Origin of the sequence: Methylomonas sp. DH-1 (genome assembly GCF_046097555.1) — a bacterium.
In the GTDB taxonomy this organism is placed as follows: Bacteria; Pseudomonadota; Gammaproteobacteria; order Methylococcales; family Methylomonadaceae; genus Methylomonas; species Methylomonas koyamae.
On sequence record NZ_CP143089.1, the window covers coordinates 2,053,245 to 2,975,990 of the forward strand.

Sequence of the window (922,746 nt, forward strand, 5' to 3'; positions counted from 1 at the left end):
CTGGCGCGGATGAACATGATCCTGCACGACTTCCCGACCGCCACCATCCTGTCCGGCAACACCTTGGCCGCGCCCAAATTCAAAGACGGCGAAAACTTGCGCACCTACGATTACGTGGTCGCCAATCCGCCGTTTTCCGACAAGACCTGGAGCACGGGCCTGACGCCGGGCGACGATGCTTACCAGCGCTTTACTTGGGGTGAGCCACCGGCCAAACAAGGCGACTACGCCTATCTGCTGCACATCATCCGCAGCCTGAAAGCCAACGGCAAAGCCGCCTGCATTCTGCCGCACGGCGTGCTGTTTCGCGGCAATGCCGAAGCGGTGATCCGTCAGCAATTGGTGCGGTCCGGGTATTTGAAAGGCATCATCGGCCTGCCGGCCAATCTGTTTTACGGCACCGGCATCCCGGCCTGCATTTTAGTTCTGGACAAGGAAAACGCCACCGCCCGCAAAGGCGTGTTCATGATCGACGCCAGCAAGGGCTACATCAAAGACGGCAACAAAAACCGCTTGCGCGAGCAGGACATCCACAAGATCGTCGACACTTTTACTAAACAAGCCGACGTGCCGCGTTATGCCCGCATGGTGCCGTTCGACGAAATCGCCGACCCCAAAAACGACTTCAACCTGAATTTGCCGCGCTACATCGACAGCAGCGAGCCGGAAGATATTCAGGACATCGACGGTCACCTGAACGGCGGCATCCCCGAACGCGATCTGGACGCGCTGGCCGACTACTGGCAAGTGCTGCCCGGTGTACGCGCCACACTTTTCTACCCTCTCCCTCTGGGACAAATCCGCCAGGAGCGGATTTGGTCTGGCAACGCCAGTCCGGAGGATTCCGGGCAGGATAGCCCGGAAACATTGGGGCTGGGGGTGAGGGAAAGGCCCGGTTATAGCTATCTACAATTGGCGCTGTCCGAAGTCAAACCCGCCATCTTCGGTCACGCCGAATTCGCCGCCTTCAACGCCCAGGCCACCGCCCGCTTTCAAGGCTGGCGCGACGCCACCACGCCGCTGCTGACCGGTTTTGACAAAGACGGCCATCCGAAAGCCTTGATCGAAACCATCGCCGAAGATTTGCTGAACACCTTCAAGCCGGCGCCGTTACTGGATGCCTACGACATCTACCAGCACCTGATGGACTACTGGGCCGAGACCATGCAGGACGATTGTTACCTGATTTCCGCCGATGGCTGGGTCGCCCAACCGGCCCGCATCATCGAAACCGACAAGAAAGGCAAAACCAAGGACAAGGGCTGGATCTGCGATTTGATTCCCAAACCCTACATCGTCGCCCGCTATTTTGCCGACGAACAGGCTGCCATCGAGGCCAAACAAGCCGAACTGGAAACCGCCAGCGCCAGTCAAACCGGATTGGAAGAAGAACACAGCGGCGAAGACGCCATCTTTGCCGGTTACGACAATATCAATGCCGCCGCCGTTAAAGACCGGATCAAGGAAATTGGTAAAGACCCGGACGGCGCCGACGAATTAAAAGTGTTGAAACAGTGGCTGGAACTGGCTAATCAGATCAGCACTTTAAAAAAGCAGGTCAAGGAAGCCGAAGCCGCGCTCGACCAACGGGCCTACGACCAATACGCCAAGCTGAGCGAAGCCGAAATCAAAACCTTGGTGATCGACGACAAGTGGATGACGCACTTGTCCGCAGCCGTGCAGGGCGAACTGGATAGAGTCTCGCAAACCCTGACCGGCCGGATTCGAGAATTGGCCGAACGCTATGCCACGCCGTTGCCGCAGTTGGAAGACGAGGTGGCATTGCTGGCGGCGCGTGTCGATGAGCATTTGAAGAAGATGGGCTTTGCGGTATGAGCACCGATATGCAAAACCTCACAGCCTCCCCGGATTACCGAAACCTGCTGGATCGGATTTCAGACACCTACACTCAAGGTAGAACCCGGGCTGTGCGGGCCGTCAATCTGCACCTCACCGAAACCTATTGGCAAGTCGGGCGGCACATCGTCGAATTCGAGCAAGGCGGAAAGGACAAAGCGGAATATGGCAAGGCACTGATCAGCAATTTATCTCGTGACCTGTGTTTGCGTCATGGTCGAGGGTTCAGTCGATCTAATGTGGTTTACATGCGCCTGTTTTATCAATGCTTCCCGGATGCGCAAAAAAGTCAGACATTGTCTGACCAATTGAGCTGGTCCCATATTGTCGAGTTGCTCAAGATCGGCGATCCGCTAGAACGTGGTTTCTACCAACAGCAAACGATCCGCGAACGCTGGTCGGTGCGGGAGTTGATGCGGCAAAAAGACAGTTCGCTGTTTCTGCGCCTCGCTGCCTCCAAGGACAAGGCCGGCATCCTGCAACTGGCCGCGCAGGGCCAACTGATCGAACAGCCTGCCGACTTGTTGCGCGAACCCTATGTGTTCGAATTTCTGAAAATTCCCGAGCCGTACCAGGTTTCAGAAACCCAGCTCGAAACCGTACTCTGCGATCACCTTCAGCCTTTTTTGCTCGAACTTGGCAAAGGCTTCACCTTTGTGGGGCGGCAATACCGCGTGACCATCAACAACAGTCATTACAAGGTTGATCTGGTGTTCTATCACCGCATCCTGCGCTGCTTCGTACTCATCGATCTCAAGCTGGGCGATGTGCAGCACCACGACATCGGTCAAATGAATCTGTATCTGGGCTATTTTGCCAACGAAGAAAACGTGGAGGGTGACAACCCGCCCATCGGCATCATCCTCTCCCGCAACAAGGATGAATTGCTGGTGGAATACGCCACCTACGGTATGAACAGCCAACTCTTTGTGCAGAAATACCAGCTCTATCTGCCCGACCGCGAAGCCCTGCGCCGCGAACTGGAACTGAGCTTGCGGGAGGCGGAAGCCGATGAATAAACAACAGGGTTGTTCCGATAACCCGCAATCGGCGGTCAACGAAGCCAGCGCGGCTTATCGCTTGCAGGTTGGAAATGCGACTTTGATAAGCCGGGTTACAAGATGACGGAGGTGGGGGTTATTCCGGAGGATTGGGGGGATTCGCACAATCGGTCAGACCTTCCGGTTGATCAACGGATGCGCTTTCAAACCGGATGATTGGAAACAAAGCGGCACGCCTATCATCCGAATTCAGAACTTGAACGATCCCGTATGCGTCGTTCAATTATTCACAAGCTCCCGTAGCCGAAGCAAATCGTGTTGAACCTGGTGACCTGTTATTTGCTTGGTCTGGAACGATGGGTACTTCCTTCGGTGCACGTATTTGGACAGGCCCATCCGGTGTCTTGAATCAGCACATATTCAAGGTGCATATGAATCAAGACGAGATCACGCTTCCGTTCTCGCTGCTCGTCTTCGCAAGAGTTGAAGAAGACATCGCGAAACAGGCTCACGGGTTCAAAGCGTCATTTCTGCATGTGAAGAAGTCAGATCTGGTCAAAGTAAGCTTGCCAGTTCCGCCCCTCCCTGAACAACGAGCCATCGCGGCGGCGTTGAGCGATGTGGATGCGTTGCTGGACGGGTTGGAGCGGCTGATCGCCAAAAAGCGCGACCTCAAACAAGCCGCCATGCAACAACTCCTCACCGGCCAAACCCGCTTGCCGGGGTTTAGTGAGGAGTGGGAAATGAAACGGGTTGCTGAGCTTGGTGAGATTGTTACCGGCGGGACGCCGCGCACTGATGTTAGAGAATATTGGGGTGATGGTTAACGACTTTGCGCTGGCCGAGGAAGTCACTTTCAAGGGCGGTTACGAGCGGCGGCCGGACATTGTGCTGTACATCAACGGCATCGCCATCGCGGTGATCGAGTTAAAGCGCAGTTCGGTGGATGTGGCCGACGGCATACGTCAGCTCATCACCAATCAGGAAGCCGTTTGTGAATGTCGATCATCGGCGGATTTCCATGTATTTGCCGCCCGAAACGACCTTGAAAAAACGCGCCGAGTTGCTGCACGAATGGCATAAGTTGTTACTGCATCAGGCCATCCCGCCGTTGATCGCAAAATGGCAAGCCAAGCTTGGCGTAACGGTTAAGCAGTATTTTTTGCAGCGGATGAAAACCAAATGGGGCAGTTGCAACCCAAAATCCGGGCATATCCGCCTGAATACCGAACTCGTGAAAAAGCCGAAGCATTTATTGGAATACGTGGTGGTGCACGAAATGGCGCATCTGCTGGAGCCGACCCATAACGAATGCTTTCTCGCTATCCTGAATGAATACTACCCAACATGGCACGAGGCGCGGGCAGAGCTGAACGAACTGCCGTTGTCTGCGGAACAATGGAAGGAATGATTAGGCAGGAGGCGAATCTGTTTTTCATTGTCTAAGAGAATAGGTTCGGCCAAGAAGCGACAATTCAATCTCTGACTACCGATTGTTTATGCAATACCAATGCTTCTGTTAATTTGGCGTTTTGGGCTGGCGGGTTTTCCAGAGCCTCCAAAAACAGGGTCCAATCGGCCTGGGAAAGGCTGATTTGTTCATGCTCATTGATGATGTTTTCAGCGGCGGCTAGTGACTGAGTCAAGACGAAATCGGACAGTTTTTTGTGACTGTAGCTACCCGTCGGAATGGGCGGCGATTCAGTCGATTTCAGCAAAGTTTGGTTCTACTGCTGAAACGTTACACCGCAGGCTGAGAAAAACCCAAAAAACGCATGGCACGCAAAATGAAGCCTCCTGTAGCGATTCGGAACGGTTCAAGCCTCTGGACTGGAACGGGAAGGCTGTGAATTGCGCCAAGCCAACGAGATTCTGCGCATACCCAAATGGCACAAGAGGCGTCAGTGAACTGGGGCGACTGGTTTAACCATCAACGCTTGCTAGGACCGATTGGTAATATTCCGCCTGACTAAACCGAGGTCATGAATTATCAACAACTTCCTAAGGGAACCTCTAAAAATTGCGCCCGGCGAGTAAAATGAGTCGGAGCTAAAGACCTTTGGAGAGCAGAGATGACGGTGGCACAAGACGACCTTTTCGGTTCCCTGTTTGAACATCGTGATCGTCGGATCGATCGGCTGGGCAATCCGTTGTTGGAATTGGACGCGCAAGTGGATTGGGAAGCGTTCCGTCCGTTGCTGGATCAAGTCCATCACAAAGTCCGCAAATCGTCTGCCGGGCGTAAGCCTTGGGATGGGGTGTTGATGTTCAAAGCGTTGGTCATCGCTAGTCTCTACAATCTGAGCGATGAGCAACTGGAGTTCCAAATCGAAGACCGGCGCAGTTTCCAGCGATTTATTGGGTTGTCGGATGCCAAGCACGCGCCGGATCGCAACAGTTTCTGGCTGTTTCGTGAGTCACTCAAAGAACTGAAACTCACCGAGACGTTATTCAACGAATTCAACCGGCAATTGGATCGCGCCGGCCTGATCGCCCGCAAGGGCCAACTGATTGACGCCAGCTTCGTCAAGGCGCCGGTGCAGCGTAATACGCCGGACGAAAACGCCCGGATTAAAGCCGGCGAAACCGTCGAGGACTGGTCGGCCTCCAAACGCAGTCAGAAGGATACCGATGCGCGCTGGACCAAGAAAGGCGACAAGAGCTATTACGGGTACAAGAATCACGTCAACGTTGATAATGCCCACAAGCTGGTGCGCAAATACACGGTCACCGATGCCAGCGTCCACGACTCCCAAGCCCTGAACGGCTTGCTTGATAGCGGCAACACCAGCCGGGATGTGTGGGCCGACAGTGCCTATCGTTCCGAAGCGGTGGAAGAACTGTTAAAAGTCCAAGGCTACCGCAGCCGGATTCACCGCAAAGGGGTGCGCGGCAAACCGCTGACTGACCGGGAAAAACAAGGCAACAGTACCCGCTCCAAAACCCGTTGCCGGGTCGAGCACGTGTTTGCCTGGATGGCGCAATGGGGCGGTAAGGCGATCCGTTGCATTGGCCTAGCCCGCGCCGAAGTACGTATCGGCTTCATGAATCTGGTGTACAACATGCGACGTTTTTGCGCCATTCGCAGGGTAGCTGCGTCTTGATGCCGCCCATCGGAGCTGAAAAGGCTTCGAGTTGAAGGTAGTCCGCTTGGAAATGCCAGCTTTCGAGCACGTTTTACGCCCCGAATCTGATTAATCGTGGATTTTTAGAGGCTCCCCTAACACCTCCGAGATTCCTAGGGCGATTCAGTGCTTGAGGTCCCAGATACGCTTGAGTTAGTCGTCATTAAATAAAATATTAGTGATTGGGATCATTAATATCACATATTTTTATATATCATATGAACTTGCACTAACTAGATATAAAAAGCGGATTTTAGTTTTACTAGCAATCAAGCATTCATTCAGAATCTTTATCCAGGACTACTAGGCATAGTTGATCAGGCGATAGTTTTGGTTTTTATGTTATTAAATATATAGCACGAGGGTGTCCTGAATTTTGTGTAAACGGGATTTAATTATCGATTGGACATCCTGTCTTCAAACTGAATGCTAAACCGATTCAAAGCGGCTTTCCAGTCATGCAACGGCATTGTCCATTTTTTACTGATATTCATCAGTGCCAAATAGAACAATTTTGACAAGGCATCATCACTGGGAAATGAGCCACGATTCTTGGTGATTTTCCGCAGACTCATGTTCACCGACTCAATGGCATTGGTCGTGTAAATGATGCGGCGTATCTCGGGTGGATAGTCGAAGAAGGGAATGATCCTATCCCAATTCCGTCTCCAAATCTGGCCAATCGGTGGGTAGGCCTCGTTCCACTGCGACTCGAACTCAGCCAGCCTTTGCTCTGCTTCAACGACGGTGGCGGATTGGTATATTCGCTTGAGATCGCCGGCGATCTGTTTACGCATCTTCCAACTGACATAGTTCAGACTGTTGCGGACCAAGTGAACGATGCACAGTTGGACGGCAGCCTGTGGATAGACGGTTTCAATCGCTTCGGGAAAGCCTTTCAAGCCATCGACACAGGCGATAAAGATGTCTTGCACACCGCGATTCTTCAAGTCAGTGACCACTTGTAACCATTTATGCCCTTTGGGTAAAACTTGGCACCTTCGGTTTGGGCGATCCACAAGCCCAGCACTTCCTTCTCTCCTTGCAGGTTAATCCCAATGGCCAGATAAACGGCCTTGGCGCGCACGGCACCGGTATCGCGCACTTTGACATGGATACAATCGAGATAAACGATGGGGTAAACCGGATCAAGCGGCCGCAATTGCCAGGCTTTCACTTCTTCTATCACCCCATCTGTCACCGAGGAGATCAAGGTGGGTGAAACTTCGGTGCCATACAGTTCTTCCAGATGGCTCTGGATTTCCCTGACCGTCAGGCCTCGGGCATAAAGCGAAATAATCTTGTCGTCAAAGCCCGTCCAACGGGATTGGTGTTTGCCAATGATTTGCGGCTCAAAGTGGCCATGACGATCACGGGGAATCTCAATCGGCAATGCGCCAAAATCGCCTTTCAGGGTTTTACGGCTCTTGCCATTGCGGGTGTTGCCGGTGGCGTTGCAGACTGACTCATGCTTGGCATGGCCTAAATGTTCAGTCATTTCGGCTTCTAAGGCTCGCTCGACCAAGGCCTTGGTGAGTTGTTTTAGCAGGCCATTTTCGCCCAGCAGGTCTTCAGGTTTTTGATAGCCCGACAATAAGGTATCAATTAGGTCGGTTGGGATGGCTTTTGGTAAGGTCATAGTTACTCCTCAAAGTAAGGGCAGTTTCCTGCCTAATGGCCGTTTACACAAAAATTCTTACACCCTCATCTCTGGAGATGGCCTTTTTCGATTCCGGTGCGCCTGTTTTTTGCTGTTAAACACCTGCAAACTAAAAAGCGAGCCACTCTCAGGTTCTATAAATGACGTTTTATGAGTTCGATCTGCTATGACTTCCCGGCATATCTTTACACGTGACATGAGTTATGAGTCATGAAACAGACGATTAGCTTCATCACATTAGGTGTTACCGATCTGGAACGCAGCCGGCGCTTTTATCGTGCGCTGGGCTGGACTGAATCGTCGAGTAGCCAGGCGGAAGTCGCTTTTTTCCAAGTTGGCTGTATTGCTTTTGCCTTGTTTGGTCGCGAATCCTTGGCCGAGGATGCCAATGTTTCGTCTGAAGGCTCGGGATTTGCCGGCTTTACAGTCGCGCATAACGTAGCGTCCGAAAGCGATGTGGAATCGACCTTGTCAGAGGCCGTTGCCGCGGGCGGACGCTTGCTGAGACCTGGAGAAAAAGCCCCGTGGGGTGGTTTCAGGGGCTATTTTGCCGATCCCGATGGCTTTGTTTGGGAAGTTTGTTACAACCCATTCTTTCCGTTGGATACGCAAGGATTCGTGCAATTGCCGACCTAGTGGACGATGGATACGCGGTTGGCCCATTGCGCTGCTTCATGATCATCGTCACGGAATTGCTCTGGCGTATTCGTTAGTCTGACCCCACATGCAAAAAACGGGGGTTTGTGTCATGTCTACCGCGGCTATCGATACTCATGTGTTAAACAGCCTATTCGACAACCAAAAACGGCTGGAGGATGTGTTTAACTCTATTTTCGACGACGACAGCTACTTTATCGGTAGCGATTACTCGACGGCAGCGGTGACCTCTAGCTCTACAGACACCTTGAGCCGTTCATGTCCGCCAAAGCCCAACCGGGTCAGCGATTCCTGGCAGACATTCAACAAGCACTACCATCGCTTTTATCTACTGCCAGTGGTTTTGGAAATTGCGGCGATTTACTGGATGGTAGCCCACTTTTTTTGAAGGCATTGCGCGCGGGTGAATCGATTGGCCTTCGAGAAGACAGCGCTGGGCTTTGACTTTCAACGCTGCTTTTCGCGCAAGACAGTTCAAAAAATAATTCTCCTGAGCTTTATTCGCCAAGGCCTTGAGTTTTCAAGCTATCGCTATTGGCCAGCAACAACTTGTTGCCCCGTATCGACTTGATATTCCAAGAAAAACTGAAAAAATGCGGCCCATCGACAACGTGATGAATTTGAAGGGGGCTCTATGAAAGTTTTACTCGTGGCTTTGACGGTGCTGTTTTCTGCGGCCATTTTACTGGTCGCCGGTTTTCAGCTGATTCGCTTGCTCGCCAGCGAAATGGCCGAGTTTGTCTTACAAGCATGGCGTAGTCCGGAACTACCTGCTGCGCATTGAGTTCAAATAGAACGCTCATTCACTTCGAGTGAATGCACCGGTTTGTCCGGACAAGCCAACGACCTAAGCCAGTTCACCGAGACGATTGACCAATTTTTGGTCAATCTGAATCAAGTCGTTGTCCCGCAACAAAAAGCACCGCTTGGTCAAGGCTTCGTCACAGTCTTATCCACAGAAACTGTGCATAAAGTTCAATTCGAGCGCAGTCGAGTAATCCATCGCGTCATTTGTAGGGCTAGCTTGTTTGGTTGTCATGGCTTGCAGTTCTGATAAGCCGTTTTACGCTTTGAATCATCATGCAAGCACTCACAGACAAACCGCTCTTCGCAGCCCTGCAATACGCTAGAAACCAAGATGAACAAGCCGGCCGAGCCATCCTGGAACGTTTCCAAACCCGGCAACCGGTGTTTGCACCAAGTTCTATTTTTTCAGGTATGCCGGCTGTACCCGACTATGCCCTAACAGGCTGGTGAAAAACCCACTGATATTTCCCCTTACCCACGGTTGCCGTGATTTTTTCGTGTTGAAATCGGTCATGACATCGAGTTTCAAGCGTTTTGCCCCTGTTTCAAGGGCTTTTTATTCGCCTGAAGCCGTCTGTGGACGGTTTTCAGGCGTACTTCACCCTAGGTGGGCGCACTCCACGCCGGTTTCGGCGTGAACACCAATAGGTTGAGCAAGCGCGTCAGGTTGTAGGCGGCGAAGCAAAACAAGGCTTGGCCAGCGACTTTGGCTAAGCCGATGTGACGGGTTTTGCGCAGGCCGCCGACCGTTTTGACCCAGCCAAAGGCTTCTTCGACGATTTTGCGGCGCTTGAGGCTTTGGGCGTAACCTTTGCCGCGCGCGGTGCGGCCATCGACGGCACTGCCGGTCTTTTTCCGGGCCACATGGGCTTTGATGTCTTGCGCCTTGAGTTTGTTGACGAACGCCGGTTGGTCATAGCCTTTGTCGGCACCGACGCTACCGCCTTTGGGCACACGGCGTTTGATCATTGTTTGCGCGGCTTCGATTTCGGCGGTGCCGGTGGCTTGAGTGGTTTCGACATCGACAATCAGGCCGTTGCGATTCTCGGACAAGGCATGGGTGATGTAACGCAGTTTGGCCTCGGTGTATTCGCCTTTCTTGTAGAGCCGCGCTTCCGGGTCTGTCGTGCTTTGGTGGGTGGCGTTGCTGCGCTTTTCGCCGCTGAAGTCGACCTCGGGATTGCGGCCGGCGGGTTTGTCCGGGCCGCTGCCGTCTTTCTTAACGAAGCTTTTGTGCGAGGCCCAGGCTTCAATGAGGCTGCCGTCGACACTGAAGTGTTCGTCGGACACCAGGTTTTGCCATTCGGCTATGGCCAGTACCCGCTCAAAAAATTCGCGACTCAGCGCTTCGGACAGCAGCCGTTCGCGGTTGGCGCTGAACACGCTGCGTTCCCAGACAGCATCGTCGATGCCCAGACCGACAAACCAGCGAAACAGCAGGTTGTAGTCCAGCTGTTCCATCAACTGGCGTTCGCTACGAACGGTGTACAGCACTTGCAACAGCAAGGCGCGCAGCAGTTTTTCGGGCGCAATCGACGGGCGGCCAGTGTGCGAGTAACGCTCGGCAAAGACGGCATTCATAGAGGTCAATACGCCATCGACGAGTAGACGTAAACGACGCAACGGATGCTGTTTGGGAATACGTTCTTCCAGGCTAACGTAGCTGAACCAGCTACTTTGAATGGCATCGTGTCCGCGCATTGAAAGGCTCCAAATTTAGGTAGCCTATTTTAACAGTTGGCGGCTCATCTATGCCTTAGCCTACTTGGCTTTTCGAGTTTTTCACCAGCCTGCTAAAGCATGAATGGTGCGAATGTCGGTGCCGCGTTGCAGCAAATTGCCAACGCATTCGGCATCCATTATTCTATTGTTAGCCGACTTATCAACGCCAGGCACAAATTGCAACATTGCAAGACCTGACCCTATGCCTCTCAAAGACAGGAGTAGATCCATGAGCAACCCACTAGATGATTTCAACCGGCGAATGACTTATGGCGACTCACTTGGCCCCGCAAAAAATGCTGCGGAGTCGGCAGCCCAATCGTTTATTGATATTCAAAAGCGTAACAGTTTTTCGGTCGGAGGAGGCAGCATTGACTTCGGCGCAAAGATCTCAACTGTCATTCTTGTTACAGGGATAGCCCTGTTCTACTTCGGAGTTTATTTAGTCGAAAACTTCCAGGAAGGACCCGCTATGATGGGAATCATTGCCTCCCTAATAGGTGGATTCGTGATACTGATTGGAGGGGGTGGTCTCGCTGTCGCGGGGATCAAAAATATTGGCAATGTCGCGAGCCTTCTGGGAACGAAGAACTTGCTGTTCGCGGCGGCGGCCGGATTCATAGCATATTGGATTTCCCCGGCAATCTGGTCACTATTTTGGATGATAGGATTACCAATGGTACCGGTTTGGCTAATCGCACTTATCGCCTATTGCTTACTGTTCATGATTATTCGGAGATTTTTCAGGTTTTTACAGATCTAGCTCAACGCAAATAACGTAAACATACCAGCCTAAGACTGTGTGGCGAATATGTCTAAAACCAACGGCCCAAACCATCATTCCAGCGAGCATCGAAAGCCGCGCCTAAATTTCAACGTCAGGCCGCCTGCATGTTAGATGGAGCAAGCGTATCAAGAAAAGTAATGCCATGAATCACAGTAAATACCTAGCAAATGTATCGTCGATAGCCCTTCTCTCGGTCTCCGTTTCTTCGACAACGCATGCCGCCGACCCGCAACTTCCCCCCGAGTTTTACGGTAGGTATGCGTCTGTTGGCGATTGCACCAAGCAGCCGCGCATCATCGTAGACAAGGCGGGAGTCCACCTCGACACAGCTGCCGGGCAGCGCACCTCGCTGCCGATTGCGGTAAGCTTCACAGCCATCGGCGGCATAAACTATGACGGCATCCAGATATGGGCGTGGGTCAAGCATGGTGGCAAGGACCGTTATGGCGATGACAATGCCCCAGTCATCCTGACGTTCAATGCTGGGGAGAAGCTCGGCGCTCTGAGCGCCGAACGTAGCGCGCCGGGCACTGAGCGCCCTGTAGCACTCGATGGTCCACTCACCAGTATCGTCCAGGCAGCCAGTTTCCATCTGTGCAGTGCGGACGGAAGGTAGGTACCCTCGCAGTGGCAGATGGGCTGCAACTCTATCTCCCTTGGATGGATCAGAGGTGCTTCATGCGAAACGTAATTTCCCCACTATCGAGCTCGCGAAACTTGCTGCCTTCGACGACATTTCCCGGCTTCTTGCTGCCAATGTGGTCTAACCTTACGCTCAAGTTCGCTCCCTCCTGTCGCTGGGACGCGCCTACGGTGCCCCCTTAGCTCTACGTTAGACATCAGGAACGAACGGTGCAGATTCGACGATTCAAGCAAGGCGAAGAGGCTGCCCTCTTCGAGGTCCACTACTCAGCGATCCATCAGGTGGCCTCGCACGACTACTCTCTAGAACAAATCGAGGCTTGGGCACCACCGGATTTGGATCCGGCACTTTGGGAGCGCCGCATAAGGGACATAAACCCGTATGTGGTGGAGTTGGACGGATGTGTGGTTGCCTATGCCGACCTACAGGCGAATGGATACATTGACCACTTCTTCGTGTCAGGCGCGCACCCAGGCCGGGGACTGGGGACCATGCTCATGACGCACATTCTTAAGGAGGCCCAATCGCTCGACCTTTTGGAGCTCACTTCCGATGTGAGTCGCACGGCCCAAGGGTTCTACGAGAGGTTTGGATTTCGGGTCGTCGAGCAACGCACGCCTGTACGCCGCGGGGTAGCGATTCCGAACGCCCTGATGCGGTTGGAGCTGAAAAGTGGTTGACGGGCAGGCTCTGCTAAGGTCTAACAAGACGTTCGACACGGACACGCGCCGACAGGGCTCCGCGAGACTTTCTGGTGAGCGTATGCCTCGCGGCGCCCTGTCGGCGCGTGCCGGTCAACTCCAACGTTGAATGTCAGTTCATCGGTTGCCTGCCGACATCGAGCGCAAACCTTCGAATGTCAACTAGGGGTCTAAACATCACTGTCAACCGAACATCCTGAAGGCCGCTTTTACATCAACCATTCATCACCCCACGTCCCCGAGATAATCCTTCTTACCGATTTCCAGCCCGTTATGCCGCAGAATTACGTAGGTGGTGGTGACGTGAAAATACACATTCGGCAGCACGAAGTCTGTCACGTAAGCCAAACCCGTAAAGGTCGATGTTCGATCATGCCGGGGTAGCAAAATGGTGTTGTCTTCGCTACCGTCGATTTGGCTGGCAGTAAACGAATTGATATGTGCCAGTGTTTTATCAACGCGTTCGATCAACTCAGGAAAAGAGTTTTCGACATCTTCAAATTTCGGCGGCTCTTGCCCCGCTAATCGGGAAACAGCGCCCTTGGCAACGTCGCTGGCAATCTGCACCTGGCGTTTCAATGGGTACATGTCCGGGAATAGTCTGGCGTTGACCAAGACCGACGGATCGATCTTCTTGGATTCCGCGTAAAGCTCTGCCTTTTCCAGAATCTGTCGTAATTGCGTCAAATTGCGAACGATTGGGGTTACCGTAATGGCATACATGGATAACGACATTTGAAGACTCCTGAGTAAGTGAATCAGTGCAACGCTTAGTTTAAGCCGCTTTAGCAAAAGTGATTACATTGGTCGTAATGCCACTTTAATCAATCTGCATCTTCAAATTTAATGCAAAACAAAAATTGACAAGACAGGGTCTTAACCCTATCTTTTGCAGCATCGTAGAAAATGCAGAAGAAATGAATATCCATCAACTTGCATACATTTCCGCCGGTCACCCGATACGCGGCAGTATTCAACATGTGCCGGACGGCGACTTAGCTGTCGTGCAGATGAAAGATGTCGATGCGGAACGTGGCTTGGATGTTAGTCATTTATTTCGTGTCATGCTGACCGGGCGGAAAAAGCCGGATTATCTGCGGCGGGATGATATTTTGTTTATGGGTCGAGGCTATCGCATATTCGCGACGCTGATCGAACACGATCTGGACAACACCGTCGCCGGGCCGCATTTCTTTATCTTGCGACTCAAGCCGCAACAACACCGGCTGATTAGCCCGGCATTCTTGGCGTGGTCGATCAACCATAGCCGTGCCCAGCGTTATTTCTCGCAGCATGTCGCCGGTACTGCCTTGCCGCACGTCAATCGCACGACCTTGGAAAACCTGCCCATCATCCTGCCGCCGTTGGCCGTACAGCACAACATCGTTAACGCTCATCGATGTCGACTGCGGGAAAAAGCCTTGCTGGAACAGTTAATCGACAAGAAAAAACAATTTTTAGACCAGCTATTCGATCAAACATTGGAACCGTATCAAGAGGACAACGCATGACCACCCAAATCAACCAGGACGAAATCAACAGCATTCTCTGGAAGGCCTGCGATACCTTTCGCGGTGTCGTCGATGCATCGGAGTATAAAAGCTACATCCTGGTCATGCTGTTTGTGAAATACATTTCCGACGTTTGGCAAGAACATTACGACGAACTCAAAACCAAATTCGGCGACGATGAAGACATGATCTTGCGCCGTTTGCAGCGCGAACGCTTTGTGTTGCCCAAAGGCTGTAGCTTCGACGCACTGTACAACCAACGTAACGAGTCCAATATTGGCGAAGTCATCAACATCGCCCTGGAACATATCGAAGAATCCAACAAACAAAAGCTGGCTGGCGTATTCAGAAACATCGACTTCAATTCCGAAGCCAACCTCGGCCAAACCAAAGACCGCAACGCCCGCCTGAAACACCTGCTGGAAGACTTTCACGATACCCGCCTGGATTTACGCCCGTCGCGGGTTGGCAATCTCGATGTGATCGGCAATGCCTATGAATACCTGATCGCCAAATTCGCGGCTGGAGCCGGCAAAAAAGCCGGTGAATTCTATACCCCTGCCGAAGTCTCGGAGCTGATCGCCGAACTGGTCAATCCGCAAGCGGGCGAGCGTATTGCCGACCCTGCCTGTGGTTCCGGCTCCTTACTGATTAAATGCGGTAACCAGTTGCTGAAAAACGGTATCAAAGACTTTGCCCTGTACGGTCAGGAAATCACCGGTGCCACCTGGGCTTTGGCGAAGATGAACATGTTCCTGCATGGTATGGACAATGCCCGTATCGAATGGGGCGATACCATCCGCAGCCCAAAACTGATCGAAGACGACACCACCATGAAGTTTGAAGTGGTGGTCGCCAATCCGCCGTTTTCGCTGGATAAATGGGGCTACAACGAAGCCAGCAACGACGCTTACAAACGCTTCCATCGCGGCCTGCCGCCGCAATCCAAAGGCGATTACGCCTTTATCTCGCACATGATCGAAACCACCACCAAGGACTCCGGTCGGGTGGGTGTGGTGGTGCCGCATGGCGTGTTATTTAGAAGTTCCAGCGAAGGCAAAATTCGTCAGCAACTGATTGAAGAAAATTTGCTGGATGCGGTGATTGGTTTGCCGGCTAACCTGTTTTATGGCACCGGCATTCCGGCGGCGGTGTTGGTGTTCAAACGTAACAAAGCCGATAGCAACGTCTTGTTCATTGATGCCAGCCGTGAATATCAGAACGACAAAAACCAGAACCGACTGCGGCAATCCGACATCGACAAGATCGTCGCCACTTATCAAGCTCGGGAAACCGTTGATAAATACGCCTACCTCGCCAGCTTTGACGAAATCAAGGACAACGACTTTAACCTGAACATTCCGCGTTATGTCGATACCTTTGAAGAAGAAGCCGAAATCGACATCAATGCGGTGCAGACGGAAATTAGCCAGTTGGAAAGCGAGCTGGAGGGCGTGAAATTGGAAATGGCGAGTTATTTGAAGGAGTTGGGTTATAAAGGATGAAAACCGATGCCGAAATTATTGGTGCCGGATTCCAAGCCTTGTTTTCCAGTTTGAGCATGGTCGATGCCGAACGTTTTATCATGTTGATAAAACGCGAGCAATTTGATTATACGCAATGGCAAACCCAGCTTTGGAAAAACGAAACCGTTGAATCGCTATCGGAAAAAGCGCAAAAAGAGTGGGAATTAAATTTAAGAGGTGAACATGATGAAAACGATCAGTCTGGAAGTTGAAGAAAGTATCTACCCAAACATTATTAGTTTTCTGCGACTGCTGCCTAACCAGAGCGTACATGTTCTGGAGGACGACAGCGACACACTGAGCGCAGAAGAACGGATTGCCGTAGCGAATAGTCAAGCCCGTTTGCAAGCGGGTGATGACACTGAATTCGAAGATTGGGATAGCGTAAAGGCCGATTTTCAATGACGCCATACCGCTTGAAAATCCATAAGCACGTTAAAAAATTTCTGCTGTCGCTCAGTCCCGAGTGGCGAAACCGCTTTTACGACAAACTGGAAATACTGCGCCAAAATCCACGCGATTCTAAGCAGCTCGACATCAAACCCATGCAAGGCGCGGGCGATGCTATTTATCGGCTGCGGATTGGGCAATACCGATTGATTTATCAAGTCGTTGACCAGGAATTGGTGATTTTTCTGATGACGGCCGGCAGTCGCGGGGATGTTTATAAATGAAGGAACTGGATGATGGCCAAATCTGAAGAAACCATTTTCAACCTGCCGCAATATCGTGGTCGTCGGGTAGAACTGCGGAAAAATCCGACTGAACCGGAGAAACGCTTTTGGCAAGCGGTGCGAGGTAAACAAGTGGGTGCAAAGTTTCGTCGCCAGCATGGCATAGGTCATTACATCGTTGATTTTTATTGTCCTGAGTGGAAGTTGGTAGTCGAACTGGATGGCGACAGTCATTTCCATCCAGAAGCGCAAACGGCTGATACCGAACGAGATATTTATTTACAGCGCCTGGGATTACGTGTTTTACGCTTTACCAATCAAGAGGTGATGCAAAATCTGGAAGGGGTATTGATGAAGGTGATGGAAAGCAACCCCACCCCGGCCCTCCCCTTGCCAGGGGAGGGAGAAAGCTCCTCCCCCTGTGAAGGGGGAGGCCGGGAGGGGGTAGTTCAAACCAATCAGGAAATGGCGGGTTATTTGAAGGAGTTGGGTAATGCGAATTCCTGATGGTTGGCAAAAAATCTCTCTTTCAAATGTTGCAGAGGTAAGAACCGGAGTCGCTAAGGGAAAGCAAAATCTTAAAGACCCAATTGAATTGCCTTATTTGAGAGTCGCTAATGTTCAAGATGGTTATATTGATCTATCCGATGTAAAGAATATTCAAATCGAAAGAAACCAAATTGAACGATTCAGCTTAAAGATTGGCGATGTTTTAATGACTGAAGGCGGCGATTTTGACAAGTTAGGTCGTGGAGATGTGTGGAATGGACAAATAAATCCATGCCTCCACCAAAATCATGTTTTCGCTGTTCGTCCTAACCAGCAAAAACTGAATTCATATTTTCTAGCGGCGCTTTCAGCAAGCCATTATGGAAAAACTTATTTTCTGAGTTGTTCCAAGCAGAGCACGAATCTAGCAAGTATAAATTCTACTCAATTAAAAGATTTTCCGGTTCTTCTACCCACACTCCCCGAACAACAAAAAATCGCCCAAATCCTTTCCACTTGGGACAAAGCCATTGAAAAATTGGAAGCCCTGATAGCCGCCAAGCAAAAGCGCAAAAAAGCCCTGATGCAGCAGCTTTTGACCGGGGAAAATCGCTTGCTGGATAAGAGCGGAGTTAGGTTTAATGGAAAGTGGGAGCTAAAATTTGTTAAAGATTTCTTTGATGTTGGATCTAGCAAGCGAGTCTTGCAGACAGACTGGACTAATGAGGGAGTACCGTTTTATCGAACTAGAGAGTTGGTTTCTTTAAGCAAAAATGAGCCGTTTGGTAGCGAGGTTTATATATCTCAAGAGCTCTTTCAGGAACTATCAGATAAATATGGTTTACCAAGAAATGGCGACTTTTTAGTTAGTGGTGTTGGGACTTTGGGGATAGCCTATCAAGTGAAAGCTGGAGATAACTTCTACTTCAAAGATGGCAATGTCATTTGGTTCAAACTTAGAGAAGGAATTGAGTCTGATTTTTTTAAATACAGTTTTCAATCAGACTTTGTACAGAATCAAATCATTGAACAGGCATCAATAACTACAGTAGGTACTTATACGATACAAAATGCAAAGAAGACCAGATTTTGGTGTCCCATTTCTCTTGAAGAACAACAAAAAATCGCCTCCATCCTCACTGCCGCCGACACCGAAATCGAAACCCATCAAAAGCAACTGGCTGCACTGAAAGAACAAAAGAAAGGTCTGATGCAACAACTACTGACCGGTAAAAAACGGGTCAAGGTGGATGGCGATGTTTGAACGCTGCGACCAACTCAAAGCCGAACTCGACGCCCGCCGTCCGCTGCCGCCGCAGACCTTAAAATCCCTGCACGACCACTGGGTGTTGGAATGGACGTACAACTCTAACGCCATCGAAGGCAATACGCTGACGCTGAAAGAAACCAAGGTGGTGTTGGAAGGCATCACCATCGGCGGCAAGTCCATGCGCGAGCATTTCGAGGTTATCAATCACAAGGACGCTATCGACTATGTCGAGGCGGTGATTGCCGGTGACGAAGTGTTTTCCGAACGCTTGATTAAAGCCATTCACCAACTGGTGCTGAAAAACATCGACAGCCCAAACGCGGGCGTCTATCGCCATGAGAACGTGTTGATTGCCGGTGCCGAACACAGGCCACCCGATTTTCTGCATGTGCCGGAACAGATGGCCGAGTTAGTGCAGGCCTATCACGCCTTTACCGGTCACCCCATCGAACGCGCCGCCCGCTTGCATGTGGACTTTGTCAAAATTCATCCGTTTGTGGATGGCAATGGCCGCACAGCTAGGTTGCTGATGAATTTCGATTTGATGAAGTCAGGCTATTTACCGATGATCTTTCAGGCCGCCGACCGACTGGCCTATTACGAAGCCTTGGATAAAGCCCATACTCAAAACGATTATCAAGATTTCCTCCAGCTGTCGATGGCAGCGGAAATCAAAGCCTTTGACACCGTGTTGTCGTTACTGGGGTAAGCATGGCCGCGCATGAGTATCTGGAAGATTTGTCCTCGCTGCTGCCTGCCGTCGGCTTGCTTAACCAGTTAGGCTATCGGTACCTGACACCTTCACAGAACTTGGCCTTACGCGGTGGCAGAACGTCCAAGCTGATCTTGGAAAGCGTATTACGCGAACAACTGCGAAAATTCAATTCGATTACCTTCAAAGGCCAGCAATACGCATTCAGCGACAGCAACATCCAAAAAGCCGTACAGGCATTGACCGATATTCCGTTCGATAGCCTGATGAATACCAGCGAGCAGGTGTACGACTTGCTGACCTTGGGTAAAAGCCTGGAGCAAACCATCGACGGTTACACCAAGAGCTTTTCTCTGCATTACATCGACTGGCAGCGTCCGGAAAACAACGTCTATCACGTCTGCGATGAATTCGTGTTGGAGCGTCGCCACAGCAAACAAACCCGCCGGCCGGATATTGTGCTGTTTGTGAACGGCATTCCGTTGGCGGTGATCGAATGCAAACGTCCTGATCTGAAAGATGCCGCTGAAGAAGGCATCAGCCAGCATTTACGCAATCAACGCATCGATGAAATTCCGGAGCTGTTTACCTACGCGCAGATTTTAGTAACGGTCAGCCAGAACAAGGCTTTGTACGGCACCACTGGGACACCGGCCAAGTTTTGGGCGATCTGGAAGGAAGAGGATCAACACGCTCAGGAAAAGCATCTGCATGGGTTGGTCAATCAAGCATTGAGTGAAAATCTTAAATCGCGGTTGTTTGCAGAGCGCGATGAACGCCAACGCCGCGCAATGGAAACGGTGTGGCAGGCTGGAGAACGTCTGCCTTCACCGCAAGATAAAGCCCTTCATAGCTTGTTACGACCAGAACGTTTACTGGAGCTGGTTTATCAATACATCGTCTTCGACAACAAGGAAAAGAAGATTTGCCGTTACCAACAATATTTTGCCGTCGGCGCCACCCTGGATCGGGTTACGCAGCGCAAAGGCGATAGCCAGCGACCGGGAGGCGTGATCTGGCATACCACCGGTTCCGGTAAGTCACTGACGATGGTGATGTTGGCTAAAGCCTTGGTGCTGGCACCAGACATCGCTAATCCCAAGATCGTATTAGTCACCGACCGCATCGATCTGGATGACCAAATCTATAAAACCTTCCATGCCTGCGGTAAGCCGGTGGTACAGGCCAAAACCGGCGAGCATCTGATTGAACTGATCGCCCATAACAAGGCCAGTATCATCACCACCATTATCGACAAGTTCGAGTCTGCCAGCCGCAAACGCAAGGTCAGCGACGCCAGCAGCAATATCTTTGTCCTGGTCGATGAATCGCACCGCTCTCAATACGGCATATCACATGCCAAGATGCAGAACGTGTTTCCCAATGCCTGCTATATCGGTTTTACCGGTACACCGTTACTGAAAAAGGAAAAGACCACGGCGGCCAAGTTTGGCGGCTTTATCCATAAATACACCATGAACCAGGCGGTTGCCGATGGCGCTGTCACCCCGTTGCTGTATGAAGGCCGCATGAGCGAGTTGCATGGCGACAAGGCGCAAATCGATAAATGGTTTGAGCGCATCACCAAAGACCTGACCAGCGAACAGAAAGCCGATTTAAAGAAGAAATTCCGCCGCGAAGAAGAGCTGAGCAAGTCCGACCAACGTTTAGCCGAAATTGCCTATGACATTGGTCAGCACTTTAAGGACAACTACCGAGGTACTGGCAAGAAAGGCCAGTTTGCCGTATCCAGCAAAGCTATGGCCTTACGTTATAAAAAATACTTTGATGAGTTTGGCGATGTGACCACGGAGGTAGTGATTTCGCCGCCGGATACCCGCGAAGGCAATAAAACCGTCGATGAAGATGCCTTGGAGGACGTACAAGTCTTCTGGAAAGCGATGATGGCGAAGTATGGCAATGATGAGAAATATCAAGAGAGCATCATCAATGCCTTTAAATACTCCGACGACCCGGAAATCCTGATCGTGGTGGACAAACTGCTCACCGGCTTCGACGCCCCTAGAAACAGTGTGCTGTATCTGGATAAACGCCTGAAGGAACACAATATCCTGCAAGCCATTGCCCGTGTGAATCGGTTGTTTGAAGGCAAGGACTACGGCCTGATTATCGACTATCGGGGTATTTTCGGCGAGCTGAACGAAGCCATCGACACCTATGCCGCTTTAGAAAACGAAGGGTTTGATCCGGAAGATGTGGAAGGCACGCTGACCGACATCAGCGAAGAGATCAAGCTATTACCGCAACGTCATACCAATGTCTGGGAAGTCTTCAAGGAAGTCGAAAACCAAAAGGATTTGGAAGCCATGCAACGGCATCTGGAGCCGGAAGATCGGCGGCAACGCTTTTACGAGGTGTTGTCGTTGTTCGCCAAGACCCTGCAATTGGCGTTGGCGAATGCCAAGTTCCAGGATGAAACGCCGGAAATGAAAATCGCTCGTTACAAGGACGATTTGAAATACTTCCTGAACCTGCGTCAGGCCGTGAAGCAACGCTTTGGCGAAGTGGTGGACTATTCGGCCTATGAAACCCAAATCCGCAATATGGTGAATAAATACATCGGCGCGGATGCGGTGAAACAGTTGATTTCTCCGGTCAATGTGTTTGCGATTGATGAGTTTGAGCATGAGATCGATTCTATCGAAGGCGATGCGGCTAAAGCCGATGCGATTGCTTCCAGGGTGAAGAAAACCATCACCGAAAAGATGGAGGAAGACCCGGCTTTGTATAAACGCCTATCCGAGCTGATCGACGAAGCGATTGCCGAACATCGGGCAAAACGGCTTTCCGATCTGGAATATCTGAAACGGATTCGAGAAACCTTGGATGAGTTGCGCGGAAAAACGAGTTCCGAGTTGCCCGATATTTTGACCCACCGGGATGAAGCCAAAGCCTACTACGGTGTCATCCAAGAACCTATGGCGGCTTATTCTGTTCCGGGTGTCACACCCGACGTGTTTGCAGCGGAAACGGCAGTAAAACTGGAAGAGATTATCCGCGAGCACAAAATTCGTGACTGGACGCGAAATCAGGACATTAAGAACCTGATGCTGAACGAGATCGAGGATTACCTGTATAGCCTGAAAGGCCGGTACGAGCTGGCGATGGATTTGGAGCTTATCGAGCGGATCACCCATCAAATATTGTCTATTGCCGAACGCAGGGAGCGATGATTTGAATGCCGTTGCCTTGAAAACGGACATGTCGCCGCAAACTGAAAATCGTCGTGTGCAATTTGGCGATTCGCAGATCGAATACAGGCTGCAACGCGCCGAGCGTAAAACCCTGGCTATCCATGTTTATCCCAACGGTAGCGTGGTGGTGGATGCGCCGCTGACCGCAAACGACGAGGCGATTGCCGCGAAAGTCAAAAAACGCGCGAGATGGATTTTTAAACAACAACTGCAATTTGCTGCTTATCCGCCGGAGTTGCCGCAGCGACGTTATGTTTCAGGGGAAAGCGTGCGCTATTTGGGGCGGCAGTATCGATTGCGGGTTAATCAAGCCAGCAACGATCAGGTGAAATTGCAGCGCGGCCATTTGAACGTCGATGTCTCGGACGCCGCGAATCGTGAAAAAGTGAAATCACTCGTGCAAGCGTGGCTAAGATCACGCGCGGATGCGGTATTTAACGAACGCTACGAGCATTGTTTGGCGCTGGTTGAAAAGCTTCGAATTTATCCGCTACAGCCGGGCTTTCAACTGCGTTTGATGTCCACACGCTGGGGCAGCTGCACCCAATCCGGCAAGATCATTTTGAATCCGGAATTGATCGCCGCCCCAAAGGAATGCATCGATTACGTCATTACCCATGAGCTGTGCCATCTGAAAGAGCGAAACCATAACCAGGCGTTTTATAAGTTGCTGGCTTCCGTCATGAAGGATTGGGAGGCGAGAAAAACGAAATTGAACCAGTTGGTGGAAGTCAGGTTTGTTTGAGTTAAATTGCTGTCTCGTGTTAACCGAAATTAACACGAAAAGCTATGCGGCAAACGGTATTTGAATACATCGAAACCGATTACAATCCCGTCAGACTGCACTCAACCAATGGCTTTTTAAGCCCCGTTGAATTTGAAACCCAGTTTTATCAATCACTCGCTTCTTGATCTGTCCGTTTTTGATGCTGGGGATCACGTTACGAATGGCTCGCCCAGCACCTGTTTGATTCGATTGCTGAGGTACAGCACTTTGCCGACCAATGGTTATGGATTTACAATCATCAGCGACCCAATATGGCCCTTGGCGGAATAACACCTATGCAAAAATTGGCCAACGCCGCTTAACCTCTACTTTTAATCACGGTTAAATTTGGGGGGATTACCAGCGACGAGCAACTGGAGTTTCAAATCGAAGACCGGCGCAGTTTTCAGCGTTTTATCGGTTTGTCGGATGCCAAGCACGCGCCGGATCGCAACAGTTTCTGGCTATTTCGTGAGTCACTCAAAGAACTGAAACTCACCGAGACGTTATTCAACGAATTCAACCGGCAATTGGACCGTGCCGGCTTGATCGCCCGCAAGGGTCAACTGATTGACGCCAGCTTCGTCAAGGCGCCGGTGCAGCGTAATACGCCGGACGAGAACGCCCGGATTAAAGCTGGCGAAACCGTCGAGGACTGGTCAGCCTCCAAACGCAGTCAGAAGGATACCGATGCGCGCTGGACCAAGAAAGGCGACAAGAGCTATTACGGGTACAAGAACCACGTCAACGTCGACAACGCCCACAAGTTAGTGCGCAAATACACGGTCACCGATGCCAGCGTCCACGACTCCCAAGCCCTGAACGGCTTGCTCGATAGCGGCAACACCAGCCACGCGGTGCGGGCCGACAGTGCGTACCGATCCGAAGCTACGGAAGCCAGCCTTAAAGCGCAAGGTTACCACAGCCGGATTCACCGCAAAGGGGTGCGCGGCAAGCCGCTGACCGACCGGGAAAAACAAGGCAACAGCACCCGTTCCAAAACCCGCTGTCGGGTCGAGCACGTGTTTGCCTGGATGGCGCAATGGGGCGGCACGACGGTTCGTTGCATTGGCCTAGCCCGCGCCGAAGTACGTATCGGCTTCATGAATCTGGTGTACAACATGCGACGTTTTTGCGTCATTCGCAGGGTAGCTACGTCTTGATGCCGCCCATCGGAGCTGAAAAGGCTTCGAGTTGAAGGTAGTCCGCTTGGAAATGTCAGCTTTCGAGCGCGTTTTACGCCCCGAATCTGATTAATCGTGGATTTTTAGAGGCTCCCTAACAGGTTGGTGAAAAACCATATTCTGGCCACTAATTTAGCTATAAGAAGCCTTTATTTAGTGCTGAATCAATCTTGTAGTACTAAATATAGGTCTGATTGGTTGCAAAAAAGAGTTTTTCACCAACCTGCTAATGGGTAATGCATGACGAATGAGTAACGCGATAAGTAAATTGCATGGCTGAAGTTGCTTGGGATGAGCAGTGTTAGATAGAGCCATCGAAATGCCAATTTTTCTGGTTGGTTGCTCCGGACTTCACTGCTGACGATGGCTGGAACACTCCGGCTTTCCGTTAGTAACCGATTCCAAACGAATCTCATCCCTAGCCTCTAGCAAGCCAGTGTAGTGAGCCCACGGCGAAATCGCCCTTACGTCCCCTTATTGTCGGCAAGCGCGCTTCCGCTACTAGGCCTCGGCCTGGATCTCGCTTGTCCTGCCTTAACCAGATCTATTTGTGCGTCGAACTGACAATAACGCCCATCAGACGGCAGCCTTACCGATCTTCCCTAACATCCCAAGTCTCCAGGTTAATAACGCCACAGCTTGGCAGTGCAATTTGTCACTGTCTGCGGCCGGGTGGCGTCTCTAAAGTATCTACACCCGCCGCCGGCTAGCGGCCGCAGGCGGGGAGGTTGCGAGACGGCCCGATGGCTGTATCCGCGCCGCATGTTTCCGACGCCGGACCCGGTCCGGATTTTTCTTTCCGATGGAGCAAGCACATGTCCAAACCACAAACATTTACCCCGGACCTGAAGGTCTTGTCGGCTCAGGAGTTGAACCTGGTCGCCGGCGGCCTGATCGGTCCCGAAGGCGATTTGAGCCAATTTCCGCGCAAATTCTGGCCGGTAATCAATCCCGGCGCGAATGTGATCAACGTTAAAACCCTGGCCCAGAACGTTCTGGTGCGCTAGGGATTTTGCAACCGCAGTCTGGAGAACAGTCATGTCAAACAAAACAACCCGGATTTCCGCCGACGATTTGTCCGCTTTCGCCGAACAAGGCAAGCAACGCGCATTGCAGGCCCGCGCCGAAGCCGGCAGCGAATTGAGCGCTGCCGAGCTGGAGCTAGTCAGCGGCGGCGCCTCGGCCAGCCTGGTGCTGAGCAAAGGCATCATCGCCGGCGGCCCATGGTTCGACCAATTCAAAGCCGTCAACGGCTTGGCCACCAACCCGGCCGCCGGCGGACTGGCGGCCGGCATTCAAGGAGCAACCCTGCAGGGTTGAGCGCGCCATGGCCTCGGATAACGCAGTGTTATGCCCCAGCGCCCAGCCGGAATGGGAAGGAGCCCAGGTGATCGGCGTAATGGCCGGCACCCCGGAGCGGCCGGAAATGGCGTATTTGAATACGCCGCAACCGGTCACCGAACACGTGCTGGCGATGGCCGGTCCGGTGACGCCGGCCGAAGTGTTTCGTTTCTCGGCGCCTTGCGCCTGCAGCGGCTGCGGCCATTTTGCCGCCGAGGAATCGAAATGCCGCTTGGCCGAAAAAGTCGTGCGGTTCACGCCGTCGGTTACCGAGCAATTGCCGGTGTGCGCGATCCGCGCCGATTGCCGTTGGTGGAACCAAGAGGGGAAGGCGGCCTGTTTCAGATGTCCGCAAGTGGTGACCAATAACCTCAAACCCAGCGACGAGATGCGGCTGGCGGCCGATTACGGCGTTATCTGAGCGCTTTGGTCTTGGTAAGGGGAACGGCAGCATGAAACAACCATTATTTCGACAACAAGCCTTGGATTTTAAAAAAGACAAGCCTTTGGGGGAGGTGATACGCGTGGAAGCTTTGCCGTTTTCCGTTCTGACCGCGTTGGCGGTCGGCAGCGCCGCGCTGCTGATCGCTTTCGCCTTTTGGGGCGAATATACCCGCAAATCCCATGTCAGCGGCTATTTGGCGCCGAGCATGGGTTTGATCAAGGTTTACCCGCCGCAAGCCGGCACTTTGATCGAAAAACACGTCAAGGAAGGCCAGGCCGTCAAGGCCGGCGATACGCTGTTCGTGCTGTCCACCGACAGCAGTTCCCGCGACACGCCGCAGGCCCAGGCCGCCGCGATAGCACAACTGAAACAGCGCCGGGAAAGCCTGGAAGCCGAATTGGGCCAGCAGGAACACATCGACCGAATCCAATACCGTGCCTTGCTGGACCGCTTGCACGGCATGCAACGCGAACTGCAGCAAGTCAACGGCGAGATCGCGACCCAGCAGCAACGCCTGGCCGGCGCTGAAGCCACGTTGCAACGCTACCAACAATTACTGCCGACCAAATTCGTCTCGGCGGTACAGGCCCAGCAAAAACAGGACGAATGGCTGGACCACCAAGCCAAACTGCAAGCCTTGCAACGGCTGCAAATGACGTTGGAACGCGACATCCGCGCTACGCAACTGGAAGTGGACAGCAGCCAGATGAAGTTTAAAAACCAGCGCGCGGCAATCGAACGCAGTATCTCGACCTTGAACCAGAACATCACCGAATCCGAGTCGCGCCGCAACATCGTCATTACCGCACCGCACGACGGCACCGCGACGGCTATTCTGGCCGAACAGGGCCAGAATGCCGGCACCGGTAATCCGTTGCTATCGATCCTGCCGGCCGGGGCCGAGCTGCGCGCCCAGTTGCTGGTGCCGTCCAGCGCGGTCGGTTTCGTCGAGACCGGCCAAACCGTGGCGATCCGTTACCAGGCCTTTCCGTACCAGCGTTTCGGCAGCCAGCGCGGCCGCATCGTCGAGATCGCCAAGACCCTGATAACGCCGAAGGACGCCGATTTGCCGGTGACCTTGCAGGAAGCGGTATACCGCGTCACGGTGGTGCTGGATAAACAGTCGGTACAGGCCTACCGCCAGGAGATCCCGTTGCAGTCCGGCATGCTGCTGGATGCCGATATTTGGCTGGACCACCGTCGTTTGATCGACTGGATCTTCGAACCGCTCTACAGCGTTGCCGGACGGGTGTAACGATGAGCATACAAGCCATGCTGGATTTTTCCGGCCGCAAGAAAACCCCGCTGATTCTGCAAACCGAAGCCGCCGAATGCGGGCTGGCCTGTCTGGCGATGGTGGCATCCCACCATGGTCACCGGCTCGACGTCGCCAGCTTGCGCCGCAAGTTTTCGGTGTCGCTGAAAGGCTCGACTTTGAACCATCTGATCCGTATCGCCGACCAGTTGCATCTGGCCTCGCGTCCAGTCAAATTGGATTTGCCCGAGCTGGGCAAGCTGAGCCTGCCGGCGATTCTGCATTGGGATTTCAACCACTTCGTGGTGTTGGCTCAGGTCAAGCGCGGTGTGGCGACGATACACGATCCGGCCAAAGGCCTGTTGAATCTGCCGTTTAGCGAAGTCTCCAAACATTTCACCGGCATCGCTTTGGAACTGGCGCCGACCCAAAGCTTTACGCCGAAAACCGAACGTCAACAAATCAAGCTCTCCCGCCTGATTGGCCAGTTGGATGGGGCCGCCGGCGCGATTTGGCAAATCGTTTTATTGGCTGCGGCCATTGAAGCGTTTGCCATCGTCGCGCCGTTTTTTATGCAACTGGTGGTCGATAACGCGGTCGTGTCCCGCGACGATAATCTGCTGACGGTGCTGGGTTTGGGCTTTTTGTTGCTGTTTCTGATCCAGACCGCGATTACCGCGTTGCGCTCCTGGGTGGTCCTGGTGTTGAGCACGTCGGCCAATCTGCAATTGCTGAGCAATCTGTTCGGCCATTTATTGCAACTGCCGATGAGCTTTTTCGAAAAACGCCATCTGGGCGACATCGTCTCCCGCTTCGAATCGTTGAACGTGATCCAACGCACGCTGACCACCAGTTTTCTGGAAGCCATCGTCGATGGCGCGATGGCTATCGTCACGTTGGCGATGATGTTGGTCTACAGCTGGAAACTGGCCGCCATCGTCTGTCTGGCGGCTGCGCTATACGGTTTATTAAGGCTCGGTCTGTTCACGCCGTTAAGGCTGGCGACCGAGGAACAAATCTTGCGCGGCGCCAAACAGCAGACCAATCTGCTGGAGACGGTGCGCGGCATGCAGAGCGTGAAGCTATTCAACCGCGAGTTACAGCGCCGGGCCGGTTACCAAAATCTGATGGTGGACCATTTCAACGCCGGTATCCGCGTGCAAAAACTGGGCATCGTCTACAAGGCGCTGAACAGCCTGTTGTTCGGCCTGGAAAACATCGCCGTGGTCTGGCTCGGCGCGCTGTTCATTCTGGACGGCGGCTTTTCGGTGGGAATGCTGTTTGCCTTCATGTCGTTCAAGGACCAATTTACGCATCGGGTCGGCAGCTTCATCGAGAGAAGCATCGAATTCAAAATGCTGGGCCTGCATACCGAGCGGGTGGCCGATATCGCCCTGGCCGACACCGAGCGCAACGGCTTGGGCTGCGGCCAGCGCGATTTGCCGGCCTGCGTGCAAATCCGCGATTTGGAGTTCAGTTACGCCCCGTCCGAACCGCCGGTAATCAGCAATCTGAGTCTGGACATCCAGGCCGGAGAGTCGGTGGCCATCGTCGGCCCGTCCGGCTACGGCAAGACCACGCTGGCCAAATTGATTCTTGGCCTGTTGCAACCGAGTTCCGGCGAAATCCTGGTCGGCGGCGTGCGCTTGCCGCAAATCGACAACCGCGATTACCGCGACATGGTCGCGGCGGTGATGCAGGAAGACCAGCTTTTCGCCGGGTCGATTGCCGACAACATCTGTTTCTTCGACCCGGAACCGGACCAGGCCTGGATCGAAACCTGCGCCCAACTGGCGGCGGTACACCAGGATATCGTGGCGATGCCGATGGCCTACAACACGCTGATCGGCGATATGGGCACCGTGTTGTCCGGCGGCCAGAAACAGCGGGTATTGCTGGCGCGGGCCTTGTACAAGCGGCCGAAGATTCTGGTGCTGGACGAAGCCACCAGCCATTTGGACGTGGCGCGGGAGCGCTTGGTCAACGGCGCGATTCAGCAATTGAAACTGACCCGCATCATCATCGCCCACCGTCCGGAAACCATTGCCTCGGTGGACCGGGTGATCGATTTGCAGGCCCTGGCTCAGCGCGGCCGGCGCGAGGCTGTATCTCAGCCGGCCTGAACGGTTGCGGAGCGGAAGCCTTGCCCGAAGGGGGTAAGTTCCTGATCAGAACCGGTTCGGGTGTCGCTTCCGCCCCGGACCGAAACCGAGGAAACACGAAATGAAAACCCTAATAGCTTATCTATTGGTTGCATTCGGCGTATTCGCCAGTGCCGCAGCGGTTTCGGCGCCGGCCGACATCGCCAAACTATTCGGCCGGCTGCCGACGATTACCAAATACGAGCGCAGTTGCGTGGTGAGCGCGGCGACGCCCGCCGAATTGCGCGCTTGTATCAACAATCTGCCGAATACCGAGTATTACAGCCGGGAACGCAGCCGCAGTCTGGCCCGGCTGGAGAGCTTGAATACCATCGTCGCCGATTTGAATGCGGTACCGGAGCTGACCCCAATCGAGAAATTCTGTTTGTTCACCGCCACGCCGGCCTGTATGGAGGCCTGTATTCAAGGCTGGGTTTGTTCCGCCGATTAGCGGCGCGACTTCGAGTTAAGGAACGGCGTTGGGCTGCGCCATCGAGCGGACGCAGCCCAGCGCCGATGCCGGGCCGGCGGTAAGGATGCGGCCGGCCCGGCCAAGGACGATTCCTCCCGGCTAAATCCGCAACGCCGGCCAAACTTCACCTTCGCTTCACCATTCCGACATCATGGTTTCACCTCCGGCGCGCATGCTACGCAGCGTATTCAAACCTGTGGAGAACTACGATGCGAAACAAACTCTGGCAAAAATTGGCGGCGATGGCGCTATTGACGCTGTTGCTATTGATCCCGATAGGCATGGTCAAGGATCTGGCCAACGAACGCGAGAACCGGCAGTTGCAGGCGGTGAACGATATCGCCGCCAGCTCGGCCGGGCCGCAAAAATTGTTCGGCCCGGTGTTGGTGGTGCCGTACCGCGAAATTTGGAGCGAAGTCTCCGAAACCATCCGCGACCGCACGGCGGTGCGCGAGGTGTTGCAACGTAGCGAGTCGCGTTATTTGTATTTCCTGCCCGAGCAACTAAAGCTGTCCGGCGAGCTGGCCACCGAGACCAAGCGCCGCGGCTTGTTCGAGGTCCGCTCTTACGTGGTGAATCTGTCCGGCAAAGGCGAGATCAAATTGCCCGGCGGCTACGGCAATCCGGCGCCGTTGCACGGCGGTCGCATTGAATTCGGCACGCCTTATCTCGGCATCGCTTTGTCGGATATGCGCGGCGTGTTGCAGGCGCCGGGCGTGGAATGGGCCGGCAAAACCTATGGCTTCGAACAAGGTTCGAATTTGCCGCTGGAGGATGCCAGCGGTATGCATGCCAATCTGGAGCCGATGCCGGTCGAATTCGGGCCGATCTCGATTCCGTTCGGGTTCGATTTGAAACTGCGCGGCATCGAAGCGCTGGAATTCGTCCCGGCCGGCAAGCATACCCAAGTCGAACTGGCCTCGGCCTGGCAACATCCCAGCTTTTTCGGCCGGTTTCTGCCGGACCCGAGCAGCCAGCAGACCGGCACCGACGGATTTCGCGCTGCCTGGAGCGTGGACGCCTTGGCTTCCAACGTCGGCCGCAATCTGAGCGGAGTACGCCATATCGCCAGCTACGACAGTTTTGGTGTGCGCCTGATCGAACCGATCAACGTCTATTCGTTGTCGGATCGTGCCGCCAAATACGGTTTTTTGTTCGTCTGTCTGACCTTCGCCGCGATTTTTCTGTTCGAACTGCTGAAAAAACTGGCAATCCATCCGGCCCAATATGCCTTGGTCGGTCTGGCATTGGCGATGTTCTTTTTGCTGCTGCTCAGCCTGTCGGAACATCTTCGGTTCGGCGTGGCTTATTGCCTGGCGAGCGGGGCTTGCGTGGCGTTGATTGCCGTTTACCTGAGCGCGGTCTTGCGCAGTGCGACGCGGGGCGCCGCGGCCGGCGTGTCGCTGGCGGCCCTGTTCGCCAGCCTGTACGGTTTGCTGGAATCGGAAGATAACGCGCTGATGCTGGGTTCGTTGCTGTTATTTGCGGTGCTGAGCATAGCGATGCTGGCGACGCGCAAACTGGATTGGTATGCGTTAGCCGACACCGGCGCTGGCTCCGTAGCAAGCGGGAGGGAATCATGCTGATCGCCCATTTGCCGGCCGGCTATATCGTCTCGGTGCTGACCTATCCGCTGCTCAGGATGCCGCAAGTCGATGGCAAAACCTATTTGCGTTGCGGCATGTTCGGTGCGGTGGCGCCGGATCTGGACATGATTTACTTCTATTTGGTGGACGGCGGCAGGCATCCGCACCACAGTTACTTCAGCCATTTTCCGCTGACTTGGCTGCTGCTGGCACTGGCGGCCGGCGTTTACTACCGATGCAGCGCGGACCGGCGTCTGCCGGTGCTGGCTTTGATATTCGCCGGCAACGGCTTGCTGCACATGGTGTTGGATTATCTGGCCAGCAATATTTATTGGCTGGCGCCGTTCGTGCTGAAGCCGTTTTCATTGACGCTAGTGGAACGGGTGTACGAGCCCTGGTGGCTGAACTTTCTGTTTCACCGCTCGTTTGCGTTGGAGATCGCGATAGTGGCAACGGCCTTGCTGATTCGGCGGCGGCGCTCGCAGCCATCCGAACCGCCGGCCTTAGCGGCGCCAGCCGCTGCGGGCGGGGAAGGTTCCTGATCTACCGGCCCCCTGTATGTGTTAAGCGTTGGCGCCCGAACTATCCCACTTTGAAAAAGTCGCTGTAAGGCATTTAAGGGGCAGCAGGGGATTTAGCGGAATAAATCCCCTGCAACCCCCCTTGGCAAGGCTATGTTCGCGTTAATAGTTGAATGAGATGGAAGCCGTCATCCCGGCATACCCAAAGGGCACAAGTGGATTGCCGGGATCCAGGGTACAAGGATGTGTTGAAACTTTGCCGTCCGTGGCTTCTGGGCCCCGGCAATCCATGCCGGGGCGACGCCAACTACTAACGCGAACATAGCCCTTTGCAAATGGGGAGTATTGCTTATTAACCAGGCTCTTAAATTCCCAGGTTCTGTCATTCCTGCGCAAGCGGGTGCCGGTAAACCGCGCAGCGAATCCAGCGTGAAAACTGGGCTCCCGCCTACGCGGGAGCGACGACATTTGAGCGTCGGGTTAATAACTTAATCGAACCGCTCCATCTCTAGCCGTATGCGTGGATGCAAAAAATAATTTGGTATCGAATCGATATTTAACTACAATCATGCCGAATCCGTCGAGACACTTCACCCCCCAAGGGAATGCCGGCGGATTTTCCGCTGATGGCGGGCTTTCAGCACGCCATCACGGCCGAACAATCTGCGGCCGGCGCTCACTGCGTCCGGTACTTGAAACGATGAGTTATCGCTGATTAAGGAGGCACAGGCATGATTAAGCAACATCTGGATTTAATAGCCGTGGCCGGCCTCGGAGCCGGTGTGGCAATGTACGACGTGACGATAGACCTGGTTTTCGGTGTCGCTCATTTCTTGTTCGAGATGCTGCATCTGGCATTCGAATGGTTCGAACTCGGTATCGAACATGCCGTGGAGCATACCTTTCACACCACGCGCCACGGCAGCCAGATCGTGACCTTTTATATCTTGTTGGCACTGGGCAGTGCGGCGCTTTACGCGTTGTGGAAAGCCTTGCCGCGGATACGGCAGCGCTTGCAGCAGGCGGCCATGAATGCCTGGGTGCGGCGGAAAACCGAATGCGAGCTGTATTGGCAATCGCTGACTTTGCCCAACAAACTCGGCTTGGTGTCCACGCTGTTGGGCGCGGTCTACCTGAGTACCTTTTTCGCGATGTGACGGAATAGGCCGAGCGGGTCGGACTAGAACTCGATCCGCTCCGGCGCGACCCTGAGTATCTCGTCGATGGTGGTGATGCCGGCCGCCACTTTCTCCGCGCCGCTGAGCCGCAACGGCCGCATGCCTTCCTTGATCGCCTGTTTTTGCAGCAGCGCCGTGTCGCAGCCTTCCACAATCAGCTTTTCCAGCGCCGGGCTGTTTTCGAAAATCTCGTAAATGCCGACCCGGCCGGCAAAACCGGTATTGCGGCACTCCTTGCAGCCGACGGCTTTGTATAACTGCTTGGGCGGCGCCACCTTGAACGGCGCCACCAGCGCCCGCCACTGGTTTTCGTCGGTCGGCACCGCCGCTTTGCAATGTCTGCATAACACCCGGATCAGGCGTTGGGCCATGATGCCGAGCACGGTTTGCTGGATCAGGTAACCCGGCACGCCGATATCCAGCAAGCGGGTCACCGCGGCGGGCGCGTTGTTGGTGTGCAGCGTCGAGATCACCAAATGCCCGGTCAGCGAGGCTTGCACGGCCATTTCCGCGGTTTCCAGGTCGCGTATCTCGCCGACCATGATGATGTCCGGGTCCTGCCGCAGCAAGGTGCGGATGCCGCTGGCGAAATCCAGGCCGATGTTGGCCTGCACCTGCATCTGGTTGAAGGCCGGTTCGATTTGCTCGATCGGGTCTTCGACGGTGCAGAGATTGATTTCCGGCGTCGCCAGCCGTTTCAAGGTCGAATACAGCGTCGTGGTCTTGCCGGACCCGGTCGGACCGGTGACCAGAATGATGCCGTGGGTATGGCCGACCAGCCGGTTCCACAACGCCAATTCCTGCTTGCTGAAGCCGAGTTGTTCGTAATCGCGCAGCAACACTTCCGGGTCGAAAATCCGCATCACCAGCTTCTCGCCGAACGCAGTCGGCATCGTCGATAGCCGTAGTTCGATTTCCTTGCCGTTGCTGTTTTGGGTTTTGATCCGGCCGTCCTGCGGCAGCCGCTTTTCGGCGATGTTCATCCGGCCCAGAATTTTCAAGCGGCTCAACACCGCATTCATGATCGGCGTCGGCAATTGGTAGACGTTGTGCAGAATGCCGTCGATCCGAAAGCGGACGTTGCCTTGCAAACGGCGCGGTTCGATGTGAATGTCGCTGGCGCGCTGGTCGAAGGCGTATTGCAACAGCCAGTTCACCAGATTGACCACGTGCTGGTTGTTGGCGTCCAGATCGGCCATCTTGCTTAGCTCGACCAGTTGCTCGAAATTCTGGCCCTCGGCGGCACGGCCGTCGTTGTGGCTTTGCGCGCCCTTCAACGACTTGGAAAAATTATAAAACTCGTCCAGGTAGCGTTTGATTTCGTCGGGATTGGAGAACACGCAACGAATTTTGCCGTGGTGCATTTTCGCCAGATCGTTCTGCCAGGCTCGGATGAAAGGCTCGGCGGTGGCGACCACGATTTCGTCGTCGCTGATCTTGATCGGCAAAATGTTGTAATTGGCGGCGTAAGCCTTGCTGAACAAGGCCGTCACGGTCGGCACGTCGATTTTCAACGGATCGAAATAGTAGTAGGGCAGGGCCAGCTTCTTCGCCAGCCACTGGGTCAAATCCTCCTGCGACAGCGCCTTGCCCAGCTGGGTTTGGTCGGACAGCTCGCACTCGGCCAGCACCTTGAGCGGATGTTTGTGCAGATTGATCTTGGCCACCGCATACTGCCGGCATTTCTGCAAATCCTGCGCCGACAGAATCCTATCCTCCTGCAACCACTTGATGACCTGTTGAATCTCCAGTTTTCTGTCTTCGGTTTTGCTTTCTTCCCGCATGTGCGCGCCGTTCCTGATTGGTTTGGCGATAGTCTAGCCAAATATTTCCGGCCCGGTTCGGATTTAGCGCGGATTGACGCTAACGGAAAGGGTCAGCAATAATCCGGGCTCCCGCAAAAGGATAAACCCGGCATGGAACAACTCACCGACCTGAAAGCCATCCTCCACTCCAAGCGCGCCAACATCTACTATCTGGAAAAATGCCGGGTCATGCAAAAAGACGGCCGCGTGTTGTATCTGACCCAAGCCAAGGACGAAAACCTGTATTGGAACATTCCCATCGCCAATACCACCGTCATCCTGCTCGGTACCGGCACCTCGATTACCCAAGCCGCGATGCGCATGCTGGCCAGCGCCGGCGTATTGGTCGGCTTTTGCGGCGGCGGAGGCACACCCTTGTTTAGCGGTTGCGAAATCGAATGGCTAACCCCGCAAAGCGAATACCGGCCAACCGAATACATCCAGGGTTGGCTGAAATTCTGGTTCGACGATACGCAACGGCTGACCGTCGCCAAAGCCTTTCAACTAGCCCGCGTCGATTACATCCGCAAGGTCTGGAGCAAGGACCGCGAACTGCAAGCCGAAAACATCTTCGCCGACGACAGCGCCATCGCCGCCGCGTTGGACAATTACGCCGGCAACATCGGTAGCGTGGAAAAAACTGGCGACCTGCTGCAACGTGAAGCCCTATTGACCAAACAACTCTACCGCTACGCCGCCAAAGCCACCCAACACGGCGATTTCACCCGTGACCACGACGCCAGCGACCTTGCCAACGGCTTCCTGAACCACGGCAACTATCTGGCTTACGGCCTGGCCGCAACAACGCTTTGGGTGCTCGGCATCCCGCACGGCTTCGCGGTCATGCACGGCAAAACCCGCCGAGGCGCGTTGGTGTTTGATGTTGCCGATCTGGTCAAGGACGCCATCGTCCTGCCCTGGGCCTTCGTCTGCGCTAAGGAAAAGATGAGCGAACAGGAATTCCGCCAGCAAATCCTGCAAAAATTCACCGACCATAAAGCCCTGGATTTCATGTTCGAGCAAGTCAAGCAACAAGCAATTCAATCTCCTCATAAAGAGCAAACCACTCAGTCCCCTCTCCCTGAGGGAGAGGGCTAGGGTGAGGGGGACATAACCATGATGGTCACCTTCGTCAGCCAATGCCAAAAAAAGGCGTTGGCCCGCACCCGCCGCGTCCTGGACGCCTTCGCCAACCGCATCGGCGACAACACCTGGCAAACCGTGATCACCGAAGAAGGCCTGATCGCCGTCAAAACCCTGTTGCGCAAGACGGCCACCAAAAATACGGCGGTGGCCTGCCATTGGATCAGGTCCAGAAGTCGAAGCGAATTGGTTTGGATAGTCGGCAATCGCAAGCGCTTCAATGCCGAGGGGATTGTGCCGGTGAATAGCACCCAAAAAAATGTGCTGAACAACCATTGGGAAAACAATTGGACCTATCTGCCGGCCATTAAAGCCTTGGTGGCGGTTGCGGCTTTACTGCACGATTGGGGCAAAGCCACAGCCTTGTTCCAGAGTAAGCTTAAATCCTCGACTAACCAAGGCGATCCGCTGCGCCACGAATGGATTTCCTGCCTGTTACTTAACGGCTTGGTGCGGCTGGCCGGCGGTGAAGACGAAGCTTGGCTGCAGCTATTGGGCGATGACAACTGGGACGAAGCGGCGTTAAAGAATCTTACCGCCGAAAACCTGAAAAACCCGTTGGCCGATTTGCCGCCGATTGCGCAATTGGTCGGCTGGTTGATCATGAGCCATCACCGCTTGCCGAGTCGCTTAAAGCCAAACGATGTAGGCGATCAAAAACGCGAGACCCTGGCGAGCATGTTGAAAAGCTTGAACGCGGACTGGGGTTACCAAAATCCGAATGACGAAGATAAACGCCTGAAAGCCTGCTTCGAATTTCCGGAAGGCTTGCTTTCGCAATCCGAGCCGTGGCGCAAACAACTGAAAAAATGGTCTGGCAAATTGCTGCAGAACCAAGCGTGTATCCAAGCCTTGCTCGACAACGGCGCCTATCGCCTGTTGCTGCACCATGCCCGCTTATGCCTGATGCTGGGCGACCATTATTACTCGTCCTGCCAAGCCGACGGCGAATGGCAGTCGGCCATCGACCTTTACGCCAACACCGACAGCCAAAAACGGCTGAAGCAAAAACTGGACGAACATTTGGTCCGCGTCGGCGATCAAGCCTTGAAAATCAGCCAAACCTTGTCGCGCTTCAGCAGCGAGATGGATGCGGCCTACGACATCAAAAGTCTTAAGCAAAAAAGTCCCGCTGGCTTCGAATGGCAGGATAAAGCCGTGGATGGCATTGCCCGCTTCAAAACTCAACATCAAGCCCAGCAAGAACAAGGTTACGGCTGGTTTGTGGTGAATATGGCCAGTACCGGCTGCGGCAAAACCGTGGCCAACGCCAAAGTCATGCGCTCGCTGTCGGACGACGGCGACAGCCTGCGTTACGTTCTGGCCTTGGGTTTGAGAACCTTGACCTTGCAAACCGGCAACGAATACCGCAACCGCTTGGGCTTGACGGACCAGGATCTGGCGGTTTTGATTGGCTCGGCGGCAATCAAACAGCTTTACGACAAAGCTGCCCGGGAAAAAGACCAGCCACCGGGTTACGAAGACATCGGTTCCGAGTCCCGAGAGCAACTATTGGCGGAGGATTTGGATTTCGGCGACATGCCGCACGCCGAATTTCTCGACGTGCTGTTTCCCAAGCATCAACCCAAGCTGGCCGAGAAGCACAAGGCGTTTTTATACAAGCCGGTGTTGGCTTGCACGATAGACCACATCATCGCCGCCACCGAAACCCGGCGCGGCGGAAAATTCATCCTGCCGTGCCTGCGCCTATTGTCGTCCGATCTAGTGATCGACGAAGTAGATGACTTTGATGGCACCGATTTGATCGCCATCGGCCGGTTGATCCATTTGGCCGGCATGCTGGGCCGCAAGGTGATGATTTCCTCCGCCACGATTCCACCGGATTTGGCCGAAGGTTTTTTCCATGCCTATCAGGCCGGCTGGCAATTGCACAGCCATTTCAAAGCCGCTCATCCGCTGGTGGCCTGCGCCTGGATCGACGAGTTCGGTACGCAAGTCGAACGGTTGGACAACGTGGATTCCGATAGCCGTTGCCGGCAATACGCGCTGTTACACCGGCAGTTCGTTGCCAAACGAGTCGGCTATCTGCACAAGCAACTCGTCAAACGTAAAGCCACGATTGAACGTTGCGACGAGTTGTTGGCCTTGAAGAACCAGCCCGCTGAACAGCGCCAACAGTATTTCGCCAAAATCCGCCAGGCTGCCGAACATTTGCACTCTCATCACCACAGTGTCGATGCCAAAACCGGCAAGCGGGTTTCGTTCGGCGTAGTGCGGATGGCGAACATTCCGCCCTGCGTCGCACTGACACACTACCTGTTGCAAGCGGATTGGGGCAACGGCATCGAGCCGAAAATCATGGCTTACCACAGCCGGCAAGTGCTGCTATTACGTCATGAACAGGAAAAACATCTGGACGAAATTTTGCAGCGCAAGGAAAAACCGGGCCAAACGCCGAAGGCATTTCAGGAACCCACAATCCGCCGGCATTTGGATTCCACGGCAGCCGATGACGTATTGTTTATTCTGGTGGCGACACCGGTGGAAGAAGTCGGCCGCGACCACGATTTCGATTGGGCCGTCATCGAACCATCGTCGTTTCGTTCCATCATCCAGTTGGCAGGCCGGGTGTTACGCCATCGCCGCATTTCGACCGATGTCGAACATGCCAATATCGCCGTGATGCAATACAACCTGAAAGCCTTGCGGCAAACGGGCGGCCCGGCTTATTGCCGGCCGGGTTACGAAAACGGCAAAAGTCTGCGATTGACCAGCCACGACTTCGGCCAATTGGTGGACGAAGCCGCGTTGAACCAAGTCGTCAACGCCGTGCCGCGCATTCAACGCCCGGAAAAGCTGGAACCGAAACAGCGTCTGGCCGACCTGGAACACCAAGCCTTGCATCAAAGCCTGACCGATTACCGGCAACAAGGCCCGCAAGCCTTGCAGGCCTGGCTATACGAAAACTGGTGGCTGACCGCCGTGCCGCAGCAAATCAACCCGTTTCGCGCCGGCAATCCGGAAACTTCGCTATTTTTGGTTTGGCGAGACGGTAAAGCGCTGTTTTGCGAGAAGGACGAACGCGGCCAATTTATCGTCCTTCAGGCTTTCCACAAAATCTCTCGGATGCCGCAACCATCATTAGAAGAGCAAGCCCGATTATGGCTGGATAGAGCTTATGAAAATATCTTGCGCCAACACGCTGAAACCGAACCGTCCGGGGACGATGCCGATTCGGAACAACGATTGCAGGCCGCATCCGAGCGTTTCGGCGAAATCATGATTCGCCCGGACAGCGACAAACCTTGGTTTTATTCGGACCAGTTAGGTTTGTTTCAAGATATGAATTAGCGGGTAGGCCGGAATAAGCCGATAGGCGTTTCCGGCAGATCGGTTTTGCCGGAAACGCTAGCGCTTATTCCGGCCTACTGGAACTGCCTGTACGGCAGCAAATGGCAAAAAATAAAGACTATTTGCTAAGCGGCCTGTTCGGCGGCAAAGGCATTTTATGTCTTTGCTACGAAGCATCAAAATTGAAAATAAAAAAATTAAAAATAAATACTATGGACAAGTTCTTGTCGCCATGAATATAATTCGACCCGGCACGCTTAATCAGGAGGCTAGTACCCATGCACGAATCGATCACAACATTTTTCGCCGAGCGCAAAGCGGCTTGGCTGAAAGCCAAGCTAAAAGCCACGGAAGATCCGGACCAACAATCCGCCATCCAACAAGAAGCCGAGGACAAATTTTCACTACCAACTTGGTTGCCCGATGCGGCGCGGCGGGCCGCCTGGTTATCCATGGTCAGCCATCCCGGCAAATTCAGTCATCCCAGCGCCAAAACCAGTTCGGTCATCGCCCAAGGCCAACAGGCGAACGACGGCTACCTGCGTACCGGCAACGTGGATTACGAGTTGGATGTATTCGGCAACGCGGCGGCGATGGATGTTTACAAGTTTTTGAATCTGCCGCTGGACGACGCGCAAACGCTGTTACAGCACCTGGAGAGAGATAGCGATCAGGCCAAGCGTTTGCTTAAGGTACCAACCGCCAGCTACGACAGTCTGCGTTCCGGGTTTCTGACGGTTAAACAAAGCGACGACGGTAACCGGACCGACGGCTTGGTCAAGCAAGTGTATTTCCCGGTCGATGCCGATTATCACCTGTTGTCTATTCTGACCCCGGCCGGCATGCTAACCCAAACCAAAAGCCGGATCGACGCCATGCGCTTTTCCGAAGCCACCAAACAGGCCAAGGACAGCCGGCGTAAAAACGAACATCACGCCGACGGTTTCGACGACATGTTGGGTTTGACCGTTACCTTGTACGGTGGCACCAAACCGCAAAACATCAGCGTGTTGAACAACCAGAATGCCGGCCGCGCGTATTTGTTAAGCAGTGTGCCGCCAATCTTCGAGCAGCGGCAGGTGAGGTTACCGACTCGACATTTTTTCAGAAACTCGCTATCCGCCCGCCGTTTTCAAGACAACTTCCAGACACTGGACCGCTTGATGCGCAGCGGCGTCAACAACATCCACGTCCGAGACGGCATCCGCAACACCCTCAAATACCTGATCGACGCGGTTTTGCGGCTAGCCTTCGCCATTCGCGCCACCGGTCCCGGCTGGTCGCAAGCCGAGCATTACCGCGAATTACCGCTGGCGCAACGGATTTGGCTCGACGACGCCTATCTGGAACAGCGTGAGCAATCAGATGCTTGGTTAAACGAGGTGGCCGGCGATTTTGCCCGTTGGATCATTCGAACTTACGAATACTTATGCAAGGACAGCCGCACCAAGCTTGGCGATGACGAATTCCATGAGTTGGCTGCGTTGGCCGAGCAAGCCGTTGCCGCCGACCAGGAGTTTTTCAAATGACGCGCCGCTTTCTGTTAATTCCGCATCTGCGCATTCACAACGCCAACGCGATGAGCAGTCCGTATACCATCGGCTTTCCGGCCATGACCGCCTGGCTGGGCGGCGTGCATGCCTTGCAGCGCCATCTACGGCAATTGGGTTTGACCGACATCGAATTGACCGGCGCGGCGATAAGCTGCCATCGCTTCGATTTGCAGACCTACAAAGGCCAGGGCGATTTCGTGCATTCCATTGTCGGCACCGCCAATCCGTTGGATAAAGACGGCGGCCGGCCAGCTTTCGTCGAAGAAGCCCGCTGCCATTTGGAAGTGTCGCTGTTGATCGAACTACAAGGCTTCGACACCGACGAACGGGAGCACCTCGAAGCCACGCTTAATCAGCAACTGCGGCGGATGAAATGGGCCGGCGGCGACGTTCTGGCTGTCAATCCGGTGGAAATTCATACCGTCGATGAAGACGACGACGGTAGCGTCAGGAAGTTGCTCAACCGCCTGATGCTCGGTTATCTGCTGGTCGAACGCCGGGAACTGATGGTGCAAGCCATGCGCGACGAGGGCCGGGACGCACTGGATGCTTTGCTGGATCAGTTAAAAGTCATGCACCGCAGCGAGCAAGACGAAACCGGCAAAGTTGCCTGGAGCAGCCAACGCAAGGCGCCGGGTTGGCTGGTGCCGATTGCGGTGGGCTTTCAGGGTATTTCCGAATTGGGCCAAGCCGCCAACCAGCGCGACACCGACACGCCGCATCGCTTCGCCGAAAGTGTGGTCACGCTGGGCGAATTTAAAATGCCTTACCGGATTAGTAACTTGGACGACGTGCTTTGGCAATATCACGCCGATACCGAACGCAATCTGTACCTTTGCCGAACCCTCACCGCAGCAAATCTTATTGGAGACTAAAACATGGCAGCAAAAAACGACGCAACCGTATTGGCTTTCGAGAAAAAACTGGTGCCTTCCGACGGTTATCTGTACGGCACGACTTGGAAGGGGCGAAATGATCCATTCACGACAGCTACTCCCCTAAAACTTAACGAAAAATCGGTGCGAGGCACGATTTCTAATCGCCTGAAACCTGCGTTGCAAAACGACCCGTTAAAACTCAACGCCGAAGTCGAAAAACCCAATCTGCAAACCGTCGACGCCTGCGCGTTGGCGGAGGATCAAGACACGTTAAAACTGAGCTTTACCTTGAAAGTGCTGGGCGGCGTTGACAAACCGTCGGCCTGCAACGGACCAAATTTCAACGCCAGTTATCCCGGCGTCGCCCAAACTTATATCGAACAAGAAGGCTTTACCGAGCTCGCCAAACGTTACGCTGTCAACATCGCCAACGCCCGCTATTTGTGGCGTAACCGGGTTGGCGCGGAAAAAATCGAAGTCGTGGTCGATACCGGCGACGGCGAGCAACTGGTCTTCGACGCCAAGCAATTTTCCCTGCGCGATTTCAAGGCCGCTAACCCGGATTTGCAAAAACTGGCCGGTAAAATCGCCGATGCCTTGTGCGGCCGTTTGCCGTATTTACTGATTAGCGTCGAAGCTTACGCCTTGGTCGGTAAGGCGCAGGAAGTGTATCCCAGCGAAGAACTGATCCTCGGCAACGGCAAGGGCGACAAAAGCAAAATCCTTTACGCCGTCAACGGCACCGCCGCCTTGCATTCGCAAAAAATCGGCAACGCCATCCGCACCATCGACACCTGGTATCCGGGCCACGACGACGGCACCATTGGCATCGGTCCAATCGCCATCGAACCTTACGGCGCGGTCACCAACCTGGGCAAAGCCTTCCGTACCCCGAAAGATAAAGCCGACTTTTACTCGTTATTCGACCGCTTTGCCTTGGGCGAAAAACTCAGCAGTAAAGACCAAGAACATTACGTGATGGCGGTACTGGTGCGCGGCGGCGTATTTGGCCAAAGCGGCAAGGAATAAGTCATGCGCTTTTACTTGGAAATCACCTTGCTGCCAAATCCCGAAGTTGGGCTGAATTTTCTGTGGTCCAAAGTGTTCCAGCAACTGCACCTGGGCCTTGTCGAGATGCTGGATGCGGAGAAACGCGGCGCCATCGGAGTCGGTTTTCCCAAACATTGCGCCGATGGCAAGCGACTTGGTTTGGGCGACAAATGCCGCCTGTTTGCCGACGATGAGGCAACATTTGAACGCTTCGCCGCGCCGCAGCGCTTGGCGCGTCTTAGCGACTACGTGCATTGCACCGGCATCCGTCCGGTGCCGGACAAACTGTTGGGGTATGCGGTTTACCGGCGAGTGCAGCCGAAGACCAACCCGGAGCGCCTGGCTCGGCGCTATGCCAGACGCCACGGCGTGGACCTGGCGACCGCGCTGAACATGACGGTTGAATTGCGCGCGGCTGGCGAGAATCCGGCGTACCCGCTGTCGTTTCGCTATTGCGACATGCTCAAGCCTTCTGTCGCCTTGCCGTTCATCCGCTTGCAAAGCTTGAGTGGCGGCCAGACTTTTTGTTTGTGGATCAGCAAAACCGAGACGGTCGCGCCGGTGACCGGCAGTTTCAGCGCCTACGGCCTGAGCAGCATCGCGACCGTACCCGAATTTTGACCCAAAATTTTTTCGCTCTTTAACAATGTGAATTAAATCAGCCGGTTACGGTTAAGGCTTTTGCGGATGGTAAAAATGGGTCAAACCGCCCGCAACCCTTGTCGCGACCGGCTTCCCATTTATTTATAATCAGTCCGCCGCCGCACAGGCGGCTTAGAAAACAGACAGCTCTGGTACGTCGGCCAAAGATATGTCCGCCGCCGCACAGGCGGCTTAGAAATATGGCGGCCTCGCAGTGGAAAAAGCGAGGCCGTCCGCCGCCGCACAGGCGGCTTAGAAAGGCAACCTCGCCCTGTTGCCGGCGATGTCCAGGTCCGCCGCCGCACAGGCGGCTTAGAAAGGTCGCAAAAACCGCGCGAACGCCGCCGGATCGTCCGCCGCCGCACAGGCGGCTTAGAAATACCAGCGCACAGACAGCAAAAATCTGGCAAAGTCCGCCGCCGCACAGGCGGCTTAGAAAAGCGATCTGTTGTCCATCGATAACTCCTATGCGTCCGCCGCCGCACAGGCGGCTTAGAAAAAATCCAGCAGGCCGCGATATTCGCCGCTAGGTCCGCCGCCGCACAGGCGGCTTAGAAATCCGCCTTAGCACGGAATTTATCCAGCGACTCGTCCGCCGCCGCACAGGCGGCTTAGAAAGTCACGTAAAACAAAAGGTTTGCTGATTTTTGGTCCGCCGCCGCACAGGCGGCTTAGAAAATTTTCAAGCCAAGAGAGGATAACCATGGACAGTCCGCCGCCGCACAGGCGGCTTAGAAACAACAAACGAGGTAGTGTCTATTGCTTGTAACGTCCGCCGCCGCACAGGCGGCTTAGAAATCCCGAATCAAATCGGCTGACAATTTATCGAAGTCCGCCGCCGCACAGGCGGCTTAGAAATTCACGCTCACGGCCGGCAGCAACAGTGCCATGTCCGCCGCCGCACAGGCGGCTTAGAAAAGAAAGCCATCCATGCCGGCAAATTGAAGGCCGTCCGCCGCCGCACAGGCGGCTTAGAAAGCAACACCCAAGGCGCCGCCAATAAGCTTTTTGTCCGCCGCCGCACAGGCGGCTTAGAAATCCGCCGCCGCCAACGGCTACAGCAACGGCGAGTCCGCCGCCGCACAGGCGGCTTAGAAAAGTCACGTTCGTCCAGCTCTTTTCTGGCATTGGTCCGCCGCCGCACAGGCGGCTTAGAAAAATTGAATGACGATTGGCGTAAATGGAGGAGTGTCCGCCGCCGCACAGGCGGCTTAGAAAGTGGCGGGCGAGCACAGTGCGGTGCATGTCGTGTCCGCCGCCGCACAGGCGGCTTAGAAAAGATCAGGCGCGACTCGGTCCCACACTTTCGAGTCCGCCGCCGCACAGGCGGCTTAGAAAACAAACTACTCTACATTTTCCGCCGGCAGCGCGTCCGCCGCCGCACAGGCGGCTTAGAAACACGGATCGGCATCGCCAGCCCCGCAATTGTTGTCCGCCGCCGCACAGGCGGCTTAGAAACTTTATTGACGCATCGTTGCAACTACTTGGCAAGTCCGCCGCCGCACAGGCGGCTTAGAAACATACGCGCATGGTGACAAACCAGCGAATCCGGGTCCGCCGCCGCACAGGCGGCTTAGAAAGGAGACTACCGATATGGCTACCCCGCAAGAAGGTCCGCCGCCGCACAGGCGGCTTAGAAATGGTGCAGGATGGTCAGGAAATGTCCGGCATCGTCCGCCGCCGCACAGGCGGCTTAGAAAAACTGGATCGGCCGCGAAGCCACCGTCGAGGAGTCCGCCGCCGCACAGGCGGCTTAGAAAAAACCCCTTGCCGCACTCCACGGCCCGCTGCCCGTCCGCCGCCGCACAGGCGGCTTAGAAATCGACCAGTTCGAACAGCGTCGCCTGGTCCGTGTCCGCCGCCGCACAGGCGGCTTAGAAATCAAAGAGATATCGATTGTTGACGTGCCGTCAAGTCCGCCGCCGCACAGGCGGCTTAGAAAAGTTAGCTATTTCATCCGGATGCACGTCGGCAGTCCGCCGCCGCACAGGCGGCTTAGAAATTATAAAAATCAATCGCTTCGGTAAATGGCAAGTCCGCCGCCGCACAGGCGGCTTAGAAATTGCCGCTGCCGAAGCAATATCGGCAACTCGATGTCCGCCGCCGCACAGGCGGCTTAGAAAGTCGTGCGATGGGTCAGGGATAAAGGCGTTGTGTCCGCCGCCGCACAGGCGGCTTAGAAATGTGCGCAAATGCGATATACGACGCCTCGATCGTCCGCCGCCGCACAGGCGGCTTAGAAAACCCTGACATATACGAAACCCTATTGGATGCCGTCCGCCGCCGCACAGGCGGCTTAGAAAAAGAAACGCCCGCGCCGGCAGATTGGTTTCCCGTCCGCCGCCGCACAGGCGGCTTAGAAATGAAAGCGCAATGCCCGCTGCTGGAAAACCGCGTCCGCCGCCGCACAGGCGGCTTAGAAAATGTTGCTCGGGATAGTCAGCGTGGCCGTGTTGTCCGCCGCCGCACAGGCGGCTTAGAAATCGCTGGTGTCCACCGTCGGCTCGCCGTGGTTGTCCGCCGCCGCACAGGCGGCTTAGAAAACGCAGGTCCGCGACTCCGCGGCCATCACCAGGTCCGCCGCCGCACAGGCGGCTTAGAAAACAGCGATATGCCGGTCGTTGAGTTGCGCACGGTCCGCCGCCGCACAGGCGGCTTAGAAAGCTAACCGCGAACACCGCATCATCGCAACCAAGTCCGCCGCCGCACAGGCGGCTTAGAAATTGCTGATTACGGCCCGCCAAAACTTGTCGATGTCCGCCGCCGCACAGGCGGCTTAGAAATTCGTCCAACGTAATCTGGCCGCCGCTAACCAGTCCGCCGCCGCACAGGCGGCTTAGAAATTCCCAGGCCGGATCGCAGGACAACACCACCGGTCCGCCGCCGCACAGGCGGCTTAGAAAGGCCAGCGTCGGGACCAGCGAGATCCGGTTCAGTCCGCCGCCGCACAGGCGGCTTAGAAATTGATTGATGCCTGGGCCAGTCATCCTGATTTGTCCGCCGCCGCACAGGCGGCTTAGAAAACATGGGCAGCCGGGCCATTTTCCGGTTCGAAGTCCGCCGCCGCACAGGCGGCTTAGAAATGTAGTGCTACGTCTCGCGGAACGAATTTACCGTCCGCCGCCGCACAGGCGGCTTAGAAAGCAAAAACCGACGGCCCTCCGGCAACTGCAACGTCCGCCGCCGCACAGGCGGCTTAGAAAGCAATGGTTCCTCGGTTGCCGGCGCGGTTTCTGTCCGCCGCCGCACAGGCGGCTTAGAAAAGGCGATAAATACGCAAAAATTCACGACAAAAGTCCGCCGCCGCACAGGCGGCTTAGAAAAGCGACTGGACTGCTGTTGGCTCACCGGATTGGTCCGCCGCCGCACAGGCGGCTTAGAAAAATATGAAACAGAAGTAGGAGATCCTTATGTCGTCCGCCGCCGCACAGGCGGCTTAGAAATGACGTGTGGATTGATGCCAAATTGGACCTGAGTCCGCCGCCGCACAGGCGGCTTAGAAAGACATGGCCGACAAAAAAGCACTGGAAGAACTGTCCGCCGCCGCACAGGCGGCTTAGAAAGGATATCGGCGGCAGCAAACTAGAAGATAACCGTCCGCCGCCGCACAGGCGGCTTAGAAAAACAGGCGCGGATCGACCGCCAGCTTATCGGCGTCCGCCGCCGCACAGGCGGCTTAGAAAGAATAACGCGACCCGGATAAACATGGTTTTTTGTCCGCCGCCGCACAGGCGGCTTAGAAAATAGGTTGATGGGTGGCAGGGTGAAATCTCGCGTCCGCCGCCGCACAGGCGGCTTAGAAAAGTTTATCGAACCGGCCCGTTGCCGTTTCGTTGTCCGCCGCCGCACAGGCGGCTTAGAAAGAAAACGCTTGGCGAGCAGTGGTATCCTTTTTGTCCGCCGCCGCACAGGCGGCTTAGAAAGAAATCGTGCCCTTTTTCTTTTGCAAGAATGGGTCCGCCGCCGCACAGGCGGCTTAGAAATTGGTTGAAATAATCGTCGCTCGATTTAGTTGGTCCGCCGCCGCACAGGCGGCTTAGAAAATTGCCTCTTGATATGCGTCAATCAGCGCATTGTCCGCCGCCGCACAGGCGGCTTAGAAAGGTCGCGGCTAAGCGGCCATGTCGGCATTCCGGTCCGCCGCCGCACAGGCGGCTTAGAAACGCGCGGCTAATGGCAGCGTTTGACACGTTATCGTCCGCCGCCGCACAGGCGGCTTAGAAATCGATCGAGCATCCGCGTTTGGAGCATAAGGCGTCCGCCGCCGCACAGGCGGCTTAGAAATCACCACGGCACTCGTTAGGATTACCTTTAGTGTCCGCCGCCGCACAGGCGGCTTAGAAAAAACGTGGCGTGCCATCCCATGACGGCAACGAGTCCGCCGCCGCACAGGCGGCTTAGAAAGCGGGAGTTATACTGCGAATTTGGTAACGTTAGTCCGCCGCCGCACAGGCGGCTTAGAAAAACGTCACGTCATCCGGAGCTAATGGCATCGAGTCCGCCGCCGCACAGGCGGCTTAGAAATTGCGATAAAGGTTTGGTATGGAGCGCAGGTCGTCCGCCGCCGCACAGGCGGCTTAGAAAAAGCTCGGGATTTCGGCAAAAGACCCGCTCGAGTCCGCCGCCGCACAGGCGGCTTAGAAAATGCTGTTGGCATCGGCGCTTAGTGGCTCGATGTCCGCCGCCGCACAGGCGGCTTAGAAAAAGCAGACGAACGCTTGCTATTGCGTAAATCTGTCCGCCGCCGCACAGGCGGCTTAGAAATACGCCCTGCACGGCAGCGAGACGGACAACGAGTCCGCCGCCGCACAGGCGGCTTAGAAATCGGTCATGTCCTTGTCGGTGCCGATGTAATAGTCCGCCGCCGCACAGGCGGCTTAGAAATACACCATCCGCTTTCCGGAATCGGGTTACAAGTCCGCCGCCGCACAGGCGGCTTAGAAAAACAGCTTATCGCGCATGGCCGGCGAGAACTCGTCCGCCGCCGCACAGGCGGCTTAGAAAACCGTTAACGATCACCTTCGGGCAATTGTTGAGTCCGCCGCCGCACAGGCGGCTTAGAAAAGATCAGGTTCCCAGTTCCGCCGGGTCGGTCCGTCCGCCGCCGCACAGGCGGCTTAGAAAAAACCCGCTTCCTCTCCAGCGCCTAACAATTCGTCCGCCGCCGCACAGGCGGCTTAGAAAGCAGCACTCGCCGGCCCGTGGTGGTTTTGGCTGTCCGCCGCCGCACAGGCGGCTTAGAAAGCTGAGATCCGCGACAAAATCGATCACGACATGTCCGCCGCCGCACAGGCGGCTTAGAAATGAAATCGAAGGATGCCGGGGTTAAATTGGCAGTGGAGTTTGACTACATCAAGAAAGGCAATCCGGCCGTCAATATGATCGTTTCCGGCTTTAGTCAGGCTACCAGAACCATTGAGGAAAAGATTCGAGGGGGATTTATCAGGCGGTGGAATGAGAGCGGGAGGCCGGCCGTCCCTCCATTCGTCTACTCTTACGAGTCACGCCACGTGGAAGCCGAATTTCCACGCCTCGCTCTCATCTGGCGATTATCATAGGTCGAGTCATGATTGAAGACAAAAAAAATAGGAAGCTCTATTTGGTGCCTTATCGGAATGTCCGCCGCCGCCAAAAGCGACGACGGCATGCTGTTAACGGAAGCGATCACGGAAACCTATTGGCAATTGCATTGCCAGCATTCCCGCGCCTGGAGCCACAAAATCGAGCTGCGCTCGTTCAAGGAGACTTTCCGAACGGCGCCGGCGGCAGGACTATTCCTCCTGGTCCCACAACACCGGAAACGCCTTGCGCACCCGCTCCAGATCTTCCGCGCTGACGTTTTTGCCGCGCAGGGTGACCAGCAAGGCGTACAAATCCTGGCCGGTGACTTTGAAGGTTTGTTTCGGCGCGGTCTGGATCGATGCCGTCAGCCGTTTCAGCGTGGCTTGAAACGGTAGCGGTTTGGCCGTGGCGGGGGCTGCCGGTCGAGCCAGTTCTTGTTCGATGATTTGTTTTTCGTTGCCGGGCGGCGCGTTCAGCGCCTTGCGCAGGATTTCCCTGGCCCGGTTCCAGGACAGTTCGCCGCTGGCCAGCTTTTCCCGCATCGCTTCGGTGGTCAGCGGCGCGAAGCGGACGATGTCTTCTATCCAACTGACGCTTTTGTCGAAAAACTCGGCAATGCGCTCTTTCGACCAGTTGGCGTTGTTCAGATAAATCACCGTTTGAAAATAATCGGTGATGCGGGTATCGACCCGGTCCGAGTTCAGTTTCAAATTCAGCGCTTTGATTTCGTCCGGATCGCCGGTGACGACGCGCACGTCGACCCGGTCGAAATAACCCGGATTGGCGCGGCGGATGCCCTGTATCGCTTCCATTCGGTGAAAGCCGCCGACCAGGTAATATTAGCGGCTGTTGCGCTCCCAGACTACCAACGGCTCGAACAGGCCGTTGCTGAGAATGTCTTTTTCCAGATGGGCGACCTTGGCCCGGTCCAGATCGCGGTGGTTGGTCAGGGTATGGTGAAACTCGATTTGCTCGATAGGCAGGTATTCGTATCGCTTGGTGGCTAGCATGGTGAACTCCCTTCGTGAAGCCGGAATCGGCGGCGGCCTTTATCATACCGGCATTTACCGCAACGGCCCACCGCGGCGCAGTTAAGGTCGAAACCCAAAACGCGCCTGCCGTGGCGGAGGTCGAGGTAAAGGATTCGAAGCAAAGCTGGCCGGCTAAGTGCTTTGGCTGGGTCGATTGCTGTTCTTGAGTTAAAAATCACTCCTCTTTTGCAAAAGGCTATGTTCGCGTTAGTAGTTGAATTAGAACGAAGCCGTCATCCCGGCATACCCAAAGGGCACAAGTGGATTGCCGGGATCCAGGGCACAAGGATGTGTTGAAACTCTGCCATCCGTGGCTTCTGGGCCCCGGCAATCCATGCCGGGGCGACGCCAACTATTAACGCGAACATAGCCTTAAAAAACCGCTTCCCCCCTTTGCAAAAGGGGGCAAGGGGGATTTGTTCGAACAATCTCCCCAGCGCCGGGAGCAGGAGTTACTGCCGGACCAGGCAGTCACACCCAGAGTCCGTGGTTTGGCCTATAGACGCGGTCATGCCGGCGTACCTGGCCCGGTATGAACTGAAGCGTTACGCACATGGTTGCGACAACTTTCCCGACGCCGTTAACCAGCCGTTCGCTGCGGATTGCCGCGCGTGCGGTATCGTCCGAAAAATGCATCTAACGACTAGATTAATCAATAAGATAGCTTGATTGGCATAGTTCGGAAAAGGTTTGGCTAAGCCGGCGAGTCGTTGTATAACTGTGCCTCTGCGCAGTCATTGACCAGCATCGATCCGCCGATGCCGCTTTGACCGAGCCAGCCAAATCGATCGAATCTTAGAGTGTTGAATTAGTGGTTCATGTTACGCAGCACAACCCCATACTGGCCAAAGCGTTCCTTATCTCGATTTGCTGCGCGATATTGGCGGCTTGCCAAGAATCTCCGCCGCAAAGCCGCGGGTTGCTGTCGAAAATCACGGTAGCCTTCACCGACCAACCTGAATCGGTGCTGATGCATGTCGCGTTGGCTCAGGGCTTTTTTAGCGAGGAGGGATTGCAGGTGGAGCCGCAAATGCATGGCTTCGGCAAGGCGGCCTTGCAAGCGGTGGTCGACGGTAAAGCCGATTTCGCCACCGTCGCCGAAACGCCGTTGATGTTCGGCATATTGCGCGGCGAACACATCGCGGTAATCGCTAACATCGCCACCAGTTCCAGTAACCATGCTGTAGTAGCCAGACCAGATGCCGGCATCGCCGAACTCGCGGACTTAAAAGGAAAACGCATCGGCTTTATTGCCGGCACCACATCGGAATTTTTTCTGGATTCCATTTTGACGGCATCCGGCCTGACCAGAGCGGAAATCGAGCCGGTTGCCATCCAGCCCCAAGACATGCAGGCCAGTATCGAGCTCAAGCAGGTCGATGCCGTGTGCACCTGGAACTACCCGTTGATACAAATTCAGCGGCAACTCGGTCCTGCGGCGGCGGTTTTTTACGACCGGGATATTTATACCGAGACGTTCAATATCGCCGCACAACAAGCCTTTATCGAACAAAACGCCGAAACGGTCGAACGCTTGCTGCGCGCCTTGGTCAAGGCCGAAACCTTCGTTGCCGAGCACCCGGACGCGGCTCAAACCCTGATGGCAAAGCTGGCGCAGTTGGAATTGAGCCTGGTCAAGGACGTTTGGGCCAATTTCAATTACGAGGTGGCGCTCGATCAGACGTTGCTGATTACCCTGGAAGACGAAACCCGCTGGGCGATGAAAAACCGACTGGTCGATGCCGCGGCCATGCCCGATTTCCGGCAACACATCCACCTCGATAGTCTGGCGCGCGTCAAACCGTCTGCCGTAGCGATCCAGCGTTAGGCGCCCATGCGCATCGTCAAACGCTTAAAAATCCTGTCGGCCGCCGCTATCGCCACGGTGGCGATACTGCTGGCGATCCTGTTCTCGACCATTGCGCATTACCAGCAAGAAAAAGACGGCCACCTGCTGGTCGATAAACTGGTACGCGGTTTGTTCGAATTAACCGCTTTCAGGGACCAGTATCTGCTGTACCGGGAGCCTCGGCCGCTAACGGATTGGGAAAACCGCAGGGAAAGCGTAAACCGGTTGCTAGACCGGGTCGCCGGCCAATCCGCGTTCGCCAACGAGGCGCCGGTTTTGGCCAAATTGCGCGGCAGCTTCGACAAATCTGCAACCATCTTTCAGCGCATCGCCGCAAACAGCGCGTTATTAAACCAGGCCGGCGACCGGCAGGACGTTTATGCCGAGCTGGACAAACGGCTGGTCAGCCAGCTTTTGCTGCGCGACGCCAATAATCTTAACCTGGCCAATACTTTGCTGGATGCCGGCAACCGCCGCGTCGAAAAAAGTTACCAATATTTGGTCGGCATTGTCGGCCTGTTCGGATTGTGGTCGGCATTGGTCACCATTATGAGCTTGATGCGGCTGAGCCGGCTGATTAACACCCGGCTATTACCGCTGCATCAGGGGGCCAAACGCATTGCCGAGGGTAATCTGGATTACCGGATTGCCTGCAGCGGTAGCGACGAATTCAGCGAACTTGCCGCCGCGGTCAACGGCATGACGGCTCGGCTACAGGATTTTGCCGCGCAGCTTCGCGGAGAAGCGGTCGAACGCGAGCGCCTTGCCCAGGAAAGAGAGCAGTATTTTCGATTCTTCCGGCTCACCACGGAACCGATGTGCATTGCCGATCCGCAAGGTTGTTTTATGCAAGTCAATCCGGCCTTCGAATTATTGGTCGGCTTCGACGAAAGCGAGTTGCTGGCCAAACCGTTTCTGGAATTCGTTTGCGACGAGGACAGGCAAAAGACCGCAGAGGAAATGGCGCGCCAAATATCGGGCCACAAATCGATGGCCTTCGAAAACCGCTACGTTTGCAAAGACGGCCGACAGGTGCATTTGTCCTGGACCGCGTATTACGCCCCGGACGACGGCGTGACTTATGCCACGGCGCGCGACATTACCCAACGCAAACTGGCGGAAGCGCAACTGGCCGAAAGCGAGTTTCGTTGGAAATTTGCCATCGAAGGCTCGGGGGACGGGGTTTGGGATTGGAATCTGGTTACCAATCAAGTGAACTTTTCCCGACGCTACAAGGAGATGTTGGGTTATTCGGATCGAGACATTTGCGGCTTTAAACAGGAATGGGTAGACCGGCTGCATCCTGACGACAGGGCCAATGTCGCGGCGGTCCTCGAGGAATATCTGGCGGGCAAGACGCCGGTTTATGCGGTTGAGTTCAGGATGCGATGCAAGGACGGCAGCTATAAATACATTCTCGCCCGCGGCATGGTGGTTAACCGCGATGGCGCCGGCAACGCGTTACGGATGATAGGCACGCATACCGATATCAGCGAACGCAAGCAGCTCGAGCAAAAATTGCAACTTGCCGCCAGCGTGTTCACCCACGCTCGCGAAGGCATCATGATCATCGGCACGGATGGCGTCATCATCGACGTTAATGAAGCGTTTAGCCTGATCACCGGCTACAGCCGCGAGGAAGCTATCGGCCGGTTTCCCCGCTTTCTGCATTCCGGGCGCCACGACCCGAGTTTCTACGCCGATATGTGGCAGCAATTGGTCGAGAAAGGCCACTGGTACGGGGAAATCTGGAATCGGCGCAAAACCGGCGAGATTTATGCGCAGATGGAGTCCATCAGCTCGATACGCGATGCCGCCGGCAATATCAGCCAATACGTGTCGTTGTTCTCGGACATCACGACGCTGAAGGAGCATGAGAAGCAACTGGAGCATATTGCCCACTTCGATGCCCTGACCGGCTTACCCAATCGAATTCTGTTGGCGGACCGCTTGCGCCAGGCGATTGTGCAGGCGCAACGCAACGGCGACATCTTGGCGATCGTCTATTTGGATCTGGATGGGTTCAAAGCCATCAACGATTCCTATGGGCACGAAGCCGGCGACCGCTTGCTGACCGCAATTTCGGCCAGAATGAAACAAGCCTTGCGCGAAGGGGACACCTAGGCCAGGATCGGCGGCGACGAATTCGTCGCCGTGTTGCCGGAGTTGGCCGATGCCGATTCGAGCATACCGCTGCTGGAGCGGTTGCTGACGGCGGCTTCCGACCCGGCAGACTGCGGCGATTTAATGTTCAACGTCTCGGCGAGTTTGGGCGTTACCTTTTACCCGCAGACGGAAGAAGTGGATGCCGACCAGTTGCTGCGCCAGGCCGACCAGGCCATGTATCAAGCCAAGTTGGCCGGCAAAAACTGCGTTTGCCGGTTCGATGCCGACCAAGACAGTTACATCCGCACTCGCCACGAATCCTTGAACCGCATCGGCCAGGCCATGCTTGCCCGCGAATTCGTTTTGTATTACCAGCCCAAAGTGAATTTGCGCAGCGGAGCATTGGTCGGCGCCGAGGCCTTAATCCGCTGGCATCACCCGGAGAAAGGCCTGTTGCCGCCCAGCTAATTTCTGGCGGTCGTCGAGGATCATCCGCTCGCGGTCGAAATCGGCGAATGGGTGATCGACAGCGTTCTGACCCAAATCCAAATCTGGCACAAAGCCGGTCTGAGAATTCCGGTCAGCGTCAACATCGGCGCGCGCCAATTGCAACAAAAAGACTTTGTCGAACGCCTGCGCCAGTTGCTGGTAGCCCATCCTGAAGTCGCTGCCGATTGCCTGGAGCTGGAGGTGCTGGAAACCAGCGCGATCGAAGACATCGGCCACGTCTCCAACGTGATTTATGCCTGCAAGGAGCTGGGGATCGCGTTCGCCCTGGACGATTTCGGCACCGGTTATTCCTCTTTAACTTATTTGAAGCGTTTGCCGGTGGCGATGTTGAAAATAGACCGCAGTTTCGTCTGCGACATGCTGGACGACCCGGACGACTTGTCCATCCTCAATGGCGTCATCAGCCTGGCCGCCGCCTTCGGCAAGCAGGTAATTGCCGAAGGCGTCGAAACCGAGAAACACGGCGAATTGCTGCTGCAACTCGGCTGCGAATTGGCGCAAGGCTACGGCATTGCCAAACCGATGCCGGCCGCGGCAATGCTGGATTGGTACCAGCAATGGCGTGCAAAGGCTTGAGGTTTCGAAGCCTCGCAATAAGTGGCGCTGAGGCTTGCCGAAATTCGATAGCAACGGTAATCCTAGAAACAGTAGTTGAGCCGAAAAAAATCCCGTTCGTCCTGCGCTCGTCGAAGGATGGACGGGATTTTTCATTCGCCCGGCGGGCGAGTGTGTTTTGAGCCGCTCATGCTTCGACATGGCTCTGCACGAACGGTCCACAACACACGCCAACCGCTCTTCCTAGGGTAAGCGCTAGGATTCGCTAACCGGCAATAGCGGACCCTTCGGGGCAATGGATGGCGATAGCCCCGCGCGATAACTCGGGCGTTTTGCAATCGCCGACGTTGGCCGGATTCGCCGGCTGCGATCCTTGCTGGCTCCGGAATGCGGGTTGCGGCTGGAATCGATCCGTCTTGCTTAACGCTCGGCTGCGGCTGCGGCCAGCAGCCCGGCGGTTTTTAACACGTCCAATTCGGCTTCGATTTCGGCCTGGATCAAATCCAGATGGGTGAGCTGAGTTTCGGTGCGGGAACGGGAGGCGTCGAGCAATTCCAGCAAACTGCTTTTGCCCAGGCGGTAGCTGGCTTCGCCCATCGCCTTCAGACCGTTCAATTTGCCGACCACCTCGTTTTCGAATTTGATTCGGGTAGCGCGGCGTTTGCCGAGTTGATCGACGGCGTTCTCCAACTCGCCGCGCATGCTGGCTCCCGACAATTCCCGCGCCAGCGTCGCCGCCCTTTTTTCGGCGTTGGCGCGGGCCATCCCGCCCTGGCCGCGGTCGAAAATCGGCAATTCGACCGATACGCCGGCGTAGCTGGCGTTGCCGTAGGGGTGGTCGGTAAACGCCGAACCGAGTTGCAAGGTCGGTACCGGCCAACGTTCGCGTTCCGCCCGTTCCACACCGGCGTCCGCGGCGGATTCGTTCAAACGGGCCGCTGCCAGTGCCGGATTCAGTTTGGCCGCTTCCGCCCACAGTCGTTCCAGGTCGGTCGAGACGTTCAGGTAATCCAATTTGCCTGCGGCTTGCGGTTTCCACTCCGGTAAACCCAGCAAAACGCCGAGCCGGCCGGCGTCGGCGGCCAGATCGTTGGCGACGGTTTCCAGCCGGGTTTGCAGCGCTTTATGTTCCAATTCCACCCGCAGCAAATCGTAGCGGCTGGCGTTGCCGGCCCGGTTGCGGCCGGAGACGATTTCCGCCAAATGGCCGAGATAATCCGTAGTTTCCTGCAACACGGCGCTACGGCGGCGGTCGGCCAATTGTTTGACGAACAAGCCCCATTCCTCGCGTAGCAATTCGGCGAATTCGGCCTCGATTGCCGCGGCGGCGGCGAGTTCGCTCTTGGCGGCCGCCTCGACGCGGGCGCCGCGCTGGCCGGCGATCAGTATCGGTAGTTCCAGCAGCACTTGTTGTTGGACCCGGCCGTCGTACATGGTGTTTTGCCGGGTCAGCAAATCGTTGCGGCCGTAACTCAGGCGCGGGTTCGGCAGTACCCCGGCGGACACGACTTCGGCTGCGGCGGCTTCTTGGCGTTGCGCCAGCGCAGCGAAGCGCGGGCTTTGCTCGCGGCTGATGGCGAGCAGTTGCGCCATCGTTACCCGCTCGGGCAGCGCTGAGCCGGGTTCGGCCTGCGCCGGCTTCGAATGCAATGCGGCGCAGAGCAGGCAAAGCAGGCCGAGCAGCAGGATCATCGCGATCGGTAGATGGGGATGGTAGGGTGGTTTCATTCGGCTTCCTCCGCCAGTTCGTCGGCTTCTTCCGGGGTGACCAGCCGCTGCGGAGTGATATAGGAATACACGACCGGCAGCACCAGCATCGCCACGAAAAAGGTAGTCAGCATGCCGCCGACGATGACTAGCGCGAACGGGCGTTGGGTTTCGCTGCCGATGCCGGCGGAAACGGCCATCGGCAACAAACCCAGCAACGCCAGCAGCGAGGCCATCAACACCGGGCGTAAGCGATCCGAGGCCCCGTCGACGATGGCGTCGGTTAGCGCCAAGCCGTTACGGCGGCGTTGCTCGGTGGCGCTGAGCACCAGCAACCCCATCAACGACACCTGGCCGAGCAGGGCGATAAAACCGATTGCGGCGCTGACCGACAGCGGGATGCCGGCGGCCAGCAACGCGAAGGCGCCGCCGGTCATCGCGAACGGGGCGCAGGCCAGAATCGCCAACGCGCTGCGCGCCGATTGCAGCGCGCCGTAGAGCAAACCGAACACGATCAGCACCGCGATCGGCACCACGACGCCGAGCTTGGCCATGGCCCGCTGCTGGTTTTCGAATTCGCCGCCCCAGACCAGAAACGCCGCTTCCGGCAGATCGATATTGCCTTCCACGGCCGCCATCGCATCGTGCACGACCGAACCCAAATCGCGGTTTTCCACGTTGAATTTCAGCGCCAGAAAACGGCGGTTGGCTTCGCGTTCGATCGAGGTACGGCCGCGTTCGGTCGGCAGCGATGCCACTTCGCGTAACGGAATCCGCGCGCCGTTAGCCGTCGGTAGCTGCAGATTGCCGATCTGCTCGCTGTCGCTGCGTTCGGCGCCGGGCAGGATAGTTCTAAGCGGAATTGGCCGTTCGTCCTGCCATAGTTCGGTGGCCACTTTACCGGCCAGCCCGGTTTCTATAGTGTCCTGAGCCGCGTCGACGCTGATGCCTTGCCGCGCCAGCGCGGAGCGGTCCAGTCTGATTTGCAGTTGCGGCACGATGGATTCGCGGTACAGGTCCAGATCGATGACGCCGGGCACGGCTTTCAAGCGGACCTTGGCTTGTTCCAACGCGCTGCGCATGGCTTCCAGATCGTTGCCGTAAATCTTCAATACCACTTTGCCGCGCACCCCGCTGACTGCTTCTTCGACGTTGTCCTTGATTGGCTGGGAGAAATTGAACCGCACGCCGGGGATGGCCGCCAGCGCTGCGCGCATCGCATCGACCAAGGTCTCCTTATCCAGGCCGGGCCGCCATAGCTCGCGCGGTTTCAGATGGACGAAGGTTTCGCTCATGTTGACGCCTTCGTTATCGGTGCCGTCTTCGGAGCGGCCTTGCTGGCTGAGTATGCTCTTGACTTCCGGGAACGCCAGCAGCCGTTGCCGCATGTCCAGCAGCACCTCCTGGCCCTTGGCCAACGCAATGCTGGCCGGCATTTCCACGAACACATGCACGTCGCCTTCGTCCAATTCCGGCAAAAATTCGCTGCCCAAACCTTGTCCGGCCACGGCGCCGGCCAGCAGCAAGCCGGCCGCGGCGGCCAACGCCAACGGGCGGCGCTGCAACGCCCAAGCCAGAGCGAGGCGGTAGACGCCGCGCAGGCTCGCCAAAAACCGCGGTTCGGCGATCATCGCGTGTTTGGGGCGAATCAGCATCGCGCACAGCGCCGGAACCAAGGTCAACGCAAACACCAGGCCGCCGGCCAAGGCGAAGCTGTAAGTCAGCGCCAGCGGCCGAAAAATGCGGCCTTCCACCTGCTCCAACGTAAATACCGGTAGCAGCGCGGCAATGATGATCAGCATGGCGTAGAACGTCGGCTTGGCCACGTCGAAGGCGGCGCCGACGATCAAATGCAACATGTCGCGGCGGTTTTTCGGCTGCCGGTGGTTGGCTTGGTGGATAACGTTTTCCACCAGCACCACGGCGCCGTCGAGGATGATGCCGAAATCGATCGCGCCCATCGATATCAGATTGGCCGGCAGGCCGAGCTGGTACAGGCCGATGAAGGCCACCAGCAGCGAGACCGGAATTACGCAGGCCACGATCAGCGAGCCGCGGATGCTGCGCAGGAACAGCCAGACCACGCCGGCCACCAGCAAAAAACCGTGCAGCAGGTTGCCGTAAACCGTGTGCAAAGTCTTGTCGACCAATTCGGTGCGATCCAGGAACGGCACCAATTTCATCCCGGCCGGCAATATGCGGTTGTTGAGTTCCTCGACTTTGGCGTGTATGCCGGCCAATACCCGCGATGGATTCTGGCCGCGGCGCAGCAGCACGATGCCTTCCACGGCCTCGCGCTCGCGGTCCAGGCCGACCGCGCCTTGGCGCGGCGTGTAGGCCTGTACCAGCCGGGCGATGTCGCCGACCGTAACCGGGGTGCCGCCCCGGCTTTTCAGCACGATTTGTTTGACGTCTTCGGCCGAACCGAGATAGCCGACGCTGCGAACGGCCATTTGCTGGTCGCCGTGGCGCAAAAAACCGGCGCCGACGTTGCGGTTGGCGCCGGCGATGGCCCGGTTGACTTCGTCCAATGTCAAACCGAACGAATCCAGACGCACCGGATCGATTTCGACGTGGTATTCCTTGTAATAACCACCGAAGGTCAACACGTCGGCCACGCCTGGCACTTGGCGCAACACCCTCGACACGTTCCATTCCATCTCCGAGCGCAGCTCGTACAGCGAATGGCGGTCGCTGGCGACGACGAATTTATAGATTTCGCCGAGCGGCGTGTAATCCGGCGCCAATACCGGTTTCACCGCGTCCGGCAGTTCGGCGCCGGTCAGGCGTTCGCCGACCAGGGTGCGGGAATGGAAGCTGTCGACGCCGTCGGCGAAGGTGATGGTCACCAGCGACAGGCCGAACAGGCTCTGGCTGCGCATTTTCAGCATGCCGGGAATACCGTTCAGCGCCCGTTCCAACGGGACCGTGACCTGGCGTTCTACTTCTTCCGGTGCGTAGCCCGGCATCAGGCTGATTACGCTGACCTGGGTGTTGGTGACGTCGGGGTAGGCTTCTATCGGCGTTTCCAGGTAGGCGCGGATGCCGAGCAGCGCCACGATGCAGGTCAATACCAGCGCGGCGATGCGGCGGTGGACGCAATATTCGATCAATAACTTCAGCATGCTGCGGCCGTTACAACAATAAAGAGGCTTCGCCGTCCAGCAGTAGCGCGCCGCCGACCACGACTCGCTCGCCGGCCGATAAGCCTCTCAGAATCGGCACCATGCCTTCGCGGGACTGGCCGACCTGGACCGGCCGCGCTTCGAAACGGTTGGCCGCGGTTTCGACGTAGACTACGGTTTCGCGGCCGTCCTTGATCAGAACCGCCGCGGTCGGCACCACGATTTGCGCCGGCGCCGAGGCTTCGATCAGGACGCGGGCGAACATGCCGGGCCGTAGCGCGATCTGGCGGTTGTCGGGCTCGATGAATACCGAGGCGCGGCGCAGTTCGGTCTCGATCGCCGCACTTTCGCCGACGACGTGGCCGACGATGGGCTCCGGCGACGAGGCCAGTTCGATGACGGCTTTGGCGTCTTTTTCGACCAGCAGCAAGTCTTTCTCGAATACGTCGGCTACCACCCACGCCGCCGAGGGTTCGCCCAAATCGAACAGCGGCGAACCCGAACCGACCGCGGCGCCGGTTGCAACGTGGGTTTTCAGGACCACGCTGTCCATCGGCGCCCGCACTACGACTTCCGCCGCGTTGCCGTCGCCGAGCAGCTTGACCAAATCGCGGCTACGTTCCAGTTCGGTTTGCGCCTGTTTGGCTTGGGTTTCCGCTGCGACGCGTTCGATTTCCAGACCGACGCCGGTGCGTTGCATTTCCAGTTGGCGGCGCAACTGGTCTTGCGCCCTGGCCAATTCGGCGGCGGCGCGGGAGTAGTCGGACCGCATCTGCGCTGCTTCGCCGCTGGCCAATACCGCCAGCGGCGTGCCGGCCTTGACCCGGTCGCCGATCTGTACCAGGACTTTGCCGATCCGGCCGGCGACGACGGTGCCGACGCTGGAGACGGCCTGGGCCCGAAATTCGACCCGCGCCGGTGCCGAAATCGTGCCGGCGTGGGTTTCCGGCCGGATTTCGCGGATCGTGATATAGGGCAGCGATTCCGGGCGTAACGAAACCGGCCGCTTGACGTCGGAGTCGGCCGGCGGCGTAGGTATTTTCGGCTCGGCTTCATGCCGGTCGCAGCCCAACGCCAACGCCAACGCAAGCGATAGGGCCATCGGGTAAATCAAGTCAATAACGCGCATTTGATGCCGGAACATGCCAATCGATATCCATCGCGGCATGCTACCGGTTCAAGCTTTCAATAACCTTTCAAAGCCGGCTTTTTCGAGTTTCGGTCGCCGCTAGCGCTGGCTCCGGTTGCGGCCGGGACGGCGGCGAGCGGTATTTAGCGGCCGGTTCGGACCCGGCCGGTTTTGCGCAGCCGGGCCGGTTCGGCCCGCAACGGAAACAATCTAAAGCGCCGCACCAGCCACTTGCGGCCTTCTTCCAAAGCCAGCATGCCCAGTGCGAAGGGCAGCGCGAACAGCCAGACTTCGCCGCCGATCGGCGCGGCGCCGAACAGGGCGTTGCCCCACGGCGTGTAGACAATCCCCAGAATCAAAGCGATTTCCAACAGGATGCCGGACAGGATCAGTTTGTTGTCCAGTAGCGCGGTGCCGAGCAGGCCGCGTTGGCGCTGTTTGCAGATAAAGACGTTGGCAATCTGCATCACGATGATCGCGCTGAGGCAGGCCGTCGTCGCCTGCAAATACAAGGGCTGGCGGCCGTGCAGGATTTGGCCGTATTCCCAGCCGCCGCGATCCAGCACGAAAAAGAACGCCGCCATCGCCGCGACCGCCTCCAATAGGCCCAGAAAGCCGTAGGCGCGGGCCAACAGCCGCCAGTCGATCAGGGTTTCTTTTTGCGAACGCGGCGGTTGCTCCATCACGGCCGAGTCGGGTTTTTCCGCACCCAGGCCCAATGCCGGCAGCATGTCGGTACCCAGATCGACCGCCAGGATTTGAATGATGGTCAACGGCAGCGGGATTTTGAACAGTACGAAAGCTAGGTAGGGCACTACTTCCGGAATGTTCGAGGTCAGGATGTAAGTCAGGAATTTGCGGATGTTGTCGAATACGGCGCGGCCTTCCTCGATTGCGGCGACGATGCTGGCAAAGTTGTCGTCCAGCAAAATCATGTCGGCCGCTTCCTTGGCAACGTCGGTGCCGGCCTTGCCCATCGCGATGCCGATGTCGGCCTTTTTCAAGGCCGGCGCATCGTTGACGCCGTCGCCGGTGACGGCGACGACATGCTGCTTGCGTTGCAGGGCGGCGACGATTTGCATTTTCTGGTCGGCGCCGACCCGGGCGAAAATGATCTCTGGCGCATCCAGCGCCACTTGCAGTTGGCTGGGCGTCAGCTTTTTCAATTTGTCGCCGACGATGACCTGGGGATGCTCGCTGCGCACCAGGCCGATTTGGCGGGCGATCGCGATCGCGGTGTGCGGGTGGTCGCCGGTCACCATAACGACTTTGATGCCGGCCCGGTAGCATTGGCCGATGGCGGCGGCGACTTCCGGCCGCGGCGGGTCTTCCAGGCCGACCAGTCCGGCCAGGATCAGGCTTTGTTCCGGATCGTCCGGCAGTTGTTCCGGCAACGGCCGATAGGCCAGCGCCAATACCCGCAACCCCTGGTCGGCCATGGTTTGCAGCGCTTTCGCCAACTGTTGGCGGTGGCCGTCGTCCAGCGTCTCGATCCGGTTACCGGCGGCGATCTGCCGGCACAGCGGCAGCACCATTTCCAATGCGCCCTTGCAAAACAGCATGGTGCCGACCGGCGTGTCGTGCAGCGTGGACATGCGCTTGCGGTCGGTATCGAACGGCACTTCGCCGATCTTCGGATAGTCGATGCGCATGCCCTGGGCGTGCGCCATGTCGGCCAACGCGATTTCCATCGGATCGCCGAGCGGGGCGCTACCTTCGATGCGCTTCAGGTTGTGGCACAGCGCGGCACAGGCCAGAAACGCCGCGTGCTGTTGCAGGCTGTGGCGGTCCAATTGCTCCGGGCCGCAATGGCGGCCGTCCAGAAACAGTTGCTTGACCGCCATCCGGTTCTCGGTCAGCGTGCCGGTCTTGTCGGTGCAAATCACCGTGGTCGAACCCAGGGTCTCCACCGACGGCAGGTTGCGGATCAGCGCGTTGCGTTTGGCCATGCGTTGCGTCGCCATCGCCAACGATAAGGTCACGGTCGGCAATAGGCCCTCCGGCACGTTGGCCACGATCAGGCCGATGGCGAAGATGAAGTTTTCCCAAAACGTCAGGCCGATGGCCTGGCCGATGAAGAAGAATGCGACGCCCAGCGCCAGTGCCAACAGGGCGACGAAGCGGCTCAAGCGGGCGATTTGCTTTTGCAGCGGCGATTGGCTTTTTACCGTGGTTTTCAGGGTATGGGCGATTTTGCCGAACTCGGTGTGCATGCCGGTGGCGAACACCACGGCCTTGCCTTCGCCGGCCACCACCGAGGTGCCGGCCAGCAGGATGTTGCGGCTTTGGCCGATGTCTTCGGCGGCGGACGGCTGGGCGTCGCGGCCTTTCGGCAACGATTCGCCGGTGATGGTGGCGTTGTTGACCCGTAGCGCAAACGCTTCCACCAAACGGCAGTCGGCGGGGACGTTATCGCCTTCCTGCAATACCAGCAGGTCGCCGGGCGCCAGTTCGTCGGCGTAGACCAGGCTCAGTTCGCCGTCGCGGATGACTTTGACCTGGTGCGGCAGCAGTTTTTGCAATGCGGCGATGGCTTGTTCGGCCTGGCGCCGCTGCCAGAACGAAAAACAACCGTTGATGGCGATGACGCCCAGAATCGCGTAAGCCAAGGTCTGCATGCCTTCGCCGGGTTGCTGCGCTTCGGCGAAGAAGGCCAAGCCGGCCGCCAGCCACAGGATTAACGCGAAAAAATGCAGAAACTCCCGGGCAAACAGCAGCAGCGCCGAGGTCTTGTGGGTTTCTTCGATGCGGTTGAAGCCGAATTCGCGCAGGCGGCCTTCGATCATGGCGTCGTCGAGGCCGTTCATACTCGACCCCAAGCTTTCCAGCGCTTCGGCGGCGGTCAAATGGTGGATTTTCATCGGTCGGCGGCAAGCGGCAGTGGCGGACGGCAACAGTGTAAACCTAAATTTTTCCGCTGGGGACGAGCCCGAGCGCTGAGGCTACCCGAGGCATCCGGAAAAATGCGATTGTGTTTTCGCCGGCTCCGCGTGCAAACTTATCCGGTTTTTGCCGACCAGTTTGCAACGATGCCTAATTTTTTCGATCACCTACCCGCCTTGCGGCGCTTGCCGGCCGCCCTCGGCATCGCCGCGCCGTTATTGTTGGCCGGTTGCTTGTCGCCGTTGGCGCTGGACCGGGCGGTGGTCGAGTACGACAAAGCCACGGCCGATACCCTGTCGCGGCAGTTGTTGCTCAACATCGCCCGCGCCCACCAGCATCAGCCGCTGCATTTCACCGGAGTTTCCAACATCGCCGCGACCTTTAATTTTCAACTGAATGCCGGGGCAACGCCGGCGGCCACCGGCGAAAACGGTTCGTTGTTGACGCCGGTGTTCGGCGGCACCGTCTCGGAAAATCCGACCATCAGCATCGTGCCGATCGAGGGCGAGGAATTCACCAAGCGCATGCTGACGCCGTTTCCGGAGAGCAGGTTGACGATGCTGTTGCGCCAGGGCGTCGACGTGGATTTGCTGTTGCGTTTGCTGGCCGGCGAACTGCGGCTGGCCGGCGGCGGGCAAAACGGCATCTATTCGAATCGGCCGGCCGACGCCGCCGGCTACCGGGCGTTTCGCCAGGCGGTGCTGCATTTGTCGTCGATCCAGGACCGGCACCAACTGTTCGCCGAACCGCTGATGTTCGAACGCGAGTGGTTGTTGCCGGCCGCTGCCGTGGCGGCGGAACATTTGGCCGAGCTGGAAAAAGACTACACCGTAGACTTGCTGCCGCAATCCGGACAAGTGAGGCTGAAGAAACGGGTGGTGGGGCGTATCGTGCTGACCAACTACGACCCGGCGCAATTGAGCAACGCCGAGCGGCAGCGGCTGCACGAGGAGGCCGGGCAGGGCGCCGACAACGATGTCGGCGTCGACATCCGCGCCGGTTATCCGGGCGGCGAATGGCCGTTGCACGGCGTATTTCGCCTGCGCAGTTTCCACAATGTGCTGAATTTCATCGGCCAAGGCCTGGGCGACGAACCCGAGTTTGCGGTGGACAAGCACCCGGCGACGCCGGAGGTGCGCGAGAATCCGGTGCGGACCCTGGCGTTGGAGATGGATGGAGACGGCGGCGAGCTCAGCGTCGAGTTCGGCGGGCACAATTACGCATTGCCGGCGGAAACCGGCTACCAGTGGAACCGCGAGGGTTTCCGCCTGCTGTGCCAAATCTTTCAGATGACGGTCGCCAATTTGAACCAGCAAGGCGCGCCGGCCATTACCATAGCCAAATAGGCGGAGAATCTTTTGAACCAGGCCATCGATAATTCCAAGGTCATGCGTTGCGTGGCTTATCAGAAAGGCGTCGGTATCGGCGACGTCACCATCGCAGACATCAGCGAAGTGCTGCTGAAGGAGGATACCTTCGTCTGGTTGGGGCTGCGCGAGGCCGATAGCAAGATATTGCGGGCGATCCAAATCGAGTTCGGCCTGCACGACTTGGCGATCGAGGATGCCTGTTCGGCCCACCAGCGGCCGAAAATCGAGGAATACGGCGATTCGCTGTTCATCGTGTTGCAGACCGCGCAATTGGTGGACGATAGCGTCGCATTCGGCGAAACCCATTTGTTCGTCGGTCCCCGGTTTTTGGTGACGGTGCGCCACGGTGCCTCGCACAGTCTGGCCCGGGTCCGTGAACGCTGCCAGGCTATGCCGCAGTTGCTGGCCAAGGGCTCGGGGTTTGCGTTGTATTCGATCATGGATTTCATCGTCGACAACTACATGCCGGTCATCAACGGCCTGCAGGAACGTTTCGACGTGCTGGAGTCGGCCATCTTCCAAAACCGGCCCAGCCGGCAGACCATGGAAGGCTTGTACGAACTGAAGCGCGAGTTGCTGTTGCTGGAAGGAGCGATCAATCCGGTGATCGATATTTGCAACGAGTTGATGCGTTTCCACGGCGGCTTGATCCACAAAGACGTGCGCTTTTATTTTCGCGACGTCGCCGACCATATCAAGCGGGTGGATCGGGCGATCCAGGGCATGCGCGAAATGCTGCTGGCGGCGATGCAAGTGCATCTGACCTTCGAAACGGTGCGCCAAAACGAAGTGGTCAAGCGCTTGGCCGGCTGGGGCGCGATTCTGGCGATTCCGACCATGGTATTCAGTTGGTACGGCATGAACTTCCGCCACATGCCGGAATTGGAGTGGATGTTCAGCTATCCGCTGGTGCTGGCCGGCGTGGCGGTTGGCAGCCTGGGGCTTTATTGGCGGCTGAAGCGGTCCGGCTGGTTGTAGCCGCATGGCCGGCGATTTTTGGACTATAGTAGCTTGGCCGGTAAGCGGATGCGGTTGGCGCGTTAGAGTCGCCGGACCGAAATAACGCCCGCCGCCGGCTTGGCGCACTTGGAACGGGAGGTTGCGATGAAGGCGACGAGTTGGCTGGGTTTGGGCATTGCCGGCCTGAGCTGTGGGATGGCGCAAGCCGATTACCGGGACGACATCGGTTACCGGCAATTGCAGCAGTTGTTGGGAAGTGGCGTGCCGACTGGGGCCGGCGTCAATGTGGTGCTCGCCGAAGCCTCGACGGTCACTGAGGCCGACACGCTACGCTACCCCCGTTACGCGCCCGACACCGGTCAAAGCCGCTTCGCCGGCAAAACCTTCAGTTATCCGGGGCCGCAAGCCAGTACCGGCATATCCGACCATGCCACCGGGGTTGCCGCCGCATTTTTCGCTAACGATTCCATCGCGCCCGGTATTGCCAACATTGCCGTTTACAACGCCGACGACTGGTTGAGCGGTTTGGTCGCCGCCGCGACCGGAGCCTCGGCCGCGGGCAGCCGCATTGCCAACCATAGCTGGATCGGCAGGGCCGACAGCGAAACGGCAGCCGATATCGGCGCCTATCTGCGCTTGGTGGACCGCGTCGTGCAGCGTTACGAATTCATCCAGGTGGTCGGCATGGACAATGGGCCGAGCAACTCGCCGCTATTGGGCAGCGCCTACAACACGATTGCGGTCGGCCGTAGCGACGGCGGCCACGACCGAGGCTCGGACCCGGTCGACAGCGTTTACGGCGCCGGCCGCAGCCGGCCCGATCTGGTAGCGCCGCGCACCACCACCAGCGGGGCCACGCCGCTGGTCGCGGCGGCGGCGGCCTTGTTGGTCGAAACCGGCCACAGCGGCGCCGGCCAGTTATCCAAAGCCGGGCAAGCGATAGCCGGTATCGGCCAGGTCTACAACGCCGAGCGGGCCGAAACGGTCAAGGCGGCGTTGATGGCCGGAGCGCAGCGGGAAACCAACAATACCGCCGGCTCCGCCAATATTGCCGATTACCGCAGCGCCGGCCACCAAACCGCAAACGGCTTGGACGACCGCTTCGGTGCCGGCCAGCTCGACGTGTTCGGCAGTTATCGGATTATCGCCGGCGGCGAGCAGGACAGCGTCGAGGACGGCGGCAGCGCGGTATTGGCAGAGGCGGGATTCGATTTCGATCAGGCCTTCGGCGGCCTGGGTTCGAACCGGACCGCCAGCTACCGAATCAGCGCACTCAGCGATCTGCAGTTGGCGGCATCTTTGGTTTGGAATATCGGCGTCAGCGACGACAGCAGCTTGGCCACGGTTTTCTACGACCTGGATCTGGAATTGTTCGATACCACGTTGCAACGTACCGTCGGTTTATCGAACAGTCGAGCCGACAACAGCGAAAACCTGTGGTTGGCCTTGCGCGGCGGCCACGATTACCAACTGCGCGTGGTTGCCGCCACTAGCGCCGATTTTGTCTGGGATTACGCGCTGGCTTGGCGAATGGAACCGCTGACCGCGGCGCCGGTACCGTTGCCGGCATCGGCCTTGTTGTTTTCCGCCGCGCTGCTCGGGTTTGCGGTATCGGCCCGCGGCGGCCGGCAGGGCGCCAGCCGGGTTTAGCCGCGCGGGCAAGGACAGACCGGCGCCGCCGAGCGCAGCCGGACCGCTCCCGCGGCGAAAGGGCGCCGCTTAAACCGGCCGCGCCTGCGCCGGGCCTGGAAACTAAAACTGCGGCAAATGCCATAGTACCTAAGTCATATCACCTATCTATTACGCGGTTTTTGTCGAGTCAGTTTGCGCGTAGCCGTCGGTAAATCCTCAGTTATTCATTTTGGTATGTGATTTGCATCACGCTGATCGGTTCGGCTACGAGCCAACGATGGACAGGGGCGGGTCGAGCCGGAATCAGGGATGCCGCCGCCAGTCCGGGCCGAACACACTGGAAGATGCAAAAGTGCGGTTTCGCGAAACCGGGGATTTCGCGCGCCGCCACGACAATAATTACGAGGAATTCGAATGAAATTCGCAAAAAAATCCGTTGCCAAACTGTTGACCGGCGCGGCTTTGGCGTTAACCGCCACCCACGCCAGCGCGTTCAGCTTGGCGACGATGACCGCCAATGGCCAGATCGCCAACGTGACTCCCGGATCTTCTTACAGCCACAACGATACCGTTGCCGCCAAAGCCTGGGCCGACGGCGGCGGTCCGGCCGGTTCCGGCTGGGGCCATACCTCGGATTGGTACCAATTCCAAGTCACCAGCGCGACCGACGTTAAAATCGTGGTCAGCGCCAATAACGCCAACGCCTTGTTGCACCCCGGCTTTTCGATCTGGTCGGTCAACGGCCCGGTCGACCATTCCAGCGGCGCTCACCGTTACAGCCAGGTCAGCGGCCCGGAAGCCAGCGGCGGCGCCCATAAAAACCAATGGATGAACGGTCTGGGCGCAGGTACGCCGCCGGCGGCTTCGACTCAAGTCACCGGTTTCGTCGGTTATTCGAACGGTAACAGCAATGCGGCGGACAGCAATTTTACCAACGGCGCCGGCTATGCGGTCGGAACCGGCAGCGCCGGGTCCAGCCGCGGCAGCAGCGGCGGCCTGGATTGGGCGGCTCTGGATTTGGCGAATTTGGCGCCGGGTTACTACATCATGGCCGTCGGCGGCAGTTGCTATAGCCAAACCAATTGCGGCACCGGCAACGGTTCCGGCGGCTGGCTGGCCGGTTCGTATAACGTGCAAATCAATGCGGTCCCGGTTCCGGGCGCGGTTTGGTTGTTCGGTAGTGCAATGCTCGGCATGCTGGGCATGAAACGGCGCCAAGCCGTGGCGGCTTAATATCGCCGTCAATTAACGTTAACGGTCAAACCGCCCAAGGATGCACGGCTACGGACACGGAAGTCCGGCCCCGGCAGGGAACGCCGGGGTTGGCGGGCAGGCCGCAATTTCCACTCGATTCTGTATGCCCGGCCATAGGCCTGAAAACCGGCGCCGCCGCGTGCGCTAATGGTAACGGCATAACCCAAAGGCCATTCGGAGACTGAAATGATCAAATACGCTTTATCCGCCGCGTTGGCGGCGATTTTGTCGGCGGCCGCGCCGGCGCAAGCCAATACCCTGGTGGTCGACGGCACCCTGTTCCGCCAGGCGGGCGGGACCACGTTCGACGTTTGGAAAATCAATATGCAAACCGCCGGCAGCTTCAGCGTGAATCTGGCCGCCTACGAGGCCGCGCAAAATAATGTGGCTACCGCCGGTTACGCGACGGCCGATTTGAACGGCGACGGCGAGCTGACTTGGCTGGACCCGGACACCCATTGGTATCTCGACGACGGTTCTGCAACCTTGTCTGCCGCCAACCACTTGGCCCGCTGCGACGACATCGCCAATAACTGCGCGACGGTCAGCAACGGCACCATCAATTTGACGTCGCAGAGCCAAGCGCCGGGTGCGGCCGACGGTTCCATCCATTTTCGCCGCGATCCGGCCTTCGACATCTCGTTGGCGGCTGGTGCCTACCAATACGTCATCGCCGATTACCGTTTGACCGACGCCGAAGCGGCGGCCGGCATCAACAGCGGCGATACCTTCTCGGCACCGGGCGGCTATGTCGATCCGATTCTGGACTATGCCGATTACCGGATTACCTTCAGTTCCGACACGCTGAATTTCGCCCGCAGCGGCAATACCATCACCGTATCGCAAGTGCCGTTGCCCGGTGCCTTCTGGTTGTTCGGCAGCGCCGTCGCCGGTTGCAGCCTGCGCACCCGGCGCAAAACCGCGGCCGCTTGATTCGGCACCGCATCGATCTGCTGGACGGGGGGGCCGGTTGCGGTTCTCCCGTTTTTGCGTTTAGCGTTTATCCTGCAGGCTGTTTGCCGAAACATTGATCCATGAATTCGAACCCTTTGGCCAAACCGGGCCGTAACGAAATTTGCCCGTGCGGCAGCGGCCGCAAATACAAACATTGCTGCGCGGACCGAGCGGCGCCGGCCGGCGCACCCGGCCTGCAGCAGTTGTTGGAAACGGCACGGCACCATGCCTACCAACGCCGCGATTTCGCCGCGGCGGAACATAGCTACCGCCAGGTGCTGGCGCTCAAACCCAATCATGCCGAGGCCTTGGCCGGCGTCGGCCAGGGCCTGTGCTGGCGCCATCGTCTGGCCGAAGGCAAGCGCTATCTGGCCCGCGCCGCCAAAGCCTTGCTGCGCCAGGCCGATAAAACCGACGGCCGGGTGTTGCTGGGTTTTGCCGAGCAAATGCAAATCTGGGGCGATATGGAATTGGCGCTGCAATTGGCGCGGGCGGCGGTGAAAAGCATGCCGGACGACGCCTCGGCGCATTACGGTTTGGCCGCTTGTTTACAGCGTTTGAACCGGACCGACGCGGCGATGGCCGCACTGGAAAAGGTATTGAAATTAGTGCCGCAGGATTCCGGCTCCCATATTTTGCTGGCAATCCTGGAGTTCGACCAAAAGCAGTACGATGCCGCCCGCCAACGCTTGGAGCAGGTGGTCGCCGCCGAAACCGACACCAAGCAACTGGCGCGCGCTTGTCTGGAATTGTCCAAGGTTTACGATAAACAAAAACGCTACGCCGAGGCCTTTGCCATGTTTGCCAAGGCCGGCGAACTGCAACGGCAACTGCCCGAGATCCGGGCGCTCGACGCCGATTACATTTTCAACAGAATCGAGTTGTTCAAACGGGGCTATAGCGACGATTTGCTGAAACGCTGGACGCCGGAGGAACTGGGCGACGCGTTGCCGGCGCCGGTATTTCTGATCGGCTTTCTGCGCTCCGGCACCACCCTGACCGAACAAGTGCTGGCCGCCCATCCGCAAGTGTTGACCTCCGACGAAAACCACCTGCTCGAAGAACTGTCGGCCGAACTGGCGGCGCTGGCCGGCGCCGGCGAAGACACGCCGGCGGCGTTGCGCCGGATCGGCATCGATCAGGCCAGGCAATTGCGCGCCTACTATTGGCGGCGGGTGGCCGAAGAGTTCGGGCCGGAGGCCTTGCGCAAACGTTTCGTCAACAAGGTGGCGTTGAACAGTATCGAAACCGGCTTGATCAGTTGCCTGTTTCCGGATGCCAAGATCGTGTTTGCGTTGCGCGACCCGCGCGATGTTTGCCTGAGCTGCGCGATGCAATCCTTCGCCGCGTCGCCGGCCACGGTCAATCTGTTGTCCTGGCAAGGCGTGGCCGCACAATATGCCGCGGTCATGGATTTGTGGCTGAGCCTGCGCGACAGGATTGCGCCGGCCTGGCTGGAGCTGCGTTACGAAGACGTGGTCAACGATTTCGAAGCCAGCTTCCGCCGGGTATTCGACTTGCTCGGCGTCGATTGGCGGCCGGAGGTGGCCCACTTTCACGAACGCGCGGCCGGCCGCTACGTGGCAACGCCCAGTTTCGCCGCGGTGTCGCAGCCCTTGTACAACTCGGCGCTGGCGCGATGGCGGCCTTACCAGGCCCAGTTCGGCGAGGTGATGCCGCAGCTGGCGCGTTTTATCGACGCCTTCGGTTATCGATAGCGCCGGTTGCCGCTCCGCGGTGGCGGTCGATTTCGGCCGCAAAACCGAACACTTGCTAGAATGAGGCCGACCCGTTCCGGAAACGATGATGCCTGCCGACCTGAAACTGATTTTAAGCGGCGCCAGCCTGTTATTGCTGGCGACCGCCGCGATATTGCCGTTTGCCGGCGAAAGCTGGCTGGCGTTGCTGGACAACGTGCATTGGACCGTCAGCGCCGCTGCGGCCTGGGCGATTGCCTGGCTGGGGGCCTTGCGCGGCGCTGCCGGACAATATGTCTACCGGCGTTGGTTTTGCTACGGTACCGGCCTCTATTTTGCCGGCCAGTGCTGCTGGAATCTGCAAGAACTGTTTTACTGGAACCCGTTTCCGGCGCCGGCCGACGTGTTTTATCTGGCAATGGGGCCGTGCTTCGGCGTCGGCTTGCTGAAAGCATTGCGCCGCCAGGTGTCTCCGGCCCGCTTGCTGGCGGCCAAGCTCGATACGGTGGCGATGACGTTGGCGCTGCTGGGCTTCATTTTGGCCTTGTATCTGCCGCACGCGGCGAACGCCGATGCATTGGAGCTGGCGGTGCTGGCCGCTTATCCGTTGGGCCTGCTCAGCGCGGCCAGCCTGGCGCTGCTGGCAATTCCGTTTTTGTCGCTGGAATTGGCCTGGGCCGGTTGTTTGCTGCCGGCGGCATTGCTGGTGGAAGGCGGCGTCTGGATGCAATGGAATCTGCAGGCGCTGACCGGAACCAACCAGGGGGCGTCGCCATTGAATTGGGCTTTTTCGGTGAACGGGTTGCTGGTTGGCCTCGGCGCTTACCTGTGGCGCGCCGACGGAGACGGAAACGCCTGCCGCCGAACCTACGCTCGGGTGATGCGGGCAATACCGGTCGCGGCGGTGCTGGTCAGCGCCGCGACGCTGGCGCTGAGCCTTGCCGGCCAACCCGCGCATCGGGCGGCGGTTTTGGTTGCGGCGGTGTCCGGCGTATCGGTGTTGCTGTTGTCGATTTTACGCCAGAGCTTGCTATTGGCGGAAAGCGAGAAATTATTGGAAGCCGCGGCGCATCGGGGGCAGAGCGAATTGGGTTACCCGCCGCCGGCGCAGACCGGCGAACGCCGGGAATGCGAAGGCGAGCCGCAACGCGGTATGCAGCAAGGCGAATAGGCTTTGTATTAGCTGCCGGTATTCGCCGAGTGCGGCGACGCGGTATTGGCCTGGTCGGCGCCGAAGTCCTGATCTAGCGGCGGACGGCGAAACGCTGCCGGCCGAGTCATCGATTGCCGATGCAGGCCAGGGCGGCTTGCCGCGGGCAATTGCCGGACGGTTTCAAACTCCGGATCGGCCTGTCGCCGATGCCGGCTCCCGCAGTCCCCGAGTTTGCCGCCGGCGGCCCGGATTCGCTCGATTAAATTACCTATAATTCACCGGAATTTTCGATCCAACGCTAAAGCTCGGTTGACCGGGCTATAATGTTTGGGTCTACTTACCTGACCTTGGGAGCGGCATATGAACAAGCAACCATTTCTCACATCGTTTGCGCTGACGGCTTTGTTGGCCGGATGCGCAACGGAACCCGAACCTAAACTCGCCGTCGGCGACGATCTCAGCGCCACCATGCCCAGTCCGGCGGCGGGGATGGCCGGCGAGCCGTTATATTTCTCGTCCAGGGAAGACGCCGAAAAAGCCTTAGGCGGTTACAACTACGTGCTAAAAGCGCTACCGGACGGCAAGGTGCAGGCCTATGTCTCCGGCCTGATCGATTCCGGCGCCGACAATCCGATGACGCTGGCGCAGGCCGCCGTTGCGGCTGGGCCGGCTGCTGCTGCGACTGCGCCCGGCGACGGCAGCGAAAGCCCGTTTCCGCAAATCAGTATCTCCGAAAAGAAAAACGGTAAAGCGGCAATCGACGCCTTGGGCGATAAGCTGGAAGCGGTTGCCCGCGCCTACGACATGTCGGCCGAGCGCTTGGCCGAGATTTTAGCCAGCGATTCGACCGCCTGGATCGACGAAAGCGGCCGTTTGCTCTATATCGATTCGTTGCCGCAAGGCGATGCCGGCGGCCAGGAGGCCACCGCCACCGCGCCGGCCGAAGCCGGCAGCGGCGGCATGAGCGTCGCTTCCAGCACCGACGCTTTTGCGTTGCACAGCAAAGCCGGTGCCAACCGGGTGATTTATCTGGATTTCAACGGCCACGTGGCCAGCGCTACCGCCTGGAATTCGGGGACGTTGACGGCGCCGGCCTACGATATCGACGGCAACCCGGCCGCCTTCAGCACTACCGAGTTGAATAACATCAAACAGATCTGGCAACGGGTGGCCGAAGACTACGCGCCGTTCGATGTGGACGTGACCACGGAAGAGCCGAGTTCGGACAAATTGTTTCGCACCGCTGCCGACGATGGCCAGTACGGCACCCGTGCCGTGATTACCCGCTCGATGCCGCAATTGTGTAACCAGGCTTGCGGCGGCGTGGCTTACGTCAACGTCTATTCCTACTATTCGGCCAGCAAGCCGGACCGCTACCAGCCGGCCTGGGTGTTTCTGGACAAATTGGGCAACGGCTTTCCGAAATACGTCGCCGAAGCGGTATCGCACGAGGTCGGCCACAATTTGAATCTGAGCCATGACGGCAATGCCTCGACGTCCTACTATTCCGGCCACGGTAGCGGCGCGACGGGGTGGGGGCCGATCATGGGCGTCGGTTATTACAAACCGGTCACGCAATGGAGCAAGGGCGAATACCCCGGCGCCAACAATCTGCAGGACGACATCTCGGTAATCCATGCCGCCGGCACACCGCTGAGGGTCGACGATTACGCCAATAACTCGGCCGGCGCCGGGCCTATCGCCGGCGATTCCAGTGCCGTCAACCAGAGCGGCATTATCGAACGTAGCAGCGACGTCGACGTGTTTGCCTTCAACACCGGCGGCGGTAGCGTGCAATTCAACGCCGCGCCGGATTCGGTCTCGCAAAATCTGGATATTCAACTGAAACTGCTGGACGGCAAAGGGGCGACGGTGCAGCAAGCCAATCCGGCGGACAGCCTGGCGGCCAGCGTCAGTGCGGTATTGAATCCGGGCCAATACTATCTGCAGATCGAAGGCGTCGGCTTCGGCGATTTGGCCAGCGGATACAGCGATTACGGCAGTCTGGGCCGCTACCAGATCAGCGGCAGCTATCCGAAAGCCGTCGAGGCGCAAGCGCCGACCGCGGTAGTCAGCGCGTTGCCGACCCAAGGCTATGCACCGCTGAACGTGGAATTGAACGGCTCCGGCTCCAGCGACCGCGATGGCTCGATTGCCGCTTACGAATGGAATTTCGGCGACGGCAGCGGGGTCAGCCGCTCGGCGACGGCCAACCACAGCTACAACACGCCGGGAACTTATACGGCAACCTTGACCGTGACCGATAACAGCGGTCTGAAAAACAGCGCCAGCGTCGACCTGCAAGCGCAGCAGAGCCCGGTAAGCACCAGCATGAAAGTGGCGACGACCCGGATTCTGCGGCGGACGCTGGCCGGCGGCAAGGCGCAGTGTGTGGCCAGCGTGACGCTGAAGTATTTAAACTCGACGGTATCCGGCGCCGCGATCTACGGCTATTGGAGCGGCGATTTGACGGCGGGTGCCAGCAAAACCCAGCTTGCCACCTCGGCGATAGGCTTTACCGGCACCACCGGTTTGGCGACTATCACCAGTCCGCTGTTCGCCAGCACGGCCAAGGGCAGTTGCGCTTTCAGCGTCAGCAGCGCGTTTAAAACCGGATATCTGTACGACGGCAGCGGTTCGGTGACCGGCAGCTTTTCCTGGTAACCCGGGGAAGTTTCGGCGGGGACGGCTGCGGCCGTTCCCTATCCGTCGAATTTCCCCGTCGCGGTTAACCGGCCGGAGGGCGGGTTTCAGTTGACGGCGTAGTGGGGTTTTGCCACCAGCGCCTCGCTCAAAGCCAGGTGTTCCGCGCTATCGAACAAGATTTGGCGTTCGCGGCAGAATTCGGCGCCGGCATCGATGGCGTCCTGCATCACTGCAATCACATAACGCTCGGCATGGGCCGAAGCTACCATCTTGTCCGGCACCGCCGCTTCGAATTGCAGGCTTTGCGCCGCCGGGTCGAAGCCGCGGAGACGCAAGCCGGTGAACTGCACGCGTTCCTGACTACCGGGCAACATAAACACCAGATCGATTAACGGCAGACGTTTTTGTACCGGCAGTTGCCGATAGCCTGCCAATGCAATCGCAATTTTGGTGATGGCTTGGCTGATCGCACTGTCTGCCAATGCCCGGTCCGGCGTCATCGAAGCAATCAATATACTCATCGTTATTTCTCCTGGAGCTTGCTGTAACAGTCAAAACGTACCGCGTTCCCGCCGACAGCGGGCTGTTAAGCTCCCCTCCCGGAAAAAGCGTTTACTTAAACAATCAGCAAGATTGGTTCCAGAAATTCGCGGCTAGCGAAGATAGGCCGAAATGCCCCGTGTTCGGCCCGAAGCCCGCCGGGCTAGGCCATATAGCCGCAGCGGCTGCGGTTTTAAGGCACGACCTGAGGTTGTCCGTGGTTTTGTGGCAAAGCCTACAAAAAGCGGTGCCGGCCGGCGTTAAACGCGCAAGCCGGCCGGTTGGGTGTCAATGGTTGCGGTGCAGGCGTTTGAACAGGTAGAAGCCGGCAAACATCGCGCCGACAAAGGCATAATTTCCGGCCAAGCCGGCGCTCAAGCCGACCAGCGCCGGCCCCGGACAAAAGCCGGAGATACCCCAGCCGACGCCGAAAATCGCCGCGCCGGCCACCAGCCGGACGTCGATGTTGGCCGGTGCCGGGCCGCTGTCTTGTTCGCGGTCGGCGGCGTCGGTATTGCGGTGCAGCCAATAGCGGGCGCCGCCCAAGGTCGCCAGTGCGCTGGCCATGACCAGTGCCAGGCTCGGGTCCCAGGCGCCGGCCACGTCCAGAAAGGCGACGACTTTGGCCGGATTACTCATGCCGGCAACCAGCAAGCCGATGCCGAACAACAGGCCGTAGCCGAAGATAATCAATCCGTGTTTCATGTCGATGGCCCTCTGGGTCAAAGCCAATGGCGGATCAGATAAACCGTGACCCCCGCGCTAAGCATGAAAGTCAGCGTGGCGACGATAGAGCGCGGCGACAGCCGGGCGATTCCGCACACGCCGTGGCCGCTGGTGCAGCCGCCGCCGAGGCGGGAACCGTAGCCGACCAGCAAGCCGGCCAGAGCCAGTAGTGCCGGCGAAGCCTGCAATTGGATTACCGGGTCGGCGCCGGCCAGTGTCGCCAATGGCGCACTGGCGACCAGGCCGGCCAGGAACCAGACGCGCCAGGCGTTGCCGGCCGGCCAGGGCGGCAACAGGCCGGCGGCGATTCCGGAAATGCCGGCGGTATGTTTGTAACTAAACAGCAGTAGCGCCGCAGAGGCGCCGATCAGGATGCCGCCGATAACCGCGGCCAGAGCAGATGGGTAGTCCATGAATTCAGCATATTAGGAAAAACGGTTATTGAAGCAGAAAAGCCCGGCACTGGCGAGCGCCGGCCGCTTTATCGCCGGTATCCGGTCCGGCCGAGTTCGCCGCGCCCGTTCCTGTGCGCCGATCTGTAGCTGTTTGCTGCAGCCTGCGGTTTCGCTGCTGTCTGCGGCGGCCGCGGCAAAATTGAGCCGTAGCCGGCCGGCACCATCACATTTTTCGATTCCGGGCCGCCGGTGCCGGCGCCGAGCGGTTATAGTCGCGCGCCGCACCCGGCCCGATGCCGGGGCGGTCTGGTGAGTTGGGCGAAATTCGCTAAGCTTGTTGGTAAACGCCCGACTCTTGTTCGCTATCCAAAGGAATTCGCATGACTGAAAACCCATTCTGTATTTTTGTAGTGGATGACGATGCCTTGTTGCGGCTGGTCATAGTCGATCAATTGCAGGGCCACAATTACCGGATACACGAGTTTGCCAACGGTGCCGATTGTCTGGCCGCATTGGATTTGCAACCCAATCTGATTCTGTTGGACATCGAAATGCCGGGATTGAGCGGTATCGACGTCTGCCGGCAGATTCGCGCCGAGGGCAACGACGAGGTGCAAGTCATGTTCGTCTCCGCGCACGACGACCTGGAAATCCTGTTGACCGCGTTCGATGCCGGCGGCAACGATTTCATCCCGAAAAACGCCAAAAAGGAAGTGTTGCTGCGCAAGGTCGAATTGGCGATAGAGACCGAACAGCAAAAACGCAATTTGCGCAGCCAGCTCGATTACGCCCGGCAAACGGCGTTCACCGCCATGTCCAGCTTGGGCGAGACCGGCGCGATTCTGCATTTTTTGCGGACGTCGTTTCAATGCCGAACCCCGGAGCAATTGGGCCGCTTGATCATCGAGACTCTGCCGCAATACGGCGCCAACGGTCTGGTGAAATTGGCCGACGCTTCCGGCGAACACGATTTCGGCCCGGAGCCGGTTTGTTCGCCGTTGGAGCGCTCGATTCTGACTTACGTGATGAAATTGGGCCGGATTTACCAGGCCGGAGACCGGTTGGTTTTGAATTTTCCCTATGTCACGTTGTTGGTGACCGGGCTGGATGTCAACGACCCGGATGCGATAGGCCGGTTGCGCGACCATCTGGCGATTTTGGTGGAAGGCGCCAGCGCCCGGATGGAAGCGATGGTCAGCGAACAGCAGCGGCAATTGCAGGCCAAGGTCAGGCTGGAGAGCATCCGCGAACTGAATGCCTTATTGAGCGAAATCGAGCAGAACCAACAGGCCAACCACGTGCAATTGGTCAACCTGTCCGAACAGCACCGCAGCAATATGGAAAACGCCTTCGTGCATTTGGGCTTGACCGACAGCCAGGAATTTTTACTGCACGGCTACGTGGACGAGTTGACGACGCAATTGGACCAATTGTTCGACAAGGACAACCAGTTGGCGTTGCGCCTGCACCAGATCCTGGAAAAGCAGAATGCGCTGTTGGCCGGCGGCGAAGATGGCGGAACGGCGTGACCGCTTGGCTGCGAGCGTCTGGGAGCGGGCGATGAGAGCCTTGTTTTTGCCGGCGGTGGCGGTGATGAACCGCTTAAGTTTCAGCAAAAAATTCGCCGTGATCGGCATATTGTCGCTGTTGGCGGTGCTGGCGGTATTTTTTAACCTCTACCAAAACCTGAACCGCTCGCTGACCAATTCGCAACGGGAACTGGCCGGTTTGAGTCAGATTGCCCGGGCGACGCGGGTGTTCCAGTTGGTCCAGCAGCATCGCGGCCTGTCGGCCGGACTGACCGGCGGCATGGAAGCGTTACGGCCGCGCCGCGACATTGTGGCTGCTCAGGTGACGGCCGCGATCGGCGAACTGGCGGCCGGCATGCCTGGCGGTTCGCTACCCGAATCAATCGTCCATAACCTGCAAGCCGAGTGGGCGCAGTTGTTGCGGCAACAGCCCGATCTGGACTGGCAACGCAACTATCAGGCGCACGGCCGATTAACGTCAGGGCTGCTGGATCTGGAGGGGGTTATCAGCGACGAGAGCCGCTTGGTCTCGGAGTCGAGTCTGGATTCCTACCATTTGGTCATGGTGGTCGTGGAGCAACTCCCCAAAGCCCTGGATAACGTCGGCCGCTTGCGCGGAATGGCCGTCGGCATTCTGGCCGCCAAACGTATCGATGCCGCGCAGAAGCTGGAACTGGCGGTGCTGCAAAGCCGGATCGCAGACGACATCGCCAGGCTGGAACATACCGCAGCGGATTTTTTACGTTATAACCCGGCGCAGTATCCGCTGATGGCGGCGACTTTGGCGCATATGCGCCAGGCGGCCGACCTGCTGACCGGCCAGGTGGTAGACGACTTGTTGCAAGAGCGGTTTAGCGTCGGCCCCGAATATTTTTTTTCCGCGGCTACGCTGGCGATAGATAGCGGTTTCGAGCGGATTTACACCGGATTTTTGCCTGCAGCGGAGCGCTTGATCCGCAACCGGATTGGCGAGATGCGGACCACGTTGGCGGTGAGCGTCGGCATCCCCGGCTTTCTGTTGGTATTGATCGCCTATTTTTCGATTGGCGCCCATTTGTCGCTCAGTGCCAGCATCGCCGGCTTAGCCAAAGCGGCAAAGGCCTTTGCCGAGGGCGATTTGCAGCAAAGGCTGGCACAGGACTCCGGCGACGAAATTGGCCATGTGGCTGGCTATTTCAACCGCATGGCCGACGGTTTCGCGGCGCTGTTGGCCGGGCGCAAACTGGATGAGATCCGCTTGCGCAGCATCGTCAATACCGCCCTGGACGCCGTCGTGCAAATGAACGGCCGCGGCGAAATCAGCGGCTGGAACCGCCAGGCCGAGGCGATATTCGGTTGGCAGGCCGACCAGGTTTTAGGCCGTCCGCTGCACGAAACGATTATCCCCGAGCGCTTACGTGCGGAGCACGTGCAAGGCTTGCAACACTATCTGGCCGGCGGCGAGGGTGGGGCGTTGAACCGCCGCATCGAAGTCGCCGCCGTGCGCCGTAGCGGCGAAGAATTCCCGGTGGAATTGGCAATCACGCCGATCAAGTTGGCCGACACCACCGAATTCAACGCGTTTATCCGCGATATTTCGCTGGAGAAGCAATCCGCCGCAACGATGCTCGACAGCGAACAACGCTATCGTGCGTTGTTCGAGTTTTCGTTGGACGCCATCATGACCTTGAGTCCGGAACGTGGTTTCCTTTCCGCCAATCCGGCTGCGGTCAAGCTGTTCGGTTGCCGGGACCTGGCCCACCTGTTGATGTTGACGCCGGTGTCGTTGTCGCCGGAGTACCAACCGAACGGCACGGCGTCGGCCGAGTTGGCCGCCCGTTACATTGGCCTGGCGTTATGCGACGGCGCGCACCACTTCGAATGGCAACACAAGCGGGTCAGTGGCGAGCTGTTTTTCGCCGAAGTGCAATTAAGCCGGCTTGCCATCGGCAACGAGCAACTGGTGCAAGCCACCGTGCGCGACATCAGCGAGCGCAAACTGGCTAAGCTGGAACTGGTGGCGAGCGAGGCGCGCAACCGGGCGATACTGCGCACCATGGCCGACGGCGTGGTGTTGATCGACAGCACCGGTACCGTGCTGCTGGTCAACGATGCGGTTTGCGAAATATTCGGTTACGAGGAACACGAGTTGCTGGGCAGCAATGTCAGCCTGCTGATGCCGGAACCGCATCGGTCCCGGCACGACGCTTATCTTGCCAATTACATGGCCAATCGTACCTACACGATATTGAACCGCTGCGTCGAGTTCGAAGGCGCCCGAACCGACGGCAGTACTTTTCCGTTGGAGTTGACGGTCAGCGAACTGATCGACGACCAGGGCAGTACCTTTATCGGCGTGATCCGCGACATCAGCGAGCGGAAGGCAGCGCAGGCGGCCCAGGAGCAGGCGCGGCTGCAGGCCGAGCATTTGGCTCAGGTCAAAAGCGATTTTCTGGCCAATATGAGCCACGAAATCCGCACGCCGTTGAACGCGATCCTCGGCTTGGCCAGGATCAATCTGCGCGATGCCGGTAGCGAAAATTCCAACGTGGCAAAAATTTACGAAGCCGGCCAGCACTTGTTGAACGTGGTCAACGATATTCTGGATTTTTCCAAAATCGAGTCGGGCAAAATGCAGTTGGACCCGCATCCGTTCAAACTGGCCGACTTGATCGGCGAAGTCCGCGACTTGCTGGATCTGCGGGTGAGGGAAAAGCAATTGACGCTGGTGGTGCAGTTCGACGGCGAATTGCCGGAGTGGGTGGTCGGCGATGGCTTGCGCCTGCGGCAGATACTGCTGAATTTATTGTCCAATGCCGTCAAATTCACCGAGCGCGGTTACGTGGCAGTCAAGATCGGCCGCCGCGGCGGCGACGTGCGTTTTGCCGTGATGGATAGCGGTATCGGCATGACCGAGGAACAGTTGCCGCGCCTGTTTACCGCGTTCGAACAAGCAGACACCTCGACCACGCGCAAATTCGGCGGCAGCGGCCTGGGCTTGGCGATCAGCCGCAATCTGGCGCGGCTGATGGGCGGCGACATCGAGGTTCAGAGTAGCTACGGTGCCGGCAGTACCTTTGTGCTGACGCTGCCGCTACCGGCTGCCGAACCCGGCACCGGCGAGAGCGGAGTGTTGCCCGCGAGCGGCCTGCGCTTGCACGGTTTGCGGATTCTGGCCGCCGAGGACGTGGAATTGAACCGTCTGGTGTTGGCCGACATTTTGGATAGCGAAGGCGCCGAGGTGGTTTTTGCCGAGAACGGCCAGCAGGTGCTGGACTTGCTGCAACAACACGGCGTTACCGCCTTCGATCTGGTGTTGATGGATATTCAAATGCCGGTCATGGACGGTTACCAGGCCGCACGCCGGCTCGCGGAAATCGCGCCGGATTTGCCGGTCATCGGACTGACCGCCCATGCCATGGAAGACGAGCGCAAACGCTGCCTGGAGGCCGGCATGAAGGATAGGGTGACCAAGCCGGTCGACGAAAACGCGCTGGTCAAAGCCATACTGAAGGCGCTACCGTACCGGGTGCCGTTGCCCGCAGCAGCCCCGGCGTCGGCGCCATTACCGGCAGCCACCGTCCCGAAACCCGATGCACCGCCGAGTTCGACGTTGATCGATTGGCAAGCGATGCTGGAGCGTTTCGACGGTCGCCAGGCCTTTGTCGACAAGATCATCGACAATGCGCTCGATGGCAGCCAACAACAAAATCTGGAAAAACTAAGGCTGGCGGCGGAGCAGGGCGATCTGGCGGCGATCAAGTTTGTCGCCCACAACCTGAAGGCCTTTGCCGGCATTTTTCAGGCGCAGGGCTTACTGCAACTGGCGCAGCAAACCGAAGCGGCGGCCAGGGACGGCAATGCCGCCGCGACCGCATCGGCAACCGAACTGGCCGACGTGTTGCAGCAAATCTTGCAAGAATTGCGGGATAAGCGCAGCGCTTGAGGTCGGCTTGGGCGGAATGGGAGGCACGGCGGGCGCTGTGCAAAAAAAAATGGCGGGTCGCGAAACCCGCCATAAACAACTTCCCTGTAGCTAGGAGGAGGTTAGCCACAGATAACAACCGCTGCCGTTGGACTAGCCGGTTGTTATGCTAGCAAGCTAAACCTCTACAATAAAACGATATAATTAGATGTTTATATCTTCGGATTAGATTACTAAATGCCGTCGACTAACAGTATAGGTTAGTCCTGAAAACATGCCAGGGCGGCGGCGATTTTTTGAGGTGCGGATGAATTTAAACCAGCTCGAACTCCTGCGTAACCTGCAGGAAACCGATTACAACCTGAGCAAGGCCGCGGAAAAAATGCACGTGGTTCAGTCGGCGGTGAGCCGGCAACTGCAGTTGTTCGAAGCCGAATTGGGCTCGCCGTTGTTTATCCGCCAGGGCAAGAAACTGACCGGCCTGACGCCGCTCGGCGAAAAAATCATGGAAGAGGTCGACTTGATCAACCAGGCGAAAAAGAATATTCAATTGATTGCCGACGATTTTCTCGACAACAGCCACGGCACCTTCCGTATCGCCACCACGCATACCCAGGCCAAATACTTGTTGCCGGGGCCGATCGCCAGATTCCGGCGCAAATACCCCGGCATCAAAATTTATATGGTGCAGTCCTCGCCGGATAATCTGGTCAATCTGCTGCACCGGCACCAGGCCGATATCGCCATCTGCACCGAAAAATTGGCCGACGACGACAAATTGGTGGTCAAGCCGTGTTACGAATGGCACCACGTCGCGATCATGCCGGCCGGACACCGGCTGGCCGATGGCGACATTAGCTTGCAGCGTTTGTCCGCCGAACCGATATTGACGTATTCGCCGGGCTTTACCGGGCGCAGCGCCATCGAAAAAGCTTTCCAGAATGCGCATTTGCCGCTCGATATCACGTTGGCTGCGGCCGATTCCGACGTGATCAAGACCTACGTCCGGCTGGGCATGGGCGTCGGTATCATCGCCGGCACGTCCTACGAACCGGGTCAGGACAGCGACTTGATCGCCAGAGACCTGGCCAGCCTGATACCCAGTTCCACCACCAAGATTGCCTATCTGAAACAGCTCTACGTGCCGAATTATTGCCGCTATTTCATCGACGAGTTATTGGCGGAAGCGGCGACCAAGCACGCCGCGGCCGGCTGAAGCGGCCCGCCGCTTGCGGGATATCGCGCCTTTTTTTGCGCGATTTAACATAGCTCATTCGATTTCGCTGCGACCGGCAAGAGCGGCAGCGGACTTAGCTGGCTGATTACAAGCGGTTTTCGGCCGGCGGCGTCAATTTTGCTGCCGGATAAGTCCGACGACATCCCACACCCGGAACCGCCCGACCAGCAGCCCATGCCATTTCCCACCAGCCAATCCCTGCGAGAGCTCTATCTCGATTGCCGTGGCGAGCTGGAAGCCGCGCTTTTTGCCCGGCTGCGTTGCCGGGAAACCGCGGCCGATCTGAGCCAGGAAGCCTTCGTCCGCTTGTGCCGCAGCGGCGACCTGAGCCAGGTCGGCAATTTGAAGGCCTATCTGTTCCGCACCGCGCAGAATTTGCTGTTCGACCATTACCGCAGCCAGAACGTGCGTAACGCCGCTATCGCCGACTGGGCGGAACCGACCTTGCCCGATGCGCCCGATCTGCGTTGCGCCGAAACCGTGGCCTTGGGCGAGCAAGCGCTGGACAGCCTGATCGGCAGCCTGGCCCAATTATCGCCGCTGTGCCAACGCATTTTTTATCTGAACCGTTTCGAAGGCCTGAAACAGCGGGAAATAGCCGAGCAACTCGGCATCTCGGTGCGTACCGTGGAAGACAACATCAAACGTGCATTGCTGCACTGCGCCCAAACGCTGGGCCAACCCTAGCCGCAATCTGGTTCGGGTTAACCGCCTGGTCTATGATATACCGCCTTCACCGTTGACTCAGGTAACCGCCATGACCACCGCACCGATGCCGGACGACGACCTGCGTATGTTGGAGCAGGCCTGCGCTTGGCTGGCGAAAATGCAGTCCGGCGAGGTTTCCGCCGCCGACAGCCAAGGCCTGGCCAATTGGCGCGCCGCCGCGCCGGCCCACGAACGGGCCTGGCAACGGGCGCAGGCGGTCTGGCAAGGGCTGGAGCCATTGCGCGGCCGGCAGATTCCCGGCGCCGAACCCCTGTCGCAGGAGCGCGGCCGGCAGGCCGCCGCCGAGGCAGGGGTTAGCCTTCGGCCGATGCAACGTTCGCCAAACCGCCACCGCCGGCAACGGTTCGCGCTGGGGCTGGCGGCGTGCGCGCTGTTGGCTTTGACCGTGGTTACGTTTTATCCGCCGCTGTTATGGCAGGCAGACTATGTGACCGGTAAGGGCGAGCAGCGCCGGGTCGTGCTGGCCGACGGTTCCCGCGCCATTTTGAACGCCGACAGCGCGTTGGCGATTCGTTTCGATAAGCTCCAGCGCCGGGTCGAGTTGTTGCGCGGCGAAGCCTTCTTCGACGTGGCCAAAGATGAGCAGCGGCCGTTTTTGGCGGCTACCGATGCCGGCGAAGTGCGTGCCGTCGGTACCGCTTTCGGCGTGCGCCGCTCCGATGCGCAGACCCAGGTCGAACTGGTCGAAGGCCTGGTCGAAATTCGTGCCGGCGGTCTGGTCAACCCGTTGGCCGCCGGGCAAACCGCAGCAATCGCCGCCGGCCGGATATCGGTCGCGCCCGGCCGTGCCGAAAACATGGCGGTATGGCGCGACGGCTATCTGCAATTCGACGGCGTGCCATTAGCCGAGGCCGTCGAGCGTATCAACAGTTACCGGCCCGGCAAGGTATTGCTGCTAAACTCGGCTTGGGCGGACAAGCGGATCAGCGGCCTGTTTCGGCTCGATGCCCTCGATCAAGCCGTCGCCGGCCTCGGTTCCGCCGTGCCTGGCTTACGGATCGTGGAATTGACCCGTTACTTGGTGGTGTTGCGTTAGCCGCTTGGTTAGCGCCATTTTTGCCAAAACGGGCTTTAACCATCGCAGATCAGCCGACGATTTTGCGGCGCAGCGGCGCCATCGGTGTTTAACTTTCGGAGCTTACTAAGATGAAGCCAATGCCGCTGAACCAAGCGTTCACATTGATCGAACCCGGCCCGGTGGTGTTGGTGACGACCAACGACGGCCAACGAGACAACGTCATGACTATATCTTGGACCATGGTGATGGATTTCACGCCCAGATTTGCCATCACTACCGGACCGTGGAACCACTCCTACCAAGCGCTGAGCGAATCCAACGAGTGCGTCATTGCGATCCCGGCATTGGATTTGATCGACCAAGTGGTTGGCATAGGCACTTGTTCCGGCGCCGATACCGACAAATTCGCAACATTCGGTTTGACGGCAATGCGCGGCAAACAGGTCGCGGCGCCGCTGATCCGGGAATGCCTGGCAAACATCGAGTGCCAGGTAGTCGACATCGTAGAACGCCACAACATCGTCGTGCTGCAAGGGCTGGCCGCTTACCTGGACGATGAACGCGAAGAACGCCGTACCCTGCATGCCGTCGGCGACGGCAGCTTCATCGCCGACGGCGTCAAATTGGACCGGCGGGAACTGATGGCATCGAAACTGCCCGACGGCGTTTGATTGCCGAGTCCCGGGCTTTGGAGCTGGCGGGCAGTGCTAAAAAGATACCCAGCTAACGTTTATCCCCAAACTAATCCGACCGATAACGGTTTGGCCTTAGCCGTGGCCTGTGTGATAATCGGATTTGGCTGCTAAGCTTCTGCTATCAGAATACTGAGGAAACCATGTCAAACGAGACTTTAACGGTGCGGCACAACGCCACCGGGAAAGAAGTGGAATATCCGTTGTTGAAGGGGTCTTTGGGTGCAGATACCGCGGACATACGCTCCTTGAACAAGGATTTGGGCTGTTTTACTTACGATCCTGGCTTTATCGCTACCGCTAGTTGTAAAAGCAAAATCACCTATATCGACGGCGACAAGGGTATCTTGTTGTACCGTGGTTATCCGATCGAACAGTTGGCCGAGAACTGCGAATTTACCGAAGTGGCCTACTTGCTGATGAACGGCGAGTTGCCGGACCAGACTCAGCTACGCGACTTTAACGAGGAAATCAGCGACCGGGCTACTATCCACGAATCGTTGCGTAAGTTCTTCGACGGTTTTCATTACGACGCCCATCCGATGGCGATGTTGGTCGGGGTGGTCGGTTCTTTGTCGGCGTTTTACCACAGCGATTTGAACATCAAAGATCCCGATAGCCGGCGGATTTGCGCGGCAAGGCTGCTTGGTAAGATGCCAACCATCGCGGCTGCCTCTTACCGGCATTCGGTCGGTCGGCCCTTTGTCTACCCGCGGATGGATTTAAGCTACTGCGAAAACTTTCTGAACATGATGTTTTCGCGCTCTTCGCAAAACTACATCGACCAAAACCACTATATCGACCCCAATCTGGTTAAGGCTTTGAACTTACTGTTCATTCTGCACGCCGACCACGAGCAAAACGCCAGCACTTCGACGGTAAGAATGGCCGGCAGTACCGGCGCCAATCCTTATGCCTGCGTTGCGGCCGGTATCGCGGCGCTGTGGGGGCCGGCTCATGGTGGTGCCAACGAAGCGGTATTGAACATGTTGGCGCAAATCGGTAGTGTCGAGAACGTGCCGAAATACATCGCTAAAGCTAAGGACCATAACGACCCGTTCCGCTTGATGGGCTTTGGGCATCGGGTTTATAAAAACTTCGATCCGCGGGCTACCATCATCCGCAAAACCTGCTACGAAGTGCTCAACCGCACCCAGACCAACGACCCGCTGTTCGAATTAGCGTTGGCTTTGGAAGACTATGCGCTGAAGGATGAGTATTTCATCGAGAAAAAACTCTACCCCAACGTCGATTTTTATTCCGGCATCATCTACAAAGCGCTGCATATCCCGGTGGATATGTTTACCGTCATGTTCGCCATCGCCCGTACTGCGGGTTGGGTTGCGCATTGGCTGGAAATGATGGAGGAAGCCGTAACGCCGATCAGCCGGCCGCGGCAATTGTACGTCGGCCCGCCGCGCCGCGATTTCGTTGCGATTGGCGAACGCCAGCCGTTGATCAAACCGATATGAAGAAAATGCACGATAAAACCGATCGGGTCGCCGCCGAGGAGGCGGATACGTTACCGGCTCAGCCTGCCGGGCAATCTCCGGTGAAACCAGAAGAGTTCAACGGCCCGAAAGGGCCTGAACCCACTCGCTTCGGCGATTGGGAGCGCAAGGGACGCTGCGTCGATTTTTGACGCCGTAATCATTTCAAACTCAAGATAGGGTCATTTATGTCCGCTAATCGACCGCTTTCCCCCCATTTGCAGGTTTACCGTCAGCTGTACAATTGGTACAGGCAATACTTCCTCTTTCGCGGATTGTGTAAAAGCTGGTCCGGTAACCCGATGGGGCGGACCTGCTTTTCATAATGCCGCGTTTTCGCCCCTGAAACCATGGGAGCTTTTCCCGAATATGCCGTTTGCGGCGCTGCCGCGTTCTGGGAAAGATTCCAGGCGTTTTTCCGCGATTTTCCCGTGTTTTTCATGGATTATTCCGTAACGCCGGGCCGGGCGGTTTCTTTACCATTTCCCGCCAGCATGGCCCGGTAGGTCTAAGTCAATGATGTGTGCGAATTGATCGAGACTGCTGATCTGAAAAAGTCAGGAGATTGCCGGATTGCGGCATCTCGCGTTAACGGATAAACGCCAAAATCAATGCGCATCTTGCTATTGATTTTGCCCGGATACGCCGGGTGCGTATCCGCTTTTAACGGAAGGCTCCCCTAACCAACCGATTTGCCGGGCCATGCACTCTAATAAACAACTTAGGAGGATTCATGACCATGATTACGCCAAGCGCGCAATTAACCCTCACTAAAGGGAACAAAAGCTGGGTACAGGAGGAATAATATGACTGAACAGGCAACAACAACCGATGAACTGGCTTTCACAAGGCCGTATGGCGAGCAGGAGAAGCAAATTCTTACTGCCGAAGCGGTAGAATTTCTGACTGAGCTGGTGACGCATTTTACGCCACAACGCAATAAACTTCTGGCAGCGCGCATTCAGCAGCAGCAAGATATTGATAACGGAACGTTGCCTGATTTTATTTCGGAAACAGCTTCCATTCGCGATGCTGATTGGAAAATTCGCGGGATTCCTGCGGACTTAGAAGACCGCCGCGTAGAGATAACTGGCCCGGTAGAGCGCAAGATGGTGATCAACGCGCTCAACGCCAATGTGAAAGTCTTTATGGCCGATTTCGAAGATTCACTGGCACCAGACTGGAACAAAGTGATCGACGGGCAAATTAACCTGCGTGATGCGGTTAACAGGTTGGTGAAAAACTCTTTTTTGCAACCAATCAGACCTATATTTAGTACTACAAGATTGATTCAGCACTAAATAAAGGCTTCTTATAGCTAAATTAGTGGCCAGAATATGGTTTTTCACCAACCTGTTAACGGCACCATCAGTTACACTAATGAAGCAGGCAAAATTTACCAGCTCAAGCCCAATCCAGCGGTTTTGATTTGTCGGGTACGCGGTCTGCACTTGCCGGAAAAACATGTCACCTGGCGTGGTGAGGCAATCCCCGGCAGCCTGTTTGATTTTGCGCTCTATTTCTTCCACAACTATCAGGCACTGTTGGCAAAGGGCAGTGGTCCCTATTTCTATCTGCCGAAAACCCAGTCCTGGCAGGAAGCGGCCTGGTGGAGCGAAGTCTTCAGCTATGCAGAAGATCGCTTTAATCTGCCGCGCGGCACCATCAAGGCGACGTTGCTGATTGAAACGCTGCCCGCCGTGTTCCAGATGGATGAAATCCTTCACGCGCTGCGTGACCATATTGTTGGTCTGAACTGCGGTCGTTGGGATTACATCTTCAGCTATATCAAAACGTTGAAAAACTATCCCGATCGCGTCCTGCCAGACAGACAGGCAGTGACGATGGATAAACCATTCCTGAATGCTTACTCACGCCTGTTGATTAAAACCTGCCATAAACGCGGTGCTTTTGCGATGGGCGGCATGGCGGCGTTTATTCCGAGCAAAGATGAAGAGCACAATAACCAGGTGCTCAACAAAGTAAAAGCGGATAAATCGCTGGAAGCCAATAACGGTCACGATGGCACATGGATCGCTCACCCAGGCCTTGCGGACACGGCAATGGCGGTATTCAACGACATTCTCGGCTCCCGTAAAAATCAGCTTGAAGTGATGCGCGAACAAGACGCGCCGATTACTGCCGATCAGCTGCTGGCACCTTGTGATGGTGAACGCACCGAAGAAGGTATGCGCGCCAACATTCGCGTGGCTGTGCAGTACATCGAAGCGTGGATCTCTGGCAACGGCTGTGTGCCGATTTATGGCCTGATGGAAGATGCGGCGACGGCTGAAATTTCCCGTACCTCGATCTGGCAGTGGATCCATCATCAAAAAACGTTGAGCAATGGCAAACCGGTGACCAAAGCCTTGTTCCGCCAGATGCTGGGCGAAGAGATGAAAGTCATTGCCAGCGAACTGGGCGAAGAACGTTTCTCCCAGGGGCGTTTTGACGATGCCGCACGCTTGATGGAACAGATCACCACTTCCGATGAGTTAATTGATTTCCTGACCCTGCCAGGCTACCGCCTGTAGCGTAAGTACCGGGCCCCCCCTCGAGGTCGACGGTAATCGATAAGCTTGATAGAAGGATCAGTCATAATGAAAACCCGTACACAACAAATTGAAGAATTACAGAAAGAGTGGACTCAACCGCGTTGGGAAGGCATTACTCGCCCATACAGTGCGGAAGATGTGGTGAAATTACGCGGTTCAGTCAATCCTGAATGCACGCTGGCGCAACTGGGCGCAGCGAAAATGTGGCGTCTGCTGCACGGTGAGTCGAAAAAAGGCTACATCAACAGCCTCGGCGCACTGACTGGCGGTCAGGCGCTGCAACAGGCGAAAGCGGGTATTGAAGCAGTCTATCTGTCGGGATGGCAGGTAGCGGCGGACGCTAACCTGGCGGCCAGCATGTATCCGGATCAGTCGCTCTATCCGGCAAACTCGGTGCCAGCTGTGGTGGAGCGGATCAACAACACCTTCCGTCGTGCCGATCAGATCCAATGGTCCGCGGGCATTGAGCCGGGCGATCCGCGCTATGTCGATTACTTCCTGCCGATCGTTGCCGATGCGGAAGCCGGTTTTGGCGGTGTCCTGAATGCCTTTGAACTGATGAAAGCGATGATTGAAGCCGGTGCAGCGGCAGTTCACTTCGAAGATCAGCTGGCGTCAGTGAAGAAATGCGGTCACATGGGCGGCAAAGTTTTAGTGCCAACTCAGGAAGCTATTCAGAAACTGGTCGCGGCGCGTCTGGCAGCTGACGTGACGGGCGTTCCAACCCTGCTGGTTGCCCGTACCGATGCTGATGCGGCGGATCTGATCACCTCCGATTGCGACCCGTATGACAGCGAATTTATTACCGGCGAGCGTACCAGTGAAGGCTTCTTCCGTACTCATGCGGGCATTGAGCAAGCGATCAGCCGTGGCCTGGCGTATGCGCCATATGCTGACCTGGTCTGGTGTGAAACCTCCACGCCGGATCTGGAACTGGCGCGTCGCTTTGCACAAGCTATCCACGCGAAATATCCGGGCAAACTGCTGGCTTATAACTGCTCGCCGTCATTCAACTGGCAGAAAAACCTCGACGACAAAACTATTGCCAGCTTCCAGCAGCAGCTGTCGGATATGGGCTACAAGTTCCAGTTCATCACCCTGGCAGGTATCCACAGCATGTGGTTCAACATGTTTGACCTGGCAAACGCCTATGCCCAGGGCGAGGGTATGAAGCACTACGTTGAGAAAGTGCAGCAGCCGGAATTTGCCGCCGCGAAAGATGGCTATACCTTCGTATCTCACCAGCAGGAAGTGGGTACAGGTTACTTCGATAAAGTGACGACTATTATTCAGGGCGGCACGTCGTCGGTTACAGCGCTGACCGGCTCCACTGAAGAATCGCAGTTCTAAGTACCATGGATGCATATGGCGGCCGCATAACTTCGTATAGCATACATTATACGAAGTTATGGATCCAGCTTATCGATACCGCGGGCCCTACGTACGCGTGTTAACCGGTGAGCTATCAGCGACTACCAAGGCACCATCAAGATATTCCCGCTGCCGCACATGTCTGTCATCAAAGATTTGGTGGCCGACATGAGCCATTTTTTCGAGCAGTATGCTTCGATCAAACCCTGGCTGACGGCTTCCAGCGAAGCGCCGGCAGACAGCGAACGGCTGCAGAGTCGGGAAGATCGGGCCAAGTTGGACGGCTTGTACGAATGTGTGTTGTGCGCCAGTTGTTCGACCAGTTGCCCGAGTTATTGGTGGAACAGCGATAAATATCTTGGGCCGGCGATTTTGCTGCAAGCCTACCGCTGGCTGGCGGATAGCCGCGACGACAACGATCAGGAGCGCCTCGACGAATTGGACGAGTCGTTCAAGCTGTACCGTTGCCATACCATCATGAACTGTACCGACACTTGTCCGAAAGGTTTGAATCCGGCCAAAGCGATCGCCGAAATCAAGAAGCGTTTGGTGGAACGCGACCATTTGTGAGTGAATTGAATAAGCTGCGCTGGCGCTGCCGGCGCGGCACCCTCGAATTGGATTTGTTGTTGCTTCGCTATCTGGAGCGCGCTTATCTGTCTGCAACATCCGAACAGCAACAGGCGTTCCTGCGCATATTGGATTTGGAAGATACCGAACTGGTGCCATATTTAATGGCGGATCGGCTGCCGGCCGACACTACTTTAGCGCAACTGGTTATCGCTATCCGCTCCTTACCAGCCACACTGCAAACGGGCGAACAAGCCGCGACCATTAACGGCGCGGCGAATTAACGCCGAGTTTTCTATCCTGACCTATTCCGGGTTTCTGAATGCCCCGGGTGTTTTATTGTTGCCGAACTTATCATGAAAAAGAGCGACTTCAATTACCGCTTGCCTAACGAATTAATCGCCCAATACCCGTTGCCGGAACGTAGCGCCAGCCGCATGTTGCATTTGGATAAACTCAGCGGTGCAGTATCCGACCGCCAGTTTACCGATTTGCTCGAGTTGTTGTCGGCAGACGACTTATTGGTATTCAACGATACCAAGGTAATACCCGCTCGTTTGTTCGGCCGCAAAAGCAGTGGCGGTAAGGTTGAGATTTTGATCGAACGCATCGAGAATCCGCAGCAAGCTCTGGCCCATATCAGAGCCAGCAAGTCGCCGAAGTCGGGATCTTTGATCGAATTGGAAAATGGCCGCTGTTTAGAAGTGTTGGGGAGGGAAGCGGATTTGTTCCGATTAAGCTTGCCCGGCGCTAACGGCTTGCTGGAGTTGTTGGCTGAAGTCGGGCACATTCCGCTACCGCCTTACATCGATCGCAATGATGAACATAGCGATCTCGAGCGTTATCAGACCGTGTTCGCCGACCGCGCCGGCGCCGTCGCGGCACCAACCGCCGGCCTGCATTTCGATCAAGCGATATTGGAAAATCTGGATCGGAAAGGGGTGAAGCGGACTTTCGTTACCTTGCATGTCGGCAGCGGCACGTTTCGGCCGGTGCGGGTGGACGATTTGAGCCAACACACCATGCATAAAGAATTTTACAGCGTTGGGCAGAATGCGGTGGACGCCGTCGAAGCGGCGCGCACGCGCGGTGGCAGGGTGGTCGCGATAGGTACTACTGCAGTTCGAGCATTGGAGTCAGCCACCGCCGGTGGGCAGTTGACGGCGGGAATCGGCGACACCGATTTATTTATTACCCCCGGTTACAAGTTTAAATCGGTCGATGCTTTGTTTACCAATTTCCATTTGCCGGAGTCTACGCTGCTGATGCTGGTTTCGGCATTTGCCGGTTACGACGCGGTAATGGCGGCTTACCGGCATGCCATAGAACAGCGCTACCGTTTTTTCAGTTATGGCGATGCGATGTTGATAACCTGATAGTCCGTTCGGTGCAACCAGCTCTGACCGAATTCGGTTCGGTACCAACGCTTTGATGGGGTTTATTTACTCCAGCAGGCGGTAGCGTCTAAGCTGGCTCCAGATACGCTTTTCGTACCGATATTGTTAATTATAAGGGTGCCGCATTTGTCTGCGGTCTGCCTGCCGGTCGGCGCGGCTTGGATCGTGTAGGAATTCTGTGTTGCGGCAGAGATTGTCAAATTGTAGGTTGCCGTTCCGCCGTCAATGGGCACTTGAGTAGCATAAATCGACGGCGCCCCGGTGTCGTTGGTGTTGGTTCCGCAACTATCCGCTCCGCCGGTTCCTCCGGCATCGCAATACGAATTGGTGGCAGTGAATTGCCGCTCCAATGCATTCGCCAATCCGAGTAACGCGCCTTTTGCATCGCTACGCCGTGAGCGCATTACATAATCCTGGTAACTGGGGATGGCAATCGCGGCTAGAACGCCAATGATGGCTACAGTAACCATCAGTTCAATCAAAGTAAACCCGATCTGTTTCTTCATGATTCTACATCTCGCTTCAGCCTGGAGTTAGGTTTACTCCATCAGTCCGGGCTATTTGAATAAGGTTATTGAATTTGAATCCAATACTCCCGTTTCACGGTACCCGTACTACCTGTACCGCCCCCAGTACCACAACTATTGCTAATCGTCATGATTTCTCCGCTACTGCCGGACATTTCCTTAAATGCAACACATTTGCTGCCCTCAATTGTTTCCAACCATATTGGAGCTTTTGCGATGCCGACCGTGGATTGTAAACCGGTGACAGAGAATAGAACGCCGTTTATGCTGATCTTGTCGCTATCGTTGAATTTCGTGTCGTTATTCAAATCGAAGGATGAGTTTATTGGAGCTCCGCCGGTGACCAAATCGATTTCGTTTAGCCACGTCGTACCTCCCGATTCGCAGGGATCCGAATGAGGAATGGTTGTAGCGAAAATGACTCTCCCGTACTTTATTAACGGTGCGGAGTTCACTCGCTCGCCAACACTCAAATCGAGATACCAGCCCCTTTTTGTCGACCAGTCGACTGAATTACTGGTCGTTAAGCGAATAGTCGAACCGAATGCCGTAGTCGTGGTGACGATGGTTTGCGACTGTAAGGCCGAACGTAACACCGTTCCGGACGTGCTCGGCTTATCCCAAATGCCGTAAAAAGTTTGACCATTGGTGTTTGAGGCGTCGGTTGTCGTGATATAGCTACCGGTACCGAAATAAACCAGAAATCCGCCGTCGGGATGGCCGCCGGCCAATGGTGAAGAAGTGATGGGCTGCCTTTGATTCGAACTATTAATCGCCGTAAATAATGGCGAGCCACCGTTACCTAATCCCCAGGCGGTGGAATTGTTTGCGCTTAGATCGAATTTCCATAAATTTCCTTGTAAATCGCCGGCATAGACTGAATCGATTATTTTGTCTCCATCGGCATCCAGGAGGTAAGGTGTCGATAGACCGTTGCTGGTTTCATTATTGGTTGCGATCTTTTTGATCAGACTGCCATTGGACAAATTAACGATGTATAAGAACGCTTTGCCGGATGGGCTGTTGTAACCGTTGCCAAAAATCGCTGCCCAGATAACGTTGGTACCGTCACGAAGTAGACCAATTTGCGGTTGGCTAAAGGTGTAGCCTAAATCGGTCGTTATGGTAGAGTCCGCTAGTAAATTTGCACTGTTCGGGAACTCCCACATCACTTTGGTTTGATCGAAGTTAGTAGGGTCGGTTACATCCAAGGCATAAACGGTTTTGCCTCCTTTTCCCAAGCCTCCCACCAACACGGTTTTCCAGGCGCCAGATAAATAAGCGTCGCTGGCTTTCGGGCCGGAATCTACAAAATAGCGATGGTTATAATCCGGACTCGTGAGAGCGCTTAATTGGTCGTAAACGCCGGCCGGAACATAGGCAAAAATTTCCTTTCCTGAATTGGTTTGACCGGTATCGGCTTGGAAACCGTGCAACATACCGTCATTAGCTCCGACATACACCATTGGAGTCCTATTCAGGTTATTTGCGACGTAAGTGGCATAGGTGGATTGTCCGGCGGTACCCGACGGCAGACTGGTGAAACCGAAGTCGGTATTTTTAACAAAATAAGGGTCGGAGTTTACGATATCGCCCAGAACGGTGTTTTTACGGGCGCGAAAATCGTTGATGGTTGTCCCCCTCAGCCAGTTAAGCCGATCTGTACAACGATTGTCCGTGCTGTTTAGCGCGGCTTGTTGAGTCGAGCTCAGAGAGGCACAACTTGCGAAGCTGATGCCGATACTACCATCATAAGTAAATATTTTACGGTCAGAAGCTGTCGGAATCAGGCTGGCAGCGTCCCAGGCGCTTGCTAGCGGTACTCCCGTAGTGGGATTGATCGGCTTGGCGTAAAAGTGCCCGGACCAGTCGGAGGGGTCGAATTGCGCTTGGTAAAGTAAGGTTGATGTTTGCAAACCGGTTGAATTGGCTGCCAAGGCTGCAGCTGTCATGCTCTCGTCGGCCACTTCGTGCAGGATGCTATTGAATGCGTCGACCAAGTCGGCCGCACTCTCGGTGCCGAAGAATTTGCCTCTGCCGCTGATCGCCGCGTGCCACAAGTCGTAAACTTTACTGGGTGTTGATGCCACATAGCCCGCGCAGCTTTCCCCGTTTGCCGTGTAGGGCCAGCAATAGCGGGATGCCGCGCTAGAACTTGTAGTACTGGTCGGGCAAGAAGTGCCTGCCACTAACTTGTCATAGTCGCCTGAGAAGGTATTACCTCCCCAATTCGGATATGGACTTATAAGGCTGCCGCTTAAACCCAACCCAACCGAATAGGTGTTCAAATGTTGCCAGGTTGCCGGGTCATTTTTTGGGTTGAACCATTCTTCCGACTTTTTGGCGGCGAGGTCGGTATTGGTAGACGCTTCACGAATCAATGGACTCAGTTTGTTGTCTATCCCTGTTTGCAGATCTTTGGACCAGTAATAAAAGGCGATGTCGGCGAGATTGGTCGATTGCTTATCCCGGAATGGAAAACTCGGAGTCCAACTGTAGTTGGTGCTGCCGTCAGGGCCCAACGGAACGCTGGTTGCGGTACTGTTGGTGTCGCCGATACCTGAATAGTCGGTAGATGTATCGCCACACCAGCTACCGTCTGTCATCATCAGGTGCACGCTACGCCGACAGGCGTAATGACTGCCATCCAAAATTTGTGGGTCTTCGGCGTAAGGGTGGTTGATGTTGACAGTACCTTGAAAATATTTGCCGGCGTTATTAGCTGCTTTCAGAAGGTAGGTGCCGCCCAAAGCCGGAAACCTCGACAGCCAGTTAAATAGATCTTCCTTATGTGTGATATCCCTGGTTTCGTAAACGGTAGTGGTCACCGTTTCGTTCCAAGAGATTACTACGTTGGAGATATTGGAAGAATCGGTGGCGATGCTGTTGGGTACCGTGATTCGGTATACGCCGCTGTTAATGGAGGTTCCGGTGGTGACATAATTTTTACAATAAGTTACGTTGCTGCAACTTGCGGTGATAATGCCGGAGTTCGCATTGGCCGGTGAACCTTGGCCAGACGTAGGCGGAAAACCAGTTCCGGCGGTAGGTGATGTTTGGGTACAATTGGTGAGTTCGATGCGGTCGTCGCGGCCTAGGGCGTTTCTCTCATTAAACAACGCAGTACAGGTATAGCTGTAATTAGTGGTGGTTACGTTGCTACTCAATACAGTATTTGTAGTCTCGGTATGGGTAACCGCGTTGAGCCGGCGAATGCGGTTATCGATATTTTGGCCTGGGTCGCCCCAGCCGTTACAACTGGTACCAAAACTGTTACAAGAATTGATAGATTGCCAAGCGACGCGAATGCTGCCACTGAGTCCGGCAAAGCCGTTCATAGCCGCGGATACTGTCGCCAGATTGCGAGTACGATAATAGGAATACCAGTTGGCGAAATTTTGCTGAGCGGTGGCCGAAAGAGTTGTGACATCGTAGTAATCGTAACAATCTTCATCCCCTTTAGTGCCGTCGCAACTAGCATTTGTGCTATCGAACAAATAGTAGAAGGCATGTCCCCCTGTCGCTGGAGACGAAGCAAAAGTTTGGGAGTTGCTGCTCGGATTGTATTCCAGCGTCACCCGGTAGTTGCTAGATAAATTCACCGTACCCAGGCTGGTATCGAAACCGTTAAGTGGCGCAGCGGTAAAGCTGACGTTCGGATAGCAGGTGGAAGGATTGGTATTGTCCAATTTACAGTTGCCCCCGTTATATTTTGGCGGCGGAGTATAGGTTACGGCTGGGTTGTAATAGATAGCATTGAAATTGGCGGCTTTGAAGCGTTTTGTACCTTGATTAATATCCAAGTTATCCGGTACATAGCTCCAAGCCATGCTGCCCGAGTCGTCTAGAGTAAGTAGCACGTTAGGCGGCATACTTGCGGTTACGAACAACGGCACATCAGCTATGTCGAGGTCCGTTGAGTTGGCTGGAGCGTTGATTATAAGAGCCAGCGCAACGGTCAAAAACCTGAGCGTTTTATTTGAATAGAATTTCATATTCGACTCCCTAACCGAAACCGGCTGGATCAAGGACTTGGCGTGTAGCTAAACGCCGCCTGAAGAATGACTACTGCGCTGGTGTCTCCGCCCACAGCTCGGGCGGTGACGCGATAATGTTCAACTGTTCCGACGTCGGGCATTTTTTCAATTATGTAACGCGGATTCTCCGCTACGCCGCTTACTGTGAATGACTTGTAATTCGTCCAGTTGGCAATATTGCCCCAATAGCTGCTGTCGTTGGCGTGTGAAGGATTATTGACCAATCCCGCCGGCATTGTTCCGGTCCATGGCCCAACTCGCCATGTAGAAAGTGTATTGCCGGCGTTTTTCAACGCAGCTTCCGCGGCTTGAAAGGCCATATCCCGATTCCGAGTGTTCCCGGCCATACGCTCTTCCAGACCGCTGTTTTGAACGGCGTTGTTACCGATTAGCATCAATGCAACCAGAAAAATCAATGCAGTAAATAGAACAACCCCTTGCTGTTTGCCCGGATATCGGCTGTAGTGTAAGTGTTTCATCAAAGCCTCACAGGCGATTACGGATCGCAATGGTGGTAGTGAAGACTTTTCGCAACAGATTGTCTGCTGCTGTCGCGCTCGCTCCGTTGTAAGTGTAAGTTTGGGCTTGCGAGGTGATGCCTTTTTCGTCCTGGCGGGAGACCATCAGCAGACTGATGCGCAAGCCGAGCACTCTAGACCAGTCAGCCACGTTGTTGGCAGTGACGTAACTGTCTATGTTTTGGTCTGCCGGAACGGTGGTATCGACACCATAAGTGACTTGCATGTTTTCTACGCCGTCGATCAACTCTTCGGCTATTGTCTTTGCAGTTGGTGTGCCGCCGACAATTTCGGAACGCAGCCTTTCTCTGTACAACGCCGGTTCTCCGGCTGCGTTGGTGCGGATGTAATAGGTGTTGGCGCTTAATTCGAATACGCCGCTGTTTGCAGCAAAGGTTATGGCTGAACCCGGATTGGCGCAATTGACCGGAGTCGGTATTACTCCTAACTCCGTTGTACAGTTAGCTGGAGATATGCCGGTCTTGCCGTGAGTAATTGTGGTACTCGTCACGGCGCTGGCCTGAAAGATGGCTGTGTTGGTCGTGCCGCTAATGACTAGAATGTCTCCAGCGCTGAAGGTATGCGCGGCACTCAGCGTAATAGTCGGCGGTACATGGCTGCTGACCGTCATTTCGGTCGCCTTGTCGGCCCGAATCACGCTGAACGAATCTCCGCGCAGGCGATCGCCGGCAGTCATGTCTGCCGGTAGGCTGTCTTCGTAGCCTCTGAGCGGCTGGGTCAACAATTTTTTGCTCCACCAGGTTGCCGAAGTGTTAGTAACGTCATTGCACTCTGAGGATGTGCAGGCGACATAGCCGGAAAATCCTACCATCCTGATATCTCTATCCATCGCTTCGAATGCGAAGCGGGCATTCTCTTGCATGCGCGACATCACTTCCTGTACTCGGAAACTTTGTCTGCTGGCCAGGAATATGCTTCCGATTGCACCAATAATAACTAGGCCAATGGTCAGGGCCACCATCAGTTCAATCAGTGTTACGCCCCTACATTTGGAGATGGTGCGAGATAGGTAGCTTTCGTTCGAATTGCTGCTCATATCAGACTACGGGTCGAAAAGCTGGTCACGACGCCATCGCCGTCTTCGTCCCACTGCACGTTGATGACCGCGGCTCCGGTATTGTTGACGGACAGGCTAGCGTCGCCGGCTGGTAGGACAGCACTGACGGTATTCTTCCAGTCGCCCAGATCGGAGCGTAACGCCGCGGCACAATTGGTCAAGGTGTTGGGAGCGTTGGGCGGAGCCGCACCGAATGCGACGTTGCAATTGCCGGTTATCGCAGTTGCGCGGTTTAGTCTGAGCCGTTCCAATACGTCGTTGGCTAAAAAGGTGGCTTGGCTCCGTAAAAACGCGGAATTATTGTTTTTTACCGTTGTAGCCAACAATCCTGCGTAGCCGAGCAAACCGATTGCAACGATCAGCATTGTAACCAATACTTCGATCAAGCTGCTGCCCGACTGCCGCGCACAGTGCTGTTGACTCGATGCTGCGAACTGTTTTGTTGGGATAATCATTAGGGGTTGGTGCATGAACTGAGTTCGCTGGCTAAGTCGCTCTTTTCCGGTATGCCGTCGTTGTCGCGGTCCCGCCCTTGACCAACACGTCCGGTAGGCCCGATTACAACCAAGCGCGAAGTTCTCGGTTCCGGGATGTTGTTGCCGTCGTTATTGTCGCAAATCGCAAAGGAGCCTTGTGTATTGCTATCACCGGTCGGTTTGTAATGGATGTAATCAGTGAAACTGTTGGAGCGTAACGTGAAATTTGCCGGGAGTGCTTCGTAGACACGCAATACGCAATCTTCGTCCGATTCGCAAAGGTTACCGTCACCATCGTCGTTAAAGGTATTTTTGTTCGCATTGCTAGACCGATCCACATCGATAAATACTTGCCAGCCGTTTTCCCATTGGCTGCCGGTTTTCGCTGCAACGACGATTTGGCCGCGCTTTATCGCTTCGTTGCGGGTGTAGTTCAGCGCGGTAACTAGCTGGTTGGCGGTGGAGGTCAGACGACTGCTGCGGATCGCAGACGTAAAGCTGGGAATCGCCACCGCGGCCAGGATGCCGACGATGGCGACTACTATGATCAACTCTACGAGGGTAAAGCCGAGCAATGGCGCCGATTTGCTTTTCATTTTTCGGGGTGGCTCCAAAATGACAGGACGGCGGTTCGTCGAAACTTATAAAACGGAGCTGAAGATAGCACAGTATTAAACAAAGTTATGAGAGCTGAAACAAAATTCGGCGGAGCCTCGCAAGATCGGATTTCAGTAACTACACTGTTAAGCGAGCTTGGCTACAATTCCCTCATCTCGGAATTGTCCTGGAGCTTGGCGGTGAGGCTAAAGCGGCAATTTCGGCTACGTTTTTAACGAGTCTTAAAAATTGGAGGAAATAATTGTGGCGACGATTCTTGCCGTAGACGATTCGGCATCGATGAGACAAATGGTGGCGTTTACTTTAAAGGGGGCTGGCTTCAGTGTGGTGGAAGCTGTCGATGGTGTGGATGCTCTGAATAAAGCCAAGGCACAGGCTTTCGATTGTGTGGTGACCGATGTCAATATGCCCAACAAAGACGGAATCGAATTGATCAGGGAATTGCGCGCGCTGCCCAACTACAAATTCACGCCGATGTTGATGTTAACCACCGAGGCCGGCGCGGATAAAAAACAACAGGGCAAGGATGCCGGGGCTACCGGATGGATCGTCAAGCCGTTCAATCCCGACCAGTTGCTGAAAACGATCAAAAAGGTAATGGGTTAAGTTTCCGTTAGCGTCGGGGCAGCAAATTCTGGGTGGTTGTATGGCAATCGATATGGCGCAATTCCATCAAGTGTTCTTCGAGGAAAGTTTCGAAGGGCTGGATGCGATGGAATCCGGTTTGCTGCACATGGATATCGGCGACGTCGACGCCGAGGATATCAACACGATCTTCCGTGCCGCCCATTCGATCAAAGGCGGGAGCGGAACGTTCGGCTTTACCGCGGTCTCGGATTTTACCCACGTCATGGAGACCTTGCTCGACGAGATGCGCGACGGCCGGCGCAAGGTTACCCAGCCGGCCGTCGATGTTTTGCTCGGCTCGGTGGATTGTTTACGCGACATGTTGCAGTCCATCCGCGATGGCGCGGAAATCGATCAAGCCACCGTCTCGGCGCACAAGTTGGCGCTGGACAATGAATTGCATAATCCCGGTGCCGAGACGAAGCCTGTCGCCGTGGCTGAGCCGTCGTCCGCCCGCCAGGCAGTGTCGAGCGATGCTGGCGAAGCATTGGAAATCAGCGGCTGGACGATCGCATTCAGCCCGCATCTGCATCTACTGAAAACCGGTAACGAACCGGTCAGGATGTTCAGAGAGTTGGCCGCTTTGGGGGAGTTGACGACCACGGTCGATTTACAAGGCTTGCCCAGCTTGTACGATCTCGATCCAGAAGAATGCCATCTGTCATGGAAATTGCAGGTGGCCGGAAATATTCCGGCCGGGGAAATCGACGAGATATTCGATTGGGTCGAAGACGACTGCGATTTGGCCAAACAGCCGAGCTATCGGGCGAACCGGCCGGCGGCATCTGCGCCAGAATCGGATGGAGCCGGCAGCGCTTCGGCCGTTGCGATTCCGGAAACTCAGTCAGCAGAAAACGCAGCCGAAATCGAGAACCAGCCAACGGATGCGAAACCGGCTAAAAAGGAAGAGGCCAAAGCCGCCGGCAAAGGTTCCAGTTCTATCCGGGTCGATACCGCCAAGATCGACACCTTAATCAATATGGTCGGCGAATTAGTGATTACCCAATCGATGCTGAGCTTGTTGGGCGACCATTTCGAGATGAACAAGCTCGACCAGTTAAAAAACGGCCTGTCGCAGTTGGAACGCCATACCCGCGAGCTGCAGGAAAGCGTGATGAATATCCGGATGTTGCCGATCAGCTTCGTGTTCAGCCGCTTCCCACGCTTGGCGCATGACATTAGCGCTAAGCTCGGTAAAAAAATCGAGCTGAAACTGGTCGGCGAGAATACCGAAGTGGATAAAACCGTGGTGGAGTTACTGAGCGATCCGTTGGTACATCTGGTTCGCAACAGTCTGGACCATGGCATCGAGCTGCCCGAAGTCCGCGTCGCGGCGGGTAAACCGGAAACCGGTACCGTTACGCTGGAGGCCTACCATCGCGGCGGCAACATCGTGATAGAAGTATCGGACGACGGCAAAGGATTGGATAAAGACAAGTTACGCGCCAAAGCCATTGAGAAAGGCTTGATCGATGCCGACGCCGTGCTGACCGAGAAACAAACCTACGAATTGATCTTCATGCCCGGCTTTTCGACAGCGGAAAAATTGACCGATATTTCCGGCCGCGGTGTCGGTATGGATGTGGTGCGGCGCAATATTCTGGCTTTGGGCGGCGATATCGAAATTTTATCCGAGCTGGGAAAGGGCTCGACCATTGCCATCCACTTGCCGCTGACGCTGGCGATCTTGGACGGCCAATCGATTGCCGTGGGTGACGAAACCTACATATTGCCGCTGGGCTCGATCATCGAATCGTTGCATATCAAGGAGGAACGGATTAACCGGGTGGCCGGCAAAGGCGAAACCTTTTTACTGCGCGGCCAATACTTGCCCATCGTTCGCATCCACGAGATTTTCAAAGTGCCAGGCGCCAAAACCACCAAGTTGACGGAAGGCCTGATCGTCGTCGTCGAAGGCCAAGGCGTACGCTGCGGCTTGTTTGTCGACGATTTACTCGGCCAGCAGCAAGTGGTGATCAAATCGCTCGAAGCCAATTACCGGCGTATCGAAGGCGTCTCCGGCGCGACCATCTTGGGCGACGGTTCGGTGGCGTTGATCCTGGATATACCGGGTTTGGTGCGCCTGGCTAACCAATAACCGGCGGCAGCACTGTCGAGCAGAACTTATCGAAGTCAGCGATATGGAGCAGCAAGATTTGAAACAAGCCGAGAGCGATCTGCAATTTTTGAGTTTTACCCTGGGCCGGGAAGAATACGGTGTCGATATTCTGCGGGTGCAGGAAATCCGGAGCTGGGAACCGGTATCGAGGATTCCGAATGTGCCTGCCTATGAAAAAGGCGTGGTGAATTTGCGCGGCGCGATCGTGCCGATTATCGATTTGCGGGAGCGGTTCCAGTTGGGGCATAGCCCTTATACGCCGTTGACGGTGGTGGTGGTTTTGCAGGCCCGCGAGGCCGACAAGACCCGGATTATGGGAGTTGTGGTCGATTCGGTTTCCGATGTAGTGGATGTCAATCGAAAAAGCATTCAAAGCGCGCCTGATTTTGGCTCCAAAGTCAGTACCGAATTTATCAACGGTTTGGTTTCGGTCAACGACCGCATGGTCATGCTGCTGGATGTGGATAAATTATTAAAATTGGATGGCGTGGATGGTGAAGATGAAAGCTGAACAAAAAGCTGTTGACGGCTGGGTTGTACTGGAGGAAATGCAATGAAACTCAATCACCCTGTGACTGATCGCGAAGTTCTGATGAAGCCGGGTACTATTTTGGTTACCCGTACCAATCTGAAAGGCGTCATTACCTATGCCAACGATGCATTTATAGAGATCAGCGGCTTTAGCAAGGACGAACTGATCGGCTCCAACCATAACGTTGTCCGCCATCCGGACATGCCGTCCGCCGCTTTTGCCGATTTGTGGATGTGTTTGAAAAACGGCAAGCCCTGGACCGCTCCGGTCAAGAATCGCACCAAATCCGGCGATTATTATTGGGTGGAAGCCAATGTCACGCCGGTATTCAAAAACGGCAAAGTGCAGGAATATCTGTCGGTACGCTATGCGCCGTCGCGAGAGCAAATTGCCCAGGCCGAGTCGCTTTACGAAAAACTCAATGCCAATAAGGCCAGCATGCGTCCGAAAGGCTTGGTGGCAGCTATTAAAAAAATTTCGGAAATCGGGTTTTGGAAAAAAGTCGCAATTATCTATCTAATCTTCCTGCTACCGACCTTAAGCTCCATCTACGACCACTATGTCGAGCAAAAGTATTTGGAAATGTCCTTGTTTTTGGGGCTTGCTACCTTTGCTTCGGTAATGGGATATATGCTAATCAACAGTGTCATTAATGCATTTGAGAAGGCGATAGGTATTTGCTACCGGATGGCCGACGAGCAGTTCCGCAACTCTATCGATCTGGATCGCGGCGACGAAATTGGCGATTTCTATCGGGCGTTGTACGGTATGCAGGTAAAACTGAATTCCGATTTGGCCTTCTCCAAACAAGTCGCCTCCGAAGCGATGCGGATCAAGCAAGCGCTGGATAATGTGCAGTCCTGCGTGATGGTCGCCAATAACGATTTGGACATCATTTACATGAATAAAACCGTGTCGGAGATGTTTCAAAATGCACAGCAAGATATTCGCAAGCAATTGCCGAAATTCGATGCCAGTAACCTGCTGGGCGCCAATATCGACCAATTCCACAAAAATCCGGGCCATCAGCGCCAACTGCTGGCAAATCTGAACGCCACCTTCAGCTCGGCGCTGGTGATCGGCGACAGGCATATGAATATCGTTGCCAATCCGGTCAGAAACGACGAAAACGAGCGCATCGGCGTCGTGGTCGAGTGGTTGGACCGGACCCACGAAGTGAAAATCGAACAGGAAATTGCCGGTATCGTCGAGGCCGTGAAGGCCGGCGAATTGTCGAGCAGGATCGAACTGGCCGACAAACGCGGCTTTTTCGAAAAACTCAGTGAGGGCATCAACGAACTGACCGATGTGATCGAAAACGTGTTTCGTGATATCGGCAGTACCATGCAAAGCATGGCCGCGGGGGATCTGACCAACCGGATTACCAGCGAATACGAGGGCGTCTATTTGAATTGCAAAAACGATATCAATGCCACCATCGATAAACTGAACGAAATCTTCGGCCAAGTCAGCGAGTCGGCTCACTTCATTAACAATTCTTCGCAAGAGATTGCCAGCGGAAACAATAATTTATCGCAACGTGCCGAGCAGCAGGCGGCCAATCTGGAACAAACCGCGGCGAGCATGGAAGAGCTGACCAGTACGGTGAAAAACAATGCCGACAACGCCCAGCAAGCCAATTTGGTGGCCAACAACGCCAAGGAGTTGGCGGAAAAGGGCGGCAATGTCGTCAAAGCGGCCGTCTCGGCGATGCAGGAAATCAACGAAAGCAGCAACAAAATCGCCGACATTATCGGCGTGATAGACGAAATCGCATTCCAGACCAATTTGCTGGCACTGAACGCGTCGGTGGAAGCGGCCCGTGCCGGCGAGCAAGGTCGAGGCTTCTCCGTGGTCGCTACCGAGGTCAGAAATCTGGCGCAGCGCAGCGCGACCGCCGCCAGAGAAAGTAAGGAATTAATCCAGAACAGTGTGCAAAAGGTTAGGGCCGGTACCGAGTTCGTCAACGAAACCGGTAAGGCTCTGACTGAAATCGTCGCCGGCGTCAAGAAAGTCGGCGACATTGTGGCCCAAATCGCTGACGCCAGCGTCGAGCAGTCTGCCGGCATCGGTCAAGTCAACCAAGCCGTAGCGCAGATGGACGAAATCACCCAGCAAAATGCCGCGTTGGCCGAAGAAGCCTCGGCGGCCAGTATATCCATGAGCGATTTGTCCACCAATATGGTGGAAATGCTGGCGTTTTTTAAGACCGAGAACAATGCCGGCCAACATCCGGTCGCGCAGCGCGGGCACGCTGCCGGCGCGGTGCGAACGGAGCCGGCTCGCACCGTTTCGGCTCCGGCATCCAATAGTCAACCGGCATTTGTCGCGAGATCGAACGATACGGACGACGAATGGCAGGATTTTTGATCGGAGTCCGCGGCAGGTCGGTCTCTCCACAAGGAAAATAAGCCATGGCAACGAATAAACAGGTTGAACAGTTCCTGACGTTCGAGTTGGCCGGTGACGCTTACGGTATCGATATCTTGAAAGTCCAGGAAATCAGAGGTTGGGAACCGATCCGGAAAATTCCCAATGCGCCGGCTTTTGTCAAAGGCGCGCTGAATCTACGCGGAACGATTGTGCCGATTATCGATTTGCGCGAGCGGTTTCAGATGGAAAAAGCCGAGTATACGCCCGTTACCGTAGTGATCGTGTTGAGTATCGATACTGCGGCGGGTGCCAGCGTGATGGGCGTCGTGGCCGATACGGTTTCCGACGTATTGGATATCGATCCGGCGGATATAAAACAGGCGCCGAACTTGGGAACCAAAATCAACACCGAATACATGCGCGGCATGTATGTCGGAAAGAAGAATATGGTCATGCTATTGGATGTCGACAGGCTATTGAATCCTGAAGAGTTTATCGAGTTCGCCAGTTTGCAATGAAGGCGAAAATCATAGCCGTGCTGAATCAAAAAGGCGGCGTCGGGAAAACCACGACCTCGGTGAATCTGACCCACGCCTTGGCCAGGATGGGCAAAACGGTGACGGTAATCGATTTGGATCCGCAAAGCCACTTGGCAGTATCCCTCGGTGTCGTTGCGCCGCAGCAGGGCGGTATCGACGAAGTCATGCTGGCCGATTGCGGGTTGCAGGGCCGGTTGTTACCGGTAAGAAAGAATCTGAATCTAGTCGTTTCCGGACCGCGTTTGCAAGAAATCGAACAACTCAGCGAAGGCGGTTCCTGCCGCGGCGATTTACTGAAAAAGGCTTTGGTGTCGTGCCCGTTGGATCAGGATTTCGTTTTTATCGACTGTCCGCCGTCTTCCGGCGTGCTGGTGGCCAATGCCTTGTTCGCCGCCGACGAGATTTTGATTCCGATGACCTCCGACTATCTGGTGCTGCAGGGCTTGTCGCATTTAATGGGTACTATCAAGAAATTCGAAGCCGCATTGAAGCGGCAATATCGATTCTCGCTGGTGATGTCCCGCTACATTCCGACGCGGCGCTTGTCCAGAGAGGTATTGGAATTGGTCAAAAGCTATTTTCCCGGCAAAGTACTGGCGACACCGATCCGCGAGACCGCGTTGCTGGCCGAATGCCCGAGTTTTGGCAAGACTATTTTTGAGTATCGTCCAGGCTGCCGCTCGGCGCGGGATTTCACCGAACTGGCCAAGGACTTTTTGGAAAATAGGGTGATGTAATGGCTGAGAACGGCGAGAACAGTTTAATTGGCTACGATCCGTTGGCCTGGATGAAGGCTGACGCTGGCGGCGAGCTAAGCGGCGTACCGGTGCCTGTAGTCGAGCCAGCCGGCAACATCGCGTTGCAGCCGCAGTTACGGGATGGCGCCGGTAATGCCGATGCAGAGTCCGTAGACTCAGTATCCGAGCCTGAGCCCCAGGCGGCCGGCAAAGGGACCGTGGTGTTGGAGCCTTTATCCAATATTCAGGGTGTCGCCAGCTTGCACCATACGTTGGTGCAGATGTTGAACCAGTATGACGTGCTGGATATCGATGCTTCAGCGGTTACCAGCATCGATACCTCGACGCTGCAATTGTTGGTGGTGTTGAAATGTACCGCCGCCGGTTTACAAAAGGTGGTGGCGATCGATTTTCCGTCCGAGAAATTTGTCGAGGCCGCGCAGTTACTGGGCGTGTCGGAAATGCTGGAAGTCGATGCAGCCGTGTCCGGCTTTTTTTAGGCCGTTCCGGATCGGTTTAGCAAGTCTGCGCTCAACATGAAAGATAATATTCGCGAATTCGAATATACCCAGGCTGATTTCGATATTCTGCGAAAAATTTCCAATCAGCACTCGGGGATTTTGGTACCGGACGATAAGTTCGATATGTTTTATTCCCGGCTGGCGAAGCGGCTTAGGTTATTGGGGCTGGCTAGCTTCAAGGAATATTGCCAATATTTAACCGACCATCCCGCCGATGAATTTACCGAATTCATCAATTCCGTCACGACCAACCTGACTTCGTTCTTTCGGGAAAACCACCATTTCGAATATTTGACTGAAACGGTGGTGCCGGAGCTGTTGAAAAAGAAAGCTGCGGTAAGGCAGGTCAAAATCTGGTCGGCTGGGTGTTCGACCGGGGAGGAGCCTTATTCGTTGGCGATGGCGTTGAAGGAGAGTCTGCCGGCCGGTTGGGACCTGAAAATATTGGCCACCGATCTCGACACCAATGTGTTGGCAACGGCGGCCAATGGCGTTTACAGTGCCGATCGCGCCGCCGGCATTTCCGAGCAACGGCTGAAGCGCTGGTTTCAAAAAGGCCGCGGCCGGCAAGCAAACAAGGTCAGAGTCAAACCGGAATTGCGCGCGGCGGTCACGTTCAGACAACTGAACCTGATGCGGGACTGGCCGATGTGCGGCCGTTTCGATGTCATCTTTTGCCGAAACGTGCTGATTTACTTCGACCGGCAAACCAAAACCAAGCTCGCCGAACGCTATGCCAGCCTGCTCGAAACCGGCGGCTATCTTTTTATCGGCCATTCCGAATCGCTGCATCAGCTCGATACGGCCTTCGAACCCATCGGAAACACCATTTACCGGAAAACAGCCAAGTGAGTCTGACTCATACTTTAGTAAAACCGCCTATCGCCGGGTTCGAGGGGGTCAACCGCTACTGGGACCAAGAGAACCAAATCGTCGCCGCGAAATTGATGCCGGGCGACTATTACGTCACCAGCCAGGATGAAATGATCACGACGGTGCTCGGTTCCTGCGTCGCCGCTTGCATTCGCGATTGCGAAACCGGAATCGGCGGCATGAACCATTTCATGTTGCCGGAAACCAGCGATAGCCGGTTGAGCGCCCGCGACGAGGCTGTAGTGGGTAATGCATTGCGCTACGGCAATTATGCGATGGAGCACCTGATCAATACCATTTTGCAAAACGGCGGTAAACGGAAGAACCTGGAGGTCAAATTGTTCGGCGGCGGCAAGATCATCGCTTCGCTGAGCAATGTCGGCGCCCGCAACGTGAAATTCGTCTTGGATTATGTCGATACCGAGGCGTTGAAGCTGGTGTCTCACGACTTGGGCGATATCTATCCGCGCAAAGTCAATTTCTTTCCGCGTAGCGGCCGCGTCAGAATGAAAAAGATCAAGGATCTGCATAACCAGACCATTTTCTTGCGCGAGAAACAATACAGTTACAGCATCAAGGACGCGCCGGTCGAAGGCAGCGTCGAGTTGTTTTAGGAGCGGGAGTGGCAAAAATAAAACTACTGATCGTCGACGACTCGGCTCTGATCCGGCAGATGTTGACGCAGATATGTAACGAAGCGGACGATATCGAAGTGGTCGGCACTGCCGGCGATCCGTTGATTGCCCGCGATAAAATCAAGACCTTAAATCCCGACGTGCTGACGCTGGACGTGGAAATGCCGCGTATGGACGGGCTGACCTTTCTACGGAACCTGATGCGCCTGCGGCCGATGCCGGTCGTGATGATTTCGACCTTGACCGAAAAAGGCGCCGAGGTGACGTTGGAGGCTTTGGCGCTGGGAGCGGTGGATTTCGTGGCCAAGCCCAAAGTCGACGTATCGCAAGGCTTGAAGGCTTACGCGGACGAAATCGTCGGCAAAATCCGCATGGCCGCCCAGGCCAAGGTCAAGGCTCTGGAAACGCCTAAAGCCCAGGTAATAACCCGTCAGCCGGAAGGCTCGGCACACACCGTTATGAAGAAACATTTTAAGACCACCCATAAAATCGTCGCACTCGGTTCGTCCACCGGCGGTACCGAAGCGGTCAAGCAATTGGTGCGGACTTTGCCGCGGACCGCGCCGGCGATTGTTATCGCTCAGCATTTGCCGTTAGCGTTCAGCGCTTCGTTCGCCAAGCACGTCAACGATGCCACCGAAATGGTAGTGGCTTTGGCTGAAGACGGACAGCCGATATTGCCGGGCCACGTTTACATCGCGCCGGGCGACCGCCACTTCCTGGTTGCCCGCGACGGCGCCCGCTACATGTGCCGGCTGGACGACGGTCCGCCGGTGAATCGGCATAAACCGTCGGTCGAGGTTTTGTTCCGCTCCGTAGCGCAGAACGTCGGCGGTAATGCGATCGGCGTGATGCTGACCGGAATGGGCGCCGACGGCGCGAAGGCGATGGTGGAAATGCGCGATGCCGGCGCCGTCAATATTGTGCAGGACGAGGCTTCCAGCGTGGTGTGGGGTATGCCCGGCGAAGCCTTCAGGCTGGGGGCCGCGCATCATGTGTTATCCTTGGACAAAATCGCGGAAAAAATTTTGGTGTTGGCGGAATAGATTCATATGGTGCAGTTCTTGAAAGATAACGGCGTGTTAGTCGGTTTGACCGGTATGGTGCTGATGCTGCCGTTATTCTTTGCCGATACCCGGATTTATTGGGGAGCGAGCGCGTTGCTCAGCCTGCTGTGGATGTTCCGCACCTTTCGCGCGCAAACCGTTTCCTCGCGGGGGAAAACCGGGCAGACCGAGCGGTATGAAGTGGATATGACCAGAGCGGTCGATAGTTATCTGGGTCATCTGGCGGAGTGTATCGAACAGGAAAGCAACCGCTTCCGGGCCGAGCTGGAACAATTGAAGTCTATGCTGGCCGATGCCGTTAGGACCATGTCCAACAGTTTTAATAGTTTGCATGCCTTGGCCAGCGGACAATCGGACGTGGTTGGTTCGTTGGTGTCGGATCTGGAGGACAGCGTCGAGCAGGATAGCCAGGCGATCAATTTCACCCGATTTACCCACGAAACCGACAAGGTGCTGCAATTCTTCATCGACCATATCCTGCAAATCAGCAAACAGAGCGTGGAGATGGTTGCGGTGATCAACGACGTCGGCGAGCATATGGCCCATGTCGAAAAGCTATTGGGCGACGTGCAGAAGATCGCCGACCAGACCAATCTGCTGGCCTTGAACGCGGCGATTGAGGCGGCGCGGGCCGGCGAAGCCGGCCGGGGCTTTGCCGTCGTGGCCGGCGAGGTGCGTAATCTATCGAAAAATTCCGATAAGTTCAGCGAAGAAATCAAGGTGGTGGTCAAGGCTTCCAAGGACAACATCCGCGAAGCGCAAAACATGATCGAAGTCATGGCGTCGAAGGACATGAACGTGGCGATCAGTTCCAAAGCCAATATCGACAAGATGATGGACGACATCGCCGTCATCAATGCCAACATAGCCAAAAACGTGGCCGAGATTTCCCAGATGACCGGCCAGATCGAAATCAGCGTCGGCAATGCCGTCAGAGGGTTGCAGTTCGAAGATATGGCTCGCCAGTTGATCGAACACATGCAGGCTAATCTGGAACATTTCACCGCGTTGAAAGACGAGGTCGCCATCGGCATGGCCATGTTCAAAACCGGCAACCGCGCAGACTGGCAAGCCCAACTGGGGCAGGGTGCAGACCGCTTGCGGCAGATGAAACAACAGTGGCAGATCGTTAAATCCCGCGTCGTCTCGCAATCGTCGATGGACGAGGGCGATGTGGATTTATTTTAAAAACCGGTCGCTACCGACATTATTGCAATGAGGAGGAACCATGGGGATTGACGCAAGAGTGGACTCGGGCGTGTTACATATCAAAGTCAGCGGAAAATTCGATTTCGGCGTGCATAACGAATTTCGGGAAGCCATCAAATTGGCCGAAACCGGCTTAAAACAAATAGAAGTCGATTTGGCGGGCACCGATTATATGGACAGTTCGGCGTTGGGCATGCTGTTGGTGCTGCGCGATAAAATCGGCGGCGACAAAACGGCGATACGGATAAAAAATGCCCGCGCCGAAGTAAAAAAGATTCTGGAAATCGCCAATTTCGATAAACTGTTTTCTTTGCTTTAAGCCGTAACTTTTGCCCGCCCGCCAGTTGGGTACCGGTTCTTGCCGGACCTTTGTCAGCCCGCCATGAACCAGTACAGCAACCATTCCAGTTATAGCGTCGTCCGCCATTTTTTTCGGCGTTTTTTTCCAGATTCGCAAGTCGCCGCGTTGGCAATCATATTGCTGGGCGGATTTTTATTGATATACAGCCTGCTCGGGCTGTTGATGCCGGTATTCGTCGCGGTCGTGTTGGCCTATCTGTTGGAAGGCTTAGTCGCCAAATTGGAAATGCGCGGCGTGGCCCGCCTGATCGCGGTCCATCTGGTGTTTTTTGCCTTTATGGCGGCGCTGGGCTTCGTATTGTTCGTGTTGGTGCCCATGGTATCGGAACAAACCGTGCAACTGGTGCAACATATACCGGAAATCGTGTCCAGAACCCAGGCGGAAATCATGCGTTTTCCGGAACGCCATCCCGAGTTGATTTCGGAAACCCGGATTCGGGAAATCATGTTCACCATCCAGCAGGATTTGCTCAAATACGGCCAGGATCTGATTTCCGGCTCCGCCCAGTCCTTCGTCGGTTTGGTGGCCGTTGTGATTTATCTGTTTCTGGTGCCGTTGATGGTGTTTTTCTTTTTGAAAGACAAACGGCTGCTATTGGGCTGGATGCTGCAGTTCCTGCCTTCGGACACCAGCTTGAGCCTGCGGGTCTGGCAGGAAGTCGACAAACAAATCTCCAACTACGTGCGCGGCAAGTTTGTCGAAGTGTTCATCTTGTGGGCGATCAGCTATCTGGTGTTTTGGTGGCTGGGTTTGAATTACGCCATGTTGCTGGCGGTGTTGATGGGCCTGTCGGTCGTGATCCCTTACGTCGGCGCAACCTTGGTCACTTTTCCGGTACTTGGCGTGGCCTACGTGCAATGGGGCGTCGGCGGTGGCGACCAGTTCATGTACGTGTTCATCGCCTACTCGGTGATTCAGGCGCTGGACGGCGTGATATTGGTGCCGTTACTGTTTTCCGAGGCGGTGAATTTGCATCCGGTGGCGATCATCGTCGCTATCTTATTCTTCGGCGGCCTGTGGGGATTCTGGGGCGTTTTTTTCGCAATTCCGTTGGCCACGCTGGTTAAAGCCGTGTTAACCGCGTGGCCGCGCTGGGATGCGAACGGAACCTTGGCCGGATAGATTACAAATTATCCGAGGCGAAATCGGCCAAGCGCGAACGTTCGCCGCGGCGCAAGGTAATGTGCGCGCTGTTGGGCCAGTTTTTGAAGCGGTCCACCACGTAGGTCAGGCCGGAACTGGTCGCGGTCAGGTAAGGCGTATCGATCTGCGCCAGATTGCCGATGCAGATGATTTTGGTACCCGGCCCGGCCCGGGTGATCAGAGTTTTCAATTGCTTGGGCGTCAGGTTTTGCGCTTCGTCGATAATCAGATAGCGGTTCAGGAAAGTACGGCCGCGCATGAAATTCAGCGAGCGGATTTTTACCCGATTCATCACCACGTTTTGCGACGCGCCTTGCTCCCATTCGGTGTTGCCGGCCCGGCTGCCCAGCAGTTCCAGATTGTCCATCAGCGCGCCCATCCAGGGTGCCATTTTTTCTTCTTCGCTGCCCGGTAAAAAGCCAATGTCCTGACCGACCGGCATGGTTTCGCGGGTCATGATGATTTCCTGGTACAGCTTCCGCTCCAAGGTCAGCGACAGGCCGGCCGCCAACGCCAGCAGGGTTTTGCCGGTACCGGCCGAGCCGATCAGGGTCACGAAATCCACGTCCGGGTCCATCAACGCATTCAATGCAAAATTCTGTTCCCGGTTTTTGGCGAAAATGCCCCAGATGTTGTTGTGTTTGCTGCGGAAGTCTCGCGCCAATTGCAGTACCGCGGTCTCGCCTTCGCAGCTTTTGACGATGGCCTCGAAGTTATCCTCGCCCTCCATGTATAGGTATTGGTTCGGATACCATTCGCTGACCGCCGGTCCACTGATCCGGTAGTAAGTGTTGTTGTTATCCTGCCAGGATTCCATCTTGCCGCCGTTTTCGTCCCAGAAATCCGCGTCCAGCGCCAGGCTGCCGCTGTAAAGCAGGTCGATGTCTTCGATGGTCTGGTCGTTGTGGTAATCCTCGGCGTTGATTTGCAGCGCGGCGGCTTTGATGCGCATATTGATGTCTTTCGACACCAAAATCACGTTGACGTCCGGATATTCCTTGCTCAGAGCCAGCATGATGCTGAGGATGGAATTGTCGGCGATTTGGCCCGGCAGGTCGGCCGGTAACAGATGCGACAACTGCCGGGTTTGGAAAAACAGGCGGCCGTCGAATTCGCGCTCGCCGGCCAACCCGTGTTCAATGCGCGACAGCGGCAGGCCGTCCTTGATCGATTGCTGGTCGGCGTCGCGGATCAATTCGTCCAAAAACCGGCTGACTTGGCGAACGTTGCGGGAGACGTCGGATAGGCCTTTCTTGGCGTGGTCCAGTTCTTCCAACACCACCATCGGGATAAATACGTTGTGCTCCTGAAACCGGAAAATCGACGTCGGATCGTGCATTAGCACGTTGGTGTCCAGGACGAACAATTTTTTGCCGGCGGATTGTATATTCATGGTTTCCTTGTCGAGGTCGGTTTGGTATCGGGCGGCGCGGACACGCTTTACTGCCTGTCTTTCTACTCCATACTGCGCGTGATAGTCAACCGGGCCCGATTTCGGCGCGATAAGGCAATTTGCTCGTAGAATTGCAAACGCCGGCCGCCGCGAGCACGCCGACGCCGACGAATTTTCTATAATGAAGCCGACGCCATGCCGAGCCGCGGAGTCGGTTACAATATCCGCGATTGGCTGTCGATCCCGAATCGATACACTTATTTCCAGGATTGCTTTATGAACTATTCAGCATCAAACCATCCCGATTTGGATTGGAGCCAAATCAGGGAGACGATCAAGTTGTTGACCGTGTCGGTGGCCCAAGTCGAAGGCAGCATCAAAGACGGCAACGAATCGGTCAACGAGTTGGCCAGCACGTTTACGCTGATGGTCGACGACATGCAGAAAATTCAGGAGTTCTTGGCCCGAGTAGCTCCGGACGAGGCAAATTCGGCGGCGCTGGGCTATTGCGAATCGATGCAGGACAAGATCAACCAGGCGATCGTGGCGTTTCAGTTTTACGACCGGATGCAGCAATGCCTACAGCATGTGTCGAATAACCTGAAGGGCTTGTCCGAGATTATCGATACCCCGCATCGGCTCTACAACCCGATGGAGTGGCACAAATTCCAGGAAAGCATTCGCAGCCGTTACACGATGGAGTCGGAAAAAGTCATGTTCGACGCCATCCACCAGGGTAAGAGTATCGAAGAGGCGTTGCAGTTGTTTGCACAGGTAAACCGGCAGGGCAGCCCCGACGAAATCGAACTGTTTTAACCTTCATCTGTTTGAATTGGCATTTCTAATGAAAAATAAATCTTTGCTGGCCTTGGTTCCGTTGTTGATTATCGGAGTCGGCTGTAGCAGCGTGTCCGAACCGCCGGTGGCCGGTAGCGTACCCGCGAAAAAAACTGCGAAAAAACCGGCGGCAAAAGCCCCGGCAACGGCCGCAGCTCCGAAAAAGCCGGTGGCCGGCGCCAACCCGACCGCAACCTATGCGATTGACAGCGGCCCCAGCAGTATCAAAGTCGAGCCCAATTTACCGGCTTTCCGGGCCGAGCCGTTGATGCCGCCGGCCGACGTGCCGCCGCCACAGCCGGGAGCGGTTGCCGCACCTGCAGTTCCGGTCAATCCGACGACGCCGTTGGCCAGCGTACCGGCGCCGAAATATCTGGTGGAGGATGCCGCGATCCCAAGCGGAACGCCGCCTGCCGTGTTGGCGCTGGTGACCGAAGCCGACCGCAGCCGCAGCAGCGGCGATCTGGATGCCGCCGTCGTCGTGATGGAACGGGCGCTGCGCATTGATGCCCGTAATCCGACTTTGACTTACAAACTGGCGCAACTGCGCCTGAAACAAAACAAGCCGCAACTGGCCGAAGAACTGGCCGGCAAGGCGGCGTTGCTGGCCGGCGGCAATTTGGACCTGAAGCGCAAAAGCTGGATACTGATCGCCGAAGCGCGCAATATGCAACAGAACCCGCAGGGCGCCAAAGAAGCCAAGGCCAAGGCCGAAAGCTTTTTCGGGCACTAACCGTCCCGGAGTTTAGCGGAGTCCGTTTCAGCGTGAGTGAACTGGCCGAAGTGTTTGGTAGCGATGGCGCTTTGGCCGGCGTCATCGCCGGTTACTCGCCGCGTGCGGCCCAGATCGAGATGGCGGAAAAAATCGCCTACGCCATCGAATCGCAACAAAACTTGATCGCCGAGGCCGGCACCGGGACCGGCAAGACCTTTGCGTATCTGATTCCCGCCATCCTGTCCGGCAAACGCGTGATCGTTTCGACCGGCACCAAAAATCTGCAAGACCAATTGTTCAACAAAGACCTGCCGCTGATTCGCAAAGCCTTGGCCAAGCGGCCCTTCAAAGCCAGCTTGTTGAAAGGCCGCGCCAATTATTTGTGTACCTACCGTTTGGAACAGGCGCTGAATGCCGCCTTCGGTTACAGCCGCGAAGAGGCGACGGCGTTGGCGCAAATCAAAACCTGGTCCAAGCGCACTAAAACCGGCGACGTTTCCGAAGCGGCCGACGTGCACGACGGCGATCCGGTCTGGTTTCACGCCACGTCGACCACCGACAACTGTCTGGGGCAGAACTGCCCGGACTATGCCGATTGCTTTTTAACCAAGGCCCGCAAACAGGCGCAGGAGGCCGACATTGTCGTGGTCAACCACCATTTGCTGTGCGCCGACTGGTCGATTCGCGAAACCGGATTCGGCGAATTGCTGCCGGACGCCGATGTCGTCGTCATCGACGAAGCGCATCAATTGGCCGACACCGCCTCCAATTTTCTGGGTGTGACCATCAGCGGCAAACAACTGGTCGATTTGGCAGATGACAGTTTGGCCGAGTATTTCACCGACGCCAAGGACATGCCGGACCTGCGCACCGCCTGCGAGGACCTGCAACACGAAGTGAAGGATTTGCGGCTGGCGTTTGGCCTGGAATTACGCCGCGGCGACTGGCAGGACATTGAAACCAACCCCAAGATCGCCGGTGCACTGGAATCCTTGCAAAAACAACTGGCGCGTTTGACCGACCAATTGGAACGCGCCTCGGTGCGCAGCAAAGGCCTGGAATCCTGCTTCGACCGCGCCGAGGCGCTGGACGCGCAACTGGAAACGCTGATCAGCGACAAGGACGGCCAGTGGATCAAATGGTACGAGACTTACAGCAAGTCGTTTACGTTAAGCCGGACGCCGCTGGATATTGCCAAGGAATTCCGAGGCTTCATGGCCCGGCATAAAGCCACCTGGATTTTTACTTCGGCAACATTGAGCGTAGCCAACAATTTCGTGCATTTTTCCAAAAGTCTGGGCCTGAGCGGTGCGCTGAGCCAAAGCTGGGACAGTCCGTTCGATTACCCTAATCAGGCCCTGTTCTACCATCCCAAAGGTTTGCCGCAGCCCAGCGACCCGGAGTTTACCGATAAGATTGTCGAGTTTGCATTGCCGGTGTTGGAAGCCAGTCGGGGCAGGGCGTTTTTCCTGTTCACCAGCCACCGCGCCTTGCAACGCGCCGCGCAGTTACTGGAAGGCAAGCTCGACCACCCGCTGTTGGTGCAAGGCACCAAGTCCAAAGGCGTGTTGCTGGACCAGTTCAAGGAGCTCGGCAATGCGGTGCTGTTGGCCACCGCCAGCTTTTGGGAAGGCGTCGATGTACGCGGCGATGCGTTGTCTTGCGTGATTATCGACAAGCTGCCGTTCGCTTCGCCGGGCGATCCGGTATTGAAAGCGCGGATGAGTGCGATGGAAAAGCAGGGCCGCAACCCGTTTTTCGAACACCAACTGCCCAGTGCCATCATTATGCTGCGCCAGGGCGTGGGCCGCCTGATCCGCGACGTCAACGACCGCGGCGTATTGATGGTTTGCGATCCGCGTTTGTTGAAACGCTCCTACGGCCAAATGTTTCTGGATAGCGTGCCGGCCATGAAACGTAGCCGCGATATCGCTGACGTCCGCCAATTTTTTGCATCATGAAGGAAAGGCTTTGAAGTTACTAGCGGTAGAAACCTCGACCGACGCCTGTTCGGCGGCCTTGTTTATTAACGGCGAGATTAGGGAACAATTTGCCGTCGCCCCGCGCGAACACACTAAATTAATCCTGCCGATGATCGACCGCTTGATGGCCGAAGCGCAATTGCGGCCGCAGCAGTTGGATGCCGTTGCGGTTAGCCGCGGCCCCGGTTCGTTTACCGGCGTCCGCATCGCCGGCGGCGTGGTGCAGGGTATCGCCTTCGGCGCCGATTTGCCGGTAGCGCCGGTTTCGACGCTGGCTGCTATTGCCCAGGATTTGTTCAACAAGCGGAACGAACCCGAAATTTCCTTTACCGCGATGGATGCGCGGATGGGCGAAATTTTTTGGGGTGTGTACCGGCGTGGCGAATTGGGCTTGGCCGAATTGCTCGGCGCCGAAGCGGTCACGCCCGCCTCGGATATTCAGGTCGGCGATGAATCCGGCTATGGCGTCGGCTCCGGCTGGCGGGCATATGCCGAGCCTCTGGCGCAGCGATTGGGCCAACGTTTGCTGGCCGTCGAGGCCGAAGAAATTTGGCCGCGCGCCGCTTGCATCGCCCAACTCGGCGCTTATCTGTGCGCCAACGGCGGCGCGGTGCCGGTCGAGCAGGCCATACCGGTTTACCTGCGCGACAAGGTGGCGAAAAAGCAGTCGGAAAGGTAATAAATTAACGGATTCAGCCAGTTAGGTTGTTTTGGCTGGCCGGTGCAGCAAATGTCCGGCAAGGTTTTCCGCCGCTTGTGCGGTACAATGGCGCTCTTTAAGTCGACTTTTTCTGCCCATGGCGCAATATTTCGAAATCCACCCGAAGAATCCGCAACCGCGCTTGATTCAACAAACGCTGAGTATTTTGCGCGAAGGCGGCGTGATCGCCTATCCGACCGATACCTCCTACGCACTGGGTTGCCAGATCGGCGACAAGGCGGCGATGGATACCATCCGCGCTATTCGGCGGTTGGACGATAACCATAATTTCACGTTGATTTGCACCGATTTATCGCAGGTGTCGACCTTCACCAAAATGGGCAACGACGCGCACCGGCTGATCAAAAAATTGACGCCGGGACCGTTCACGTTTTTGCTGGATGCGACGCGGGAAGTTCCGCGCCGGCTGCAGCATCCGAAAAAGAAGACCATCGGCGTGCGCATTCCCGACCATGCGATTGCCAGAACCTTGGTCGAGCAATTGGGCGAGCCGTTGCTGACCACGACCCTGATCATGCCCGGCGAAACCGATGCGCTGGCCGATCCTTACGACATCAGGCAGCGCCTGGAGAAAGAACTGGCGCTGGTCATCGATGGCGGAGTGATCGAACACCAACCAACCACGGTGATCGCCTGCGGCGATAAAACCATCGAAATCGTTCGGCAAGGTATCGGGATTGCGCCGATGCTCGAAGCGGTATGATGGGGCTGGTCGGTTTCGATGATCCGGTAGGGCCGGTACCGGCCGTCGCCAGTTTGTTGGCGGCTCTGCTGACTGCTGCGTTACTGCACAAGCGGTTCGGCGTTTCGGCAAACCAAGGCCGCTATGCCAGCATCGATGGCCTGCGTGGATTCCTGGCGTTCTTGGTTTTTATCCACCACTCGGCGGTTTGGTATTTCTACCTGAAAACCGGGCATTGGACATCGCCGCCGTCCAATTTACACGTTTACTTCGGCCAGGGCAGTGTCGGTTTTTTCTTTATGATTACCGGTTTTTTGTTTTTTTCGAAGCTACTCGAGGGTAGGCATAGGCCGGTCGACTGGTTGAAATTGTTGGTATCCAGGGTGCTGAGATTATTGCCGATGTATCTTTTCGCAATCGGCCTTTTGCTGCTGATCGTGTATTTCGTATCTGGCGGCGTGCTTAACGATCCGATGCCAATTTTGTTGAAAAACATCGTGCGTTGGGTCGGGTTTACGATCAAGAGTGCGCCGGATCTGAATGGCGTAAAGCAAACTTATATTATCGTCGCCGGCGTATTTTGGTCCTTGCCTTACGAGTGGTTGTTTTATTTGTCTTTGCCGATACTTTCGTTGGCGGTGTTGCGCATCCCGCCGCTGCCCTATTTGCTGATCAGCCTATTTTGTCTTGGCGTTTTTGTGTACATAGGGCGGATCAAACCTGAGCTGCTACTGCCTTTTTTCGGCGGCATAGCCGGCTCTTTTTTGGTGAGACTCAATGTTTTTTGCCGATATGCGGCTAAAACGGCGTTGTCGCCGCTGGTCGTGGCTTTTATTGCCGGGGCGGTGGTTTTTTACGATTCGGCATGGGAAGCCGGGGCGGTTTTCTTGCTGTCGAGCGCCTTTGTCTTGATTGCTGCCGGTAACACGCTGTTCGGCATCCTGATACACCCGGTTTCGCGGGTTTTGGGCGAAATGGCTTACAGCATTTATCTATTGCACGGTATGGTGTTATACGTGTTGTTCAACTTCGTTGTCGGCAGTTCGGCGGCGACCGAATTTTCGGCATCCGTCCACTGGCTGTGGATAGTCGGGATTACTCCGATCGTTGTGCTGCTTAGTTTTGCCACCTTCCATTGGATCGAGGCTCCGGCTATGCGGGCTACGCCTTGGGTAACTGTTTGGTTGCGTTCCAAAATTACTATATTCTCGAAAGAGGCGGCACAATGATGGACGAATTAACCCTGGTGCAGCGCATCGTGGTTTGGATTTTACCGGTGATTTTTGCGATTACCGTGCATGAGGTCGCTCACGGTTGGGTTGCCAAACTGTTGGGCGACAATACCGCGGCAGCGCAAGGCCGATTGACGGTGAATCCGCTCAAGCATATCGATATCCTGGGAACCCTGATCATTCCCGGTTTGTTGCTGTTGACTTTCACCGGTTTCGTATTCGGCTGGGCCAAGCCGGTGCCGGTCGATCCGCGCAATTTCAAAAAACCGCTGCAAGGCATGGCCTGGGTAGCCTTGGCCGGACCGGTCTCCAATCTGTTGATGGCCGCGGCTTGGGCCTTGATCGCCCGATTGGGCGTGATGCTGGAAATAGAATTTATATCGATGCCGTTCATCTATAGCGGCGTGGCCGGCATCAGTATCAATCTGGTGTTGGCTTTGATCAATATGTTGCCGATTCCGCCGCTGGACGGCAGCCGGATATTGTCCGGAATGTTGCCGCATTATTGGGCTTGGCAATATAACCGTCTGGAACGGTTCGGTTTTGTGATACTGCTGATTTTGCTGGCGACCGATGTGTTGAAATACATCTTGGCCTACCCGTTATATTTCGCCCAGCAATTGTTTTTCAGTTTGGCGGGAATGTAGGTTGAACGACACTGCTTTAGCCATCGAGTCCGCGCCGCCGCCGTTGGCGTTGGTGCAAGGCCAGCCCTTCCAGGAGCTGCCGGAAGACCTGTATATTCCGCCCGATGCGCTGGAAGTGTTTCTCGACGCCTTCGAAGGGCCGCTGGATTTGCTGCTGTATTTGATCCGCCGCCAGAATCTGGATATTCTCGATATTCCGATTGCCCAGATCACTCGGCAGTACATCGCCTACATCGAAATGATGGAAAACCTGCGCCTGGAACTGGCCGCCGAATATCTGGTTATGGCGGCCTTGCTGGCCGAAATCAAATCGCGGATGCTGTTGCCGCGCCAGCCGGAAAGCGAGGAAGAAGAGGAAGACCCCAGGGCGTTTTTGATCCGCAAATTGCAGGAATACGAGGCGATCAAGAAAGTCGCCGAAGAGATCGATCTGTTACCCAGAAACGAACGCGATACCTTCGAATTCGGCGTCGACACCTCGACCGTCAACGTTCGGCAAATCTTGCCGGACGTGGAACTCAAGGAACTATTGCTGGCCTTTCAGGACGTGTTGAAACGCGCGGAACGGCTCAGCCACCACCACATAACCAAAGAGCCCCTATCAGTCCGTGAACGAATGGCAGCCATTTTGGAAAAACTTAACAGAGCAGATATCCTCCCTTTCCCAGCGTGTTTTACCCGAGGTGAAGGAAAAAACGGGGTGGTTGTCGCGTTTCTTGCCATCCTTGAGCTCTCCAAGGAACGAGTCATCGACATCTTCCAGCCCGAGCCCTACGCCGGCATCCACGTCCGCTTCAGAGTCAATAGCAGCACTGGCGATTGAGCCGTCGCCGTCCGTCAGCGTTGCCGATCATGCCCATCAATCCGCCAAGCCCAGAACCCCGCGCAAACCTCGGATCAAGCCGGAGCCTATCAAGATCTTCGTGCCGGTCAAGCGCCGGGCCGTGCGGTTTCCGGGCGCTTGGCATAAGCAACTCCGGAGCGGACCGGCCATGTCGGAACCGGTGCAAACGCCGCAGCCGGTCTTACCGGTTCCCGTGCGCCGTCGCGTTACGGTCCGATTGCTGCCGGCCTGGCACGGTGGCTGGGATAAACCGGCTGCGCCGCCGCCCGATGCCGTCTCGCGGCGCCGGGCGGCAACCCGGCTGCCGGCGCCTTGGGCAGCAGTCATCCGCGCCAGCGAACATCAGGCCATCATTGTCGAACGCCATTTGCCGGCGCCGGAACGGGTCAAAGACTGCGACATGAACACCAAACGCATCGTCGAAGCCATTTTGTTCGCCGCGAATCGGCCGATGACCATACGCCAGATTCAGGAAACCTTTCCGGAGCTGGAACAGCCGGATACCTTGGCGATTCAGATGGCCCTGGAAGACATCGCCCGCGATTACGCCGACCGGCCGATCGGCCTCAGGCAATTGGCCAGCGGTTACCGGTTTCAGGTGCGCGAAGGCCTGTCGCCTTACGTGACGCGTTTGTTCGAGGAAAAACCGGCCCGTTATTCGCGGGCGCTGCTGGAAACCCTGGCCATCATCGCTTACCGGCAACCGGTCACCCGCGGCGAAATCGAGGACATTCGCGGCGTCAGCGTCAGCAGTTCCATTATCCAAACCCTGTTGGAACGGGAGTGGATTCGGGTCATCGCCCATAAGGAAGTGCCCGGCCGGCCTGCTTTGTTCGGCACCACCAAACAATTTCTGGATTATTTCAATTTAACTTCGTTGAACGACTTACCGACTTTGCAAGAAATCGCCGATTTCGATTTCGGTAATCCGCCGCAACCGCAGACCGAGCAGGACCACAGTGAAAGACCGCAAACCGTCCAAACCGAAACAACCGTCAACCCGTCCGGACAACCGGAAACCGATGGAGCCGAACCCGAACCGCAAACCGAAGTCGGCGCCATTTCGCAAACCGAGACCGGCTCCGGCGGCGAAAACGTCACCTTCCATTAGCGCCGCAGCTGCGGGCGGCGAGCGTATCCAAAAATTGCTGGCCCGTGCCGGCTTGGGCTCGCGCCGGGAAATCGAACGCTGGATAACCGACGGCAAGTTGCTGGTCAATGGCAACCCGGTACAGTTGGGTTACCACTTGAAGCCGGGCGACCATCTGCAAATCAACGGCCGCATCGTCAAATGGGAAAAATACGCCGAACAGCCGACCCGGGTACTGGTTTACCACAAACCGGTCGGCGAGTTGGTGACGCGGCGCGACCCGGAAGGGCGGCCGGTGATATTTACCCAACTGCCGCGGCTGCAGGTCGGCCGCTGGATCGCGGTTGGCCGGCTGGACATCAACACGTCAGGCTTGATTCTGGTCACCAACAACGGCGAACTGGCCAACCGCTTGATGCACCCGTCGCGGGAAGTGGAGCGCGAATACGCAGTACGCATCCTGGGCGAAGTCGACGACGCGATGCTGGAACGCCTGAAACAAGGCGTCGAGCTGGACGACGGTCCCGCGCATTTCGAAGACGTCAGTTTCTACGCCGGCGAGGGCGCCAACAAATGGTTCTACGCTACGGTGAAGCAGGGGAGGAATCGTTTGGTGCGGAGGTTATGGGAATCGCAAGGAGTAAAAGTCAGCCGTTTGATCCGGGTTCGCTACGGCGATGTGACCTTGCCGGAGCGGGTTAGGGCGCATTCGTTTTATGAGCTGGAAGCTAAGGAATTGCAGGGGTTGATGGAGTTTGTGGGCTTGTAAGGAAAACGTAGTTTACGTTGGAAGCACATTAATCAAATCTTTTGTTATTTTTATTTTAGGATTTCATGTGTGGGATAAGACTCTGGTTGTAACCCTAATGCATGAATTTAGACGATGTAAGACTGCGTTTCACACGTATGCCTTTTTACACGAAAAATTATTGGTTGGAGTCACTGGTCAAGAATTAAAAATCAGTTGCTATAACACATATGTCGATTTTGTTGCCCACTTGTATGAATTCTATTTGGCATGTATTGAACAAGATAAAAGGTATCCGCAAAAGCTAAATTCGAACCAAATCGATCAGATTATGAATATTGAGGTGGATCGGCTTTTGAAAATTCGGCGAGATCGCATACAGAGAGGAGACACGACGAGTTGGGAAAATCATATTTCGGTATATGAAGTTGAGCTTCCAGTTGAATTTGGAAGTCGCTTCAGAAAAGTCCGAAATCTTCGATCTCATGTCAATCCACAGCGGGTTGATTTTAATTTGGGCGAATTTTACGAAAACTATCATAAATTTGTGTACCTTTTATACGAAGAATTACTTTGGCTTTGGGACGTAAATGCAGAGACAGTGCTTAACAGGCTGGTGAAAAACTCGAAAAGCCAAGTAGGCTAAGGCATAGATGAGCCGCCAACTGTTAAAATAGGCTACCTAAATTTGGAGCCTTTCAATGCGCGGACACGATGCCATTCAAAATAGCTGGTTCAGCTACGTTAGCCTGGAAGAACGTATTCCCAAACAGCATCCGTTGCGTCGTTTACGTCTACTCGTCGATGGCGTATTGACCTCTATGAATGCCGTCTTTGCCGAGCGTTACTCGCACACTGGCCGCCCGTCGATTGCGCCCGAAAAACTGCTGCGCGCCTTGCTGTTGCAAGTGCTGTACACCGTTCGTAGCGAACGCCAGTTGATGGAACAGCTGGACTACAACCTGCTGTTTCGCTGGTTTGTCGGTCTGGGCATCGACGATGCTGTCTGGGAACGCAGCGTGTTCAGCGCCAACCGCGAACGGCTGCTGTCCGAAGCGCTGAGTCGCGAATTTTTTGAGCGGGTACTGGCCATAGCCGAATGGCAAAACCTGGTGTCCGACGAACACTTCAGTGTCGACGGCAGCCTCATTGAAGCCTGGGCCTCGCACAAAAGCTTCGTTAAGAAAGACGGCAGCGGCCCGGACAAACCCGCCGGCCGCAATCCCGAGGTCGACTTCAGCGGCGAAAAGCGCAGCAACGCCACCCACCAAAGCACGACAGACCCGGAAGCGCGGCTCTACAAGAAAGGCGAATACACCGAGGCCAAACTGCGTTACATCACCCATGCCTTGTCCGAGAATCGCAACGGCCTGATTGTCGATGTCGAAACCACCCAAGCCACCGGCACCGCCGAAATCGAAGCCGCGCAAACAATGATCAAACGCCGTGTGCCCAAAGGCGGTAGCGTCGGTGCCGACAAAGGCTATGACCAACCGGCTTTCGTCAACGGACTCAAGGCGCAAGACATCAAAGCCCATGTGGCCCGGAAAAAGACCGGCAGTGCCGTCGATGGCCGCACCGCGCGCGGCAAAGGTTACGCCCAAAGCCTCAAGCGCCGCAAAATCGTCGAAGAAGCCTTTGGCTGGGTCAAAACGGTCGGCGGCCTGCGCAAAACCCGTCACATCGGCTTAGCCAAAGTCGCTGGCCAAGCCTTGTTTTGCTTCGCCGCCTACAACCTGACGCGCTTGCTCAACCTATTGGTGTTCACGCCGAAACCGGCGTGGAGTGCGCCCACCTAGGGTGAAGTACGCCTGAAAACCGTCCACAGACGGCTTCAGGCGAATAAAAAGCCCTTGAAACAGGGGCAAAACGCTTGAAACTCGATGTCATGACCGATTTCAACACGAAAAAATCACGGCAACCGTGGGTAAGGGGAAATATCAGTGGGTTTTTCACCAGCCTGTTAAGCAAGATTGGGGTGAAATTGAAAAATTCGCGGATGCAATCACCAATTCGATTAAGTAGCTGTAGGGGGCACGGTTTTTGTAACCACGCGGAATTTCGGTTTGCATAAGCAATGCTTCGCTATCGCGAAACTTTATTGAATGCCGGTTTCCGCACCGGCAGGCGGGTTACTTTTCTTTGCTTGTCCAAAGAAAAGTAACCAAAAGAAAAGACACCCGGATGCCGCTTTTATCCTGCGTTCCTCGCTTTTGAACGGGGTTGCCGAAAGGGGCTTCCTGCCCCTTCGGCAACGTGCGGCATCCATGCCGCACCCCTGCGGGCTATTCCTATCAAAAGCTCCGGTACTCGGCGCGGCATACGGGGGAAAACCAACCCATCGCGAATTTTTAACGCCAACGCTGCGCAGTCGTAGGGTGGGCACGATTTTTGTGCCCACGCGGCATTGGCCGCTGCATAAACGAGCGTCAGGCCTATACTCATCCTGCTCGCCTCCCCGCCGATGAAATTCCCATCAAAGCAATTAGCTAGCCTTTGCAAATCAGGATGGCTTACTATGGAACGACTTTTGATGTTTGTTCCAATTCCTGCAGGTTTTGATACCGGGGCGGATAGAAAAATGGCAATTTGGCGGATTAGCTCAACCCTAAAATTTACCTTTCTGGCGGCTGTTTTCCTGGTTTCCGGCTGCGTTAATCATGCCGATTTGGCGGAGGCTCCCGGCGAAAGCCTGGTAGTCCAATCCGTGCCGGATTTGAATTATTTGGCAACGCGTGATTACTATCACGAGCTTATTTCCGGCGCGATGCCCAGCATCGCCGAATTGACCCTGTTCACCAATCAACTGCCCAAAGGCGGCGATCTGCATCACCACTATTCCGGCGCGCTTTACGTGGAGACTTATCTGGATTGGGTGGATGAAAGCCATTTTTGCATTTGCTTGGACAATGCCTGCAAAGGAGCCACTAAAACCGGCCCAGAGCCGGCGGCTAAATACGAGGTGGTCAAAAATTGGAAGTCAGGTGCTTGTGCAAGCGCGGTCGAGCTGCGGACCCAAAAAAAATATTCGGCTTTCTACCGCGATCTGCTGAAACGTTGGTCGGACAAGGATTTTGCCAATCACTTCCATGAACAATCCCCGCCGGATCAACAGTTTTTCGACACCTTCGGTTTCTTCGGTTCGGTGTCGGACTATTCCTATCAAGAAGGATTACAGGCGCTTAAACAGCGGGCTATAGCCGAAAACGTGTTGTATTTGGAGACTATGCTGAAAAGCGCTCCGGCCATCGATAGCCCGGCTCTGGCAAAAACACTCAACGCCTTAAGTGCCGACAGCTCTGACCGTGAAACGGAGGCGGCTTTTCAGGCTTATTTCGATTTTCTGGCAAACGACCCGGCATCCAAAGCCGCCGTCGAGGAATACGCCCGCTCCCATGAACAGGCGGCCGTCGGTATTAACGACGGAAGCTTTATGCTCCGCTTTCAGACCTACGTCTCCCGCAACAGCGAGCCGGCCAAGGTGTTTTCCGGGTTATATGCGGCGTTCGCCGCCGCCAACCAAAGTCCATTGATTGTCGGCGTCAATATGGTCGGGCCGGAAAATGGCTACATCGCGATGCGCGACTACAGTCTGCACATGAAAATGCTGCGGTTTTTGAAGCAACGTTTTGCCAACGTCAAATTGGCGCTGCATGCCGGCGAATTGGTGTTGGGCATGGTGCCGCCGGAAGGTCTGAAGCACCACATCAACGAAGCGGTTGTGATTGCCGGTGCCGACCGAATTGGGCATGGGGTGGACATCGTTCATGAAGCGGCGGCCTATCAGCTGTTGGATTTGATGAAAAGCCGCAATGTCGCGGTCGAGATCAATTTGACCAGCAATGCCTTTATTTTGGGGGTGGAAAATGAAGCCCATCCGCTTGCGTTGTATAGGCAGCAGGCGGTGCCGTTCGTCATTTCCACCGATGATGCCGGGGTATCGCGCAACAACTTAAGCGATGAATACCTGCAATTTACCAGCCGCTTCCGGCCGTCTTACGAAGAACTGAAAGAGGCGGTGTACAACAGTCTTCGGTACGCATTTTTGGCCGACGCTGAAAAACGCCAATTGCTTCGGGATTTGGATCGACGTTTTGCGATATTTGAAGAACAGATAGCCGATCGAGTGCAATCCATGCCGGGACATTGATTGCACCGACCTATATCAATGAAAATCCCGCGACTGGATCGCCAAATCGCCGATCCAGTCGCTCCAATCTTCCAGCTTGCCGGCCACCAAATGCAGTACGCCGTCTTCCTGCTGGATCGTGCCGGTCACCGACAACAGGCGGGCTTTCAGCAAGGGTTTACGCTGGGCCAGCGCCGTGGCCGGCCAGACCACCAGATTGACCTGGCCGGTTTCGTCTTCCAAAGTCACAAATGTGACGCCGGACGCGGTCATAGGCCGTTGCCGGCAGATCACCAGGCCGGCGACCTGGGCGATGCTGCCGTTGCGGCGTTGCCATAGCGATGCCGCCGTCGTTACACCTCGGCGGCGCAGGCTTTCGCGCAACAACGCCAATGGATGGCTGCGCAAGGTCAGCCGGGTGCTGGCGTAATCGGCCAGCACGTCCTGGCCGAGGCTGGGCGGTTTTAACAGCGGTGTCGCTTCGGCAAGCGCCGGCACGCCGAACATTGGGGTTGGCGCTTCGGTGCCGCCGGCCGCCCAAAAAGCGTGGTGCCGGTTGCCGGCTAGGGGTTGCAAGGCATCGGCAGCGGCCAGATGTTCCAAATCCTGCCGGTTGAGGCCGGCGCGTGCCGCCAGATCGGCGATGCTGGCAAACCGGCTTTGTTGTCGAGCCTGGACGATGGCATTGGCGGCGGCCGGGGCCAGGCTTTTTACCTGATTAAATCCCAAGCGCAAGGCCGGCGCTGCTGCGGCCGCGAATTCCAGGGAACATTCCAACAAACTGGTCTGCACGTCCACCGGCCGCACCTCGACGCCGTGACGGCGCGCATCCTGTACCAATTGCGACGGGCCGTAAAAACCCATCGGCTGGCTGTTCAACAATGCGCAACAAAACGCCGCCGGATGGTGGCATTTCAACCAGGCCGAGACGTAAGCCAGCAAGGCAAAGCTGGCGGAATGCGATTCCGGAAAGCCGTAATCGCCGAATCCCTTGATTTGCTGGAATATGCGCTGGGCGAACTCGGCGCTGTAACCGCGGGCCCGCATGCCGTCCAACAGTTTACGTTCGAACGGCTCCAAGCCGCCCTTGCGTTTCCAGGCCGCCATTGCCCGCCGCAATTGGTCGGCTTCGTCCGCGGTAAAGCCGGCCGCGACCATCGCCAACTGCATGACCTGTTCCTGAAAGATCGGGATGCCCAAGGTGCGTTCCAGTACCGCCTTGACTTCCGGACTGGGGTAGTCGACCGCTTCCAGACCCTGGCGCCGGGCCAGATAGGGATGCACCATTTCGCCTTGAATCGGGCCGGGGCGGACGATGGCGATTTCGATGACCAGATCGTAATAATTGGCCGGTTTCAAACGCGGCAGCATCGTCATCTGCGCTCGCGATTCGACTTGGAACACGCCGATGCTGTCGGCTTGTTGCAGCATGCGGTAAACCGCCGGGTCTTCGGCGGGGATGTCGGCCAGGGTCCAGGCGAAGTCGGGAGAATTTGACGTTTCGGTAACTGGAATTAAGGTCGAAACAGACCCTTCTCCCTCGGCAGGCTGTCGTAAATGTTCCCTCTCCTCGCGGGAGAGGGTTGGGGTGAGGGGCTTTGAATGAGTTAAACCATTGATTTGCATGCCATCACCCAGCTCTCTCCCGGGGGGGGAGAGTCCCGTTTTGACTTTTTCGGCATCCTTTGGAGGGCGAAGGGATTTGTTTCTATAAGGAAAACCAGGCGGTCGGCAGTATTGGTCAAGATATGCCAAGGCCCGCCGAATCGCGCTGAGCATGCCCAAAGCCAGTATGTCCACTTTCAATAAGCCCATCGCTTCCAGATCGTCTTTTTCCCATTGGATCACGGTGCGGTCGGCCATGCTGGCGTTTTCCACCGGCACCAGCCGCGATATGGCGTCGCGGGCGATGACGAAGCCGCCGACATGCTGCGACAAATGCCGCGGGAAGCCTTTGATTTGTTCGACCAGGGCCGCCAGACGTTGCACTGTCGGACTGGCCGGGTCGAAGCCGCATTCTGTCAACGCTTCCGGCATTAATTTGTAACCGTCCCAGCGGTCGACCGTGCCGGCCAAGCGTTCGATCTGCGCCGGATTCAGGCCCAATGCCTTGCCGACATCGCGCACCGCGCTACGGGAACGGTAAGTGATCACCGTCGCCGCCAACGCCGCCCGGTGGCGGCCGTATTTGCGGTAGATGTATTGGATGACTTGCTCGCGGCGCTCGTGTTCGAAATCGACGTCGATGTCCGGCGGTTCGTTGCGTTCGCGCGATAGGAAACGTTCGAACAACAGATTCATCCGGTTTGGGTCGACTTCGGTAATACCCAGGCAAAAACACACCGCCGAATTGGCCGCCGAACCGCGGCCCTGACAAAGGATGCCTTGCTCACGGGCGAAGCGGACGATGTCGTGCACGGTCAGAAAATAAGGCTCGTAGGCTAGGTCGGCGATCAAGGCCAATTCGTGCTCGATTTGGCCGCGAACTTTGTCGGGTACGCCTTGCGGCCAACGCCGCGCCGCGCCGGCTTCGGTCAAATGCCGCATCCAAGTCGTGGGCGTATAACCTGTCGGGCAGACTTCGCGCGGATATTCGTAACGCAACTCGGCCAGCGAGAATCGGCAACGTGCGGCAATCGTCAACGATTGTTGCAGCCAATCCGCTGGGTAAAGCTGGGTCAGCCGAGGTAGTGGGCGCAGATGGCGCTCGCCGTTGGCGAATAAGGCGTAACCCAACTCCGCCAGCGGTCTGCCCAGGCGAATCGCGGTCAAGGTGTCTTGCAACGCCTGTCGCGAACGGCGGTGCATGTGCACGTCGTTGCAGGCTACGACAGGGATGCCGGCGCTGTGCGCCAAGTGCTGGCATTCGGCCAGCCAGGCGTCATCGTTGCCGGATAGGAAACGGCCGGCGCCGAGCCATAGCTGATTACCGAACAATTGTTTCAGCCAAGTGCCGTCCGCTGCCGGCGAACCGGAGCTGGGCAGCCAGATTGCCAGGCAACCGTGCGGTAAATGGGCGGCGAGATCGCTCCGGCTCAAGCGGTAGCGGCCTTTATCGGCCTGGCGGCGGGCCAGTGTAATCAAGGCTGAGAGTTTGCCGTAACTGTCGCGGTCGCTGGCTAACAGTAATAGCTTTAAGCCGTCGTCCAAGCGAAATTCGCTGCCGACGATTAAGTGGAGGTTGTGTTTGATTGCGGCCAGATGGGCACGGACCACACCGGCCAGCGAGCATTCGTCGGTCAAGGCCAGCGCTTGGTAGCCCAGCGCCGCAGCAGTTTCGACCAGTTCTTCCGGATGCGAGGCACCGCGCAGAAAACTGAAGTTGGACAGGCAGTGCAGTTCGGCAAAGCCTATGTCGGTCGCCGGGTTGCCGTCAGCCGAACAAGCCATGCAGATACCAGCCCCGGTCCCCGGATAGTTCGCGGAACAGCCAAAGTTTGCGGCCCAGACGGTCTTGGCCGATGAAATAGTCGCGGCGTACCGCTTGATTGTCCCACCAGCCGGATTCGATGCGTTCGGCCGGCGACAACAGCGTGAAACTGTCGCCGGATAAGGGTTCCGGAGCGGGTAGCAGCCAAAGCGGTCGGGGCGGCGCCGCAGTCCGAGTTTCGGTTTCGGCTGCATTGCCTTGGTGGGCGCGTTCCGGGCGGTGGTCGGCGGCGACGGCGAAGCGCTGCAAAGCGTGATGGCCGAGCCGGTTTTGCAATTGGTCCAGCGTGGCCTGCCATTCGCTGTCGGTTTCCGCAGCAGGCTCATCAGCGAAGAGCGAGCAGGCTGCCGGTTGATACGGCGCGATTTCGTCGCTGAGCAGTTCGACGCCAATCACCGGCGCCGGCAGCGGATTGCGCTCCAGTTTTTCCCGTAATAAGGCCAGACAATGGTCGGCGTCGCGGTTCCCGTGGCGAAAGCTTAATTTCAGTCGGGTCGGTGGCCGCCGATAGTGGTGTAGGTCCAGGGTAACCGCCAGTGCTACCGCGTCGCGCTGTTTCAGGAATTCCGCCCAAGCCGCGGCCAATTGTGCGATGGCCGGGAAAAAATGTTCGAGTCGGGTCAGTTCGGTCGGCAACTCGCGGCTGGCGGCAAAGGCAGGCGGGTTATGAAAGGCACTGAGCGCAGTGGGCTGTAGGCCGAGCAAGCCGTCCAAGCGCTTTAATAAATCGCTGCCGTAACGTCTGGCCAGACCGTCGCGCGGTAAGCGCCACAGGTCGACCAGATAGCGAACGCCGGCATTGCCCAGGCGGCCCAAGGTTTTACCGTCCAATGCCAGCGCTGCGATCGGCAAAGGGCCCAAAGCCGATCGCAGCTCGGCGCGTGCGCCGATTTGCATGTCCAAACCCAAACCGGCCAACAGTTCTGCGGCTGGGGCGGTCGGGGCTATCGCGATTACCGGCGAGTAACCGGCAGCCAAGCAGGCATCGCGCAGATATTGCTCGAGGCGGTCGCTGCCGCCGAAAAGTTTCAAGCAACTGCCGATTTCAATTAGCAGGCAATCCGGCCGGTCCAGACTGACCCAGGGGCTGAAATTCAAACCGATTCCGGCCAGTTGCTGCAGAGCCGCTTTTTCGGCTTGCCGATCGCGCGGCAACAGGCTCAATGCCGGACATAAGGCTTGGGCAGCGCTTTGGCTCATACCCGTTTCGACGCCGGCCTGGCGCGCCGCTGCCGAAACGGCGTAGAGGCCGGGCCGGCCTTTGCTGGTTTCTAGCGCGGCGACCGCTTGCGCCGTATCGATTTTCAACGCCTCTAACGCCAATGCCGGGAAATAGGCGCACAGCCAGAGTTTGGCAGGGGACTTCGATGCTCCGGCGGATGCGGCCGGACCCGGTGCCAGCTGCGGATTAAGGGCGAGGGCGGTGGCGGCCATCGGCGGTTTATAGGCTTAACATCAACGACGCGCGGCGCAAACTGCCGCGGGCTTTGACAATGTCCACTGCCAAACCGCTTGCACTCGGACGGACGGCGACACGTAAAGCCGCACCGGAGTAACTTTGGGCGGGCAGGGTGAACAATACCGCCAAGGCCGAGCCGGTTTCGGCGGCCAATTGCAACCGGCGGATTTGCCGGGCGTCGAGCCGGCGCGGCCATAACAACACCATGCCGCAGCCGCCGCTACGCAGCAGTTTTTCCGCACACCAGGCTATATCGTGGTCTTTGTCGGCGTTGACGGCCAGCAGTTGGCCCAATGCCACGCCGGCTTGTAACAGCGCCGGGGCGTAGGGTCGATACGGCGGCGCGATCCAGGCTATCCGGCGCCCGGCTCGGCTCAAACCGGCGATGGCCGGCAACAGTAAGCGCAATTCGCCGCAGCCCGGCGCCGGGCTGGCGATTTCCGCCAGCGTGCCTAATGGCCAGCCGCCGCCCGGTAGTGACGCATCCAGCTCGGCAAAACCGCTGCCGACCACGGCCCAGGCGGCATGGTCGCAGTGCAGGCCGCGCCAGATGCCGGCCCGGCTGCGCAACAAATCCGCCAAGGCCGGGTTCATAACGCTATGCGGCGAATCACGCCGACCACGATGCCTTCGATGGCTAACGCATCGCGGCGCAAGTTGATACCTATGGTTGTGAAATCGGGATTGGCCGGTTCCAGATAAGCGATATCGCCGTCCAGCCGCAGCCGTTTCACGGTGGCTTCGTCGCCGATCCGCGCCACCACCAGTTGCCCGCTATGCGCGTCGGGCCGGCGTTGCACGGCCAGTAAGTCGCCGTCCAAAATTCCGGCGTCGCGCATGCTCAGGCCGTGTACTCGCAGTAAGTAATCGGCCCGCTGCTGGAATAATTCGGGGCCAATCTGGCAATAGCCTTCGATATGTTGTTCGGCCAGAATCGGTTGTCCGGCGGCGACCCGGCCGATCAGGGGCAGGCCTTGGTCGGTGCCGGGCTTGAGCAGACGAATGCCGCGCGAGGCGCCCGGCGTCAGTTGAATCGCGCCTTTCTTGGCCAAAGCTTGCAAGTGGCCGCGAATAGCGTTGCCGGAACCCATGCCGAAGGCCGCGGCGAGTTCGGCTATGGTCGGCGGAAAGCCTTCCCGAGCCAGAGTGTGCTCGATGAAGTCCAGAATTTGCTGCTGGCGGTGGGTAAGGGGTTTCATGCTGTTTTTATGAATACTGTTTATATGTACAGTATATTTTGGCCGGAGCTGGTGTGCAACAGCCTCAAGGCTAAACAAAGCGAATCGGAAAACTGGTTATACTGGCGGTAAAAAATCGATTTGCCTTAAAGTCCAGTGTTTATGGGCTAAGATAAATGGGAACATGTCTAGGTATCCCTTAAGGTTCGGGTCCTGAATTTTTCCGTCCAACTGCCATAAAGCGGCTGATTACGTTCAATTTAATGCAACAGGCATGGCGTTTTGCAAAATCGGCTTGATGTGTTTCGCTCGGCAAGTCAGGTTTGATTGGTGCGCCGTTGCAATAATATAGCTAGCTGGTTGGTGAAAAACGTTTCAAATATGCAGTTATATGTTATGGGTTTAAATTTAATGGTTAGTTGTGCCTTCAATTGTTAGAAATAGTTGGAATCGAATATTAAAATCATGAGTGGTAATAACATTTATTATGGTCGCGCCTTAGATTATTGCTTGCTCTTTATTGCTGGTGCGCTATTGCTGTCGATGGGACTTAAAGCAGTATTTGATATCGATAGAAATTTCGATAGTTGGGCCTACCATTTACCGTTTGCAGCCAAGCTATGGGGAATTATTCCCGGCGAAGCCTATTTATTGGATGGATATTGGCAGCCAAGATTTGATGGTTTCGGTTTGCTCGGTGAATTCTTTCAAGGTTTTTTCTGGTTTATTAGCGGCAGGCCTGAGACGACCAATCTGGTGGCTTATTTCAGCCTTCTGATTTATTTTTTATTTTTAAAAAAGTATTTTAAAATTCCATTGCATTTGTCGGTGTTGAGCTTGCTGGCGATTCCGCTGGTACAAATTCATGCCACAGTTTCCTATGTCGATTTGCCCAGTTCGATAGCTATGGCGGTTTTAATTATGACCACCTACCGCAGCTATGTTTCATCGGAGCCGATCACAACGGCGGATTTGATAATACTATTTGTCTCGGCTGCGATAGCTGCCAATATGCGCTTGCAATTTGTGCCGATTGTTTTTGTCGTGCTTTGTTTTACCGGGTACCAATTATGGATAAAATCGGCAAAAGTATACTTCGAATCGGGCAGGAATAGTTGGTTATTATTTTTTTTAGTTGCGTTGGCTCTACTGGTTATATTCGCTACGCCGATTAAAAACCTGTTTCTGCATGGTAATCCGGTTTATCCGGTCGTTGTTAAAATTGCCGGAATTGAATTGAATCATAGAGAACTCCCGCCATTGGAGCCAAGAATTCCCGGTAATGATTTAGCCAGGCCGATATTGTGGTTATATTCGCTATTTGAAACCATTCCAAAACCCTACTTTAATGGCTGGTCAATTGGCGGTGGCCAGGAAACCGTTGGCGACCAATTCGGCGGATATTTCGGCGCTTACGTTATTTTAAATATTCTGTTGTTGCTTGGATTAAGTTATTTGAATTGGGCTAAGGAGACCAAACTAGCCATCATTGCGATGGTTTTGATGTCAGTGGTCGTCGCTTTGATGCCCAGTTCGCCGCGGCTTAGATACTATATGTTCTGGATGATAGTATTGGTCTCGTTGAATTTTTATTTGATTTGCAATCTGGCATTTTCCGTTGCACAGGCAAAATTTTTGAATTCGCGCAATGCCGGATTAATTTCTGCATCAGTACTCAGTTGGGTAATAATCGTTACTCAAGGCGTGTATGTTCGGCCCTATTTTTACTCTTTCGAAGAGTATTATAAAAAACATGTTGACTTTGTGTTGCTAAAGCAAATTCAGGATGGGGATAAGGTTTGTATCAAAATCCCGCGCGAACACGAGCATTGGCTGTTTCTATATTCATCAGTTTTCCAGCGTCCGCTTCAGTACGCGATCAAAAGTGGATCCACTGCTGAGGATTGCAATGGCTGGAAAATGTTGGAAGAAGTTAAAGTTGGGTCTTAGTTTCTAAAATCTATTATTTAAGGGTTGAACATGTTGAACGATAAAAGGGTGGCAGTCGTATTGCCGGCATATAATGCTGAGGCGACTCTGTTGGCTACTTTCAATGAAATTCCGATGAATATTGTTGACGATGTGATTTTGGTCGACGATAAAAGTACCGATCGTACTGCTGAATTGGCTCGAGAGTTGGGGATTCATACGATTGTACATCCTGAAAATCGCGGCTATGGCGGCAACCAAAAAACCTGTTACCAAGCCGCACTCCAACGCGATGCCGATATTATCGTAATGTTGCATCCAGACTACCAATACACGCCTAAATTAATTACTGCTATGGCTTCTATGATTGCCGAAGGTGAATTCGACGCAGTATTGGCGTCTCGCATTCTTGGTATAGGTGCGCTCGCCGGAGGTATGCCGCTGTATAAATACATCGCCAACCGCTTCTTGACATTTACTCAAAATCTATTGGTTGGCCACAAATTATCAGAGTATCACACAGGATATAGGGCTTGGAGCAAGAAAACACTGGAATCGTTGCCGTTGTTAAATAATTCGGACGATTTTGTTTTTGATAACCAAATGCTGGCGCAAACGATCTATCAAGGCTTCAGAATCGGCGAATTATCCTGTCCGACCCGTTATTTTCCGGAAGCCTCTTCGATCAACTTCAAACGTAGCGTTATCTATGGCCTGGGTGTTTTACACACGTCAATCCAATTCCGCTTGCAACGTTTAGGTTTTAAAAAATACGATCTGTTTTCCGACGAAGCCTCAGCCCGATTAAATTACAAAAATAAAGTCTAATGAATAAGCCGGGTTCACGAAAAACCGGCCCTAGTACCGGGCTGAAAATTGTGGTATCGATTTTTCTGTTGACATCGGTGGCTATCCTAGGCTTCATAATACTGGGCGGGAAACAGCAAATTTCAACTGTCGTTCTACAGTTGGCCGAGCTATTGACCCGCTACGGCACTGAGGGCCAACTCGTATTTTTGCTGGTATTTTTCGTCGCCTCCCTGACTGGAATTATTCCGCTTTCTTTATTGGCGGTGGCTAGCGGCGGACTTTACGGATTATGGAAGGGATTTTTGTTGTCGACGATAGGTACCAGTTTCGGCGCTTTGATGGCGTTTTTACTGAGCCGTTATGCTTATCGGTCAAATATCGACGAGTGGGAGAATCAGCACTTGTCGATCCGCCATCTCGATCAGGAAATCGCCCGGCGCGGTTGGATATTCGTGCTGTTGTTGCGGTTGTCGCCGGTGGCACCTTTCAGTTTGGCCAGTTACGCGTTTGGCTTGACTAAAATTTCCCTGATGGCCTACATGCTGGGTTCGATCGGAGCAACGCCGGCGTTACTGGCTTACGTTTATACCGGCTCGATTTCCGGTACCGCCTTGATGGCATTGACCGGGAATGGAGGCGAACTGAATCAAGCGCAGTTAATCACCTTGGTCTTGGGTTTTTTGGCCACAGTTGCCGGGGTAGTTTATTTTGCTCATATCGCCAAAAAAGGTCTGGCCGGTTTAGAAAACGCCGATTAAACGGCGGCCGGTAGCATACTGGCTCAATCGGGCTCCAAAACCCGATACAACATTTCCTTGACCGTCTGCGGATTGAAGGGTTTGTCGCAGATGCCGGATACGCCGGCTTTGTGGACGTTGGCGAGCCGGGTTTCGTTGTCTTCGCTGGTAACCATCAGGATCGGAATGATCGAGTTGCCCAGATCCTGGCGGATGGCGCGGATCAATTGCTGGCCGTCCATGACCGGCATGTTGTAGTCCGTGACGATCAGATCGAAGCCGTTTTGGTCGCGGCTGAACACATCCAGTCCTTCCTTGCCGTCTTGCGCTTCGGTAATTTTCTCGATTCCCATATTGTTCAGTACCCGGCCGATATGCTTGCGGGCGAGCTTGCTATCGTCGACCACCAGCACCCGGACGTTTTCGATATCGTAATGTTCCAGGCTGATCTCTTGCGGATCGATGAATTCGATCGTCGAGCGCAACGCATGTTTCAAATCGTCGTGGGCGAACGGTTTCGGCAATATCGCCACAACGCCGGCTTGGCGGATGCTATCCAGCACTTCGAAGCTGGATTCGCTGGAAATCAGCATGAAGGGGATATGGCTCAATACTTCGTCTTCCCGGAGTTGTTCGATCAGAGCGGTCGCCATCATGTCCGGCAGATACAGGCTGCTGATAATCAAATCCGGCCGGTGGCAATGCAAGCTCTCCAGCGCCGCCGCACCGCTCGATACGCCCTCGACCTTGGCGATACCTTCGCCGCGCAGGTGTTGCAAGATGACTTTGAGTTGCGTCGGCGACGGTTCGATCAGCAGAATCGACAGGTCGGCAATGTGGATGGCATGCATAGTAGGGCGCTCAGTTTTATAACGGCCGTGGCGGCCGCGGGCAAAAAAATGACCCGATCGGTGCCGGCAAGATTAAAATTATCCGTTGCTCCGCCTGATGCCAGGCGAAATTCACGATTCAGGATAGACCTAAACCCTCATGATTCAAGAAACCCTGATAACCACTGCCAATGCTGAAGGCCAGGTACATATCGCACCGATGGGTGTGCATATCGACGGCGAGTGGCGGATTATCCTGCCGTTTCGGCCGTCCGCGACGCTGGAAAATCTGTTGCTAAACCGAACCGCAGTTATCAATTTTTGCGACGACGTCCGGATTTTTGCCGGTTGCCTGACCGGGCGCCGGGATTGGCCGTTGCGGCCGGCCGAACGCGTCGCCGGTTTTTATCTGGCCGACACGTTGGCTCATGCCGAATTGCAATTAGAGCAGGTCGAGGACGACGAATTGCGGCCCAAATTATTTTGTAAGGTGGTTCACTCGGTTAACCACCGGCCGTTTCAGGGGTTTAACCGGGCGCAATACTCGGTATTGGAGGCGGCGATCTTAGTCAGCCGGCTGGATATGTTGTCCCCGGAAAAAATTCGGGCCGAGTTGGATTATTTGCGGATCGGTATGGACAAAACCGCCGGCGACAACGAACGGCAGGCGTGGGGCTGGTTGATGGACGCCATCGAACGGCACCGTTGCGGAGGCCAAGCATGACCGGGATGTTGGCCAGCGTGAACAGTCTGGCGGAAGCGTTGCTGGTGCAACGCGCGGCGGTCGATATCATCGATTTGAAACAACCGGCGCAAGGCGCGTTGGGAGCGTTAGCGACCGCCAGCGTCGCCGAAATCGTCGCTACGTTACCTGTCGCGACCCGGATCAGTGCGACGGTCGGCGATCTGCCGATGCTGCCCGAACGGCTGCTGCCGGCGGTTCGGGAAATGGCGGCCACCGGCGTCGATTATGTGAAGATCGGTTTTTTCCCGGGCGGCGATTGGCCGGCCTGCCTCGAAGCGTTGCAAGCCGTTGCCGGGCAGGGCATTGCCCTGATTGCCGTATTGTTTGCCGATACTCGTCCCGATTTCGCCATGATCGCCGAACTGCGCCGAGCCGGTTTTCGCGGCGTAATGTTGGATACGATGGATAAGGGCCGCGGCTCCCTGACCCAATGCATGGATGCGTCCGAATTGCGTACTTTCGTCGATGCGGCACGGGGGCAGGGCATGTTGACCGGTCTGGCCGGTTCTTTACGCTGCGAGGATGTACCGGGTTTGCTGGCGTTGGCGCCGGATTATCTGGGTTTCAGAGGTGCGCTGTGCCGCGAGCATTGCCGGACTGCGCAGTTGGACCTTAACCGGATTCGGCAAGTTCGCGCCCAGTGGCCGGCCCAGCTTGCCGCGCTGTCTGGGGACCAGTGTTATTCGGCCGTATAAACCGCCGAGGGGTTGATTGGGCTGGCTGCCGAGCTACGGCGCTCGCAGGGGGTGTGGTCGGTGCCGGGCTGCCTGTTGCAATCGTACAGACGGTAGCGGTAACAGATCGCGCAACGGTTCAGCCGGCGCTGGTAGCGGGCGTAAGCCAGGATCAACAGCCGCTCCAGCCGCCGGTTTTGTTGGGTTTCGGTGTGGCGCTTGATCAGCAACCCGGCGTAGAGCCGGCGCGCCTGATCGATCAGAGTATCGTTGTCCATGATGGCCGCCTGCCGGTTTGATGGGTAGCTGTGTTCTAGGGCCGGCATAGCCAAATTTCCAAGTCAGGTCGCTTGACCGGCCGGCGCCGGATCATTGTCCACGGTCTAGATCCGGCGCGCAATCCGGCGCTTTGCGCGTGTGCAGCTTAAGCTGGGCCAAGCTCGGCCCAAGCCAGTGCCTCACCAAAATTCGGCCGGCCGGTGCTGGCGTTCGCGTTCTTCGATGTTTTTCTGCCAATAACGCTGTTCGGCGCGCTCCAGCCACTGTTGTTGCGCGGTATCGATTTTTTTGACGTACACCGAATAATCTTCCCCGACAAAATGCACGTTTCTGCCGATATTGCCGCCCAAACCGGCTCCGACCAGCGGAATATGTTCGTTATGCAGAAATTGTTTAATGAAAAGCACGTTGACGTCGCCGACCGATTTTAGGTCCGGGTTGTTTTCGCGTAGATGCAAGACGTTGCCGCCGCCGAAACATTTCGCCTTCAGTTTATGCCGGTCGGCGCCCAGCTTCATCATTTGGTTGATCAGCAGTTCCATGGCGAAGATGCCGTAACGGCCTTCCTCGGATTGCAGCAGCGGCAGGTGTTCGGGATTGCGCCGGTAAGCCAACAGGAAGTGGTTCATGCCGAACACGCCGTTATCGGGATCGTACAAACAGGCGGCAACGCACGAACCCAGCAAGGTCGAAATGACTTCGGCTTGCCGCGAAGCATAATATTCGCCGGGGTCGAGAATGATACGGCGGGTGCCTTTGTAGGGAAGGATTTTCACGGTTTGCGGTATATCGACGGGCTTATCTGCTGCAGCGGTCCGCTGATACCGTGCAGGCTCTCCGAATGGCTGATGAAAAAATATCCGCCTGGCTTTAGCGCCGAGAGTAAACGTTCCACGACCTGTTTCTTAGTGTCGTGATCGAAGTAAATCAATACGTTACGTAAAAATATCAGGTCGAATTTGCCTAAGCTGGCTGGCGGCGGTTTCATCAGATTGACTTGTTCGAAACTGACTCGGCCGCGCAGTTTAGCGTCCACTCTGAAATAGCCCTGTTGGCTGCGTACCCCTTTCAAGCAGTATTTGCGCAACAGGCGTGTGTCCATCTGTTCCAAGCGGTCCATTGGGTAAAGCCCGTGGCGGGCGGTTTCCAATACCCGGCTGCTCAAATCGGAGCCGACGATTTCCCAGGTCTGTACGCCCAGGGTTTCGGCGCAGACCATTGCCAAAGAATACACTTCCTCGCCGCTGGAACAGGCCGCGCTCCAGGCTCGAAACGGGCCACCGCGCCACTGCCGCAGAATCCGTTCGCGGACGAATTCGAAGTGCTTAGGTTCGCGAAAGAAATAGGTTTCGTTGGTGGTCAGAATGTCGACCATAGTTTGAAACTCGTGGGGATAGCCGTCGCCCAAGGCAAAATCGTAATAATCGCCGTAACTGTCCAGATTGTAATAATCCAGGCGTTTCGCCAGGCGGCTGGCAACCATGACTTTCTTTTCCGGGCTCAGGGAAATGCCGGCATGGTTATAAATTAATGCGCGGAAGCGTTCGAACTCCGCCGCGCTCATGATGGATGTGCCGATAATCAAGGTGCTCCGTGGCTAAATGTTAAGTATTTTCAGATATTTTTTCCGAAATGCCGGAAATTTAACAATACTGAAATCCCAAATATGGTGCTTGGTTGAACGCTGTCCTAAAACTCTCTACTATCCCAACCATGGCTCAGTAATTTAATGGAAACTACATGTCTGGTACAACAAGCGGCCCAACCATCAAAGATATCGATACACGCGCTTACTACGGATTAACGGTGGGCCTGGGATTGGCGGGCGGCTTATTGGCAGCCGCATTGGCCGGTTTCAGCCTGGCCAGCGTGCTGGGCGCGGTGGTGTTAGTACTGGCCGGGGCTCTGGCCGGTTCGGTCTTGGCCGCTAAGCAACAAGCGGCGTTAAACGACGTAAACCGGGCGTGGCGCGGCGACGAAGAGGTCAAGCTCAAAGACCTCGAAGCTTACGTGGTCGAATTGGAGCGATTGTTTTTACAGGTGGTGCCGATCCTGCTACGCCAAGTGCAGACCTCGCGCACCCATACCGAGCAGGAAATTACCGTGTTAACCGACCGTTTCGCGGCGATGGTTACCCAACTGGAGCGTTTGCTTGCCGGCGGCAGCCGCCACCGCGAAGACCGGGGTGTCGACGTGTTATTCAACGAAACCCGGGAAGCGTTAACCACGGTATTGCGGGTATTGAGCCAAATTCAAGACGTCGAGCACGCCGTGGTCGATGAGGTCAGAAAATTATCTACCCATACCAAACAACTGGATTCGATGGCGCAAGAAGTGCGTAAGGTCGCCGAACAGATCAATTTGCTGGCCTTGAACGCCGCGATCGAAGCCGCCCGCGCCGGGGAAAATGGCCGCGGCTTTGCCGTTGTGGCCGACGAAGTGCGCAAATTGGCCGGCTTTTCGTCGGCAACCGGCGAAAAGATCAGCCGGGCGATCGAAGGCATCAATTTGGCGATGGCCTCGACGCTGAAAATGTCCGAAGCGTCCGGCACTTCGGACGACAAAGCCATCCGCGACGCCGAGCAGGCGATTCGCACCGCACTCGACGATCTGCATAAAGCGTTGGATATGTTCAAAGACGATGCCGACAATCTGCGCGGCAACAGCGCGCAGATTCGCGACGAGATATACAGCGTGCTGACTGCGTTTCAATTTCAAGACCGCGTCAGCCAGATGCTGTCCCACGTCGAGCACAACTTGAACAATTTGCAGCGTGCGGTGGATGCGATCAGAGCCGCTGGAGTCCGCCATGCCGATAGCCTGGATGTTAGCCAGACTTTATCCAGAATGGAACTTAGCTACACGATGCCGGAGGAGTTGCTGAACCACTCGGCGTCCGCGGCGATTAACCGGCAAAGTTCCTCGGGCAGCGAAGAGATTACCTTTTTCTAAGATCTGTTAAGGAAGAAACCATGGCCAAAACCATCATGATTGTTGACGATTCGGCGTCGATCCGCCAAGTGGTCGGTATCGCCCTGAAGGGCGCCGGCTACGACGTGGTCGAGGCTTGCGACGGCAAAGACGCGCTGGCTAAATTGACCGGGCAAAAAATCAATCTGATTATTTCCGACGTCAACATGCCGAACATGGACGGCATTAGCCTGGTCCAGGAAATCAAAAAATTGGCGGCCTACAAGTTTACCCCGATCATGATGCTGACCACGGAAGCGGCCGACGATAAAAAACAAGCCGGTAAAGCCGCCGGCGCCAAGGCCTGGTTGACCAAGCCGTTTCAGGCGCCAACCTTGCTGGATGCCGTATCCAAATTGGTACTGCCTTAATTCGTTTTCCAAGCGGCCCCGGAGGCAACGGCCATGGCTATCGAAGTCAAACAACAGCGGCCCGATAGCGTCCATCTCGCTATCGACGGCGATATCACAATATACAACGTCGCCGAATTGAGACAGGCCTTGTCGGCCTATCTGGATACGGTTAAAGAGATACAGCTCGATCTGGCCGGCGTCGCCGAAATCGACGGCGCCGGTGTGCAATTATTGATGTTTTTAAAGCAGGAAGCCCTAGCGAAAGGGGGCGAGTTGAGTCTGGCCCGGCACAGCGAAGCCGTCGTCGAAGTGTTGGAATTGCTAAATCTGAGCACGCATTTCGGCGATCCGATAGTCATCTCCGCCGATTGGAAGTCTTTATGAACGAAATGGATACCGCGCTAGCCATCTTCGCCCAGGAAGCCGAGGAACTCCTGGTCGACATGGAAGACGCGCTGTTAAGTCTGGACAGCGATCCGGACAACGGCGAAACCGTCAATTCCTTGTTTCGGGCGATGCATACCATCAAAGGATCTTCCGGTTTGTTCGGTTTCGATCCTATCGTGGCGTTTACCCACGAGGCCGAAACCGTGCTGGACAAGGTGCGTCAGGGCGAACGGCAGATCGATTCGAATTTGATCGCAGTGTTGCTGGAAAGCAAAGACCACGCCGCCAAGTTGATCGAACATTGCCTTAAAGCGAACGGCACGGCGGTGCCGGCCGAACTGGCCGCGACCGGTTTGCGTCTGATCGCGCAACTGAACGGCGGTAAAGAAACTGTGATTCAACAAAGACCCGACAGCGTTGAGGATCAGGTGCTGAGAGAGGGCGGCGGCGAGATTGCCGTCGACGAACATTGGCTGATATCGCTGGAGTTCAAGCCAGATTCGTTTCGAGACGGCATCGACCCGTTGTCGTTTTTACGCTACTTGAAAACTCTCGGCGATATCAAACAGATTGTGACGGTCGCCGAAGGGATGCCGAGCGGCGAGGCCATGGACCCGGAAAGTTGTTATCTGCATTTCAAAATCGCCTTTCAAAGCGAGGCCAGCAAGGAAACCATCGAACGGGTTTTCGAATTCGCCGCCGACGATTGCGAGATCAAGATTTTGCCGCCGAACGCCAAAATCGGCGAATACCTGCAATTGTTGGACGCCCAGGACGAAACCCGTTTGCGCAAAATTGGCGACATGCTGGTCCAGGTCGGGGCCTTAACCGAACACGACGTCGAAACGGCCTTGCAGGCGCAAACCGGCAGTGCCGGACGCGAAGTGGAGGCTGGTGCAAAAGCCAAGCCGTTAGGCGAAATCCTGGTGGAGCAGCACGTGGTGCAGCAGCCTTTGGTCGACCAGGCGTTGAAGAAGCAGGAACAAACCAAGCAAAAAATCGCCAGCGAGGCCAATTACATCCGGGTCGACGCGACGAAATTGGGTCATCTGATCAATTTGGTAGGCGAATTGGTGATTTCCAGCGCGGCGATGAACCTGATCGTCGAAAAGCACGGCTTGTCGGATGCCAGCGATGTTGCCGCCGGCATGAATTCGCTGGTCAACAGCATCCGCGATACCGCCCTGGAATTACGCATGGTGCAAATCGGCGATACCTTTTCGCGTTTCCGCCGCGTAGTGCACGACGTCAGCAAGGAATTGAACAAGGACATCCAACTTCTGATCAGCGGCGGCGAGACCGAGTTGGATAAGACCGTGGTGGAGAAAATCCAAGATCCGTTGACGCATTTGATCCGCAACGCCCTGGATCACGGTATCGAACATCCCGCACAGCGCCTGGCTGCCGGCAAACCTGCGCAAGGTACGGTGCAACTCAATGCCTACCACGAATCCGGCCACATCGTGATTCAAATCGCCGACGACGGCGCCGGATTGAACAGCGAAAAAATCCTGGAAAAAGCCCTGGCGAATGGCTTGATCAAAAAAGACCACGGGCTGTCGCAGCGGGAAATATACAGCCTGATCTTTGCCGCCGGCCTCAGTACCAAGGACCAAGCCACCAGCTTGTCCGGGCGCGGAGTCGGCATGGATGTGGTCAAGAGAAACATTGAGGCCTTGCGCGGTTCGGTGGAAATCGACAGCGAGGAAGGCCAAGGTACCACCATTTCGATCCGCCTACCGTTAACCTTGGCCATCATCGACGGCTTCATGGTCGGAACCGCAGCCGAACGCTTCATCATTCCGTTGAGCATGGTCGACGAATGTATCGAAATGTCGGCCAACGAATGCGAGATCGACGAGGTTCAGCATTACATCAATCTGCGCGGCAAGGTGTTGCCGTATTTGCGGCTCGGCGACTATTTCGGCACGCCCGCCGGCAACGCCAATCAGCGCGAAAGCGTCGTCGTCGTCAAGTTCGGCCAGACCGAGGCCGGCTTGGTGGTCGACGAGCTACACGGCGAGCATCAAACGGTGATCAAACCCCTGGGCAAGGTGTTCGAGCGCTTGAAAGGCATTACCGGCGCCACGGTCTTGGGCGACGGCACCGTCGCGTTGATCTTGGACGTGCAAGGTCTGATTCAAGCCGCCATCGAACATAAGCCCAGGCCGTTGGCCCACAAACCGGCGTTACGCCGGGTCTGATTTCGGCGGATTGCTCATAAATAACAACACGGGAATAGCAGATGAACATCAACGATTTGAAAATTAAAACCAAGATATTGACGGGAGCGATGTTGTTGGTGGCCATCACCATCGCTTTCGGGGTGTTGTCGAAAATTTATATCGGCAACGTGGCGGGAGCCTTGTTCAATATCACCGACAACAACGGCAAGTCGGTGGAATACGCCACCGGCGTGGAAAGGATGGCCTTGCAGACCATCATGGAAGAAAAGAATTATTTACTCTTTGAAAAAGATGAAATACACCAACGAGCCGAGGAAAACGTCAAAAATCTGATGGCCTATTTGGATAAGGTCGATCAGATTGCAAAGCAATACAACAACTCCGAGTTGTTGACGCAATCGAAAGTCGCACGGGAAGGAACCGCGAATTATGCTGAAAAGTACCGTGCCGGAGTCGCCGCATTAAAAAACAATAAGAAATTGGTTGAGGATATGGTCGAGAAGGGCGGTATCGTCGCTAAAGCCGCTGATAATTTCTTGAATCGGCAAGTTCGACTATACCAAGAAGCGATGAAAAAAGGCGCCAATGCGCAAGAGCTGGATGGTTACGTGCAGCGCTATATCGGAGCCACGCGGATTTATGTAAAAGCGATGGAAATAATGCGCGCAGAGAAAGAGGAGGTAAATTATAAGGATCGTAACGCCTGGAAAAACATGCAAATCTGGCTGCCGGAATTAATGGGCTATTATGACGATTTGCAAAAAATCGTAAATTCAGAAGATGCGTTGCGACTGATTGACGAAGCGCGCAAAGCGACTCGCGATTACCAACAGTCTGCCCAGAATTGGATCAAAAACGACGACGAACTGAAAGTCATCCTCAAGGAAATGTCTGAATTGGGCGCCAATGTGATTAAACAGGCGCAAACGGCCGAAGATTCCGGTTATGCCCAACTGGGCAAAGCTCGCGAGGAGGCTGATAAGCTGGTTGACGAAGCCAATTCCATTATTTTAGGCACTATAGCTGCGGCGTTTATTTTGGGAATTATCATTGCGATGTTCCTGGCCAATCTGATCACTGCGCCGATTATCGTCGGCGTCCAATTCGCCAAATCGCTGTCCGAGGGAGATTTGACGGCAAAACTGGATGTGAACGGCAAGGACGAGATCGGCCAACTGGCTCAGGCCTTGCGCGACATGCGCGACCAGTTGAGCAGCGTGGTCAGCCAGGTGCGGGCGAATTCCGATACTTTGTCCAGCGCATCCGAGCAAGTCAGCGCCACCGCCCAGGCGATGAGCCAGATGGCGACCGAGCAGGCCGCCAGCGTCGAAGAGACCACTACTTCGATCGAGCAACTCAACGCGTCGGTGCAACAAAATACCGAAAACGCCCATGTCACCGAGCAAATGGCGACCAAATCCGCCAACGAAGCCCGCCAGGGCGGCGAGGCGGTGACCGAAACCGTTGCCGCGATGAAAAACATCGCCAAAAAAATCGGTTTGATCGAAGACATTGCCTACAAAACCAATCTACTGTCGTTGAATGCGGCAATCGAAGCCGCGTCCGCCGGCGAACACGGTAAAGGCTTTGCCGTGGTCGCAGCCGAAGTCCGTAAATTGGCCGAAAGCAGCCGAATTACCGCCGAGGAAATCAACGAACTGGCCACCAACAGCGTCGCCATCGCCGAAAAAGCCGGCAATCTGATTACGGCCGTAGTGCCCAACATCGTTAAAACGTCCGACTTGGTGCAGGAAATCAACGCGGCGTCGGTCGAACAATCCGGCGGCATCAACCAAATCAACGACGCCATGCGGCAACTGGATAAAGCCACCCAGCAAAATGCAGCCAGCGCCGAAGAACTGGCAGCCACGGCCGAAGAGTTGAACGGCCAGGCCACGCAGTTGCAGCAGGTGGTGGCGTTCTTCAAATTGGATGCCAATGCCAGGAAAAACCAAGGCTCCGGCCGCGGCAACTCGAGCGGCCGCTCGCCGCGCCCGGCCGCCAAACCTTCGCGTGCGCCTAAGCCCAATGTCTCGGCCGCCGGTACCGCCGAGAGTTCTTTGGACTTTAACGAAGCGGATTTCGAACGTTTTTAACGCCGCCGGAGCATCATGAGATGAGTAGTCTGATTCGGAAAGAAAGCGCGACTGCGGTGGCTGCACAGGAGCAGGTCGGCCAATACCTGACGTTTTTGGTCGGCGGCGAAACGTTTGCCGTCAGCATCCTCGACGTCAAGGAGATCATCGAGATCGCCAGCGTTACCCGCGTCCCCCTGACGCCCGACTATATCCACGGCGTGATCAATTTGCGCGGTAACGTGGTTGCGGTGATCGACCTGTCGGCAAGATTGAGCCGGTCGCCGTCTCAGGTCAGCAAGCGCAGTTGCATCGTGCTGGTCGCGATGGAGATCAACGAAACGCTGCAGTTGGTCGGGATGCTGGTCGACGAGGTGCGGGAAATACTGGAAATTCCGGCGGCGAACATTCAACCGGCCCCCGATTTCGGGGCCGATATCCGCACCGATTTTATCGAAGCGATGGCGCGCATCGACGACGTGTTTATTATCCTGCTGGCTTTGGATCGGGTCTTGTCGTTGGAGGAGCTGTCCCTGCTGGGCGACTTGACCGCAGCCGAAGCATTACGTTCGGTGCCGACCGAGTGAGTGCCGCTAAGTCAGCCCAGCAAACTGGATAAGCCAATCGGCTATTACCTGCGGCGAGCGTCGTTGGTTTGGGCGCGAGTCCGCTCAATACTCGCCTTATGCCAACTCGCTTGCAGCGGGGCGTTCGCTATGGCAATGATCCGGCGCGGATGAAGTTACTCCGCTGGCCGCTATCCTTTACTAGCCCGATCCGCCACGGTCAAGACTCCCCGATACGCTCGACGACGACGATACCTGTCGCCAACAATGACCTGTCGAGCACTGCGCCTTGATCGGAAGGCTTACAGTCACAGTAGAGCGGCTGCAAAGCCGCCGTTTGCGTTTCGGCATTGCCCGGGCGGGAACGCCGGCTACGCTTGTTAAGCTTCAAGTTTCAGACCTTTATCGCGGAAATACTCGCCGATTGCCCTGTCTTCAGTTTGGACGTGCTGAATCCAGTCGTGCATGAAGTTCAAGGTATCGTTTTGGTGCCAGGCCCCGCGCTGGATGATTTGGCTGGCTTCGACCAGTTTGTCCAGCATTAGATTGTGCGAGGCGGTATGGGCTTGGGTTAACGGGTAAGCGTTGTTTTTCATGAAGGTTTCTTCGGCCTCGAAATGCTCCCGGCAGTGCCGGTACAGCCGCATTACATTCTCCTGGAGTTGCGGTTGGTTTTCGGATTGGATTAAATCGTTAGCCAGCGCGAACAGTTGCCGGTGTTGAACGTTGATGGTTTCTTCGGCCACCAGATAATCGTCGCTCCATTCAAATTGGTTCATAGCAAATTCCACCTCGATTTTGGTTGATTAGCGGATTTTAAAAAATCCGATTTGTGCCACCAGGCTTTGGCTTTGCTCGTTCAACGCTTCGGCCGTGGCCGCCAGTTGTTCGGAAGCCGCGGCATTATGCTGGATGGCCGTATTGAGCTGCGCCATTGCCTGATTAATCTGATGCACACCGACGGCCTGTTGTTCCGATGCCGTTACGATTTCCTGCACCAGGTTTGCCGTGTTGGCAATGCTGGGGGCCATTTCCGAGAAAATGTCGCCGGCTTTTTGGGCGATTTGCAAACCGCTTTGCGCCAGTTCGCCGATTTCGGTGGCGGTGGACTGGCTGCGGTTTGCCAACTTACGGACTTCCCCGGCCACTACCGAGAATCCGGCGCCGTGTTGGCCGGCCTTGGCGGCGACAATCGACGCGTTCAACGACAGCAGATTGGTCTGGTAGGCGATACCTTCGATCAAGCCGATTTTTTCGGCGATTTTTTGCATCGCCGCGACGGTTTGCCGCACCACCTGCTCGCCGGTTTGCGCCGACTGCGCCGCGGCCAGCGCGATTTGTTCGGTGGAGCGGGCGTTGTGTTGATTGTGTTCCACCGAGCCGCTCAACTGTTCCAGTGCCGCACTGGTTTGCTCGATGCCGGCTGCCTGTTGGCAACTGCTTTGGCTTAGGGTTTGCGCGGCGCGGCTGACTTCGTCCGCCGCCTGCGAGATTTGCTCCGAGCAATCGCGTAATGCGATCACAACGTCGGTCAAGCGCTGCTGCATGCTCAGCATTGCCGCCAAGATGCCGCTGTGGTTTGCCGCCGTTTGGCCGTCTTGTGCCGCGAGTTCCCCGGCGGCGACTTTAACCGCCAGAGCTTTGACGTGAGCCGGCTCGCCGCCCAATTGCTCGGTAATGTCTTTGCGCAGAAACCAGAATAATCCGAGCGACAGGCCGAGTACCGCAGTCACCAATAAGCTATTCAGCAGCAGTTGCCATTGGGCGTCCTGTTGGATCGCATTGGAACTGGCGGTGATGTCGCGGGCGATATAGTCCTCGACTTGCTTTAACTGGTTGATTTTGCCGGTCTGCATCGCAAACCAGTGGGCCGGGTCGACGCCGAAACCTTGACCGCCGTTATCGGCCAGCGCTTTGCGCCGCATCGCCGCGGTTTCGTCGACGAATTGGCCGCGCAGGGTGTTGTTGGAAAAATCCAGATAATTGTCCGGCGCCGTCGCCGCGAACAAGTCGAGGTAAGCATTTTGCAACGCAATCAGCGCGATTAGCTTCTGGTACATGCCGGGGCCGAACGCGTTCTTGGCAAAGGTGTTGGCCAGCACCGCGCGTTCGATACCGGCTTGTTCCTTGCCTTTCAGAAAATTGGCATAGGCGGCTAACTGCTGGCTGAGTTTCGCATCCGCACTCAATTTCGGCAATTGGGCCAGGATCGTCAAATAGGCCGCGTTCAATTCCGAATAGTAGTTCACGGTGGCCTCGCCGCCGGCGCTTAAAGCGTCCACGCCGGCGCGGGTTTGCTTTAAGGTGGCGATACGCCGGCTGACATCCGCCAAACCGGCGGAAAAAAATTCCGCGCCGCGGGTGTCGAAACGCTGCAGAAAACCGTCCAGCTTTGCCAGTTTTACATCGGTTGCCTGCCGCTGTTGCCCCAGTTCGGTTCTGAATTTTTGCCCGCCGCTGCCGAGAAAACCGCCCGACAGGCCGCGCTCTTTTTGCAATTCATGCACCAGATCGCTGGCCAGCACCGAAAAACCGGCCAATGCGGCGACGTTGCCGGCCGATTGCATTTGGTGCAATTGGTTGCGAATCACAAAGGATGCCATCAGTAGCAAGCCGGCTAACGGTAATAACGCAAGCGCGGCGATTTTATGGCTGAATTTCAGCGAGCGCAGGTCAAACATGGCATTCCCCCGACGGATTTCGGATCAGCGATCTGTTTCGCCGCACAAAGCTGTATCGGCAGGCACGCGATTGCATAAGCATAGCCGGATAGTGCGCAGCCGTCGCCCGCCGGCCCGCACTGACCGATTCGCCACGGCTAGAACAAACCGCTGATCACGCCGTTGTCGTCGATATCGATCCGTTCCGCGGCCGGGACTTTCGGCAGGCCCGGCATCGTCATCATGTCGCCGGCGATGGCAACGATAAAGCCGGCGCCGTTGGCCAGCCGCACTTCGCTGATTTCGACCGTGTGGCCGCTGGGTGCGCCTTTGGCGTTGGCGTTGGTCGAGAACGACATTTGGGTCTTGGCCATGCAGATCGGGAAATGGCCGTAGTTGGCTTGCAAGGCTTTGATCTCGCCCATTACTTTCGGACTGGCGCTGACTTTGCCCGCGCCGTACAGCTTGGTGGCAATCGCTTCGATTTTGCCCCACAACGGCAGTTCGTCGTTGTAGACATAGCTGAAACCCGGTTCGCGCCGGTCGACGATGTTCAATACTTCGCGGGCTAAATCTTCCGCGCCGGCGCCGCCATGGGCCCAGTGTTTGGCGACCACGCATTTAGCGCCCAAAGCCTCGCACTTGGCTTTCAGCAGCTCGATTTCGGCGTCGGTATCGAAGGTGAAATGGTTGATGCTGACGACACAGGGCAGGCCGTAGTGGTTTTGGATGTTGCTCAGATGGCGTTCCAGATTGGCGAAGCCTTTTTCCAAAGCTTCCAGGTTTTCCTGGTTGAGTTCGTCCTTGGCGACGCCGCCGTGGAATTTCAACGCCCGCACCGTGGCGACCAATACCACCGCCGACGGCTTCAGGCCGGACATCCGGCATTTGATGTCCAAGAATTTCTCGGCGCCCAAATCGGCGCCGAAACCGGCTTCTGTCACCGCATAATCGGCCAGTTTTAACGCGGTTTTGGTCGCGGTGACGGTGTTGCAACCGTGGGCGATGTTGGCGAACGGGCCACCGTGGATAATGGCCAAATTGTTTTCCAGGGTTTGTACCAGATTCGGCTTGATCGCGTCTTTCAACACCGCCGCCATCGCGCCGTGCGCCTTTAAGTCGCTGGCGTAAACCGGAGTGACTTTGTCGGACTTGTAACCGATGACGATGCGGCCCAGCCGCTCCTTCAAATCGGCGCGGCTGCTGGCCAGACACAAAATCGCCATGACTTCGGAAGCCACGACGATGTCGAAGCCGTCTTCGCGCAGATAACCGTTGGCCGCACCGCCCATACCGACCACGATCTTGCGCAACGCTCTGTCGTTCATGTCGACGACGCGTTTCCATTGGATGCGGCGCGGGTCGATGTCCAGCTTGTTGCCGTGGTTGATGTGGTTGTCGATCAAGGCCGACAACAGATTATGCGCGACGCCGATGGCGTGGAAGTCGCCGGTGAAATGCAGGTTGATATCTTCCATCGGCACCACTTGCGCGTAACCGCCGCCAGCCGCGCCGCCTTTAACGCCGAAGCAGGGGCCCAATGAAGGCTCGCGCAGGCAGATGATGGTTTTCTTGCCGATCCGGTTCAATGCATCGCCCAAGCCGACCGTGGTGGTAGTTTTGCCTTCGCCGGCCGGGGTCGGCGAAATGGCCGTGACCAGAATCAGTTTGCCGTCGGGTTGATCGGCCAGACTGTTGACGTATTCCAACGATATTTTCGCTTTGTAATGGCCGTAGGGATCGAGATGCTCGGCGGGGATGCCGAACGCTTCCCCGGCCAAATCGATAATAGGGCGCATTTTTGCCTGTTGGGCAATTTCAATGTCTGACATGTTTTCCGGTTCCTGAAATACTTTGGGATGCAATGGTGAAACGGGTTGGAACGGCCGAGCGCGTCTGCCGTTGCAAATGGCGGATATTTTAGGGTTTAACGGCGGAAGCCGCCAAAAATATTGAGGTTTATCGGTTTTTGCGGGGCGGTGGGTTAGGCGGTAAAACGGGCGGCGAACCCGCCGCGCCGATGCGGCGGCGAGTTCGCGCCGAATAAAGCGCTTAGTAACTGATGACTTCGCTACCCTTGCCGACCAAGACCACGTCGGCGTCGCGCATCGCGAACAGGCCGTTGGTGATGACGCCGGGGATGTTGTTGATCGCTTGTTCGGTACCGATCGGGTCGACGATGCTCATGTTATGCACGTCCAGAATCTCGCAGCCGTTGTCGGTGATGTACGGTTGGCCGGTTTCCTTGTTCATCCGCAAGATCGGTTGGCCGCCCAGTTTGACCAATTGGCGGGCGACGAAGCTGCGCGACAACGGCAGCACTTCCACCGGCAGCGGGAATTTGCCCATCACGTCGACGCATTTGGTTTCGTCGACGATGCAGACGAACTTCTTGCTGGCGCCGGCTATGATTTTTTCCCGGGTCAGCGCGCCGCCGCCGCCTTTCAGCATTTTGCGGTGCGGGGTAACTTCGTCGGCGCCGTCGACGTAAATGTCCAGGTCGCCGCTATCGTTCAATTCGATGACTTTGATGCCGATCGATCTGAGGTGTTCTGTGGTTTTGATCGAGCTGGACACGGCGGCTTCGATATCGTTTTTGAAGTTGCAATCGGCCAATTGGTTGATCAAATGCGTCACTGTCGAGCCGGTGCCCATGCCGATGATCGGTACGTTTTTCAGGTATTGCAATGCGGCGGCGGCGACTTGTTTTTTTAATTCGTCTTGAGTCATGTGTGATGGTCCTGATGGTTATGCTCTTATGAATCCTGACGCGGCTTTCAACCCGTCATTGTATGGGATAATACCCGATTAACGCTGATCGCTCAGCAGTTTTTAAGGCCAGGAATGCGGTGTGCGACAGGACGCTCGTACCGAGGATAGCGATGCTGAATTACATAGAAAAAATATTGCGGGCCCGGGTTTACGACGTGGCGGAAGAAACCCCGCTGGACTACGCGCCGACCTTGTCCGAGCGGGTCAACAACCGGGTTTATTTGAAACGCGAAGACCTGCAGCCGGTGTTTTCGTTCAAGCTGCGCGGCGCTTACAACAAGATTGCATCATTGACGCCGGAGCAAACCGCCAATGGCGTGATCGCCGCCTCGGCCGGCAACCATGCCCAGGGGGTGGCGTTGGCGGCCAAGCGGCTCGGCATCAAGGCCTTGATCGTGATGCCGAAAACCACGCCGGAAATCAAAGTCAAATCGGTCAAGGCGCGCGGCGCCAAAGCCGTGTTGCACGGCGATTCCTACGACGACGCTTACGCCCATGCCATGGAATTGGCCGCCGAGAAAGGCATGACCTTCATCCACCCCTACGACGACCCGGACGTGATCGCCGGCCAGGGTACCGTAGCGATGGAAATTCTGCGCCAGTACAACGGCGACATTCACGCCATCTTCGTGCCGGTCGGCGGCGGCGGTTTGATTGCCGGCATCGCCGCTTACGTCAAATTCGTCCGGCCGGAGATCAAAGTTATCGCCGTCGAACCCGACGATGCCGATTGTCTGAACCAGGCGTTACGCGCCGGCCAGCGGGTGGTGTTGGCGCAGGTCGGATTATTCGCCGACGGCGTCGCGGTCAAACAAATCGGCGCGGAGCCGTTTCGGATCGCCCGGCAGTGGGTGGACGAAGTGGTCACGGTCGGTACCGACGAAATCTGCGCCGCGATCAAAGACATTTTCGACGACACCCGTTCGGTGGCCGAGCCGGCCGGCGCTTTGGCCGTGGCCGGCTTGAAGAAATACGCCGAACGCCACGGCTTGCAGCAGCAAACCCTGATTGCCATCGACAGCGGCGCCAACATCAATTTCGACCGGCTGCGTTACGTCGCCGAGCGAACCCAGGTCGGCGAACACCGTGAAATTCTGTTGGCGGTGGCGATTCCGGAACTGCCGGGGAGTTTCCTCAAGTTTTGCCGGGTGCTCGGCAAACGCAACATCACCGAGTTCAACTACCGTTATTTCGACCCAGCGATGGCGCAGGTCTTCGTCGGCATCAGCAGCAGCGGCGCCGAAGCCGACCACAGGCAACTGGTGGAACATCTGGCCGCAGAAGGCTTTGCCGTAACCGATATGACCGGCAACGAGCTGGCCAAGGACCATATCCGTTACATGGTCGGCGGCCATGCGCCGTACGATGTCAAAGAGCGGGTTTATAGCCTGCAATTTCCGGAACGGCCCGGCGCGTTATTGAAATTCCTGATGGCACTGGGCAGCCAATGGAATATCAGCCTGTTCCATTACCGCAACCACGGCGCGGCATTCGGCAAGGTGTTGATCGGCTTGCAGCTCGGCGATGCGGAATCGGTGCATTTCGAACAATGTCTGAACGCGTTACAACTGGTTTACCGTCGCGAGACCGATAATCCGGCCTACCGCTTGTTTGCCGGCGGCGCGTCGGCTTAGCCCATTTCGGCAAAAATCCGCGGGCGTGCTATTTTCCAGTGGATACTTAAACCCGGAACAGGCGGCGGACATGAGCAAAAAACACCCGGAACAAGCCGAAAAACCCGATTACAAGGACGTGCTGCAGCAACTACAGGTCGAATTGGTCAAGCTGCAAAACCACATCATCAAGCACGGCGACAAGATCTTGATTTTATTCGAGGGGCGCGACGCCGGTGGCAAGGACGGCACCATCAAACGCATCATCCAACATCTGAGCCCACGCGAGATTCGCGTAGTCGCGTTGGGCAAGCCGTCCGACCGCGACAACAGCACCTGGTATTTTCAACGCTATACCGCGCATTTGCCGGCGGCGCAGGAGTTGGTGTTGTTCAACCGCAGTTGGTACAACCGGGCCGGGGTGGAGCGGGTTATGGGCTTTTGTTCGGACAACGAATACCACGAGTTCATCGAAACGGTTTCGCATTACGAGCAACTGCTGGTGCGCTCCGGCATCAAGTTGCTGAAGTATTATCTGGATATCAGCAAGGGCGAGCAGAAAAAGCGCTTGGCGCAACGCCAGCAAGACCCGTTAAAGCAATGGAAAATCAGCCCTATCGACAAGGAAGCGCAAAAGCATTGGCAAGCCTATAGCGAGGCGCGCAACATCATGTTCGCCAGAACTCACCATTTATCGGCGCCGTGGACCATCGTCAAAGCCGACGACAAAAAACTGGCCCGAATCAATCTGATCAAGGATCTGTTGTTTCGGCTGGATTACAAAGGCAAGAACGAAGCCTTGGTATTGCCCGATGCCAATATCGTGTTCAGCTACGAGGAAAGTTATCTGCACAACGGCATGATCGCGCCGTGAGCGGGGGCTTCGGTTAAGGCGAACTGGCCAATCGACTTTTTGGGTTATCCGGCTCCCATTTATGCGATTCGGGTACGGTCCTTCGCTCATCAGTTATAAATCAATTCTCGTCATGCCCGCAGGATGAGGGCATCCAGCGCCATGGACGGTAGCTTCAAGCTATCCTTGCAACCTGGATTCGCTTAGCGGTCTACGGCTCCGGCACAAATCGGTCTGGAACGGATTGCATTACCCGAAAAGGGTGTCAGGCAGGTCAGCCTGACATGAATCCCTGCCGGAATGACGGTTACCAAACAAAGATTTGTTTAACTGCGAGCGGTCGCCCGTACCCGAAGGGGATGAATGGGAATCCATACCGGGTACCGAAGCGGGTAGGCATTCCCACGCAGGAGCGTGGGAACGAGGTAAAACGGCCTGTGCGCTATTTTTTCGCGTCGGCAGGTTTGGCCGGAGCCGGGGCGGCGGGCTCGGTGCTGGCCGGTTCGGCCTTAGTTTGTGCTTCAGCCGCTGCCGGCGGCGTTTCCGGTTTTGGCCCGATATAGCCTTTATGCCAGGCAAACGCCGCACCGGCCAGCAAGGCCAGTAGTAGCAATACACTCGGCCACGGGCTTTTTTTCTCGCCGAACGGATCGGCCAGTTGCCGTTCCGCGTCTTTCGGCAGTTTGGCGACATCGGTCAGCAAATGGCCGAACGGAATATTGATAAAGGCCTTGGCGTTGACCGCCCAGCCGCAGGCGTCGAGCAGCGGCGCCAGGTTGCGTTGGCGCAGCTTCAGCCAGGCGATAAACATCGACGGGCCGGAAATCGCCAGCAGCACGCCGACGATTGCTAGCGGCATTTGCCACCACAGCAGAGCCATGAAGCCGCTGACCACGGCGGCCAGCGCGGTACCGATAGCGCCTATCGCCAAGCCGATTGCGGCGAAAATACCGGCAAATTTGGCGACATCGAACGGCGCCGGCGGCGCTTTACCCTGTTCGGCCTGGTTGCCGGTTTCGGCGACGCCTTTAAACGCGCCTTCGTGCGCGGCTTTGTCGCGGGCCGAGGCCGACTTTTCCAGTTGTTCGTTGACCATCCGGCCGACGCGTTTATACGGCGCCCAGAAGGCTTCGCGGATGCTGATCGGATTTTCGATGATCTTGACGATGGTCGCGTCCCAATCCAGCCCATTGCGGTCGTAAAACACGCCGTTGCGGCCGACGCGCAGATTGTCGCTGTCGCCGTCGGTGAAGGCGGCGACGATGGTCATGCTTTGGTTGTCGCCGGCGCGGCGGCATTCGCAGTAGGCCAAAAAGATTTTGCTCAATTCGGCCAACTTACTGTGCTGAGCGATGTCGTCGATTTTCACGCACAACTGACAGCTTCTGCCGTCCAGATAAAGCGTGCCGGCCTGGAAAATGGCGTGCGGTTGCGGGCAATAAAAGTCGCGGAACGAGACGAAATTGTTCAGCAGCGTGTACAGGTCGCGGTAGTAATGCTGCAAACGCACGACCGAATCGATGGCCTCGGCTTCGGCTTTGAGCGCCAGGTCCTGTTCCACCAGCGCGGCCAGCGTCGCTTGGGCGCCGCTTTCCAGCAAGAATTTGATCCGCTCCGGCCCCAAACTATCGACGACCGTAACCGGCTTTTGTTGTAGCCAAGCTTGGTAATCGGCAAACAGGCCGCTGACATCCTGCCATTGCCGATAACTCAAACTGTCGAGTTCGCCGAGCAGCGGTTGCACGATTTGGGTTTTGAACTGGCCGACGGCGTCGCGCCAGGCCGGATTCAGGCCGGCGCTCAACGGCAGCGCGGCGCCGGCAGCGATTGCGGCTAGCGGCAGTTGCGCCAGTTCGGCGTTGGCGGCGGACAAATCGGTGCCGGCCAGTTGTTCGTAGCGGCTATCGGCCGGATTCAACAATGCGGCGGCGCCGGCGTCGAACTCGGCCAGTTGGCAGCGGGTGAAAAAATCGTCGATTTTCGGTTTCAGCTTGTCCAACAAGGCTGCCGCCGCCTCGGTGTCGGCGATTTGTTTGCGGATGCGCAAGGCTTCGGCGTCGCAGTGCTGCCACCACTCGTGGTAACTGGCGGCATCTTTAAAAAACAGTTCGATCTTTTCCAGATTTATACCCGGATCGCCGCAGCGGTCGGCCACTTCGCCGCAACAGGCCATGATCTGCTCGATCAATTCGCTGCCGGCGGCGTCGGCCGCGGCTTTGGCCGGGATCACGCCGTCGCCGTTGAAGCGGGTGTCGGCGAATATTTTGGCCATGTCGGCCAGATCGTCGCTGCCGATTTCCGTAGCATCGGCCTTGCCCAGGTTTTTCAGGATTTCCTTGGCCGAGGCCAACAGTTGTTTGCCTTCCGGGTCTTGGTCGTTGATCGCCGCCAACGGCAGTACCGGTTTTTGTTGCACCAGATCGGCAGGATTTTTCAGCACCTGGCAGGCCCAACTGACCGCCGCGGTCACCTCGTGCGCCCGAATCCGGCCGTCGTGGTCGCTATCGAGCAAGTCCAGGGTTTTTTGATCGAAGAACAAGCCGTGGGTCGGGCAACTCAGCGCCGCCCACAGTTTCTGGTCCAATTCCGGCAGCGCCAGCAAATCGCTGGTCCGCTTCAACTCGACTTGATCGAAACCGCCCAATTGGGCGAAACGCCATTTATCGGCACCGGACCGGCTGGATATTTGCGGCATAAACTACCTCCTGCACTCGTTATTTTTGTTATGGGGTTCACGATTTTAGCTAGTTTTACAGGCTTAATTCGCCCGATGCAACTTGCTTAACCGGAATGCAGGCCGGGCAGGAGACTTGCAGCAATTCGCCGCTGTGGCGGTGGCGGATCGGCCGGGCCCGGCCGTCGCTTTGATTCATGGCTTGGAACAATTGGTTTTCGGCGGCGATGACTTCATGCTCGTGCTCGAACGGGTACAGCCCCGGCGCCAGACCGCCGCCGGCGATGAAATGCTCGCTGTCCAGCAGCATCAGTTTGGCGTGCAGCAATTCGTGCAACAAGGCGTCGGCCGGCGCGATGCTACAGGCCGGCGTCGCCTCGCAGCCGGGATCGCCGAGCAATTGCGCGCCGAGGCGGGTATCGAAATGGATGGTGACGCTGGCAATGCCGAATTGGTTGCCAAAAGCCACGGTTTGCCAGGTGCCGGATTGGTAATTCAGCTCGATTTTTTGGCCGCGCAATTGTTCGATCAGCGCCACGGCCTCGGGATAACGCGAAAAGTATTCGGCGATGGTTTGCAGATCGGCGCCCAGTACAGCCGGGTCGCCTGATTTTTTCCGGTAGACCTGATTTAGAAACTGGACGATGTCGGCCGCCGCTACCGAGTCGGTTTGCAAGGCGGATTGTTTTTGGCTGTAAGCGGCCAGTACTTCAGCAGCCGAAGGCGGCCGCCGCTGGCGCAAGCGGATCACGCCGTCGCCGCTATTGCCGGCAACCCCGGCTTGGACGGTCAGCGCCGGCGCGGGCAATTGCCGGCCGCCGGCCACGACCTTGACCGCTTGCAATTCGTCGGCGCCGACGCTGCGTGACACTGCGCTGAGGCCGATACAAAAACTCAATACCAAACCCAATCCGCGCCGGCGATTGCCGTCGGCCCAACCTTGCGCGCCGCGCCGGGCGTCTTCTTTCAGATACAGCGCATAGCGCTCGGCGATGGCTTGCAGTTCCGAGAATGCGGCCGGGTGGGTTCGGCTCAAGTCGGCCCGGCAGACCAAGGCTGGGCGGCCGTCGATTTGGCACGGGTGCAGGAAATTGCAGTGGCTGTGCTGCAGATACCAGCGGTTCAGCGCGCCGGCCAAGCCGGATAAATCGCCGATTTGCGGCTGCGCGCCTTGAAAGGCCTGGTGCAAAAGCTCGATTTCAGTCATGCCGGAAAGCTTGGGTAGGGGGCTGGTGGTCTGCGGCGACCCGGCGCCGGGTCAGTCAGTTCGCCACTGTAACAGCGGCGTAACTTGGCCGGCAAGCCTCGCCGCCAGATACCGTTACCGCGGCCGGCTCAAGCCGGCAAAGCCGATTTGCCAAGCGATACAACGGCATAGCCGGCGCCGGCACGGCCGATTCCGCCTGCCGTGTAATACGTTTGTATTACGTTTCATCAAACTGTAACCGACGCGTAACGAAAAACGCCGATTTGAACTGGAATAATTTGCCGCAACTGGAACAGCGCCGCAGGGCGCGATGGTTCATCGAGTTTACGGATCGGCTAGGGATCAGGGACGGCACGCAGACGGAGCGGCGAGGGAAGAGGTTAGGGAGTAGGCAGCGGTAGCAACAACGGTAGCGGGGAGAGCGGCGCCATTTCGGTGCAAAAGTAGGACTTAGGAAGCGTGTAAAAGCCAAACCCGTCGCGAGGTGGGGACGGAAAGCCACGGATGTTGCCGCCAGGCAAGATGGCCGGGTTGTCACCTTGTGTATTTATAGTTTTTTAAAACATGAGGCTAAAAATGAACAAATTCTCAAAAACTTTGGTTGCGGCCGCGCTGTTGGCCGGCGCCGGTGCGGCTAACGCGAGCATCGCGGTTCTGGGCTCGAACGATTCAAGTCGCGAGTTGTATTTTCAAGCGTACGACAGCGTTCAGAAGAAAACTTACAGCCTGGATTTGGGTATCACTTTGGCGGAGTTGGTTAACAACTACACCAGCGAGACTTACAACATCAGCCGCGATTTGAGCAGCGATGCTAACTGGACTGCGTTGACTTCGGTAGCGAGCTACAACCCATCTAATGTGCAATACGTGTTGGCAGTGGGCCGCTCTTCGAAATTGTTCATTACCCAAAAAGAAGGCAATGCTTTGCCGGCTTATGACGCGCCGCTGACAACCAGCGGTGTGGCGACTGTCATCACTAACCACGCTCAAGAAATCAACGTCGGTTTGGAAAATAATCCTGCGCTGAACGTCAGCAAACTGGTATCGGACACTGATGCGCCGAAATCCGGTCAATGGTCTTCCGGTGCTAACTTGCCGGACGACATTTGGGGTACGACCGGCGGTTCCGCTGCCGCAGTCGCTTTCGGCCAAAAAGCCGATTTCTGGTATGCGCAAAGCACCAACGTAACCAAAGCCGCCGGCCAATGGCTGCTGTCCGGCAACACTCTGGAATACAAAGTATTCCCGGTCAGCCAAGTGCCGCTGCCGGGCGCGGTCTGGATGTTCGGCGCCGGCCTGATGGGCATGCTGCGTGCGACCCGCCGTAAATGGGCGGTTGCCGAGTAAACCGCTTCACGGGCGGCGGCTTGTCCGCCGCTCGCTTTCCAGTTTTTATCCACACGAGACATGACCATGAAAAAATTAGTTTTAGGCGCGGCTATTGCCGCGGCAATGTTCGGTGCGGCGGCGCAAGCGGCAATTCCGACCATCGACCCAGCCAACACCCGCGTGTTGTACATCTCCGGCGCTTCTGCCGCGGCGACCTTCATCGACAAACTGGTGACTTCAACCAACGTCGATGCGACCGACCGCATTTGCGATCCGAGCAGCCAAGTCTACCGTTTCAGAGACACCGGCAATACCGAACAATTTGCGATCTATTGCAAGGCTAATAACACCGGTGCGGTCGGCGTGAAGAACCCCAGCCTGCCGACCGGCGCGGCCAACGCCAATCTATTGATTTATAAAGTTAACACCGGCGGTTCCGGAACCGGTGTGACCCCAGTGGCTCAAGCTACGCCTCTGGCTTTCTTGAACATCACTAGCGGTTGCACCGAAAAGAATGCTGGTAACTTGAGCACTCCTGCTGATATTGAATGCACCAATATCAACAACAACCAAATCCCGGATATGGGTTTGTCCGACGTCGATCCGATCCAGTTCAGAGGTAATAATGCGATCAACGGTGTCGATATCAGTGCCACCGATGTTGCCAAACTGACCGTCAAAGCCGCTGCGGCGTTGACCTTCGGCGCCCCGGTAACTTGGGATTTGTATAGAACCTTGCAAGCCGCACAAAAATCCACCAACGATCTGCCGGCGTCTTGCTTGATCGGCGATAGAACTGAGACTTGTATGCCTAGCCTGACTTCGGCGCAAATCGCTTCTATCCATGCAGGTAAATGGGACGAATGGAATGCGTTGAAAGTTGGTAACAGCGCAACTGCGCCAGGCTTGCACGACTGGGCTTTAACCCAAACCACTGCAGTTCCTGCCTTTGGCGGCGGCAACGTTACCATAGCCGATCTGGCACCAGTGGACGCACCTTTCCTGCACACCTGCCGCCGAGACGTTGGTTCAGGTACCCAGGCTCAATCCAATATTATCTTTTTGGGTGACGGATGTTCCGATGCTGCAACTGCACTGCCGCCGGCTAATGCTACCGATGCTGACTTCGCGGAAGGTGATGGTGTTGCGATTATTCATTCAAACACCAGTACCGGTCGGGTGGATTCCTGCTTGCGCGACTTGCAAAACGGTAACGATGCGGTTTCCGGCTTTACCAACGATTGGGGTCACCGTTGGGCCATCGGTATTTTGTCTTTGGAAAAAGCTAACGCAGCTTACGAGTTCGTCAAAATCGATGGCGTAGCGCCGACCTTGGCTAACGTAGTCGAAGGCAAATACAAAGATTGGGCGGAAAATACCTTCCAATACCGTAACAACACTTCGTCAGCTCCGTTGGTCGGCGACAAGAAAACTCTGGCCGATGCGATCATCAAATCAGCCGGTGCGCCGACGGTGATGGCCGATTTGAATGGCGGTTTCGTTCATACCTTCGGTAACGGCGCTTTCTTGGCGGTACCTTCCAACTTTGCATCGGTTAACGGCAGTTTCGATTCTGCTAGACCGGTAACACCATACAGCCATGCTGTGAAAACCGGTGCTACCACCTTCGCTCCGGCCAACGCTTGCCGTGTACCGACCATCTGGGGCGGCGGCGCAGGCCAACTGTAACGGGATTTTAAAATAGCCGGGGCAATCCCGGCCGGAGCCAGGGACGGCTCCAAACCTGCAAAACCAGCCGTTTTCGGACGGCTGGTTTTGCTTTTTTGAGGGGCTGCTGCCCCCGCAAGGATTTCGTTACAAATAACTTCCCCCTTTGCAAAAGGGGGATCGAGGGGGGATTTATAAAAAATCTCCCCCAGCCCCTCGGCAACTGCTCCATGCGTTGCTCTACCTTCTGCATCCAAGCAGTCGTCTTTGTCAAAGAGGGGGCAATAATCGCGTCATTCCGAACAATTCGAATTCCGTGAAGTTATTTGTATCCATGTCCAAGCGAATGGTAACAGCACTGTCATAAAGTTTTAACGTGGCGGCAATAGAATTTGCCGTTATCGGTTTTCAGCGGGAAAACCGGGCTTTGGAAAACGACATCGACTTATGCAGGACACCGGAACGATAGCGCGCAGGCCATGGCTCAGGCTGGTTTGCGCTACAGCAACCCTGTTGGCGGTTGCGCAGGCGAATGGAGCGGAAGTACAGACAACGGCGGCAGCGCCGGAGCAGGCCGCCGCGGTGCAGGGTGCGGCCGAACCGCAAGCCCCGGCTACCTTCGATTTGCTGGAATTGCGCGTTAAAGGCAGTACCTTGCTCGACAAAAAACAACTGGAACGCACCGTTTACCACTTCCTCGGCCCCAACAAGAGCATCGACAACGTCGAAGCCGCCCGTGCCGCGGTGGAAGACTTGTACCGGACCAACGGCTACCAAACCGTCGCCGTCGATATTCCGGAACAGGACGTCAAGAACGGTGTGGTCTATTTGCAAGTGGTGGAAGGCAAGGTGTCTCGCTTGCGGGTCAAGGACAGCCGTTATTTTTCGCTGGGCAAGATCAAGTCCGGCGTGCCGGAATTGGCCGAAGGCAACGTGCCCAACTTCAAGGCTATGCAACAGCAATTGACGCAACTGGCCGGGCAGAGCCCGGACCGGCAGATCGTGCCGGTGTTGCGCGCCGGCGAAACCCCCGGCACGCTGGAAGTGGATTTAAACGTCAAGGACGAACTGCCGTTCCACGGCAAGGTGGAATTGAACGGCCGCAATACCTCCAGCACCTCGCGCTTGCGCTTGGTGTCGTCGCTGCGTTACGACAACCTGTGGCAGGAGATGCATAGTGCCTCGTTGATGTACCAGGTGTCGCCGGAAAACACCGCGGAAGTCGACGTTTGGGCCGGCACCTACGCCATGCCGCTGTTCGACAGCGACAGCCGGCTGGCGCTGTATGCGGTCAGTTCGTCGTCGAATGCGCAGATCGCCAATGCCGGCGCCTTGTCGGTGATCGGTATTGGTAACATCTACGGCGCCCGGCTGGTCAAGCCGTTGAAGCCGGTGGCGGACTATTTCCATACCGCGACGCTGGGCATGGACTACAAGGACTTTCAAGAAGATTTGAATCTGCTCAGCGCCGATTCGATCAAGACGCCGATCAGCTACCTGCCGTTTCTGGCCCAATACAGCGGCAGTCTGCGCGGTGCAGAATCGTTCACCAGCTTCGATCTGGGTTTGCATGTTTCCTTCCGCGGCTTGGGCAACAACCAGAAGGAATTCGAGAACAAACGCTATCTGGCCAAAGCCAATTACATGTTTTTGACCGGCGATCTGAAATACCAGCATGACTTGCCGCTGGGAATGGAACTGTACAGCCATGTTGCGGCCCAGGTAGCCGATACGCCACTGATTAGTAACGAGCAATTTTCGCTGGGCGGCGACGAAAGCGTACGCGGTTATTTCGAGACCCAGGCGTTGGCCGACGATGGCGTGTTCGGGTCGGTGGAATTGCGCTCGCCGCATCTGGGGCCGAGCGATTGGGAGTTTCTGAACAAATTCAAGTTGCTGGGTTTTCTGGATGTCGGCCGCGGCTGGATCAAGAATGCGTTGCCGGGCAACGTCCGCAGCAATTTCCTCAGCGGCGGCGGCTTCGGTGTGAGGTTTCAGATGTGGCGCAAACTCAGCGGAGCGCTGGATGTCGGTATTCCGTTCACGACACTGGCGCCGGTGCAGAGCGGCGATCCGCGCGTGCATTTTAATATTGCTACCGAGTTTTAAAACAGTATTTCCCGGAGTTTTGTAATATTTCGGTAATTATTGGCGGTCTATTTTTTATATATGTTTAGCGGTTGAAGTCTGTTATGTTTTTCTAGTTTAAATATTTGATATTGTCATAATTTCGTCATAAATATTATTTAATACCTTGGTGCAGTTATTAAATCCGGTTGAGTATTTAAACTGTTAGGGCATGATTTTTTCGAATTGCCGTGTTTTCGATTCGGCGGCTATATATGGCGCTGGCAAAGTTGAATTTAGCTTTGCTGTTGCAGATTCGATTATTTAGAAAATAGGGTTCGGATCGGGTGTTGAATAAATCCCTGTTTTTTTAAAGGTCCTGTAGGAGCAGGCCATGTCTGCGACAGAAGCCGTTTGATCGCGGGCACGGCCCGCTGCTACCGTCGATAACTTAACGACATTGGGACAAGCCGGAACGGGATTTAATTTTAGAAGTTTCCAGCAGAGAATCCGAATTATCGGATTCGTAGGATCAGCTCGGGCCGGTTCGTAATATTGAGTTGATAAAAGTTGGTTTGGGATGGCTATTCAGCCAAAACCAATCTTTTGCGGAAAACGATTTACCGGCCTGAGAAATCGGCGCTAGGCAGAACGCCGTAAACAAAGCCGAACGAACAAGTTTCAGGCAGGTTTTTTAATTTTTATTGCAATTGCCAAACCCGTTGCGAAGCGGGGACGGAAAGCCACGGGTCTTGGATGTCGAGACAGCCGGGTTGCCGCCAGTACGCTGGTGAACTTAACCGATCGAGGCAACCGAGACATGGCTAAATCCGCGGCATTTCCACGGCAGACATCCTGCGAACCGTTCCGACTGAATCCTTTGGTGGCCTGCGTCCGCTTGGCGCTGACCGGCGGTATGCTGGTTGGCGGCGCCAATCCGGTTTGGGCCGAATTGCCGATTCCGGCGGCGACCTGGGTCACCAGCGGCGCAGCGACCAGCCAAGTGATCGGCAATACCCTGCGGATCGACCAGACCACCGACAAAGCGATTCTGAACTGGGACCAGTTCAACGTCGGCCGGGAAAACACCGTGCAATTCGTGCAGCCGAACAGCCAATCGATCGCTTTGAACCGGATCAACCAGCACGATCCCAGCCGAATTTTCGGCCAGATCGTCGCCAACGGCCAAGTCTACCTATACAACAAAAACGGGTTCGTGTTCGGCAAGGATGCGGTGATTAATACCAACACCGTGGTCGCGACCACGCTGAACATCAGCGACGAAATATTCAACCGCGGCATTACCCGGGTATTCGACGAAAACAACAGTGCGGCATTGGCGATAGAGCCGATGGCGCCGGGCGATACATTGGACCCGAAGACCGCGAAAATTCTGATCGAGGCCGGCGCCAAAATTTCCACCGATAACAACGGCCGCATTATCATCGTCGCGCCCGAAATCGAGAACCGCGGCACGCTGAGCGGCGGCAAGCAGGGCCAAATCATCCTGGCCGCCAGCCAGGACAAAGTCTATTTGCAAACGGCGAACAAAGACGATCCGTTCGCCGGTCTGATCGTGGAAGTGGATACCGGCGGCAAGGTCACCAACGCCACGTCCGGTAACATCAGCGTGCGCCAGGGCAACGTGACGATGGCCGGCTTCGTCGTCAACCAGCAAGGCCGGGTCAGCGCCACTACCTCGGTCAACGTCAACGGTTCGATCCGCTTGCAAGCTGCCGAAAAGAGCGGTGTGCTTGGTTCGCGTCTGGTGGCGACCCGTACCGACCGCGCGGCCGATGCCGGCGACGGCCTGGGTACCAAGGCGACCGTGACCTTCGGCGCCAACAGCAACACCGAGATTGTGGCCGACGCCGAGGGCGGCAGCGCCGCCGACGGCCAAGTGCAGCCCGATTCCTATCTGGCGGCGACGGCCAACACTATCGTGGTCGAGGGTGGCGCCAGCATCAAAGTCCCTAGCGGTAAAGTCAACTTGACCGCGACCGACAATCTGGCCAAACCCAATTTGGGTACCAAGGGCAGCATCCGCGTCGACAGCAACGCGGTCATCGACGTTTCCGGTTATAAAAACGTCGCGGTGGCGATGGAACGCAACGTCGGCGAGGTGTCGGTACAAAGCTTCGATTTGCGCGATGCGCCGTTGCAGAAGTCCGGCGTGTTGAAAGGCAAAACGGTTTACGTCGATTTGCGCGGCGACACCCAAATCGTCGATACCGCCGGCGCCAAGGACCGTATCAGCCGCAGTATTCAAGAACGGCTGGCCGAGGGCGGTACGATTACGCTGACCTCCGGTGGCGACATTGCCGTCAACCAAAACGCGAAGTTCGACATATCCGGCGGCTCGGTCAGTTATGCCGGCGGTTACGTCAATACCACCAAGTTAATGAACGAGTACGGCCAGATCGTCGATATCGGCGACGCCGACCCGAACGACCATTACATTGCGGTATTGGGTGTGGTGAACCAGACCCACAAAAAATGGGGTGTGGAAAAGACCTATAACTTGTTGGGCGCCGGCTCCTTCGCCCAGTTCGAACGCGGCTACAGCGAAGGCAAAAGCGCCGGCAATCTGAACATTCAGACGGCACAACTGGCCTGGAACGGCGATTTGGCGGCCGGCTCTCAAGCCGGTATCTACCAGCGCGATTTGGCGAAACTGCCAGGAGCCGGCGAATTCAATATCGATTTGGCGCTGTTTTTGTCGGCGCAGGATGTTAAGTTGCAAACGGCGCCCGGCGCGGTTCGGATCGCGGCGGATCAAGACTTCCCGCTGCAAGGCAACGGCCGGCCGGCGGATTTGCTGATTTCCACTGCCAAACTGGAACAATCCGGTGTTGGCAAGTTTTCGTTAAAAACGCTGGGTAGTGCCACGGTCGGCGCGGACGTTGCGATTGCGATGCGGCCCACCGGCAGCCTGAATCTGGAAGCGGGCAGCGTTAACTTTGCCGGCGATTTCAAAGCGGCCGGCGGCAGTATTACGCTGGCGGCGTCCAACAACGCCAAGTTGCCCGGTTCCGGCGGATTGGTGCTGGCTGAGACAGCCGATTTGGACGTATCGGGATTATGGGTCAACGATCTGCAAAAGGGCTTCGATGCGGCACCGACCGATGCGTTGGCGCTGGCCGGCGGTAAGGCTACGCTCAGATCGCAAGGCGAGTTGACGGTCGCCGCCGGTTCCCGGATTCGGGCCGACGGCGGCGCCTGGTTGGCGCTGAACGGCGAGCTTAAGGCCGGCAAAGGCGGCGATATCACGTTGGCAGCCACGGCCAGCGGCTTGAGCTACCCGGTATTGAGCGTAGCCGGCGAAGTGTCCGCCTATGGTCTGGAACAGAACGGCAGTCTGACGTTGGAGAGCGGCAAGATCGTGGTCGGTACCCCGGCAACCGGCGAGGCCGATCAAGCCTTTGTGGTCGGCCACGGCGGCTTCGACGCCTCGCGTTTCGCCGCTTTCAATGCGGTCAATCTGGTCGCCAATACGGCCGCCGTCACCGTCAAATCCTCCACAGATCTGAATCTGCGCGCCAAAAACCTGGAATTAAGCGCCGACTACCAAAACCGGGCCACCGGGGCCGGGATGCGCGGCTTTAGCCGCATCGTCGATTTGCCGGAACACATGCGCCAACCGATGGCGGTCAAGTTGCAAGGCTTTACCGAAGTGGCTTTGGAAACCGGCAGTGCGATCCGCGCCGATAAGGGTTCCAGCATTAGTCTGGTCAGCTCGGCCGGCAGCATTTACGTCGACGGCACCGTGCAAAGCGACGGCGGCAAAATCAACTTGACCGCGACCTCGGTCAACGATCAGGAATACGACGACAAGCAGGTGATCTGGTTGGGTACGCACGCGAAATTGCTGGCGCAAGGTACCACCCGTTTGAACCCGGCCGACGTGTTCGGCCGACGCACCGGCGTGGTGTTGGACGGCGGCGAAGTCGTGTTCGATGCGTTGCGTGGGGCGGTGGTGTTGGAGAACGGCTCTTTAATCGACGTTTCCGGTACCAGCGCCGAACTGGATATCCAGCAAAAAGGCAATCCGTTGGCGAATAACTTCGCCCGGCAGCGCATTGCGTCTAATGCCGGCAAGGTCAAGGTCACCGCCGCCGAGGGCGCGGTGCTGGAAGCCGATTTCCGCGCCAACGCCGGTTCGCCGTTAGCCCACGCCGGCAAGCTGGAACTGGCGCTGGACCGTTTTCGCCGCAACCCGCCGTCGCTGCCGGAAATCCCGTTCCCCAGCAATCCGCTGGTAATTAATGTCAGCCAATCTTCCCGGCGCTCTTCGAACCAGGAGCCGGTTTACGGCGAGCCCTTCCCGCTGGAGCTGAACGGGCAAATGTCGCTCAGCGTCGACCGCTTCGCCGCCGGCGGCTTCAGTGACTTGAGCCTAACCGCGGACCAGGTTGTATTCCACGGCAGTGTCGAGCTGCAAGCCGGTGAGCGCATCAAAATCGACGCAGCCAAGGTCAACGCAGTCGGCATCGACGGCCAGGCCGCCGACGTCGAGTTGAATACCGTATTCCTGCAAATCGGTTCGTCGTTGAACCGGACTGTGGCCGACACGGCCGACACCGGCAACGGCCGTTTTAGCGGCAATGCGCAATGGATACAACTCAACGGTGCCACCCAATGGAACGGCTTCGAACGCGTTGCGCTGAACAGCCAACACGATTTGCGTGCGGTCGGCATCCGCGAATCCGGCGACCAGCGCGATTTTATCGGCGGTTTGGTGACCGCCGCCGATTTGTATTTGCAGGCCAGCCAGATTTATCCGACCACCTTGAGCAATTTCACGTTCGCGGTCAAAAACAACGCCGACGGCAAAATCGTTATCATCGGCAACAATACCGACACCGATAACACGCCGCTGTCTGCAGCCGGCCAGTTGACCTTCGATGCGCCGGTGATTCGCCAGGCCGGTGCGATCAAAGCGCCGATGGGCACGATAACCCTGAAAGCCGACCGCGAATTGACGCTGGAGCAAAACAGCCTGACTTCGGTCTCGGCTCGCAACATGAAATTCGACGCTGCCAGCCAAACCTGGGTGGCCGGCGCGGCTATGACAATTCCGTTCGGCGTGACCCAGGGCGGCCTGGATTGGCTGTATCCGCTGGACGACGCCGGCCGCAAGCTAGTATTCGATACTGCACCGGAAAAACGGCTGGTGTTGTCGGCGCCCGATATCGATATCAAAACCGGCAGTACGGTGGACGTAGCCGGCGGCGGCGATTTGCTGTCCTACGAGTTCCAACCCGGAGCCGGCGGTTCCTACGATTATCTGCAAGCGGGCAGCCCGTCTTACCAAGGTGGCTTTGCGGTATTGCCCAGCCTGGGTTCCGATCTGGCACCGTTCGACCATTACGAAAGCCAGTATTTGCCTTACGCCTTCGGTAGCAAAATTTATCTGGAAGGCGGCTCCGGCTTGGCGGCCGGCGAATATGTGATTTTGCCCGCACGTTATGCGCTGCTGCCCGGCGCTTATTTGGTGACGCCGCAAGCCGGTACCCTGGACTTGCCCGCCAACCAGGCCACGATAGACGGCCGGGCCATCGTACCTGGGTACATGGTGCAAGCCGGTACCGGCATCCGCGACGCGCGCAGCAACGGTTATTTGATCGAGACCGGCGCCGACGTGCGCATGCGCTCCAGTTACGACATTCACACTGCCAACGATTTCTATCGGCAACGGGCAATCAAGAACGAACAAGCGGTGCCGCTGCTGCCGAAAGACGCCGGCCAGATTTCGTTGGTCGCGCAAAACCAATTGGTCATGGACGGCAAGTTTCTGGTCGAAGCGGCCAACGGCGGACGGGGAGCGAAGATGGATATCGCCGCCAACCGGATCAGCGTGGTCGAGCAACTCAGCCTGGCGCCGGCAGCCGGCGTGCTGGAAATATTGGACAGCGACCTCAGTGCGTTGCAGGTCGATAGCTTGTTGCTGGGCGGCGCCCGCAGCCGTAGCCAAAGCAAAGCCGGCGAAACCGATATCCAGGTCACCGCCAGCGAGGTGGTGTTCGGCGAGAACGTGGATTTGAGCGGCCCGGAAATCATGGCTACCGCGACTGGTTTGATCGACGTGCGCGCCGGCGCGGTGCTGGCGGCTGACAGCGCTGCCAACAGCGGCGACAGCGTGTTGAACATCGCCGGCGACGGCGCGATTCTGCGCGTGTCAGGCGACAAGCAAGTAGTCTTCAACCGCAGCGAGACTTCGGCCGATGCGGTCAGCGGCGAACTGCGGGTTGCGGCCGGCGCTACCCTGAAATCGGCCAAATCTATGCTGTTGGGCGCGACCCGCTCCACCCAGTTGTTGGGCGAACTGGAAATGGACGGCGGTTCGCTGAACCTGAGCGCCAATACCATTAACCTCGGCGAAGTCGAGGCATTGGCCGGCGCCAACGCTCTTAACTGGTCGAACCGCAAACTGTCTGCACTGGCCGTCGACGAGTTGGTATTGACTGCGCGCGACAGCGTCGGTATCTACGGCAATCTGCATATGGTCAACGCCGACGGCTCGGCTGCGCTCGATGAGAACGGCGCCACCCGTGCGATCCATTTCGGCAGTTTGACCTTGAACGCGGCCGGCATTGCCGGATATGGCGCCAGCGGCGACCGCGCCCAACTGTCTGCCGATAGCCTGACGCTGCAAAACAGCGCCGGCGCGCAAAGTTTGCGCAGCGGCAGCGGTAGCGGCGGCTTGGCCTTAACCGCCGATAGTCTGAAAGTCGGTGACGGTAGCTTCACAATCGATGGTTTTGCCGCGGTCGGCGTCGAGGCGGCTAAAGAATTTAGAGCGGCCGGCCAAGGTACGCTGAAAGTCGCTGCCGACCTGAATCTGGCTGCCGGCGTCGTGACTGCCGACGGCGGTAGCCGGATTACGCTGGATGCGGCCGGACACGATGCGGTCTTCACCGCGCTGGATAGCGACGCTGCAGTTGCCGGCGGCTTGGGCGGGGCGATTCGTGCCGTTGCCGATAGCATCGACTTTAACGCCAAAGCGGTACTGGCTTCCGGTGCGCTGGAATTGCAAGCCTTGACCGGCGACGTAACCATAGGCAGCGAGGCCGATATCGATCTGGCCGGCCGTAGCGTGCGTTTCGCCGACCAAAACCACTACACCGCCGGCGGCAGTTTTAAAGCCGTGGCCGACAATCGGCGGGTTGTGCTGCAACAGGGCGCCGCGATCGATGCCGACAGCGGCGGCGGTAACGCCCAAGGCGGCGACATCGTGTTAAGGGCGCCGAACCAGGCGTTGCTGTTGCAAGGCCAAATCCACGCTAACGGCGGCAGCGCCATGATCGAAGTGGACCGCTTCGATGCCAGCGCCGATTTCGGCCAGTTAATGGCCATCGTCAACAATGCCGGGATCGACCGTTCCATCTACTTCCGGGTGCACAACGCCAATATCGATCAACAGGCCGGCAACGTTATCGCCGCCCGCAAGGTGACGTTGGCCAGCGATAACGGCAGCGTGAGCCTGGCCGGGACCATCGATGCCGATGCGGCCGGCAATGGCGGCGAGATCAACATTTACGCCGGCCACGGCATCGCGCTGAAAAGCGGCGCCGAGGTGTCGGCGGTAGGTATCGGCGACGGCGCCAAGGGCGGTAAGGTATTGCTGTCTTCGACCGATGCGGATCACGACGGGATCGCTATTGCGTCCGGCGCGAACATCGACGTATCCGGCAACGGTGCGGCCGGCGGCGAGGTTACACTGCGGGCCAGACGCACAGCGGACGGTATCGATATCCGGCAGGTCGGCGGCACGGTAACCGGCTATACCAAGTTTTACGCCGAAGGCGTCCAGGTGTATGGCAATTCGGCGCTGGGCGACGACGGCGAAATCAATGCCGCCGACATCGAACAAATCAAGCAGGATACCGCGGCCTATATGACGGCGCAGACCATGCAAAACGTCGCCGCGCTGGCGCCGGGCTTGCAGTTGCTGGCCGGCGTCGAGATCGATTACGACGGCAATCTGGCCTTGCAAGACCGCTGGGATTTGGCCGATTGGCGCTACGGTAACCTGGCAGACGGCAACGTCTGGAACGACACGCCGGGCCGCTTGGTGATTAAAACCAGCGGCGATTTCAACGTGAACCAGTCGCTGAGCGACGGCTTCAAAACCGAGCTGTTCCGCTATCCGGCCGCGACGGGTACCGGCACTAACACCGCGCGTATCGTCGATAAATTGCAGGGCGGCGAATCGTGGTCCTACAACATCGTGGCCGGTGCGGCCGGCGGCAGCGCCGATTTCAACGCCGTTGCCGGCAGCGGTGGTTTGAATATCGCCGAAAACACCGTGATCCGTACCGGTAGCGGCGACATGTGGATCGGTGCGGCCGGCGACATCAGTTTTGCTGCCGGTTCCGCTTCGGTCTACAACGCCGGCCGGCCGACAGACACCACGCCGTTCGGCAACTTCAAAGACCGTTTCATCGGTACCGCGTTTTATACCGAGTATCCGGTAGACGGCGGCGACCTGACCTTGGCGGCCGGCGGTAATATCAACGGTGCGGTAACCGACAACAACTTCAACAACTGGCTGCTGCGGATCGGCAATTGGACCGCGGAAGGCAGCCATGCGCAGGAACGGCCCACGGCCTGGGGCGTGGCGCTGGGCTACATTACGACCGGCGGCGGCAATAACGTCGCCAAGGGCAACGCCCCGTTCTTCCAGCAAAACGTCGGCTCGTTCGGCGGCGGTAACGTCAACGTCGTCGCCGGCGGTTCGATCAGCAATCTGGACGTGATGATGCCGACCACCGGCAAGCAGGTCGGAACGCCGAACAATACCGACAACACCAATCCGAACCGGTTTTATACCAACGAGGTGCAAGTCAGCGGCGGCGGCACGATGCAGGTCAATGCCGGCGCCGATATCGTCGGCGGTAACTACTATCTGGGCAAAGGCAGCGGCGCCATTGCCGCCGGCGGCAAGATCGCTGCGGCCGACGCCTCTGCCAAAGGTCCGAAGTTGTTGGTCGGCGATACCCGGCTCGATGTCAGTGCCCGCGCCGGCGTGGATTTGTCCGGCGTCTCCGATCCGATGATTCTGCACAGCGGCGATGTCAACTTTTTCAGTTACAGCGCGAATAGCGGCGTCAACGTCGAGTCGCTGGCCGGCGACGTGGTGTTGCATGCCGACGGCAACGTATTCGGCCCGCCGGATTCCATCGTCAGCAGTGCCCAGGCCGAACTGGCCCGGATTTATCCGGCGACCTTGAATGCCGTGGCGGTAACCGGCAGCGTGCGTATCGCCGACAAGATCGTATTGTTCCCGGCACCGGCCGCGCAGCTCGGCATTTTGGCTGGCGCAAACATCACCGCGGAGCAGGGCACGCAATTGTTCATGTCCGATTTCGACGTTAGCCTGCTGCCGACCGCGGTGTTGCCGGTGAAAAAAGACGAGGACGTGATGGCCACCATCGGCGCCAATATCGCCGAATCGCACGCGACCGAGCCGGTGCATGCCGCGGATACCTCTCCGGTACGTTTGGTCACGCGCACCGGCAATATCGAAAACATCATTTTCACGCTGCCGAAACACGTGTTGTTGAGTTCCGGTAAGGACTTGTTGGACGTTTCAGTCGCTGCGCAGCACGTTGCTGCCGACACTGTATCGTTGATCGAAGCGGCGCGCGATATTCGTTACAGCTCGCTACGCAGCCCGAATACCGGCATTCTCACCCCGAACCAGAACAAAATCGAAGTGGCCGGCGGCGGCGACGTGTTGGTCAAGGCCGGCCGCAATATCGATTTGGGCGCGTCGTCCGGGATATCCACCACCGGCAATCTGTTCAATACCAGCCTGGCCGAGCGCGGCGCCAATTTGCATATCCTGGCCGGCGCCAACGGCGAACTGGATTACGCCGGCTTCATCAAGAAGGTCATGCTGAACAATCCGCAATACGCGGCCGAGTTCGATAAAGCTAACAGCGTGATTTTGACGTTCATGCGCCAGCGTTTGCACGACGATACGCTGGACCGAACGGCTGCGCTGACTGCGTTCGCCGAGTTGAGCAGCCGCGATTTCGTCGAGATACAACCGCAATTGAACGCCGCGTTGTTACCGGTGCTGTTCGATGAAATCAAGGCGTCCGGCACGGCATCGGCCGGCACCAGCGATCTTGGTAACCAGCGCGGTTTCGATGCGATTAACGCCTTGTTTGCCGGTAGCGACTGGCAGGGCGATCTGAGCATGTTCTTCAGTAAGATCCATACGCTGGATAACGGCAACATCAATATCCTGGCGCCGGGCGGCCAAGTCAACGTCGGTTTGGCAGTGTCCTTTGCCGGCGAGAAGGACGAGTCCGAGCTGGGTATCGTGGCCTGGCGCGAAGGCGATATCAACGTCATGGTCCGCGACGACTTTTCGGTCAATACCTCGCGGGCTTTCGTATTGGACGGCGGCGATATTCTGGTGTGGTCGTCGGAAGGCAACATCGACGCCGGCCGCGGCGCTAAAACCGCGCTATCGATTCCGCCGGTCGAGCCGACCTACGATAAGAACGGCAATTTGACCAGCGAGCCGCCGGCCATCATTTCCGGTAGCGGTATCCGTACGGCGGCCAACTCGGCCGGCCGGACTCCGGGCGACGTATTCCTGTTCGCGCCGAAGGGCGTGGTCGACGCCGGCGAAGCCGGTATCGGCGGCAAGAACGTGTTCATTGCCGCGACTGCGGTACTCGGCGCGCAAAACATTCAGGTCAGCGGCGTCGGCACCGGCGTGCCGGTCGCTGCGACCGGCAGCGTTGCCGCCGGTTTGACCGGAACCAGCAATCTGAACGCCGGCGTCAGCCAGATGGCGGAAAGCTCGGTCAACAACGGCGTCGGCAAGGACAACGGCAACTCGATCGCCAAGGCGATACTGGGCATGCTCAGCGTCGAGTTGTTGGGCTTCGGCGATTAGCCACGTAGCGGGCGGCAGCGAATCCAGGCTGCAAGGATCGCTTGCAGCTACCGTCCCTGGCGCTGGATGCCCGCGTCCTGCGGGCATGACGGCACTTGGTGGGTTCCCACCGCCCTCCGTGGGAACCCGTACCGAGTTGACTGGCCGGTAGGTATTCCCACGCCGTCACGTGGGAACGAGGCGAGTCCGGGCCGCGATTGGAGCGGTCGTTAAATTTCACGAAAATGTCATAAAAATGTAAAGAAAAGTCGGGATAATTCGCTAAGTACCTTGTTTTGAGAGAGAAAATGAAGCGGATTGCCTTGTTAATGTTGGTCCTGTCGATGATGCCCGGATTGGCGCAAGCCTGGTGGAACGACGACTGGGGCTATCGGAAGAAAATCACGATAGACGCGGCGCAGTTGCAGCAAAGCGGCGTCAAACCGGTGGCCGAGGGTTTGGTGCCGGTGCGGCTGCATACCGGCAATTTCGGTTTCTTTGCCGATCTGGCCGAGAACGGTAAAGACCTGCGGTTTTTGGCGGCCGACGACAAGACGCCGCTGAAATATTTCATCGAGAAAATCGATACCGTCAACGAGATGGCCCTGATCTGGGTCAAACTGCCCAAAGATATTGCCGCGGCCGACGAGGCCATGTTCTGGATGTATTACGGTAATCCGAAGGCGGTCGACGCCCAGGACGGCGCCGGCATTTTCGACGTGGCCCAAGCCGTGGCTTACCACTTCGAGGCCGATGCGGTCAAAGACGCGACGGCATACGCCAATCAGCCGGCCAGCGCCACATCGAGCCGGATCGAAGGCGGGGCCGTCGGCGACGCCGGCGCGTTCAACGGCAGCCAAGCGGTGAAGATCGCGGCGACGCCAGCCGTGCAAATGGCGGTGGAGTTCGGCTGGACCGTGTCGGCCTGGGTCAAAATCGACCAAGCGCAAAGCGACGGTGTGATTTTTCAACGCGACGGCCTGACCTTATCTGTTAGAGGCCAGACGCCGGTGTTGGAAGTCAACCGTAAAGAGTTGGTCAGTCCGACCGATTTGAATCTGGCGACTTGGCAATTCCTGGCCGTTAGCGCCACCAAGGAAGGTTTCACTTTATACGTCGACGGCAAACCGATGGGTGTGTTGCCGGCCAGCGTCTCGGCGCTGCTGGGCGACAGCAGCATCGGTGCGGCGGTGGACGGTTCCCGCGGCTTCGCCGGCGCCATCGACGAGTTCGGCATCGCCAAAGTGGCGCGCGACCAAAATTATTTGCAATTCGCCGCGCTGATGCAGGGCCAGTCTTCCGCCTTGTTGAACTACGGCGAAGACAGCACGCCGGATAGCGAAGAGGGCGGCGAATCCTATCTGATGGCGACGCTGGACAACGTCACGCTGGACGGTTGGGTCATCATCGGCATTCTGGCGGTGATGTTCATCATTAGCTTTCTGGTGATCGTCAGCAAGGCGATTATTCTGAACCGCACCCGCAGCGAAAACAAAAAGTTCGAGGAAGCCTTCAGCCAGCTCGGTTCCAAAAACCTTACCAACCTCGACCATCAGGACGAAGACGATCAAGCGGATTTCGACGAATCGCCATTGCTACTGTCGTTGACCGGTAACCACGCGGCCTTTGCCGGTTCATCCATCTACCGTATTTACCATACCGGCGTTCAGGAAATGAACAAACGCTTGGCAAAAGGCGTCGGCGCCGATGTCCACGACCAAGCCTTGTCGGCCCAAGCCTTGAATGCGGTGAAAGCGTCGATGGACGGCGTGCTGGTACGCGAGCTGCAAAAACTCAATTCGCAGATGGTGTTGTTGACCATCGCCATTTCCGGCGGCCCGTTCCTGGGTCTGCTGGGTACCGTGGTCGGGGTCATGATCACCTTCGCCGCGATTGCCGCCAGCGGCGAAGTCAACGTCAACGCCATCGCACCGGGTATTGCCGCAGCCTTGGCGGCGACCGTCGCCGGTCTCGGCGTGGCGATTCCGGCGCTGTTTGCCTACAACTACCTGGGTAGCATGATCAAGGCAATCACCGCCGATATGCACGTCTTCGTCGACGAATTCATCGCCAAACTCGCCGAACAACATAGCTGATACCCCATTGGCAGGGTACGCATTGCGTACCTTGCCGACATTTGCCGGTACGCAGAGCGTGCCCTACGCAATCACGAGAATACCCAATGAAAGTTCAAGAAGAAAACGCCGCCTACGACGAAATCAACGTCACGCCGATGCTGGATCTGGCTTACGTGTTATTGGTGGTGTTCATCCTAATGACCACCGCCGCAGTGCAGGGCGTGCAGGTCAATTTGCCCAAGGCCAGCAACACGCCGAGTTTGTCCAAGCCGCAGACCAAGGCCATCACCGTCACTGCCGACGGCACCATTTTTCTGGATACGTTTCCGGTGACGATGGAACAACTCGAATCGACCCTGCTGCAATACAAGGCGGCCAATCCGGAATTGCCGGTGGTGGTCAAGGGCGATGCCACCGTGCAATACCAAAGCGTGGTCGACATTCTGGCCCTGCTGGGCCGATTGGAAATCACCCAGGTCGGTCTGGTGACGCAAAACCTCGTGAAATAAGTTGGCGCCATGTCGAAGAAGAAACATTGGCGGGTTTACATACCTATGGTGTTAGGCGTCTTGATCGCCGCGGTAGCGATTTTTTATATCGTCAAAGTCATCATCGACTTCGCCGGTAACAAACCGGCCAAAAACGAAAAGAAAATCCAGCCGATTACGTTGTTGAAACCGCCGCCGCCACCACCTCCGCCGCCGAAAGTGGAAAAGCCGCCCGAGCCGGAGATCAAAGAAAAAATCAAGGAACCGGAGCCGGAACCCGAGCCGGAACCGGAGCCCGAGCCGGAACAGGCGCCGCCGCGCGATCTAGGCCTGGACGCCGAGGGCGCGGCCGGTTCCGACGGTTTTGGTCTGGCGGCGCGCAAAGGCGGTACCGGCCTGTTCGGCGGCGGCAACGGCAATCCTTACGCCTGGTACGGCGGCCTGATTAAAAACGGCATTGCCAATCTGTTGGGCAACCACGAGGAACTACGGCGCAAGGGCTATACCGCCATCGTCAAGGTCTGGTTGAAGGCCGACGGCGCCGTGGAACGGGTCGAATTGGCCAAGGGCAGCAACGATCCCGAGATCGACGAGCTGTTGAGCCGTTTGCTGAACAAGTTCGACCGGGTCGCGGAACCGCCGCCGCCCGGCATGCAGCAACCGGTCAAATTGAAGATTTCATCGAGAATTTAAAACCATAGGTAGAACATAACAATGGCGAACAAAACACGGCTGATGGCCTTGGCGCTGTCGGGGTTGATCGGCAGCGTGCAGGCCGGCGAAAAGGAAGAATTGCTGAAGCTGCGCAACACCACCACCAATTTGATCAAGCAATTGGTGAAGCAGGGCATTTTGACCGATAAGGCGGCCAACGAGATGATCAAGCAAGCCGAAGTCGAGGCCGGCCAACAGGCTGCTGCCGCCAAAGCCGCCGGCCAGAAAGAGGCCCTGCCGGCCGATGAGGTGCGGGTGGCTTACGTGCCGGATTTCGTCAAAGACGAGATTCGCCAGCAAGTGCGTAGCGAATTGCGCGAGGAAGTGGTCGGCGACGTGATGCAAAAAGCCAAAAACGAGCAATGGGGCTTACCCAATGCCTTGCCGGAATGGACCCGCAAATTCAAATTGTCCGGCGATATCCGCTTGCGTTCGCAGCACGATTACCAGGCGCCGGACAATATCCCCAACTCCTATCTGGATTACCAGGCCATTAACGACGCCCGCGGCGTGACCAATGCCGGCCTGGATGCGTTTTATAACACCACCGAAGACCGCCAGCGTTTCCGGGAACGGGTGCGGATCGGTATCGACGCCAACGTCACCGACAGCCTGAAAGCCGGCATCAGGCTGGCGACCGGTAACCAGCGCGATCCGGTATCGACCAACCAAAATCTGGCCAATTACGGCAACCGTTACGATTTCACGGTCGACCGCGCCTATCTGCAATACGATGCGATCGACGACAACAAATTCAAATGGCTGACGCTGAGCGGCGGCCGGATCAAAAACCCATGGTATACCGGCGGCGGCGAGTTTACCGGCGGTAGCGAGCTGGTCTGGGATACCGATTTGTCGTTCGAGGGTTTTGCGGCGACGCTACGCCACCACTTGGGCGAAACGGACCGCTTGATGGACAACGGCGACCAGAGCCATCAGGCTTATCTGACGGTCGGGGCGTTTCCGTTGCAGGAAAGCAGCTTCAGCAGCGACAAATGGCTGCTGGGCGGCCAGGCCGGCATGGATTGGCTATTCGCCAATCAGGATAATCTGAAGTTGGGCGCAGCCTACTTCGATTACGTCAACCTGCAGGCTAAGCAAAACACCACCGCTTCTGGCACCTGCGACACCAATAACCGGGCCAATACCGCCTCGCGGCCGGAATTCATGCAGGGCGGCAATACCCTGGCGACGATCTGTAAGGAAGGCACCCGGTTGGCGCCCGGCACCTTGCCGGCCATGGTCGGTTTGGCGTCCGATTTCAATATCGTCAACCTGAACGCGTCTTACGACATGGCCTTGTTCGCGCCTTACCACTTGCGCTTCAGCGGCGACTACGCCAGAAACATCGGCTTCGACAAACAGGAAGTCAGTCGCCTATACGGTTCCGCCGTCGACGCCAAGACCACAGCCTGGCAGTTCCGCGCCGATTTCGGCTGGCCCAAGGCGGAAGTGGCCGGCCATTGGAACGTGTTCGCCGCGTACAAATACCTTGGCCGCGACGCGGTGCTGGATGCGTTTACCGATTCCGACTTCCATTTGGGCGGCACCAACTTCAAAGGTTGGTTCATCGGCGGCAACTACGGCTTGATGAAAAACGTCTGGTTGACCGGACGTTGGCTGACCGCCGATATGATCAGCGGCCCGACCTGGGGCGTCGACGTGCTGCAAATGGATATCAACACCCAGTTCTAGGCGAGGAGACGACATGAAACGGCACCACATCGGCGGACGTTTGCCGGCAACTCTGTTACTGGCGCTGGCGGTTTCGGCGGCGGTATCCGCCGCGCCGCGCGAGGCCGGCAAGGACAGCGGCGCGGTCTTGAAGCTGCAAGGCATGGTGAAAAGCCTGACCGCCGAGCGCGACGCGGCCAAGGCCGAAATCGGCAAACTGAGCGAGCAAGTCCAACAGTTGGAGCAACTGAAGAAGGATCATGCCGCCGCCGTCGCTGCCAAGGAACAACTCGGCAGCGAATTGTCGGCCCAGCGCAACGCCGCCGGCGAAGTGCGCGAACGTCTGGAAAAAACCAACGTCCGGCTGCAGGAAGCCTTCGAAAAAAACCGGGAGGCCAACCAGGCCAAAGCCGATTTAGCCGCACAGTTGGCGGCTTTGAAAGGCAAGCAGCAGTCCACCGAGCAACAATTGAACGTCTGCGGCGACCATAACCTGAAACTCTACCAGGCCGGAAAGGAGTTGTTGCAACGCTACCAGAACAAGGGCGCGTTGTCCGGCTTGCTGGAGCAGGAAGCGCTGTTGCAGTTCAATAGCGTGGAAATGGAAAACATCGTCCAGGAATACGAAGACAAATTGCGTGCCGGCAAGCTGGCGGAACAATCCGCCGCCGATACCGGGAATCCCTTCCAATAAGCCTCGCCAGCGCCGGGGGTGCGGCGTCATGTCGCACCTGGTTGCCGGACAAATTACCGAACCCGGTACCAGTTTGGCCGCGCAAATAAGTTAAAATCGGGCCGGCAGCGTTTTTAAAGCAGCTAAGGAATCGCTGATCGAATGTCCGCGTCGCGTGTAACAGTGCGACCGTGTCGATATAAGATCTTGATTTATAAGATCCCGCGCAGGATTGCCGCGGCAGGTCTACAATCGCCAGCTTCGACCGGCGCGTCCGAAACAACCACACGCAAGAATCATCGAGATACTCATGACAACACATAAATTTTTGAAAAATCTGGGCATTGTTGTTTTGACGACCGGATTGGTGGCCTGTAACGGCGCCGAGGATCGGAAAGCGAAATACATGGAAGAGGGTAAACAGTTGTTTCAAGCGGGCGATTACGAGAAAGCCCAATTGGCCTTTAAAAACGTGCTGCAAATCGATCCGAAAGACGCCGAAAGCCGCTTCCAAATGGCCGAAGCGCTGAGCAAACAAGGCAAAATCGAAGCGGCGTTCAAGGAATACAGTTCCGTGGTGGCCGGCAACGAAAATCACGTGATGGCGCGGGTGCGGGTCGGCCAATTGCTGTTGCTGAACCGGATGGTCGACGACGCCGAGAAAATGGCCGGCGAAGCGCTGGCCAAAGAACCCAATAACGTCGAAGCCCTGGTTTTGCTGGCCGGCGTGCAATCGGCCAAGAACAATAACGACGGCGCCATCGCTTCGGTCGAGCGGGCCTTGAAACAAAGCCCCGACGACGTGCCGGCCACGCTGATGATGGCTTCGATTCAAACAAGGCTGGACAAAGCCGACCAGGCCATCGCCATGTTGAAAGAGGCGATTGCGAAAAAAGCCGATAACGTGCCGCTGCGCAGCATGCTGGCCGGCTTGTACGCCAAAACCAAAAATGCGGCCGAAGCCGAAAACACGCTGGCCGAGATCGTCAAGATCGAACCGCAGCAACTACAGCATTACCGCAGCCTGGCGCTGTTCCAAGTCAGCACCCAGCAAGTCGACAAGGCCGAAGCTACCTTGCGCGATGCCGTGGCGAAAATGCCGGACAACGACACCGCCAAAACTTATCTGATCGATTTTCTGCTGGAAAAACGCAGTCCGGAAGTGGCGATTGCCGAATTGTTGCCGATGATCGAGCAAAAGCCGGATGCCTACGAATTGAAATTTAAATTGGCCAATATCCATCTGGCCAAAAAAGAATTCGACAAGACCGAAGCGACTTTGAAAGAAATTGTCGACCGCGACAAGCTGGGGCCCAGTGCGATTACCGCGCGCAATAAACTGGCCGCCTTGTATGCGTTGACCAAACGCGGCGACGAAGCCAAAGGCCTGATCAAGGAAGTGTTGGAGAACAACCCGCGCGATGCCGAAGCGTTGACGATGCGCGGCCAATTCGCATTGGCGGAAAACCGGATACCGGACGCGATTGCCGATTTCCGTGCCGTGCTGGTCGACCAGCCCAACAACACCGGCGTGTTGAAAATGCTGTCGGCGGCGCATCTGCGTAATAACGAAGACGAACTGGCGCGCGAGAACATGGAAAAAGTCGTGTCGCTGACGCCGGCCGACGAAACCGCGCAATTGGATTTGGTCGGCCTGTTTCTGAAAGGCAACAAGCCGGACCAAGCCAAACAGCAATTGGAAACCTTGCTGAAAGCCAATCCGAAAAGCCTGAAAGGCCTGGAAGCCTTGTTCAAGCTGGAAGTGACGCAAAAGCATTGGGACAAGGCCCAAGCCGCAGCCAAGCAAGTCCAGGAACTGAACGACAAGGACGCCACCGGCTTTTACATGTCGGGTTTGGCCTATCAGGCGGAAAACAAGCTGGCGGAAAGCGTCGACGCTTTTCAAAAGGCGTTGGAGCGTAAACCGGATGCGGTGGAGCCTTTGACCGAGATGGTGAAAAGCTATCTGGTGCTGAAGCAATCCGACAAGGCCCTGGCCAAATTGCAACAGGTGGTCAAACAACAGCCGGACCATTTCGTGGCCTACAACCTGATCGGCGGCGCTTACCTGAACGAGCAGAAGTTCGCCGAAGCCAAAACCGCTTACCAAAAGGCGCAGTCGATCAAACCCGACTGGTACAGCCCTTACCGCAATCTGGCCCTGATCGAACTGGCGCAAAAGAACAAAGCCGGAGCGATCGATATCTATAAAAAAGGTATCGAGAAAACCGGTGGCGCAATGGAATTGGTCGACGATTTGGCCCGGTTGTACCATCGCGAAGGCCAGAACCAGGAAGTGCTGGCCCTGTACGAAACGTCGTATAAGCAGCATCCGGATTCGGCCGTGGCGGTTAACAATCTGGCCAGCTATTTGTCCGATTTTGCGGCGACGCCGGAAAATCTGGAACGGGCGGCGAAATTGGCCGAACCGCTGCTGAAAACCAATAACCCGAACATGCTGGATACCGTGGCCTGGATTGCTTACAAGCAGGGCAATTTCGATAAGGCCAAGGAAATCATGGCCAAATCCATCGAGCGCGACGCGCAGTCGCCGATCGCCAATTACCACATGGGTATGATCTATTACAAAATGAACGACCCGGTCAAAGCCCGTGAGCATCTGCAAAAAGCGGTGGACAAGAAAGTCGAGTTCGACGGCTTGGCCGAAGCCAAGGAAGTGCTCGGCAAGTTATAACCAATCCGCTTGCCGCACCCCGAAAACGCTGTCCCGCAAGGGCCGGCGTTTTTTTTGTCCGCTGAATAATGGCTGTTACAGTAGGTTAGGGAACCAGCGCCAAGTAATGCTGTGCGGCGAGCGGTCAGGCGAGGTGCCGCGTCAAGATAGCGCAAAACCTGTTGACGGCGTGTTGCGGCACTGGTTGATTCGAAACAGATAAGCTGGCAGCGCTGCCAAGGCTTAGCCCAAATGGGCCGGGGGGAAACAAAAGATTCCCGCAAATGCGGGAATCGGTATGCGTGTCAAAAAACGCCCGGCCGGTTTAATCGTCGGCGTTGCGTTTGGATTTATGGCCCGGTTTGGCTTTAACCGGATATAGCGACAACAACGGCCGGTACAGCTTGTTTTTTTGCAGCTTGGTTTCGGTCGGTAAGCCTTGATAGAACGCCCAACCGTCGCGGTCGTCGCCGTTGACCACGCCGTCGTTATTCAAATCCAGCGCAACCAACGGTTGGGTCGGCGTAGCGCCGGTGTAAGCGTATTTCGGCTGGCCGTTATAACCTTCCCAGATGTTTCGAACATTGGTGTAGTTGCCGTATTTGGCCAATGCGTTCGCCGCTTGCACGCTGCGGTGGCCGGTCGCGCACAGGATGTACAGCGGTTGGTCCTTGTCCGGGAAAAGCGACTCGACATAGTCGACGAAGTTTTGAATCGGCAATGTGCCGTCCTTGGCGGACTGGTCGAGCAGAAAACCCACCTCCGGATCGACCGAAATATCGTAGCCGATGTAATCGGTTTGATCGTTGGCTTCGCTTGGGCTGCCGGTTACGTGCGGAAACGGGATGCTGTAAGCGCCTACCGGGTGGCCGGCGACGTATTCCTCGATCCGGCGCACGTCCAGTATTACCGGTTTTTTGCGGCCGTGCTCGTCGTCGTCATGGTCCCCGGCTTCTTGCTCGTTCCGGCGGTCCTGGCTGACATCCAGCCAGGCGCGGGCCGAACTGATCTCCGAATGGTAAAGCACCGGGTAGCCGTAACGGTTGCCGGTATTTTCCGCGGCTGCCGCAGCCGCGTAGCAGGTACCCAGTGCCGACAGGATTGCGATGGTTAAGCTGTGTTTCATGATGGATTTTCCTTTTCGTTGAAATTTTAGCGTTGGGTGTTGTTTAGTCCCGCCACTGAATTTGCAATACCAGTGCCAATCTCGGCGCCGATTTCGGGATAGGCAGAAAAATTGCTTGGCTATAAAGGTATAGCCTGCACCAAGGCCGGGTTTAATCCGACCCCGGCGGGAAAAATGCGCTTTGTCAATCGGTACCGGGCTTGGTCGATTGCTGGTTTCTCAGCAGATCGGCAACATTTGCTGTTGAACATTCAGCAGGCGCGGGGCAGGCTCGATGCGGCGGCGAATGTTGCCGTTATCAGGTCCGGCCTCAAAATCTGGGGTTTGTTTGAAAGCGTAAGGCCATTGTACTTAGGTACAGGTGTTTGGTTTTATTACTGAATTGTTTCAAACCTGCCGGCCGGCGATTTTGGCCTTGCCGCCTAAATTCCCTATTAATCCCGCATATTTTTTATTTGCCCGATTGCTGATTTATCAGCAGCCGATCAGCAGCGCTTGCTGAAATATCAGCAGCTTTCCATCTTTGCTATTTCCGAAAACTGTTAAGTATCACGCATTTACCGTGTTGGCACGCTTACTGCAGGATCAGGTTGGCGAGAAATCGCGCTTTCTAAATCTTCAGCTTTACGGTTTTTGCCAATGACTGGCGGGCCTGTTTCTAATCTGACTTGAGGTAATCACATGAAGACAACGTACAAACTTGCGGCGGCGATATCGTTCGCGCTGTTTGCCGGTAACGCGGCGGCGGCGATCGACACCGGCTTCGGTTTTGCAACCGGCGACGCCAAACCAGGTTCCTTGGTGTTCAGCGCGGTGGACGATGCCACCAAACAAACCTTTATTTTGAACCTGGGCTTGGCGACCACGAGCGGTGTGAGTGGCCTGAATTACGCCGACTTTGCCGGCAACAAGCCGGGGGCAGCCGGTTTTTCCACGGTGCTGAGCGATGCGTTGACGGCTAACGGCGGCAAGCTGGTTTGGAATCTGAGCAGCTACAGCCAATTCGGCAGCTTCATCAGCAATGTAGCCAATTTGCGTTGGTCGGTGTTGGGCGGTTACGAGAAGGACAACGTTGCCGGTTCCAACTACGACAAATTGGGAGTCGAGCCAGGCTTCGATGGTTTGTATACAGACTCCTACAACACGCAATGGGGGGCTTTGGTTACCGCGCCTGGCGTTGGCTCGTTGGATCCGAACAAGATTGCCGCGCTGGAGAGCAATCCAAGTAGTTCAGGCACGACCGGCGCCTATCTGGCCGCAGTAAACGCCAAGATCGCCGCAGAAGGCGAAGACGCCGACGTGGCATCACTGGACCCTGTCAACGGAGTTGCGTTCTACGACACCAAAGTTATCGGTTGGGATGGCGAATTACTACCTGGCGTGCCGACCAAGGCCGGCGCCGGCGAGTACGACTTCATCTGGGCCACCAATCCGTTCGCCGACGGTAAAAACCAGTTCACCTCGTTGGGTAAATTCGTGCTGGGCACCGACAACACTTTGACCTTCAGTACGCAAGTTGCCGCGGTACCGGTGCCGGGCGCGGTCTGGTTGTTCGGTTCGGCGCTGGCCGGCCTGTTGGGCGTAACTCGCCGTAAAGCCGGCGGATTGGCGGTTTAAGCGTTTGGGCGGCAAGCCCGGTCTTGCCGCCTGACAAGGACATCAAATTTTTGAGGATTAAGTAATGACACAAGCACACACCATAAAAACGCTGGCTGCGGCCGTTTCGTTATTGGCAGTAGCGCAAAGCGCAAACGCGCTGACGCCGTGGGATAACGGTCCGGCCGAGGTCAAAATTTTTACTTCCGGCGGCGCCGCGCAAGACCGCGCCATCGAAGAAGCCATCAAATTCGGCTTGGCGGCGCCGGGCACTTTGGACGTGTTCCAGGACTTGCAAGGCACTAACAAAGGCCGCCGCTTCCAGGGCTTTTATTTTACCGGTGCCGCCAGTCTGCCGGCCGGTCTGGCCGGTAAACGGATTTACGTCGAAAAACGTTCGTTGGGCGCGGCCGGTTACGGCGTAGTGCCATTGGCCGGTAATATCGGTTTGGACCATCTGGATATTTTTCTGCCCAACAAAGGCGACGGCACCTTCGGTTCCAGCCAGTTGGGTGCCTGGCAGGCCGACGGCGCCAAATTCTGGAAAGCCGAGATCACCAACACCGGCGGCAGCTCCGGCCAATCCGCCTGGAACAACTATCTGGTGCAAAACACATTGTCCGACGGCGGCTTTACCGGCGTCGATGCGCCGGCCTTGTTGGCGCCCGGTACCGACAATTATCCGGAACTGGTCAAAGAGCCCAGCACCAACGCCAATACCGCCGGCTGGAACACCAGTCTGACGCCGGCGGCGTTGACTGCCAACAATATCGCCCGGGTCCCGACCGGCGGTCTGGTTTACGGCATCGGCGTACCGCTGGACTTTTATAAGGTGTTGCAAGTCGCGCAATACAAGAGCGGCCAATTGCCGGCCGATACTCTGGCCAATATCGGTAAATACGACGACGAAAGCTACATCCCGTCCCTGAGCCGGGATTTTCTGGCCAGCCTGCTGGCCGGCAGTGTCAAAAACTGGAGCGATGTCAAAATTGTCGACCGTAGCGTGGCCGGCCAACCGGTATTGCCTTTGACCGACGCTTCTATCGTTGGAGCGGCCGGCGTTGCATTACCGCAGTCTACCAAGGTCGCGATCGGCCGGCGTAATCAAGGTGCGGCGATTTCAGCAGTGTCCTATGCCAAAATCCTGGGCTATCCCTACGTTCAAGGTGCTACTAAGCCTAAATCCGCGACCTTGAATACCGCGGCAATCGATAACGGTGCGACCGCGCCGATTGCGAAAAATCCGGGCGGCGCCAACGCCACCGATGCCTTGTTGGTCGATTGGCAAAACGGCACCAACACCAGCGGCTTCAATCCGGCTTTGAAAAAATTCTGGGGCTTTGCCGTTCACGGCGGCGACCGCAACGCCAACGTCAGCCAGCCTTGGCGTTACGTCAAAATCGACGGCGCGGCGCCGACTATCGCCAACGTGGCTAACGGTAGTTACCCGTTATGGGCGGAAGGCGAAGTCTTGATTCGGCCGGCCAGCGCAATCGGTGCCGATAAAGTCGCCGCGCTGGAAGCCTTTGCCAGCGCCTTGGCTAACGTCTCGGTATTGAAAACCGTCAACACCAACGCCGTGCTGCCGTTCGGCCAATCCGGCGTATTCGCCACCACCAAAACCGATAGCACCGCGTCGGTATCGGTGCCGTTCGATCCGGAAAATCCGGTCGTACCTTTGTCTCACTTGTCAGCCGGAGGTTATACCAGCCTGGGCGTGGCGCCGGTGGCGTTCAACAACGGCGTTGCCAACCCGGATTTCGGCGGTACCACCAACACCGTCATCGAGCTGAAGTAAGCGGCAAGCTTAACTTATGGAGCAATAACGGCCAGGGACGGCCGACCAGCCAAGGACGATTAGGGCGAGCAGGAGCCGCCCGAAACGGATTTTTTCAGGAACGGCCGCAAGGAAACCGGGAGGGCCGACAGGATAGGGACAGCTTATTGGGCTGCGTCGGCTTCGGCTTTTACAAGTTGCAGGCGGCGCGGCTTAATTTTTGCCGGCCACCGCCGGTTGTTCCGCCGCCGGTATCGGCTCGTGCCAGGCGGACGGCGCAAGGCCAGGGAGTCCGCACAAATCGCTTATTCGCCCGAGCGCATTGTTCCGCTAGCGGATAAACGATTTTTGTGGTTTCCCGAGTTCGAATGCGGTCCGGATTTACCGGGCCGCCAGCCATTTCAGAATCCGATTAGTTATGAAACATCAGCCCTTGTTGAGTTCCGACGTTCCCTTCAGCCATCCCAAACCCTTAGCCGCGGCGATACGCAGCCTGATCGCCGGCGGTTTGGTGTTCGGAGCCGGAGCGGCGCCGGCCGTAGCCGACTCGCCGCTGCCGGAAGCGTTGAATCCGGCCGCTTTGGCAACCAGCGGCCAGGCCACCGCCTCGGTGGTCGGCACGGCAATGACGATCAACCAGGCTACCAACAAGGCCGTGCTGGATTGGAAATCGTTCAACATAGATAAAGGTTACAGCGTCGAATTCAAACAACCCAGTTCCACCTCGATTGCGCTGAACAACATCCACCAACAGGACGCCAGTAAAATTTTCGGCTCGTTGACCGCGAACGGCCAAGTCTATCTGATTAACCAAAACGGATTTTTGTTCGGCAAGGATGCCCAAGTCAACGTCAATGCGTTGGTGGCTAGCACCTTGAACATCAGTCAGGCCGATTTCGAAAACGGCATCACCAAGGTATTCGATTTAAACAAGAACACCAATAACTTCGCCAACAGCGCGGCGGCTTTGAAGGGCAACGGCGAATTGTTTTTGAAGAACGCCAACGGCGAGTATGTCAAAGATGCGGCCGGCAATAAGGTCAAAATCGAGATTTTCGTGCAACAGGGCGCCAGCATCAAAACCCATGGCGAAGGCGGCCGGGTGATACTGGCCGCACCCAGCATCACCAATGCCGGTACCATCGAAACGCCGGACGGCCAGACCGTGCTCGCCGCTGCGACCGATAAGGTTTACCTGCAGGAAGCCAGCGACGATCCGAACGTGCGTGGCCTGTTGGTGGAAGTCGGTACCGGCGGCGACGTCAACAACGTCGGCAAAATCATCGCCGAACGCGGCAATGCCAGCCTGATCGGTTTTGCCGTCAACCAAAAAGGCATTGCCTCGGCCACCACGTCGGTAAAATTGAATGGCTCGGTACGGCTGTTGGCGCGGGAAGGTATCCAAACCCCAAGTTCGGTCGGCGGCAAATTGCTGGGCAAATCGACCAAGCGCAACAGCGTATTGCCCGGCCAGGAACAGTTGGGCACCAGCGCTACCGTCGATCTGGCGGAAAACAGCCGGACCAGCGTCGATCTCGACGCCGACAAAACCCTGACCGCCATCGACGCCCAAGCACAGACGCCGTCTTACGTCCAGGTCAGCGCCCACAAAGTCTATATGCGCAATGGTTCGCTGATCGAGGCCAAATCCGGCAACGTCGAGCTACAGGCGCTGGATAACTTGTCGAATCCGGCGGAGAAGGGCAACGCCAGAATTTTTCTGGATAGCGGCGCCAAGATCGACGTATCCGGCGTCAAGAACGTGGTGCAGTCGGCCGACAGCAATGTGGTCGAAGTGGAATTGCGCAAAAACGAATTGCGCGATGCGCCGCTGCAACGCGACGGCGTGTTGTACGGCAAAAAAGTCAAAGTCGACATCCGCGACGCGAATCTGGTTTACGATGCGGACGGCAAATTGGTCAGCGCTGCAATTCCAGTGGCCGATATCAAAGGCGCGGTCGATCGGGTGGCGAAGAATATAGACCAGCGCAGCACCGCCGGCGGCAGCATCGACTTGAAATCCAGCGGCGACGTGGTTACCAAAGCCGGCAGCAGCTTGGACGTATCCGGCGGCTCGGTAGCCTACCAAGGCGGCAATATCGTCACCACGAATCTGGCAACCGGCAATCGGATAATCAATATCGCCGATGCCGACCCGGATTTGGCCTACGACAATCTGTTCAATTACCAGCATTACAGCCCGGGCTACGTCGAAGGCAAAGCCGGCGGCGATTTACAGATTAGCGCGTACGAAGCCTTACTGGAAGGCAATCTGCAAGGCAGCACCGTGACCGGCGCCTTGCAGCGCCGTCCCGAACAATGGGCGGCCGGCGCCAGTTTGCTGATCGATTTGATCAACGGCAACGATTTCAGCAGACAGAACGTGACCTTCGACAGCCGGGCCGTGGTGCAGTCGTTGGGGCCGACCGACCCGATTCCGCGCCGCAGCAGCGGCAATCCGGCGCCGGTGGCGTTGAATATCAATCCCGATACCTTGCGTAACGCCGGCTTTCGTAATCTGACCGTGCGCGCCAACGGCGACCTGCTGCTGGCCGACGCCAACCGCATCGATTTGCCGGCAGCCGGCAACCTGAATCTGACCGCGCGAAATTTTGAGCTGCGCGGCAGCATCGTCGCGCCGTCCGGCAGCGTCAATTTGCAGCCGGTGGTGATGGGCCAGGTCATGCAACCGTCGTCGATTACTTTTGCTGCCGGCGCTTTGATCGATGTCAGCGGTTTGTGGATTAACGACGCCTTGGATATGCAACAAGGCCGGGGGTTAAGCCCGATTGCCATCGATGCCGGCAGCGTCAGTTTGCGTAGCGAGCAGCGCGATTTGATCTTGGAAGCCGGCAGCCGCATCGTCGCCGACGGCGGCGCCTGGCGCAAGGCCAATAGCCATGTCCAAGCCGGCCAAGCCGGCAGCATCGATTTGCGGGCGCAAACCCATTTGGCCGGCGTGACGCCGGCCAGTCTGGTCCTGAACGGTTCGTTGCAAGCCTGGGGTTTGGCGCAGGGCGGTAAACTGCACCTGGAAAGCAACGAAGTCGTGATCGGTTCCGCCAGCGACCTGCCGCCACGCGCCGGCACGGCAAAACCTCTGCTGCTGGCGCCGGGCTTTTTTCAGCAGGGCGGCTTTGCCGATTTCGACATCGTGGCCAACCGCTACGGTCTAAAGGTGGCCGATCACGTGCAGATCGATTTGCAGCCGCGCAATCGGCAACTGCTGGCCGCGTCCGGGGCCGCTGCGTCGGGCAGCAAGTTGGTGGATGTCAGCCGCGAATTCAGTCTGCCCGAATACTTGCGCTAGCCGGTCAGTCTTAACCTGTCCTACGCCGAAATCGCCGAGCACAGCCCCGACGAACATCTGAGCATCGGCTCCGGCGCCGCGATTCGCACCGGCATAGGCGGTTCGGTGACCTTAAACTCCTCGACCTCGATTTTCCTGAACGGCACGATAGATACGCCGGCCGGCCGGATTGCGCTGAATATCGTCAATCCGCCGTTAATCACCGGCTTCAACGACGCGCAAGGTATCTGGTTGGGTAGCGAAAGCCGCTTGAGCGCCAGCGGCGCTTATCTGCGCCAACCCAGCGCCGCCGGCCTGCTGGCCGGCCAGGTGCTGGCCGGCGGCAGCGTCGCGTTGGCTGCCAACCGCGGTTATATCGTCGGCAAAGCCGGCTCGCAGATCGATGTCTCCGGTAGCTCGGCGTTGCTGGATATTGCGCAACTGCGCAACGGCCGCCTGACTTACGCCAGGCAGTCTATTGCCTCGGCCGGCGGTAGCATTGAGTTGATTGCCGGCGAGGGTATTCTGGCCGACACCGCGCTGCATGCCGCCAGCGGCGGCGCGGGTGCGGCCGGCGGCAGCCTGACGGTCGCGCTGGATCGCGGTTTGCGCGGCAAGCCGGAAATTCCGATCTCCGGCAGCCTATTCCCGGACGACAGAAAGCCGAATCAGCCTTATCGGATTGAAATCTCCGCGGCCGACACCGCCAACGTTCCGGCGGGTTTGGCGACCGGCAGCGCTATCGATCCGGCGCTATACGGCGGCCGAGCCTTATTGAACAGCCGGCTGATCAACGCCGCCGGTTTCGATTCGTTGGCGTTCGAAACCGACACTACGCGAGTCGGCGGCCAATTGAATAGCGGCGTTCTGTTCAAGGGCAACGTCGAATTGCACAGCGGCCGCCAAATCGTATTCGATACCCCCAGCCTGCAAAGCGACGGCGGCACGGTGCAACTCAATAGCGCCTACCTGGCGCTGGGTTCATCGCAAAGCCGGGTTGGCGACAGTCTGGCCGCTGCCGCCAGCGGCGGCAGCGGCCAATTTAGCGCTAATGCCAACGCGGTCGAATTGGTCGGCGGCTTAGCCTTTAACGGCTTCGATACGATACGCGTCAACAGCAGCGGCGATATGCGCCTGCGCGGTTTGCTCGGCTCAACCCAAAAAGATTATGTCGGCCGCTTGAACGTGGCCGGCGATTTGACCTTGCAGGCCAATCAACTGTATCCGGGCACGCTGACCGATTACCTGATCGACGCCGGCAGCCGTTCCGTCACGTTCTTGAATAGTGCGGGCCAGCATACGCCGGTGTATTCGGCCGGCGGCAGCCTGACCGTCAATGCCGCCAATATTTACCAGCGCGGCACGCTGAAAGCGCCGTTCGGCAGTTTGAACTTGAATGCGGCCAATACCCTGCAGTTGGCAGCCGGCAGCGTGACATCGGTGTCGGCGGACGGCTTGCTGGTGCCTTTCGGCCGCGGTTCCGGCGGCACCGATTGGCTGTATCCGCTGGATGCCGGCCAAACCGCCAATATCGTGGTTACGGCGCCGCCGGAGAAAAGTCTGCACTTGAACGGCCAAGATGTCGACTTGCAACAGGGGGCGCTGATCGACCTGTCCGGCGGCGGCGATCTCTATGCCTACGAATTCATCCCCGGCCCGGGCGGCAGCAGCGACGCTTTGGCGGCCGGCAACGGCAGCTTTGCGGTACTGCCCGGTTTCAATTCCAGCTTGACGCCTTACGATCCGTTGGAATCGCCCGGCGCCGGCTTGCGCAACGGCGATAGCGTTTATCTGGCGGCCGGCAGCGGTCTGGCCGAGGGCTGGTATACCTTGTTGCCGGCGCGTTACGCTTTGTTGCCGGGGGCTTATTTGGTGACGGCGGTGGCCGGCAGCCAGGATGCAGTGGTCAATACCACCAATAACGCCGGCAGTCCGGTCGTGGTCGGCCGCTACGGCGTTGCCGGCACCGCGATTGCCGACCAGCGCAGTAGCAGCTTTGTGGTCGAACCCGGCGCCATCGCCCGCACCCGTTCGCAATACATAGACTTTTACGCTAACAGCTTCTTTGCCGACAAAGCCGAGGCGGCCGGCGAAGCGGCGCCGCAATTGCCGCGCGATGCCGGCAGTCTGGTATTGTCGGCGCAGCGCAGCCTGAAATTGGCGGCGGATTTGGCGGCGCAACCGGCCTTGCGCGGTGCCGGCGGCCAAGTCGATATCACCGGCAACCGGCTGGCTGTGGTCGGCAACAGTGCCGATCTGGCCGGACTGGAGAGCGGAACGGTGGGCTTGGTGGCCGCCGATTTGAACAAATTCAACGCGCCCAGCCTGTTGTTGGGCGGCCAGCGCAGCAAGGAGGCCAAAGGCCAGCGCTTGACCGTCTCCACCAATAAACTGACGGTGGCCGGCAATGCGGTGTTGCAGGGCCAGGAGATTTTGTTGGCCGCCACCGATTTGGTTCAGGTTGCGGCCGGCGCGCAATTGATCGGTGCCGGCTCGGCCGGGCTGTCCGGCGGCAACTTGTTGGTCTCCAACGCGGCCGGCGGCAGCGACGGCGCTCTGCTGCGGGTCACGGCCGGCGGGCAGGCCGAAGTCAGCCGCGATCAAACCGTCAGCGGCAACCGCGGCGAGTTGGTCGTGGCTGCCGGCGCATTGATTAAAACAGCCGGTTCGGCGCTGCTGGATGCGACCAAAAACACCGTGTTCGACGGCAGCATCGATATGGCGGGCGCCGCGTTGGCCCTGAACGCCGGCCGCATCAGCATCGGCGCGGCACCGGCCAATACGCCCGGCCTGGTGCTGGCAAACACGGACTTCGACTTGAAAGAGTTGCGGCTGAACAGCCGCGGCGATTTCGATATCTACGGCGGCGTCAATTTGAATGTCGACAACTTGCTGATTTCGGCGGCGGCGATCAACGGCTTTGCCAATCAGGGCGCGGCGGCGAATATCAATGCCGATTCGATAGCTCTATTCAACCAGGGCGCCGCCAGCAACCGTAGCGGAACCGGTAGCGGCACCTTGAATTTGAACGCGGACGACATCCGTCTCGGCGCCGGCAGTTACGGCATCAGCGGCTTCGGCAACGTCAATTTCAAAGCCAACGCCGGCATCGGCGGCATCGGTCGCATCGTCGATCCGGCAACCGGTAACAGCCGGTTTGCCGATCCCGGCAAATTGAAGGTGGCCGGCAATCTGACGCTGGACGCGGCCTATATCGGCGGCGATAACGGCGCGACGACCAGTATCGACGCCGCCGGTTACCGGGTCGATCTGCTGGCCGGCAGTGCGTTGCCTGCCGATTTGGCGCCGGGTTTGGGCGTGCAATGGTCCATCGCCGGCAACAGCATCCAAGGTAGCGGCCGGTTTTTGCTGCCGTCCGGTAGCTTGAGCCTGCACGCGCTGAACGGTCCGGTCAGTCTGGAAAGCGGTAGCGTCGTCGATTTGTCCGGCCGGGCTCTGGCCTTCGCCGATACCGTGAAATACTCCGCCGGCGGCAATTTGGCCCTGCAGGCCGGCAACGGCGACGTGGCGCTGAAATCCGGCGCGCAAATCAATCTAGGCGGCGGCCAACGGACACTGAACGGCGCGACTTACCAGGCCGCCGACGCCGGCCAAATGCGGGTCAGCGCCGTTCAAGGCAAATTCGACTGGCAAGGCGCTATCGACGGCAAAGCCGCTCTGCACACCGATGCTAATTTCAAGCAGGCCAGCTTGGCGTTGGATGTTAAAGATCTGGGCGATATTTCCACGTTGAGCGCAAAACTGGCTCAAGCCGGCTTCGCCGAACAGGTATCTTTGAAACAACGCCACGGTGATATCGCGCTGAATGCCGGCACTACGTTGAGCGCTCGCCAATTAGTATTAGAGGCCGATCAGGGCGCGGTGACGATTGCGGGTACCTTGAACGCTTCTGCTGCCAAGGCCGGCAGCATCGACGTTTACGGCCGCAACGGCATTAGTTTGGCCGCAACCGGCCGCATCCTGGCCCAGGCCACCGCTAACGGCCAGAACGGCGGCCAGGTCACGCTGGACACGCTGCACCGCGACGATAGCGGTAGCGGTTTGCTGGACTTGGCGGCGGCCGCGGGAATCATAGACGTATCGGGCGCTGCCGGCGGCAACGGCGGTGCGTTGCATCTGCGTACCGGACGCAACGGCAATCAAGTCAACATTTCGCCGATCGATGCCACGATTACCGGTGCCGATCCGCAGCGCAGCGCGGTCGAAGCGGTAAGGGTTTACACCGGCGTATCGACCGTTACCAGCGATCTTATCGCTACCTGGCGCGACCAAACCGCCCAGTTCATGCAAAACCGGCCGGCATTGAGCGGTCTGTCTGCCGCCGATTTGGCGTTACTGCCCGGTATCGAAGTCCGCAGCAGCGGCAATCTGACTTTGGCCGATAATTGGGATTTCATGGCCGGCCAGTGGGCCGACAACGGGATCGACTGGCAGTCGGACTGGCGTTACGGCGACGGCCAATTGCCCGGCTTCCTGACCCTGCGCGCCGCCGGCCAGTTGAGCGTTAACGCGTCGTTGAGCGACGCTTTTGCCAATACCTCGCTGCCCGGCCAGGAACAACAGGATCTGGAAGCGGCCTTGGGCAGTAAACTGCTAACCAAGGACTTGTTGCAACCCGGTTTATCCTGGAGTTACAAGCTGATTGCCGGCCAGGACGTGAATCTGGCGGCCACCCATGGCGGCGAGCAGGTCAAAGTCAGAACCGGGACCGGATCGATAGACATCGACGCCGGCGGCAGTATCCGCTTCCTGCCGAAAAGCGGCAATAACCAGGCCGCCGCCGCGGTGTACACGATGGGCACCAGCGCACTGTACAGCCGCAGCCAGTTGTTAAACGGCGAGATTCCGGGCATCCCGGCGCAAAATGCCGGCGAGAGCGTGCAAAATTACTTGGTCCGGTTGAGCCAGGAGCAACTGAATCGGGTATTGCGTTACGGTTTGCTGGATCAGGACAGCATCGTGCAGGGCATTGCCCTGTATGCCGAGTTTCCGACTCGCGGCGGCAACATCGGTTTGCGCGCCGGCGGCGATATCAGCGGCATCCAAACCGGGCAAAGTATCGGCGATTGGCTGGTGCGCGACGGCCAATGGCAGGCCGGCAGCGATACCAACCAGGCCACTGCCTGGGGTATCAATATCAGCGGCAACCGCGATTTCGAGCAACTGGAATCCGATGCCGACGGCAATATGCTGTTTGCCGGCGCCAACCGCTATTTCAACCAGAACGTCGGCGCCCTGGGCGGCGGTAACGTCGATGTCTTCGCCGGCGGCAATATCAGCAATTTGTCGGTAATGATTCCGACCACCGGCAAACCGCTGGGCACGATAGACGCAAACGGCCGCTGGTTGCAGACCGGCACCTACATTAACGGCGGCGGCGACCTTAGCGTGGTTGCCGGAAACGATATCGTCGCCGGCGAGTTTTACACCGGGCGCGGCAGCGCCGAACTGATCGCCGGCGGCAGTATCGCCAAAGGTGCGGTGCCGGGATCGGCGCAAACAGTCGGCGTGATGCTGGATGTCGGCGATGCCGAGTTCCAGGTCAGGGCGCGGCGCGATATCGAATTGGCCGCCGCGTTGAGCCCGACCGCGCTGAAACAAAAAATTCCGAGTTTTCCCGGCGACGGCGTCGATAGCCGGTTTTTCAGCTATACCGCCAACAGTGCCGTCAACCTGACCTCGACCGCCGGCAATCTGGTATTCGAAAACGACTACGATACGGTCAAAGCCGTGAAGAAACTGGCGTCGAACGACGGCAGCGGATTCGAGTATTTCGTTTATCCGGCCACGTTGCGCGCCGCGGCATTGAGCGGCGATATCAGGATCAACGGCTCGATGACGCTGTATCCGGATGCGGCCGGCGATCTGGAACTGCTAGCCAACGGCAACATCGGCTCGGATACGCCGGTGGCCTTGGCGAAGAAGATCAGCGTCAACATGTCCGATACCGATCCGGCTTTGTTGCCCGGCATTGCCAATCCGGCGCGCAATTTGGACGGCGATTACGTGTCCGGCAACATTCAGGCCCAGCAATTATTGGATGCCAATTCGCCGAAGCCGGCGACGATACATGCCGTGGTTCCGGTGCATTTGCACGACCAAACTCGGCCGTTGATCGTGGCTAAAACCGGCAGCATCGGCTTTGCCGCCGGGCTGGAAGCGACGTTCCATATGCCGCAGGCCGCCAGTTTTATCGCCGGCCGCGATATCAACAACCTGTCGGTCAACGGCCAGAATTTATCGAGCAGCGATGCCACGTTGATCATGGCCGGCGGCAACATCAATTTCGATACCGTCACCGACAGCGACGGCAACGTGGTGTTTACCCGCAACAATCCGCAATTCTTCCGCCTGGGCGGCCCCGGCCATTTGCAAGTGATCGCCGGCGGCGACGTGGTGTTGGGCAGTTCCGGCGGGATTCAGACCGTCGGCAATTTGTTGAATTCGGGATTGGGCAACATCGGCGCCAGCATCGATTTGTTGGCCGGTACCGCCGGCGGTATCGACCTGGCCGGATTTATCGATAAATACCGCTCGGCCTATCCCACATGGTTAAACGGTCTGGAAAGCCAGGCATTATCGGAGCAGCAGCGTTATCTCGGTAACGTGCTGGCGGTATTGTTTGCCGAAATCGACCAATCGGCCAAAGCCGCGGCCGCGGCAGGGGAGGGCCAACGCGCCGTACAGTATAAGCGCGGTTTCGATGCGATTCAGGCCTTGTTCCCGAACGCCGAATATAGCGGCGATGTCAGTCTGGTGTTCAGCGCCGTGAAAACCCTGGCCGGCGGCACCATCAACATCGCGGTGCCGGGCGGCAAGCTCGACGTCGGCCTGACCGGCAAAAAAGCCGCCGACGAATTGGGTATCGTCGTGCAGCAGGCCGGCAATCTGAACATATTCACCCGCGACAACGTTAACGTGAACCAATCTCGCGTGTTCACCCTGGGCGGCGGCAATATCGTGGCCTGGTCTTCCAAAGGCGACATCGACGCCGGCAAGGGCGCGAAGTCGGCCTTGTCGGCGCCTAAGCCGATCACTACGGTCGATGCCAACGGCAATATCGTCACCGTGTTCCCGCCGATTATTTCCGGTAGCGGGATTCAAGCCATCGGCGGCGGCAACGTCACGCTGGCGGCGCCGCAAGGCGTGGTCGACGCCGGCGAGGCCGGCATCAGCGGCGGCGACATTACCATCGCCGCCACCGCGGTAATCGGCGCTTCCAACATTCAGGCCAGCGGCACTTCGACCGGCGTACCCACCGCGGTAGCGGCCCCGGTGGTGCCGACCGGGGCCGATAGCGCCGCCACCGGTGCCGCCAAGTCGGCAGGCGATGCGCCCGCCGCCGGCAATAAAGATGCCGACGGCAAAAATGGCGGCGGCGATAAAAAAGCCCCGATTGCCGTGCTCAGCACCGATATCGTCGGCTACGGCCAGTGCAGCGTCGGCGATATCCGCGACGGCAAGGCCGGTTGCGGCGGTTGACCACATTATTCCTCGCGCAGCGGAATCCCGGCTCAGGCCGGGATTTTTTTTGCGCAATACGGCGGCCTGTTGGCTGGAAAACAAAGATTGTTGCCGAATCAGCATTGCTAAAGCCACTGCTGAAATAGCAACACACGATCAGCAACAAATGCTGATTAAGCAGCAGCCAATAAACAGTTTGCTTGCTAAGTGCTTGATTTCATCGGGATACGGATTGGCACGCTTACTGCAAAACATAAGACAGGTATTTTTAATCAGGCGTCCTAATGCCGTTTGCAGCAAGCCACTGCGCTTGCCGCTCCATGGTTGTCGGTGGCGCCGTTACATTTTGATAGCAGAATTCAATGTTTAAAAAGTCTTTACTGTTCGGTTTTGCCGTTCTGTGTTTTCCATTGCTCGCCCAAGCCTGGTGGAATGCCGACTGGAGTTCGCGGCGGCAGGTGGCGGTGGACGCCTCGGCGACCGGGGCGGACGTGCAGGAGACCTTGAGCGAGGTGCCGGTGCTGGTGCGGCTGCACGCCGGCAACTTCGGCTACTTTGCCGAATTGGCCGACAACGGCCGCGACTTTCGCGCCTTGAAAGACGAGCAGACGCCGCTGGCCTACCAGGTCGAGCAGGTCGATGCGCTGAGCGAGATCGGTTTGGTTTGGGTCAAGCTGCCGCAAGTGCGCGGTGGCGTTTCCACCGACGACTTCTGGCTGTATTACGGCAACGCCAACGCCCCGGACGCTTCGGATAGCAACAGCCTGTACGACGTGGCCCAAGGCCTGGTCTACCACTTCAATGCGTCCGAGACGTTGCCGCAAGACGCCACCGCTTATGCTTCCCACGCCGCCGACTCCAAAGCCGCGATCCAGGCCGCCGGCTGGATCGGCGCTGCCGCCCAATTCAGCGGCGCCGGCCCCATTACCGTCAACCCGGCGCCGCAACTGGCGCTGGATCCCAGCAAAGGCTGGACCTTCACCACTTGGTTGAAGATCGACCAGGCCAACCCGGCCGCCACCGTGCTCAGCGCCCAAGCCCCCGGCCTGGATTTGCGCCTGACCCTGCAAGGCAACGCCCTGACCGCCGTCGCCGGCAGCGCCAGCACCCCGGTCGCCACGTTGACCCTCGGCAAATGGCAACACGTGGCCCTGGTGCTGCGCCCGGAAACCCTGGCCGCCTACACCGGCGCCAAAGCCGCCGAAAACCCCAACAGCTACGCCCCGCCGCAAATCGTCGAACTCTACCTGGACGGCGTCCCGGTCGGCAGCGTTAAAACCCAACTCGCCGCCGGCCAACCGAGCATCCGCCTGGGCGATAACTACCAAGGCTGGCTCGACGAAGTCCAAATCGCCGCCACCGCCCGCAGCGCCGACTGGCTCAAATTCGCCTACCGCAGCCAAAGCCCCGACTTTGCCGTGCTCAGCTTCGGCCAGGACGAATCCAACGGCAGCGGCGACGCCGGCCACTTCATGGTCATTGTGCAAAACGTCACCGTCGACGGCTGGGTCGTGATCGGTTTAACCCTGATCATGCTGATCGTCGCCGTCATCGTCATGGTCAGCAAAACCCTGGTCATCAACCGCATCGGCAAAGACAACCGCGCCTTCTTGACGCAATACCGCCAGCTCGACCCGAACACGCTCGGCGCGCTGGACCAGGCCGAAACCGCCGAAGAACACGAACTGGCCGACTCGGATTGGCTGACCGCCCTGGTCGGCAAACACGACCACTTCCAGAGTTCGGTGCTGTACCACCTCTACCACACCGCGATCCAGGAACTGAACAAACTGCAAGGCGGCGCCGACCAAGTGGTGACCCGCGAAGCCTGGGACTACCTGCGGGTCAAACTTGACAGCCAGATCGTCCACGAAGGCCAACGCCTGAACAAGCACATGGTGCTGCTGACCATCGCCATCGCCGGCGGCCCGTTTTTAGGCCTGCTCGGCACCGTGGTCGGCGTCATGATCACCTTTGCCGCCATCGCCGCCAGCGGCGACGTCAACATCAACTCCATCGCCCCCGGCATCGCCGCCGCCTTGCTGGCCACCGTCGCCGGCCTGGCCGTCGCCATCCCGGCCCTGTTTGCCTACAACTACCTGCTGACCCAGATCAAAGACATCAGCGCCGGCATGCGCGTGTTCAGCGACGAATTTCTGGCCCTGTTATCGATGCGCGCCGCCCGCCAGGCCGCCGCTAATCAAGCCAACGCCCGTTAAGCCAGGAGACGCAACATGAAAGTCGAAGAAGAAGGCAAGGTATACGACGACATCAACATCACGCCGATGCTGGACGTGGCCTACGTGCTGTTGCTGATCTTCATCATCATGACCACCGCCACCGTGCAGGGCATTACCGTCAACCTGCCCAAGGCCAGTAGCACGCCCAGCCTGTCCAAACCCAAGACCAAGGCGATCTCGATCACCCCGGACGGCAGCGTTTATCTCGACACCTACCCGGTATCGTTGCAGGAACTGGAAACCCGGCTGGCGCAATACAAGGCGGCGACGCCGGACCTGCCGGTGGTGGTCAAGGCCGACGCCAGCGTGCAGTACCAGAAGGTGATTGAGGTCTTGGACATTGTTACCCGGTTGCAGATTAGCCAGTTGGGGTTGGTGACGCAGAAGTTGGTGAAGTAAAGGATGTGTCGCTGGCGCGACGGCTGGATTGAATGTCGGGTCTCGGCCCGACAGCCGAGTGACTTTTCTTTGCTTGGCCAAAGAAAAGTCACCAAAAGAAAGGCCACCCCGCTGCCGCTTGAATCCTGCGCGCCGTCGGGTTTGAACGGGGTTTTCCGAAGGGGCTTCCCAGCCCCTGCGGAAAACGCGATGCATCCTTGCATCGCCCCTGCGGGCTGATCCGTTCAAACCCGCCGGTGCTCGGCGCGGCAAAGGGGAACAACCGGCGAACCGGTATTCAATCGTTGTGGCGGTAGCAAAACCTTCAAAACGTTTGGGTTCGATTTAGGACGTAGGGTGGGCACGGTTTATGTGCCCACGCGGAATGGCGCGATGCGTGTCGGTGACACCAATAGCGCCCACGCGGAAGCAAACCGGCGCGGAATCAAACCGGGGAAAACCAGGCCGGGTATCGGCCGGATGGATTGGAGAACACGGCGCACTGGGCGTTGTGGCGACGACTGATTGAAACGAGATGACAAACAAATACGCCTGGCTGCGGCGCTTGCCGGTGGTGTTGGGGATAGGGTTGAGCCTGCTGATTGGTTTGGGCGTGTGGTGGTTGGCGGACAAGTTCGAGAAGCCGCCGCAGACCAAAAAGCAGGTGCAGCAGATCACGATGATCCAGCCGCCGCCTCCGCCACCCCCGCCGCCGGAGCAAGCGCCGCCACCGCCGGAGGAAATCAAGGAAGAAAAGATCGAAGAACCCGAGCCGGAACCCGAGCCCGAACCTTCGCCGGAGCCCGACGAAGCGCCGCCGGCCGAAGACCTGGGCGTGGATGCCGACGGCACCGCCGGCAGCGACGGCTTTGGCCTTCAAGCCCGCAAGGGCGGCCGCTCGATCCTGGGCGGTGGCGGCGGCAACGCCATTCTGTGGTACGGCGGCCAGATCCAGCGCCAGGTCGAGACCGGCCTGCAAAACCTGCTGGCCGACACCCCGGCCGCGCAAGCCGGCTACAGCGTGATCCTGGAAATCTGGGTCGGCCCGGACGGCCGCATCAGCCGCAGTGAATTGGCCGGCGGCAGCGGTAAGGCCGACATCGACCAGGCCCTGCGTGCGGCCTTGCCGCGGCTGCGGGCCAGCGTCGGCCGGCCGCCGCCGGAGAGCATGCCGCAGCCGATTCGGATACGGTTGAGTTCGAGGGTTTAGAGCGAACGCCGTTCATCTCACAGCGGCATGGAAGAGGTGTCGCTGGCGCGACGGCTGGTTTGAACGCCGGTTCGCGGACCGGCGGCCGCGATACTTTCGCTACGAAAACCATCCATGGTTTTCGCCCTAAAGGGCCAGCCTTTGGCTGTTCAAATTCGTTCCAAACGAATTTGTGCGTCGCCAAAAGAAAGTATCCAAAGAAAAGGCGACCCCGCTGCCGCTTGAATCCTGCGCGCCGTCGGGTTTGGCAAGGGTTTTCGGAAGGGGCTTCCTGCCCCTCCGAAAACGCGCGGCCTCCCTGCCGCGCCCCTGACGGGCTGATCTTGCCAAACCCGCCGGTGCTCGGCGCGGCAAAGGGGGAACAACCGGCGAACCGGTATTCAATCGTTGTGGCGGTAGCGAAGCCTTAAAAAACCCCGCGTCCGAGTTCGCTGGGGGTAATCGGGCCGACCCCGACAAAAGATTTACCCGTGTTGTTCGGTAAGTCTGTCGGTAGTGGGAGGGTTTTATCTCCCGTATGCCGCGCCGAGCACCGCAGCTTTTGAATGGAACAGCCCGCAGGGGCGTCGCAGGGATGCGACGCGTTGGCGGAGGGGCAGGAGCCCCTTCCGCCAACCCCATTCAAAAGCGAGGAGCGCAGGGAATAAGCGGCATCCGGGTGGCCTTTCTTTTGGTGGCTTTTCTTTGGCCAAACACAAATTCGTCAGGAACGAATTTGAACAGCCAATAGGCTGGCCCGCAGGGCGAAAACCAAGGATGGTTTTCGTAGCGAAAGCCACTCGGCTGTCGGGCCGAGACCCGACATTAAAAAAGCTTCGCGCTAGCGAAACCTTAAAAACACAGGCGTCCGATGACGCTAACGCGAATTGAACCTACGTTGGCAAATCTGTTGAAACCCGCCGCTGCTCGGTGCGGCTAAGGGGACGGTGCTGCCCGACTTGGAAACGAAATCATTTAGTGGCTTTGGCCTGAATTTGAAGAACTTGTAATAGAACCTATGAACACCGTAAGCAAATCCCTGGCCCTGGTTTTGACCGGCAGCCTGACCGCCAACGCCGGCGCGGCGCAAGCCGCCACTCCGGCCCCGGCCGACGCCGTGATTCCGGTCAAGAAATCCACCCTGGTCAACCTGGTCGACCTGCTGGTGCAGCGCGGCGTGATTAACCAAGACGAAGGCCAAGGCCTGGTGCAGGCCGCCGAACAGGAAGCGGTCGCCGCTCAGGCCAAAGCCGAATCGGCCAATGCCGCGCGCGGCGCTAATCCGGCCGGCAATAGCGGAACCTCGGCCACAGCCACCCCGGACGCCGCCCAAACCGCGGCCGAGTGGGCCGGCGAGCCGGCCAATGTTGCGGGCAAAACCGGCAAAACCAAACACGTCGCTTACGTGCCCGAGTTCGTCAAAAAAGAAATCCGCGACCAGGTCCGCGCCGAACTGAAGGCCGAGGTGTTGCAGGATGTGAAGCGCGACGCCAAAGACGAAGGTTGGGGCATTCCCGGCGCGTTGCCGGAGTGGGTGGCGGCGATCCATCCCAGCTTCGACATGCGCATCCGTTTCGCCGACGAGTTCTACGGTAAAGAAAACGCCGGCGGGGTCGAGAACGTCGGCCTCGATGCGGCCGGCAACTTCGTCGGCCCCTACAACTGGCTGGCCATCAACCGTGCCGCCACCGGCAACCAGGCCGGCTTGACCACCCAGGTCTCGCTGAACCCGAACGAGGCCATCATTAACAACCAAAAAGACCGGCTGCGGCTACGCGAACGCTTCCGCCTCGGCTTCGAAGCCAACCTGGCCGACGGTTTGAAAGCCGGGGTGCGCTTCGCTACCAGTAACATCAACAACCCGGTCTCGAACGACCAGACCCTGGGCAATACCGGCCAGTCCTACCAGTTCGCCATCGACCGCGCCTACCTGCAATACGATTTTCTGGACGAACGTAAGACCAATTGGTTTAGCTTGTACGCCGGCCGCATCATCAATCCGTTCCTGTCCACCGACGTGGTGTTCGACCCGGATTTGAGTTTCGAAGGCGTGGCCGGCAGCTTCCGCTTGCCGTTCAATCGCGGCAGCAACAAACTGGCCGGCTACAAAACGCCGAACCCGACCGCCCGCTTCGGCATCAACCAGGGCCAACAAACCCCGGACAGCCTGTTCGTCACGCTGGGCGTATTCCCGTTGCAGGACATCGACGTCTCGGTCAACGACAAATGGCTGTATGCCGGCCAGGTCGGCGCCGACTGGCTGGTGTGGCAGGACTCGCGGTTGAATCTGGCCGCGTCCTATTACGAATTCCACAACGTCCAGGCCCGGCGCAATCCGGTCGGCAGCCATGCCTACGACTGGACCGCACCGCAGTTCGTGCAGAAGGGCAACTCGATGGTGGCGATCAGCGACGCCAACACCTTGCTGCCCAACTGCACCGACACCGTCGGCTGCTTGTTCGGCCTGGCCTCCGAGTTCAAGGTGTTCAACGCCACGGCCATGTTCGATTACGCCGGCTTCGGCGACACCCACGTGCTGTTCACCGCCGATTATGCCCAAAACCTGGGCTTCAACCGGCAGAAAATCCTGAGCCAGTTCGGCACCGCCTTCGCCAGCACCGACCTGCAGCCGCGCACCAAGGCCTACCAGGTGCGGGTCGATGTCGGCGCGGCGGAATTGCGGCGCTGGGCCGACTGGAACGTCAACCTGGCTTACCGTTACGTGCAGCGCGACGCGGTGCTGGATGCCTTTACCGACTCGATCTTCCACCAGGGCGGTACCGACGCCAAGGGCTGGGTGATGGGCTTGCAATACGGCCTGGCCAAAAGCACCTGGCTCAACCTGCGCTGGTTCAGCACCGACGCCATCGACGGCCCCCGCTACAGCATCGACACCGTCAACGTCGATTTGAACGCGCGGTTCTAGGAGGGCAGGCGATGGCTAAGCAACAACCCTGGCGCTGGATTTATGTCCCGCCGTTATGCCTGCTACTGCTGTTGGCCGGCATTGAAACCAGTGACGCCGAACCCAAAGCCGCCGCCCCCGGCGGCGACGCGATCAAGAAGGCCCAAGGCCTGATCCGCCAGCTCAGCCAGGAAAAACAAGCGCTGGAAGCCGAGAAAGCGGCCTGGCTTAACGAAAAAGCCGGGCTGGAAGCCAAGCTGAAAAGCCTGGAAGCCGCCGTGGCGCAACTGGCACCGCTGCAAGGCGAAGTCGCGCGCTATAAAAACGGCCTGGAAGCGGTCAAAACCAGCCTGGAAAGCCAGCTCAGCCAACAGCGCCAGCGCGAACAGGCCCTGGTGCAAAAACACAACGACGTGGTGGCCAAAGCCCGCGCCATTCGCGACGACAACCAACTGTTGGTGCAGGCGGTGCAGGAGCGGGAGCAGTGGATCGGCCAATGCGGCCAACTGAACCAACAGTTGCGCGAACTGAACCAGCGCGTGGTCGACGGTTACGAACAAAAAGGCCTGTGGCAGCAACTGGCGGAACTGGAACCGCTCACCGGCATCGCCAAGGTCGATACGCAAAACCGGGCCGAGGAATACCGCTATCAGCTCAAGCAGTTGAAAGTGACGCCGTTCGAAGCCGGTGCGGCGTTGCCGGCCGGCCAGACCGCGGCCGAGCCGGCGCAGGAAGCGCCAGCGCCCATTGACACCGCCACCCGCGCCGAGCCTGGCGCCGATAGCGCCGGCGGGCAGCCGGCAGAAGCGGCCAGCGCAACCGCAGTGGCATCGCCACAAACGCCTGTCAATCGGGGGGCTGGGCAATGAAACGCTGCCAACCGCTAACGCCGGCCTGGCTGGCCGCTTGCTGTCTGCTCGCTAGCGCAGCCGATGCCGCGACGCCGCCGGCACCAACGCCGCCCGGCGAGGCGGCCCGCGGCGACAGCGCAGCCGGTACCGGAAAGGACGCCGCCGACACCGCCACGCAATGGGCCGGCGAAGCCCAACCGCGCTTCGACCTGTTGGACTTTCAGATCGACGGCAACAGCCTGCTCGACGACGAAACCCTGGAACAGGCGGTGTATCCCTATCTGGGGCCGGAGAAAACCGTGGCCGATGTGGAACAGGCCCGGGCCGCGCTGGAAGAGGCCTACCGCGCCGCCGGTTACCCGACCGTGGTGGTGTCGATCCCGGAGCAGGATGTCAACGAGGCCAGTGTGCGGCTGCAGGTGGTGGAGGGCAGTATCGAGACCTTGCACATCAGCGGTTCGCGCTATTTCGACTTGGGCAAGATCCGCGCCGGGGTGCCGGCCCTGGCCGAGGGCCGGGCGCCGCATATGCCGCAGGTGCAGGAACAGATTAACGCGCTGGCCAAACAATCCGGCGACCGCTCGATCACGCCGGTGTTCCGTGCCGGCTCGACCCCGGGCAAAATGGAAGTGGAACTGAAGGTCAAGGACGAACTGCCGCTGCACGGCAGCCTGGAGCTGAACAGCCGCAACTCGGAACATACCAGCTACACCCGGCTGCAAGGCAGCTTGCGCTACGACAACCTGTGGCAGAAGTTCCACAGCGCCTCGGTGCAATACCAGGTCTCGCCGCAAAACGCCGAAGAAGTCGAAGTCTGGTCCGGCACCTACGTGCTGCCGACCGGCTGGGCCGACACCCGGCTGGCGCTGTACGGCATCGGCATCAGCTCCAGCACCCAGCTCGGCGTCAACGTCGGCGGCCTGTCGGTGGTCGGCGCCGGTTCCATCTACGGCGCCCGCCTGGTGAAGCCGTTGGACAGCGGCAGCGACGGCGTGCTGCACAGCCTCAACTTCGGCGTGGATTACAAGAGCTTCGACCAGCAGATCGCCCAGTTCGCCGGCAGCGGCAGCCCGATCAGCTACGCCGCCTTCGTCGCCGGTTACGACGGCGTGCGCCGCGGCGACGGCTACGCCAGCAGCCTGAACCTGAGCGGCCACTTCAGCTTCCGCGGCCTGGGCAACGACGCCGAGCAGTTCGAAAGCAAACGCGCCGGCGCCACGCCCAATTTCCTCTACCTGACCGCCGAGCTGAAACACCAACAGCAACTGCCGGGAGACTTTCGGCTGCAAGCCCGCGCCGGCGGCCAGGCCAGCATGGCGAAGCTGATCAGCAACGAACAGTTCTCGGCCGGCGGCCCGCTCAGCGTCCGCGGCTACCACCAGACCCAGCTGCTGGGCGACCACGGCGTCAACCTGTCGCTGGAGCTGTACAGCCCGCACCTGCTGCCGAACGAGATCGACACCGCGCAAAACCTGCGCCTGCTCGGCTTCATCGACTGGGCCCACCTGTGGACCGATGCGCCGATCGCACCGACCCCGGCCAACGAAACCCTGGCCGCGGCCGGCATCGGCCTGCGCCTCCAACTGCTGAAACGCCTGAGCGGCGAACTGGACTGGGCCTACCCGTTCCATTCCCACGGCAGCGTCGACATCGGACAACAACGCCTCGATTTTAGGATGGCTTATGAGTTTTGATCCTGAGATTGAACGTACGGAAAAGCAACAGCCAAGCAACAGCAACTGTTGCTATTCCAACTTTTGGCAGCGGGTTTTTGTTCCGATTCAGTCAGTTTGCTGCTTGATCCGAGCCAATAGGCTGGCTCGTGAGCATCGAATAAGCAGTAACTTGCGCCGAATTGGCCTGGCGAGTACGAGTCGGGCCGCTCGGCAAGCCTACTAGCCAAGCGGTAAGCTCCGTTTGAGCATAAATCGATACGGATATCGATTTTTTGGAATGGAATCTGCTATTCAGATCACGGTATTGCTTGGGCTTACCGAAGAACCCGGCCGGCGAGCGGCATTTAGTGACAACTTAGACGTTTATATGAACAGTTATGGATACAGTGCTTAACCGCGATTTCGACAATCCGGCGGAGGATGCCGCCGCGCCGTTATTGGCATTCGACGAATCGCAATCCAGAAAGCTGGCGTTATCGACCCGCGCCACGGCAATGGTGTTCGAAGACCCGGTGTCCAGGCGTTTATTGGAACAAATCGAGCGGATTGCGCCGAGCGACGCCACGGTACTGGTGATCGGCGAGACCGGTACCGGCAAGGAGCTGGTAGCTCGCCATATTCATGCGTTGAGCAAACGCAGCAAGTATATGTTCGGTGCGCTAAATTGCGCGGCCTTGAGCGAGAATTTGATCGAAAGCGAATTGTTCGGCCATGAAAAAGGCGCGTTTACCGGCGCCTTGACATCGAAAGAAGGCTGGTTCGAAACCGCCGATAAAGGCAGCTTGTTTCTGGACGAAATCGGCGATTTGCCGCTGGGTCTGCAAGCCAAATTGCTACGGGTGTTGCAGGAACGCGAGGTGGTTAAAGTCGGTTCGCGCCAACCGAAACCGGTCGATGTGCGCATCATCGCCGCGACTAATATCAACCTGGAAGAGGCGGTGGCGGCCCAGCATTTTCGGGCCGACTTGTATTACCGCTTCAATGTCGCGACCATCCATTTGATGCCGTTGCGCGAACGCCCCGGCGATATTCTGCCTTTGGCGCGGCATTTTCTGAAAATCTACGGCGAGCGCCTCGGCCACGATGAAGTGAAATTATCGCCCGGCGCCGAATTGGCTTTAGTGAATTACGATTGGCCGGGCAATATCCGCGAGCTGGAAAATGCAATTCACCGCACCTTGCTGGTCTGTCCCGGTAACCGGCTTGGGCCGGAGGACTTCAAACTGTCCGGCGTGCGTGCGCCGGAGCATGTGCCGGCGGTATCGGTCGATTCGCTGGAAACCGCGTTGGAACGGCTGTGCGAACAGGCGCCGCCGAAATTGTTCGAGATAATCGAAGAAACCGTGATTCGCATCGCCTTCGGCTATTGCGAAAAGAACCAGGTACAGACTGCGAAATTGCTGGATATCAGCCGCAATGTATTGCGCCATAAGCTCGAGCTTTACGGCATGTTGCAGCAGGTCGGCAAACGTGGTTCGGTGCTGCATTTGGAGCGCTAAAGCGGTTTTTCGCGATCGGCGGGCGGGCTCGAACCGGCCGCTTGCTCACTCGTTGGCCGGGCTGCTGCCGGCCACGTCGATCTCCTCCCTTATTTCCTTACCCACTGTGCAGCTGGCGCCATATCGCCCTGCCGGCGCCGAATCTTTCCCATTCTCTATCAACCGTCCTCGCCTTGTTTGGCGAATAACCGACGGCCGCTTATCGGTTTTTTAGATGAATAAATCGATATTTACCGTTTCAAATGGTCATTTGTTTTCCGTACCATGCTGCGCAACGGACCGAATACAACTAGTTGAAATTTATAGGAGGCCAAATGGATATCCAGTTCGAAACCGAACCCGCCAAGTCGGCGCAGCAGCAGGAATTGGTAGAGCAGATCGTGTCGATTTTGCAAGGGCTGCGTTTCGGTTCGGTGGAAATCGTGGTTCACGACGGACGAATTGTGCAAATCGAAAAACACGAAAAATTCAGAGTCAAAACCGCGGCAAACGCCCATTGAGTTCTACCGCACCAGCGGCGATTAATCTTTAACGATAAACCGATAACCGACCGGATCGCCGGACGTTACCGTTCCAGGAACCCTGTTTCCTTAACCGATACCACAACCACGGGTTAAACATGAAACGAAAACAAATCAGCGCGCTATCGGCGACCGGTGCGATCGGCTTATTGTTAAGCTTGCCGGGAGCCGTCAGCGCAGAGGACTACTACCAAAAAACCAAAGGCTACCGGGTCGAGCCGGAGCCGGATCCGCCGAGTTACGTCCGTAACTTGAGCAAGACGCAATTCGAGCAATTCCGCGATGTGGATTGGCTGGATGTCGGTCTGGATTTTCGGAGTCGCTACGAATACCGGGAAAACGATTACCGGCCTACCGGTTCCAAATTTAAAAACGATCCGGACAACCTCTGGTTGTTGCGAACCCGAGCTTATATCGGTATCCACAATATTCTCGATCCGTTCCGCTTCGTGGTCGAGGCGCAGGACTCGCGTAGTTATAACAGCCTGTACGCCAAGACCGGTCAGGATGTGAACGAGTTCGACTTGATTCAAGGCTACGGCGAGTTGTATTTCGATAACGCGTTGGGCCATAACCGGCCGTTGAGCATTCGTGCCGGCCGGCAAAGCCTGGAATTGCTGGATCGGCGTTTGATCGGTAACAACCAGTTTCGTAATACCACCAACAATTTCGAAGGTTACCGGGTCCGTTTCGGTAAGAAGCAGAACAATTGGGATCTGGATACGTTTGCGTTGCAGCCGGTAGACCGGATCATGAACGAATTCGACCAGCCCGACGAAGACACCTGGATTTACGGTGCGGTATTGAGTATTAAGCAGTGGTCTGAGTTCGTCACGATTCAGCCGTATTTCTTGGGACGTAAAGTGGACGGCGATCCGAAAAATCTGATTGTCGCCAACCGCAAGGCGGATATGGATATCTATGCGCCAGGTTTGCGGGTGTATGGCGTGATCCCGGATACCGCTTTTGATTACGACACCGATATCAACAAACAATTCGGCCGCTTCGGCAAGTTGGATGCGACTAAGCCCAGCGGCGAAGTTTTGCAGCAGCACGACGCGATCGCTTACTCGCTGGAATTGGGTTACACCTTTGACCACGACTGGAAGCCAAGGGCGAGCGCCTATTACGGATACGGTTCCGGCGACAAGCGCAGCGGCGATAGCTCCAATCAGCGTTTCGATGCGTTTTACGGTTTTAACCAGCCATGGTCGCGTAACGATTATTTTTCCTGGGACAACATTCACGCGCCGAAGGCACGGCTCGAATTCAGCCCGTACAAAGGCGTGCAGATCGACACCGGTTACAACGCCTACTGGATGGCCAGCGACGGCGGCGGTTGGAACCGGGCCGGCCTAACCGGTGTGAACGGCAAGACCTTCTTGGGGCACGAATTCGATATTCGTTTGCGGCATAAGCTCAATGCCTATGTCGATTGGAGTTTGAGCTACGCGCGTTTTACTCCGGGCGATTACACCACGTCGCAGAATGGGGTGAAGCAGTCGGCGACAGCAACCGGTACACCGTTTACCAACGAGCCGAGCAACTTCTTCTATTTCGAAGTTTCGTTGAACGCCTTCGGCGACGGCAAACCCAAATACCATTAAATCTTAACTGCCCGGCAGTGACGCCTGGCAAATGGGCCAAGCGAGGCGGAGTTACGTTTTTATATATCCAATTAATAGATAAATATCTCGAAAACTATCATTTTAAATCAGATAAAAGGCCGCGTAACATATCGCCAAAGCTGTTAAAGCCGGGACGTTCCGGCGGCCGAGCACCGAATAAATCTCTTGAGGAGCCATTATGAAGCTGAGTTACACCGTTAAATCTGCACTGATCGCGCTAGGCCTGTTGGCCAACGCTACTGCGTTGGCAGACCGAACCATCCTGAACGTGTCGTACGATCCGACCCGCGAGTTTTACCAAGATTTCAACAAGGAATTCATCAAATACTGGAAAGAAAAAACCGGCGAGGACGTTAACGTCCAGCAATCGCACGGCGGTGGCGGTAAACAAACCCGTGCCGTGATCGACGGCCTGGAAGCCGACGTGGTGACCTTGGCGCTGTCCTACGACATCGACCAAATCGCCGAAAAAGCCAATTTGCTACCGAAAGACTGGCAAAAGCGCCTGCCGGATAACAGTCTGCCTTATACCTCCACCATCGTGTTCCTGGTGCGTAAAGGCAATCCGAAAGGCATCAAGGACTGGGGCGATCTGACCAAGGAAGGTTTGCAAGTGATTACCCCGAACCCGAAAACCTCAGGCGGCGCCCGTTATAACTATCTGGCAGCCTGGGCCTACGGTGAGAAAAAATTCGGCAGCAAGGACGCCGCCAAGGATTTCGTCAAAAAACTGTTTAAAAACGTGCCGGTACTGGATTCCGGCGCCCGCGGCTCGACCACCACCTTTATTCAACGCGGCATCGGCGACGTGCTGATTACCTGGGAAAACGAAGGCTTCCTGGCCTTGAAAGAATTCGGTGCCAGCGAGTACGAAATCGTGGTCCCGCCGACCAGCATCAAAGCGGAAACGCCGGTGACGGTGGTCGACAAAGTGGTCAAGAAAAACGGCACCCAAGACTTGGCCGAAGCCTATTTGAACTACCTGTACACCCCGGTCGGGCAAAAACTGGTGGCCAAGCATTTCTATCGGCCGTCGCATCCGGAATTCGCCGATGCCGAAGACCTGAAACGCTTCCCGAAACTGGAGCTGTTCACAGTTAACGAACGCTTCGGTAGTTGGGCGCAAGTGCAGAAAGAGCATTTCGACGACGGCGCCAATTTCGACCAGATCTACACGCCTTAAAGCGCGGGGCGGGGCGTCGGAATGGCGGATGCCCCGCCGCGTTGCCGGCTTAGCGCCGGCTCGCGAAAAACGGATGAGAGATATCACACCGCTGTTTTTTCTAACTAAAGCCTGATACCGAACTTATGCCACAAAGCCACATCATGCCCGGATTTCGTCCCGCTCTGGGTTTCACCTTGCTCTACCTGACGCTGATCGTATTGATCCCGCTCAGCGCATTGTTGCTGAAATCGCTGAATCTGAGTCTGGAGCAGTTTTGGGGGATTTTGACCAACAAAAGGGTCATCGCCTCGTTTCAAGTCAGTTTCGGCGCGGCATTGATCGCTGCCGCCGTGGCCGCCGCCTTGGGCTTCGTGATTGCCTGGACCTTGGTGCGCTATCCGTTTCCCGGCAAAAAAATCTTCGATGCGCTGATCGATTTGCCGTTTGCGTTGCCGACCGCCGTCGCAGGTATCGTGTTGGCGACGATCTACGAACCCAAAGGCTGGATCGGTAAATGGGTGATCGAGGCTACCGGCGTGCAGATTGCGTTTAAGCCGTTGGGCATCGTGTTCGCGTTGATCTTCATCGGCCTACCGTTCGTGGTGCGTACCGTCGAGCCAGTATTGCAGGAATTCGATCTGGCGATGGAAGAAGCCGCCGCCAGCCTGGGCGCCAGCCGGTGGCAAGCCTTCGTCAAAGTTATTTTCCCGAACATTCTACCGGCGACGATCACCGGCTTTGCGTTGGCGTTTGCCCGCGGCGTAGGCGAATACGGCTCGGTGATTTTCATAGCCGGCAACATGCCTTATATCTCGGAAGTGGTGCCGTTGCTGATCATCACCAAACTCGAACAATACGATTACGCCGGTGCCACGGCGATAGGCCTGACCATGCTGGTGATTTCGTTCCTATTGTTGCTGTTAATCAATAGCCTGCAATGGTGGGTTCGCCGCCGCAGCGGCCAACTTTAAGGAGATAGGGATGAGCGCGATTTCCACATCGATAGGACAGCCGGCGCAGGCTTTGGCACTAAAAGATGCCGACTGGGTAAGGTTGGTCTTGATTGGCATCAGTCTGGCGACCATCGGCCTGTTTTTGGTATTGCCGCTGGCGACGGTATTAATCAATGCCTTCAGTAAAGGCTGGACGGCATACAGCACCAGTTTGCATCACCCGGACGCGTTGGCGGCGATGCGTCTGACGTTGCTGACCGCGGCCATCACGGTGCCGTTGACCACCGTGTTCGGCGTATCGGCGGCCTGGGCCATTGCCCGTTTCGAATTTCGCGGCAAGAGCCTGCTGGTTACGTTGATCGATCTGCCGTTTTCGGTATCGCCGGTGATCGCCGGGTTGATCTACGTGCTGATCTTCGGCTCGCAAGGCTGGTTGGGGCCGCTGTTGGCCGAACACAACATCAAGATCATCTTCGCCGTGCCCGGCATTGTGCTAGCGACCTTGTTCGTCACCTTTCCGTTCGTCGCCCGGGAATTGATCCCGTTGATGCAGGAAATCGGCCACGAGGAAGAAGAGGCCGCCTTGTCGCTGGGCGCCAGCGGTTGGCAGACCTTTTTCAAGATCACCTTGCCCAACATCAAATGGGGCTTGTTGTACGGCGTGCTGCTCTGTAACGCCAGAGCGATGGGCGAATTCGGCGCGGTGTCGGTGGTGTCCGGCCACATCCGCGGCCTGACCAACACGCTGCCGCTGCACGTCGAGGTTAGTTATAACGAATACGACTTCGTCGGCGCCTTCGCCGGCGCCTCGATCCTGGCCGGTTTGGCGATTGTGACCTTGATCTTCAAAACCCTGCTGGAATGGAAACAAAACGAAGAGCGGAAAAAGGCGAAGGAATAAATACCGCATAGGTCGGGTTGCGTGCGCAACCCGGCGCGTCGGCTTTCAAACTCTTTGCCAATTCAGACTCATAGAGGCACAAAATGAGCATCACCTTACAAAACATCAGCAAACAATTCGGCGATTTCAAAGCGCTGGACAACATCAATCTGGATATCCCGGAAGGCGAGTTGGTTGCGCTGTTGGGGCCGTCCGGCTGCGGCAAGACCACACTGCTGCGCATCATCGCCGGCCTGGAACAGGCCGACCAGGGCGAGGTTTACTTAAAAGGCGACAACGTCACCCAGCAACCGGTGAAAAACCGGCAGATCGGTTTCGTGTTCCAGCATTACGCCTTGTTTCGGCACATGACGGTGTTCGACAACATCGCATTTGGCTTGCGAGTCAAGTCGCACAAGGACCGGCCCAGCGAAGCCATCATCCGCAAGAAAGTTCACGACCTGTTGAATTTGGTGCAACTGGATTGGCTGCACGACCGCTTCCCGGACCAACTGTCCGGCGGCCAGCGTCAGCGCATCGCGTTGGCGCGGGCCTTGGCGGTCGAGCCGTCGGTATTGTTGTTGGACGAACCGTTCGGCGCGTTGGATGCCAGTGTGCGTAAGGATTTACGGCTGTGGTTGCGGCATTTGCACCACGAACTGAACGTCACCAGCATCTTCGTCACCCACGATCAGGAAGAGGCGATGGAAGTATCGAGCCAGATCGTGGTGTTGAACCACGGCAGGATCGAGCAGAAGGGCACGCCGAGCGAGATTTACGACCATCCGGCCAGCGACTTTGTCTCGCGCTTCATTGGTCAGACCAATGTGTTTAAGCTCGATGATGAAGAGCATTTCTGGCTCAAGCAAAGCGGCGTGATCGTCGACGACTCTAAAGGCATTGTCGCCCACGTCCGCCCGCACAATATCGGCGTCGAAAAGCCGGTCGATCAAGCCAAGGCGCCGGTTTATCTGAAAGATTGGCAGCATTTGGGCGGCACCATTCGGCTGGAATTGAACCGCGACGGTGCCAACGGTTCCGGCGCGACCATTTACGCCGAAATGCCGAACGAACAGTTCCGCGAGCTGGCCTTGCAGAAGGGCGACCGCGTGGCGCTGAGGATAAAGCATGCGCACTGGTTCAATTGATGGCTAGCCGGCGCAAACACAGGAGTGTCAAACCATGAATTTCAGCCAATTGGAACTGCTGCGCCTGTTGCCGGAGACCCAATTCAACCTGTCCAAGGCGGCCGATAAGGTCAATATCGTCCAATCCGCCGCCAGCCGCCATATCCAGTTGCTGGAGGAGGAGTTGGGCTCGCCGCTGCTGGAACGGCACGGCAAGAAAATCCTCGGTTTTACGCCGTTGGGCGAACGGGTGATGCAGGAAATCGAGGGCATCGATCTGGCCAAACGCAACATCCAGACCATCGCCGACGATTACCAAGCCAACCGCAACGGTGCGCTGCACATCGCCACCACGCACACCCAAGCTAAATATTTGCTGCCGGAACCGATCCGCAAATTTCGCGAGCAATTTCCCGGCGTGACGATTTACATGGTGCAGTCGTCGCCCGGCGAGATCATCGATTTGCTGTACCGGCACGAAGCCGACATCGCGATTTGTACCGAAAAAATGGAAGACAGCGAGAAACTGGCGATCAAGCCGTGCTACGAATGGAACCACGTCGCGATCGTGCCGCAGGGCCATGCGTTGGCAACCGCCAAGGTGACGCTGGAGAAACTGGCTTCGTATCCGTTATTGACCTATTCGCCCGGCTATACCGGCCGCTCGAATATCGAAAAAGCCTTCGCCAAGCAGGGGTTGGAACTGGATATCACGCTGTCGGCAGCCGACTCGGACGTAATCAAGACCTACGTCAGGCTGGGTTTGGGGGTAGGCATCATTTCCGGCGCGTCCTATGAGCCGGGCAACGACAGCGATCTGGTCTGCATCGATCTGGCGCATTTGATTCCACGCTCGATGACCAAATTGGCGTATCTTAAGCAACTGTATCTACCCACTTATTTACGTTGCTTTATCGATGAATTGTTAAATGCCGGCGTCGGCCGGCCAGCGGCTTGAGAAAGCGTGACGGACAATGAGAGGGGATTTTTTCAACGCGTTACAGGCATTCGCGCCGCTCCGGCGCAAGGATAGGAACATGGCATATTGGTACCCCGACAATTCGCAATCGATCGGCAACACGCCGCTGGTCAGACTTAACCGCATCACCGAAGGCGCGCCGGTGACCCTGCTGGCCAAAATCGAAGGCCGCAATCCCGGTTATTCGGTGAAATGCCGGATCGGCGCGGCGATGATCAACGACGCTCAACAGCGCGGCTTATTGGGGCCGGGCAAGGAAATCATCGAACCGACCAGCGGCAATACCGGCATCGCCTTGGCCTTTGTGGCCGCAGCCCGCGGCATTCCGCTGACGCTGACCATGCCGGAGACGATGAGCATCGAACGCCGCAAACTGCTGGTGGCCTACGGCGCCAAACTGGTATTGACCGAAGGCGCCAAGGGTATGAAAGGCGCAATTGCCAAAGCCGAGGAAATCGTCGCCTCCGATCCGGAACGCTACGTGCTGCTGCAACAGTTCAAGAACCCGGCCAATCCGGCAGTACATGAACAAACCACCGGTCCGGAAATCTGGCGCGACAGCGACGGCGCCATCGATATATTCGTCTCCGGCGTCGGCACCGGCGGCACCATTACCGGCGTCTCGCGCTACATCAAACTGACCCAGGGCAAGCCTATCGTATCGATTGCGGTCGAGCCGGAAGCCAGCCCGATCCTGACCCAGTTCCGCAGCGGCCAGGAACTGCAACCGGCGCCGCATAAAATCCAGGGCATCGGTGCCGGCTTCGTACCGGACATTCTGGATTTGTCGCTGGTCGACGACATCGAGCGGGTCAGCAACGACGAAGCGATCGATTTTGCCCGGCGTTTGGCGCGGGAAGAGGGGATATTGGCCGGTATTTCCTGCGGTGCTGCGGTCGCTGCCGCGGTGCGGGTGGCGAAGCGGGAAGAGAACGTCGGCAAGACCATCGTCGTGATTCTGCCGGATTCCGGCGAACGCTATTTGAGTTCGGCGTTGTTCGAAGGCTTGTTCGATGCCCAGGGAGTGGCGGTATGAGTCTGAGCGATACCGCTGGTGGCTGGGGTATCGACGCGCTGGTCGCCGAGTTGCGCGACCTGCGCGTGAAATCGCTGGAACACCGCCAGCGCCGCGAACATCCGCCGAAGTTGCCGTCGCGACGCATACTCGGGCCTATCGTCGATAATTTGGGCGCGGTGCTGTTTCCGAACCGTCTGGGCCAGGAGGATTTGAACGACGAAGGCATCGATTATTTCGTCGGTCAGACCCTGGACAGCCTGTTGCGCCAATTACATCGGCAAGTGGCATTGGAACTGCGTTTCGTGGCCGAACAAAATGGCACTTCTACCGAAGTCAAACACCAAGCCGCCGAAATTACCCGCGAGTTTGCCAAACAGTTGCCGAAAATTCGGCTGCTGATCGACAGCGATATTCAGGCCGCGTTCGAAGGCGATCCGGCCGCGCGCAGTTCGGACGAAGTATTGGTGTGTTATCCGGGTATTACCGCCGCGATCCACCACCGGGTCGCGCACGAGTTGTACCGTTTGGGGGCGCCGCTGGTGGCGCGGGTGATTGCCGAGCTGGCGCATTCCGCGACCGGCATCGACATCCATCCCGGCGCTCAAATTGCCGACAGTTTTTTTATCGACCACGGTACCGGCGTCGTCATCGGCGAGACCGCCGTGATCGGCAGCCGGGTGCGGGTCTACCAGGCCGTGACGCTGGGCGCGAAACGCTTCGAGAAAGACGACAACGGCATGCTGGTCAAAGGCAATGCCCGGCATCCTATCGTCGAGGACGATGTGGTGATTTATGCCGGCGCGACGATATTGGGTCGGATCACGATAGGTAAGGGCTCGATCATTGGCGGTAACGTCTGGTTGACCCACAGCGTGCCGCCGGGCAGCCATGTCAGCCAAGGCCAAAACCGCACCGAAGTGTTCGCCACCGGCGGCGGGATTTGAGATTTTTTACAAAAAAACGGTTTAACAGGTTGGTGAAAAACCATGTTCTGGTCACTAATTCAGATGGATCGGGCCTTTATTTAGTATAAAGATCAGCCTGTCGACACTAAATATAGACTCTATTGGTTGTAAAAAAGAGTTTTTCACCAACCTGTTAACCGAAAACTTTTTTACCGAACGCCGTTTCAAGGCGCTGCCAATAAAATTTTACGAAAAAACAACCGGATAAAATGAATTGGCGGCGTTTAACGCGTTTTCTTAATTTCGCTAAACGTTATTTTTAGATAAGCATATTCAGTAACTCGATAACGGCCACTGGTTCAGAGCCGGCGCGGCTTGACAGCCTTTCGCACAAGCCAGTATCTTGATATTAATCATCCGCTGACCGGACCACCGGAAGCCAATGAATCTCTACCGTTTTATTCACGGCCGAGGTTCATTGGCTTTTTTTTGGCCTGTAGAAAAGTAAGGGGCAAAGGCCGGTTTCCGCTGCGGCTGAAGCAAAAACAATCGCCACGGCGATTTTCAATTATCACCACACCACTTAGGGAGTTGTTATGTCGGACATTCATGAAGCCCATACCGCATTAGGCGACGTCGCCGCGCGTACCTTATCGAACGCCACCAAAACCGTGCCGATGATGGGCACGATTACGCCGCGCTGGCTGGTGCACCTGTTGCCGTGGGTGCCGGTCGAAGCGGGTATTTATCGGGTCAACAAAGTCAAAAGCGAAACCAGCATCGCCGTCGATTGTTCCAGCCTGGACGAGAAAGTGCTGCCGCAAACCTTCGTCGATTACGAAGAGTGGGGCCGCGAATACCGCCTGAATGCGGTCAACACCGTGCTGGACGTGCATACCCGCGTCGCCGACTTGTACAGCAGCCCGCATAACCAAATCCACGAGCAATTGCGGTTGACCATCGAAACCGTCAAAGAGCGCCAGGAAAGCGAGCTGATCAACAACGCCGAATACGGTCTGTTGAATAACGTCGCCGAATCGCAAAAAGTCAAAACCCGCAAAGGCTCGCCGACCCCGGACGACCTGGACGAACTGATTGCCCGGGTCTGGAAAGAGCCGGGCTTCTTCCTGGCCCATCCGCGGGCGATTGCCGCCTTCGGCCGCGAAGCCACCCGCCGCGGTACTCCGCCGCCGACCGTGTCGCTGTTCGGTTCCCAGTTCATCACCTGGCGCGGTCTGCCGCTGATCCCGACCGACAAGCTGAAAATCACCAACGGCAAGACCAATATCCTGTTGCTGCGCACCGGCGAAAGCCGCCAAGGCGTGGTCGGTTTGTACCAACCCAACCTGACCGACGAATTGAGCATGGGCCTGTCGGTCCGCTTCATGGGCATAAACCACAAAGCCATCGCCTCGTATCTGGTATCGCTGTATTGCTCGCTGGCGATCTTGACCGACGACGCAATCGGCGTGCTCGAAAACGTCGAAGTGGACAACTACTATGACTACGCCTAATCCGGATTTGGCCGCACTGGCGCAGCACGCGCTGAGCGGCGGCGCGGTGCCGGCCGGTTTGCCGGACGCCGCCGAACTGACCCGCCTGGCCAATCTGTACTACAGTGCCCCGCCGACCGGCGACGGCGCAACGGTGGACAATGTGTCTGTTTCGGCAGCGGCAGCGCCATCGTTTCATTCGGTGCCGGCCGGCTTCAACCGCCGCCCCGGCATCGACGACGGTTTCGTGCCGACGGCACCGAGTGCGGCCGCATTTGGCGAGCATTACAGCGATGCCATCGACAATGTGCCGCATTCGGCGGCTACGCTGGCTCCGGCCGCTAACGTTGCATCCGGTTTCGAGCGGCTGCCCGGTATCGACCAAAATGCGTTGTCGGGCCTGGTGTCGCGCAGCTTTGGTTTGCCCGGCGAAGCAGAACTGAAGCAAGCCTTGGCCGCCAAGCCGGGCAACTTGGTTGGTTCCAAACCGCCGGCTGCCGCGTCGTCGTTTTACTTTCTGAACGACGTATCGGCCTTGGCCAGAGCGGCGCAGATTCCCGGTCTGGGTTCGGCGCATCCTGCCTTTGACGTACACGCGGTACGCAAGGATTTTCCAATCCTGGCCGAACGCGTCAACGGCTACCCGTTGGCCTGGTTGGACAATGCTGCTACCACGCAAAAACCGCAATGTGTCATCGACCGGATTTCGGAGTTCTACCGCCACGAAAACTCCAACATCCATCGCGCGGCGCACGAGTTGGCGGCGCGGGCCACCGACGCTTACGAGGGCGCACGCGATACCGTCGCGCGCTTCATCAATGCCTCGTCGGCCGACGATATCGTGTTCGTGCGCGGTTCTACCGAAGCGATCAACCTGGTCGCGCAAAGTTGGGGCCGGCAGTTTATCGGCGAAGGCGACGAGATTGTCATTAGCTGGCTGGAACACCATGCCAACATCGTGCCTTGGCAGCAGTTGTGCCAGGAAACCGGAGCCGTGCTGCGGGTGATTCCGGTCGACGACGACGGCCAGGTGATTTTAGCCGAGTACCAAAAACTGCTGAATGGCAGAACCAAGCTGGTCTCCTTTACCCAGGTCTCCAATGCCTTGGGCACCATCACGCCGGCGGCGGAAATGATAGAACTGGCGCATCGCGCCGGCGCCAAAGTATTGCTGGACGGCGCGCAATCGGTGTCGCATTTGCGGGTGGACGTGCAAAGCCTGGATTGCGACTGGTTGGTGTTTTCCGGCCATAAAATCTTCGGCCCGACTGGGATCGGCGTGTTGTACGGCAAGCCGGAATTGCTGGCGGCTACTCAGCCCTGGCAGGGCGGCGGCAACATGATCGAAGATGTTACGTTCGAGAAAACCGTCTACCAACCGGCACCGGCCAAATTCGAAGCCGGCACCGGCAACATTGCCGATGCGGTGGGCTTGGGGGCGGCTTTGGATTACCTGAACCGGATCGGCATCGAGAACGTCGCCCGTTACGAACATGAATTGCTGGAATACGGCATGCATGTCCTGCGGGCGATACCGGGGGTGCGGCTGATCGGTACCGCGCCGGACAAAACCAGCGTGTTGTCGTTCGTGCTGGCCGGCCATAGTACCCAGGATGTGGGTAAAGCCTTGAACGACGCCGGCATCGCGGTCCGTTCCGGGCACCACTGCGCCCAGCCCATCTTGCGCCGCTTCGGTTTGGAAGCCACGGTCAGACCATCGTTGGCGTTTTACAATACTTACGACGAAATCGACCGCTTGGTCGCCGTGGTCAAACGCTTGCAATGTTCAAAAACGCATTTCAGCGGTTAACCGTGCACGGGGCCGGGGAATTGCCCCGGTTCCGCAGGCTTTGGACAATTTCCCGTGCTTCGAACCAATTTTGATGCGTCAGCACTTTTCCGGACACACAGCTAAGCAGCTTTGCGCTGGCTTTGAATTTGCGCTTGGTTTTACAGACTAGTGCTTAATTGCGTTAATTGGTGATAACTAAAATTGTTTAATAATCAAAATGTTATAATTTGTTTTCATGTCGCTTATTTATGCAATTAAGCACTAACTCTGCCTCGCGCATCAGTCGGCCGATACGGCGACGACTGACGGTTCGGTTCTGAGCGGACAAGGCGGGCTTGAGGCGGCGCGTACCGTAGGTCAAATGTGCTTTGGATCGTCTCCGATAGGGCGGCATCGTCTTTTTCGCCTGCCGTAGGGCCGCGCTTCAGCCATTGGTAATCGGCACTTCGGGATACGCCCATCAACTGGCAGATGACATCCACCGTGAATTCCTCTGCATACTGTTTGATCCAGGCGTACTTCTCGTGCGTTGTCCCTCTTACAAAGTTGAAGCCGCTTCTTCGCCTTGGAATATCAAAAACAGACTTGTTTAGAGTTTCAATAAATATCCCCCGCAAAGCCGGGGGATTTTTCATTTTTGGTTAAGGACTGTTCAATTTTTCGGCGTCATCTCGGTGCCTTTCAGGCTATTTGCTGAATAAATCCGCCATCGATATTACGTTTTTCGCCATTTCCCCGATCGGCATGTTGCGGTCCATCGCCAGTTTGCGCAGCGCGTGGTAGGCCTGGTCTTCGGTATAGCCTTGCGATTTGATCAGGATCGCTTTGGCTCTATCCAGTAATTTGCGGTCTTCGAGTTGGATTTTGGTTTTTTTCAGTTCTTCTTTCAAGGCGTGTTGCTCCTTGAAGCGGGCGATGGCGATGTCGACGATGGCTTTGATGCGTTTCGGCTCCAGGCCGTCGACGATGTAGGCGCTGACTCCGGCTTTGATGACTTTATTGATGGTGTCGGTTTGCTGGTCTTCGGCGAACATCACCACCGGCAGCGAAAAACTTTGGTTGATTTCGACGATGGTTTGCAACACCGCATCGGTCGGCGTGTACAGGTTCAATACGACCACGTCGGGATGCAACGTTTGCACGATTTGCAGCATGTTCAGCTCTTTCAGCCTGAGCGTGACCACCTCGCAGCCATGTTGGCGTAAGGCCGCTTCGAGCAGGCGCTCGCTATCGAATTCATCGACTACCAAAACGTTCAATCCGGCCATGTTCAATCCAATGCGATTTTCAGCAGCGAGCCGTCAGGCATGATTTCGGTAATGTAGTTTTTCGGTTCTTCCAGGTAATAGATCAGGCCCAGCAGTAACAAACAGCAGGCGCTCAAAATCAGGAAGAAGGCGGTTGCCGAGACGAAAGTCAGCAATATCAAAAACACGATGGCGCCGGCATTGCCGTAAGCGCCGACGATGCCGGCCACTTCGCCGGTAATGGCGCGTTTCACCAGCGGCACGAAGGCGAAAATGGCACCTTCGGCGGCTTGCATGAAAATCGAACAGACCAAAGTGACGACCACCGTCAACGCAATCGACCATTGCGGCGATATCAAGGCCATCAGCAAATAGCCGCCGGCCAGACCGGCCGAAAACAGCACCAACGACAGTTTGCGACCCATCTTGTCGCTAAGCCAGCCGCCGGCAGGGCGGGCAATCACATTGGTCACGACGAAACTGGAAGCCAGCAGGCCGGCATCCAGCATGCCCAAGCCTTGGGTTTGGTTGAAGGTTTTGTAAAAAAATATCGGCAGCATCGACAGCACCGCCAGTTTGGAACCGAAGGTCACCAAATAGGCGATGGCCAAAATGAACACTTGTTTGTAGCGGTAATGGTGAATGCTGGCGATGGGTTGGCTGAGGCGGTCGGCGTTGCTGTTGACCAGTTGGTAACAGTGGATCAGAAATAACAACCAGACCACGCTGTGCACTATCGCAGTACAACCGGAACTGAGAATCATGGTTTCCGCGGTCGACAATTTCCAGGCCAATAGCGACATTGTCGCGTACAGCGGGGCCAGGCTCAGCATGTACAAGAACAGGTCGCGAATGCTGGTAACTTCCATCGCCGCCGGCCGCCGGGTCTTCAGGGCGGCGATTTCCGGAGGAAAGTTCTCGACACTGAAGTAATAAATCACCGAATAGACCAGTGCGATGCAGCCGGTCAAGGCGATGGCGGAGCGCCAGCCGTGTTCGGCACCGAAATAAAAGGCCAGGCCGGGCAGGAATATCGCCGCGAAAGCCGAACCGAAATTGCCCCAGCCGGCGTAGATGCCCTCGGCGGTGCCGACTTGGCTGGCCGGAAACCAATCGCCGATGATCCGCACGCCGACGACAAAGCCGGCGCCGATGAAGCCCAGCAAGAAGCGCGACCAGGCCAATTCGGCGAAATTTTCGGCGCTGGCGAACATGAAGCAGGGGATGCTGCACACCGCCAGCAATACGCTATAGCTGATCTTGGCGCCGAAGCGGTCCACCAGCATGCCGGTTATGACCCGGGCCGGTATGGTCAAGGCCACGTTAAGTAATAACAGTATGTCGACCTCCGTTTCGCTGATGCCCAGATCCTGCTGGATCAATACCAATAAGGATGCATGGTTGAACCAGATGACGAAACTGATGAAAAAAGCGATCCAGCTCATATGCAGTACTTTGGCTTTGCCTTGCATGTTGAGCAACTTAAACGGGGTAAATGACATGCGGATTCCGGAGTTATCGATTCGGCATTTGCCAAGCAGCTTGTATGCCATCGTGATTCGTTCGGCTGGCAAGGGTTATGGCGGCATTGGTGCATCAATCTGGTGCAAAATGCCGCGGAATTTGCGTTATTTGAGTGCACCAAGCGGCCAGGCTCGCCGCACCAGCTACGCTAACGCCGATTTTTCAATGTCTTAAGAATTGGCATGTATTTTGTTTAGAAAATATCAAGTCTTGTCTGTAGACTTACCCCGGTGTTGAATTGGACAAAGGTGTCCTGCTTGAATGAGCGTGCTCATTCGATCAGGGCGCCTTTTTTTTTGCCGAAAAACCGGGCGGCCGGACAAGCTTGGAACCATTTGCCTTCGCCGGCCCATCGCGGGCCGGGTTGGCGTTTGCGGAATAATCTGAATCGACAGAGGCCTGAGATGAGTAACAAACAAACCCTGGTTGTGATTGGCAACGGCATGGTTGGCCAGCATTTTTTGAGCAGTTTGGCGAGCAGTGCGGCAATGGCGGACTATCGGGTGGTCACGTTTTGCGAAGAGCCGCGCCCTGCTTACGACCGCGTGCATTTATCGGAATATTTTGCCGGCAAAAGCGCCGAAGATTTGTCTCTGGTCGAGGCCGGCTTTTTCGCCGAGCACGGCATCGAAATCCATCTGGGAGACAAAGCGGTGGCGATCGACCGCGTCGCCAAGCAGGTTACGTCGGCTAAAGGCCTGACGATTGCTTACGACAAACTGGTATTGGCGACCGGTTCCTATCCGTTCGTGCCGCCGGTGCCGGGCCACGAACGCCCGCAGTGCCTGGTATACCGCACCATAGAAGATCTGGAAGCGATACAAGCGGCGGCGGCGCAATCCAAGGTCGGTGCGGTGGTCGGCGGCGGCTTGTTGGGGTTGGAAGCTGCCAAGGCCTTGAAAGACTTGGGCTTGGAAACGCATGTGATCGAATTTGCGCCGCGCTTGATGGCGGTACAGTTGGACGAAGGCGGCGGCGCGATGCTGAAACACAAAATCGAAGCGCTGGGCGTCAACGTTCATTTGAACAAGAACACCACGTTGATCGATGACGGCGTTCAGTGCCGGCACAAAATGAATTTCGCCGACGGCCAGGTATTGGAAACCGACATCGTGTTGTTTTCGGCCGGTATTCGGCCGCGCGACGAAATCGCCCGCCAATCCGGTTTGGAAGTCGGCCCGCGCGGCGGCATCGTCATCGATAACCAGTGCCGTACTTCCGACCCGGACATTTACGCGATCGGCGAATGCGCATTGTGGAACGGTCAGATTTTCGGTCTGGTTGCACCGGGCTATACCATGGCTAGAACCGTCGCCGCGGCTCTGAACGGCGACGCGGCCAGCTTTACCGGCGCCGATATGAGCACCAAACTCAAGCTGATGGGCGTCGATGTCGCCAGCATCGGCGATGCCCACGCCAGAACGCCGGGGGCGCTGGTCTACACCTACCAGAACGGTTCGGCCGAAGTCTATAAACGTTTGGTGGTCAGCCAAGATAAAAAACATCTGCTCGGTGCGGTATTGGTCGGCGATGCCGCCGGCTACGGCACTTTGTTGCAGTATTGCCTGAATGGTATCGAATTGCCGGAAAATCCGGATTCGTTGATTTTGCCGCAACGCTCCGACCAATCGGTGGGGCTGGGGCCGGATGCGTTGCCGGCGTCGGCGCAAATTTGCTCCTGCCACGACGTCAGTAAAAGCCAGGTCTGCGGCGCCATCGAAGCCGGTTGCCTGACGCTGGGCGATTTAAAAGCGCAGACCAAGGCTGCTACCGGTTGCGGCGGTTGTTCGGCGCTGTTGAAGTCGGTGTTGGACTGCGAATTGGGCAAGATGGGCGTTGCGGTTAGTACCGACCTGTGCGAGCACTTTGCCTACACCCGCCAGGATTTGTATAACCTGGTCATGGTCGGCCAAATCAAAACGTTCGACGAATTGCTGGACAAACACGGCAAGGGCTTGGGTTGCGATGTCTGTAAGCAGGCGGTCGGCTCGATTCTGGCGTCTTACTGGAACGACTATATTCTGGAAAAACCGCATATCGGCCTGCAAGATACCAACGACACTTTCCTGGCCAATATGCAGAAAGACGGCACTTATTCGGTGGTGCCGCGGATCGCCGGAGGCGAAATCACGCCGGATATGTTGATCGTGCTGGGACAGGTCGGCAAAAAATACAATCTGTATACCAAGATCACCGGCGGCCAACGCGTCGACTTTTTCGGTGCCCGCCTGGAGCAGTTGCCGGCGATCTGGAAAGAACTGACCGACGCCGGCTTCGAATCCGGCCACGCTTACGGCAAGTCGCTGCGCACCGTCAAATCCTGCGTCGGCAGCACCTGGTGCCGCTTCGGCGTCGACGACAGCGTCGGTCTGGCGATAGAACTGGAAAACCGCTACAAAGGGTTGCGGGCGCCGCACAAAATCAAATTCGCCGTATCCGGTTGCACCCGGGAATGCGCCGAGGCCCAGGGCAAGGATATCGGCGTCATCGCCACCGAGAACGGTTGGAACCTGTATGTGTGCGGCAACGGCGGCATGAAGCCGCGCCACGCCGACCTGTTAGCCACCAATCTGGACAAGGAAACCCTGATCAAATACATCGACCGGGTGTTGATCTTTTACGTGCGGACCGCGGCCCGGCTGCAACGCACTTCGGTCTGGATGGAAAACATGGAAGGCGGCCTGGAGTATTTGAAGTCGGTGGTGATCGACGACAAGCTCGGCATTGGTGCCGATCTCGAACAGCAGATGCACCATGTCGTCGACACCTACCAATGCGAATGGAAAACCACGTTGCAGGACGAGCAGCGTCTGAAACGGTTCCGCCATTTCGTCAACAGCGACCAAGCCGACGATAACGTGGTGTTCGTCGAGGAACGCGGCCAAATACGGCCGGCCAACGACTTCGAGCGTAAACATTTTAAACTGGTAGAGGAGGCCGCCTAATGAGCAGTTGGATCGATGTCTGCAGTATCGACGATTTGCAACCGGATTCCGGCATTTGCGCTTTGGTTGGCGGCCGGCAAGTCGCGATATTTTTCTTGCCGCGGCGGCAAGCGGTTTACGCGATCGGCAATTTCGACCCGTTCAGTCGCGCAAACGTGTTGTCGCGTGGCATGATAGGCGATATCGGCGGTGAGCCGATGGTGGCGTCGCCGATGTATAAGCAGCATTTTCATTTACATACCGGCGTGTGTTTCGAAGATCCCAGCGTCGCAACGCCTGCATACCGGGTCAGAATCGACCGCGGCAGGGTAGCAGTGCAGTTGCCGGAGTAAAACGATGAAATTTCGCTATTACATTGCCGACGTATTTACCCGGCAGATATTCAACGGCGCCCAAATTGCCGTGTTGCCGCAGGCTAACGGCCTCAACGCGGAAACCATGGCGGCCATCGCCAGAGAATTGAACTTGCCGGAAACGGTATTTGTGTTCCCGAACCTTAGCAGCGCTAACGGTCGGCGCATGCGGATTTTTTCGCCGTTGGGGGAGATTCAGTTCGGCGGCCATGCCATCGTCGCCGCGGCTTACGTGTTGGCCGAGTGCGGCGATATCGCACTGACCGATCCGTTGACGTCGTTGTTGCTGGAACAAAACGTCGGCGTGATCGAAGCCAATATATCCAGCGTCGGCGGCAAACCGACCTTGGTTCAGTTCAGCCGGCGGGTCAGCGCCGTAGTCGACCGTTTCGCGCCGCGCGACGAGGAACTGGCCCAGTTCCTGGGTTTGCAGATTGCCGAGCTGGACCATAAAAAATATACGCCGCGTCTGGTTTCCTGCGGTTTTCCGTATTTGGTGGTGCCGGTGTGGAATTACGAATCGGTGCGCAAGGCTCGTTTCAATTACGCGGCCTGGAGCCAATCCAGCGCGCCGCAGACCGCGGCGCAGGAGATATTGTTGTTTGCGCCGAAATCGCCGAACCCCGAAGCCGATTTCACGTTGCGGCTGTTGGGGCCCAACATCGGCATGCACGAAGATCCTCCGGTCGGCAGTGCCACGCCGGCATTTTGCAGCTATCTATGTTCCTTCGAACACACGCGCAAGGGTACCCATGTGTTTGCGGTCGAGCGCGGCCACCACGCCGGCCGCCGCAGTTTGATTCAATTGGAAATGGACAACAAGCAGCAGGAGTATCTGACGATTCGGGTCGGCGGACAGGCGGCGATATTTGCCGAAGGCAGTATCGATTTGCCGGAATGAGGTCCGGCGACGGCAGTTGCGGCCGGCGCGATTCGCGCCGGCGTTATTTGCGGGGATTATTCGCGGTTTTTACTGCGTTTCGAAGTTGAACCGACGCGCTTTTTGCTTTTGTCTTTCTTGACCAACGCCGCGTCGAAACGGGAAATGTTCAGCGGTTTGCCGGCGACGCGTACCTTCTTCAACGCCTGAAACAGATCTTTGGGCATGCCGGCCGGCAGTTCCACGGTGCTGTAATGCTCCTCGATTTTAATGCGGGCGATATGGTCGCCGTCGATGCCGGTCTCGTTGGCAATGGCGCCGACGATATTACCGGGTTTGACGCCGTCGGAGCGGCCGACCTCGATCCGGAACATTTCCATTTCCACTGCACCGACCCTGCCTTTTTCCCGGCGCGGGCCGCGTTCGCCGCGCTCGGTTTGCGGCTTGGTTTCCGCATCCTTGCGCGGCTTTTTGCCGCTGTCTTTCAACAACAACGGCGTATCGCCTTGCAACAGTCTGGCCAGTGCGGCGGCGATGTCCATGGCCGGAACGTTATGTTCGACCTGGTATTGGTTAATCAATTGCGTATAAAAACTCAGCTCTTCGCCGGCCAGGGTGTCGGTGATGCGCTGTTTGAATTTGTTGATCCTGGCGTTGTTGATGAACTCGGTCGACGGTAGCTGCATCTCCTCGACTTTCTGTTTGGTGGCCTGTTCGATGTTGGCCAACAGGCGTTTTTCCCGCGGCGACACGAACAGGATCGCGTCGCCGGTGCGGCCGGCGCGGCCGGTGCGGCCGATACGGTGAATATAGGATTCGGTGTCGTAGGGAATGTCGTAGTTGACGACATGGGTAATGCGGTCGACGTCCAAGCCGCGGGCGGCAACGTCGGTGGCGATCAGAATATCCAGCTTGCCGCTCTTCAGATTGTCGATGGCGCGTTCGCGCAGCGCTTGCGACATGTCGCCGTTGATCGCCGATGCGGAAAAGCCGCGCGCTTCCAGTTTCTCGGCGACTTCGATGGTTGCCGTTTTGGTGCGGACGAAAATGATCATGCCGTCGAAGTTTTCCGCTTCCAGGATTCGGGTCAACGCATCCATCTTGTGCAGGCCGCTGACGAACCAGTAACGCTGGCGGATATTGGCCGCCGTGGCGGTTTTGACCTTGATCGTGACCTGTTCCGGGTTAGTCAGGTATTGCTGGGCGATTTTACGGATCTCGCTCGGCATCGTCGCCGAGAACAGCGCGGTCTGCCGGGTCGGTGGGGTTTGTTCCAGGATCCACTCGACGTCGTCGATGAAGCCCATCCGCAGCATTTCGTCGGCTTCGTCCAGTACCAGGGTTTGCAACTGGTCCAGTTTCAATGTGCCGCGGCGCATGTGGTCCATGACCCGGCCCGGCGTACCGACGATGACGTGCGCGCCCCGGTTCAGTTGGCGCAACTGGCTGGTGTAGTCCTGGCCGCCGTATATCGGCAATACGTGGAAGCCTTTGATGTGGGCGGCGTAGCATTGAAAGGCCTCGGCCACCTGGATGGCCAACTCGCGGGTCGGCGCCAACACCAGCGCTTGCGGGTCTTTTTGCTTGATGTCGATGCGGTTCAGAATGGGTAGCGCGAACGCGGCGGTTTTGCCGGTGCCGGTTTGGGCCTGGCCCAGTACGTCGCGGCCGGCCATCACGAACGGAATGATTTGGGCTTGGATCGGGGAGGGGGTTTCGTAACCGACGCTTTCCAGCGCTTTTAAAATGGGATCGGCAAGGTTCAGATCTTTAAAAGAAGGCGTGGTTGCGGAGGGCGTATCGGACATTAAAAATACCTGTAGATGAAAAGAGAACGGCCGGCCGGGAAGCGAGCCATGGCCGGCATTGTAACGCAGTTCGGTTGAATATTTCTTAACTTATTGATAATAACAGAAAAAAATCGATAGGCTATGCGGCCCGGTTTGCCGAATAAGTCAGGCAGATAAACAGGAAAAACTGGGCGCCAAAAATCAGGTTGGCCATCAACAGGTGTACCGGTTGGGCGAAGGCCGGAAAACCTAACCGGTCCAGACTGACTCCGGCCAGGATAGCCGTCACGATCAAACCGGCCAATACATAGCCTAGGCGCAATAACAGACTGCCTGGGGCGGCCTGCTCGCGGATTTTCCAAACCAGCCACAGGTTGGTGAACAGAATGATCGATGAAAACGAGCGGTGCACGTAAAAGATGATCGGAAAACTATCGCGCCAGTATTGGCGTTCGATGTAGCTGTGCTCGTGGGCGATGTAGTCGACCGCTTCGCGTACCTGGGTACCCATTGCGATTTGCAATAAGGTCATGCCCATCGCAACTTTCAACACCGTCGCGAAGCGCGGCGTCAGCCAATGGCTATCCACGGCTTGGAGCAAAGGTTTCTGCGAGCGGGCGATGGCATAAATCAGCAGCGCGACGATGCCCAGGGCCAGCAACATGTGCAGGGTAATCATCAGCGGTTTCAGATTGCTAGCCACCACCGCCGAGCCGAGCCAGCCTTGAAAACCGACCAATAAAAATACCGACAGTGCCAGGTAGAAAATGGTCTTGTCGGCTTTCAAATAAATGCGCGAAGACCAGGCTGTCAGGAAAATCAAGCAACCTATCGTCACGCCGACCAAGCGGTTGGTATATTCGGTCCAGGTTTTCACCGGATTGAACGAGGTATTTTCGTAACCGCGCGCGGCGTAAATTTCATGGTAATTGGCCGGCAATTGCGATTCGTCGGTGGGCGGCACCCATTGGCCGAAGCAGGTCGGCCAGTCCGGGCAGCCCATGCCGGCACCGGAGGCGCGGACGATGCCGCCGACCAGAATCACGAAATAAACGGCAAATATGGTCAAAGCGCCTAAGCGGCGGAAACGGGCGGCAGCCTGGTCGTCTATCATGGTGGTACTACGTTATAGAAACATGGATTGGGCGAGTTCGATTTCTTCCGAAACGCCTTCGATTTCCAATATCTCGGCATCGGCTTGCAGGCCCAATTTGGCAAAGGCCGGGACTGTATTCCAATCGACCCGGCAGGCGGGGTGGTCGGTGCCGGCGATGCTTTGCAGAAAGGCGACTTGCACCAGATCGACATAATCGGCTTGCGGGCCGGCATCGCGTTGAAAATCGACGTATTCCGACGGCACCAATTTCAATTCTTCCGGAAAATTCCAGGTGTTCATGATGATTTTGCCGACGTGCGGATGGGCTTTTTCCAAAAGTTTGTCGAGCCGGGAAGGGCTGTCGCGGAATTCCGGAATCTTTTCCACCAAGGTCAATATCGGTAACTTGCCGATCTGGTGGATCAGGCCCGCCAGCATGGCCTCGTCGGCATTCAAATGCGGTACGAAAGCGCTCAGGGCGCGGGCGATCGCAGAGACGTTGACGCCTTGTTCCCAAGTCTTGCGGAAATAGGTTTCCAGCAACGCGCTGGTCGGCGTGAACATTTGCTGCATAATCAAACTGGTGATCAGGGTGCGGATCGTGTTGTTGCCGAGCCGGGTCACCGCCATTTGGATGTTTTTGATCTCCACCGCGCCGCGGTACAGCGGACTGTTGGAGACCTGGATCAAGCGCGCCGAGATCGCAGCGTCGGTGGCAATGATTTCGGCCAAGCTTTGCGCAGTGGCGTCGCCGTTACTGACCGCGTCTCTGACTTTGATTGCCACGTCCGGCAGCGTCGGCAATACCAGGCGGTTGGCGTCCAATTCCTCTTGTACGTGAACCAGAAAGTCTTGAACCGATTTGAATTGCATGAATGAGTTTCCGTTATTGAGCTGAAACCAGCGTCAGTTGTGCGTGGTTATCGCCGTCAAGTATAAGGTTTTTTGGCATGCCATCAACTATTTGCAGGACTAGCAACAAGCGCGTGCTGCCTGCCCAGGCCGCCGCCGCCAGCACGGTGCCGGCCACTTCGCATTCCAAGTCCCGCACGGTCGAACCCGGCTGCGGTAGCCCGGCGCCCGAGTAATCGGCGACAAACAATGCCCGTTTTACTTTGCCCAGATAATGGGTGCGCGCCACGATTTCCTGGCCGGTGTAACAGCCTTTGTTGAAACTGATGCCGCCGAGCCGGTCCAGATTCAGCATCTGCGGAATATGCTGTTCCGATTGTTCCGGACCGAACCAAGGTAAGCCGGAGTCGATGTCGCGGTAACGCCATTCGGCCAAGGAACCGCGTGCAACACCCTGCTGCTCGGTCAATGCCGCCATTTTTTCGGCTGCCTGGCTTTCCGGCAAAAGCCATAAAAACCGGGGTGCAGCAGGTAATTTGATCACCGGTTCGGGAGACAAGGCCACGCCAAAATCGGTTTGTGCCGACTCCAGGCCGGCGGTCGGGCCGACGCAGCCGCTTATGCCGCAAATCGTCAACCGCTTATCCTGCGCCAATTGCACTTTGGCACGCAGTACGTATCTGCGCAATTTATCGGCTACTGTATCTCTTAGCTCGCTGGGTAATATCAGCACAAATCCCAGCTGCGTTTTTACAACCAATAGCGTGCTGATGACTCGGCCCTTGGCATTGCAAAGAGCGGCTATGCTGGAGTGAGAGTCGCTCAGCTCATCGATGTTGCAGGTCAATTGGCCTTGCAAAAAAACGGCAGCATCGGTGCCGGTCACTTCGATGGCGGCCAACCCGGTGTCGCCGTATATTTTTTCGGGAATATTCGCGTGTTCTGCCGCCAAGGCTGGCATAGAGTCTACAATCATAACGCTGTCAAAACCATTATCGATCCGGTTAGTTTACCCTAGCTGGAACAAGGCGACCGGTTTGTGTACAAAAATATCGAGCAGAGCGTGGATTTTAGTTTAGGCGTTTCCAGACGACGCCGCTGGTGTGTTAGTTTTTCGCACCTATCGGCCTTGGCCGGATGCTGGTTCAATGCAATGCCGCTCGGTTACCGGTCAGTTCTAATTGTGCTGGTTTGTTTGAGTTGGGTTGCGGCAGTCCTGGCCGAAAATAGATCGGCTATAGTTTTACGCTACAGTCAGCAGCGGGGATGGTCGGTTCAGCAAGGCCGCGGCGATTTCCAGCCGATCCGTTTGCGGCATACGTCGGTTGTTAGCCGGATGTTGGTGGCGCTACATTGGCTGGGCGAAAACGATATCCGCGGCGCGCTGGTGGTGTTTCCGGATATGCTGCAGCCCGACCAGTTTCGCAGGCTGTTGGTCTGTTTGAAAATTACTGAAATTGGCTAAGACGCATGAACGGAAACGCCCAGACCATCCCTTTTCAGGTCGGTTCATTGAAGAACCTGCCGGCATTACCCGAGGCCAGTGTCCGAATACTGGCTGCCGTCAACACGCCCGATATCTCGATAGACAAGTTGACTTCGGTTCTGGCGCTGTCGCCGGGTCTGGTGGCCCGGCTATTGGGCTTGGCGAATTCGGCTTATTTCGCCCGAGGCGCGGTGGTCAGCGACTTGCGTACCGCCATTTTTCAGGTGCTGGGTTTGGATTTGGTCAAATCGCTGGCTTTGGGAATAGTGTTTAACGTGCAATTCGACACCCGCAAATGCCAGCAATTCGACACCGAGCGGTTTTGGAGCGAATCGTTATTGACCGCGATTGCGGCGCAAAGACTGGCAGCGGACTGTCGGCAGCTACAAGCCTTCTCCGCATCTACGGTTTACACCAGCGGCCTGTTGCTGAATATCGGCTTGCTGGCGCTGGGCTTTCTGTTGCCCGACCAGATAAATGGTATTTTGGTCAAATGCAATGCTTCGGGGATGGCGGTCGGTGGCGAAATCGCCCGGCAACTCGGGCATAGCCATTACCAACTTGGCTACGTGCTGCTGAACAAGTGGCAATTGCCGACAGTATACCAATCAGTGCTTCACAACTACCGGCAACTCGACTTCTCCGGTCCCGAGCGGCCTTTGCTGGTTTTGCTCAGGTTATCCCGCCAACTGAGCGCCGGTATCGCTTCCGGCACGCCGATCGACCAAGCCGCGATCGATGCAGCTTGCTATGAGTTGGAATTGGCTGTAGAGATGGTCGAAAACACTGTCGAGTGGCTGGGTGAAAACAAACCGGCGTTGGATAGTTTAGCCGGCATCATGGGGGGGCGATGAATCCGCAAACGCCCAACGCCAGCTTCGGGCAACCTGGTGGCGTGCACGATCTGGTTATCGATTTGTTCAATGCGTTGTCGGCGATAAAACAGTTGTCGGAACTCGATTGCCAGGTCGACGACGAGGCGAAATTGGTAAAACAGGCGCTGGCCAGCTTGATTCAATACCAGGACATGGAGCGTTGTTCGTTCTTCATGCTGGATGATGCCGGCATGCTGACCAACCTGACCGGAATCAGCGTGGAAGAGTCGCCGCAATCGGCCGCAGTCCGCGATAAACCGTTAACGTTCAAGGTTGGCGAAGGCGTGATCGGTACCGCGGCAGCCAGCGGCGAGTTGCAGCACTGCCGCAATTGCGCGGAAGACCCGCGTTTCGAAAAAACGGCGGCTGCGGCCTTGCCCGGATCCTTAATCAGCGTACCGGTTTTTACTCTGAACCGGCATCTGATCGGTGTCTTGAACGTATCGCACCCGCAACCGTTCTATTTCACCGATTGGCATATCCGTTTGCTGGAAGTCTACAAAAATATCCTCGGCCAATTAATCACCACCAGGCGCTTGGTTCGGCAAATGGAGCGGCAAATCGCGTCGAGGACGGCGGAGCTGGAAACGCTGGTCGCCGAAACCAATCAGTTGAAAGAGCATTTCGCCAGCATGTCGATGCACGACCAATTGACCGGTCTGCACAACCGGCGATTTTTTTACGACCAAGTCGAAATCGCGATTGCCCAGCACGCGCGTTACCACACCAGCCTCTGCCTGTTGGTACTGGATATCGATCATTTTAAAGTCATCAACGACCGCTTCGGCCACTTGTTCGGCGACCAGGTTCTGGTCGGCGTGGCTTCCGCGTTGAAGCGGCAAGTTAGGAGCACCGATATTCTGGTGCGTTTCGGCGGCGAGGAATTCGTGCTGATTTTTACCAACACCCCCTGCGATAACGGTAAGGCGTTCGGCGAACGGATTCGCCAGGAGATCAGTAAGTTGGAATGGAACGTCGGCGGCGAAAAGGTCAATGTCACATTGAGTATCGGTCTTTTTTGCCTGAACGCAGACGCCTGTCCCGGTAGTCTGGCGCCGGACATCGACGAAATGATCAACTGTGCCGATACGGCGCTCTACCAGGCCAAAGCCAATGGCCGCGACCAATTGGTCGTATTCGAAGACCAGAGATTGCGCGGCGATTAACGTTGTCGGCTCAAATCGGTTGTTCTGCGCCATCATCGATTCTAAAATCGGAGCGACTGTCATCAAAGTGGGGAGCGGCGTTAGGTTCCCTTGGTTTCTGGGAGGAGATCGAATGAAACAAATGTTACCGAAAGGCGTGTTATCGCTGGCATTGGTATTGGCAAGTTGGTCGGTGCAAGCCGACCAGGCCAGCGACATGCAAAAAATGCTCAACGATCAGGTCATGGCCAAGCCATTCAGCGTTGAAGACGAGGCCAAACTCAACAGCTACATCGAAGAAGCGACCAAACGGGGTACGCCGCCGAAATCGGAACCCAGCAAATATTGGCGCCGCGGCTACACCTGCAACGATTTGCGGCGTTACTCTTGGAACGATTACCGCGATTGCAGCTACTACTACCGTTATTACGGCTATTATTGGCCGTATTGATTTCTAGTTTATTTTTGGATCATTTCATTTGGAGATACAGATGGCTATTGCTCGAAACACATTCATGAAACTTGCCGGTGCGGCGGCTATAGCCGCAATGTTGGGCGGGTGTGCCGCCGTACACACTTCGATCGCCAAAAAGGACCTGGACGTCCAAACCAAGATGAGCGATACGATATTTCTCGACCCGGTCGGGCCGGAACAACGCACCATTTTTCTCGATGTGCGAAATACTTCGGACAAAGCCAATTTCGACGTAATGTTGCCGGTAAAACAGGCCTTGCAGTCCAAAGGCTACATCATCTCCAACGATCCGGAAGCGTCGCATTATTGGTTGCGAGCCAACGTACTCAGCGTCGATAAAGCCAGTCCGACCGCAGCGGAATCGGCGCTACATTCCGGATACGGCGGCTCGTTGGCCGGTGCGGCGGCCGGTGCGGCGATCGGCGGCGGCTTGGGCGGTTGGTCCGGAGCCGGTATCGGCGGTTTGGCCGGTGCAGCCGTTGGCGGCGCAATCGAAACCATCGCCGATGCTGCCGTCAAGGACGTGACTTATATGGTAGTCACCGACATCGAAATCGCCGAAAAAGCCAAAAGCGGCGTCGTGATCAGACAGGACAGCCAACAGGACGCCAAACAAGGCATCGGCGGTTCGCGCCGGCAGACTTCGTCCGAAGTCAGCGATCGCAAAAAATACCGCACGCGTATTGTCAGCACCGCCAATCAGGCGAATTTGGAATATGAAGAGGCGGCTCCAAGCTTAACCTCGGGCCTGGTTAGATCGATCTCCGGTTTGTTCTAAACCGCTTTTGCTTCAGCCGATACCTTTTGCTGCCGCTCACGCCGAGCGAGGGTATCGGTTCTCAATTCGTAAAATCGCTGTATAATCCGGCGCCTCTTCAACCCGGCCGTCTTGTGCCGGACGTCCCTGTCAAAATTCGAAATTATTGCTATGGCACTTCATTGCGGAATCGTCGGCCTGCCCAACGTCGGCAAATCAACTCTGTTCAACGCGCTGACTAAAGCGACTATCGCCGCCGAGAACTATCCTTTTTGCACTATCGATCCGAACGTAGGGGTGGTGCCGGTACCCGATCCGCGGATGGACAAACTGGCCGAAATCGTTAACCCGGAGCGGGTTTTGCCCACGACCATCGAGTTTGTCGATATCGCCGGCTTGGTAGCCGGCGCCTCCAAAGGCGAAGGCTTGGGAAACCAGTTTCTCGGCAATATCAGAGAGACCGATGCCATTGTGCATGTGGTGCGCTGTTTTCACGACGATAACGTGATCCACGTGGCCGGCAAGGTCGATCCGATCAACGACATAGAAGTCATCAACACCGAATTGGCCCTGGCCGACATGGCTTCGGTGGAAAAGGCGTTGCAGAAATCGGCCAAGGCTTCCAAATCCGGCAACAAAGACGAGCTGGCCCGGAAACAGGTGCTGGAACGGGTATTGGAACACCTGAATAACGGCGAACCCATCAGGACTTTGGGGCTAAGCGAAGACGAGGCCAAGCTGATCAAGGAATTATGTTTGATCACGATCAAGCCTACCTTATACGTGGCAAACGTGCAGGACGACGGGTTCGACAACAATCCGTTGTTGGACAACGTCAAAGGTTTTGCCGAGCGCGAAGGCTCAAAAGTCGTGCCGGTATGCGCTGCTATCGAGGCGGAGATCGTGCAATTGGACGATGCGGAAAAGGTCGAATTTCTCGCGGATTTGGGCTTGGAAGAGCCTGGGTTGAATCGGGTGGTTCGAGCGGCTTACGAGCTATTGAATCTTTCGACTTATTTCACTGCGGGTGTAAAAGAGGTCAGGGCTTGGACGATCCCGGTCAATGCCTTGGCTCCTCAAGCTGCCGGCGTGATTCATTCCGATTTTGAAAAGGGCTTTATCCGCGCCGAAGTCGTTTCGTACCAGGATTTTGTCAATTACAAAGGCGAGCAAGGGGCAAAAGATGCCGGTAAATGGCGGCTGGAAGGCAAGGAATACAAAGTGCAGGACGGCGACGTCATGCATTTCAGGTTCAATGTTTGACAAGGTTTTGACCCGCCGGTATAATGGCCGCTTGTTTAGTTGAACAAGATTTGTGGCGACATAGCTCAACCGGTTAGAGCGCGGGATTCATAACCCCGAGGTTCCAGGTTCGATTCCCGGTGTCGCCACCATTTAAAATAAAGGGTCTAGGATTCGTCCTAGACCCTTTTTTTATGCCCGGGCGCCGGCTTTTCCAGCCAAGAAGGCTGGGCGGAGCTGTCTCAGAGCTATCGCTTGGCGCTTGAGTTGTCGGGGGCCAGAATGGTATTGGCCGGAGTGCGGCTGTCGTCAGGAGCTGGGTAGTCTTTGGTGTAATGCAGGCCGCGGCTTTCTTTGCGCTGTTGGGCGCAGCGAATGATCAGTTCGGCAACGATGACCAGATTGCGCAGTTCCAACAGGTCGCTGGTGATGCGAAACTGGCCGTAATATTCCGCGATTTCGTCTTTCAGCAGCACTAGTCGATTCATCGCTCGTTCCAGGCGCTTGTTGGTGCGAACGATACCGACATAGTCCCACATAAAGCGGCGCAATTCGTCCCAGTTGTGGGCTATCACCACTTCCTCGTCCGAGTCGCTAACTTTGGATTCGTCCCAGGCGGGTAACGCCGGCGGTTCCGGTAATTGGTCGAAAATTCGGCGGATATCCTGGTTGGCTTGCTCGGCGAACACCAGGCATTCCAGAAGCGAGTTGCTAGCCATGCGATTGGCACCGTGCAGGCCGGTGCAGGCAACTTCGCCGATGGCGTATAAACCCGGAATGTCGGTGCGGGCGTTGGCGTCGGTAACGACGCCGCCGCAGGTATAATGCGCGGCCGGTACCACCGGAATCGGTTGCTGGCTGATGTCGATGTCCAGCTCTAGACACTGCGTGTAAATGGTCGGGAAGTGCTTTTGGATGAATTCCCGGGATTTATGGCTGATATCCAGATAGACGCATTCTATGCCGTGTTTCTTGATTTCGCTGTCTATGGCTCTGGCGACGATGTCGCGGGGCGCCAATTCCATGCGGTCGTCGTAGCGGCGCATGAAGCGTTCGCCGTCGGGTAAGATCAAATGGCCGCCTTCGCCGCGCACTGCCTCGCTGATCAAAAAAGAGCGGGCGGTGGGGTGGTACAGGCAGGTCGGATGAAATTGCATGAATTCCATATTTGCCACTCTGCAGCCGGCCCGCCAAGCCAAGGCGATGCCGTCGCCGGTCGAGATGTGCGGATTGGTCGAGTACAGATAGACCTTATTGGCACCGCCCGTGGCCAGCACCACAACTTTGGCGGCAATCGTCTTGATTTTTCCGGATTTGTTGTCGAGCACGTAGGCGCCGCATATGCCTTGCCGCTCGGCGCCCAATTTGGCTGCCGTGATTAACTCCACTACGTTGTGGTGTTCCAGCAGGCTAATGTTGGTGTGAGCTTGGGCCCGTTCGATCAGCGACAGCGATACGGCTTTGCCGGTGGCGTCGTCGCTGTGTACGATACGGCGATGGGAATGGCCGCCTTCTCGGTTAAGATGTAACTGTTTAACGCCGTCGGCGTCGCGTTCTTCGGTAAAGTTGACGCCCTGAGAGCGCAGCCATTCGATACTTTTTCGGCCTTGGGCGACGGTAAGGCGGACAATGTCCGGATCGCACAGGCCGGCTCCGGCAATTAACGTATCTTCGATATGCGATTCGATCGAGTCGTAGCGGTCGTCGAATACTGCCGAAATCCCGCCTTGGGCATAGTAGGTGCTACATTCGGTCAACGCGAATTTAGCCAGTACCGCAACCTTGTAGCGGTCGGCCAAATGCAGTGCCAGACTTAGTCCGGCGCCGCCGCTGCCGGCAATCAAGATGTCGTAATAGGGTTTGGCGCTTATGGCGGTGTGGCTGTTAGTCAAGGTCGTCAAATCGGTCAGCGAAAGTAAAAGTTCAACCCGGCCTCGAATAATATCTCGTTTTACCGGTCCGGTAATTTTTTTTGTAATGCCAGAACTAATAAGGTTTAATTCTGTCCACTTCAGCAGAAAAATAGAGCAGTGAACGAACAAATAAGCACCACCGAAGATGTCGATCAAAGCCTTGTGCACAGAGTGCAGCAGGGCGACAAAGCGGCCTTCGATCTTCTGGTTTTAAAGTACCAGCACAAGATCGTCCACTTGGTGAATCGTTATGTCAAAGACCCAAGTGAAGCGCAGGACGTGGCCCAGGATACCTTCATCAAGGCATATCGGGCTTTGGGAGATTTTCGCGGTGAAAGCGCGTTCTACACTTGGCTGTACCGGATCGCGATAAACACCGCGAAAAATTATCTTTTGTCGCGTTCCCGCCGCCATTTTGACTACGAGATCGACGTTCAAGATGCGGAGCAAGTGGAAAACGCTCCGCAGCTTAAAGATATAGAAACGCCCGAGCATCAGCTGATGAACGAGCAAATCGTTGCGGTGATTAAATCCGCAATCGAAAATTTACCGGAAGAAATGCGGATTGCAATCACGCTCCGAGAATTCGAAGGGATGAGCTACGAAGAAATAGCGGAGGCTATGGACTGCCCGATAGGCACAGTGCGTTCGCGGATTTTCAGAGCGCGCGAAGCCATTGACCAAAAATTAAACCCGTTGCTCGACTAAAGGTGTATCGATGCAAGAACAAATTAACCAAAAACTATCCCAATTCATAGACGACGAACTGGATGCCGCGCAATCTCTGGAGCTATTGGCAGCGATTCGTGAAGACGATGCGCTGCAGGAGAAGTTGCGGCGCTACCAAATCGCCAGCCAAATATTGAAGAGTAACGAATACTCGGCGGTGAATCGCGATTTTGCCGATAAAATCCACCAGCAACTCCGTCAAGAGCCGATTTATTTCATGCCGCGGCCGAAAACCAATCCGGTCAATTGGCAGAAAGCCGGGCTCGCGGTTGCGGCATCTATCGTGCTTGCGGTGGTCTGGCTGGCCAGTAAAGTCGAACCAAGGCAAAGCAATCCTTTTAACTCGGTTGGCGTCGTGGCCCACAGCGGAACATCGGCCGACGACATGCACGCCCGTTTCAAGGATTATCTGCAAGCTCACGACAATACGCTTTACGTTAATACGGTGCAGGCGGCGCAACCTTATGCGCGGGTGGTCGGCTATCCACAGGAATAGGGACGTGAGAGTATTACTGGCATTTATTATCGGCTTTATCAGCGCGACCGCTGGGGCCGAAAGTCTTACCGCGGTGCAATGGTTGGACAAAATGAATCTGGCGATGAAGACCCTGAATTACCAGGGGACCGTGATTTTCATGAAAAACGGCCAGATAGAAACCATGAAATACCGGCATAGCGTCGACCACGGCGTCGAGCAGGAGCGCTTATCCTCGTTGAACTCGCCGATGCGGGAAGTGACGCGAAAATCCAACGAAGTGACGTGCATATTCAAGGAAACCAGCGAAAAGGTGGTAAACCATCATCCGCTCGACAGTTCGTTTATCATCAACATGCCGAGTAGTCCGGCGTCCTTGGAAAAATCTTACAGTTTGGAACTGGCCGGCCAGGAATCGGTGGCGATGCTACCGGCGCAAATCGTCGCCGCCCAACCGAAGGATGGCCTGCGCTACCCCAGAAAAATCTGGATAAACACACAAAATTTTCTGCCGCTGAAAGTCGAAATTTATGCCCTGGATGGGCATGCTCTCGAACAAGTGATGTTTACCGAGCTAAACACGCAAACCGTTGCCGAAGCGCCGGCCGGCAACGACGCAAGCGATAAGTTCCACACCAAACACATACATAGCGCTCAAGCCGAGCCTTTGGACCAAGCCACTTTCATTCTGAATCACCGGCCGGAAGGCTTCGAGCCGGTGTTTTTTATCCGAAATTCGATCCAGCAATCGCAAAAAGCCGTAGACCATCTGTTAATGAGCGACGGCTTTTCGACCGTTTCAGTGTATTTGGAGTCCAAAGAGTCCGAAGGCATCGAAGGTCTGCATAGCCTGGGATCGGTAAATTCTTTCAGCAAAGTGATAGACAACACGCAGATCACCGTGCTCGGCGAAGTGCCGGCGAAAACCGTCGAATTGATTGCCGACGGTATCGCACTGCGCCATTAACCGTCTTTTTACATTTCAATTCGTACGTTTGGAGATTACATGCTTAATAAGCTGTTTTATGGAATTCTTATAATGTTGTTGTCGGTTAACCCCGGTTACGCCCAATTGCCCGATTTCACGGAAATGGTGAAAACCAACGGCGATGCCGTGGTCAATATCAGCACCACCCAAAAAGCGCCCGATGCCCAAGCCGGGGCCGATCCGCAGCAAATGCCGCAAGACATGCCGCCGGAAATGGAGGAATTCTTCCGCCATTTTTTCCAGGGCCCGGGCCGCGGCTATACGCCGCGGGAAACCAATTCGTTGGGTTCCGGGTTCGTCATCTCCCGTGACGGCTATATTCTGACCAACCATCACGTCGTGAATAATGCCTCGGAGATTGTGGTCAAGCTGAAGGACCGCCGCGAATTGATCGCCAAATTGATCGGTTCGGACGAGAGTACCGACGTGGCGTTATTAAAAGTGGAAGCCAAAGATCTGCCGGTGGTGGAAATCGGTGCGCCGGACCAATTGCAGGTCGGCGAATGGGTATTGGCGATCGGTACGCCCTTCGGTTTCGACCAGTCGGTTACCGCCGGTATCGTCAGCGCCAAGGGCCGCAGCCTGCCGGACGGCAACTATGTGCCGTTTATTCAAACCGACGTGGCGATCAACCCCGGCAACTCCGGCGGCCCGCTGTTCAACATGCAGGGTAAGGTGGTCGGCATCAATTCGCAGATTTACAGCCGCTCAGGCGGTTACATGGGATTGTCGTTTGCGATACCGATAGACGTGGCGATGAACGTTGTCGAGCAAATCAAATCCAAGGGTAAGGTATCGCGCGGCTGGTTGGGCGTACAAATTCAGGACGTTACCCGGCAACTGGCGGAGTCGTTCGGCATGGACCGTCCGCACGGGGCCTTGGTGTCAAAAGTGATTCCCGGCGGTCCGGCCGAGAAAGCTGGAATACAGATCGGCGACATCATCGTGGAGTTCAACGGCCAAATCATCGAAACTTCCGGCGAATTGCCGCCGAGAGTAGGTATGACGCCGGTCGACGAGAAAGCCAAAGTCAAAATTATTCGCCAGGGCGACAAACAAGACATTACGGTAAAAATCGGCTTGTTGCCGGCCCAGCAGGGCGTGGCGTCTGCAGGCCCATCGGCGACCCCGGAAACCGCAGTCAACCGCTTGGGACTGGCGGTGGCCGATCTGACCGCGGAACAGCGCCAACAGTTGCAAGTCGAGAAGAACGGGGTACTGGTACAAAAAGTCGGTAAAGGCATTGCTTTGGATGCCGGCATTCAGCCCGGAGACGTTATTTTGCGGATTCAAAATACCGTGGTGCGCGATGCAGCGGAATTCAACAGCATCGTGGCCAAATTACCGGTTGATAAATCTATTGCGCTTTTGGTACAACGTAACGGCAGCCCGGTGTTTTTGGCTTTCAAAATCGAAAAATAATTGAGGTGACTCAATGCCTGCCGCCAGTAATGTAACCCAATTGATCGGCAACACGCCGCTGGTTAAATTGCACAGAGTTGTACTGGAAAACTCGGCGACGGTATTGGTCAAATTGGAGTCAAGAAACCCTGGCGGGTCGGTCAAGGATCGAATCGGACTGGCGATGGTGCAGGCGGCGGAAAAAAGCGGGCAATTGCGCGGCGGCGGCATTATCGTCGAACCTACCTCGGGCAACACCGGTATTGCCTTGGCGATGGTGGCCGCCGCGCGCGGCTACCGTTGTATTTTGACGATGCCGGAGACCATGTCGGTCGAGCGGCGCCAGCTACTAGCGCTTTACGGCGCCGAAATCGTGTTGACGCCGGGCGCGGAGGGGATGAAGGGGGCGATAGTCAGGGCGCGGGAAATCGTTGCCGACCATCCCGGTTCGTACATGCCGCACCAGTTCGAAAATCCGGCCAATCCCGAGGTGCACCGGCAAACCACGGCACAGGAAATCTGGTCCTCCACCGACGGTCAAGTCGATGCTTTCGTCTGCGGCGTCGGTACCGGCGGAACCATTTCCGGCGTGGCCGACGTGATTAAAAACCGCAATCCGCAGTTCAAGGCGATTGCCGTGGAACCGGCCGAATCGCCGGTCATCTCCGGCGGCAACCATTCGCCGCATAAGATTCAGGGAATCGGCGCCGGTTTCGTGCCGAAGAATTTGGAAGTGGATTTGTTGGACGGCATCGAACTGGTCAGTACCGAGCAGGCCTTTGCGATGCGCAAGCGCTTGATCGAGGAGGAAGGCATCATGGCCGGCATTTCGTCCGGCGCCAGCGTTTGCGCTGCCGTCAGGGTGGCTGCGCAACTGGGCCCCGGAAAAACCGTTGTCACCATCGTCCACGACACCGGCGAACGTTATCTCAGCATGAGTTAAATCCTCCTTTCGTTCCTCGCTGGGCATTAGAACAATAATTATGAACGACACCAGCAGCAAACACCCGCCCGGCGGCCCCGGCTATTTTCTGAATCGGATTCAGACCCTATTCGTCAGCATGTTGCGCATCTGGACGATACCCATCGTACTGATGCTGAGCGTCTCGTCCGGTTTTACCACTTATTACGGCCTGTCGCATTTCATCACGCCATGGATCGCACTGGTCATCACCGTCGCGATCCAATCCATCATCGTGATTTGCTCGTTGGAGATGGCCGGCATCCACTGGAAAGCCAACCGGGTCCGTTACTTTTCGGTGGTGGCGTCGTTGGCGGTGGCGATCGCTGCTTCGATCACTTTTTCCTATTTCAAGTTTTACGAGATCTCCGAGCGCGAAACGCTGCACATCGACCGGCTGAACCAGTTGCGCCAGCAAACCAAGGATTATCTGGATGCGGTATTGCAGATCAAGAGCCAAATTGCGCTGCAACAAAAACAGGATTTGGACAAAGCTTCGCTGGACGCCAGCCAAGCCTATTTCGGCACCCATAACCAAATCGGACCCGGTTACAAAAACCAGGTCGGAGAAGGCCCGTTCTGGCGGCATTACAACCAGATTTACCAGGAAAAAAAGCAGGCGGTTCAACAGCAGGAACAAGCTTTCCGCGAGTTGGACGAACACATCCGCCAACTGCAATTGCATTTGAACCAGTTGGATGCCAGCCGCGACGAAGCCACTTACGCCCAATTTTTGAAGCACTACCAGGATATCCAGTTGGACGTTAACCAATTGGCCAGCAGCGTTGGGGTCGGCTTGCCCGATGCGCCGTTGTTGATGACCTACAAGCAATTCGTCGAGGATGTGAAACCGTCGTTTGCGATGTGGCGCGGATTTTCCTGGTTTGCCTTCGCCTGTGCGGCAATGGTGGATTTTTTTACTGTGCTGCTGTCCTACCGGCTGGAGTTCACCGCTCCTGGACCTTTGACGATGCAGGAGGAAGAATTGGTGTTCGAATGCCTGCGCCAGTTTACCGAATTTCGTATTAATCAGAATGACGAACTGGAAATGGTCATCGAGAAATCCGATCTGGAAAAGGCCCGGCGCTATTCGGATTGGTCGCGCATGTTCGTGGTCGGCCTATTGCTGAGCCGGGGTTTTTTGCGCAAGGTGGACCACCGTAGCGTCGAATTCGCGCCCAATCTGTATCCGTTGGTCGCTGAAAAAATGTCGGACAAAATCGCGGCTTTGAAACAAAAGGCGCTTGCCGCGCCGGCCGGCCATGAATAAGCCGCTGTCCGAACTGGATGCCTGGTTGACCGGCAACGATTTACAGGATGACGTAGGCGCCGATGACGGTTACTGGTTGGCCGGCTTCGATGCCGACCGCCAGGTGGTGCATGTTAAGTTGGGGCCCTACCAAAAATTGTATTTGCGGCCCAAGCAATTCACTAGGCGCTTTTACCATACCCTGTATCCGCTGCCGGTCGAGTCATGGCCTTTCCGTCGGCAAATAAAATTGTTCGAAGATTTCTGCACGCTGGACTTGGCGCTGGATTTGCGGTTTCAGGCGACATTCGATTACGTACTGAAAAACGCCGAATTGTTGCCGGATATCAACGCCCATATCCGTAGCGTCTACGCCGCTTTGGTCGACGATGCCGTCAATCGGGAATTGCAGGGCTTGGCCGACGGCGCCTGGCTCAATACCGGTCTGGCCGACGCTGAAAAACGCATAGCGCAACGAATCAACGAGCTGCTGTCGCAACAGCAAATACAGTGTTTAGCAGTCTGTACCCTCAGCGCCGGTTTCGCCGAGTTTCCCGATGTCCAGTTGGGCCGCGATGCCGTTTACGTCAACGTGCTGAAAAAAACCTTCGAATTGAACCAGACCAAAAATCTGGAACTTTCCCGGCAGCAGCGTTTGATCGAAGAAGAGGAAATTCACGAAAAGCGCCAGCAGTTGGAACATTTGCGGCGTATGATCGATCTGGAACAACAGATGCAGGCGCTCGAAGCCGAAAAGCAGCGGCGGTTGGCGGAGGACAGATTCGAGCAATTGGCTCAGCAACTGGCAATCGAAAAACGGCTGCATGCCGAACAACTGCAGCACGATACCGAATTGCAGGAAATGCGCTTCGAAGCGGAGCTGATCAGCCAGGAAAAGCGCCAGGCCCGGCAACGTATCGCCGAGAGCCGGCAACTGAGCGACCAGTTGGCGCACCGGGCGCTATTGCACGAGCAAGAAGTCTTAGCCGAACTTCGTATGCGGCAGCGGGCGCAAACTTTGATGCAGGAACACGATTTGGCAGAGCCGACAGGAGGCGAGCATGGAGAGGCTTAATTCGACGCGATGGGTTTTGGTATTTGCTGTAATGATGGCGATGTTAAGCGCTTGCAGCGTTAACTCGCCGTTGCAGTTTCGCACCGAAATCGATGCACTGGCCGCTTCCGGCGCAACCGTCGGCAACCGTTTCGTGGTCTTGCCCGGCAATCCGGGCGGTAACGAGCAGGATTTGCAATTTATCGAATTCAAAGGTTATGTCGAGAAGGTCCTGGCCAACCGCGGTTTTAACAAAGCGGCGACGCCTCAGGACAGCGATCTGGTGGTATTTCTCGGCTACGGCGTCGGCCAACCGGAAGTTCACCAATACGCCTACGACGTACCGGTCTGGAACGATTGGGGTTACTACTACCCGTACCGGCGCTCGTTTTATTACCGGGGATTTTATCCGGGCTTCGCCGGCGCCGGTTATGCCCAACGCATCGACACCTACACCACTTTTCGCCGCTACCTGACCTTGGAAGCCTGCGAAACCGGGCCGTATTTGGCGCAGCAGCAACGTAAACAGGTATGGAAGACCAGCGTGCAGAGCAGCGGCGCCAGCAACGATTTGCGCTTGGTATTTCCCTACATGGCTGCCGCGATGCAGGGCTATATCGGCACCAATACCGGGCATATGGTGACGGTGGATATCGACGAAACCGATCCTTTGGCGCGCAGTTTGTTGGGGCCGTTACCAGCGACGCCACTGCCGCCGCGTTAGCCAGACTCGATTCGCCGCAGTAAACCAATAATAACGACAATCAGGAGCTCGCCATGAAAAGATCGACACTTTACCGATACGGGTTGGCCATCGCTACCGGTTTGCTGTGCGGAGCCGCGTTTGCCGCCAAATACAATTTGGAGCCCGGCGATGCGGTGCTGACCAATTGCCGCGACATCTACACCAGAGGCGAAATCAAGGCCAAAGTCGACGACGGTTACACCGTACATTTTCCGAAAAACAGCGGACCTATCCATTGCCCGCCGTTCCGCTGGCATGCCGAATTCGTGTTGCCGTTCCAATCGGTGCCGGAGTACCGACTGCAATTTCTGGGCGGTTTGAAACGCGATATCGTGTTCAAGGTCGGCGAGCCGGTGACGTTTCGGGTGGAAACCGACAAGCGCGTCGTCAAAAACCGGAATTCGATCGATATCGACGCTCAAATCATCGATATCAGCGCCAACGGCGCGATTGCGGTCAAATTGCTCAGTACCGACCCGGAAGCGGCGGCCACGTTCTGGCAATGGATAGGCGGCAATTACGTCGATTTGCGCCACAAATACCTGGATCTGGAGCGGGACAAGCGTTCCCGCTAAGCCATGGCTGCCGGACGCCAGCGTCGCAGCAGCGCGAGCTGTTCGTCGCGGCTGGCCAAGCCGGGTCGGGCGCCCATCCGCGTACAGCATAACGCGCCCGCCGCACTGGCGTAACGCAATAGTTCGGGCCAGGCCAAACCCGCGGCCAAGCCGGCGGCAAAGGCGCCGTGAAACGCGTCTCCGGCGCCGGTGGTGTCGATGGCCGCGACCGGCGGTGCCGCCAATTCGCCTTGTTCGTCACCCATTCGCCAAACCAAGCCGCGTTCTCCCAGCGTGATTACCACGCAAGGCGCGATTTCCGCCAACGCCGTTAACGCTTCGCCAACATTTCCCGAATGCTGAACCGCGAATTTTTCCGAACAGACCAAATAATCCACCTTGCCCATCAAGGCTTGGCTGCCGGCGTGTAACGAACCCGCGTCCAGCACCGACGGTACTTCGCTGGCGGTGGTCTGCGCCAGCAGCTTTAGCGAGAGGTGCGGCTCGTGGCCGTCGCACAAAATTACTTTCGGCCGGATATCGGCGAAGTCCAGGCTTGCTGCCGGCAATGCAGCGGTATCGCCTTTGTAGTTGATCAACGCGCGCTTGCCGTCGGGTTTGACCAATACCGCCGATAGCGGGGTCGGCGCATTGCCGCGGACGATCCAATCGGTATTTACCGCATAGGATTGCAATTCGCGTAAGTGGCTGTCGCCGTAAACGTCGTTACCCAAATAACCGCAGAAGCCGGCCCGGTAACCCAGCTTCGCCACGGCGACGGCAGCATTTGCCGCCGGGCCGCCGCCGCAGCCGAGCAAAGCGTCGGCCACGGTTTTTTCGTCGGCCGCGGGATGGTGCGGCACGCTGAATACCAGGTCGTAGCTGGCGTGGCCGACGCAAAGTACATCCAAAAAAATCGCTGTCTTTTCCATAGTCAAGTGCGGTTAGTGGTCAATCCAGGCCTTTACTGCGGTTCTCCATGCGCCGCAGCAACTCGCCGACGATGGCGCGGTAAAGTTCCTCCCCCAAGTATTTGTCCTCGACGCCGCTGTCGATGCTGGGATTGTCGTTGACTTCGATCACATAGCCCTTGCCGTTGATTTCCTTGACGTCGACGCCGTACAGGCCGTTGCCGATCGGCTGGGTGGCTTTCAAGGCCGCGTCCAGCACCGGCTTCGGCACTTCGAAGGTCGGTAGCGTGGCGAAGTTGCCGCTGTCGGTGCGGTTGGCGCCGTGTCGGTAAATCTGCCAATGGTTTTTCACCATGAAATAGCGGCAGGCGTACAAGGCTTTGTGGTTGAAAATACCGATGCGCCAATCGAAATCGGTATAGAGAAATTCCTGGGCCAGCAATAAGGCCGATTGTTCGAACAGCTCGCCGACCTTGGTTTCCAGTTCCGCCCGGTTATTGACTTTGACGATGCCGCGCGAAAACGAGCCGTCCGGGACTTTGACGACGACCGGAAAACCGGCGATGGCTTCCAGCTTGTCCAGGTGTTCGGTATTGCCTTTGTGCAGTATCCAGGTTTTCGGCGATGGCACTTTATGGGTGCGGAACAGATCGGCCAAATAGACCTTGTTGGCGCAGCGCAGAATCGAGGTCGGATCGTCGATCACCACCAATCCCTCGGCTTCGGCTTTTTTCGCGAAACGGTAGGTATGGTGGTCGATCGCCGTGGTTTCGCGAATGAACAAGCCGTCGAATTCGGGTAGGCGGCCGTAATGGTTTTGCGTGATCAATTCCACGTCGACGCCCATTTGCCGGCCGACGGAAATGAATTTCTTCAACGCGCCGCGGTTGCTGGGCGGCAGAGCTTCCGCCGGATTGATCAAGATCGCCAGATCGAAACGGGCATTCTTGCGCGTCCGGCTTTTACGCCAGACTTTTTTGCTGAAACGGTCCAGCGCCTCGGCGAACAGGGTTTGCATCGCGTCGTCCAAATGGCCGGGCGAAACCGCTTTCAGGTCGGTGATTTGCCATTGCTGCTCCAAGCGCAGGGTGATTTCCAGGATCGGACAGGCGAAGCGTTCGAACAGCAAGCGGGCCAGTTCCTGGAAGGCCGGTTCCGGCGTCGTGCCGAAATAACTGTACAGCCGGTATTCGCCGTCCTTGTGCTGGTGCTTGAAGGCACGGGCCAGCGGCTGGTTCAAGTCTTCCAACTGCAACCGGTACAGCGCATTCTTGCCCAGGTCGTTGATGATTTTCACCGAAGGTATCACGTGGTGGCTGCGCGCTTCGGCCAGCAGCGAACAGTAGTAACCGTCGGACAGATAGCTGTAGCTGCTGCACAGGTTGATAACCCGCACCCGCTGGTCGGGATCGGTCTGCTCCATGGCCAGATAGGCCTCGAAACTGACGACTTGCTCGCTGGGGTAGTAGGGGTTCCAGTCGGAAAGGTTGTCGACGACCAGCAGCGTACTTGCCATGTTGCTCAAACTCGGTGGGTTGGGGGAGGCTGAATTTTGAAACCAGACAGGTTTTTAAACAAGGAGTAATATTCGGTTCGTACACATTTCAGCAGGCCATTCAGTTCCATGTCCAACCGCTACGCCGAACTCGACGTCAACGTATTTCCCGCCAGTTATGCCGAAGCCAGACAACGTTGGCTGCAACAAGTGGCGGCGCTCGACTGCCGCAAGCAGTTGCAAGCCTTTCCCTGTCCCGGTTTGGGGCCGGACGGCGAAGCGCTAGTAACCGATAGCGTCTGGCTGGGCGATACCGACGCAGCAAACGTCGTGGTCGTACTGGGCGCCACTCATGGCATCGAAGGTTTTGTCGGTAGCGCCGGCCAAATCGATTTGCTCGCTTCTTTATCGGCCGGCCGCGTCGAGATCCCGCCAGCAAGCGCCATTTTGTTGGTGCACGCGTTGACGCCGTGGGGCTATGCCTGGTTGCGGCGTTGCGACGGCGATGGCGTGGATTTGAATCGGAATGCGGTCGACTTCTCCCGGCCGATGCCGGAAAACGCCGATTACAACCGCCTGCGCGAGGCCATATTTCAGCGCGACGCCGAGCAACGCCGCCAGGCATTCGCCGACTACGCGGCGCAATACGGCCGGCAGGCGTTGGAGCAAGGCATTAGCGGCGGCCAATATGCGGATCCGGCGGGTCCGTTTTACGGCGGCCGCGCCCCGGCTCATGGCCGCTTAGTTTGCGAAGAACTGATCCGGCGCTACGGCTTGGACCGCCGGCGGCTGGCGGTGATCGATCTACATAGCGGGCTGGGGCCTTACGGTTACGGTGAAATCATTTGCGACCACGATCCGGACAGCCCCGGTGCGGCCGTCGCTCGGGACTGGTATGGCGATTCGGTTACATTGCCGCTGGCCGGCACCTCGAGTTCGGTGCCGAAGCTGGGTCTGCTGGATTACCTGTGGCACGCGGCGATGACGCCGCAAAGCTGCTACGTCACGTTGGAGTTTGGCACTTTCAGTACCGACTGTTTGTTCGAAACCCTGCTGCGCGACCACCTGGTCTGGGCCGAGAGCGGGAACAGCGCCGAGCGCCAAGCGCATAGCCAACTGATGCTGGCGCATTTTTGCCCGGCGGCTAGCGACTGGCGGGAAATGGTGTTGTGCCGCATCCGCCAAGTCATAGCCCAGGCTTTGCAGGGAGTGTCGGCTTGAATATCGAGTTACGGCCGGCGCAACACGCCGATCTGGCGGCTTTAGTCGCTTTGGAAAACGCCAGTTTCAATACCGATAAATTGAGCCGGCGCAGCTTCAAACACTGGTTGGCCAGCGAGCACAGGGCGCTATTGTTGGCCGAATTCGAGGGCCGGCCGGCCGGTTACATCCTAATCATTTACCATCCCGGCACCCGGTTGGCGCGGATTTACTCGTTGGCCGTGGCGCCGCAGTTGCGCGGTAACGGCATTGCCAAGGCATTGATGCAGGCCGGCGAGCAAGCGGCAGAAGCCGACGGCCGCCTGTATTTGCGGCTGGAAGTCAGCGTCGATAATTTGCCGGCAATCGGGCTATACGAGTCTTTGGGCTATAAAAAATTCGGCCTGTACCGCGACTATTACCAGGACCATAAGGATGCCTTGCGTTACCAGAAACGCATCCGCCGCTACCACGACCAGCCGCAGCAACGGCCGGTGCACTGGCTGCGGCAAACCACGCCGTTTACTTGCGGACCGGCTTCGTTGATGATGGCGTTGCACGCGTTAAACAAGCAGTATTTGCCGTCGCGGGAAGAGGAAATCGAAATCTGGCGCGAAGCGACGACGATTTTCATGACTTCCGGCCACGGCGGCTGCCATCCGTTGGGCTTGGCGCTGGCGGCGAAACGCCGGCAATTCGCCGTCGAGGTTTGGATCAACCAAAGCGGCCCGTTGTTTATCGACAGCGTGCGCAGCGAGGACAAGAAACAGGTGGTCGAATTGGTCGACAACCGCTTCAAACAACTGACGGCCGAGCAGGGCGTCGCCGTGGTTTACGCCAATATAACCCAGAACGATTTGACCGCGGCGTTCGAAGCGGGCGCGATTCCGTTGATTTTGATCAGCACCTTCGCGATGGACCGCAAGAAAGCGCCGCATTGGGTGGTCATGAGCGGTTTCGATAAAGACTGCCTGTACATGCACGACCCCGATCCGGAAGAGAGCCGGCAGAGCGAGCTGGATTGCCAGTTCATTCCGGTGGCGCGAGAGGATTTCGACCGGATGTGCTGTTTCGGCAAGAGTCGTTTGCGCACCGCAGTGATCGTTAAGGCGCGTTGATCCCGTAACAATTCCCCCGGCGCATTCTCTTCCAGCGCGGCAGCGGCTAAAATACGCCACTTTCAGCTACCCGCAACCGATACCAAAATGAATCGCCCCGATCGAGACGAACACAGAAAAGTGAAAAATATCGCAGCCGTCGTTTACCTGTTGGTGCTGGGTTTTCTGGTCGGCGGTTCCTACCTGCACCAGCAACGCCAGGAAACGGCGCCGGCAAGTTCCGAGCTTACGGCAAAACCTCAGCCGCAATAACACCCGATTTCCGGATATGGCCCGGCGAATTGACATCGCTTGGCAACAACAGTAACTTAGCCGGCTTTCTCGAAAAAGCCGTTCGCAAAATCTGACCAACAAGAGCCGTTAATGGAAGAATTTCACCGCATCAGCCGTCTGCCGCCTTACGTATTCAATATCGTCAATGAACTGAAAGCCAAAGCGCGTGCCGCGGGCGACGATATCATCGACTTCGGCATGGGCAATCCCGACCAACCGACGCCGAAGCACATCCTGGACAAGATGGTGGAAGTGGCGCAACGTGGCGATACTCACCGCTATTCGGTGTCGAAAGGGATCCCGCGCTTGCGCAAGGCGATTTGCGGTTGGTACAAAAGACGTTTCGACGTCGATCTCGACCATAACAGCGAAGCCATCGTCACCATCGGCTCGAAAGAAGGTTTGTCGCATCTGGCGCTGGCAACCCTGGGTCCCGGCGACGTGGTACTGGTGCCGAATCCGGCTTATCCGATTCATCCCTACGGCGTAGTGATTGCCGGTGCCGACATTCGCCACGTGCCGCTGACTCCAGGGGTCGATTTCTTTGCCGAACTGCAAAAAGGCATCGACGAGTGCTGGCCCAAGCCGAAAATGCTGATTCTGAATTTTCCGGGCAACCCGACCTGCCAGTGCGTCGAACTGGACTTTTTCGAAAAAGTCGTCGCAATCTGCAAAGAACACAATATCTGGATCGTGCACGACATCGCCTACGCCGACATCGTGTTCGACGGTTACGTCGCTCCGTCGATCCTGCAGGTGCCTGGGGCAAAGGACATTGCGGTCGAGTTCTTTACCTTGTCGAAAAGCTACAACATGCCGGGTTGGCGGATCGGTTTCATGTGCGGCAATCCGACGCTGGTGTCGGCATTGACCCGGATCAAATCTTACATGGACTACGGCGCCTTCACGCCGATTCAGGTGGCGGCGATCACCGCGCTGGAAGGGCCGCAAGATTGCGTGCAGGAAATCTGCGACATGTACAAATCGCGCCGCGATGTGCTGTGCGACGGCCTGAATGCGATGGGCTGGGCAGTCGAAAAACCGAAAGCGACCATGTTCGTTTGGGCCAAAATCCCGGAAGCCTACCGCGAAATGGGCTCGATCGAGTTCGCCAAAAAATTGATTATCGACGCCAAGGTTGCGGTATCGCCCGGCATCGGCTTCGGCCAATTCGGCGACGACCATATTCGCTTCAGCCTGATCGAAAACGAACAACGTACCCGCCAGGCCTTGCGCAGCATGCGTAATATGCTGAAAAAAGACAACGTTGTATAATCGCCCGCCGTTTTGGCTAAACAAAAGGAGTCGGATTTGAAGCCGGTTAGAGTTGGAGTATTGGGGCTGGGCACCGTCGGCGGCGGTACCGTCAACGTGTTAAAACGCAATGCCGAAGAAATCGCCCGCCGCGCCGGCCGCGAAATAGTGGTGACGCGGGCCTCGGCGCGCGATTTGAATCGCACCCGCATCTGCGACACCCAAGGCATCGCCTTGACCGCCGACCCGTTCGAAATCGTCAACGATCCGGAAATCGACGTCGTCGTCGAGCTGATCGGCGGCTACGACTTGGCGAAACAACTGGTGTTGAGCGCAATCGCCAACGGTAAACACGTGGTCACCGCCAATAAAGCCTTGATCGCCTTGCACGGCAACGAGGTATTCGCCGAAGCCAGCAAAAAAGGCGTGATGGTGTTGTTCGAAGCGGCGGTAGCCGGCGGCATTCCGATCATCAAAGCCATCCGCGAAGGTCTGGCCGGTAACCGGATTAAATGGCTGGCCGGCATCATCAACGGCACCGGCAATTACATACTGACCGAAATGCGCGACAAGGGCCGCGACTTCGACGATGTCTTAAAAGAAGCGCAAGCGCTGGGTTATGCCGAAGCTGATCCGACTTTCGACGTGGAAGGCATCGATGCCGGCCACAAACTGACGATTCTTGCGTCAATCGCGTTCGGCATCCCGCTGCAATTCGACAAAGTGTTTACCGAAGGCATTACCAAGATCACCCGCCTTGATGTCGAATACGCCGAAGCCTTGGGCTACCGGATTAAGAATCTGGGCATCGCCCGCAAAACCGAGGAAGGTATCGAGTTGCGCGTACATCCGACCTTGATTCCGAAACGCCGCTTGATCGCCAATGTCGACGGCGTCATGAATGCAGTGCTGGTTTGCGGCGACGCGGTCGGACCTACCCTATATTACGGTGCCGGTGCCGGCGCCGAACCGACCGCATCGGCGGTCGTTGCCGATCTGGTCGATGTGGTCAGAGCGATGACCAGCGATCCGGAAAACCGGGTGCCGCATCTGGCGTTTCAACCGAATGCGATTGCCGACATTCCGGTGCTGCCGGCCGAAGCGATCAAAACCGCGTATTACTTGCGCTTGACCGCCGAAGATAAGCCCGGCGTGCTGGCCGATGTCAGCCGAATTTTGGCGGCGCACCACATCAGCATCGAAGCGCTGATTCAAAAAGAGCCGCCGCCAGGCGAGACTTCGGTACCTATCATCATGCTGACCCAGCAGACTCTGGAAAAAGAAATGAACGCGGCTATCGCCGACATCGAAGCGCTGGCGACCGTCAGCGGCAAGGTGGCACGAATCCGTCTGGAAACTTTAGGATAAACCATGGCACAACCGACACGTTACACCGGCCTGATCGAGCGTTACCGCGACCGTTTGCCGGTCTCGGACGATACCCGAATTATTAGCCTTTGCGAAGGCGACACCCCGCTGATTCAATTGCAAAACATCCCGCGCTTGATCGGCAAGGATGTCGATATTTACGTCAAGTTCGAAGGCCTGAACCCGACCGGTTCGTTCAAGGACCGCGGCATGACGATGGCGGTGACCAAAGCGGTGGAAGAGGGCAGCCAAGCCATCATCTGCGCCTCGACCGGCAACACCTCGGCAGCCGCGGCGGCCTATGCCGTCCGTGCCGGCATCCGCGCTTTCGTCTTGATTCCGGAAGGCAAAATCGCACTGGGCAAATTGGCGCAAACCATGATGTACGGCGCCAAGATCATTCAGATCAAAGGTAATTTCGATGCCGGCATGGCCATCGTCAAGGAAATCGCCGACTACGCGCCGGTGACCATCGTTAACTCGATCAATCCCTACCGGCTGGAAGGCCAGAAAACCGCCGCGTTCGAGATCGTCGACGCTTTGGGCGACGCGCCGGACTTTCATTGCTTGCCGGTCGGTAACGCAGGCAATATCACGGCGTATTGGAAGGGCTACAAAGAATATTCCACCGATAGCGCCACGCATAAAGCCGTGACCAAAAAACGGCCGGTGATGTGCGGTTATCAAGCGGCGGGTGCCGCCCCGTTTCTGGCCGGCCATCCGATCGAACATCCGGAGACCATCGCCACCGCGATTCGGATCGGCAACCCGCAATCCTGGGACGGCGCCTGGACCGCGCAAAAACAATCCGGCGGTTGGTTTGCGTCGTTCAGCGACGAACAGATTCTCGCCGCGCAAAAGATGCTATCGGCTTACGAAGGCATCTTTTGCGAGCCGGCATCGGCGACTTCGCTGGCTGGCGCGTTGTTCGACATTGGCAACGGTAATATCCCGGAGGGCAGCACTATCGTCTGCACCTTGACCGGCAACGGCATCAAGGACCCGGACACGGCCATCGCCCAATGCAAGGACGACCTGCCGGTAACGGTGGAAGCCAGCTTGGATGCGGTGAAAAAAGCGATCCTGGACAACATGTGATCCAGGCCATGTTCCCGCAAAAGCCGGCTGCCGCCGGCTTTTTTATGGGCTGATATGTATCTGCAAAGCGTTAAAAAAGTCATCGTTCCACGCCCCGAGTTGGTGAAAAATCCGCATTTCGGCGAAATGGACCCGGTGTTGCAACGGATTTTCAACAGTCGCGGCGTGCAGAATGCCGAGCAACTCGATCGCGGTTTGGCGCGGTTGCCGTCGCCGTGGTTGTTGTCGGGTATGAAGGCCATGGCCGAACACTTGCTCGCCGCCTTGGAGCGGCAAAGCAAAATCACCGTGGTGGCCGACTTCGATGCCGACGGCGCCACCAGTTGCGCGTTGGCGCTGAAGGGATTGGCTTTGCTGGGGGCCGAAAATTTGGATTTCGTGGTCCCGAACCGCTTCGAGTACGGCTACGGTTTGACCCCGGAAATCGTCGAGTTGGTCAAACGGCAGAAGCCGGACATCATTCTTACCGTCGATAACGGCATCTCCAGCATCGACGGCGTCAAAGCCGCGAAAGCCGCCGGCTTTACCGTATTGATCACCGACCACCATTTGCCCGGCGCGGAATTGCCGGCAGCCGACGCCATCGTCAACCCGAACCTGGCGGACGACAAATTTCCCAGTCGGAATATTGCCGGCGTCGGCGTGATGTTTTATATCCTGATGGCGTTGCGGATCCGGTTAAGGGAAACCCATTGGTTCGAAAAACGGGGCATCGCCGAACCCAATTTGGCCCAGTTTCTGGATTATGCGGCTTTGGGCACGGTGGCCGACGTGGTGGCATTGGATCAGGTCAACCGGATACTGGTGCACCAGGGGCTGCTGCGGATTCGTTCCGGCCAATGCCAGCCCGGCATCAAAGCCCTGGTGGAAGTAGCCGGGAAATCGCTGTCAAGCATACATGCCAGCGATTTGGGCTTTGCCGTCGCGCCGCGCTTGAACGCCGCCGGGCGCATGGACGATATGACCTTGGGCATCCAGTGCCTGTTGACCAACGACCCCAGTTTGGCGCGGGATATTGCCGAGCAACTGCATGCGTTGAACCAGGACCGCAAGGAAGTCGAAGGCCAAATGAAAACCGAGGCCATGGCCGTACTGGCCGAAATGAAGGCGTTGGACGAGCAGCATGTGCCGGCTGGCGTCTGTCTGTTCGACGCGAATTGGCACCAGGGGGTGATCGGCATTCTGGCGGCCCGGATCAAGGACCGCGTGCACCGGCCGGTGATTGCGTTCGCGCCGGCCGAGAACGGCGATATTAAAGGTTCCGCCCGTTCGATTGCCGGCGTGCACGTGCGCGACGTGCTCAGCGACATCGCCGCCCGGCATCCGCAGATTCTGACTAAATTCGGTGGCCACGCGATGGCGGCGGGCTTGACCATAAAACTGCACGACTATCCGCATTTTGCTCTAGCCTTCGCCGAAACGGTGGCAGGCAAGCTGGAAAACGTCGATCTGCAGCAGAAAGTTTATTCCGACGGCGAACTCGACGAGCGCCATCTGACGCTGGAATTCGCCGAAACCTTGCGCCAGGCCGCGGTGTGGGGCCAAGCCTTTCCGGAGCCCGAATTTAATGGCGTGTTCGATGTGATCCAATGCCGTATCGTCGGTCACCAGCATTTGAAATTCGTGTTGCGACTGCCGTTCAGCGGGCAAATGCTGGATGCGATTGCCTTCTTTGCCGACCACCCGGAAAAATGGCTCGGCTGCCGCAAAATCAACGCGGCGTATAAGTTGGACATCAACGAGTTTCGCAGCCAGCGCAGCCTGCAACTGTTGTTGCATTATCTGGAGAAATTGGAGTGAACCTGCCGATGGCGGAGAAAATTCTACGTTGGATCGAGAATTACCCCGGTGCAGTGATTTTGGCTGCGTTGGCGGTGCGCGGTGGATTTTTATTGATAAACGGTCTGGATTTGATCGGCGACGAAGCGTATTACTGGGATTGGTCGCGGCGGCCGGATTGGTGTTACTACAGTAAACCGCCGATGGTGGCTTGGTTGATCGGCCTTTCCACTTGGCTGTTGGGCGATTTCACCGTTGCGGTGCGAATGCCGGCGCTGGTGTTGGGGGCTGTGTTTCTGTGGTTTTTTTATGCCACGGCTCGCGCGTTTTTCGGCGCCCGTGGCGGCGCCCTGGCCTTATTGTTGGTTTTGGCGACGCCGATCAATGTGCTGGCCAATTTTTTGATGACGATCGATCCGCCGTTGTACTGCTTCTGGATCATGGCGATTTATTATTTGCGCCGCGCACTGTTCGACGGGCAAGCGCGGGCTTGGTTGTGGGCCGGATGCGCCAGCGCCGCGGCTTTGCTCAGCAAGCAGGCGGCATTGGCCTTGCCGGCGATGTTGCTGGTATTTTTATTGACCGATAGCCAGCGCCGCCATTTGTTGAAAAAGGAATTTCCGCTGTATTTGTTGCCGATTTTAATCGCTGCAGTGCCGATCCTGTGGTGGAACCAGCAGCACGATTGGGTCATGTTCGGCCATAGCCGCAGCCATTTTGGCAACCCTGAGCCGGTGCCGCTGACCAAACATCTGCAATGGGCGCGAGATTTTCTGTTGTATCAGGTGTTATTGGTATCCCCTGGCATTTTCGCCTTGCTGCTGCTCAGCAGCTTGCGGGCGGCGTTCAATTTCGGAAAGCTTGGTGCCGAGCAGCGCTTCCTGTTGCTGATGGGGCCAGCCTTGTTGCTGGGCGTATTGCTGTTGAGTTTTCTACAGAAGGCACAGGGCAATTGGCCTATGCCGTTCTATTTTACCGGCCTGATCTTATTAGCCGGCGAGCGTTGGGCCGGTTACTGGCAGAGAAGTTTTAAATACGCGCTGGCTTTCGGTTTTTTGATGGTCGCGACGACCTATGCTTTACCGATTCTGCTGCAGGCGTTCAATCTGCAAAACACCGCGCTGGATCCGACCAAGCGCTTTAAAAGCTGGCGCGAACTGGCGGTCGATGTGCATTTCGAACGGTTGATCAGCGTGCCGCAAGTCGAAGATACCTTTTTGCTGGCATTGGGCCATCGTTATCTGGCCAGCGAGCTGGCGTTTTACTTGCCGGACCATCCGCGGGCTTACCGCTTCGAAACAAGCGGCGAGGTGTCCAGCCAATACGAAGTTTGGCCGGGGCCTGTGAAATATGTCGGCAAGAACGGCTTTATCATAGCCGAACAAACGGCGGAGTCGGTTCCAGCCGAATTGGTAGGCGCTTTCGAGCGATTCAGGTTTTTAGCGGAAATTGCCAATCCGGATCGGCCCGGCGCCAAATATTATTTGTATCTGGGCGAAAACCTGAAATACTGGCCGGACCCCACCAAACGGAGAGCAGACAAGGAAAGCTATGTTGCATCGGACAATTAGGCGCGCCCGCCGCGAGCTCGAACTATGGATGATCCTGGCCAGCCTGACCACGCTGCCGTTTTGGTTCAGCGATCTGGATTTGCGTCTGGCCGCTTTGTTTTACCGACCGGACCGGGTCGGCGACGTCTGGCCCTACCAACATTGGGGGCTGTGGGAAGTACTATACGACTACGCTTTTCCGTTTACGGTTTGGTCGGGTATCGTTGCGCTGGCGGTCTATGTCGTCGGCCATTTTAACGCTTACACCCGCCGCTTCCGCTTGCGGGCTTTGTACATCTTGCTGGTGATCGCCATCGGACCGGGCTTGGTGATTAATTTGATCGTCAAAGACAATTGGGGCCGGGCTAGACCTGTGCACGTCACCCAATTCGGCGGCGAATATCAATACACGCCGCCGTTGCAATTCGGCCACACTCCCGACAAATCCTTTGTTTGCGGCCATTGTGCGGTCGGTTATACCTTTTTTGTGCTTTATTTTTTATCGCAAAGCCACAAGCTGCTTTATTTCGGCTTGACCTTGGCGCTGGCTTGGACCATGGGCTTGACCCGAATGACATCGGGCGGCCACTTCGTGTCGGATATTTTATGGTCCGGTTACTTGGTATTTCTGGTGGCTTATCTGTTGTATTACGGCTGGTACGTGCGCGCCACAAAATTATATTTACGGTCCAAACATTGACATCGGCGGTGGACCAAGGCCCGCGCAGTTTTTCGCTTCGCGTCGGCTGCGGCGACGTTTTCGGTAGCTGCGCATGGACAACGGCCGGTATTAACAGGCTGAGTTTTCAAGGCCGGCTTGTTATAATGGATAGGTTTTAACTCATCTTAACGAGAGATTTGCATGATTCAAGGTAGTATTGTTGCGCTGATTACCCCGATGCTTGAAGACGGTGCGGTGGATGAGGCCAGCTTAAAAAACCTGGTGGAATTTCATATAGAGCAGGGCAGCGACGCATTGGTGGCGGTCGGTACCACCGGCGAATCGGCAACTCTCGACGAAGACGAACATTGCGCAGTCATCAAATTCGTCGTCGATTGCGTAGCCGGCCGGATACCCGTCATCGCCGGCACCGGCGCCAACTGCACCCGCGAAGCGATTCACTTGACAGAGCGGGCCAAGCAAGTCGGGGCGGACGCCTGTCTGCTGGTCACGCCTTATTACAACAAACCGACTCAGGAAGGCTTGTACCTGCATTACAAGGCGGTTGCGGAGGCGGTGGATATCCCGCAGATTCTGTACAACGTGCCCGGCCGCACCGGGTGCGATTTGCTACCGGAAACGGTAGGCCGATTGTCCAAGATCGACAATATCGTCGGTGTCAAAGAGGCCACCGGCAAACTGGAGCGCGTCGAGCAAATCCGCAATCTGGCTGGCACCGGATTTGCGCTTTACACCGGCGACGACGCCACCAGTTGCGAATTCTGCCTGATGGGCGGCAACGGCAGTATTACTGTGACCGGCAACGTAGCGCCGCGGCTACTGCATCAGATGTTGGCCGCTGCGCTCCGCGGCGACCGCGCCGAAGCCGAGGCGATAGACGCCCGCCTGGCAGGTTTGCATAGCGCACTGTTCATTCAATCCAACCCAATCCCGGTGAAATGGGCCGTTGCGGAAATGGGCCTGATCGGCAAGGGCATCCGCCTGCCGTTGACCTGGCTCAGCGCAGAGTGTTTCGATACCGTGCGGGCGGCAATGCGGCAAGCCGGCGTTCTGCCCTCATGAAATTAGCGATATTTCCGCGGCTGGCGTTAGCCGGCGCTTTCGTCTGCGGTTTGCCGGCTTGCAGTTACATCAAAAGCTGGTTTCCGGACAAAGAGCGGGATTACCAATTTACCAACGAAATTCCGGAATTGGTGATCCCGGATGATCTGAAACACAAAACCCTGGCGACGCGGCCCGCTACCACGCCGGCACCGGTAGCGGCCGAGGCGGTTGCTGCGCCAACTACGGAAACAAGCGCCGCCAAAGCCGAGCAGGTCGACACCGAAAACCGGGCTTCCGTGCGCTCGGCTAAGGCGGCAGAAACCGCGGAGCCGGCGCCGGCGCCGCGCCCGGCAGGCACGCCCGGCGTCAGCAGTTTGCAAATCGACCAATCCGCTCAGCAAGCCTGGTGGCTGGTGGGCAAAGCTTTGAGCCGGCAAAAAATGGAGGTCGTCGAACGCAACGTCGACAAACGCTATTTCTTCGTCAAATACGACCCGAATGCCGTCAAACCGGAAGACGGCTCGTTTTGGGACGAAATTAACTTCTTGTTCGGCGAAGACCCTAGCCGGGAGCAGGAGTACAGGATTAGCGTCAACGAGCTGGACGCCCAAACGGCCGAAGTCACCGTGCAAGACGAATCCGGCGCTACGCTGTCCAACGAGGTCGCCACCTCTTTACTCAGATTAATTACCGACGGCATCAAACAGGATTTGTCGACGGAACCCACGGAAGCGCCGGCGGAGAAATAACCGTCTGCGCCAAGTTTGCGTCCGGCGGCCATGCCGGCGCGGCAAGCACCTCTATTTTGCGTTACAAACCTTCGAATTTACTATGTTGATCCTTCCCGGCACCTCCGCATTGTCCCGTTTCCGTATCGAAAAATTGCTCGGCGATTTACAGGCTATCGACGCCGGCATCGTCGGCATCGATGCGCGCTTTCAACATTTCGTGCAACTCGACGCCGATTTAAGCCCGGCGCAACAAGCCATGCTGGCGCGCTTGCTCGACTACGGCGACGCCGCCGACCACGCGCCAGCCGCCGGCGCCGGCCTCGAACCGGCCGGGGTACTATGGGTGGTGCCGCGATTGGGGACGATTTCGCCGTGGTCGAGCAAGGCGTCCGAAATCGCCGAGCGTTGTGGTTTGACCGCTGTGAAGCGCATCGAGCGCGGCATCGAGTACCGGTTTTTTAGCGGCGCAGCGCTGGCCGATGAAGTTAAACAAAATATAGCGGCGGTATTGCACGACAGGATGACCCAGCAGGTTGTATCGGACCCAACTGGGTTGGACTTGTTCGCCAAGCACGAACCCAAGCCGTTACAAACCGTTGCCGTTATCGAAAACGGCCGGGCCGCATTGGAACAAGCCAACGCCGAATTGGGCCTGGCCTTGTCGGCCGACGAGATCGATTATCTGGCCGACAGCTTCACCCGACTGGGCCGCAACCCGACCGACGTCGAGTTGATGATGTTCGCCCAGGCCAATTCCGAGCATTGCCGCCACAAAATCTTCAACGCCAGTTGGAGCATAGACGGCGAAGAACAGGCCAAGTCGCTGTTCGCGATGATACGCAACACCCACAATCTGCATCCGCAAGGCGTGTTGTCGGCTTATAAAGACAATGCCTCGGTGCTGGTGGGTCCCTCCGCGCAGGTTTTCATCCGCCACGCGGATAGCCACCGATACGGCTACGTCGAGGAAGCCGCGCACATTTTGATGAAGGTCGAGACCCACAACCACCCGACCGCGATTTCCCCGCATCCGGGCGCGGCCACGGGTTCCGGCGGCGAGATCCGCGACGAAGGCGCGACCGGCCGCGGCTCGCAGACCAAGGCCGGCCTGACCGGTTTCAGCGTGTCGCATTTGAAAATCCCCGGTTTCGCCCAACCCTGGGAGGCCGACAACGGCAAGCCGGAGCGCATCGCCTCGGCCCTGGACATCATGCTGGAAGGGCCTATCGGCGGCGCGGCGTTCAACAACGAATTCGGCCGGCCCAATCTGGCCGGCTATTTCCGCAGCTTCGAGCAGCCGGCCGAAAGCGGCGAAGCCAACCATTTTCGCGGTTACCACAAACCGATCATGATCGCCGGCGGCATGGGCAACATTCGGCCGATGCTGGTCGAGAAACAACCGATTCCGGCCGGTGCGTTGATCGTGATTCTGGGCGGTCCGGCCATGCTGATCGGCTTGGGCGGCGGTGCGGCCTCGTCGCAAACCTCCGGTGCCAGCGCGGCCGAGCTGGATTTCGCCTCGGTGCAACGCGAAAACCCGGAAATGCAGCGCCGTTGCCAGGAAGTCATCAACCACTGTAACTCGCTGGGCGAGGACACGCCGATTGTCTCTATCCACGACATCGGTGCCGGCGGCTTATCCAACGCGGTGCCGGAAATCATTCACGACGCCGGCAAAGGCGGCCGCTTCGAATTGCGCAAGGTGCAAAACGCCGACAAGGGCATGTCGCCGATGCAAATCTGGTGCAACGAGGCTCAGGAACGTTACGTGGTGGCGATCAAGCCGGAGTCGCTGGAACTGTTCCAAAGCTTTTGCGAGCGCGAGCACTGTCTATACGCCGTGATCGGCCACGCCACCGACGAAGAACATTTAACGCTGAGCGACGAGTGGTTCGGCCAATCGTCGCCTATCGATCTACCGATGTCGGTGTTGTTCGGCAAACCGCCGAAAATGCACCGCGACGTGAAGCGGCTACACAAAGCCTTGCCGGATTTGGCTTTAGATCAAGTCGAGCTGGGGGAAGCGGTCAAACGGGTGTTGGCGTTTCCGGCCGTGGCCGATAAAAGTTTCCTGATCCACATCGGCGACCGTTCCGTCACCGGTCTGGTTGCACGCGACCAGATGGTCGGGCCGTGGCAGGTGCCGGTGGCCGACGTCGCGGTGACCGCATCCGGATTCCGGGCTTATACCGGTGAGGCGATGGCGATGGGCGAGCGCACGCCGCTGGCCTTGATCGACGGGCCGGCCTCCGGCCGGATGGCGATAGGCGAAGCCTTGACCAATTTGGCCGCCGCGCGCATCGGCAATTTGAACGACGTCAAACTGTCCGCCAACTGGATGGCGGCCTGCGGCAGCCCCGGCGAAGACGCTGCCTTGTTCGATACCGTGAAAGCGGTCGGCATGGAATTGTGTCCGGCACTGGGTATCGCGATTCCGGTCGGCAAGGACTCGTTGTCGATGAAAACCGTCTGGCAGGACGGCGGCAAAGACAAAATCATGACCTCGCCGCTGTCGTTAATCATCACCGCCTTCGCGCCGGTACTGGACGTACGCAACACGCTGACGCCGGAACTGAAGAACGAAGACAGCGTATTGCTGTTGATCGATCTGGGCCAAGGCAAAAACCGCCTCGGCGGCTCGGTATTGGCGCAAGTTTACAACCAGCTCGGCAGCCAAGCGCCCGACTTGGACGATGCCAGCCTGTTCAAACGTTTCTTCGACACCATCCAAGCCCTAAACGAGCAAGGCCTGATCCTGGCCTACCACGACCGGGCCGACGGCGGCTTGCTGGCGACGGTTGCGGAAATGCTGTTCGCCGGCCGTAAGGGCGTCGATCTGGACTTGTCCGATTTGACCGGGGATACGCTTTCAGGGCTGTTCAACGAGGAATTGGGCGCGGTGTTGCAAATCAAAAACAGCGAGTTGAATCAAGTCGCCCGGCTGTTGGATCAGGTCGGTCTGGACGACCACAGCTTCGTGGTGGGCCGAGTCGTCGATGGCCGGCAGTTGCGTATTTTCAAAGCCGGTCGGGAGCTCTATAGCGCGTCGCGCGCCGAGTTACAGCAAACCTGGTCGGAAGTCAGTTACCGGATGCAGGCCTTGCGCGACAACCCGGATTGCGCTAAACAGCAGTTCGAACGCATCGCCGACGATAACGATCCCGGTCTGACCGCGCAGCTGACTTTCGATCCGAACGACGATATCGCCGCCGGCTTTGTTGGGCAAGCCAAGCCGAAAGTAGCGATTCTGCGCGAGCAGGGCGTCAACGGCCACGTCGAGATGGCGGCGGCTTTCGACCGGGCTGGCTTCGATGCCATCGACGTACACATGACCGACGTCATCGGCGGCCGGGTCAGTCTGAGCGAGTTCAAAGGCCTGGTGGCCTGCGGCGGCTTTTCCTACGGCGACGTGCTGGGTGCCGGCGGCGGCTGGGCCAAGTCGATATTGTTCAATGCCAAGGCCCGGGCCGAATTCGCTGCGTTCTTCGCTCGTCCGGATACCTTCGGCCTGGGCGTTTGCAACGGCTGCCAGATGATGTCCGGCTTGAAGGACATCATCCCCGGCGCCGAACATTGGCCGGCGTTCAAACGCAACCTGTCCGAGCAGTTCGAGGCGCGGGTGGCGATGGTCAAAATTCAGGCCTCGCCGTCCATTTTCTTTGCCGGCATGGCGGGTTCGCTGCTGCCGGTGGTCGTCGCCCACGGCGAGGGCCGGGCGGAATTCGGCTCGGCGAATCCGGCGCAAGCGCAGGTCGCGCTCAGCTACGTCGACAACTATGGCCAAGTAACCGCGGCCTTCCCGGCCAATCCCAACGGTTCGCCGCTCGGCATCACCGGCCTGACTACTGCGGACGGCCGTTTCACCATCATGATGCCGCATCCGGAACGTTGTTTCAGAGCGGTGCAAAACTCCTGGCACCCGGCCGATTGGGCCGAAGACGGCGCCTGGATGCGGATGTTCAGAAATGCCCGAGCCTGGGTAGGTTAGGCCGCCTCGCCCAGGCCGGATTTACTGCGGGTCGAGGTCCGAAATCAGCCTTTTCCCGAGGCTGACCACATCGTCCGGCAGGTAACCCAGGCTTTGGTAAAACGCCAGCGCGGCATCGTTGCCGATGCGAACCTGCAGGTTCAGTTTAGGGCAGCCGCGCTTGGCCAGTTCCGTTTCCGCGGCGTGCATCAACTGCCTGCCCAGCGCCGAACGGCGTTTGTCCGGCGCAACGGCAAGATAGTTGACCCAGCCGCGGTGGCCATCGTAACCGGCCATTACGCTACCGATGATGTTTTGGTCGGCATCGACGCCGACCAGGAATAATTCCGGTTGTACGTCCAGCTTGCGTTCGATATCCAGATATGGATTGTTCCAGGGGCGCAGTAGTCCGCATGCCTGCCATAGCTGGATGATCGGCTCTTGGTCTTCCGGCCGGTAAGGTCGAATTTTCATGTCAACTTGGGCTCCGGCTGTCCGGTGTCGGCGAATGTAGTGATGGCGAATTGCCCGGTTCATAGGTGCGATCCAGAAAGTGAATTTTTCCTGTGGCTGCAATTCGGCCCACGCCGGATAATATCCGGTTTTGAGCGTCACGGTGCAATGAGTCTTCGCTACCAGATTATCTTTCGCGTGTTGTTGTCGTCGATCTGCATTTTGCTGTTGGGAGGGGCAATGGCGATATGGCAGGCCCGGCAGGCAGTGGCAAAAGAAGTCGACGCTTCCATACACTTGGCGCTGCAACTCATTACGTTGGGGATTGCCGACACTCCGGTATTTCAACAAAGCAATGATTTATCGCGATTCAGCGCCCTGCGCCAGACCCGGCACTTGACCATCCAGCTGCAAAAACCGGATGGGCAGTTGATTCATTTTGCCGGCGAAGCCCTGCCGAGCGATCCCGAGGAAATGCCCCCCGCCTGGTTCATCGGTCTGGTGAAAAGCGATTATCCCCAGGTGGAACACCAGTTGAAAACCGAAGACGGGCAGGAGCTGAAACTGATTATTCAGGCGCAACCGCTGGACGAGATTACCGAAGTCTGGGGTGAAAGCGTCGCTTTTTTAGCGTCGATTTCGCTGCTGACCTTATTGACTTTTTTGGCCGTGAATCTGGTGTTCAACAAGTCGTTACAGTCGATTGCCGTCATTGTCGACGCTTTGCGCGTCATCGAGACCGGCCAGTACCGGCATAAGCTGCCGCCGTTTTCCACCCAGGAATTCGATGACATTGCCAATGCGATCAACCATATGACCGCGGAACTGGAAAAAGCCCGCCAGGATAATCGGGCGCTGACCCAGCATTCTCTGGCGATCCAGGAAGAGGAGCGCCGGCGCTTGTCTCAGGAACTGCACGACGAATTCGGCCAGTCCTTGACGGCCATCAAGGTGATGGCCGTAACCGCTAGTCACCAAAAAGCCGACACGGCCAAGATCAGCGCCTCGATCAGCGAGATTTGCGATCATTTAATGACCGTGGTGCGCTCGATGATGCAGCAATTGCACCCATTAGTGCTTAGCGAGTTGGGCTTGAAAGCGACATTGGAAGAAATGGTCAACCATTGGTCGGAACGGAATGCCGGCTTGCAGTTGAACATTCGTTGCAGCGATGCGGTCGACCGCCTGGATAAAAATCTTACGGTGCAGATATTTCGCGTGATTCAAGAGTGCCTGACCAACGTCGTTCGCCACGCCGGCGCCCAGCGGGTGGTCATCGATCTTGACCGTGCGGAGGCGCCGGCGGCCTGTTTGCATCTGCGGGTTCAGGATGACGGCCAAGGCTGCGATCTGCAGGCGGTGAAGCGGGGGTTCGGATTGCTGGGGATTAAGGAGCGCATCAAGTCGTTGGACGGCGAATTGAAAGTTATCTCCAGTCCTGGGGCAGGTATGGTGGTGGATGCCAGGATTCCGCTGTGATGAAGAGCAAAATCAAGATATTGTTGGTCGACGACCATTTGGTGGTGCGGGCCGGATTCAAGATGCTGTTGGCGGCCGGCGACGCAATTGAAGTGATAGGCGAGGCCGAACGCGGCGAACAGGCGATTCAACTTTACCAGGAATTGAAACCCGATATTTTGGTGATGGATTTATCGATGCCGGGTATCGGCGGCCTGGAAACCATACGCCGCATCTGCCAGCGCGATCCGGCGGCGAAAATTTTGGTATTCAGCGTTCACCACGAACAGGTTTACGTTGGCCGGGCGCTGAATGCCGGCGCGCAAGGTTACATTACCAAAAACAGCGCGCCCGGCATCTTGGCCGAGGCTATCGCTGCGATTATGGACGGGGGTAGTTACGTCGAACAGGGTTTAATCAAAAGCCAACATCACAACGATGCTCCGCGCCCGGACCACCAGGCGGCGATCGCCGGTTTTTCGCCGCGGGAATTCGATGTCTTCAGTTTGTTGGCGCAAGGCATGACGGTGCATAAAATTGCCGACCAACTCTGTCTCGGCCATAAAACCGTGGCCAATTACGCCACGCAAATCAAGAAAAAGTTACAGGTCGATACCACGACCGAATTGGCGCATATCGCCGTCAATCTGGGCTTGACTCTGCGTTAAGGCCTCAGCCAAGCCCGGTGCTTCAATCCAGCAGCCCGTCGAGTTCCGATTTTTGCGCGAGAACGGCGGGCATTTTTTCGGCCAGTAGAACCGAGTCTAATTCCAATAGGGCGGTAACGTTGGTAGGAAGGCCGGACAGTATCTCTTCGTGGTCCAGACCGCGATCTTGCCGATCGCTAATCCAGCCGGCCAGATATACCGCGCCGCTCAATTTGCTCGGCGGTTCCGCCAACCAAGGTTCTGCCGACTGCTCGAGCGTTTCGATCAATATATCGGCGAATCGCCAACGCCGGCATAGTTCGGCGCAGACTTGGTGGCTGGTAAAACCCAGACGGTTTTTCTCGATGTCCGGACGCGCGGAGCCCGCTTTGACGTGTTGGTCGACTTCGTTGGCTTCGCTCGGGCAGGCGATGTGAATCAACACGTTGCCCAGATTGGCGAGCAGGCCGGCAGTGTATGCGATATCGCCGGCCGCGCCGGCTTGTTCCGCCAACCATTTGCTATAGGCCGCAGTGCGAAAACTGTTTTGCCAACTGCGTTTTATGTCGAAATTTTTTATGTCGGGCGTCGCGGCGACGATGCCGGACGCAATCACCAAGGTTTTCAGTTGGTTGAGTCCCAACATGGCAACGGCTTCGTTGATGGAACCGATTTTTCGCGACAAGCCGAAGTGTGCCGAATTGACCAGACGCAGAATTTTGAGTGCGATGACTTGTTCTTTCTCAACGTCCTTGGCGATGTTGAGCATGTCCGCATGCGGATCGTTCAGTTGGTTGATGATGGATCTGACGACCTCGGGAACTTGAGGTATCTTGTGAAGTTGATCGAACAACTGGTTTATCGAAGTGGGCATGTCCTAAATCCTTAGAGTGCTTTGATGGAATGTGCACCCTAAGTATAGCCGGCCGTCGCCGGATTTTTCAGGTTCCGGGGGCTGGCTTCGTGGTGAAGCCAGCCCCCGGAACGCCGGTCGAGCTAGGTCTTGAAGTTACCTACCATAGAACGCAATTGATCGGCCAAAGCCAATAACTCGTGGCAGGCTTCGGCGGTATTTTTTGCACCGACCGAAGTCTCCTCGGACACGCGGCTAATATTGCTGATGTTGCGGTTGATTTCTTCCGCGACCGCGGTTTGTTCCTCGGCGGCACTGGCGATCTGGTTGTTCATGTCGTTGATCGTGTCGATGCGCTCGCTGATCGACGTAATCGAGCCGCCGGCGGATGCCGCTTGTTCGACGCTGGATGTCGCGCGGCTTCTGCCGTTTTCCATTACTGCCACGGCTTGCTTGGCCCGGTCTTGTAAGCGTTCGATGGTTTTTTGAATTTCCAACGTGGAGTTTTGGGTGCGGCTGGCCAGGGTTCTGACTTCATCGGCAACTACCGCGAAGCCACGACCTTGTTCGCCGGCGCGGGCCGCTTCGATTGCGGCGTTCAACGCCAACAGATTGGTTTGTTCGGCGATGCCCTGAATCACGCCCAATACTTCGCCGATACTGTTACTGTCGTTTTCCAGTTCGTGAATCACGTTGGCCGCATTTTCCACTTCCGAGGCCAAGTTATTGATGCCGTTCACGGCGTTCTTGACGATGTTTTTACCGGAAGAGGCCTCTTTGTCGGCGATTTCTGCCGCCTCGGAAGCGCGTACTGCATTTCGGGCAACTTCCTGCACCGTCGCGGTCATTTGTTTCATCGCGTTGGCGACCAGCGTAGTTTCGTGCAATTGGCGTTCGACGCCGGATTGGGTGGATTGGGTGATATTGGCTAATTTGTGCGACGCGCTGGCGAGTTTTTCGCTGGTCACGCTGATTTGGTCGATAGTTTTGGCGATTTTACGCACGAACGAATTGAAGCTGGAGGCGATCCAGGCGAATTCCGACTTGCCGCTGGCATCCAACCGGGCACGCAAATCGCCGTCGCCGCTCCCGATGTCCTGCAGCTTGATGGCCAATGCCGTCAGCGGCGCGATGATGATTTTGTTCATCATGAAATAGCCGGTGAAGCCAATGATGACCAACGTTATCAACAAAAAGCCGATAGCGTAATAAACGTGTTGCTTCAGTTCGTTCAATGCGACGCTGAACGGCGTGATGATTTCGAACGCTCCGTGCAATTCGCCGGCGCGGCGGTTTTCCATCGGATATCCCAGCAAATCGACGCCTTTGTCGTTTCGCCATAAGGTTGACGACGTTTTCGGGTCGCCGTGGCACAATTCGCACTGCTTGACCATTTTCACCGGGCGCAGATAGCGAATTTCTTCTTTCTCTTCATCGATGTAGCTGTAGTCGCTGGCGGATGGGTTGCTTCTGAAATAATCCAGGGCTTTGCGCTCGATTTCGTCGGCGGCGTTACGCGGATTACGCGGATTCAGGCTAGGCGCTTTGAAGCGGAAGCCGTGGTCTTTGGCTTCCGACTCGACCACGTCCCAAGCGTTTGCGGTCGGTACCGTCGCCACGACCAAATCCCGGGCTTTGGCTTGGCCGTGCTGTTCGATCAGATCCATCAGCAATTCCGGCGAGTAGACGCCGGTTTCCCATTTTTTCACGACGTTGTCGCGAATGGACTCGGATAGGATTAAAAGCTGGCGGGAAGCGGCTATTTCTCGGTCGATCAGTTTTTGTTTCTCGGCGCTCGAATACACAATCAGTATTGCCACGCCGACGAGTGTGAGTACGGACATGGTAATCGATACCACTTTTACCCCCACCGAATGCCAGTTCATCATTAACATCCTAAAGCTCCTGAAACATGTTGTATTTTTTATAAAGTTAGCTTGTATATGGTGGCTTGGCCCACAAGACAGACGCGCTGAGTATAGCTTACAATTTAGCGTCAACGACTCGGAAAACTTTATAACTTATGCGGAAAATCAAGGTTTTGTTTGTTTGTATGGGCAATATTTGCCGCTCCCCGACTGCGGAGGGGGTTTTTTCCAACGTGGTGGCGGAAAAGAATCTGGCGGAGCGCTTTGAAATCGATTCGGCCGGCACTCATGCCTACCATGTCGGCGACGCGCCCGACCTGCGCGCGCAAAAGGCGGCCAGGGAGCGCGGCATCGAGTTGAAACATATTCGAGCGCGCAAAGTGGTGGCCGAGGATTTCGAGAATTTCGACCACATTCTGGCGATGGACGACGATAACCATGCGATATTGATTGAAGTCTGCCCGCAAGACCATGCACACAAGATCCGGCGGTTTCTCGAATATGCTCCACACTTGAATCAGCGCGAAGTGCCGGACCCGTATTACGGCGGCAGTTATGGCTTCGAGCGAGTTCTGGATCTGGTCGAAGAGGCCTCGGAAGGGTTTTTGCAAGCCTTGCAAGCCAGAGGCGATTTGTAACTCGAAAGTAGAACGGTATTAAAGATGGCAATAGTGTCTAACACGGTCGGTTATTTGGACGGCGACGTGGCTTTGGAAGGTTTTTTTGCTTACGACGATGCGATCGACGGTCCGCGCCCCGTCGTGCTGATTCACCATGCTTGGGGCGGCCGCGACGGTTTCGTTGCCGAAAAGGCTAAATTACTGGCCGAACGGGGTTATTTGGGGTTCGCCGCCGATACATACGGCCGCGGCGTTCTGGGCAAGAGTCCGGAAGAAAATGCCGGTTTGATGCAACCCTTCATGGCCGATCGGGCGAAATTGCAGAAACGCCTGCACGCCGCATTGGCGGCGGCGAAATTGTTGCCTTGGGCCGATAACGGCAAGATCGCGGCGATCGGCTTTTGTTTCGGCGGGTTATGCGCGCTGGATTTGGCCCGTTCCGGAGCCGATATCCGCGGCGTGGTGTCGTTTCACGGCTTATTGGTGCCGCCGGACAATATCCCGGAACCGCGGCTTAAAGCCAAGGTATTGGTGTTGCACGGCCACGACGATCCGATGGCGCCGCCGGCGCAAGTTCAGGCGTTGCAGGCCGAGCTGAGCCGAGCCGGTGCCGATTGGCAAGTCCATAGTTACGGCAACACGATGCATGCCTTTACCAATCCGGTTGCCAACAATCCGAGCTTCGGAACGGTTTACCAAGCGCTGGCGGATCGCCGCTCCTGGCAAGCGATGCAAAACTTTTTGGCCGAGATTTTTGCCTGACGGCGGAGGGTGGCGTTTGCTATAATCCGCCGCTTTATAATCCGGCCGGCACCGAGTAAACGGAATTGATGCATCGGGCTGTCCTGTCGTACGGGTGAACCGGCGACCGCACTAGAATCACGGATCCATGTCAGACTTCGCTAAAGAAATTATCCCGGTCAATCTCGAAGACGAGATGAAACAATCCTACCTCGATTACGCGATGAGCGTAATCGTCGGTAGAGCGCTTCCCGACGTGCGGGACGGTTTGAAACCGGTTCATCGCCGCGTGTTGTACGCGATGAGCGAACTGGGTAACGATTGGAACAAACCTTATAAAAAATCGGCCCGTGTGGTTGGTGACGTGATCGGTAAATACCACCCGCACGGCGATACGGCGGTCTACGATACCATCGTGCGAATGGCGCAACCGTTCTCTTTACGCTACATGCTGATCGACGGCCAGGGTAACTTCGGCTCGGTCGACGGGGATTCGCCGGCGGCGATGCGTTATACCGAAGTACGCATGGCGAAAATCTCCCATGAACTTCTGGCCGATCTGGATAAGGAAACCGTCGATTTCGTCCCGAACTACGACGAATCGGAATCCGAACCCAGAGTGCTGCCGACCCGGGTGCCGAACTTGCTGGTCAACGGCTCGGCCGGAATCGCGGTCGGTATGGCTACCAATATTCCGCCGCATAACCTGGGCGAAATTGTCAGCGCCTGTTTGGCTTTGATCGAAAATTCCGATTTATCGATCTCCGAACTGATGCAAATCGTGCCCGGCCCGGATTTTCCAACCGCCGGCATCATCAACGGCGCATCCGGTATTTACGAAGCCTATGCTACCGGCCGCGGCCGGATCTATCTGCGCGCCCGCTGCCATTTCGAGGATATCGGCGACAGCGGTCGCCAGGCCATCATCGCTACCGAACTGCCTTACCAGGTCAACAAAGCGCGGCTGTTGGAGAAAATTGCCGAGCTGGTTAAGGAAGGCAGACTGGAGGGCATCTCCGGCTTGCGCGACGAATCCGATAAGGACGGCATGCGCATGGTCATCGAATTGCGCCGCGGCGAAGTGCCGGACGTGGTGCTGAACAACCTGTATAAACAAACCCAACTGCAAACGGTGTTCGGCATCAACATGGTGGCGCTGTACGACGGCCGGCCGCATTGCATGAATTTGAAGGACATATTGCTGGCCTTCATCGACCACCGGCGCGAGATCGTTACCCGCAGAACCATTTACAACCTGCGCAAGGCGCGGGAAAGGGCGCATATCTTAGAAGGTTTGGCGGTGGCGTTGGCCAACATCGACGAGATGATCGAACTGATCAAAACCTCGCCGAATCCGCAGGAGGCCAAAGCCGGCTTGTTAGCCAGAACCTGGAGCGCCGGCCTGGTGGCTTCGTTATTGGACCGGGCCGACGCCGACCGCTCCCGCCCGGAGGACTTGGGACCCGAATTCGGTTTGGCCGACGGCGTTTACCGTTTGTCGGAGACCCAGGCGCAGGCGATTCTGGATTTGCGTTTGCACCGCTTGACCGGTTTGGAACAGGAAAAAATCGTCAACGAATACCGGGAATTGCTGGCGTTGATCGACGAATATCTGCACATCCTCGGCAGCGACGTACGCTTGATGGAAGTGATCCGCGAAGAGTTGGAGGAAATTCGTAGCCAGTACGCCGACCAACGCCGCACCGAGATCGTGCAGGATTATTCCGACTTGTCCGCGGAAGACCTGATCACCGAAGAGGACATGGTCGTGACCATGTCGCACGAGGGTTATGTCAAAACCCAGCCGCTAACCGATTACAAGGCACAGCGCCGCGGCGGCCGCGGTAAATCGGCCACGGCAACCAAGGAAAACGATTTCGTCGAAAAACTGATCATTGCCAATACCCACGACACGATACTGTGTTTCTCGTCGGCCGGTAAGGTCTACTGGCTACGGGTATTCAACCTGCCGGTCGCCAGCCGAGCCGCGCGCGGCAAACCCTTTGTTAATTTGCTGCCGTTGGAAGAGGGCGAAAAAATCAATGCGATGTTGCCGGTGCGCGAATACAGCGCCGATAAATACATCTTTATGGCGACGTCGTCCGGTACCGTCAAGAAAACGCCGTTGCCGGAATTCGAGCGCCAGCGCAGTAACGGCAAAATCGCAATCGATTTGAGCGAAAACGATACTCTGGTCGGCGTCGCGATTACCGACGGCCAGCAAAACGTGCTGCTATTCAGCAGCGACGGCAAGGCGGTTTGTTTCAACGAAACCGATGTCCGCTCGATGGGCAGAACCGCTGCCGGCGTGCGCGGCATTCGGTTGCAGGAAGGCCAAAAAGTCATCTCGCTGATTGTGGCCAGCGAGGGTACGGTCCTGAACATCACCGAGAACGGCTACGGCAAACGCACCCGGTTGGAGGAATTTACCCAGCACCGCCGCGGCGGCCAAGGCTTGATTGCAATTCAGACCTCGGAACGTAATGGCGCCGTGGTCGGTGCGGTATTGGTCAACGATACCGACGAAATAATGTTGATTACCGACGGCGGCACCCTAGTCCGTACTCGAGTCAAAGAGATTTCGGTCGTCGGTCGCAATACTCAGGGTGTCACTGTGATACGGCTGGACAAGGGCGAAAAAGTGGTTGGCGTGGATCGTATCGATGGCCTTGGCGACGAAGACGGCGATGAAATCGGCGACCAGGAACAGGAAGCGGAGGACGGCAACGCGTCCGTTGTAGGAGATGAAGAATAATGGCAAGAGTTTTTAACTTCAGCGCCGGTCCGTCGATGTTGCCGGAAGCGGTATTGCAGCAAGCGCAACGGGAAATGTTGGATTGGCACGGTAGCGGCATGTCGGTGATGGAAATGAGCCATCGCGGCAAACATTTCATGGCGATTGCCGAACAAATGAAGGCCGACCTGATCGAACTGCTCGCGGTACCGGCCGGTTACCAGGTCTTGTTCCTGCAAGGCGGCGCCACGGCTCAGTTTGCGATGATTCCGCAAAACATTCTGAACGGTAAAGCCAAGGCCTGCTATGTCAATACCGGTGCCTGGTCCACGGCCGCAATCAAGGAAGCCGGCAAGTATTGCGAAGTGGGGCTTGCCGCCAGTTCCGAAGCAAGTTCGTTTACGACGATTCCGGCTGTCGCCGATTGGCGGATCGATACCGAGGCCGCTTACCTGCATTACACCTCCAACGAGACCATCCACGGCGTCGAATTCAGCGACGTACCCGAGGTAGGCGGGCTGCCGCTGGTTTGCGACATGTCGTCCAATATTTTGTCGCGGCCGGTCGACGTTAGCCGCTACGGCATCATTTACGCCGGCACTCAGAAAAACATGGGGCCGTCTGGGGTAACCGTCGTTATCGTGCGCGACGACTTGGTCGGATTGGAAGCGAAAAATACGCCGGCAGTGTTTAGCTATGCCCAGCAAGCCAAGGCCGATTCGATGTTGAATACGCCTGCCACCTACAACTGGTATTTGCTGGGCCTGACCCTGCAATGGCTGAAGGGCGAGGGCGGCGTTGCCGCAATCGAACAACGCAATATCCGCAAAGCCCAAAAGTTATACGATGCGATCGATAATTCCAGCTTATACCGTAACCCGGTCGACAAACCGTTCCGGTCGCGGATGAACGTGCCGTTCGTGTTGCACGATCCGGCGCTGGACAAAGAATTTTTGGCACTGGCCGAACGCAGCGGCTTGAGTACTTTGGCCGGCCACCGCTCGGTCGGCGGCATGCGCGCCAGTATTTACAATGCGATGCCGGAAGCCGGCGTCGATGCGTTGATAGCCTTCATGGCGGAATTCGAGCGCACCCACTAGGCTCTATGACCTCTATCATTCCGTTGTCCGAATTGCGCGATCGTATAGACGCGATAGACCAGCAGATTCTGGAACTGGTCAACCGGCGCGCCGAATGCGCGATTGAGGTCGCGCGCACCAAGCAAGCCGAAGGCGAGACCGGCAGCTTTTACCGTCCGGACCGGGAAGCGCAGGTATTGCGGCGGATCAAAGAATTGAATCCTGGGCCGCTGGGCGACGATGCCGCCGCCCATCTATTCCGCGAATTGATGTCGGCTTGCCTGGCGTTGGAAAAACCGCTGGAAGTCGCCTTTCTCGGTCCCGCCGGCACTTTCTCGCAGCAAGCGACTTTCAAACATTTCGGTCATGCGGTCAAAGATATCCCGGTACCGACGATACACGAAATCTTTCAATCGGTAGAAACCGGGCACTGCCAATTCGGCGTGGTGCCGGTGGAGAACTCGACCGAAGGCGTGATTGCCCATACCTTGGACCGTTTCATGGACAGCCCGCTGCAGATTTGCGGCGAAGTCGAAATTCGGGTGCATCAAAACTTGCTCGGCAAGATGGACACTTTGGTCGGCATCAGCGAGGTGTTCTCGCATCAGCAATCCTTGGCCCAGTGCCGGCAATGGCTGACCTCGAACCTGCCCGGTGTGCCGTGTACTGCGGTCAGCAGCAATGCCGAAGCCGCGCGCCTGGCCTCGCTGGACCACAGCAAAGCCGCTATCGCCGGTTTGACCGCCGCCGAGTTGTATGACCTCAACGTCATCGAAAAACATATCGAAGACGAAGCCAACAACACGACCCGTTTCATCGTCATTGGCCGGGTGCAACCGGTTTCGACCGGTCTGGATAAGACTTCGATTTTGGTTTCCACCGGCAACCAGCCCGGCGCGTTGCATCGGATCCTGCAACCGTTCGCCCAATACGGTATCAGTATGACCCATATCGAGTCGCGGCCCTCGCGGCAAGGCCTGTGGGAATACGTGTTTTTTATCGATATCGAAGGCCACCGCGCAGACGCAGATGTCGCCGCGGCGCTGAACAGCCTGGAAAACAACGTCAAGATGTTGAAAGTATTGGGTTCCTATCCTAAAGCCGTCATTTAATCCGTTTGTTTCATGAATCAATTTTTACAACTTGCCCTGGAAGGTGTTCAGCAATTGATGCCCTACGTGCCGGGTAAACCGGCGGAAGAATTGCAGCGCGAGCTGGGTCTGAGCGAAGTCATCAAGCTGGCGTCCAACGAAAATCCGCTCGGTACCGGCCGCAAGGTGGCCGAGGCAATTCAGAACACCTTACCGGAAATCGCCCGTTATCCGGACGGTAGTGGCTACGCCTTGAAAACCGCGATTTCGGCCCGCTGGGGTGTGGACCTTGCTCAAATTACCCTCGGCAACGGTTCCAGCGAGATTCTGGAACTGGTCATGCGCACCTTCGTCGCTCCCGAGCACGAAGTCGTATTCGCTCAGCATGCGTTCGCGTTATATCCGATTCTGACTCAGGCGGTCGGCGCCAAAGCCGTGGTCGTGCCGGCCAAGAATTACGGCCACGATCTGGACGCAATGCGGGCGGCGGTGACAGCTAAGACCCGGGTGGTATTCATCGCCAATCCGAATAACCCGACCGGTACTTTGTTGGCACCGCAAGCCGTGCAGGATTTCGTCGCCTCGCTGCCGAAATCGGTGCTGTTAGTGCTGGACGAAGCCTATTACGAATTCGTCGAGCCGGCAGTGCGCACCGAATCCATGCAATGGCCAGCCCAATACCCCAATCTGATTATTGCCCGCACCTTTTCCAAAGCTTACGGTCTGGCCGGTCTGCGCATCGGTTTTGGCGTGTCGTCGCCGGAAGTGGCGGATTTGCTGAATCGCGTCCGCCAGCCGTTCAACGGCAACATGCTGGCGTTGGCGGCGGCGGAAGCGGCGATGGCTGACGCTGACTATCTGGCCGAGACCGTGGCGGTCAACAACGCCGGCATGGCGCAATTGACCTCCGCTTTCAAGGCTTTGGATTTGCCGTGGATTCCGTCGTCCGGCAATTTCGTGTCGGTGGACATGCTGCAACCGGCCTTGCCGCTGTATCAAGCTTTATTGCAAAAAGGCGTTATCGTCAGGCCAGTGGCCAATTACGAAATGCCGAATCATTTGCGGGTCAGTATCGGCACCCAGCGAGAAAACCAAATCTTCATCGACGCTTTGACTCAGGTGTTGCAAGGTGTTTAAGCGCCTGTGCATCATCGGCATCGGTCTGATCGGCGGTTCTATCGCCAAGGCAGTCCGAGCCGAAGGCTTGTGCCAGCAGGTGGTGGCATTAGGGCGGGAAAAGAATTTACCGAATATGCAGCGCGCATTGGAATTAGGCGTGGTCGATGCGGTATACACCGATGCCGCGCAAGCGATGGCCGGGACCGATTGCGTGATTATCTGTACGCCCGTCGGCAGCATGCAGGCCATCTTTGCGCAACTGAAACCGTACTGGAATCCGCAAGCGATATACAGCGACGCCGGTAGCACCAAAGGCAGTGTGGTCGAGGCGGCGCGAGCGGTGTTCGGCGAGGTGCCGAGCAATTTCGTGCCGGCGCATCCGATTGCCGGTGCCGAGCGTAGCGGCGTCGAAGCGGCGATGGCCGATTTGTACCGTAACCGCCGCGTAATCGTTACGCCGTTGCCCAATACCGATCCCCAAGCAGCTGACAGACTCAGCGAACTCTGGCAGCGTATCGGCGCCAGCGTATCGGTGATGGCTGTCGAGCATCACGATACCGTGTTGGCGGCGACCAGCCATTTGCCGCATATCCTGGCTTTCGCCTTGGTCGGCATGCTGGGACGCAAGGATGAGCAGCGCGAAATTTTCAAATACGCCGCCGGCGGTTTCAAGGACTTCAGCCGCATCGCCTCAAGCGATCCGACCATGTGGCAGGATATTTGTCTGGCCAATAAACAGGAAATTATTCCGCTGATTCAACAATTTCAAACCGAACTCGGCCAATTCGAACGCATGCTGCAGGCTGACGACGCGCAAGCTTTGTTCGACGCCTTCAGCTATGCTAAGCAAGCCCGACAACGTTTTCTCGAAACTTTTGACGATCCAACTTAACCACTATGTCCTCATCCACTAACGTCATTTTCCAAGTCCAACCCGGCGGCAGCCTGAACGGCGAAATCCGCGTACCCGGCGACAAATCCATGTCGCACCGCTCGATCATGCTCGGTTCGCTGGCCGAAGGCGTCACTCACGTCACCGGCTTTTTGAACGCAGAAGACGCGATTTCCACCTTGGAAGCGTTTCGGGCAATGGGTGTGCAAATCGAAGGTCCGGTCAATGGCGAAGTGACGATCCACGGTGTGGGTAAGCACGGCCTGAAAGCGCCGGACAAACCGTTATATCTGGGTAACTCTGGCACCTCTATGCGTTTGCTGTCCGGTCTGTTGGCCGGTCAAGCCTTCGATACCGTGTTGACTGGGGACAAGTCGCTGGAATCGCGGCCGATGAAGCGGGTGACTGTGCCATTGGCGGAAATGGGTGCCGAAATCGAAACCCAGCCCAACGGTACCGCGCCGCTGCATATCAAAGGAAAGGCTGGTAAGTTGAAAGGCATGCATTACGACATGCCGATCGCCAGCGCCCAGGTCAAGTCTTGCTTGTTACTGGCCGGCATGTACGCGGAAGGCGAGACCAGCGTCACCGAACCGGCGCCGACCCGCGACCATACCGAGCGCATGCTGGCTGGTTTCGGCTATCCCGTTATCCGTGACGGCGCCACCGCGAAAATCAGCAGCGAAGGTAAGTTGACCGCGACCAACATCGACGTGCCCAGCGACATTTCCTCGGCGGCGTTCTTTTTGGTCGGCGCCAGCATTGCTCCGAATTCCGACGTCACCCTGAAGCATGTCGGCATCAACCCGACCCGCACCGGCGTGATCGACATTTTGCGTCTGATGGGCGCCAATATCGAAGTACTCAACGAGCGCGAAGTCGGCGGCGAGCCGGTAGCCGATTTGCGCGTGCGTTCTGCTTCCTTAAAAGGCATCAATATTCCAGAACACTTGGTGCCGCTGGCGATCGACGAGTTTCCGGTGCTGTTTGTTGCCGCGTCTTGCGCCGAAGGTCAAACCGTATTGACCGGCGCAGAGGAATTGCGAGTTAAGGAATCAGACCGGATTCAGGTCATGGCGGACGGTTTACAAATCCTCGGTATCGACGCCCAGCCGACCAAAGACGGCATGGTCATCAACGGCGGCCAATTGGGTAGCGGCGAAGTCGACTCGCACGGCGATCACCGCATCGCGATGTCGTTCTCGATTGCCGGCCTGCGCGCCAACGGCCCGATTACGATTAACGATTGCGCCAACGTCAATACCTCGTTCAAGGAATTCCCGACGTTGGCGACGCAATTGGGTCTGAAATTGGGCACGCTATAACGATGTCGATTCCAGTTTTAACGATAGACGGCCCCAGCGGGGCCGGTAAGGGCACCGTCAGTCGGGCGGTCTCGAAAATTTTGGGCTGGCATTATCTGGATAGCGGATCGATATACCGGTCGTTGGCGGTTGCGGTTTTGGATGCCGGTCTGGACTTGAACGACGTTGCCAAAATTTGCGCTGTCGCTGAAGCGATGTCGTTAGAATTCGAATGCGGCGACGAACTCGTGGTGCGGCTCAACGGTGGCGATATTTCCGGCCGCTTGGCGACCGAAACTACCGGCAATGCCGCCTCGATTATCGCTGCCTATCCGGAGGTCAGAGCGGTATTGCTACAAAAACAAAAGGATTTTCAACGACTTCCAGGCTTGATCGCTGACGGGCGCGACATGGGCAGCGTGGTCTTTCCCGAAGCGAAATACAAGGTTTATCTGACCGCCAGTGCCGAAGAAAGGGCGTTGCGTAGATATAAACAGTTGATTGAAAAGGGAATTGATGCTAACCTTCCGCAAATCACTCGAGAGATAGAGGAGCGTGATCGTCGCGATAGCCAGCGGGCGTCTGCGCCGCTCACCGTGCCTGAAGGCGCGCATTATATCGATTCATCCAGCTTGTCTATTCAACAGGTGATTGATCAGGTAGTAAATTTAGTCGAATGAGACTTTTGGCAGTTATCGGCGCGAGCCGATAGCTTTTATTAATTTTTTGATAATTGTTAAAACTTGCTGGTGTTGTGGCAAGTTTGGGAAAGTAAAGATGGGCGAAAGCTTTGCAGAGTTGTTTGAAGAGAGTTATGCCAAGACCGAAATGCGTCCTGGCGCGATGTTGATCGGTACCGTTGTCGACATCGAAAACGAGTTTGTCATCGTCAGTACACAGGCGAAATCGGAAGGTGTCATTCCAAAATGGCAATTCCTGAATGCCGACGGCGACTTGGAAGTCAATATCGGTGACGAGATCGAAGTAGCTCTCGATCTGTTCGAAGATGGCTTGGGCGCCACTCTTCTTTCCCGCGACAAAGCCAAGAAAAGCAAAGCGTGGGCTGAATTGGAAAAGGCCTTCGAAACGCAAGAAACCGTTATCGGCCGTATCAACGGCAAAGTTCGCGGCGGTTTCACCGTGGCAGTCGGCGCACTGCGCGCGTTCCTGCCTGGTTCTCTGGTTGACGTGCGTCCGATTCGCGACACCGCGTTTTTGGAAAACCGCGATCTGGAATTCAAAGTCATCAAAATCGACCAAAAACGTAACAACGTCGTGTTGTCACGTCGCGCGGTCGTCGAAAGCGAATACAGCGCAGAGCGCGAAGAATTGGTCAAAACCCTGCAAGACGGCGCGATCGTTACCGGTATCGTTAAGAACCTCACCGATTACGGTGCGTTTATCGATCTGGGCGGCGTCGACGGCCTGCTGCATATCACCGACATGGCATGGCGCCGCGTTCGCCATCCGTCCGAGTGTGTAGAGATCGGCCAGGAAGTCAAAGTCAAAGTCCTGAAATTCGACAAAGACAAAACTCGCGTGTCTTTGGGCATGAAACAAATGGATGAAGATCCATGGCAAAACATCGCCCGCCGTTACCCGGCCGGCACCCGCGTGTTCGGTAAAGTCAACAACCTGACCGATTACGGCTGCTTCGTCGAAATCGAAGAAGGCGTCGAAGGTTTGGTGCACGTTTCCGAAATGGACTGGACCAACAAAAACGTCAATCCATCCAAAGTCGTTCAGTTGGGCGACGAAGTCGAAGTCATGGTGCTGGAAATCGACGAAGAACGCCGCCGTATTTCTCTGGGTATGAAACAGTGCAAATCCAACCCTTGGGACGAATTTGCCGCTACCCATAACAAAGGCGACAAAATCACCGGCAAAATCAAATCGATCACCGATTTCGGTATCTTCATCGGTCTGGAAGGCGGCATCGACGGTCTGGTACATATGTCCGACATCTCCTGGAACGAGAACGACGAAGAAGCGATTCGCAACTACAAAAAAGGCGACGAAGTCGAAACCGTTATTTTGGCGGTGGACTCCGAGCGCGAACGCATCTCGTTGGGCATCAAGCAACTGGAGCAAGATCCTTTCCAAAACTACATCGCGCTGCATGAAAAAGGCAGCTTGGTGAAAGGCACCGTCAAAGAAGTCGACGCCAAAGGCGCCATCGTGACCTTGGCCGACAATGTGGAAGGTTATTTGCGAGCTTCCGAGATTCAGCGCGACCGCGTCGAAGATGCCAGCAAACTGCTGAAAGCGGGCGACGAAATCGAAGCTAAATTTGTCGGCGTCGATAAGAAAACCAAGTCTATTTCTTTGTCCATCAAAGCGAAGGATGCGGAAGAAGAGTCCAACGCGATTAAAGATTACTCGCAACAAAATGCAGGTACTGCAACATTGGGCGACATCTTCAAACAAATGGACAAGTAATAAAACCATCTCCGAGGGTGGCATGGGTGTACTCATGCCACCCTTTTTTGATTATTCAGGGCTGGATGTGACGAAATCAGAATTGATAGAGATGCTGGCGAGAAAACAGCCGCATCTCGCGCTTAAAGATGTGGAATTGGCGGTCAGATGTGTTGTCGATCACTTGAGCGATACATTGGCCAGTGGCGAACGAATCGAAATTAGAGGCTTTGGCAGTTTTTCATTACACCACCGCTCCGCCCGCTTGGGCAGAAATCCGAAAACCGGAGATTCGGTCTCGCTGACGGAGAAGCACGTACCTCATTTCAAGCCTGGAAAGGAATTGCGCGACATGGTCGATGCTTCCAGGGAAAAATACAAAATAGTCGATTAACCCCTTATTCGGAACGGAGCATCCGGCTTCGTTCCGCTACTGCAGGACTCGGGCACCACGCAAGGCAATACTGCCGGCAATGCACGGCCTGAATTCATCCCGGCCTTGGGCCGCCAATCCGCTTACAGATATCGGCAGTGAGCTTATTCCACCATCACTACAACTATGATCCGGGATACGGCTGTAGCCTCGACGATTTGTTGGCAATTCCGGCGCCGGAGGAAAATCCCGATTTTTGCCGGTTCTGGCGCGACAAATACCGGCAAGCCGTCAATATCGCAGCGGATTACGCTCTGACCTACCAGTGCTCTCGCGCCGGTTACCGGGTCTACGATATAAGCTACCGTTCCACCGGGGATTTCGCCATCGGCGGCTGGCTGTTGGAGCCGGAAAATCAAGCGGTAACGCAAGCCATCGTCGTCGGCCACGGCTACGGCGGCAGGGAGCAACCGGATTACCATCTGCAAATTGGCGGAGCCGCTTTGTTGTTCCCGTGCATGCGCGGTATCTCGCGCAGCCGCAACGGTAGTTTGCCGGAACAGCCAAACCTGCATGTATTGCATGCGATAGAAGATCCGAACCAGTACGTGATTGGCGGTTGCGTCGAGGATATCTGGCTAGCCGTAACGGTGCTCGCCGCCATTTATCCGCAATGCGCCGAGCGTATGGGCTATATGGGAATCAGCTTCGGCGGCGGGCTGGGCGCGTTGGCCGCGCCGTGGGACCGAAGAATCAAACGGCTGCATTTGAACGTGCCGACCTTCGGCAACCAGCCGTTGCGCTTGAGCCTGCCCAGCAGCGGCAGCGCGGCCGCGCTGAAGGCCCATAGCCAACACCACCCTCGCATTTTTGACACATTGGCCTATTACGATGCCGCGGTTGCTGCGCGCCATGCCGTGCAGCCGTTACACGCGGCAGTCGCATTATTCGATCCCGTCGTCGCGCCGCCCGGACAATTTGCGATTTATAACGCCTGGTCCGGCGAGAAACGTTTGTTCGTGTTGGAAGCCGGGCATTTCGAATATCCGCGCCAACACGAACAGGATCGGCAATTGGTTGCCGAATTGCTGCAATTTTTCGGAGTATCGCCCGTTTAGGTTATGAACCGCGAATACCACCATTGGTACAGCCCGCGACTGGGACGAGACATGGAATTTCTGGTATTCGGCCACGCCGGTGCCAAAGTCCTGATTTTTCCGACCCGCGACGGCCGTTTCTTCGAGTACGAAAATCTGGGTATCGTCGAACGGCTGCGCAATAAGATCGAGGCCGGTTACTTGCAGTTGTACTGCGTCGATAGCATCGACCACGAAACTTTTTACTGTTTTTGGCGAAAACCGCAAGACCGCATTCAACGCCACATGTATTTCGAAGATTATGTGTTGAACGAGATCATGCCGTTCATGGCGCTGAAAAATCCGCATCCCTGCGTCATTGCGCACGGCTGCAGTTTGGGGGCTTTTCATGCCGCCAATATCGCGTTTCGCCATCCGCAATTGTTCAAAAAATTGGTGGCATTTTCCGGCCGCTTCGATTTGACCCTGGAAGTCGAATGTTTCAAAAACCTGTTCGACGGCTATTACGACGAAAATATTTACTTCCATACGCCGAGCCATTTTTTGCCTAATCTTGCCTGCGAAGCCCAATTGGCGGCCATCCGGCAGATGGACATTACCTTGGTGATCGGCAAGCAAGATCCGTTTCTGGCGAATAACCATGCGCTAAGCCGGGTTCTCGCCGAGAAAGGCGTGGCTCACGCGTTATACGAGTGGGAGGGGCGTGCCCACCAGGGGCATTACTGGCGGCGCATGGCGCCGTTGTATCTCTGATAAACTGGCAACTTTTTTAAGCTTGGCGTCGCCGCATGATTAAGCGCATTTTGTGGGTAGTGTTGTTTACCGTGCTGCTGCTCGGCGGCTTGTTCGGTCTGAAGTTTAGGCAAATCAATCAAGCGATCGAGCACATGCAACCGCCGCCGCCCGCAGTCGTGGCGTTAGCCGAGGTCCGCCGCGAACAATGGCCGGCTACGATCGCCAGTGTCGGGAGTCTGCGTGCAGTGGCCGGGATAAACCTCAGCAACGAGGTCGCCGGACAAATCAAAGCCATTCATTTCCAGTCCGGCCAATCCGTTAAACAAGGCCAACTACTACTCGAATTGGACAGCGCCACCGATCAAGCCGAACTCAAGGGCCTCGAAGCCGAGTTGCGTCTGGCCGAATTGCACTACCAACGCAGTGCGCAGATGTTGGAAAAGAAATTCGTCTCCCAGGCCGACTACGATCAAAACCTGGCGTTGTTGGATAAAGCCAAAGCCGCCGTCGCCGCCAAGCAAAGCGTTATCGCCAAAAAACAGATCAAGGCGCCGTTCGACGGCGAGATCGGTATCCGCCAAGTCGACCTCGGCCAGTATTTGGCGGAAGGCTCGGCCATTGTCAATCTGGAAAAACTCGACCCGATCTACCTGGATTTCAGCTTGCCGGAACGCCAACTCGGCCTACTGGGTAACGGCCAGCAGGTCGAAATCAACGTCGCCGCTTATCCCGAGCGTCGTTTCAGCGGCACTATCACCGCTCTGAGCCCGGCCGTAGACCTGGGCAGCCGTGCCGTCAACATCCAGGCGAAATTCAACAACGCCCAGAAATTGCTGCGTCCCGGCATGTTTGCCCAAGTGGCGATCAATTCCGGAAAATCCAGCGAAGTATTGACGGTACCCGATACGGCGGTCACCTATAACCCTTACGGCGATTCGGTATTTTTGGCGGTAACGGCCGGCAATGGATTAACGGTACAGAGCCGCCAGGTGCGGACCGGACAAAGCCGCGGCGGCAGAGTCGAAATCCTGGAAGGGTTGCAGGCGGGAGACCGGGTCGTCAGCGCCGGCCAGCTCAAATTGCGCAACGGCATGCCGATTACCGCCGACAGCCAGCCGGCACCCGGCGAGCGCGAGGCCGCGCAGTGAAATTTACCGATCTGTTTATTCAGCGCCCGGTGTTGGCCAGCGTGGTCAGCCTGTTGATTCTGATTTTGGGTTTGCGCGCGTTGACAGTACTGGAATTGCGCCAATACCCGAAGACCGAAAATACCGTAGTTACGGTGACGACCGCTTATCCCGGCGCCGGCAGCGATCTGATCAAAGGCTTTATCACGACGCCGCTGCAACAAGCGATCGCCGAAGCCAACGGCATCGACTATTTGTCCGCCAACAGCCGGCAGGGCAGTTCGGTCATCGAAGCCCACATGCGGCTGAATTACGATCCGAACGCCGCAGTGTCGGAAATCCAGGCCAAAGTCGCCAGCCAGCGCAACGTACTGCCGGCCGAAGCGGAAGATCCGGTCATCACCTCGCGAACCGGCGACGACACCGCGCTAATGTATATCGCGCTGTATAGCGATACCTTGCAAGACGCACAGCTCAGCGATTACATGTTGCGGGTGATCCAGCCCAAATTGCAGGCCGTACCCGGCGTCGGCAAAGCGGCGATGTTGGGTAACAAGACCTTTGCCATGCGGGTCTGGCTGGACCCGCAGCGAATGGCCGCCCTCGGCGTTTCTGCCGGCGAAGTAAGCGATGTACTGCGCGCCAACAACTATTTGTCCGGCGTCGGCGGCACCAAGGGCGACTACGTCAAACTCGATTTGAGTGCGACCACCGATGCCGTAGACCCACAACAATTCCGGCAACTGGTCGTCGCCAAGCGCAACGGTAGCCTGGTCCGGCTGGCGGATATCGCCACGATAGAACTGGGCAGCGAAGATTACGATACGGTGAACTGGTACAAAGGCAAGATGGCCATTTTCATGGGCATCGAACAGGCGCCGGGCGCAAACCCGTTGACGGTCGCGCAAGCGGTAAAGCGGCAATTGCAGGAAATCGAACGCGATTTGCCCGATGCCATGCACGTACTGTTGCCTTACGACGCCAGCCAATTCATCGACGATTCGATTCATGAAGTCTTCAGCACCTTGCTGGAAGCCGTCGCTATCGTACTGGCGGTGATATTCCTGTCGCTGGGTTCGTTGCGGGCGGCGTTGATTCCGGCCGTGACCGTACCGCTATCGCTGGTCGGCGGCGCATTCTTGATGCTGTTGCTCGGGTTTTCGCTGAATCTGCTGACCATGCTGGCCATGGTATTGGCGATTGGCTTGGTGGTGGACGATGCGATTGTCGTCGTCGAAAACATCCATCGCCACATCGAGCAGGGCAGCGGACGGATTCAGGCCGCCATCGACGGCGCGCGGGAACTAGCGTTGCCGGTGGTCGCAATGACGACCACGCTGGTCGCGGTTTACGCGCCGATCGGTTTCATGGGCGGCTTGGTCGGCGCCTTGTTCACCGAATTTGCCTTTTCGCTGGCCGGAGCGGTTTTGATATCCGGTATTGTCGCGCTGACTTTGTCGCCGATGATGAGTTCGCGGTTTTTGCAAGCGGCCGGCCGGCCCGGCGGTTTCGAACGAGGCGTCGAACATTTCTTCGACGGCTTGGCGCTACGTTACCGGGCGTTGCTGCACAGGGTGTTGGCCTATCCGGCTGCGGTGATGGCCTTTGCGCTGCTGGTGTTGGCCAGTATTTATTTCATGTTCATGCTGTCCAACAAAGAATTGGCGCCGACCGAAGACCAAAGCTTTTTATTCGCGGTATCCACCGCCCCGCAAACGGCGACCTTGAAATACAACCAGACCTATGCCCGCGAACTGATCGCGCAATTCGAGAGCATTCCTGAGCACGAAGAGAGTTTCCTGATCATGGGCTTCGGCGGCGATGCCAATATGGTGTTCAGCGGCTTGAAAATGCCGTCGGTATTCCAGCGCCGGCGCAGCGTCGGCCAAGTCGTACCGGATTTGCAGAGCAAGGTGGACCGCATCGCCGGATTCCAGAGCGCCGTGATCCCGCCGCCCAGCCTGCCCGGTTCCGGCGGCGGCCTGCCGATGCAGTTCGTCATCACCAGCGACGCCGATTACGCCAAGCTCGACCAACTGGCCGACCAAGTGCTGGATAAAGCGATGCAAAGCGGCCAATTCGCGTTTCTGATGAAAGACGTCAGCTTCAACCGGCCGAAATCGACGCTGGTCATAGACCGCGACCGTGCCGCCGATTTGGGCATCAGCATGCAGGATATCGGCAACAATCTGGCAACGCTGCTCGGCGGCCAATATGTCAACCGTTTCAGTTTGCAGGGCCGCAGTTACAAGGTGATACCGCAGGTGGACGACGCCGACCGCATCGATATCGGCAAGTTGGACGCTTACTACTTGAACAGCCGTTCGGGCGCGCAGATCCCGTTGTCTTCGCTGGTCAAAATCCAAAATTCGGTGGAGCCGGGTAAACGCAGCCAGTTTCAACAATTGAACAGCCTGACGCTGAGCGGCATGGTTCTGCCCGGAGTCGGCTTGGGCGATGCGATGGCGGGCCTCGAAAAAATTGCCCATGAGGTTTTTCCGCGCGGTTACGGCTTCGATTACACCGGCGAATCGCGCCAGTACCGGCAGCAGGGCAACGTGTTGATCGTCACCTTCTTCATGGCGCTGATTGTGATTTACTTGGTGTTGGCAGCCCAGTTCGAGAGCTGGCGCGACCCGCTGATCATTTTGATCTCGGTGCCGCTGTCTATCGCCAGTGCGATGGTGTTTCTAATGCTGGGCTTTGCCAGCGTGAATATATACACCCAGGTCGGCTTAATTACCTTGATCGGTTTGGTCGCCAAAAACGGGATTCTGATCGTCGAATTCGCCAATCAATTGCAATCCCGCTCCGGGTTGACCAAGCAGGCGGCGGTCGAGCAGGCGGCCGCTATCCGCTTGCGGCCGATTCTGATGACGACGGTGGCGATGATCGTGGCGATGGTGCCGTTGCTGCTGGCCACCGGACCCGGTGCGGCCAGCCGGTTTGCGATCGGCTTGGTCATCGCCTCCGGTTTGGGGATAGGCACGTTGTTGACCTTGTTCGTGGTACCGGCATTTTATCTGTTGCTGGCCGGGAGCCACTCTGAAACCGCGCATCCGGCCGCTTAAGCCGGACCGGGCCGTCCCTGCAATAGCGCGGCTTCGCAGGCGTCGGCCGGCATCGGCCGCGCAAACAGGTAGCCCTGGCCGTAATCGCAGCCGATTTGTTTCAATAACGCGCACTGTTCTGCGGTCTCGACGCCTTCCGCGATCACTTTAATACCCAGTTTATGCGCCATGACGATCATCGCCTCGCACAGTGCCATGTCGCTGGAGTCGTTGGCCAGATTGCGGACAAAGGCCTGGTCGATTTTTAAATAGTCGATATCGAATTTCTTCAGATACGCCAACGAGGAATAGCCGGTACCGAAATCGTCCAAGGCCACCTGGGTGCCTTGATCCCGGAAAGCCAGCAACTGGCCGCGGATCTTGTCGCTGGCCTCAACCAGCAAGCCTTCGGTAATTTCGATGGCGATGCTGCTGCCGGCCAAACCCAACTCCCGCAAGTGCCCGAACCACGACAGATGGTTGCCGTGGTCGGCTCTGAATTGGACCGGCGATTTGTTGACGCTGATTTGAAATTCCGAATGGAGCAGGCTGCGCCAACGCACCGCTTGCGCGGCGGCTTGGCGAAACACCCAGTCGCCGATCTCGACGATCAGGCCGGTGTCTTCGGCAATCGGAATGAATTTGGCCGGGCTGATTTGGCCGAGGGTCGGATGCTGCCAACGAATCAAGGCCTCCGCTTTATGCACCGAATTCGTTGCCAGTTCGACGATGGGTTGGTAATAAACCTCAAATTGCTGGTCGGCCAAGGCCTGATGCAAGTCGTTCGATAGCCGGGCCCGGCTGTTGGCCGCATCCTGCATCGCAGTGGTGTAATAGTGGTAGCAATTGCGGCCTTGGCGTTTTGCGGCGTACATGGCTTGGTCGGCGTTACGCAGCAGGACCGAGAAGTCGGTCGCGTCGGTCGGGTAGATCGTGATGCCGATACTGGCCGAGATGTAAGCCAATTCGTCGTCGAGCCGGTAGGGCGCCGCCAAGGCTTCCAATAAGTGGCCGGCAATGCGCGGCACGCATTCGCTATCGTCCAGGCCGGACAGCACGACCATGAATTCGTCGCCGCCCAGGCGGGATACGGTATCGCTGTCGCGCACGCAAGCCGACATGCGCCGGGCGGCTTCGACTAACAGCGAGTCGCCGACGTCGTGGCCTAGCGTATCGTTGACTTCTTTGAACCGGTCCAGATCGATGAACAACAAGGCCAGCTGTTTGCGCTCCGCCTTGCACTGCTTGATTTCGGTTTCCAGCCGCTCGCGCACCATCTGCCGGTTGGGAAGGTCGGTCAAACTGTCGTAGTTGGCCTGGCGCCAGATCAAATCGTCGCTCTTTTTCTTTTCGGTGATATCGGAGAACATCGCGACCCGGCGTTGCACCGCGCCGTCTGTAGCGAACACGGTGTTGATCGACAGCCATTGCAGAAAAATCTCGCCGGACTTGCGCCGGTTCCAGACCTCGCCCTGCCAGGCGCCGGTGTCGGCGACGGTCTGCCATAAGGCCTGAAAAAAATGGTCGTTGTGCAGGTCGGAATTCAATATGCGCGGGTTGTGGCCAACCACTTCCGCGGCGCTGTAACCGGTAATCGCCGTGAACGCCGGATTGACCGAAATGATGCGATTGCCGTTGTCCAATACCATCATGCCTTCGCTGCTGGCTTGATAGACCGTAGCGGCTATCTTCATTTCCTCCTCGTTCTGCCGGAGTTGGGTAATGTCCTCGACGATAGACCAGATGTAGCGCTGGCCGTCGCTGCCGGTAATCAACATGCCGTTCAGCCGCAACGGTTTCAGTTTGCCGTTTTTACACAAATACTCTTTTTCGTAAGGCCCGTAATAGCCGGTGCGCTGCATTTGCTCGAGTTGTTCCGCCTCCTGCTCGCGGTATTGGCTTGGCGTCAGCGTCCAGTAATCGAGGTTGGCCAATTCCTCGGCGCTATAGCCGCAAATGCGGCAGAAAGCGTCGTTGAATTCGACGAAACGGCCGTTCAAGTCATTCAGGGCGATACCCAATGGCGATAACTCGAACAGGCCGCGCAGTTTCTCCGCGTCGGCGTGCTGCCGGCGCAGGCTGCGGATCAAGGTCAGGGCGTACGACCAGGAGGCGACCAGGAACAAGCCGGCTATGGCCAGAAAAATCCAGAGTTGTTTGTGCCAAACGCGCAAGAATTCGTCTTCGGCCAGCCCGACGTCGACCAGCAGCGGGTAGCGTTCGAATTCGAGATAAACGTGTTGCCGGGCGATGCCGTCGCCGCGATCGCTTGTGGTGCGGTAACGTCCGGCTGCCGAATCGCTTTCCAAGGCCCGGCTGAATTCGGCGGATACGTTTTGTAAGGCCGGATTGCCGCCGGCCGGTTCCGGATAACGACTGATCGCCGCCAGGTTGCGGTCCATTAGTACGACTTCGCCGTGGCGGCCGATGTCGACTGCCAATAACAATTCGTTCAGGCCCTTCAAACGAAGCGTTGCCATGACTGCACCGGCAAAAGCGCCGTCGGCAGCGGCTAGAGGTCGTGAAAACAGCAACGCTGTTTGGCCGTTGCGCGGCTCGCGCGGGGCTGGCGAGATAAGCAAGCCGCTTCCGGGGTTCGCTTGCTGCCGATTGAAAATCGAACGGTCGCCGGCGGACGCCTGTGGCGGAGCCGGGGCGCCGCTACGGTAAACCGTTGCGCCGGATGCATCGTAAACCCGCAGGCTGATCAAGTCTGGCAAACGCTTTTGTTGCTGTCTGAACAGCTCGGCAAAATGGCCGGGGCTTGGCGGGGTATGTTCGATTTCGTCGGCCGTGGACTGCAAAGCCAGGTCGATGGCATCGACCAAGCCTGAAATCGAATATTCGAGCGTATGCGCCAGATTACCCGCCGAGACGCTCGCCAATTGCACGGCGTGTTCGCGGCTTTCGAACAGAGCGATGCCGCCGCCGGCCAAAACCAGCAGATTCAGCGCCGCCAAACCGAATACGATGCGTTTGATTAGATTGGCAGAGCGGATCGGGCGGGAGTGCGAGTCCGTCCCGGCAACCGGCATCGATTTCAGTTCTGTCACCATTTCGTAGCGGCCAATGAGAGTCTGCAAGTTTGGCTCGTCCGAGCGGCTAAGGTTCGGGCGACCTTGGGCGTGGTCCGGCTTGGGCCGGTGTAGCTGCAAAAGGCCGGTGGGCCAAGTCAATACACAGCATAGGCCAAACCCGCACAAATGTAACGGTTTGGCCCAAACCTTTCGGAGAAAGCCGCTGGCCGGAGGCAACGGCGGATCAGGAGTTATCGGCGGCGGCGGCCAGATCGGCCAACTGCTGTAAGCCGGCCCGGTAAGCGGCTTCCGAGTCGGTACGTATCGTCGCATGCGCCACTTTGCGGCCTTTGCGCGGCACCTTGTCGTATAAATGTAGATGGGCGTTGGCTATGTTCAGCAATTGGGCGTCGTCGGCGAGGCCGCCGATGAAATTCACCATCGCCGCGTAACCGCGCGGTGCAGTCGAGCCCAGCGGCAGATTTAGAATCGCCCGCAAATGGTTTTCGAATTGGCTGGTTTCGCTGCCTTCGATGGTCCAATGGCCGGAGTTGTGGACTCTGGGCGCGAATTCGTTGGCCAACAATGTGCCGCCGGCATCGAACAATTCCAACGCGACGACGCCGACGTAATCCAGTTTTTCCAGCAGACGCCTGACGTAATCTTCGGCCAGGGATTGAGCCGGATCCTTATCGCAGCATTCGGCGATGCGCAAAATACCGCCGCGGTGGCGGTTTTCGGACAGCGGGTAATAGGCAATTTCGCCGGACGCGCTGCGGGCGGCAATGATCGAGACCTCGCGTTGGAAATCGACAAAACCTTCGACGATAGCGGCGGCGCCTTGCATGCTGTCCCAGGCCGCAGCCAAATCGGCCGCCGACCGCAACACGGCTTGGCCCTTGCCGTCGTAACCCATGCGCCGGCTTTTCAAAATGGCCGGATAGCCGATATCCGCCATGGCGTTTTCTAAGTCCGCCAGACTATCGACGGCGGCAAACGGCGCGGTGCCGATCCCCAACTCGCGGAAGAAATTTTTTTCCAGCAAACGGTCTTGCGCCACCGCCAACGCGCCGGCCGGCGGATAGACTAGCGTATGGCTGGATAAAAATTCGGCGACGTGGGCCGGCACGTTCTCGAATTCGTAAGTCACCACGTCGGCTTTCTCGGCCAATTCCGCCAGCAGGGCGGGGTCGTCGTAAGCGCCGAGCAAATGTTCGCTCAGGCCGGCGGCGCCGGCATTGGCGTCGGGGTCGAGGACGATGAATTTCAGGCCCAGCGGATAGCCGGCCAGGGCAATCATCCTGGCGAGCTGGCCGCCACCCAGAATGCCTACCTTCATCCGGCCACCTGCCGCGGATCGGGCGTAGCGATGACGCTATCGGTTTGCTGCTGGCGGTAGGCATCCAGCGCCGACCGGTATTGCGGGTGTTTGTTGCTGACGATGGCGGCGGCCAGCAGTGCGGCATTGATGGCGCCGGCCTTGCCTATGGCGAGGGTGCCGACCGGAATCCCGGCCGGCATTTGCACGATGGATAACAGCGAATCCATGCCGTTCAAGGCTTTGGATTGGACCGGTACCCCCAGCACCGGCAGCGCGGTCTTCGCCGCGGTCATGCCCGGCAAATGCGCGGCGCCGCCGGCACCGGCGATGATGACTTCCAGGCCTTTGCTCTCGGCGGTTTCGGCATAGCGGAACAGTTTGTCGGGGGTGCGGTGGGCCGATACCACTTCCACTTCGTGCGGAATGTCCAGATGTTCCAAGGTCTGCGCAGCATGCTGCATGGTTTCCCAGTCGGATGTGGAACCCATGATGATGCCTATCAATGCGGTCATGCAAAATCTCCGGTGTCTGCAATAAATCGTATCCGGGCGATTATCGCATAATTGCCGGGATTTTCTCGGCCGGCAAGTTGGGAAGCCGGCCGCGGTTAGTGTTAAGATAGCGCCCCTCTTATTTCTCGAACCACCGGACCTAGGAACAGTTGAATGGATAACTTGCAACACGCGGCGCTGGAAGTCAGGGATTTGTCCTGCTTTCGCGACGAACGCTTGTTGTTCTCGGCATTGAATTTCGAGGTGCAGGCCGGGCAATCGCTGTTACTGGAAGGGGCCAACGGCAGCGGTAAGACCACGCTGTTGCGTATCCTGTGCGGATTGCGCGAAGCCGATTCCGGCCAAATCATCTGGTGCGGGCAGCCGGCCGAGCGAAGTTCCTATTATCGGGATATGGCCTACGTCGGCCATGCCGACGGCACCAAAAAGGAATTGACGGTGTTGGAGAATCTTAACTTTGCGTTGGCGTTGGGCGCTCCGGGAAAATACCGAATCGATGAAGCTCTGGACAAAGTCCGGCTGGCCGGGTTCGACGACAATCCGGTGCACACCTTGTCGGCCGGACAAAAACGGCGCCTGTCTTTGGCCCGGCTGTTGATTACCCAAAACCTGTTGTGGATACTCGACGAACCTTTCACCTCATTGGATAAACACGGTATCGCCTTGATCGAATCGTTGATTGCCGACCACATCGGCCACGGCGGTATCGCCGTCTTGACCTCGCACCACGATCTGCGCATGGCGGACCTGAATCTGAAACGTATCCATCTGCAAGCATGTCATTGATCCGCGCCTTTCTGGCCATCATCCGCCGCGATTTATTGTTGGCGTTTCGGCGCCGGGCCGAAATGGCCAATCCGCTGTTTTTCTTCGTGTTGGTGGTGACCTTGTTTCCGCTGGCGATCGGCGCCCAGCCCAATTTGCTGCAAGCGATGGCGCCGGGCGTAATTTGGGTATCGGCCTTGTTGGCGACTTTGCTGTCTTTGGACAGTTTGTTCCGCAGCGATTTCGAAGACGGCTCGTTGGAACAAATGCTGCTCAGCCCGCATGCCTTGTCGGTGTTGGTGTTGGGCAAAATCGTCGCCCATTGGTTGGTTACCGGGCTGCCGTTGTTGCTGGTGGCACCGCTATTGGCCCTGTTTCTGGGATTGCCGGAGCAGGCGATGGGAACTTTATGGCTAACGTTGATCTTAGCTACTCCGTTATTGAGCCTGATCGGCGCAATCGGCGTCGCGTTGACGGTGGGTTTGCGCCGCGGCGGCATGCTGTTGTCCCTGTTGGTATTGCCGTTATACGTACCGGTGCTGATTTTCGCAAGCGGCGCGGTCGACCGTGCGGCCGGCGGCCTGCCGGTCGGCGCCCAATTGAATATTTTGTTGGCGATGTTGCTGGCGGCTCTGGCCCTGGCTCCCTTGCCGGCTTCCATTGCGTTAAAAATGAGTGTTAATTGATGTCCTGGATACCTGCGCCGGTCAGCCGGTTTTTTCATCGTACTTCCTCGCCGCCGCATTTCTACGCGCTGGCCGACCGCTTCATCCCTTGGTTGACGGCCGTTTTTCTGCTGTTGCTCGGCGCCGGCTTGTACGGCGGTTTATACCTGGCGCCCACCGACTACCAACAGGGCGACAGTTACCGCATCATTTATATTCATGTCCCCGCGGCCTGGATGTCGTTGTTCGTCTACGCGATGATGGCGGTAATGGGCGGCATTGCCCTGATTTGGCGGATGAAACTGGCCGAGGTGATGTTGATCAGTAGCGCGCCGATCGGGGCCGGTTTCACCTTCGTCGCGCTGGTGACCGGCTCGTTGTGGGGCAAACCGATGTGGGGTACCTGGTGGGTATGGGATGCCCGCCTGACTTCCGAATTGATCCTGCTGTTTCTGTATTTGGGCGTGATCAGCCTGTACGGCGCGATCGAAGACAAACGCAGTGCGGCCCGGGCGGTGTCCATCCTGGCCCTGGTCGGCGTGGTCAATATTCCGATCATCCATTATTCGGTGGAGTGGTGGAATACGCTGCACCAGCCGGCGACGGTCAGCAAACTGGATAAACCGTCGATCCACGTCTCGATGTTGGTACCGCTGTTGCTGATGGCGATAGCATTCAAGTTTTACTACCTGATTGCGGTGTTGCAGGCGGCCAAACTGGAATTGCTGAAGCGGGAAACGGCGTCGCAATGGGTGAAAAATATGTTGGAGAAACAAGCATGAGTTGGGACAGCTTTTGGTACATGGGCGGTTACGCCGCCTATGTCTGGCCGGCATACGCCGTTACGGCGCTGGTGTTGGCGGCGAACGTGGTGTGGCCGGTCTGGCAACGCAAACAACTCTTCAGGCAACTGGCCATCAAACAAAAACGCGCGCAATCCAAATGAAACCGATCCGCAAACAGCGTCTGCTGTTAATCCTGTTAATGTTGGCCGGCTTAGGCCTGGCGGCTTTTTTTGCGTTGAAAGCATTCAACGAAAACCTGATGTATTTCTTCTCGACCAGCGACGTCGTCGCCGGCAAGGCGCCGAACAACGCCGTATTCCGCCTGGGGGGCATGGTCGTCAAAGGCAGTGTGCAACGGCCCAATGCCGACTTGCTGGTGCAGTTCAAACTCAGCGATTTCAGCCAGGAAGTTACTGTCGAATATTCCGGCATCTTGCCGGATTTGTTCCGCGAAGGGCAGGGCATCGTTGCCAAAGGCCGCTTGGATAACCGCGGCGTATTCGTTGCCGAAGAAGTGCTGGCCAAGCACGACGAAAATTACATGCCGCCGGAAGTCGCCGGCAGCCTGAAAAAACCGGCGGCGCAGCCATGATCCCGGAAATCGGCCATTTCGCGTTGATCCTGGCGCTATGCATGGCGTTGGTGCAAGGCACGCTGCCGATACTCGGCGCCGGCAAGAAAATTAGCGGTTGGGTACACGTCGCCCGGCCGGCCGCCTTCGGCCAGTTGGCGTTCATCGCGCTGGCCTACGGCTGTTTGACCTATGCCTTTATCAGCCACGATTTTTCGGTGGCCTACGTGGCGCAGAATTCCAACACCGCCTTGCCGTTTTTATATCTGATCTCCGGGGTGTGGGGCGCGCACGAAGGGTCGTTGCTGCTGTGGGCATTGGCCCTGTCGATCTGGACCGGATTGGTCGCCGGTTTCAGCGCCCGGATTCCCGATCCGACCCGAGCGCGAGTACTGGGCGTGATGGGCTTGGTCAGCGTCGGCTTCATCCTGTTCCTGTTATTGACCTCGAATCCGTTCGAACGCCTGTTTCCGGCACCGGCCGAAGGCCGCGACCTGAATCCCTTGTTGCAGGACCCCGGCTTGGCGATCCATCCGCCGATGCTGTACATGGGCTATGTCGGCTTTTCGGTGGCCTTCGCGTTTTCGATTGCCGCTCTGCTGGAAGGTCGGTTGGATTCGGCCTGGGCCCGCTGGTCGCGGCCTTGGACCAACGTGGCCTGGATGTTTTTGACGCTGGGCATCACGCTGGGCAGTTGGTGGGCCTATTACGAATTGGGCTGGGGCGGCTGGTGGTTTTGGGACCCGGTCGAGAACGCCTCGTTCATGCCCTGGCTGGTCGGCACCGCCTTGATCCATTCCTTGGCCGCCACCGAAAAACGCGGCGCATTCAAGACCTGGACCGTGCTGCTGGCGATTTTCGCCTTCTCGTTGAGTTTGCTTGGCACCTTTTTGGTGCGTTCCGGCGTGTTGACCTCGGTGCATGCCTTCGCCAGCGATCCGGCCCGCGGTTTGTTCATCCTGATCTTTTTGGGCGTGGTAGTCGGCGGATCGTTACTGCTTTATGCGATCCGCGCGCCGCAGGTAAAAAGTTACGCCCGCTTCGAATTGGTGTCCAAGGAAACGGTATTGTTGGTCAATAACGTGTTGTTGGTCGTTACCGCCGCCAGCATTCTGCTCGGTACGCTGTATCCGTTGGTGGTCGATGCGCTGGGTTTGGGTAAATTGTCGGTCGGTCCGCCGTATTTCAATGCGGTGTTCATCCCGTTGATGGCACCGTTATCTCTGGTGGTGGGTGTCGGCGTGCTGCTGCGCTGGAAAAGCGACGACATCAATGCGCTGGGCTTACGCCTGCGCGGGTTGATTGCCGGTTGTATCGGCATCGCTTTGCTGGCACCTTTGGCGATGCCGTTTTACTCGTGGGGCGCCGCGTTGGGCGTGGCGCTGGCCTTGTGGACTCTGGCCGTCAGCGCCTTTGCCTTTAAACAACGCCTGCAAAGCTGGTCCTGGCAACGCCTGAAACAAATTCCAGCCGGCTTTTACGGCATGACCGTGGCCCATCTCGGGATCGCGGTGTTCGTGATCGGCATCAGCTTCACCTCGGTTTACAGCATCGAACGCGACGTGCGGCTGGCGCCGGAGGAAACTCTGGATTTGTTCGGTTACGTGTTTCAATTTCACGGCGTCACTGCCAGCGAAGGCCCGAATTACCGCGCCGAACAGGGCCATCTCAGCGTCAGCCATAACGGCGAAATAGTGGCCGAATTGGCCCCGCAAAAACGCGTCTACCGGGTGCAAACCATGCCGATGACCGAAGCCGCTATCGATGCCGGAATTTTTCGGGATTTATTCGTGGCCTTGGGCGAGCCGTTGGGCGAGCAGGGCGCCTGGAGCTTGCGGGTTTATTACAAAGCCTTTATCCGCTGGATTTGGCTGGGCGGCGTGTTGATGGCGCTGGGTGGAATGCTGGCCGCCTGCGACCGCCGCTATCGGTTGCCCAACAAACAAACCGCTGAAAACCGATGAAATATATATTGCCGTTACTGCTGTTTATCGCCTTGTCGGTATTTTTGGCGATAGGGTTGAAACTGAATCCGCGAGAAATTCCGTCGCCTTTGATCGATAAACCGGCGCCTGCCTTTAAGTTGCCGATCCTGGCCGCGCCGGAGCGGACTTTGAGCCAAGCCGATTTGCAAGGCAAAGTCTGGCTGCTGAACGTCTGGGCGTCCTGGTGCGTGTCGTGCCGGGAAGAACATCCGCTGTTGAACCAATTGGCGAAGATGAACAAAGTCACGTTGGTCGGCTTGAACTACAAGGACCAAGCCGACGCCGCCCAGGCCTGGCTGGCCAAGCAGGGCAATCCTTACAATGTCAGCGTGATGGACAGCGACGGCCGCACCGGCATCGATTACGGCGTTTACGGCGTGCCGGAGACTTTTGTTATCGATAAGCGCGGCGTCGTGCGTTACAAACATACCGGACCGATTCAACCCGGCGATCTGGAAAAACTGTTTTTACCGCTGATTCAACAGCTCGAGGCGGAAACCGCATGAAATATTGGTTTATCCTAATTTTATCGGTGTTTGCGGCTCAGGCCCGCGCCGACATCGAATACCGCGACTTCAAACAACCGGAACAGGAACAGGCTTACCAGAGCCTGATCAACGAGTTGCGTTGTCTGGTCTGCCAAAACCAGACCATCGCCGACTCCAACGCCGATCTGGCCAAGGATCTGCGCCGCCAAGTCTACGAAATGCTGCAACAAGGCAAGTCGCGCCAGGATGTGGTCAACTTCATGACCGAACGTTACGGCGATTTCGTCATGTACAAACCGGCCTTCAAATTAAAAACCTTTTTGCTCTGGCTGGGGCCGGTATTGTTCTTGTTCGCCGGTTTGGCCGTGGTCTGGACCTTGCGCGCCAAGGGCGCCGGCGCGGACAAGGCCTTGTCGGCTGCCGAGCGCGAGAAATTAAAAAAAATTCTGGAACAGGGTGACGACGCGTGACTATCGAATTTTGGCTGGCAATTGCCGGCTTATTGGCCGTGGCGTTGGCCATTCTGTTGCCGCCCCTGTTCAAAACCGCTCCGCTGCACGACGCCGACGGCGAACAACGCAATAAAGCCATCGCCCGGCAACAACTGGCCGAACTGAAACAACAACTGCAGGACGGCATCCTGTCGCAAAGCCAATTCGACGCCCAATACCAGGAACTGCAACTGGCCTTGTTGGACGAAATTCAGCAAGACGCGCCAACCCAAGCGCCGGCCCGCTCCGCTAGCGGGCGCTGGGCGATTCCGTTGGTTGGCGTGGCGCTGCCGTTGCTCAGCTTGTATCTCTATCTGACGCTCGGCGAGCCGGAAGCCACGGCCAAGGCCGAACTGGCCCAAAACCAGGCCAAGGCAGCCGACAACGTACAGAATATGGTGGCGGCGTTGGCGCAACGCCTGCAGCAACGGCCGGAAGACCTGGAAGGCTGGATGATGTTGGGCCGGGCTTATCTGTACATGCAGCAATACGATAACGCCGCCCAAGCCTTTGCCGAATTGAACCGGCGTAAACCCAACGATCCGGCAGTGATGCTGCATTACGCCGATGCCTTGTCGATGGCGCGCAACGGCCAGATGCGCGGCGAACCGGCCGAATTGGTCGATCAAGCGTTGAAGCTGGTGCCGGAAGACCACACCGCTCTGTGGTTGGGTGGCATGGCCAAGGCTGAGGAAGGCGATTACGGCCAAGCCATCGCCTATTGGCAAAAGCTGGCGGCGATGTTGCCCGAGCAGGACGAAACCAAACAGCAATTGCAAAAAATGATTGCAATGGCCGAAGCCGAGCAAGGCGCAGGTACTGCCTCGACAGCCGCGGCGCCGGTCGAGATCAAGGTCGATGCCGGCCTGGCCGCCGAACTGAAAAGCAAAGCCGATCCCGCCGATACGCTATTCGTCTACGCCCAAGCCGTGAACGGACCAAAAATGCCGCTGGCCATCGTCAAAAAACAAGTCAAAGACTTACCTTTGCAGACCGTACTGAACGACAGCATGGCGATGCAGCCGCAAACCCATCTGGCCGATTTCAAGCAACTGCGCATCGTCGCCCGTATTTCCAAGTCGGGTAACGCGATGCCGCAGCCGGGCGATCTGATCGGCACTGCCGAAGTCAATCTGGACGGTTCGCAGTCGGCAGCGGTTAACCTGACCATAGACCGGGAACTGAAATGATGGACCAATCGATTCAATTCGACCTGGACTTGATCAAACGCTACGACAAGTCCGGTCCGCGCTATACCTCGTACCCGACCGCGCTGGAATTGCACGAAGGCTTCGGCGAGGCCGAGTACCGCCAACACATCGAAAAATCCAACGCCGCCGGCGGCCCGCTGTCGTTGTATTTGCATATTCCGTTTTGCGATACGGTCTGTTTTTATTGCGCCTGCAACAAAATCGTCACCAAGAACCGTGCGCATGCGGTGCCTTACCTGGACAACTTGTGCCGGGAAATCGAAATGCAGGGCGCGCTGTTCGACCAGAATCGCCCGGTCAACCAATTGCATTGGGGCGGCGGTACGCCGACGTTTTTGAATGCCGAGCAAATGCGGCGCTTGATGGACACCACCCGCGCTCATTTCAACTTGCACACCGACGATAGCGGCGAATACTCCATCGAAGTCGATCCCCGCGAAACCAACGACCGCACCATCGCCGAATTGCGCGCATTGGGGTTCAACCGCATCAGTCTGGGCTTGCAGGATTTCGATCCGGACGTGCAAAAAGCCGTCAACCGGCTGCAAAGCAAGCAGCAAACCTTTGCGGTGTTGGCCGCGGCACGTCAGGAAGGCTTCCGCTCGACCAACATCGATTTGATCTACGGCTTGCCGCTGCAGACCGTGCAAAGCTTTGCCGACACGTTGGATCAAATATTGGCCTATGCACCGGACCGGTTTTCGGTTTTCAATTACGCGCACATGCCGAGCCGGTTCAAGGTGCAACGCCAGATCGACGAAGCGGCCTTGCCGTCGCCGGCGACCAAATTGGAGATACTGCAAATGGTCGGGCAAAAACTCACCGATGCCGGCTACGTCTACATCGGCATGGACCATTTCGCCAAACCGGACGACGAACTGGCGGTGGCCCAGCGCCAAGGCAAGCTGTACCGCAATTTTCAGGGCTATTCCACCCATTCCGATTGCGATTTGGTGGGGCTGGGCGTGACCTCTATCGGCCGGGTCGGCGACGCCTACATGCAAAATTACAAGGAACTGGACGAATACGCTGCGGCCATCTCGCAGCGGAAATTACCGGTATTTCGCGGCGTGGATCTGGACGCCGACGACAAACTCCGGCGGGCGGTGATCACCCAGCTGATTTGCCATTTCGAACTGAGTTTCGAAAAAATCGAACGGGAATTCGATATCGTCTTTAACGACTATTTTGCCGCTGAACTGGTAAACCTACAGCCGATGAAATCGGACGGTTTGTTGGATCTAACACCCGCAGGCATTCAAGTATCGAGCGCCGGCCGCCTGTTGATCCGCAACATCTGCATGGTGTTTGACAAGTATCTGGCGCAGAAGCAACAACAATTCTCCCGAGTCATCTGACTCATTTCGATTCCACTTTTGCGGACATTTCGGTCGAGGCTATCGAGCCTCTCCCGAATATGATTTTCATCGAATCTTAACGTTTTCCCTAGGTTTTCTTTCATTTTTCATCTGTAGATTCGGGGTCTTTTTGATCCGACGCGATAACGCGCGATTGTTTGTATCTGCATGCCGAAAGCCCGGAAATATCCCGCTTTACCTGTGGCGATATCAGGCCGTTACAACGCGCATGCTGCCGATTCTATAAATAAGGAAATCCAATGCCATTAGCCGCTTCCCTGATTGCCGCCAATCTTTTAACTGCGCCGCTCTATTTCCCGACCCGCGAAGCCGCCGAAAAAACGCTAGTCGGCTATAACTACGGCTTACGACTGCTCGACGATGGCCGCTACCAAGCCTTCGTGTCCGGATTGAACGGCTCCGGCCAGCAAAATACTATTGGGACTCAAGCGGGAGACGCGTTGGTCCAGATCTCGGCTGGGGCAGGGGGAACTGAAGCCACCGAAATGCCTTTTCCGAAAGTGACGCTTAAAGAAAAAGTCAACGGTCAGGCGGCGATAGAAGCTTTAGGCGACCAATTACCTGCGGTAGCCGAACAATACGGCATGTCGGCCGAGCGTTTGCAATCGATCTTACGCACCGACCCTAGCGCCTGGATCGACCAAAGCGGGCATTTGTTGTACATCGACTCCGAGCATGAGCAGACTGTTATGCCGGACAATCGGATTACGGAGGTTAACCGCGCAAATGCCGCTACTGCCGCGGGAATCGATACGTTTACCGCCACCGCAGCGGCGAATACCGATCCATTTACACTTCACAGCAAACCCGGATCGAACCGTACCGTGTATCTGGATTTTAACGGCTACCAAGCCAGCAACAGCGCTTGGTACAGCGGTACGCTGACGGCCAAACCCTACGATACCGACGCCAACCCGAGCGGTTTCAGCACTGCCGAACAGAACAACATACGCGACATCTGGCAGCGGGTAGCCGAGGACTATGCGCCCTTCGATGTGGATGTGACCACCCAGGAACCGGCGGCCGACGCATTACGGCGTACCAGCAATTCCGATGCCGTGTACGGCGTGCGCGTTGCAGTTACCCAATCGATGCCGGAGCTTTGCAGTCAATCCTGCGGCGGGGTGTCTTACATCAACGTGTTTTCCTACTACTCGTCCAGCAATCCGGACTATTACAACCCGGTCTGGGTATTTTTCGACAAATTGGGCGGGGGCTATCCGAAATACGTGGCCGATGCCGTTTCCCACGAAGTCGGCCACGCGCTGAACTTGACCCACGACGGCACCTCCACCACCAGTTACTACGCCGGCCAGGGCAGCGGCGCTACCGGCTGGGCGCCTATCATGGGGGTCGGCTATTACCAACCGCTGACGCAATGGAGCAAGGGCGAATACCCCGACGCCAACAATCCGCAAGACGACATTGCCGTGATCGCCGCGGCCGGAGCGCCGCAACGCGCCGACGACTTCGGCAACACTACGGCCACCGCGGCACCCTTGTCCGGAACTTCGAGTGCGGTCTTGCAAACCGGAATCATCGAGCGCCGGACCGACGTCGATCTATTTACCTTCTTCACCGATGGCGGCAGCGTGCAATTCAACGCCGTCTCGGGTTCGAGTTCTCCGAATTTGGATATTTCGTTAAAGTTGCTTAACAGCCAAGGCAATACCCTGGTTTCGGCAAACCCGGCCGATGCCTTGTCGGCCACGTTGACGGCAACGCTGGCCGCCGGCCAGTACTTTCTGCAAGTAGACGGTACCGGCTACGGCGACCTAAGCACCGGGTATTCCGATTACGCCAGCATCGGCCAATACCGGATTACCGGCAGTTATCCGAAAAGCTCAGCCACCACGCTCGCACCGAGCGCGATCCTGACGGCCTTGCCGACGAGCGGTAGCGTACCGTTGACCGTCAGTTTCAATGGCTCCGGTTCCGTTGACCAAGACGGTTCGGTTGTCGGGTACGATTGGAATTTCGGCGACGGCAGCGCCAATGCCGCTAGCGCGAACGCCAGCCACGTTTACAACGCGGTCGGCACCTATAGCGCAACGTTGACGGTGACCGATAACAGCGGACTGAAAAGCAGCGCGACGCAAACGATTAGCGTCGCACAAGCTCCGGCGGCAGCAATCGGCATCAAGGTGGGCAGCACCAAACTGACGCGGAGACTGCTTGGGAAAAATAAGGCGCAATGCGTGGCAACGGTCGCCGTCAACGACGGCACGTCGGGCGTCGCCGGCGCCACCGTCTACGGTTCCTGGAGCGGTTCGGTAAAAACCAATTCGGGTTCGACGACGCTGACCGGTGTGGCCTCGGCGACTACCGTTACCACCGGTTCCGCCACTATCGCCAGCGCGAACTTGCCGGCCAACTCTTCCGGCACTTGCGCCTTTACGGTCAGCAAGGTAGTCAAAACCGGTTACAGCTACGACGGCAGCGGCCAAGTCAGCGCTAGTTTTAGTTGGTAGTTGATTGTGAATTGGAGTGGAAAGGCGCTGGGTGAAGCGCCTTTTTATTTAGGGCAGCGCATCAGCGTTTTCCTATCAGACCCGCAACTGATTTCAATTGGTAGTCGGCTGTATATTCTTCGCTATGATTGCGTCAGGTTTTTACAGCTATAAACTGACGCAAACGACCCTTAGGAGACGCCCAGACATATCAAATTCAAAAGTGTTTGCAGAGCCGATTTGATAAAAGCAGACGCTCAAGGTTGTGCTTCTTGGAAGATCAATAGAGTGCTTAGCCACCAAATTACTATGTGAACTTCGCGCCTCCTCGCCATCAGTCGTTAATTCTCGGCTCAGGTGTTGCAACAAATGGCCAGCTTCAGAAGCGAATACGATGAATTTCAGGAATCGACCTTCGAAAGCAATTCGGATGCCTTCGTTGCTTTTGTGGTGGCCAACACCACCAGCGATCCGGCCAATGCCATGCAGCGACTGTTGCCAAACTTTTTCGGCCGTCCTGCGCTTTACGGTAAAACTTTCGTTGCAACACTGGATCAGCAAGGCAAACCGGCTTCGGTGACAATCCGTTCAGTCAGCAAGTATATACAGCTAAATTTTTGAGCATAAGAGCGCGTTATCCAACCGGATAATGGCGCTCCTTTTTGCGATTGCCAGTAAGGCATTTCACCTAATTTTTCATAATGAATAGATTATTTAACACAGCTATCGTTTGTGGCTTTGCATCATCAACCCCATTAACGTTGATGTTTTAGCAGAAAATATCATTTCTACTATTGCCTAACCAATTGTAAAAAATGCTTAATTTCAATCCAGCACTTTAAAGTAATGCTGATAAATTTGTTTTGGAATATTTTTTGCTAAATACTTGAGTTTTTTACTAAAAATTTAATCCGTCAGAGAACACAAAATCGGCAATCTTTAGGATGAAGCGAGGCAAGCAAATTTATGACCATCAGTCTGCGTATCGCTTTGAGAGTACAACCTTTAAACATGAATAGGGGTTATTAATGGCGACGGAATTGCTGACGAATGAAGCCCTGTCCCAGCTATACCGCGAGCATCACTCCTGGCTGCTCGGCTGGTTGAACAAGCGAGTGCAATGTCGCTTGCAGGCCGAAGATCATGCGCAAGACACTTTTGTGCGGGTGATGGCGTCGGGTCGCTCGCCGGATTTAAGCGAACCCAGGCCCTATCTCGCCACCATCGCAAAAAATCTACTGATAAACCACTTGCGCCGTACCACGCTTGAACAAGTGTATCTGGAGCGCATTTCAGCACTTCCTGAAGCCACTGCGTTGTCAATGGAGGAAAATGCCCTTATTCTGGAAACCCTGCAAGAAATTGATGAATTGCTTAATCGCTTACCAGAAAAGGCACGTAAGGCATTTTTTATGTCCCAGATTGATGGACTTACCTACATTGAAATCGCCGAAAAACTCGGCGTCAGTGATCGTATGATCAGAAAGTACATGGTACAAGCCATGGCGCTGTGCTTGAGCGTGGAGTTCTGACAGTATATGTCTTCCGGAGGTCGGCAAAAGATCCATCCTCGTGTCGTGGCGGAGGCCGCTGAATGGTTTATGGTTCTAAGCTCTGGCAACGTTCGCCCTGACGAAACCGCGCAATGGCAAGCCTGGTTATCCTCGCACCCGGACCATCAATTGGCTTGGTCCAGAGTCGAGTTTTATACCGACAAATTTAAATTACTCCCACCACAGGCCGCCTTTGCCGCTAGCGAAGCGTTAAATGCGCCCGATCTGACTCGAAGACGCATGCTGTTGAGCATGGCTCTATTGGGTGTTGCCGGATTGTCGGGCTGGCAGATTTCGCGCGGCCGCTATTGGCAGGAATGGTCGGCCGATCAACATACAGCGCTCGGCGAAAGTAAAACCATAACCCTAACCGACGGCTCCACTGTGGCTCTGGATAGCGGCAGTGCAATTAACGTTGATTTCTCGGTTAATTTACGCAGACTGCAACTGGTTAAAGGGGAAATTTACATCGAAACAGCACCTGATAACGTTGGCTGGAAACGGCCGTTTGTCGTCGATACCTTGCAAGGCAGAGTTCAGGCACTCGGTACACGCTTCAGCGTTAGCCAACACGAAAACCGGACACAGGTTGCCGTGTTTCAAGATGCCGTAGAAATCCAACCCTCTGACACAAATTCCGCCAAACAGACCCTACGCGCCGGCCAACAAGTCCAATTCACATCAAACCACATTGAGACGATCCACAGACACAGCCAGGAAAAACCGGCCTGGACCCAAGGCTTTATCGTTGCCGACGATTTGCCGCTCAGCGAATTTTTGTTGCAACTAAGCCGTTACCGGCCAGGCTACATTACCTGCGATCCCGAGATTGCCGATTTACGGATCATCGGTTCCTACCCGCTGAAAGATACCGACAAAATTCTAGCGTTTCTTGAGGCTAACCTACCCGTCAAACTCACACACCCGCTACCTTACTGGGTTAAAGTCCTGCCGCGCTGATCTGGGTTATGCTTCGTTTTCATCCGGTTTTAAGAGTGCCTCAATGTCGCGGCTACTATGGATTACGCGGATAACCTCAATCCCTGTTTGAGATGGTCTGTAAAAGATCAAATACTCATCCACGGGAAACTGGTATAGCCCGAAATATTCTGCGCGTTGCACCCCCATCAACGGAAAATCGGCCAAACGTTGGCAATGTTGTTTGAGTATGCCCATATACTGGGAAGCGGTTTTGGGTTTATCCAAGGCTATAAAATCACGAATAGCCTTTAGGTCATTGCTGGCTAATGATGTAAACCGCACGATCCCCATGGCTGAAAGCGCCTTAAATCAAATCTTGAAAGACGGTTTCACTGTCCAATAACTGGCCTTGATCGGCTTGTTTAAGCCCTTCCAAAAGATCATTTTGCAAGGCTTGTAATTTCAGTTTTTGGTAGGCCTCATATTCTGATCCAGAAATCAGAACAGCAACGGCGCGACCTTTCTTTTCAATGGTCACGGGAGCCCGTTGCGCCGTATCCAGCAATGCGCCGAAACGGGTTTTGGCTTCAGTCGAGGGAATGGTAATCATGATTTTTTCCGGTAATGGTTAAAATGGCTTATTTGACCATTATGATTACTAGCAAAAGGTTCTGCAAGAAAATACTGCGCTGGCACAAGGCAATGGCTGTAAAAAATCGCTTCAAAACGCACTAAAAATAAAATCATACAAAACAATCAGTTAAAAAATTTATTAAATTTTCTTCAATTTGCAGTTCCGGTTTTTCCAGGCTCGTTTGTATTAGCTAATGAAAACACCGCAAATGGAGAAAAAACCGATGTCAAACACGCACCGCCGCTGCAGCCCGGGTTCTCACCCATCCCGATTGAGCCAAGCAATACAGGGAATTCTATTAGCCTCAGCACTGACCGCTTCAGTCGCAGCCCATGGAGAAGAAACAACCAACAGGAAAAGCTACCACATCAGCGGCGGTTCCTTGGGACAGGCTCTTAGCCAGTTTGCGCGTGATGCCGGCATCCTGTTTACCGGGGAATCCACATTAACCGATGGCAAAACCAGTAAGGGATTGGATGGCGAATATACCGTTGAAGAGGGTTTTAGAAAACTCCTTGCGGGCAGCGGTTTGACCTATACCATCGCGGATGACAACTCGGTAGCAATCAAAGTTGCAGAAACTGGAAGTGATGCGGCATCGACATTGCCGGCGGTGAAGGTTTTGGGGAAGGCTGCGTATGATTTAAACGATCCTTACAACACTGATTACAACCGTACACAGTCTTCTACTGCGACGAAAACCGATACGCCTATCATGCAAACGCCAATGTCGGTAAAAGTTGTGCCACAGCAGGTTTTGAAAGATCAGCAGGCGGTAACGATGGATCAGGCGTTACGAAATGTAAGTGGTGTTGTAAACGGTTCAGGGATAGATAAGCAGTTTTTTGTTCGAGGATTTGATGTATGGAATTATTATAGAGATGGTTATCCATTTGCCAATAATGCTTATCATACAGAAGAAATGGCCAATGTTGATCGAGTGGAAGTACTAAAAGGGCCGGGCTCAATCCTATATGGGCGAGCGGAGCCTGGCGGTATTATTAATTTCGTTACCAAGCAGCCATTGGACACTCCGTATTATAGTCTCCGTCAACAATTTGGCTCTTACGATCATTATCGTACTGATATCGATGCAACTGGCCCGTTAACAAAAAATAAAGATTTGGCTTATCGGGTTAATTTTGCCTATCAAACAAACGATTCAATTGCGAATTATGCAGGTCAAGAACGAGTATTTGCGGCACCAATGTTACGGTGGAATATATCAGATAAAACTGTGTCGACCTTCAAATTAGAATACAGTGATATAAAAACTAAAGCTGCTCCACAATTGTTATTAAATGCGAACGGCCAGCAAGTGCCTTATCAATCGCGTCGATTAAATCTCAGCGAGCCGTGGGCATATACGAATGATCAATACGTACTATTTTCTATGAATACGGCACATCAATTTAATGAAAATTGGAGTTTGCGGCATAGATTTAATGCAAGTTTTGCGCCTGAAACGATTCGATATATTAGGCCGATTAGCTTGGGTGCAAATGGTTTGGTTAATAGGGCTCGGTTTGCTCAGAATATTGACGGAAATGATTATGTAAATAACTTCTATAATTCTTTAGAATTAACAGGCTGGTGAAAAACTCGAAAAGCCAAGTAGGCTAAGGCATAGATGAGCCGCCAACTGTTAAAATAGGCTACCTAAATTTGGAGCCTTTCAATGCGCGGACACGATGCCATTCAAAGTAGCTGGTTCAGCTACGTTAGCCTGGAAGAACGTATTCCCAAACAGCATCCGTTGCGTCGTTTACGTCTACTCGTCGATGGCGTATTGACCTCTATGAATGCCGTCTTTGCCGAGCGTTACTCGCACACTGGCCGCCCGTCGATTGCGCCCGAAAAACTGCTGCGCGCCTTGCTGTTGCAAGTGCTGTACACCGTTCGTAGCGAACGCCAGTTGATGGAACAGCTGGACTACAACCTGCTGTTTCGCTGGTTTGTCGGTCTGGGCATCGACGATGCTGTCTGGGAACGCAGCGTGTTCAGCGCCAACCGCGAACGGCTGCTGTCCGAAGCGCTGAGTCGCGAATTTTTTGAGCGGGTACTGGCCATAGCCGAATGGCAAAACCTGGTGTCCGACGAACACTTCAGTGTCGACGGCAGCCTCATTGAAGCCTGGGCCTCGCACAAAAGCTTCGTTAAGAAAGACGGCAGCGGCCCGGACAAACCCGCCGGCCGCAATCCCGAGGTCGACTTCAGCGGCGAAAAGCGCAGCAACGCCACCCACCAAAGCACGACAGACCCGGAAGCGCGGCTCTACAAGAAAGGCGAATACACCGAGGCCAAACTGCGTTACATCACCCATGCCTTGTCCGAGAATCGCAACGGCCTGATTGTCGATGTCGAAACCACCCAAGCCACCGGCACCGCCGAAATCGAAGCCGCGCAAACAATGATCAAACGCCGTGTGCCCAAAGGCGGTAGCGTCGGTGCCGACAAAGGCTATGACCAACCGGCTTTCGTCAACGGACTCAAGGCGCAAGACATCAAAGCCCATGTGGCCCGGAAAAAGACCGGCAGTGCCGTCGATGGCCGCACCGCGCGCGGCAAAGGTTACGCCCAAAGCCTCAAGCGCCGCAAAATCGTCGAAGAAGCCTTTGGCTGGGTCAAAACGGTCGGCGGCCTGCGCAAAACCCGTCACATCGGCTTAGCCAAAGTCGCTGGCCAAGCCTTGTTTTGCTTCGCCGCCTACAACCTGACGCGCTTGCTCAACCTATTGGTGTTCACGCCGAAACCGGCGTGGAGTGCGCCCACCTAGGGTGAAGTACGCCTGAAAACCGTCCACAGACGGCTTCAGGCGAATAAAAAGCCCTTGAAACAGGGGCAAAACGCTTGAAACTCGATGTCATGACCGATTTCAACACGAAAAAATCACGGCAACCGTGGGTAAGGGGAAATATCAGTGGGTTTTTCACCAGCCTGTTAACTGGAAAATTTAATACCGGTTTTGTAAAACATACAGCCCTTTTTGGTGCTGATTATATGCGTTCTGACCAGCGGATTACTTCGGCCTTTTTTGGACCACCCGGCACGCCTAGCACAAATGTGTATGATCTAGTTCATGCGCCAGATTTTGGTGCAATTAGCGATTACAGTACGGCAAAAACCTCTTGGCCGTGGTTTGGCATATATGGTCAAGATCAAATTGAATTGCCTTATCATGTACATCTATTAGCGGGATTGAGATACGATACTGCTGATAATAACAGCTCTGTTAAAAGTGGGATTAATGCTCTTGAAAGAGTATACCCATCTACAACAAACGATAAAATCTCACCGCGTGGCGGAATTCTTTGGCAGCCTTTACCAGAGCTTTCTCTCTACGGCAGTTATACAGAAAACTTTGGTGCATCACAGGGTAATTTTAATGCCACACCTCTGAATCCCCAGACTGCTGAGCAATGGGAAGTTGGAAGTAAAACTGAACTTTTTGACGGTAAATTGAGCGCGACGCTAGCTTACTACAATCTAAAAAAACAAAACCTGAGAATGCAAGATTCAATTGGTACAGTAAGAGCAATTGGAGAAGCAGAAACACGAGGTCTTGAATTTGATTTAACAGGTCAAATTTTGCCAGGTTGGCAAGTTATTGGTGCTTATAGTTATATGCCATATGCTAAAACACTAATCGATACTCCCAGCGCAGGCACCATGGGTAAACGGTTACATAACACACCCGAGAACAGCGGTAGTTTATGGACAACTTATGATTTTCAAGACGAAGCGTTACGTGGTTTAAAAATTGGTGCCGGTGTGCAGGCAATCGGAACTCGCTACATTGGTTATACGGAGACCATGAAAACTGCTGGTTATGCAACGTTGAATTTAATGGCTAGCCAGATGTGGAAAGTAGGCAGTAGCCGAGTCACTGCGCAACTGAATGCCGACAACTTGCTCGATAAAACGTATTTAGGAGGTATTTATAGCTATGGAACAGCGCTTTATGGTGCTCCAAGAACATTTATAGGCTCTATTAAAATCGAGTATTAATATTCACCTAATATGTTGGGTTTGAGGTAATATGAGATAACCTATCCAGTATCTATATTTCAAATCATCGGTAAGTTATCCATGATGCTACCGATGGTTTGAAAAGAATTTGATCTTAATCGTGTTGGTGGATTAGATCGTTACCATTTCTCTCATACAGTCCTTAATTCTCTTGAGAGTTTGATGAAAATACGTTCCTTTTGGGTTCTGTTGCATCGCTACGCGGGGCTAGTGATGACTGCATTTTTAATTGTGGTGAGTATAAGTGGCAGCTTGCTGGCATTTTTGCCTGAATTAGAAGCATTAATCAATCCTCAATGGTTAGTGCAAACGGTTGATGGTAAGCCACTAGCAGGCTGGTGAAAAACTCGAAAAGCCAAGTAGGCTAAGGCATAGATGAGCCGCCAACTGTTAAAATAGGCTACCTAAATTTGGAGCCTTTCAATGCGCGGACACGATGCCATTCAAAGTAGCTGGTTCAGCTACGTTAGCCTGGAAGAACGTATTCCCAAACAGCATCCGTTGCGTCGTTTACGTCTACTCGTCGATGGCGTATTGACCTCTATGAATGCCGTCTTTGCCGAGCGTTACTCGCACACTGGCCGCCCGTCGATTGCGCCCGAAAAACTGCTGCGCGCCTTGCTGTTGCAAGTGCTGTACACCGTTCGTAGCGAACGCCAGTTGATGGAACAGCTGGACTACAACCTGCTGTTTCGCTGGTTTGTCGGTCTGGGCATCGACGATGCTGTCTGGGAACGCAGCGTGTTCAGCGCCAACCGCGAACGGCTGCTGTCCGAAGCGCTGAGTCGCGAATTTTTTGAGCGGGTACTGGCCATAGCCGAATGGCAAAACCTGGTGTCCGACGAACACTTCAGTGTCGACGGCAGCCTCATTGAAGCCTGGGCCTCGCACAAAAGCTTCGTTAAGAAAGACGGCAGCGGCCCGGACAAACCCGCCGGCCGCAATCCCGAGGTCGACTTCAGCGGCGAAAAGCGCAGCAACGCCACCCACCAAAGCACGACAGACCCGGAAGCGCGGCTCTACAAGAAAGGCGAATACACCGAGGCCAAACTGCGTTACATCACCCATGCCTTGTCCGAGAATCGCAACGGCCTGATTGTCGATGTCGAAACCACTCAAGCCACCGGCACCGCCGAAATCGAAGCCGCGCAAACAATGATCAAACGCCGTGTGCCCAAAGGCGGTAGCGTCGGTGCCGACAAAGGCTATGACCAACCGGCGTTCGTCAACAAACTCAAGGCGCAAGACATCAAAGCCCATGTGGCCCGGAAAAAGACCGGCAGTGCCGTCGATGGCCGCACCGCGCGCGGCAAAGGTTACGCCCAAAGCCTCAAGCGCCGCAAAATCGTCGAAGAAGCCTTTGGCTGGGTCAAAACGGTCGGCGGCCTGCGCAAAACCCGTCACATCGGCTTAGCCAAAGTCGCTGGCCAAGCCTTGTTTTGCTTCGCCGCCTACAACCTGACGCGCTTGCTCAACCTATTGGTGTTCACGCCGAAACCGGCGTGGAGTGCGCCCACCTAGGGTGAAGTACGCCTGAAAACCGTCCACAGACGGCTTCAGGCGAATAAAAAGCCCTTGAAACAGGGGCAAAACGCTTGAAACTCGATGTCATGACCGATTTCAACACGAAAAAATCACGGCAACCGTGGGTAAGGGGAAATATCAGTGGGTTTTTCACCAGCCTGTTAGTCATTGAGCACCTTGACCGGTGTGCCAGCGATGGCCATGGGCAGTTCCGAGATAATCACCCGCTCGCCCGCATGCAGGCCTGATCGGATAATCACGGCGTCAGATTCGGTACGGACTACGTCAACCGGCCGAATGTCCAGCTTTTGTTCGGCATTGACTAATTTCACGGTCTGGGTTGGACTGACTGCGCTGCGTGGCAGGCGAAAAACATCAGGTTGTTCTGCGCCTTCAATCTCGGCGTGAACGAACAAACCTTTCAGCAACGGCGGCCGATTGGCAATCGACTGAAAAGAATTAGCCACTTGCGCAACCAGATACCACTGGCCACTGTCTTCGGACACGGCCGCTTCGCTTCGGACAATTTGGCCCATCCATTGGTGCTGGCTGCCGCCCAGCTCGGCACTCAAAGTCACGTTGGGCCACAGGCGGGCATCCGCTTGCGGCAACGCCAAGGGCAGATTCAAAAACGCCAGATGTTCGCTACTAACCGGTAAACGCACTTCGGCCCTGTCGCTGGCGTAAATCCGCGCCACCACTGCACCGGCTGATAAAAACTGGCCGACGCCGGCTTGTTTGCTCAACACCCGGCCGGCGAACGGTGCCCGCAGTTCGCAGCGGCTGCGGTTGAGTTGGGCTTTGGCCAGATCGGCCTGGGCGGCCAATAATTTAGCCTGGGCTTCGGCCAATTGCGGCTTGCGTAAGGCCAGTTCGCTGGCTTCACCTTCACCCAGCGCCTGCCATTCGCTGTGCGCTTGTTCGACTTGCGCTTGTTCGGCAATCAATACCCGTTTGGCTTCGGCGATGCGGGCCTGGGCGGCAGTGATGGCGTAGTCGTAATCGCGGGTGTCGACGGTTAGCAGTAATTCACCGGCTTTGAAGAAGCCACCCGCCACCAAAGTGGGATGCATTTGCACCACTTTGCCGGCCACTTCGCTGACCAGATCGATTTCTTCACGCGGCGTCACCACGCCTTGGGAGTGCACATTCAAACGTAGGGTTTGCGGCGCAACGCGTAACACCGTAACTTCCGGAATGTTCACCGCGCTGGCTTGTGGTTCGGGTTGCGGACGCAAGGCAAACACCGCCCAACTAGCGACGCCTGTTGCCAGCAACACGGCGACGGGTAACAGGATTTTGAGGGATACAGACGACCCGTTCATACTGCACCGCCCAAGGCTAGATACAAACCAATCCGGTTGGTCAGTAATTGCCGCTGTACTGCCAGATGCGCACTTTGCGCATTCAGCGTGCTGCGGTAGCTGTCCAGCAAGGTCAAAATCTCGATCAAACCTTGCCGGTAGGAGTACACCGCTAACTTACGGCTGGCTTCGGTTTGCGAAACGGCTTCGCGCAAGGCGTGTTCCTGTTCGCGCAAACGGCTTTCAGCGGCCAGGGCTTGTTCCGCTTCGCGGAACGCATTCAAGGCCACGCTTTGGTATTGGTTGTAGGCGTCTTCGACATTGGCTTGCTTCAAGCGAATATCGGCTTGCAGGCGATCGCCGGTGAACAAGGGTTGGGCAAGACCTGCAGCCAAGTGCCAGGCGGCGGCGCGCGGATCGACGATGTCAGCCAACGCGGCACCCACGCTACCCCCGGCGGCCGTTAAGGTGATGCGCGGTAATAAAGCCTTTTCACTGCTGGCCAAACGTTGATCGGCCGCTTGCAGGCGTTTGAAGGCGGCGACCACATCGGGACGACGATTGAGCAGTTCGGCAGGTAAACCGGCAGCCAGAGTGGCGGGCGGTTCCGGTAAATGTTGCGCTTTGGTAGGGGCGAATTCATTCGCCGGATAGCCAGCTGTGACAGTATCAGAACCTGGATAACGCCCCAACAACGTCTGCAATTGTTTATGCAGAATCTGCACATCGTTGTGCATTTGTGCGGACTGGGCTTCGGCATTGGCCAAGTCGGTGAGTGCCAGGCGTAAATCCAGGCCTCGCGTTAATCCCTTATTAAACCGACCGCGCACCAATTCAACGATGACCCCTCGGTCTTTAACCGACTGTGCCGCCACATCGGCCTGCAAACGCGCCTCAAGCCATTGAAAGTACACTTGTGCAAGACGTGCAGCCAACGACAAGCGTGCGGCCCGATAGTCTTCGTTTACCGCCACAGCATCATCCAGCGCGGCTTGTTGCGAAGCTTTGATGCGCCCCCAGATATCCAGCTCCCAGCTTAAGTTGAACAACGCCAAAAACTGGCCGGACTCGCTGCTTAAAGCATCTTTGCCGCGCTGATAACCCGGTGCAAAATACGCTTGCGGCAATCGCCCGGCACCGGCAATCACCGCTTGTTCCTTGGCCGCATCGACACGGGCAGCGGCGGCGCGTAAATCAAAGTTGCCGGATAAGCCATGCGTGACCAAATCGGTTAATGCAACATCGTTAAAGGTATTCAACCAGCCCATACTGTCGCTGGCTTGACCGGTTAACGTGTTTTGCCAGTGTTCGGGTAACACAATAGCCATTTCATCTGTGGGGCGAACCGGCACAGTGTCGCAGGCTGTGCACAATAACATGGCCGCAGCCCAAGCCAGGAACACCTGATGCGATGGACATGAGGTTGGCGTGCCAAGTCTTGTGTTATTGGCAAATGATGGAGAATGGTTGCGCATGGGTTAACTTACTGACGCCGGTTTTGCGCGTTTACTGCGGCGTTTTTTTAACCAGATCAGCACGCCGGTCACCGACAACATCACGATCGCCAACCCCAATACGCAGACAAAGATTTTGTACGGCAAACCCCAGATGTTCGCGGTGTGTAAAGCCAATAGCCAACTGGTGATGGTGTTGCCGCTGTATTGCCCGGTGGGCAGTAACACTTGTTTGACCGCGCCGCTGTTGGCATCGATCACCACGCGAGTATTGCCGCCGTGGTCTTGAATATCGACCGTGCTTTTAACGGCATAGACATAAAAACCCTTGGCCCGGTTAATCCAGAAGCCGCTGGGTGCCAAGCTGCGGATGCCTTGCGTTTGCGCTAAGTGATTCAGTTCGGCTTGTGCGATGTCCTGCGCTTGTCGCCAATTGACTTGCGGGTTTTGTACGGGTTGCGGAAGATCCGAAAACTCGGTCCACGGTTGGTGGTACTCACTGACTGATTGCATGACTTGGGTGTAAAAACCGCCGAGATTCATATATACGCTGGACCAGGCAAATACCAGCAATGCCAGCCACAGCCACAAACCGCCGGCGCGGTGCAAATCAAAAATGATGCGGGTTTTGGAGGCAGACCATTTGATCAGCCAAGCTGGTTGCCAGCGTTGCCAGAAGGTTTTTGTGGCTAACGAGCTTTGTGTAGAGCGTGTGGTTTTAGTTGCCGGCAGCGTGAGGTAAAAGCCGACAAAACAATCTAGCGTCCAGACCGATGCGGTGATACCTAAAACCCAACCGCCGACATCATCCAAGGCCAGCGCATAATGCAGCTTGTAGATAAACGGCATTAATTCGCTAACAGGCTGGTGAAAAACCCACTGATATTTCCCCTTACCCACGGTTGCCGTGATTTTTTCGTGTTGAAATCGGTCATGACATCGAGTTTCAAGCGTTTTGCCCCTGTTTCAAGGGCTTTTTATTCGCCTGAAGCCGTCTGTGGACGGTTTTCAGGCGTACTTCACCCTAGGTGGGCGCACTCCACGCCGGTTTCGGCGTGAACACCAATAGGTTGAGCAAGCGCGTCAGGTTGTAGGCGGCGAAGCAAAACAAGGCTTGGCCAGCGACTTTGGCTAAGCCGATGTGACGGGTTTTGCGCAGGCCGCCGACCGTTTTGACCCAGCCAAAGGCTTCTTCGACGATTTTGCGGCGCTTGAGGCTTTGGGCGTAACCTTTGCCGCGCGCGGTGCGGCCATCGACGGCACTGCCGGTCTTTTTCCGGGCCACATGGGCTTTGATGTCTTGCGCCTTGAGTCCGTTGACGAAAGCCGGTTGGTCATAGCCTTTGTCGGCACCGACGCTACCGCCTTTGGGCACACGGCGTTTGATCATTGTTTGCGCGGCTTCGATTTCGGCGGTGCCGGTGGCTTGGGTGGTTTCGACATCGACAATCAGGCCGTTGCGATTCTCGGACAAGGCATGGGTGATGTAACGCAGTTTGGCCTCGGTGTATTCGCCTTTCTTGTAGAGCCGCGCTTCCGGGTCTGTCGTGCTTTGGTGGGTGGCGTTGCTGCGCTTTTCGCCGCTGAAGTCGACCTCGGGATTGCGGCCGGCGGGTTTGTCCGGGCCGCTGCCGTCTTTCTTAACGAAGCTTTTGTGCGAGGCCCAGGCTTCAATGAGGCTGCCGTCGACACTGAAGTGTTCGTCGGACACCAGGTTTTGCCATTCGGCTATGGCCAGTACCCGCTCAAAAAATTCGCGACTCAGCGCTTCGGACAGCAGCCGTTCGCGGTTGGCGCTGAACACGCTGCGTTCCCAGACAGCATCGTCGATGCCCAGACCGACAAACCAGCGAAACAGCAGGTTGTAGTCCAGCTGTTCCATCAACTGGCGTTCGCTACGAACGGTGTACAGCACTTGCAACAGCAAGGCGCGCAGCAGTTTTTCGGGCGCAATCGACGGGCGGCCAGTGTGCGAGTAACGCTCGGCAAAGACGGCATTCATAGAGGTCAATACGCCATCGACGAGTAGACGTAAACGACGCAACGGATGCTGTTTGGGAATACGTTCTTCCAGGCTAACGTAGCTGAACCAGCTACTTTGAATGGCATCGTGTCCGCGCATTGAAAGGCTCCAAATTTAGGTAGCCTATTTTAACAGTTGGCGGCTCATCTATGCCTTAGCCTACTTGGCTTTTCGAGTTTTTCACCAGCCTGCTAAGCACCATACTGTCCGCAGTCTGCCCGCCTGGTTTGCCGCCAATCCGGTCGCCGCCAACCTGTTGATGCTGCTGATCATGAGCGGCGGCTTGCTCGGTATCGCTGATGTCGATAAGGAAGTGTTCCCGCGCTTCAGCCCGCATCAGATTGTCGTTAATACCCAATACCCCGGAGCCGGTACTGCAGAAGTCGAAGAGTCAGTCTGCGTGCCCATTGAAGAAGCCATTCACGACATCCCCGGCGTCAAGCGCTTGCACACTGAGATTCGCGGCGATGACTGCAAGATCGACGTCGAGATATTCCCCGAGGTGTCGCGCGAACAAGTCATGGCAAGCGTGCAAAGCAAGGTGCAAGGCATCGCCAAATTGCCCAAGCAGTTGGAAAAAATTCAGGTATTGCCGGCTGATCGCAATGACGACGACGGAGTGATTTGGGTGGCGCTGCACGGCAATACTGACGCCTTTACGCTGCAAAGCTTTGGCGAACACATTCAGCAACAACTGGCGGCAATTCCCGGCGTCAGCAAGGCGCGTAATTACGGCGAAATGGCGTACGAGCTGACGATAGAAGTCTCACCTGAAAAGCTACGCCAATACCAGATGACGCTGGATGAAGTCGCGCAAGCGGTACGCAAAACCTCGGTGGATTTGCCGGGCGGGCTGATCAAAAATCCCGATGGCGAGTTGTTATTAAGGGTCAATCAACGCGCCAAGGATGCCGATGCGTTGGGCAGTTTGATCGTCAAAACCCTGCCGGACGGTAATCGCGTGCGGCTCGATCAAATTGCCACCATCCAAGACGGCCTGGAAGAACGCTTGTCCGAGTGGCATCACAACGGTGAGATCGCTCAGGGTTGGGAAGTGCATACCACGCAGGACAGTGTCGCGGTCGCTAGAAAAGTCAAAGCGACCGTTGAACAGCTGCGTCAACATTTGCCGCCCGGCCTGCGGCTGATTACCTGGTGGGATGACTCACAAGCCTACGATGAACGCATTGACACCTTATTGGAAGACGGCTTAAGCGGGTTTTTGCTGGTGTGTTTGGTGCTGTCACTGTTCCTGCGGGTGCGGGTGGCGTTATGGGCCGGCGTGGGGATTTTTACCTCGTTGCTGGGGGCGTTCTGGTTGATGCCGGCACTGGGTGTTTCATTGAACATGCTGTCGCTGTTCGGCTTTTTGCTGGCGATGGGCATCTTGGTGGATGACGCCATCATCATCGGCGAGAGCGTACATAGCCATCAAGTTGAAGGCAAACTGTCACCGCTACAAGCCACCATTCAGGGTGTGCAAGATGTGGCTTTGCCGGTGATTCTGTCAGTTTTGATCGTACTGGTCGCCTTTCTGCCCGGTTTGTTCTTGCCCGGCTGGGGTGGACAAATGATGAAGCCGATTTGCTTGGTGATGATTTTGACCTTGGTGTTTTCCTTGGTCGAAGCGTTATTGATTTTGCCGTCGCATCTAGTCAGCAATGTGGAGTCAACCGCTCAGTCCAATCGCCTGCAACGGATTCGTCAACGCCTGAACGATAGCTTGGATCGCTTCGTTGCCCAACGCTACCGACCGTTTCTGGAAACAGCTATTGCCTGGCGTTATCTCACCGCTTCGTTATTCCTGGGATTGATCCTGTTTTGTGCAGCACTGGTCGCCAGCGATACGGTGCGGCAATCCATCAATCCCGATGTTACCAAAGACAGCTTTTGGGTTTCGATGCAGTTGCCGCAAAGTGCGCCGTATAGCGAAGCTAAAGCTTTAGCTGCCAAAGTGGAACAGGCTTTGTTCAGTTTGCGGGATGAGTTGGATCACGGCCAAACCAATAGTGTCATCGTCGGCGTCGAGACCATGATCTGGGAACACGGTGCCGGCATCTGGCTGGAGTTTTCAGCGGAAGGTCGGCAACGCCTGAAAGTGGAAGACTTTATCCGCCAATGGCGCGAGCGCATTGGCGACATTGGTCGCGGCAAGGTGGATTTTATCTACAAAGAAGGCGATGAGCCCTATGACCTCGAGTTGCTATTAGGCGCGACCGATGCCGACCTATTACCCAAAGCCGCCGAGCAACTGAAACAGCAACTGCTAGCCCAGCCCGGCGTTTACGATGTCGTTGATTCCAGCGAACCCGGCAAGCCGGAAATCAAACTCAGCTTAAAGCCCAATGCCGAGCGTTTGGGTCTGCGACTGGAACAACTGGCCGAACAAGTGCATCACGGTTATTACGGTGACGAAGTGCATCGATTTTTACGCGGTCGCAGCGAAGTCAAAGTCATGGTGCGTTATCCACTGGATCAACGGCAATCACTGGATGCTCTGAAACAACAACCGATCCGTTTACCCAATGGTGCGACGGCACCGCTCGGTGAGTTGGTGGACTTACAACTGACACCCGGCTATTCGCTGCTGGTGCGTGAGGATAGGCAGCGGGTATTGAAAGTCCAGGCCAGGGTCAATCCGACGCTCGCCGATGCCAACGCGCTATATGCACAACTGGAGCAAAGCCAGATACCGGCGTTGCAACAGGCCTTCCCCGGTTTGACCGTCAAGATCGGCCAGCAACGCCAGGAACAGGAAGTCATGTTGGCCGCTTTTGCCAAAAATACGCTGATGGCGTTGCTGGTGATTTATGCATTGATTGCGGTGCCGTTTAAATCCTACTCGAAACCGTTGATCTTTTTGTTGGCCGCGCCGGTAGCCTGGTGTGGGGCGGTATTGGCACATTGGGCGTTCGGTCTGCCACTGTCGATGGAATCGTTGGTTGGCATGATTGCCGCCAGCGGCGTAGTGGTCAATGACAGCTTGGTGCTGCTGGATTACATTCGTCAACACGGTGAGGACGATCAACCGGTTGAACGCCTAATCATCGATGCCTGCAGCTCACGCTTTCGGGCCATCTTGCTGGCGTTTCTAACCAACTTTGCCGGCTTTCTGCCCACCTTGCTGGAAACCAGTCCGCAAGCGCAGTTCCTGATTCCGATGACCTTGTCGCTATCAGCCGGTTTGCTGATCGGTATGGCCGCCAGTTTGATTCTGACGCCAGTGTGTTACGCGATTTTGGTACGGCCTTCTGCACATCGTCTTGCTAGTACCCCTATTAATCCAAGTCCGTCGGTTGCTCAGCCTGCGGATCGCTATGCCCATAACCATAACGAGTACTGAGGAAGGAGAAAGCGCATGCCAAGTAAACCCTGTAACCAATCCAGACAAGAGCCACCAATGGTGGCGCCTGCCGAACAAGCCGCCGGGTTATTTCCAGCGGTGCGTTACTTCCAGATTCATTTTGAGTTTTTGCAAGAGCAGATTCAGTTGATGTTGCGTAACCAAGAAGCGTTGCAGCATCAGATACAGCAACTGGAACATCGGCTGTCACGATCGGGTCAAGGTATCCGTCTTGATAGCAAAGCGTTGAGTCCTTTTGAGCGCATGATGACCAGTCATAACACCACTCAGGACAGTGAAACGCCCAATCTGAATCTGACGAGTGGTCGGTGACATTGGGTATGTGGCATTCAATTACTCAAACTGCCGGTCTGGCTGCTACTCCGCGTTTGTTTATTCAAACGGAGCAAGGCTTACCAGACCCGGATCAGCTTTTGGTATCCATTCCGCCGCCTGGCAACGGCTATCGGCGTTCCGCGGTTGTGACATCGGCGGTGCTGGTCGCCGCCTTATTGCATGGCGGCTTACTGTTCTGGTACGTCACGCGGCCGGCGCCGCTGCCGTTTTCCGCCGCAGCGCCACTGCCGATGATTTCGATGGAACTATCGGCGCCGCCGTCGCCGGTGGTCAATCAGCCGATTGCGCCACCGCAACCGCCGAAACCGTTCGAACCGCCCAAGCCGGAGAAGCCCAAGGCCAAAACCAAGCCTAAGCCCAAACCGTCAGAACGGCTGGTCAAGCAGGTCGAAGAACGTAAAGTTTTGGAACCGGAACCGGCCGCACCGGCGATGCCCGCTGCGGTTGCGCCACAGGCGTTAAATCATAACGCGCTGGCCGCGCCGCGCAACGACACCTATGTGCCGGCAGACAGCAATGCCGCGTATTTGAACAACCCCAAGCCGGAATATCCGCTGGTAGCCCGACAACGGCATTGGCAGGGTACGGTGTTGCTGCGGGTGTATGTCGGGGCCGACGGCAAAGCACAGCAAGTCAATATTCAGCGTTCCAGCGGTCACGATGTGCTCGACGAGTCGGCATTGGATGCGGTGCGCGAATGGCGCTTCGTGCCGGCCAAACGCGGAGACTTCGCCGAAGCCAGTTGGGCTACCGTGCCGATCGTGTTCGAACTGGATTGACGAACCTCCCCCCAAGAGGTGTTACTGACCCGTCCTCCTACCGGGATGGGTTCAACAGGGACGTTGGGCGCCTGGATTAGGGATGATCCGGGCGAACGACAAGGATGACTGAGTTACCCAAGGAATTGAACCATAACAATAACGAGAAACCTATGGACCATAGCTTACATTTTTCCGAAACCGCCATTGTAGATGGCACTCTCTGCCTGCTGGGCTGTTTTTCGCTGGTGACCTGGAGTGTGATTCTGCTCAAGGCCGGTGAACTGTTATGGCATCGCTACCGCTTGCGCACCCTGATGCCGCAGATCAATCTGAATGAATTACTGCACGCAGGCTTTAACAGTCACACACTGGAAGACAAGCAATTGAACACCCCGGCCGGCCGCCTATGGCAAATCGGCCAGCAAACCTACGATGAAGCGCGGCTACAAACCCAAAAGACCCTGCATCACGCGGCCGCCTGGCACGAGCTGATCGAACGCAGTTTGCGCCAGCAACTGCAAAAGGAACGGGCGGTGTTTGACTCGGGGCTGGGCTGGCTGGCCAGCATCGGCACCACAGCGCCGTTTGTCGGCTTGTTCGGCACGGTGTGGGGGATTATGCATGCCTTGAAAGACATCAGTGCCCAAGGCAACGCCAGTCTGGAAGTGGTCGCCGGCCCCATTGGTGAAGCCCTGATCGCCACGGCGGTGGGCTTGGCGGTAGCGATTCCTTCGGTGATCGCCTACAACTTCTTCCTGCGCCAGAACCGCACACTATTAGCGCAACTGGAACACTTCGCCACCGATTTCCTGCGTGCTTGTATCCAGAATGACCTCAACCAAACTAAACAGGGAGTCGACCATGTCCATGCATCTGCCTAATGACGACGAAGGCGGCGAACTGAGCGAAATCAACGTTACGCCGCTAGTCGACGTGATGCTGGTATTGCTGATCGTATTCATCGTCACCGCACCGCTATTGACCCAAGTGGTCAAAGTCAAGCTGCCGAAAACCGAACAGACCGAACCGACACCGGATAAACACGTCGCCATCCTGGCCGTGACCGCCAGCGGCGAGGCTTTGCTGGACGACAAGTCCGTGCCATTGTCCAACCTGGAATCTGAGCTGAAAGCTTTGCAGGAGCACGATCCCGACATCAGTGTGCAACTGCAGGCGGACAAAGCAGCCGTGTTCGAATCGGTGGCCAAGGTCATGGCTAGCGCTCAGCGCTCGGGGATTGGCAGGTTGTCGTTTGTGACGGTGGAGCAGTAGCCAAGACCATGCAAAATTCCGATAGGAAGGTCGTTTCAATTCCTTGGAACAAAGGAAAGTTAGTCGGTCAAAAGCATCCGTTGAAATTGAAGGAAATATGGGAAATCCGAATCCGGTTGCAGTTAGGGAAAGATACGAGAGGGTTGGCGTTATTCAATTTGGCGATTGATAGCAAATTGAGAGGCTGCGATCTAGTGAAGCTAAAGGTAAGTGACGTTGTACAAGCCAGTCGCGTGCAGTCGAGGGCAATTATTATGCAACAAAAAACGCATCGTCCCGTTCAATTTGAAATTACTGAGCATACTCGCGTTGCCTTGGAGGACTGGATAAATTCCGCCAACCTAAAATCTGATCAGTATCTTTTTACTAGCCGCCTCCACGGGTCGCAGCATCTGTCTACCAGACAATATGGGCGACTTGTCGAAAAGTGGGTGAAATCAATCGGACTTGATCCCGCAGGTTATGGAACTCACAGCATGCGTCGAACCAAAGCAACCTTGATTTATCGGAAAACTAAAAACTTACGCGCAGTTCAATTATTGCTCGGACATTCCAAACTTGAAAGTACCGTTCGCTACTTAGGTATAGAAGTAGATGATGCCTTGGAAATTTCAGAGCAGATTGACGCTTGATGACGAAAAAACTGAATGACCGCTACGGAGCAACCGCCAAAATTTATTGGATATAAGGGAATGACCGCTTTTGGCCGATACCAGCCCCTTAAACCGTGAAAAATCCGTAAGCGCCACTAATATTTCAATCGGAACAGCAGTCGATTTGAAATGGGAACATCCCCCCAATTCGCTTGCCGCTCAATCCCTCACCCAATTCTCCACCAACCGGCTCGGTACGTGCGGCGATTCGCTGGATTGCGGGTAGCTTTGGCCGCTAGTTACTCGATAAATCACGCGCAGCATGTCGGCCAGCAGCAGCCAGGTGATCAACATGAACAGGCAGGTCAGGCCGGCGTTCAGGTAGTCGTTGAAAATCAGTTGCGGCGCATTTTTCAGTTGCGCCGCCGGCAGCGTGCCGCTGGTAATTTTCGCCGACAAATCGGCGGCATGCGCCAGAAATCCGATGCGTAAATCCTCGGCAAACAGTTTCTGCCAGGCGGCGGTGCTGGTGACGATAATCAGCCAGGACAAGGGCAGGGCGGTGACCCAGACGTACTTCAATTTGCCGGATTTGACCAGAATCGTCGTCGCCACGCACAGCGCGATTGCCGCCAACATTTGGTTGGCGATGCCGAATAAGGGCCACAGGCTGTTGATGCCGCCCAACGGGTCGATTGCGCCCATGTACAGGAAATAACCCCAGGCACCGACCACGGCGGCGCTGGTCAGTACGATGCTGGCATAACCGCCGCTGCCGATATTGAAGTTACTCAGAATATCCTGCAGCATGAAGCGGGCGACGCGGGTGCCGGCGTCCAGCGTGGTCAGGATAAACAAAGCTTCGAACATGATGGCGAAGTGGTACCAGGCCGCCAGCAAATGTTGGCCGAACACCTGGGCGAACAAGCTGGCCATGCCGACCGCCAACGACGGCGCGCCGCCAGTGCGGGCGAACAAGGTCGATTCGCCCATGGTCTGCGCCAGTTGCTGCATTTGCTCGACGGCCACCGGAAAGCCCCAGCCGCTGATTTTCGCCACCGCTTCCGCCGCTTCCTTACCGACTACGCCGGCCGGACTGTTGATCGCGAAATAAACGCCAGGCTCCAATACCGACGCGGCGATCATCGCCATGATGGCGACAAAGGATTCCATCATCATCGCGCCGTAACCGATAAAGCGGGCGTCGGTTTCGTTCGCCAGCAGCTTGGGCGTGGTTCCGGACGAAATCAGCGCATGAAAGCCGGAGATGGCGCCGCAGGCGATGGTGATGAACACGAACGGGAACAGCTTGCCGCCGAAGATCGGGCCGCTGCCGTCGATAAACTGAGTCAGGGCCGGCATTTTCAGGTCGGGCCGCAAGATCAGGATGGCGACGGCCAGCGCGGCAATCGTACCCAGCTTCATGAAAGTGGACAGGTAGTCGCGCGGTGCCAGCAACAACCAGACCGGCAACACCGCGGCGGCGAAGCCATAAGCGATCACCATCAACGCCAGTTGCGGCGCGTCGTAATCGAACCAAGTACGAAGGGTCGGATTTTCGTCGACCCAGCCGCCGCCCACGACGGCAAAAACCAGCAACGACACGCCAATCAGCGTGGCTTCCAGTACCCGGCCCGGCCGCAGATTGTTCAAGTACAGGCCCATCAACATCGCGATCGGGATCGTCGCGGCGACGGTGGCGGTGGCCCAGGGGCTGTGTTTCATCGCATTGACCACGACTAAACCCAGTACCGCGATCAGGATGACCATAATCGTCATGACGCCGAGCATTGCCGCACCGCCGCCGATGTTGCCCAATTCGTCCTTGGCCATCTGCCCCAGCGAGCGGCCGTCGCGCCTGACCGAGAAAAACAGCGTGACGAAATCCTGCACGCAACCGCCCAGCACGGCGCCGATCAGGATCCACAAGGTGCCCGGCAAATAACCGAACTGCGCCGCCAACGTCGGTCCGATCAACGGGCCGGGGCCGGCGATTGCGGCGAAATGGTGGCCGAATACTACCCATTTGTGGGTCGGCATGAAATCGCGGCCGTCGTCGAAGCGTTCGGCCGGCGTGGCGCGGCTGGCATCGAGCACCAGAACTTTGGCGGCGACGAAGGCGCTGTAAAAGCGGTAGCCCAGCGCATAAACGCAGACCGCGGCGACGATCAGCCACATGCTGCTGATGGTTTCGCCGCGCTGCAAGGCAATACCGGCAATGGCGCCGGCCGCGGCCAGGGCGACGAGGCCCCAGAATAGGTTGATGGGAAGCGAGTGCTTGCTGCCTGACATGACGATTCCTGTCTGAAAGTCGGATTGGGATGTGATGGTTTTCGCAAAATGGTAGCACGCCGCCGCCGTTCGCTGCAGGGGCTTTGTCCTCCAGTCCGGAGTCTAAGCCGGACTGGAAGATGATTTGCTGGGTGGGTGTCGAGTCCGGCCGATTCTAAAATCGGGCGAACCGCTGCCGCAGCGCAATCAGAAAAGCCAGTATCGACGCGGCCGATAACGCCTGCCAACCGGCCAAACGGTTCAGTTCGGCATAATCCATCGTCTGACGGAAGTCGAAGCGTGGCAGCGCCGCTTGCTGCGCTTCGCTCCAGCCGGCGCGGGCCATGATCTGCGGCAGGAAGTATTCTCGCCAGCGGTCTTCGAATGCGTCGACGGCCGCGACGAAGCCGGCGTGGCGCGGTGCGTCCAGGCCGGATAATCGATCCGCCGCCAAGGCCAGGGCCAAGGCCGGCGACGTCCAGCACCAGCGTTGCATAAATCCGAAACGCTCGGCGCGGTGGGTTTCGAATTGCATCATCAGCGGGCGAATCTGATGGTCCAACTGCATGGCGGCCGGCAGGCCGGCAACTTCGCGCGGCAACTTGGCGAGCGGCGTGTCGCCTAGCAGATCGGGATGGGCCTTGAACCAGTCCGCCAGCGCCGTTTGCCGTTGCTGGTTGCTCGCTTCCTGCAAGCGGCGGATCTCGATGATGGCCGCCATCCGCGACGGTTTGGGTTGGCTCTGGTCGGCGGCCCAATGCAGCGCGGCCGGCACGCCGAAGGTCAGCACCAGCCAACTGCCGAGCAAGCCGATCGCGGCGGCGCCGGACGATATCGGCAATAACAGGAACAAGCCGGTCAAAGCGAACCAGAACACGACATAGCTCAGGCTGATCGCCGCCCAGTACGCCAGTGCCGGCCAGTCCGAGCCGCTATCCAGCAAAAAGGCCAACGCCGAACTGAGGCTGGCGATTAACGCGACCAACAGCAAACGCAAGCCCAGGCTAGAGAATACCAATTGCCACGGCCGCGCGGTTTGGGTGCAGACCAGACGCCAGACCCCGCTTTCGCGTTCCTCTTGCACCAGCCCGTAACTCAAGGCGATAACGACCAACGGCGTCAGCAGCGCGAACACGCTGGCGAAGTCCAGCAAACCGAATTCGTAACTCAACGGATTGAATATTTGGTCGCTGTTGCGGCCATCGGTATGGCGGCTGCGGCTGGAGACTTTGATCGAGGTGCCGACCAAATCCGCTTGGCTGACGTTCAGCGCCAAGCCGCCCAACAAAGGCAGTTGCAACGGTGGCAGCTTGTTGCTGGCGGCGTAGGCCGAATCGTCGCCGCCGTCATGATCGTCCGGCTTCGGCGCGTCGTGCATTTCCGCGGCGTTGGCCGGCGCTTGCGCGATTTGCGGCGCCGCGGCTGCGGCTCGAATCTCGCTGGCTCTAAAGCCGGACCAAATGGCGCTCAGCCCCAGCAAAACCGCAAAAATCAGCAATATCACACCGTTCAGCGGATTGCGCCGGATTCTGATCCATTCCACTTTGACGATATTCATCATGGCTGCAATCTCCGCGCCGATTGGGCCAACAGCCACAGTGCCGCGCAGAGCCAGGCGCTTAGCAGCGATAGCGACAGCAGGCTGGCGCGTAGCGAGTATCCGACCGTCGGCACGGTATAAGCAAAGTCGCGTACGCTGCGCCAGTCGGTTTCCTCGGCTTTGGCGGAGCGCTCGGTGCCGCGGCTGCGTTCGCGGTCCCATTCTTCGGTCAGATCGATGAAATAGCGCCGGTAGTCTTCGGCGGCGTCCTCGAAATCGCGCTGATGCGCCAGATCGGTACCGGCAATCGCCATTGACAGCGAGCGCAGCGCCAGGCTGGGCCCCAACCAACCGGCCAGTTGCGCCAACTGTTGTTGTTTGGCGAAGTTGTCGCGCAGCCGGTCGAAATGCAACTGGTGCACTTTGCTGGAATAAGTATCGTTAAATTGCCGATTCAACGAAACAAAACCTACCGGTAGCTGCTCCTTGCCGGCGACGCCGTATTGAGCGAGCACTTGCGCCTCGAAGGCCTTTTCGCGCTGTTGTTTGTTGCCCTCGCCAGACAGTCCTTGGGCGATATCGGTCTTGATCGCATCCCAGAATTCGCTGGCACTCGGATTGGGCGCCACGACGTCGCCGATTACCGCACCCAGGCGCGGGGCGACGAACACGCTGCCCATCCAGAATCCCAGTAGGCAAAACAAAGTGTTGCGGCTGGTGCGAAAGTAAGCGGATGCGGCAATCGATAAGGCAGCGAAAATCGTGTAATACGCCACTAGGCCGACCAGCAACAGGCTCAACCGCATCAGATCGTCGGCTGTAAGATCGAATTGGCAGGCCAAGGTCAGCGCCGCCAGCAACACGGCCGGCGACATCACTAACCAAAACGCCGCCAGCAGTCCGGACAATTTGCCGAACAACAAGGCCAACGGCGTCACGCCCAAGCTGTGCAACATGCGCAAGGTGCCGCGTTCGCGCTCCTGCGACACCGAATTGAAACTGAGCGCGACAATCAACAGCGGCAGCAATGCGTACAACACAAAACTGCTGCCGGCCTGGCCGAAGCGGTTGGCCAGCACGTCGTCCGCGCTGGGATTGAAGCGGGTCAAGTTACGCTTATGCGGCTCCAGCCATAACGATTGCCCGGTAAACGGCGTCAGACCCTGGTCTATCGCGGCGGCGGGCAAATCCGGTTTGAACACGTAGATACCGTAGTGCGCGGCGGAATGGGGGTTTTTGACGCTCTGCGAATTCCACTGCTCCTTGGCCGTCGCCCCGACGCGCTGTTTTTCCAGGCGCTGCGCCTGCAATTGATGAGTGGAAAGCAGAAAAAAGGCGGCGAACAGGGCAAGCAGCGACAGCCCGAGCACCAGCAAACGGCCGTCGCGCAGCGTGGTGAGGAGCTCCTTGCGCATCACGGTGGCGATCATGCCAGCCCCCGGGCGTGCGCCAGATATTTGGTTTCCAGTTCGTCGTGTTGCACGCTGTGCGCGTCGAACTCTTCGACCAATCGGCCTTGCTTCATGATGCCGATACGGTCTGCGACCTGCTTGGCGTTGAACAAATCGTGGGTTGCCATCAATACCGCCATGCCGCCGTCTGCGGCGGCGCGGATGCGTTGGGCAAAATCGTTGGCCGCGCTCGGGTCGAGGCCGGAGGTGGGCTCGTCCAGCAACATGGCTTTGGCGTGCTTGGCGCTGGCAATCGCCAAACCGACTTTTTGCCGCATGCCTTTGGAATATTGGCCGACCCGCTTGTCGTGGGCGTCGGCCTGCAAGCCGCTGTCGCTCAGCAAGCCGCCGGCCTGATCCCGGCTCAACTCGATACCGGCCAGCGCACAGAAAAACCTCAGGTTTTCCGCACCGCTGAGCAGGTCGTACAACGCCACGTTCTCGGGCAGATAGGCCAGCTCGGCCTTGACCAAGTCCGGCTGGTCCTGCAGCGAGCGGCCGCCGATCAGGACTTGGCCGCCGGTCGGGCGGTTAAACCCCAAAAAGGTGCTGATCGTCGTGGTTTTGCCGGCGCCGTTGCCGCCCAGTAAAGCGTAAACGCAGCCGGCGGGTACCGCTAAATTCAGCCGGTCTATCGCCCGGTGCTGTTGGTAATCGACCACCAAGTCGCGGGTTTCCAGAATATTTGTCGTCGTCATGGTTTAACAATCGGGGTTAGTACTTAACGGAGAAGCTGACCTAGTCGCTACGTTGAGCCAGCGGATAAATTCGGTAGGCAGCTTTAAGGGTGATGTCAGTCGGTAATTTAAATTATTGGTCAGAGCCGTTGCACAGGTTGGCTTCGCTGCCGAGGTTGGCGATTCGGCGGAACATGGCCCTACGCTAGCGGACCGGCACCGCCGCATGCCATGCCGGCAGCATATGGTAAGTCGTCTGCACGCCGACCTGCAAACCAGCCGTTGCGGGCTACTGTGCCGGCAAGCGAAACCAAATGTTTCAGCACTGAATCCGCGCGTATCGGTGCGGGCCGGCGACGGCAGCAACGGTTTAGTGTTGGCCGCTGCCGGGCGGAGCCGTTACAATCGGTGCCGCTGGTTCACATGACTATTTATGGAGGGTGTATGTACCAAAAGATTTTCGGCGGACGGCTGCTGGCGGCGGCCTTGATATTGGTTGCGAACGGCGTTGCGGCCGAAACCGCGCCAGCGGCGAAACCGGAGCACGGCGAGTACCGCGATTGGCGGCTGTTGGGCGTGTCGCTACGCCACGAAAAAAACAGCATGCGCGCCATCGTCGGCAACGACGTTGCCATCAACGCTGCGCGGGCCGGCAAGACCAAACCGTGGCCGGACGGCAGCATCATCGCCAAGATCAAATGGGCCGAGCGCAAACATCCGAATTGGGAGCAAGCCTCGGTGCCCGGCGAATTCACCGCAGCAGAAGCGATGGTCAAAGACAGCAAGAAATACGCGGAGACCGGCGGCTGGGGTTTCGGCATCTGGGAAGGCAAAACCCTGAAAATGTACGACAAGGAACAATCCGCACCTTGTTTTGCCTGCCATTCGCCGATGAAACATGCCGATTACGTTTACACCTTGCCTAACCTGCAATAACCGGTTCTGCGGAGGGCGGTCACACGCCCTCGTCAGCCAATCCCAGCAGCGCTGCTACGTGGGCGGCGGCGCTACCCGCCAACGCCTGCAAATTGTAGCCGCCTTCCAACACCGAAATTAGCCGCCCCTGGCAACACTCCTCGGCAATCTCGCACAATTGCACCGTCAGCCAGCGGTAGTCCGCCTCCGTTAAGCGCAACGAGGCGAGCGGGTCGTCCTTGTGCGCGTCGAAGCCGGCCGACAATAACACCAGTTGCGGCACGAATTTACGCAGTGCCGGGAATACCGTCTCGCGGTACTTGCTGCGCAAAACCGTACCGTCGCTGCCGGTCGCCAGCGCCAAATTAACGATATTGCCGACGCCGTGCTCGGCGGGATGGCCGCTACCGGGGTAATGCGGCCACTGGTGGCTGGAGATATAGAGTACTTGCGGCTGGTCGTAGAACGCGGCTTGGGTGCCGTTGCCGTGGTGCACGTCGAAATCGACGATCGCGATTCGTTGCAGACCGTAGCGAGTGCGGGCGTACTCGGCAGCTATCGCCACATTATTGAACAGGCAAAAGCCCATCGGATAGTCCGGCATCGCGTGGTGTCCGGGCGGTCGCACCGCGCAGAAAGCGTTGTCGGCTGCGCCGCCGCAGACCTTATCCACCGCATCGCATACCGCCGCGACGGCCAGCAGCGCCGCCTGCCGCGAACCGGGGGAAACCACAGTGTCGGCATCCAGATTCGCCAGGCCTTGCTCGGGAATCGCGGCCAGCAGCTTGGCGATCATGGCCCGGCCGTGAACCAGCGCGATTCTGTCTTGGATATCGTCGGGCACCGCCGCCTGTAAATGCGTCAGGCCGGCGAATTGCGGTGCCGCGAGCGCTTCGGCGACCACTCGCAACCGCTCGGGGCTTTCCGGATGGGCCAGGCCGGTATCGTGGGCCAGAAAATCCGGATGGCTGTAATACAGTGTGCGCATAAACATACTCCCGCGAATCGTGCTTCAAGGTGTTCGGTTCCGGTTTGGGTTCGCCTGGGTGCAGTTTATCTTAACTTTGCGCGAAAACTCTATTGATATTAATTATTTACATGGATCAAGCCGGTCGGCGCCGCATTTGGCGCGGAATCTGCCGGGCTTTGGCGCAGCGACTCGGCTTTCCGATGCAGCTAAATTGGCTGAACCAACAATTTTTCTGGATAAAAATTAAAAATTTATTTATATCAAATAGATATTGATTGTTGTTAAAGCAATTTACGTCGCAAACTTAATGCCGGATAAAGTGTTTTGTTACGAGTTTCCCGTGAAACTTCAAGCGGATAAAGCGGCTGCCGAAGCCGGCGGATTATGCGTTTTCGGCAGTAGGGAAAAGTTGGCCATACCCTGGATGGCATAGCCAGCCCGTCTGACCGTGATCGGCTTAACCGCCTTCGGCAGCTTGCAAACGGTTTAACGCCGCTTGCGCGATGCCCGGCCGCCCACAGGGCTGCATCGATTGCCGGCAACGTTTTCGATCAAAACGGCGGTATTCGCTGCGCCGGCGCCAAGTCGGTGAAGAGCATCGCTTTTCTGCGGCTCGAATATTGTAAAGTTATTTATTAGATAAGCTTTATAAATAATTGAAATATATTTATTAATTTATCCATATTTGACCGCCGGAGCGCTGTCGTTGTTCCGGCTCGGCTCCCGTTGCGGGATGCGCCTGCGCCGGAACGGGAGCTACTTTAGCCGATCGACCTAAAATTACCGCATCCGCCAGCATCCGTAGCGATCTTAAAGTCGCTAATATCCAATAAATAACAACAAGCTATAAAGCATACTTCATGTACGGACGGCGCGTTTCGCTCCTCGGATATGCTGTCGTTTGCTTCGCCGTTTTCGGCGTTCGGTAAACCTAAAAATCAGGCGAAAAAACGCCGAACCGAAATCCGGAAATTCGAGGCCTTACCGGCAACGCTTTGCAAACCCGAAAATCTCGGCCGGCTGCCGCACTTGCTCCGCCAGGTCGAGCCGGTACGGCGGCCGTTGTGGCTAAATCGACCAACCTTTTGCGTAATGCTTCACTTGCCTGTCAGGTCTTTAAAGCCTCTGTAAACCAAGCCATTCGGCAGTCGGTAACCGGGTTATTTCGGACAATTGTAAATGGCAAAAATTTGCGATAGCCTTGGCAAACAATAAGACGGTAATGTGAACTTCATCCGAGTTTTTGACGACGTACTGTGGCCGGCCGAGGGACCGGTTTTGCCAGCCAGCGTTTGCATCGGGAAGTAGCGGAATTGGAATTTTTCAGAGCGGGAATCGAAGGTTGAGGTGGAGCGATGGCCAAAAAAACTAAAAAAAACCGGGGCAACCAGGTTAACCAACAAACGCCCGTTACCAATCCGCAACAGCTCGACGAGCTACTAGCGTCGCCGTTGGCGCGCTTGCTGAATTATTTGCGGCCTGCGCCAGCCGACACGCTGCCGCGCAAGCGCCCCGTCGTCGAAACCTTGGAACAGCGCCTGTTGCTGTCGACTTCGCCGCTACCGCAACCGGCGTTCAATACCACGCTCAGTTACACTGCGTTGCCGACCGGCCCCACAGACGCCGTCTTGCAAATCGTCGATACCGGCGGCCCCAATCTGACCTTGCAACTGTTGAATGGCGGTTCGGTGGTCGGCCAGGAATTGTTGGACGAAAACATCCGCGTCGCTTTCACCGGTTCGGCCTTCAACGACAAACTCACCGTCAACCTGAACTACACCGACAGCGACGGCAATCCGGCTTTTAGCCCGTTCGCGATCAAGATCGACTTCGACGGCGGCACCGATATTCCGGCATTGAGCGACGACCAATTGGTCATTCAGTCCGCCGGGCCGCACACTTACCAGAGCGGAGGCTTATTCGTCTCCAGTACCGACGATATTCAGGTGGGCGGGGTATTGCGTTCGGTGGGCGACATCGATTTGCAGTCGGCCGAAAAAATCGACGTTCTGTCCGGCGCCAATTTGAACGGCCGCGACTTGAGATTGGCCGCAATCGCCAGCAGCACCGGCGGCATACTCGGCACCGACATCCAGGCCAACACCAATACCAGCGTCAATCTGTTCGGCGCCACGCTGGCCGGACGCAATATCGGCATCGACGCCCAGTCTACCGTCACGCTGGACAGCGAAGATACCGAACTTTTCGGCGGCCAGGTCAAGATCGGTGCGGTCGATGCCAACGCCAGCGCCGGCATCGCTTTTTCCGGCGCCAATACCGTGACCGCCACCGGTACGCTGAGTTTGGATGCATCCAGCAGCGTTACCAGCAAATTGGTCGCGGCGCCGGACAGCAGCAGCAACCAATCGGATAAAGACGCCGCCGTCGCCATCAGCCACGTCAACAGCAGCGCCAACATCAGAGTCGGCGGTAGCTCGGCGTTGACTGCGACCGGCGCGATGAACATCGCGGCCAACAACAGCGTCAACGCGCTGACCCATGCCGACGGCGGTGCCGGCGGTTCGTCGGGAACCGCGCTGGGCGGCACCGTCGCCGTCGCCGTGATCGGCGGCGACACCAAGGCCGACATTGCCGACAGCGCCTCGTTGAGCGCCAGCAGCGTCAACCTGACCGCCAACGCCTTGCGCACGATAGACACCCAGGCCAAATCGACCCAGGGCGGCGCCACCAGCGGCTCGACCCAAACCACCGGCCAGCAAACCCTGCAACAGCAAGACGCCAAAACCAGCGACGGCTCGTTGGGCCTGGCGGCGGCGGTAGCGGTGACCAACGTCACCGGCGACAGCTCGATCGAAATTTCCACCAGTGGCGCGCTGAGCACCGGTTCGACGATGGCTTTCAATGCCGGCTCGACGCTGGCGGCACCGAACGGCGGCATCACCACGTTGGCCGACGGTTCCAACACGTCCGACAACGGTACCGGTATCGGTGCCGCGGCGGCGATCAATACCGCCAACGTCACCAGCCGCGTCCGCTTTTCCGGCGCGACCACTTTAACCGCTCCGGGCGGGGTCAACGCCCAAGCCACGCTGGTCAGCAGCGGTTTCGGCGCCCAGGCCACGGCCGGTGCCGGCGCTTCCGGCGTCGGCGTGGCCGGCGCGCTGGCGATCAATGTCGGCGTCACCAAAGCGGAGGCGGTACTGGGCGCCACGGCGAATTTGACTTTGAACGGCAACACTTCGCTGTCGTTGAAATCGCAAACCACAACCACCGATCTGGCCAAGGCATATTCGAAAACCGATGCCGGCGACAATAGCGTCGGGGTCGGCGCCTCGGTCGCGATCAACGTGTCCGATACGATTTCCCGCGCGATTGCCGATACCTCGTCCCGATTGGCCGGTGCCGGCGCGGTCCAATTGGACGCCAAATCCAATAATACCGTCACCACCGAAGTCAAAGGCGGCGCTGCCGGCGGCAACGCCATTTCGCCGGCCGCCGCGATTACCGTGGCCACCAGCGATACGCTGGCGGAAGTGCGCAGCGCCAGCCAAAATCTGGCCGCGCAAAGCCTGATCGTCAACGCCGAGCACACCGGCATCGCTACGACCACGGCGGAAGGCGCCGCCAAAGGCAGCAATGTCGGGGTCGGCATGGCCTTGTCGTTCGCCTCCGCGGTCGATACCACTCGCGCCTTGCTGGATCGCTCGGCTACATTGGCCGGCGCGGCGACGGTCAGTGCCAAGAGCAAGCAGGCTTCGACTTCCACCGCCAAGGCCAGTGTTAAGGGCGGCAAGGAAGACGACGGCACGCAGGACGGCAAAGTCGACCAACAAACCGGTGCCCAGCGCGGCGTGGGCGACAGCGTCGCCGCCGGCAAAGGGGCCCGCAACAGCAGCAGCGCCGCGGCCAATCCCAAAGCCGAAACCGCCAACACCGATTCCACCGGCCAATCCAGCTCCGATTCGATTTCGGTGGCCGGAGCGGTCGCGCTGAATATCGCCGAAAGCACCGTGCAAGCCAGCACCGGCGTCAACCGCACCGTCACCGCCAGCGGTTCGGTCGCGATCACTGCCTCCGCCAATCTCGACGCCGGCGCCAGCGCCGACGGCTCGGCCGTCTCCGACAGCGGCAGTGTCGGCGTTGGCGCCGCGGTGGCAATCAACGTCGGCACGGTCAACAACGAGGCCCGCATCGGTTCGGGCGGCAATATCAGTGCCGCCGGCCTGACGTTGGAAGCCAAAACCGGCGGCAACGAAGCCACGCCGGAACATACGCTCACTGCCAAAGCCACCTCCGGCGCCGGTTCCGATAAAGTCGGCGTGGCCGGCTCGTTCGCGTTGAACGTCGCCAACGTCAACACGGTTGCCCACATGCCCGGCTTCGCGTCGGCTACCTTGAACGGCGGCGACTTGCGGGTGCGGGCGGAAAGCAGCACCCGCACCGACGGCCAGGCCTTGCCGGAAAACAACGGCGCCCAGGGCGGCAGCGTCGGCGTCGGCGCCTCGGTGGCGTTGAACGTGGTCAACACCAAAACCGAAGCCAGCATCGCCGACGGCGCCGGTTTGAACGGCACCGCCGGCAACGTGCTGATCGAGGCGGTCGGTGCCCACAACGTCAAAACGGTCGCCAAAAACGGTGCCGGTGCCGGCGCTTCCGGTAGCGGCGATGGCGTCGGTGTCGGCGCCGGCGTGGCCTTGGCCATTGTCGGCCACGACAAAACCGCCTATTTGGGCGCCGGCAATCTGGCTAGCGACACGCTCAACGCCAACGGCAGCGTAACGATACGCAGCGCCCACGCCTCGGCGGCGCAAACCGAAGCCGGCGGCGACGGTGCCGGCGGCAGCGTCGGCGTCGGCGCGTCGGTGGGTATCAACATCCTGTCCGACGATATTCGGGCCCAGGCGCTACGCTCGGTAGCGGCGGGCGGCGCGATCAGCGTCGAGAGCCAAATTGCCGCCGGCAACGTCAATACCGTCACCGCCAGCGCCCAGGGCAATAAATCCGAAGGCCGCAAAGCCGACGACGAGGCCAACCACCAAGTCAACAACAACCCGAACAACGGCGGCGACAAGTCGGTACCGAAGGCTCAGGACGGCGTCAGCGAAGGCAACCAGAAAAGCGACAGCGAATCCAGCAACAAATCGGCCGACGTCGGCGTGGCTGCCGCCATCGGCGTGTCTTATGCCGCGGTCGACAACCTGGCGGAAGTCGGTAGCGGCGTATCGTTGGTTTCCAGCGGCGGCGCGGTCAGGGTATCGGCCTTGGCCGATGTCGACGGCACGGTACTGGCGACCGGTACTGCGGTGGACTTGCAAACCCAAACCAACGTCGGCGCCGCGGTCGGCGTCAACGTGGCCGACGTGGAAAGCCGGGCGCGCACCGGCAGTAACGCCGTGCTGTCCGGTAGCAACGTAACCGTCGAAGCCCGCCACGGCGACGGCCAGCGTGCCGAATTCAAAACCTGGGCGCTGGCAGCAGCCGGCGGCAAGGATTACGGCGTGGCCGGCTCCGTCGCCGTCAACCGGGTCAGTTACGTGACCGAAGCCGCGCTCGGTGCCGGTGCCGTCATCAACGCGACCAATACCGCCAACGTGCTGGCCTACAACGAAATTGGCCTGCAAGGCTTGGCCGGTAGCGCCGGTTACGGCAAGAAAGCCGGCGTCGGCATCAGCGTTGCCGTTTCCATCGTCAACCCGACCACCACCGCCAGCGTCGGCGACGGCGCGCAGATCGACGCAGCCGGCGATACCACGATCCGCGCCCGCAGTGCGATCAATCCGCTGGCGATTCCGTTGGGCGAGGACATTCCGCTGTTGCCGGATTCGATCGACGCCACTTCGGTAGCGGCCGGGGTCGGCGGCAGCGATAGCGGTCCGGGCGTCGCCGGTTCGATTGTGGTCAATGTATTTACCGACAACACCACGGCCAGCGTCGGCCGCAACGTGCTGATCAACCAAAACGTCGCCGCGCCGCAATCCGGCCAGGATGTTACCGTCGAAGCCCAGGATCTGACCCGCATCGTTTCGATCGCCGGCGGCCTGGCAGCCTCTTTCGATTCCAGCAGCGCTGCGGTCGGTGCCGGCGTCGACGTCGGCGTGTTAACGAAAACGACTCGTGCCAGCGTGGGCCGCGGCTCGCAGCTCAAAGCACGTAACGATATTACTGTGCACGCCAACGGCGGCGAGGACATTATTTCCGTGGCCGCCTCGGTGGCCGTCAGCAGCAACGTCGCCGCTTCGCCGTCGGTGTCGGTCTATGTCATTAACAGCACTACCCGGGCCGAGACCGAGAACGGCAGCAGCATTCTGCAACCCGGCACGACGCTGGATGCCGGCGGCAAGGCGGCCGTGCGTGCCGAAGGTAACCTGGATTTCGTTCCGGTCGCCGGTACCTTGGCGATAGGCACCGGTAGCGCCGGCGTCGGCATTTCCAATACCACGGTCGTGCACAACGATACGGTCGAAGCCCGCATCGGCGACCGCGCGACCTTGCGTGCCGGCGGCGGCGCCGAAGTAGTCGCCAACTCTTACGAGGATTTGGTGACGATAGCGGCCGCCGGTTCCGGCGGCAGCAGCGCCGGCATCGCCGGTTCAGTCGCGGTCAACGTATTGACCGAAAACACTTTCGCCCGCATCGGCAACGGCGTCGCGTTCGACGTGACGCCGCCCGGATTGTCTTTGACCACGCCGGATCTGCGGGTGGAAGCGGACGCCAACACCGACATCGTTGCGGTCGGCGGCGCAGCCGGCTACGGCGGTTCGGCCGGCGTCACCGCCGGCGTCGTCGTCAACAAGCTGGCGAAGAACACCGAAGCCTCTATCGGCTCGGCGGCCGCCGGCGACGTGCGCGGCGACATTCAGGTCTTGTCCGACAGCGCCGAGAATCTGGTCGCGGTGGCGGCGTCTATGGGCGTCGGCAGCGGCGCCGGGATCGGCGGCTCGGTCGGCGTGCTGGTTGCCAACGTCACGACCCGGGCCTTTATCGGAGACGATCCGGACGATGCGGTCGCCAGTCTGGGCGCCGGCAATCTGCACGCCCGCGGCAGCATCCAGGTCGCCGCCAACGATATTCTGGACAATATTAATGTGGCCGGCGCGCTCAGCGTCGGCGGTTCGGCCGGTATCGGCGCCGCTGTCGGCGTACCGGTGGTCAGCAAACGGGTCGAAGCCTTCATCGGCGCCGGCGCCAACGTTTCCGGAGACGGCCAGAGCACGCTGACGGTCGATACCGGCGGCTTTGCCATCGGCTATGAAACCGGCTTAGGCGACAAACCCGGCAACGTCGACGTGCAGGGCGGCCGCAAACCGACCCGCAACGACGCTCGCTTCGCCCCGCCCGACCTGGGCAGCATGGTCGACGCCAACCATGACGACAACCCGGACGGCATGCTGGACAGCAACGACGACGGCGTCGACGACCGCGCCGGCGATCCGATGTACAGCGGCTTGCGCGTTGCCGGCCTGGAAAAGCAAAATGGCTTTAGCGGCGTTTCGGTGACGGCGACCAACCGCGACAGCGTCAGTAACTTTGTCATGGTCGGCGGTATATCCGGCGGCGTTTCGGTGGCGGTCGGCGCGGCGGTCAACGTGTTCGATTCGACGGCGCGGGCCTATATCGGCAACGGCGCCGCGGTCAATGCCGACCAAAGCGGCGCGGCGGCCGGCCAACAGGTCAAGGTCGGCGCCGGCAACGATTTCTACCATCTACAAGTGGCCGGGGCTTTGGCGATTGCGCCTTACGCCGGGATTGCGCCGGCAGTCGGCGTCTCGGTCAACAATTTGACCACCGAAGCTTTCATCGGCGCCGGTGCCACGGTCAAAGCGGCCGACGACGTGTTGGTCGATGCGCGGGCAGCCGAAAATTATCTGCTGATCGGCGTCGCGGTCGGCGGCGGTATTGCCGGTATCGGCGGCGCGGTCACCGTGCCGGTGATCAACGACACCACCAACGCCTATATCGGCAACGGCGCCAGCGTCGTCGCCGGCGGCGATGTCGCGGTCACTTCGCGCGACGACACCAAGATTTTGGCCGTGTCCGGGGCCGGCGGCTTCGGTCTGGCCGGAGTCGGCGCGTCGGTCGGCGTGATGTCGATGACCAAATCCACCAACACCTGGATCGGCAACGGCGCCGACGTCCAGGCCAACGCCTTCGGCAGCGGCGTGTCCGGCATCCTGGACGGTAGCGCCAACGGTACCGCCGGTTTCAATACCGGCAGCGCCCGCGGCGTCGTGGTGCAAGCCTTGTCCAACGAAAACGTCACCCATATCGCGATTGCCGCCGGCGGCGGCGTGGTCGGCGTGGCCGGCGGCGTTGCCGTGACGCTGATCGACAGCGATACCCGGGCCTGGATTGACAACAACGCCGTGGTCAACGGCCACAATAACCCGTTAACCACCTCCTCGGCGCAAGGCGTGACGCTGCGGGCTGGCAACCGGGTCGACACCTTCTCGTTTGCCGGCGGCTTGGCCGGCGGTCTGGTCGGTATCGCCGGTGCGGTCGATGTCGGCAGCATCAAAAACGATACGGCCGCCTTTATCCGCAGCGGCGCTCAGGTCAACGCCCGTAATTCCGTTGTGGTCGGTGCCCACCATCTGGACGAAAACGACGGTTTCACCATTTCGGCGGCCGGCGGTTTCGTCGGCGGCGCGGCGGCAGTCTCGGTTTGGTCGCTGGGCACGCCGCTGTCGGCCAATTACCAGAACAGCCAAGGCCAGAACGGCAGCGCCTTCAGCGGCAACGGCGGCAATCCGCAAAACCAGGCGGCCGACCAGGGCGGCGCCCGTACCAGCGACGTCGGCAATACCGTCGGCGGCTTTTCGCAAGGTAACGTCAACGACGGCCGTACCAGCGCCAACGAACGCATGGCCGGCATCGGCAAATCGGCACAAACTACGTTGTCGAACCGCGGACCCAGCGGTACTTCGTTACGCAATTTGATCGCCAGTAACGCTGTGCCGTCCGGCACCCAAGCCTACATCGAAAACGGCGCTATCGTCACTGCCGACGGCAATATCGTCGTCGAAGCCAAAGACGTGACCGATGCCAGCTTTTTGGTCGGCGGCGGTGGCGGCGGCTTCGTCGGCATCGGTGCCGCTATCGGCGTGTTGAATATCGCCAACAACGCCCGCGCCTCGGCCGGCGGCACGCTTCGCGCCGGCGGCCAGATCCGGGTCAACGGCGAGTTGGTCGAAGAGGTGGGCCAGACTTCGTTTGCGTTCGGCGGCGGTTTCGTCGGTCTGGGCGCGTCGGTGTCGGTAATCACCGACAAAAGCACCAACCATGCCTTTATCGCCGACGGAGCGGTGGTAGACAACGCCGCGGCTATCAATATCCTGGCGTCGACCAACCAAAGTTTCGATATCGATACCGACGGCGCCACGTTCGGCGCCGTCGCGGTCGGCGCTTCGTTCAGCAAGGTCGCGGTCGGTAACGATAATGCCACCGACACCTACGCCGGTATCGGCGCCAACGCCCGCATCGGCCAAGGCAGCGGCAGCGTCGGCGCCATCACGGTACAGGCCGCGTCGCGGATACACGTCACCCAGAATACTTTCGCAATGTCGGGCGGCGTGGTCGGCCTGACCTTCAATTTCGCCTTCGCCGATATCGCGCCCGACGTGCGCGCGACGATAGGCGACAGCAGCAAAATCAACAGTACGGCCGGCATCAAAGTGCTGGCCGGCACCGACCACAACGCCAAAGTCGAAGTATTCGGCCTCAGCGTCGGCGGCCTGGCCGGCGGCTTGAGCCTGGCCCGCGCCAATCTGGACGCCATCGTTGCCGCCCGTGCCGGCGGCGAAATTACCGCCGACAGTCTGGCGATAGGCGCCGGCCACAACGTCGATCCGGCTTCGATGCAAGCCATCCATCAGGTGGCGGGCGGCGGCGTGCGCGGCGCTTACGCCACTGCCGAGGCACCGGCAGTCGGTATCGCCACGGCGCAAGCCTCGTTGGCTAATGCGCTGTCCACCGCCGATGTCAGCGCCGCCATCGGCGCCGGCGCGGTGTTCAATATCGCCGGCTCGGCCAGCGTGCGCGCCGACGGCGTCAACCAGGCCAAGGCCAAAGGCCGTTCCATCAGCGTCAGTTTGGTCGGCATGGGCTTGTTGAACGCCACCGCGTCCGCGTCCGGCGACGACAAGGCAACGGTCGGCGGAGGCGCCAAGATCAAAGCCGGCAGCCTGTCGCTGCAGGCCAACGGCATCGACCATGCCGACGCCGACAACGATTCCACCGATATTTCCGGTTTGGGCAATATCGGCTTCAGTATCGCCAGCGCCACGGTCGATCCGTCGGTCGGCGCCCGGGTAGGCGAGGGCGCCAACCTGGATATCAGCGGCAATTTGACGTTGCGCGCGTCGGCAATCACCGACGGCGACGCCACTGCACGCCGCACCGGCCTGTCTTTCGGCGGCGATTTCGGCATGATCAAGGGCAATTCGACCGTGACGCCGGACGTGGCGGCGATGATCGATTCCAGCGCCGCCAATCCGACCGTGGTCAAAGCCGGCGCGGTGGACATTGAAGCCACCCACGGTTCGCCGGTGGCGATGTCGGACGGTACGCTGGCCAGCATCGACACCAATGCCGACCTGCTGACCACCTCGGCGCCGCACGGCCTGAAAACCGGCGACCGCATTACCTATACCACCAACGGCAATCCGGCTATCGGCGGCCTAGTCGCCGACCGCAGCTACGGCGTCATCGTGTTGAACGATACCGTGGTCAAATTGGGCAATCCGTTCGTGGCGGAAAACGTCAACGACGCGTTCGACACGATACGTTTCAGCACCCAGCATGGCCTGCAGACCGGCGATCTGCTCGAGTACGGCCACAAGTTCGGCGACGGCGCCAGCGCCATCGGCGGTTTGTTAAACGGCGTCAAGTATTACGTGCGGGTGATCGACTCGCTGACGGTGAAATTGGGGACTTCATTGGCCCAGGTCACGCAAGGCTTGAAGTCGTTCCAGGTTTCCGCGGTGGACGCAGCCAGTAACGTCATTACCCTGGCCAACCACGGCTTCAGCAACAACCAGGCCGTAACTTATCGCGCGCCGCGCACCGCCAGCTTCAACGGTTATGCGGTAGACGATGCCGCCGAGAAAATCGCCATCGGACCGGCGCCGAACGGCAACGACTTCCAGACCGGCGACCGCGTGACTTACACGGTCAGCGGCGTCGACGGCCGGGCGGCGGTCGCGATCGGCGGCCTCAGCAACGGCGGCAGCTATTACGTTTACCGGGTCGATGCCGAAACGGTGAAATTGTCGACTGCGGCTATCAAAAACGACGGTACCGACGTGTTCGTCAATTTGACCCGCAGCAGCGGCGCCGACCAATCCTTGCACAAGCTGACCCGGTTCGGCGAAAAAGCCATTACCGGCCTGGAAGACGGCCGCACCTATTACGTCAAAACCATAGACGCCAATCAATTCCAATTGGCCGTCTCGGCCGGCGGTGCCGCCATCGACGTCAATACCACCGGCGTTGCCGGCGTGCAATACATCGGGGTCGAGGGCATCGACCTGTCCGGCGGCGGCGTCCAAGGCCAGCATTATCTGGCGGTCGATTTGAGCGGCGGCTTGAGCGGCAACCAACGTCTGGCCGGTGCCGGCGGTTTGATCGCGACGCCGGACCAATACGGCATCAACGGTATTTCCTACGCCAACGGCATAGGCCCGTCCTTCGCATTACTGATTTCCGGCGTCGGCGCCCACGCCGGCGTCGACGTCAAACCGGATGTCGATGCCGGTACCGGCGAAGGCGCGCGCATCACCGCCACCGGCGACGTCAACATCAAGGGTTTGACCTACGGTAATACCGAGAGCTATGCCGGCGCCACCACCGGCGCTTTCCTGGGCAGTCTGGGCTTCTCCGGCGTGCGGATGAATCTGCAGCAAAATACGCTGGCCAACGTCGGCGCCGGCTCGGCAATAGAGGCCGGCGGCAATATTGCGGTCTGGGCCGAAAACCAGCACACGGCGTTCGGTACCTCGTTCGCCGGCGGCGGTGCGGCCGGTGTCTCGGTGACCGGTGCCAAGGCGGTAGTCGAAGCCTTACCAGTGACGCTGGCCAATATCGGCAGCGGCGCCAATCTGCACGCCAAAGGCAATATCGACATCAGCTCGCGGATGGGCGCAAAAGGCGCGGTCAAGGCCGACTCCTATGCTTACGCCGGACTCGGTTCCGGCGGTTCGGCCGAATCGTTCTGGTCCATCGGCGGCGCGGTCAACGATTTCAGCTCGGCGCCGATCAACACCACGGTCAACCTGGATGCCAATGCGAATATCCGGGCCGACGATAATCTGAACCTGTATGCGCTGGTGTCCGACGTCGATATCGCTACCCGCACCGAATCGTCGGCCGCATCGATCTTTTATTCCGATCCCGACGCCGAGTCGCGCACGCTGATCAACTCGATTGCGCTGATTACCGCCAAGGCCGGCGCCCAGGCGATCGGCGTCAACAGTTTCGACGCGGTGGCCCGCCACAACAACGTCGGCATGTACACCCGCGCCTATGCCGAGGGCGGCAGCGCATTCGGCGCGCCCGATGCGGACGCCTGGGGCATCCAGCGCAATCTGTCGCGCATCATCACCGACGCCGGCTCCGCGTTCGGCAGCAAAGACCTCAAGGTCGAGGCCAGCATCTACAGTCCGCGCAACCAGGTCTACCAAGCCGCGCCGGGATTTTCCCTGGCCGTCTGGGACGACCGCGGCGACGTGCATCCGGAATACAGCTTCAACCGCCACATTACCTTCAACGGCGACGTGATCTTGTTGTCGGCGCCGACGCCGGAACTGTTGATAGACGCCAACGGCAATATCGCCGTGGCCGAAGGCGTCGATGCGGTAGACGAGGGCAGCCGTATCGTCGTCAACAATTTGAGTAACAACGGCAACGCCGGCAAAGCCGTGTTCGACGTGGCGCCGATGAATGTCAACGGTAACCCGATCTTCGGCACCATCGACGGCAACCAAGGCACCGTGCGCGTGCGCCACACCTGGGAAACGGTGGAATTGACCAATCTGTCGTCCAAGGACCTGTGGGTCAATGCGATCGATCCGGTCGACCGTACCGGCCGCGCCAAAGTCGCGATCAACGCCGACGACAACCAGTACCGCTTCGACATCGCCCACGAATTCGCGCCGACCGTGATCGACATCGCCAATCTGGGCTTGGGCGGCGCTCCGGCCATCGTATTGAACGGTCTGATCGACAATCCGATCGGCGTTACCCGCGTGGTCAATAGCCGCGGCGACGTGTTGGGCAGCAATACCGGCAAAATTCGCAGCAACAAAACCGAGATCCAGGCCGCAGGCAACATCGGCCAAAATCCGCCGTTAGTGCTCGGTTCGACTTCGTTCGGCCGCCTGGACCTGGAGTTGGTGCAAAGCGCAGGCCGTACCACCGATTTGAATACCCAAAGCGGCGGCTACCAAAGTATGCGCCTGCGCGGCCTGGACCGCGATCCGGCCGGCGGCTTGTTCGAATTGAACCTGGGTACGCTGCAAGCCGGTTCCGACATCGATCTATTGGTATTGCCAACTTTGGAACAACTGGTCGTCGCCAACGCGCCGGCCGGTTATCTGGTCGATGTCTCCGAATACCAGCCGACATACGACCAGGTTTACGGCAACTCCGATCCCGATACCGCGCCGTTCGCCACTACCACCACCGCCTACGTCGACCATTACAAACCGGACGGCAGCGGACCCGACTTCGTCGCGCCGGTCAATATCTTCGGTACCGGCAACACTCCGGTCGATACCCACCTGCGCGTCGGCATGCTGAAAGCCGGCGGTAACATCAATGTCGTCGCCAATTACGGCAGCACCCGCATCGACATTACCGTCAATACCAATTTGACCGGCCTGGGCCGGATCGACGTCTTTACCAACGGTAACGTGATTTTGACCGAGACCGAAGGCAACTTGCGCGCCGGTACCATCACTTCGACTCAGAACGATGTGGTGTTGACCGCCGCCGCAGGCATCGTCGATGCCCAGGGCGATGCCGGCGCCGACGTCCTCGGCAACAACATCACGCTGACCGCGCAGGCCGGCGCCATCGGTTCGTTCCTGAACGATCTGGAATTGGATACCGCCTATTCGGCCGCCGGCGAACTGACCGCCCACGCCACTTCCGATGTTTACATTCAGGAAATGACCGGCAGCCTGGTGGTTAACCAAGCGGTCGCGACGGCCGGCGATTTGCGGTTGACCAGCAAAGACAGCGCCGCCGCCGGCGAAGACATCATCGTCGCGGCCGGCAAGCTGGTCTCGGCGCTGGTCGGTTCGGTCACGCTGCAATCCGGCGACTCGCTATTGTTGAACGGCGGCGTGTTGGCGCTGACCAATCTGTTCTTCAACGTCGACCACCGCAACGCCGACCGCGGCGTCGGCGGCAACGTTAATCTGCGCAACGCCACCTTGGCCGGCAGCGCATTGCGCTTGCGCGGCGACGAAGACGACGATCTGCTCGATGCCGACGGCGTCGCCATCGCCGTCGTGGCCTACGGTTACGGCGGCGCCGACCAAATCTACGGCGGCCTGTTGGCCGACGATTTGTACGGCGGAGAAGGCGCGGATTACATCAGCGGCGGCAACGGCGACGATTTGATCGTGGCCGGCGGCGGTATCGGCGACGTTCTGTTGGGCGGTAGCGGCGACGACTTGATTTACGGCTCTGCCGACGGTGCCGACAGCGACCCCAATTTTGCCGACGCGGTGCGCTTCGGCGACTATATCGACGGTGGCGCCGGTGCCGACCGCATTTATGCACTGGGCGGCGCCGACGACATTCTGGGCGGCGACGGCGCAGACTGGATCGACGCCGGTGCCGGCAACGACCGGGTACAGGGCGGCGCGAGCGCCGATTTGATTTACGGCCACCTCGGCAACGACCTGATATACGGTTTCGCCGTCGTCAGCGACGGCGACGACAACGCGCTCGACCAACTCTACGGCGAGTGGGGCAACGACCAAATCGTCGGCGGCGGTGGCGACGACTATATCGACGGCGGTTACGGTAACGACGTGTTGACCGGCAATGCCGGTAACGACCGCTTGCTGGCCGGTTATGGTTTGAACACGCTGAACGGCGGCGACGGCAACGATTTGTTGTACGGTTCCGACGACGGTGCCGACACTATGAACGGCAACGCCGGCGACGACCGGATTTGGGGCTATGCCGGCAACGACAATATCGACGCCGGCAGCGGCGAAGATATGGTGGACGGCGGCGCCGGCGACGATTTGATCGTCGGCGGTGCCGGCAGCGACGTGCTGCTGGGCGGTGCCGACCACGATACCTTGTACGGCCATAGCCTGAGCGGCGCCGGCGACGACAACGCGGTCGACTGGTTGTACGGCGACTTCGGCACCGGCGGTAACGAAGCCGGCTCCGGCCGCGACCGCTTGTTCGGCCAGGGCGGCAACGACCTGCTGTACGGCGAAGGCAACGACGACTTGATCGAAGGTACTGCCGGATTCAACCAAAACGAGACCTCGGGCGGTGCCGGTAATCTGATCGATTTCGGCAATGCCGGCGACAATGCCGCTTTCGCGGCGCCGGCTGCAACCCCGGCCCCGGCGTTGCACGCAATCGATTACAGCAATAGCCGGGCCGCGGCCAGCTTGCCGGATTACGCCGTGCAGCGCGGCCGCTGGGCCGATCTGGCCGGCGCCGCCGGCGAAGACGGCTTGTCCGGCAGCGGCGGACTGTCCACCGATCCGGCGATTGCGGTAGCGGCGTCCGGCTCGCAATTCATTGCCTGGACCGACACCCGCAGCGGCAACCCGCAAGTCTTGGTGGCGCAATTGGTCGGCGGCGCCTGGGTACAACTGGGCGGCAGCGCCAGCGGCGATGCGCTCGGCGCCGGTGTATCCAAAACCGTCGCCGAAGCGGCGCGGCCCAGCATTGCCATAGACGCCAGCGGCGCGCCCGTCGTGGCCTGGACTGCCGAGCACAACGGCCAGCGCGACATTCGCGTGGCCCGCTGGAATTCCGCCGCCGGCGCCTGGGAAGCCTTGGGCACCTCGCGGGCCGAGGCCGGCATTTCCGCGACCGGTACTGCCGGCGCGGCCAAATTGGTGGTTACCGCTAACGGCCCGGTGGTCGCGTGGCTGGACGGCAGTGCCGGCGCCCAGCGCCTGTATGCCCGCAGCTTCGTCGGCGGGGTCTGGCAGGAAAGCGCGGCCGGTTCGGCCAGCGGCAACGGCATCGCCGGCGGCACGCTCAGCGCCGATCTGCGCGATCTGGTCCTGGCCAGCGACGGTAACCGGGTCGCTGTGGCCTGGAGCGAGATGGTGTCCGGCGTCCGCCAAATTTATCTGCGCGAACTCAGCGGCGGCGCCTGGAACGCGCTGTCCGGTTCGGCCAGCGGCAGTGGCGTCAGCGGCATCGCCGATCCGGACTTGGCCGGCAGCATCAGCCACAACGCGATGCCGAGCTTGAGTTATTTCAACGGCCAGTTGTTCGCCGCTTGGCAAACCCATTCCGACCAAGGCGCCGCCGTCGCGGTGGCGACCTTTGCCAATACCCCGGCCCGCACTCTGGCGCTGGTCGATACCATCGCCGCACCGGAATTGCCGGCCTCGCCGTCGCTCAGCGCCGGCGGCGATGCTTTGCGTTTGTTGTGGGTGCGGCAACCGCTGGAAAATCAACCAACCGATCTGTACGCGATGCGCTACAACGGCAGCCATTTCGTTGCCGAATTGCCCGGCGAAGCCAGCCCCGGCGGTTTCAGCCGCAGCGGCGGTATCGCCACGCAACTGGTTGCCGCCACCGACGCAACCGGCCGGACCAGCGTGGCCTGGCTGGATGCGATCAGCGGCCAGCCGGAAATTCATGCCCGCGGCATGAGCGCGACGGTAAGCCGCACTTTCTACGCCAATAGCGTCACCGGCATTCAGGCGATTCTGGACGGCAACGATTTGGCCGCCGGCGACTTCATCGTCGTCAACGGCACCGTCAACGGCGACGTCACGATTGCAGCCGGCGATGCCGGCGTGGCCATCGTCGGCGCTCCGGGTTCGCGCATCGTCGGTTCGGTGACGGTAGCGGCCGGGGCCAATAATGTCCTGCTGCAAGGTCTGGACATTTCCGGCGCGGTAACGGTGCAAGGCGCCAACGGCTTTACCTTGACCGAATCCAAAGCCGGCGCGGTAACGCTGCAAGGCGGCGCCAACGCCCAGATCACCGCCAACCAATTGAGCGGCAATCTGACGCTGCAGGGCGCGGTCAATGCTGCACTGATCGATTCCAACCGGATCGATGCGGTCACCGGCCTGGATCTGCAAGCCGGTGCCGCGGTCAGCAATTTGACCGTCAGCCGTAACAATTTCCAAGGTACCAACGGCATCGAGTTAAACGCCGCAGCCAGCGGCCGCATCCGCGACAACAGCATCAGCGCCAGCGCGACCGGTCTGAATATCGCCGCTGCGTTCAGCGGCTTGATCGACGGCAACCGGATCGCCAATGCCGGCGTCGGCGTGCGCTACGATGCCGCAGCGGCATTGGCCGGCAACACCATCAGCAACAACACGGTCGGCATTCGGACCACGGTGGCCGGCAACAGTACCGGTTTGGGTTTCGTGGCCGGTTCCGGCGTCAACGACTTGGTCGGCAACGCGACCGGCATTCAGGCCGTGGCCGCCCAATTCCAGCAACAGCACGTGCGCGGCGGCAACGTCGGCGTGACCGGCTCCGGCATTATCGGCGGCACCTCGCTGGATCTGGCCAACCTGATCGAAGGCGCTACTACCGGTATCGCCAATTTCACCGGTATCGTCCAATACAGCCGGATCAGCGGCAACGGCGTCGGTATCGACGTGACCTCGGCCATGAGCGGTTTGAAAATCTGGCACAACCTGATCTACCGCAATACCACCGCGGCATTGCGGATCACCGGTGCCAACGATATCCGGATTTACCAAAACACCTTCTACGCGCCCAGCGGCGACAACATTCGGATTCAGGGCGCCAGCGCCAACGTCGAGATTCAGGGCAACATCCTGTGGGCGGAAGCCGGATACGACATTTACGTCGCCAACGACTCGCAATCCGGCTTCTACAGCGACTACAACAATCTGTACAAAACCGGCAGCGGCAAACTGGTTTATTGGACCAAAGACTTCGCCGACGTATTGGATTGGCAGGCCGACGTGGCCCGCTACGATTTGCATTCGATCGGCGCCACCGTGGTCAATCCGAAATGGGCGGAGCCGCGTTTCGTCGACCGGGCGGCCGACGATTACCGCTTGTACGAGGTGGTGGCCGGCTTGCGCTTCACCAGCCCGGACCTCGACGCCTCCAACGTCCTGCTGGACCAGGCGGTACCGCCGCATTACCTGAATCTGATCAACAACAGCGGCTTCGAAGCAGGTCTGAACGGCTGGACCGTCAACAACGGCGGCGCCGTCAAAACCGGCTCGCCGGCGGCTTACGAAGGTAGCCAGTATTTCAACGCCGGCAATATCGAGCAAGGCTTTGCCGAGCAAAACATCAATTTGCTCAATGCCGGTTTCACGGTGCAACAGATCGATTCCGGCCTGCTGGACTTAGCCTTCGGCGGCCGGGTCCGCGCCGCGGCCGAGGCGCCGCGCGATGCCGGTAGCGTGTCCTTGATTTTCCTCGACGCGGCCGGCAACGAGTTGCGCCGGCAGGATGTCGAGGCGTTGAATACCGCCGACCGCTGGGAACTGGTCGGCGCCAGAGTTACCGCGCCGGTCGGCGCCCGCTTCGCGGTATTGCGTTTCGCCGCCGACCGCAACAGCGGCAGCAGCGACGACGTTTGGTTCGATACCGGCTTTGTCTACCAGGTGGCCGACAGTTACGTCGCCAATCTGGGCGCATACGGCGCCGGCACCCACGAGCCGGCCACGACGACCGCGCCGCGCATCGAATTGCGCTTCCCGGACATGTACACCGATTGGGAGAAAAACGAACCGGTGGCGATCCGTTGGGAAACGCTGAACAATCTGGCGAATTCGCCGGTGCGCATCGATCTGTTGCAAGACACGGCCGATGGTCCGCGGCTCGTGACCAATATCGTCGCGTCGACCCCGGACGACGGCAATTTCATCTGGATTCCGGCCAACAGCGGTATCGACTTCGGTACCAAAGGCTTGCGCATCCAGGTCTCGCTGGTCAATGCGCCGGCGGTGATCGACCGTAGCCAGGAAACCTTCAGCGTACCGGAAGACGGCCAAAATTATTACGTCGACGACCAAAGCAACGTCGGCGATGCCTATACGCCGGGCGCGGTCGGCGACAACCGCAACACCGGCAAGACCGCCGCCACGCCGAAACCGAATCCGGTCAACGTGTTCCGCGCCTACGATCTGAAAGCCGGCGACACGCTGTATATCGACACCGGCGATTACCCGATGATCGATCCGATCGCGGTGTCCGGCACAGTCGACGTCAGTCTGGTCGCGGGTCCGGGCATGGGCCGCGACGAGGGCTTCACCATCACCGGCCCGGCCGACACCAGCCTGATCGCCAAATTGTTCCCGGCCATTCCGGGCGACCGCAGCCGGGCTTTGATCGACTTGAACGACGCCGACTTCGTCAGCGCTAACCATTTGACCTTGCAAAATGCCCAGCGCGGCCTGTACGTCCACGACGGTTCCGACAGCTTCAGCGCCAGTTACCTGACCGCCAGCGGCCACGCCCAGCAGGGTATCTCTATCGCCACCGCCTCGCAGTTCGGCGATCTGGACCATCTGGCCAGCTTCAACAACCAGGCCGGCGGCGTCGTGGTCAGCGGCAACATCCGCTCGCTGACCAATTCCGTGGCTTATGCCAATACCGGCGACGGTTTCAACGTCAGCGGCGCTATCGAAACGGCCAGCGCAAACATCGCCTACAACAATAGCGATTGGGGCTTCGAGTTCAGCCAACCGGGCGCGGCGGCCATCGTCCGTAACCAGTCCTACAATAACCGGGCCGGCATCCACGTCAGCAACAGCAGCGCCGGCATCGCCCGGATCGGCGACGACGATCTGGCGGCCGGCAACGGCAACCTGGTCTACAACAACCGCGACGGCGGCATCTACGCCTACTACGGCGCGCTGGTGGCCGGCAACACCGTTTATGGCCATCTGACCAGCGGCGCCTGGGGCATTTACGGCTACAGCAACGTCACCACTCGTTCCAACGTGGTCTACGGCAATACCCAGGGGATTTACGCCTGGTTCGGCAGCGTCGAAACCAATCGGGTTTACGCTAACAGCGCCGACGGCGTACGCACCGAGAATTCGGATGTGGTCGGCAACGTAATTTATTCGAATGCGGTCGGCTTGCGCGTCGGCCAGAACTACAACACGCCGCGTACCGGCCGTAACAACCTGATTTACGCCAATAGCCAAGCCGGGGCCTTGCTCAGCGGCGACCGTTTTACCTTTATCAATAACACCGTGGTGCAACCTCTGGGCGACGCGCTGCGGGTCAGCGACGCCAGCAACACCGGTGTGTTCAATAACATTATCGGTGCGGACACCGGTTATACCATCAGCGTGGCGTCCAACAGCCAAGTCGGTTTCCAAGCCGATTACAACTTGTTCCTGCCGCGCAGCTCCGGCGTATTCGGCCAATGGCAGGGCATAGACCGGGCTAACCTGACCAGTTGGCGCTCCGCCTCGTTCACCGACGCCAACAGTCTGGTGGCCGATCCGCATTTCGCCGACGCCGATGGTGCCGACAACCAGTTGGGTTATGTCGATGTCACTCAAGACGGCCGCGACGATGATTTCCACGAAAGCAGCGCTTACGGTGGCTTTGCCGGCGGTAGCGGTTTGGCGCCGGTGCGCAGCACCGCGACCAATCAGCCGGTCATGGTTGCCGCCTCGGCTTTTACCGCCACCGTGCAATCGGCTGCCATCGACCGCGGCCGCGCCAGCGACGCCTACGCCAACGAACCGGCGCCGAACGGCGGTTACATCAACATCGGTGCTTACGGCAACACGGCCCAGGCCGGCCGCAGCCCGGCGCAGTACATCACCGTGTTGTCGCCTAACGGCGGCGAACGCATCGGCCAGGACAGTACGGTCGAGATCCGTTGGCGTTCGTTCGGCTTCGGCGGCAACGTCAATATCGAATACCGCGGCGGCAGCGCTGGCGATTTCACCACGCTGGCCAGCGGCGAAGCCAACGACGGCAGCTTTAACTGGGCGGTGAATGCCGGCCTGTTCAACGCCGCCAGCGATTACCAAATCCGGATCAGTTCGGTCGACGTTCCGGCCATAGACGATGCCAGCGACAGTAATTTCTCGGTGATCGCCCCGATCACTTACTACTACGTCAACGACAATTCGCTGACCGGCGACGAATACACCAGCGCGGTCGGTAACGACGCCAACGACGGCTTGTCGCCGGACCAACCGAAGGCGTCGATCCGTGCAATTCTCGATACCTACGATTTGAAACCGGGCGATGTGGTGCTGGTCGATGCCGGCTTATACAGCCTGGGCACCAACATCTTTGTTACCGCCCAAGACAGCGGCGTAACGATTCGCGGTGCGGTGGAACACGAGACGCGTTTGGACCGTGGCAACAAGAACAGCGGCGCTTACGTATTCGAGTTGCAAGGAGCGGACGACGTCAGTCTGGAGCACTTATCGATCACTGGCGGTTACGGCGGCATCCAAGCGGCCAACGGCCAGGACAGCGACCACCTGAGCCTCATCGACAGCCGGGTGTGGAACAACAACTACGCGATCAGCATCGACACCAGCAACGACTTCTTCGTGCTGAGCGGCAGCGTAGTCGAATACAGCAACAACCGCGGTGTCTACGTTAACGGCGCCGATGCCCTGATCGAAGGCAACGAAATCGCCCGCAACAGCGGCTGGGGCATCGACATCAGCGGCTCGCGCGGCCGGGTGCTGAACAACAGCGTCTACGCCAACAGCAGCGGCGGCATCAACGCCAGCGTCAGCAACGGCTGGAACAACCGCATACTGGTGCAAGGCAACCGTTCCTTCGACAACGCCAGCGGCACCAACATCGCCGGCTACTACAACAGCGAAGTGCGCGGCAACGAAGTTTGGGGCAGCGCCTACGGCATCGCCGTCTACTACGGCGCGCAAGCCACAGGCAACCAAGCCTGGGGCAACACCACCGGTCTGTACGGCTACAGCAACGCCATCGTGCAAGACAACCGGGTCTGGGCCAACGGCACCGGCATCACGCTGTACTACGGCAGCACCGCCCAAGGCAACCGGGTTTACGGCAACAGCGGCGCCGGCGTCTACGTCAGCACCTACGACAACCTGGTGACCAACAACGTCATCGAAGCCAACGGCGGCGCCGGCGTGCAACTGGACGGCGCCTACCAATCCGGCAGCCGCACCCGGGTCGAAAACAACACCATCGTCGCGACCGGCAGTGCCTCGGCGATCCAAGTGCAGGGCAGCAGTACCAATATCCGCATCCGCAACAACATCCTCGACGTGCGCGGCAGCGGCTATGCCCTGAACGTCGCCAGCGACAGCCAACAAGGCTACCTGAGCGACTACAACCTGTTCATGCTCGGCGCCAGCGCCAAACTGGCCTACTGGGAAGACCGGCCGTTCGCCAACCGCACCGACTGGTTCTACGAAGTCGGCCAGGACCGCAACAGCCTGAGCGCCGACGCCCGCTTCATCGACATCGACGGCGCCGACGGCGTGGTCGGCTGGGACGGCAGCGTGGTCACGGGCAGCGCGCGCATCGTCGACGACGGCGACCCGACCTTCGCCACGACCGGCAGTTGGACCACCGTGGCCAGCAACGGCAGCACCCAGCCGCGCGGCGGCGACGTCCGCAACAGCGCGGCCGGCGACGGCAGCAGCCAAGCCAGCTGGAGCTTCGACGGCCTGAGCGCCGGCTACTACCGGGTGGCGGCGACCTGGCCCTACCAATGGCAAAGCTCGCCCGGCTTCAGCGGCAACTCCAACTACCGCATCTACGACGGCGACGTCGTGGTCGGCTCCGATGTGGTCAACCAATATGCCAATGCCGCCTCGGCGTCCAACGGCTATAGCGCCGACGGCAGCAACTGGGACGTACTGGGCGTAGTGCGCATCAGCGGCGCCAGCCTGAAAGTCGTGCTGGACAACCTGGCCAACGGCATCGTGCTGGCCGACGCAGTGCGGATTGAACGCCTGAACGGCGACTTCGGCCAGGACGACGACCTGCACCTGCAAAACAGCTCGCCGGCCATCGACCGCGGCGACCCGAACAGCCCCAACCTGAGCGAACCGCGGCCGAACGGCGGCCGGATCGACCTGGGTGCCTACGGCAACACCAGCCAAGCCAACGTCAGCCCGGATCCATTGATCCAGATTCTGAGCCCGAACGGCCTGGAGAAATTCGAAACCGGCGTGCCGGTCACCGTCAACTGGCGCAGCGACGGCCTGTTGCCGTACGACAGCGTGTTCCTGCTCGATACCGGCCAAGACACCGGCACCGGCGTCGACAACTGGCAGGCACAACAAGGCTACCGCAGCGACGGCAACATTGCCGCCGGCACCGCCATCGACCTGAGCGGCGCCGGCGCCAATGCCGCGCCGGAAGCGGTCTACCGCAGCTACGCCTACACCCAAAGCGGCGTGGGCAGCAAACTCGGCTACACCATTGCCGCCCAAGACGGCGGCTACCAACTGGTGCTGCACTTTGCCGAACCGAGCAACGTTGCGGTCGGTAGCCGGCTATTCGACATCGTCGCCAATGGCGTTACCGTTGCCAGCAACGTCGACGTGCGCGCCTTGGCCGGCGGCATCAACAAAGCCCTGGTGCTGAGCTACGACATCAACGTAACGGGCGGGCAAGGCCTCAACGTCGAACTGGTCAACCGCAGTAACAGCAACGCCGCCTTCCTGAACGGCCTGGAACTGCGCCAAGCCAACGCCAACGGCGTCGCCAACCCGGTACTGAGCCTGGAAGCCTCGACCGACAACGGCGCCAGCTGGACCACCGTTGCCACCGGCTTGACCATGGACCGTTACGGCCGCGGCCAAACCAGCTGGACCCCGACCGTCGAAACCGTCGGCAACACGGCCTTGCTGCGGATCAGCGCGACGATCAACCCGATTGGCGGCAGCATCACCGTCAACGACACCAGCGACGAAGGCTTTTTGATCGCCAACGCCGGCAAGGCGTATTACGTCAACGACGGCAGCACGGTTGGCGACGAATACACCACGGCGGTAGGCGACAACGCCAACAGCGGCAAAGACCCGAACCGGCCTATGGCCAGTCTGGCGGCCTTGCTGCGGGCTTACGACCTGGATGCCGGCGACGTGATTTACGTCGACAGCGGCAACTACAGCCTGGCGACCAACATCGTCCTCGGCAGCCAGGACAGTGGCGTAACGATTCGCGGCGCGGTGGAACACGAGACGCGTTTGGACCGTGGCAACAAGAACAGCGGCGCTTACGTATTCGAGTTGCAAGGAGCGGACGACGTCAGTCTGGAGCACTTATCGATCACTGGCGGTTACGGCGGCATCCAAGCGGCCAACGGCCAGGACAGCGACCACCTGAGCCTCATCGACAGCCGGGTGTGGAACAACAACTACGCGATCAGCATCGACACCAGCAACGACTTCTTCGTGTTGAGCGGCAGCGTGGTCGAATACAGCGCCAACCGCGGCGTCTACGTCAACGGCAGCGATGCCTTGATCGAAGGCAACGAAATCGCCCGCAACAGCGGCTGGGGCATCGACATCAGCGGCTCGCGCGGCCGGGTGCTGAACAACAGCGTCTACGCCAACAGCAGCGGCGGCATCAACGCCAGCGTCAACAACGGCTGGAACAACCGCATTCTGGTGCAAGGCAACCGTTCCTTCGACAACGCCAGCGGCACCAACATCGCCGGCTACTACAACAGCGAAGTGCGCGGCAACGAAGTTTGGGGCAGCGCCTACGGCATCGCCGTCTACTACGGCGCGCAAGCCACAGGCAACCAAGCCTGGGGCAACACCACCGGTCTGTACGGCTACAGCAACGCCATCGTGCAAGACAACCGGGTCTGGGCCAACGGCACCGGCATCACGCTGTACTACGGCAGCACCGCCCAAGGCAACCGGGTTTACGGCAACAGCGGCGCCGGCGTCTACGTCAGCACCTACGACAACCTGGTGACCAACAACGTCATCGAAGCCAACGGCGGCGCCGGCGTGCAACTGGACGGCGCCTACCAATCCGGCAGCCGCACCCGGGTCGAAAACAACACCATCGTCGCGACCGGCAGTGCCTCGGCGATCCAAGTGCAGGGCAGCAGTACCAATATCCGCATCCGCAACAACATCCTCGACGTGCGCGGCAGCGGCTATGCCCTGAACGTCGCCAGCGACAGCCAACAAGGCTACCTGAGCGACTACAACCTGTTCATGCTCGGCGCCAGCGCCAAACTGGCCTACTGGGAAGACCGGCCGTTCGCCAACCGCACCGACTGGTTCTACGAAGTCGGCCAGGACCGCAACAGCCTGAGCGCCGACGCCCGCTTCATCGACATCGACGGCGCCGACGGCGTGGTCGGCTGGGACGGCAGCGTGGTCACGGGCAGCGCGCGCATCGTCGACGACGGCGACCCGACCTTCGCCACGACCGGCAGTTGGACCACCGTGGCCAGCAACGGCAGCACCCAGCCGCGCGGCGGCGACGTCCGCAACAGCGCGGCCGGCGACGGCAGCAGCCAAGCCAGCTGGAGCTTCGACGGCCTGAGCGCCGGCTACTACCGGGTGGCGGCGACCTGGCCCTACCAATGGCAAAGCTCGCCCGGCTTCAGCGGCAACTCCAACTACCGCATCTACGACGGCGACGTCGTGGTCGGCTCCGATGTGGTCAACCAATATGCCAATGCCGCCTCGGCGTCCAACGGCTATAGCGCCGACGGCAGCAACTGGGACGTACTGGGCGTAGTGCGCATCAGCGGCGCCAGCCTGAAAGTCGTGCTGGACAACCTGGCCAACGGCATCGTGCTGGCCGACGCAGTGCGGATTGAACGCCTGAACGGCGACTTCGGCCAGGACGACGACCTGCACCTGCAAAACAGCTCGCCGGCCATCGACCGCGGCGACCCGAACAGCCCCAACCTGAGCGAACCGCGGCCGAACGGCGGCCGGATCGACCTGGGTGCCTACGGCAACACCAGCCAAGCCAACGTCAGCCCGGATCCATTGATCCAGATTCTGAGCCCGAACGGCCTGGAGAAATTCGAAACCGGCGTGCCGGTCACCGTCAACTGGCGCAGCGACGGCCTGTTGCCGTACGACAGCGTGTTCCTGCTCGATACCGGCCAAGACACCGGCACCGGCGTCGACAACTGGCAGGCACAACAAGGCTACCGCAGCGACGGCAACAACAACTACTACGGCAACATTGCCGCCGGCACCGCCATCGACCTGAGCGGCGCCGGCGCCAATGCCGCGCCGGAAGCGGTCTACCGCAGCTACGCCTACACCCAAAGCGGCGTGGGCAGCAAACTCGGCTACACCATTGCCGCCCAAGACGGCGGCTACCAACTGGTGCTGCACTTTGCCGAACCGAGCAACGTTGCGGTCGGTAGCCGGCTATTCGACATCGTCGCCAATGGCGTTACCGTTGCCAGCAACGTCGACGTGCGCGCCTTGGCCGGCGGCATCAACAAAGCCCTGGTGCTGAGCTACGACATCAACGTAACGGGCGGGCAAGGCCTCAACGTCGAACTGGTCAACCGCAGCAACAGCAACGCCGCCTTCCTGAACGGCCTGGAACTGCGCCAAGCCAACGCCAACGGCGTCGCCAACCCGGTACTGAGCCTGGAAGCCTCGACCGACAACGGCGCCAGCTGGACCACCGTTGCCACCGGCTTGACCATGGACCGTTACGGCCGCGGCCAAACCAGCTGGACCCCGACCGTCGAAACCGTCGGCAACACGGCCTTGCTGCGGATCAGCGCGACGATCAACCCGATTGGCGGCAGCATCACCGTCAACGACACCAGCGACGAAGGCTTTTTGATCGCCAACGCCGGCAAGGCCTATTACGTCAACGACGGCAGCACCGTAGGCGACGAATACACCACGGCGGTAGGCGACAACGCCAACAGCGGCAAAGACCCGAACCGGCCGATGGCCAGCCTGGCGGCCTTGCTGCGGGCTTACGACCTGGATGCCGGCGACGTGATTTACGTCGACAGCGGCAACTACAGCCTGGCGACCAACATCGTCCTCGGCAGCCAGGATAGCGGCGTAACGATCAAAGGCGCAGTGCAGCCCGGACACGCCAGCGTGCTGGACCGCGGCAACGTCAACACCGGTGCCTACGCCATCGATTTGCAAGGCGCGGACGGCGTCACGCTAGACCATCTGGGTATCACCGGCGCCAATATCGGCGTTTACGCCAGCAATTCCGCCGATTCCGACGGCATCGTGATCACAGACAGCCGGATCTGGGGACACAACCAATACGGTTTGTATATTAACGCCGGCAACGACAACTTCACGCTGTCCGGCTCGCAAGTGTTCGGTACCACCACTTACCACGGCGTGCACGTGCTGGCTTCCGGCGCCCGGATTTTGAATAACGACGTTTACGGCAATGCGCAATTGGGTATCTACAGCGGCTACAACGGCAGCGGCACCGCGGTTCGGATCGAGGGCAACAAGGTCCACGATAACGCCGGCAGCGGCATAGACGCAGATTACAATACCGATATCGTCGGCAATGAGGTTTTCAACCAGTTGAACAACGGCCGTTACGGTATCGTCATTGCTAATAGCGCCCGCGCCAGCGCCAACTTTGTCCACCACAACGATGCCGGCATGAACGTTACCTATAGCGCTGTGGCGGCCGGCAACGAGGTGTACGCCAACACCAAGAGCGGCATCTCGCTGTATTCGGCGACCGCGCGCGGCAACCGGGTCTACAGCAACTCAACCGGTATGGTCGATACTGGCTACGCCACGATCGAGAACAACGTGGTTTACGCTAATACCAATATCGGTATCCAGTTCACCGGTACCCATACCGCGAGCGACGCCAACCAGGTAACCCGCAGCAATACGCTGTACCAGCCGGTCGGCGATGCGATTCTGATCGGCAGCGGCGGCAGTAACGTGCAGTTGCACAACAACATCGTCATGGTCGATGCCGGTTTCGGTATCAATGCCGCGACGGTTGCCAACCTGGTGCAATCCGACTACAACCTGTTCCATCTGACCCAGGCCGGCGCTCGCACCGGTTTGTGGGGCGCGGCGCAACAGGCCAGCCTGGCCGATTGGCGCCTTGCCAGCAGCAAGGATGCGAATAGCAAGGCCGGAAATCCGTTGTTCCTGGACATCGACGGCGCCGACAACGTGCTGGGCGAGAAAGGTTTGGTGGCCGGTAACGGCTTCGACGACAACTTCGGGTTGCGCGCCAATTCAGCGGCAATCGACGCGGCCAATATGTACACCGCGACCGCGACCGACATCGACGGTCTGGCCCGCCGCGACGACCCGAGCGTGGCCAACAGCGGCGATGGCTTACCGTTATACGTCGCCACTGCCCAAGCCGGCAGCAGTTTCGCCAACGTCGGTACCAAGCTCAACCTGCGGCAAAGCGATTACGCGACGACCTACACGATACCGTTCGCCTTCCCGTTCTACGGCAAGACATACACGACGGCCTATATCAACTCGAACGGTTTTATCCAGTTCGGTTCGTCGACCAACGCCTATAACGGCAATAACAGTAATACGCTGGACGGTTTAATCAACAATGTGCGCATCGCGCCGCTGTGGGATAACCTGTCGACCTCGGTCGCCGACACTAGCCGCGACGTCTACGTCGATGCCACGGTTGCCAACCAGTTAACCGTGCGCTGGGCTGCGGTGGTCGAAGGCACCAATAATCCGGTCAATTTCTCGGTAACGTTGTTCAGCGACGGCCGCTTCCGCTTCGATTACGGTCCGAGCGCGAGCGGTTTGACGCCGACGGTCGGCGTCTCTGCGGGCAACGGCCAAACCTACGTGCTGGCGCCCTACGACGGCGTCAGCGATTTGTCGGCGGCGGCCTCGCTGGAGTGGGCGGCTACGCCGGGATTGAATTATTACGATATCGGTGCTTACGAGTTTCTCGGCAATTCCAACGATACCATCGCTCCGCAAGTGGTTTCGATCAGCCAATTGCCGGCCGACGGCGGCACCACCTCGGCCGCATTCAGCAGTTTGCAGATCGATTTCAGCGAAGCGCTGGACCGGATCAGCGCCCGCAGTCCGGCCAACTACGAATTGTTGGCGGCCGGTGCCGACAACAACTTCGGCACGCCGGACGATACACGGATTGCGGTCAAACCCGGCTATTCGTTCCCGGAAACCAATTTGACGCTGCAATTGACCGACGGCGTATTGGCGGAAGGTAAGTACCGGCTGCGCCTGTCCGGCACCTTGGGCATCTTCGACACGGCCGGCAATTTGCTGGACGGCAATGCCGACGGCGTCGCCGGCGGCGATTATCTGCGCGAGTTCACGATAGACCGCTCCGGCAACCAACCGCCGACTGCAACCGATGCGGTCGCCAGCGTCAACGAAAATAGCAGCGTATTGATCACGCTGGCCGGTACCGATCCGAATGGCGATCCGTTGTCCTTCAGTTTGGTCGGCTCGCCGTTGTACGGCGCGTTGTCGGATTTCGACCCCGCCACGCGCACGGTACGTTATACGCCGAATGCCAATTTCAACGGCACCGACAGTTTCAAATTCCGCGTCGACGACGGTAGCCTGGGCACCGACGACGGCAATGTCATCGTCAATGTGCTGCCGGTCAACAGCGCTCCGGTCGCGTTGGGCGCCAGCGCCGCAACCGACGAGGATACGGCAGTGCAAATCCTGCTGCCGGCAGCCGATCTGGAAACGGCACAGCCGCAACTGAATTACGCGCTGGGCAGCGCGCCGGCCCACGGCAGCCTGATCCAAGGCAGTAACGGTTTGTGGACGTATACCCCCGATGCCGATTTCCAAGGTACCGACAGCTTCACCTACAGCGTGACCGACCGCGGCGATCCCGACGGTTCGCCGGGCAATTCGCTGACTTCGGCGCCGGCCACCGTGACGATTACCGTGCGGCCGGTCAACGACGCGCCGCGGATACCGGCCATCGCCGCGCAAAACGTGGCCGAAGGCGACACGCTGACCTTTAATATCGCTGCCAACGATCCGGACAATGCCAGCCTGACTTATAGTCTGGTGGGCACGCCGCCGGCGGGAGCCAATATCGATTCGGCTACCGGCTTATTTAGCTGGACGCCGACCGATGGCAACAGCGTGCAGACCTTCATGGTACGGGTCAGCGACGGTGTGCTGGCGACCGAGGCCAACTTCGACGTCAACGTCGGCAACGTCGCGCCGAGCTTAACCTTGACCGGCGCGGCCAACGTGGATTTGGGGCAATCTTACGCAGTGACTTTCTCGGCGACCGACCCCGGTACCGATACCGTCTCCGCTTGGCTGGTCAATTGGGGCGACGGTTCGACGACCGCATTGGCCGGTAACGTCTCAGGCGCCAGCCATACCTACTCGCAGGGTGGACAAATGGCGGTTACCGTCACGGCCACCGACGAAGACGGCAGCTACGTTTCGTCGCCGTTGGCCGTCAAAGTTATCGTGCCGAACCGGGCGCCGGTGGTGCCGGCCGGCCAAACCGCCAGCACCAATGAAGACCAGTCCGTGACCTTTACGTTGGCCTACGGCGATCCCGACGGCGATGCGTTGACGGTGGATTTCGCCAGTTTGCCGCAACACGGCAGCCTGAGCGGCTTCAACCCGGCAACTCGCCAGTTGACTTATACGCCGGACCAAAACTTTAACGGTAGCGACAGCTTCCGGATCACGGTCAGCGACGGCAAGGGCGGTACTACCAGCGCCGATATCGACCTCAATGTGGTGCCGGTAAACGACAACCCGGTCGCCGGCAACGATAGCTACAGCGTGCGCGGCGGCCAAACCTTGAACATCGCCGCGCCTGGAATGCTCGCCAACGACAGCGACGCCGACGGCGACGCGTTGCAGGTGCAGTCGATCGATATCACCGGCACTCAAGGTGTGGTTACTGCATTCGCCGACGGCCATTTCAGCTTCACGCCGACAGCCGGTTTCAGCGGCGATACCAGCTTCAAGTACACGCTGATCGACGGCTTCGGCGGCAGCGCCCAAGGCACGGTGACGATCAGCGTCACCAATACCGCACCGGTAGCCGGTAATGACAGCTACAGCATGCGTCCGGGCCAAACCCTGAATATCGCCGCGCCTGGAATGCTCGCCAACGACAGCGATGCAGACGGCGACGCGTTGCAGGTGCAGTCGATCGATATCACCGGCACTCAAGGTGTGGTTACTGCATTCGCCGACGGCCATTTCAGCTTCACGCCGACAGCCGGTTTCAGCGGCGATACCAGCTTCAAGTACACGCTGATCGACGGCTTCGGCGGCAGTGCCCAAGGCACGGTGACGATCAACGTCACCAATACCGCACCGGTAGCCGGTAATGACAGCTACAGCATGCGTCCGGGCCAAACCTTGAATATTGCGGCGCCTGGAATGCTCGCCAACGACAGCGATGCCGACGGCGACGCGTTGCAGGTGCAGTCGATTGATATTACCGGCACTCAAGGCGTCGTCACCGCGTTCGCCGACGGCCATTTCAGCTTTACGCCGACAGCCGGTTTCAGCGGCGATACCAGCTTCAAGTACACGCTGATCGATGGCTTCGGCGGCAGTGCCCAAGGCACGGTGACGATCAACGTCACCAATACCGCACCGGTAGCCGGTAATGACAGCTACAGCATGCGTCCGGGCCAAACCTTGAATATTGCGGCGCCTGGAATGCTCGCCAACGACAGCGACGCCGATGGCGACGCGTTGCAGGTGCAGTCGATCGATATCACCGGCACTCAAGGTGTGGTCACGGCATTCGCCGACGGCCATTTCAGCTTCACGCCGACAGCCGGTTTCAGCGGCGATACCAGCTTCAAGTACACGCTGATCGACGGCTTCGGCGGCAGCACCCTGGGTATTGTCACGGTCAGCGTGACCAATACCGCGCCGGTTACAGGTAATGACAGTTACAGCGTGCAAGCGGGCCAGACCTTGAACATCGCGGCGCCGGGCCTGTTGGCGAACGACAGCGATGCCGACGGCGATGCGTTGCAGGTGCAGTCGATCGATATCACCGGCACTCAAGGCGTCGTCACTGCCTTCCCGGACGGCCATTTCAGTTTTACGTCGAATAACGGCTTTACCGGCCAAACCAGCTTTAGCTATACCGTCCGCGATGGCTTCGGCGGCAGTGCTCAAGGCACGGTCACGATTGATGTCACCGCGGCAGCGAGCCTGAAGGTAGTGTCTTTCGTCCAAACCGATTCCGGATTCGCGGTGCGTTTCAACCGAGCGCTCGACGTAAGCGTGTTGAATCTTTACACCGGCGAACCGAGCAATATGGGCGCGGCCGATTTGGTATTGACCGGTCCGGACGGCAAGCCGGTTGCGGGTAGTTTGCTGCTCGACAGCGACCATGCCGGTTTCAGTTTCCTGCGTACCGGCGGGGTGTTGGCGGCAGGCAACTACAACCTGACATTAGCTTCGCGTATCGACGGTTTCAAAGGCTTCGACGGTCTGCTGCTGGATGGCAACGCCGACGGCACGGCCGGGGACAATTACCTGAAGCTGTTCACGGTGGTAAACGCCAACACGGCGGTATTGTCGGTCGGCGAAATTGCGCGCGGCCCCGGCCAAAGCCTGGCGAATCCGGCCACCAATTTTAATTTCCCAATCACGCTGGAAAATGCCGCCGGCGCCACGAGCCTGGCGTTTACGTTGAACTACAATCCGGCTTTGCTGACTGTGAACGGTTTTTCCGGCGGCAATTTGCCGGCTGGCAGTCAGGTCGTGACCGATACCACGGTAGCCGGCCAACTGAGGGTAACGATAAACGCGGCCGTGGCATTGCCGGCCGGCAAGCTGATATTGGGTAATCTGGAGGCGACAGTACCGACGGCGGCGGTTTACGGCGCCAAGGATATGCTACGTTTGAGCGACGTATCGCTCGACGGTGGCGCCCGGCAGTTGAAAACCGACGACGGTCTGCATGTGGTGGCCTTCATCGGCGATGTCACTGGCGACGCCAATTACACCACGCTGGATTTCCAACGCATGAATCGGGTTCTGCTCCGACAAGACAGCGGTTTCGGTGCCTGGCCGCTGGTCGATCCGCTGATCGTCGGCGACGTCAATCCGAACGGCAAATTGCAATCGGCGGATGCGCTGAAACTGGCCTACCAAATCGGCGGTACGCCGCAGAAGGACATTCCGCCGATACCGGCCGGCCTACCGCCGCTGGTATTCGCCGGCGCGGACCCTAAAGTCAGTTTGGGCTCGGTCTCGGCAATTGCCGGCAGCCGGGTGTCGGTACCGGTCACTATCGATACCACGGCCGGTTTGGAGTCGATACAAATGACCGTACGTTACGATGCGCAGAAATTGAGCTTGGTCGAGGTGCAAAAAACCGCATTGACCGCCGGCTTCGTTTACACCGTGGTGCAGAATAATCCGGGCGAACTGCGCATCGATGCCAGCGCGCTAAAACCCTTGGCCGATGGCAATGGTGTCTTGTTCGAGCTGAATTTCGCCGTTGCCGCCAGTGCGCGAGGCTCTGCGGCCTTGGATTTCGTCTCGGTCAGGCTGAACGATACCTGGCTGACGGTCGATCCGTTGCCGGTAGCCGGCGCCGACCCGACCGACGGACTGATCGAAATTGCCGCACCGGCACCGGCTCGGCAACCGACACTGGCGTTGCGGCAGGGTGCCAGAAGTTTCGACCTCGGTAAATCCGGCCAACATCCGTGGCTGAGCGAATGGTTGAATCCGTCGGAAAAAGACACGGCCAAAGCCAACGATTGGAGTATTTCGGCCAAACGTCCAATTAAATCGAAATTGCACTAATAGCATAATTGGCTCGAGTCCCGTTGCGCGCTGCCGGTCGAACCCGCCGGCGCGGTTCGGACTCGGCGTCGGCTATTTTTACACTGCACCGCCGCTAGGGCAGGGCGGCTAGCCGTTTTGTGGTATAAGTCGTTAATGTTTTGGCGGTGATATTAGTTGGCGCATTTTATGCTGAGCAATGGTGCCAAGCGGCTACCGACGGGCCATACCAGTTTTTCAAAAGAATCGATCAAACGGAGTTTTTATGCTTAACAGACATGCCAAATTCAGTTCCTTGTTATTTCCGCTGTTAGCTGCCGCGGCCTTGGTATTGGCCGCACCGGCGGCACGGGCCGCGATCAGCATCACCCCACACGATGTGGCGGGCGCTCCCGGCAGCAATGTCGACGTTACCTTCGACTTCGATTTCGGCGCTAACACTTTAATTTCCTCTTTCGATTTGGGTCTGGTGTTCGATCCTGCGTTATTGACCTTGCTGGACGGCGATTTTTACCAGAATGGCGCGCCGGTTGATGCACTGAACGGGCTTGATGCTGCCGGCACTTTGATACCGAATTTCGACCTGGGTAACGGCTCCATCGGCGTAGCCTGGTATGCATTGGATTCCAACTTTCAACCGTTACCGCCGCTGGCTTTGTCGGGAACCTACTCGCTGCTGTTGAGCTTCCAACTGAACAACAATTTTCCGATCGGTCAAGATACCTCGGTGGCGCTAACGTTGGACGCAAGCGATGAAAACTTGGATCCGATCGACACCATATCCAAAATTGCCAATGTTGCGGCAGTACCGCTACCGCCATCTTTGCTGATGATGCTGTCCGGCTTAGGCATGTTGGCCGTTTCCCGAGTCCGCCGTTCAGTTTAACCGGACATGAGTGGCTCCGCCCAGCGCGGATCCGCTGCCGTAGTCGGAACGGTCAGTCCCGAATCCCGCGCGGATTCGGGATTTTCCAGCGCCGGTGCCGCACAGGGCGCGGCCGATGACTTTTGGTCGCAGTTGGTCCATGCCCAAACCTCAGAACAATTATGCCGTGCCTGGTTAGGCATTCTGTGCCAATGGATACCTAGGGCGCAGTCCGGTATTTTGCTGTTGCATGACGAAGGCGACAATTATGCGCCGGCCGCGGTCTGGCCCGATCCGCAGCGCGATATGTCGTTTCTGGCCGAAATCGCCCAAGACGCATTGGTCGAACAGCGCGGCATCGTTCGCAACGATACCGCCGGCTTGATCCAATGTGCCTATCCCCTGCTATCCGCCGAAGAAACCTATGGCGTCGTCGTGTTGCACGTAGCCGGCGGCGGCGATGCGGCGATGCGCGACGCGTTACGCTTGCTGCACTGGGGCGCGGGATGGTTGGTGGGTTTGTTCGACCGCCGCCATCTGTTGGATCGAGACTTGCGGCTGACGCAATCCGCGTTATTGCAGGATTTACTACTAGGCGTATTGGCTGAACCGGATCCGGATGACGCTGCACGCTGGATCGTCAACCGTCTGGCCGCTGCGGTGCCGTGCCGGCTTGCTGTCATCGGCCATTGCGACGCGTCCGGCCAGCACATCGAATTGGCTAGCGTGTCGGCCAGCGCCAGTTTCGAGCCGCGTTCCAACCTGATGGCCGCCGCGCGCGAAGCGATGCGGGAAGCCTTGTTGTCCGGCCAGGCCTTGGCCCATCCTGCCGCCGAAACCGGCGATAGCGCTACAATCTCTTTTAATGGCGTCGCCGATTATTGCCGGGAAGCCGAAGCGCCGGCCGCGGTAGTACTGCCGCTCAGCCAGCGCGGGCGCATGGTCGGGGCCTTGCTGCTGGACTTGGCTGCCCAACCCGCCCCGGCCGAGCTCGAATTTTTCCGGACGCTGGCATTGGCGTTGGCGCCGGCGCTGGATTTACACGCGCTCGCCGCCCGCGGTTTGGCGGCTCACGGCCGCGACAGCCTGAAGCGGATGCTGGCCGACTGGCTGGGTCCTAGTCATCCGGGTTTGAAATTTGCCGGCACCTTGGCCGTGATCGGTTTGTTGCTGGCGGCGACGGTACCGGTCGATTTTCGGGTGCGGGCGCCGGCGACAGTGGAAGGCAAGGTGCAACGCGTGGTCGCCGCGCCGTTTGCCGGATTTATCCAGGAAGCCTATTTGCGGGCCGGAGATGCGGTCAAGCAGGGCGACATCTTGGCGCGGCTGGACGAGCGCGAATTGCGGTTGGAAGAATCGCAATGGGTGGCCCAGGCGGAACTGGCCGAACGTAAACTGCGCGAAGCGATGGCGAAAGGCATCGCCGTGACAGTCAGGCTGGCGCAAGCCGAGCTCGACGAAGCCCAGGCGGAATTGGCTTTTGTGCGCAGCAAGTTGGCGCGGGCCACCGTCGTCGCGCCGTTCGACGGCGTCATCGTCAAAGGCGATCTGTCGCAACAGCAGGGCGCACCGGTCGAACAAGGTAAAGTCTTGTTCGAGGTGGCGCCGATGTCGGCCTGGCGGGTGGTGTTGAAAGTGGACGAGCGCGACATCGTGCATGTCCGCGAAGGCGAGCAGGGCGAATTGGTGTTGACCGGCTTACCCGGCGAGCGTTTCGCGCTGAGGGTCAACAAGGTTGCGCCGGTGGCGTTGGCGGAAGACGGCCGTAACAGTTTCCGGGTCGAAGCGGCCGTGCTGGGCGAGAACCGAGGCGTGCAGCCGGGCATGGAAGGCGTCGGTAAACTGGCAGCGGGCGAGCGGACCTTGCTCTGGATTGCGCTGCACCGGGTGTTCGATTGGGCGCGGTATACGCTATGGACACTGGGCTGGTAACTGCCGATTCGACGCTGGGCAGCCAGCTGGTCAACAGCCATTGGTACCGGGTCGGCGGCTTGGCGCCGCGCTTGCGCGACACCTTGCGCATCCATCCCCAATACTGGCGCCGGCAATTGTGGTACGTGGTCGAAGACCGCATCAATGCCCGCTACCACCGTTTCGACCGCCAGGCATACCGCATCATCCGCTTACTGGACGGCCGCACCACGCTGCAACAACTGTGGCTGAGACTGGCAGCCGAAGCCGGCGAGCATTTGCCCAGCCAGGAAGAGATACTGAGTTTGCTCGGCCAATTGCACAGCCTGGATTTATTGGCTAGCGACACCTTGCCGGATTTGGGCGAATTGGCCGGCCGTGGCCGCAGCCAGACATGGCGCAAGCGGGCGGCGAGCTATTTCAACCCGTTGGCGATCAGAATCCCGCTGTTCGACCCCGACCGTTTTCTGGAGCGCGCCGCCAAGCGGCTGGCGCCGTTGCTGAACTGGCGCGGCGCGGCGCTCTGGCTGGCCTGTGTGCTACCGGCCCTGGTATTGGCCGCGTCGCATTGGCGAGAGCTGACCAACAATTTCGGCGAAAGGGTTATGGCCCTGGATAACCTGCTGATGCTGGCGGTACTGTTCCCGTTGGTCAAAATTTTGCACGAACTCGGCCATGGCTTGGCCTGCAAGCGCGGCGGCGGCGAGGTTCACGATTTGGGCATCATGCTGTTGCTGTTTTTGCCGGTGCCATATCTGGAAGCCTCCAGTTCCTGGACCTTTCCCGACAAACGCGCCCGGATACTGGTCGGTGCCGCCGGCATGCTGGTCGAAGTCTGGCTGGCGGCGCTGGCGTTCTACCTGTGGCTATGGCTGCAGCCGGGTATGGCCAAAGCCCTGGCATACGACGTCACGGTGCTGGCCAGCGTTACTACCGTGTTGTTCAACGCCAACCCTCTATTGCGTTACGACGGCTATTACATCGCCAGCGACGCGCTGGAAATTCCCAATCTGGCGCAACGCGCCGGCCGTTGGTGGGGCTATCTGTTAGAACGCCGTTTGCTCGGCCGGCGTTACGCCGATTCGCCGGTGCAAGCGCCGGGAGAAGCGCTCTGGTTCACGTTGTATTCGCCGTTGTCGTTTCTGTACCGGACCTTCGTCATGTTCTCCATCGCCGTGTTCGTCGCCGGGCAATATTTTGCCGTCGGCGTATTGATCGCCGTGTGGAGTATCGCGGCCAGCATTGCGCTGCCGTTATGGCGGGCGCTTACCTGGCTGGCGCGAAATTTCGCCGGCGGCGGCATCGACAGCCGGCCGCGGCGGGTGATCTTGGCGCTGGCCGCCGGGCTGGGTTTGTTCTTGTTCGCGCTGCCGTTACCGCACCATACCCAAGTCGATGGCGTACTATGGTTGCCGGACAGTGCCGTGGTCAGGGCGGGCCAAACCGGATTTGCCGAACGGGTTTCGGCGGCCAGCGACAGCGAGTTGCAGCCGGGCGAAACCGTCCTGGAATTGGCCGATCCCGGTCTGGCGGCCGAATTGGCGGCACAAACCGCCCGCACCGAGGCCGCGCAAGTGCGTTACGATGCCGCCCGGTTGGAAGACCCGGCCGCCGGCGAACGGTATGCAGCGGAATTGCGCCGCGAACAAAAAGCCCTGGCCCATTTGGCCGAGCGAAATGCGCGGCTGACCGTAAAAAGCGCGAGCGGCGGCCGGCTCTGGCTCAGCCAAAGCGAGGACATGCCCGGCCGCCACTTTCGCCAGGGCGACGTGCTCGGTTACGTAATTCCGCCGGCACCGCCGCGGGTCCGCATCATCGTCGACCAGTCGGACGAAGCACTGATCCGCGAGCACACCCGTTCGGTGCGGGTTAAGCTGCCGTTTGCGGCGGCCAGTTTGTGGCCGGCGACGATACTGCGCAGCGTGCCGGCCGCTTCCAACGAACTACCCAGCGCCGCGTTGGGGCGTTCCGGCGGCGGCGAAATCGCCACCGATCCGCGCGACGACAGCGGCCGGCGTGCGTTGACCAGCCATTTCGAATACGAGCTGGGATTGCCCGACGATTTTCCTTACCGCTTGATCGGCAGCCGGGTCAGCGTCCGTTTCGAGCATCCGTTGGAGCCGGTGGGCAAGCGCATTTGGCGCGGCTTACGCCGTCTGTTTCTGGCGCATTTCCACTCCTGACCGGCCGGCCCGCGGAGCGCTACTATGAACGACGCCAGGATTTCGAATGTTGGGCAATGGCCGCCTGCCCAGGTTCGTTTGGCGGCGCGTATTTTTCCGGAACGGGCCGATACCGCCGATTCCGGCTTGGACCGCTGGGTGACGGGATGGTGGCAAGGCAAACTGCGCACCTGGTACCCGCGCCAACGCGAACGCATCCGCTTCCGCGACGCGGTGGAAGCCGAAGCCGCAGGCCTGGGGCTGGAACGGTGGGACGACGCCAGGCTACAACGCGAAAGCCGGCAGGCGGCCAGAAACGCCTTCGTCGGTAAAGATTTCGCCAGCGGAGCGCTGGCCTTGGCGCTGGTGCGCGAAGCGGCCCGGCGCCGGTTGGGGCTGCTGGCGCATCCGCCGCAATTGCTGGCGGCCTGGAAGTTGTTGTGCGGGCACTTAATCGAGTTCGATACCGGCGAAGGTAAAACTCTGACCGCCGCGCTGGCGGCCTGTCTGGCGGCGCTGGCCGGCGTACCGGCGCACGTGGTGACGGTCAACGATTATCTGGCGCAACGCGACGCCGAGAAAATGCTGCCGCTGTTTGCCTTTTTTGGCTTGAGCGTCGGCGTGGTCCACGGCGGCGTGGCCCAAAATGACCGGGCACATCAATATGCCCAGGATTTGACCTACTGCACCAATAAGGATTTGGTGTTCGATTACCTGCGCGACCGGGTCAACGCCGGCGGCATCAACAGCCCGGCGCAACTGGCGGTTCGGCGTTTGCACCAGCCGCAGCGCGGCGAGGAGCGGCTGCGGCTGCGCGGCTTGCATTTTGCGATTGTCGATGAGGCCGACAGCATATTGATCGACGAAGCGCGCACGCCGTTGATATTGTCGGCACTGAGCGATCGCGGCGCCGACCGGGATGTGTTTGCACAGGTATTGAATGTTGCCGAACGATTGCAGCAAGATTTGCACTTCCGGTTGGTCGGCGCGCAGCGGATACCGGAATTGAGCAAGGAAGGCCGCCTGTACTTGGCGCAATTGGCCGAAGACTACCTGGCCGAGCCAGGATCGCGGCGTAAAGTCCTTGACGAATTCTGGCAGCTGGATTGGGTCCGCGAGCATTACGTGCTGCAGGCGTTGCGGGCGATCTACGTCTACCGCCGCGACCAACATTACGTCGTGCTGGATGGCAAGATCGTGATCGTCGACGAGTTCACCGGGCGTCTGTTGCCGGACCGCAGTTGGGAGCAAGGTCTGCACCAACTGGTCGAGGTTAAGGAGGGCTGTGCCGCCACCGGCCAAAACCGGACGCTGGCGCGGCTGACCTACCAAGTGTTTTTCGGCCGTTACCTGCGTTTGGCCGGCATGAGCGGAACCTTGCGCGAAGTCGCGGCGGAGATGGCGGCGGTGTACCGAGTGCCGACTTTGCGGGTCGAGCCGAACCGGCCCTGCCAGCGCATCGAACGGTCGAGCCTATTGCTGCGCGACGCCGAGGCCAAACACGCGGCGATTGTCGAAGAAGTCCGGCAGATTTTGACGCAGGGCAGGGCGGTATTGATCGGTACGCGCTCGGTGATGGCCTCGCTGGCGATTTCCCGCGCCTTGGCCGGCGCCGGCATAGTCCATAAGGTCCTGAATGCATTGCAAGACGAGGACGAAGCCAGTTTGGTGGCCCAGGCCGGCCAACCCGGCGCGGTTACCGTAGCCACCAACATGGCCGGCCGCGGTACCGACATCCCATTGGCCCCGGCGGTAGCCGAACGCGGCGGTTTACACGTCGTGCTGAGCGAATGGCACGAGTCGGCGCGGATCGACCGGCAATTGTTCGGCCGCTGCGCCCGCCAAGGCGATCCGGGCAGTTGCCGCGCCATCGTCGCGTTGGACGACGAACTGCTGCAGCATTACGCTTCGGCGCTGGCCAACTGGACCGCACTGCAATGGCCGGGATCGCCGCCGGCGTCGGCGGTCAAGCTGCTCAGGCGGACGATGCAGCGCAAGGCCGAGGCGGCCAATGCCGCGCAACGGCGGGCGACGATGCGGCAGGACCGGCAGATGCGCCGGCAATTGGCGTTTTCCGGCGCCACGGAATGACCAAAACCAACGAGGTTAACCAGAGAATGAAGCAAGCTACAGCGATGTCGGGCGGACGTTACCGATGGGTTTCCGGATTACTGTTGGCTGCCTGGATACCGGCGTTCGCGGCCGAGGCTCCAGGGCAAGCCACCTTCGATTGCCTGATCGAGCCGTCGCAGTTGCTCGAAATCCGCAGCCCGGTCACCGGCTTGATCGACCAAGTCCACGCCGGTCGCGGCGATACGGTCAAGCGCAATACGCCGTTGGTCAGCCTGGAGTCCAGCGTCGAGCGTGCCGCGGCCGAACTGGCCGGGGTCCGGGCGGCGATGAACGGCCCATTGGCCGTCGCCGAAAGCCGTCTGGCCCATGCCATTCAAAGCTTGAACCGGCGAAACGCGCTGGCGCAGAAGAATTACAGCTCGGCGCAGGAACGCGACGACGCCGAGGCGGAAAAAAATGTCGCCCAGGCGGAGTTGCTGTCCGCCCGCGAGAGCAAGCAGGTGGCCAAGCTCGAACTGGCCTACGCCAACGCCCAATTGGGGCTGCGGGTAATCCATAGTCCGATCGACGGTATCGTCACCGAACAATTGATGTACCCCGGGGAAGTGGTCGAAGTCGGCGGTACCACGACTACAATTTTGAAATTGGCCCAGATCGATCCGTTACGGGTGAAAATGATATTGCCTTTGGCCTATTACACCCGGGTCAAACCGGGGATGCGCGCCGATATCGTCCCGGAAGCGCCGCTGGAGGGCCGCTATAATGTGGCGATCAATCTGGTGGACCAAGTCATCGACGCCGCCAGCGGCACGTTTCAGGTCCGCGCCGATTTGTCCAATCCGTCCGGCAACCTGCCCGGCGGGGTCAAATGCAAGGCGACGCTGGCGTTGTAATCGATATCCGCAGCAATTCCGGCGGCGGGTCCGGCTAAAATCACACGCAGTAAAATTACTTAACCAGGAGAATGAGCAATGGCAACGCAATTACTGATTTACGAAAAAGTCGTACCGGTTTCCAAGGACCGCCACACTGGCTGGTCGGTCAAGGCCGGCAACGATTATTCTTTTGCCAAACACGTCAATTCGGTGCCGATTTTGGCCGTCGAGTTCGCCAGTGCGGCCGACGAATACACCATCGTTTTTGCCGGTAACGAAGAGGGCACGATGCCTATCGTGCTGCTGGGGATCAAGGAACGGGAAAACCTGTTCGTCAACGAAGCCAACCACTGGGACGCCAAATACGTGCCGGCCTTTCTCCGCCGTTATCCGTTCGTGTTCTCGGAAAGCGAAGACCGCTCGACGTTTACCTTGTGCATCGACGAGGATTTCGTCGGCTGCAACCAAGAAAATAAAGGCGAGCGCCTGTTCGATGCCGAAGGCGAAAGAACCCAATATCTGGACAACATGCTGCGTTTCGTCAACGAATACCAGGGCCAAAATCTGAGAACCCAGGCATTTTGCCAGAAACTGCGCGAACTGGATTTGCTGGAGCCGATGCAGGCCGAGTTTACTTTGACTTCCGGCCAACGTTCGCGCCTGGCCGGATTCTTCGCGGTAAACCGCGAACGCCTGAAACGCCTGGCCGACGAGCAAGTGATCGATTTGTTCAAACTCGACGAATTGGAATTAATTTATCTGCACCTGCAATCGATGCGCAACTTTACCGGCATGTTGGAACGCAGTGCGGCGCACAATCCGGTGCCGGCCGCCGACGGCGACAAACCGGCCGAGGAAGCGGCTACCGGCCATGCGCCGGACGAAAAATTGCATTGATAGCAGTTGTAACTCGGTAACGGATCGCAGCAATTCGCAGGTTTTCTGACCGACGAAGCATTGAGGGAACTACCGAGGTATGACGTTGCTGCCCCGGCTGGTCAATGACCGGGAACGGTCAACGACTTGCCGTTGTCGGCGGCGCCGAGTTTCAGCAAGAACGGCACCGCCGCCTCGACCCAGCTTTCCGCTGTCGGGTAATGCGCGGCAGCGGCACCGAAACAGGTCTGCGACATATCGGTGTCGATAATCCCCGGATTCAGCGCGACGGCCGCCATGGTTGCGGGCAGTTCGGCGGCCAAGGCCTTGGTCAGCCCTTCTATGGCCCATTTGCTGGCGCAGTAGGGCGCTACGCCGGCCGCCACGCTCCTCCCCCATCCGGAACTAAAGTTGACGCAAACGCCGCGCTGCCGTTCCAGCATCGCCGGCAGGAATTGGCGGATAACGTTGGCGACGCCCTTGATGTTGATATCGACCAGCGCATCGAAATCGGCGGCCGGGATTTGCCATAACGGCTGCACCGGGTTGATGACCGCCGCGTTGTTCAGCAACAGGTCCGGAGCGCCGAACTCGGCGATGGCCGCTCGCGCCCACGCCGCCACCGCTGCGTCTTCAGCGACGTCGACCGTATCGAACCGGTGGTTGCCGCGGCATGCGGCAGCCAACTCGGCAATAGCGCCGGCGGAACGGCCGCAGCCGATGACGCGGTGGCCCAGAACGGCGAATTTCTCGGCCATAGCTCGGCCCAGGCCGCGAGTGGCACCGGTAATGACGACAGTCCTGGCTTCAACCATCAGCGTTCCCGCCAGTGTCGTTGGTTTGTTCGGCGTCTACCGGCAGCTCGATGCGTAGCGTCGTGCCGCTGCCAATGCTGCTGCGTACCGTGATTTCGCCGCCGTGCTTTTTGACGATGCCGTAGGAAATCGTCAAGCCCAGCCCGGTGCCCTTGCCGACCGGTTTAGTCGTATAAAAGGCATCGAAAATTCGGCTCAATTGCTCGTCCGTCATCCCGCAGCCGCTATCGCCGATTTCGATCCAAACCTTGTCGCCGCCGCTGCCGGTGGCAACCGTGATTACGCCGTGTTTATCGATCGCATACGCGGCGTTGACCAGTAAATTGACGAAGACCTGATTCAACTGCGAGGGCAGGCAATTGACCAACGGCAGCTCGCCGTAACGTTTGACGACGTCCGCCTTGTATTTCAATTCGTTGTAAACGATGTTCAACGCGCTATCCAGACCGGCGTGCAAATCGGCCCACTGCCAGGCGTCGTTATTGCGTTGCGGATAAGAAAAGTCTTTCAAATCCTGAACGATTTTGGTGACCCGGTTGATCCCGTCCAGCGATTCTTCCAGTAACTCCGGCGCATCGCGGCGCAGGTAATCGAGGTCGATCCGGCGCTTGACCGCGCCGATAGCGGCCAGCAGACCGGCGTCGGCGACGGCCGCTTCGGCCTTTTGGTAAGCGTCGGCCAGATCCAGTAAATCGGCGATATAGCGTTTCAAGGTATTCAGGTTGGATTTGACGAATCCGACCGGATTGTTGATTTCGTGGGCGACGCCGGCGGCCAATTGGCCGATGGACGACATTTTCTCCGATTGCAGCAACTGGGCCTGGATGTCCTGCAGCTGGTGGTTGGTCGCATCCAACTGCCGATTTTGCATGACGATGAACTGCATGACGTCCTGGGTTTGTTTCACCAATTGCCACTGCCTGACCATGGCGTTTACCACTTGGCGCACGACCAAATCGGAAACCGGCTGCTGCAAAATCAGCAACTGGTCGCTTTCGCCCAGTTTTTCGGCGATCTGCGGCCAATCCAAGCCCGGATCGGCGTTACAGAGCACGGCATTCAATCCGGAATCCGCTTCCCACAAGCGTTTTATCAAGGCCACGCCGTTCGCTTGCCGCAACGGATGCGACACAAAGGCCAAGTTAAACGGGGCGTTGTTGGCCAAACCTGCGGCGATGGCCTGTTCCGCACACTCCGGCGTATCGGCCCAACGCACCAGATAATTCGGTTGTCCGCCGATTTCGCCGCTATCGGCAACTTCCGCCAGATTGAATAGCCGGTTCAAACGAATTGCCAGTTCGGCATCGGTAGCGACCACCAGTATCGCCGGCCTATCGGCGTCGATCACCAGGATTTTCGATAAGTTGTCGTCGTCGCTCATTTCGTCGCCTTAAGAATCCGGCGGAACTTGCGCCGTATCATCCCGCCGGTTGGCGGCTGTGCGACTGATTATAGTAAAAAGCCATGCCGCGGCATCCTGCCGGCAGGGCCAAACCGAAGCGGCTGGCGAAACGGATAGCGGCACCGATCGCGGCCTTAGCGAGACGCTAATCGCCGGCCACCGTATCCACCAATAAAATGCGCTCGTGGTCCAGCCGCAGCGCCAGAGTTTTACAGAGCTGGCTGGTTTCGAAATCGCGGTAACGTTCGGAGGTGACGATCCGGTCGCGGTCGCCGCAGTTTTCCAGCGCCAGCATTTGAAAGAAATACGGCCGCCAGGACCAGTTGAAGCCGATCTTGCGCGGATCGGTGAACCATTGGTTTTCGCTGAAATTGAAATCTGGTGAAATCTGGTCGCCGTGGTTGTTGCACAGGTAAAACCGAATCACGCCGCTTTGGGTGAAATTCCAACTGACCAGTTCGTTCAAGTTGAAATCGTCCTGCAGCGCTTCGGCCAAGCGGTAAATCAGGGCTTTGGTGGCATTGATCGCGTTGATTTCCTTTTGTACCCGCGGCAGCGTGTTCTTGACGAATTTGCCGCGCAACGAGGCCGCGTGTTGCTCGAAACTGTTGACGGGCAGGAAATCGGCTTTGGCTTTGGCAAACAAAAAGCCCTGCATGAATTGGGCGCCGCAATTCAAGCCGAATAAAAACTCCTCGTCGCTTTCCACGCCTTCGCAGACGATGCGGGCGCCGGTACGTTGGCCCAGGCGCGACATCAGATGGACGATGTCGGTGGCGATGCTGCTGCCTCTGGCGGCGCGCTTGAACAAACGCATATCGATTTTGATGATGTCGGGCTGGATCGCGATGACCCGTTCCAGTTGCGAGGAGCCGGCACCGAAATCGCCGATCGCCACCCGCAGACCGTGTTTGCGGTAGCGCTGCACGATCTGTTTCAACTTGTGCGGATCGACGTGGGCATCGGAAATTTCGACGACGATGCGCTGGCGGTCGATATTCAACTCTTCCAGCATGCGCAAGGTCGGCAGCGCATTGAGCTGGCGCAAGTTTTCGATCCAGGCCGCCGAAATATTCAGCGCCAGATAGGTTTGGCTATCGGCCTGTTGCGAGAACTTCTCCAAGGCCTGCCAGCGTACCTGGCGGTCCAGCTCGGTACGCCGCTTGATGTCCAGCTCGGCCGAAGAGAACAGGGCGCCGGCGGAAACCACGTTGCCTTTGGCGTCGTATTGGCGGGCCAACGCTTCGTAACCGACGATTTTGCTGCTGGCTATCGCGATGATGGGTTGAAAATAGGGAAATAGCGTTGATTTTTCTGGCATGGTCCTTGTGCGCGTCGAGTTAACCGGGCTGGGGCAAAAACTCCTTCAATTCGGCGACGCAGGAACCGCAGCCGCTGCCGGCGCCCAGGCAGGCGCTGATGGCCGCCACGCTTTGTAACTTTTGGGTTTGCACCGCTTGTTGAATGGTTTTTTCGCCGACATTGAAACACGAACAGACAATTCGGCCAATATCGGCTTCGCCTTTCGGCGGTTGGCCGCTAAGCAAGGCCAGGCGTTCGCTGCGGCTTAGTTCCGGTTTCGGGAACAGGCTGCACAGCCAACCCGGTTCCGGCAACTCGAAATCCGGCCCGACCAACAGGCAGGCTTGCAGCCGATTGCCGGCCAAATAGGCGCAGCGGTAGTAACCGGCTTGCAGATCGCTGTATTCCAGCCAGTCGCCGACGCCGGCGATGCCGTTTTCGCTAAACAACTCCCGGCTCCACTGGCGCCAGTCTTTACCGGCGCCGCTGCCGGCCAGCTCGTAACGGTAAAACTGCTCGCCGCGAATCTTGACCTGGTACTCGCAATCCCGGATCGCCAACGGTTGCCGGGCCAATATCGTCGCATACCAAGTGGCCGGCCACGCCGAAATTCGCACCGGCGTCTGTTTGCTTTCCGGCTGGCCGGAGTAGGGGTCCACTACCGGGTTGACCAAGGCCCCCATCCGGCCGTGGCTGCTGACTTGCCCGGTCCAATGCATAGGCACGAACAAGCTGCCCCGACGTTGGCCGGCGCCGATTTCGACTCGGGCCAGCATTTGTCCCCAACGGCTTTCGATACGGGCCAGACTGCGGTTTTTCAATTGCAAGCGCTCGGCGTCGGCCGGTTGGATTTCGACGAAGGGCTCCGGCCGGTGCGCGTTTAGTTTGGCGGCCAAACCGGTGCGGGTCATCGTATGCCATTGGTCGCGCAAGCGGCCGGTATTCAGCGTGAACGGGTAATCGGCGTCGACCTTATTCCGCGGCCCTTGCGGCGCGACCGGAATGAACCTGGCTTTGCGGTCGGCGGTAAAAAACTGCTTGTCGCCGAACAACTGCGGACTGCCTTGCGGCCGCTCGCGGGTCACCGGCCATTGCACCGGTTGCAAGCTATCGAATTCGGTTTGGCCGATCGTGGCGAAGGCCGATAAATCGAAGTCGCGTAGTTGGTGTGCGCTATCGTTTTCGAACGCCGACAGCGCGGCGTGTTCGCGAAAGATTTCGGCGCTGGATTGGTAGGCGAAGGCGTCGCCAAAGCCCATGCGCTGCGCCACCCGGCTAATGATCCACCAGTCGTGGCGGGCCTCACCGGAGGCGGCGAACAACGGCCGTTGCCGCGAGATGCGCCGCTCCAGATTGGTCACGGTACCGTCTTTTTCGCTCCAGCCGGTGGCCGGCAACAACACGTGCGCGAGTTGGGCCGTATCGGTATTGGCGATGCAATCCGATACCACGACGAATTCGCAGCGTTGCAGCGCCTGTTTCACCCGATCGGCGTCCGGCATCGACACCACCGGATTGGTGGCCATGATCCAGACCGCCTTGACCCGGCCGTCGCCGATGGCCTCGAACATCTCCACCGCTTTCAGTCCGGGTTTGTCCGCCACCCGCTTGCTGTGCCAAAACCGGCCGACCCGGTCGACGTGCGCCGGATTGTCCAGATCCATATGCGCCGCCAGCATATTGGCTAGGCCGCCGACTTCGCGGCCGCCCATCGCATTGGGTTGGCCGGTGAACGAAAACGGCCCCATGCCGGGTTTGCCCAGCCGGCCGCTCGCCAGATGGCAGTTGATGATGGCATTGCATTTGTCCGATCCGGAGCTGGATTGGTTGATGCCTTGCGAATAGACCGTGACAGTGCGTTCGGTGCCGGCAAACCAGGCGAAAAATTGGCCGACATCGGCCGGGTCCAGCTCGCAACCGGCGGCGACCGCGGCCACCGAGCCGGCACCGGTTTCGGCTTGGTGCAAGGCCTCGGCGAAACCGTTGGTGAAATTGGCGACGTAGTCTTTGTCGATTCGGCCGTCGCGCTGCAAGTGGCACAACAATCCGTTGAACAGTAGCGCGTCCATGCCCGGTTTCAACGGCAAATGCAGGTCGGCGATATCGCAACTGGCGGTGCGGCGCGGATCGACCACGACGACTTTTAAATTCGGATTGTTATCCTTGGCCTTGCGGATGCGTTGAAACGCAATCGGGTGGCACCAGGCGGCGTTGGAGCCGACCAGCACGATCAAATCGGCCAGTTCCAGGTCGGCGTAACTGCAGGGCACGGTGTCGGCGCCGAAGGCGCGTTTATAGCCGACCACGGCCGACGACATGCACAAACGGGAGTTGGTATCGATATTGGCCGAGCCGATGAAGCCTTTCATCAGCTTGTTGGCGACGTAATAGTCTTCGGTCAGCAATTGGCCGGAAATGTAAAACGCCACGGCATCGGCGCCGTGTTCGGCGATGATTTGGCGGAAGCGGCCGGCGACGTGGTCCAGCGCCGTGTCCCAATCGCAACGCCGGCCGTCGACGGCCGGATAAAGTAGGCGGTTTTCCAGCGTGACGGTATCGCCCAGCGTGGCGCCTTTCGAACACAGTTTGCCGAAGTTGGACGGGTGGTAGGGATCGCCTTTAATGGTGACCCTGTGTGCGGCCGGATCTTCGACCGTGGCTTCGATGCCGCAGCCGACGCCGCAATAAGGGCAGGTAGTTTTGACGGTTGGAAGACTCATTGGCTAATGCTTAAGCGGCTGCGGCTAACGGCGTCTGACCGAATATCAGGCGGTCGCGGATCGCGGCAATCGGCGTTTTCTGTTTGACTAAATTCAAATACCAGGCGCTGTCGCTGGTGTCGCCGTACAGGATCACGCCGACCACGATATCGCCGCGCAATACGATTTTCTTGTAGACGCCGAGGCCGTGGTCGATCAACTGCAACACTTGGCAATCGGCGTCGCCTTCGAAATCGCCGACCGAGAACAAGTCGATGCCGGTGACTTTCAGCATCGTCGCCGAGGACAGGGTTTGGTAAATGCTGCCGGCATGGCCCGACAATTGGCGGGCGCAGACTTTGGCCTGTTCGTAGACCGGCGCCACCAGGCCGAACAATTCGCCGCGGTGTTGTACGCATTCGCCGACCGAGAAAATCCGCGGATCGCTGGTTTGCATCAGGTCGTCGACGATGACGCCGCGCTCGCACTCCAAACCGATGCGTTCGGCCAAGGCGATGTTCGGTTTGATGCCGGTCGACATCACCAGCAAATCGGCTGCCAGTACCTCGCCGTTGCTGAGTTGCACGGCCTGGATCTGGCCGTCCTCGCCGAGAATGCGGCTTATCGTGCAGCCCAGATGGAAATCGATGCCTTTGCCGGCCAGTTGCTGCTGTAAAAATCCGGCCGCTTGCCGGTCCAGTTGCTTGTTCAGCAGGTGGCCGGCGCGGTTGACCACGCTGACCTGCATGCCGCGTTGCAACAGGCCGTTGGCGGCCTCCAGACCGAGCAAGCCGCCGCCGAGAATGACTGCGTGGGTTTTGCTGGCGGCGGCGGCAATCATGGTTTGCACGTCGGCGATGTCGCGAAAGCCCAATACGCCGCGCAAATCGCGGCCGGGGATATCCAGCATCAACGGCAGGGAACCGGTGGCCAGCAGCAAATAATCGTATTCGGCTTCGGTACCGTCCTTAGCTACCACGCGGCGCCGGCTGCGATCGACGCCGACCACCGCCTTATCGGTGCCGCAATGCAGTGTGATGCCGTGTTTGCGGTACCAATCGAAGTCGTGAATCATGATCTCGGCGATGCTTTTGGCACCGAACAGCACCGGGGTCAACATGATCCGGTTGTAATTGCCGTGCGGCTCAGCGCCGAACACGGTAATTTGATAGCGTTCGGGCGCCAATTGCAGTAATTCGTCGACGGTGCGCATGCCCGCCATGCCATTGCCTATGACTACCAGTTTCAGTTTCATGACTTTATCTAACAACTCAAGTGATAGCCGAACCGGGGCGGACGACGCCCGGTTCGGCCGGGGTTTTAGAAGCTGACGTTGGCTTGCAGCCAGATTTTTTGGGTATCGGTAAACGCCGCGTTTTCGGTGTTGAAATTGGCGTACTTGGCCAACAGCGTGTAGTGTTTGCCGAATTTTTTCAGGATCGAGAAATCCCATTCGCTACCGTACTCGATGCCGCCGGTATCGTCGTAGAAGTCGTGGTAGACGCCGGTGACGATCAGACTGTCGTTCATCATTTTGTAGGTCGCGGTCGCAAACACGTCGCGGATACCGGCGGCCGGCGTGGTCAGGAACAAATCCGCCCAACCCTGGAAGGCATGGTTGGTGCCGAGCGGGGTCTGGAAGGATTTGTAGGTGCTGCCGTTGGTGCTGGCGACGTTATTGGTGTAACCGTAACCGTTGAGCTGTTCGACGGCGCCTTGCAGACTCAGGTTGAAGCCGCTGACACCGCCCATGAAATTGAAGCGGTCGGCTTGGTAATGGTTGGGGTTGTCGCCGTAGTCGAGCTGGTTGCTCCATTCCGCGGTATACAGAAAATTCAATTTATCGAAAAACTGCGGCGATTTACCGTCGAAGCGCAAGCCGTAGGTTTGCGAGGATTTGTGGTAGTTCTCGCGTTGCCGGTAGTCCAGCCAGTAGCCGTATCCGATCAGGTTGCCCCAATCGCTGACCTTGTAGTTCAGGTTCAGGATCGGCGCGTTGATGGTTTCGGTTTCGCCGAAGATGTTCTGGATGTGGTCGAGATAACCGGCGTTGACGGTCAGTCCGAACAAGGTTTGGTTGTTGTGGGTTAATAAAATCGAATCGTAGGTCATCTCCATTTGCCGCCAACCGACGTTGCCGATGAAGCGGTCGTCGTCTAACTTAATCCGTTGCCGGCCGACTTTGACCAAGGTATCCGGGATGCCTTTGTAACTGAGCCAGAACTGGTTCAATTCGCTACGGTCGGGGTCGGCGACCAGAGAATAGTCGCGGTGGCGGTTGGTGGTGGTGCCGCCTTGGTCGTAGTCTTCCTGCAACGCATAATTGCCTTCGTATTCGACGTAGGCCTGAAAGTCGTAGAAGGTCGGCGACAGCAACCCCAGCCGCAGACGGGCGGTGTTGGCGTTGGCGGTCTCGACCCGGCGCGGCGCTTTGCCCGGTATGACCGGACCTTGGTCCTGGTCGACATTTTCCCAGCGGTAGTTCAAGTCCAGTTTTACCGCGCCGTTGCTGCCGTAATGGTAAAAGTTCAGCGCGTCTTCCACCTCCTTGGTCAGATCGGCGGATACCGGTGCGCTGGCGCTGGCGCTGGCGATGGCCATCGACAGCAGCGTGGCGGACGGGAATTGGTTTTTCTGCAATGGCATAAATGCCCCCTTGGCAATTAATAACGAGTAAGCGAAAAATCAGTGGGTGTGGTCGCATTCGGACAGGAAGGTCAACAGACTCTCCCGGTACCGGTAATAATCCGGATGTTCGAGCAAGGCTTTGCGGCTGCGCGGTCGGGGCAGGTCGATCTCTTGGATCTTGCCGATTTTGGCGTGCGGGCCGTTGGTCATCATCACCACCCGGTCGGCCAGCAAAATGGCTTCGTCGACATCGTGGGTCACGACGATGGCGGTAACGTGGGTGCGTTCCCAGACTTCCATCAACACTTCCTGCAATTCCCAGCGGGTCAGCGAATCGAGCATGCCGAAAGGTTCGTCGAGCAACAGCAGTTTCGGCGACAAGGCAAAGGCGCGGGCGATGCCGACCCGCTGGCACATGCCGTTGGACAGGTCGGCGGCTTTTTTGAACATGCTGTCGGCCAGACCGACCCGGGTCAGGTAATACTCGACGATGTCCTCGCGCTCGTCCTGGCTGGCGTGCGGATAGACTTTATCGACGCCGAGCATGACGTTGTCGAACGCGGTCAACCAAGGGAACAGGCTGGGCGCCTGGAATACCACGCCGCGGTCCGGGCCGGCGCCGGTGATTTCGCGGTTGTCCAGAATAATGCCGCCTTCGGAGATGTCGTTGAGGCCGGCAGTCATCGATAACACCGTGGATTTGCCGCAACCGGAATGGCCGATGATCGAGACGAATTCGCCTTTTTTCATTTTCAGATCGAAGCCGTCGACCACTTTGACCGTGCCGTTGCCGTCCGGGGTCGGATAGATTTTCGACAGGTTGGAAAACTCCAGGTAGCGCGGTCGGCCCAGATCGGCCTGGCTCGGTTTCAGCGCAGAGGTGTCCAGTTTCCAGTCGTTGCTGGTGTTCGGGCGCACGTCGGGCAGCTTCAGTTTGTCGCCGATTTCGGCTTGGGTTTTTTGCAGGCCGATATCCATCAGGTAGCGGGTAATTTCGGCGCGCAGGCGTTTGAATTCCGGATCGTGGTTCAAAGCGGTGCGGTCGCGCGGCCGTTGCAAATCGATGACGAAATCCGGGCCGAAAGTGGCATCGGGACCGGGTTTCAGCGGAATCACCCGGTCGGCCATGTAGATGGCCTCGTCGACGTCGTTGGTGATCAGAATCACCGTCTTCCGGTCCTGTTCCCAGATTTGTAGAATTTCGTCCTGCAAATTGCCGCGGGTCAACGCGTCCAATGCGCTGAGCGGTTCGTCCAGCAGCAGGATGTCCGGGTTAGCCGCGAGGGCACGCGCCACGTTGACGCGTTGGCGCATGCCGCCGGACAGTTCCGACGGCTTTTTGTCCATCGCCCGGCCCAGATTGACCATGTTGACGTATTTCTCGGTATGGGCCCGGCGTTGTTGCGGCGTCCAGTCCTTGAAGATCGCATCCACCGCCAGCGCCACGTTTTCGTAGACGGTCAGCCACGGCATCAACGAGTAATTTTGAAATACCACGCCGCGGTCCGGCCCCGGCTCGCGGATGGCCTGGCCGCTTTTCAGCAGTTCGCCGCTGTCCGGATAGATCAGGCCGGCGATCAGCGACACCAGCGTGGTTTTGCCGCTGCCGGAAAAACCGACGATGGCGATGAATTCGCCTTCCTTGATGTCCAGGTCGATGTCTTTCAGAATCGAAGTCCGGCTGTTGCCCTCGCCGTAGGATTTGCAGACGTTTTTCAGTTCCACCAACGGTTTGATCGGATCGTTGGCCGGGGAAACGGTAGCGTGTTTATGCATGGAAAGTTCGATGATTTTGGCTTGGGCTGCGTTCATGGCGGCGTCCTTAAGCTTTTTGGAACGAGAACAGGTTTTGCAGCGAATGCATGATGCGGTCCAGCGCAAAGCCGATGATGCCGATCGTGAACACGGCCACCATGATCCGGCTCAGCGAATTGGAACTGCCGTTTTGGAATTCGTCCCAGACGAATTTGCCCAAGCCGGGATTCTGCGCCAGCATTTCGGCGGCGATCAGCACCATCCAACCCACGCCCAGCGATAAGCGCATGCCGGTAAAGATGAAGGGCAGGGCGGACGGCAGGATGATGCGTTTGATTTGGGTCGGCCAATCCAGGCGCAGCACCTTACCGACGTTGACCAGGTCGCGGTCGATGGACGATACGCCGACGGCGGTGTTGATCAGCGTCGGCCATAACGAGCACAGCGTCACGGTGATGGCCGAGGTGATGAAGGATTTCTCGAACCAGGAGTCTTCGCTGGTGACGTACGCCGCGCTGACCACCAGCGTCACGATAGGCAACCAGGCCAGCGGCGACACCGGTTTGAAGATTTGGATCAGCGGGTTGAACGCGGTATTGATGACCGGGCTCATGCCGCACAAGATGCCGAGCGGTACCGCGATCAAGGTTGCAATCACAAAGCCGGCGAATACGGTACGCAGGCTGGTCAGAATTTTGTCGAAATAGGTCGGCTTACCGGTGTAAGGGCGAATTTTGATTTCGGCGTGCGGATCTTCGGCCAGTTTGTCCTTATTGCGTTGTTCCTGGCGTTGGTAGAACTCGGCTTTTTTGGTCTGCTCGGAGACGTGTTCTTCGATCAGGCCGCCGACTTCGCCCCAGACTGCGGCCGGGCCGGGAATCGCGCCCAAGCTGGTTTTGACGCCGGACGCGGATACGCTCCACAGCCCCAGGAACATGGCGAAGGCGATGAACGGAACGCCCATGACCAGAAACAATTGGCGCATTTGCTGGGCCGGATTCTCGCCGGCGGCAATTTTCACCAGCGGCACGAACCAAGTCAGACCGGTGATGTTGAAGAACTTAATCAGTTTGTTAGCCATCGCGCTTACCTATCGAAAGGTTATCAATCAATTCGGGTTTATTTTTTAGCTTGCGGGGGTAAAAATGCGTCCTTGCACTAACCACTTCCTTTTCAGAGCACCCACCAAGGTTCGGTTAATCCACTACTTTGCCGCCGGAGACGGTTTGCTTGCCTTTCAGGCCAATCGGGAACTTGGCCAGATAATCGTTAGGTTTGTTGGCGTCGTAGACAATGCCATCGATGAAATCGGCTTGGGGAGGTTTGATACCGGTATCGTTGTCGCTCGGAAAATCGTTGGCCTTAGCTTTACCCTCGGCGACTAATTCCTTGGCCGCCGCTTGGTAAATATCGGGGCGGTAGACTTTTTTTGCGGTTTCCAGGTACCAACCGTCAGGCTTGTATTCGTTGATCTGTCCCCAGCGCCGCATTTGGGTCAAATACCATATGGCATCGCTGTAATAAGGATAGGTTGCGTTATTACGAAAAAAGATATTGAAATCGGCCGCCGGGCGTTTGTCGCCTTTTTCGTATTCGAAAGTCCCGTTCATGCTGGCCGCCAGAACCTCGACGTCGGCGCCGACGTATTGTTTTTGCGACAGCATTTCGATAGCTTCTTTGCGGTTTTTATTGTTCTCGGCGTCAAGCCACATTGCGGCGCGAATCAGCGCCTTGACCACCGCCTTGTGCGTATTCGGATATTTGTCCGACCAATCTTTGCTCACGCCGAACACTTTTTCCGGATTGTTCTTCCAGATTTCGTAATCGGTAATCACCGGTACGCCGATGCCCTTGGCTACTGCCTGCTGGTTCCATGGCTCGCCGACGCAGTACCCGTAAATCGTGCCGGCTTCCAAAGTTGCCGGCATTTGCGGCGGTGGGGTAACCGACAACAACGCGTCGGCGGCAATCTGGCCTGTAGTTTCTTGCGGCGGCGCATAATATCCCGGCTTGATACCGCCAGCGGCCAGCCAATACCGCAGTTCGTAATTGTGTGTCGACACCGGGAATACCATGCCTAGATTGAATGGCTTGCCCTCGGCCTTGTACTTTTCGACTACCGGTTTCAACGCGTCGGCCTTGATGGGATGGGCCGGTTTTCCACCGTCCAACGGTATGTTCGGTTTCATCTGTTTCCAAATGTCGTTCGATACAGTGATGGCATTGCCGTTAAGGTCCATGCTAAATGCGGTTATGACGTCGCCTTTGGTGCCGAAACCGATGGCAGCGCCCAGGGGTTGACCGGCCAGCATATGCGCTCCATCCAGTTCACCGTTGATGACCCGGTCTAACAAAACCTTCCAGTTGGCTTGTGCTTCTAGTTGCACAAACAAGCCTTCTTCCTCGAAAAAGCCTTTCTCGGCGGCGACCGCTAACGGTGCCATGTCGGTCAATTTGATAAAGCCGAACTTCAAATCCTCTTTCTCGGGTTTGGCACCGGCCTGCAATGGATTGGAAAAACTCATTCCGGCCAGCGCTATCGCGGTGGCGACGGCAGCAAACAGTTTCTTCGGAGCGGGCTTCTGGGCTGGTTTCATGTCGGTTCCTGTCAACGGTTAAGAAGTTGGGGCCAAAAAAAAGGCGTCCGCGTGTGGATTCGATAAAGAATCCTCACGCAAGACGCCTTTGTCTGGTTTGCTCAACAATGAGCGGTTAAATCAGTAACCCTGCTTTGGGTGTTGGTAAACCTTAAGCAACAGGAGTGCCATTTCTCGCGTTACCAGTGAAATTAATTTAAAGATTAATTAAAACAATGTCTTGCAAATATATTGCCGAGAGTTTTTCAAAAAACGCGGCCTTTGTTATTAGGCTCCAGGGTTTAGCAGGTTGGTGAAAAACCATATTCCAGCCACTAATTTAGCTAGAAGAAGCCTTTATTTAGTGCTGAATCAATCTTGTAGTACTAAATATAGGTCTGATTGGTTGCAAAAAAGAGTTTTTCACCAACCTGTTAGAGCGGATACCAGTTTGGGTATTCCGCACTCCAATGGTGCGGATAAATGATGGTCAAAACGGTGCAAACCCAACTTGACCACCGGCCAAGCTGGAGCAGGCTTGAATTGAGCGGCAATTCGGTCAGGTTTTGCCAGGCTTCGAACGCAGTTGGTTTAGTTCCCGCTCGGCCGTCGGCTTGGCGGATTTCGCCTTCGAAAAAAGCTTTCATATCGAATCGATATTTATATAGAATATTTTCCGGCTGCCGGGTCGAGCCGCTGCGGCGGCATATGTTCTATGGCACCTCTTGGCACAACGGCAATTTTATCGGGAGACCTACTATGACTCTGAATCAAAAAACCTTACTCATGATTGCTGTGAGCTTATTGACGGCCTGCTCCGGCGATGCGCTGATCAAGCCGCAATCCTGGGCTCAGGCGGTGCAAACCGCGGAAAGCCGCGATGCGCATTTACGGCTTGCCAACCATTACGAAGAAATCGCCGGAACCTTGGAAGCGGATGCGCAAGAAGAGCGGGAAATGCTCGACCAATATCTGGCCAAGCCTTGGAAATATGGCAAACGTATTCAGGATTTAAAGTCGCAGGCAGAAGCGATGATCCGCGATCTGGGGAAAGCCGCGGCAGAGAGCCGCCATTTGGCCGACTACCACAGGCAAATGGCCGCTGAGGAACGCGATTAAACTGGCTATCGCTACGGGTTTACCTCAGGCGCGCGTTGTTTGATTTGCATTGGATCTGGGGTAAGAAGGGCGTTGAAAGATAGCAGTTGCTTAACTGCTATCTTGAATCGAACTAATTTTACTTTAGCTGGCTTGGCCGGCGGCGGTCGCTTCCGGTACTTCCAGCAAACGTCCGGTTTTGACGTCGTAAACGTAGCCGTAAACCGGAATGTAGCTCGGTACCAGCGAGTGGGCTTTGATGCGTTTGACGTCTTCCAACACACTTTCGGCCTGGTTTTTGATTGTCAGCCAGTTGATGTATTTGCCGTCGGTGGAACCGGGACCGTCGCCGCTGTCGTGCCAGCCGCTGGCATCGACGCTGGCCGTTTTCAGGCTGCTGGCCAGCAAATCGCTCATGATGTCGTTGGTGAAGGTTTCCATGCCGCAGTCGGTATGGTGAATGACGAACCATTCCTTAGTACCCAGCAATTTATAGGAAATCACCAGGGAACGGATGGCGTCGTCGCTGGCGCGGCCGCCAGCGTTGCGGATCACGTGGGCGTCGCCTTCGGATAAGCCGGCGTATTTAGCCGGGTCCAGGCGGGCATCCATACAGGTCAGGATGGCGAATTGGCGAGCGGGCGGCATCGCCAAACCGCCTTTATCGAAACTGGACGCGTATTCGCGGTTGGCTAGGAGTACTTCGTTGTGAATTTTGCTCATAATAACCTCGGTGGGTGAAAAAACGTCTGGCCGAAACTGCTGAGCCAGACGGTGTAACAACTATCTCCACGGCAAATTTTAACGAAGCGGGAAAATGGTTTAAAGATGCTGAAAAGTTTATAAAATATAAACCTCAAGTTTATAAAGCGCCGGGCTGATGGATAAGTTTAACAATATGCGGGTATTTTGCCGTATCGTCGAATTGGGAACCTTTTCCGCCGTCGCCCGCGAACTAAAGCTTTCCACCATGATGGTCAGCAAATATATCGCGCAATTGGAGGCATCGTTGGGCGTGGTTTTGTTGCACCGGACCACGCGCAGCTTGAGCCTCACTAGTGCCGGCGAAGCCTATTACCACCGCAGCAAACAGTTGCTGGAGGATTTGGCCGATCTGGAATCGTCGACGGCGCAATTGGGGGAGCGGGTCAAAGGTACCATCAAAATCAGTGCGCCTATCGATTTCGGCGGCATGTATATGGTGCCGGCCATTGAGGCTTATTTAAAAAAGTATCCGGAAGTCAGAATCTTGATGTCTTTGGATAACAAGCCGCCCAACTTGCGGGTAGGCAGCTTCGATATTTCGTTATTGGTCACCGATACCCTGGATCCGGGGGTGGTGGCGCGGAAGATAGCGGAAACCGAATTAGGCACCTATGCCGCGCCCAAATATCTGGCGGAGAAAGGTTGTCCACAAACGATTGATGAATTAAGCGGCCACCAATGCTTACATTATGTGGATACTCCGCACGGCGATTATTGGCTGTTCGACGTGAACGGCGAATTGAAACGGATCAAATCCGACTGGATGCTGGCCTCCAACAACGGCCGGGCATTGTGCCAAGCCGCGGCGATGGGGATGGGCATCGTCCAGGCACCGCGCTTATCGGTTGCGCCGCATTTGCAAAACGGCGAGTTGGTCGAGATTTTGCGCGAATACCGGCGGCCGGCCTTGGCGATATACGCCACTTATTTACAACGCCGGTTCTACCCGGCCAAGTTGACCACGTTCATCAATTTTCTGCTGGCTTATTTCGGGCAATAGCCTCAGCTTGTACTTTCGGACAATGTGGCAACTTGTCGCGTGACAATATGCCGCATTCTTAATATAAGAAATTACTGATAATATACGCGCCATTGCAGAGATGTTCAGTGCAATAACTTCCTCCCCTCAAATCCGGCTTACAGCCGGATTTTTTTTGCCTGTCAGTTAGGTTTCGCCCGCGCTAACGCCGGATTTTCCCGCCCTCTCCCATAAACCGGCCATGGTTAGCACGATCAAACCGCCCCAAAGCAGACCCGGCATTAGATAGAAATGGCGTTGGTAAAATGTGCTGGCGGGTTGTTTCAAGAACGGGACGTGGTAGCTGCCGGCCCAGCTTTTGTTCAGAGGCGACAACGGTAATACCTCGCCATCGGCTAGCGCGACCGTGGAAATGCCGGTGTTGGTGGCGCGCAGCACCGGCCGCCTGAATTCAACGCCGCGCGCCAACGTCATATATAAATGTTGGTAAGGCTCTTGCCAGGTGCCGTACCAGGAATCGTTGGTGACGTTGACGATAAACTGCGCTCCCAGATCGGCCAGCCCTTTGGAAAACTCCGGGAATAAGCTTTCGTAGCAAACTTGCGGCCCCATGTCGAAGCCGTTCAAGTGCAGCAACAGGGTCGGTCCCGGCCCGCGGCCGAATTGGCTAACCATCGGTAACGCGGTTTTCAACCACGGCAACACGTCGGCGAACGGAATGTATTCGCCCAGGGCCAATAAGATGGTTTTGCTGTAATGTGGCTCGGTGACCTTGCCGGTTTCGTCGACGACAAACAAGGAATTGGTAATGGCATTATGCTGGTCTTTGGCGTATGCGCCGGTCAGCAGGGCCAATTGCCGATTGCGCACAAAGGTTTGTAACAGTTCGGCGTACTGCGATTGGTTGTATTCGCCGCCCAACAGGGCAGGGAAGGCGGTTTCCGACCACATAACGAAGTCGACGTCTGGTTTTTCCGCCAAACCGGCGTCGGTGGCCTGGAAATATTGGGTCAAAATTTCCGCGCGATAGCCTTTACCGCGTTCCATCGACTGTTTTTGCAGGTTACCGATATTGGCTTGCACCAGCAATACGTCCAACGCACTATCGGCAACCGGCAACCGCTGTTTCAGCCAACTTCCGCCGGCATTCAGCCCGGCAAAGCCAAGCACGATTGCCAGCGCCGCGGCTTTGCCGCCGCGCTGCCGCCGATTGTCCCAAGCGTACAGCGCCGCCAGATTGGCCAGTACGGTCAGCATGCTTAAACCGGCGAAGCCGACGATTTCCGCCCATTGGTACAGCGGCAAACCGGCACCGTACCAGCTATAGCCGAAATTCCATTTAAACAACATCGGTACGTAAAATTCGGCTAAGGCGGTGATGGCCGCCATCAGCGCTAACGATATTCCGCTGCCAACGCCCAGTATTCGGCGAGCATAAAACCACGCCAAACTGGCAATCGGTACGAACAGGTGGCCGAATGCGGCGAAGATCAGCATACCGATGCCGGCGACCAGCCAATTGACATTGGCAAATTCGTGCAGGGTGTAGGTCACCCAATTGAAGCCGATCAAGGTATAAATAAAGCTGGTCAGCACTCCGCCGAGCAAGACCGGCCGCAACCGCTGTTGGTCTTGCCAAAACCGCCAAAGCGGCACGAAACAGAACAAGGAAGCCCAGGGAGGGAAGGGGATGTAGCTGGTACCGATGAAAATGCCGGATAACACCGGCAGCCACCATGGCGATCGAAAGGCCTGCCTCATATCTATTCCGTATGCCGCTTAAACCTAAGATTGTAACCGATAGCCGTCGGCCCTCCGCCCGGTTTAGCGGAATCGGGCTGTAGTGGTCAACTTTTTTCGGACACCAAGATAGGTTGCTGAGCTGCCATTTTCATTTCATAGCCATTGGGTGGCAGGTAGCCCAATGACGAATGCAATCGTCGACTGTTGTAGAAGTTGACGATGTAGTCTGTCACGTCACGGATGGCCTCGGCGTGGTTGGCATACTGGCGACACCAGACACGTTCCATTTTTAGATTCAGAAAGAACCGCTCCATCACCGCATTGTCCCAACAGTTTCCTTTACGGCTCATGCTGCCTTTTAAGCCATGGCGCGCCAGTAACTCCCGGTATTCATGACTGGCGTATTGACTTCCCCGATCGGAATGCACGATCAAACCCGGCAGTGGTCGGCGCTGGGCCAGAGCGATCTGTAAGGCAGTGCAGACCAGTTCTGCCGGCATGTTGGGGGCCATGGCCCAACCGATGACTTTGCGCGAATAAAGATCTAGCACCACGGCCAGATACAGCCAGCCGCTCAGCGTGCGAATATACGGGTGAGTAGACCGAGGGAATTTCACCCTCAGCCCCTCGCAGAACCGGACGTGAACCTCTCAGCTCATCCGGCTCCCATCATCCAGCCATCGGGGCATAGCCCGCCTCCCAATGTACGAATGCGTGTGGCAAACTTGCTGCGAGCTGCCCCAGCGTTCGCCAGGCTCGGGTTTTATGCCGAGCCAGTCGCTTGCTTTTACGCATCAACCAGCGCACCAGGTAAGCATTCAGGTGCCGCCAAATAGAGGCCATGGCCGAACCATAAAATCGACCGTAATAACCCTGCCATCCTCGAAGAACCGGATTGAACATCAGAGACAGATCCCGCAATGTCTTGTCGCATTTCAGCTGCAGATGCCATCCCCGTATGGTTTGCCGCATGGCTTTGAGTGCCTCACGACTGACCGCAGGCGCGAAGTTCACATACACGCGGCCATACTTGTCTACCGCTTTACGCGGCCTGAAGGTATAGCCGAGAAACGTAAACGCCGTAATCGGATAGTTTTCCTGTCGGTTAATGTCCTTGCAGTACACGATCCGTGTCTTATCGGGATGCAGTTCTAAGCCACATTCCCGAAAGCGCTCGGCGACTTTCCGCAACGCCAACTGAGCTTGCACTAAGCTCTTGCAATGAATCACGCCATCATCGGCATAGCGGCAGAATCGCACGCTACACAAATGTTCGCTAATCCACCGGTCGAAGGCATAGTGTAAGAACAGATTAGCCAACAACGGACTGACGACACCGCCTTGCGGCGTGCCTTTGGTACGTTCGATTCGTTGACCTTCCGCCGTTATCAGCGGCGCTTTAAGCCACCGCTCGATGTACAGCAACACCCAGGAAATCTGACAATGTTTACGCACTGCGCGCATCAATAGTTCATGATCGATGTTGTCAAACAAGCCCTTGATGTCAAACTCAACCACCCAGTCATAGTCCCAACAACGTCGCCGGACTAAAGCAATGGCGTCGTGAGCGGAACGACCTGGCCGATACCCATAAGAATTACGATGAAACACCGACTCGAGTTTCGGCTCCAGCACTCGTTTTACCACGGTTTGCGCCACGCGATCCGCAACGGTTGGAATCCCCAGCAAGCGTGTTCCTCCTGATTTCTTCGGGATCGGCACGCCTTTGACCGGCGGCGGAAAATAACTGCCGGAGCAAAGCCGATTCCAAAGTTTGTAGAGGTTGTCTCCCAATCGTTGTTCGAAGATTTCGATAGTTTCCCGGTCGATGCCGGCTGATCCTCCATTAGCTTTCACACATTGATAAGCTTCCCAAACCCATGATTTGGGAATGTCATATGGCTTGTTCATGACACTAAGCTCCTCCTGCTAACGCAGTTGGCCCAGCCCCATGACCGGATGACGCGACTCCTTCGCTCCACCGCCATTACAGCGGCTTCAACACTACTACAAGTCGCTCCGTCCCTTGACGGCACATTGGTAATATCGGCCTTGCCTTTCGAGCTTGTGCCTTTCCCTTTGCATTGCCATCGAAGGTTCCCGCAGTTCAACGTAAGAGCCCGGATCACGCTCGCGCTGCCTCTATGCCGGACACCGCAAAGGCCGTAAGCAGGTTTCGCCTTTACTGATCCCGGAGCAACATCACTCCCCGGTTTTGATGTCATCTGAGTGGTTTCGACACTTGAACGGCAGTTCACGGTTGTTCGCCTTCGTTAATCCATACCTGACGCCTCAAGACGCCTTTTCCGTAACGCTCACGACCCGCGCTTTTGACGCACGCCGCTTACGGTGGTTTGCCACCTACTCCTGCAAGCCGATGGCGAGGGACCTACCCTCATCTCTTACGCCGCTTGCTGCGGCACACTGATGTCCGACACCCAAGCTCGATTAGCCTCGCGTTGTTCAAACTGACGATCCAGCACATTCTCGTATACCGGCAACGCATGGTTACTGTCAGTCGTATGGACGAATTTGGGCTTCCAGATCGGCTTGAGCTGGAGCTCTCGCATCAGGCTGCGAACCCGATGCCGTCCGATCTCGATGCCTTGTTCCGCCAGTTCCTGACGCAGGCGGCGACTGCCATAGCTACGCCCCGTCGCTTCGAATACACTGCGTAGACGGATGCGTGTGCCGCAGACCGTTGGCGGTTGCCGGGTTCGCTGCCTGGCGGCATAGAATCCCGAACGGCTGACACCCAATAATTTACAAGCCTGCTGCACCGTCATGGCCCTCTCTGCTGTCAACTGTTGAATCACTTGATGTGTCATCGCAGTTCCCTTGCAAAGAGGGCCGAAGCCTTTTTTAGCAATTCATTGTCTGAACGCAGTTGTCGATTTTCCTGCTCCAACTGCCGTATCCGCTGCTGATCGGGTGTTAACGGCTTACCGATACCTGCTTGACCGGATTGCTCGGCTTGCACCTGTTTCACCCAGCGGCGCACCGCCGTCTCGCCGAGTTTGAGCTCCTGACAAACCTGAGACACCGTCAGCCCCTGCTCCTGGAGCATCTTCACCACTTGCAGCTTGAACGCCGCATCAAAACTTCGCCTTTCTCGTTTCATTCCATTCACCTTGGAGGTTGATAATCAATAGTCTATCAACCTAATCGGGTGTCCATTTTTATTAGACCACTACAGGCCGTTCAGTGTGGTGTAGGTAGGTAGGATGGGACGGACTCGCGGTTGCGCTTTAATGCGCCGGAAGCGTTAACGGCTCGACGGCTGCGGGACTCAGGTAAAAGTAGCCGTCGCCATGGCTGATGACGCGTTGGTAGGGCAGATCGTCCAGCTCGGCCAGATAAACGATGGCGTGGGTTTTGATCAGGCAATAAACGATGTCGCCTTCGCCCAGGCCCATGCTCGAGCAAGCGCCTGGCGTGATCTCCGCCAACAAGGTCCCGCCGCAATCGATTTGCACGATCAGGCTTTCGCCGTTGGGGATCAAGGCGCAGATCCGGCCCTTGAGTTGGTTTTGAATGGAAATGCCGTCGATATAGGCGCGCGACAACGCAATATCGTTGGCGCGAATCGAAATCTGGGTTTGGCTGCCGACCGCAAAGTTCGGGCGTAACGGCAATATCAGCGTGGCGCCGGCGCTGTCGGCCAGACTGCAACCGGCTTGAAAGTCATGGTGGCGGATGGTGATGGGCAGGATATTGTCGATTTGGCGGACGCCGAGATAGCGCAACACGCCGTGTTGTTTGGCGATGTCGCGCAGCGAACCGCTACGCATGACTTGGCCGTGTTCGAGCACCACCAGTTGGTCGGTAAGCTCGATGATTTCACCGACCGACTGGCTGGCGTACAGCACCGGCAGGCCGAATTCGTCCAACAGCCGTTTCAGTATCGGCAGCAATTGCATCCGGTAAGCGTCGCCAATCGTGGCGAAGGTTTCGTCCAACAGCAGCAATTTCGGCGATTTCAGCAGGGAACGGGCTAACGCCACCCGCTGCCGTTCGCCGCCGTACAGTAGTTGGACCGGATTATCCAGAATGCTGCCCAACTCCAACAGATTGATCAGATAATCGGGCTTGAACAAGCGCCGTTGCTTTAAGGTACGAAAATAAGTCGCCTGCAACGTGTCGCGCACCGTTTCGGCGAAGTCGGCGCAATCGGTTTGCAGCACGGCGCCGATCGGCCGCTGTTCGCGCGGCATGACGATACCTTTCTTGCTGTCGAACAAAATTTTGCCGTTCAAACTAATGTGGCCGCTTTGCGGTTGCAAGGTGCCGGCGATCAAGCTGAGCAGCGTGCTTTTGCCGGCGCCGGATTTGCCCAGCAAACCAACGCTGGCATCGTCTATCGACATTTGCGTGGCCAAATCGAAATGGCCGCGCCGCAGTTTTACATTTACGTCCAACAACATACTGACCTCAGCCTAAAAATGCCGGAACTCGATCAATTTTGCACCGCAAGAATAACGGCGCCGGCCTTGAATATCGCCGTGGCCGGTTTGCCCGCGCGCAGCCCTAAAGTTTCCACGCTATCGTTGGTCACCGTTGCCGCGACGATTTCGCCGCCTTTGAGTTCGATGTCGATTTCGGAATTGACCGCACCGGATTTGACGGCAACGACGGTTCCGGCGAGTTGGTTACGTGCGGAAATTTTATAACCGCCGAACTCGGTGACGACGATGATCTGCGGAGCTTTCACCAAAGCGGTAACTTCTACGCCGACTTCAATTCCGAGCGTTGCCACCGAATCTTTAGTGATCGATGCGACGAGACTGGCGCCGCCTGGCAAGCTCAGGTAAATCTCGGCATTAACTGTGCCGATCAGTACTTGTTCGACTTTGCCGCGAAATTGGTTGCGTGCACTGGTTTTCACAGAAGATTCCGGTTGTTCAATGGTGCGCTGCGGAAAGGGTTTTATTTCGCCGGGGGCAGCGCATAGCCGTACTTTTCAATGATGGCCAAAGCCTGATCGGATTTCAGGAACTCTAACAAGGCTTGGGCCGCAGGATTTTCGGCGCCGTTTTTAAGCAATACCGCATCTTGCAGAATAGGCTGATAAAGTTTTGCCGGAACAGTCCAGCCCGACCCGGATCCGATCTTGCCGTTTTCGATTACTTGGGACAAGGCGACGAACCCTAATTCGGCGTTGCCGCTACTGACGAATTGGTGGGTCTGGGCGATATTCTCGCCTTGTACGAATAGTGGCTCCAGCTTGCCCAGCAGCCCGAGGTTCTGCAATGTTTCAACCGCTGCCGCACCGTAGGGAGCGAGTTTAGGATCGGCCAGCGCCAGGTGTTTGAAATTGCCCGAATTCAATACTTGGCCCTGGGAGTCGACAAAATCCGGATTAGCCGACCACAACACCAATTTGCCGATCGCATAAGTAAAGCGGCTACCGGCCACGGCCAACCCGGATTCCTCGAGTTTTGCCGGGCTCTTATCGTCCGCCGACAAGAACACTTCGAACGGTGCGCCGTTTTCGAATTGCGCGACAAATTTCCCCGACGAGCCAAAAGACAATTTCGCCGTATGCCCGGTCGATTTCTCGAACGCTTCGGCGATTTCGGTCATCGGCTTGGTGAAGTTTGCCGCCACGGCGGCTAAAGCCGTGGCAGCATTGGCGGCCTGACTGGCAACGAATAGCCCGACGATTACCAATAACCGGCGATTTCCAGTAAAAGCCATTTTGCCCTCCGTATTTATGGTTGATCGGCTTAGTGTATATCGTTGTATACAAATGTAAACAACGTTTGCTTGGGCAAGTCGCCGGAATCTGCGGACCGACCACGCCTGTAAATCGAAAAAGGCCTTTATATTGTGATGGAATTTGAATCGGTAACTAGATATAGGTTTTACGGATCAGGCAAGCACAGATAAATCAATCATTGGTTAACAAACTGTTTTTGTAATAGAAACGGCGCTTTATGATCGGTAAAGCCGCCGCAGGCCCAGTGCATCAGTCATTATTCGGCAAGCGGATGAAGGAACTTGCGAAATTGTCCGGCTTATATAACGTTTGCCATTGTTCCAATGGCTTCCGCAATCCATCTAAGCCTCAAGAATGGTGAAGTGAAATTAGCAGCCTTGTTAAAATGCCGCAGTCTTCGACCTTTCGGGCTTGGATTTTTAAAATCGATTAAGGAATTTGCACATGGCAGGATTTTTCTCGAAACAGCGCATTATCGCCCGGCCTGGCTACAGCCGTTGGCTGGCGCCGCCGGCGGCATTGTCGGTGCAGCTATGTATCGGCCAGGCTTATGCTTTCAGCGTCTTCAACGATCCGTTGACGCGCATTATCGGTATCGGCGCACCGACCTCGGACGATTGGAAATTGACCGAGTTGGGCTGGATTTTCAGCTTGGCGATCGTATTTCTGGGCTTGTCTGCAGCATTCGGCGGCAAATGGCTGGAAAAAGTCGGCCCGCGCCTGACCATGTTCGTTGCAGCCTGCTGTTTCGGCGGCGGATTTTTGATCGCGGCACTCGGGGTCAAGCTGCATCAAATCGGTTTGCTTTACCTGGGCTACGGCGTGATCGGCGGCATCGGTCTGGGCCTGGGTTACGTGTCGCCGGTTTCGACCTTGATCAAATGGTTCCCGGACCGGCGCGGCATGGCGACCGGTATGGCAATCATGGGCTTCGGCGGCGGCGCCATGATCGGTGCGCCGTTATCGGTGTTGTTGATGGATAAGTTCAAATCCGCGACTTCGGTCGGCGTGATGGAAGCCTTTCTGGTGATGGGCGGCTTGTATTTTTGTTCGATGCTGATCGGCGCCCTGACTATCCGCATTCCGCCGGAAGGTTGGCAGCCCGCGGGGTGGACGCCGCCGGTCGCCGCCAACAAAATGATTACCGACAAACACGTGCATATCGACCAGGCCCTGAAAACGCCGCAGTTTTATTTGTTATGGCTGGTGTTGTGCTTGAACGTCAGCGCCGGCATCGGCGTGTTGGGGCAGGCATCGGTGATGATTCAAGAAATGTTCAAAGGCTTGGTGACGCCGGCCGCCGCGGCGGGCTTCGTCGGCTTGCTTAGTTTGTTCAACATGGGCGGCCGTTTCTTCTGGTCGTCGGCGTCGGATTATTTGGGCCGCAAACATACTTACATGATCTTTTTTGCGATCGGCGCGGTACTTTACGCAACGATTCCATCGATGGGCATGGCCGGCAACATGGCAATGTTCGTGTTGCTGTATGCGCTGATCATGAGTATGTACGGTGGCGGATTTTCGACGATTCCGGCCTATCTGGCCGATATTTTCGGCACCCGTTTCGTCGGCGGCATTCACGGCCGATTGTTAACCGCCTGGTCCACGGCCGGCGTACTGGGTCCGGTGTTGGTGAATTATCTGCGCGAATATCAGATCGGCCAGGGCGTGGCCAAAGCCGAAGCCTATAACATGACGATGTACATCATGGCCGGTTTGTTGTTGGCGGGATTTGCCGCCAATCTGGCGATTCGGCCGGTGCATGAAAAGCACCATATGAAACACGGCGATTTCGACGAGCTGGACGGCATTTATCCGGCCGGCAACTCAGACCACTAACACCACTAACGGGGGGAAGGATGAACGACTCGCAAGACAGTAAACCGTCCAGTCGGTTGGCCGTAGCGTTATTCTGGCTTTACGTTTTGTTGCCGCTGTGCTGGGGAGTTTGGTCGACGGTGAAGAAGGCTCTGGCGCTTTTCGCTTGATCCGGCCCAGCGATCTTTGCTGACCCGGCACTGGCACCAGCGCCGGGAGATTCGGACTTAACGGGACTCGGAATTTTTCGTGCCGGCTGCTTGCCGCAAATATTGGTTGACCACTTCCAAATCGACTTCGCTCAAGCTCCCGGCCGCTTCCTTCAATTTGATGCCGTTGATTAGATAATCGTAACGGCTTCTGGCGTAATCGCTTTTGGCTTTATACAGGTTGCGTTGCTCGGTCAATACGTCGACCATCGTGCGGGTACCGACTTCAAAGCCGGCTTCGGCGGCTTGTACCGCCATGTCTGCGGATTTGCTGGTGGCATCCAGCGCTTTGACCCGGCTGATGCTGGAAACCATGCCACGAAATGCGTCTTTGACGCCGCGGGTCACGCTACGCTTGACCTTGGTCAGGTCTTCCTTGGCGGCTTCGTATTCATGTTCGGCTTGGCGTACCCGTGACGACACGCCGCCGCCTTCGTACAGCGGCAGATTCAACTGCAAGCCGAAACTTTCGCTATTGCCGCGCAGACCGTAACGGTTACCGGTGTCCATATCGCCGTATTGGGCGACGATATCCAGCGTCGGCATGTGCTTGGACTCCTGCAAATCGATGTTCTTTCTGATGTATTCGGCCTGGTTGATTTGGGCCACGATCGAAAAATTGTTGCTCTCGGCGGAATTGGCCCAGGACGACAAATCTTCCGGCTCCGGCGGCGATAGCGGAATTTCCGGCTGTAAGCCGTCCAACTCGGCGGCGTTGTCGCCGACGATTTCGCGCAAGGCCTCCTTGCTGTTGTCGAGCAGGTTTTGCGCCTCGATTTCGCTGGCCAGCGCCCGGTCGTAACCGGCTTGGGCTTCGTAGACGTCGGTAATGGCGATGATGCCGACATCGAACCGCTGCTTGGCTTGTTCCAATTGTTTTTCGATGGCTTTCTTTTCGGCGACCGCAAATTCCAGGTTGTCTTGCGCCGCCAGTATGTTGAAGTAGGCCTCCGCGGTGCGCCGCATCAAATTCTGGTATTTGGCCTGAAATTGGGCTTCGGCCTGGGCGATTTTATTGTCGGCTTGATCCAATTGCACCCAGTGTTCCCAGTGAAACACCGGTTGTTTTAAGTTGAAGCCCAGCTTGCTGTCCCAGTAATGCTGCAAGGTGTTCCCCAGGAAGCTGGTACTTTCCAGGCGGTTACGGCTGCTGTTGGCGCTGAACGAGAGATTCGGCAACATTTGGGCAATACTTTGCGACTTGAGTTCGGCCGTCGCCAGTTTGTTGATATCCGAGCTTTTGAAATCGGGATCGTTGGCTTTTGCCAATTGGAAGGTCTCCAGCAAATCCTGGCTGAATGCCAACTTTACCGGGATTAACGCCACCAAAAGCGTGCATAACGTTCTTGTCATTGCGGTATCTCGTACGGACAGGTAAAAATAAAACGGCATTATCGCCTAAAATAGCGGAGCCACAGTGTTTAATTAAATAAGAATGCCATAAGGTTAGGCACACATTATTTATTCGTCAAAACCAAACTTGAAACCTGAAAAGAGCCACTATGAGCCAGAAAATCACTAAAGCCGTTTTCCCCGCCGCCGGCCTAGGCACCCGTTCCTTGCCGGCAACCAAGGCCGTCGCCAAGGAGATGCTGCCTATCGTCGACAAGCCGTTGATCCAATATGCGGTCGAGGAAGCGGTCGCGGCCGGCATCGACACGATGGTGTTCGTAATCGGCCGTAACAAGGAATCCATTGCCAACCATTTCGATAAATCCTACGAGCTGGAAAAAGAACTGGAGAAAAGCGGCAAGACCGGGTTGCTAAACATGTTGCGCGACTTGCTGCCGCCGCACGTATCCTGCGTATTCGTGCGCCAAGCGGAAGCCTTGGGTTTGGGCCATGCCGTGCATTGCGCCAAACCGGTGGTCGGTAACGAACCGTTCGCGGTGATTTTGCCGGACGACCTGATAGAAGACGGCAGCCGCGGCTGTTTGAAACAAATGGTCGATTTGTTCGAAAAAGAGCAAAGCAGTATCCTCGGCGTAGAGCGGGTCGATCCTACAGAAACCCATAAATACGGCATCGTCGAGCACAGCGAAACCGCGCCGCGGGTCGGCAAGCTTAGTTCCATTGTCGAAAAACCGAAACCGGAAGTAGCACCATCGAATATTGCGGTGGTCGGCCGCTACATCCTGACGCCGGCGATCTTCGAGAAAATCGAGAACACCGGCCGCGGCGCCGGCGGCGAAATTCAGTTGACCGATGCGATTGCCGCGCTGATGAAAGACGAACAAGTTCTGTCTTACGAATTCGAAGGCAACCGCTACGACTGCGGCTCCAAATTCGGTTTCCTGTTAGCCAACGTCGAGTACGGCTTGTTACACCAGGAAATTAACCAAGAGTTCGGCCAATATCTGAAACAACGCGCCGCTAAAATCTGACGGTAGCGTCCGGAACGGCTAGCCGCAGCCGTTCCGGGCTTGCCGTCGGTTTACCGTCTCGTAAATCAACAAAGCCAACATGATCAGTGCCGTGCCGGCCAAAGTGGTCGGCGTGATCGGCTCCTGATTCACGCTATAACCCAAAAACAGCGACATTACCGGCGTCAGCAGATTCATCATCGCGACGTTAGTCGCCTGCATGTTGTTCAGCACGAAGTAATACAGCGCAAACCCCAGCGTGGTGGCGATTACGCCGAGGTAGATGATCGAATACAGCGCCTTTGGCGGGATTTTGTGCGGTAATGCCAAGCCGTCCATCCCATACCAAGTCGCCAGGTACAGCGGCACCGCAAGCGATAAGCCGCCGGTGACCAACGGCAACGCCCCAAGACCGGCATCGATTTGTTTGACCCACACCGCGCTCGCGGCGTGGATGAAGGTGGCGGCCAGCACGCCGATCAGGCCGGCCATTGCTTGTTGATGCAATTCCAGAGCCGAATTGAACATCACCAGCAGGCCGCAAACCCCCAGGCTGTAAGCGAACAATTTGCCCCAACCTAGGCTGCGTTCTTTCAAGTAGGCTGCCGCCATGAACGCGGTCATGAACGGGCTGAGGCCGAAAATCACCGAAATCCAGCCGGAAGGCACAAATTGCGCCGACCAATAGGTTACCAACATGCTGCCGTATAGTTGTACCGCCACGGCGAAATAGCTGGCCAAAGCCGGCCGGTGCAACGGTATCGGCTGCCGCAACACTAAACTTAACAATAGCAGGCAGCTTAGGCCGATGCTCATCCGCGCCGTGGCGCCGAATACGAAGCCGGCGCCTATGCTGCTCCATTGGATGGCCAGCGGCGTCGTGGTCCAGATCAACACCACGCCGATATAGGCCAGACCGAGGCGAAGCTTCACCTTAGGGTAATTTCAAGCGGTTGGCGATCAATTGTTCGACCACCGACGGATCGGCCAAAGTCGAGGTATCGCCCAAATCGTGAAATTCGTTGGCGGCAATCTGACGCAGAATTCGGCGCATGATTTTACCGGAGCGGGTTTTCGGCAGGCTCGGCGCCCATTGGATCAAGTCGGGCAGCGCGATGGCGCTGATTTCTTCGCGAACCAAGTCTTTCAGTTCGCCCTTCAGGCTACTGCTGCCTTCGATGCCGACGTTCAACGTGACGTAGGCATAAATACCTTGGCCTTTGATCGGATGCGGAAAACCGACCACGGCGGCTTCGGCCACCAGATCGTGCAATACCAGCGCGCTTTCGATTTCGGCGGTTCCAAGGCGGTGGCCGCAGACGTTCAACACGTCGTCTATCCGGCCGGTGATCCAGTAATAGCCGTCTTGATCGCGGCGGGCGCCGTCGCCGGCAAAATAGTAGCCGGGAAACTTGCTGAAGTAGGTGTCGACGAAACGTTGGTGGTCGCCGTAAATAGTGCGGGCCTGGCCCGGCCAGGGATGGGTCAGCACCAGGATGCCTTCGGTTTCGCCTGCCAGTTCGTGGCCGTCCTGATCCAAAATGGCCGGTTGTACGCCGAAAAAAGGCAAAGTGGCCGAACCCGGTTTCAAGGTTGTGGCACCGGGTAGCGGTGTGATTAAAATGCCGCCGGTTTCGGTTTGCCACCAGGTATCGACCAGCGGGCAACGCTTGTTGCCGACCACGTGGTAATACCATTCCCAGGCTTCCGGATTGATCGGTTCGCCGACGCTGCCGAGAATACGCAGCGAGGTGCGTTGGGTACGATTGACGAATTCGTCGCCCTGCGCCATCAGCGCCCGGATCGCGGTCGGCGCGGTGTAAAAAATATTAACCCGGTGCTTGTCGATGACTTGCCAGAACCGGTCCGGATGCGGATGGGTCGGTACGCCTTCGAACATCAGCGTCGTCGCGCCGTTGCACAACGGACCGTACAACACGTAGGAATGGCCGGTGATCCAACCGATATCGGCGGTACACCAATAGATATCGCCTTCCTGGTAGTCGAATACGTATTTGTGCGTCATTGCCGCGTACAGCAAGTAACCGCCGGTGGTATGCAACACGCCTTTCGGTTGGCCGGTGGAGCCGGAGGTGTAAAGGATGAACAAGGGATCTTCGGCGTCCATCATTTCCGGCGGGCACTCGGCGGAAGCAGTCGCCATCGCCGTGTGGTAACAAATATCGCGTTCTTCATGCCAGGGGATATCGTGGCCGGTGTGTTTGATGACGATGACTTTGCGCAAATTCGGACACTGGTCGGCGGCTTTGTCGACGTTCAGCTTGGAATGGACAATTTTGCCGCCGCGGTAGCTCTCGTCAGCGCAAATCAATAAGCGGCAATCGGCATCGATTATCCGATCGCGCAACGCATCGGCCGAAAAGCCGCCGAAGACGATGGAATGCACCGCGCCGATCCGCGCACAGGCCAGAATCGCTACCGCCGCTTCGGCGATCATCGGCAGATAGATGCAGACCCGGTCGCCTTTTTCGACTCCTTGCGCTTTCAAGACATTGCCGAATTTGCAGACCTGCTCGTGCAATTCGCGGTAGGTCAGCGTGCGGCTGTCGGCGGGATCGTCGCCTTCCCAGATCACCGCGATTTGGTCGGCGCGCTTGGCTAGGTGGCGATCCAGGCAGTTGACGGTGACATTCAATTTGCCGCCGACAAACCATTGAATTTCGCCTTTGGGGTAGTCGTATTGCAGTACTTTGTGCCACGGTTCTTGCCAATCCAAAAACAGTTCCGCTTGTTCGGCCCAAAAAACCTCCGGTTGCTCTACCGATTGCCGGTACAACCGCTGATATGCCGCTGCATCGATATGTGCGCTGGCCGCAATCTTGGCCGGCACTGGGTAGGTTTTTTGATCTGACATGTTTTACTCCTTGTGCTAAGTCTGGTTACTGGGCGGCGTATCGATGCCGACGCAGCGAATTCCGCTTAAACGTTCCGGTACCCAATGGGCAACGGCCCAATCCAATATTGCCGGAATTTCGGCCCGTTTCAGCGTTGGCGGCGGATTTTGTCCGAGTAAGCTTAGCAGCATGAACAGCGTTTGGTTCGCCGACGTCGCCGCCACCGCTTCCGCGCGGCTTTGTTTACTGAGTTTTTGTCCGGCGCGATCGACGATGATCGGCAGATGCAGGTATTCCGGCACCGGGTAGCCGAGCAATTTTTGCAAGTATATTTGTTTCGGTGTCGAATCGAGCAAGTCGCAGCCGCGTACGACGTGGGTGATGCCCTGCCGGTAATCGTCCACCACGACGGCCAATTGGTAGGCGACGATCCGGTCCTTGCGCAAGATAATAAAGTCGCCGTGCCGTTCGGCGATATTTTCCCGGATTATGCCTTGCAATCCGTCGACGAATTCGATTTCAGCCGGTGAAGTCTTGACCCGCAGCGCCGCGGGTTGATCGGTTGGATAGTGCCGCGTCCGGCAATAGCCCGGATAAATGGGACCGGCTTCAGCCAATAAACTGCGGCTGCAACTGCAGGAATAGAGCAGATCGCGCTGCTGTAAATCTGTGATTGCTTGTTGGTATTGCAGCGCATGCCGGCTTTGAAAATCGGCTTCGCCGTCCCAATGCAGGCCGAAAGCCGCCAGGCAGTCCATAATCCGTTCCGCCGCGCCCGGCATGTTGCGCGGAGTATCCAAATCATCGATGCGCAACAGCCAGCGGCCGTTTCGGCGGCGGGCGTCGAGATAACTGGCCAGGGCCGTGTATAGAGAACCGAGATGAAGCGGGCCGGTGGGCGAGGGGGCAAACCGGCCGATATACGGAGGGGTCGAACGGGAATCTAGCCTAATTGTTTTTCCCTGATTTCGTCCAATGTCTTGCAATCGATGCACAAGGTCGCGGTCGGGCGTGCCTCGAGGCGGCGAATACCGATTTCGATACCGCAGGTTTCGCAGTAGCCGTAGTTGCCGGACTCGATTTCTTTCAGTGCCTCATCGATCTTCTTGATCAATTTGCGCTCGCGGTCGCGGGTACGCAACTCCAGGCTGAATTCGGACTCTTGCGTGGCACGGTCGTTAGGATCCGGAAAGTTTGCCGCTTCGTCCTGCATGTGGTGAACGGTACGGTCCACTTCCATCATCAGTTCGGACTTCCATTTGTTTAAAATGGCGGAAAAATGTTTTAACTGCGCTTCGTTCATGTACTCTTCGCCTTCTTTTTCCTCATAAGGCTTAAAAGTAAATTCCGCTGCGGCAGGGTTAGAGTTGTTCATCCAATGACTCCTGGCGGTCTGAAAAAATCGGGGCTTTTTATCAGAATAGCCGGGGGCAGGCAAGAAGTTTGTTATCATGCCAAAGCTTTGCCACCAACCGGATACTGGATTATGAAACAGCACATCGCCGACAGGATGCGCGGCATCAGTTCGTTTTATGTGATGGAATTATTACAGCGCGCCAAGGAGTTGGAGCGGCAGGGCAGAGACATCGTTCACATGGAAATCGGCGAACCGGATTTTGCCACGCCACCGCTGGTGTTAGAGGCCGGCAACCGTTTTTTGGGCAACGGCGAAGTCAAATATACTGCCGCGGCCGGCTTGCCCGAACTGCGCGCCGCCGTGGCCGATTTCTACCGTGCGCAATACGGAGTCGATCTGGACCCGCGCAGGGTATTCATCACTCCCGGCGCGTCCGGTGCCTTCCTGCTGGCGTTTGCCGCCAGCCTGAATCCCGGGGAACGGCTTCTAATGGCCGATCCCTGCTATCCCTGCAACGATAATTTCGTCAGATTGTTCGATGCCCGTACCCATTTCGTCCCGGTCGGCGCCGAAACCGACTACCAACTGAATGCCGAGCTGATTCGCCGGCACTGGCAACCGCAATGTAAAGGTGCGCTGATCGCTTCGCCGTCCAATCCGACCGGAACTATGATTGGCAATACCGATTTGCAAGCGGCGATAGCGGAAGTTAGAGCGCTGGACGGCTGCTTTTATTCCGACGAAATTTACCACGGCCTGGTATACGGCGATCCGGCCGCCAGCGCTCTGCAATTCAGCGACGAAGTCTTCGTCATTAACAGTTTTTCCAAATTTTTCGGCATGACCGGTTGGCGGGTGGGCTGGCTGGTGGTGCCGGACGAGTTCGTCGATGCGGTGGAAAAATTGGCGCAGAATATTTTCATCGCCACGTCCACCCACTCCCAGTATGCGGCGCTGGCGTCGTTCAATCCGGAAAACATGGCCGAGCTGCTGCGGCGGCGCGACGAGTTGGCTGGGCGCCGCGACTTTCTCTACGATAAATTGCTGAGTTTGGGTTTTAAAATCGCCTGCAAACCGCAAGGTGCGTTCTACATCTACGCCGATTGCAGCGAATTCTGCGACGATAGTTTCGAATTTGCCAAGCGCCTGTTGGAAACCGAAGGGGTGGCGGTAACGCCCGGCAAGGATTTCGGCGCACATCTGGCCAATCGCCATATTCGGTTTGCATATACCGCTTCAGTCGATAGAATGGCCGCCGCGCTCACCAGACTGGAACGATTCATATGCCGATAAGCCAATACACGCCGGAACAACTTCGCCAACGTTTACAGGACGAGGCACCGGTCATGTTGCTCGACGTGCGCGAGCCGCATGAATTCGCTTATGCCAAAATTGCCGGCAGCGTATTAATTCCATTACAGCAAATACCGCAAAGGCTGGACGAGATACCGTCCGATCGGGATATCGTCGTCATTTGCCACCACGGCATGCGCAGCCAACAAGCCTGCAATTACTTGCAACACGCCGGTTTTCAACGTTTGATCAATCTGCGCGGCGGTATAGACGCGTGGTCGTTAGTCTGCGATTCTTCAGTTCCACGCTATTAATAAAAAATAACTTTATGTTTTTAAAAGAATTCTATGCAATCCAGGACGGCTGTGTCGCCATCAGCGCCGCACAAGCCAGTATGTTCGCCAAAGAAGTGGCGCACGACTTCAATCCGCTACACGACGAAGATGCCAAACGTTTTTGCGTACCCGGCGATTTGCTGTTTTCCTTGGTGCTGGAAAAGTACGGCCTCAGCCGCAATATGCATTTCACGTTTTCCGGGATGGTCGGCCACGGCGTATTGTTGAATTTTCCCGACAGCGACGCGGAACGGATCGATGTCACCGATAACCAGGGAAAAACCTATCTGCAAATCGAACGTTCCGGCGAGGTGACGCGGGACGCCGATTTAATCGAAACATTGATCCGCGATTACGTGGCGTTCTCCGGGCAGAATTTCCCTTACGTGTTGGTACCTTTGCTGGCCAAAGAAAAGGTGATGTTCAACATCGACCGGCCGTTAGTCATATACGAAAGCATGACTTTAAACCTGAGTCGGCTGGATTTCGTGAAGCCCAAGCTGGAAATGCTGGAGCCGAAAATGGAAGTCAACGGCAAGCGCGCCACGGCTTATCTGTATTTTCAAATTCAGGCGAACGGCGAGGTCGTCGGCTCCGGATTCAAGAAACTGGCCGTCAGCGGCTTGCGCGATTACGAGGCCGAACCGATGCAGGCCTTTGTCGACGAATATCTGGCCCGCAAGCACGGTTATTTAGGCGAACTGGCGGCGGCCAGCGCTTAGTTTATTGGCCCCACGCAAACGGCGCACACAAGGTTTGCCGCCGTTTGCAGAATAGACGTTACAAATCGAGCGTAAACGGCTCCACCAGCACCCAGTCGCCGCGGCTAACGCCATCGCAGTCGGCGTCCAGCACGATAAAACAATTGGCCATACTGGCAACTTTCAGTTGGTGGGAGTCTTGCGGTCCGGCCGCGGCTACCGTGAGCTCGCCGTTCTCGCCCTGTTTCAAAATACCGCGCTGGTATTCGCTGCGGCCCGGTACTTTGCGCAGTTGGCTGTCGCTCCGAACCCGTAACTGTAACGGCGGACGAGGTAGGGCGCCGAGCAGGCAGTCGAGACCGGGTTTTACAAATTTGTGGTAGGTGACCAGCACCGCGACCGGATTGCCGGGTAAACCGAAATACCAGCAGTCGCCTATCTTGCCGAAGGCCAACGGCTTGCCGGGTTTGATCGCCAGTTTCCAGAAATTAACTTGTCCGCATTTTTCCAAAACCTGCTTGACGTAATCGGCGTCTCCCACCGACGCGCCGCCGGTCGACACCAGGGCGTCTAGGTACGCCGCGGCACCGATCAACGTGGCCTCCAACGCCAGCGGATCGTCTTTGACCGTGCCCAGATCATGGACTTCGAAGTTCGGGTCGTCCAGCATGGCCGCCAGCAAATACCGGTTGCTATCGTAGATTTGGCCGACATCCAATTCGGCTCCGAGCGGCGCCAATTCGTCGCCGGTGGAAAAAAAGCCGATCCGCACGCGGCGCCTGACCTTGACTGCAGCGATGCCGGCCGCAGCCAGTAAGCCGATGTCGCGCGGAGTCAGCTTTTTCGGCGCCCGCAACAGCAATTCATCGGCTTTGAAGTCGCTGCCGGCCGGGCGGATATTTTTTTGAAAAAGGCACGGCGCAAAAAACGAAATCTGCTCGGCCTCGGCGCGGGTTTGCTCTTGAGCGACCACGCTGTCGGCCGCGTCCGGAACCACGGCGCCGGTGAATATGCGGATGCATTCGCCCAGGCCCAGCGTCCCGTTGAACGGTTTGCCGGCCCAGGCAGTGCCGACCATGCGCAGGCGGAAATCGGCTGCTCCGGATAGGCCGGCGGCGGCGAAGGCGTAGCCGTCCATTGCCGCATTCCGTTGCGGCGGCATGTCGATTGCCGCAAAGACGTCTTCGGCCAAGGTTCGCCCTAAAGCCCGACTCAAGTCGACGATTTCCGCGCCGGATAACGGCTGGATGGTTTGACTGATTCGCGACAGTGCCTGCTCGGCGGAAAGCAGCGCGTTTTGCGGGGGGAAGCAGATATCGTTCACTGGGAATGGCTCAAAAATGGGTGCAGGATAAAATCGGCTATAGCTTTAGGATCGTTTAAATCCAAACAGGGTCGGTCGGGCGGAGTCGGCAACGGCCGATCGCTGGCTACGGCGATGATCCACGGATCGTGCGGGTACAGTAAGGGCTTACCCAGTGCCGGTCGATGCAACTCGATTTTCGGAAACGTTTCGTCTCTGAATCCCTCCACCAACACTAAATCGAGTTGGATGCCGGACAAAGCGGCCAATTGATCGGCCAATTTCACGTCGGCGGTCGGCGACAGTTCTTCCACGATTGCGCGCCGATATTGCGAGACCAGCAGCACCGGGCTTGCTCCGGCTTTTCTCAACTCGAAGCTGTCTTTACCGGGTTTGTCGATTTCGAAATCATGGTGGCTGTGTTTGATCACACCGATTCTTAGCGCATGCGCTTTCAGCAACGGGATCAATTTTGCCAACAGCGTGGTTTTGCCGGTGCCGCTGAAGGCTGCAAAGCCCAGGACCGGAGGACAAGAAAGGGGCATGAGAAATTCGTCGTTAACCTAACCGGCGCTATTCTAAGTTATTATGCCGGCCGGTGTAGAGAAAGGACCAGACTGGAATGGTACGGATCGGAATACTGTTGGCGCTGATAATCGGAGTTTTGGCCTACCGCTGGTACACAACGACGCCGTCGGCTGCGCTTCGTCGCCAATTTCGCCGCGCTCTTTGGATTCTGGCGGTCGTCTTGCTGGCAGTTGCATTGTTGACCGGGAAGCTGAACGGTTTAGTGGCGCTGTTGGGCGTGCTGCTGGCATTTATAGTCAGACTCATGCCGGTGCTACTGAACTATGCGCCGCAACTGCACCGGCTGTGGCGGATATTCAAGGAAAGTCCGGATGATCGCCGTCGCCAGCCGCCCCGCGCGCCGGAGCCTGACATGACTCGAGAGCAGGCTTTGCAAATCCTCGGTTTAAAGCCCGGCGCCACCGAGCAGGAAATTGTCGCCGCCCACCGTATCTTGATTGCCAAAATGCACCCCGATCGCGGCGGCTCCGATTATTTGGCTGCACAAATCAACCTGGCTAAAAAAATCCTGCTCGGCCGCTAATTTGGCTTGCCGGCTGGCCGCGCAATTGGTTTTTCGAGATACGGCTTGTTTTAGATAAGCGTGAGATCCGTCACTATCTTTTTTCGATATTTTAGTGCTGGCTCGAATTTTTACCGGTTTAGCGTCGGCGGTGGTGGCAAAAGCAAACGCGGCACAGATTAAAATAAAATTAAAAAAAGAGATGTGTGCCGCAAAAAAAGCAATAAATTCAATTTATAACACGAAACTTTTAAAGTTATACTGCGACTCGCCGTTAAGGTCAGTGGCCGTATCGACCCTCCAACAATAAGCATGGCCGGCCACTTGGAGACCCGGGTTTTCAAGTTACTTAACCAACGAAAACAGGGCGCTTCGGGCCAAAGGCATAAAGAGGTTTTAAAAAGGAAGAACGGTTATCCGGCTGGATAATAAATAATAATTGAATCGGCAAGCCAAAATACCTGGGAGATTAATCATGATGGAAGAAACTTTAGACGTAATAAAAGATATGGATATTCCGGATTTTATTTCTTTTGAGGATGTGGAGGACGAAGTAGTTGAAGTCGATCCTACCGAAACTTTCAAACTTGCAGAGATAGAGAGCAACGATTCGCAGAGCGACAGCGGCTTCGACGCGACGCGCGCTTATCTTAACGAACTCAGTAAATCCCAGTTATTGACTGCCGACGAGGAAAAAATATACGGCAAACGCACCCAGCAGGGCGACCCGCAAGCACGAAAAATCATGATCGAAAGCAATCTGCGCTTGGTGGTCAAGATTTCCCGCCGCTATTTGAACAGAGGCTTACCGTTGCTCGATTTGATCGAGGAAGGCAACCTGGGTTTGATCCGGGCCGTAGAAAAATTCGATCCGGACCGCGGTTTCCGTTTTTCCACCTATGCCACTTGGTGGATTAGACAAACCATCGAGCGGGCGATTATGAACCAGACCCGGACGATTCGTTTGCCGATCCACATCGTCAAGGAAATGAACATCTATTTGAAAGCGCAACGGAATCTGGCGCAACAGCTTGACCACGAACCGACGGTCGACGAAATTGCCAAACATCTGGACAAACCGGCAAAAACCGTCAGTAAAATGCTGAAACTGAACGAACGGGTGACATCGGTCGACGTTTCTTTCGGTAAGGATTTCGATAAGCCGTTGCTGGAAACCATATCCGAGGAAGAAAGCCGCAATCCTGCGGAAATACTGCAAGATGATTTCATCCAACACAACGTCACCTATTGGGTGTACCAATTGGCCGAGAAGCAACGCGAGGTGATTTGCCGGCGCTACGGCTTGTGCGGTTTCGAAAACGCCACACTGGAACAAGTCGCGTTGGAATTAGGCGTAACTCGCGAACGGGTTCGGCAAATCCAGATGGACGGCTTGAAGCGCTTGAAGGAAATCCTGGAAAGCAGCGGTTATTCCTTCGAATCCATCTTCAGTTAAAACACACCGATCGACCATCCAACCGCTCCCACTGCGACAGTGGGAGCCGGTTAGACATATCAAATCCCACTATTGCGACTGGTAGAGCGGCAGATTATCGAGCCTCTTGTCGATCTCGGAAATTAGGTCTTTGTAGGGTTTGCTACCGACATTTTCGAAACGCTGTTTAAAATCCGCTTCGTCCAACTGTTCCGGCAGATCTTGTACGTCGGGGACAATCGCCGAGTAGTCTTTGGTTTCGGCCATTACTTTTTGCAAACTCCGCGCCGTAGTTTTGGAGGCAATAGCCATTCGGCCGAAGCGGGTGCCGGCCATGTCGGCGGATAAATCGATGAAGCTGAAACCGCTGCCTTGGCGTGCATCGCCCAACTCTTTGTCGACCCCCATTTTTTCGCTTAATAAAGACGAATCCACCGCGGCCAGCAAAGCCGATGCGATGAAATGCTGCGGAATATCCACGCGTTTGTAGGCGAAAACCGGATACTCCTTGCTGTACACCAAACCCAACGGCAAATAGCGGCGCAAGTCGCGCTTGTAGATGTAACTGGCCACGGCGATGATGATGGCCCGATTTTCCTGGATGGCATCGGCTTCGCGGGTATTTTGGTAAGCGCTGGCGAATAAAGGTTGCAATAAATCGATCAAGGACAGGCGCCAGCTTGGGTCGTGCCGGCCGACGATGTCGTTGATTTGTTGTTGGTAAAGATGCAGGTTGGGATACTCGGCGTGTTTCCGGATCACCAATTGTTTGGCGGCATCGACAATCGAGCCCAAATAACCGATCTCCAGCGTTTGCGGTCCGATTCGCACATTTTTCACGTACTGTGCCAAAACCTGCCAATAGTCATTTAAAGGCGTATTTCTGACCAAAGCCGGAATTACCAGATTTGCTGCCGGGTCCGGGATCGATATCTCGCCGACCTTGAACGACTTCAAGCGAATGGCGTCGTTTACTTGGCGCACGCTGAAGCTGAAATCCAGATAACGGCCCAATAAAGTTTCCGGTACGAATACGGCAATCTGGCAGTCGATTCGGTCTTGGCCGAAATGGACCTGGGTCGTGTTTTCGACGAAATGGTCCAGCAGATAGCTGACGGCGATATTCAAGTCCTTTTGATCCAGATAGACGGTTTTCAACTGGTTGCGTTCTTCGGGCCGCACGTAAAGCAGTTGTTTGGCCCGTTGGATGTCCTCGCGCGTCAAGCCCTGATTCAGGCTGGGCAACGGCGAGTCGTCTATCGCAAATAACAACACTACCGCTAACAGCACTGCCGTCGAAAACAGCGCGAATAACAAAGCCTTCAACATTGATCGAAGATCAGCTCGAAATTCGCTTCTTCCAGATAATGCATCTCTTTTTTCAAATCGGCGTAGGTCAACGGCGCTTGTTCCAGCCAACCGTCCGGAAACGCGAGTTTGATCTTGTTGCCGTCGATCTCGATCTTGAAATCGGCGCGTTGGCTGTGGCGGTTACGGTGCAACACAGTCGCCAGTCGAAACACGATGGCCATAATAGGCGCGTTTTGCCGCCACGGCGCCGGCAGGTCGGCAAAGCGCTCCGGGCGCAACTTTTTCCGGTGGCTGCGCACCAATTTCGACAACAGCAATTGGTCTTGTTTGGAAAATCCGGCCAGATCGCCGTTTTCCAGAATGTAGGCGCTATGTTTGTGGTACTGGCTATGGGCGATTTCGAAACCGATTTCGTGCAGCTCCGCCGTCCATTCCAGAAATTGCAGGCTGGCGAGGTTGTCGTTGAAGCAGGGGTGTTGATCCAATTGGCGTACGATGTAACGCAGGGTTTCTTTGAGTTGCTCGCTGTGTTTCTGGTCGGTATGGTAACGGGCGGCAATGGTTTTGCTGGTCTGCGAACGAATGTCGTCGTTATAGATGCGGCCCAATAGGTCCTGAACCAAGCCCTCGCGCAACGCGCCGTCCGACACGGTCATCTGCTCGATATTCAGCGTTTTGAACGTCGCGTAAACGATAGCGACCGCGCCGATAAAGACCGGGCGACGCTCGATGCTCAGCGCCGGAAAATTGATTTGTTCGACTTTATCCAGCTTCAATAGCTGAGCGACCAATTGCTCCATCCCGGCCATCGTAATGCCGTTGTTACTCCAGCCGGAGGCCTGCAGTACATTGCTGATCGCTTTCAGGCTGCCGGAGGCGCCGATTGCCTCATCCCAGTTCTTGGAGTTGAACGTGTTTTGGAACGGTTCCAGATGCTGTTCGGCGAACAGCGTGGCTTTGCGGAACGCTCTCTTATTGATTTCGCCGTTTTTAAAAAAAAGCTGGCTGACCGTCACGCAACCCATATTCAGGCTTTCCTTGGTATGGGCGACATCGTTGCGGCCGATGATGTACTCGGTACTGCTGCCGCCGATATCCATCACGAAGCGGTTATTGGCGTTACTGGCCAGACTGTGGGCCACACCTTGGTAGATCAAACGGGCTTCTTCGATACCGGAAATAATATGGATCGGATGGCCCAACGCCCGTTCGGCCTTTTTGATGAACAGGTGAGAGTTTTTGGCGATACGCAAGGTATTGGTGCCGACAATCGCGACGCTGTTCGGCGGAAAATTGCGGATACGTTGTCCGAAGCGTTCCAGACAAGCCAGCGCCCGTTCCTGCGTAGCCTGGTCCAGGTACTTTTGCGAATCCAGCCCCGCTGCCAGGCGCACCATTTCTTTCAATCGATCCAGGGTTTGCAACTTGCCGTCGTGCAAACTGCAAATGATCATGTGGAAACTGTTGGAGCCAAGATCGACCGCGGCGACGCTGGTCGGTATTTGCTGGGGCACGAGTCTGTTCCTGTTCGGACTACGGAGAAAAGGCGGAGTCTGATAGAATTCCGCAGCTTAACCGGCGATACCTATCCCAACAGTCGCCAGCCATCTACGACGGCCATTATAACTTAGAGCATGACGGCTTTATCCATTCAAAACTTAAAAAAAACCTATGGCAATGGCTTCGAAGCCTTGAAAGGTGTGGATTTGGAAGTCGAACGCGGCGATTTTTTCGCGCTGCTTGGCCCCAACGGTGCCGGCAAATCCACGCTAATCGGCATCATCAGTTCTCTGGTCAATAAAACCAGCGGTAAGGTCAGAATCTTCGACCACGACCTGGATACCGACCCGGTCGCGGCGAAAACCTGCATCGGCGCGGTTCCGCAGGAAATCAACTTCAACCAATTCGAAACCTGCTTTAGCGTGGTTTTCAACCAAGCCGGTTACTACGGCATTCCGCGCAAGCTAGCGATGCAGCGCACGGAGCAATGTTTGCGCCAGGTCGAGCTGTGGGATAAACGCGATACTGTGTCGCGGCGGCTGTCGGGCGGCATGAAACGGCGCTTGATGATTGCCCGGGCCATGGTGCATTCGCCGCGGCTGTTGATTCTCGACGAACCGACCGCCGGAGTCGACATCGAGATTCGGCGCTCGATGTGGGAGATGATGCAGGAAGTTAACCGGCAGGGGACAACCATTATCCTGACCACCCACTATCTGGAAGAGGCGGAAAGCCTGTGCCGCCACATCGCCATCATCAACAACGGCCAGATCATCGAGAAATCGGCGATGCACCAATTGCTGGGCCGGATGCATACCGACCATTTCGTGCTGGATGTCGGAGCCACTCTAACCGGCGCACCGGCGATCCCCGGTTACCATATCGAATTGGTCTCGGAACGCAGCCTGGAAGTCGCCGTGCCGAAAAGCCTGGGTTTAAACCGATTATTCCAGGAATTATCGGCGCGGCAGATCGAAGTTTTGAGCCTGCGCAACAAATCCAACCGTCTCGAACAACTTTTCCTGGACTTGGTGCAATGAACTATTCCGTGGCTTTTTTTACGATACTGATCAAGGAAATCCGCCGCTTCACCCGCATCTGGCCGCAAACTCTGCTGCCGCCGGCCATCACTACGGCATTGTATTTTCTGATCTTCGGCAAACTGATCGGCGACCGGATCGGTCTGGTGCACGGCGTGCGCTATATGGATTACATCGTCCCCGGCATTATTTTGATGTCGGTGATCAGCCATTCCTATTCGAACGTGGTTTCGTCTTTCTATTCGACCAAGTTTCAGCGCCACATCGAAGAGTTGCTGGTGGCGCCGGTGCCGAATTACGTGATTTTGTCCGGTTACGTCTGCGGCGGCATCGCCCGCGGCGTATTGGTCGGTTTGGTCGTGGCCGGCATTTCGATGGTGTTCACCGACACCGCAATTTTGCATTGGGATATCGCTGCCGCGGTATTCGTGCTGACGGCGACCTTGTTCGCTTTGGCAGGGTTTATCAATGCGGTGTTCGCCGACAGTTTCGATGACATTTCCATCATCCCGAACTTCATCCTGACGCCGCTCAGCTACCTGGGCGGCGTATTTTATTCGGTGGAAATGCTGCCCGGCATTTGGCAGAAGGTCGCCCAAGGCAATCCGATTCTGTACATGATCAACGCCTTCCGTTACGGCATGATCGGGGTCAGCGACGTCAAGATTCAGCTTGCGTTCGCGATGACGGCCGGTTTTATCCTGCTGTTGGCCAGCCTCAGCCTGTATTTATTGCATAAAGGCATCGGCATCAAAAACTGAATCATTCCAAAGGTAGCAGCATGTTGCGCAGGCCGATCGGATTTTTGATCGCGATAAAACGGTTCTGCACCACGATCAGTTCGTCGTCCTGGAATTTTTTCAATAGTCGGCTGACGGTTTCCAACGCCAAACCGAGATGGTTGCCGATTTCCTGCCGGGTCAGCGATAACTTGAATTCCGACGACGAAAAACCGCGCCGTTTCAAACGTTCCGACAGGCTGATCAAAAAGTAGGCCAGACGCTCGTCGGCCGGCCGCTTGCTCAGCACCAACTGGTTTTTGTCCTCCAGCATTTTTTCGCCGGTATGGCGGAACAGTTCCCGGGTCAGACTCGGCACGTTTTTGAACACGTCTTCCATGTTGTCGGCCGGCAATATGCAAAAACTCATGGTTTCCAGCGCAATTGCCGCGCAACTGTGTTTGTCCTCCGACAGGCCGTCGAAACCCAACAGTTCGCCGGGCAGCAGAATATTCAGAATATGTTCGTTGCCGTGGCTGTCGTTCGCCACCAGTTTGGCGCTACCGGATTTGATGGCCAGAATGCCGCGGAAGTTGTCGCCTTCCCGATAGATGAAATCGCCGCGTTGCAAGGTCTTGCGGGCTCTTACCACTTGGCTGATGTTGTTGATCTCGCTCTGCGACAGGCCGCGCGGCAAACAAATATTGTCCAGGCCGCAGTTGGCGCAATTGACTTGATTTTTAATCGTCACGTTAAGCTAATTTTCCGATAAAGAAGGTAGATGCGCCGGCCTCGGCCGGCTACCGACTCATCCCGAGTCCGTTTTTTGTACTGAAAATCATTCCTGCTGATGGTAGGCAATGATGCGCTCGACTTCGTTTTTCGAGCCCAAAATCAGCGGTACCCGCTGATGGATACTATTCGGTTTCACATCCAGAATCCGCTCGCGGCCGGTGCTGCATAAACCGCCGGCCTGTTCGATGATAAACGCCATCGGATTGGCTTCGTACATCAGACGCAATTTTCCGGGTTTGCTCGGGTCGCGCAAGTCGTGCGGATACAGAAACACGCCGCCGCGGTTCAGGATCCGGTAAACCTCGGCCACCAGCGACGCTACCCAGCGCATGTTGAAGTTTTTGCCGCGCGGGCCGTCTTCGCCGGCCACGCATTCGTCGATGTAGCGCTTGACCGGCGGCTCCCAAAAACGCTGGTTGGACATGTTAATGGCAAACTCGCTGCTGTCTTCCGGAATTTTCATATTGCAATGGGTCAGGATGAACTCGCCGACGTCCTGGTCCAGCGTAAAGCCGTTGACGCCGTTGCCGGTGGTCAGCACCAGCATCGTCGACGGTCCGTACAATACGAATCCGGCGCAGACCTGTTCGGTGCCGCGGCGCAGAAAATCCTCGGTTTCCGGTTCGATGCCCTCGCGGCAGCGCAAAATAGAGAAGATGGTGCCGACGGTCATATTGATGTCGATATTGGACGACCCGTCCAGCGGATCGAACAAAACCAGGTATTTGCCTTTCGGATATTGCTTCGGAATCTTGATCGGATCGTTGATTTCCTCGGAGGCCATCCCGCCCAGCGAACCGCTCCAATCCAAGGCTTTGACCATAATATCGTTGGTGATGATGTCCAGTTTTTTCTGGACCTCGCCCTGGACGTTTTCCGATTCGGCGCTGCCTAACACGCCGATCAAGGCACCGCAATTCACCCGATGCGATATTTGTTTGCAGGCGGTGACGATGTTGTTCAGCAACAAGGTAAAAGTCCCCGAGGCATCCGGCAGGCCGCGCTGCTGTTCGATGATGAACTGGGTAAGGGTGACTTGTTGGTTAGACATGAATGTGTATCTCCAATGGATAAACGGAGCGCGTCGCGGCCGGTAGGCCGGAGCGAAAATGAGTGTAAAGGTTGAACGTGAGCGGGCTGTTCAAGGTTAGGGCGCTAGACTTTTTCGCTTAACAAGCTTTGCGGAGACGCTATTGGTGAGTGTTCTTGGGCAGGTTTGCCATGTTGGGCATCCATAAAACCGGGCTTCAATCCTTTTTCTTCGAATTGCTGTCTCAGATAGTCGAGACGCGCGTTAATTTTTTCGACCGTTTCGGCCGATTCGCTCCAGAAACGGGTATTGACGCTACCGTCGTAACAGGAGAGCTTGCAATGTATTGTAGCAAGTTCCGGTGGGGTAATGGTAATGCTCACTACCCAGTTATTCTGGCCCGCCGGGTTGCCGCTGCCGCCACGCTCGTGCTCTACGATCAGCTCCAGCAGGTCCGGTTTACCGTTTTGCAGGAAAGGCAGCTCCAACACCCAAACCTGGCGCGGCGCATCGTCTTTGGGCAACGAGTGCAACTGGTCCAGAGTCAATTTTGCCAGACTGCCCTCGGCTTGCTGCAACAGTTCTCTTAACAGCGCGGTACTGGAGGTAGCGGGATGTTCGGCCGCCGCCGGCTTTAATTCCAATGCCAGTTCAGCAATAAACTTGCCCAGTCTTAGCTTGAAGTCGTCCATCAACGTTTGCGGCGCCGAACTCTGCCGGCCGGCTTGCGCCAATTTTGCTTCCAGAAACAACCCGGAACCGGCGACGGCTGTTTTCAAGCCAGCAGGCTGGAACAGCGCGGATTTATCCGGGATGGCGCGCAAAATCTGCAACGCCAAATGTTTCAGAGTTTCGCCGACGGTTTTATCGGCGACCAGTTCGCCGATGCCGCGATCCAGCCGATCCAACAATACCTGCGGAGAACTTTGCTGCGGCAGCGCTTGTTTGAAAGCGGCAGCGACCAGTTCTGCACCGGAATCCGCCGGCGCTAGCTTGGCGCTGAACAACGGCTGCGATCCGACCTTGACCAGTTGCAATTCGATCCGGTTGCCTGGAACCAGCGCCGGCTTGGCCGGATCGGCCTCGGTCAGATGACGGCTGTCCAGCGTCACCGGCTGCGCCGGCGAACGACTAGCGGCGTTATCGGTTGCAGTGTGTCCGGCCGGCGGCGCGGTGGCTAGTTGTAGGGTCACGTTCTGTTTGCCGACGCTGACAACTTGGGCCGACACTGATTGGCCGAGTTGCTGGTTTGTTAGGGGATTGCCGGCTACCGCCGCTTGCGGCGGCGTTGGGGTAGGCACCAATTTCAGCAGCGGCGCTTCGCCGCCGGCCGTCGGGTTGGCATTGGCCGGCAGCGCCGGTGCGATCAATTTGAATTCCGGAGTCGGCAATAATTTGACCACTTGCAATTGCAAACTTTGTCCGACAGCAATCGGCAAGGGCAGGGGAGTTTGCAGCGTCAGTGCCTTGCCGGCCAGATTCACTGTCAGTAAATTCGCTTGCGCTTGATTGACAACGATCTTGGCTTCCAGAACCTGATTCAGTTTCAACTCCGGAAAGGCGGCGCTGACTTTGTTCAGTGCGGCTTGCAGATGCGCATCCAGCGGCAATTTGATTTCCACGTGCGTCACCTTGCCGCCGGCACAGCGGCTATTCCAGCGCCAGGATAAACGCCCATTGTTCGGCGCTGACCGGCATGATCGACAACCGATTGCCGCGCCGCAACAAAGCCAACTCGCCCAGCTCGGATTTGGTTTTCAGCTCGCGCAAACTGATCGTGCGTGACAGTTTGCGCACGAACTTGACGTCGACCATAAACCAGGTCGGCTTATCCGGATTGCTTTTCGGATCGAAATGCTTGTCGTCCGGATCGAACGCGGTGAAATCCGGATAACTTTCTCTGGCCACCTCGGCAATGCCGACGATACCGGGTTCGTCGCAATTGGAGTGGTAAAAAAATATTTGGTCGCCGATTTTCATCTCGTCGCGCATCATGTTGCGCGCCTGGTAATTGCGGACGCCGTCCCAATGCTCGGTTTGCTGCGGCCGTGCGCACAAATCGTCGATGCCGAAGGTTTCCGGTTCCGATTTCATCAGCCAATAACGCATACATTCTCCTTGATATTCGAATCGGTCCGCCGCCGGCCAAAACTGTCCGGCAGCGGAGACGGGTGTCGGCCTAAGTTTAACAAGTTATCGGCAAGCATAGCCAAACTCCCGTTATTCCGGATCGACAGCCAAGTCTCTCGCCAGGGCAACGCAATTCGAAACTTGAACTATGTTTACGCTACCCAGCAACAACGCTAGACCCGGCAAGGCGCAATCGCTTCGTTTGGCCGCTGCATTTTTGCAATTAACCCCAACCAGGAGCCACATGCCAAGCAGTCCTCGAATTTGGCCGAATCTGTTATGCCTATTGGCCGGCATCGTTTTCGGATTTCCGTTAATCCATGCGCCGTTGAATCACCCCGTCAGTCGCATGGCGTCCGCCAATCCGGCTTATCGCGAACTGACTCAAAATGCATTCATGGTGATGTCGAATCGGCTTGAATTGAACCGGGGGCGTTTGGTGCGCTATACCGACGCCGCCGGGCAACTGCAAATCACCCGGGTGCAGGGTTTGCCCGGCGACCAAATCGGTTTTACCGGGCAAACCTTGGCGGTGAATGCACAGCCGGTGGCCGACTATCCGCGACTGCGGATGGCGCAAGGCTCGTTAATCGTGCCGCAGGACGCGGTGTTCTGTTTTCCTGACATTGCTGCGGACGCCGGCGGAAAGGAACGCAATCTGCAGCAATATTTGATTCCGGCCCATACGTTGAACGGCAGCGTGCTCTACGTGTTGAACAACGATTCAACCGTTGCGGCAAATCCGGAGTTTTTCGGCTACGGCTACGGATTGTTATTGGCCTATTTGATCGTGTTCCTGGCCTTGGCCAGAAATAAGGACCGGCTACATAGGGCGGTTTACTATCCGGTGCGATGGGTGGTCGGTCTAAATCTGCTGGTCTGAAGCTTTCTTGCTGTTTACGGAATTTACGCCGGTTTATCCGGAATCGTGCCGTCGATTTACTTCATTTTTCTATCGGCGCTGGCGTATTTAGGCTTGTCGGCAGCCGCGGCGAGTGCTTCGGCTTTGGCGGTCGCGCTATTCGCCTTGCTAGCCGTATTTGCCGATAAGCCGATCACCTTGGGCCGCACCGGCCCGAATTCCTGATTCAACTCAATCGCTCGCTATGGAAAACATCCACGCCCTGATCGAAAACGTAGAACGCGTCATCGTCGGCAAACGGCCGGTCATCGAACTGGCTTGCGTCGCCATCCTATGTAAAGGCCACATTTTGCTGGAAGACGTGCCCGGAACCGGCAAAACCATGTTGGCGCGGGCATTGGCGCGGTCGATCCGCGTCGACATGAAACGTCTGCAATGCACGCCGGATTTATTGCCGTCGGACATCACCGGCGTCGCGGTGTATAACCAGAAAAGCGCGGATTTCGAATTTCGCCCCGGCCCGGTCTTCACCCAATTGCTGTTAGCCGACGAAATCAACCGGGCGACGCCGCGGGCGCAGTCGGCATTGTTGGAATGCATGGAAGAGTTCCATGTCAGCGTCGACGGCCAAAGTTACGAATTACCTAAGTTGTTCACGGTCATGGCCACGCAAAACCCTATCGACATGGCCGGCACCCACGCATTGCCGGAGGCGCAGTTGGACCGTTTTTTCATACGTTTGCATATGGGCTATCCCAACATGGACCAGGAAATCAAAATCCTGGCGGCGCAAGCCCAAACCCATCCGATCGAAACCCTGCAACCGGTGACGAGCGAAGCCCAAATTCTGGCAGCGCGTGCCGAGGTAAAAAATGTCTACATAAGCCCGGATGTGGCGGCATACATCGTCGGTATCGGCGCCGCCAGCCGTAAACACGCCGATTTGCGTTTGGGCGCTAGTCCGCGCGCAACCCTGGCGCTGGCGCGCGCCGCGCAAGGTTTGGCCTATTTGCGCGGCCAAGCTTTCGTCACTCCGGATTTGGTGAAACAGATCGCTCCGGCGGTGCTGGAGCACCGGCTGTTGGTGCGGCCGCAGGCGGCGGTGCTGGGTCGCAGCGGCGGCGAAATTCTTGCCGAGATTCTCGGCCAATTGCCGCCGCCGGTGGTGTAGCCCGGTGGCGATTCAACGCCGGTTTTGGATACTGGCCGGTTTTGCGTTGGCGGCCTACGCCGGCGCTATCGCCCGCGAACAAAGCTTGCCTTGGCTTTTGGCGGCATTGATCGGCGGCGGTTTGCTCAGCGGTTTGCTCTGGCCTTACCTGTTATTAAAGCGGGTGGCAATTCGCCGAATCGCGCCGCAACGGGCTTTGGAAGGTGACACGGTTAGATTCGAATTCGAAGTGCATAACCGCGGCCGGCTGCCGCGCTTTATGTTAGAACTGGCCGACCGCCTGCCGTTTGTCGGTGCCGCCGAACAGGCGCCCGGAGCCGATACGCGACTGTTGGGTGGGATCGCTTATATTCCGGGCGGCGGCCGGCGCCGTTTCGAATTGGCTTTGCAGTGCGAAAAGCGCGGCTTTTACCGGCTAGGGCCGGTCGGCCTGGCATCGTCGTTTCCATTAGGCTTGGCGGAAGTGCGTATTGCCGGAGAGCGGACGACGCAAGGATTTACGATCTACCCCAAATTGTTTCCGATCCAGACATTGGCCTTGCTCGGCGCACCCAGCCAAATTCACCGCGGCGCCTACTGTTTGCCGGAAGGCGCCGGAGCGGCCGAGTTCGCCGGCCTGCGCGAATACCGCAGCGGCGACAATCCGCGCCACGTGCACTGGCCGACCACCGCGCGCATGAACGAATTGATGGTAAAAGAATTCGAACCGCTGGCTTCGGCTTGCCTATACATTGCACTGGATTTGGCCAAGGACGCCAATGTCGGCCGCGGCCGACACAGCACCTTGGAGTACGCGATACGCATTGCCGCTTCCATCGCCGGATATGCCTGCCGGCAAAACATCCATAGCCGCTTGCTGGGTTACGGGACTCAAGCCGTGCGATTCGCCTCCGGCAAAGGCGACTTGCACTTTCAGAACATTTTGGACGCCTTGGCGGTGGCGGACAGCGACGGCCGCACCCCGTATGCAGAACTGTTGACCGACATCGCCCTGGATTGCCAGCGCGGCGAAACCGTGGTCTTGCTGCTCAGCGAACCGCCGCACCGGGATGCGGCGACACTGCAAGCGCTGGCGTTGTTGCGCGCCAGAGGCGCCAATTTGCTGGCGGTAACTTTTGATCGCGACAGTTTTCTTCCGAGCGGCGCCGGTGTCGATACCGCACCGCGGCGAAGGGATTTGACTCTGGGCCTGCTGGAGATGGGCGTGCCGAACCTGACCGTGTGCAAAGGCGACGATTTGACCGAGGTATTCAATCCGTGACCGAAACCAAACTTGCCGGGCCGCTGTATGCCGGGTTGTTTGCCGCGCAACTGTTGGCGGTGGCCTGCAACGCGTTTTTGGATATCGGCTACGGCAGCTTCGGCCGGGAAATACTGTTTTGGTCGGTAGTACTTGGCGGCACGCTCGCCGTCGGCTGGCGCCAAAGTCGGAAAGTCGACGGCTGGGGCGGCATTGCCCAGAAGTTCGTGTTATTTTTCGGTTTGCTGTTATTCGTGTTCGCGTTTTTGCCGCTCTGGGGTATGCCGCGCGCCGGCCTGTATCTGCTAGCGATGTTGCAAGCTTCTTATAATTGCGCCACTGCCGGCCGCCGCCAGTTACACCTGGGCTTGCTGACCTCGTGAGCTATAACTGAATCTGGTGTTTGGTAGTTGAAGAGAAGCGGCGTATCTGGTTGATTATTTGTGACCAAACAAAACGATCAACTCCAAGGATACGCCACGATGAAGAAGAGTAATGTAATCGACCTGTCCAGTCGAGAAGAGAATGCCGATCCATTGACCAACCTGATCCGGCAAGGGGCTCGCAAGCTAATTGAGCAAGCCATCGAAGCTGAATTGGCAGCCTATATGGAAGCCTTCAGCGAACGGAAGCTGAGCGATGGTCGGGCTGCCGTCGTTCGTAACGGTTATCAACCGGAGCGCGAGATTCAGACAGGTATCGGGCCCGTGGCGGTGAAGGTTCCCAAGGTTCGGGCGAAAGACGGCCAAGGCGCCACCTTTCGTTCTGCATTGGTGCCACCCTATGTTCGGAAGACGCGTTCCTTGTCAGCCGCATTGCCCTGGTTGTACTTGAAAGGTATTTCCAGTGGTGAGATGGAAGCCGCACTGGAAGTCCTGGTTGGGCCGGATGCCAAGGGATTGTCGGCCAGCACCGTGGCCCGCTTGAAACGCGCATGGGCGGCGGAATATAACGATTGGCGGACCAGTCGCCTGGATCGTGATCAGTGGGTCTATATCTGGGCCGACGGCATTTACAGTGGCCTGCGGACGGAAGATGTCAAGCTGTGTGCCTTGGTTATCATCGGCGTCAATGAGCGCGGTGAAAAACGCTTTCTGGCGATTGAGGACGGCGTGCGTGAATCGACGCAGAGTTGGCGGGAAGTGCTGCTGGGCCTGAAAGCGCGCGGTATGAACAGCCCCAAACTCGCCATTGGCGACGGCGCGATGGGTTTCTGGGCGGCGCTGGATGAGGTTTACAGCAACGCTCGGCAACAACGCTGTTGGGTGCATAAAATGAACAACGTGCTCAATCGCGTTCCAAAAGCGGTGCAACCCAAGATGAAACAGTCGCTGTATGACATATGGCAGGCTGATACCCAGAAGAACGCCGAGCGCGCCTTCGACCAGTTCGCCACGCTCTATGACGCCAAATATCCCAAGGCGGTTGAATGTCTGTATCGCGACCGGCATGAACTGCTGGCCTTCTATGACTTTCCGGCTCAGCACTGGCAAAGCATTCGAACAACCAACCCCATCGAATCAACCTTCGCCACTATTCGCCATCGCACCAAGCGTGCCAAAGGCTGTCTCGCCCGCGATGGCATGTTGCACATGCTATTCAAACTGGGACAAACGGCTGAGAAAACCTGGCGACGCCAGCGAGGATTTGATTATCTCGCCAAAGTGATTACCGGGGTTCCGTTCAAGGACGGCATTGAGCTAGAAACCGGCAATCAGATCGCCGCTTGATCAAGGCCTGAACACCAGATTTGACAATAGCTCTGACCTCGTTGGCCTTGGTCCTGTTTGCCGCTTCCCACTACCGGGCGGATTGGACCATGCTGTTTTATATCCTGCCTTATTTGATTATCGCCGTGTTTACCTTGGTCGCCAGCCAGATTGGCCAGCGTAGCGACGACCTGCGCCTGACCGGTCTGGCACGGACGTCGAGCGGCCAAGGGCAGGGCGCTGCCAGCTCTGCCGCCACGCTAAGCATTCTGCTGCTCGGCGGAGTCTTGTACCTGCTGACGCCGCAAGTCAGTTGGCCTTATCTGGAATCGCGTTTCGGCCAGGACGTTCCGCACGCGCCGGGCGGTGAGCTGGAACAAGCGGAGTCGGGCGGGCAGACCGGTTCCGCCGCGACCAAAAGTCAGGGTGGGACTGCCGAAAACGGTTCCAGTGGCGGCCAAGGTTTGCAATGGCCGGGCATGCAGTGGCCCAGTCCGCAGGAAATGCGCACCGCAGCGCAGCGGCCGCATATGCCGCGCTGGCAAAAATCGGCGATTGAGGAGCTGGCCGGATTCAGCGAAACGCTACAGCCGGTGGTATTGGTTGTCTTCGATTGGTGGCGCTGGCTGAAGCAATGGCTGCGCGAACACTGGCTGGATTTGATGTTCGCTCTGCTGGGTTTGATCATGCTGGCGGTGATACTGGCATTTCGTCACCTGTTGCGGGAGACGCCTTGGGCGATCTGGCTGTCAAGCCGTTGGGATTATTGGTATCTGTGCCGTTGCGGGCGCCACACCGCGGGCGAGCGCGGCGCCCGCCAATATTACCGGGCCATGGAGCGCTTGTTTGCGCTGGGGGATTTACCGAGGTCCCGATTCAGCAATTCGCAGGAATATCTGGCGCAAATTCGGCGCAGACACCGCAGCCACCTCCACACCTATGCCGAGGAACTGACGCAATTGTTCGAAGCCGCCCGCTACGGTCCAGACCGCTTCGGCATTAGCGATTTGCAACGTATGCGCCAGCTGTATCGGTATATGTATCGAGAATTGATTTGATGGATGCGATTTCGCCGGTAAATGCACAGTAAGTTATGCGGTGGGATAATATGGCGAATCCATACCGATGTTGGCTGCGCAGGTAATTTCGCCGTCCAACAATTTCACCGACAGATTATCGTTGATCTTTTTCGCAAACGGCAGCAGCAGGCGGTCGATGTAATTTTGGGCGTTAGCGCTCGAATCGAATTAGTAAAAACCACCGACGTTATGATTATTGATGCTGCTCAGCCAGGTTTTCGTAATCCCGGGAATTGCTTCATCTCGACATTGATGGGCCGCCAATCGATTTGATCGAACGGAATTGCCAATTGATATTCTGCATACAAAAACACTTTCATTAGTTGGACACCAACCGACTATGTCGGGACAACGCTGATATCGAGCAATCCTTGGGCAATCCTGGATTGTGACCGGATGTGCATCCAGTACTCGGCGGGAAAGCCATAAAAAGCCAAGAGTGATTCACGGCGATTTTCGAACACAGCCACCGCCTTGGGATACTTGGCCGCAAAGTCGCGCAAGAATGTATCGAAGGCTTTATTGGCCTGGGCTTTGGTTTCCGCCATCCAGAGTTCTTTCAGCCCCGCCTTAGCTTTACCTTGGATCGAATCAGGGAGCGCCGCCAACACATTCGCCGTCTTTGCACCCAGTTGTGTGGTTGGCCAGGCTTCGTTGAGCACCGCCTTTATGCCCTGTGGGTACAAAAATCCCAATGCGCCGTCGCCGGTGGCCAGATTCGGTGCATCCTGTAAGCCGCGAGCGTGCATATCCTGCAAGATGCTCAGCCACGATGCCTTCGATTCCCGATAACCGTCCGATAAGGCACGCAAGCGCTAAGACCCGGTGCTGGTGGAAAAATGGCAGGCGGAAGACTTTCCGGCCTTGAAAGCCGAAGCCAAACGCACGGGTGCGGTGATCTATTTTGCCGATGAAGCCGGCGTCTGCTCCGACTTTCATGCTGGTACGACTTGGGCGCCGGTCGGACCAACACCCACCGTGAAGACGACCGGGCGCCGATATGGTTTGAATCTAATCTCGGCGGTCAGCGCGCGGGGCGATTTCCGCTTCATGGTGCAGGAAGGCAACGTCACTGCCGAGGTATTTGTTGAATTCTTGAAGCGCCTGCTGCGCGGTGCCGAACAGCCGATCATTCTGGTCGTCGACGGTCATCCGATTCACAAGGCCAAGACGGTGAAAACCTTTGTGGAACAGCTGCAAGGCCGGCTGAAATTGGCCTATTTGCCATCGTATGCGGCGCAATTGAATCCCGACGAACAGGTCTGGGGCTATATCAAGCCGCGCGTGGCCAAGCAGGTGCCGGAAAACAAAATCAAATTAAAGAAACTCGTTCAATCTGCCATGCATCGATTACAGAAACTCCCGCATGTTGTGAAATCGTTTTTTAGCCATCCTGAATGTCGATATGCCTGCGAATGATAATACTTTCTTTAAGAGCGACAAGAGGATAGGGTTATTTTAAATAGTTATTTGCTCCAGGAAAATGTTCAAGCACACAATAGGCCCAGCGTTTGTTCGGTATTATGTTTTTGTTAGTCAGATATTTGTTTCGTTTCCATGAAGAAAATGCCGGCGATTGATTGAGCCAGCGCCATATCGGTATGGTAAAGCCGGTTTTTGGCCGATTGACGATGCGATCATCGAGTTTAGCAGTAAGCGATTGGGGTAATATTTCTTTCTTGTTCCCGAGTTTCCCGGTCGCGGCCGAACCGACCAAGTTAAAGAGCAAAATATGGTCTACTAACGGTACGCGAATTTCCAGAGAGTGGGCCATTCCTATCCAGTCGGTGTCGCGTAACAATTGGTTACGCATATATTTTTTTGATTCCAGAGCCACAATTTTGCCGAAATCGGATTGAATGTCGTCTACTGACTCAAATATATTGATTTTCGTGAGTTGCGACAGGCCGATTTTTAATAAATCTCTATCGATGATATTTGGGAGCTCCCAAGGCATAAATAAACCTTTCTGAAGCTGATAGGCAGACGTGATATTGCTTGCCATGTTCAAACAATCAGAATTATTTGGATTTAATCCTTTAAAGCTTTTTGCGATAAAAGCGTGGATGTAAAAAAACAGGTTATTAATAGTAGGGTTTGAATTGTAGGGTGATAGCTTGTTTATAATTTCTGGAATTGCTTCGAATGTATTATAGCCACCAAGCATTTCATCTCCGCCTAAACCAGAAAGCACGACCTTAAGCCCGTTTGATTTAGCCGCTTTGCTGACCAGCCAAGTATTGATACCATCGATAGTTGGTTGATCCATCGCGTCAAGAAACATTGCCAATTCGGTTTCGACATGGGACATACTCGAAGTGACCACTTGATGCTTTACGCCCAGTATCGATGCGATTTCCGTAGCGACAGGCGCCTCGTCCAGCGACCTTCCGCTAAATTCTTCGAAAGCCAGCGTTATAGCGCTAACCGGTTCGGGGACAAGCTCTTGAGCCAGCCCGGTAATAGTCGCCGAATCGAGACCCGCTGACAAAAAAGAGCCTACTGGTACGTCCGCAACCATGTGCGCTTTGACAGAGTCTCTAATGGCCGCCTTAGCTAATTCCTTAGCTATATCCGCTGGTATAGCTGACGCGGCCGAATAAGAAGTATTTATGACAGTATTGATATTCCAATATTGATAAATACTTTGGCGGCCTAAGTAATCAATTTCAAGTACATGTCCTGCAGGCAATGCGTTTATATTTTCATATAACGTTAATGGCTCGGATACGCTGCCCCAGAGTAGAAAACTTATTAATGCAGCCGGATTAATCGAACAATCGATTCCGCTTCCTGCTACAAGGGCTTTTACCTGCGAGGCGAATCGAAACACGCCGTTAATATTTGAGTAATAAACCGGTTTAATACCGTAAGGGTCGCGTGCGATTATCAGCTTTCTGTTACGGTTATCCCATAGCGCAAATGCAAACATGCCGCGTAATTGATTAACCATTTCGATGCCGATATCTCGGTATAAATGAAGCAGCACTTCCGTATCGCTGTGGCTTCGAAAAGAAAACCCTTTAGACTCTAGGTTTCTTCTTAATTCGTTGTGGTTATATATTTCGCCGTTGAACGTGATGGACAAGTGACCATCCGCTGTATGCATGGGTTGAGCGCCCAATTCTGAGAGTTCGATTATCGCCAAGCGCCGATGTCCGAATCCAACCGATCCGCAGTCAGATAACCAAAGGCCGGCGCCGTCAGGCCCTCTGTTATACATGGAGTCGCGAGTTGCTATTATCTGTTCGATATCGATTTTCGGGGTTTCTACGCCATAGCGAAATATACCGTTTATGCCACACATTTTAATTTGTTAGATATTTGATTCGGTTCTGAAGCGCGAGAGTTCCTGACGCACGACGTTTAAATAGCCGTGGCCGTGAAATTGATCAGGTTCTAAATAATTTCCTTCTGCCCATTCATTCCAAGCTTTTATGAATACAATTTGGTGCTCTGGTTCATTGTCGCTGATTAGGGATAATCCCCGGCGTAGAACACGGCCAAATAATTCAGGGGTAGATCCGTGTAATACTAAGCCGTTTTCGCCAGAACGAGGAGTATTATCCCAATTGGGGAGGACAGTTGGATAATCGGGAAAATTAGGCGGAGATTTACGTGTTAATTGTTCAATGGTATCCGCGTAATCGTAGACGGTAAGGGATGATTTTTTGCCGAGGAAAATACGGTTTAACAATCTCCTTAAACGATATCTTGGAGGAATGTGCCCGTCTTTAGGCGGTAATGGTTGCCATGTCGAGGCATCCAAGCCAACGCTAATAGGATTCCAGTCCTGGCGGTGACGGTAGTTCACGCCGACCAGATACAATCCTGCCAGTCCGGCCTGTTTAGCGAGCTCACGCCAAAATAGAATGACATTCGGTAATTCCGGAATGTCCGTTGGATTGTAGATCAAGAATAATGGCTTATCATCAACAGTAATATATCGCCGATCCTTGAATGCTTTGAGTAGCCATTCAAAATGCAGTCTATGATCTTCCAAGCCGGGGTATGTTTGCTCAATTAGGGTGCGATCTGCCGTACCCTGCCATATGTTATTCCAACTATGGTTTGCCCAGCACAGGCAGAACGGAAAATCCGGTTCGCCGCTAGCCAATATTTCGTTAACCGGTCGTTCCAGCATACGTCTGCCGTCGCCAAACCAATAGTGATAGTAACAAAATCCTTCGATACCATATTCTCGGGCTAGTTCGGCCTGGGCGTGGCGCGCCTCGGGTAAGCGGAGGTCGTAAAATCCCAGGTCGGCCGGTACGTGAGGCTGGTAGTGGTCGGGATAAAGCGGCTTGGCCTTGGCAACATTGGTCCATTCCGTAAAACCCTTGCCCCACCACTCATCGTTTTCCGGAGTGGGATGAAATTGCGGCAAATGAAATGCGATAAGGCGGGGACTGGTCTTCATAACGTTTCAAACAGAGTGAAATTTTTCAAGTATGGCCCGCCATGCTGACACGATTTCTTTTTCTTCGAGTTCTAACGAATAGGTATCGCGAATAAATTGCGCCGCAAGACGTCCTTTTTCCAATAATATCTCGGGTTGTTTTTGATAAGTTTTAATGGCGTGCTCGACTGTTTTCGCAAAGCCTAGAATATCGCCTTGCTCAATAGGGTAGGAAAATTCCGGGTTGAAAAATTCCCTGCCGCCTCCGCCGTGGAAGCCAATTACGACGCAGCCTGACGCCATCGCCTCTGCGGCAGGTAAACCGAAACCTTCGGGATAGCCGAAACTTAAAAATATTACCGATTCACGGTAGATTTTTGCAACTTCGGCCTGAGGCAAGTTAATGAAGGGTACAATCTCGAAGTCTTCGAGTACGCCGCGAAACTTAAGAATGTTGATGACTTGCATCGCATCCTGCTGGTTTTTTATGCGGGAGAAACACAACTGCTTTTTCTTTTCCGCTTGAAAATAAAACGTATTCGGATCGATCGACAGCCTGAATCGATGTAGCAAAAGTTGTGGAAAAGCATGCCGTAAATAATCTTCACCGTCTTTCGAATTAACGAGAGTGGCGAGCGTATCGGGGTCGAGGTAAGGGCTTATCAGGCGATCTTTGTTTAACGAATAACCGTTAAAGGTTAGATAGCAATTTTGATTTAATACGACTTTCTTAATACCTTTGCCGTACACCCAAGCCAAATCGGGGCCGTACAATTCAGGAATTACAATAATATCTTCAGAATTGATGACCGAGCTTTTGCCCCCTTTGATACGCAGTTCTACTACTTGATCGGGTTGGAAACGGCGTTTGATCTTACCGTGAAGACGATCGATGATCGATCCGCGCCAATACACAATTGACGTTTCATTTTCGAACCACCTCACCCGAAAACCGGGGTTACTGTGCACAACATAGGCCGGTATGCCATTACGATTCAACACGTCTACGTGCTGATAAATGACTCGTACGCCTCCTACGGGTGTGTTATGTTCCGGGCAAAGATAATAGATAGTCACGAGGTTAATTCAATTCAGGTTGTTAGAATCGGCGAAGTATATGTGAGCTGTGGCAGTTACGATGGTTATGTCGAAACATCTAAGTTATTTGTTTGAAACGCCACAGTAAATGTTTATCCAATATGTCCTTGCATCTTCTTTTAAAACCGGCCAGCCCGAAATAATTGAATTGCGCTTCCGCCGCTCTTAATGCCGTGGTATCGGTCAGTTTATTTTTTTGTCTACGCGATAAAAAAGTTCTTTCCTCCAGAATTGAAGTCAAGTCGCTCATGAATGTGATTTGCTCGGAGGCGGCGTGATAGGCCTTGGCGTCGCTGGTCGCTTGGCTTCCGATTTTTTGGCGTAATTCGGGGTTCGAGGCTAATTGCTGCATCCAGTCGGCGGCTTCGTCGATATGTGGCTCCGCCCACAGCGCGCGTTTTCCAAGTTGGTCTGGGCCGTTGGCTGCCATGCCGGAGTACGGCACCAAATCGAACCCGACCAGACACGAATTCGTATGCCGCATAAACGACATGTTGCCCGACCACCCGGTTGCGATCACTGGCTTGCCTAGCGCCATGCATTCCAATGGCCCAAGTCCCAATCCTTCCGCGCGGTGCATAGAGACGAATATGTCGCAGCTAGCGTAAAGACTTAGCACGTCCGGATAGCTCAGCGATTTGGCGATAAAGTGAACTCGGGGGTTGCCGGCACATCGCGTTTTCAGCTCTTCTACCAAGCGCATAGGATCGCAACCCGGCGTGGTTACTTCTGCGTTATTCAACTTTACGACGAGGTGGGGTGCGCCAGCGTCGTCCGAAATGCCGGGGAAGGCTTGCAAAAACGCATCTACCGCGCCGAACGGGTTTTTGCGAGCGGGATCGTGGTGGGGGTCGAAACTCGAGACAAACAGAAGCTTGTCTCTAGGCAAGCCAAACTTATCTCGGTCTGCACGAATTCCCTCAGGTAGAAATAAAGGGTGAATGCAATCCAGTGTCAACACGTCGGAAAGGTTGGTATCAAACACATGTTTAACGAAGTGCGATCCGGCCAGTACAACGTCGAATAAACGCAGCGCTTCGCGATAGCGTCGAGGTAGCACTGTTTCTTCGCACCAGATCAACCCTACGTTAAGGCGGTTGCCGTCGAACAGTCCTGTCGGAGGGTGCAGAAACAACCCAGGCAATTGACCCATCGACAAAAAGAACAAATTGATCGAATACGGTAGCTGCTGCGGATCGTTGACGGTAAGCGCTTGGTATTCTTGTTCGCGGGCATTAGGCGCGCGCTTATAGTCGATGTCGAAAATGGCTACCGGTATTTGCCGGTTTAAAAACAATCTTATAAAGTGCCTGGCGGTTATGCCAAGGCTTACGTTGCTACTGACGTAGCCGACAACGTTAATGCCGAAATTACCATTCATCTGCATCAATGGGATTTATTGAATCGCCATAAAACATAACGATTCAGTGCATGGTAAAACCTGCTGCACAGAACACGGCCCTTTAGCTTCAACCAAGGAACTGGAGTTTGTTCGATATGCTGAAAAACTTCGTTTATTTTTATCTTTACCACCGCTTCCGAAAAATTCTGTTCCAGAAAGTTTCTACCGGAGATGCCGATTTCGGCATGCTGCACGGGATCGTTGAGCAAACCTAAGACATGATCGGCAAATTCCCGGGGCGTGTCGCCAATCAAAATCTGTTTACCGGGGGTTAAGCCGAAGCCCTCCAGACCGACCGAAGTGGTTACGACAGGGAGACCATAGGACAGCGCTTCGCCAATTTTGCCCTTTACTCCGCTGCCGTAACGCAATGGCGCTAACGAAATGTAGGACTCCGTCAAGTACGGATGCATGGACGGCACGTGGCCCAAAATTTCAATCGGTCCGCCGTGAAGATTTTTAACCGCTTCCGGGTAGCCTTCGCCGATTACTTTAAAACGAACCTGAGGTGCTTGTTCCAATATTAACGGCAATATCTCGTTAGCGAAATACAACACTGCATCGCTGTTGGGTTCGTACTGGCCCCAGCCGACGAACATCAACACGTTTTTATCTCGCGCTGCGGTAGGAATATATTCGCCCATAGGATGAATATTTGGAATGATAGCGAGTTTATTATCGGGAAGATCGGGTACTAATAACTGGCGTTCCTGTTCCGATACCACAATTACGAAATCAGCTTGGCGATAGGTGGCAATTTCCTCTCTCTTAACTTTATTGGCGAATTCAATATCGCTTTGTTGGTTAGTCAATCTGGCACGAGACATATATCTGCCGAACTGAACATCCACCGAGTCTATTATCAATTTGGTAGTTGGCGCCCAATATCGGACTGCGCGAATATTCTTTGTTGTCGCGAGCACGTATAGAACGAATACCACTGCATCGTAACTGTCCGCTTGTAGAGCTGGGATCAAGCCGTTGTTGCAAATTAAAACCCCTTGGCTTAATAATCGCTCTCGATAGAGTGTTACAGAGGCCTCGCCCAACTCGTTAACCATGTAAGGTACATCCAAAGGGCACAAGCAAACCTGATGAGATTCCGCTAATATTTGTACCAGTCGCGAAAACCTGAGTTCATATGAGGAACGATCAAATGCCGGGTACGAGTCGGAAACGATAAGTAATTTCATATGTAAATTGGTCTGGTAATCAGTATGTATCGGGCACAGATGATTCGTTGCCGCTCCGATGACAAAGGTATTATTGTTTTACCCACGGCGGAATAAACTCGCTCCAATATTGATCTTCATTTTTCGCTAACCGTTTAATAATTGGGCGAAGCAGTTTGATTATGGGATTCTCGATAATTGCTTGGTAATTTTTTTCGTACCAACAAAGTTTGTTTGCCAATTGATTGAGCTTTTTTTCAACGTGCTTTTTACCTCCATGATGAGCAATTACCATGGCACAATCTATTAGCATTAAGTTCGCGAATGCTGTAGTTTTAGCGTTCGGATGACTTAACGCCTCAGAGAAAAGATAGTCTACAGACACAAAATTTATGCCACTCTTCGCCATTCTTATCCATAAGTCGACATCTAACGCAATATGGATAGATTCGTCTATCGGGCCTGCCATTTCCCAGGCTAAACGGGAAAATGCACTTGATGGTTGTAAAAAATCGCCACCGTTCAACCAATCAAACAGAGATTCTAAATCAATAGATTGATTGGGTTTTATGAAATGAATTTCGTTTCCTGCTGAATCAATAATTCTGCCGGAGCCAACTACCATAACGGCACCGGGATTGTTCCGAAATAAATCGGAAAATTTACAAAGAGTACCGGGCAAATACCAATCGTCGGAATTTAACCATGTGAGGACATCGCCAGTAGCTTTGGCCATCCCTTTATTTATAGCATGGCTTTGGCCTCTGTCAGGTTCGCTGACCCAATATGTTAAATATTGCTCATATTTTCTGATGATATCAACAGTGTTATCAGTGCTCCCGCCATCAATTATTATCAATTCAAAATTAGGATAATCTTGTGATATCACAGATTCTATAGTCTTTTCGATAAAATTCCCCTGATTAAATGTTGGGATTATTACCGATATTTTTGGCAACTGCTCGCCCATAAACGCCCCTATATTAATTAATCGCTACTGGAGCTTAGAAGCTTCCAAATTAAGGCTGATTGGATATTCCTTGTTGTTAAACATTACGTTTTTTGATGCCCAGTCATCAAAATTGTGAAATTGGACGTCAAACGGATTCCATTCTAAAACGTCTCCAAATTTATGTGCAACCAATATCTTTTCTAAATATTTTTTATTATAAATCTCATAATGAAAATTTTCCGGATAGTCTTGCCCTCCCATAAGCGGAGGAGAAATGAGTTCTATTTGATGATCGGTGTCATTATATATGGCAATGATGTGATCAAAGTCTGGCACCGAAATTCTTAACTTTCCGCTGGGCTTTAATATACGATGCATTTCTTTAATAACTTGGGATAACTTTTCCCTGGGTACATGCTCTAATACATGGCACATGTATATTAAGTCGGCAGTATTATCCGGGATCATCCACAAGCGGAATATATTGTGTGTTACTATGTGGATATGGCTAGATTTTCTCGCATCAATATTGATAAATTCTGGAGAGTTTATGTCGCCGCAGCCGATATGTAAAAGCGTTCTGCCATCTTCTGTTTTGGGGTAATTTTTTTCTCTTGCGCGCCACAATAATTCCCTTGCGATTTTTGCAAGGTTATAAATCATTTTTTGAGTTCTGATTTTTAATCTTTCAATTCGCCAATACATTTCGTTTTTTGTCCATTGTTGTCGAGAAATCTCCATTTCCCATTTAAGTTTATAAATCCTTCGGTCATGCTTTGCGTTCGCTCGATATTAGAGCTGCTAACTTGAAAGTTAAGTACGCCTTCCTCATAAAAAATATTACGAGCTATTTTTCCGGCCTCGACGCCAACACGCACTGAAAAAATGCCAGGTAATAAAGGAAAAGACGGGATATTGATCTCTAATGTATATTGTCCAGGATGCAAGATTTTATCTTTAAATTCAGATTCTGTGATTTCTGTTGCAAGATAGAGGAAGTCGGTGGTGTGAATTCCAAATCCGAAATTTGGATTTTCGAGGATTGTATTAACCTTAAAATTCAAGTGGAAGGCTATATTTTGACAAGTATTAATACTTTCAATCGGGTCGCCATGTTCATTAACCATTTCAATTGTCACTAACTCAATTTCATCAGAGTGTTGTTTACGAGCACTATTAAACGATTGGTGGCTTTGCTCCTTAATTTTTTCGTCATTTTGAGCGTAAAAAAGACCACATATTTCTGCCGGTTTTCCATCTGCTACTATTTTCCCATGATCCATGAGAAGAACGCGTTTACATATTCGTTCAATTTGTCGAATGTTATGACTGACTAGTAAAACGGTTTTTCCCTGATGGATTATCATGTCTTCCATCTTATTGAAGCATTTCCGTTGAAAGGCTAAGTCACCCACTGCCAAAACTTCATCGATAATTAGAATATCCGCATCAAGACTGGTAGCAATCGAAAATCCCAGTTTTACGGTCATGCCCGAACTGTATCGCTTTACAGGGGTGTCAATAAATTGTTCCAATTCAGAAAAATCTATAATTTCGTCTAGCTTTTTCTGAATGGTTTTTTTAGGAATGCCTAAAATCGAACCATTCAGAAAAATATTTTCCCTGCCAGTCAACTCCGGATTTACACCGGCTCCAACTTCGATTAAAGGCGCAATACTCCCTCTTATCACAACATTTCCTTTGGTGGGTTTGCTGATATTAGCGAGGTGCTTAAGTAGGGTGCTTTTTCCTGCACCATTATGGCCGATGATGCCGACTACTTCTCCTTCCTCGATATGGAAATTAACGTCGTCCAGCGCTTTGAAATTTTCACGTTCTTGAATGGGCTGAAAGGTCAAGCGCCTTAAAGTATTCAGAGCTGTATCCTTGAGGCTTGTCAGGTGGCCTAGTTGGTATTCTTTGGTTAGATGATTAACTTCTATGATCGCCATACGGACAGGTTAGATTACTTTTATTTTGATGAAGTTTTCTGGTTTGACTAAATAACGTCTGCAAACCAATTTTCAGCCCGCTTAAAAAACCAGTAACTGAATGGAAGTATGGAAAAAGTCAATATCAAACCCGGATAAAGTGCTTGAAAATCCGGTTGTGTAGCCCCTATTAAAGCACGTTGAAACCCATCGATTATTCCGACCAATGGGTTTAAGGTATAGAGCGTATAAAAATGTTCAGACCATTCGCCTGCTGCCCGTTCCGTCAATAGCTTCTTTTGCACTAAGCTCAGTGGATAAATAACTGGGGAACCGTACATCAATAACGATAAGCCAATCGGTATGGCTTGCGCGATGTCACGGTAATAGACATTCATTGCCGCACCGAAAAAGCTGATTGTCAATGCCACAACCATTGTGTAAAGCACAAAAACCGGCATCCAGAAAGCATATACCGTCGGTATTATTTTGTAGTAGATCATCATTCCAGCTAGTATCGCGAAACTGATTGCTAGCTCTACTACTTTGGTCACCATGGCTGTCAAAGGAAAAATTTCCCGCGGGAAATATATTTTTTTAATTAAGGCTGCGTTTGAGGTAACGCTGTTTACACCTTCCGATACTGATTCCTGAAAAAAAACCCAAGGAATTAATGCGGCAAAGGTAATTAAAGGGTAGGGTAAGCCGCCGGTTTCGATGCCGACAAAGCCTTTGACTAGCGTAAATACGAGCATTAGCATGACAGGCTTCAATACCGCCCAAAGAATGCCGAGATAAGCTTGCTTGTATCGAATAACGATATTTTTATAAGTTAGGGCGGCAATCAGTTCTCTGTAGTCGTAAAGATTTTTTATAATACGGAGCATCGTAAGTTGGCAGCTAAACGGGATATTATTGGGATTTTGACGGCTTTTTAAGCTTGGAAAGGCGTTTCAAAAGAGGTTTGGAGTCCGGTTTTTTTTCAAGACCCTGCTCCAAAATAGTTATTGCGTCACTAGTTTTATTCAGCTTGAGATAAATATCGCTTAAAGCCGCATAGGACATCCAGGTCTTTGGACTGCGCTCGATGCTTTTTTGGTACATCTCAATCGCGCTCTTATAATCTTCTAAGGCTTCGTGAACTTTTCCAATGTCGTAATACATTTTTGGAAGTAATACGAAATTCGGTGAGATTCCGTGATGAAGCGGATAGATCATCTCAGCGAGCGCTCCTTTAAGTCTAGATTTCCTTTCAGTTTTATCCGATGTTTGCCAGGCTAAGTTGTACGTGAATAATCCCGCGCAATAGTGATGTATTCCTCCATTTCCGGCTAAACGTTTTTCCCACATTTGAGCGCGTGCTGTTCCCACATTGCCTTCTTGGTGCATTTCTTTGCAAAATATGGGTAATCCCATGTAATCCAGGTCGGTTTTCGGATACTCGGCAGACGCTAAGTTTGGAATCAATCCGCTACAATAAAATACTACTTTTAATATATTGATGTATAAATTTGATTTCATGGCGTCAATATGTGTGTTGAGCTATGATTAAAGTTTTAGCTTAATATTTCGCGGTATATCATTTGCACCTTTTTTGTGTGCGACTTTATCGCAAACATTTCAAAAGCTTTCTGTTTTGCGTTCTTTCCCAATTGGTCGGCAAGACTGTTATCGTTAAATACTCTTAAAACTGCATCACAAAAGTCGCGATGATCTTTGGCTTTGAATAACAGCCCGGTTGTTCTTTCTTCAAGCATTTCAGCAGCGCCACCATGATTGGGACCTACTACAGGTCTACCCATGGCCATGGACTCAATAACTACAGTACCCAACGGTTCCGGATCGGTCGATGCGGACACCACAATATCCAAGCCGTTATAAACAGCTTCCATTTTGTCTGTATGGCCGGTGAAAACAATTATATTTTCCAGGTCTTCGGTCGTTACCCGTTCTCTCAATCTGTTTTCATATTCTATACAATCATCCGGCGTTCCGCCGATAATAGGCATTTTTAAATTTGGTATTTGTTCCTTTAAAATTTTTGCGGCATCGATAAATAAATCTTGCCCTTTCCACGGAATTAATAAGCCAACTAAGCCGACAACATAGGCGTCTTCTGGAATATGGTATTTCTGTCTGAACAACCGGCCGTCCGCGTTCAAGTCGAGTTGGTCTAAGTTTATTCCGTCATAAACCACCTGCATTTTCGCATCGGGAATTCCCAATAATTCTCGCATCCGCTCCGCAACCCAATTCGACACAGGGATAAAAAAGTCCGGTAACTGGTAGAAAATTTTTGCAGCCTTGAAAGGCACAGGGTTACTTCTGATATGGCAGATGCTGGGGATGCCAAGCGTTTTGGCAACCAATAATGCGGCGCGATTGCAAACAGGGTCGTTATTGGCGTGGACTAAATCGGCCTTGAAACGCCATGCGGTCCAAAGTAACGATATAAAAAACGGTAGAAAGTTAAAAATATCGTCCGCCCGGGCAATAATCTGATTGGCTATAAAGTTGAATGCTGGGATTTTATTGAGTGATGTAGCCGTTTTAAGTTTATTGCGCCATGCTACCGCGTCAAAATGGCGATCAGGTATGTGTTTCCAAAGCGCGTCTTGGGCGATTTCTTCGTATTGCGGCCCGGTTCTGCCGGTAATTACCATGGGCAGAAAAAATTCACGATCCAGATTTCTGGCTAGATGTCGCAAACAAATGATGGCCCCGCCATAACCGATGCCGTTTTCGACAAACAGAATCCGTTTGGGTTTAGCTCCGTTGTTCATAACGCCTATACTTTGACACGTTTAAAAAATAATACATGATTTAGCTTTAACCAATTATTTGTTTAAATTTTCGTAGTTGGGCAACTAAAAAAGGCGGCAAGGTCGATGCAATTAAATAGGCAACCGAACGCGAGGTTAATTGTTGTTTTAAGCTCGATATAAATGCCTTTCTAGCCAAATTGGCTTGGTTATTTACGAAATACCAATATCCAAGGGTCCAAAACGCATCCGATACTAATTGGTTTGGATCAAGGCCCTGGCGTTTCAGTTGTTGTTGTGAAAACGCGCGAACGGACTCCATCACTTTTGTCAGATCGAGCAGCATGCTTTCGTTGGCAGAGGTTGCGTTATTGCCGTGTTGCCGGCGCAACATTAAACACAGTGGCAAACAACTGATCGGATGATGGGTAGCAATTTTTGCCCATAGTTCCAAATCTTCGCCAAAGCGAATAGCTGAATTGAATCCGCCCGCGGCAATCAAGATATCCCGCTTTGCCAATACTGTACCGGTCGGAATGAAGTTTTTTGTCACTAATCTAGCCAGGGCATTAGGTATCGCCTGGCCTGCTAGTTTCCGAAAATCCTCCAGCATGCCGTGTTTTGCTAAGACGGATTGGGTGATAATGTCGTCATCATTATCTATCTCCGCCATGTCTCCAGCCACTAATACGAGTTCCGGGTACTTTTCCAATATCGTTTTTTGTAAGGCAATTTTGTTTTCGGTCCATTGGTCGTCGGCGTCCAAAAATGCGATCCAATCTCCTTTCGCCAGTTCTATGCCTTTATTGCGCGCCGCTGAGGGGCCTTGATTGGCTTGTTTGTAGTAGACGATGTTTCCGGGCAATGAACGTACAACCGCTTCGGTAGCGTCGGTTGAGCCGTCGTCGACGATAATAATTTCCGCGACCGGCTCAGTCTGCGCTTCAATGCTGGCGACTGCGGCTTTAATGAATTTTGCGCTGTTGTAAGCAGGGATGACTGCGCTGATTTTCATTAGCTTATTTCGCTACCCATTTTTAATGCCGGTTTTGCAGATTATCCAAGCTGGAAGGCATAAGCCCGTCATATATCCGATCAAAGCTAATTTTCTATGGCGGTAGTATAGCCTATATAAGAACGCGCCCAATTTTCGCTGGCCGCGAGCCGGATTCAGGGCTGGCCAACGCTTGCCATTGAAGCGATTGATCATTTCGAGTGATTGATCTGATAACGTTTCCGCCAGTTCGGCAGAAGATAGAAATCGGACTCTCGGGAAACTATCGGTTATGGCTGATAACAAGCGGTCCAAGCCCGCAATGGCATTGCTGCATTCCGTTTCCGAGCGGGTAAAGTTGTAACGATGGGTTGAGATGCTGATCGGTGCGGCTTGGAGATAGGCCATTTCGGCCTCAGCTATTGCGCTGGCTACGGTATTTTTCCCGTCTACCGGTTCGTACATCACGTTACGGACCAAATAGGTTTGGCCGAGGCGACTTTTGTTACCGACGCGGATAATCGGTGGATCCTGCCGATAATGGCCGGATTGGTCGCGGCCTGTGCAACGGTAGCCTGCCGTTTGGATAGCGATGATATTTTGTTTACTCCAGTATGCTTCGATATTGTCGCTCCACAGATAGCAGGGCGCGACGGTACTGACACTGGGGGCGCCGAACATGCGCTGAAAGCTGGCGGCGGCAAGTTCGATGATGTTTTGTGCCTCGGCGGAGTCGACTGGCGAGGTCGGCAATGCGCTACCGTCTACGTAATGGCCTTGTAGCGGCGAATCCAACGATTCCCAGTCCGACCAGTCGGCGGTGGCTTTAGCCACTGCCAGGCGTGGGTCGTCTTGACGGTATAATCTGGCGAAAGCTGCGCCGTTAAGATGCTCAAGTCCGTGCAATTGTGGCGTCAAAATGTCTCGAGCTATACCGTCTTTCAATGTTTGATAGATCGCCGGAAAATCGGCATCCAGCATTTTACGGCGGTATTCGCCTTCGCTGGCGATCCGCTCTAAGTCGGGTACGGCCAGGACCATGTCCGCCGTCAGAACCGCGTTGCGTCCCGCGGTATCTCGATGCCGCGCCAGCATATCCAGCAACTGTTGGAGCCGATCAGCGTGAAACTCGGCGCCGGGTCCCCAATCGTCACTTTCGATCAAGACCGGCGTGTCGGCAAAATAAGCTTCGTTCCAGGTCGATATGAACAGTTCTTTTTTCCATAACCATAAGCCGGCGATGCAAGCCGACCAGAAACCCAGAATAAACAAAATTGCCATATTTTCGATCGATAATTTAAAGTGCCGTGGCAGCAAACTATAACGCGCTACACTTTTCATCCTAGCAGAGATTCCCGTTCTCGCCGAGCCGGTGACGCTCTCGGTAACGAGTACCTGATATTTTGCGGCCAATTATGGTGTTATGAATCGTCTATTTGTTCAATCCGAGGGCATGATGCGGAAAAAAAATGGTTTAGAGGCTAGAACGGCGGAGACATTTTTATGACTACTCCGGTTGGTTTGCCGCTGCATTGGCGAAAACCGCTGGCCGTTACGCTGGTGGTGACGCTGTTTTCGTTGCTGGTATTTGCCGAGACATGGGCATCGATCGTGGCAATTTGGTCGCGTTCGGAAACCTTTACCCATGGCTTTTTGGTGGCGCCGACCAGCTTATGGCTGATTTGGCTGCGAAGGCAGCAATACCGCAACCTGCAAGCGCAATTCAGTTGGTTCGGCCTGTTAGGCGCGGTGGCGGGGGGCTTCCTTTGGTTGGTGGCGGATCTGGTCCATGTTTTGGTGGTACAGCAGTGGGCCGTGGTTGGAATCCTGGTCAGCAGCCTGTGGGCGGTGTTGGGAACGACTGTCATATCCAGCATGCTGTTCCCGATTTTGTTTTTGTTTTTGATGGTTCCTTTCGGCGAAGCCTTTATTCCGCCTTTGATGGACTATACCGCGACTTTTGTCGTTACTTTGCTGCGTTTGACCGGCATCAGCGTTTACCGGGAGGGCTTGTTTTTTACGTTAACCTCCGGAAATTGGTCGGTGGTTGAGGGCTGCAGCGGTTTACGTTACCTGATTTCGTCGTTTACCTTGGGGGCTGTTTACGCCTATCTCAATTACACCAGTAACAAAAAACGCGCCGTATTTATTGCAGTTTCTTTTCTGGCGCCCATCATCGCAAATGGCTTTCGCGCCTATATGATCGTCATGATAGGCCATTTAAGCAGCATGAAACTGGCGACCGGGGTGGATCACATTGTTTACGGCTGGGTGTTTTTCGGCATTGTCATGTTCGCTCTGTTTTATCTCGGTTCGTTTTGGCACGATGCGCCGCTCAATTTGGCAGTAAATGCACCGGAAGACCCAGGTGCTGCCGCAATTGCTTCCCAGCCTAGTTATGGCTGGTTCGGCTTGGCGGCCATCGTAGTTTGCCTGGCGATTTGGCCGCCGATTTCTCAGGGCCTGTCCGGCTTGCAGAATAGCAATGTGGTGGTTCCGGTGAGATTCAGCCAGCCGCAGCTCGATAATTGGCAGCCAGCGGATGCGCCGGATTGGGGGTGGGAACCGAATTTCAACGGCGTTGTTGCCGAATCGCGAACTTTTTTGAACGATGGGCAAGCCTTAGTTGGCCTTTACTTCGCCAACTTCGGCGACGAAAGCCAAGGCGGCGAGCTGGTCAACTCGCAGAACTATTTGGTCCCGCAAAAACACAAGATTTGGCGAATGCTGCGCGACAGCGATCATCCGGTCGCATGGGCGTCAGGCGAGTCCGTCGTCGTCGAAGAGGCGGTATTGAACAACAGTCAACGCGACTTATTGGTATGGCGCTGGTTCCGAGTCGGCGACAAAACCACCGACAACGCCTATCTGGCCAAGTGGTGGCAACTGGTCAAGCGCCTGAGGGGGGATTCGGCACCGGAGCTGTTGGTTGTGCTCTACACCGAAACCGCGAATCAAGATTTCGATACGGCGCGGGATAAATTAAGGCAAATTGCCTTGGCCTGCTGCAGTTGAGTTCGGCAAACCGGAACGCACGGCTAGCGACGCTTGACGGTTCCGGCCGCGCGGATGTTAGACTACCAATACCCTTGTTTAAATTTGTGAAGGAAAACTTATGATACCGGTAATTTTGTCAGGCGGTTCCGGAACCCGGCTTTGGCCATTGTCGCGCGGCCAATATCCCAAACAATTTTTACCCTTGGTTTCCGGTGCGACGATGATCCAGGAAACCATGCTCAGGCTGGACGGCTTGGCCGGGTTGCAACCGCCCATCGCGGTGTGTAACGAGGACCACCGCTTCATGATGGCCGAGCAAATGAGGGAAATCGGTATCAAGCCGGCAGCTATCATTCTGGAGCCGGTCGGCAAAAATACGGCGCCGGCCGTGGCTATGGCCGCATTGAGCGCCGGTTCCGAGGAAGACGTTTTATTGATCCTGCCGGCCGACCATGTCGTCGCCGACCGGCCATCGTTTCATCGCGCGGTAATCCAGGCCGAGCAACTGGCCAAGCAGGATTTGTTGGTGACCTTTGGCATCGTCGCCAGCGAACCGGAGACCGGTTACGGCTATATCAAACGCGGCAACGTGCGTTATGGCGAAGCTTATAAAGTCGATGCGTTTGTCGAAAAACCGGATTTACAGACGGCGCAACGCTACTTGGACAGCGGCGAATATTTTTGGAACAGCGGTATGTTCGCATTCAAAGCCGGTTGTTTCTTGCGCGAATTGGAAAAATTCAATCCGGAAATGCTGCGCGTGTGCCGGGAAGCGTTGGCGGCCGCCAAGCCGGACTTGGATTTCGTGCGGCTGGACAAGCAGATTTTTGCGACGTGCCCGTCCGATTCGATCGACTATGCGGTCATGGAAAAAACCGACAAAGCGGCGGTGATTCCGTTGGACGCCGGCTGGAACGACGTCGGTTCTTGGTCGGCACTGTGGGACGTCACCGCCAAGGACGAAACCGGCAATGCGATCAAAGGCGACGTACTGACGGTCGATACCCGCAATTCCTACATCCATTCCGGCAACAAATTGGTGGCCGTGATCGGTGTCGACAATTTGATCGTGGTCGAGACCGACGATGCGGTGATGATTGCCGCCAAAGACCGGGTACAAGACGTCAAGGATATCGTCGATCAACTGAAAAAAGCCAAACGTAGCGAGGCCAACGTGCACCGCAAGGTTTACCGGCCTTGGGGCCATTACGATTTGGTCGACAGCGGCGACCGGCATCAGACCAAACGTATCGTGGTCAAGCCCGGAGCGAAATTATCGGTGCAGAAACATCACCACCGCGCGGAACATTGGGTCGTGGTGAAAGGTACCGCCTGGGTCGAAAAGAACGGCGAAAAAATTCTGGTGTCGGAAAACGAATCGATCTACATTCCGCTGGGCGTGGTACACAGTTTGGAAAATCCGGGCGTGATTCCGCTGGAAATGGTCGAAGTGCAATCCGGCAGTTACTTGGGCGAAGACGATATTGTGCGCTACGAAGACCAGTACGGACGAATCTAGTGCCGTTGGGTAGTATTCTCCGATAAATTTCCCATCAACGCCGCGCGGCAGTTTGGCGCGGCGGCTCGCATAACATCCGACAACGTTCGGCATTCGTTTTCCCGGAGTTGCTCTTGTCTCTGCAAACGGTCAACGACCTTTTGAAAAAACACAAGCTCGTCGAGGGCATGTTGCACAACCAGCCGATGCCGCGCCGCAAGTTAATTACGGCTCTGGTGCAAAAACAGCACATGGTCGAGTTGCGCAGCCTGCTGGCCCGGCTGTCAGCCATCGAAATCGGCCAGATATTGCATGCCTTGGAGTTGGAAGACGCCCGGCTGGTCTGGGAGCAGGTCGAGGAAAACCGCCAGGACGATGTTTTGTGGGAGCTTTCCGATACGTTACGCGAACAATTGGTGGGCGATCGCGAGCCGCATTGCGGCGTCGGCCAAATGAGCGCATTCGAACTGGTGGAGGGCCGTTTGTCGAAAGTGGCTATCACCTGTCGCCACGATTTGTACGAAATCAAGCCGATTTGGATCGACTTATTGGCGCCGACCAAGGCGCAACGGCAACTGATCGGCCAACATTTCGGCTTGGAACTGCCCGATCCGCTGGATTTGACCGACCTCGAGGCCAGCGCCCGGTTCTACGTCGAAGACCAGCATGAAATCCATATCCATTCGGATTTTTTGTTGGATAGGGAAGGGAAGTCGCGCAGCGTCCCGGTGGCCTTCGTCTTATCGGGCGATATGTTGTTTTCGGTGCGCAACGAGGAGTTGCCGGTATTTAGGCTTCAGCGCTTGCGGGCGCGAACCCAGCCCGGATTTGTTTCGGATTCCAAGGATATGCTGCTGGATTTATACGGTGCCGAGGCGGAATATTCGGCCGACGCGCTGGAAAATATTTACGAGCAGTTGGAAAGCGTGAGTAAAAAAGTACTGAGCCAGGATATCAGCGACGAAGAAGCGGCCGAGATATTGACCGATATTGCCGAAGAAGAGGATTTAAACGGCCGTATCCGCCGTAATATGTTGGATACCCAGCGCGCCGTGTCGTTTTTGATCCGGCGCAAACTGCTCAATCCGACGCAGTTGGAAGATGCTCAGCAAATTCTGCGCGATATCGAGTCCTTGAACAGCCATACTGCATTCTTGTTCGATAAAATCAATTTCTTGATGGATGCGACGGTCGGTTTTATCAATATCAACCAGAACAAGGTGATCAAAATCTTTTCGGTCGCCTCGGTAGCGATGTTGCCGCCAACCCTGATCGCCAGCATTTACGGCATGAATTTCGAATATATGCCGGAATTGAAATGGATGCTGGGCTATCCGTTTGCGTTAGGGCTGATGACTATTTCTGTACTGTTGCCGTATATATATTTCAAACGTAAAGGCTGGCTTCGATAAGAATTTCGCAGTACGTCACAATTTGTCCGCTGAAAACCACAAACTGCGACAAAATGCCACATTTAAAATCGCCATTCCGCCAACTATGATTTACCCAACTTTTTCGGTTTAGTTTGACAGCTAAAAGTTGCGTTATATTTCTTCCTATTGCTCTGAGGCGATTATCCAGCGGTAATCGCCTTTTTTTTGGCCGAAGAAATTAATCCACCGGTTTGAATTTAACCAATTTGACCGCGTTGTCGTCGCGTTTCACGATTTCCATGACATGGCCGTGCAGCTTGATACTGGTACCGGGTTCGGGGATGGTTTCCATATACTCGATAATCAAGCCATTCAGGGTTTTCGGGCCTTCGGTCGGCAAATCCCATTGGGTGACCCGGTTCAATTCGCGGATGGTGACGCCGGCGTCGACTAAATAGCTGCCGTCCTTCTGCGCTTTGATGTCTGGCTCTTCCAAAGCCAGTTCCCCGACGATTTCCTGCAACAGGTCGTCCAAGGTAACCAAGCCCAACACGTCGCCGTATTCGTCGACGACCAGGCCGATCCGCAATTTCTCAGCCTTGAAAATCTGCATTTGCTTGTGAATCGAGGTACTGGCCGGAATGAAAAACGGTTTGGCCAGACTGTTGACTATGCTTTGCTTGTCCAATGTCGAGTGGCTGATGCGGGACAGAGCTGTGCGAATGTGCAAAAAACCGATGACCCGGTCGATGTTCTTTTTGTAAACCGGCAACCGCGTGTGCGGGCTGTCTTGCAGTTGGCGAATGATGTCTTCTATCGACTCTTCCAAATCGATGCCGACAATATCGTTGCGGTGGGTCATGATGTCGGTCACGCTGGCCGATTCCAGGTCCAGGATGCTCATCAGCATGTTTCGGTAGCGGGGCGGAAGCTGGTGGTTGGCTTGAGACACCAGGCTTTTCAATTCGTCTTTGTTCAAAGGCTCGGCTACCGCACCGGCTTTGCTGGTTTTGATGCCGAATAGCCGCAGCAGCCCGCTGGAAATCAAGTTAATGGTCCATACCACCGGGTAGAACACTTTCAATAAGGGGACGTAGAGCCAAGACGAAAAGAAGGCCAGCAATTCCGGTTTCAGCGTGCCCAGCGTTTTCGGCGTTACCTCGGAAAACACCAGAATCGCTAACGTCAACAAAGCCATGGCGGCCGGGATGGCCTGATTACCACCGACACGGATCGCAATCACGGTCGTCAGTGCGGCGGCGAGGATGTTGACGAAATTGTTGCCGATCAGAATCAAGCCGAGCAGGCGCTCTGGCCTTTTCAGAAGTTGATGGGTTTTAACGGCGCCTTTGTGTTTTTTTTTGACGAGATGCTGTAACCGGTAACGGTTCAGCGTCATCAAAGCGGTTTCCGAGCCCGAGAAAAATGCGGATATTACCAATAATACCGCCAGCATACCGAACAGTATACTTAGGGAGATGTCGTTCAAAACAAACGTACTCAGGATTGTGCAACAAGACCTTAGTTTCTATGCTGGGTAAAATTTGTCAAGCCGAAAACCGCGCGCTTGCTGGCTGCATTTGTCCGGGATTGAACTAAACTACATCAACTAGACGGTGCAATCGGCTGAAATCTTGTGGTTTTGACAAGCCTCGGGATCGATGCTTAACTTAAAATTCGGTTGTCCCCTTCCTTCGTATACATTAAGTAGTTGCAGAGAATATAAGCATGGCTTTGCCGGAAATTTTGCTGGTCGACGATAACCCTAACCGCGCACAACAGGTCGAAACGGTGCTCCGGTTTCTGGAATATCGGGTGGTAGCGGTAAGCGGCAACCAATATGAAACGGCATTGAACCAACGCGACGATTTCGCTGCCGTGTTCGTCGGCAGCGGCGAACGCCAGGCCAGTCTGATCAAAGCGATTGCCGACGCGGTCGGCGAAACGCCGCTGATTCTGTTGACGGAAGCCGGTAGCAGCCAGCAGTTGCTCAGCAGCATCCAGCAATTGGTCAGTAAAGTGCTGGAATGGCCGACCGTTTATCCGGTATTGATCGACATACTGGACGAGCTGCCCAAACCCGAACCGTCTTCGAAAAAGCCGCAAGCCAACAAAGGGCTGGCCGGCGTCAGCAAGGCGGTACAAAAAACCCGGGAATTGATCGACCAGGTGGCCAAATCCGATGCGACGGTGCTGATTTTGGGCGAATCCGGTACCGGTAAAGAGGTCGTCGCTCAAGCCTTGCATCGGGCGTCGCCGCGCCGGGATCGGCCGTTCGTGCCGGTCAATTGCGGTGCGATTCCGGGCGAATTGTTGGAAAGCGAATTGTTCGGCCACGAAAAAGGCGCATTTACCGGTGCGTTAACTTCCCGTCAGGGCCGGTTCGAAATGGCCGAAGGCGGCACGTTATTTCTGGACGAGATCGGCGATATGCCGATGCCGATGCAGGTCAAACTGCTCCGCGTGTTGCAGGAACGCACTTTCGAGCGGGTAGGCAGCAATAAAACCATACACTGCGACGTGCGCATTATCGCCGCGACCCACCGCCATCTGGAGCAGGAAATAGCCGAAAAACGCTTTCGCGAGGATTTGTTCTACCGCTTGAACGTGTTTCCGATCGAAGTGCCGGCATTGCGCGAGCGGGCGGAAGACATCCCGTATTTGATCAACGATTTGATTGCCAGAATGGAAGCCACCAACCGCGGCAGCGTCACCTTAACGCCGCGGGCGGTTGCGGTACTGATGCAGCACACTTGGCCCGGTAACGTGCGCGAGCTGTCCAATCTGATCGAACGTCTGGCCATCGTCAGCCCCGATTCGCCGGTCGATGCCGCCGATTTGCCGGAAAAATTCCAGGCATACGAAGTGCCCGATACCGTGCATTTGCAGCTTCCCGAGCCCGAAATTCACGTTGTGCGGCCGGCGGCGCGCGAGGCCTTGGCCAAACCGATAGCCGGTGCGCCCGCCGTGCAGTTGCCGGAGCAAGGCATCGATTTGAAGGAATATTTGACCGACCTGGAAAACGAACTGATACGCCAGGCCTTGGAAGAGTGCAACGGCGTGGTCGCCCATGCCGCCAAATTGCTGAACATGCGTAGAACCACGCTAGTAGAAAAATTGCGCAAAGTGGATACCGCCTGACCCGATTTCCCGATACTGCCGCTAATATTATTCGCTAGCGTTGTTGCCTCGGTCGAGTGGTAGACCAATGTCGTTGAGTTAAGCAACAAACCTGCTTGTTCAAATTCTGCAAGAGCAGGCCATGCCTGCGGCCGTAGGCGTTTGGTCGCGGGCATGGCCCGCTCCCACCGTCCTTAACTTAACGAGATTGGGTGGTAGACTAGGCACTTCACAGCCTCAAGCTTTATTAAACATGCCCGATTCCAGCTTGTCGGCGCAGCCAAGCGCCGAAACCAACCCTAACCAAGGGATTATTCCCGAAATCGGCGGCTACGCTGAAGAAATCAGCGCCTGGCGCCGGCGTATCCACGCTCATCCCGAGCTGTGCTACCAGGAAGTCGCTACCGCCGATTTCGTTGCCGAAAAACTGGCGGAATGGGGGATACCGCTGCACCGGGGTTTGGGCAAAACCGGTGTGGTCGGTGTGGTCAAATCCGGCGCGTCGCCGAAAGCGATAGGCCTCAGAGCCGACATGGATGCGCTGCCGATCCACGAGCAAAACCGCTTCGCCCACGCCTCGGTTTATCCCGGCAAAATGCACGCTTGCGGCCACGACGGCCATACCGCAATGTTGTTGGCCGCCGCCCGATATTTGGCTACGCAGCGTAATTTCGACGGCACCGTGTATCTGATTTTTCAGCCGGCGGAAGAGGGCGGTGGCGGTGGCGACGCGATGATCCGCGACGGCTTGTTCGACCGCTTCCCGATGCAAGCCGTGTTCGGCATGCATAATTGGCCGGGTTTGCCGGCAGGCAGTTTTGCGGTCAGTCCGGGACCGGTGATGGCGTCGTTGAATACGTTCCGCATCGCGGTCAACGGCAAAGGCTGCCACGCCGCGCTACCGCACTTGGGTTTAGACCCAACGCCGGTTGCCGCACAAATCATTTTGGCGCTGCAAACGATTTTGACCCGCAACGCCAACCCTCTTGAGGCGGGACTGATTTCGGTGACGATGGTGCATATCGGCGAAGCCACCAACGTCATTGCCGACTGCTGCGAACTGGCCGGTACGGTGCGGACGTTTTCCGCAGAGCTGCTGGATTTGATAGAAGCCCGAATGGCCGAAATCGTGCGCCATACCTGTCTGGCGCACGGCATGGAAGGCGCTTTCGAATTGACCCGCAGCTATCCGCCCACCGTGAACCACGCCGAACAGGTCGCCGTGTCGCGGCAAGTCATGGCCGCCATCGTCGGCGAGGAACTGGTGTTCGCGCAGCAACCGACCATGGGCGCCGAGGATTTTGCCTTCATGCTACAGCGCGTACCCGGCAGCTATTGTTTCATCGGCAACGGCGAAGGCGACCACCGCTTGACGGACCACGGCGCCGGCCCGTGCACCCTGCATAACGCCAGTTACGACTTTAACGACGCAATCTTGCCGCTGGGCGCCAGTTACTGGGTCAGATTGGCCGAAACCTGCCTGGCGACGGCCTGACAGCCGGGTGACACTTGCGCACGAACGCCTGACAGTTCTGGCAGTAGGGTCGGAAAATGGCCGCTCCGACCGCGCGTCCGGCCAGCTGCAAGCGTTTGATTGGCAATAAGACTTGAGCGGCTGGCGCGGGCTATGCTGCAACCATGGTGTTTTCCTAAAACCTAATGGTGATCGCCATGCAAGCACTGAACGAAATGACCGAACTCGGCTACACCCGGACCATGTTCATCGAAAACCTGAGCCACCAATTCATCGCCGTAACCGGTTGCGGCGTCTACGCCTATTTGGACCCGGTGGATGTCAACGGCCTGTTTAACAATTACGTCAGCGATACGCTGCCAATCGACGCGTTCATCCGCCAATGCGTGAGGGACGTGTTGAAGTGAATTTTCGAATGGTTGCAGGTGAGGTATTCCGGCGGCAACTATGCCGGTTCCGGATTACCTTGCTATTCTCGCTTCCCAGCGCTCAGTTTCGGGCAAAAGACAATTGGTAGCCCGTCAAAAACACCTGCTTTTCCAGCGTCTCGCTGATATTCGGAATCGATACTTGCCGGCTGCCGGTGGCGATCAACACCAGATGCCATTCTTCGCCGGACTCGTTTTTAGACATCGAAATCGAACCTTCCGCCAACCGGTAACCCATGCTGTTCGCCAGCTGCGCTAGCTCGGCTTGCTGCGGATGGTGGCCGGGCTTGAAGCGTAGCAACACCGCAATCGCGTGGCGCGAGGGCAGGACGGCTTCGATCCAGCCGCCCCAAATCATCGTCGCCGACGCAATCAAAGCCAGCACGATGGCCGCCAAGTAGAACCCGGAACCGCACAGGATGCCGATGGCCGACGAGGCCCAAATCGACGCAGCCGTAGTCAGGCCGCTGATATTCAGACCTTCCTTCATGATCACGCCGGCACCGAGAAAGCCGATGCCGGTAACGATGCCCTGAATCACCCGGGTTGGGTCGGCCGTCGCGGTCAGCGGCACCAAGCCGCCGAACCAAAATTGCGGGTAGCCGACGATGACCGTTACGGCCGCCGAGGCCATACAGACCAGGCCGTAGGTGCGCATACCGGCGGCGCGGCCGTGGTAGGAGCGTTCGTAGCCGACCACCATGCCCAACAACAACGCACCGACGATGTTCATTAAAATCACGGCGCTGGCCTCGAGCTGGGCGGTAGACCAATACGAAATCAGACGGTCGGGAGAGATCGGATTCATCGTCGGGTTACCGATATTCGGGTGGGTTATTGCACGCTGGGTTCGACTTTCTCGACATCGACCTCGAACGGTTCTTGGAAATAAATGCCGGACAATTTACGCTTGAATTCCTGGGTAATATCTTGCGCGTCTTGGCGGCTTTTCATGACGCGCGGAGTCAGCAATACCACCAGTTCGGTTTTGTCCTTATTTCGGGTGGTGCCGCCGAATAAGGGGCCGATCAGCGGAATTTCGTGCAACAGCGGTACGCCGTCGCGCAAATAGTCGTTGTTTTCCCTGATCAAGCCGCCCAGCACGATAGTTTCTCCACTTTGTACGGCTACGCTGCTTTCGATTTCCCTTTTTTGTATCGTAGGCGAGTCTATGGTATCGCTGGTGGTCGTCTTAATAGCTTGATTGACGCTTTGTAAAATGTCCATCAGTACCAAGCCGCCGGCGTTGACTCGGGGCCTGACAGATAAATTTACCCCGGTATCGATCATTTGAATTGAACTGGTTTGAATCGGGGTGTTATTGGCTCCGCCTGATGTCAAATTCGTCGAAACGGATGAACGGATTGGTACCGAATCGCCGACCTTGATCGATGCTTCCTGGTTATTCAGCACCATCAAAGATGGCGATGAAATTACGTTGACATTATTGTTTTTAGCGCTGGCATTCAATACTGCCTGAATATCTTTCGAGCCGCTGGAAAACGCATAGGTAAATCCGCCGGTCGACAGCGCTTTCGCTGCCTTCTCGGTTAAATTCAATACATCCAGTCCCTGATCGGAGCCGCCTGTGATCTGATTTGTCCCACCATTATTGTGGTTGAAAAACCATTGAAGACCATATTTCAAGTCATCGTTCAGTGTTACTTCGACGATGGTCGCATCGATCAAGACCTGCAACGGTAACACGTCCAATTGTTTCAACACCCGCTGAATCACCGCATATTCCTGCGCCGTTGCGACGATAATCAACGCGTTATTGCCTTCGTCGGCCAGGATTTTGACGTTCGGCATATCGTTGCTATTGCCGCCGCCAACGCCGCTGCTGCCGCCGCTCAAACTGCCGCCGAGCGCGCCGGAACTACGGTTGGCGGAGCGGTCGGTACGGTCGCTCAAGGTCCGCTCGCTAGCGGAATCCTGCTGCCGGTTGCTGCCGGCGCTGCCGATGCTGCCGCCCATGCTGCTGGAGCTCGACGAACTGCCGCCGGATTTTTTGTTGGTCGCGGACAGCGATTTGCGGCCCGAAGCGATCGAAGCCTTGCTGCTGCGTTGGCTGCCGCTGCCGAAGATGCCGCTCAAGGTATCGGCCAGGTCGGCGGCACTGACGTGTTGGCAGCGGTAGACGTTGACGCCGCCGGCGGCGGCCGGATTGATCCGGTCCAGACGCAACACCCAGCTTTCGATGTCTTTCAGGTAATTGGCCTGGTGGGTGATGGCCAACACCGCGTTCAGGCGTTCGATTTCGATGAAACGGAAGAAACTGGCGTCGTCTTCCTTGGAGGCTTTGTTGTTAAAAATCTGTTCCAGTTCTTCGATGATCTTGCCGGCGCTGACGTTGGCCGGGGTGAATAACGCAAACGAGCGGCCCTTCATGATATCGACGTCGAACGTATTGACCACTTCCATTGCCCGCGCGATTTCGCTGCCGGAACCGGCCACCAACAAAATGTTGCGGTTCGGATCGACGTGCAGCACCGATTTTTCCGGCATCAACGGCTTCAGTATCTCGGAAAGTTCGGTAGCGGCGACGTTTTTCACCGGGATGATTCTGACCTGGTAACCGTTCGGCATCCTGGCGCTGGTCAGCGAGTTGATCGAACTGCTGTACAAGGCCTCGTTGGCCGGTTTGATCAGATACATTCCGCCTTGTTCGGTCAGCGCGGCGTTATTCAAACCCAGCAGCATGTCCAGGGTCGGTAACAGCTCTTCCTTGGTCAGCGGCTTGGAGGTTTGCAACGTGACCTTGCCGGTCACCTGCGGGCTGATCGTGTAATTGCGGCCCATGATGTCGCTTAGTATCACTTTGGCGACTTCGCCGAGGTCGGCATCGTCGAAATTCAGGCTGTACTCGCCTTTGGCGCCGGGTTTGGCGGCCGTGCTGGGTGTGTTGTGGGCGGTGATGCTGGCTTCGCCGTTGGGGAACAATTCGACCTTGGTGGTCCGGTTCTCGGCGGATTTATCCGCGTTGGCCAATTCCGGAATGGGTTGGTCGTCGCCTATCCTTTGATTTTCGGCAATCGGCAACTTTTGGTGCAACTGCGGGCCGATATACTCGCAGCCGGCGATGGACAGCGCCAACGCCAACATCGGGGGAAGGCCAATTTTGTTAGTTGTCATTGAGTGTCTCGGGTATTTCATTGGGTGCTGGTTCTATCGGTCTGGCATTGACGTTGGCCGGCGCTGGGGCGGGTCGGGGCGCGGGTTTGCCGGGCGCCGGTTTTAGTTGCGGCCGCGGCTTGCGCAACAGTACCGGCTTTTCCTGGCCGGCTTGTTGCAGGATCACCCGGTCGGCCAGAATCTGTTTCAGTTGCCAGCCGGAAATGCTTTGTTCTTCGCCGATCTTCAGGAATTTCCTGGCTTCGTTACGCTTGCTGAACAACGCGACCAGTTTGCCGCCCTTGTCGTAAACGCCGATCAGCGACCAGTCGTCGATCTGACTGGTGTCGCTGTTTTGCCCGGCGTCGTTGGTTTTGGCTTCGGCGATCGGCCGCCGGCCTTCGATAAAGATCGGCCGTTCGACGATGTCGTTGTAGCTGTCGACGCTAGCCGGCGTGGCGGCGATGGTCGGCAGTTGTTCGGCTTCGAACGCGACTTGTTCGCGGGCGGCCAATTGCTGCTCCAACTGTTGCGCCGCATAGCGGCTGACGGCCCATTCGCCGATCAAGCCGGCGCCGAGCGTGCCACAGGCAAAGATCTGCAAGCGTAACAATTTCCGGTTCATGGCGCTTTGGCTCGCATGAAGCTGACGACTTGAAAACTCACGTTCAATTGCGAGCTGGGTTCCAGCTTGTTGCTGCTGCGGTTGCGGGTGCCGCGCACCGGCGAGATGTCCAGTTGGTCCACCAGCAGCAGCGGCACGTTGCTTTCCAGCGTGTGCAACACCGCGCGTAAGGCCTCCATGCTGCAACTCATCCGCACTTTGACCAGAATCCGCATGAAGCCGTCTTCGGCTTTGCCCGGCAAGCCCTGGGTGCTGGTCAGTTGGCCGCCGGCATCGGTCACCGCGGTTTTGATAATGTTCTGCAATTCTGCGGATGCCAGCGATTCGGTATCGCTATCGCTCAAATAGCCTTGTTCCTGAAATTGCTGGTGCAAAAAATCGAGATTCTGGGCCACGCTGTCGCGGCGGGCGGCGATGGTTTGTTGGCGTTGCAACCGGAACAGCAACTTGTCTTTCTGCTCGCGGTAGTCGAGCCAGCTATTGAACAACGGCAACAACACGGCCAGCGTGATGACGATTACCACGGCCGCCAACAGCCCCAGGGCCAGCCAGCGCTGGTAGCGGGCATCATTCATTCGGGTTCTCCCCAACGCTGTCGTCGCTTGCCGCTGCGGGAGTGGCCGCATCGCCCTCGGCCTGGCCCGGTTGCACGGCGGCGACGTCCATGCTGATTTGAAACCGTTCCCGCCCGGTGGCTTTGTCTTGCGTCAACGGCGAGACGAAGCTGACGTTACTGAAGAAGGGCGAGGCTTCCAGCACGCCGATCAACGACGATGCGGCCGGCGACTGGCCTTGGATCTGCAGCCGTTTTTCGGCGTATTGGAAGTGGGTCAGCCAGGTGTCGTCCTTCAACAACACGCTGAGTTCGTTCAAGACCGCGACTAACGACGGCGCATCGGACTTGATGCCGATCAGGCGTTGGGTTTGCCCGCGCAGCGCGTCGATTTCGCTTTGCTGGGCTTCGATCAGTGTGGTTTCCTTCTCCAGCGTTTTCAGTTGCCGTTTCAAGGCGTCAACGGCTTCGCCTTCCTGCCAGACCGGCCAGACCAGTACGCTGGCCAGCAACAGCAACAATAGTGCGTTCAGACTCCAATGCACCGCCCGCACCCAGTTATTCGGCCGGGGCCGGAATTGTTCCGGCAACAGCGTGTAGCGCGGCACCCGGGCCGGGCATACCGTTTCGGCTTGGCCGAAATCCACGGCCGTCGCTTGCACGTCCAGCGCTTGCAGGCGCGCCAGATAATCGTCCAGCAATGGCTTAGGGGTTAATACCAGCAAGACTTCGATTTGGCCGAATTCGGTCTTGCCCAGCACGATGGCGGCGTAATAGACCTGATCCGCGCTGAACGGCGTATAGCGGTCCAATTCGAAGCCGACCACCTGTTGCAAATTCTCTTGGGCGGCGGCGGGCAGAAACAGGCGTTTTTGCAGGGCTTGTCCGGGATTTAGCCGCAACAGGCATTCGGCCTTGTCCAGCTCCGGATTCAGGTGTTTCAGATTTCGGTAGGCGTCTGCGGCATTGGCGTCCAGTTGCCAGACGGCGGCATCTTCGGCGGCGGATTCGCGGTGGAATTCGATGCGGAAACCGTTGGCGTCGGGGCGGAATAGGGCAACGCCGCTGCGGTCGCTGAGCAGCCGTTTCAGGCCGGGCGGCAGCAGAAAGGCCAATTCGCCGCTCCACCACTGCCAGAACCGCTTCGGGTCGAAATCAATAGTTGTTTGTGAACTCATCTTGCACAGTAATCAACTGGGGTTCCTTTTCCGGGTCGAATAACGACGATTCTTGTCGACCCTGCTGCCAATCCAGGATGCGGTAGGGCGTCTGGCTGGTATCCTGGTTTTCAAACTTTACCACCGCCGACAGCGACGCCGCGGCCTGGTCGGCTAGCAGCGTTTCGCAAATAATGGTAAAGGTTTGCTCCTGATCCGCCAAGCCCGCATCGGCCTGGTCGCCGTCGAGCCGGCTGTCGCCTGTTTGTTTCGCCAGACGCCGCTCCAAGTATACATCATGAATATTCTGTTTCTTGAGCCGGGCGTCGATGACACTCAACAGCTCGGGCGGCGCCAGGTCCTTGTTCGGTTCGGCTTGGCCGGAATAGACCGTAAGCCAGGGCCGTATCCGCTCGAACAACTCGTCGTCCATACCCAACACCAATTGCAGTTCCTCCAACGACTGGAACGGAGCGTTGCCGGGCGGGTAAGGCCGGCCGGCCTGGCGGTATTGCTTTTTCTCGGCGCCTTCCGGCCGCGGCTCGTCGTCGGCATCGCGCCAGTCGATGATCGCATCCAGCAATTGCTGCTGCCGGTTTTCGTCGGCGGTAGCGTAACTCAACACCGCCGTCAGCAATTCTTCGCCGGCCGCGTTGATATCGACCTTGCCCGACTCGGCCATAATTCGGATTCTGAGTTCGCTGTCGCTGCCGGCCAACCGGTAGATGCTGCCGTCGGCCTGCCAGCGCTGTTCCGGCTCCGGTTGCCGCAACATCGACGCCGCCAGATTCAAACCGGATTCGGCCAGCGCCAGGGCGCGGGCGTTGCCGGTCAACGCCGCGCTGACGCTGCTTTCCCGGCGCATCGTCAGCGCGAAACTGCCGGCCATCACGCTGAGCAGCGTCAAAATCCAGATCACGATGACCAGTGCCAAGCCGGTTTGGCGGCGGGGGATACGCTCAGTTGGCATCTTCGTTCGGCGGAACTTGTTGGCCGACGATGTCGCCGACCAGCGGCGTGGAGTCGATGCGGAGCGGAAAAATCATATCCGGCCAAAAACTGCCGTCGTTCAGGGCGATATGGATTTTGACCAGATTAGGCAAGCGTTCGGCGTCCAGCCAGTCGTCCTGCCAGCCGGGCGGATCGCCGGCATTCGGATTTTTGGCGCCGAAATAACTGATGCGAAAACTTTGGACTTCGTCCAGCAATACCACCGGCTCCGGCTCGGCATCGAGCGGTTGCCGGTAGGGGGTTAACGTGACGGTCAGCGTCGACGGCCGGTCGCGGGCCGGTTCTATCGCAAACACCTGCAAACCTTTGCGCGCGGACGCTGCCGGCAGCGCGGCGACGAAACGCAGGCTTTGCGGCAGGCCTTGAAAGCTGAGCTTGAGCGGCACTTGGTCGGTATTGTTCTGCGTCTCGTCGCGGTCGGCCGCGGTAAATTCCGGCAGCGGCCGGGCCGAACCCAAATGGTGTTTGAAAAATTGGTAAACCACGGCTTTGCGGTTAACTTGGTCGATTTTGGTTTCGCCGCTATGCCAACTCTGCGCTGCGATGCGTAAACTGCCGAACAGCAAGGTCACCATCACGCCGAGCAGCGTGATCGCAATCAGCATTTCGATCAAGGTAAAGCCGTTACGTCGGCGGGTAAGCACTATCCCTGGCCTTGTTGCAATTTTAATGTCGTTAAATCCACGCTGCGGCGTTGGTCGCCGTCGCCCCAACTGACGCTGACCTGCACCGAGTACAATTGCGCCGGCTGTTGGCTGTTGGGGTCGGGCTCGCGCAGGCTGCGCTTTGCCGGTTGGTTCGCGGCCGGCGCCACCCGGACCAGCCAGTCGTATTTGTCGCCCTCGCTGCCCTCGCTGTCGCCGACCGCCAGAGGGGTTTCCACACCGGTTCGCGCCATCAACGATTCGGCGATCTGCACCGCGATAGTGTATTCCTCGGATATGACGGCATTGTTAACGCCGGCGCCGAATACGCGCAGCAATACGCTCAACGCGATCGCCATGATCGAAAACGCCACCAGAATTTCCAGCAGCGAAAAGCCTTTATGCCGCTGCATCCGATATCCTGACTTCGCCGGTGATCCAGTTGACGTCGATCCGGCGCAATTGGTTGCCCCATTCCAATGTGATACGGCCGCCGGTCGACGAGCCGTCGCCGAAAAAGCGGATGCTGCCGGTCTGGTCGGCGCCGAATTCCTCTTCGGCGATCACCAGCGACACGTCGACCTCTTCGGCGAAGGTATAGACTTTGTCGCGGTTGCTGATTTGGTAGCTGTTGTTACGCAAGTCGATGGCGACGCTGGTTTGCCGTTGCGTCGCCAGCGCCTGGCCGTGGGCGTAGCGTAAAGCGCTGGCCAGGTCTCTGGCCAGCGCTTGCAGTTGGGTGCTTTTATTGCCGGAACCGATGCTGCCGCCCAACGCCGCGAAGCCGAGCACGGCCACCAGCAACACGACCACCAGTTCGATCAGCGTGAATCCGGCGCAACACCGCCGCGGCCGGCGGAACGCGATGGGCGGAGGCGTTTGCGCAGCGGGCAGGGTGGCCATTTATTCCCAGCTATTGATGTCCTGGTCTTCGCCTTCGCCGCCTTCCTTCTCGTCGGCGCCCAGGCTAAACAAGTCGAATTTGCCGTGTTGGCCGGGGAAAACGTAATGGTATTCCTGGTTCCACGGATCCAGCGGAATCTTGTCCTTGCGCAGGTAAGGGCCGTTCCAGCGTTTGGCTTCGGCCGGTTTTTCCACCAACGCGGCAAGGCCTTGTTGCGTGGTCGGGTATCGGCCTTCGTCGAGTTTGTACATGTCCAGCGCCGCGGCCAGGTCCTCGATTTGCACTCTGGCTGCCTTGGTTTTGGATGCGCCCATATGCTTCATGACTTGCGGACCGACGATGCCGGCCAGCATCGCGATAATGCCCAATACCACCAGCAGTTCCAGTAAGGTAAAACCGCGGTGGCGGCGCAGGGTTAATTTCATGTTGTCGCTCCTTTCTTATTTAAAATGCCAGATCGTTTACGCTCAGGATCGCCAGCAGTATCGAAACGATGATGCCGCCTATCATCAACCCCAGCGAAATGATCAACGCCGGCTCCAGCAGAGCCAGCATCCGTTGAATGGTGGTTTTTAACTGTTTATCGTAAATCACGGCAACCCGCATCAGCATTTCCTCCAGCCGGCCGGTTTCCTCGCCCATTTTAATCATTTGCACCGCCAGTTTGGGAAACAGGTTTTGCTGGGCCAGCGCTTCTGACATGGTCCGCCCCTGTTTCAACTGCGCCTCGGCCTGTTCCAACAAGTCGGCCAGAACCGTGTTGCCGACCGTTTCCCGGACGATGCCGAGCGATTTCAGGATCGACACGCCGTTACCCAGCAAAGTGCCGAAGGTGCGGCTGAAATTGGCGACTTCCATATTCAATACGATCTGGCCGAACAGCGGCATTTTCAGAAAGCGGCCGTCCCAGGCTTTTTTGCCGGCCGGATCGGCCAATTGGCTTTTCAAGGTTTGCACCACGATCAGGACGGTCAGCAGCATGGCCCACCAATAACTTTGCAGAAACTCGGCCAAGCCGACCACGATCTGGGTCGGCACCGGCAAAGCCTGGCCGGCGCTGTCGAACATTTCTTTGAATTGCGGCACGACGAAAGTCAGCATCACGAACAGCGAGGCCAAGGACATGACCAACAGGATGGCCGGATATATCAGCGCGGTGCTGACCGTGTCCTTCAACTCCTGCGAGCGCTCCAGGTACTCGGCCAGCCGTTGCAATACCCCGCCCAGATTGCCGCCCAACTCGCCGGCGCGGATCATGTTCAAATAAAATTTGGAAAATACGCCGCTCTGGTTTTCCAAGGCGTCGGCCAGGGCTTTGCCGGCTTTGACTTTTTCCAGCACTTCGCCGACCAGTTTGTTCAGTTTCGGGTTTTCCTCGGTCAATTGCATCAGGATCGTCAACGAGCGGTCCAGCGGCAAGCCCGATTCCAGCAAAGTCGCCAGTTCGCCGGTCAGCATGCCGATTTCTTTTTGCGACAGCCTGACCGCGGCCGACTTTAGTTTGAAACCGAGAAAAGTCTTGTCCCGCGCCGGTTCGATACGGATCGGTACCAGGCCCTGTTTCTGCAATTCCAGCAGCAGGGCTCTTTCGTCGGCGGCATCGCGCACGCCTTCTTCGGTGACGCCTTGGTTGTTGACAACTTTGTAAGAAAATAAAGCCATGGCCGCTTGCTGAGGGAGAACAGGGTGCTGGTGGAAAGCCGATACCGGCCGGACATTGTGGACCAATCGCCAACCAATTACAAAAACCGCAAATTTGGCGGCTGCTCGGGCTACCACGCCGGCTTGGCGAGGGGCGGCCGGCAATTTTTGCCGATCGGCGGGCAACAGGCAAATGACAGTTGCTTTACCAAGCTTGCGCGGCAGTTACTCTGGGCTGGCCGAAAATAGCCAAGGCAAATGGTTTTACGGTTAAAATCTGTGTCAGCCGCCAAACGTAACCTTCGCATTGCGTTAACCATTGTATAACCGCCGATTCAGTTCCCGCCATAGCCGACTTAGGACTGCCAATGACCGAAGCCCCCAGCAATGAAGCGCAGCGCACCGGGTATTTGCTGGCGGCTGTCATCGCATTGCTGCTGATTCAACTCGCTAGCCTAATGCTGCCGGTCGCCGAGTTGGCGCGCCAGATCCAACCGCATTCGCTAGCCGCGCACAATTTCATGGAAGGCCTCTCCATCGTGGTATCGGCACTGGTGTTCGCGGTGGGGTGGAGCGTATACCAGAAAGAAAATTCGCCCGGATTCATGCTGCTGGCCTGTTGTTTTCTCGGCGTGGCCTTGCTGGATTTCTTGCATACCCTGTCGTTCAAGGGCATGCCGGCATTTATCAGCCAGAGCGATCCGGAGAAAGCCATTGCATTCTGGCTGCTGGCCAGAGTATTCGCGGCACTGGGTTTGATTGCCGGTGCGGTTCCCAGCAAGCGGCAATTGCTGCCGGCGTTTCGTTGGATCGTGCTATCCGGCGTTTTGGGTTTGTGCGGTTTTGCCGCATGGCTGGTGTTCTTTCACCAGGCTTGGTTGCCGGCCACGTTCGACGAATCCGCCGGGCTGACTCCGCTCAAGAAAAACAGCGAATACCTGTTGGCGGCGATCTACGGCTTGAGTGCGCTGGTGTTCGTCCGGCAAACCCGGCACCGCCGTTCTTACGACGCCGCCGGACTGGCCGCCGCCGCCGCGGTGATGGCGATGAGCGAGTTGTTCGTCGCGTTTTACGCCAGTATTTCCGACTTGTATATCCTGCTTGGCCATATCTACAAAGTCGTAGCCTACGCCTTCATCTACCGCTCGGTATTCATCAACAGCATTCAACGGCCTTACCAGCACTTGTATGCGGCCCACCAGGCCTTGTCGGCCAGCGAAGCCAAGTTTCATGCGATCATCGACGAATCGCCGGTGGCTTATGTGGTCTACGATGCCCAAGGCCGGATCGATTATTTGAACCCGGCTTTCGTCAAAACCTTCGGCTACGACCGCAACGATATTCCGACGCTGGCCGAATGGTGGTGGTTGGCCCATCCCGACCCCGAGTACCGCCAGCAAGTGATCGGCCGTTGGCACGACTATCGGCGCTTGTTCGACGAATCCGGCGAATTGTCGCCGCCGCAGGAGCTGGAGGTTCATGCCAAGGACGCCAGCCGGCACACGGTATTGATCAATAACGTGATGCTGGACAACACGCCGGCCGGCAACAATTTTTTGATCCTGCACGACGTATCCGACCGGGTGGAGGCGATGCGGCGCTTGGCGGAAACGGTCGATATGCTGCAAACCGTGATCGATACCATTCCCAGCCGGGTATTTTGGAAAGACCTCGATTCGCGTTATTTGGGCGCCAATATTGCCTTTAGCCGCGATGCGGGGCTGGCCGGTCCGGAGCAATTGATCGGCAAATCGGACAGCGAATTGTCATGGCGCGATGTGTCCGACAAATACCGCACCGACGACTTGCAGGTCATCGAAAGCAATACGCCGAAGTTGGATTACGAGGAAGTCCAAATCGACCCGCGCGGCAATACGGTCTGGTTGAGAACCTCGAAAGTGCCGCTACGGGACGCGCAACGGCGGCCGATTGGCGTGTTGGGCGTTTACGACGACATCACTGCGCGTAAATTGGCCGAGCAGGAAATGCAACTGGCCTCGCTGGTATATCTGAACAGCAGCGAGGCCATGTTGGTCACCGACGGCAGCGGATCGATCATTACCGTGAATCCGGCCTTCACCAAGGTAACCGGCTATACCGCCGACGAAGTCGTCGGCCGCTCGTTCAACGGGCTCAGCCCGGAGCAGCACGACCAGGCGTTTTTCAAAACCGTGTTGCGGGTTACCAATACCCAGGGGCATTGGGCCGGCGAAATCGGCGGCCGCCGCAAAAACGGCGACGATTGCATACACTGGGTCACGGTGAACTCCATCTACAACGAAACCGGCGGCGTGCACCGGCGGGTGGCCTTGATTACCGACATCACCGAACGCAAAAAATCGGAACAATTGATTTGGCGCCAAGCCAACTTCGATCCGCTGACCAGTTTGCCCAACCGCAACATGTTTTTGGACCGGCTGGACCGGGAAATCAAGAAAGCCTTTCGCCGCGGCCAAAAGGTCGCGCTGATGTTTTTGGATTTGGACCGGTTCAAGGACGTCAACGACAGTTTGGGCCACTTCATGGGCGACGTGTTGTTGCAGGAAGCGGCGCGCCGCTTGGGCGAATGCGTGCGCGATTCCGATAGCATCGCCCGGCTGGGCGGCGACGAGTTCACGATTATTCTCGGCGAACTGGACCACACCGATAAAGTGGACCGGATCGCCGAAGGCATTTTGCAACGCTTGGCCCAGCCTTTCCTGTTGGGTAGCGAGATTGCCTATATCTCCGCCAGTATCGGCATTGCCGTCTATCCGGAGGACGGCATGGACTCCGAGGCGCTGCTGAAGAATGCCGACCAGGCCATGTACGCCGCCAAAAACCAGGGCCGCGACCGTTACCAATACTTTACGGCGCAGATGCAACAGCAATCGCGGCAACGCCTGCGCCTGGCAAACGATCTGCATGCCGCGCTAAGTAAACGCCAACTGCTGTTGTATTACCAACCGATCGTGGAATTGGGCGGCGGCACGCTGGTCAAGGCCGAAGCGCTGTTGCGCTGGCGGCATCCGGACTTGGGCATGGTCAGTCCGGCCGAATTCATCCCGATTGCCGAGGATACCGGCAGCATCGTCGATATCGGCGATTGGGTGTTCGCCGTCGCCGCCCGCCAGGTCAAACAATGGCGGGAACGCTACCAGCCGCGGTTTCAAGTCAGCGTCAACAAATCGCCGGTACAGTTCCGCAAGCAGGCTATCGAAGGCAACGGCTGGCTGGCATTGCTGCAGGAGCTGGGCCTGCCCGGCGACGCGGTGGTGGTCGAAATTACCGAGGGTGCCCTGTTAGAAGCGACCAGCGCCAGCCGCGAACAGTTGCTGGTGTTCCGCGACGCCGGCATCCAGGTGGCGCTGGACGATTTCGGTACCGGCTATTCGTCGTTGGCTTATTTGAAGAAGTTCGATATCGACTACATCAAAATCGACCAGTCGTTCGTGCGCAGCATGGTGGCAGAATCCAGCGATATGGCGTTATGCGAAGCGATTGTGGTGATGGCGCATAAGTTGGGAATCAAAGTCGTCGCCGAAGGCATCGAAACCGCAGAACAATACCAGTTGTTGCAACGGATAGGCTGCGATTACGGCCAGGGCTATTTGATTTCGCAACCGGTGCCGGCCGAGCAGTTCGAGCTTTTGTTCGCAAATGGCATCGCGCTGCCGGTGGTGGCCGGCTAAACCGGATGGCGGGCCGTCTGGGTCTATCTGGCTTGGCGCGGGTTTCGGCCGCTGCCGGAGCGTTGCGCCTGTTAAAATGCCGGCATGAATGCCACTTTAATGCAAATGACCGTGCTGATGCTGTGCGGCGCCGGTTGGCGCGTCCTGACGCCGAACCGGCTCTCCGCGGAGCAAACCCGGCTGGTGTTGACCAGCGTGGTCTACTATTTTTTTCTGCCGGCGATGGTGCTGGACGTACTGTGGCGGGCCGATATCGGTTGGCAATCGTTACGTTTCAGCCTATTGGGCTGCGCCAGCATTCTGGTTAGCGCCGGGCTGAGTTGGGCGATCTGCAAGCTGTGCCGGTTCCGCAATCCGCAAACCGGGGCGGTGATCCTGGCCGCCGCGTTTCCGAACGTGACTTATTTGGGGCTGCCGGTTCTGGAACAGGCTTTCGGCCACTGGTCGCGTTCGGTCGTGATTCAGCTCGACTTGTTTGCCGCGGCGCCGCTGGTGTTCACGCTCGGCATCGGCTTGGCCCGCCATTACGGCGAGTCGACAGAAGCCAAACCCAAATCGCCATTGGCTTATTTCAATGCGCCGCCGTTCTGGGCGGCTTTTCTCGCCGTTGCCCTGAACCTGAACCGCATCGCGGTTCCGGATTGGTTGGCCGGGTTGCTGCACACCTGTTCCGGCGCGGTGGCGCCGCTGATGATCTTTTCGCTGGGGTTGGCGTTGAGTTGGCGCGACGTGCATTTGCGCAATCTGCCGTTCGTCGTGCCGATTTTGTTGGTCAAGCTGTTGTTGATGCCCTTATTCGCGTTGTGGCTGGCCGGGTATCTGGCATTGGCCGGCCAATTCAAAGCCGCGGCCGTGCTCGATATCGCGATGCCCAGCATGGTGCTCGGCATCGTGTTGTGCGACCGTTACCGGCTCGACAGCGGCCTGTACGCGATGGCCGTGACGCTGACCACGGCTTGCAGCTTGTTCAGCCTACCTTTCTGGTTCGATTCGTTATGACATTGATTGCCGAAATATTTTCTCAGGGTGCCGAAATTGTCAGCGGCCAGACGGTGGACACCAATGCCGCCTGGCTGTCGCAGCAGTTGGCCGAGTTGGGTTTTACCCTGAAGCGCCATACCGCGGTCGGCGACGATTTGCAGGATTTGGCCGAGCTGTTCGGCGAAATCGCCGGCCGCGCCGATTGTTGTATCTGTACCGGCGGTTTGGGGCCGACCTGCGACGATTTGACGGCCGAAGCGGTCAGTGTTGCCAGCGGCTTGCCGCTCGAATTCGACGCAGCTGCCTTCGCCGCGATCCAGGCCTATTACGCCAGGCGGCAGCGAACGATGCCGGAGGCCAACCGCAAACAAGCCTTGCTGCCCGCAGGCGCAGTGCGTATCGACAACCGCTTCGGCACCGCGCCCGGTTTCGCATTGCGGTTCAGGCGTTGCTGGTTTGTGTTTCTGCCGGGCGTACCGTTCGAGATGAAGCAAATGTTCGGCGATTGGGTGCGCACCGATTTGTTGCAGCGTTTTGCGTTACGGCCGGATACGCTGGTGACTTTGCGCTGTATCGGCTTGGGCGAATCGGCGATTCAGCAGAAGCTGGAGTCGCTGGCTTTGCCGCCGGGCGTGGTTTTGGGGTTTCGGGCGGCGGCGGACGAAGTGCAGGCCAAACTGCTGTTTCCGGCCGATGTGCCGGAAGCCGAGCGGCGGCGGATTGCCGCGGAGGCCGCCGCCCGCATCGGCGATTGCGTATTCGCGGTCGACGGCCTACCCGACATCAAAGGCGATTTAGTCGCCGTCGTCGACGCCGCCCTGGCTGCCGGCGCCCATTCGCTGGCCATCCTAGAAACGGCCAGCCACGGCCTGCTGGCGGCGAAATGTCTAGGCCGGCAATGGTTGAAGCATGCCGCGTTGCGGCTGCACAACGAAACGGCCGGAACCGACCAGCAATGCGCAAGCCATGCCGCAACTTTGGCGCGGGAACTGCAGGCCGAGCGGCAAACCGATTTTGCCTTGGTCCAACTTTACCGGGTCGGTTCCGGCCGCTTCGACGACAAGGATGGCGGCATCGTCCTTTATAATGCGCTGGCTACGCCGCAAGGTGTGGTTTCACGGCAATCGACCGCGCACGGTGCGGGCATCCATAAACAGAACCAGGCCGCTTTGTTGGCGCTGGACCTTCTCAGACGCTATTTTCAACACTCATGCCTTTAATTCGGTTAAACAATGTTTCCATCGCCTTCGGCGTGCACGCCCTATTGGACGACGCCTCGTTTCAACTCGACGCCGGCGAGCGGGTCGGGCTATTGGGGCGCAACGGCGAGGGTAAATCCACCCTGATGAAAATCATCGCCGGCCAGATTGCGCCCGACCACGGCGAAATCTGGAAACAGCCCGAGTTGCGGCTGGCCTGGCTGGAACAGTCGCCGACCCTGAACGGCGACGAAACCATCTACGAAGCGGTCGCCGGCGGCCTGGGCGAATTGGGGCGCCTGATCGCCCGTTACCACGAATTGCTGAGCCATATGGACGGCGGCGAACAAGGGCTGCAAGCGCTGGGCGAAGTGCAGCACAAGTTGGAAGCGGACAATGGCTGGGAATTTCAGACCCGGGTCGAAGCCGTGTTGAGCCGGCTGCAATTGCCGGCCGATGTCAAGGTCGGCAGCCTGTCCGGCGGCTGGAAACGGCGGGTGGCGCTGGCGCGGGCGCTGGTAGTCGATCCGGAAGTCTTGCTGTTGGACGAGCCGACCAATCATTTGGATTTCGAGAGTATCGCCTGGCTGGAGGAACAGATTATGGCGTTTCCGGGCGCGGTGATGTTCGTCACCCACGACCGGGCGTTTTTACAGAAGCTGGCGACGCGGATCATCGATCTGGACCGCGGCCAGTTGACCTCGTGGGCCGGCAATTACCAGGATTATCTAGTGCGCAAGGCCGCGGCGCTGGAAGACGAAGCCAACCAGAACGCCGAATTCGATAAGAAATTGGCCAAGGAGGAGGCCTGGATCCGGCAAGGCGTCAAGGCCCGCCGCACTCGCAACGAAGGCCGTGTCAGGGCTTTGAAGAAACTGCGCGCCGAGCGCGCTGAACGCCGCGGCGGGCAAGGCTCGGCGAAACTGGCGCTGCACAAGGGCGAGAGTTCCGGCAAAAAAGTCATCGAGGCGGTCAACGTCAATTTTCGCTACCAGGACAAAACCATCATCAAAGACTTTTCGTTGTTGATCGAGCGCGGCGACAAGATCGGTTTGCTCGGCAACAACGGCGCCGGTAAATCGACCTTGCTGAAATTGTTGCTGGGCCAGTTGCAACCGAGCGAGGGTAGCGTCGAATTGGGCACCAATCTGCAAATCGCCTATTTCGACCAATTGCGCGAACAGCTCGATCCGGAGCTGTCGGTGGCCGACAGCGTGTTGGACGGCGGCGAGTTCGTGGATACCCCGGACGGCAAACGCCACGTGATGTCGTATCTGGCCGACTTTTTGTTCGCGCCGGCGCGGGCGCGGTCGCCGGTGCGGAGTTTGTCCGGCGGCGAAAAAAACCGGCTGTTGCTGGCGCGGCTGTTCACCAAGCCGGCCAATTTGATCGTGATGGACGAACCCACCAACGATCTGGACTTGGAAACGTTGGAAATTCTGGAAGAAAAGCTGGTCCAGTACCAAGGCACCTTGCTGCTGGTCAGCCACGACCGCGAGTTTTTGGATAACGTCGTGACCAGCGTGTTGGTATTCGAAGGCGACGGCCGGGTCGAGGAATACATCGGCGGTTACGCCGACTGGTTCGCCTTGTCCGAGCGCAACAAACAGCAACAAGTACAGGCGGCAAAAAGCGCGGAAGCCGCCGGCAAAAAGGAAAAACCCAAAGCGGCTGCGGCGAGCGGCAAAAAACTCAGTTACAAGGAACAACGCGAACTGGAGCAATTGCCGGAGCGCATCGAACGATTGGAGACGCGGCAGACGGAGTTGGCCGCGGCCATAGGCAGTGCCGAGTTCTACAAACAGGCGCAAGACGCCGTGGCCGCGACCTTGGCGGAGTTGCAGGCGGTCGAGGCCGAACTGGCCGCGGCATACAGCCGCTGGGACGAATTGGATGCGTTACAAGGCTAGTTTGCATGCGGCCGATGGTTTGCGACCGGGGCGGGGCCGATTAATCCTATCGGCCGGGCCTTGGCCGGTGCGCATCCGCCAATATCGAGCTAAAATCCTGCCAATGCGCCGCCGATAGTTACCCCGGCGCAGATCGTTTCAACTATCCGCTTGTAGCCGTTCGGCGCGCTGCGTTCCGGCTCTGGAGCGACTCAATGAATAAATCAAAAAAAATAAAAAATTATTTAGCCATTATTTTAATGTCCGCCGTATTGGAGTCCGATGTGAGTGCACAAGAATCAAACGAGGCCGTCGAAAACCAAGTCCGTGCGCTGTTGGCGCAAATGACCTTGGAGGAGAAGGTCGGGCAAATGACGCAAATCGATTTCAGCGTCATTTCGGTCGCCGACGGCCAGGACGCCGAAAATCCGATCGACCCGGCCAAGCTGGAAGAAGCCTTGTTGCAGTACCACGTCGGTTCGATCCTGAATGCGCCGAGCACGCCGAATAACAAGGCACAACCGATCGGCAAATGGCGGCACCTGACCCAGCAAATTCGCGACGCCGCGGCCCGCACCCGGCTGAAAATTCCGGTGATTTACGGCATCGACGCGATTCACGGCGCCACTTATACCCAAAACGCGGTGTTGTTTCCGCAAGCGATCAGTATGGCGGCGACCTTCAATCCCGAATTGTCGTTCCGGGAAGGCGAGATCACGGCGCGCGAAGTCAAGGCGTCGGGTTTGGACTGGAATTTCGCGCCGGTGATGGATATCGGCCGCCAACCGCTGTGGCCGCGCTTGTGGGAAACCTACGGCGAAGACGTGCATCTGGCCAGTGCGATGGGCAGCGCCTACATCCGCGGCCACCAGGGCGATGACATCGCGGCGGCCGATAAAGCGCCGACCTGTTTGAAACATTACGTCGGTTATAGCTACCCGTTGAACGGTAAGGACCGCACCCCGGCCTGGATCGGCGAACGGGCGCTGCGGGAATGGTTTTTGCCGCCGTTCGAAGCCGGCGTGTTGGCCGGCGCACCGACCGTTATGGTCAATTCGGCGGAAGTCGATGGCGTGCCGGGGCATGCCAATCGCCACTACCTGAACGACATTTTGCGCGGCGAAATGGGCTTCGACGGCTTCACCGTGTCCGATTGGGAGGACATCATCCGCCTCTACAGCCGCGACAAACTGGCCGATTCGCCGCGCGAGGCCATTAAAATCGCCGTGATGGCCGGCGTCGACATGAGCATGGTGCCGTTCGATTATTCGTTCTATTACCTGTTACTGGATCTGGCCCAATCCGGCGAAGTGCCGCTGGCCCGGATCGACGAGGCGGTGGCCCGCATCCTGCGCGTCAAATACCGTAGCGGGCTATTTGAACGGCGCGAGCCGGCCTTGCCCGAGGCCGGCTATTTCGCCACCGCCGAAGCCGCCGCGGTCAACCGCCAGGCGGCGCGCGAAGCCATCGTGCTGGCCAAAAACGACCACCGCCTGTTGCCGTTGAGCAAACGAGCCAGTGTGCTGGTGACCGGACCGGCGGCTAACCTGCTCAGCGTGATGAACGGCGGCTGGACCATCACCTGGCAAGGCAACAAGGAGGAGTTTTATCCGCAGGACAAACCGACCCTGCTGGACGCGATACGGCAAAAAACCGAGGGCAACGTGACTTACGTCGGCGGCAAACAATTCAGCGACGAGATCAACATCGAACAGGCCGTCAGCGAAGCGCGGCGCCACGATATCGTGGTGTTGGCGCTGGGCGAAAAAACCTACACCGAAACCGAGGGCAACATCGATTCGTTACAGTTGGACCCGGTGCAACTGCAATTGGCGCGGGCGATTTTTCATACCGGCAAACCGGTGGTATTGGTCACTTTCGGCGGCCGGCCGCGCATCATCACCGAAATTGCCAACCAGGCCCAGGCGGTCGTGCTCGGCTTCTTGCCGGGTATGGAAGGCGGCGCGGCAATGGCCGACATTCTTTTCGGCGACGTTAACCCCAGCGGCAAACTGCCGATTTCCTATCCGCGCGATAGCAACGACATCACGCCGTATGACCATAAACCGATCGAAGCCTACGAAAGCAACCAGTACCGGCCTTTGTATCCTTTCGGCCACGGCCTGAGCTATACCACGTTCGAAACCAACGGTTTGCGGCTGGCGCAGCCTGCGATTAAGGCCGGCGAAAATCTGCAGTTGAGCGTCAACGTCAAAAACACCGGCAATCTGGCCGGCAAGGAAACCGTGATGGTTTACCTGCACGATGTCGCCGCCTCGGTCACGCGGCCGGTCAAACAATTGAAAGCCTTCAAGAAAGTGGAATTGCAGCCGGGCGAGCAGCGGACCTTGGAGTTCGAACTGACGCCGCGCGACCTGTCCTTCATTGGCCTGGAGATGAAGCGGGTGGTGGAGCCGGGCGAATTCATCGTCACGGTTGGCAACGAAACGGCTTCGTTTCACGTGCTGAACTAGCGGCAGTTGGCGGAGCGGACCATGGCCGACCAGCAAAACAAGTACACCGGCGCTTTGGCGGTATTAACTTCGCTGTTCTTTATCTGGGGCTTTTTGACCAGCCTGAACGACATTTTGATTCCGCATCTAAAAGCCGTATTTACGCTGAATTACACCCAGGCGATGCTGGTGCAATTTTGTTTCTTTGCTGCCTATTTCGTCATGTCGGTGCCGTGCGGTTATCTGGTGGACAGAGTCGGTTACAAGCCCGGCATCATCGTCGGCCTGGCGGTGGCGGGCGGCGGCTGTCTGCTGTTTTATCCGGCCGCCGGACTGCATTCCTATCCTTTATTTTTAACCGCGTTCTTCGTGTTGGCGTCCGGCATTACCTTACTGCAGGTTGCCGCCAATCCCTACGTGACGGTGCTGGGCAATCCGGACACCGCATCGAGCCGACTAACGATGACCCAGGCCTTCAATTCGTTGGGGACGACGTTGGGGCCGTATTTCGGCTCGTTGCTGATTCTGGCTACCGCCGTGAAAACCGCCGACCAGATTGCCGGGTTAGATCGCGAACAATTGTCGGTTTACCAGGCGGCCGAAGCGGCGGCGGTGCAACAGCCGTATTTGTGGTTGGCGGCAGTGCTGTTCGGCTTGGCGGCGGTATTTTCGTTGCTGAAATTGCCCAGCGTATCGGCCACGGCGCCTGCCTCAGCTCAAGGCGACATAGCCGCTACCCAGGCCGAGCAGAGCGCTTGGCATTTTCCGTTACTGGTGCTGGGCGCGCTGGCGATATTCGTTTACGTCGGCGGCGAAGTGGCGATCGGCAGCTTTTTGGTCAATTTCCTCGGCCAAGCCCACATTGCCGGCTTGGCCGAACAGGAGGCCGGCAAGCTGGTTTCGTTCTATTGGGGCGGGGCGATGGTCGGCCGTTTTCTCGGTGCCGTAGCAATGCGTAAGGTTCATCCGGGCAAGGCGTTGATCTTCAACGCTTTGTGCGCGGCGGGCTTGGTCGGCGTCGCGATGTTAGCCGGCGGCCGCGTCGCCACGCTCGCCATTCTGGCGGTCGGATTATGCAATTCGATCATGTTTCCGACCATCTTCTCGCTGGCCTTGACCGGTCTGGGACCGCATACCGGCCAGGGCTCGGGTATCCTGTGCTCGGCCATCGTCGGCGGCGCATTGATCCCGCTGCTGCAGGGCTGGTTCGCCGACCGCATCGGCATCCAGCACGCGTTTTTCGTGCCTTTGCTTTGCTACCTGTACATCGCCTATTACGGCAGCCGTTGCGCCCGCCAATTGCGGTTTAGCAACGGCTGAGCAATGTCGTTAAGTCTTCGGTCGCAGGCATGGCCTGCTCCTACAACATTTCAACAAGCCGGTTTGTTGCTTAACTTAGCGACATTGGAACTCCGCGTAGCGCAATGTCTGCATGAGTCGGCACTTTTCCCCACCGTGCCGGCAACTCGTGCCACGGCCCAACGCCAGCGTTTATGCATAGTATGTTTTTCGAACCGCGGCTGACTCCGCAGCAAAGATCAAATCGGGTCGGTCGTTACCGGGCAGATGCCGGCCAATCGGCTTGCCCGCGCGCTAAACAATGCGCATTCCAGCTAAAGCTTGTGAAATTCCAAAAGAGGGTGAAAAGTGGCTACCGGTTTTTCGCTAACCTGAAACGAGGGCTTTAAACCAATGCCATTACCCTTGGAACTGGAGCAGCGTTTTTCGCGCATGGCGGCGCATCTGCCCGGTTTTGTATATACCTTCCGCTTGGCGCCGGACGGGCGTTTCAGTTTCCCCTATGTCAGCGGCGGCATTCGCGACATTTACGGTTTGCAACCGGAACAAGTGGCCGAGGACATGGGGCTGTTGCATGCCATGGCCCACCCGGACGACCGCGAGGCGATCGAGGCCGCGCTCGCCGACGCCGTACAGTATCGCGGGCTGTTTCACATCGAGTTTCGCATCATTCACCCCGACAAGGGCGTCCGCTGGTTGGAAGCCAAGTCCGCGCCGGCACCGGAGCCGGACAGCGGCATCGAGTGGCACGGCCTGATGCTGGACATCACCGAGCGTAAGCTGGCCCAGCAACGCCTGGAATTGCTGGAGCGAGCCATAGACCTGTCGTCCGACGCCATTTTCCTGTTGGGCGAGGATTTTCGCTTCCGCTATGTCAGCGCCGCCGCCTGCCGCTCGCTCGGCTATAGCCGGGAACAACTGCTGGCCATGACGCCGCTCGATATCAACCCGCACGCCACGCCTGAATGGCTGCGGGAGATACAGTCCGCACCGCTCAACCAATCGTTGATGTTCGAAACCTGGCACCGCGACAGCGGCGGGCGCATATTTCCGGTGGAAATCAATGCCACTCATTTCAAGGACGACGGCAAACTGTTCGGTCTGAGTGTGGTGCGCGAAATCAGCGAGCGCAAGCGCATCGAGCAAGCCTTGCAGTCCAGCCGGGTCGCGTTGGAGGAGGCGCAGCGCATCGGCCATATCGGCAGTTGGGATGTGGATATCGTCAACGATGTGCTGACCTGGTCGGACGAGACCTTCCGCATCTGGGAAATCGACAAGACCAAGTTCGCGGCGACCTTCGAGGCTTTCGTCGACACGGTTCATCCCGAAGACAGAGCGCGCGTCGTTCAGGTGTATAACGCATCGATTGTTGAAGGCAGCCGCTATGAAGTCGAGCATCGTCTGCTGTTTCCGGACGGCCGCGTCAAATACATACTGGAACGCGGCCAGCCTTACTACGATGCCGACGGCAAACCGTTGCGCTTCATCGGCACGTCGCTGGACATTACCGAGCGCAAACGCATCGAGAACACCTTGCAATTCATCGCCCAGCGCGGCTGGCAGGTGGATGGCGAATCGTTCCTGACCGCGCTTGCCCGCTACCTGGGACGGACGCTGGCGGTGGATTATGTCATCATCGATCGGTTGACAAAGGACCCGGCCGTTGCCGAAACCGTGGTGATTTATGCCAAGGGCCAGGTATTGCCCAACGTCCAATACGGTCTTAAGGGAACGCCTTGCGGCAACGTGATGGAGGGCGCCTTTTGTTGTTATCCGGAACAGGTGCGGCAGCAATTCCCGGAGGATAAACTGTTGTTGGAAATGGACGTCGAGAGCTATGCCGGCCTGCCGCTGCTGAATTCCTCCGGCCGGGTGGTTGGCCTGATTGCGGTGATGGACGGCAAGCCGATGCTTAGCATGGCCGAGGTGACTTCGCTGCTGCAACTGGTGGAGACCCGCGCGGCGGCCGAATTGGAGCGCGAGCAGTCGGAACGCCTGCTGCAGGAATCGCGGCAATTCCTGGACCGGGTGATCGAGACCATCGCCGACCCGGTGTTCGTTAAAGACAGCGAGCATCGCTGGGTCAGACTGAATCAAGCGTTTTGTGACTTTGTCGGTCAGCCGATGGCAGCCTTATTGGGAAAACGCGATAGCGATTTTTTTTCCGCACACGAGGCTGCCGTATTTCGGATAAAAGACGAAGCCGTGTTCGCCAGCGGCGAAGAGGACGTCAGCGAGGAGACCTTTACCGACCGCCAGGGTAAAACCCATACCGTCATCGTCAAGAAAACCCGCTGCAACGACGAGCGCGGACAACAATTCTTGGTGGGGACCGTCCTGGACATCACCGAGCGCAAACGACGCGAGCAAGAGCTGGCCCGCCTGCACTATGCCATCGATCACGTTGAGGAAGCGGTTTACTTGATCGACGAACAGGCTCGCATCCATTACGTCAATGCGCATGCCTGCCAGGGCTTGGGTTACGGCAGGGAAGAACTGCTGGGCTTGAGCATCCCGGATATCGACCCCGACTATCAGTATGCCGTCTGGCCCAATCATTGGCGGGACCTCCAAACCCACGGTTCGCTGACCTTCGAAACTCGCCACCGGACCAAGGATGGGTGGATTTTTCCGGTCGAGGTGGTTGCCAATTATTTTGAATCGGACGGCCAAGGCTACAACATGGCCATGATTCGCAACATCCACGAACGTAAGCGGATGGAATTGGCGCTAGCCGAGCGCGAACAGGAATTTCACACTTTGGTAGAAAACCTGCCGACCTATGTCATGCGCTTGGATAGGGCGCTGCGCCACACTTACGTCAATCCGGCTTTCGTGGCGGCGGTGGGTCTGCCCGAAGCGGAAATCCTGGGCGCGCATGTCGGTGCATTCTGGCGCGCTACCAATGTGACTATCGACGCCTACACCGCCTTGCTGATGCGGGTGCTGTCGTCCGGCGCGCGCGAGGATGTGTCGCTGGAATGGCGTAGCGGCCATGGCGCCTTGTACAGCCATCTGGTGCGGGTTTCGCCGGAGTACGGCAGCGACGGCGAAGTCCGCGGCTTGCTGGTATTGGGTTTCGACATGACCAAGCCTAGGCGCGAGCAACTGCTGGATGTCGAACGCCGCCGGGTGTTCGAGCGCATGGCGCAGGGCGGCGACCTCGACGAAATACTGACGCAGATCGCCCTTTACGTCGAGTCCGCCTGCCCCGGCTGCCGTTGCCGCATCCAAGTGCTGGATCAAACGGGCAATCGTTTGATCCATGGGACGGCACCGTCTTTTTCGATTCCATGTCCCGCGCATAGTCAAGGCGTCGCCCTGGACCAGGAAGGCAACGGCTGCGCCGTTGACTTCGGTCGCGCCGAACCATTGATCATAAAGGACATGCGCCTTGCCACCGTTTCGGAAAACTGCCGCTCGTTTGCCAGTAAAACCGGCATGGTTTCCTGTTGGTCCGATCCGATTAGCGGATCGTCCGGCCAACCATTGGGCGTGGTAACCCTATACCGCGGCCAGGCCGGCGAGCCGAACGAGCTGGATATGGGCCGCTTGCGCTATGCCAGCCATTTGAGCGCCATCGCCATCGAGCGCAAACGGATCGAAGAGCAGATGCAACACCAGGCCAGCTACGACAACTTGACCGGACTGCCCAACCGGCGCCTGTTTCGCGACCGATTGCACGAAGAAATCGGCAAAGCCGCGCGCAACGGCGAAAGTCTGGCGTTGTTGTTTATCGACCTCGATCGCTTCAAAGAAGTCAATGACACCATGGGGCATGAAATCGGCGACCTGCTGTTGGTGGAAGCCGCTCAGCGCATACGCGCCGGCATTCGCGAAACCGATACCGTAGCCCGGCTGGGCGGCGACGAGTTCATCGCCATCCTGCCGCGGGTGGACGACATGTCGCACCTGGGGCGGGTCGCTCAAAACATCGTCAATGCCATGACCAAGCCATTCAGTCTCGATAAGCATACCGTGTATGTGTCCACCAGCATCGGCATTGCCGCTTACCCGTTCGATACCGACACAGCCGACGGCTTGATCGGTTGCGCCGATCAAGCCATGTACGCCGCCAAGGAGCAGGGCCGCAACGGTTTTAGTTTTTTCACTCCCGCCATGCAGCGACAGGCGCAAACCCGGTTGCTGCTTGCCAACGACTTGCGCGACGTCCTGGCCAAGGGCCAACTGCAAGTCCACTACCAGCCGATTGTCGATATCGCCGGCGGCGCCATCGTCAAAGCCGAAGCCCTGCTGCGTTGGCGCCACCCGCAGCGCGGCCTGGTGCCGCCCAACCAATTCATTTCGATAGCCGAAGAAAACGGCCTTATCCACGACATTGGCGACTGGGTGTTCCGTCAAGCGGTGGAAACCGCCCGCCGCTGGAACGCCGATGGCCGGGAGGCGCGGCAAATCAGCGTCAATCTGTCGCCGCGCCAATTCATTAAGGGCGATTTCTATATCGCTTGGCTCGCCCATCTCGAGCAGAGCGGAGTCCCGCCCGAACATATCGTCATCGAGATCACCGAAGGCCTGCTTCTGGATGACCGGCCCGACATCCTGCAAATTATCAATCGTCTCGGCAATGCCGGCATACAAGTGGCACTGGACGATTTCGGCACCGGCTATTCGGCGATGGCCTATCTGAAGAAATTCCCCATCGACTATCTGAAGATCGACCGTTCGTTTGTGCGCGATTTGGAAAGCGATCCCAACGACCGCGCCATCGCCGAAGCCATTGTGGTCATGGCGCACAAGCTGGGATTGAAAACCATTGCCGAGGGGGTGGAGACGGCGGCGCAAAGCGACCTGTTGGCGGCCGTCGGCTGCGATTTCGTGCAGGGCTTCCTGTACGCCAAACCCATGCCGCAGGCCGAGTTTCTGGCATTTGCCCGGTAGACGACCGCTGATATCTCACCGTTGCCGGCCGGCATCCGCCGTCAGCGGCAATCGAACTGTTTCGGCCAATCCCGGTAATTGAACACTTGGCCGACGTTGCGCACGGTCTCCACGGACGCTAAATCCAGCTCGGCGTAGACCCATTGCACTTTGTTGTATTCGCCGATCGCCAGAATGCCGTTGTTGGGGAAGCCGCGGTCCACCGGGGTGTAGATCGCCGCGGCGCCGCAGTTGACGTCGACCGCTTCCGACCAGTCCGCATTGCCGACCAACGAGGCTTGCACCACGTAACATTGGTTTTCCAGCGCGCGGGCCTGGCAACCGATCCGCACCCGGTAGTAGCCGGCTTCGGTGTCGGTGCAGCTCGGGACCAGGATCAAGGTGGCGCCGCGCTCGGTTTGCTGGCGGGCGTAATGCGGAAATTCGCTGTCGTAGCAGATGTTGATGGCGACTTTGCCGAATACGGTATCGAATACCTTGATCTCCAGACCGCGCGCAATGTGCCATTGCTCGTTTTCGAAGCGGGTCATCGTCAGTTTTTCCTGATAATCGACCTCGCCCTGCGGAGTAAAGAAATAAGCGTGGTTGCGGAATTCGCCGTTGTCGTGTTTGACCGGAAAGGTGCCGGCCTGGATATAGACCCGGTGTTGCGCGGCCAGTGATTTGAATAGTTCCAGGTATTGCGGCAACAGGCTTTGCAAGGCTTCCAACTGGCCGGACAAGCTGGCGTAGATTTCCTGCGGAAACAGCGAGGCCAGTTCCATGCAGGCATATTCTGGAAACAGCAGAATATCGGCCCGGTTGTCGGCGGCTTCCTTGACCCAGCGGCTGGCCTTGGCGGCGAAGTTTTCCCAGGTTTCCAGGAAGCCGATGTCGTATTGGGCACTGGCGATTTTAGGCATTGCGTTCCTCCTTCAGCCAGAACGTCATCGGTTTCGGCGTTTCTTCGCTGTCGTCCAAATCCTTCCAGGAATAGGTTGTCTTCAGCTCAGGATGTTTGAAATAACTGCGTTTGTTCCAGAATGCGTCCAACGGCACGTAATCGGCCGGCCGGCGCGGGTGGTCGGCCGGGCGTTCGACGCAGCAAAAAGTGATGTGTTTGAAGCCGCCCAGGTCGGCGGCGTGCGCTTCGCGTTGCTCGAAGAATTTCACACCTATCCCCAAGCCGCGGTAGGCCTTATTCAACACCGATTCGCCGCAATAAAACACGTCGTCCGGGTTATAGCCGTTGTCGACGAACGGTTTTTTGACTTCGTCGGTTTCGTATTTCAACGGAATTGCGGTGGAGGCGCCGATGATCTTGTCGCCGTCGAAGGCCAGCACAATCACGCTTTCCGGGCAATTAATATAGGTTTGCAGGTATTTTTTTTCGTATTCGTAATCGCCGTCGTACAGGTACGGAAAATCCCGGAACACTTCGATGCGCAGGCGCGCCAATTCAGGGATGTATTGAACCAAGGCTTCGCCGCTGAGGCGTTGGATGCGGATGTCTTTACTCATGTGGATTTGCGGTTGGGTTGAAACGAAACGGTAACCGGCCTGAACGGCGGGTTGGCAGGCACTATTGTATTGCAGGCCGGTCGGGTTGCCTATGCAAAGCCGAAACTGGAGAACGCGCGCCGGGCGTCAGTGCCGAACGCAGCCGTATCGAGGCCGCTCGATCAGTGGGCATTGCGCGGCAAACCGCGGGCTAGGGCAGCGAACTCTGGGGAATGCCCAAATGAAAGCCCTGGGCGTAGTCGATGCCGATGTCCTGCAACACCTCCAAGATCTCGGCCGATTCGACATACTCGCCGATAGTCAAAATCCCCAAATCCCGGCACAGGCGCGATAGATTGGAGACCAAGGCCAGATCGATCTTGGAATCGACGATGTTGCGGACGAAGGCGCCGTCGATCTTGACGTATTCGAAATGCAGTTCCCGCAGGTAGTGGAAGGAGTTATAGCCGCTGCCGAAATCGTCCAGCGCAAAGGCAAAACCTTGTTTGCGCAGATTCGCCAGAAACTTGCCCATGTGGCTCATGTCGCCGATTGCGTCGCGCTCCAGAATTTCGAAGACGATGCTGCTGGGCGGTACGCCGAGTTGTTCGCATAGCTGTTCGGCGAAGCCGAGAATGCCTCGGCCCTGGATTTCCTGGGCCGACAGGTTAATAAACAGGCGCTGCGGCGTGCCGGAGCGGTCGATGTTGGCTTTGTTGGCTTCGATGACTTTGCGGACCATGATCCGGTCCAGCTCCCGGCTCAGGCCGTATTTTTCGATGGTTTCGATAAACAAGCCGGCCGCCATCGTGGTGCCATCCGCTCGGGACAGGCGCGCGACCGACTCGTAAGCGAAAATTTCACCGGTCTTGCAGTCGACGATGGGTTGGAAATGGGGCTGAAACCGGTCTTCGGCCAGAGACTGGCGCAGTTCTTCGACGAAGCTGCGGCTATCTTGCAGCGCCTGCGGCGTATTGGCGTCGGCGTCGAACACGCAGACTTCGTTTTTGCCCAATTGCTTGGCCCGGTAAAGCGCGATGTCGACGCCGCTCATCAGGTCCGACACGCTTTGCGCATCCCTGGGGTAACCAATGACGCCGACCGAAGTACTGACGTGAAAGGATTTGCCGTCCGGGGTTTCGAAACACATGCCGTGCAGGCTGCTCCTGATCGATTCGGCCACGTCCTTGGCGCCCTGCAACGAGGTTTCCGGCAAAATAATGGCGAATTCGTCGCCGCCCATGCGCACCGGAATATCGCCTTTCCGCAGCCGGGTACAGATGGTCGCGGCGATTTTGATCAGCACGCTGTCGCCGACCGGGTGGCCGTAGGAATCGTTGATATCCTTGAAATCGTCCAAATCCAGCAGCAACACCGAGAATTCGTGGTTGTGCCGCTCGGAACGCGGAATTTCGTATTCCAACATGTCGTTGAAATAGCGCCGGTTGTGGATGCCGGTCAGCGGATCGTGGGTCGAATAATATTCCAGCTCGGACAGGGTCCGGCTCAGCACCTTGCTGGAGCCGACGATCATGACCATGACCGACAGCAACGAGCGGATGATGCTCTGTTCTTGGTGGCTCAGCGGCACCGCGGATGCGAAGGCCACGCCCAGCAATCCCGCCAGCCCCGGCGTATGCTCCGGCACCGCGACCGAAATCAGCTTGACGTCTTCTATCGTCACCAATTTGCTGTTTTTGGCCTGAATGTGGAATTCCTCGATATTCAGCGGGGCGTCGTCGGGCAGGGCCAGTTGCCGCAACAAATCCTGCGTGGTTCTGCTGCGCACGAGGCCGCGAATCTCGTCGCTGTAATCGCCCAGGTAATAAAAATAAAGCGACAGCTCGTTTTGTTCGGCGAAGGCGATGAAAAAGAAATTGAACGGAAAAATCGCGTGAAAGCCGCTCAATATCTGTTGGACGAATTCCTTCCACTGCGAAACTTTTTCGTGGGACAGGATGATGCTTTCCAACACGCTGCTTTGCCGCTCGAACAAGTCTTTTTCCACCAACACCGAGGCCAGGTATTGGGTGGTGGTGCTGAAATCGTCGATGACGCGCTGCAATTGTGCGCCATTTTTTCGCCATTGCCGCTGGCGTTCGGCGGTCAATTTGACGAATGCCCGGTCCAGGTTGGCGCAGCGCGCCAACGTGGTTTGCAGCACCCGGCTCATCGCATCGCGGTCGCCGACCCGGTCCAGGCTGGCGCCGAGCTCGGCCAGCATGGCGCCGTGTTCGCGCAGGATCTGATTACTGATGGTGCTGGCGAAAATGCGGGTGCGGGTCTGGCTTTCCAGTAATGCGGTAAGTTCGGTCATGACCAGCTTGCGTAGCTGCTGCATGTCCTGCGGAAACCGGTCTGCCTGGCCGTCGGCGCCGGTCGCGGGTGCGGAATGGGTCATGGCTATTTCTCCCCGCGGAAATAACCGCTTTTTTCCATCAAATCGATGCCGCATTCCAATTGCCGAAACCAGGCCAGAAAATCGGCCACGGCCCGGCCGCGGTAGATCGGGCCGTGTTGCGGCGCGATCATGGCGATATCCAGTGCCGAAACCGCGTCCACCCATAGCCGGGCGGCTTTGTTCGAGCCCATGTAGCGGCGATGGAAGGCTTCGATGTAGGGCAGGTGGGCCGTGAAGTCGTCGACGAACTCGTATTCGAGTTCGCCGGGCAGCATTGCCGCGCCGATATCGCCGCTGAACAGGATCTTCGAAACCGGATCGTAGACGTTGATTTGCCCTTCCGAATGCAGAAAATGCGCCGGCAGCAGTTGCAACGAGAAGCCGGGGGCGATCTCGCAATCCATGCCGCAATCCGGCACGCCGACGAACTGGGTCATGTCGGTGATGCCGTAGTGGGGCAGAAACCGCAGCCAGATGCTGGAGACGTAGATCGGTACCTGGATCAGCTCGATCCAGGTGGCGAGGCCGCCAACGATGTCGGGGTCCTGGTGCGACAAGACGATGGCTTTGATCCGCTCGGTGCGGATGTGCTGCAATAACTCGGTCAGCACGCTGGGCATCACGCCGAATCCGCCCGGATCGAGCAGTACGCCGTCGCCGTCGCGCATCACCAAATATTGGTTGGAACGGATGCCTTCTTCTTCGCCAGGCTCGCTCTCGTTCAATAAAACGAATTTGTGCAACTTGTCGTTGTATAAAACGATGTTTTTCATAAACGGCATCTCTTAATTATTCTTCTTATTGCAGATAGGCGAGGGCGCGGTTTATACACCAAAAGGCGTAGTAATATCGGGGTTAATTGCGCTTAGTTTGAAATGTGTCGCAAGGCTACCGCTCCGCCTCATCCGCCATCTGCCGATTTTGCCGAGCCGTTCTCGGCAAAGGCCGGAGCCACTCGGTTACAGCGGCCGGACCATGCTAGACCGATTGCGGCGTAAAGTTCGGAATCGATATTTGCGCGATTTACGCTAGACTGGGCATATCTAAAGCAAGCGCGATTCTCGTACGCTCAGGCATCAGGAAACCGGTCACTCCCGATTTATGCACAGACTCAATTTATCCACTCTTGCGATTGCGTTGGCCTACAGCTCTTGCCGCAGCGTTGCCGCGCATCAGGCTGCGGCCGAAATCGAAGCCCTGAAAAAAATGTCGCTGGAAGACGTTTTGAGTGTGGAAGTAGTCTCGAAGAAAACCGAAAGCCAATACTCGGCCGCCGGCATCGTCAGCATCGTCACCCGCGACGATATCGATCGTTACGGCGCCAACACGCTGGCCGACGTGCTGAACCGGGTGACCAGCGTGTATATGCTCAGCACCTACATTTGGTCCAACAGTACTGCGGCGCTGCGCGGCGACGCGCTGACCCACGTCAACAACCATACCCTGGTGCTGATCAATGGCCGGCCGTTTCGCGATAGCGCCTACGGCGGCTTGAACGAGACCATGTTCCGCGATTTTCCGATTCACCATATCGAACAAATCGAAGTCGTGCGCGGCTCCGGTTCGGTGCTGTACGGCAGTAACGCCTTTACCGGCGTGATCAACATCGTCACCAAAAAGAAACAGGACAACGCGCTGACCGTACGCGGCCGTTACGGCAGTTACAACACCGGCCAAGCCGAAACCGAGTTCGGCTGGAACAACGGCGACGCGGCGATCAGCGGCGCGGTGAGGTATCGGGCCAGCGACGGCTGGACGGCTGCGGCGGTCGACGAAACCCGGCAAAACGTCAATTTCCGCAATGACGACGGCGACGTCAGCGCCAGTATCTGGGGCGGCTGGAAAGAATTCGACTTCAATTTGTACGTCGTTAACAGCCAGAAACAACATTGGGGGGCGGTGCCTATCGGCTTCGGCCAAGAAGTCGAGAACAACCGCTTGTTTTTCGATGCCGGTTACAACCACCAAGTCAACGATTTTTGGCGCAGCAAATGGAATCTGACGCTGAACAAGTTTTCCCAAAACTACAATCTGCCGGTGGCTGGCGTGCCGTACATGACCGATTTGTGGGAAAACAACCTGTTGCTGGAACAAAGCCATTTCCTGTCCTTTTTCGACGACAAACTGAGCCTGCTGCTGGGCGGGCTGGTGGAATGGCAACAGGGCCAGGTGACCCAAGTGTCGCAGCCGAATACGCTAGCCCCTTACGAGCAGTTGAAATCGAGCATTTACGCCAACGTCGGCTATGCCTTGCTGGATAATCTGAAACTCAACCTGGGCGGCCAATGGCACCGTTTCGACCACCTGAAAGCGGCGCCGAGCGGTGTTGCGGACAGCGACAGCGCAATCGACGGCCTGGTCGGCCGCGCCGGCCTGGTTTACGAAATGACGGCGAATTGGGGCGCCAAGTTGTTATTCGCCCAAGCCTACCGGGCGCCAAGCGCCGGCGAATTGGGCGCCAATTCGGCGGTGGTGTTGGGTAACCGCGGCGTCGAGCCGGAAAAGGTCGAAACGGCCGACGCCCAGGTGTTTTACCACGACGCCGATTACCAGGTATCCTTGACCGCGTTCGAAAGCCGGGTCACCAACTTGATCGTGCGTAGTCCGATTCCGAACACGGTGCCGACCCGGCTGCTGTACGTCAACGGCGGCAGCGCCACCTTCGAAGGCCTGGAACTGGAAACCGACGCCAAACTGTTGCCCGGTTTGTCCTGGAAGGGCTCTTACACTTTTCAAACCAACCGCGACGAAAACAAACACAACAACAAAACTTTATTACCCAACCACATGGCGAAGCTGGGCTTGAGTTACGACTTCGGCACCAGCTTGCAACTCAGCGTGTTCGATACCTATTTCAGCGCCGCCAAGGCCGCCCCGACCGCGCTATTGGTCAATCCGCCGGCCGGCGGTTACCACAACGTCAGCGTCAACGCCAATTACAAATTGAATAATTGGTTGGGCGTCGCCAAGAACAAGCACATGACCTTTACCTTGTATCTGGATAATTTGCTGGACGAGAATTTTTATTATCCGGAGTTCAACCGCAAAAACATCAACACCGTTCCCGCCTCTCCGGGGCGTATGCTGTTCGGCGAAATTGCGCTCGAATTTTAGGTACGACCCCGAGATGCTATTCCGAAACAAACGTTGGAGAGTTTATGCGCAGGTTTTGCTGCTGTTGCCGGTAGGTTACGGCCCAAGCTGCTGCGTTGCCAACGCCGCGCTGGCGGTCAAAGACAGCGATTTGATCCGGGCCTCGATTATCGAAAAGATCGCCCGCTTCATCACCTGGCCGGAATGGGGCGGCGAACAGTTCACGTTGTGCGCGTCGGCCAACGCGCCGTTGCTTCCCGCAATCCAGAATTATTACGCCAATGAAACCTTGGCCAATAAGCCGGTCAAATTGCTGGTTTTCGAAAAGGCCGCCGACGTGGCCGAATGCCAAGTCGTTTACGTCAACGTCGAGCTGAAAGACCAATTGCCGGCGATCGTCGAGACCGTGCAGAACCAACCGGTACTATTGGTCGTGGAAAACAAGAATGCCGCCGAGCAGGGAGCTCACATCGACTTTTTCATCGACAACAACAAAATAAATTTGGAAGTCAACCGCAACGCGCTGAACAAAAGCGGCCTCAGCGCCAGTTACCATTTATTGAAGGTGGCAAACCTTGTTGGCCCTAATTAAACGCCGGCTGAGCAGACAACCGTTACGGCGCAGATTGCTGTGGGTGGTCATGTTCGTGGTATTGGCGACGATTACCAGTACCTTGTTGTTTTTATACTGGAAAAAAAATATCCAGCAGCGCGACGATTTCATTCACGCCAATCTGGCATTGGCCAAGCTGGTATCCGAGTTTACGGTGTTTCCGCTGGTTTTCGACGACAAATCCGGCGTCGAAGAACAATTGAGCCCATTGTTCAAAGATTCTCGCGTCGTCTATCTGCGGCTGGACAAGGGCAGCGACGTCGTCTCCAAATACGACCCTTACGCACTGGATGCAAATCTGCCGGCCGGATTGGAAAATAGGGAATGGGTTTGGGGCGCGCGCCATTTTTATTTCAAAGTGCCGATCATGCAAAACGACCGGCAACTGGGAATTCTGAAGGGCGCCTTCCGCCTCGACGAACTGAAAAAACAGCAATGGCAGGAACTGCGCTTCATGCTGCTGGTGCTGGGCATTGCGCTGATGTGCAGTTACAGTCTGGCCTTGAGTTTGCGACGTTTCATCATGGCGCCGATCGCGCGGCTGGAACAACATACCCGCTTGAGCGCCGATAAAACCCATAGCGGCGATTTATTGCTGCCGGCACCGCAGACCAACGACGAAATCAGCCGGCTCTACGAAGCGTTCAATTTGCTGATGCAACGGGTGCAACAGCGCGAAGCCGAGATTCTGCGTTTCAATAACGAACTTGAAATTAAAATCGGCCAACGCACCGAGGAGCTGCGGGCTAAATCGGAAGAGTTGGACAATTATTTCAATTACGCCCTGGATTTGTTCCTGATTGCCGACTTCAGCGGCGTCATCCGCAAGATCAATCCGCAATGGCAGACCGTGTTGGGATACGCCTCGGCCGAAATGGAAGGCCGGCCGTTTATGCAGTTTGTGCATCCGGACGATTGGCCTAAAACCCGGGAAGCGATGCGCGTGCTGAGCGAACAGCAGCCGCTGACCGATTTTGTCAACCGTTATCGGCATCTGGACGGCGCTTACCGCTGGATCGAGTGGTCCTGCATTCCCAGGGACGGCGTGATTTACGCTGCGGCCCGCGATATCACCGAGCGCAAACAGGCCGAAGAACATTTGCGCCTGGCCAGCTCGGTGTACCAGAACAGTAGCGAGGCGATGCTGGTCGCCGATCCGGAACACAACATCCTGTCGGTAAATCCGGCGTTTTCCACCATTACCGGTTACGGCCAGGACGAGGTGGTGGGGAAACATCCGCGCTTATTGGATTCCGGCAAGCACGATGCCGAGTTCTATCAAAACGTCTGGTTGCAACTGGAGCGCACCGGCTACTGGCAAGGCGAGATCCAGATTCGCCATAAAAACGGCGAAACCTACGTGCAGTGGCTGACCCTGAACAACGTCTACGACGACGACGGCCGCGTCATCCGCCGCGTCGCGCTGTTTTACGACATTACCGAAAAGAAGAAAACCGAAGAGCAGATCTGGTTCCAGGCCAATTACGACCCGTTGACCAATTTGCCTAACCGGCGCCTGTTCGCCGACCGTTTGCAGCACGAAATCCGCAAGGCCAAGCGGGAAAAACAGTATCTGGTGTTGTTTTTCCTGGATTTGGACCGGTTCAAGGAGGTCAACGACACCTTCGGCCACCGGATGGGCGACGCCTTGCTGGTCGACGCCGCCAAGCGCATCCGCGGTTGCATCCGCGAAACCGATACCGTGGCCCGTTTGGGCGGCGACGAATTCACCGTGATCGTCAGCGAGCTGGCCGATGTCGGCGATGTCGACCGCATCGCCCAGGCCGTTGTCGACGTGCTCAGCCAGCCGTATTTTTTCGACAACCGCCACGTCTACGTCTCGGCCAGCATCGGTATTGCCGTCTATCCGTCCGACGCCGAGGATGCCGAAGATTTGGTGCGCTACGCCGACCAGGCCATGTACGCCGCGAAAAACAAGGGCCGCAACGGCTTTTGTTATTTTACGCCCAGCATGCAGGAAGCCTCGCAAAAACGCATGCTGATTCTGACCGACTTGCATTCGGCGATACCGCGCGGCGAGTTGGAGGTGTACTACCAGCCTATTCTCAATCTCCAGACCGGTGCAATCTATAAGGCGGAGGCTTTGATCCGCTGGCGGCATCCGCAGCGGGGTTTGATTAACCCCGCCGAATTCATCCCGATCGCCGAGGAACACGGTCTGATCCAAGACATCGGCGAATGGGTGTTCTGCCAGGTGGCCAGCCAGTTGAAAACGCTACAGGCCGAACAGCAAACCCGGTTCCAGATCTCGGTTAACGTATCGCCGCTGCAATTCCAGGGGCTGGATAATTGTTTGGCGCATTGGCCGGTGTATCTGGAGAAACACGGGGTTTCCCAAGACAACGTCATCATCGAAATTACCGAAGGCCTGCTGTTGGAGGCCAACGACAAAGTGGCGGAGCAATTGCTGCACTTCGCCCGCAACAACATGCAGATTGCGATAGACGATTTCGGTACCGGCTACTCGTCCTTGTCCTACCTGAAAAAGTTCGATATCGATTATCTGAAAGTCGACAAGTCCTTCATCTTCCATTTGGCGGCCGATTCCGACGATCTGGCCTTGACCAAGGCCATCGTCATCATGGCTCACCAGTTAGGTTTGAAAGTGATAGCCGAGGGCGTCGAAACCGAACTGCAACGGCAATTGCTGCTGGAAATGGGCTGCGATTACGTCCAAGGTTATTTGATCGCCAAACCGATGCCGGCCGACCAATTCGCCGCTTTTCTAAAGGCAGCGCGCTGAGCCGGTTTGGTGCAGGCCAGGCGGCCAGCGGCATTTAGACCAGCCTCAGTGCGAGAGCTCCGCGATCCGGTTGCGGTAGGCCTCGGCTAGACAGAGCGCGTCGCCGCACTGGTTGCGCACGGTTTTGATCCAGTTGCGTTGTGCGGCGACCAAGGCGTCGCTGTCCGCAGCGGCGGCCATGGCATTGCGGTACAGGCCGGTCAGTTCGGCGTCGGCGGCCGTCAGTTCGTGCGAGCCGCAAATCAATAATTCGACCTTGCTTGCGGCTTTGGCGCAATCGAAGCTGGGCTGTACATTCACGGTAGCGGCCGGTACCGCCGGAACGGCGCCGGCCTCGGGTTCGGCCGCAGCCACGGCACTGAGCTGTTGAATGGCTTTGATTTGGCCGTCGCCGTCTACCAGCGCGGTGACGGCGCAGGTTTCGCCTTCGCTGCATAAACCGACGATCAATTGGCCGACCTCGGAATCCACAGCGAAATACAGGCGCCGGCCGTCGGCGCTTTCCAGCATCGCACCGGATTCGGAATAGCTGACGCGGCCTACCATGCTGACGGATTGGGGTTCGGCCGGAATGCCCGGTTCCGGCTCGGCCGCTTGCGGCGGCGCGGCAGCGGAGTCTCCGGCTGCGGCTTCTGTTGGCGAATCGATCACGTGCTCCAAGCCGGCCGTCGGCGCTGCGCTATCCGCTTCGTTCAGAAAGCGATTGATTTGGGCGTCGGTTTCGGCCAGGGTTTGTTGTAGCCAGGGCTCCTCGACGATACGGTCGTTGGTTTTCAGAATGCCGGCTGAATAGTCGAATCCGGCCTGGATGCCGTCGGCGCCGGCCTTGGCCACGCCCATTTCCAACCACTGGTTTTTCTGTTCCTCGCCGATGGCGTTGCCGGTGACGCTGACTTGACCGGAGGACTGCAGCATTTTTGCCAGTTGAATGTCGGCATCGGGGTCGGCATTCGGTTTAACTTCTATCGTCAATTGGCCGTTCAAGCCGCTTTGTTGCTCCGCATTGCCGACGCTGCCGCTCAATTTGGTGATGCCGGTGGAAAAGCCGCGGTTAATGGCTTGTTTCACAGCCTTGCGGTAGCGTTTGTTTTCTTCCTGCGTCAGATTGCGGAACGATTTGGATTCCCTGGCAATCTCGGCCAGGGTTTTCACGCTTTCGGCGTAGAGGCCGCGCACGGCAATTTCCACCGCCAAATCCCGGGCGGAGTAACCCATCGCGTCCAAGCCGCCCAGCGCATAGAGGATTTTGGCATCGATCCGGTCGCCGTTTCTGACCGTTTCGCTGGCGACGGCCAGACGTTCGCCGCTGCCGTTGCCGGTCGCGACTTTGTCGATGGTAAAACTGGAACTGCCAAGGCCCAGTTCTCGGTCCTGCAGATTGAGCTGCAGGCCGACGCCTTGCAGGTCCAGCGCGTTGCCGTCGCCGCGCGCGGTGAAGCGCGGCACTTGTAAACTCAGATTCAAGCTGCGTTCGCCGGCCTCGACCCGGCCGGTCAACGGTTCCAGGCGCCAGCTTGCGTCGTCCGCTTCGCCGGATAGCTCGGTGGACGCAATCTCGGAAAACAGCGTGCCGGAGAACGCCGAATGGCCGCTGCCGCTGAATTGCAAACCTGGACCGCCCTGGCCGGATTCCGGCCGCTGGCGTAAGGTCCAATTGAAGCGCATCACCGAGCCGGGCAGGATCAAGTGGTTGATGTTGTATTGCACGTCGGCGACGACCCAGTATTTGCCGTCGGGGTCGGTATTGCACAAATCGCCGACTTGCAGCTCCAGCGTGCCGCTGGCCGACAGCAAACCGGATTGCTGTTGCAAATTGTTCAGGCGCACGCCGCAATCCGCCTCGGTTTTTTGCACCCGCTCCGCCAATTCGCGTTCGGCGTTGCGGCCGAGATAAAAGCTGGCGCCCAGCCATGCCGCCGCGAACAGGGCGATGCCGCCCGCTACCTGGATCAGAGATTTTTGTGCCATGGTCGCCACCCTAAACAGTTGGATATGCGCTCCAGTCTAGCAAACGCGGCGCCGTTCGACTTGCGCTGCCGCGCACCAAAATATATCCGGCCGTCCGCCGTTAAGCCAATTCGATATCCAGGCGCCGCAGCATCCTCTGGCGTAACGCTTCAGCCGCCGCCTGGCCCAAAAAGCCGGCGTCCACCGTTTCTTCGCCGCCGTCGCGGAAATATAAGCGGTAACGCTGCGGCTTGACCGGGTCGGGGCCGAAGCAGTCGCGCCGCTGCCGATTCAGGTAAACCACCAGCGTGGTACCGAACAAGGTGCAGGCCGCGCTGGCGGCCGGCAAGGTTTCTGCCGTCGCGAACGGCGCCGCGCTGCGTTCGCAGTCGGAAAACAGTCTGGCCGCCAACACCGGCTTGGGTTGAAAACGCAACTCGCCGTCGACGCTAATGAACGGCGCGTCGCCGAAAAACAGATAGGTCCAAAGTTGCAGCAGTTCCACCGTCGAACCGGACAAGCGGGCAACGCAGCCGCGGCCGTGTTGGCGCGGATCGACGCCGAAGCCGCTGCTGACCAGAAAGCTGGAATTTTCGACCGGATTGCGTTTGTATTCTTCGGGCGGGCGAAACGCGACCAACAAGCGTTCGATGTCGGCGTAAAACTCGTCGACCAGGCCGGCGCGCAGCATTTCCAACACGAATTTGTAATGCATGTGCAGGAAGATCGAGCCGTTTTCCAGCCAGCCGTAGTTGAAGACGCCGATCCGGCCCAACTCCAGCGCTTGATCGCCGAGCGGGGCATTCAAACGGTACATCCCCAGTTTGCGGTCGTACAGCTCGGAATTACGTGCCGATTGATACAGGCGGCGGGCCGACTGCGGATCGGCAATCCGCAAGGCGTGCACGAAACCTTCCAGAAACGGCGGCAGCGGCGCTGCGCGAAAACGCTTAACCTCGACGCTGCCATCCGCCTGGGTGCAGTAGTCCTCGGCGCTGTAGGAATAGTAAGTGTTGATGCCGGCGGCGGATTCGGCTCTGGCGGCAGCGGCGGCCAGATGGGCCGAGGCTTTTTCGAAAAAACCGCGCAGCCAATCCAGACTTAGCGCTTTTTCGGCGCCGGCAAAGCCCATGAACACTTGCCGGCGGTAAGCCTCCTTCGCGGCGCCGCTTTCCTGCCAGAATCGGTGCGGCGTCAGCTCGGGTTGGTCCAGCAAACGGTTCAAGTCGGCGACGAAATCGGCCAGCTCGGCCGGCAGCGGCAACTCGCTAACGCCTACTTCGGCCAATAACGGCAAGGTCACATCGATAAGCCGCTTCAGTTCTATGGTTTCGTTGACCGCCGAGCCGAGGATGCCGGGCAGGCCGTTCAAGGCGTCGCACCAGCCGGGCCGGTCGGCTTCCATTTCGATGCCGATGCCGTCCGGGTCCAACGTCGCCAATTTGTTGGCGACCAAGGCCAGGATTTTGCCCAGCAACGTGGTGCGGACGATGCCGCCGCGGCCGTGGCCGGCGCGCACCTGGTAACGCCGGCCGCCACGCGATTCGATCAAGGCTTTTTTCTCGGCGCTGAATTGTACGGCGCCGTATTGGCGTAAGCCGTCGCCGGTAAGCCGGTATTTTTGCGCGCGCGGGGCGACGTAATGGGTCGGGTCGAAAAAGGTGTAATCGGCTTCCAGCAATAGCGCGAGCAACTGCTCCGGGAATATCGCCCGGTAATTGAGCAGCAAATCGACCAGATACGTCCAATGGTCGGACCAATAACCGCGGTCGAATTCGGCGTCAGCCACTTCCTGCGCTACGGCGAGAATGGCGCCGATCATTTCGTCAGCCGCGTCATGGCAGGCCAACAATTGCCAGAGCTCGGCGTATTTGAATTCGGTATTAAGTAACGCTGCCAGCCCTGGAACTTCGGCGAAATATGCCGCGAAATCCTGCGGCGCAGTTACGGCAAAACGCGAGTTGCGCAAGGCGCAGGGGTTGTAACCGTCCGGTTGAATCAAGTTGAAGAAATAACGGATGTTTTGCCCGGCCAAGCCCGGTTCGAAAAACAGGTCGACGCGGCGGTTTTGCAACACGTCGCGAAAGTCGCCGTTGCCTTCCGAATACGGCGTGTCCTGCAACAAGAAGTCGTTGTAGTCGCGTTCCAGATCGCCGTGTTTGCGGCCGAACAAATACAACAGCTTGCCGCCCGGGACCGGCAGCGGAAAGCCGCCGCGCAAACCGTTATCCAGATAGCATTGGCGGACGTGGCCGTCGAACAAGGGTAGGGCGGTCGCAGTAAACGCTTTGCGGCTAATTTGCGCGATCAAACCCCGGTTAGCCTCGCGTTTGGCCTCGAAGTACTGGTCGCGGCAGCCGGCTTGGTCGACGAAGGCTTGATAGGCCGGCAGCGATTCGGCGTGGCCGTAAACGGCGTAAAACACCCGGCTTTGCCCCGGCTGCAATTCCAGCGTCAAAGTCTGAAAGGCTGCCGGCGTTTGGTTGCCGGCGACCTGGTTCTGCAAATCCAGCGGCACATCGCTAAAGAAGCGTTCCGCGTTGGAAAAATCGCCGGCCAGGCCGAATACCCGTTCCGGATCGACAATAACCCGATGCAGCCGGCCGCCACTGCACCCGAAAAAGAAATTGCCGGCCGTGACCGGTTCCACTTGCGGCGAATCGGTCGGCCACACTTTTAGCCGGTAAAACGGCAGATCTTCCGCGACGCCTTCCACGCGCATAAAAGCTTCCGAAGTGCGGCTCATGAATTTTAAAATCCATTGGTTCATCGCGTAGGGCAAGACTTGCGGCAGGCCGTCGACGATTTCGATGCGCTGGCTTTGGCTGGAAATATTGCCGATTTCCACCCGGCGTACCAGGCCGGCGACATTGGCCTCGGGCAGCGTGAACATGTCGGCGCGGATACTCAAACCCAGGCCGGGATTGATTTCCTCGACGCCGACTTCGTGCGGCGTCACGCTTAGCCGTTGCACCACATCCGCCGCGGCGCCGCGCTGGAACGGCTCGTAACAACAAACGGCATCGCCGCCGGAAATTTTTAAAAAGGTGCGGAAGCCGCGGGACGGGGTCAGTTGGTAAGCCTTGTCGGCCGGAAAGAACTCCAGAAAGGCACCGTCTTTGTTACGCACGCCGAAACTGGCGATGGCTTGGCCGCGGTTGACGTAAAACGCCCAGGCCGGTCGGCCGGATACGCCGGCGATGCCGGGCAGGAAACTGGCAAACGCGGTGCAGTCGTTGTATTGCTCGACGACGAAGCGTTCGGAGTCGGTGAAGTAATAGCGGGGCTGGGCCATGGTCTCTCCAAGGTGGGCGGTAAGCGGGCTGGTTTTGGAGGCAGCGGAGCGGCGGGTTAGGGTTGCAGCCGGACGATGCGGCCTTCGACGCGTTGGGTAATCGTGCGCTGCGGCAATTTGGCCAGCGCCGTCTCCACAGTTTGGCGGAAACCGATAGCCGTGCCGTCGTCCAGCCGGCGCGGGCTGGTTTTGCCTTCGCCTTTGCCGAAAATCGCATAGTCGTCGCTGGAACCGTGTTCCCAAATGAAATCGGTGCTGGCGACGCTATAGGTTTTGTGCAAAGCCAGCGCCTGGTCTTGTTTGGCGCCGCGCGGCCTGATCCGCACGTCGCCGGCTTCTACCCGATACTTGAAGCCGCCGTCGGCTTGGGGCTCGGCGTGGTAGCCGAAGCGGATACCGGAGACTTGCAGAAAGCGGCCGTCGCCCAAATGGGTTTTCGAAACCGAATTATTCAATACCTCCAACAGCTGCTGCCCGGTCAACGCGAAGCTGACCAGTTTGTTGTCGTAGTAAAACAGGCCTTCCATGTCGTACAGCGTGACCGGGCCGGGCGGGATGTTGTCGTTGATGCGGATACCGCCGCCGTTGGTAAAGGCGATGTCGGTTTGCATCCGCTCCCGCATCGTGTCGGCCAGGAAATTGCCGAGCGCGGTTTCCCGGCCGCGCACCGCCGGTTCCACCCCTTCCAGCAGATGCTCGGTGTAGCCCAGTACCTGTTTCAGGTCTTTGCCTTGCTTGTCGAACAGGCCGGCCAGCCGCTGCAACTGGCGCTCGACTTCGGCCGCCACCTGCGGGTCTTTGGCGATGGTTTGGTCCAGATCGACTTTGCGGTGGCTGCTGCTGACCTTGCCGCCGGCAAGGTAAACGTCGTGGACGATGGCGCTTTTATTGTCGGCGTCGGCCTTGGTAATCCAGGTGTTGCCGATCTGTTTTTCGATAAAAAAGTGCTCGTGGCCGCCGACGATCAAATTCACTTCCGGATACTCGCGCGCCAACCATTGGTCTTGCTCGAAATCCTGGTGGGTCAGCGCGACGATTGCCGCCGCGCCCTGGCTTTTCAAGCGGTCTATTGCGCTACGAATGGCGTTGCGCCGGGCCGGCAGGTCGTAGTCGAATTCGATATAGGGCTGTGTGCGGCTATCCAGCGTAATGCCGAAAAATCCGACCTTGGCGCCGCCGATTTGTTTGACTAACACGTCGTGCACCTGCGGCAGACGTTTGCCGAACGGCTCCGCTGCCGCGCTTTCGCTGAAATTGAAACGGGTGTTGGACGAAATCCAGCTAAAGTCGGATTGCACGATCCGCCGCAGCAAGACCCCGGCGTCCGGCGTATCGAACTCGTGGTTGCCGAACACCGCCATCATCTCGTTATCGAACGCGGCCGGCGCGCCGTCGAGCAAATTCATCACCTGAACCATCGCATCGGCCTGCAGGTATTTGCTCATCACCGACGGAAACAAAAAATCGCCGCCGTGCAGCAGCAATACTGGGGTGGCATCGGCCTGTAACTGTTGGCGCAGGGTACGCAAGCGGGCGAAGCCGCCGACGCCGCCGTTTTCCAAACCCTCGATTTTGTAGGAGTCGTTAACCTGTAGAATTCGGAAATGCGCGCTTGGCGCCGGCTCCGCTCCGGCGGGCGTATCGGAGGTGGGCACCGCGCTGCAAGCGGCAAGCGCGGCAACGACGATCGCGAGTAACAGTGATTTGTTCGGCCACATAAAGCGTATCCTCCGCGGAGAATGGAAAAGGTTGCCCAACAAGATAGCAGCGAATCGGAGTTAACCCAATAATTGCAGGGTTTGCGTGGAGGGTAAGCCGCCGATTTTTCTCAGCTTGTATTCAGGTGTTACCCAACACAAAGCGTTTCGAGCCTGCGCGTTCTTTTGGCTAAACCCGCTGAAAGGAGAACGGTGCTAATCTTATCCGGCGAATTAGTTTTAATGCTTGGGGTTGGAGGCCAGGCGGCTTGGGTTACAAGTGCCGAACGCGAAGCCGGCGACGGGCTCGACAAAGTCAAGTAGCGACCCATTTCAGACTGTCGCGTTTCTCTATACCGGCCAATCAACCAAATCCAGATTCTGCGAATTGGTAGGCAACAAAGCAGCCATTGCCGAGCTAAACCAATCAACCTATTATAGATGGCCAATTTATTAAGCGAATTTCAATTAATCGAGTCAAATTTGGTAAATAATTTAGCATGTCATAGTATTCAGTTAGTAAACTAGCTTATGGTTAATATTCGAAATATTTATAATCGCTCGGCAGGCAATGAATCAATGACGTCTAGTCACTCTGACCCCTTGATTTCTGGCTTCAAGCTTAAATTTTCAGGAAAAAACTTATTTGTGCACAAAATGAACTTTGAAATTCGCTAAACTTATGAGAGACAAGTATTATTACTGATCTTAGACCATCTTTCTTAACATCGTATAGTGGATACGTAGAAATAAGCGTGCCCAGTGACGGCGCTGCTATGTGCAGAAATGTTTGTCGAAAACAACTGTTTTCGCTGTGCTTAAACAGGATTGTTCAAACCCTCGTACTAATCTCCATTATTCAAGAATAAAAGGAATTAAAGTTGCAAAACTTATCACTAGACGAAAAAAAATTGAACATGTTCCATGAACTGTGGGCATACCTAATACATCCAGTTTTCGATAACTGGACAAGCACAGGTTTGTGGCTATTTGTTTTAGTATTAATTGTACTAGTAGTCATAAGTGTCTTTTTATGGGCATTGGGTACATGCTTAGCAGGCTGGTGAAAAACTCCCAAAGCTGCAGTCATCAAGGCGCATAGCCTCAGCAAACAAGTAAAATAGCGCATCTAAATTGGAGAAGCCCCCCATGCGCGGACACGATGCCATTCAAAGTAGCTGGTTCAGCTACGTTAGCCTGGAAGAACGTATTCCCAAACAGCATCCGTTGCGTCGTTTACGTCTACTCGTCGATGGCGTATTGACCTCTATGAATGCCGTCTTTGCCGAGCGTTACTCGCACGCTGGCCGCCCGTCGATTGCGCCCGAAAAACTGCTGCGCGCCTTGCTGTTGCAAGTGCTGTACACCGTTCGTAGCGAACGCCAGTTGATGGAACAGCTGGACTACAACCTGCTGTTTCGCTGGTTTGTCGGTCTGGGCATCGACGATGCTGTCTGGGAACGCAGCGTGTTCAGCGCCAACCGCGAACGGCTGCTGTCCGAAGCGCTGAGTCGCGAATTTTTTGAGCGGGTACTGGCCATAGCCGAATGGCAAAACCTGGTGTCCGACGAACACTTCAGTGTCGACGGCAGCCTCATTGAAGCCTGGGCCTCGCACAAAAGCTTCGTTAAGAAAGACGGCAGCGGCCCGGACAAACCCGCTGGCCGCAATCCCGAGGTCGACTTCAGCGGCGAAAAGCGCAGCAACGCCACCCACCAAAGCACGACAGACCCGGAAGCGCGGCTCTACAAGAAAGGCGAATACACCGAGGCCAAACTGCGTTACATCACCCATGCCCTATCCGAGAATCGTAACGGCCTGATTGTCGATGTCGAAACCACCCAAGCCACCGGCACCGCTGAAATCGAAGCCGCGCAAACAATGATCAAACGCCGTGTGCCCAAAGGCGGTAGCGTCGGTGCCGACAAAGGCTATGACCAACCGGCTTTCGTCAACGGACTCAAGGCGCAAGACATCAAAGCCCATGTGGCCCGGAAAAAGACCGGCAGTGCCGTCGATGGCCGCACCGCGCGCGGCAAAGGTTACGCCCAAAGCCTCAAGCGCCGCAAAATCGTCGAAGAAGCCTTTGGCTGGGTCAAAACGGTCGGCGGCCTGCGCAAAACCCGTCACATCGGCTTAGCCAAAGTCGCTGGCCAAGCCTTGTTTTGCTTCGCCGCCTACAACCTGACGCGCTTGCTCAACCTATTGGTGTTCACGCCGAAACCGGCGTGGAGTGCGCCCACCTAGGGTGAAGTACGCCTGAAAACCGTCCACAGACGGCTTCAGGCGAATAAAAAGCCCTTGAAACAGGGGCAAAACGGTTGAAACTCGATGTCATGACCGATTTCAACACGAAAAAATCACGGAAACCGTGGGTAAGGGGAAATATCGGTGGGTTTTTCACCAGCCTGTTAGAAGGTGGAGCGAAAGTTATTGATGCTTACAAAAAAAGTGGTTTACCTCTTACATTCGGCAAAGAAAAAAAAGCACAGATACGCCGACGACAAAATTTTTGCAAGGTTATTAATGGTGACCTCTTGACGTTAGCTAAAGCTGAGAACTGGAATGATCAATACTTTACTGATCTTGAAGCCGAAGTTGAAGCAGAAGGAGGGTATTACGCCACTTTGCTTGATAAAATGCGTAAACGCCCTTCTCAAGGATTGCGTAAAGTATCATCACTGATTTCAGCTATAGAACTAAGCACAGAAACAGCTTTGTTGATTGTAGGACAGCCTGGAAGTGGGAAAAGTGTTGCTCTTCGTCATCTTGGCCATCAATTCGCAGAACGCGCCATAAAATCAGATGATCCTGAAACCTTAATACCCTTGTATATAAACCTTAAGGAGCTTGATGCCACGCAAGGAGCAGAAATAAACGCCGATTTAATCAAACAATTTATACTCGACAATATTCGTCGAGGGGATGCTGATACGGCTGCGTATGTCAAGGATCACTGGAATGACTATAGGGAACGTGGAATATGGTTTTTCTTATTTGATTCCTTCGATGAAATACCCGAGGTTTTACACGCACCCACAGAAAGCAATGTTATACGTCAATATGCAGAAGCCATTCGACAATTTCTGGAAGGAATGAGTAGCTGTCGCGGTGTACTTGCATCTCGTGAATTTAAAGGCCCCAATGCACTATCGTGGCAGAAAATTCGTATCCTCCCTCTTAGTGAAGATAGACAAGAACAACTAATTGAAAATTCATTTCTGGAGCCAAATCAAAAATCGATAGTACATTTACACATGGCTTCCAATAAAAGTAGCTTAAGAAATAATCCTCTATTTCTGACCCTGCTTTGTAGGTATGTTAAAGATAACAACCAACCTCCAATCAACGATCATGACTTGTTATCAGGGCATATTGATCGACTTGCTAGACGTGATGAAGATTATATTCAACGCAAGTATGGTCTTACTTCAGGTCAACTTATTGAAGGCGCAATAAAAATTGCAGTTTTATTTGCTGAAAATAAAAACCTGAGTTTGGCCCCAACTCAAACAGAAATTGCTGCAGAGTTACCCAGTAAATTTATTCCTGGAGGAAATCTTGAAAACATGTTGAGTGCACTTCAGGATGTCAAAATAGGCCGATCTGATGTGCAAGAAGCTCGCGCAGGTGACCGTCGCTTCACTTTTTCCCACCGACGCTATCAAGAGACTCTTTTTGTTCGACATCTTGCAAGAACAGTAAATTATTTAACACCTTACGAACTTCTTACAGATACCCGATGGCGTGAGTATTCTGTTACCTTGCTCCAAACCCAAGACTTGGCAACCATAGAACCTATGATGATTGAAGCTGCTAGGTTGATCGAAGAGTATGCAGTTAACAGTGTAAAAGTTTCAATAATCCAAGAGCTTGGGGGAAATTTAGAATACTTCAATTGGAAGGATGACCCAGCGGTATCATTATTGAGTATTCTACAGGAGGGATTAGAGCGAAGATTAAACGATATACCAGAGATTCTTTCTTACAAAATTGGGGAGTTACTTTGCCCACGTTGGACACAAGGAGATAGGTATGACCAAATGATGGTGATTAAGTATGGTGGCTTGTTGCCACAGCATCTACTGTCTGAATATATAGGATTAGCAATTGAATATGGAGGAATAGAAATGGAAAGTATAGCATTCCAACGTATCGTATTCCTTAATCCTATACCAGATACTGTAGCAAATTGGCTTCGTATGCGTCTTAGTCATGAAGCTATAGGTATAAAAAAACAAGCTGATATACTTCGCCTAGAGGCACTTGCTGCAAGACTCCCTGATGCTATTGGAGCTAAATATATTATTGGTCGATGCTGCTTACTTAATAGATTGCGACGACCTATTGGCTTTGTGAGGTCTATATTATTAAATCATTTGTCCCCCTCCATTGACACCATAATAAACCGAGCGCGTCTATTTTCAACCACAGAGCTTGACCCCTTGGTACTCAAAAATGTAAAACGGATAAGACTATTAAATCTAATAATGGACTTTGTAACTCTATTTAGCTTAATTCCGATTTTGTTTCTATGCTTTATTATTGGTTATATCAATGATCAAATGTGTACCAATACTTTAACCGACAAAACAGAAATAGGGGTAATTTACGACATTGCAATAAATTCAGAGCATTTGGCATCCTATGGATTTCTCGCTATCGTTTACATAATTATACTGATATATATAGCATCTCTAATTGGTTTTCGCTCTGTTGGATCTGAAATCAACACTTCATACATTTTTGGATGCCTAACAGGTTGGTGAAAAACCATATTCCAGCCACTAATTTAGCTAGAAGAAGCCTTTATTTAGTGCTGAATCAATCTTGTAGTACTAAATATAGGTCTGATTGGTTGCAAAAAAGAGTTTTTCACCAACCTGCTAAATGGCTTAAGCTGGCAGAAATTTTTACGAAAAATAATTTTAACTGCGACGTTCTTTATTTTTTTAATTGTGTTTTTTCTGATTCCAGGCGCTATTGCACATGGTGCAGCCCTGTTGCTTGGGTACAAGGATATCAATATTCCTGTTTATTACTCAATTGCGTTTATTATTGGCTTTTCTGGATTGTCATTTTACATATATTTAAGCGATTATATTGTGGAAAAACGCTTTAAAGCACGATTACAAGAACTAAAAAGCCAAAGTCTCGGAGTAAAGCTAATTTTGCAAGCAAAGTCCATTGAAGAATTAAAATATTTCTTAAGAAATATTAATCTAGGTAAAAAAGAAATTCGTTCAGTGCTAAGGCTATTACGATCCCCTCCATCCTATCAAGCCAATCATCCTATTTATGGCTCTACTTTATTTAAATTAGATTGGACAAAAACCACAGTAGACGAAATATTGAATCTTTTAATGATGAATTTATATCGAAGTTATCTTCAGAATTCCAATTCATGACTTGCGCAATAAGATACAGAACATATCACCGTAGATGATAAGGATATACTCTGTTTGCTGCCGCAGAATGAAAGCAATTGCTTATATTCAGTGGATAGCAAAGAATTTTCCATCCTTTGGATATATCAGTTGGTACGGAGTGAGGCAGTGATAATGTCAATTTGCTCGCCGAATACCGGTCATTCGACTGGGTTACTGGATGCATTAACTTGTGAAATTGGATAGTAACCCCGACCGACGGGTTTTGGCCGGCAGCGATCTTAAAACAAAACTGATTCGATGTTTCTAAGCGGGAAATTCGGGCTTATAAACAGCGCCCATCGAAGTAAATGCCAAGTACCTCTCATCGACAAATCGTCGCTAGGCTCTCGTTTACATTGGGCGAAAACCGCAAGTAAGGGAATCCTTGCGGTCCGCCGAGAACACAATGGCGAATGCGCCAGTGCCAAAGCCAACCGAATGAGCGGCAGCGCAAATGCCTACCAAACGACCAAATAAAAAAAGCCTTACTTTTCCGTTTGCCCATGCTGCCAGGCCTCGACGGCGAATTCGGCCAGTTCTCCGGCCAATTCGGCGAACAGGCGTAGAGCCAAGTAGGCAATTGCGGCTATCATCAGTGCAACGATTAATTTCATTTCTTTCCCCTACGCCGAAGCGGCGATTTTGTCCGGCAGCGGCTGGGGGAGTGGGTTCGATTGGGAAAAGTTCCAAACCCGTTTCCCGGCGGTTGCGGTGCGATCCGCGCTCGATTGGGCCACGGCTAAGCGGCGGTTTTCGGAGGCAGCGATGCAACTCGTCAAAATACTGAGTGCGGCCATGATGCTGACGGCAGCAATGCCGGTAGCGGCCGAACCGATCAAATGCGTGGTGGCAAATAAGACTTTGTATACCGACGACGCCGAAAAATGCGCCAAAGGCGAAGTCAAACCGATCAACGGCGCCCTGGTCATTACCGAGCTGCCGGCCGCCAAGTCTGCCGGCAAAGCCGCGCCGGTTTCGGCACCGGCTGCCGCCGATTCGTTGCTGGACTCGTTGTTGCAGCGGCTGGGCATCACCCAACAGGAAGTCGCCGCCGGCTGGAAAACTGTCGACGAGGCCCGCCAGCGCGGCGAGTGGCAGGCACCGCAGATGCCGGAAGATGCGCGTTAACTTCCGACAAACCGATAGCCGCAGCGCGCCTGCCGATTCGGTGGCTAAGCGTATTTCGAAATTGATCCGCGGTATCGGTTGGGCCATGGTGTTGGCCGGACAGGCGCCGGCCGGGGAATACCGCCTGACGATTGCCGAGAAACGGGTCGATATCGGCGGCGAACCGCAGACCGCCATCCTGGCCGACGACGGTCTGCCGGGGCCGACCTTGCATTGGCGCGAAGGCGAAGACGTAGTGTTGTATATCGAAAACCGGCTGTCGGAGCCGACCTCGATACACTGGCACGGAATTGAATTGCCCTACCGGATGGACGGCGTACCGGGTATCAGTTTCGAAGGCATAGCGCCCGGCGCCCGGTTCAGCTACCGTTTCCCGGTCAAGCAGAACGGCACCTATTGGTACCACGGCCATTCCGGCATGCAGGAGCAGCAGGGCCTGTTCGGCGCATTGATCATCGATCCGGCGCAGCCGCAGCCAGCAACCGAGCGCGATTACGTGGTGCTGCTGTCGGATTGGCCGCAGGCCGACCCTTACCGCACGTTGGCGCGGTTGAAAAAGCAGAGCGATTACTACAATTTTCAGAAGCGTACGGTCGCCGATTTCTTTGCCGACATCGAACGGCTCGGGTTGCGGGAAACCGTCAGCGATCGTTTGGCCTGGGGAGAGATGCGGATGGACCCGACCGATCTGGCCGACGTCAACGGCTCCACCTACCGTTTCCTGGTCAACGGCCGCACTCCGCAGATGGCGCAGCATTTTTTGTTCAACCCCGGAGAAAGAGTGCGCTTGCGCTTCATCAACGCCTCGGCGATGACCTATTTCGATGTGCGTATGCCGGGTTTGACTATGCAGGTCATCGCCGCCGACGGTCAAAACCTGCAGCCCTTGAACGTCAACGGATTCCGGATCGCCGTTGCCGAAACCTACGACGTTATCGTGCAACCCCAGGCCGAACAGGCTTACAGCATTTTCGCCGAGGCGATGGACCGTAGCGGTTACGCCCATGCCAGTCTGTCGCCGCGGCCGGATTGGCTGGCGCCGGTGCCGCCGCCGACACCGCGCACCTTGTTGACGATGGCGGATATGGGCGGCGCCCACGCCGGACACGCGGCGCAAGGGGATAATCATCTCGAACATGGCGAACATGCCGAACATGCCGAACATGCCGAACACGGCGAACACGGCGGCCATGCTTCCCAGGCTGGCGAGAATCCCGAAGCGACCGAACCGGCTGCGGAGCATTCCGCCCATGCCGGCCACCATCACGCCGCCATGCCGCCGGAAATCCCGTCGTATCAGACCCTCGATTACCGCGATTTACGCGCCGAAACCGCCACGCCGCTGGGCAAGCCCGACCGGGAAATCGAGTTGCGACTGACCGGCGACATGCGCCGCTACATCTGGTCGTTCGACGACGTCAAATACGCCGACGCCGAACCGATTCGGGTCAAGTTAGGCGAAGTGGTCCGCTTTCGTTACGTCAACCAGACCATGATGAACCATCCGATCCATATCCACGGCTTATGGCAATACTTGGATATCGGCGCCGGCGCATACAACCCCAAAAAGCACGTTATCAACGTCCGGCCGGGGACGACTGCGGTGGTCGACGTGCCGGCCGATGCGGTGGGCGAATGGGCGTTTCATTGCCATTTGCTGTACCACATGGATACCGGCATGTTTCGTAAATTGATCGTCGAGGCGCCGGATCGTGAGTAACTGGAACCGCATCAAAGCGGCGGCAATCGGGCTGCTGTGGCTAGCGCCGGACTGCCAAGCCCAAGACGGTCACATGCTGTTCAACCGCTTCCTTGCCGAACGCCTGGAATACGAGGGAAACGGCGGCTTGCATCTGGCGAAATGGGATGTACAGGATTGGTTCGGCAACGACGAGCACAAACTCTGGCTGAAAACGGAAGGCGACTATTCTGCCGACCAGGACATCTTCGGCCGGGCCGATTTGCAGGTGTTGTACAGCCGGAACGTCGATAGTTTCTGGGACTTTCAAATCGGCGCTCGCCGCGCGTTCGAACCGGAACGGACGTTCGACGCGGTGATCGGGTTTCAGGGCTTGGCGCCGTATTTTTTCGAAGTGGACAGCGCGCTGTTCGTCACCGAAAAGGGTAACGTGCTGGGCCGTCTGACGCTGAGTTACGATCTGCTGTTGAGCCAGCGCCTGATCTTGCAGCCGCGCATCGAGCTGAATCTGGCGGCGGCAGATTTGCAATCGCGCGGGGTCAAAGCCGGGGTAACCGAGTTCGAAGCCGGTTTGCGGCTGCGTTACGAAATCGAGCGCGAATTTGCGCCTTATCTGGGCGTCGATTACGTCGAAGAGGAATCGTTGCGCGAACACCAGCATAGTGTCAGAGCCGTCGCCGGCTTCCGGTTTTGGTATTAAGCCAACGCTCTGAACCAGTGCGTCACATTGCTTGTCTGACGTGGCTAGGACGATAACCCACAACGGGGAAGTGGCTGTTCAACACTTTTAGGGGAGCCGCTATGTCAAACTTTAACTCGATCGCCACCGCTATTTTACTATTCTGCGCCGCATTCGCCGCTACTGCGGCCGGCGAAACCAAGCCGGCGTATTCGCCGGATAACACCGTCCAAACCTTCAGCAAAACCGTCCACGGCGGCGTGCAACACGTGGTCGTCAAGGCCGGCGCCGACGCTAAGCTGACCGATGCCATCCAAGCGCACCTGCGCCAGTTGGCGGGCGCTTTCGCCAGTGGCGATTTCTCGGCGACCGAACGGATACACGGCGCCGCCATGCCCGGCTTGGCAGCGCTGAAAAGCGCGAAACCGGACGAAATTCGTTACCAATACCGAGCATTGCCCAACGGTGCGCAGATTCATTACAGCAGCGAATACCCGCAATTGGTGCAGGCGTTGCACGAATGGTTCGACGCCCAGACCGCTGCCCACGGTGCGGCGGCGGTACCGGGACATCAACAACACCATGCCGCACCGGCGCAGTAATCCGGCGCTACCCGCCAAGCTTCAGGCACACCGGCTTGGTGTGCCTGGTTCACCCCCAAGGCCGCTGAATGGCTTTTCGATAAGGCCGGTCACCAGGTTTGGCACGCCCGACAGCGCCGGAAATACTGAAAATAAGCACCGGTCTTTGCTCCGGCCGATACGCAAATAGGGCATATCGTCGGCCATGGCGCAGACCAATGCGGAAATGGCTATGTAAACCGCGATTAACCCACTTTTACCTCTCCAGGTTTCTCCGGCATCGCGATAATTATTGCGATGCCGGAGAAACTACGCTGGCATGTTCGCAGGATACAGCGCTTTCAAGCATAAATCGGCAAAGGCGCCATTGAGTAAGCCCGATATATATGTCAAAAAGCACGGTTCCGTGTTTATTGGCTTAGTGTTCAACAACGTCGATATTGCCCGGCTTTGAATCGCTTGTTACCTAGCCATGCTTGACGACATTAAACGGACACTCTGGGCCGCCGCCGACAAACTGCGCGCCAACATGGATGCCGCCGAATACAAACATCTGGTACTCGGCCCGATTTTTGTTAAATACATTTCCTACAGCTTCAACGCCCGCATGCTGGGCAGCATGATCAGCCGGGTGCAGGCGGCATTGACCGTATCGCCGGTACGGTGGCCGCTTGGCGCGGCGGGAAGGGTGGCCAAGTGTCGCAAAGTACAGGAAGTGCGGGAGCGGTTGGAGAAATCCCCCTTTTACAAAGGGGGAAGCCAAACCCACCGACAATCCAGATATTCCCCCTTTGAAAAAGGCTATGTTCGCGTTAATAGTTGAATGAGATCGAAGCTGTCATCCCGGCATGGATTGCCGGGATCCATGGCACAAGGATGTATTGAAACTTTGCCATCCGTGGCTTCTGGGCCCCGGCAATCCACTTGTGCCCTTTGGGTATGCCGGGGCGACGCCAACTACTAACGCGAACATAGCCTTGAAAAAGGGGGAAGCCAAACCCACCGACAACCCAGATATTCCCCCCTTTGAAAAAGGGGGCAGGGGGGGATTACCGCGGCAGTAGACAGTGCAGATAATTCTGGCTCTATCGGATCTGTGTTTGGTGGAAACTTTGGCGGCAGCCTCCTCTCGATGTTATGTGCTTCGAGTGAAGCAATCAGTCTTGAGTTTTCAGCTTGGAGATTGGCTAATAGCGCATTGCTAGTCATCGATGCCATATTCGGCTAACAATAATTCCATGTCGTCGCCAACACCCCAGCCAACGTTCTGGCCTTGCAGCGCAACTTGCTCGAGTCTGTCTATAAACGATGATCGTTCGGCTACCGGCAATGCCATGACATATTTCAACGCTTTTTCGAACATTCGCACTAAGGCATCAAAATAACCTTCATCGTCCATGCCGCAATAACCCAGGAAAACAAATACTTCTTCGCAATAGAAAATTGACAGTTCAGCCAGTCCTTCAGGTTGACCGACCGCCTTTTTGTAATCGGTAATCGCTTTCTTCGCTTTGGCCACTGAAATAGGCTGGTTGCGCATCACATCAGGACAAATCCAGCGGGAAATCGTGTCTTTATAAGGCTTTAGAATATCCTCACCTAATCCAAACCGTGCGTGCAGAAACGTCTGATTATCTTTATTGGCTGCGTACAAATCTTGTATCAGACCGATCAGGCCAACACGATCGACGTCAGCCAATTTGGCTTTAACGTCGCTCCAAGTTGCGTTGGATTTTTTCTGTTTGGTAGTCATTTGCTGTCGGTTGTTTTCACTTGGCTCGTTCTGGCAATAACCCTAAGTTATATCATCAGTATTATTCAGCGCTAACCATCACAGTCAGACTGAACTGAATAGAGCTGACACCGAAAAGGCCTATTTTTCCCGAACGGGAACTCCGATGCTTGTCTATCGCAAATTCTAAATTAAATTTCCCGTTCGGGAAATTAAACTTGCATATTAGTTGTGTTCGCCCAATAATTTCCCGAACGGGAAAAATACTATGATCAACATCCAATCAACACAACAACTTGGCCAAGCGCTACGCACCGCTCGCAAACACCTCGGATTAACCCAGTCCGAATTGGCGTTGGCGGCGGGTGTGGGCGTGCGCTTTATCGTCGATCTCGAAGCCGGCAAGCCAACCTTGCGTCTGGAAACGGTGATGCGAGTGATCGAGGCATTGGGGGGACAAATCATGCTCGACGGCTTATCTGCAATACCCCTTGACGAAACGCCATGAGCCATTTGCTTGCCGTCTATTTATTCGAACGCCGGGTGGGGGATTTGACTCTGGTTGAAGGCAGGCTGCAATTTAGCTATGACGCGGACTGGCTGCAACAGGCCGACGCTGCCCCACTCTCCTGTTCGTTGCCGTTGCAAGAAGAGGTTTTCAACGACCAACAAACGCGGCCGTTCTTTGCCGGCCTGTTACCGGAAGGCAAATTACGCCAACTGATCGCGCGCCAGTTTCAGATCTCGAGACAAAATGATTTTGCCTTGCTCGATCATATAGGCGGTGAATGCGCCGGCGCCGTTTCGATATTGCCGCCAGATCGATTACCCGCTGTATCTGAACAAGTGAACGATATTGACTGGCTATCCGACTCTGAAGTACTGGCCTTGCTGGATGAATTGCCGCAGCGGCCGATGCTGGCCGGTCGAGATGGCTTGCGCCTGTCCTTGGCGGGCGCTCAGGATAAGTTGCCGGTGGTATTTGATGGTCAACGAATCGGCTTACCCCGCAATGGCACGCCCAGTAGCCACATTCTCAAACCGGCCATCGCTGCCGTGGAAGACAGTGTGAGCAACGAAGCTTTTTGCATGGCATTGGCCAGAGCAATGCAACTTCATACCGCACATTCGCAAATTGGCAGCATTGGTGATTGCCAATTTCTGCTGGTTGAGCGTTACGACAGAAGACTGGATGCGAATGGCCAGCGCGCGCGGTTGCATCAGGAAGATTTCTGCCAGGCACTCGGCGTGGTGCCGGAATTAAAATACCAGAACGAGGGTGGGCCGGGTTTGGAACAGTGCTTTGACTTGGTCCGCCGTGTGACCCGGCCCAGTGCGACGCAGATACTTCGCCTACTTGATGCCGTAATTTTCAATGCCTTGATCGGCAATCACGACGCCCATGCCAAGAATTTTTCTATCTTGTATGCCGACAAGGGGGCCGTTCTCGCGCCTCTATACGACGTCTTGTCAACCGCCGTTTATCCCAGTCTGACGCCCAAGATGGCGATGCAGTTGGGTGGCAAATACAAATTCAACGAAGTACAGGCAAGATACTGGGATCGCTTTGCCCAAGCGGCGGGCTTATCGGTAGCGCAAACCCGCAAGCGCATTCTCGGCTTGTGTCAACGGCTACCGCTGGTCGCGCGCACTTTACAGGCATCGCCAGATTATGAATTCACTGGAAATCCGGTGGTTGAACAAATCGTACAATTGATCGAGCATCGCGCTGCGCTGACGGTGAGGCGGTTGACTGATAAGGCCTAAAGCCAAGAGCTATAACTGAATCTGGTGTTTGGTAGTTGAAGAGAAGCGGCGTATCTGGTTGATTATTTGTGACCAAACAAAACGATCAAAACCAAGGATACGCCACCATGAAGAAGAGTAATGTAATCGACCTGTCGAGTCGAGAAGAGAACGCCGATCTTTTGACCGATCTGATTCGTCAAGGCGCGCGGAAGTTAATAGCGCAAGCCATCGATGCCGAATTGGCTTCCTATCTGGAAGCCTTCAGCGAACGGAAGTTAGGCGATGGTCGGGCCGCCGTCGTGCGTAACGGATTCCAACCTGAGCGTGAGATTCAGACAGGCATTGGCCCCGTAGCGGTGAAGGTTCCCAAGGTTCGGGCAAAAGACGGCCAAGGGGCTACCTTTCGTTCGGCGTTGGTGCCACCGTATGTGCGCAAGACACGTTCCTTATCGGCTGCATTGCCCTGGTTATACTTGAAAGGTATCTCCAGCGGTGAAATGGAAGCCGCACTGGAAGTCCTGGTTGGCCCGGATGCCACGGGGTTATCAGCCAGCACCGTGGCCCGTTTGAAACGCGAGTGGGCGGCGGAATATAACGATTGGCGAACCCGTCGCCTGGACCGAGATCAGTGGGTCTATATCTGGGCTGATGGCATCTACAGCGGGCTGCGAGCGGAAGATGTCAAGCTGTGTGCCTTGATCATCATCGGGGTCAATGAGCGCGGGGAAAAACGATTTCTGGCGATTGAAGACGGTGTGCGCGAATCGACGCAGAGTTGGCGGGAAGTATTGCTGGGCTTGAAAGCACGCGGTATGAACAGTCCCAAACTAGCCATTGGTGACGGCGCAATGGGTCTCTGGGCCGCGCTGGACGAGGTTTACAGCGACACCCGACAACAACGCTGCTGGGTGCATAAAATGAACAACGTCCTGAACCGCGTTCCAAAAGCGGTGCAACCCAAGATGAAGCAGTCGCTGTACGACATTTGGCAGGCTGACACCCAAAAGAACGCCGAACGCGCCTTCGACCAGTTCGCCACGCTCTATGACGCCAAATATCCCAAGGCGGTTGAATGTCTGTATCGCGACCGGCATGAACTGCTGGCCTTCTATGACTTTCCGGCTCAGCACTGGCAAAGCATTCGAACAACCAACCCCATCGAATCAACCTTCGCCACTATTCGCCATCGCACCAAGCGTGCCAAAGGCTGTCTCGCCCGCGATGGCATGTTGCACATGCTATTCAAACTGGGACAAACGGCTGAGAAAACCTGGCGACGCCAGCGAGGATTTGATTATCTCGCCAAAGTGATTACCGGGGTTCCGTTCAAGGACGGCATTGAGCTAGAAACCGGCAATCAGATCGCCGCTTGATCAAGGCCTGAACACCAGATTTGACAATAGCTCTAAAGCCAATCGGCTGTTATCGCTGCGGGCACATCTTCACCTCGATGAGATGGTCATTGCATCGCCGAAAAATTCCAGACACCGACGCCTGGTCTGCTGGATCTGCTGACTTGATCTGATGTTTCATTGAGGTAAAGGTATCAACCGCCACTTTCTCGTTGCCATCGGTAATTCAAATCCATGAATCGCATTGGTGACCTTGTTGGATTTTATGAAAGTTCTCCTTCAGATAAGCGACCAATTCATCGTGGAAGTCCCAATAGCCTTCGTAGTATTTCATTTCGGCAAAAATCACGTTGGCCTTTGATTCGTTATTATTTTCTCAGTGGATCGAGTATTGGCTTCAAGCCATTGTGGTCAATCTCCTGCATCAGTGCCAATAATCGGCCAAGTTCGCCATTTGGAAAGCCTTTGCGTGCAAACCAGGTAAGGTAGTGGCCCGGCAAATCGGCAATAACTCGACCTTTGTATTTGCCAAAGGGCATAGCAAATGTCACTAACTTGTTTAAATCTTCGGGATTCATCAAGCCAATTCGACGCCGATAATGTTGCCTTGGACATCCAAATTCAACCGCATACGACCATAACAAGATTTCTGATCGCACTGGCAGCCAGAGCCTTCCATGATACTTTCCAGAAACGTCACATAAATCAACAAATGGTCGGAATGTCGTTCGAGGATTTCGAGGGTGTCCTGAATTTTGTGTAAACGGGATTTAATTATCGATTAGGCATCCTGTCTTCAAACTGAATGCTAAACCGATTCAAAGCAGCTTTCCAGTCATGCAACGGCATGGTCCATTTTTTACTGATATTCATCAGGGCTAAATAGAACAATTTCGACAAGGCTTCATCACTGGGAAATGAGCCGCGATTTTTGGTGATTTTCCGCAGACTCATATTCACGGACTCGATGGCATTGGTCGTGTAAATGATGCGACGTATTTCAGTTGGATAGTCGAAAAAAGGGATAATCCTATCCCAATTCCGTCTCCAAATCTGGCCAATCGGTGGGTAGGCCTCGTTCCACTGCGTCTCGAACTCAGCCAGTCGTTGCTCTGCTTCAACGACGCTGGCTGATTGGTATATTCGCTTGAGATCGCCGGCGATCTGTTTGCGCATTTTCCAACTGACATAGTTCAGGCTGTTGCGGACTAGGTGGACGATACACAGTTGGACGGCAGCCTGTGGATAGACGGTTTCAATCGCTTCGGGAAAGCCTTTCAAGCCATCGACACAGGCAATGAAGATGTCTTGCACGCCGCGATTCTTCAGGTCTGTCACGACCTGTAACCAAAACTTGGCCCCTTCGGTTTGGGCGATCCATAAGCCCAGCACTTCCTTCTCTCCTTGCAGGTTAATCCCAATGGCCAGATAAACGGCCTTGACGCGCACGGCACCGGTATCGCGCACTTTGACGTGGATACAATCGAGATAAACGATGGGGTAAACCGGATCAAGCGGCCGCAATTGCCAGGCTTTGACTTCTTCTATCACCCCATCTGTCACCGAGGAGATCAAGGTGGGTGAAACTTCAGTGCCATACAGTTCTTCCAGATGGCTCTGGATTTCCCTGACCGTCAGACCTCGGGCATAGAGCGAAATGATCTTGTCGTCAAAGCCCGTCCAACGGGATTGGTGTTTGCCAATGATTTGCGGCTCAAAGTGGCCATGACGATCCCGAGGAATCTCAATCGGCAACTCGCCAAAGTCGCCTTTCAGGGTTTTCCGGCTCTTGCCATTGCGGGTGTTGCCGGTAGGATTGCCGACAGCTTCATGCTTGCCATGACCGAGATGTTCGGTCATTTCAGCTTCTAAAGCCCGCTCCACCAGGGCCTTGGTCAGTTGTTTCAGAAGACCGTTTTCACCCAACAGGTCTTCGGGTTTTTGATAGCCTGACAGCAAGCTGTCGATCAGTTCGGTTGGGATGGATTTTGGTAAGGTCATAGTTACTCCTCAAAGTAAGGGCAGTTTCCTGCCTAATGGCCGTTTACACAAAAATTCTTACACCCTCAGGATTTTCATAATCAATCGAGTCACTGATGATCCAGCCGTTCTGTGTGCAAAAAGCACTGAGTTGATTACTGGTTTCCAGTAGTTGGGTGATGGCTAAGGCTTCAGACATGACTTCGCTTACTTCTTATCTGGTTCGGAATCGGACATCACCGTGTATTCGGCGCTAATGCTATCGCCTTCGCCTTGCCTAAGATTTTGTTGCTGAACCGTTTTCATCAATCGCCATGCTTTGTAGCCGATAATGCCCATCGGAATCAACAAAACGGCAAAAAACGCTGAAAAGACTACCGTGCCGACGACAGCACCGGCAATCATCGCCGGAATAGCCAGGATTTTGGATAGACTGGAACCTGTGCTTTCTTCGACCTGATATTCAAGTCGGCGCTGTGGATTGTCCGATGTGCCGATACAGATAGTTCGTTTGTAGATTTTGAACATGGGCAGCGTCAAAGGTTAATTCACGTGCAGACCGAATGGCGATTGCCGATAGTATTGCTCAAATTGTCGGTAGACGGCGAGGTAATGGGTGAACAGCACCTCGGGCCTGGTAAAGAAGTATTCGCTCAATACAGCAAAGAATTCAGCGGGGCTGGTGGCCGCGTAGGCATTTACGCAAGTTCGCTCATGATGCTCAACACTTTGTTGTAATGCGGCATAGGCTTCAGTCAGTGCGGTAGTCCAGTCGGGGATCACCATCTTGAAATGCAACGGTGGTATTCCGTTACTGCTGCCATCCAGCATATCGAGTTTGTGGGCGATTTCATGAATGATGACATTATGTCCCTGCTGACCGTCGGCTATATCGCGCTCAATATCAGACCACGACAACACGATAGGCCCGCGGGACCACGCTTCACCGCTCAGTAGTCTTTCTTCTTGGTGTACCACACCAATTTCATCTACTTGCTCGCGATTAACGAAAAACGCATCGGGATAAACCACAATATCGGTCCAGCCTGACAACAAGCCAAAACCTAAATGCAAAATCGGCAGACAGGCTTGCACGGCAATGGTCACCTGCATCTTGTCAGTTAGCTGTATCCCAACACAGATAAAACGCTTTTCATGCAAAAACAAGGTGGTCAGTTCGCGCAAATGCGCTTTCTCTACCGCACTCAACCGATGCAAAATCACTAACCGTTCGGCCACACTGTGCCAAATATCGTGGCGTATGGGATACCGATGCAGAAGATAACGGGTCTTAATTCGACGAATGAAATTCATATTTTGATCGATACGATGTAAACACGCATCATTTTAGCCCCACCGAGTGAGTAACCTTTATTGCCATGACCTCAGAGCTATCACCAATCTGGTCTAGTTTGGTACTGGCGATGATTTAGGCTTTCAGAATCGTGGGAACAACAGGCCGCCCATCAAACCCGATACGACACTAAAGATCACGGCTAATATGATAATGGCGGGAATAGACGCCAAAGCCCATTTCACCATCAATGTAACGATAGAGAAAAACGGCATCTGCAGATCAACAACAATGACTTTCTTGGCTTCTTCGTTGACTCCAGAATATCAGAAGCAGAGCTATGAATAGCGAAGTGGGCATAATGACTCAAACAAACAGGCTAATTTGTTGCCATTTGCTGTGACGTGTTTTGGTCAAGTGTGACGTGAGTATGACGCAGAATGATTGGGCATAAAAAAAGGATTTAGCCAAATTGACTAAATCCTTGATTTTTATATGGTGCCTCAGACCGGAATCGAACCGGTACGACCTTTCGGTCGCGAGATTTTAAGTCTCGTGCGTCTACCTATTTCGCCACCGAGGCTTTCCGAACATGTGTTGGAAGGCCGCGAATTCTAAAGCAATGCCGGCAATTGTCAATCGAAACTTGGCAAACCCGGCGCTGGTGCGGCATCCGTTTAGATCGCTTGTTTGATCCGGGCCAGCGCGTTTTCCAGATTCGCCATGCTGGTCGCAATCGAGATCCGGATGTGGCCTGGGCCGCCGAAGGCGGAGCCGGGTACCAGTGCCACGCCGGCTTTTTCGATCAGGTATTCGGCGAACTCCAGGTCGTCGTTAATGCCGTCCAGGCGGGCGAGCAGTTTTTCGACATTTGGGAATACATAGAAGGTACCGTCGGTCGGCAAGCATTCGATGCCATCTATGCTGTTCAATTCGTTGACGACAAAGTCGTGGCGTTTTTTAAACTCGACCATCATCGTATCGATGCAGCCTTGGTCGCCGTTTAAGGCTTCTTCGGCGGCGACTTGCGAAATCGAGGTGGGATTGGAAGTGCTTTGCGACTGAATGATGCACATGGCCTCGATCAAATCGGCCGGGCCGGCGGCGTAACCGATACGCCAGCCGGTCATCGAGTAGGCTTTGGACACGCCGTTCAATACGATGGTGCGGCTGTAAAAATCGGGATGGGCGTTGAGGATGTTGACGAACTGGCCTTTGTTCCACAGGATCAGTTCGTACATGTCGTCGGTGGCGATCAGCACGTCGGGAAAGTCGCGCAACACGTCGCCCAGGGCTTTGAGTTCTTCCAAGCTGTAGGCGGCACCAGTCGGGTTGGACGGGCTGTTGATGACCAGCAGGCGGGTTTTCGGGGTAATCGCGCTACGCAATTGTTCCGGGCTGATTTTGAAACCTTGCGCCTGGCCGGTTTCCAAAATGACCGGAACGCCGTCGGCCAGCAACACCATGTCCGGATAAGACACCCAGTATGGTGCCGGGATAATGACTTCGTCGCCGGGGTTCAGCAGGGCCTGGGCCAAGTTGAAGAAACTTTGCTTGCCGCCGCAGGACACCAGAATCTGGTTGGCTTGGTAGTCCAGACCATTGTCGCGTTTGAACTTGGCGATGATGGCTTTCTTCAGGCCGGCAGTGCCGTCGACTGCGGTGTATTTAGTAAATCCGGAGTTAATCGCTTTAATCGCAGCGGTTTTGATGTGGTCTGGCGTATCGAAATCCGGTTCGCCGGCACCCAGGCCGATAATATCCTTACCGGCGGCGCGCATCGCGGCCGCTCTGGCGGTAATGGCCAGGGTAGGGGAGGGTTTAACCGCTTTAACTCTGTCGGACAGTGTGATGCTCATGATTCCTCGGTCGAAATTTACTCAAATGGTCGGCATTATACGGCATAAGCCGGTCTTAGACATGGTGTTTTGCGGTCAACTGGTCGGCATAAGCCGTTAGCGCGGCTAAAATCGGATTGTCTTGGCCGTGGCTGGTTTTCAATGCGGAAATTTTGGCCCGAAACTGCGCCAAATCGGTAAAGCCGGTTGTCTCCGTTGCCAGCCGGCCGCGGCAAAACGCCGACCATTGCTGCGCTTCCGCCTCGCTCAGCGTGCCCGGGTAATTTCTGGCCCGGTAGCGAAACAGCATTTCCGGCAGGCGCCAATCTTCGAATTCGGATTCGAAATCGGCCAGGCTATCGGCGTCGGTTTGTCTCAGCCGGTAGCACAAAGCCTTGTCGTTCTGGCTGAAAAAGCCGCCGCTGTAGATCATCAGGTCCGGGTCGCTCGGCGGCGTGTCGTCGTAGCGCCGGCTGAAAACCTCGGCTAGTTTGGCATCCAGGGCCGGAGCCGCCTGGATTTGTTGCAAATGCCGGTAATGGACGGTCAAATCGAGCTGCAAACGCTCCAGGTCTGCCGGCTTCAATACCGAAATCGGCGCCAGCACCGGGCATTTGTTGATATGTACCGTTTTCAAAGGAATCCGCTCCACGCCTGCCGGCAACGCATCGGTGGCAACGAACAAGCGTTGCCGAATCTCCTCGGCGGACAATTCCAACAAAGCATGCGGATCGTTTGCCAGATCGTAAACGATAACTTCGTTGGCATTGGCCGGATGCGGCGCTAGCGGCAACACCACCGCCAAGCAATGGTTGCGCGATGGCAAACGTCCCGATATGTGCACCAACGGCGTGAAACTGCCCAATTGCAGTAGCTTTAACACCTGACTCTTGTGGCGCTGGTTAAATAGGTATTCGAACAGTTTTGGTTGTTTTTGTTTGACCAGCTTGGCAATGGCGATTGTGGCGTAGACGTCCGATAAAGCGTCGTGGGCTGCGGCGTGCAGCAAGCCGTTGGCTTGGGTCAAGTCTTCCAGACGGAAACTGGGGAGGCCGTCTTCCTTGTCGGGCCAGACGATTCCTTCCGGACGCAAGGCTCGGGCGGCCCGAACCACGTCGATTAGATCCCAGCGCGAATTGCCGTTTTGCCATTCTCTGGCGTAGGGATCGAAGAAGTTGCGGTAGAGCAGGTTGCGGGTAACTTCGTCGTCGAAGCGGATGCTGTTATAGCCGACGCCGCAGGTGCCGGGCTCGGCCAATGCGTCGAATACGGTTTTGGCGAACTCCGCTTCGCATACGCCTTGCGCCATCGCCAGTTGCGGCGTGATACCGGTGATCAGGCAAGCTTCCGGATGCGGCAGGTAATCGTCGGCGGGACGGCAGTACAGCATCGTCGGTTTGCCGACGACGTTGAAGTCGGTATCGGTGCGAATCCCGGCAAACTGGCACGGCCGGTCCCGCTGCGGATCGGCGCCGAACGTTTCGTAGTCGTGCCAGAAAAAGGTAGTTGCGGTCATGAACGGAATGGGCAGGATGGAGGCCGGGAAAATTTCCGCAAACGCGCTTTTGCGGATACTGGCGGCGGAAAATTATTCTATAATCGCCCGCTCCATTTTATGTGACCTTCATAGGAAAGTGTTATGAAAAAAACCTCGCTGCTCGTTTCATCCGTTTTGCTGCTGTTCACCGGCTTAGCCAATGCGCACGGTCCCGTCAGAGCGAAAATGACCGCTACCGTGACCGTCGACGCTCCCGCGGCAAAGGTATGGGATTTGATCAAAAACTACGACGACATGTCCTGGCATCCCGGCATCAAAAGCGTTAAAGGCAGCGGTAGTAACGATAAAGGCGCGGTGCGCACTCTGACTTTGGCTAACGGCGGCACCATCACCGAGGAATTGAAAGCCTACGATGCCGCTAAAATGAGCTACAAATATAAAATCACCGAAATGAGCAACACCGGCACCATCAAACACGCCGGCCAGGACGAGCCGTTGCCGGTATTGCCGGTCGGCAACTATGCGGCCGAATTGCAGGTCAGCGATAAAGGCGGCAAAACCGAAATCGAGTGGGTTGCCACTTACTACCGCGCTTACGTCAACAATAACCCGCCGGCGGAATTGAACGAAGAAGCCGCCGACAAAGCGGTCAGCGACGTGTTGAAAACCGGCCTGGAAGCCCTGGCTAAAAAAGCCGGCTCCGCTGCCGCACACGTCGAAATCGATATCAAACGTTAATCGGTTTTATCCGTTCCCGGCCTTGTGCCGGGAACCTTTTCTCTCCCGCCCCGAATTCTTTCATGTCCCGACTCAGGTTTAAGGCTGTTTATTTATTTGCCATCGTCGCGCTTCCGGTTTACGCCAATCCGCGCGCATTTATCACCAACCAACTGGACAATTCGGTCTCGGTGATCGACACCCAAAACCATCGCGTCATCGAAACGATCAAAGTCGAAGGCAAACCGGCCGGTGTGGCGATAAACCCGGTATTGAAACAAATTTACGTCAGCACCCCGGAAGGCGGCGGTTTTGCGGTGTTGGACAGCGACAAACTGACTAAACTGCGTAACGTCAAAGTTGGCGGCGCATCTTTGGGCATCACCACCGACCGCAAAGGCCAACAAATTTTCGTCGCCGATTGGTACGAAAATTCGGTGGCCGTGTTCGACAGCAAGGATTTCGCCCGCTTGAAAACCATTACCGTGGGTAAGTCGCCTTCGGGCATGACCGTCAGTCCGGACAATCGCTGGCTTTACGTCGCCAACCGAATCGACGATTCCATTTCCCAAATCGATTTACGCAAATTGGCGATCCGCAACACCACCAAAGTCGGCGCGCATCCGTTCGGCATTACGGTGGATAGCCAAGGCAAGCGCCTGTATTCGGCGAATGTGGAAAGCGACGACGTCACGGTGTTGGATGCGCGCAGTCTGAAACGGCTGGCAACTATTAAAGTCGGCGCTCGGCCTTACGCGGTGGCACTGGCCAACAACGACGGTTTATTGTTCGTCACTAACCAGGACGACAGCACCGTGTCGGTAGTCGATACCGCCACCTTGAAACAAACGGCGGTGATTCCGGTCGGCGACAAGCCGGAAGGTATCAGTGCCCATCCGGACGACCGGCATATTTACGTCGCCAATTGGTTCGATAACAACGTCTCGGTGATCGACGCCAATACCTTAAAGGTGGTCGATACCATCAACACGGGGGAGGGCAGTCGCGCCTTCGGCGAGTTCATCGCGCGTTAATATCCGCCCGTATTTTGCAGGCGGCACCGCTCCGGTGGTAGACTGCGCGCCGGCTTTAAAACTCGTTGAGAACACTATGACTGAAAACGTCGAAGATTTAACTATTCGTTACGAAGACGGCGGCATCGAAACCGTCAAGGAATTGGACAAGAAAATCCTGAGTAAGGGCGCTTGGGCCACCGTGATTTTCCGTTACCAGGATTGGGAACCGGCAAAAAACCAGTACAGCCAGGACCGTTTTAGCATCCGCCGCTACCAAAAGCGCAACGGCGAATACCAACAAAAATCCAAATTCAACATCTCCAGCGAAAAACAGGCTCAGGAGCTGATCGAGGCCTTGCAAGGTTGGTTAGCAGACAAGTAAGTGGGCCTTCCGCTTAGCGGGGATTAGCGCCCGCTAACGCTTTAATCCACCCATTCATAGATTTCGGTCAGCAGCGGGTCGCATTTGCAGCAACCGCCGCTACCGCAAGCACTGCCGGCCGCGCTTTGCTTAACCTTGCCCTTGCTGATCCATTTGCCCAACATTCCTCTCAAGGCGTCGGCGTCCATATGAAAATGCAATACCAGATCTTGCAGCGTAACCCGGCGTTTGTCTTGCAAATAGCCGCGTAAGTCCGACAATATCATGATGTTACACTCCGAATTTGGCGGGCGCCGTAATGGCGCAACACCAGCAGCACGCAGGCAAACAGCAGCGTCAAGCCGGAAATCCAGACTAACGCCGTTTGCGGATGCCGATTGAAAGTCATGCCTTGGTAGAACAACGTCGCGGTCAGGTAAGCGAGGAATGTGGTCCAGCACACCACGAAGAAGGCCCAACCGCCGCTGGTTTCCTTATAGATGGCCGCCGTCGCGGCAACGCACGGCGCGTAGAGCAGAATAAACAGCAGATAGGCAAAAGCGCCGACCCGGCCATCGAAATGTGCCTGCATGACGGCAAACGTATCCAATTTGACTTGCTGCTTTTCCGCGGCGCTGGCTTGGTCGCCTACTGCGGCGATACCGAGGCCCAGCGGGTCGAGTAACTTGTCGGCGATCGCGATCAGATTGTCCGGCACGGTTTGGCAAGCTTCCAACAGCGCCGCGGATAAATCGAAGTTCTTTTCATCCGTTGCGGCATCGCTGGCGGCCATCTGGCTATACAGCGCGTCCAGCGTGCCAACTACCGCTTCCTTGGCGAGTACGCCGGTAAAGATGCCGACGGTAGCCGGCCAATTATCGCGGGCGATGCCCATGGGTTGAAAGGCCGGCGTCAGTTGCCGGCCGATTTCGCTGAGCACCGATTTGTCGCTGTTTTCTTGACCGAAGCTGCCGTCGGTTCCGACCGAATTCAGCACGTTCAATACCAATACCATCGGCACGATGACTTTGCCGGCATTGACGATGAAGGTCTTCAAACGCTCCCAGGTTTTCAAGTAAACCCCGCGCAGCGTTGGTAAGTGGTAGGCGGGCAATTCCATCAAAAAAGGAGTAGGGGAGCCGCGCAGCAAGGTGTAGCGCATGATCAGGCCGGTCAATACTGCGACGACAATTCCGAACAGATACAGGCCGAACACCAAATTTTGGCCGCCGACCGGAAAGAATGCCGCGGCGAACAGGGCATACACCGGCAGGCGGGCACCGCAGGACATGAACGGATTCATCATATTGGTCAGAATCCGGTCGCGTTGGTTGTCCAACGTGCGCGTGGCGATGATGGCAGGGACGTTACAACCGAAGCCGACAATCATCGGCACGAAAGATTTACCCGGCAGACCGATCATGCACATGAAGCGGTCCATTACGAACGCAGCGCGCGACATGTATCCCGAATCTTCCAACATGGACAAGAATATAAACAAAAAGCCGACGATCGGAATGAAAGTGGATACGACTTGTATGCCGCCGCCGATGCCGCTACTGGTAAGCACCACCAGCCAATCCGGCCAGCCCATTGCAGTCAGCCATTGGCTAAAGCCGTCCACCAGTAATGCGCCGACAGCCTTATCGAAAAAATCTACGAAGGCGCTGCCAACGTTGATCGTAAACATGAACATCGCGTACATCACCAGCAGGAATATTGGGATGCCTAGAAAGCGGTTAAGCACGATGGCGTCGATTTTATCGGTGGTGTTACGCGACACCTCGTTTAATTTGCAGACCGAGGCTTGCACCAAACGGTTGACCAGTCCGTAGCGGGCGTCGGCGGCCAGAATGTCGATCTCGTCGCCAGTCTGATCTTCGATTTGGCGGCGCAAACGACTGGCTGTTTCGCTGAGTTCGGGGCCGGCGACCTGTTTGGCCAAGGTATCGTTTTCCAACAAGCGCAAAGCCAGCCAACGGCTATCGCAGCGGCTGCGTTCGGAAATGTCCGATAATAGCGGCTCAAGCTCAGCTACGGCCGCTTCGATTTCGGCTTGATAGGCAACTTGGAGTTGGGGAATCGGTTTGTCGAGGCACGCTTTGCTGATGACTTCAAGCAAATCCTTGATACCTTGTCCGGTCGCAGCGGTTACCGGCACGACCGGGCAAGCCAATTGCTTCGCCAATAATTCGGTATCGATGCGGATGCCGCGCTTTTTTACGGCATCCATCATATTCAGGACCAGTATCATCGGGACTCGCATTTCGAGCAATTGCGAGGTCAGATAGAGATTGCGTTCGATGTTAGAAGCATCGACTATGTTGACGATTAGGTCGGCTTGGCGCGAGGCCACGTAATCTCGGGCAACTTTTTCGTCCAACGAAATACTGTCGTCGTCGGCTTCCAGCGAGTAAGTGCCGGGCAAATCGACAACGTCGATCTGTTTACCTTTATGAAAATATTCGCCGGTCTTTTGTTCGACCGTAACCCCCGGCCAGTTGCCGACATGTTGTTTGGAGCCGGTCAGCGCGTTAAATAACGTGGTTTTGCCGCAATTGGGGTTGCCGACCACGCCAACGGTAAATACTGCGGTACTCATACTTTTTCTACGAGCAGCACCGACGCTTCGTTTTTGCGGAGCGACAAGGAAAAGCCGCGAATCTTGATTTCAACCGGATCGCCCATCGGCGCAAAACGCGTAACGGTAAACTCGGTACCGGGCGTCAAGCCCATCGCCAACAGCTTTTTCCGATAAACCCCACCGGATTGATCGAACCCTACGATGCGGCCGGTATCGCCAGCCGCCAATGCTTTAAAGTTTGTCTGCATGTAGGCTAATTAATAATTGTTCTCATTAATAAGCACTATAACATATTGACAAATCGGTACGGCAAATTTGCGTTATGCAAAGCATGTCAGAGCGAACAATATTTCGCATAATGTGGGTTGAAGCTTATGTAGAAAAGCCCGCCTGGAAAATCGCAGAGCCAGGCGGGCTTTTTTGCATAGGCTTCATTATGCGAAGTCTTTGTTTTTATTTCTCTTTTTCTAGCCAGCTTTCCCCGTCAAGGGCGAATTAAAAAGAATCTCGAGGGCCCCGCGTAGCTTGCGAAGTGGGTTTCGTGATTGTTTTTGATTCGAGCGAAGCGCCCCTTGATCGGCCCCCCCTAGTAAGCTCTGCAACGCCCCGCCCCCCATGGGGGCGGGGGTTGCCCCTCGGCGAGAGGCCCCCGGCAGGGTCCGGCTGAAGGCCGTCAAGAACAAACCGGATTGTGCACGCGGCCTCAGGCAGTACCCTTACAAATTCTTAAAACGGGTGCTTTTTCCCGTTTTTAGAAGTTGTTAGGGGTTCGCCGCAGGCCGCATGCACAATCCGGTACTCCATCCCGTAGCGTAGCGAAGGGGCAAGCGTAGCGCGCAGGCTGTTGACGTTGATTTTCTCGGTTTTCAATTGCGATTCATTCTCAACAAATCACCGATTCCGAAGGACAGGGGTAAGTAGTACTGTCCTTTTGTCTCACGGATGAGACTTTTTGAAGTCTATCGCTACCTTCACGATGAACCATAGCACCCCTATTAGCGCTATTGTTTTCCCTAAGAATTCTCCGAAGCTTACTTTCTCTTTTTTTGTTCTGTGTTGCGCTTCGCCTTCCCAACCTTTTCTTTTTTTCCTGTCTCTTCTGAATTCCTTCGGGTTGTATATCGCCTCTGTTACAGGGTCTTTCCTTTTCTGCTTTTTCTTATCTTTTATTAGCTTTTTGTACCAATCCTTTTCTTTAGGCTTCATTTGTCTTTCGCTAGAGTTTTTAGCTCTTCAACGTTTACCTCTTCTAGGCCTCTTTGGATCACGTAAGCCAAGACCTCGGTTTCTTTAATTGGCTTTTGCGTGGCGATCACTGTTTTAACGGTTAGGTCTTGTATTTTTCGCCATGTTTTGTCGTCGATGTGTTTGCTTGGCATTGCTCTAATTCTCCGTTCTTTGGTTCTAATATTTTCCTTTCTTATTCCTCAATGCTTGACTTCTAATTTCTAAGAATGTAAAAAATCACTCGTTTCTTAGAACTTAGATTTTTATGATCGATTGGTTTCGCGGTGAAATTGACTTCCTACACGACCCCCTTCCGGCTGGTCGTGTGTTGTCTATTGAACCGGACGGTTCTATCGGTTGGGATTGCGTCAAATCGATTCAGGTCCGATCTAGTCACGAAACCAGTTTGAAGGTCAAAAGCGGCGGCCATCTGGACGATCAGGGCAGGGCGACCACCTTGCTGATCGATGGCAACCTTTCCAAGTTCTTGCAGGGTCACAACGTGTTCGGTTCGCGGGATTTGAATCGCTTGCTGTTGCTGTCGTTTAAGAAAGTGGTCGAGGTGTATCAAGACCATTTCGGCGAACGGGCTGGTGTTGACCTGGCGAAAGCCAAGATCAAGAAAGGCGATTACCGGGTCAAGATGCTGGATATTAACCAGCTCTACGACATCGGTAACGATGCCAGCGTCGAAGCCTGGTTACATGCCGCCGAAATGCGCGCCCGCAGCCGGCACGGCCGCAGCTCCCGCGATAAAGGCACCGTGTATCTCGGTAAGTCGTCCAAGAGGTGGGCGTTCAAGTTTTACAACAAATTCCGCGAGATGTTCGCACGCGGTAAAACCCACCAACTCCCGCTACACCTGCAAGGCCTCGGCCTTGAAACCTGGATAGAAGGAAAGCTCCGTGCCGAGCTTCGCCTTTTCGGTAAAGAACTTGAAGAACGGCACGGCATTACTCACGGCTACCACGTAACCCCCGACATTATTGATTCTCTGTTTACTGCTTACCTGGGGAAAATCGACATGACTACACAAGCCACCCTGATCGATGAACAACTTTTGAAAATGCCTCGCTGGCTCCAAGCCACGTACCAGCTTTGGCGCCAGGGCGCCGATGTTCGCGGCTTGCTCGCTAAGCCGACGTTTTACCGCCATCGCTCTGCCTTGCTTCAATACGGTATCGACATCAACTCGATGCACCTGGCGCCCGAGCATAACAACGTGGTCCCGCTGATCCGCGTTATCGAAGCCAAGCCCGTTGGCGTGCCTGCCTGGGCCTACGAACGCAACTTGATTGCGGCTTAACGTTACGAATCCCTGGACGATCCGATGATTTGCCAATATTGCCACTGCGAATTCGATAACAACATGTTCACCGGTCGCATTCCTGACTATTGCTGTTCTGCTCACCGTCAGGCCGCCTATCGCTTGCGTAAGAACGGTGGCGAACGTCAACGCGTTTCCCGCCAGCTTCGCGAATTGATGTTTTCTGATGTGCCTGGGTTTCGTAACGGTAAGAATGGTTTTGTTCTTGTTTCTGCCGGCGCCGGTGTTCTCGCCCCTGACGGCTCCCCGAATGGATATAAGCAATCTTCGCTGTTCGCTGACTGACGATGAAAAGCATTGCATTCTGTTCGGTCAATATTCTGCGGGCGCCGATTCGCCCTTGGTTGGTTTGCCGGCTGTATATCGTCAAGTCGAATCTCAAGCCGCGTTTATTGCTCGTCGCCGTATTCGTGAAGATATTGCCTTCCTGGACGATCTCTTCGGCCCCGTCCGTCCTTCCGGTTTTTCTGTTTCCAAGTGAATGCCGCCGCTTGGTTTTTTCCTTTTCCGTTTAGCGGCCTATTAGGTGACTTATGCCAACCATGATTTTCTCTTCCGTCTTTAAAAATTCCGGCGTCTCTTCCAAGACCGGTAATCCGTTTTCCATGCCGCGCGCTAATGTCCTGGTCCCTTTTACAGGCCGCCAGTCCGCCAACTTTCAGAGCAACGGCGCTGGTTTGAGCACTATTGAGCTTAATGTTGGCGATAACTGTTTTGACGCCTTGCAAGCTCAGTTCGTTGGCAAGTTTAAGGGTCTTCCGGTCCCGATTGATGTTGATACTTCGATGGGCGAGGGCGGTGTAACGATCATTGTTGGCGTTAAGCCGGCCGCCTAATGGAGTTCCCCAAATTCACGCCGGACGGCGGCTATTCGCTGATCGTTCGGCCTGAACCGGTGATGTATTCACCATTTCATAAACCCGCCCGCGAGGGCTTTTTACTTGGAGTTATCGTTATGAAACTGTTCAAACAAATCCGCCGTTTTGGTTCTTCTCTGGTCGCTAAGGTTGCCGGTGTAACCGCTGTCGGTGTCGGCTCCGCCGTTGCCGCCGTGCCTGAGAACGTGACGACCGCTATGTCCGATGGTCTTACCGACGTTAAAACCGTCGCCGCCGCTGGTCTCATTATCGTGATCGCTATCGTCGTGTTTAAGTACATGAAACGCGGCGCCTAATGGGGGTGGGGCGGTTCGCCGCCCCTTTTTTTTATGCCTGTTACTTTGACTTGTACCACCTCGACGCCGATTGAATCCGCTTTGACGGTTGCCGACGTGGTCGAAATCTCTTGGGGAGTCGCGGCTTGTCTGCTTGCGGCCTGGTTGTTCAAACAAATGGGGAAGGGGGTCTAAATGCCTGATCTAGTTTACTGGGCGGTTTTTATCGCCATCGTCGGCAGTGTGGGGGTCATAGTGTCATGATTCGATTATTTTTTTTTGCCTAGTCCTTAGCCCGTCCTCTTTCGCTGGCGTCTCTGTGTCGCCGGCTACGATTAACACCGGTTCCGCGTCGTGGTGGTCCGGTTTCACGGCGGTGAGCAATGCCACCGGCGCCCAAGTATCCAAAGGCGTTACAGCCTCACTGCTAAGCAGTCTCGGCGCTTCTAACTCGTTATCTGCCACCATATCCACTACGGTTCCTCGCGCAACGCTCGCCAGTAGTGCCGCGAAAATCCTGCGAGGTGCCTCGCCTGGTGGTCTTGCTTCAATGGCTTTATTTGCTGCCGTTTCCGCCGCCATTTCAATGAATGATGATGGCACCGTTACTACAACCGGAACACCGACGACTACATACAGCGATGCAACTAGCACTGGCACATGTTGGCTAACTGGCGGTAGCAGTCTCGGCGTTATGTCGGTCGGTTCTTGCTTCGCTGCTATTCAGACCTATAACACCTATGTGTCATCGTGGTGCAGCTACGATGGCACTCGCATGGCCACAAAGTCCGCTACGGGTGGTTGCGCTTTGTCAAACGGTTTTATGGATAAGTCCTCTTTGCAGTGCACCGCGCCCGCTGTACCTGACTACTCAAGAGGCCAGTGCGCCACTACTGTGACTCCTACGACTACCGCCACGCCTACTCAATCTGAGTTGCAGACTGCTATACAGAATTCAACGACGCCGAGCCACGATTTATTTGTAGCCCAAATGAACGACATACTTTCACACAAGGCCGGTAATATCGATTTTGGCGCCGAAGTCATGCCTAAAACCCAAGCCGCGACCGTATCTGCTAGCCCAGTTACCGGGCCGGCCGAAGTTGTCGCCATCGAAACCACGCCAAATCCTGACGGCTCCACCACGACCACCACCCGCACCGAGCAAACCACAGCCACGCCCAGTCCGCGCGGCTCTACCGTCGGCGATATCGGTGTCGATTGGCAAACGACCACCACCACTACCAAGACCGCCCACAACAACACTACCGGCACGGATGCAGTAACTACCACGACAGAGAACGCCGGCACGTCCACGACACAGCAGCCGCAACAACAATCTGACTTGTGCCAGCTTCACCCTGAAATTGCCGCTTGTGCTTCGTTGGGTTCCAATCCTTCCGATTCCGCGCCTTCTGTCACGTCTCAGCCGTTGAACGTCAATCTTTCTTTGCCGTCGTCTGTTGCCGGTTCTTGTCCCGCCGATTACACCCGCACTTTGACCGGTGGCAAGGTGTTGGCCTGGTCCTGGCAGCCCGCCTGCGACTTTGCCAGCGGCATTCGTCCCGTTGTCCTGGCTATGGCTTTCCTTGCTGCTGCTTTTATCGTTTCCGGATCTGTGAGGGTTGACGCATGACCACGATTATTTCTGCGCTGTTCAATTTGTTCGTTTTGTTGTCGTCTAGCTTGCCGGGTAGGGTGCTTGCTGCTCTCGGTATCGGTTGGTTAACGTATGCCGGCCTTGCCACTGCTGTTCAATCGGTGGTTACTGCTACTTGGTCGGCCTGGAACTCGCTTCCGGCCGCTGCTTATCAGTTGGCCTCGCTCGCCGGTTTTACGGATTCCATCGGCATTACCGCCGCCGCCTTGGTGGCTCGGGTATCGGTCGCTGCGTTGCCGCGTTTGGGCAAGCTGTCATGATTACCCTTGTTACCGGTATGCCTGGCACGGGCAAAAGTGCTTACACTTTGACGTTGATGTTGACTTTACTGGCTCAGAAACGGCCCTTGTTCGTGCATGGCGTTAGCGGTCTGACCATTCCGCACCGGCTGGTTAAATGCAATTCGCCTTCGTGCCTGGTCTGTCCCAAGCTGCCGCTTGATGTGTACAAGCGGATCCGCTCCGCCGATGACTGGCACACCTGGGCACCCAAGGGTGCCGTGTTGTGGTGGGATGAAGTCCAGCACATTCACCGGCCGCGTGCTTCCGGCTCGAAAGTGCCGGATTGCGTGGCGGCGTATGAGACCCACCGCCACCGCGGGCTTGACTTCTTTGTGACGACTCAGCATCCGATGTTGGTTGACTCCAATTTGCGTAACCTGGTTGGTCGACATGTTCACTTGGTCAGCTCCTGGAAGGGGCGGACTATGTGGGAATGGCCTGAAGCCTCCGTCAGCCTGGCCAATAAGTCCGAAGCCGTTAAAAGCTCGTATTCCTTGCCCAAGCATGTTTTCCCGCTGTACCAGTCCAGCCAGCTGCACACTAAGCCCATTCGGAAGATGCCGCCGCAGTTGTACTTGTTCGCGGCTTGTATTGTCGCTTTGGTCTTTCTGTTCGGTCGGTTGTACTTTCGTTTTTCCGACATTACCGCACCGGCCGGCACGGCCCAAGCCTCGGCGCCGACCGAATCCCTGCCGAATGACTTCTTAGCGTTACGAAACTCTACCGAATCTTCGGCCGGCCGGCATTTTCCTAGCGATCAATCTCCGCCGCAATCTGATAGCCTGGCTAAATTCGATTACACCCCCAAGCTCCCCAACGTGCCGGAATCGGCGCCGGCCTTTGCCGATTTGGCTAAGCCGGTGTCTTTTCCGCGCTTGTCCGGTTGTGTTGTCGATCGCAAGCAGCCGGAAGGCTGCCGGTGTTACACCCAACAAGCCACGCCTTACATTGTTAGTCCGGATCAATGCCGGGCATTCATTCGTTACGGTAGATTCGACCCTTACAGACCCGATGGGACGCGGGCCGGCGTAGCCGGCACGGGGACCGGCGGGGGTGTAAGGGCCGAATCGTCCCGCGCTTTGGTTCCTGGCTAATTTATCCTCGTTCTTAGCGTTACGAAACTCCGGACAGACTCTCTCCCCATGATTTCGCATAATGTGGGTTGAAGCTTATGTAGAAAAGCCCGCCTGGAAAATCGCAGAGCCAGGCGGGCTTTTTTGCATAGGCTTCATTATGCGAAGTCTTTGTTTTTATTTCTCTTTTTCTAGCCAGCTTTCCCCGTCAAGGGCGAATTAAAAAGAATCTCGAGGGCCCCGCGTAGCTTGCGAAGTGGGTTTCGTGATTGTTTTTGATTCGAGCGAAGCGCCCCTTGATCGGCCCCCCCTAGTAAGCTCTGCAACGCCCCGCCCCCCATGGGGGCGGGGGTTGCCCCTCGGCGAGAGGCCCCCGGCAGGGTCCGGCTGAAGGCCGTCAAGAACAAACCGGATTGTGCACGCGGCCTCAGGCAGTACCCTTACAAATTCTTAAAACGGGTGCTTTTTCCCGTTTTTAGAAGTTGTTAGGGGTTCGCCGCAGGCCGCATGCACAATCCGGTACTCCATCCCGTAGCGTAGCGAAGGGGCAAGCGTAGCGCGCAGGCTGTTGACGTTGATTTTCTCGGTTTTCAATTGCGATTCATTCTCAACAAATCACCGATTCCGAAGGACAGGGGTAAGTAGTACTGTCCTTTTGTCTCACGGATGAGACTTTTTGAAGTCTATCGCTACCTTCACGATGAACCATAGCACCCCTATTAGCGCTATTGTTTTCCCTAAGAATTCTCCGAAGCTTACTTTCTCTTTTTTTGTTCTGTGTTGCGCTTCGCCTTCCCAACCTTTTCTTTTTTTCCTGTCTCTTCTGAATTCCTTCGGGTTGTATATCGCCTCTGTTACAGGGTCTTTCCTTTTCTGCTTTTTCTTATCTTTTATTAGCTTTTTGTACCAATCCTTTTCTTTAGGCTTCATTTGTCTTTCGCTAGAGTTTTTAGCTCTTCAACGTTTACCTCTTCTAGGCCTCTTTGGATCACGTAAGCCAAGACCTCGGTTTCTTTAATTGGCTTTTGCGTGGCGATCACTGTTTTAACGGTTAGGTCTTGTATTTTTCGCCATGTTTTGTCGTCGATGTGTTTGCTTGGCATTGCTCTAATTCTCCGTTCTTTGGTTCTAATATTTTCCTTTCTTATTCCTCAATGCTTGACTTCTAATTTCTAAGAATGTAAAAAATCACTCGTTTCTTAGAACTTAGATTTTTATGATCGATTGGTTTCGCGGTGAAATTGACTTCCTACACGACCCCCTTCCGGCTGGTCGTGTGTTGTCTATTGAACCGGACGGTTCTATCGGTTGGGATTGCGTCAAATCGATTCAGGTCCGATCTAGTCACGAAACCAGTTTGAAGGTCAAAAGCGGCGGCCATCTGGACGATCAGGGCAGGGCGACCACCTTGCTGATCGATGGCAACCTTTCCAAGTTCTTGCAGGGTCACAACGTGTTCGGTTCGCGGGATTTGAATCGCTTGCTGTTGCTGTCGTTTAAGAAAGTGGTCGAGGTGTATCAAGACCATTTCGGCGAACGGGCTGGTGTTGACCTGGCGAAAGCCAAGATCAAGAAAGGCGATTACCGGGTCAAGATGCTGGATATTAACCAGCTCTACGACATCGGTAACGATGCCAGCGTCGAAGCCTGGTTACATGCCGCCGAAATGCGCGCCCGCAGCCGGCACGGCCGCAGCTCCCGCGATAAAGGCACCGTGTATCTCGGTAAGTCGTCCAAGAGGTGGGCGTTCAAGTTTTACAACAAATTCCGCGAGATGTTCGCACGCGGTAAAACCCACCAACTCCCGCTACACCTGCAAGGCCTCGGCCTTGAAACCTGGATAGAAGGAAAGCTCCGTGCCGAGCTTCGCCTTTTCGGTAAAGAACTTGAAGAACGGCACGGCATTACTCACGGCTACCACGTAACCCCCGACATTATTGATTCTCTGTTTACTGCTTACCTGGGGAAAATCGACATGACTACACAAGCCACCCTGATCGATGAACAACTTTTGAAAATGCCTCGCTGGCTCCAAGCCACGTACCAGCTTTGGCGCCAGGGCGCCGATGTTCGCGGCTTGCTCGCTAAGCCGACGTTTTACCGCCATCGCTCTGCCTTGCTTCAATACGGTATCGACATCAACTCGATGCACCTGGCGCCCGAGCATAACAACGTGGTCCCGCTGATCCGCGTTATCGAAGCCAAGCCCGTTGGCGTGCCTGCCTGGGCCTACGAACGCAACTTGATTGCGGCTTAACGTTACGAATCCCTGGACGATCCGATGATTTGCCAATATTGCCACTGCGAATTCGATAACAACATGTTCACCGGTCGCATTCCTGACTATTGCTGTTCTGCTCACCGTCAGGCCGCCTATCGCTTGCGTAAGAACGGTGGCGAACGTCAACGCGTTTCCCGCCAGCTTCGCGAATTGATGTTTTCTGATGTGCCTGGGTTTCGTAACGGTAAGAATGGTTTTGTTCTTGTTTCTGCCGGCGCCGGTGTTCTCGCCCCTGACGGCTCCCCGAATGGATATAAGCAATCTTCGCTGTTCGCTGACTGACGATGAAAAGCATTGCATTCTGTTCGGTCAATATTCTGCGGGCGCCGATTCGCCCTTGGTTGGTTTGCCGGCTGTATATCGTCAAGTCGAATCTCAAGCCGCGTTTATTGCTCGTCGCCGTATTCGTGAAGATATTGCCTTCCTGGACGATCTCTTCGGCCCCGTCCGTCCTTCCGGTTTTTCTGTTTCCAAGTGAATGCCGCCGCTTGGTTTTTTCCTTTTCCGTTTAGCGGCCTATTAGGTGACTTATGCCAACCATGATTTTCTCTTCCGTCTTTAAAAATTCCGGCGTCTCTTCCAAGACCGGTAATCCGTTTTCCATGCCGCGCGCTAATGTCCTGGTCCCTTTTACAGGCCGCCAGTCCGCCAACTTTCAGAGCAACGGCGCTGGTTTGAGCACTATTGAGCTTAATGTTGGCGATAACTGTTTTGACGCCTTGCAAGCTCAGTTCGTTGGCAAGTTTAAGGGTCTTCCGGTCCCGATTGATGTTGATACTTCGATGGGCGAGGGCGGTGTAACGATCATTGTTGGCGTTAAGCCGGCCGCCTAATGGAGTTCCCCAAATTCACGCCGGACGGCGGCTATTCGCTGATCGTTCGGCCTGAACCGGTGATGTATTCACCATTTCATAAACCCGCCCGCGAGGGCTTTTTACTTGGAGTTATCGTTATGAAACTGTTCAAACAAATCCGCCGTTTTGGTTCTTCTCTGGTCGCTAAGGTTGCCGGTGTAACCGCTGTCGGTGTCGGCTCCGCCGTTGCCGCCGTGCCTGAGAACGTGACGACCGCTATGTCCGATGGTCTTACCGACGTTAAAACCGTCGCCGCCGCTGGTCTCATTATCGTGATCGCTATCGTCGTGTTTAAGTACATGAAACGCGGCGCCTAATGGGGGTGGGGCGGTTCGCCGCCCCTTTTTTTTATGCCTGTTACTTTGACTTGTACCACCTCGACGCCGATTGAATCCGCTTTGACGGTTGCCGACGTGGTCGAAATCTCTTGGGGAGTCGCGGCTTGTCTGCTTGCGGCCTGGTTGTTCAAACAAATGGGGAAGGGGGTCTAAATGCCTGATCTAGTTTACTGGGCGGTTTTTATCGCCATCGTCGGCAGTGTGGGGGTCATAGTGTCATGATTCGATTATTTTTTTTTGCCTAGTCCTTAGCCCGTCCTCTTTCGCTGGCGTCTCTGTGTCGCCGGCTACGATTAACACCGGTTCCGCGTCGTGGTGGTCCGGTTTCACGGCGGTGAGCAATGCCACCGGCGCCCAAGTATCCAAAGGCGTTACAGCCTCACTGCTAAGCAGTCTCGGCGCTTCTAACTCGTTATCTGCCACCATATCCACTACGGTTCCTCGCGCAACGCTCGCCAGTAGTGCCGCGAAAATCCTGCGAGGTGCCTCGCCTGGTGGTCTTGCTTCAATGGCTTTATTTGCTGCCGTTTCCGCCGCCATTTCAATGAATGATGATGGCACCGTTACTACAACCGGAACACCGACGACTACATACAGCGATGCAACTAGCACTGGCACATGTTGGCTAACTGGCGGTAGCAGTCTCGGCGTTATGTCGGTCGGTTCTTGCTTCGCTGCTATTCAGACCTATAACACCTATGTGTCATCGTGGTGCAGCTACGATGGCACTCGCATGGCCACAAAGTCCGCTACGGGTGGTTGCGCTTTGTCAAACGGTTTTATGGATAAGTCCTCTTTGCAGTGCACCGCGCCCGCTGTACCTGACTACTCAAGAGGCCAGTGCGCCACTACTGTGACTCCTACGACTACCGCCACGCCTACTCAATCTGAGTTGCAGACTGCTATACAGAATTCAACGACGCCGAGCCACGATTTATTTGTAGCCCAAATGAACGACATACTTTCACACAAGGCCGGTAATATCGATTTTGGCGCCGAAGTCATGCCTAAAACCCAAGCCGCGACCGTATCTGCTAGCCCAGTTACCGGGCCGGCCGAAGTTGTCGCCATCGAAACCACGCCAAATCCTGACGGCTCCACCACGACCACCACCCGCACCGAGCAAACCACAGCCACGCCCAGTCCGCGCGGCTCTACCGTCGGCGATATCGGTGTCGATTGGCAAACGACCACCACCACTACCAAGACCGCCCACAACAACACTACCGGCACGGATGCAGTAACTACCACGACAGAGAACGCCGGCACGTCCACGACACAGCAGCCGCAACAACAATCTGACTTGTGCCAGCTTCACCCTGAAATTGCCGCTTGTGCTTCGTTGGGTTCCAATCCTTCCGATTCCGCGCCTTCTGTCACGTCTCAGCCGTTGAACGTCAATCTTTCTTTGCCGTCGTCTGTTGCCGGTTCTTGTCCCGCCGATTACACCCGCACTTTGACCGGTGGCAAGGTGTTGGCCTGGTCCTGGCAGCCCGCCTGCGACTTTGCCAGCGGCATTCGTCCCGTTGTCCTGGCTATGGCTTTCCTTGCTGCTGCTTTTATCGTTTCCGGATCTGTGAGGGTTGACGCATGACCACGATTATTTCTGCGCTGTTCAATTTGTTCGTTTTGTTGTCGTCTAGCTTGCCGGGTAGGGTGCTTGCTGCTCTCGGTATCGGTTGGTTAACGTATGCCGGCCTTGCCACTGCTGTTCAATCGGTGGTTACTGCTACTTGGTCGGCCTGGAACTCGCTTCCGGCCGCTGCTTATCAGTTGGCCTCGCTCGCCGGTTTTACGGATTCCATCGGCATTACCGCCGCCGCCTTGGTGGCTCGGGTATCGGTCGCTGCGTTGCCGCGTTTGGGCAAGCTGTCATGATTACCCTTGTTACCGGTATGCCTGGCACGGGCAAAAGTGCTTACACTTTGACGTTGATGTTGACTTTACTGGCTCAGAAACGGCCCTTGTTCGTGCATGGCGTTAGCGGTCTGACCATTCCGCACCGGCTGGTTAAATGCAATTCGCCTTCGTGCCTGGTCTGTCCCAAGCTGCCGCTTGATGTGTACAAGCGGATCCGCTCCGCCGATGACTGGCACACCTGGGCACCCAAGGGTGCCGTGTTGTGGTGGGATGAAGTCCAGCACATTCACCGGCCGCGTGCTTCCGGCTCGAAAGTGCCGGATTGCGTGGCGGCGTATGAGACCCACCGCCACCGCGGGCTTGACTTCTTTGTGACGACTCAGCATCCGATGTTGGTTGACTCCAATTTGCGTAACCTGGTTGGTCGACATGTTCACTTGGTCAGCTCCTGGAAGGGGCGGACTATGTGGGAATGGCCTGAAGCCTCCGTCAGCCTGGCCAATAAGTCCGAAGCCGTTAAAAGCTCGTATTCCTTGCCCAAGCATGTTTTCCCGCTGTACCAGTCCAGCCAGCTGCACACTAAGCCCATTCGGAAGATGCCGCCGCAGTTGTACTTGTTCGCGGCTTGTATTGTCGCTTTGGTCTTTCTGTTCGGTCGGTTGTACTTTCGTTTTTCCGACATTACCGCACCGGCCGGCACGGCCCAAGCCTCGGCGCCGACCGAATCCCTGCCGAATGACTTCTTAGCGTTACGAAACTCTACCGAATCTTCGGCCGGCCGGCATTTTCCTAGCGATCAATCTCCGCCGCAATCTGATAGCCTGGCTAAATTCGATTACACCCCCAAGCTCCCCAACGTGCCGGAATCGGCGCCGGCCTTTGCCGATTTGGCTAAGCCGGTGTCTTTTCCGCGCTTGTCCGGTTGTGTTGTCGATCGCAAGCAGCCGGAAGGCTGCCGGTGTTACACCCAACAAGCCACGCCTTACATTGTTAGTCCGGATCAATGCCGGGCATTCATTCGTTACGGTAGATTCGACCCTTACAGACCCGATGGGACGCGGGCCGGCGTAGCCGGCACGGGGACCGGCGGGGGTGTAAGGGCCGAATCGTCCCGCGCTTTGGTTCCTGGCTAATTTATCCTCGTTCTTAGCGTTACGAAACTCCGGACAGACTCTCTCCCCATGATTTCGCATAATGGTTATTATGTAAAATAATATATCGTTATCGGAAATGCGAACCAGTACCAACAACACGCGGGATGATGGTCTAAAACTAGGAAGAACTTCGAACGGAGCAACGAGAATGAAGAAATCAACAGCAAAGGCATTAGGCGGATTAGTAGCTATAACGATAGCCGGCGCAATCGAATACACGGTGTACACCAGTTTTTTTGAAAACGCGCTTAAGAGCTTGAGCAACATGAACAACGCGGTATTAAGCATGCTGCCACAACAAGGACAACCGGCAACATCAAGACCACGATTCACAACGATCAACACCAACCCGACAAAAACACCAGTATTACAGCAAAAGGGAAATACCGACACAGACTACCCGCCAAATGAACACCGGTCGAAATGGGATTACATCAAGAGCGCAGGAAAAATTTGCTGGTATCACAGGCAGACACGGGCAAAGGTTTGCGAACCCGCTTAACAACTGATCCTGAAGGTTAAGGAACGTGTGATGGAGAAAACGAAAAAAAGAGGACGCCGACCGAAAAGCGGGTTTTACCATGCCCGATGGTCTAAGTTAATGATTAACCAGAAGAAAGCCGCCGATATTTTAGGCGTTTCGGTGGAAACAATAGAGGAATGGGACGAGCACGGCAACGAGCTTGCAGAGCGTTACCTGTTATTGTGGGATCAAAAGCGCGTCAGGGTTGAAGGTTGGGAGGGTTGGATTTTTACCCGCGGCCTACTCTCTTACAAGAACCGGAAACACTTCAGCGCCGAGTTTTTATTGGAGGCGGATAAAGCCATAGCAGAAAAGCGCGCGCTAGAATTCGAAATGGAAAGGATTTACACGCCACTAGGCATAATCAAGGCCGCGCTGGTAACGGTGCAGCGCATCAGGCAACGCAGACGGGAACGGCGCCACCGGAAAATGAGGCTTTCGTTTTAGCGTAACGCGTTACGATAATTCGGGATGATCTTGAAGCCATTGTTTAAGCGCGGCATCAATTTTAGTTTGCCAGCCTTTACCCGTCGCACGGAAGGCGTTAAGGACATCAGGCGAAAGCCTTATGGAAATAAGCTCTTTAGGCGTTTCAAGCGGAGGCCGACCAGGAGAAACGCGCCGGAATTGCTGAAATTGTTCATCAGTAGGCACGAAGGTATCAGGATCGGCAGCAATACCCGCGTTAATTTGGGTTTCCTCTTCAGCATCAGGCAAGACAAGCACCCTACCCGACTTTGCCTTAATTGTTTGCGGCATAAAATTTAACCTCTCTCGGATTAGCCTTGCGCAGGCTAATAATGCGGCGAACGTCGCCACGATCAACATAAACAACACAATAGAGCCTTTGACCTATAGGCGCATAGCCAATAACACGCGGTTCGCCGTAGTCGAAACGATCATCGGACCAGAAGAACAGCTCAGACCATTCAAGCTTTTCAGCATCCGCCAACGATAAGCCATGTTTTTGTTGGTTTATCCGGTCTTTTTCAGGATCGAAGGTAATTTGCATGATTTATTGTACATACAAAAATTAAGCAGAGCAAGAAAAAGCCACTGATTTTATGTGTCGGAAGCCTGGCTTTAGAGCTTAGGAAACCTAAGCAGCATTCCGAAGCATTCGCCGCAAGAGCAGGGATTTTTTGAGGCGTTCCCTTAGTTCGACCTCCCCCACCCGGCGTTCAACCCGGTAATAGCGCATAAGGTCATCATAGAAATGGAGCTTTTTTAACTCCCGAATCAGGAAGTTAACATCCGACGTTTGGCGAGCCGTGATAGAAATCAGATTGCCTACCATCAAATCATAGTTTTTGCTGATAGCCGAGACATCCTGCTTTTTTTGTCGCATCGGCAGTACCCCCTTATGGTCAGTGTGAAATTCCACGTCTTCGAACATCATTTGCCATACCGGATGAATCAATTTAGGCTCAATTTCCAGGCGGTTACGCATGATGGCGTATTGCCACAGGTTACGGAGGATTTTAGAGGCCTGGAGATAGGTTACACAGTTGCTATGCTCACCCACAACCAACTCCCGGACAATTGAGTGATGAAAACGGTATTCGACGCGGTACACGTCTTGACCTTGCGGATCATAAGAACCAAGGCTATAGATTGACCACTCCGAATTGTAATAATCGACTTTATCGATAACCTTGGCTTGCTTGGTTTTGTTGTAGATAGACGTTTGCAAGCCGGTCGGTTTGCCGATAGTGATCGTTTCAGCATCACCGGAGCCATATTTACACGCAACATCGCTGAAGCCGTCGCCAATCTCGGCAGTTTGCAGCCCCATATAGTTTCGAACGAAACGCGCATACGTGACGAAGTTTTCTAAGTGGTCGTGAGCAGGTTTCCAGCCTTGCAGATCAACCGCCAAATGGATTGCCACACCGGCCGGTTCTGGATTGTGCAGAATGAGCGAGGCAATATGATCGATAACAGTTTGAGCAATTTGAGCATTATTGGCCTTGAGAAAATGCGGAGATGCTTCGATTTTCAGATGGGAGCCGGCGACTTCGGCTTTCTGATAGTACGAGCCGACCAGGATAACCAAGCCAACATCGGAATTCTGAAGCTTATAGCGATACCCGGAGGCTTTGCCCATTTTTTGAACGTGCCACTGACAATGACAAGCGGCCTGGCCTAACGGGGTTTTTAGCTCTATCAATTCATCTTTTTGAAAAGCGGTCTCAAGCATATGGAGAAAGCCTTCATCGAGAACGCCATTGTAAATCTGGCGGATGGTATCGACGAAGGCGCCAACGATATTGACGCTGGAAACATCGTAAATATGAGCCGCACCGGTTATAAAGATTTTGCCGGACGAATCATAAGGGTTGTTTCGACTGTTCAAGGACTCAGCCGAACAGCGATGCGACGAGCGAAACGATGGTTTTTTCATTAATTGTGCTATATCGGTCATTGCTTGCCTCACTGGCCCAAACTGGCCCTGTTCGTTTTGTTCTCTCAGAAGTGTTACAGACACTTCCGAGATAACAATTTAAGGTTATTTTTAACCCGTGCATGTTTCACGGAATACGTTTGCCGCGCCCCAACTCACAGGGCGGGGCTGTTGCGGTGCGGCTCAGCTTCGCCATGTGTGCGCCTGCGGCGACTTTTTTTGATTTGGCCTATTAGAATGGGGAAAATTCCAGCGGGAAAGCGTGGGCATGGATAAGCCGGGCACGGGGCAAGCAGTCGAACCCCCGCGCAAAAACCCACCAAGGCCGACACAACAACCCGCAGGCAACGGACGCCACCGCCCCGCACCCAACTTACCCACACCCACCCCGCCGGTTTTCCCCCAATCTAACAGGCCGCAACAACAAATTCGCGCAAGCGCCCCCTCCCCCTATTTAGAAACGCCGCACCGCAACAGCCCCGCCCTGTGAGTTGGGGCGCGGTATCGTGTAAAGTGGAAAGGAACGGACCAGCCCGGAATATTTACCAATAGTGAACAATCGGAACGCGTGGGTATTTTTCTGGAGATAGTTAGATCAAATAAATATCATTTGTCAATAAACAAATATCATGCCATTGATGATAATTTTTATTCGTCAATACCTATAGTGTGATTTTATTCGCATTTATGGATTGTCAAGAAATATATTTATGTTAATTACTTAACTCTTTAGTTTTGTCAAATGTTAAATATCGTGCCATCGTATTTGTTTTTTGTTTTGTCAAGCTTTTTGATTATTTCCCATTTGTTGACAATTGCGCGACCGATACAGCGCCGTTTTGCGGAGTTGCATTCTCCGGGTTAGACGGATTAGCAAAAGGACGCGGCCAGGGCGAAACAGTATAGACGCCGGAACCGGCAACCACATCAACGCCATAAGGCTTGTGGACAATGGCGACCCCCATCGCGCGAAGGTCAGAAAGCCGGAACCGCTCAACCATCATGTCACCCTGGTAAAACTCGATAATGCCATAGCTGCCTTTGTCGGAATTGTAGAGATAACCCGCAAGCCTAGGCCGATAGGACGTAATAAGGCGCTCAACAAAGGCCGAAGAGCCACCGGACACCGAGACGATAGTTTTTTGCTCACCACCAGCAGCCTGCAAAGGCGTAGCTTGATCCTTTGGCGGAGCCGCTTGGACAGGAGCCGCCACCGTTAAGGCTTGTTTGTCTCCGCCAGGTAACTTAACCTCACCGAAGCCAAACCGCCAGACCAGGAAGCCGACAAGGAAAATCGACATCAACATGATTTTGGTTTTTTGGGAATCGGCGCTTATTGTGCGTTTCTTTGCCATTGTTTCACCCTCTTCAATAATTGGCCCGACGTGCTCTATTTCCTCGATTTGGCTTTGCAGGCGTTCGATATAGATTTGCTTGGTAAGGTAACAGGCAGGCAAGTAGGTATAGACCGCCCGCATGTCCATTAGTCTGGAGCCGACTAACTCCATACCGTCTTTGAACTTTTGATTTGTGTCGTATCCGTCGTAAATGGATTTACCGGAATAGGTCCAACGATCTACCCGCGCATCGGTAGCGTTAAGGCCGTAGTACACGTCATAAACATGAAGCTTCGGCATTTTGGGATCAAGAAACATGAATTCCAGCAAAGGCCCGATGTACGGAATCTTGCGGCGGTCGGTGCGGGATGCCTGAACCAGATAATCACAGCAAGTGGTTTTGACTTGCTTATCTAGCATCTCGTGATCCTGGCAAAGTAAGATCAAATCCCAGTGATCCTTACGCGACTGAAGAAGCCAAGAAACGAGATTTTTTCGCCCCTTATCTTTCCACTCCCGAGAGTTACACCATAACGCCATTTCATCGAGCACAATCAAGCCGTTTTTGTCCTCGCCTTTATAGGCCGGATCATAGGCAGGCGGCAGCATATAGAAATCCTGAAAGCGCGGCCAATCAGGCAACCGGTAAGCTAACGTCGAATTGTGCTCAGGTAGCAAGGCATCGAGATACAAATCTAGGTTCGTAGCAACCGGACAGCCACGGTCTAAGTATTCTCGAATTTTGGCGACAGCACAGAGGCTTTTACCCTCGCCCCTAACGCCTTGGATTATCCAACCAGGCATCAGGACACCGCTTTGGCTTTAGCGTTAATAACGTTTAAGCCCATTTTGACAAACCAAGACATAGCGCGGGCAGTAAGTAAGATAGTAAGACACGGAATCGCATTACCCGGCATCACCCAGCCCCAAACATTGAGAACCACTTCAGGAATGGTTTCGTTGAGTTGAGCGATTTTTTCAAACATGAAATTCAGATACACCGTTACAGCGCCGACTATCGCGGAAACTATAACGCCGAGCGCAACAATAGCGGGAGCATACTTTTTCGCTATCCGGTCAATTCCATAAGAAACAACCGCAAAGAAAACGGATTTAATTGCATTCCATAATAAAGGCATAGTTTTACCTCGTTAATGTACGGGTTGATATATTGACCAATTGCCAAGCAGTGATAACGGCGAAAAACCAAGCCAGTATTTCACGTAATGGCAACAGCTTATCGCAGGGTTCGAAGTCGAATTGTTTGCCGAAAATTTCACGATGAATACCACCGGTACAGGCACCGGTATTAGTTGGAAAAAATGGCATCAAAGCGGAAACAAAACTATGAGAATCATAATAACTTTGGAACGGGTTAGCGCCTTGAATAAATGAATTCAATTCGCCTTCATCGGCAGCCTTGCTCGCATCTAATCCGGAATGGTCAAAAGTAGTATTCGAATAGTCCGAGGCTGAACCCATAAACTCATTAAATTTGTCGAATAAATCCTTAGTATTTTTTGCAGTATTGGCCGTGTTTAAATTCACTTGCGATAAATCAACGTTTTGCGACTGTTGAGCCGCAGAATAATTAAATACTTGGCTTATATCGGATAAATAATTAGACGTGGTAGTTTTAGCGCCATTCGCGGTTTGCGTGGTAGTTCGAGTTTGAGGCGACGCGCCTTTAATGCCCGGCTTAGTGGTTTCTGTTGTAGTGGTAGAACCATCTGGGTTTGTAACCACGGAATGCTCAGTTTTAATCTCCGGCTGAGTAGTCAAGCAATAGAGTTTAGCGTTAACGGTATAGCACAGAGAGCCGGGCGGCTGCGTTTCCTTTTCTTGCAGGCATTGAAATTTACCGCCCTGGAATACGCAATTATCCTCATCCTTTGCACATACGTTTTGAGTACCAATATAAACGCACGGCGCGTCCTCTTTATCAGGCGCAGGCTTAACGCAGGTTTCGCCCATGCCATTACCCAAAGGCGCTTTAGCGAAACCATCGGGACAGGTTAACGGATCAGGACAAGTTGCAGGATAAATAACATGGGAACCGTCTGGACATTGAATAGACGGACAACCGGCAATAGAAAAATTAGTCAAATCAGACGTGAGGCATATAGACGGTTGCCCGGCGATCATTTCAGAGCATTTGGGAACAAAGTCGGTTGCCGGATTAATGCCGACACTACCACACGTGGGAGCGGTCGCACTAACGCAAGCGATACTTGTAGTATTTAATTCGGGCCGGGTATTGGCACGAACTTGACCGGCTGGACAATCAGCAACACATTGCCCATTAATTAACGACATACCTTGGGAACAAGGAGCAACAGAAAGAGATGTTGAAACAGTCTGATAAGCGGCCTGACTATCATTAATACCAAACGTGCAAACACCATTTTCCGCAGATACAACAGACCAAGTAACCGTATTTGACAGACCATGAGCTGAAATATAACTAGCCGCATTAGATTGACACGCAGAACGAACAGCGGAACAAACCGAAGCTGTAGAACCAGGACCGGCAGCAGGAGTAGGCAAGGCGTAACAAGCGCTAGAGTAGCCCGGATATATATACCAATCAGACGAGTAAACCAATTGTGAAAAAACAACTAAACAACCGGCAATAAGATATTTTTTCATAATCAACCCAATTAAAAAGGCGGGGTTTCCCCCGCCTGAATCGCTATTAAGTAGCGGAGCTAGCAGCGCGTTTGAACATGCGCAGGATGATGAAGGCGACAGTAATCGGGATTGCCGCAGTCCAGGCCAGATCGACCAAATCGAGAACGTCTTCACTCAGCGTGGTAAACGCGGTAGCCGCCGCAGTTGGCAAAGCAGCATTAGCAGCAGAAACACCAGCGACAGAACCGACGACAACCAAACCACCATTTTTCAGAAAGTTTTTCATTTTGTTTTTCCTCTTATCGAGTTGAAGATTTAGCAGCCATTTTGAAGGCCGCCAGAAGATAACCGGCACAGAGACCCACCACAAACGAGCCTATTAAGTATTCCAACAATTCCGAATAATCCGCCGCAGTCATTTTAATAGCTCAGTAAAGAGGCGAGTTTTATACCCGACAAGAAACCCAGAGCAGCCATAACCGCATAAGAACAAATCATTATCGTTGTCGTTAAATCAGCAAGTAACGAGTCTGTCATTTGTACCGACCCCGCTTTTTAAGGCGAAGAGATTAAAGGCTAATGCCTTGTTCAATAACCCGTAAGAATTGCCCGGAATTGGACGCATCAAACGGCGTAAACTTTGCCGGTTTATTAATCTTGTTCCGCGTGCAATACCGGCGAGCCTTGCGGGATATTCTTTTTAATTCGGCGTTCATTATTAGGCCGGTTTATTTTCGACGACCTTTTTAACGTTCGACATTCGCGGATCTTTGATCGACAACAACGTTAATTTGGCTTTACCACCTGCACCGCGACCAATATCGACAGACAATTCAAAACGACCCGGCAAGAAGCCCTCTTGTTCGTATTGTTTAAAATGTGCGAAATGGTCAATATTGCCGCCGATTACCAATTGAACGGGACCGATTAAGTTTTCATTCAGTCCGTCGTTATCATCCTCACAAAAAACGTTAATACCTTTAGCTTCACCGGTATCGTACTTTTGAACCATGCGAACGTTTGCATCAATTGTTGTTTTCATTTTTTTAACCCTCAATAGTCAATTATTAAAAACCCCTAGTCTGAGTTATCCGAACGGGGTAGTAATTCGGGCTCAAATTAACGCGGCCATTTAATACCGCTCACTCTCTCAGGCTCACAGCCCCCACCCGTTTTAGGTAGGGACCACTGCCGCCGCTCCGATCAATTGCGGCAGGTTACGCCGCGCCTTCCCGGTGTCCAGGGTACGCTACGCCCGGAGGCCCTGGACACCGGGAAGGCGCGGCGAAACGTTGAGCCGCGATCGAAGCGACGGCGAGCGGCCCCCACCCTGTAAACTTTCAAGATTCATCCCCGACAGAGTTATTAGAAGGATTGGCCGCGTTTGGCTTCACTAATATCAATTCCCTATCGACGTATTTTTTTAAAACCAAGGCAGCTAGTTTGTAACTGGTAGTGCCACGTTTAGCGGCTTCAATTTCGAGTTTTAGAAAAACTTCAGTTTGCAAGCGCATTTGAAAAGCGCGCATCGGGGTTTTGCCGGTATCCTCTTTTAACGGAGGCATATCGGTTAGAAATTCTTCAGCCATAGATTTAGACCTTTTGTAAAACATAACGGACAAATAAAGCCCGAAATGGCTTTATGATTGGATAAAACGGGATTAACAGCATAATGATTAGAATATTAATAATCACGAATAGCTGTTTGATAAAAGCTTTCATATTAAGAGGCCTGATTTAAAGCGGTTTGAAATAAGAGAGCGTAATTAATGAAGCGACGACCGCCAACTTTAATAGTAGGAATATGTCCACGCTTAACCCAGTGTCTAACGGACTCATAACTTACCCCGATTAATTCAGCGAATTTTGCCGGCTCCATTAATGGCGGAACGGCGTTAATGTTTCCGTTACCGGTAACGGATTGAGTTAAATATTCAGATATTTGAATGACTGCGGCCATAAATCACCCGGTAACAGTTTGGCTATGCCGACCGATTAAATAACCGACGGTAAAAACCAACACAGCAACAGCCAACATTAAAGAGCCGGAGGCATTCAATACTAAATCGATTGCTTCGACGCATTCGCCAGGGTTGACGGTTTCAGGCGTAGTAATTTGAGCAGTAACAAAATTAGGCATTAGCGTTCTCCGGTTGTTTTTGTTTTCGGGCCGCGTAGGCATTAATTTGATCGATTGCCGATTGAATATGCTGTTTTTCGCGGTAGCCAACAAACAGCAGAGATAAACCACGGAAAAATTTTATTGTGTCAGCATGAGTAGAACGGCCGTTGACGAGCTCCTGAACCAGGAAGGAACACGTATCCTTTAGGTTTTTTTCGGAAATAATCACACGCTAGCCCCCACGCCAGAAGCACGACGAATATCATCGTAAGACAGCGTTAAGCGATTAAAACCGTTTGCGCGGGGATATTCGAAAATCCTGGCAATATCAAAAACGAGTTTACGGGTTGATGTTCGAAGTTCATTAATAGCAATATGGCGATCCCATATAGCCATAAGCGAAAGAGGGAAATCAACAGGGCTAAAAAAAGCGCTCCCCTGCCCTGATTCCACGGGGTTTCCCATCGATTGATTAGAATCAACAGTATCCGGCGCGGTTTCTAAAACGGCGGCGTTAGCAGGAGAGCAGCGAGAATCCGCCGAGTTTTGTATAAGGTCTTCTAATTCCTGAATATCAACCGAACGAGTTGAATAACCAACGTCAGAAGAACAAGAATCTAGGACAACCTCTAGTTCGCTTGATGGCCCGAAGGTTTTAAGCATCAAACGAAAAACAGTTTTGTTTTTCGAATCAGCCACGACAAGGACATCGCCAACAGATAACTTTACTTTTCGAATTTTCATAGTCTCGCCCTATGGTTTTCACGTTTTGAAAGGTTGCCATAACGGCAACCGTTGACACATTGGAAACCAAGGAGGACCATAAAGTCAACAACTTTTAGTTGCCATTACGTCAACCAAGGAACGCCATGAAAACACCGAATTGCTATCTTGATGATTTGATTAAAAAAACCGGAAGCGATTACAAAACCGCAAAACTGCTAAATGTGAACAAGTCCACAATTTCTCATATCAGATCAAGAGGCCTAATGGCAGACGAGACGGCTATAAAAATTGCCGACGCATTAGGAATAGACCGAACAGAGCTACTGATAGCGGCAGCTTTAGCGCGTAGCACTGGAGAAGTTAAGGAGGCGTGGATTAGAGCATCCAGGCAAGCGGGGATTGCAGCGGGGTGGCTGTTTTTTGTGGCCTATTCCCTAGCGCCGGGGATTTTGGGCGATACGTTCTGGTTATTATGTTAAATTAATGCCAACGAACAAAACGAGAACTAGTACCATCAACACCCCGGATGATGGTCTAAAACCGCCGTTCAGCTTTGAATCGTCCATCTGGTGCGTAACAGTCTGTTGGAAAATGCGTAAACAGATCGCCGCTGATCTCACGCGCATTTACCAATTGGCTACCGTGGCAGAGGCTGAGCGGCAACTGGCTGAATTCGAGGCACGATGGAACGGGGATTACCCGTCGATTGTTCAGATATGGCGGCGCAACTGGAGCCGCATCATCCCGTTCTTCGACTATCCGCCCGAAATACTCCGCATCATCTACACCATTTATGCCTCGTGGGTACCAATGCCATCGAGTCGGTCAATATGAGCCTGAGGAAAATAAGCAACAATCCCGGCTCGTTCCCTAATGACGAGGCATTATCGAAACTGTTTTATCTGGTACTGATTAATATCAATAAAAGCCGCTTTAAATCGGTTTAGCATTCAATTCGAAGAACGGATGCCAAGCCTTTAACCAACCCGTTTACACAAAATTAAGAACACCCTCTGAAATATGAATGGCGGTCGTTCAAATCCTTCACCCCCATCGAATTCGAACAGGCCATCGATAAAATCGATGCCGGTTTTGGTTCCAAATACCAACTAACTTTCTGTTACCTGCTGTCCTCAGGGCTTTGCGCAAGGTCGCGCTGTAAACCTGCACCCCGGTTCGGACTTGCAAGGCTTTGCCCTATTCATCCCACGTAGGTCCTGGCTGATCCGAGGCCAATGTTCATAAAACCTCCAGATCAGCCTCACTGATTTTTTCGGGACGCCCCGTGTGACTCATCGCTCACATCTGCGATAGTCAAGGTAAGCTGTTAATTTACTTTACTTTGTCTATACCCTCTTAACGTATAAACAACTATCAGAAACATACCGGCTCTGCCGGAGAATTAGATAGCAGCTCTATTCAAAACGCCCTACTCCCGATCTTCAATGAGAAATCCGCTGTTGTCGGATTTTGGCGTTGAATTGGTCGATATCGGTAACGACCTCGGCGGAACCAATTGCCGGGTCGCCCTCGCCTTTCAGATACAAAGCCCCGGCTCCGCCCAGCCAAACCTTTAAATTGCCTTGCTGTGCGCCCGCCAGCAGCCGGTGCAAATGCTCCACAGTTAATTCCTCCGGCGGCGTTTTCACCATACCGACCACCAACAACTCCGGCGCCAAGTGCCGCGCCGCTTCGAGTATGTCTTCCGCCGGCAAATCCGCGCCAAGGTAATAACAATTGTAGTTTTGCGCCGCCGCGACCAAACAACTGACCAAAATTCCGAATTCGTGCGGTTCGCCACTGGGCGTCGCCAACATGATCGCCGGATTGTTGCGCGAGTGGCGGTGCAAATTGTTCACCATGCTCAACACGATGCGTTTCACGCAGGACGAGAACATGTGCTCCTGGGCGATATTGATTTTGCCTTGGTGCCACAAATTGCCGACCTTTTGCATGGCCGGCAACAAAACGTCGCGGGCGTAGTCCAACGGCTCGTTGACCAACAGCGCTTTCTTCAACAACTGCTCGCAACGTTCGATCCGGTATTCGCGCAAGGCGTCCGCGATTTGCTCCAGAAACGGCGCCGGCTCACGCCGTTGCTGAGCGGCAGATTGGTTTTGCAAGTCGTTGAGTTGCTGCCAATTCAAGCCGGCCAGCTTGCCGATAGAGTGGCCCTGCCCGGTCAGATTGACCAGCAGCGTCAACTTGTCCAGATCCTGCTGCGAATAGAAACGCCTGCCGGTGTCGTTGCGCGCCGGCGTGACGCAGGCGTAACGGCGCTCCCAGGCTCTTAACGTTTCCGGCGTCAAACCCGTTAACGATGTAATGGCTTTAATTGAGTACATTGCTCACGTTTTGTACATAATTTATTTTGACAAACATTCTACAATCTAGTAACGTAATTGCCAACAACTTATTCCACGAGCGAAACGATCATGTCTAATACAGCCGCACTATCCTTTGCTAGCGAGACAGTTACTATCGAAGATGCCGAGCCCGCCACTCTGAGCGTGCGCATGGAGCAGGCCCGCAGCCACCTAAATCGGTTGTTGCTTGATAATCAAGAGGTTAGCCCTCTGCTTGCCAAGCGTTTATTAAACGAACTGCAGCGCGGCGTCGACTGTTCCGAGCTGATGATTGCGAAAAATTCGGACGAAGCCAAACGTTTGATCGACTTGTTGTACAAACAGCAAACCGCTGTACAAGCTCCGGCGACGATCATCGGTGCGGCACAGGAAGTTGTACAACCGCAAAACATTGTACAACTATTGGACCCGCACCGGCGTACAGTCAACCAGTTGTTGTACAGCTTGCATTTGCTGCCGGTGTTCCTGATCGACACTGCCAACGACATAGTTAAAAGCCTGCCGACGGAAACAGGCGGCTACGACGACCACAAAGCCGAACTGAAAGCGGCGATTCGGGAACTGAAAAACATCCGCCAACAAACCATATCGGCCAATACCGGTTTGGTCGCCTTCGTGGCCCATAAATACAAAACCAACAACCTTAGCTTCGACGATCTGATGCAGGAAGGCCTGGTCGGATTGATCAAAGCAGTGGACCGGTTCGATGCGGAACGCGGCATCTGCTTTTCGACCTACGCTATCTATTGGATCAAACAGGCGATATCGCGCCTGATCGTCAAACAGGAAAAGATCGTGCGCTTGCCGGTGGCGTTGGCCGAAAAAGCCTCGGTGGTGTTCGAGGCCATGCGCAACTGCTATCTAAAAACCGAACGCTGGCCCAGCATCGCGGAACTCAAAGCCTGCTGCGATCTGACCGAGCAAGAAATCAAAACCATCAGCAGCTATTACCAATCCACACACTCCCTCGACGCTGCCGTCGGCGACGAAGACGACGGTCTGGATCTGATGGCCAGAATGCAACAGCACCAGTTCAGTCTGCCTCTCGATGAACTAATAGACAACGATCTCGCTCAATACGTCGACAAAGCGGTGGCGTCGTTACCGGAAAAACAAGCGGCGATTCTGGCGATGCGCTTCGGTTTGCGCGACCACACGGAAATGACCTTGCAAGCCGTTGCCGACCAACTGCATGTTACTCGAGAAAGAGTGCGTCAAATCCAGAACGAGGCCTTAAAAAAATTGAAACAACAGTTCGGCTTTGACCTTATGCTATTTCTCGAACCCAAGGATGGCTAACAATAACAATCAATGACCCAGGTCAGGCTAACACTACAAGAGGAGTGATTATGTCATCAGAAAAACACAACACCAGTAAGCAGACGCCGCAGCCGGATTGGCGGCTGGAGATCGACAAGTATTGGAAGCAGGTTTCGGAAAAAACCGGCGATTTTTTTAACGACCACAAAAGCATGTTTTCCGCCGGCAAGGTTGCCTCTGCAGTGGGAGGCACTCTGGCCGTAGTCTGGCTGGCCAGCGGCTTCTATATCGTGGACCAAGGCAACCGCGGCGTCGTCACCCGCTTCGGCGCCTACTCCGAAACTACGATGCCCGGTCCGAACTGGCACATTCCGGTTCCGTTCGAGAACGTCGCCATCGTCAACGTCGAACAACAACGCTTTATCGAAGTCGGCTACACCGACAGCAGCCGCATCAACAAATCGTCGCTGATTCCGCAGGAATCGCTGATGCTGACCGCCGACGAGAACATCATTGCCGTGCGGCTGGCGGTGCAGTACCAGATCAACAACGCCAGGGATTACCTGTTCAACGTCAAAAACAACGAAAACACGCTGAAACAACTAACCGAGAGCGTCGAGCGCGCCGTGATCGGCCGTAACAGCATGGACTTCGTCCTGACCGAGGGCCGCAGCCAGATCGTCGCCGAGATCAAAGAGCAGATCCAGGCCGGCATGGACGAATATAAAACCGGCATCAGCATTGCCAGCGTCAACCTTCAAGACGCTCAGCCGCCGGAGGAAGTGCAAGGTGCCTTCGAAGACGCCATCCGCGCCCGTGAGGATAAACAGCGCCTGATCAACGAAGCCGAAGCCTACGCCAACGAAGTGATTCCGAAAGCCCGCGGCGCCGCGTCCCGGATTATCCAGGAAGCCGAAGCCTACGAAGCGGAAAAAATCGCTAAAGCCAAAGGCGAAACCGAACGCTTCGACCAGTTGCTGGTGGAATATGAGAAGAGCCCGGCCATCACCCGCAAACGTCTGTATCTGGAAGCCAAGGAAAAATTATATAGCAGCACCAACAAGGTGATGCTGGAAGCGGAGCAGACCAACCCGATGCTGTATATGCCGATGCCGCAGACCTTTCAACAACACGGCAGCAGCCCGGCCGCCAGCAATGACGCAGAACCGACGGTCGAACCGCACAACGCCGACAAAAACGGCATGCGTAAAACCTCCGGCAACGAATTGCGCCCAAGCAGGAGCAAACAATGAGCAGCAGAACCCAAATTTTGATTCCGGCCGGTTTATCCCTGCTGGTACTCGGTTACATGTCGGTTTTTTACGTGAAAGAACACGAAAAAGCCATCCTGTTTCGACTCGGCGAAATGGTCGAATCCGACTACAAACCGGGACTCCATTTTAAGGCCCCCATCATCAATAATGTCAGTACGTTTGATGCGCGCGTGCTGACCTTGGACGCCAAGTCCGAGCGTTTTCTTACCTCCGAAAAGAAAAACGTTATTGTCGATTCGTTCGCCAAATGGCGGATAGGTGATGTGGGCCTCTTTTACACCACGGTCGGCGGCGACGAGTTTCAAGCCAATCTGCGCCTCGACCAAATCATGAAAGACGCGATGCGTAGCGAATTCGGCGTGCGCACGATCAAGCAACTGATTTCGGAAGACCGCAACGAACTGCGCGAGACGCTGCTGGCCAAGCTGTCGCCGACCGCCCAGAAATTCGGCATCGAGCTGATCGATATCCGCATCAAACGCATCGATCTGCCGCAGGAAGTCAGTAGCTCGGTATTCCAGCGCATGCGCGCGGAACGGGAACGCGTTGCCCGCGAATTCCGCTCGCAAGGCGCGGAAAGCGCCGAGCAAATAAGCGCCGAAGCGGACAAGCAGAAACACGTAATCGTGGCCAACGCCCAACGCGACGCCGAGAACATCCGCGGCCGCGGCGACGCCCAGTCGGCCGAGATTTATGCGAAAAGTTTCGGCAAGAATCCGGAGTTTTACGCCTTCTACCGCAGCTTGCAGGCTTACCAAACTTCGTTCGAAAAAACTCAGGACACCCTGGTGTTGAAACCGAACTCGGACTTCTTCAAGTATTTTTCCAGCGAAAAATAAGGCCGGAGCCAACCCATGAAAAAGTATTTCATTGTTCTGACGATTATGGCCGCGGTCGGCTTGATAGTTTCGGCTATCTTCAACCGCAGCATGCCGCAATACGACCCGCATTACGAGATTTCGTATTCGGACTTTATCGAAGACGTACGCAACAAGGCGGTGGAGGAAGTCGTGATCGACGGCAATTACGTCGACGGTCGCCGCCCGAACGGCACCCGTTTCTCGACCTACAACCCCAACGACTCGCGCATGATCGACGAGTTGCTGGAATACGGCGTCAAAATCAAAGTCGAAAAGCCGCAACAACCGTCGACCTTGATGCAAATCTTCATCTCCTGGGCTCCTACCCTATTGCTGATCGCCGTGCTGGTTTACTTCATGCGTAAGCAGGCCGCAGCCATGGGTGGCCGCGACGGCCAAATGGGCTTCGGTAAAAGCCGAGCCAAGTTGATGGCCGAAGACCAAATCAAAATCCGCTTCAGCGACGTTGCCGGCTGCGAAGAAGCCAAGCACGACGTGGTGGAGATGGTGGACTTCCTGCGCGATCCCGGCAAATACGAAGCCTTGGGTGGCAAGATTCCGCGCGGCGTGTTGATGGTCGGACCGCCGGGTACCGGTAAAACCCTGCTGGCCAAAGCCATCGCCGGCGAGGCAGGCGTACCATTCTTCTCCATCTCCGGTTCAGACTTCGTCGAAATGTTCGTCGGTGTCGGTGCAGCCAGGGTGCGGGACATGTTCACCGAAGCCAAAAAACGCGCGCCCTGCATCATCTTTATCGACGAGATCGATGCGGTCGGCCGCCAACGCGGCGGAGCCGGCATGGGCGGCGGCAACGAGGAACGCGAACAAACCCTGAACCAGTTGCTGGTGGAAATGGACGGCTTCAGCGGCAGCGAGGGGATTATCGTCATCGCCGCCACCAACCGCTCCGACATTTTGGATAAAGCCTTGTTGCGGCCTGGCCGTTTCGACCGCCAAGTGCAAGTCGGCTTGCCGGACATCAAAGGCCGCGAGCAAATCCTCAAAGTCCACGGCGACCGCGTGCCGCTGGCCGAAGACGTCAACTTGAACGATCTCGCCCGTGGCACGCCCGGATTCTCCGGCGCCGAGCTGGCCAATCTGATCAACGAAGGCGCCCTGTTCGCCGCACGTAACAATAAGAAAGTCGTGACGATGAACGACCTGGACAAAGCGCGCGACAAAATGATTATGGGCGCCGAAAAACGCACGATGATCATGTCCAAGGAAGACCTGTTGATGACGGCCTACCACGAAGCCGGCCATGCCATCGTCGGCCGCAAGGTGCCCGAGCACGACCCGGTTTACAAAGTTAGCATCATGCCGCGCGGCGGCGCGTTGGGTATCACGATGTTCCTGCCGGAGCGCGACCAGTACAGCGCATCCAAAGACAAATTGGAAAGCCAGATCGCCAGTTTGTTCGGCGGTCGGGTTGCCGAGGAACTGATCTACGGCAAGAACAAAGTCACCACCGGCGCCTCCAACGACATCATGCGCGCCACTCAACTGGCCCGCAACATGGTCACCAAGTGGGGTTTGTCCGAGCGGCTGGGTCCGATGGATTACGGCGACAGCGAGGGCGGCTACATGGGGCCGCAAGCCAAACCGATGTCGGAAAAAATGGCGCAAACCATTGATGAAGAGATCCGGCATGTCATTGATGCCAACTACAGCCGCGCGGAAAACATCCTGAAAGAAAACATCGAGATCTTGCACAACATGGCGCAAGCGCTGATGGATTGGGAGACCATCGATAAATTCCAAATCGACGAATTGATGCAGGGCCGGATGATAGCGCCGCCGGAACCTGAGCCTGAAGCCAGCCTTGAAGCCGCCGCGGAACAGCCGGAACTGTCCGGATCCGCCGACGGCCAAATCGGTCAGGGAAGCGCACTCGCTTCTTAATAGTCCTCCTCTATGTACCCTCCGAACGCAGTACTCGCGGAGGGTATTTTTTTGCAGAGGCCAGCATTATGCAAAACCTATCGGTTACATCCAAGACCTTGAATTTGTTGCAATTGATCTTGCAAGTCAATTTTAACGCCGCCGTGATCACGCTGCTGATCAGCGGGGTGGCGACGATACTCGGCAACTCGCTGTTTTTTGCCGATAACAGCGATCTATACGGGCCGCTGGCCAACAACATGCGGCTGATGATGTTTTACCTATGCCTGATCCAGGTTGCCGTCTATAGTTTCTACAAACTGGACCACCGGCCGGAGGCTTTGGCGGCGTTGGGCATATTTCTGTTGTTATTGATCGCCGCGCTGGAGTTCTACTGCTCGATCAACCAAATCGATGTAGACGATAACTACCGCCAGCTTTTGCTTTATTCCGGACTATCGCACTTACTCTACGGCGGATGCGCTGCGCTGCGCGATCCGCAGCATCGGTCTTAAAAGTCCGGGCCGGAAGCCCGGGTTTATTACTCGGCGCTTTCAGTGCGCAGCCAACAAGGGGGAACCAGCAAATGCAAATCAAATTACCGTTCGATGCCAACCGGCCGGTCGCCGCGGAGGCCAGCATCGACATCGACCAGCCTTTAGACCAGGTGTTCGAGTTCGTCGGCCAGGGTTTTTTCGAAAACTATCCGAAGTGGGCGGTCGATCTGGTCGATTTCGAACCGCTGGACGGCGAGCACGTGTTTGTCGGGGCCAAGGCCAGACAGATTCGCCAAGACGGCGGCGAAGAAGTCGAATCGGTATTCGAGATCGCCGAGTACCAACCGCTGACCAAATTGGCCGTGCAAGGCCTGACCCAGCCCTATCGGCAAAGCTACCTGTTACAGACCGAGGGTGACTGCCCGCCGACCCGGCTCACGTTCCGCTTCGAATTTCTGCAACTGGAAATTTTCATGCGGCCGTTCGAAAAACTGATCCGTTGCGCCATCGAGGAAGGTGCCGAGAATACGGTCGAGCAGATCAAGCATCTAATTTTGTTCGAATCCAATCCAACAGCCCAGACTTAGGGGAGTTTATTTATGGCTTTTGTCGTTGAAAAAGATAACGGTTTGATTCCGCAAGTATTGTCGGCCATTCTCGACGAGTGCGTGAACGGCGTGACGCTCGCCGACCCCGACCTGGAAGACGCGCCGATTATTTACGCCAACAAGGCGTTCGAACGTTTGACCGGATACAGCCGCGACGAGATCATCGGCCACAACTGCCGGTTTCTGCAAGGCGCGGACCGCGACCAGGACGCCCGCTTCCAGATCGCCGACGCGATGCGGCGCCACGAAGCGGTGGAGGTCACGCTACGCAACTACCGCAAAGACGGCAGCTTATTTCACAACCGGCTGAAAATCGTACCGTTGTTCGACCGCAAACAACGGGTCATCTATTACCTGGGCGTGCAGTACGACATCACCCAGCAGGTCGACGCCGATAACGAAATCAAGAGTTTGACTAATTTGTTGAACGCCTTGCCCAAAGCATAATCCCCCAACCATACCCGGTGACGCCATGAACGCAATCGGCACTGAAAACGGCATGCTATTCAACCAAGGCCTGTTCGGCCTGGCGATTCTGGCTTTTGTGTTGTTGCTGGCCCTGGAAAAGAAACGGCCGTACCGCTTTTTTCCGCCCAAGGTCTACAAGGAGTCTATCGTCACCAACACTATGGCCTTTCTGGTCAACAATCTGATCCTGGCGGTACTCAGAGCTTCGTCCCTATTCCTGGTAGCCCAACAGTTCGCCGGCTACGGTTTGTTGAGTTCGATGCCGAACGGGCCGCTCAAGTGGTTGCTGGCGTTCGCCTGCTTCGATCTGGCGATTTACGCCTGGCACTACGCTAGCCACCAATCCGAGTATTTGTGGCGCTTCCACAAAATCCACCACAGCGACAAATCCTTCAACGTGTCCACCGGCTTTCGGTTTCACGTGTTCGACCTGTTATTGGAGATAGGCTACAAATGCTTGTTCGTAGTGGTGTTCGGCGTCGATGCCTACCTGGTGCTGTCGATCGAAATCGTCGAATTGTTTTTCATTTTCTTCCACCACGCCAACATCCGCGTACCCAACGAAGAAGCGCTGTCGCAATTCATCATCACCCCGTCGCTGCACCGCACCCACCATTCCAAGCTGCGTAGCGAGCACGACAGCAACTACGGCATCGTGTTGGCGCTGTGGGACCGCATGTTCGGCACCCGTAAAGAAATGGTTCCGGCCAATATCGGCCTGGACCTGATCGAAGCCGAAAACTTCATTCAGTTGTTTTCGCTGGCCTTCATCACCGAACGGAAAATCCGCCAGTTGCTGGGCTGGATTCCGAAAGGCAAGAAATGAGGCCGCACCGCGCGGAACCTTAACGCTAGAGTCTGCAACTGTCGGCCGCAAATATGTTGATCAAAACCTATAAGCAAATTCCGAGCAACGAGATCACCGATCCGGCAGTGTTCAGACAACGGCGGACATTGTTGAAAGCGATGGCCGCGCTGGCTATCGGCGCTGCCGGCAGCGACACCGTTGCCGCCCGTTCCCGCACCTGGCCCGACCTGCAAACCGGTAATCCGCCTGCGCCCGACTTGCAGCCTACCCCGGCGGAATTGGTCGGCAATTACACCAACTATTACGAGTTCGCCTTCAACAAGGAAGACGCGACCCGTCTGGCGCAACGGCTGCGCATCGACGCGTGGTCAGTAACGATCGGCGGCGAAGTCGAAAATCCGGCCAGTTACCATCTGGAAGATTTGTTGCAACGCTGCCCGCTACGCGAATACCTGTACCGCTTCCGCTGCGTGGAAGGTTGGTCTATGGTCGTGCCGTGGGTCGGTTTTGCCCTAAGCGATTTATTGAAGCTGGCGCAGCCCTTGGCGTCGGCCAAATTCGTCAAATTCACCAGCGCCAGCCAGCCGGAGGCGATGCCGCGGTTGCGGCAACAAGCCATGCTGGCCTGGCCCTACCAAGAAGGCTTGCGTATCGACGAAGCCGGCCATCCGCTGACGATCCTGGCGGTCGGCGCTTACGGCGAAACCCTGCCCAAGCAAAACGGCGCGCCGCTGCGTTTGGTCGTGCCTTGGAAATACGGCTTCAAAAGCGCCAAAGCCATCGTCGCCATCGAGTTATGCCGGCAACCGCCGTTGACCAGTTGGAACCGCTACGCGCCCTCCGAATACGGCTTCTACGCCAACGTCAATCCGGCGGTACCGCATCCGCGCTGGAGCCAGGCCAGCGAGCGGCCGCTGGGCTCCGATTTTTTCACGCCGCGGCGGCCGACCGAATTGTTCAACGGCTATGGCGAACAGGTTGCCGGTTTGTACAGCGGCATGAACCTTAGGCAATTTTTCTAATGGACGCGCTAACCAGCCGGCTATGGCCCATTACCATCGCGTTTTGCGTGGCGCCGCTATTGTGGTTGCTGCTGGATATCGGTTTGAGCCGGCTGGGATCGAATCCGATTCAGGCTATGCATATTTATCTGGGCGACTGGTCGCTGCGTTTTTTATGCATCACGCTGGCGATCACACCGCTCCAAACCATGACCCAATGGCGCGGCATGACCGATTACCGCCAGCTGTTCGGCCTGACCGCGTTTTTTTACGCCACCCTGCACCTGCTCGGCTATTTGATCGCCGACCACGCCTGGGTCTGGCCGATTATCGGCCTCGACCTTTGGCAGAGCAGTTATCTTTGGTTCGGATTGCTGGCTTACCTGATATTGCTACTGTTGGCCGTTACCTCGCCCAAGGCCGCCAAGAAACGGCTGGGCAAAACCTGGAAAAAACTGCACCGCTATATTTATCTGGCCGCAGCCGCTGCGATCTTGCATTACTTTTGGCAGTTGAAGGGCAATTTGGCAGAGCCGCTGTTCTATCTGCTGGTGCTGGGCATGTTGTTGGGTTTCCGCGGCTTGGTTTGGTTGAAAAACCGCCGGTTCGGACTCACCGCGCCCAGCAAACCGCATGCGGCCGACCCGGACCGCGCCGACTGAGCCGCAGCTGCCGTTAGCCTTGGATTTGGAGAACAGACCATGAACCCGATCTCGATCTTAATCACCGGCGGCACCGGCTTTTTGGGCAGCGCCCTGACCCGCCGCCTGTTGGCCAAACAAGTTGTCGTGACGGTATTCGGCCGCGACGCGGAAAAGATCCGCAAACAATTCGGTCCCGGCGTCGGCGCGGCAACCCGCTTCGCCGACCTGGCCGACGCCGGCGCCTTCGACGCCGTGGTGAATCTGGCCGGTGCCGGCATCTTCGACCGTTACTGGACCGGGCCGCGCAAACAGATTTTACGCAACAGCCGCATCGAATTGACGCGGGAGCTGGTGGCCTGGATAGCGGCCGCCAGCAAACCGCCGGTCTTGGTCAGCGGCTCTGCCATCGGTGTTTACGGCGACCAGGGCGATAGCGTGCTCAGCGAAACCAGCCCGGCCAACGCCGATTTCGCCCAGCAATTGTGTGCCGACTGGGAGGCCGCGGCGTTGGCTGCGGCGGACCACGGCAGCCGGGTCTGCCTGATCCGCACCGGCCTGGTGTTAGGCCGCGGCGGCGGTTTATTGCAACGCATGTTGCCGGCATTCCGGCTTGGCTTGGGCGGCACGCTGGGCGACGGCCGGCAATGGATGTCGTGGATTCATCTGGAAGACTGGCTTGCCGCCGCCGAAGCGATGATCGCCGATCCGGCCATGAGCGGCGCCTATAACGCCACGGCGCCGGAACCTGCGACTAACCGCGAGTTCAGCCAAGCCCTCGCCGAAGCCTTGGGCCGGCCGATGCTGCTACCGCTGCCGGCCGGATTGCTCAAGCTGTTGCTCGGCGAAATGTCCGCCTTGGTATTGGGCAGCCAGCGGGTGAAACCGGAGCGCTTGTTGGCGCACGGCTTCCAGTTTCAGTATAGTCGGCTCAAACCCGCGCTCGACGCGATTTTGCACACCTCCTGACCCGAAATAATGGTAATGCCATGTTAATCGACAGCCTGTCAGCGTTATTTGCCTTTACCTCGTTCATCCGCTGGTACGAAGCCTTGTTGGTGGCGATCGGCCTCGGCTTATTGGTGTTTTACCTGACGCCGGAACCGGACGCGGAATGGGAAGAGCGCGAACCGCCCAGCCTGTATTTTTACCTGCAATGGAGCTGGTTGGGGCACCTGAAGTTAAAGGACGCCTTCTATCCGTTCTTCATTTTGTATAACGCCGTACTGTTCTTGATCGATTACCGGGTCCAGGAGGGCGAGTTCACCGTCGCCAGTTGGGTCACCATGCACATCATCATGGCGATGCCGTTGATTTACTGGACCGGTGCGATCTGGCGCTGTTCGGGTAAAACCGGTTCGCACCGCTGGGCGGTGCTGGCCCGATTGATGACTATCGCGGCTTTTTTGGATTTATTGCTGCGTTGGGTGATTTACCGCTATTACCCCAACATTTTCTTCAACTGCCAACAGATGACCATCCATTGGGGCGACTGCTGACCGCGATGAGTAAACCGCGTTACCGAACTTCCTTATTTATTTTCCGCCGCGACCTGCGCCTGGCAGACAACACCGCATTGAACGCGGCATTGCAAAGCTCGCAGCGGGTGTTGGCCTGCTTCGTTTTCGATCCGCGCCAGATCGAGGCCCACCCCTACCGAAGCCAACCGGCGCTGCAATTCATGCTGGAATCGTTAAACGATTTGCAAACTCAGTGTCTGGCGCACGGCGGCCGACTCTATCTGTTCGGCGAGCGGCCGGAAGCGGTCGTCGAACTTCTACACCGGCAGCAAAGTATCGAAGCGGTATTCGTCAATCGGGATTACACGCCGTTTAGCCGCCAGCGCGACCGGGAACTAGAGTTATGTTGCGAAAAATTGGGCATCGGCTTCCATAGCCATGCCGACCTGTTGCTAAACGAGCCGGAACGGGTATTGACCGACAAAGGCTTACCCTACCAAGTGTTTACCGCCTTTCACAAAAAAGCGGTGCAAAATCCGGTGGCTGCCGCGGAAGGCCTGGCTAGCGGGCGCTTTTACAAAGCTGTGGTTGACGCCGACCGGCCGGAATTGCTGAAAAGCCTGAGCCAGCCGCAGCAGAATGCCCTAGCCGGCGGCCGGCAAGCGGCATTGCAACACTTAGCGGCATTGGCGGCATGCCGGGATTACAGCCAGACCCGCGATTTTCCGGAACTGGACACCACCAGCCATTTGTCGCCCTATCTGAAGTTCGGCTGTTGCTCGGTACGCGAGGCCTACCAAGCCATCCAAGTTCAGCTTGGGCCCGACCATGCGCTGTTGCGGCAATTATACTGGCGCGATTTTTTCAGCCATATCGCCTACCATTTTCCGCACGTATTCGGCCATGCTTTCGACCGCCGTCTGGACGGGCTGCGCTGGCGCAATGCCCAAGACGATTTCTGGGCCTGGGCCAACGGCCAAACCGGTTTCCCTATCGTCGACGCGGCGATGCGGGAATTGAACCAGACCGGCTGGATGCACAATCGGTTACGCATGGTCGCCGCCTCGTTCCTGGTCAAAGACCTGCATGTGTCCTGGCGCTGGGGCGAGCGTTATTTCGCCCAGCATCTACTCGATTACGACCCTTGCGTCAATAACGGCAATTGGCAATGGGCGGCGTCGACCGGCTGCGACGCGCAACCGTATTTCCGGATTTTCAACCCGTGGCTGCAACAGAAAAAATTCGATCCAGACTGCCGCTACATCAAAACCTGGTTGCCGGAGCTGCAAGGTTATTCGGCTAAAGCCATTCACAACTGGGAAAAGGCGCCAGTGGCCGGCGATTATCCGCCGCCGCGGGTGAATCATGCCGAGCAAAGTCGCAGCATCAAAGCCCAATACCAAACCTTATTGTCCAACCAACCGACCTGAACCGATGCGATTACCTGCGATACTGATATTCACTTTGCTGCTGTTGACCGGCTGCACCGGCATACCGGAAGGCTTAACCGTGGTCGACGGTTTCGAGTTGCCGCGCTATTTAGGCACCTGGCACGAAATCGCCCGGCTCGATCACAGCTTCGAACGCGGCCTCAGCGAAATCCGCGCTGAGTACAGCCTGCGCGAAGACGGCGGCGTCAAAGTACTGAACAGCGGTTTCGACGCTGAAACCCAGCAACGCCGCAGTGCCGAAGGCAAGGCCTACTTTATCGACGGTCAGGAACTGGGCCGATTGAAAGTATCGTTTTTCGGGCCGTTCTACGGCGCCTACAACATCATCGCGCTGGACAAGGCTAACTACCAATATGCCATGGTCGCCGGCCCGGACCGGAGCTATTTATGGATTCTGGCACGCACGCCGGATCTGGCGCAGCCGACACTGGACAGTCTGGTTGATCAGGCCCGCAGCCTGGGTTTCGCCACCGACCAACTGATTTTCGCCGCGCCCCGGCATTGAACCCAAGGACTCCCATGCACAATATTCCGGTCGGTATCAGCAGTTGCCTGTTAGGCCACGAAGTCCGTTACGACGGCGCCCACAAATACCACAGCTACATCGAGCGCACGCTGGGCCGCTATTTCGACTTCAAACCGTTCTGCCCGGAAGTCGAAGCCGGTCTGGGCATCCCCCGCCCCTGCGTACAGTTGCGGGAAACCGCCGAAGGCATCCGCTGCGTCGGCGTCAAGGACCACAGCTTCGACGTCACCGAGCGTTTGCAGGATGCGGCCGCGCGCCAGGCAGGTTGGCTGGGCGGCTTATGCGGTTACATCCTGAAAAAAGACTCGCCCAGTTGCGGCATGACCCGAGTTAAGGTCTACAAACACGAGGTGCCGGTGCGCAATGGCACCGGGATTTTTGCCGGCTATCTGCAAACCACGTTCCCCAACCTGCCGGTCGAAGAAGAAGGCCGCCTCGGCGATCCCGGTTTGCGGGAAAACTTCATCCAGCGCGTCTTCGTCTACCGGCGCTGGCGGCAACTATGCGAGGACGGCCTCAGCGCCCACGGCTTGATCACCTTTCACAGCCGGCACAAACTGATCGCGATGAGCCACGACCAAAACCGGGCCCGCAATCTGGGTAGGATAGTCGCCGGCGCCACCGACGCCCGGATCGAGACTATCGCCGCCGAGTACATAACCGAATTGATGGCCTGCCTGAAGATCGTCGCCAGCCGCGGCAACCACGTCAACGTGCTGCAACACATTCAAGGTTATTTGAAACGGGCGCTGGACAGCGACGACAAACAGGAATTGTCCGAGACCATCGAAAACTACCGCATCGGCCAGGTACCGCTGATCGTACCGTTGACGCTGCTGCGCCACCACTTCCGCCGCCAGCCCGATAGTTTCATCGACAACTCGTTTTACATGCAACCGCATCCGGCCGAATTGGCCTTGTTAAACGAGATCTGAGCGCCGTTAACGCTCCAACTCGCGGCGCTGCTTTTGATACTGGTCGTAGCCGGGACGACGCTCGCAATCGTCGGCCATGGCTTTTTGGCATTGCAATTGGCCGGCATTTTCGACGGCGTGGTAGGCAAAGCGCTGCGCCCAATCGGCGCTGCAAGCGGTACCGGCCAATAGACAAACCGTCAGACTTAACACCCGAATTCCGTTCATAAGTTTCGCTCCGTTCGCTTGGCGCCTGGCTCTTGTTGGAAATGAGCTTCAGAATACTGCGAAACTCGCTACAATGCTTGACCAATTCAGCTACTTTCGACGGTACATCCGATGGATATGGACACCGCGGAAAACTCCGCAAAATATGCAACCTTTATCAACCTATTAAAGGGTAGCGGCAAACTGTCGGACACCGATCTCGGTAAAGTCCGGCGCATGCAGAAAACCGCACCGGACGACTCGCTGCCGCAATTGCTGATTAAACTCGGTTTGTGCTCCGACAACGACATCGCCAACAATTTCGTGGCGGCCACTGGCATCCAACGCGCGGCGGCGGCACACTACCCGCCTCATTCGCCGCTGCCGGACCACATTTCCCAACGGTTTCTGAAGCAACACCATGCGGTCGGCCTGACAGCGGACGAACAACAAATTGAAATCGCCGTGATGGACCCGGTGGACGACTATGTCGTGCAAGCCCTGCAATTGGCCACCGGCAAGACCGTGACCTTGCAGATCGGCCAACTCGCCGAAATCGATGCGGCCCTGGAGTTGCAGTACGGCGAAGGCAAATCGCAGATGGATAAGCTACGCGACAACCTGGACGTCGAACAGGAAGGCAGCGAAGATCTGGAACATTTGAAAGACTTGGCTTCCGAAGCGCCGATCATCAAGATGGTCAACTATATCCTGCAAAAAGCCGTGGAAAGCCGGGCCTCCGACGTGCATATCGAGCCGTTCGAACAAAGCCTGAAAGTGCGGCTGCGCATCGACGGCGTGTTGCAGGACATTGATTCGCCGCCGGTCGCCTCCACTGCGGCAGTGTTGTCGCGGATCAAGATAATGGCCAAGCTCAATATCGCCGAACGCCGCCTGCCGCAGGACGGCCGCATCAAATTGCAAATGATCGGCAAAGAGCTGGATCTGCGGGTGTCGACGATTCCGACGCTGCACGGCGAAAGCGTGGTGATCCGCTTGCTGGACAAAGAGAACGCGGTACTGGATTTCGAAACGCTGGGCTTCGTCGGCAAGCAGGCCGAGCGCTTCATGGAGGTTTTGGCCCAGCCGCACGGCATCCTGCTGATCACCGGCCCTACCGGCAGCGGTAAATCCACCTCGTTGTACGCCGCGCTGAAAACCCTGAACACGCCGGAACGCAAGATCATCACGGTCGAGGACCCGGTCGAGTACCAACTGGAAGGCATCAACCAAATTCAAGCCAAACCGCAGATCGGCCTGACCTTCGCCTCGGCGTTGCGCTCCATCGTCCGCCAGGACCCGGACGTGATCATGATCGGCGAGATGCGCGATCTGGAAACCGCCAAGATCGCCGTGCAATCGGCGCTGACCGGCCACTTGGTGTTGTCCACCTTGCACACCAACGACGCTGCGGCCGGCGTCACCCGCTTGCAGGACATGGGCCTGGAAGAATACCTGCTCAGCTCGACCATCAACGGCATCCTGGCCCAACGCTTGGTCAGAAGGCTGTGCCCGCACTGTAAGCAGGCCCATCCGGCGGCCGATGCCGTGATCGAGGAAATGCAATTGCGGCGCTGGCAACCCAGCGGCGACATCCTGTTCTACAAACCGGTGGGTTGCCCGGCCTGTAACGGCATCGGCTACAAAGGCCGGCTGGCGATCATCGAATTTTTGACGATGACCGACACCATCCGCAAACAAATCATGAAACACGAAGAAGCCTTCGTCATCCAGCAAACCGCGATCGAGGAAGGCATGCAGACCATGTACGAAGACGGCGTCGGTAAGGCGCTGCAAGGCACGACCACGCTGGAAGAAGTGCTGCGGGTCACCACCGAAACCTGAGTATCCGGTGCAGCGACTGGCGGACACTGCAACCGTGCCGCTTGCAGTGTCAATCAAGTCTCGCACGAGCAACCAATAGCGACTCGAGCCTGCGTCGTGTAACCTGCACCAAACACCTTCAGCCTTTAATCGAACCCGGAGACTACCGTGGCATCGACAACCATCCACAGTTGGCACCGCATAAAATTGTCCAGCCAGGAGTACCAGTCCGGCGAAATCGCCGTGTTAATGGGTGCCTTCCGCGCCGCCTACGTAGCCCGGAACGGTCCGGACGGCATGGCGATGTTCGGTCATTGGACCGACGACGGCTCGTGTTATTGGGTATATACCAGCCCGAAATCGTCCAGGCATATCGCGCCGCTGCTGGCAGCCTATTCCGCCTTACGTACACCTGCCCCCGACCCACAGCAGTTATCGCTGATCTACGGCGACGAATCCGCCCGTAACTGCTTCGAAACCGGTTTCGAAGCCTGATGTGGTCCAACTGAGGCCTCAATCGGTTATGGTGCGGATGCTTTGCCAGTTTTGCGCTGAACATTACAGTACGCCAGCAGCTCGTGCCGGTCGAGAGCTTTAACTGGATCCGGTGTTTGGTAGTTGAAGGGAAGCGGCGTATCCGGTTGATTATTTGTGGTCAAACAAAACGATCGCACCAAAACATACGCCGCCATAAACACGAGTAACGTAATCGACCTGTCGAGTCGCGCAGAGAATATGGAGTTTACAACTGTCCGGACGATTCCGGCTGCAACGCAGAGCGGAGCGGAGCGGGGCCGCAAAGCTCGTTAGACCGCATCCGCTAAAGCAATCCAAAAACCTTCAATTGACTACAAACCGGCAACTGGTTATCCGGCGCCGTGCAATCGGAAGTGCCGATCCGGTAAATCAGCACGTACACCCGGCCGTTGGCGACCACCGGCGGGATCATCCGCGACATTTTGCCCAGGCCGCCGTTATTGTCGTCGCCGGTGCGGAACAGGCGTTTCAGTTTATTGCCCGGCATGATTGAGGTCGCATCGTAGGCGATCAATTGGCCTTCGGCGAACTCCTTATTTGCATCGCCGAATTTGGAAAACACCGCCCAGACCAGCGCCGAGCCGAAATCGAGCGCATGCGGAAACGCCGAGCCGGCAGCGGGCTTGCCGGAAACCATCAGCAAACCGCCGGGCATGCCGCCGGGAGAGGCTACGCCGACCGAGGCCAAATCGTCGGCTTCGGCGCGGAAGCTGGGCAATTTGCCGTCCAGCGTCGAGAAATTGTAGGCCTTCAACCGCGAGTTTTCGCCCCAAACATAGACGATGCCGCCGCTTTGGTCGCGTTGTGCCAGCGCCAAAGCATGGATGTGGTGCATCTTATTATTTTCCGGGTCGCCGCAGGGCACGAACCAGCCGTGGTCGCTGTGGCCGGCGGCCGGACACGGCAGGCTGCGGTTCAGGTGTTGTGCCCTGTCCCAGTTTTCGGCGATGCCTCCGCCGTAATACGTCGCCACCAGCGGCGGCTTGGACAGCAACTGGTTGAAGCGGTCGTTTTTGCCCAGATTGAATTTATCCAACGAGTAAATGATGCCGTCCTTGGTGCCTTGCAACAGCAAACTGGAGCCCGGCACCAACATCGGCCCGGCGGCGCCGAAATCCCAATCCGCGCCGGCAGCGCCGGCACCGGCCCGGCCGCAGGAGACTTCCGCGTTGTTGTCCTGCCACAGGCAATCCTTTGGCGCGACGCGTTCGTCCAGGAATGCCTTGTAGTAATCCACTTTCTCCAAAAGCGGCCTGGCGCCGCCGACGCTGGGTTTGAAGCGCAGCTTGATCATACTTTCCGCCAAGTCGACGTCGCCGTTGTTGGAGGTACCGTTGGAGGTGGCGACGTAAATCATGTCGTCTTCGGTGACCGGTGCGCCGCCGGCGTGCCAGATACCGGCGCCCCAGGAGTTGAACGCCGTCGCGCAAAATATTGCCGCCTCCTTGGAAAATCCCGGCTGCCCCAACAGGGCGCGAGTATCGTAGGCGACGACGAAACCGTGCGGGTTTTTGCGCCCGCCCAGCAGTTTCTCGTCGTTAGCGGCAAACGCCAGCACCAAGCCGTTATTGGCCGTCAATGCCAGACCGGCTCGCAATTTAGGATAGACGTATTGATTGGTCTGATTGTTTTCCCGGTAAACCGCGCCGGCGTCGTTGAACCAACAGCCGTTACCTTCCTGCGACCGGCCGAAAATTCGCACCGGGGCGGCCTTCTGGCTGCCGTCGGCCGGATTCAGCGCGTAAATCCAATAATCGCGGAAGCGGTTGTCGTTGTTTTTCTTCTGCCAGGAGGCGACATACAAGGTATTGCTGGCCGGGTCGACGATAGGCGTGGCCGATATGCCCCAGGTCGGCGTGTGCTTCCACATGTCCATGTCCTGGGAACTGATTTCCGGCCCCAGCTTGACGTTGTACAGCGTGGCATTGGTGCGGGCGTTGATACCGATGACTTCGTTCTTCATCGTCGTAACGATGACCAGGTCGTCGCCGTTGGCGGCATTTTCCAGCACCAAAGGTTGGGTTTCGACTTTGGCGTTGAAATCGTAAGTCCGCAACAAACCGAAGCGGTCCGCGTTGACGTTACCCTTGTTCAGTAAAAATTCTTGGTTGTTGGCGGCGGTGCGGAAATTGTTGCCGGCACGCTGCGTAATACTGACCGCTGCCGTCTGGGTGGCAAACATTCCGCTTAACACGGCTCCGGCGAGACTGAGCGCAAATCGTTTCATGGCGTACTCCGGCTGTGGCAAAAGTCAACTGAGCCTAGAATTTACCGAATACCGCTGTCAAGCACTTATTCAATAAGGTTTTTTTGGCATCAGTCTCGACGCTAAGGCTCTGCCGCCGAACCGCTCGCCAACAACGCCCGCATCACGCTGACCCGGCTACCGCGGTAGCTTTCTTCGGCAATCGGTTGCCAGCCCAGATTTTGGTAAAAGGCGGCCTGATCCGGGGTAAACAAATATAAATGCCGGTGACCGGCCGCCGCGGCCTGAGCCATGACATGCCGCACCAAGCGGCTGCCGATCCCTTGCCGGCGGAATTCGGGCGCGACAAACACGCTAGCCAGCCACGGCGACCATTGCGGCCGCTCGTCCATGTCGCTGGCCACGATTGCCGCCGAGCCTACCGGCTGCCCCCGATGTTCGTATACGAAAGTGGAAGGAACCAAACCGTCTTGCAAATAAGCCTGCATCCTGGCGATGCGCATGGCCAGGTTTTCGCCGGGATTCAGATAGGCCCATTCGGCTTGGTGCCACGCGGCGAGGGTCGGCAAATGGTGAGGTACCGCGGATAAATCGACGATGGGCATAGTGGGCGTCACAGTGGATGGATGCGCCGAATTATACGAAAACGGCCGGCGATTGAATCGGCCGCGTCGACAAACGCCTTGCCGGCGCCGGTTTGACAAGCACCGCCGGCGCGGCATGTTTAATTTGCACCGGGCCGGCGCGCTAAAGCATTGCAGCGCCGCCGAGATTCGGCGTAACATCGGCCGCAATGCCATCCCAGCGAGGCTAAACCAAATGCTGCAAAAACGACTGATCGCACTGTTGCTGTTGTTGATCTTGTTGCCGACGTTCGCCACCGGCTGGATGGCTTACCGCTTCGCCATCGACAATATGCGCGGCAATCGCCTCGACGCTATCGGCCGCGTAGCGGAAAGCCGGCGCGAACAATTGGCCATGGTGTTACGCCGCGCCGATAACCGCGCCGATGCCTTCATGGCCGAAGTGCTGGCGAAATGCCTGGCCGGCGCCGGGCTGGACCGGAATTGCGCCAGCGGCGCCGTCAACGATTTCCTGCACGGCGAAGGCGCTACCGGTGCCTGGTTATTCCTTAGCGATCGGGCCGAAACGCTGGCGGTCGGCAATCCGCCGCTGCCGATTGCCGATTTGGCCGAGTTCCGCCGCGGCCAAATCGCCGGCCTGATCCCGTCCCAGCCCGAACGCCCCGGCTATTTTTATGCTATCGCCCGCGAACCGGACCAACCCTGGCGCTTGGCGGTGTTTTACCCGATTGCGCCGATCCAGGCCTTATTCGGTTCTCACCCGGACTTAGGCCGCTCCGGCGAAAACCTGCTGGCCGACCAACACGGGAATTTCGTGCCGCCGGCCCGCGGCCATATCGAGCCCTCCCCCAGCCAACCGTTGCGCGCCTGCCTAGCCGGAGAAAATGTACAGGGTTCGGATAAGGATTACCGCGGCCGGCCGGTGATTTACGGCTACCGCCATGTCGCCGAAATCGGCGGCTGTATTTTGGCGCAGATTGAGCAGGATGAAGCGTTGGCGCCAATCCAAAGCCTGGAGCACAACATGCTGTTGGTGGTATCGGCTTTCGTGGTATTGACCGGCTTTGCCTCGCATCTGCTGGCCAAGCGCATCGTCGGGCCGATCGCGCGGCTGACCTGTACCGCGCGCCGGATTCGCGACGGCGACTTCAGTCTGCGGGCCGAGGTGGCCGGGCGCGACGAAATCGCCGAACTGGCCAGTTCCTTTAACCATATGACCGACGCACTGGCCGACGCCCAGCATAACCTGGAGGCGAAAATCGCCGAGCGCACCCGGGAACTGCGCACCAGCGAAGAGCGTTACATCCTGGCCGAGCGCGCAGTCAACGACGGCATCTGGGACTGGAACATCCTGACCCACGAATATTACCTGTCGCCGCGCTGGAATAAGATTCTCGGTTACGCCGCAGGCGAACTGCCGAACGTGGAGACGATTTTCTTCGAATTGATCCATCCCGACGACAAGGCCCGAGCCAGCGAGACCTTTGCCCGCCACTTGGAACATAACGAACGCTATACCACCGAATTGCGCCTGCGCCACCGCGACGGCAGTTACCGCTGGGTATTGGACCGGGGCGAGGCCTTGCGCGACGAAACCGGACGCCCGGTACGCATGGTCGGTTCGATCACCGATATCACCGAGCGCAAAGCGGCGGAAGCGGAATTGCTGGAATATCGCGAACATCTGGAACAACTGGTGGCGATGGCCACCACCGAAGTCAAAGCCATCGTCCAAACCGCGGTCAACGGCGTGGTATCCATCGACAGCAGCGGCACCATCCATATGTTCAATCCGGCTGCCGAAAAGCTGTTCGGCTGGCGCAGCGAAGAAATCGTCGGCAAGAACGTTTCGTTGTTGATGCCGGAACCCGACGCCTCGGCCCACGACAGTTACATTCGCCGCTTTCTGGAAGGCCGGCAATCCAAAATCCTCGGTACCGAGCGGGAAGTAGTCGCGCAACGCAAGGACGGTAGCCGTTTCCCGGCCAGTTTGGCGGTCGGCCACGGCATCATTTCCGAAGGCCGCCACATTTTCGTCGGCTTTATTTCCGACATCACGCTGCAAAAACAGGCGGAACAGGAACTGCGCCAGGCCAAGGAAGCTGCCGAGGCCGCCGCCAAAGCCAAGGCCAATTTCCTGGCCAATATGAGCCACGAAATCCGCACGCCGATGAACACGGTGATCGGCTTCGCCGAGGTCGCGCTGCAGGACGCCAACTTGTCCAACGCCACCCGCAACCACATCAAAACCATCCTCAGCTCCGGCCGGCATTTGCTGAGCGTGATCAACGACATCCTCGATTTCTCCAAGATCGAGGCCGGCAAAATCGAGTTGGAAGCGGTCTGCTTCAACTTGCCGGTCGCGATTCAGGAAGCGCTGCAAATCATGAGTTTACGCGCTGCCGAAAAAGGATTGCGCATCGATCTGGCATTGGAAGCCGGCCTGCCCCGCCATTTTGTCGGCGACCCGAACCGGCTGCGGCAAGTGATCTTGAACCTGGTCGGCAATTCGGTCAAATTCACCGACGCCGGTTACATCGCGGTCAGCATCGGCCGGGCCGAACAGCCGGAAATGCTGCATTTCGCCATCGCCGACACCGGCATCGGCATGACCCCGGAACAAACCGAACGCATTTTCGAATCGTTTTCCCAAGCCGACGCCACCACCAGCCGCCGCTTCGGCGGCACCGGCCTCGGCACCACAATCAGCAAGCAAATCGTGGAAATGATGGGCGGGCGGATTTGGGTGGAAAGCCAGCTCGGCGTCGGCTCGGTATTCCATTTCACGGTGCGGTTACCGGAAGCGGTGGCCACCGACAATTGCCTGTACGAATCGGCCACGCCACGCAAACTGGCCTTTTACTCGCCGCGCCGGTTCAAGATTCTGTTGGCCGAGGATGTCGAAGCCAACGCCACACTGGCCAGCCTGCGCCTGGAACAGCAAGGCCACCGGGTACGCTGGGTCAAAAACGGCGCCGAAGCGGTCGCAGCCTTTCAAGAGTCCGACTTCGATTTAATTCTGATGGACCTGCAAATGCCGGTGATGGACGGCATCCAGGCCACCCGCCGCATCCGGGAACTGGAACAAGGCCGCGACCGGCGCATTCCGATATTGGCCCTGACCGCCAGCGTCCTCAACCACGAGCGCCAGGAATCGTTGGCGGCTGGCATCGATGCGATCGTCGGCAAACCGATCGACATCGACGAATTGCTGGCGCAGATGGAAAACCTGACGCCGGCCGGTTTCGGCATCGCCAACAACGGCGCAGCGCCGGTCGCCGCCAACGAAGTCAGCGTCGATTTCGCGCCGCTGGCCGAGGTTGCCGATTACCGCAAAGGCCTGAGCAATTGGCTGGACCCATTGATTTACGCCGACGCGCTACTCAATTTCGCCGCCCAACACGGCGCCGACGCCGACAAAATCCAGCGTAATCTGGCGAGCGGCGACAGCGAAGCCGCCAAGCGCGGCGCACACGCGCTGAAAGGCGTGGCCGGCAATCTGGCCTTGACCGACATCGCCGCGTTGGCCGCCGCCATCGACGCCGATCTGAAGAACGGCAGCCCCGAACTGGCCGCAACCCAACTCGACCGCCTGCGCGGCGCACTCGACCAAGCCGCGGCCGCGATCCGCCGGCTGGAATTGCCGGAGAAACCGCCGGTAGCCAGCGTGGAAGCCTTCGACGGCGAGCGCATCGCCGAACTGCTGCAACAACTGCTTCGCAATCTGGACACGCTGAATCCGGAAAAAGTCGAACCGGTATTGCAAGAGTTGGCGCCTTATCTGGCCGGCACCGAATTGAAAGCCATCCGCTACGAACTGGACAGTTTCGATTTCGACGGCGCCAAGGCCGAAGCCAGGCGGCTACAAGCCAAACTTGCCGATGCCGCGGGAGGAGAACAACCATGAAAGACAGTTACAAACTGCTGCTGGTCGACGACGAACCGAACAATCTGAAGGTGTTGCAGCAAATCCTGAAAGACCGCTACGAACTGATTTTTGCGATCAACGGCGAAAAAGCCCTGGCCGCCGCCCACGACCACGGCCCGGACCTGATTTTGCTGGACATCATGATGCCGGATATGGACGGTTACCAAGTCTGCACTCGCCTGAAAGCCGATGCCGCGACGGCGAAGATTCCGGTTATTTTTGTCACGGCGATGGGCGAAACCGAGAACGAGGCCTACGGCTTCGACGTCGGCGCCGTCGATTACATTCAAAAGCCGGTGTCCGGCCCTATCGTGCTACGCCGGGTGCAAACCCACTTGTCGCTGGTCCGGGTCGAAGAATTGGACGATCTGGCTCGGGCCGCAATCGAAATGCTCGGGGCCGCCGGCCATTACAACGATCCCTACACCGGCGACCACATTTGGCGCATGGCGGCGTATTCGGCGGCACTGGCCGGCGCCGCCGGCTGGAGTCCGGCGCAAGTTGAGATGATAAAGTTAGCGGCGCCGACCCACGACACCGGCAAGATCGGCATTCCCCATGCAATTTTAAAAGCGGCAACCGGTTTGGCCGGCCGCGATTGGGACATCATGAAATCGCATTCGCAAATCGGCTACGACATTCTGAGCAAGACCGACAATCCGGTATTCAAAATGGCCGCCGAAATTGCCCTCTACCACCACGAACGTTGGGACGGCGGCGGCTACCCGGCCGGCTTGGCCGGCACGGCCATTCCCGAATCGGCCCGCATCGTCGCGATTGCCGACGTATTCGACGCATTGAGCAGCAAGCGGCCTTACAAAGAATCGTGGCCGTTACAGACGGTGTTGGACACGATGCGCAGCGGTGCCGGCAGCCATTTCGATCCGCGCTTGCTGGAATTGTTCATGGACATCATGCCGGAAATATTGGAGTTGAAGGCCCAGTTCGCAGCTTGAACCGCCAGCGCATCAGAGCAGCAACGGCGCGTTAGCGATTTCGTTGGGGTTGGCCTTAATCCCGGCCGGGAAATGTTGTTGCAATTGCTCGGTAATCGCTGCGATACCGCCGAGTACGCCGGGCTCGAAATCGCCGCGGCGGAACTGGTTTTCCATATCGCGGCAAATCCGTTGCCAGCCCGCCTCCCCGACTTTGCCGTGGATGCCGCGGTCGGCGACGATTTCCACCCGGCGGTCGGCCAGCAACAGGTAGATCAACACACCGCTGTTGTGCTCGGTATCCCATATCCGATTCAGCGCGAAGATTTCCAGGGCTCTATCGCGCGCCGTCGTCGCGCGCAGCAAATCGCCGATATCGAGTGCGCCCTCGACGGCAAAACGCACTTCGCCCAGATGCGACTGCTCGCTGGCCGCGATTGCCGCTTCGATGGCGCCCAGGCTACGCTGCGGAAACGCCCGCTTCACACTCCAAGGGCCGCTGAAAACGTGTTTTAAAAACCGAAGCATAGCCATAGCGTCTACCACCGCCCGGAGGCACCGCCGCCGCCGAACCCGCCGCCGCCACCGGAAAAACCGCCGCCTCCGCCGCCGAATCCGTCGAAGCCGCCGCCGCGATAACCGCCGCGGCGGCCACGGTTGTCGCTTAATGAAATTACAAACGCCATGAATGCCAGCAATAACGCCAGCAGCACGCCGCCACCAAGCAGCCAGACCGCGGCGCCGACCGCGCCGCCGGTGGCCAGGCCGCCGAGAACTTTACCGAATATGGCCCGTAGCAGGCCGCCGACGAAGATCGCTGCGATGAACAGATGCGGCAAATACTGGCTGAGACGCTCGCCGGCCGGCCCTGACTGCACCGCCGGCAACGGCTCGCCTTGAATCAAACCGATCAGGCTGTCCACCCCGGCGTTAACGCCGCCGGCAAAGTCGCCTTGGCGAAATTTTGGGATCATGATGTCTTCGATGATGCGTTTGGCCAACGCATCCGGCACCACGCCTTCCAAACCGTAACCGACCTCGATGCGCGTGGTGCGGTCGTCTTTTGCCACTAACAACAGAATGCCGTCGTCGACGCCCTTGCGGCCCAATCGCCATTGCTCGACCACCCGGATCGAATACTGGGCGATGTCTTCCGGCTGAGTACTGGCCACGATCAATACCGCGATCTGGCTGCCCTTTTCCGCTTCGAATCCGGCCAACTTCTGCTCCAACGCCGTTTGCTGTGCCGGAGTCAGGGCTGCCACCGTATCGGTGACGCGCCGGCTCAAATCCGGAATCGGCGCCTGCTGTGCCGCCGCTGGACCGATCAGGGCAAGAAAGACCAGCATCCAGGCCAGGCACGGTCGCCGCAGAACAAGGCAGTCGCGCATGGTTATTTGCCGAAATCGACGGCCGGTGCGCTGGAAATCGCTTTCTCGTTTTCGACGCTAAACGACGGTTTGGTTTTGTAGCCGAACAGCATCGCCGTCAGATTGCTCGGAAACGAGCGCACCGTGACGTTGTATTCTTTGATTGCGGCGATGTAACGGTTACGGGCCACGGTGATCCGGTTTTCGGTACCTTCCAGTTGCGCCTGCAAATCGCGGAAATTGGCGTCGGCTTTCAAATTCGGATAGTTTTCCGAAACCACCAGCAACCTGGACAGCGCCGAACTCAATTCGCCCTGCGCCGCCTGAAATTTGGCAAACGCCTGTTCGTCGTTAACCAATTCCGGGCTGGCCTGAATCGCGCCGACTTTGGCGCGGGACGCCGTCACCGCCTCCAGTACCTCTTTTTCGTGGCCGGCATAGCCTTTGACCGTATTGACCAGATTAGGCACCAGATCGGCCCGGCGCTGGTATTGGTTCAATACCTCCGCCCAACTGGCATTGATCTGCTCGTCCTGGCTCTGAAAGGTGTTGTAACCGCAACCCGACAATTGCAGCGACAACAACAGAAAAAAAACCGATAACCATTTTTGCATTGTTTACTCCTGATAGAACGGCAAAGCCACGCCAGCATAACACGCCGCTGCCGTGGGCTGCGGCCGGATCATGTTAAACGGGTCGGGCTTATTTGGATTGCTTAAAATCAAGGAAAAGGCGTGATGCCGGCCAGACGGCTAACAGGTTGCGAGATAGAAAATCGCCTCGCCGCCCCGAGGTAGCTTCGCTTCGAAGCCGGCAACAGCGGCCGACTATGCGCCGATACTATTTAATTGTGATGGGTTCTATCCGGCACAATCAAGCCATCTTCCATATACAACACATGATCCATCCGCGCCGCCAGATCGGGGTCGTGGGTGACCACCAGGAAACTGACCTGCAATTCCCGATTCAATTCCAACATCAGTTGGTAAATCTGCTCGGCGGTTTTGCTGTCCAGATTGCCGGTCGGTTCGTCGGCCAGAACGCATTTGGGTTTGTTGATCAAAGCCCGCGCCACCGCGGCGCGCTGGCGTTCGCCGCCGGACAGCTCGCCGGGCTTGTGTTGCATTCTATGGCCCAAGCCGACCCGTTTTAATAATTCGGCGGCTTGTTGTTGCGCCGATTTAATCGGCTGATTACCGATCAATAACGGCATCGCCACGTTTTCCAGGATCGTGAATTCGCCTAGCAGATGGTGAAATTGGTAGATGAAACCGAGCGAGCGGTTGCGCAATTGGCTCAATTTGGCGGCACCGATTTGGTTCAAATCCGCGCCGTCCAAAATCACCGTGCCGGAACTGGACTTGTCCAAACCGCCCAACAGGTGCAGCAAGGTACTCTTGCCGGAACCGGAGGCGCCCATGATGGCGACGCGCTGGCCGGCGTGTATGGTTAAATCGACGCCTTTCAACACTTCGACGTTCAGATCGCCCTGCTCGTAACGCTTGGTAAGCTGCCGGCATTGCAACACGACGTTATTATTCATAGCGCAACACCTCGGCCGGATTGACCCGTGCCGCCTGCCAGGCCGGATACAAGGTTGCCAACAATGACAACAGGAAGGCGACGCCGGCAATCCAGTACACGTCGTTCCAGATCAATTTGGAGGGGACCTCGCTAATGTAGTACACGTCGGCCGACATGAATTGCACGCCGAAGGTTTTTTCGATGGCCGGGACGATGGTTTCTACATTCAGAGCCAATAACACGCCGCCGACCGTGCCGAACAAGGTGCCGATGCTGCCGATGATGCAACCCAAGACAATGAAAATGCCCATCACCGAAGCGTTAGATAGTCCCTGGGTTTTCAGAATGGCAATATCGCCGCGTTTGTCGGTGACCACCATGACCAGCGTCGAGACGATGTTGAATGCCGCCACTGCAACGATCAACAACAAAATGATGAACATCGCCCGCTTCTCGGTTTGTACCGCTCGGAAGAAATTGCTGTGGGCCTTGGTCCAATCGCTGACGCGGTACTCGTCGCCCAAGGCGTCGGCCAGGCTTTGCGTAATCATCGGTGCGTTGAACAAATCGTCCAATTTGAGCCGCAGGCCGGATGCCGCTTGCTCCAAACGGAACAGTTTGCCGGCGTCGTCCAGGTGCATCAGTGCCATGTTGCGGTCGTATTCGTACATGCCGACTTTGAATACGCCGACTACGGTAAAACGCTTCATGCGCGGCAGAATACCGGCCGGCGTGGAGTTGATTTGCGGCGTAATGATAGTGACCTTGTCGCCGATCATTACGCCCAGATAACTGGCCAGCTCGGCGCCCAGCACGATGCCGAACTCGCCCGGCAGCAGATCGTTAAGGTTGCCGAACATCATTTTGTCGGCAACTTCAGAGACTTTCGCTTCCTGCTCCGGCAGGATGCCTTGCAACAAGGTACCGCTGACTTGGCGGTCGGCGTTGATCATGACCTGGCCGTGGATGAAGGGCGCCGCACCCAGCACGTGCGGCATTTCGCGAGTGCGTTGTTCCAAGGCCCGCCAATCGTCCAACTGGCCGTAGCGGCCCGTCACGGTACTGTGCGCCGTCATGCCCAGAATCCGCTCGCGCAATTCGGCTTCGAAACCGTTCATGACCGACAGCACGGTGATCAAGGCGGTAACGCCCAAGGCAATCCCCAGCACCGAAGTTAGCGTGATAAAAGAAATGAATTGGGTGCGCTTTTTGGCACGGGTATAGCGTAACCCGATATACAGGATGAGAGGTTTGAACATGCTGAAAGAGTTAGGGGCTTTTGCAGGCGGCGCAGTAGCCGTATAGATATAAGCTGTGGTCGGTCAAGGTATAACCCAGCCGGTTGGCGATCTCCGATTGGCGCTTTTCGATTACTTCGTCGGTGAATTCGTCGACCCTGCCGCACTTCATGCACACGACATGGTCGTGATGGCCGCCGCTGTTCAGTTCGAAAATCGAGTTACCGCCCTCGAAGTGGTGGCGATTGACCAGACCGGCGGCTTCGAATTGGGTCAACACCCGGTAAACGGTCGCCAGACCGATTTCTTCGCCTTCGGCCAACAGAATCTTATAGACTTTCTCTGCGGACAGATGCCTGTCGTCCTGTTGTTTTTCCAGAATCTCCAAGATTTTGACCCTGGGCAGAGTGACTTTTAAGCCAGCGTTACGCAAATCCTGAGTTTCCATCGCCTGTCCTCGTAAATCCAACCATCCCGGCATTGTATCGTTTTTTGCACCGAGCCGCAGGCCGAATTGTGGGATAATGCACGCCCGTTTGTCGCAGGACCTCCAACAATCGTCATGAAAAAATCGTCTCTTCTGCTCGCGGCTGCCACCGGATTGGGCTTATGCGCCTGCAGCACCGTGCTGAATAATCTGCCGGGCGTTTATACGCTGGACATCGAACAAGGCAACATCATCGACCAAAGCATGGTGAACCAGCTCAGGCCGAACATGACCAAACGCCAGGTGCTGTACATCATGGGATCGCCGATGCTGACCGACGCCTTTCATGAGAAACGCTGGGATTACCTGTATTCGGAACAGCCCGGCGGCGACAACCGCATGCAAAAACGCATCTCTTTGTTCTTCGAAGGCGACAACCTGATTGGCGTGCAAGGCGACTTCCGGCCCAGTTCGCTACCGGTGGCCAAGGAATCCACCGAAACCAGCGTCGACGTGCCTAAACGCGATCTGGACCGTTCGATGTGGGAAAAAATTACCGGCCTGTTCGGTGACGAACCCGATCCAATGGCGCGGAGAACGGTAAAAGACGCCAAAGATGCCAGCCCGTCGGCGGAGAAAGGCAAAGAATTAGTCGAAGACGGCGGCGAACCGCAGTAAACCGCGATATATAGCGGCGGTTTTACAATAACAACGCGTCGGCAATCGCGACGAAATTGTCGGCAGCATCGATCAGTGCTGCAGCCGTCAAACTGCGCACACCGTAGACATCGCACGGCAGACCGTAGTCTCGTTTCAATTTGTGCAGAAGAATGGCGAAATCGCCGTCGCCCGATAACAGCACCACCCTATCCACCTGCCCGGCAAAATCCAACACGTCTATCGTGATGCCGACATCCCAATCGCCCTTGGTGCTGCCGTCGCGGCGCTGGATATACGGCTTCAGCTTTACCGTGAAGCCAATCGTTTTCAGGATATTTTGAAAACCTTGCTGCTTGCTGTCGCCGCGGTCTATCGCATAGGCAAAGGCCGCCACTACTTGCCTATTGGTAGTGGCATGGCGCCAAAAAGCCGTGTAGTCGAAGTGTTTTTGGTAGCGCTCCCGCGTCGTGTAGTACACATTCTGCACGTCGGCAAAAATCGCCACCCGCTCCATCGGCTTATTTCAAAAACGAGCAGCAATAGTCGCTGGCCGTTTTAACTTTCATGGTGAATGTGGCATTGCCAGGAACATTGAACGATTCGCCGCCGGCGACCGATTGCCAAACATCGCTGCCGGGCAATTGCACGTCCAACTCGCCGGACAAAATCTCCATCAACTCCGGGTCGGCGGTATTGAAGGTGTATTCGCCGGGCTGCATGAAGCCCAAAGTTTTGGTAGAACCATCGGCAAAGCGAATGGTGCGGCTGTTGACTTTGCCGTCGAAGTAAACGTTGGCTTGTTTGACGATGGTGACGTTGTTGAACTCTGACATGTTCCTGCAGGGGCTGGTTAAAAAGGAGCGCAATCATAGCAGATCGTCCCGTTTGCGCAGAATAAAAAGCCGGGGAGCGCCGGGCTTGTCGAACTGGCTCAACAGCAGTTCGGTTTTGAACTGACCCGGATCGATACTGCACAACCATTCCGCTAACCGCTCGGTTTCTTCGTCGCCGCCGGCGTGGCCCGGATAAGCCAGTACCGTGATGACTCCGGATTCGGCCAGCACTTGACAGGCTGCCGCCAATGCTCTGAGGGTGGAATCTGCGCGAGTCATTACGGTTTTGTCGGCACCGGGCAGATAGCCCAGATTGAACATGACTGCGGCAACCTTACCCTGGACCTGTTCGGGCAAGACCTCGAGCATATCGGCGTGGCTGGCCAAACGTAACGTTACCCGCCGCTGCAGGTCGTTGGCCAACAGTTTTTGGTAGCTACTGACCAAGGCCCGGTGCTGCACGTCGAAACCGTAAACATGACCGGCCGGACCGACAGATTCGGCCAAAAACACCGTATCGTAACCGTTGCCCAGCGTCGCATCGACGGCAATGTCGCCTGGCCGCAGACAGGATTTAACGGCAAGCTGAGCCGCGTTAACCAGAGAAATGCGAGGCATAGTATCGCCTTATATCGCACGCTGGCGGCAACGGCATACGCTGTTGTAGGTAATCGGCAAAACGCGCCGCATACCAGGGAATCAGCAGACTGCCTTTGGCACCGAAACCGTTGAATATATAGAGGCCGGAATACCGAGGATGCCGGCCTATCAGCGGCTCCTTGTCCAGCGTCGCCGGCCGGATGCCTGCCTGGTGCCGGATCACCCGAATTCCGCCCAGATCAGGCACGATTGCATGCAAATCCGCCAGCAAAGACTTTTCGGAGGCGGGTTCGGGATCAAGATTTAAAGTTAGCGGATCGAAGGTTGCTCCGGTTTTGAATGTATCGACAGTTAGCGGCAGCAACCAATGCCCGTAATTCAAGATCTGGCTAGGCAAAGGCGTTTGGCTGGTGCAAGTCAAAATCACGCCCTTCGCAGGTTGAAACGGCAAGCGGCCGAACCAGGGATTGCCCTGCGCCAAGTAGCCTTCGCAGAATACGATCTGTTTGGGCTTGATGTCGTGCCAGCGCAAATCCGGCTCCAGGCACATAGCGGCGTAATCGAATTCGGCCTGCCGGTAAGCGCCGCTTGCGAGCAGCCAGGCTCGCAAGGCATCGAGCAAGGCTTCAGTTTTCAGATAGCCGGTCTGCAACTGGCGCAGAATGCCAAACGGCGCCACTACCCCATGGCCGCCGATATCGGTGGTTTGCAAATATTCGGCGTATTCGGCTTGCTGCAGACGGCGTTCGGCTTGTTGTTTCTGTGCCGGGCCGGACAGAATTTTCCACATCGGACGTTCGACGAAGAACTGGTCGCCGAAAAAGCGCGCCAATCGGCCATAGCAGTGCCGGGCTGCCGGCAACAAGCCGGCGATGTTAGGCTGTAACACCAGCCGCCGGCCGCTGACCGGATTGACCAGACCCGCCGCAACCCGCGACGCATTACAAAGCTCATTGTCGACCACACACACGGCCAAGCCTCTGCCAGCCAATTCCCAGGCCAAAAGACTGCCGGCGAGTCCCTGGCCGACGATCAAAACATCGATTTCCATCGACTACTTGGCTTGCAATGCTTCCCCGTCGAATTGGATGCCGGCCCAACCGTCGCGCATGAAATTACGGATGTTTTGGTGATCAGTACCATCCGGATTGCCCAGTACATCTTGCCGGTAATAATCGCCAAACAAGGCTAAGGCTTGTTCCGCCGACAAGTTGTGTATCTTGGCAAATGCGAAAATTCGGCACGAACCCTCGTTCTGCCCGGCCTCATTCACCAGACACGGCTCCAAACCGTTACTGAACCGGGTTGGCCGATAATGGTAATTTTTCGCAATTACGTCCATGGCCTCTTTAAAATCAATAGCTTGTTTATTTTTTAACTTATCGAGAAAATCAGTCAACGATATTGGTATATTCATAAAATTCCCATATTATTCGCCTTGTTACAGCCATAACCGCACAAAACGACTCAATTAGAGGTTATAATTCCGACCGAGGCCTTGTTGCTCGGCACCACCCTTAGCAACAGTCAGGATTGTCTTATTATTGTTATATTCCGTGCCTACCATCTGGCCGGTCTGAACGACCGATCAGTCCAAACGGATTCCAACCTCAATAACATCATAAAGGGATACATTTTGAAACAGATAATTACACTTTTATCTTTCTGCCTGTTTTTCCCGGTCGCTACGCTAGCCGAGCCCGATCCAACATCCCAGTCCCCACAAGCGGAACCCAGCCCATCGCCCACCTCCCCGGCACCGGGCGTAACCATCGAACAAACCAATTACGCCTCGTACCAGTTGTCGCCGGGCGATGCACTGGAAATCACGGTCTGGAAGGAAGAAGGCCTGCAACAGTTGCAGATTTTGATCTCGCCGGACGGTACCATCATCTTTCCGTTGATCGGCACAGTCGGTGCGGCGGGTAAAACCATCACCGAGCTCAAAGATAATCTGACGACCCGATTGTCGGACTACATCGCCGATCCGTCAGTCAGCGTTAAGTTACTCAACAACCAAGGCAATTCGGTATTCGTGATCGGCAAGGTCAACAAACCCGGCCAAGTATTTTCCGGTCGGCGGCTCGATGTATTGCAAGCGCTGAGCTTAGCCGGCGGCCTGACGGTATTCGCCAAGGAAGGGTCGATCAGCATCATTCGCCGCTCCGGCGACCAAGTCAAAGTCTTTCCGTTCGATTACGACGACGTGATTAACGGGGAAGATTTAGAACAGAATATTCTGCTGGAACCAGGGGATACGGTAACCGTACCCTAAATGGAACTAGATAGGTATTACTATCTATGAAGATTAAAACGGATTTTTTGTTACCGGCCTTGGTTTTGTGCTCTGGTAACAGCTACGCGCTGGACCTTTTATTCGAACCCGATTTCAGTTTTAAAGAACGCTACGACGATAACTTGCGTTTGCAACCAGATCCAATTAGAGATAACTGGGTAAGCACTCTATCTCCCGCCCTTACATCTGGTTACATCTCCGAAAACAACGACCTGACAACTAAATTCAGATGGAATGAGTTGATTTATCACGGAGAGTCCTCACTCAATTTTTCCGAGAAGCTAGCTAACTTAAACCATCAGTTTAGACACGAACTTTTTAAAACGGATTTCGGGGCGAGTTATTTAGAACAATCTTCTTTAAGCACGCAGTTAGACGAAACAGGATCCGGCAATCTCAGAACTCAAGTTCCTCGAATTTCAAAGTCTTTGTCCCCTAGTTTTACTTATTTCCTGACCGAGAAGAATTCGTTACAGTTAAGTTATAACTTAACTGACGTAAAATTTGATAGACCAGAAAATATAGCAAGCAGCAACGCATTCTCCGATTACAAAAACCAGCAATTTAGCGCAATTGCTACTCATGCTTACAGCCAACGACTATCATTTAATTTGATTGGCAGTTATTCAAAGTTTGACTCCATTAGCGATATAAGTGGATTTGGTACCGTAAGAAAAGTCGCAGGTTTTGACGTTATTCCATTTCTATCAAAAGGAACAACAACTTACAACCAAAATTCGGCTACATTAAATTATCAGGCTGGGTTACAGTATGCATTCAGCGAACAACTACAATTATCATTCTCCGCGGGCATTCGTAATACCGATACAGAAACAGTTGGTCATACAATTTTTAACAATCCACTTTTTCAATCAACCGAATTCAGTCAAAACAGTAGAACCAGTGGACACGTATTCTCTGCTAACCTAACCCAAAAGAGTGAATGGGGCAGCATAAATTTAAACGCAGGACAGCAATTAAACCCGGCAAGCTCCGGAACTCAGCAAACATCGACAACATTTTCGGCAGCAGCCAATTACAATTTGAGCGAACGCTGGTCGACCGGTATAAACGCCAATTATTTAATCGCCGAAACAGTATCGACTTTCGGAGATATTAGCTCAAGTAACAATCGCACTTATGCCGCAATATCGCCTAATATCCGCTGGCAATGGACTCCAGAGATTAATCTGGATTTCTCTTATTCTTATCGCCAACAATACTTTGAATCCAACAACCAAACCGCAATCGGCAATAGCGTGCAATTTCAGTTCTCATACCAACCTCAAATCAATCGTCAGGTGAAATAGCGTGGAAAATCATACCCTCGACATCAAGGATTATCTGAAGATCATTAAGCGGCGCAGAAAATTTTTATATATCCCTTTTTTGCTGATTGCTCTTATCAGTCTTTTATTGGCTGTGTTATTACCGTCAATTTTCCGCTCCACCTCCACCATTTTGATTGAAGCTCAGGAAATTCCCTCGGAATTAGTTCGCTCCACGGTCACCACATTCGCCGACCAACGAATTCAGGTCATCAGCCAGCGAATCATGACCCGACCAAATCTGACTGAAATCATCAAAAAGTACGATCTCTACGCCGATGACCGTAAGAAGAAAACAGAGGAGGTAATTCTGGAAAAAATGCGTAAGAGCATCAAGGTTGAAACCATCAGCGCTGATGTCGCTGATCATCGCAGCGGCGCAGCGGCCCAAGCGACGATTGCGTTCACCTTAACATTCGACGACAAATCACCGGCATTGGCTCAGAAAGTTGCAAACGAATTAACCTCGTTGTTTTTGAAAGAAAACATCAAATCCAGAACCGAATCAGCGGAAAATGCAGCATTATTTTTGAGCGAAGAATCCAAGCGCCTTAAAGCCAAAATTCAGGAAATTCAGAACAGCCTCGCGACGTTCAAGGAACGCAACCTGAACCAACTACCGCAAATCAGCGCTCTTAACCAGCAGGAGTTGACATCACTTAGCAATCAGCTGCTGTCACTGGATAGCCAGGAACGTTCTTTAAATGATAGGCGTTTTTATTTGGAAGGCGAATTAGCTCAGATCGACCCCAACGCAATGGCAAGTAATGCCGCAGGCAATCGGGTTTTCGATATGAAAGACCGCCTAAAAGAACTGCAATCGCAGTATCCATCGGTACTATCCAGCCATTCGCCGAATCATCCTGACGTAATTAAGATAAAGCGAGAAATCGAGTCTTTACAAAAAGAAATTGGTTCAAACTCCGATATTAACGCTATGAACGCGGAATTGACCGACAAAAAAGCCGAACTAGCATTGCTATTAAAACAATATTCGGAAAAACATCCAGACATACAAAAATTGCAAAAACAAATTTCGGCTCTTCAGCAGAGTTTGGTCGATGCCAAGCAGAGCGAATATACCAACACAACTTTGCAACCTGACAACCCTGCTTTTATTACGCTAAAATCCCAACTCGATTCCGTTAAAACCGAAATCGAATCTCTGAATTACACTCGCGGCCAAATTAAAGCGAAAATGGAAGAATTGCGTAACAGCTTGCGCCAAGCACCGTTGGTCGAAAAGGAATACACCGACTTGTTGCAGGAATTAGATAATACGAATATTCGATATCGCGAAGTTAGCGCTCGAGAAATGGAAGCGCAAATATCCCAGCAATTAGAAATGGAAAGAAAGGGAGAACGCTTTACTCTGATCGATCCTCCTCAAGAGCCTTTGGAACCGGTTAGTCCGAACCGAATCGCAATACTTATTTTGGGCTTGCTGGTCGCTGTCTGCACCGGCTTTGGAGCAGTGGCACTGGCCGAAATCTTTGACCCCACCATAAACGGCCCGAAGGCTGTTACGGCTATCCTAGGAATGGAACCGCTAGCAGCGATCCCTTATTTGGAAAGCGAAACGGAAAATAAAGCCCAAAGTAACAGGCGAAAACTATTACTCATAGGCTGCGTAGCCGCTGGATTGTTGGCCGCTATTTTGTTTCATATGATCATCATGCCGTTGGACGTATTCTGGTACAAACTATTGCGCGTGATAGGCAACCAATAAGGCCAAGGACTTTAGCTATGAACTCAATTCAAAATACTGCGGCAACCGCTACTGAAAACGTCCGTTTCGACGACAAAGTCAACATCGCCTATACCCAAACCCGGATCCATAAACCGGAACAGAGCCTACTTAAGCAAAACCGAATTCTTTGCTCCGATTCGCCAAGCAAATGGCTGGAATCTTACCGGATGTTGCGAACCCGCTGCATGCAACAAATGGATGCGATGGAATGGAAAACCGTTGCCATCACCAGCACCAGCGGCGGCTCGGGCAATAGCTTGACCGCAGTCAACCTGGCGATCAGCGTGGCGATGGAATTGGACAGAACCGCATTATTGGTCGATGCCAATCTGCGCAATCCGAGTATAGACCGCTTATTCGGCATCAAAACCGACGCCGGCCTCAGCGATTATTTGTTGAACGATAAGGAAATCAGCTCGATGCTAGTCAATCCCGGCGTAGAGCGGCTAGTGGTACTTCCCGCAGGCAACCCCCTGTTCAATGCCACTGAAATGCTACGCTCGCCGAAGATGGTCAGACTGGTCAACGAATTGAAGAGCCGTTATCCGTCGCGGATTATCATTTTCGATATGCCGCCGATCCTGTCGCACGACGACACGCTGGGCTTCTCGCCGTATGTGGATTGCGTGCTGCTGGTAGTGGAAGAAGGCCACACCAAAACCGACGAACTGAAGAACGCCGCATCGTTGTTGAAAGATACTAACGTTTTGGGAGCGGTATTCAACAAGGCCACCGACAATAAAATCGGCTTTAACGAAGCGGTCTAAAAGCCGTTTGACAGCCCCGTAACCCAGCAGCCACTTTACACTTAGAAAGCCGGACTACCTAAAACAGGTAGTCCGGCTTTTTTATTGGCCCATCACGCGACTTGCTTGGCTTTGTCTTGATAGCTATCAATTTTATCGAAGTTCAGATAGCGGTAGGTATCCGCGCTGGTTTGTTCGATACTAGCCGCGTATTGCATGTACTCGGCAAGCGTCGGAATCTTACCCAATAACGAGCATACCGCCGCCAATTCCGCCGAGGACAGATAGACGTTGGCGCCATTGCCCAAGCGGTTGGGGAAGTTGCGGGTCGAAGTCGATACCACCGTCGAGCCTTCCGCCACCCTCGCCTGATTACCCATGCATAGCGAGCAGCCCGGCATTTCGGTGCGGGCGCCGACCTTGCCGAAGGTGCCATAGTAGCCTTCCTCGACCAATTGATTTTGGTCCATCTTGGTCGGCGGCGCCACCCATAAACGGGTCGGCAGGTCTTTAGCTTTTTCCAGCAATTTGCCGGCAGCGCGGAAGTGGCCGATGTTGGTCATGCAGGAACCGATGAAGACTTCGTCGATCTTGGTGCCGGCGACTTCGGATAACGGCTTGATGTCGTCCGGGTCGTTCGGGCAAGCTAAAAGCGGCTCGGTGATTTCGTTCAAATCGATTTCGATAATCTCCGCATATTCGGCGTCCTTGTCCGCTTCCATCAATACCGGATTAGCCAGCCAATCCTGCATAGCCTTGATCCGGCGTTGAATGGTTCGGGCATCGCCATAGCCTTCGGCAATCATCCATTTCAGCAAGGTGATGTTGGAGTTCAGATACTCGCGGATCGGCGCTTCGTTTAACTTGATCGTGCAACCGCCGGCGGAACGTTCGGCCGAGGCGTCCGATAACTCGAACGCTTGCTCGACTTTTAAATCCGGCAAACCTTCAATCTCCAGAATCCGCCCGGAAAACACGTTCTTCTTGCCCTGCTTGGCGACGGTCAACGAGCCGCTTTTCAGAGCCGCATAAGGAATCGCGTTGACCAAATCGCGCAAGGTAATACCCGACTGCATTTGGCCTTTGAAGCGCACCAGCACCGATTCCGGCATGTCCAGCGGCATCACGCCGGTCGCCGCGGCAAAGGCCACTAGGCCGGAACCGGCCGGGAAGGAAATGCCGATCGGAAAACGGGTGTGCGAATCGCCGCCGGTGCCGACAGTATCCGGCAACAGCATCCGGTTCAGCCAGGAGTGAATCACGCCGTCGCCAGGCCGCAGCGACACGCCGCCACGAGTCATGATGAAATCCGGCAGGGTATGCTGCATCTGCACGTCGACCGGCTTGGGATAAGCGGCGGTATGGCAGAACGATTGCATCACCAAATCCGCAGAGAAGCCTAAGCAAGCCAGGTCTTTCAGCTCGTCGCGGGTCATAGGTCCGGTGGTGTCTTGCGAGCCGACCGTAGTCATTTTCGGTTCGCAATAGCTGCCCGGACGCACGCCGGCCACGCCGCAAGCCTTGCCGACGATTTTCTGCGCCAGCGTATAGCCCTTTCCAGTATCGGCGGCTTCGCCCAAGCGGCGGAATACGCTCGACGCCGGCAAGCCCAGGGCTTGACGAGCCTTGTCAGTCAAGCCGCGACCAATGATCAGCGGAATCCGGCCGCCGGCGCGGACTTCGTCCAGAATCACGTCGGTTTTCAGTTTGAATTCGCAGACCACCTCATCGCTGCCGTGACGCTTGACCACGCCTTGATACGGATAAATGTCGATCACGTCGCCCATCGCCATATTAGTCACATCGCACTCAATCGGCAGCGCGCCGGAGTCTTCCATGGTATTGAAGAAAATCGGCGCGATCTTGCCGCCGATACAGACCCCGCCGGCGCGTTTGTTGGGGATGTACGGAATGTCGTCGCCCATGAACCACAGCACCGAGTTGGTCGCGGATTTGCGTGAGGAGCCGGTGCCGACCACGTCGCCGACATAGGCGACTGGAAAGCCTTTAGCGTTTAACTCGTTGATTTGCTGTTCGGCATTAGTAATGCCGTCGCGCGGCATTTTCAGCATCGCTTTGGCGTGCAACGGAATATCCGGCCGCGACCAGGCGTCCGGCGCCGGCGACAGGTCGTCGGTGTTGGTTTCGCCGGTCACTTTGAATACCGTCACGGTGAGTTTTTCCGGCACTTCCGAGCGGCTGGTAAACCATTCCGCATCGGCCCAGGATTGCAGCACTTGTTTGGCGTAAGCGTTACCGGCTTGAGCTTTTTCCTGAACGTCGTGGAACGCATCGAAGATCAGCAAAATTTGCGACAGCGCTTTCGCAGCAATCGGCGCCAATGCGGAATTGTCCAGCAATTCGATCAACGGCGCGACGTTGTAGCCGCCGAGCATGGTGCCCAGCAATTCGGTGGCTTTTTCCGGGGTAATCAACGGCGACGTCGCCTCGCCTTTGGCAATGGCGGTCAGAAAGCCGGCTTTGACGTAAGCCGCTTCGTCGACACCAGCCGGAATCCTGTTTTCCAGCAAGTCGATTAAAAAACCTTCCTCGCCCACCGGCGGGTTTTTCAACAGTTCGACCAGCGCCGCGACTTGCTCGGCATCCAGCGGTTTAGGAACGATGCCTTCGGCAGCGCGTTCGGCGACGTGTTTTCGGTATTGTTCTAGCATGATGTTTTCCAGTGAAAATTATTGGGCTTGGGACGCGTGGTCTGCGGCGGCTTGTTCGGCGATAAAAGTGCGCATGTCGTCGTTATCGACCCGCTGATAAATCTCGTCGACATCCAGGGTTAAATCCACCGATTCGAAGCGAGCTTGATCGCCGAGAAAGTAATGATTGGATACCCAGCCTTCCCTACGCCGGCAAATCTCGACATCGACGATGTCTTGTTCGATCAGCACATATTCCAACAGGCTGGGAATGGTTTGGTATAGCCGGCGTTTGATGGTTTCGTCGCGGCGGCGGGTGGATTTGGACAATATTTCGACGACCAATACCGGCGCTTCGGCATAATAGTCGTGGGTCGAGGTATCGTCGCACACCACCATCGCATCCGGATAAAACAGGTATTGGCCAACTTTGACTTTTACGTCGGAGGAAAACGGTTCGCAGGGCTTGCCTTGTAAATGATTGCCCAACAGGCGAGCCAAATTCATCTTAATCCGCTCATGATTCTTACTGGCGCCAGACATAGCCACGACTTCACCGTCGTCATACTCGTGCTTTATGTCGCTCAGCAATTCCGCCGCCAGATAATCCTCGATGGACATCCAGGGCTTATCGAATCTAGGTTGCGCACTCATAACCGCCTCCGCCGCTGGTTAATCACTCCATCGCGTCGACGATGGCCTGACCCATTTCCTTGGTGCCGTATTGACTGGCCGGATTCAAATCCGGCGTCACGTAAACGCCTTCGTTGACGACTTTCTCGATGGCTTTTTGCATCCGCACCGCCGCCTCGTGTTCGCCGAGATGGTTCAGCATCATCACGCCCGCCATCATCACTGCGGTCGGATTGGCAATATTTTTGCCGGCAATGTCCGGCGCGCTGCCGTGAACCGCTTCGAACAAGGCCGCGTCTTCGCCTATGTTGGCGCCGGGAATTAGCCCCAAGCCGCCGACCAAGCCGGCGGTCAAATCGGACAGAATATCGCCGAACATGTTGGTGGTGACCACTACGTCGAATTGCTCAGGCTTCATCACCATGTGCATGCACGCCGCATCGACGATTTTTTCGTCGAACTCGATTTGGGGATATTTCGCCGCCACTTCGCGAGCAGTTTTCAGGAACAAGCCTTGCGTGTATTTCAGGATGTTGGCTTTATGGCAGACAGTGACTTTCTTGCGCTCGTTGTCGATGGCATATTTGAAGGCGTATTCGACGATACGCTCGGAGCCGGCCTTGGTGACCACGGCCAAACTCTCGGCGATGTCCTTGGCCGGGGTCAGATAATGTTCCAGGCCGACGTATAAGCCTTCGGTGTTTTCGCGGACGATGACGATATCGACATCGTCGTAACGGGTCTTGACGCCATTCCAGCTCTTCGCCGGACGCACGTTGGCATACAGGTCGTATTGTTTGCGCAGTTCCACATTGATACTTCTGAAGCCCTCGCCGACCATTGTCGTCAACGGGCCTTTGAATGCCACCCGGGTCTGGGCGATCGATTCCATCGTCGCATCGGGTAAAGGCGTGCCGGTCCGCTCGTAAGCCGACATGCCGGCGTCGGCTTCATGCCAGTGAATTTTCGCGCCGGAGGCGTTAATCACCGCTACCGCGGCTTCCATAATCGAAGGGCCGATACCATCACCTTTGATCAACGTGACGTTGTGCATTCATATCTCCTGCTTTTGTTTAAAAATGGTGCTCATGATACACCGTTTCGGTGCGCCGGCCCATGCGGGCGGCATGCCCCCGAACGGCCGGCAATCCTGGATTCCTTATCCTCGGCCGACGCGGCGGCTATGCACTCCCAAAGTCATTAGCAAATCTCGTACCGACACACTACTGCAAGGCATTTTGACCGGCGCGGCTTTAGCAGCCAAGCTTTTGCCGGCAATTACCGGTATCATCCGTTTCAACTTCACCGCCACGGTATTGCCGATGATCGCAGTCGATAATCTGATTTTCGAATACCCCGGCGTGCGCGCTTTAGACCGAGCCAGCTTTACGATTCCGCAAGGCCGCGTCACAGCCTTGGTCGGCCCGAACGGCGCCGGCAAAACCACGTTGCTGCGCTGCATGGCAGCCTTGGAGCAACCCGTCAGCGGGCGCATTGAAATTGGCGGGATCGACGTGCTGGAACAACCGCGCGCCTGCCACCGCATCATCGGCTATTTATCGGACTTTTTCGGCCTCTACCAACGCCTGACCGTGCGCCAATGCCTGCACTACGTCGCCCGCGCCCAAGGCATCGCCGCAGCGGATTGCCCGGCCGCAATCGCCGATGTGGCTCGCAGCCTGCAGATCGAAGACCGCCTGGACCAATACCCCGGCGAATTATCGCGCGGTTTGCGGCAACGGCTAGCCATCGCTCAAGCCATCATCCACAAACCGGCGGTAGTGCTGTTGGACGAACCGGCCTCGGGCCTAGATCCCGAAGCCCGTCACCAACTGGCCGAGCTGTTTCTGCAATTGCAGCGCCAAGGCATGACCTTGGTAGTGTCGTCGCACATCCTGGCCGAACTGGAAGCTTACAGCAGCGACATGCTGGTGCTGCGCCAAGGCCGCATCGTCGAGCATGCCGCTCTCAACGCTCCGGCGCAACACAAACCGTTCCGCCTGCAGTTAGCCGCCGCAATACCGCAACTAGCCGACATCTTGCGTAAACTACCGGGGCTGGAACTGGTGCGAACCGATCAGGACCGCCTTGCCATCGTTAACCTGGAAAGCGAGGGCCTCAGCCAACATCGGGCGCTAAAAGCGTTGCTGGATGCCGGCCTGCCGGTGTGCGAATTCGCTCCCGCCGCGGTCAATCTGCAAGACGCTTATCTGCAAACCCTGGATAAGCAGCCATGAACCCGAACCCGGAATTCGAACGCCAACTACTGCTGGAATGCCCTGCGGCCCGCCTCGGCTCGGCTACTGCGATACTCGGCGCCATCTTCGCGCTCTGCTATTTTCTGGACGATTACCGCTTCGGCTCGATCAGCGCCGGCGCCGCGCTGAGCCTGTTCTGGCTGATTACGCTACTATGGGGCGCCCGCCAGAGCCTGGACAGTATCGTCGACGAATACCGCGACCGCACTTGGGATACGCAACGCTTGTCGGCTTTGGGTCCGTGGCAAATGGCCTGGGGCAAACTGTTGGGCAGCACCAGCATGGTCTGGTACTGCGCCGGCTTATGCTTGGCGATATACACGCTCGCCGCCGGCCCCGGCACCGACCTGCTCCACTTTTATATTTATGCCGTTGCCGGTGCGTTGTTGGTGCAAAGTGCCGCCCTATTGCTTGGCCTGCTGGCGGTAAGGCGCGGCCAAACCAAGACCGGATCCATTCTGCTACCGGCCCTGATCGGCTTTGCTGTGGTTGCGCCGCAGTTAGGCGATATAGCGGAAATGGCCAGCCTTAGCGGCGGGCCTTCGCCGCGGATTTTTTGGTACGCCTGGGCGCTAAACCAGCGCGATTTTGTCCAATTCAGCCTGTTCTGCGCCGTGTTCTGGTGCATGGCCGCCAATTACCGGCTCCTGGCGCAAGCCCTGGGGCTACGTAAGCCGCCGTCGGCTTGGCTCGGCTTCATCGTATTTCTGATTGTCTATCTAGGCGGACTGCTACCGTCCGGCAGCTATGCGTTGGCGACCGCCGGATTCGGCGTTTGCGGCGGCTTGACTTATCTCGGCCTCGTCGCCGAACCCCAGGAAGCGATGGGCATCAAACGCTTGCTGGACTATTACCGGCAACGCAATTGGCGGCGGGTGGCGGAAGAGTTACCGCTCAGTTGGCTGAGCTTTAGCCTGGCCGTACCGTTTGCGCTATACCTTAGCGTCAATCGAGTCCATTTCGCTTGGTTCGAACTGTCCTTGCATAGCTACCCGTTGGTTGCGCTATTGTTAATCTGGCGCGACTGCGCTATTTACGTTTACTTCTGCTACGGTAAAAATCCGCAACGCGCGTTGAACCTTACCTTGCTGGCCGCGGTGTTGCTCTACGGCGTGCTGCCCGGCCTGTTCGGCGCCTTGGGCATCAGTGGACTGTCCGCGTTATTTTTTCCGCTATGGGCCGATTCCGCGCTCGCCGCCCTGCTCTACGCCGTCCTGCAATGCGGCGCCGTTTTGTATCTGGTTCGCCAGCGTTGGCAGCACGCCGTGTAACCGATAGAACGGTTTCGCCTGTTAGAAATTACCTTGCCTAAACCGGTAATAGCCATGACAATGCCGCCGGAGCCATAACAACAATAAAGCCACGCCGCCGCAAGCGCTGACGCGAATCGCCATCAGCCGCTGCCCGGCACCGCACAAGGGATCGGTAACATGCTCATTTCCAGGCCGTTCATCGAACACATTTCGGTAAAATCCTTTTTCCGGGGCTCGGCTGCACCGCCCTACATTCCTCTGAATTTCAAGGAATTATGCGCGGCGGTTACGCCCAGCCGGCTGTTCGCCATTCCGCAATTCGATGCCGACACCGAACGGGAGTTTTGGCAGGAGCGTTACCGGGTTTTGCTGTCCCCGTTAAAATGGGCTTTGGCCTTGGGCGCCTGTGCCTTCCTGGCTTATATCCTGCTCGACCTGCATACCGGAAGCGCTTCCCGAACCAACGCTTTGCTGCGCTTGCCTATCGTGCTGTTATTGTTCGGACTGTTCCACTACTTGCAATACTGTCCAAACGCGGCGGACAAAATCAACGGCGTCGCCAAGCTCAGCGCAGGCTTGTCCGCAACCCATCTGACCACGGTGCTATTGATCGACGGCAACCCACGCTATTATCAGGAAACCTGGCCGGCCTTGTTGCCTATGTATTTTTTCAGTTACGGCCAGATGTTCATGTCGCTGCGGGCGACGATAGGCTTCGGCTGGAGCACGACGCTGGCGATGCCGCTGGCCGGTTACTGGCTGGGCTTGAGTGTGGTGGATTTGATCCCGTCGATTCTCAATTTGGTGATCGTCAACCTGTTTGGCGTCTGCACCCGCTGCCAACTGGAAGCCTACGCCCGCAACTCCTTCCGCGAAAAACGCAAAGTCGAGATCATCGCCGAACGCAAAACCCGTTTCCTGCGCCAGCTCAGCCACAATTTACGACAACCGTTGCAGGCCTTGAGCTGCTACGCCTCGGTGATGGAAACCGCCTGCCGCGAACCCGCCAGCCAGCATTTGCAACACATCGCCGGCCGCATGGGTTTTGCCATCGACGAATTGAACCGCGCCGTCAACCATATTCTGGACATCGGCAATCTGGAAAACGGCACTCAGCGTCCGTTACTGACTAGCGTCGACATCAATCTGTTGCTGTCCGCATTGGAAAACCAATTCGCCCCGCAAGCCGCCAAACGCGGACTTAAGCTGATCGTACATCTACGGCAAAGCCCGCCTTACAGCGTGCAAAGCGACGCCAGCATTTTGAGCCAGATTATCGGCAATTTGCTGGACAACGCCATCAAGTACACCGATAGCGGCTGGGTCGTGTTGGCCGCGGTCAAAACCGGCCCGGACCGCTTGCAAATACGTGTCCGCGACAGTGGCCCCGGCATCGCTGTCGACGTGCAAGGCGAGATTTTCAAGGAGTTCGTGCGCGGCCGGCGCCGCAACAACGACCCCAGCGCTCACGGCTTGGGGATCGGTCTGGCTTACGTCGCCACGGCCATCCAACATTTGCCGGACCATAAACTGGCGCTGTACTCCAAACCCGGACGCGGCTGCGACTTTAAACTGACCTTAGCCATCGCCCCACACTGCCAACCCGCATTCGAATCGCCAGCCGCCACCGGCGATTTCGCCGGCCGCTTGGTGTTGATCGTGGACGACGATGCCTGCATGCTCGACGCCCTGAGCTGCCAATTGCAAACCTGGGGCTGCGATGTGCAAACCGCCGGCTCGCTGGCCGAAACCCGCATGGTATTGGCCGACAACGTGCGTGTCCCGGATTTGTTGATCACCGATTTTTATCTGTCCAATCAGGAAACCGGCCACGACATCATCGCCGCCGTCCACGCCGATTGCCGCCCGGTGCCGATCTTGGTGCTGTCGGCGGAAGGTATCGGCGAAGAGGACAAAGCCCGCTGGCCGTCCGGCACCCACTTGTTGCGCAAGCCGGCGAAGTCGGATGTGCTAATGGCGACGATGGTAAAGGCGCTAGAGCGCGAGACGGGGGATGCGCAACTTATTTAAGCCTGCCATCGGATCTACGTCTCTACGCAACCGCAAAAGCGCTGCCAATTCCCCTTCTTAGAAAAAGAGCGGCAAGGGGAGATTTTCTAAAATTCCGCCCCCGGCAAACCAAACACAACCCCCTGCTCGAACAACTTCACCAGCAACTCAGTCCGCCGCGACACCCCAAATTTATGGAAAATCGGCCGCAAATGATTCCTGACCGTCTGCTCCTGAATGTTTAACCGCTTGGCAATCGACTTATTGGTATGGCCGCAAGCAATCCAACGCAGAATCTCGAACTCGCGTGGAGTCAAACCCAAACTGGTCGGACTGGTTTTTGGCTGAATTCCGGACATTGAGTCGTCACTGCTTGCGGATACCGACGGCTTACCGGCCATCGTCGCCGGCAAATACACCTTGCCGGACAACACATCGCGCAACGCTTCGACAAAGGCCCGCCGCGAAACGGTTTTGACCACAAATCCCATCGCCCCCAATTTCAAAGCCTGAAACACCACCTCCCTGTCTTCCACTCCGGAAAACATCACCACGCACAAATTCGGAAATTCCTGTTTCAACTCGGCTAAACCGTCCAGACCGTTGCGATCCGGCAACTGCAAATCTAGCAATACCAAATTCACTGCCTGCTCCCTGGCAATCGCCAAGCCGGCCTTGAAACTCTCCGCCTCGAATACCTGCACATCCGGGTATATCTGTTTCAACAAACATGCCACGCCCTCGCGGGCACAGAAATGGTCGTCGATTAACAAAATATTCACAGCCACGGTTGTCCTGTGCTAATACGGTGAAATGATTGTACGCCCGGCGGGTTGGAAATGAATCCAGTACGTTTGTACTGGTACGGAAAACATCTGGCTATCAACAAAGTACCAGAGCAGACTTATTCAACGAGAAGTTTGGACAAGTTCCCACGGAGGACTGCTCATATATACAAGTGCCGTCATGCCAGCAGGACGGGAAATCCAACGCCAGGGACGGTAGCTTCAAGCAATCTTTGCAGCTTGGATCCCGACAATCCCTGCCGGAATGACGGTTATTAAATAAAGATATTTATAACAACCGCGAGAACCAAGAAAGCTTGAAAACCAGATAAAAGTTGCCCTGTACAAACTGTCGGAACTGACCATGTCAACGGCTCTGAGCCACATTGGTCGACTATCAGTTGTTTGGCGTCATTCTTAACGGGACTGAAGACTTGCGCCACCGTAATTTACGAGTCCCACAAACTTGGAGATAAATCTATGCAAAACCTAAAAGCTGCGATTGTTACGACTGTGTTCCTCTTTGCATCAAATGTGTTCGCCGAAAAGAAGGAAATCTGGCACGGATGAGCTGCAGTGCCAGCTCCTTGCACCAAGCCGTTCACCTATAAGGACGATTTTGGTCTCACCTGGACTTCACTTCGCACAGCCCCTCAAGAACATCACACGCGCATTTTTTTAGATGCTCCCACTTGGGGAGATATCGAAGCGAAAGTTAAGGAATGCGCATTGATTTCGGCTGGTGTGGGCGGCGGCGCGGCTGTTTACGCGAGTCCTGCATCAGCATGGCCAGCGTTTAAAGCTACATTTTTAGCTTGTGCGATGCAGAAAGGGGTCACGACTGCCGAAAATCTATTATCAATTTCCGCTGATTTTGAGTGCCGTTGGTAGTCTACATAACACTGTATCCACAGGATGCTATTCTCAAATTTAGGTATTAGCAATTCTGGCAATCAATCAAGCGAAGGTGTTACTTACTCAGTAAAACCGGATGAAGGCAGACTCATGAAAGAACTTGTCAACTTGAACATCAAGAGCCAATTTACGCTACCGGACGGGACTATCGTAAGTGCCCGCGAAAGTATGCCTATTCTGAACGAGTCGATTTTCGAGACACTCGAGTTTAAGAGATTGCTGAAAGGGCCAAATCCGAAAATCAAGTTGGAAACCCTGGAAACAAAATAGTAATCTGGCCTCCGGGGCCTAGCCAGAATCAGTTTCCCAAGGTCCTCCGAGGTAATTACTCCATTCAAATGTGACGAAAATAGGCCGTATTCATTCCCACGCTGACACGTGGGAATGAGATACACCGGCAAACTCAACGGGAGCCAATCATGCCCATCACCTTAGGCCCCATCATCGGCCACACCACCGACACCTCCGCCAAAATCTGGATTCGCGGCGCGAAGGGACCCAATCATAACAGCCGGGAGTTTTGTTACGGCGCGTTCGATTTGTACGACGGCGCAAAGCTGGTGGCGTCGCAGTATTGCTTTTTGAAGGATTACTACGACTTCACCGGCGTCGCATTATTCGACCAGCTCAAGGCCAACACGGCATATCGAGTGGAATGCGGCGTGGATTACAAGCGCGACGCCGACGCCCCGCAGACCGGGGTGCCGGTCGCGGGCCCCATCGTCACCGGCCCCAAAAAGGCGGTGGCGACGTTCAAGACCGACCGCGGCAGCGATGATACCCGGCTGGATTTCGTGTTCGGCTCCTGCCGCTATTTGTATTGGGACAATCTGTTTCAAAACGATGCCGAGAAAGGCGACAAGACCTTTCGTTCCATCGTCAATTTGCATCGGCAGCGGCCGTTGGATTTGTTTCTGGCGGTGGGCGACCAGGTCTACGCCGATCCGTTGAACAAGCTATACGAGTACAAAAACTTCGACGCCTTATGCGAGATTTACCGCAAGTCGTTCCAGTTGCCGAATATTGCCGAGCTGATGCGCACGGTACCGACCTACATGATTCTGGACGACCACGAAATTCGCAACGACTGGTCCAAAGACCAGATGCGCAGCGAAGCCGACAGCGGCTTTTACGCGATGCGGATGCGCGCTTATGCCTCCTACCAGCACCTGCATAATCCCAACACGCCGAACGGCCAGTTCTGGTACAGCTTCGCTAAAGGGCCGTTTGCATTCTTCGTGATGGATACCCGCACGCTACGGATCAACGACGCCAATGCGGTGGGCGGCAAAACCCTGCTCGGCCGGGAACAACTGAACGCATTTTTCGACTGGCTGCACCAAAACCGGGCCGCCCCGGTCAAATTCGTCGTTTCCAGCGTGCCGTTTTTTCCGGATCCGAAGCCCAATAAAGGCGGCGACGACAAATGGGCCGGTTTTAACGACGAGCGCAGCATGATTCTGGAATTCATCCGCGTCGAAGGCATCAACGACGTGGTATTCCTGTCCGGCGACGTGCATAACTCCAGCTTTGCCCGGATGCGCTGTTATCAAGACCAGCAGTTTTTACTGACGTCGCTGGTGTCGTCGCCGTTTTACTGGCCCTATCCGCACGAAAGCCCCAGCGATTTTTACGGCGGCCGCACGTTGGAGTTCATGCAATGGACCGACGGCAGCCGCCGCAGTCGCGACCGTGTCGAATACCGTTACGATGGCGAAGGCTTTATCGGCGACGAGGCTTTTATGGCGGTGTCGGTGGATATCGGCAAAGGCAAACCGTGGTGCAGCGCGGAAATTTTCGACCGTAAGGGCCAACCGTTTCCGGCTTATGCAGGGCCGTTTTTCTTTTGAACCCGGCTAGGCTTGGACAAAACCGCGCAGCCCTTAACCGAACAAAACCTTGGCCAGTTCCTGGGTTTTGGCAAACTCGGCTTGCAAGTGGGCGAAGCAGCGCTGTTCGGCGTTTTCCGAGATAGCCAAGACCGCCAGCAGCTCCAAAGCCGGCATTTCCCCGTCCTTGAATAACGCACCGACCATCCGCGTGGCGGCGCCGACAATCAGGGCCTGCCGCCAATAGTCGCCGCGGTAACCGCTGTGGCGGTGGTGTTCGATGCTGGTGACCAAAGCGTCCGGGATGCCCCAATACTGGGCCAGGTAGGCGCCGATCTCGCAATAGTCGGTGGCGGCGGTTTTGCGTAAGGCCTGGTTCAAGTGCCACTGTGGGTTGGCCTGTTTCAGTTGCAACGCTTCCTGGGTCTGCGCCGCCATCGTATCGGCCAGGCACAACAGCCCCAAGTTATGCAAAATCCCGGCGGTATGCACGGTTTGGACGAAGGCCTCGTCGACTTCGGCATCCGGCAGTGCCCGCGCCAGTTCTGTGGCCGCTTGCGCCGCCAACATGCTGCTGGCCCAATATCGGCGGATGTCGAAGCTGCGGCATTGGTAGACGTTGAACGGCTTCATCACCGCCAAACCGATGCTGACGCCGCGGACGATGTTCAAGCCCAATTTGAAGCAGGTGCGTTCGATCGACGTCACCGGCTCGCCGTTGTTGTTGATCCAAGCCGAATTGGCCAGTGCGATCAGGCGCGAGCAGATGGTGGGATGCGTCTCCAGCACTCGCGCCAGGCCGGCATAATCCAGGCCGTCGTCGGCCAGGGCTTTGATCAAATGGTGCACGTCGTGCGGCAAAGCCGGCAATTGTTTTACGTCGGCAAAACAAGCCGGCAATTCGATTCGGGGCATAGTCAGTTGTCGGGGGCAGTAAACGGGCCGGATTTGGCGTCGACGAATTCCAAACGAAAGTCCTTGCGAAACAAGGCCGGCAATGCGGCGGCCGGCTGCGGCGCGCTGAACAGAAAACCTTGTACCACCTGGCAGCCCAAACCGCTCATCACCATAGCTTGGTCTATGGTTTCCACGCCTTCGGCCACCAGGCAAAACTGCATCGCATGCGCCATGCCGATGATGGTTCCGAGCAAGATCGGGGTTTGCGGATTGATCAATACGTCCTGGACGAAAATGCGGTCGATTTTCAAGCAATCCACCGGCATGTGCTTTAACGCCACCAGCGACGAGTAACCGGTGCCGAAATCGTCAATGGCAATTTTGACGCCGACGTCCTTGACCCTACGGAATACCTCCATATCGGCCGGGTTCTGCATCGCGCTTTCGGTGACTTCCAGTTGCAGATACTCGGCCGGCATGCCGGTCTGTTGCAAAATATCGCGCAGAGAAACCACGAATTGCGGATCGCGAAAATGGCTGGCGGCGACGTTGACCGCCATGGTCAGCAACGGCAAGCCCTGGCTGTGCCAACTCAGCAACTGCAAACAGGCGCTGCGGATCGCCCATTGATCGATCTTGCCGATCAAACCCAAGGTCTCGGCCAGCGGGATGAATTCGCCGGGGCCGATAATGCCGCGCTGCGGGTGGCGCCAACGGGCCAGGGCTTCGATACCGACCATGCGGCCGTCGCGCATGCCGACCTGGGGCTGGTAATGCAATTCGAACTGGCCTTGCTCCAACGCATCGCGCAACATTTGTTCGTCTTGCAGGCGCTTGATCGCCAAGCCGGTCATTTCCGGCCGGTAATAGGCGTAACGCTGTTTGCCGGCGGTTTTGGCCGAGTACATCGCGGTATCGGCCGCCTTCATCAAATCGTGTTCGTTGTCGCCGTCTTTCGGATAAATGGCGATGCCGATACTGACCCGCGGCTTTAAGTGGTGGCCGCTCAAAATCAACGGCCGGTTAATTTCCTGCAGGCAGCGTTCGGCGATATCCATGGCCTGGAATTCGTCGGTAATAGTGTTGACGATGATGCAGAATTCGTCGCCGCCCAGCCGCGCGGCAAAGTCTTCCTCGCGCACCACGCTCTGGATCCGCTGGGCGATGGCTTTCAAAAACTGGTCGCCGACATTGTGGCCGAAGCTATCGTTGACGTACTTGAATTCGTCCAAATCCAAAAACAGGAAGGCGAACTCTTGCTGCGCCCGCGCCGCGGCTTTAATGGTTTGCTGCATCCGCGAGTGGTAATGCACCCGGCTGGCCAAACCGGTCAACTCGTCGAAATAGGCCAACCGGTGGATGATTTTTTCCGATTCCTTTTGTTTGGAAATATCCTGAACCGTACCGGTGACGTAGCTCTGCGCACCGCTATTAATCAAGGCCGTATCCTGGCGCACCGTGATCGGCTCGTCGCTTTCGCTCAGCAACCGGTATTCGACACAAGCCTCCTTGCCTTCGACGGCGGCGTTGACCACATCTTCCACTTGCTTGCGGTCGGCAACATCGATCAAATTCAAATACTTGCCCAATTGGCCTTGAAAATAGTCCGGGCTGGTCCGGCACAATTCGGCCAGATAAGGCGAAATCTCGAACTTGTCCTGCTTGGCGTCCCAAGTCCAGTAGCCCAGGCCGGCTATGCGTTGGGCAGCGGACAGTTGCTGCTTGCTGTTACGCAATTCGGCGGTATCCCGGTAGGAACGCAGCAGAAACTTGATGTGGTGAATCAGCACCACGTGGTTCAACGGTTTAATGATGAAATCGGCGGCGCCGGCTTTGAAGGCGCGGTTGATCGACTCGATATCGTCCAGACCGGTGGACATGATGATCGGCACGTCGGTCATCTCCGGCAAGGCCGACATCCGGGCGCAGGTTTCGAAACCGTCTATGCCGCCCATGATCGCGTCGAGTATGACCAGATCCGGAATCTCGCGTTGCAACATCTCCAGAGCATGCTCGCCGCTGCAGGCTTCCTCGACCCGGAAACCGGCCGATTTCAGTTGTTCGCCGGTAATCAGCCGAAAGTTCGGATCGTCGTCGACCAGCAACAAGCGTACCGCGGCGCCGGCCGGGGCCGCAGCAACCTTATCGACATCGGCAGCCCTCGATTCCGCCGGACCGGCTGCGGCCAAATGGCTCAATTCGGTCACGACCTCCGGCAATTGCCGTTCGAAGGCGGCGAACAAAACCTCGACTTCTTCGGTTGCGCCCTGGCGGCCGGCGGTCTCCAAGGCCAGACAGGTCTTGGCAAACTCGCGCGCGCCCAAATTGGCGCTGGCCGATTTCAACGCGTGCGCGGTATTGGCAACGGTCGGCAGGTCGGTCGCCGCTACGGCGTGGCGCAGTTTCTCCACCTGTTCCGCGGCGGTTTGCAGATACAAGGCCACCGCTTTATCGAACAAACTGGCGCCTTGGGCATCGACGATTTCGCGCAACTCGGCAATATCGGCGTGGCAAATCGGGCTCAGCCCGGCCGGTGCCGGCAGTGCCGCCGCAGCGGCCGGGCTATCGGTTCGCGATGCCCCACCGGCCGGCAACCAAGCCAACAACAAGGTACGCAATTGGTCCTTGCTGAAAGGCTTGCTCAGATAGCCGTCCATCTCCGCCGCCTGGCATTGGTCCTGGATGCCTTTTTGCACGTCGGCGGTCAATGCGATGACCGGGACCCGGCGCTTGCCGGCGGCGGCTTCCTGTTCGCGCAGCTTCAGCGTGGCGCTGAAACCGTCCATGACCGGCATGTGGCAATCCATCAGGATCAAGTCGTAATCGCGGCGGCCGGCGGCGAGTACCGCGGCTTCGCCGTCGTTGACCACGTCGGCGCTGCACCCCATGTTTTCCAGGAAGCTTTTCACCACTTCCTGGTTCACCAGATTGTCTTCGGCGACCAGTATCCGCCCGCGCAAGCGAGCGGCGGAAGTCGGTTTGCCGGTTTGCGACAACTCCGGCTCGGCTACCTTGTCCTGCGCCAACGTCTCGCGCAAGCAGTTCAACAGCCGTTGCTGGAATACCGGTTTGTTCAGGAAAAAACTGATGCCGTATTCGTGGCTGCGTTCGGGTTGGAAACTGACGTTTTCCGAACTGAGCATGATGATGGCCGGCTTGGGAATCCGCCGGTCGCTTTGGATCGCCTTGGCCAACGACAAACCGTCCATGATCGGCAAATGCCAGTCCAGCAGCGCCAACTGGAACGGTTGCTGCACCGCGGCGGCCTCCAACAGCATTTTCAACGCGCGCGGCCCACTATCGACGCTGGTGGCGTTGGCGCCCCATAACGCTAGCTGCGAGGTCAGAATATCGCGGTTGGTGGCATTATCATCCACCACCAGAATATTGACGCCGTGCAAATCCGCGGTGTCTGCCCGCTCGATGGCGGCTTGTATTCCCAGGCCGAATTCCAGGCTGAAGTAAAACCGCGAGCCGGCGTCGACTTTGCTTTCCAGGCGCAGTTCGCCGGCCATCAGTTCCACCAGTTGCTTGGAGATGGTCAGGCCCAAGCCGGTACCGCCGTAACGGCGGGTAATGCTGCCGTCCGATTGGGTGAAGCTGTCGAAGATCTCGTCTTGGCGTTCGTCCGGCACGCCGATGCCGGTATCGACCACTTCGAACAATAGCCGGACTTTATCCGCGGCAACGCCGTCGGCGATTGGAGCCACCTTGAGCTGGACATCGCCGCGCTCGGTAAACTTGATCGCATTGCTGAGCAGATTGACCAATACCTGGCGCAACCGCTCGGCATCGCCCTGCACGATGTAATTCAGATCGTGGGGCATGTTCAAAATCAATTCGACGCCCTTGCGGTGGGCCTGGTCGGCTAGCAACTCGACGGTTTCCTCCAACATCGGCCGCAAGTCGAACTCCTGCAGAATCAATTGCAGCTTGCCGGCTTCGATTTTGGAAAAATCCAGAATGTTGTTGATGATGCTGAGCAGAGAATTGGCGGAACGGTAAGCGGTTTCGGCGAAGCGTTTTTGGCGCTCGTTCAAACCGGAGGCCATCAACAACTCGGTCATGCCCAACACACCGTTCATCGGCGTCCTGATCTCGTGGCTCATCGTCGCCAGAAACTGCGATTTGGCCTTGCTGGCCTGTTCGGCCTGCTCCTTGGCGGCCAGCGCTTCGGCAATGCTGCTGTTCAACTCCCGGTTCTTCTCGGCCAACTGCCGGGTGCGCTCCAATACCTGTTGCTCCAGCGAATCGCGGTGCATCGCCAATTGGTCGTCGCGGAACTGGATTTCGGCGAGCATGGTGTTGTAGACATCGGCTAAGTCGCCGAACTCGTCGGAACTGGTCTTATTGATGCGGTGGGAAAAACTTTTTTCGTGGCCGACCGACTGCATGGCTTCCATCAATTTCAGTAACGGCGCCAGAAAGATATGCTGCATCTTGGAGGTCAACGCACTGATACACAACATCGTGAACAGCACGATGAAGCCGATGATTAAATAAAAAGTTTTCAGGATCGCGTAAAAGCCGCTCTGGTCGTCGACCAAATGCAGGATACCGACCGTTTCCCGGTCCAGTTCGATCCGCCGCACGAAATGCAGATTGTTATCGCCGTCGTATTGGAACACGTCCCGCTCCGAGCCGGCGCCGCCGGTATCGCGGTTGTAGGGAAACAGCCTGTCGTACCAATGCGCCACGGCGTCGCCCAAGGTATCGAACAGACTGCCGCCGGCGTCGGGATTTGCCGCCTGTTGTAATAAAGCCATGGCTTGCTCCGCATCCCAATGGCTGATACCGGGTTTGCCGGAATGGTAGTCGGCAAACAACTCGCCCTGTTTGTTGTACAACTCGGCGTTGAGGATGCTTTCCCGGGTCCGCATGCTCTCCAGCATGGTGTTGGCCGCAACCGCGTCGCCGAATACCAGTGCGGCGGAAATATTCGAGGCGATGATATTGGCCACCAACACCAATTGCTGCTCGGTTTCCTTCTTCTTGGCAAAGTATTCGTTGATGATGATCGCCGTGGTAGCCAGACACAGCGTCAGCATTGCAATCAGCGTCATGATCGACACCAATTTGATTTTGATCGGCGCGTTATTGAACCATTTCACCATGCGTTAAGCTCTCCTAACGGTCTCCGACGATTTTCGCCAACCGCAGCAGGTTGGAACTGATGGTTAAACCCGAGGCTTTGACGGCGGCCAGGTTGATATGCAACTGGATTTTGCCGTCGACATTGACCATGGCCACCATGCCGCCGTTAGCGGCGAAATCGGCATCCTCCCCCATCGTCAACACCGGCAACGTCTTGGTATCCAGGAATACCTGCAACAGCACGTTATTCGGCAATTCGCTGATGAACAAAATCTGACACTGGTTCAAATTACGCAATCTCTCCGAGTTGACGATTTTAATCGAGCGGTTGCCGACGTTCTTGCCGTCTATCGATTCGAACGACTGCAGCAACACGTTGTCCCCCACCAGGCAAACGTTCAGCGTGTTACCCGCATCGGCGAAGGCGCTGTCCGGCCATTGGGTAAAACGGGCGAAGTTTAACGTCAGCGCCGCCAGCACCGAGTATTGTTCGAACGCCGCCGGCGCCGCCGCACAGACGCTTGCGGCCGACGCGAATAGCGCCAGCGCACAGGCTCCGATAGCGTTTACCACATTTCGCCGCGATAACAAGTCAATAACCGTTTGCAAAAGTTAGTCGAGGATTGGTAATAATAACGGTTCAAAAGCTCCAGGCCAGTTTGCCGTACATGCCGCGGTCGATAAACGTGGGTAAGGTTTGGTTCTCCTGCCTAAACTCCAAACGGCTGTCGCTGAGCAGATTTTGCCCGACCAGCGACAATTCCAAATTCTGCGCCGGCCGCCACGCCAAGCGCACATCCATCGTCACGTAATCGTCGATATGCTGCAGGCCGAACACGCCGACGGAGGCGTTGCTATCGACATAGCGCAACCACAGGTCGAAATCCAAATCTTTGCGCAAGCTCAATGCGCTACGCAGGCTGACGCGTTGTTGCGGGCCGGCCGCCGCGATAAAGTTGGTTGTGGCGGCAAAATCCGATTTTAGCAGGCTGTAATTGGCGTCCCAACGCCACCAATCCAGCATTTGCCAGACGGCGGCGACTTCGTAGCCGTAGGTTTTGGCTTGATAATTGTTATTCAGCGTCAACGGTACCACCACCACGCCGCTCACCGGATCGAACGTTCCGCCGCCTTGCGAGACGTTGCGCAGGTTGTCGTAATCGTTATAAAACGCGGTGACATCGAGCGATAACGCTTTGACGAAAGTGGTCCGGTAACCTATTTCATAGGCGATGACATCCTCGGCCCGATAGTTGCGGTCTCCGTTCAAATACACGGCGACCGCCGGAAAAAAACCTTGCGGCGGCTGCACGGTTTGCAAGATCGACATGTTTTGTTCGGCGCGCGACGGCGTTCTGACCGCACGCGACACTGCCGCCCAAAACCGGTGCTGCGAGTGCGGTGCCCACATCAGCCGCGCAGTGGGCTGGCCTTCGAAGCCGCTGTAGTCGTTGTGTTCGAATTTGGAACCCAAGGTCAGCCACAAAGTATGATCGACCAATTCGATTTCGTCCTGGATAAAGCTGCTGAACAGTTGGTCGTTACGGCTGGCCGGGCTCAGTCGCAGCAAGCGCCCGGCCTCGGTGAGGTCGTGGGTGTACTGGTAGCCGAAGCCCCAGATCACCTCGTGGTTGTCGAACAAGCCGAAGCGGTGCTGGAAATCCAAATCCAGCGTATCGCGCCCCTCGCTGAACCAGGCTTCATTGCGCCGGTAGTAGTCGTAATAGAGTTGTAGCGAATAATCCGAACGGGTGGAAACGGTATGCTGCCAACGGCTCAAAAGGTTGCCGCCGTAAGCGTCGACCCTCTCGCCGAACTGGCTTTGGTAAGGCGCGGCGATTTGCGGAATCGCCAGGGTTTGGTTGATGGTGCTGTGGTACAAATCGCCCTGCACGGTCAATTCGTCTTGCAGCGACAAGCGCGAATCCAGCCTGAAACCGCCCTGAGCCTTATCCCAAGAGTCGCCGGCCGGCTCGGCGTTGGCGCGGCTGTTGGCGTCGCGGTTGAAGCCTTTGACGTAAACCCGGCCGGTAGTGTCTTCGCCGAGCCGCCCGCCGTAACGAAAGCCGCCGAAGCCGCGTTCCTCGGTGCCGCCGCCCGCCACCGCCAAGCCGCCCTGCGTCTTGGCCGAATGTTTGGTGATGATGTTGATAACGCCGTTCACCGCATTGGCGCCCCACAGCGTCGCACCCGGACCGCGTATCACTTCGATGCGTTCGACGTCTTCCAGCATCACGTCCTGGTTTTCCCAGTAGACGCCGGAAAACGAACGGGTGTAGGTGTTGCGGCCGTCGATCAACACTAACAATTTATTGGCGAAGCGGCCGTTGAAACCGCGGGCGCTGACGGCCCATTTGTTGGAATCGATTCTGGAAACGTCCATCCCCGGCGCCATGCGCAGCGCTTCGGGAATACTGGTTACGCCGCTGCGTTTGATGTCGTCATGGGTGATGACGAATACCGCAGCCGCCGAGTCGTTCAAGGCTTGCGCTTTCTTGGACACCGACGTCACTTCGACGCTGAGCAAATCCTCGACATTCAAGTCGAGCGCATCCTTCGTATCCGGCGCAGCTAAACCCGCTTGGCTCACCGCAACGAGCAGCAATCCGGCTATTGGCTGTTTCATAGTGTAACTGGCTATTGGTTTGGCGTTCCATTGCCCGCGCCGGCCGAAATCTGCTCAGTCTGGGTGGCAACGATAGAATCGGGGCAATTCCGCCGCGCAGCGCCGCTCTCGATAACGGCGAACTAAGCACCGGCAAAATGCGGCTCCTCGTCAGACGAGAAAACCGAATTCGATTTGTCGAAATTTCCTCACACGCCAAGTTTAGTCCAATTTCCGATTTGGCAACGGCAACCGGCGGCGTGGATAGCGTTTGCTGGGTAGCGCGATCGAAACGACCGCTTCAGACCACGAAATTGAGTTGCTGTACGCTACCGGCGCGGCCTTGCTCGGTCAGGTAAAGGCCGCTGGCGGCTACTTCCGCCACGGAACGGTTATCGCCGTCTTTGTATTGAAACGGCGTGGCGAGATGGCCGAGGTAAATTGCGCCGATGTTTTTGTCGCCCAAAGCCAGCAATTGCTGGCTGCCGTCGTCGTGGCGTTGCCAGATACGCAAGCGTTGGTAAATGGCGTCGCCGGCATCGATAAATTGGTTGCCGTCCTCGTCGTAAGCCGCCAGATCGGCAAAACCGTTACCGCTGGCCGGCCCGAACAGTTCGGAACCGTCGTTGACTAGGCCGTCGCCGTTTTTGTCCAGCGCCAACATGCCGCTTCCGGATTTCAGGCCGGCAATTTGCTCCAAGCGGCCGTCGGCATCGATATCGAACGCAAACCGGGTATTGCTCAACTCGGCGGCATTGCCGTCGAAATTGATCACCAAAGGATCGGTTTTGACAGCGTCGCCGGCGCGGATTTCCAGATTCGATTCCAGATAAAAACTGCGGCTCATCGACAGCGAAACGCTAAAACTCAAGCTCTGGCCGTCTTTGGTTTTGATCGTCCCTTCCGCCGCGAAATCTAAGGTCTCGCTCTCGGCATAGGCAACGGATTGCCGGTAAATCAAGCCGCCCTCGCCGGCTGCCGGCGCGTCGCCGCCGGCGGGAGGCTGCTGCGGCGGCGTTATACCGGCGGCTCCGGCGTCGGTCGCCGGTTGCTCCGGCGCAAACAAGACGAAATCGCGGCCGGTGATTTCCTTGAATATGCGTTTGATGATTTGCAGCGTCAGACTGTGCTGAGAATCCAGCCGGTTTTCCGGATCGATCGGCCGATTGCGGGAGGCGGCCGACCGCGCTGAGCTGCTGAGTTGCAACGTGTCGCCGAGCGCTTGCCGTGCCGTCGGCTCGTTAGCGACAGGCGCCGCCGAATTGTTACGGCCGGCGCTGTCAAGCTGCGGCGCCGGGCCGGACCACGCCTGTAACGAGGTTTGGTTGCGAACGCTTTGCTGAAGCTGGTGCTGGCTGCTGAAACGGATTGCGGATTTATCGATGATCATGGCGAACGCCTCCGCCCGGATGGTTACCGCACGGTTATCGGCCGCATCCGCTCGAACTTAAATGTTTAATTTATCCTCCATTTTTTGCTTGTAGTTCAGGAAATGCAGGGTTTGCAGATCCTCGCTATGTTCGGCCCCCAAAACTCGGTAAGGCGCGTCTATTTCGGTGATGTGAAACGGATAATCGTCATGGCTGTTGCGGTAACCGAGGATATTGCTGCGCACCGCCTTAAAACTGTCGAGGCCATCTATTGCGAAGCGGCGCTCGTTGCAATAGACCGCGACGCCGCCGCCGGCCTCGCCGACGATCCTGACCCGCAAATCGAACACGCTGGCGCCAACCTTGACCTGCACGGCTTGGCAGGAGACGACTCCGGCCGAGTTTTTTTGAATCTCGTAAAAGCGCACGCCAATTCCTTCCGGCAACTGCGCTTGTGCCAGCAAGGTGCCGAGGAACACCGAATAGTGGTTCAGCACATGTTCCGGATTGGCATTGGCATGCTGGCGAACGAATAGCGAGCCTTTTTCGTCCAGCACGTAAACGGCGACGTGCTTGCTGGTGGCGTGGTAAAACACCTGCACGATGTCGGCCAGATTGTGCCGGTACAACACCGGTATATAGGTCTGTTCCAACACGTAAGCATCGAACAGCACCGCCGAGAACTCCGGCTGCGGCTTGGAAAGCTCCTGAATCAGTTGGTTGGCGTTATCCAAGCGGAAATAACCCAAGCGGCCGTTATTGAATCGAAACAGGCTGTAACCGGTCTCGGCCGGAATAATGTAACGCTGGGCTCCGGCGCCGGCCGCGACGAAGCACTTTACCAGGTTGTTGAACAAGGCCTCGGTGCGCAACACGATGCTGCGGCCGCGCACCGGCGTGTAACACAATACCCGTAACGCGTCGGCCGCGATTTGCGCTCCACTGTTGTGGACGATGTCGAGCAGGCAGTTGAGCAGGCCCTCCAATCCGGCATAGTGCTGCAAGGTCACCTCGCCCCAGCTCGACACCGACAGTTTATGCACCGATTGCACGAAGCATTGGCGGGTTTCGCCGTAACTCAGCGGGTCGGAACGTTCGCTCATGACCAATTGCTGGCTGTTGGCGTCCATGGCCAAACTTTCGCCGAGGTTGACCAGCAACAGCGACGCCGATAACCGGTTCGGCGCGGCGAAGGCGTCCAAACCGTCGCCGCCGCCCGGCAAGCGGGACTGGAAAAAAGCGTGCAACTCGTTGAACAACAGGTACAAATCGTTGCCGGCCAGTTTCAGGTTTACCGCAGCGACCTGTAAGTTCAAGGTTTTTTTATACAATCCGTTCAGCACCGCCCAACTCAGTATTTCCAACAAACTGTCGCCCTGTTTGATGGCGCTGTGCTCGGCTCCTTGTTGGGCAGCGTTTCTGTCGCTGTACAAACGCCAAACCGCTGGGGCATTTTCGACAACGGTTTCCTTGGCCACCAGCAAATCGGGCGTGGTATGCACCGCGGTGCGCGTCGTCAGAATTTCGATTTTGCCGGGGCGCTGGTCCAGCGCGGCACGCAGCTTGCGGCCGATCAAGCGTAAATCCCGGTTTTCGCGTTGGGCCTGGTCGACCGGCAGTCCGGTGAACTTGATGATCATGCGCAAGCACTGTTGCAACTGGTCGCGAATCACGGCATGTTCGCTGTTGGCGCGTTTTATATCCCAATAACGCTGGCTGGCTAGACTGTCCAGTAAATCGTCCGGCCAGTGCCATTGTCCGGCGACTTGTTGCATAAAATTTTCGCGCAATTGCCGTACCCGGTTTTCCAGAATCGGTCCGGAACCGGCCATGATCTTCATGTAAAAACACTCGCGGATCAGGTCGAGCCGCTGTTTGGAACCGCCCTGCTGCAGGTAGGCGTCGACCTTGCTGTACATCAGCAAATACGGATCCAGGCTTTCCACGCTGAAGTCGCCGCGGTAAACGGCTTGCTTCAGCGCCTGGCACAGCCATTGCGGATGCGGAAACTCGCTGGCGTAGCTTTCCATCAATAGCAGCTTGAGCAGCGACTTATGCGGCGAAGTCAGCGATTTAAAAATGTGCCACAGCGTCGCACTGACGAATTCCGCCGTCGGCATATGGCTCAGGTCGCCGAAGTCCAACACCTCGGCTTCGGCGACGAAACGGTTCTCCAGCAGATGTTGCACATATTGGCCGTAGTGGCGCTCCTGGTCGGGCGGCACCAGCCACCAGACCGGCGTGCGGCCGGCGACGTAAATCGAAGTGCGGTAAAACTCCTCCAACAACAGATAGTGCTGGGTTTCGCCGCTGCTTTCCTTGGATATCGGCGTATTCTCGCCGCGCACGAATTGCTCGGCGTCGACCAGAAAAAAATGCACCTCGATCTTCAGCGACGCCGCCCACTTCTCGACTTCCCGGGCTTTTTGCCGCAATTCCTCCAACTCGTCGGCGGCCAACCCAGCGGCGTGGCATAGCCAGATATCGATGTCGCTTTCTTTGGAGAAGGCCATGCTGCCGACGCTGCCCATCAGAAACAGCGCGTGAATCGGATATTGCCGCAACGCCTTGCGCTTGTAGACAAAACCTTTGGAAAACTGTTTGGCGACGTCGACGGTTTGCTTGCTCGGCGCGTAGTCTGGAATGCCGGCCGGGGTCTCCGACGAGACGAAGCCGGGCAATAACGGATGGTTTTGGTGGAACAACAGCGGCAGTAATTTCAGAAAATCCTGCTGCCGCGGCTGCAACAAACTTTGCACGTGCAGCAGCCGCTGCTGGTTGAAATATTTGAAACGCTGCGTCACCGCATGCAGATCTTTTTTACTGATCTCTTCGCCGGGAGCGCCCAATCGGATTGGAAGGAATCGGTTCGTCACTGCGGCGCGCCAAAATCGGGGGGAACTTGAGTATAAAAGAAATCAACCCGGCCGGTGAAAGTTAAACTGTAGATAACGGCCGTCTTCGCTATCGAACGCGGTGAACCGGGTCAGCCCGGCCTGCGGAATCTCGATATGGAAAATCTTCTCCAGCGGCAGTTGCAGGCAATGGCCGAACAAGCTGCGCACGACGCCGGCATGGCTGACTACCAGCACCTTTTTGCCGGCGCAATCGGCCAGCAAATTTTCCCAGGCGGCATGCACGCGGCGGTTGAACCCGCCGAAATTTTCGGCATTGGGCGGCGGGCAGCGTTCCGGATCGCGGTAGAACGCCGCCAACGCGCCGGGCCACTCGCTTTCGATGCGATCGGCGGTCAGACCCTCCCAGGCGCCGAAATCGTATTCGGCCCAAGCCGGATCGACGCGCAACTCGGCCTGCTGCTGTTCGCACCAGGCGGCGGCGAACGAGCGGCAGCGGCGCAGCGGCGAACTGGCCACGACGTCCCAATGCAGTTCGCCGCATTGCCGGTACATCTGCCGCCAGCCGCGTTCGGTCAACGCATCGTCGGTCACGCCGCGGTAACGCGAACCGCCGCGGGCTTCGCCGTGCCGCAAAATATCCACCGTCGTCACTATCGCCATCGTTGCCGCTTCCGCTTCAGAAGTTAGGGTTAGGTGTTCAGCGTATCCATCAAATCGATCATGAATTCCATTTCCTCGTCGTCTATCGCTTGCCAACCGCTGAAGCCCAACGCGGCTAACACGCCACTGCCCTTCTCGTCCGCCGCCATGTTGAGCAATACCTGGCGCAGTTCGCCGCGCCTTGCCTGCAAGCGCGGGCCGACCATCAAAGAATGGTGGATCACGCTGATCTGGCTGCGCACCAGTACCCGTAATTGTTTGCGAATCACGCCGGACAAATTGTCGTAGGCTTCGGCCAGAATGATACCGGCGTCGGCCTCGCCTTTCAGCAAATGTTTCGCCACCAGCACATGGCTATCGGCCAAAACCGGGACGATGTTGCCGGCATCCAGGTCGGCCGGTTCCAGCATGATCATGCCCATCAAGCGCACGTCGGGATCGTCGGTAAACGCCACCCGGCTATTGACTTGCAAATCGGCCACGTCCTGCACCGGGCTGTCGGCGTGGACGGCGACGATGGCTTCGTCCGCCTGGCCTTGAGCCTTGGCCAACGGCAAAAAACCTTTGTTTCTGACCAGCATCGCCGCGTCGTAAGGATTGGCGTAAATCAGGTCGATTTTATCGGCCTCGATGGCCTGGTGCAGTTGTTGGTAATGGTTGTACATTTCCAGATGGATCGCGCTATCGGTTTGTTTCTGCAACCAAGTGTTGAAGATATACCAACCTGACAGGCGGTCCGGAGCGAAATCGGGACTGACGGTAAACAGGAATGTCATGGCAGGCTCCGTTAACGTAAAGTCGGATAGAGTTTGGCGCATTCGTCGACCTTGGTCCGCGACGGTTTGCGCCGGACCGAGGTATAACCCACCACCTTGCCGCCGCGCACGTTGGGAATCACCGTGGCCTTGACCCAATAATAACCGCCGTCCTTGCGCAGATTTTTGACGTAGCCTTGCCATTTCTCGCCGCGCAGCACTGTCTCCCACAAATCCTTGAACGCCGCCGCCGGCATGTCCGGGTGGCGCAGAATATTGTGCGGCGCGCCGATCAGTTCGGCTTCGCTGTAGCCGGACATCTCGACGAAGGCCCGGTTCACCTGGCGAATTACGCCCTCCGGCGTGGTCGTCGACACGATCAATTTGCCGTCCGGATACGGCGTTTCCAGTTCGGTGTACAACACTTTGCGGCGGCTGCCGTCGTAGAACGCCAGCTCGGCTTCCCGGTAATCTCCGACGATATCCTCGGGTTTCATATCGCTAATCATGATCGGCTCCGTAGCATGGTTTCGGGATCACAGCATTTCGGAAATGCTTTCCGCCGCGCGCTTGACGTCTAGGAAAATCAAGCCCAGCTTGGCGTTGGGCTTGGCCAGCACCGTCAATACGGCTTCGTTGCCGGCGTAAGTCATCAGCACATAGCCGCGCGCGCCCTTGATCAGCACCTGCTCCAGATTGCCGCGGCTCAGTTCCTGTGCGGTACGGTCGCCCAGCGACAGCATCGCCGCACTCATCGCGCCGACCCGGTCTTCGTCCATGCCGGCCGGCAATACCGAGGCCATCATCAAACCGTCCGTGGATATCACGCCCGATGCTTCAATATCAGCCGAAGTGCCATTCAGCTCGGTCAACACCGAGGTCAGCATATCTGCTTTCATAATTGCTATCTCCTAAAAGTAAAATTGACAAGGGAGCCGGGCAAAACTAATCGCCCTTTTTGACGTACCGGGTCGTCAGAATCCAGGCCAGACTGACGAATTCGGCCTGGTTGAAATGCGGCGTACCGGCGATGGCCAGCACGAAACGGTGGCCGCCGACGAAGATCGGCCAAAAACCGATCTGGCTGGCGCCGAAGGCATCGACTATCGCCCAGGCATGGCTGGCGATGCCCATGTTGTTGCTCAACAGGCCGGAGCGGCGTTTGTGCACGGTGGCCAATTCGGCGCTCAACGCCGATAATTCCTCGGCCGCCTCGTGCGGAAAGCCGCTGCAGGCCAGATAAAAACCCTGGTCGTCGGCCAGCAGCACCTTACCCGATTCGGAGATTGCCGCCAGCAGACCGGGCAACACGTCTTCCAACGCGCCGGCGGGAGCTTGCAGCGGCGTATCCACGCCCTGCACCCAGCCCAGCTTCTGGCAGTGCAACAACATTTCCAAGGCTTTGTGTTCGTCTTCGATCTCCATCAGGCTTTGCAACTGCGGCAATGCCAACGCCGGCGTTTGCGCCTGCTGCAACAAACGCAGCAAAAACCGCCGCGGTTTGTCGGAGTCCGGAAAAGCCACCGCGTAATAGGCCCCGGCCGGCGTCGGATATAAATACAGGCCTTCGGCCAGTGTGAAGTTCTGCATGGCCTTACTCCGCCAAACCGGGATCCAGCGAGTACAACAGGGCCTGCACCAGTAACGACACGTCGTTCTTTTCCCGGGCATCCACCGCAAACACCGGCGGTTTGATGCCGAACTCCTGCAAGCGCAGATGGTAATCGTCTATGGTCGGGCGGTTGCTCAAATCCATTTGGGTGACGCCGATGGCCAGGCTGGTATCGCTGATGAATTTGCTGAACGCCTCCAGAAAGAACTTCATGTCCTGAAACGGATCGGCGCGGGTATTATCCAACAGCAAAATCAAGCCGATGCCGCCGTTGACCAGAATGTCCCACATGAAATCGAAGCGTTCCTGCCCCGGCGTACCGTATAAATGGATCTTCTCGCCGCCGGCCAGATTCATCACGCCGTAATCCATCGCCACCGTGGTCGAGGCTTTGCGGTTTTTGGTCATATCGCTGGCGGCCGCGTCGGTTTTTACCGGCGGCGTATCGCTGATGGCATTGATCGCAGTGGTTTTTCCGGCACCGACCGGCCCGGTGAAAATGATTTTGTATTGGCTCATCGAGATTCCTGCTGAGAGCGGCTAGGTACCGCGCAATTTACTGAGAATTTTGCGTAACAAACCTTCGTTTTTCGGTTTGTCGGGCGCAGGTGCGGCGATTACCGCATCCGCTTCGCGCTCGCTCTGCCGCAACAGCCCCAGGGCATGGCATGCGCTGATAAACACGAACACGTATTGCGGCTTGACGTTGAGCACCCGGCAAACCGCGATCGGCGCAGTCGGCGTTTTCACCAGCAACGCGGCAATCCGCATCGCGTCGGGCGTAATCACCAAACGGGTAAAATTGGGCCAGCGTTGCAGGAACACCGGCCGCTGGATATCCAAGCCGATAGGGAAGCGGCCTTTCGAAGTCCAGATTGCCAATTTCCAGATAAACGCCTGCAGATCCTGATACTTTTCCGGCGCCCGCTCCGCGCCGGCCGCGGCCGGGTCCAGGGCCGACAGACTCATGTTACTGGCCGTGCCGGGTTTGAAGGCGACGCCGGCAAACGCCCGCAGTTGTTTGTCGTCGGCATCGAGCCAGACCTCGTTTTGTTCGGGAAACAGGTACAACGGCTTCCAAATCGAGCTGAGCCGCAACGGCCGCGCCTGCAAGCCGGCGGTCTTGGCCGCCGACTGCACGTAACCCAGGAAAAACTGGCGCGGATCGTAGCAAGCGGTGGGCAATTGCGCTTCGTCGTCGAAATCGATATCGCCGACCGTGCCGAGAAACGCGGTGAAGCCGCCCTCGTTCAGTTGCACTGCCGATTGGTGTTTGCCGGTCTTCTGCCGCTCCGTGTTGTCGATCGGTTTGGTCGGTTTGACCGGTTTGACGTAGACGTCCAGCGTCGTTTTGATTGGAGCGGCAGGCGCCTGCTGCGGTTTTGCCGGAGCGGCCGGCGCGGGCGCCGGTTCCGGCTTGTTTTCCGCCGCTTTCAATAGCAAGCCGATTTTGTCCAACACGCCGAGTATTTGTTCGGCAGTGACCGGTTTTTTGATGAAAAAAGTATTGTCGATCTGCAAGCTCTGCAACGACAGCAAAATAATCGGCCGGCCCGGCGCCGCGGCCTTGCGCTGGTCCATAATTTCCCGCGCCTTGGCGTGGTCGGCGTCGATCATGTCGATTTGGGCGTCGTCGGGAGCAACAACCTGCGCGGCACCACGGCACGGTCCTTTCAGGTACATTTCCATGGTCTTGCAGGTGCGGCTGTCCATGCCGTGCAACGCAACCCGGTAGGGATTGGCGGATTTTGCGGTTTTAGTCATGGCAGCTGCCGGTCGAAATAGTCTGCAACCGATTGCCATTCGCCAACTAACGGCACGGCCAAATCGGAGAAAGTGCGCCAGGCGTTTCGAAAACGCTCGTGGCTGGCGGTGGAGCGGTACAGTTCCAATAAGGCCAGTTGCAGGTCGGCGCGCTGCGGCTGGAGGCCGACCGCATTTTCCAGCACATCGATGGCCTGATCCAACTGGCTGTATTCGATAAAGTCGTTAGCCAGCGCCAGCGGATCGTGGCTAGTTTCGGCTTGCGCTTGCCGCGGCGCGAGCAGTGCGCTACTTCCCTGGATGCCGCTAGCGAGTATGGAATAGCGATTACCGAGTTTCTTCGGATCGTGCCGGTCCAAAGCTGACAGGACTTGGAAATCGCGCGGTTCCAAGCGCAACCGGCTAGCGTTAAGTATCCGGCGCCTAAGCGCCTCGCCCTTGCCTTGCAACGCAATCGACAAATCCAGCAAAGCCGCATACAACGCCGCCGAATGGCGATTTCGGTAACAACTGTGGATGCGCCGCAAATGTGCCGCCAGATCGTGCGGCTTTCTATGCACCTTGACCGACAACACGGCCAGAGCCTGGTCCGCGGCCGGATCGTAACCGAAGCCGGCCAGTTCGCCGTCCAGCCAGAAACTGCTCTCAGGCGTTGTTCCGAGCGGCGCGTCGGCAAACAAATTGGAATGAAACACGGCCATTGCCACCTTCCGTAAAAAAACGATGCCGGAAGGTTAGCAGCTAGGCCGCTTATTTCCAGGCGAATTATCCGGTTATTTGTTGTCTTGCTTCACAGATTGCCTTACGCACAGTCGCCGGAGCCGTGCCGCCGATGTGACTGCGGGCGGCGACCGAACCTTCCAACGTCAGGATGTCGAACACTTCGGCGCCGATAGTCGCGGAAAAACCTTGCAACTCGGCCAAGGTCAACTCCGACAAATCCCGGCCACTCTGCAAACCCAAACGCACGGCTTGGCCGACCACTTCGTGCGCATCGCGGAAGGCCATACCTTTACGGACCAGATAATCGGCCAGATCGGTCGCGGTGGCGAATCCGCGCTTGGCGGAGCGGTACATATTCTCGCGCTTGGCTTTGACGTGCGGCACCATGTCGGCAAAGGCGCGCAAGCAATTGATCAAGGTATCGGCAGTATCGAACAAGGGTTCCTTGTCTTCCTGATTGTCCTTATTATAGGCCAGCGGTTGGCTTTTCATCAGCATCAGCAACGAAACCAAATGCCCGGCCACCCGGCCGGATTTACCCCGAACCAGTTCCGGCACGTCAGGATTTTTCTTTTGCGGCATGATCGACGACCCGGTGCAGAAAGCGTCCGGGATATCGATGAAATCGAATTGGGCGCTGGCCCACAGTACCAACTCCTCGGAAAACCGCGACAAGTGCATCATCAACACACTGCCGGCCGCGGCGAATTCGATGGCAAAGTCGCGGTCGCTGACCGAATCCAGCGAGTTATTCGACGGTCGGCTGAAACCCAGCAATTCTGCGGTCATAAAGCGGTCGATCGGGTAACTGGTACCGGCCAGTGCGGCGGCGCCGAGCGGCATCACGTTCAGGCGCTTGGCGCAGTCCAGCAAGCGGTCGCGGTCGCGGCTCAGCATCTCGAACCAAGCCATCAAGTGGTGGCCGAAGGTGACCGGTTGCGCCACCTGCAAATGGGTGAAGCCGGGCATGATGGTATCGGCTTCCTGTTCCGCCTTATCCAGCAACGCCAGTTGCAAGCGCTGCAATTGGCCGAGAATGTTGCCGATTTCGTCGCGCAGATACAAGCGGATATCGGTCGCCACCTGGTCGTTGCGGGAACGGCCGGTATGCAGTTTCTTGCCGGCGATGCCGATCAAGTCGGTCAAGCGCGCTTCGATATTCATATGCACGTCTTCCTGCTGCACCGACCAGACGAATTCGCCGCGCTCGATCTCGCCGCCGATCTGTGCCAAACCTTTGCGGATATCCGCCAACTCCTGCTCGGTCAGAATACCGATTTTGCACAACATCGCCGCGTGTGCCAGCGAACCTTGGATATCTTGTTGCGCCATGCGTTGGTCGAAATTCACCGATGCGGTGAATTCCTCGACGAAGGCGTCGGTGGCTTCGGCAAAGCGGGCGCTGGAGAGTTTTTCGGAATTTACGGTGGTCATGATACTCGGAAGGTTGATCGAACAAAGCCCAATTATACCTGCCGCTGCCGGCGTTCAGCGCGGGAATTGCACGCTGACGCGCAGGCCGCCGAGCTGCGCAGAACGTTCGATGCTGAGCTTGCCCCGATAAAACTCGGCGATATCGCGCACGATCGCCAGACCCAAACCGTGGCCTTGCACCGCCTCGTCCAGCCGCAAACCGCGCCGGCTGAGTTGCTGCATATCAAACTCAGAACAGCCCGGTCCGTCGTCCTCGACGCTGATCCGCATTGCCTGAGAACAATCGATATCGACGATGATGTGTCCTGCGGCCCATTTGCAAGCGTTGTCCAGCAGATTGCCGATCAATTCCAACATGTCTTCTCTGTCGAAATTGATTAACCGGTCCGGCGCAGCGATTTGAAAGTTCAGCACCTTTTCCGAGTAAATGTTGCGCAACAACATGGTTAAGGCCTGTAGCTCTTCATGCGGATTAAACATACTGGCCGATTGCAAATTGCCGGATAGCCGGGCCCGTTTCAATTCGCGTTCGATGCGTTCGTGCATGCGTTGAGTCTGTTGTTGCAGCTGCAACCTCAGCTCGGGATGAGCAGCCAATTCCGGATGCTCGGCCAACCTGAACAGCATCGCCAACGGCGTTTTCAAAGCGTGCGCCAGATTGCCGATTGCAATACGCGACTGGTGCAGTCGTCGCTCCACCAACAATAGTAAGCGGTTGACCTCTCTGACCAGCGGTTTGATTTCCATCGGCACCCTGGTTTGGATTTGCTGCTTGCGGCCGCCGGCAATCTCGGCCAACTCGCCGCGCACGGCTTGTAACGGGTGCAGAGAACACCGGACGTCGCCGGTCTGCAAACCGATTGCCAGCAGCAAAACCAATACGGTCAACGCTAAATAAGCTAACCGGATATGGTCGATATCGCGGCCGATATCGGTCAAATCCTCGGCAATTGCGATACTGACCGGAAAACCGAAGCGTTGCCAGCCGCGGTTTAACACCAACAGCGGCTGGTGCTGCGGCCCGTCGGCATAATGGATTAACTGCACCGCATCGGCCGGCAACGGGGCTATCGGCAAGGTTTCGCCCTGCAGGGATTGCGAATAATAAGTTTTGCCGGCGATATGCAGCACAAAGTAGTGACCGGAGAATGCCTGGCCGTAGACGGTACCGATGTGCGAACTATCGAAATCCAACTGACCGCCGCTATTGGGCCGCAACGTATCCAGCAACGAATCGGCGTCGTGCTGCAAGCGCGTCGTCATCTGTTTTTCGGCGACGGCGCGTATCACCCAATCCGCCGCCAGCCAATGGCCGACAAAGACCGTGCACAGAATAAACATTAAGCCGCGGTTCAAACGCCGTTGTAACGACATCAGGCCTTCTCGCCGAATACGTAGCCCTGGCCGCGGCGGGTAGCAATCAGGCCGTTGCCCAGTTTGCGGCGCAGGCGGTTGACATAGACTTCGATCACGTTGCTGGCGGGGTCGCTGTCGTATTGGTAGATATGCTCCAGCAAATGGGTTCGGGTAAAGACTTTGCCGGGATGCAACATGAAATAACGCAGCAAACGAAATTCGATGGCCGTCAGTTGTTCCGACCGGCCGCCGACGCTGACCGTCTGCGTGTCTTCGTCCAGAACCAATCCGCAAGCGGCCAGTTGCGGCTGCATCCGACCGTGAAAGCGCTTCAACAAAGCCTGTACCCGGGCCAATAGTTCTTCGCTATGAAACGGCTTACCCAGATAATCGTCGGCGCCGGCCTTGAAGCCGTCCACTTTCTCGTGCCAGGCGTCGCGCGCCGTTAATACGATCACCGGCACGTGGTTCTCCGCGCGGCGCCAGCGGCGTAGCACCTCCAGGCCAGGCATTTTCGGCAACCCCAGATCCAGAATCACAATATCGTAGGATTCGGTCGAGCCCAGAAACTCGGCCGCCTCGCCGTCTGTCGCGCAATCGACGGCGAAACCGGCGCTTTCCAGCTCAAGCTTTAATGATCTCGACAGGCCCGGATCGTCCTCCACCAGCAATAAACGCATAACCGACGCTCACTCCGCTTGCAAATTGGCAAAAGTTTAATGGTTTATCCGCCGTTGCGGCGATTTTTAAGATTGGTTTCATTTCGCCTTACTACAATGCCGACACCTTAACCATTCTGGAGCTTGAACCATGCAAAATGACAATTCGGTCGCTGTTTGGGATATTTTCGTCCGCATATTTCACTGGTCGCTGGTCGCCGCATTCGCCGTCGCTTACGCCACCAGCGAGGAAGAAAATTCCTGGCACATCTACGCCGGCTACACGGTACTCGGTTTGATCAGCCTGAGATTGGTCTGGGGCTTCGTCGGCGGCCGCTACGCCCGATTCGGCGAATTCGTGCGTTCCCCGGCTGCCGTGTTTCGCTACGTTTCCCAACTGCGCCAAGGCACGGCACCGCGCTATCTGGGACACAACCCGCTCGGCGGCTGGATGGTGTTGGCGTTACTGGCCACGCTGTTCGTGGTGACGATCAGCGGCTTGAAGGTTTACGCCATCGAAGAAGGCCGCGGCCCGCTGGCGCAAGGAACCGAAATGATTACCGTGATCGGCGCCGCGCACGCCGAAGACCGCGAAGGCAACCGGGCCGAAGCGGATGGCGATGCCGAAGAGTTTTGGGAGGAAATTCATGAAGGCGCCACCAATTTCATGTTGTTGCTGATTGCCGCCCACGTGCTGGGTGTGGTCGTCTCCAGCAAACTACACCACGAGAAACTGGTAAAAGCCATGATCACAGGCCGCAAAGCCAAAGACCTGAATTGCGATAAATAACGCATTTTTAATGTTGGATTCATGCTCGCTTGCTATAACGCTCCCGTTTCTTGCACACGTTCAGTTCGATTCCGTCCGGCCAATCAGGAGCAACTATGGCGACCAAACTTAAATTCCAGGCTTATGCTGCAACTTTCTCGTTAGCCCTGTTACCGAATATCGCTGCGGCAAGTTTTCTCGGGTTTCTGGGCAATTTCGACGTCGTTAACGATACCGGAAATACCGCCCACGGCTTCGAAATCGAACTGGAAGGCCTGCACAGCAGCGATATTACCGACACCTTCGGCGGCGCCAACCGCGGCTTTCCCAGCGGCACCGGTTTCGATCCGAACACGGCAGTAGTGCGCTACGGCGCACCGACCATTACCGAGTACGCCAACGGCAGCATCTTCGGCACCCGGGTCACTTATGCCAGCGCCTGGGATGCCGCCAGCCAATCCTGGTTATTCGGCACCCCGAGCGGCACCTTCATTACGCCGGGCGACAATTGTTGGACCGGCGGCGGCGTCGGCTATAACGCCGGCACGCCGTGCGACCATTTCGGCGTCGGCACCAGCAAGACCGCCAGCAAAACCAATTACAGTTGGCTGTTCGACGACGGCAGCAACAGCGGCAAGCTGACCAACAGCAACGGCCAAGTGGTGCTGCCGGCACCGAATTGGAACGTGATCCCTGCCGACCCGGCGCCGGCCGGCCAACCGCAACCCAAACCGGTAGTTGCAGCCGACATTCGCGCCCCGCAAGCCGAGCAAGAAGGCCAATTCGGCGAAGCGATTTGGGTAAAAGTGTTCCGCACCGAATTGGAACGCGAAGTGGAACTCGAAGAGCTGATCGGCGGTAATCCGGTTATCGAACAAGCCGAAACCGAAATCGAATGGCAATTGCTGCAAACCGATCCGGGCAATCCGGACGCCGGCAAACTCGAAGCCGGTTACCTGAACGTATTGGGCCAAAATGCCGAGTCGGTCATTTTCCGTTACGAGTTTTACAAATATGCCGGCGAGTACGATCCGGAAAACCATGAAGCCAAGGTCGGCAGCGACTCCAATCCGACCGAAGCTGAAATCGGCACCTATCTCGGCGCCCAAAACGGCGCGGTCAACTTGAATGCAGTCGCGCCCGTGCCGGTACCGCCGGCAGTTTGGTTGATGGGTTCCGCGTTGCTGGGCCTGGCGGCAAACCGCCGTCGTCACCCGGCTGCGGCAGTACAATCCGATCAGCCGTAACCCCTGAGGCCTGATAAACGGCGGACGCTGGGGCCGCCGTTTACATTCACTCCTGCTCGATCATTTCGCCACTCACCCTGGCCAAGGCGGGCCGCCCTTCCGTGCCGATGCCGGCTAAACCCGGATTTGGTGGATCTTGGAAAGCATCAACGCCGACCGACCATCAGTTCGATTTCCTCGACAATTTCTTCCTGGCGCAGCCGGTTGCGCTGGCGTTGCAAGTCCTCGCCGCCGCGTTCCAGATGGCGCAGCGCGGTTTCCATCTGCATCAGCCGCATATGGTTTTCGACTCGGATCGACCGCAACATCAGCGCCAGCAAACTGTGGAACAGGTAATGCTCGGCCACGCCGGTAGCCACTTCTCTGGCCGGCTGATATGTCAACGGCAGTTCGGCCGGCGTACGGCCGACGCTGCGCGGCAACGGCCACAGCCGCTGGCTACGGGCGCCCTGCTCGTCGCGGATGCCGGCCACCAGGCCGTACTCGCCGCCCAGCCTTAGCTCGGAAACCGCCGCCAAAATCCGGTCTATCGCCGCCGGCGCGTCCAGCCCGCCTTCGGCGCCGTCCAGGCAACAGGCCGACGCATGGCCGCCGAACAGGCCATGCAGACGTTCGCCCACCAGAATCAGCGGCGCTTGTCCATCGGCCGTCCCCTGCCAGAACCGCATCACGTCTTCGTTGAAGCTGCCGCAAAAACCGCGCACCGAGCCGAATAACAGCCAGATGTCGGCACGGGTTTCGGCGCTATCGGCATAAAACGCCGCCGGCAACGCGCCAGACAAATCCTGCAACGCCGCCGCCAACGACTCGACCACCTGTTGTTGCGACGCTTCGCGCTTGCCGACCTTGCGCAACTCGGCCAAGGCGAAACTGCGCATCGCGCCGAGGATGCCGGACAATTCGTCGAACAAGGCCAGGCGGGCTTCGACTTCGCGGCGCTGGCTCATGGCTTATGCGCCAGCCATTGTTTCAACGCGGCCAGCCACTGCTGTTTCGGCGAATCCAGTTTCAACGCGCTGCCCGGCAATTGTTGCAGTAGCTGCGCCAGCACCGTAGCGGCTTGCTCCGGCGCGACATCGGCCAGCAAACCCTCGCCGTAAGCCAGCAGCCAAGCCAGATGCGCTTGTTCGGACAAGGGCTGCAAGCGGTCTTGTTTCAGGATTTCCCGCAACAGCCGGCCGCGCTGCAATTTTTGCTCGACACTGGCTTCCAATCGGGTGCCGAAGCGGGCGAACAATTCCAACTCCAGGAATTGCAGATAATCCAGCCGGATATGCGCCGCGGCGTTTTTGATGGCCGGATGCTGGGCCTTGCCGCCGATCCGCGACACCGAGCGGCCGATGTCGATGGCCGGCAAAATCCCGGCCGCGAACAGTTTGCTCTCGAAATAAATCTGGCCGTCGGTAATCGAAATCAGATTGGTCGGGATATAGGCCGATAATTCGCCCTGGCGGGTCTCGATGATCGGCAACGCGGTCATGCTGCCGCCGCCGTGTTCCAGACTAAGCACCGTCGAGCGTTCCAGCAAACGCGAATGCAGATAAAAAATGTCGCCCGGATAGGCCTCGCGGCCCGGCGGCCGCTGCAACAGCAGCGACAGCTCGCGGTAGGATTGGGCGTGGCGGGTCAAATCGTCGTAGACCACCAGCGTATCGCGGCCCAGCCGCATCCAGTGTTCGGCGATGGCGCAGCCGGCAAACGGCGCCAGATAGCGAAAGCCCGGCAGCGCGTTGGCTTCGGCCACGACCAGTACCGTGTAATCCAGCGCCCCGGCCGCGCGCAGGGCTTCCAGCGTGCCGGCCACCGACGAACGCGGCTGGCCGATCAACACCATCACGCACAACACGTTGCGGCCGCGTTGGTTCAGCACCGCATCCAGCGCCAGCGCGCTTTTACCGACACCGTCGTCGCCTATTATCAACTGGCGTTGGCCCTTGCCGATCGGAATCAGGCTGTCGACGATCTTGCAGCCGGTATAAAACGGTTCGCTGACGAAATCGCGCTCGATAATGCTGGGCGCCGCCGCTTCCAGCGGCCGCAACTGGCGGATTTGCGGCGGCGGCAAGCCGTCCAGCGGACTGCCCAACGGATCGACCACCCGGCCCAGCAAGGCGTCGCCGACGCCGATTTCCAGTTTGCGGCCGATATGCTGTACCGCCATGCCGGCAGTGACGCCGCGGCTCTGCGACAGCAGAATCGCGCCCAGCACCTCCTTACCCAACTGAAATACCAGCCCCGAGCTGCCGTCGTCGAAGCCGATCAATTCGTCCAGCCGGGCCGACGGCAAACCGCGAATCCAGGCGATGCCGTCGCCGATGCCGGCCACGCACCCGCGCTCGGACAAGCGCAAACCAAAGCGGTAAGGCATACTCGGCTCAGTCATGGTTGATTTGGCGGCGGAAAAAGGCCAGTTCATCGGCCAGATTGGCGTGCAGCTGGCATTCGCCGACCACGGCACACACGCCGGCAATCAGGGTCGGATCGGTGGCAAATTTAAAGGTCAATTCATGGCCGGCCGCTGTGGACAGGGCTTGCGTCAAACTGCCCTGCTCGGCAGCGCCGAGCGGATGGGCGCTGGCGATTTCCACCGCCGACGCCGTAATCAACCCGGCAGCCGCTTTATGCAGAGCCGCCTGCTCGGGCTCCGGCAGTTGCCGCAAGTCCTCCAGAAAAATATCGACGATAGCCGAGGTCAATGCCGGCGAGGCCAAGCGTTGCAGCATCGCTGCGGTTTGGGCGTAAGCCTTGCCGGCCGCTTCGCGCACCAGGGCCGCTTCGCGGGTTGCGGTCGCTGCCTGGTTTCTGACCCGGAATTTGGCTTCTTCGTCGGCCAAGGTTTTTTGCAGCGCGGCCAATTCGCTGCTGCGCAATTGCGCCAATTCTTCGTCCAGCGCCCGCCGCGCCGCTTCCTGCTGTTGCTGCCAATCCGCCAAGCGGGCCTGGTATTGGCTTTGCAACGCTTCGGCTTCGGCCTGCAGTTGCTCGGCGCGTTCGGTTTGTTCGCTGATCCGTTGTTGACGGGCATCCAGCAGCGCCAGCATCGGCCGGTACAGAAAACGTTGCAGTATCCACACCAGTACCAGGAAATTGACGATTTCCAGAATAAACGTGGTCCAGTCGAGTTGCATCATGGCAGAGGTCCGGCGGATTGGAGGGCGATACTGATAGTTCGGCAGCCTAGCTCAGGAAATATTCCAGCAACGGGTTGCGGAACAGCACGATCAAGGCCACGACCAGACAGTAAATCGCTAGCGATTCGATCATCGCCAAGCCGATAAACAGGGTGCGGGTGATGGTTTTCTCGGCTTCCGGCTGCCGGGCCAGGGCTTCCAAAGCACTGGCAATGGCTTTACCCATCGCAATGGCCGGCAACATCGTGCCGAGGGCGATGACCAGCCCGGCCACGCCGGTGGAGATGATGCTGAACAGGTGTAAATCGGTCATGACGGATTCTCCGGGGATGAATTGTCGGATTCGTTGGGTTCCAGCGCGCCGGCGATGTAAATCAAGGCCAGCATGCCGAAAATATAAGCCTGCACCACGGCTTCGACCACGTGCAGCATCAATAGCGGTACCGGCACCAGAAAGCCGGCGATCAGCAACACCAGCAACGCGGCCATTTCCAAGCTCATCACGTTGCCGAACAAGCGGATCGCCAGTGCCAAGGTGCGAGTCAGTTCGCTGATGATATGAAACGGCAGCAGAATCACGCTGGGCTCGATGTAATGGCGCAGATGGTTGCGCAGGCCACGGTCGCGAATCCCGAACCAGTGGGTCGAGGCAAACACCAGCACCGCCAACGCCGCGGTAGCCGATAAATCGCGGGTCGGCGAATGCAAACCCGGAATCAAACCGACCAAATTGGCGACCAACACGAACAACCACAGCGTGGCGACGAACGGCAGCACCCGCCGAACCGACGCCGCCGGCAAGACTTCGCCGATGGCGCTTTCTATCGCCAGCACCACCGCTTCCAGGGCATTGTGCAGCCGGGCCAATGCGCCGTGCGCCGGCAACCGTAGCAGTAAGGCCAGCACGGTAAACCCGGCCATCACCCCCCAGGTCGTCAACACCGTGCCGTTGATCGCCAGCGGTCCGAGGTGTAAAGCAGCGTCGGGTTCGGTCATCGGGAATGCTCCTGCAAAAAGCGGATGGCATTATAGCCGCCGACCACGATGCCCAAGACGATCAGACTGACGGTCCAGCGCACCGAATAGCCGGCCGCCAGCGTATCCAGCCAACGCCCCAGGTAGGCGCCGGCGACGATGGGCACGACAAACAACAGGCCCAACGTGCCGCCGTACAGCAACAAGCCGAGCCAGGACGCCGATTGCCGGCGTTTGTCCTGCAAGCGCCGAACATCGCGCCGGGTGAATTCGATCAATTTATTACGAAAACTCATGGTTAACGTCCCCCCGCAACCCGGTTACTCAATTCCGCCAATCGCCGTAGCAACGAGCGTTCGATTTCGGTTAGCGTCGCCCGCGCCCGGTGCACTTCCGAATCGATCCGCGCCATTTCCGCCGCCAATAGCTCGCAAATCGCGTCCGGATCGTCGCCGAGAAAATAACGCACCGCAGTCAGCGTCATCCGATTTTCGCTAAAGCGCAACACGCCGCCCGGCAGGGCTAGATAACGCCAGACGCCGGCTTGGTCGCGAAACCGCGCCAGCCCGTAACGCAGCAGCGCAACCATGCCGACATGGCCGGGCAAAATACCGAAACTGCCGTCGGCGTCGGCGCCGACGAATTGGCCGACTTGCTCGAAATATTCGACGCCGCGGCTGTCGAACAAGGTCAAGCTAAAACCGCTCATGCCGGCATCGCTCCTTTCATGTAGCAATCGGCTTCGCTGAGTGGGTCGTATTTGCCGGCGATAAAGGCCTCGCAATCGGCGATGGTTTGTTGCAACGGCACGCGCACGCCCGGCAAACCGGTATGGTCGGCCACGGTAACGAAGGGTTGGGTCAGGTAACGTTGCAGGCGGCGGGCGCGCTCGACGATGCGGCGGTCTTCGACCGACAATTCTTCGATGCCGAGCATGGCGATGATGTCTTCCAGTTCGCGGTAGCGCGACAGATGTTCGCGCACCGCCCTCGCCACCTGGTAATGGCGTTCGCCCAGAATGTGGCGGTCCATGATGCGGCTGCCGGAACGCAGCGGGTCTATCGCCGGATAAATGCCTTTGGCCGCCTGCTGCCGCGACAGAATCACCACGCTATCCAGATGACCCAATATCGTGGCGACGGCCGGATCGGACATATCGTCGGCCGGCACGTACACCGCCTGCACCGACGTAATCGAGCCGGAACGGGTGGATACGATGCGTTCCTGCAACGAAGCGACTTCGGTCAATAAGGTAGGTTGGTAGCCGACCGTGGCCGGCATCCGCCCCAACAGTCCGGAAATCTCGCTGCCAGCCTGGACGAAGCGAAAGATGTTATCCATTAAGAACAACACCTCGCCGTGCAGCGTATCGCGTAAATATTCGGCGTAGGTCAACGCGGTATAGCCGACGTGGAAGCGCACGCCGGGCGATTCGTCCATTTGGCCGTAGACCAGCAAGGCCTTGGGCAACACGCCGGCGTCGGCCATTTCGTGCCACAGCTCGTGGCCTTCGCGCATGCGTTCGCCGACCCCGGCATATACCGAAACGCCCTGCATGCCCGAGCTGACGGCATGCATGAATTCCATCATCAGCACGGTCTTGCCGACGCCGGCGCCGCCGAACAAACCGGTCTTGCCGCCGCGCACAAATGGGCACAGCAAGTCGATGACCTTGATTCCGGTTTCCAGAATCTGCGAGGCCGGCAAGGTATCCGACAGCAGCGGCGGCTTGGCCAGAATATTGCGGAATTCCGTTCTCGGCAGCGGCGATCCGCCGTCCAGCGCTTCGCCGAACAGATTCAACATCCGCCCCAGACAAGCCGGATCGACCGGCACCTGCAAGGCGTCGCCGCGGTCGTAGACCGGCATGCCGCGGTAAATTCCGGTTACCGGATGCAAGGCTATCGCCCGCACCAAGGTCGGCTCCAGATGTTGAAATACCACCATCACATAGGCATTTCCGCCGTTGGCGACATCCAGCGCCTGGCCGATAGGCGGCAGATAATCGCAGCGCACGTCCACCACCGGCCCCTGCGCCGCCTCGATGCGGCCGACCGGTTTCTGCGAGTGGCGCGTTGTTTCCGCCGGCGTCGACTCTGCGCGATCCGCAGCCGTCTGCCGGACTGTTGATGCAGTTGCCATAAGCGCAATTTCCTTATTAGTCCTGCCGAAATACTACTCCTAAGCCGGCGCTTTCACCAGCGCCGCGCCGATATGCCATGCCGGCCGGCGTTAATCCAAAATTGAGATAAACAATTCTAAAAATATCGTTTTATTTCACAAGCTACGCTGCATAACATTAAGCGAAACAATGCAGCGCCAATAGTCTGGGCGCGGCTGGCACTATTTCCGGAACGGCGGTTTGGCCGATCCGCCCATCTTTCGCGAGGAACTCATCATGCCGTTGCAACAATTAGTGGAATATTTCAACGACCGCCTGGAACAGGAACATAACGACGGCGTGCGGCCGTTTGTACTGGAGAACGGCGCGGCGCACGGCTTGTTCGGCCCGATCAAAGTCGGCAGCGTACTGGCGCCGATTCGGGAAACCTTGCGCAGCTCTCACGTCGTCGGCCATATTGCGCAACTGACGGTAGCGGCTAACCCGGTACTAACGCTGCAAGGTAACGAGTTGGATAATCTGGTCAATCTGCCGCGCGCACCCGGCAATAGCGACTCGGTGATCAACTTCGACCGCTTGGCTCGTACCGTGCACATGCTGAATTACCTGCCGCAGTCGCATCTGGACGAACTGCTGTTTCTCCACGTCGACCCGCGCCACATTCTGGGCGTCAAGGCCGACCACGGCGCCTATTTCGAAGAAATCATCGTCAAATGCGGCCTGCAAACCGGCAATGTGGCGATTGCGCTGAACGTCAGCAACGCCTACGCCCGCTTCTTTCCGTCTTTGCAAAAAGGCCTGGAAAACTACCAACGCCGTGGCTACAAACTGGCATTGAAATTCGATATCCAGTCGCTGGAAAAATCGGCGCTGGAGCTGATATCGCGCTTGGCGCCGGATTTTGTCGGCCTCTCCGCCGAAAACCTGGATCAAGTCAGAGACAGCCAATTGCCCGGCAAAATCCAGCAACTGAACAGCCTGGTCGCGTCGGTCAAGGGCCGCAGCATATTGCTGGACATCGACGACAAACGCGGCGCGGCACTAGCCAGACAGAGCGGCTTCGGTTTGGTGCAAGGGCGCTATTTCGAACTGCCGGTAACTTCGGCGAATAAACCCGATGCCGGTAATAAGGTAAGCAAGCCGGAGAGTTACCAAAGCCGACGCGCGGTTTGACCGATGGTTGGCGCCATGCGGGTTGTTTAACCTTTGCCCGATTTGGCGCAGAGCAAGTTGGCGAGAACCAGCATTCCGAAAACGCCCTACTCCCCAGGCTATTTAGACGCCGCAACCGGCTGTTCGGCGATACCTTGGCCGTTGACCGGCCGCGTCCGAATCTCGATTCGCCCGTCGAAACTGGCAAAGCCGGCAGCCACCGGCAGTACCCGCCGAAACTGCAGCCAATAAAAAGGGGCCGGAAGGCCCCTTTGGCTGAACCGGTAAACGGCCGTGCTTAGTTGAAGCTAGAACCCGGAGTTGCCGGCAATTGCGGCATGGTTTGAGTCGGGAATTCGCCTGTCAACGCATTCAGGAACGCGACGATGTCGGCAACGTCGCCGTCGGACAACTCTTTGTTCAACTGCAATTTGGCCATCAACCAGACCGCTCTATCCAGGGTTTTTACCGAACCATTGTGGAAATAAGGTGCGGTCAGAGCTACGTTGCGCAAGGTCGGTACCTTCCACATGTGCTCGTCGCTGTCTTTTTTGGTCACTTCCGCCAGGCCTTTGTCTTTCAGGAAGTGGTATTGCGCTTCGAAATAGCCGTTAGAGTTAACCGGGAATTTCTGGAACACACCGGGGCCGTTGAATGCCGGGCCGCTGTGGCAACTGGTGCAACCGACCTCGACGGCTTTCTCCATGCCGCGGATTTGTTGCTTGGTCATCGCGTCTTTATCGCCGCCGAGGTATTTATCGTAGGGGCTGTTCGGCGTGATCAGGGTTCTTTCGTAAGCGGCGATGGCTTTGGTGGCGTTTTCCTTGGAAATCGAATCCTTACCGAAGGCTTTTTCGAACGCGTGTTGGTAACCTTCGATAGTTTTCAGGCGGGCGACCACGTCGTCCCAGCTCTTCATACCCATCTCGATCGGATTGGTCACCGGACCGGCGGCTTGGGCTTCCAAACTGTCGGCACGGCCGTCCCAGAACTGGACTTTATTAAAGGCGGCGTTCCAGACGGTCGGCGCGCTACGGCCGCCGGTTTGGCCGTTGACGCCCATTGCCACCGCACGGTTGTCTTCGCCGCCCAACATGGTGTTATGGCATGAGGCGCAGGATACGGTGCCGGTGGAGGACAACCGCGGATCGTGGTACAGCATTTTTCCCAACGTGACTTTTTCCAGCGTGGTCGGGTTGTCGGCAGGAGCCGGGGCCACACTCGGCAGCGGCTCGGCCGCCGCTACGGACATAGAACCGGTCAGCGCAATTGCGGAAACCAGCAGGCGAAATTTGAACATACCATCCTCCTAAAAATAGTTATTGTCAGAGCCAAGGGCCGGCGAATTGTAAGATATTGGCGCGCGGCAGGTAAATTAAATTGCGTCCCTCCCGCCGCGGCAGGCGCGGCGGCCTAGGAGTTGGATTAAAAATGTCCCGCTTCCCCAAACGCAACGGCAATGGAGGAGTTGGACAGGCGAAAAATTACCGACACCGCCAGCCGAATCGACACCGACTGGTTAAGTGGCCGGGAATCGGCTAATTTTCCCTCCAGTTAAGACGCTAGAATTTTCACTCGATCAAGGAAGAGCTCCGATGCAACACCTCGACAAAATCGTCAAACTCCACAACCTGCTGAAGAGCCGCCATGCCCCAATCTCGGGCCCGGAAATAGAAAAAGAACTGGAATGCTCTAAAGCCACCCGCCAGCGCGTGATAGCCGATCTGCGCGACCGCCTGAACGCGCCGCTGGTCTGCGACCGTAGCGCTGGCGGTTACTACTACGACCGCGACGACCCGCGCCACCCGTTCGAACTGCCCGGCATCTGGCTCAGCGCCGAAGAGCTGCAAGCCTTGATTGCTTGCCAACATCTGCTCGGCAACCTGGCGCCGGGATTATTGCAAAATGAAATCGGCCAACTCCGCGACCATCTGCAAAAACTGCTGGACCGCTCGCCAGGCGTCAAAACCCCGCAACTGGGCCGCATCAAAATCCTCAGCCAAGCCTATCGCAGCCGCAACGACGACTTGTTTCTGACCTTGGTCCAAGCCCTGTTCAATCAACAGCGGCTAATCATTCATTACCACGCCCGTAGCGACGACCAAAGCAGCGAAAGACCGGTATCGCCGCAAAACCTGGTCTTGTACAAAGACAACTGGTACCTGGACGCCTACTGCCACCAGCGCAACGAACCGCGCACCTTCGCGCTGGACCGAATCAGATCCGCCACCGCCAGCGGCGAAGCCGCATATCTGTTGGAACCGGATGCATTGCAACAACACTTTGGCTCCTCCTACGGCATCTTCGCCGGCACGCCTAAACACACCGCCGTCCTCAATTTCTCCGCCAAAGCCGGCCGCTGGGTAGCCGACGAAACCTGGCACAGCCAACAAGAATACGAATGGCTAACCGACGGCCACTACCAACTGCGCATCCCCTTCAACCGCCACGAAGAACTGCTGATGGATATTTTGAAATACGGCGCCGAGGTGGAGGTAGTGGCGCCGGGGTTTTTGCGGGAGTTGGTCAGGCAAGAAGCGGAGAAGCTGTTGGCGGTTTACCGATGACTTGAAAAATATTTGTACGAAAAAAATCCCGGTATCGGCTTTTGAGACCGAGGCATGTTAGAAAACGTTTACCCTGATTCAAAAGGTTTGCCATGAGCGACTACAGCGCATTTTTCAGACAAGCAACATTGTTAGCGGAACCTTTTCCGTTTCAACAAACCCTGGCCAAAACTGCTTGGCCGGATTTCCTGGAAATTCCAACCGGCCTCGGCAAAACCGCCGCAATCATATTGGCGTGGCTTTATAAGCGCCAGGTCGCGCATGATGCCGACACGCCGCGCCGCCTGGTGTATTGCTTACCGATGCGGGTATTGGTCGAGCAAACCCAAGCCAACATCGATTGCTGGCTAGAACGGCTGAATCTGCAACACCAAGTCAATGTACACATTTTGATGGGCGGTGAAGACAGCCAATCCTGGGTGATGCAACCGGAAAAAGACACCATTCTGATCGGTACCCAGGACATGCTGTTATCCCGCGCCTTGATGCGCGGTTACGGCGTTAGCCGTTACCAATGGCCTGTGCATTTTGCCTTGCTGCATAACGATGCACTGTGGGTGTTCGACGAAGTGCAACTGATGGGTGCGGGCTTATCGACCAGCGCACAACTGGAAGCCTTCCGGCGTACGCTGACAACCAGTGTCGTCACAAAAAGCCTTTGGGTTTCCGCCACCTTAAATCGCAATTGGTTGAATACAGTAGACTTTGCCGATTATTTGCCAAAGGCAATCAGCTTGCCATTGAGCCGCGCCGAACAAACCCTGCCAGAGGTACAACGACGCATTAAGGCGATAAAGCGCCTAACCAAAGCAGCATGCCTGCTAAGCACCGAAACCAAAAAAAGCTACGTCGCGCAACTCGCCGAACTGGTTAGCCAACAGCATCAAGTAGGGACGAATAGCTTGGTGATCGTCAATCGGGTCGAGCGCGCCCAGCAGTTGTACGCTCAGTTGAAAAAGCAAAAGCCGGCGGCGGAATTATTGTTGGTTCATGCCCGATTCCGGTTGCAAGAGCGGCGGCAACTCAACCAGCGTTTACAGCAAGCGGCACCGGAAGCGGGCCGAATTATCATCGCCACCCAGGCCATCGAAGCCGGGGTGGATATTTCCAGCAAGACCTTGTTTACCGAGATTGCGCCGTGGTCGTCGTTGGTCCAACGTTTCGGCCGCTGTAACCGTTACGGCGAATATAACCAAACCGGCGGAGCGGATATTTTCTGGATCGACATCGAAGACGATACCTTGCCCTACGCGCCTGAGGATTTTGCACTTAGCCGTAGCCATTTGCTGAGTCTGGAGAGCGCCGCGCCGTCCGAACTACCGAAAGTGACCACCGAACAGGCGATTCATCCAGTCATACGCAAAAAAGATTTTCTGGATTTGTTCAACACCGATGCCGACCTGAGCGGCTTCGACACCGACATTTCCCCATTCATCCGCGACCAAGGCATGCCGCAACTGCGAGTGTTTTGGCGCGACATCGATACGCCGCAACCGAACGAACCGCAACCCTTGGATAGCGAGCTTTGTCCGGTGTCGATGGGGCAGATCAAAGACTATTTCAAGGACAAGGAGCGAGCCGCTTTCGTTTGGGACGGCTTGGCAAAAATCTGGAAAAAGATCGATCAACCGTTTCCCGGCATGACCTTGCTGCTGTCGGCTCGGTACGGCGGCTACGATCTGGAATCAGGTTTCGATCCCATCAAAAAACAAGCGGTGCCGGTTACGCTGATGGAAACGCCGCAAACCGACGATAGTTATACCGGCGACCAAGATAGCCGTAAAACCAAGGCGATAGAACTGCCCGCTCATTTGCGCCATGTTTTCGAACATGCCCAACACTTGGTAGATCAGGTGCAGACCCAAGCAATTGGAAAACACGCGGTAGTTACCGCTGCTGCTTGGCATGACGTTGGTAAAGCACATGATGAATTTCAGCAAAAGATGTTAGACGGTACGAATTTGGATAGAAACGTATTGTGGGCAAAGGCCCCGTTTAGTTTGTTTTCATCCAAGCGTCAAACAAAGCGCCGTTACTTTCGCCACGAATTAGCCTCCATGCTGGCTTGGCTGTTGAATAATCCCGAACACCCGCAACGCGACCTGATTGCTTATTTGATCGTCGCCCACCACGGCAAAGTGCGATTAAGCCTGCGAGCCATGCCGGACGAAAAGCCGCCCAAGGACAAACCGCATATCCTCTATGCCCGTGGCGTTTACCAAGGCGACCGTTTGCCGGAAGTTGCCGTCCTCGACCAAATCATGCCGGCCACCGAGTTGCGGCTGGAATTGATGCAACTGGGCGAAACCGACGTGATGGGACCTTCGTGGGCTACACGCGTGCAAAGCCTGTTACGCGAACACGGCCCATTCGAGCTGGCCTGGTACGAAACCCTGGTCCGCATCGCCGACTGGCGCGCCTCGGAAGCCGAACAACAAAACGGTACGGAGAATCCGCAATGAGCCACGAAATAGCACTAAAAGGCTGCGCACCAACGCCGCTGGCCCATTACCTGAAGGCGCTGGGCATATTGCGTTTGGTCGCGGAGCAGAAAGACCCGAATGCCAAAGGCTGCTGGCGGGACGAGGCCTTTGTGTTGCAAAGCACTTTGGATAAAAAAAGCCTGTTGCGGTTTTTTCTGGATGAATATCGACCTACGCCGATTACCGCGCCTTGGAATGGCGGGAGCGGCTTTTATTTCGAAGAAGGTAAAGCTGCAGCTATTGATCCTGAGACGGGAAAGTCTCTTAAAACAGGGAAAAAGCTTAAAACTGGTATACGAGATAAAGATACTGAGGCAACGCGTACTTTAGATAAGCTATTGCAAAGTCAATGTGATCGCTTTAAAGGTTACAGGGAGTTACTAATAAAAACCCGTGAAATATTGGATATAAAGGGATTTGAAGAGGCCCCAAAAGAAAACCAAAAATCCTTACTGATACAGATTATTAGAAATACTTATCCAGATGAGTTTCTAAAATGGCTTGATGCTGTTTTACTAATTGGTTCGGACAAAGTCTCTTATCCTCCGTTACTTGGTACAGGAGGAAATGATGGGCGCTTGGATTTTACGAATAATTACATGCAACGTGTATTGCGATTGTTTAATGAGCTTACCGGGGAGCCAAATTATTTCGTAACAAACTGGCTGGAAGATTCACTTTATCTTCAGCCTACCCCACAAATGTTAAAAGATGTTGCTATAGGACAATTTTTACCAGGAAATGCTGGCAGTCCAAATGGAGTGTCTGGGTTTGAATCGAAATCTCTGGTTAATCCTTGGGATTTTGTTTTGATGTTAGAGGGGGGATTGTTTTTCGCGACTAATACTGTCAGGCGATTAGGTTCCGATACTGGGAGTGGAACACTTAGTTTTCCATTCACAGTAAGAATGACTGGCGCTGGAAGCGGCGCAGGTAATCAGAAAGATGAATCTAATTCTCGCAATGAAATATGGTTGCCGATATGGAATAAACTTACATCCTTCGAAGAGATTTGCTGTTTATTTCAAGAGGGACGAGCAACTGTTGACAGGCGTTTCGCTAAAGACGGATTAGATTTTGCGAGAGCAATTTCTGCATTCGGCGTCGATCGTGGGATTAATGAGTTTCAAAGATATGGTTTTGTTAAACGTAACGGCGATGCTTACTTAGCGACACCAGTTAATCGGATTGCAGTTCGCAATAATCCCGATGTCGAACTCATCAATGAATTAGAGCAAAGTCGTTTTTTAGACCAGATTCGCCGCTTCGCCCGCAGTGACAAAGCACCGGCACGCTTGGCCGCCTTGGCGCATCAACTGGAAAACCGTTTGTTTGACCTCACGCGCGGCGCAGATCGGCGGGTTTGCCAAGACATTTTGATGTTACTCGGCAAAATTCAACGCGCTGTCAGTATCAGCCCGAAAGCGAAAGAAGATATTCACCAACCGATACCTTTATTAAGCCCGCATTGGCTGGTTGCCAGCGACGATGCCAGCCCGGAGTTTCGTTTGGCCTGCGCTTTGGCCGGCTTAAAAGCCGTTGGCGGCGGATCAACAAAATCCGCATTGCAGGAAAGCCCTACCGAATCGGTTTTCGAGACATCTGCCGGTTTGCCTATGCGCTTACATTTTGCCGGCATCAAACTCGACAAGAAAGGTTATGTCTGGGACAACGAATCGCGGCTGGCCGTTTGGGGCGAAGGTTCTCTGACGCAAAATCTTAACGAAACTATGCGTTACCGGTGGCTGGCGGCGCAACGACTTTCACATAAGGACAAACCCTTTGCCTATGGTGTCGGGGCAAATCAAGCCGATATAGCCGCATTTTTGGCTGGCTCGGTGGATGAGTGGCGGGTTAGTGACTTGGCGCAAGGCTTGGCGTTGCTCAAGGAATTCAACTCAAGCGGACTTCAAACGCCGACAACCCGCCATGCCGCATTGCCCGCCGCCTATGGCTTGCTCAAGCCGTTTTTCGTGCCGGATCGCGAATTGACCAGAATCGGTTTCTTGGCGGCGGATGCCCAGCTACCGCTACGCGGCGAATTACTGTCCTGGCTGGCCGCCAATCAAACGCAAAAGGCCGTCGATTGGGCTTGGGCCAAGTTGCGCCAGGTCGGCGCCGGTTTGCCGCATTTCCCGCAGCAAGCACCAAGAGCAGTTGGAATCGATGGGCCGCGTTTGTTGGCGGCGTTGGCTTTTCCGCTCGCATTCGGCCAACTGAAAAGTCTGTTGCTGACGCTGGGCGCCAGTGAAAAAGCGACAGAACAGCAAGCCGAACCAGCCCAATGATATTTACCTCAGATATTCCTTGTTCCAACGCGCCGCGTTGGAATACCGGGCCTGACCGCGCTGCGGTCAGCCTAGGCACCGCAGCGCGGTGCATTCGGGTTACCACGCAGCGCATGGTAACCAGGGAATTGCATATTTTAATTTTGTTACCAGGAGATAAACCATGAGTATCGACTTTTCCGCTCTACACACCGCCCCGAGGCTGTTGATCGAGGCTGAATTGCAACCGCTGCAAGGCGCGCGTTTTCAGCCCACCGGTTTTCCGGATTTGGGCGCCGCCGTTTACGATGGCCCCAACGGTAATCGACTACTACTGGTGGAATCGGCGCAGAGTATGGCTAACCGAATGGAGACCGTTTGCTGGGATGCGCCGAACGACGATTGGGTTGATGCGTTAAAGGGCTTACCCTTGATTAAGGTGATTGATAATCATGGGAAACCTTTAACTAACACAGTACAGGAAGCCCACCGCCTAAACTCGGCATACGTCCTTGAGGGTAAAGACCAAAAAGTTTTCGATAAATTGAAAGCCGAATTGGCGGATATGGACGAGGGGGCGGTAGATCTCAAAAAACTTGCTGCAGTCGTTCTGAGATACGACGCAAACGCCTTACTCCACGGCTTGTTTCTTGCCAAAAAAGAATTGGCCGGCGGCCGGCTACGCTTGCCGCGCGTCGTGTCTTCGTTCATCGAAGCGGAAGACGTCAATTTGGCGCAAAGCGGCGGCGTCAAAAACGACCACGTAAACCCGTCCGGCGATACCGCGAAAGGTTTCGGCAACGTTCCTTATTCGCGAAGCGACTACACCGCACCTAAAATCATCGCTTACTTCAATATCGACCTCGCCCAAATACGCGGTTTCGGCCTGGGCAATGCGGTCGAGCAATTGCTGATTGCCTTGGCGCTCTACAAAATCCGCGCGGTTCTGGACTTCGGTTTGCGCTTGCGCACCGCCTGCGATTTGGATGTCAAAAAACTGACCGTTACCCGTCCCACCGCCTGGGAATTACCCAAACGTAACACCCTGGAAGCCGCGTTACCGGGTTTGATTGCCGCCGTTGCCGCCGAAAACCGCTTTGCCGAGCCGCGCGTGACCACCGTAACCTGGGAAAAAGGCAAAGCCAAAAAAGCCAAGGCTGAAACGGAAAGCGAGGAATAAGCCATGCTTACCTTATCGCTCAGCTTTCCCGGCGGGCGTTACCACGCCACGCCGTGGGGCCGGCACGTCAACGAAGCGGACGTGGCTTGGCCGCCCGACCCATGGCGCTTGACCCGCGCCTTGATTGCCACCTGGTATCGCAAACTGGATCATCAGCTTTACCCTGAGATTTTGCTGACAAGTTTGCTCGGATTGCTGGCGGACGAACCGCCGCATTACCGGCTGCCGATGGCGGTGCACAGTCATACCCGGCACTACATGCCCAATCGCCAAAAATCCACGTTGATTTTCGACGCCTTTGCCCGCATCGATCCAACTGAAGCGCTGATCGCGCACTGGCCCGAATGCCAACTGAACGACGCACAAACCGCATTGTTGGACGAGCTTTTAAACTGCATCGGCTATGTCGGACGCGCTGAATCCTGGGTGGAAGCAAAGCGCCTCGGCGATTGGAACGGTGAACCAAACTGTTTTCCAGGAAGCACCCAAATCGATCAGGAAACCGGCGAGATTCAGACCGAACCGGTGCATTTGTTCGCACCGCTTACGCCCGATGCCTACGCCAATTTCCAGCAGCAAATGCAGTCCGGCTTAGCGTTACGCAATTTGAAAACCTCGGAATTGAAAAGCATCAAGAAAACCCTGCCGATAAGTTGGTTGGAGGCGGTCAGCCTTGACACCGCCGACTTGCAAAACGCCGGCTGGAGCGCACCGCCGGCCGCGCAAAAAGTGCTATACCAGCGCCCGATTCAGGCATTGAAAAGCAGCGTTGCCAGCCGCGCCAGACCTAAACCAAGCCCGTCCGCCGACACGGTGCGTTACGCCGTTTACGGCAAGCCGCTGATGCGCGAATTGGATACCATCAGATTTGCCGAGCACGTGCGCCGCGCGGTGATGGGTAAAGCCAAGTGGACATTGGGCGAAACCGCGATTCCGCCTTTGTTGTCCGGGCATGGCTTGAATGCCGATAACCGCCACTGTCACGCCTTTTACCTGCCGCAAGCCAACTCGAACGGCCTACTCGATCACGTACTGATTCACGTCCCGGCCGGTATTGACGGCGACATGCGCCGGGTTTTCGGCGCGTTAAAAACGGTCAAAGGCTTTGACGGCCAGGAATGGCGCTTAATGCTGGAGCATATCGGCCAGCGTGAAGATTTCGAAAACGTCTCGCCCATCGTGCAATCCGCCAGTGTTTGGCAGTCGCTAACACCGTATCTACATCCGTGGTATTGCAAAAAAGACTTTGATGTGTCGGCACAGATTCGGCGGGAATGTCGGGAACGCCAGTTGGCCGAACCGACGGAAATCCAGCTGCTACCGACCATTAAGCCGCACGGTCGCGAGCTCCGGCCGATTGACTTTCACCGCTTTCGAAGCAAAAGGGGGCTAATGCAGCCGGATACCCGAGGTTCGTTCTGGCAGCTGGCATTTGCCGAATCCGTTTCCGGACCGTTGGCATTAGGCTTTGGCTGCCATTTTGGATTGGGTTTGTTCGCTCCAGTAAAAGCCAATGAATAATTGCTCACCACAACCCCATCACCCCTCGCAAACTCTTCTCCACCGCCGCCAGTTCCTCGGCGGTGACGGTGGCGAGGGGGCCTTCGCCGAAGCGGTCTCTGTCCAGGGCGCGGGGTTGGTCGGTAATGACCTGGCACGATTTCAACAGGCGGCCGCGCGGCCGGTTGAGGTTGCCGACCCAAATTTCGCCGCGCTTCATCATTCCCACCATTTTTCATCGGGGTCGATACCGGCGGCGCGCTCTTCGGCAATCACTCGGTCCAGGGCGTCGTCGGCCGCATCGAATTCATCGGCGATTTGCAGCGCTTCTGCCCTGGCTTGCGGATCGTTAGCCAAAGCGCGTGCCGCCGCCGCCACCATTTCCGCCATAAACCGCTCGCGTTGGCGGCGGGCCAGGTATTCGGTGATCGCCAGGCGGGCAATTTCCGATTGGCTTTTGCCTTCCAATTGGGCTTCGGCTTTGAGATTGGCTTCCTCGGGTAAACGCAGGCTGAGGGTAGGTATTGCGGACTCCTTACAAAGGCGATGTGACAGACAGATTGTATGACAGAACGTATATCGAACCAGGCGTTTCTACCATGTGCGACATAACGACAAACGATTGGCCCGAAGAAACCCCCTTCCCTTTGGATCATCCGGAGATTCCGGCATTGATCCTCGAAGCCGTTTTACAGTATTGGCAACCGGGGTATGTTTTGCATCGAATGGTCACCAAGCAAGGCTTGGAGTGGTGGCTGCTCGATACCGAAGGCGGGTTGATCGAAGCCTTTTGGCTTGACTAAGTTTTAAGAGCAATCGAGCGAATCATGTCCGACGAACGCCCGCCCATTCAACTGGAACTGCCGTTACCTTTCCCGGAACTATCCGGCGACATGCCTTTATTGCCGGCGCGGATGATTAACGAATACCAATACTGCCCGCGTCTGGCCTATCTGGAATGGGTGCAGGGCGAATGGGCGGCGTCGGCCGACACGGTGGAAGGCGATCACGCCCATCGCCGGGTGGATAAGCCGTCCAAAAGTTTTCCGGAAGCCGACGAACTGGACGAGACGGAAAAATTGCACGGCCGCTCGATTACCTTGTCCTCCAACCGTTTGGGGTTGATCGCCAAGCTGGATTTGATCGAAGCCGAGGACGGCGTGGTCACGCCCATCGATTACAAACGCGGCAAACGTCCGCACGTGGCGCGCGGTGCTTACGATCCGGAGCGGGTACAGCTTTGCGTGCAGGGCATGGTGTTGCAGGAACATGGCTATGTCTGCGAAGAGGGCGCCTTGTACTTTGTGCAAAGCCGCGAGCGGGTGCGGGTGGCTTTCGACGAAGAATTGAAACAACTCACCGCCAATGCCATCAACGGTCTGCGCTTGATCGCCGCCGGCGGCCATATTCCGGAACCCTTGCAGGACAGTCCTAAATGTTCCGGCTGCTCGCTGGTGGGTATTTGTCTGCCGGACGAAGTCAATTACCTGCGCCACGCCGACCTGGAACCCCGGCCGCTGGCGGTGATGCGCGACGAAGCCTTGCCGGTTTACGTGCAAGCCTGGAAGGCCAAGATCGGCAAGAAGGGCGAGGAGCTGGAAATCAGCATCGACGACGAAAAAGTCCAAACCGCGCGGCTGGTGGACACTTCGCAAGTGGTGGTGATGGGCAACGTCTACATCACCACGCCGTGTTTGCAAGACCTGATGAAGCGGGAGATTCCGGTCAGTTGGCACAGCTACGGCGGCTGGTTTGTCGGCCACACCATCGGCACCGGCCATAAGAATGTCGAGTTGCGCACCGCCCAATATAAAGCCAGTTTCGACGACAAAACCTGTCTGGCAATTGCCCGCAACCTGGTGCGAGCCAAAATCCAGAATTGCCGAACCCAGGCCCGGCGCAATTGGCGCGCCGACGAGCCGGTGGAAATATTGCTGGAACCGCTGAAATCCCTGGCCGATAAATCGCAGCGCGCTGTGGATTTACCACAATTGTTGGGTATCGAAGGCGCGGCGGCGGCCTTGTATTTCGGCGCGTTCGATAAATTGATCAAAAAGCCGGACGACAGCAAACAGATGAGTTTTGACTTTAATACCCGCAACCGCCGTCCGCCCACCGATCCGGTCAACGCCTTGCTGTCGTTTGCTTACGCCATGCTGGTCCGCACTTGGACCATGAATCTGAGCGCGGTTGGTTTGGACCCGTATCGCGGCTTTTATCACCAGCCGCGTTACGGTCGGCCCGCGCTGGCGCTGGATTTGATGGAACCGTTTCGGCCCATCATCGCCGACTCCACGGTATTGCAAGTCATCAACAACGGCGAAGTGCGGCCCACCGACTTTATCTGTGCCGCCGGCAGCGTGGCCCTGAACGAGGGCGGCCGCAAGCGCTTCATCACCGCCTTCGAGCGGCGCTTAAGCCAGGAAGTAACGCATCCCATCTTCGGTTACAAGGCCAACTATCGGCAGGTGTTCGAGATTCAGGCGCGCTTGTTCGGCCGCTATTTGCTCGGTGAATTGCCGGAATATCCCAACTTCACCACCCGCTGATGGCTGCCCTCGAACACCTGTATATCGTGACTTACGACATCAGCGATACCAAACGCTGGCGGCGGGTGTTTCGGCTGATGAAAGGTTACGGCGACTGGCTGCAACTGTCGGTTTTTCAATGCCGGCTCAGCCGCAAACGCCATGCGGAATTAATCGCGCTGTTGGATGGCATCATCCATCATAGCGACGACCATGTTCTGATCATCAATGTCGGGCCGGCGGAAACGGTGAAGCCCTCGGTGGTCAGTTTGGGCAAGGATTTCGAAGTGGTGGAACGGCAGCCGGTGATCGTCTGATGTTGAGGAGATCAGTAAAATGTCGGCCGATCTCCACTCAAATGTGGCCGGTTCAAACTGTAAAACCGGCTCGTGGGTTTGGTTGGGTCTGGCGTACAGTCGCCCTGTCTCCTATCGCCACGGTCTGATTTTATTACGGTTTACCGTGTATGTTTCAAAAGCTTGGCAGGGCAACAATAGAATGGAACGAAAATTGACCGGTTTAAACTGGTGGCTGAGAACGTTAATCGGTGCTTGCCGCCACCACGCGAGCGCTGCAGTGCCGCGCAAAAGTCTGGCAGCTCTCGCAAGCCGGCAGCTCTTTAACAATCAGGAACTTAGCTATTTGGATTGGCGCGGCGCAGGCTTTTCCGCTAAAGTTGACCGGCCGTTTTACGCAGTCCTCGCAAACGGCCCGCGCAGGCCGCGCCAATCAAGGCCTCCAGCCCGCGCTGCATTCCCCGGCCTCCCGCCGGGGCCTCATTGAAGCTATACACGCCGCACTCGGCGCGCTTGGACAGGCCCCAGCATTCCCCGGCCTCCCGCCGGGGCCTCATTGAAGCAGTTGGCGTTTGAACGAATTGAGGTTTTTGGTCATGGGCATTCCCCGGCCTCCCGCCGGGGCCTCATTGAAGCTTCTTCAGCCTCTTTCAAGGCTCGGCAAAGCCTTGGCATTCCCCGGCCTCCCGCCGGGGCCTCATTGAAGCTGTGACCACACACACGACCAACGCTATCAATACGCAGCATTCCCCGGCCTCCCGCCGGGGCCTCATTGAAGCAATAATGCTAACTCTACTATAGATACTTGTCCTAATCGCATTCCCCGGCCTCCCGCCGGGGCCTCATTGAAGCCGGTTGTTCCGCAAAATCGTAACGCTGGGGCATTGGCATTCCCCGGCCTCCCGCCGGGGCCTCATTGAAGCAACGGGGGGCGTTTCAATGGATAACAACGGCCAATTTGCATTCCCCGGCCTCCCGCCGGGGCCTCATTGAAGCCAAAGTGACCAGCACGGTATCGCGCTGGCCGCCAAGCATTCCCCGGCCTCCCGCCGGGGCCTCATTGAAGCCGGTTGACGTGGTCGATAAATTCGCCGCTGGTCATGGCATTCCCCGGCCTCCCGCCGGGGCCTCATTGAAGCGTCACGTCGCTGTTATAGGTGCTTTTTATGGTCGTGCATTCCCCGGCCTCCCGCCGGGGCCTCATTGAAGCTGGGGCGGCCTGTTTAGTATTAAAAAGGCTAATTCGCATTCCCCGGCCTCCCGCCGGGGCCTCATTGAAGCAACCATGATTTTTTGTAACGAGCTGATTTCGTTCGGAGCATTCCCCGGCCTCCCGCCGGGGCCTCATTGAAGCTTGCGTGGAATCAGCAGGGTGTAGAAGGCGCATTGAGCATTCCCCGGCCTCCCGCCGGGGCCTCATTGAAGCACCGGCGGCACCACCGCGCCGGACATGTCCGCAGCGAGCATTCCCCGGCCTCCCGCCGGGGCCTCATTGAAGCAATGCCTGCGGCTTTACCGAGACTTTGTTAGCCGCGCATTCCCCGGCCTCCCGCCGGGGCCTCATTGAAGCAATACCGCCAATTCGCCGATAGAGACCAAGGCCAGATGCATTCCCCGGCCTCCCGCCGGGGCCTCATTGAAGCGACGTGTTTCCACCACCGAGAATCGTGAGATTCGTCTGGCATTCCCCGGCCTCCCGCCGGGGCCTCATTGAAGCACCCATTTACGCCAGACAACTGTCGCCCCCATATACGCATTCCCCGGCCTCCCGCCGGGGCCTCATTGAAGCTGGGGCCTGTCCAAGCGCGCCGAGTGCGGCGTGTATAGCATTCCCCGGCCTCCCGCCGGGGCCTCATTGAAGCAAGCGCGCCGAGTGCGGCGTGTATATGGGGGCGACAGCATTCCCCGGCCTCCCGCCGGGGCCTCATTGAAGCAACTTTCGCCGGCGACGGCCGCCCCCCTTGGTATAGGCATTCCCCGGCCTCCCGCCGGGGCCTCATTGAAGCGAATGTAGCTTAGCCCCGTATCCCTCCAGAACATCAGCATTCCCCGGCCTCCCGCCGGGGCCTCATTGAAGCTAATCTCGATTCTAAATTGCAGGTATCCCACATGGAGCATTCCCCGGCCTCCCGCCGGGGCCTCATTGAAGCGGTGGAACGATTCGAAGGTCGCCATCTGCGCTTGGTGCATTCCCCGGCCTCCCGCCGGGGCCTCATTGAAGCTGGAATGCGATCAAAATCCAGCAGTTTTACTGCAAAGCATTCCCCGGCCTCCCGCCGGGGCCTCATTGAAGCAACGTGCCGGTTGCGAGCCGAAACGTTACGTCAAGCTGCATTCCCCGGCCTCCCGCCGGGGCCTCATTGAAGCGAACCGCGATGGATGGCGTGGGAAGAGGTTAAAAAAGCATTCCCCGGCCTCCCGCCGGGGCCTCATTGAAGCAATCACGACGATTTCGGGAGAAGCCAGTGGCGAAAGGGCATTCCCCGGCCTCCCGCCGGGGCCTCATTGAAGCAATCACGACGATTTCGGGAGAAGCCAGTGGCGAAAGGGCATTCCCCGGCCTCCCGCCGGGGCCTCATTGAAGCAATGGACTAATCCAACAATAAAAAATAAAATTAATTGCATTCCCCGGCCTCCCGCCGGGGCCTCATTGAAGCAGGGTGTAATGTTTTTCTGTATTTTGCTGATGATGGCATTCCCCGGCCTCCCGCCGGGGCCTCATTGAAGCATGGTCGTCCCGCACGTAAACGCACCGCTCGAACATCGCATTCCCCGGCCTCCCGCCGGGGCCTCATTGAAGCAATTTCCGAATCAACCAACAACTCAAACCGCTGCTTGCATTCCCCGGCCTCCCGCCGGGGCCTCATTGAAGCATATGGTTCGGCAAGGACGGGCAAGGTGTCATGGCCGCATTCCCCGGCCTCCCGCCGGGGCCTCATTGAAGCGTCACGCCTTGGGTGGCGTAACGCCTGATTGATCCCGCATTCCCCGGCCTCCCGCCGGGGCCTCATTGAAGCTGCACGCACTGAACTACGAACCGATCGACAACAACGGCATTCCCCGGCCTCCCGCCGGGGCCTCATTGAAGCGCGAACTGCGCGGCTTTGGCTGCGCTGTGATTGCTAAGCATTCCCCGGCCTCCCGCCGGGGCCTCATTGAAGCGGATTCCAGGCGCTGACTACCATGCGCCGGCTGTCGGGGCATTCCCCGGCCTCCCGCCGGGGCCTCATTGAAGCTCTCCGACCAATTCCAGACCATCGGTGAAAATCTGGCATTCCCCGGCCTCCCGCCGGGGCCTCATTGAAGCTGCCATGTCTGCGCCCTCTTCTAGCTGGCTAATCGGCATTCCCCGGCCTCCCGCCGGGGCCTCATTGAAGCGAAGAAGGTCGTGAAGAGGTAGCGATCAAGGCCGGCGCATTCCCCGGCCTCCCGCCGGGGCCTCATTGAAGCCTCAGCGACTACGCTCAGCAACGTGCAATTGGCTCGCATTCCCCGGCCTCCCGCCGGGGCCTCATTGAAGCAGCCAAGCGCGGTCAATCCTTCTATTAACTCTGTCGGCATTCCCCGGCCTCCCGCCGGGGCCTCATTGAAGCTTGAGCTCTAACTCGACCCTGATCCAGTTCACGAAGCATTCCCCGGCCTCCCGCCGGGGCCTCATTGAAGCAGCTCGCGAGTACAAAACCGGCTCCGAATCCCAGGGAGCATTCCCCGGCCTCCCGCCGGGGCCTCATTGAAGCATGCATGCCGAAACTATCCGCAAAACTGCATTAGAGGGCATTCCCCCGCCTCCCGCCGGGGCCTCATTGAAGCTGCTGGCCATCACCGCTATTGGCGCGGCGATCGCTGGCATTCCCCGGCCTCCCGCCGGGGCCTCATTGAAGCGAAATGAACGGCCAGCGATGGGCTTACATGACAGATAGCATTCCCCGGCCTCCCGCCGGGGCCTCATTGAAGCCAATTCTTTCGCGCCCTGCAAGCGGCCGGTGGCGGTGCATTCCCCGGCCTCCCGCCGAGGCCTCATTGAAGCATTGCTCGGAGTGCTGCGCTTGCACGGTTGACGATGCCCCCCCGGCCTCACACCAGAGACTCTTGGAGCGATAACGAAAAGCAATGTAATAACCGGCTAACTTTGCGCGATCAGCCGGCGCAGTTCGGTCAGTTGGGATTGGGCTTCGTCGATTGCGAAGCGGTCCAGTTTGTTGCCGATTTCGGCAACGATAGCCTGATAATGGCTGTCGGCCAGACTTGCGCGTACTTGTTCCATCAAATCCTCCGCCGCACCCAGGTCGTGTTCCAAGGCGTCAGCCAATTTTTCCAGCAATGCGGTCATTTCCGCCTGCGGTTTGGCCGTTACGCTCGCCTCTGCCGCGGCGGAATGGCCGGCGGCGGGCAGATTGCCGATTTCGGCCAACAATTCGGCCAACAAAGTGTCCATTCGCTGCAATTGGCCGGGGTCGGGGCATCGGTTTTGTTTCAGCAGGCTGTCGACCTCGGCGGCGGCTTCGAATAGCGCCACGGCCGCCAAGTTGCCGCTAACCCCTTTCAGGGCGTGGCAGCGTTCTTCGGCCGCCTTCAGTTCGCCGGCGTCGACCAGGCCGCGAATCTCGGTTACCGCTCCGGGGTAATGGGCCGCAAACCGTTGCAATTGTTTGCGGTAGGCGTCGGTGTTGCCGCCAATACGGCGAATGCCTTGGCCGGCGTCGACGGCAGCCAAGGCCGCCAAATCGGCCGGTAAATCGGGCTGGCCGCTTTGGCGGCTGCCGGCTTCGCGTTGCGGCAACGGTACCCAGGTCGACAGTGCCGACAACAGCCGCTCAGGGTCGATCGGTTTGGTGATATGGTCGTTCATTCCGGCCTCTAAACTTTTTTCCACATCGCGCGCCATGGCATGCGCGGTCATGGCGATAATCGGTAGCTTGGTGTAACGGGCATCGCCGGTGGCCACCGCCAGTTCCCGTATCCTGCGGCTGGCCTGCAAGCCGTCCAGCACCGGCATCTGAATATCCATCAACACGGCATCGTAAGCCTGTTGTTGCACCATGGCGACCGCTTCTTCGCCATTGACCGCCTCGTCCACTTGCATGGCATGGCTGCGCAACAATTCCGACGCGAATTCGCGGTTGATTTCGTTGTCCTCCACCAACAGCAGGCGGATGCCCTGCAAATGGCCGACGTTGCCGGCGTTGGCGGTGCCGATTTGTTTGAATTTGTCGGCCATGGCCTGCACCCGGCCGCGGCCCAATGCCGACAGGATCGCATCCAGCAGCGAGGACGGCGATACCGGTTTGACCAAAAAGCCGTCGATGCCGGCGCGGCCGGCCGCATGCATGACGTCTTCGCTGCCGTAGGCGGTGACCATGATGATTTTCGGTTGCCGCACCAGCCCGGAATCGGCCCGAATTCGGCTCACGGCTTCGTCGCCATTCATGCCGGGCATTTTCCAATCCATCAACACCACGTCGTAGGGTTCGGTGCCGGCCTGGCCGATCCGGTTCAATGCGGCAGCGGCACTGGCGGCGCTATCGATGCGCAAATGAAACGGCCGCAACATGTCGGCGATGATTTCCCGCGAGGCGGCGTTGTCGTCCACCACCAGCACGCGGACATCGGCCAATAACGCGCCGATGCTGCGCTCCATCGCTTGCTGGCGCACCAACGTTTCGCCGGCGACGCCCAATTGCACGGTAAAACAGAATGTGGTGCCTTTGCCCGGTTCGGAATGTTCGATCCAGATCCGGCCCTGCATCATTTCCACCAGGGTTTTACAGATGGCCAAACCCAGCCCGGTGCCGCCGAAGCGGCGGCTGGTACCCTGGTCGGCCTGGGTAAATTCCTTGAACAATTTGTCTTTGTCGGCAGCGGACATGCCGATGCCGGTGTCGCGTACCGCGATCCGCAAGTCGATGCTTTGCTCGGTTTGGGCCGTGCATCGAAACGCCAGTTCCAGTTCGCCGGTTTCGGTGAACTTCAAGGCGTTGCCGCACAGGTTGGTCAAGATCTGGCCGAAGCGCAGCGGATCGCCGACCAGGATCGGCGGGATTTGCGGATCGTGGCGAATCAAAAATTCGATACCCTTCAAGCCGGCCTGGTAACCGATCATGTCGGCCAGTTGTTCGACGACGCTGTCGAAGTGGAATTCGATGCTTTCCAGTACCAGTTTGCCGGCTTCGATTTTCGAGAAATCCAGAATATCGTTCAAAATTCCAAGCAAGGCCCGCGCCGAGCTGTGCGCCTTGGCCAGATAGTTGCGCTGCGACGCGTTCAAATCGGTCTGCAGCGCCAGGTGCAGCATGCCCAACACGCCGTTCATCGGCGTGCGAATCTCGTGCGACATGTTGGCCAGAAACTGGCTTTTGGTCTGGGTGGCAGACTCGGCGGCGTCGCGGGCCTCTTTCAACGCCGCTTCGGCCTGAATCCGCAACGTGACGTCTTCGTAAGTACTGACGAAGCCGCCGTCGGCGATGGGGCCGCCGGCGATTTCGATGACGCGGCCGTCGAGCCGGATGCGGGTGAAACGGTGCGGCTGAAACCGGGTAATCTGCGCGAACAATTGGTTAAGGGCGCCGTCCGGGTTTTTGAAGCGCAGGGTGTCGTGGTCCAGATCGAAGCGGACGAATTCGGCATGGTCGCGCCCGGCCTGCAACATAGCGGGCGGATAACCGCGCACTTCGCTGAGTTTTTTGTTCCAGACCAGCAATTTCAGCTTGCCGTCGAATGCGATCAAACCCTGCGACATGCTGTCCAATACCGTCGCCAGGATCACGCTGTTGTGCGCCAATTTGGCGTTGCTGTCGGCCAACTCGGCGGTGCGCGCCGCCACCCGTTCTTCCAACGCTTCGTTGATGCCGGCCAATTGTTTTTCGTTTTCGGCCAGTTGCCGGTTGGCGGCCAACAACTCCCGGTCGCGGGCCTCGATGGTGGCAATCATGGTGTTGAAGGCGCGGTTCAACGCACCGAATTCGTCGTCGCTGTCCACGGCGGCGCGCAACGTGTAGTTTTTCTGGCTGTTGATGGTTTCGACGGTTTTTTTCAGTTGCATCAACGGCACCGACACCAGCCGTTGCAAGCGGGAAGCCAATAACAACGCTATCGTCGCCGACAAGGCGATGATGGCCGCCGCCGCCAGCAGGAATTGGCGCCACAAGCCGATCAGTTCGTTCAGGCTGGCTTTGATCCAGACTTTACCGAGCACCTGGCCATCCAACAGGATGTCTTCGCCGACGTTGCTGTAGCGTTCGTAAACCACGACGCCGCCCTCGCCCAGCAAGCCCGGATATAACGGCGGACAGGCCTCCTCGCGGCGGTATTCGGCGAACAAATGGTCGTTGCGGTCGTAAATGCAGGCGGAGACGATGCTGCTTTTCATGCTGAGCGCGGCCAGAGTACCGGCAGCGACGCCGCTGTCGTTAAACGACAGCGCTACGGTGCTGCGGTTGGCGACGATGCGCGCCAACGAGCGTATATCGCGGTCCATGTCGGATTTGACCCGGATGTGTTCGTAAGCGATAAAACCGGCGCCGGCCAATACCAAGGCCACGCAACTGGTCGCCAGCATGATCAGCACCAACTTGGTTTTAATGTTCATATCGCGTTTGGCATGGGTCATGGCAAGTTTCTCGCAAGCATCAGCGGACGATACGGGCTATTTCCATCAGTAAGGCATTGATTTTCAATTGGGCTTTGCGCACCGCTTCCGGATTGACGCTGAGCTTGACTTGGCCTTGTTCGCGGTAAAAACCGACGGCACCGCCCTGTTCGGCAAAGCCGTCGGCGTCGCTGACCGTCAGCACCGGCGCGCCGCTGACCTCGCGCATCAGCGCCGGCAATTCCGCAATGGTCCGCTCGACGTACAAAATCTGGCAGACGTGCGGGTCGTCGACTCCCGACCAGATTTGCAGCAGGCGGCCCTTGGTGTCGCGGCTGGCCAGGTCGCTCAAGATATTAACCACCGCTTCGGAGCCGACCACGCAGATGTGCAGCGTGTCGGCCGCCGTCGGCCATTCGACGAACTTGGTAAAGTTGTATAGGTAGTTCGCCTTGGTATTGGCCTCTGCCGCATCGTCGGCATGGCCGGGCTGCAGCAGCAAGCCGAGCAGCAATCCCAGCAGCCGGACCGGCGCTCGGCAACGTCGCCGCGGTATCGATGCGAAATCGGCCATCAAAACTCCAACCGCGCGGTTAGCTTCAGCGTCAGGCCCGGCCCGGCCAAGGTGCCGAGCGGCGAGCCGAAATTCGGCGATGCAAAATCCGAGTTAAATCCCGCGTAGTTTTTGAAATCGAACAAATTCAACACATCCAGGCGCAGTTTCATCCGCGTGTCGTGCGGCGTATCGAAACTTTTGATCAAAGCGACATCGACTTGGCGGTAACCCCACCAATTGCCGGGAAAAATGAAATCTTCGCCGCGCGGCGCGAAGGTATCGAAGCGGCAGCCGCCGCCGTTGCAATTGACGCCGGAGCGGGTTTCCGGCGTGGCCAGGGTCAGCTTGGTGGAGAAAATCAGGTCCCAAGGCAAATCGACGCTGCCGCTGGCGACGATTTTATGTTTGCGCACGCCGGCGGTGTCCAGCCAGCCGACGCTATGGGTATTGGGATATTCGAACAAATAGCTGCTGTTGTCGGCAAACGATTGCGGTTTGTTCTCTTCCGAATCGGTAAAGGTATAGGCAAAGGTCATGCCCCAACCGCTATCGCGGTCGTAGGGTTTCTCGGCTTTCAGGAAGATCGAATTGGTTTTGGTCTGCACGCCGTTATCGAACAGAATCAGTTGGCCGTAACCCGGCAAGGCCTGGAAGGTACCGCCGAAAGCCGAGCCCGGCGGGTAGAAGCTGCCGTCGGCATTGCGGCCGCCCAACAGGCCGACCAAGCCGTTGTAGCTAACCACGTGCGAAAAAGCGATTTCGGTGAACCAGTTGCCGATCCGGTTGCGCATGCCCAGGCTGAACTGGTCCGAGAACGGCGTTTTCAAGTTGTTGCGGATCAAATTGATTTCGCGGCTGGTTCCCGGCTGCGCTCCGGTCAGCGCCGTCAACTGCGCCGGCGAGTAATTCAGGTATTCCGGCGCCCAGGCGATGCAGTCGGCTGCTGCGGCGCAATCGTAGTTCGGGTCGCCCAGAAAGTTGACGCTGTAGCTGGGATAAGTGCCCTTGGTTTGCTCCAGTTGCAACACGTCGTAGATATTGCGGTCGTAAGCGCGGGCAAAGCCGCCGAATACGACGTGGCGCTGGTCGGCCAGCAAATCGTAGGCAAACCCCAGCCGCGGCGCGATATTGTTGCTGTCGGCACTGCGGTTATTGCCGCTGCTGATGAAATTTTCGATGTCGTAACCGGCGTTGCCGTTCTGCAGATTGCTCCAGCCGCGCAAAGCCCCTGCCACGTCGGCCGGCGTGACAAAATTCAGATAACCGGGGTTGTATTCGTAATCCCAGCGCAGGCCCAGATTCAAACTGAGGTGTTTGTCCACCTGCCAGTCGTCTTGCAAATATACGCCGAACTGGCTAACGTCGCTGGCGGTGCTGCCGTCGCCGGCCCCGGCCAGCGCCGAGGCCCAACGCACCCGGTACGGAGTGCCGGCCGGATTATTCAAGTTGAAACTGAATTGCGGATGATAGGGATCGCGTTCCAACGCGTTCAGTTCGATCCGCTTCAGTTTGACGCCGACTTTAGCGACGTGCTCGCCGTACCAGTGCAAATCGCTGAAGGTCAAATCGTCTTGCAGGCCCGGTCCGTTCTGGCCCTTCTGTTGGTAATTGGTGCTGCCGCCGGCGTTTAACACCGAGCGGCTAGCCAGCGTGTTGCCGCTCAGGCTGCCGTCCAAACGCTGCAATAAGACGCCGGGCGCGTTTTCGGCCGGCGTTTGCTGCCAGTTGGCGTCCTCGTAGGTAAAACGGGCCTCGTTGACCCAATGTTCGGCGCTGTACTGGTATTTGAAGTCCAGCCTGTGCTCGCTGTTGCCTTTTTCCAGCGCATAGGTGCGGGCATTGATGCCGCCTATTCCCAAGCTTTCGGTTTCGTCGCGGAATTTGAACGAGGCCTCCAGCAGATGCCTGGCGCCGATCGCCCAATCCAATTTGCCGAAAAACAAGTCCTGCTCGAACGGCCGGTTGAATGCGCCCAGCAACGGCCGGTAAGCGGCCGGGACCGAACCGCCGTCGCCGGCGGCGACGTTGGCGAAGTCGTCGTTGACCTTGCGTTCGTAGGCCATGAAGAAATGGGCAACGTCCCGGACGATGGGCCCGCTCAAGGTCACGCCGTATTGGGCCTGTTCGGTGTCGCGCTTGCCGGCGAGCTGTTCGCTGGGGGTGGCCGCCCGCAAATCCTGGTTGGTATGGTCGTAAAAGGCTTCGCCTTGGAACCGGTTGCCGCCGGACTTGGTTTGGACCGAGACCGCCGCGGCGGCGACCTGGTCGAACTCGGCTTTGTAGTTCTGGCTGATGACCTTGTATTCGGCCACGGCCGATTCCGGAAACACGTTGCCTTTGCTGGAGTCCTGGCCGGCCACGCCGCCGCGTACCACATAGTTCTTTTGGCTGACGCCGTCGATGAACAGATTGACGCTGTCCGGCCGCTGGCCTCCGCTTTGCAAGCGGGTAGCGCCCTCCTCGCCGTTGACGACGTTGACTCCGGGAGCGAGGTCGGCGTAATTCAGGAAATTGCGGTTGACTTGCGGCAAGCGCTGCATTTGCTCCGGCGTCAGGTAGGTCGCCAGTTCCGACGAATTTTGTTCGGCCGGATTGCCGTCCGCAGTGGCTACATCGGGTTTCGGATCGAGCGAAATGTCGAGCAAGGCGGTCTGGCCGACCTGTAGCGTCAATTCCTGCTCGGCTTTCCGGCCGTCTGGGGCCAGCACCGAAAGCCGGTAGCGGCCCGGTTTCAAGGCCATCAGCACATAGGAGCCGTCTGCGCGGGAGAAGGTGCGGGTCGAGAAGCCGCGTTGCAGGTGGGTGGCAATGATTTGGATGCCGGCTTGGTCGCTGCCGGCGCCGAGCCGGACTTGGCCGCGAACCATCGCCGCGCTGATGTCGGCGCGGGCCGGCGGGCAAAGCCATCCGCCGCATAAGGTTGCCATGGTTAACCAGTGCAGTAGCCGCGGCATCGTGCGGTCCGGTTTAGGCGGCGCCGGCCGAAAATCGTGCGCCGACCGCTGCGACCTTAGCCCGCATCTCCGACGGATAAGGGCTTGGGCAAGGGTTTGCCGAGGTAATACCCTTGCGAGAAGTCGATGCCGAGTTGCTTGGCTTTGATTTGGATATCGGCGCTGCCGACGTATTCCGCCACCGTACGCATTCCCAAACGGCGGGCGGCATCGACGATGACTTGAGCTATGGCCTCCGAATCCGGATCGTCGATGATGTTCATGATGATGGAGCCGTCGATTTTCAAATAATCGATTTTCAAGCGCAGCAAGTGCACGAAATTGGAATAGCCGCTGCCGAAATCGTCGATCGCAAATTTGCAGCCGTAACCTTTCATCCGGTCGACGAACAAGCGGACTTCCTCGTAATTCTCGATACCTTCGGTTTCGGTAATCTCCAAAACCACCCGCGGGCCGATGCCGGGTTGCGCCAGTTTTTGGTCGATGAAGGCCACCGTGTTGCTGTCCAGAATGTCTTCCACGGTCAGGTTGATGGTAACCTCGCCGGCGCACTCGGCCAAAACCGCCACCGCCTGCTCGAAGATGGCTTTGGTCAATGCCGCGTATTGCCGGGACAATTTGGCCGCCCGCAAAAAGGTCGGCGCGATCACATCGCCGTCCTCGTCTATCATCCGCATCAAGGCCTCGTGCTTGCAGACCTTTCCGCTACGGTTGTCGACGATGGGCTGGAAAAACGGCACGATGCGGCCGTCGTTCAAGGCGTTACGGATTTTCTGGCTCCAGCGGATATTGTCCTTGTAATGCGACTTGATCTCCATTTGGTCGGTATAAACCAAATAATCGCGGCGCTCGATCCGCGCCCGCTCCAAGGCCAACGCGGCATGGGTGTAGGCGTTGTCGCGGCCGAAACAAATACCGGCGGTAACGCGGATATTGATTTTGTCGTCGCCGCAATCGACGGCCACCGATTCCAGTTGGTTGACGATGCTGGCGATCGAACTTTCGAAGCCGCCGACGTCGCCCTGGTTATCGGAAAACAGCGCGAACAGGTCGCCGCCGATCCGGTAGGCCGAGGCGCGCCCGGCCGCCATTTTTTGCAGGCGATCGCCGATTTCCAGCAACACTTTGTCGCCGTTGCACAGGCCGTAAAAATCGTTGATTGCCTTGAATTGGTCGATATTAATCATGCCGAGCATGGCCCGGCTGGAGGCTTTGCCCAAATCCTGCATCAATTTGACCCGGTTCGGCAGGCCGGTCAGGGCATCGGTAGTTTGTTGACGGATCAACTCTTCCTGTTTGATCAGATAAGTGACATTGACGCTGGTGGAGATGAATTCGCGAATGCTGCCGTCGGCGTTCAGAATCGGCACGATGGTGTTGTTGACGTAGACTTCCTCGCCGGATTTGCTCAGATTGCTGTAGGTACCGCGCCATGTCGCCCCGGATAGAATCGTGCTCCACATTTCCCGGATCAGGCCCGGCGGCGTGCTCGGATCGCCGATCACACGGTGGGTGTTACCGATCAGTTCCTCGCGGGCATAACCGTAGGTATCGACGAAGGCATCGTTGACGTAGGTAATGACGCCGGCGGGATCGGTTCTGGAGACAATATTGGAAACGTCCGCCGCGTGCTTGTATTCGTTGAGCCGCTCCACCCGGCCTTCCAACACCCGGCGCAAGCGGCCGAGTTCGAGATGGGTTTTGACTCTGGCGCGGACTTCGTCGATATCGAAGGGTTTGGTGATGAAATCGGCGGCGCCGAGCGAAAAACCGCGAATCTTTTCGCCGGAGGCGTCGACGATGGTCACGAACAGAATCGGAATATTGCAGGTCTTCGGGCTGCTTTTCAGCCGCCGGCACACCTCGTATCCGTCCATTCCGGGCATTTTCACGTCGAGCAGCACCAGATCCGGCGGCGTCGGCCCTTGCGCCAATTCCACGGCTTTCGGACCGTCGGTCGCCACCAAAATGCTGTAGTCGTCTTTCAAGGCTTCGAGAAGACCGTGGATATTTTCCGGCAAATCGTCTACGACCAAAATGGTCGGCCTGCCGCTCGGCACTGCGCTGTCGTCTCTGCTCATCGGTCTGAAATCGGGATAGGGTTGGTCGAGGGTAGAAACCGCTGGTTATAGTCGCCCGTACCGTTTCCGATAGGCCGCCAGCTCCAAATGCACGCCAACCCGCGCCAGCAATATATCGGCGACTACCGGTTTGGCGACGTAATCGGCGGCGCCGATTGCGTAGCCTTGGGCTGCGTCCTGATTTTCGCCGGCGGCCGTCACGAAAATTACCGGGATATCGGCAGTGGCGGTTTGGTTGCGCAAGCGTTTCAACACTTCGTAGCCGTCCATTTCCGGCATCATAATATCGAGCAGAATCAAATCGGGCGGCGTATGGCCGGCGATTTCCAACGCCTTACCGCCGCTGGTCGCCGCCTGGATCGCATATTTTCCGCGCAGGATGTTGAGCAAGGTATGCAGATTTTCGTGAACGTCGTCGACGATCAAAATTCTGGCTTTATCGGGATGGGTATCGGCCATTGAAGGTGTGATTCGTTTCGGCTGAGCAAGTGCGGCCCCCTTAAAACCGGCGGAAGCGTAAAACAAGATTAGCCAATATTCCGCAGAGCCGCAATAGAATGCGCTTGCGAGGCCGGACGGCCCGATTGCTTCCCCAACTGACCGCTTCGAGATTGCATCCCGAGTAAAAAGCGTCGATTGCAATTAGGCAACGTTTGAATTATTCTATGCGGCTTAGATCAGCAAGCAGCATGCCAAAGCGAAAACCGCTTCCGGTAACGATGTAGCTGGTAACAATTTAGGAGAGATGGCCGAGCGGTCGAAGGCGCACGCCTGGAAAGTGTGTATACGGAAACGTATCGAGGGTTCGAATCCCTCTTTCTCCGCCAAAACATAAGTCTTTGTTTTTCAAAGATTAATAACAATAACCCCTGAGTAGAAACGGCTTTTGCTACAAAACCGTGCTACAAAGGGGCTGTTGTTATGGCAAAAATTCCATACCTCGTAAGACGAAAAAACGTCTTTTATTTCCGCCTCGGCGTTCCTGCCGATCTTCGCGAAATCATCAAAACTCGCAAGATTTTCCAAAGCCTCAGAACTCAAGACAGCGACGAAGCCGCGCGAAGAGCGCTTAAGCTTGCGGCGCATTTCAAAACGCTATTGCATGATCTCAAAACCGGCAAGACAAGTTCAGCAATTCGTTTTGGTCCGTTGAAATTAACGTCTAGCGAAACAATTCAGGATATCCGCACACAGGAACTACCTGCCGATCATCATCCCAAGTCAGCCCCATCACCAGAAACACGACAAGCCCCGTTACTGTCCGTCGTCGTTGACGACTTTCTGAATCGATACGACCAAAACAACAAAGCAACCTTCACCAAGCTTTCGGCAACCTTACCGTTATTGATTGAACTGATAACGAACAAGCCCATAAATCAAATCTTGCAAGCTGATTTGAATGGCTTTTTTGACAATGTCCAGAAGCTACCGGTTAAGCGTAAGCAAAAAGCGTTTGCGAACATGACTATCCGAGAAATAATTGCTGCGAATGAAGGCCAGCGCTGCATTGCCGCCGGCACGTTTGAAAGCACCTATAAGGCATGCTTGAGCATCTTTATCAGTTGGGCTCAAACGAATTACAGAGACCAGGGTTTTCCATCTCTACGCGTTGACGGGGCCATTTACCGCGGCGACCGTATCGACGGCATCAACAAGCAGCGCGCCGCCACATCTGCAGAGCTGCAAAAGCTGTTCAATAATCCCAAAATGCGACAATACGCCACGAATCTGGAAACAGAGCATTATTTTTGGTTACCGGCACTTGGGCTCTATACCGGCGCCAGAATTAATGAACTTTGCCAACTAAACCCCGCTGAAGACATAAAACAGGATTTGGCCACCGGGATTCATTACTTATTGATTACCGACGAGAGCGCAACTGCCGAAGGTGTCGACAAGTCCATCAAAACGAATTCATCAAAGCGCGTTGTGCCGATCCATTCCAAGTTGATCGAATTGGGCTTTCTGAACTACGCGAACGGATCAAGCGCACAGACAGCAAGATCATTTTCCCCGCATGGCAACCAAGAGGAGGCAAGGCATCGGCGAACGCCGCCAAGTGGTTTGTGCGTTATCTGGAAGGCATTGGCCTTCGGGATGATACGGAAGGCGAGCGATTATCCGGTTTTCACGCATTCCGGCACACTTTCATTACCCACGCCATGCGCCACAAAATTCAGGGCGTCTTTGCCATAACTGGGCATGAGGTTGGCGAGGTCGAAGGTTTCGGCAAGGTTTCGGAAGTTGCGCGAGGCGACTGGACACGCGGAATTGCCGACAACATTGCAGAACTGAAAGAGACTGTAGAAAAGTTCGATTATGGATTGTCGCTTTGCCGACCTAATGCCTGAGCCAGTCTTTTGAAGTTAGACCATGACAACCCGCAAGGTCACGGCGTACTCACGTTTCAGGTGCCGTGGAGCTGGATAACCAAGTTGAGCCAAGATGTTGCGGGTGGTAGGATAAACGCGCCAGCCTTGACCACCCGAAAAAGTAGCGGCGTGGACCAGTTGGATTCGCAACGAATCGTGTGGCGACGTCGTTTCGAGGGTATAGTTCCGACCGGGAATTAGCCATGCGTTTTCACGCTCTGTGCCGTGCACCAGGCCATAATCAGTTAGCATCAGCAGTAAGGCCTGGTCGTCGTTCCAGTCCCTCGCGACTTCTGGCGGCATTTCCAGAGCACCAGCACTTGATGCTACTGCCGACTCGGTGGCCGACAAATTAACTCCGAGAGCGCTGCCTGCATGGAGAATGAATCCTTCGCGGAATTCCCCATTGGTAACCTCCGGAGCCACTCCCACAAACTCAATAGACGATGCTCGATTGTGGACGCACCAAGCCAAATATGCCCCGACAAGCGCATCGTTCTGAGCGGGCGTCGGAAGAGCTTGACTCGTAAACTTGACTCGGAGTGCTTCGAACAGATCCCGTCGTGCTTTTCGGCCCGCGATTGTTGTCTTCAATGGAAGCCGTCGCTTTGCTAGAACGCCCCACTCTGCCCCAGGGAAAACCTCCCATAGCCCGGCTTCAAAGTTACCAACACCGTTTAGCCCTGACAACTGCCAATTTGGAGATGCCTCGGCGAGACCAGCAAAGAGGTCGATGCTGCTGCGGATGTAGCCCTGAAACGGCGCTCCAGTTTCTTCTGCGGGGGATAAGGTGCTCGGGGTACGCCCTGGCGTTCCCAGGATTCGCTCGCAGGCGCGCATGGAGTTCCCAACCGCGGCCAAGCCCTGGGGCCCGTCGATGGCAAGAATCATCCGCTCACTCGACTTGACTGGAACTTCTTTCTGAAGCATTTCGGTTAAGAAATTCGGATTGCGGTCGATTACCGCACCAGCCTTCGGCCACGCCACAGCCAAGAATCTCGCGTTTAGCTGATCATCGAGCACTGCAACGTCGATGGGACGCGGTGATGCCGAAAATGCAGAGGTAAGGTCAATACCGACGAATTTCATGATGACAACTTAGCAGGTTGGTGAAAAACCATATTCTGGTCACTAATTCAGATGGAGCAGGCCTTTATAGTGTAAAAACCAAATTGTCGACACCAAATATAGGCTTGATTGGTGGTAAAAAAGAGTTTTTCACCAACCTGTCAGGCCCTATTCTGGACTGAGCAACGCGAAACCCAGCAGATTCTTTGTAATAACCGAGTATCTTTAGAGGGGGTCCTGAATTTTGTGTAAACGGGATTTAATTATCGATTGGACATCCTGTCTTCAAACTGAATGCTAAACCGATTCAAAGCAGCTTTCCAGTCATGCAACGGCATGGTCCATTTTTTACTGATATTCATCAGGGCTAAATAGAACAATTTCGACAAGGCTTCATCACTGGGAAATGAGCCGCGATTTTTGGTGATTTTCCGCAGACTCATATTCACGGACTCGATGGCATTGGTCGTGTAAATGATGCGACGTATTTCAGTTGGATAGTCGAAAAAAGGGATAATCCTATCCCAATTCCGTCTCCAAATCTGGCCAATCGGTGGGTAGGCCTCGTTCCACTGCGTCTCGAACTCAGCCAGTCGTTGCTCTGCTTCAACGACGCTGGCTGATTGGTATATTCGCTTGAGATCGCCGGCGATCTGTTTGCGCATTTTCCAACTGACATAGTTCAGGCTGTTGCGGACTAGGTGGACGATACACAGTTGGACGGCAGCCTGTGGATAGACGGTTTCAATCGCTTCGGGAAAGCCTTTCAAGCCATCGACACAGGCAATGAAGATGTCTTGCACGCCGCGATTCTTCAGGTCTGTCACGACCTGTAACCAAAACTTGGCCCCTTCGGTTTGGGCGATCCATAAGCCCAGCACTTCCTTCTCTCCTTGCAGGTTAATCCCAATGGCCAGATAAACGGCCTTGACGCGCACGGCACCGGTATCGCGCACTTTGACGTGGATACAATCGAGATAAACGATGGGGTAAACCGGATCAAGCGGCCGCAATTGCCAGGCTTTGACTTCTTCTATCACCCCATCTGTCACCGAGGAGATCAAGGTGGGTGAAACTTCAGTGCCATACAGTTCTTCCAGATGGCTCTGGATTTCCCTGACCGTCAGACCTCGGGCATAGAGCGAAATGATCTTGTCGTCAAAGCCCGTCCAACGGGATTGGTGTTTGCCAATGATTTGCGGCTCAAAGTGGCCATGACGATCCCGAGGAATCTCAATCGGCAACTCGCCAAAGTCGCCTTTCAGGGTTTTCCGGCTCTTGCCATTGCGGGTGTTGCCGGTAGGATTGCCGACAGCTTCATGCTTGCCATGACCGAGATGTTCGGTCATTTCAGCTTCTAAAGCCCGCTCCACCAGGGCCTTGGTCAGTTGTTTCAGAAGACCGTTTTCACCCAACAGGTCTTCGGGTTTTTGATAGCCTGACAGCAAGCTGTCGATCAGTTCGGTTGGGATGGATTTTGGTAAGGTCATAGTTACTCCTCAAAGTAAGGGCAGTTTCCTGCCTAATGGCCGTTTACACAAAAATTCTTACACCCTCGAATTAGAGACGCAAGTGGATTGGGAAGCGTTCCGTCCGTTGCTGGATCAAGTGCGTCACAAAGTCCGCAAATCGTCTGCCGGGCGTAAGCCTTGGGATGGGGTGTTGATGTTCAAAGCGTTGGTCATCGCCAGCCTCTACAATCTGAGCGACGAGCAACTGGAGTTTCAAATCGAAGACCGGCGTAGTTTCCAGCGATTTATTGGTTTGTCGGATGCCAAGCACGCGCCGGATCGCAACAGTTTCTGGCTGTTTCGCGAGTCGCTCAAGGAGTTGAAATTGACCGAAACCTTGTTCAACGAATTCAACCGGCAATTGGATCGCGCCGGCCTGATTGCCCGCAAGGGCCAGCTGATTGACGCCAGCTTCGTCAAGGCGCCGGTGCAGCGTAATACCCCGGACGAGAACGCCCGGATTAAAGCTGGCGAAACCGTCGAGGACTGGTCAGCCGCCAAACGTCGCCAGAAGGATACCGATGCACGCTGGACTAAGAAAGGCGACAAGAGCTATTACGGCTATAAGAACCACGTCAACGTTGATAATGCCCACAAGTTAGTGCGCAAATACACGGTCACCGATGCCAGCATCCACGACTCCCAAGCCCTGAACGGCTTGCTTGATAGCGGCAACACCAGCCGGGATGTGTGGGCCGACAGTGCCTATCGTTCCGAAGCGGTGGAAGAACTGTTAAAAGTCCAAGGCTACCGCAGCCGGATTCACCGCAAAGGGGTGCGCGGCAAACCGCTGACTGACCGGGAAAAACAAGGCAACAGTACCCGCTCCAAAACCCGTTGCCGGGTCGAGCACGTGTTTGCCTGGATGGCGCAATGGGGCGGTAAGGCGATCCGTTGCATTGGCCTAGCCCGCGCCGAAGTACGTATCGGCTTCATGAATCTGGTGTACAACATGCGACGTTTTTGCGCCATTCGCAGGGTAGCTGCGTCTTGATGCCGCCCATCGGAGCTGAAAAGGCTTCGAGTTGAAGGTAGTCCGCTTGGAAATGTCAGCTTTCGAGCGCGTTTTACGCCCCGAATCTGATTAATCGTGGATTTTTAGAGGCTCCCTTATGCCATAACTTATTTTTAAGCCTTAAACGGCTCTTATTGAAATTAATGCCTGCAATGATTCGCAGGTGCATTCGGAAATCATCCGATCATTCCTTACCTTACCATTTACACTTAAAGTGCTTGAGAGCTACGCTATGCCGCAGCATTTCAGGCTACGGAGAAGGTGATGGCCGAAGGCCGCTATCTTCTAGCTCAGCCAGAAGCTGATCTAGCTCGTCGTCCTCAATCAAATCGTTTTCGCTCACAACCAATTGATTTTTTAGCTCTTTTAAAAAACAAGTGAGAGTCTTTGTATCAAGTCAATCACCCGTTATATTGAGAACACTAGCTTCAAGCAATCCAGCTTACAAAATTTCTAAGGCTTGAGCCTACCCACGCGTTCATCAATGGAGAAGTACGCACGCATGGTGATGCTGCTCATGGGGCACCTCGTTCGGCCCATGCTGCCGCTAAGCGGCGGCTAGATAGCCGGATTGCCTTGCTAAAATTCAATCCGGCTCACGCCGATCCGCCCCGCCGCTGCGGCGCCCATTCCCGGTAGACGCACGTCGGGCCGTCGCCGCTACGCAACGCCAGCGCCAACACGTGGTCCGGCCCCGGAAAGCGTTGCGCGAACTGCCACTCGCCGGCAGCGTCGGCACTGCCGGTTTGGAAGCGGATCGAGATGTCCGCGCCAAGGGCAAATTCAAATTCGTGCAATGCCAACGACAGCCCCTTGCCCACCGCTTTGATGTAGGCTTCCTTCAGCGTCCAAAGCTTCAGAAACGCCCAATTCCGCTCCGTGTCCGGCAAGCGCCAAAGATAATCGCGTTCTGCGGCGGTCAGCACTTGGCCGGCCATGGCCGCCAGATCGCCCAGCTCGCGCCGGGCCTCGACATCGATACCGCAATCCACCGAACGGGTCACGACCAACGCCGCCAAGCCACGGGCATGCGACAGATTGAAGCGCAGGTCGGGCATACCCGGTTCGCGGACCAGTTCCGGGCGGCCGTAGCGATTGGCCACGAACTGCAAACGTTCCGGGGCGATAGCCAGATAAGCGGCCAGTACCTGGCGGACCAAGGCATGGGCAACCAAGTAAAGTTGGCGGTCGCGTTCGAAATGAAACCGGCGCCACTTTTCCAGCTCGTCCCGTGCCAACAGCGTGCGGCAATAATCCAGGGTTTCGGCGGCGGCAAAGCGCTCGGTCCAGGCCAGCCAGACGTGCACCTCGCCGTGTGCCGGCGGCGGAATGCGCTCGGTTATTGCGGAAACGGCCGCGGCCATTCAAGCGCTCCCTATCGCCGGGCTAAAGCCGGATAAGCGCCCAATTGGGCCGACGGCCGCGACATTTCCTGGCTGGCTGCAGGTAGCGGTATTTGTAGGCATCGGCGGGCAATCAATCGAAGTAGTATTTGACGCCGAGAAAGTAGATGTTATTCAGATACCCGCCGAATTCGGTATCGCTGCCGCCCAAATTGAACACCAGATTGGCGGCCAAATTGACTTGGCCGAACAGGTTGTACTCGACTATCGGCACCAACTGTGCGCCGCCGTCCTGCAGGTTTTGCGAATACAGCACATTAAGGCTGAGGTCTTCGACGATTTCGTGCACCCGGTAATTGGCGTAGAGGTAGTTCTGGTTCAACGAGCGGATTTGTACCGACGAGGCCTGGGCCAAGGTGCCGGCGGCCAAACCCTGCAAATTGGGATCGGCACCTTGCAGCAAGCCGGCGGCGTTCTGCGCCATGCGCCGGTAGGCGGCGGAATCGGCGGCGCCGTAGCCTTCGTTAGTGTGGCGGTATTCCAGATTCAAAACGTCGCCGTTACCGAAGGTATAGGAACCGCCGACCAGAAAATCGACGAACCAGCCGCGGCCGTCGCCGTTCGGCGCCAATTCGTAGCCCAACGGCGAATCCGAGGCGTGCGGATACAGGCCGTAGCTTTTGCCCTTCATGCCCACGTCGAAATACAGCAGCGTGGAATCGTTCAGCGTCCACTGGCCGAACATGCCGCCCTGCGGCAAGCCGTCGGTTTCGCGGTAGCCGGCGATTGCGCTCAACGAATAATCGTCGCCGCGATGGTCGTACTTCACCGCCACCGACCGCTGGAAATCCGGCGTCACCATGGTCGAACGGCCCCGGGCCAGACTGCCGATCAATGCCAGCGTGTTGGAATAATCGTGAAAATACTGCAATTGCACGAAATCCTGGGCGCCGGGTTCGATGAAGGGATTGGTCTGGTTGCTGTTCGGGAAAAACGGATTGGACGGCGAGGCGAACAGCGACGGCCCCCAATACAGCAGCTCGCGGCTGTACGACAGGCTAAGGTCGTCGGTCGCATATTGCACCAGCCAATCCTGGAAATAATGCTCGCCGGCGACGACGTTGCCTCCGTCGGCCTGATTGCTTAAAAAGTAACCGAAGCGCGGGCTGAGTTTGGCGCTGAAGCCGCCGTAGCGGGCGGTGAACTTGGAGCGCAGCCGGGTACCCTGCTGAAAGTTGTCCAATTGCGCCAGTTGGTTGTCCGGGTTCAAGTTGCTGTTCTTGGCAATGTCGTAAATCGCGCCGAAACTTTGCAACATGAAGCTGTGTTCGAACTCGAAGGCGTTATCCGCGGCGGCGGCGAGGCCCGGCAGCGATGCGGCCAGCAACGCCGGCCGCAAGCCGCGTAGAGCGTTCACCGAAACCATTTGCCGTTAGCGGCTGAGCAAAGCCCGCAAATCGAAGCGGCTCGGCGGTACTGCGGCGGCTTCGACCTTGTCGTAGAGCAATACGGTTTTCTGGCCGGTTTGCACTTCGTCCTGAATTTCGATCTTGCTGACGAAAGGCATGCTTTTGCCGGCGAAGTCGATCCGGTTGGCATATTCCATCGATGCCGTTTTGAAATGCTTGTCGGAAACCGTCATGTATTCGGCTTTCAATGCCAGTTGGCTGTCCTTGGCGACGTAATATCTGATCTTGTCGTAGGCCACGTTGGCGTCCTTGGCTTTCAATTCCAGCACGTAACACGGCTGCCCGGCCACTTCCGCTTCGCCGGCCGGCGTCGCATCGTAATCGCGGCTGTAGTTGGTGGTGGCGACATCGCCGTTGCTGGCCTCGCCGAGCAGGCGTTGCCGCGGCGAGATCGGCACCGGTTTGCTGACATCTGGCGACAGGAACCACATATTGCGATTCTGCATCAGCATCATCTTGCCGGCCGACGTGGCCGGCTTCAGGAAGGTAACCAGGGAATTGTCCTGGTCGGCCTCGATCTTCAGCGTGTAGCTTTTATCCTCGACGTTGTCTTGGTAGGCAATCACGGTACTGGTCATCGTGATACCGCCGATCTCGCCGCCGCGGGCGCGGTCGCTGGCTTGCAGCAGTTCCAGCGGCGTCGGCTCGGCAACGGCGGCGGCGGCAACCAGCATGGATGTGGCAAGAAAAAGGGTGCGGACGTATTCAAACATGGCCTAGGGCTCCGACAATGGTTTTTTGCGTGGCGTGGCGGGCCGGGAAATAAGAAGCGACCGCGGCCAGCACCGACAGAGTGAATAAAGAACCGAACATGTTATTAAACAACAATTCGATCACCAGCGCGGCTTGTTCCGACGAATCCGGCGGCGAGTAGGTAATCTCGGCCAGATTGATGCCGGCGCCGATGGCATAGGACAGCGCCATGCCGGCCAGCGAGCCGACGAAGACGATGATGACGCCTTCGATGACGAACAAGCTCTTGATCGTCATCGAACGCATGCCGATGGCGCGCAAAGTGCCGATTTCGCGGGTACGCTCGGCGATGGCCATCGTCATGGTATTGACCACGCTGGTCATCGCCACCATCACCACCACGACCATGATGAACAAATACATCATGTCGAACAAACCTTTGACTTGGGTGTAATACACCGACAACTCGCTCCATTCCTTGATCTCGGCGTCGAAGCCGGCCGCCTTCAATTTTTCCAGCAGCACCGGCTTCACGGCCGGAATCGACTCGACCGAATCCAGCAACACAACGACCCGGTCGGCGCCGTCGCTGCCGTATAGCTTGCGCGCCAATGCCAACGGCAGCAACGCGAACTTGTCGTCGGTGCCCATCGAACCGGTATTGGCCACTTCGCCGACCCGGAAATCGACCGCGTTGACCATGCCGGACAGCGTGGACGCCATCAACACGCCGTCGCTGCCCTGCTGCAAGCCCATGATTTTCGCCATTTTCTGGCCGATCACGACGGCATCGTCCTGGCCCGGCGCCAGCTTGCCGGGCAAGTAGGCGTATTCGGCGCCGCGCAGCGCCATCTGGTCTTCCGCCGATATCGCTTCGCCGATGAAGATGTGCGAGGTGGTGCCGTTACTGACCAAACCGCTGACGGCCAGGCGCGGGCTGACCAATTTCACGCCCGGCACCTCGCGCACGGTGCGGGTCACCAGTTCCAGCGCCGCGGCATCGAGTTGGAATTTTTCCGGGTCCAGCGTGCCCTGGTCGAAAAAGCCGCGCCTAACCACGGTCAAATGGCCCAGGCGCTCGCCGACGATGGCTTGGTCTTTCAAAATCCGGTAGACGTAGGTGAAATAACCTTCGAACAAACTCAGGGCCAGAAAGCCGATCGCCACCGACAGCACGGTGACCAGGCTTCTGCGCCGGTTTTTCAGAACGTTGCGCGCCGCCAGTTTGCAGCGCATTGCGAGTGACATGGACATCAGGAGGCCTCTCTCAAATAGGTGTTGTGGCGGTCGTCGACGATGCGGCCGTCGCGGACCTGGATCGAGCGCGCCGCGTAGGACAACAAATGGGTGTCGTGGGTGGCGAACAGAAACGTGACTTTGCGTTTTTGATTGAGCTTTTGCATCAACAGAATGATCGCGTCGCTATTGGCCGAATCCAGATTCGCGGTCGGTTCGTCGGCCAGCACGATATCGGGGTCGCCGATCAGGGCGCGGGCAATCGCCACCCGTTGCCGCTGGCCGCCGCTCATTTCGTCCGGGCGCTTGTGCAAATGCCGCTCCAGCCCCAGTTCCGCCAATAGATCGCGCGCCTTGCGCCGGGCGGTATTGTCGGCTTCGCCGCGAATTTGCAACGGCAGCATGGTATTTTCCTGGGCCGACAACACCGGCACCAGATTAAAGCTTTGGAAGATAAAGCCCAGGTGGCGGCTGCGGAAATCGGCCAGGCGATTGTCGTTCAAGCCCAGCACCGCCTCGTTTTTGATGGTGATGCGGCCCTGCTCGGGCCGGTCCAGCAAGCCCATCAGGTTCAGCAGCGTCGATTTGCCGCTGCCGGAAGCGCCCCAAATGCAGGTGAACTCGCCCTGCTGAATCGACAGGCTCAAGTCCTGCAACACCGTCACGGCACCGTCGCCGTGGCCGTAGGACTTACTGATATGTTCCAATTTGATGATCGGTTGCGTCATAAATAATAGTCTCGTCAATTAAACCGCCGGTACGAAACCGGCGGCGGCATGGGTGATACCCGCCAACGGCAACAAAATATCGTCCTTGATATGCTCGTTGACGATGTCTTGCAGCGCAGCGAGCACGGCCTCGCGCTGCTCGCTGATAAAAAAGTGGCCGCCGTCGAACAGGCGATGTTGGAAATCAGCCGCGGTTTTGTCGCGCCAGGCCGCCATGTCTTCGCCAGGCACCAGATGGTCGGCCCGGCCGGTGAAGGCCGCAATCGGAAATTCCGCCGCCGGTTGCGGCGCGTGGCGGTAGGTTTCGTGGATGCGAAAATCGGCACGCAGCATCGGCAACAACAACTGCATGGTTTCCTCGTGCTGCAACACTTCGTTGGGCGTGCCGCCGTAGCGTTGCAGTTCGACGACGAATTCGCTGTCGCTCAAGGTATGCAACGAGCGGTTGCGGCTGCTCAATTCCGGCGAGCGATAACCGGACACGATCAGGCGTTTCGGTGGCCGCACCCCGCGCCGGCCCAGTTCCAGCGCCACCCGGTAAGCGATCAACGCCCCCATGCTGTGGCCGAACAGCAGATAAGGCCGGTCCAGGCGTGCAAGCAGCGCCGGCAGCAACGCAGCGACCAGTTCCTCCAGATCGCCGATTGCCGGCTCGGCGATGCGGCGTTCCCGGCCCGGCAGCAGCGCGGCCAGCACGTCGGCGTTGTCCAGCGCACCGGCCCAACTGCGGAACACGTTGGCGCCGGCGCCGGAATACGGGAAGCAAATCAGCAGATAAGGTGCCCTGCCGCCCAGATTGAAATCGGTAAACCAGTTGTCGGTAATCATCGGTATGTCTTGCCCAATTGTGGAATTAAGCCGGCAGCGCCGTCGGCGCCCAGCGTTGCGGATCGAAAAAAGCCTCGCTATCGTTGGCCGGCGCGAACGCGTTGCGGTTCAAGGCGATGGGCCGGGTATTGACGATGAACGGGTGGTTGAAATTGGTCTCGCCGTTGGCGCCGACGCTGCTCGGCAACAAGCGGGTAATCAACGGTTTGTTCCATTTGATGGCTTCGGTGCAAATCGCTTCGATCAATGCCGAGATTTGGCCGACGCCGACATCCAACGGTAGCGGCACCATATCCAGACCGCAGCCGCACACCGTAGAGTACAGCAGCAAATCCTTGACATCGACGCTACCGTTGCCGACCGCCCGCGCCAGATGGCTGTCTTCCAACACCGACAGCATCGTGCCGTTGTAGCCGACTTGCGGAAAATCGGCCAAACCCTGCTTCAGCAAATTATTCACCGCATACAGCGAAAAGAGGAATTGGAAACTGCCGACCGGACTGCCGGCCAACGCCTCGATTGCGCTGACCGCGCTGGTGTCCTCGCCGGGGTAAGGCGCCAGCGAGAAATCGATGCCGCGAAAACCGACGCCGGTCTCGGCGGCCAGCACGGCGGCGCAATCCGCTGCCTCCTGCGCCGCGCGCCGCACCTGATTGCGAAACAGGGCCAGTTTCTCGTCGAACGGCAACGGCTGCGAAAACGCGGCGTTGGCTAATTCCGACAATTCCAAAGCGATACTGAATCCGGCTTCGCCCTGGTGCCAGGAGGCCGGGAAGAACGGCGTATTCGATTGGACGTTGGACATTACCGCAAAGCGGAAATTGGCCTGGTGCTGTTCGTCCAACAGCGCCAGTTCGCGCACCACGGCGGCAGCCCGGCGTAGCGCGCCGCGGTGCATGCCGGCGGCCGAGCTGACCAGCGTGTTCATGAACACGTGGCGGGTGGCGCCGATCACGGCCGGCACCAGCGCCAGCAACTCCGGATCGTCGCCGGCATCGACGAAAAACGGGCCGGGCATGCAGAACCAGATATCGCCGAGCGCGTTCTCCATCCGCACCGCGAATTCGGCCGCGGCATTGGCCCGAATCCGCCGGCCGTGCAGCAAGCGGTCGAGCGGTTGTCCGGCCAGCCGGAAACAGCGGGCGCGCAAGCCGCTTTCCGCCAGGCGGTTGCCGGCCCGGCCGAAAAAACGCCGGGCCGCTTCCGCGCCGCGCTCCGGCTGGTCCGGGTCCAGGTTCACCCCCAAGGTGACGGTGCGCACCACCGGCGACGGCGGCCGCGCGTTGAAATCTTCGTCAGCGTTCATCGGCTTCATAAGGCTTGCAAGCTCAGCGGCCGGATGTCGGTCCAGCTCCGGTTGACGTAATCCAGACAGTTTTCCCGGCTGTCGGCAGACTTGACCTGTTGCCAACCGGCGGGTACCGGCTTGAAAGCCGGCCATAAGGCGTGTTGCTGTTCGTGGTTGCAGACCACGACGAAACGCGTTTCCAATTCTTCAGCCATAACGACCATTCTCCAATGCTTAAATTAAGTTCAATGCCTGCGGCCAAATGTGCCGCTAAAACCAGCCGCGGCGTTTGAACGCCACCTCGCGGCCTTCGATAACGAACAAGCGGCCGATGAAGCGTTGCCAGGCATCTTGATCGATGCGCGGCGCCGGCAGCTCCAACTCGGCCAAGCGGCGTTGGGTTTTCGCTTGACCGATCTCCAAACGGCGTTTGTCCGGCGCGCCGCGGTCGGTATCCCAATAAAACAGGTAGGGCGCAAACGGCAGCGGCGTTTCGGTGGAAGCCTGTTTGACCCGGTCCACCCATTGGTCGGCGCGGAGGCGTTTCAGGCCGACGCTGCCGGCCACGTGGCGCGCCAGCAGCTTGCTCCAGTCGAACGCCTCGTCGCCCATCAAGTGGAACACTTCGCCGCCGCCGGGTTGGCCGGCCAGCGCGATAATCGACCGCGCCGCGTAATCCACCGGCACGGCTTTTTCCACCAGCGGATAATCCGGGTAGGCCCCGATTTGGATGCAGGTGCGCAGATACAAAGCAATAAAATCGTCGGCCCGGCCGGCGCCGCTGCGGCTGTCCACCGCGACCCGGCCCAGGCGGAAGATCTGGATCGGCAAGCCCATGCGCCCTGCCTTTCTGACCGCCGCTTCCGCTACCCATTTGCTGGCGTTGTAGCCCTCGATATCGGTAAAGCCTTCGCCGGACAAATCGGTGTCTTCGTCGACTTTGCGGCGGCCGCCGATCTCGGTATTGAACACGCCGCCGGTCGAGACGTAGGCGAAACGTTTCAGCCGGTTGTAGGCGGCCAATTCCAACAGCGCCTTGGTCGAGCCGACGTTGGCCGCGGCCAGTTGGCCGTAGCGCAACACGTGGTTCAGATGCGAGCCGTTGTGCATAATCAGGTCGATCTCGGACGCCAGGTAGTCGCGCACCTCGCCGCTCAGGCCGAGGTTGGGCTTGGCCAAATCGCCGACCACCACCTTGATCCGCGGCGCATAACCGTCCCACCACAAGCCGTATTCCTCCAGATTGGCGCGGATGCGGCGCAAACCGTCTTCCGCCGAATCGGCCCGCACCAGGCAATGCACCGTGGCGCCGGGCCAGCGTTCCAGCATTTGTTCCAGCAGATAGGCGCCGACGAAACCGGTAACGCCGGTCAGCAATACGTTTTGCATCATGCCGCCGGACGGCGGCAACGGCGTCGGCAACGCGATGGCCGACTCGGCCTCCAAATCCACCGGCCGCGGCGGCAAATTCAGCTCGATTTCCGCCGCGTCGGCTGACAACTCCGATCCGGCCGCGTCCAGATAGGCGGCCATGCTGCGCACGGTCGGCGCTACGAAGAAGTCTTTCAGCGGCATCGAACGCCCGCTCTCCTCCCGCACCCGCGCCATCAGCCGGGTCGCACTCAGCGAGTGGCCGCCCAGCGCGAAAAAGTCGTCGGTGGCGCCGACCGTATCGACGCCGAGGATTTCCTGCCACAGCTCGACCAACCAGCGTTCGCGCTCGTTGGCTGCCGGTTCGCAAACGCCGCCGCCGGCGTCGGTCTCGGCCGGCAGAGGCAGCGCGCGCCGGTCGATCTTGGCGTTGGCCGTCATCGGCCAGGCGTCCAGCACGATCACCGCCATCGGCACCATGAACTGCGGCAAGTTCTGTTTCAGCCGCGCCATCAGCTCGGCCGACAAACCTTCCGCCGCATCGGCCAGCACGTAGCCGACCACTTGCAAGTTGCCGGGAGCGATTTCGCGCGCCAATACCAGCGCATCGCGGACCTGGGCATGCTCCATCAGCCGGGCTTCGATTTCGCCCAGCTCGATGCGGAAACCGCGGATTTTGATCTGGTTGTCGATGCGGCCGAGGAATTCTATGCTGCCGTCCGCCAGCCAGCGCACCAAGTCGCCGCTGCGGTACAAGCGCTCGCCGCTGTCCGGCCGGAACGGATGGGCGATGAATTTTTCGCTATTCAATTCGGGCCGGTTTAGGTAGCCGCGGCAGACACCGCCGCCGCCGATGCACAATTCGCCCGGCACGCCGAGCGGCACCGGCCGCTGCTTGGCGTCGAGGATGAACAACTCGGTATTGGCCACGGCATGGCCCAAGCTTAATTTGGCATCGCCCGGCCGATAATCGGCGGCCATGCAAATCACGGTGGTTTCGGTCGGGCCATAGGCGTTGAAAAAGCGCCGGTTCGGGCTCCAGGCCTCGGCCAACGCCTGCTGGTAAGCCTCGCCGCCGACCAGCATATGGTCGAGGCAAGCCAATTTCGCCGGATCGAGATAGGCCAACAGCGACGGCGGCAGTAAAGCATGGCTGGTCGCGGCGGCGGCGATAAAGTCGGCCAAGCGCTCCGGGCTTTTGATCACATCGTCGGCCGCCATGCACAAACAGCCGCCGTTGGCCAAGGCCACGGCCCACTCCCAGACCGAGGCGTCGAAGCTGAACGAGGCAAATTGCAACATGCGGCTACCGCCGCGAAACGCGAAGCGTTGCGCCAACGCCGCACTGACCAGCGCCAGGTTGCGGTGCTCGATCAACGTCCCCTTGGGGCGGCCGGTGGAGCCGGAGGTATAGATGATGTAAGCCAGTTGCTGCGGCAGTATCGCGGCAACGTCCGGTTCCTCGACCGATTCGCCGGCAATCGCCTGTTGCAGATAGGCGCCGTCCAAAGCCAGCACCCGAATGCCGGCCGGCAACGAGATACGTTCCGCCAGATGGCTATGGCCCAGCAACCAGCGGCAGCCGGAATCTTCCAGCATGAATTGCTGGCGGTCCGCCGGGTAGTTCGGGTCCAGCGGCACATAGGCGGCGCCGGATTTCAACACCGCCAGAATCGCCACGATCCAGTCGGGGCTGCGCTCCAGGCATAGGCCGACCCGCAGTTCGCTGCCGGCGCCCAGGCGGATTAAATAATGCGCCAAGCGATTGGCGCGCCGGTTCAACTCGGCGTAACTGATAGCGCTGTCCTGGAACAGAACCGCTGGGGCTTCCGGCCGGTCGCGGACTTGTTCCAGCCACATGTCCGGAAACAGGCGTTGCGCCAAATCGAGCTGCGGCCCTTTGCCCAATGCCAGCATTTCCGCCGCACCGCGTTGGTCCAACAGCTCGTAATCGGCCAAAGCCCGGTCGGGATCGGCCACCAGTTGCGGCAACAGCACCGCGAACGATTGCGCCAGGCGTTCTACGGTTTCCGGGCGGAACAGCGCGCGGCTGAATTCCCATTGCCCGCTGAGGCCATCCTGCTCGTTGAACACCACGTACAAATCCCAGCGCGCAATCCAATCGCCGCTGTCGACCAGCGACATGTCCTCGTAAGCGCTACTCAAGGCAAAGCAGACCTGGAAGAACGGGTTGTAGGCCGCGCTGCGGGCCGGCTTCAATTCGTCGACCAGCATTTCGAACGGCAGGTCCTGATGCTCGTAAGCGCCGTGCGCGGCTTGTTTCACCGCCGCCAACAGGTCGTTGAAACTGGTGCCGGCCTCTATTCTGGCCCGGATCGGCAAGGTATTGACGAAGAAGCCGATCACCGGCTCCACCTCTTCGTGGTGGCGGTTGGCGATCGGCGTGCCCAGCACGAAATCGTCCTGGCCCGACCAGTGGTACAACAGCAACTCGAAGGCCGCCATCAGCGCCATGAACAAGGTCGCGCCCTGCGATTCGGCCAGCGCTTTCAAGCCCTGCGCCAGTTCCGGCGCATAGCGGTCGCGGACCATGCCGCCCTGCCAGGACAATTGCGCCGGGCGCGGAAAGTCGTAAGGCAGGCTGATGCTATGCACTGCGCCGTCCAGTTCGCGGCGCCAGTAGGCCAACTGCCGCTCGCGGATTTCGCCGCGCAAAAACTCGCGCTGCCACAGAGCGTAGTCGGCATATTGCACGGCCAGCTCCGGCAGATCGGGCTCGCCGCCGTTACGGAACGCGGCATAGGCGGTGCGCAACTCGCGCACGAAAATATCGGTGGACCAGCCGTCGGTGACGATGTGGTGCAAGGTCGCCAGCAGTACGGCGCTGTCGCGACCGAGCAGCAGCCGGTACCGGACCGGCGGCGCTGCCGCCAAATCGAACGGCGTACGCGCTTCCGCGGTGGCGATCTCGGCCATGCGCTGCTCCAGCTCGGCCTCCGCCAGCGCCGTCAAATCGTCTACGGCCAGCGCCGGCACGAAGTCGGCCAAAATCTCCTGGCGCGGTTCGCCGGCGGCGGCCGGGAAGCGGGTGCGCAAGGACTCGTGGCGGCCGGTCAGCCAGACCAACGCCTGCCGCATCGCCTCGACCGCGACCGGTTCGGCGAAGGCCACCGAATTCGGCACGTGGTAGGCCGGGTTGCCCGGTTCGAATTCCTGCACGAACCAAAGCCGGCTCTGGGCGTAGGACAGCGGCAACGGCTCGGGCCGTTCCTTACGGGACAAGGCCGGATAGGACGCCGCGCCGCCGGCTTGCCGGTTGCGAATCAGTGCCGCCTGGCCAGCGACGGTCGGATGTTGGAACAACTCGGACAAACCCAGCTTGACCTCGAACAGCTTCGGAATCCTCGAAAAAACCTGGGTGATGGTCAGCGAATGGCCGCCCAAGGCAAAGAAATTGTCGTTGACGCCGATGTCGTCGCGGCCCAGCACTTTTTGCCAGATGCCGAGCAAGGCCTCCTCCACCGCGTCGGCCGGGGCCTGCATCGGCCCGGCCTGCACCGCATCGGCCTCGTCCGGCGCCGGCAGCGCCGAGCGGTCGGCCTTGCCGTTGGCGTTCAACGGCATCGCCGCCAGCAGCACGAAGACGCTGGGCACCATGTAATCGGGCAGCCGTTGCGCCAGATATTCGCGCAAGCCGGCACGGAATTCGGCCGCTTCCGCCGCGCCCGCCGCCGGCACCAAGTAACTCACCAATTGTTGCCGCTCGCCGCCGCCGACCACGGTCACGGCGTCCTGCACGTCGGCGTGGCCGCGCAGTACCGTATCGATTTCCTCCAGCTCGATCCGGTAACCGCGCAGCTTGACTTGAAAATCGACCCGGCCCTTGACGACGATGCTGCCGTCCTCGCGGAAATAGCCCAAATCGCCGGTGCGGTACAGGCGTTCGCCGGCAATTTCCGGCTGCGGATGCGGAATGAATTGGCTGGCGGTCAGGCCCGGATTGTTCAGGTAACCGACGCCGAGCGAGGCGCCGCCTATCATGACCTCGCCGGCGATGCCGGCCGGCAACGGATTGTTAAAGCGGTCCAATACCAGCATGCGCACGTTGGGCAGGTTTTTGCCGACCGTGACCGGCCACTGCGGCTGCTCTAACTCCTCGCGGCTGAAACGGTGGGTGGTGCACAAATCGGTGCATTCGGTCGGACCGTAGGTGTTGACCAGTTCGCAGCGGCTATGCTCCGACAACAGCCACGGCGCCAGCCTGGCTTTATTGACCGGCTCGCCGCCCAGCAGCAGATAACGTAGCGACGCCAAGTCGCGGTAGTCGATATCGTCGCCTTCGACCAGTGCGTAAGCCATGCTGGGCGTGCAGTTGATCCAGGTGATGCCCTGCCCGGCCACAGTTTGCCGGACGTATTCCGGATCGAAATGGTCGCCGACGGCAAGATGCAATTCGCCGCCGGTCAGCAACGCGCCCCAGACGTTTTTCTGCGCCAAATCGAAGGTAATTTTGTTAATCAACAGGCATTTGTCGGCGCTGCCGAAACCGAATTCGCGGTTCCACCACAAGATGAAATTGATGAAACTGTCGTGGTAGACGCCGGCGGCTTTGGGCTTGCCGGTGGAACCGGAGGTATGGATCACGTAAAACAGGCGGCGGGTGTCGATAGCCACGGCCGGCGCGGTGTCCGCTTGTCCGGCCCAGTCGGCGCCGCTGCGGTCCAGATCGATAATCTGCAAGCCGTCCGCCGCCAACCCGTCGCCGCGGCCACGGTGGCTCAACAGCAAACCGAAGCTCAGATCTTGCAACATGCCGGCCAGCCGCGCGTCGGGCGCCTTCGGATCCAGCGGCGCGTAAGCGTTGCCGGTTTTGACCACGGCCAGTATCGCAATAATCAGTTCGACGGACGGCTCCAGCAACAGCGCGATTTGGCCGCCGGCGACGGCGCCGCGCGCTAGCAGAAAATGGGCCAGACAATTGGCGCGCCGATCCAATTCGGCATAATTCAAGCGCTCGGCGCCGACCACCAGCGCGGTGCGCTCGGGGTGCTGCGCCGCCTGCTCAGCGAACAGCGCGGCCAAATCCCGTTCGCGCGGAAAATCGGCGGCGGTGGCATTCCAGGCCGCCTGGCGCAGGCGCTCGGCTGCGTTCATCGCACTGAGCGTGGCCAACGGCCGCTCGGCGTCCAGCATCATTTCGTCCAACACGGTTTGCCAATGGTCGAGCAAGCGCTCGACCACGGCCGGCGCATAGCGGCGCGGATCGAACATGGCGCGTACGTTCATCTCCCCCACCGGTTCGACCACCAGCGTCAAGTCATAGTTGGTTTTTTGCGCCACGGTCACGTCCGGCAACTGCACTTGGCTGGACTGCGGAAACGATTCCACGGCCAGCATCGAATCGAACAACGGCAACCCCGCTCCAATCGGGCTCCAGGCCTGGATCTCGACCAACGGGCTGTGTTCGTAATTGCGCAAGGCCAGCAAACCGTCCTGCAACTCGCGCAACCAGGCCGCCACCGGCTGGCCGGGGCGGATACGCAGCCGTAACGGCAGCGTGTTAATGAACAGGCCGACCATATTCTGCGAGTGTTCCAGTTCCGGCGGCCGGCCGGATACGGTGCAGCCGAACACGACGTCGTCTTCGCCGCTGTACAAGGCCAGCAAGTAGCCGTAGGCGCCTTGAATCACGCTATTCGGCGTCAAGCGCGCGGCGCGGGCGAATTCGCGCAGGCGCTCCGCCCGCGCCTGGCCCAACGCCCGGCGAACCACGGCGTAGTCACAGTCCGGCTCGGCGTCCGGATTGCCCTCGACCAGACCGAGCGGCGTTGGCGCGGCAAAGCCGGCCAGATAGGAACGCCAGAAGGTTTCCGCCGCAGTCCGGTCCTGTTGCCCCAGCCAGCGCAAGTAATTTTTATACGGCGCACTGGCCGGCAGCGCCGGCTCGCGGCCGTCCGCCAATGCCATATACGCTTGCAGGGCCTGGTCCAGCACGATAAAAGCGGACCAACCGTCGAGCAGAATGTGGTGGTAGGTCCACAGCAACACGCTCTGTTCCGCACCAGTGCGAATCACTTGCAGCCGCAACAGCGGCGCCTTGGCCAAATCGAACGGCTGTTTGGCGTCGGCGGCGCGCAGGGCTTGCAGCCGTTGCTCGCGTTCCGCTTCGGCCAGATCCGACCAATCCGTTTCCCGAACCTGGATTTCGGCTTGGCGTTGCACCACTTGCACCGGTTTTTCCAGGCCTTCCCAGAAAAATCCGCTGCGCAGGATGTCGTGGTGGGCAATCACCCGATTCCAGGCTTGCTGCCACAGATCGGCGTCGACGCCGAACGGCACGGTTTGGCTGAACTGTTCGACGTACACCCCCGACTCGGGGCTGCTCAAGGAATGAAACAGCATGCCTTCCTGGATCGGAGTCAGCTTGTAAATGTCGGCGATGTTGGCGCGATCGATGGTCATGGTTCTGTTAACTCGTTATTCGATGGTTTGGAACAAGGTATCGAAGTCTTCTTCGGACAAACCGGCGTCGCCGAAGTCGGCGGCGGTAAAGCCCCGGCCCTGGGCTTGCTCGGCCGCCGCCAGGTAGGCGATTACGGTCCGCTCCAGCGCCGCCGCCAAGCGCGGCAGTTGCTCGGCCTGCTCGGCATCGGCGGCCAGCCGCAACAGCAAGCCGTCCGGCGCCAGACAGGCACTGACCGAAAACGCCTCGCCGGCGGCGAGCGCGGCATCCGGCTCGAACCGGCCGCAGCCGTAGTCTCCGAGCCAGGTGAAGCGCAGCGCCGGCCGTTGCACCAGCTCGGCCGCTACTCGCTCGAAACCGAAACCGGCGTCGGGCTCGGCCTTGCGTGCGGCTTTGGCCTGGGTCATCGCCGCCAGCGCATCGGCGTCACCTGCCAGGCAGAGCGGAACGCCGTAGCGCATCACCGCGCCGGAGTCGTCGCCGATCCGGGTTTGCACGTAACGCAAGACTAGCGGCGCCGAACCGAAGCATTCGCCGACGCTGGCCGCCAAGGCCGCCAGCAGCAGGTCCTCGGCGTCCAGATTCAAGGCGGCGCGCAAGCGTTGCAGACCCTGGAGTTGGCCGGCGTCGATGCGGACATCGGCCGCGGCGGCACAGACCCCGCTCGCTGCCAGGCTTAAGGATTGCTCCAGCAGCGCGGCAAAGGCGGCCGCATCGGCTGGGCCGCCGCGCTCGCCGGACGCAGCGGCCAGATCGGCGGCGGCAGCCGGGCGCCAGGGTTTCAGCGGCGCCGCAGCGGCCGCACCGGACAAACGCGCGTTCAGCGCGGCGCCGATTCGGCCCAACCCGGCGGCATCCAAACCTAGCGCCGGCCGGGCTTGCAACACCAGCGCACAACCGTCGGCCAGTACCCGGAACGCCGCCCGGCTCTCGGTTGCGGCCGCCGCGCCGGGCGCCAGGATTTCGACGGCTGCCGCTTGCGCCCAATACGGCGCATCGCCGGCAGTCTCGATCCGGGCTTTGACCAACGGATAGTCCGCCGCGACGGCTGCCAATGCCGCGGCCAAATCGGTGCTGGCCAGCGCATCGGCCAGTTCCAGATGCAAGCTGTCCCAGCCCGGACCGGCCGCCAGCAATTCGCGCTGGCCGAAGGTCAGCCAAGCCGGTTCGGCTAGCGCATCCGCCGCGTCGCCGATGGCCGCCGCCAACGCGGCGACGGTCTGATGTTCGAACAATTGGTTGGGTTTGACGGTCAGGCCGAAACGCTTGGCTTGCGACACGACCTGTATCCCCATCACCGAATCGACGCCCATGTCGAAGAAATTGTCGTGAATGCCGACCGGCTCGATGCCCAATACCCCTTCCATGATGCCGACCAGGATTTCCTCGGTGGGATTGGTCGGCGGGGCAACATCGGCGTCCTCGCGCTGCAGCTTCGGCTTGCCGCCCTGCACGCCGGCTTCGTCGGCGGCGCGTTGCGCCTGCATCCGGCTAAGCAAGGCATCCAGCGGCTGCGGGCTGATCACCCATTGCGGCGATCCGGCGCTGGCCAAGGCGCGTTGGAAAATCTCCAAGCCTTCGGCGGTGGATAGGCTGTCGTCTTCGGCGTGGCTGTCGCCGGCCGCAGCCGGCGGCGCGGCAAAGGCGCCGGCCGGGACTCTTTTCAACGTGAACTCGTCGATTTGCGCCAGACGCCGGCCCGACATGTCGTACAAGGCAATGTCGAAACCGAGCGATTCGCGGTCGCCGCTCAGGCCGCGGAAACAGACGTGGCTGAGAAACTCGGCCGGCAACGGCGCGGCTATCGTCAGCCGGCCGTAACCGAACGGCAGGTATTCGCCGTCGATGTCCAAATCCAGCCGCCGCAACAGATGGCCGGTGATCGGGCCGCTGGCCATATCCAGCAGGCTGGGATGCAAAACGAACTGTTGCAGGTCGCCAACGAAGGCCTCCGGCAACTGCAATTTGCCCAGCAAATGGTCGCCGCCGCAGCGGATTTCGCGCAGCGCCTGCCAGCGCGGCCCCAGGCTCAAAAAGCCGGAATCGTCCTGCACCGCCTGCGGCCGGCCGTCGCTGAAATCCAACAGTTCGCCGTCGCAACTGGCCGCCAATGCCTGCGGATCGATCCGGGCCACCGCCAGTTCGGCGGCGTAAATGTCGCCGGCCAACAGCGGCGCCTTGACTCCGGCTTCGCGGGTATAGACCTCGAAACCGTAGCCGCCGCCGGGCAACGCGTTAAAGTCGCAATGCACTTCGGCCATGTCCGCTGCCGGCACCATCAACGGCCGGTAGAAATACAGATTGTCTATCGCCAACTGCTCGGCGCCGCGGTAATCCTGGAACGCCGCCCGCACCATTTCCACCAGGCCGGTACCGGGCATCGTCGCGACACCTTCGATCCGGTGTTCGATCAGCGCCCAGTGGTCGGGCTCGCGCAACCAGGCCGTGTAAGCGGCATGTTGCGCCGATTTTTCCCGGCAGGAATGCAAATACGGATGCGCCAAGGTCTTGCCGGCCGGTAGCGGCGGCAATTCGTGGCGGGCGTACAGGCCGGCGTCGACCGCCATGCCGGTTTCGCGCCAGCCGCCGAAATTCAACGACACGACCTTGCCGGCGCCGAAACCGGCGCGGGCGTAGGCGTCCAACACGTTATTGGCGGCGGAATAATCGACCTGGCCGATACCGCCGATCACGGCGAACAAAGACGAGAACAACACGACGAAACCGGGCTCGGCGTCGGCGGCGCGGAAGGCCCGCTCCAAAGCCAAAATGCCGCGCACCTTGGGCCGCAACACGGTTTCGGCTGCGGCGCGGGTTTTCAATTGCATCAGGCCGCCGCCGGCGACTCCGGCAGAATGCACCACACCGGCAATCCGGCCGTAGTTTTGCACTAGCTCGGCGACCAATTCGGCCATGCGCTCGGCATCGACCACGTCGCCCCGGCATATTTCGACTTCGGCGCCGCGGGCTTCTATCGCCATCAGTTTGCGGATGCGCTCGGCAGTACGGTCCTGCGCCTCGTGTTCGGCCAGCCAACGCGGCCATTCGGCTTTGGCCGGCAGGCCGGAACGGCCGAGCAGCACGATATGTTTGGCGCCGCGAGCGGCCATGTAGTCGGCTACGGCCAGGCCCAAACCGCCCAGGCCGCCGGTGACCAGATAGGCGCCTTCGGCCTTGAAATCCAGAGCCGCCGCTTCGATCCGGGTCGGTTCGTAATGCGCGGCCCAGCGGTAACCGTGGCGGCAGGCGACGAAATGGTCGGCCGGCGCCAACAGCGGTTTGGTCTCGCGGCGCAATTGCGCCAATTCGCTCAAGGCGCAATCGGCGATGGCGTCGGCATCGTTCAGATCGTCCGGGCAAAAATCCAGATTGCGGCTGCGGAATTTGCGGTATTCGTGGCCCAGGCACAAATGCACGCCCAGCAACGCCGCCTTCAACGGATTCAGCGGCTCGCCCGGCAGCACGTCGTGGATTTCGCTGGACAGCGTCAGCAACGGCAGGTTGCGTTCGCCGGCCTCGGCCGAGAACTGCTGCGCCAGAAACACCAGACTGTGAAAACTGCGTTCCAGCCAATCGTCTTCGTTGTCCAAGCCGGCGGTTGAGCGCGGCGTCGCGCACAGTGCATGCACGATTGCGGTCGGCTGGGCCTGATCCAAAGCGGCCGCCAACCGTTCGAAGTCGGCGCCGGCGCCGATGTCCAAACTGAAGCCTTTATCGGCATCGTCGGCAAAGCCGGCGCCGGGCGCGACGATTAACGCGCTGCCGCCGGCGGCCTCGATGCGCTGCGCCAAAGCCCGGCTCAAGCCGTTGCGCTCGGCCAGGATCAACACCCGCTCGCCGGACCAATCGCCGCAGTCCGGCAAACGGCCGGGCTGGCGTTTCCACGACGGCGCATAAAACCATTGCGCCGGATCGGCCAGGCGTTGCGCCGGGTTTTCGCTGCCGGCGTCGCCGGCTTTAGGCGGCTCCAGCCAGTGGCGTTCGCGGGCGAACGGATAGGTGGGCAGCGAGATGCGCCGGCCTTGGTTGTCGCTATCCACCCGTTCCCAATCCAGTTCCAAACCGGCCGCCCACAAATCGGCCAACGCTTGGCGCAACACCAGCGCGTCGGCTTTGGCCTCCTTGGGATGGCGCACGGTTTGTACCACCGCCGCCGCCGATTTGGCGGCATTGATCGCATGGCGGGCAAAGGTGCTCAACACGTTGCCGGGGCCGATTTCGATGAAATAGCTGCAGCCGCCGGCCAACAGAGTTTCCATGCCCTGGCGGAAGCGGACGCAACCGAGCAAATGCTTGGCCCAGTAATCGGGATCGACCGCGTCGGCGGCGGCCATCCAGCCGCCGGTCAGATTCGACACGTAGGGCCGGCTCGGCGCTTTCGGTGCCGCCCGGCGCACCGCGGCGGTAAAGTCGGCGATCATCGGTTGCATCATCGCCGAATGGAAGGCATGCGAGGTCATTAGCGGCCGGCAGCCGACGCCGGCCGCTTCCAGCTTTTCCCGCACTGCGGCAATCGCTGCGTGCGGGCCGGACAATACGCAGGCGTTGGGGCTGTTGACGGCGGCCAGACTGACCTCGCCGCCGACATAGGCCGCCGCGGCCGCTTCGTCCAGCGACACCGACAGCATCGCCCCGGACGGCATGGCCTGCATCAACGCCCCGCGCAAGGCCACCAGACCCAAGACCGCATCCAAATCGAACACGTCGGCCAGGCAAGCCGCGACATATTCGCCCAGGCTATGGCCGATCATCGCGTCCGGCTCGATGCCGAGCGCCTGCATTTGTTTGGCCAGCGCGTATTCGAAGGCGAACAGCATCGGCTGCGCCAGGCGGGTCTGGCCCAGGCGCTCGGCCAGCGCCGCATCGTTAGCGTCGGCGGCCAATACGAACTCGCGCAAATCCAGCCCCAAGTGGCCGTGCAGTTTGTCGCAGCAGTCGTCGAACACCTGGCGGAACACCGGCAGATTTTGGTACAGCCCGCGTCCCATCGCCAGATACTGGCTGCCCTGGCCGGTAAACAGGAATACCTTCTTGGCGTCGGCCGGCAACGCCTTGGCCTTGCTCGGATTGTCGCGAATCGCGGCCAGCCCTTGCTGCAACGCGGCCAGATTGTCGGCGGCGACGGCGGCGCGGACCGGGAAGGCTTTGCGGCCCTCTTGCAGCGTAAAGGCTACGTCGTCCAGGTCGGCGCCGGGTTCGCGCCGCAGAAAATTGTCCAGATTGTCGGCGGCCCGGCTCAAGGCCTTGGCCGATTTGGCCGACAGCACGAAGGTGCGCAATTTGGCGCCGGATTGGGTAACCGGCTGCGGCGGCGCCTGTTCCATGATGGCATGGGCGTTGGTGCCGCCGATGCCGAACGAACTGACCGCGGCGTAACGGGTATCGGCGCAGTCCCAAGCGCGCAAGCTGTCGTTGACGAAGAACGGGCTGTTTTCGAAATCGATGCGCGGATTGGGGGTAGCGAAATGCAGGCTGGGCGGGATGGTGCGGTGCCACAGCGCCAATGCGGTCTTGATCACCGCGGCGACGCCGGCCACCGGCGCCAAGTGGCCGACATTGGTTTTCAGCGAGCCCAGCGCGCAATAACCGGTGCGCTCGGTATGCTTGCGCCAGGCCCGCGCCAGTGCGGTGATTTCGATCGGATCGCCCAGCGGGGTCGAGGTGCCGTGGGCTTCGACGTAACCGATTTGCTCGGGATCGACGCCGGCGTCGGCCAAGGCCCGCTCGATCACGTGCATTTGGCCGTCGATGCCGGGCGCGGTGTAACCGGCCTTGAAGGCGCCGTCGTTGGTGACGGCGGTACCGCGGATCACCGCGTAAATCCGGTCGTGGTCGGCCACCGCGTCTTCCAGCCGCTTCAACACGACGATACCGACCCCGCCTTCGCTGAACACGGTGCCTTCGGCGTTGGCGTCGAAGGTGCGCAACAGGCCGTCCGGCGACGCCATGCTGCCTTCCTGGTATTGGTAGCCCAGGCCGCCGGGTACGGTCGCCAACGCGCCGCCGGCCAGCGCCGAGTCGCATTCGCCGGCGCGCAAGGCCCGGCAGGCCAGGTGGATCGCGACCAACGAGGTCGAACAGGCGGTTTGCACCGTGATCGACGGTCCGGTCAGGTTCAGCTTGTAGGCGGTGCGGTTGGTGATGTAATCCGGTTCGTTGCCGATGCCGGCGATCAAGTCCTTGGACGAGGCGAACATGATGTCCCGGTTCGGGAAGATGTTATTGAAGAAATAACGCGACAACGCGGTGCCGGCATAGACGCCGACCGTGCCGGGACAGTCGTCCGGGATGTAACCGGCGTCTTCCAGCGCCGCCCAGGCGCACTCCAGGAACAAGCGCTGCTGCGGATCGAGCAGCTCGGCTTCGGCCGGGGTATAGCCGAAGAAGCCGGCGTCGAATTTGTCGACGTCGTCCAGGTAATAACCGGCGGCGACCCAGGAGCCGCCCGCCACTTGCTTGCGCACGTAGGGAATGGAGGCGACGTCGTGGGCGGCGATCCCCTGCTGCACTTCGTCCTGAGTGTAATGCCGCAACGCGTCGCGGCCGGCGACCAGATTGTCCCAGAATTCGCTGACCGAATTCGCTCCCGGAAAGCGGCCGGCAAGGCCGATGATGGCAATGGCGCCCGTGTTAGCTTGATTCGCTTGCATGTGCTTTGCTTCCGTTGTCTATGTTTCGATAAGGTTGGCGGCGGCTTAAGCCGGCGTTAGTCGGTGCCGCTGCGGCGGCGCGGCGCCCGGCCGGCCCGCTCCCGGCGCGCGCTGGCTCCGGTTGCTGCGGCCGCCGGCGCGTCCGCTGGTTTCGGTTGCAGGTAGTCGACCAGCGCGGCGATGGTCGGATAGACGAAGAACATGTCCAGCAACGGCACGTCCTTGCTCAGCAAGGGCCGCAGCCGGGTATGGATCTTGATCATGTCCACCGAGGTGCCGCCCAAATCGAAGAAGTTGTCGCTGGGGCCGACGCTGTCGACGTTCAATACCTCGCGCCACACCTCGCGGATTTGCCGGGCCAATTCGGAATCGGTTACTGCCGCGGCCGCGACGGTTTCGGTTTCCTTGCGCGGCTGCGGCAAGGCTTTGCGGTCGAGTTTGCCGTTGGCCGACAGCGGCAGCTCTGCCAAGCGGCAAAACACAGATGGCACCATGTAATCCGGCAGTTTTTGGCTCAGATAGTCCCGCAGCCGGCTTTCGAAACCGGCGTCGGAATGGTCGAAACGGGCTTGTTCCAGTTGCAGTTCGCGCAGTTCGGCGTCGCTCAGTTCGACGCCGCCAACCAGCGCATGCAGATAAGCCGAACGCTGGTCCAGGCAGAACAGCGGCTTGGCGCGTTCGAAATCGAAACCGCCGAGTTGGCAGGTGGCCAAACCGAAGCGGTGCGCTTCCTGTTCCAGAATTTGCGTGATCAGGCCGCTCTCGATTCGGCACAAGTGCATGGCATCGGCGCCGTACAGCGGTTCTATCGCCTCCAGATTAGCGACCAGAAACAGATGGAAGGCGGCGCTGTCGACCATGGCCGCGTTCCAACTGCCGTAGTAGCCGGCGTCGATCCGGCCGCTGCCGGGCAAACGCACCAGCCGATGCTGGTCCGGGTCGTAGTAGTGCATGCCGCCGGCCAGACCGGCGATCCGGCCCGGCACCGCGTACAGATAAAGCTGCACCGGATACAGCGAGCCGGCCGAACCGTAACGGTATTTGGGGCTGGCCGCCTGCGGATTGCGGCGCAAGTGGCTCAATAGCCGGCCCAGGCTGTCGAGATCGACTGCCGTATCCGGATACAGCCGCTGCGAACGGCGGCGGTAGCTTTCCGCTGCCAGAGCGGCATCGCTGGCCAGCGCGGTCGCCTCGCTGTCGGCGCCGAAACGGCGCAGGCCGGGCTGCGACAGGCGAAAGCGGATTTTTGCGTTGTCCTCGGCTTTGGCGGCCGGCTGGTCGGCATCGCGCACGTAATAAGCGATCAACTGCCGGGCGCGGCCGCTGTCGCCGCTGACGGCGCAGACCGCGGCTTTAACGCCGGGGAAGCGCGCCATATTGATTTCGACTTCGCCCAACTCGACCCGGAAACCGTTGATCTTGACTTGAAAATCCTTGCGGCCGAGAAATTCGATGTTGCCGCAAGGCAGCAACCGGCCCAGATCGCCGGTCCGGTACAGTTTTTCGCCGCTGCGCGGATGGCTGACGAATTGGGCCGCGGTCCGCTCGGCATCGCGCCAATAGCCCATCGCCACGCCGATACCGCCGATGTAAAGCTCGCCCGGCACCCAGACCGGGCAGGATTGCATCTGCTCGTCCAATACCTGAAAGCTTTGATTCAGCATGGCCTTGCCGTAGGGGATGCTGCGCCATTGCGGGCTGATCTCGCCGATCGGATAGACGATGGACCAGATCGAGGCTTCGGTGGCGCCGCCCAAGCTGAACTGCTGCGCGTTGGGGCAACTGCGCCGAATCGCCTGCGGCAGCGGCAACGGAATCCAGTCGCCGCTCATCATGACCAGGCGCAGGCTATGGTTCGGCTGCCGCGCCACTTCGTCCAGGTAGGTGGTGTAAATGTCCATCAGCGCCGGCACGGTGTTCCACAGCGTAACGCCGTGGCGTTGCACCATCTCGTCCCAATGGCCGGGGTCGCGCTGTTTGTCGGCATCCGGCAACACCAGGGCGCCGCCGGCGCCGAGCACGCCGAAAATGTCGTAAACCGACAAGTCGAAATTCAGTGCCGACAAACCCAGCACCCGGTCGTCCGGGCCGACCGCGAAGCGTTGGTTGACATCGACGCAGGTGTTCAAGGCGCCGCGATGGTCGATCATGACCCCTTTCGGCGTGCCGGTGGAGCCGGAGGTATAAATCACGTAGGCCAAATCGGTCGGCCGCCGCAGCGTGGGCAAAGCTTTGACCGGCAGCGCGGACCCGGCCAATTCGGCGACCGGCAGCACTTCGGTCCCGGCCGGCAAGCGCAATGCGGCGGCGGCATCGGCCGCCACCACCCGCTTGACGCCGGACAACGCTAGGATTTGGGCGATGCGGTCCTGGCCGTAGCTTGGCTCTATCGGCATGTAAGCGCCGCCGGCTTCGAGGATGCCCAGCGCGGCGACGACCTGCCAGCGGCCTTTCGGCAACAGAATGCCGACCAGTTCGCCGCTGCCGGCGCCGCTCCGCCACAAGCGCTGAGCCAGCAGATTGGCCAAGCGGTATAACTCGCCGTAACTGAGTTCGGCTTCGGCATCGATGACCGCGATCCGCTCCGGAGTTGCGTGGGCCTGGCGCACGAAGGGTTCGTGCAGCAAACCGGCCGGCACCGGCGCCGCGGTAGCGTTGGCCTCGGCCAGCAGTTGCCGCTGCTCGCGCGGCAACAGATCCAGTTCCGGCCGTTGCCACAGCACGTCGTCGTGGGCCAGACCGGCCACCAGTTGCCGGTAGGCGTCGAACATCGCTTCCAGAAAGCCGTCCGGGAACAAACCGGTCACCGAGTCCCAATCGTATTCCAGTTTGCCGGCGTCTTCGGTGACTTGGTGGTCCAGCCACACCTGCGGCGTCTGGGTGATGGTGTAATGCACATCGCCCAGCCAGGCCATCGCCGCCGGGCTGTCGTCGGCCGGATTCGGTTTGATCGCGCTGGTGAACACCACCGGAAACAACGAGGCATTGGCATCGCGGCGCTGTTCGGTCAATTCCCGTAACACTTGCACGCCGCTGACGTAGCGGTGGTCCATGTCGCGCCATAACTGGGCCTGCACCGACTTGACCCGCTCGGCGAAGCTGGCCGGCTTGGAATAATCCAGCTCCAGCAACACCACCGAGGTAAAGTCGCCGACCAGTGCGTTGACTTGCGGGTGAAACGGCAAGCGGTTGAACAGCGTCAGGTTCAGGGTAAAGCGTTTGCGGCTGCTCCAGCGGGCGACCACGGCGCCGTATGCGGCCAGCAACACCGCCGACGGCGTCACGCCCAGGCGTTGGGCCCGGCTTTTGATTTGACCCCAACGTTCAGCGTCGAGGCTGGCTGACAGCCTTCTAAACTCGGGGCGGGCGATGCTTTCCGGCGCCACGGCCAACGCGAAATCCGGGCCGGGAGGCAGGTCTTTGATTTTTTCGCGCCAATAAGCGCAGGACTCGCGGTAGGCGTCGGTGTCCTTCATCAAGCTCAGGCCGTGCACGTAATCGGCGTAGGACAATTGCAGCGGCGGCAGGTCCTCGCCCCGGTACAGCCGGCGCCATTCCTCGCTGAGGATGTCGAAGCTCAACGCATCGAAAATCAATACGTCTATGCTCAGATGCAGCCGCACCACGCCGTCCGCCAATAGGCTGGCGCGGATGTCGAACAGCGGCCACACCGCGGTATCCAGCACCTGGTGCGACATTTCCCGGCGTACTTGCTCGAGGCTAGCGTCGCTCTCCTCCCCCGCTGCACTGGCGTCCAGCACATCGAAGCGGTAGTCGGGGACCGTTTTTAAAATCTGTTGGCGGCCGTCGGGATTGACCACGGCGCGCAGCATGTCGTGGCGTTGGATCAAGCGGTTGAAAGCCGTTTCCAGCCGGGCCAAATCCAAACCGCGGCAATCCACTTCCATATAGCCGTGGGCGGCGATATTGCCCAGATCGAAGGCCGCCTGCCGCCCCACCCAGTAAGCCTGCTGGATGTCGGTCAGCGGAAACGGTTCGAAGCGGGCCTCGCCCATCGGTTGCAGTTTCGGCACGTAGAACTCGGTTTGCGCCGCCGTCCTGTCGTTCTGCGAGCGTTGTTGCAACCTGGCCATCAGGCGCTGGCGTTGTTCGTTGCTCAGTTCGGCGATCAGTGTTTGCGTGTTTGCCATCTCGTTGTCTCCAATTAAGCCTAGCGCTTAGGACGCGGCCAATTCGGCGCCGTCGCGCGCCAGTTCCGCCAGCAGTTCCTGCAGTTCCGGCGAATCCTGCAGCGCCTGTTCCAACACGCACTCCGCCAGTTCGGCCACGGTCGGATGTTTCATGATGTCGGTCAGCCGCAAACGGCAGCCGTGGCGGCGGTTAATTTCGTACAGAATTTGCGTGGCCAGCAGCGAATGGCCGCCCAGGGCAAAGAAGTCGTCGCCGATATGGATGCGCTCCAATTGCAGGTGCTCGGCCCAGATTGCGGCGATTTCGCTTTCCAGCGCATTGCGCGGCAATTCCGCATCCGCCGAGGCCTCGGCCTGTTCCAGGCTATGTGCCAGTTGCGCCAGTTGGCGGCGGTCGATCTTGCCGTTCGGGCTCAGCGGAAATTCAGCCAGTTGGGTCCAGACGCTGGGCAGCATGAACTGCGGCAGCTTGGCCGCGGCGGCTTGCTTCAAGGCGTCCTGCAACTCGCCGGCGCCGGTGTAGAACGCCAGTAGGCGTTGGCGGCCGGCTTCGCCGTCGGCGACAACGATGGCGCGCTGTACGCCCGGTACTTGCGCCAGTACGGTTTCGATTTCGCCCAGCTCGATGCGGTGGCCGCGAATCTTGACTTGATAATCGGAGCGGCCCAGGTATTCGACCATGCCATCCGCCGTCATTCGGCCCAGGTCGCCGGTGCGGTACATGCGGCCGCCGGCCACGCCCGAAAACGGATCCGGCAGGAAGGCCGCTGCGGTCGCGGCGGCATTGCCGAAATAGCCCCGGCACAAACCGTTGCCGGCCAGATAAATCTCGCCTTTGCTACCGGCCGGCACCGGATTCAGATCGGCGTCCAACAGGTAAAGCTGGCTGCCGGCTATCGGCCGGCCCACCGTGACCGGCCCCTGGAACCGGTCCGGGAAACGGACAAAAGTGCTGTAGGTGGTATCTTCCGACGGGCCGTACAGGTTGTAGACCGCGACGCCGGGATAGTGCTGCTGGATGCCTTGCACCAGGGCCAGCGGCAGCGCCTCTCCGGCCAGATTGATGTAGCGCACCGAGGCCGGCACCGCCCGTTGGCGCAAGATTTCTTCCATCGCCGACGGCACCGTGTTGATCACGGCGATATCGTCCTGCCGCGCCAGTTCCGGCAGATGCAGGATGTTATCGACGATGACCACCTTGGCGCCGTGCGCCAGCGGATAAAAGATTTCGTAAACCGACAGGTCGAAACACACCGAAGTCGAGGCCAACATGCCGTCGCCGGCCGCCAATTCGAATTCCTGCGCCGCCCATGCGATCATCGACGCGGCGTTGCGGTGTTCGATTGCCACGCCTTTGGGCGTGCCGGTGGAGCCGGAGGTGAAAATGATGTAAGCCAGATGTTCCGGGCGCACCGCGCTGTCCGGCGCCGTGTCCGGGCATTCCGCCAGGCGCGGATCGGCCGGGCTCAACACAGGGGCTTCGGCCGCCGCCGTTATTTTGTTGCCGTCGGCGATCAGCAATTTGGCCTGGGCGCAGCCCAAAATCGCTTCGCGGCGTTCGGCCGGATAATTCGGATCGACCGGCACGTAGCAGGCGCCGGCTTTCAACACCGCCAGCAGGGCCACCACCAACTCCGGGCCGCGCGCCAGGCACACCGCCACCCGATCTTCCACGCCGACGCCCTGGCCTTGCAGCAGATGCGCCAGCCGGTTGGCCTTGGCATCCAGTTCCCGGTAGCTCAACTCACTATCGTGCCAGCGCAATGCGGCCCGATCCGGACTGCGCCCAACCTGGTCTGCGACCAGATCGTGCAGGCAGCGGTTGTGGTAAGGCTTGATCGGATTCATCCCCAGGCTGGCGCGCTCGGCGTCGAGCAACAGGTCGATGCTGCCGAGGCGGGTTTCCGGCTTGGATGCCAGTTGCGCCAGCAGCTTGGCGTAACGGGCCAGCAGGCGTTCTGCGGTCTCGGCGCTGAACAGCGCGCTGTTGGCGGTCAGTACCAGCACGGTTTGGCTGACATCGGCCACCACGTCCAAGGTCAATTCGTATTTGGTATGCGCGCTGGGCGGCACCAGCGGCGTGCAGCGCAAACCGCCGCCGGCCAGCGAGCCGACTGCCTCGTAGTTGAACACTGCGCTGACCAGCGCCGGCCGGCTCGGATCGCGTTCCGGGTTGACCGCACGCACCAATTCGGCGAACGGAAAAGCCCGATGCTCGAAGGCTTGCAAAAACTCCTGTTTGGCCTGCTGCAGATAGTCGGCGAAAGTAAGCCGGCTGTCGCTGCTACCGACGATAGGCAAGACGTTGACGCCGAAGCCTATAAAACTTTCGCCGGGCCGGTCGCCGTGCATCGACACCGGCACGCCGACCACCGAACGCTGCTGGCCGCTCAATCGATTCAGCAGCAAGCGGTATACCGCCAGCATCACCATGAACGGCGTCGCATTGCTGCGTTGGCTCAGGTCTTTCAACGCTGCGGCGACGCCGCTATCCAGGGCCAGACAGCAGCGCTGCGCGGCGAAACGTTGTTCCAACGGCCGCGGATAGTCGGTCGGCAAATCCAGCGCCGGCACCCCTTGGCCGAACTGTTGCAACCAGAACTCGCGGTCCTGCGACCGCTGCGCGGCAAGCCGGCGGTTGGCTTCGGCCAGCGTGACCGGTTTGGGCAAGGCCAACGCCGAACCTTCGCGCAGATGGCGGTAATACGCCACGACTTCCTGGATCAGCAAGCCGTAGGAAATGCCGTCGATAATCATGTGGTGGGCCAGGAACAGCAACCAATAGCGGTCGTCGGCCAGGCGCGCCAGAAAGGCTTTCACCAGCGGCGGCCGGGTCAGGTCGAACGGTTCGGCACTGCGCGCCAACACCCACTCCCGCGCCTTGGCTTCGGCCAGTGCCGCCGGCAAATCGGCGAAATCGGCTTCGGCCAGCGTGGCGTCCGCATCCGCAGCGATCAGAATCTGCTTGCGGTCCTCGCTCAACGCGGCGCGCAACGAATCGTGCCGTGCCAACACGGCGCGAAAGGCCTGCTGCAGTTTGGCGCGGTCCGGGGTTCCGGCCAGCTCGAACAACACCAGTTCGTTGTAAGCCGCATGCACCTCCTCGCTCAACTCCAGGTGCACCAGGATGTCCTGCTGCGCGCTATTCAGCGGCAATGCGGCCGCGGCCGGCGCAGTTGCCGCGGTGACGACGGCCTGGTAACCGGCATGGACTTCGGCGGCCGCCTCGGTAAAGCCGCAGCGTTGCAGCAGGTCGGTCCAGGCCGCGGCGGACAGCAGCGGATAGTCGGCGCGCAGTTCGGCGTCGGCGAAAGCCCACCAGCCGTCGGTCAGGCCGAAGATCAGATCCAGCCAGGGTTGGCGGCCGACGCATTCCAGCAACAGCAAGCGGCCGTGCGGCGCCAGCAGGCTGTGCAGATGGCGTAAGCTTCGGCTCAGGTCGGCGGTGGCGTGCAGTACGTTGGAGGCGACGATCAAATCGAAGGATTGCGCGGAAAAGCCTTGCTGTAGCGGATCGCGTTCGATGTCCAGCGTCGCGTATTCGACTTGCGGATAAGCCGCGAATTCGCGTTCGGCCCGGTGCAGGAAGGCGCTGGAGAGATCGGTAAATACATAGCGCAGTTGCTGCCGGCTCAGATCGGGCAACAGTTGCGCGGTGGCCGAGCCGGTGCCGGCGCCGACCTCCAATACTGCGGCTTTGCCGGAGACATTGGCGACGGCGGCCGATGCGGCGCGCGCCAGAGCCTGGTTGGCCGCTGCGGCGCCGGGAGCGTGGCGGTACAGCCGCTGCAATAAGGCATAGTTTTCGCCGCCGAACAGCACTTGCGCCGCATCGCTGCGGCCGCGCAAAACCTCCGGCAAGGCCGCGGCGCAATGCAGCAATAAGTCGACCGCTGCGGCGTCGGCCGAACTGCGCGCCTCGCGTTCCAGATTCGCGGTCGTACTCGGCGCCGATTGCCGCAGCTCCCAATCGTCGCCGGCGGCGCGCAGCCAGCCGGCCTCGGCCAGCAGCGCGAACAAGCGGCCGAACAGGCGGTGGCGATTCGGCGCCACTCCGATTGCGGCCGCGGCTTTATCGACGTTGCACAAACCGCCGACCTGGGCCGGCAATACCTGCAAGTCCTGCAAGGTCTGCGCCGCCAGCGCAGTAGCCAAGGCGTTCAGTGCCTGCGCCGCCGCCGCGGCATCGGCCTTGGCTTGGCCGGGTTGCGGCGGCAATCCGCCGGCCGGTGGAAAGAATCCGCCCTGGCGCATAGCCTGGGCCGATTCGCGGCCGGCACGGACGATGGCATCGACGTCGGCCTCGCTGTGGGCGCTGCTGAGGAAGCAGGTGTGGCCTTCCCAGATGTACACGCCGCGTAGCGTCATCTGGTAGAAAAACAGATTGGCTTCGATGGGTTGGAATTCGACGCTGTAATTGTCGAAAAACACGAAACGGAACAACGATCCGGCATGGTTGACCCGAATGGCAAAGCCCTCGGCGGCGAAATAGTCGTTCAGTTCCCGCACCAAGCGCGCAGTCTTGGCGGTGATGCCGGCCTGCAAGGCCGGACCGGCATCGCGCAAGTGGCGCAATACCGCGACCGAGGCCGCCATGGTCAGCGGATGGCCGCTGAAGGTGCCGGCGAAAAAGGTCGCGGTGGCTGCCGGATAAGAGGCGTCGCCGAATTGCCAGGGGCCGCCGTCGATAGCGTTCATGAAACGGGCGTTGCCGGCGACGATGCCGAGCGGCATGCCGCCGCCGGCGACTTTGCCGTAGGTCACCAGATCGGCGCGGACGCCGAAGTATTCCTGAGCGCCGCCCGGCGCCAAACGGAAACCGGTGATGATTTCGTCGAATATCAACGCGCAACCGGCGGCGCTGGCGATTTCCCGCAGACTATGCAGAAATTCGCGCGGTTGCAGGCCGGGGCGCCGGCTTTGCACCGGTTCGACCACGATTGCGGCCAGTTCGCTGGCATGGCGCCGTATCGTTTCCAGCGAGGCATCGTCGCCGTAGGCCAGCACGATGGCATCCTGCGCCACCGACAGCGGCACGCCGGGCGCAATCGGCAAACCGCTGCCGCCCTCGCCTCCGGCTTTGACCAGCATGGTATCCGAATGACCATGGTAGGAGCCGGCGAAACGGACGATGCGGGTCCGGCCGGTGACGGCGCGCGCCATGCGCACCGCCGTCATCACCGCTTCGGTGCCGGAGTTGGCGAAGGCGACCCGCTCGCAGCCGGTCAGGTCCCGCACCAATTGCGCCGCCTCGCCGACCAACGGGCTTTTCGGCCCGACCTGGATACCCTGTTCGAGCTGGGCCGACAAGGCTTGTTTGATCAAATCCGGGTTGTAGCCGAGCAGACTGGAACCGAAGGCCATGGTCAGATCGATCAGCTCGTTACCGTCCAAATCGTAGATCCGGGAACCGGCAGCGGTATTGACCACCAGCGGGAAAATCATTTCTTTGGTGGCCTGGCGAAAGCCGAGCGAACTGCGGTAATCGGCGAATACCTCGCGGTAGGTTTCGGCGTAACGTTTCGAGGCGGCATGTTTGGCTTGGTAGGCCGCAGCCAGCTCGCTCAGGTGTTGCTGTTGCGCCGGGTTCAGACCGCCGGCCGCGGCCTTGGCGGCGGTCGGCAACGGTATTGCTGCCGTTAACGGCTGAACTGCGGCCGGCGCCGGACTCGCTGCCGGTGCTGCCGGTTCCAGCGCCAGCGGCGCGGCAGCGCCGTGCAACAAGCCGAGCTGGCCTTGCACCAATTGGTTGAAGGCGTCCAATTGCCGTGCCAGCAGGCCTTGCAATTCGCTGGACGCAACGGCATTTGGTGCGGCGGCCGGCAAGGGCTGAGCCACGCGAGCGGCCGCAGCCGGCTGCGCGGCGGCGGGCGCGGTTTCCAGTTTCGGGCTGACGGCGGCGATAGCCGGGGCCAAGCTTTCGATGCTGGACAGCTCGGCGAACAAGCGCGCCATGCCGATATCGACGGCGTAGCGTTCGCCGATCAGCCGCAGCAGTTCGGTCAACACCAGCGAGTCGGCGCCCAATTCCAGGAAACTGCGCCGCGGGTCGAGTTCGGCGGCCGGACGTTTCAACAATAGGCCGAGTTGCTGTTGCAACCAGCCGGCGACCTGCGGCTCGACGCTGTCTGCCGCCGCCGGACTATCGCCGAAGTCGGCGCCCTGCTCCGCTAGCCAGGCGGCCAGCGCGCTGAGGTCGCGCAAGTCCTCGAACAAACTGTGCATCGCGACTTGCACGCCGTAACGGCCTTGCACCTGGCGCAGAAATTCCACTAACACCAAAGAATCGGCGCCCAGTTCCAGGAACGAGCGGCTGGCAGCTATGTCTTCGGGTACGCATTTCAGCAAGGGAGCAAGCAAACGGGCAAGTTCGCCGGTCGGGTTAGTGGCGGTCGCGGTCGTCATGGGTTTCCTGGTGGTGGGTTCGAGCCAAAAACGGCTGGGTTGAAACGGATAGCCGGGCAGTTCGACGCGGTCGAAAGTTTCGCCGGCCCAAGCCTTACGGAAATCGACGCGGTGGCCGGCGCGCCAAAGTTCGGCCATTGCCGAATTGACCGCCAGCCAGTCCGGGCGTTGCCCATCCAGGCTGGCTATCGCGGCCGGCGCCGGATCGAAACGGCGCAGCATCGCCGTCAAAGCCGGCTGGGCGCCGATCTCCAGAAACATCCCGGCGCCGAGCGCCTCGGCGGCGGCGATGCATTCGCGAAAGCGCACCGGGCGGCGTAAATGTTCGACCCAGTAGTCGGCGTCGAAGCGGTCCACCGCCGCGGCGGTCAGGTTGCCGATTAACGGCAGACGCGGCGGCTGCCAGGCCACTTGGGCGGCGACGGCGCGGAATTCGGCGAGTATCGGCTCCATGTCGGCACTGTGGAAGGCGCGTTTCACCTTCAGCGGCAGCACGGCGATACCGGCAGCCTTGGCGCGTTCGGCCAATGCCGCCAACGATTGGTGCGGGCCGGACACCGTCACTTGGGTCGGGCCGTTGTCGGCCGCCAACGCCAGTGCCGAATCGGCGCCGATCAAGTCCAGCGCGGCGGCTTTGTCCGCCAGCATCGCCACCATGCCGCCCCGGTCGGAACAACGTTGCATCAATTGGGCGCGCAACACGACCAGGCGCAGCGCGTCGGCCAACGACATCGCGCCGGCAAAGCAGGCGGCGACGTACTCGCCCAGACTGTGGCCGACGACGACGGCCGGGGCCAAGCCGCAGCTTTCGAAATAGCGGGCCAGGGCGTAGCCGACCACGAACAACGCCGGTTGCGCGGTTGCGGTTTCGGCCAGTCTGTCGCCGTCCAACGCGTCGGAGCCGTACAGCAGCGGCGCTACCGGCGCCATGCCGGCCCCGCTCAGCAACAAATCGCATTCGTCGACCGTGGCGCGGAACCGCGGGGCGTGGGCGTACAAATCGCGGGCCATGCCGGGATATTGGCTACCCTGGCCGGTGAACAGAAATGCCAGCGGTTTCGGCGTGCCGGCGACCGAGGCGGTTGCCGCTGCTGTGCCTTGCGCCAGCCGCGCCAATCCGGCCAGCATTTCGCCGGCGTCGGCGGCATGTAAAGCGGTGCGGTACGCTAAGCCGCTGCGGCCGGCATTGGCCCGGTAGCACAGGCTGGCCCATTGCTTGGGGTGCGATTGCAGAACATCGAGATAACCCGCGGCGAGCGGCGCCAAATCCGTGGGACGCTCGGCCGATAACAGTAAGGCGTAATGCGAGCGTTGCGGCGCGGCAGCCGCGACGGCGGCGCTATCCGCCCGGCGCAATACGACATGGGCGTTGGTGCCGCCGAAACCCATCGACGTGACGCCGACATGGCGTAACGGCCGCTCGGCGGAGAAGCGGCGCAGTTGGGTATTGATCTCCAGCGCGTGCGGATCGAAGCGGATATGCGGATTCAACCCGCGGAAACCGGCCAACGGCGGTACCGCATTGTGTTGCAGGCACAACACGGCCTTGATTAGGCCGGCGATACCGGCCGCAGCCTCGAGGTGGCCGATATTGGCCTTGACCGAGCCGAGCAGGCAGGGGCGCTCGCGGCCGGCGCCCAGCACTTCCGCCAATGCGCCGGCTTCTATCGGATCGCCCAAGGCGGTGCCGGTGCCGTGCGCTTCCAGATAATCGACTGCGCCCGGCGCGAGTTTGGCGGCGGCGTAAGCTTGGCGCAACAAGGCGCGTTGGGCGACGCCGTTGGGAGCGGTCAGCCCGAAACTATGGCCGTCCTGGTTGATTGCGCTGCCGGCGATCAAAGCCAACAGCGGATTAGCGCGCTCGGCGGCCAGCGCGGCGCGGCGCAACACCACCAGGCCGACGCCTTCGCCGCGCACGTAACCGTCGGCTGCGGCGTCGAAACTGTGGCAAGCGGCGCTGGCCGACAGCATGCCGGCCTTAGCCAGTGCCCGCGTTAAGGCCGGATTCAACAGCAGATTGACGCCGCCGACCAACGCTGTGTCGCATTCGCCGGCCAGCAGGCTGCGGCAAGCCAGATGCACCGCAACCAGCGACGAAGAACAGGCGGTGTCCACTGCCAGACTGGGGCCGCGCAAATCCAGAAAATAAGACAGCCGGTTCGCGGCGATGCTCGATGCGGTACCGGTGCCGGCATGGCCGTCTCGGCCGCTGGCGCTGTGCCAGGCCAGTTGAGCATATTCCGAACCGCTGATGCCGATGAACACGCCGGTGGCGGAACCGGCCAATTCTTCGCGGCTAATGCCGGCCTGCTCCAACGCCGACCAGGCCGCAGTCAACAGCAGGCGTTGCTGCGGATCGAGAATCGCCGCCTCTTTCGGCGAGATATGGAACGGTGCCGGATCGAACAAGTCGATGCCGTCCAACCAGCCGGCGACACCCAATGCGTCGACGTCGTCCGCCAAGCCGGCCAGCAAGGCCTTGCGCTCCGCCGGCAACGGCCGCACCGCGCTGGTTCCGGAACTCAGCAAGTCCCAGAATGCCGCGGTGCCATCGGCGCCGGGAAAGCGGCAGGCCATGCCGACCACCGCAATGTCCGTCTCCGGCTCCGCATCGGCGCCGGCAGCCACCGCGGCATCTTCGCCACGGCATAAATAGTCCGCGACCCGATTGATGCTGGGATAGTCGAACAACAAATTGGCCGGCAGCGAGCCGAAACCGAAGGCTTTTGCCAACTCGTCGGTCAGGCGCACCGATACATTCGAGTCCAAACCGAACTCGCCGAACGCAGCATCGCAACCGATTTCTGCTAGGTCCAACCCGGCAATTTCGGCGACCCGCCGCCGCAACCAGTTGCATACCGCTTCGCTATCGGGCCGGGCTGCGGCAGCAGCGGGTTCGTCTGGCGCCAGTTGCCGTTCCAGATTGCGGTTGATCCACTGCGCCAACGGCGCCAGGCTCTGTTGTAGAAAGCCACGTTTAGTCGCCGCGCGCTGGATTTTGCCGCTGGTGGTTTTCGGAATCGCACTTTCCCGCAACAGCACGATGGCGGCGGTTTGCAGTTCGTGGCCGTCGGCTACTGCCTTGCGGATCGCCGCGAACAATTCCGCTGCATGCTGTTCGGCTTTGAAACGGCGCGAGGTTTCGGCGACGACGACCAGGCGTTCCTCGGCGTCGGCCGTAACGGTGAAAGCCGCGGCACCGCCCATCTTCAATAGCGGGTGGGCCTTGTCCACCGTCCATTCGATGTCCTGCGGATAATGGTTTTGACCGCGGACGATGATGACGTCCTTAAAGCGACCGGTAATATAAAGTTGGCCGTCGTATAAAAAGCCCAGGTCGCCGGTGCGCATCCAGCGCTTGCCGGATGGGTCGCCGGCCACGCAGGCGTGAAAAGTGGCCTGGGTCTGTTCCGGGTTTTGCCAATAGCCCGGCGACACCGCACCGTTACGCACCCAGACTTCGCCGACCCGGTCGGCCGGGCAAGGCGCCAAGATCTCGGGATCGACGATCAGTAATTCGGTATCGGCGATGGGATAGCCGCTACCGGCCAGCGACATAGCCGCCGGATCGTCCGGGCTGGCGAATACCAGGCGGTTGCGTTGCAATTCGGCCGCGAGTACCCAGACTTCTTGCGGCGCCGGCCGCTGCCGCCGCCGCTGGCCGCTGCCGGCATAGTGCAGACCGGTAACGATGCAGGCCGCTTCGGCCAGTCCCCAACTGGGGCTGAATACGCGCAAATCGAAACCCGCCGCGGCGAAACGCTCGGCGAAGGCGCGCATGGTCTGCATCCGCACCGGCTCGGCGCCGTTCAACGCGTGTTGCCACCGGCTTAAGTCCAGACCGGCCAATTGCTCGTCGCCGACGCCGTGCAGGCACAGGTCGAAGGCAAAGTTCGGCCCCATCGTATGAGTGATGCCGAAGCGGCTGATCGCTTCCAGCCAGCGCGCCGGGCGTTGCACGAAGGCAGCGTTGGGCAGGATGTAACAGGCCATGCCGCAATAGACCGGCGTCAGCAGGCCATATATCAGGCCCAAGTCGTGAAACGGCGGCAACCAGGTCAACAGCCGGGACTCTTTATTATGAATCCCGCTTTGGTCGAAGTAGCGCATGTTATGCATCAGGTTGGCGTGGGTCAGGATCACGCCCTTCGGCAACGAGGTCGAACCCGAGGTGTATTGCAGGAAGGCGATATCGTCCGCGGCGATGTGCGGTTGGCGCCAGTCGGCGGCCAGCTCGGCGTCCAGCGTGTCGGTCGCCAGCCAGCGCATCGCCGCGAACTCGGGCAAGCTGGCGAAATGTTCTTCGGCCTTTTCCTTGACGGCCTGGGTGGTCAGAACCGCAACCGGCTGGGCCGAACGGGCGATTTCCAGAACTTTTTCCAAGGTTTGCAGCATCCGCGATTGGCGCGGCGGCGGCAACGGAATCGCGATGTTCTTGGCGTAAACGCAACCGAAGTAAGAGGTGACGAATTCGATACCCGGCAAATACAGCAGCATGACCCGCTCGCCCGCGGCGGCAATGCCTTGCAAGGCCGCGGCCACGGTTTTTGCCTTTAACGCAACCTCAGCAAACGACAGCGTTTCCGCCACGTCCTCGCCGTCGCGCAGGTAACGGTAAATCGGAAAATCGGGCTGAGTCTCGGCGCGATACTCCAGCAAGCCCATCAAATCGGCAATCGGCGCTCCGGCTCCGCTCGAATCTGCTTTGTTTTGCTCGTTAGCCGGCACAGCTTTCATTGAATCGCTACTCACGGGTTTTACTCTTCAGGAATTGCTTCGTTTCGGATCGGGGTGGTTTGCCTAACAAATTCATCGTTCGCCGATGCAGCGTTACGATATTTTTTTTGGAACTTCGAATCAGTAACGGACTTATCCAAAAGTTCGTGAAATTTTTCACAGACATATCCGCTGACGGCATAAACAGGCCGTACCATAGGCTCCGCTTGGCTAGCGGCCTAGATAATGGGACAGGAACCGCCCCAGCACCGCAAAAATCCGGCACGTTCAGTTAAATTGGCGAATTTTTCGTGCAATTTATCGACTGTTTAACGACGTTGGCGGCACCTTATACAAATAATGCGATAAAGAATAAGGGAGGTATGTTACGGCTCAGTTAAACTTGAAAATAAATCGGCGCCGGAGTCTGGCCGAAAGGCGATTGCCCGGTTCACAGCAGCCGGCCCGGCGATGGCGTTAAGGGGAATAGGGAAGTTAAGCGGTTGCCAAGGTGTTTCGTGGCAATACGGACGTTGCCGAGAGCGTTAGGCGTTCCGACGCCGGAGCGTGGGAACCAGGCAACCGTCATTCCGGCACGGATTCCAGGCGGGTAGGATCGCTAGTAGCTAGCGTCCGTGGCACTGGATGCCCGCGTCCTGCGGGCATGACGGCACTTGTCTATCACGGACTTTACTGAGGAGGCCGGTATGCATTCCCGTTTATGCCCTACCGGGTGCGCCGGAGCGTGGGAACGAGGGAAAGCCGGACGGCTGGCGCCGGTTAAGGCAGATTCAAGATCGGCGGCGTTTGGCGGCAATCCAGTACACCACACCGCCCAATGCATTCCAGATCAGGAAATAGGCTTGGGTTTGCCAAGGCAGGCTGACGAACAGATAGCCGCAGCCCAGAATGGCGACCGGGCCGGTCAGCCAGGGCAACGGCGCGCCGAAGCGGCCCGGCGGCGGCGGACCTTGCCGGCGGGCGATCAGCATGCTGGCGGCGACCGCGCTAAACGCCAGCAAGGTTCCGGCATTGGCCAATGCCGCGATTTCGGCTAACGGAAACGTCCCGGCAATCGCTCCGACCAGCAGCGCGGTAAACGCCGTGGCGCCGGCCGGCGTGCCGCGCCGGGAGATTTTGGCCAGCGCGGCGGGTAAAAGGCCGTCCCGCGCCAGCGCATAGAAAATCCGGCTCTGGCCGTAAAAAAACGCCAGGATCACGGTCGGTAACGCGACCACGGCCGACAAGCCCAGAAACCGCGCCGCCAACGGCTGGCCCAGTTCGCGCAGCACCAAGGCCAACGGTTCCGGACTGGCGGCAAACCGCGCGTAACTCAGCGCGCCCAACGCGGCCAGCGCCACGGCAAGATAAATCGCCACGCAGACCAGCATCGAGCCGACGATCCCTATCGCCAGATCCCGTTCCGGATAGTGGGCTTCCTCGGCTGCGGTAGCAATCGTATCGAAGCCGTAGAATGCAAAAAAAATGATGGCGGCGGCCACCATTACCCCGCGCTCGACGCCATCGGCACCGGTTTGTTTGGCAAAACCGAACGGCATGAAGGGTTGCAGATTGTGCGGATCGAACTCGCGCGCCGCCAGTACGACGAACAGCAGCAACGCGATTAATTTCAAGCCGACCAACAGCGCGTTGAAAGTCGCGCTTTCCCGCGTGCCGTAAACCAAAGCCGCCGCCACCGCGGCGATGATGGCTACGGCCGGCAGGTTGAGCGCGCCGCCGGCGTCGGGAGCTTGCATCCAACGCATCGGCATGCCCCACATCTCGTGCAACAACGGTGCGGCATAACCCGACCAACCCACGGCAACGGCGCTGACCACCAGCGAATATTCCAAAATCAGGCTCCAACCTACCAGCCAGGCGATCCGCTCGCCGAGCATGACCCTGGCGTAGGTATAGGCGCCGCCGGCCTGCGGAATCGCGGTCGCCATTTCCGCATACGCCAACGCGGCGCAGGCGCAGACCAGGCCGGCGAATACAAACGACACGACCACGGCCGGCCCGGCCTTGCCGGCACCGACCCCGATCAAGGTCAGAATGCCGGTACCGACGATGGCGCCGACGCCGAGCGCGACCAAATGAAACCAGTGCAAGCTGGGCGCCAGCCGGCCGGGCCTGACACGGTCGGCTGTATCGGTATCGTGCGGGTCCATGGCTCTAACCCCTTCGCTCAATTGCTGCCTGCGTTTGTAACCGGGTCGCGCATGAAGGCCTGCAACCCGGTCGAACTATCTTGATTGACCCGAATCGAGCCGCAGTGCGGCCGATCCGGATCGAGGATGATGAACACCAGGACCACGATCAAGCCGACCATAATATGGGTGACGAAAGACGCCCGGTGCCCGGCCAGGCCGGTGGCGTAACCGACGACGGCGCCGGTCATCAGAAAGGTAATATACAACAACAACCGCATGAACTCCGGTACGTGCCGGTTCATTTCGGCATCGCGCTTGCCGAAATTGTCGATCGGATCGTGCAACGCCGGAATGAACAGGCCGGTGGCAACCGGGCTCGGTGCGCTGGCGTTGGCCTCGTCGACCAAGCGCCTCGCGGCGGCTATCGCAACGCTGCAAGGACAGCGAAAAGGTAAAACCCGGCAACAAGGCCGGAATGCCGAGCAACGAGGCCGAGGTCGCGTTAACGTGGGCCTTGAAGTCGTCGTGCATTGTCGGCATGATGCGCCGGCCCAAACGGTAGCCGATCTCTATCGCCAACAACATCGAGAAAAACAGCGCCAGTGCGATCAGCAGACTGTTGACGTCGTAGATAAGCTCTTGCATAAGCACAAATCAGAAATGGCCGAAAGCCCTATTTATACCGCTTCGGCATTATCCGTTCACGCTTTTATCGACGGACCGCCGCCACTGGCGTTGCCGGCGGTTCGGGTTCGATAACCGGCTCAGTCGCCGACCGTGTAATCGCGCGACTCCATCATGTTTTCCAGCATGCCGAACAGGCGCTGCGGCGCGATCAAACACCCCGGCACCGAACCGCGCGGCATGATTTCCAGCGTCACCTCCTGGCCGGCGGCGCGGTTCAGGGTCTGGTAGGTGAAATAATCCACCGATTCCGGCACCGGCTGCAGCCCTTCCCAATCGCCGGTGGCGGCGGCCTCGGCAAATATTTTGTAGGGCCAGACCGGCAGCGTTTCCCGGCCGGCAACGTCGCGTATGACCGGTTGCCCGGCATCTTTCAGACACCAAACTTCGTCGGTCTCGAACACGCGGTACAAAAAGTACTCCAACCGCTCGTCGTCGGACATTTCCGGGACGGCGGCAATTTCATCTCGATGGGGCTGGTAGCGCATGGCAATTTTCCTCTGTGGCGGATGGAAAGCATGCAGCAAAAACCGCACCATGCCACGCCACCCGGTTTGCGCGGACCGGGTGGCGTGGCAAACGCCGCATCGAATCGGCGCTGCCGCGGCAAACGACAAAACCCAGCAATTTTGTCGGTTATGCGACAAGCCAAGGCCGCCGATTGGCTCCGGCAACCGCGAACCACAACAGCCATGACCACCCGGCGCCGACGGCGCGGCAGGCCGCGAATTTCCGGCGTTGCGCCGGCGAAACCGCCGTTGCGCCGCAACCGCCCCGGCCACACCGCCCTGAAATGTGGCATGCCGATTGCTCGGGCACAATCGAGCCCGAGGTTGGCCCTGCTTTCATTTTCCAGTTTAATTTCAAAGAATTACCGCTGCGAGAACGGTAGCCGGGCGCTCGAGCCGATCCCGACAAACCTATCCTTTACGAGGTACAGACCATGGCCGAGTTTTACGTCGAAATTAACGCCCAAGCAAACGGAGATCACCTGGTTCACAACGCGGCTTGTTCGCTGTTGCCGGCCAAGGACGGCATCCGCTATTTAGGTTCCATCGCCAGTTGCGCCAGCGCAGTCAAAAAAGCCGCCGAATCGTTCCGCCAAGTTAACGGCTGCCCGCAGTGTGCGACCTCCTGCCACATCGCTTGATCGCACCCGCTAACGGATTCCGCTGTGCCGGAATCCACGTTGGCTAGCCGGCTCGGGCTAGCGAACCAGGCCGCGGACGCGGGTGTCCGGCCGGCATTTCGGTTTTTTCGCACCCCGGCTAACTGGAACCGGGATTGCTGCCGGAGCGGCGGCGGGAAAGTGCGAGGCGCCGGCGGCCGAGCCGGCTCGGTAGCGCGTTCGGCCGCGGCTGCGATCGGTGCGTGTAATTCGCGGCCAGCGGGACTATACTCAGCCCTCCTAACAACCTAAGGAGATTGAGCATGAAAAAATTGGTTTCAATTCGGGCACTGACCGCCAGGATCAATCGGAAGTTGGCTAAGGAATCGAAGAAATTACTAAAATACCAGCCAAGGTTAAAAAGCGACAATCCACTCGTCGAATACGCGGTTGTCGATCTGAAAACGAACGCGATCTTGAACTTTCACATGGCTGGCGAAATTCAGGAATTCGCCAGAGAACTGGGTTGTTTGAGCTTTCTGGAAGACGTATCGCTCGAGGCCGACAGCCTGGCGAGCTAGCTCAGGCCAGGCTTAACTAAGCGGAAGCCCGGCTTCCAACCCCACGTGCCCAGGCCCAGGCTTGGGCACTACCGCAAAACCCGCCCCCGCAGTATCAGGCGCCAGCTTCGACGATACGCTTGATTGCCGCCAAACCCTGTTCGAATTGGCCGCCGACCATGTTGTCGCAATTCATCAGTACGCTCATCGCCTTACCGACAACATTATTGCGCCCGGACATGGTCCAAGTCACCACGGTTTCGCTGCCGGCCTCGGCGAAGCTGAATTCGGCGACGTTACTGGCTTTGAACGGCTTTAGGAACTCCAGGCTAAAGCGGATGAAGCTGTCCGGCCGGCTGTCGACGATGGCCATACTGCCCTGCCCGACCTGGTTGTTGCCCGACCAACGCATCACCGCGCCGACGCCGGCATCGGGCCCTTCGAAACTGTTTTGCGCCTTCGGATCCAGCTTGGCCCAGGGCGACCAGGCCTCCCATTTGCGCAAATCGTTGACCTGGGCAAACACCGCCGATGCCGGCGCCGCCATCGCCAACGAGCGGCTAACGCTAAACGTGTCCGGCTGGCGCCAGGCCAGCACCGCGAATGCCGCCAACGCTACGGCGACCAAGAGCAGGATGATTTCCAACATGGCATTTACCTCCGGGTTTGCTTGAAAAATTACGGCCGGTGCCGACCGATTACCGGACCGGTGCCGCTTGAAAGGCGCCGTTGCGGTAAAGCTGGTCGTACAGATGATCGCCGATCCGCTCGAACATGGCATCTTGGTTCTGCTTGGAAAACGGCAACGCAAACAGCATGAATAGTTCGACGTAGCCTTTGTTGGCTTCTTCGATGCTACCGGTATATTTCTTACCGGTTTTGACGTCGGCCAGCGTGTATTGGATATCGTAATTCTGCGTGACGGTATAAGGGATTAGGGTCAACGTCAGCCCACTCAGAATCTGCATACCGATGCTGGAATCGCCGTATTGGCTACCGCTCAGGGTTAATTCGTAATCGGCTTTACCGGTAAACTCTCCGGGCTCCACCGCTTCGTGGTCGCGAATGTAGCCCTTGTCCTGCCAGGCATCCATTACGCTCTGGTTAATCAGCGTGCCGGCAAGATTGGACGTCGCCATCTTGCCGCCTTCCAGCGTGAAGGCAAAATCCCCGACGGTATGTTCCACCATCGGCTTCATGTGGTTGGCCGGCGGTGAAATCGGCCCCAGCTTGGTGCCTTCGGTGATGTAAGCGCAGCCCGACAAGCCAATGCAGATTGCGGCGACGGTAACGCGAAGCGGACGGCAAAATATCGATGACATCGGTCTGGTTCCTATTGCAGCGGTTGGTCGAAAAGCTGCCGCCATAACTTGCGGCTGAGTTCGTCGAGTATATTAGGCTGGCAACTCCCGGTCCAACCCTTACCCGCAACTTCCGCAACAGTGTTGCTTTCCCGGCGCAATTGCAACCGGACATTATTCATCGTGCCGCAGGCTTGCTCGCCTTGGTCGATTCCTATCGTCGCCCGCAGCAGCAGTGCGTCGTCAGACAATGCGTCGACAACGCGGAAACCGGCTGCTGCCAACGCCGGTTTAACCTCCGCTTTCTGACGGGCCGCGGTCACGAAAATCGGCGTCAGCCGGCCGTTCGGCAAAGCGGTCGGAGTGTCGAGCGGCGGAACGGCCGCCGTGCAAGCTGTAAGCAGCAGCAAGTTCAACACTGCCGACCCGAACTTATCGGGTATGTTTTTCGTCATCGTAACCCTATCTGCGTTTGTAACTGGCATCAACGGCCAAAGCACCCGGTGCAATCGGCGTCCGATGCGGACAAGTCCACCGCGGCTGAGTGGAATTTCTCACAGCTCAACCGTACCGCGCCCGATAAATTACTCCTACCCATTCAGCCGATCGGCATGCGGCGGCGCCATAACCGTAATTGGGCCTAACAGGTTGGTGAAAAACTCTTTTTTTCAACCAATCAGACCTATATTTAGTGCCACAAGATTAATTCAGTACTAAATAAAGGCTTTTTCTAGCTAAATTAGTGGCCAGAATATGGTTTTTCACCAACCTGCTAAGGGTGCCCACAGGCCGATCCAAAGCCACTTTCGATAGGAGTTACCATGCAACTTACTTTAGCCCATGTTTTGATTGCCAGCAGCAGCCTGTTGTTGCCGCTGTCCGGCCAGGCTCAGTCGATACGGGTCGATTACACCGGCACCGTCACCGAAATCGGCACCTTGCTGGCCGGTAACGGCGTCGATGTCGGCAGTACGCTGGCGGGTTCGTTTACTTACGATGTCGGCACCGGCATCGTCAGCCAGTTCAGCCATGCCTTCGGCAACGGCTTTACCGCCCATTTGGCGGCGCCGGTTAACCTATTTGTGCAAAACGACCAGCAAAACGGCTCCGCCACATTAGCGGCGGACGGTTTGATTGTCGGCGGCTCTAGTATTTCCAATACCGATTGGAACGGGCTATCCAACCCGGCAATGCAGTTCGGTTTGCGCCAAGACAACGCTGCCGGCCAACTCTGGCACGATACGCTGCCGCCGGATTTGCACGATTGGTCCTTAGTGTCGTTGGCGGCGATTAACGGCCCCGGCTGGCGTTGGCTGGATTTCAACGTGCCGAATCTGGCTAATTTCGCCGACGACCAAATCCGGTTCTCGGTGGTCAGCTACTCGGTCGCGGCCGTGCCGCTGCCGGCCGGTATTTGGCTGTTTTTGTCCGGCGTGATGGCGGCGCTAGGCCTCCAAAAAAGAAAAGCGTTTGCAAAAGCCGTTACATTGGAGTAAGGAGAATCGACGGCTCGAATCAGCCGCCAAACAACCGGTGCCGCAGCCCGGATACCATTTCGGCAAGCGCCGGCCCGGACACTGCGATTCGGCACCGTCGGATCGCCGGTTTAATTCTTGATGAGGAGAATTGCCATGACCATAAAAACGTGGATAGTCATTCTGGGCGGCCTGACGGCTGTCGGCTTGTTTGCTCTGATATTCTTCCTGGCGAAGAATATGGGCATCACTTTCGGCGTATATGCCGGGGCGATGCTGCTGTTCTACATTCTGGCCGCGACGACCGTGTCCGCCGCTACCGGCTTTTCCGAATTCATGCGCGGTATGTTGGTGGGCAGCAATGCCTCGTTGAACGGGCTGATCCTGTTCGAACTGCTGAGCCAGACCGGCAATGCCGGTTTGGCGCAGGGCGTGGCAATCGGTTTTTTCGGGTTGAATCTGCTGGCGATCGTCAAATGGATTTCCCAATTCGAGGTGTACCAGGCACTGATCGGCTGGTCTAACTGGTGCCTGCCGATGAGCTGGCCCATCGTGTTGCTGGGTTTGCTGTTTCTGTTGTTCAGCCTGTTGCTGGCCGCGGTCACCGGTTTTCAAGTGCAGTATCTGAAATTGCAAGGCCTGCGCGTCGATTGGCCGACCGGCACGATTTTCGTCAAAGGCGGCCTGGTCAGCAACCTCAACATCTGGGACACCGCCTTCAATATGGGTAATTTCGCCTTCGTCGACATGAATTCCGGCGATTGGCACATGGCACATGAATCGGGGCATTCGCTGAATCTGGGCGCTTTCGGCTTTATCTTCCATTTACTCGGCGCGGTCGACGAATGGGTGTTCCGCCAAGGCGACGCCTATTCCGAACGCTTGGCCGACAGCAATGCCGGCGCCGGCAACAATATACCGATGTGGGCCTGAGCGAGCGTTACACCAGGGCTTGATCGGCAACGGCGTACCGGCAAAGGCCGGTATGCCGCGTTGCGCATCTTGGGTTAATCGCGATTTTAGGGCAGACTGTCGCATCCTCTTAGACCGGACGACGCCGATGCCTGTATTCATAGCCAGCTGCCTGATCCTTACCACACTGATCGAAACCCAAAACCCGGTCTTGCCGTTTCTGAACCTGGACGCCTTTTGGATGTCCGCAGCCCTGATCGCGGCGATATTCTTGCTGGGCGGCTGCTCGAAGCGGCTTAGCGGCGCGGTCTGGCACGACGGTTTCGCCCGCGCCTGCCTGTGGGCCTGGTACGGTTACTGGAAGCCGCTATTCAGCGAAGGTTCGCCGCAATTCAGCGTGTTTCCGGTCTATTTCGCACTGCTCGCCGCCTGGATGCTGTTCGGATTTATCAACCGCAGCCCGCGCTTCGATTGGGAATCGCAAGAAACTTTCCGCTATTTCGAGACTTACCTGTCCCGCGCCACGCCCTGCTTGATTGCGGCGCTGCTGCTGGTGTGTCTGGCGCTGCCGGAACATTATCTATCGTTTCCGTTAGCGATGACCTTCTTCATTATCCGGAGTGCGTTCCAGCGTTGTATCGAAATCATAGATCGCCTTTGAGCGGCCGCGCTAAAGCGCGGCCTATGCGCCGTTTACCGTCCGATGCCAGTCATCCTTATAAACTGTAAGGCATCCGGTTATACTAAGCATACGGCGGCGGTAAGCGGGGCGTCTAAAAAACGCAGTGGATCAGATTTTGCAGGGTGCGACCATGCTGGTGGACGAAGGCGAGAAAATCAAGGTTCTAGTCAGAGAGTTCTTTAAAAAAGGCCATAAGTGCAGTAACAAACTTTACGACGTGGACCTTGCCGGGCATGCCGTTCTAGTGAATATGAGCGCCAAAGGCACGACCCGATATCAGCAAGCGTACGAGTCTGACAAACACAGGCTCAACGGCGCCACATCGCACTTGGAATTGGCCGAGAAATTGGTCAAGATGACCATTGCCGACCGTTCGGGCAACTGCGGCGAAATGGCAGCCTTGAGCGCTTATTACGCTAAGAAAATCTACAATATCAAGCGCGACTTACTCTACATTGGCATCGTTCACGACAAAGGCGACCACGCCTTTTGCCTGGTTTCCCAGGAAGCGATCCCGGATACGGCGCGTAGATACGCGTCGACGGCCGATTTCACCAACCGCAAGATCGCCCAATCCTGGCTAATCATCGATCCCTGGCTGAATACTGTTTGTTACGCATCCAACTACCTGACCAAAAGCGGCGAGAAACTTGAGAAATGGGCCTCGGAAGGCAAGCGTGTGGCTTGGATGAACGGCTCTCAAGGCGCCGGTTGGTACGTGCCAAACGGCGAATACAAGACCGAGTTCGGCAAAGCGCCGGTGTTGTTGGACCCTTTCTAGCCGCCCGCTCTAACGGCAATAGCGGCCAACCGCATTGCGACGAAAGCGCAGGCTCAGCGAGCGATGGCAACGCAATCGACCAGTCACCTCCGCAGCCGTCATTGATCCGGTCTCGTCAAGTCGCCGGCTTGCGCCGAAATCAACACGTCGTTGAGCTGAATCACCGGTTCTAAATCGGTGTAATTCGGCATATCGCCCTGCAGCTCGGCGGCATGCGGCATAAACGCGGCCAAAAAATCTTCCACCGATTCGAACAGAAAATGGCACATGGCGACATAAGCCGGCGGGCTACCCGGCACCGCACCGCCCAACCCTCGTTCGACCGATACCCCGCGATACCCTGGGTGGGCGCTGAGGCGTTCTATCGACAGCGGCATGTGGGAATCCACGTAATAAGCAAAATCGAAGCGGGCACCCGCCCGGTTAGGATACAGAATACTGATTTTTTTCATCCCCACCTCCTGGTTGAAACCGAAATCAAACGCTATAGAAACTGTGCCGCTCCAGTGTCGGTGACAGCCGACACCGAAACCGGGCGGCTTAACGCTTGCCGGCAGCTCGGGCCAGCAAACGGTCCAGTTGGTTGGCGAAGGCTTGAACGTCGCACGCATTCGCGACGAATGCTTTTTGAATGCCGGTCCGCGAACCGGCGTTAAACTTGGCTTCGCGGTAGCGACACAATTAAAACCGAGGCATTTCAATCACAACATGCACCGGATTACACGATCGATGCGCTTCGCTTCGTTCAGCACCTAAGGCCCTGCAGCGAATTCGCAGGCCGCGCTATAATCCGCCGCAAACAGCCAGCAGGAGAACATCATGGCGGAATCCGGCTCGAACGCCACCATCATTGCTACCGTAATCACCGTGATCGGCTCGGTCGCGGTGATCAGCAATTGGGATAAAATTTTCCCCAAATCGCAAGTCTCTCCGCCGCCGGTAACATCAGCCGCTCCTCAACCAGCTCCCAATGGCATTCCATTAGCCAACGGCAATTCCGAAGTCCCGTCGCCTGCGGTCATCGACATCAGCGGCACCTGGTACAACCCCAGCGCACCGGCCAACGGCTCGCGCATCGTCCAGCAAAACTCCGGTTTTCAATTCAGCAGTTGGGGCATGCTGCCGCAAGGCATAGGCTACGAGTCCAAAGGCAGCGGGACTGTGGTCGCCCAAAACATCAGCTACAACTATTTCGCTCAATACCAAAACGGCTGGACCTCGCAGGGCAATTGCAGCGGCACCGTCAGCAGCGACGGCAACCAGATCACCGCGACCTGCATCGACAATGTCTTGGGCACCTTCGTTTCCGCCGGGATCAAGCAGTAATTTCCGCAAGCGGGCCGCTACTCAGGGAGAGCGTTATGTCAAAGCCTCACATTAACGTTGAGGCTTAAGAACAAGAGGTCAATCGACGGAAGTACCGCAGCAAGGGCATTTCCAATCGGCGTGCACCGGCGGCTTGGGATGGACGGTATTGCCCAGCTTTTGCGTACCGCCGAAATCGTGAAAGTTGCGGCATACCTTCTCGAACGCCGCTTGCGGCGACGCCGCGTAGCTAAACTTGAATTTGGGGTATTTACCGACATGCTGTTTCAAACGCACGTTGAGATCTTCTTCGGCCCGCCCGACATACTTGACGACGAATTTATGCGTATTTTGATTGATGACACCCAAGGCATAATTGCCGTGGGAGATTTTGGTAACCAATTCGTCGATCTTAGCCAAGCTTAGATCGTAAGCGCCGTGCATATCCAGTGAAGCCATAATTTACTCCGGTAAAGCCCCGCGTTAAACGTCGGGCAAAAAGTGCCTGAAGCCTCGATCATACTCCCTATTGCGGTATAACCCGGATTTATTGAGTAACGGCTAATATTGGCCTTTGGATTTGAGCCGGTAGATTTGGTGCTAACTGCCGCAAAATTTACCGTTCGCCGATATCGCCCGCAGGCAAAATTGCGGTTTGTCCGGTTTATTGGAGTTGCCGGACTCGTTCGCCTTCAACGCAAATGTTTTCGGTGAACGAGATCGAATAGAACTTGCCGCCCATGATTTCGCAGTCTTTTTTCATTCTTTCGAACTTACTGTCCAGCCAAAACATCGCCAGCGCTATTAACGCAATGCAAAGCAGAACAAGCATGTTGACAGTTCGATCCGAATTTAACGCCATGATGAAGCCGCTGATTATTCTGGCAATGATTGAAGTTCGCTATTTTGCGGCAGGACCGAAATCGAGTACAACCGAAATAAAGATCGCCACGGCAGTCCTAGCGGACACAAAACGTTGGGCTTTCAACTAAACGGACGGCCAACTCGCACTCTTCGCTACCCTGCCTCATTGTTCAAATCCGATTTTTCCGATTACCGTTAGCGGGCGAAGCATCCGGGCGAATCGATTGGCCGCTAAGGCCCATCTCTGCACGCTTCATTGATTTTGTTGATGGCGGTTGGAATTTGGCAGGAAGCCGATTACACGAACCCCGAAGGCATTGCGCTTTCGGGGTTCGCAGCTATGCATTGGATATATTTGATTTCAAAAATCAAAAAGGTCGCAACGACCGAATTTCTCAATGTTAATTTGAAGCAATGTCGTAAACCTCCTCGCCTTACCGGCTATCAGAAACGTTGTCGGAATGCTTTAACGCTGAAGTCCCTTGTCATTTACTATAGCGGATTTTGGTAGAAAAACCAGGTGTTGTTTTGGAATCGAGTACCGCATGGTCGGTGATAAATTAATGTCATTTAACAGAAGGTTGACGTTTCGATCTGTTGCGCCCTTTATGGCTTGGCTGACAGCAATTCAAATTTTGAGGTATTCGCCAACCTCGCTACCGGATCGGGCGATATCAAGGCAACCGCCAACCACCGGATCATCATCAGCCAACACCAGTTTTATCGACCGCAATACACTGCAGTGCAATACAAGGATCAAACCTTGCTGACTTTTCCGAATAAGGAAATGCCTGCGGCCGATTCGTCCGCGGCGACCAAGCTCGACTCGGTGCTGCATATCATTTCCTATAGCAACGCTGTCTAGTCCGAGCTACGATTTGATGGGATCGTTCATCCCTCTCCTGGCGGGAGATTTGATCAACGCAATGTAAATATATGAACAGGTTCGGAGACGGGACACCAAACAAATTAACGGGTTATCGCTTCGAAACAGCTTTTCTCGTTTCGAGATATTTGCCACCGCCAACCCGTTTGACACGGCCACTGTACTTATTCCCGCAAATGCCCGTCTCCTACTGCGACCCATTTGTAAGTGGTTAGCCCTTCCGGGCCGACCGGGCCCCGGACGTGGAGTTTGTCGGTGCTGATACCGACCACCGAACCCAGGCCGTAATCGCCTCCGCCGGATAGCCGGGTCGAGGCGTTGATCATTACCGACGCCGAGTCCACTTGTTCCTCGAATTGCCGGGCGTGACTCAGGCTTTGGGTGACGATGCCGTCGGTGTGGCCGGAGCCGTAGTGGTTGATGTGGTCTATGGCTTGCTGGATGCCGGCGACGATTTTTACCGACAGAATCGGCGCCAGGTATTCGCTGGACCAATCCTCCTCGGTCGCGGCGGCGATGCCGGGCAGTAGCTGCAAGGTTTGTTCGCAGCCGCGCAATTCGATGCCGTTGGCGATCATGGCCTCGTGCAGCCTCGGCAGTAATTGTTCTGCGCATTCGGCATCGACCAGCAAGGTTTCCAAAGCATTGCAGACCTGTACGCTTTGGCATTTGGAATTGACGGCCAACGACACGGCCTTGTCCGGCTCGGCATCGGCCGCCAAATACAAATGGCAGATGCCGTCGTAATGCTTGATGACCGGGATGCGCGTGCCTTCGGCGATGCGTTTGATCAGGCTTTTGCCGCCGCGCGGGATCAGTACGTCGATGTATCGGTCTTGTTGCAGCAATTCGCCGACCGCCTCGTGGCCTGGCTTGCGAACGATCTGGATCGCGTGTTGCGGCAAACCGGCGGCAACCGTGCCCTCGACCATGGCGTCGGTCAGGATGGCGTTGGTTTGCAAGGCTTCCGAGCCGCCGCGCAGAATCACCGCATTGCCGCTCTTGATGCAGACCCCGGCAGCGTCGGTAGTGACATTCGGCCGGGATTCGTAAATCATGCCGATCACGCCCAGCGGCACAGACTTTTTATACACCCGCAGTCCGGCCGGATTGGTATGGCCGGTGAGGATGCGGTTCAGCGGATCGGGCAGTTGCGCGACCTTTTTCAGTCGCGACAGCATGTAGTCGAACATTTTGTCGTCGATGGTCAGGCGTTTGACCATCGCCTCGGTTTGGCCGGCATCGCAGGCGGCGGCCACTTCTGCAGCGTTGACGGCCAAAACCCGCGCTCTGACAGCCTGCAGCGCTTCAGCCATTTTTGCCAGCGCCAAATTGCGTTGTGCGTCGGAAGCCGGCGCCAATTGGCGCGCGGCCAAGCGGCTTTGCCGGGCGATATCGGGTATCGAAGATGAGTTGATGGACTGCAACATGGCTTTTTAGTTAAGGGATTCCAAGGAAATGGATTAATCGGCCGGCCAAAGGTAAGTGGCAACGCTCTTGGCCGGAATTTCGGCGCGGGCTGCAAGCTCTCGGTAACGAATATCGAAACCGACCGCCGTGTCGCCGTCATTCAAAACGATCAGTGCCAATTTGCCATCCGGAGCCGAAAACGCCACGTTCGGCAACAGATCGTCGCTGGAATGGATTCGTACTGCGCCCGGCCTGACCGCTTTCGCAGCATGGCCGATGATGTAGTAAGCCACGTTACGTTCGACCCGGTCACCGTCGATAGTCAACGCGCCGACGCAGCGCGCTTCGCCGCCCGGCGTGTGTGGACAGCAGAACGGGTCGGCCGCCAAATTCCATTCCAGCACAACGCTACTCCAATTGCGGCAGGCACCGATCAAGACATGGCGGATATGCCACATCAAATCGCCACCGAATTCGCCGTCCGAGCCGACCCATTGTTCGGTGAAATACAATTTCATGTCGGGATAGGCCGCGTGCATTTCCGACAGCACCGAGATATCGCCGCCATACAAGTGCCAGGCGGAGCCGCGCAAATAATTGTGGGCGCCGGCGTCGGCGAACACCGCCAACGGATATTCTTTAACGTCGCAATTGTGGTCCCAGCACAAGATTTCGACTTCGGCCAAACCGGCCTCCACCAACGCCGGACCCAAGAAAGTTTTGACGAACTCGGCCTGCTCGGCCGCATCCATGACCATGCTCGGATCGTTTTTGAAATTTTGCGGTTCGTTTTGCGGCGTAATGGCGTGAACGGCGATGCCGCGCTCCCGCATCGCCAGCAGATATTTGACGAAATATTGGGCGTAAACCGCGTAGCATTCCGGCCTTAACTTGCCGCCGACCGAGCCCTGGTTGGTTTTCATCCAGCGCGGCGCAGACCAGGGCGTGGCGATGATTTTGATGTCCGGATTCAATGCGAGAATTTCCCGCAATAAAGGCACCACCTCCCTGTCGCCGGCATCGAGGTCGAAATTGACCAGTTGGTAATCGGTTTGGCCTTCCGGCACGTCGTCGTAGGAGTAGCTGTATTCGCTCAAATCCGACGCGCCGATACTCAAGCGCAAAAAACTGACGCCGATACCGTCGGCGTCGGCCAAAAACAACTCATTCAACAAGTTTTGTTTGACGTCTGTCGGCAAGCGGCTAATCAACATGGCGCTACCGCCGGTCAACGAAAAGCCAAAACCCTCCATAGTTTGCCGGGTTTGTGCCGGGTCCAGGGTAATGGCCGGCCCGACGCCAGCGCCGGTTTGGAAAAACGCCGAGTTGTCGGTGCTTTCGAACAGACGGCTGCGGTCGGCGCTGGTCAGCCAAACGGAGATGGCCTGGGTCGGCGCGGGACTGGAAATCTGGGTCATGCTGGTTCTCGAATAGACGTTGAACGGGGAGCCGCGGCGTTTTTTTGAATGGTGCCATGGCCCCATTCGCCGGCGTCGGCTGCTCGGCGCAGCGACATGATAATGAAATCCGGCAAAAAAATGCGAAATGCGTTGCTTCGCTTCGCCTCCGCTGATAGCAGCCGGGATTTTTGCCTAGCCGAGCAGGCGCCGAAAAATTCAATTGAACATTGTTTAATTTGATTTTATAGTAGCCGCGGTCTTTATCTTTACTGTCTGCTAAACTGCGTCGGGGGAGGAAATTTATGTTGAAAATCGTATTGCGCAGGCTGTTAACCCTACTTTACCGGGTCAAGGTCAACGGTCTGGAAAATTACGCCGCAGCCGGCAACCGAGTGTTGATCGTCGCCAACCACACCTCGTTTCTGGATCCGTTGTTATTGGGGGTGTTTCTACCGGACGATATCACCTTTGCCATCAACACCCACATCTCCGAACGCTGGTGGTTGAAACCGTTTCTAAGGCTTTCCAAAGTGTTCCCGATGGACCCGACCCATCCGCTGTCGTTAAAAGCCTTGATCCACCACATGCAGCAAGATACCAAGACCGTGATTTTCCCCGAAGGCCGGATCACGACGACCGGGACCTTGATGAAAATCTACGACGGCACCGGCATGGTCGCCGACAAATCCGGTGCCACACTATTGCCGGTGCGGATCGACGGCGCCGAATTCAGCCGCTTTTCCAAGTTGGGCGACAAAGTCAGGCAACGATGGTTTCCGCGCATCCACATCCACATCCTGCCACCCACCCGAATCGAAACCCACGGCGACGTGACCGGCAAAGCCCGCCGCAAACATAGCGGCCATATTTTGTCGGACATCATGAGCGAAATGATGTTTGCCACCAGCCATTACCGGCAAACCGTTTTTGCCGCGCTACTGGAAGCCCGCACCATTTTTGGCGGCAACTACGCCATTGCCGAGGACCTGGAGCGCAAACAGGTCAGTTACGACGCCTTGATCGCGCGCAGTATCGCGGTCGGCAAATTGGTTAAATCCATTACCGAATCCGGCGAAAACGTCGGCGTGTTGCTGCCGAACAGTTGCAAAACCTTGAACGTAATCCTTGGGCTGCAACTGTACCGGCGCACGCCGGCCATGCTGAATTACTCGCTGGGTGCCGCCGGTATGGCTGCCGCCTGCCGTACCGGCCAAGTCAAAACCGTACTGACTTCGCGTAAGTTCATCGAAGCCGCCCATTTGCAAACCGAAGCCGATGCGTTGGCGCAACAGGTCAACGTGGTGTATCTGGAGGATCTGGCGACGGGTTTGACCGGTCGAGACAAAGCGGCGGCATGGTTGCAAGGCAAGACTGCCAAGCTGTGGTACAGAAGCCGCGACTACGATGCCGACGATGCCGCCGTGGTACTGTTCACCTCCGGTTCGGAAGGCTTGCCGAAAGGCGTGGTGTTGTCGCATGCCAACATTCTGGCCAACCATAAACAAATTCGCGCCCGCATCGACTTCGGACCGGGCGACGTGGTGTTGAATTTTCTGCCGATGTTCCATTCCTTCGGCTTCACCGTCGGCACGATGATGTCGGTATTGAACGGCATGGTCAGCTTCTTCTACCCATCCCCGCTGCATTATGCGGTGATACCGGAAATGGCCTACGAAGTCGGCGCCACCATCATGTTCGGCACCAATACCTTCCTGGCTGCCTACGCGAAAAAAGCCCACCCTTACGATTTTTACAAGATGCGTTACGTCGTGGCCGGCGCCGAAAAACTGCAGGAAACCACCCGCTCGTTATGGCTGAACAAGTTCGGCATCCGGATTCTGGAAGGTTACGGCGCCACCGAAACCGCCCCGGTCACATCGGTCAACACGCCGATGGACTACAAAGCCGGCAGCGTCGGCCGGTTCATGCCCGACATGCTGCACCACCTGGAGCCGGTCCCGGGCATAGAAGGCGCCGGCCGCCTGCACGTCGCCGGCCCCAACATCATGAAAGGCTACTTGTTGCCGGATAACCCCGGCGTGTTGACGCCGCCCAATTCGCCGGTCTACGGCGAGGGTTGGTACGATACCGGCGACATCGTTCACGTCGACGACGAGGGCTTTATCCATATCCGCGGCCGCAGCAAACGCTTCGCCAAAGTCGGCGGCGAAATGGTGTCGCTGACCGCGGTCGAGCAATTGGCGATCCAGGCCTGGCCCGACACGCAACACGCCGCGGTCAGCCTGCCCGACCCGCGCAAGGGCGAACAAATCATCCTGCTGACCACCCAACGCGACGGCAGCTTAAAGCAACTGGCGGAAGCCGCGCCGGGCGTCGCCGCGATCAATCTGCCGAAGAAATTGTTCGTGCTGGAAAAACTGCCGGTGTTAGCCACCGGTAAGACCGATTATCCGGGCGCAACGGCGTTAGCGGCGCAATTGACGCAAACCCATACCGCCGACGAAGACCATTAATTCGCTCGGCAATCGCTTCCGACACTAGACCTCACCATGAACAAATTCATTTACCCGTTGCTGGTCGCTCAATTCCTCTCGGCCTTTGCCGACAACGCCATTTTATTTACCGTGATCGCCATGGTGATGCAACAAGCCGAACCGGCCAGTTGGTACGTACCGGCCTTGCAAAGCGTATTCTTGGTGGCTTTTGTCGCATTGGCGCCCTGGGCGGGCGGTTTTGCCGACAGCCAGCCCAAATCGCGGGTGTTGATAATCGCCAATTTGATCAAAGCCGGCGGTGCCGTATTGCTGTTGTTCAAGGTCGAACCCTTGTTGGCCTACTGTCTGGTCGGCGTCGGCGCTACGCTCTATAGCCCGGCCAAGTACGGCATTTTGCCGGAGCTCGCCGGACACGGCGCCTTGGTCAAAGCCAACAGTTGGATCGAGGGATCGACGATTTTAGCGATCCTGACCGGTATGCTGGTCGGCGCCAAACTGGCCGACCATTCGGTGACTTGGGCTTTGCTGGCAACGATCGGCCTGTATTCGGTCTCGGCCGCGACGACACTGGTGTTGCCGGTAGGCATGCGCAAACCGGTCGGCAGCGGCTCGAAAATCCTGTTGTTCTACCGCGAGGTCAAAGATTTTCTGTCGGTACCGCGCTCGCGGTTCGCGGTGTTGGGCGCCTCGTTGTTCTGGGCGGCGGCGGCCAGCGTCAGAGTCATCATCATCGCCTGGGCGCCGTTGGTGTTAATGCTGCACAATGCCAGCGACATCGCCAACCTGACGCTATTCCTGGCGCTGGGCATCATCGCCGGTTCGGCGCTGGCGCCGCAGTTGATCCCGCTCGAGCATTTGCGCCGGGCGCGAATACCCGCTTATGCGATGAGCGCACTGATTGTTGCATTAAGCTTTACCGACGCGATTTGGCCGGCACGCGGCGTATTGTTCTTCATGGGAACCGCCGGCGGATTATTCATCGTGCCGATCAATGCAGCCTTGCAGGAAATCGGCCAACAAAGTATCGGCAGCGGCGGTGCGGTGGCGATGCAGAATTTCTTTCAGAACGCGGCAATGCTGCTGGCCGTCGGTTGCTATACTCTGGCGGCAGCGCAACAGGTGACTCCGGTTGCCGCTTTAGTCGGATTGGGGCTGATATTGCTTGTGGCTACTATTCTGGTGGTATGGCATTTGCCGGATTCGGTGCAATCTTCCAGCCCTGAATAAACGTCCAAACCAACAACTCCACCGCCTTTCCCGCGGCTTCGACTTCGCCGGGCTGATGTTCGCCGGTCAATGACAGAATGCAGATGCCGTGTACGCCGCTCCATAGCGCCCGCGAAGCCAGCCGATTTTGCTCCGCGGAGATTTCCGGGGCCAGTTGGCCGAACAGCGCCTCGACGATCGCAAACATTTGCTCGACTTTGGCCTGGTACCAGTCCGGTAATGGCGCATCGCTCTGGGCATCGAAAATCATCCGCCAACGGTTGAAATGGCTGGCGGCAAATTGCAGATACGTGTTCGCCAGCGCCATCAGCCGGCGTTCGGCGCCGCCTTCCGCTCCGCCCTGCTGCAAATGCTCGGCGAGTTCGTCCAGAGTCCTGGCTTTAACATGGGTTGCCAAATCGTTCATATTGGCAAATACCATGTAAATACTGCCGACCGTATAGCCGATTTCCAGCGCAATCTTCCTGACTGTCAACGCCTTGAAACCGTCCTCTATGACTATGGTTTCCGCCGCCTTCAGCACCATTTCCCGGATTTGCTCCTGACTATGCTCGCTTCTTCTTGCCATATTCGTTCGATAAACTGCAAAAAATGGTTACGATACACGACCTAGCCCCAGGAATCGATAGCAAACATGCCAAACGAACTGCTCGACGTCGTCGACGAACTCGACTGCACCGTGGACCGGCGCCCCCGTCGGGAAATCCACGCATCCGGCTTACGCCACCGCGCCGTACATATCTTGGTTTTCAACAACCATGGCGAATTATTTCTGCAAAAACGCTCGATGCTGAAAGATCTGAACCGAGGCTTGTGGGACAGCTCGGCCGCCGGCCATGTCGACGCCGGCGAGACCTACGGCGATTGTGCACCGCGCGAGCTCAAAGAAGAATTGGGAGTGGCGGCTGCCGACTTGAAAGCTTTATTTAAACTGCAGGCTTGCCCGCAACTGGGCATGGAGTTTATTCAGGTCTACCGGGCAGAGCACAACGGTCCGTTCGAACTGGCTGCCGACGAAATAGACGAAGGCGACTGGTTCCGGCCTGCTGCCATAGACGATCGGGTCGCCAGGGACGACCCGACCATGACCGAAACTTTCAAAATCATTTGGCGGCATTATCGGCAACACGTTCCGCCGGCGGAAGTTTAATCGATACTCAAGCGCTGGCCGCCCTTGCTTTGGGCCTTGACCAGATTCAATGTCAGAATACCGTTATCGTAGCGGGCTTTGCTGGCGTTCTGGTCGATATCCACCGGCAATTGAAAACTGCGCGATACCTGGCCGAAATAACGCTCGCTGCGTAACGGCTTGTCGTCTTTATTCTGGGTATCGATCTGGCTGATTTCGGCGCGGATACTGACCACGTTGCCTTCGATCTGGACGTGGATATTTTCCTTGCCGGCGCCGGGCAATTCGGCGTGAACCACATATTCGTTCGGATTTTCTTTAATATCGACTTTAATCTGTGCCGGCAACGGATCGCCGTGTAATGGACGGACCAAATAGCCCGGACTGATATCCCGAAACAACTCGTCAAACAGATTACCGCCGACAAATGGACTCAAGCTGCTCATGACATTTCTCCTTATAGTTTCTACGGGAAATGCGATGATACAAAATTGGACCAGCTTTGCAAGCTAGAAAAATCCGCGGAAATTATTGCGAATCGGGAGGGGATGGACAGAAAAACGATTGGCGGAGCGGACGGGGCTCGAACCCGCGACCCCCGGCGTGACAGGCCGGTATTCTAACCAACTGAACTACCGCTCCGCGTTGGTGAGCCGCTCATTATACGAGCTGATAAAATACGGTCAAGCAAAAAATCGGTATCGACCATGACCAACTTAACCTGCCCGCTTTGCACCAGCCAAGAAACCGGCCATTTTCATCGCGATCGGCAACGCGATTACCGCCGCTGCGCGCAATGTCGATTGGTGTTTGTCGATAGCAGCCAGCATTTGAGCCCGGATGCGGAAAAAGCGGTTTACGACCTGCACCAAAACCGGATCGACGACCCCGGCTACCTGAACTTTCTGTCGCGGCTGGCGTTACCGTTGGCCGGCCTGTTACCGCCCGGCTCGGAAGGCCTGGATTACGGCTGCGGCCCCGGCCCGGCATTGGCCGGCTTGCTCGAGGGATACGGACATAGAGTCAAACTCTACGACCCGATTTACGCCAATCGCCGCGAACTTCTCCAGCGACAATACGACTTTGTCGCCTGCACCGAAGTCATCGAGCATTTCCGCGAGCCTGGCGCCGAGTTTGCTCGGCTGTTCGGACTGATCCGCCCCGGAGGCTGGCTGGGCATCATGACCAAATTAGTGATCGGTGCCGACGCCTTCAGCCGTTGGCATTACAAGAACGACCCGACCCATATCGCTTTTTTCTCGCGGCCGACCTTGTTTTGGCTGGCCGAACGTTACGATTGCGCGATCGAATTCATCGGCAGCGACGTCATCATTCTGCAACGCAATCTGCACCGACGCAGCCGTTGACTTCCACCGTGATGTGGTCCAACTTGCGGAACCCGGCCAGCAGGCGCTTGTAATGTTGCGGCGGTTGCGGATACTGCGTCACCAAGCCGACAATCACCGCGTAATGGTTGGCACTGATCGGCCAGATGTGCAAATCGACGACTCGGCATTCTCCGTCCTGTTCCAAAGCGGCCCGTATCTTGGCGGCATAGCCGGCATCGATGCTTTGGTCCAGCAGAATCGGACTGGTGTCCCTAATCAAACCGGCCGCCCAAACCAAGATTACCGTCGCACCGACGAAACCCATCACCGTATCCAGCCAAGCCCAACCGTAATATTTGCCGGACAGCAGCGCCACGATCGCCAAAACCGAGGTCAAAGCGTCGGCCACCACATGCAAATAGGCCGCGCGCAGATTGTGGTCGTGGTGGCCGCGGCTTTCATGCTCATGCTCATGCTCATGCTCATGCTCATGCTCATGCTCATGCTCATGCTCATGCTCATGGTCGTGGTCGTGGTCGTGGTGATGATGGTCGCCGTGGTGGTGGTCGTGATGGTCGCCCAGTAACAACGCGCTCAACAGATTGATCAACAAACCCACTTCGGCCACCAAAATCGCTTCGTCGAAATGGATGGCTTGCGGCGCCAACAACCGCTCGATCGAATCGGCCACCATGACGAACGCCACCATCGCCAGCGCGATGGAACTGGCAAAACCGCCCAATACGCTGACTTTAGCCGGGCTGAAGGCAAAGGTCTGGTCGTGCTGGTGGATCCGGCTATAACGGTAGGCAAAAATCGCGATCATGAAGGCAACGACATGGGTCGCCATATGCCAACCGTCGGCCAGCAACGCCATCGAGTGGAACTGCATGCCGGCGGCAATTTCCACCAGCATCGTAGTAAACGTCAGCGCCAATACCCATTTGGTGCGGCGTTCGCCTTTACGGTTGATTCGGGCGAAATCGTGAGAATGTTGCCAATTGCCGAGTTGATGTTCATGCATGAGTCGAATCCTTGTCGTCCAACCAAAACCTCTATTGCACCATTCTAACCTAGCTCACCGGCAAAAACCGCCGCACCGGGAAAGCCGACCGGAAACGGCGGAAACCGCTTAAAATAGCGCTATCGCCCGACGATCTACCCTACTCCGTGCAATGACCGATTCCGAATCGATATACAGCGTTTCCGAACTTAATCGCGAGACCAAGCGCTTATTGGCCAACCATTTCCGAACCGTGCAAGTGCAAGGCGAAATATCCAACCTGAGCCTGCCCTCGTCCGGGCATTATTACTTTACCTTGAAGGATACCCAGGCGCAGATCCGTTGCGCGATGTTCAAGGGCCAACAACAACGTTTACGTTTCAAGCCGGCCAACGGCGACTTGGTCGTGGCCACAGCGCAGGTCAGTTTGTACGAGCCGCGCGGCGATTACCAATTGGTGGTGGAACATTTAGCCGAAGCCGGAGACGGCGCCTTGCGGCTGGCTTTCGAACGCCTGAAACAGAAATTGCTGGCGGAGGGCTTGTTCGACCAGGAACGAAAAAAGCCGCTGCCCGCCCTGCCAAGCCGCATCGGCGTCATCACCTCGCCCAGCGGCGCCGCGATCCACGACATTCTGAGCGTATTGAAACGGCGTTTCCCGGCGATACCGGTACTGGTGTATCCGGTTGCGGTACAAGGAGACAACGCTAAATTCGAAATCAGCGCAGCCTTGGCCAAGGCGAACCGCGATCCGCAAGCCGACGTTCTGATTCTGGCCCGCGGCGGCGGTTCGCTGGAGGATTTGTGGGCTTTCAACGAAGAAATCGTCGCCCGCGCCATTGCCGCCAGCGAGATTCCGGTTATCTCCGCCGTCGGCCACGAAGTCGATTTCAGCATTGCCGATTTCGTTGCCGATTTGCGCGCACCGACCCCTTCGGCTGCCGCCGAACGGGTGGTGCCGGACGCGAATACCCTGCTCGGCGCGTTCGTGGGCTTCGAGCGCCAAATCCTGCGGCTGATGCAGCAAAAATTGCTGCGCCAGCAGCAGCATCTGCAATGGCTGCAGAAGGCCTTGGGCAGCCAGCATCCCGGCCAAAAGCTGCAGCGCAACGCCCAGCGCCTGGACGAATTGGAACTGCGCCTGCAGCATGCCCTGCAAAACCGCTTGGCCCATGCCCGGCAACAATTGGCCATCCGCGAGCAGCGCCTGTACCGCAGCCAACCGCTGGCAGCAATAAAGAACCAGCAACGGCAATTGCAATTTTTCCGGCAACGGCTACAGGCCGCGATGCACGGCAAAATCGCGATGCTGAAAAGCCGCCATGCCGCCGCGGCGCAAACCCTGCACGCCGTCAGCCCGCTGGCGACGCTGGAACGCGGTTATGCCATCGTCCAACACCACGGCTCGCCGCAGTTGGTCAAGTCGATCGGCCCGCTAAACGCCGGCGACTTGCTCGACACCCGCTTCGCCGACGGCAGCATCGTTAGCCGGATCACCGGCATTTGCCGCGATTGATCCCGTTTTCGCCGTCACTCGAATAGCGCTGGGCCGATCCGCGGCAGCGGCGGCATGGTCTCGATTTGTCGGAACGCCGGATATTGGGTAGCATGGCTCAATTCGAAGAAATCCGCCCTTTCCAAAGGGCCGCCGCCGATCCGGCCGCAGCAATTCGCCAAAAATACAGCAGAGACATCGATGACCGATTTTCAACTTCACCCGCAACTGCAACAGGATTGTTTTAGAATCGGCAGCCTGGCTTTGTCCGAGTTATTGATGATGAACGACAGCCAATACCCTTGGTTCATCCTGGTGCCGCGGCGTGCGAATATTAAAGAAATCCACCAATTGAACGCGGCGGACAGGCAGACCTTGCTTAACGAATCGTGCTTACTGGCCGAAACCTTGAGCGAACAATACCGGCCGGACAAACTGAATATTGCTGCAATCGGCAATCTGGTGCCGCAACTGCATTTGCACCACGTGGTGCGTTATCAAACCGATAAAGCCTGGCCGGCGCCGATCTGGGGAAAATTTCCGGCTGTGCCGTATAACGGAGACCAGCCCGAGCAGCGCCTCGCGCGGATGCGCGAAGCGCTGGGAGCATGGTTATTGGATTAAGAATTCGGAAAAAAATACGTCTCTGAAACCGTCGCTGTTTTGGATTTTGGTCAGCAAATCGGTAAGCAGTTGTTTGGTTTTCAAGCGCAAGCCTTCGCGCTGCTCCATCGATTGCAGATCGGCAACGTGCATGCCGCTCAACATCATGATCATTTCGTGCCGCAGCAACGGCATATGTTTTTTGACTTTTTCGACGTGCTCGGCGCCTTCGACCAACAACTGCACGTTAATCATCAGGTATCTTTTCGGTTCAGCCAGATTCACGGTAAATTTCGGCTTCATTTCGATATATTCGATCACCGGCCCGGCGTTTTCCTCGGCTTTCTTTTCGCCCGAGTTGGCCTGCGCCAGAACGGGCGATAACGCTAAACAGAACAACAAAATAAATGTTCGCACGGATTCCTCATATAATGTGATGGCAACGCCAAAAAGTATATTCCATTTTCCGCAATTATCACGATGAAACCACTCGCTATCGGCCCGGTGATGATAGACATCGCAGGCCACAGCCTGACCGCGCTGGACCAAGAAAAAATCGCACATCCCAACACCGGCGCCCTGATCCTGTTTTCCCGCAATTACGAAAGTCCGCAACAAGTTGCCGAATTGATCCGCAGCATCCGCCAGGCCCGCAACGGCGATATTTTGATCGCCGTGGACCAGGAGGGCGGCCGCGTCCAGCGCTTTCAAACCGGTTTTACCCGCTTGCCGGCGGCGGCGCACTATGCCGAGCGGCCGGAACTGGCGGCAGTCGCCGGCTGGCTGATGGCCAGCGAAATTCTGGCCGTGGGCGCCGACTTCAGTTTCGCGCCGGTGCTGGATGTCGATTGCGACGTCAGCACAATCATCGGCAACCGCTCGTTCTCGCCGGATCCGGAGCGAGCTGCGGATCTGGCCGGCAAGTTCCGCGCCGGCATGCGTGCCGCCGGCATGGCCGCCACCGGCAAACACTTTCCCGGCCACGGTGCGGTAGCCTTGGATTCGCATCTGGACTTGCCGGTGGACGAACGCAGCCTGGACGATATCCGCCGCCAAGATCTGGTTCCGTTCCGGCGTTTGATTGCCGAAGGCCTGGAAGCGGTGATGCCGGCGCATGTGCTATATCCGCAGGTCGACCGCTATCCGGCCGGCTTCTCCGAAATTTGGCTGCAACGGATACTGCGCCAGGAATTGGGCTTCGACGGCGCCATTTTCAGCGACGACCTGAGTATGGCCGGCGCCGCCAGTATCGGCGACTTCAACGAACGCGCCGGGTTGGCCCTGCAAGCCGGCTGCGACATGCTGTTGGTTTGCAACGATCCGGCCGCGGCGGAACAGGTGCTGGATAGCTTGCCGTCCAGCCGCAACGACAAACGCGAGCAACGCTTGCAGGCCATGCGCGGCCGCGGCGCACTGGGCCTGGACGACCTGCCTGCCCACCCGCAATGGCGCCAATTTTCTCAACAAATCAGCGAGTTTTATGAATCCCTTGCTTGAAGAAATCCGCTTGGTCGAACAACAGGCCCTGCTGTTGCACAGCGAGGCCGAAGTAGAAGCGGCGCTGGACGATATGGCCGCGCAGATCAACCGGACCTTGGCCGACAGCAATCTGTTGGTGTTGTGCGTGATCAACGGCGGCATCATCGCCGCCGGCAAACTACTGCCTAGGCTCAATTTTCCGTTGACCCTGGACAGTATCCACGCCAGCCGCTACCGCAATGCCACTTCCGGCAGCGACATCCATTGGCTGTACAAGCCGACCACTTCGCTAGCCGGACGTTCGGTACTAATCGTCGACGACATCCTCGACGAGGGCCATACGCTGCACGCCATTGCCGACTACTGTCTGGACCAGGGGGCTCAACAAGTATTCACGGCCGTATTGTTCGACAAACAACTGGACCGGGAGAAGCCGGTTAGCCCCGATTTTGTCGGCCTGACGGTCGCCAACCACTACTTGTTCGGCTACGGCATGGACTACAAGGGTTATCTGAGAAACGCAGCGGGCGTATACGCCTGCAAGGACGTGTTATGACATTGGCAATTATCGGCGGCACCGGCCTGACCCAAATCGAACAACTCAACATTACCGGCCAACGCGAGCTGCAAACGCCGTTCGGTGCGCCCTCCGCGCCCTATGTACTCGGCGAACTGAACGGACAATCCTTGATATTTCTGGCCCGGCACGGCAATCCACACCGGATTCCGCCGCACAAAATCAATTACCGCGCCAATATCTGGGGCTTAAAACAACTGGGCGCAACGGAAATCATAGGTGTCGCCGCCGTCGGCGGCATAGGCGCGGAAATGGGTCCGGCTCGCATCGCGATTCCCGAACAATTGATCGATTACAGTTACGGCCGCGAACATAGCTTTTTTGCCGACGACCTGGCGCACGTCACCCATATCGATTTCACCGAACCCTACACGCCGAGCTTAAGGCGGCGGATCGTACAGGCGGCGGCATCCGCCGGAATCGACGTATACGACGGCGGCGTCTACGGCTGTACGCAGGGACCGAGATTGGAAACGGTCGCCGAAATCAAGCGCATGGCCAACGACGGCTGCGATCTGGTTGGTATGACCGGTATGCCGGAGGCGGCGCTGGCCCGCGAACTGGAAATACCCTATGCGAACATTTCGGTGGTAGCCAACTGGGCAGCCGGCATTGGCGAAGGCGAAATTACAATGGCCGAAATCGAAAAAAATCTGCTGACCGGCATGAGCAATGCCATAGCGCTGTTGCAGGCAACGGTACTGTCGGCGACAGGCGGCTAAACGAAAAACGGGAGCTGGCGCGACCCGGACAATTGCGCCACCCCCCGTGAAAGGTCGGAACCGACACCCACGGTTCCTATAAGAGCTTGAGAAACCGCGCCGGCCGTTTGCGGAGAAGATCGCCCCGGCGCGGCTCCTAGGCCTTATTTGGTGAGACCGCCTTGATGTAGTACGTCGGAACGGTAAGCCGAATTGCTGGAATCTTCGGCGATATTTTTGGCTGCTGTTGCATATTTATCGTGCTCGGCATTTTTTACCATCAGCACCGCGCCGGCGACCAATACGACGGCAACAGCAATGTATGTCCAAAAATTATCTTTTTCTTGTACTTCACTCATTTTGTACCTTCCTTTTCTGGTTTTTAGTGGTGGTGCTGAAAATGTTTTCAACGCGGCACAAGATAACAAAGGACTCTAACCGAATTTTGATATACGTCAATATTTGTAAGGTTATTGCCAACCCATGACCTGTTCTCGGCGAAATTTTCTGAAGACCAGCGGCGTATTGGCGACCGGCGGACTGTTAGTCGCCGGAGCAAGCGATAGCCGCGCCGCGCGCTTGGCCGAGGATTTTGCCGCCGGCGACTTTGCCGGCCGCTACGCCAGCCTGTTCGGCGACCAAACCGTCAGCGAAAGCGAACTTATCCAACTGATTTTGCCGGAAATCGCCGAAGACGGCGCCGTAGTGCCGGTCACAATCAGCAGCGAGCTGGACGGCATCGAGCGGCTTTATCTATTGGCCGATAAAAACCCGACGCCGCTGATTGCCGAATTCGAACTGACGCCGTTGCTTGCACTACATCTGACCGCGCGCATCAAACTGGCGGAATCCAGCCGAGTGACGTTGGTTGCCCGCCGCGAAGGTCAGTTATTGCGCTGTAGCCGTTGGGTCAAGGTGATGCGCGGCGGCTGCGGGAGCGGTTGATGGCTGGCAGCATCAGGGTGCGCAGCCGGCGCGAAGGGGAATTTCTCGAGCTGAAGGTGTTGATCGACCATCCGATGGAAAACGGCCGCAACCGCGACGCCGCAGGCAACTTGATTCCGGCCCATTTCATCGAACAGTTAGCGCTGACATTGAATTCGCAACCGCTGGTGACGGTGAATATGGCGGGCAGTGTGGCGAAGAACCCGTTCTTCAGTTTTCGGCTGAAGCAGGCGGCGGACGGCGACGTACTGCGGGTCGCCTGGCGCGACAACCATGGCGCCGGCGACAGCGCCGAACACCGAATCGAACTTAACCGTTAACCGCCGATGAGCTCGGCCGGCTGGTTTCTGGCGCTGGCAACCATGAAACTCAACGGCGAACCGGCAAATTTCCGCTGTAATGCCGTTAGCAATCCGGCCGCAATTTCCGGGCTGGCCACGGCGCAAAAACCGGTCGGCCCCCACGAGGTCTGGCCGATGGCGACCGCGCCCTGCTCCGCCAGATAAGCCATTGCGCCGGCCACTTCCGGGCTGGTGAACACGCCGCCCTGCACCGGCGCGAAATGTTCGCCGACCGCTTGCTGCAATAGAGTGATCACTTCGCCGAATTGCGGCAAATCCTGTTCCGCCAAAGCCGGCAAGCCACGCATCAGCAACAGATAACACAAGCGTTCGGCTTGGGCCTGCGGAAACGGCGGCAATTCGCTGAACGCGCTGACTTCCTGTTCGCCGTGTAAACCCTGGCCGCGCTGGTCGAATACCAGAATGAAGCGCCACGGCTCCGGCACCGCCATTTGCGCGATTACCGGCGGTGTCGCGGTATTGGGCCCGCGGCCGCCGTCGACGATGACGCCACCTTTTTCGAAAATTCCAATGCCGATGCCGGAACGGGCACCGCGATCGGACAATTGCGCAATCTCGCGGACCGACAGGCCCAGGCCATAAAACCGGTTAATTGCGGCACCGACCGCCAGCGCCATTTGCGTGCCCGATCCCAGGCCGATATGTTCCGGAATGGCCGCCGCGATTTCGATATGCAACCGGTCCGGCACACCCGCATATTCGCAAAACCGGCCAACGCAGCGGCGCGCCCGTTCGGCGCCCGGCCCGCTCACCGTCAATTCGTCGGCGAGGCTGACGCTGAGCCGGGTGTTGATTTCGTTCAACGCTACGCCGATGCTGCCGAAATGCCGTCCCAAGCCGCCGCTCAGATCGATAAACCCCATATGCAGCCGGGCCGGAGCGGTCACCGTGACTGTTTGGAATTGCGCTTTCACCACCAGGATTCCCTTAGCAAAAATGAGGCGGCATTATAGCGGAAGCGGGCCTTGCGCCGAGATTAAATCGGCTACCTGGTACAAATCGGCCAGCACCAGATCGGCCAGCTCGGCCGCCTCCGGCTCGGCCGCAGCGGCCGACGGCACCATAATGCAACGCGCGCCGGCGGCTTTTGCCGCACGGACGCCGACCGGCGAATCCTCCAATACCAGACAATCGGCAATCGGGCAGGCCAACGCTTCCGCCGCGCGCAGAAACAGGTCCGGCGCCGGCTTGGGCTGCATCGCATTGTCGGCGGTCACGATGACGGAAAACACTTGTTGCAAGCCAGCCGCTTGCAGGCAACGCTCGGCATTGGCGCGGCGGCTGTTGGTCGCCAGCGCGTAATTCAAACCGCGGCGGTCGGCCGCTGCCAGCGCCGCCCGAAAACCCGGCTTGACGGCTATGCCGTGGCGTTCTACATGCCGCGTCCAGTAAACGCCGCTCAACTGTTGAAACGCGGCGACATCGAATTCGGCGCCGCAATAATCCTGCAAGCGTTGCCGGACGATTTCCCCGGAACAGCCCGATAGGCCGGCGCAAAACTGCTCGGTCAACTCGCATCCGATATCTGCCGCCGCCCGGCGCCAAGCCGCGAAATAAGTGGTCTCGGTGTCCAGCACCAAACCGTCCATGTCGAATATCAACGCCGCCAACCGCAACCTATTCACCGCAACACTTTGATGTATTCGCCGATGGCTTCGCGAGTCGAACCGACCACCAGCCGCTGACAGCCTTGTTCGTCAATTTCGATCCAGCCGGCGGCTTCGATCCATTCACCTTTTTGGGCCTGACCGTTATAAGTCGCGGTAAAACAAACCACGCTACCGATCTCGGCGTGCTTGAGCGGGAAACAAGCCGGGTAATCGAAACTGAATCGGTCATCCGCCACTTCGGCTTCGATCCGGGCAAAGCCCAGCTTGCGGTAGCGGCCGCCGGCAACATCGGCAGCGCACAGCAGCGACAAATCGAACTTGCGTTGGTTGAGCATGCCTTTGTTGTATTTGCGTTGTTCGTGCCAGATATAGTCGTCCAGCGCAAAATCGCAGGCGCGGCGGCGATAGGCCTCCAGCCAATCGCTATCGTTTAAGGCCTGAATCCGGTCCTGGGCAATCAAAGCCTGTACGCTAAACCGGGCGCGGTGAAACTGGTCGCGGCCGTAACACACCAGATCGATATCGGAATCGCGGTTTTGCATACCCACCAGCAACGACCCGGTGACGCCGAATTGGTCCAGTTGCAAACCGCTGTCGGCAAACAGCCGGCACAAATGCTGCAGATCGGCCAACACGGCATCGGTAGGCTGCTGCCGCAACAGTGCCTCCAGTTGCCTGCGGGGTTGGTAATGGCGGACCACTGCCGCGGCTGGCACCGCATGCACCTCGGCATCGATCGCCGACGAGTAATGTAGGTAGTGCGGATAAGATTGGCGCAGGAAATCGTTGGCAAAGTCGGTGCCGGCTTTGCGCCAGCAGCCGTCGATACGCAGATAGCGTAAAAAGCACAGCACCTTGCCCTGCTCCAAGCCGTTGCTGACCACAGCAAAGATCAGGCCTTCCGCGGTTTCGACGAAGTCTTTGGCTAAATACACGAGCTCAATCGATCTCGACGCGGTTGCGGCCGTTTTGTTTGGCTTTGTATAACGCGGCATCGGCCGCTTCCAGCATCGCGTGCGGCGTTTTGTATTGCCCGACAAAAGTCGCCAGCCCCAGGCTGAGGCTGATACGCCGCTCCGGCGCCACTTCGTGCGGCAACTGCTTGTTCCAGACATCCCGGCGAATCGCTTCCGCCAGCCGCCTGGCCTCGGACAAGGGCGTCCCCGGCAATACCGCAGCAAACTCCTCGCCGCCGTAACGGCAGATCAGATCGTTGTCGCGCTGCAATTGGGCCGAAATAGTGTTCGCCACTTCGACCAAACAAACGTCGCCTTGCGGATGGCCGCGGCTATCGTTGTACTGCTTGAAGTAATCGATGTCGCAAATCAGCAGGGTTAACGGCAATTTGGTACGCTGGGCCAACGTAAACTGCAAGGGGAAATTAACATCGAATTGGCGGCGGTTGCCCAAGCCGGTGAGTTGGTCGACCAGCGTCAAGCGCTCCAATTCCCGGTTAACCCGCTGCAGTTCCATTTGGGTCTGCTGCAGTTTCGCCCGCATCATGTAAATCCGTTCCATCGCCATTATCGTGTAGCGCAGGCGTAGCGGATTCAACGGTTTGGCCAGATAGGCGTCGCCGCCGGACAACACGCCGTTGACGAAAGACGCGTCGTCGTCGTGTACGGTCAGAAAGATCACCGGAAACCAATCGGCTTTCTTCAGTTCCCGAATCGCCTTGGTGGCTTCGAACCCGCTCAAATGCGGCATCTCGACATCCATCAGGATTAAATCCACATCATGGTCGGCGACGTATTGCAGCGAATCGGCGCCGTTTTCGGCAAATGCCACCTCGTGGCCCATGTCCTGCAAACACTCGGCAGCGAGCTGTCGGATCGCTTTGCTATCGTCAACCACCAAAATTTTCATCGTCAAATTAGCAACGGCACGGGTAGGCTGCGGATGATAGCTTAAATCCGGTTCGGCACAGAAAACAATTGATAAAACCAAATCAATCACCTATTCTCGCCCGCGGGTTTTTCGGCCTATCCAATCCGTAATTTCCCTCCACATAACAGGAGAAATCATGAAAATCGGTGTTCCCAAAGAAGTCTACGACGGCGAAAAACGCGTCGCCACGACGCCCGAAGCCGCGGAAAAAATAATAAAGCTGGGGTTCGAAATCCTGCTGGAAAGCGGTGCCGGCGCCGACGCCAATATCTCCGACGACGCTTATCGTGCGGCCGGCGTGCAGATTGTCGAAACGGCCCAGGAACTGTGGCAGCAGAGCGACATCGTCATGAAAGTCCGCGCCCCGCAGCAGCATCCGCAACTAGGCGTCGACGAAGTCGAAATGCTGCGCGACGGGCAACATTTAATTAGCTTCATCTGGCCGGCGCAAAACGAAGCGCTGATGCAGAAACTGGCCGCCAAAAACGCCACGGTATTGGCGATGGACAGCGTGCCGCGCATGTCGCGGGCGCAGAAAATGGACGCGTTGAGCTCGATGGCCAATATCGCCGGCTACCGCGCCATTGTCGAAGCCGCCCAACATTTCGGCCGTTTCTTCACCGGCCAAATCACCGCCGCCGGCAAGATTCCGCCGGCCAAAGTGCTGGTGATCGGCGCCGGCGTGGCCGGACTGGCCGCGATCGGCGCCGCCAAGGGCATGGGCGCCATCGTCCGCGCCTTCGACACCCGGCCGGAAGTGAAAGAACAAATCGAAAGTATGGACGCCGAATTCCTGATGCTGGACTTCAAAGAAGACGGCTCCGGCAGCGGCGGTTACGCCAAAGTGATGTCCGCAGAATTCATCGCAGCCGAAATGGCCTTGTTCGCCCAGCAGGCCAAGGAAGTCGACATCATCGTCACCACCGCCTTGATTCCGGGCAAGCCGGCGCCGGAACTGATCACGGCCGAGATGGTGGCTTCGATGAAGCCGGGCAGCGTCATCGTCGACTTGGCCGCCGAGCAAGGTGGCAATTGCGCGCTGACCGAGAAAAACCAGGTCGTGGTCAAACACGGCGTCACCATCATCGGTTACACCAACCTGCCCAGCCGCCTGGCCAACCAGTCCAGCCAGCTTTACGCCACCAACTTACGCCACTTGCTGACCGACTTATGTCCGAACAAGGATGGCACCTTGAACGTCAATTTCGACGACGAAGTAATACGCGGCGCTACCGTTATTAAAGAGGGCAAAATCACCTGGCCACCGCCGCCGCCGCAGTTGTCGGCAGCGCCCAAAGCGGCCGCGGCGGCATCCGCTGCAGTGGCTACGGAACCGAAAAAACCGTTATTGCCGGAACCGATACGCCAGTTTTTGCCGATGGTGTTGGCCGGTCTGGCGCTATTCGGCGTCGGCGCCGTGGCCCCAGCCTCGTTTCTGGCTCATTTCACCGTATTCGTCTTGGCCTGCTTCGTCGGTTACATGGTGATCTGGAATGTGACGCCGTCATTGCACACGCCATTGATGAGCGTGACCAATGCCATCAGCGGCATCATCGTCATCGGCGCCCTGGTGCAAGTCTCGTCCACGACCGAAATCGTCGCCGGCTTGTCCGGATTGGCGATCCTGATCGCCTCGATCAACATCGCCGGCGGCTTCCTGGTCACCCGGCGCATGCTCGCCATGTTCAGAAAATAGGAGAAACGCAATGTCTAACGGAATGGTAACCATGGCCTATATTGCGGCTTCGATTCTTTTCATCCTCAGCCTGAGCGGCTTGAGCCGGCAGGACACTTCCCGGCGCGGCAATTATTTCGGCATGGTCGGCATGGCCATCGCCATCATTGCCACCGTGTTCAGCGGCAACGTCACGGCTTATGCGATTTTGAGCGTGGCCTTGCTGATCGGCGGCGCCATCGGCGCCCGCGCCGCCGCCAAAGTGGAAATGACGCAAATGCCGGAGCTGGTGGCATTGATGCACAGCCTGGTCGGTATGGCGGCGGTGTTGGTCGGTTACGCCAGTTTTCTCGACCACTCCAACACGCTGACCGGCGTCGAGCGCACGATCCACGAGCTAGAAATTTACATCGGCATCTTCATCGGTGCGGTGACTTTCTCCGGTTCGGTGATCGCCTTCGGTAAACTGTGCGGCAAAATCAACGGCAAACCGGTATTGCTACCGGCCCGGCACTGGCTGAACCTTGGCATGTTCGTCGCCACCTTTTTCCTGGGCGGCAGCTTCCTGGACGGCAGCGCAAACGGCGGCGGCATGACCCCGCTGTTGATCATGACCGCCATCGCGCTGGTATTCGGCGTGCACATGGTCATGGCCATCGGCGGCGCCGACATGCCGGTCGTGGTATCGATGTTGAACAGCTACTCGGGCTGGGCAGCGGCGGCTACCGGCTTCATGTTGAGCAACGATCTGCTGATTGTCACCGGCGCGCTGGTCGGCTCCAGCGGTGCAATTCTGAGCTACATCATGTGCCGGGCCATGAACCGCCACTTCTTGAGCGTGATCGCCGGCGGTTTCGGCAGCAGCGGCGGCGAAGCGGCGGAAGTGGTCGGCGAAGTGCAGCCGATCGAAGTCGAGGAAACCGCACAATTGCTGCGCGACTCGAAAGAGATCGTCATCATCCCCGGCTATGGCATGGCCGTCGCCCAAGCCCAGCACACCGTCAACGAAATCACCAAGTATCTGACCAGCCACGGCAAGAAAGTCCGCTTCGCGATTCATCCGGTCGCCGGCCGCATGCCGGGCCATATGAACGTGCTGCTGGCCGAAGCCAAGGTGCCGTACGACATCGTGTTCGAGATGGACGAAATCAACGAGGACTTTCCGCACGTCGACGTCTCTATCGTCATCGGCGCCAACGACATCGTCAACCCGTCGGCCTTGGACGACCCGAACAGCCCGATTGCCGGCATGCCGGTACTGGAATGCTGGAAAGGCGGAACGACCATCGTCCTGAAACGGTCGATGGCTTCGGGTTATGCCGGCGTCGGCAACCCGTTGTTCGTCCATGAAAATACCCGGATGTTGTTCGGCGACGCCAACGATAAATTGCAGGCCTTACTGAAAGCCTTACAAGACTGACCGTAACGGAGTCTCTTCGGCCGCGGCGTTAGCGTTTCGCCGCGGCCGGATTCAAGCGGAACCCAAGCGCTTGAGTTCAACCCCGGCCCCGCCTACTCAAAAATCCGACCCTGCACAAACCCATTTTGGCGCGATCGAAATTCTGCCATCGAATAAATCCGCGCACCGTTTCAAATAATCGCCAATTTCCCGAATCTTTAATTTAAATACCCTATTCGACTAACAGACTTTTACGCCTAATCGGATTATGGTTTTGCCATTTTCAACCGCCAGGAGAACACCATGTCCGAACCTCCCTTATCCGCGTATTCCATTACGTTATCCGAACAGATCAACCAAACTTTTTTAATGCACAAAGGTTACGAAGTATTCGCCAATTTAAAATCGCACGACGCCGCCTCGCTGTTCGATTCTTATTTTTTACCGCAAAAAACCATAGCCTCGTCGATCACCCACCAGCCCTGCCAAATCAGTTTTATCGGCAAGTTTCTGAAGCTGGGTTGACATCATCGGTAACCGGCCTGTCTGCCACAAGATAGGCCGGCCCTTCCCTCCTTTCGGTATAGTGCCGATTCTCCGCTTCCCAACCCGCCGCAACTGTTGACATATTTCTGACATATTCGCTGTCTAGAATTCGCGCCATACCGTTTTTTCTGGACTCTCTTCGATGATCGACGCCGAACGCATACTGCATGAAACCTACCCCGACTTCAAATTAGGCAAGGACAACAAATTGGTGGTTAAAGCTTTGAAAAAGCTGATCCACGAAGACGATTTCAACGACGTGATCCGCAAAAACCAGCACTTACGCGGCTTTGCGTTTTTAGACAAACTGCTGAAATACTTCAACTTCAGTTACCAGGTCGGTAACGATTCCTACAACAACATCCCGGCCGAAGGCCGGCTGATCATCGTCGCCAACCACCCGATCGGCACGCTGGATGGGCTGGCTTTGGTGAAACTGATCCGCTCGGTCCGGCCCGACGTGCGAATTGTCGCCAACCGCGTGTTATCGCATATGGAACCGTTGCAATCGATCTTCCTACCGGTCGACGTGCTGTCGGAAAAAAAGAAATTCAAGGACGTTTACAAGACGATGATCGATGCGCTGGAACACGAAGAAGCCGTGATTTTCTTCCCGGCCGGCGAAGTCTCGCGCATCACGCCGAAGGGCATCCGCGACGGCGCCTGGCAAAGCGGCTTCGTCAAACTGGCGCGCAAGACGCAAGCGCCGGTGTTGCCAATTTATATCAAAGCCAAGAATTCGGCCTTGTTTTACAGCGCATCGACGCTTTACAAACCGTTGGGCACGATGTTGCTGGTTAAGGAAATGTTCAACAAGAAAGGCCAGGAAATCAAATTCTTGGTCGGCGCGCCGGTGCCGTATCAAGCGCTCGCCGACAGTACCGAAACCAACAAACAACTGAGCCAGCGCTTCCGCAAACATGTGCAGAATCTGGGAAAGAAAAACAAAGCGCCGCTGTTCGACACCGTCGCCACCGTCGTCCACCCGTCCAATACCAAGGCGGTCAAAAAGGCCTTGTTCCAATCCCGCATGCTGGGCGAAACCCGCGACGGCAAAAAGATTTTTCTGTACCAATTCCGCGACGACTGCCCGGTCATGCAGGAAATTGCCCGGCTGCGGGAATTGACCTTCCGCACCGTGGAAGAAGGCACCGGCCTGGCCCTGGACTTGGATAAGTTCGATATTTACTACAGCCACATCGTGTTGTGGGACGACAACGATCTGGAAATCGTCGGCGCCTACCGCATCGGCGACGGCCCGGCCATTATGGCCAGCCACGGCATCGACGGTTTTTATACGCAGACCCTATTCGATTTGCGCGGCGAGTTCGTGGACTATCTGCCCAACAGCATCGAGCTTGGCCGCAGCTTCGTCCAACCGCGTTATTGGGGCCAACATAGCCTGGATTACTTGTGGTACGGCATCGGCGCGTATTTGCGGGAACGGCCGGACATCAAATACCTGTTCGGCCCGGTCAGCATCAGCAACGCCTATCCGCACGCCGCCAAGGAATTGATCATAGGCTTTTACCGCCAGCAATTCGGCGCCGATTTGCATCAGACCAAAGCCAGAAAGCCGTTCGTCATTTCCGAGGCCGGCCGGGCCTTCGCCGCCAGCGAATTCAATTCCGACTATTCGACCAGCTTCAAAGTGTTGAATAGCGAATTGAAAAAGCTCGGCGTCAAAGTACCGACCTTGTACAAGCAATACGTGGAACTGTGCGTGGACAAGGGCTGCCATTTCATCGATTTCAATATCGACCCGGACTTCAACAATTGCATCGACAGCCTGATCATGGTCGAAGTCGATAAAATCGCACCGAAAAAGCGCCAGCGCTATATCGAAAAATCATTGGCCGGCTAAACGCCGCCTGCGAACGACTCATGAAACAACGCGCATTCCCGGAATTGGAGCAGTTGGAAACGATTGCCGCCCGCCTAGGCAATCGTGCCCATTGCGAGATCGTCGAAACGGTCGAACACGCCGGCCGCCGGTTTCCGATCCACTGCCTGACGCTAGGCTCCAGCGCACCGGATGTGCCGGTCCTGGCCTACTTCGGCGGCGTACATGGCTTGGAAAAAATCGGGTCCGAAGTCATATTGGCCTATCTGCATACGCTGTGCGAATTGCTGGACTGGGACGAAGAACTGAACCGGCGCTTGAGTAAATCGCGCTTGGTGTTCATGCCGCTGGTCAATCCGGTCGGCGTGTTTCGCGGCACCCGCTGCAATGGCCACGGCGTGGACCTGATGCGCAATTCGCCGATCGAAAGCGACGGCAATACCCGCTTGTACAGCGGCCAGCGCTTCAGCCCGAAACTGCCCTGGTACCGCGGCGACGAATCTAAGATGGAAAAGGAAGCCCAGGCGCTATGTCGGGTGGTGCATCGCCATTTGTTCGACGCGCCGCTGGCCATTGCCGTGGACTTGCATTCCGGCTTCGGAATCCATGACCGACTCTGGTTTCCGTACGCATCTCGGCAAACGCCCTTTCCCGACCTGGCCGACGCCTATGCCTTAAAGCAGTTATTTGACCGTTGCTACCCCCACCATTTCTATAAAATCGAGCCGATGAGCCAGGAATACGTGATCAGCGGCGATTTATGGGATTACTTGTACGACGACTTCACCGACCGCTATCGGCAACGCAAACTGTTTTTACCGCTGACGCTGGAGATGGGATCCTGGCTGTGGCTGCGTAAAAGCCCGACCCATTTATTCCAACGCCACGGCTTATTCCATCCGTTGTTACCGCACCGGCAACAGCGGATATTGCGCCGGCATTTGACCTTGTTCGACTTTCTGTTTCGTTGTCTGCTGTATCCGCGGCAATGGGCAAAACTCGATACGCCGCAAGCGGAAGAGAACCAGCGCCAAGCCATGGAGTTATGGTATGGCTAGCGGTGTCGCCCAAGATTGGTTGCTGTTGCGCGGCCTGTGCCGGGAAAGCGGCCATTGGGGCGATTTTCCCAGCCTGCTGCAATCGGCATTTCCGGGTGCGCGCATCCGTTGTCTCGATTTGCCGGGGGCCGGCACGTTCCACGACGAAGCCAGCCCGAAACGGATAGAACTGATTACCGAATCGGTGCGGCAACGGGCGGTGGCAAACGGCTTGTTGGAGCAGCCTGCGACGATTCTGGCAATGTCGTTAGGCGGCATGGTGGCTTGGGAATGGTTGCAACGCTATCCGGACGATATCGCCGGCCTTGCGCTATTGAATACCAGCTTCGCCGGGCTCAGCCCGTTTTTCCACCGGCTGCGCTGGCAGAGTTATCGGCGGTTTCTGCAAATTCTGCTGGAAAAAGATGTTTACCGGAGAGAGTTGGCAATAATCCGCCTGACCAGTAACCGGCGCGAATCCGATCACGAATTGGCTGCAATCTGGGCCAATATTCAACAACAACGGCCGGTCACCATCAGCAATGCGCTACGCCAGCTATGCGCCGCATCGCGCTATCGCCCGGCCCCTTACAGGCAGCAAGCACCGGTATTGTTGCTAAACGGAAAAGGCGACAGAATCGTCGCCCAGGAATGTTCGAAGGCCATCCATAGCCGGTGGAGTATCCCTTTAGTCAGCCACCCTTGGGCCGGTCACGACCTGATACTGGATGACGGAATTTGGGTGGCTAAATGCCTGCAGGATTGGACGCAACAGCTATCCGAAATTACTTGATTTCAAATTCCGACTTATCGTGGCCGGCCGCCAGCAATTCCTGCATCCATTTCGGCGCCAGTCCTCTGCCTGACCATGTCAACGCCGCATTATTCGGGTTGCGGTATCGAGCCGCGACTTTGGATACTTTTCGCTCGGACTTTTTATCGCCATCGTGGATATCGACTACTACGCCGATAGACGCGGCCAATTCCTTAATCTGAGCGATAACTTCTTTACGCTTGCTGGACTGCCTTTCTTTCAAAGCTTTTTCGGCATTATCGATAACGGCTTGTAACTCGGCTTCGGATAGTTTATTAAAATCAGTCATATTTTCCTCTTTAATGAAAAGACGGAATAAATTCTATCACTAACTTTTAGCGAAAAAAACTATTATTCCGCGGATAATGAAAATTTCACTTCAGAGTATACCTTACCTTTCTTATCCGACAACCTTACTTGCCAGTCTCCGACGTCCTTATACGATAAAACTCGACTGGACCAAACCTTGGAACGGGTATCTTTTAAATCCAACTGCTTGTGCTGAACCACCTGTTTGTTTCGCAACCATTCGTGGAATAACCCCAACCCTCCGGGATTTCGAATCTCGGTAAAATAAAACAATTCCAAAGGTTTTCCTTTCACTACGGCGAACGCACCTTGGACCGGCTGGTCCGGCTCGTTGTCTTTTAATCGGGTATTCAAGGATGCTCGAATCACCCGGCGATCGAAAATAATACCGACCGGACTGCTGGCTTGCAGCCCAGCCTTAGCGTTATCGAGCGTGGGCGTCGGCGAAACGGCCGCGGAGTCTACCTTTATATTGTTGTCCTTGCCCTCGGCGGCCACCTGCTGCGGGTTGCTGGCTGCGGACATTGGATTCGATTGCGGCTCTTGAACTTTCTCGACCATTTCAGTCTGAGTATTGCCGGCGCGGTCGCCGCCGCTGAACGCAAAGTACAAAAACAGCGAAAATAACACTAACAAAACCAAGGCAATAACAATTCTACCCGTATGCCAAACAGTAATAGTCTGCGGCTCGGTTGCCGGCGTTGCCGTTTTAGATTTATCGTAATTTATTTTGATAACGACTCTATTATCCGCCATGCCTTTTCCTATTAATAAAAACCGAACCTGCGCCAAAACCGAGAACCGGAACTACAACCGGTGCTTGGTAATATAGCATTTTAGCTCTAACATAATTAACCCCCACCTGCCGATAACCAGGACGTTTGCAATGAGTAGCCTGCTTAAAGAATTCGAAGAGTCTTCATCGCTGTACGGCGGCAACGCCCACTACGTCGAGTACTTGTACGAACAATACCTGAACGCGCCGGAGACGATAAACCCCAGTTGGCGTGCCCGCTTCGACGCAATCCGCAGCGGCTCGACCGAAGACACGCCGCACAGTACCATCATCGACCGCTTCGAAAAGCTGGCTATCGCCGAACCCGGCAAACTGGCCCGGATGCAAGGTTTCACCGAACAAAGCGTGAAGAAGCAATCCGCGGTGGCCCGTTTGATCAACCATTATCGGGTCAAGGGCCACCAAATCGCCGCCAACAATCCTTTGCGCGAATCGAAGACCGTCCCGGCCGATCTGGATCCGCTGTATTACGGCTTGACCGAAGCCGATATGAGCACGCTATTCGATACCGGCGGTTTGTGCGGCATCGACCGCCTGCCGCTGAAGGCCATCCTGCAAACCTTGAAGGAAATCTACTGCGGCAGCATCGGCAGCGAGTATATGCACATCGTTGACGACGAGTCCAAGCGATGGATCAAGGACAAGCTGGAAGGTGCCAAACCCGATTTCTCCAGCCATCCGGAAAAACGCATCTGGTTGTTGAAGCTTTTGATCGCCGCCGAAGGCCTGGAAAAATTCCTGCACCGCAAATACGTCGGCCAAAAGCGCTTTTCGCTGGAAGGCGGCGAATCGCTGATCCCGATTCTCGACGAATTGATTCAGCGCGCCGGCGAACACAAGATCAAGGAAATCGTAATCGGCATGGCCCACCGCGGCCGGCTCAACGTATTGATCAATATTCTCGGTAAAAGCCCGGCCGTGCTGTTCGGCGAATTCGAAGGCACTCACACCTCGTCGCCGGGCGTGCTGACCGGCGACGTCAAATACCACCAGGGCTTTTCGTCGAATATCGCCACGCCCGGCGGCCCGATCCATTTGACGCTGGCGTTCAATCCGTCGCATTTGGAGATCATCAACCCGGTCGTGGAAGGCTCGGTTAAAGCCCGCCAAGACAGGCACGGCGTCGGCGGCATCGATGCGATCGTGCCGATCTTGATCCACGGCGACGCGGCGTTCGCCGGCCAAGGCATTGTCATGGAAACGCTGAACATGTCGGAGACCCGGGCGTTTTCGACCGGCGGTACCGTGCATATCGTCATCAACAACCAAATCGGCTTTACCACCAGCAATCCGTTCGACGCCCGCTCGACCTTGTACTGCACCGACGTGGCCAACATGATTCAGGCGCCGGTGTTCCACGTCAACGGCGACGATCCCGAAGCCGTAATTTTTATCACCCAATTAGCGCTGGATTACCGCAACACGTTTCATAAAGACGTGGTGATCGATTTGATTTGCTACCGCCGCCACGGCCATAACGAGGCCGACGAGCCGGCCGCGACCCAGCCCATGATGTACAAAGCCATCCGCGACCATCTGACGCCGCCGCAAATCTATGCGGCACAACTGATCGCCGACGGCGTCATCGACCAGGCCGGCGTACACCAACTGGAACAGCACTATCTGCAACAGTTGAACGAAGGCCTGCCGGTCTCGCGGCCCATCATCGAAAACAAGGCTTATTCTTACTCGGCACGCTGGGAACGGTTTTTGAACAAACATTGGGACATGCCGTCCGAGACCGCGGTGACGCTGGAACGCATTCGGTTCTGCAACCAGCGCCTGCAATCGTTTCCCGAGGGTTTCGAATTGCACCCGCGCGTCGCCAAGGTGATGGAAGACCGCAACAAGATGGCGGCCGGGGAAATGCCGATGGATTGGGGCTTTGCCGAAAACATGGCTTACGCCACGGTGTTGATGGACGGCTACGACTTGCGCCTGACCGGCCAGGACATCGGCCGCGGCACCTTTTCCCACCGCCACGCCATTCTGTTGAACCAAGCCAACGGCGAAAACTATATCCCGCTGAAGCATCTGGCCGAAAACCAAGGCCGGGCGCAGATCTTCAACTCGCTGCTGTCGGAAGCCGGCGTGCTCGGTTTCGAATATGGCTATAGCTCGACCGAACCGAACAAGCTGGTGATCTGGGAAGCCCAATTCGGCGACTTTGCCAACGGCGCCCAAGTCGTGATCGACCAATTCATCAGCTCCGGCGAAACCAAGTGGGGCAAACTCAGCGGCTTGGTGATGCTGTTGCCGCACGGTTTCGAAGGCCAAGGCCCGGAGCATTCCTCGGCCCGGCTGGAGCGTTATCTGCAATTGTGCGCGGACCAGAATATCCAGGTTTGCGTACCGACCACCCCGGCGCAAATCTTCCATTTGCTGCGCCGGCAAGTGGTGCGCGAATACCGCAAGCCGCTGATCGTGATGAGCCCGAAAAGCCTGCTGCGCCATAAACTGGCGGTGTCGGAGCTGGACGAACTGGTCAACGGCGAATTTCAGACCGTGATCGGCGAACAGGACGATATCGATCCGTTTCACGTCACCCGCTTGATTCTGTGCGCCGGCAAGGTTTACTACGATCTGTTGGAGACCCGGCGCGCAGACGGATTGCAACACGTTGCCATCGTCCGTATCGAACAACTTTACCCGTTTCCAAACGACCGATTCAAACAGGAGATTGACAAATTCCCTAATCTGGAACAAATCTACTGGTGCCAGGAGGAACCGAAAAACCAGGGCGCCTGGTACCAAAGCAAACACCATTTCTTCGACTTGGTGGATAACAACATTCCAATTCATTATGCCGGCCGCCCGCCTTGCGCGGCGCCGGCGGTGGGCAACTACAAAACCCACTTACAAGAACAACGTGCGGTAGTTCATGCCGCTCTCTATGGAAACAACGAAGGAAACAAACATGAGCTTTGATATTTTGGTACCCAGCCTCCCCGAATCGGTGTCCGACGCCACACTGGTCGCATGGCACAAACAGACCGGGGAATGGGTCAACGAGGGCGAAAATCTGGCCGATCTGGAAACCGACAAGGTGATTCTGGAAGTACCGGCCCCCAAGTCCGGCACGCTGGAAGCCATCGTCGTTCAAGACGGCGAAACCGTGGTCGGCGGCCAATTGCTGGCCAAACTGGACGCGCAAAGCGCCAAGGTGCCCCCGACTGCGGCGAAGCAGGAAGATGCCCCGCTCAGCCCGTCGGTACGCAAACTGGTAGCCGAAAACGAACTGGACCCCAGCTCGATCCAGGGCTCCGGCAAACACGGCCGGATTCTGAAGAGCGATGTGCTGGACTTTATGCACGACCAACAGGCGCAGCCGGAACCGGCGCCGGCCGCTGCCGCACCGGCGGCCGACACCAGCCATTCGCCGCTTTCGGCGACGGCCATCGCCGCATTGCGGCCGGAACAACGGGTACCGATGACCCGGCTGCGGGCCAAGGTTGCCGAGCGGCTGTTGCAGGCCCAGCAAAACGCCGCGATGCTGACCACGTTCAACGAGGTCAACTTGAAAGCGGTCATCGAGCTGCGCAACCAATATAAAGACCGTTTCGAAGCCAAACACAACATCAAACTCGGCTTCATGTCGTTTTTCGTCAAGGCTTCGATCGAAGCTTTAAAACGCTTCCCGGCCATCAACGCCTCGATCGACGGCAACGACATCATCTACCACGGCTACTATGACATCGGCATCGCCGTGACGACCCAACGCGGCCTGATCGTGCCGATTTTGCGCGACGCCGACCAACTGGATTTCGCCGGCATCGAAAAAGGCATCCACGATTTCAGTAACAAGGCCCGCAACGGTTCGATCAGCGTCGAAGACCTCAGCGGCGGCACCTTTACCATCACCAACGGCGGCATCTTCGGCTCGATGTTGTCCACACCGATTTTGAATCCGCCGCAGTGCGCCATTTTGGGCATGCACGCGATCAAGGACCGGCCGGTGGTCGAGAACGGCGAAATCGTGATCCGCCCGATCATGTACCTGGCTTTGTCTTACGACCACCGCCTGGTAGACGGCAAGGAAGCGGTGCAATTCCTCGGCATTATCAAGGAATGCCTGGAAGCCCCGGCGCATCTATTACTTAACATCTAGCCTTTCGGCGCCGGCAAGTTATACGCCGGCGCCTTTCTCGGACCGCACAGACATGCGCTACACCATCATCCCGGTTACGGCCTACCAACAAAACTGCACCCTACTGGTCTGCGAACACAGCAACAAAGCCGCCTTGGTCGATCCCGGAGGCGACATCGATTTGTTGCTGGAGGAAGTGCAAAAGCAAGGCGTGGAACTGGAGTCGCTGCTGTTGACCCACGGTCATTTGGACCATGTCGGCGGCACTGCCGAATTGGCCGCCAAGCTGTCGCTGCCTATCATCGGCCCGCAGTTGGAAGACGATTTCTGGATCAAATTATTGCCCGAGCAATGCCGGATGTTCGGTTTCCCGGAATCGGCCGGCTTCACGCCGCAACGCTGGTTGAACGACGGCGATACGGTTAAGGTCGGCGACGAAGTGTTACAGGTCATCCACTGCCCGGGCCATACCCCCGGCCATGTGGTGTTCTTCAGCGAAACTGAACGGCTGGCGCTGGTCGGCGACGTCTTGTTCAAAGGCTCGATAGGCCGCACCGATTTCCCGAAAGGCGATTACCAAACCCTGATCGATTCGATCGTCAACAAGCTCTGGCCGCTGGGAGAAGACGTCAAATTCATACCCGGCCACGGCCCGATGTCGACCTTCGCTGCCGAGATGCGCAGCAACCCTTATGTCGGACGTTACGCCGTTTCATCGTAACTCCGAAACATGGCCCGGAACGAATCCGCTCCGGGTATCGAGAAAGGTGCCGTTTTCGACGGCACCTGGCGAAGCGAAGGCGGTTTAGGCTACACCGCCATGCCCGCGAAAACCTGCGGGCACTCCCTCTGCAGCGTTAAGGAATGCCGGCCGGCAATTCTGCGGCGCTGGTGCTGTTCAGGCAAGTCGGATGACCGAAGCCGCCGGCACTTTTGCCATCGGCACCGATATCGTAAACGATGTTATCCGGGCGTAGCGCATCGCCGCTGACGCCACCTACACCGTGGATATGATCCAGACCCAAATTGTTTCTGACCCGCCAGGCGATATTGTGGTCCGCACACGAAGTATCGCCGCTCAAACCGACGCCGCCGACCAGGGTTTGCCCTGCCGCATACAAACCAAGGCCGCCGCCGAATACGTTGACGCCGCCGATTTTTTTACCGACCAACGGATCGACCGGCGTACCGTACAGGCCCTGGTTACCGCCATAAGCCGCTTCGGTATTGACCGGATTGCTTTCTTGCAGGCCGAATAAGCTGCCGCCGGGCTGTACCGCCGAATATAAATTTGCGGTCGACAAAGCCAAACCTTTATTCATGCCGGAACCGGCCGAAGCCGATGACGAATCCAGGCTCAAGGAATTGGCGGTATTGGCTTTCTGTGCCGAAATCACCCGGCTGGCCGGCCACTGCGCCGCACGATTGATACCGGAATATGCCACGGCACAAACCACGCCGTCGCGGTTGACGATAGTCGCCCACATATGCAGATTCAAACCGCTGGTTTCGGCGCTGACCGCCTGATCCAGCGCGGTTTTCAACGCAGCGTGGCTCGGCAGCCCCTTACAGGCGGCGCCGATACCTTTACCGCCTGCAAAATCCCAATCGGCCGATACGATGCCGGCATTTAGCAATGCCGCCAGCGAAGCTCCAAGTACCAGTTTCGAATTCATATCTTTTACCTCGTTATTGTTGTTGTAATTTGGATTCGGCAAACCAATGCAATGTTCGTTTGCCGCCATCAAAGCCGGCTTGACTCCAAGAAGCCAGCCGCGTTCGGATTCTAGTCTCGGCAACGATTAGGGGTCAACCGTCCGCGAGGACGGTAGCAAAGCCGGCGTAAGGCCAGCGAAGTAAGCCAACCGAGTCAGAACCAATAATGCAGGATCAGGCAGGCAACGCCGCCGGCGGCGACATCGTCGAGCATGATGCCCAAGCCGCCATCGACCTGGCGGTCCAGCCATTTGATCGGCCAAGGCTTCAGGATATCGAATAGCCGGAATAGCGCGAATCCGGCCAGCAGGCTCTGCCAGGACAGGGAAACGCCGAGCATGGTCACCAGGAAGCCGGCAACCTCGTCCCAGACGATACCGCCGAAATCGTGCACGCCAAGCTTGTGCGCGGCGCGGCCGCAAATTGCCACACCGGCCACGATGGCGACCATGGTCCCCACGGCGTAGACGACGCTGCCGGTTTGAGCCAATAACAGATACAGCGGAATCGCGGCAGCGGTACCGAACGTACCGGGCATGAACCTCGACAAGCCGGAACCGAACCCGAACGCCAAAAACAATACCGGATCACCGAGGATTTGCCGGACGCTTAACCGGTTGTTACCGTAATATTCTCTAAGCAAAATGCTGATATCCCCTAGCCTGGAGTTGCTCGATACGCCCTGCCCGGCGAATGCGCAAACCGGACTCGGCCTCGACGGCGCCGACGCAGTGGCAACCGGCCGGCACCATTGTCGCCGCTGCCATCGGCACGGTGAAACATAGTTCGTAGTCGTCGCCGGCGCTCAACGGCAGGGTCCAGTCCGAGCTGGTTGCAATGTACTCGCGCACCGGCGCCGACAACGGCAGCTTGTCCCAATCGATCACAGCGCCGACGCCGCTCTGTTGCAGAATATGGCCCAGGTCGGCCGCCAAACCATCGGAAATATCGATACAGGCGCTGGCGACGCCGCGCAGGGCCAGGCCTATTTCGATTCGCGGCAGCGGCCGGTCGAAACTTTGCAAGGCCGAACCGCCGTCGGCGCCCGGCAAACCCTGCCTGATCTTCAAGCCCAAGCCGGCATTGCCGAGCGGACCGCTGACGAAAATCAAATCGCCGGGTCTAGCCCCGGACCTTAGCAAAGCTTGGCCGCGCGGCACTGCGCCCATGGCCTGTACCGTCAAGGTTAGCGGTCCGGCGGTAGTATCGCCGCCGACCAGATCCACCCGGTATTGCCGGGCCAGGGCCATAAACCCATCGGCAAAACCTTGCAACCAGGCTTCGTCGACTTTCGGCAAGGTCAACGCCAACGTCACCGCAAACGGCTCCGCACCCATCGCCGCCAAATCGCTGAGGTTGACGGCCAATACCTTATGCCCCAAGGCATTCGGATCGACATCGGCAAAAAAATGCACGTTCTCGACCATGGTGTCGGCGGTTACGGCGATTTGGTAGCTGTCCGGCAGATTCAGTAAAGCGCAGTCGTCGCCGATGCCGAGTTGGTTGAACGGGTGTTGCAACGCGGTTCCGGCGAAGAAGCGCCGGATCAGGTCGAATTCGCCGAGCGCCATCAGTCGCCGGATTTGTGGCGCTGTTTGGCGGCGATTTCCTGTGCGCGCTGCTTCTGCGCCACCTTATCCAGAATACCGTTGACGTATTTGTGGCTGCCGTCGGCGCCGAAATCCTTGGCCAGATTGACGCCCTCGTTGATGATGACCTTGTACGGCGTTTCCAGACGGTTGATCAATTCGTAAGCGCCGATGCGCAGGATGGCCCGTTCTACCGGATCGATTTTCTCCACCGGCCGGTCGACGAATTCGGCCAACGCGGCGTCGATCACGTCCAGTTGTTTCGGCACGCCGTGGAACAGTTCGCTGAAATAGGTTTTCTGGGCGCCTTTCAAATGCTCTTCTTCCAGAAAATAGGTCTCGATCCGGGTCAGACTGTCGCCCGACATCTGCCATTGGTACAAGGCCTGCACCGCACATTTTCTGGCGTTGGTTTTTGCCTGGCTCATTAACTGCCCTGGTTGCCGTTCAAGGCCTGGAACAGGCTGACCATTTCGATCGCGGACTGAGCGGCTTCGGCGCCTTTGTTGCCGGCTTTGGTGCCGGCGCGTTCGATCGCCTGCTCGATGCTATCCACCGTCAACACGCCGAATGCGACCGGGATATCGTATTGCAATGCAACCTGGGCGATGCCTTTGACGCATTCGCCGGCCACGTATTCGAAATGCGGCGTGCCGCCGCGGATTACCGCGCCCAAAGCGATAATCGCATCGTATTTTTTGGCGGCGGCAATGCGTTGCACCACCATCGGCAGTTCGAAGGCGCCGGGCGCCTTGACCAGCGTAATATCGTTGCGGTCGGCGCCGTGACGCACCAACGCATCGATCGCACCGCCTTCCAGTTGTTCGACGATAAAGCTGTTGAAGCGCGAAGAGACGATGCAAAACTTGCCGCCTTGCGCGGAAAAATTACCTTCGACGGTAGTCACTGTTGCCATGTATTTACCTAATGGATGAGAGATTGAAATTACGTGGATTTAGTTGCCGGCATCGATATGTTCGACCACTTCCAAATCGAAACCGGACAAGCCTATATATTTTTTCTGCGCGCCCATCACCTTGAGCCGGCGTACGCCCAGATCGGACAAAATCCGCGAGCCGGCGCCGGTGGTACGCCAATCGGCATCGGCGCTGAGATCGCGGCCGTGTTTGACGCCGTGATCCTGCATTTGGTAGCTATGGATCAATTCGACCAAATCTTTGTTGTTTTCTTTCTGCCTGATCAGCACCAAAACGCCGCGGCCGGCCTCGGCGATGTTTTTCAGCGCCTCGCGCACCGGCAGGCTGCAATCGCTGCGCTTGGAAAACAGCAAATCGTCGATCAGGTTACGCGCATGCACCCGGACCAATACCGGCTCGTCGCCGGCCACGTCGCCCATGACCAAAGCCAAATGCACGTTGTCGTCGTTGCAATCCTGGTAGGCGTATAACCGGAAATCGCCGAACTCGGTCGGGTAAACGCATTCGCTGATGCGTTCAAGCGTATTTTCGTGCTTGATCCGGTAATGGATCAAATCGGCAATCGTGCCGATTTTCAGGTTGTGGCGTTCGGCAAACGCCTCCAGATCGGGACGGCGGGCCATAGAGCCGTCGTCGTTCAGAATTTCGACAATGACCGCCGCCGGCTCCACGCCTGCCAATCGCGCCAAATCGCAACCTGCTTCGGTATGCCCGGCTCGGTTCAACACGCCGCCGGCCTGCGCCATCAGCGGAAAAATATGGCCGGGCTGCACCAAATCGCCGGGTTGGGCATGCTTGGCCACCGCGGCTTGCACCGTCAACGCCCGGTCCGCCGCGGAAATGCCGGTGGTAACGCCCTCGGCCGCTTCGATCGAAACGGTGAAATTGGTGGTGTAAGGCGTGCGGTTGTCGTTGACCATCAATGGCAAGCGCAATTGCTGGCAACGTTCGCAGGTCAAGGTTAAACAGATCAGGCCGCGGCCGTACTTGGCCATGAAATTGATGTCTTCCGGGCGAACGAATTCCGCCGCCATCAATAAGTCGCCCTCGTTTTCCCGGTCTTCGTCGTCCATGATGATGACCATCTTACCCAGGCGCAGATCGCCGATAATTTCTTCTATGCTATTCATTGGATAAAACCTGCGTCGTGAAGTAGCGCCTCGGTGATCGATCCCCGGCCGCGGGCGGCGGCGTCGCCCTGCATCAAGCGCTCCAGGTAGCGGGCCAGCAAATCGACTTCCAGATTGACCCGGTCGCCGACTTCGGCGTGGCCGAGCGTGGTTTCCTGCAAAGTATGCGGCACGATATTCACCGCGAACGTGGCGCCGTCGACGCTGTTGACCGTCAGGCTGATGCCGTCGATGCAGATCGAACCTTTTTCGGCGATATATTTGGCCAGCGAGTTCGGCGCCTTGAATTTGAAGCGCCACGAGCGGCCGTCGGCGCGCTTCTCCAGTATCTGGCCGATGCCGTCGACATGGCCGCTGACGATATGCCCGCCCAACCGGCTGGACGGCGTCAGCGCCAATTCCAGATTGACCGGCGTGCCGGCCTTGGCCTGGCTTAACGTGGTGCGCGACAAGGTTTCGTTCGACACGTCGGCACTGAAGCGATGCTCGGCCAATTCGACCGCGGTCAGACAAACGCCGTTGACGGCGATACTGTCGCCGAGCGCGCAGTCTTGCAGCGGCAGTTTGCCGGTGTCGATACTCAACCGGCAATCTCCGCCTCGGGGTTGCACGGCGGCGATGCGGCCGACGGCTAAAACAATTCCGGTAAACATGGTATTTCGCTCGATGATTCGGGTTGGCAGGAAGTTTCAGCGTTTAGGCTGTTCAGCCGGTTGCGCGGCGGGTTCCTGGGTTTTATCGGCTTTTTGCGGCTTGCGATAAACGGTTACCGACTGGTAGACGCCGCTATGGTAATCGTAAATTTCGATCTCATGTTCCTCGCCGACGAATTTGCCGCCTTCGATTTTAACGGTTTTCGCCGGTTTCGAATCGTCTTCCTCCGCGCCGGCCAGGCCCGGTAGCGACAACAATAGCAATAGACAAACTGTAACAATCCTCATAACGGCATAACCCTAATCGGAAATCGCTTGCGGCCGGTATTGCAACCGTAAATCCGGGCCTACTTGCCGCGCTTCCGCCAAATAAAGTTGCTTCTTGTCTTGCAGGCGTTGCAACTGCGGCAGCCGGAACAGCCCGCGCCCGCTGTCGCCCAATATGCAAGGCGCCATATAAATAAACCATTCGTCGACCAGGCCGCTATTCAACAAAGCACCGTTCAAACTCGAGCCGGCCTCGACCCACACCGTGTTGATTTGCCGCTCTGCCAGCAACCTGCAAACTTGGTGCAAATCGGTGCGTCCGCCCTGAGCGTCGACTTGAAACACTTTACAACCGGCATCGAGCAAACGCTGCCGTTTTACCGAGTCGCTACTCGAAGTCACAATCCAGACCTCCGCAGCATCCTGCAACATCCGCGCTGCCGGCGGCATGCGCAACCGGCTGTCCAATACCACTTTCACCGGCTGGACCACATCGAAATCGACTCTCGCACTCAACGACGGATCGTCGGCCAGCACCGTGTCGATTCCGGTCAAAACCGCGCTGCTGGCCGCTCGCCAACGTTGAACGTCCTGGCGCGACTGCGGCGAGGTGATCCACTGGCTTTCCCCGCTGGCCATCGCCGTACGCCCGTCCAGGCTCATGGCCAGCTTGCTGCGAATCCAGGGCAAGCCCTGGCTCATCCGTTTGAAAAAGCCGCGGTTCAAATTTTCCGCCTCGCTTTGCAACACGCCGCAGACGACTTCGATCCCGGCCGCGGCGAGCTGCTGCAAACCCCGGCCGGACACCAGCGGATTCGGGTCTTGCATTGCGGCGACCACCCGGCTGACGCCGGCCGCGATCAACGCCTCGGTACAAGGCCCGGTCTTACCCTGGTGGCTGCAGGGCTCCAGCGTGACGTAGGCAGTGGCGCCGCGGGCATCGCCGGCCCGGCTCAATGCGTCCACTTCGGCATGGGCGTATCCGGCGCGCTGGGTCCAGCCCTCAGCGATGATTTCGCCAAGTTTGACCAACACACAGCCGACGTGGGGATTGGGATCGGTCGTGTACAGGCCGTTTTGCGCCAGTTTCAAGGCCCGCGCCATAAAGGCGGCGTCTTGGCTAGACGTCATGTTTCTGCAAATTTTCGATGACGGCGGTGAAATCGGAGACGTCCTGGAAGCTGCGGTAAACGGATGCGAAACGCACGAAAGCGACGTGGTCCAGCGCCTTCAGTTCGTTCATGACCATCTCGCCCAGTTCGCGCGCCGGAATCTCCCGCTCGCCTCTGGCCGTCAACGTCTTTTTGATCCGGCTCAACGCGGCTTCGACCGCATCGACCTGTACCGGCCGCTTCTCCAGCGCCCGTTGTATGCCGGCCCGCAATTTTTGCTCGTCGAAACTTTGCCGGGCGCCGTTACGTTTGATAATGCGCGGCAGCGTCAACTCGACCACTTCGAACGTGGTAAACCGCTCCTTGCAGGCTACGCATTCCCGCCGGCGCTTGACTTGGTCGCCGTCGTCGGCCAGACGGGTATCGATCACCCGCGTGTCTTGTGCAGCGCAAAACGGACAACGCATGTTAAAAATCGGAGCTCGGTTTAAAGCGCCGCATTTTATTACAGAACCCGGTTATATTGAAATCGGCTAATAATTGGCGCCACCCTCGTTCAGCACGCCTTTGGCGACCGAACGGATATGCACGTCGCGTTGCGGATAGGGAATTTCGATATGGTGCGCCTGCAGCGCTTCGTAAATCTGGATATGCAATTTATGGGTCGCGACGGCACGGTCGCTCAACTCGCGCACGAATACGTTGACTTTGAATTCCAACGCGCTTTCGCCGAAGCCGACGAAACTGATCGCCGGCTCCGGATCGGCCAGCACCTGTTCGGTATTTTTCACTGCCTGACTCAAAATCTGCTCCACCAGCTCGATATCGGTGCCGTAGGATACGCTGACCGGCACCACCACCCGGGTCACGGTATCGGACAAGGTCCAGTTGATCAGTTGGTCGGTAATGAAGGTTTTGTTCGGCACCACCAATTCCTTGCGGTCCCAGTCCACAATATGCGTTGCCCGCATTTGGATCCGACTGACCCGGCCGGTAACGTCGCCGACCGTGACGGTATCGCCAACCCGAATCGGCCGTTCGAACAGCAAGATGATACCCGACACCATATTGGCGAAGATTTCCTGCAAACCGAAACCCAAACCCACGCTGAGCGCCGCCACCAGCCATTGCACCTGCGACCAACTACCGCCCAGCTCGTTGGCGACCGCCAAAAAAGCGACCGAGACCAAGCTATAACGCACCAACTGGATCAGGGCGTAGCGGCCGCCGGCGGTCATGGCGAATTTGCCGGCGGTCGCCAAATCGACCAGGGTCGGAAAGTTACCGACAAACAAAAACGCCAGACCGATGTAGACCAGACACAACAGCAGGTTGATCAAGGTCACCGGTTGCAGGGCTTCCTTGCCGTCCACGACTTGCGCGTGTTGCCACAACACGACTTGGTCGAACACCGAAAACGCCGGCAGGATATCGCTCCAGATCAGCCAGGCGCCGACGGCGATCATTACCCCGGTTACTGTGGCCAGAAAATTGTGGCCTTGCTGGTTGATTTTGGAGATGTCCAGCAATTCCTCATCCAGCGGAATTCCGCCCTCGGTGCCTGCCGCCGCCGCAGCCTGTTCGATCTGCTTGCGCTTTTGCCGGGCATTCTTCAGCGCCAAGCGGCGCTGGGTATTACGCAACCAGCGCAATACCAGAGCCTGAAACAGAGAGACGAAGAACACCAACCGCAAGCTGTCGATCAGCTTTTGTTCCAGCTCCAACGCGCTTTGGTAATAACCGGCCACGGCGAAACCGATGATCGCCAACGGCGTCAGCAGCGCAATCGCATACCAGACGTAACGCAAACGGCTGAACCAGCCGGCGGACTGTTGGTAGAAATAGCGGCCCAGGCCGGTTTGCGGCTGGGCCAAGCGGTGAAACACGTAGCTGAAGGTCAGCATCATCACGATCAACGCGGTACGGCCCAAGGCATAGCTATGTTCGGAAAACAAGTCGCTGCCGGTCATCGACATGATGAACACGCTGGGCAACAACAGAAAGCGGGCCCACTTCATTTGGCCGTACAGCAAGTTGGTGACATGCTCCGGCCAATGGAACAGGGTTTCGGCAATGCCGTCGGGTTTGAACAGGCGAAAGAAAAACTGCACGACGAACAGCGACAAGGCCGTCGCGACCATACCCTCGGCGAAAGCATGGCTAAAAAAATCGGCGCGGGCGTTCAATAGCAATACGCCGCCGATCCAGGCCATCAATAAAGCACCATACAGCGACAGCAACATCAAATAGCCCATCCCCGACAGAATTTCGCCGAAACTATGGCCTAGCGGATTTTTGTCGAGCAGATGCGTCAGCCTGCGTTTCAGGTTTAACCGAAAACGCCAATGCAACACCACGATGCCCAAGCCGACCAGGACCAATAGCGGAAAATTGGCGATGCTCTCGCCGAAATTCGCCGCCACCCGCAACCAGTTGTCGGGACTGAAAAACCAGACCAGCGACGAAAAAATGTCTTTCACATAGTATTTGTCGATCACCCGCGCACTGGGTACCCACAGCAGGCGTTGGTCGAGGTAGGCACTAAACTTGTCGGCCACGCCCAGCATTTGTTGCAGGCTGAAATCGACATCCCCCAATAGCCTGCCGTATTCGTTGTAGCTGGTGGCCAGGCGCATTACCAGATCCTTGCGGTCGTTCAGCAGCATGCGCAATTCGGTGCGAATCCGCAATTTTTCGGCGTCGTCGGTATCGGCCGGCAATCGGCCGATCTGATTCAATAACACTTGGTTGACGTCGGCCAGCTCTTTCTTGGCTTCGTCGAGCTTGAACATTTCCAGACTGGCCAACGCGATCTGCTCCTGGATGTCGTCGGCCAATTGGGCGAACTGTTTGCGCTGCGGCACATTGCGGCGTTGTTCACGCAATAAGTTGCCCAAGGCCGGGCTCAAACCGGCCAGGTTGATTTTTTGCTCGGCGCTTTGAAAGTCTTTTTCCAACTGCTTGCCGCGGGCGTCGATCTCGGTTTTTTGCAGCAGGTACTGCTCCATGTTCTTATTGATGTCCTGCAGGCTGTGGTTGTACTGCATGTTCGTTTTGGTCGCATCTCGGATGAACGGATGCTTGCCCTCGGCATCCTTCTCCGCCTGCGCCAATTCGGCCTGCTCCTTGTCGATTTCCTGCTGGCGCCGGTCCAGTAACAAATTATCCAGATCGGCGATCGCCAGACCTTGCAACTCGCGCTGCAGCGTGGCCAGATGCATCCGGTCTTTTTCGACCTGCAGCCGCAACGGGCTGCTGATATTTTCCAACTCCAAGGTTTTCAAGGTGCTGTTCAGCAGCCGAATCCGGGTATCCACTTGGATCTGCCGCGCTTCGCGCTCGTAGATATTATCGGCGGCACGTGCGGCCAAAGTTTGCTGCTCCTGTAAACTGGAGGCCTGCTTGTTTTTGATTTCGGCGACTTTTTCCCGAATCAGTTGCGGCCGGCCGTTCAACTCGCCGATTTGCGCTTCGATCCGGCTGATTTCGGCATCCAGATCGCTGAGCCGGGTTTTTTCGATGATCAAGCGCTGTTCCAACTCGTCGGTCGGGACCAGGGCCAGTTTTTCCGGTTTGCGGTTTTTCAGGCCGTTTTCCGCCTCGGTAATCTGGCCGGCAATTTGTTTGGCCACCACCGGATACAGATTCAGCGCCTGTTTGAAGGATTCGGCTTGCGCATCCTGGGCTTCGGCCTCGCTCAGGTTGTCCTCGCTCTCGCGGTAGGCGGCCAGGATGCGGTTCTTGACGTCTTCGGCCAGATTCTGTTTATCCTTGACCGATTGCACGCGCTGTTGGATATCCGCCCGCGACACTGCCTTGATCGCAGTGGCGGGCTGGGCGGCGTTGCCGGCATCGGCCGCCAGCAACGCCGCTAAAAAAAACAGGCCGTGCAGAAAAAATTTTACGTTCATGGATTAGTGTATTCAGCTTAAATCGAAATTAGCCGTCTGGAGTCTTTATGCCGCACGATCGCGAGGGCGTGATCAAATACCGTCTCGACCACCAATACCGGGCGTTGCCAAGCGATGCGGATTTAGCCGAAATCAGCGCCTGGCGCAGCATCGTGTACCGGCTGGGGCTGATCGGCCGCACCGCCGGCAAATACGATGGGCTCGGCTTCGGCAACATCAGCAGCCGGCGCGCGCCCGGCCAGGACGGTTTTTTGGTTTCCGCTACCCAGACCGGCCACCTGCCGCAGCTCGGCCCGGAGCATTATGCCTGGGTCACCGCCGCAGCGCCGCAACAGAATTACCTGCAAGCCCAAGGCCCGGCGCAACCGTCTTCGGAAGCCTTGACTCACGCCGTGATCTACCAAGGATTGCCCGGCGTGCAGGCCGTGATTCACGGGCATTGTCCGGAAATTTGGCACAATACCGCAAAATTGCGCTTGGCGCATACCGCAGCCCACATCCCTTACGGCACCCCGGAAATGGCACGCGCCGTGACAAGTATTTTGCAAACGCTGGAAAAAACGGAGAGCGGCATATTTACCATGCTGGGACACGAGGACGGCGTCGTGGCGTTCGGCACTTCGCTAAGGCAAGCGGCCGAGCTATTGATCGGACAGTTGGCGCTGGCCTTGGCGCTTGAGCAAAACCGGTCCGACCGTTAGAATGGCGACTTTATTAGCATTCATTAATTTAGCCATGCCGGAAATCATCATCTATACCACGAAAATTTGCCCTTATTGCACGATGGCGAAACGCTTGCTGGAGCGTAAGGGTGCCCGTTATACCGAAATCAACGTCGACGCCGAGCCGGGTTTGCGGGAACAGATGATGGAAAAAACCAAACGGCGCACGGTTCCGCAAATCTATATCGGCGAACGCCACATCGGCGGCTTCGACGATTTGCACGCACTGGACATGAACCAAGAACTGGATCCGCTGCTCCAGGATTGAATGGAACCGGCCTGCGTGGGCGGCGCCCGCCGCCTCCGAAGCCGGCCTTTTAGCGCATCGTGACTAATTGCAAGCCGATGCGGGTACTGATTTCGTTACTGTCGTACCAGACGATTTTACCCAGAGCGCTCAAACCCAACTCCGGGCACTGCACTTTGACCGGTGCGTTGATTTTGATGGCTGGCGAGCTGCCCGCCAGTTTCAAACACATGCCTTCCACCGAACGGTCCAAACCCTCCACCGCAAAGCGTTCCTTCTCGACGAACAACTCCGCCTGGAAACGCTCGGCCTTGCGGTAACCGCGCCGCTTGCGCCAGAGTTTTTGCGCGTTGTGCACCACATCGCGGAACTCCAAGCCCATCATGATCCGGTTACGGTCGCGTTTGACCCAGACGATGTCCACTTCCCCGGCTAACTGCAATTCGGCGACGAAAATTTCCGCGCGCCGGCTCTGCTCCAGCAATACCTCGAAATCCCGAATCGTGGTCAGTAAATCGCCCGGCATGACTTCCAGCATCGCACCGTTCAACGACACGTCGTAGCAATTGATCTCTAAGGTTTCGCCGCCGACGTAAAGCTTACCCTCGGCATTGAAGTTTTTTCGGTACTCTTTTCTATCCTGGAACATGCTCGGAATCTCTGGGGAATTTCGGACAAAGATAGCTTATTTTTGGCTTTACGTTCGCTGCCCCGGCCTGCGGCGCATCAGGCCGCAGCCAAGCCGGCGGCCAAATCGGCCTTGATATCGTCGATATTTTCCAAGCCGACCGAGATCCGCACCAGGCTGTCCTTGATCCCGGCCTCGGCGCGGGCTTCCGGCGTCAGCCGGCCGTGGGTGGTCGTGGCCGGATGGGTGATGGTGGTTTTGACGTCGCCCAGATTGGCCGTAACCGACAACACCCGCGTCGCATCGATCAAGCGCCAGGCTTCTTCCTTACCGCCCTTCAATTCGAAGCTGACCACCGCGCCGAAATGGCTTTGCTGGCGTTTGGCCAGTTCGTGCTGGGCATGCGAGGCCAAGCCAGGATAATGCACTTTGCCGACGGCGTCTTGACGCTCCAGCCACTTGGCCAATTCGAACGCGTTGTCGCAATGGGCTTTCATTCGAATCGCCAGCGTTTCCAAACCGCCGGCAAACACCCAGGCGTTGAACGGACTCAACGTGGCACCGCCGGTACGCAAATAGGGATAGACCTGCTTTTCGATGATCTCTTCGTTAGCGACCACGGCGCCGCCGACGCAACGGCCCTGGCCGTCGATGTATTTAGTCGCCGAATGCACGACGATGTCGGCCCCCAAAGCCAGCGGTTGTTGCAAGATCGGCGTGCAAAACACGTTATCGACCACCAGCAGGCAGCCATGGCGGTGAGCAATATCGGCCAAGGCCCGGATATCGGCAATTTCGATCAGCGGATTCGACGGCGTTTCCAGAAACAGGAAGCGGGTGTTGGGCTTGATCGCAGCTTCCCAGGCGGCCGGATCGGTCAACTTGACGAAATCGGTTTCGACGCCGAATTTGCCGAAATAATTTTGAAATGCCAGTACCGTATTGCCGAACACGCTGCGCGAGCAAACCACATGGTCGCCCGCCTTCAATAGCGCCATACCCACCGCCATGATGGCCGCCATACCGGATGCGAACGCCAGACAACGTTCGCCTTTTTCCATCAGCGCCAGACGTTCCTGGAAGGTAGCGACCGTCGGGTTGGTAAAGCGCGAATAGATATTGCCGGGCTGCTGGCCGGTAAACTTCAGCGAGGCTTCCTCGGCCGAGCCGAACACATAGCTGGAGGTGGCGAAAATCGGCATACTGTGCTCGCCCTCGTGGCTCCGCTTCTGGCCGGCGCGTATGGCCTGGGTTTCTGCGGCGTAATCTTGCCAATCCGGTTGGTTCATATTATCTCGCCACCTGCATTTCGATAATAAAACTGCTGCTTTTACGGGTTTCCTGGGCGTGGTCGTTGCGCAAGGCCTCGATCTTCGCCAAATAGGCATCGTCGATATCGCCGGTCACGTAGTCGCGGCTGAAGCAGGACGTGTCGAAGTGCGCGATCTTCGGATTGCCGCGGCCGACCGCTTCGATCAAATCGTCCAGATCCTGGTAAATCAATTTATCGGCCCCCAGCGCCTTGCACACCTCGTCTTCGCTACGGCCGTGGGCGATCAACTCGCGCGCGGCGGGCATATCGATACCGTAGACGTTGGGGTAACGCACTGGCGGCGCAGCGGAGGCGAAATAAACTTTTTTGGCGCCGGCGTCGCGGGCCATCTGGATGATCTGTTCGGACGTGGTACCGCGGACGATGGAATCGTCCACCAGCAAAACGTTTTTACCGTCGAATTCCAGCGAAATCGCGTTCAACTTTTGTTTGACCGACTTTTTGCGCAGCTTCTGCCCCGGCATGATGAAGGTACGGCCGATGTAACGGTTTTTCATGAAGCCTTCACGAAACTTGACCCCCAGATCGTGAGCGATTTGCGATGCGGCAGTGCGGCTGGTATCCGGAATCGGAATCACCACGTCGATGTCGTGGTCCGGCCATTCGCGCTGGATTTTTTCGGCCAGTTTTTTACCCATCCGCATCCGCGCTTTGTAAACCGAGATGTTGTCGATGATCGAATCCGGCCGGGCGAAATAGACGTATTCGAAGATGCACGGGCAATGGTCGATGGTCTCGGCGCACTGGCGGGTGTGCAATTTGCCGGAAGCCTCGATGAACACGGCTTCGCCCGGCGCCAGATCCCGAATCAGGCGAAAATCCAGCACGTCCAGCGCGACGCTCTCCGACGCGATCATGTAATCGACGCCGTCCTCGGTTTGACGCTCGCCAAACACGATCGGCCTGATGCCATGCGGGTCGCGAAACCCCAATACGCCGAAACCGGCAATCATCACCACCACCGCGTAAGCGCCGCGGCAGCGATTGTGCACCGCGCTGACAGCCTGAAACACGTCGTCCACGGTCAAGCGCAGTTTGCCGAATTGCTGCAATTCGTGGGCGAATACGTTCAACAACACTTCCGAGTCGGAATCGGTATTGATATGGCGTTGATCGTCTACGAACACCTGCCGCTTCAATTCCTCGGTATTGGTCAGATTGCCGTTGTGGGCCAGCGTCAAGCCGAACGGCGAATTGACGTAAAACGGCTGGGCCTCGGCGGAACTGGTGCAACCGGCGGTCGGATAACGCACGTGAGCAATGCCCATGTTGCCTTTCAGCTTCATCATTTGCTCGGGCGAAAACACGTCGCGGGCCAAACCGTTGTCCTTACGCAAATGCAGGCGGCCGCCGTCGCAAGTGACGATGCCGGCAGCATCCTGGCCCCGGTGCTGCAACACGGTTAAGGCATCGTACAGGTCTTGGTTAACACTTTGATTGGAAACAATAGCGGCAATACCACACATAGCTGATCCGGATTATCGATAATGAATGTAATCCGCCAAACCGGCCGGCATCTGGCTTTTCAACCAGACCGCCAAGGCTTGAAACGGAGGAATGAGTACGGACTGTTTCCACCACGGGTCTTCCGGCAGCGGCGTGACCCCGGCCAGAATCACCAGCATGGAAACCAGCACGGCCCCGCGGGCGATGCCAAACAACATGCCGAGCAGGCGGTCGCTGCCGCTCAGGCCGGTTCTCTCGATCAATTGGCTCAACAGGAAACTGATCAGGCTGCCCAAGATCAACGTCGCGAAAAACAGTAAGCCGAAGCTGGCGGCGATGCGGGCCGACGGGTAGCTGATCGTGGATTGCAGCAACACCGACAGCTCGCGGCTGTAGTGGGTCGCCACCCAAACTGCCGCAATCCATAGCACCAGCGCAAAGGCTTCCTTGATAAAACCGCGCACCAAGCCCATCACCGCCGACATGGATATGACGGCAATAATGGTGTAATCAACCCACAGCAGTTTGTCCCAAGGCACCAAATCCGGCATCGCTCAGTAAACTATAGAAATAACCAAACCGGGCAAAACCAATTATTCGTCGGCGGAAACGAAGCTGTTGACGTTGATCTGCGCCAGTTTGGCCTTGACCGCCTGGGCTTTGGCTTTGTCGACGATGGGTCCGATGCGGACTTTGAAGACGGTGCCTTTATCGCCGGCCACTTCCTTAACCGTTGCCGCGAAACCCTGTTGCTTCAAACTCTCCTGCAAACTGGCGGCATTGGCTTTCTGGCTGAAAGTTCCCACCTGTAAATACCAGCGGTTGGTTTCCTCGGCTGCGGCGGCAGGCTTGGCAGCCGGCGCGGCCAGCGGGGCTTGAGCCGAAGGCTCGGGTTTGGCTTCGGCCGGTTTCGCCAACGGTTTCAACGGTTTCGGGACCGGCGCGACGCTGGTCAGCGGCTGTACCGGAGCGGCCGGTTTTGCCGGCTTCGGCGCGATCGGCAAATCCTCCGCTTCGGCCGGCTCTTCGTCGGCAGGCGCCAGGGCCCGCGGCGACGGCTTTGCCGGCGATGCAGCGGAAGGCGTTAGCGGCGCCGCTTCCCGCGCACTCAATTTGATTTGCGGCTTCACAGCCTCGAATTCGGTTTCGGCTTCGCCTTCTTCGACGAATTTCGGGGCCTGCTTGGCAGCTTCGGCCGGAGCCTCGGCCACGTCTTCCACTTTTTCCGGAAGCGGCATGATTTCGACATCCTGCGCTTTGGCAGGCAACTCGGGAATTTTCAGTTCGCTGATATTTTTACCGGTTTCGTCGATAGGATCGTCGAACAACATCGGTACGAAAATCGCGGCCAGCGCGGTAATGACCGCCGCACCTATCAATCGCTGTTTCAATTCTTGATCCATTCCGATCACCTCTAAGAAAATTTTGCCAAATATTCGGATACCAGAAAAAACGAGCCGAACACCAGAACCAGCTCGTCCGGCCCCGCCGCTGCCCGGGCCGCTTGGAATGCGGCCGAAAAATCGGCGAAACCGCTGTCGACGTTCGCCATATCCAACTGCCGAAAATGGGATTCGATCAATGCCGGCTCGGCGGCGCGCGGATTATCCAGCGGCGCCAGATACCACCGCGCCACCCGCTCCCGCATCATCTGCACCACGGTAGCGATATCTTTGTCGCGCATCATCGCGAATACGGCATGGATCGTGGCGGCGGGAAAATAATCGCGCAGATAATCGACCAGCGTGCCGACCGCTTGCGGATTGTGGCCGACATCCAGCAATACGCGCGGTTTGCCGGCGATCAACTGAAACCGACCCTGCAGGCTGGCCTGGCGCAAACCGGCGCGGATCGCCGCGTCGTCGACCGGTAACCGCTCCTGCAACGCCGAAACGGCCATCAGTACCGCCGCGGCATTCCGGTATTGGTGCTCGCCTTTGAACGCCGGAGCCGGCAAATCGCGGAAAGCTCGCTCGCCGCCTTGCCATTCCCAGGTTTCGCCCTGTTTGCGGTAAGCGAAGTCATGTTCCAATTGGTAAACCTTGGCGCCAATCCGCTCGGCTACCTGCCGTAACGAGGCCGGTGCCGCTGCATCGCCGATCACGGCAGGCACCGACTGCCGAAAAATGCCGGCTTTTTCCCGGCCTATCGCTTCCACGGTGTTACCCAACCAATCGACATGATCCAGCGCGATAGTAGTTACCAACGCGACGTCGGGATCGACAATGTTTACCGCATCCAACCTGCCGCCCAAACCCACTTCCAATAGCTGTACGTCCAGGCCGGCTTCGGCGAACAGGCACAGCGCCGCCAACGTGCCGAACTCGAAATAGCTCAGGCTGGTCTCGCCGCGAGCCGCGTCGATTCGGGAAAATACCCGGCAAATGTCGGCGTCGGCAACCGCCTGGCCGTCGATGCGGATTCTTTCGTTGTAGCGCAAGATGTGCGGCGAAGTGTAGGCGCCGACTTTGTAGCCTTGCGCCCGGTATATTGCCTCCAGCATCGCCACGCAGGAACCCTTGCCATTGGTACCGCCCACCGTGACGGTCAAAGGCTTGGCCTGGGTCGGGTTCAACTGCCGATAAACACCGGCGACCCGCGCCAAACCCAAATCTATCGAGCGCGGATGTAATTGTTCCTGCCAGGCCAGCCAAGCTTGCAGCGAATCGAAACGCGCCATTTCGACCGGCTTTAATCCTGAATCGGCAAGGTTTCGCTGACTGGACTTTGGGCCAAATCGCCGCTTTCGCCGGCCGCGGCTGCCGAAACGCTAACACCGCCGCGCAAAATCGCCAGGATGCCGGCTATTTTATCGCGCATCTCGCGGCGATCAATGATCATGTCGATGGCGCCGTGCTCCTGCAGAAACTCGCTGCGCTGAAAACCTTCCGGCAATTTCTCGCGTACGGTCTGTTCGATCACGCGCGGCCCGGCGAAGCCGATCAATGCATCGGGCTCGGCGACGTTGATGTCGCCCAACATCGCCAGACTGGCCGATACCCCGCCCATGGTCGGGTCGGTCATGAAAGAAATATACGGGATGCCGGCGTCCGCCAGTTTGGTCAAAGCCGCGCTGGTTTTGGTCATTTGGAACAGCGAAAACAAGGATTCCTGCATCCGGGCGCCGCCGCTGGCGGTGAAGACGATGAACGGCGCTCCGCTGCGCAAGCTTTCGTTGACGCCGCGCACGAACCGCTCGCCGACCACCGAGCCCATCGAGCCGCCCATGAAACCGAAATCGAACGCAGCCGCGACGATCGGATAGCCTTTCAAGGTGCCCTTCATCACCACCAGCGCGTCGTTTTCGTTACTTTGCTTTTGCGCCTGGCTAATCCGGTCTTTATAGCGTTTGCTGTCCTTGAATTTAAGCGGATCGGCCGGTTTCAGCCCTGCGCCGATTTCCTGGCAATTGCCTTCGTCCAGAAAAATGTTCAGCCGTCGCCGGGCGGAAATGCGCAAATGGTGTTCGCACTTCGGGCATACGCTGAAGTTTTTTTCCAGCTCGGCATTAAACAGTATCGCGTCGCAACGCGGGCACTTGTTCCACAAACCTTCCGGTACGGTGGTGCGTTTTTGCGACGATTCGGTTCTTATCGCAGAGGGGACCAGTTTTTCAAACCAACTCATTCGGGGTGTTCTCCGCTATATGCTCAGTGGTCCATTGCGTGACGCATGGATTTCAACAGTTCGATGATTTCGCGTTTGGCCTGCTCGGGATCGTCGAGATTGGCCTCGACTTTGCTGATCAAAGCACTACCGACCACGACGCCATCGGCGATGGCGGCAATCGTTCGCGCCGTCTCGGCATCCTTGACGCCGAAACCGACGCCGACCGGCAAGTCGGTGTTGGCTTTAATCATGGTTAACTTGTCTTCGACATCGGCGACATCCAAATGGCCGGCACCGGTGACGCCTTTCAGCGAAACGTAATACAGGTAACCGCTACCGACTTCGTGCATCTTGCGAATCCGATCCGGCGTCGTGTTCGGCGCCAACAGAAAAATTTGGTCGATACCGCGCTCGCGCAGCAATTTGACGCAGTCTTCCGACTCTTCCGGCGGCAAATCCACCGTCAATACGCCGTCGACGTCGGCCCGCTGTACCGCGTTGGCGAAACCTTCGTAACCCATGATTTCGATCGGATTCAAATAACCCATCAACACCAGCGGCGTGGTCTGGTCGGTCTTGCGAAACTCCATCGCCATCGCCAGCACTTTGCGCAAGCCGACATGGTGGGCCAAGGCGCGTTCGCTGGCGCGCTGGATCACCGGGCCGTCGGCCATCGGGTCGGAAAACGGCACGCCCAGCTCGATCACGTCGGCGCCGGCCTTGACCATTTCGTGCAACATCGGCACGGTGAATTCCGGATACGGGTCGCCGGCAGTGATGAACGGAATCAAGGCTTTGCGGCCGGAGGCTTTCAATTCGGCGAATTTGGCGGCTAAACGGCTCATAGGCTGATTCCCTCGCGTTGCATGATGGTGTGCATGTCCTTGTCGCCGCGGCCGGACAGGTTAACGACAATGACCTGATCCTTGCGCATCGTCGGCGCCAGCTTCATGGTATAGGCCATGGCATGGCTGGATTCCAGCGCCGGAATGATGCCTTCCATCCTGGTCAGCGCGTGGAAACCCTGCAAGGCCTCGTCGTCGGTGATGTTGGGATACTCGGCCCGGCCGATGTCTTTCAGCCAAGCGTGTTCCGGACCGACGCCTGGATAATCCAGACCGGCCGAAATCGAATGGGTCTCGATGATTTCGCCGTCGTCGTCGGCCATTAAATAGGTCCGGTTGCCGTGCAATACACCGGGACGGCCGGCCGACAACGGCGCGGAATGGCGGCCGGTGGCGATACCGTCGCCGGCCGCTTCGACACCGTACATCTTGACGCCGGCGTCGTCGATGAAGGGATAGAACAAACCGATGGCGTTGGAACCGCCGCCGACGCAGGCGACCAAAGCGTCGGGCAATTTGCCGGCTTGTTCCAGGCATTGTTTGCGCGCTTCGCGGCCGATCACCGCCTGAAAATCGCGCACCATTGCCGGATAAGGATGCGGCCCGGCCACGGTGCCGATGATGTAAAACGTGTTGTCGATATTGGTGACCCAGTCGCGCAGGGCTTCGTTCAATGCATCTTTGAGGGTTTTCGAACCCGACTCGACCGGCACCACGGTGGCGCCGAGCAACTTCATCCGGTAGACGTTCAGGGCCTGGCGGGCCACGTCGACCGCGCCCATGTAGACCACGCATTCCAAACCCAGCCGCGCGGCGACGGTCGCGGTGGCGACGCCGTGTTGGCCGGCGCCAGTCTCGGCGATGATGCGGGTCTTGCCCATGCGTTTGGCCAGCAAGGCTTGGCCGACGGTGTTGTTCACCTTATGGGCGCCGGTGTGGTTCAGGTCTTCCCGCTTCAAATAAATCTGCGCGCCGCCCAGATGTTCGCTCCAACGTTGCGCATGGTACAACGGCGACGGCCGGCCGACATAGTCGCGCAGGTCGGCATCCAATTCGGCGATGAAATCCGGATCGTCGATGTAGCGCTGGTAAGCGGCGTTGAGTTCGGTAATCGCCGGCATCAGCGTCTCGGCCACAAAGATACCGCCGTAGGGACCGAAATGGCCCCTGGCGTCCGGCATATCGTACTTGTCCCCCAAAGGGTATGTGTCAGTCATAATTCTCAAGTCGCTCGATTAGTTATTCTTATGAAATCGGCCATTTTCGCCGCATCCTTGATGCCTTTCCGGGCCTCTACGCCGCTGCTGACATCCAATGCATACGGTTTAACCGCAGCCACCGCCTCGGCGGCGTTGTCGGCTGTCAAGCCGCCGGCCAATATAAGCGGCAACGATCGGCTCTGCGGAATCAAATCCCAGTCGAAACCGCTGCCGCTACCGCCCGGCAGGCCCGGGTGGTAAGCGTCCAGCAACAGTCCCGCCGCATCGGCATATCGGCTTTCCAACTGCGCCACGTCAATTCCCGGCCGCATCCGCACCGCCTTGATATAGGATTTGCGGTAGATCCGGCACGCTTCCGCCGGCTCGTCGCCGTGGAATTGCAGGCAATCCACCCTAACCCGGCCCAGCACTTCCCGGACCCTATCCGGTTCGGCATCGACGAACAAGGCTACCACGCTGACGAAGGCCGGCAAGGCCTCGCTGATCGCCGCCGCCTGCGCAATTTCGACGTAACGCGGACTGGGCGGGTAAAACACCAAACCTATCGCATCGGCGCCCAGCCGGCCGGCTTGCACGGCATCGTCGACATTGGTAAAGCCGCAGATTTTAACGCGGGTACGCATGGCCAAGCTCATAAAAAATGGCGGCGTAGGATACCACAGCTCAGCGGGAAATCATGTCCGCGACCAAATAAAAAGGCCGGACGAACCAGCCTTTGCCGCGCCGGTTTCGGCCGCTCAATGGTCATGTTTGTGGTTATGCTCGTGCTGGTGGCTGGCGGCCGCCGGCGCCGGCTCGGCTTGCGGATGTGCCGCGCCGTCCTCGTCCTGATGAATCGCACTGCCCAAGCCCAGCTCCTGTTTCACGACGGGTTCGTCGTGATCGACCGGTTGGTCGAAATCGGGCTCGCCGTGTTCGTGGCGCAATGCTGCAGCCCGGTTCGCATCGGCAGCCGCCTCGACCGACACGCCGTATTTGTAAACCATCAAACCGCCCAAATCGGCCGTGAACGCCAATAAACCGGCCAACAGACCGGCTAGCGCCAAGTAGAAAGCATTGGCCGGACCGGCCGGATGGGCTTTGGCAATCCCGCGCCATACCGCCAGAAACGCAGCCAGGCCGAATACGGATATCCCCAAATGTTCGTGGTTTTCCATGATCTCGTGGACGTCGCCGCCGTGGGCGACCGTATCGGCCGCGATAAACCCGAAGGTCGCGGTAATTCCGGCAAAGGCGACGCCGAGATACAAAAACCAACCGGCGACCCGGCGCCACTCCGCCCGTCCGGCCAAACTACCGGCCAGATCCAGCGCAAAAAACAGACTCAACAATGCGATCGGAAAATGCACGAACAACGGATGCAAATTCTGCAATGCCGCAATGCCCGGCAATAAACCGTGAAAGGTTTCGGCGGGCGATTGCCGCACTGCGCTTTCCAAAAACGCCAGCAGACTGTCGACGCCGCCGGCTACTCCGCCGCTGTCGGCGCCGCCATGAATCGAAAATCGGATTTGACTGTCTAGTCCCAACATGAATCCCCCTGGTTTCGGCACTCCGGCCTTGGCTTAATTGATCGTGACGGTGGTCGAGGTCGTCAACGCCCGCGTCTTGCTCTCGACGAATTCGCTGCCGCGCTGCTGGATAAACAAGGCCTGCAGCTTCTCGTTATCGGCCAGCTTCATACCCTCGTCCTGGCCCAGACAGAGCAACGCGGTCGACCAGGCGTCGGCGACCGTCGGATTTTCGTCAAACACGGTGACCGCCACCAAATCGTGCTCGACCGGCCTGCCGGTGCGCGCATCGAGGATGTGACTGTAACGCTGGCCTTTCAGATCGAAATAATGCCGGTAAGTGCCGCTGGTCATCACCGCCATCGGCGCATCCTTCGGTAAGGTCACCGCCTTGTGCATGGTTCTTTCGCCGGGCAACGGCTTCTCGACGGCGATGACCCAGGCTTTGCCGTCGGGTTTATGGCCCAGAGATTTCAATTCGCCGCCGATTTCGACCAGATAATTGTCCAGCCCCAATCTTTCCAGGGCTTCGCCAACTTTGCCCACACTGTAGCCCTGGGCGATGGACGACAAGTCGACGCGAAGATTGGGCAATTTCTTCAACAAATGGGCGTCGTCGACGATTTCCAATTTAGACATGCCGACATTGGCCAAAGCGGCATCGATAGCGGCCTGCTCCGGCACGTGCAATTCGTCGTTTTGAAAGCCCCACAATTCGAACAAAGGCTTGATCGTCAGATCGTAGCAACCGCCGCTGAGTTGGCTGACGGTTTGCGCGACTCTGACCAGGGCGACGATTTGCGCATCCACGGTCTGGCCGACCGTCACAGAAGAAACATTGAATTGCTCGATTTCGGAATCGGGCCGGTAATTCGACAATAATTTGTCCAGTTCGGCCAGCGTCTTGTCGACTTCGGCTTGCACTTGTTTAACATCGACAGCCGGCTCCGACCAATAGCTGACGTGGTAAGTGGTGCCTTGGGCAAAGCCCTCGAATTTCTGCACCGGCACCTGCGGCTCGCCGCCGCAGCCCGCCAGCAAGAACGCTCCCAGTATCGGTCCGATCCATGCCGTCCGTATCATTTATCCCCCACTACAATGTGTTCAACGCAATAAGCTGGAAATTGTTTTAAACCGTTCGTGCTTGGCGTCGCGCAACCATTCGAACAATACCGACTCGTGGCAGCTCAGCGTTATGCCCTGTTGCTGCATGCGTTGCAAGGCCAAGGCTTTGTGTTCGGCACGCCGCGAGCAGACGGCATCGGCGACTACATGTACCCGGTACCCCAGATTCTGCAACTCGAGCGCCGTTTGCAACACGCACACGTGGCTTTCTTGGCCGGCCAGCACTATCTGCTTTCGACCCAGCGCCGCCAACGCCGCGCAAAAACCCGCCGCCGCACAGCAGGAAAATCCGGTTTTGGCGAAAACTTGCGCTGCGGCAGGCAACAGTTCCAGCAGGTTAGCTTGGGTCGGCCCCAAGCCCTGCGGATACTGTTCGGTCAGCAATACCGGGACTTCCAGCAAAGATGCCGCCGTCAGCAGGCGCTCGCTGTGCAGCGCCATTTCCCCGGCTTCTTCCGCCGCCATCGCCGCACTAAGCCGGGTTTGGATATCCACCAGCAGCAGGACGCTGTGATTCGCGTCGAGTAAATTGGGATGGGAAGACATGGCTCAGCCGTGTTTCATGATGCGCGCTTTGTCGCGCTGCCAATCCTTGTCCTTGGCCGCCGCGCGCTTGTCGTGCAGTTTCTTGCCCTTGGCCAAGCCGATTTTCAGTTTGGCCCGGCCTTTGATCCAATACATCGCCAGCGGGATCAGGGTGTAGCCTTTACGCTCCACCGAACCGATCAACTTGTTCAATTCGCGCCGGTGCAGCAACAGCTTCTTGCGCCGCACCGCGTCGGGGTTGACGTGGGTCGAGGCCGACAGCAGCGGCGAGACGTGCGCCCCGCACAGCCAGGCTTCGCCGCGTCTGATTTCGACGTAGCTTTCCTTCAACTGTACCCGGCCGTCGCGCAGACTCTTGACTTCCCAACCTTCCAACACCAAGCCGGCCTCGAATTGTTCGTCTATCGTGTATTCGTGGGTGGCTTGCCGATTTAGGGCAATGGTGTTGTCGTTGGCTTTGGAGTCCTTTTTGGATTTTTTGGCGGCCATGTAGCTCGGATTTTTAGACTGACTGAAAACGGGAATTTTGTTATTTTACTCACACACCCGTTAAATAACGACTTAAAAAACACAGGGCGCAACACATGAGCGATAAAACCCGATCCATTCACGGCGAGTGGTCCTCCCGCTTTGCATTTATTTTGGCCGCCACCGGATCGGCGGTGGGATTGGGTAACATTTGGAAATTTCCGTACATCACCGGCCAAAACGGCGGCGGCGCCTTCGTCATGGTGTATTTGGCCTGCGTCGCGGCAATCGGCGTGCCGATCATGATCGCCGAGATCATGTTAGGCCGGCGCGGCCGGCAAAGCCCGATCAACACGATGCAGCGCCTCAGCGCCGAAGCCGGCGCCGATCCGCGCTGGCATTACCTGGGCTGGTTGGGCATGATCGCCGGCTTTCTGATCCTGGCCTACTACAGCGTGATTGCCGGCTGGGCCATGGCTTATATCTTCAAAGCCTTCTTCGGCGGTTTCTTCGGCACCGATGCCGGCGAGGTCAAAGCCATGTTCGACGGCCTGATGGCCAGCCCGCTTCAGCAATTGTTTTGGCACACGCTGTTCATGTTCATCACGATGCAGGTGGTAATGCGCGGCGTGCAGGGCGGCCTGGAAAAAGCCGTCCGCTTTTTGATGCCGGCGCTGTTTGTCATCTTGATGATTCTGGTGGCCTACGCGATGTCTTCCGGGGCCTACGAACGAGGCATCGACTTCCTGTTCAGCCCCGATTTCAGCAAGATCGACGCCGACGCGGTGTTGACCGCGATGGGCCACGCCTTCTTCACGTTGAGCTTGGGCATGGGCGCGATCATGGTCTACGGCTCCTACCTGCCCGGCCACGTCTCGATCGCTAAAACCACGTTCTTTATCGCTGGCGCCGACACTATAGTCGCACTACTGGCCGGCATCGCCATCTTTCCGTTGGTCTTCGCCAACAACTTGGAAGCGGCGGCCGGACCGGGGCTGATTTTCCAGACGCTGCCGCTGGCCTTCGGCCACATGGGCGGCGGTTGGCTATTCGGCGTGCTGTTTTTCGTGCTGCTGTTTTTCGCTGCGCTGACCTCGTCGATTTCGCTGATCGAGCCGACCGTAGCCTGGCTGGTCGAGAACAAAAACATCGAACGCCGCCGCGCCTGCATCTGGTCCGGTAGCGCCTGTTGGGCTTTGGGCGTGGCCGTGGTGTTTTCGTTCAACATCTGGTCCGGCCACAAATGGTTCGACAAAAACCTGTTCGAATTGCTGGATTATTTGACCGCCAATCTGATGCTGCCGATCGGCGGTTTGTGTATCGCCTTATTCGCCGGCTGGACCATGCGCCAAGCCGATACCGAGCAGGAATTGGAAATGCCGGCGCAAGGTTTTCAGGTCTGGCAATTTTTGATCAAATACGTCGCGCCGGCCTCGGTCTTTCTAGTATTCCTGCACGTACTCGGGGTGCTGTAAATGATTACGGTGATACAAAAAAGCGCGCTGGTAAAATTCTCCGCGCAGCAGATGTTCGATCTGGTCGACGACATCGAATCCTATCCGAAATTCTTGCCCTGGTGCTCCGGCAGCCGGGTATTGCGCCGGGAAGGCGACATCGTCGAAGGCCAAATCGACATCGCCAAAGCCGGCTTTCACAAGTCGTTCACGACCCGCAACAAAATCGACCGCGGCGGCCGCATTCAAATCAGTCTGCTGGACGGTCCGTTCAAGTCGTTGGAAGGTTTCTGGAGCTTCATGCCGTTGCGCGAGGACGCCAGCAAAATCTCGCTGGACCTGGAATTCGAAATTTCCAACGCTTTCGCCAGCTTGGCGTTCGGCCCGGTGTTCAACCAAATCTGCAACACGATGGTCGGCTCCTTCACTCAACGCGCCAAAGCCCTGTATGGCGGTTGATCGCATTAACGTCGAAGTCGCCTACGCGCTGCCGGAGCGGCAATTGCTGATTCCGCTGGCTTTACCGCTCGGCAGCACGGCGGACCAGGCCATTTCAGCCTCCGGCATCGCCGGCCAACTCCCCGACATCGACCTGACGCAGCAAACCATCGGCATCTTCGGCGCGGTTTGTACCAAAGATAAAGTTCTGGCCGACGGCGACCGGGTGGAAATCTACCGGCCGTTGCGAAAAAACCCGATGGAAGCTAGGCGGGAACGGGTGCAAAAGTGAAGACTCCAGCTCCTGCAGCCCACTGAAGAATGCGTTTAACGCAAAGATCAAATCCTTAAAAAATCTTATGCCGGGAGCATAGCTTGAGATTCGGGCAAAATAATCAGCCGTGTACTAGAAATAATTAAGCCGACTCAACCGATTAAGCGGCTTGAAATCCAAAACCACAGTTTTTAGTCAGTTGAAAACTTCTTCCTACCCCTGACTACGCCAGCCACTCCCGTTTGCCGCTACGAGCGCTTAAGTTTTTATCGAGAATTGCCTGAAGGGATACATTAGTCCTGCTTATCCCTTGGCAGTCAGCATGAATATGAAATCGAATCTGTAGCACTGGCAGCCAAGAGCAATCAATATCTTTTTCTTACGCTGTCATTACCCCAACTAACAACTTTTCCATCTTTTAAAACAACTGGGGTCGTAATGGATTTAAGAACTGGGGTAAACGGAGGATTGCGTCTTGTGACGTAATAAAGTATTTCATAGTTACCGCCATCATCGCCAACAAACCCCTCTACTATCCAGGGATTATTCACTACTCCGTCCTTGGTATTTGCCATCTCCGTACCCATCAACGCAATTACTTCATTCTTATTCATTCCGATTGATAGGCGAACTAATCTGCCTTGATTTAAGGATGCTAACTCACTCAGTGTCAACTCAGCTTCATGAACTGGTTTACTCGAACAAGCAACGACGAAAAAAAAGAACAGCGTCATTAAAACTTTATTCATGCGTAATCCTTTCCGTTCACGATGAATACAAAAAATTAGAAACCCTCACCAAATCCTCCTCCGTGTCCACCCCCGCCTCCGGCGTCTTGTCGACGATTTTCACCAGCACTTTTTCGCCGTGCCACAGAATCCGGAGCTGCTCCAGCGATTCGACGCTCTCCAGCGGCGAGGCCGGCCAATCGCAATAACTCTTTAAAAATCCGACGGTGTAGGCGTACATGCCGATGTGGCGCAAATGCGGTAAGTCCCCGGCGGCGATATCGTGCTTGTCGGGAAACGTCGCCCTATTCCACGGAATCGGCGCCCGGCTGAAATACAGCGCGTAGCCGTCTTTATCCAACACCACTTTCACTGCATTCGGATTGAAGATTTCTGCCGCATCCGCAATTTTTGCCGCCAACGTGGCAATGCCGGCCCGGTTTTGTCCCGCCAAAGCCTGTGCCGCATCGCGGATGTAAGCCGGTGGGATCAATGGTTCGTCGCCTTGCAGGTTGACGACGATTTGCTGGTCGGCCCAACCCATGATGCTAGCCACTTCGGCGATACGTTCGGTGCCGGACTGGTGGTTGGGATCGGTCATCACCGCCTGCAACCCCAGCTTGTCGACCGCGTCGAAAATACGCCGGTCGTCGGTCGCTACCACCACTTGCTCGGCTTCCGCTGCCAAAGCCCGTTCGCAGACGTGAACGATCATCGGTTTGCCGGCGATATCCAGCAGCGGCTTGCCCGGCAAACGGGTGGAACCGTAGCGAGCCGGAATCACGACCTTAAAGCCGGTACTCATTTTCTCAGGGCTTCGGCTTCTTCGAAACTCAATTCGCGCGCCTCGTCTTCCAACATGACCGGAATGCCGTCGCGGACCGGGAACGCCAGTTTGTCGGCCTTGCAAATCAATTCCTGCTTGTCTTTATCGTAAATCAGCGAGCTTTTGCACAACGGGCAGGCCAGAATGTCGAGTAGTTTTTTATCCATGGGTTTTGGTTTTCAGTAGTTTTAACAGCTGTTGAGAAAATGCCTCGGGCAATTCGGCATCGATGGGTAAATACCAGAAATCATCGGCGGCAAAAGCGGCACATTTGACGGCATCTTTTTCAGTCATGACCAGCGGCCGTTGCTCTTTAAACTGCAAATCGGCAGCACTAAACGGGTGATGATCCGGGAAGGCGTGGGTTTTACAGACCAAACCGGCCCCGGCCAATTGGTTGAAAAACCGCTTAGGGTTACCGATTGCGGCGACGGCATGGACCGCCACGCCTTTAAACTCGGTTATTGGCCGGCTTTCGCCGGTTTTTAAGTTGACTAATTGCTGACCGACGCATTGCATCGGTACCTCGCCTTCCAGCAATTCCAACGGGCTGTTAACCACGACCAGATCGACCTGTTTGATCCGCTCCGGCGGTTCGCGCAGCGGACCGACCGGCAGGCAGTAGCCGTTGCCGAAGCGGCGTTGGCCGTCGATGACGACGATTTCGATGTCGCGTTCCAGCGCATAGTGTTGCAAGCCGTCGTCGGAAATAATCACATCGCAGTGATGATTTGCCAGCAAATGTTTGGCAGCCGCCGGCCGGTCCCGGCCGATTGCCACCGGGCAACCGCAACGCCGGGCCAGTAATACCGGCTCGTCGCCGACCACGGCCGGATCGCTCTCCGCCGTAACCATTTGCGGACCGGACCGGTCTTTAGCGCCGGCATAGCCGCGGCTAATCACGCCGGGCTTGTAGCCTTGTTGGCGCAGAAACTCGGCCATCCACACCACCAGCGGCGTTTTGCCGGTACCGCCGACCGTGATATTGCCGACGATAATGACCGGCACCGGCAGCTTGGTTTTTTTCTTGATGCCGACCCGATAAGCGAAGCGGCGTAGGCGCACCGCATCGACGTACAGCATCGATAGCGGCATGAACCAGGCCGAGATGTACATTTCGCTGTACCAGGCGTCTTCGAACCATTTGATCAGTTTTTTGTTCATGGCTTTTCCGGCTGGTTGACGGCAAAAGTAATGTGGTGGAAACCGAGTTGGTTGGCTACGTCCAACGCGCTGACCACGGCCTGATGCGGCGCTTTGCCGTCGGCGCTGATGATGAACGGCAATTGCCGGGTTTCGCCGGCGAACTGGGCCAGCGCCGCTTTCAGGCCGTCCAGGTTTTGGTTGACCAGCTCGTGAAACTGGTTGTCTTCGCCGGACAGCGAATACACGCCTTTGGCATCGACATAGAGGTTGATGGTTTTGCCAGGCTCGGCCGCATCGCTACCCTGCGCTTCCGGCAAATTGATTTTCAGTTCGGAATGGTGGCGGAACGTGGTCGCCACCATGAAGAAAAACAGCAGAACTAGCAACACGTCGATCATCGGGATCAAACCGATCTCGACCGGAGCCCGGCGGCGGCGGCGAAATTCCATCACACGTCCTCTCTGGCGCCTTGCATGATATCGACCAGGCGCAACGACTCCTCTTCCATCCGTACCACGTGGTCGTCGACCAACCGTTCGAAATAGCGGTGAAAAAACAGGCTCGGGATCGCCACGGTCAAACCGGAAGCGGTGCAGATCAAAGCCTCGGAGATGCCGCCGCTCAATACCGCCGGATCGCCCATGCCGCCGACGGCGATGTCGGAAAACACCCGGATAATGCCGTCCACGGTGCCCAACAGGCCCAGCAACGGCGTGATCGAGGCGATACTGCCCAAGGCGTTCAAATAGCGCTCCAGTTCGTGGGCGACCTGGCGGCCGACTTCCTCGATACTGGACTTCATGATCTCGCGGCCGTGTTTGCGGTTCAACAAGCCGGCGGCCAGTATCCGGCCCAGCGGCGAACTGAGCTTGATCCGGCGGATCGTCGCTTCGTCGAGCTTGTGCTCGCGGTGCAATTGCCAGATGTAAGGCACCAGGTCAGCCGGGAGGATGCGTTTACGTTGCAGCGACCAGAACCGCTCGCCAATGATCGCCATCGCCACGATCGAACACAGAATGATCGGCGCCATCATCCAGCCGCCGTTTTTGATTACCTCGAACACTGTTTCCTATCCCAAGTTGATTAACCGGCCCAATTTTAACCCAATCTCGGCTGCGATTCCCGAGCCACGCCGACGAAGGCGATCAGCCAAGCGACACCGCAGACCAGCGCGGCAATCAGGTAAACTTCGCGGCCGCCCAGCAAATCCCAGAAATAACCGCTATACAGGCTGCCGGCCATGCCGCCGACGCCGAAACTGGCGCTGCTGTACAAGGCCTGGCCCTTGCTCTGGTGGCGTTCGCCGAAATAGTGGTACAGCAACTGCATCGCGACGACATGCGCCACGCCGAAGGTAGCGGCGTGCAGCAGTTGCGCGGCGATGGTCAACGCCAAGGAGTCGACACCGTCGGCGATCAACCACCAACGCACGACGCTGAGCGCAATCGCCCACAGCAACAGGCTGCGCGGCCGGCACCAGCTCAGCAGGCGGCGCATCGCCAAAAACAACACGATTTCCGCGGCGACGCCGGTCGCCCATAACAGGCCGGTTTCGGTGGCAGTGTAGCCGTGTTGCTTTAAATAAACCGAGTAAAACACGTAATACGGGCCGTGGGCCACTTGCAGCAACAGGTATACCAGCAGAAAAGCCAGCAATTCCCCGCGCAACAAAATCTGCCAGATGCCGGGGCCGGATTGGCCGCGATCGCCGCGCGGCAGCGCTTCCGGCGTCAGCAGCGCCGCCAGCCAGTTCGACAGCATCAAACCGCCGATAATCAGCGGCAAGTTGGCGATACTGAAATAATCGAGAAAACGGCCGATGCCTAGCACGGCGGCGATAAACCCGATCGACCCCCACAAGCGGATGTGGCTGTAGCGCTGCGGCTCGGACTGCAAATGAAACAAGGTTGCCGCCTCGAACTGCGGCAAGGTCGCGTTCCAGAAAAAACTGAACACCACGGTGACCAGTGCGAACCAGAGATAATCGTTACGCAGCAGAAATCCGGCAAAACTCAACGCCGCCAGCAGCAACGTCAATCGGACCAAACGCAGATTGCGGCCGGTTTTGTCAGCCAGCCAGCCCCAATAGTTGGGAGCGACGATTTTGGTCGCCACCATCAGCGCGGTCAGCTCGCCGATTTGCTCGGCAGCGAAACCGGCCTGTTTCAGATACAAACTCCAGAACGGCAGAAACGCGCCGAGCGTGGCGAAATAGCAAAAATAAAAGCCGGATAACCGCCAATAGGGGACGGGCATTTAACGCAAGACAGGCAAACCGCAGTCGACGTGCAGGTTTTGGGCGCGGTGGCGCAGCAGATGGTCCATCAATACCAGCGCAACCATCGCTTCGGCGATCGGCGTGGCGCGGATACCGACGCAGGGATCGTGGCGGCCTTCGGTGACCACTTCGATAGCCTCGCCCTTGGTGTTGATGCTGCGGCCCGGCAAACGCAGGCTGGAGGTCGGCTTCAACGCAATGCGGGCGACGATGTCCTGGCCGGTGGAAATGCCGCCCAGAATGCCGCCGGCGTGGTTGCTCAGAAAACCTTCCGGCGTAATTTCGTCGCGAAATTGGGTGCCTTTGCTGGCGATACAGTCGAAGCCATCGCCGATTTCGACGCCTTTCACCGCATTGATGCTCATCAGCGCGTAAGCCAATTCGGCGTCGAGCCGGTCGAAAATCGGCTCGCCCAAGCCCGGCGGCACGTTGCCGGCCACCACTTCGATTTTGGCGCCGATCGATTCGCCTTCCTTACGCAAGGCATCCATATATTTTTCCATTTCCGCCACTTTGCCGGCATCGGGGCAGAAAAACGGGTTATTCGGAATTTCGTTCCAGTCGAATTGTTCGATCTTGATCGGCCCGAGTTGCGACAAATAACCGCGTACTTGTATGCCGTGTTGCTGGTACAGGTATTTCTTGGCGATCGCGCCGGCCGCCACCCGCATGGCCGTCTCCCGCGCCGAAGAACGGCCGCCGCCGCGGTAGTCGCGGATGCCGTATTTGTGGTGATAGGTGTAATCGGCGTGGCCGGGACGGAAACTCTCGGCGATTTTGCCGTAATCCTTGGAGCGCTGATCGGTGTTCTCGATCAACAAACCGATAGGGGTGCCGGTGGTTTTGCCTTCGAACACGCCGGACAGTATCTTGACTTCGTCGGCCTCGCGGCGCTGGGTCGTATGGCGCGAGGTACCGGGTTTGCGCCGATCCAAATCGATCTGCAAATCGGCTGCGCACAGTTCCAGACCCGGCGGGCAGCCGTCGACGATGGCGCCGAGCGCCGGACCGTGGCTTTCGCCGAAGGTAGTGACGGTAAACAGTTTGCCTATGGTATTTCCGGACATGGTTAAAGCGCGTTGGTAAAGAGTTGATGGTAAGCGGAAACTTGTTCGGCGGTCAGCAGAAACACGCCGTCGCCGCCACGTTCGAATTCCAGCCAATGGAACGGCACTTCCGGAAACATGTCCTGCAAAGTCTGGGCGCTACTGCCGACTTCGACCACCAGGATGCCGTGCTCGGCCAGGTAGCGTCCGGCGTCGGCCAAAATCCGCAACACCAAATCCAGACCGTGTTCGCCGCCCTTGAAACCCAACGCCGGCTCGGCATGAAATTCGGGCGGCAGGCTTTCCCATTCGGCAATGGCGACGTAAGGCGGATTGCTGACGATGATGTCGTAGGGTTTGGCCGGCAGCTTTTCGAATAAGTCCGATTGGTAGAGTTCGACCTGCTCCGCCAACTGGTGCTTGTCGACATTGATGCGGGCTACGGCCAGCGCGGCGTCGGACAGTTCCACCGCATCGACTTGCGCTTCCGGGAAGGCGTAAGCGCACGCGATGGCAATACAGGCGCTGCCGGTGCATAAATCCAGAATGTTGAATACCTGGGTTTCGTCGACCCAAGGTTCGTAGCGTTCGGCAATCAATTCGGCAATCGGCGAGCGCGGTACCAGTACCCGTTCGTCGACGTAAAACGACAAACCGGCAAACAAGGCTTCGTGAGTCAGATAAGCCGACGGCTTGCGCTCGACGATACGCCGCTCTACCAGTTCGGCCACTTGCTGGCGCTCGGCCATGGTCAATACGCTGTCCAGATAGCTGTCGGCCAGATCGTAAGGTTGATGCAGCGTGTGCAACACAATCGCTGCCGCTTCGTCCAGCGGCGTGACGGTGCCGTGGCCGAGAAAAACCTTGTGTTCGGCGAAGCGGCTGGCGGCCCAGCGGATGTAATCTCGAATGCTGCTCAGGGTTGTAATAACATCCGGGCCTGTTATAGTCATAGCGTATCCGTGTGTAAAAAATGCAGCGGCGGATTTTAAACCAAACCCCTGCCGCTTGTCCGAATAAAGCAATGTCCATGACCGAGGCCGCAACCCATCCGCTCAGCGCCAAGCTGGCGAAAAACCGCTTGTACCAGGATTGCTTCAAATACATGCAATCCGATTCGCTGGCCTTGCCGACCATTCCGGACGTGTCGCTGAAAATCCGCCGCGCGATCAACGAACCCAGCGCCAACAGCAACAAGATCGCTCGCGTGGTGCAAATCGACCCCAGCATCACCGCCCGGCTGGTCAAGATATCGAACAGCCCGCTCTACCGCGGCCGGCGCCGCATCGAAAGTTGCCCGGAAGCCTTGACCCGGCTGGGCTTAAAAGCGGCCCAGGACATCATCACCGCCTTTGCCTTGAAAGCCGTGTTCAATGCCCGTTCGCCGGTGATCCGCCGCAGAATGCAGGAGCTGTGGGCCCACAGCAGTTACGTCGCGGCGATCAGCGCGGTGCTGGCGCACAAGACGCCCGGCTTCGATCCGGACCGGGCCATGCTGGCCGGCCTGATCCACGACATCGGCGTGGTGCCGATCCTGGCTTACGCCGACCGCCAGCCCGACATTCTCGACAATCCGGGCGATCTGGCCGAAGCCGTACGCGAGTTGCGCAGCCCGATCGGGGTGCAGATCGTGCGCAAATGGGATTTTCCGGCCGATTTCGAAGATGTGGTCATCCACGCCGAAAACTGGCGGCGCGACAGCGGCGCCTCGGCCAGCTACAGCGACATCGTGATGATTTCGCAACTGCACAGTTTCATCGGCAAGGTCGACGTCAAACAAATGCCGAAGATGGACGAACTGCCGGCCTACAAAAAACTGGCGGCCGGGAACCTGGACGCCGATCTCAGCATCAACATTCTCGACCAGGCCAAGGACGAGATCGAACACATCCGGCAAATGCTGACTTAATCCGCCGTTTTTGGTTGCGGCGATTGGCTTTGGCGCCGGGTTGCGGAATAATCCCGCCGGCAAACTTCCGTTTAAATCCGCCATGGAGACAGCGAATGAAAATTACCGTTTTAGCGACCACCGCCCTGCTGGCAATATCCAGCAGCATGACGACAGCCGGCACTCTAGGTAACGGTACCTGGGTTCCCGCCGCATGCGGTACGCCGCCGGAAACGCCGGTCGTCGACGACAGCGATGTCGACGCCTTCAATAAGAGCATTGCCGCAATCAACACCTGGCAACAAAAGTCGCGCGACTATTTCGAGTGCATGATCAAGGAGGCCAACGCCGATAATGCCACCATCGCCGACAGCGCCAACCAGGCCCAAGCCAAATACCGGGAAACCGTGGAAAAAGTCGGCGCCCAGGCCGACGCCGCGAAGAAAAAGCTGGATAAATAGCGCACCCGGCGCGGCAACCCCGGCCCGCAACCGGCAACAACCAAGCAACCCTGCCCGTAAACGCAACACATGAAAATACTCAAACTGAAGCTGCCGCTATTGGCGCTGGCACTGTTATCGTCCGGCTGCGCCAGTATCGGCAAAGGCATCACCGAAGCCATCCTGGAAAAACAGGAAGAAGAAGATACCCGCATCTGCGAGATCAAAGGCGAAAAATTCGGCGGCATCAAACCGCAGTTGGAAATCGCCAACCGGAAAATGAAATTGTTGATGGTGCACGGCGTCGGCAACCATTTGCCGGGCTATTCCACCCAGTTTATGGAAAAGTTGGCAAAGGAATTGGACCTGACTGTCACTTCCCGGAATGTGAAAAACATCCGTTTGACCGACGCCAAGGGCCCGGAGCGGCCGCTGGGCAATTTGCGCATCAACCGCTATCTGAACGCCGACCGAACCCAGGAAATGCTGTTCTACGAACTGACCTGGTCCGAGATCAGCGCCAAAGACAAGGAAGTTTTGTCTTACGACAATTCCGGGGAGCAGTCATTCCGCCGCGCCGAGGTCAACGACTTGTTGAAGAAGTTCTCCAACGATACCGGCCCGGACCCAATCATTTACCTGGGTGAGAAACGCGAAGACATTTTGTCGGCCTTCGCCCAGTCGTTTTGCTGGATGATACAAGGCGACTGGAACAGCCTGCCGGACGACGTGCAGCAAAGCTGCTCCACCAAAAACGTGACGCCGTTTTACAACGACAGTTACGCCTTCGTTTCCCATAGCCTGGGCAGCCGGATCACCATCGACGGCCTGCAGCATCTGGCGTCGAAACTGAGTAACGGTGACACCGCCAGCTATTACACCGCGTTGACCAATGTCCTGAAAAACAAGGAAGTGCCGATCTACATGATGTCCAACCAACTACCGATGTTGCAGTTGGGACGCGCCCTGCCGGAAGTCGCCAATCAAGCCGACGCCTATTGCAATAGCGATGGCGCCAAATACGGCGAACGGATATTGGCGAAAACCTCGGTGATTGCGTTCAGCGACCCCAACGATCTACTCAGCTATGCGATCCCGCACGACTTCGTCAACAAGTATCTGGATTCGCGGCTGTGCATTAACGTCACCAACATCAACATCAACGTGGCCCGGGTGTACGACGCATTCGGCTTGGGCAAGCTGGCCAACCCGATGGATGCCCACATCGGCTACGATACCGACGAGCGGGTGGTGGCGATGATCGCCAAAGGTATCGCCAACGACAAAACCTCGCCCGTCGTCAACGAACGTTGCCATTGGATCCAGACCATCGATTGACGGCGTCAGCAACAGCGTTTGACGCCGCTCCATTTGCGCCGGGTTTCGGCGGCGAAAAATGCCTTGCGGCTGAGCGGTTCGGCCTGTTGGCCGGCGTGCTCGGCCTGCCAATGCCGCAAGTAGCGTTGGTAGGCCGCGTCGCCGTTCAAATTGCGCCAGAGCTGCAGCCACGCCTGCGGATCAAATTTCATCAGCGGTTTCCGCATCGGCGTGCGGCGCGAATTTGACGCACTCGAACATCAAATCGTCCAGCTCGTGCTCCTGGTGCCTGTCGGCGTCGTATTGCAAGCCGCATTCGTGTTCTTGCTGAATGTGCTTGATCGTGCCGTGGATCGATACCGGCACGCCGGACTCCGGCAAGATGATCGAGATGCGCAATTCGGCCTCTTCGATAGACTGGCCTAAAGGCTCGCGCAAACGAATCTTGATCCCGCTGTAGCTCATGTCCACCACTTGGCCGTCGATCACGATTTCTCCGCCCGGCGGCGGCGGATCGATAATGATATGCGCGACCAATCCGGCCGGATTAAAACGTATTCTGCTACGGTTTTCGTTTTGCACGAATCTGTACTCCTGTGTTCGGTTTGCCAGAGTATAGGCACAAACCTCCAAACGGCACAATTGATCCGCGTTTGCGGCCCTAACAAACCGCCTAGTCCGCGTGCCAGTAACGCCGGCGCCGTTGCAGCTCGGCGAGCGGAGGTTGGCCGTTACCGAAAACTTCGATGGCGCCGTGTTTGGCGGTATTCATGACCGCCGCCGGTATGCGCCGATAGCGCTCCACTACCTGGCTATGCGGAAAACCGAAACGGTTGGCGTAACCGGCCGGAATCAAAACCCAATCGGGCTTGACCGCATCCAAAAATAACGGCGTCGACGAAGTCTTACTGCCGTGGTGCGGAGCCAGCAACAGCCGGCTGGACAGTTCTGCGCCGTATGCCGCGACCAACCAACGCTCGGCGGCCTGTTCAATATCGCCGGTCAACAACGCACTCTGCCCGGCCGCAAGCACCTGCACGACACAGGAGTTGTCGTTTTCCTTATCGAATGCCGGCTGCGGCGGCGCCAGCATGCGGAAGCGCACACCGTCCCAAACCCACTCCCGGCCGGCCCGACAATAGCTGCCATCCTTGCGCGCGGCCCATTCCGCCGCGCTGCTGAGCAGCGCTACCACCGGCACCTCGGCCAGCACCGAATCGGCGCCGCCGGCGTGGTCGTTATCGCCGTGGCTGACCACCAGCGCGTCGACCCGGCTAATACCGCGCCAACGCAAGTACGGCAACACCACCGATTCGCCCATGTCGTTGAATTCTGAATATTTGGCGCCGGTGTCGAACAGCAAAACATGTTCGGCAGTCTGTACCACCGCCGCTAAACCCTGGCCGACGTCCAATAGCGTCAACCAGAATTCTCCCGGTTTGGGCTTGGCAACGGGCGGAAAACATAGCGGAATCAGCAGCAACGGGCTCAGATACCGCCCCGGAAACCCGCGCGGCGCTAAAGCCAGCAGCACGCCGATCGCCGCCAGCGGTAAGGCATATCCAGTTGGCGGCGGCAAACTCAACTGCGCCAGCGGCAACCCGGCCAAGCGCTCTAGCAACCACCACAGAACCTGCAGTAGCGTATCCGCCAATTGGAATAATAGCGATGCCAAGGCCGGCCAAACCGACAACATCGCGACGGCCAGTAACGCCAACGGCACCACCGCCAAGCCGATCAAAGGCACCGCCAACCAGTTCGCCAGCGGCGCAATCAACGACACCTGTTGAAAAAACAATACCAGTAACGGCGCCAGTCCGATCAAGCTGGCCCATTGCGCGGCAGCCAGTTCCCGCCAGTAGCCGGGGCGGGCCAATCGGCCGGCCGAGACGTACAGCAGTAATGCCACGGCCGCAAACGATAACCAAAAACCGGCCGACAATACCGCCAACGGATCGGCGATTACAACGGCCAATAACGCCCACACCAGTACTTGGCCGGGCGCCGGATTGCGTTGCCAAGCAATCGCCGCCAGCACGACGCCGAGCATGACTACCGCCCTCTCCGTCGGCGGCGAAAATCCGGCCAGAGCGGCATAAAACAGCGCGGACAACCAGGCAACCACCGCTGCGGCCCGTGGCGGCGAGATTCCGAGTACGCCGGACCAGGCCCAGAGGCGGCGCATCGCCAGATAGACCCAACCGGCCACCAGGCCGATATGCGAGCCCGAGATCACGATCAAATGCACCACGCCGGTAATGCGGAATACTTGCCACTGGCTTTGGCTGACCGCGTTCTGGGTACCGATCGTCAATGCCTGCAGCACACCGAGTTGCGGGCTGCCGGGTAAGGCCGCAGCGATCTTGTCGGCAATCAGTCCGCGGCAAAGCGCCAGATAACGGCCCAGGCTGGCTGTGCCGGCGATCCGTTGCGGCGGCGGCTTGTTCTTGACGTAACCCGTCGCGCCGATGCGATTGGAGAACAGCCAAGCTTCGTAATCAAAGCCGCCGGGATTGAAGCGGCCGTGAGGTTTTCGCAACTTGACTCGCAATCGCCAGCTCTGCCCGGCCGCCGGCAGCGACTCCGGAGAGTACCAGGACAGGCGGATCTTCTGCGGAACGCCGTCCGCCGCGCGAGTGACGACAAAGTCGAAACCGGTGCGCTGTTCCTGAACCTGCGGCAGGCTGGCGATATAACCCTCGATTTCAACTTCGGCATTTTGGTAACGGTCCGGTAATTGTTGAGCCAAGCGCCAGGCGCCGAATGCGCAGGCCCATGCCAAGCCGAGCAACAAACTCAACACGGCATAATGGCGCCGGACACAGGCCAGCAATCCGAGCGTCACTATGCCGAACCATTCCAGCGAATTCGGCAATCGGCTGAATTGCTGAACCGCGACAATGCCGGCAAAGAACGCCAGGCTGTAGCGGATCATCTGGGATTTCCGCCCGGGAGGTTCGGAGCGGCCTGCAAGTTGAACTCTACCATTTAATCTACGCGGCTGAACGACTCGGCCAGTCTAGCCGATTTTTCGGCCAACCGCGGCCAGGAAACGGGTTAAACTGCGCCGATTTTTTTCCGATGCACTCGCCAACGAACAGAAAGCGCCGTAACGGCCCATGCGCCATGCCGCGATCGACCACTGCCATTTAGCGAAAACCCAACGATGCCCGAACCGCATTACCCACTGATCGTCCGCCCCCGCTTCATCGTCGACGCCAGAAAAATCTGGCGGCAATGCCATTTGCTGTTGGCGCTCGGCCTGGGGCTGGTTTTTGCGCTGATCGGTCTGACCGGCAGCCTCAGCGTTTACCGCGAGGAACTGGACAGCCTGCTCAATCCGCAGTTGCGGATCGAGATTCCGCAAGATGCTGTGCCGCTGCCGCCGGATAAAATTCTGGGTTCGTTGCGAAATGCCCATCCCGACCGCCACGGCGCCTGGACTCTGGAAATGCCGCTGGCGCCGGACCGGCCGCTTACCGCCTGGTTCGACAAGCCCAAGGAAAGCGTCGACGCGTTTTACGCGCCGTTGATGGTTTCGATCAACCCCTACACTGGAGCCGTGTTGGACAGCCGATTTTGGGGCCGAACCTTCGCCACCTGGATTCTGGACTTGCACGCCCAATTGCAACTGGACGCCGCCGGCCGTAACGCGATGGCCATTCTGGGCGGTTTACTGATACTGTCTACCGTCAGCGGCCTGTATCTGTGGTGGCCGGGCTGGCGAAATCTGGCCGGCGCTTTCCGCCTCCGCCGCGACGGTAGCCTGATCCGGCTGATATTCGACTTCCACCGCTGGTTGGGCTTAGCGACCGCCGGATTTTTGCTGTTACTGGCGTTCACCGGCCTGCATTTGGCTTATCCGCCGCTGTTGGAAAGCCTGACTTCGGCGGAAGGCATGGGCCACGGCGATGCCGGTTCCAACGTGCGCAGTACCGCGGTGCCGAACCAGCGGCCGGTAACGCTAGCCGAAGCAATTTTGGTTGCGCGCGGACCGTTTCCCAGTTCCGAGGTCAGGCGGGTAACCACCCCGGCCGGCGAACTGGGCGTATATCGCGTCAATCTGCGCCAGCGCGACGAAATCAACCAACACCACCCGTTCACCACGGTCTGGGTCGACCGTTGGAGCGGCCAAATCAGAGACGTACGCAATCCGCACCGGTTTTCGCCGGGCCAGACGTTCACGGTCTGGCTATGGCCTTTGCATACCGGCGAAGCCTTCGGCGCCGGCGGCCGGTTTTTGTGGTTCTGCGCCGGTTTGGCCCCTGCCCTGTTGTTCCTTTCCGGCTTATTGCATTGGCTGTATCGGCACGGCTGGATCGCGGACCGCCATGTCGATTGGCCGGCGTTGGCCGGCAAAATCCGGCGCAAAACAGCAAACGCCGCGACGCAAGCCGGAGCAATCTGGGCCGTGCAGTGGCCGCGGATACAAACCTGGAGTGGCAAAGCGGCGAGAAAAATGTTGAACCGGTTGCGGCGTTAACCGGAACGCGGTATCGGAGTTTGCCGGCGCGAGCCGGCAGCAGCGGGGGAGCGACAGGCTGCACTCGGCAGTAGCCGGTGGCTAGCCCGCCGTCCGCGCCGGCGGTAACCTATCTTCTGTCAGCCCTTAATATCGACGACAAGGGCCGACCGCAATGGGCGCAAACGAAATTGCCGGTAGGCAAGCCCAATACGAATTCTTTCGCCAAAGACGAGTGGCTGCAGTCGCCGTCGTGATTTTTGTTTGCCGTGTCGTTTTTCTTGGTGTCCATAATCTTTGCCTCGCTATCGCTAAATTCACAATTCTTAAAGACTTTCCCTACGCATCGACAACAAGCAAAATATGTGCGCCTTTTGAATAATCAATAAAAAATAACCACTTTATGTGATTCAGCTCACAGCAAAAAGTATCTGTTACAGCAATGTGTAAAAATTTCCGACTAGACCCAGAGGCATAAATTTTCGCTGGAAAACGGCCGGTAACGGCCGGATTAACGGCACCGAAGACAAGATCAAATCGCATGCTTAACAACACGTTGTAAAATATTTCGACAAAACTACTTCAATACTTTTAATGTCGATTAATCGGCCGTACGCTCTAAGTCGGCAGATACGGCTTAGGCCGGGTTTGTATGATCCGGCGACACCGGAAAATCGGCAAAACCGGCCTCCGCTTCGGGCCGGACCGACGCGGAGGCCTGGCCGTCAGACGCCGCCGATCAACTCCAACATTTCCTCGCGCTGAATCACTTCCTTGTCTTGCAGCAATTCGGCGAGCTTATCCAGATGGCCGCGTTTACCGGTCAGAATCTGCTGCGCCCGGCGTTCGGCGTCCTCGATCAGACCGCGAATTTCGGCATCGACCACACGCGCGGTTTCTTCGCTGTAGTTGCGCTGTTCCGATATATCGCCGGCCAGAAATTGCAGTTGTTGGCGTTGGCCGTAAATCAACGGCCCCAGTTTTTTGCTCATACCCAAATAACACACCATGTTGCGGGCAATTTCGCTGGCTTTTTCCAAGTCGTTTTGGGCACCGGTGGAAACGCTTTGCAACGCCAGTTGCTCGGCGACCCGCCCGGCCAACAGGATCGCTAACTGGTCTTTCAGTTCCGCTTCGGTGGACAGGTATTTTTCTTCGACCGGCAGTTGCAAGGTAAAGCCCAGCGCCGACACGCCGCGCGGAATGATCGAAATTTTGTGCACCGGCTGGCCGGTCGGCACGTTCTCGGCAACCAAGGCATGGCCGGCTTCGTGGTAAGCCACCCGGCGCTTTTCCTCCGGGCCGAGTACTCGGTTTTTCTTTTCCGGGCCGGCCATGACCCGATCAATTGCGGCTTCGAAATCGGCCATGTTCACGGTATCGCGGCCGGCGCGAGCAGCCAGGATCGCCGCCTCGTTGGCGATATTGGACAAATCGGCGCCGACAAAGCCAGGCGTACGCTTGGCGACGATGGCCAAATCCACGTCTTTGTCCAATTGCATGGCTTTACTGTGCAATTTCAAGATTGCCACCCGGTCCAACTGGTCGGGCTTGTCGACCACGATTTGGCGGTCGAAGCGGCCGGCCCGCAACAAGGCCTTATCCAAAATTTCCGGCCGGTTGGTCGCGGCCATCACCACGACGCCGGAAGCGGCGTCGAAGCCGTCCATTTCGGTCAATAACTGGTTCAAGGTCTGCTCGCGTTCGTCGTTGCCGCCCATCACCACCGGCCCGCCGCGGGAGCGGCCGATCGCATCGAGTTCGTCGATAAAGATGATGCAGGGCGCTTTTTGCCGGGCTTGTTCGAACAAATCGCGCACCCGCGCGGCGCCGACGCCGACGAACAGCTCGATGAATTCGGAAGCGCTGATATTGAAGAACGGCACGCCGGCTTCGCCGGAAACGGCCCGCGCCAGCAGGGTTTTGCCGGTACCCGGCGAACCGACCAGCAACACGCCCTTCGGCATCCGCCCGCCCAGCTTTTGCAGTTTTTCCGGCGCCTTTAGAAAATCGATGGTTTCCTTCAGTTCCTGTTTAGCGCTATCGGCACCGGCCACGTCGTCGAAGGTGGTTTTCGAGGTTTCCTGCTGGATGCGCATCTTGTTGCCCAGATTCAGAAAACCGCGGCCGCCGCCACCGGCCATTTTCGGCAACAGCCACATCCAGATGCCGGCAAAAATCGCGATCGGAATGATCCAATTGAACAGCAGGCTGCTGGCCCAGTTATCGCCGCTCCTGACCACATACTCGACCTTATGCGCCTGCAGGTTTTTGACCAAGGCCTCGTCCCACAGCGGTATCGTGAAAAACTGCTTGCCGATTTTCTTGTCTTCCTGCTTCAACGTGCCGTTGATGAAGCGCTGGGTAACCACGGCATTTTCCACTTTGTCTTCGTTGACCAGAGCGATGAACTGGCTGTAAGGAATTTCGTGGCCTTGGATGCGTTCGCCGCCGGCAAAAATCGACAACAGGAAGATACCCAGCAGCAGATACAACCAGAACCGCGACGGCTTCGGCGCTTCGTTGCCGGACTGGCCGGCGTTATTCGCATTTTTGGCGTTAAAAGCTTGCCAACGCGCTTGCAGCCAAGCCCAGGCAGCGGTTAGCCATTCGACCGCAAGCCGGTAAATCTCGCCGATTTTTTGCTTATCTATCATGAGCTTCGCCCTCGTTATAATGTTTGTGCCCGAATTACTCTACCCCAGTTTTACCGGAAATTGTCGACTATTCAAGCAGCACCTGCCTACGTTCGAATCGCTGAACGCACTGCGGGGCTTGTATTACGCAAGCAGTCGGCCGGGGCCTGTCGCTAATTTCCGGAAATTCGGCACCCCGCTGGCGTCTGGCAAGCCAGAATCCAAACGATCAAAATTATTTTGCTGGCAATGCCGGCTATACCCGTCTCGACTTCCTGTTCTCGAGCCTGCTTCAGTCCTGAAAAACAAATTGAAATTCACTAACAAGCGACGATTCCGCACAACTTGTGAAGCGATAAAAACTACGAGATTTTGCCGCCTGTCTAGTTTTAAACGGCTTCGAATTGGCAAAACGGCATAACCGGCCACCGAACGACGCTTTTACCAAACAGGTATTCAGAACCGGTCAGACATATTGCCCCGCACACCATCCGGACGACCAGGCCCATTGAAAATTGTAACCGCCCAACCAACCGGTCACGTCCAGCACTTCGCCGACAAAATACAGATTCGGTACCTGCAAACTTTGCAGAGTCTTCGACGACACGCTGTCGCAATCGACGCCGCCGACAGTCACTTCGGCGGTCCGGTAACCTTCGCTAGCGTTCGGTTTAACGCTCCAGCCATGCAAGCGTTCGGCGACGGCGGCGATTTGTTTGTCCGAACAGTTTGCGGCCGCAGCCGCCAGCAAATTCTGGTCAAGCAAGGCTTGCAGCAAGCGTTTGGGCAGGTATTCGCCGAGCGAATTCTGTAGCTTGGCCTTGCTGCCGGCGCTACGCTCGGCTCGCAAGCGCTCGCCGATATCCAGATCCGGCAGCAAGTCGATCGTTAACGCCTCGCCCGGCCGCCAATACGACGATATTTGTAAAATCGCCGGGCCGCTCAAACCCCTATGGGTGAACAGCAAATTTTCCCGGAAACTGCGCCCGCCGTAATCGACCCGGCACGGAACGGCAATTCCGGATAGCGGCGCAAAACGATGGCTGTCGTCGTCCTGCCAGGTCAACGGCACCAGACCGGCCCGAGTCGGCCAAACCTTGATGCCGAATTGCTCGGCGATGCGGTAACCGAAAGGTGTGGCGCCCATCTTCGGAATCGACAAGCCGCCGCTGGCAATGACGACACTCTCCGCCCGGCGCTCGCCGAGGCTGGTGTGCAGCAAAAAACCGCCGTTTGCGGCCACTTGCAGTTTGTCGATCCGGCAGTTCAATTCGATTAGCACGCCGTATTGCCGGCATTCGGCCAGCAACGCGTTCAGAATATCCTTGGCGCTGTCGTCGCAAAACAATTGGCCGTGCAATCGCTCGTGGTAAGGAATCCGATGCCGCTGTACGAAATCGATGAAATCCCACTGGGTGTAACGGCTCAACGCCGATTTGCAAAAATGCGGGTTATGCGAAATGTAATTTTCGGCTTCTATCGTGTAGTTGGTGAAATTGCAGCGGCCGCCACCGGACATCAAAATCTTTTTGCCGGGCCGGTTGGCGTGGTCGAGCACCCTAACCTTGCGGCCGCGTTTGCCGGCCTCGATGGCGCACATCAAACCGGAGGCGCCGGCGCCGACAATGACCACGTCTGAATTATCCATTCCGTACTGCTTGTAATGACATAAAAAAATCGGTAAAAAGTCCGGGTATTCTAACCGCATTTCTCCGCACGCCGCGGCGCCGCTCCAGGCCACGCGCCGCCGGCTTGCAAGCCATAGACCCTCACCACTTCGACAAGAGCGATAATGACTGCACAATACAGCTACTCATTCACCACCGGCGACGGTAAAAACAAAGCCTTACTGGGCGGAAAAGGCGCCAATCTGTGCGAAATGACCCAAATGGGCTTCAACGTACCGCCGGGCTTTGTCATCACCACCCAGACCTGCCTCAGCTACCTGGAACAGAAACGCTTGCCGGACGGCCTGATGGACGAAGTGCGGGCGCAAATCGCCGACATCGAACGGGTGACCGGCAAAAGTTTCGGCGGCGCCAGCGATCCGTTGCTGGTTTCGGTGCGTTCCGGCTCGGCCATTTCGATGCCAGGCATGATGGATACCATCCTTAACTTGGGCTTGAACAAGCAGACCCTGGCCGGTCTGATCGAGGAAACCTCCGACCCGCGTTTTGCTTACGACGCCTACCGCCGCTTTATCCAACTGTTCGGCAAGGTTGCGCTCGGCATCGACGACGAGAAATTCGATATGCATTTCAACAACGTCAAACGTGCCGCCGGCATCAAGGCCGACGTCGCCTTGAGCGCCGACCAGTTACAGGAAATCAGCGAATTGTTCTTGATGGTCGTCCACGAAGAAACCGGCCGGCCGTTTCCGGAGGACGTCTACCAGCAATTGGAGATTGCGATCTGCGCGGTATTCAATTCCTGGACAGGCAAGCGCGCGGTCGATTACCGCCGCGAATTCCACATCACGCCCGACATTGCCAACGGCACGGCGGTCAACATCGTGACGATGGTGTTCGGCAACATGGGCGACGACTGCGCCACCGGCGTCGGCTTCACCCGTAACCCCGGCACCGGCGAAAACGAGATGTACGGCGAATATTTGGTCAACGCCCAAGGCGAAGACGTGGTCGCCGGCATCCGCACGCCGAAACCGGTACACGAGATGGCCAAAGAAATGCCGGAGCAATACCGGCAACTGGTGGAATTGCGCAACAAATTGGAAGCGCATTACCACGAAGTCCAGGACTACGAGTACACCATCGAACGCGGCGTGTTGTACTGCCTGCAAACCCGCAACGGCAAGATGAACGCGGCGGCGATGGTAAAAACCTCGATAGACATGGTCAGCGAGGGCTTGATCAACAAAGAGCAAGCGTTATTACGCATCAATCCGGAGTTGTTGGAGCAATTGCTGCATCCGCAATTGGCGCCGGACCACAACAACAAACCGATCGCCACCGGCCTGCCGGCTTCTCCCGGCGCGGCCTGCGGCCATTGCGTATTCGACGCCGATAGTGCCGTCCGCCTAGCAAAAACCGGCCAGGATCTAATCCTGTTGCGGGAAGAAACCAAACCGGAAGACATTCACGGCTTCTTTGCCGCCCAAGGCGTACTGACCAGCCGCGGCGGCAAAACTTCGCACGCCGCGGTCGTGGCCCGCGGCATGGGCAAAGCCTGCGTCGCCGGCGCCGAGGATATCAAGGTCGACGTACGGGCGCGGCTGGCCATCGTCGGCGACATCCATATCAAGGAAGGCGATCTGATCACGATAGACGGCAGTAACGGCAATATTTACCTGGGCCGGATTCCGACCATCGCGCCGCGCTTTTCCGAGGAACTGAAAATCTTGCTGGGTTGGGCCGACGAAGTCGCCCGCCTAAGGGTTCACGCCAACGTCGACACACCGGAAACCGCGCGGCTGGCGGTAAGTTACGGTGCCAAAGGTATCGGTTTGTGCCGTACCGAACGCATGTTCAACGCCGCCGACCGCCTGCCGCTGGTAGTCGATATGATTCTGGCCCACAACACCGAAGAGCGGGAAGCGGCGCTGGCCAAACTGTTCCCGATCCAGCGCGACGACTTCGAACAGTTGTTCGAGGCGATGTCGCCGCATCCGGTTACCGTGCGCCTGTTGGATCCGCCGATGCACGAGTTTCTGCCCAACGAACACCAGTTGACCGATGAGTTGGACGCCTTGAAACATTACCTGACCGTCGTCAAGGGCCAGCGGGTGACGCTGGACACGTTGGCCAATGCCGGCGATCTGCCGGCGCCGTTCAACCGCTTGAACGAAGACGTGATTCTGGAAGCGATTGCCAAAAAGCAGATGATGCTGGACAAAGTGCTGGAGCTTTACGAAGTCAATCCGATGCTGGGCCATCGCGGGGTTCGGCTGGGCATGAGCTACCCGGAAATCTACAAGATGCAAATCCGCTCGATTCTGGAAGCGGCGGCGCGCTGCATCAAGCAACGCATCCCGGTCGAGCCGGAAATCATGGTGCCGCAAGTCATCACCGCCCAGGAGTTGAAAAAGGTGAAAAGCTATGTCGACCAGATTCAGGAAGAGGTCGAAGCGCAGTACAAACTTAAGCTCAATTTTAAATTCGGTACGATGATCGAAACCGTCAGGGCCTGCACTCGGGCCGACCGCTTGGCGGCGACCGCCAGCTTCTTCTCGTTCGGCACCAACGACTTGACCCAGGCCACCTTCTCGTTCTCCCGCGAAGACGCCGAAAACAAATTCCTGCCGTTGTACGAAGAATCCGGGTTACTGGAAGACAACCCGTTCGAAACGCTGGATATCGAAGGCTTGGGCAAACTGATGAAAATGGCGGTCGAATTGGGCCGGCAACATCGGCCGGATTTGAAGATCGGCATCTGCGGCGAGCACGGCGGCCATCCGCGTTCGATCCGTTTCGTCCACAAATTGGGCTTGAACTATGTCTCCTGCTCGGCGCCGCGGATTCCGGTGGCCCGGCTGGCGGCGGCCCACGCCAAATTGCTGGAGCATAAACCGATATAAGCTTAAACAGCCGGCGCCGGAAACTGGCGCCGGCTGTTTATTCCCGGTAACGTCCGACCCGGTTCCGGCCCGATGCTTTGGCGTCGTAAAGGGCTTGGTCGGCACGATACAGCAAACCGTCGAAAGCCTGATCGTGGCCCGGAATAATGGTGGCAACGCCGAGGCTGATCGTGACGAACTCGGAAATTTTCGAATCCGGGTGCGGCATCCGCATGTTCTCGACCGCCTTCCGCAATATCTCCGCCAAAACCAGTATTTGTTCGGCGTCGCAAGCCGCGACCACGCAGAATTCCTCGCCGCCGTAGCGGGCGATCAAATCGCCGGGTCGGCGGAAAAAGCGCTTCAAGGTTCTCGCCACTTGCCGCAGACATTGGTCGCCTTCCAGATGCCCTAGATTGTCGTTGTAGGATTTGAAAAAATCGATGTCGATCATAATCATAGACAGCGGATATTGGTGCCGCAACGCCCGTTTCCATTCGCGTTTGACGAAGGCGTCGTAATAGCGCCGGTTCGGCAACAAGGTCAGCGAATCCAGGTAGGCCAATTGCAGCCGGCTCTGCGCCTTGTCCAGGCGTTTGCTGAGCCGGGCCTGCGCCAAATAGGACAACAGCAGCACGATCAAACCGATCAACGCAACGATGGTATGGGTAATGACCAGATGGTCGACCCGCTCGTTGACGAAACTCTCCAGCGTCGCAGCGGGTATGTTCACGCTGACGCCGCCCCTGACGTCGCCCAGCTTGTAGCCGTCCTGGTCGTGGCATTTCAAGCATTCCGCTTCGACCAGCAGCGGCGCCATGTAGCGGTAAAACGGTTTGCCGTCGATCTCGCCCGCGCCGCTGACGCTTTTCAGACCTTTCCGAAACCCGGCCAGAGCCTGAGCCTCCCAATGGTCGGGTTCGTTTTCCGGCCGCAGAGGCTCGGTGCTGGTGATATGAAAATTGATGCCGGTTTGGCTTTGGCTCATTTCCGCCAACTGCCGGGTCATGTACGCCGGATTGACCAAGGTCAGTTTGACGCCTTCCTTGGTTTCCAAATCCCGGTTCGGCACCTTCAGATAGGGATTGGGCTGAGTGCCGGCGTCGACGGGCACGTACACGCCGCCGTGCGAAGCATTCCATTTTCTGACCAGAATGATATGGTCGAAAAACATCTCGGCTTGGCGGGTGGCGATATTCTGCGCGTACTGTTTAGTATCCATTACTTGCTGGTATAGGTTCAGGCTAAGCAGCATTAGCCATAGCACCGCATAAACCAGGAACGTAATCCTTCTCATCAATTGCCTCAAAAAGTACTTGCCGCTGCGCCGCGCCCCTCACCGGCCATATATCCAACAACCATACTATGGCGCCCGGGCGAACGCCACCACATCATAGCAGCAGACAACTTCGATATGAATTGAAATGGCCTGATGATGCTGGCACTATAAACAAGCCGCACCGCCAAATGAATGAACCTTATCACTCTTCCCGCAAATGACCGAATCAGAACCCGAGCGTATCAGCCATCCGGAACACGACCACAACCTGTGTATTCGAAATGCGATAAGTGTAGCGGAACAGCTTTGCTTGTCACGCGGCGTACAGTTGACGCCGATCCGCCATAAAATTCTGGAGTTGATCTGGAACAGCCATAAAGCCGTCAAAGCTTACGATTTGCTCGACCAAATCCGTCCGGTCAACGATGCCGCCAAACCGTCGACGGTATACCGGGCGCTGGATTTTTTGCTGGAGCAAGGACTGATTCACCGGGTGGAAAGCCTGAACGCTTTCGTCGGCTGCCATTGCTCCGGCACCCAGCACGACCAGCTATTGCTGATCTGTACCGCCTGCCATACCGTCGAAGAACGCGCCGCCCCCGCCGTATTGAGTGCGCTCGGCACAGAATTAAGCGATGCCGGCTTCGTCCCGCAACGCAAAACCATCGAAATCCATGGCCTATGCCGATCCTGTAAATCTGTTTCTGCCGCAGCGTCGGAAAAAGCCGACAAACATTGATCCAGGTCAATGCTTATCAGCGGCAATCCCCTAAACTATAGCCGTGTCGAACGATTTCCTACCGTCGACATGATCCTCTTGAAAGATAGATACTCGGCGGGCGAGTTTACCTCTCCCGCCTTTTTTTTGCCCGACGATCCCCCTATAATCGCCGGCCTATCCTAATCCGAATCCTCCCCGCATGCTCAGCGACAGCCAAACACATCTGCTCCGCCAAGCCGGAGCCGTGTTGCAGGACATCGGCGAACACCGCTTTTGCGAGCTGTGCCGCCATCCGCAACAAATCGAATCGGCCGGCGACGGCGAACTGGTCGCCTTTCTGAGAATCGCTAACGCCCTCTACCGCGGCGGCGAGCCGGCCATCAGCGACAGTGACTACGATTTCATCTTTCTGGCCGAGTTAAAAAAACGCCAGCCCGACCATCCGTTGTTGCACGAGGTGGAACCGGAGCCGGCTTTCGCCGGCAAAACCGTCGACCTGCCGGTCATGATGCTGTCCACCGACAAGGCTTACAGCCGCGACGAAGTGGAACGCTGGGCGGCACGCATCGAAAAAGCGGCCGAGGAACTGGGCAAAAACTTTGCCGCGCTGAACTTCAAGATCACGCCGAAGCTGGACGGCTACGCCGCCTACGACGACGGCCAGATGCTTTATACCCGCGGCGACGGCCGTAAAGGCCAGGACATCAGCCGCGTATTCGAACGCGGCTTGCAGGTCGCCAACCAAGGCCGACGCGGGCTGGGTGCCGGCGAAATCGTAGTCAGCCGCAGTTATTTCGACCGCAATCTGGCCGACTTTTTCGACAACCCGCGGAATTTTCAAGCCAGCGTCATCAAGGAAAAAGAACTGGACGAACACGCTCAACAAGCCATCGACGACCATGCCGCGGTGTTTTATCCGTTTGCATTGCTGCCTGCCTGGACCGGCTCTTGGGCCGAATTGATCGCCGACTTCGAAGGCCACGTCAAAACCATCTGGCATAAAGTCGACTACGACGTCGACGGCGTGATACTGGAAATTGCCGACGAGGAATTGAAAACCTATCTCGGCGCCACCCGCCACCACCACCGCTGGCAGTTGGCTTACAAGGAAAATCTGGAAACGGCCGAAGTCAGAATTCTGCAGGTCGTACCGCAAACTTCGCGCTCGGGCCGGATCACGCCGGTAGCCGAACTGGAACCGACCCGCCTCAGCGGCGCCCTCCTGTCGTGGGCTACGGCCCACCATTACAAGATGGTGGTCGACAAAGGCATCGGACCCGGCGCACTGATCCGCTTGGCGCGCTCCGGCGAGGTAATTCCGAAAATCGAGGCCGTAATCAATCCGGCCGAACCGGACATCCCCGAGGCCTGCCCCAGTTGCGGCCATGCTTTGATATGGGATAACGACTATCTGCTTTGCCCGAACAATCTGGCTTGTCCGGCGCAAATCAGCAACAGCATGGAGCACTTTTTCAGAGTGTTGAAAAACAACGACGGCTTCGGCGCAGCGACGATCAAACGCCTCTACGAACACGGTATCCGCCGCGTCGATCAAATTTACGCTCTCGATACCGAGCAATTCGAAAACATGGGCTTCGGCCCGAAACAATCGCAAAACCTGGTCGACCAATTATTGCGCAGCCGGCGGGAAGCAGTCGAAGACTGGCGCTTTCTGGCCGCGTTCGGCGTATTTCGGATGGGATTGGGCAATTGCGAACGTTTGCTGGCCCACCATCCATTGCAAAACATTTTCCAACTCAGCGAAGCCGACATTGTCGCGATCGAAGGCTTTGCCGAGAAAACCGCCGCGGTGATTACCGAAGGCTTCGCCAATATCAAACCCTTGTTCGATCAGTTGATGGCGCTGGGTTTTAACCTACAGGCCAGCCAGGCTCAACCGGACGAAAGCGCTCACCCGTTGGCCGGCAAAACCCTGGTATTTACCGGCACGCTGCACAGTGGCAGCCGCGACGAGCTCAGCAAACAAGCCAAAGCCAAGGGCGCCAAAGTCGGCAGTTCGGTATCGGCCAAAACCGACTATCTGGTAGCCGGCGACAACGTCGGCGCCAATAAAACCAACACCGCGCGCGAAAAAGGCGTGACGGTGATCAGCGAGGCGGAATTTCTGGCCTTGCTGCACGGAGACGGGCAATGAGCCGGCCGGTCGTATTATGTTTTTCCGGCCACGACCCGAGCGGCGGCGCCGGGATTCAAGCCGACATCGAAACCATCGCCAGCCACCGCTGCCATGCCGCCGGTGTGATCACGGCGCTGACCGAACAAGACAGCCGCAACGTCAAAAAACTGTTGCCGCAGCGGGCGGCCGACTTGACCAGCCAAGCGCAAACCGTGCTGGCCGATATGCAGGTCGCGGCCATCAAAATCGGCTTGATCGGCTCGGCGGAACTGGCCGAGGCGATTGCCGACGTATTACAAAGCTGTCCGCGAATTCCAGTGGTATTGGACCCGGTGCTGGCCGCCGGCGGCGGCAGCGACTTGGCCGGCCAGGGTTTGATCGATGCCATCAACAACCGGCTATTGCCGCTAGCCACGGTATTAACGCCTAACGCCAACGAAGCCCGCCGCCTGACCGGGCTGGCCGACCTCGACGCCTGCGGCAAGGCGCTGCGACACAGCGGCGCGGAGTACGTCTTGATCACCGGAGCCGACGAAGACTCGGAATTGGTACACAACCGCCTGTACCTGGCCGACGGCGTTAACGAAACCTTCAATTGGGAACGGCTGCCTCACAGCTACCACGGCTCCGGTTGCACGTTGGCCAGCGCAATCGCCGCGTTACTGGCGCAAGGCCTGGACCCGTTCAGCGCGATCAGCGAGGCGCAAGACTACACGTGGCAAAGCCTCGCAGCCGCCTACCGAACTGGCCGCGGCCAGCATAATCCGGAACGTTTTTTTTGGGTGGAATCATGAAACTTCCCCGCCGCGGCCTGTACGCGATCACCCAACCCGAAGGCAAAACCGCAGAACAAGTCATCGCCGAAGTCGAAGCGGCGTTAAAAGGCGGCGCGGTGCTGGTGCAATACCGCGACAAACAGGCCGTGGATGGCGAAGGCTTGGCCGGCCGCCTGTTACGACTGTGCCGCAGTTACCATGTCCCGCTGATTATCAACGACAGCGTCGAGCTGGCGCTGGCGGTCGGCGCCGACGGCGTGCATTTGGGCCGCGACGACGGCAACATCGCGGCAGCCCGAGTAAAGCTGGGGGCCGACGCGATCATCGGCGTGTCCTGTTACAACGATATCGCCAGAGCGACCGCAGCCGTCGCGGCCGGCGCCGATTACGTCGCCTTCGGCCGATTTTTTCCGTCCGGTTCCAAACCGTTGGCGGCGCCGGCCGAAATCGGCACGCTACGTGAAGCCAAGCGCAGCTTGCCGGTGCCTATCGTCGCCATCGGCGGTATTTTGCCGGAAAACGCTGGACAGTTATTGGCTGCCGGTGCAGACTTATTGGCCGTCATCGGCGGCGTATTCGACGGCGATCCGTTCGAGGCCGCGCGCCGTTTCCGAGCATTGTTTTAATTTTTGCGGAGGCCGCCATGCCAGACCATGTTTACCAAAAAATCGAATTGACCGGTTCGTCCACTGTCAGCATTGAGAATGCGGTGGAAAACGCCGTAGCCAAAGCCGGCGAATCAGTGGCCAATATGCGCTGGTTCGAAGTGATCGAAACCCGCGGCCATATCGCCGACGGCAAAATCGCCCACTGGCAGGTGACAATCAAAGTCGGTTACACGCTCGACTGAATCCGGCGGCGATGGATGTTTTTCTCCAAGCGGTCATCGCCGAAGCCGAAGCGGATTTGGCGGAAGGCGACATTCCGATCGGTTCGGTGCTGGTTTACCGGGACCGCATCATCGGCGGAGGCCGTAACCGCCGGGTACAACACGGCAGCGCGGTTCTGCACGGCGAAATGGATGCGCTGGGAAATGCCGGCCGCTTGCCGGCTCAAGTTTAGCGTGACATGCTCTACACCACCTGGTCGCCCTGCCCGATCTGCAGCCGCGCCATTTTGCTATACCACATGCCGGGCGTTGTCATCGGCGAAAACCAAACCTTCGTCGGCGAAAACAATTACTGCGCCAACGCGGCGTAACGCTGGAATAGCCCAAGACCAGCGCTGCATCGATTTAATGCGCAATTTCATCGCCGCCCGCCCCGAACTCTGGAACGAAGACATCGGCGTCTGAGCCGCGCTTATTGGCCGGCGGCCAAGGCCTCGCGTTCGCGTTTCAGCAATTCGGCTTTGCGCTCGATTCCCCAACGGTAACCGGCCAGTTTGCCGTCGCTGCGAACCGCCCGGTGGCAAGGCACCGCCAACGCCAGCGTATTGGCCGCACAAGCCGCAGCCACCGCGCGTGCCGACCGTTCCGCGCCGATACGGCCGGCGATGGCGCGATAACTTAACGTCGCAGCCAACGAAATTTCGCGTAACACCTGCCACACCTGTCGCTGAAACGGCGTACCGCTCAGCACCAAGGGTAAGGCCAATTCCGTTACCGGCTGTTCGATAAAAGCGATGGTTTGCTGCAGCCAATCCGCACAATCGGCATTGCTGTAGCCGATTTCCGCGTCCCGAAACCGCAACCGCAATTGGTGGACCAAACTGTCGGCAACGTCGCCCAGCGCAATGGCGCAAACGCCGTTTACGCCGCCGGCGACCAGGACAGCGCCCAAAGAACAACTGCCGACGGCATAGCCTATGCTGCCGCCGTTAAGCAAGCGTTTCGAAGGCGTGTCAGACACCGCTGAACCGGATGTAACGCCGCAACGGCGAGCCGGCAGTCCAGACGAAAGCCTCGGTGTAGTAATGCATCAAGGCCAGATAACCGATCAGGCCCAAGGTGACGGCTTTGTAAACCTGGGTGGCAAACAGCGTTTGCAGTAGCAGATTCACCAGATCGTCGCCGTAGGCCTGCAACAGGTAAGTCAACAGAAACGATAACAACGGCAACACCACCGCCGGCGGAATCCGACAACTTGCCGTCAAGCGGAACAAGGCGTTTTCGGGGCGATTGCCGTGGCGGTTGACGTCGTGGGTCACGTAAAAACTGTAGGCAGTAATATCGTGCACCAGGCGCGGCATCAAAATCGCCAAAAAATAATACTGTTGGCTGTAGACATAACAACTGGCGACCACCAACAACGTATTGGCCCACAAAAAATACCAGCCCAAGCGGTTCGGCACATAGCGTTGGCAGACAAAGGTGGAAATGCACAAAGCCGCGGTCAACAGAACTGCGATCTGTAACACCTGCGCCGCCTGTTCCGGCTCCAGACTGTTGTGCATGAAGATGCCGATATAGGTAAAGATGCCGGCGCTAACGCTGAGCCACAATTGCAGATGAAACGCCCAATTCGGCAAACGGCACACCGCTTTGGCGACGCCGTGCTGTTGTTTCAACACGTGGTAAACGGTCCAACAGGCGCTGATCAGATATAACACCCGGTACGGAATAAACAAACTGCCGACACCGAAAAACAGCACGATAAACCCGGTCATCGCGATCAACTTACCTTTGTACGCCGCCAGATAGTCGGAGTGGCTGGCCAGCAATAAATTGCTGGCGACGATATGCGGCGTGCCGAACAAGACCTGAAACAACAGGAAATGGCTAGGGCTGGTCGGCAAGGCTTCGCGCAAGGCATGGTCGAATCCGGCGCTGTCCAGCCAAACCAAGGCCAGACTCAACGGCACGATGGCGTACAAACTCAGCAAAAAACGGAAAGACACCGCCATCGGCCGGGCGGTGTCGGGTTGGGATTTGGTCAGGATTACTGTCGCCACGGTGCCACCTATCGTTATTATTTTCGGCAGCCGTTATTATCGCCATTTTGCCCCGCGACTCAATACGCTTTGTTTTTCCGACGGTTAAGCCTCGCTACGCTTGCCTTGTAAACCGCCGGTGTGCACGGCGACGATGCGATGCCCGGCCGGAAAATAGCCGTTCCGGATCAGATCGTATAGCGCATACAGTAATTTTCCGGTGTAAACCGGCTCCAGCTCGATCGCATGCCGGCGCTGAAAATCGGCGATGAAATCGAGCAACTGCGGAGTGGTCTTGGCGAAGCCGCCGCAGTGGTAATCGGTCAGCACCCGCCACGCGGCCCGGTCCGCCCCGCCGCTGCGGTTAAGCAACGCCGCGATGTCGTCGGTAAGAAAGCCGCCGCCTTTCAGCGCGGCGACGCCGATCAATTGGGTACTTGCCGGCGCGGCGCCGATCAAACCCGCCAAGGTCGTGCCGGTGCCGCAGGCGACCGCCAAGGTATCGAAAGCGACATCGATTTCGGCGGCCGATTCGGCGACGCCCTGCAATGCCAACGCCATTGCCCCGCCTTCCGCGAGCCAATATTGGCCCGGTTTCAGACCCGGCAAGCTGTCGCACGTTTTAAAACCGCGCAACTGCCGGTAGTCTTGGCGCGACACGAAGCGCAACTCCATGCCCCATGCGATCAAATCAAGCAGCGTCGGGTTCAGCTCGGGCGGCCGCTCGCCACGAATATAGCCCACCGTATTTAACCCTAAGGCGCGGCCAACGAAGGCTAATGCGTGCAGATGGTTGGAGTAGGCCCCGCCCATACTGAGCACGGTATCGGCGCCGCGATGCAACGCATCGTTCAGGATGTATTTAAGTTTGCGCCATTTATTGCCGGATACGACGGGGTGCAACAAATCGTCGCGTTTCAGCCAAAGCCGGATACCGCGTTCGGACACAAGCGGATCGTCGATCCGGGTCAGCGACGACCGCTGCAATCGCGTTTGAAAGGCTTGCAGCCGCGGATGCAGGCCGCTCACTGTGCCGTTTTGATCGCCCAGGCTACGTCAATGGCCTGGCGATTGGCGGTTACGTCGTGCACCCTAAACATCCGCACCCCGGCCATGACGCCCAAAGCCGTGGTTACCGCAGTGGCGGTGACTAACTCGGCGGGCTGTTCTACATTGCAGATATTGCCCATGAAGCGCTTGCGGCTGGCGCCCAGCAGCACCGGATAGCCCATGCCGACGAAGCGCTGAAGATGCGCCAACAATTGCAAATTGTCCTGCTTGCGTTTACCGAAACCGATGCCGGGGTCGATGGCAATATTCTGCGGCGCAATTCCGGCATCCAACGCCGCATCGATGCGTTGCTGCAACGCTGCCGCGACATCCTCGACGACGTTCTCGTAGTAGGGGCGATCCTGCATGGTTTTCGGCTCGCCTTGCATGTGCATCAAAACGATGGCCATGCCGCTACGGGCGGCGAAAGCCAGCATATCGCTGTCGGCCTGCCCGGCCGATACGTCGTTGACGATGTCGGCGCCGGCATCGCGAGCGGCGGCGGCCACCCGGCTGGACATGGTATCGATGCTGATTCTTACCGTCGGATTGAGTTGGCGAATTGCGGTAATTGCCGGGACCACCCGGCGAATTTGCTCTTCCGCCGCGACCGGATCGGAACCGGGCCGGGTCGATTCGCCGCCGACGTCGATGATGTCGGCACCTTCGGCGATCATTGTTTCAGCTTGACGCAAGGCAGCAGACAGACCTGTATATTTGCCGCCGTCGGAAAAACTGTCGGGGGTGACATTGAGGATCCCCATCAATTGGGGTTTATCGCTGAGATTGAACATGCTTTGGTTCTCTTCGAAGACAGCCGGATAGTTTACCGTCTCGGAGAGAATATAGGGGACCGGTGCATGGAACCGGCAGACTGCCGCCTCACCCTGGAACGAGCGAGGCGGCGTGTGGATCAAGCTCTGAGCAAGGCTTTAACCAGTCTCTCCGACAATTGCTCCTCGACGAATTGCGGTTCGTTCGGCGGATACAAAGAGACTTCGTCTATATCGAAGCCGTACTCTTTACCCAACAAAATCAATTCTTTGATTTTCAAGCAAGCTTTGAGCTTTTCTTTCAAGTCCTGATCGACTTTGGCTTTTTCGGAAAATTCTTTAATAACCTTTACTGACATTGTTCACTCCGTGGTATTACTGAAAATGGATGAAATCCATTTCCATGGAAGCAAAATTTCTGCCAGTTATAAAACCCGAAATATCACTGCTTTCGCGGCGATTTAACGGGACCCGCTAACCGCGCTCAACGTTTTCCCTTACAAACTCTAATAAATTTGTCGCAAACCCAACAATACGACAAATCGGCAAACCGCCCGCCAATTAATCTACCGCGGCCACCCGCCGATACGCGGAGTGGTAATACAACAATGGATCGCCATCGCGGCAAACGACGCGGTCGACTTCGCCGATAACCACCCAATGGCTCCCGGCCTGGATTTGCTGCACCACCCGGCATTCCAGAGCCGCCAGCGCGTCGCTCAACAGCGGCGCACCGTTTTCCCCGGCTTGCCAAGGTACGGCCGCGAACCGCTGCTCCTGCGTGGTGCTGCCGGCAAACTGGTTGGAAACGTCTTCTTGGGCTTCGCTCAGGATATTCACTGCAAAGTGCCGGCTCTCCAGCAACGCGGCACCGGTATCGGTGGCCTGATTCAGGCACACCAGAATTTGCGGCGGATCCAGCGAAACGCTGCTGAAAGCGGTCGCGGTCATACCCTTGGGCTGATTTTCGCGGCTCTGGGTGGTTACCACCGTTACCCCGCTGGCCCATAATTTCAGAGCACCTTTGAATTGTTTAGCTTCGACACCCATGATCAGTCACTTCCCGTAAGATTAAGATTCGTGCAGTTTCGCGATTGGTGGCGGCACAAACCCGGCAACGGAACGCCCGTGGCCGGTATTACGCCAACTATTTCGTCAATGTTTAGGCCGCATGTGCGGGAACAACAGCACGTCGCGTATGCTCGGCGAGTTGGTGAACAGCATCACCAGCCGGTCGATGCCTATGCCCTCGCCGGCGGTCGGCGGCATACCGTGCTCCAGCGCGGTGATGTAATCGGCGTCGTAATGCATGGCTTCGTTGTCGCCGGCTTCTTTTTCCTCGACCTGCTTTCTAAAACGCTCGGCCTGATCTTCGGCGTCGTTCAACTCGGTGAAGCCGTTGGCAATCTCGCGGCCGCCGACGAAAAATTCGAAACGGTCGGTGACGTGCGGATCGTTGTCGTTGCGGCGCGCCAACGGCGACACTTCCACCGGATAGGCGGTGATGAAGGTCGGATTCATCAAGCGGTGTTCGACTGTCTTTTCGAAAATCTCGATTTGCACTTTGCCCAGGCCGTAGCTGTCCTTGACCGGAATCTTCAGATTTTCCGCGACTTTCACGGCCGCTTCGCGAGTCGTCAAATCGGCCAGGGTCAATTCGGGATTGAAGTGCAAGATGGATTCCAGCACCGTCATGCGCTGGAATGGTTTGCCAAAATCGTATTGATCACCTTGGTATTCGATGATGGTTTTGCCGACCACATCCTCGGCGATGCCGCGCAACAAGGCTTCTGTCAAGTCCATCAAGTCGCCATATTCGGCATAGGCTTGGTAGAACTCCATCATGGTGAATTCGGGGTTATGGCGAGTCGACAGGCCTTCGTTGCGGAAGTTGCGGTTGATCTCGAACACCCGCTCGAAACCGCCGACCACCAAGCGTTTCAAATAAAGCTCCGGCGCGATGCGCAGATACAGTTCCATGTCCAGCGCATTGTGGAAGGTCGTGAACGGCCTTGCCGTCGCCCCGCCAGGAATGACCTGCATCATCGGCGTTTCGACTTCCAGGAAGTCGCGTTGAACCAGAAAATCGCGAATGTAATTGACGATTTTCGAGCGCATCACGAAGGTCTTGCGCGTCTCGTCGCTCATGATCAAATCCAGATAACGCTGGCGGTATTTGATCTCCTGGTCGGCGATGCCGTGGAATTTTTCCGGCAGCGGCCGCAAGGCTTTGGTTAACAGGCGGATGTCGTCGACCTTGACGCTGAGCTCGCCAACCTTGGTTTTGAACAGCACGCCTTCGGCGCCGAGGATGTCGCCGATGTCCCACTTTTTGAACTGGTCGTTGTAAACGCCTTCAGGCAAATTGTCACGAGCCACGTAAACCTGAATCTGGCCGGACATGTCCTGCAAATGGCAGAAACTGGCCTTGCCCATGATGCGGCGGGTCATCATGCGCCCGGCAATCTTGACCCGCACCGGTTCGGCCAGCAATTCTTCTTCGGATTTATCGCCATATTCGGCGAGCAATTCCCCCGCCACCACATTGCGGCGAAAATCGGTCGGGAAAGCGATACCCTCTTCACGCAAAGCGTTAAGTTTTTCGCGGCGTTGTCTAATTTGTTCCTGTTCGTCGTGTTCGAATTCTGACATGTTCTTAAAAACTAAAGCAAAAATAAAAATTAACTATCGGTCCAGCGGCAGCAAGCGCACCCGTTCGCGTAACTCGTCGGCAACAACCAGAGCGCCGTTCTCGAGTTCAGTATGAAAACGGCACAACAACTCGATTGCCCGCGGTCCCAACGCTTGCGGTGCGATGTTTTGAGTGCGAATTTGAAAAACACTGGGCGATTCAGCACCCGTCAGCGCCAACAAAGTCCCGAAGTCCAGATCATGGGTAAAAACCACGGCGCCATTCTCACGAGCCCATTCAAACAACACGTGATCAGCGGCATTTGCGGCGCCTATTTCTGACCAATGCAGCACTTCAAAACCAGCGCCGACTAACACTGGCACCCACGCCGGCGACAGGTTCATATCCAGCAACAGTTTCACGCCGCGTGCAAAGGCAATTCGATCTCTTCGGCTCTCCAAGCCGCAAAGTGCAACGCCTCGGTGATATCGTCAGCTTCTAAATAAGGGTATAAATCGAGAATCTGCTGCACCGAATAACCGCTGGCAACCAAACCGACCACCGTACCAACGGTAACCCTAAGGCTGCGTATACAAGGTTTCCCCCCCATTAGACTCGGGTCGAAAGTAATCCGTTGAAAATTTTTCATCACGCCCTCCGGTTCAGGTAAGGTTCGTTTTACAACCCGCTCTTCAAACTAGCCTCAATAAACTGATCCAGCGCGCCGTCCAAAACCGCCTGGGTATTGCCGGTTTCGACATTGGTGCGCAGATCCTTGATGCGGGATTGGTCCAGCACGTAGGAACGAATCTGGCTGCCCCAGCCGATATCGGACTTGGAGTCTTCAATCGCTTGCAAGCCTTCGCTGCGTTTCAGCATTTCCATCTCGTACAACTTGGCTTTGAGCTGCTTCATCGCCGTGTCTTTGTTTTTGTGCTGCGACCTATCGCTCTGGCATTGGGTGACGATGCCGCTGGGGGCGTGGGTGATTCGCACCGCCGACTCCGTTCTATTGACGTGCTGGCCGCCGGCGCCGCTGGCGCGGTAGACGTCGATACGCAAATCGGCCGGGTTGATGTCGATTTCGATATCGTCGTCGATTTCCGGCGAGACAAACACCGACGCAAACGAGGTGTGACGGCGGTTACCGGAATCGAACGGCGACTTTCTGACCAGCCGGTGCACACCGGTTTCGGTGCGCAGCCAGCCGAAGGCATATGGGCCTTCGAATTTGATGGTCGCACTTTTGATGCCGGCCACGTCGCCCGGCGATTCTTCAATCAACTCGGTTTTAAAACCCTTGGCTTCGCCCCAGCGCAAATACATGCGTTCGATCATCGACGCCCAATCCTGAGCCTCGGTGCCGCCGGAACCGGCCTGAATGTCCAAGAAGGCGTTATTCGGGTCCATCTCTCCGGCGAACATGCGCTGGAATTCCAGATTGGCGACCTGTTTCTCGTAGCCTTCCAAATCGGAGGCGACGGTATCGACAGTATCCTCGTCGTTCTCCTCGACCGCCATCGCCAGCAATTCCTCGGCGTCGTTCAGGCCTTGTTCCAGGTCCTTGATGGTATTGACGATACCTTCCAGCATCGCCCGTTCCTTACCCATGGCCTGCGCCTGTTCCGGTTTGTTCCAGATTGCCGGGTCTTCCAGTTCGCGCAAGACCTCCACCAGACGTTCGCTTTTGCTGTCGAAATCTAGATAGTTCTTCAACCCGGCGCTACGCTCGCGCAGATCGGCAATCTTGTATTTGATCGGATTAATTTCTTGCATGAACCTATGCTCAAACAAAACGCCGGGCGTAAAACCCGGCGCAGATAAAAAACCGGCGATTATAAACGATTAGCCGGCCGGTTTGGATTCCCGAGTGCGGAAAGACCAAACGATACAAGCGATTCCGGCCAGTACAAAAGGTACGCTCAACAACTGGCCGGTAGTGATAGCCAGGCCGTTGTCGTACATGGCTTGCTCGGTTTTGAAATACTCCAGCACAAAGCGCACGCTGAACAACATCGCAATAAAGCTGCCGAACGTGAAACCGGGCTGTTTGCCGCGCAGGGTGTAAATCCTCAGCGACACCGCATAAACCAGCAAATAGCAAAACGCCTCGTACAGTTGCACCGGATGGCGCGGCAAGTGGTCGACACGGGAAAATACCACTCCCCAGGGATGTTGCGTAGGGATACCCAAAATCTCGGAATTAAAAAAATTCCCGATCCGAATCAAAGCACCTGCCAACGCTGTCGGAATGCTGACCCGGTCCAGCAGCCAGAAATAGCTGTCGCCGTATTTGCGCCGGTAAAGGTACAACGCCAAAATGATGCCCAGGGTGGCGCCATGGCTGGCCAAGCCGCCTTCCCATACCGCCAGGATTTTCAGCGGATGCGACAGATAATAGCCCGGATCGTAAATCAGCGTGTGCCCGAGCCGGGCGCCAACGATGGTGGCTACCACCATGTACCACAGCAAGGTATCCAGCTCCTCGACATTCTTGCCTTCGCGCTGGTAAATCCATTGCATAGTCAAAAAGCTGCCGACGAAGCCGCAGGCAAACAACAATCCATACCAGCGAATTTTTAAAAAACCGAAATCGACCAGAATCGGATCGATGTTCCAGATCAAGTGTTCCATGACGGTAATGGGCAAGTTTGAGATCGGTAAAGGTTACTAGGTTACAAAAACCGGGGCAAATCCACCGAGCTAATCGCCGCGCTTAGCCGGCCCGGCCGACAGCGACAATTCCGAAGCGGGCGCGGCATTGCCCAATAAGCCGAACAGGCCTTTTTGCGCTTGTTCCAGAATCGTATTGACCAAAGGATGTTTCAGCCGGCGTTGGACGGTCACCGCATAAAACCGCTCGACCACGCCGTCGGCGATACCCAGCATGCCTACCCCGTATTGGCTTTCGATCGCCTCCGCCACCGCCAGCGGCGAGAAAAACAAACCGCTGCCGCCGGCACCGAAGGTTTTCAGCAAACCGCTGTCTTCGACCTCGACTTGCACCATCGGGCTGATTTGATTGACATCGAACCACTGGTCCAACGAGCGGCGCAATGCGGTATTGGCGGTCGGCAACAGAAACGGCGCACCGTTCAGACACCGCGGAAAATCGCGCCGGTAACGTTCCGCCAGAGTCGGAGCGGCAAAAATCGCCACCTGCGACTCGCCCAGAAAGTGGTTGAAGACTCGGGCGCCGCTGGCCGGCGTGGCCGGCACGTCGCACAACACCAGATCGACACCGTGCAGGGCCAGTTCCGCCAACAAGCGCTCGGTCTTGTCTTCCAGGCAATGGATTTGCACCGGCTCCGCCATACGCAGCAAAGGCTCGACCAAGCGGTAGGACAACAATTTCGGCAATGCATCGCTGATGCCCAAATTCAGACGCATGCCGCGGCCGGCGCCGCCTTTCAGCATATGAGTCAACTCGCGTCCCAGACTGAATATCTCCTCCGCGTAGTGATATACCGCACGGCCGGTATCGCTCAGCACCAATTTCCGGCCTTGCTTGACGAACAATTGGCAGCCCACGGCCTGCTCGAAAATCGCCAATTGGCCGCTGATAGTGGGCTGAGCCAAATGCAATACTTCGCAGGCGGCACTGATGCTACCGTGTTTGGCGACCACCCAGAAGTAGTATAAATGTTGGTAATTGATTCGATCCATGGCGTTATTACATCGGGATTTTCTATGAAATAAATTTATTTATCCGATTTTACTATTTTTCTAACAAGCCCTATCTTTTGGTCAAGCCAAATTTTTTCCGAGATCGCCCATGACCAACGCTCAGACCTACGACGATAAAGCGCTGCGCAGCTACTTCCGCTTGCTGAAACAAATTCTGGCGCAAGTGCTCAAAACCGAAGCCGGCCCGAACATCTCCGGCATGGTCGAGCAATTGCAACGCCAATTCGCCGCATTGCAGCGCGACAACACTCCCAGCCGGCGCCGGCAGTTGTCCGACACGCTGAACAAGCTGCCGCCCGAAGCGCAAACCGAAGTGATCCGCGCCTTCAGCATGTTCTTCAGCCTGCTCAACATCGCCGAGGAATCGGCCAACCTACACCAGCGCCGGCGTCTAGCGGAAAACGACAAGCATTTTTGGCCGGGCTCGTTCCACGATACGCTGCTTAACTTACGCCAGGCCGGCGTCGATGCGGAGCAGTTGCAGTGTTTGCTCGACAATCTGAGCTACATGCCGGTCATGACCGCACATCCGACCGAAGCCAAGCGCCGGGCGGTACGCGGCGCGTTACGCAACATCTTCCTCAGCCACGAGAAACTCGACGACCCGCGCCTGAAAGGCTATTTCCGGGCGGAAGTGCTGGAGCGGCTGCATGGCCAGATCCAATTGCTGTGGAAGACCGACGAAGTCCGCGCCCGCGGCATGGGCGTAGTCGACGAGATCGACGCCGGTTTGTACTACTTTCCGCTGTCGTTGTTCGAAGCCACCGCCAGGGTTTACCGCAATTTCCAGCGCGCCCTGCACGACGTCTACGGCACCGACGCCGCCGCAGTCAAAATCCCCAATTTCCTCGTGTTCGGTTCCTGGATCGGCGGCGACCGCGACGGCAACCCCAACGTCAAACCGGAAACGACCGCATTGGCACTACGCATGCAAACCCGTACCGTGTTACAAGCCTACATCACCCGGGTAGCCGCGCTACGCGAGCAACTATCCTACTCCTACGGCTTGTGCCGACCCACCGACGCTTTTTTGCAAAGCCTGCAACACGAGCGCGAGTTGCTGGGCGATGTCGCCATTGCGTTGGAACGTAGCTGCCGCCAGGAACCTTACCGGCACAAACTCAGCCTGATGAAATACCGGCTGGAAGCGGCATTGAACCGGGTCGAACAGCGTATAGAACAAAGCTCCGGCGCCGGCGACATTCACGCCTATGCCGGCGCCCCGCAGTTTTTAGCCGATTTGTATTTGATCCGCGAATCCCTGATCAGCCACGGCGACCAAGCGGTGGCGGACTTGGAATTGCTGGATCTGATCCGCTTGGTCGAGACCTTCGGCTTTCATCTGATGCAGCTCGACGTGCGCCAGGAATCGACCCGGCACAGCGACGCGGTGGCGGAAATCTTTGCGCTGGCGCTGCAAATCGACTACCAGGCCCTGGCAGAGTCCGAACGCTTGCAGTTATTGGGCGAAGCGATCTCGGCCCCCGGCAGCTTGAGCTACGACAACCAGTTGTTGAGCGAGGCCACCCAGGAAACGTTGGAAGTTTTTCAAGTGATGGCCGATATGCGCCGGGAAATCGGCGCCGACTGCTTCAGCCGCTACGTGATTTCGATGACCCACTCGGCCAGCCACATCATGGAGGTCTTGCTGTTGGCCGCGCAAACCGGCCTGGCCGGCCGCATCGGCGGGCGTTGGTATTGCCACGTCGGCGTCTCGCCATTATTCGAGACTATCGAAGATTTGAGCCATATCGACACGGTTTTGCGTACCCTGCTGGCGCAACCGGTGTATCGCGCCTTGCAACAGGCGTACGGCCAACGCCAGGAAGTCATGTTGGGTTATTCGGATTCCTGCAAGGACGGCGGCATTCTGGCCTCGGCCTGGGGTCTGTACCGGGCGCAACAACTGGTCATGGAAATCAGCGACAGTGAAGGCATTCCCTGCCGCTTGTTCCACGGCCGCGGCGGTACCGTTGGCCGCGGCGGCGGGCCGACCCATCAGGCGATTCTGGCGCAACCGCCGGCCACCGTGCGCGGCCAAATCAAATTCACCGAACAAGGCGAAGTGCTGTTTTACCGCTACAACAACATGGAGACCGCAGTCTACGAATTGACGATGGGCATTACCGGCCTGATGAAAGCCAGTGTCAGCCTGGTCCGGCCCGTCGCAACCGACCAGCCGGAAGCGCTGACGATCATGAGCGAATTGGCGGCAATCGGTGAGCGCGGCTACCGGCAATTGACCGAGCATACGCCCGGCTTTTTGGACTATTTTTACGAAACCACACCGGTCACCGAAATCGGCCAGCTTAATATCGGTTCCCGGCCGTCGCACCGTAAAAAACAGGACCGCTCGAAAAAATCGGTACGGGCCATCGCCTGGGTCTTCGCCTGGGCCCAATCCCGGCAAACCTTCCCGGCCTGGTACGGCATCGGTTCCAGCCTGGAAAACTGGTGCGCCGGCAAGCCGGAGCGGCTGAAAACCTTACGCGAGCTATATTGCACCTGGCCGTTCTTCCGCAATCTGCTCAGCAACGCGCAAATGGCGTTGAGCAAGTCGGACATGGACATCGCCCGCGAATACGCCGCGTTGTGCGCCGATCCGGAAGTCGGCAAGCGCATCCACGGCTTGATCGCCGCCGAGCACCGGCGTTGCGTGGACTGGATTCTGGAAATCGCCGAAAGCGACAGGCTATTGGCCGATAATCCGGAACTGGCGGCGTCGCTGAACCGCCGTAACGATTATCTCGGGCCGTTGAATTTCTTGCAGGCCGACCTGCTGCGGGCGGTACGCCAAGCCGACGAGAACGACGGCGACATCCCGGCCATGCAACCCTTGCTGCGCACCATCAACGCCATTGCCGCCGGGATGCGCAACACCGGTTAGGAACATCACAAGGAGCTAAGCATGGCATCGCACGATCCGTTACAACGCTTGAAACAGCTAATCCTGATCGAACGGGAGGATATCGGCTCGTTAGTGGCTTACGGCGTCGGTATCGGCCTGATGTCGCTGGCCACGCCGGTCGCGGTACAGGCGCTGGTCAATACCATCGCCTTCGGCGCGCTGTTGCAGCCATTGGTGGTATTGACGCTGATTCTGCTGGTGTTGCTGTCGTTCAGCAACAGCCTGGTCGCGCTGCAATTCTACGTGGTGGAAATGCTGCAACGCCGTCTGTTCGTCCGGCTGTTCGGCGAAGCCGCCGAACGGTTGCGCAATGCGGCGATCACGGTACGCGACCAACAATACCTGCCGGAATTGGCCAACCGCTTTTTCGACGTGGTGTCGCTGCAAAAAACCGCCGCGTCGTTATTGCTGGAAACCTTGGGTTATTTATTGCAAACCCTGATCGGCATGTTGCTGCTGGCGTTTTACCACCCCTTGTTGCTGGCGTTCGATTTGTTTCTGGTGGCGGCGCTGTATCTGATCCTGTTCGTGATGGGCAAACAAGGCATCCCGACCGCGATCGAGCAATCCAGAGCCAAATACACGGCCGCCGCCTGGCTGGAAAATATCGCCGCCAACCCCTTACTCGGCAAGAGCCGGCGCGGCGAGGACTTCGTCAACCAACAGACCGAGCGCATCGCCAGACATTACCTTGCCGCCTGCGTTAACCACTTCCGGATCCTGTCCAGACAAAATATCGGCGCACTGGTATTGCATACCCTGGCCAATACCGCGCTATTGGGTATGGGCGGCTGGATGGTGATCGAACGCCAGCTCAGCCTGGGCCAATTGATCGCCGCCGAGCTGGTGGTCAACGCCATGGTCTACGGCCTGACCCGGCTCGGCAAAACCCTGGATAACTTTTACGAACTGGTCGCCAGCGTCGACAAAATCGGCTACCTGCTGGATCTGCCGCAGGAAGCCGGCCACGGCGGACAACCGCAACATTTCGAGCAGGGCTGCCGGGTCGAAATCAGACAACTCTGCCTGCCGGACACGCCGTATTCCGATCCGGCCAACCGGCTCGACTTGACCCTGGAACCCGGCGAGCGCCTGGCCATCAGCACCGGTGCCGAACGCGGCACGCTGCTGGATGCGATTTTTGGGTTACGTGCGGCGAGTTCCGGACAAATCCTGTTAAACGGCGAGGACCTGCGCGACCTGAGTTTGCGATATCTACGCGACAGCATCGGCCTGGTACGCCATGCCGAACTGGTGGAGGCCACGGTTGCGGAAAACCTGAGCTTGGGCAGCGACCTGGCCTTGGCCGACATGCGCCGCGCGCTCGACCAGGTCGGACTGCTCGAAACCATTTCGGCCCTACCCGACGGCTTGAATACCGCGCTGTGCCCGCACGGCGCACCGCTCAGCGAAGAACAGGCCTTGCGGCTGACGCTGGCCCGTGCCATCGCCGTTAAGCCGCAATTGTTGCTAATCGACAAGACGCTGGACCGGATCGACGCCCGCTACTTACCCGGTATACTCGAATGCCTGACCGCAGCCGATGCACCCTGGAGCTTGCTGGTAATCAGCCATGAACCGCTGGTGCTGGCCCGTTTTCGGCGCCAAGCGGTATTGGTCGAGGGCCGGCTACAGGAAACGCTGACCGAAGGAGCATAACCATGCATGGCAAAACCGAAGAATGGCTGCCGGATACCCGTTTGAAATTGTTGACCGATGCGATTACCGCGCCGATCGCCGGCAAGCTCGCCCGTTCCCTGATATTGCTGTTGATCGCGCTGCTGTTCTTGCTGTTACTGACCCCGTGGCAGCAAAACGTGCGCGGTATCGGCCGCGTCGTGGCCTACATTCCCGGCGACCGCCAACAAACGGTCGGCGCGCCGGTCGAAGGCCGTATTTCGCGCTGGCTGGTCAAGGAAGGCAGCAAGGTCAAGGCTGGCGAAGTGATCGCCGAATTGCGCGATAACGACCCTTTGTTGCTGCAACGCCTGGAAGGCGAACGCCAAGCCTTGCTCGGCCGGCAAACCGCAATCGACAACCGGGTGGAGACCTTCCGCGAACAATTGCGGATGGCCGAACAAGCGCGGCCACAAGCGTTGGCTGCGGCCGAATCGCGCTTGGAAATGGCCAGGCAACGCCAGCGCCAAGCGGTGCAAGGCGCAGAAGCCGCCAGCGCCGCCCGGTTGACCTCGTCGTTGAATTTGACCCGCCAGCAAACCCTGCAGGAAAAGGGCCTGGCCTCGCGGCGCACGCTGGAACTGGCGCAACTGGAAATAGCGCAGCGTAGCGCCGACCTCGACCGCGCCCACGCCGCGCTGGCGGCGGCCAGGAGCGAAGTTGACGCGCTGGGCGCCGACTTGCGCAAGCTAACCGCCGACACTACGGCCGGCGTCGAGAAAGCCCGCGCCGAGCTGAATAAAGCTATCGAGGACCAAAATTACCTACGCGCGGATTTGCTGAAAGTCGAAACCCGGCTGGCCCGCCAGCAAACCCAAACCATCACCGCGCCGCGCGACGGCACTGTGTTAAGGCTGCTGGCCAACCCGAATGCGGAGATGGTCAAGGCCGGCCAACCGTTGGCGATTCTGGTGCCTGACACCGACCAGCGCGCAGTGGAGTTATGGGTCGACGGCAACGACCTGCCGCTAATCGTGTCCGGCAGCAAGGTACGCTTGCAATTCGAAGGCTACCCCGCCATTCAGTTCGGCGGCTGGCCGGAATTTTCCATCGGCTCGTTCGGCGGCCGAGTGGTGCTGATCGACGCCACCGACGATGGCAAAGGCCATTTCCGCATCCTGGTACAGCACGATCCTGACGACATTCCCTGGCCGGAAGTGCGCTTTCTACGCCAAGGCGTACGGGTCAACGGCTGGGTACTGCTGGGCCAAGTCACGCTGGGCTACGAATTGTGGCGGATCTTCAACGGCTTTCCGCCGCTAGTGTTGCCGGAACCCGAAGTTAAAGACGGCGGCAAAGGCGACGTCAAGAAAGCCGACAGCGGCGAGAAAAAAGAATGAAGACCAAGGCGACTGTGCTGATTTTGCTCTTGCTGCCGCTGCTGGCCTCGGCCGAGCCTGCCCCCGCACCGCGGCCGTTGGCCTTGGCGGAAGTGCTGGATGCGGCTTTGCGGGCCTTTCCGGGTCTATTGGCGGCGGAACAGCGCAAACAGGTTGCCGAAGGCGAGTTGCAAACGGCAGAAGGCGGATTCGATACCTTGTTGAAATCGCAAAACCGTTGGTCGGTGGCCGGCATCTACGAAAACCGCAATTACGATGTCGTGATCGAACAACCGACCAGTCTTTGGGGGGCGACCTTTTTCGGCGGCTGGCGGCGCGGTACCGGCCAATATCCGCTTTACGAAGGTAAGAGCCAGACCGCCGACGACGGCGAAGCCCGCATCGGCGTCAATATCCCGTTGTGGCGCAACCGCGAGATCGACCGGCGCCGGGCCAGCTTGCAGCAAGCCGAACTCGGCAAACTGATCGCCGGCCACGAGTTCGACCAAGTCTTGCTGGAAGTGCGGCGCCAAGCCAGCCACCGTTATTGGGACTGGGTGTTGGCCGGCCTGCGTGCCCGTACCGCAGCGCAATTGTTGCAGATCGCCGAACAACGCAACGACGGCATTTTGCAGCGGGTCGCCGCCGGCGACATTCCGGATTTCGAAGCGCTGGACAACCAGCGCGCCATCATCGAGCGCCGCGAGCGGCTGGTTGCCGCCAAGCGCTTGCTGGAACAAAGCGCTATCCAGTTGTCCTTATATTGGCGCGACGCCGACGGCCAACCGCAATTGCCGACCGACGAATTGCTGCCTAACGGTTTCCCGGAACGCGAACCCAAAATCGAAGCCGATTTCGAATCCGCAGCCCATTTGGCGCGCAGCCAGCGTCCGGAGTTAAAACGTTTGGAACTGCAAGGCCAACAAACCGAAACCGAACTGGCGTTGCAAAACAACCAACGCAACCCGGCCGTGGATTTCTCGGTGATGGGTGCCAGCGACATCGGCTACGCCAAAGATAAGCTGAATCGCGACGAACTCTATCTGGGTTTGAATGTCGATATACCGCTCCAACAGCGGGTCGCCGGCGGCCGGGCCCAAGCGGCGGCGGCCAATCTACGCCGCCTGCGCTGGGAACGGACCGGCACCGAAGACCGGATTAACGCCGAAGTGAAGGACGTGCTGTCGGCCCTGAACGCCGCCCGCCAGCGCCTGACGCTGAGCGAACAGCAACGCCAGGCCGCCCGCAAGTTGGAGGAAGGCGAACGCACCCGCTTCGAATGGGGCGAAACGACTTTGTTATTTGTCAATTTACGCGAGATAGCCAGCGGCGATGCGACGCTGCAAGCGGCCGATGCGGCGGCCAGCCTGTTTAAGGCTCATGCCGACTTTCAAGCCACGGTCGCCGCACCTTTGGATTACGGACAATGAGGTGATGAGTATGATTAGAAAATCTGACAATGCGAATTTTTCTCGAACGACGACGATCAAGGCTTTGTTGTTTATCGGTTTGTTGATCGTCTGCATTAAGTTCCCTGTCGAGACCTTGCACTTTTTTGCCGGGGTGGCCCACACCGTTTATGAAAGCGTGGCCTTTGCCGTCGAGGAGTTGTTGACGCACGTGTTCGGTTTCAGCAAGTTCCAGGCGCAGATGATCGTGTTCTACACCAGTTGCGCCATCGGCGCCGGCATTTTGTACCGTATGGCGCGCCATTTGCCGTTGTGGTTGAAGCAGGCTAAACGCTACTGTATTCAATGCTGCGAGCGATTGCGCCAGCGCTGGCAGGCCTATTGGGACATGTTGCCGGTCTTGCAGAAGTTGCAATTGTTGTTGGTCGAATTCGCCTTTTTGGCCGGTAGCGTCGGCTATATGTTGGTGTAATTTCGACCTTTTGTGCGGATCGGCTTCAGGTCGGGGCGGCCACCTGAAGCCTGCCACCCTCGACCCGCACCGGAAACGTGGCGATATCTTCGTAGGCCGGCGCGCATTTGACCTGGCCGGTCTTGACGCAAAACCGGGCACCGTGGCGCGGGCAGACGATCTCGTCGCCGTCCAGCTCGCCGCTGGCGATCTCGGCGCCGTCGTGGGTGCAGACATCGGCAATCGCGTAAAACTCGCCGCCGATGTTGAACACCGCGACGTCGTCGCCATCCACATCCACTACCACATGTTCGCCGTCGGCCAAGGCCGAGGCGGCGACTACATCAATCCACTCAGTCATGCCGTTCTCGCTTGTTATTTCTAAAAATCATAAGAAAGCTTGTATCGCCCCGAAAAATGAAAGACCTGCGGTGCGAGCTAGGCCTCTTTCGCGACAAAAGCGCCGCTGCTACGATTTCAAATACACATCGTAGCGCAACAGTTTGCCGTGCAAGCTCTCGCTCGGCTTGCCGCCCAGCGGTTCGGCGTAATCCGGGCTTTTGACGACAACCCGCCTGCCGGTTGCCGCCCAGGCCGCGTCGAACAATGCTTGCCGGTCCAGGTCGTCGCCCAGAATATCGCGCAGGATCGCCATCGATTTACGCGTCGCCGCGCTCTGCTTTTTCTTGGCGGGAAACATCGGATCCAGGTAAATGCAGTCGGGCGGTTCCGGCAAGTTAGCCAGCAATTCGATGGCGTTGCCGATCAGCAATTTGGGCGGACTGAGTTCGCGTCGCAACACCCAGTCTTTCTTGGCCAGCCGTTCGAAACCGTCCTGAATCAGGGCAGCCATCACCGGCGAGCGCTCGATACAAGTCACCTGGTAGCCCATCCGAAACAAAGCCAGACTATCCTGGGCCCAGCCGCAAGTGGCATCGAGGATGGTATGGGTTTTCTTGCCGACCGCCTGCGCCAGCAAATCTTTTTTCGGCGCCGGATAAGAATGCTGTTCGCCGGGACGAGGATCGATTTCAACAGCGAGACCGCCTTTTTTCAGGGTTTGCCGGTCGAGTAGTTTCAGGCAGCCGTCGCGATAGGTCAGGAAAATCTCTCCATCGCCAGCCAGCACTTGCTCCATGCCCAGCAAATCGACATCCAAATGTTGCGCGAGACTAGCATCTCGCTGGTCATCGCCCCGCAACACGGAAAGCTTGGCTGCAACCACTATTCGGTCGAAACCGCTTCCTGCTGGTTTTTCAAAGCCGCATCCAGCGTATGCCAAGCCAGCGTCGCGCATTTAACGCGCGCTGGATACTCGCGGACGCCAGCCAATACCGCCAATTTACCGATGGCTTCCAGGTTGACGTCCTCGGTTTTACCGGTGGTCATTTCATGAAATTGCTTGAATAAGGCTTCCGCGTCGTCTTCGCTCATGCCTTTGATGATTTCAGTCATCAGCGACACCGAAGCGGTAGAGATTGCGCAGCCGGAACCCTGAAAGCTGGCATCCTGGATCACATGGTCGGCGCCGATTTTCAAAAACAGCGTCAGCTTATCGCCGCACAGCGGATTAAACCCATCCACCCGCCGGTTGGCGTCTGCCATGATGCGGAAGTTTCGCGGGTTGCGGTTGTGGTCGAAGATGACCTCTTGGTATAGGTCGCGTAGTTCGTCAAACATTAGCCAAACACCTCAATTAGGGACTTGATGCCTTGCAGCAAAACATCGATTTCTTGCCGGGTATTGTACATGGCAAACGAAGCGCGCGCCGTCGCCGGCACACCGTAAAAATCCATCACCGGCATCGCGCAATGGTGGCCGGCGCGCACGGCGATGCCCAGGCTGTCGAGCATGGTGCCAATGTCGTGCGGGTGAATATGGTCCAGCGTGAACGACAAAATGCCGCCCTTGTGCTCGGCTTGGCCGATGATGTTCAGTCCTTTGATTTCCCGCGCTTGTTCGGTCGCATAATCCAGCAGTTCCGCTTCGTACGCGGCAATCTTGTCCATGCCAATCGCGCTGACGTAATCGATCGCCGCGCCCAAACCAATGATCTCGGCGATAGCCGGCGTGCCGGCTTCGAATTTGTGCGGCAAGCCTGCATAAGTGGTTTTTTCGAAGGTCACTTGCCGAATCATGTCGCCACCGCCCTGGTACGGCGGCATCGCTTCCAGCAAGGCCTGCTTGCCGTAAAGCACACCGGTGCCGGACGGGCCGTACAATTTGTGGCCGGAAAACACGTAAAAATCGCAATCCAAAGCCTGCACATCAACGGCCATGTGCGGAATGGCCTGGGCGCCGTCCAATAACACCGGAATGTTTTTGGCATGCGCGGCGGCGATGATTTTTTCCACCGGATTGATCGAACCCAAAGCGTTGGACATGTGGGTGATGGCCACCAATTTGGTGTTGGCGTTCAACAAGTTTTCGAACTCGTCGAACAGCAATTCGCCTTGTTGATTGATCGGCGCGACTTTCAACACCGCGCCGATCTGCTGGCACAACATCTGCCAAGGCACGATGTTGGCGTGATGCTCCATCGCGCTGATCACAATTTCGTCGCCGGCTTTTAACTGAGACTTGCCAAAGCTTTGCGCGACCAGATTGATGGCCTCGGTGGCGCCGCGCACGAAGATGATTTCCTTATCGCTTTTGGCGTTGATGAACGCCCTGACCTTCTCCCGCGCCGCTTCGAATTTATCGGTGGCCTTGACGCTGAGGGTATGCACCCCGCGGTGGATATTGGCGTATTCGTGGCTGTAGGTATGCACAATCGCGCCGATCACCGCTTGCGGCTTCTGGCAACTGGCGGCATTGTCCAGGTAAACCAAGGGTTTGTTACGGATTTTCTCGCCGAGGATCGGGAAGTCGGCGCGGATTTGTTCGATGGGAAATGTGGTCATTGCTAACTATTTGGTTTAATTGATTTCATCTTTACGAAACACTAGAATCGGTCCAGCCGATTCGTTCATTGGATAAAACTATGGTCGCCGTCTTTCCGCAAAAACACCTCACTGACATCGCCGAATGGCGTCGCATGGGCGAGGCAGGGATTTTTCCGCCCGAAGCTCGGATGGAACTGATTGAAGGAGAAATATTACACATGGCGCCTATCGGGTTTAATCATGCTGGGCATGTCAATCGACTCAACTATATCCTGACCTTCCTCACTCACGGTTCAGCGTGTGTGAGCGTGCAAAATCCCATTCAACTTGGCGATCTGTCCGAACCCGAACCGGATTTTTTACTACTTAAACCCGATCCCGATTTTTATAGCACCCGTCATCCCAATGCCGCTGACGTGTTATTACTGGTCGAAGTTTCCGACAGCACACTACGCTTTGATCGCGAACAAAAACGCCGTTTGTATGCCGCTCACCAAATCCCTGAGTATTGGATCGTCAACCTGATCGACAACTGCCTGGAAATTTACCGACAACCCGAAAATGGCGATTATCGGGAGCAAAGTACATTAGCCAAGACCGACTACGCCAACCTGGTTTCGCTGCCGGATATTCAAGTTCGCGTCGCGGACATCCTGTAGGCGTTATTAAGCCGGCCCTTAAATACCGTTCGCCTTTATGCCCCTTTGGTACTGATCCTGTCGAAGGTTGGGCGGCAAGCCGTTCATAGTTCGATAAGCTCAACACCAACGGCTTAATTTAACTGCATTGGGAAGTAACTCGCTCCTACAAACTCATCGCCGGAAACCGCGCCAGCAGCTCCTGCAACAGGAAGCCTCTCAGCTCGGCATGGCCTACTTTATCGACCATTTCGTTGGCAAAGGCGAAGGTCAAAATATTCCGAGCCGTTTCCGCATCGACGCCGCGCGATTGCAGATAAAACACCGACTTTTCCTCCAACTGGCCGACGGTGACGCCGTGCGAGCATTTGACGTCGTCGTTGTAAATTTCCAGTTGCGGCTTGGTATCCACTTCGGCATCGGCCGATAACAGCAGGTTGCGGTTGTTCATTTCCGAATCGGTATTTTGCGCGCCCTCGGCAACGATGACCCGGCCCTGAAACACCCCGCGTGCCTTTTTATCCAGCACCCCTTTGTAAAACTCGCGACTAATGCCACGCGGCTGCAAATGGTTGATGCGGGTGTGATTATCCAAATGCTGGCGGCCGCCGGCGACGAACAAGCCGTTCAAGCTGCATTCCGACGACTTGTCCAGATCGCTATGTATGTCAGTGCGCGCCAGCAGGCTACCCAGCGCAAAGTTATGATGGGTGAAACGGCTATCGGGCGCTTGTTTGACGTAAGTACCGCCAAAATGTTGGGCCTTACCGGCTTCCAGTTGGGCTTTATACAGCGTCAAACCGGCATTGCGGCCTATCAGACACTCATTGACCGACGCAGTGAAATAGCTGTCGGCGCTGCCGAGATAAGTCTCGATGATTTCCGCTTCGGCCTGATCATTTATGACGAACACGTTGCGAGTCACAGCCAGCGCGTTGGCTTCGGTAGCCACATGCAGAATCTGGATTGGTTTATCCAATGGCTGTTTGGTAGCGACTTCGATTACCACACCGTCGGCAAACCAGGCTTGATTGAACGCAATCAAGTTATGTTCGCTACAGGCCACGGCTTGTCCCAATTGGTCGGCAATCGACTCGGGATTTTGCGCCAGAACCTCGGCCAAACTGCGGACGCTAACGCCATCGCTCAAACCGGCCAATGCCGATAAGGCCGAATCAAACCGGCCATTAACCAGCACCACGCTATAAGCATCTTCCAGGCGATATTGCTGTAACCACTCGGTGTCAACGCCCTGCTCCACGGCCGGCGCGAACACGGTTTTGTTCAACGCCGCCAGATTGGTGTAACGCCATTCTTCCTCGCGAATATTCGGAAAGCCGCGCTCGGCAAATGCGGCCAAGCCCTCGGCACGCAGTTGCTGCAACCATGGCAAATCCTGGCCCGGCAACGACGCTGCCAAATCCTGGTAAGCGTTCAAATACGAATAAGCGGATTGTTCGGCGGCGATCATGCGGCTTGCCCCTCCAGCCAGCTATAACCTTTCTCTTCCAGTTCCAGGGCCAGCGCCGGCCCGCCGGATTTGACAATCTTGCCATCGGCCAGCACGTGCACCACGTCCGGCTTGATGTAATCCAGCAAGCGTTGGTAATGGGTAATCATCAGGAATGACCGCTCGGCGGAACGCAAGGAATTGACGCCATCAGAAACGATACGCAAGGCGTCGATGTCCAGGCCGGAATCGGTCTCGTCGAGGATGCACAGATTCGGTTCCAAAACCGCCGCTTGCAAAATTTCGTTTCGCTTTTTCTCGCCGCCGGAAAAGCCTTCGTTTACCGCACGGTACAAAAACTTCTCGTCCATCTGCAACAGCTTGACCTTGCTTTTGACGATGGTCAGAAAATCCATCGCATCGACTTCCGGCAAGCCCTTGTGCTTGCGCATCGCATTCAATGCGGCTTTAAGCAGATAAATATTGCTGACACCGGGAATCTCGACCGGATATTGAAACGCCAGAAACACGCCTTCGCGGGCGCGGATTTCCGGGGCCATACCCAGCAAGTCTTTGCCGTTGTAAGTCACGCTACCCTCGGTGACTTCGTAACCGGGTTTGCCGGACAGCACGTGCGACAAGGTACTCTTGCCGGCGCCGTTGGGGCCCATGATGGCGTGGACTTCGCCTGGGTTTATGTCCAGGGTTAGGCCTTTTAATATAGGTTTGTCGTTGATGGTTACGTGGAGATTTTTGATGCTGAGCATACGTTTAGTCACCTAAGTTTTTTAAATAATTCCGAACCTTATCGTCCGCACGCTCCGGCGTGGGAACGCAGTCGTCGACGCTTCAGCGTCACCATTGGCTTGGCTAGGCTTTTAAACCTAGCATTTCAATTTTTTAATTTGTTTCGCTATCGCGAAGGTTTATTTAATGTCGGGTCTCGGCCCGACAGCCGAGATACTTTTCTTTGCTTGTCCAAAGAAAAGTATCCAAAAGAAAAGACACCCGGATGCCGCTTGTTCCCTGCGCTCCTCGCTTTTGAACGGGGTTGCCGAAAGGGGCTTCCTGCCCCTTCGTCAACGCGCCGCATCCATGCGGCGCCCCTACGGGCTAATCCGCTCAAAAGCTCCGGTGCTCGGCGCGGCAAACGGGAATAAAACCATCCCGAAAATTAAAGCTATAAATCGAAATAGCAGGTTCGATTAGCGAAGCACAATTGGACCTAACAGGTTGGTGAAAAACCATGTTCTGGTCACTAATTCAGATGGATCGGGCCTTTATTTAGTATAAAGATCAGCCTGTCGACACTAAATATAGACTCTATTGGTTGTAAAAAAGAGTTTTTCACCAACCTGCTAAGAGGACTGAGATTAAAAAATATTTTTAATATTACAGATGCTTAATAATCTTTAATTTTAGGCTTTCGTTATCTGAGTTGTAATTGCAAAGATCGCTCTTTATATTTCCCAACCTGTAATACAGAGCAATATACTCTGGCCCCACCCTTTCTAATTCATCGCATAAAAAACAATATTCAGCATATTTTGCATCAGCTTTATTAATTTTAATATCTAAATCTGGATCATATGGAGAGCAATTTCCTAATCCAGGACAATCTTCAAGATACAGCAATCTTTGGACGATTTTTTTATCTTCGAGAGACACACAGAGCTCTCCAATAATCCGATTGTACTCAGCCTGACAAAAACTTATATGTTATAAATTTATATCAACCAACGCAATTAATGCTTCCAATTTTGTTTGTTCTTCATAAGACTTAGTAATTAAGTAAAATGTAACCCCCGCGACAATTGGACTAAGAACTCCACCAAAGTAACTTCCAAAACTACCCCAAACATCTGGCTTTTCGGATACATGATCGTGAAAATAAAAAAAATAACAGCCAAAAATTACCACAGCTATTAGTGCCACAAAAATATACAACCACGTACTAATATTATCTGCTTTCCCTCTCATAAGTTTCTCAGACTTTAATATGTAATTGCTTGGGATCGTAGAGTTATTATAAATAACGTAAACCTAGCAAAGGCTTGTCAATTATCTAAGCTCGCAGGATGCTCTGAACGCAGCGAAGCGCATCTGTAGCGAACAATGTTCATCCTTCCGCCAGCACCTTCCTTGCCACTACATGTCTTTTTCGCGACCTAACTTTTTCTCTTCTATGGAGTCGCGATAAGATCGAGTGCTAAAACGTAAGTATGATTTATCTAAACTTGAAGTGTATTTTGAATAAAAAATCTCGTTGCCATTTTTATCAACCCAAGTACTGATCGACTGCTCAAAATGAACTCCAAAAATATTTTTCACTATAGAATTATTTATTTTGCTTGGAACTCCGTATTTTTTAATCAGCTCTAAATTTACGTTATCATACGAATCAGGCGAAAGCTTCATTTCAACGACTTTAACGATACTTTCAGTATCAATAACAACAAAGACACTAGCAGGCTCTTTGGCTACTGTAGTATTACCTGAACAGCTATAAGATGGTATATCTCCATCGTCATTATGTAGCGCCCATGCAGGAGTATCTGAACAGTTAACACTATGTCCCAGCGCATTTTTTACTTTCTCTGGAGTAGAAACTCCTCCTATTTCAATGCTCTTAAACTCAAAGGCTTGCCCTGAAGACGAGAACAAAATAATAAAACATAGTCCAATAATATTTAGCTTCATATTCGAACCATTTCAAAAAGCTAACAGCCCGTAGGGTATGCTCAACGCAGTGAATCGCATCTGTCGCGAACGATGCGCCTCCTTTCGTCGGCACATCCTACAAATCCTTTCCAAATTCAAAAACATCCAACTACTTTAAATCCGCGACGGGGTTATTCCCGTTATTCCGCCCCGAGCATCGCAGCTTTTGGCGAGATCGGCCCGCAGGGGAGCGGCAGGGATGGCCCTTCCGAAAACCCTCGCCAAAAGCGAGAAGCGCAGGATAAAGGCGGAATGTCGGGTGGCCTTTTCTTTGGACACTTTCTTTTGGCCAAGCAAAAGAAAGTGTCTCGGCTGTCGGGCCGAGACCCGACTTGAAAACACCCGTCGCGACAGCGACACCTTAAAATCAAAAAAATCAAAAACCCCTCACCCCAACCCTCTCCCAGAGGGCGCGGGAGAAAAACCTTTTAACCAACCGCCCCTTCCAAACTAATCCCCAACAACGCCTGCGCCTCAACCGCAAACTCCATCGGCAATTCCTTAAACACTTCCTTACAAAAACCATTCACAATCATCGACACCGCATCTTCGGCCGATAAACCACGCTGCTGGCAAAAGAACAATTGATCTTCGCTGATCTTGGATGTGGTCGCCTCGTGTTCGACCTGCGCAGTCGGTTGCTTCACTTCAACATAGGGAAAAGTATGCGCGCCGCATTTATCCCCGACTAACAACGAATCACACTGGGTATGGTTGCGGGCGTTTGTCGCGGATTTAGCGACCTTCACCAAGCCGCGATAAGTGTTTTGGGCCTTGCCAGCAGAAATTCCCTTGGACACAATGGTGCTGCGGGTGTTTTTGCCGATGTGGATCATCTTGGTGCCGGTGTCGGCCTGTTGCAGATTGTTGGTCAACGCCACCGAATAAAACTCTCCGACCGAATCGTCGCCCAACAGCACGCAGCTAGGATATTTCCAGGTGATCGCCGAACCGGTTTCGACTTGGGTCCAGGAGACTTTGGAATTGTGACCGCGACATTCGGCGCGTTTGGTGACGAAGTTGTAGATCCCTCCCTTGCCATCCTTATCGCCGGGATACCAGTTTTGTACGGTGGAATATTTGATTTGGGCGTTATCCAGGGCGACCAACTCGACCACCGCTGCATGTAGCTGGTTTTCGTCTCGCATCGGCGCGGTACAGCCTTCCAGATAGGACACATGCGAGCCTTCGTCGGCAATAATCAATGTTCGTTCGAACTGACCGGTGTTGGCGGCGTTGATTCTAAAATAGGTGGATAACTCCATCGGGCAGCGTACGCCTTTGGGGATGTAAACAAAGGAACCGTCGGTAAACACTGCAGAATTCAACGCGGCGAAAAAATTGTCGCCAACCGGTACCACGCTACCGAGGTATTGTTTAACCAACTCCGGATGTTCTTGCAGCGCTTCGGAAATAGGGCAAAAAATCACTCCCGCTTCTTTGAGCTTGCCTTTAAAGGTGGTGGCAACGGAGACGCTATCGAACACGGCATCAACCGCTATACCCGCCAATCGCTCTTGTTCATCCAAAGGAATGCCGAGCTTTTTATAGGTTTCCAGCAACTCGGGATCGACTTCGTCCAAACTTTTCGGGCCATCTTTCTTGGATTTTGGCGCCGAGTAATAACTGATGGCCTGATAGTCGATCGGGTCGATTTTCAGTTGCGCCCAATCCGGCGACGGCATGGTTTGCCAATGGCGAAACGCCTTCAGCCGGTATTCGAGCATGAACTCGGGCTCGTTTTTGACCTTGGACAAACGGCGAATCACGTCTTCATCCAAGCCCGGCGGAAAGGTATCGGCTTCCAGTTCGGTGACGAAGCCTTGTTTGTATTCCTGGCTGATCAGGTTTTCGATTTCTTGAGCGGATGTGGACATAGGCTTTTAATACTTATCGAAACAATTGGTTAACCGAAATATACACTTCTTCCGGCTGCTTAAATGGCGACACCATATCGGCCAGAGTGACCGATTCCAGCGCATTCGCGATTTTCTGGTTTATCAGATGCCAATTACCCTGAATTCGGCAACCGCTGGCCTGATTGCAGCCTTTGTGCGAAGCGCTGCATTCGGTCAAGGCTATTGGCCCTTCGAAGGCGCTAATCACTGTGGCCACTGTAATTCTCCCCGGCTCCCGGGCCAAAGCATATCCGCCTTTAGCGCCACGCACCGATACGACGACATGCGCCTTGGTCAAAATTTTCAAAATTTTACTGACCGTCGGCTGGGCAATCCCGGTAACCTCGGCAAGCTCAAAAGTACCGTGCAAACGATCTGCCTCCCGAGCCATGTGGCTTAGGATTACCGTTGCATAATCGGTTAATTTACTCAGCCGCAACATTCGCCGCCCTCCAAAATTAGGACCATTTTAGTCTACTTTAAATTCCGAGTAAACAGCTTGGTTATTTTGCCGCACACAGATTGCTGTCAAAAAACTCGTTCTGGCCCGCCGAAACCGTGCTCGTATAATTGCAATCCAACTTTCACTGAAACATTTGGATTTTTGCAATACACTTTTAGCCTCCTCAGCCGTAAACCGACACCGAATTAGTTGTAACAATGTCCTACATACGCAGCCCCATCGTTCTGATGTACCACGGCACCCCGGACGAAACGCCGGATTCGGTGTATTCGATAAAGTCGCAAGTATTCGCCAAGCACCTAAAATACCTGCGACAAAACGGCTGGAGCACCGTTCTGTTCAAGGACCTGGACAAAGCGCAGTCGTTGCCGGAGAAAAGCGTGGTGCTGACTTTCGATGACGGTTACAAAGACAACTTCCAAGGGGCTTTTTTACCGTTGGCGGAACAGGGCATGAAGGCTTCTTGGTTTATCACAACTGACTGCATCGGCGGCCACGCCCACTGGCTAGGCAAAACTTCCCGGCAGACACAAATGCTCGACGCCGCACAGTTGCTCGAAATGCATTCAGCAGGCATGGAGATAGCGTCCCATACATGCTCGCATCCTGACCTATCGCTGCTTAGCTACGACCAGCAATTGGCCGAATTCGAAACCGCAAAAAAAGTGCTGGAGAACTTATTGTCCACGCCAGTGACAAGCCTGGCGTATCCGTTTGGCAGACTCAACGCCGATTCGATTGCCGCTGCTGAACGCTCGGGCTACTCTCGCGCCTGCACAACCCGCCCCGGTTGGTTCGGAAGCGAAAACAACCCCTTTCTAGTACGCCGCATAGCGATATTTTCCGGCGACAGCCCCAGCGTACTGGCTAGAAAACTGGCCTATGCCGACAACGACGTTTCTTGGAAAAAAATCGTGAATTACTATACTGGCCGCATACTAAGCAAGTTGCACATCAATGTCGGTATCCAGTGACAACTGCAATCGGTAATGGCCTGTTAAACGAAATTCCAAAAACCCACTCGGTCTGCCGCCTCCCTGACGGGGAAGCTATTTGACGATGCCAGACTGCTCACAAGTACCGAACATAAACTACTATTCTCGACCGCAATCGAATTGAAATGGATAAAAATCGCTCGGGCCGAAAACTTACCTTTGCTTTCTGCACCTTCAACCGGGCAGAGCGATTGCCGAATTTAGTGGCATCAATGCGTATGCAAACATGCCCGATTCCATTCGAAATACTGGCCATCGATAATAACAGCGACGACGACACGCACAGCGTTTTGGAGCGTATATCAAAACTTCCGGGACCCAAGCTTAGATACGCACATGAGCCGAATCAAGGTATCGTAGCGGCTCGTAATCGGGCGATTGCCGAATCTCTCGACTCCGACATTCTGGTTTTTATCGATGACGACGAACTTCCTCAGCCCGGACTGTTGCAAGCAGCGGTAGACGCTATTATCAACGAAGGCGCCGAATGTGTGGGCGGCCGCATCGACATAGATTTTAGAACCCTGGCACGCCCAAATTGGCTGAGCGACGAATTATTGGGTTTTTTAGGCGCACTGGATCACGGAAACTCTGCTTTTTGGATCGAAGATGCGAGTACTCCAATCTGGGCTGGAAATATCGCTTACGACATGAACCTATTCCGCAACACCCCCGAGCTGAGATTCGATAAAAGATTCGACCGGAAGGGCAAAACTATAGGCGGTGGCGAAGACTTAATTATGTTCAACCAATTACTAAAATCGAAGCATAAAATTCGTTACAGGCCGGATATGGTCATTCTGCACGCAATAGAGGCTTGGCGCCTTAAAAAAGAATATTTTATAAAAATTCATTATCTAGCCGGGTACCGCGGTGCGTTAAATGACTTCCCAGAATACAATCGGGCAATTTTTGGTGTACCGCCGTTTTTAATAGTGCAAAGCATTAAACAAACCTATAAATGGTTAATGCAATTACTAAAAACAGGAAGCGGCTTGAGACAAGCGATGAACATCAGCTATACTGCCGGCCAAATCATCGGTTGCTTATTTATTTGGAAAATGAATAAATCAAGAGCCACCACCATTCAATCCGATTAAAATATAATTTTGTGCGCGACATTGTTGTTCTGATATTTTTAGCAGCTTGTATTATCGCTGCAATAAAAAAGCCATGGTGGGGCGTACTTTCATTAGCAGTATTCAGCTATCTAAATCCGCACGCTTACGCATGGGGATTCGTAAGATCTCTGCCGGTTTATTACGTTCTGTTTTTAGTGGTAACGGCCAGTACATTCGCAACGAAAGATAAACAACCAATTCCTAGAGACTGGCGCATCGCCAGCTTTATAGCGCTTTGGATATATTTTATTTTTACAACAACTCAGGCGCCGCTACAGGAAATCGCATGGGCAAAATTTCTGTTTATTTGCAAAATATTTATACCTTTTTATTTTACATGGGTATTAATCAATACAAGAGAAAAGCTTTATTATCTAATTTCAACAATAGGCGCCTCAATTGGTATTGTAGCTGTTAAAGGCGGCCTTTTTGCAATAGTGACAGCATTCGGACATCGCGTCTACGGCCCGCCAAATACCCAATTCGAAGACAATAATTTGTTTGCAGTAGCCATGCTTATGGCCATCCCTCTTTTATTGGTTTGGGAGAAAGAATTAACTAAAAAATGGCTTAAAACCGGCATAACGCTATCCATCCCAGTTATTTATGCAGCCTCGTTATCTTCTTGGTCACGAGGAGCCCTTTTGACGATGATAGCATTAACTTTTATGTTGATTTCAAATAGCAGACGTAAACACCTGATAATACCGATTATTATTGCAGGAATATTCTTAATGATACCAGCCATGCCTGATGAATGGTTCGGGCGCATGCATACTCTCGAGACCTATGAGGAAGACGCCTCGGCAATGTCACGGATAGAGGCTTGGACAGACGGGTGGAACTACGTCTTGAGTCACCCATTTACCGGCGCTGGATTCGATGGCTGGATACATGTCACCATGCGCGACTGGCACAGCTCTTACATAGAAATGCTTGCCGAACACGGCTTTATCGCCTTCGGATTATGGCTATCCATGATAATTGGCAGCGTTGTAAATTTGACCCGATTGAAAAGAAAAGCCAAGCAGATTAACGGCATGGAATGGGTAGCTCACTACAGCTCAATGGTCAGAACCTCCATTATTTGCTATATGATAGGCACCGCCTTTTTAGGTTTGTCCTATTGGGATCTGATATACCATTTGATATTTATATCGGTACTAATAAAGCAATTTGCCATGCAAGAATTTTCAGAAAAAGAAAGACTCTCCTCCGAAAAACTAACAACCAACCGAAGACAAGCCATTGATAGTAACTTAAACTCAGCCATTCGTTAGAGATGGAAAACTTATTAATATCTCTTTATAGTTGTTTCACTACCGCACTCTGTTTAACGATTACCATTATAACACTTGCCGCGAGCAACTATTCAAGAACCGGCCCCAGAATTCGAAAGGAAATTGAAAAGCAATTTGGCTACTACCTGGTACTTGCTATAGCAAGATTGGCGCTATGGTTATTTATTATATTCATTTTAACATCACTACCTGGCAGCATTGCTATTTATTCGATTTCAAAAATATCCTCTCATATAAGTTTCAATTTGATTAGCAACTACTCCGGCTGCTTTATTTCAAGCGCAGCCATCACATTTTATTTTTTTCTACACCAACTACTATACTCTCCAGGAAGCATTCAAATTTCCTTCCAATATAGATTTTCAAGATTACTTTTCTTATGGGAGCTTTTATCCCCCAGTTTAATTGGATTAATAAAGCATATATTATTATCATTTTTTATTTTGACCTGGATTACTGCACTTTGTTTCTCTGCACAGGAACATGACCCGCCGTTTCTTTTTTACACATTAGCTACAGCTATTTTTTACCTATCTATTTACTATGCCGCGCATGAAGAAGAGCCACCGCTAATTCGATCAATCAAACAAAAAAAAACCAACATTGTCATGATAGGCGCCGATACGTTACGCTCTGATCGTATCGGCGGCAACGGTTACCCACGCGATCTCACTCCAAACATCGACAAACTAAGAATCCAAGGCGTCAGATTAAAAACTTGCATCACCCCTCTGGCCAGAACTGCTCCGAGTATTGCATCGCTTTTTACCGGCCTATGGCCACAGAACCACCGTATTCGAGACAATTATCCCTCCGAGCCGGATTGCCAGTTACCGCACACATCATTGATCGATATACTTAATCAGCATGGATATCTCACAGCAGCAATATCCGACTGGTGCGGCGGTGATTTTGCAAAACTAAGTTTTAACTTTTCCGAAACGTCTGTAGCTGAAGACCAATGGAACATTAAACTTTTATTGCGCCAAGGACCTTCTCTAATTAGAAACGTTCTATCGTTGTTCGCAAAAAATGCACTAGGAAAACGATTTCTACCCGAATTTTATTACTTGGCAGGAGCGACATTAACGAGTCAACTCGGCCGCGAGTGCAGAAAATATTTGGCCCGCTGCGCACAAAGTTCACAACCTTTTTTTATCAACTTGTTCACGTCCACTACGCACGTCCCGTTCAATTCCGAATACCCCTACTATAATTTATTCACTTCCAGGGATTACAAAGGGGAGTCTCGATTTATAATGACTCGACTGGCGTCCCCTGAAGAAGTTATTAACAAACAAGAAAAAAGCAGTGAGTTTTTCGACGTACCACAAATTATCAATCTCTACGACAGTTGCGTAAAACAATTCGATGACGAGGTTGGCAAAATCATGGACTACATAGATAAATCCGGTTTGTCAGACAATACAATCATCATAATCTACAGTGATCACGGAGCCGACTTCTTCGAAACCGGATGCTGGGGACAGGGAAACACCCTTATCGGAAACGACCCGAGCGGTAAGATTCCATTGATTTTGAAAGGACCAGGCATTCCACAGGGTATAGAATTCGAGCCAATTACTCGCTCGATCGACGTAATGCCAACCTTGCTGGAACTTTTGAATATTCCAAGGCCAGAGAATATAGACGGCACCAGTTTAGTTCCTCATATCGAGAATCAGACATCTCCTGAGCTTTTCGCGTACCAAGAAACCGGGATATGGCTGGGAAAAATCCCAGGATTACATCCACGCCAAATATACTATCCAAACATTGTCGAGTTATTGGATATACCTAATAAAAATAGCGGAACATTGGTCGTTAACGAGAAATTCTACCCGGACGTTATCTATGCCAAAAACAGATCCATACAAAATCAAAAATGGAAGCTGATATATATTCCAACCTATGACGGCCCAATTTATCAGCTATATGATTTGGAAACCGATCCATATAAGGATATTATTAATCAATTCCCGGATATATTCGATAAGTTGAAAGTACTATTGGATGAACATATTGCGAACGACCCGGTTAAACCCGCCCCGCAGCAGTGAGAAACCTCTACTTTGTTTAAAACACGATGGTTTTTCGCGATTCTAGTAGCTCAGAATATTGGATTTGTTCGCTGACAAAGGCAACGTAGATTAATAGCGTTAGATTATTTTGGCCTAACAGGTTAGTGAAAAACTCTTTTTTGAGATCAATTGAGTCTCTAATTTAGGAAAAAATAAAAATTTGACACCAAATAGTCGCCCCTGTGAACGCCGATTTTTTTCGAATACCAGTATTCAAACCGGCAGTAGAAATTGCATGCTCGCGCTTATACCTTCGGCAGCCCTGACTCGTCCACTTCTGAGAAGGAAATAATTATTCTGGAATGGGTTACGGGACTATACCGGAAGATTTGGGACTTGTCGGGATGGAGTTTTGCGGGATATTTGGAGGGTGTAAGAATTTTTGTGTAAACGACCATTAGGCGGAAAACTGCCGTTCCTTACAAGGAGAAACAATGACCGTATCAAAATCCATCCCTACCGAGTTGCTCGATTCCTTGCTATCGAGTTATCAAAAACCCGAAGACCTGATTGGCGAAAACGGCCTGTTGAAGCAATTAACCAAGGCGCTGGTCGAACGTGCGTTGGAACCTGAAATGACTGAACATCTGAGCCATGCCAAGCACGAAGCCGTCACCAATCCCAGCGGCAATGCGCGTAATGGCAAAAGCCGGAAAACCCTCAAAGGCGACTTCGGCGAATTGCCGATTGAGATCCTCGGGACCGCCATGGCTGCTTCGAGCCGCAAATCGTCGCTAAACATCACTTGTGCCCTTTGGGTAAACGCGCTGGACAGGTTTTGACGACAAGATCATTTCGCTGTATGCCCGTGGTATGAGGGTAAATGCGCCAATAGCGCATTGATTTTCGCGGGGCCAAGCAGCATACCGGCAGGCCTCACCAAGCGGATTGCATCCAAGTCGCTGGGCAACTGTTTGGCGGTCAAAACTTGCTGAATACCGCCGGCCGACATATCGACATGCTCGGCGCCGAAAGCGGCGATTAACCCTAACGCGAGGCCAAGATTTTCTGGACGAGCGGTTTCCATCATGATCGCCCCCCACGTGAGCGCCGATAGGCGTCAAGCCCAACCGCCAAGCTAAAAAGGCTTCGGCAATCCGGGCAGCGGCCAGCATGGTCAATCCGATTGGCTTTGACGTGGCCGCCGCAGGCTATGCAGTTGCAGAATTGAACAGGCGGACCGGCCAGGCGGCGAGTGCGGGGCGGATTACTTGCATCGCGAATGCTCGCCCGAGGTTGATATGAATTAACCATTGGCGCCACCACTCAGGCTTTCGAGAAGCGCTCGAATGTCGGTGACAGGCCAAACGCGGCAACGCGAGGTCAGCAGCGTTCCCTTCGGATATTTGCCCGCTTTGACGCCATTGAGAAACGTGTTTCTCGATATGCCGAGCACCGCAATGATTGAAGGCAGTCTTACGAAGCCTTCAGCCGGTAACGGTGCCGGGGTGTAGGTGATTTTGTTTCGCGGTTTGCGGTTGGTTTTATTTGTCGCGCTTTGCGCGTTTGCGGGTTTCTGTGCCATTGCCAAGCCTCCTTTGGGCTTTGTTGAACAATTCGCTAGCAGGCTGGTGAAAAACCCACTGATATTTCCCCTTACCCACGGTTTCCGTGATTTTTTCGTGTTGAAATCGGTCATGACATCGAGTTTCAAGCGTTTTGCCCCTGTTTCAAGGGCTTTTTATTCGCCTGAAGCCGTCTTTGGACGGTTTTCAGGCGCACTTCGCCCTAGGTGGGCGCACTCCACGCCGGTTTCGGCGTGAACACCAATAGGTTGAGCAAGCGCGTCAGGTTGTAGGCGGCAAAGCAAAACAAGGCTTGGCCAGCGACTTTGGCTAAGCCGATGTGACGGGTTTTGCGCAGGCCGCCGACCGTTTTGACCCAGCCAAAGGCTTCTTCGACGATTTTGCGGCGCTTGAGGCTTTGGGCGTACGCTTTGCCGCGAGCGGTGCGGCCATCGACGGCACTGCCGGTCTTTTTGCGGGCCACATGGGCCTTGATGTCTTGGGTGTTGAGTCCGTTGACGAACGCCGGTTGGTCATAGCCCTTGTCGGCACCGACGCTACCGCCTTTGGGCACACGGCGTTTGATCATTGTTTGCGCGGCTTCGATTTCGGCGGTGCCGGTGGCTTGAGTGGTTTCGACATCGACAATCAGGCCGTTGCGATTCTCGGACAAGGCATGGGTGATGTAACGCAGTTTGGCCTCGGTGTATTCGCCTTTCTTGTAGAGCCGCGCTTCCGGGTCTGTCGTGCTTTGGTGGGTGGCGTTGCTGCGCTTTTCGCCGCTGAAGTCGACCTCGGGATTGCGGCCGGCGGGTTTGTCCGGGCCGCTGCCGTCTTTCTTAACGAAGCTTTTGTGCGAGGCCCAGGCTTCAATGAGGCTGCCGTCGACACTGAAGTGTTCGTCGGACACCAGGTTTTGCCATTCGGCTATGGCCAGTACCCGCTCAAAAAATTCGCGACTCAGCGCTTCGGACAGCAGCCGTTCGCGGTTGGCGCTGAACACGCTGCGTTCCCAGACAGCATCGTCGATGCCCAGACCGACAAACCAGCGAAACAGCAGGTTGTAGTCCAGCTGTTCCATCAACTGGCGTTCGCTACGAACGGTGTACAGCACTTGCAACAGCAAGGCGCGCAGCAGTTTTTCGGGCGCAATCGACGGGCGGCCAGTGTGCGAGTAACGCTCGGCAAAGACGGCATTCATAGAGGCCAATACGCCATCGACGAGTAGACGTAAACGACGCAACGGATGCTGTTTGGGAATACGTTCTTCCAGGCTAACGTAGCTGAACCAGCTACTTTGAATGGCATCGTGTCCGCGCATTGAAAGGCTCCAAATTTAGGTAGCCTATTTTAACAGTTGGCGGCTCATCTATGCCTTAGCCTACTTGGCTTTTCGAGTTTTTCACCAGCCTGCTAGGCACTTTATTATTGGATTCTGTTATCTTGCTCCGCTAGAAAAACCCCACAAAAACACAATTAATTCAATAAATTACAAAAAATATAGTGATTTTTTCAAGTTTACAGCTTTTAACAAGTTATTGATTCCACGGTATTAATTTTATGGCGACATTGCCACTAATTAGAATTTTGGTGTCACTTTGGATCAGTTCACAGAAAGGATTTGGTTTGCGATCATTAAGGAACCTCAGCAAATCAAAACACGTATCGTCCTTTGGCTCCTTGGTAAATTTTTTTGACATTCATCCAGCTTTGAACGCCATCCTTTCTAAGCTTACGATAAACACGGTGAAATAATGCAATATCACTTTCTAACGGATACTCAGATTTCAATTCGTGAAATGTGAACATCACTTTCATTTCTAATAACGGTTTACATTTACCAACCGGCCGAAAAAACGCCATTTTTTCGGCATTGTCCTTTGATACACCATCAGCAATAGCACCAAAGAATATCTTTTGAACCGCTTTGACATGCTCATTCTCAGAATGTTGAGCGGCGTGAATCCACCAACGCCGGGCCATCCGCTTAAATATTATTATCGAATCTGCATTTCTGGCCGCATCCCAGATTACTAATGACCTAGTTGTAACCAGATCCAATGTTTGCTCGTTTACAAGAATAAAAGGATTATCCTCACCGCCAAGAGCTGATTGCTCATACTCAATACAGGCTGTAAATGTTCGCATCAAACAACTCGCTTAAATGGGATAACCTCAGCCCCCGCTTTTAAACCATCCAAATAATCCGCCCAGCTTTGCATCATCCGCCGCCGTTCGTCCAAATATTGCGCCCGGTTATAGGCCGCGCGGACTTGATCCTTGGGCATGTGGCAAAGTTGCCGCTCGATAGCGTCCGGCGACCAGCCTTGTTCGTTGAGCAAGGTCGACGCCGTAGTTCTGAAACCGTGGGCGCTCATCACGTCTTTTTCGTAACCTAACGACTTCAGCGCGGTGCGGACGGTGCCGTCCGACATGGGCCGACCGTCGCCACGGCTGGACGGAAACACGTACTGGCCGACGCCGGTTAAAGGTTTGATGGATTCCAATATCTCCACCGCCTGGCGCGACAGCGGCAAGATGTGTTGCACTTCGGTTTTGGTGACGAAGTAACGCCATTCTCTGGCGGCAAGATCGACGTCTTTCCATTCCATCTGCCGAATATCGCCAGGCCGTTGGAACAGGTAAGGCGACAACCTTAGCGCGGTCTGCACAACAAAGGTGCCTTGATAATGGGCGATGTCGCGCAGCAATTGGCCGACCGCTTTGGGATCGGTAATCGCGGCGTTGTGAGTGACTTTCTGAGCGGTGATCTGAGCGCCGACGGCTTGCGCCGGATCGTAGTCGGTAAAGCCGTGGGCAATGGCGTAGGCGAGGGTGTCCTGAATTTTGTGTAAACGGGATTTAATTATCGATTGGGCATCCTGTCTTCAAACTGAATGCTAAACCGATTCAAAGCAGCTTTCCAGTCATGCAACGGCATGGTCCATTTTTTACTGATATTCATCAGGGCTAAATAGAACAATTTCGACAAGGCTTCATCACTGGGAAATGAGCCGCGATTTTTGGTGATTTTCCGCAGACTCATATTCACGGACTCGATGGCATTGGTCGTGTAAATGATGCGACGTATTTCAGTTGGATAGTCGAAAAAAGGGATAATCCTATCCCAATTCCGTCTCCAAATCTGGCCAATCGGTGGGTAGGCCTCGTTCCACTGCGTCTCGAACTCAGCCAGTCGTTGCTCTGCTTCAACGACGCTGGCTGATTGGTATATTCGCTTGAGATCGCCGGCGATCTGTTTGCGCATTTTCCAACTGACATAGTTCAGGCTGTTGCGGACTAGGTGGACGATACACAGTTGGACGGCAGCCTGTGGATAGACGGTTTCAATCGCTTCGGGAAAGCCTTTCAAGCCATCGACACAGGCAATGAAGATGTCTTGCACGCCGCGATTCTTCAGGTCTGTCACGACCTGTAACCAAAACTTGGCCCCTTCGGTTTGGGCGATCCATAAGCCCAGCACTTCCTTCTCTCCTTGCAGGTTAATCCCAATGGCCAGATAAACGGCCTTGACGCGCACGGCACCGGTATCGCGCACTTTGACATGGATACAATCGAGATAAACGATGGGGTAAACCGGATCAAGCGGCCGCAATTGCCAGGCTTTGACTTCTTCTATCACGGCATCCGTCACCGAGGAGATCAAGGTGGGTGAAACTTCAGTGCCATACAGTTCTTCCAGATGGCTCTGGATTTCCCTGACCGTCAGACCTCGGGCATAGAGCGAAATGATCTTGTCGTCAAAGCCCGTCCAACGGGATTGGTGTTTGCCAATGATTTGCGGCTCAAAGTGGCCATGACGATCCCGAGGAATCTCAATCGGCAACTCGCCAAAGTCGCCTTTCAGGGTTTTCCGGCTCTTGCCATTGCGGGTGTTGCCGGTAGGATTGCCGACAGCTTCATGCTTGCCATGACCGAGATGTTCGGTCATTTCAGCTTCTAAAGCCCGCTCCACCAGGGCCTTGGTCAGTTGTTTCAGAAGACCGTTTTCACCCAACAGGTCTTCGGGTTTTTGATAGCCTGACAGCAAGCTGTCGATCAGTTCGGTTGGGATGGATTTTGGTAAGGTCATAGTTACTCCTCAAAGTAAGGGCAGTTTCCTGCCTAATGGCCGTTTACACAAAAATTCTTACACCCTCGCGTAGGCAAACGCGCCGCTAATGTCCGACCTCACCCGGTGAGCAGTTTCCAGTTGGTTTTTCAGGATCAGCGGACGCACGAGGGCGAACACATCCGGAGACCTCACTCCGCCAATTGGCATTCGCCCGATCTCCGGGAATACATACAACTCGAACCGGCGCTGTTTCTTTTGCTGGGTAATGTCGCGGACAGTGTGAGCAGTCGACGCCAGCCAATCTCGGGTGACGTATTCGAAGCTGTTGATCAGCGGCAGGCCGGCATCGAGGCGCTTTTTAGCTTCGGTGGCTTGTTGGTTGTCGGCCTTTTCCTGTTTTCGAATTGAGCCGGGATCTATGCCGTTGGCAATTTGTTCGCGGGCGGACTCGGCTTTGCGGCGGGCGCTTTCTAGTGACGTTTCCGGATAAGAGCCGAATCCCAGTCGATTCTGTTTTCCACCGAACCGGTAGATGAAACGCCAAAGTTTGGAACCGTTAGCTTTGACCAAGAGCGCAAGACATTCGCCGTCGTTGATGGTGTAGTCTTTTTCTTTAGGCTTTGCCGCTCTGTAGACCGCGTCTTTGTTGATATTCTTAGCCATGGAGTGACACCAAGAGTGATACGGAAGTGATACGGTTGGACCTAAATTTACTCCGTGTCACTAAACGTGTCACTACTTTTGGTGTATGCCCCTGCATTTTGTTGCATTTCGTTGGGCAATAAAAAACCCGCTAAGCCAGGCGGCTTGCAGGTTTTTAGTCTTCTTTGGACTACTCTAAAAGAGTAGATGGTACGAGGGTCGGAATCGATTTATTGAAATTATTCAATAAAATCAAAACACAAAATCCAGACTTCAAAAAGTTACTGCAAAAGTTACTGCATTTATAGCTTTTACCCTATCCAAAGGCCCCATCAGCGCCAACCACCCCGCCACGCCTCCAACATAACCTTAGCATCGGCAGCTTCCATACGGATGGCGTGCGAAACGGCCCGGATGGTATCCGGCCCTAAAGAACCGCGGCGATCCTCTTCGCCGGCGACCTCCATCATATCGGCCAGCCCTTGCACACGTCGGAGCGTGTACATCAGGCTTTCGTAAAAATTCATGTCAATTCTGTGGGAAAAGTCCGGCACTACTTCGTTGGCTTTTTCGGCATGTTCAGTCATGGCTTTCGCTCCTGATTGGTCGGTTATCCAGCAGTAAGGCCCGGATATGGGTTAGCTCGCGGCTGATCGCCGGCTTTAGGCGTTGCGATTGCGGACAAGGCGGCGCAGCGCCAGAGGCGGCCGCCGACAAGCCCACGTGCCGGCTTCGGCCCGGCGGTTGCCCGGACGAAGGCGACGCCGCCCGGCTGTGGACGGCACCACCCTCGCGCGCACGCACGTTATGGTTATTTTGGTTATATGGTTTGTATGACATGGTGTCACGGGTTTTTGCTGAAATGTCACTGGTTTTTGTCACAGTGTCACCGGTGTGGATAACTTCCTCTGGTGACGACGTGTCACGGGTTGTTGGTATCTCCGGCAAATCCGGCGACCTGGTGTCACTGGTTGTTGAGAACTTTTCGACCATCAACAGGTAGCGATTGGCCCGGCCGGGATCGCGCACGACAACCACCAGGCCCAGCGCTTCCAGCTCGCCGACGGCGCGGATGGCGCTGCGCGGCGAACACCCGGCCCGCAGCGCGATATCGTCCAGCGATGCGACGCAATAACCGGCCCGGTTGACACGATCCGCCAGGGCGACCAACACCGCTTTAGTGGCCCCCATCAAACGAACCTGGAAGGCAGCATTCAAGTATTCGATACTCATGGCTTCACCTCCCCGGCGTCGCCGGCGGCGAGCGGCACCCACAAGCGGCCAGCCGCGGACAACCGGTCCGGCTCCGGTTTGCAGCCGGTGCATTCCGCCATCACTTCATCGTAAATGCCGCGCCGAGTCAGGGCCATGAACAGCGCGTTATCCGCCTCGCGAATTTCGCCCAATTCGTGAAGCAGCCGATCAAGGTTATCCGATACCGAATAGAGCGAAAACACCACCGCGTCGTCTAAATCGCATTTGGCAAGCTCGGCCATCACGAGATCCAACACCGCTTTGGCTTGCTGGGCCGGACACAATGCGTTATCAATGCTCATTGCCTTCCTCCCTGCTCTGCGTTGGCTGCTCTGCGTTGGCGATCTGTTCGTGAATATAGTCGCCAACGTCATCCAGGCGCCTCGCGGCGATCAATACGGCATGAATCAAGCCGGCGCGTACATAGTTGCTTTTGATATCCGACGACATATCGCCTTCGCTGTCGTCATCATCAATAAAGGCCATCAACAGCCTCGAGCAAGCGTCGATAGCGTAGCTGGCGTCTGAAATGGCAGTAGCTTTGCTTTTTAACGCCAGTAATTCACTACCATCCAGACGGCGAAAAATCGAATAACGGGCGCTCATTGTTCGCCTCCCCTGGCTGTCTCGGCGGCTTCGGCTCCCGCAGCTTTCTTACCTGCAAGATAGGCGGCCTCGCCACTGATATGAATCAACATGGCGACGGTTTCCGCCCGGCTGGCCAACCCCCACAGAATCAACGCCAGGCTATCGTTTCCGGGCGTGGCGGCTTTGTCGTCTGCGGATAAGACATTTGCCAGGCTGTTTAAGGTTGCCGCGATATTATCCGCCTCCAGCTCGGCGGCGGAATCCAGGCCGCTCAGCCACTTTAAGCTATCAATCGGCAGGGTCTCATGGCAATGGTCGAACAGCATACGGATGGCGTTGGCTGCGTTAGGTGTGTTGCTCATTCCGCACCTCCTTGCGCCCAGCGCTGAAAACATTCGTCGCCGTTGTCCAGGTAATGATGGATTTCTTTCGCGGTAGCGCGGGCATCCAACGCCAGCACAGCAAGGCAATCGTCGAACAGGGCTTTATCCAAGCCTCTCAGCTTGGTCAGATTGAAGGGGAAGCGATAGCCGTTATACAGGCTCAGCAAAAAAGCGCGGACGGTGCCGGCCTGGCCGGTGTCTCGCTCGGCAACGGCGGCCAGCCGGGTCAGCGCCGGCAGGCCAACCGTCGTAACCGTTTGCCGTTCGGCATCCTGTTCGGCGATTTGTCGAAAAAAGCGCTCCATAGCATCGTCCGCCGATTCTTCAGCGGTCGCGCTGTTGTCGGGACTTAGCGCCAGGGAAAGGTCGGTAATGGTTTCGGATACGCCAAAGGATAACCATTGAAGCTTGGCCACCTCTTCGACGATGCTGGAAAAAAGCTGATCGCCATCGTTCTTGATCGGTGCGGAAAGGTAAGCAGAAAACGCAGCGTAGCCGTTTTTCAACAGTTCGAAGCGCTGGCCGAGAATTTTTAATATTTCGGAATGGGTGGTGATTGGGCGGACGTTGCCCAGGGCTTGAGTATTCATAGCGGTTACTCCATTGCAGATCGATAAACCGCCGCCGATAGTTTCGACGCTATTGGGCGACGGACTGAATGGGGTCGAAAACCGGGCAATGGAGCCGGCCAGCGCCGAACGCTGCCCAGACAGTCCGCCATAATGTAGACGCAGTAATACTGCGTAAATTTTGGGCGTAAAAAAACCGCGATGAATGCGGCGACTTTGCGCCATTGCTAGACCGAGTTTCGACGCCCGGTGCCAGTCTGTGAACTGGCGGAATCATTCTGCCCGCCAGTGTATGGGGATGTCAATTATTTTTTGGGCTTGGTTTGCGATTGTCTCGATCGCCAATAGTCGCCGTAGCTGAAAAAGCCGGCGCGCTGCCAGTGTGGCATGCTTTGTCTCCGTTTTTAGGTTGATGATCGATGGCCGCCAAAGAATCTTTCGGGATCGGGCTTGTCGTCTTGGAATAAGTCGTTCTGCTCAGGTACTTGGGCCTCCTGGATCTTGACGCGGTTAGCCGGCGACATACCAAACTCGGCGGCGGCCGAACGCATGTCTTGAGAAGCCCGGTTTCGAATCTGCAACCAGACGGACATTTGTTTAAAACCATTGGGTGTCAGGTCGATCAGACCGGCGCCGTCGTCGTCTTTGTGCCTTTTCTGCAGCGCGTTGATAGCCATACAAGCACGCACCCAAAGCGCGTAATTTTCGCAATAACTTTCGAGTGCAGCCCGGTCGATTTTAGTTAACACTCGCATTTTTAAAAGCTCTGGCGTGATGCGCTTCCATTCTTTTTTCGCCTCGGCGGAAAGGTGCGCCGGGCAATCCGGTGCCTCGATATCTAGCGCGATCATCCCCCCGTTGTTGGTCAACGGTCTTTTGCCTCGGTTACCGGTCAGAATTCGAACGTTGTCTGGCATTTTTTTGGGTCCACGTGATCCCATGTCTAGTTCTCCGAATCAACAATGGTTTAATCGAATGGCCGCCGGCAAGCTGCCGGCGGCCTGGATGGTGTGCAGGAATCAAATACCGTAACCCGTCCCGATGGTGCGATACCCAACATCTACCGCGTTGGCTCGGGCGATGCCGCTGGTTTGTACCGGTGCGATGCGGGTACCGGGCGGCGCGTTGTCGAAACTAACCCGGACATCGACAGCACCGCGACTGCCGCCTATCAGGCTTTGTTTTTGATAGCCGGGCGGACGCATGCCGGGGCCGACCGGCGCCGATAAATCCGGCAAATCGGGCAGTAATTTGCCGACGGATCGGCCAAGATACAGCGGCACGCTACCGATGGCTTTTAAGGTTTCGTTGTCGTTAATCTGCTTGAGAATGTCGATCATCGACTTGGTGACTCCCTCCGCCGCCGCTTTGATTTTGTCGAAGTTATCGACAATCAGCGGTGTCGCGATGATGGCGGCTTGCGCCAACAGCATTAACGGGTTCATTTTCAAGGCGGTGGTCAGTACGCCGACACCGGCGGCCAAGCCCCAGGCCGCCACTTTCAGGCCGACAAAGGCGCCGGTCATCTTGATGGCGGTCATGACACTTTTCGGGTGCTGGTTGATGAATTGGCCCAGCTTCTCGACCAGATCGTTTAACGATCCGGACAGCAGCTTGATTTGCGCCGCGTAGGTGCCACCCAGTTGAGCCTGGGTATTTTCCAGGGCGCCTCCGAGCGTTTCGATGGTGTTGGTTAAGGTACCGAGCGAGTTGTTGACCCGTTGGTACACATCGCCTTGTTCGGCAAACGTCTTCGCCATTTTCCAATATCCGCCGGCTGCCATCACCATGGCTTTGGATGCATGCTCTTTGCCGAAGGTCTTCTCGAAGGTGGCAAACAGTTTGGCCGGATTGAGTTTCCCCATCTTCTCGATATCTTTCACCAGATTTTCGACCGTGGTGAACTTGCCGGCGCGAGCCGCGGCTGAAATCATTTCCTTGATGCCGGTACCGGCTTCGCTGGGATCAATGCCGGCTTGGGTCAGTAAGGCCACCATCGGCGCCAAGGCGTTGGCCACGCCAATGCCTTGCACTTTCAAAGCCTTCAACGGACCGCCGGCCTTGGACATGGCCGAAGTGAAGTCTTCGAAGCCGACGCCGATGTGACGGGCGCGCTGCATGGTGTCGGCCAGGGCGATGAAATCTTTGTTGGCGACGCCGAACACGTTGGAGATTTTGGCGATTCCCAATGCCGACGTATCGTAAGTCTCGCCCAGCTCCTTGGTGGCAACGCCGAGATAAGCCGCCGCTTTTAAACCGCCGTCGATCAGGGTATTGGTATCCATGCTGTTGGATTTCATTATGGTCCCCATGCGCTGAAAATCGGCGGTGTTGCCCGGTAATTGGGTGCCCAACTGCATGGCGACCTTGTTCAGTTTTTCGAAGCCGGCCGACACGCCGTTTTTGTCCATCAGCACGTTTTTCAATGCGACGCCGGCGTTTTCCATGTCGGCGAAGGCTTTGGCCGGTATAGCCAGCGAGGCGGCAAAGCCGGCGCCGAACAACGGCGCCCCCTGGCCAATGATATTAAGATGACGCTTAAACACATTCAGGTTTTTGGTCATGGCTTTTAACGTCGGCGACAGCTTGTCGACGGCGGTGATGAGGGCCTTTAATTCAAATTCTTTTGACATGATTGTCTCCTTGCCTTTATTCAAGCGGTAAGTACGCCACCGAGGCTTTCGATGGCTTTGGCCATCCAGGCCGGTGGATCTTCGCCGGGCACATCCACCACATACTGGCCGCGCCGCTGGCTGATTTGCACGACAACGAAGGCCCGCTCCGGAAATGCTTGCCTTAGCATGTCGTGCGTGTTCCGGGCTTGACCGAGTTTTTTAACGGTCAATGCTCGGCGGAAATTACTGTCGAAAGACACGTCCAGTTCGTGGCCATCGCCGGTAGGTTTAATGTCCAAGCGCGACAACAGCCGGCCGTCGGGATCGATGATGGAATAGTTGCGTTTCATCGTGGGATCTCCTAATGCATCAAAGCCAACATGGCCCGCCGTGAGGCTGGCGTTTGCCCGATGGTAGAACGGCCGTCCAGTAGTTGCGCGAACGACTTAACGCCGTCGGCCATGCCGAGTTTAACGGCATCTTCGGCACCAACAATGCGCCCCCGGCCCATGCCTTGCGTGACCGATTTAGCCGGTTTACCCCGGCCACGAGCAACGGAATCGACAAATCGGCGATAGACAACGTCGACGCTGCTTTGCAGGAATCGCTTACCCTCTTTGGTCAGCGGTTCGAACGGGTTACCTTCGGTCTTATATTCGCCGGCACTGACCAGTGTCATTTTCACGCCTTCCTGTTCCAGCGCCTTGCCGATGTTTTCATGCAGCTTGTAAATGCCGATGCCGCCGACTTCGCCGGATGGCGTGACGTAAAATTCGCCGGCCTGGCTGCCGATCCAGTAGGCGCCCGAGACGGCCACGCTGTTGGCAATAGCGACCACACGTTTTTTACTGCGGGCCCGATACACCTCGTCGGCTAGCTCCTGCACGCCGTAAGCCGAGCCGCCCAAGGAATCGATTTCGATCACGATGGTTTTCACATCGTCAAACGCCAGGTAACGGTTCAGCAGCACACTGGCAGCGCGGATGTTGCCGCGAGGATGCAGCCAGCCGTACAACGGGATAACTGCGGTGGCGCCAATGGTTTTAGCGGCGGACTGGGTACGCTGCGCGGCAGCAGCGACATTAAAACGGCCAGCGGTTAGGGTTTTGGCGGTGATCGCCGCCATGGTTTGCAGTTGATAGGGATCGCAAGCCATTGGAGCGGTTAAGTCTATGAATGGATCCATGAGTTTGACTCCATAAAGAGCCGCCCGGCGCCAATAATCGAGCCGGGCGGCAGGGCATTAAGCAGTTTCGCCGAAGAACTTCTCGCCCACTTCAGCAATGCGCACTGAGCAGCCGTATTTTGGATTAAGTTCGATTTCTACCGATTGGCCGGGTTTCAGAAGCATGATTTTGTCGGGGCCGGCGTCGATATGGGCGGTTTGATTTCTGTCGTCGTTGGTTAAGGTAATTTTGGGGGTAAGCATGGTTTTTTCCTTTTCAAAGGTTGCGGGGAAATTAATACTGCGGTGCATCAAGCGGATGCGGGTAAGCGGGGCTGCCGTCTTGGTTTGGCGGGCGAACTTCGTTGAATTCGTCCAGCCAAGGCGGATTCATGCCGTCGAGCTTGCGAAGCACAGGAATCAGGTCATCAGTCATTTGGCGCAATGCGGCAGTGACTTCGGCGGTGGTCATGGCTGCCAGTTGCATCGCGTCAAGGTCAGTTCTCGTCTTCGCCAGCGCCTCCCTGGCGGCTTCAACGTCTTCCATATTGTTCGCCAATACATCGACAACGTATTTTCTACTGCCGAACATCGCCTCAGTTTCGCGTTCTTCTTTGGCCATCCAGTATTGATCGGCAACCCTGGCGCGAGACTCTAGGTTACCGATTTCTGCGCGATACTCGTTCAGCCTTGGATCGGCCGCGGCCCGCAATTCCTCGTCGATCGCTTTGATTTCCATGCCGAGCCTGTGATCGATGCCACCTGTAACCAGCCAAGCTTCGGTTCGCGCCTTTCTGGCGGCGTAGAACTCGGCTTCCGCCGCGTCAAATCGGGCAGCGGCCGCAGCAGCGATTTTTTCGGCTTCGGCCTTGGCTTTTTTAAACGCGGTAGGCAACTCGGCTTTTTTGGCAATCAATTCGCGACTGCGCGCTATTCGGTCGGCCTCATCGCCGTTCAATATTTTTTGAATATCCGGGCGATCAAGAAATTTATTTAATTCGACACGGTCCGGTTTCGAGATTTTTAAACCGGCGATTATTTTGTTTACGACGTAATTCATGAATAGACCTCCAACAGTAAGAATCGCACTTGAACGCTGCCACCAGAGCAGCGACCAGCATGGAGGTCATAATAAATAAGGGGAATTTTCCCCCGCCAGGGGAAGCCAACAGGGGAAATATCCCCGCATGATTAATCTTTGGTAATACCAATCAGTGCCTCTCGGAGAATATTTTCCGCTGTGAGCGGCCCGCGTGGTCCGTAAATTTTGAGTTCAAAAAGCATCCCCTCTAAACGCTCTGCAATAGCCTCACGGCTCGGCCTTTCTCCAAACCGTTGTTCTTGTTCGAGCATCCAATTCCTGCCGATTTCACGGGCTTTATCCCTCCAGGTATCTTGGCATTCTGGCTTATTTTTCTTATTCACCGGCCTTGGTGCATTTCGCCGCGCTTCCAAATAACCCCAGGGCCATTCGGTGGCGACAAACATCTCAGATCCCTGCGCAAAGCCTAGCCAGCGCCATTTTTCAGCCTGGATCTCCGCCAGCTTCGTCTGCTTGCGCTCCCAGTCGGTGAAGGTATCGGCACGCAGCGGGCCAATTTCGGCCAACTCGCGTTCGATAAAAGCCAGTTCGCCCACAGCGAACTCTCGCAACTGATCCGCGGCCAATTGCATTTGTTCAGCCGTCATTTCGGCCAGGCTTAACGGCCGGCACAGATAAACCGGCTCTGCGACAACATTCAACATACTCAACACTCCCAAATTTAGTAACTCACCGCCAACCCCGTGCCCAGCGATAACGCCAGCATCGGTGGCGGCGGCCAAATACAACCAACATCGACGCCGGCCGCAACACTCGACCAGCACCAACCAACAAACCACCCCGCGCCCGACCGGACGACGCCAAGCGGGTGGCGGCGCGTGGCCTGATTGGGTTATCCACAAGAAAACAAGCCAGATGCCCGATTCCTGTCGATATACCCCCCCTTCAAAACTCGCGGCGCTGCACGTGTCTAGTCGTGAGCGGTCTAGGGCCATAGGCTTGAAGGAATTTCACCCCCTACCCCCTCGGCGCGGGGTGAAATTCACCCAGATTCGAATCGATTACGAATGTGGATAACTCCAGGCCCGTGGGCTTTTTCAATTGGAAAAACCCGCACAAAAAGTGTTGCTCGCGAACGGGTCTACACCACTAAGGTCCCAGGGATTACCAGCCCCTACCCCCCCTTGACCGGGGCGGCCGGTAATATCGGCGCCGACCTTCATCAAGCCAACACCATCACCAAATATCTCTACCCTCTCTTATGTTTTGAATCTGGGGTTTTCGGGGAGACACGCCTCAAGCCCAGAGCCGGCGCGGCTTACAAGCTCCCGAACACCTTCAAAAACACGGGGAACTCCCCAGCAATTTCCAGGGGAGTCGGCCCGTCCGGCGCCGAACGCGGCACCTCGATCAAAAAATGAACAGATAATCAGCCAAGAGCGTTCCCCGGTTTTTTGTGGAGAATCCCCAACAGATTTAACCTAACGGGGAGCCTGAAAGCCTTGAGGCATAAGGGATAGAAGCATATCTCCCCGAATTCCCCGTAAAATTCATATAAGCCCCCCTTATATTTTTTCCAAGGCAACCGAGCCGCAATAGCAAAGCGCCCGACCACAGCCACCTCTTGGCGGTCAGTAATCGGGCGCGGGTTACGGTTTTAGCCAGCATCGGGCTTGGACGATTCGGCGGTAAATGTTTCGACCAAGAGCTCGGCATTGATGACCATCACCCGCACCGACTGGGCATTGTTCACCACGCGCTTAACCGTCGGCCGGGGCTTGCCGCTTTTATTGTCCGGCTCGGTCTTGAGCAGTAACCCTCGATCACATAACCGGCGCCAGAGCGACGGCGCGGACAATAAGAACGAATCGCCCTGCCGGCGGGCAAAGTCTTGGGCCACCTTGAAAGCCGCATCCGGCTGTAGCCAAACCTCGGCCGGATGATTGCCAACGCCTTCGCTATGCCAGCCGATACAATCGCCCATTGCGTTATACTGGCGGTCGCCAACAGCGTCAGATCCTGCATCGCGCCAGCCGTAAGCGTGGGGCTTGTTCGCTGGCGGTCCTTGACTGATTCGGTTGGCAATGTGGCAATTACCCGAGGCGAGCGCCGCCCGCAACAGCTCGAAGAAGCGGCGGCACTCGTCTTGTTCCCGCTGGTAATCGCCTTGCTCGGCGAAGGCATCCCGCAAACTGGTTTCGACCGACGCCAACAACACGTTGGCCTGTTCGCTGGTGATGGCGCCGGCATCATCGATAAATTCCAAGAATGTTTCGAATCCGGCCAGCAAGTTGCCGTAAATCTCGGACGCCCGCGGATGCGAGGCGGCGAAACCTTCTCGAATCGCGCCATCCCGCAGCGCCAGCACTGCCGCCGGGAATTCGGTTTTAAGCCGATCCATACGCCCGCACAGCCATTGCAAATAGGCTGTCATCAACCCGGAAAACCAGCCGAAGCGGGCGGCGTCTTGCAGTCTCGACAAAACCGCGTTATCCACGTCGGCCCGGCCTAGTTCCAACACCAACAATCGACCGAGCAACGATTGGCCGCGTGGCAAGTCCTCAGCCGTGACCACCATCAACGCCCGACAATGCGGCGCCGCTTTGGCGCTCATGTTGGCATCGCGGCGCCCCCGGCCAGACTGGTTACCGACTCCACGGATTAAGCGCTCGGCCATCGCGTGCAGCTTGGCCACTTCGGCTTGCGATACCGAAGGCTTGAAATCGTCAATGGTGTACAAGGCATCTTTAGCCTGGTGGCCCTTCATCTCGGCATCATTAACGGAGTCGCTCCAATTCGCAGGAAAGGTCCGGCCGCTGCCGAAATCGCCAAAGAACGCTTGCGCAATCGCCACCAGCGCCGACTTACGCGAGCCGGTTAAACCATGCGCCCAGATGGCAAAGTCGGTTGGCAGGCATTCCCCGAGCGGCGCCCGCGCTACCGCACACAACAACGCGGCGCCGACGTGCGGCCGGGCCGGCGTCACTTCCAACAACCCCAAGGCGGCGCTGGCGGCCTGTTTGATGGCATCCGGAGCCAATGGCGCGGGCAAGCTGTAGCGGGCCATGTGGCCGGCGCCCAAATCGACTTGAACGCTATCGACCAGACCGGCGGCCGTGATAGCGCCCGACCCGGTCAAATAGTGCCAGGCCTCTCCGATCCGTTTCCAACCCGTGTACTTGTAAACCCGACGCCGCGGCGGGTCGCCGTCGATAGCCGAATAGAGCTGAATCGCCGCCCTGAGATTGTCTTTCTTGGCAGGCCCCGGATACAGAAAAGCCAACGTTCCCCAGCTCTCGCCGATCCAGTTGGCCTGGCTGCTGAAAAAGCTTTTGGTCAGCACCTCCACCGCCGGCAACGGCAGCCCATCGGCCCGCTTGCCTTCGATCCGTAAATAATTGGATTCGGTTAAGCCGTCGTCGCTGGTGATTTCCTCCAGAATCCGGCACGTGAAGTCGGTCAAAACAATTTCGACCTCGGAAAAGCCGCCGTCCTTGGTGGACGTGGGTTTAAGCTGGATAAAGCAGCCGTTTTTGATGGTGTAGGCCCCGAACCGATGCTCTTTATCGGCACCGGAGCCGCCAACACCACCGCCACCGCCGCCGGTCTTCTTGGCCGTTGGCCTCGGCTTTTTTGCGGCTTTCTGGATCTCCACAACCTTGCTATCCCCGCTCATCGTTCACCCTCCTTTGTGCCAGGTAATAGTCGGCGTAATCCTTATGCGGTTCGGGCGGAAACCAGACCGAGCCGCCGACCAGCGCCGCGGCTTGGTTGGCTTTCTCGATCCCGATGGCATCGTTATCGCCGACGACGATGATTTCGGCTTCCGGATGTAAATCGCGTATGACTTGTGCCACGGCCGGCAGATTGCCGGCGGAAAACGCGCAGTAAGCCCGCCGCTTGGTATCGGTATGCACGGCAGCGGCGTCGGCAAAGCCTTCTGTTAGAAAAACGGTCGGACTCGGCGCACCGATCCGGCAAAAGCAGCCGGATATCTCGGCGCCGTACAAAAAAGTTTTATCACGCTGGAGTTGTTCGGGAGCCTCGTCGAATATGGTTTGCACGTTGCGTATCTTGCCGGCCTTGTTCCACACCGGTACCAGCAAGGTTTTGGCAACCGTCAATCGGCGAACTTCGCCATCCAGACATTTAACGCGCCTATCGAATCGGGCCAGCCTGGCGCAGTAAGCCGATGGCAATTGCTTACGCTGCAAGTAGCCGGTCGGCTCGAACGGCCAAGGCTTGGCACGCCAGAACTGGTGCTCTGCGATTCCGGCTTTCCGGTCGTGCTGTCCGGCCAATTCTTCGGCCCGCTGCCGGCGTTCCTCTTCGATCCGGAGCAGCTCCTCGGAAGAAATCGAGTCCAACCCCTTGCCATTCAAAAAACGCATGGATTTTTTGCCGGTTTTAAAATTGAAGGCTTGGACCCGCTGGCCGTCCGTTGTGATTTGGATAGCGCCATCGCGGTTGCCGGACGAACGCGCCTCGATCACCGGCACGCGATGAAATAAATCGTCATGCGCGACCCGCTTCCAGGTAATACCGACCTCTCGGCAGCACTCGACGGCGGCGTCTTCAATACATGCATAGCTTTCGCGCCTCATGACACCGCCCTCACTTCGAAAGGCACCGCGGTTAAATGCGCCAATAGCGCATTGATTTTCGCGGGACCAAGCAGCATACCGACAGGCCTCACCAAGCGGATTGCATCCAAGTCGCTGGGCAACTGCTTAGCGGCCAAAATTTGCTGAATACCGCCGGCCGACATATCGACATGCTCGGCGGCGAAAGCGTTGATTAACCCTAACGCGAGGCCAAGGTTTTCTGGACGAACGGTTTCCATCATGATCGCCTCCCATGAACGCGCCGATAGGCGTCTAGCCCAATCGCCAAACCAACAAGAGCCCGGCAGTCAGGGCAGCGACCAGTAGGGTCAATCCGATTGGCTTTGACGTGGCCGCCGCAGGCTATGCAGTTGCAGAATTGAGCAGGCGGACCGGCCAGGCGGCGAGTACGGGGCGGATTGCTTGCATCGCGACTGCTCGCCCGAGGTTGATATGAATTAACCATTGGCGCCACCACTCAGGCTTTCGAGAAGCGCTCGAATGTCGGCGACAGGCCAAACACGGCAACGCGCAGTCAACAGCGTTCCCTTCGGATATTTGCCCGCTTTGACGCCGTTGAGAAACGTGTTTTTCGATATGCCGAGCACCGCAATGATTGAAGGCAATCTTACGAAGCCTTCAGCCGGTAACGGTGCCGGGGTGTAGGTGATTTTGTTTCGCGGTTTGCGGTTGGGTTTATTTGTCGCGCTTTGCGCGTTTGCGGTTTTCGGTGCCATTGTCAAGCCTCCTTTGGGCTTTGTTGAACAATTGACGCCTATTTTTTAAGATTGGAATTTATCTACATAAGGCTGGAAAATTACCCCACCTTATAAGCTATTGATTGCATTTCGAAAAATATCGTAAATATGAGAATGTGACGAACTGGGCTTGGAGATTCCAGCGCGGGTAAATATATCGGCTGCCCATTTCATGAAAGGCGTTTCCTTATCACCCCATTTAACAACGCTTGGCTTCTTGTGATGCTTTCCTTGCCAGTACCTAGCCAATACTAGTGCGAACTCAACATCACGATTGAATGTCTTTGGCCGCCCAACTTTGGCTGGAATTGTTGGGATAGCAATTTCAATGAATTTCCTTATCAAAATCGGCGCATGATCCTCTATATCAAGCCAATCAGGGATAACCTCGATCGCGCCAAAATGTTGTTTCCAGTATAAATAAGCACCGGTGACCAACCGCACTCTCGTTACATCATCGATCTTTCGAACTGCCAACGGCAGCTTTTCGTCGTCCAGTTTTGCAAGTGCATTTAATGTGTAGCGCACATCCTGTTGACTAGGCATCAACTCTATTAAATAGCGCCAAGCTCTTTCTCGTTGCACAATTGCGGCCAAGCCTGGATCAAGATCACGGTCAGAAGGTTTTGCCTCATCGCCAACCCAGTGAGCAAAAACCGGGAATCGTTTTTTACGAATTCCGCCTTTACCATCGCTAAATGTATTCCTTGGTCTTGGCATTAACCTAAGCAACTACTCGTTTAAACGGAATCACATCAGCCCCAACCCTCAGACCATCCAAATAATCCGCCCAGCTCTGCATCATCCGCCGCCGTTCGTCCAGGTATTGCGCCCGGTTATAGGCGGCGCGGACTTGATCCTTGGGCATGTGGCACAGTTGCCGCTCGATCGCGTCCGGCGACCAGCCTTGTTCGTTGAGCAAGGTCGACGCCGTAGTTCTGAAACCGTGGGCGCTCATCACGTCTTTTTCGTAACCTAACGACTTCAGCGCGGTGCGGACGGTGCCGTCCGACATGGGCCGACCGTCGCCACGGCTGGACGGAAACACGTACTGGCCGACGCCGGTTAAAGGTTTGATGGATTCCAATATCTCCACCGCCTGGCGCGACAGCGGCACGATGTGTTGCACTTCGGTTTTGGTGACGAAGTAACGCCATTCTCTGGCGGCAAGATCGACGTCTTTCCATTCCATCTGCCGAATTTCGCCAGGCCGTTGGAACAGGTAAGGCGACAACCTTAGCGCGGTCTGCACAACAAAGGTGCCTTGATAATGGGCGATGTCGCGCAGCAATTGGCCGACCGCTTTGGGATCGGTAATCGCGGCGTTGTGAGTGACTTTCTGAGCGGGGATCTGAGCGCCTACGGCTTGAGCCGGATCGTAGTCGGTAAAGCCGTGGGCAATAGCGTAGGCAAACGCGCCGCTAATGTCCGATCTCACCCGGTGAGCAGTTTCCAGTTGGTTTTTCAGGATCAGCGGACGCACGATGGCGAACACATCCGGCGACCTCACGTCGCCAATTGGCATTCGTCCCATCGCCGGGAATACATACAACTCGAAGCGGCGCTGTTTCTTTTGCTGGGTAATGTCGCGGACAGTGTGAGCAGTCGACGCCAGCCAATCTCGGGTGACGTATTCGAAGCTGTTGATCAGCGGCAGGCCGGCATCGAGGCGCTTATCCTGTTCAACAGCTTCTTTTCTCGCGGCCTTGTCGGCTTTTCGGTTATCACTTGGATCTACGCCATTCGCCACGAGTGCTCGGGCTTCATCGGCTTTACGCCTGGCATCGGCCAAGCTGGTTGCTGGATAGACGCCGAGAGAAATGGTTTTTCGGCGACCATCGATGGAGTAATCGAAACGCCACCACTTGGCGCCGTTGATCTTAACCAGCAAATACAGCCCGGAACCATCGTTTAGACGAATATCCTTGTCTGCTGGTTTCGCATTGCGAACCGAAATATCTTTAAGTAGTTGTTTTGCCACTTAAACCCCCGATTTTTACAGTAACTTTGCAGCAGAAAAGCAGTAACTTTTGTTACTGACTTTTGAGTTACTGTAAAAGTTACTGCAAAAAATGCAAGTTGTTACTGCATTTCGTTGGTCTTCTTTGGACAATAAAAAACCCGCTAAGCCATGTAGCTTGCGGGTTCTTGGATTTCTTTGGTCTACTCTGGAAGAGTAGGTGGTACCGAGGGTCGGAATCGAACCGACACTCCCTCGCGGGAACCGGATTTTGAATCCGGCGCGTCTACCAGTTTCACCACCCCGGCAAAGAAGTTGTCATTATACTGAAATTTTCAGCAATAGCAAATGGTTTTTTTATCATGCCTCAAGCGTCACTGCGGCTCTGAGCTTCTTCATCGCATTTTGTTCAAGCTGGCGGATGCGCTCAGCGGAGACCTGGTAACGGTCGGCAAGTTCGTGCAAAGTCGCTTTTTCTTCGACCAACCAGCGGCTGGACAAGATATCCCGGCTCCTTTCGTCCAATCCGGCCATTGCATCCATCAACAACGCTTCCTTGCGGCCTTCCCAATCGCTAGCTTCGAGCATTAAAGCCGGATCCGCGCCGTGTTGCTCAAGGTATGCAATCGGCGCCTGAACCTGGTCCTCGCCGTCGTCGCCGGTAGGCTCCAATCCCACGTCTCGCCCATCCAAACGCCGCTCCATCTCATAGACGGTTTTGACGTCTACATCCAGATTTTGGGCAATCGCTTCGGCGTCTTCCCGCGTCAGATAGCTCAGTTCTTTTTTGAATTTACGTAAATTGAAAAACAACTTACGTTGCGCTTTGGTTGTCGCCACCTTGACGATACGCCAGTTACGGATTACGAATTCGTGGATTTCGGCTTTAATCCAATGCACCGCGAACGACACCAAGCGCACACCCATATCGGGGTCGAATCTTTTGACTGCCTTCATCAATCCGATATTCCCTTCCTGAACGATATCCGCCATCGGTAAACCGTATCCCGAATATCCTCGCGCCACGTGCACGACAAATCGCAAGTTGGACATCACCAGCTCGCGGGCGGCTTCCAAATCGCCGCGATCGCGGTAACGCAACGCGAGATCCTGTTCCTGCTCGGCGCTGAGCTTGGGCATCTGCGCAATCAAACTTAAATATGAATCAAACGTCCCAACCGATAAATTGATAGGTAAAGCCAAGCTGTTACTCATATCACCCTCGACTCTTCTGAAAAATTAGACATGGCTGAATTCTAGCACTCGTTACCCAAGAGTGCTAATAATTTAACAAGTTCATTGCAGATCAAACAATTAAGCCGCTTTTCCGCCTTTTATCCCGGCTTTCATCCGCCTTTACGGGTTCGCAGCAAACTCGTTAAAATGGAAGGCCGCCCGCTTTACCGGCGTTCTCGCAAAAAATCTAAAACTTCAGCCCCTAACCGAACATGTCCGCCAACGATAACAGCACCGCCGCGCCTAATTTCATTCGCCATATTATTGCCGCCGATTTGGCGTCCAACAAAAACAACGGCAAGGTTGCCACCCGCTTCCCCCCTGAACCCAACGGCTATTTGCATATCGGCCATGCCAAATCGATCTGTCTGAATTTCACGCTGGCTTTGGAAAACAACGGAACCTGCAACCTGCGCTTCGACGATACCAATCCGGAAAAGGAAAGTATCGAATATATGGAATCGATCGAGCGCGATGTCGCTTGGCTGGGCTTCAAATGGGCCGGCAAATTTCACGCCTCGGATTATTTCGAACAGCTCTACGACTATGCGGTGCAATTGATCAAACAAGGCGACGCTTACGTAGACAGCTCAAGCGCGGAACAAATGCGCCAGGACCGCGGCACGCTAACCCAGCCCGGCAAAGAAAGCCGGGACCGGAACCGTAGCGTCGATGAAAATCTGGATTTGTTCCAGCGCATGCGCGCCGGCGAATTCGCCGATGGCCAATATGTCTTGCGCGCCAAAATCGACATGGCATCGCCTAACATTAATATGCGCGACCCGGTGATTTACCGCATCCGCCGGGTTCACCACCACCGCACCGGCGACGCTTGGTGCATCTATCCGATGTACGACTACACCCATTGCTTATCGGACATGCTGGAAGGCATCACTCATTCGATCTGCACGCTGGAATTCGAGGACCATCGGCCGCTGTACGACTGGGTGTTGGACAAATTGAACACGCCCAGCCACCCGCAGCAAATCGAATTTGCCCGCCTGCAATTGGAATACACCATTGTCAGCAAGCGCAAACTGCTGCAATTGGTTACCGAAAAACACGTTTCCGGCTGGGACGATCCGCGGATGCCGACCATTTCCGGCCTGCGCCGCGCCGGCTTCACTCCGGAAGCGATTCGGGATTTCTGCGAACGGATCGGCGTAACCAAAAACGATTCCTGGATCGAAATGGGCGTACTGGAAAACTGTATCCGCGAAGACTTGAACGAACGAGCACCGCGCGCCATGGCGGTGTTGAGGCCACTGAAAGTCACCATCAGCAATTGGGAAGACGGCAAAACCGAAACCTATCAGATTGCCAACCATCCGCAAAAACCGGAAATGGGTAGCCGCGAAGTACCATTCGGCAAAGTCATTTTGATCGAACAAGACGACTTCATGGAAAACCCGCCCAAAGACTTTAAACGCCTGGTACCGGGCGGCGAAGTCCGCTTGCGCGGCTCCTATGTGATCAAATGCGACGAGGTAATCAAAGGCAGTTCCGGCAACGTTGTCGAACTGGTCTGCAGCTACGACCCGGCAACCTTGGGCAAAAACCCGGAAGGCCGGAAAGTCAAAGGCGTGATCCATTGGGTATCCGAGGCACACTCCATCCCGGCAGAACTGCGGTTATACGACCGCCTGTTTAGCCATCCCAATCCGGACACGTTGGATAATTTCCTGGACGGCATCAATCCCAACTCGCTGGAAATTCTCAGCGACTGCCGGCTGGAAGCCAGCTTGGCCAATCCGCTACCGGACACGCGCTACCAATTCGAACGTACCGGCTATTTTTATCCAGATTACGTCGATAGCCAACCCGAAAAGCTGGTTTTCAACCGCACCGTTACATTACGCGATAGCTGGGGAAAATAAGGAATTGCCGATGCCGGACCGGTTGCAAGGTTTAATTCAACATCTGGCGCAAACCACCGGCCATACGCTGAAACAATCTCGCCTGACGAGTCTCGGCGGCGGCGACATCAATTCCGCTTACCGACTGCAGAGCCAGGGTATCGACTGGTTTATCAAAGTTAACCGAGCGGAATTGGCCGACATGTTTGCCGCCGAAGCAGCCGGCTTAACCGAATTCGCCGCCATCGGCGCAATTCGCATCCCGAATGTGGTCTGCCACGGCCAGCATCAGCATTACGCTTATTTGGTTTTGGAGCACATCGAGCTGCGCTCCTTGTCCTCCGATGCCGCCGCGCTATTCGGCGAACAACTTGCCTGCATGCACCGCCAACCGCAAGCTTATTTCGGTTGGAAAATTGACAACACCATAGGCTCAACCCCGCAATACAATCCGCGTTATCGTGATTGGGTGGAGTTTTGGCGCGACCAGCGTCTAGGCAAACAATTGCAATTTGCCGCCGAGAACGGCTATTGCGGCGCTTTGCAAAACCAGGGCGAACAATTATTAGATCGCCTGGACGGTCTGTTCGGCGACTATCGGCCCCACCCTTCCATGTTGCATGGCGATTTATGGGGCGGCAACGCTGCGGCCGATAGCCAGGGAAAGCCGGTGATGTTCGATCCGGCCAGCTACTACGGCGACCGCGAAGCGGACATCGCCATGACCGAATTGTTCGGCGGTTTCGGCCGGGAATTTTATGCGGGCTACCAAGCGCACTACCGGCTGGATGCGGGTTACCCAGTCCGTAAGACCTTATACAACCTTTACCACATACTGAATCATCTAAATCTGTTCGGCTCCAGCTACCTAAACCAAGCTACCCGGATGACAGGGCAACTACTCGCCGAATTGAAATAATCCGCACGTCCAATCCGCTCCCAATAGATTCCGAACAGCGGTCGAGCCAATTTGACAGACATAGGCCGACAAACGCTATGAGCCATGGCGAAAGCGAAAATCCAAAATTTATTTGCTGGTGAACTCAGAATGGTCAATACCCTGACAAGGGTAAGCCATATAGATAAAAGGATAAGAACTTTGCAGAAAAAAGACCATTTACTTGTGAAAAATAAATGGTGCCGAGGAGAGGACTTGAACCTCCACGGGGTTACCCCCACTAGCACCTGAAGCTAGCGCGTCTACCAATTTCACCACCTCGGCTGAGTCAAGTGAAGTCGCCATTGTATAGACCACTAGCATACCTGTCAACAGTTTCGTGAAAAACGAATTGCCTCATCCAGCAAGCGCTCGCCAAAGCGTTCGCTTCAATCAAATCGCTTGGCATCCGCCGGCAACTTGTCGAACAGCGGATGTTTGGCGATACCGTATCGGTCAGGATAATACACCGCGGCCAGATGCAGGCCATGTGGCGGCGCCGTCATTGCCGCCCGAGTGCGGTCCCTGGCAGTTAACAATTCCGCCGTCCACTCCTCTGGCTGTTTGCCGCTACCGATTTCGATCAATACGCCGGCGATATTGCGCACCATGTGATGCAAAAAAGCATTGGCGCATAAATCGATCACGACTTTCTCTTCGTCGCGGTAAACGTCGATGAAATACATTAATCGGTTCGGACTGACCGATTGGCAGCTTTGGGCGCGAAATGAAGAAAAGTCGTGCTCGCCCAGCAAATGCTGCGCAGCCCGGTGCATATTCCGCTCGTCCAGCGGCAGATAGCACCAGGTCGCTTGGTTGCGCAGCAAGGCCGATTTTGTCGGCCGATTTAGAATCACATAACGGTAAGCGCGCGCAATGGCGCTGTATCTGGCGTGAAAGTCGGCAACCGCTGGCTGCGCCCAAGTAATCCGAATATCGTCCGGCAAATGACTGTTGCCCCCCATCAGCCAGCCGCGCAGATCGCGCTGTACCGGACTGTCGAAATGCACGACCTGCTCCAGTGCGTGCACACCGGCATCGGTGCGGCCGGCGCACAACACGTTGATCGGTGCGCAAGCGATCTTGCTCAACGCCCGCTCCAATTCGCCTTGTACGGTGCGCTTGCCTTGCTGCCATTGCCAACCGGCGTAGGCGCTGCCGTCGTATTCGACGCCCAAAATGATGCGATTCATTGGTTAGAAGACAAGTGTAAATTCGGCCGAACGCGGAGAGAGCTTAGATGCAGCCAGTGTTCTATCCACTGCGGTTTGCGCATCGATTAACCTTGAATGAAAACCCGGCAACCGACCGGCACCGCATCGAATAAGGCGATCACGTCGGCGTTGGCCATCCGGATGCAACCATGCGACTCGGGTTGTCCGTTCATCAATTCGTCCGGCGTGCCGTGGATATAAATATAGCGCCAGGTGGTATCGACCTCGCCGTAACGGTTCTTGCCCGGCTCCAAACCACCCAGCCACAGAATCCGACTCAAGATCCAATCGCGCTGCGGATATTGTCTCGACAAATCCGAACTGTAAATCTCGCCGGTTGGACGCCGGGCCTTGAACACGCTGTTGATCGGCAAACCGGTGCCGATTTTGGCGCGAATCCGGTGCCAGCCGGTCGGCGTACAGTAACTGCCCTTTCTTTCGCCGGGACCGTTTTTGGCCGTCGATACCGGATAATCGGCAACCAGCTCGCCGGCTTGCACCAAACGCAAGCGCTGTTCGGCAATCGAGACGTCGATCAAACACACCTCCGGCGCATGCCCTCCGCCCGGAACGTTACCCTGGTTCCGGCCCAAGCCGGATGCGCCGGTCGAATCCGTCATTTCACGAACAACGCAATCGATTCGACGTGAGCGGTCTGCGGAAACATGTCCATCACGCCGGCCTTGACCAGTTTGTAGCCAAGTTCGTTGACCAAAATACCGGCATCTCGAGCCAGCGTCGACGGATTGCAGGACACGTAGACGATACGTTCCGGCTGCCAGTGCTTGAAATTGTGCAACACCTCTGCAGCGCCGGCGCGGGAGGGATCGAGCAAAACCTTGGTGAACTTCTGCTTGCTCCAAGGCTGATCCTTAACGTCTTTGCTCAAATCGGCGGCGTGAAATTCCACGTTTTGCAGATTGTTCAGTCGGGCGTTTTCCCGGGCGTGATTAACCAACGGCAAATCGCCCTCCACCCCGACCACGTGGCCGGCGAGGGTCGCCAGCGGCAGGGTAAAATTTCCCAAGCCGCAGAATAGATCCAACACCCGGTCGTCGCGGTTTAACTCCAGTGCGGCCAGCGCGCGCGTCACCATTTTTTGGTTAATTTCGTAGTTGACCTGGGTAAACATCGCCGGACGAAAATTGAATTTGACGCCCTGCTCGACCAACGAATAGCTCGGAACAACCTCGGCGGCACCGTCCAACGGCACGATGCTGTCCGGCCCTTTCGGTTGCAGGCAAATCGTCACGCCCAACTTGGCGGCGTATTCGCGCAAGCGCTGCTTGTCCGCCTCGGTCGGGGGTTCCAGTACCCGGACCGCCAATACGCATTCGTTATCGCCGATCGCCACTTCAATTTGCGGAATTTTGTCTTTAATCGTCAGGCCGGCGATCATTTCGCCCAAGGCCAGCAGATTCTCGCCGACCAGCGGATGCATGACCTTGCAGCTATCGATTTCCGCCAAAAACGGATTACGCCACTCGCGAAAGCCGACCAACACCCTGCCCTTCTTCGCCACCCATTTCACGCCCATCCGGGCTTTACGCCGATAGCCCCAATGCGGACCGGTCAGCGCCTCCCAGATTTGCGGTATTTCCACTTTACCGATGCGGCGGAACTGGTCGCGCAACAGTTCTTCTTTGAAATGGATTTGCTCGGCATCGTCGACATGCTGAAAACTACAGCCGCCGCAACTGCCAAAATGCCGGCAAGCCGGTTCTACCCGGTGCGGATTGCGATCGTGCAATTCGACGACCTTGCCCTCGGCGTAATCGCGGCGGCTGTCGGTGTAGACGAAATCCAAAGTTTCGCCGGGCAAGGCTTCGTCGATGAATACTACTTTGCCGTTGACGTGGCTGACGCCGCGGCCGTCGTGGGATAAAGATTCGATGGTTACCGTAACGGGTTCGAGCGGGAGTTTTTTCTTGTGGGCCATTATCAATAGAACTTAGGCGGGCTAGCTCGGCAGAGCGTACCCGGCATGACAGGATTCGAATGCAACCGATGCGTTACAAGCGGTTGTTCAGGTTGGAAACACGCCGGTCGACAAATAGCGGTCGCCGCGGTCGCAGACGATGGTGACGATCACGCCATTTTCGACTTGCTCGGCCAATTTCAACGCGGCGAACACGGCGCCGCCGGACGAGACGCCGGCAAAGATACCTTCAACGGCGGCCAGACTGCGCGTGGTGTTTTCCGCATCCAATTGCTCGACTTCGATGATCCGGTCCACCCGGTCGGCGTCGTAGATTTTCGGCAGGTATTCCTTGGGCCAACGGCGAATGCCGGGTATTTTCGATTCCCCTGCCGGCTGCACGCCGACGATTTGAATCGCCGGATTTTGCTCCTTTAAATACCTCGATGTACCCATAATCGTACCGGTAGTCCCCATCGAGCTGACGAAATGAGTCACTTTGCCTTCGGTGTCGCGCCAGATTTCCGGGCCGGTGCCTTCGTAATGCGCGCGCGGGTTATCCGGATTGGCAAATTGGTCCAAGATTCGGCCTTCGCCGCGCGCCTCCATGGCCCGCGCCAGGTCAATCGCACCTTCCATGCTTTGCTTGGCCGGCGTCAAAATGATTTCAGCGCCATAGGCTTTCATCGACGCAATCCGTTCCGCACTCATGTTGTCGGGCATGATCAAGGTCATTTTATAGCCCTTGATCGCCGCAGCCATCGCCAAGGCGATACCGGTATTGCCGCTGGTCGCTTCGATCAGGCGGTCGCCGGGCTTGATCTCGCCGCGGGCTTCAGCGTGCTTGATCATGCTGACCGCCGGCCTATCCTTGACCGAACCGGCCGGATTATTGCCTTCCAACTTCAATAAAACGGTGTTGCCGCCGGCCACCGGCAAACGCTGCAGGCGCACCAATGGCGTATTTCCGACAAAAGATTCAATGGTTGGAAAGTTCATGAATAGCATCCGATTTGCGTAATCGCGGCGATTATAGCAAGTTCGAAGCCTGGGGCGCCGCTGTAACCCAAGCCTAAAAGTTTTCCTTTATAATCGAGCCACCCCAATCCAACCCGCAGCACACATGGAATCCATCGACTTGACCAGCCCCGAACTCTACCTGAACCGCGAACACAGCCTGCTGGAATTCAACGTACGGGTGCTGGCGCAGGCGTTGGACGAACGGCTGCCGCTGCTGGAGCGCCTGAATTACTTATGCATATCCTGTTCCAACCTCGACGAGTTCTACGAAGTGCGCGTCGCCAGCTTGTTGCAAATGGCGGAAATGGACCCCAATCTGGTCAGCGCCGACGGCCTGACCATCAACGAACAGTTCGAGAGAATTTCGCAGAAAGCCCACGAACTGGTCGCCGAACAGTACCGGGTACTGAACGAAATCCTGATCCCCAAGCTGGAAAGCGAAAACATCCGCTTCCTGCGCCGCGACCGCTGGTCGCCGTCGCAAAAAGCCTGGCTGGAAAAATACTTCAACGAGGAATTGCTGCCGATTCTGACGCCGGTGGGTTTGGATTCGGCCCACCCGTTTCCGCGCATCCTGAACAAGAGTTTGAATTTCCTCATCTCGTTGACCGGAAAGGACGCGTTCGGCCGTAACAGCGGCCGCGCCGTGCTGCAGGCGCCGCGGGCGCTGCCGCGCATCATTCAATTGCCGGTCAACGAAACCGACAGCGGCCCGCACGATTTCGTGTTTCTGTCGTCTATCATCCATGCCTTCGTCAACGACCTGTTCAACGGCATGACGGTCAAAGGCTGCTACCAATTCCGCGTCACTCGCAACAGCGACTTTTTCGTCGACGACGACGCCATCGACGATTTGCTGTTGGCAGTGGAAGGCGAGCTGGCGATGCGCAACTACGGCGACGAGGTCAGGTTGGAAATCGACGCCAACTGTCCGGAAGAAACCACCAGCTTTCTATTGGCCCGCTTCGACCTAACCCAGGAGCGGCTGTTTCTAGCCAACGGCCCGGTCAATTTAAGCCGGATGCAAGCCATCTATAGCATGGTCGAACGGGCCGATTTAAAATTCCCGCCGTTCAAACCCAGCGTACCGTCGGCTCTCGGCCGCAACAAAGACTTCTTCGCCAGCATCCGTAAACAGGACATCCTGCTACACCACCCCTACGAATCGTTTTCGCCGGTGGTGGACTTCATCAAGCAGGCCGCGGCCGATCCCGATGTGTTGGCGATCAAGCAAACGCTGTACCGTACCGGCGTCGATTCGCCCATCGTTGCCGCGCTGATTAAAGCCGCCCGCGCCGGTAAGGAAGTCACGGTGGTGATCGAATTGCGCGCCCGCTTCGACGAAAAGGACAACATCGGCCTGGCCGCCAAATTGCAGGAAGCTGCCGCCCACGTGGTGTATGGCGTGGTCGGTTACAAGACCCACGCCAAAATGTGCATGGTGCTGCGCAAGGAAGGCAACACGCTGCGCAATTACGTCCATCTCGGCACCGGCAATTACCACCCGCGCACGGCCAGGCTGTATACCGATTACGGCTTGTTCACCTGCGAAAAGGAACTGGCCGAGGACGTGCGCCGGGTATTCATGCAATTGACCAGCCTGGGCAAGGTCAGCAAACTGAATAAATTGCTGCAATCGCCGTTTACGCTACACCACGGCTTACTGAAAATGGTGGAAAGAGAGATCGAACAGGCCAAGAAGGGTAAAGCGGCCAAGATCGTCATCAAGGTCAATGCCGTGGTCGAGGAACAAGCGATCCAGGCCCTCTACCGCGCTTCGCAGGCCGGCGTCGAGATCAAATTAATCGTGCGCGGCGTTTGCTGCCTGCGACCGGGCGTGCCTGGGGTTTCCGAGAATATCGAAGTCCGCTCCATCGTCGGCCGCTTCCTGGAACATACCCGGGTTTATGCCTTCTACAACGGCGGCGATTGGGCCGTGTTTGCCTCCAGCGCGGACCTGATGAATCGCAACCTGTTCCGCCGCGTCGAAGTCTGCTTCCCGATCGCCGACAAGAAAATCGCCGAACGCATACTCGGCGACCTGGACGGTTATTTGAAGGACAACACCCAGGCCTGGCGGCTCGGTTCCGACGGCCAATACCAAAGGGTCAATGACGAGCGGCATCCGCCCTACCAAGTACAAGCCGAGCTACTGAAACATTTTTGTGCCTGAGGCCGCACCATGAGCAAACCGGTAACCCGCCAAGTTGTCCTCGATACCGAAACCACCGGTATCAATCCGAAAGAGGGCCATAAAGTCATCGAAATCGGCTGCGTCGAATTGGTCAACCGTCGGCTGACCCGCAACCATTTCCACGTCTACCTGAATCCGGACCGGGAGATCGACGCCGGGGCAATCGAGGTGCACGGCATCACCAACGAATTCCTGCGCGACAAACCGCGCTTCGCCGACGTGGTCGACGATTTCATGGCATTTACCGCCGGTGCCGAACTGATCATCCATAACGCGCCGTTCGACGTCGGCTTCTTGAATCACGAACTGTCGCTGCTGCCGCGAGAAACCCGTACCGTGGAAAGCAACAGCAGCGTATTCGACACGCTGGCTTACGCCCGCAAAAAACACCCTGGCGCCCGTAATAGTCTGGACGCGTTGTGCAAACGTTACGGCATCGACAACAGCCACCGGGAATTGCACGGCGCGTTGCTCGATGCCGAGATTCTGGCCGACGTCTATTTACTGATGACCGGCGGCCAAGCCTCGTTGCTGGACGAGGGCGACCAGCAGGACGGCGGATTAGAACGCGCCATCGTCAGATTGCCGGCCGATCGGCCACGGTTGAAGGTCATTTCCTGTAGCGACGACGAATTGGCGGCGCATCGGCAACGTTTGGCAAAAATCACTAAAGCCAGCGGCGGCGTCTGCCTGTGGCAAGAATAAAACCGGCGGCGTTTAGCGCGGGTCGGGGCCCCGCTCGGCCAAACCGGCGACGGATTTGGCCGACATTGCCGGTACGCTGATGTCGCTTAACGCGGCTTTATCCAGCGTTTGCAAAAATTGCTCGATGGCCCTGCCCAGCAAACCGGTCAAGCCGCAGCCATACTCCAAAGGGCATAGCCCTTGTTTCTTCGGGTTGAAGCACTCGGCCATTTGAAACCGGCCTTCGACTTCGCGGACCACGCTGCCGATACTGATTTCCCGACCGGGCCGGGACAAGCGGATGCCGCCGCCTTTGCCGCGTACGGTCTGAATAAAACCCTTTACCCCCAGCTTGTGCACGACTTTGACCAGATGGTTGCGGGAAATACCGAAGAAATCGGCCAGCTCGGTAATCGTTACCAATTTTTCGTTATTGACGTTCAGATATATCAGTACGCGCAGCGCGTAATCGGTATGGGCAGTCAGTTGCATGTTCAGTCCTCGTTAAAGCTGCATTTGAAATAAATGTTAATGGCGCTTACACTTGCCGTAAAGCTGCATTTAAAAAACACCTTAAAAACTGACCCAGCGGTGGCAACCGATGTTGATCGAACCCGTGGCCTTATCCGATTTTTTTCTGAGTTTTTTCACTGCGGCATCGATCATTTTGCTCGCCACGCTATACGCGGCGCTATTCGCTTGGGGCAAGGCCAGCGGCCGCCGCTCGCTCGGGATCGCCGCTTGGCTCTGTTACCTCGCATTACTGGTTTGCGTCGCAATATTTAGCTACGTCAACCATTTCAGCGGCTATTGGTTGGCGCTTTCGCTGCTGATGGCGCTGGGTTACGGCTGGATGCCGCGTTTCATCTGGCGATTGTGCGCTGCGACGCACCAGCCGGACCACCACCACCCTCACCAACCTGGAGGTCACCATGACTGAACAAATTCCACCCCGCTGGGCGTCGGAAACTTTCTGGAAGAAAACCGCAATCTGGGTCACCGGCGGCTCGTTTGTACTGCTAGTGGTATTAACCTTCGACTCGTTGGCCAAGATTTCCGCCGGCGGCCCGCGGGTACCGGCTTTCAGCGTGATCAATAAAGATGTCGGTTACCGTTTCGATAAGGCCAAACAACGCTACCAGCCGGTGATCGGCGACGACGCGCCGCTATTCGGCAAGACCTTAACTGAAGAGGAAGCGGAAAAATTGGTCGATCTGGGCAAAAAAACCGTACAAGCCAAAAATTGCATGAATTGCCACACCCTGCTCGGCAACGGCGCCTATTACGCACCGGATCTGACCAAAGCCTGGCTGGATCAAGGCTGGATCGCCAAGGAATCGCGCGAACAGATGATGCTTAATTTCCTGCTCGATCCGGAAAAAAATGCGCGCACCTTCGGTTCTAACCGCAAGATGCCGAATCTGGACATCACCCCACAAGAAGCCGAAGGCATCGTCGCTTTCCTGAAATGGATGGCATCCATCGACACCAATGGCTTCCCGCACAATTTCAGAGCACTCGGCGCAGAGGAATAACACGATGACAGTGACAACTTTCCAAGACAAAGCGGCCGCCTGCTGGTCCGGCTGCAAGCAACGCCACGCCGATTTCATGGCCAATCCGCATTTGAGCGGTGGTCAGAAACTGGCGGTGCATTACTTTACCGTCGCCATGGTGCTGTTCATGGCGCAATTGCTGTTCGGCCTGTTGGCCGGCCTGCAGTTTTTGTTTCCGAGCTTTTTATATGAAATCCTCGATTTCAACGTCAACCGCATGGTGCACATCAACGCCATGGTCGTGTGGATGTTGTACGGCTTCATCGGTTCGGTGTATTGGTTTCTGGAAGACGAAAGCGGCGTCGAAATCGTCGGCCTGAAGTGGGGACAACTGGCGTTCTGGGTGCTGACCGGCGCCGTCACGTTGGTGGTTTTGGTCTACTTGTTCATCCAGTTCGGCGCCGGCAACGACACCTCGCTGTGGCTGATCAACGAAGGCCGCGAGTACATCGAAGCTCCGCGCTGGGCCGACATCGGCATCGTGGTTGTGGTGTTGACCTTCTTTTATAACGTCGCCGCGACCTTCGCCAAAGGCCAATGGTCCGGCATCGCCGGCGTACTGGTGCTGGACTTGGTGGCTTTGGCCGGTTTGTATCTGGCCGGCATGTTTTACGTCACCAATATCTCGGTCGACCAATACTGGTGGTGGTGGGTCATCCATCTTTGGGTGGAAGCCACCTGGGAAGTCTTGGTCGGCTGCATCATGGCCTGGAGTTTAATGAAACTGCTCGGCGTGCGCCGCCAGATCGTGCAAACCTGGCTATATATCGAAGTGGCGTTGATGTTCGGCTCCGGCATTTTGGGCCTGGGCCACCATTATTTCTGGATCGGCACGCCGGAATATTGGTTCAGCATCGGCGGCTTCTTCTCGGCGTTGGAACCGATCCCGCTGGTAGCGATGGTCGTGCATTCAGTCTACGACTCCGGCGTCCACCGCTTCAAAAACAGCAACCACCCGGCCCTGGCCTGGATCATCGCCCATACCTTCGGCAACTTTCTCGGCGCCGGCGTTTGGGGTTTCATGCATACCCTGCCGCAAATCAACCTGTACACCCACGGCACCCAATGGTCGGCCTCGCACGGCCACCTGGCCTTCTTCGGCGCCTATGCCACGATCAACATCGCCTTCTTTTATTTGGCGGCGCAACAAGCGCGCGGCAATGTCTGGATGGGCGGCGACCTGGCCAACGGCTGGCGCTGGAAGGCGGCGGCGATTCTGCTGAATCTTGGCGTGCTGGGCATGACCGTAGCATTGCTGATCGCCGGCTACGAACAATCCTTCATCGAACGCGCCGTCGAAGGTTCGACCTGGGCCGGCTACTTCGCCGCGCAAAACCACCCCTGGTTCATGCAAGCCATGGTCTGGCGCATGGTATTCGGCTTGATGACAGCGGCAGGCGGCGGCTTGCTGTTCTGGGATTTGCTGGAAATCGGCAAAGGCGAACAACGGCCCGCCGCCGTGATCGCCAACGAAACCGAATAATCGGTTAGCGGTCCAACCGGGCAAGCGCAGGTCGGCTTGCCCGGGTGTTCGGCCATAGGCGCCGATGGCCGGCGTTAAGTAACCCACCGCTCAGATTCGATTTCCCCGGCTCTGGCCGAGATCTCGCTTGCAGAACAATCCTCTACCCATCCGCTCCAGGCCCGCCGCTGTTAGACAAACTCCATCCCGCAAGCCATGCGCCGTTGTCGGGGATGGCGGCCTCTCCCGCTGGAACCCTAGTTTCCGGATGCCATCCGTCGGCATTTTCATCGCAAAAGTGTGACTGCCCGACGTTATTTTGCCGAATCCGTTTGTCGGTTCGCGTAAACCTCTTCGATACTGTGCCATCCAGCGCTTGCGTTCGGATAACTAAAACAACGATAACGAGAACATTCATGGCAACGCTAACTCCACGCTCTTACCGACCCGCCTTGGCGGCCGCATTGATTTTCAGTACTGCGGCGACCGCTTCTTTCGTCAACACCTCGCCGTTGATCGCGAGTTCGCGCAGCTCACGCAATGTCGACAACGGCTATGCCGGCCTGAAATGGACCTTGGGAGAAAGCTTCATACCGGAACTGGTGGTCGGGTTTCGCCATGCCAACGTCGGCTCGAACGGCGAGACCTACGGCGGCGACATTTCATTTTCGTTTCGCGTCTGGGGCGGACTGCAACCCGGCCAGATCCGCTTGAAATATTTTAACGGCGCCGATTATTTGCAGGGCGAAGTCGGCGGCGGCTACGACTTCAAAAACGGATTCTTCGTCGGTCTCGGCGGCAAAGCCCCATTTTCCAGCGTCGGCCTGGATTACCAATTTAGCGGCCGGGTGCCGTTGGTACCCTATTTCATGCTGGATTCTATCGGCCAATACCGCAAGCCGGCGGTCAATTTCAGAATCACCTGTCCGTTACCAGGCCAACATTACAACCCGGTAACCGGGCTCTGCGGCGGAATCATCTAAATTTCGAGCGGCCGACGCCTTGCGCGCCGCCGCCGTTAAATTTTTCGCCGATGCAGCGGATGGCTGTTAAACGCCTTGTCCCCTGCCGCCAATGCTCGCTACGTTACTGCGTGGCGTATTGGGCAAACCCGGCGGCCCATACATCGGCAGTTTTTCCGTCAAAGGCAAGGAGTCGTTGCTCTAATTCTGCCCCTCCCAATCCGAACCATCGTCTGATTGCTGGCGATAATCCAAACCACCCCACGCTATTGCCATCAATGGGATCAACCGGTTCGCTCAACCTGGCCCTAATTTCGGCCAAGTTGAGCGCTGCGCTAGTTAACGTAAGTCGAAACGGTCCAAATCCATCACCTTGGCCCAGGCCTTGGCGAAGTCCTGCGCGAACTTTTGCTTTGCATCGTCGGAGGCATAGACTTCCGCCACGGCCCGTAACTCGGAGTGGGAGCCGAAGATCAAATCCACCGGCGTCGCGGTCCATTTGAGTTGGCCGCTGGCCCGGTCCTTGCCTTCGTAAACGCCTTCGGTCGCCGACTTGCTCCATTGGGTGCCCATATCCAGCAAGTTGACGAAGAAGTCATTGCTTAACGTACCCGGTTTGCTGGTGAATACGCCGTGTTTGGCATGACCGGCGTTGGCATCCAAAGCCCGCATGCCGCCGACCAGAACGGTCATTTCCGGCACGCTCAAGGTCAGGAAATTGGCGCGCTCGACCAGCATTTCCGCTGGCGAATGGGCGTTATCCTTGGCAAAGAAGTTGCGGAAGCCGTCGGCTTTTGGTTCCAGTACCGCCGCCGAGTTCACGTCGGTCTGGTCCTGCGAGGCATCCATCCTGCCCGGTTTGAACGGCACTTGCACTTTGACGCCGGCTTTCTTGGCGGCTTCTTCCACCGCCGCCGAACCGCCGAGCACGATCACGTCGGCCAGCGATACTTTCTTGCCGCCTTTCAAGGAACGGTTGAGGTCGCCTTGGATGGCTTCCAGTTTAGCCAACACCTTCGCCAATTCGGCGGGATCGTTGGCTTCCCAATCTTTTTGCGGCGCTAGTCGAATCCGGGCGCCGTTGGCCCCGCCGCGCATATCGGTGCCACGGAAGGTCGCCGCCGAGGCCCAGGCGGTTCTGACCAGTTCCGGAATGGTTAAATCCGAGGCCAGGATGGCTGCTTTCAACTTGGCGGTATCCTTGGCGTCGATCAGTTTATGGTCGACTTTCGGGATCGGGTCTTGCCAGACGAAATCCTCGGCCGGCACTTCGGCACCGACATAGCGCGCCTTCGGTCCCATGTCGCGGTGGGTCAACTTGAACCAGGCCTTGGCGAACGCGGCTTCGAACTCTTTCGGGTTATCCAGAAAGCGTTTGGAGATCTTTTGGTAGTCCGGGTCCATTTTCAACGCCAAGTCGGTGGTGAACATGATAGGTGGATGGCGCTTGCTGGTATCGTGGGCGTCCGGCACGAAATTGTCGCCCTTGCCGTCTTTCGGTATCCATTGCGTGGCGCCGGCCGGGCTCTTGGTTTGCTGCCAATCGAAGCTGTACAACCAGGTCAGATAGTCGTGGGTCCAGCGGGTCGGATTGGTCGACCAGGCGCCTTCCAGGCCACTGCTGACGGTGTCCGCGCCGTGTCCGGTTCCGCATTTATTGGCCCAACCCAAGCCTTGCTGTTCGATCGGGGCGGCGGCCGGTTCCTTGCCGACGCATTCGTCGGGTTTATGCGCGCCGTGCGCCTTGCCGAAGGTGTGGCCGCCGGCGATCAGCGCCACGGTTTCTTCGTCGTTCATCGCCATCCGGCCGAAGGCTTCGCGGATATGCTTGGCGGCGGCCAACGGGTCGGGATTGCCGCCCGGTCCTTCGGGATTGACGTAGATCAGCCCCATTTGCGTGGCGCCCAACGGCTTGGACAGTTCGCCGTTGGCGCTGTGGCGTTCGTCGGCCAGAAATTTCTTCTCCATGCCCCAGTTGACGTTCTCGGCTTCCCAATCGTCGGCACGGCCGCCGGCAAAACCAATGGTTTTGAAACCCATGTCTTCCAGTGCCACATTGCCGGCCAGCACCATCAGGTCGGCCCACGACAGTTTGGCGCCGTATTTTTGCTTGACCGGCCACAACAGGCGACGGGCTTTATCGAGGTTGACGTTATCCGGCCAACTGTTCAATGGTTCGAAGCGTTGTTGGCCGCCGGAGGCGCCGCCGCGACCGTCGAAAATGCGATAGACGCCGGCGCTATGCCAGGCCATGCGGATGAAAAACGGCCCGTAATTGCCGTAATCCGCCGGCCACCAGGGCTGGGAGGTGTGCAGTGCGTTGGCTATATCCCTTTTCACCGCTTTCAGGTCGAGGGTTTTGAATTGTTCGGCGTAATTAAAGGCCTGGCCTAGCGGATTGGACTCGGCCGAATTTTGCCGTAGCGGTCGCAAATCCAGTTGCTCCGGCCACCAGAAGCTGTTGGTCGTCGGCTGCATATCGGCAAACGCGGTGGTCGGCAATGCTGCGCCGATGGCTACCGCCAATGCGGAAGCCAGGAATAATTGCTTGGTTTTCATAGTGCACCTCAGTTCCTTATTGTTAGTCAATCAAAAACATACCGTCGCTTTTGCAGTTTAGACGCCGCTCCCGGATTAGCCCAGCGGCCGACAAAACTAGGCGGCAACTTTCCGAAGCGGAAGGTTGCGCGCCGGCTGCCGCCGATAGGGTATTACCGAATCTTGTTTGCATCCTGGGATATAAACCCAGACTGGTTTAAGCACCGTTGGCTGATTGCGCATCCGCTGTTGGATCGCTTCGGTGGTTATATTCAATCGAATCGAGCCGATAATTTGAAATTGATTGCATCGATAAGCCGATAGGCCGAGTCAATGGCTACGGCGTTTAGCTGGTATCATTCCGCGCCGGACAGCGTTTGTCCGACCTTATAACCAACAGCGGGCACGATAGATGACTTTGCGCGATTTGAGCTATCTGCTGGCGGTAGCGGAATTCAGAAACTTCAGCCAAGCGGCTGAACACTGTGCAATAAGCCAGCCGACTTTAAGTACCCAAATCAAAAAACTCGAGGACTATCTGGGGATAGACCTGTTTCTGCGCGACAAAAATAATATCGCCGTTACCGACGCTTGCCGCGAAATCCTGCCCATCGCCCGCAGGATACTTGACGACGTTCGCTCGATTCGGCAAATTGCCGCCCATGCCAGCGCCCGGCACCGCAACCAACTATCGCTCGCCGCGTTTCCGTCGCTGGCGAGTTATGTGCTGCCGGAATACGTGTTTCGGATCAAACAACATTATCCGGACCTGAAATTACAGTTGGTCGAAGAAAAAACTCATGCGCTGATCGCGTTGCTGCTCGACAAAAAGTTGGACGCCGCCCTGCTGGCCTTGCCGGTGGAACACGCAGCGCTGGAATATCGGCTGTTATTCGAAGACCCGTTCACATTGGCGGTAAGTGCCGACCATCCGCTCGCGGGGCTGGAGGAAGTCGACCTGAACCTGGCCGCCGGGGAAAACCTGCTGTTGCTCGACGAAGGCCATTGCCTGCGCGACCAGGCCTTGAAGTTATGCGATCCGGCACGCTTCGTCGAACACGATTTTCGGGCGTCCAGCCTGGAAACCCTGCGCTTCATGGTCAAGAACGGCGTCGGCGTCACATTGATGCCGTCCGTTGCGATTCAACCGGAAGACAAGGACATTCGTTATATCGACATCCGCCAACGGCCCAGTCGTTCCATCGCGCTGGTCTGGCTGAAAACCCATCCGCGTAGCGCGTTGCTGGAAACCATGGCCAAACTGCTGGCGTACAAGCCGCTGCCCTAGGCGCCGGCGCGCGCGCCACGCCGGGAAAGTTAAGCATAACCAGGATTTCGGCGGTTTGGTCTGGGTGGACCGCATCGCGGTTCCCATTATCGAGGCCGGACAATTTCGACCGGTTGCGCCTCAACGGGACAATACCAAACTTAACTGAATTAATACCCATATCTTTGATTTATAAATGGATAACCGAACAACAACTCAATCCAGACAAGAAGCGGCTCCGCAACACACCCCGATGATGCAGCAATACCTGCGCATCAAGGCGCAACATCCGGAGATTTTGTTGTTTTACCGGATGGGCGATTTTTACGAGCTGTTTTACGACGACGCCAAGCGCGCCGCACAATTGCTGGACATTACCCTGACCGCGCGCGGCGCCTCGGCCGGCGCGCCGATTCCGATGGCTGGCATCCCTTACCACGCCGCCGAAAACTATATCGCCAGACTGTTGAAACAAGGCGAGTCGATCGCGATCTGCGAGCAAATCGGCGATCCCGGCAAGACCAAGGGACCGGTCGAGCGTAAAGTCGTGCGCATCGTCACACCCGGCACCGTCACCGACGAGGCGCTACTGGAAGATCGCAAGGACAATCTGCTGGTGGCGCTGGCCCGCTTCGATAAATCGATTGGCTTGGCCTGCCTGGATTTGACCAGCGGCAAGTTCGTGTTGCAACAACTGGACAACGACAGCCAACTGCTGGCCGAAATCGAACGGCTGAATCCGGCCGAATTGCTGTATAGCGAAGACCAAGCCTTGCCTGCCGGCGTCAAGGAACGCAAAGGCCTGTGCAAGCGGCCGCCCTGGCATTTCGAGTTGGATAGTTGCCGGCAATTGATACTCAAGCAATTCAACTGCCACGATCTGAAAGGCTTCGGCTGCGAACAGCTGCCGGCGGCGATTTGCGCGGCCGGTTGCTTGCTGCAATACGTGCGCGACACCCAATTCAACGCCCTACCCCACATCCGCGGCATCGCGGTCGAGAATGAAGGCGATAGCATCAGCCTGGACGCCGCCAGCCGCCGCAACCTAGAGCTGGACAGCCACCCCAGCGGTCAATTGCAATACACCCTGCTCGGCGTGCTGGACAAAACCGCCACGGCGATGGGCAGCCGCTGTTTGCGGCGCTGGTTGCACCGGCCGCTGCGCGATCAAGTCATCGTCAACGGCCGTTACGCCTGCATCGCCAGCCTGATCGACAACGAGCTGTATCGCGATTTGCAAACCAGCCTGCGCCAGGTTGGCGACATCGAACGCATCAGTTCGCGTATCGCCTTGAAATCGGCCCGGCCGCGCGACTTGCTGACCCTGCGGCTAACCTTGGCCGTATTGCCGGAGCTGCAACAAAAACTGGCCGGTAGCGACAATCCGCACCTGGACGCGTTGCGCGGGCAATTGCGCGAACATCCGGAATTGGTCGATCTGTTGCAGCGCGCCATCATAGCCAATCCGCCGATGTTGATCCGCGACGGCGGCGTGATCGCCCCCGGTTTCAACGCCGAACTCGACGAACTGCGCAACCTGAGCCAGAACGCCGACCAATTTTTGATCGATATGGAACAGCGCGAACGCGCCAGCACCGGCATCGCCAATTTAAAGGTGAATTACAACCGGGTGCACGGCTATTACATCGAAATATCCAACGCCCAGGCCGACAAGGTGCCGGTGCATTACACCCGCAAACAGACTTTGAAAGGCGCCGAGCGCTATATCACGCCGGAGTTGAAGTCATTCGAGGACAAGGTGCTCAGTGCACGGGAAAAATCGTTGGCGTTTGAGAAGGCCTTGTACGACGAGTTATTGGTGACGCTAGGCGAAAACCTGATTGATTTACAACAATGCGCGACGGCGTTGGCCGAACTGGATGTACTGGTCAACTTTGCCGAACGCGCCGAAACCCTGGACTGGACGCAACCTGTTTTGACGCAAGAGCCCGGCATCCACATCGTCGCCGGCCGCCATCCGGTGGTCGAACAATTGTCCAGCATTCCCTTCGTTGCCAACGACCTGGACTTTTCCGGCGACAGACGCATGCTGGTCATCACCGGCCCCAACATGGGCGGTAAATCGACCTACATGCGCCAGGCCGCCTTGATCGTGTTGCTGGCCCACATCGGCAGTTACGTGCCGGCGCAATCGTTAACGTGCGGGCCGATAGACAAGATTTTCACCCGCATCGGCGCCTCAGACGACTTGGCCAGCGGCCGCTCGACCTTCATGGTGGAAATGTCGGAAACCGCCAACATCCTGCATAACGCCAGCGCCAACAGTCTGATTTTGATGGACGAAATCGGCCGCGGCACCAGCACCTTCGACGGCCTATCGCTGGCGTGGGCTTGCGCCGATTACCTGGCGCGCAACGTCAAGGCCTTTACCCTGTTCGCCACCCATTATTTCGAATTGACCACGCTGGCCGAGGAACAAACCGGCATCCACAACATTCATCTGGATGCGATGGAACACGGCGACAAGATCGTGTTTTTACATGCGGTCAAGGACGGCCCGGCCAGCCAGAGTTACGGCTTGCAGGTCGCGGCCTTGGCCGGCGTGCCGCAATCGGTGATCGCCAACGCCAAGCACAAGCTGGCGCAATTGGAAAACGTCGCCTACATCGAGCAGCAGGACCGTAGCGAAATCGACCAATTCGATTTGTTTACCAGCCAGGAATGCCATCCGGCGCTGGTGTTGCTGGACGAACTCGATCCGGACCAACTCAGCCCCAGACAAGCTCTGGATACCCTATACCGTTTGGCCGGCTTGGTGAAAAACTACAAAACCTGAAGCGTTGCCAACGCTGCGCAGCCCAGACCGCCGGCGGGCCGGTTGCCAAAATCGGCGCGGCCTTACTTGCCGTGGCGCTAGCCGACTATAATTAGCCGACAGCCATTATTTATGTGAATCCCATGGCGAAACGCCGCTTCGAAAAACCGTTATTGATCTCGATTCTGGCGTTATCGACGGTGCTGCTGACCGTAAGCGATGCGTTGTGGCGCGTCGACCGTTGGATCTACGACATGCAATTGCCGTTACTGGCGTCGCCGGCTTCGCCGGAGATCATCATCATCGAAGTCGACCAGAAAAGCCTGGCCGATTTCGGCCGTTGGCCCTGGCCGCGAGACATCCACGCCCGGTTGCTGGAGTTTTTAGCTCGCTCGAAACCGCGGGCGATAGCCTTGGACTTTATTTTTTCCGAAGCCGACAAATCGCACCCCGAAGCCGATGCCCACCTCGCTCAAGCGTTAACCTTGGCCCGACCGGTAGTGCTACCTGTCGTGGTGGAATATAACGGCCAAACGTTGGTGGAAACCCTGCCGCTGCCGGACTACGCCAAACATGCCGCACTCGGCCACGCCAACGTCGATTTGGACAAAGACGGCATCAGCCGCAGCATACTTTTGCAAGCCGGCTTGGGCGACAGGCTGTGGCCGGCTATGCCTTTGGCACTCTATGCCCAGCAACATCCGGAATTTCTGCAGGCGCTACCCGGCCTGCGCACCGAAACGCCGCGCGATTCGCTGCACGGCGACTTCCGGGTGTGGCTGCCGTTTTTCGATCCGAGCAGCGATTTCGCCCGCCTTTCTTATTCGGAGGTATTGTCCGGCAAAGTCCCGGCCCGAGTATTCGACGGTAAATACGTGCTGGTCGGCTTAACCGCGAGCGGCCTGGAACGCGAATTGCCGGCACCGTTGGCGGTCGGCGGCCGGCCGATGACCGGCGTCGAATTTATCGCCGCCGGCCTGGACGGCTTGTTGAAACAAACGCTGTGGCAGCCCTTACCGGGAATTTGGCAATTTTGGGTGAGCCTGACGATAGCCGGTTGCTCGGTTTGGCTAAGCACCCGGTTCTCGCCGCGCTGGCTGCCGCCGGCTATAATGGCGCTTTCCGTGACGATTCTGAGCGGGAGTTGGCTGCTGCTGCGCCTGAGCCACTATTGGTTCGCGCCGTCGGTAGCGCTTTGCGTGTTGTGGTTCAGTTATCCGCTACGCAGTTGGCGCCATTTCGAGAAATTGATCCAATCCTTGTTCGCGGAACGCAAACGGGCATTTGTCACGCTGAACGCAATCGCCGACGGCGTCATCACGACGACGCCGGACGGCGTGATCGACTACATGAACGCCGCCGCAATCGACATCGTCGGCCATAGGCCACCCAGCTCCAGCAGCCTTAATATCGACCGGATTTTCACTCTGGAAATTCGCGACAAACCATTCGCCATCGCCGATTTGATCCGGCAAAGCATCGCCGAAAACGCCCCGCTGAAATACAGCCATTGCCGGTTGACCGTGTCCGGGCAACACCAAATTACCGCCAACCTGGGGATTGCGCCTTTACTGGCCGGCAAGGGCGTGGCAAGCGGCGCCGTTATCAGCATTAACGATATCGGTGAACGGATGCTGATGGCGAAGATGCTGTTGCAGAAAACCGAAGAGCAAGCCGTAATGCGCGAATTGATTAACCGCGCCGAACAAATGAGTCTGGCCAAAAGCCAGTTCCTGTCGCAAATGAGTCACGAGCTGCGGACACCGCTGAACGCGGTGATCGGTTTCGCGCAACTGCTGCAAATGGACGATCCCGAGCATCCGCTGGATCCTTACCATCTGGATTCGGTGCAAGAGATCCTGAAGGCCGGCCAGCATTTGCTGGGTTTGATCAACGAACTACTCGATCTGGCCAAAATAGAATCGGGCAAAATCGCGATGAATATCCAAAGTGTGGCGCTAGCCGATTTGATTGGCGACTGTACGGCGTTGATTTCTCCGTTGGCACGCAGCAAAGGGCTGAACTTGGCCGTACAAAATCCGTTAGCCCCCGATGCCTTGTTGCAAGTCGACCCGAAACGGGCCAAGCAGATTCTGTTGAATTTCCTGTCCAATGCCGTCAAATACAACAGCCCGCAAGGCCGCATCGATTTGCACGCTCAACTCAGCGGCGGCGACCGGGTCCGTATTTCAGTAACCGACACCGGCCAAGGTGTGGCCGAACAGGAGCAAAAGCTGCTATTCCAGTCGTTTCAACGTTTGGGAGCCGAAAGCAGCGAGATCGAAGGCACCGGTATCGGTTTGGCCATCACCAAACAATTGGCCGAGCTGATGGACGGCGGCGTCGGCGTCAGCAGCACGCCGGGCGTTGGCAGCACTTTCTGGGTGGAATTTCCGCTGGCAAATGAACCCGCCGCGTTGACTCACCCCGTGATTGACCCGGCTCTTTGAGAACTTTGGGATTAAAGCCTGGAGGGTACTCGGCGCGCGGACGGGCACTCAAATCGGGCTTCGACAAGTTTCAGCCCCAACGGAACACCGGTAGGGTTATTACGGCGTCTCTGGGCAGTACGCCAATCGCGGCTATACTTTTCCGGCGCACCTCGCCGCCTTACGCGGCACGACCTACCTTCTTTTTTTCGATTGCCGAGGCTCTTATGAAACGTTTGTTTTTACCGTTATGCGTGGGGTTTGGCCTTACGCTCTCCACTGCCCCATTCGCGGACGATAGCGTAATCGGTTACATCAAAACATCCACCGATGAAACCGCCATCATCGAAGCGGGCAATAAATCAAAGGCCGGCCTCGGATCGGCCGTTCATGTCGGCGACATCATCAAGACCGATGCCAATGGCTCTGCCGGATTGACGCTGAAGGACAACACCGTGCTATCCATCGGCCCGAACACCGAATTGAAAATCGAGGCATACCAATTTTTGCCGGAACAGGACCGGCTGGAATTGAACGCCAGCTTGCTGAGCGGCACCCTGCACTATATTTCCGGAGTCATCGCCAAACTCAAGCCGGAAGCGGTAAGGCTCAACACCCCGACCGGCGTTATCGCGGTCAGAGGAACCCGTTTTCTAGTCAAAATTGCCGAATAAGCCGAGTATTTGCCATGACCAAAATGCCCATATCAAAAAAATTTCTGACATTTGCCGCCGCATTGGCGTTGACCGGTTGCGCCGAATCCTACTTGGTATTGTTGGAGGACCACGACGGCAGCACCGGCAAGGTCACATTCAGCAGCCGGGCCGGCGGCGAAACCTTGGTCGAAACGGCCGGTTACGGTGCCGCGTTGAATAACGACAAGACGGTGTTTAAAGTGGAACAGCAGCGCATCGAAAAAGATTTCGGCCGGGCCTTGGCCTCGGAACCGGTGCGTCCGGAAGTATTCCTGCTGTATTTTGAGACCGGCGGCGCCAAACTGACGCCGGAATCGGCAGCGTTGATACCGAAAATCGTCGAAGCGGCGAGCAATCACCCGGCAGCGGACATCTCGGTGATCGGCCACACCGACACGGTCGGCAATGCGGATAAGAACGAAAAACTGGCGCGAGAACGGGCTGTGGAAGTCAGCCGTTTGTTCGACCCGAGCAAACTGGACGTCAAGGAAGTGACCGTGACCTCGCACGGCGAGAAGAATTTATTGATCAAAACCCCGGACGAAACCTCGGAGCCGAAAAACCGGCGAGTGGAAGTCACGATCCGTTAAACCGGCCGGCGGTCCGGACGGTGCCGGACCGCCCCCGTTTTATTCGCTAGCCAATATCTTGACCAACTGCGCAGCGGGCACGTAACCGGGCAAAATATTCCCTTTTTGGGTCACTATCATCGGCGTGCCGTTCATGCCGAACGCTTCGCCCAAGGCCATATGTTCGTCGACCGGATTTTCGCAGCTTTTGCTATCCAGGCCTTCGCCTTTCTTTGCTGAGGTCAGAGCTTTGTTTCTATCGGCCGCGCACCAGACAGAAACCGCTTTTTTGTAGGAATCGGAACCTTTACCGGCTCTGGGGAAAAACATATAGCGCACTGTGATGCCTTGCGCCAAATATTGATCGATTTCCGAATGCAATTTACGGCAGTAGCCGCAGTCGATGTCGGTAAACACCGAGACCGTGTGTTTGGGAGTCTCCGGTTTGAAGATAATCATCTTCTGTTCGCCGAGCTTGTCCAATTCCGCTTTGCGAGCGCCGGCCAATTTGGTCTCGGTGATATTTTTCTTGGCTTGCACGTCGAATAATTGGCCTTGCACCAAATATTTGCCGTCTTCGGAAGCATAAAAAATATTGCCGCCCATCGTGACTTCGTACAGCCCCTGAATTTCGGACGGTTTAACCGCATCGATTTTGCCTTCCGGCATAAACTCGCTGAGCGCCTTTTTGATTGCCGCTTCGTCGGCAACCGCTTGGCCGCAGGCCATCGCGGCCGATAAGGCCAGAAGGTGTGAGATTTTTTTCATGCTAGTACCAATGGAAGATAGTCAAGGAAAGCGGTTGACCGGGATTGCGCCGATTCGTTCAGCGTTATTGGAATAGCCGGTCGATATCGAGAAACATGGCTAACGCCATCAATAGCATCAACAGGACCATGCCGACCTGTTGAAAATACATCTGCATTTTCTCCGGAACCGGACTGCCTTTGACCGCTTCCACGGCAAAAAACAACAAATGGCCGCCATCCAGAACCGGCACCGGCAAAAGATTCAATACACCGAGACTGACGCTGACCAAACCCAGAAACTTCAGGAAGGCGGTCAGGCCCATTTCGGCGGATTGTCCGGCATACTGGGCGATACTGATCGGACCGCTCAGGTTTTCCACCGACGCCGACCCTACCACCATTTTACCCATCATTTTCAGGGTGTTGACGGCGTAGAACCAGGTTCTTTCGAACGCAGCCGGTACCGCATCGAGCGGGGACAGCGCATGCTTAACCAATAGCGAATCCAACAAATCCTTGGGCGTCTCGACACCTGCGCCGATCTTGCCGATGCTGTTACCGTCCTTCTGCTGCTCTCGGCGCGGTGTTAGCGTTAATTCCGAGCGGGCGCCGTTACGCTCTATCGTTAAGCTAATAGCGACTTCCGGGCGGGCCTGCACATATTCGACCCATTGTTGCCAATCGGCGATCTCGACGCCGTCGGCGCTGACCAGCAGATCGCCGCTTTGCAGACCGGCCTGTTTGGCCACGCCGTCGTCCATCAGTTTGCCGACTACGGGTTTAATCTTCGGCGACCAGGGCTTCAAGCCCAAACGCTTGTGCAAACCTTCCGGCGTTTCGGCATCCTGGTCGGACAAGCGCAGCATATGGCTTTGCCGGCTGTCGTCCGCTGATTTGGTGGTTATACTGATTTCGCGTTCGCCGGCAATCGCCGCCGAGAGCAACGCGTCGAAGGTTTCTATCCAGGTTGGCGTCGTCTTGTCGTTAACGGCGACGATTTCGTCGCCCTCGACCAGACCGGCTTGCTCGGCCAGAGAACCTGGCTCGACTCCGCCGATCAACGGTTTGACCCCGACTTCGCCAATGACCAGTACGACCCAGAACAACAGCACTGCCAGCAGCAGGTTGAACAACGGACCTGCCGCGACTACCGCGGTCCTGGCCCATAACGGCCGCCGATTGAACGCAAACGGCAGATCGGCCTCTTTGACGGCCTCCTCGCGTTCGTCGACCATCTTCACATAACCGCCCAATGGCACCGCAGCAATGACGAATTCGGTATCGTCTGCGCTTTTCCGCCACGACAGCAACGGCTTGCCGAAGCCGATCGAAAAACGGATGACTTTTACCCCGACCTTGCGTGCGACCCAAAAATGGCCGAATTCATGAAACGCCACCAGTACTGCGATGGCGACAATGAAGTAAAACAAGGTATGCAGGGTATCCATCTAACTCCTAATGCGACAGTTCGGTAATGACGGTTTCGGCAACCTCTCTGGCACGCCGGTCGGCGTCCAGAACGTGCTCCAAGGTATCGGCGGCTTCCGGTTCGAAACGGGCCATGCTGCGTTCGATGATTTTGGCAATATCGGTGAAACGCACCCGTTCGTTCAAAAATGCGTCGACGGCGATTTCATTGGCGGCGTTCAGCACAGTAGGCATGATGCCGCCGGCCTTGATCGCTTGGTATGCCAGCTTCAAACAGGGAAAACGTTGCAAGTCGGGTTGCTCGAAATCCATGTGCTTGACTTGAAAAATGTTCAAGGGTTCCACACCGGAATCGAAACGCTCCGGCCAGGCCATCGCATGGGCGATCGGCGTGCGCATATCCGGATTACCCATTTGCGCCAACACCGAGCCGTCGACGTAATCCACCATCGAATGAATGATGCTTTGAGGATGAATGACGACCTGAATCGCATCAGGGTCCATATCGAACAGCAAGCAGGCTTCGATCAGCTCCAGGCCCTTGTTCATCATCGTCGCGGAATCGACCGAGATTTTTCGTCCCATATCCCACTTGGGGTGGGCTACCGCCTGCTCCGGCGTGACGTGCTCCAGCGCGGCCAGCGGCGTTTGCCGAAACGGACCGCCGGACGCGGTCAGTAAAATTCTACGGGCCTGCTTGGCGCGATGTCCGGCGGTGTATCCGGCCGGCATGCACTGGAATATGGCGTTATGCTCGCTATCGATGGGCAGTAAGGTGGCACCGGACTCGGCCACCGCATTCATGAAGATTTGGCCGGACATCACCAAAGCTTCCTTATTGGCCAGCAGCACCGTTTTACCGGCTTTCGCCGCAGCCAGAGTCGGCAGCAAACCGGCAGCGCCAACGATGGCGGCCATGACGGCGTCCACGTTATCCAGCGTCGCGACCTGAGCCAAGGCATCGGCACCGGCCAGGACCTTGATGTCGGCAATCGGCGTGCCAGCCAGTTTATCCGTGAAAGCTTGGACATTGTCCGGGTTGGCAACTACGGCATATTCCGGCCGGTGCGCCAGACATTGTTCGAACAACGCGTCGATATTGCCATTGGCGGTTAACGCGACCACCTTGTATTGGTCGGGATGGCGGGCGACCACGTCCAGCGTACTAACGCCGATGGAGCCGGTGGCTCCGAGTATGCAAATGCCTTTCATGAGTAAAAAATCCTGCCGATCAGTAAAATGCCGGCATAAAAGAAGGGGGCCGCGGCAATTACGCTATCCACCCGGTCCAGGATACCGCCGTGTCCAGGCAATAAGTTTCCACTGTCTTTCACGCCTTTTTTACGTTTGACCAGACTGAAAAACAAATCCCCGTAAATGGATACCAACACCGTTATCACCGACAAGATCAGCATATCGGTCCAGACCAGGCCGCCCAAAAAGCGCAGGCTACTGTCTTGGGCTTCGGCCGGTTCGTTGGCGGTCAACCAGCCGTAGATAGCGAAACCCAAGCCGCACAAGGCTGCCGAAGCCAACGCACCGTACATACCCTGCACCGTTTTGCCGGGGCTGACTTCAGGAGCCAGTTTTTCCTTGCCCCAGGTTTTGCCGGCAAAGTACGCGGAAATATCGGCGGCCCAAATCAGAATCAAAAAGTAAAGCACCATGCCGGTACCGTAATAAGCACGTAATTTGCTGAGGAACATCCAGGCGCCGAGCAGCACCATCCAGCCGACAAACGCCTTGAATCGGGGTTTGAACTCCATGCTCAGTAACTGCGGGCTGGTCTTTCTGATCAAGACCATCGTCAGAATCCAGAACGATACCGGCAATATGACAAACCACTCCAAAGCATCCGAATAATCCTTGATTTCCGGCCATTCCATTGCCTCGCTGGTCAGTTCCAACAACACGGTCCAGTAAGTCACACCCAGCATCGGCACAATCAGCGCTAGCAGAAACAGAATCTTACTGCCGAGTTTGGTAACGTCGGTCAACAGCATCCATTCGTAGGCGGCAGCCAGTGTGATCAGAGCGATAAACAACGAAAAATAAGTGGCGGGCAGCAACAGCACTGCAGCCGTGGCGACCGCTGCCAAAACCAGCGCGGTTAAAATGCGTTTTACTAACATGTCGATTTTCTAATTATTATGGTTATGGAAAACATGCCTAGACAACTCTGCCGGCGACAACCTGCTCGCCGGTGTGGCCGAAGCGGCGCTGCCGACGCTTGAAACTGCCGATGGCTTGTTGCAAGGCGTTGTGGTCGAAATCCGGCCACAATGCATCGGTGAAATAAAACTCCGTGTAAGCCAATTGCCAGAGCAGGAAATTACTGACCCGTTCCTCGCCGCCGGTACGGATAAACAGATCCGGTTCCGGCAAGCCGGCGGTCTGCAAATAACGCTCTACCAAATCTTCGCTGATTTCCTGTTCATCGATGGTACCGGCTTTGATTCCGGCCACGATTTGGCGCATGGCATTGGCGATATCCCAACGTCCGCCATAATTGGCGGCAATCAACAGAGTCAAACCGGTATTACTCGCTGTTTGCGCTTCGGCAGAGCGGATTTTATCTTGCAATTTGTCGTTGAAGGCGGTTTTGTCGCCAATGATTTTCAGGCGGATATTATTTCTGTCCAGTTTGTCGACCTCGGCTTGCAAGGTCGACATAAACAATTCCATCAACAGGCTGACTTCGTCCTTAGGCCGGCGCCAGTTCTCGCTGCTGAACGCAAACAAGGACAACACTTCGATGTTTTCCTTGGCGCAGAATTCGACGATTTTACGCACCGCCTTGACCCCGGCATGGTGCCCCATTATCCGCGGCATCAGACGCTTTTGCGCCCAACGGCCGTTACCATCCATGATGATGGCAATATGGCGCGGATTGCCGTTATCAATCACCGGTTTGTCATCAACAGCATTCATGTCTTTCTCGGTTACATGGACAGCAAATCAGCTTCTTTTTCTTCCAGATGCTTTTCCACTTCCTTGATGTATTGGTCGGTCAGTTTTTGGATCTTGTCTTCCGCTTGGCGCGCGTCGTCTTCGGAAATCAATTTCTCTTTCAAAGCGTCTTTGATTGCGGCGTTGGCGTCGCGGCGAATGTTGCGGATCGACACCCGGCCCTGCTCGGCTTCGTTTTTTACGATTTTGACCAAATCTCGGCGGCGCTCCTCGGTCAAGGCCGGCAAAGGCAGTCGAATCACCGTACCCTGCGTGGCCGGGTTCAAACCCAAACCGGAAGACATGATCGCCTTTTCTATCGCCTGCACCATGCTTTTTTCCCACGGAACGACTTTCAAAGTCCGCGCGTCCTCGACTGTGACGTTGGCGACTTGCGACAACGGCGATTCGTTGCCGTAGTAAGACACCGAAATTTGGTCCAGCAAACTAGGATGGGCGCGCCCGGTTCTGATTTTGGTGAACGCTTTTTGCAACGCTTCGATACTTTTTACCATCCGCGCTGCAGCATCTTGTTGAATATCGCTAATCATTCTGTTAATTCCTCACGATCAGAGAGCCGATGTCTTCGCCGCGCATCAAACGCATTACGGCGCCCGGCTCGAATACATTCATTACCCGCATCGGCAAATTGTTATCCCGGCACAGTACCAAAGCGGTGGTATCCATGACGTTTAGACGCTGATCGATGGCTTCGTCATAGGTCAAACGCGGATAAAATACCGCATCGGGTACTTTCACGGGATCGGCCGAATAAACACCCTTGACCTTGGTGGCCTTGATCATCAACTCGGCGTCGATTTCGATGGCACGCAAGCTGGCCGCGGTATCGGTGGTAAAAAACGGGTTACCGGTGCCGGCGGCAAAAATGGCGACACGGCCTTTTTCCAAATGGCGGACCGCCCGGCGGCGAATGTAGTCTTCGCACACCTGGTTGATTTTCAAGGCGGTCATGACTCGCACCGGTTGGCCCAGGTACTCCAATGCATCCTGCATGGCCAAGGCGTTGATCACGGTGGCGAGCATACCCATCTGGTCGCCGGTGACCCGATTCAAACCTTCCGACGCCTTTTCGCCGCCGCGTAAAATGTTACCGCCGCCAATTACCAGACCTACCTGGATACCGGCGTCGCACAAGTCTTTCACTTCCTGAGCCAAGCGCTGGACAATATCGGGATCGATACTGCCGCCCCGTTCGCTCATCAGTGCTTCACCGCTCAACTTCAGCAAAATTCTCTGACAAATCAATTGACTCATATTCAAATATCCAGCGTAAAGGGTAAAAGCAACGAAACATCCAGAAAAATAAACCCGGAAAACCGGGTTTATGTCCTGGGCGGGGTTAACCTCTGACTTGCGCCATGACTTCGGCGGCGAAATCCTCTTCTTTCTTTTCGATACCCTCGCCTACTTCGAAACGGGCGAAACGCAGCGCGGCATTGCCTTTTTCCTTCAATAGCTGGCCAACGGTTTTGCTGTCGTCTTTAATGAAAGCTTGGCCTTGCAACGTGATTTCAGACAAAAATTTGTTGACCCGGCCTGAAACCATTTTTTCGACGATATCGGCAGGTTTACCTTTGATCTTTTCTTCTTGCTGAGCCAAGAAAATTTCTTTCTCTTTTTCGATAGTTTCCGGAGCGACTTCATCGGCGGAAATGCAAGCAGGTTTGCTGGCGGCGATGTGCATCGCGACATCTTTACCCAGTTCCGCATCCGCTTTAGCCAATTCGACGATAACGCCGATTTTGCTGCCATGCAGATACGCCGCTTGGCCGCCATCGGTGGTGGAATATTTCACGAACCGGCGTACGGTAATGTTTTCGCCGATTTTAGCGATCAAAGCCCGCCGAGTCTCGTCCACACTGACGCCGGTGCTGAGCAGCATCGCTTGCAACTCTTCGTCGCTGTTGACGTTGTTGTTCAACAAGCTGTTGACGACATCGTTGGTGAAACCGATAAAGTCGTCGCCTTTGGCTACGAAATCGGTTTCGCAGTTGACGTCGACCATAACCACGGTTTTGCCGTCGTCGGATACTTTGACGCCTATGACGCCTTCCGCCGCGATCCGGCCGGATTTTTTGTCGGCTTTTGCCAGACCGGCTTTACGCATGTTCTCGATCGCCAATTCCATATCGCCGTTGGCTTCGACCAAGGCTTTCTTACATTCCATCATGCCCGAACCGGTACGTTCACGCAGTTCCTTGACCATCGCCGCACTAATACTCATCGTTTTTTTTCCTCAATTTATCAACTAAAAAAACGCCTCACTAAGGAGGCGTTTAAAAGACAGTCTGTTCTGAACGCTAGGTCCAGGAGCCCGGCGGCGGCGCCGGGCAGCTTGTGATACTTACGCTTCCGAGACGACTTCTTCTACGAATTCGTCGACTTTAGCCGAAGCGTCCATACGCAGTGCCTTGGCTTCCAGAATAGCGGCGGAAGCGCTTTGGCAATACAGCGTGACTGCACGAATGGAATCGTCATTTCCCGGAATCACGTAATCGATTTTTTCCGGAGAGTTGTTCGAATCGACCACGCCTACTACCGGGATGCCCAATTTTTTGGCTTCCATAATCGCATTTTTTTCGTAACCGACGTCCAGGACGAAAATCACGTCCGGCGTGCCACGCATATCTTTGATGCCGCCCAGGCTGCGTTCGAGCTTCTCCAGCTCGCGCTCCATACCCAAAGCTTCCTTCTTGCTGAAACGTTGGTACAGGGTACCGTCGGCTTTCATCGCCTCCAGTTCTTTCAGGCGGTTGATCGACTTTTTAATGGTTTTGAAGTTGGTCAACATGCCGCCCAACCAACGATGGTTGACGTAAGGCATGCCACAACGTTTTGCTTCTTCGGCTACTGTTTTGCGCGCGGCTTTTTTGGTGCCGACGAACAGGATGGTACCTTTGTTCGCGGTCATTTGACCAAGGTAGTTCATCGCATCGTTAAACAATGGAAGGGTTTGTTCCAAATCAATGATGTGGATTTTATTACGGGCTCCAAACAAGTATGAAGCCATTTTCGGGTTCCAGTAACGGGTTTGATGTCCGAAGTGAACACCCGCTTCCAGCATTTGACGCATTGACACTGCTGCCATTTACTTCTCCTAATATTGCCGAATTTTCGGCTTTGGGTTACGCCTCCACCCGCCCCGACCAGTGACCGTAAACCCAAGGTTTTCGGCACCCCACCGACCGTGTCGACAAGTGTGAGTATTGATTACATAGTGAACTTACCTTTATACCATGATTACAATTTCACAACAACTTCAAGTCTGATAGACTCGGCGGCATAGCCTGCAAGGGTTGACTCCGGTTTTTGCCGCAAGCCCTGCTCGAATCGCACTCGTTATTCATTCTTAAAATTGACCCGATGACCATAATTATCAAAACCGCCGACGAAATCGAGAAGATGCGCGTAGCCTGCAAACTGGCCGCCGACGTGCTGGACATGATCGCTCCACATGTCGCCGCCGGCGTCGCTACCGAGGAACTCGACCGCATCTGCCACGAATATATCGTCGACGTTCAACAAGCTATCCCGGCACCGTTAAATTACCGGGGCTTCCCGAAATCGATATGCACCTCGATCAACCACCAAATTTGCCACGGCATCCCCAGCGATAAAAAGCTGAAAAACGGCGATATCGTTAACATAGACATCACCGTGATCAAGGACGGCTACCACGGCGATACCAGCAAAATGTTCTGTGTCGGCGACGTCAGCCCGCACGCCAAACGCCTGGTCGACGTGACCAGGGAGAGCTTGTTTTTAGGTATCGAACAAGTCAAACCAGGCGCGCATTTCGGCGACATCGGCTACGCCATACAAAAGCACGCCGAAGCCAACCGCTACTCGGTCGTGCGCGAATTTTGCGGCCATGGCATCGGCAAAAAATTCCACGAAGACCCGCACGTCATGCATTTCGGCAAACGCGGCGAAGGCGCGATGATGGAGCCGGGCATGATATTCACGATAGAACCGATGCTCAACCTCGGCAAACGCCACATGAAAATCCTTCCCGACGGCTGGACCGCGGTAACCAAGGACCGCAGCTTGTCGGCCCAATGGGAACACACGATTCTAGTGACCGAACAAGGCTACGAAATATTGACCTTGAGACAGGAAGAATTGTGAGCCCGTTTCCGTTCACGGAAAGCGACTTTTTGGGTTGTTTCGAACAGGACAACCCGATTGCCGCGTTTAAGAACGCGATCGCCGCGGAAAACTCCCATTTAAAACTGCGCTTCAATCCGGACCAAGCTACCGCCGGCCTGCTCACCGAAAAAGCCCGCTTCATCGACAACATACTCACCGCGTGCTGGCTGCATTTCCTCGGCCCGGCAGCCGATTTGCACTGCCTGATTGCCACCGGCGGTTACGGCCGCAGCGAGCTGTTTCCGCATTCGGATATCGACATACTGGTTTTACTGGCCGACGCCGATCCGGCCGACTACCAACACTCGCTGTCCGGCTTTTGCAACTTTCTGTGGGATATCGGCCTGAAACCGGGCCTCAGCACACGCGATGTCGACGACTGCCTGACGGCCGCGCAAGACGATCAAACCGTGTTTACCAGCCTACTGGAAATGCGCCTGATCGGCGGCAACACCGAGCTTTTCGAAAAGCTGAAAAGCCGTGTCAGTTCCGATGCACTATGGCCTTCCGACCAATTTTTCCCAGCAAAAATGCTGGAACAGCAAAAACGCTACGCCAAATACCACGACACCGCGTACAACCTGGAACCCAACATCAAGGAAGGCCCGGGCGGCCTGCGCGATTTACAAGTCATTAGCTGGGTATTCAAGCGCCACTATAATGCCTCGTCGCTGCGGGAATTGATCAAATACGGCTTTCTGCCCAAATCCGAATACGACAACCTGATCACGGCGCGCGACATTTTGTGGCGCCTGCGTTTCGCTTTGCATAATTTGACCAACCGCTGCGAAGACCGCTTGGTATTCGACTACCAACGGGAACTTGCCAGCCAATTCGGCTACGTCGACCGCAACGAACAACCCGACGTCGAACAGTTCATGCAGTTCTACTTCAAAACGGTCGTCGACATCGAGCGACTGAACGAAATGCTGTTGCAATTGCTCAACGAGCGCCTGATCAGCAACAAGGAAAGCCTGACCCCGATACCGATCACCGCCAACTTCTCGTCGATAGACGGCTACTTGGAAGTCAGCAACAAAGACGTATTTCAAAAACAACCGCTGGCCTTGCTGGAAATTTTCCTGATCCTGCAGCAATCGCCGTCGCTCAAAGGCATTCGCGCCAGCACGATCCGGCTGATCAGAAAAAATTTGCCGCTGATCGACGAAAACTTTCGCCACAACAAACAGGCCAACCGGTTGTTCATGGACATCCTACGCCAGCCGCGCGGCATCACCAGCCAGTTGAAACGGATGAACCGCTACGGCGTACTGGCCGCCTATTTGCCGGACTTCGCCAATATCGTGGCCCGGATGCAATACGACCTGTTTCATATTTACACGGTGGACGAACACACGCTATTCGTGATCCGCAATCTACGCCGTTTCTCGCTGGCCAAGCACAATAACGAACTGCCGTTTTGCAACAACATTTTTCTGCTGATCGCTAAACCCGACATCCTGTATCTGGCGGCATTATTCCATGACATCGCCAAAGGCCGCGGCGGAGACCATTCCACACTGGGCGAAACCGTGGCCCGCAACTTCTGCCTGCAACACGAATTGCCCAACCACGACACCAAGGTCATTACCTGGCTGGTGCGCCACCACCTGCTGATGTCGATGACCGCGCAACGCAAAGATATCAGCGATCCGGACGTAATTCACACCTTCGCATTGCAAATCGGCAGTATCGAATACCTGAACTACCTGTACCTATTGACCGTGGCCGACATTCGCGCCACCAATCCCAGCCTGTGGAACGCCTGGAAAGACGCACTACTGAAAGAACTCTACATTTCGACCCACCAAGCACTGCATCGGGGCCTGCACAATCCGGTAGCCCGCTCGGAACGGGTGCAGGAGAACAAGAAAGAGGCGCGCGAAGAACTATTAAAACTGGGAATTTCCAAAACCACGATCAAGCAGTCTTGGCAACACCTCAGCGACGATTACTTTCTGCGTTACTCCGCCGACGAAATCGCCTGGCATACCATTGCCATCGCCGCCTGCCAGGAAAGCGAACTGCCGCTGGTATTGCTGCGGCCGCAGACTCAACGCGGCAGCGCCGAAATATTCATTTATACCCGCAATGAAGCCCTGTTGTTCTCAATTTGCACGGCGACGCTGGACCAACTGGGCCTGACCATCCTGGACGCGAGGATCATTACCACTGCGGACCAGTACGTTTTGAACAGCTTTCAGGTGCTCGAACAATCGGGCGAAGCGATCAACGATCTATACCGGGAGGTCCATATCTGCAACGCATTGCGCCAAGGCCTGATTGCCAAAAAAGCCAAAGCCTCGAAGAATATCCACAAACAATCCCGCCAGGCCCGGCACTTCCCGATCGAGACCAGCATTACCTTTCTGGACGATCCTTCGCATAAACACACGATTGTGGAACTGGTCACGACGGACCATGCCGGCCTGTTATCGGCTATCGGCCGCGCGTTTACCGAACTCGACATTCAACTGCACGACGCCAAGATCACGACGATAGGCAGCCGCGCCGAGGATATGTTCTACATTACCGACCCGCAGTCGCGTCCGATCGACGACGATCACAAAAAACAACAGCTGCGCACCACGATGCTGCGCTACCTGGACCTGAAAAACTGAGCGCGCTAACCGGCCGACAGACGTTCGCCGCGCGCCAATTTCGGCAAGCGCCCCTCCAGCCCCATCGCTGCTTTCATGACTTTATTCCGCGCCGGCGTGATGCGCTGCGCCAAACCCAGACCGAGATTGCGCAGCAACTTGACCGGCAGAATGTCGTTGCTGAACGAACGGTAAAACACGTCCATCACCGTCATCATCTTTAGGTTTTCGTTACGCCGCATCGCTTCGTAACGCCGCAGAACCGAAACATCGGCAAAGCTTTTACCTCGGCTGTAGGCATCGACCACCACTTCAGCCAACGCCGCGGCATCCAGCAAACCGATATTGACGCCCTGCCCGGCCAGCGGGTTAATCATGTGCGCCGCGTCGCCGACCAAGGCGACGCCCTGTTTAACGTAGGCTTGCGCATGCTGGCGCCGCAACGGGAAACTCGCCACGCCGAGCACCTGCTTGACTTCGCCTAGACATTCCGGAAACGCGCCGACCAATTCCGCCCTAAGCTGCTCGAACGGTAGGGCTTGCAAGCGCCTAACCTCATCCGGCGATTGGTACCAAACGATGGAACCGTAATTGCCGGTTAACGGCAGAAACGCTTGCGGTCCGGACGAAACAAAGCGCTGCCAGGTGATGTCCTGCTGCGGATATGCCGTCTCGATGTAAATCACCAACGCATGCTGGTTATAGTCCCAACTGGTAACGCCCAAACCGACCGCCTGCCGGACCCTGGAGTGGCCGCCGTCGGCAGCGACCAACAGCTTGGCTTGCAGTTCGCGGCCATTCTCCAGCGCCACAACGGATTGGGCGCCGTCGTAATCGATTCGCTTGATAGCCTGCGGCATCAATAGCTCGACGTTATCGAAAGCGGCCAATCTATCGAGTAATGCCAATTGCGTAATCCGGTTTTCGACGATATAACCCAACTCGGGATAGCTGATATCGGTACTGTCGAAGGTCGTATCGCCCGCATTCTCCCATACGCGCATGCGCCGGAACGGGCAATAGCGCCGCGAGGTCACGCCCTCCCAGGCGCCGACGGTTTCCAGGATGTTTTTCGAAGCGATGCTGAGCGCAGAAACCCTTAAGTCATGCGGCTGATCGGCGGAAAACGGTTCAGGCGTCTGGGCCTCCACCACGACCACCTTCAAACGGCTGCCGCCTAAACTGCATGCCAACGCCGCACCGACCATGCCGCCACCCACAATCACCACATCAATTTGTTCTTTCATATTTGGTCACAAAGTTTTAAAACAGAAGCCTAACGGCAAACTTGACAAGGTTGACTTCACGAAATGACAGAGCCCGTGCTGCGTGGTATCATTGGAAAGTTTCGCCAACTGAAATTCGGAAGTTATCGCGCGTTTTCGCCCGCTTTTCCGGACGACTCTAACACGCAGCAGGCAGAAAAACCATAAACAGCGTTTTCGGCAAGGAAAACACCGGCAACGCCTCAATCAGTAGACAGGATCTGGATAGCTATGATTAAAAACGCCCAGAAAATCAACTCAGTACACATGCTTTACGACGCCGATCTTTCTCAGGACAGTTGTGGCGTAGGCTTCATCACCCGCAAGGACAGCAAACAAACCCACGAGCTGTTGCTGAAATCGCACGAAGCGCTCTGTACGATTCCACACCGCGGCGGCATGAGCGCCGAAGGCATCGGCGACGGCGCCGGCGTCAATATCGACCTGTCTCTGAAGTTTTTCCGCAAGGTCACCGGCAATCCAAACTTGGTATTGGGCCAATTCGGCGTAGCCAATTTCTTCTTTCCGGAAGACCACGCCCACTACGATTCCGAAGCGCAAAAAATGGTCGAAGAGCACCTAAAGCAATTCGACCTACCGGTTTTGAAATGGCGCGAAGTACCGGTCGATAACTCGGTGCTGAACGCCGCCGCAGTTAAAGCGCAACTGCCGATCAAACAATTGATTTTCGGTCGCCCCGCTTCATTGCAAGACGCCGACCACGATGCGTTCGAAAAGTACATCCAGCAAGCCTTGCTGGCTATCGAGGCCGACGGCTTCAATCGTCTAGAATTGCAGGGCTTCTACCCGTTGTCCATGAGCTCGCGCACGCAGGTTTACAAAGGCCGCTTGAATTCGTTCGAGGTTATCCCCTACTTCGTCGACCTGTACGATGCCGACCACGAAATCAGCACGCTGTTCTTCCATACTCGCTTCTCGACCAACACCGCGCCGGCGACGATGATGGCGCAGCCATTCCGTTACATGGCGCATAACGGCGAATTGAACACCGACAAGAAAAATCGCCTGAGCGAAAACGCCATCGCCCGGCAAAACAACAAACACATCGTGTTTCCGTGCGGCCAATCCGACTCCGGACGCCTCGACCAAACCCTGACCCGCCGCATCAACGAAGACGAACTAGACATCGTCACGGCGATTCTGGCAATGATGCCTCCGGCCTGGGAAAACGACCCAACCTTGTCCGACGAGGTTCGCGCCATGTTGGAATACTTCAGTTTGTACGAGGAAAAAAACGACGGCCCAGCTGCGTTGATCTTCAACGACGGCACCCGCGTCGGCGCCCGCCTGGACCGCTTGGGTTTGCGGCCGCTGCGCTCGGTCGAAACCTCGGAATATCTGGCAGTCATGTCGGAAGCCGGCCAAATCGACTTCCCTCCCGAACAAGTATTGCGCCGCGGCCGTATCGAAGCCGGCGGCATGCTTTATTTCGACCATAACACCGGCGAGTCGTACGACAGCCACCAGGTGATGGCGCGCCTGGCCCGGGAAAAAGACTACAAAGCGATGCTGGCGCACCGCTGCGTGCATATGGATCAACTGCCGAAAGTGGAATTGTCCGAGATCGGTAACGAACACACGCTAAACATAGAGCAACGCCACACCGCTTATGCGTTGAACCAGGAAAGCTTCAAATTCCTGTTGGACCCGATCCTGCAAACCGGCCTGGAAAAAGTCTCGGCGATGGGCTACGGCCTGACTCCGAACGCCCTAAGCTCGGCCGAGGGCGGCATGTCGCGTTATTTCAGCCAACGCTTCGCCCAGGTGACCAATCCGCCGCTGGATTCGTTGCGGGAAAGCGACGGCATGACGCTAAGGGTCGCGCTGGGGGCAAAACCGACTTTCGCGCCACCGACCAGCAAACAGTTGATGATCGAATCTCCGATCCTGCAACGCACGCAACTGGAACAAATCCGCCGCCAGACCCTGGTTAAAACCGTGACTCTGGACATGCTGTACACGCCCGATTTCGACGATGCCGCACGAAACGAACAAGCATTGGAACACGCGTTCCTGGCTGTCTGCGAACAGGTCGAGCAAGCCGCGCGCAACCATACCGGCATTATCATTTTGAGCGACGCCAACATCGATCAAACCCGGGCGGCGATTCCGGCTTTGTTGATGATCGCTGCCGCCAACCAACATCTGGTCAAGCAAGGCCTACGCTTCAATTCCTCCATCGTCATGGAAACCGGCCAAGCCGCCAGCCCGCACGATGTCGCGACAATTTTGGGTTTCGGCGCCTCGGCAATCTGTCCGCTCAGCGTGCACAACCGGGTCATGACCGAATACGCCGACGAAGCCGGCCGCAAAAAAGCCTTGTACAACTTCCAAAAAGGCGTCGAGAAATCACTGATGAAAACCATGGGCAAGTTCGGCTTGTGCACCGTGGAAAGTTACATCGGCGGCGAGTTTTTCGAGTCCAATTATTTGGACACCGAGGAGCCGAAGCTAAAACCGTATTTCCCGAACATCAATTCGTCGGTCGGCGGTGCCCGCTACGCCGATATCGCTGCCAGTTCCTGCGAATGGCACCACAAGGCACTGTCGGTGCAGAGCGAAAACGATATCCCATTCCTGGGCTTGTTCAAAGAACGCCAGGATGGCGCCGGCCATACTTTCGGCAATGCTGCGGTGCGCGAATATATAGCGATGACCGACGAGCCGATTCTGTACATTCCGCAGCAACAGGCGGGTGAAGCCAGCGATAACGCTTACCGCGATTTCGGCTACGAAAAACGTACGCCGGCGCAAATCGACTCTTTCGGCATCACCCCGGCTTACCGCAGCTTCAGCCGCAATCTGGCTCAGGAACGCGCCAACCGCCCTGCCGCGTTGCGCGACGTGATGGAATTTCCGATCGATATAACGAGCGCCGAAACCCAAGCCGATTTCGATCGCCTACTCGGCAGCCAAAACCTGCACGGCAATAACAACTTTCTGGTTCGCGGCTTGACAGTGTCTCGCACCAACGGCGCCGTGTTCAAAATCGAATTAACCAACAATTCGAATAAAGCCCGACTGGAGCAATTGGCAGACCATTTCAAAGCCCGCTTCGCCGGCCAGGATTTTTCCGTAGCCATCGAAACCGACGGCTTAAGCATACGGATCAACGATACCGACAGCGTACTTTACTTCTACCTGAGCAACCTGCGCACGGCTCGCGAACGCCTGGATTTGAGCAAAGTACAACCGGCGCACGAGATCACGCCAACCTTCGCTTCCGGCGCGATGAGCCATGGCGCTTTGTTGGCCGAAGCCCACGAAGCCGTGGCACAAGGGACTAATATCGCCGGCGGCATGAGCAACTCCGGCGAAGGCGGCGAACACTCCAGCCGCTTCGGCACCATCCGTTCCAGCAAAATCAAGCAGTTCGCCTCCGGCCGTTTCGGCGTCTGGGCCGGCTATTTGGCCGACCCGAATCTGGAAGAAATCGAAATCAAAATCGGCCAGGGCGCAAAACCGGGCGAAGGCGGCCAATTGCCGGCGCCGAAAGTTTCTGTGGAAATCGCGGCGTTGCGCGGCGGTACGCCGAAAGTGGAACTGGTCAGCCCGCCACCTCACCACGACACCTATTCCATCGAAGACTTGGGCCAATTGATCCACGACGCCAAGGCGGCGCGCGTGCGCGTAGTGGTCAAATTGGTATCGTCGGAAGGCATCGGCACGATCGCAGTCGGTGTCGCCAAAGCCGGCGCTGACGTGATCAACGTCGCCGGCAATACCGGCGGCACCGGCGCCGCGGCCGTCACTAGTTTGAAAAACACCGGCCGCTCGCCGGAAATCGGCATCGCCGAAGTCCACCAAGCTCTAGCGGCTAACGGATTGCGCGATAAAGTCACGTTGCGCTGCAGCGCCGCCCACCAAAACGGCACCGACGTGGTCAAATCGGCCATCCTCGGCGGCGACTCGTTCGAATTCGGCACGACCGCGCTGATGATGCTGCGCTGCGTGATGGCGAAAAACTGTAACATCCGCTGCCCGGCCGGTCTGACCACCGCCCACGAGGAGTTCAAAGGCGATCCGCGGGTGCTGGCGCAGTTTTTCATGAATCTAGCCCACGAAGTGCGGGAAATCCTGGCCGACCTGGGCTACACCAGCCTGAAGGAAATCCGCGGCAAGACCGAATTGTTGCACTTGATCAACCATCCGAGCATGATCGGCCAATTGCATCTGCAAAGGCTGTTGGCCGAAGTTCAGGAAATCAAAGTCGAAAAGCCGATCTATCTGGAAAAAGATTTCACCATCGACGACCTGATCTTTGCCCAAGTAAAACAAGCCTTGTTCGATCAAGGCAAAAAACAAGTCGTGGTCGAAGGCAGCGAGTTCAAGCTCAACAATCTCAACAAAACGGTCGGCGGCCAAACCGCGATCGATATCGAGCGTTTGTTGCACTACGGGATGAGCGCCGAGCAAATCGCTGCCAGCCAAATCGTTTACACCAACCAGCATGGCCGCCGCTACCTGGCTGACGATACCGTCATCGTTCGCACCCACGGCTCCGCCGGCCAAAGTTACGCTGCTTTCAATAACGACGGCATGCGCATGGAACATACCGGCACCTGCAACGACGGCGTCGGCAAAACCGCTTGCGGCGGCGTGATCGTGATCAAATCGCCCGGCGGCGGTTCGAACAAACCTGGCGAAAACGTGTTGATCGGCAATTTTGCCCTGTTCGGCGCCTCGGGCGGCAAAGCCTTCATCGAAGGCGAGGCCGGCGACCGCTTCGCGGTGCGTAATTCCGGTGCAATGGCGGTAGTCGAGGGCGTCGGCGATTTTGCTTGCGAATACATGATCAACGGCGCAGTATTGAATTTGGGCGGTTTCGGCAAAGGCTTCTGCACCGGCATGTCCGGCGGCAACGCCTACCAATACGACCCGGAAAACCGTCTGGAAGACTTGTACGACGATACGTCGGTCAGCATCCACCGCCTGACCGACGCCAGCGACGTGGCGGCCAGCCACGAACAGTTCATTCTGTACATGTTGGAACAGCACATTGAGCACACCGGCTCGGCGAAAGCGAAAGCGATTCTCGCCGATTGGCCGCAACAGCGCGCGCATTTCAAATTCGCGCTGCCGCTATGGCTAAACCGTACCCAGACTGCGGAGTATTTGAGCAAATCTCTGGACCGCAAAGCGATGATCGAAGAGTTGTCGGTCGCATTCGCGCAAAACCAGATAGAGCAAATCAAGCAAGCCCATAAAACCGGTAGCGCCTTGTTCAACGGCGCCATTCCCGGATACGGCGAAACCGACAGCGAGCTGACTCTGAAACTGATCAATAGCTATGCGGTGATTGACAAAGCCCAACAAATCGCCCGCGACCAGTTGGCTAAAGCCAATATGCCTTTGACGCAAACCTTGATCGACAAATATGCCGACAAACTGCTGATGGAGCGTCCGCGTAAATTGCAAGACACCCTGGTGAAAAACATTCGCGAAGCGTACAGCCAATACGACGACCAACAATTGGCGGCGCTAATGGCGGAAAAGCGTTTGAACGACTACAAGACCACGTTGAAACTGCGCGACGTCCAAAGCATTTATTCGATAGGTTCCACCGCCTGGATTATCGAGCAGGACCGATTCAACCGCCAAGCGCTGGCCGGCGTGCCGACCATCGACAAGAATTTGGCTAGCCTGGAGAGCCTGAGCATCGTCAAGGAAATGCTGGAAAACGAAGCCGCATAACCTTGGCCGGCCGGGAAATACCGAAGCCTACGTTTGGATAGGTAACCCCCGACCTATATGGATTTATTCGTTTAACGGGCCGCCACGGCGCGGCCCAAAGTTGGTAAAGAAATGAAATCACCTTTTATCCCCGAAAACGCCCCCTACTCCGACATCCAACGTGCTTGGCTGAGCGGATTTTTTGCCGGTATGCATAGCCATATGGTGCAAAGCTCTAATAGCAGCAACCAGAGCGCTAGCCGCACCTTACATATTTTGTTCGGCAGCCAAACCGGCAATTCCGAAAGCGTGGCCCACGATGCCGCCAACCGCGCCAAAAGCCATGGACTGGTCCCGGTGGTCAAAGGCATGGACGAAATCGATATCGGCCAATTGGCCAAAATGGAATATTTGCTGATCATTACCAGCACGTACGGCGAAGGTGCCATGCCCGACAACGCCGAGATGCTATGGGAAGCCGCCAAGGCGGATTCCGCACCCCGTTTGGAAAACGTCAAATATTCGATTCTGGCGCTGGGCGACACCAGCTACGACCTGTTCTGCCAGGCCGGCAAAGATTGGGACGAGCGCTTGTCAGCCTTAGGCGCACAACGCCTGTTCGACCGCGTCGATTGCGACGTCGATTTCGAGGCACCCGCCGAACAGTGGCTCAGCGAAGTTATTCCATTGATGGCCGAAGGCGCGGCGACGGTCGCAGTGCTCGATACCGAACAGAATCTAGCCGCCAAACCGGCTTATAATCGCAAGAACCCGTTTCCAGCTAAATTGCTGGTTAATCGGTTGCTGACCGCAGAAAACTCGTCCAAGGAAACCCGCCACTACGAAATCTCCATTGCCGGCTCCGGACTCAGTTACGAAGCCGGCGATGCGATGTGCGTCGTACCAACCAATTGTCCGCAATTGGTCGCCGATATCGTTAAAGCCTTAGGTTGTACCGGTACCGAAGACGAACCGGTCAACGGCGAATTGATGACCTTATCGGAAGCATTGCGCACCCATTTTGAAATCAAAACGCCGAGTAAAGAGTTCGTCGAAGAAATTGCAAAACGTTCCGGCGACCAAGAGCTCAACGGCATCCTTCAGGCCGGAGACAAAGAAAAGTTGTCCGACTATTTATGGGGCCGCGATACGCTCGATCTGTTGTTGCAATTCCCGGCCGTCGAATTTTCCGCCGCCGAATTTCTGAGTTTATTGAAACCATTACAGCACCGGGCCTACTCGATCTCTTCCAGCAGCAAATTGACCCCGGAAACCGTGCATTTAACCGTGGCCAGCGTCCGTTACGATGCCCACGGCCGCCACCACAAAGGCGTCTGTTCCACATTCTTGGCCGATTTGGTGGATGACAGTTCGGACGTCAGAGTTTTTTTCACGCCGAATAATAATTTCCGGGTGCCAAGTGATGACAGCCTGCCGATGATCATGGTCGGCCCCGGTACCGGTATCGCACCGTTCAGAGCCTTTCTGCAAGAACGCCAAGCCCGCAACGCCAACGGCAAGAACTGGCTGTTCTTCGGCGACCGCAACGCCTCGACCGATTTTATTTACCGCGAAGAAATCGAAGCGATGCAAACCAGTGGCTTGTTGACCAAGCTGGATCTGGCGTTCTCCCGCGACCAAGCCGAGAAAATCTACGTACAAGACCGGATGAAGGAACACGGCGCCGAATTGTTCGCTTGGTTGGAACAGGGCGGCTATTTCTTCGTCTGCGGCGATGCTTACCGGATGGCGAAGGATGTCGATCAGGCCCTGCACGATGTGGTGCGCGAGCACGGCAAAATGAATCTGGTTCAAGCGGTGGAATACGTTAACAGCCTGAAAAAAGACAAACGTTACGTCAGAGACGTCTACTGATCGAATGGGCCAATCCGGCTCAGTGCGCTTTTCCGCAAGCTTCGAAAGCAATCCGCTAGGGCCGGCTTCAATTTGCCGGCAGCGGATTGCCCCTCCAAATCCGGTTTTAAATTTCGGTCCGATTGGTTAACCTTACCGTTCGAGGCAGACTTGGCGCGCAGCGCCGAGCCTCTATAAAACCGGGCATTGAATTTACCGACTCGTAGCACGAGTAGCGGGGCTCTCGAAGGTTCGGTATGGCATGGCTCCTGCTTTAGATCAGGCAGCCAACGCGTGGTTAAGCCAACCCCAGGCACTTCGCTTTGGATACTAGACAATGACATTAATCGACAAATCGACGATTCCCGCTACCGGCAACGATCAAATCGACAGCGACCACGCGGAGTTCATTAGCCTTTTGAATCAATTGGATAACGCCGACAACCTGGAGTTTGCCGAGCTTTTTCGGCAATTACACGAACACATGGCGGCGCACTTCGAACGCGAAAACCAATTGATGGCGCAAAGCCTATTTCCGGCGGAAAGCGAACACAAAGGCGAACATCAAAGGGTTTTGTCCGAATTCAAACAATTTCAATCCAGAGTCGATAAGGGGCTAATCGCCTTCGGCCAAGCCTTTATCCGGGAGCGTTTGCCGGGATGGTTTGCTATACACGCGGCGACGATGGATAACGTATTGGCGAGTTATATTCGGCAGAATCGGGCGTAGCCTGTTGTGGATGCAAACGGAAGCCTGCAAATCATCGAGCGATTTTACGCAAAAACCGAATGCGAGGAGATTTACCGACGTTTCATGCTCGACCACGATTGGCCGGCCAATGTCTACACCGTCAGCGGACGCCGGTTCGCCCTGCCCCGCTTACAAACTTGGCATGCCGATTCGGGCATCCGCTACAGTTACCGTTACAATCTGTTGGAAACCCGACCGTGGACGCCGCTTCTGAGCGGAATTAGGCAGCGAATCGAAGCTTGTCTGAACGTTTCGTTTAACTCGGTTTTGGCCAACCTGTACCGCGACGGCAACGACTATGTCGGATGGCACGCCGACGACGAACGGGAATTGGGGGCGCGACCCTTTATTGCCTCTTTAACATTCGGTACCACGCGAAGCTTTGCGTTTCGCCATAAAAAACTCGACCAGAAGGGCGAGGTCTTTTTGGCCGACGGCGCATTGCTGATTATGCGTCCTGAATTTCAACGCGATTGGCAGCATAGCTTACCGGCGGTTCCCGAACTTGGCAGCGGCCGTATCAATCTGACTTTCCGCAAAGTCATCGTGCCTTAACCGGACTTTCTAAACTCTTCTACCCGCACCGCCGTTCAAGAGTGTTCGATAGGCGCCGCTTGCGCCTTTTCGGCCTCAAATTTCTTTCTTTTATCGCACTTCTCGGTACAAATGCAGTTGCCGGTGCCGCCGCAAGACCCCTTGATCGCGTTTCTGCCAAAAATAACGCCTATCGCCATGATTGCGATCACAATCAGCATGAATAAAAACGTCGCAAGAAAATAACCCATAACAATTACCCCATTAGATAAGACGTATAAACAAAAAAACGAGGGACGATCCAATCGCCCCCCGTTTTTTAAACCCGACCAAGCTGTTATTAGCCGCCGAAATCGTCCAGGAAGATGTTTTCTCTGTCGACGCCGTTAGCCAGCAACATATTGATCACTGAGGAGTTCATGATCGGAGGACCGCACATGTAATATTCGCAGTCTTCCGGAGCCGGATGGTTTTTCAAGAACTCTTCATACAAGACGTTATGGATAAAGCCGGTATAGCCTTTCCAATTGTCTTCCGGCAGCGGATCGGACAATGCCACGTGCCATTTGAAGTTTTCGTTCTCGCGTTGCAGCATGTCGAAATCTTCGACATAGAACATTTCCCGTTTGCTGCGCGCACCGTACCAGAAGGTAATCTTGCGTTTCGACTTCAGTCTACGCAATTGGTCGAAAATGTGCGAACGCATCGGCGCCATACCCGCACCGCCGCCGATGAAGACCATTTCGGCATCGGTATCTTTGGCGAAAAATTCGCCGTAAGGGCCGGATACCCAAACTTGATCGCCCGGCTTCAGATTGAAGATGAACGAAGACATGATGCCCGGCGGTACGCCTTCCGGCGCGCCCGGCGGCGGCGTGGCAATACGCACGTTCAACATGATTTCTTTCTCTTCCGGATAGGAAGCCATCGAGTAGGCACGCAAGGTCGGTTCCTTCACCTCGGAAACGTAACGCCACAGATTGAATTTATCCCAATCCGGCCGGTACTCTTCGGCAACGTCCATATCGGCATACTTGGACACGTGCGGCGGACATTCGATCTGAATGTAACCGCCGGCACGGTAGTTAATGGCCTCGCCTTCCGGCAATTGCAACACCAGCTCTTTAATGAAGGTCGCGACGTTGTCGTTGGATTTGACCGTGCACAGCCACTTCTTGACGCCGAATACGCTATCTTCGACCTCGACTTCCATATCGGTTTTTACTGCCACCTGGCAGGCCAGGCGTTCGCCGTGCGCCGCTTCGCGCTTGGTGATATGGGAAAGTTCGGTCGGCAGAATATCGCCGCCGCCTTTATGGACTTTAACTTTACATTGGCCGCAAGAACCGCCGCCGCCGCAAGCCGACGAAACGAACAATTGGTTGTCGGACAGTGCGTTCAGCAACTTGGAACCGGCCGGCACGTGAATCTTCTTCTCGTTGTTGATCAGAATTTCCACATCCCCGGCGGCGACCAGTTTGTTTTTCGCGCCGATGATCAAGAACACCAGCGCAATCACGATAGCCGTGAAGAAAATAACACCTAATGCAATTTCTAGCATTACGATACCCTTTTACAATTGAATTCCAGAGAAAGCCATGAAGCCCAAGGACATCAAGCCTGCGGTGATGAAGGTGATGCCCAGGCCTTGCAGCGCGGCAGGCACATCGCTGTATTTCAGTTTCTCGCGCACGCCGGCCATCAAAGTGATTGCCAACGCCCAACCGAAACCGGAACCGATACCGTAAACCACACTCTCGCCGAAGTTGTAGTCGCGTTCGATCATGAACAAACTACCGGCCAGAATCGCGCAGTTAACGGTAATCAACGGCAGGAAGATACCCAGCGCGTTGTACAAAGCCGGAACGAACTTATCCAAGAACATTTCCAGAATCTGTACGATCGCTGCGATCATACCGATACAGCTGAGCAAACTCAGAAAGCTCAAATCGACACCGGTGATCCCCAGCCAGGACAAAGCGTCTTCTTTCAACAAAGTTTGGTAGATGAAGTTATTGGCCGGCACGGTCAGGGTTTGCACCACCATCACCGCTACGCCCAAACCCATCGCTGTGGCAATCTTCTTGGACACCGCCAAGAAGGTACACATGCCCAGGAAGAAAGACAGCGCCAGGTTTTCGATGAAAACCGCTTTAACAAATAATGCGATATAGGCTTCCATTAGTGGTGCCCTCCTTCACCGTGAGCAATAGCCATAATTTTGAACTCGTTGTGTTCGACTTGTTTCGGCTTCCAGGTGCGGAAGGCCCAAATGATCAAGCCAATGACGAAGAACGCACTGGGCGGCAGCAACATCAGGCCGTTGGGCACGTACCAGCCACCGTCTTTGACCAACGGCAGAATTTCGATGCCCAACAACTTGCCTGAGCCCAGGGTTTCCCGTACCAGTGCCACCAGAATCAGAATCAAGCTGTAGCCGGCACCGTTACCGATGCCGTCGATGAAGCTTTGCAGCGGCGGATTTTTCATCGCATACGCTTCGGCGCGGCCCATCACGATACAGTTGGTGATGATCAAGCCGACGAACACCGACAGTTTTTTACTGACGTCGAATGCGAAGGCTTTCAACAACTGGTCGACCACGATTACCAGCGACGCAATGATGATCATCTGCACGATGATACGGATGCTACTGGGCGTGTGCTGACGCACCGCACTGATCGCCGCGCTGGAACACGCCGTGACCGAAGTCAGGGCCAAGGCCATGATCAGCGAGGTCGACATTTGCGAAGTCACCGCCAGTGCCGAACAAACCCCCAACACCTGCAAGGTGATCGGATTGTTATCGACCAACGGCTCGAATAATACTTTTTTGGTTTCTTTGTCCATGACGACTCCTAACCGTTTGCTTTGATTTTGTTCAGGTAAGGCGCAAAACCTTCCGGCCCCATCCAGTACAGGATCAGGTTACTGACGCCGCGACTGGTCAAAGTCGCACCGGCCAAACCGTCGACTTTGGTCGCAGCATCCGGACGGCTGCTATCGACCGTGCCTTTAACCAAAGTCAAAGCCACTTCGCCGTTATCGCCGTAGACTTTCTTGCCTTTCCAAAGCGCACGCCAGTTCGGATTAACCACCTCGCCGCCCAGACCCGGAGTTTCCCCTTGGTCGTACAGGTTAATGCTTTGCACGGTTTGGCCGTCGGCATCGAGCGCCAGGAAACCGTACATGGTGGACCACAAGCCGTAACCGTTGATCGGCAAAATGATGGATTGCAGTTTGTCGCCGTTTTTCACCAGGAACACCTTGGCCAATTTGGCTTTGGTACGAATGCTGGCAATATCTTTTTCCGACGGAATCACTTCGTTTTGCGCTGGATCCTTGGCGGCTTTGCGTTGGTCGTATTCGTCGACGTTGCCGTCCACGTATTCGCCGGTCGCAATGTCGACCAATTTAGCTTCGATCCGTTCTTTGAACGCTTGGTCGATATCGGTACCTTCGTCCAACAAACCGGCGACATCCAGAATATTCTTCTTCATGTCCAAAGCTTTGTTGTGCGCTTGCAGCGGCCTTAAAGCCACAGTGGCAATCGATACCAATACTGCGCAGACCAAACACAGCGCCAGCGCGACATTGACCGTTTTTTCCAGGCTATCGTTGCTTAAAGCCAGGATACGGTCGGCATAAACCCGGAACTGCGCGTAGTACTTGCACAACTGCTCGTTAATATTATTGGTCTTGTTTTCGGAATTAGGCATGACGTTTGATCCTTCTTCTGATATTCGCTTGAATCACAAAATAATCAATCAATGGTGCGAACATATTGGAGAACAGAATCGCCAGCATGACGCCTTCCGGAAAGGCCGGGTTGATTACGCGGATAATGATGATCATGACGCCGATCAGCACGCCGTAGATCCAGCGTCCGACATCGGTATTCGCCGCCGAAACCGGATCGGTGGCCATGTAGACGGTACCGAAGGCAAAACCGCCCAAGACCATGTGCCAATACCAAGGGATCGCGAACATCGGATTGGTGTCGCTACCGACGACGTTCAACAAGGTCGACATACCGATCATGCCGATCATCACGCCGGCCATGATGCGGTAAGAAGCCACGCGGGTATACAACAGGAAGGCGGCGCCCAACAAACAAGCCAATGTCGAAGTTTCGCCCATCGAACCGGGGATGAAGCCCAGGAAGGATTGAAACCAGCCGAAGCTGCCGGTGATCGCATCCAGACCGCCGGCCGAAGCCAAAGACAGCGCGGTCGCACCGCTATAGCCATCGACTGCGACCCAGACCGAATCGCCGGAGATCGAAGCCGGATAGGCGAAAAATAGGAAGGCGCGGCCGGTCAACGCCGGGTTCAAGAAGTTTTTACCGGTGCCGCCGAATACTTCCTTGCCCAACACGATACCGAAGGAAATACCCAACGCCACTTGCCACAGCGGAATGCTGGCCGGCAAGATCAGGGTGTACAACATCGACGATACCAGGAAGCCTTCGTTGACTTCGTGTTTGCGCACGGTGGCGAACAATACTTCCCAAAAACCGCCCACCGCCAATGTGACGATATAGACCGGGAAGAAATACAACATGCCGTGCACCAGGCAGGAAAACGGGTTGTACGGGTTGTAGCCGAACAAGGCCATCGGAATGCTGCGCCAGCCGTCGATATCGGTGGCGCCGATTTTCTGCATCGCCAGATTGGCTTGAAAGCCGGTGTTATACCAAGCCATCAAAATGCAGAACGCCGTTGCAATGACCACGAAAGTCATCGTCCGCTTCAGGTCGTTACCGTCCCGGACGTGAGTGGTGCCGCGCGTTACATCGGACGGCGTATACATGAAAGTATCGACCATCTCGTACAGGCCGTAATACTTTTCGAATTTGCCGCCTTTTGTAAAATGCGGCTCTATGCTATCTAATAAGTCTCTAGCCGACATTTATCCTTCCTTCTCGATTTTGGTTAAATTTGCTCTGAGCACCGGCGCAAAATCGTGCTTACCCGGATCGACAAAAGTAAACAGGGAAACGTCTTCCTCGTTCAATTCCAGACAGCCCAGGGCTTGCGCAGTATCGGTATCGCCGACGACAATCGCTTTCAACAGCGGTGTCGGGAGAATATCCAAAGGCATTACGGATTCGTAGATCCCAACCGGGACGATGGCCCGGTTACTGCCGTTTTTATCGGTCGTCAGCGGAAACAGGCGTCCGGATTCACGGTCTTTGGAAGAGACGTAGACATTCAACGCCGAATATTTGTCTTTGCCCGGCACGATCCAGCCGAAGAACTCGCGGTCGCGGCCTTCTTTCAGCGCGGAAACTTGCAGCGCATAGGCACTCAAATAGGCGAACGGCCCGGCAGCTTCGTGTCCGTAAAGTACGGAACCGGAAATGACCCGATTCTCGCCGTCTTCCAATTCCCCGGCCGCCAATTCCAACAGATTGGCACCGACGCGGGTTCTGACCAAACGCGGCTTTTTCACGGTAGGGCCGGCCAGGGATACGACGCGCTCGACATTCAGTTGGCCGGTGGTAAACAACGCACCGATTGCTATCACAGCCTGATAATCGATGTGCCAAACAAACTTGTGGGCGTTGACCGGATCGATAAAGTGGATGTGGGTGCTGGGTAAACCGGCGGGATGCGGGCCAGCGAACTCGGCGGTTTGTACGCCGGCAACAGCGGAAATATTGGCGCCGGCTGCTTTGCACAAATAGGTTTTGCCCGCCAACTTGGATATCACCGTCAAACCGTTGGCGAAATCGCCTGCTCTTTCGGCTATCACCACCGCCGGATCGGCCGCCAACGGACGCGTGTCGATTGCAGTGACGAAGATGGAACTCGGCGTCGAATCGGCTGCCGGAACTTTACCGTAAGGGCGGGTCACGAACGATGCCCACAACCCGGACGTCTGCAGATTCTGCTTGACTTGCTCGGCAGACAAACCGGCCAACTCGGACTCGGCATACTTGCTAAACTTTTCGTGTTGGTCGCCTTTCAGCTCGATCACCACGGATTGCAACACCCGCCGGTCGCCGCGGTTTATGGCTTTGACAACGCCGGCACCGGGGGAGGTGAAATTTACGCTGGGATTTTGCTTATCTACGAACAGAGCTTGGCCAACTTTAACCTTGTCCCCTTCCGCAACCAGCATTTTCGGCTTCAGCCCGACGTAATCGGCGCCCAACAGCGCGACCGATTTGACGGCATTACCCTCGCTTATTTGCTGTTCGGGCTTACCCGTAATGGGCAAATCCAAACCTTTCTTTAGTGTAAATTGCATAGTTAATACGCCTGCTCTCCAGACAAATTTCAGCAAAACGCCCCCTTGGATACAGTGATCCGCGAGAGCAGTTGAAAACTTAAAACTTTGCCATTACATCACAAGTTATCGGCTTTCTCAACGATAAATCCCGAGCTGCAAGCCAGGAAAAGCCGCTTGCCAAACCGCTTGAAAAGTGGTTGCCGCGATCAAATTTCGACGACTTTATTGATGTCGAAACCGGCAACGGTTTTCCGTCCCAGGTAGCCGCGGGTATTGCTCAAAATTCGAGCATCAGCGATCCGGTAATCGCCCAGATTATGCACATGACCATGAAACCAGGCCGCAATTTCGTACTCGTGAAATAAAGGTTTCAGATCGTTGCAGTAGGCAATTTTTTTTATGACGTTGGGCGAATCAATCCAACTCCACTCGGTCGGCGCGTGGTGGGTCACCACTACCGTCTTGCCGATATAGGGCTCGGCTAAACGTTGCTCCAACCAGACTCTTGCATCCAAATGCAATGCTGCGAAATGTTCCGGTTGAAACGGGCAATCTCCGAACGATATTTTTCTAAAGTCGTTAAGCGACCTACCGAGCGCTTCCGCCTTATCCAATCCTTCTACAAACAGATCGCTCCACAGCGTACACCCTAAGAACCGAATCCCTTGAAAGATAAACTGATCTTTCTCCAAAAACCGAATTGGACTACCGGCGCACTGCTCCCGCAACATGTTCAGGGTCTGCCGGTACTCGTATCCGTAAAATTCGTGATTGCCGGCGACGTAAATAACCGGTTTGCCGATTGCCTTCAACCATTCGACTCCTTGAGCAAAAACGCCGATGTCTCCCGCAGCCACGACAATATCTGCGTCGGTATCGGGCAAGTCTTGGTCGCCGAATTCTAAGTGCACATCAGAAAAGTAATTTATCCGCAAAATTTTTCCGTCCCGTGACTATGGAGGTATAATTTTAATCCTAAGTGAAATACTTGGTATTTTTAAACAACTCGAGTTACTGCGAAGCACAATTCTATGTCGATTAGCCCCAGAAAACACACCCAACAGGTTTTGGTCGGTAACGTTAAATTCGGCGGCGGCGCGCCGATCGTCGTCCAATCTATGACCAATACCGATACCGCCGATGTTGCAGGAAGCGTACAACAGATCATGGAATTAGCCACCGCCGGCTCCGAGCTGGTTAGAGTAACCGTCAATACCGAGGAAGCGGCTAAGGCGGTACCGGAAATCGTCAACCGCTTGGCGCAAAAAGGCTTCTCGGTGCCGATTATCGGCGACTTCCACTTCAACGGCCATAAACTGCTGGAAAAATATCCCGACTGTGCGCAAGCGCTGGCGAAATACCGGATCAACCCCGGCAACGTCGGCAAAGGCAAGGCGCGCGATCCGCAATTCCAGCAAATGATCGAATTTGCCATCCGCTACAACAAACCGGTCCGGATCGGCGTCAACGGCGGCAGCCTCGACCAAGCCGTATTGACCCGCTTGCTGGACGAAAACCGCCAACTGGCTCAACCCAAAGAGCTGCCGGCAATTACCCGCGAAGCCATCGTGCTGTCGGCATTGGAAAGCGCTGCCAAAGCCGTCGAACTGGGCTTGGGTAAGGACAAAATCGTGCTGTCTTGCAAAATCAGCAACGTGCAGGAGTTAATCAGCATCTACGAAGATATCTCCAGCCGTTGCGACTATGCCCTGCATTTGGGTTTGACCGAAGCCGGCATGGGCTCAAAAGGCATCGTCGCTTCTTCAGCCGCTTTAGGCGTCCTGATGCAACAAGGTATCGGCGACACGATCCGCGTCTCTCTAACGCCGGAGCCGGGCGCCCCACGCACCAAAGAGGTTATCGTGGCCCAGGAAATTTTGCAAACCATGGGCTTCCGCTCCTTCACACCGATGGTGATCGCCTGCCCCGGTTGCGGCCGCACCACCAGCGACTACTTCCAAAGGCTGGCGCAAGATATTCAAGCCTACCTGCGCGATCAAATGCCGGTCTGGAAAGACAAATACAAAGGTGTAGAAAATATGGAAGTCGCGGTCATGGGCTGCGTCGTCAACGGGCCGGGCGAAAGCAAGAACGCGAATATCGGCATCAGTTTGCCGGGTAGCGGCGAGTCGCCGGTCGCTCCGGTATTCGAAGACGGCGTGAAGACTGTCACCTTAAAAGGCGACAATATCGCCGGAGAATTCCAAGCCTTAGTCGAGCGCTATATCGAAACGCATTACAGCGCCCACTAACCCAGGGTCACAAAAAAGGCGGCTTTTTTAGCCGCCTTTTTTATTGCCTGTTAACCGGGTTGGCCATCGATCCTGGGCGACGTCAGTATCGGCGCATAGTAAAAAGCGAATAAGGAAAACGCCGCCAACCAGCAGTAACTTGACACCATGACAAAGGCGCCGTACCAAGCCGGCAACAACGCCGGAAACATGACTCTGAACAGAGTAGCGACGTTCAACAGCAAAAATGCGATCGCCACCACATTCGACGCCTTCAACGCCCGCCCGGTGTGCCCCAAAGCCACTCTTGCCATCATGCCCAGCGTCAATACGCCGATTCCGCCTACCGTAAAGGCATGCATAGCCAGCGCCGGCTGAACCCAGGCAAACGCCGATAACGCCACCAGGCCGAACCCGAGTATCAACCACCCGTAACCGACGTATAACACCCATAACAACGGCACATACCAAATTCTAGCGTTGTACCAAGCAGACACCCGCAAGACATTGACGATTAACGCCGCAATTGCCGCCGCCGCCAACGCCGCGCCGGAGACGCCAAACATCAGCAACGCAAAAACCGCCATGCCTGCGGCCACCGCAGCCACGTCCAAAGCAGGATTGCGGATGCAAATCACGCCCGACAAACCGCGCTCGGTAAAAAACGGAAACACCCTGCCGGCAATCACCAAAATCATCGCCACCACCACGGCAACCACCAGCGTCAAACCGAATCCGGCAGTCGCAGCCGACAAAGCCAGAATTTGGGCGTGGATCAAACCGTTACCCAGCGCCAGCAACAGTAACAAAGCGATAAAAACCAGATTTTTGAAATTGCCCGTCTGCAGCAAGGGCCGGGCCACGAAATAAGCCACCGCCGGCAAAAACAGCAAATCGACAATCGCAATTAAAGCGTCGGGCAACAGGCCGGAATAAAAAGGCAACACCCGGCCGTATATCCATAGAAAACTTAACGACGCCAACTGGTCCGGATTAACGGTTTGCAAACCGGTCCAGTTTCTGACGGCGGTCAGCAAAAAACCGGCTATCACAGCCGCGGTGTAACCCAACAGCATTTCATGGGCATGCCACAGGCTACCGGCAAAATAATTGTCGATATGCAACGCGCCTTTGGACATCGAGTTCCATAATGCAATCAAAGCCAGCGCCGATAAACCCGCCAGCGCGAAGAAGGCGCGAAAGCCCATTGCAAACAACGGGTAATCGAAAACCGGTTTGTTATTCATGCAGCCTTTCCTCCAGCCAGTCGAGTTCGTTTTCCGAGAAGCCGGCGATTATACGCACTTCTCGGTTAAATGGCCCTTTCGGTTTCCCCTTGTAATAACCCAAAATCAAATCCTTATAATGCTGTTCGGGCTGCAATCCTCGCTGTTGGGCCAGGGTATTGAACCAATACGAGCCGCGCTCGACATGGCCGATTTCATCGGTGTAGATCCGCTCCAATATGGCCGCGCCTTCCGCATCGCCCATCGCCGCCAGCTTGTCGCGCATGCCGGGAGTAACGTCCAAGCCACGGGCTTCCATACAGCGCGGCACGATCGCCAATCTGGCCAATATATCGCCGGCCGTATCTTCGGCATGCGACCACAAGCCGCCGTGCGCCGGCAGGTCGCCGTAATCGAAACCCAACTGTCTGAGCCGTTTGCGAATCAATCGAAAATGCTGCGCTTCCTCAGCGGCGATCAGCAACCAATCGCGGTAAAAATCGTCGGGCAAGCCGCGGAAACGGTAAATAATGTCCCAGGCCAGATAGATCGCGACAAATTCGATATGGGCCAAGGCATGGAAAAAAGCCGCTTGGCCTTCGACGGTATCCAATCGCCGTTTCGGCATGTCGCGCGGCATCAGCAACTCGGGTTTTGCGGGAAACAGCGTAGCGGCGATCGGCAACGCTAAGCCGGCCGGCGTAAACGACAGGCAGTTTTCCGCCAATAGCTGCCCAGCCTGGCTGGTAACGGCCAGTTTTTGCTCGATATCGGCGTCGAACAGACACCGCTCGGCAAATTCGAACACTGATTGCATGGCACTCCGGGTGAAATCCTGCGATGCGCGCTTGGCATCCCATTCTGATATCGAAAAATCGGTCGCTCCGCGGGCCATCGCGACAAATGCTGCCGGGAAAGGCGCGCGATTGCCGCACCCAAACTACACACTCGCCGCTAAGTCGAACCGAATAACCGGCCGCGATTCTAACATGGGCTTAACCGCTTCAGTTGGCGCCGCCTCGCCGATGGAACCGACCCAAGCGCGGCTAAGGCTCGGAAAGATTTACAATCCTAAGGTCAACCCCCTACAATCTGATGCAACTGTAGGGGATTTGCCGAGCGACCGGATGAATTCGCCAAACCGCCTATGTGAATTTTTCAGTTAATCTCGTAGGCCAAATGCAAAGCCAAGCCGCAACTTCCAACGAATATCCGCCGCAGGATGTTTTGCGCTTCGTCTACCGGCTTAAGGCCGAAGATTACGATTGCGCCGAATTTCCGATCGAAATCCACAAACCGAGCATGACGCTGATTCCGGCGGCGCAGGAACCCTACCCGTTCTGGACCGAATTGGCCTACCACCAATGCCACAATTGCCCATTGCAGGCCGCGCAAACTCCACATTGTCCGGTCGCCGTCAATCTGGCTCCACTGTTGGAATTGTGCGGCCATTTGGTGTCGCACAAACCGATGAGCGTCGAAGTCGTCACCGACCGCAGAACGGTTAGCTGCGAAAGCACGGCGCAACATATCGCCAGCTCTATTTTGGGTCTGATCATGGCCACCAGTCCCTGCCCGCACACCGAATATTTAAAGCCGATGGCACGCTTTCACCTGCCTTTGGCTGACCAGGACGAAACCATTTACCGGGTAACCGCCACATTCCTGCTGGCGCAATATTTTCGGCGCCGGGACGGTTTGCCCTATTCGCTGGAACTCGAAGAATTGCTGAAGATTTACCAAAACCTGCAAATCATCAATTTGCATCTGACGCAACGCCTAAAAGCCGGAATCAGCGAAGATGCCGCCGTTAACGGCGTGATTCTGCTGGATTTGCTGTCGAAGACGGTTTCCTGGTCGATAGAAGACGGTCTGGAGGAAATCAGCTATCTGTTCGACAGTTACCGGAAACCGCTGCAACCGCCGCCCTCATAAACCTGAGCCACTGTGATTTACAAAATTCTGGATATATCGGCCCTGCTGCTTTATTGCGCATTGATTTTCTGGCTATCCGACCAAGCCAAACTGCCCGACCACTCACTGATCGAAAACCAGGACAAACTCGACCATTTCCTGGCCTACTTCGCGATGGCGGTGTTTGCCTGGCGCTACTTCGCCCACTTTTCGGTTCCCCGCCACTGGCAACTCCTGATCGGCACCGTATTTTGCAGCCTGTACGGCCTGTCCGACGAGTGGCACCAATCCTTTGTCGCCGGCCGCGAATCGAGTGCATTAGACTGGTTGGCCGATACTTTGGGCGGCTTGTGCGGCGGACTTGCTTGTTACTGGTATACCAAGCGTTACGGCGCCCAGCGTTCGCCCGGCTGATCGCTTCGGCCGGCGGTCTTTACCCCGCGCGCCGGCCACTCCGCTCCGGCAACCGTCCAGAGCCGCCGCTGCTTAAGTTATAATGCTTGGCTATTTTCAATTGCGTGCGGTTCAGATCGTACGCAACGTTTATCGCGTAACCCATCAGAATCTCCATGGAAGTCCCAGAATATAAGCGCCGCAGAACCTTCGCCATCATCTCCCATCCCGACGCCGGTAAAACCACCATCACCGAAAAGCTACTGTTGTTCGGCGGCGCGATTCAGTTAGCCGGCTCGGTCAAGGGTCGCAAGGCGGCGCGCCATGCCACGTCAGACTGGATGGAAATGGAAAAGGAACGCGGCATCTCGGTCACCACGTCGGTAATGCAGTTCGAGCATAACGATGCGATTGTCAACTTGCTGGACACGCCGGGCCACGAAGATTTCTCGGAAGACACCTACCGCACGCTGACTGCGGTCGACTCGGCGTTGATGGTGATCGACGTTGCGAAAGGCGTCGAGGACCGCACCATTAAATTGATGGAAGTCTGCCGGCTGCGCGACACGCCGATTCTGACCTTCATTAACAAGCTGGACCGCGAAGGCCGCGAACCGATAGAACTGCTGGACGAAGTCGAAAGCGTGCTGAAAATCGAATGCGCACCGATGACCTGGCCGATCGGCATGGGCAAGCGCTTCAAGGGCGTGTACCAGTTGTACAAGGACGAGATTTTGCTGTTCAACCCGCAGCACGGCGGCAAAATTGCCGAGTCAACCCTAATCAAGGGCTTGAACAATCCGCAACTGGACCAATTGCTTGGCTTGCAGGCCGACGAATTGCGCGAGGAAATCGAACTGGTCAAAGGCGCCAGCCACGAATTCGATCTGCAAAAATACCTGCGCGGCGGGCAAACCCCGGTGTTTTTCGGTTCGGCGATCAACAACTTCGGTATCGTCGAACTGCTCGACGCCTTCGCCGAATTCGCGCCGCCGCCGCGTCCGCGCCAAGCCGAGCAGCGCGAAGTCAAGCCGGAGGAAGACAAATTTACCGGCTTCGTCTTCAAGATTCAGGCCAACATGGACCCGGCCCACCGCGACCGCGTCGCCTTCATGCGCATCTGCTCCGGCAAATTCGACAAAGGCATGAAGATGCACCACGTACGGATCGGCAAAGCCATCCAGGTCGCCAACGCCATTACGTTTCAGGCCGACAGCCGTAAGCATGTCGAAGAAGCCTACCCCGGCGATATCATCGGCTTACACAACCACGGCACCATCCAGGTCGGCGATACCTTTACCCAAGGCGAAACCTTGAAATTCGGCGGCATACCCTACTTCGCGCCGGAATTGTTCCGCCGCGTGGTGTTAAAAGACCCATTGCGGGCCAAGGCCTTGCAAAAAGGCTTGGTGCAATTAACCGAAGAAGGCGCCACCCAGTTGTTCAAGCCATTGAAAAACAATGACTTGATTCTGGGCGCGGTCGGCATTCTGCAGTTCGACGTCACCGCACACCGGTTGAAGCACGAGTACAACGTCGAATGCGTTTACGACGCTTCGCCGATCAATACCGTGCGCTGGATCAGTTCGGACAATCCGGCCAAACTGGAAGAGTTCAAGAATAAGGCCTTCGAAAATCTGGCCGAAGACGGCGGCGGCTATTTGGTCTATCTGGCAACCAGCCGGGTCAATCTGCAATTGACGGAAGAACGCTGGCCCGATATTCACTTCAGCGCGACGCGGGAACTATAAATCCCGCGCATAAAAAAGGGGCCTCGCGGCCCCTTTTTCTTATCGGTAAAAACTTATTTCGCGGCTTCGGCGATTTTATTGAAAGCCTCTACCCGTTGTTTGCCCAAGTTAGCCAGTTCAATGCCGTTTTCGACGATCATCGGAATCAGACCCGGCGTGTTGTAAACGATTTTACCCAAGTAGGCCACGGCAGGCACCGCAACGATGGCGCCGAACAAAGTACCGATGCCCAGCACGCTCAAGGCTTTGGTAATCAGTACCACGATATCCAGCGGCAGCAAAATCATCGTGCCGAAGTAAACCAGCACAATGAATGTAAACAAGGCGAACACCACGAACTGCAACAGCCGTACCAGTACAACATTTAGGTTTTTCATGATCAATATTTCTCGATTGGATGGGGATTCTTTTGCATTTATAAGCAACGGCCTTGATTTGTATCGCATTTTCCGCCGCTTGCTAACGCCGGCATTATAAAATAAAACCCCTAGCGTTTTCTTTACTTTTTGCCCGCCGCAGCGCTTATTCCGCGCTTAAATCCGCCTGAGCGGGTTTGTTGTCGATGAATAGCGGATGCAACAAAGCCCCGGCCGCGAAACCGCCCAAGTGCGACCACCAAGCCGAATCGACCGCAACGTTGTCGAATACCGCGGCTGTAAACGCATCGCCCAATTGCACGATCACCCAGAAGCCGAGAAAGGCAATTGCCGGCACCTGAAAAAACAGCGGATAAAACAAGATCGGCACCAAAATCACTACCGTTGCGTAAGGAAAACGCACGAAATAGGCCCCCAAGACACCGGCAATTGCGCCGGACGCGCCGACCACCGGCACCGCCATGGTCGGATAAAAGTACCATTGGGCGTAGGTCGCAAGCAGCCCGCACAGGATATAAAACACCGTAAAGCGCCGGTGTCCCATTAAATCTTCGATGTTGTCGGCAAAGATCCACAAAAACACCATATTCATCAGCAGGTGCAAGAACCCGCCGTGCAGGAACAGGCTGGTCAGAAAAGATAAGTAATGGTCCGGCGGCAAACCGAAGGCATAAGCCCAGTCCGGATTGGAATAACGAATCGGCACCATGCCATACATGTAGGCGAAGTGCTGGCCGACCTCGTCCGGCATCAACAACATCATCAAATACACCGCAACGCACACGGCCATGATGCCCCACGTGACGTAAGGCTTGGTCTGGCAAGGTATCGAATCTCGAATCGGTATCATCGGTTGCCCTCTTGGTTATGGTTTCTCCGGCAGCCGAGCTTCAATAGCTGTCGTTCCACTGCTTTTCCAGGCGTTGTACCGACACCGGAAATGCCGTTTTCAGTTGTTGAGCAAATAAAGACACCCGCAGTTCCTCCAAAGCCCAGCGGAAAAATTCCCGCTCCGGCGTCGGCGTGACGGTCTTGCTCTGCCGCTCGATGTGTTGCCAATAGCGTTGGTTCAGTCGTTTCAGGCCTTGGGTGTCGGCCGAATCCGGCTTCTGCTTGTCCAACCGAAATTCGATTGCCTTCAAATAGCGGGAGATGGCAGGCAATTGGCCCGCCGGCGTGTAGCGCAAAAAACCTTTGTATAACAGCAAACCCAGCTGCTGTTCGATATCTTCGCGTAAGACCGGCACCACCGACGGCTGTTGCAAACGCCTGCTCAACGTTTGATAGTTTGCCAGAATTTCTCCGATTTGCTTGCCGGCCTGCGTCATGGTCGCCATCAACGCCGATTTGTTCTTCGCCAGAATGGCCTCGAACTGCTGCTGGGTGCGGATGGTCTGGCCTTCGACGAATACCGCCGCGAAGACTTGGGACAGAATGTCTTCCTTGAAATCGCCGCCGGCGCGCTCTTTCAACAATCGATGCACCGGCAACTGGTTATACGCCAGTTGCAAGGCAGGCGATACGCCGTGATTTTTTAAAATGTATTGCGCGTCCTTTTTACAAACCAATTGATACAGCTTGGTCAGGCCGTCGAAGTGGGCCAATTCAGCCTTGTGCTGGGTTTCCAGTATTTTCACGCCGACCGTCTGGCCTTCATCGACAATAGCCGGAAAGCCGATGAAGCTCTGGCCTTTTTGCATGAACTGCCAGGTTTCCGGCAAGTCGTCGAAGGCCCAAGCGATGCAGCCGGTGTAGTTCATTTCTTCCTGCGCCAGCTTGTCGAAACTGTCGCCGGCCTTAGTCGCGTGTTCGGCTTGCAGCTTGGCCAGATTACGGCCGTAACCGATGGCCCGGCCGGCGTCATCGACGACGCGGAAATTCATTTTCAAATGTTCCGGCAATTGATCCGGCTGCCATTCGTTGAGCGGGATCGCTTCGCCGGTCAGCTTGCGCAGGCGGTTACTCAGCCATTCGTAGACCGACCCCTTGAAATCCGGCTCGATTTCCAGACAGGCCTTGGCGGTGTTCGGCACCGGCACGAAATGCTTGCGCAAATGCTTGGGTAAGGCCTTAATCAAGGCCACGACTTTTTCCTCCAGCATGCCCGGCACCAGCCAATCGAACGGCGTTTGCCGAATCTGATTCAGTTGATGCACCGGAATGATGGCGGTAACGCCGTCCTCGTCATGGCCGGGCTCGAAGCGGTAATGCAGCTCGATGGTCAAATCGCCGACCTTCTTAGCATCAGGAAAATCCCAATCGTTGATCTGATTGTCGTCGGCGCGAGTCAGGTCTTCCTTGGTCAGGAACAATATCTTCGGATTATCGCGCTCGACCTTCTTGCGCCACTGGTCCAGCGTAATGCCGCTGACGATCTCGGCCGGCAGCTTTTTATCGTAAAACTGATACAACCACTCCTCGTCTTCGATCAAATCGACGCGGCGCCCCTTGTGTTGAATGTAACCGACCTCCTCCAGCAGTTTTTCGTTGGCTTTAAAAAACGGCGCATTGGAATGGTAATCCTGGTTGACCAGAGCGTGACGAATGAACATTTCCCGCGCGGCTTTGGGATCGACGTTTTCGTAAGGCACCTTGCGCTTGGCGGTCAAGGTCAAGCCGTACAACAAAGTGCGCTCGTAAACACCGCAACGGCCGGCGTTCTTCTCCCAATGCGGGTCGTAGTAGTTGCGTTTGACCAGGTGCTGAGCGCAGGCTTCTATCCATTCCGGCTCGATCTTGGCGACAGTGCGAGCGTAAACCTTGCTGGTCTCGACCTGCTCGGCGGCCATGATCCATTTCGGCCGCGCCTTGTGCTGGCCGGAACCGGGGAAGATGAAAAACTTCAGGCCGCGAGCGCCCAGGTATTCGTATTGTTCGTGCCTAAAGCCGATATTCGACAACAAACCCGGCAACAGCGCCATGTGGATTTGCTCGTAATTGGCCGGATTGCCGGCGGTCTTCAAACCCAAATCACCGCGCGCCACCTGCATGATCTGGGTGTGGATGTCGTGCCATTCGCGCATCCTGATGTAGGACAAAAAGTTGTCCTGGCAGTATTTGCGCAGCTTGCTGTTGGTCAGGTGTTTCTTCTGTTCCTCGAAGGCGTTCCACAGATTCAACAAGGTCAGAAAATCCGAATCCTCGGCCTTGAATTGCGCATGTTTGGCTTCGGCTTGCGGCATCTTATCAGCCGGCTTGTCGCGCGGGTCTTGAATGCTTAGGGCCGAGACAATGATCGCGACCTCGTGCAGCGAACCCAATTGCGCGGCCGCCAGCAGCATCCGCGCCAGTTTCGGGTCGGTCGGAATCTTCGCCAACTGCCGTCCTGTTTCGGTCAACTGGCCTTGCTTGTCCAACGCATCGACTTCGAACAACGAGGTCTTGCCGTCGCGCACCATTTTTTCGTCGGGCGGCTCGACGAACGGGAATTCCTCGATGTCGCCCAATTTCAAGGCCGCCATCTGCAAAATCACCGACGACAGATTGGTGCGCAGGATTTCGGGATCGGTAAATTCCGGCCGCGCCAGATAATCCTCTTTCGAATATAGCCTGATACAAATGCCCTCGGCGACCCGGCCGCAGCGCCCTGCCCTCTGGTTGGCGCTGGCTTGCGAGATGCGCTCGATCGGCAATCTTTGAATCTTACTGCGCGCGCTATAACGGCTAATGCGGGCGTGGCCGGAGTCGATCACGCAACGGATGCCAGGCACGGTCAACGAGGTTTCTGCAACGTTGGTCGCCAGCACAATGCGCGGTTTGTTGCCGGACGGTTTGAACACCCGCTCCTGCTCGGCGACGCTGAGTTTGGAATACAGCGGCAACACCTCGTAGCGGCCATTGTTATGCGATTTGCGCAAGGATTCTGTAGTCTCGCGGATTTCATGCTCGCCGCTCAGGAAAATCAGAATATCGCCGCGCAGGTCTCTATAAAGCTCGTCCACCGCGTCGAGAATGGCTTGCTGCAAATCGGCGGAAGTTTCGTCGTCTTCCTCGATCAATTCGATCGGCCGGTAACGCACATCCACCGGATAGGTGCGGCCGGACACGTTGACGATCGGCGCGCCGTTAAAATGCTTGGCGAAACGCTCAGGGTCGATGGTCGCCGAGGTAATGACTACTTTCAGATCCGGCCGCTTCGGCAGCAGCCAGCGCAGATAACCCAGCAGAAAATCGATGTTCAAACTGCGCTCGTGAGCCTCGTCTATGATCAGCGTGTCGTACTGGTTCAGATAGCGGTCGTTCTGGGTCTCGGCCAGCAAAATACCGTCGGTCATCAGCTTAACCAGCGAATTCGGCGCGGTCTGGTCGTGGAAGCGCACCTTGTAACCGACCGTGTTGCCGATGGCCTGGCCCAGTTCCTCGGCGATGCGGTCGGCGACGGTACGCGCCGCGATCCGTCGCGGCTGGGTGTGGCCTATCATGCCGCTGATACCCCGGCCTATTTCTAGGCAAATCTTCGGCAACTGGGTGGTCTTACCCGAACCGGTTTCGCCGCAAACGATGGTGACTTGGTTGTTTTTTATCAGCTCGGCAATTTCATCCTTCTTGCCGCTGACCGGCAAATCCGGGTAATTAATCGGCGGCACCGAAGCGCGGCGCTGGTTGCAACGGCTTACCGAGCGCTCGATCTTGTCGGCCAGTTGCTGGAGTTGCCCGCCTACGTCCTTGCCCTTGCCCACCTCGCTGCGCAGTCTATCCAACTGGCGTTTCAGGGAATGCCTATCGGCACTCATCGCGGCGGACAAATGCTTCGCCAAGGATTGAATTTGTTGCTGAACGGACATGATTCGCCAAGACGTCAAAAAGCCGGGAATTATACGTGGCTCGCGCGCAAAGGCGCCAAATCAAACCGAAGCTGTTACCGGAGCCGAATTAAGCGCAACGGCACTATCGAACTTCAGCAGCAACATCATCGCCGTTGCCGAACAAAGCGGCCATAGCGCAACCGCGCTCGACCAGCGCGGTTAGCTGCAACGCACACTGGGCAAGCGGAAACCGATTCATACCCACATTGCCACCTGTCATCGATAGCACGAGTTTTCCCCACGCCGCCCAAAACCTCAAACTCGATGCAGTAATTCGGGCCGGCTCCAATACGTTTTTTGGGGTTGAAACCACGACCGAGCGCAGAAATCTGCGGCCGCTGCCAAGATTTGACCGGAAACTGCTAGCCAATCGCCTGAAATCTGGCAAGCTTGGGCGACTATGCCGCTGTTACCTATACCTATTACAATATTCGGCTGAATCAAGCATTCTTCAATCCAAAGACGCCGCAATTGCTAACTTTCTAACCCATGACCTTGCCCAAAATCGACCGGTGCGGCCAATGCGTAAACTGATTGCGGCGTCCTTTTTCGCTTCGGCGGCCTTGGCCGGCGAGGCGTCGCAGGACGATTTCACCAATCTGTCGATCGAAGAACTGTTGAATCTGGAAATCATCAGCGCGTCGCGCCTGGGGCCGAAAACCAGCCAGGCGCCGACTTCGGTTTCCATTCTGACCGCAAAAGACATCCGCACCTTCGGCTGGCGCACGCTGGCAGAAGCGTTGAACAGCCTGCGCGGTTTGTTTACCAGCAGCGACCGCAACTACAGTTTTCTCGGCGCGCGCGGTTTCATGCGCAGCGGCGACTACAATTCGCGGATTTTGCTAATGATCGACGGCCAGCGTCTGAACGAAAACATCTACGACGGCGGCTATATCGCTCAGGAATTCATGCTGGACATGGACTTGGTCGACCATATCGAATACGTCCCCGGTTCAGGCTCATCGATTTACGGCGCCAATGCGTTTTTGGGCATGATCAACATCGTCACCAAACAGGGCCAAGCCATCAACGGTGCCCAGGTGGCCGGCGAAATCGGCACCTTCGACACCTATAAGGGCCGAGTCAGTTACGGCAAATCGTTGGATAACGGCGCCGACGTGTTATTTTCCGCCTCGCATTTCGACAGCGCTGGCGTCGAGAACTTGTATTTCCCAGGGTTCGATACTCCGGAAACCAACCGCGGCGTTGCCCACAATATGGACGACGAGCGCGCCGACCGCTTGTTCGGCAAATTCAAATTCGAGGAATTCACGCTGAGCGGCGGTTACGTCAACCGCTTCAAACGGGTGCCGACCGCATCCTTCGATGGAATTTTCAACGACCAGCAATTTTTCACCGAAGACAAACAGTTTTTTACCAACCTCAAATACGAAAAAAACGTCAGCGATACCGCCAAGTTACAACTGAAGGGCTATTACCAGGGCTACGATTACCATGCCGATCAGGCTTATTTGCTGGACGGTAGCCGAGTAATCAACCATGATTTTGCCAGCGGCCGCTGGTGGGGCGGCGAAGCCCAGTTGACCTTTTCGCCGATTAACGGCCACAGGATGATCTTGGGCCTGGAATACCAATACGACCAACGCCAAGCGCTGACCAACCACGATATAGACCCCTACTTCTCCTACGTCCGGAGCCGGCGGAGCGGCCATCGGCTGGAAGCCTATCTGCAAGACGACATCCAAATCCTGGACGATTTGATTTTCAGCGCCGGCGCCCGCGTCGATTACCACCACATGCTGAACAGCATGCAAGCCAATCCGCGGCTCGGCCTGATTTGGAGTCCGTTGGCAAATACCCAATTCAAATTGCTTTACAGTTCGACGTTTCGCGCCCCCAACTCGTGGGAGCGCGATTACAACGCATTCGGTTTCG

The 922,746-nt window shown here is 56.6% G+C and carries 764 protein-coding genes, 6 tRNA genes, 9 pseudogenes, 2 CRISPR repeat arrays and 2 riboswitches (2 of these 783 running past the window's edge); of the genes and pseudogenes, 411 read left to right on the plus strand and 368 right to left on the minus strand.

The annotated features are described in order from the left end of the window. The 5 genes from VXJ35_RS09705 to VXJ35_RS09725 form a co-directional block, all read left to right on the plus strand. A protein-coding gene (locus tag VXJ35_RS09705; RefSeq protein WP_064021379.1) for a class I SAM-dependent DNA methyltransferase crosses the window boundary here: on the plus strand, window positions 1–1,836 show its 3' portion. It extends 681 nt beyond the left edge of the window; the window shows 1,836 of its 2,517 coding nt (coding positions 682–2,517); the start codon falls outside the window, past its left edge; its stop codon occupies window positions 1,834–1,836. Continuing rightward, complete coding sequence (locus VXJ35_RS09710) at window positions 1,833–2,876, plus strand: YhcG family protein (RefSeq protein ID WP_197496030.1); 1,044 nt, start codon at window positions 1,833–1,835, stop codon at window positions 2,874–2,876. Before VXJ35_RS09705 ends, VXJ35_RS09710 begins: the two co-directional genes overlap by 4 nt. A 245-nt stretch (window positions 2,877–3,121) precedes the next feature. After that, the gene (locus tag VXJ35_RS09715) at window positions 3,122–3,685 is read left to right on the plus strand and encodes a restriction endonuclease subunit S (protein WP_269454928.1); all 564 of its coding nucleotides are present in this window, start codon (window positions 3,122–3,124) and stop codon (window positions 3,683–3,685) included. After that, complete coding sequence (locus VXJ35_RS09720) at window positions 3,657–3,941, plus strand: type I restriction endonuclease (protein ID WP_231914882.1); 285 nt, start codon at window positions 3,657–3,659, stop codon at window positions 3,939–3,941. Before VXJ35_RS09715 ends, VXJ35_RS09720 begins: the two co-directional genes overlap by 29 nt. Next, window positions 3,904–4,269 (plus strand): M48 family metallopeptidase, encoded by a 366-nt coding sequence (locus VXJ35_RS09725; RefSeq protein ID WP_231914883.1) that lies wholly within the window; start codon window positions 3,904–3,906, stop codon window positions 4,267–4,269. The genes VXJ35_RS09720 and VXJ35_RS09725 overlap by 38 nt, the downstream gene beginning before the upstream one ends. 64 nt (window positions 4,270–4,333) lie before the next feature. On the opposite strand, the gene VXJ35_RS09730 is transcribed toward VXJ35_RS09725, so the two are convergent. Beyond that, the gene (locus tag VXJ35_RS09730; protein WP_064021382.1) at window positions 4,334–4,576 is read right to left on the minus strand and encodes a DUF1778 domain-containing protein; all 243 of its coding nucleotides are present in this window, start codon (window positions 4,574–4,576) and stop codon (window positions 4,334–4,336) included. Window positions 4,577–4,930: 354 nt separating this feature from the next. Here VXJ35_RS09730 and VXJ35_RS09735 point away from each other — a divergent pair, with 354 nt between their 5' ends. Continuing rightward, complete coding sequence (locus VXJ35_RS09735; protein WP_064020809.1) at window positions 4,931–5,962, plus strand: IS5 family transposase; 1,032 nt, start codon at window positions 4,931–4,933, stop codon at window positions 5,960–5,962. 416 nt (window positions 5,963–6,378) lie between these two features. Here the strand turns inward: VXJ35_RS09735 and VXJ35_RS09740 are convergent. Continuing rightward, window positions 6,379–7,622, minus strand: a pseudogene (locus tag VXJ35_RS09740) (IS256 family transposase). A 231-nt stretch (window positions 7,623–7,853) separates the two neighbouring features. On the opposite strand from VXJ35_RS09740, the gene VXJ35_RS09745 reads away from it, so the two are divergent. From VXJ35_RS09745 to VXJ35_RS09755, 3 genes are all read left to right on the plus strand, one after another. Continuing rightward, a complete protein-coding gene (locus VXJ35_RS09745) occupies window positions 7,854–8,279 on the plus strand; it encodes a VOC family protein (RefSeq protein WP_064021383.1) in 426 nt (141 codons plus the stop codon). A 112-nt stretch (window positions 8,280–8,391) separates the two neighbouring features. Beyond that, window positions 8,392–8,688, plus strand: coding sequence for a hypothetical protein (locus VXJ35_RS09750; protein WP_064021384.1), 297 nt, complete (start codon window positions 8,392–8,394; stop codon window positions 8,686–8,688). 246 nt (window positions 8,689–8,934) lie between these two features. Beyond that, window positions 8,935–9,084: a hypothetical protein gene (locus VXJ35_RS09755; protein WP_157198134.1), complete on the plus strand. Its 150-nt coding sequence runs from the start codon at window positions 8,935–8,937 to the stop codon at window positions 9,082–9,084. Between the two features lie 626 nt (window positions 9,085–9,710). On the opposite strand, the gene VXJ35_RS09760 is transcribed toward VXJ35_RS09755, so the two are convergent. After that, window positions 9,711–10,808, minus strand: coding sequence for an IS5 family transposase (locus VXJ35_RS09760; protein ID WP_064020044.1), 1,098 nt, complete (start codon window positions 10,806–10,808; stop codon window positions 9,711–9,713). Window positions 10,809–11,058: 250 nt separating this feature from the next. Between VXJ35_RS09760 and VXJ35_RS09765 the strand changes: the two genes are divergently transcribed. The 3 genes from VXJ35_RS09765 to VXJ35_RS09775 all read left to right on the plus strand — a co-directional run bounded on the left by VXJ35_RS09765 (window position 11,059) and on the right by VXJ35_RS09775 (window position 12,939). After that, window positions 11,059–11,592: a hypothetical protein gene (locus VXJ35_RS09765; RefSeq protein ID WP_157198135.1), complete on the plus strand. Its 534-nt coding sequence runs from the start codon at window positions 11,059–11,061 to the stop codon at window positions 11,590–11,592. Window positions 11,593–11,758: 166 nt separating this feature from the next. Then, window positions 11,759–12,232, plus strand: a complete 474-nt coding sequence (locus VXJ35_RS09770; protein WP_064021386.1) for a hypothetical protein — start codon at window positions 11,759–11,761, stop codon at window positions 12,230–12,232. A gap of 236 nt (window positions 12,233–12,468) precedes the next feature. Beyond that, window positions 12,469–12,939 carry a GNAT family N-acetyltransferase gene (locus VXJ35_RS09775; RefSeq protein ID WP_064021387.1) on the plus strand — a complete coding sequence of 157 codons (471 nt, stop codon included), beginning with the start codon at window positions 12,469–12,471 and terminating at the stop codon, window positions 12,937–12,939. Between the two features lie 246 nt (window positions 12,940–13,185). On the opposite strand, the gene VXJ35_RS09780 is transcribed toward VXJ35_RS09775, so the two are convergent. Next, window positions 13,186–13,695, minus strand: a complete 510-nt coding sequence (locus tag VXJ35_RS09780; protein WP_064021388.1) for a DUF1993 family protein — start codon at window positions 13,693–13,695, stop codon at window positions 13,186–13,188. Window positions 13,696–13,877: 182 nt separating this feature from the next. Between VXJ35_RS09780 and VXJ35_RS09785 the strand changes: the two genes are divergently transcribed. From VXJ35_RS09785 to VXJ35_RS09890, 22 genes and pseudogenes are all read left to right on the plus strand, one after another. Next, window positions 13,878–14,471 carry a restriction endonuclease subunit S gene (locus VXJ35_RS09785; RefSeq protein ID WP_064021389.1) on the plus strand — a complete coding sequence of 198 codons (594 nt, stop codon included), beginning with the start codon at window positions 13,878–13,880 and terminating at the stop codon, window positions 14,469–14,471. Then, window positions 14,468–15,976 carry a type I restriction-modification system subunit M gene (locus VXJ35_RS09790; protein ID WP_064021390.1) on the plus strand — a complete coding sequence of 503 codons (1,509 nt, stop codon included), beginning with the start codon at window positions 14,468–14,470 and terminating at the stop codon, window positions 15,974–15,976. Before VXJ35_RS09785 ends, VXJ35_RS09790 begins: the two co-directional genes overlap by 4 nt. After that, the gene (locus tag VXJ35_RS09795) at window positions 15,973–16,209 is read left to right on the plus strand and encodes a hypothetical protein (protein WP_064021391.1); all 237 of its coding nucleotides are present in this window, start codon (window positions 15,973–15,975) and stop codon (window positions 16,207–16,209) included. Before VXJ35_RS09790 ends, VXJ35_RS09795 begins: the two co-directional genes overlap by 4 nt. Continuing rightward, a complete protein-coding gene (locus tag VXJ35_RS09800) occupies window positions 16,181–16,402 on the plus strand; it encodes a hypothetical protein (protein ID WP_064021392.1) in 222 nt (73 codons plus the stop codon). Before VXJ35_RS09795 ends, VXJ35_RS09800 begins: the two co-directional genes overlap by 29 nt. Continuing rightward, on the plus strand, window positions 16,399–16,671 hold the full coding sequence (locus VXJ35_RS09805; RefSeq protein WP_064021393.1) for a type II toxin-antitoxin system RelE/ParE family toxin: 273 nt from the start codon (window positions 16,399–16,401) through the stop codon (window positions 16,669–16,671). Before VXJ35_RS09800 ends, VXJ35_RS09805 begins: the two co-directional genes overlap by 4 nt. A 9-nt stretch (window positions 16,672–16,680) precedes the next feature. Beyond that, window positions 16,681–17,178, plus strand: a complete 498-nt coding sequence (locus VXJ35_RS09810) for an endonuclease domain-containing protein (protein WP_064021394.1) — start codon at window positions 16,681–16,683, stop codon at window positions 17,176–17,178. Further along, entirely contained in the window at window positions 17,165–18,424 is a 1,260-nt protein-coding gene (locus VXJ35_RS09815; protein ID WP_064021395.1) for a restriction endonuclease subunit S, read from the plus strand. Before VXJ35_RS09810 ends, VXJ35_RS09815 begins: the two co-directional genes overlap by 14 nt. After that, on the plus strand, window positions 18,417–19,139 hold the full coding sequence (locus tag VXJ35_RS09820) for a Fic family protein (RefSeq protein WP_157198136.1): 723 nt from the start codon (window positions 18,417–18,419) through the stop codon (window positions 19,137–19,139). Before VXJ35_RS09815 ends, VXJ35_RS09820 begins: the two co-directional genes overlap by 8 nt. Before the next feature lie 2 nt (window positions 19,140–19,141). After that, a complete protein-coding gene (locus VXJ35_RS09825) occupies window positions 19,142–22,336 on the plus strand; it encodes a type I restriction endonuclease subunit R (protein WP_064021397.1) in 3,195 nt (1,064 codons plus the stop codon). A 28-nt stretch (window positions 22,337–22,364) separates the two neighbouring features. Next, complete coding sequence (locus VXJ35_RS09830; protein WP_064023453.1) at window positions 22,365–23,102, plus strand: M48 family metallopeptidase; 738 nt, start codon at window positions 22,365–22,367, stop codon at window positions 23,100–23,102. Window positions 23,103–23,134: 32 nt separating this feature from the next. Further along, a pseudogene (locus VXJ35_RS09835) lies at window positions 23,135–23,269 on the plus strand (IS3 family transposase); the annotation flags it as partial. 27 nt (window positions 23,270–23,296) lie between these two features. Next, window positions 23,297–23,446 (plus strand): annotated as a pseudogene (locus tag VXJ35_RS09840) (integrase core domain-containing protein); the annotation flags it as partial. Window positions 23,447–23,479: 33 nt separating this feature from the next. Next, window positions 23,480–24,286 (plus strand): IS5 family transposase, encoded by an 807-nt coding sequence (locus VXJ35_RS09845; RefSeq protein ID WP_269454929.1) that lies wholly within the window; start codon window positions 23,480–23,482, stop codon window positions 24,284–24,286. Window positions 24,287–25,122: 836 nt separating this feature from the next. Then, window positions 25,123–25,314 carry a hypothetical protein gene (locus VXJ35_RS09850; RefSeq protein ID WP_064021399.1) on the plus strand — a complete coding sequence of 64 codons (192 nt, stop codon included), beginning with the start codon at window positions 25,123–25,125 and terminating at the stop codon, window positions 25,312–25,314. A 31-nt stretch (window positions 25,315–25,345) separates the two neighbouring features. Then, complete coding sequence (locus VXJ35_RS09855; protein ID WP_064021400.1) at window positions 25,346–25,627, plus strand: hypothetical protein; 282 nt, start codon at window positions 25,346–25,348, stop codon at window positions 25,625–25,627. Between the two features lie 7 nt (window positions 25,628–25,634). Beyond that, the gene (locus VXJ35_RS09860) at window positions 25,635–26,069 is read left to right on the plus strand and encodes a hypothetical protein (RefSeq protein WP_064021401.1); all 435 of its coding nucleotides are present in this window, start codon (window positions 25,635–25,637) and stop codon (window positions 26,067–26,069) included. Window positions 26,070–26,100: 31 nt separating this feature from the next. Then, entirely contained in the window at window positions 26,101–27,348 is a 1,248-nt protein-coding gene (locus tag VXJ35_RS09865; protein ID WP_064021402.1) for an HlyD family secretion protein, read from the plus strand. Window positions 27,349–27,350: 2 nt separating this feature from the next. After that, window positions 27,351–29,471 (plus strand): peptidase domain-containing ABC transporter, encoded by a 2,121-nt coding sequence (locus VXJ35_RS09870; RefSeq protein WP_064021403.1) that lies wholly within the window; start codon window positions 27,351–27,353, stop codon window positions 29,469–29,471. A gap of 100 nt (window positions 29,472–29,571) precedes the next feature. Next, window positions 29,572–29,940: a hypothetical protein gene (locus tag VXJ35_RS09875; protein WP_064021404.1), complete on the plus strand. Its 369-nt coding sequence runs from the start codon at window positions 29,572–29,574 to the stop codon at window positions 29,938–29,940. Window positions 29,941–30,170: 230 nt separating this feature from the next. Next, complete coding sequence (gene creD, locus VXJ35_RS09880; protein WP_064021405.1) at window positions 30,171–31,547, plus strand: cell envelope integrity protein CreD; 1,377 nt, start codon at window positions 30,171–30,173, stop codon at window positions 31,545–31,547. Next, on the plus strand, window positions 31,541–32,089 hold the full coding sequence (locus VXJ35_RS09885; RefSeq protein WP_064021406.1) for a metal-dependent hydrolase: 549 nt from the start codon (window positions 31,541–31,543) through the stop codon (window positions 32,087–32,089). The genes creD and VXJ35_RS09885 overlap by 7 nt, the downstream gene beginning before the upstream one ends. A 710-nt stretch (window positions 32,090–32,799) precedes the next feature. Further along, window positions 32,800–33,225 (plus strand): hypothetical protein, encoded by a 426-nt coding sequence (locus VXJ35_RS09890; protein WP_064021407.1) that lies wholly within the window; start codon window positions 32,800–32,802, stop codon window positions 33,223–33,225. A 23-nt stretch (window positions 33,226–33,248) separates the two neighbouring features. On the opposite strand, the gene VXJ35_RS09895 is transcribed toward VXJ35_RS09890, so the two are convergent. After that, entirely contained in the window at window positions 33,249–35,030 is a 1,782-nt protein-coding gene (locus VXJ35_RS09895) for a GspE/PulE family protein (RefSeq protein WP_064021408.1), read from the minus strand. 132 nt (window positions 35,031–35,162) lie between these two features. Here VXJ35_RS09895 and cas1f point away from each other — a divergent pair, with 132 nt between their 5' ends. From cas1f to cas6f, 6 genes are all read left to right on the plus strand, one after another. Then, window positions 35,163–36,149, plus strand: coding sequence for a type I-F CRISPR-associated endonuclease Cas1f (gene cas1f, locus VXJ35_RS09900; protein ID WP_064021409.1), 987 nt, complete (start codon window positions 35,163–35,165; stop codon window positions 36,147–36,149). 18 nt (window positions 36,150–36,167) lie between these two features. After that, entirely contained in the window at window positions 36,168–39,506 is a 3,339-nt protein-coding gene (gene cas3f / locus VXJ35_RS09905) for a type I-F CRISPR-associated helicase Cas3f (protein ID WP_064021410.1), read from the plus strand. 278 nt (window positions 39,507–39,784) lie between these two features. Continuing rightward, on the plus strand, window positions 39,785–41,035 hold the full coding sequence (gene csy1, locus VXJ35_RS09910) for a type I-F CRISPR-associated protein Csy1 (protein ID WP_064021411.1): 1,251 nt from the start codon (window positions 39,785–39,787) through the stop codon (window positions 41,033–41,035). Beyond that, window positions 41,032–41,934: a type I-F CRISPR-associated protein Csy2 gene (gene csy2, locus VXJ35_RS09915; RefSeq protein ID WP_064021412.1), complete on the plus strand. Its 903-nt coding sequence runs from the start codon at window positions 41,032–41,034 to the stop codon at window positions 41,932–41,934. The genes csy1 and csy2 overlap by 4 nt, the downstream gene beginning before the upstream one ends. Window positions 41,935–41,937: 3 nt before the next feature. After that, window positions 41,938–42,966, plus strand: coding sequence for a type I-F CRISPR-associated protein Csy3 (csy3, locus tag VXJ35_RS09920; protein WP_064021413.1), 1,029 nt, complete (start codon window positions 41,938–41,940; stop codon window positions 42,964–42,966). Between the two features lie 3 nt (window positions 42,967–42,969). Further along, window positions 42,970–43,608, plus strand: coding sequence for a type I-F CRISPR-associated endoribonuclease Cas6/Csy4 (cas6f, locus tag VXJ35_RS09925; RefSeq protein ID WP_064021414.1), 639 nt, complete (start codon window positions 42,970–42,972; stop codon window positions 43,606–43,608). A 132-nt stretch (window positions 43,609–43,740) separates the two neighbouring features. Then, window positions 43,741–48,933: direct repeats of the CRISPR family, unit length 28 nt; unit sequence GTCCGCCGCCGCACAGGCGGCTTAGAAA. Between the two features lie 467 nt (window positions 48,934–49,400). Here the strand turns inward: cas6f and VXJ35_RS09930 are convergent. Together VXJ35_RS09930 and VXJ35_RS09935 are read right to left on the minus strand one after the other, a co-directional pair. Next, window positions 49,401–50,003 (minus strand): chromosome partitioning protein ParB, encoded by a 603-nt coding sequence (locus VXJ35_RS09930; protein WP_231914885.1) that lies wholly within the window; start codon window positions 50,001–50,003, stop codon window positions 49,401–49,403. 27 nt (window positions 50,004–50,030) lie between these two features. Next, window positions 50,031–50,201 (minus strand): hypothetical protein, encoded by a 171-nt coding sequence (locus VXJ35_RS09935; RefSeq protein ID WP_231914886.1) that lies wholly within the window; start codon window positions 50,199–50,201, stop codon window positions 50,031–50,033. 940 nt (window positions 50,202–51,141) lie between these two features. Between VXJ35_RS09935 and VXJ35_RS09940 the strand changes: the two genes are divergently transcribed. After that, a complete protein-coding gene (locus VXJ35_RS09940; RefSeq protein WP_157198138.1) occupies window positions 51,142–52,050 on the plus strand; it encodes an ABC transporter substrate-binding protein in 909 nt (302 codons plus the stop codon). A gap of 579 nt (window positions 52,051–52,629) precedes the next feature. Next, window positions 52,630–55,263, plus strand: a pseudogene (locus tag VXJ35_RS09945) (EAL domain-containing protein). Between the two features lie 399 nt (window positions 55,264–55,662). Here the strand turns inward: VXJ35_RS09945 and VXJ35_RS09950 are convergent. From VXJ35_RS09950 to VXJ35_RS09965, 4 genes are all read right to left on the minus strand, one after another. Next, the gene (locus VXJ35_RS09950; RefSeq protein ID WP_064021421.1) at window positions 55,663–56,970 is read right to left on the minus strand and encodes a TolC family protein; all 1,308 of its coding nucleotides are present in this window, start codon (window positions 56,968–56,970) and stop codon (window positions 55,663–55,665) included. Further along, window positions 56,967–60,074 carry an efflux RND transporter permease subunit gene (locus VXJ35_RS09955; RefSeq protein WP_064021422.1) on the minus strand — a complete coding sequence of 1,036 codons (3,108 nt, stop codon included), beginning with the start codon at window positions 60,072–60,074 and terminating at the stop codon, window positions 56,967–56,969. Before VXJ35_RS09955 ends, VXJ35_RS09950 begins: the two co-directional genes overlap by 4 nt. Window positions 60,075–60,084: 10 nt before the next feature. Beyond that, window positions 60,085–61,176 (minus strand): efflux RND transporter periplasmic adaptor subunit, encoded by a 1,092-nt coding sequence (locus VXJ35_RS09960; RefSeq protein WP_064023454.1) that lies wholly within the window; start codon window positions 61,174–61,176, stop codon window positions 60,085–60,087. A gap of 170 nt (window positions 61,177–61,346) precedes the next feature. Further along, on the minus strand, window positions 61,347–64,064 hold the full coding sequence (locus VXJ35_RS09965) for a cation-transporting P-type ATPase (RefSeq protein WP_064021423.1): 2,718 nt from the start codon (window positions 64,062–64,064) through the stop codon (window positions 61,347–61,349). A gap of 168 nt (window positions 64,065–64,232) precedes the next feature. On the opposite strand from VXJ35_RS09965, the gene VXJ35_RS09970 reads away from it, so the two are divergent. The 8 genes from VXJ35_RS09970 to VXJ35_RS10005 all read left to right on the plus strand — a co-directional run bounded on the left by VXJ35_RS09970 (window position 64,233) and on the right by VXJ35_RS10005 (window position 75,770). After that, complete coding sequence (locus VXJ35_RS09970; RefSeq protein WP_231914887.1) at window positions 64,233–65,432, plus strand: hypothetical protein; 1,200 nt, start codon at window positions 64,233–64,235, stop codon at window positions 65,430–65,432. 42 nt (window positions 65,433–65,474) lie between these two features. Further along, window positions 65,475–66,434 carry a magnesium and cobalt transport protein CorA gene (locus VXJ35_RS09975; protein ID WP_054762799.1) on the plus strand — a complete coding sequence of 320 codons (960 nt, stop codon included), beginning with the start codon at window positions 65,475–65,477 and terminating at the stop codon, window positions 66,432–66,434. Window positions 66,435–66,560: 126 nt separating this feature from the next. Further along, complete coding sequence (locus VXJ35_RS09980; protein ID WP_064021424.1) at window positions 66,561–68,066, plus strand: hypothetical protein; 1,506 nt, start codon at window positions 66,561–66,563, stop codon at window positions 68,064–68,066. Window positions 68,067–68,462: 396 nt separating this feature from the next. After that, window positions 68,463–69,281, plus strand: a complete 819-nt coding sequence (locus VXJ35_RS09985) for a hypothetical protein (RefSeq protein WP_064021425.1) — start codon at window positions 68,463–68,465, stop codon at window positions 69,279–69,281. Window positions 69,282–69,488: 207 nt separating this feature from the next. Further along, window positions 69,489–70,235, plus strand: a complete 747-nt coding sequence (locus tag VXJ35_RS09990; RefSeq protein WP_157198139.1) for a hypothetical protein — start codon at window positions 69,489–69,491, stop codon at window positions 70,233–70,235. A 101-nt stretch (window positions 70,236–70,336) separates the two neighbouring features. Continuing rightward, window positions 70,337–71,974, plus strand: coding sequence for a sulfotransferase (locus VXJ35_RS09995; RefSeq protein ID WP_082880868.1), 1,638 nt, complete (start codon window positions 70,337–70,339; stop codon window positions 71,972–71,974). 85 nt (window positions 71,975–72,059) lie between these two features. Further along, a complete protein-coding gene (locus tag VXJ35_RS10000; RefSeq protein WP_064021427.1) occupies window positions 72,060–73,124 on the plus strand; it encodes a hypothetical protein in 1,065 nt (354 codons plus the stop codon). A 342-nt stretch (window positions 73,125–73,466) separates the two neighbouring features. After that, window positions 73,467–75,770, plus strand: coding sequence for a PKD domain-containing protein (locus VXJ35_RS10005; protein ID WP_064021428.1), 2,304 nt, complete (start codon window positions 73,467–73,469; stop codon window positions 75,768–75,770). An 86-nt stretch (window positions 75,771–75,856) separates the two neighbouring features. Here VXJ35_RS10005 and VXJ35_RS10010 read toward each other — a convergent pair whose 3' ends face one another. The 3 genes from VXJ35_RS10010 to VXJ35_RS10020 form a co-directional block, all read right to left on the minus strand. Further along, on the minus strand, window positions 75,857–76,273 hold the full coding sequence (locus VXJ35_RS10010) for a hypothetical protein (RefSeq protein ID WP_231914888.1): 417 nt from the start codon (window positions 76,271–76,273) through the stop codon (window positions 75,857–75,859). A 307-nt stretch (window positions 76,274–76,580) separates the two neighbouring features. After that, window positions 76,581–76,997, minus strand: coding sequence for a DUF6691 family protein (locus tag VXJ35_RS10015; RefSeq protein WP_064021429.1), 417 nt, complete (start codon window positions 76,995–76,997; stop codon window positions 76,581–76,583). Between the two features lie 17 nt (window positions 76,998–77,014). Next, window positions 77,015–77,431, minus strand: a complete 417-nt coding sequence (locus VXJ35_RS10020; RefSeq protein ID WP_064021430.1) for a YeeE/YedE family protein — start codon at window positions 77,429–77,431, stop codon at window positions 77,015–77,017. 362 nt (window positions 77,432–77,793) lie between these two features. On the opposite strand from VXJ35_RS10020, the gene VXJ35_RS10025 reads away from it, so the two are divergent. The 14 genes and pseudogenes from VXJ35_RS10025 to queA all read left to right on the plus strand — a co-directional run bounded on the left by VXJ35_RS10025 (window position 77,794) and on the right by queA (window position 93,884). Beyond that, a complete protein-coding gene (locus VXJ35_RS10025; protein WP_064021432.1) occupies window positions 77,794–78,942 on the plus strand; it encodes a PleD family two-component system response regulator in 1,149 nt (382 codons plus the stop codon). After that, window positions 78,926–82,867 (plus strand): PAS domain S-box protein, encoded by a 3,942-nt coding sequence (locus VXJ35_RS10030; protein ID WP_064021433.1) that lies wholly within the window; start codon window positions 78,926–78,928, stop codon window positions 82,865–82,867. The genes VXJ35_RS10025 and VXJ35_RS10030 overlap by 17 nt, the downstream gene beginning before the upstream one ends. A gap of 286 nt (window positions 82,868–83,153) precedes the next feature. Next, a complete protein-coding gene (locus tag VXJ35_RS10035) occupies window positions 83,154–84,062 on the plus strand; it encodes a LysR substrate-binding domain-containing protein (RefSeq protein WP_064021434.1) in 909 nt (302 codons plus the stop codon). A 195-nt stretch (window positions 84,063–84,257) separates the two neighbouring features. Continuing rightward, window positions 84,258–84,770 carry an RNA polymerase sigma factor gene (locus VXJ35_RS10040; protein WP_064023458.1) on the plus strand — a complete coding sequence of 171 codons (513 nt, stop codon included), beginning with the start codon at window positions 84,258–84,260 and terminating at the stop codon, window positions 84,768–84,770. Window positions 84,771–84,840: 70 nt separating this feature from the next. Further along, the gene (locus VXJ35_RS10045) at window positions 84,841–85,848 is read left to right on the plus strand and encodes a FecR family protein (RefSeq protein WP_064021435.1); all 1,008 of its coding nucleotides are present in this window, start codon (window positions 84,841–84,843) and stop codon (window positions 85,846–85,848) included. A 110-nt stretch (window positions 85,849–85,958) separates the two neighbouring features. Beyond that, complete coding sequence (locus VXJ35_RS10050) at window positions 85,959–86,501, plus strand: flavin reductase family protein (protein WP_054760789.1); 543 nt, start codon at window positions 85,959–85,961, stop codon at window positions 86,499–86,501. A 164-nt stretch (window positions 86,502–86,665) separates the two neighbouring features. After that, window positions 86,666–87,994: a citrate synthase gene (locus VXJ35_RS10055; protein WP_064021436.1), complete on the plus strand. Its 1,329-nt coding sequence runs from the start codon at window positions 86,666–86,668 to the stop codon at window positions 87,992–87,994. After that, complete coding sequence (locus tag VXJ35_RS10060; protein ID WP_197485044.1) at window positions 87,991–88,164, plus strand: DUF1674 domain-containing protein; 174 nt, start codon at window positions 87,991–87,993, stop codon at window positions 88,162–88,164. The genes VXJ35_RS10055 and VXJ35_RS10060 overlap by 4 nt, the downstream gene beginning before the upstream one ends. Before the next feature lie 654 nt (window positions 88,165–88,818). Beyond that, the gene (locus VXJ35_RS10065) at window positions 88,819–89,313 is read left to right on the plus strand and encodes a hypothetical protein (RefSeq protein ID WP_408953934.1); all 495 of its coding nucleotides are present in this window, start codon (window positions 88,819–88,821) and stop codon (window positions 89,311–89,313) included. Between the two features lie 36 nt (window positions 89,314–89,349). Continuing rightward, a complete protein-coding gene (gene aceB, locus VXJ35_RS10070; RefSeq protein WP_408953935.1) occupies window positions 89,350–90,546 on the plus strand; it encodes a malate synthase A in 1,197 nt (398 codons plus the stop codon). A 63-nt stretch (window positions 90,547–90,609) separates the two neighbouring features. Next, window positions 90,610–91,917, plus strand: coding sequence for an isocitrate lyase (gene aceA, locus VXJ35_RS10075; RefSeq protein ID WP_408953945.1), 1,308 nt, complete (start codon window positions 90,610–90,612; stop codon window positions 91,915–91,917). Between the two features lie 111 nt (window positions 91,918–92,028). Continuing rightward, window positions 92,029–92,508: pseudogene (locus VXJ35_RS10080) on the plus strand (succinate dehydrogenase iron-sulfur subunit); the annotation flags it as partial. Further along, window positions 92,505–92,792: a succinate dehydrogenase assembly factor 2 gene (locus tag VXJ35_RS10085; protein WP_064021441.1), complete on the plus strand. Its 288-nt coding sequence runs from the start codon at window positions 92,505–92,507 to the stop codon at window positions 92,790–92,792. The pseudogene VXJ35_RS10080 and the gene VXJ35_RS10085, both read left to right, overlap by 4 nt. A 72-nt stretch (window positions 92,793–92,864) precedes the next feature. Beyond that, window positions 92,865–93,884: a tRNA preQ1(34) S-adenosylmethionine ribosyltransferase-isomerase QueA gene (queA, locus tag VXJ35_RS10090; RefSeq protein ID WP_064021442.1), complete on the plus strand. Its 1,020-nt coding sequence runs from the start codon at window positions 92,865–92,867 to the stop codon at window positions 93,882–93,884. 62 nt (window positions 93,885–93,946) lie between these two features. Here queA and VXJ35_RS10095 read toward each other — a convergent pair whose 3' ends face one another. The 6 genes from VXJ35_RS10095 to VXJ35_RS10120 all read right to left on the minus strand — a co-directional run bounded on the left by VXJ35_RS10095 (window position 93,947) and on the right by VXJ35_RS10120 (window position 101,137). Next, on the minus strand, window positions 93,947–94,411 hold the full coding sequence (locus VXJ35_RS10095; RefSeq protein WP_064021443.1) for a type IV pilin protein: 465 nt from the start codon (window positions 94,409–94,411) through the stop codon (window positions 93,947–93,949). Window positions 94,412–94,476: 65 nt separating this feature from the next. After that, the gene (locus VXJ35_RS10100; RefSeq protein ID WP_157198140.1) at window positions 94,477–98,427 is read right to left on the minus strand and encodes a pilus assembly protein; all 3,951 of its coding nucleotides are present in this window, start codon (window positions 98,425–98,427) and stop codon (window positions 94,477–94,479) included. A 29-nt stretch (window positions 98,428–98,456) separates the two neighbouring features. Further along, window positions 98,457–98,948 (minus strand): PilX N-terminal domain-containing pilus assembly protein, encoded by a 492-nt coding sequence (locus VXJ35_RS10105; protein WP_064021445.1) that lies wholly within the window; start codon window positions 98,946–98,948, stop codon window positions 98,457–98,459. Between the two features lie 7 nt (window positions 98,949–98,955). Continuing rightward, window positions 98,956–100,044 carry a PilW family protein gene (locus tag VXJ35_RS10110; RefSeq protein WP_064021446.1) on the minus strand — a complete coding sequence of 363 codons (1,089 nt, stop codon included), beginning with the start codon at window positions 100,042–100,044 and terminating at the stop codon, window positions 98,956–98,958. Beyond that, on the minus strand, window positions 100,041–100,520 hold the full coding sequence (pilV, locus tag VXJ35_RS10115; protein ID WP_197496033.1) for a type IV pilus modification protein PilV: 480 nt from the start codon (window positions 100,518–100,520) through the stop codon (window positions 100,041–100,043). The genes VXJ35_RS10110 and pilV overlap by 4 nt, the downstream gene beginning before the upstream one ends. After that, complete coding sequence (locus VXJ35_RS10120; RefSeq protein ID WP_064021447.1) at window positions 100,520–101,137, minus strand: GspH/FimT family pseudopilin; 618 nt, start codon at window positions 101,135–101,137, stop codon at window positions 100,520–100,522. The genes pilV and VXJ35_RS10120 overlap by 1 nt, the downstream gene beginning before the upstream one ends. Before the next feature lie 265 nt (window positions 101,138–101,402). Here VXJ35_RS10120 and VXJ35_RS10125 point away from each other — a divergent pair, with 265 nt between their 5' ends. From VXJ35_RS10125 to VXJ35_RS10185, 13 genes are all read left to right on the plus strand, one after another. Further along, window positions 101,403–101,765: a response regulator gene (locus tag VXJ35_RS10125; protein WP_096876742.1), complete on the plus strand. Its 363-nt coding sequence runs from the start codon at window positions 101,403–101,405 to the stop codon at window positions 101,763–101,765. 40 nt (window positions 101,766–101,805) lie between these two features. Continuing rightward, window positions 101,806–103,884 (plus strand): chemotaxis protein CheA, encoded by a 2,079-nt coding sequence (locus VXJ35_RS10130; RefSeq protein ID WP_064021448.1) that lies wholly within the window; start codon window positions 101,806–101,808, stop codon window positions 103,882–103,884. A 43-nt stretch (window positions 103,885–103,927) separates the two neighbouring features. Further along, window positions 103,928–104,416 (plus strand): chemotaxis protein CheW, encoded by a 489-nt coding sequence (locus VXJ35_RS10135; RefSeq protein ID WP_064021449.1) that lies wholly within the window; start codon window positions 103,928–103,930, stop codon window positions 104,414–104,416. Window positions 104,417–104,458: 42 nt separating this feature from the next. Beyond that, window positions 104,459–106,807 carry a methyl-accepting chemotaxis protein gene (locus VXJ35_RS10140; RefSeq protein ID WP_064021450.1) on the plus strand — a complete coding sequence of 783 codons (2,349 nt, stop codon included), beginning with the start codon at window positions 104,459–104,461 and terminating at the stop codon, window positions 106,805–106,807. 44 nt (window positions 106,808–106,851) lie between these two features. Then, window positions 106,852–107,328, plus strand: coding sequence for a chemotaxis protein CheW (locus tag VXJ35_RS10145; protein WP_054760764.1), 477 nt, complete (start codon window positions 106,852–106,854; stop codon window positions 107,326–107,328). Next, window positions 107,325–108,086 (plus strand): ParA family protein, encoded by a 762-nt coding sequence (locus tag VXJ35_RS10150; protein ID WP_064021451.1) that lies wholly within the window; start codon window positions 107,325–107,327, stop codon window positions 108,084–108,086. Before VXJ35_RS10145 ends, VXJ35_RS10150 begins: the two co-directional genes overlap by 4 nt. Beyond that, complete coding sequence (locus VXJ35_RS10155) at window positions 108,086–108,586, plus strand: lipid asymmetry maintenance protein MlaB (RefSeq protein WP_064021452.1); 501 nt, start codon at window positions 108,086–108,088, stop codon at window positions 108,584–108,586. The genes VXJ35_RS10150 and VXJ35_RS10155 overlap by 1 nt, the downstream gene beginning before the upstream one ends. A gap of 36 nt (window positions 108,587–108,622) precedes the next feature. Then, entirely contained in the window at window positions 108,623–109,459 is an 837-nt protein-coding gene (locus VXJ35_RS10160; RefSeq protein ID WP_064021453.1) for a protein-glutamate O-methyltransferase CheR, read from the plus strand. Continuing rightward, on the plus strand, window positions 109,456–110,094 hold the full coding sequence (gene cheD, locus VXJ35_RS10165; protein WP_054760756.1) for a chemoreceptor glutamine deamidase CheD: 639 nt from the start codon (window positions 109,456–109,458) through the stop codon (window positions 110,092–110,094). The genes VXJ35_RS10160 and cheD overlap by 4 nt, the downstream gene beginning before the upstream one ends. An 8-nt stretch (window positions 110,095–110,102) precedes the next feature. Beyond that, window positions 110,103–111,161 carry a chemotaxis response regulator protein-glutamate methylesterase gene (locus VXJ35_RS10170; protein WP_082880871.1) on the plus strand — a complete coding sequence of 353 codons (1,059 nt, stop codon included), beginning with the start codon at window positions 110,103–110,105 and terminating at the stop codon, window positions 111,159–111,161. A 6-nt stretch (window positions 111,162–111,167) separates the two neighbouring features. Next, a complete protein-coding gene (locus VXJ35_RS10175; RefSeq protein WP_064021454.1) occupies window positions 111,168–112,370 on the plus strand; it encodes a methyl-accepting chemotaxis protein in 1,203 nt (400 codons plus the stop codon). Window positions 112,371–112,410: 40 nt separating this feature from the next. Beyond that, complete coding sequence (locus VXJ35_RS10180) at window positions 112,411–112,710, plus strand: STAS domain-containing protein (RefSeq protein WP_054760754.1); 300 nt, start codon at window positions 112,411–112,413, stop codon at window positions 112,708–112,710. 63 nt (window positions 112,711–112,773) lie between these two features. Further along, window positions 112,774–113,874: an AI-2E family transporter gene (locus tag VXJ35_RS10185; protein WP_064021455.1), complete on the plus strand. Its 1,101-nt coding sequence runs from the start codon at window positions 112,774–112,776 to the stop codon at window positions 113,872–113,874. Between the two features lies 1 nt (window position 113,875). Here the strand turns inward: VXJ35_RS10185 and VXJ35_RS10190 are convergent, their stop codons facing one another. Next, window positions 113,876–115,288, minus strand: coding sequence for a PhoH family protein (locus tag VXJ35_RS10190; protein WP_054760752.1), 1,413 nt, complete (start codon window positions 115,286–115,288; stop codon window positions 113,876–113,878). A 276-nt stretch (window positions 115,289–115,564) separates the two neighbouring features. On the opposite strand from VXJ35_RS10190, the gene VXJ35_RS10195 reads away from it, so the two are divergent. From VXJ35_RS10195 to VXJ35_RS10250, 12 genes are all read left to right on the plus strand, one after another. After that, a complete protein-coding gene (locus tag VXJ35_RS10195) occupies window positions 115,565–116,104 on the plus strand; it encodes a hypothetical protein (protein ID WP_064023461.1) in 540 nt (179 codons plus the stop codon). A gap of 28 nt (window positions 116,105–116,132) precedes the next feature. Continuing rightward, window positions 116,133–116,858 carry a M48 family metallopeptidase gene (locus VXJ35_RS10200; protein ID WP_064021456.1) on the plus strand — a complete coding sequence of 242 codons (726 nt, stop codon included), beginning with the start codon at window positions 116,133–116,135 and terminating at the stop codon, window positions 116,856–116,858. Window positions 116,859–116,890: 32 nt separating this feature from the next. Beyond that, window positions 116,891–118,801 carry an ATP-dependent DNA helicase gene (locus VXJ35_RS10205; RefSeq protein WP_064021457.1) on the plus strand — a complete coding sequence of 637 codons (1,911 nt, stop codon included), beginning with the start codon at window positions 116,891–116,893 and terminating at the stop codon, window positions 118,799–118,801. Between the two features lie 10 nt (window positions 118,802–118,811). Beyond that, window positions 118,812–119,501 (plus strand): tRNA (adenosine(37)-N6)-threonylcarbamoyltransferase complex dimerization subunit type 1 TsaB, encoded by a 690-nt coding sequence (gene tsaB / locus VXJ35_RS10210; RefSeq protein ID WP_064021458.1) that lies wholly within the window; start codon window positions 118,812–118,814, stop codon window positions 119,499–119,501. A gap of 118 nt (window positions 119,502–119,619) precedes the next feature. Continuing rightward, window positions 119,620–120,246, plus strand: a complete 627-nt coding sequence (locus tag VXJ35_RS10215) for an L-threonylcarbamoyladenylate synthase (RefSeq protein ID WP_064021459.1) — start codon at window positions 119,620–119,622, stop codon at window positions 120,244–120,246. Next, window positions 120,243–121,454: an acyltransferase gene (locus VXJ35_RS10220; protein ID WP_082880872.1), complete on the plus strand. Its 1,212-nt coding sequence runs from the start codon at window positions 120,243–120,245 to the stop codon at window positions 121,452–121,454. The genes VXJ35_RS10215 and VXJ35_RS10220 overlap by 4 nt, the downstream gene beginning before the upstream one ends. Continuing rightward, window positions 121,451–122,104, plus strand: coding sequence for a site-2 protease family protein (locus tag VXJ35_RS10225; protein ID WP_064021461.1), 654 nt, complete (start codon window positions 121,451–121,453; stop codon window positions 122,102–122,104). The genes VXJ35_RS10220 and VXJ35_RS10225 overlap by 4 nt, the downstream gene beginning before the upstream one ends. A gap of 1 nt (window position 122,105) precedes the next feature. Next, window positions 122,106–122,927, plus strand: coding sequence for a ScpA family protein (locus VXJ35_RS10230; RefSeq protein ID WP_064021462.1), 822 nt, complete (start codon window positions 122,106–122,108; stop codon window positions 122,925–122,927). 169 nt (window positions 122,928–123,096) lie between these two features. After that, window positions 123,097–124,059, plus strand: a complete 963-nt coding sequence (gene scpB, locus VXJ35_RS10235) for an SMC-Scp complex subunit ScpB (RefSeq protein ID WP_331711089.1) — start codon at window positions 123,097–123,099, stop codon at window positions 124,057–124,059. Continuing rightward, a complete protein-coding gene (rluB, locus tag VXJ35_RS10240; protein ID WP_197496035.1) occupies window positions 123,971–124,807 on the plus strand; it encodes a 23S rRNA pseudouridine(2605) synthase RluB in 837 nt (278 codons plus the stop codon). Before scpB ends, rluB begins: the two co-directional genes overlap by 89 nt. A gap of 680 nt (window positions 124,808–125,487) precedes the next feature. Then, complete coding sequence (locus VXJ35_RS10245) at window positions 125,488–126,585, plus strand: IS5 family transposase (protein WP_064020022.1); 1,098 nt, start codon at window positions 125,488–125,490, stop codon at window positions 126,583–126,585. 782 nt (window positions 126,586–127,367) lie between these two features. Then, complete coding sequence (locus tag VXJ35_RS10250) at window positions 127,368–128,936, plus strand: hypothetical protein (protein WP_082880873.1); 1,569 nt, start codon at window positions 127,368–127,370, stop codon at window positions 128,934–128,936. 15 nt (window positions 128,937–128,951) lie between these two features. Here the strand turns inward: VXJ35_RS10250 and VXJ35_RS10255 are convergent, their stop codons facing one another. The 4 genes from VXJ35_RS10255 to lexA are packed head-to-tail and all read right to left on the minus strand — an operon-like array spanning window position 128,952 to window position 135,003. Then, a complete protein-coding gene (locus VXJ35_RS10255) occupies window positions 128,952–132,305 on the minus strand; it encodes an error-prone DNA polymerase (RefSeq protein ID WP_064021464.1) in 3,354 nt (1,117 codons plus the stop codon). After that, entirely contained in the window at window positions 132,289–133,779 is a 1,491-nt protein-coding gene (locus VXJ35_RS10260) for a DNA polymerase Y family protein (RefSeq protein WP_064021465.1), read from the minus strand. The genes VXJ35_RS10255 and VXJ35_RS10260 overlap by 17 nt, the downstream gene beginning before the upstream one ends. 7 nt (window positions 133,780–133,786) lie before the next feature. Further along, window positions 133,787–134,398 (minus strand): translesion DNA synthesis-associated protein ImuA, encoded by a 612-nt coding sequence (imuA, locus tag VXJ35_RS10265; protein ID WP_064021466.1) that lies wholly within the window; start codon window positions 134,396–134,398, stop codon window positions 133,787–133,789. Beyond that, window positions 134,395–135,003, minus strand: coding sequence for a transcriptional repressor LexA (lexA, locus tag VXJ35_RS10270; RefSeq protein ID WP_064021467.1), 609 nt, complete (start codon window positions 135,001–135,003; stop codon window positions 134,395–134,397). The genes imuA and lexA overlap by 4 nt, the downstream gene beginning before the upstream one ends. A 444-nt stretch (window positions 135,004–135,447) precedes the next feature. Between lexA and VXJ35_RS10275 the strand changes: the two genes are divergently transcribed. The 3 genes from VXJ35_RS10275 to VXJ35_RS10285 all read left to right on the plus strand — a co-directional run bounded on the left by VXJ35_RS10275 (window position 135,448) and on the right by VXJ35_RS10285 (window position 138,479). Further along, the gene (locus tag VXJ35_RS10275) at window positions 135,448–136,932 is read left to right on the plus strand and encodes a hypothetical protein (RefSeq protein ID WP_064021468.1); all 1,485 of its coding nucleotides are present in this window, start codon (window positions 135,448–135,450) and stop codon (window positions 136,930–136,932) included. Between the two features lie 30 nt (window positions 136,933–136,962). Then, window positions 136,963–137,739, plus strand: a complete 777-nt coding sequence (locus tag VXJ35_RS10280) for a glycosyltransferase family 2 protein (RefSeq protein WP_054761982.1) — start codon at window positions 136,963–136,965, stop codon at window positions 137,737–137,739. A 140-nt stretch (window positions 137,740–137,879) separates the two neighbouring features. Next, on the plus strand, window positions 137,880–138,479 hold the full coding sequence (locus VXJ35_RS10285; protein ID WP_157770288.1) for a TVP38/TMEM64 family protein: 600 nt from the start codon (window positions 137,880–137,882) through the stop codon (window positions 138,477–138,479). A 23-nt stretch (window positions 138,480–138,502) separates the two neighbouring features. On the opposite strand, the gene VXJ35_RS10290 is transcribed toward VXJ35_RS10285, so the two are convergent. After that, window positions 138,503–139,309 (minus strand): response regulator, encoded by an 807-nt coding sequence (locus VXJ35_RS10290; RefSeq protein ID WP_054761962.1) that lies wholly within the window; start codon window positions 139,307–139,309, stop codon window positions 138,503–138,505. 139 nt (window positions 139,310–139,448) lie between these two features. Between VXJ35_RS10290 and VXJ35_RS10295 the strand changes: the two genes are divergently transcribed. Continuing rightward, the gene (locus VXJ35_RS10295) at window positions 139,449–140,012 is read left to right on the plus strand and encodes a DUF447 domain-containing protein (protein WP_064021470.1); all 564 of its coding nucleotides are present in this window, start codon (window positions 139,449–139,451) and stop codon (window positions 140,010–140,012) included. Further along, window positions 140,009–140,728, plus strand: a complete 720-nt coding sequence (locus tag VXJ35_RS10300) for a (5-formylfuran-3-yl)methyl phosphate synthase (protein WP_064021471.1) — start codon at window positions 140,009–140,011, stop codon at window positions 140,726–140,728. The genes VXJ35_RS10295 and VXJ35_RS10300 overlap by 4 nt, the downstream gene beginning before the upstream one ends. Here VXJ35_RS10300 and VXJ35_RS10305 read toward each other — a convergent pair. The 3 genes from VXJ35_RS10305 to VXJ35_RS10315 all read right to left on the minus strand — a co-directional run bounded on the left by VXJ35_RS10305 (window position 140,713) and on the right by VXJ35_RS10315 (window position 142,571). Further along, window positions 140,713–141,033, minus strand: coding sequence for a hypothetical protein (locus tag VXJ35_RS10305; RefSeq protein WP_231914889.1), 321 nt, complete (start codon window positions 141,031–141,033; stop codon window positions 140,713–140,715). The two genes, VXJ35_RS10300 and VXJ35_RS10305, sit on opposite strands and share 16 nt — an antisense overlap. A 132-nt stretch (window positions 141,034–141,165) precedes the next feature. After that, window positions 141,166–141,762, minus strand: coding sequence for a chemotaxis protein CheD (locus VXJ35_RS10310; RefSeq protein WP_064021472.1), 597 nt, complete (start codon window positions 141,760–141,762; stop codon window positions 141,166–141,168). Further along, the gene (locus VXJ35_RS10315) at window positions 141,759–142,571 is read right to left on the minus strand and encodes a CheR family methyltransferase (protein ID WP_408953936.1); all 813 of its coding nucleotides are present in this window, start codon (window positions 142,569–142,571) and stop codon (window positions 141,759–141,761) included. The genes VXJ35_RS10310 and VXJ35_RS10315 overlap by 4 nt, the downstream gene beginning before the upstream one ends. Window positions 142,572–143,113: 542 nt before the next feature. On the opposite strand from VXJ35_RS10315, the gene VXJ35_RS10320 reads away from it, so the two are divergent. The 6 genes from VXJ35_RS10320 to VXJ35_RS10345 are packed head-to-tail and all read left to right on the plus strand — an operon-like array spanning window position 143,114 to window position 149,544. Continuing rightward, on the plus strand, window positions 143,114–143,938 hold the full coding sequence (locus VXJ35_RS10320) for a methyl-accepting chemotaxis protein (protein WP_408953946.1): 825 nt from the start codon (window positions 143,114–143,116) through the stop codon (window positions 143,936–143,938). A 20-nt stretch (window positions 143,939–143,958) separates the two neighbouring features. Beyond that, complete coding sequence (locus VXJ35_RS10325; protein ID WP_064021475.1) at window positions 143,959–144,327, plus strand: response regulator; 369 nt, start codon at window positions 143,959–143,961, stop codon at window positions 144,325–144,327. Between the two features lie 33 nt (window positions 144,328–144,360). Next, window positions 144,361–144,693: a lipid asymmetry maintenance protein MlaB gene (locus tag VXJ35_RS10330; protein WP_064021476.1), complete on the plus strand. Its 333-nt coding sequence runs from the start codon at window positions 144,361–144,363 to the stop codon at window positions 144,691–144,693. Then, a complete protein-coding gene (locus VXJ35_RS10335) occupies window positions 144,690–146,900 on the plus strand; it encodes a chemotaxis protein CheA (protein WP_064021477.1) in 2,211 nt (736 codons plus the stop codon). Before VXJ35_RS10330 ends, VXJ35_RS10335 begins: the two co-directional genes overlap by 4 nt. 41 nt (window positions 146,901–146,941) lie before the next feature. Next, window positions 146,942–148,978, plus strand: coding sequence for a methyl-accepting chemotaxis protein (locus VXJ35_RS10340; protein ID WP_064021478.1), 2,037 nt, complete (start codon window positions 146,942–146,944; stop codon window positions 148,976–148,978). Window positions 148,979–148,998: 20 nt separating this feature from the next. Continuing rightward, window positions 148,999–149,544, plus strand: coding sequence for a chemotaxis protein CheW (locus VXJ35_RS10345; protein WP_064021479.1), 546 nt, complete (start codon window positions 148,999–149,001; stop codon window positions 149,542–149,544). Window positions 149,545–149,903: 359 nt separating this feature from the next. Here VXJ35_RS10345 and VXJ35_RS10350 read toward each other — a convergent pair whose 3' ends face one another. From VXJ35_RS10350 to rpiA, 4 genes are all read right to left on the minus strand, one after another. Beyond that, window positions 149,904–150,302 (minus strand): bacteriohemerythrin, encoded by a 399-nt coding sequence (locus VXJ35_RS10350; protein ID WP_064021480.1) that lies wholly within the window; start codon window positions 150,300–150,302, stop codon window positions 149,904–149,906. Between the two features lie 27 nt (window positions 150,303–150,329). After that, entirely contained in the window at window positions 150,330–152,204 is a 1,875-nt protein-coding gene (locus VXJ35_RS10355) for a methyl-accepting chemotaxis protein (RefSeq protein ID WP_064021481.1), read from the minus strand. Between the two features lie 137 nt (window positions 152,205–152,341). Further along, window positions 152,342–154,015 carry a formate--tetrahydrofolate ligase gene (locus tag VXJ35_RS10360; protein WP_064023465.1) on the minus strand — a complete coding sequence of 558 codons (1,674 nt, stop codon included), beginning with the start codon at window positions 154,013–154,015 and terminating at the stop codon, window positions 152,342–152,344. 220 nt (window positions 154,016–154,235) lie between these two features. Then, the gene (gene rpiA, locus VXJ35_RS10365; protein WP_064021482.1) at window positions 154,236–154,913 is read right to left on the minus strand and encodes a ribose-5-phosphate isomerase RpiA; all 678 of its coding nucleotides are present in this window, start codon (window positions 154,911–154,913) and stop codon (window positions 154,236–154,238) included. Between the two features lie 152 nt (window positions 154,914–155,065). On the opposite strand from rpiA, the gene ilvA reads away from it, so the two are divergent. Further along, window positions 155,066–156,589 (plus strand): threonine ammonia-lyase, biosynthetic, encoded by a 1,524-nt coding sequence (ilvA, locus tag VXJ35_RS10370; protein WP_064021483.1) that lies wholly within the window; start codon window positions 155,066–155,068, stop codon window positions 156,587–156,589. A gap of 70 nt (window positions 156,590–156,659) precedes the next feature. Beyond that, window positions 156,660–157,442, plus strand: a complete 783-nt coding sequence (ppk2, locus tag VXJ35_RS10375) for a polyphosphate kinase 2 (RefSeq protein ID WP_064021484.1) — start codon at window positions 156,660–156,662, stop codon at window positions 157,440–157,442. A gap of 421 nt (window positions 157,443–157,863) precedes the next feature. Here the strand turns inward: ppk2 and VXJ35_RS10380 are convergent, their stop codons facing one another. Both VXJ35_RS10380 and VXJ35_RS10385 read right to left on the minus strand, forming a co-directional pair. Beyond that, entirely contained in the window at window positions 157,864–160,116 is a 2,253-nt protein-coding gene (locus VXJ35_RS10380; RefSeq protein ID WP_064021485.1) for a hypothetical protein, read from the minus strand. Window positions 160,117–160,171: 55 nt separating this feature from the next. Beyond that, the gene (locus VXJ35_RS10385; protein WP_064021486.1) at window positions 160,172–161,302 is read right to left on the minus strand and encodes a hypothetical protein; all 1,131 of its coding nucleotides are present in this window, start codon (window positions 161,300–161,302) and stop codon (window positions 160,172–160,174) included. Between the two features lie 457 nt (window positions 161,303–161,759). Next, a riboswitch (cyclic di-GMP riboswitch) is annotated at window positions 161,760–161,841 on the plus strand. A gap of 37 nt (window positions 161,842–161,878) precedes the next feature. Here VXJ35_RS10385 and VXJ35_RS10390 point away from each other — a divergent pair. The 10 genes from VXJ35_RS10390 to VXJ35_RS10435 all read left to right on the plus strand — a co-directional run bounded on the left by VXJ35_RS10390 (window position 161,879) and on the right by VXJ35_RS10435 (window position 185,585). After that, entirely contained in the window at window positions 161,879–162,649 is a 771-nt protein-coding gene (locus VXJ35_RS10390) for a VPLPA-CTERM sorting domain-containing protein (RefSeq protein WP_064021488.1), read from the plus strand. Window positions 162,650–162,715: 66 nt separating this feature from the next. Beyond that, the gene (locus tag VXJ35_RS10395) at window positions 162,716–164,320 is read left to right on the plus strand and encodes a hypothetical protein (RefSeq protein ID WP_157198142.1); all 1,605 of its coding nucleotides are present in this window, start codon (window positions 162,716–162,718) and stop codon (window positions 164,318–164,320) included. Between the two features lie 426 nt (window positions 164,321–164,746). After that, window positions 164,747–166,408 (plus strand): ShlB/FhaC/HecB family hemolysin secretion/activation protein, encoded by a 1,662-nt coding sequence (locus tag VXJ35_RS10400; RefSeq protein ID WP_082880874.1) that lies wholly within the window; start codon window positions 164,747–164,749, stop codon window positions 166,406–166,408. A gap of 660 nt (window positions 166,409–167,068) precedes the next feature. Beyond that, window positions 167,069–167,147: riboswitch (cyclic di-GMP riboswitch) on the plus strand. 39 nt (window positions 167,148–167,186) lie between these two features. Beyond that, the gene (locus VXJ35_RS10405) at window positions 167,187–177,284 is read left to right on the plus strand and encodes a filamentous haemagglutinin family protein (RefSeq protein ID WP_157198143.1); all 10,098 of its coding nucleotides are present in this window, start codon (window positions 167,187–167,189) and stop codon (window positions 177,282–177,284) included. A gap of 287 nt (window positions 177,285–177,571) precedes the next feature. Next, the gene (locus tag VXJ35_RS10410; RefSeq protein ID WP_064021492.1) at window positions 177,572–179,359 is read left to right on the plus strand and encodes a DUF2341 domain-containing protein; all 1,788 of its coding nucleotides are present in this window, start codon (window positions 177,572–177,574) and stop codon (window positions 179,357–179,359) included. A gap of 86 nt (window positions 179,360–179,445) precedes the next feature. Next, window positions 179,446–179,850, plus strand: coding sequence for a biopolymer transporter ExbD (locus VXJ35_RS10415; RefSeq protein ID WP_054760949.1), 405 nt, complete (start codon window positions 179,446–179,448; stop codon window positions 179,848–179,850). 9 nt (window positions 179,851–179,859) lie between these two features. Continuing rightward, window positions 179,860–180,522 carry an energy transducer TonB gene (locus VXJ35_RS10420; RefSeq protein ID WP_064021493.1) on the plus strand — a complete coding sequence of 221 codons (663 nt, stop codon included), beginning with the start codon at window positions 179,860–179,862 and terminating at the stop codon, window positions 180,520–180,522. 21 nt (window positions 180,523–180,543) lie between these two features. Continuing rightward, window positions 180,544–182,238: a putative porin gene (locus VXJ35_RS10425; protein ID WP_064021494.1), complete on the plus strand. Its 1,695-nt coding sequence runs from the start codon at window positions 180,544–180,546 to the stop codon at window positions 182,236–182,238. Window positions 182,239–182,251: 13 nt separating this feature from the next. After that, window positions 182,252–182,911 (plus strand): hypothetical protein, encoded by a 660-nt coding sequence (locus VXJ35_RS10430; RefSeq protein WP_064021495.1) that lies wholly within the window; start codon window positions 182,252–182,254, stop codon window positions 182,909–182,911. Window positions 182,912–183,200: 289 nt separating this feature from the next. Next, window positions 183,201–185,585 (plus strand): tetratricopeptide repeat protein, encoded by a 2,385-nt coding sequence (locus VXJ35_RS10435; RefSeq protein ID WP_064021496.1) that lies wholly within the window; start codon window positions 183,201–183,203, stop codon window positions 185,583–185,585. 304 nt (window positions 185,586–185,889) lie between these two features. Here the strand turns inward: VXJ35_RS10435 and VXJ35_RS10440 are convergent, their stop codons facing one another. After that, window positions 185,890–186,690, minus strand: a complete 801-nt coding sequence (locus tag VXJ35_RS10440; protein WP_064021497.1) for a rhodanese-like domain-containing protein — start codon at window positions 186,688–186,690, stop codon at window positions 185,890–185,892. Between the two features lie 681 nt (window positions 186,691–187,371). Between VXJ35_RS10440 and VXJ35_RS10445 the strand changes: the two genes are divergently transcribed. From VXJ35_RS10445 to VXJ35_RS10550, 22 genes are all read left to right on the plus strand, one after another. Then, on the plus strand, window positions 187,372–188,307 hold the full coding sequence (locus VXJ35_RS10445) for a hypothetical protein (RefSeq protein ID WP_064021499.1): 936 nt from the start codon (window positions 187,372–187,374) through the stop codon (window positions 188,305–188,307). Window positions 188,308–188,371: 64 nt separating this feature from the next. Next, window positions 188,372–190,084, plus strand: coding sequence for a hypothetical protein (locus tag VXJ35_RS10450; protein WP_064021500.1), 1,713 nt, complete (start codon window positions 188,372–188,374; stop codon window positions 190,082–190,084). A gap of 397 nt (window positions 190,085–190,481) precedes the next feature. Beyond that, on the plus strand, window positions 190,482–193,373 hold the full coding sequence (locus VXJ35_RS10455; RefSeq protein WP_064021502.1) for a filamentous hemagglutinin N-terminal domain-containing protein: 2,892 nt from the start codon (window positions 190,482–190,484) through the stop codon (window positions 193,371–193,373). Window positions 193,374–193,478: 105 nt separating this feature from the next. Next, window positions 193,479–200,855 (plus strand): filamentous haemagglutinin family protein, encoded by a 7,377-nt coding sequence (locus VXJ35_RS10460; RefSeq protein WP_064021503.1) that lies wholly within the window; start codon window positions 193,479–193,481, stop codon window positions 200,853–200,855. A gap of 344 nt (window positions 200,856–201,199) precedes the next feature. Then, window positions 201,200–203,056, plus strand: a complete 1,857-nt coding sequence (locus VXJ35_RS10465; RefSeq protein WP_064021504.1) for a DUF2341 domain-containing protein — start codon at window positions 201,200–201,202, stop codon at window positions 203,054–203,056. A gap of 15 nt (window positions 203,057–203,071) precedes the next feature. After that, a complete protein-coding gene (locus tag VXJ35_RS10470; protein WP_064021505.1) occupies window positions 203,072–203,476 on the plus strand; it encodes a biopolymer transporter ExbD in 405 nt (134 codons plus the stop codon). Window positions 203,477–203,990: 514 nt separating this feature from the next. Beyond that, the gene (locus VXJ35_RS10475) at window positions 203,991–204,665 is read left to right on the plus strand and encodes a TonB C-terminal domain-containing protein (protein ID WP_064021506.1); all 675 of its coding nucleotides are present in this window, start codon (window positions 203,991–203,993) and stop codon (window positions 204,663–204,665) included. A 997-nt stretch (window positions 204,666–205,662) separates the two neighbouring features. Beyond that, window positions 205,663–207,570, plus strand: a complete 1,908-nt coding sequence (locus tag VXJ35_RS10480) for a putative porin (RefSeq protein ID WP_064021507.1) — start codon at window positions 205,663–205,665, stop codon at window positions 207,568–207,570. 11 nt (window positions 207,571–207,581) lie between these two features. Continuing rightward, on the plus strand, window positions 207,582–208,418 hold the full coding sequence (locus VXJ35_RS10485; protein WP_064021508.1) for a hypothetical protein: 837 nt from the start codon (window positions 207,582–207,584) through the stop codon (window positions 208,416–208,418). Further along, complete coding sequence (locus tag VXJ35_RS10490; protein WP_082880877.1) at window positions 208,415–210,094, plus strand: ShlB/FhaC/HecB family hemolysin secretion/activation protein; 1,680 nt, start codon at window positions 208,415–208,417, stop codon at window positions 210,092–210,094. Before VXJ35_RS10485 ends, VXJ35_RS10490 begins: the two co-directional genes overlap by 4 nt. Window positions 210,095–210,453: 359 nt before the next feature. Next, a complete protein-coding gene (locus tag VXJ35_RS10495; RefSeq protein ID WP_082409813.1) occupies window positions 210,454–211,575 on the plus strand; it encodes a sigma-54-dependent Fis family transcriptional regulator in 1,122 nt (373 codons plus the stop codon). A gap of 314 nt (window positions 211,576–211,889) precedes the next feature. Beyond that, a complete protein-coding gene (locus VXJ35_RS10500) occupies window positions 211,890–212,075 on the plus strand; it encodes a YezD family protein (protein ID WP_054761580.1) in 186 nt (61 codons plus the stop codon). Window positions 212,076–212,194: 119 nt separating this feature from the next. Then, window positions 212,195–213,703 (plus strand): alginate export family protein, encoded by a 1,509-nt coding sequence (locus VXJ35_RS10505; RefSeq protein WP_064021509.1) that lies wholly within the window; start codon window positions 212,195–212,197, stop codon window positions 213,701–213,703. A 199-nt stretch (window positions 213,704–213,902) separates the two neighbouring features. Next, complete coding sequence (locus tag VXJ35_RS10510) at window positions 213,903–214,907, plus strand: sulfate ABC transporter substrate-binding protein (RefSeq protein WP_064021510.1); 1,005 nt, start codon at window positions 213,903–213,905, stop codon at window positions 214,905–214,907. A gap of 125 nt (window positions 214,908–215,032) precedes the next feature. Continuing rightward, complete coding sequence (gene cysT / locus VXJ35_RS10515) at window positions 215,033–215,860, plus strand: sulfate ABC transporter permease subunit CysT (RefSeq protein WP_064021511.1); 828 nt, start codon at window positions 215,033–215,035, stop codon at window positions 215,858–215,860. Window positions 215,861–215,870: 10 nt separating this feature from the next. Further along, window positions 215,871–216,743: a sulfate ABC transporter permease subunit CysW gene (gene cysW, locus VXJ35_RS10520; RefSeq protein WP_064021512.1), complete on the plus strand. Its 873-nt coding sequence runs from the start codon at window positions 215,871–215,873 to the stop codon at window positions 216,741–216,743. 83 nt (window positions 216,744–216,826) lie between these two features. Then, the gene (locus VXJ35_RS10525; protein WP_064021513.1) at window positions 216,827–217,870 is read left to right on the plus strand and encodes a sulfate/molybdate ABC transporter ATP-binding protein; all 1,044 of its coding nucleotides are present in this window, start codon (window positions 216,827–216,829) and stop codon (window positions 217,868–217,870) included. Between the two features lie 34 nt (window positions 217,871–217,904). Further along, the gene (locus VXJ35_RS10530) at window positions 217,905–218,807 is read left to right on the plus strand and encodes a LysR substrate-binding domain-containing protein (RefSeq protein WP_064021514.1); all 903 of its coding nucleotides are present in this window, start codon (window positions 217,905–217,907) and stop codon (window positions 218,805–218,807) included. Between the two features lie 79 nt (window positions 218,808–218,886). Continuing rightward, complete coding sequence (gene cysK / locus VXJ35_RS10535; protein WP_054761582.1) at window positions 218,887–219,864, plus strand: cysteine synthase A; 978 nt, start codon at window positions 218,887–218,889, stop codon at window positions 219,862–219,864. A 2-nt stretch (window positions 219,865–219,866) separates the two neighbouring features. Continuing rightward, window positions 219,867–220,790 (plus strand): serine O-acetyltransferase EpsC, encoded by a 924-nt coding sequence (gene epsC, locus VXJ35_RS10540; protein ID WP_408953947.1) that lies wholly within the window; start codon window positions 219,867–219,869, stop codon window positions 220,788–220,790. A 557-nt stretch (window positions 220,791–221,347) separates the two neighbouring features. Beyond that, entirely contained in the window at window positions 221,348–222,265 is a 918-nt protein-coding gene (locus VXJ35_RS10545; RefSeq protein WP_064021516.1) for a family 2A encapsulin nanocompartment shell protein, read from the plus strand. After that, window positions 222,252–224,054 carry a family 2A encapsulin nanocompartment cargo protein cysteine desulfurase gene (locus VXJ35_RS10550; protein WP_064021517.1) on the plus strand — a complete coding sequence of 601 codons (1,803 nt, stop codon included), beginning with the start codon at window positions 222,252–222,254 and terminating at the stop codon, window positions 224,052–224,054. The genes VXJ35_RS10545 and VXJ35_RS10550 overlap by 14 nt, the downstream gene beginning before the upstream one ends. A gap of 202 nt (window positions 224,055–224,256) precedes the next feature. Here the strand turns inward: VXJ35_RS10550 and VXJ35_RS10555 are convergent, their stop codons facing one another. From VXJ35_RS10555 to VXJ35_RS10565, 3 genes are all read right to left on the minus strand, one after another. Continuing rightward, complete coding sequence (locus VXJ35_RS10555; RefSeq protein ID WP_082880878.1) at window positions 224,257–224,430, minus strand: IS3 family transposase; 174 nt, start codon at window positions 224,428–224,430, stop codon at window positions 224,257–224,259. A 292-nt stretch (window positions 224,431–224,722) separates the two neighbouring features. After that, window positions 224,723–225,304, minus strand: a complete 582-nt coding sequence (locus VXJ35_RS10560) for an ANTAR domain-containing response regulator (protein WP_064021519.1) — start codon at window positions 225,302–225,304, stop codon at window positions 224,723–224,725. A gap of 2 nt (window positions 225,305–225,306) precedes the next feature. Then, complete coding sequence (locus VXJ35_RS10565) at window positions 225,307–226,785, minus strand: MFS transporter (protein WP_064023466.1); 1,479 nt, start codon at window positions 226,783–226,785, stop codon at window positions 225,307–225,309. 426 nt (window positions 226,786–227,211) lie between these two features. Here VXJ35_RS10565 and nirB point away from each other — a divergent pair, with 426 nt between their 5' ends. Genes nirB through VXJ35_RS10580 form a run of 3 tightly spaced genes read left to right on the plus strand, consistent with a single transcriptional unit; the run spans window position 227,212 to window position 231,006 of the window. Next, window positions 227,212–229,752, plus strand: a complete 2,541-nt coding sequence (gene nirB, locus VXJ35_RS10570) for a nitrite reductase large subunit NirB (RefSeq protein WP_064021520.1) — start codon at window positions 227,212–227,214, stop codon at window positions 229,750–229,752. Further along, on the plus strand, window positions 229,752–230,084 hold the full coding sequence (nirD, locus tag VXJ35_RS10575; RefSeq protein ID WP_054761571.1) for a nitrite reductase small subunit NirD: 333 nt from the start codon (window positions 229,752–229,754) through the stop codon (window positions 230,082–230,084). The genes nirB and nirD overlap by 1 nt, the downstream gene beginning before the upstream one ends. 4 nt (window positions 230,085–230,088) lie before the next feature. Next, on the plus strand, window positions 230,089–231,006 hold the full coding sequence (locus tag VXJ35_RS10580) for a PhzF family phenazine biosynthesis protein (protein ID WP_064021521.1): 918 nt from the start codon (window positions 230,089–230,091) through the stop codon (window positions 231,004–231,006). 56 nt (window positions 231,007–231,062) lie between these two features. Here VXJ35_RS10580 and VXJ35_RS10585 read toward each other — a convergent pair whose 3' ends face one another. The 4 genes from VXJ35_RS10585 to VXJ35_RS10600 form a co-directional block, all read right to left on the minus strand. After that, window positions 231,063–232,793: a DEAD/DEAH box helicase gene (locus VXJ35_RS10585; protein ID WP_064021522.1), complete on the minus strand. Its 1,731-nt coding sequence runs from the start codon at window positions 232,791–232,793 to the stop codon at window positions 231,063–231,065. A gap of 121 nt (window positions 232,794–232,914) precedes the next feature. Beyond that, on the minus strand, window positions 232,915–233,889 hold the full coding sequence (locus VXJ35_RS10590) for a heme A synthase (RefSeq protein WP_064021523.1): 975 nt from the start codon (window positions 233,887–233,889) through the stop codon (window positions 232,915–232,917). Between the two features lie 12 nt (window positions 233,890–233,901). Continuing rightward, window positions 233,902–234,744, minus strand: coding sequence for an HDOD domain-containing protein (locus VXJ35_RS10595; protein ID WP_064021524.1), 843 nt, complete (start codon window positions 234,742–234,744; stop codon window positions 233,902–233,904). A 13-nt stretch (window positions 234,745–234,757) separates the two neighbouring features. Beyond that, window positions 234,758–235,699 (minus strand): folate-binding protein YgfZ, encoded by a 942-nt coding sequence (locus VXJ35_RS10600; protein WP_082880879.1) that lies wholly within the window; start codon window positions 235,697–235,699, stop codon window positions 234,758–234,760. Between the two features lie 87 nt (window positions 235,700–235,786). Here VXJ35_RS10600 and VXJ35_RS10605 point away from each other — a divergent pair, with 87 nt between their 5' ends. The 7 genes from VXJ35_RS10605 (at window position 235,787) to VXJ35_RS10635 (ending at window position 240,855) form a co-directional block, all read left to right on the plus strand. Continuing rightward, complete coding sequence (locus tag VXJ35_RS10605; protein ID WP_408953937.1) at window positions 235,787–236,188, plus strand: protein YgfX; 402 nt, start codon at window positions 235,787–235,789, stop codon at window positions 236,186–236,188. A gap of 5 nt (window positions 236,189–236,193) precedes the next feature. After that, window positions 236,194–237,063, plus strand: a complete 870-nt coding sequence (locus VXJ35_RS10610; RefSeq protein ID WP_064021527.1) for an HDOD domain-containing protein — start codon at window positions 236,194–236,196, stop codon at window positions 237,061–237,063. Further along, entirely contained in the window at window positions 237,060–238,250 is a 1,191-nt protein-coding gene (locus VXJ35_RS10615; RefSeq protein WP_064021528.1) for a sensor domain-containing diguanylate cyclase, read from the plus strand. The genes VXJ35_RS10610 and VXJ35_RS10615 overlap by 4 nt, the downstream gene beginning before the upstream one ends. Window positions 238,251–238,362: 112 nt before the next feature. After that, complete coding sequence (locus VXJ35_RS10620; RefSeq protein WP_082880880.1) at window positions 238,363–238,680, plus strand: hypothetical protein; 318 nt, start codon at window positions 238,363–238,365, stop codon at window positions 238,678–238,680. A gap of 40 nt (window positions 238,681–238,720) precedes the next feature. Continuing rightward, the gene (locus VXJ35_RS10625; RefSeq protein ID WP_082880881.1) at window positions 238,721–239,482 is read left to right on the plus strand and encodes a complement resistance protein TraT; all 762 of its coding nucleotides are present in this window, start codon (window positions 238,721–238,723) and stop codon (window positions 239,480–239,482) included. A 150-nt stretch (window positions 239,483–239,632) separates the two neighbouring features. After that, window positions 239,633–240,724 (plus strand): redox-regulated ATPase YchF, encoded by a 1,092-nt coding sequence (gene ychF / locus VXJ35_RS10630; RefSeq protein ID WP_064021530.1) that lies wholly within the window; start codon window positions 239,633–239,635, stop codon window positions 240,722–240,724. A 54-nt stretch (window positions 240,725–240,778) separates the two neighbouring features. Continuing rightward, window positions 240,779–240,855, plus strand: a tRNA-Met gene (locus VXJ35_RS10635). A 96-nt stretch (window positions 240,856–240,951) separates the two neighbouring features. Here VXJ35_RS10635 and nadB read toward each other — a convergent pair. After that, complete coding sequence (gene nadB / locus VXJ35_RS10640; protein WP_231914890.1) at window positions 240,952–242,604, minus strand: L-aspartate oxidase; 1,653 nt, start codon at window positions 242,602–242,604, stop codon at window positions 240,952–240,954. 129 nt (window positions 242,605–242,733) lie between these two features. Between nadB and rpoE the strand changes: the two genes are divergently transcribed. The 9 genes from rpoE to VXJ35_RS10685 are packed head-to-tail and all read left to right on the plus strand — an operon-like array spanning window position 242,734 to window position 250,793. Beyond that, window positions 242,734–243,324 carry an RNA polymerase sigma factor RpoE gene (gene rpoE, locus VXJ35_RS10645; protein ID WP_064021531.1) on the plus strand — a complete coding sequence of 197 codons (591 nt, stop codon included), beginning with the start codon at window positions 242,734–242,736 and terminating at the stop codon, window positions 243,322–243,324. A 10-nt stretch (window positions 243,325–243,334) separates the two neighbouring features. Then, entirely contained in the window at window positions 243,335–243,841 is a 507-nt protein-coding gene (locus tag VXJ35_RS10650) for a sigma-E factor negative regulatory protein (RefSeq protein WP_064021532.1), read from the plus strand. Window positions 243,842–243,845: 4 nt separating this feature from the next. Continuing rightward, window positions 243,846–244,787 carry a MucB/RseB C-terminal domain-containing protein gene (locus VXJ35_RS10655; RefSeq protein WP_064021533.1) on the plus strand — a complete coding sequence of 314 codons (942 nt, stop codon included), beginning with the start codon at window positions 243,846–243,848 and terminating at the stop codon, window positions 244,785–244,787. A gap of 39 nt (window positions 244,788–244,826) precedes the next feature. Further along, the gene (locus tag VXJ35_RS10660) at window positions 244,827–246,230 is read left to right on the plus strand and encodes a DegQ family serine endoprotease (protein ID WP_064021534.1); all 1,404 of its coding nucleotides are present in this window, start codon (window positions 244,827–244,829) and stop codon (window positions 246,228–246,230) included. A gap of 13 nt (window positions 246,231–246,243) precedes the next feature. Then, a complete protein-coding gene (cysK, locus tag VXJ35_RS10665; RefSeq protein WP_064021535.1) occupies window positions 246,244–247,152 on the plus strand; it encodes a cysteine synthase A in 909 nt (302 codons plus the stop codon). Between the two features lie 40 nt (window positions 247,153–247,192). After that, window positions 247,193–248,440: a hypothetical protein gene (locus tag VXJ35_RS10670; RefSeq protein ID WP_064021536.1), complete on the plus strand. Its 1,248-nt coding sequence runs from the start codon at window positions 247,193–247,195 to the stop codon at window positions 248,438–248,440. Next, window positions 248,433–249,494 carry a hypothetical protein gene (locus tag VXJ35_RS10675; RefSeq protein ID WP_064021537.1) on the plus strand — a complete coding sequence of 354 codons (1,062 nt, stop codon included), beginning with the start codon at window positions 248,433–248,435 and terminating at the stop codon, window positions 249,492–249,494. Before VXJ35_RS10670 ends, VXJ35_RS10675 begins: the two co-directional genes overlap by 8 nt. A 31-nt stretch (window positions 249,495–249,525) precedes the next feature. Beyond that, window positions 249,526–250,197 carry a hypothetical protein gene (locus VXJ35_RS10680; RefSeq protein ID WP_231914891.1) on the plus strand — a complete coding sequence of 224 codons (672 nt, stop codon included), beginning with the start codon at window positions 249,526–249,528 and terminating at the stop codon, window positions 250,195–250,197. A gap of 53 nt (window positions 250,198–250,250) precedes the next feature. Beyond that, window positions 250,251–250,793, plus strand: a complete 543-nt coding sequence (locus VXJ35_RS10685; RefSeq protein WP_064021539.1) for a hypothetical protein — start codon at window positions 250,251–250,253, stop codon at window positions 250,791–250,793. Here VXJ35_RS10685 and VXJ35_RS10690 read toward each other — a convergent pair. Together VXJ35_RS10690 and VXJ35_RS10695 are read right to left on the minus strand one after the other, a co-directional pair. Next, entirely contained in the window at window positions 250,790–251,704 is a 915-nt protein-coding gene (locus VXJ35_RS10690; protein ID WP_064021540.1) for a carbohydrate kinase family protein, read from the minus strand. The genes VXJ35_RS10685 and VXJ35_RS10690 overlap by 4 nt on opposite strands. Before the next feature lie 19 nt (window positions 251,705–251,723). After that, window positions 251,724–253,199 (minus strand): RimK family protein, encoded by a 1,476-nt coding sequence (locus VXJ35_RS10695; RefSeq protein ID WP_064021541.1) that lies wholly within the window; start codon window positions 253,197–253,199, stop codon window positions 251,724–251,726. Between the two features lie 108 nt (window positions 253,200–253,307). Between VXJ35_RS10695 and VXJ35_RS10700 the strand changes: the two genes are divergently transcribed. The 12 genes from VXJ35_RS10700 to purL all read left to right on the plus strand — a co-directional run bounded on the left by VXJ35_RS10700 (window position 253,308) and on the right by purL (window position 269,263). After that, a complete protein-coding gene (locus VXJ35_RS10700; protein WP_064021542.1) occupies window positions 253,308–254,399 on the plus strand; it encodes a DUF2817 domain-containing protein in 1,092 nt (363 codons plus the stop codon). Beyond that, entirely contained in the window at window positions 254,396–255,496 is a 1,101-nt protein-coding gene (locus VXJ35_RS10705; RefSeq protein ID WP_064021543.1) for a GNAT family N-acetyltransferase/peptidase C39 family protein, read from the plus strand. The genes VXJ35_RS10700 and VXJ35_RS10705 overlap by 4 nt, the downstream gene beginning before the upstream one ends. Window positions 255,497–255,583: 87 nt before the next feature. After that, window positions 255,584–255,748 carry a hypothetical protein gene (locus tag VXJ35_RS10710; RefSeq protein WP_197496044.1) on the plus strand — a complete coding sequence of 55 codons (165 nt, stop codon included), beginning with the start codon at window positions 255,584–255,586 and terminating at the stop codon, window positions 255,746–255,748. 111 nt (window positions 255,749–255,859) lie between these two features. Continuing rightward, window positions 255,860–257,044, plus strand: a complete 1,185-nt coding sequence (gene alaC / locus VXJ35_RS10715) for an alanine transaminase (RefSeq protein WP_064021544.1) — start codon at window positions 255,860–255,862, stop codon at window positions 257,042–257,044. A gap of 36 nt (window positions 257,045–257,080) precedes the next feature. Continuing rightward, window positions 257,081–258,391, plus strand: a complete 1,311-nt coding sequence (locus VXJ35_RS10720) for a homoserine dehydrogenase (protein WP_064023469.1) — start codon at window positions 257,081–257,083, stop codon at window positions 258,389–258,391. Window positions 258,392–258,394: 3 nt separating this feature from the next. After that, a complete protein-coding gene (gene thrC, locus VXJ35_RS10725; protein WP_064021545.1) occupies window positions 258,395–259,489 on the plus strand; it encodes a threonine synthase in 1,095 nt (364 codons plus the stop codon). 54 nt (window positions 259,490–259,543) lie between these two features. After that, on the plus strand, window positions 259,544–261,289 hold the full coding sequence (gene recJ, locus VXJ35_RS10730; RefSeq protein ID WP_082880882.1) for a single-stranded-DNA-specific exonuclease RecJ: 1,746 nt from the start codon (window positions 259,544–259,546) through the stop codon (window positions 261,287–261,289). An 8-nt stretch (window positions 261,290–261,297) separates the two neighbouring features. Then, window positions 261,298–262,839 (plus strand): glycosyltransferase family 39 protein, encoded by a 1,542-nt coding sequence (locus tag VXJ35_RS10735; protein ID WP_064023471.1) that lies wholly within the window; start codon window positions 261,298–261,300, stop codon window positions 262,837–262,839. Between the two features lie 28 nt (window positions 262,840–262,867). Beyond that, a complete protein-coding gene (locus VXJ35_RS10740; protein WP_231914892.1) occupies window positions 262,868–263,518 on the plus strand; it encodes a phosphatase PAP2 family protein in 651 nt (216 codons plus the stop codon). A 162-nt stretch (window positions 263,519–263,680) separates the two neighbouring features. Beyond that, window positions 263,681–264,562 (plus strand): 4-hydroxy-tetrahydrodipicolinate synthase, encoded by an 882-nt coding sequence (dapA, locus tag VXJ35_RS10745; RefSeq protein ID WP_064021547.1) that lies wholly within the window; start codon window positions 263,681–263,683, stop codon window positions 264,560–264,562. Further along, window positions 264,559–265,293 (plus strand): outer membrane protein assembly factor BamC, encoded by a 735-nt coding sequence (gene bamC / locus VXJ35_RS10750; protein ID WP_064021548.1) that lies wholly within the window; start codon window positions 264,559–264,561, stop codon window positions 265,291–265,293. The genes dapA and bamC overlap by 4 nt, the downstream gene beginning before the upstream one ends. Before the next feature lie 82 nt (window positions 265,294–265,375). Then, window positions 265,376–269,263, plus strand: coding sequence for a phosphoribosylformylglycinamidine synthase (gene purL, locus VXJ35_RS10755; RefSeq protein ID WP_064021549.1), 3,888 nt, complete (start codon window positions 265,376–265,378; stop codon window positions 269,261–269,263). 21 nt (window positions 269,264–269,284) lie between these two features. Here purL and VXJ35_RS10760 read toward each other — a convergent pair whose 3' ends face one another. Beyond that, entirely contained in the window at window positions 269,285–269,716 is a 432-nt protein-coding gene (locus VXJ35_RS10760) for a GNAT family acetyltransferase (protein WP_064021550.1), read from the minus strand. 147 nt (window positions 269,717–269,863) lie between these two features. On the opposite strand from VXJ35_RS10760, the gene VXJ35_RS10765 reads away from it, so the two are divergent. Both VXJ35_RS10765 and VXJ35_RS10770 read left to right on the plus strand, forming a co-directional pair. Continuing rightward, window positions 269,864–271,174 (plus strand): sensor histidine kinase, encoded by a 1,311-nt coding sequence (locus VXJ35_RS10765; protein ID WP_064021551.1) that lies wholly within the window; start codon window positions 269,864–269,866, stop codon window positions 271,172–271,174. Further along, the gene (locus VXJ35_RS10770; RefSeq protein WP_064021552.1) at window positions 271,174–271,821 is read left to right on the plus strand and encodes a response regulator transcription factor; all 648 of its coding nucleotides are present in this window, start codon (window positions 271,174–271,176) and stop codon (window positions 271,819–271,821) included. The genes VXJ35_RS10765 and VXJ35_RS10770 overlap by 1 nt, the downstream gene beginning before the upstream one ends. Window positions 271,822–271,843: 22 nt before the next feature. Here VXJ35_RS10770 and VXJ35_RS10775 read toward each other — a convergent pair whose 3' ends face one another. Together VXJ35_RS10775 and VXJ35_RS10780 are read right to left on the minus strand one after the other, a co-directional pair. Then, window positions 271,844–272,674, minus strand: a complete 831-nt coding sequence (locus tag VXJ35_RS10775; RefSeq protein ID WP_064021553.1) for an HDOD domain-containing protein — start codon at window positions 272,672–272,674, stop codon at window positions 271,844–271,846. Window positions 272,675–272,796: 122 nt separating this feature from the next. Continuing rightward, window positions 272,797–274,542: a methyl-accepting chemotaxis protein gene (locus VXJ35_RS10780; protein ID WP_408953938.1), complete on the minus strand. Its 1,746-nt coding sequence runs from the start codon at window positions 274,540–274,542 to the stop codon at window positions 272,797–272,799. 134 nt (window positions 274,543–274,676) lie between these two features. Between VXJ35_RS10780 and VXJ35_RS10785 the strand changes: the two genes are divergently transcribed. From VXJ35_RS10785 to VXJ35_RS10855, 15 genes are all read left to right on the plus strand, one after another. Then, window positions 274,677–275,159 carry a low molecular weight protein-tyrosine-phosphatase gene (locus VXJ35_RS10785; protein ID WP_064021555.1) on the plus strand — a complete coding sequence of 161 codons (483 nt, stop codon included), beginning with the start codon at window positions 274,677–274,679 and terminating at the stop codon, window positions 275,157–275,159. A gap of 24 nt (window positions 275,160–275,183) precedes the next feature. Next, complete coding sequence (locus VXJ35_RS10790) at window positions 275,184–275,903, plus strand: dienelactone hydrolase family protein (RefSeq protein ID WP_064021556.1); 720 nt, start codon at window positions 275,184–275,186, stop codon at window positions 275,901–275,903. 127 nt (window positions 275,904–276,030) lie between these two features. Beyond that, window positions 276,031–278,637, plus strand: a complete 2,607-nt coding sequence (gene gyrA / locus VXJ35_RS10795; protein WP_064021557.1) for a DNA gyrase subunit A — start codon at window positions 276,031–276,033, stop codon at window positions 278,635–278,637. Next, entirely contained in the window at window positions 278,637–279,716 is a 1,080-nt protein-coding gene (serC, locus tag VXJ35_RS10800) for a 3-phosphoserine/phosphohydroxythreonine transaminase (protein ID WP_064021558.1), read from the plus strand. Before gyrA ends, serC begins: the two co-directional genes overlap by 1 nt. A gap of 5 nt (window positions 279,717–279,721) precedes the next feature. Then, the gene (gene pheA, locus VXJ35_RS10805; protein ID WP_064021559.1) at window positions 279,722–280,807 is read left to right on the plus strand and encodes a prephenate dehydratase; all 1,086 of its coding nucleotides are present in this window, start codon (window positions 279,722–279,724) and stop codon (window positions 280,805–280,807) included. A gap of 12 nt (window positions 280,808–280,819) precedes the next feature. Continuing rightward, entirely contained in the window at window positions 280,820–281,923 is a 1,104-nt protein-coding gene (hisC, locus tag VXJ35_RS10810; protein ID WP_064021560.1) for a histidinol-phosphate transaminase, read from the plus strand. Further along, a complete protein-coding gene (locus VXJ35_RS10815) occupies window positions 281,916–282,797 on the plus strand; it encodes a prephenate dehydrogenase/arogenate dehydrogenase family protein (RefSeq protein WP_064021561.1) in 882 nt (293 codons plus the stop codon). The genes hisC and VXJ35_RS10815 overlap by 8 nt, the downstream gene beginning before the upstream one ends. A gap of 5 nt (window positions 282,798–282,802) precedes the next feature. Then, a complete protein-coding gene (gene aroA / locus VXJ35_RS10820; protein WP_064021562.1) occupies window positions 282,803–284,122 on the plus strand; it encodes a 3-phosphoshikimate 1-carboxyvinyltransferase in 1,320 nt (439 codons plus the stop codon). Beyond that, window positions 284,119–284,781, plus strand: coding sequence for a (d)CMP kinase (gene cmk / locus VXJ35_RS10825; RefSeq protein ID WP_231914914.1), 663 nt, complete (start codon window positions 284,119–284,121; stop codon window positions 284,779–284,781). The genes aroA and cmk overlap by 4 nt, the downstream gene beginning before the upstream one ends. A gap of 97 nt (window positions 284,782–284,878) precedes the next feature. Then, a complete protein-coding gene (gene rpsA / locus VXJ35_RS10830; protein WP_054759665.1) occupies window positions 284,879–286,540 on the plus strand; it encodes a 30S ribosomal protein S1 in 1,662 nt (553 codons plus the stop codon). Between the two features lie 67 nt (window positions 286,541–286,607). Then, a complete protein-coding gene (locus tag VXJ35_RS10835; RefSeq protein WP_054759678.1) occupies window positions 286,608–286,913 on the plus strand; it encodes an integration host factor subunit beta in 306 nt (101 codons plus the stop codon). 137 nt (window positions 286,914–287,050) lie between these two features. Next, window positions 287,051–288,010: an acetylxylan esterase gene (locus tag VXJ35_RS10840; RefSeq protein WP_064021564.1), complete on the plus strand. Its 960-nt coding sequence runs from the start codon at window positions 287,051–287,053 to the stop codon at window positions 288,008–288,010. Between the two features lie 3 nt (window positions 288,011–288,013). Then, entirely contained in the window at window positions 288,014–288,742 is a 729-nt protein-coding gene (locus tag VXJ35_RS10845; protein ID WP_054759661.1) for an esterase family protein, read from the plus strand. Between the two features lie 35 nt (window positions 288,743–288,777). After that, on the plus strand, window positions 288,778–289,872 hold the full coding sequence (locus VXJ35_RS10850) for an efflux RND transporter periplasmic adaptor subunit (RefSeq protein ID WP_064021565.1): 1,095 nt from the start codon (window positions 288,778–288,780) through the stop codon (window positions 289,870–289,872). After that, window positions 289,869–292,922, plus strand: coding sequence for an efflux RND transporter permease subunit (locus VXJ35_RS10855; protein ID WP_064021566.1), 3,054 nt, complete (start codon window positions 289,869–289,871; stop codon window positions 292,920–292,922). Before VXJ35_RS10850 ends, VXJ35_RS10855 begins: the two co-directional genes overlap by 4 nt. Here the strand turns inward: VXJ35_RS10855 and VXJ35_RS10860 are convergent. From VXJ35_RS10860 to purE, 3 genes are all read right to left on the minus strand, one after another. Beyond that, window positions 292,919–295,984 carry an EAL domain-containing protein gene (locus tag VXJ35_RS10860; protein WP_231914893.1) on the minus strand — a complete coding sequence of 1,022 codons (3,066 nt, stop codon included), beginning with the start codon at window positions 295,982–295,984 and terminating at the stop codon, window positions 292,919–292,921. The two genes, VXJ35_RS10855 and VXJ35_RS10860, sit on opposite strands and share 4 nt — an antisense overlap. Window positions 295,985–296,162: 178 nt before the next feature. Next, on the minus strand, window positions 296,163–297,257 hold the full coding sequence (locus VXJ35_RS10865; RefSeq protein ID WP_064021568.1) for a 5-(carboxyamino)imidazole ribonucleotide synthase: 1,095 nt from the start codon (window positions 297,255–297,257) through the stop codon (window positions 296,163–296,165). Next, window positions 297,254–297,751: a 5-(carboxyamino)imidazole ribonucleotide mutase gene (gene purE, locus VXJ35_RS10870; RefSeq protein ID WP_054759649.1), complete on the minus strand. Its 498-nt coding sequence runs from the start codon at window positions 297,749–297,751 to the stop codon at window positions 297,254–297,256. Before purE ends, VXJ35_RS10865 begins: the two co-directional genes overlap by 4 nt. A gap of 153 nt (window positions 297,752–297,904) precedes the next feature. Between purE and ccmA the strand changes: the two genes are divergently transcribed. The 14 genes from ccmA to VXJ35_RS10940 all read left to right on the plus strand — a co-directional run bounded on the left by ccmA (window position 297,905) and on the right by VXJ35_RS10940 (window position 311,054). Next, the gene (ccmA, locus tag VXJ35_RS10875) at window positions 297,905–298,537 is read left to right on the plus strand and encodes a cytochrome c biogenesis heme-transporting ATPase CcmA (protein ID WP_064021569.1); all 633 of its coding nucleotides are present in this window, start codon (window positions 297,905–297,907) and stop codon (window positions 298,535–298,537) included. Continuing rightward, complete coding sequence (ccmB, locus tag VXJ35_RS10880; RefSeq protein ID WP_054759646.1) at window positions 298,528–299,202, plus strand: heme exporter protein CcmB; 675 nt, start codon at window positions 298,528–298,530, stop codon at window positions 299,200–299,202. Before ccmA ends, ccmB begins: the two co-directional genes overlap by 10 nt. After that, on the plus strand, window positions 299,202–299,963 hold the full coding sequence (locus VXJ35_RS10885) for a heme ABC transporter permease (protein ID WP_064021570.1): 762 nt from the start codon (window positions 299,202–299,204) through the stop codon (window positions 299,961–299,963). Before ccmB ends, VXJ35_RS10885 begins: the two co-directional genes overlap by 1 nt. Further along, the gene (ccmD, locus tag VXJ35_RS10890) at window positions 299,960–300,127 is read left to right on the plus strand and encodes a heme exporter protein CcmD (protein WP_054759641.1); all 168 of its coding nucleotides are present in this window, start codon (window positions 299,960–299,962) and stop codon (window positions 300,125–300,127) included. Before VXJ35_RS10885 ends, ccmD begins: the two co-directional genes overlap by 4 nt. Next, window positions 300,124–300,558 (plus strand): cytochrome c maturation protein CcmE, encoded by a 435-nt coding sequence (gene ccmE, locus VXJ35_RS10895; protein ID WP_054759639.1) that lies wholly within the window; start codon window positions 300,124–300,126, stop codon window positions 300,556–300,558. Before ccmD ends, ccmE begins: the two co-directional genes overlap by 4 nt. Then, on the plus strand, window positions 300,555–302,501 hold the full coding sequence (locus VXJ35_RS10900; RefSeq protein ID WP_064021571.1) for a heme lyase CcmF/NrfE family subunit: 1,947 nt from the start codon (window positions 300,555–300,557) through the stop codon (window positions 302,499–302,501). The genes ccmE and VXJ35_RS10900 overlap by 4 nt, the downstream gene beginning before the upstream one ends. Then, on the plus strand, window positions 302,498–303,028 hold the full coding sequence (locus VXJ35_RS10905) for a DsbE family thiol:disulfide interchange protein (protein ID WP_054759637.1): 531 nt from the start codon (window positions 302,498–302,500) through the stop codon (window positions 303,026–303,028). The genes VXJ35_RS10900 and VXJ35_RS10905 overlap by 4 nt, the downstream gene beginning before the upstream one ends. Continuing rightward, window positions 303,025–303,480: a cytochrome c-type biogenesis protein gene (locus VXJ35_RS10910; protein WP_064021572.1), complete on the plus strand. Its 456-nt coding sequence runs from the start codon at window positions 303,025–303,027 to the stop codon at window positions 303,478–303,480. The genes VXJ35_RS10905 and VXJ35_RS10910 overlap by 4 nt, the downstream gene beginning before the upstream one ends. After that, complete coding sequence (gene ccmI, locus VXJ35_RS10915) at window positions 303,477–304,691, plus strand: c-type cytochrome biogenesis protein CcmI (RefSeq protein ID WP_064021573.1); 1,215 nt, start codon at window positions 303,477–303,479, stop codon at window positions 304,689–304,691. Before VXJ35_RS10910 ends, ccmI begins: the two co-directional genes overlap by 4 nt. Continuing rightward, window positions 304,691–306,070, plus strand: a complete 1,380-nt coding sequence (gene hemN / locus VXJ35_RS10920) for an oxygen-independent coproporphyrinogen III oxidase (protein ID WP_197496090.1) — start codon at window positions 304,691–304,693, stop codon at window positions 306,068–306,070. Before ccmI ends, hemN begins: the two co-directional genes overlap by 1 nt. A gap of 260 nt (window positions 306,071–306,330) precedes the next feature. Beyond that, window positions 306,331–308,562 (plus strand): PKD domain-containing protein, encoded by a 2,232-nt coding sequence (locus tag VXJ35_RS10925; protein ID WP_064021575.1) that lies wholly within the window; start codon window positions 306,331–306,333, stop codon window positions 308,560–308,562. Window positions 308,563–308,910: 348 nt separating this feature from the next. Next, entirely contained in the window at window positions 308,911–309,162 is a 252-nt protein-coding gene (locus tag VXJ35_RS10930; RefSeq protein WP_231914894.1) for a hypothetical protein, read from the plus strand. A gap of 407 nt (window positions 309,163–309,569) precedes the next feature. Beyond that, window positions 309,570–310,073: a sigma-70 family RNA polymerase sigma factor gene (locus VXJ35_RS10935; RefSeq protein ID WP_064021577.1), complete on the plus strand. Its 504-nt coding sequence runs from the start codon at window positions 309,570–309,572 to the stop codon at window positions 310,071–310,073. A gap of 6 nt (window positions 310,074–310,079) precedes the next feature. After that, window positions 310,080–311,054 (plus strand): FecR domain-containing protein, encoded by a 975-nt coding sequence (locus tag VXJ35_RS10940; protein WP_064021578.1) that lies wholly within the window; start codon window positions 310,080–310,082, stop codon window positions 311,052–311,054. Window positions 311,055–311,060: 6 nt separating this feature from the next. Here the strand turns inward: VXJ35_RS10940 and VXJ35_RS10945 are convergent, their stop codons facing one another. Next, entirely contained in the window at window positions 311,061–311,366 is a 306-nt protein-coding gene (locus VXJ35_RS10945) for a type II toxin-antitoxin system RelE/ParE family toxin (protein ID WP_064021579.1), read from the minus strand. Between the two features lie 13 nt (window positions 311,367–311,379). Continuing rightward, window positions 311,380–311,625 (minus strand): type II toxin-antitoxin system Phd/YefM family antitoxin, encoded by a 246-nt coding sequence (locus VXJ35_RS10950; RefSeq protein WP_064021580.1) that lies wholly within the window; start codon window positions 311,623–311,625, stop codon window positions 311,380–311,382. A 217-nt stretch (window positions 311,626–311,842) separates the two neighbouring features. Here VXJ35_RS10950 and VXJ35_RS10955 point away from each other — a divergent pair, with 217 nt between their 5' ends. From VXJ35_RS10955 to VXJ35_RS10975, 5 genes are all read left to right on the plus strand, one after another. After that, a complete protein-coding gene (locus tag VXJ35_RS10955; RefSeq protein WP_082880884.1) occupies window positions 311,843–313,246 on the plus strand; it encodes a TonB-dependent receptor in 1,404 nt (467 codons plus the stop codon). 81 nt (window positions 313,247–313,327) lie between these two features. Continuing rightward, the gene (locus tag VXJ35_RS10960) at window positions 313,328–314,425 is read left to right on the plus strand and encodes an IS5 family transposase (protein ID WP_064019980.1); all 1,098 of its coding nucleotides are present in this window, start codon (window positions 313,328–313,330) and stop codon (window positions 314,423–314,425) included. Between the two features lie 74 nt (window positions 314,426–314,499). Continuing rightward, window positions 314,500–315,657 carry a TonB-dependent siderophore receptor gene (locus tag VXJ35_RS10965; protein WP_231914896.1) on the plus strand — a complete coding sequence of 386 codons (1,158 nt, stop codon included), beginning with the start codon at window positions 314,500–314,502 and terminating at the stop codon, window positions 315,655–315,657. A gap of 183 nt (window positions 315,658–315,840) precedes the next feature. Continuing rightward, window positions 315,841–316,020, plus strand: a complete 180-nt coding sequence (locus VXJ35_RS10970) for a PepSY domain-containing protein (protein ID WP_082880885.1) — start codon at window positions 315,841–315,843, stop codon at window positions 316,018–316,020. Between the two features lie 81 nt (window positions 316,021–316,101). Further along, a complete protein-coding gene (locus tag VXJ35_RS10975) occupies window positions 316,102–317,199 on the plus strand; it encodes an IS5 family transposase (protein WP_064020044.1) in 1,098 nt (365 codons plus the stop codon). A gap of 164 nt (window positions 317,200–317,363) precedes the next feature. Here VXJ35_RS10975 and VXJ35_RS10980 read toward each other — a convergent pair whose 3' ends face one another. The 4 genes from VXJ35_RS10980 to VXJ35_RS10995 all read right to left on the minus strand — a co-directional run bounded on the left by VXJ35_RS10980 (window position 317,364) and on the right by VXJ35_RS10995 (window position 322,082). Next, window positions 317,364–318,527 carry an efflux RND transporter periplasmic adaptor subunit gene (locus tag VXJ35_RS10980; protein WP_064021583.1) on the minus strand — a complete coding sequence of 388 codons (1,164 nt, stop codon included), beginning with the start codon at window positions 318,525–318,527 and terminating at the stop codon, window positions 317,364–317,366. Beyond that, complete coding sequence (locus tag VXJ35_RS10985) at window positions 318,524–319,834, minus strand: efflux transporter outer membrane subunit (protein ID WP_064021584.1); 1,311 nt, start codon at window positions 319,832–319,834, stop codon at window positions 318,524–318,526. Before VXJ35_RS10985 ends, VXJ35_RS10980 begins: the two co-directional genes overlap by 4 nt. 150 nt (window positions 319,835–319,984) lie before the next feature. After that, complete coding sequence (locus VXJ35_RS10990; protein WP_064021585.1) at window positions 319,985–320,809, minus strand: PepSY domain-containing protein; 825 nt, start codon at window positions 320,807–320,809, stop codon at window positions 319,985–319,987. 175 nt (window positions 320,810–320,984) lie between these two features. Beyond that, window positions 320,985–322,082 carry an IS5 family transposase gene (locus tag VXJ35_RS10995; protein ID WP_064019980.1) on the minus strand — a complete coding sequence of 366 codons (1,098 nt, stop codon included), beginning with the start codon at window positions 322,080–322,082 and terminating at the stop codon, window positions 320,985–320,987. A gap of 64 nt (window positions 322,083–322,146) precedes the next feature. Here VXJ35_RS10995 and VXJ35_RS11000 point away from each other — a divergent pair, with 64 nt between their 5' ends. From VXJ35_RS11000 to VXJ35_RS11025, 6 genes are all read left to right on the plus strand, one after another. Then, a complete protein-coding gene (locus tag VXJ35_RS11000) occupies window positions 322,147–325,326 on the plus strand; it encodes an efflux RND transporter permease subunit (RefSeq protein WP_231914897.1) in 3,180 nt (1,059 codons plus the stop codon). A gap of 15 nt (window positions 325,327–325,341) precedes the next feature. Further along, window positions 325,342–325,659 (plus strand): hypothetical protein, encoded by a 318-nt coding sequence (locus tag VXJ35_RS11005; RefSeq protein WP_157198145.1) that lies wholly within the window; start codon window positions 325,342–325,344, stop codon window positions 325,657–325,659. An 8-nt stretch (window positions 325,660–325,667) separates the two neighbouring features. Further along, window positions 325,668–326,462, plus strand: a complete 795-nt coding sequence (locus tag VXJ35_RS11010; protein WP_064021586.1) for an energy transducer TonB — start codon at window positions 325,668–325,670, stop codon at window positions 326,460–326,462. A gap of 152 nt (window positions 326,463–326,614) precedes the next feature. Beyond that, window positions 326,615–327,325 carry a MotA/TolQ/ExbB proton channel family protein gene (locus VXJ35_RS11015; RefSeq protein ID WP_064023472.1) on the plus strand — a complete coding sequence of 237 codons (711 nt, stop codon included), beginning with the start codon at window positions 326,615–326,617 and terminating at the stop codon, window positions 327,323–327,325. After that, window positions 327,306–327,716, plus strand: a complete 411-nt coding sequence (locus VXJ35_RS11020; RefSeq protein ID WP_064021587.1) for a biopolymer transporter ExbD — start codon at window positions 327,306–327,308, stop codon at window positions 327,714–327,716. The genes VXJ35_RS11015 and VXJ35_RS11020 overlap by 20 nt, the downstream gene beginning before the upstream one ends. An 8-nt stretch (window positions 327,717–327,724) precedes the next feature. Further along, entirely contained in the window at window positions 327,725–328,348 is a 624-nt protein-coding gene (locus VXJ35_RS11025) for a tyrosine-type recombinase/integrase (RefSeq protein ID WP_064021588.1), read from the plus strand. Window positions 328,349–328,528: 180 nt separating this feature from the next. On the opposite strand, the gene VXJ35_RS11030 is transcribed toward VXJ35_RS11025, so the two are convergent. The 4 genes from VXJ35_RS11030 to VXJ35_RS11045 all read right to left on the minus strand — a co-directional run bounded on the left by VXJ35_RS11030 (window position 328,529) and on the right by VXJ35_RS11045 (window position 334,269). Further along, the gene (locus VXJ35_RS11030; RefSeq protein WP_064021589.1) at window positions 328,529–330,601 is read right to left on the minus strand and encodes a carbon starvation CstA family protein; all 2,073 of its coding nucleotides are present in this window, start codon (window positions 330,599–330,601) and stop codon (window positions 328,529–328,531) included. Window positions 330,602–330,755: 154 nt separating this feature from the next. Then, window positions 330,756–332,141: a DUF3526 domain-containing protein gene (locus VXJ35_RS11035; protein ID WP_064021590.1), complete on the minus strand. Its 1,386-nt coding sequence runs from the start codon at window positions 332,139–332,141 to the stop codon at window positions 330,756–330,758. Next, entirely contained in the window at window positions 332,138–333,550 is a 1,413-nt protein-coding gene (locus VXJ35_RS11040) for a DUF3526 domain-containing protein (protein ID WP_064021591.1), read from the minus strand. The genes VXJ35_RS11035 and VXJ35_RS11040 overlap by 4 nt, the downstream gene beginning before the upstream one ends. After that, entirely contained in the window at window positions 333,547–334,269 is a 723-nt protein-coding gene (locus tag VXJ35_RS11045; protein WP_082409685.1) for an ABC transporter ATP-binding protein, read from the minus strand. The genes VXJ35_RS11040 and VXJ35_RS11045 overlap by 4 nt, the downstream gene beginning before the upstream one ends. 423 nt (window positions 334,270–334,692) lie before the next feature. On the opposite strand from VXJ35_RS11045, the gene VXJ35_RS11050 reads away from it, so the two are divergent. Beyond that, entirely contained in the window at window positions 334,693–335,184 is a 492-nt protein-coding gene (locus VXJ35_RS11050; RefSeq protein ID WP_064021593.1) for a cytochrome P460 family protein, read from the plus strand. A gap of 19 nt (window positions 335,185–335,203) precedes the next feature. On the opposite strand, the gene VXJ35_RS11055 is transcribed toward VXJ35_RS11050, so the two are convergent. Continuing rightward, window positions 335,204–336,151, minus strand: a complete 948-nt coding sequence (locus VXJ35_RS11055) for a histone deacetylase family protein (RefSeq protein WP_064023473.1) — start codon at window positions 336,149–336,151, stop codon at window positions 335,204–335,206. A 1,337-nt stretch (window positions 336,152–337,488) separates the two neighbouring features. Between VXJ35_RS11055 and VXJ35_RS11060 the strand changes: the two genes are divergently transcribed. The 7 genes from VXJ35_RS11060 (at window position 337,489) to VXJ35_RS11090 (ending at window position 378,803) form a co-directional block, all read left to right on the plus strand. Next, window positions 337,489–370,041 (plus strand): tandem-95 repeat protein, encoded by a 32,553-nt coding sequence (locus tag VXJ35_RS11060; RefSeq protein WP_064021595.1) that lies wholly within the window; start codon window positions 337,489–337,491, stop codon window positions 370,039–370,041. A 244-nt stretch (window positions 370,042–370,285) separates the two neighbouring features. Continuing rightward, on the plus strand, window positions 370,286–370,906 hold the full coding sequence (locus VXJ35_RS11065) for a VPLPA-CTERM sorting domain-containing protein (RefSeq protein ID WP_064021596.1): 621 nt from the start codon (window positions 370,286–370,288) through the stop codon (window positions 370,904–370,906). A gap of 6 nt (window positions 370,907–370,912) precedes the next feature. Continuing rightward, window positions 370,913–372,817 (plus strand): efflux RND transporter periplasmic adaptor subunit, encoded by a 1,905-nt coding sequence (locus tag VXJ35_RS11070; protein ID WP_064021597.1) that lies wholly within the window; start codon window positions 370,913–370,915, stop codon window positions 372,815–372,817. After that, the gene (locus VXJ35_RS11075) at window positions 372,799–374,979 is read left to right on the plus strand and encodes a hypothetical protein (RefSeq protein ID WP_064021598.1); all 2,181 of its coding nucleotides are present in this window, start codon (window positions 372,799–372,801) and stop codon (window positions 374,977–374,979) included. Before VXJ35_RS11070 ends, VXJ35_RS11075 begins: the two co-directional genes overlap by 19 nt. A gap of 24 nt (window positions 374,980–375,003) precedes the next feature. Further along, window positions 375,004–377,049, plus strand: coding sequence for a hypothetical protein (locus VXJ35_RS11080; RefSeq protein ID WP_064021599.1), 2,046 nt, complete (start codon window positions 375,004–375,006; stop codon window positions 377,047–377,049). Then, window positions 377,046–377,924 carry an efflux RND transporter periplasmic adaptor subunit gene (locus tag VXJ35_RS11085; RefSeq protein WP_197496047.1) on the plus strand — a complete coding sequence of 293 codons (879 nt, stop codon included), beginning with the start codon at window positions 377,046–377,048 and terminating at the stop codon, window positions 377,922–377,924. Before VXJ35_RS11080 ends, VXJ35_RS11085 begins: the two co-directional genes overlap by 4 nt. Before the next feature lie 78 nt (window positions 377,925–378,002). Then, on the plus strand, window positions 378,003–378,803 hold the full coding sequence (locus VXJ35_RS11090; protein ID WP_064021600.1) for a SapC family protein: 801 nt from the start codon (window positions 378,003–378,005) through the stop codon (window positions 378,801–378,803). A 101-nt stretch (window positions 378,804–378,904) separates the two neighbouring features. Here VXJ35_RS11090 and VXJ35_RS11095 read toward each other — a convergent pair whose 3' ends face one another. From VXJ35_RS11095 to VXJ35_RS11140, 10 genes are all read right to left on the minus strand, one after another. Further along, a complete protein-coding gene (locus VXJ35_RS11095) occupies window positions 378,905–379,597 on the minus strand; it encodes an SDR family oxidoreductase (RefSeq protein ID WP_064021601.1) in 693 nt (230 codons plus the stop codon). After that, a complete protein-coding gene (locus tag VXJ35_RS11100) occupies window positions 379,590–380,978 on the minus strand; it encodes an ATP-binding protein (protein ID WP_064021602.1) in 1,389 nt (462 codons plus the stop codon). Before VXJ35_RS11100 ends, VXJ35_RS11095 begins: the two co-directional genes overlap by 8 nt. A gap of 166 nt (window positions 380,979–381,144) precedes the next feature. Beyond that, complete coding sequence (locus VXJ35_RS11105; protein WP_064021603.1) at window positions 381,145–382,320, minus strand: EAL domain-containing protein; 1,176 nt, start codon at window positions 382,318–382,320, stop codon at window positions 381,145–381,147. Between the two features lie 19 nt (window positions 382,321–382,339). After that, window positions 382,340–385,021, minus strand: coding sequence for a nitrate reductase (locus VXJ35_RS11110; protein ID WP_064021604.1), 2,682 nt, complete (start codon window positions 385,019–385,021; stop codon window positions 382,340–382,342). Between the two features lie 10 nt (window positions 385,022–385,031). Next, window positions 385,032–386,255 (minus strand): NAD(P)/FAD-dependent oxidoreductase, encoded by a 1,224-nt coding sequence (locus VXJ35_RS11115; RefSeq protein ID WP_064021605.1) that lies wholly within the window; start codon window positions 386,253–386,255, stop codon window positions 385,032–385,034. Window positions 386,256–386,320: 65 nt separating this feature from the next. After that, window positions 386,321–387,646, minus strand: a complete 1,326-nt coding sequence (locus VXJ35_RS11120; RefSeq protein ID WP_064021606.1) for an alginate export family protein — start codon at window positions 387,644–387,646, stop codon at window positions 386,321–386,323. Between the two features lie 39 nt (window positions 387,647–387,685). Then, on the minus strand, window positions 387,686–389,440 hold the full coding sequence (locus VXJ35_RS11125; RefSeq protein WP_197496049.1) for an ABC transporter ATP-binding protein: 1,755 nt from the start codon (window positions 389,438–389,440) through the stop codon (window positions 387,686–387,688). Window positions 389,441–389,450: 10 nt separating this feature from the next. Beyond that, window positions 389,451–390,464 carry an ABC transporter permease gene (locus tag VXJ35_RS11130; RefSeq protein WP_054762899.1) on the minus strand — a complete coding sequence of 338 codons (1,014 nt, stop codon included), beginning with the start codon at window positions 390,462–390,464 and terminating at the stop codon, window positions 389,451–389,453. A gap of 115 nt (window positions 390,465–390,579) precedes the next feature. Continuing rightward, the gene (locus VXJ35_RS11135) at window positions 390,580–391,980 is read right to left on the minus strand and encodes a CmpA/NrtA family ABC transporter substrate-binding protein (RefSeq protein ID WP_064021607.1); all 1,401 of its coding nucleotides are present in this window, start codon (window positions 391,978–391,980) and stop codon (window positions 390,580–390,582) included. A gap of 413 nt (window positions 391,981–392,393) precedes the next feature. Next, window positions 392,394–392,606, minus strand: a complete 213-nt coding sequence (locus VXJ35_RS11140; RefSeq protein ID WP_064021608.1) for a hypothetical protein — start codon at window positions 392,604–392,606, stop codon at window positions 392,394–392,396. A 112-nt stretch (window positions 392,607–392,718) separates the two neighbouring features. On the opposite strand from VXJ35_RS11140, the gene VXJ35_RS11145 reads away from it, so the two are divergent. Beyond that, window positions 392,719–393,078 carry a hypothetical protein gene (locus VXJ35_RS11145; RefSeq protein ID WP_064021609.1) on the plus strand — a complete coding sequence of 120 codons (360 nt, stop codon included), beginning with the start codon at window positions 392,719–392,721 and terminating at the stop codon, window positions 393,076–393,078. Between the two features lie 123 nt (window positions 393,079–393,201). Here VXJ35_RS11145 and VXJ35_RS11150 read toward each other — a convergent pair whose 3' ends face one another. Further along, on the minus strand, window positions 393,202–393,780 hold the full coding sequence (locus VXJ35_RS11150; protein WP_054762896.1) for a carbonic anhydrase: 579 nt from the start codon (window positions 393,778–393,780) through the stop codon (window positions 393,202–393,204). Window positions 393,781–393,794: 14 nt separating this feature from the next. On the opposite strand from VXJ35_RS11150, the gene VXJ35_RS11155 reads away from it, so the two are divergent. Next, window positions 393,795–393,938 (plus strand): hypothetical protein, encoded by a 144-nt coding sequence (locus VXJ35_RS11155; RefSeq protein WP_157198146.1) that lies wholly within the window; start codon window positions 393,795–393,797, stop codon window positions 393,936–393,938. Then, window positions 393,938–394,822 (plus strand): LysR family transcriptional regulator, encoded by an 885-nt coding sequence (locus VXJ35_RS11160; protein WP_064021610.1) that lies wholly within the window; start codon window positions 393,938–393,940, stop codon window positions 394,820–394,822. The genes VXJ35_RS11155 and VXJ35_RS11160 overlap by 1 nt, the downstream gene beginning before the upstream one ends. Before the next feature lie 165 nt (window positions 394,823–394,987). On the opposite strand, the gene lnt is transcribed toward VXJ35_RS11160, so the two are convergent. The 8 genes and pseudogenes from lnt to modA all read right to left on the minus strand — a co-directional run bounded on the left by lnt (window position 394,988) and on the right by modA (window position 402,241). Beyond that, on the minus strand, window positions 394,988–396,562 hold the full coding sequence (gene lnt, locus VXJ35_RS11165; protein ID WP_064021611.1) for an apolipoprotein N-acyltransferase: 1,575 nt from the start codon (window positions 396,560–396,562) through the stop codon (window positions 394,988–394,990). An 86-nt stretch (window positions 396,563–396,648) separates the two neighbouring features. Continuing rightward, window positions 396,649–397,134 (minus strand): annotated as a pseudogene (locus VXJ35_RS11170) (IS3 family transposase); the annotation flags it as partial. 79 nt (window positions 397,135–397,213) lie between these two features. Then, window positions 397,214–398,455: a group II intron reverse transcriptase/maturase gene (gene ltrA, locus VXJ35_RS11175; RefSeq protein ID WP_064020946.1), complete on the minus strand. Its 1,242-nt coding sequence runs from the start codon at window positions 398,453–398,455 to the stop codon at window positions 397,214–397,216. Window positions 398,456–398,946: 491 nt separating this feature from the next. After that, window positions 398,947–399,372, minus strand: a complete 426-nt coding sequence (locus VXJ35_RS11180) for an IS3 family transposase (protein ID WP_408953939.1) — start codon at window positions 399,370–399,372, stop codon at window positions 398,947–398,949. Next, window positions 399,369–399,665: an IS3 family transposase gene (locus tag VXJ35_RS11185; protein ID WP_064021612.1), complete on the minus strand. Its 297-nt coding sequence runs from the start codon at window positions 399,663–399,665 to the stop codon at window positions 399,369–399,371. The genes VXJ35_RS11180 and VXJ35_RS11185 overlap by 4 nt, the downstream gene beginning before the upstream one ends. A gap of 127 nt (window positions 399,666–399,792) precedes the next feature. Further along, entirely contained in the window at window positions 399,793–400,968 is a 1,176-nt protein-coding gene (locus VXJ35_RS11190; RefSeq protein WP_064021613.1) for a molybdenum ABC transporter ATP-binding protein, read from the minus strand. 32 nt (window positions 400,969–401,000) lie between these two features. Then, window positions 401,001–401,429 carry a molybdopterin-binding protein gene (locus VXJ35_RS11195; protein ID WP_064021614.1) on the minus strand — a complete coding sequence of 143 codons (429 nt, stop codon included), beginning with the start codon at window positions 401,427–401,429 and terminating at the stop codon, window positions 401,001–401,003. 41 nt (window positions 401,430–401,470) lie between these two features. Continuing rightward, window positions 401,471–402,241, minus strand: coding sequence for a molybdate ABC transporter substrate-binding protein (gene modA / locus VXJ35_RS11200; protein WP_064021615.1), 771 nt, complete (start codon window positions 402,239–402,241; stop codon window positions 401,471–401,473). 466 nt (window positions 402,242–402,707) lie between these two features. On the opposite strand from modA, the gene VXJ35_RS11205 reads away from it, so the two are divergent. Beyond that, complete coding sequence (locus tag VXJ35_RS11205; protein WP_064021616.1) at window positions 402,708–404,102, plus strand: OFA family MFS transporter; 1,395 nt, start codon at window positions 402,708–402,710, stop codon at window positions 404,100–404,102. 206 nt (window positions 404,103–404,308) lie between these two features. Here the strand turns inward: VXJ35_RS11205 and VXJ35_RS11210 are convergent, their stop codons facing one another. Continuing rightward, window positions 404,309–405,643, minus strand: coding sequence for a TolC family outer membrane protein (locus tag VXJ35_RS11210; RefSeq protein WP_064023476.1), 1,335 nt, complete (start codon window positions 405,641–405,643; stop codon window positions 404,309–404,311). Between the two features lie 149 nt (window positions 405,644–405,792). Between VXJ35_RS11210 and galU the strand changes: the two genes are divergently transcribed. Further along, window positions 405,793–406,674 carry a UTP--glucose-1-phosphate uridylyltransferase GalU gene (galU, locus tag VXJ35_RS11215; RefSeq protein ID WP_064021617.1) on the plus strand — a complete coding sequence of 294 codons (882 nt, stop codon included), beginning with the start codon at window positions 405,793–405,795 and terminating at the stop codon, window positions 406,672–406,674. Between the two features lie 18 nt (window positions 406,675–406,692). On the opposite strand, the gene VXJ35_RS11220 is transcribed toward galU, so the two are convergent. From VXJ35_RS11220 to dksA, 4 genes are read right to left on the minus strand one after another with little or no spacing between them, the layout of a single operon-like run. Next, the gene (locus VXJ35_RS11220; RefSeq protein ID WP_064021618.1) at window positions 406,693–407,586 is read right to left on the minus strand and encodes a DMT family transporter; all 894 of its coding nucleotides are present in this window, start codon (window positions 407,584–407,586) and stop codon (window positions 406,693–406,695) included. A gap of 1 nt (window position 407,587) precedes the next feature. Continuing rightward, window positions 407,588–409,528: an acetate--CoA ligase gene (gene acs / locus VXJ35_RS11225; protein WP_064021619.1), complete on the minus strand. Its 1,941-nt coding sequence runs from the start codon at window positions 409,526–409,528 to the stop codon at window positions 407,588–407,590. A 15-nt stretch (window positions 409,529–409,543) separates the two neighbouring features. Continuing rightward, window positions 409,544–410,503 (minus strand): tRNA glutamyl-Q(34) synthetase GluQRS, encoded by a 960-nt coding sequence (gene gluQRS / locus VXJ35_RS11230; protein ID WP_408953940.1) that lies wholly within the window; start codon window positions 410,501–410,503, stop codon window positions 409,544–409,546. Beyond that, window positions 410,452–410,883, minus strand: a complete 432-nt coding sequence (gene dksA / locus VXJ35_RS11235) for an RNA polymerase-binding protein DksA (RefSeq protein ID WP_054761421.1) — start codon at window positions 410,881–410,883, stop codon at window positions 410,452–410,454. Before dksA ends, gluQRS begins: the two co-directional genes overlap by 52 nt. 111 nt (window positions 410,884–410,994) lie before the next feature. On the opposite strand from dksA, the gene VXJ35_RS11240 reads away from it, so the two are divergent. The 3 genes from VXJ35_RS11240 to VXJ35_RS11250 are packed head-to-tail and all read left to right on the plus strand — an operon-like array spanning window position 410,995 to window position 413,215. Next, window positions 410,995–412,158 (plus strand): pyridoxal phosphate-dependent aminotransferase, encoded by a 1,164-nt coding sequence (locus VXJ35_RS11240; protein WP_064021620.1) that lies wholly within the window; start codon window positions 410,995–410,997, stop codon window positions 412,156–412,158. Further along, window positions 412,149–412,472, plus strand: a complete 324-nt coding sequence (locus tag VXJ35_RS11245; RefSeq protein ID WP_064021621.1) for a rhodanese-like domain-containing protein — start codon at window positions 412,149–412,151, stop codon at window positions 412,470–412,472. Before VXJ35_RS11240 ends, VXJ35_RS11245 begins: the two co-directional genes overlap by 10 nt. Before the next feature lie 14 nt (window positions 412,473–412,486). Further along, a complete protein-coding gene (locus VXJ35_RS11250; protein WP_054761415.1) occupies window positions 412,487–413,215 on the plus strand; it encodes a DUF3581 domain-containing protein in 729 nt (242 codons plus the stop codon). Window positions 413,216–413,273: 58 nt separating this feature from the next. Here the strand turns inward: VXJ35_RS11250 and glp are convergent, their stop codons facing one another. Together glp and mobB are read right to left on the minus strand one after the other, a co-directional pair. Continuing rightward, a complete protein-coding gene (gene glp / locus VXJ35_RS11255) occupies window positions 413,274–414,518 on the minus strand; it encodes a gephyrin-like molybdotransferase Glp (protein WP_064021622.1) in 1,245 nt (414 codons plus the stop codon). After that, entirely contained in the window at window positions 414,515–415,042 is a 528-nt protein-coding gene (mobB, locus tag VXJ35_RS11260; protein WP_064021623.1) for a molybdopterin-guanine dinucleotide biosynthesis protein B, read from the minus strand. The genes glp and mobB overlap by 4 nt, the downstream gene beginning before the upstream one ends. A gap of 254 nt (window positions 415,043–415,296) precedes the next feature. Here mobB and VXJ35_RS11265 point away from each other — a divergent pair, with 254 nt between their 5' ends. After that, on the plus strand, window positions 415,297–415,608 hold the full coding sequence (locus VXJ35_RS11265; protein WP_231914898.1) for a hypothetical protein: 312 nt from the start codon (window positions 415,297–415,299) through the stop codon (window positions 415,606–415,608). 454 nt (window positions 415,609–416,062) lie between these two features. Continuing rightward, window positions 416,063–417,043: an RNA polymerase sigma factor RpoS gene (gene rpoS / locus VXJ35_RS11270; protein ID WP_064021625.1), complete on the plus strand. Its 981-nt coding sequence runs from the start codon at window positions 416,063–416,065 to the stop codon at window positions 417,041–417,043. Between the two features lie 69 nt (window positions 417,044–417,112). Here rpoS and VXJ35_RS11275 read toward each other — a convergent pair whose 3' ends face one another. Next, the gene (locus VXJ35_RS11275) at window positions 417,113–418,351 is read right to left on the minus strand and encodes a hypothetical protein (RefSeq protein ID WP_064021626.1); all 1,239 of its coding nucleotides are present in this window, start codon (window positions 418,349–418,351) and stop codon (window positions 417,113–417,115) included. Further along, window positions 418,345–419,847: an exopolyphosphatase gene (gene ppx, locus VXJ35_RS11280; RefSeq protein ID WP_064021627.1), complete on the minus strand. Its 1,503-nt coding sequence runs from the start codon at window positions 419,845–419,847 to the stop codon at window positions 418,345–418,347. Before ppx ends, VXJ35_RS11275 begins: the two co-directional genes overlap by 7 nt. 120 nt (window positions 419,848–419,967) lie before the next feature. Here ppx and VXJ35_RS11285 point away from each other — a divergent pair, with 120 nt between their 5' ends. Beyond that, window positions 419,968–420,873, plus strand: coding sequence for an ABC transporter ATP-binding protein (locus tag VXJ35_RS11285; protein WP_064021628.1), 906 nt, complete (start codon window positions 419,968–419,970; stop codon window positions 420,871–420,873). Continuing rightward, complete coding sequence (locus VXJ35_RS11290; RefSeq protein ID WP_064021629.1) at window positions 420,870–421,634, plus strand: ABC transporter permease; 765 nt, start codon at window positions 420,870–420,872, stop codon at window positions 421,632–421,634. Before VXJ35_RS11285 ends, VXJ35_RS11290 begins: the two co-directional genes overlap by 4 nt. Window position 421,635: 1 nt before the next feature. Here the strand turns inward: VXJ35_RS11290 and VXJ35_RS11295 are convergent, their stop codons facing one another. The 4 genes from VXJ35_RS11295 to VXJ35_RS11310 form a co-directional block, all read right to left on the minus strand. Beyond that, entirely contained in the window at window positions 421,636–422,343 is a 708-nt protein-coding gene (locus VXJ35_RS11295) for a helix-turn-helix domain-containing protein (protein ID WP_054761407.1), read from the minus strand. An 87-nt stretch (window positions 422,344–422,430) separates the two neighbouring features. Further along, window positions 422,431–423,438, minus strand: a complete 1,008-nt coding sequence (locus VXJ35_RS11300) for a class 1 fructose-bisphosphatase (RefSeq protein ID WP_064021630.1) — start codon at window positions 423,436–423,438, stop codon at window positions 422,431–422,433. A gap of 104 nt (window positions 423,439–423,542) precedes the next feature. Next, window positions 423,543–425,039: a flagellar hook-length control protein FliK gene (locus VXJ35_RS11305; RefSeq protein WP_157198147.1), complete on the minus strand. Its 1,497-nt coding sequence runs from the start codon at window positions 425,037–425,039 to the stop codon at window positions 423,543–423,545. A gap of 28 nt (window positions 425,040–425,067) precedes the next feature. Beyond that, entirely contained in the window at window positions 425,068–425,526 is a 459-nt protein-coding gene (locus VXJ35_RS11310; RefSeq protein ID WP_064021632.1) for an EVE domain-containing protein, read from the minus strand. A gap of 265 nt (window positions 425,527–425,791) precedes the next feature. On the opposite strand from VXJ35_RS11310, the gene VXJ35_RS11315 reads away from it, so the two are divergent. From VXJ35_RS11315 to VXJ35_RS11345, 7 genes are all read left to right on the plus strand, one after another. Next, window positions 425,792–426,430, plus strand: coding sequence for a S26 family signal peptidase (locus VXJ35_RS11315; RefSeq protein WP_157198148.1), 639 nt, complete (start codon window positions 425,792–425,794; stop codon window positions 426,428–426,430). A 45-nt stretch (window positions 426,431–426,475) separates the two neighbouring features. Continuing rightward, window positions 426,476–426,634 carry a hypothetical protein gene (locus tag VXJ35_RS11320; RefSeq protein ID WP_157198149.1) on the plus strand — a complete coding sequence of 53 codons (159 nt, stop codon included), beginning with the start codon at window positions 426,476–426,478 and terminating at the stop codon, window positions 426,632–426,634. Between the two features lie 19 nt (window positions 426,635–426,653). Next, window positions 426,654–427,580 (plus strand): MoxR family ATPase, encoded by a 927-nt coding sequence (locus tag VXJ35_RS11325; RefSeq protein ID WP_082880888.1) that lies wholly within the window; start codon window positions 426,654–426,656, stop codon window positions 427,578–427,580. Window positions 427,581–427,584: 4 nt separating this feature from the next. Then, the gene (locus tag VXJ35_RS11330; protein ID WP_064021634.1) at window positions 427,585–428,841 is read left to right on the plus strand and encodes a DUF58 domain-containing protein; all 1,257 of its coding nucleotides are present in this window, start codon (window positions 427,585–427,587) and stop codon (window positions 428,839–428,841) included. Further along, on the plus strand, window positions 428,838–429,203 hold the full coding sequence (locus tag VXJ35_RS11335) for a hypothetical protein (RefSeq protein WP_064021635.1): 366 nt from the start codon (window positions 428,838–428,840) through the stop codon (window positions 429,201–429,203). Before VXJ35_RS11330 ends, VXJ35_RS11335 begins: the two co-directional genes overlap by 4 nt. A gap of 99 nt (window positions 429,204–429,302) precedes the next feature. Then, window positions 429,303–430,550 (plus strand): IS256 family transposase, encoded by a 1,248-nt coding sequence (locus VXJ35_RS11340; protein WP_064023311.1) that lies wholly within the window; start codon window positions 429,303–429,305, stop codon window positions 430,548–430,550. A 20-nt stretch (window positions 430,551–430,570) separates the two neighbouring features. Further along, complete coding sequence (locus VXJ35_RS11345) at window positions 430,571–431,587, plus strand: DUF4129 domain-containing protein (RefSeq protein ID WP_064021636.1); 1,017 nt, start codon at window positions 430,571–430,573, stop codon at window positions 431,585–431,587. Between the two features lie 359 nt (window positions 431,588–431,946). Here the strand turns inward: VXJ35_RS11345 and VXJ35_RS11350 are convergent, their stop codons facing one another. Then, a complete protein-coding gene (locus VXJ35_RS11350) occupies window positions 431,947–432,420 on the minus strand; it encodes a transposase (RefSeq protein ID WP_064021637.1) in 474 nt (157 codons plus the stop codon). Window positions 432,421–432,427: 7 nt separating this feature from the next. Here VXJ35_RS11350 and VXJ35_RS11355 point away from each other — a divergent pair. Continuing rightward, window positions 432,428–433,027: pseudogene (locus VXJ35_RS11355) on the plus strand (IS630 family transposase); the annotation flags it as partial. Window positions 433,028–433,061: 34 nt separating this feature from the next. Here VXJ35_RS11355 and asnB read toward each other — a convergent pair. The 13 genes from asnB to VXJ35_RS11420 form a co-directional block, all read right to left on the minus strand. After that, window positions 433,062–434,915 (minus strand): asparagine synthase (glutamine-hydrolyzing), encoded by a 1,854-nt coding sequence (gene asnB / locus VXJ35_RS11360; protein ID WP_064021639.1) that lies wholly within the window; start codon window positions 434,913–434,915, stop codon window positions 433,062–433,064. Window positions 434,916–434,924: 9 nt separating this feature from the next. Next, entirely contained in the window at window positions 434,925–436,028 is a 1,104-nt protein-coding gene (locus tag VXJ35_RS11365; RefSeq protein WP_064021640.1) for a glycoside hydrolase family 99-like domain-containing protein, read from the minus strand. A 6-nt stretch (window positions 436,029–436,034) separates the two neighbouring features. Beyond that, window positions 436,035–437,009: a glycosyltransferase gene (locus VXJ35_RS11370; RefSeq protein ID WP_197496053.1), complete on the minus strand. Its 975-nt coding sequence runs from the start codon at window positions 437,007–437,009 to the stop codon at window positions 436,035–436,037. A gap of 154 nt (window positions 437,010–437,163) precedes the next feature. Then, a complete protein-coding gene (locus VXJ35_RS11375) occupies window positions 437,164–438,486 on the minus strand; it encodes a glycosyltransferase family 4 protein (protein WP_197496055.1) in 1,323 nt (440 codons plus the stop codon). A gap of 5 nt (window positions 438,487–438,491) precedes the next feature. Beyond that, window positions 438,492–439,568, minus strand: coding sequence for a glycosyltransferase family 4 protein (locus tag VXJ35_RS11380; RefSeq protein WP_197496057.1), 1,077 nt, complete (start codon window positions 439,566–439,568; stop codon window positions 438,492–438,494). A gap of 202 nt (window positions 439,569–439,770) precedes the next feature. After that, window positions 439,771–440,649: a glycosyltransferase family 2 protein gene (locus VXJ35_RS11385; protein ID WP_064021644.1), complete on the minus strand. Its 879-nt coding sequence runs from the start codon at window positions 440,647–440,649 to the stop codon at window positions 439,771–439,773. Window positions 440,650–440,673: 24 nt separating this feature from the next. Beyond that, window positions 440,674–441,336 (minus strand): methyltransferase domain-containing protein, encoded by a 663-nt coding sequence (locus VXJ35_RS11390; protein ID WP_197496059.1) that lies wholly within the window; start codon window positions 441,334–441,336, stop codon window positions 440,674–440,676. Then, complete coding sequence (locus VXJ35_RS11395; protein WP_064021646.1) at window positions 441,312–442,583, minus strand: ABC transporter ATP-binding protein; 1,272 nt, start codon at window positions 442,581–442,583, stop codon at window positions 441,312–441,314. Before VXJ35_RS11395 ends, VXJ35_RS11390 begins: the two co-directional genes overlap by 25 nt. A gap of 47 nt (window positions 442,584–442,630) precedes the next feature. After that, on the minus strand, window positions 442,631–443,449 hold the full coding sequence (locus tag VXJ35_RS11400) for an ABC transporter permease (protein WP_064021647.1): 819 nt from the start codon (window positions 443,447–443,449) through the stop codon (window positions 442,631–442,633). Window positions 443,450–443,474: 25 nt separating this feature from the next. Beyond that, window positions 443,475–444,083 (minus strand): tetratricopeptide repeat protein, encoded by a 609-nt coding sequence (locus VXJ35_RS11405; protein WP_082880891.1) that lies wholly within the window; start codon window positions 444,081–444,083, stop codon window positions 443,475–443,477. 35 nt (window positions 444,084–444,118) lie between these two features. Beyond that, window positions 444,119–445,345: a glycosyltransferase family 4 protein gene (locus VXJ35_RS11410; RefSeq protein ID WP_064021649.1), complete on the minus strand. Its 1,227-nt coding sequence runs from the start codon at window positions 445,343–445,345 to the stop codon at window positions 444,119–444,121. 46 nt (window positions 445,346–445,391) lie between these two features. Then, window positions 445,392–446,339: a glycosyltransferase gene (locus VXJ35_RS11415; RefSeq protein WP_064021650.1), complete on the minus strand. Its 948-nt coding sequence runs from the start codon at window positions 446,337–446,339 to the stop codon at window positions 445,392–445,394. A gap of 12 nt (window positions 446,340–446,351) precedes the next feature. Next, the gene (locus VXJ35_RS11420; RefSeq protein WP_408953909.1) at window positions 446,352–447,299 is read right to left on the minus strand and encodes a hypothetical protein; all 948 of its coding nucleotides are present in this window, start codon (window positions 447,297–447,299) and stop codon (window positions 446,352–446,354) included. A gap of 522 nt (window positions 447,300–447,821) precedes the next feature. Here VXJ35_RS11420 and xrtA point away from each other — a divergent pair. The 3 genes from xrtA to corA all read left to right on the plus strand — a co-directional run bounded on the left by xrtA (window position 447,822) and on the right by corA (window position 452,225). Continuing rightward, window positions 447,822–449,333 (plus strand): exosortase A, encoded by a 1,512-nt coding sequence (gene xrtA, locus VXJ35_RS11425; RefSeq protein ID WP_064021651.1) that lies wholly within the window; start codon window positions 447,822–447,824, stop codon window positions 449,331–449,333. A 100-nt stretch (window positions 449,334–449,433) separates the two neighbouring features. After that, window positions 449,434–450,834, plus strand: coding sequence for a mannose-1-phosphate guanylyltransferase/mannose-6-phosphate isomerase (locus tag VXJ35_RS11430; RefSeq protein WP_054758791.1), 1,401 nt, complete (start codon window positions 449,434–449,436; stop codon window positions 450,832–450,834). 113 nt (window positions 450,835–450,947) lie between these two features. Beyond that, entirely contained in the window at window positions 450,948–452,225 is a 1,278-nt protein-coding gene (gene corA, locus VXJ35_RS11435; protein WP_064021652.1) for a magnesium/cobalt transporter CorA, read from the plus strand. A 199-nt stretch (window positions 452,226–452,424) separates the two neighbouring features. On the opposite strand, the gene VXJ35_RS11440 is transcribed toward corA, so the two are convergent. After that, the gene (locus VXJ35_RS11440) at window positions 452,425–453,675 is read right to left on the minus strand and encodes an HlyC/CorC family transporter (RefSeq protein ID WP_064021653.1); all 1,251 of its coding nucleotides are present in this window, start codon (window positions 453,673–453,675) and stop codon (window positions 452,425–452,427) included. 239 nt (window positions 453,676–453,914) lie between these two features. Between VXJ35_RS11440 and VXJ35_RS11445 the strand changes: the two genes are divergently transcribed. From VXJ35_RS11445 to VXJ35_RS11455, 3 genes are all read left to right on the plus strand, one after another. Then, on the plus strand, window positions 453,915–455,327 hold the full coding sequence (locus tag VXJ35_RS11445) for a sigma-54 dependent transcriptional regulator (RefSeq protein ID WP_064021654.1): 1,413 nt from the start codon (window positions 453,915–453,917) through the stop codon (window positions 455,325–455,327). A gap of 232 nt (window positions 455,328–455,559) precedes the next feature. Next, a complete protein-coding gene (locus VXJ35_RS11450; protein ID WP_082880892.1) occupies window positions 455,560–456,801 on the plus strand; it encodes a M20 aminoacylase family protein in 1,242 nt (413 codons plus the stop codon). Between the two features lie 176 nt (window positions 456,802–456,977). Next, complete coding sequence (locus VXJ35_RS11455; protein WP_054758867.1) at window positions 456,978–457,187, plus strand: hypothetical protein; 210 nt, start codon at window positions 456,978–456,980, stop codon at window positions 457,185–457,187. 82 nt (window positions 457,188–457,269) lie between these two features. Here VXJ35_RS11455 and VXJ35_RS11460 read toward each other — a convergent pair whose 3' ends face one another. The 11 genes from VXJ35_RS11460 to VXJ35_RS11510 are packed head-to-tail and all read right to left on the minus strand — an operon-like array spanning window position 457,270 to window position 466,878. Further along, window positions 457,270–458,016: an MgtC/SapB family protein gene (locus VXJ35_RS11460; RefSeq protein ID WP_064021655.1), complete on the minus strand. Its 747-nt coding sequence runs from the start codon at window positions 458,014–458,016 to the stop codon at window positions 457,270–457,272. A 26-nt stretch (window positions 458,017–458,042) separates the two neighbouring features. Further along, window positions 458,043–460,343, minus strand: coding sequence for a type II secretion system secretin GspD (gene gspD / locus VXJ35_RS11465; protein ID WP_064021656.1), 2,301 nt, complete (start codon window positions 460,341–460,343; stop codon window positions 458,043–458,045). Further along, window positions 460,333–460,947: a hypothetical protein gene (locus VXJ35_RS11470; RefSeq protein ID WP_064021657.1), complete on the minus strand. Its 615-nt coding sequence runs from the start codon at window positions 460,945–460,947 to the stop codon at window positions 460,333–460,335. Before VXJ35_RS11470 ends, gspD begins: the two co-directional genes overlap by 11 nt. Next, window positions 460,944–461,522: a type II secretion system protein GspM gene (gene gspM / locus VXJ35_RS11475; protein ID WP_064021658.1), complete on the minus strand. Its 579-nt coding sequence runs from the start codon at window positions 461,520–461,522 to the stop codon at window positions 460,944–460,946. Before gspM ends, VXJ35_RS11470 begins: the two co-directional genes overlap by 4 nt. Next, window positions 461,515–462,678, minus strand: coding sequence for a PilN domain-containing protein (locus tag VXJ35_RS11480; RefSeq protein ID WP_064021659.1), 1,164 nt, complete (start codon window positions 462,676–462,678; stop codon window positions 461,515–461,517). The genes gspM and VXJ35_RS11480 overlap by 8 nt, the downstream gene beginning before the upstream one ends. Continuing rightward, window positions 462,656–463,627: a general secretion pathway protein GspK gene (locus VXJ35_RS11485; RefSeq protein ID WP_064021660.1), complete on the minus strand. Its 972-nt coding sequence runs from the start codon at window positions 463,625–463,627 to the stop codon at window positions 462,656–462,658. The genes VXJ35_RS11480 and VXJ35_RS11485 overlap by 23 nt, the downstream gene beginning before the upstream one ends. Beyond that, window positions 463,617–464,312, minus strand: a complete 696-nt coding sequence (locus VXJ35_RS11490) for a prepilin-type N-terminal cleavage/methylation domain-containing protein (protein WP_197495820.1) — start codon at window positions 464,310–464,312, stop codon at window positions 463,617–463,619. The genes VXJ35_RS11485 and VXJ35_RS11490 overlap by 11 nt, the downstream gene beginning before the upstream one ends. Continuing rightward, a complete protein-coding gene (locus tag VXJ35_RS11495; RefSeq protein WP_054758780.1) occupies window positions 464,312–464,725 on the minus strand; it encodes a prepilin-type N-terminal cleavage/methylation domain-containing protein in 414 nt (137 codons plus the stop codon). The genes VXJ35_RS11490 and VXJ35_RS11495 overlap by 1 nt, the downstream gene beginning before the upstream one ends. After that, window positions 464,712–465,215, minus strand: coding sequence for a GspH/FimT family protein (locus VXJ35_RS11500; RefSeq protein ID WP_082880893.1), 504 nt, complete (start codon window positions 465,213–465,215; stop codon window positions 464,712–464,714). The genes VXJ35_RS11495 and VXJ35_RS11500 overlap by 14 nt, the downstream gene beginning before the upstream one ends. Next, window positions 465,216–465,641 carry a type II secretion system major pseudopilin GspG gene (gene gspG / locus VXJ35_RS11505; protein WP_054758778.1) on the minus strand — a complete coding sequence of 142 codons (426 nt, stop codon included), beginning with the start codon at window positions 465,639–465,641 and terminating at the stop codon, window positions 465,216–465,218. A gap of 19 nt (window positions 465,642–465,660) precedes the next feature. Beyond that, complete coding sequence (locus VXJ35_RS11510) at window positions 465,661–466,878, minus strand: type II secretion system F family protein (RefSeq protein ID WP_064021662.1); 1,218 nt, start codon at window positions 466,876–466,878, stop codon at window positions 465,661–465,663. A 347-nt stretch (window positions 466,879–467,225) separates the two neighbouring features. Between VXJ35_RS11510 and VXJ35_RS11515 the strand changes: the two genes are divergently transcribed. The 7 genes from VXJ35_RS11515 (at window position 467,226) to VXJ35_RS11545 (ending at window position 483,248) form a co-directional block, all read left to right on the plus strand. Beyond that, complete coding sequence (locus tag VXJ35_RS11515) at window positions 467,226–470,528, plus strand: EAL domain-containing protein (RefSeq protein ID WP_064021664.1); 3,303 nt, start codon at window positions 467,226–467,228, stop codon at window positions 470,526–470,528. A gap of 84 nt (window positions 470,529–470,612) precedes the next feature. After that, window positions 470,613–471,527: an AEC family transporter gene (locus VXJ35_RS11520; RefSeq protein ID WP_064021665.1), complete on the plus strand. Its 915-nt coding sequence runs from the start codon at window positions 470,613–470,615 to the stop codon at window positions 471,525–471,527. Beyond that, complete coding sequence (locus tag VXJ35_RS11525; RefSeq protein ID WP_064021666.1) at window positions 471,524–472,729, plus strand: molybdopterin-binding protein; 1,206 nt, start codon at window positions 471,524–471,526, stop codon at window positions 472,727–472,729. The genes VXJ35_RS11520 and VXJ35_RS11525 overlap by 4 nt, the downstream gene beginning before the upstream one ends. Next, window positions 472,720–474,618, plus strand: coding sequence for an ATP-binding cassette domain-containing protein (locus VXJ35_RS11530; protein ID WP_064021667.1), 1,899 nt, complete (start codon window positions 472,720–472,722; stop codon window positions 474,616–474,618). The genes VXJ35_RS11525 and VXJ35_RS11530 overlap by 10 nt, the downstream gene beginning before the upstream one ends. 263 nt (window positions 474,619–474,881) lie before the next feature. Beyond that, window positions 474,882–477,071, plus strand: a complete 2,190-nt coding sequence (locus VXJ35_RS11535) for a glycoside hydrolase family 3 N-terminal domain-containing protein (RefSeq protein ID WP_231914731.1) — start codon at window positions 474,882–474,884, stop codon at window positions 477,069–477,071. Window positions 477,072–477,092: 21 nt separating this feature from the next. Continuing rightward, window positions 477,093–478,370: a sugar MFS transporter gene (locus VXJ35_RS11540; protein WP_064021669.1), complete on the plus strand. Its 1,278-nt coding sequence runs from the start codon at window positions 477,093–477,095 to the stop codon at window positions 478,368–478,370. Window positions 478,371–478,742: 372 nt separating this feature from the next. Then, entirely contained in the window at window positions 478,743–483,248 is a 4,506-nt protein-coding gene (locus VXJ35_RS11545; protein ID WP_064021670.1) for a PAS domain S-box protein, read from the plus strand. A gap of 41 nt (window positions 483,249–483,289) precedes the next feature. Here the strand turns inward: VXJ35_RS11545 and VXJ35_RS11550 are convergent, their stop codons facing one another. The 4 genes from VXJ35_RS11550 to VXJ35_RS11565 all read right to left on the minus strand — a co-directional run bounded on the left by VXJ35_RS11550 (window position 483,290) and on the right by VXJ35_RS11565 (window position 487,901). Next, window positions 483,290–484,150 carry a carbon-nitrogen hydrolase family protein gene (locus VXJ35_RS11550; protein ID WP_064021671.1) on the minus strand — a complete coding sequence of 287 codons (861 nt, stop codon included), beginning with the start codon at window positions 484,148–484,150 and terminating at the stop codon, window positions 483,290–483,292. Beyond that, window positions 484,143–484,748, minus strand: a complete 606-nt coding sequence (locus VXJ35_RS11555; RefSeq protein WP_054758750.1) for a GNAT family N-acetyltransferase — start codon at window positions 484,746–484,748, stop codon at window positions 484,143–484,145. Before VXJ35_RS11555 ends, VXJ35_RS11550 begins: the two co-directional genes overlap by 8 nt. A gap of 190 nt (window positions 484,749–484,938) precedes the next feature. Beyond that, entirely contained in the window at window positions 484,939–487,128 is a 2,190-nt protein-coding gene (locus VXJ35_RS11560; RefSeq protein WP_064021672.1) for a bifunctional diguanylate cyclase/phosphodiesterase, read from the minus strand. Window positions 487,129–487,130: 2 nt separating this feature from the next. Beyond that, the gene (locus VXJ35_RS11565; protein ID WP_064023481.1) at window positions 487,131–487,901 is read right to left on the minus strand and encodes an MBL fold metallo-hydrolase; all 771 of its coding nucleotides are present in this window, start codon (window positions 487,899–487,901) and stop codon (window positions 487,131–487,133) included. Between the two features lie 328 nt (window positions 487,902–488,229). Between VXJ35_RS11565 and VXJ35_RS11570 the strand changes: the two genes are divergently transcribed. The 3 genes from VXJ35_RS11570 to VXJ35_RS11580 are packed head-to-tail and all read left to right on the plus strand — an operon-like array spanning window position 488,230 to window position 493,598. Beyond that, window positions 488,230–490,242 (plus strand): TonB-dependent siderophore receptor, encoded by a 2,013-nt coding sequence (locus tag VXJ35_RS11570; RefSeq protein WP_064021673.1) that lies wholly within the window; start codon window positions 488,230–488,232, stop codon window positions 490,240–490,242. 13 nt (window positions 490,243–490,255) lie between these two features. Then, window positions 490,256–490,813: a YfiR family protein gene (locus VXJ35_RS11575; protein WP_054758747.1), complete on the plus strand. Its 558-nt coding sequence runs from the start codon at window positions 490,256–490,258 to the stop codon at window positions 490,811–490,813. Beyond that, window positions 490,797–493,598, plus strand: a complete 2,802-nt coding sequence (locus tag VXJ35_RS11580) for an EAL domain-containing protein (RefSeq protein ID WP_157198153.1) — start codon at window positions 490,797–490,799, stop codon at window positions 493,596–493,598. Before VXJ35_RS11575 ends, VXJ35_RS11580 begins: the two co-directional genes overlap by 17 nt. A gap of 45 nt (window positions 493,599–493,643) precedes the next feature. On the opposite strand, the gene VXJ35_RS11585 is transcribed toward VXJ35_RS11580, so the two are convergent. The 3 genes from VXJ35_RS11585 to VXJ35_RS11595 form a co-directional block, all read right to left on the minus strand. Next, window positions 493,644–495,566 carry a DUF945 family protein gene (locus tag VXJ35_RS11585; RefSeq protein WP_064021675.1) on the minus strand — a complete coding sequence of 641 codons (1,923 nt, stop codon included), beginning with the start codon at window positions 495,564–495,566 and terminating at the stop codon, window positions 493,644–493,646. A gap of 100 nt (window positions 495,567–495,666) precedes the next feature. Beyond that, the gene (locus tag VXJ35_RS11590) at window positions 495,667–498,840 is read right to left on the minus strand and encodes a hypothetical protein (protein ID WP_064021676.1); all 3,174 of its coding nucleotides are present in this window, start codon (window positions 498,838–498,840) and stop codon (window positions 495,667–495,669) included. Between the two features lie 56 nt (window positions 498,841–498,896). Continuing rightward, complete coding sequence (locus VXJ35_RS11595; RefSeq protein ID WP_064021677.1) at window positions 498,897–500,558, minus strand: bifunctional UDP-sugar hydrolase/5'-nucleotidase; 1,662 nt, start codon at window positions 500,556–500,558, stop codon at window positions 498,897–498,899. Between the two features lie 1,128 nt (window positions 500,559–501,686). Here VXJ35_RS11595 and VXJ35_RS11600 point away from each other — a divergent pair. From VXJ35_RS11600 to VXJ35_RS11610, 3 genes are all read left to right on the plus strand, one after another. Beyond that, complete coding sequence (locus VXJ35_RS11600; RefSeq protein WP_064021678.1) at window positions 501,687–502,784, plus strand: IS5 family transposase; 1,098 nt, start codon at window positions 501,687–501,689, stop codon at window positions 502,782–502,784. A gap of 89 nt (window positions 502,785–502,873) precedes the next feature. Further along, window positions 502,874–505,306: an NACHT domain-containing NTPase gene (locus tag VXJ35_RS11605; protein ID WP_157198154.1), complete on the plus strand. Its 2,433-nt coding sequence runs from the start codon at window positions 502,874–502,876 to the stop codon at window positions 505,304–505,306. A gap of 189 nt (window positions 505,307–505,495) precedes the next feature. Next, window positions 505,496–505,945, plus strand: a complete 450-nt coding sequence (locus VXJ35_RS11610) for a hypothetical protein (protein WP_157198155.1) — start codon at window positions 505,496–505,498, stop codon at window positions 505,943–505,945. Window positions 505,946–506,451: 506 nt separating this feature from the next. On the opposite strand, the gene VXJ35_RS11615 is transcribed toward VXJ35_RS11610, so the two are convergent. Next, on the minus strand, window positions 506,452–506,580 hold the full coding sequence (locus VXJ35_RS11615) for a hypothetical protein (RefSeq protein WP_269454912.1): 129 nt from the start codon (window positions 506,578–506,580) through the stop codon (window positions 506,452–506,454). 151 nt (window positions 506,581–506,731) lie between these two features. Here VXJ35_RS11615 and VXJ35_RS11620 point away from each other — a divergent pair, with 151 nt between their 5' ends. The 5 genes from VXJ35_RS11620 (at window position 506,732) to VXJ35_RS11640 (ending at window position 510,876) form a co-directional block, all read left to right on the plus strand. Continuing rightward, on the plus strand, window positions 506,732–507,094 hold the full coding sequence (locus VXJ35_RS11620; protein ID WP_157198156.1) for a hypothetical protein: 363 nt from the start codon (window positions 506,732–506,734) through the stop codon (window positions 507,092–507,094). Then, a complete protein-coding gene (locus VXJ35_RS11625; protein WP_064021682.1) occupies window positions 507,084–508,814 on the plus strand; it encodes a copper resistance system multicopper oxidase in 1,731 nt (576 codons plus the stop codon). Before VXJ35_RS11620 ends, VXJ35_RS11625 begins: the two co-directional genes overlap by 11 nt. Next, a complete protein-coding gene (locus VXJ35_RS11630) occupies window positions 508,807–509,493 on the plus strand; it encodes a copper resistance protein B (protein WP_231914732.1) in 687 nt (228 codons plus the stop codon). The genes VXJ35_RS11625 and VXJ35_RS11630 overlap by 8 nt, the downstream gene beginning before the upstream one ends. Window positions 509,494–509,594: 101 nt before the next feature. Further along, window positions 509,595–510,074: a hypothetical protein gene (locus VXJ35_RS11635; protein ID WP_064021683.1), complete on the plus strand. Its 480-nt coding sequence runs from the start codon at window positions 509,595–509,597 to the stop codon at window positions 510,072–510,074. 451 nt (window positions 510,075–510,525) lie between these two features. Continuing rightward, the gene (locus VXJ35_RS11640) at window positions 510,526–510,876 is read left to right on the plus strand and encodes a type I restriction-modification system subunit M N-terminal domain-containing protein (RefSeq protein ID WP_064021684.1); all 351 of its coding nucleotides are present in this window, start codon (window positions 510,526–510,528) and stop codon (window positions 510,874–510,876) included. 378 nt (window positions 510,877–511,254) lie between these two features. On the opposite strand, the gene VXJ35_RS11645 is transcribed toward VXJ35_RS11640, so the two are convergent. Further along, window positions 511,255–511,806: a hypothetical protein gene (locus VXJ35_RS11645; RefSeq protein ID WP_064021685.1), complete on the minus strand. Its 552-nt coding sequence runs from the start codon at window positions 511,804–511,806 to the stop codon at window positions 511,255–511,257. Window positions 511,807–512,053: 247 nt separating this feature from the next. On the opposite strand from VXJ35_RS11645, the gene VXJ35_RS11650 reads away from it, so the two are divergent. The 3 genes from VXJ35_RS11650 (at window position 512,054) to VXJ35_RS11660 (ending at window position 514,907) form a co-directional block, all read left to right on the plus strand. Beyond that, complete coding sequence (locus VXJ35_RS11650; protein ID WP_064021686.1) at window positions 512,054–512,293, plus strand: helix-turn-helix transcriptional regulator; 240 nt, start codon at window positions 512,054–512,056, stop codon at window positions 512,291–512,293. Then, a complete protein-coding gene (locus tag VXJ35_RS11655) occupies window positions 512,290–513,552 on the plus strand; it encodes a type II toxin-antitoxin system HipA family toxin (protein WP_064021687.1) in 1,263 nt (420 codons plus the stop codon). Before VXJ35_RS11650 ends, VXJ35_RS11655 begins: the two co-directional genes overlap by 4 nt. A 107-nt stretch (window positions 513,553–513,659) precedes the next feature. After that, window positions 513,660–514,907 carry an IS256 family transposase gene (locus tag VXJ35_RS11660; protein ID WP_064023300.1) on the plus strand — a complete coding sequence of 416 codons (1,248 nt, stop codon included), beginning with the start codon at window positions 513,660–513,662 and terminating at the stop codon, window positions 514,905–514,907. 347 nt (window positions 514,908–515,254) lie between these two features. Here the strand turns inward: VXJ35_RS11660 and VXJ35_RS11665 are convergent, their stop codons facing one another. From VXJ35_RS11665 to sbcB, 8 genes are all read right to left on the minus strand, one after another. Next, window positions 515,255–515,464, minus strand: a complete 210-nt coding sequence (locus VXJ35_RS11665) for a DUF3820 family protein (protein ID WP_064021688.1) — start codon at window positions 515,462–515,464, stop codon at window positions 515,255–515,257. Between the two features lie 196 nt (window positions 515,465–515,660). Then, a complete protein-coding gene (locus VXJ35_RS11670) occupies window positions 515,661–516,887 on the minus strand; it encodes an IS256 family transposase (RefSeq protein WP_064021689.1) in 1,227 nt (408 codons plus the stop codon). Between the two features lie 43 nt (window positions 516,888–516,930). After that, window positions 516,931–517,065, minus strand: a complete 135-nt coding sequence (locus tag VXJ35_RS11675) for a hypothetical protein (protein WP_269454913.1) — start codon at window positions 517,063–517,065, stop codon at window positions 516,931–516,933. Window positions 517,066–517,073: 8 nt separating this feature from the next. Continuing rightward, window positions 517,074–517,394: a hypothetical protein gene (locus tag VXJ35_RS11680; RefSeq protein ID WP_064021690.1), complete on the minus strand. Its 321-nt coding sequence runs from the start codon at window positions 517,392–517,394 to the stop codon at window positions 517,074–517,076. A 15-nt stretch (window positions 517,395–517,409) separates the two neighbouring features. Then, window positions 517,410–518,180, minus strand: coding sequence for a zinc-dependent peptidase (locus tag VXJ35_RS11685; RefSeq protein WP_064021691.1), 771 nt, complete (start codon window positions 518,178–518,180; stop codon window positions 517,410–517,412). Between the two features lie 476 nt (window positions 518,181–518,656). Next, window positions 518,657–518,743: transfer RNA gene (locus VXJ35_RS11690), tRNA-Leu, on the minus strand. Window positions 518,744–518,837: 94 nt separating this feature from the next. Continuing rightward, complete coding sequence (locus VXJ35_RS11695) at window positions 518,838–520,019, minus strand: pyridoxal phosphate-dependent aminotransferase (protein ID WP_064021692.1); 1,182 nt, start codon at window positions 520,017–520,019, stop codon at window positions 518,838–518,840. A gap of 55 nt (window positions 520,020–520,074) precedes the next feature. Beyond that, window positions 520,075–521,514 (minus strand): exodeoxyribonuclease I, encoded by a 1,440-nt coding sequence (gene sbcB, locus VXJ35_RS11700; RefSeq protein ID WP_064021693.1) that lies wholly within the window; start codon window positions 521,512–521,514, stop codon window positions 520,075–520,077. A gap of 123 nt (window positions 521,515–521,637) precedes the next feature. Between sbcB and VXJ35_RS11705 the strand changes: the two genes are divergently transcribed. From VXJ35_RS11705 to VXJ35_RS11715, 3 genes are all read left to right on the plus strand, one after another. Continuing rightward, complete coding sequence (locus VXJ35_RS11705; protein ID WP_064021694.1) at window positions 521,638–522,234, plus strand: SRPBCC family protein; 597 nt, start codon at window positions 521,638–521,640, stop codon at window positions 522,232–522,234. A 62-nt stretch (window positions 522,235–522,296) separates the two neighbouring features. Then, window positions 522,297–523,247 carry a YncE family protein gene (locus VXJ35_RS11710; RefSeq protein WP_064021695.1) on the plus strand — a complete coding sequence of 317 codons (951 nt, stop codon included), beginning with the start codon at window positions 522,297–522,299 and terminating at the stop codon, window positions 523,245–523,247. A gap of 76 nt (window positions 523,248–523,323) precedes the next feature. Next, entirely contained in the window at window positions 523,324–523,611 is a 288-nt protein-coding gene (locus VXJ35_RS11715; protein ID WP_054760876.1) for a hypothetical protein, read from the plus strand. 41 nt (window positions 523,612–523,652) lie between these two features. Here the strand turns inward: VXJ35_RS11715 and VXJ35_RS11720 are convergent, their stop codons facing one another. The 5 genes from VXJ35_RS11720 to VXJ35_RS11740 all read right to left on the minus strand — a co-directional run bounded on the left by VXJ35_RS11720 (window position 523,653) and on the right by VXJ35_RS11740 (window position 527,553). After that, window positions 523,653–523,877 (minus strand): FeoC-like transcriptional regulator, encoded by a 225-nt coding sequence (locus tag VXJ35_RS11720; protein ID WP_054760878.1) that lies wholly within the window; start codon window positions 523,875–523,877, stop codon window positions 523,653–523,655. Next, entirely contained in the window at window positions 523,874–526,192 is a 2,319-nt protein-coding gene (gene feoB, locus VXJ35_RS11725) for a Fe(2+) transporter permease subunit FeoB (RefSeq protein ID WP_064021696.1), read from the minus strand. The genes VXJ35_RS11720 and feoB overlap by 4 nt, the downstream gene beginning before the upstream one ends. Continuing rightward, complete coding sequence (locus VXJ35_RS11730) at window positions 526,189–526,422, minus strand: FeoA family protein (RefSeq protein ID WP_054760881.1); 234 nt, start codon at window positions 526,420–526,422, stop codon at window positions 526,189–526,191. The genes feoB and VXJ35_RS11730 overlap by 4 nt, the downstream gene beginning before the upstream one ends. Before the next feature lie 688 nt (window positions 526,423–527,110). After that, on the minus strand, window positions 527,111–527,380 hold the full coding sequence (locus tag VXJ35_RS11735) for a hypothetical protein (protein WP_064021697.1): 270 nt from the start codon (window positions 527,378–527,380) through the stop codon (window positions 527,111–527,113). Further along, window positions 527,377–527,553, minus strand: a complete 177-nt coding sequence (locus VXJ35_RS11740) for a hypothetical protein (RefSeq protein WP_064021698.1) — start codon at window positions 527,551–527,553, stop codon at window positions 527,377–527,379. The genes VXJ35_RS11735 and VXJ35_RS11740 overlap by 4 nt, the downstream gene beginning before the upstream one ends. A gap of 113 nt (window positions 527,554–527,666) precedes the next feature. Here VXJ35_RS11740 and VXJ35_RS11745 point away from each other — a divergent pair, with 113 nt between their 5' ends. From VXJ35_RS11745 to VXJ35_RS11780, 8 genes are all read left to right on the plus strand, one after another. Beyond that, the gene (locus VXJ35_RS11745; RefSeq protein ID WP_064021699.1) at window positions 527,667–528,707 is read left to right on the plus strand and encodes a phage/plasmid replication protein, II/X family; all 1,041 of its coding nucleotides are present in this window, start codon (window positions 527,667–527,669) and stop codon (window positions 528,705–528,707) included. A 24-nt stretch (window positions 528,708–528,731) separates the two neighbouring features. Next, window positions 528,732–529,013 (plus strand): hypothetical protein, encoded by a 282-nt coding sequence (locus tag VXJ35_RS11750; RefSeq protein WP_157198157.1) that lies wholly within the window; start codon window positions 528,732–528,734, stop codon window positions 529,011–529,013. Further along, window positions 528,979–529,209 (plus strand): hypothetical protein, encoded by a 231-nt coding sequence (locus VXJ35_RS11755; RefSeq protein WP_157198158.1) that lies wholly within the window; start codon window positions 528,979–528,981, stop codon window positions 529,207–529,209. The genes VXJ35_RS11750 and VXJ35_RS11755 overlap by 35 nt, the downstream gene beginning before the upstream one ends. A gap of 52 nt (window positions 529,210–529,261) precedes the next feature. After that, window positions 529,262–529,564, plus strand: a complete 303-nt coding sequence (locus VXJ35_RS11760) for a hypothetical protein (protein ID WP_157198159.1) — start codon at window positions 529,262–529,264, stop codon at window positions 529,562–529,564. Further along, complete coding sequence (locus VXJ35_RS11765) at window positions 529,564–529,902, plus strand: major capsid protein (RefSeq protein ID WP_231914734.1); 339 nt, start codon at window positions 529,564–529,566, stop codon at window positions 529,900–529,902. The genes VXJ35_RS11760 and VXJ35_RS11765 overlap by 1 nt, the downstream gene beginning before the upstream one ends. A gap of 970 nt (window positions 529,903–530,872) precedes the next feature. Continuing rightward, a complete protein-coding gene (locus VXJ35_RS11770) occupies window positions 530,873–531,517 on the plus strand; it encodes a virulence factor TspB C-terminal domain-related protein (RefSeq protein WP_197495821.1) in 645 nt (214 codons plus the stop codon). Next, complete coding sequence (locus tag VXJ35_RS11775) at window positions 531,514–531,801, plus strand: DUF2523 family protein (protein WP_064021704.1); 288 nt, start codon at window positions 531,514–531,516, stop codon at window positions 531,799–531,801. The genes VXJ35_RS11770 and VXJ35_RS11775 overlap by 4 nt, the downstream gene beginning before the upstream one ends. Next, complete coding sequence (locus VXJ35_RS11780; protein ID WP_082880894.1) at window positions 531,798–532,916, plus strand: zonular occludens toxin domain-containing protein; 1,119 nt, start codon at window positions 531,798–531,800, stop codon at window positions 532,914–532,916. The genes VXJ35_RS11775 and VXJ35_RS11780 overlap by 4 nt, the downstream gene beginning before the upstream one ends. Before the next feature lie 639 nt (window positions 532,917–533,555). Here VXJ35_RS11780 and VXJ35_RS11785 read toward each other — a convergent pair. Then, complete coding sequence (locus VXJ35_RS11785; RefSeq protein WP_064021697.1) at window positions 533,556–533,825, minus strand: hypothetical protein; 270 nt, start codon at window positions 533,823–533,825, stop codon at window positions 533,556–533,558. Next, the gene (locus tag VXJ35_RS11790; protein WP_064021698.1) at window positions 533,822–533,998 is read right to left on the minus strand and encodes a hypothetical protein; all 177 of its coding nucleotides are present in this window, start codon (window positions 533,996–533,998) and stop codon (window positions 533,822–533,824) included. The genes VXJ35_RS11785 and VXJ35_RS11790 overlap by 4 nt, the downstream gene beginning before the upstream one ends. Before the next feature lie 113 nt (window positions 533,999–534,111). On the opposite strand from VXJ35_RS11790, the gene VXJ35_RS11795 reads away from it, so the two are divergent. The 10 genes from VXJ35_RS11795 (at window position 534,112) to VXJ35_RS11840 (ending at window position 540,352) form a co-directional block, all read left to right on the plus strand. Next, window positions 534,112–535,152 carry a phage/plasmid replication protein, II/X family gene (locus VXJ35_RS11795; protein WP_064021699.1) on the plus strand — a complete coding sequence of 347 codons (1,041 nt, stop codon included), beginning with the start codon at window positions 534,112–534,114 and terminating at the stop codon, window positions 535,150–535,152. Between the two features lie 24 nt (window positions 535,153–535,176). Beyond that, a complete protein-coding gene (locus VXJ35_RS11800) occupies window positions 535,177–535,458 on the plus strand; it encodes a hypothetical protein (RefSeq protein ID WP_157198157.1) in 282 nt (93 codons plus the stop codon). After that, complete coding sequence (locus VXJ35_RS11805) at window positions 535,424–535,654, plus strand: hypothetical protein (RefSeq protein ID WP_157198158.1); 231 nt, start codon at window positions 535,424–535,426, stop codon at window positions 535,652–535,654. The genes VXJ35_RS11800 and VXJ35_RS11805 overlap by 35 nt, the downstream gene beginning before the upstream one ends. A 52-nt stretch (window positions 535,655–535,706) precedes the next feature. After that, on the plus strand, window positions 535,707–536,009 hold the full coding sequence (locus VXJ35_RS11810) for a hypothetical protein (RefSeq protein ID WP_157198159.1): 303 nt from the start codon (window positions 535,707–535,709) through the stop codon (window positions 536,007–536,009). Further along, window positions 536,009–536,347, plus strand: coding sequence for a major capsid protein (locus VXJ35_RS11815; protein ID WP_231914734.1), 339 nt, complete (start codon window positions 536,009–536,011; stop codon window positions 536,345–536,347). The genes VXJ35_RS11810 and VXJ35_RS11815 overlap by 1 nt, the downstream gene beginning before the upstream one ends. A 970-nt stretch (window positions 536,348–537,317) precedes the next feature. Beyond that, a complete protein-coding gene (locus tag VXJ35_RS11820) occupies window positions 537,318–537,962 on the plus strand; it encodes a virulence factor TspB C-terminal domain-related protein (RefSeq protein WP_197495821.1) in 645 nt (214 codons plus the stop codon). After that, a complete protein-coding gene (locus tag VXJ35_RS11825; RefSeq protein WP_064021704.1) occupies window positions 537,959–538,246 on the plus strand; it encodes a DUF2523 family protein in 288 nt (95 codons plus the stop codon). Before VXJ35_RS11820 ends, VXJ35_RS11825 begins: the two co-directional genes overlap by 4 nt. Continuing rightward, the gene (locus tag VXJ35_RS11830) at window positions 538,243–539,361 is read left to right on the plus strand and encodes a zonular occludens toxin domain-containing protein (RefSeq protein WP_082880894.1); all 1,119 of its coding nucleotides are present in this window, start codon (window positions 538,243–538,245) and stop codon (window positions 539,359–539,361) included. The genes VXJ35_RS11825 and VXJ35_RS11830 overlap by 4 nt, the downstream gene beginning before the upstream one ends. A gap of 169 nt (window positions 539,362–539,530) precedes the next feature. Next, window positions 539,531–539,884 (plus strand): hypothetical protein, encoded by a 354-nt coding sequence (locus tag VXJ35_RS11835; protein WP_157198161.1) that lies wholly within the window; start codon window positions 539,531–539,533, stop codon window positions 539,882–539,884. A 30-nt stretch (window positions 539,885–539,914) separates the two neighbouring features. Further along, the gene (locus tag VXJ35_RS11840; RefSeq protein ID WP_157198162.1) at window positions 539,915–540,352 is read left to right on the plus strand and encodes a hypothetical protein; all 438 of its coding nucleotides are present in this window, start codon (window positions 539,915–539,917) and stop codon (window positions 540,350–540,352) included. Window positions 540,353–540,361: 9 nt separating this feature from the next. Here VXJ35_RS11840 and VXJ35_RS11845 read toward each other — a convergent pair whose 3' ends face one another. The 13 genes from VXJ35_RS11845 to VXJ35_RS11905 form a co-directional block, all read right to left on the minus strand. Beyond that, window positions 540,362–540,664 (minus strand): BrnA antitoxin family protein, encoded by a 303-nt coding sequence (locus VXJ35_RS11845; protein ID WP_064023484.1) that lies wholly within the window; start codon window positions 540,662–540,664, stop codon window positions 540,362–540,364. Further along, window positions 540,648–540,917: a BrnT family toxin gene (locus tag VXJ35_RS11850; RefSeq protein WP_082880895.1), complete on the minus strand. Its 270-nt coding sequence runs from the start codon at window positions 540,915–540,917 to the stop codon at window positions 540,648–540,650. The genes VXJ35_RS11845 and VXJ35_RS11850 overlap by 17 nt, the downstream gene beginning before the upstream one ends. An 87-nt stretch (window positions 540,918–541,004) precedes the next feature. Next, on the minus strand, window positions 541,005–542,330 hold the full coding sequence (locus VXJ35_RS11855) for a hypothetical protein (protein ID WP_157198163.1): 1,326 nt from the start codon (window positions 542,328–542,330) through the stop codon (window positions 541,005–541,007). Window positions 542,331–543,103: 773 nt separating this feature from the next. Next, window positions 543,104–544,450: a zonular occludens toxin domain-containing protein gene (locus tag VXJ35_RS11860; RefSeq protein WP_064021708.1), complete on the minus strand. Its 1,347-nt coding sequence runs from the start codon at window positions 544,448–544,450 to the stop codon at window positions 543,104–543,106. After that, entirely contained in the window at window positions 544,450–544,785 is a 336-nt protein-coding gene (locus VXJ35_RS11865; protein ID WP_064021709.1) for a minor coat protein, read from the minus strand. Before VXJ35_RS11865 ends, VXJ35_RS11860 begins: the two co-directional genes overlap by 1 nt. Before the next feature lie 4 nt (window positions 544,786–544,789). Then, complete coding sequence (locus VXJ35_RS11870; protein ID WP_157198164.1) at window positions 544,790–546,295, minus strand: hypothetical protein; 1,506 nt, start codon at window positions 546,293–546,295, stop codon at window positions 544,790–544,792. Window positions 546,296–546,341: 46 nt separating this feature from the next. Continuing rightward, window positions 546,342–546,563 (minus strand): major coat protein, encoded by a 222-nt coding sequence (locus tag VXJ35_RS11875; protein ID WP_157198165.1) that lies wholly within the window; start codon window positions 546,561–546,563, stop codon window positions 546,342–546,344. 432 nt (window positions 546,564–546,995) lie between these two features. After that, complete coding sequence (locus VXJ35_RS11880) at window positions 546,996–547,319, minus strand: hypothetical protein (RefSeq protein WP_157198166.1); 324 nt, start codon at window positions 547,317–547,319, stop codon at window positions 546,996–546,998. A 298-nt stretch (window positions 547,320–547,617) separates the two neighbouring features. Continuing rightward, the gene (locus VXJ35_RS11885; protein ID WP_064021714.1) at window positions 547,618–547,866 is read right to left on the minus strand and encodes a hypothetical protein; all 249 of its coding nucleotides are present in this window, start codon (window positions 547,864–547,866) and stop codon (window positions 547,618–547,620) included. Window positions 547,867–548,000: 134 nt separating this feature from the next. After that, a complete protein-coding gene (locus VXJ35_RS11890; protein ID WP_197495822.1) occupies window positions 548,001–548,237 on the minus strand; it encodes a helix-turn-helix domain-containing protein in 237 nt (78 codons plus the stop codon). A 3-nt stretch (window positions 548,238–548,240) separates the two neighbouring features. Further along, window positions 548,241–548,417: a hypothetical protein gene (locus VXJ35_RS11895; protein ID WP_157198167.1), complete on the minus strand. Its 177-nt coding sequence runs from the start codon at window positions 548,415–548,417 to the stop codon at window positions 548,241–548,243. After that, window positions 548,410–548,628 carry a hypothetical protein gene (locus VXJ35_RS11900; RefSeq protein ID WP_157198168.1) on the minus strand — a complete coding sequence of 73 codons (219 nt, stop codon included), beginning with the start codon at window positions 548,626–548,628 and terminating at the stop codon, window positions 548,410–548,412. The genes VXJ35_RS11895 and VXJ35_RS11900 overlap by 8 nt, the downstream gene beginning before the upstream one ends. Further along, entirely contained in the window at window positions 548,625–549,143 is a 519-nt protein-coding gene (locus VXJ35_RS11905) for a hypothetical protein (protein WP_157198169.1), read from the minus strand. The genes VXJ35_RS11900 and VXJ35_RS11905 overlap by 4 nt, the downstream gene beginning before the upstream one ends. Before the next feature lie 125 nt (window positions 549,144–549,268). Here VXJ35_RS11905 and VXJ35_RS11910 point away from each other — a divergent pair, with 125 nt between their 5' ends. Together VXJ35_RS11910 and VXJ35_RS11915 are read left to right on the plus strand one after the other, a co-directional pair. Then, window positions 549,269–549,604 carry a hypothetical protein gene (locus VXJ35_RS11910; RefSeq protein ID WP_064021715.1) on the plus strand — a complete coding sequence of 112 codons (336 nt, stop codon included), beginning with the start codon at window positions 549,269–549,271 and terminating at the stop codon, window positions 549,602–549,604. A gap of 100 nt (window positions 549,605–549,704) precedes the next feature. Next, window positions 549,705–550,106, plus strand: a pseudogene (locus tag VXJ35_RS11915) (transposase); the annotation flags it as partial. A gap of 461 nt (window positions 550,107–550,567) precedes the next feature. On the opposite strand, the gene VXJ35_RS11920 reads toward VXJ35_RS11915, so the two are convergent. Then, window positions 550,568–551,470, minus strand: a complete 903-nt coding sequence (locus VXJ35_RS11920; protein ID WP_064021716.1) for a B12-binding domain-containing protein — start codon at window positions 551,468–551,470, stop codon at window positions 550,568–550,570. A gap of 90 nt (window positions 551,471–551,560) precedes the next feature. On the opposite strand from VXJ35_RS11920, the gene VXJ35_RS11925 reads away from it, so the two are divergent. The 15 genes from VXJ35_RS11925 to VXJ35_RS11995 all read left to right on the plus strand — a co-directional run bounded on the left by VXJ35_RS11925 (window position 551,561) and on the right by VXJ35_RS11995 (window position 565,161). After that, window positions 551,561–552,790 carry an RNA polymerase sigma factor RpoD/SigA gene (locus VXJ35_RS11925; RefSeq protein WP_064021717.1) on the plus strand — a complete coding sequence of 410 codons (1,230 nt, stop codon included), beginning with the start codon at window positions 551,561–551,563 and terminating at the stop codon, window positions 552,788–552,790. A 50-nt stretch (window positions 552,791–552,840) separates the two neighbouring features. Continuing rightward, the gene (gene hflK / locus VXJ35_RS11930; RefSeq protein ID WP_064021718.1) at window positions 552,841–554,004 is read left to right on the plus strand and encodes an FtsH protease activity modulator HflK; all 1,164 of its coding nucleotides are present in this window, start codon (window positions 552,841–552,843) and stop codon (window positions 554,002–554,004) included. Then, window positions 554,001–554,864, plus strand: coding sequence for a protease modulator HflC (hflC, locus tag VXJ35_RS11935; protein ID WP_054758834.1), 864 nt, complete (start codon window positions 554,001–554,003; stop codon window positions 554,862–554,864). The genes hflK and hflC overlap by 4 nt, the downstream gene beginning before the upstream one ends. Before the next feature lie 15 nt (window positions 554,865–554,879). Further along, window positions 554,880–556,787: an ATP-dependent zinc metalloprotease FtsH gene (gene ftsH, locus VXJ35_RS11940; protein WP_064021719.1), complete on the plus strand. Its 1,908-nt coding sequence runs from the start codon at window positions 554,880–554,882 to the stop codon at window positions 556,785–556,787. 68 nt (window positions 556,788–556,855) lie between these two features. Further along, window positions 556,856–557,281 carry a hypothetical protein gene (locus VXJ35_RS11945; protein ID WP_064021720.1) on the plus strand — a complete coding sequence of 142 codons (426 nt, stop codon included), beginning with the start codon at window positions 556,856–556,858 and terminating at the stop codon, window positions 557,279–557,281. Between the two features lie 71 nt (window positions 557,282–557,352). After that, window positions 557,353–557,850 carry an SRPBCC family protein gene (locus VXJ35_RS11950; protein WP_054758838.1) on the plus strand — a complete coding sequence of 166 codons (498 nt, stop codon included), beginning with the start codon at window positions 557,353–557,355 and terminating at the stop codon, window positions 557,848–557,850. 12 nt (window positions 557,851–557,862) lie between these two features. Further along, window positions 557,863–558,318, plus strand: coding sequence for a PAS domain-containing protein (locus VXJ35_RS11955; protein WP_064021721.1), 456 nt, complete (start codon window positions 557,863–557,865; stop codon window positions 558,316–558,318). 25 nt (window positions 558,319–558,343) lie between these two features. Further along, a complete protein-coding gene (locus VXJ35_RS11960) occupies window positions 558,344–559,165 on the plus strand; it encodes a sterol desaturase family protein (protein ID WP_064021722.1) in 822 nt (273 codons plus the stop codon). Between the two features lie 53 nt (window positions 559,166–559,218). After that, window positions 559,219–560,169 (plus strand): protein-methionine-sulfoxide reductase catalytic subunit MsrP, encoded by a 951-nt coding sequence (gene msrP, locus VXJ35_RS11965; RefSeq protein ID WP_064021723.1) that lies wholly within the window; start codon window positions 559,219–559,221, stop codon window positions 560,167–560,169. Further along, on the plus strand, window positions 560,169–560,810 hold the full coding sequence (locus VXJ35_RS11970) for a sulfite oxidase heme-binding subunit YedZ (protein WP_064021724.1): 642 nt from the start codon (window positions 560,169–560,171) through the stop codon (window positions 560,808–560,810). The genes msrP and VXJ35_RS11970 overlap by 1 nt, the downstream gene beginning before the upstream one ends. Window positions 560,811–560,858: 48 nt before the next feature. Further along, window positions 560,859–561,758: a TIGR01777 family oxidoreductase gene (locus VXJ35_RS11975; RefSeq protein WP_064023486.1), complete on the plus strand. Its 900-nt coding sequence runs from the start codon at window positions 560,859–560,861 to the stop codon at window positions 561,756–561,758. A 20-nt stretch (window positions 561,759–561,778) separates the two neighbouring features. Further along, window positions 561,779–562,288, plus strand: a complete 510-nt coding sequence (locus tag VXJ35_RS11980; RefSeq protein ID WP_064021725.1) for a hypothetical protein — start codon at window positions 561,779–561,781, stop codon at window positions 562,286–562,288. 5 nt (window positions 562,289–562,293) lie between these two features. Further along, window positions 562,294–563,679 carry a deoxyribodipyrimidine photo-lyase gene (locus tag VXJ35_RS11985; protein ID WP_064021726.1) on the plus strand — a complete coding sequence of 462 codons (1,386 nt, stop codon included), beginning with the start codon at window positions 562,294–562,296 and terminating at the stop codon, window positions 563,677–563,679. Between the two features lie 4 nt (window positions 563,680–563,683). Continuing rightward, window positions 563,684–564,205, plus strand: a complete 522-nt coding sequence (locus tag VXJ35_RS11990) for a lipocalin family protein (RefSeq protein WP_064021727.1) — start codon at window positions 563,684–563,686, stop codon at window positions 564,203–564,205. 14 nt (window positions 564,206–564,219) lie between these two features. After that, the gene (locus VXJ35_RS11995; RefSeq protein WP_064021728.1) at window positions 564,220–565,161 is read left to right on the plus strand and encodes a DUF523 and DUF1722 domain-containing protein; all 942 of its coding nucleotides are present in this window, start codon (window positions 564,220–564,222) and stop codon (window positions 565,159–565,161) included. A 6-nt stretch (window positions 565,162–565,167) separates the two neighbouring features. On the opposite strand, the gene VXJ35_RS12000 is transcribed toward VXJ35_RS11995, so the two are convergent. After that, entirely contained in the window at window positions 565,168–565,368 is a 201-nt protein-coding gene (locus VXJ35_RS12000; protein WP_064021729.1) for a hypothetical protein, read from the minus strand. A 111-nt stretch (window positions 565,369–565,479) separates the two neighbouring features. Here VXJ35_RS12000 and gspE point away from each other — a divergent pair, with 111 nt between their 5' ends. Beyond that, on the plus strand, window positions 565,480–567,192 hold the full coding sequence (gene gspE / locus VXJ35_RS12005) for a type II secretion system ATPase GspE (RefSeq protein WP_064021730.1): 1,713 nt from the start codon (window positions 565,480–565,482) through the stop codon (window positions 567,190–567,192). A 147-nt stretch (window positions 567,193–567,339) separates the two neighbouring features. Next, a complete protein-coding gene (locus tag VXJ35_RS12010; RefSeq protein ID WP_064021731.1) occupies window positions 567,340–567,666 on the plus strand; it encodes a hypothetical protein in 327 nt (108 codons plus the stop codon). A gap of 325 nt (window positions 567,667–567,991) precedes the next feature. On the opposite strand, the gene VXJ35_RS12015 is transcribed toward VXJ35_RS12010, so the two are convergent. Together VXJ35_RS12015 and VXJ35_RS12020 are read right to left on the minus strand one after the other, a co-directional pair. Beyond that, complete coding sequence (locus VXJ35_RS12015) at window positions 567,992–569,935, minus strand: hypothetical protein (protein WP_231914735.1); 1,944 nt, start codon at window positions 569,933–569,935, stop codon at window positions 567,992–567,994. 101 nt (window positions 569,936–570,036) lie between these two features. Next, entirely contained in the window at window positions 570,037–570,531 is a 495-nt protein-coding gene (locus VXJ35_RS12020) for a GNAT family N-acetyltransferase (RefSeq protein ID WP_408953910.1), read from the minus strand. 103 nt (window positions 570,532–570,634) lie between these two features. Here VXJ35_RS12020 and VXJ35_RS12025 point away from each other — a divergent pair, with 103 nt between their 5' ends. Continuing rightward, on the plus strand, window positions 570,635–574,405 hold the full coding sequence (locus tag VXJ35_RS12025) for a PAS domain S-box protein (protein WP_064021734.1): 3,771 nt from the start codon (window positions 570,635–570,637) through the stop codon (window positions 574,403–574,405). Next, window positions 574,402–575,382 (plus strand): HD domain-containing phosphohydrolase, encoded by a 981-nt coding sequence (locus VXJ35_RS12030; RefSeq protein WP_064021735.1) that lies wholly within the window; start codon window positions 574,402–574,404, stop codon window positions 575,380–575,382. The genes VXJ35_RS12025 and VXJ35_RS12030 overlap by 4 nt, the downstream gene beginning before the upstream one ends. A 12-nt stretch (window positions 575,383–575,394) precedes the next feature. Here the strand turns inward: VXJ35_RS12030 and VXJ35_RS12035 are convergent, their stop codons facing one another. The 6 genes from VXJ35_RS12035 to fur all read right to left on the minus strand — a co-directional run bounded on the left by VXJ35_RS12035 (window position 575,395) and on the right by fur (window position 579,941). Continuing rightward, window positions 575,395–575,889 carry a TPM domain-containing protein gene (locus VXJ35_RS12035; RefSeq protein ID WP_231914736.1) on the minus strand — a complete coding sequence of 165 codons (495 nt, stop codon included), beginning with the start codon at window positions 575,887–575,889 and terminating at the stop codon, window positions 575,395–575,397. An 11-nt stretch (window positions 575,890–575,900) separates the two neighbouring features. Beyond that, window positions 575,901–576,752 (minus strand): YgcG family protein, encoded by an 852-nt coding sequence (locus VXJ35_RS12040; RefSeq protein ID WP_064021737.1) that lies wholly within the window; start codon window positions 576,750–576,752, stop codon window positions 575,901–575,903. Between the two features lie 2 nt (window positions 576,753–576,754). Beyond that, complete coding sequence (locus tag VXJ35_RS12045) at window positions 576,755–577,345, minus strand: LemA family protein (RefSeq protein ID WP_064021738.1); 591 nt, start codon at window positions 577,343–577,345, stop codon at window positions 576,755–576,757. A 230-nt stretch (window positions 577,346–577,575) separates the two neighbouring features. After that, a complete protein-coding gene (gene lolD, locus VXJ35_RS12050) occupies window positions 577,576–578,274 on the minus strand; it encodes a lipoprotein-releasing ABC transporter ATP-binding protein LolD (RefSeq protein ID WP_054762215.1) in 699 nt (232 codons plus the stop codon). Continuing rightward, entirely contained in the window at window positions 578,267–579,514 is a 1,248-nt protein-coding gene (locus VXJ35_RS12055; protein WP_064021739.1) for a lipoprotein-releasing ABC transporter permease subunit, read from the minus strand. The genes lolD and VXJ35_RS12055 overlap by 8 nt, the downstream gene beginning before the upstream one ends. Window positions 579,515–579,524: 10 nt before the next feature. Continuing rightward, window positions 579,525–579,941: a ferric iron uptake transcriptional regulator gene (gene fur, locus VXJ35_RS12060; RefSeq protein ID WP_064021740.1), complete on the minus strand. Its 417-nt coding sequence runs from the start codon at window positions 579,939–579,941 to the stop codon at window positions 579,525–579,527. Between the two features lie 114 nt (window positions 579,942–580,055). Here fur and VXJ35_RS12065 point away from each other — a divergent pair, with 114 nt between their 5' ends. Then, on the plus strand, window positions 580,056–580,598 hold the full coding sequence (locus VXJ35_RS12065) for an outer membrane protein assembly factor BamE (protein WP_064021741.1): 543 nt from the start codon (window positions 580,056–580,058) through the stop codon (window positions 580,596–580,598). A gap of 22 nt (window positions 580,599–580,620) precedes the next feature. On the opposite strand, the gene VXJ35_RS12070 is transcribed toward VXJ35_RS12065, so the two are convergent. Genes VXJ35_RS12070 through VXJ35_RS12090 form a run of 5 tightly spaced genes read right to left on the minus strand, consistent with a single transcriptional unit; the run spans window position 580,621 to window position 583,430 of the window. After that, window positions 580,621–581,094: an NYN domain-containing protein gene (locus VXJ35_RS12070; RefSeq protein WP_064021742.1), complete on the minus strand. Its 474-nt coding sequence runs from the start codon at window positions 581,092–581,094 to the stop codon at window positions 580,621–580,623. 4 nt (window positions 581,095–581,098) lie between these two features. Then, window positions 581,099–581,413: a pyrimidine/purine nucleoside phosphorylase gene (locus VXJ35_RS12075; protein ID WP_064021743.1), complete on the minus strand. Its 315-nt coding sequence runs from the start codon at window positions 581,411–581,413 to the stop codon at window positions 581,099–581,101. A 33-nt stretch (window positions 581,414–581,446) separates the two neighbouring features. After that, a complete protein-coding gene (locus VXJ35_RS12080) occupies window positions 581,447–582,031 on the minus strand; it encodes a class I SAM-dependent methyltransferase (protein ID WP_064021744.1) in 585 nt (194 codons plus the stop codon). Next, on the minus strand, window positions 582,009–583,064 hold the full coding sequence (locus VXJ35_RS12085) for an FAD-binding oxidoreductase (protein WP_064021745.1): 1,056 nt from the start codon (window positions 583,062–583,064) through the stop codon (window positions 582,009–582,011). Before VXJ35_RS12085 ends, VXJ35_RS12080 begins: the two co-directional genes overlap by 23 nt. Before the next feature lie 3 nt (window positions 583,065–583,067). Further along, window positions 583,068–583,430 carry a HopJ type III effector protein gene (locus tag VXJ35_RS12090; protein WP_331711071.1) on the minus strand — a complete coding sequence of 121 codons (363 nt, stop codon included), beginning with the start codon at window positions 583,428–583,430 and terminating at the stop codon, window positions 583,068–583,070. A gap of 219 nt (window positions 583,431–583,649) precedes the next feature. On the opposite strand from VXJ35_RS12090, the gene VXJ35_RS12095 reads away from it, so the two are divergent. Genes VXJ35_RS12095 through VXJ35_RS12110 form a run of 4 tightly spaced genes read left to right on the plus strand, consistent with a single transcriptional unit; the run spans window position 583,650 to window position 588,154 of the window. Next, window positions 583,650–584,288 carry a polysaccharide biosynthesis/export family protein gene (locus VXJ35_RS12095; RefSeq protein ID WP_231914737.1) on the plus strand — a complete coding sequence of 213 codons (639 nt, stop codon included), beginning with the start codon at window positions 583,650–583,652 and terminating at the stop codon, window positions 584,286–584,288. A gap of 26 nt (window positions 584,289–584,314) precedes the next feature. Next, on the plus strand, window positions 584,315–585,619 hold the full coding sequence (locus VXJ35_RS12100; protein WP_064021746.1) for a hypothetical protein: 1,305 nt from the start codon (window positions 584,315–584,317) through the stop codon (window positions 585,617–585,619). Between the two features lies 1 nt (window position 585,620). Further along, on the plus strand, window positions 585,621–587,366 hold the full coding sequence (locus VXJ35_RS12105; RefSeq protein WP_064021747.1) for a lipopolysaccharide biosynthesis protein: 1,746 nt from the start codon (window positions 585,621–585,623) through the stop codon (window positions 587,364–587,366). Window positions 587,367–587,383: 17 nt separating this feature from the next. Beyond that, window positions 587,384–588,154 carry a CpsD/CapB family tyrosine-protein kinase gene (locus VXJ35_RS12110; RefSeq protein WP_064021748.1) on the plus strand — a complete coding sequence of 257 codons (771 nt, stop codon included), beginning with the start codon at window positions 587,384–587,386 and terminating at the stop codon, window positions 588,152–588,154. A 92-nt stretch (window positions 588,155–588,246) separates the two neighbouring features. Here VXJ35_RS12110 and acnB read toward each other — a convergent pair whose 3' ends face one another. The 3 genes from acnB to VXJ35_RS12125 are packed head-to-tail and all read right to left on the minus strand — an operon-like array spanning window position 588,247 to window position 592,471. Then, window positions 588,247–590,805: a bifunctional aconitate hydratase 2/2-methylisocitrate dehydratase gene (gene acnB, locus VXJ35_RS12115; protein ID WP_064021749.1), complete on the minus strand. Its 2,559-nt coding sequence runs from the start codon at window positions 590,803–590,805 to the stop codon at window positions 588,247–588,249. A gap of 18 nt (window positions 590,806–590,823) precedes the next feature. Continuing rightward, a complete protein-coding gene (locus VXJ35_RS12120) occupies window positions 590,824–591,438 on the minus strand; it encodes a Uma2 family endonuclease (protein WP_064021750.1) in 615 nt (204 codons plus the stop codon). A gap of 22 nt (window positions 591,439–591,460) precedes the next feature. Further along, window positions 591,461–592,471: an isocitrate/isopropylmalate dehydrogenase family protein gene (locus VXJ35_RS12125; RefSeq protein WP_064021751.1), complete on the minus strand. Its 1,011-nt coding sequence runs from the start codon at window positions 592,469–592,471 to the stop codon at window positions 591,461–591,463. Window positions 592,472–592,505: 34 nt separating this feature from the next. On the opposite strand from VXJ35_RS12125, the gene VXJ35_RS12130 reads away from it, so the two are divergent. From VXJ35_RS12130 to VXJ35_RS12140, 3 genes are all read left to right on the plus strand, one after another. Next, window positions 592,506–593,654, plus strand: a complete 1,149-nt coding sequence (locus tag VXJ35_RS12130) for an ABC transporter ATP-binding protein (RefSeq protein ID WP_231914738.1) — start codon at window positions 592,506–592,508, stop codon at window positions 593,652–593,654. Beyond that, complete coding sequence (locus VXJ35_RS12135; protein WP_064021752.1) at window positions 593,651–594,946, plus strand: hypothetical protein; 1,296 nt, start codon at window positions 593,651–593,653, stop codon at window positions 594,944–594,946. The genes VXJ35_RS12130 and VXJ35_RS12135 overlap by 4 nt, the downstream gene beginning before the upstream one ends. Window positions 594,947–595,105: 159 nt before the next feature. Further along, complete coding sequence (locus VXJ35_RS12140; protein WP_064021753.1) at window positions 595,106–596,959, plus strand: hybrid sensor histidine kinase/response regulator; 1,854 nt, start codon at window positions 595,106–595,108, stop codon at window positions 596,957–596,959. 86 nt (window positions 596,960–597,045) lie between these two features. Here the strand turns inward: VXJ35_RS12140 and VXJ35_RS12145 are convergent, their stop codons facing one another. Then, a complete protein-coding gene (locus tag VXJ35_RS12145) occupies window positions 597,046–597,720 on the minus strand; it encodes a response regulator transcription factor (protein WP_082880898.1) in 675 nt (224 codons plus the stop codon). Between the two features lie 1,337 nt (window positions 597,721–599,057). On the opposite strand from VXJ35_RS12145, the gene VXJ35_RS12150 reads away from it, so the two are divergent. Continuing rightward, window positions 599,058–600,488, plus strand: a complete 1,431-nt coding sequence (locus tag VXJ35_RS12150) for an alkaline phosphatase (RefSeq protein WP_064021756.1) — start codon at window positions 599,058–599,060, stop codon at window positions 600,486–600,488. A gap of 33 nt (window positions 600,489–600,521) precedes the next feature. Here VXJ35_RS12150 and VXJ35_RS12155 read toward each other — a convergent pair whose 3' ends face one another. From VXJ35_RS12155 to VXJ35_RS12235, 17 genes are all read right to left on the minus strand, one after another. Next, on the minus strand, window positions 600,522–601,382 hold the full coding sequence (locus tag VXJ35_RS12155; protein WP_064021757.1) for an HDOD domain-containing protein: 861 nt from the start codon (window positions 601,380–601,382) through the stop codon (window positions 600,522–600,524). A gap of 2 nt (window positions 601,383–601,384) precedes the next feature. Next, the gene (locus VXJ35_RS12160) at window positions 601,385–606,478 is read right to left on the minus strand and encodes an EAL domain-containing protein (RefSeq protein WP_064021758.1); all 5,094 of its coding nucleotides are present in this window, start codon (window positions 606,476–606,478) and stop codon (window positions 601,385–601,387) included. A 13-nt stretch (window positions 606,479–606,491) separates the two neighbouring features. Further along, complete coding sequence (locus VXJ35_RS12165) at window positions 606,492–607,031, minus strand: YfiR family protein (RefSeq protein WP_064021759.1); 540 nt, start codon at window positions 607,029–607,031, stop codon at window positions 606,492–606,494. Between the two features lie 67 nt (window positions 607,032–607,098). Beyond that, the gene (locus tag VXJ35_RS12170; protein WP_064021760.1) at window positions 607,099–609,084 is read right to left on the minus strand and encodes a TonB-dependent siderophore receptor; all 1,986 of its coding nucleotides are present in this window, start codon (window positions 609,082–609,084) and stop codon (window positions 607,099–607,101) included. Between the two features lie 280 nt (window positions 609,085–609,364). Further along, complete coding sequence (locus VXJ35_RS12175; protein ID WP_064021761.1) at window positions 609,365–610,453, minus strand: hypothetical protein; 1,089 nt, start codon at window positions 610,451–610,453, stop codon at window positions 609,365–609,367. 57 nt (window positions 610,454–610,510) lie between these two features. Next, window positions 610,511–613,309, minus strand: coding sequence for a class I adenylate cyclase (locus VXJ35_RS12180; RefSeq protein WP_064021762.1), 2,799 nt, complete (start codon window positions 613,307–613,309; stop codon window positions 610,511–610,513). 42 nt (window positions 613,310–613,351) lie between these two features. Beyond that, window positions 613,352–613,951, minus strand: coding sequence for a histidine phosphatase family protein (locus VXJ35_RS12185; RefSeq protein ID WP_064021763.1), 600 nt, complete (start codon window positions 613,949–613,951; stop codon window positions 613,352–613,354). Between the two features lie 29 nt (window positions 613,952–613,980). Next, window positions 613,981–614,727, minus strand: a complete 747-nt coding sequence (locus VXJ35_RS12190; protein ID WP_064021764.1) for a phosphate/phosphite/phosphonate ABC transporter substrate-binding protein — start codon at window positions 614,725–614,727, stop codon at window positions 613,981–613,983. A gap of 11 nt (window positions 614,728–614,738) precedes the next feature. Next, window positions 614,739–615,215: a PAS domain-containing protein gene (locus VXJ35_RS12195; protein WP_064021765.1), complete on the minus strand. Its 477-nt coding sequence runs from the start codon at window positions 615,213–615,215 to the stop codon at window positions 614,739–614,741. 27 nt (window positions 615,216–615,242) lie between these two features. Further along, window positions 615,243–615,605 carry a roadblock/LC7 domain-containing protein gene (locus VXJ35_RS12200; RefSeq protein WP_064021766.1) on the minus strand — a complete coding sequence of 121 codons (363 nt, stop codon included), beginning with the start codon at window positions 615,603–615,605 and terminating at the stop codon, window positions 615,243–615,245. Between the two features lie 46 nt (window positions 615,606–615,651). Then, window positions 615,652–616,296, minus strand: coding sequence for a hypothetical protein (locus tag VXJ35_RS12205; RefSeq protein ID WP_064021767.1), 645 nt, complete (start codon window positions 616,294–616,296; stop codon window positions 615,652–615,654). Between the two features lie 4 nt (window positions 616,297–616,300). Then, a complete protein-coding gene (locus tag VXJ35_RS12210) occupies window positions 616,301–616,837 on the minus strand; it encodes an ATP/GTP-binding protein (protein ID WP_054762037.1) in 537 nt (178 codons plus the stop codon). Window positions 616,838–616,858: 21 nt separating this feature from the next. After that, window positions 616,859–618,082 carry a hypothetical protein gene (locus tag VXJ35_RS12215; protein ID WP_064021768.1) on the minus strand — a complete coding sequence of 408 codons (1,224 nt, stop codon included), beginning with the start codon at window positions 618,080–618,082 and terminating at the stop codon, window positions 616,859–616,861. Continuing rightward, window positions 618,079–618,783: a FimV family protein gene (locus VXJ35_RS12220; RefSeq protein ID WP_064021769.1), complete on the minus strand. Its 705-nt coding sequence runs from the start codon at window positions 618,781–618,783 to the stop codon at window positions 618,079–618,081. Before VXJ35_RS12220 ends, VXJ35_RS12215 begins: the two co-directional genes overlap by 4 nt. A gap of 64 nt (window positions 618,784–618,847) precedes the next feature. Further along, on the minus strand, window positions 618,848–620,239 hold the full coding sequence (gene argH, locus VXJ35_RS12225; RefSeq protein ID WP_064021770.1) for an argininosuccinate lyase: 1,392 nt from the start codon (window positions 620,237–620,239) through the stop codon (window positions 618,848–618,850). Between the two features lie 54 nt (window positions 620,240–620,293). Then, window positions 620,294–621,613 (minus strand): sensor histidine kinase, encoded by a 1,320-nt coding sequence (locus VXJ35_RS12230; protein ID WP_231914739.1) that lies wholly within the window; start codon window positions 621,611–621,613, stop codon window positions 620,294–620,296. Continuing rightward, window positions 621,613–622,275 (minus strand): response regulator transcription factor, encoded by a 663-nt coding sequence (locus tag VXJ35_RS12235; protein WP_064021771.1) that lies wholly within the window; start codon window positions 622,273–622,275, stop codon window positions 621,613–621,615. Before VXJ35_RS12235 ends, VXJ35_RS12230 begins: the two co-directional genes overlap by 1 nt. A 130-nt stretch (window positions 622,276–622,405) precedes the next feature. Between VXJ35_RS12235 and VXJ35_RS12240 the strand changes: the two genes are divergently transcribed. Further along, window positions 622,406–623,044: a cytochrome b/b6 domain-containing protein gene (locus VXJ35_RS12240; protein ID WP_064021772.1), complete on the plus strand. Its 639-nt coding sequence runs from the start codon at window positions 622,406–622,408 to the stop codon at window positions 623,042–623,044. Between the two features lie 95 nt (window positions 623,045–623,139). Continuing rightward, window positions 623,140–624,270 carry a hypothetical protein gene (locus VXJ35_RS12245; RefSeq protein WP_064021773.1) on the plus strand — a complete coding sequence of 377 codons (1,131 nt, stop codon included), beginning with the start codon at window positions 623,140–623,142 and terminating at the stop codon, window positions 624,268–624,270. Between the two features lie 146 nt (window positions 624,271–624,416). Here the strand turns inward: VXJ35_RS12245 and VXJ35_RS12250 are convergent, their stop codons facing one another. From VXJ35_RS12250 to atpD, 8 genes are read right to left on the minus strand one after another with little or no spacing between them, the layout of a single operon-like run. Next, a complete protein-coding gene (locus VXJ35_RS12250; RefSeq protein WP_064021774.1) occupies window positions 624,417–625,217 on the minus strand; it encodes a F0F1 ATP synthase subunit gamma in 801 nt (266 codons plus the stop codon). Further along, on the minus strand, window positions 625,214–626,686 hold the full coding sequence (locus tag VXJ35_RS12255) for a F0F1 ATP synthase subunit alpha (RefSeq protein WP_064021775.1): 1,473 nt from the start codon (window positions 626,684–626,686) through the stop codon (window positions 625,214–625,216). The genes VXJ35_RS12250 and VXJ35_RS12255 overlap by 4 nt, the downstream gene beginning before the upstream one ends. Beyond that, entirely contained in the window at window positions 626,646–627,401 is a 756-nt protein-coding gene (locus VXJ35_RS12260) for a F0F1 ATP synthase subunit delta (RefSeq protein WP_082880900.1), read from the minus strand. The genes VXJ35_RS12255 and VXJ35_RS12260 overlap by 41 nt, the downstream gene beginning before the upstream one ends. A gap of 46 nt (window positions 627,402–627,447) precedes the next feature. Next, window positions 627,448–627,714: an ATP synthase F0 subunit C gene (atpE, locus tag VXJ35_RS12265; protein WP_054762023.1), complete on the minus strand. Its 267-nt coding sequence runs from the start codon at window positions 627,712–627,714 to the stop codon at window positions 627,448–627,450. Beyond that, complete coding sequence (locus VXJ35_RS12270; protein ID WP_064021776.1) at window positions 627,711–628,397, minus strand: F0F1 ATP synthase subunit A; 687 nt, start codon at window positions 628,395–628,397, stop codon at window positions 627,711–627,713. The genes atpE and VXJ35_RS12270 overlap by 4 nt, the downstream gene beginning before the upstream one ends. Then, window positions 628,394–628,672, minus strand: coding sequence for an AtpZ/AtpI family protein (locus VXJ35_RS12275; RefSeq protein WP_054762021.1), 279 nt, complete (start codon window positions 628,670–628,672; stop codon window positions 628,394–628,396). The genes VXJ35_RS12270 and VXJ35_RS12275 overlap by 4 nt, the downstream gene beginning before the upstream one ends. Before the next feature lie 2 nt (window positions 628,673–628,674). After that, entirely contained in the window at window positions 628,675–629,085 is a 411-nt protein-coding gene (locus VXJ35_RS12280; protein ID WP_064021777.1) for a F0F1 ATP synthase subunit epsilon, read from the minus strand. Then, complete coding sequence (gene atpD, locus VXJ35_RS12285) at window positions 629,082–630,518, minus strand: F0F1 ATP synthase subunit beta (protein WP_197495825.1); 1,437 nt, start codon at window positions 630,516–630,518, stop codon at window positions 629,082–629,084. The genes VXJ35_RS12280 and atpD overlap by 4 nt, the downstream gene beginning before the upstream one ends. Window positions 630,519–630,774: 256 nt before the next feature. Here atpD and VXJ35_RS12290 point away from each other — a divergent pair, with 256 nt between their 5' ends. Continuing rightward, entirely contained in the window at window positions 630,775–631,671 is an 897-nt protein-coding gene (locus tag VXJ35_RS12290; RefSeq protein WP_064023493.1) for a hypothetical protein, read from the plus strand. Window positions 631,672–631,948: 277 nt separating this feature from the next. Here the strand turns inward: VXJ35_RS12290 and VXJ35_RS12295 are convergent, their stop codons facing one another. Continuing rightward, window positions 631,949–632,950 (minus strand): cytochrome-c peroxidase, encoded by a 1,002-nt coding sequence (locus VXJ35_RS12295; protein WP_064021779.1) that lies wholly within the window; start codon window positions 632,948–632,950, stop codon window positions 631,949–631,951. A gap of 295 nt (window positions 632,951–633,245) precedes the next feature. On the opposite strand from VXJ35_RS12295, the gene VXJ35_RS12300 reads away from it, so the two are divergent. From VXJ35_RS12300 to csb2, 5 genes are all read left to right on the plus strand, one after another. Continuing rightward, the gene (locus tag VXJ35_RS12300) at window positions 633,246–634,217 is read left to right on the plus strand and encodes a YafY family protein (RefSeq protein ID WP_064021780.1); all 972 of its coding nucleotides are present in this window, start codon (window positions 633,246–633,248) and stop codon (window positions 634,215–634,217) included. A gap of 92 nt (window positions 634,218–634,309) precedes the next feature. Beyond that, window positions 634,310–636,679: a CRISPR-associated helicase/endonuclease Cas3 gene (locus VXJ35_RS12305; RefSeq protein ID WP_064021781.1), complete on the plus strand. Its 2,370-nt coding sequence runs from the start codon at window positions 634,310–634,312 to the stop codon at window positions 636,677–636,679. Further along, window positions 636,676–638,988 (plus strand): type I-U CRISPR-associated protein Csx17, encoded by a 2,313-nt coding sequence (gene csx17, locus VXJ35_RS12310; protein WP_064021782.1) that lies wholly within the window; start codon window positions 636,676–636,678, stop codon window positions 638,986–638,988. Before VXJ35_RS12305 ends, csx17 begins: the two co-directional genes overlap by 4 nt. A gap of 163 nt (window positions 638,989–639,151) precedes the next feature. Beyond that, window positions 639,152–640,147 carry a type I-U CRISPR-associated RAMP protein Csb1/Cas7u gene (cas7u, locus tag VXJ35_RS12315; protein WP_064021783.1) on the plus strand — a complete coding sequence of 332 codons (996 nt, stop codon included), beginning with the start codon at window positions 639,152–639,154 and terminating at the stop codon, window positions 640,145–640,147. 3 nt (window positions 640,148–640,150) lie between these two features. Further along, the gene (csb2, locus tag VXJ35_RS12320; protein ID WP_064021784.1) at window positions 640,151–641,668 is read left to right on the plus strand and encodes a type I-U CRISPR-associated protein Csb2; all 1,518 of its coding nucleotides are present in this window, start codon (window positions 640,151–640,153) and stop codon (window positions 641,666–641,668) included. Window positions 641,669–641,672: 4 nt separating this feature from the next. On the opposite strand, the gene VXJ35_RS12325 is transcribed toward csb2, so the two are convergent. After that, window positions 641,673–641,879 (minus strand): hypothetical protein, encoded by a 207-nt coding sequence (locus VXJ35_RS12325; protein WP_082880901.1) that lies wholly within the window; start codon window positions 641,877–641,879, stop codon window positions 641,673–641,675. Next, entirely contained in the window at window positions 641,867–642,115 is a 249-nt protein-coding gene (locus tag VXJ35_RS12330) for a CopG family transcriptional regulator (RefSeq protein ID WP_231914740.1), read from the minus strand. Before VXJ35_RS12330 ends, VXJ35_RS12325 begins: the two co-directional genes overlap by 13 nt. 80 nt (window positions 642,116–642,195) lie before the next feature. Here VXJ35_RS12330 and VXJ35_RS12335 point away from each other — a divergent pair, with 80 nt between their 5' ends. Genes VXJ35_RS12335 through cas2 form a run of 3 tightly spaced genes read left to right on the plus strand, consistent with a single transcriptional unit; the run spans window position 642,196 to window position 644,492 of the window. After that, complete coding sequence (locus VXJ35_RS12335; RefSeq protein ID WP_157198170.1) at window positions 642,196–642,450, plus strand: hypothetical protein; 255 nt, start codon at window positions 642,196–642,198, stop codon at window positions 642,448–642,450. A gap of 24 nt (window positions 642,451–642,474) precedes the next feature. Further along, the gene (locus tag VXJ35_RS12340) at window positions 642,475–644,196 is read left to right on the plus strand and encodes a CRISPR-associated endonuclease Cas4/Cas1 (RefSeq protein WP_064021787.1); all 1,722 of its coding nucleotides are present in this window, start codon (window positions 642,475–642,477) and stop codon (window positions 644,194–644,196) included. Further along, window positions 644,196–644,492, plus strand: coding sequence for a CRISPR-associated endonuclease Cas2 (gene cas2, locus VXJ35_RS12345; RefSeq protein ID WP_064021788.1), 297 nt, complete (start codon window positions 644,196–644,198; stop codon window positions 644,490–644,492). The genes VXJ35_RS12340 and cas2 overlap by 1 nt, the downstream gene beginning before the upstream one ends. 433 nt (window positions 644,493–644,925) lie before the next feature. Further along, window positions 644,926–648,498: direct repeats of the CRISPR family, unit length 36 nt; unit sequence GCATTCCCCGGCCTCCCGCCGGGGCCTCATTGAAGC. Between the two features lie 96 nt (window positions 648,499–648,594). On the opposite strand, the gene VXJ35_RS12350 is transcribed toward cas2, so the two are convergent. Genes VXJ35_RS12350 through VXJ35_RS12370 form a run of 5 tightly spaced genes read right to left on the minus strand, consistent with a single transcriptional unit; the run spans window position 648,595 to window position 658,106 of the window. After that, window positions 648,595–652,077, minus strand: coding sequence for a response regulator (locus VXJ35_RS12350; protein WP_064021789.1), 3,483 nt, complete (start codon window positions 652,075–652,077; stop codon window positions 648,595–648,597). A 19-nt stretch (window positions 652,078–652,096) separates the two neighbouring features. Then, complete coding sequence (locus VXJ35_RS12355; protein ID WP_064021790.1) at window positions 652,097–652,630, minus strand: YfiR family protein; 534 nt, start codon at window positions 652,628–652,630, stop codon at window positions 652,097–652,099. Further along, the gene (locus tag VXJ35_RS12360; RefSeq protein WP_082880902.1) at window positions 652,630–655,566 is read right to left on the minus strand and encodes a TonB-dependent receptor; all 2,937 of its coding nucleotides are present in this window, start codon (window positions 655,564–655,566) and stop codon (window positions 652,630–652,632) included. The genes VXJ35_RS12355 and VXJ35_RS12360 overlap by 1 nt, the downstream gene beginning before the upstream one ends. 56 nt (window positions 655,567–655,622) lie before the next feature. Next, on the minus strand, window positions 655,623–657,647 hold the full coding sequence (locus tag VXJ35_RS12365; RefSeq protein WP_064021791.1) for an EAL domain-containing protein: 2,025 nt from the start codon (window positions 657,645–657,647) through the stop codon (window positions 655,623–655,625). Window positions 657,648–657,692: 45 nt separating this feature from the next. Next, window positions 657,693–658,106, minus strand: a complete 414-nt coding sequence (locus tag VXJ35_RS12370; RefSeq protein WP_064021792.1) for a response regulator — start codon at window positions 658,104–658,106, stop codon at window positions 657,693–657,695. Between the two features lie 280 nt (window positions 658,107–658,386). On the opposite strand from VXJ35_RS12370, the gene VXJ35_RS12375 reads away from it, so the two are divergent. Further along, window positions 658,387–658,474: transfer RNA gene (locus VXJ35_RS12375), tRNA-Ser, on the plus strand. A 94-nt stretch (window positions 658,475–658,568) separates the two neighbouring features. After that, complete coding sequence (locus tag VXJ35_RS12380; protein WP_064021793.1) at window positions 658,569–659,843, plus strand: DUF6538 domain-containing protein; 1,275 nt, start codon at window positions 658,569–658,571, stop codon at window positions 659,841–659,843. A 170-nt stretch (window positions 659,844–660,013) separates the two neighbouring features. On the opposite strand, the gene VXJ35_RS12385 is transcribed toward VXJ35_RS12380, so the two are convergent. Together VXJ35_RS12385 and VXJ35_RS12390 are read right to left on the minus strand one after the other, a co-directional pair. After that, window positions 660,014–661,108, minus strand: a complete 1,095-nt coding sequence (locus tag VXJ35_RS12385; protein WP_064021794.1) for a DUF429 domain-containing protein — start codon at window positions 661,106–661,108, stop codon at window positions 660,014–660,016. Between the two features lie 242 nt (window positions 661,109–661,350). Then, complete coding sequence (locus tag VXJ35_RS12390; protein ID WP_064021795.1) at window positions 661,351–662,577, minus strand: IS256 family transposase; 1,227 nt, start codon at window positions 662,575–662,577, stop codon at window positions 661,351–661,353. On the opposite strand from VXJ35_RS12390, the gene VXJ35_RS12395 reads away from it, so the two are divergent. Further along, window positions 662,576–663,592 (plus strand): IS5 family transposase, encoded by a 1,017-nt coding sequence (locus VXJ35_RS12395; protein ID WP_408953948.1) that lies wholly within the window; start codon window positions 662,576–662,578, stop codon window positions 663,590–663,592. The genes VXJ35_RS12390 and VXJ35_RS12395 overlap by 2 nt on opposite strands. Window positions 663,593–664,209: 617 nt before the next feature. Here the strand turns inward: VXJ35_RS12395 and VXJ35_RS12400 are convergent. From VXJ35_RS12400 to VXJ35_RS12465, 14 genes are all read right to left on the minus strand, one after another. Further along, on the minus strand, window positions 664,210–664,977 hold the full coding sequence (locus VXJ35_RS12400; RefSeq protein ID WP_064021797.1) for a 4'-phosphopantetheinyl transferase superfamily protein: 768 nt from the start codon (window positions 664,975–664,977) through the stop codon (window positions 664,210–664,212). Between the two features lie 112 nt (window positions 664,978–665,089). After that, window positions 665,090–666,373, minus strand: a complete 1,284-nt coding sequence (locus VXJ35_RS12405; RefSeq protein WP_157198171.1) for a hypothetical protein — start codon at window positions 666,371–666,373, stop codon at window positions 665,090–665,092. Window positions 666,374–666,388: 15 nt separating this feature from the next. Continuing rightward, window positions 666,389–667,138 carry an outer membrane lipoprotein-sorting protein gene (locus VXJ35_RS12410; protein ID WP_064021799.1) on the minus strand — a complete coding sequence of 250 codons (750 nt, stop codon included), beginning with the start codon at window positions 667,136–667,138 and terminating at the stop codon, window positions 666,389–666,391. Continuing rightward, the gene (locus tag VXJ35_RS12415) at window positions 667,131–668,372 is read right to left on the minus strand and encodes an FtsX-like permease family protein (protein WP_082880903.1); all 1,242 of its coding nucleotides are present in this window, start codon (window positions 668,370–668,372) and stop codon (window positions 667,131–667,133) included. The genes VXJ35_RS12410 and VXJ35_RS12415 overlap by 8 nt, the downstream gene beginning before the upstream one ends. Next, complete coding sequence (locus VXJ35_RS12420; RefSeq protein ID WP_064021801.1) at window positions 668,372–669,082, minus strand: ABC transporter ATP-binding protein; 711 nt, start codon at window positions 669,080–669,082, stop codon at window positions 668,372–668,374. The genes VXJ35_RS12415 and VXJ35_RS12420 overlap by 1 nt, the downstream gene beginning before the upstream one ends. An 18-nt stretch (window positions 669,083–669,100) precedes the next feature. Beyond that, on the minus strand, window positions 669,101–669,910 hold the full coding sequence (locus VXJ35_RS12425) for a thioesterase II family protein (protein ID WP_064021802.1): 810 nt from the start codon (window positions 669,908–669,910) through the stop codon (window positions 669,101–669,103). A 25-nt stretch (window positions 669,911–669,935) separates the two neighbouring features. After that, window positions 669,936–671,225: a DUF711 family protein gene (locus VXJ35_RS12430; RefSeq protein ID WP_064021803.1), complete on the minus strand. Its 1,290-nt coding sequence runs from the start codon at window positions 671,223–671,225 to the stop codon at window positions 669,936–669,938. After that, window positions 671,222–671,413, minus strand: coding sequence for an MbtH family protein (locus VXJ35_RS12435; protein WP_157198172.1), 192 nt, complete (start codon window positions 671,411–671,413; stop codon window positions 671,222–671,224). Before VXJ35_RS12435 ends, VXJ35_RS12430 begins: the two co-directional genes overlap by 4 nt. Before the next feature lie 55 nt (window positions 671,414–671,468). Then, on the minus strand, window positions 671,469–678,992 hold the full coding sequence (locus VXJ35_RS12440; RefSeq protein WP_064021804.1) for an amino acid adenylation domain-containing protein: 7,524 nt from the start codon (window positions 678,990–678,992) through the stop codon (window positions 671,469–671,471). A gap of 15 nt (window positions 678,993–679,007) precedes the next feature. Beyond that, the gene (locus tag VXJ35_RS12445) at window positions 679,008–685,643 is read right to left on the minus strand and encodes a type I polyketide synthase (protein ID WP_064021805.1); all 6,636 of its coding nucleotides are present in this window, start codon (window positions 685,641–685,643) and stop codon (window positions 679,008–679,010) included. 56 nt (window positions 685,644–685,699) lie between these two features. Continuing rightward, the gene (locus tag VXJ35_RS12450) at window positions 685,700–689,794 is read right to left on the minus strand and encodes a non-ribosomal peptide synthetase (RefSeq protein ID WP_064021806.1); all 4,095 of its coding nucleotides are present in this window, start codon (window positions 689,792–689,794) and stop codon (window positions 685,700–685,702) included. Window positions 689,795–689,821: 27 nt separating this feature from the next. Next, entirely contained in the window at window positions 689,822–700,936 is an 11,115-nt protein-coding gene (locus tag VXJ35_RS12455) for a hybrid non-ribosomal peptide synthetase/type I polyketide synthase (protein WP_064021807.1), read from the minus strand. A 770-nt stretch (window positions 700,937–701,706) separates the two neighbouring features. After that, window positions 701,707–703,086 carry an amino acid permease gene (locus VXJ35_RS12460; protein WP_064021808.1) on the minus strand — a complete coding sequence of 460 codons (1,380 nt, stop codon included), beginning with the start codon at window positions 703,084–703,086 and terminating at the stop codon, window positions 701,707–701,709. Between the two features lie 17 nt (window positions 703,087–703,103). Beyond that, window positions 703,104–703,475, minus strand: coding sequence for a hypothetical protein (locus VXJ35_RS12465; protein WP_064021809.1), 372 nt, complete (start codon window positions 703,473–703,475; stop codon window positions 703,104–703,106). Here VXJ35_RS12465 and VXJ35_RS12470 point away from each other — a divergent pair. Then, window positions 703,459–703,827 (plus strand): hypothetical protein, encoded by a 369-nt coding sequence (locus VXJ35_RS12470; RefSeq protein WP_157198173.1) that lies wholly within the window; start codon window positions 703,459–703,461, stop codon window positions 703,825–703,827. The genes VXJ35_RS12465 and VXJ35_RS12470 overlap by 17 nt on opposite strands. Window positions 703,828–703,832: 5 nt before the next feature. Here VXJ35_RS12470 and VXJ35_RS12475 read toward each other — a convergent pair whose 3' ends face one another. Next, complete coding sequence (locus VXJ35_RS12475; protein ID WP_064021810.1) at window positions 703,833–704,240, minus strand: DUF2750 domain-containing protein; 408 nt, start codon at window positions 704,238–704,240, stop codon at window positions 703,833–703,835. Between the two features lie 455 nt (window positions 704,241–704,695). Between VXJ35_RS12475 and VXJ35_RS12480 the strand changes: the two genes are divergently transcribed. Both VXJ35_RS12480 and VXJ35_RS12485 read left to right on the plus strand, forming a co-directional pair. After that, window positions 704,696–704,902, plus strand: a complete 207-nt coding sequence (locus VXJ35_RS12480) for a hypothetical protein (protein WP_054763756.1) — start codon at window positions 704,696–704,698, stop codon at window positions 704,900–704,902. A gap of 281 nt (window positions 704,903–705,183) precedes the next feature. Then, window positions 705,184–705,441, plus strand: coding sequence for a hypothetical protein (locus VXJ35_RS12485; protein WP_054763389.1), 258 nt, complete (start codon window positions 705,184–705,186; stop codon window positions 705,439–705,441). Between the two features lie 94 nt (window positions 705,442–705,535). Here the strand turns inward: VXJ35_RS12485 and VXJ35_RS12490 are convergent, their stop codons facing one another. The 3 genes from VXJ35_RS12490 to VXJ35_RS12500 are packed head-to-tail and all read right to left on the minus strand — an operon-like array spanning window position 705,536 to window position 707,176. After that, a complete protein-coding gene (locus tag VXJ35_RS12490) occupies window positions 705,536–706,069 on the minus strand; it encodes an SRPBCC family protein (RefSeq protein ID WP_064021812.1) in 534 nt (177 codons plus the stop codon). Window positions 706,070–706,118: 49 nt separating this feature from the next. After that, window positions 706,119–706,742: a hypothetical protein gene (locus VXJ35_RS12495; protein WP_064021813.1), complete on the minus strand. Its 624-nt coding sequence runs from the start codon at window positions 706,740–706,742 to the stop codon at window positions 706,119–706,121. A gap of 11 nt (window positions 706,743–706,753) precedes the next feature. Continuing rightward, window positions 706,754–707,176, minus strand: a complete 423-nt coding sequence (locus tag VXJ35_RS12500; RefSeq protein WP_064021814.1) for a hypothetical protein — start codon at window positions 707,174–707,176, stop codon at window positions 706,754–706,756. A 366-nt stretch (window positions 707,177–707,542) separates the two neighbouring features. On the opposite strand from VXJ35_RS12500, the gene VXJ35_RS12505 reads away from it, so the two are divergent. The 4 genes from VXJ35_RS12505 to VXJ35_RS12520 all read left to right on the plus strand — a co-directional run bounded on the left by VXJ35_RS12505 (window position 707,543) and on the right by VXJ35_RS12520 (window position 710,571). Further along, the gene (locus VXJ35_RS12505) at window positions 707,543–708,217 is read left to right on the plus strand and encodes a hypothetical protein (protein ID WP_064021815.1); all 675 of its coding nucleotides are present in this window, start codon (window positions 707,543–707,545) and stop codon (window positions 708,215–708,217) included. A 135-nt stretch (window positions 708,218–708,352) separates the two neighbouring features. Continuing rightward, complete coding sequence (locus VXJ35_RS12510) at window positions 708,353–709,129, plus strand: hypothetical protein (protein ID WP_054763383.1); 777 nt, start codon at window positions 708,353–708,355, stop codon at window positions 709,127–709,129. 127 nt (window positions 709,130–709,256) lie between these two features. Beyond that, the gene (locus tag VXJ35_RS12515; protein WP_064021816.1) at window positions 709,257–709,769 is read left to right on the plus strand and encodes a hypothetical protein; all 513 of its coding nucleotides are present in this window, start codon (window positions 709,257–709,259) and stop codon (window positions 709,767–709,769) included. A gap of 124 nt (window positions 709,770–709,893) precedes the next feature. After that, entirely contained in the window at window positions 709,894–710,571 is a 678-nt protein-coding gene (locus VXJ35_RS12520; RefSeq protein WP_064021817.1) for a hypothetical protein, read from the plus strand. A 98-nt stretch (window positions 710,572–710,669) separates the two neighbouring features. Here VXJ35_RS12520 and VXJ35_RS12525 read toward each other — a convergent pair whose 3' ends face one another. Beyond that, window positions 710,670–711,023: an EthD family reductase gene (locus tag VXJ35_RS12525; protein ID WP_064021818.1), complete on the minus strand. Its 354-nt coding sequence runs from the start codon at window positions 711,021–711,023 to the stop codon at window positions 710,670–710,672. A 367-nt stretch (window positions 711,024–711,390) separates the two neighbouring features. Between VXJ35_RS12525 and VXJ35_RS12530 the strand changes: the two genes are divergently transcribed. Further along, on the plus strand, window positions 711,391–711,897 hold the full coding sequence (locus VXJ35_RS12530) for a hypothetical protein (protein ID WP_064021819.1): 507 nt from the start codon (window positions 711,391–711,393) through the stop codon (window positions 711,895–711,897). A gap of 78 nt (window positions 711,898–711,975) precedes the next feature. On the opposite strand, the gene VXJ35_RS12535 is transcribed toward VXJ35_RS12530, so the two are convergent. After that, a complete protein-coding gene (locus tag VXJ35_RS12535) occupies window positions 711,976–712,335 on the minus strand; it encodes a hypothetical protein (RefSeq protein ID WP_064021820.1) in 360 nt (119 codons plus the stop codon). 205 nt (window positions 712,336–712,540) lie between these two features. After that, window positions 712,541–712,708 (minus strand): hypothetical protein, encoded by a 168-nt coding sequence (locus VXJ35_RS12540; protein ID WP_157198174.1) that lies wholly within the window; start codon window positions 712,706–712,708, stop codon window positions 712,541–712,543. Between VXJ35_RS12540 and VXJ35_RS12545 the strand changes: the two genes are divergently transcribed. Continuing rightward, window positions 712,707–712,868 (plus strand): hypothetical protein, encoded by a 162-nt coding sequence (locus VXJ35_RS12545; protein WP_157198175.1) that lies wholly within the window; start codon window positions 712,707–712,709, stop codon window positions 712,866–712,868. The genes VXJ35_RS12540 and VXJ35_RS12545 overlap by 2 nt on opposite strands. A gap of 485 nt (window positions 712,869–713,353) precedes the next feature. Continuing rightward, window positions 713,354–713,605: a hypothetical protein gene (locus VXJ35_RS12550; protein ID WP_064021821.1), complete on the plus strand. Its 252-nt coding sequence runs from the start codon at window positions 713,354–713,356 to the stop codon at window positions 713,603–713,605. Window positions 713,606–713,790: 185 nt separating this feature from the next. Here VXJ35_RS12550 and VXJ35_RS12555 read toward each other — a convergent pair whose 3' ends face one another. Both VXJ35_RS12555 and VXJ35_RS12560 read right to left on the minus strand, forming a co-directional pair. After that, window positions 713,791–715,056, minus strand: a complete 1,266-nt coding sequence (locus VXJ35_RS12555; RefSeq protein WP_064021822.1) for a glutamate-5-semialdehyde dehydrogenase — start codon at window positions 715,054–715,056, stop codon at window positions 713,791–713,793. A 33-nt stretch (window positions 715,057–715,089) separates the two neighbouring features. Continuing rightward, entirely contained in the window at window positions 715,090–716,454 is a 1,365-nt protein-coding gene (locus VXJ35_RS12560; protein WP_064021823.1) for a glycoside hydrolase family 30 beta sandwich domain-containing protein, read from the minus strand. Between the two features lie 284 nt (window positions 716,455–716,738). Here VXJ35_RS12560 and VXJ35_RS12565 point away from each other — a divergent pair, with 284 nt between their 5' ends. After that, window positions 716,739–718,910: an AMP-binding protein gene (locus VXJ35_RS12565; RefSeq protein WP_064021824.1), complete on the plus strand. Its 2,172-nt coding sequence runs from the start codon at window positions 716,739–716,741 to the stop codon at window positions 718,908–718,910. Window positions 718,911–718,946: 36 nt separating this feature from the next. Then, on the plus strand, window positions 718,947–720,119 hold the full coding sequence (lplT, locus tag VXJ35_RS12570) for a lysophospholipid transporter LplT (RefSeq protein WP_064021825.1): 1,173 nt from the start codon (window positions 718,947–718,949) through the stop codon (window positions 720,117–720,119). Here lplT and VXJ35_RS12575 read toward each other — a convergent pair. Next, the gene (locus tag VXJ35_RS12575) at window positions 720,064–720,687 is read right to left on the minus strand and encodes a TetR/AcrR family transcriptional regulator (RefSeq protein ID WP_064021826.1); all 624 of its coding nucleotides are present in this window, start codon (window positions 720,685–720,687) and stop codon (window positions 720,064–720,066) included. The two genes, lplT and VXJ35_RS12575, sit on opposite strands and share 56 nt — an antisense overlap. Before the next feature lie 66 nt (window positions 720,688–720,753). On the opposite strand from VXJ35_RS12575, the gene VXJ35_RS12580 reads away from it, so the two are divergent. Further along, window positions 720,754–721,269 carry an NUDIX domain-containing protein gene (locus VXJ35_RS12580; protein WP_064021827.1) on the plus strand — a complete coding sequence of 172 codons (516 nt, stop codon included), beginning with the start codon at window positions 720,754–720,756 and terminating at the stop codon, window positions 721,267–721,269. On the opposite strand, the gene VXJ35_RS12585 is transcribed toward VXJ35_RS12580, so the two are convergent. Further along, window positions 721,266–721,694 carry an Hsp20/alpha crystallin family protein gene (locus VXJ35_RS12585; protein ID WP_054761680.1) on the minus strand — a complete coding sequence of 143 codons (429 nt, stop codon included), beginning with the start codon at window positions 721,692–721,694 and terminating at the stop codon, window positions 721,266–721,268. The genes VXJ35_RS12580 and VXJ35_RS12585 overlap by 4 nt on opposite strands. Window positions 721,695–721,813: 119 nt before the next feature. After that, window positions 721,814–721,890 (minus strand) — tRNA-Asp (locus VXJ35_RS12590). 65 nt (window positions 721,891–721,955) lie between these two features. On the opposite strand from VXJ35_RS12590, the gene VXJ35_RS12595 reads away from it, so the two are divergent. Next, on the plus strand, window positions 721,956–722,615 hold the full coding sequence (locus VXJ35_RS12595; protein WP_064021828.1) for a class I SAM-dependent methyltransferase: 660 nt from the start codon (window positions 721,956–721,958) through the stop codon (window positions 722,613–722,615). On the opposite strand, the gene dmeF is transcribed toward VXJ35_RS12595, so the two are convergent. Further along, window positions 722,578–723,600, minus strand: a complete 1,023-nt coding sequence (gene dmeF / locus VXJ35_RS12600; protein WP_064021829.1) for a CDF family Co(II)/Ni(II) efflux transporter DmeF — start codon at window positions 723,598–723,600, stop codon at window positions 722,578–722,580. The two genes, VXJ35_RS12595 and dmeF, sit on opposite strands and share 38 nt — an antisense overlap. Window positions 723,601–723,751: 151 nt before the next feature. On the opposite strand from dmeF, the gene xseA reads away from it, so the two are divergent. Both xseA and VXJ35_RS12610 read left to right on the plus strand, forming a co-directional pair. Beyond that, the gene (gene xseA, locus VXJ35_RS12605) at window positions 723,752–725,095 is read left to right on the plus strand and encodes an exodeoxyribonuclease VII large subunit (RefSeq protein WP_064021830.1); all 1,344 of its coding nucleotides are present in this window, start codon (window positions 723,752–723,754) and stop codon (window positions 725,093–725,095) included. Window positions 725,096–725,275: 180 nt separating this feature from the next. Beyond that, a complete protein-coding gene (locus tag VXJ35_RS12610; RefSeq protein ID WP_054761675.1) occupies window positions 725,276–725,698 on the plus strand; it encodes an HIT domain-containing protein in 423 nt (140 codons plus the stop codon). On the opposite strand, the gene fliL is transcribed toward VXJ35_RS12610, so the two are convergent. Next, window positions 725,687–726,094, minus strand: a complete 408-nt coding sequence (gene fliL, locus VXJ35_RS12615) for a flagellar basal body-associated protein FliL (RefSeq protein ID WP_064021831.1) — start codon at window positions 726,092–726,094, stop codon at window positions 725,687–725,689. The two genes, VXJ35_RS12610 and fliL, sit on opposite strands and share 12 nt — an antisense overlap. A 63-nt stretch (window positions 726,095–726,157) precedes the next feature. Between fliL and nagZ the strand changes: the two genes are divergently transcribed. The 3 genes from nagZ to VXJ35_RS12630 are packed head-to-tail and all read left to right on the plus strand — an operon-like array spanning window position 726,158 to window position 728,455. Beyond that, window positions 726,158–727,174 (plus strand): beta-N-acetylhexosaminidase, encoded by a 1,017-nt coding sequence (gene nagZ / locus VXJ35_RS12620; RefSeq protein ID WP_082880904.1) that lies wholly within the window; start codon window positions 726,158–726,160, stop codon window positions 727,172–727,174. Further along, the gene (locus VXJ35_RS12625) at window positions 727,158–727,712 is read left to right on the plus strand and encodes a hypoxanthine-guanine phosphoribosyltransferase (protein ID WP_064021832.1); all 555 of its coding nucleotides are present in this window, start codon (window positions 727,158–727,160) and stop codon (window positions 727,710–727,712) included. Before nagZ ends, VXJ35_RS12625 begins: the two co-directional genes overlap by 17 nt. After that, entirely contained in the window at window positions 727,709–728,455 is a 747-nt protein-coding gene (locus VXJ35_RS12630; protein ID WP_064021833.1) for an S-methyl-5'-thioinosine phosphorylase, read from the plus strand. Before VXJ35_RS12625 ends, VXJ35_RS12630 begins: the two co-directional genes overlap by 4 nt. A gap of 143 nt (window positions 728,456–728,598) precedes the next feature. Here VXJ35_RS12630 and VXJ35_RS12635 read toward each other — a convergent pair whose 3' ends face one another. Beyond that, window positions 728,599–728,793: a hypothetical protein gene (locus tag VXJ35_RS12635; protein WP_054761668.1), complete on the minus strand. Its 195-nt coding sequence runs from the start codon at window positions 728,791–728,793 to the stop codon at window positions 728,599–728,601. Window positions 728,794–728,917: 124 nt separating this feature from the next. Between VXJ35_RS12635 and VXJ35_RS12640 the strand changes: the two genes are divergently transcribed. Together VXJ35_RS12640 and soxZ are read left to right on the plus strand one after the other, a co-directional pair. Beyond that, window positions 728,918–729,379: a thiosulfate oxidation carrier protein SoxY gene (locus tag VXJ35_RS12640; protein ID WP_064021834.1), complete on the plus strand. Its 462-nt coding sequence runs from the start codon at window positions 728,918–728,920 to the stop codon at window positions 729,377–729,379. Then, window positions 729,379–729,699 (plus strand): thiosulfate oxidation carrier complex protein SoxZ, encoded by a 321-nt coding sequence (gene soxZ, locus VXJ35_RS12645; RefSeq protein ID WP_064021835.1) that lies wholly within the window; start codon window positions 729,379–729,381, stop codon window positions 729,697–729,699. Before VXJ35_RS12640 ends, soxZ begins: the two co-directional genes overlap by 1 nt. Here soxZ and VXJ35_RS12650 read toward each other — a convergent pair. The 4 genes from VXJ35_RS12650 to VXJ35_RS12665 are packed head-to-tail and all read right to left on the minus strand — an operon-like array spanning window position 729,696 to window position 733,217. Further along, the gene (locus tag VXJ35_RS12650; protein ID WP_082880905.1) at window positions 729,696–730,655 is read right to left on the minus strand and encodes a beta-ribofuranosylaminobenzene 5'-phosphate synthase family protein; all 960 of its coding nucleotides are present in this window, start codon (window positions 730,653–730,655) and stop codon (window positions 729,696–729,698) included. The genes soxZ and VXJ35_RS12650 overlap by 4 nt on opposite strands. A 33-nt stretch (window positions 730,656–730,688) precedes the next feature. Further along, window positions 730,689–731,366, minus strand: a complete 678-nt coding sequence (locus tag VXJ35_RS12655) for an HAD family phosphatase (protein WP_231914741.1) — start codon at window positions 731,364–731,366, stop codon at window positions 730,689–730,691. Beyond that, on the minus strand, window positions 731,363–732,286 hold the full coding sequence (locus VXJ35_RS12660; RefSeq protein ID WP_064021836.1) for a hypothetical protein: 924 nt from the start codon (window positions 732,284–732,286) through the stop codon (window positions 731,363–731,365). Before VXJ35_RS12660 ends, VXJ35_RS12655 begins: the two co-directional genes overlap by 4 nt. Window positions 732,287–732,290: 4 nt before the next feature. Continuing rightward, on the minus strand, window positions 732,291–733,217 hold the full coding sequence (locus VXJ35_RS12665; RefSeq protein WP_054761688.1) for a diguanylate cyclase: 927 nt from the start codon (window positions 733,215–733,217) through the stop codon (window positions 732,291–732,293). Window positions 733,218–733,374: 157 nt separating this feature from the next. Between VXJ35_RS12665 and VXJ35_RS12670 the strand changes: the two genes are divergently transcribed. The 6 genes from VXJ35_RS12670 (at window position 733,375) to VXJ35_RS12695 (ending at window position 740,531) form a co-directional block, all read left to right on the plus strand. Then, window positions 733,375–734,934: a Re/Si-specific NAD(P)(+) transhydrogenase subunit alpha gene (locus VXJ35_RS12670; protein ID WP_064021837.1), complete on the plus strand. Its 1,560-nt coding sequence runs from the start codon at window positions 733,375–733,377 to the stop codon at window positions 734,932–734,934. A 10-nt stretch (window positions 734,935–734,944) separates the two neighbouring features. Continuing rightward, window positions 734,945–736,333: a Re/Si-specific NAD(P)(+) transhydrogenase subunit beta gene (gene pntB, locus VXJ35_RS12675; RefSeq protein WP_064021838.1), complete on the plus strand. Its 1,389-nt coding sequence runs from the start codon at window positions 734,945–734,947 to the stop codon at window positions 736,331–736,333. A gap of 282 nt (window positions 736,334–736,615) precedes the next feature. Next, window positions 736,616–736,837 carry a hypothetical protein gene (locus VXJ35_RS12680; protein ID WP_054761653.1) on the plus strand — a complete coding sequence of 74 codons (222 nt, stop codon included), beginning with the start codon at window positions 736,616–736,618 and terminating at the stop codon, window positions 736,835–736,837. A 163-nt stretch (window positions 736,838–737,000) separates the two neighbouring features. Then, a complete protein-coding gene (locus tag VXJ35_RS12685; protein WP_064021839.1) occupies window positions 737,001–738,722 on the plus strand; it encodes a lysophospholipid acyltransferase family protein in 1,722 nt (573 codons plus the stop codon). 20 nt (window positions 738,723–738,742) lie between these two features. After that, on the plus strand, window positions 738,743–739,759 hold the full coding sequence (locus VXJ35_RS12690) for a M14 family zinc carboxypeptidase (protein ID WP_064021840.1): 1,017 nt from the start codon (window positions 738,743–738,745) through the stop codon (window positions 739,757–739,759). Further along, window positions 739,752–740,531 carry an alpha/beta fold hydrolase gene (locus tag VXJ35_RS12695; RefSeq protein ID WP_064021841.1) on the plus strand — a complete coding sequence of 260 codons (780 nt, stop codon included), beginning with the start codon at window positions 739,752–739,754 and terminating at the stop codon, window positions 740,529–740,531. The genes VXJ35_RS12690 and VXJ35_RS12695 overlap by 8 nt, the downstream gene beginning before the upstream one ends. Here VXJ35_RS12695 and VXJ35_RS12700 read toward each other — a convergent pair. Then, window positions 740,524–740,841, minus strand: coding sequence for an H-NS family nucleoid-associated regulatory protein (locus VXJ35_RS12700; RefSeq protein WP_054763545.1), 318 nt, complete (start codon window positions 740,839–740,841; stop codon window positions 740,524–740,526). The two genes, VXJ35_RS12695 and VXJ35_RS12700, sit on opposite strands and share 8 nt — an antisense overlap. Before the next feature lie 62 nt (window positions 740,842–740,903). Beyond that, on the minus strand, window positions 740,904–741,617 hold the full coding sequence (locus VXJ35_RS12705) for a DUF2914 domain-containing protein (RefSeq protein ID WP_064021842.1): 714 nt from the start codon (window positions 741,615–741,617) through the stop codon (window positions 740,904–740,906). Between the two features lie 130 nt (window positions 741,618–741,747). Here VXJ35_RS12705 and VXJ35_RS12710 point away from each other — a divergent pair, with 130 nt between their 5' ends. Genes VXJ35_RS12710 through VXJ35_RS12720 form a run of 3 tightly spaced genes read left to right on the plus strand, consistent with a single transcriptional unit; the run spans window position 741,748 to window position 746,465 of the window. Further along, window positions 741,748–744,585: a 2-oxoglutarate dehydrogenase E1 component gene (locus VXJ35_RS12710; RefSeq protein ID WP_064021843.1), complete on the plus strand. Its 2,838-nt coding sequence runs from the start codon at window positions 741,748–741,750 to the stop codon at window positions 744,583–744,585. Then, window positions 744,575–745,765, plus strand: a complete 1,191-nt coding sequence (gene odhB, locus VXJ35_RS12715) for a 2-oxoglutarate dehydrogenase complex dihydrolipoyllysine-residue succinyltransferase (RefSeq protein ID WP_064021844.1) — start codon at window positions 744,575–744,577, stop codon at window positions 745,763–745,765. Before VXJ35_RS12710 ends, odhB begins: the two co-directional genes overlap by 11 nt. Before the next feature lie 52 nt (window positions 745,766–745,817). Next, window positions 745,818–746,465 carry an MBL fold metallo-hydrolase gene (locus VXJ35_RS12720; protein ID WP_064021845.1) on the plus strand — a complete coding sequence of 216 codons (648 nt, stop codon included), beginning with the start codon at window positions 745,818–745,820 and terminating at the stop codon, window positions 746,463–746,465. Window positions 746,466–746,601: 136 nt separating this feature from the next. On the opposite strand, the gene VXJ35_RS12725 is transcribed toward VXJ35_RS12720, so the two are convergent. From VXJ35_RS12725 to VXJ35_RS12775, 11 genes are all read right to left on the minus strand, one after another. Further along, window positions 746,602–747,420 carry a heme-binding protein gene (locus tag VXJ35_RS12725; protein ID WP_064023498.1) on the minus strand — a complete coding sequence of 273 codons (819 nt, stop codon included), beginning with the start codon at window positions 747,418–747,420 and terminating at the stop codon, window positions 746,602–746,604. Window positions 747,421–747,614: 194 nt separating this feature from the next. After that, complete coding sequence (locus tag VXJ35_RS12730) at window positions 747,615–748,112, minus strand: phosphatidylglycerophosphatase A (RefSeq protein ID WP_064021846.1); 498 nt, start codon at window positions 748,110–748,112, stop codon at window positions 747,615–747,617. Beyond that, window positions 748,096–749,031, minus strand: a complete 936-nt coding sequence (gene thiL, locus VXJ35_RS12735; RefSeq protein ID WP_064021847.1) for a thiamine-phosphate kinase — start codon at window positions 749,029–749,031, stop codon at window positions 748,096–748,098. Before thiL ends, VXJ35_RS12730 begins: the two co-directional genes overlap by 17 nt. Next, window positions 749,031–749,477: a transcription antitermination factor NusB gene (gene nusB / locus VXJ35_RS12740; RefSeq protein WP_054762456.1), complete on the minus strand. Its 447-nt coding sequence runs from the start codon at window positions 749,475–749,477 to the stop codon at window positions 749,031–749,033. Before nusB ends, thiL begins: the two co-directional genes overlap by 1 nt. After that, window positions 749,477–749,965, minus strand: a complete 489-nt coding sequence (gene ribE / locus VXJ35_RS12745; RefSeq protein WP_064021848.1) for a 6,7-dimethyl-8-ribityllumazine synthase — start codon at window positions 749,963–749,965, stop codon at window positions 749,477–749,479. The genes nusB and ribE overlap by 1 nt, the downstream gene beginning before the upstream one ends. Window positions 749,966–750,004: 39 nt before the next feature. Next, a complete protein-coding gene (gene ribBA, locus VXJ35_RS12750; protein WP_064021849.1) occupies window positions 750,005–751,117 on the minus strand; it encodes a bifunctional 3,4-dihydroxy-2-butanone-4-phosphate synthase/GTP cyclohydrolase II in 1,113 nt (370 codons plus the stop codon). Continuing rightward, window positions 751,114–751,770 carry a riboflavin synthase gene (locus tag VXJ35_RS12755; RefSeq protein WP_064021850.1) on the minus strand — a complete coding sequence of 219 codons (657 nt, stop codon included), beginning with the start codon at window positions 751,768–751,770 and terminating at the stop codon, window positions 751,114–751,116. Before VXJ35_RS12755 ends, ribBA begins: the two co-directional genes overlap by 4 nt. A 36-nt stretch (window positions 751,771–751,806) precedes the next feature. After that, window positions 751,807–752,058: a hypothetical protein gene (locus VXJ35_RS12760; RefSeq protein ID WP_157198176.1), complete on the minus strand. Its 252-nt coding sequence runs from the start codon at window positions 752,056–752,058 to the stop codon at window positions 751,807–751,809. 12 nt (window positions 752,059–752,070) lie between these two features. Then, a complete protein-coding gene (gene ribD / locus VXJ35_RS12765) occupies window positions 752,071–753,168 on the minus strand; it encodes a bifunctional diaminohydroxyphosphoribosylaminopyrimidine deaminase/5-amino-6-(5-phosphoribosylamino)uracil reductase RibD (RefSeq protein ID WP_064021852.1) in 1,098 nt (365 codons plus the stop codon). Continuing rightward, complete coding sequence (gene nrdR / locus VXJ35_RS12770) at window positions 753,158–753,616, minus strand: transcriptional regulator NrdR (protein ID WP_054762448.1); 459 nt, start codon at window positions 753,614–753,616, stop codon at window positions 753,158–753,160. Before nrdR ends, ribD begins: the two co-directional genes overlap by 11 nt. A 66-nt stretch (window positions 753,617–753,682) precedes the next feature. Further along, window positions 753,683–757,060, minus strand: a complete 3,378-nt coding sequence (locus VXJ35_RS12775) for a mechanosensitive ion channel domain-containing protein (RefSeq protein ID WP_064021853.1) — start codon at window positions 757,058–757,060, stop codon at window positions 753,683–753,685. Window positions 757,061–757,107: 47 nt separating this feature from the next. Between VXJ35_RS12775 and VXJ35_RS12780 the strand changes: the two genes are divergently transcribed. Together VXJ35_RS12780 and grxC are read left to right on the plus strand one after the other, a co-directional pair. Then, window positions 757,108–757,761, plus strand: coding sequence for a class II aldolase/adducin family protein (locus VXJ35_RS12780; protein ID WP_064021854.1), 654 nt, complete (start codon window positions 757,108–757,110; stop codon window positions 757,759–757,761). A 34-nt stretch (window positions 757,762–757,795) separates the two neighbouring features. Further along, on the plus strand, window positions 757,796–758,050 hold the full coding sequence (gene grxC / locus VXJ35_RS12785) for a glutaredoxin 3 (RefSeq protein WP_054762461.1): 255 nt from the start codon (window positions 757,796–757,798) through the stop codon (window positions 758,048–758,050). 49 nt (window positions 758,051–758,099) lie between these two features. Here grxC and VXJ35_RS12790 read toward each other — a convergent pair whose 3' ends face one another. The 14 genes from VXJ35_RS12790 to smpB form a co-directional block, all read right to left on the minus strand. Continuing rightward, the gene (locus VXJ35_RS12790) at window positions 758,100–758,678 is read right to left on the minus strand and encodes a PilZ domain-containing protein (protein ID WP_054762436.1); all 579 of its coding nucleotides are present in this window, start codon (window positions 758,676–758,678) and stop codon (window positions 758,100–758,102) included. A gap of 77 nt (window positions 758,679–758,755) precedes the next feature. Beyond that, window positions 758,756–759,946, minus strand: a complete 1,191-nt coding sequence (locus VXJ35_RS12795; protein ID WP_064021855.1) for an O-succinylhomoserine sulfhydrylase — start codon at window positions 759,944–759,946, stop codon at window positions 758,756–758,758. Between the two features lies 1 nt (window position 759,947). Next, window positions 759,948–761,456, minus strand: a complete 1,509-nt coding sequence (purF, locus tag VXJ35_RS12800; RefSeq protein ID WP_064021856.1) for an amidophosphoribosyltransferase — start codon at window positions 761,454–761,456, stop codon at window positions 759,948–759,950. Between the two features lie 12 nt (window positions 761,457–761,468). Then, on the minus strand, window positions 761,469–761,987 hold the full coding sequence (locus VXJ35_RS12805) for a CvpA family protein (RefSeq protein WP_064021857.1): 519 nt from the start codon (window positions 761,985–761,987) through the stop codon (window positions 761,469–761,471). Window positions 761,988–762,029: 42 nt separating this feature from the next. Next, window positions 762,030–762,839, minus strand: coding sequence for an SPOR domain-containing protein (locus VXJ35_RS12810; RefSeq protein ID WP_064021858.1), 810 nt, complete (start codon window positions 762,837–762,839; stop codon window positions 762,030–762,032). Between the two features lie 11 nt (window positions 762,840–762,850). Then, window positions 762,851–764,116, minus strand: a complete 1,266-nt coding sequence (gene folC / locus VXJ35_RS12815; RefSeq protein WP_064021859.1) for a bifunctional tetrahydrofolate synthase/dihydrofolate synthase — start codon at window positions 764,114–764,116, stop codon at window positions 762,851–762,853. An 11-nt stretch (window positions 764,117–764,127) separates the two neighbouring features. Next, complete coding sequence (gene accD, locus VXJ35_RS12820; RefSeq protein WP_064021860.1) at window positions 764,128–765,063, minus strand: acetyl-CoA carboxylase, carboxyltransferase subunit beta; 936 nt, start codon at window positions 765,061–765,063, stop codon at window positions 764,128–764,130. Between the two features lie 23 nt (window positions 765,064–765,086). Then, complete coding sequence (trpA, locus tag VXJ35_RS12825; protein ID WP_054762426.1) at window positions 765,087–765,890, minus strand: tryptophan synthase subunit alpha; 804 nt, start codon at window positions 765,888–765,890, stop codon at window positions 765,087–765,089. Further along, window positions 765,887–767,107, minus strand: a complete 1,221-nt coding sequence (gene trpB, locus VXJ35_RS12830) for a tryptophan synthase subunit beta (RefSeq protein WP_064021861.1) — start codon at window positions 767,105–767,107, stop codon at window positions 765,887–765,889. The genes trpA and trpB overlap by 4 nt, the downstream gene beginning before the upstream one ends. A gap of 5 nt (window positions 767,108–767,112) precedes the next feature. Then, window positions 767,113–767,733, minus strand: a complete 621-nt coding sequence (locus VXJ35_RS12835) for a phosphoribosylanthranilate isomerase (RefSeq protein WP_054762313.1) — start codon at window positions 767,731–767,733, stop codon at window positions 767,113–767,115. 114 nt (window positions 767,734–767,847) lie between these two features. After that, window positions 767,848–768,642: a DUF2231 domain-containing protein gene (locus VXJ35_RS12840; RefSeq protein ID WP_064021862.1), complete on the minus strand. Its 795-nt coding sequence runs from the start codon at window positions 768,640–768,642 to the stop codon at window positions 767,848–767,850. 33 nt (window positions 768,643–768,675) lie between these two features. After that, window positions 768,676–769,704 carry an FAD:protein FMN transferase gene (locus tag VXJ35_RS12845; RefSeq protein WP_064021863.1) on the minus strand — a complete coding sequence of 343 codons (1,029 nt, stop codon included), beginning with the start codon at window positions 769,702–769,704 and terminating at the stop codon, window positions 768,676–768,678. Between the two features lie 21 nt (window positions 769,705–769,725). Then, window positions 769,726–770,292, minus strand: a complete 567-nt coding sequence (locus tag VXJ35_RS12850; RefSeq protein ID WP_064021864.1) for an isochorismatase family protein — start codon at window positions 770,290–770,292, stop codon at window positions 769,726–769,728. 3 nt (window positions 770,293–770,295) lie between these two features. Continuing rightward, window positions 770,296–770,781, minus strand: coding sequence for an SsrA-binding protein SmpB (gene smpB, locus VXJ35_RS12855; protein WP_054762304.1), 486 nt, complete (start codon window positions 770,779–770,781; stop codon window positions 770,296–770,298). A 95-nt stretch (window positions 770,782–770,876) separates the two neighbouring features. Between smpB and VXJ35_RS12860 the strand changes: the two genes are divergently transcribed. Genes VXJ35_RS12860 through VXJ35_RS12870 form a run of 3 tightly spaced genes read left to right on the plus strand, consistent with a single transcriptional unit; the run spans window position 770,877 to window position 772,944 of the window. Continuing rightward, window positions 770,877–772,235, plus strand: a complete 1,359-nt coding sequence (locus VXJ35_RS12860) for a sodium-dependent transporter (protein WP_064021865.1) — start codon at window positions 770,877–770,879, stop codon at window positions 772,233–772,235. Continuing rightward, on the plus strand, window positions 772,236–772,673 hold the full coding sequence (locus tag VXJ35_RS12865) for a type II toxin-antitoxin system RatA family toxin (RefSeq protein WP_082409860.1): 438 nt from the start codon (window positions 772,236–772,238) through the stop codon (window positions 772,671–772,673). After that, window positions 772,663–772,944 carry an RnfH family protein gene (locus VXJ35_RS12870; RefSeq protein WP_064021866.1) on the plus strand — a complete coding sequence of 94 codons (282 nt, stop codon included), beginning with the start codon at window positions 772,663–772,665 and terminating at the stop codon, window positions 772,942–772,944. Before VXJ35_RS12865 ends, VXJ35_RS12870 begins: the two co-directional genes overlap by 11 nt. Window positions 772,945–773,291: 347 nt before the next feature. Here VXJ35_RS12870 and VXJ35_RS12875 read toward each other — a convergent pair whose 3' ends face one another. Genes VXJ35_RS12875 through prmB form a run of 9 tightly spaced genes read right to left on the minus strand, consistent with a single transcriptional unit; the run spans window position 773,292 to window position 779,903 of the window. Continuing rightward, complete coding sequence (locus VXJ35_RS12875; protein WP_082880906.1) at window positions 773,292–773,675, minus strand: DUF3192 domain-containing protein; 384 nt, start codon at window positions 773,673–773,675, stop codon at window positions 773,292–773,294. 16 nt (window positions 773,676–773,691) lie between these two features. Beyond that, window positions 773,692–774,459, minus strand: a complete 768-nt coding sequence (gene kdsB, locus VXJ35_RS12880) for a 3-deoxy-manno-octulosonate cytidylyltransferase (RefSeq protein WP_064021867.1) — start codon at window positions 774,457–774,459, stop codon at window positions 773,692–773,694. Continuing rightward, on the minus strand, window positions 774,456–774,647 hold the full coding sequence (locus VXJ35_RS12885; RefSeq protein ID WP_064021868.1) for a Trm112 family protein: 192 nt from the start codon (window positions 774,645–774,647) through the stop codon (window positions 774,456–774,458). Before VXJ35_RS12885 ends, kdsB begins: the two co-directional genes overlap by 4 nt. Next, window positions 774,640–775,644, minus strand: a complete 1,005-nt coding sequence (lpxK, locus tag VXJ35_RS12890) for a tetraacyldisaccharide 4'-kinase (RefSeq protein ID WP_064021869.1) — start codon at window positions 775,642–775,644, stop codon at window positions 774,640–774,642. The genes VXJ35_RS12885 and lpxK overlap by 8 nt, the downstream gene beginning before the upstream one ends. Continuing rightward, window positions 775,641–776,075, minus strand: a complete 435-nt coding sequence (locus tag VXJ35_RS12895) for a biopolymer transporter ExbD (protein ID WP_054762967.1) — start codon at window positions 776,073–776,075, stop codon at window positions 775,641–775,643. Before VXJ35_RS12895 ends, lpxK begins: the two co-directional genes overlap by 4 nt. Continuing rightward, window positions 776,075–776,689, minus strand: coding sequence for a MotA/TolQ/ExbB proton channel family protein (locus VXJ35_RS12900; RefSeq protein WP_064021870.1), 615 nt, complete (start codon window positions 776,687–776,689; stop codon window positions 776,075–776,077). The genes VXJ35_RS12895 and VXJ35_RS12900 overlap by 1 nt, the downstream gene beginning before the upstream one ends. A gap of 35 nt (window positions 776,690–776,724) precedes the next feature. After that, window positions 776,725–777,882, minus strand: a complete 1,158-nt coding sequence (locus tag VXJ35_RS12905; RefSeq protein WP_064021871.1) for an MFS transporter — start codon at window positions 777,880–777,882, stop codon at window positions 776,725–776,727. Further along, the gene (aroC, locus tag VXJ35_RS12910) at window positions 777,883–778,971 is read right to left on the minus strand and encodes a chorismate synthase (RefSeq protein ID WP_064021872.1); all 1,089 of its coding nucleotides are present in this window, start codon (window positions 778,969–778,971) and stop codon (window positions 777,883–777,885) included. A 2-nt stretch (window positions 778,972–778,973) separates the two neighbouring features. Then, a complete protein-coding gene (prmB, locus tag VXJ35_RS12915; RefSeq protein WP_064021873.1) occupies window positions 778,974–779,903 on the minus strand; it encodes a 50S ribosomal protein L3 N(5)-glutamine methyltransferase in 930 nt (309 codons plus the stop codon). A 77-nt stretch (window positions 779,904–779,980) separates the two neighbouring features. Between prmB and VXJ35_RS12920 the strand changes: the two genes are divergently transcribed. The 3 genes from VXJ35_RS12920 to VXJ35_RS12930 all read left to right on the plus strand — a co-directional run bounded on the left by VXJ35_RS12920 (window position 779,981) and on the right by VXJ35_RS12930 (window position 782,616). Next, complete coding sequence (locus VXJ35_RS12920) at window positions 779,981–780,859, plus strand: HDOD domain-containing protein (RefSeq protein ID WP_064023499.1); 879 nt, start codon at window positions 779,981–779,983, stop codon at window positions 780,857–780,859. A 95-nt stretch (window positions 780,860–780,954) separates the two neighbouring features. Further along, window positions 780,955–781,299 carry a hypothetical protein gene (locus VXJ35_RS12925; protein ID WP_064021874.1) on the plus strand — a complete coding sequence of 115 codons (345 nt, stop codon included), beginning with the start codon at window positions 780,955–780,957 and terminating at the stop codon, window positions 781,297–781,299. Window positions 781,300–781,368: 69 nt separating this feature from the next. Further along, window positions 781,369–782,616 (plus strand): hypothetical protein, encoded by a 1,248-nt coding sequence (locus VXJ35_RS12930; RefSeq protein WP_064021875.1) that lies wholly within the window; start codon window positions 781,369–781,371, stop codon window positions 782,614–782,616. A gap of 5 nt (window positions 782,617–782,621) precedes the next feature. On the opposite strand, the gene VXJ35_RS12935 is transcribed toward VXJ35_RS12930, so the two are convergent. The 3 genes from VXJ35_RS12935 to VXJ35_RS12945 form a co-directional block, all read right to left on the minus strand. Beyond that, window positions 782,622–782,807, minus strand: coding sequence for a YbdD/YjiX family protein (locus VXJ35_RS12935; RefSeq protein WP_197488536.1), 186 nt, complete (start codon window positions 782,805–782,807; stop codon window positions 782,622–782,624). Next, window positions 782,797–783,177, minus strand: a complete 381-nt coding sequence (locus VXJ35_RS12940; protein ID WP_064021877.1) for a PilZ domain-containing protein — start codon at window positions 783,175–783,177, stop codon at window positions 782,797–782,799. The genes VXJ35_RS12935 and VXJ35_RS12940 overlap by 11 nt, the downstream gene beginning before the upstream one ends. Before the next feature lie 91 nt (window positions 783,178–783,268). Next, window positions 783,269–785,530, minus strand: a complete 2,262-nt coding sequence (locus VXJ35_RS12945; RefSeq protein WP_064021878.1) for a DNA internalization-related competence protein ComEC/Rec2 — start codon at window positions 785,528–785,530, stop codon at window positions 783,269–783,271. A 231-nt stretch (window positions 785,531–785,761) separates the two neighbouring features. Between VXJ35_RS12945 and VXJ35_RS12950 the strand changes: the two genes are divergently transcribed. Continuing rightward, on the plus strand, window positions 785,762–787,078 hold the full coding sequence (locus VXJ35_RS12950) for a PepSY domain-containing protein (protein ID WP_082880907.1): 1,317 nt from the start codon (window positions 785,762–785,764) through the stop codon (window positions 787,076–787,078). Between the two features lie 704 nt (window positions 787,079–787,782). Here the strand turns inward: VXJ35_RS12950 and ftsH (VXJ35_RS12955) are convergent. Together ftsH (VXJ35_RS12955) and VXJ35_RS12960 are read right to left on the minus strand one after the other, a co-directional pair. Next, window positions 787,783–789,714 carry an ATP-dependent zinc metalloprotease FtsH gene (ftsH, locus tag VXJ35_RS12955; RefSeq protein WP_082880908.1) on the minus strand — a complete coding sequence of 644 codons (1,932 nt, stop codon included), beginning with the start codon at window positions 789,712–789,714 and terminating at the stop codon, window positions 787,783–787,785. Between the two features lie 445 nt (window positions 789,715–790,159). Further along, the gene (locus VXJ35_RS12960; protein WP_064023500.1) at window positions 790,160–791,341 is read right to left on the minus strand and encodes an NAD(P)/FAD-dependent oxidoreductase; all 1,182 of its coding nucleotides are present in this window, start codon (window positions 791,339–791,341) and stop codon (window positions 790,160–790,162) included. A gap of 144 nt (window positions 791,342–791,485) precedes the next feature. Here VXJ35_RS12960 and ppdK point away from each other — a divergent pair, with 144 nt between their 5' ends. Continuing rightward, window positions 791,486–794,227, plus strand: a complete 2,742-nt coding sequence (gene ppdK / locus VXJ35_RS12965) for a pyruvate, phosphate dikinase (protein ID WP_064021879.1) — start codon at window positions 791,486–791,488, stop codon at window positions 794,225–794,227. 37 nt (window positions 794,228–794,264) lie between these two features. Here the strand turns inward: ppdK and VXJ35_RS12970 are convergent, their stop codons facing one another. Next, window positions 794,265–795,428 (minus strand): diguanylate cyclase domain-containing protein, encoded by a 1,164-nt coding sequence (locus VXJ35_RS12970; protein ID WP_231914742.1) that lies wholly within the window; start codon window positions 795,426–795,428, stop codon window positions 794,265–794,267. Between the two features lie 274 nt (window positions 795,429–795,702). On the opposite strand from VXJ35_RS12970, the gene VXJ35_RS12975 reads away from it, so the two are divergent. From VXJ35_RS12975 to VXJ35_RS13005, 7 genes are all read left to right on the plus strand, one after another. After that, window positions 795,703–796,224, plus strand: a complete 522-nt coding sequence (locus tag VXJ35_RS12975) for a transcriptional repressor (RefSeq protein WP_054763252.1) — start codon at window positions 795,703–795,705, stop codon at window positions 796,222–796,224. A 181-nt stretch (window positions 796,225–796,405) separates the two neighbouring features. Beyond that, window positions 796,406–798,361 carry a BRCT domain-containing protein gene (locus VXJ35_RS12980; protein ID WP_064021881.1) on the plus strand — a complete coding sequence of 652 codons (1,956 nt, stop codon included), beginning with the start codon at window positions 796,406–796,408 and terminating at the stop codon, window positions 798,359–798,361. Continuing rightward, entirely contained in the window at window positions 798,358–799,137 is a 780-nt protein-coding gene (locus VXJ35_RS12985) for a hydroxymethylpyrimidine/phosphomethylpyrimidine kinase (protein ID WP_064021882.1), read from the plus strand. Before VXJ35_RS12980 ends, VXJ35_RS12985 begins: the two co-directional genes overlap by 4 nt. Further along, window positions 799,134–799,745: a thiamine phosphate synthase gene (thiE, locus tag VXJ35_RS12990; RefSeq protein ID WP_064021883.1), complete on the plus strand. Its 612-nt coding sequence runs from the start codon at window positions 799,134–799,136 to the stop codon at window positions 799,743–799,745. The genes VXJ35_RS12985 and thiE overlap by 4 nt, the downstream gene beginning before the upstream one ends. A gap of 17 nt (window positions 799,746–799,762) precedes the next feature. Beyond that, window positions 799,763–799,969 (plus strand): dodecin, encoded by a 207-nt coding sequence (locus VXJ35_RS12995; RefSeq protein WP_054763253.1) that lies wholly within the window; start codon window positions 799,763–799,765, stop codon window positions 799,967–799,969. A gap of 11 nt (window positions 799,970–799,980) precedes the next feature. Beyond that, window positions 799,981–800,181: a hypothetical protein gene (locus VXJ35_RS13000; RefSeq protein ID WP_231914743.1), complete on the plus strand. Its 201-nt coding sequence runs from the start codon at window positions 799,981–799,983 to the stop codon at window positions 800,179–800,181. Between the two features lie 6 nt (window positions 800,182–800,187). Then, on the plus strand, window positions 800,188–800,319 hold the full coding sequence (locus VXJ35_RS13005) for a hypothetical protein (RefSeq protein ID WP_269454914.1): 132 nt from the start codon (window positions 800,188–800,190) through the stop codon (window positions 800,317–800,319). A gap of 101 nt (window positions 800,320–800,420) precedes the next feature. On the opposite strand, the gene VXJ35_RS13010 is transcribed toward VXJ35_RS13005, so the two are convergent. From VXJ35_RS13010 to VXJ35_RS13065, 12 genes are all read right to left on the minus strand, one after another. After that, window positions 800,421–800,969 carry a methylated-DNA--[protein]-cysteine S-methyltransferase gene (locus tag VXJ35_RS13010; RefSeq protein ID WP_197495828.1) on the minus strand — a complete coding sequence of 183 codons (549 nt, stop codon included), beginning with the start codon at window positions 800,967–800,969 and terminating at the stop codon, window positions 800,421–800,423. Next, window positions 800,962–801,963, minus strand: a complete 1,002-nt coding sequence (locus VXJ35_RS13015; protein WP_064021885.1) for a hypothetical protein — start codon at window positions 801,961–801,963, stop codon at window positions 800,962–800,964. The genes VXJ35_RS13010 and VXJ35_RS13015 overlap by 8 nt, the downstream gene beginning before the upstream one ends. A 132-nt stretch (window positions 801,964–802,095) precedes the next feature. Beyond that, complete coding sequence (locus VXJ35_RS13020; RefSeq protein WP_331711072.1) at window positions 802,096–803,019, minus strand: pyridoxal-phosphate dependent enzyme; 924 nt, start codon at window positions 803,017–803,019, stop codon at window positions 802,096–802,098. Next, window positions 803,016–803,834 carry a dihydropteroate synthase gene (folP, locus tag VXJ35_RS13025; RefSeq protein WP_064021886.1) on the minus strand — a complete coding sequence of 273 codons (819 nt, stop codon included), beginning with the start codon at window positions 803,832–803,834 and terminating at the stop codon, window positions 803,016–803,018. The genes VXJ35_RS13020 and folP overlap by 4 nt, the downstream gene beginning before the upstream one ends. Window positions 803,835–803,953: 119 nt before the next feature. Next, entirely contained in the window at window positions 803,954–804,172 is a 219-nt protein-coding gene (locus VXJ35_RS13030; protein ID WP_054763020.1) for a Nif11-like leader peptide family natural product precursor, read from the minus strand. 202 nt (window positions 804,173–804,374) lie between these two features. Further along, a complete protein-coding gene (locus VXJ35_RS13035) occupies window positions 804,375–804,863 on the minus strand; it encodes a flavin reductase family protein (protein ID WP_064021887.1) in 489 nt (162 codons plus the stop codon). 105 nt (window positions 804,864–804,968) lie between these two features. Further along, window positions 804,969–806,465, minus strand: coding sequence for a lysine--tRNA ligase (gene lysS, locus VXJ35_RS13040; RefSeq protein ID WP_064021888.1), 1,497 nt, complete (start codon window positions 806,463–806,465; stop codon window positions 804,969–804,971). A 33-nt stretch (window positions 806,466–806,498) separates the two neighbouring features. Then, window positions 806,499–806,867, minus strand: a complete 369-nt coding sequence (locus tag VXJ35_RS13045; protein WP_064021889.1) for a DUF5615 family PIN-like protein — start codon at window positions 806,865–806,867, stop codon at window positions 806,499–806,501. Beyond that, window positions 806,864–807,094, minus strand: a complete 231-nt coding sequence (locus VXJ35_RS13050) for a DUF433 domain-containing protein (RefSeq protein WP_054763018.1) — start codon at window positions 807,092–807,094, stop codon at window positions 806,864–806,866. Before VXJ35_RS13050 ends, VXJ35_RS13045 begins: the two co-directional genes overlap by 4 nt. A gap of 29 nt (window positions 807,095–807,123) precedes the next feature. Continuing rightward, window positions 807,124–808,221, minus strand: coding sequence for a peptide chain release factor 2 (prfB, locus tag VXJ35_RS13055; protein WP_064021890.1), 1,098 nt, complete (start codon window positions 808,219–808,221; stop codon window positions 807,124–807,126). Window positions 808,222–808,290: 69 nt separating this feature from the next. After that, window positions 808,291–809,079 (minus strand): prolipoprotein diacylglyceryl transferase, encoded by a 789-nt coding sequence (gene lgt, locus VXJ35_RS13060; RefSeq protein WP_064021891.1) that lies wholly within the window; start codon window positions 809,077–809,079, stop codon window positions 808,291–808,293. Window positions 809,080–809,148: 69 nt separating this feature from the next. Continuing rightward, window positions 809,149–810,111, minus strand: a complete 963-nt coding sequence (locus VXJ35_RS13065) for a LysR family transcriptional regulator (protein WP_064021892.1) — start codon at window positions 810,109–810,111, stop codon at window positions 809,149–809,151. Between the two features lie 109 nt (window positions 810,112–810,220). Here VXJ35_RS13065 and ppc point away from each other — a divergent pair, with 109 nt between their 5' ends. Genes ppc through VXJ35_RS13090 form a run of 5 tightly spaced genes read left to right on the plus strand, consistent with a single transcriptional unit; the run spans window position 810,221 to window position 817,917 of the window. Then, window positions 810,221–813,019, plus strand: coding sequence for a phosphoenolpyruvate carboxylase (gene ppc / locus VXJ35_RS13070; protein WP_064021893.1), 2,799 nt, complete (start codon window positions 810,221–810,223; stop codon window positions 813,017–813,019). A 21-nt stretch (window positions 813,020–813,040) separates the two neighbouring features. Further along, a complete protein-coding gene (locus VXJ35_RS13075) occupies window positions 813,041–814,699 on the plus strand; it encodes an ABC transporter ATP-binding protein (protein WP_064021894.1) in 1,659 nt (552 codons plus the stop codon). A 2-nt stretch (window positions 814,700–814,701) separates the two neighbouring features. Further along, window positions 814,702–816,057: an HlyD family secretion protein gene (locus VXJ35_RS13080; protein ID WP_082880911.1), complete on the plus strand. Its 1,356-nt coding sequence runs from the start codon at window positions 814,702–814,704 to the stop codon at window positions 816,055–816,057. Continuing rightward, complete coding sequence (locus VXJ35_RS13085; RefSeq protein ID WP_082880912.1) at window positions 816,054–817,466, plus strand: TolC family protein; 1,413 nt, start codon at window positions 816,054–816,056, stop codon at window positions 817,464–817,466. Before VXJ35_RS13080 ends, VXJ35_RS13085 begins: the two co-directional genes overlap by 4 nt. A gap of 10 nt (window positions 817,467–817,476) precedes the next feature. Next, entirely contained in the window at window positions 817,477–817,917 is a 441-nt protein-coding gene (locus VXJ35_RS13090; RefSeq protein ID WP_054760685.1) for a hypothetical protein, read from the plus strand. A gap of 25 nt (window positions 817,918–817,942) precedes the next feature. On the opposite strand, the gene VXJ35_RS13095 is transcribed toward VXJ35_RS13090, so the two are convergent. The 4 genes from VXJ35_RS13095 to VXJ35_RS13110 all read right to left on the minus strand — a co-directional run bounded on the left by VXJ35_RS13095 (window position 817,943) and on the right by VXJ35_RS13110 (window position 820,799). Then, window positions 817,943–818,257, minus strand: a complete 315-nt coding sequence (locus tag VXJ35_RS13095) for a non-heme iron oxygenase ferredoxin subunit (RefSeq protein WP_064021895.1) — start codon at window positions 818,255–818,257, stop codon at window positions 817,943–817,945. 108 nt (window positions 818,258–818,365) lie between these two features. Then, on the minus strand, window positions 818,366–819,100 hold the full coding sequence (locus VXJ35_RS13100; RefSeq protein WP_408953911.1) for a class I SAM-dependent methyltransferase: 735 nt from the start codon (window positions 819,098–819,100) through the stop codon (window positions 818,366–818,368). 20 nt (window positions 819,101–819,120) lie between these two features. Further along, a complete protein-coding gene (gene sufU, locus VXJ35_RS13105) occupies window positions 819,121–819,576 on the minus strand; it encodes a Fe-S cluster assembly sulfur transfer protein SufU (protein ID WP_064021896.1) in 456 nt (151 codons plus the stop codon). Then, window positions 819,576–820,799 carry a cysteine desulfurase gene (locus VXJ35_RS13110; protein WP_064021897.1) on the minus strand — a complete coding sequence of 408 codons (1,224 nt, stop codon included), beginning with the start codon at window positions 820,797–820,799 and terminating at the stop codon, window positions 819,576–819,578. Before VXJ35_RS13110 ends, sufU begins: the two co-directional genes overlap by 1 nt. 80 nt (window positions 820,800–820,879) lie before the next feature. Here VXJ35_RS13110 and VXJ35_RS13115 point away from each other — a divergent pair, with 80 nt between their 5' ends. Further along, the gene (locus VXJ35_RS13115) at window positions 820,880–821,440 is read left to right on the plus strand and encodes a Uma2 family endonuclease (RefSeq protein ID WP_064021898.1); all 561 of its coding nucleotides are present in this window, start codon (window positions 820,880–820,882) and stop codon (window positions 821,438–821,440) included. A gap of 145 nt (window positions 821,441–821,585) precedes the next feature. Here the strand turns inward: VXJ35_RS13115 and sufD are convergent, their stop codons facing one another. The 7 genes from sufD to VXJ35_RS13150 form a co-directional block, all read right to left on the minus strand. Beyond that, window positions 821,586–822,890: a Fe-S cluster assembly protein SufD gene (gene sufD / locus VXJ35_RS13120; RefSeq protein WP_064021899.1), complete on the minus strand. Its 1,305-nt coding sequence runs from the start codon at window positions 822,888–822,890 to the stop codon at window positions 821,586–821,588. Continuing rightward, window positions 822,887–823,636: a Fe-S cluster assembly ATPase SufC gene (gene sufC, locus VXJ35_RS13125; protein WP_064021900.1), complete on the minus strand. Its 750-nt coding sequence runs from the start codon at window positions 823,634–823,636 to the stop codon at window positions 822,887–822,889. The genes sufD and sufC overlap by 4 nt, the downstream gene beginning before the upstream one ends. A gap of 625 nt (window positions 823,637–824,261) precedes the next feature. Next, entirely contained in the window at window positions 824,262–824,537 is a 276-nt protein-coding gene (locus VXJ35_RS13130; RefSeq protein WP_157198177.1) for a hypothetical protein, read from the minus strand. A 51-nt stretch (window positions 824,538–824,588) separates the two neighbouring features. Beyond that, window positions 824,589–824,849: a hypothetical protein gene (locus VXJ35_RS13135; RefSeq protein WP_157198178.1), complete on the minus strand. Its 261-nt coding sequence runs from the start codon at window positions 824,847–824,849 to the stop codon at window positions 824,589–824,591. 168 nt (window positions 824,850–825,017) lie between these two features. Then, on the minus strand, window positions 825,018–825,569 hold the full coding sequence (locus VXJ35_RS13140) for a hypothetical protein (RefSeq protein ID WP_157198179.1): 552 nt from the start codon (window positions 825,567–825,569) through the stop codon (window positions 825,018–825,020). Window positions 825,570–826,018: 449 nt separating this feature from the next. Next, window positions 826,019–827,467 carry a Fe-S cluster assembly protein SufB gene (sufB, locus tag VXJ35_RS13145; RefSeq protein WP_064021901.1) on the minus strand — a complete coding sequence of 483 codons (1,449 nt, stop codon included), beginning with the start codon at window positions 827,465–827,467 and terminating at the stop codon, window positions 826,019–826,021. A gap of 13 nt (window positions 827,468–827,480) precedes the next feature. Further along, window positions 827,481–827,930, minus strand: a complete 450-nt coding sequence (locus VXJ35_RS13150; RefSeq protein ID WP_064021902.1) for an SUF system Fe-S cluster assembly regulator — start codon at window positions 827,928–827,930, stop codon at window positions 827,481–827,483. Window positions 827,931–828,178: 248 nt separating this feature from the next. Here VXJ35_RS13150 and VXJ35_RS13155 point away from each other — a divergent pair, with 248 nt between their 5' ends. From VXJ35_RS13155 to VXJ35_RS13175, 5 genes and pseudogenes are all read left to right on the plus strand, one after another. Then, window positions 828,179–828,925, plus strand: a complete 747-nt coding sequence (locus VXJ35_RS13155) for a polysaccharide deacetylase family protein (RefSeq protein WP_231914745.1) — start codon at window positions 828,179–828,181, stop codon at window positions 828,923–828,925. A 146-nt stretch (window positions 828,926–829,071) separates the two neighbouring features. Further along, window positions 829,072–830,046, plus strand: a complete 975-nt coding sequence (locus tag VXJ35_RS13160) for a glycosyltransferase (RefSeq protein ID WP_064021904.1) — start codon at window positions 829,072–829,074, stop codon at window positions 830,044–830,046. A gap of 11 nt (window positions 830,047–830,057) precedes the next feature. After that, a complete protein-coding gene (locus tag VXJ35_RS13165) occupies window positions 830,058–831,347 on the plus strand; it encodes a putative O-glycosylation ligase, exosortase A system-associated (RefSeq protein ID WP_082880915.1) in 1,290 nt (429 codons plus the stop codon). 2 nt (window positions 831,348–831,349) lie between these two features. Further along, window positions 831,350–833,428 (plus strand): sulfatase, encoded by a 2,079-nt coding sequence (locus tag VXJ35_RS13170; protein WP_082880916.1) that lies wholly within the window; start codon window positions 831,350–831,352, stop codon window positions 833,426–833,428. Between the two features lie 455 nt (window positions 833,429–833,883). Continuing rightward, window positions 833,884–834,289, plus strand: a pseudogene (locus VXJ35_RS13175) (transposase); the annotation flags it as partial. Here VXJ35_RS13175 and VXJ35_RS13180 read toward each other — a convergent pair. The 5 genes from VXJ35_RS13180 to VXJ35_RS13200 all read right to left on the minus strand — a co-directional run bounded on the left by VXJ35_RS13180 (window position 834,240) and on the right by VXJ35_RS13200 (window position 837,626). Further along, window positions 834,240–834,479 (minus strand): hypothetical protein, encoded by a 240-nt coding sequence (locus VXJ35_RS13180; RefSeq protein WP_064021907.1) that lies wholly within the window; start codon window positions 834,477–834,479, stop codon window positions 834,240–834,242. The pseudogene VXJ35_RS13175 and the gene VXJ35_RS13180 overlap by 50 nt on opposite strands. A gap of 216 nt (window positions 834,480–834,695) precedes the next feature. Further along, entirely contained in the window at window positions 834,696–835,103 is a 408-nt protein-coding gene (locus VXJ35_RS13185; protein WP_231914746.1) for an AlpA family transcriptional regulator, read from the minus strand. Between the two features lie 74 nt (window positions 835,104–835,177). Further along, window positions 835,178–836,275 carry an IS5 family transposase gene (locus VXJ35_RS13190; RefSeq protein WP_064021908.1) on the minus strand — a complete coding sequence of 366 codons (1,098 nt, stop codon included), beginning with the start codon at window positions 836,273–836,275 and terminating at the stop codon, window positions 835,178–835,180. Between the two features lie 332 nt (window positions 836,276–836,607). Next, window positions 836,608–837,102 carry a hypothetical protein gene (locus VXJ35_RS13195; RefSeq protein WP_064021909.1) on the minus strand — a complete coding sequence of 165 codons (495 nt, stop codon included), beginning with the start codon at window positions 837,100–837,102 and terminating at the stop codon, window positions 836,608–836,610. Further along, on the minus strand, window positions 837,102–837,626 hold the full coding sequence (locus VXJ35_RS13200) for a site-specific integrase (RefSeq protein WP_231914747.1): 525 nt from the start codon (window positions 837,624–837,626) through the stop codon (window positions 837,102–837,104). Before VXJ35_RS13200 ends, VXJ35_RS13195 begins: the two co-directional genes overlap by 1 nt. Before the next feature lie 18 nt (window positions 837,627–837,644). Between VXJ35_RS13200 and VXJ35_RS13205 the strand changes: the two genes are divergently transcribed. Further along, the gene (locus tag VXJ35_RS13205) at window positions 837,645–837,809 is read left to right on the plus strand and encodes a hypothetical protein (RefSeq protein ID WP_231914748.1); all 165 of its coding nucleotides are present in this window, start codon (window positions 837,645–837,647) and stop codon (window positions 837,807–837,809) included. A gap of 11 nt (window positions 837,810–837,820) precedes the next feature. Here the strand turns inward: VXJ35_RS13205 and VXJ35_RS13210 are convergent, their stop codons facing one another. The 23 genes from VXJ35_RS13210 to rpoH all read right to left on the minus strand — a co-directional run bounded on the left by VXJ35_RS13210 (window position 837,821) and on the right by rpoH (window position 855,824). Next, window positions 837,821–839,047: an IS256 family transposase gene (locus VXJ35_RS13210; RefSeq protein ID WP_064020593.1), complete on the minus strand. Its 1,227-nt coding sequence runs from the start codon at window positions 839,045–839,047 to the stop codon at window positions 837,821–837,823. A 57-nt stretch (window positions 839,048–839,104) separates the two neighbouring features. After that, window positions 839,105–839,692, minus strand: a complete 588-nt coding sequence (locus VXJ35_RS13215; RefSeq protein ID WP_064021910.1) for an integrase arm-type DNA-binding domain-containing protein — start codon at window positions 839,690–839,692, stop codon at window positions 839,105–839,107. 311 nt (window positions 839,693–840,003) lie between these two features. Further along, the gene (locus tag VXJ35_RS13220) at window positions 840,004–840,258 is read right to left on the minus strand and encodes a hypothetical protein (protein ID WP_064021911.1); all 255 of its coding nucleotides are present in this window, start codon (window positions 840,256–840,258) and stop codon (window positions 840,004–840,006) included. Then, window positions 840,251–840,904, minus strand: a complete 654-nt coding sequence (locus tag VXJ35_RS13225) for a helix-turn-helix domain-containing protein (RefSeq protein ID WP_408953912.1) — start codon at window positions 840,902–840,904, stop codon at window positions 840,251–840,253. The genes VXJ35_RS13220 and VXJ35_RS13225 overlap by 8 nt, the downstream gene beginning before the upstream one ends. Continuing rightward, entirely contained in the window at window positions 840,901–841,227 is a 327-nt protein-coding gene (locus VXJ35_RS13230) for a hypothetical protein (RefSeq protein ID WP_064021913.1), read from the minus strand. The genes VXJ35_RS13225 and VXJ35_RS13230 overlap by 4 nt, the downstream gene beginning before the upstream one ends. Beyond that, entirely contained in the window at window positions 841,217–841,531 is a 315-nt protein-coding gene (locus tag VXJ35_RS13235; RefSeq protein WP_064021914.1) for a hypothetical protein, read from the minus strand. Before VXJ35_RS13235 ends, VXJ35_RS13230 begins: the two co-directional genes overlap by 11 nt. Further along, complete coding sequence (locus VXJ35_RS13240) at window positions 841,528–841,875, minus strand: hypothetical protein (RefSeq protein WP_064021915.1); 348 nt, start codon at window positions 841,873–841,875, stop codon at window positions 841,528–841,530. Before VXJ35_RS13240 ends, VXJ35_RS13235 begins: the two co-directional genes overlap by 4 nt. Next, complete coding sequence (locus tag VXJ35_RS13245) at window positions 841,872–842,486, minus strand: hypothetical protein (RefSeq protein ID WP_197495830.1); 615 nt, start codon at window positions 842,484–842,486, stop codon at window positions 841,872–841,874. Before VXJ35_RS13245 ends, VXJ35_RS13240 begins: the two co-directional genes overlap by 4 nt. A 383-nt stretch (window positions 842,487–842,869) precedes the next feature. Continuing rightward, window positions 842,870–843,382 (minus strand): phage terminase small subunit P27 family, encoded by a 513-nt coding sequence (locus VXJ35_RS13250; RefSeq protein WP_064021916.1) that lies wholly within the window; start codon window positions 843,380–843,382, stop codon window positions 842,870–842,872. A 102-nt stretch (window positions 843,383–843,484) separates the two neighbouring features. Next, entirely contained in the window at window positions 843,485–845,098 is a 1,614-nt protein-coding gene (locus VXJ35_RS13255; RefSeq protein ID WP_064021917.1) for a phage tail tape measure protein, read from the minus strand. A gap of 20 nt (window positions 845,099–845,118) precedes the next feature. Beyond that, window positions 845,119–845,430 (minus strand): hypothetical protein, encoded by a 312-nt coding sequence (locus tag VXJ35_RS13260; protein WP_064021918.1) that lies wholly within the window; start codon window positions 845,428–845,430, stop codon window positions 845,119–845,121. An 11-nt stretch (window positions 845,431–845,441) separates the two neighbouring features. Further along, window positions 845,442–846,266, minus strand: a complete 825-nt coding sequence (locus tag VXJ35_RS13265; RefSeq protein ID WP_064021919.1) for a S49 family peptidase — start codon at window positions 846,264–846,266, stop codon at window positions 845,442–845,444. 57 nt (window positions 846,267–846,323) lie between these two features. Then, window positions 846,324–846,509, minus strand: a complete 186-nt coding sequence (locus VXJ35_RS13270) for a hypothetical protein (protein WP_157198180.1) — start codon at window positions 846,507–846,509, stop codon at window positions 846,324–846,326. A gap of 31 nt (window positions 846,510–846,540) precedes the next feature. Beyond that, the gene (locus tag VXJ35_RS13275; protein WP_408953913.1) at window positions 846,541–847,203 is read right to left on the minus strand and encodes a hypothetical protein; all 663 of its coding nucleotides are present in this window, start codon (window positions 847,201–847,203) and stop codon (window positions 846,541–846,543) included. Window positions 847,204–847,436: 233 nt separating this feature from the next. Beyond that, complete coding sequence (locus tag VXJ35_RS13280; RefSeq protein ID WP_157198182.1) at window positions 847,437–847,991, minus strand: hypothetical protein; 555 nt, start codon at window positions 847,989–847,991, stop codon at window positions 847,437–847,439. A gap of 953 nt (window positions 847,992–848,944) precedes the next feature. Next, on the minus strand, window positions 848,945–850,963 hold the full coding sequence (locus VXJ35_RS13285) for a hypothetical protein (RefSeq protein ID WP_064021925.1): 2,019 nt from the start codon (window positions 850,961–850,963) through the stop codon (window positions 848,945–848,947). After that, complete coding sequence (locus VXJ35_RS13290; protein ID WP_064021926.1) at window positions 850,950–851,891, minus strand: toprim domain-containing protein; 942 nt, start codon at window positions 851,889–851,891, stop codon at window positions 850,950–850,952. The genes VXJ35_RS13285 and VXJ35_RS13290 overlap by 14 nt, the downstream gene beginning before the upstream one ends. Then, the gene (locus tag VXJ35_RS13295; protein WP_064021927.1) at window positions 851,888–852,133 is read right to left on the minus strand and encodes a hypothetical protein; all 246 of its coding nucleotides are present in this window, start codon (window positions 852,131–852,133) and stop codon (window positions 851,888–851,890) included. The genes VXJ35_RS13290 and VXJ35_RS13295 overlap by 4 nt, the downstream gene beginning before the upstream one ends. 216 nt (window positions 852,134–852,349) lie before the next feature. Beyond that, window positions 852,350–852,628 carry an AlpA family transcriptional regulator gene (locus VXJ35_RS13300; RefSeq protein ID WP_157198183.1) on the minus strand — a complete coding sequence of 93 codons (279 nt, stop codon included), beginning with the start codon at window positions 852,626–852,628 and terminating at the stop codon, window positions 852,350–852,352. A gap of 90 nt (window positions 852,629–852,718) precedes the next feature. After that, window positions 852,719–853,369: a hypothetical protein gene (locus tag VXJ35_RS13305; RefSeq protein ID WP_157198184.1), complete on the minus strand. Its 651-nt coding sequence runs from the start codon at window positions 853,367–853,369 to the stop codon at window positions 852,719–852,721. Window positions 853,370–853,373: 4 nt separating this feature from the next. After that, on the minus strand, window positions 853,374–854,630 hold the full coding sequence (locus VXJ35_RS13310) for an integrase arm-type DNA-binding domain-containing protein (protein ID WP_064021929.1): 1,257 nt from the start codon (window positions 854,628–854,630) through the stop codon (window positions 853,374–853,376). Between the two features lie 200 nt (window positions 854,631–854,830). Further along, a tRNA-Leu gene (locus VXJ35_RS13315) sits at window positions 854,831–854,917 on the minus strand. Window positions 854,918–854,969: 52 nt separating this feature from the next. Beyond that, a complete protein-coding gene (rpoH, locus tag VXJ35_RS13320) occupies window positions 854,970–855,824 on the minus strand; it encodes an RNA polymerase sigma factor RpoH (RefSeq protein ID WP_054760542.1) in 855 nt (284 codons plus the stop codon). A 233-nt stretch (window positions 855,825–856,057) separates the two neighbouring features. Between rpoH and VXJ35_RS13325 the strand changes: the two genes are divergently transcribed. Beyond that, entirely contained in the window at window positions 856,058–857,722 is a 1,665-nt protein-coding gene (locus tag VXJ35_RS13325; RefSeq protein WP_064021930.1) for a glutamine--tRNA ligase/YqeY domain fusion protein, read from the plus strand. Between the two features lie 10 nt (window positions 857,723–857,732). Then, window positions 857,733–858,620 carry a fructosamine kinase family protein gene (locus tag VXJ35_RS13330; RefSeq protein ID WP_064021931.1) on the plus strand — a complete coding sequence of 296 codons (888 nt, stop codon included), beginning with the start codon at window positions 857,733–857,735 and terminating at the stop codon, window positions 858,618–858,620. A gap of 216 nt (window positions 858,621–858,836) precedes the next feature. Here VXJ35_RS13330 and VXJ35_RS13335 read toward each other — a convergent pair. From VXJ35_RS13335 to cysM, 5 genes are all read right to left on the minus strand, one after another. Next, window positions 858,837–858,923: transfer RNA gene (locus VXJ35_RS13335), tRNA-Leu, on the minus strand. A gap of 104 nt (window positions 858,924–859,027) precedes the next feature. Next, the gene (gene truA, locus VXJ35_RS13340) at window positions 859,028–859,831 is read right to left on the minus strand and encodes a tRNA pseudouridine(38-40) synthase TruA (RefSeq protein WP_064021932.1); all 804 of its coding nucleotides are present in this window, start codon (window positions 859,829–859,831) and stop codon (window positions 859,028–859,030) included. Between the two features lie 86 nt (window positions 859,832–859,917). Next, complete coding sequence (locus VXJ35_RS13345; protein ID WP_082880920.1) at window positions 859,918–860,472, minus strand: L,D-transpeptidase; 555 nt, start codon at window positions 860,470–860,472, stop codon at window positions 859,918–859,920. Continuing rightward, entirely contained in the window at window positions 860,469–861,791 is a 1,323-nt protein-coding gene (gene rlmD / locus VXJ35_RS13350; RefSeq protein WP_064021933.1) for a 23S rRNA (uracil(1939)-C(5))-methyltransferase RlmD, read from the minus strand. The genes VXJ35_RS13345 and rlmD overlap by 4 nt, the downstream gene beginning before the upstream one ends. Window positions 861,792–861,878: 87 nt before the next feature. Beyond that, window positions 861,879–862,769, minus strand: a complete 891-nt coding sequence (gene cysM, locus VXJ35_RS13355) for a cysteine synthase CysM (protein WP_064021934.1) — start codon at window positions 862,767–862,769, stop codon at window positions 861,879–861,881. Window positions 862,770–862,893: 124 nt separating this feature from the next. On the opposite strand from cysM, the gene ppk1 reads away from it, so the two are divergent. Both ppk1 and dnaQ read left to right on the plus strand, forming a co-directional pair. Next, complete coding sequence (ppk1, locus tag VXJ35_RS13360) at window positions 862,894–864,963, plus strand: polyphosphate kinase 1 (protein ID WP_064021935.1); 2,070 nt, start codon at window positions 862,894–862,896, stop codon at window positions 864,961–864,963. Between the two features lie 9 nt (window positions 864,964–864,972). Further along, entirely contained in the window at window positions 864,973–865,689 is a 717-nt protein-coding gene (dnaQ, locus tag VXJ35_RS13365; protein ID WP_064021936.1) for a DNA polymerase III subunit epsilon, read from the plus strand. A gap of 12 nt (window positions 865,690–865,701) precedes the next feature. Here the strand turns inward: dnaQ and VXJ35_RS13370 are convergent, their stop codons facing one another. Then, a complete protein-coding gene (locus VXJ35_RS13370) occupies window positions 865,702–866,160 on the minus strand; it encodes an Rrf2 family transcriptional regulator (RefSeq protein WP_064021937.1) in 459 nt (152 codons plus the stop codon). Between the two features lie 109 nt (window positions 866,161–866,269). On the opposite strand from VXJ35_RS13370, the gene VXJ35_RS13375 reads away from it, so the two are divergent. From VXJ35_RS13375 to VXJ35_RS13390, 4 genes are all read left to right on the plus strand, one after another. Further along, the gene (locus VXJ35_RS13375; RefSeq protein WP_082880921.1) at window positions 866,270–866,608 is read left to right on the plus strand and encodes a hypothetical protein; all 339 of its coding nucleotides are present in this window, start codon (window positions 866,270–866,272) and stop codon (window positions 866,606–866,608) included. Continuing rightward, window positions 866,601–867,203 carry a cytochrome c gene (locus tag VXJ35_RS13380; protein ID WP_064021938.1) on the plus strand — a complete coding sequence of 201 codons (603 nt, stop codon included), beginning with the start codon at window positions 866,601–866,603 and terminating at the stop codon, window positions 867,201–867,203. Before VXJ35_RS13375 ends, VXJ35_RS13380 begins: the two co-directional genes overlap by 8 nt. A gap of 76 nt (window positions 867,204–867,279) precedes the next feature. After that, the gene (locus VXJ35_RS13385; RefSeq protein WP_064023511.1) at window positions 867,280–868,707 is read left to right on the plus strand and encodes a cbb3-type cytochrome c oxidase subunit I; all 1,428 of its coding nucleotides are present in this window, start codon (window positions 867,280–867,282) and stop codon (window positions 868,705–868,707) included. A 395-nt stretch (window positions 868,708–869,102) separates the two neighbouring features. Further along, window positions 869,103–869,669: a hypothetical protein gene (locus VXJ35_RS13390; RefSeq protein ID WP_157198185.1), complete on the plus strand. Its 567-nt coding sequence runs from the start codon at window positions 869,103–869,105 to the stop codon at window positions 869,667–869,669. A 318-nt stretch (window positions 869,670–869,987) separates the two neighbouring features. On the opposite strand, the gene katG is transcribed toward VXJ35_RS13390, so the two are convergent. Further along, on the minus strand, window positions 869,988–872,207 hold the full coding sequence (gene katG, locus VXJ35_RS13395) for a catalase/peroxidase HPI (protein ID WP_064021940.1): 2,220 nt from the start codon (window positions 872,205–872,207) through the stop codon (window positions 869,988–869,990). Between the two features lie 391 nt (window positions 872,208–872,598). Here katG and VXJ35_RS13400 point away from each other — a divergent pair, with 391 nt between their 5' ends. The 5 genes from VXJ35_RS13400 to VXJ35_RS13420 all read left to right on the plus strand — a co-directional run bounded on the left by VXJ35_RS13400 (window position 872,599) and on the right by VXJ35_RS13420 (window position 879,943). Next, window positions 872,599–873,474, plus strand: coding sequence for a LysR substrate-binding domain-containing protein (locus tag VXJ35_RS13400; RefSeq protein ID WP_064021941.1), 876 nt, complete (start codon window positions 872,599–872,601; stop codon window positions 873,472–873,474). Window positions 873,475–873,649: 175 nt separating this feature from the next. Then, complete coding sequence (gene mutS / locus VXJ35_RS13405; protein ID WP_064021942.1) at window positions 873,650–876,250, plus strand: DNA mismatch repair protein MutS; 2,601 nt, start codon at window positions 873,650–873,652, stop codon at window positions 876,248–876,250. 122 nt (window positions 876,251–876,372) lie between these two features. Next, the gene (locus VXJ35_RS13410; protein ID WP_064021943.1) at window positions 876,373–878,679 is read left to right on the plus strand and encodes a CHASE2 domain-containing protein; all 2,307 of its coding nucleotides are present in this window, start codon (window positions 876,373–876,375) and stop codon (window positions 878,677–878,679) included. A 206-nt stretch (window positions 878,680–878,885) separates the two neighbouring features. Continuing rightward, window positions 878,886–879,332: a FecR domain-containing protein gene (locus tag VXJ35_RS13415; RefSeq protein ID WP_064021944.1), complete on the plus strand. Its 447-nt coding sequence runs from the start codon at window positions 878,886–878,888 to the stop codon at window positions 879,330–879,332. A 14-nt stretch (window positions 879,333–879,346) separates the two neighbouring features. After that, window positions 879,347–879,943: an OmpA family protein gene (locus tag VXJ35_RS13420; protein ID WP_064021945.1), complete on the plus strand. Its 597-nt coding sequence runs from the start codon at window positions 879,347–879,349 to the stop codon at window positions 879,941–879,943. 39 nt (window positions 879,944–879,982) lie between these two features. On the opposite strand, the gene VXJ35_RS13425 is transcribed toward VXJ35_RS13420, so the two are convergent. From VXJ35_RS13425 to rpsB, 9 genes are all read right to left on the minus strand, one after another. Continuing rightward, complete coding sequence (locus VXJ35_RS13425; protein ID WP_064021946.1) at window positions 879,983–880,690, minus strand: DsbC family protein; 708 nt, start codon at window positions 880,688–880,690, stop codon at window positions 879,983–879,985. Between the two features lie 64 nt (window positions 880,691–880,754). Further along, window positions 880,755–882,119 carry an RIP metalloprotease RseP gene (gene rseP, locus VXJ35_RS13430; protein WP_064021947.1) on the minus strand — a complete coding sequence of 455 codons (1,365 nt, stop codon included), beginning with the start codon at window positions 882,117–882,119 and terminating at the stop codon, window positions 880,755–880,757. 7 nt (window positions 882,120–882,126) lie between these two features. Beyond that, window positions 882,127–883,311, minus strand: coding sequence for a 1-deoxy-D-xylulose-5-phosphate reductoisomerase (ispC, locus tag VXJ35_RS13435; protein WP_064021948.1), 1,185 nt, complete (start codon window positions 883,309–883,311; stop codon window positions 882,127–882,129). Beyond that, entirely contained in the window at window positions 883,308–884,231 is a 924-nt protein-coding gene (locus VXJ35_RS13440; RefSeq protein WP_064021949.1) for a phosphatidate cytidylyltransferase, read from the minus strand. The genes ispC and VXJ35_RS13440 overlap by 4 nt, the downstream gene beginning before the upstream one ends. 37 nt (window positions 884,232–884,268) lie before the next feature. After that, window positions 884,269–885,030: an isoprenyl transferase gene (locus VXJ35_RS13445; RefSeq protein ID WP_054759026.1), complete on the minus strand. Its 762-nt coding sequence runs from the start codon at window positions 885,028–885,030 to the stop codon at window positions 884,269–884,271. Window positions 885,031–885,041: 11 nt separating this feature from the next. Next, on the minus strand, window positions 885,042–885,599 hold the full coding sequence (gene frr, locus VXJ35_RS13450; RefSeq protein WP_054759024.1) for a ribosome recycling factor: 558 nt from the start codon (window positions 885,597–885,599) through the stop codon (window positions 885,042–885,044). 4 nt (window positions 885,600–885,603) lie between these two features. Further along, complete coding sequence (gene pyrH / locus VXJ35_RS13455; RefSeq protein WP_054759022.1) at window positions 885,604–886,323, minus strand: UMP kinase; 720 nt, start codon at window positions 886,321–886,323, stop codon at window positions 885,604–885,606. Window positions 886,324–886,408: 85 nt separating this feature from the next. Beyond that, window positions 886,409–887,293 carry a translation elongation factor Ts gene (gene tsf / locus VXJ35_RS13460; RefSeq protein WP_064021950.1) on the minus strand — a complete coding sequence of 295 codons (885 nt, stop codon included), beginning with the start codon at window positions 887,291–887,293 and terminating at the stop codon, window positions 886,409–886,411. Window positions 887,294–887,413: 120 nt separating this feature from the next. Then, on the minus strand, window positions 887,414–888,157 hold the full coding sequence (gene rpsB / locus VXJ35_RS13465; protein WP_054759018.1) for a 30S ribosomal protein S2: 744 nt from the start codon (window positions 888,155–888,157) through the stop codon (window positions 887,414–887,416). Window positions 888,158–888,432: 275 nt separating this feature from the next. Here rpsB and map point away from each other — a divergent pair, with 275 nt between their 5' ends. Both map and glnD read left to right on the plus strand, forming a co-directional pair. Then, window positions 888,433–889,197 carry a type I methionyl aminopeptidase gene (gene map / locus VXJ35_RS13470; protein WP_064023512.1) on the plus strand — a complete coding sequence of 255 codons (765 nt, stop codon included), beginning with the start codon at window positions 888,433–888,435 and terminating at the stop codon, window positions 889,195–889,197. Further along, window positions 889,194–891,839 carry a [protein-PII] uridylyltransferase gene (gene glnD, locus VXJ35_RS13475; protein ID WP_064021951.1) on the plus strand — a complete coding sequence of 882 codons (2,646 nt, stop codon included), beginning with the start codon at window positions 889,194–889,196 and terminating at the stop codon, window positions 891,837–891,839. The genes map and glnD overlap by 4 nt, the downstream gene beginning before the upstream one ends. Before the next feature lie 5 nt (window positions 891,840–891,844). Here glnD and VXJ35_RS13480 read toward each other — a convergent pair whose 3' ends face one another. Then, complete coding sequence (locus tag VXJ35_RS13480) at window positions 891,845–893,065, minus strand: FAD-dependent monooxygenase (protein WP_064021952.1); 1,221 nt, start codon at window positions 893,063–893,065, stop codon at window positions 891,845–891,847. A gap of 249 nt (window positions 893,066–893,314) precedes the next feature. On the opposite strand from VXJ35_RS13480, the gene VXJ35_RS13485 reads away from it, so the two are divergent. The 4 genes from VXJ35_RS13485 (at window position 893,315) to VXJ35_RS13500 (ending at window position 901,937) form a co-directional block, all read left to right on the plus strand. Next, a complete protein-coding gene (locus VXJ35_RS13485; RefSeq protein WP_064021953.1) occupies window positions 893,315–898,798 on the plus strand; it encodes a glutamate synthase-related protein in 5,484 nt (1,827 codons plus the stop codon). 111 nt (window positions 898,799–898,909) lie between these two features. Next, a complete protein-coding gene (locus VXJ35_RS13490) occupies window positions 898,910–900,652 on the plus strand; it encodes a sulfite reductase subunit alpha (RefSeq protein ID WP_064021954.1) in 1,743 nt (580 codons plus the stop codon). 316 nt (window positions 900,653–900,968) lie between these two features. Further along, a complete protein-coding gene (locus VXJ35_RS13495) occupies window positions 900,969–901,361 on the plus strand; it encodes a bacteriohemerythrin (RefSeq protein WP_064021956.1) in 393 nt (130 codons plus the stop codon). A 6-nt stretch (window positions 901,362–901,367) separates the two neighbouring features. Further along, complete coding sequence (locus VXJ35_RS13500) at window positions 901,368–901,937, plus strand: alpha-ketoglutarate-dependent dioxygenase AlkB (RefSeq protein WP_064021957.1); 570 nt, start codon at window positions 901,368–901,370, stop codon at window positions 901,935–901,937. A gap of 35 nt (window positions 901,938–901,972) precedes the next feature. On the opposite strand, the gene nqrM is transcribed toward VXJ35_RS13500, so the two are convergent. The 8 genes from nqrM to VXJ35_RS13540 all read right to left on the minus strand — a co-directional run bounded on the left by nqrM (window position 901,973) and on the right by VXJ35_RS13540 (window position 909,088). Continuing rightward, the gene (nqrM, locus tag VXJ35_RS13505) at window positions 901,973–902,167 is read right to left on the minus strand and encodes a (Na+)-NQR maturation NqrM (protein ID WP_064023513.1); all 195 of its coding nucleotides are present in this window, start codon (window positions 902,165–902,167) and stop codon (window positions 901,973–901,975) included. A gap of 89 nt (window positions 902,168–902,256) precedes the next feature. Next, window positions 902,257–903,477 (minus strand): NADH:ubiquinone reductase (Na(+)-transporting) subunit F, encoded by a 1,221-nt coding sequence (gene nqrF / locus VXJ35_RS13510; RefSeq protein WP_064021958.1) that lies wholly within the window; start codon window positions 903,475–903,477, stop codon window positions 902,257–902,259. Window positions 903,478–903,489: 12 nt separating this feature from the next. Further along, window positions 903,490–904,098, minus strand: coding sequence for an NADH:ubiquinone reductase (Na(+)-transporting) subunit E (gene nqrE / locus VXJ35_RS13515; RefSeq protein ID WP_054759008.1), 609 nt, complete (start codon window positions 904,096–904,098; stop codon window positions 903,490–903,492). Then, window positions 904,098–904,766 (minus strand): NADH:ubiquinone reductase (Na(+)-transporting) subunit D, encoded by a 669-nt coding sequence (locus VXJ35_RS13520; RefSeq protein WP_054759006.1) that lies wholly within the window; start codon window positions 904,764–904,766, stop codon window positions 904,098–904,100. The genes nqrE and VXJ35_RS13520 overlap by 1 nt, the downstream gene beginning before the upstream one ends. Window positions 904,767–904,774: 8 nt before the next feature. After that, a complete protein-coding gene (locus VXJ35_RS13525; RefSeq protein WP_064021959.1) occupies window positions 904,775–905,635 on the minus strand; it encodes a Na(+)-translocating NADH-quinone reductase subunit C in 861 nt (286 codons plus the stop codon). Continuing rightward, on the minus strand, window positions 905,628–906,827 hold the full coding sequence (locus VXJ35_RS13530; RefSeq protein ID WP_064021960.1) for an NADH:ubiquinone reductase (Na(+)-transporting) subunit B: 1,200 nt from the start codon (window positions 906,825–906,827) through the stop codon (window positions 905,628–905,630). The genes VXJ35_RS13525 and VXJ35_RS13530 overlap by 8 nt, the downstream gene beginning before the upstream one ends. Continuing rightward, window positions 906,828–908,171, minus strand: coding sequence for a Na(+)-translocating NADH-quinone reductase subunit A (locus VXJ35_RS13535; RefSeq protein ID WP_054759001.1), 1,344 nt, complete (start codon window positions 908,169–908,171; stop codon window positions 906,828–906,830). Between the two features lie 188 nt (window positions 908,172–908,359). Continuing rightward, window positions 908,360–909,088 (minus strand): metallophosphoesterase, encoded by a 729-nt coding sequence (locus tag VXJ35_RS13540; RefSeq protein ID WP_064021961.1) that lies wholly within the window; start codon window positions 909,086–909,088, stop codon window positions 908,360–908,362. Between the two features lie 96 nt (window positions 909,089–909,184). On the opposite strand from VXJ35_RS13540, the gene ispG reads away from it, so the two are divergent. Further along, a complete protein-coding gene (gene ispG, locus VXJ35_RS13545; RefSeq protein WP_064021962.1) occupies window positions 909,185–910,405 on the plus strand; it encodes a flavodoxin-dependent (E)-4-hydroxy-3-methylbut-2-enyl-diphosphate synthase in 1,221 nt (406 codons plus the stop codon). A 50-nt stretch (window positions 910,406–910,455) separates the two neighbouring features. Here ispG and VXJ35_RS13550 read toward each other — a convergent pair whose 3' ends face one another. Together VXJ35_RS13550 and VXJ35_RS13555 are read right to left on the minus strand one after the other, a co-directional pair. Then, window positions 910,456–911,631 carry an NnrS family protein gene (locus VXJ35_RS13550; protein WP_064021963.1) on the minus strand — a complete coding sequence of 392 codons (1,176 nt, stop codon included), beginning with the start codon at window positions 911,629–911,631 and terminating at the stop codon, window positions 910,456–910,458. Then, window positions 911,624–912,427, minus strand: a complete 804-nt coding sequence (locus VXJ35_RS13555) for a ferritin-like domain-containing protein (RefSeq protein ID WP_064023514.1) — start codon at window positions 912,425–912,427, stop codon at window positions 911,624–911,626. The genes VXJ35_RS13550 and VXJ35_RS13555 overlap by 8 nt, the downstream gene beginning before the upstream one ends. Window positions 912,428–912,789: 362 nt before the next feature. Between VXJ35_RS13555 and VXJ35_RS13560 the strand changes: the two genes are divergently transcribed. The 3 genes from VXJ35_RS13560 to VXJ35_RS13570 all read left to right on the plus strand — a co-directional run bounded on the left by VXJ35_RS13560 (window position 912,790) and on the right by VXJ35_RS13570 (window position 915,668). Next, the gene (locus tag VXJ35_RS13560; protein ID WP_064021964.1) at window positions 912,790–913,545 is read left to right on the plus strand and encodes a DUF6901 family protein; all 756 of its coding nucleotides are present in this window, start codon (window positions 912,790–912,792) and stop codon (window positions 913,543–913,545) included. 12 nt (window positions 913,546–913,557) lie between these two features. Beyond that, window positions 913,558–913,938 (plus strand): VanZ family protein, encoded by a 381-nt coding sequence (locus VXJ35_RS13565; RefSeq protein WP_231914749.1) that lies wholly within the window; start codon window positions 913,558–913,560, stop codon window positions 913,936–913,938. 149 nt (window positions 913,939–914,087) lie between these two features. Beyond that, a complete protein-coding gene (locus tag VXJ35_RS13570; protein ID WP_054758995.1) occupies window positions 914,088–915,668 on the plus strand; it encodes a peptide chain release factor 3 in 1,581 nt (526 codons plus the stop codon). A gap of 53 nt (window positions 915,669–915,721) precedes the next feature. Here VXJ35_RS13570 and VXJ35_RS13575 read toward each other — a convergent pair whose 3' ends face one another. The 3 genes from VXJ35_RS13575 to hrpA all read right to left on the minus strand — a co-directional run bounded on the left by VXJ35_RS13575 (window position 915,722) and on the right by hrpA (window position 920,829). Next, a complete protein-coding gene (locus VXJ35_RS13575) occupies window positions 915,722–916,045 on the minus strand; it encodes a hypothetical protein (RefSeq protein WP_064021965.1) in 324 nt (107 codons plus the stop codon). Window positions 916,046–916,190: 145 nt separating this feature from the next. Then, on the minus strand, window positions 916,191–916,895 hold the full coding sequence (locus VXJ35_RS13580) for a rhomboid family intramembrane serine protease (RefSeq protein WP_064021966.1): 705 nt from the start codon (window positions 916,893–916,895) through the stop codon (window positions 916,191–916,193). A 40-nt stretch (window positions 916,896–916,935) separates the two neighbouring features. Beyond that, a complete protein-coding gene (hrpA, locus tag VXJ35_RS13585; protein WP_064021967.1) occupies window positions 916,936–920,829 on the minus strand; it encodes an ATP-dependent RNA helicase HrpA in 3,894 nt (1,297 codons plus the stop codon). On the opposite strand from hrpA, the gene VXJ35_RS13590 reads away from it, so the two are divergent. Together VXJ35_RS13590 and VXJ35_RS13595 are read left to right on the plus strand one after the other, a co-directional pair. Continuing rightward, window positions 920,828–921,013: a hypothetical protein gene (locus tag VXJ35_RS13590; RefSeq protein ID WP_064021968.1), complete on the plus strand. Its 186-nt coding sequence runs from the start codon at window positions 920,828–920,830 to the stop codon at window positions 921,011–921,013. The genes hrpA and VXJ35_RS13590 overlap by 2 nt on opposite strands. Window positions 921,014–921,371: 358 nt before the next feature. Continuing rightward, window positions 921,372–922,746, plus strand: the 5' portion of a protein-coding gene (locus VXJ35_RS13595) for a TonB-dependent siderophore receptor (protein ID WP_064021969.1). The gene runs 608 nt beyond the window's last position; 1,375 of the gene's 1,983 nt are visible here — the first part of the coding sequence; its start codon is at window positions 921,372–921,374; its stop codon lies beyond the right edge, outside the window.

Coding starts and splice junctions, on each gene's coding strand:
- VXJ35_RS12490 (WP_064021812.1), bottom strand. CDS start 706,069: ATGTTGGAAATCATCCTGCTCTTGGTCGCCGTAGCGTTGGCGGCATTC.
- VXJ35_RS11645 (WP_064021685.1), bottom strand. CDS start 511,806: ATGACTACCAAACAGAAAAAATCCAACGCAACTTGGAGCGACGTTAAA.
- VXJ35_RS09895 (WP_064021408.1), bottom strand. CDS start 35,030: ATGCGGGAAGAAAGCAAAACCGAAGACAGAAAACTGGAGATTCAACAG.
- VXJ35_RS11850 (WP_082880895.1), bottom strand. CDS start 540,917: ATGCAAATTACCTTCGATCCTGAAAAAGACCGGATAAACCAACAAAAA.
- VXJ35_RS10000 (WP_064021427.1), top strand. CDS start 72,060: ATGATGCCTGCCGACCTGAAACTGATTTTAAGCGGCGCCAGCCTGTTA.
- VXJ35_RS11135 (WP_064021607.1), bottom strand. CDS start 391,980: ATGAAACCAGCCCAGAAGCCCGCTCCGAAGAAACTGTTTGCTGCCGTC.
- VXJ35_RS13015 (WP_064021885.1), bottom strand. CDS start 801,963: ATGGCGGTGTCTTTCCGTTTTTTGCTGAGTTTGTACGCCATCGTGCCG.
- VXJ35_RS11755 (WP_157198158.1), top strand. CDS start 528,979: ATGGATATAAGCAATCTTCGCTGTTCGCTGACTGACGATGAAAAGCAT.
- VXJ35_RS10620 (WP_082880880.1), top strand. CDS start 238,363: ATGAAACAAATGTTACCGAAAGGCGTGTTATCGCTGGCATTGGTATTG.
- VXJ35_RS12975 (WP_054763252.1), top strand. CDS start 795,703: ATGACCGAATCAGAACCCGAGCGTATCAGCCATCCGGAACACGACCAC.
- VXJ35_RS09750 (WP_064021384.1), top strand. CDS start 8,392: ATGTCTACCGCGGCTATCGATACTCATGTGTTAAACAGCCTATTCGAC.
- VXJ35_RS13035 (WP_064021887.1), bottom strand. CDS start 804,863: ATGGGTGTCGAAGCTAAACAATTCAAAGGTGCTCTGAAATTATGGGCC.
- VXJ35_RS11895 (WP_157198167.1), bottom strand. CDS start 548,417: ATGCCTAATTTTGTTACTGCTCAAATTACTACGCCTGAAACCGTCAAC.
- VXJ35_RS12545 (WP_157198175.1), top strand. CDS start 712,707: ATGTTGACAGTTCGATCCGAATTTAACGCCATGATGAAGCCGCTGATT.
- VXJ35_RS13580 (WP_064021966.1), bottom strand. CDS start 916,895: ATGATACCGATTCGAGATTCGATACCTTGCCAGACCAAGCCTTACGTC.
- VXJ35_RS10670 (WP_064021536.1), top strand. CDS start 247,193: ATGAACGACACCAGCAGCAAACACCCGCCCGGCGGCCCCGGCTATTTT.
- VXJ35_RS10020 (WP_064021430.1), bottom strand. CDS start 77,431: ATGGACTACCCATCTGCTCTGGCCGCGGTTATCGGCGGCATCCTGATC.
- VXJ35_RS11075 (WP_064021598.1), top strand. CDS start 372,799: ATGGACACTGGGCTGGTAACTGCCGATTCGACGCTGGGCAGCCAGCTG.
- VXJ35_RS10225 (WP_064021461.1), top strand. CDS start 121,451: ATGATGGACGAATTAACCCTGGTGCAGCGCATCGTGGTTTGGATTTTA.
- VXJ35_RS12720 (WP_064021845.1), top strand. CDS start 745,818: ATGCGCTACACCATCATCCCGGTTACGGCCTACCAACAAAACTGCACC.
- gspM (WP_064021658.1), bottom strand. CDS start 461,522: ATGAATGATGCCCGCTACCAGCGCTGGCTGGCCCTGGGGCTGTTGGCG.
- VXJ35_RS13555 (WP_064023514.1), bottom strand. CDS start 912,427: ATGCAATCAGTGTTCGAATTTGCCGAGCGGTGTCTGTTCGACGCCGAT.
- csy1 (WP_064021411.1), top strand. CDS start 39,785: ATGCACGAATCGATCACAACATTTTTCGCCGAGCGCAAAGCGGCTTGG.
- VXJ35_RS12945 (WP_064021878.1), bottom strand. CDS start 785,530: ATGATCCGCTACAGCCTGGCGTTCTTTGCCGGCATTGTCGCGGTTCAG.
- VXJ35_RS10565 (WP_064023466.1), bottom strand. CDS start 226,785: ATGTCATTTACCCCGTTTAAGTTGCTCAACATGCAAGGCAAAGCCAAA.
- atpD (WP_197495825.1), bottom strand. CDS start 630,518: ATGGCAACTGCATCAACAGTCCGGCAGACGGCTGCGGATCGCGCAGAG.
- VXJ35_RS12385 (WP_064021794.1), bottom strand. CDS start 661,108: ATGAAATTCGTCGGTATTGACCTTACCTCTGCATTTTCGGCATCACCG.
- VXJ35_RS12980 (WP_064021881.1), top strand. CDS start 796,406: ATGCTCAGCGACAGCCAAACACATCTGCTCCGCCAAGCCGGAGCCGTG.
- VXJ35_RS10650 (WP_064021532.1), top strand. CDS start 243,335: ATGCAAGAACAAATTAACCAAAAACTATCCCAATTCATAGACGACGAA.
- VXJ35_RS13285 (WP_064021925.1), bottom strand. CDS start 850,963: ATGAGCGGGGATAGCAAGGTTGTGGAGATCCAGAAAGCCGCAAAAAAG.
- VXJ35_RS10415 (WP_054760949.1), top strand. CDS start 179,446: ATGAAAGTTCAAGAAGAAAACGCCGCCTACGACGAAATCAACGTCACG.
- VXJ35_RS12530 (WP_064021819.1), top strand. CDS start 711,391: ATGGCGGAATCCGGCTCGAACGCCACCATCATTGCTACCGTAATCACC.
- VXJ35_RS10940 (WP_064021578.1), top strand. CDS start 310,080: ATGTCTTCCGGAGGTCGGCAAAAGATCCATCCTCGTGTCGTGGCGGAG.
- csb2 (WP_064021784.1), top strand. CDS start 640,151: ATGCTTACCTTATCGCTCAGCTTTCCCGGCGGGCGTTACCACGCCACG.
- VXJ35_RS12445 (WP_064021805.1), bottom strand. CDS start 685,643: ATGCAAGCGAATCAAGCTAACACGGGCGCCATTGCCATCATCGGCCTT.
- VXJ35_RS09720 (WP_231914882.1), top strand. CDS start 3,657: ATGTTAGAGAATATTGGGGTGATGGTTAACGACTTTGCGCTGGCCGAG.
- cysT (WP_064021511.1), top strand. CDS start 215,033: ATGCCACAAAGCCACATCATGCCCGGATTTCGTCCCGCTCTGGGTTTC.
- VXJ35_RS11180 (WP_408953939.1), bottom strand. CDS start 399,372: ATGACACATCAAGTGATTCAACAGTTGACAGCAGAGAGGGCCATGACG.
- VXJ35_RS12690 (WP_064021840.1), top strand. CDS start 738,743: ATGAAACAACGCGCATTCCCGGAATTGGAGCAGTTGGAAACGATTGCC.
- gspE (WP_064021730.1), top strand. CDS start 565,480: ATGGATATGGACACCGCGGAAAACTCCGCAAAATATGCAACCTTTATC.
- VXJ35_RS12920 (WP_064023499.1), top strand. CDS start 779,981: ATGACCGAGGCCGCAACCCATCCGCTCAGCGCCAAGCTGGCGAAAAAC.
- VXJ35_RS09935 (WP_231914886.1), bottom strand. CDS start 50,201: ATGCTAGCCACCAAGCGATACGAATACCTGCCTATCGAGCAAATCGAG.
- VXJ35_RS11035 (WP_064021590.1), bottom strand. CDS start 332,141: ATGATGAATATCGTCAAAGTGGAATGGATCAGAATCCGGCGCAATCCG.
- VXJ35_RS12875 (WP_082880906.1), bottom strand. CDS start 773,675: ATGAATAAAGTTTTAATGACGCTGTTCTTTTTTTTCGTCGTTGCTTGT.
- VXJ35_RS10260 (WP_064021465.1), bottom strand. CDS start 133,779: ATGGCCGCCACCGCCCTCGCCCTTAATCCGCAGCTGGCACCGGGTCCG.
- frr (WP_054759024.1), bottom strand. CDS start 885,599: ATGATTAGCGATATTCAACAAGATGCTGCAGCGCGGATGGTAAAAAGT.
- VXJ35_RS10885 (WP_064021570.1), top strand. CDS start 299,202: ATGTCCTGGATACCTGCGCCGGTCAGCCGGTTTTTTCATCGTACTTCC.
- VXJ35_RS11250 (WP_054761415.1), top strand. CDS start 412,487: ATGTTTTTAAAAGAATTCTATGCAATCCAGGACGGCTGTGTCGCCATC.
- VXJ35_RS12580 (WP_064021827.1), top strand. CDS start 720,754: ATGCCAAACGAACTGCTCGACGTCGTCGACGAACTCGACTGCACCGTG.
- VXJ35_RS11770 (WP_197495821.1), top strand. CDS start 530,873: ATGAACGACATACTTTCACACAAGGCCGGTAATATCGATTTTGGCGCC.
- VXJ35_RS12585 (WP_054761680.1), bottom strand. CDS start 721,694: ATGAGCAGCTTGAGTCCATTTGTCGGCGGTAATCTGTTTGACGAGTTG.
- VXJ35_RS10950 (WP_064021580.1), bottom strand. CDS start 311,625: ATGATTACCATTCCCTCGACTGAAGCCAAAACCCGTTTCGGCGCATTG.
- VXJ35_RS10450 (WP_064021500.1), top strand. CDS start 188,372: ATGACACAAGCACACACCATAAAAACGCTGGCTGCGGCCGTTTCGTTA.
- VXJ35_RS11590 (WP_064021676.1), bottom strand. CDS start 498,840: ATGGCCCAGCCCCGCTATTACTTCACCGACTCCGAACGCTTCGTCGTC.
- VXJ35_RS09980 (WP_064021424.1), top strand. CDS start 66,561: ATGAAGGCGACGAGTTGGCTGGGTTTGGGCATTGCCGGCCTGAGCTGT.
- VXJ35_RS13180 (WP_064021907.1), bottom strand. CDS start 834,479: ATGATGGAAACCGCTCGTCCAGAAAATCTTGGCCTCGCGTTAGGGTTA.
- VXJ35_RS11760 (WP_157198159.1), top strand. CDS start 529,262: ATGCCAACCATGATTTTCTCTTCCGTCTTTAAAAATTCCGGCGTCTCT.
- VXJ35_RS12300 (WP_064021780.1), top strand. CDS start 633,246: ATGCAACACCTCGACAAAATCGTCAAACTCCACAACCTGCTGAAGAGC.
- VXJ35_RS12700 (WP_054763545.1), bottom strand. CDS start 740,841: ATGACTGATTTTAATAAACTATCCGAAGCCGAGTTACAAGCCGTTATC.
- VXJ35_RS11950 (WP_054758838.1), top strand. CDS start 557,353: ATGCAAATCAAATTACCGTTCGATGCCAACCGGCCGGTCGCCGCGGAG.
- truA (WP_064021932.1), bottom strand. CDS start 859,831: ATGAATCGCATCATTTTGGGCGTCGAATACGACGGCAGCGCCTACGCC.
- ftsH (WP_064021719.1), top strand. CDS start 554,880: ATGAAAAAGTATTTCATTGTTCTGACGATTATGGCCGCGGTCGGCTTG.
- VXJ35_RS11715 (WP_054760876.1), top strand. CDS start 523,324: ATGACTGAAAACGTCGAAGATTTAACTATTCGTTACGAAGACGGCGGC.
- VXJ35_RS09855 (WP_064021400.1), top strand. CDS start 25,346: ATGTCAAACAAAACAACCCGGATTTCCGCCGACGATTTGTCCGCTTTC.
- modA (WP_064021615.1), bottom strand. CDS start 402,241: ATGGCTTTTACTGGAAATCGCCGGTTATTGGTAATCGTCGGGCTATTC.
- VXJ35_RS10445 (WP_064021499.1), top strand. CDS start 187,372: ATGAAGACAACGTACAAACTTGCGGCGGCGATATCGTTCGCGCTGTTT.
- VXJ35_RS10690 (WP_064021540.1), bottom strand. CDS start 251,704: ATGGAAAAGACAGCGATTTTTTTGGATGTACTTTGCGTCGGCCACGCC.
- VXJ35_RS10275 (WP_064021468.1), top strand. CDS start 135,448: ATGAGTGGTAATAACATTTATTATGGTCGCGCCTTAGATTATTGCTTG.
- VXJ35_RS11105 (WP_064021603.1), bottom strand. CDS start 382,320: ATGCCAGAAAAATCAACGCTATTTCCCTATTTTCAACCCATCATCGCG.
- alaC (WP_064021544.1), top strand. CDS start 255,860: ATGGAAGAATTTCACCGCATCAGCCGTCTGCCGCCTTACGTATTCAAT.
- VXJ35_RS12260 (WP_082880900.1), bottom strand. CDS start 627,401: ATGATGCAACTCGACTGGACCACGTTTATTCTGGAAATCGTCAATTTC.
- VXJ35_RS11400 (WP_064021647.1), bottom strand. CDS start 443,449: ATGCTCCGTATTATAAAAAATCTTTACGACTACAGAGAACTGATTGCC.
- VXJ35_RS11570 (WP_064021673.1), top strand. CDS start 488,230: ATGCACAGACTCAATTTATCCACTCTTGCGATTGCGTTGGCCTACAGC.
- VXJ35_RS10735 (WP_064023471.1), top strand. CDS start 261,298: ATGGCGGAGAAAATTCTACGTTGGATCGAGAATTACCCCGGTGCAGTG.
- rpsB (WP_054759018.1), bottom strand. CDS start 888,157: ATGGCAGCAGTGTCAATGCGTCAAATGCTGGAAGCGGGTGTTCACTTC.
- fur (WP_064021740.1), bottom strand. CDS start 579,941: ATGGAAACTCAGGATTTGCGTAACGCTGGCTTAAAAGTCACTCTGCCC.
- msrP (WP_064021723.1), top strand. CDS start 559,219: ATGTTGATCAAAACCTATAAGCAAATTCCGAGCAACGAGATCACCGAT.
- VXJ35_RS09875 (WP_064021404.1), top strand. CDS start 29,572: ATGAAAACCCTAATAGCTTATCTATTGGTTGCATTCGGCGTATTCGCC.
- VXJ35_RS09965 (WP_064021423.1), bottom strand. CDS start 64,064: ATGAAAATCCACCATTTGACCGCCGCCGAAGCGCTGGAAAGCTTGGGG.
- ccmE (WP_054759639.1), top strand. CDS start 300,124: ATGAAACCGATCCGCAAACAGCGTCTGCTGTTAATCCTGTTAATGTTG.
- VXJ35_RS11085 (WP_197496047.1), top strand. CDS start 377,046: ATGACCAAAACCAACGAGGTTAACCAGAGAATGAAGCAAGCTACAGCG.
- VXJ35_RS11790 (WP_064021698.1), bottom strand. CDS start 533,998: ATGCCAAGCAAACACATCGACGACAAAACATGGCGAAAAATACAAGAC.
- VXJ35_RS10350 (WP_064021480.1), bottom strand. CDS start 150,302: ATGAACCAATTTGAATGGAGCGACGATTATCTGGTGGCCGAAGAAACC.
- VXJ35_RS11560 (WP_064021672.1), bottom strand. CDS start 487,128: ATGACCCATTCCGCACCCGCGACCGGCGCCGACGGCCAGGCAGACCGG.
- VXJ35_RS12420 (WP_064021801.1), bottom strand. CDS start 669,082: ATGACGCAACCGATCATCAAATTGGAACATATCAGTAAGTCCTACGGC.
- cysM (WP_064021934.1), bottom strand. CDS start 862,769: ATGAACTTTCCAACCATTGAATCTTTTGTCGGAAATACGCCATTGGTG.
- VXJ35_RS11315 (WP_157198148.1), top strand. CDS start 425,792: ATGCCAAGCAGTCCTCGAATTTGGCCGAATCTGTTATGCCTATTGGCC.
- VXJ35_RS11385 (WP_064021644.1), bottom strand. CDS start 440,649: ATGGGCGAGCAGTTGCCAAAAATATCGGTAATAATCCCAACATTTAAT.
- VXJ35_RS11835 (WP_157198161.1), top strand. CDS start 539,531: ATGAAGAAATCAACAGCAAAGGCATTAGGCGGATTAGTAGCTATAACG.
- VXJ35_RS11945 (WP_064021720.1), top strand. CDS start 556,856: ATGCAAAACCTATCGGTTACATCCAAGACCTTGAATTTGTTGCAATTG.
- VXJ35_RS13240 (WP_064021915.1), bottom strand. CDS start 841,875: ATGAGCAACACACCTAACGCAGCCAACGCCATCCGTATGCTGTTCGAC.
- VXJ35_RS12780 (WP_064021854.1), top strand. CDS start 757,108: ATGCCGCACGATCGCGAGGGCGTGATCAAATACCGTCTCGACCACCAA.
- VXJ35_RS13520 (WP_054759006.1), bottom strand. CDS start 904,766: ATGGACAAAGAAACCAAAAAAGTATTATTCGAGCCGTTGGTCGATAAC.
- VXJ35_RS09830 (WP_064023453.1), top strand. CDS start 22,365: ATGTCGCCGCAAACTGAAAATCGTCGTGTGCAATTTGGCGATTCGCAG.
- VXJ35_RS11275 (WP_064021626.1), bottom strand. CDS start 418,351: ATGTTGAAGGCTTTGTTATTCGCGCTGTTTTCGACGGCAGTGCTGTTA.
- VXJ35_RS10760 (WP_064021550.1), bottom strand. CDS start 269,716: ATGAAAATTCGACCTTACCGGCCGGAAGACCAAGAGCCGATCATCCAG.
- VXJ35_RS11805 (WP_157198158.1), top strand. CDS start 535,424: ATGGATATAAGCAATCTTCGCTGTTCGCTGACTGACGATGAAAAGCAT.
- galU (WP_064021617.1), top strand. CDS start 405,793: ATGAGCCAGAAAATCACTAAAGCCGTTTTCCCCGCCGCCGGCCTAGGC.
- VXJ35_RS11670 (WP_064021689.1), bottom strand. CDS start 516,887: ATGACCTTACCAAAATCCATCCCAACCGAACTGATCGACAGCTTGCTG.
- VXJ35_RS11830 (WP_082880894.1), top strand. CDS start 538,243: ATGATTACCCTTGTTACCGGTATGCCTGGCACGGGCAAAAGTGCTTAC.
- VXJ35_RS10055 (WP_064021436.1), top strand. CDS start 86,666: ATGTCAAACGAGACTTTAACGGTGCGGCACAACGCCACCGGGAAAGAA.
- purL (WP_064021549.1), top strand. CDS start 265,376: ATGTTGATCCTTCCCGGCACCTCCGCATTGTCCCGTTTCCGTATCGAA.
- VXJ35_RS10360 (WP_064023465.1), bottom strand. CDS start 154,015: ATGTCAGACATTGAAATTGCCCAACAGGCAAAAATGCGCCCTATTATC.
- VXJ35_RS11380 (WP_197496057.1), bottom strand. CDS start 439,568: ATGGTTAACGAGTTGGGCGAGGCCTCTGTAACACTCTATCGAGAGCGA.
- VXJ35_RS10435 (WP_064021496.1), top strand. CDS start 183,201: ATGACAACACATAAATTTTTGAAAAATCTGGGCATTGTTGTTTTGACG.
- nagZ (WP_082880904.1), top strand. CDS start 726,158: ATGAAACCACTCGCTATCGGCCCGGTGATGATAGACATCGCAGGCCAC.
- VXJ35_RS12255 (WP_064021775.1), bottom strand. CDS start 626,686: ATGAACTGGCCTTTTTCCGCCGCCAAATCAACCATGACTGAGCCGAGT.
- VXJ35_RS11525 (WP_064021666.1), top strand. CDS start 471,524: ATGACATTGATTGCCGAAATATTTTCTCAGGGTGCCGAAATTGTCAGC.
- VXJ35_RS10110 (WP_064021446.1), bottom strand. CDS start 100,044: ATGAGCAGCAATTCGAACGAAAGCTACCTATCTCGCACCATCTCCAAA.
- ppk1 (WP_064021935.1), top strand. CDS start 862,894: ATGGAATCCATCGACTTGACCAGCCCCGAACTCTACCTGAACCGCGAA.
- VXJ35_RS10295 (WP_064021470.1), top strand. CDS start 139,449: ATGATTCAAGAAACCCTGATAACCACTGCCAATGCTGAAGGCCAGGTA.
- VXJ35_RS13265 (WP_064021919.1), bottom strand. CDS start 846,266: ATGGATCCATTCATAGACTTAACCGCTCCAATGGCTTGCGATCCCTAT.
- VXJ35_RS12410 (WP_064021799.1), bottom strand. CDS start 667,138: ATGTTTGAATACGTCCGCACCCTTTTTCTTGCCACATCCATGCTGGTT.
- VXJ35_RS11745 (WP_064021699.1), top strand. CDS start 527,667: ATGATCGATTGGTTTCGCGGTGAAATTGACTTCCTACACGACCCCCTT.
- odhB (WP_064021844.1), top strand. CDS start 744,575: ATGAGCTTTGATATTTTGGTACCCAGCCTCCCCGAATCGGTGTCCGAC.
- VXJ35_RS09815 (WP_064021395.1), top strand. CDS start 17,165: ATGCGAATTCCTGATGGTTGGCAAAAAATCTCTCTTTCAAATGTTGCA.
- lolD (WP_054762215.1), bottom strand. CDS start 578,274: ATGAATAATAACGTCGTGTTGCAATGCCGGCAGCTTACCAAGCGTTAC.
- VXJ35_RS12505 (WP_064021815.1), top strand. CDS start 707,543: ATGCAACTTACTTTAGCCCATGTTTTGATTGCCAGCAGCAGCCTGTTG.
- VXJ35_RS12250 (WP_064021774.1), bottom strand. CDS start 625,217: ATGAGCCAGCGCCGCGAAGTCGAAGCCCGCCTGGCCTTGTTCGACGAA.
- nirD (WP_054761571.1), top strand. CDS start 229,752: ATGAGCAGTTGGATCGATGTCTGCAGTATCGACGATTTGCAACCGGAT.
- VXJ35_RS11800 (WP_157198157.1), top strand. CDS start 535,177: ATGATTTGCCAATATTGCCACTGCGAATTCGATAACAACATGTTCACC.
- VXJ35_RS13425 (WP_064021946.1), bottom strand. CDS start 880,690: ATGAAAAAAATCTCACACCTTCTGGCCTTATCGGCCGCGATGGCCTGC.
- VXJ35_RS10305 (WP_231914889.1), bottom strand. CDS start 141,033: ATGCCGGCCCTAGAACACAGCTACCCATCAAACCGGCAGGCGGCCATC.
- VXJ35_RS13170 (WP_082880916.1), top strand. CDS start 831,350: ATGGAAAACTTATTAATATCTCTTTATAGTTGTTTCACTACCGCACTC.
- cysK (WP_054761582.1), top strand. CDS start 218,887: ATGGCATATTGGTACCCCGACAATTCGCAATCGATCGGCAACACGCCG.
- VXJ35_RS10035 (WP_064021434.1), top strand. CDS start 83,154: ATGAATTTAAACCAGCTCGAACTCCTGCGTAACCTGCAGGAAACCGAT.
- VXJ35_RS11735 (WP_064021697.1), bottom strand. CDS start 527,380: ATGAAGCCTAAAGAAAAGGATTGGTACAAAAAGCTAATAAAAGATAAG.
- VXJ35_RS12205 (WP_064021767.1), bottom strand. CDS start 616,296: ATGCAGAACTTCACACTGGCCGAAGGCCTGTATTTATATCCGACGCCG.
- VXJ35_RS12325 (WP_082880901.1), bottom strand. CDS start 641,879: ATGGTGGGAATGATGAAGCGCGGCGAAATTTGGGTCGGCAACCTCAAC.
- VXJ35_RS11780 (WP_082880894.1), top strand. CDS start 531,798: ATGATTACCCTTGTTACCGGTATGCCTGGCACGGGCAAAAGTGCTTAC.
- VXJ35_RS11045 (WP_082409685.1), bottom strand. CDS start 334,269: ATGACGACGACAAATATTCTGGAAACCCGCGACTTGGTGGTCGATTAC.
- VXJ35_RS09885 (WP_064021406.1), top strand. CDS start 31,541: ATGCTGATCGCCCATTTGCCGGCCGGCTATATCGTCTCGGTGCTGACC.
- VXJ35_RS12015 (WP_231914735.1), bottom strand. CDS start 569,935: ATGAAACGATTTGCGCTCAGTCTCGCCGGAGCCGTGTTAAGCGGAATG.
- VXJ35_RS13390 (WP_157198185.1), top strand. CDS start 869,103: ATGGCAACGCTAACTCCACGCTCTTACCGACCCGCCTTGGCGGCCGCA.
- VXJ35_RS10010 (WP_231914888.1), bottom strand. CDS start 76,273: ATGAGTATATTGATTGCTTCGATGACGCCGGACCGGGCATTGGCAGAC.
- VXJ35_RS12215 (WP_064021768.1), bottom strand. CDS start 618,082: ATGACTAAAACCGCAAAATCCGCCAATCCCTACCGGGTTGCGTTGCAC.
- VXJ35_RS10710 (WP_197496044.1), top strand. CDS start 255,584: ATGAATCGCCCCGATCGAGACGAACACAGAAAAGTGAAAAATATCGCA.
- VXJ35_RS11060 (WP_064021595.1), top strand. CDS start 337,489: ATGGCCAAAAAAACTAAAAAAAACCGGGGCAACCAGGTTAACCAACAA.
- VXJ35_RS11865 (WP_064021709.1), bottom strand. CDS start 544,785: ATGCCTTTATTATGGAATGCAATTAAATCCGTTTTCTTTGCGGTTGTT.
- VXJ35_RS11015 (WP_064023472.1), top strand. CDS start 326,615: ATGGACCATAGCTTACATTTTTCCGAAACCGCCATTGTAGATGGCACT.
- cysK (WP_064021535.1), top strand. CDS start 246,244: ATGCCTGCCGCCAGTAATGTAACCCAATTGATCGGCAACACGCCGCTG.
- VXJ35_RS13525 (WP_064021959.1), bottom strand. CDS start 905,635: ATGCCTAATTCCGAAAACAAGACCAATAATATTAACGAGCAGTTGTGC.
- VXJ35_RS11750 (WP_157198157.1), top strand. CDS start 528,732: ATGATTTGCCAATATTGCCACTGCGAATTCGATAACAACATGTTCACC.
- VXJ35_RS12140 (WP_064021753.1), top strand. CDS start 595,106: ATGCTCATTTCCAGGCCGTTCATCGAACACATTTCGGTAAAATCCTTT.
- VXJ35_RS11980 (WP_064021725.1), top strand. CDS start 561,779: ATGTTAATCGACAGCCTGTCAGCGTTATTTGCCTTTACCTCGTTCATC.
- VXJ35_RS13480 (WP_064021952.1), bottom strand. CDS start 893,065: ATGAAAGAACAAATTGATGTGGTGATTGTGGGTGGCGGCATGGTCGGT.
- VXJ35_RS13135 (WP_157198178.1), bottom strand. CDS start 824,849: ATGAGAGGGAAAGCAGATAATATTAGTACGTGGTTGTATATTTTTGTG.
- VXJ35_RS12170 (WP_064021760.1), bottom strand. CDS start 609,084: ATGAAACAGCCAATAGCCGGATTGCTGCTCGTTGCGGTGAGCCAAGCG.
- VXJ35_RS12525 (WP_064021818.1), bottom strand. CDS start 711,023: ATGAAAAAAATCAGTATTCTGTATCCTAACCGGGCGGGTGCCCGCTTC.
- VXJ35_RS11565 (WP_064023481.1), bottom strand. CDS start 487,901: ATGAAAAACATCGTTTTATACAACGACAAGTTGCACAAATTCGTTTTA.
- sbcB (WP_064021693.1), bottom strand. CDS start 521,514: ATGACCGCAACTACCTTTTTCTGGCACGACTACGAAACGTTCGGCGCC.
- VXJ35_RS11160 (WP_064021610.1), top strand. CDS start 393,938: ATGGATAAGTTTAACAATATGCGGGTATTTTGCCGTATCGTCGAATTG.
- VXJ35_RS11605 (WP_157198154.1), top strand. CDS start 502,874: ATGACCGATTTCAACACGAAAAAATCACGGAAACCGTGGGTAAGGGGA.
- lgt (WP_064021891.1), bottom strand. CDS start 809,079: ATGGAACACTTGATCTGGAACATCGATCCGATTCTGGTCGATTTCGGT.
- VXJ35_RS10930 (WP_231914894.1), top strand. CDS start 308,911: ATGGCCAGCTTCAGAAGCGAATACGATGAATTTCAGGAATCGACCTTC.
- VXJ35_RS09790 (WP_064021390.1), top strand. CDS start 14,468: ATGACCACCCAAATCAACCAGGACGAAATCAACAGCATTCTCTGGAAG.
- hisC (WP_064021560.1), top strand. CDS start 280,820: ATGAATCAATTTTTACAACTTGCCCTGGAAGGTGTTCAGCAATTGATG.
- VXJ35_RS12695 (WP_064021841.1), top strand. CDS start 739,752: ATGGCTAGCGGTGTCGCCCAAGATTGGTTGCTGTTGCGCGGCCTGTGC.
- VXJ35_RS10120 (WP_064021447.1), bottom strand. CDS start 101,137: ATGAAAAGCAAATCGGCGCCATTGCTCGGCTTTACCCTCGTAGAGTTG.
- VXJ35_RS12455 (WP_064021807.1), bottom strand. CDS start 700,936: ATGAAAGCTGTGCCGGCTAACGAGCAAAACAAAGCAGATTCGAGCGGA.
- VXJ35_RS09710 (WP_197496030.1), top strand. CDS start 1,833: ATGAGCACCGATATGCAAAACCTCACAGCCTCCCCGGATTACCGAAAC.
- VXJ35_RS13345 (WP_082880920.1), bottom strand. CDS start 860,472: ATGACGGATTCGACCGGCGCATCCGGCTTGGGCCGGAACCAGGGTAAC.
- VXJ35_RS13250 (WP_064021916.1), bottom strand. CDS start 843,382: ATGCCAGACAACGTTCGAATTCTGACCGGTAACCGAGGCAAAAGACCG.
- VXJ35_RS10420 (WP_064021493.1), top strand. CDS start 179,860: ATGTCGAAGAAGAAACATTGGCGGGTTTACATACCTATGGTGTTAGGC.
- katG (WP_064021940.1), bottom strand. CDS start 872,207: ATGAAAACCAAGCAATTATTCCTGGCTTCCGCATTGGCGGTAGCCATC.
- VXJ35_RS13295 (WP_064021927.1), bottom strand. CDS start 852,133: ATGATGGAAACCGTTCGTCCAGAAAACCTTGGCCTCGCGTTAGGGTTA.
- VXJ35_RS11410 (WP_064021649.1), bottom strand. CDS start 445,345: ATGAACAACGGAGCTAAACCCAAACGGATTCTGTTTGTCGAAAACGGC.
- hflK (WP_064021718.1), top strand. CDS start 552,841: ATGTCATCAGAAAAACACAACACCAGTAAGCAGACGCCGCAGCCGGAT.
- VXJ35_RS11480 (WP_064021659.1), bottom strand. CDS start 462,678: ATGAGTTCACAAACAACTATTGATTTCGACCCGAAGCGGTTCTGGCAG.
- VXJ35_RS09870 (WP_064021403.1), top strand. CDS start 27,351: ATGAGCATACAAGCCATGCTGGATTTTTCCGGCCGCAAGAAAACCCCG.
- VXJ35_RS12795 (WP_064021855.1), bottom strand. CDS start 759,946: ATGAACCAACCGGATTGGCAAGATTACGCCGCAGAAACCCAGGCCATA.
- kdsB (WP_064021867.1), bottom strand. CDS start 774,459: ATGAGTACCGGCTTTAAGGTCGTGATTCCGGCTCGCTACGGTTCCACC.
- VXJ35_RS10925 (WP_064021575.1), top strand. CDS start 306,331: ATGCCATTAGCCGCTTCCCTGATTGCCGCCAATCTTTTAACTGCGCCG.
- VXJ35_RS10330 (WP_064021476.1), top strand. CDS start 144,361: ATGGCTATCGAAGTCAAACAACAGCGGCCCGATAGCGTCCATCTCGCT.
- VXJ35_RS11025 (WP_064021588.1), top strand. CDS start 327,725: ATGCAAAATTCCGATAGGAAGGTCGTTTCAATTCCTTGGAACAAAGGA.
- thiE (WP_064021883.1), top strand. CDS start 799,134: ATGAAACTTCCCCGCCGCGGCCTGTACGCGATCACCCAACCCGAAGGC.
- VXJ35_RS11210 (WP_064023476.1), bottom strand. CDS start 405,643: ATGACAAGAACGTTATGCACGCTTTTGGTGGCGTTAATCCCGGTAAAG.
- VXJ35_RS09770 (WP_064021386.1), top strand. CDS start 11,759: ATGAATCACAGTAAATACCTAGCAAATGTATCGTCGATAGCCCTTCTC.
- VXJ35_RS11240 (WP_064021620.1), top strand. CDS start 410,995: ATGAAACAGCACATCGCCGACAGGATGCGCGGCATCAGTTCGTTTTAT.
- VXJ35_RS09780 (WP_064021388.1), bottom strand. CDS start 13,695: ATGTCGTTATCCATGTATGCCATTACGGTAACCCCAATCGTTCGCAAT.
- acnB (WP_064021749.1), bottom strand. CDS start 590,805: ATGCTAGAACAATACCGAAAACACGTCGCCGAACGCGCTGCCGAAGGC.
- VXJ35_RS11245 (WP_064021621.1), top strand. CDS start 412,149: ATGCCGATAAGCCAATACACGCCGGAACAACTTCGCCAACGTTTACAG.
- VXJ35_RS12665 (WP_054761688.1), bottom strand. CDS start 733,217: ATGAAAATTTTGGTGGTTGACGATAGCAAAGCGATCCGACAGCTCGCT.
- VXJ35_RS10065 (WP_408953934.1), top strand. CDS start 88,819: ATGACTGAACAGGCAACAACAACCGATGAACTGGCTTTCACAAGGCCG.
- VXJ35_RS13260 (WP_064021918.1), bottom strand. CDS start 845,430: ATGAAACGCAACTATTCCATCATCGATCCCGACGGCCGGCTGTTGTCG.
- VXJ35_RS13590 (WP_064021968.1), top strand. CDS start 920,828: ATGATTCGCCAAGACGTCAAAAAGCCGGGAATTATACGTGGCTCGCGC.
- VXJ35_RS11720 (WP_054760878.1), bottom strand. CDS start 523,877: ATGATATTGTCGGACTTACGCGGCTATTTGCAAGACAAACGCCGGGTT.
- VXJ35_RS11395 (WP_064021646.1), bottom strand. CDS start 442,583: ATGGCGATCATAGAAGTTAATCATCTAACCAAAGAATACCAACTAGGC.
- VXJ35_RS10485 (WP_064021508.1), top strand. CDS start 207,582: ATGGCTAAGCAACAACCCTGGCGCTGGATTTATGTCCCGCCGTTATGC.
- VXJ35_RS11325 (WP_082880888.1), top strand. CDS start 426,654: ATGGAAAACATCCACGCCCTGATCGAAAACGTAGAACGCGTCATCGTC.
- VXJ35_RS10380 (WP_064021485.1), bottom strand. CDS start 160,116: ATGCCGCAAATATCCAGCCGGTCCGGTGCCGATAAATGGCGTTTCGCC.
- sufC (WP_064021900.1), bottom strand. CDS start 823,636: ATGCTCAGCATCAAAAATCTCCACGTAACCATCAACGACAAACCTATA.
- VXJ35_RS10980 (WP_064021583.1), bottom strand. CDS start 318,527: ATGAACGGGTCGTCTGTATCCCTCAAAATCCTGTTACCCGTCGCCGTG.
- VXJ35_RS11665 (WP_064021688.1), bottom strand. CDS start 515,464: ATGAATCCCGAAGATTTAAACAAGTTAGTGACATTTGCTATGCCCTTT.
- VXJ35_RS11870 (WP_157198164.1), bottom strand. CDS start 546,295: ATGAAAAAATATCTTATTGCCGGTTGTTTAGTTGTTTTTTCACAATTG.
- VXJ35_RS11680 (WP_064021690.1), bottom strand. CDS start 517,394: ATGTTCAAAATCTACAAACGAACTATCTGTATCGGCACATCGGACAAT.
- VXJ35_RS10970 (WP_082880885.1), top strand. CDS start 315,841: ATGAAAATACGTTCCTTTTGGGTTCTGTTGCATCGCTACGCGGGGCTA.
- VXJ35_RS12755 (WP_064021850.1), bottom strand. CDS start 751,770: ATGTTTACCGGAATTGTTTTAGCCGTCGGCCGCATCGCCGCCGTGCAA.
- VXJ35_RS11880 (WP_157198166.1), bottom strand. CDS start 547,319: ATGAAAACAACAATTGATGCAAACGTTCGCATGGTTCAAAAGTACGAT.
- VXJ35_RS12175 (WP_064021761.1), bottom strand. CDS start 610,453: ATGATCATCGATAAATCCGCAATCCGTTTCAGCAGCCAGCACCAGCTT.
- VXJ35_RS10160 (WP_064021453.1), top strand. CDS start 108,623: ATGAAAGATAATATTCGCGAATTCGAATATACCCAGGCTGATTTCGAT.
- VXJ35_RS10395 (WP_157198142.1), top strand. CDS start 162,716: ATGAAAAAATTAGTTTTAGGCGCGGCTATTGCCGCGGCAATGTTCGGT.
- VXJ35_RS10600 (WP_082880879.1), bottom strand. CDS start 235,699: ATGATTGTAGACTCTATGCCAGCCTTGGCGGCAGAACACGCGAATATT.
- VXJ35_RS09960 (WP_064023454.1), bottom strand. CDS start 61,176: ATGGCCCTATCGCTTGCGTTGGCGTTGGCGTTGGGCTGCGACCGGCAT.
- VXJ35_RS11620 (WP_157198156.1), top strand. CDS start 506,732: ATGCAACTCGTCAAAATACTGAGTGCGGCCATGATGCTGACGGCAGCA.
- rpoH (WP_054760542.1), bottom strand. CDS start 855,824: ATGAGTAACAGCTTGGCTTTACCTATCAATTTATCGGTTGGGACGTTT.
- lnt (WP_064021611.1), bottom strand. CDS start 396,562: ATGAGGCAGGCCTTTCGATCGCCATGGTGGCTGCCGGTGTTATCCGGC.
- VXJ35_RS11820 (WP_197495821.1), top strand. CDS start 537,318: ATGAACGACATACTTTCACACAAGGCCGGTAATATCGATTTTGGCGCC.
- recJ (WP_082880882.1), top strand. CDS start 259,544: ATGTATCTGCAAAGCGTTAAAAAAGTCATCGTTCCACGCCCCGAGTTG.
- VXJ35_RS13370 (WP_064021937.1), bottom strand. CDS start 866,160: ATGCAACTGACTGCCCATACCGATTACGCGCTGCGCGTACTGATATAT.
- gspD (WP_064021656.1), bottom strand. CDS start 460,343: ATGACAACTAACAAAATTGGCCTTCCCCCGATGTTGGCGTTGGCGCTG.
- soxZ (WP_064021835.1), top strand. CDS start 729,379: ATGGCTGGCAGCATCAGGGTGCGCAGCCGGCGCGAAGGGGAATTTCTC.
- pntB (WP_064021838.1), top strand. CDS start 734,945: ATGTCTAACGGAATGGTAACCATGGCCTATATTGCGGCTTCGATTCTT.
- VXJ35_RS12635 (WP_054761668.1), bottom strand. CDS start 728,793: ATGAGTGAAGTACAAGAAAAAGATAATTTTTGGACATACATTGCTGTT.
- VXJ35_RS12350 (WP_064021789.1), bottom strand. CDS start 652,077: ATGACCCATGCCAAACGCGATATGAACATTAAAACCAAGTTGGTGCTG.
- VXJ35_RS11420 (WP_408953909.1), bottom strand. CDS start 447,299: ATGCTGGATGCCGATTTTCCGGCGATCTATCAAACATTGAAAGACGGT.
- VXJ35_RS10935 (WP_064021577.1), top strand. CDS start 309,570: ATGGCGACGGAATTGCTGACGAATGAAGCCCTGTCCCAGCTATACCGC.
- VXJ35_RS11005 (WP_157198145.1), top strand. CDS start 325,342: ATGCCAAGTAAACCCTGTAACCAATCCAGACAAGAGCCACCAATGGTG.
- VXJ35_RS12220 (WP_064021769.1), bottom strand. CDS start 618,783: ATGGCCGTGTTTCATTCCAATTTGTTTGCCGACGCGCCGCTCGGAACA.
- VXJ35_RS10945 (WP_064021579.1), bottom strand. CDS start 311,366: ATGGGGATCGTGCGGTTTACATCATTAGCCAGCAATGACCTAAAGGCT.
- VXJ35_RS12480 (WP_054763756.1), top strand. CDS start 704,696: ATGGCCGAGTTTTACGTCGAAATTAACGCCCAAGCAAACGGAGATCAC.
- ppdK (WP_064021879.1), top strand. CDS start 791,486: ATGACTGCACAATACAGCTACTCATTCACCACCGGCGACGGTAAAAAC.
- hflC (WP_054758834.1), top strand. CDS start 554,001: ATGAGCAGCAGAACCCAAATTTTGATTCCGGCCGGTTTATCCCTGCTG.
- thrC (WP_064021545.1), top strand. CDS start 258,395: ATGGCACAACCGACACGTTACACCGGCCTGATCGAGCGTTACCGCGAC.
- VXJ35_RS12835 (WP_054762313.1), bottom strand. CDS start 767,733: ATGCGTACCCGCGTTAAAATCTGCGGCTTTACCAATGTCGACGATGCC.
- VXJ35_RS10470 (WP_064021505.1), top strand. CDS start 203,072: ATGAAAGTCGAAGAAGAAGGCAAGGTATACGACGACATCAACATCACG.
- dnaQ (WP_064021936.1), top strand. CDS start 864,973: ATGAGCAAACCGGTAACCCGCCAAGTTGTCCTCGATACCGAAACCACC.
- VXJ35_RS11910 (WP_064021715.1), top strand. CDS start 549,269: ATGAAAACACCGAATTGCTATCTTGATGATTTGATTAAAAAAACCGGA.
- VXJ35_RS12040 (WP_064021737.1), bottom strand. CDS start 576,752: ATGCGCGACTGCCTTGTTCTGCGGCGACCGTGCCTGGCCTGGATGCTG.
- smpB (WP_054762304.1), bottom strand. CDS start 770,781: ATGGCCGCCAAAAAATCCAAAAAGGACTCCAAAGCCAACGACAACACC.
- VXJ35_RS11500 (WP_082880893.1), bottom strand. CDS start 465,215: ATGGCCACCCTGCCCGCTGCGCAAACGCCTCCGCCCATCGCGTTCCGC.
- VXJ35_RS12610 (WP_054761675.1), top strand. CDS start 725,276: ATGACCGATTTTCAACTTCACCCGCAACTGCAACAGGATTGTTTTAGA.
- imuA (WP_064021466.1), bottom strand. CDS start 134,398: ATGAACCCGGCCTTGGCGGATTTGTTGCGCAGCCGGGCCGGCATCTGG.
- purF (WP_064021856.1), bottom strand. CDS start 761,456: ATGTGTGGTATTGCCGCTATTGTTTCCAATCAAAGTGTTAACCAAGAC.
- aroA (WP_064021562.1), top strand. CDS start 282,803: ATGTCCTCATCCACTAACGTCATTTTCCAAGTCCAACCCGGCGGCAGC.
- sufD (WP_064021899.1), bottom strand. CDS start 822,890: ATGATCGCCGCCGAACAATCCGCTTATTCGTATTTGAACGCTTACCAG.
- VXJ35_RS10145 (WP_054760764.1), top strand. CDS start 106,852: ATGGCAACGAATAAACAGGTTGAACAGTTCCTGACGTTCGAGTTGGCC.
- ppk2 (WP_064021484.1), top strand. CDS start 156,660: ATGAGCAAAAAACACCCGGAACAAGCCGAAAAACCCGATTACAAGGAC.
- VXJ35_RS10660 (WP_064021534.1), top strand. CDS start 244,827: ATGCTTAATAAGCTGTTTTATGGAATTCTTATAATGTTGTTGTCGGTT.
- VXJ35_RS10410 (WP_064021492.1), top strand. CDS start 177,572: ATGAAGCGGATTGCCTTGTTAATGTTGGTCCTGTCGATGATGCCCGGA.
- VXJ35_RS10155 (WP_064021452.1), top strand. CDS start 108,086: ATGGCTGAGAACGGCGAGAACAGTTTAATTGGCTACGATCCGTTGGCC.
- VXJ35_RS12775 (WP_064021853.1), bottom strand. CDS start 757,060: ATGAACGTAAAATTTTTTCTGCACGGCCTGTTTTTTTTAGCGGCGTTG.
- VXJ35_RS12160 (WP_064021758.1), bottom strand. CDS start 606,478: ATGGTGAAATGGTTCAATAACGCGCCGATCAAAATCAAATTGGTGTCG.
- VXJ35_RS11795 (WP_064021699.1), top strand. CDS start 534,112: ATGATCGATTGGTTTCGCGGTGAAATTGACTTCCTACACGACCCCCTT.
- VXJ35_RS11625 (WP_064021682.1), top strand. CDS start 507,084: ATGCGCGTTAACTTCCGACAAACCGATAGCCGCAGCGCGCCTGCCGAT.
- hrpA (WP_064021967.1), bottom strand. CDS start 920,829: ATGTCCGTTCAGCAACAAATTCAATCCTTGGCGAAGCATTTGTCCGCC.
- VXJ35_RS11815 (WP_231914734.1), top strand. CDS start 536,009: ATGGAGTTCCCCAAATTCACGCCGGACGGCGGCTATTCGCTGATCGTT.
- VXJ35_RS09865 (WP_064021402.1), top strand. CDS start 26,101: ATGAAACAACCATTATTTCGACAACAAGCCTTGGATTTTAAAAAAGAC.
- VXJ35_RS11090 (WP_064021600.1), top strand. CDS start 378,003: ATGGCAACGCAATTACTGATTTACGAAAAAGTCGTACCGGTTTCCAAG.
- VXJ35_RS11470 (WP_064021657.1), bottom strand. CDS start 460,947: ATGAACCGGAAATTGTTACGCTTGCAGATCTTTGCCTGTGGCACGCTC.
- VXJ35_RS09970 (WP_231914887.1), top strand. CDS start 64,233: ATGCCTAATTTTTTCGATCACCTACCCGCCTTGCGGCGCTTGCCGGCC.
- VXJ35_RS12685 (WP_064021839.1), top strand. CDS start 737,001: ATGATCGACGCCGAACGCATACTGCATGAAACCTACCCCGACTTCAAA.
- ispG (WP_064021962.1), top strand. CDS start 909,185: ATGTCGATTAGCCCCAGAAAACACACCCAACAGGTTTTGGTCGGTAAC.
- VXJ35_RS12925 (WP_064021874.1), top strand. CDS start 780,955: ATGAAAATTACCGTTTTAGCGACCACCGCCCTGCTGGCAATATCCAGC.
- sufU (WP_064021896.1), bottom strand. CDS start 819,576: ATGTTTGACGAACTACGCGACCTATACCAAGAGGTCATCTTCGACCAC.
- VXJ35_RS13490 (WP_064021954.1), top strand. CDS start 898,910: ATGAAATCACCTTTTATCCCCGAAAACGCCCCCTACTCCGACATCCAA.
- VXJ35_RS09995 (WP_082880868.1), top strand. CDS start 70,337: ATGAATTCGAACCCTTTGGCCAAACCGGGCCGTAACGAAATTTGCCCG.
- VXJ35_RS10550 (WP_064021517.1), top strand. CDS start 222,252: ATGACTACGCCTAATCCGGATTTGGCCGCACTGGCGCAGCACGCGCTG.
- VXJ35_RS10100 (WP_157198140.1), bottom strand. CDS start 98,427: ATGAAATTCTATTCAAATAAAACGCTCAGGTTTTTGACCGTTGCGCTG.
- VXJ35_RS10440 (WP_064021497.1), bottom strand. CDS start 186,690: ATGAAACACAGCTTAACCATCGCAATCCTGTCGGCACTGGGTACCTGC.
- queA (WP_064021442.1), top strand. CDS start 92,865: ATGAAAAAGAGCGACTTCAATTACCGCTTGCCTAACGAATTAATCGCC.
- VXJ35_RS11675 (WP_269454913.1), bottom strand. CDS start 517,065: ATGTCTGAAGCCTTAGCCATCACCCAACTACTGGAAACCAGTAATCAA.
- VXJ35_RS12185 (WP_064021763.1), bottom strand. CDS start 613,951: ATGGCGATAGTGACGACGGTGGATATTTTGCGGCACGGCGAAGCCCGC.
- VXJ35_RS10140 (WP_064021450.1), top strand. CDS start 104,459: ATGAAACTCAATCACCCTGTGACTGATCGCGAAGTTCTGATGAAGCCG.
- VXJ35_RS10785 (WP_064021555.1), top strand. CDS start 274,677: ATGCGGAAAATCAAGGTTTTGTTTGTTTGTATGGGCAATATTTGCCGC.
- VXJ35_RS10040 (WP_064023458.1), top strand. CDS start 84,258: ATGCCATTTCCCACCAGCCAATCCCTGCGAGAGCTCTATCTCGATTGC.
- VXJ35_RS10245 (WP_064020022.1), top strand. CDS start 125,488: ATGCGCGGACACGATGCCATTCAAAATAGCTGGTTCAGCTACGTTAGC.
- folC (WP_064021859.1), bottom strand. CDS start 764,116: ATGGCGCGTTTCGATTCGCTGCAAGCTTGGCTGGCCTGGCAGGAACAA.
- aroC (WP_064021872.1), bottom strand. CDS start 778,971: ATGTCCGGAAATACCATAGGCAAACTGTTTACCGTCACTACCTTCGGC.
- VXJ35_RS10675 (WP_064021537.1), top strand. CDS start 248,433: ATGAATAAGCCGCTGTCCGAACTGGATGCCTGGTTGACCGGCAACGAT.
- VXJ35_RS12000 (WP_064021729.1), bottom strand. CDS start 565,368: ATGAACGGAATTCGGGTGTTAAGTCTGACGGTTTGTCTATTGGCCGGT.
- VXJ35_RS10910 (WP_064021572.1), top strand. CDS start 303,025: ATGAAATATTGGTTTATCCTAATTTTATCGGTGTTTGCGGCTCAGGCC.
- VXJ35_RS13485 (WP_064021953.1), top strand. CDS start 893,315: ATGATTAAAAACGCCCAGAAAATCAACTCAGTACACATGCTTTACGAC.
- atpE (WP_054762023.1), bottom strand. CDS start 627,714: ATGACCGATTTACACCTGTTCAGCATCATCTCCACCGGCGTGGCCGGG.
- xrtA (WP_064021651.1), top strand. CDS start 447,822: ATGACTACTCCGGTTGGTTTGCCGCTGCATTGGCGAAAACCGCTGGCC.
- VXJ35_RS10500 (WP_054761580.1), top strand. CDS start 211,890: ATGGATATCCAGTTCGAAACCGAACCCGCCAAGTCGGCGCAGCAGCAG.
- VXJ35_RS10530 (WP_064021514.1), top strand. CDS start 217,905: ATGAATTTCAGCCAATTGGAACTGCTGCGCCTGTTGCCGGAGACCCAA.
- nqrE (WP_054759008.1), bottom strand. CDS start 904,098: ATGGAAGCCTATATCGCATTATTTGTTAAAGCGGTTTTCATCGAAAAC.
- VXJ35_RS10130 (WP_064021448.1), top strand. CDS start 101,806: ATGGCAATCGATATGGCGCAATTCCATCAAGTGTTCTTCGAGGAAAGT.
- lpxK (WP_064021869.1), bottom strand. CDS start 775,644: ATGAACAAAAAACTGATCAAATGGTTCGAAGACGCCTGGTACAGCGAA.
- rseP (WP_064021947.1), bottom strand. CDS start 882,119: ATGGATACCCTGCATACCTTGTTTTACTTCATTGTCGCCATCGCAGTA.
- VXJ35_RS12150 (WP_064021756.1), top strand. CDS start 599,058: ATGCCCATCACCTTAGGCCCCATCATCGGCCACACCACCGACACCTCC.
- VXJ35_RS12025 (WP_064021734.1), top strand. CDS start 570,635: ATGTTTAATTTGCACCGGGCCGGCGCGCTAAAGCATTGCAGCGCCGCC.
- thiL (WP_064021847.1), bottom strand. CDS start 749,031: ATGGCGCTCGGCGAATTCGACCTGATCCGGCGCTTCTTCGCCGGAACC.
- VXJ35_RS12210 (WP_054762037.1), bottom strand. CDS start 616,837: ATGAGCCAATACAAAATCATTTTCACCGGGCCGGTCGGTGCCGGAAAA.
- cysW (WP_064021512.1), top strand. CDS start 215,871: ATGAGCGCGATTTCCACATCGATAGGACAGCCGGCGCAGGCTTTGGCA.
- VXJ35_RS12960 (WP_064023500.1), bottom strand. CDS start 791,341: ATGGATAATTCAGACGTGGTCATTGTCGGCGCCGGCGCCTCCGGTTTG.
- VXJ35_RS09975 (WP_054762799.1), top strand. CDS start 65,475: ATGCGTTGCGTGGCTTATCAGAAAGGCGTCGGTATCGGCGACGTCACC.
- VXJ35_RS10060 (WP_197485044.1), top strand. CDS start 87,991: ATGAAGAAAATGCACGATAAAACCGATCGGGTCGCCGCCGAGGAGGCG.
- VXJ35_RS11290 (WP_064021629.1), top strand. CDS start 420,870: ATGAACTATTCCGTGGCTTTTTTTACGATACTGATCAAGGAAATCCGC.
- VXJ35_RS13575 (WP_064021965.1), bottom strand. CDS start 916,045: ATGAAAAACCTAAATGTTGTACTGGTACGGCTGTTGCAGTTCGTGGTG.
- VXJ35_RS10905 (WP_054759637.1), top strand. CDS start 302,498: ATGAAATATATATTGCCGTTACTGCTGTTTATCGCCTTGTCGGTATTT.
- ltrA (WP_064020946.1), bottom strand. CDS start 398,455: ATGAACAAGCCATATGACATTCCCAAATCATGGGTTTGGGAAGCTTAT.
- accD (WP_064021860.1), bottom strand. CDS start 765,063: ATGAGTTGGTTTGAAAAACTGGTCCCCTCTGCGATAAGAACCGAATCG.
- VXJ35_RS11955 (WP_064021721.1), top strand. CDS start 557,863: ATGGCTTTTGTCGTTGAAAAAGATAACGGTTTGATTCCGCAAGTATTG.
- scpB (WP_331711089.1), top strand. CDS start 123,097: ATGTCGGAACCGGTGCAAACGCCGCAGCCGGTCTTACCGGTTCCCGTG.
- VXJ35_RS11145 (WP_064021609.1), top strand. CDS start 392,719: ATGACTCTGAATCAAAAAACCTTACTCATGATTGCTGTGAGCTTATTG.
- VXJ35_RS13115 (WP_064021898.1), top strand. CDS start 820,880: ATGGTCGCCGTCTTTCCGCAAAAACACCTCACTGACATCGCCGAATGG.
- VXJ35_RS10685 (WP_064021539.1), top strand. CDS start 250,251: ATGAAAAGATCGACACTTTACCGATACGGGTTGGCCATCGCTACCGGT.
- VXJ35_RS10555 (WP_082880878.1), bottom strand. CDS start 224,430: ATGCCGCCCTATCGGAGACGATCCAAAGCACATTTGACCTACGGTACG.
- VXJ35_RS12380 (WP_064021793.1), top strand. CDS start 658,569: ATGGCAAAAATTCCATACCTCGTAAGACGAAAAAACGTCTTTTATTTC.
- VXJ35_RS12125 (WP_064021751.1), bottom strand. CDS start 592,471: ATGCACAACGTCACGTTGATCAAAGGTGATGGTATCGGCCCTTCGATT.
- lysS (WP_064021888.1), bottom strand. CDS start 806,465: ATGTCAGAATTCGAACACGACGAACAGGAACAAATTAGACAACGCCGC.
- VXJ35_RS12970 (WP_231914742.1), bottom strand. CDS start 795,428: ATGGATACTAAACAGTACGCGCAGAATATCGCCACCCGCCAAGCCGAG.
- rluB (WP_197496035.1), top strand. CDS start 123,971: ATGGAGCCGAACCCGAACCGCAAACCGAAGTCGGCGCCATTTCGCAAA.
- VXJ35_RS10390 (WP_064021488.1), top strand. CDS start 161,879: ATGAACAAATTCTCAAAAACTTTGGTTGCGGCCGCGCTGTTGGCCGGC.
- rpiA (WP_064021482.1), bottom strand. CDS start 154,913: ATGACTCAAGACGAATTAAAAAAACAAGTCGCCGCCGCCGCATTGCAA.
- VXJ35_RS12510 (WP_054763383.1), top strand. CDS start 708,353: ATGACCATAAAAACGTGGATAGTCATTCTGGGCGGCCTGACGGCTGTC.
- ilvA (WP_064021483.1), top strand. CDS start 155,066: ATGCTGAATTACATAGAAAAAATATTGCGGGCCCGGGTTTACGACGTG.
- creD (WP_064021405.1), top strand. CDS start 30,171: ATGCGAAACAAACTCTGGCAAAAATTGGCGGCGATGGCGCTATTGACG.
- VXJ35_RS12135 (WP_064021752.1), top strand. CDS start 593,651: ATGAACCCGAACCCGGAATTCGAACGCCAACTACTGCTGGAATGCCCT.
- VXJ35_RS13095 (WP_064021895.1), bottom strand. CDS start 818,257: ATGACTGAGTGGATTGATGTAGTCGCCGCCTCGGCCTTGGCCGACGGC.
- VXJ35_RS12240 (WP_064021772.1), top strand. CDS start 622,406: ATGCAAAATGACAATTCGGTCGCTGTTTGGGATATTTTCGTCCGCATA.
- VXJ35_RS12535 (WP_064021820.1), bottom strand. CDS start 712,335: ATGGCTTCACTGGATATGCACGGCGCTTACGATCTAAGCTTGGCTAAG.
- VXJ35_RS12425 (WP_064021802.1), bottom strand. CDS start 669,910: ATGATTACCGACAACTGGTTTACCGATTTCAATCTGGGCGGCAGGGCA.
- ftsH (WP_082880908.1), bottom strand. CDS start 789,714: ATGATAGATAAGCAAAAAATCGGCGAGATTTACCGGCTTGCGGTCGAA.
- prfB (WP_064021890.1), bottom strand. CDS start 808,221: ATGCAAGAAATTAATCCGATCAAATACAAGATTGCCGATCTGCGCGAG.
- csy3 (WP_064021413.1), top strand. CDS start 41,938: ATGGCAGCAAAAAACGACGCAACCGTATTGGCTTTCGAGAAAAAACTG.
- VXJ35_RS12555 (WP_064021822.1), bottom strand. CDS start 715,056: ATGTTGCAGTCCATCAACTCATCTTCGATACCCGATATCGCCCGGCAA.
- VXJ35_RS11990 (WP_064021727.1), top strand. CDS start 563,684: ATGCGATTACCTGCGATACTGATATTCACTTTGCTGCTGTTGACCGGC.
- VXJ35_RS09955 (WP_064021422.1), bottom strand. CDS start 60,074: ATGCTGAAGTTATTGATCGAATATTGCGTCCACCGCCGCATCGCCGCG.
- VXJ35_RS11415 (WP_064021650.1), bottom strand. CDS start 446,339: ATGAAAATCAGCGCAGTCATCCCTGCTTACAACAGCGCAAAATTCATT.
- VXJ35_RS10220 (WP_082880872.1), top strand. CDS start 120,243: ATGATGGGGCTGGTCGGTTTCGATGATCCGGTAGGGCCGGTACCGGCC.
- VXJ35_RS11125 (WP_197496049.1), bottom strand. CDS start 389,440: ATGAACGCAGCCCAAGCCAAAATCATCGAACTTTCCATGCATAAACAC.
- VXJ35_RS11905 (WP_157198169.1), bottom strand. CDS start 549,143: ATGAAAATTCGAAAAGTAAAGTTATCTGTTGGCGATGTCCTTGTCGTG.
- VXJ35_RS12110 (WP_064021748.1), top strand. CDS start 587,384: ATGAACTCAATTCAAAATACTGCGGCAACCGCTACTGAAAACGTCCGT.
- VXJ35_RS09850 (WP_064021399.1), top strand. CDS start 25,123: ATGTCCAAACCACAAACATTTACCCCGGACCTGAAGGTCTTGTCGGCT.
- serC (WP_064021558.1), top strand. CDS start 278,637: ATGGCAAGAGTTTTTAACTTCAGCGCCGGTCCGTCGATGTTGCCGGAA.
- VXJ35_RS10580 (WP_064021521.1), top strand. CDS start 230,089: ATGAAATTTCGCTATTACATTGCCGACGTATTTACCCGGCAGATATTC.
- VXJ35_RS11655 (WP_064021687.1), top strand. CDS start 512,290: ATGAGCCATTTGCTTGCCGTCTATTTATTCGAACGCCGGGTGGGGGAT.
- VXJ35_RS13410 (WP_064021943.1), top strand. CDS start 876,373: ATGGCGAAACGCCGCTTCGAAAAACCGTTATTGATCTCGATTCTGGCG.
- VXJ35_RS13050 (WP_054763018.1), bottom strand. CDS start 807,094: ATGAAAAATTTTCAACGGATTACTTTCGACCCGAGTCTAATGGGGGGG.
- VXJ35_RS10480 (WP_064021507.1), top strand. CDS start 205,663: ATGAACACCGTAAGCAAATCCCTGGCCCTGGTTTTGACCGGCAGCCTG.
- VXJ35_RS10590 (WP_064021523.1), bottom strand. CDS start 233,889: ATGATAGACGACCAGGCTGCCGCCCGTTTCCGCCGCTTAGGCGCTTTG.
- VXJ35_RS11300 (WP_064021630.1), bottom strand. CDS start 423,438: ATGTCTAACCAACAAGTCACCCTTACCCAGTTCATCATCGAACAGCAG.
- folP (WP_064021886.1), bottom strand. CDS start 803,834: ATGTTCAATCTCAGCGATAAACCCCAATTGATGGGGATCCTCAATGTC.
- purE (WP_054759649.1), bottom strand. CDS start 297,751: ATGACCGCATTGATAGGCATCATCATGGGTTCCACATCCGACTGGGAA.
- VXJ35_RS10200 (WP_064021456.1), top strand. CDS start 116,133: ATGAAAAATAAATCTTTGCTGGCCTTGGTTCCGTTGTTGATTATCGGA.
- cas3f (WP_064021410.1), top strand. CDS start 36,168: ATGATGGTCACCTTCGTCAGCCAATGCCAAAAAAAGGCGTTGGCCCGC.
- gyrA (WP_064021557.1), top strand. CDS start 276,031: ATGTCAGACTTCGCTAAAGAAATTATCCCGGTCAATCTCGAAGACGAG.
- VXJ35_RS12865 (WP_082409860.1), top strand. CDS start 772,236: ATGATTACGGTGATACAAAAAAGCGCGCTGGTAAAATTCTCCGCGCAG.
- VXJ35_RS10455 (WP_064021502.1), top strand. CDS start 190,482: ATGAAACATCAGCCCTTGTTGAGTTCCGACGTTCCCTTCAGCCATCCC.
- VXJ35_RS11285 (WP_064021628.1), top strand. CDS start 419,968: ATGACGGCTTTATCCATTCAAAACTTAAAAAAAACCTATGGCAATGGC.
- VXJ35_RS13205 (WP_231914748.1), top strand. CDS start 837,645: ATGGGCGATGTCGCGCAGCAATTGGCCGACCGCTTTGGGATCGGTAAT.
- VXJ35_RS13195 (WP_064021909.1), bottom strand. CDS start 837,102: ATGCGAACATTTACAGCCTGTATTGAGTATGAGCAATCAGCTCTTGGC.
- VXJ35_RS11985 (WP_064021726.1), top strand. CDS start 562,294: ATGAGTAAACCGCGTTACCGAACTTCCTTATTTATTTTCCGCCGCGAC.
- VXJ35_RS10250 (WP_082880873.1), top strand. CDS start 127,368: ATGGCAATTTGGCGGATTAGCTCAACCCTAAAATTTACCTTTCTGGCG.
- VXJ35_RS12680 (WP_054761653.1), top strand. CDS start 736,616: ATGTCCGAACCTCCCTTATCCGCGTATTCCATTACGTTATCCGAACAG.
- VXJ35_RS13300 (WP_157198183.1), bottom strand. CDS start 852,628: ATGGCACCGAAAACCGCAAACGCGCAAAGCGCGACAAATAAACCCAAC.
- VXJ35_RS12885 (WP_064021868.1), bottom strand. CDS start 774,647: ATGGATAAAAAACTACTCGACATTCTGGCCTGCCCGTTGTGCAAAAGC.
- VXJ35_RS11855 (WP_157198163.1), bottom strand. CDS start 542,330: ATGACCGATATAGCACAATTAATGAAAAAACCATCGTTTCGCTCGTCG.
- VXJ35_RS10995 (WP_064019980.1), bottom strand. CDS start 322,082: ATGCGCGGACACGATGCCATTCAAAGTAGCTGGTTCAGCTACGTTAGC.
- VXJ35_RS10400 (WP_082880874.1), top strand. CDS start 164,747: ATGCAGGACACCGGAACGATAGCGCGCAGGCCATGGCTCAGGCTGGTT.
- VXJ35_RS13400 (WP_064021941.1), top strand. CDS start 872,599: ATGACTTTGCGCGATTTGAGCTATCTGCTGGCGGTAGCGGAATTCAGA.
- VXJ35_RS10015 (WP_064021429.1), bottom strand. CDS start 76,997: ATGAAACACGGATTGATTATCTTCGGCTACGGCCTGTTGTTCGGCATC.
- VXJ35_RS13150 (WP_064021902.1), bottom strand. CDS start 827,930: ATGTTGCGGCTGAGTAAATTAACCGATTATGCAACGGTAATCCTAAGC.
- VXJ35_RS11485 (WP_064021660.1), bottom strand. CDS start 463,627: ATGCCAACTGAGCGTATCCCCCGCCGCCAAACCGGCTTGGCACTGGTC.
- VXJ35_RS12500 (WP_064021814.1), bottom strand. CDS start 707,176: ATGACGAAAAACATACCCGATAAGTTCGGGTCGGCAGTGTTGAACTTG.
- nusB (WP_054762456.1), bottom strand. CDS start 749,477: ATGAGCCAGGCAAAAACCAACGCCAGAAAATGTGCGGTGCAGGCCTTG.
- rpsA (WP_054759665.1), top strand. CDS start 284,879: ATGGGCGAAAGCTTTGCAGAGTTGTTTGAAGAGAGTTATGCCAAGACC.
- VXJ35_RS10790 (WP_064021556.1), top strand. CDS start 275,184: ATGGCAATAGTGTCTAACACGGTCGGTTATTTGGACGGCGACGTGGCT.
- ribBA (WP_064021849.1), bottom strand. CDS start 751,117: ATGAATAGCATAGAAGAAATTATCGGCGATCTGCGCCTGGGTAAGATG.
- VXJ35_RS13080 (WP_082880911.1), top strand. CDS start 814,702: ATGCATGGCAAAACCGAAGAATGGCTGCCGGATACCCGTTTGAAATTG.
- VXJ35_RS10740 (WP_231914892.1), top strand. CDS start 262,868: ATGATCCTGGCCAGCCTGACCACGCTGCCGTTTTGGTTCAGCGATCTG.
- VXJ35_RS11925 (WP_064021717.1), top strand. CDS start 551,561: ATGTCTAATACAGCCGCACTATCCTTTGCTAGCGAGACAGTTACTATC.
- VXJ35_RS12595 (WP_064021828.1), top strand. CDS start 721,956: ATGACCAACTTAACCTGCCCGCTTTGCACCAGCCAAGAAACCGGCCAT.
- VXJ35_RS12895 (WP_054762967.1), bottom strand. CDS start 776,075: ATGGAATTTCGCCGCCGCCGCCGGGCTCCGGTCGAGATCGGTTTGATC.
- VXJ35_RS10385 (WP_064021486.1), bottom strand. CDS start 161,302: ATGACTGAAATCGAGCTTTTGCACCAGGCCTTTCAAGGCGCGCAGCCG.
- VXJ35_RS11050 (WP_064021593.1), top strand. CDS start 334,693: ATGTACCAAAAGATTTTCGGCGGACGGCTGCTGGCGGCGGCCTTGATA.
- nqrM (WP_064023513.1), bottom strand. CDS start 902,167: ATGGGTTATTTTCTTGCGACGTTTTTATTCATGCTGATTGTGATCGCA.
- VXJ35_RS13255 (WP_064021917.1), bottom strand. CDS start 845,098: ATGTCAAAAGAATTTGAATTAAAGGCCCTCATCACCGCCGTCGACAAG.
- VXJ35_RS12760 (WP_157198176.1), bottom strand. CDS start 752,058: ATGAGGATTGTTACAGTTTGTCTATTGCTATTGTTGTCGCTACCGGGC.
- VXJ35_RS12985 (WP_064021882.1), top strand. CDS start 798,358: ATGAGCCGGCCGGTCGTATTATGTTTTTCCGGCCACGACCCGAGCGGC.
- VXJ35_RS10495 (WP_082409813.1), top strand. CDS start 210,454: ATGGATACAGTGCTTAACCGCGATTTCGACAATCCGGCGGAGGATGCC.
- VXJ35_RS12365 (WP_064021791.1), bottom strand. CDS start 657,647: ATGAGCAGAGACGACAGCGCAGTGCCGAGCGGCAGGCCGACCATTTTG.
- VXJ35_RS10135 (WP_064021449.1), top strand. CDS start 103,928: ATGGAGCAGCAAGATTTGAAACAAGCCGAGAGCGATCTGCAATTTTTG.
- VXJ35_RS09785 (WP_064021389.1), top strand. CDS start 13,878: ATGAATATCCATCAACTTGCATACATTTCCGCCGGTCACCCGATACGC.
- VXJ35_RS10195 (WP_064023461.1), top strand. CDS start 115,565: ATGAACTATTCAGCATCAAACCATCCCGATTTGGATTGGAGCCAAATC.
- VXJ35_RS10560 (WP_064021519.1), bottom strand. CDS start 225,304: ATGGCCGGATTGAACGTTTTGGTAGTCGATGAATTCGATAGCGAGCGC.
- VXJ35_RS11445 (WP_064021654.1), top strand. CDS start 453,915: ATGGCTTTGCCGGAAATTTTGCTGGTCGACGATAACCCTAACCGCGCA.
- VXJ35_RS10490 (WP_082880877.1), top strand. CDS start 208,415: ATGAAACGCTGCCAACCGCTAACGCCGGCCTGGCTGGCCGCTTGCTGT.
- VXJ35_RS10005 (WP_064021428.1), top strand. CDS start 73,467: ATGAACAAGCAACCATTTCTCACATCGTTTGCGCTGACGGCTTTGTTG.
- VXJ35_RS13220 (WP_064021911.1), bottom strand. CDS start 840,258: ATGACTGAACATGCCGAAAAAGCCAACGAAGTAGTGCCGGACTTTTCC.
- VXJ35_RS11130 (WP_054762899.1), bottom strand. CDS start 390,464: ATGGCTAACAAACTGATTAAGTTCTTCAACATCACCGGTCTGACTTGG.
- VXJ35_RS12230 (WP_231914739.1), bottom strand. CDS start 621,613: ATGTCGTTACAACGGCGTTTGAACCGCGGCTTAATGTTTATTCTGTGC.
- VXJ35_RS10545 (WP_064021516.1), top strand. CDS start 221,348: ATGTCGGACATTCATGAAGCCCATACCGCATTAGGCGACGTCGCCGCG.
- VXJ35_RS10430 (WP_064021495.1), top strand. CDS start 182,252: ATGAAACGGCACCACATCGGCGGACGTTTGCCGGCAACTCTGTTACTG.
- VXJ35_RS12860 (WP_064021865.1), top strand. CDS start 770,877: ATGAGCGATAAAACCCGATCCATTCACGGCGAGTGGTCCTCCCGCTTT.
- VXJ35_RS12515 (WP_064021816.1), top strand. CDS start 709,257: ATGCCTGTATTCATAGCCAGCTGCCTGATCCTTACCACACTGATCGAA.
- VXJ35_RS11825 (WP_064021704.1), top strand. CDS start 537,959: ATGACCACGATTATTTCTGCGCTGTTCAATTTGTTCGTTTTGTTGTCG.
- VXJ35_RS10775 (WP_064021553.1), bottom strand. CDS start 272,674: ATGCCCACTTCGATAAACCAGTTGTTCGATCAACTTCACAAGATACCT.
- VXJ35_RS10465 (WP_064021504.1), top strand. CDS start 201,200: ATGTTTAAAAAGTCTTTACTGTTCGGTTTTGCCGTTCTGTGTTTTCCA.
- VXJ35_RS11530 (WP_064021667.1), top strand. CDS start 472,720: ATGCCTTTAATTCGGTTAAACAATGTTTCCATCGCCTTCGGCGTGCAC.
- VXJ35_RS12625 (WP_064021832.1), top strand. CDS start 727,158: ATGAATCCCTTGCTTGAAGAAATCCGCTTGGTCGAACAACAGGCCCTG.
- VXJ35_RS11600 (WP_064021678.1), top strand. CDS start 501,687: ATGCGCGGACACGATGCCATTCAAAGTAGCTGGTTCAGCTACGTTAGC.
- VXJ35_RS11495 (WP_054758780.1), bottom strand. CDS start 464,725: ATGCAGCGGCATAAAGGCTTTTCGCTGCTGGAAATTCTGGTGGCGTTT.
- VXJ35_RS12560 (WP_064021823.1), bottom strand. CDS start 716,454: ATGACCCAGATTTCCAGTCCCGCGCCGACCCAGGCCATCTCCGTTTGG.
- rpoS (WP_064021625.1), top strand. CDS start 416,063: ATGATGGAAGAAACTTTAGACGTAATAAAAGATATGGATATTCCGGAT.
- argH (WP_064021770.1), bottom strand. CDS start 620,239: ATGACCACCGTAAATTCCGAAAAACTCTCCAGCGCCCGCTTTGCCGAA.
- VXJ35_RS11615 (WP_269454912.1), bottom strand. CDS start 506,580: ATGAAATTAATCGTTGCACTGATGATAGCCGCAATTGCCTACTTGGCT.
- VXJ35_RS09950 (WP_064021421.1), bottom strand. CDS start 56,970: ATGAAACCACCCTACCATCCCCATCTACCGATCGCGATGATCCTGCTG.
- cas6f (WP_064021414.1), top strand. CDS start 42,970: ATGCGCTTTTACTTGGAAATCACCTTGCTGCCAAATCCCGAAGTTGGG.
- nqrF (WP_064021958.1), bottom strand. CDS start 903,477: ATGCTAGAAATTGCATTAGGTGTTATTTTCTTCACGGCTATCGTGATT.
- VXJ35_RS11510 (WP_064021662.1), bottom strand. CDS start 466,878: ATGGCTTTATTTTCTTACAAAGTTGTCAACAACCAAGGCGTCACCGAA.
- VXJ35_RS10780 (WP_408953938.1), bottom strand. CDS start 274,542: ATGATGAACTGGCATTCGGTGGGGGTAAAAGTGGTATCGATTACCATG.
- VXJ35_RS10335 (WP_064021477.1), top strand. CDS start 144,690: ATGAACGAAATGGATACCGCGCTAGCCATCTTCGCCCAGGAAGCCGAG.
- VXJ35_RS12450 (WP_064021806.1), bottom strand. CDS start 689,794: ATGGCAAACACGCAAACACTGATCGCCGAACTGAGCAACGAACAACGC.
- VXJ35_RS10190 (WP_054760752.1), bottom strand. CDS start 115,288: ATGAATATACAATCCGCCGGCAAAAAATTGTTCGTCCTGGACACCAAC.
- hemN (WP_197496090.1), top strand. CDS start 304,691: ATGGACCAATCGATTCAATTCGACCTGGACTTGATCAAACGCTACGAC.
- VXJ35_RS10695 (WP_064021541.1), bottom strand. CDS start 253,199: ATGGCAAGTACGCTGCTGGTCGTCGACAACCTTTCCGACTGGAACCCC.
- cas7u (WP_064021783.1), top strand. CDS start 639,152: ATGAGTATCGACTTTTCCGCTCTACACACCGCCCCGAGGCTGTTGATC.
- rlmD (WP_064021933.1), bottom strand. CDS start 861,791: ATGGCCCACAAGAAAAAACTCCCGCTCGAACCCGTTACGGTAACCATC.
- VXJ35_RS12950 (WP_082880907.1), top strand. CDS start 785,762: ATGCCCGAACCGCATTACCCACTGATCGTCCGCCCCCGCTTCATCGTC.
- VXJ35_RS10425 (WP_064021494.1), top strand. CDS start 180,544: ATGGCGAACAAAACACGGCTGATGGCCTTGGCGCTGTCGGGGTTGATC.
- VXJ35_RS12070 (WP_064021742.1), bottom strand. CDS start 581,094: ATGGAGCGGGTGGCGATTTTTGCCGACGTGCAGAATGTGTACTACACG.
- asnB (WP_064021639.1), bottom strand. CDS start 434,915: ATGTGTGGCATAAACGGTATATTTCGCTATGGCGTAGAAACCCCGAAA.
- VXJ35_RS12725 (WP_064023498.1), bottom strand. CDS start 747,420: ATGAATTCGAAACTGGTACTTGGAGCTTCGCTGGCGGCATTGCTAAAT.
- VXJ35_RS12065 (WP_064021741.1), top strand. CDS start 580,056: ATGAAAAAATCGTCTCTTCTGCTCGCGGCTGCCACCGGATTGGGCTTA.
- VXJ35_RS10955 (WP_082880884.1), top strand. CDS start 311,843: ATGAAAACACCGCAAATGGAGAAAAAACCGATGTCAAACACGCACCGC.
- VXJ35_RS12035 (WP_231914736.1), bottom strand. CDS start 575,889: ATGCTTCGGTTTTTAAAACACGTTTTCAGCGGCCCTTGGAGTGTGAAG.
- VXJ35_RS10770 (WP_064021552.1), top strand. CDS start 271,174: ATGAAGAGCAAAATCAAGATATTGTTGGTCGACGACCATTTGGTGGTG.
- VXJ35_RS12080 (WP_064021744.1), bottom strand. CDS start 582,031: ATGCCTCGCATTTCTCTGGTTAACGCGGCTCAGCTTGCCGTTAAATCC.
- VXJ35_RS12085 (WP_064021745.1), bottom strand. CDS start 583,064: ATGGAAATCGATGTTTTGATCGTCGGCCAGGGACTCGCCGGCAGTCTT.
- VXJ35_RS10900 (WP_064021571.1), top strand. CDS start 300,555: ATGATCCCGGAAATCGGCCATTTCGCGTTGATCCTGGCGCTATGCATG.
- VXJ35_RS13385 (WP_064023511.1), top strand. CDS start 867,280: ATGGCCAATCCGCATTTGAGCGGTGGTCAGAAACTGGCGGTGCATTAC.
- VXJ35_RS11310 (WP_064021632.1), bottom strand. CDS start 425,526: ATGCGTTATTGGCTGATGAAATCGGAACCGGAAACCTTCGGCATCGAC.
- csx17 (WP_064021782.1), top strand. CDS start 636,676: ATGAGCCACGAAATAGCACTAAAAGGCTGCGCACCAACGCCGCTGGCC.
- VXJ35_RS11515 (WP_064021664.1), top strand. CDS start 467,226: ATGACCGAAGCCCCCAGCAATGAAGCGCAGCGCACCGGGTATTTGCTG.
- VXJ35_RS13330 (WP_064021931.1), top strand. CDS start 857,733: ATGCCGGACCGGTTGCAAGGTTTAATTCAACATCTGGCGCAAACCACC.
- VXJ35_RS11550 (WP_064021671.1), bottom strand. CDS start 484,150: ATGCCTAAAATCGCCAGTGCCCAATACGACATCGGCTTCCTGGAAACC.
- VXJ35_RS12575 (WP_064021826.1), bottom strand. CDS start 720,687: ATGGCAAGAAGAAGCGAGCATAGTCAGGAGCAAATCCGGGAAATGGTG.
- VXJ35_RS12340 (WP_064021787.1), top strand. CDS start 642,475: ATGTCCGACGAACGCCCGCCCATTCAACTGGAACTGCCGTTACCTTTC.
- VXJ35_RS13005 (WP_269454914.1), top strand. CDS start 800,188: ATGCTCTACACCACCTGGTCGCCCTGCCCGATCTGCAGCCGCGCCATT.
- lplT (WP_064021825.1), top strand. CDS start 718,947: ATGAACAAATTCATTTACCCGTTGCTGGTCGCTCAATTCCTCTCGGCC.
- VXJ35_RS11860 (WP_064021708.1), bottom strand. CDS start 544,450: ATGCCTGGTTGGATAATCCAAGGCGTTAGGGGCGAGGGTAAAAGCCTC.
- VXJ35_RS12670 (WP_064021837.1), top strand. CDS start 733,375: ATGAAAATCGGTGTTCCCAAAGAAGTCTACGACGGCGAAAAACGCGTC.
- VXJ35_RS10150 (WP_064021451.1), top strand. CDS start 107,325: ATGAAGGCGAAAATCATAGCCGTGCTGAATCAAAAAGGCGGCGTCGGG.
- VXJ35_RS10985 (WP_064021584.1), bottom strand. CDS start 319,834: ATGGCTATTGTGTTACCCGAACACTGGCAAAACACGTTAACCGGTCAA.
- VXJ35_RS12275 (WP_054762021.1), bottom strand. CDS start 628,672: ATGAGTTTTCGTAATAAATTGATCGAATTCACCCGGCGCGATGTTCGG.
- VXJ35_RS13210 (WP_064020593.1), bottom strand. CDS start 839,047: ATGACCTTACCAAAATCCATCCCAACCGAACTGATCGACAGCTTGCTG.
- VXJ35_RS11640 (WP_064021684.1), top strand. CDS start 510,526: ATGCTTGACGACATTAAACGGACACTCTGGGCCGCCGCCGACAAACTG.
- trpA (WP_054762426.1), bottom strand. CDS start 765,890: ATGAGCCGTTTAGCCGCCAAATTCGCCGAATTGAAAGCCTCCGGCCGC.
- VXJ35_RS10185 (WP_064021455.1), top strand. CDS start 112,774: ATGAACCAGTACAGCAACCATTCCAGTTATAGCGTCGTCCGCCATTTT.
- VXJ35_RS11460 (WP_064021655.1), bottom strand. CDS start 458,016: ATGAATCCGATCTCTCCCGACCGTCTGATTTCGTATTGGTCTACCGCC.
- VXJ35_RS12630 (WP_064021833.1), top strand. CDS start 727,709: ATGACATTGGCAATTATCGGCGGCACCGGCCTGACCCAAATCGAACAA.
- VXJ35_RS11020 (WP_064021587.1), top strand. CDS start 327,306: ATGTCCATGCATCTGCCTAATGACGACGAAGGCGGCGAACTGAGCGAA.
- pilV (WP_197496033.1), bottom strand. CDS start 100,520: ATGATTATCCCAACAAAACAGTTCGCAGCATCGAGTCAACAGCACTGT.
- ribE (WP_064021848.1), bottom strand. CDS start 749,965: ATGGCAACAGTGACTACCGTCGAAGGTAATTTTTCCGCGCAAGGCGGC.
- VXJ35_RS12355 (WP_064021790.1), bottom strand. CDS start 652,630: ATGGCCGATTTCGCATCGATACCGCGGCGACGTTGCCGAGCGCCGGTC.
- VXJ35_RS10355 (WP_064021481.1), bottom strand. CDS start 152,204: ATGTTTGACCTGCGCTCGCTGAAATTCAGCCATAAAATCGCCGCGCTT.
- VXJ35_RS12055 (WP_064021739.1), bottom strand. CDS start 579,514: ATGTTCAAACCTCTCATCCTGTATATCGGGTTACGCTATACCCGTGCC.
- VXJ35_RS10325 (WP_064021475.1), top strand. CDS start 143,959: ATGGCCAAAACCATCATGATTGTTGACGATTCGGCGTCGATCCGCCAA.
- VXJ35_RS10045 (WP_064021435.1), top strand. CDS start 84,841: ATGACCACCGCACCGATGCCGGACGACGACCTGCGTATGTTGGAGCAG.
- VXJ35_RS12485 (WP_054763389.1), top strand. CDS start 705,184: ATGAAAAAATTGGTTTCAATTCGGGCACTGACCGCCAGGATCAATCGG.
- VXJ35_RS11730 (WP_054760881.1), bottom strand. CDS start 526,422: ATGCAGACAAACTTTAAAGCATTGGCGGCTGGCGATACCGGCCGCATC.
- VXJ35_RS10865 (WP_064021568.1), bottom strand. CDS start 297,257: ATGAAGGTAGGCATTCTGGGTGGCGGCCAGCTCGCCAGGATGATTGCC.
- VXJ35_RS12195 (WP_064021765.1), bottom strand. CDS start 615,215: ATGATTAGCGATATGAAACCCGAGGATATCGTCGGAGATTACCGGGAA.
- VXJ35_RS10975 (WP_064020044.1), top strand. CDS start 316,102: ATGCGCGGACACGATGCCATTCAAAGTAGCTGGTTCAGCTACGTTAGC.
- VXJ35_RS12930 (WP_064021875.1), top strand. CDS start 781,369: ATGAAAATACTCAAACTGAAGCTGCCGCTATTGGCGCTGGCACTGTTA.
- VXJ35_RS12360 (WP_082880902.1), bottom strand. CDS start 655,566: ATGCCGCGGCTACTGCACTGGTTAACCATGGCAACCTTATGCGGCGGA.
- VXJ35_RS13190 (WP_064021908.1), bottom strand. CDS start 836,275: ATGCGCGGACACGATGCCATTCAAAGTAGCTGGTTCAGCTACGTTAGC.
- VXJ35_RS11070 (WP_064021597.1), top strand. CDS start 370,913: ATGAGTGGCTCCGCCCAGCGCGGATCCGCTGCCGTAGTCGGAACGGTC.
- VXJ35_RS11885 (WP_064021714.1), bottom strand. CDS start 547,866: ATGGCTGAAGAATTTCTAACCGATATGCCTCCGTTAAAAGAGGATACC.
- VXJ35_RS10255 (WP_064021464.1), bottom strand. CDS start 132,305: ATGGCTTGTTCGGCTGACGGCAACCCGGCGACCGACATAGGCTTTGCC.
- VXJ35_RS10345 (WP_064021479.1), top strand. CDS start 148,999: ATGAGTAGTCTGATTCGGAAAGAAAGCGCGACTGCGGTGGCTGCACAG.
- VXJ35_RS11585 (WP_064021675.1), bottom strand. CDS start 495,566: ATGGCACAAAAATCTCTGATCCAGGTAGCGGGCGGCATCGCCCTGTTC.
- ispC (WP_064021948.1), bottom strand. CDS start 883,311: ATGAAAGGCATTTGCATACTCGGAGCCACCGGCTCCATCGGCGTTAGT.
- VXJ35_RS11450 (WP_082880892.1), top strand. CDS start 455,560: ATGCCCGATTCCAGCTTGTCGGCGCAGCCAAGCGCCGAAACCAACCCT.
- VXJ35_RS11540 (WP_064021669.1), top strand. CDS start 477,093: ATGGCCGACCAGCAAAACAAGTACACCGGCGCTTTGGCGGTATTAACT.
- VXJ35_RS11520 (WP_064021665.1), top strand. CDS start 470,613: ATGAATGCCACTTTAATGCAAATGACCGTGCTGATGCTGTGCGGCGCC.
- pyrH (WP_054759022.1), bottom strand. CDS start 886,323: ATGAGTCAATTGATTTGTCAGAGAATTTTGCTGAAGTTGAGCGGTGAA.
- VXJ35_RS13325 (WP_064021930.1), top strand. CDS start 856,058: ATGTCCGCCAACGATAACAGCACCGCCGCGCCTAATTTCATTCGCCAT.
- VXJ35_RS12400 (WP_064021797.1), bottom strand. CDS start 664,977: ATGGCCGCGGCCGTTTCCGCAATAACCGAGCGCATTCCGCCGCCGGCA.
- ccmA (WP_064021569.1), top strand. CDS start 297,905: ATGGATAACTTGCAACACGCGGCGCTGGAAGTCAGGGATTTGTCCTGC.
- xseA (WP_064021830.1), top strand. CDS start 723,752: ATGACCGATTCCGAATCGATATACAGCGTTTCCGAACTTAATCGCGAG.
- gspG (WP_054758778.1), bottom strand. CDS start 465,641: ATGAAATTAACCCTGCGCCGCCACCGCGGTTTTACCTTACTGGAACTG.
- VXJ35_RS12305 (WP_064021781.1), top strand. CDS start 634,310: ATGAGCGACTACAGCGCATTTTTCAGACAAGCAACATTGTTAGCGGAA.
- VXJ35_RS10025 (WP_064021432.1), top strand. CDS start 77,794: ATGACTGAAAACCCATTCTGTATTTTTGTAGTGGATGACGATGCCTTG.
- feoB (WP_064021696.1), bottom strand. CDS start 526,192: ATGAGTACCGCAGTATTTACCGTTGGCGTGGTCGGCAACCCCAATTGC.
- VXJ35_RS12270 (WP_064021776.1), bottom strand. CDS start 628,397: ATGACCGAACCCGACGCTGCTTTACACCTCGGACCGCTGGCGATCAAC.
- VXJ35_RS13420 (WP_064021945.1), top strand. CDS start 879,347: ATGACCAAAATGCCCATATCAAAAAAATTTCTGACATTTGCCGCCGCA.
- VXJ35_RS13495 (WP_064021956.1), top strand. CDS start 900,969: ATGACATTAATCGACAAATCGACGATTCCCGCTACCGGCAACGATCAA.
- VXJ35_RS10510 (WP_064021510.1), top strand. CDS start 213,903: ATGAAGCTGAGTTACACCGTTAAATCTGCACTGATCGCGCTAGGCCTG.
- VXJ35_RS11785 (WP_064021697.1), bottom strand. CDS start 533,825: ATGAAGCCTAAAGAAAAGGATTGGTACAAAAAGCTAATAAAAGATAAG.
- VXJ35_RS13075 (WP_064021894.1), top strand. CDS start 813,041: ATGGCATCGCACGATCCGTTACAACGCTTGAAACAGCTAATCCTGATC.
- VXJ35_RS12540 (WP_157198174.1), bottom strand. CDS start 712,708: ATGCTTGTTCTGCTTTGCATTGCGTTAATAGCGCTGGCGATGTTTTGG.
- VXJ35_RS12100 (WP_064021746.1), top strand. CDS start 584,315: ATGAAGATTAAAACGGATTTTTTGTTACCGGCCTTGGTTTTGTGCTCT.
- VXJ35_RS10105 (WP_064021445.1), bottom strand. CDS start 98,948: ATGAAACACTTACACTACAGCCGATATCCGGGCAAACAGCAAGGGGTT.
- VXJ35_RS11080 (WP_064021599.1), top strand. CDS start 375,004: ATGAACGACGCCAGGATTTCGAATGTTGGGCAATGGCCGCCTGCCCAG.
- VXJ35_RS12295 (WP_064021779.1), bottom strand. CDS start 632,950: ATGTTCAAATTTCGCCTGCTGGTTTCCGCAATTGCGCTGACCGGTTCT.
- VXJ35_RS10180 (WP_054760754.1), top strand. CDS start 112,411: ATGGGGATTGACGCAAGAGTGGACTCGGGCGTGTTACATATCAAAGTC.
- VXJ35_RS12370 (WP_064021792.1), bottom strand. CDS start 658,106: ATGGCCGATACCCATCCCGATAAAGCCAGAATTTTGATCGTCGACGAC.
- VXJ35_RS10475 (WP_064021506.1), top strand. CDS start 203,991: ATGACAAACAAATACGCCTGGCTGCGGCGCTTGCCGGTGGTGTTGGGG.
- VXJ35_RS12805 (WP_064021857.1), bottom strand. CDS start 761,987: ATGCCGGATTTGGTGCCTTGGGACAAACTGCTGTGGGTTGATTACACC.
- VXJ35_RS09745 (WP_064021383.1), top strand. CDS start 7,854: ATGAAACAGACGATTAGCTTCATCACATTAGGTGTTACCGATCTGGAA.
- VXJ35_RS11740 (WP_064021698.1), bottom strand. CDS start 527,553: ATGCCAAGCAAACACATCGACGACAAAACATGGCGAAAAATACAAGAC.
- VXJ35_RS12245 (WP_064021773.1), top strand. CDS start 623,140: ATGGCGACCAAACTTAAATTCCAGGCTTATGCTGCAACTTTCTCGTTA.
- VXJ35_RS13235 (WP_064021914.1), bottom strand. CDS start 841,531: ATGAGCGCCCGTTATTCGATTTTTCGCCGTCTGGATGGTAGTGAATTA.
- VXJ35_RS13305 (WP_157198184.1), bottom strand. CDS start 853,369: ATGCCAAGACCAAGGAATACATTTAGCGATGGTAAAGGCGGAATTCGT.
- VXJ35_RS10300 (WP_064021471.1), top strand. CDS start 140,009: ATGACCGGGATGTTGGCCAGCGTGAACAGTCTGGCGGAAGCGTTGCTG.
- VXJ35_RS11635 (WP_064021683.1), top strand. CDS start 509,595: ATGTCAAACTTTAACTCGATCGCCACCGCTATTTTACTATTCTGCGCC.
- VXJ35_RS13090 (WP_054760685.1), top strand. CDS start 817,477: ATGATTAGAAAATCTGACAATGCGAATTTTTCTCGAACGACGACGATC.
- VXJ35_RS10585 (WP_064021522.1), bottom strand. CDS start 232,793: ATGTCCGATACGCCCTCCGCAACCACGCCTTCTTTTAAAGATCTGAAC.
- VXJ35_RS13225 (WP_408953912.1), bottom strand. CDS start 840,904: ATGAGTATCGAATACTTGAATGCTGCCTTCCAGGTTCGTTTGATGGGG.
- VXJ35_RS10680 (WP_231914891.1), top strand. CDS start 249,526: ATGATGGCGATGTTAAGCGCTTGCAGCGTTAACTCGCCGTTGCAGTTT.
- mobB (WP_064021623.1), bottom strand. CDS start 415,042: ATGCCCCTTTCTTGTCCTCCGGTCCTGGGCTTTGCAGCCTTCAGCGGC.
- VXJ35_RS12130 (WP_231914738.1), top strand. CDS start 592,506: ATGATACACCGTTTCGGTGCGCCGGCCCATGCGGGCGGCATGCCCCCG.
- VXJ35_RS11390 (WP_197496059.1), bottom strand. CDS start 441,336: ATGTATTGGCGAATTGAAAGATTAAAAATCAGAACTCAAAAAATGATT.
- VXJ35_RS11685 (WP_064021691.1), bottom strand. CDS start 518,180: ATGAATTTCATTCGTCGAATTAAGACCCGTTATCTTCTGCATCGGTAT.
- VXJ35_RS12495 (WP_064021813.1), bottom strand. CDS start 706,742: ATGTCATCGATATTTTGCCGTCCGCTTCGCGTTACCGTCGCCGCAATC.
- VXJ35_RS13290 (WP_064021926.1), bottom strand. CDS start 851,891: ATGAGGCGCGAAAGCTATGCATGTATTGAAGACGCCGCCGTCGAGTGC.
- VXJ35_RS12415 (WP_082880903.1), bottom strand. CDS start 668,372: ATGTCCATGTCACTCGCAATGCGCTGCAAACTGGCGGCGCGCAACGTT.
- cas1f (WP_064021409.1), top strand. CDS start 35,163: ATGGAACAACTCACCGACCTGAAAGCCATCCTCCACTCCAAGCGCGCC.
- VXJ35_RS10340 (WP_064021478.1), top strand. CDS start 146,942: ATGAACATCAACGATTTGAAAATTAAAACCAAGATATTGACGGGAGCG.
- VXJ35_RS12390 (WP_064021795.1), bottom strand. CDS start 662,577: ATGACCTTACCAAAATCCATCCCAACCGAACTGATCGACAGCTTGCTG.
- VXJ35_RS11095 (WP_064021601.1), bottom strand. CDS start 379,597: ATGGTTGAAGCCAGGACTGTCGTCATTACCGGTGCCACTCGCGGCCTG.
- VXJ35_RS09795 (WP_064021391.1), top strand. CDS start 15,973: ATGAAAACCGATGCCGAAATTATTGGTGCCGGATTCCAAGCCTTGTTT.
- VXJ35_RS12030 (WP_064021735.1), top strand. CDS start 574,402: ATGAAAGACAGTTACAAACTGCTGCTGGTCGACGACGAACCGAACAAT.
- VXJ35_RS10290 (WP_054761962.1), bottom strand. CDS start 139,309: ATGCATGCCATCCACATTGCCGACCTGTCGATTCTGCTGATCGAACCG.
- VXJ35_RS12710 (WP_064021843.1), top strand. CDS start 741,748: ATGAGTAGCCTGCTTAAAGAATTCGAAGAGTCTTCATCGCTGTACGGC.
- VXJ35_RS13140 (WP_157198179.1), bottom strand. CDS start 825,569: ATGAAGCTAAATATTATTGGACTATGTTTTATTATTTTGTTCTCGTCT.
- VXJ35_RS12705 (WP_064021842.1), bottom strand. CDS start 741,617: ATGGCGGATAATAGAGTCGTTATCAAAATAAATTACGATAAATCTAAA.
- VXJ35_RS13440 (WP_064021949.1), bottom strand. CDS start 884,231: ATGTTAGTAAAACGCATTTTAACCGCGCTGGTTTTGGCAGCGGTCGCC.
- VXJ35_RS10990 (WP_064021585.1), bottom strand. CDS start 320,809: ATGCCGTTTATCTACAAGCTGCATTATGCGCTGGCCTTGGATGATGTC.
- VXJ35_RS12235 (WP_064021771.1), bottom strand. CDS start 622,275: ATGCGTTTATTGCTGGTGGAGGACGATCCGGGCCTGTCGAGATCATTA.
- VXJ35_RS12810 (WP_064021858.1), bottom strand. CDS start 762,839: ATGGATCAAGAATTGAAACAGCGATTGATAGGTGCGGCGGTCATTACC.
- VXJ35_RS11040 (WP_064021591.1), bottom strand. CDS start 333,550: ATGATCGCCACCGTGATGCGCAAGGAGCTCCTCACCACGCTGCGCGAC.
- VXJ35_RS12640 (WP_064021834.1), top strand. CDS start 728,918: ATGACCTGTTCTCGGCGAAATTTTCTGAAGACCAGCGGCGTATTGGCG.
- prmB (WP_064021873.1), bottom strand. CDS start 779,903: ATGACTATAACAGGCCCGGATGTTATTACAACCCTGAGCAGCATTCGA.
- VXJ35_RS11055 (WP_064023473.1), bottom strand. CDS start 336,151: ATGCGCACACTGTATTACAGCCATCCGGATTTTCTGGCCCACGATACC.
- VXJ35_RS12430 (WP_064021803.1), bottom strand. CDS start 671,225: ATGAAGCCGATGAACGCTGACGAAGATTTCAACGCGCGGCCGCCGTCG.
- VXJ35_RS10405 (WP_157198143.1), top strand. CDS start 167,187: ATGGCTAAATCCGCGGCATTTCCACGGCAGACATCCTGCGAACCGTTC.
- VXJ35_RS11185 (WP_064021612.1), bottom strand. CDS start 399,665: ATGAAACGAGAAAGGCGAAGTTTTGATGCGGCGTTCAAGCTGCAAGTG.
- trpB (WP_064021861.1), bottom strand. CDS start 767,107: ATGACTGACACATACCCTTTGGGGGACAAGTACGATATGCCGGACGCC.
- sufB (WP_064021901.1), bottom strand. CDS start 827,467: ATGTCCACATCCGCTCAAGAAATCGAAAACCTGATCAGCCAGGAATAC.
- VXJ35_RS13380 (WP_064021938.1), top strand. CDS start 866,601: ATGACTGAACAAATTCCACCCCGCTGGGCGTCGGAAACTTTCTGGAAG.
- map (WP_064023512.1), top strand. CDS start 888,433: ATGACCATAATTATCAAAACCGCCGACGAAATCGAGAAGATGCGCGTA.
- VXJ35_RS11115 (WP_064021605.1), bottom strand. CDS start 386,255: ATGAAACTGAAACTGGTAGTCATAGGCAATGGCATGGCGGGCATGCGC.
- pheA (WP_064021559.1), top strand. CDS start 279,722: ATGACCTCTATCATTCCGTTGTCCGAATTGCGCGATCGTATAGACGCG.
- VXJ35_RS11405 (WP_082880891.1), bottom strand. CDS start 444,083: ATGAAATCAAATTTATACATCAATATATTAAAAGTAGTATTTTATTGT.
- VXJ35_RS11960 (WP_064021722.1), top strand. CDS start 558,344: ATGAACGCAATCGGCACTGAAAACGGCATGCTATTCAACCAAGGCCTG.
- nirB (WP_064021520.1), top strand. CDS start 227,212: ATGAGTAACAAACAAACCCTGGTTGTGATTGGCAACGGCATGGTTGGC.
- VXJ35_RS12280 (WP_064021777.1), bottom strand. CDS start 629,085: ATGAGCGGTTTTAGCTTGACCTTGTTCGACAGCCGCGGCGTCGAATAT.
- VXJ35_RS11100 (WP_064021602.1), bottom strand. CDS start 380,978: ATGAGCGACGACGACAACTTATCGAAAATCCTGGTGATCGACGCCGAT.
- VXJ35_RS11555 (WP_054758750.1), bottom strand. CDS start 484,748: ATGAGTAAAGACATCCGCATCCAACGCCTCAGCGGCGAAGCCTTGGTT.
- VXJ35_RS11995 (WP_064021728.1), top strand. CDS start 564,220: ATGCACAATATTCCGGTCGGTATCAGCAGTTGCCTGTTAGGCCACGAA.
- VXJ35_RS09860 (WP_064021401.1), top strand. CDS start 25,635: ATGGCCTCGGATAACGCAGTGTTATGCCCCAGCGCCCAGCCGGAATGG.
- VXJ35_RS09820 (WP_157198136.1), top strand. CDS start 18,417: ATGTTTGAACGCTGCGACCAACTCAAAGCCGAACTCGACGCCCGCCGT.
- VXJ35_RS13160 (WP_064021904.1), top strand. CDS start 829,072: ATGGATAAAAATCGCTCGGGCCGAAAACTTACCTTTGCTTTCTGCACC.
- VXJ35_RS10215 (WP_064021459.1), top strand. CDS start 119,620: ATGGCGCAATATTTCGAAATCCACCCGAAGAATCCGCAACCGCGCTTG.
- VXJ35_RS11695 (WP_064021692.1), bottom strand. CDS start 520,019: ATGAGCATCACACTGTCCGACAGAGTTAAAGCGGTTAAACCCTCCCCT.
- VXJ35_RS12090 (WP_331711071.1), bottom strand. CDS start 583,430: ATGAATATACCAATATCGTTGACTGATTTTCTCGATAAGTTAAAAAAT.
- VXJ35_RS10610 (WP_064021527.1), top strand. CDS start 236,194: ATGAACGGAAACGCCCAGACCATCCCTTTTCAGGTCGGTTCATTGAAG.
- VXJ35_RS11650 (WP_064021686.1), top strand. CDS start 512,054: ATGATCAACATCCAATCAACACAACAACTTGGCCAAGCGCTACGCACC.
- VXJ35_RS12460 (WP_064021808.1), bottom strand. CDS start 703,086: ATGGACCCGCACGATACCGATACAGCCGACCGTGTCAGGCCCGGCCGG.
- aceB (WP_408953935.1), top strand. CDS start 89,350: ATGGTTTTTCACCAACCTGTTAACGGCACCATCAGTTACACTAATGAA.
- VXJ35_RS10320 (WP_408953946.1), top strand. CDS start 143,114: ATGGTTACCCAACTGGAGCGTTTGCTTGCCGGCGGCAGCCGCCACCGC.
- VXJ35_RS11875 (WP_157198165.1), bottom strand. CDS start 546,563: ATGAAAAACTTTCTGAAAAATGGTGGTTTGGTTGTCGTCGGTTCTGTC.
- VXJ35_RS13245 (WP_197495830.1), bottom strand. CDS start 842,486: ATGAATACTCAAGCCCTGGGCAACGTCCGCCCAATCACCACCCATTCC.
- VXJ35_RS12440 (WP_064021804.1), bottom strand. CDS start 678,992: ATGACCATCGATCGCGCCAACATCGCCGACATTTACAAGCTGACTCCG.
- VXJ35_RS10615 (WP_064021528.1), top strand. CDS start 237,060: ATGAATCCGCAAACGCCCAACGCCAGCTTCGGGCAACCTGGTGGCGTG.
- VXJ35_RS09735 (WP_064020809.1), top strand. CDS start 4,931: ATGACGGTGGCACAAGACGACCTTTTCGGTTCCCTGTTTGAACATCGT.
- VXJ35_RS10850 (WP_064021565.1), top strand. CDS start 288,778: ATGATTAAGCGCATTTTGTGGGTAGTGTTGTTTACCGTGCTGCTGCTC.
- VXJ35_RS11765 (WP_231914734.1), top strand. CDS start 529,564: ATGGAGTTCCCCAAATTCACGCCGGACGGCGGCTATTCGCTGATCGTT.
- VXJ35_RS09810 (WP_064021394.1), top strand. CDS start 16,681: ATGATGGCCAAATCTGAAGAAACCATTTTCAACCTGCCGCAATATCGT.
- VXJ35_RS13445 (WP_054759026.1), bottom strand. CDS start 885,030: ATGAATGCTGTTGATGACAAACCGGTGATTGATAACGGCAATCCGCGC.
- tsf (WP_064021950.1), bottom strand. CDS start 887,293: ATGAGTATTAGTGCGGCGATGGTCAAGGAACTGCGTGAACGTACCGGT.
- VXJ35_RS10960 (WP_064019980.1), top strand. CDS start 313,328: ATGCGCGGACACGATGCCATTCAAAGTAGCTGGTTCAGCTACGTTAGC.
- VXJ35_RS10505 (WP_064021509.1), top strand. CDS start 212,195: ATGAAACGAAAACAAATCAGCGCGCTATCGGCGACCGGTGCGATCGGC.
- VXJ35_RS11575 (WP_054758747.1), top strand. CDS start 490,256: ATGCTATTCCGAAACAAACGTTGGAGAGTTTATGCGCAGGTTTTGCTG.
- VXJ35_RS11890 (WP_197495822.1), bottom strand. CDS start 548,237: ATGGCCGCAGTCATTCAAATATCTGAATATTTAACTCAATCCGTTACC.
- VXJ35_RS11205 (WP_064021616.1), top strand. CDS start 402,708: ATGGCAGGATTTTTCTCGAAACAGCGCATTATCGCCCGGCCTGGCTAC.
- VXJ35_RS11710 (WP_064021695.1), top strand. CDS start 522,297: ATGTCCCGACTCAGGTTTAAGGCTGTTTATTTATTTGCCATCGTCGCG.
- VXJ35_RS12935 (WP_197488536.1), bottom strand. CDS start 782,807: ATGAAATTTGATCCGCAGGCGTGGCTGCAGCTCTGGCGCAATTTGAAC.
- mutS (WP_064021942.1), top strand. CDS start 873,650: ATGGATAACCGAACAACAACTCAATCCAGACAAGAAGCGGCTCCGCAA.
- VXJ35_RS10050 (WP_054760789.1), top strand. CDS start 85,959: ATGAAGCCAATGCCGCTGAACCAAGCGTTCACATTGATCGAACCCGGC.
- VXJ35_RS11030 (WP_064021589.1), bottom strand. CDS start 330,601: ATGTCAGGCAGCAAGCACTCGCTTCCCATCAACCTATTCTGGGGCCTC.
- VXJ35_RS11455 (WP_054758867.1), top strand. CDS start 456,978: ATGCAAGCACTGAACGAAATGACCGAACTCGGCTACACCCGGACCATG.
- VXJ35_RS10175 (WP_064021454.1), top strand. CDS start 111,168: ATGGTGCAGTTCTTGAAAGATAACGGCGTGTTAGTCGGTTTGACCGGT.
- VXJ35_RS10595 (WP_064021524.1), bottom strand. CDS start 234,744: ATGCAATTCAAATCGGTTCAAGACTTTCTGGTTCACGTACAAGAGGAA.
- VXJ35_RS13415 (WP_064021944.1), top strand. CDS start 878,886: ATGAAACGTTTGTTTTTACCGTTATGCGTGGGGTTTGGCCTTACGCTC.
- acs (WP_064021619.1), bottom strand. CDS start 409,528: ATGTCAGATCAAAAAACCTACCCAGTGCCGGCCAAGATTGCGGCCAGC.
- VXJ35_RS09985 (WP_064021425.1), top strand. CDS start 68,463: ATGAAATTCGCAAAAAAATCCGTTGCCAAACTGTTGACCGGCGCGGCT.
- ychF (WP_064021530.1), top strand. CDS start 239,633: ATGGCACTTCATTGCGGAATCGTCGGCCTGCCCAACGTCGGCAAATCA.
- VXJ35_RS12155 (WP_064021757.1), bottom strand. CDS start 601,382: ATGCCCCGAATCGAATTGCCGGCTTGTTTTGCCGACGTAAAACAATTG.
- VXJ35_RS13550 (WP_064021963.1), bottom strand. CDS start 911,631: ATGAATAACAAACCGGTTTTCGATTACCCGTTGTTTGCAATGGGCTTT.
- nrdR (WP_054762448.1), bottom strand. CDS start 753,616: ATGCGTTGTCCGTTTTGCGCTGCACAAGACACGCGGGTGATCGATACC.
- VXJ35_RS12995 (WP_054763253.1), top strand. CDS start 799,763: ATGCCAGACCATGTTTACCAAAAAATCGAATTGACCGGTTCGTCCACT.
- VXJ35_RS11065 (WP_064021596.1), top strand. CDS start 370,286: ATGCTTAACAGACATGCCAAATTCAGTTCCTTGTTATTTCCGCTGTTA.
- VXJ35_RS11810 (WP_157198159.1), top strand. CDS start 535,707: ATGCCAACCATGATTTTCTCTTCCGTCTTTAAAAATTCCGGCGTCTCT.
- VXJ35_RS13000 (WP_231914743.1), top strand. CDS start 799,981: ATGGATGTTTTTCTCCAAGCGGTCATCGCCGAAGCCGAAGCGGATTTG.
- VXJ35_RS12290 (WP_064023493.1), top strand. CDS start 630,775: ATGCCGTTGCAACAATTAGTGGAATATTTCAACGACCGCCTGGAACAG.
- VXJ35_RS12850 (WP_064021864.1), bottom strand. CDS start 770,292: ATGTCTTCCCATCCCAATTTACTCGACGCGAATCACAGCGTCCTGCTG.
- VXJ35_RS09990 (WP_157198139.1), top strand. CDS start 69,489: ATGATCAAATACGCTTTATCCGCCGCGTTGGCGGCGATTTTGTCGGCG.
- VXJ35_RS11375 (WP_197496055.1), bottom strand. CDS start 438,486: ATGAATGGTAATTTCGGCATTAACGTTGTCGGCTACGTCAGTAGCAAC.
- lexA (WP_064021467.1), bottom strand. CDS start 135,003: ATGAAACCCCTTACCCACCGCCAGCAGCAAATTCTGGACTTCATCGAG.
- VXJ35_RS09755 (WP_157198134.1), top strand. CDS start 8,935: ATGAAAGTTTTACTCGTGGCTTTGACGGTGCTGTTTTCTGCGGCCATT.
- ccmD (WP_054759641.1), top strand. CDS start 299,960: ATGAGTTGGGACAGCTTTTGGTACATGGGCGGTTACGCCGCCTATGTC.
- VXJ35_RS11705 (WP_064021694.1), top strand. CDS start 521,638: ATGAAAAAAACCTCGCTGCTCGTTTCATCCGTTTTGCTGCTGTTCACC.
- VXJ35_RS09800 (WP_064021392.1), top strand. CDS start 16,181: ATGATGAAAACGATCAGTCTGGAAGTTGAAGAAAGTATCTACCCAAAC.
- VXJ35_RS11120 (WP_064021606.1), bottom strand. CDS start 387,646: ATGCCATTGCAGAAAAACCAATTCCCGTCCGCCACGCTGCTGTCGATG.
- VXJ35_RS11150 (WP_054762896.1), bottom strand. CDS start 393,780: ATGAGCAAAATTCACAACGAAGTACTCCTAGCCAACCGCGAATACGCG.
- VXJ35_RS09825 (WP_064021397.1), top strand. CDS start 19,142: ATGGCCGCGCATGAGTATCTGGAAGATTTGTCCTCGCTGCTGCCTGCC.
- VXJ35_RS09930 (WP_231914885.1), bottom strand. CDS start 50,003: ATGGAAGCGATACAGGGCATCCGCCGCGCCAATCCGGGTTATTTCGAC.
- VXJ35_RS13535 (WP_054759001.1), bottom strand. CDS start 908,171: ATGCAATTTACACTAAAGAAAGGTTTGGATTTGCCCATTACGGGTAAG.
- VXJ35_RS12435 (WP_157198172.1), bottom strand. CDS start 671,413: ATGGCTGAAGAATTGGAAACGCGTTTCGTCGTGGTCTGCAACCACGAA.
- bamC (WP_064021548.1), top strand. CDS start 264,559: ATGAAATTAGCGATATTTCCGCGGCTGGCGTTAGCCGGCGCTTTCGTC.
- VXJ35_RS12190 (WP_064021764.1), bottom strand. CDS start 614,727: ATGACATTCCTGTTTACCGTCAGTCCCGATTTCGCTCCGGACCGCCTG.
- VXJ35_RS12790 (WP_054762436.1), bottom strand. CDS start 758,678: ATGTTCCAGGATAGAAAAGAGTACCGAAAAAACTTCAATGCCGAGGGT.
- VXJ35_RS13530 (WP_064021960.1), bottom strand. CDS start 906,827: ATGTCGGCTAGAGACTTATTAGATAGCATAGAGCCGCATTTTACAAAA.
- VXJ35_RS12075 (WP_064021743.1), bottom strand. CDS start 581,413: ATGTCAGAGTTCAACAACGTCACCATCGTCAAACAAGCCAACGTTTAC.
- VXJ35_RS11595 (WP_064021677.1), bottom strand. CDS start 500,558: ATGTGGCCGAACAAATCACTGTTACTCGCGATCGTCGTTGCCGCGCTT.
- VXJ35_RS12120 (WP_064021750.1), bottom strand. CDS start 591,438: ATGAGTGCGCAACCTAGATTCGATAAGCCCTGGATGTCCATCGAGGAT.
- VXJ35_RS10525 (WP_064021513.1), top strand. CDS start 216,827: ATGAGCATCACCTTACAAAACATCAGCAAACAATTCGGCGATTTCAAA.
- VXJ35_RS11920 (WP_064021716.1), bottom strand. CDS start 551,470: ATGTACTCAATTAAAGCCATTACATCGTTAACGGGTTTGACGCCGGAA.
- VXJ35_RS10625 (WP_082880881.1), top strand. CDS start 238,721: ATGGCTATTGCTCGAAACACATTCATGAAACTTGCCGGTGCGGCGGCT.
- VXJ35_RS09890 (WP_064021407.1), top strand. CDS start 32,800: ATGATTAAGCAACATCTGGATTTAATAGCCGTGGCCGGCCTCGGAGCC.
- dmeF (WP_064021829.1), bottom strand. CDS start 723,600: ATGCATGAACATCAACTCGGCAATTGGCAACATTCTCACGATTTCGCC.
- VXJ35_RS11845 (WP_064023484.1), bottom strand. CDS start 540,664: ATGCCGCAAACAATTAAGGCAAAGTCGGGTAGGGTGCTTGTCTTGCCT.
- VXJ35_RS13110 (WP_064021897.1), bottom strand. CDS start 820,799: ATGACCACATTTCCCATCGAACAAATCCGCGCCGACTTCCCGATCCTC.
- VXJ35_RS13375 (WP_082880921.1), top strand. CDS start 866,270: ATGTTGATCGAACCCGTGGCCTTATCCGATTTTTTTCTGAGTTTTTTC.
- VXJ35_RS11365 (WP_064021640.1), bottom strand. CDS start 436,028: ATGAAGACCAGTCCCCGCCTTATCGCATTTCATTTGCCGCAATTTCAT.
- dapA (WP_064021547.1), top strand. CDS start 263,681: ATGATTCAAGGTAGTATTGTTGCGCTGATTACCCCGATGCTTGAAGAC.
- VXJ35_RS13270 (WP_157198180.1), bottom strand. CDS start 846,509: ATGCTTACCCCCAAAATTACCTTAACCAACGACGACAGAAATCAAACC.
- VXJ35_RS11010 (WP_064021586.1), top strand. CDS start 325,668: ATGTGGCATTCAATTACTCAAACTGCCGGTCTGGCTGCTACTCCGCGT.
- VXJ35_RS12845 (WP_064021863.1), bottom strand. CDS start 769,704: ATGATACGGACGGCATGGATCGGACCGATACTGGGAGCGTTCTTGCTG.
- VXJ35_RS12870 (WP_064021866.1), top strand. CDS start 772,663: ATGGCGGTTGATCGCATTAACGTCGAAGTCGCCTACGCGCTGCCGGAG.
- grxC (WP_054762461.1), top strand. CDS start 757,796: ATGCCGGAAATCATCATCTATACCACGAAAATTTGCCCTTATTGCACG.
- VXJ35_RS11140 (WP_064021608.1), bottom strand. CDS start 392,606: ATGAAAGCTTTTTTCGAAGGCGAAATCCGCCAAGCCGACGGCCGAGCG.
- VXJ35_RS11970 (WP_064021724.1), top strand. CDS start 560,169: ATGGACGCGCTAACCAGCCGGCTATGGCCCATTACCATCGCGTTTTGC.
- VXJ35_RS09765 (WP_157198135.1), top strand. CDS start 11,059: ATGAGCAACCCACTAGATGATTTCAACCGGCGAATGACTTATGGCGAC.
- VXJ35_RS10095 (WP_064021443.1), bottom strand. CDS start 94,411: ATGAAGAAACAGATCGGGTTTACTTTGATTGAACTGATGGTTACTGTA.
- VXJ35_RS10030 (WP_064021433.1), top strand. CDS start 78,926: ATGGCGGAACGGCGTGACCGCTTGGCTGCGAGCGTCTGGGAGCGGGCG.
- VXJ35_RS10280 (WP_054761982.1), top strand. CDS start 136,963: ATGTTGAACGATAAAAGGGTGGCAGTCGTATTGCCGGCATATAATGCT.
- VXJ35_RS13155 (WP_231914745.1), top strand. CDS start 828,179: ATGTACCACGGCACCCCGGACGAAACGCCGGATTCGGTGTATTCGATA.
- VXJ35_RS12475 (WP_064021810.1), bottom strand. CDS start 704,240: ATGCGCTACCAGCCCCATCGAGATGAAATTGCCGCCGTCCCGGAAATG.
- VXJ35_RS12905 (WP_064021871.1), bottom strand. CDS start 777,882: ATGCCCGTCCCCTATTGGCGGTTATCCGGCTTTTATTTTTGCTATTTC.
- VXJ35_RS11545 (WP_064021670.1), top strand. CDS start 478,743: ATGCCATTACCCTTGGAACTGGAGCAGCGTTTTTCGCGCATGGCGGCG.
- VXJ35_RS11110 (WP_064021604.1), bottom strand. CDS start 385,021: ATGAGTCTTCCAACCGTCAAAACTACCTGCCCTTATTGCGGCGTCGGC.
- VXJ35_RS13065 (WP_064021892.1), bottom strand. CDS start 810,111: ATGGATCGAATCAATTACCAACATTTATACTACTTCTGGGTGGTCGCC.
- VXJ35_RS10845 (WP_054759661.1), top strand. CDS start 288,014: ATGAACCGCGAATACCACCATTGGTACAGCCCGCGACTGGGACGAGAC.
- VXJ35_RS13280 (WP_157198182.1), bottom strand. CDS start 847,991: ATGTTGAATGTTGTCGCAGAGCCGGTTTATCTGTGCCGGCCGTTAAGC.
- VXJ35_RS12045 (WP_064021738.1), bottom strand. CDS start 577,345: ATGCAAAAATGGTTATCGGTTTTTTTTCTGTTGTTGTCGCTGCAATTG.
- VXJ35_RS13560 (WP_064021964.1), top strand. CDS start 912,790: ATGCAAAGCCAAGCCGCAACTTCCAACGAATATCCGCCGCAGGATGTT.
- VXJ35_RS13215 (WP_064021910.1), bottom strand. CDS start 839,692: ATGGCTAAGAATATCAACAAAGACGCGGTCTACAGAGCGGCAAAGCCT.
- ccmB (WP_054759646.1), top strand. CDS start 298,528: ATGTCATTGATCCGCGCCTTTCTGGCCATCATCCGCCGCGATTTATTG.
- ribD (WP_064021852.1), bottom strand. CDS start 753,168: ATGACGTCTAGCCAAGACGCCGCCTTTATGGCGCGGGCCTTGAAACTG.
- VXJ35_RS11660 (WP_064023300.1), top strand. CDS start 513,660: ATGAAGAAGAGTAATGTAATCGACCTGTCGAGTCGAGAAGAGAACGCC.
- ppc (WP_064021893.1), top strand. CDS start 810,221: ATGACCAACGCTCAGACCTACGACGATAAAGCGCTGCGCAGCTACTTC.
- VXJ35_RS11340 (WP_064023311.1), top strand. CDS start 429,303: ATGAAGAAGAGTAATGTAATCGACCTGTCCAGTCGAGAAGAGAATGCC.
- VXJ35_RS10765 (WP_064021551.1), top strand. CDS start 269,864: ATGAGTCTTCGCTACCAGATTATCTTTCGCGTGTTGTTGTCGTCGATC.
- VXJ35_RS11775 (WP_064021704.1), top strand. CDS start 531,514: ATGACCACGATTATTTCTGCGCTGTTCAATTTGTTCGTTTTGTTGTCG.
- VXJ35_RS11430 (WP_054758791.1), top strand. CDS start 449,434: ATGATACCGGTAATTTTGTCAGGCGGTTCCGGAACCCGGCTTTGGCCA.
- VXJ35_RS09805 (WP_064021393.1), top strand. CDS start 16,399: ATGACGCCATACCGCTTGAAAATCCATAAGCACGTTAAAAAATTTCTG.
- VXJ35_RS12840 (WP_064021862.1), bottom strand. CDS start 768,642: ATGTTGGGACTAGACAGTCAAATCCGATTTTCGATTCATGGCGGCGCC.
- cas2 (WP_064021788.1), top strand. CDS start 644,196: ATGGCTGCCCTCGAACACCTGTATATCGTGACTTACGACATCAGCGAT.
- VXJ35_RS11840 (WP_157198162.1), top strand. CDS start 539,915: ATGGAGAAAACGAAAAAAAGAGGACGCCGACCGAAAAGCGGGTTTTAC.
- VXJ35_RS12200 (WP_064021766.1), bottom strand. CDS start 615,605: ATGAAAGCAGATATGCTGACCTCGGTGTTGACCGAGCTGAATGGCACT.
- csy2 (WP_064021412.1), top strand. CDS start 41,032: ATGACGCGCCGCTTTCTGTTAATTCCGCATCTGCGCATTCACAACGCC.
- VXJ35_RS11190 (WP_064021613.1), bottom strand. CDS start 400,968: ATGTTGTTGGACGTAAATGTAAAACTGCGGCGCGGCCATTTCGATTTG.
- VXJ35_RS13030 (WP_054763020.1), bottom strand. CDS start 804,172: ATGTCAGTAAAGGTTATTAAAGAATTTTCCGAAAAAGCCAAAGTCGAT.
- VXJ35_RS09760 (WP_064020044.1), bottom strand. CDS start 10,808: ATGCGCGGACACGATGCCATTCAAAGTAGCTGGTTCAGCTACGTTAGC.
- VXJ35_RS10700 (WP_064021542.1), top strand. CDS start 253,308: ATGTCCAACCGCTACGCCGAACTCGACGTCAACGTATTTCCCGCCAGT.
- VXJ35_RS13085 (WP_082880912.1), top strand. CDS start 816,054: ATGAAGACCAAGGCGACTGTGCTGATTTTGCTCTTGCTGCCGCTGCTG.
- dksA (WP_054761421.1), bottom strand. CDS start 410,883: ATGAACAACTCTAACCCTGCCGCAGCGGAATTTACTTTTAAGCCTTAT.
- VXJ35_RS13230 (WP_064021913.1), bottom strand. CDS start 841,227: ATGAGCATTGATAACGCATTGTGTCCGGCCCAGCAAGCCAAAGCGGTG.
- VXJ35_RS12565 (WP_064021824.1), top strand. CDS start 716,739: ATGTTGAAAATCGTATTGCGCAGGCTGTTAACCCTACTTTACCGGGTC.